This is a genomic window from Thiocapsa bogorovii, from assembly GCF_021228795.1.
GTDB lineage: Bacteria > Pseudomonadota > Gammaproteobacteria > Chromatiales > Chromatiaceae > Thiocapsa > Thiocapsa bogorovii.
Window position 1 is genome coordinate 4063530 of sequence record NZ_CP089309.1, and the last position, 922746, is coordinate 4986275.

818 protein-coding genes, 13 tRNA genes, 1 other RNA gene, 15 pseudogenes and 1 riboswitch (1 of these 848 cut by a window edge) are annotated in these 922746 nt (G+C 64.0%); of the genes and pseudogenes, 492 read left to right on the forward strand and 355 right to left on the reverse strand.

Translation table 11 applies throughout. The features are described from left to right. The first annotated feature begins 446 nt into the window (after positions 1-446). Together LT988_RS18000 and rapA are read left to right on the forward strand one after the other, a co-directional pair. Positions 447-800, forward strand: coding sequence for a magnesium and cobalt transport protein CorA (locus tag LT988_RS18000; protein WP_232406904.1), 354 nt, complete (start codon positions 447-449; stop codon positions 798-800). A 117-nt stretch (positions 801-917) separates the two neighbouring features. Next, on the forward strand, positions 918-3698 hold the full coding sequence (gene rapA, locus LT988_RS18005) for an RNA polymerase-associated protein RapA (protein ID WP_232406905.1): 2781 nt from the start codon (positions 918-920) through the stop codon (positions 3696-3698). 192 nt (positions 3699-3890) lie between these two features. Here the strand turns inward: rapA and LT988_RS18010 are convergent, their stop codons facing one another. From LT988_RS18010 to LT988_RS25320, 4 genes are all read right to left on the reverse strand, one after another. Next, complete coding sequence (locus LT988_RS18010) at positions 3891-4520, reverse strand: Slp family lipoprotein (RefSeq protein WP_232406906.1); 630 nt, start codon at positions 4518-4520, stop codon at positions 3891-3893. Positions 4521-4532: 12 nt separating this feature from the next. After that, positions 4533-5201, reverse strand: coding sequence for a Slp family lipoprotein (locus LT988_RS18015; protein ID WP_232406907.1), 669 nt, complete (start codon positions 5199-5201; stop codon positions 4533-4535). After that, a complete protein-coding gene (locus LT988_RS18020) occupies positions 5167-5385 on the reverse strand; it encodes a Trm112 family protein (RefSeq protein WP_093028450.1) in 219 nt (72 codons plus the stop codon). Before LT988_RS18020 ends, LT988_RS18015 begins: the two co-directional genes overlap by 35 nt. A gap of 337 nt (positions 5386-5722) precedes the next feature. Beyond that, on the reverse strand, positions 5723-5851 hold the full coding sequence (locus LT988_RS25320; RefSeq protein WP_269752061.1) for a hypothetical protein: 129 nt from the start codon (positions 5849-5851) through the stop codon (positions 5723-5725). A gap of 39 nt (positions 5852-5890) precedes the next feature. On the opposite strand from LT988_RS25320, the gene LT988_RS18025 reads away from it, so the two are divergent. Continuing rightward, a complete protein-coding gene (locus LT988_RS18025) occupies positions 5891-7294 on the forward strand; it encodes an alpha/beta hydrolase (protein ID WP_232410611.1) in 1404 nt (467 codons plus the stop codon). A gap of 254 nt (positions 7295-7548) precedes the next feature. Then, positions 7549-7995: a hypothetical protein gene (locus tag LT988_RS18030; protein ID WP_232406908.1), complete on the forward strand. Its 447-nt coding sequence runs from the start codon at positions 7549-7551 to the stop codon at positions 7993-7995. A 183-nt stretch (positions 7996-8178) separates the two neighbouring features. Here LT988_RS18030 and nifM read toward each other — a convergent pair whose 3' ends face one another. The 5 genes from nifM to nifV form a co-directional block, all read right to left on the reverse strand. Next, the gene (nifM, locus tag LT988_RS18035) at positions 8179-9051 is read right to left on the reverse strand and encodes a nitrogen fixation protein NifM (protein WP_232406909.1); all 873 of its coding nucleotides are present in this window, start codon (positions 9049-9051) and stop codon (positions 8179-8181) included. Next, positions 9048-9539: a nitrogen fixation protein NifZ gene (locus LT988_RS18040; protein WP_232406910.1), complete on the reverse strand. Its 492-nt coding sequence runs from the start codon at positions 9537-9539 to the stop codon at positions 9048-9050. Before LT988_RS18040 ends, nifM begins: the two co-directional genes overlap by 4 nt. Continuing rightward, positions 9523-9867: a nitrogenase-stabilizing/protective protein NifW gene (gene nifW / locus LT988_RS18045; protein WP_232406911.1), complete on the reverse strand. Its 345-nt coding sequence runs from the start codon at positions 9865-9867 to the stop codon at positions 9523-9525. The genes LT988_RS18040 and nifW overlap by 17 nt, the downstream gene beginning before the upstream one ends. A 350-nt stretch (positions 9868-10217) precedes the next feature. Beyond that, positions 10218-10760, reverse strand: a complete 543-nt coding sequence (locus LT988_RS18050) for a hypothetical protein (protein ID WP_232406912.1) — start codon at positions 10758-10760, stop codon at positions 10218-10220. Positions 10761-10781: 21 nt separating this feature from the next. Next, positions 10782-11930 carry a homocitrate synthase gene (gene nifV, locus LT988_RS18055; protein WP_232406913.1) on the reverse strand — a complete coding sequence of 383 codons (1149 nt, stop codon included), beginning with the start codon at positions 11928-11930 and terminating at the stop codon, positions 10782-10784. 225 nt (positions 11931-12155) lie between these two features. Between nifV and LT988_RS18060 the strand changes: the two genes are divergently transcribed. From LT988_RS18060 to LT988_RS18100, 10 genes and pseudogenes are all read left to right on the forward strand, one after another. Further along, complete coding sequence (locus tag LT988_RS18060; protein WP_232406914.1) at positions 12156-13910, forward strand: 2-oxoacid:acceptor oxidoreductase subunit alpha; 1755 nt, start codon at positions 12156-12158, stop codon at positions 13908-13910. 1 nt (position 13911) lies between these two features. Further along, the gene (locus LT988_RS18065; protein WP_232406915.1) at positions 13912-14748 is read left to right on the forward strand and encodes a 2-oxoacid:ferredoxin oxidoreductase subunit beta; all 837 of its coding nucleotides are present in this window, start codon (positions 13912-13914) and stop codon (positions 14746-14748) included. Beyond that, positions 14745-15275 (forward strand): ferritin-like domain-containing protein, encoded by a 531-nt coding sequence (locus LT988_RS18070; protein ID WP_232406916.1) that lies wholly within the window; start codon positions 14745-14747, stop codon positions 15273-15275. The genes LT988_RS18065 and LT988_RS18070 overlap by 4 nt, the downstream gene beginning before the upstream one ends. Continuing rightward, positions 15226-15387: a DUF6398 domain-containing protein gene (locus LT988_RS25610; RefSeq protein WP_408648014.1), complete on the forward strand. Its 162-nt coding sequence runs from the start codon at positions 15226-15228 to the stop codon at positions 15385-15387. Before LT988_RS18070 ends, LT988_RS25610 begins: the two co-directional genes overlap by 50 nt. Continuing rightward, positions 15384-15632: a hypothetical protein gene (locus tag LT988_RS18075; protein ID WP_232406917.1), complete on the forward strand. Its 249-nt coding sequence runs from the start codon at positions 15384-15386 to the stop codon at positions 15630-15632. Before LT988_RS25610 ends, LT988_RS18075 begins: the two co-directional genes overlap by 4 nt. Before the next feature lie 535 nt (positions 15633-16167). Continuing rightward, positions 16168-16803: a 3'-5' exonuclease gene (locus tag LT988_RS18080; protein WP_232406918.1), complete on the forward strand. Its 636-nt coding sequence runs from the start codon at positions 16168-16170 to the stop codon at positions 16801-16803. 22 nt (positions 16804-16825) lie between these two features. Beyond that, positions 16826-20218, forward strand: a complete 3393-nt coding sequence (gene hsdR, locus LT988_RS18085) for a type I restriction-modification system endonuclease (RefSeq protein ID WP_232406919.1) — start codon at positions 16826-16828, stop codon at positions 20216-20218. Further along, positions 20215-20496: pseudogene (locus LT988_RS18090) on the forward strand (antitoxin). The gene hsdR and the pseudogene LT988_RS18090 overlap by 4 nt, the downstream one beginning before the upstream one ends. Before the next feature lie 312 nt (positions 20497-20808). Next, positions 20809-21387, forward strand: a complete 579-nt coding sequence (locus LT988_RS18095; protein ID WP_232406920.1) for a Uma2 family endonuclease — start codon at positions 20809-20811, stop codon at positions 21385-21387. Between the two features lie 78 nt (positions 21388-21465). Continuing rightward, positions 21466-22878, forward strand: coding sequence for a class I SAM-dependent DNA methyltransferase (locus LT988_RS18100; protein ID WP_232406921.1), 1413 nt, complete (start codon positions 21466-21468; stop codon positions 22876-22878). A gap of 115 nt (positions 22879-22993) precedes the next feature. Here LT988_RS18100 and LT988_RS18105 read toward each other — a convergent pair. Next, a pseudogene (locus LT988_RS18105) lies at positions 22994-24382 on the reverse strand (IS1380-like element ISTro1 family transposase); the annotation flags it as partial. An 84-nt stretch (positions 24383-24466) separates the two neighbouring features. On the opposite strand from LT988_RS18105, the gene LT988_RS18110 reads away from it, so the two are divergent. Both LT988_RS18110 and LT988_RS18115 read left to right on the forward strand, forming a co-directional pair. After that, a complete protein-coding gene (locus LT988_RS18110) occupies positions 24467-24670 on the forward strand; it encodes a hypothetical protein (protein ID WP_232406922.1) in 204 nt (67 codons plus the stop codon). 290 nt (positions 24671-24960) lie between these two features. Further along, a complete protein-coding gene (locus tag LT988_RS18115; RefSeq protein WP_232406923.1) occupies positions 24961-26706 on the forward strand; it encodes an HNH endonuclease in 1746 nt (581 codons plus the stop codon). 716 nt (positions 26707-27422) lie between these two features. Here LT988_RS18115 and LT988_RS18120 read toward each other — a convergent pair. The 6 genes from LT988_RS18120 to LT988_RS18145 form a co-directional block, all read right to left on the reverse strand. Continuing rightward, the gene (locus LT988_RS18120) at positions 27423-27647 is read right to left on the reverse strand and encodes a hypothetical protein (protein ID WP_232406924.1); all 225 of its coding nucleotides are present in this window, start codon (positions 27645-27647) and stop codon (positions 27423-27425) included. Between the two features lie 19 nt (positions 27648-27666). Continuing rightward, positions 27667-28617 carry an IS1595 family transposase gene (locus LT988_RS18125; protein WP_232406520.1) on the reverse strand — a complete coding sequence of 317 codons (951 nt, stop codon included), beginning with the start codon at positions 28615-28617 and terminating at the stop codon, positions 27667-27669. Next, positions 28581-29330: a hypothetical protein gene (locus LT988_RS18130; RefSeq protein ID WP_232406925.1), complete on the reverse strand. Its 750-nt coding sequence runs from the start codon at positions 29328-29330 to the stop codon at positions 28581-28583. Before LT988_RS18130 ends, LT988_RS18125 begins: the two co-directional genes overlap by 37 nt. A 115-nt stretch (positions 29331-29445) precedes the next feature. Further along, positions 29446-30660 (reverse strand): IS4 family transposase, encoded by a 1215-nt coding sequence (locus tag LT988_RS18135; protein ID WP_232406926.1) that lies wholly within the window; start codon positions 30658-30660, stop codon positions 29446-29448. Positions 30661-31345: 685 nt separating this feature from the next. Further along, positions 31346-32803, reverse strand: a complete 1458-nt coding sequence (locus LT988_RS18140; RefSeq protein ID WP_232406927.1) for a mechanosensitive ion channel family protein — start codon at positions 32801-32803, stop codon at positions 31346-31348. 199 nt (positions 32804-33002) lie between these two features. Next, the gene (locus LT988_RS18145; protein ID WP_232406928.1) at positions 33003-33191 is read right to left on the reverse strand and encodes a hypothetical protein; all 189 of its coding nucleotides are present in this window, start codon (positions 33189-33191) and stop codon (positions 33003-33005) included. Between the two features lie 501 nt (positions 33192-33692). On the opposite strand from LT988_RS18145, the gene LT988_RS18150 reads away from it, so the two are divergent. After that, complete coding sequence (locus tag LT988_RS18150) at positions 33693-34421, forward strand: oxygen-binding di-iron domain-containing protein (protein ID WP_232406929.1); 729 nt, start codon at positions 33693-33695, stop codon at positions 34419-34421. 34 nt (positions 34422-34455) lie between these two features. On the opposite strand, the gene LT988_RS18155 is transcribed toward LT988_RS18150, so the two are convergent. Then, a complete protein-coding gene (locus tag LT988_RS18155) occupies positions 34456-35148 on the reverse strand; it encodes a small multi-drug export protein (RefSeq protein WP_232406930.1) in 693 nt (230 codons plus the stop codon). A 176-nt stretch (positions 35149-35324) separates the two neighbouring features. Continuing rightward, positions 35325-36185, reverse strand: a complete 861-nt coding sequence (gene folD / locus LT988_RS18160) for a bifunctional methylenetetrahydrofolate dehydrogenase/methenyltetrahydrofolate cyclohydrolase FolD (RefSeq protein ID WP_232406931.1) — start codon at positions 36183-36185, stop codon at positions 35325-35327. A 164-nt stretch (positions 36186-36349) separates the two neighbouring features. Here folD and LT988_RS18165 point away from each other — a divergent pair. The 7 genes from LT988_RS18165 to mgtE (LT988_RS18195) all read left to right on the forward strand — a co-directional run bounded on the left by LT988_RS18165 (position 36350) and on the right by mgtE (LT988_RS18195) (position 41854). Continuing rightward, positions 36350-36426 (forward strand) — tRNA-Pro (locus tag LT988_RS18165). Positions 36427-36498: 72 nt separating this feature from the next. Beyond that, a tRNA-Arg gene (locus tag LT988_RS18170) sits at positions 36499-36575 on the forward strand. Between the two features lie 122 nt (positions 36576-36697). Further along, a tRNA-His gene (locus tag LT988_RS18175) sits at positions 36698-36773 on the forward strand. Between the two features lie 52 nt (positions 36774-36825). After that, positions 36826-36901: transfer RNA gene (locus LT988_RS18180), tRNA-Lys, on the forward strand. Positions 36902-37331: 430 nt separating this feature from the next. Next, complete coding sequence (locus tag LT988_RS18185; RefSeq protein WP_232406932.1) at positions 37332-39200, forward strand: ExeA family protein; 1869 nt, start codon at positions 37332-37334, stop codon at positions 39198-39200. Further along, entirely contained in the window at positions 39197-40111 is a 915-nt protein-coding gene (locus LT988_RS18190) for a general secretion pathway protein GspB (protein WP_232406933.1), read from the forward strand. Before LT988_RS18185 ends, LT988_RS18190 begins: the two co-directional genes overlap by 4 nt. A 300-nt stretch (positions 40112-40411) precedes the next feature. Further along, on the forward strand, positions 40412-41854 hold the full coding sequence (gene mgtE, locus LT988_RS18195) for a magnesium transporter (RefSeq protein ID WP_232406934.1): 1443 nt from the start codon (positions 40412-40414) through the stop codon (positions 41852-41854). 104 nt (positions 41855-41958) lie between these two features. On the opposite strand, the gene LT988_RS18200 is transcribed toward mgtE (LT988_RS18195), so the two are convergent. Beyond that, the gene (locus LT988_RS18200) at positions 41959-42285 is read right to left on the reverse strand and encodes a hypothetical protein (RefSeq protein WP_232406935.1); all 327 of its coding nucleotides are present in this window, start codon (positions 42283-42285) and stop codon (positions 41959-41961) included. A gap of 152 nt (positions 42286-42437) precedes the next feature. Here LT988_RS18200 and LT988_RS18205 point away from each other — a divergent pair, with 152 nt between their 5' ends. From LT988_RS18205 to LT988_RS18215, 3 genes are read left to right on the forward strand one after another with little or no spacing between them, the layout of a single operon-like run. Beyond that, on the forward strand, positions 42438-43496 hold the full coding sequence (locus LT988_RS18205; protein ID WP_232406936.1) for a ligand-binding sensor domain-containing protein: 1059 nt from the start codon (positions 42438-42440) through the stop codon (positions 43494-43496). 28 nt (positions 43497-43524) lie between these two features. Beyond that, positions 43525-43983: a hypothetical protein gene (locus tag LT988_RS18210; RefSeq protein WP_232406937.1), complete on the forward strand. Its 459-nt coding sequence runs from the start codon at positions 43525-43527 to the stop codon at positions 43981-43983. 8 nt (positions 43984-43991) lie between these two features. Next, on the forward strand, positions 43992-44792 hold the full coding sequence (locus tag LT988_RS18215) for a DUF2726 domain-containing protein (RefSeq protein ID WP_232406938.1): 801 nt from the start codon (positions 43992-43994) through the stop codon (positions 44790-44792). 158 nt (positions 44793-44950) lie between these two features. On the opposite strand, the gene LT988_RS18220 is transcribed toward LT988_RS18215, so the two are convergent. From LT988_RS18220 to LT988_RS18235, 4 genes are all read right to left on the reverse strand, one after another. Beyond that, positions 44951-48544: an HAD-IC family P-type ATPase gene (locus LT988_RS18220; RefSeq protein ID WP_232406939.1), complete on the reverse strand. Its 3594-nt coding sequence runs from the start codon at positions 48542-48544 to the stop codon at positions 44951-44953. A gap of 101 nt (positions 48545-48645) precedes the next feature. Beyond that, on the reverse strand, positions 48646-49803 hold the full coding sequence (locus tag LT988_RS18225; protein WP_232406940.1) for a DUF3611 family protein: 1158 nt from the start codon (positions 49801-49803) through the stop codon (positions 48646-48648). Between the two features lie 599 nt (positions 49804-50402). Then, positions 50403-50717, reverse strand: a complete 315-nt coding sequence (locus LT988_RS18230; RefSeq protein WP_232406941.1) for a non-heme iron oxygenase ferredoxin subunit — start codon at positions 50715-50717, stop codon at positions 50403-50405. Positions 50718-50727: 10 nt separating this feature from the next. Continuing rightward, the gene (locus LT988_RS18235; RefSeq protein ID WP_232406942.1) at positions 50728-51849 is read right to left on the reverse strand and encodes an anthranilate phosphoribosyltransferase; all 1122 of its coding nucleotides are present in this window, start codon (positions 51847-51849) and stop codon (positions 50728-50730) included. A 172-nt stretch (positions 51850-52021) separates the two neighbouring features. On the opposite strand from LT988_RS18235, the gene LT988_RS18240 reads away from it, so the two are divergent. Next, entirely contained in the window at positions 52022-52528 is a 507-nt protein-coding gene (locus LT988_RS18240; protein ID WP_232406943.1) for an LEA type 2 family protein, read from the forward strand. Between the two features lie 265 nt (positions 52529-52793). Here the strand turns inward: LT988_RS18240 and LT988_RS18245 are convergent, their stop codons facing one another. After that, the gene (locus LT988_RS18245) at positions 52794-54077 is read right to left on the reverse strand and encodes an amylo-alpha-1,6-glucosidase (protein WP_232406944.1); all 1284 of its coding nucleotides are present in this window, start codon (positions 54075-54077) and stop codon (positions 52794-52796) included. A 314-nt stretch (positions 54078-54391) separates the two neighbouring features. On the opposite strand from LT988_RS18245, the gene LT988_RS18250 reads away from it, so the two are divergent. The 4 genes from LT988_RS18250 (at position 54392) to LT988_RS18265 (ending at position 57753) form a co-directional block, all read left to right on the forward strand. Beyond that, the gene (locus LT988_RS18250) at positions 54392-54757 is read left to right on the forward strand and encodes a metalloregulator ArsR/SmtB family transcription factor (RefSeq protein WP_232406945.1); all 366 of its coding nucleotides are present in this window, start codon (positions 54392-54394) and stop codon (positions 54755-54757) included. 134 nt (positions 54758-54891) lie between these two features. After that, positions 54892-55893, forward strand: a complete 1002-nt coding sequence (locus tag LT988_RS18255; RefSeq protein WP_232406946.1) for an ArsJ-associated glyceraldehyde-3-phosphate dehydrogenase — start codon at positions 54892-54894, stop codon at positions 55891-55893. Between the two features lie 136 nt (positions 55894-56029). Beyond that, the gene (arsJ, locus tag LT988_RS18260; protein WP_232406947.1) at positions 56030-57265 is read left to right on the forward strand and encodes an organoarsenical effux MFS transporter ArsJ; all 1236 of its coding nucleotides are present in this window, start codon (positions 56030-56032) and stop codon (positions 57263-57265) included. Between the two features lie 26 nt (positions 57266-57291). Continuing rightward, on the forward strand, positions 57292-57753 hold the full coding sequence (locus LT988_RS18265) for a hydrogenase maturation protease (protein ID WP_232406948.1): 462 nt from the start codon (positions 57292-57294) through the stop codon (positions 57751-57753). Here LT988_RS18265 and LT988_RS18270 read toward each other — a convergent pair. Further along, on the reverse strand, positions 57750-60011 hold the full coding sequence (locus tag LT988_RS18270) for a patatin-like phospholipase family protein (protein WP_232406949.1): 2262 nt from the start codon (positions 60009-60011) through the stop codon (positions 57750-57752). The two genes, LT988_RS18265 and LT988_RS18270, sit on opposite strands and share 4 nt — an antisense overlap. A 129-nt stretch (positions 60012-60140) precedes the next feature. On the opposite strand from LT988_RS18270, the gene LT988_RS18275 reads away from it, so the two are divergent. The 3 genes from LT988_RS18275 to LT988_RS18285 all read left to right on the forward strand — a co-directional run bounded on the left by LT988_RS18275 (position 60141) and on the right by LT988_RS18285 (position 64969). Further along, on the forward strand, positions 60141-61376 hold the full coding sequence (locus LT988_RS18275; RefSeq protein WP_232406950.1) for an efflux RND transporter periplasmic adaptor subunit: 1236 nt from the start codon (positions 60141-60143) through the stop codon (positions 61374-61376). Beyond that, positions 61373-64552, forward strand: coding sequence for an efflux RND transporter permease subunit (locus tag LT988_RS18280; protein ID WP_232406951.1), 3180 nt, complete (start codon positions 61373-61375; stop codon positions 64550-64552). The genes LT988_RS18275 and LT988_RS18280 overlap by 4 nt, the downstream gene beginning before the upstream one ends. Before the next feature lie 120 nt (positions 64553-64672). Then, positions 64673-64969, forward strand: a complete 297-nt coding sequence (locus LT988_RS18285) for a hypothetical protein (protein ID WP_232406952.1) — start codon at positions 64673-64675, stop codon at positions 64967-64969. 78 nt (positions 64970-65047) lie between these two features. On the opposite strand, the gene LT988_RS18290 is transcribed toward LT988_RS18285, so the two are convergent. Beyond that, the gene (locus tag LT988_RS18290; protein ID WP_408648015.1) at positions 65048-65599 is read right to left on the reverse strand and encodes a hypothetical protein; all 552 of its coding nucleotides are present in this window, start codon (positions 65597-65599) and stop codon (positions 65048-65050) included. Between the two features lie 191 nt (positions 65600-65790). Between LT988_RS18290 and LT988_RS18295 the strand changes: the two genes are divergently transcribed. Further along, a complete protein-coding gene (locus LT988_RS18295) occupies positions 65791-65967 on the forward strand; it encodes a PLDc N-terminal domain-containing protein (protein WP_232406953.1) in 177 nt (58 codons plus the stop codon). Positions 65968-66051: 84 nt separating this feature from the next. Here the strand turns inward: LT988_RS18295 and cls are convergent, their stop codons facing one another. Further along, on the reverse strand, positions 66052-67476 hold the full coding sequence (gene cls, locus LT988_RS18300) for a cardiolipin synthase (RefSeq protein ID WP_232406954.1): 1425 nt from the start codon (positions 67474-67476) through the stop codon (positions 66052-66054). Further along, on the reverse strand, positions 67473-67811 hold the full coding sequence (locus tag LT988_RS18305; RefSeq protein WP_232406955.1) for a hypothetical protein: 339 nt from the start codon (positions 67809-67811) through the stop codon (positions 67473-67475). Before LT988_RS18305 ends, cls begins: the two co-directional genes overlap by 4 nt. Before the next feature lie 245 nt (positions 67812-68056). Here LT988_RS18305 and LT988_RS18310 point away from each other — a divergent pair, with 245 nt between their 5' ends. Then, positions 68057-68830: a GNAT family N-acetyltransferase gene (locus tag LT988_RS18310; protein ID WP_232406956.1), complete on the forward strand. Its 774-nt coding sequence runs from the start codon at positions 68057-68059 to the stop codon at positions 68828-68830. A 4-nt stretch (positions 68831-68834) separates the two neighbouring features. Further along, positions 68835-69386, forward strand: a complete 552-nt coding sequence (locus LT988_RS18315; RefSeq protein ID WP_232406957.1) for a gamma carbonic anhydrase family protein — start codon at positions 68835-68837, stop codon at positions 69384-69386. A gap of 114 nt (positions 69387-69500) precedes the next feature. Here LT988_RS18315 and LT988_RS18320 read toward each other — a convergent pair whose 3' ends face one another. The 3 genes from LT988_RS18320 to LT988_RS18330 all read right to left on the reverse strand — a co-directional run bounded on the left by LT988_RS18320 (position 69501) and on the right by LT988_RS18330 (position 75990). Continuing rightward, on the reverse strand, positions 69501-70463 hold the full coding sequence (locus LT988_RS18320; protein WP_232406958.1) for a transglutaminase family protein: 963 nt from the start codon (positions 70461-70463) through the stop codon (positions 69501-69503). Continuing rightward, positions 70460-73048 carry a circularly permuted type 2 ATP-grasp protein gene (locus tag LT988_RS18325; protein ID WP_232406959.1) on the reverse strand — a complete coding sequence of 863 codons (2589 nt, stop codon included), beginning with the start codon at positions 73046-73048 and terminating at the stop codon, positions 70460-70462. The genes LT988_RS18320 and LT988_RS18325 overlap by 4 nt, the downstream gene beginning before the upstream one ends. 77 nt (positions 73049-73125) lie before the next feature. After that, positions 73126-75990: an EAL domain-containing protein gene (locus LT988_RS18330; protein WP_232406960.1), complete on the reverse strand. Its 2865-nt coding sequence runs from the start codon at positions 75988-75990 to the stop codon at positions 73126-73128. A gap of 185 nt (positions 75991-76175) precedes the next feature. On the opposite strand from LT988_RS18330, the gene LT988_RS18335 reads away from it, so the two are divergent. Further along, the gene (locus LT988_RS18335; RefSeq protein WP_232406961.1) at positions 76176-78941 is read left to right on the forward strand and encodes an AMP-binding protein; all 2766 of its coding nucleotides are present in this window, start codon (positions 76176-76178) and stop codon (positions 78939-78941) included. A 77-nt stretch (positions 78942-79018) separates the two neighbouring features. Here LT988_RS18335 and LT988_RS18340 read toward each other — a convergent pair. From LT988_RS18340 to amrB, 5 genes and pseudogenes are all read right to left on the reverse strand, one after another. Then, positions 79019-79114 (reverse strand): annotated as a pseudogene (locus tag LT988_RS18340) (DUF1640 domain-containing protein); the annotation flags it as partial. After that, complete coding sequence (locus LT988_RS18345; protein WP_232406962.1) at positions 79115-79921, reverse strand: hypothetical protein; 807 nt, start codon at positions 79919-79921, stop codon at positions 79115-79117. It lies immediately after the preceding pseudogene. Further along, positions 79918-82353: a Lon protease family protein gene (locus LT988_RS18350; RefSeq protein ID WP_232406963.1), complete on the reverse strand. Its 2436-nt coding sequence runs from the start codon at positions 82351-82353 to the stop codon at positions 79918-79920. Before LT988_RS18350 ends, LT988_RS18345 begins: the two co-directional genes overlap by 4 nt. Before the next feature lie 69 nt (positions 82354-82422). Further along, positions 82423-82995, reverse strand: a complete 573-nt coding sequence (gene amrA, locus LT988_RS18355; RefSeq protein WP_232406964.1) for an AmmeMemoRadiSam system protein A — start codon at positions 82993-82995, stop codon at positions 82423-82425. A 34-nt stretch (positions 82996-83029) separates the two neighbouring features. Then, positions 83030-83815: an AmmeMemoRadiSam system protein B gene (gene amrB, locus LT988_RS18360; RefSeq protein ID WP_232406965.1), complete on the reverse strand. Its 786-nt coding sequence runs from the start codon at positions 83813-83815 to the stop codon at positions 83030-83032. Positions 83816-84135: 320 nt separating this feature from the next. On the opposite strand from amrB, the gene amrS reads away from it, so the two are divergent. From amrS to LT988_RS18375, 3 genes are all read left to right on the forward strand, one after another. Beyond that, positions 84136-85248 carry an AmmeMemoRadiSam system radical SAM enzyme gene (gene amrS / locus LT988_RS18365; protein ID WP_232406966.1) on the forward strand — a complete coding sequence of 371 codons (1113 nt, stop codon included), beginning with the start codon at positions 84136-84138 and terminating at the stop codon, positions 85246-85248. 115 nt (positions 85249-85363) lie between these two features. Next, positions 85364-86569, forward strand: a complete 1206-nt coding sequence (locus tag LT988_RS18370; protein ID WP_232406967.1) for a hypothetical protein — start codon at positions 85364-85366, stop codon at positions 86567-86569. Between the two features lie 224 nt (positions 86570-86793). Next, the gene (locus tag LT988_RS18375; protein ID WP_232406968.1) at positions 86794-88158 is read left to right on the forward strand and encodes an NAD(P)/FAD-dependent oxidoreductase; all 1365 of its coding nucleotides are present in this window, start codon (positions 86794-86796) and stop codon (positions 88156-88158) included. Between the two features lie 250 nt (positions 88159-88408). Here LT988_RS18375 and LT988_RS18380 read toward each other — a convergent pair whose 3' ends face one another. The 7 genes from LT988_RS18380 to LT988_RS18410 all read right to left on the reverse strand — a co-directional run bounded on the left by LT988_RS18380 (position 88409) and on the right by LT988_RS18410 (position 92716). Then, positions 88409-88843, reverse strand: coding sequence for a hypothetical protein (locus tag LT988_RS18380; RefSeq protein WP_232406969.1), 435 nt, complete (start codon positions 88841-88843; stop codon positions 88409-88411). Further along, on the reverse strand, positions 88807-90624 hold the full coding sequence (gene rhuM, locus LT988_RS18385; RefSeq protein WP_232406970.1) for a RhuM family protein: 1818 nt from the start codon (positions 90622-90624) through the stop codon (positions 88807-88809). Before rhuM ends, LT988_RS18380 begins: the two co-directional genes overlap by 37 nt. Continuing rightward, positions 90621-90770 carry a hypothetical protein gene (locus tag LT988_RS18390; protein WP_232406971.1) on the reverse strand — a complete coding sequence of 50 codons (150 nt, stop codon included), beginning with the start codon at positions 90768-90770 and terminating at the stop codon, positions 90621-90623. The genes rhuM and LT988_RS18390 overlap by 4 nt, the downstream gene beginning before the upstream one ends. Positions 90771-91007: 237 nt before the next feature. Further along, positions 91008-91427, reverse strand: a complete 420-nt coding sequence (locus LT988_RS18395) for a restriction endonuclease subunit S domain-containing protein (RefSeq protein WP_232406972.1) — start codon at positions 91425-91427, stop codon at positions 91008-91010. Next, complete coding sequence (locus LT988_RS18400; protein WP_232406973.1) at positions 91424-91813, reverse strand: type II toxin-antitoxin system VapC family toxin; 390 nt, start codon at positions 91811-91813, stop codon at positions 91424-91426. Before LT988_RS18400 ends, LT988_RS18395 begins: the two co-directional genes overlap by 4 nt. Continuing rightward, positions 91798-92070 (reverse strand): FitA-like ribbon-helix-helix domain-containing protein, encoded by a 273-nt coding sequence (locus tag LT988_RS18405; protein ID WP_232406974.1) that lies wholly within the window; start codon positions 92068-92070, stop codon positions 91798-91800. Before LT988_RS18405 ends, LT988_RS18400 begins: the two co-directional genes overlap by 16 nt. A gap of 409 nt (positions 92071-92479) precedes the next feature. After that, positions 92480-92716 carry a hypothetical protein gene (locus LT988_RS18410; protein ID WP_232406975.1) on the reverse strand — a complete coding sequence of 79 codons (237 nt, stop codon included), beginning with the start codon at positions 92714-92716 and terminating at the stop codon, positions 92480-92482. Between the two features lie 13 nt (positions 92717-92729). Between LT988_RS18410 and LT988_RS18415 the strand changes: the two are divergent. Continuing rightward, a pseudogene (locus tag LT988_RS18415) lies at positions 92730-93041 on the forward strand (transposase); the annotation flags it as partial. 230 nt (positions 93042-93271) lie between these two features. Here the strand turns inward: LT988_RS18415 and LT988_RS18425 are convergent. Together LT988_RS18425 and LT988_RS18430 are read right to left on the reverse strand one after the other, a co-directional pair. Next, positions 93272-93658 carry a type II toxin-antitoxin system VapC family toxin gene (locus LT988_RS18425; protein ID WP_232410613.1) on the reverse strand — a complete coding sequence of 129 codons (387 nt, stop codon included), beginning with the start codon at positions 93656-93658 and terminating at the stop codon, positions 93272-93274. Further along, positions 93655-93906, reverse strand: coding sequence for a type II toxin-antitoxin system Phd/YefM family antitoxin (locus LT988_RS18430; protein ID WP_232406976.1), 252 nt, complete (start codon positions 93904-93906; stop codon positions 93655-93657). The genes LT988_RS18425 and LT988_RS18430 overlap by 4 nt, the downstream gene beginning before the upstream one ends. 718 nt (positions 93907-94624) lie before the next feature. Between LT988_RS18430 and LT988_RS18435 the strand changes: the two genes are divergently transcribed. Together LT988_RS18435 and LT988_RS18440 are read left to right on the forward strand one after the other, a co-directional pair. Next, positions 94625-95020 carry a reverse transcriptase family protein gene (locus LT988_RS18435; RefSeq protein WP_232406977.1) on the forward strand — a complete coding sequence of 132 codons (396 nt, stop codon included), beginning with the start codon at positions 94625-94627 and terminating at the stop codon, positions 95018-95020. Between the two features lie 110 nt (positions 95021-95130). Further along, complete coding sequence (locus tag LT988_RS18440) at positions 95131-96270, forward strand: reverse transcriptase domain-containing protein (RefSeq protein WP_232406978.1); 1140 nt, start codon at positions 95131-95133, stop codon at positions 96268-96270. A 628-nt stretch (positions 96271-96898) separates the two neighbouring features. On the opposite strand, the gene LT988_RS18445 is transcribed toward LT988_RS18440, so the two are convergent. Further along, positions 96899-97747: a transposase gene (locus tag LT988_RS18445; protein ID WP_332460584.1), complete on the reverse strand. Its 849-nt coding sequence runs from the start codon at positions 97745-97747 to the stop codon at positions 96899-96901. A gap of 170 nt (positions 97748-97917) precedes the next feature. Between LT988_RS18445 and LT988_RS18450 the strand changes: the two genes are divergently transcribed. After that, a protein-coding gene (locus LT988_RS18450; RefSeq protein WP_408648016.1) for an IS3 family transposase occupies positions 97918-99484 on the forward strand; the annotation gives its coding sequence in 2 pieces (ribosomal slippage) (positions 97918-99006 and positions 99008-99484; 1566 coding nt in all). Here the strand turns inward: LT988_RS18450 and LT988_RS18455 are convergent. The 6 genes and pseudogenes from LT988_RS18455 to LT988_RS18480 all read right to left on the reverse strand — a co-directional run. Beyond that, positions 99429-100157 carry a hypothetical protein gene (locus LT988_RS18455; RefSeq protein ID WP_232406981.1) on the reverse strand — a complete coding sequence of 243 codons (729 nt, stop codon included), beginning with the start codon at positions 100155-100157 and terminating at the stop codon, positions 99429-99431. The two genes, LT988_RS18450 and LT988_RS18455, sit on opposite strands and share 56 nt — an antisense overlap. Positions 100158-101014: 857 nt before the next feature. Then, a pseudogene (locus LT988_RS18460) lies at positions 101015-101311 on the reverse strand (hypothetical protein); the annotation flags it as partial. Positions 101312-101326: 15 nt separating this feature from the next. Beyond that, the gene (locus LT988_RS18465; RefSeq protein WP_269752149.1) at positions 101327-101860 is read right to left on the reverse strand and encodes a sulfatase-like hydrolase/transferase; all 534 of its coding nucleotides are present in this window, start codon (positions 101858-101860) and stop codon (positions 101327-101329) included. Positions 101861-101922: 62 nt separating this feature from the next. Next, a complete protein-coding gene (locus LT988_RS18470; protein ID WP_232406984.1) occupies positions 101923-103464 on the reverse strand; it encodes a transposase in 1542 nt (513 codons plus the stop codon). Between the two features lie 65 nt (positions 103465-103529). Next, the gene (locus LT988_RS18475) at positions 103530-104294 is read right to left on the reverse strand and encodes a sulfatase-like hydrolase/transferase (protein WP_232406985.1); all 765 of its coding nucleotides are present in this window, start codon (positions 104292-104294) and stop codon (positions 103530-103532) included. Positions 104295-104594: 300 nt separating this feature from the next. Further along, positions 104595-104978 (reverse strand): annotated as a pseudogene (locus LT988_RS18480) (IS5/IS1182 family transposase); the annotation flags it as partial. A 622-nt stretch (positions 104979-105600) separates the two neighbouring features. Between LT988_RS18480 and LT988_RS18485 the strand changes: the two are divergent. Then, positions 105601-107001, forward strand: coding sequence for a glutamate decarboxylase (locus tag LT988_RS18485; RefSeq protein ID WP_232406986.1), 1401 nt, complete (start codon positions 105601-105603; stop codon positions 106999-107001). A 75-nt stretch (positions 107002-107076) separates the two neighbouring features. On the opposite strand, the gene LT988_RS18490 is transcribed toward LT988_RS18485, so the two are convergent. From LT988_RS18490 to LT988_RS18500, 3 genes are read right to left on the reverse strand one after another with little or no spacing between them, the layout of a single operon-like run. Next, on the reverse strand, positions 107077-107373 hold the full coding sequence (locus LT988_RS18490; RefSeq protein WP_232406987.1) for a hypothetical protein: 297 nt from the start codon (positions 107371-107373) through the stop codon (positions 107077-107079). A gap of 18 nt (positions 107374-107391) precedes the next feature. After that, positions 107392-108594, reverse strand: a complete 1203-nt coding sequence (locus LT988_RS18495) for a cation:proton antiporter (protein ID WP_232406988.1) — start codon at positions 108592-108594, stop codon at positions 107392-107394. Position 108595: 1 nt separating this feature from the next. Continuing rightward, on the reverse strand, positions 108596-111460 hold the full coding sequence (locus LT988_RS18500) for a valine--tRNA ligase (RefSeq protein WP_232406989.1): 2865 nt from the start codon (positions 111458-111460) through the stop codon (positions 108596-108598). Between the two features lie 108 nt (positions 111461-111568). On the opposite strand from LT988_RS18500, the gene LT988_RS18505 reads away from it, so the two are divergent. From LT988_RS18505 to LT988_RS18525, 5 genes are all read left to right on the forward strand, one after another. After that, positions 111569-112363, forward strand: a complete 795-nt coding sequence (locus LT988_RS18505) for an MlaE family ABC transporter permease (RefSeq protein ID WP_232406990.1) — start codon at positions 111569-111571, stop codon at positions 112361-112363. Positions 112364-112475: 112 nt separating this feature from the next. Beyond that, positions 112476-113213, forward strand: a complete 738-nt coding sequence (locus LT988_RS18510) for an ABC transporter ATP-binding protein (RefSeq protein ID WP_232406991.1) — start codon at positions 112476-112478, stop codon at positions 113211-113213. Next, complete coding sequence (locus LT988_RS18515; protein ID WP_232406992.1) at positions 113210-114325, forward strand: MlaD family protein; 1116 nt, start codon at positions 113210-113212, stop codon at positions 114323-114325. Before LT988_RS18510 ends, LT988_RS18515 begins: the two co-directional genes overlap by 4 nt. Before the next feature lie 98 nt (positions 114326-114423). Beyond that, on the forward strand, positions 114424-115074 hold the full coding sequence (locus tag LT988_RS18520) for an ABC-type transport auxiliary lipoprotein family protein (RefSeq protein WP_232406993.1): 651 nt from the start codon (positions 114424-114426) through the stop codon (positions 115072-115074). Between the two features lie 48 nt (positions 115075-115122). After that, positions 115123-116454 (forward strand): hypothetical protein, encoded by a 1332-nt coding sequence (locus LT988_RS18525; protein WP_232406994.1) that lies wholly within the window; start codon positions 115123-115125, stop codon positions 116452-116454. Between the two features lie 327 nt (positions 116455-116781). Here the strand turns inward: LT988_RS18525 and LT988_RS18530 are convergent, their stop codons facing one another. Continuing rightward, entirely contained in the window at positions 116782-118176 is a 1395-nt protein-coding gene (locus LT988_RS18530) for an IS1380-like element ISTro1 family transposase (RefSeq protein ID WP_232406659.1), read from the reverse strand. Between the two features lie 212 nt (positions 118177-118388). Here LT988_RS18530 and LT988_RS18535 point away from each other — a divergent pair, with 212 nt between their 5' ends. The 9 genes from LT988_RS18535 to fdxB all read left to right on the forward strand — a co-directional run bounded on the left by LT988_RS18535 (position 118389) and on the right by fdxB (position 127602). Continuing rightward, positions 118389-119291 (forward strand): DMT family transporter, encoded by a 903-nt coding sequence (locus LT988_RS18535; RefSeq protein ID WP_232406995.1) that lies wholly within the window; start codon positions 118389-118391, stop codon positions 119289-119291. A 111-nt stretch (positions 119292-119402) separates the two neighbouring features. Then, positions 119403-122120: a type IA DNA topoisomerase gene (locus LT988_RS18540; protein WP_232406996.1), complete on the forward strand. Its 2718-nt coding sequence runs from the start codon at positions 119403-119405 to the stop codon at positions 122118-122120. 244 nt (positions 122121-122364) lie between these two features. Beyond that, complete coding sequence (nifE, locus tag LT988_RS18545; protein WP_232406997.1) at positions 122365-123828, forward strand: nitrogenase iron-molybdenum cofactor biosynthesis protein NifE; 1464 nt, start codon at positions 122365-122367, stop codon at positions 123826-123828. Beyond that, positions 123821-125212: a nitrogenase iron-molybdenum cofactor biosynthesis protein NifN gene (nifN, locus tag LT988_RS18550; protein WP_232406998.1), complete on the forward strand. Its 1392-nt coding sequence runs from the start codon at positions 123821-123823 to the stop codon at positions 125210-125212. The genes nifE and nifN overlap by 8 nt, the downstream gene beginning before the upstream one ends. A gap of 158 nt (positions 125213-125370) precedes the next feature. Next, entirely contained in the window at positions 125371-125862 is a 492-nt protein-coding gene (locus LT988_RS18555) for a NifB/NifX family molybdenum-iron cluster-binding protein (protein WP_232406999.1), read from the forward strand. After that, entirely contained in the window at positions 125859-126320 is a 462-nt protein-coding gene (locus LT988_RS18560; RefSeq protein WP_232407000.1) for a SoxR reducing system RseC family protein, read from the forward strand. Before LT988_RS18555 ends, LT988_RS18560 begins: the two co-directional genes overlap by 4 nt. Before the next feature lie 97 nt (positions 126321-126417). Beyond that, positions 126418-126891 (forward strand): NifX-associated nitrogen fixation protein, encoded by a 474-nt coding sequence (locus tag LT988_RS18565; RefSeq protein WP_232407001.1) that lies wholly within the window; start codon positions 126418-126420, stop codon positions 126889-126891. A 120-nt stretch (positions 126892-127011) separates the two neighbouring features. Beyond that, complete coding sequence (locus tag LT988_RS18570; RefSeq protein ID WP_232407002.1) at positions 127012-127230, forward strand: CCE_0567 family metalloprotein; 219 nt, start codon at positions 127012-127014, stop codon at positions 127228-127230. A gap of 60 nt (positions 127231-127290) precedes the next feature. Beyond that, entirely contained in the window at positions 127291-127602 is a 312-nt protein-coding gene (fdxB, locus tag LT988_RS18575) for a ferredoxin III, nif-specific (RefSeq protein WP_232407003.1), read from the forward strand. 115 nt (positions 127603-127717) lie between these two features. On the opposite strand, the gene LT988_RS18580 is transcribed toward fdxB, so the two are convergent. Then, positions 127718-128392 (reverse strand): OmpA family protein, encoded by a 675-nt coding sequence (locus tag LT988_RS18580; RefSeq protein WP_232407004.1) that lies wholly within the window; start codon positions 128390-128392, stop codon positions 127718-127720. Positions 128393-128650: 258 nt separating this feature from the next. Between LT988_RS18580 and LT988_RS18585 the strand changes: the two genes are divergently transcribed. The 8 genes from LT988_RS18585 (at position 128651) to LT988_RS18620 (ending at position 137138) form a co-directional block, all read left to right on the forward strand. Then, on the forward strand, positions 128651-129217 hold the full coding sequence (locus LT988_RS18585; RefSeq protein WP_232407005.1) for a DUF2878 domain-containing protein: 567 nt from the start codon (positions 128651-128653) through the stop codon (positions 129215-129217). Further along, positions 129210-130004 (forward strand): DUF1295 domain-containing protein, encoded by a 795-nt coding sequence (locus LT988_RS18590; RefSeq protein ID WP_232407006.1) that lies wholly within the window; start codon positions 129210-129212, stop codon positions 130002-130004. Before LT988_RS18585 ends, LT988_RS18590 begins: the two co-directional genes overlap by 8 nt. Before the next feature lie 162 nt (positions 130005-130166). Beyond that, the gene (locus LT988_RS18595) at positions 130167-130877 is read left to right on the forward strand and encodes a DUF6134 family protein (RefSeq protein WP_232407007.1); all 711 of its coding nucleotides are present in this window, start codon (positions 130167-130169) and stop codon (positions 130875-130877) included. Positions 130878-130909: 32 nt separating this feature from the next. Continuing rightward, positions 130910-131413, forward strand: a complete 504-nt coding sequence (locus LT988_RS18600; RefSeq protein WP_408648080.1) for a lipocalin family protein — start codon at positions 130910-130912, stop codon at positions 131411-131413. Between the two features lie 359 nt (positions 131414-131772). Further along, positions 131773-133614 (forward strand): thiol reductant ABC exporter subunit CydD, encoded by a 1842-nt coding sequence (cydD, locus tag LT988_RS18605; protein WP_232407009.1) that lies wholly within the window; start codon positions 131773-131775, stop codon positions 133612-133614. Next, positions 133611-135344, forward strand: a complete 1734-nt coding sequence (gene cydC, locus LT988_RS18610) for a thiol reductant ABC exporter subunit CydC (protein ID WP_232407010.1) — start codon at positions 133611-133613, stop codon at positions 135342-135344. The genes cydD and cydC overlap by 4 nt, the downstream gene beginning before the upstream one ends. Before the next feature lie 229 nt (positions 135345-135573). Then, positions 135574-136143: a Uma2 family endonuclease gene (locus tag LT988_RS18615; RefSeq protein WP_232407011.1), complete on the forward strand. Its 570-nt coding sequence runs from the start codon at positions 135574-135576 to the stop codon at positions 136141-136143. Positions 136144-136415: 272 nt separating this feature from the next. Further along, positions 136416-137138 (forward strand): DUF1275 family protein, encoded by a 723-nt coding sequence (locus LT988_RS18620; protein WP_232407012.1) that lies wholly within the window; start codon positions 136416-136418, stop codon positions 137136-137138. Positions 137139-137212: 74 nt separating this feature from the next. On the opposite strand, the gene LT988_RS18625 is transcribed toward LT988_RS18620, so the two are convergent. Both LT988_RS18625 and LT988_RS18630 read right to left on the reverse strand, forming a co-directional pair. After that, positions 137213-137410, reverse strand: a complete 198-nt coding sequence (locus LT988_RS18625) for a hypothetical protein (protein WP_232407013.1) — start codon at positions 137408-137410, stop codon at positions 137213-137215. 23 nt (positions 137411-137433) lie between these two features. Further along, positions 137434-138141, reverse strand: a complete 708-nt coding sequence (locus LT988_RS18630) for a transposase (protein WP_232407014.1) — start codon at positions 138139-138141, stop codon at positions 137434-137436. 343 nt (positions 138142-138484) lie between these two features. On the opposite strand from LT988_RS18630, the gene LT988_RS18635 reads away from it, so the two are divergent. Next, positions 138485-138775 carry a type II toxin-antitoxin system Phd/YefM family antitoxin gene (locus tag LT988_RS18635; protein ID WP_232407015.1) on the forward strand — a complete coding sequence of 97 codons (291 nt, stop codon included), beginning with the start codon at positions 138485-138487 and terminating at the stop codon, positions 138773-138775. Continuing rightward, positions 138772-139209, forward strand: coding sequence for a type II toxin-antitoxin system VapC family toxin (locus LT988_RS18640; protein ID WP_232407016.1), 438 nt, complete (start codon positions 138772-138774; stop codon positions 139207-139209). Before LT988_RS18635 ends, LT988_RS18640 begins: the two co-directional genes overlap by 4 nt. A 271-nt stretch (positions 139210-139480) precedes the next feature. Here the strand turns inward: LT988_RS18640 and LT988_RS18645 are convergent, their stop codons facing one another. From LT988_RS18645 to LT988_RS18665, 5 genes are all read right to left on the reverse strand, one after another. Then, positions 139481-140764, reverse strand: coding sequence for an AIPR family protein (locus tag LT988_RS18645; protein WP_232407017.1), 1284 nt, complete (start codon positions 140762-140764; stop codon positions 139481-139483). Beyond that, positions 140710-141165 (reverse strand): hypothetical protein, encoded by a 456-nt coding sequence (locus tag LT988_RS18650; RefSeq protein ID WP_232407018.1) that lies wholly within the window; start codon positions 141163-141165, stop codon positions 140710-140712. The genes LT988_RS18645 and LT988_RS18650 overlap by 55 nt, the downstream gene beginning before the upstream one ends. Before the next feature lie 263 nt (positions 141166-141428). Further along, positions 141429-141947, reverse strand: a complete 519-nt coding sequence (locus LT988_RS18655) for a hypothetical protein (RefSeq protein ID WP_232407019.1) — start codon at positions 141945-141947, stop codon at positions 141429-141431. Positions 141948-142456: 509 nt separating this feature from the next. Beyond that, a complete protein-coding gene (locus LT988_RS18660; protein ID WP_232406659.1) occupies positions 142457-143851 on the reverse strand; it encodes an IS1380-like element ISTro1 family transposase in 1395 nt (464 codons plus the stop codon). A gap of 12 nt (positions 143852-143863) precedes the next feature. Beyond that, positions 143864-144715 carry an SAM-dependent methyltransferase gene (locus LT988_RS18665; protein WP_232407020.1) on the reverse strand — a complete coding sequence of 284 codons (852 nt, stop codon included), beginning with the start codon at positions 144713-144715 and terminating at the stop codon, positions 143864-143866. Positions 144716-145707: 992 nt separating this feature from the next. On the opposite strand from LT988_RS18665, the pseudogene LT988_RS18670 reads away from it, so the two are divergent. Continuing rightward, positions 145708-145869, forward strand: a pseudogene (locus LT988_RS18670) (phage integrase N-terminal SAM-like domain-containing protein); the annotation flags it as partial. A 40-nt stretch (positions 145870-145909) separates the two neighbouring features. Continuing rightward, positions 145910-146833 carry an integron integrase gene (locus LT988_RS18675; RefSeq protein ID WP_269752063.1) on the forward strand — a complete coding sequence of 308 codons (924 nt, stop codon included), beginning with the start codon at positions 145910-145912 and terminating at the stop codon, positions 146831-146833. Between the two features lie 338 nt (positions 146834-147171). On the opposite strand, the gene LT988_RS18680 is transcribed toward LT988_RS18675, so the two are convergent. From LT988_RS18680 to LT988_RS18710, 7 genes are all read right to left on the reverse strand, one after another. Next, a complete protein-coding gene (locus tag LT988_RS18680; protein WP_232407021.1) occupies positions 147172-147561 on the reverse strand; it encodes a type II toxin-antitoxin system VapC family toxin in 390 nt (129 codons plus the stop codon). Beyond that, positions 147542-147847, reverse strand: a complete 306-nt coding sequence (locus tag LT988_RS18685) for an AbrB/MazE/SpoVT family DNA-binding domain-containing protein (protein ID WP_232407022.1) — start codon at positions 147845-147847, stop codon at positions 147542-147544. The genes LT988_RS18680 and LT988_RS18685 overlap by 20 nt, the downstream gene beginning before the upstream one ends. Before the next feature lie 154 nt (positions 147848-148001). Further along, a complete protein-coding gene (locus tag LT988_RS18690) occupies positions 148002-148976 on the reverse strand; it encodes a VanZ family protein (protein WP_232407023.1) in 975 nt (324 codons plus the stop codon). A gap of 160 nt (positions 148977-149136) precedes the next feature. After that, the gene (locus LT988_RS18695; protein ID WP_232407024.1) at positions 149137-150381 is read right to left on the reverse strand and encodes a hypothetical protein; all 1245 of its coding nucleotides are present in this window, start codon (positions 150379-150381) and stop codon (positions 149137-149139) included. Beyond that, positions 150378-150851 (reverse strand): thioredoxin family protein, encoded by a 474-nt coding sequence (locus LT988_RS18700; protein WP_232407025.1) that lies wholly within the window; start codon positions 150849-150851, stop codon positions 150378-150380. The genes LT988_RS18695 and LT988_RS18700 overlap by 4 nt, the downstream gene beginning before the upstream one ends. A 247-nt stretch (positions 150852-151098) precedes the next feature. Beyond that, positions 151099-152544, reverse strand: a complete 1446-nt coding sequence (locus LT988_RS18705) for a TrkH family potassium uptake protein (protein ID WP_232407026.1) — start codon at positions 152542-152544, stop codon at positions 151099-151101. Between the two features lie 84 nt (positions 152545-152628). Continuing rightward, positions 152629-153741 carry a glycosyltransferase gene (locus tag LT988_RS18710; RefSeq protein ID WP_232407027.1) on the reverse strand — a complete coding sequence of 371 codons (1113 nt, stop codon included), beginning with the start codon at positions 153739-153741 and terminating at the stop codon, positions 152629-152631. Positions 153742-154070: 329 nt separating this feature from the next. On the opposite strand from LT988_RS18710, the gene LT988_RS18715 reads away from it, so the two are divergent. The 14 genes from LT988_RS18715 (at position 154071) to LT988_RS18780 (ending at position 172965) form a co-directional block, all read left to right on the forward strand. Further along, positions 154071-154658, forward strand: coding sequence for a DJ-1/PfpI family protein (locus LT988_RS18715; protein ID WP_269752064.1), 588 nt, complete (start codon positions 154071-154073; stop codon positions 154656-154658). Next, entirely contained in the window at positions 154658-155143 is a 486-nt protein-coding gene (locus tag LT988_RS18720; RefSeq protein ID WP_232407028.1) for a gamma-glutamylcyclotransferase family protein, read from the forward strand. Before LT988_RS18715 ends, LT988_RS18720 begins: the two co-directional genes overlap by 1 nt. 31 nt (positions 155144-155174) lie before the next feature. Next, positions 155175-155636, forward strand: coding sequence for an OsmC family protein (locus LT988_RS18725; protein WP_232407029.1), 462 nt, complete (start codon positions 155175-155177; stop codon positions 155634-155636). 7 nt (positions 155637-155643) lie between these two features. Beyond that, positions 155644-156399: a hypothetical protein gene (locus LT988_RS18730; RefSeq protein ID WP_232407030.1), complete on the forward strand. Its 756-nt coding sequence runs from the start codon at positions 155644-155646 to the stop codon at positions 156397-156399. A gap of 14 nt (positions 156400-156413) precedes the next feature. Next, on the forward strand, positions 156414-158240 hold the full coding sequence (locus LT988_RS18735) for a RyR domain-containing protein (protein ID WP_232407031.1): 1827 nt from the start codon (positions 156414-156416) through the stop codon (positions 158238-158240). 364 nt (positions 158241-158604) lie between these two features. Further along, positions 158605-158778, forward strand: a riboswitch (guanidine-I (ykkC/yxkD leader). A 59-nt stretch (positions 158779-158837) separates the two neighbouring features. Then, a complete protein-coding gene (locus LT988_RS18740; protein ID WP_232407032.1) occupies positions 158838-159929 on the forward strand; it encodes a putative urea ABC transporter substrate-binding protein in 1092 nt (363 codons plus the stop codon). A gap of 196 nt (positions 159930-160125) precedes the next feature. After that, positions 160126-160950, forward strand: a complete 825-nt coding sequence (locus LT988_RS18745) for an ABC transporter permease (RefSeq protein ID WP_232407033.1) — start codon at positions 160126-160128, stop codon at positions 160948-160950. Next, positions 160947-161759, forward strand: coding sequence for an ABC transporter ATP-binding protein (locus LT988_RS18750; protein ID WP_232407034.1), 813 nt, complete (start codon positions 160947-160949; stop codon positions 161757-161759). Before LT988_RS18745 ends, LT988_RS18750 begins: the two co-directional genes overlap by 4 nt. A gap of 310 nt (positions 161760-162069) precedes the next feature. Next, positions 162070-162807, forward strand: a complete 738-nt coding sequence (locus LT988_RS18755) for an urea amidolyase associated protein UAAP1 (protein WP_232407035.1) — start codon at positions 162070-162072, stop codon at positions 162805-162807. Between the two features lie 10 nt (positions 162808-162817). Further along, a complete protein-coding gene (locus LT988_RS18760) occupies positions 162818-163516 on the forward strand; it encodes an urea amidolyase associated protein UAAP2 (RefSeq protein WP_232407036.1) in 699 nt (232 codons plus the stop codon). 147 nt (positions 163517-163663) lie between these two features. After that, entirely contained in the window at positions 163664-167329 is a 3666-nt protein-coding gene (uca, locus tag LT988_RS18765) for an urea carboxylase (protein WP_232407037.1), read from the forward strand. After that, the gene (atzF, locus tag LT988_RS18770; protein ID WP_232407038.1) at positions 167326-169209 is read left to right on the forward strand and encodes an allophanate hydrolase; all 1884 of its coding nucleotides are present in this window, start codon (positions 167326-167328) and stop codon (positions 169207-169209) included. The genes uca and atzF overlap by 4 nt, the downstream gene beginning before the upstream one ends. Before the next feature lie 275 nt (positions 169210-169484). Then, positions 169485-172259, forward strand: a complete 2775-nt coding sequence (gene ppdK, locus LT988_RS18775; protein WP_232407039.1) for a pyruvate, phosphate dikinase — start codon at positions 169485-169487, stop codon at positions 172257-172259. Between the two features lie 205 nt (positions 172260-172464). Continuing rightward, on the forward strand, positions 172465-172965 hold the full coding sequence (locus tag LT988_RS18780) for a DUF29 domain-containing protein (RefSeq protein WP_232407040.1): 501 nt from the start codon (positions 172465-172467) through the stop codon (positions 172963-172965). A gap of 77 nt (positions 172966-173042) precedes the next feature. On the opposite strand, the gene LT988_RS18785 is transcribed toward LT988_RS18780, so the two are convergent. After that, on the reverse strand, positions 173043-173507 hold the full coding sequence (locus tag LT988_RS18785) for a DsrE family protein (RefSeq protein WP_232407041.1): 465 nt from the start codon (positions 173505-173507) through the stop codon (positions 173043-173045). Positions 173508-173835: 328 nt separating this feature from the next. Between LT988_RS18785 and LT988_RS18790 the strand changes: the two genes are divergently transcribed. Continuing rightward, positions 173836-174702: a phosphate/phosphite/phosphonate ABC transporter substrate-binding protein gene (locus tag LT988_RS18790; RefSeq protein ID WP_232407042.1), complete on the forward strand. Its 867-nt coding sequence runs from the start codon at positions 173836-173838 to the stop codon at positions 174700-174702. Continuing rightward, positions 174699-176642: a hybrid sensor histidine kinase/response regulator gene (locus LT988_RS18795; protein WP_232407043.1), complete on the forward strand. Its 1944-nt coding sequence runs from the start codon at positions 174699-174701 to the stop codon at positions 176640-176642. The genes LT988_RS18790 and LT988_RS18795 overlap by 4 nt, the downstream gene beginning before the upstream one ends. Positions 176643-176655: 13 nt before the next feature. Here the strand turns inward: LT988_RS18795 and LT988_RS18800 are convergent, their stop codons facing one another. From LT988_RS18800 to murJ, 6 genes are all read right to left on the reverse strand, one after another. Next, entirely contained in the window at positions 176656-177699 is a 1044-nt protein-coding gene (locus LT988_RS18800) for a succinylglutamate desuccinylase/aspartoacylase family protein (protein WP_232407044.1), read from the reverse strand. A gap of 200 nt (positions 177700-177899) precedes the next feature. Next, positions 177900-178805: a 30S ribosomal protein S6--L-glutamate ligase gene (gene rimK / locus LT988_RS18805; protein WP_232407045.1), complete on the reverse strand. Its 906-nt coding sequence runs from the start codon at positions 178803-178805 to the stop codon at positions 177900-177902. Positions 178806-179051: 246 nt separating this feature from the next. After that, on the reverse strand, positions 179052-179534 hold the full coding sequence (lspA, locus tag LT988_RS18810) for a signal peptidase II (RefSeq protein WP_232410615.1): 483 nt from the start codon (positions 179532-179534) through the stop codon (positions 179052-179054). A gap of 82 nt (positions 179535-179616) precedes the next feature. After that, entirely contained in the window at positions 179617-182448 is a 2832-nt protein-coding gene (gene ileS, locus LT988_RS18815) for an isoleucine--tRNA ligase (protein ID WP_232407046.1), read from the reverse strand. A 248-nt stretch (positions 182449-182696) separates the two neighbouring features. Further along, the gene (gene ribF / locus LT988_RS18820) at positions 182697-183704 is read right to left on the reverse strand and encodes a bifunctional riboflavin kinase/FAD synthetase (RefSeq protein ID WP_232407047.1); all 1008 of its coding nucleotides are present in this window, start codon (positions 183702-183704) and stop codon (positions 182697-182699) included. A gap of 195 nt (positions 183705-183899) precedes the next feature. Beyond that, complete coding sequence (gene murJ, locus LT988_RS18825) at positions 183900-185435, reverse strand: murein biosynthesis integral membrane protein MurJ (protein ID WP_232407048.1); 1536 nt, start codon at positions 185433-185435, stop codon at positions 183900-183902. Positions 185436-185961: 526 nt separating this feature from the next. On the opposite strand from murJ, the gene rpsT reads away from it, so the two are divergent. Next, complete coding sequence (gene rpsT, locus LT988_RS18830) at positions 185962-186225, forward strand: 30S ribosomal protein S20 (RefSeq protein ID WP_093187601.1); 264 nt, start codon at positions 185962-185964, stop codon at positions 186223-186225. A 202-nt stretch (positions 186226-186427) separates the two neighbouring features. Here the strand turns inward: rpsT and lgt are convergent, their stop codons facing one another. Continuing rightward, entirely contained in the window at positions 186428-187255 is an 828-nt protein-coding gene (gene lgt / locus LT988_RS18835) for a prolipoprotein diacylglyceryl transferase (protein WP_232407049.1), read from the reverse strand. A 317-nt stretch (positions 187256-187572) separates the two neighbouring features. Here lgt and LT988_RS18840 point away from each other — a divergent pair, with 317 nt between their 5' ends. Continuing rightward, positions 187573-188337: a sensor histidine kinase family protein gene (locus LT988_RS18840; RefSeq protein ID WP_232407050.1), complete on the forward strand. Its 765-nt coding sequence runs from the start codon at positions 187573-187575 to the stop codon at positions 188335-188337. A gap of 208 nt (positions 188338-188545) precedes the next feature. Here the strand turns inward: LT988_RS18840 and LT988_RS18845 are convergent, their stop codons facing one another. Genes LT988_RS18845 through LT988_RS18855 form a run of 3 tightly spaced genes read right to left on the reverse strand, consistent with a single transcriptional unit; the run spans position 188546 to position 192118 of the window. Further along, positions 188546-189430 (reverse strand): endonuclease/exonuclease/phosphatase family protein, encoded by an 885-nt coding sequence (locus LT988_RS18845; protein ID WP_232407051.1) that lies wholly within the window; start codon positions 189428-189430, stop codon positions 188546-188548. 38 nt (positions 189431-189468) lie between these two features. After that, positions 189469-191565, reverse strand: coding sequence for a hypothetical protein (locus tag LT988_RS18850; protein ID WP_232407052.1), 2097 nt, complete (start codon positions 191563-191565; stop codon positions 189469-189471). 4 nt (positions 191566-191569) lie between these two features. Continuing rightward, positions 191570-192118 (reverse strand): Smr/MutS family protein, encoded by a 549-nt coding sequence (locus LT988_RS18855; protein ID WP_232407053.1) that lies wholly within the window; start codon positions 192116-192118, stop codon positions 191570-191572. 506 nt (positions 192119-192624) lie between these two features. Here LT988_RS18855 and surE point away from each other — a divergent pair. The 14 genes from surE to ccoS all read left to right on the forward strand — a co-directional run bounded on the left by surE (position 192625) and on the right by ccoS (position 205547). Continuing rightward, positions 192625-193374 carry a 5'/3'-nucleotidase SurE gene (gene surE / locus LT988_RS18860; RefSeq protein WP_232407054.1) on the forward strand — a complete coding sequence of 250 codons (750 nt, stop codon included), beginning with the start codon at positions 192625-192627 and terminating at the stop codon, positions 193372-193374. Positions 193375-193403: 29 nt separating this feature from the next. Beyond that, positions 193404-194036: a protein-L-isoaspartate(D-aspartate) O-methyltransferase gene (locus LT988_RS18865; protein WP_232407055.1), complete on the forward strand. Its 633-nt coding sequence runs from the start codon at positions 193404-193406 to the stop codon at positions 194034-194036. 253 nt (positions 194037-194289) lie between these two features. Further along, positions 194290-195147, forward strand: coding sequence for a peptidoglycan DD-metalloendopeptidase family protein (locus LT988_RS18870; protein ID WP_232407056.1), 858 nt, complete (start codon positions 194290-194292; stop codon positions 195145-195147). A gap of 30 nt (positions 195148-195177) precedes the next feature. Continuing rightward, complete coding sequence (gene rpoS / locus LT988_RS18875) at positions 195178-196212, forward strand: RNA polymerase sigma factor RpoS (protein WP_232407057.1); 1035 nt, start codon at positions 195178-195180, stop codon at positions 196210-196212. A 227-nt stretch (positions 196213-196439) separates the two neighbouring features. After that, a complete protein-coding gene (gene ccoN / locus LT988_RS18880; RefSeq protein ID WP_232407058.1) occupies positions 196440-197873 on the forward strand; it encodes a cytochrome-c oxidase, cbb3-type subunit I in 1434 nt (477 codons plus the stop codon). A gap of 18 nt (positions 197874-197891) precedes the next feature. Further along, positions 197892-198638, forward strand: coding sequence for a cytochrome-c oxidase, cbb3-type subunit II (ccoO, locus tag LT988_RS18885; RefSeq protein WP_232407059.1), 747 nt, complete (start codon positions 197892-197894; stop codon positions 198636-198638). Then, positions 198631-198846 carry a cbb3-type cytochrome c oxidase subunit 3 gene (locus LT988_RS18890; RefSeq protein WP_232407060.1) on the forward strand — a complete coding sequence of 72 codons (216 nt, stop codon included), beginning with the start codon at positions 198631-198633 and terminating at the stop codon, positions 198844-198846. The genes ccoO and LT988_RS18890 overlap by 8 nt, the downstream gene beginning before the upstream one ends. Next, the gene (gene ccoP / locus LT988_RS18895) at positions 198833-199747 is read left to right on the forward strand and encodes a cytochrome-c oxidase, cbb3-type subunit III (protein WP_232407061.1); all 915 of its coding nucleotides are present in this window, start codon (positions 198833-198835) and stop codon (positions 199745-199747) included. Before LT988_RS18890 ends, ccoP begins: the two co-directional genes overlap by 14 nt. A 71-nt stretch (positions 199748-199818) precedes the next feature. Further along, on the forward strand, positions 199819-199965 hold the full coding sequence (locus tag LT988_RS18900) for a hypothetical protein (protein ID WP_232407062.1): 147 nt from the start codon (positions 199819-199821) through the stop codon (positions 199963-199965). A gap of 321 nt (positions 199966-200286) precedes the next feature. Beyond that, complete coding sequence (gene ccoG / locus LT988_RS18905) at positions 200287-201717, forward strand: cytochrome c oxidase accessory protein CcoG (protein WP_232407063.1); 1431 nt, start codon at positions 200287-200289, stop codon at positions 201715-201717. 168 nt (positions 201718-201885) lie between these two features. Then, positions 201886-202074: a hypothetical protein gene (locus LT988_RS18910; protein WP_232407064.1), complete on the forward strand. Its 189-nt coding sequence runs from the start codon at positions 201886-201888 to the stop codon at positions 202072-202074. 77 nt (positions 202075-202151) lie between these two features. Continuing rightward, positions 202152-202667: a FixH family protein gene (locus LT988_RS18915; protein WP_232407065.1), complete on the forward strand. Its 516-nt coding sequence runs from the start codon at positions 202152-202154 to the stop codon at positions 202665-202667. Between the two features lie 130 nt (positions 202668-202797). Further along, positions 202798-205242, forward strand: a complete 2445-nt coding sequence (locus LT988_RS18920) for a heavy metal translocating P-type ATPase (RefSeq protein WP_232407066.1) — start codon at positions 202798-202800, stop codon at positions 205240-205242. Between the two features lie 44 nt (positions 205243-205286). Further along, positions 205287-205547: a cbb3-type cytochrome oxidase assembly protein CcoS gene (gene ccoS / locus LT988_RS18925; protein ID WP_232407067.1), complete on the forward strand. Its 261-nt coding sequence runs from the start codon at positions 205287-205289 to the stop codon at positions 205545-205547. A 125-nt stretch (positions 205548-205672) separates the two neighbouring features. Here the strand turns inward: ccoS and LT988_RS18930 are convergent, their stop codons facing one another. Together LT988_RS18930 and LT988_RS18935 are read right to left on the reverse strand one after the other, a co-directional pair. Then, positions 205673-206233 carry a gamma carbonic anhydrase family protein gene (locus tag LT988_RS18930; RefSeq protein WP_232407068.1) on the reverse strand — a complete coding sequence of 187 codons (561 nt, stop codon included), beginning with the start codon at positions 206231-206233 and terminating at the stop codon, positions 205673-205675. A 115-nt stretch (positions 206234-206348) separates the two neighbouring features. Next, the gene (locus LT988_RS18935) at positions 206349-207983 is read right to left on the reverse strand and encodes an alpha-D-glucose phosphate-specific phosphoglucomutase (protein ID WP_232407069.1); all 1635 of its coding nucleotides are present in this window, start codon (positions 207981-207983) and stop codon (positions 206349-206351) included. 293 nt (positions 207984-208276) lie between these two features. Between LT988_RS18935 and htpG the strand changes: the two genes are divergently transcribed. The 16 genes from htpG to LT988_RS19015 all read left to right on the forward strand — a co-directional run bounded on the left by htpG (position 208277) and on the right by LT988_RS19015 (position 226434). Beyond that, complete coding sequence (htpG, locus tag LT988_RS18940) at positions 208277-210196, forward strand: molecular chaperone HtpG (protein ID WP_232407070.1); 1920 nt, start codon at positions 208277-208279, stop codon at positions 210194-210196. Between the two features lie 199 nt (positions 210197-210395). Continuing rightward, positions 210396-211055 carry an adenylate kinase gene (gene adk / locus LT988_RS18945; protein WP_232407071.1) on the forward strand — a complete coding sequence of 220 codons (660 nt, stop codon included), beginning with the start codon at positions 210396-210398 and terminating at the stop codon, positions 211053-211055. A gap of 176 nt (positions 211056-211231) precedes the next feature. Next, on the forward strand, positions 211232-211615 hold the full coding sequence (gene trxA / locus LT988_RS18950; protein WP_232407072.1) for a thioredoxin: 384 nt from the start codon (positions 211232-211234) through the stop codon (positions 211613-211615). A 107-nt stretch (positions 211616-211722) separates the two neighbouring features. Then, a complete protein-coding gene (locus LT988_RS18955) occupies positions 211723-212157 on the forward strand; it encodes a DUF1249 domain-containing protein (protein ID WP_232407073.1) in 435 nt (144 codons plus the stop codon). Between the two features lie 213 nt (positions 212158-212370). After that, positions 212371-212841, forward strand: coding sequence for an Rrf2 family transcriptional regulator (locus LT988_RS18960; RefSeq protein ID WP_232407074.1), 471 nt, complete (start codon positions 212371-212373; stop codon positions 212839-212841). A gap of 143 nt (positions 212842-212984) precedes the next feature. Further along, positions 212985-213911, forward strand: coding sequence for a 50S ribosomal protein L3 N(5)-glutamine methyltransferase (gene prmB, locus LT988_RS18965; RefSeq protein ID WP_232407075.1), 927 nt, complete (start codon positions 212985-212987; stop codon positions 213909-213911). Positions 213912-214153: 242 nt separating this feature from the next. Beyond that, positions 214154-215539, forward strand: a complete 1386-nt coding sequence (hemN, locus tag LT988_RS18970; protein WP_232407076.1) for an oxygen-independent coproporphyrinogen III oxidase — start codon at positions 214154-214156, stop codon at positions 215537-215539. 14 nt (positions 215540-215553) lie between these two features. Beyond that, positions 215554-217113 (forward strand): AMP-binding protein, encoded by a 1560-nt coding sequence (locus tag LT988_RS18975; RefSeq protein WP_232407077.1) that lies wholly within the window; start codon positions 215554-215556, stop codon positions 217111-217113. Positions 217114-217256: 143 nt separating this feature from the next. Further along, positions 217257-218558 carry a trigger factor gene (gene tig / locus LT988_RS18980; protein WP_232407078.1) on the forward strand — a complete coding sequence of 434 codons (1302 nt, stop codon included), beginning with the start codon at positions 217257-217259 and terminating at the stop codon, positions 218556-218558. A 124-nt stretch (positions 218559-218682) separates the two neighbouring features. After that, entirely contained in the window at positions 218683-219327 is a 645-nt protein-coding gene (gene clpP / locus LT988_RS18985; protein ID WP_232407079.1) for an ATP-dependent Clp endopeptidase proteolytic subunit ClpP, read from the forward strand. A 201-nt stretch (positions 219328-219528) separates the two neighbouring features. Then, positions 219529-220803 carry an ATP-dependent Clp protease ATP-binding subunit ClpX gene (clpX, locus tag LT988_RS18990; RefSeq protein ID WP_232407080.1) on the forward strand — a complete coding sequence of 425 codons (1275 nt, stop codon included), beginning with the start codon at positions 219529-219531 and terminating at the stop codon, positions 220801-220803. A 196-nt stretch (positions 220804-220999) separates the two neighbouring features. Beyond that, positions 221000-223459, forward strand: coding sequence for an endopeptidase La (gene lon / locus LT988_RS18995; protein WP_232407081.1), 2460 nt, complete (start codon positions 221000-221002; stop codon positions 223457-223459). Positions 223460-223927: 468 nt separating this feature from the next. Next, positions 223928-224200 (forward strand): HU family DNA-binding protein, encoded by a 273-nt coding sequence (locus tag LT988_RS19000; RefSeq protein WP_232407082.1) that lies wholly within the window; start codon positions 223928-223930, stop codon positions 224198-224200. 13 nt (positions 224201-224213) lie between these two features. Beyond that, a tRNA-Val gene (locus LT988_RS19005) sits at positions 224214-224289 on the forward strand. A 56-nt stretch (positions 224290-224345) separates the two neighbouring features. Next, positions 224346-224422 (forward strand) — tRNA-Asp (locus LT988_RS19010). An 89-nt stretch (positions 224423-224511) separates the two neighbouring features. Next, the gene (locus LT988_RS19015) at positions 224512-226434 is read left to right on the forward strand and encodes a SurA N-terminal domain-containing protein (protein WP_232407083.1); all 1923 of its coding nucleotides are present in this window, start codon (positions 224512-224514) and stop codon (positions 226432-226434) included. A 177-nt stretch (positions 226435-226611) separates the two neighbouring features. Here the strand turns inward: LT988_RS19015 and LT988_RS19020 are convergent, their stop codons facing one another. Further along, positions 226612-227388, reverse strand: a complete 777-nt coding sequence (locus tag LT988_RS19020) for an enoyl-ACP reductase FabI (protein WP_232407084.1) — start codon at positions 227386-227388, stop codon at positions 226612-226614. A 320-nt stretch (positions 227389-227708) separates the two neighbouring features. Between LT988_RS19020 and LT988_RS19025 the strand changes: the two genes are divergently transcribed. The 6 genes from LT988_RS19025 (at position 227709) to LT988_RS19050 (ending at position 236570) form a co-directional block, all read left to right on the forward strand. Further along, positions 227709-229823 carry an ABC transporter substrate-binding protein gene (locus LT988_RS19025; protein ID WP_408648081.1) on the forward strand — a complete coding sequence of 705 codons (2115 nt, stop codon included), beginning with the start codon at positions 227709-227711 and terminating at the stop codon, positions 229821-229823. Beyond that, a complete protein-coding gene (locus LT988_RS19030; protein ID WP_232407085.1) occupies positions 229820-230800 on the forward strand; it encodes an ABC transporter permease in 981 nt (326 codons plus the stop codon). The genes LT988_RS19025 and LT988_RS19030 overlap by 4 nt, the downstream gene beginning before the upstream one ends. Next, on the forward strand, positions 230797-232227 hold the full coding sequence (locus LT988_RS19035; RefSeq protein WP_232407086.1) for an ABC transporter permease: 1431 nt from the start codon (positions 230797-230799) through the stop codon (positions 232225-232227). The genes LT988_RS19030 and LT988_RS19035 overlap by 4 nt, the downstream gene beginning before the upstream one ends. Positions 232228-232271: 44 nt before the next feature. Beyond that, on the forward strand, positions 232272-234302 hold the full coding sequence (locus tag LT988_RS19040; RefSeq protein WP_232407087.1) for an ABC transporter ATP-binding protein: 2031 nt from the start codon (positions 232272-232274) through the stop codon (positions 234300-234302). 106 nt (positions 234303-234408) lie between these two features. Next, on the forward strand, positions 234409-235752 hold the full coding sequence (locus tag LT988_RS19045) for an EAL domain-containing protein (protein ID WP_232407088.1): 1344 nt from the start codon (positions 234409-234411) through the stop codon (positions 235750-235752). 605 nt (positions 235753-236357) lie between these two features. Beyond that, on the forward strand, positions 236358-236570 hold the full coding sequence (locus LT988_RS19050) for a cold-shock protein (protein ID WP_007193172.1): 213 nt from the start codon (positions 236358-236360) through the stop codon (positions 236568-236570). A 189-nt stretch (positions 236571-236759) separates the two neighbouring features. On the opposite strand, the gene mobA is transcribed toward LT988_RS19050, so the two are convergent. The 5 genes from mobA to LT988_RS19075 form a co-directional block, all read right to left on the reverse strand. Beyond that, complete coding sequence (gene mobA, locus LT988_RS19055) at positions 236760-237374, reverse strand: molybdenum cofactor guanylyltransferase MobA (RefSeq protein ID WP_269752065.1); 615 nt, start codon at positions 237372-237374, stop codon at positions 236760-236762. A gap of 55 nt (positions 237375-237429) precedes the next feature. Further along, the gene (locus tag LT988_RS19060; protein WP_232407090.1) at positions 237430-237858 is read right to left on the reverse strand and encodes a phosphate-starvation-inducible protein PsiE; all 429 of its coding nucleotides are present in this window, start codon (positions 237856-237858) and stop codon (positions 237430-237432) included. After that, positions 237855-238349 (reverse strand): L,D-transpeptidase family protein, encoded by a 495-nt coding sequence (locus tag LT988_RS19065; protein ID WP_232407091.1) that lies wholly within the window; start codon positions 238347-238349, stop codon positions 237855-237857. Before LT988_RS19065 ends, LT988_RS19060 begins: the two co-directional genes overlap by 4 nt. A 94-nt stretch (positions 238350-238443) precedes the next feature. Beyond that, on the reverse strand, positions 238444-238815 hold the full coding sequence (locus tag LT988_RS19070; RefSeq protein WP_232407092.1) for a DUF2237 family protein: 372 nt from the start codon (positions 238813-238815) through the stop codon (positions 238444-238446). 76 nt (positions 238816-238891) lie between these two features. Further along, entirely contained in the window at positions 238892-240340 is a 1449-nt protein-coding gene (locus tag LT988_RS19075; RefSeq protein WP_232407093.1) for a transglycosylase SLT domain-containing protein, read from the reverse strand. 179 nt (positions 240341-240519) lie between these two features. Here LT988_RS19075 and LT988_RS19080 point away from each other — a divergent pair, with 179 nt between their 5' ends. The 3 genes from LT988_RS19080 to dnaQ all read left to right on the forward strand — a co-directional run bounded on the left by LT988_RS19080 (position 240520) and on the right by dnaQ (position 242616). After that, positions 240520-241281, forward strand: a complete 762-nt coding sequence (locus tag LT988_RS19080; protein ID WP_232407094.1) for a class I SAM-dependent methyltransferase — start codon at positions 240520-240522, stop codon at positions 241279-241281. Continuing rightward, positions 241274-241705, forward strand: a complete 432-nt coding sequence (gene rnhA, locus LT988_RS19085) for a ribonuclease HI (protein WP_232407095.1) — start codon at positions 241274-241276, stop codon at positions 241703-241705. The genes LT988_RS19080 and rnhA overlap by 8 nt, the downstream gene beginning before the upstream one ends. Positions 241706-241893: 188 nt before the next feature. Beyond that, positions 241894-242616, forward strand: a complete 723-nt coding sequence (gene dnaQ / locus LT988_RS19090; RefSeq protein ID WP_232407096.1) for a DNA polymerase III subunit epsilon — start codon at positions 241894-241896, stop codon at positions 242614-242616. Positions 242617-242780: 164 nt separating this feature from the next. Here dnaQ and fnr read toward each other — a convergent pair whose 3' ends face one another. Together fnr and LT988_RS19100 are read right to left on the reverse strand one after the other, a co-directional pair. Continuing rightward, positions 242781-243539, reverse strand: coding sequence for a fumarate/nitrate reduction transcriptional regulator Fnr (fnr, locus tag LT988_RS19095; RefSeq protein ID WP_232407097.1), 759 nt, complete (start codon positions 243537-243539; stop codon positions 242781-242783). Between the two features lie 160 nt (positions 243540-243699). After that, positions 243700-244104 carry a sulfur globule family protein gene (locus tag LT988_RS19100; protein ID WP_232407098.1) on the reverse strand — a complete coding sequence of 135 codons (405 nt, stop codon included), beginning with the start codon at positions 244102-244104 and terminating at the stop codon, positions 243700-243702. 321 nt (positions 244105-244425) lie between these two features. Between LT988_RS19100 and LT988_RS19105 the strand changes: the two genes are divergently transcribed. The 11 genes from LT988_RS19105 (at position 244426) to LT988_RS19155 (ending at position 256172) form a co-directional block, all read left to right on the forward strand. Continuing rightward, positions 244426-246069, forward strand: coding sequence for a CTP synthase (locus tag LT988_RS19105; RefSeq protein ID WP_232407099.1), 1644 nt, complete (start codon positions 244426-244428; stop codon positions 246067-246069). Further along, positions 246066-246902, forward strand: a complete 837-nt coding sequence (kdsA, locus tag LT988_RS19110) for a 3-deoxy-8-phosphooctulonate synthase (protein ID WP_232407100.1) — start codon at positions 246066-246068, stop codon at positions 246900-246902. Before LT988_RS19105 ends, kdsA begins: the two co-directional genes overlap by 4 nt. Before the next feature lie 227 nt (positions 246903-247129). Continuing rightward, on the forward strand, positions 247130-248407 hold the full coding sequence (eno, locus tag LT988_RS19115; RefSeq protein WP_232407101.1) for a phosphopyruvate hydratase: 1278 nt from the start codon (positions 247130-247132) through the stop codon (positions 248405-248407). A gap of 61 nt (positions 248408-248468) precedes the next feature. Continuing rightward, positions 248469-248777, forward strand: a complete 309-nt coding sequence (ftsB, locus tag LT988_RS19120; RefSeq protein WP_232410617.1) for a cell division protein FtsB — start codon at positions 248469-248471, stop codon at positions 248775-248777. Next, positions 248774-249484: a 2-C-methyl-D-erythritol 4-phosphate cytidylyltransferase gene (ispD, locus tag LT988_RS19125; protein ID WP_232407102.1), complete on the forward strand. Its 711-nt coding sequence runs from the start codon at positions 248774-248776 to the stop codon at positions 249482-249484. The genes ftsB and ispD overlap by 4 nt, the downstream gene beginning before the upstream one ends. 100 nt (positions 249485-249584) lie before the next feature. Then, positions 249585-250058, forward strand: coding sequence for a 2-C-methyl-D-erythritol 2,4-cyclodiphosphate synthase (gene ispF / locus LT988_RS19130; RefSeq protein ID WP_232407103.1), 474 nt, complete (start codon positions 249585-249587; stop codon positions 250056-250058). A 1-nt stretch (position 250059) separates the two neighbouring features. Then, positions 250060-251136: a tRNA pseudouridine(13) synthase TruD gene (truD, locus tag LT988_RS19135; RefSeq protein WP_232407104.1), complete on the forward strand. Its 1077-nt coding sequence runs from the start codon at positions 250060-250062 to the stop codon at positions 251134-251136. 189 nt (positions 251137-251325) lie between these two features. Then, positions 251326-252591 carry an MgtC/SapB family protein gene (locus LT988_RS19140; RefSeq protein WP_232407105.1) on the forward strand — a complete coding sequence of 422 codons (1266 nt, stop codon included), beginning with the start codon at positions 251326-251328 and terminating at the stop codon, positions 252589-252591. Positions 252592-252852: 261 nt separating this feature from the next. Then, positions 252853-255081, forward strand: a complete 2229-nt coding sequence (locus LT988_RS19145) for a peptidoglycan-binding protein (protein ID WP_232407106.1) — start codon at positions 252853-252855, stop codon at positions 255079-255081. Then, entirely contained in the window at positions 255071-255712 is a 642-nt protein-coding gene (locus LT988_RS19150; RefSeq protein WP_232407107.1) for a protein disulfide oxidoreductase, read from the forward strand. Before LT988_RS19145 ends, LT988_RS19150 begins: the two co-directional genes overlap by 11 nt. A gap of 100 nt (positions 255713-255812) precedes the next feature. Further along, positions 255813-256172, forward strand: coding sequence for a sulfur globule family protein (locus LT988_RS19155; protein ID WP_232407108.1), 360 nt, complete (start codon positions 255813-255815; stop codon positions 256170-256172). 184 nt (positions 256173-256356) lie between these two features. Here LT988_RS19155 and LT988_RS19160 read toward each other — a convergent pair whose 3' ends face one another. The 3 genes from LT988_RS19160 to LT988_RS19170 form a co-directional block, all read right to left on the reverse strand. Continuing rightward, entirely contained in the window at positions 256357-257718 is a 1362-nt protein-coding gene (locus LT988_RS19160; RefSeq protein ID WP_232407109.1) for a vWA domain-containing protein, read from the reverse strand. Between the two features lie 22 nt (positions 257719-257740). Then, a complete protein-coding gene (locus LT988_RS19165; protein WP_232407110.1) occupies positions 257741-258841 on the reverse strand; it encodes an AAA family ATPase in 1101 nt (366 codons plus the stop codon). A gap of 209 nt (positions 258842-259050) precedes the next feature. Beyond that, positions 259051-260067 carry a hypothetical protein gene (locus tag LT988_RS19170; protein ID WP_232407111.1) on the reverse strand — a complete coding sequence of 339 codons (1017 nt, stop codon included), beginning with the start codon at positions 260065-260067 and terminating at the stop codon, positions 259051-259053. 331 nt (positions 260068-260398) lie between these two features. Between LT988_RS19170 and gloB the strand changes: the two genes are divergently transcribed. From gloB to LT988_RS19195, 5 genes are all read left to right on the forward strand, one after another. Beyond that, on the forward strand, positions 260399-261175 hold the full coding sequence (gene gloB / locus LT988_RS19175) for a hydroxyacylglutathione hydrolase (protein WP_232407112.1): 777 nt from the start codon (positions 260399-260401) through the stop codon (positions 261173-261175). 166 nt (positions 261176-261341) lie between these two features. Beyond that, positions 261342-262865 (forward strand): apolipoprotein N-acyltransferase, encoded by a 1524-nt coding sequence (gene lnt, locus LT988_RS19180; protein ID WP_232407113.1) that lies wholly within the window; start codon positions 261342-261344, stop codon positions 262863-262865. Positions 262866-263287: 422 nt separating this feature from the next. Beyond that, the gene (locus tag LT988_RS19185; protein ID WP_332460493.1) at positions 263288-263764 is read left to right on the forward strand and encodes a hypothetical protein; all 477 of its coding nucleotides are present in this window, start codon (positions 263288-263290) and stop codon (positions 263762-263764) included. 15 nt (positions 263765-263779) lie between these two features. Then, the gene (gene mpl / locus LT988_RS19190; protein WP_232407114.1) at positions 263780-265138 is read left to right on the forward strand and encodes a UDP-N-acetylmuramate:L-alanyl-gamma-D-glutamyl-meso-diaminopimelate ligase; all 1359 of its coding nucleotides are present in this window, start codon (positions 263780-263782) and stop codon (positions 265136-265138) included. 17 nt (positions 265139-265155) lie between these two features. Beyond that, on the forward strand, positions 265156-265779 hold the full coding sequence (locus tag LT988_RS19195) for a flavin prenyltransferase UbiX (protein ID WP_232407115.1): 624 nt from the start codon (positions 265156-265158) through the stop codon (positions 265777-265779). A gap of 54 nt (positions 265780-265833) precedes the next feature. Here the strand turns inward: LT988_RS19195 and LT988_RS19200 are convergent, their stop codons facing one another. From LT988_RS19200 to LT988_RS19210, 3 genes are all read right to left on the reverse strand, one after another. Further along, positions 265834-266307 (reverse strand): DUF29 domain-containing protein, encoded by a 474-nt coding sequence (locus LT988_RS19200; RefSeq protein ID WP_232407116.1) that lies wholly within the window; start codon positions 266305-266307, stop codon positions 265834-265836. 104 nt (positions 266308-266411) lie between these two features. After that, on the reverse strand, positions 266412-267695 hold the full coding sequence (gene odhB, locus LT988_RS19205; protein WP_232407117.1) for a 2-oxoglutarate dehydrogenase complex dihydrolipoyllysine-residue succinyltransferase: 1284 nt from the start codon (positions 267693-267695) through the stop codon (positions 266412-266414). Next, positions 267692-270550 (reverse strand): 2-oxoglutarate dehydrogenase E1 component, encoded by a 2859-nt coding sequence (locus LT988_RS19210; RefSeq protein WP_232407118.1) that lies wholly within the window; start codon positions 270548-270550, stop codon positions 267692-267694. The genes odhB and LT988_RS19210 overlap by 4 nt, the downstream gene beginning before the upstream one ends. A gap of 184 nt (positions 270551-270734) precedes the next feature. On the opposite strand from LT988_RS19210, the gene LT988_RS19215 reads away from it, so the two are divergent. From LT988_RS19215 to LT988_RS19230, 4 genes are all read left to right on the forward strand, one after another. Further along, positions 270735-270953: a hypothetical protein gene (locus LT988_RS19215; protein ID WP_232407119.1), complete on the forward strand. Its 219-nt coding sequence runs from the start codon at positions 270735-270737 to the stop codon at positions 270951-270953. Between the two features lie 143 nt (positions 270954-271096). Continuing rightward, positions 271097-271909: an NRDE family protein gene (locus LT988_RS19220; protein WP_232407120.1), complete on the forward strand. Its 813-nt coding sequence runs from the start codon at positions 271097-271099 to the stop codon at positions 271907-271909. A gap of 349 nt (positions 271910-272258) precedes the next feature. Continuing rightward, the gene (gene hemC, locus LT988_RS19225) at positions 272259-273185 is read left to right on the forward strand and encodes a hydroxymethylbilane synthase (RefSeq protein WP_232407121.1); all 927 of its coding nucleotides are present in this window, start codon (positions 272259-272261) and stop codon (positions 273183-273185) included. After that, positions 273185-273958 (forward strand): uroporphyrinogen-III synthase, encoded by a 774-nt coding sequence (locus LT988_RS19230; protein ID WP_232407122.1) that lies wholly within the window; start codon positions 273185-273187, stop codon positions 273956-273958. The genes hemC and LT988_RS19230 overlap by 1 nt, the downstream gene beginning before the upstream one ends. A gap of 114 nt (positions 273959-274072) precedes the next feature. Here LT988_RS19230 and LT988_RS19235 read toward each other — a convergent pair whose 3' ends face one another. The 6 genes from LT988_RS19235 to LT988_RS19260 all read right to left on the reverse strand — a co-directional run bounded on the left by LT988_RS19235 (position 274073) and on the right by LT988_RS19260 (position 285306). Then, entirely contained in the window at positions 274073-279238 is a 5166-nt protein-coding gene (locus LT988_RS19235) for a response regulator (protein ID WP_232407123.1), read from the reverse strand. Positions 279239-279354: 116 nt separating this feature from the next. Continuing rightward, positions 279355-280785 (reverse strand): GGDEF domain-containing protein, encoded by a 1431-nt coding sequence (locus LT988_RS19240; RefSeq protein ID WP_232407124.1) that lies wholly within the window; start codon positions 280783-280785, stop codon positions 279355-279357. A gap of 6 nt (positions 280786-280791) precedes the next feature. After that, the gene (locus LT988_RS19245; protein ID WP_232407125.1) at positions 280792-281301 is read right to left on the reverse strand and encodes a hypothetical protein; all 510 of its coding nucleotides are present in this window, start codon (positions 281299-281301) and stop codon (positions 280792-280794) included. A gap of 80 nt (positions 281302-281381) precedes the next feature. Further along, positions 281382-283424 (reverse strand): TonB-dependent receptor plug domain-containing protein, encoded by a 2043-nt coding sequence (locus LT988_RS19250; protein WP_332460494.1) that lies wholly within the window; start codon positions 283422-283424, stop codon positions 281382-281384. Positions 283425-283573: 149 nt separating this feature from the next. Then, positions 283574-284194: a hypothetical protein gene (locus tag LT988_RS19255; protein WP_232407126.1), complete on the reverse strand. Its 621-nt coding sequence runs from the start codon at positions 284192-284194 to the stop codon at positions 283574-283576. Positions 284195-284268: 74 nt separating this feature from the next. Then, positions 284269-285306, reverse strand: coding sequence for a CDP-6-deoxy-delta-3,4-glucoseen reductase (locus LT988_RS19260; protein WP_232407127.1), 1038 nt, complete (start codon positions 285304-285306; stop codon positions 284269-284271). 248 nt (positions 285307-285554) lie between these two features. Here LT988_RS19260 and LT988_RS19265 point away from each other — a divergent pair, with 248 nt between their 5' ends. The 4 genes from LT988_RS19265 to LT988_RS19280 all read left to right on the forward strand — a co-directional run bounded on the left by LT988_RS19265 (position 285555) and on the right by LT988_RS19280 (position 288224). After that, complete coding sequence (locus LT988_RS19265; protein ID WP_232407128.1) at positions 285555-286421, forward strand: SDR family oxidoreductase; 867 nt, start codon at positions 285555-285557, stop codon at positions 286419-286421. A 201-nt stretch (positions 286422-286622) separates the two neighbouring features. Next, positions 286623-287033 (forward strand): Rap1a/Tai family immunity protein, encoded by a 411-nt coding sequence (locus tag LT988_RS19270; RefSeq protein WP_232407129.1) that lies wholly within the window; start codon positions 286623-286625, stop codon positions 287031-287033. A gap of 55 nt (positions 287034-287088) precedes the next feature. Beyond that, a complete protein-coding gene (locus tag LT988_RS19275; RefSeq protein ID WP_232407130.1) occupies positions 287089-287322 on the forward strand; it encodes a glycine zipper family protein in 234 nt (77 codons plus the stop codon). Positions 287323-287948: 626 nt separating this feature from the next. Further along, a complete protein-coding gene (locus LT988_RS19280; RefSeq protein WP_232407131.1) occupies positions 287949-288224 on the forward strand; it encodes an RNA recognition motif domain-containing protein in 276 nt (91 codons plus the stop codon). A 69-nt stretch (positions 288225-288293) separates the two neighbouring features. Here the strand turns inward: LT988_RS19280 and ubiD are convergent, their stop codons facing one another. From ubiD to LT988_RS19295, 3 genes are all read right to left on the reverse strand, one after another. Then, entirely contained in the window at positions 288294-289811 is a 1518-nt protein-coding gene (gene ubiD / locus LT988_RS19285) for a 4-hydroxy-3-polyprenylbenzoate decarboxylase (protein WP_232407132.1), read from the reverse strand. A gap of 366 nt (positions 289812-290177) precedes the next feature. Beyond that, positions 290178-292211 carry an oligopeptidase A gene (prlC, locus tag LT988_RS19290; protein WP_232407133.1) on the reverse strand — a complete coding sequence of 678 codons (2034 nt, stop codon included), beginning with the start codon at positions 292209-292211 and terminating at the stop codon, positions 290178-290180. 177 nt (positions 292212-292388) lie between these two features. Further along, complete coding sequence (locus tag LT988_RS19295) at positions 292389-293003, reverse strand: CNP1-like family protein (RefSeq protein ID WP_232407134.1); 615 nt, start codon at positions 293001-293003, stop codon at positions 292389-292391. Positions 293004-293370: 367 nt separating this feature from the next. On the opposite strand from LT988_RS19295, the gene smc reads away from it, so the two are divergent. From smc to LT988_RS19320, 5 genes are all read left to right on the forward strand, one after another. Continuing rightward, entirely contained in the window at positions 293371-296916 is a 3546-nt protein-coding gene (smc, locus tag LT988_RS19300; RefSeq protein WP_232407135.1) for a chromosome segregation protein SMC, read from the forward strand. Between the two features lie 157 nt (positions 296917-297073). After that, positions 297074-297829, forward strand: coding sequence for a cell division protein ZipA (locus tag LT988_RS19305; RefSeq protein WP_232407136.1), 756 nt, complete (start codon positions 297074-297076; stop codon positions 297827-297829). Then, a complete protein-coding gene (gene ligA, locus LT988_RS19310; RefSeq protein WP_232407137.1) occupies positions 297805-300075 on the forward strand; it encodes an NAD-dependent DNA ligase LigA in 2271 nt (756 codons plus the stop codon). Before LT988_RS19305 ends, ligA begins: the two co-directional genes overlap by 25 nt. Positions 300076-300211: 136 nt before the next feature. Then, complete coding sequence (locus tag LT988_RS19315) at positions 300212-300484, forward strand: segregation and condensation protein A (protein WP_232407138.1); 273 nt, start codon at positions 300212-300214, stop codon at positions 300482-300484. 4 nt (positions 300485-300488) lie between these two features. Continuing rightward, positions 300489-301301 carry a carbonic anhydrase gene (locus LT988_RS19320; protein WP_232407139.1) on the forward strand — a complete coding sequence of 271 codons (813 nt, stop codon included), beginning with the start codon at positions 300489-300491 and terminating at the stop codon, positions 301299-301301. A gap of 185 nt (positions 301302-301486) precedes the next feature. On the opposite strand, the gene LT988_RS19325 is transcribed toward LT988_RS19320, so the two are convergent. After that, the gene (locus LT988_RS19325; RefSeq protein WP_232407140.1) at positions 301487-302800 is read right to left on the reverse strand and encodes a cytochrome c family protein; all 1314 of its coding nucleotides are present in this window, start codon (positions 302798-302800) and stop codon (positions 301487-301489) included. Positions 302801-303210: 410 nt separating this feature from the next. Here LT988_RS19325 and LT988_RS19330 point away from each other — a divergent pair, with 410 nt between their 5' ends. Together LT988_RS19330 and LT988_RS19335 are read left to right on the forward strand one after the other, a co-directional pair. Continuing rightward, positions 303211-304662, forward strand: coding sequence for a multiheme c-type cytochrome (locus LT988_RS19330; protein ID WP_232407141.1), 1452 nt, complete (start codon positions 303211-303213; stop codon positions 304660-304662). Further along, positions 304662-305291, forward strand: a complete 630-nt coding sequence (locus tag LT988_RS19335) for a NapC/NirT family cytochrome c (protein WP_232407142.1) — start codon at positions 304662-304664, stop codon at positions 305289-305291. Before LT988_RS19330 ends, LT988_RS19335 begins: the two co-directional genes overlap by 1 nt. Before the next feature lie 18 nt (positions 305292-305309). On the opposite strand, the gene LT988_RS19340 is transcribed toward LT988_RS19335, so the two are convergent. From LT988_RS19340 to LT988_RS19355, 4 genes are all read right to left on the reverse strand, one after another. Then, positions 305310-305531, reverse strand: coding sequence for a hypothetical protein (locus tag LT988_RS19340; protein WP_232407143.1), 222 nt, complete (start codon positions 305529-305531; stop codon positions 305310-305312). A 370-nt stretch (positions 305532-305901) separates the two neighbouring features. Continuing rightward, a complete protein-coding gene (locus LT988_RS19345; protein WP_232407144.1) occupies positions 305902-306771 on the reverse strand; it encodes a peptidylprolyl isomerase in 870 nt (289 codons plus the stop codon). Positions 306772-306888: 117 nt separating this feature from the next. Further along, positions 306889-307191 (reverse strand): YciI family protein, encoded by a 303-nt coding sequence (locus tag LT988_RS19350; RefSeq protein WP_232407145.1) that lies wholly within the window; start codon positions 307189-307191, stop codon positions 306889-306891. A 1-nt stretch (position 307192) separates the two neighbouring features. After that, positions 307193-307867, reverse strand: coding sequence for an inner membrane-spanning protein YciB (locus LT988_RS19355; RefSeq protein WP_232407146.1), 675 nt, complete (start codon positions 307865-307867; stop codon positions 307193-307195). Between the two features lie 373 nt (positions 307868-308240). Here LT988_RS19355 and LT988_RS19360 point away from each other — a divergent pair, with 373 nt between their 5' ends. Then, positions 308241-309593, forward strand: a complete 1353-nt coding sequence (locus tag LT988_RS19360; protein ID WP_232407147.1) for an alanine/glycine:cation symporter family protein — start codon at positions 308241-308243, stop codon at positions 309591-309593. Positions 309594-309859: 266 nt separating this feature from the next. Here the strand turns inward: LT988_RS19360 and LT988_RS19365 are convergent, their stop codons facing one another. The 9 genes from LT988_RS19365 to def all read right to left on the reverse strand — a co-directional run bounded on the left by LT988_RS19365 (position 309860) and on the right by def (position 319947). After that, complete coding sequence (locus LT988_RS19365) at positions 309860-310183, reverse strand: BolA family protein (RefSeq protein ID WP_232407148.1); 324 nt, start codon at positions 310181-310183, stop codon at positions 309860-309862. Between the two features lie 120 nt (positions 310184-310303). After that, a complete protein-coding gene (locus LT988_RS19370) occupies positions 310304-310873 on the reverse strand; it encodes an ankyrin repeat domain-containing protein (protein ID WP_232407149.1) in 570 nt (189 codons plus the stop codon). Positions 310874-311048: 175 nt separating this feature from the next. Continuing rightward, positions 311049-312422 (reverse strand): Trk system potassium transporter TrkA, encoded by a 1374-nt coding sequence (gene trkA, locus LT988_RS19375; RefSeq protein ID WP_232407150.1) that lies wholly within the window; start codon positions 312420-312422, stop codon positions 311049-311051. A gap of 207 nt (positions 312423-312629) precedes the next feature. Beyond that, a complete protein-coding gene (locus LT988_RS19380) occupies positions 312630-314000 on the reverse strand; it encodes a sigma-54-dependent transcriptional regulator (RefSeq protein ID WP_232407151.1) in 1371 nt (456 codons plus the stop codon). After that, positions 313997-316237, reverse strand: coding sequence for a sensor histidine kinase (locus LT988_RS19385; protein WP_232407152.1), 2241 nt, complete (start codon positions 316235-316237; stop codon positions 313997-313999). Before LT988_RS19385 ends, LT988_RS19380 begins: the two co-directional genes overlap by 4 nt. Positions 316238-316370: 133 nt before the next feature. Further along, on the reverse strand, positions 316371-316910 hold the full coding sequence (locus LT988_RS19390) for a DUF4390 domain-containing protein (RefSeq protein WP_232407153.1): 540 nt from the start codon (positions 316908-316910) through the stop codon (positions 316371-316373). A 47-nt stretch (positions 316911-316957) separates the two neighbouring features. Further along, positions 316958-318313 (reverse strand): 16S rRNA (cytosine(967)-C(5))-methyltransferase RsmB, encoded by a 1356-nt coding sequence (gene rsmB / locus LT988_RS19395; protein WP_232407154.1) that lies wholly within the window; start codon positions 318311-318313, stop codon positions 316958-316960. After that, positions 318306-319271 carry a methionyl-tRNA formyltransferase gene (fmt, locus tag LT988_RS19400; RefSeq protein WP_232407155.1) on the reverse strand — a complete coding sequence of 322 codons (966 nt, stop codon included), beginning with the start codon at positions 319269-319271 and terminating at the stop codon, positions 318306-318308. The genes rsmB and fmt overlap by 8 nt, the downstream gene beginning before the upstream one ends. Positions 319272-319413: 142 nt before the next feature. Further along, positions 319414-319947: a peptide deformylase gene (gene def / locus LT988_RS19405; protein WP_232407156.1), complete on the reverse strand. Its 534-nt coding sequence runs from the start codon at positions 319945-319947 to the stop codon at positions 319414-319416. A gap of 225 nt (positions 319948-320172) precedes the next feature. Between def and LT988_RS19410 the strand changes: the two genes are divergently transcribed. The 4 genes from LT988_RS19410 (at position 320173) to topA (ending at position 325803) form a co-directional block, all read left to right on the forward strand. Then, on the forward strand, positions 320173-321393 hold the full coding sequence (locus LT988_RS19410) for a LysM peptidoglycan-binding domain-containing protein (protein WP_232407157.1): 1221 nt from the start codon (positions 320173-320175) through the stop codon (positions 321391-321393). Between the two features lie 30 nt (positions 321394-321423). After that, on the forward strand, positions 321424-322566 hold the full coding sequence (gene dprA / locus LT988_RS19415; RefSeq protein ID WP_232407158.1) for a DNA-processing protein DprA: 1143 nt from the start codon (positions 321424-321426) through the stop codon (positions 322564-322566). Positions 322567-322667: 101 nt separating this feature from the next. Then, the gene (locus tag LT988_RS19420; protein ID WP_232407159.1) at positions 322668-323144 is read left to right on the forward strand and encodes a DUF494 family protein; all 477 of its coding nucleotides are present in this window, start codon (positions 322668-322670) and stop codon (positions 323142-323144) included. A 358-nt stretch (positions 323145-323502) separates the two neighbouring features. Continuing rightward, entirely contained in the window at positions 323503-325803 is a 2301-nt protein-coding gene (gene topA / locus LT988_RS19425) for a type I DNA topoisomerase (RefSeq protein ID WP_232407160.1), read from the forward strand. A 222-nt stretch (positions 325804-326025) separates the two neighbouring features. Here the strand turns inward: topA and moaA are convergent, their stop codons facing one another. The 6 genes from moaA to LT988_RS19455 all read right to left on the reverse strand — a co-directional run bounded on the left by moaA (position 326026) and on the right by LT988_RS19455 (position 330518). Further along, positions 326026-327012, reverse strand: a complete 987-nt coding sequence (gene moaA, locus LT988_RS19430) for a GTP 3',8-cyclase MoaA (protein WP_232407161.1) — start codon at positions 327010-327012, stop codon at positions 326026-326028. A 102-nt stretch (positions 327013-327114) separates the two neighbouring features. Next, positions 327115-327624: a disulfide bond formation protein B gene (locus tag LT988_RS19435; RefSeq protein WP_232407162.1), complete on the reverse strand. Its 510-nt coding sequence runs from the start codon at positions 327622-327624 to the stop codon at positions 327115-327117. Between the two features lie 34 nt (positions 327625-327658). Beyond that, the gene (locus tag LT988_RS19440; RefSeq protein ID WP_232407163.1) at positions 327659-327895 is read right to left on the reverse strand and encodes a thioredoxin family protein; all 237 of its coding nucleotides are present in this window, start codon (positions 327893-327895) and stop codon (positions 327659-327661) included. A gap of 59 nt (positions 327896-327954) precedes the next feature. Next, the gene (locus LT988_RS19445; protein ID WP_232407164.1) at positions 327955-328911 is read right to left on the reverse strand and encodes a permease; all 957 of its coding nucleotides are present in this window, start codon (positions 328909-328911) and stop codon (positions 327955-327957) included. Between the two features lie 58 nt (positions 328912-328969). Beyond that, on the reverse strand, positions 328970-329548 hold the full coding sequence (locus tag LT988_RS19450; RefSeq protein ID WP_232407165.1) for a DUF302 domain-containing protein: 579 nt from the start codon (positions 329546-329548) through the stop codon (positions 328970-328972). A gap of 214 nt (positions 329549-329762) precedes the next feature. Next, positions 329763-330518, reverse strand: a complete 756-nt coding sequence (locus LT988_RS19455) for a Crp/Fnr family transcriptional regulator (protein ID WP_232407166.1) — start codon at positions 330516-330518, stop codon at positions 329763-329765. Between the two features lie 228 nt (positions 330519-330746). On the opposite strand from LT988_RS19455, the gene LT988_RS19460 reads away from it, so the two are divergent. Both LT988_RS19460 and narL read left to right on the forward strand, forming a co-directional pair. Then, positions 330747-332705 (forward strand): ATP-binding protein, encoded by a 1959-nt coding sequence (locus LT988_RS19460; RefSeq protein ID WP_232407167.1) that lies wholly within the window; start codon positions 330747-330749, stop codon positions 332703-332705. Then, positions 332702-333361: a two-component system response regulator NarL gene (gene narL / locus LT988_RS19465; RefSeq protein ID WP_232407168.1), complete on the forward strand. Its 660-nt coding sequence runs from the start codon at positions 332702-332704 to the stop codon at positions 333359-333361. The genes LT988_RS19460 and narL overlap by 4 nt, the downstream gene beginning before the upstream one ends. 136 nt (positions 333362-333497) lie before the next feature. Here narL and LT988_RS19470 read toward each other — a convergent pair whose 3' ends face one another. Then, complete coding sequence (locus LT988_RS19470; RefSeq protein WP_232407169.1) at positions 333498-334382, reverse strand: phosphoribosylaminoimidazolesuccinocarboxamide synthase; 885 nt, start codon at positions 334380-334382, stop codon at positions 333498-333500. A gap of 207 nt (positions 334383-334589) precedes the next feature. Next, positions 334590-335039 (reverse strand): REP-associated tyrosine transposase, encoded by a 450-nt coding sequence (locus LT988_RS19475; RefSeq protein ID WP_232407170.1) that lies wholly within the window; start codon positions 335037-335039, stop codon positions 334590-334592. Positions 335040-335515: 476 nt separating this feature from the next. Between LT988_RS19475 and LT988_RS19480 the strand changes: the two genes are divergently transcribed. Together LT988_RS19480 and mltB are read left to right on the forward strand one after the other, a co-directional pair. Continuing rightward, positions 335516-335902, forward strand: coding sequence for a RidA family protein (locus LT988_RS19480; protein WP_232407171.1), 387 nt, complete (start codon positions 335516-335518; stop codon positions 335900-335902). A 230-nt stretch (positions 335903-336132) separates the two neighbouring features. Beyond that, positions 336133-337257 carry a lytic murein transglycosylase B gene (mltB, locus tag LT988_RS19485; RefSeq protein ID WP_232407172.1) on the forward strand — a complete coding sequence of 375 codons (1125 nt, stop codon included), beginning with the start codon at positions 336133-336135 and terminating at the stop codon, positions 337255-337257. Positions 337258-337311: 54 nt separating this feature from the next. Here the strand turns inward: mltB and LT988_RS19490 are convergent, their stop codons facing one another. Beyond that, positions 337312-337728, reverse strand: coding sequence for a secondary thiamine-phosphate synthase enzyme YjbQ (locus LT988_RS19490; RefSeq protein WP_232407173.1), 417 nt, complete (start codon positions 337726-337728; stop codon positions 337312-337314). Positions 337729-337975: 247 nt separating this feature from the next. Here LT988_RS19490 and recG point away from each other — a divergent pair, with 247 nt between their 5' ends. Continuing rightward, positions 337976-340099, forward strand: a complete 2124-nt coding sequence (gene recG, locus LT988_RS19495; protein WP_232407174.1) for an ATP-dependent DNA helicase RecG — start codon at positions 337976-337978, stop codon at positions 340097-340099. A 13-nt stretch (positions 340100-340112) separates the two neighbouring features. Here recG and LT988_RS19500 read toward each other — a convergent pair whose 3' ends face one another. Further along, positions 340113-341855, reverse strand: coding sequence for a chloride channel protein (locus LT988_RS19500; RefSeq protein ID WP_232407175.1), 1743 nt, complete (start codon positions 341853-341855; stop codon positions 340113-340115). Positions 341856-342335: 480 nt separating this feature from the next. Here LT988_RS19500 and LT988_RS19505 point away from each other — a divergent pair, with 480 nt between their 5' ends. Next, entirely contained in the window at positions 342336-342737 is a 402-nt protein-coding gene (locus LT988_RS19505) for a hypothetical protein (RefSeq protein ID WP_232407176.1), read from the forward strand. A 213-nt stretch (positions 342738-342950) separates the two neighbouring features. On the opposite strand, the gene LT988_RS19510 is transcribed toward LT988_RS19505, so the two are convergent. After that, positions 342951-343913, reverse strand: coding sequence for a serine hydrolase (locus tag LT988_RS19510; RefSeq protein WP_232407177.1), 963 nt, complete (start codon positions 343911-343913; stop codon positions 342951-342953). Positions 343914-344276: 363 nt separating this feature from the next. Beyond that, positions 344277-344636 carry a TusE/DsrC/DsvC family sulfur relay protein gene (locus tag LT988_RS19515; protein WP_232407178.1) on the reverse strand — a complete coding sequence of 120 codons (360 nt, stop codon included), beginning with the start codon at positions 344634-344636 and terminating at the stop codon, positions 344277-344279. Positions 344637-344978: 342 nt separating this feature from the next. On the opposite strand from LT988_RS19515, the gene fcl reads away from it, so the two are divergent. Together fcl and gmd are read left to right on the forward strand one after the other, a co-directional pair. Next, positions 344979-345905 carry a GDP-L-fucose synthase gene (gene fcl / locus LT988_RS19520; protein WP_232410620.1) on the forward strand — a complete coding sequence of 309 codons (927 nt, stop codon included), beginning with the start codon at positions 344979-344981 and terminating at the stop codon, positions 345903-345905. A 363-nt stretch (positions 345906-346268) separates the two neighbouring features. After that, positions 346269-347360: a GDP-mannose 4,6-dehydratase gene (gmd, locus tag LT988_RS19525; protein ID WP_232407179.1), complete on the forward strand. Its 1092-nt coding sequence runs from the start codon at positions 346269-346271 to the stop codon at positions 347358-347360. Between the two features lie 104 nt (positions 347361-347464). Here the strand turns inward: gmd and LT988_RS19530 are convergent, their stop codons facing one another. Beyond that, positions 347465-347863, reverse strand: coding sequence for a transposase (locus LT988_RS19530; RefSeq protein ID WP_232407180.1), 399 nt, complete (start codon positions 347861-347863; stop codon positions 347465-347467). Positions 347864-347970: 107 nt separating this feature from the next. Between LT988_RS19530 and LT988_RS19535 the strand changes: the two genes are divergently transcribed. Beyond that, on the forward strand, positions 347971-348402 hold the full coding sequence (locus LT988_RS19535) for a hypothetical protein (protein ID WP_232407181.1): 432 nt from the start codon (positions 347971-347973) through the stop codon (positions 348400-348402). 4 nt (positions 348403-348406) lie between these two features. Here the strand turns inward: LT988_RS19535 and LT988_RS19540 are convergent, their stop codons facing one another. Continuing rightward, positions 348407-349432 carry an IS1595 family transposase gene (locus LT988_RS19540; RefSeq protein WP_232407182.1) on the reverse strand — a complete coding sequence of 342 codons (1026 nt, stop codon included), beginning with the start codon at positions 349430-349432 and terminating at the stop codon, positions 348407-348409. Between the two features lie 51 nt (positions 349433-349483). Beyond that, positions 349484-350329 carry a recombinase family protein gene (locus tag LT988_RS19545; RefSeq protein WP_232407183.1) on the reverse strand — a complete coding sequence of 282 codons (846 nt, stop codon included), beginning with the start codon at positions 350327-350329 and terminating at the stop codon, positions 349484-349486. A 331-nt stretch (positions 350330-350660) separates the two neighbouring features. Here LT988_RS19545 and LT988_RS19550 point away from each other — a divergent pair, with 331 nt between their 5' ends. From LT988_RS19550 to LT988_RS19610, 14 genes are all read left to right on the forward strand, one after another. Continuing rightward, entirely contained in the window at positions 350661-350879 is a 219-nt protein-coding gene (locus tag LT988_RS19550; protein ID WP_232407184.1) for a hypothetical protein, read from the forward strand. 448 nt (positions 350880-351327) lie between these two features. Then, positions 351328-351597: a hypothetical protein gene (locus LT988_RS19555; protein ID WP_232407185.1), complete on the forward strand. Its 270-nt coding sequence runs from the start codon at positions 351328-351330 to the stop codon at positions 351595-351597. Between the two features lie 93 nt (positions 351598-351690). Then, positions 351691-351960, forward strand: a complete 270-nt coding sequence (locus LT988_RS19560) for a hypothetical protein (RefSeq protein ID WP_232407186.1) — start codon at positions 351691-351693, stop codon at positions 351958-351960. Between the two features lie 41 nt (positions 351961-352001). After that, positions 352002-352874 (forward strand): DUF2887 domain-containing protein, encoded by an 873-nt coding sequence (locus LT988_RS19565; protein WP_232407187.1) that lies wholly within the window; start codon positions 352002-352004, stop codon positions 352872-352874. A gap of 632 nt (positions 352875-353506) precedes the next feature. After that, positions 353507-354832 carry a group II intron reverse transcriptase/maturase gene (ltrA, locus tag LT988_RS19570; RefSeq protein ID WP_232407188.1) on the forward strand — a complete coding sequence of 442 codons (1326 nt, stop codon included), beginning with the start codon at positions 353507-353509 and terminating at the stop codon, positions 354830-354832. 226 nt (positions 354833-355058) lie between these two features. Next, entirely contained in the window at positions 355059-355277 is a 219-nt protein-coding gene (locus tag LT988_RS19575) for a hypothetical protein (RefSeq protein WP_232407189.1), read from the forward strand. Then, positions 355277-355696, forward strand: a complete 420-nt coding sequence (locus LT988_RS19580) for a type II toxin-antitoxin system VapC family toxin (protein ID WP_232407190.1) — start codon at positions 355277-355279, stop codon at positions 355694-355696. Before LT988_RS19575 ends, LT988_RS19580 begins: the two co-directional genes overlap by 1 nt. Before the next feature lie 728 nt (positions 355697-356424). Next, positions 356425-357207 carry a reverse transcriptase domain-containing protein gene (locus tag LT988_RS25615; RefSeq protein WP_456300841.1) on the forward strand — a complete coding sequence of 261 codons (783 nt, stop codon included), beginning with the start codon at positions 356425-356427 and terminating at the stop codon, positions 357205-357207. A 585-nt stretch (positions 357208-357792) separates the two neighbouring features. Next, positions 357793-357987 carry a DUF3368 domain-containing protein gene (locus LT988_RS25620; protein WP_408648018.1) on the forward strand — a complete coding sequence of 65 codons (195 nt, stop codon included), beginning with the start codon at positions 357793-357795 and terminating at the stop codon, positions 357985-357987. Between the two features lie 273 nt (positions 357988-358260). Further along, positions 358261-359292 (forward strand): NAD-dependent epimerase/dehydratase family protein, encoded by a 1032-nt coding sequence (locus LT988_RS19590; protein ID WP_232407191.1) that lies wholly within the window; start codon positions 358261-358263, stop codon positions 359290-359292. 111 nt (positions 359293-359403) lie between these two features. Next, positions 359404-359655: a DUF433 domain-containing protein gene (locus tag LT988_RS19595; RefSeq protein WP_232407192.1), complete on the forward strand. Its 252-nt coding sequence runs from the start codon at positions 359404-359406 to the stop codon at positions 359653-359655. Between the two features lie 213 nt (positions 359656-359868). Further along, on the forward strand, positions 359869-360096 hold the full coding sequence (gene relB / locus LT988_RS19600) for a type II toxin-antitoxin system RelB family antitoxin (protein ID WP_232407193.1): 228 nt from the start codon (positions 359869-359871) through the stop codon (positions 360094-360096). A 580-nt stretch (positions 360097-360676) separates the two neighbouring features. Beyond that, positions 360677-361015, forward strand: a complete 339-nt coding sequence (locus LT988_RS19605; RefSeq protein ID WP_232407194.1) for a nucleotidyltransferase family protein — start codon at positions 360677-360679, stop codon at positions 361013-361015. Beyond that, a complete protein-coding gene (locus LT988_RS19610) occupies positions 361012-361428 on the forward strand; it encodes a HEPN domain-containing protein (RefSeq protein ID WP_232407195.1) in 417 nt (138 codons plus the stop codon). Before LT988_RS19605 ends, LT988_RS19610 begins: the two co-directional genes overlap by 4 nt. 242 nt (positions 361429-361670) lie before the next feature. On the opposite strand, the gene LT988_RS19615 is transcribed toward LT988_RS19610, so the two are convergent. Together LT988_RS19615 and LT988_RS19620 are read right to left on the reverse strand one after the other, a co-directional pair. After that, a complete protein-coding gene (locus LT988_RS19615; protein WP_232407196.1) occupies positions 361671-362426 on the reverse strand; it encodes an IS4 family transposase in 756 nt (251 codons plus the stop codon). Beyond that, positions 362312-362884, reverse strand: coding sequence for a hypothetical protein (locus tag LT988_RS19620; protein ID WP_232407197.1), 573 nt, complete (start codon positions 362882-362884; stop codon positions 362312-362314). The genes LT988_RS19615 and LT988_RS19620 overlap by 115 nt, the downstream gene beginning before the upstream one ends. 161 nt (positions 362885-363045) lie before the next feature. Between LT988_RS19620 and LT988_RS19625 the strand changes: the two genes are divergently transcribed. From LT988_RS19625 to LT988_RS19820, 40 genes and pseudogenes are all read left to right on the forward strand, one after another. Further along, positions 363046-363258, forward strand: coding sequence for a hypothetical protein (locus tag LT988_RS19625; RefSeq protein WP_232407198.1), 213 nt, complete (start codon positions 363046-363048; stop codon positions 363256-363258). An 836-nt stretch (positions 363259-364094) separates the two neighbouring features. Beyond that, positions 364095-365393: an IS256 family transposase gene (locus LT988_RS19630; RefSeq protein WP_232406689.1), complete on the forward strand. Its 1299-nt coding sequence runs from the start codon at positions 364095-364097 to the stop codon at positions 365391-365393. A gap of 45 nt (positions 365394-365438) precedes the next feature. Beyond that, on the forward strand, positions 365439-366380 hold the full coding sequence (locus LT988_RS19635) for a transposase (protein ID WP_232407199.1): 942 nt from the start codon (positions 365439-365441) through the stop codon (positions 366378-366380). A 1100-nt stretch (positions 366381-367480) separates the two neighbouring features. Beyond that, positions 367481-368788 carry a group II intron reverse transcriptase/maturase gene (gene ltrA, locus LT988_RS19640; RefSeq protein WP_232407200.1) on the forward strand — a complete coding sequence of 436 codons (1308 nt, stop codon included), beginning with the start codon at positions 367481-367483 and terminating at the stop codon, positions 368786-368788. 566 nt (positions 368789-369354) lie between these two features. Further along, positions 369355-370773 (forward strand): DUF1800 domain-containing protein, encoded by a 1419-nt coding sequence (locus LT988_RS19645; RefSeq protein ID WP_232407201.1) that lies wholly within the window; start codon positions 369355-369357, stop codon positions 370771-370773. 16 nt (positions 370774-370789) lie between these two features. Next, positions 370790-371437 carry a DUF1501 domain-containing protein gene (locus tag LT988_RS19650; RefSeq protein WP_232407202.1) on the forward strand — a complete coding sequence of 216 codons (648 nt, stop codon included), beginning with the start codon at positions 370790-370792 and terminating at the stop codon, positions 371435-371437. A 52-nt stretch (positions 371438-371489) separates the two neighbouring features. Further along, positions 371490-372071: a DUF1501 domain-containing protein gene (locus LT988_RS19655; RefSeq protein WP_232407203.1), complete on the forward strand. Its 582-nt coding sequence runs from the start codon at positions 371490-371492 to the stop codon at positions 372069-372071. Between the two features lie 232 nt (positions 372072-372303). Beyond that, on the forward strand, positions 372304-372564 hold the full coding sequence (locus tag LT988_RS19660; RefSeq protein WP_232407204.1) for an antitoxin family protein: 261 nt from the start codon (positions 372304-372306) through the stop codon (positions 372562-372564). Continuing rightward, positions 372564-372995 carry a type II toxin-antitoxin system VapC family toxin gene (locus tag LT988_RS19665; RefSeq protein ID WP_232407205.1) on the forward strand — a complete coding sequence of 144 codons (432 nt, stop codon included), beginning with the start codon at positions 372564-372566 and terminating at the stop codon, positions 372993-372995. The genes LT988_RS19660 and LT988_RS19665 overlap by 1 nt, the downstream gene beginning before the upstream one ends. A 138-nt stretch (positions 372996-373133) precedes the next feature. Next, positions 373134-374306 carry a DUF1501 domain-containing protein gene (locus LT988_RS19670; protein ID WP_232407206.1) on the forward strand — a complete coding sequence of 391 codons (1173 nt, stop codon included), beginning with the start codon at positions 373134-373136 and terminating at the stop codon, positions 374304-374306. Between the two features lie 185 nt (positions 374307-374491). Beyond that, positions 374492-375688, forward strand: a complete 1197-nt coding sequence (locus tag LT988_RS19675; RefSeq protein WP_232407207.1) for a hypothetical protein — start codon at positions 374492-374494, stop codon at positions 375686-375688. Positions 375689-375765: 77 nt separating this feature from the next. After that, positions 375766-377063 (forward strand): annotated as a pseudogene (locus LT988_RS19680) (IS256 family transposase). Positions 377064-377779: 716 nt separating this feature from the next. Then, positions 377780-378805: a sulfotransferase gene (locus LT988_RS19685; protein WP_232407208.1), complete on the forward strand. Its 1026-nt coding sequence runs from the start codon at positions 377780-377782 to the stop codon at positions 378803-378805. Then, positions 378805-380112 carry a lipopolysaccharide biosynthesis protein gene (locus LT988_RS19690; RefSeq protein ID WP_232407209.1) on the forward strand — a complete coding sequence of 436 codons (1308 nt, stop codon included), beginning with the start codon at positions 378805-378807 and terminating at the stop codon, positions 380110-380112. The genes LT988_RS19685 and LT988_RS19690 overlap by 1 nt, the downstream gene beginning before the upstream one ends. Before the next feature lie 248 nt (positions 380113-380360). Then, the gene (locus LT988_RS19695) at positions 380361-381044 is read left to right on the forward strand and encodes an FkbM family methyltransferase (protein WP_232407210.1); all 684 of its coding nucleotides are present in this window, start codon (positions 380361-380363) and stop codon (positions 381042-381044) included. A 120-nt stretch (positions 381045-381164) separates the two neighbouring features. After that, the gene (locus LT988_RS19700) at positions 381165-382337 is read left to right on the forward strand and encodes a glycosyltransferase (RefSeq protein WP_232407211.1); all 1173 of its coding nucleotides are present in this window, start codon (positions 381165-381167) and stop codon (positions 382335-382337) included. A gap of 281 nt (positions 382338-382618) precedes the next feature. Continuing rightward, positions 382619-383185: a WcaF family extracellular polysaccharide biosynthesis acetyltransferase gene (locus LT988_RS19705; RefSeq protein ID WP_232407212.1), complete on the forward strand. Its 567-nt coding sequence runs from the start codon at positions 382619-382621 to the stop codon at positions 383183-383185. A 16-nt stretch (positions 383186-383201) separates the two neighbouring features. Further along, a complete protein-coding gene (locus LT988_RS19710; RefSeq protein ID WP_232407213.1) occupies positions 383202-384407 on the forward strand; it encodes a glycosyltransferase family 4 protein in 1206 nt (401 codons plus the stop codon). Between the two features lie 5 nt (positions 384408-384412). Continuing rightward, positions 384413-385153 (forward strand): FkbM family methyltransferase, encoded by a 741-nt coding sequence (locus tag LT988_RS19715; protein ID WP_232407214.1) that lies wholly within the window; start codon positions 384413-384415, stop codon positions 385151-385153. A 13-nt stretch (positions 385154-385166) separates the two neighbouring features. Then, on the forward strand, positions 385167-386021 hold the full coding sequence (locus LT988_RS19720; protein WP_232407215.1) for a sulfotransferase family protein: 855 nt from the start codon (positions 385167-385169) through the stop codon (positions 386019-386021). A gap of 123 nt (positions 386022-386144) precedes the next feature. Then, on the forward strand, positions 386145-387302 hold the full coding sequence (locus LT988_RS19725) for a DegT/DnrJ/EryC1/StrS family aminotransferase (RefSeq protein WP_232407216.1): 1158 nt from the start codon (positions 386145-386147) through the stop codon (positions 387300-387302). Between the two features lie 1487 nt (positions 387303-388789). Continuing rightward, positions 388790-389128, forward strand: a complete 339-nt coding sequence (locus tag LT988_RS19730; RefSeq protein WP_232407217.1) for a UPF0175 family protein — start codon at positions 388790-388792, stop codon at positions 389126-389128. Then, positions 389113-389592 (forward strand): hypothetical protein, encoded by a 480-nt coding sequence (locus LT988_RS19735; RefSeq protein WP_232407218.1) that lies wholly within the window; start codon positions 389113-389115, stop codon positions 389590-389592. Before LT988_RS19730 ends, LT988_RS19735 begins: the two co-directional genes overlap by 16 nt. 948 nt (positions 389593-390540) lie before the next feature. After that, on the forward strand, positions 390541-391065 hold the full coding sequence (locus LT988_RS19740) for a hypothetical protein (RefSeq protein WP_232407219.1): 525 nt from the start codon (positions 390541-390543) through the stop codon (positions 391063-391065). Positions 391066-391205: 140 nt separating this feature from the next. Then, positions 391206-392651, forward strand: a complete 1446-nt coding sequence (locus LT988_RS19745) for a DDE-type integrase/transposase/recombinase (RefSeq protein WP_232407220.1) — start codon at positions 391206-391208, stop codon at positions 392649-392651. Further along, positions 392648-393493, forward strand: a complete 846-nt coding sequence (locus tag LT988_RS19750) for an ExeA family protein (RefSeq protein ID WP_232407221.1) — start codon at positions 392648-392650, stop codon at positions 393491-393493. The genes LT988_RS19745 and LT988_RS19750 overlap by 4 nt, the downstream gene beginning before the upstream one ends. Before the next feature lie 18 nt (positions 393494-393511). Next, positions 393512-393730 carry a hypothetical protein gene (locus LT988_RS19755; RefSeq protein ID WP_232407222.1) on the forward strand — a complete coding sequence of 73 codons (219 nt, stop codon included), beginning with the start codon at positions 393512-393514 and terminating at the stop codon, positions 393728-393730. Between the two features lie 404 nt (positions 393731-394134). After that, a complete protein-coding gene (locus LT988_RS19760) occupies positions 394135-394524 on the forward strand; it encodes a PIN domain-containing protein (protein ID WP_232407223.1) in 390 nt (129 codons plus the stop codon). Continuing rightward, positions 394514-394726: a hypothetical protein gene (locus LT988_RS19765; protein ID WP_232407224.1), complete on the forward strand. Its 213-nt coding sequence runs from the start codon at positions 394514-394516 to the stop codon at positions 394724-394726. The genes LT988_RS19760 and LT988_RS19765 overlap by 11 nt, the downstream gene beginning before the upstream one ends. A gap of 175 nt (positions 394727-394901) precedes the next feature. Next, on the forward strand, positions 394902-395846 hold the full coding sequence (locus LT988_RS19770) for an RpnC/YadD family protein (RefSeq protein ID WP_232407225.1): 945 nt from the start codon (positions 394902-394904) through the stop codon (positions 395844-395846). A 571-nt stretch (positions 395847-396417) separates the two neighbouring features. After that, positions 396418-396699 (forward strand): AbrB/MazE/SpoVT family DNA-binding domain-containing protein, encoded by a 282-nt coding sequence (locus tag LT988_RS19775; protein ID WP_232407226.1) that lies wholly within the window; start codon positions 396418-396420, stop codon positions 396697-396699. A 1-nt stretch (position 396700) separates the two neighbouring features. After that, positions 396701-397087: a type II toxin-antitoxin system PemK/MazF family toxin gene (locus LT988_RS19780; protein ID WP_232407227.1), complete on the forward strand. Its 387-nt coding sequence runs from the start codon at positions 396701-396703 to the stop codon at positions 397085-397087. A gap of 1147 nt (positions 397088-398234) precedes the next feature. Then, a complete protein-coding gene (locus LT988_RS19785; RefSeq protein WP_232407217.1) occupies positions 398235-398573 on the forward strand; it encodes a UPF0175 family protein in 339 nt (112 codons plus the stop codon). Continuing rightward, complete coding sequence (locus LT988_RS19790; protein WP_232407218.1) at positions 398558-399037, forward strand: hypothetical protein; 480 nt, start codon at positions 398558-398560, stop codon at positions 399035-399037. The genes LT988_RS19785 and LT988_RS19790 overlap by 16 nt, the downstream gene beginning before the upstream one ends. A 1240-nt stretch (positions 399038-400277) precedes the next feature. Next, positions 400278-400805, forward strand: coding sequence for a sulfotransferase (locus LT988_RS19795; RefSeq protein WP_232407228.1), 528 nt, complete (start codon positions 400278-400280; stop codon positions 400803-400805). A gap of 12 nt (positions 400806-400817) precedes the next feature. Continuing rightward, on the forward strand, positions 400818-402005 hold the full coding sequence (locus tag LT988_RS19800; RefSeq protein WP_232407229.1) for a UDP-N-acetylglucosamine 4,6-dehydratase: 1188 nt from the start codon (positions 400818-400820) through the stop codon (positions 402003-402005). A 219-nt stretch (positions 402006-402224) separates the two neighbouring features. Continuing rightward, positions 402225-403415 (forward strand): LegC family aminotransferase, encoded by a 1191-nt coding sequence (locus LT988_RS19805; protein ID WP_232407230.1) that lies wholly within the window; start codon positions 402225-402227, stop codon positions 403413-403415. Between the two features lie 175 nt (positions 403416-403590). Continuing rightward, the gene (locus LT988_RS19810; RefSeq protein ID WP_232407231.1) at positions 403591-404301 is read left to right on the forward strand and encodes a nucleotidyltransferase family protein; all 711 of its coding nucleotides are present in this window, start codon (positions 403591-403593) and stop codon (positions 404299-404301) included. Positions 404302-404303: 2 nt separating this feature from the next. Next, a complete protein-coding gene (locus tag LT988_RS19815) occupies positions 404304-405788 on the forward strand; it encodes a sugar transferase (RefSeq protein ID WP_232407232.1) in 1485 nt (494 codons plus the stop codon). 519 nt (positions 405789-406307) lie between these two features. After that, complete coding sequence (locus LT988_RS19820; protein WP_232407233.1) at positions 406308-408239, forward strand: polysaccharide biosynthesis protein; 1932 nt, start codon at positions 406308-406310, stop codon at positions 408237-408239. Between the two features lie 310 nt (positions 408240-408549). Here LT988_RS19820 and LT988_RS19830 read toward each other — a convergent pair. The 5 genes and pseudogenes from LT988_RS19830 to LT988_RS19850 form a co-directional block, all read right to left on the reverse strand. Beyond that, positions 408550-409179, reverse strand: a pseudogene (locus tag LT988_RS19830) (Rpn family recombination-promoting nuclease/putative transposase); the annotation flags it as partial. A 227-nt stretch (positions 409180-409406) separates the two neighbouring features. Beyond that, positions 409407-410485, reverse strand: a pseudogene (locus LT988_RS19835) (IS3 family transposase); the annotation flags it as partial. A gap of 127 nt (positions 410486-410612) precedes the next feature. Next, the gene (locus tag LT988_RS19840; RefSeq protein ID WP_232407234.1) at positions 410613-411050 is read right to left on the reverse strand and encodes a CCDC90 family protein; all 438 of its coding nucleotides are present in this window, start codon (positions 411048-411050) and stop codon (positions 410613-410615) included. 219 nt (positions 411051-411269) lie between these two features. Next, on the reverse strand, positions 411270-411554 hold the full coding sequence (locus LT988_RS19845) for an FkbM family methyltransferase (protein WP_232407235.1): 285 nt from the start codon (positions 411552-411554) through the stop codon (positions 411270-411272). Continuing rightward, a complete protein-coding gene (locus LT988_RS19850) occupies positions 411545-412198 on the reverse strand; it encodes a transposase (protein ID WP_332460585.1) in 654 nt (217 codons plus the stop codon). The genes LT988_RS19845 and LT988_RS19850 overlap by 10 nt, the downstream gene beginning before the upstream one ends. A gap of 94 nt (positions 412199-412292) precedes the next feature. On the opposite strand from LT988_RS19850, the gene LT988_RS25420 reads away from it, so the two are divergent. Continuing rightward, entirely contained in the window at positions 412293-412910 is a 618-nt protein-coding gene (locus tag LT988_RS25420) for a hypothetical protein (protein ID WP_332460495.1), read from the forward strand. Between the two features lie 202 nt (positions 412911-413112). Here LT988_RS25420 and LT988_RS19860 read toward each other — a convergent pair. From LT988_RS19860 to LT988_RS19880, 5 genes and pseudogenes are all read right to left on the reverse strand, one after another. Then, a pseudogene (locus LT988_RS19860) lies at positions 413113-413979 on the reverse strand (nucleotide sugar dehydrogenase); the annotation flags it as partial. 131 nt (positions 413980-414110) lie between these two features. After that, on the reverse strand, positions 414111-416399 hold the full coding sequence (locus LT988_RS19865) for an IS4 family transposase (RefSeq protein WP_232407237.1): 2289 nt from the start codon (positions 416397-416399) through the stop codon (positions 414111-414113). Between the two features lie 96 nt (positions 416400-416495). Beyond that, positions 416496-416936: pseudogene (locus tag LT988_RS19870) on the reverse strand (NAD(P)-binding domain-containing protein); the annotation flags it as partial. 45 nt (positions 416937-416981) lie between these two features. Next, on the reverse strand, positions 416982-418502 hold the full coding sequence (locus LT988_RS19875; protein ID WP_232407238.1) for an O-antigen ligase family protein: 1521 nt from the start codon (positions 418500-418502) through the stop codon (positions 416982-416984). 317 nt (positions 418503-418819) lie between these two features. Continuing rightward, on the reverse strand, positions 418820-419659 hold the full coding sequence (locus tag LT988_RS19880; RefSeq protein ID WP_232407239.1) for a tyrosine-protein phosphatase: 840 nt from the start codon (positions 419657-419659) through the stop codon (positions 418820-418822). 759 nt (positions 419660-420418) lie between these two features. Here LT988_RS19880 and LT988_RS19885 point away from each other — a divergent pair. The 5 genes from LT988_RS19885 (at position 420419) to LT988_RS19905 (ending at position 427775) form a co-directional block, all read left to right on the forward strand. Then, positions 420419-421252 carry a polysaccharide biosynthesis/export family protein gene (locus LT988_RS19885; RefSeq protein ID WP_232407240.1) on the forward strand — a complete coding sequence of 278 codons (834 nt, stop codon included), beginning with the start codon at positions 420419-420421 and terminating at the stop codon, positions 421250-421252. Positions 421253-421403: 151 nt separating this feature from the next. Then, positions 421404-423725 (forward strand): GumC family protein, encoded by a 2322-nt coding sequence (locus tag LT988_RS19890; RefSeq protein ID WP_232407241.1) that lies wholly within the window; start codon positions 421404-421406, stop codon positions 423723-423725. 13 nt (positions 423726-423738) lie between these two features. Then, complete coding sequence (locus LT988_RS19895) at positions 423739-425649, forward strand: DnaJ domain-containing protein (RefSeq protein ID WP_232407242.1); 1911 nt, start codon at positions 423739-423741, stop codon at positions 425647-425649. Positions 425650-425690: 41 nt separating this feature from the next. Beyond that, on the forward strand, positions 425691-427031 hold the full coding sequence (locus tag LT988_RS19900) for a tetratricopeptide repeat protein (protein ID WP_232407243.1): 1341 nt from the start codon (positions 425691-425693) through the stop codon (positions 427029-427031). Positions 427032-427205: 174 nt separating this feature from the next. After that, positions 427206-427775 (forward strand): hypothetical protein, encoded by a 570-nt coding sequence (locus tag LT988_RS19905; protein WP_232407244.1) that lies wholly within the window; start codon positions 427206-427208, stop codon positions 427773-427775. Between the two features lie 282 nt (positions 427776-428057). Here LT988_RS19905 and LT988_RS19910 read toward each other — a convergent pair whose 3' ends face one another. From LT988_RS19910 to LT988_RS19930, 5 genes are all read right to left on the reverse strand, one after another. Then, positions 428058-428474, reverse strand: coding sequence for a PIN domain-containing protein (locus tag LT988_RS19910; RefSeq protein ID WP_232407245.1), 417 nt, complete (start codon positions 428472-428474; stop codon positions 428058-428060). 119 nt (positions 428475-428593) lie between these two features. Beyond that, the gene (locus LT988_RS19915; protein ID WP_232407246.1) at positions 428594-429022 is read right to left on the reverse strand and encodes a type II toxin-antitoxin system VapC family toxin; all 429 of its coding nucleotides are present in this window, start codon (positions 429020-429022) and stop codon (positions 428594-428596) included. Then, on the reverse strand, positions 429009-429272 hold the full coding sequence (locus LT988_RS19920; protein ID WP_232407247.1) for a ribbon-helix-helix domain-containing protein: 264 nt from the start codon (positions 429270-429272) through the stop codon (positions 429009-429011). The genes LT988_RS19915 and LT988_RS19920 overlap by 14 nt, the downstream gene beginning before the upstream one ends. A 199-nt stretch (positions 429273-429471) precedes the next feature. Then, positions 429472-430881 (reverse strand): MBL fold metallo-hydrolase RNA specificity domain-containing protein, encoded by a 1410-nt coding sequence (locus LT988_RS19925; protein WP_232407248.1) that lies wholly within the window; start codon positions 430879-430881, stop codon positions 429472-429474. Positions 430882-431009: 128 nt separating this feature from the next. Further along, entirely contained in the window at positions 431010-435125 is a 4116-nt protein-coding gene (locus LT988_RS19930; protein WP_232407249.1) for a ribonucleoside-diphosphate reductase subunit alpha, read from the reverse strand. A 520-nt stretch (positions 435126-435645) separates the two neighbouring features. Here LT988_RS19930 and LT988_RS19935 point away from each other — a divergent pair. Next, on the forward strand, positions 435646-436110 hold the full coding sequence (locus tag LT988_RS19935) for a CBS domain-containing protein (protein ID WP_232407250.1): 465 nt from the start codon (positions 435646-435648) through the stop codon (positions 436108-436110). 176 nt (positions 436111-436286) lie between these two features. Next, entirely contained in the window at positions 436287-437135 is an 849-nt protein-coding gene (locus LT988_RS19940) for a c-type cytochrome (protein ID WP_232407251.1), read from the forward strand. Positions 437136-437143: 8 nt separating this feature from the next. Here LT988_RS19940 and LT988_RS19945 read toward each other — a convergent pair whose 3' ends face one another. The 5 genes from LT988_RS19945 to LT988_RS19965 all read right to left on the reverse strand — a co-directional run bounded on the left by LT988_RS19945 (position 437144) and on the right by LT988_RS19965 (position 442900). Then, the gene (locus LT988_RS19945) at positions 437144-437398 is read right to left on the reverse strand and encodes a hypothetical protein (protein ID WP_232407252.1); all 255 of its coding nucleotides are present in this window, start codon (positions 437396-437398) and stop codon (positions 437144-437146) included. Positions 437399-437450: 52 nt separating this feature from the next. Continuing rightward, a complete protein-coding gene (locus LT988_RS19950) occupies positions 437451-440585 on the reverse strand; it encodes an efflux RND transporter permease subunit (protein ID WP_232407253.1) in 3135 nt (1044 codons plus the stop codon). 124 nt (positions 440586-440709) lie between these two features. Further along, entirely contained in the window at positions 440710-441366 is a 657-nt protein-coding gene (locus tag LT988_RS19955; RefSeq protein ID WP_232407254.1) for a hypothetical protein, read from the reverse strand. Next, entirely contained in the window at positions 441363-442514 is a 1152-nt protein-coding gene (locus tag LT988_RS19960; RefSeq protein WP_232410621.1) for an efflux RND transporter periplasmic adaptor subunit, read from the reverse strand. The genes LT988_RS19955 and LT988_RS19960 overlap by 4 nt, the downstream gene beginning before the upstream one ends. Continuing rightward, positions 442514-442900 (reverse strand): S24 family peptidase, encoded by a 387-nt coding sequence (locus LT988_RS19965; RefSeq protein ID WP_232407255.1) that lies wholly within the window; start codon positions 442898-442900, stop codon positions 442514-442516. Before LT988_RS19965 ends, LT988_RS19960 begins: the two co-directional genes overlap by 1 nt. Positions 442901-443199: 299 nt before the next feature. Between LT988_RS19965 and LT988_RS19970 the strand changes: the two genes are divergently transcribed. From LT988_RS19970 to LT988_RS19990, 5 genes are all read left to right on the forward strand, one after another. Beyond that, positions 443200-445056, forward strand: a complete 1857-nt coding sequence (locus LT988_RS19970) for an ABCB family ABC transporter ATP-binding protein/permease (protein ID WP_232407256.1) — start codon at positions 443200-443202, stop codon at positions 445054-445056. Beyond that, positions 445053-446669 (forward strand): histidine kinase, encoded by a 1617-nt coding sequence (locus LT988_RS19975; protein WP_232407257.1) that lies wholly within the window; start codon positions 445053-445055, stop codon positions 446667-446669. The genes LT988_RS19970 and LT988_RS19975 overlap by 4 nt, the downstream gene beginning before the upstream one ends. Continuing rightward, positions 446669-447331 carry a response regulator gene (locus LT988_RS19980; protein ID WP_232407258.1) on the forward strand — a complete coding sequence of 221 codons (663 nt, stop codon included), beginning with the start codon at positions 446669-446671 and terminating at the stop codon, positions 447329-447331. The genes LT988_RS19975 and LT988_RS19980 overlap by 1 nt, the downstream gene beginning before the upstream one ends. Positions 447332-447578: 247 nt before the next feature. After that, positions 447579-448049: a rhodanese-like domain-containing protein gene (locus tag LT988_RS19985; protein WP_232407259.1), complete on the forward strand. Its 471-nt coding sequence runs from the start codon at positions 447579-447581 to the stop codon at positions 448047-448049. 21 nt (positions 448050-448070) lie between these two features. Beyond that, positions 448071-448370 carry a hypothetical protein gene (locus LT988_RS19990; RefSeq protein WP_232407260.1) on the forward strand — a complete coding sequence of 100 codons (300 nt, stop codon included), beginning with the start codon at positions 448071-448073 and terminating at the stop codon, positions 448368-448370. 919 nt (positions 448371-449289) lie between these two features. Here LT988_RS19990 and LT988_RS19995 read toward each other — a convergent pair. Then, positions 449290-450027 (reverse strand): UDP-2,3-diacylglucosamine diphosphatase, encoded by a 738-nt coding sequence (locus tag LT988_RS19995; protein WP_232407261.1) that lies wholly within the window; start codon positions 450025-450027, stop codon positions 449290-449292. A 48-nt stretch (positions 450028-450075) separates the two neighbouring features. Beyond that, on the reverse strand, positions 450076-450564 hold the full coding sequence (locus LT988_RS20000; RefSeq protein WP_232407262.1) for a peptidylprolyl isomerase: 489 nt from the start codon (positions 450562-450564) through the stop codon (positions 450076-450078). Between the two features lie 540 nt (positions 450565-451104). On the opposite strand from LT988_RS20000, the gene cysS reads away from it, so the two are divergent. Then, positions 451105-452505 carry a cysteine--tRNA ligase gene (gene cysS / locus LT988_RS20005; protein ID WP_232407263.1) on the forward strand — a complete coding sequence of 467 codons (1401 nt, stop codon included), beginning with the start codon at positions 451105-451107 and terminating at the stop codon, positions 452503-452505. Positions 452506-452632: 127 nt separating this feature from the next. Here the strand turns inward: cysS and LT988_RS20010 are convergent, their stop codons facing one another. Then, positions 452633-453109: a hypothetical protein gene (locus tag LT988_RS20010; RefSeq protein ID WP_232407264.1), complete on the reverse strand. Its 477-nt coding sequence runs from the start codon at positions 453107-453109 to the stop codon at positions 452633-452635. A gap of 329 nt (positions 453110-453438) precedes the next feature. Here LT988_RS20010 and LT988_RS20015 point away from each other — a divergent pair, with 329 nt between their 5' ends. Beyond that, positions 453439-454833, forward strand: coding sequence for an IS1380-like element ISTro1 family transposase (locus LT988_RS20015; protein ID WP_232406659.1), 1395 nt, complete (start codon positions 453439-453441; stop codon positions 454831-454833). 507 nt (positions 454834-455340) lie between these two features. After that, positions 455341-455883, forward strand: coding sequence for a hypothetical protein (locus LT988_RS20020; protein ID WP_232407265.1), 543 nt, complete (start codon positions 455341-455343; stop codon positions 455881-455883). Positions 455884-456056: 173 nt separating this feature from the next. Here the strand turns inward: LT988_RS20020 and LT988_RS20025 are convergent, their stop codons facing one another. After that, positions 456057-456872 (reverse strand): fumarylacetoacetate hydrolase family protein, encoded by an 816-nt coding sequence (locus LT988_RS20025; RefSeq protein WP_232407266.1) that lies wholly within the window; start codon positions 456870-456872, stop codon positions 456057-456059. A 41-nt stretch (positions 456873-456913) separates the two neighbouring features. Next, entirely contained in the window at positions 456914-458188 is a 1275-nt protein-coding gene (locus LT988_RS20030; protein ID WP_232407267.1) for a hypothetical protein, read from the reverse strand. Positions 458189-458410: 222 nt separating this feature from the next. On the opposite strand from LT988_RS20030, the gene ffs reads away from it, so the two are divergent. The 8 genes from ffs to minE all read left to right on the forward strand — a co-directional run bounded on the left by ffs (position 458411) and on the right by minE (position 464296). Beyond that, positions 458411-458507: signal recognition particle sRNA small type (ffs, locus tag LT988_RS20035), an RNA gene on the forward strand. 242 nt (positions 458508-458749) lie between these two features. Continuing rightward, positions 458750-460477 (forward strand): DNA polymerase III subunit gamma/tau, encoded by a 1728-nt coding sequence (dnaX, locus tag LT988_RS20040; protein ID WP_232407268.1) that lies wholly within the window; start codon positions 458750-458752, stop codon positions 460475-460477. Between the two features lie 186 nt (positions 460478-460663). Further along, complete coding sequence (locus LT988_RS20045) at positions 460664-460987, forward strand: YbaB/EbfC family nucleoid-associated protein (protein WP_040731662.1); 324 nt, start codon at positions 460664-460666, stop codon at positions 460985-460987. 15 nt (positions 460988-461002) lie between these two features. Continuing rightward, positions 461003-461599, forward strand: a complete 597-nt coding sequence (recR, locus tag LT988_RS20050; RefSeq protein WP_232407269.1) for a recombination mediator RecR — start codon at positions 461003-461005, stop codon at positions 461597-461599. 224 nt (positions 461600-461823) lie between these two features. Continuing rightward, on the forward strand, positions 461824-462168 hold the full coding sequence (locus LT988_RS20055; RefSeq protein WP_232407270.1) for a histidine triad nucleotide-binding protein: 345 nt from the start codon (positions 461824-461826) through the stop codon (positions 462166-462168). A gap of 207 nt (positions 462169-462375) precedes the next feature. Beyond that, positions 462376-463164, forward strand: coding sequence for a septum site-determining protein MinC (gene minC / locus LT988_RS20060; protein ID WP_232407271.1), 789 nt, complete (start codon positions 462376-462378; stop codon positions 463162-463164). A gap of 49 nt (positions 463165-463213) precedes the next feature. Continuing rightward, positions 463214-464023: a septum site-determining protein MinD gene (gene minD, locus LT988_RS20065; RefSeq protein WP_232407272.1), complete on the forward strand. Its 810-nt coding sequence runs from the start codon at positions 463214-463216 to the stop codon at positions 464021-464023. 3 nt (positions 464024-464026) lie between these two features. Then, positions 464027-464296: a cell division topological specificity factor MinE gene (gene minE / locus LT988_RS20070; RefSeq protein WP_093027378.1), complete on the forward strand. Its 270-nt coding sequence runs from the start codon at positions 464027-464029 to the stop codon at positions 464294-464296. A 520-nt stretch (positions 464297-464816) separates the two neighbouring features. Here the strand turns inward: minE and LT988_RS20075 are convergent. Continuing rightward, on the reverse strand, positions 464817-465419 hold the full coding sequence (locus LT988_RS20075; protein ID WP_232407273.1) for a L,D-transpeptidase family protein: 603 nt from the start codon (positions 465417-465419) through the stop codon (positions 464817-464819). A gap of 149 nt (positions 465420-465568) precedes the next feature. Beyond that, positions 465569-466765 carry a class I SAM-dependent rRNA methyltransferase gene (locus tag LT988_RS20080; protein WP_232407274.1) on the reverse strand — a complete coding sequence of 399 codons (1197 nt, stop codon included), beginning with the start codon at positions 466763-466765 and terminating at the stop codon, positions 465569-465571. Between the two features lie 191 nt (positions 466766-466956). Here LT988_RS20080 and LT988_RS20085 point away from each other — a divergent pair, with 191 nt between their 5' ends. Further along, complete coding sequence (locus LT988_RS20085; protein WP_232407275.1) at positions 466957-469032, forward strand: thioredoxin domain-containing protein; 2076 nt, start codon at positions 466957-466959, stop codon at positions 469030-469032. A 202-nt stretch (positions 469033-469234) separates the two neighbouring features. Further along, positions 469235-470125, forward strand: a complete 891-nt coding sequence (locus tag LT988_RS20090) for a methyltransferase domain-containing protein (protein WP_232407276.1) — start codon at positions 469235-469237, stop codon at positions 470123-470125. A 180-nt stretch (positions 470126-470305) separates the two neighbouring features. Here LT988_RS20090 and LT988_RS20095 read toward each other — a convergent pair whose 3' ends face one another. After that, positions 470306-470797, reverse strand: coding sequence for a methyltransferase family protein (locus LT988_RS20095; RefSeq protein ID WP_232407277.1), 492 nt, complete (start codon positions 470795-470797; stop codon positions 470306-470308). Positions 470798-471041: 244 nt separating this feature from the next. On the opposite strand from LT988_RS20095, the gene ybgC reads away from it, so the two are divergent. The 14 genes from ybgC (at position 471042) to LT988_RS20165 (ending at position 483335) form a co-directional block, all read left to right on the forward strand. Next, entirely contained in the window at positions 471042-471500 is a 459-nt protein-coding gene (gene ybgC, locus LT988_RS20100) for a tol-pal system-associated acyl-CoA thioesterase (protein ID WP_232407278.1), read from the forward strand. Further along, positions 471497-472171, forward strand: coding sequence for a protein TolQ (gene tolQ, locus LT988_RS20105; protein ID WP_232407279.1), 675 nt, complete (start codon positions 471497-471499; stop codon positions 472169-472171). Before ybgC ends, tolQ begins: the two co-directional genes overlap by 4 nt. Before the next feature lie 20 nt (positions 472172-472191). Next, positions 472192-472635, forward strand: coding sequence for a protein TolR (gene tolR / locus LT988_RS20110; RefSeq protein ID WP_232407280.1), 444 nt, complete (start codon positions 472192-472194; stop codon positions 472633-472635). A 21-nt stretch (positions 472636-472656) separates the two neighbouring features. Continuing rightward, entirely contained in the window at positions 472657-473991 is a 1335-nt protein-coding gene (gene tolA / locus LT988_RS20115; RefSeq protein ID WP_232407281.1) for a cell envelope integrity protein TolA, read from the forward strand. A 15-nt stretch (positions 473992-474006) separates the two neighbouring features. Beyond that, positions 474007-475329: a Tol-Pal system beta propeller repeat protein TolB gene (gene tolB, locus LT988_RS20120; protein WP_232407282.1), complete on the forward strand. Its 1323-nt coding sequence runs from the start codon at positions 474007-474009 to the stop codon at positions 475327-475329. A gap of 61 nt (positions 475330-475390) precedes the next feature. Beyond that, on the forward strand, positions 475391-475930 hold the full coding sequence (gene pal, locus LT988_RS20125; RefSeq protein ID WP_232407283.1) for a peptidoglycan-associated lipoprotein Pal: 540 nt from the start codon (positions 475391-475393) through the stop codon (positions 475928-475930). Positions 475931-476122: 192 nt separating this feature from the next. Continuing rightward, positions 476123-476986 (forward strand): tol-pal system protein YbgF, encoded by an 864-nt coding sequence (gene ybgF / locus LT988_RS20130; protein WP_232407284.1) that lies wholly within the window; start codon positions 476123-476125, stop codon positions 476984-476986. Positions 476987-477087: 101 nt separating this feature from the next. Further along, positions 477088-477163: transfer RNA gene (locus LT988_RS20135), tRNA-Lys, on the forward strand. Between the two features lie 238 nt (positions 477164-477401). Beyond that, entirely contained in the window at positions 477402-477713 is a 312-nt protein-coding gene (locus LT988_RS20140; protein ID WP_232407285.1) for an antibiotic biosynthesis monooxygenase family protein, read from the forward strand. 22 nt (positions 477714-477735) lie between these two features. Beyond that, positions 477736-478752, forward strand: a complete 1017-nt coding sequence (locus tag LT988_RS20145; protein WP_232407286.1) for a hypothetical protein — start codon at positions 477736-477738, stop codon at positions 478750-478752. Beyond that, positions 478749-479678: an ROK family protein gene (locus tag LT988_RS20150; RefSeq protein WP_232407287.1), complete on the forward strand. Its 930-nt coding sequence runs from the start codon at positions 478749-478751 to the stop codon at positions 479676-479678. Before LT988_RS20145 ends, LT988_RS20150 begins: the two co-directional genes overlap by 4 nt. 50 nt (positions 479679-479728) lie before the next feature. Next, a complete protein-coding gene (locus LT988_RS20155) occupies positions 479729-480340 on the forward strand; it encodes an NAD(P)-dependent oxidoreductase (protein ID WP_232407288.1) in 612 nt (203 codons plus the stop codon). Positions 480341-480562: 222 nt separating this feature from the next. Next, the gene (gene tsaA, locus LT988_RS20160; RefSeq protein WP_232407289.1) at positions 480563-481042 is read left to right on the forward strand and encodes a tRNA (N6-threonylcarbamoyladenosine(37)-N6)-methyltransferase TrmO; all 480 of its coding nucleotides are present in this window, start codon (positions 480563-480565) and stop codon (positions 481040-481042) included. 160 nt (positions 481043-481202) lie between these two features. Continuing rightward, on the forward strand, positions 481203-483335 hold the full coding sequence (locus tag LT988_RS20165; protein WP_232407290.1) for a hypothetical protein: 2133 nt from the start codon (positions 481203-481205) through the stop codon (positions 483333-483335). 21 nt (positions 483336-483356) lie between these two features. Here LT988_RS20165 and LT988_RS20170 read toward each other — a convergent pair whose 3' ends face one another. Continuing rightward, a complete protein-coding gene (locus LT988_RS20170; RefSeq protein WP_232407291.1) occupies positions 483357-483893 on the reverse strand; it encodes an apolipoprotein A1/A4/E family protein in 537 nt (178 codons plus the stop codon). Positions 483894-484071: 178 nt separating this feature from the next. After that, the gene (locus LT988_RS20175; protein ID WP_232407292.1) at positions 484072-484782 is read right to left on the reverse strand and encodes an SDR family oxidoreductase; all 711 of its coding nucleotides are present in this window, start codon (positions 484780-484782) and stop codon (positions 484072-484074) included. Between the two features lie 261 nt (positions 484783-485043). Here LT988_RS20175 and LT988_RS20180 point away from each other — a divergent pair, with 261 nt between their 5' ends. Then, entirely contained in the window at positions 485044-485844 is an 801-nt protein-coding gene (locus LT988_RS20180; protein WP_232407293.1) for a TIGR01458 family HAD-type hydrolase, read from the forward strand. A 256-nt stretch (positions 485845-486100) separates the two neighbouring features. Here LT988_RS20180 and LT988_RS20185 read toward each other — a convergent pair whose 3' ends face one another. Further along, positions 486101-486625: a PD-(D/E)XK nuclease family transposase gene (locus tag LT988_RS20185; protein ID WP_232407294.1), complete on the reverse strand. Its 525-nt coding sequence runs from the start codon at positions 486623-486625 to the stop codon at positions 486101-486103. Between the two features lie 453 nt (positions 486626-487078). On the opposite strand from LT988_RS20185, the gene LT988_RS20190 reads away from it, so the two are divergent. The 8 genes from LT988_RS20190 (at position 487079) to LT988_RS20225 (ending at position 496617) form a co-directional block, all read left to right on the forward strand. Beyond that, entirely contained in the window at positions 487079-487537 is a 459-nt protein-coding gene (locus LT988_RS20190) for a phospholipase D-like domain-containing protein (protein ID WP_232407295.1), read from the forward strand. A gap of 100 nt (positions 487538-487637) precedes the next feature. After that, positions 487638-488987: a DNA phosphorothioation system sulfurtransferase DndC gene (dndC, locus tag LT988_RS20195; protein WP_232407296.1), complete on the forward strand. Its 1350-nt coding sequence runs from the start codon at positions 487638-487640 to the stop codon at positions 488985-488987. Next, on the forward strand, positions 488984-491029 hold the full coding sequence (gene dndD, locus LT988_RS20200) for a DNA sulfur modification protein DndD (protein WP_232407297.1): 2046 nt from the start codon (positions 488984-488986) through the stop codon (positions 491027-491029). Before dndC ends, dndD begins: the two co-directional genes overlap by 4 nt. 3 nt (positions 491030-491032) lie before the next feature. Then, positions 491033-492562 carry an FtsK/SpoIIIE domain-containing protein gene (locus LT988_RS20205; RefSeq protein ID WP_232407298.1) on the forward strand — a complete coding sequence of 510 codons (1530 nt, stop codon included), beginning with the start codon at positions 491033-491035 and terminating at the stop codon, positions 492560-492562. Next, positions 492559-493704: an AAA family ATPase gene (locus LT988_RS20210; protein ID WP_232407299.1), complete on the forward strand. Its 1146-nt coding sequence runs from the start codon at positions 492559-492561 to the stop codon at positions 493702-493704. The genes LT988_RS20205 and LT988_RS20210 overlap by 4 nt, the downstream gene beginning before the upstream one ends. Positions 493705-493720: 16 nt before the next feature. Further along, positions 493721-494599: a hypothetical protein gene (locus tag LT988_RS20215; protein WP_232407300.1), complete on the forward strand. Its 879-nt coding sequence runs from the start codon at positions 493721-493723 to the stop codon at positions 494597-494599. Positions 494600-494980: 381 nt separating this feature from the next. Next, entirely contained in the window at positions 494981-495919 is a 939-nt protein-coding gene (locus LT988_RS20220) for a Fic family protein (protein ID WP_232407301.1), read from the forward strand. 281 nt (positions 495920-496200) lie between these two features. Continuing rightward, a complete protein-coding gene (locus LT988_RS20225) occupies positions 496201-496617 on the forward strand; it encodes an OsmC family protein (RefSeq protein ID WP_232407302.1) in 417 nt (138 codons plus the stop codon). Between the two features lie 53 nt (positions 496618-496670). Here LT988_RS20225 and LT988_RS20230 read toward each other — a convergent pair whose 3' ends face one another. The 5 genes from LT988_RS20230 to LT988_RS20250 all read right to left on the reverse strand — a co-directional run bounded on the left by LT988_RS20230 (position 496671) and on the right by LT988_RS20250 (position 502654). Further along, positions 496671-497237 (reverse strand): hypothetical protein, encoded by a 567-nt coding sequence (locus LT988_RS20230; RefSeq protein WP_232407303.1) that lies wholly within the window; start codon positions 497235-497237, stop codon positions 496671-496673. Between the two features lie 60 nt (positions 497238-497297). Next, positions 497298-497567: a Txe/YoeB family addiction module toxin gene (locus tag LT988_RS20235; RefSeq protein WP_456300842.1), complete on the reverse strand. Its 270-nt coding sequence runs from the start codon at positions 497565-497567 to the stop codon at positions 497298-497300. Beyond that, positions 497564-497830, reverse strand: coding sequence for a type II toxin-antitoxin system Phd/YefM family antitoxin (locus tag LT988_RS20240; RefSeq protein WP_232407305.1), 267 nt, complete (start codon positions 497828-497830; stop codon positions 497564-497566). The genes LT988_RS20235 and LT988_RS20240 overlap by 4 nt, the downstream gene beginning before the upstream one ends. A gap of 271 nt (positions 497831-498101) precedes the next feature. Next, a complete protein-coding gene (locus tag LT988_RS20245) occupies positions 498102-501293 on the reverse strand; it encodes an efflux RND transporter permease subunit (RefSeq protein ID WP_232407306.1) in 3192 nt (1063 codons plus the stop codon). 2 nt (positions 501294-501295) lie between these two features. After that, positions 501296-502654: an efflux RND transporter periplasmic adaptor subunit gene (locus tag LT988_RS20250; protein ID WP_232407307.1), complete on the reverse strand. Its 1359-nt coding sequence runs from the start codon at positions 502652-502654 to the stop codon at positions 501296-501298. A gap of 530 nt (positions 502655-503184) precedes the next feature. Between LT988_RS20250 and LT988_RS20255 the strand changes: the two genes are divergently transcribed. Further along, a complete protein-coding gene (locus LT988_RS20255; protein WP_232407308.1) occupies positions 503185-505182 on the forward strand; it encodes a cytochrome c3 family protein in 1998 nt (665 codons plus the stop codon). A gap of 151 nt (positions 505183-505333) precedes the next feature. On the opposite strand, the gene mgtE (LT988_RS20260) is transcribed toward LT988_RS20255, so the two are convergent. Both mgtE (LT988_RS20260) and LT988_RS20265 read right to left on the reverse strand, forming a co-directional pair. After that, the gene (gene mgtE, locus LT988_RS20260) at positions 505334-507001 is read right to left on the reverse strand and encodes a magnesium transporter (RefSeq protein WP_232407309.1); all 1668 of its coding nucleotides are present in this window, start codon (positions 506999-507001) and stop codon (positions 505334-505336) included. A 45-nt stretch (positions 507002-507046) separates the two neighbouring features. Beyond that, positions 507047-508075 (reverse strand): SUMF1/EgtB/PvdO family nonheme iron enzyme, encoded by a 1029-nt coding sequence (locus LT988_RS20265; protein WP_232407310.1) that lies wholly within the window; start codon positions 508073-508075, stop codon positions 507047-507049. 180 nt (positions 508076-508255) lie between these two features. Between LT988_RS20265 and ubiA the strand changes: the two genes are divergently transcribed. Next, positions 508256-509167 (forward strand): 4-hydroxybenzoate octaprenyltransferase, encoded by a 912-nt coding sequence (gene ubiA / locus LT988_RS20270; protein WP_232407311.1) that lies wholly within the window; start codon positions 508256-508258, stop codon positions 509165-509167. 47 nt (positions 509168-509214) lie between these two features. Here ubiA and LT988_RS20275 read toward each other — a convergent pair whose 3' ends face one another. The 4 genes from LT988_RS20275 to LT988_RS20290 all read right to left on the reverse strand — a co-directional run bounded on the left by LT988_RS20275 (position 509215) and on the right by LT988_RS20290 (position 511286). Next, positions 509215-509754: a hypothetical protein gene (locus LT988_RS20275; protein ID WP_232407312.1), complete on the reverse strand. Its 540-nt coding sequence runs from the start codon at positions 509752-509754 to the stop codon at positions 509215-509217. A 174-nt stretch (positions 509755-509928) separates the two neighbouring features. After that, positions 509929-510678, reverse strand: a complete 750-nt coding sequence (locus LT988_RS20280) for a HesA/MoeB/ThiF family protein (protein ID WP_232407313.1) — start codon at positions 510676-510678, stop codon at positions 509929-509931. Continuing rightward, positions 510675-510857, reverse strand: a complete 183-nt coding sequence (locus tag LT988_RS20285) for a hypothetical protein (RefSeq protein ID WP_232407314.1) — start codon at positions 510855-510857, stop codon at positions 510675-510677. The genes LT988_RS20280 and LT988_RS20285 overlap by 4 nt, the downstream gene beginning before the upstream one ends. 18 nt (positions 510858-510875) lie before the next feature. After that, entirely contained in the window at positions 510876-511286 is a 411-nt protein-coding gene (locus tag LT988_RS20290) for a hypothetical protein (protein ID WP_232407315.1), read from the reverse strand. Positions 511287-511368: 82 nt separating this feature from the next. On the opposite strand from LT988_RS20290, the gene LT988_RS20295 reads away from it, so the two are divergent. Continuing rightward, positions 511369-512187: a lysophospholipid acyltransferase family protein gene (locus tag LT988_RS20295; protein ID WP_232407316.1), complete on the forward strand. Its 819-nt coding sequence runs from the start codon at positions 511369-511371 to the stop codon at positions 512185-512187. An 82-nt stretch (positions 512188-512269) separates the two neighbouring features. Here LT988_RS20295 and LT988_RS20300 read toward each other — a convergent pair whose 3' ends face one another. The 4 genes from LT988_RS20300 to hemA form a co-directional block, all read right to left on the reverse strand. Next, entirely contained in the window at positions 512270-512659 is a 390-nt protein-coding gene (locus LT988_RS20300) for a hypothetical protein (RefSeq protein ID WP_232407317.1), read from the reverse strand. Positions 512660-513097: 438 nt separating this feature from the next. After that, positions 513098-513865, reverse strand: coding sequence for a peptide chain release factor N(5)-glutamine methyltransferase (gene prmC / locus LT988_RS20305; RefSeq protein ID WP_408648019.1), 768 nt, complete (start codon positions 513863-513865; stop codon positions 513098-513100). A gap of 181 nt (positions 513866-514046) precedes the next feature. Continuing rightward, positions 514047-515126 carry a peptide chain release factor 1 gene (gene prfA, locus LT988_RS20310; RefSeq protein ID WP_232407318.1) on the reverse strand — a complete coding sequence of 360 codons (1080 nt, stop codon included), beginning with the start codon at positions 515124-515126 and terminating at the stop codon, positions 514047-514049. Further along, on the reverse strand, positions 515123-516397 hold the full coding sequence (hemA, locus tag LT988_RS20315; protein ID WP_232407319.1) for a glutamyl-tRNA reductase: 1275 nt from the start codon (positions 516395-516397) through the stop codon (positions 515123-515125). The genes prfA and hemA overlap by 4 nt, the downstream gene beginning before the upstream one ends. A 174-nt stretch (positions 516398-516571) precedes the next feature. Here hemA and LT988_RS20320 point away from each other — a divergent pair, with 174 nt between their 5' ends. The 7 genes from LT988_RS20320 (at position 516572) to LT988_RS20350 (ending at position 524429) form a co-directional block, all read left to right on the forward strand. Continuing rightward, positions 516572-518359, forward strand: coding sequence for a tetratricopeptide repeat protein (locus tag LT988_RS20320; protein WP_232407320.1), 1788 nt, complete (start codon positions 516572-516574; stop codon positions 518357-518359). After that, positions 518356-519228 (forward strand): 4-(cytidine 5'-diphospho)-2-C-methyl-D-erythritol kinase, encoded by an 873-nt coding sequence (ispE, locus tag LT988_RS20325; RefSeq protein WP_232407321.1) that lies wholly within the window; start codon positions 518356-518358, stop codon positions 519226-519228. The genes LT988_RS20320 and ispE overlap by 4 nt, the downstream gene beginning before the upstream one ends. Positions 519229-519293: 65 nt before the next feature. Beyond that, positions 519294-519368, forward strand: a tRNA-Gln gene (locus LT988_RS20330). Between the two features lie 218 nt (positions 519369-519586). Beyond that, positions 519587-520540 (forward strand): ribose-phosphate diphosphokinase, encoded by a 954-nt coding sequence (locus LT988_RS20335; RefSeq protein WP_332460496.1) that lies wholly within the window; start codon positions 519587-519589, stop codon positions 520538-520540. 274 nt (positions 520541-520814) lie between these two features. Further along, on the forward strand, positions 520815-521435 hold the full coding sequence (locus tag LT988_RS20340) for a 50S ribosomal protein L25/general stress protein Ctc (protein WP_232407322.1): 621 nt from the start codon (positions 520815-520817) through the stop codon (positions 521433-521435). A gap of 177 nt (positions 521436-521612) precedes the next feature. After that, a complete protein-coding gene (pth, locus tag LT988_RS20345; RefSeq protein WP_232407323.1) occupies positions 521613-522200 on the forward strand; it encodes an aminoacyl-tRNA hydrolase in 588 nt (195 codons plus the stop codon). Between the two features lie 729 nt (positions 522201-522929). Continuing rightward, positions 522930-524429, forward strand: a complete 1500-nt coding sequence (locus LT988_RS20350) for an OmpP1/FadL family transporter (RefSeq protein ID WP_232407324.1) — start codon at positions 522930-522932, stop codon at positions 524427-524429. Between the two features lie 130 nt (positions 524430-524559). On the opposite strand, the gene LT988_RS20355 is transcribed toward LT988_RS20350, so the two are convergent. Next, entirely contained in the window at positions 524560-525897 is a 1338-nt protein-coding gene (locus LT988_RS20355; protein WP_232407325.1) for a UDP-glucose dehydrogenase family protein, read from the reverse strand. Between the two features lie 241 nt (positions 525898-526138). On the opposite strand from LT988_RS20355, the gene LT988_RS20360 reads away from it, so the two are divergent. The 47 genes from LT988_RS20360 to LT988_RS20590 all read left to right on the forward strand — a co-directional run bounded on the left by LT988_RS20360 (position 526139) and on the right by LT988_RS20590 (position 560507). Next, a tRNA-Tyr gene (locus tag LT988_RS20360) sits at positions 526139-526223 on the forward strand. 183 nt (positions 526224-526406) lie between these two features. Then, positions 526407-526480: transfer RNA gene (locus LT988_RS20365), tRNA-Gly, on the forward strand. 23 nt (positions 526481-526503) lie between these two features. Further along, positions 526504-526579, forward strand: a tRNA-Thr gene (locus LT988_RS20370). A gap of 94 nt (positions 526580-526673) precedes the next feature. Then, a complete protein-coding gene (gene tuf / locus LT988_RS20375; RefSeq protein WP_232407326.1) occupies positions 526674-527864 on the forward strand; it encodes an elongation factor Tu in 1191 nt (396 codons plus the stop codon). Positions 527865-527939: 75 nt separating this feature from the next. Beyond that, positions 527940-528015, forward strand: a tRNA-Trp gene (locus LT988_RS20380). Between the two features lie 49 nt (positions 528016-528064). Next, positions 528065-528442, forward strand: coding sequence for a preprotein translocase subunit SecE (gene secE / locus LT988_RS20385; RefSeq protein WP_232407327.1), 378 nt, complete (start codon positions 528065-528067; stop codon positions 528440-528442). A gap of 2 nt (positions 528443-528444) precedes the next feature. Next, positions 528445-528978, forward strand: a complete 534-nt coding sequence (nusG, locus tag LT988_RS20390) for a transcription termination/antitermination protein NusG (RefSeq protein ID WP_232407328.1) — start codon at positions 528445-528447, stop codon at positions 528976-528978. A 155-nt stretch (positions 528979-529133) separates the two neighbouring features. Further along, a complete protein-coding gene (gene rplK / locus LT988_RS20395) occupies positions 529134-529568 on the forward strand; it encodes a 50S ribosomal protein L11 (RefSeq protein ID WP_232407329.1) in 435 nt (144 codons plus the stop codon). Beyond that, on the forward strand, positions 529568-530263 hold the full coding sequence (gene rplA / locus LT988_RS20400) for a 50S ribosomal protein L1 (RefSeq protein ID WP_232407330.1): 696 nt from the start codon (positions 529568-529570) through the stop codon (positions 530261-530263). The genes rplK and rplA overlap by 1 nt, the downstream gene beginning before the upstream one ends. Positions 530264-530530: 267 nt before the next feature. Then, on the forward strand, positions 530531-531058 hold the full coding sequence (rplJ, locus tag LT988_RS20405) for a 50S ribosomal protein L10 (RefSeq protein ID WP_232410624.1): 528 nt from the start codon (positions 530531-530533) through the stop codon (positions 531056-531058). Between the two features lie 51 nt (positions 531059-531109). Next, positions 531110-531487 (forward strand): 50S ribosomal protein L7/L12, encoded by a 378-nt coding sequence (rplL, locus tag LT988_RS20410; RefSeq protein ID WP_007195679.1) that lies wholly within the window; start codon positions 531110-531112, stop codon positions 531485-531487. Between the two features lie 242 nt (positions 531488-531729). Next, positions 531730-535902 (forward strand): DNA-directed RNA polymerase subunit beta, encoded by a 4173-nt coding sequence (rpoB, locus tag LT988_RS20415; RefSeq protein ID WP_232407331.1) that lies wholly within the window; start codon positions 531730-531732, stop codon positions 535900-535902. A gap of 287 nt (positions 535903-536189) precedes the next feature. After that, positions 536190-540407, forward strand: a complete 4218-nt coding sequence (gene rpoC, locus LT988_RS20420) for a DNA-directed RNA polymerase subunit beta' (RefSeq protein WP_232407332.1) — start codon at positions 536190-536192, stop codon at positions 540405-540407. A 344-nt stretch (positions 540408-540751) separates the two neighbouring features. Then, positions 540752-541126: a 30S ribosomal protein S12 gene (gene rpsL / locus LT988_RS20425; RefSeq protein WP_007195682.1), complete on the forward strand. Its 375-nt coding sequence runs from the start codon at positions 540752-540754 to the stop codon at positions 541124-541126. A gap of 53 nt (positions 541127-541179) precedes the next feature. Further along, on the forward strand, positions 541180-541650 hold the full coding sequence (gene rpsG / locus LT988_RS20430) for a 30S ribosomal protein S7 (RefSeq protein WP_007195683.1): 471 nt from the start codon (positions 541180-541182) through the stop codon (positions 541648-541650). 41 nt (positions 541651-541691) lie between these two features. Further along, on the forward strand, positions 541692-543788 hold the full coding sequence (gene fusA, locus LT988_RS20435) for an elongation factor G (RefSeq protein WP_232407333.1): 2097 nt from the start codon (positions 541692-541694) through the stop codon (positions 543786-543788). 22 nt (positions 543789-543810) lie between these two features. Beyond that, a complete protein-coding gene (gene tuf, locus LT988_RS20440; RefSeq protein ID WP_232407326.1) occupies positions 543811-545001 on the forward strand; it encodes an elongation factor Tu in 1191 nt (396 codons plus the stop codon). A gap of 4 nt (positions 545002-545005) precedes the next feature. After that, a complete protein-coding gene (gene rpsJ / locus LT988_RS20445) occupies positions 545006-545317 on the forward strand; it encodes a 30S ribosomal protein S10 (RefSeq protein WP_007191159.1) in 312 nt (103 codons plus the stop codon). A gap of 10 nt (positions 545318-545327) precedes the next feature. Further along, positions 545328-545978 carry a 50S ribosomal protein L3 gene (gene rplC / locus LT988_RS20450; protein ID WP_232407334.1) on the forward strand — a complete coding sequence of 217 codons (651 nt, stop codon included), beginning with the start codon at positions 545328-545330 and terminating at the stop codon, positions 545976-545978. A gap of 6 nt (positions 545979-545984) precedes the next feature. Next, positions 545985-546596: a 50S ribosomal protein L4 gene (gene rplD / locus LT988_RS20455; RefSeq protein WP_232407335.1), complete on the forward strand. Its 612-nt coding sequence runs from the start codon at positions 545985-545987 to the stop codon at positions 546594-546596. Continuing rightward, positions 546593-546889: a 50S ribosomal protein L23 gene (rplW, locus tag LT988_RS20460; RefSeq protein ID WP_232407336.1), complete on the forward strand. Its 297-nt coding sequence runs from the start codon at positions 546593-546595 to the stop codon at positions 546887-546889. The genes rplD and rplW overlap by 4 nt, the downstream gene beginning before the upstream one ends. Before the next feature lie 32 nt (positions 546890-546921). Then, positions 546922-547749, forward strand: coding sequence for a 50S ribosomal protein L2 (rplB, locus tag LT988_RS20465; protein WP_232407337.1), 828 nt, complete (start codon positions 546922-546924; stop codon positions 547747-547749). A gap of 19 nt (positions 547750-547768) precedes the next feature. Then, positions 547769-548047, forward strand: coding sequence for a 30S ribosomal protein S19 (gene rpsS, locus LT988_RS20470; RefSeq protein ID WP_007191154.1), 279 nt, complete (start codon positions 547769-547771; stop codon positions 548045-548047). Between the two features lie 12 nt (positions 548048-548059). Beyond that, positions 548060-548392, forward strand: a complete 333-nt coding sequence (gene rplV, locus LT988_RS20475) for a 50S ribosomal protein L22 (protein ID WP_232407338.1) — start codon at positions 548060-548062, stop codon at positions 548390-548392. A 10-nt stretch (positions 548393-548402) separates the two neighbouring features. After that, positions 548403-549080, forward strand: a complete 678-nt coding sequence (rpsC, locus tag LT988_RS20480) for a 30S ribosomal protein S3 (RefSeq protein WP_007191152.1) — start codon at positions 548403-548405, stop codon at positions 549078-549080. 3 nt (positions 549081-549083) lie between these two features. Then, positions 549084-549497: a 50S ribosomal protein L16 gene (rplP, locus tag LT988_RS20485; RefSeq protein ID WP_007191151.1), complete on the forward strand. Its 414-nt coding sequence runs from the start codon at positions 549084-549086 to the stop codon at positions 549495-549497. Further along, positions 549497-549697, forward strand: a complete 201-nt coding sequence (gene rpmC, locus LT988_RS20490; protein WP_232407339.1) for a 50S ribosomal protein L29 — start codon at positions 549497-549499, stop codon at positions 549695-549697. Before rplP ends, rpmC begins: the two co-directional genes overlap by 1 nt. Beyond that, positions 549694-549966 carry a 30S ribosomal protein S17 gene (gene rpsQ / locus LT988_RS20495; protein ID WP_232407340.1) on the forward strand — a complete coding sequence of 91 codons (273 nt, stop codon included), beginning with the start codon at positions 549694-549696 and terminating at the stop codon, positions 549964-549966. Before rpmC ends, rpsQ begins: the two co-directional genes overlap by 4 nt. 91 nt (positions 549967-550057) lie before the next feature. Next, positions 550058-550426, forward strand: coding sequence for a 50S ribosomal protein L14 (gene rplN, locus LT988_RS20500; protein WP_007191148.1), 369 nt, complete (start codon positions 550058-550060; stop codon positions 550424-550426). A gap of 13 nt (positions 550427-550439) precedes the next feature. Then, positions 550440-550757: a 50S ribosomal protein L24 gene (rplX, locus tag LT988_RS20505; RefSeq protein WP_120795548.1), complete on the forward strand. Its 318-nt coding sequence runs from the start codon at positions 550440-550442 to the stop codon at positions 550755-550757. A 14-nt stretch (positions 550758-550771) separates the two neighbouring features. Next, positions 550772-551311 (forward strand): 50S ribosomal protein L5, encoded by a 540-nt coding sequence (rplE, locus tag LT988_RS20510; RefSeq protein ID WP_232407341.1) that lies wholly within the window; start codon positions 550772-550774, stop codon positions 551309-551311. Between the two features lie 10 nt (positions 551312-551321). Next, entirely contained in the window at positions 551322-551627 is a 306-nt protein-coding gene (rpsN, locus tag LT988_RS20515; protein ID WP_232407342.1) for a 30S ribosomal protein S14, read from the forward strand. 102 nt (positions 551628-551729) lie between these two features. Beyond that, a complete protein-coding gene (gene rpsH, locus LT988_RS20520) occupies positions 551730-552125 on the forward strand; it encodes a 30S ribosomal protein S8 (protein ID WP_232407343.1) in 396 nt (131 codons plus the stop codon). Between the two features lie 14 nt (positions 552126-552139). Continuing rightward, positions 552140-552673 carry a 50S ribosomal protein L6 gene (rplF, locus tag LT988_RS20525; protein ID WP_232407344.1) on the forward strand — a complete coding sequence of 178 codons (534 nt, stop codon included), beginning with the start codon at positions 552140-552142 and terminating at the stop codon, positions 552671-552673. A 14-nt stretch (positions 552674-552687) separates the two neighbouring features. Further along, entirely contained in the window at positions 552688-553044 is a 357-nt protein-coding gene (gene rplR, locus LT988_RS20530) for a 50S ribosomal protein L18 (protein ID WP_232407345.1), read from the forward strand. A 10-nt stretch (positions 553045-553054) separates the two neighbouring features. After that, positions 553055-553561, forward strand: a complete 507-nt coding sequence (gene rpsE, locus LT988_RS20535) for a 30S ribosomal protein S5 (RefSeq protein WP_232407346.1) — start codon at positions 553055-553057, stop codon at positions 553559-553561. A gap of 3 nt (positions 553562-553564) precedes the next feature. Then, complete coding sequence (gene rpmD, locus LT988_RS20540; RefSeq protein WP_232407347.1) at positions 553565-553771, forward strand: 50S ribosomal protein L30; 207 nt, start codon at positions 553565-553567, stop codon at positions 553769-553771. Continuing rightward, entirely contained in the window at positions 553758-554192 is a 435-nt protein-coding gene (rplO, locus tag LT988_RS20545; RefSeq protein ID WP_232407348.1) for a 50S ribosomal protein L15, read from the forward strand. Before rpmD ends, rplO begins: the two co-directional genes overlap by 14 nt. Positions 554193-554210: 18 nt before the next feature. Next, on the forward strand, positions 554211-555563 hold the full coding sequence (secY, locus tag LT988_RS20550) for a preprotein translocase subunit SecY (RefSeq protein ID WP_007191138.1): 1353 nt from the start codon (positions 554211-554213) through the stop codon (positions 555561-555563). 29 nt (positions 555564-555592) lie between these two features. After that, on the forward strand, positions 555593-555706 hold the full coding sequence (rpmJ, locus tag LT988_RS20555; protein ID WP_083829165.1) for a 50S ribosomal protein L36: 114 nt from the start codon (positions 555593-555595) through the stop codon (positions 555704-555706). Between the two features lie 85 nt (positions 555707-555791). Continuing rightward, on the forward strand, positions 555792-556148 hold the full coding sequence (rpsM, locus tag LT988_RS20560; RefSeq protein ID WP_232407349.1) for a 30S ribosomal protein S13: 357 nt from the start codon (positions 555792-555794) through the stop codon (positions 556146-556148). Between the two features lie 38 nt (positions 556149-556186). Next, the gene (gene rpsK / locus LT988_RS20565) at positions 556187-556576 is read left to right on the forward strand and encodes a 30S ribosomal protein S11 (RefSeq protein WP_007191136.1); all 390 of its coding nucleotides are present in this window, start codon (positions 556187-556189) and stop codon (positions 556574-556576) included. A 19-nt stretch (positions 556577-556595) separates the two neighbouring features. Beyond that, on the forward strand, positions 556596-557216 hold the full coding sequence (gene rpsD / locus LT988_RS20570) for a 30S ribosomal protein S4 (protein ID WP_007191135.1): 621 nt from the start codon (positions 556596-556598) through the stop codon (positions 557214-557216). Between the two features lie 22 nt (positions 557217-557238). Beyond that, positions 557239-558249, forward strand: a complete 1011-nt coding sequence (locus LT988_RS20575) for a DNA-directed RNA polymerase subunit alpha (protein WP_232407350.1) — start codon at positions 557239-557241, stop codon at positions 558247-558249. Between the two features lie 36 nt (positions 558250-558285). Beyond that, positions 558286-558678 carry a 50S ribosomal protein L17 gene (gene rplQ / locus LT988_RS20580; RefSeq protein WP_232407351.1) on the forward strand — a complete coding sequence of 131 codons (393 nt, stop codon included), beginning with the start codon at positions 558286-558288 and terminating at the stop codon, positions 558676-558678. A 60-nt stretch (positions 558679-558738) separates the two neighbouring features. Continuing rightward, positions 558739-559491, forward strand: a complete 753-nt coding sequence (locus LT988_RS20585; protein ID WP_232407352.1) for an SAM hydrolase/SAM-dependent halogenase family protein — start codon at positions 558739-558741, stop codon at positions 559489-559491. Between the two features lie 224 nt (positions 559492-559715). After that, positions 559716-560507: a tellurite resistance TerB family protein gene (locus LT988_RS20590; RefSeq protein ID WP_232407353.1), complete on the forward strand. Its 792-nt coding sequence runs from the start codon at positions 559716-559718 to the stop codon at positions 560505-560507. 139 nt (positions 560508-560646) lie between these two features. Here LT988_RS20590 and LT988_RS20595 read toward each other — a convergent pair whose 3' ends face one another. Further along, positions 560647-562044 (reverse strand): DEAD/DEAH box helicase, encoded by a 1398-nt coding sequence (locus tag LT988_RS20595; RefSeq protein WP_232407354.1) that lies wholly within the window; start codon positions 562042-562044, stop codon positions 560647-560649. A gap of 361 nt (positions 562045-562405) precedes the next feature. Between LT988_RS20595 and gyrA the strand changes: the two genes are divergently transcribed. The 7 genes from gyrA (at position 562406) to LT988_RS20630 (ending at position 573417) form a co-directional block, all read left to right on the forward strand. Then, positions 562406-565057 (forward strand): DNA gyrase subunit A, encoded by a 2652-nt coding sequence (gene gyrA, locus LT988_RS20600; RefSeq protein WP_232407355.1) that lies wholly within the window; start codon positions 562406-562408, stop codon positions 565055-565057. A 259-nt stretch (positions 565058-565316) separates the two neighbouring features. After that, complete coding sequence (serC, locus tag LT988_RS20605; RefSeq protein ID WP_232407356.1) at positions 565317-566399, forward strand: 3-phosphoserine/phosphohydroxythreonine transaminase; 1083 nt, start codon at positions 565317-565319, stop codon at positions 566397-566399. Positions 566400-566590: 191 nt separating this feature from the next. After that, positions 566591-567775, forward strand: a complete 1185-nt coding sequence (locus tag LT988_RS20610) for a phosphoglycerate dehydrogenase (protein ID WP_232407357.1) — start codon at positions 566591-566593, stop codon at positions 567773-567775. Continuing rightward, positions 567775-568881 carry a prephenate dehydratase gene (gene pheA / locus LT988_RS20615; protein ID WP_232407358.1) on the forward strand — a complete coding sequence of 369 codons (1107 nt, stop codon included), beginning with the start codon at positions 567775-567777 and terminating at the stop codon, positions 568879-568881. The genes LT988_RS20610 and pheA overlap by 1 nt, the downstream gene beginning before the upstream one ends. 132 nt (positions 568882-569013) lie before the next feature. Continuing rightward, positions 569014-570126, forward strand: a complete 1113-nt coding sequence (gene hisC, locus LT988_RS20620; protein WP_232407359.1) for a histidinol-phosphate transaminase — start codon at positions 569014-569016, stop codon at positions 570124-570126. After that, the gene (locus LT988_RS20625; RefSeq protein ID WP_232407360.1) at positions 570123-570995 is read left to right on the forward strand and encodes a prephenate dehydrogenase; all 873 of its coding nucleotides are present in this window, start codon (positions 570123-570125) and stop codon (positions 570993-570995) included. Before hisC ends, LT988_RS20625 begins: the two co-directional genes overlap by 4 nt. A 349-nt stretch (positions 570996-571344) precedes the next feature. Continuing rightward, positions 571345-573417 (forward strand): sensor domain-containing protein, encoded by a 2073-nt coding sequence (locus tag LT988_RS20630; RefSeq protein WP_232407361.1) that lies wholly within the window; start codon positions 571345-571347, stop codon positions 573415-573417. A gap of 13 nt (positions 573418-573430) precedes the next feature. Here LT988_RS20630 and LT988_RS20635 read toward each other — a convergent pair whose 3' ends face one another. After that, positions 573431-574738, reverse strand: a complete 1308-nt coding sequence (locus tag LT988_RS20635; RefSeq protein WP_232407362.1) for an FGGY-family carbohydrate kinase — start codon at positions 574736-574738, stop codon at positions 573431-573433. A 35-nt stretch (positions 574739-574773) separates the two neighbouring features. Further along, complete coding sequence (queF, locus tag LT988_RS20640) at positions 574774-575163, reverse strand: preQ(1) synthase (RefSeq protein ID WP_232407363.1); 390 nt, start codon at positions 575161-575163, stop codon at positions 574774-574776. A 505-nt stretch (positions 575164-575668) separates the two neighbouring features. On the opposite strand from queF, the gene LT988_RS25325 reads away from it, so the two are divergent. Further along, a complete protein-coding gene (locus tag LT988_RS25325) occupies positions 575669-576160 on the forward strand; it encodes a pilin (RefSeq protein ID WP_408648082.1) in 492 nt (163 codons plus the stop codon). Between the two features lie 99 nt (positions 576161-576259). Here the strand turns inward: LT988_RS25325 and LT988_RS20650 are convergent, their stop codons facing one another. The 13 genes from LT988_RS20650 to LT988_RS20710 form a co-directional block, all read right to left on the reverse strand. Then, positions 576260-579655 (reverse strand): transglutaminase family protein, encoded by a 3396-nt coding sequence (locus LT988_RS20650; protein WP_232407364.1) that lies wholly within the window; start codon positions 579653-579655, stop codon positions 576260-576262. Positions 579656-580471: 816 nt separating this feature from the next. Next, entirely contained in the window at positions 580472-580885 is a 414-nt protein-coding gene (locus LT988_RS20655) for a helix-turn-helix domain-containing protein (RefSeq protein ID WP_232407365.1), read from the reverse strand. Between the two features lie 188 nt (positions 580886-581073). Continuing rightward, entirely contained in the window at positions 581074-581925 is an 852-nt protein-coding gene (locus LT988_RS20660; protein ID WP_232407366.1) for a class I SAM-dependent DNA methyltransferase, read from the reverse strand. Positions 581926-581954: 29 nt separating this feature from the next. Beyond that, entirely contained in the window at positions 581955-582791 is an 837-nt protein-coding gene (locus LT988_RS20665) for a trypsin-like serine peptidase (RefSeq protein ID WP_232407367.1), read from the reverse strand. A 4-nt stretch (positions 582792-582795) separates the two neighbouring features. Beyond that, a complete protein-coding gene (locus tag LT988_RS20670) occupies positions 582796-583374 on the reverse strand; it encodes a hypothetical protein (protein ID WP_232407368.1) in 579 nt (192 codons plus the stop codon). A 214-nt stretch (positions 583375-583588) separates the two neighbouring features. Beyond that, positions 583589-584551 carry a DUF4438 family protein gene (locus LT988_RS20675; protein ID WP_232407369.1) on the reverse strand — a complete coding sequence of 321 codons (963 nt, stop codon included), beginning with the start codon at positions 584549-584551 and terminating at the stop codon, positions 583589-583591. Between the two features lie 59 nt (positions 584552-584610). Further along, positions 584611-585453, reverse strand: a complete 843-nt coding sequence (locus tag LT988_RS20680) for a hypothetical protein (protein WP_232407370.1) — start codon at positions 585451-585453, stop codon at positions 584611-584613. 23 nt (positions 585454-585476) lie between these two features. Further along, positions 585477-586580 carry a hypothetical protein gene (locus LT988_RS20685; protein ID WP_232407371.1) on the reverse strand — a complete coding sequence of 368 codons (1104 nt, stop codon included), beginning with the start codon at positions 586578-586580 and terminating at the stop codon, positions 585477-585479. Between the two features lie 126 nt (positions 586581-586706). Then, entirely contained in the window at positions 586707-587246 is a 540-nt protein-coding gene (locus tag LT988_RS20690) for a CBS domain-containing protein (RefSeq protein ID WP_232407372.1), read from the reverse strand. Between the two features lie 45 nt (positions 587247-587291). Then, a complete protein-coding gene (locus tag LT988_RS20695) occupies positions 587292-589022 on the reverse strand; it encodes a hypothetical protein (RefSeq protein ID WP_232407373.1) in 1731 nt (576 codons plus the stop codon). A gap of 16 nt (positions 589023-589038) precedes the next feature. Next, positions 589039-590331, reverse strand: coding sequence for a hypothetical protein (locus LT988_RS20700; protein WP_232407374.1), 1293 nt, complete (start codon positions 590329-590331; stop codon positions 589039-589041). 39 nt (positions 590332-590370) lie between these two features. Continuing rightward, entirely contained in the window at positions 590371-591102 is a 732-nt protein-coding gene (locus LT988_RS20705) for a hypothetical protein (RefSeq protein WP_232407375.1), read from the reverse strand. 27 nt (positions 591103-591129) lie between these two features. Continuing rightward, positions 591130-592110, reverse strand: a complete 981-nt coding sequence (locus tag LT988_RS20710; protein WP_232407376.1) for a hypothetical protein — start codon at positions 592108-592110, stop codon at positions 591130-591132. Positions 592111-592457: 347 nt separating this feature from the next. Between LT988_RS20710 and LT988_RS20715 the strand changes: the two genes are divergently transcribed. After that, complete coding sequence (locus tag LT988_RS20715; protein ID WP_232407377.1) at positions 592458-594878, forward strand: tetratricopeptide repeat protein; 2421 nt, start codon at positions 592458-592460, stop codon at positions 594876-594878. Between the two features lie 17 nt (positions 594879-594895). On the opposite strand, the gene LT988_RS20720 is transcribed toward LT988_RS20715, so the two are convergent. The 6 genes from LT988_RS20720 to LT988_RS20745 all read right to left on the reverse strand — a co-directional run bounded on the left by LT988_RS20720 (position 594896) and on the right by LT988_RS20745 (position 601449). Continuing rightward, positions 594896-596041, reverse strand: coding sequence for an HlyD family secretion protein (locus tag LT988_RS20720; protein ID WP_232407378.1), 1146 nt, complete (start codon positions 596039-596041; stop codon positions 594896-594898). Then, on the reverse strand, positions 596038-596265 hold the full coding sequence (locus tag LT988_RS20725; protein ID WP_232407379.1) for a DUF1656 domain-containing protein: 228 nt from the start codon (positions 596263-596265) through the stop codon (positions 596038-596040). The genes LT988_RS20720 and LT988_RS20725 overlap by 4 nt, the downstream gene beginning before the upstream one ends. A 1-nt stretch (position 596266) precedes the next feature. Then, positions 596267-598462 carry an FUSC family protein gene (locus LT988_RS20730; protein ID WP_232407380.1) on the reverse strand — a complete coding sequence of 732 codons (2196 nt, stop codon included), beginning with the start codon at positions 598460-598462 and terminating at the stop codon, positions 596267-596269. Beyond that, positions 598459-600156, reverse strand: a complete 1698-nt coding sequence (locus LT988_RS20735; RefSeq protein ID WP_232407381.1) for a SulP family inorganic anion transporter — start codon at positions 600154-600156, stop codon at positions 598459-598461. The genes LT988_RS20730 and LT988_RS20735 overlap by 4 nt, the downstream gene beginning before the upstream one ends. A 55-nt stretch (positions 600157-600211) precedes the next feature. After that, positions 600212-600733 carry a potassium channel family protein gene (locus tag LT988_RS20740; RefSeq protein ID WP_232407382.1) on the reverse strand — a complete coding sequence of 174 codons (522 nt, stop codon included), beginning with the start codon at positions 600731-600733 and terminating at the stop codon, positions 600212-600214. Between the two features lie 290 nt (positions 600734-601023). Beyond that, on the reverse strand, positions 601024-601449 hold the full coding sequence (locus LT988_RS20745; RefSeq protein WP_232407383.1) for a mechanosensitive ion channel family protein: 426 nt from the start codon (positions 601447-601449) through the stop codon (positions 601024-601026). 125 nt (positions 601450-601574) lie between these two features. Here LT988_RS20745 and LT988_RS20750 point away from each other — a divergent pair, with 125 nt between their 5' ends. Continuing rightward, the gene (locus tag LT988_RS20750) at positions 601575-601787 is read left to right on the forward strand and encodes a hypothetical protein (protein WP_232407384.1); all 213 of its coding nucleotides are present in this window, start codon (positions 601575-601577) and stop codon (positions 601785-601787) included. On the opposite strand, the gene LT988_RS20755 is transcribed toward LT988_RS20750, so the two are convergent. From LT988_RS20755 to LT988_RS20765, 3 genes are read right to left on the reverse strand one after another with little or no spacing between them, the layout of a single operon-like run. Continuing rightward, positions 601739-602209: a TA system VapC family ribonuclease toxin gene (locus tag LT988_RS20755; RefSeq protein ID WP_232407385.1), complete on the reverse strand. Its 471-nt coding sequence runs from the start codon at positions 602207-602209 to the stop codon at positions 601739-601741. The genes LT988_RS20750 and LT988_RS20755 overlap by 49 nt on opposite strands. Next, entirely contained in the window at positions 602209-602451 is a 243-nt protein-coding gene (locus LT988_RS20760) for a ribbon-helix-helix domain-containing protein (protein WP_232407386.1), read from the reverse strand. Before LT988_RS20760 ends, LT988_RS20755 begins: the two co-directional genes overlap by 1 nt. Next, entirely contained in the window at positions 602426-603274 is an 849-nt protein-coding gene (locus LT988_RS20765) for a hypothetical protein (protein WP_232407387.1), read from the reverse strand. The genes LT988_RS20760 and LT988_RS20765 overlap by 26 nt, the downstream gene beginning before the upstream one ends. Positions 603275-603455: 181 nt before the next feature. On the opposite strand from LT988_RS20765, the gene LT988_RS20770 reads away from it, so the two are divergent. The 4 genes from LT988_RS20770 (at position 603456) to LT988_RS20785 (ending at position 608252) form a co-directional block, all read left to right on the forward strand. Continuing rightward, complete coding sequence (locus tag LT988_RS20770; RefSeq protein ID WP_232407388.1) at positions 603456-604472, forward strand: AraC family transcriptional regulator; 1017 nt, start codon at positions 603456-603458, stop codon at positions 604470-604472. 222 nt (positions 604473-604694) lie between these two features. After that, positions 604695-605717, forward strand: a complete 1023-nt coding sequence (locus LT988_RS20775) for a DUF1214 domain-containing protein (RefSeq protein ID WP_232407389.1) — start codon at positions 604695-604697, stop codon at positions 605715-605717. Positions 605718-605811: 94 nt separating this feature from the next. Beyond that, positions 605812-607311: a DUF1254 domain-containing protein gene (locus LT988_RS20780; protein ID WP_232407390.1), complete on the forward strand. Its 1500-nt coding sequence runs from the start codon at positions 605812-605814 to the stop codon at positions 607309-607311. Positions 607312-607472: 161 nt separating this feature from the next. Further along, positions 607473-608252, forward strand: coding sequence for a bestrophin-like domain (locus LT988_RS20785; RefSeq protein ID WP_232407391.1), 780 nt, complete (start codon positions 607473-607475; stop codon positions 608250-608252). Positions 608253-608703: 451 nt separating this feature from the next. Here LT988_RS20785 and LT988_RS20790 read toward each other — a convergent pair whose 3' ends face one another. The 8 genes from LT988_RS20790 to LT988_RS20825 form a co-directional block, all read right to left on the reverse strand. Further along, positions 608704-609387 (reverse strand): histidine phosphatase family protein, encoded by a 684-nt coding sequence (locus tag LT988_RS20790; RefSeq protein ID WP_232407392.1) that lies wholly within the window; start codon positions 609385-609387, stop codon positions 608704-608706. 258 nt (positions 609388-609645) lie between these two features. Further along, the gene (locus LT988_RS20795) at positions 609646-609864 is read right to left on the reverse strand and encodes a hypothetical protein (RefSeq protein WP_232407393.1); all 219 of its coding nucleotides are present in this window, start codon (positions 609862-609864) and stop codon (positions 609646-609648) included. Then, positions 609839-612271 (reverse strand): mechanosensitive ion channel family protein, encoded by a 2433-nt coding sequence (locus tag LT988_RS20800; protein ID WP_232407394.1) that lies wholly within the window; start codon positions 612269-612271, stop codon positions 609839-609841. Before LT988_RS20800 ends, LT988_RS20795 begins: the two co-directional genes overlap by 26 nt. Before the next feature lie 274 nt (positions 612272-612545). Further along, entirely contained in the window at positions 612546-613934 is a 1389-nt protein-coding gene (locus LT988_RS20805; protein ID WP_232407395.1) for an OprD family outer membrane porin, read from the reverse strand. Between the two features lie 353 nt (positions 613935-614287). Next, entirely contained in the window at positions 614288-615886 is a 1599-nt protein-coding gene (locus LT988_RS20810) for a bifunctional aspartate transaminase/aspartate 4-decarboxylase (protein ID WP_232407396.1), read from the reverse strand. Between the two features lie 59 nt (positions 615887-615945). After that, the gene (aspT, locus tag LT988_RS20815) at positions 615946-617682 is read right to left on the reverse strand and encodes an aspartate-alanine antiporter (RefSeq protein WP_332460586.1); all 1737 of its coding nucleotides are present in this window, start codon (positions 617680-617682) and stop codon (positions 615946-615948) included. Between the two features lie 25 nt (positions 617683-617707). Beyond that, positions 617708-619996, reverse strand: coding sequence for an IS4 family transposase (locus LT988_RS20820; protein WP_232407237.1), 2289 nt, complete (start codon positions 619994-619996; stop codon positions 617708-617710). A gap of 226 nt (positions 619997-620222) precedes the next feature. Continuing rightward, a complete protein-coding gene (locus tag LT988_RS20825; protein ID WP_232407397.1) occupies positions 620223-621626 on the reverse strand; it encodes a glutamate decarboxylase in 1404 nt (467 codons plus the stop codon). A gap of 700 nt (positions 621627-622326) precedes the next feature. On the opposite strand from LT988_RS20825, the gene LT988_RS20830 reads away from it, so the two are divergent. From LT988_RS20830 to LT988_RS20840, 3 genes are all read left to right on the forward strand, one after another. Next, complete coding sequence (locus LT988_RS20830) at positions 622327-624936, forward strand: plasma-membrane proton-efflux P-type ATPase (RefSeq protein WP_232407398.1); 2610 nt, start codon at positions 622327-622329, stop codon at positions 624934-624936. Between the two features lie 92 nt (positions 624937-625028). Continuing rightward, positions 625029-625940, forward strand: a complete 912-nt coding sequence (locus LT988_RS20835; protein WP_232407399.1) for a polyphosphate kinase 2 family protein — start codon at positions 625029-625031, stop codon at positions 625938-625940. Between the two features lie 30 nt (positions 625941-625970). Further along, positions 625971-627266, forward strand: a complete 1296-nt coding sequence (locus tag LT988_RS20840; RefSeq protein ID WP_232407400.1) for a chloride channel protein — start codon at positions 625971-625973, stop codon at positions 627264-627266. A gap of 979 nt (positions 627267-628245) precedes the next feature. Here the strand turns inward: LT988_RS20840 and LT988_RS20845 are convergent. Together LT988_RS20845 and LT988_RS20850 are read right to left on the reverse strand one after the other, a co-directional pair. Continuing rightward, positions 628246-628806 carry a DUF3124 domain-containing protein gene (locus tag LT988_RS20845; RefSeq protein ID WP_232407401.1) on the reverse strand — a complete coding sequence of 187 codons (561 nt, stop codon included), beginning with the start codon at positions 628804-628806 and terminating at the stop codon, positions 628246-628248. A gap of 52 nt (positions 628807-628858) precedes the next feature. After that, a complete protein-coding gene (locus tag LT988_RS20850; protein ID WP_332460497.1) occupies positions 628859-630607 on the reverse strand; it encodes a SulP family inorganic anion transporter in 1749 nt (582 codons plus the stop codon). 664 nt (positions 630608-631271) lie between these two features. Between LT988_RS20850 and LT988_RS20855 the strand changes: the two genes are divergently transcribed. The 7 genes from LT988_RS20855 to LT988_RS20885 all read left to right on the forward strand — a co-directional run bounded on the left by LT988_RS20855 (position 631272) and on the right by LT988_RS20885 (position 637132). Further along, a complete protein-coding gene (locus LT988_RS20855; RefSeq protein WP_232407403.1) occupies positions 631272-631436 on the forward strand; it encodes a hypothetical protein in 165 nt (54 codons plus the stop codon). Between the two features lie 21 nt (positions 631437-631457). After that, a complete protein-coding gene (locus tag LT988_RS20860) occupies positions 631458-631712 on the forward strand; it encodes a DUF3313 family protein (RefSeq protein ID WP_232407404.1) in 255 nt (84 codons plus the stop codon). Between the two features lie 77 nt (positions 631713-631789). Further along, entirely contained in the window at positions 631790-632908 is a 1119-nt protein-coding gene (locus tag LT988_RS20865) for an ABC transporter permease (protein ID WP_232407405.1), read from the forward strand. An 85-nt stretch (positions 632909-632993) separates the two neighbouring features. Further along, entirely contained in the window at positions 632994-633734 is a 741-nt protein-coding gene (locus LT988_RS20870; RefSeq protein WP_232407406.1) for an ABC transporter ATP-binding protein, read from the forward strand. Positions 633735-633736: 2 nt separating this feature from the next. Continuing rightward, complete coding sequence (locus LT988_RS20875) at positions 633737-634798, forward strand: MlaD family protein (RefSeq protein WP_232407407.1); 1062 nt, start codon at positions 633737-633739, stop codon at positions 634796-634798. Then, the gene (locus LT988_RS20880; RefSeq protein ID WP_232407408.1) at positions 634795-635391 is read left to right on the forward strand and encodes an ABC-type transport auxiliary lipoprotein family protein; all 597 of its coding nucleotides are present in this window, start codon (positions 634795-634797) and stop codon (positions 635389-635391) included. Before LT988_RS20875 ends, LT988_RS20880 begins: the two co-directional genes overlap by 4 nt. A gap of 25 nt (positions 635392-635416) precedes the next feature. After that, positions 635417-637132 carry a cation:proton antiporter domain-containing protein gene (locus LT988_RS20885; RefSeq protein WP_232407409.1) on the forward strand — a complete coding sequence of 572 codons (1716 nt, stop codon included), beginning with the start codon at positions 635417-635419 and terminating at the stop codon, positions 637130-637132. 1000 nt (positions 637133-638132) lie between these two features. Here LT988_RS20885 and LT988_RS20890 read toward each other — a convergent pair. From LT988_RS20890 to LT988_RS20935, 11 genes are all read right to left on the reverse strand, one after another. Further along, the gene (locus LT988_RS20890; RefSeq protein WP_232407410.1) at positions 638133-639467 is read right to left on the reverse strand and encodes a hypothetical protein; all 1335 of its coding nucleotides are present in this window, start codon (positions 639465-639467) and stop codon (positions 638133-638135) included. Between the two features lie 125 nt (positions 639468-639592). After that, complete coding sequence (locus tag LT988_RS20895) at positions 639593-640072, reverse strand: hypothetical protein (protein WP_232407411.1); 480 nt, start codon at positions 640070-640072, stop codon at positions 639593-639595. Between the two features lie 54 nt (positions 640073-640126). Next, positions 640127-640252 carry a hypothetical protein gene (locus LT988_RS25330; RefSeq protein WP_269752070.1) on the reverse strand — a complete coding sequence of 42 codons (126 nt, stop codon included), beginning with the start codon at positions 640250-640252 and terminating at the stop codon, positions 640127-640129. A 178-nt stretch (positions 640253-640430) separates the two neighbouring features. Next, a complete protein-coding gene (locus LT988_RS20900; protein ID WP_232407412.1) occupies positions 640431-641816 on the reverse strand; it encodes a serine hydrolase domain-containing protein in 1386 nt (461 codons plus the stop codon). Between the two features lie 221 nt (positions 641817-642037). Further along, entirely contained in the window at positions 642038-643714 is a 1677-nt protein-coding gene (locus LT988_RS20905; protein WP_232407413.1) for an amidohydrolase family protein, read from the reverse strand. 46 nt (positions 643715-643760) lie between these two features. Continuing rightward, the gene (locus LT988_RS20910; RefSeq protein ID WP_232407414.1) at positions 643761-645326 is read right to left on the reverse strand and encodes an amidohydrolase family protein; all 1566 of its coding nucleotides are present in this window, start codon (positions 645324-645326) and stop codon (positions 643761-643763) included. Positions 645327-645357: 31 nt separating this feature from the next. Next, complete coding sequence (locus LT988_RS20915; RefSeq protein ID WP_232407415.1) at positions 645358-645786, reverse strand: nuclear transport factor 2 family protein; 429 nt, start codon at positions 645784-645786, stop codon at positions 645358-645360. A 50-nt stretch (positions 645787-645836) separates the two neighbouring features. Then, positions 645837-646388, reverse strand: coding sequence for a hypothetical protein (locus tag LT988_RS20920; RefSeq protein WP_232407416.1), 552 nt, complete (start codon positions 646386-646388; stop codon positions 645837-645839). A gap of 138 nt (positions 646389-646526) precedes the next feature. Continuing rightward, positions 646527-647318: an ABC transporter permease gene (locus LT988_RS20925; protein WP_232407417.1), complete on the reverse strand. Its 792-nt coding sequence runs from the start codon at positions 647316-647318 to the stop codon at positions 646527-646529. Continuing rightward, positions 647282-647944: an ATP-binding cassette domain-containing protein gene (locus LT988_RS20930; protein WP_232407418.1), complete on the reverse strand. Its 663-nt coding sequence runs from the start codon at positions 647942-647944 to the stop codon at positions 647282-647284. Before LT988_RS20930 ends, LT988_RS20925 begins: the two co-directional genes overlap by 37 nt. Positions 647945-648057: 113 nt before the next feature. Beyond that, positions 648058-649053, reverse strand: coding sequence for an ABC transporter substrate-binding protein (locus LT988_RS20935; RefSeq protein ID WP_269752071.1), 996 nt, complete (start codon positions 649051-649053; stop codon positions 648058-648060). Positions 649054-649241: 188 nt separating this feature from the next. Between LT988_RS20935 and LT988_RS20940 the strand changes: the two genes are divergently transcribed. From LT988_RS20940 to LT988_RS20980, 9 genes are all read left to right on the forward strand, one after another. Next, the gene (locus LT988_RS20940) at positions 649242-650267 is read left to right on the forward strand and encodes a helix-turn-helix transcriptional regulator (protein ID WP_232407420.1); all 1026 of its coding nucleotides are present in this window, start codon (positions 649242-649244) and stop codon (positions 650265-650267) included. Between the two features lie 23 nt (positions 650268-650290). Continuing rightward, on the forward strand, positions 650291-651655 hold the full coding sequence (locus LT988_RS20945) for an alpha/beta hydrolase (protein WP_232407421.1): 1365 nt from the start codon (positions 650291-650293) through the stop codon (positions 651653-651655). A gap of 122 nt (positions 651656-651777) precedes the next feature. Beyond that, the gene (locus tag LT988_RS20950; protein WP_232407422.1) at positions 651778-651945 is read left to right on the forward strand and encodes a hypothetical protein; all 168 of its coding nucleotides are present in this window, start codon (positions 651778-651780) and stop codon (positions 651943-651945) included. Positions 651946-651975: 30 nt separating this feature from the next. After that, positions 651976-652434 carry a DUF29 domain-containing protein gene (locus LT988_RS20955; protein ID WP_232407423.1) on the forward strand — a complete coding sequence of 153 codons (459 nt, stop codon included), beginning with the start codon at positions 651976-651978 and terminating at the stop codon, positions 652432-652434. Between the two features lie 606 nt (positions 652435-653040). Next, complete coding sequence (locus LT988_RS20960; protein WP_232407424.1) at positions 653041-654633, forward strand: arylsulfatase; 1593 nt, start codon at positions 653041-653043, stop codon at positions 654631-654633. Positions 654634-654862: 229 nt separating this feature from the next. Then, positions 654863-655855: an HAD family hydrolase gene (locus LT988_RS20965; RefSeq protein WP_232407425.1), complete on the forward strand. Its 993-nt coding sequence runs from the start codon at positions 654863-654865 to the stop codon at positions 655853-655855. A 62-nt stretch (positions 655856-655917) separates the two neighbouring features. Further along, positions 655918-657486, forward strand: coding sequence for a DUF3300 domain-containing protein (locus LT988_RS20970; RefSeq protein WP_232407426.1), 1569 nt, complete (start codon positions 655918-655920; stop codon positions 657484-657486). Positions 657487-657593: 107 nt separating this feature from the next. Beyond that, positions 657594-658559, forward strand: a complete 966-nt coding sequence (locus LT988_RS20975) for a DUF2950 domain-containing protein (RefSeq protein ID WP_232407427.1) — start codon at positions 657594-657596, stop codon at positions 658557-658559. Between the two features lie 146 nt (positions 658560-658705). After that, positions 658706-660343, forward strand: a complete 1638-nt coding sequence (locus LT988_RS20980) for a cation:proton antiporter family protein (protein WP_232407428.1) — start codon at positions 658706-658708, stop codon at positions 660341-660343. Between the two features lie 201 nt (positions 660344-660544). Here LT988_RS20980 and LT988_RS20985 read toward each other — a convergent pair whose 3' ends face one another. After that, positions 660545-661117 carry a carboxymuconolactone decarboxylase family protein gene (locus LT988_RS20985; protein WP_007191099.1) on the reverse strand — a complete coding sequence of 191 codons (573 nt, stop codon included), beginning with the start codon at positions 661115-661117 and terminating at the stop codon, positions 660545-660547. Between the two features lie 299 nt (positions 661118-661416). Here LT988_RS20985 and LT988_RS20990 point away from each other — a divergent pair, with 299 nt between their 5' ends. The 7 genes from LT988_RS20990 to LT988_RS21020 all read left to right on the forward strand — a co-directional run bounded on the left by LT988_RS20990 (position 661417) and on the right by LT988_RS21020 (position 673060). Further along, a complete protein-coding gene (locus LT988_RS20990) occupies positions 661417-661785 on the forward strand; it encodes a hypothetical protein (RefSeq protein WP_232407429.1) in 369 nt (122 codons plus the stop codon). A 114-nt stretch (positions 661786-661899) separates the two neighbouring features. Beyond that, complete coding sequence (locus LT988_RS20995) at positions 661900-663282, forward strand: efflux RND transporter periplasmic adaptor subunit (protein WP_232407430.1); 1383 nt, start codon at positions 661900-661902, stop codon at positions 663280-663282. Positions 663283-663333: 51 nt separating this feature from the next. Next, complete coding sequence (locus tag LT988_RS21000) at positions 663334-666624, forward strand: efflux RND transporter permease subunit (protein WP_232407431.1); 3291 nt, start codon at positions 663334-663336, stop codon at positions 666622-666624. Positions 666625-666874: 250 nt separating this feature from the next. Continuing rightward, positions 666875-667510, forward strand: a complete 636-nt coding sequence (gene lexA / locus LT988_RS21005; protein WP_232407432.1) for a transcriptional repressor LexA — start codon at positions 666875-666877, stop codon at positions 667508-667510. 102 nt (positions 667511-667612) lie between these two features. Beyond that, on the forward strand, positions 667613-668221 hold the full coding sequence (locus tag LT988_RS21010; protein WP_232407433.1) for a DNA recombination/repair protein RecA: 609 nt from the start codon (positions 667613-667615) through the stop codon (positions 668219-668221). Further along, positions 668199-669683, forward strand: a complete 1485-nt coding sequence (locus tag LT988_RS21015; protein WP_232407434.1) for a DNA polymerase Y family protein — start codon at positions 668199-668201, stop codon at positions 669681-669683. The genes LT988_RS21010 and LT988_RS21015 overlap by 23 nt, the downstream gene beginning before the upstream one ends. Before the next feature lie 236 nt (positions 669684-669919). Further along, positions 669920-673060 carry an error-prone DNA polymerase gene (locus LT988_RS21020; RefSeq protein ID WP_232407435.1) on the forward strand — a complete coding sequence of 1047 codons (3141 nt, stop codon included), beginning with the start codon at positions 669920-669922 and terminating at the stop codon, positions 673058-673060. Positions 673061-673335: 275 nt separating this feature from the next. On the opposite strand, the gene LT988_RS21025 is transcribed toward LT988_RS21020, so the two are convergent. Beyond that, positions 673336-676491: an efflux RND transporter permease subunit gene (locus tag LT988_RS21025; RefSeq protein ID WP_232407436.1), complete on the reverse strand. Its 3156-nt coding sequence runs from the start codon at positions 676489-676491 to the stop codon at positions 673336-673338. A gap of 204 nt (positions 676492-676695) precedes the next feature. Then, a complete protein-coding gene (locus tag LT988_RS21030) occupies positions 676696-677874 on the reverse strand; it encodes an efflux RND transporter periplasmic adaptor subunit (RefSeq protein WP_232407437.1) in 1179 nt (392 codons plus the stop codon). 191 nt (positions 677875-678065) lie between these two features. Between LT988_RS21030 and LT988_RS21035 the strand changes: the two genes are divergently transcribed. Both LT988_RS21035 and LT988_RS21040 read left to right on the forward strand, forming a co-directional pair. Continuing rightward, entirely contained in the window at positions 678066-678662 is a 597-nt protein-coding gene (locus LT988_RS21035) for a TetR/AcrR family transcriptional regulator (protein WP_232407438.1), read from the forward strand. Between the two features lie 380 nt (positions 678663-679042). Further along, positions 679043-679119 (forward strand) — tRNA-Met (locus LT988_RS21040). A 173-nt stretch (positions 679120-679292) separates the two neighbouring features. On the opposite strand, the gene LT988_RS21045 is transcribed toward LT988_RS21040, so the two are convergent. The 25 genes and pseudogenes from LT988_RS21045 to LT988_RS21160 form a co-directional block, all read right to left on the reverse strand. After that, positions 679293-679532 carry a hypothetical protein gene (locus LT988_RS21045; protein WP_232407439.1) on the reverse strand — a complete coding sequence of 80 codons (240 nt, stop codon included), beginning with the start codon at positions 679530-679532 and terminating at the stop codon, positions 679293-679295. A 47-nt stretch (positions 679533-679579) separates the two neighbouring features. Then, positions 679580-679921, reverse strand: coding sequence for a hypothetical protein (locus tag LT988_RS21050; protein WP_232407440.1), 342 nt, complete (start codon positions 679919-679921; stop codon positions 679580-679582). 52 nt (positions 679922-679973) lie between these two features. Continuing rightward, a complete protein-coding gene (locus tag LT988_RS21055) occupies positions 679974-680270 on the reverse strand; it encodes a hypothetical protein (RefSeq protein ID WP_232407441.1) in 297 nt (98 codons plus the stop codon). A 179-nt stretch (positions 680271-680449) separates the two neighbouring features. Next, complete coding sequence (locus LT988_RS21060; RefSeq protein ID WP_232407442.1) at positions 680450-680959, reverse strand: BRCT domain-containing protein; 510 nt, start codon at positions 680957-680959, stop codon at positions 680450-680452. A gap of 659 nt (positions 680960-681618) precedes the next feature. Next, complete coding sequence (locus tag LT988_RS21065; RefSeq protein WP_232407443.1) at positions 681619-681774, reverse strand: hypothetical protein; 156 nt, start codon at positions 681772-681774, stop codon at positions 681619-681621. Further along, entirely contained in the window at positions 681767-682159 is a 393-nt protein-coding gene (locus LT988_RS21070; protein WP_408648020.1) for a DUF1441 family protein, read from the reverse strand. Before LT988_RS21070 ends, LT988_RS21065 begins: the two co-directional genes overlap by 8 nt. Positions 682160-682404: 245 nt before the next feature. Then, entirely contained in the window at positions 682405-682596 is a 192-nt protein-coding gene (locus LT988_RS25625) for a helix-turn-helix domain-containing protein (protein ID WP_408648083.1), read from the reverse strand. 352 nt (positions 682597-682948) lie between these two features. Continuing rightward, the gene (locus tag LT988_RS21075; protein ID WP_232407445.1) at positions 682949-683578 is read right to left on the reverse strand and encodes a hypothetical protein; all 630 of its coding nucleotides are present in this window, start codon (positions 683576-683578) and stop codon (positions 682949-682951) included. Beyond that, complete coding sequence (locus tag LT988_RS21080; RefSeq protein WP_232407446.1) at positions 683568-683867, reverse strand: hypothetical protein; 300 nt, start codon at positions 683865-683867, stop codon at positions 683568-683570. The genes LT988_RS21075 and LT988_RS21080 overlap by 11 nt, the downstream gene beginning before the upstream one ends. Positions 683868-684302: 435 nt before the next feature. Next, the gene (locus tag LT988_RS21085) at positions 684303-684503 is read right to left on the reverse strand and encodes a hypothetical protein (RefSeq protein WP_232407447.1); all 201 of its coding nucleotides are present in this window, start codon (positions 684501-684503) and stop codon (positions 684303-684305) included. A gap of 85 nt (positions 684504-684588) precedes the next feature. Further along, a complete protein-coding gene (locus tag LT988_RS21090) occupies positions 684589-686061 on the reverse strand; it encodes a DEAD/DEAH box helicase family protein (protein ID WP_232407448.1) in 1473 nt (490 codons plus the stop codon). Next, complete coding sequence (locus tag LT988_RS21095) at positions 686054-687097, reverse strand: hypothetical protein (protein WP_232407449.1); 1044 nt, start codon at positions 687095-687097, stop codon at positions 686054-686056. Before LT988_RS21095 ends, LT988_RS21090 begins: the two co-directional genes overlap by 8 nt. Next, a complete protein-coding gene (locus LT988_RS21100; protein ID WP_232407450.1) occupies positions 687094-687693 on the reverse strand; it encodes a hypothetical protein in 600 nt (199 codons plus the stop codon). The genes LT988_RS21095 and LT988_RS21100 overlap by 4 nt, the downstream gene beginning before the upstream one ends. Beyond that, the gene (locus LT988_RS21105; protein ID WP_232407451.1) at positions 687686-688309 is read right to left on the reverse strand and encodes a DUF6011 domain-containing protein; all 624 of its coding nucleotides are present in this window, start codon (positions 688307-688309) and stop codon (positions 687686-687688) included. The genes LT988_RS21100 and LT988_RS21105 overlap by 8 nt, the downstream gene beginning before the upstream one ends. Next, a complete protein-coding gene (locus LT988_RS21110; protein ID WP_232407452.1) occupies positions 688306-688524 on the reverse strand; it encodes a hypothetical protein in 219 nt (72 codons plus the stop codon). The genes LT988_RS21105 and LT988_RS21110 overlap by 4 nt, the downstream gene beginning before the upstream one ends. Further along, positions 688521-688946 (reverse strand): helix-turn-helix transcriptional regulator, encoded by a 426-nt coding sequence (locus tag LT988_RS21115; RefSeq protein ID WP_232407453.1) that lies wholly within the window; start codon positions 688944-688946, stop codon positions 688521-688523. Before LT988_RS21115 ends, LT988_RS21110 begins: the two co-directional genes overlap by 4 nt. Then, positions 688903-689520, reverse strand: a complete 618-nt coding sequence (locus tag LT988_RS21120) for a hypothetical protein (RefSeq protein WP_232407454.1) — start codon at positions 689518-689520, stop codon at positions 688903-688905. The genes LT988_RS21115 and LT988_RS21120 overlap by 44 nt, the downstream gene beginning before the upstream one ends. Further along, a complete protein-coding gene (locus LT988_RS21125; RefSeq protein WP_232407455.1) occupies positions 689517-690878 on the reverse strand; it encodes a tyrosine-type recombinase/integrase in 1362 nt (453 codons plus the stop codon). The genes LT988_RS21120 and LT988_RS21125 overlap by 4 nt, the downstream gene beginning before the upstream one ends. 439 nt (positions 690879-691317) lie before the next feature. After that, on the reverse strand, positions 691318-692049 hold the full coding sequence (locus tag LT988_RS21130; protein ID WP_232407456.1) for a M48 family metallopeptidase: 732 nt from the start codon (positions 692047-692049) through the stop codon (positions 691318-691320). Continuing rightward, entirely contained in the window at positions 692049-695156 is a 3108-nt protein-coding gene (locus LT988_RS21135) for a type I restriction endonuclease subunit R (RefSeq protein ID WP_269752153.1), read from the reverse strand. The genes LT988_RS21130 and LT988_RS21135 overlap by 1 nt, the downstream gene beginning before the upstream one ends. Before the next feature lie 229 nt (positions 695157-695385). Beyond that, positions 695386-695586, reverse strand: coding sequence for a DUF2283 domain-containing protein (locus LT988_RS21140; protein WP_232407458.1), 201 nt, complete (start codon positions 695584-695586; stop codon positions 695386-695388). Continuing rightward, entirely contained in the window at positions 695583-695855 is a 273-nt protein-coding gene (locus LT988_RS21145) for a DUF4258 domain-containing protein (RefSeq protein ID WP_232407459.1), read from the reverse strand. Before LT988_RS21145 ends, LT988_RS21140 begins: the two co-directional genes overlap by 4 nt. A 216-nt stretch (positions 695856-696071) precedes the next feature. Next, positions 696072-697124 carry a restriction endonuclease subunit S gene (locus tag LT988_RS21150; RefSeq protein ID WP_269752154.1) on the reverse strand — a complete coding sequence of 351 codons (1053 nt, stop codon included), beginning with the start codon at positions 697122-697124 and terminating at the stop codon, positions 696072-696074. Positions 697125-698127: 1003 nt separating this feature from the next. After that, a pseudogene (locus LT988_RS25630) lies at positions 698128-699246 on the reverse strand (type I restriction-modification system subunit M); the annotation flags it as partial. A gap of 198 nt (positions 699247-699444) precedes the next feature. Then, entirely contained in the window at positions 699445-700197 is a 753-nt protein-coding gene (locus LT988_RS21160; RefSeq protein WP_232407462.1) for a carbonic anhydrase, read from the reverse strand. 309 nt (positions 700198-700506) lie between these two features. Between LT988_RS21160 and hcp the strand changes: the two genes are divergently transcribed. The 4 genes from hcp (at position 700507) to pbpC (ending at position 708287) form a co-directional block, all read left to right on the forward strand. Next, complete coding sequence (gene hcp / locus LT988_RS21165) at positions 700507-701799, forward strand: hydroxylamine reductase (RefSeq protein WP_232407463.1); 1293 nt, start codon at positions 700507-700509, stop codon at positions 701797-701799. Positions 701800-701934: 135 nt separating this feature from the next. Then, positions 701935-704334, forward strand: a complete 2400-nt coding sequence (locus tag LT988_RS21170; RefSeq protein ID WP_232407464.1) for a DUF4407 domain-containing protein — start codon at positions 701935-701937, stop codon at positions 704332-704334. A gap of 169 nt (positions 704335-704503) precedes the next feature. After that, positions 704504-706153 (forward strand): methyltransferase regulatory domain-containing protein, encoded by a 1650-nt coding sequence (locus LT988_RS21175; RefSeq protein ID WP_232407465.1) that lies wholly within the window; start codon positions 704504-704506, stop codon positions 706151-706153. Positions 706154-706181: 28 nt separating this feature from the next. Continuing rightward, positions 706182-708287 (forward strand): penicillin-binding protein 1C, encoded by a 2106-nt coding sequence (pbpC, locus tag LT988_RS21180; protein WP_232407466.1) that lies wholly within the window; start codon positions 706182-706184, stop codon positions 708285-708287. Positions 708288-708363: 76 nt separating this feature from the next. Here pbpC and LT988_RS21185 read toward each other — a convergent pair whose 3' ends face one another. After that, positions 708364-708606: a hypothetical protein gene (locus LT988_RS21185; RefSeq protein ID WP_232407467.1), complete on the reverse strand. Its 243-nt coding sequence runs from the start codon at positions 708604-708606 to the stop codon at positions 708364-708366. Here LT988_RS21185 and LT988_RS21190 point away from each other — a divergent pair. Next, positions 708605-709069, forward strand: a complete 465-nt coding sequence (locus LT988_RS21190; RefSeq protein ID WP_232407468.1) for a DUF29 domain-containing protein — start codon at positions 708605-708607, stop codon at positions 709067-709069. The genes LT988_RS21185 and LT988_RS21190 overlap by 2 nt on opposite strands. Continuing rightward, positions 709062-709553 carry a hypothetical protein gene (locus tag LT988_RS21195; protein WP_332460498.1) on the forward strand — a complete coding sequence of 164 codons (492 nt, stop codon included), beginning with the start codon at positions 709062-709064 and terminating at the stop codon, positions 709551-709553. Before LT988_RS21190 ends, LT988_RS21195 begins: the two co-directional genes overlap by 8 nt. A gap of 335 nt (positions 709554-709888) precedes the next feature. On the opposite strand, the gene LT988_RS21200 is transcribed toward LT988_RS21195, so the two are convergent. Continuing rightward, positions 709889-710785, reverse strand: a complete 897-nt coding sequence (locus LT988_RS21200; protein WP_232407470.1) for a carbon-nitrogen hydrolase — start codon at positions 710783-710785, stop codon at positions 709889-709891. A gap of 66 nt (positions 710786-710851) precedes the next feature. Continuing rightward, positions 710852-711328 (reverse strand): MEKHLA domain-containing protein, encoded by a 477-nt coding sequence (locus LT988_RS21205; RefSeq protein WP_232407471.1) that lies wholly within the window; start codon positions 711326-711328, stop codon positions 710852-710854. 122 nt (positions 711329-711450) lie between these two features. Between LT988_RS21205 and LT988_RS21210 the strand changes: the two genes are divergently transcribed. From LT988_RS21210 to LT988_RS21235, 6 genes are all read left to right on the forward strand, one after another. Then, a complete protein-coding gene (locus tag LT988_RS21210) occupies positions 711451-712227 on the forward strand; it encodes a metal-dependent hydrolase (RefSeq protein ID WP_232407472.1) in 777 nt (258 codons plus the stop codon). A 149-nt stretch (positions 712228-712376) separates the two neighbouring features. Continuing rightward, the gene (locus tag LT988_RS21215) at positions 712377-712733 is read left to right on the forward strand and encodes a hypothetical protein (RefSeq protein WP_232407473.1); all 357 of its coding nucleotides are present in this window, start codon (positions 712377-712379) and stop codon (positions 712731-712733) included. 92 nt (positions 712734-712825) lie between these two features. Continuing rightward, the gene (locus LT988_RS21220; RefSeq protein WP_232407474.1) at positions 712826-713959 is read left to right on the forward strand and encodes an efflux RND transporter periplasmic adaptor subunit; all 1134 of its coding nucleotides are present in this window, start codon (positions 712826-712828) and stop codon (positions 713957-713959) included. A gap of 25 nt (positions 713960-713984) precedes the next feature. After that, positions 713985-715700 (forward strand): ATP-binding cassette domain-containing protein, encoded by a 1716-nt coding sequence (locus LT988_RS21225; protein ID WP_232407475.1) that lies wholly within the window; start codon positions 713985-713987, stop codon positions 715698-715700. A 1-nt stretch (position 715701) separates the two neighbouring features. Further along, positions 715702-716829 carry an ABC transporter permease gene (locus tag LT988_RS21230; protein WP_232407476.1) on the forward strand — a complete coding sequence of 376 codons (1128 nt, stop codon included), beginning with the start codon at positions 715702-715704 and terminating at the stop codon, positions 716827-716829. A 5-nt stretch (positions 716830-716834) separates the two neighbouring features. Next, complete coding sequence (locus tag LT988_RS21235; RefSeq protein ID WP_232407477.1) at positions 716835-717944, forward strand: ABC transporter permease; 1110 nt, start codon at positions 716835-716837, stop codon at positions 717942-717944. Here LT988_RS21235 and LT988_RS21240 read toward each other — a convergent pair. Beyond that, positions 717921-718184, reverse strand: coding sequence for a P-loop NTPase family protein (locus LT988_RS21240; RefSeq protein ID WP_232407478.1), 264 nt, complete (start codon positions 718182-718184; stop codon positions 717921-717923). The two genes, LT988_RS21235 and LT988_RS21240, sit on opposite strands and share 24 nt — an antisense overlap. Before the next feature lie 27 nt (positions 718185-718211). Between LT988_RS21240 and cobD the strand changes: the two genes are divergently transcribed. The 3 genes from cobD to LT988_RS21255 all read left to right on the forward strand — a co-directional run bounded on the left by cobD (position 718212) and on the right by LT988_RS21255 (position 721749). Beyond that, positions 718212-719366, forward strand: a complete 1155-nt coding sequence (gene cobD, locus LT988_RS21245) for a threonine-phosphate decarboxylase CobD (RefSeq protein WP_232407479.1) — start codon at positions 718212-718214, stop codon at positions 719364-719366. Next, positions 719363-720859, forward strand: a complete 1497-nt coding sequence (locus tag LT988_RS21250) for a cobyric acid synthase (RefSeq protein ID WP_232407480.1) — start codon at positions 719363-719365, stop codon at positions 720857-720859. Before cobD ends, LT988_RS21250 begins: the two co-directional genes overlap by 4 nt. A 143-nt stretch (positions 720860-721002) precedes the next feature. Next, the gene (locus LT988_RS21255; protein WP_232407481.1) at positions 721003-721749 is read left to right on the forward strand and encodes a hypothetical protein; all 747 of its coding nucleotides are present in this window, start codon (positions 721003-721005) and stop codon (positions 721747-721749) included. 47 nt (positions 721750-721796) lie between these two features. Here the strand turns inward: LT988_RS21255 and LT988_RS21260 are convergent, their stop codons facing one another. Beyond that, entirely contained in the window at positions 721797-722531 is a 735-nt protein-coding gene (locus LT988_RS21260; RefSeq protein WP_232407482.1) for a YwaF family protein, read from the reverse strand. A gap of 617 nt (positions 722532-723148) precedes the next feature. On the opposite strand from LT988_RS21260, the gene LT988_RS21265 reads away from it, so the two are divergent. The 7 genes from LT988_RS21265 to pufC all read left to right on the forward strand — a co-directional run bounded on the left by LT988_RS21265 (position 723149) and on the right by pufC (position 730134). Further along, positions 723149-724168, forward strand: coding sequence for a metallophosphoesterase family protein (locus LT988_RS21265; protein WP_232407483.1), 1020 nt, complete (start codon positions 723149-723151; stop codon positions 724166-724168). Between the two features lie 13 nt (positions 724169-724181). After that, positions 724182-724694, forward strand: coding sequence for a c-type cytochrome (locus tag LT988_RS21270; protein ID WP_232407484.1), 513 nt, complete (start codon positions 724182-724184; stop codon positions 724692-724694). A 140-nt stretch (positions 724695-724834) separates the two neighbouring features. Next, positions 724835-725365 (forward strand): Lcl C-terminal domain-containing protein, encoded by a 531-nt coding sequence (locus LT988_RS21275; protein WP_232407485.1) that lies wholly within the window; start codon positions 724835-724837, stop codon positions 725363-725365. Positions 725366-725388: 23 nt separating this feature from the next. Continuing rightward, on the forward strand, positions 725389-725901 hold the full coding sequence (locus LT988_RS21280; RefSeq protein WP_232407486.1) for a thiosulfate oxidation carrier protein SoxY: 513 nt from the start codon (positions 725389-725391) through the stop codon (positions 725899-725901). 60 nt (positions 725902-725961) lie between these two features. Next, positions 725962-726276, forward strand: a complete 315-nt coding sequence (gene soxZ, locus LT988_RS21285) for a thiosulfate oxidation carrier complex protein SoxZ (RefSeq protein ID WP_269752072.1) — start codon at positions 725962-725964, stop codon at positions 726274-726276. A 177-nt stretch (positions 726277-726453) separates the two neighbouring features. Further along, positions 726454-726753, forward strand: a complete 300-nt coding sequence (locus tag LT988_RS21290) for a high-potential iron-sulfur protein (protein WP_232407487.1) — start codon at positions 726454-726456, stop codon at positions 726751-726753. Positions 726754-727161: 408 nt separating this feature from the next. Continuing rightward, positions 727162-730134 (forward strand): photosynthetic reaction center cytochrome PufC, encoded by a 2973-nt coding sequence (pufC, locus tag LT988_RS21295; RefSeq protein WP_269752073.1) that lies wholly within the window; start codon positions 727162-727164, stop codon positions 730132-730134. An 86-nt stretch (positions 730135-730220) separates the two neighbouring features. Here the strand turns inward: pufC and rlmKL are convergent, their stop codons facing one another. Next, positions 730221-732398 carry a bifunctional 23S rRNA (guanine(2069)-N(7))-methyltransferase RlmK/23S rRNA (guanine(2445)-N(2))-methyltransferase RlmL gene (rlmKL, locus tag LT988_RS21300; protein ID WP_232407489.1) on the reverse strand — a complete coding sequence of 726 codons (2178 nt, stop codon included), beginning with the start codon at positions 732396-732398 and terminating at the stop codon, positions 730221-730223. A 124-nt stretch (positions 732399-732522) separates the two neighbouring features. After that, a complete protein-coding gene (gene hrpB / locus LT988_RS21305) occupies positions 732523-735078 on the reverse strand; it encodes an ATP-dependent helicase HrpB (RefSeq protein ID WP_232407490.1) in 2556 nt (851 codons plus the stop codon). A 216-nt stretch (positions 735079-735294) separates the two neighbouring features. Between hrpB and LT988_RS21310 the strand changes: the two genes are divergently transcribed. After that, positions 735295-736068 (forward strand): hypothetical protein, encoded by a 774-nt coding sequence (locus LT988_RS21310; RefSeq protein ID WP_232407491.1) that lies wholly within the window; start codon positions 735295-735297, stop codon positions 736066-736068. 113 nt (positions 736069-736181) lie between these two features. Here the strand turns inward: LT988_RS21310 and LT988_RS21315 are convergent, their stop codons facing one another. From LT988_RS21315 to LT988_RS21330, 4 genes are all read right to left on the reverse strand, one after another. Then, positions 736182-736382 carry a hypothetical protein gene (locus tag LT988_RS21315; RefSeq protein WP_232407492.1) on the reverse strand — a complete coding sequence of 67 codons (201 nt, stop codon included), beginning with the start codon at positions 736380-736382 and terminating at the stop codon, positions 736182-736184. A 265-nt stretch (positions 736383-736647) separates the two neighbouring features. Next, the gene (locus LT988_RS21320) at positions 736648-736974 is read right to left on the reverse strand and encodes a DUF4342 domain-containing protein (RefSeq protein WP_232407493.1); all 327 of its coding nucleotides are present in this window, start codon (positions 736972-736974) and stop codon (positions 736648-736650) included. Positions 736975-737008: 34 nt separating this feature from the next. Further along, on the reverse strand, positions 737009-737899 hold the full coding sequence (locus tag LT988_RS21325; RefSeq protein WP_232407494.1) for an alpha/beta hydrolase: 891 nt from the start codon (positions 737897-737899) through the stop codon (positions 737009-737011). A gap of 40 nt (positions 737900-737939) precedes the next feature. Beyond that, the gene (locus LT988_RS21330) at positions 737940-738935 is read right to left on the reverse strand and encodes a serine/threonine protein kinase (protein ID WP_232407495.1); all 996 of its coding nucleotides are present in this window, start codon (positions 738933-738935) and stop codon (positions 737940-737942) included. A 90-nt stretch (positions 738936-739025) separates the two neighbouring features. Between LT988_RS21330 and LT988_RS21335 the strand changes: the two genes are divergently transcribed. Further along, a complete protein-coding gene (locus tag LT988_RS21335; RefSeq protein ID WP_232407496.1) occupies positions 739026-739988 on the forward strand; it encodes a hypothetical protein in 963 nt (320 codons plus the stop codon). A gap of 33 nt (positions 739989-740021) precedes the next feature. Here LT988_RS21335 and LT988_RS21340 read toward each other — a convergent pair whose 3' ends face one another. Next, entirely contained in the window at positions 740022-740360 is a 339-nt protein-coding gene (locus LT988_RS21340) for a type II toxin-antitoxin system RelE/ParE family toxin (protein ID WP_232407497.1), read from the reverse strand. Next, positions 740357-740641, reverse strand: coding sequence for a type II toxin-antitoxin system ParD family antitoxin (locus LT988_RS21345; RefSeq protein WP_232407498.1), 285 nt, complete (start codon positions 740639-740641; stop codon positions 740357-740359). Before LT988_RS21345 ends, LT988_RS21340 begins: the two co-directional genes overlap by 4 nt. A 198-nt stretch (positions 740642-740839) precedes the next feature. Between LT988_RS21345 and leuC the strand changes: the two genes are divergently transcribed. From leuC to LT988_RS21430, 17 genes are all read left to right on the forward strand, one after another. After that, positions 740840-742243: a 3-isopropylmalate dehydratase large subunit gene (gene leuC / locus LT988_RS21350; RefSeq protein ID WP_232407499.1), complete on the forward strand. Its 1404-nt coding sequence runs from the start codon at positions 740840-740842 to the stop codon at positions 742241-742243. Continuing rightward, complete coding sequence (gene leuD, locus LT988_RS21355) at positions 742243-742890, forward strand: 3-isopropylmalate dehydratase small subunit (RefSeq protein ID WP_232407500.1); 648 nt, start codon at positions 742243-742245, stop codon at positions 742888-742890. The genes leuC and leuD overlap by 1 nt, the downstream gene beginning before the upstream one ends. A 168-nt stretch (positions 742891-743058) precedes the next feature. After that, positions 743059-744132: a 3-isopropylmalate dehydrogenase gene (gene leuB / locus LT988_RS21360; RefSeq protein WP_232410627.1), complete on the forward strand. Its 1074-nt coding sequence runs from the start codon at positions 743059-743061 to the stop codon at positions 744130-744132. Positions 744133-744277: 145 nt separating this feature from the next. Next, positions 744278-745393: an aspartate-semialdehyde dehydrogenase gene (gene asd, locus LT988_RS21365; RefSeq protein ID WP_232407501.1), complete on the forward strand. Its 1116-nt coding sequence runs from the start codon at positions 744278-744280 to the stop codon at positions 745391-745393. Between the two features lie 162 nt (positions 745394-745555). Beyond that, on the forward strand, positions 745556-748480 hold the full coding sequence (locus tag LT988_RS21370) for a FimV/HubP family polar landmark protein (protein WP_232407502.1): 2925 nt from the start codon (positions 745556-745558) through the stop codon (positions 748478-748480). A gap of 140 nt (positions 748481-748620) precedes the next feature. Further along, positions 748621-749382, forward strand: a complete 762-nt coding sequence (truA, locus tag LT988_RS21375; protein ID WP_232410628.1) for a tRNA pseudouridine(38-40) synthase TruA — start codon at positions 748621-748623, stop codon at positions 749380-749382. A 143-nt stretch (positions 749383-749525) separates the two neighbouring features. Beyond that, positions 749526-750152 (forward strand): phosphoribosylanthranilate isomerase, encoded by a 627-nt coding sequence (locus LT988_RS21380; protein ID WP_232407503.1) that lies wholly within the window; start codon positions 749526-749528, stop codon positions 750150-750152. After that, on the forward strand, positions 750136-751401 hold the full coding sequence (trpB, locus tag LT988_RS21385) for a tryptophan synthase subunit beta (RefSeq protein WP_269752074.1): 1266 nt from the start codon (positions 750136-750138) through the stop codon (positions 751399-751401). The genes LT988_RS21380 and trpB overlap by 17 nt, the downstream gene beginning before the upstream one ends. Beyond that, positions 751398-752219, forward strand: coding sequence for a tryptophan synthase subunit alpha (trpA, locus tag LT988_RS21390; RefSeq protein WP_232407504.1), 822 nt, complete (start codon positions 751398-751400; stop codon positions 752217-752219). The genes trpB and trpA overlap by 4 nt, the downstream gene beginning before the upstream one ends. Before the next feature lie 181 nt (positions 752220-752400). Beyond that, the gene (accD, locus tag LT988_RS21395; protein WP_232407505.1) at positions 752401-753282 is read left to right on the forward strand and encodes an acetyl-CoA carboxylase, carboxyltransferase subunit beta; all 882 of its coding nucleotides are present in this window, start codon (positions 752401-752403) and stop codon (positions 753280-753282) included. Positions 753283-753463: 181 nt separating this feature from the next. After that, complete coding sequence (gene folC / locus LT988_RS21400; RefSeq protein WP_232407506.1) at positions 753464-754759, forward strand: bifunctional tetrahydrofolate synthase/dihydrofolate synthase; 1296 nt, start codon at positions 753464-753466, stop codon at positions 754757-754759. Positions 754760-755149: 390 nt separating this feature from the next. After that, a complete protein-coding gene (locus LT988_RS21405) occupies positions 755150-755770 on the forward strand; it encodes an SPOR domain-containing protein (RefSeq protein ID WP_232407507.1) in 621 nt (206 codons plus the stop codon). A gap of 53 nt (positions 755771-755823) precedes the next feature. Continuing rightward, positions 755824-756315: a CvpA family protein gene (locus LT988_RS21410; RefSeq protein ID WP_232407508.1), complete on the forward strand. Its 492-nt coding sequence runs from the start codon at positions 755824-755826 to the stop codon at positions 756313-756315. A gap of 534 nt (positions 756316-756849) precedes the next feature. Continuing rightward, complete coding sequence (gene purF / locus LT988_RS21415; protein WP_232407509.1) at positions 756850-758364, forward strand: amidophosphoribosyltransferase; 1515 nt, start codon at positions 756850-756852, stop codon at positions 758362-758364. Then, the gene (locus tag LT988_RS21420; protein ID WP_269752075.1) at positions 758342-759610 is read left to right on the forward strand and encodes an O-succinylhomoserine sulfhydrylase; all 1269 of its coding nucleotides are present in this window, start codon (positions 758342-758344) and stop codon (positions 759608-759610) included. The genes purF and LT988_RS21420 overlap by 23 nt, the downstream gene beginning before the upstream one ends. 431 nt (positions 759611-760041) lie before the next feature. Continuing rightward, positions 760042-760572 (forward strand): hypothetical protein, encoded by a 531-nt coding sequence (locus LT988_RS21425; protein ID WP_232407510.1) that lies wholly within the window; start codon positions 760042-760044, stop codon positions 760570-760572. Continuing rightward, complete coding sequence (locus LT988_RS21430; protein WP_232407511.1) at positions 760569-761693, forward strand: IS1634 family transposase; 1125 nt, start codon at positions 760569-760571, stop codon at positions 761691-761693. Before LT988_RS21425 ends, LT988_RS21430 begins: the two co-directional genes overlap by 4 nt. Here the strand turns inward: LT988_RS21430 and LT988_RS21435 are convergent. From LT988_RS21435 to LT988_RS21460, 7 genes and pseudogenes are all read right to left on the reverse strand, one after another. Continuing rightward, the gene (locus tag LT988_RS21435; protein ID WP_232407512.1) at positions 761585-762217 is read right to left on the reverse strand and encodes an REP-associated tyrosine transposase; all 633 of its coding nucleotides are present in this window, start codon (positions 762215-762217) and stop codon (positions 761585-761587) included. The two genes, LT988_RS21430 and LT988_RS21435, sit on opposite strands and share 109 nt — an antisense overlap. Before the next feature lie 194 nt (positions 762218-762411). Beyond that, positions 762412-763077, reverse strand: coding sequence for a hypothetical protein (locus LT988_RS21440; RefSeq protein WP_232407513.1), 666 nt, complete (start codon positions 763075-763077; stop codon positions 762412-762414). 30 nt (positions 763078-763107) lie between these two features. Further along, positions 763108-763191 (reverse strand): annotated as a pseudogene (locus LT988_RS25635) (type IV pilus modification PilV family protein); the annotation flags it as partial. Positions 763192-763202: 11 nt separating this feature from the next. Continuing rightward, positions 763203-764264 carry a PilX N-terminal domain-containing pilus assembly protein gene (locus LT988_RS21445; protein WP_232407514.1) on the reverse strand — a complete coding sequence of 354 codons (1062 nt, stop codon included), beginning with the start codon at positions 764262-764264 and terminating at the stop codon, positions 763203-763205. Between the two features lie 13 nt (positions 764265-764277). Beyond that, complete coding sequence (locus LT988_RS21450) at positions 764278-765048, reverse strand: hypothetical protein (protein ID WP_232407515.1); 771 nt, start codon at positions 765046-765048, stop codon at positions 764278-764280. After that, a complete protein-coding gene (locus LT988_RS21455; RefSeq protein WP_408648084.1) occupies positions 765042-765659 on the reverse strand; it encodes a GspH/FimT family pseudopilin in 618 nt (205 codons plus the stop codon). Before LT988_RS21455 ends, LT988_RS21450 begins: the two co-directional genes overlap by 7 nt. 20 nt (positions 765660-765679) lie before the next feature. Further along, the gene (locus LT988_RS21460; protein WP_232407517.1) at positions 765680-766132 is read right to left on the reverse strand and encodes a type IV pilin protein; all 453 of its coding nucleotides are present in this window, start codon (positions 766130-766132) and stop codon (positions 765680-765682) included. A 354-nt stretch (positions 766133-766486) separates the two neighbouring features. Between LT988_RS21460 and LT988_RS21465 the strand changes: the two genes are divergently transcribed. The 6 genes from LT988_RS21465 (at position 766487) to LT988_RS21490 (ending at position 771658) form a co-directional block, all read left to right on the forward strand. Further along, the gene (locus LT988_RS21465) at positions 766487-766729 is read left to right on the forward strand and encodes a FitA-like ribbon-helix-helix domain-containing protein (RefSeq protein ID WP_232407518.1); all 243 of its coding nucleotides are present in this window, start codon (positions 766487-766489) and stop codon (positions 766727-766729) included. A gap of 7 nt (positions 766730-766736) precedes the next feature. After that, positions 766737-767168 carry a type II toxin-antitoxin system VapC family toxin gene (locus tag LT988_RS21470; RefSeq protein ID WP_232407519.1) on the forward strand — a complete coding sequence of 144 codons (432 nt, stop codon included), beginning with the start codon at positions 766737-766739 and terminating at the stop codon, positions 767166-767168. 545 nt (positions 767169-767713) lie between these two features. Continuing rightward, the gene (locus LT988_RS21475; RefSeq protein ID WP_232407520.1) at positions 767714-768754 is read left to right on the forward strand and encodes an amino acid ABC transporter substrate-binding protein; all 1041 of its coding nucleotides are present in this window, start codon (positions 767714-767716) and stop codon (positions 768752-768754) included. A gap of 843 nt (positions 768755-769597) precedes the next feature. Then, entirely contained in the window at positions 769598-770758 is a 1161-nt protein-coding gene (ltrA, locus tag LT988_RS21480; RefSeq protein WP_456300849.1) for a group II intron reverse transcriptase/maturase, read from the forward strand. A 218-nt stretch (positions 770759-770976) separates the two neighbouring features. Continuing rightward, positions 770977-771219, forward strand: coding sequence for a FitA-like ribbon-helix-helix domain-containing protein (locus tag LT988_RS21485; RefSeq protein WP_232407521.1), 243 nt, complete (start codon positions 770977-770979; stop codon positions 771217-771219). Positions 771220-771226: 7 nt separating this feature from the next. Continuing rightward, positions 771227-771658 carry a type II toxin-antitoxin system VapC family toxin gene (locus LT988_RS21490; protein WP_232407522.1) on the forward strand — a complete coding sequence of 144 codons (432 nt, stop codon included), beginning with the start codon at positions 771227-771229 and terminating at the stop codon, positions 771656-771658. Between the two features lie 347 nt (positions 771659-772005). Here the strand turns inward: LT988_RS21490 and LT988_RS21495 are convergent, their stop codons facing one another. The 5 genes from LT988_RS21495 to LT988_RS25335 are packed head-to-tail and all read right to left on the reverse strand — an operon-like array spanning position 772006 to position 775856. Then, entirely contained in the window at positions 772006-773757 is a 1752-nt protein-coding gene (locus tag LT988_RS21495; protein WP_232407523.1) for a DUF7305 domain-containing protein, read from the reverse strand. Positions 773758-773765: 8 nt separating this feature from the next. Further along, a complete protein-coding gene (locus tag LT988_RS21500) occupies positions 773766-774431 on the reverse strand; it encodes a PilW family protein (protein WP_232407524.1) in 666 nt (221 codons plus the stop codon). Further along, complete coding sequence (locus LT988_RS21505) at positions 774428-774967, reverse strand: type IV pilus modification PilV family protein (protein WP_232407525.1); 540 nt, start codon at positions 774965-774967, stop codon at positions 774428-774430. Before LT988_RS21505 ends, LT988_RS21500 begins: the two co-directional genes overlap by 4 nt. Beyond that, positions 774949-775458, reverse strand: coding sequence for a GspH/FimT family pseudopilin (locus LT988_RS21510; protein ID WP_232407526.1), 510 nt, complete (start codon positions 775456-775458; stop codon positions 774949-774951). Before LT988_RS21510 ends, LT988_RS21505 begins: the two co-directional genes overlap by 19 nt. Further along, positions 775455-775856 (reverse strand): type IV pilin protein, encoded by a 402-nt coding sequence (locus tag LT988_RS25335; protein WP_269752076.1) that lies wholly within the window; start codon positions 775854-775856, stop codon positions 775455-775457. The genes LT988_RS21510 and LT988_RS25335 overlap by 4 nt, the downstream gene beginning before the upstream one ends. A 665-nt stretch (positions 775857-776521) precedes the next feature. Between LT988_RS25335 and LT988_RS21525 the strand changes: the two genes are divergently transcribed. Beyond that, positions 776522-777103: a hypothetical protein gene (locus tag LT988_RS21525; protein ID WP_232407527.1), complete on the forward strand. Its 582-nt coding sequence runs from the start codon at positions 776522-776524 to the stop codon at positions 777101-777103. 285 nt (positions 777104-777388) lie between these two features. Here the strand turns inward: LT988_RS21525 and LT988_RS21530 are convergent, their stop codons facing one another. Both LT988_RS21530 and LT988_RS21535 read right to left on the reverse strand, forming a co-directional pair. Further along, on the reverse strand, positions 777389-778246 hold the full coding sequence (locus tag LT988_RS21530; protein WP_232407528.1) for an Rpn family recombination-promoting nuclease/putative transposase: 858 nt from the start codon (positions 778244-778246) through the stop codon (positions 777389-777391). A gap of 512 nt (positions 778247-778758) precedes the next feature. Further along, positions 778759-779541: a DNA-formamidopyrimidine glycosylase family protein gene (locus LT988_RS21535; protein WP_232407529.1), complete on the reverse strand. Its 783-nt coding sequence runs from the start codon at positions 779539-779541 to the stop codon at positions 778759-778761. 668 nt (positions 779542-780209) lie between these two features. On the opposite strand from LT988_RS21535, the gene LT988_RS21540 reads away from it, so the two are divergent. Further along, a complete protein-coding gene (locus tag LT988_RS21540; RefSeq protein WP_232407530.1) occupies positions 780210-780569 on the forward strand; it encodes an HPF/RaiA family ribosome-associated protein in 360 nt (119 codons plus the stop codon). Positions 780570-780663: 94 nt separating this feature from the next. Here the strand turns inward: LT988_RS21540 and LT988_RS21545 are convergent, their stop codons facing one another. Continuing rightward, positions 780664-781365 carry an SDR family NAD(P)-dependent oxidoreductase gene (locus LT988_RS21545; protein WP_232407531.1) on the reverse strand — a complete coding sequence of 234 codons (702 nt, stop codon included), beginning with the start codon at positions 781363-781365 and terminating at the stop codon, positions 780664-780666. Between the two features lie 296 nt (positions 781366-781661). On the opposite strand from LT988_RS21545, the gene LT988_RS21550 reads away from it, so the two are divergent. Next, a complete protein-coding gene (locus LT988_RS21550; RefSeq protein WP_232407532.1) occupies positions 781662-782585 on the forward strand; it encodes an NAD(P)H-binding protein in 924 nt (307 codons plus the stop codon). A 10-nt stretch (positions 782586-782595) separates the two neighbouring features. On the opposite strand, the gene mtgA is transcribed toward LT988_RS21550, so the two are convergent. Beyond that, on the reverse strand, positions 782596-783246 hold the full coding sequence (gene mtgA / locus LT988_RS21555; RefSeq protein ID WP_332460499.1) for a monofunctional biosynthetic peptidoglycan transglycosylase: 651 nt from the start codon (positions 783244-783246) through the stop codon (positions 782596-782598). A 198-nt stretch (positions 783247-783444) separates the two neighbouring features. After that, on the reverse strand, positions 783445-784404 hold the full coding sequence (locus LT988_RS21560; RefSeq protein WP_232407534.1) for a LysR family transcriptional regulator: 960 nt from the start codon (positions 784402-784404) through the stop codon (positions 783445-783447). A 95-nt stretch (positions 784405-784499) separates the two neighbouring features. Between LT988_RS21560 and LT988_RS21565 the strand changes: the two genes are divergently transcribed. The 17 genes from LT988_RS21565 (at position 784500) to serS (ending at position 799739) form a co-directional block, all read left to right on the forward strand. Continuing rightward, positions 784500-785099, forward strand: coding sequence for an FMN-dependent NADH-azoreductase (locus LT988_RS21565; protein WP_232407535.1), 600 nt, complete (start codon positions 784500-784502; stop codon positions 785097-785099). A 152-nt stretch (positions 785100-785251) separates the two neighbouring features. After that, the gene (locus LT988_RS21570) at positions 785252-786124 is read left to right on the forward strand and encodes a pirin family protein (protein WP_232407536.1); all 873 of its coding nucleotides are present in this window, start codon (positions 785252-785254) and stop codon (positions 786122-786124) included. 32 nt (positions 786125-786156) lie between these two features. Next, complete coding sequence (locus LT988_RS21575; RefSeq protein ID WP_232407537.1) at positions 786157-787311, forward strand: iron-containing alcohol dehydrogenase; 1155 nt, start codon at positions 786157-786159, stop codon at positions 787309-787311. Positions 787312-787742: 431 nt separating this feature from the next. Next, positions 787743-789545, forward strand: coding sequence for a translation elongation factor 4 (gene lepA / locus LT988_RS21580; RefSeq protein WP_232407538.1), 1803 nt, complete (start codon positions 787743-787745; stop codon positions 789543-789545). 242 nt (positions 789546-789787) lie between these two features. Next, positions 789788-790639 carry a signal peptidase I gene (lepB, locus tag LT988_RS21585; RefSeq protein WP_232407539.1) on the forward strand — a complete coding sequence of 284 codons (852 nt, stop codon included), beginning with the start codon at positions 789788-789790 and terminating at the stop codon, positions 790637-790639. Positions 790640-790731: 92 nt separating this feature from the next. Then, the gene (locus tag LT988_RS21590) at positions 790732-791073 is read left to right on the forward strand and encodes a DUF4845 domain-containing protein (RefSeq protein ID WP_232407540.1); all 342 of its coding nucleotides are present in this window, start codon (positions 790732-790734) and stop codon (positions 791071-791073) included. 25 nt (positions 791074-791098) lie between these two features. Beyond that, on the forward strand, positions 791099-791776 hold the full coding sequence (gene rnc / locus LT988_RS21595; protein WP_232407541.1) for a ribonuclease III: 678 nt from the start codon (positions 791099-791101) through the stop codon (positions 791774-791776). Continuing rightward, the gene (gene era / locus LT988_RS21600) at positions 791769-792695 is read left to right on the forward strand and encodes a GTPase Era (protein ID WP_232407542.1); all 927 of its coding nucleotides are present in this window, start codon (positions 791769-791771) and stop codon (positions 792693-792695) included. The genes rnc and era overlap by 8 nt, the downstream gene beginning before the upstream one ends. 9 nt (positions 792696-792704) lie before the next feature. After that, positions 792705-793493 carry a DNA repair protein RecO gene (gene recO, locus LT988_RS21605; protein WP_232407543.1) on the forward strand — a complete coding sequence of 263 codons (789 nt, stop codon included), beginning with the start codon at positions 792705-792707 and terminating at the stop codon, positions 793491-793493. Between the two features lie 3 nt (positions 793494-793496). Beyond that, positions 793497-794249 carry a pyridoxine 5'-phosphate synthase gene (gene pdxJ / locus LT988_RS21610; RefSeq protein ID WP_232407544.1) on the forward strand — a complete coding sequence of 251 codons (753 nt, stop codon included), beginning with the start codon at positions 793497-793499 and terminating at the stop codon, positions 794247-794249. 189 nt (positions 794250-794438) lie between these two features. After that, positions 794439-795683 (forward strand): GlgC family sugar phosphate nucleotidyltransferase, encoded by a 1245-nt coding sequence (locus LT988_RS21615; RefSeq protein ID WP_232407545.1) that lies wholly within the window; start codon positions 794439-794441, stop codon positions 795681-795683. Beyond that, complete coding sequence (locus LT988_RS21620; protein WP_232407546.1) at positions 795684-796412, forward strand: endonuclease III domain-containing protein; 729 nt, start codon at positions 795684-795686, stop codon at positions 796410-796412. Further along, complete coding sequence (locus LT988_RS21625; RefSeq protein WP_232407547.1) at positions 796409-797023, forward strand: BMC domain-containing protein; 615 nt, start codon at positions 796409-796411, stop codon at positions 797021-797023. The genes LT988_RS21620 and LT988_RS21625 overlap by 4 nt, the downstream gene beginning before the upstream one ends. A 167-nt stretch (positions 797024-797190) precedes the next feature. Further along, positions 797191-797769, forward strand: a complete 579-nt coding sequence (locus LT988_RS21630) for a class I SAM-dependent methyltransferase (protein ID WP_232407548.1) — start codon at positions 797191-797193, stop codon at positions 797767-797769. Between the two features lie 7 nt (positions 797770-797776). Then, positions 797777-798151 carry a fluoride efflux transporter CrcB gene (crcB, locus tag LT988_RS21635; protein ID WP_232407549.1) on the forward strand — a complete coding sequence of 125 codons (375 nt, stop codon included), beginning with the start codon at positions 797777-797779 and terminating at the stop codon, positions 798149-798151. Then, complete coding sequence (locus LT988_RS21640; RefSeq protein WP_232407550.1) at positions 798148-798471, forward strand: DUF190 domain-containing protein; 324 nt, start codon at positions 798148-798150, stop codon at positions 798469-798471. The genes crcB and LT988_RS21640 overlap by 4 nt, the downstream gene beginning before the upstream one ends. Beyond that, the gene (gene serS, locus LT988_RS21645) at positions 798465-799739 is read left to right on the forward strand and encodes a serine--tRNA ligase (RefSeq protein WP_232407551.1); all 1275 of its coding nucleotides are present in this window, start codon (positions 798465-798467) and stop codon (positions 799737-799739) included. The genes LT988_RS21640 and serS overlap by 7 nt, the downstream gene beginning before the upstream one ends. A gap of 399 nt (positions 799740-800138) precedes the next feature. Here serS and LT988_RS21650 read toward each other — a convergent pair whose 3' ends face one another. Then, positions 800139-803561, reverse strand: a complete 3423-nt coding sequence (locus LT988_RS21650) for a mechanosensitive ion channel domain-containing protein (protein ID WP_232407552.1) — start codon at positions 803559-803561, stop codon at positions 800139-800141. A gap of 100 nt (positions 803562-803661) precedes the next feature. Further along, on the reverse strand, positions 803662-803832 hold the full coding sequence (locus LT988_RS21655) for a hypothetical protein (protein WP_269752155.1): 171 nt from the start codon (positions 803830-803832) through the stop codon (positions 803662-803664). A gap of 41 nt (positions 803833-803873) precedes the next feature. Here LT988_RS21655 and LT988_RS21660 point away from each other — a divergent pair, with 41 nt between their 5' ends. Then, positions 803874-804221, forward strand: a complete 348-nt coding sequence (locus LT988_RS21660; protein ID WP_232407554.1) for a hypothetical protein — start codon at positions 803874-803876, stop codon at positions 804219-804221. A gap of 59 nt (positions 804222-804280) precedes the next feature. Here the strand turns inward: LT988_RS21660 and LT988_RS21665 are convergent, their stop codons facing one another. Continuing rightward, positions 804281-804826 (reverse strand): hypothetical protein, encoded by a 546-nt coding sequence (locus tag LT988_RS21665; protein ID WP_232407555.1) that lies wholly within the window; start codon positions 804824-804826, stop codon positions 804281-804283. Positions 804827-804943: 117 nt separating this feature from the next. Then, positions 804944-805783 (reverse strand): hypothetical protein, encoded by an 840-nt coding sequence (locus LT988_RS21670; protein WP_232407556.1) that lies wholly within the window; start codon positions 805781-805783, stop codon positions 804944-804946. Between the two features lie 1129 nt (positions 805784-806912). On the opposite strand from LT988_RS21670, the gene LT988_RS25640 reads away from it, so the two are divergent. Beyond that, positions 806913-807290 carry a PilZ domain-containing protein gene (locus LT988_RS25640; RefSeq protein ID WP_408648022.1) on the forward strand — a complete coding sequence of 126 codons (378 nt, stop codon included), beginning with the start codon at positions 806913-806915 and terminating at the stop codon, positions 807288-807290. Between the two features lie 643 nt (positions 807291-807933). Here the strand turns inward: LT988_RS25640 and LT988_RS21675 are convergent. Next, the gene (locus LT988_RS21675; RefSeq protein WP_232407557.1) at positions 807934-808857 is read right to left on the reverse strand and encodes an alpha/beta hydrolase; all 924 of its coding nucleotides are present in this window, start codon (positions 808855-808857) and stop codon (positions 807934-807936) included. 38 nt (positions 808858-808895) lie between these two features. Further along, positions 808896-809963, reverse strand: a complete 1068-nt coding sequence (locus LT988_RS21680) for an alpha/beta hydrolase (protein ID WP_232407558.1) — start codon at positions 809961-809963, stop codon at positions 808896-808898. Between the two features lie 573 nt (positions 809964-810536). On the opposite strand from LT988_RS21680, the gene LT988_RS21685 reads away from it, so the two are divergent. Further along, entirely contained in the window at positions 810537-812222 is a 1686-nt protein-coding gene (locus LT988_RS21685) for a winged helix-turn-helix domain-containing tetratricopeptide repeat protein (RefSeq protein ID WP_232407559.1), read from the forward strand. Between the two features lie 155 nt (positions 812223-812377). On the opposite strand, the gene LT988_RS21690 is transcribed toward LT988_RS21685, so the two are convergent. After that, a complete protein-coding gene (locus LT988_RS21690) occupies positions 812378-812737 on the reverse strand; it encodes a hypothetical protein (RefSeq protein WP_232407560.1) in 360 nt (119 codons plus the stop codon). 395 nt (positions 812738-813132) lie between these two features. Then, positions 813133-813870: an aquaporin Z gene (aqpZ, locus tag LT988_RS21695; RefSeq protein ID WP_232407561.1), complete on the reverse strand. Its 738-nt coding sequence runs from the start codon at positions 813868-813870 to the stop codon at positions 813133-813135. Between the two features lie 237 nt (positions 813871-814107). On the opposite strand from aqpZ, the gene LT988_RS21700 reads away from it, so the two are divergent. Beyond that, on the forward strand, positions 814108-815418 hold the full coding sequence (locus LT988_RS21700) for an alpha/beta hydrolase (RefSeq protein WP_232407562.1): 1311 nt from the start codon (positions 814108-814110) through the stop codon (positions 815416-815418). Between the two features lie 52 nt (positions 815419-815470). Here the strand turns inward: LT988_RS21700 and tsaD are convergent, their stop codons facing one another. The 6 genes from tsaD to LT988_RS21730 form a co-directional block, all read right to left on the reverse strand. Further along, on the reverse strand, positions 815471-816517 hold the full coding sequence (tsaD, locus tag LT988_RS21705; protein WP_232407563.1) for a tRNA (adenosine(37)-N6)-threonylcarbamoyltransferase complex transferase subunit TsaD: 1047 nt from the start codon (positions 816515-816517) through the stop codon (positions 815471-815473). 255 nt (positions 816518-816772) lie between these two features. Next, entirely contained in the window at positions 816773-817858 is a 1086-nt protein-coding gene (gene thiO / locus LT988_RS21710; protein ID WP_232407564.1) for a glycine oxidase ThiO, read from the reverse strand. Continuing rightward, positions 817855-818799 carry a 4-hydroxy-3-methylbut-2-enyl diphosphate reductase gene (ispH, locus tag LT988_RS21715; RefSeq protein ID WP_232407565.1) on the reverse strand — a complete coding sequence of 315 codons (945 nt, stop codon included), beginning with the start codon at positions 818797-818799 and terminating at the stop codon, positions 817855-817857. The genes thiO and ispH overlap by 4 nt, the downstream gene beginning before the upstream one ends. Before the next feature lie 34 nt (positions 818800-818833). Continuing rightward, positions 818834-819361 carry an FKBP-type peptidyl-prolyl cis-trans isomerase gene (locus LT988_RS21720; protein WP_232407566.1) on the reverse strand — a complete coding sequence of 176 codons (528 nt, stop codon included), beginning with the start codon at positions 819359-819361 and terminating at the stop codon, positions 818834-818836. After that, positions 819358-820131, reverse strand: coding sequence for a hypothetical protein (locus LT988_RS21725; RefSeq protein WP_232407567.1), 774 nt, complete (start codon positions 820129-820131; stop codon positions 819358-819360). The genes LT988_RS21720 and LT988_RS21725 overlap by 4 nt, the downstream gene beginning before the upstream one ends. Positions 820132-820213: 82 nt before the next feature. Continuing rightward, positions 820214-820354, reverse strand: a complete 141-nt coding sequence (locus LT988_RS21730) for a hypothetical protein (protein WP_232407568.1) — start codon at positions 820352-820354, stop codon at positions 820214-820216. 521 nt (positions 820355-820875) lie between these two features. On the opposite strand from LT988_RS21730, the gene LT988_RS21735 reads away from it, so the two are divergent. The 3 genes from LT988_RS21735 to LT988_RS21745 all read left to right on the forward strand — a co-directional run bounded on the left by LT988_RS21735 (position 820876) and on the right by LT988_RS21745 (position 825315). Continuing rightward, positions 820876-822351, forward strand: a complete 1476-nt coding sequence (locus tag LT988_RS21735; RefSeq protein ID WP_232407569.1) for a SulP family inorganic anion transporter — start codon at positions 820876-820878, stop codon at positions 822349-822351. Positions 822352-822532: 181 nt separating this feature from the next. Beyond that, positions 822533-823399: a universal stress protein gene (locus tag LT988_RS21740; RefSeq protein ID WP_456300843.1), complete on the forward strand. Its 867-nt coding sequence runs from the start codon at positions 822533-822535 to the stop codon at positions 823397-823399. A gap of 215 nt (positions 823400-823614) precedes the next feature. Then, positions 823615-825315, forward strand: coding sequence for a DUF3616 domain-containing protein (locus LT988_RS21745; protein WP_232407570.1), 1701 nt, complete (start codon positions 823615-823617; stop codon positions 825313-825315). Positions 825316-826300: 985 nt separating this feature from the next. Here the strand turns inward: LT988_RS21745 and LT988_RS21750 are convergent. Then, on the reverse strand, positions 826301-826858 hold the full coding sequence (locus LT988_RS21750) for a hypothetical protein (RefSeq protein WP_232407571.1): 558 nt from the start codon (positions 826856-826858) through the stop codon (positions 826301-826303). Positions 826859-827377: 519 nt separating this feature from the next. Here LT988_RS21750 and LT988_RS21755 point away from each other — a divergent pair. Together LT988_RS21755 and LT988_RS21760 are read left to right on the forward strand one after the other, a co-directional pair. Next, the gene (locus tag LT988_RS21755) at positions 827378-828187 is read left to right on the forward strand and encodes a tyrosine-type recombinase/integrase (RefSeq protein WP_232407572.1); all 810 of its coding nucleotides are present in this window, start codon (positions 827378-827380) and stop codon (positions 828185-828187) included. Beyond that, positions 828165-828797, forward strand: coding sequence for a tyrosine-type recombinase/integrase (locus LT988_RS21760; protein ID WP_232407573.1), 633 nt, complete (start codon positions 828165-828167; stop codon positions 828795-828797). The genes LT988_RS21755 and LT988_RS21760 overlap by 23 nt, the downstream gene beginning before the upstream one ends. Before the next feature lie 93 nt (positions 828798-828890). Here the strand turns inward: LT988_RS21760 and LT988_RS21765 are convergent, their stop codons facing one another. From LT988_RS21765 to LT988_RS25695, 3 genes and pseudogenes are all read right to left on the reverse strand, one after another. Beyond that, positions 828891-829364 carry a nucleoside 2-deoxyribosyltransferase gene (locus tag LT988_RS21765; RefSeq protein WP_232407574.1) on the reverse strand — a complete coding sequence of 158 codons (474 nt, stop codon included), beginning with the start codon at positions 829362-829364 and terminating at the stop codon, positions 828891-828893. A 48-nt stretch (positions 829365-829412) separates the two neighbouring features. Beyond that, entirely contained in the window at positions 829413-830180 is a 768-nt protein-coding gene (locus LT988_RS21770) for a DinB/UmuC family translesion DNA polymerase (RefSeq protein ID WP_456300844.1), read from the reverse strand. Between the two features lie 110 nt (positions 830181-830290). After that, a pseudogene (locus tag LT988_RS25695) lies at positions 830291-830617 on the reverse strand (LexA family protein); the annotation flags it as partial. A 392-nt stretch (positions 830618-831009) separates the two neighbouring features. Here LT988_RS25695 and LT988_RS21780 point away from each other — a divergent pair. Together LT988_RS21780 and LT988_RS21785 are read left to right on the forward strand one after the other, a co-directional pair. Continuing rightward, on the forward strand, positions 831010-831270 hold the full coding sequence (locus LT988_RS21780) for a CopG family ribbon-helix-helix protein (protein WP_232407576.1): 261 nt from the start codon (positions 831010-831012) through the stop codon (positions 831268-831270). After that, positions 831267-831557 (forward strand): type II toxin-antitoxin system RelE/ParE family toxin, encoded by a 291-nt coding sequence (locus LT988_RS21785; protein ID WP_232407577.1) that lies wholly within the window; start codon positions 831267-831269, stop codon positions 831555-831557. Before LT988_RS21780 ends, LT988_RS21785 begins: the two co-directional genes overlap by 4 nt. A gap of 41 nt (positions 831558-831598) precedes the next feature. Here the strand turns inward: LT988_RS21785 and LT988_RS21790 are convergent, their stop codons facing one another. The 5 genes from LT988_RS21790 to ppk1 all read right to left on the reverse strand — a co-directional run bounded on the left by LT988_RS21790 (position 831599) and on the right by ppk1 (position 836976). Continuing rightward, complete coding sequence (locus LT988_RS21790; RefSeq protein ID WP_232407578.1) at positions 831599-832252, reverse strand: tellurite resistance TerB family protein; 654 nt, start codon at positions 832250-832252, stop codon at positions 831599-831601. Positions 832253-832283: 31 nt separating this feature from the next. Further along, positions 832284-832565: a hypothetical protein gene (locus LT988_RS21795; RefSeq protein ID WP_232407579.1), complete on the reverse strand. Its 282-nt coding sequence runs from the start codon at positions 832563-832565 to the stop codon at positions 832284-832286. Between the two features lie 218 nt (positions 832566-832783). Continuing rightward, positions 832784-833758 (reverse strand): Acg family FMN-binding oxidoreductase, encoded by a 975-nt coding sequence (locus LT988_RS21800; RefSeq protein ID WP_232407580.1) that lies wholly within the window; start codon positions 833756-833758, stop codon positions 832784-832786. Between the two features lie 262 nt (positions 833759-834020). Next, the gene (locus LT988_RS21805) at positions 834021-834500 is read right to left on the reverse strand and encodes a hypothetical protein (protein ID WP_232407581.1); all 480 of its coding nucleotides are present in this window, start codon (positions 834498-834500) and stop codon (positions 834021-834023) included. 232 nt (positions 834501-834732) lie between these two features. Next, positions 834733-836976, reverse strand: a complete 2244-nt coding sequence (ppk1, locus tag LT988_RS21810; protein WP_232407582.1) for a polyphosphate kinase 1 — start codon at positions 836974-836976, stop codon at positions 834733-834735. Between the two features lie 230 nt (positions 836977-837206). On the opposite strand from ppk1, the gene cmoB reads away from it, so the two are divergent. Further along, a complete protein-coding gene (gene cmoB, locus LT988_RS21815) occupies positions 837207-838199 on the forward strand; it encodes a tRNA 5-methoxyuridine(34)/uridine 5-oxyacetic acid(34) synthase CmoB (protein ID WP_232407583.1) in 993 nt (330 codons plus the stop codon). After that, positions 838196-838840, forward strand: a complete 645-nt coding sequence (locus LT988_RS21820) for a putative molybdenum carrier protein (protein ID WP_232407584.1) — start codon at positions 838196-838198, stop codon at positions 838838-838840. Before cmoB ends, LT988_RS21820 begins: the two co-directional genes overlap by 4 nt. Here the strand turns inward: LT988_RS21820 and LT988_RS21825 are convergent. Further along, positions 838785-839024: an RND transporter gene (locus tag LT988_RS21825; protein ID WP_232407585.1), complete on the reverse strand. Its 240-nt coding sequence runs from the start codon at positions 839022-839024 to the stop codon at positions 838785-838787. The two genes, LT988_RS21820 and LT988_RS21825, sit on opposite strands and share 56 nt — an antisense overlap. A 173-nt stretch (positions 839025-839197) precedes the next feature. Continuing rightward, positions 839198-840619 (reverse strand): DUF6056 family protein, encoded by a 1422-nt coding sequence (locus LT988_RS21830; protein WP_232407586.1) that lies wholly within the window; start codon positions 840617-840619, stop codon positions 839198-839200. A gap of 239 nt (positions 840620-840858) precedes the next feature. Here LT988_RS21830 and LT988_RS21835 point away from each other — a divergent pair, with 239 nt between their 5' ends. Beyond that, a complete protein-coding gene (locus tag LT988_RS21835) occupies positions 840859-841812 on the forward strand; it encodes an NmrA/HSCARG family protein (protein WP_232407588.1) in 954 nt (317 codons plus the stop codon). Between the two features lie 39 nt (positions 841813-841851). Here the strand turns inward: LT988_RS21835 and LT988_RS21840 are convergent, their stop codons facing one another. Beyond that, positions 841852-842607, reverse strand: coding sequence for a phosphate-starvation-inducible PsiE family protein (locus LT988_RS21840; RefSeq protein WP_232407590.1), 756 nt, complete (start codon positions 842605-842607; stop codon positions 841852-841854). 218 nt (positions 842608-842825) lie between these two features. Between LT988_RS21840 and LT988_RS21845 the strand changes: the two genes are divergently transcribed. Next, the gene (locus tag LT988_RS21845; protein ID WP_332460500.1) at positions 842826-843002 is read left to right on the forward strand and encodes a DUF29 family protein; all 177 of its coding nucleotides are present in this window, start codon (positions 842826-842828) and stop codon (positions 843000-843002) included. Positions 843003-843252: 250 nt separating this feature from the next. After that, entirely contained in the window at positions 843253-845640 is a 2388-nt protein-coding gene (locus tag LT988_RS21850) for an NADP-dependent malic enzyme (RefSeq protein ID WP_232407591.1), read from the forward strand. Positions 845641-845743: 103 nt separating this feature from the next. Here the strand turns inward: LT988_RS21850 and LT988_RS21855 are convergent, their stop codons facing one another. Both LT988_RS21855 and LT988_RS21860 read right to left on the reverse strand, forming a co-directional pair. Beyond that, positions 845744-847417 carry a hypothetical protein gene (locus LT988_RS21855; RefSeq protein WP_232407592.1) on the reverse strand — a complete coding sequence of 558 codons (1674 nt, stop codon included), beginning with the start codon at positions 847415-847417 and terminating at the stop codon, positions 845744-845746. Between the two features lie 209 nt (positions 847418-847626). Beyond that, complete coding sequence (locus LT988_RS21860; protein WP_232407594.1) at positions 847627-848703, reverse strand: glycosyltransferase; 1077 nt, start codon at positions 848701-848703, stop codon at positions 847627-847629. 602 nt (positions 848704-849305) lie between these two features. On the opposite strand from LT988_RS21860, the gene LT988_RS21865 reads away from it, so the two are divergent. Together LT988_RS21865 and LT988_RS21870 are read left to right on the forward strand one after the other, a co-directional pair. Then, positions 849306-850943: an alkaline phosphatase family protein gene (locus tag LT988_RS21865; protein WP_232407596.1), complete on the forward strand. Its 1638-nt coding sequence runs from the start codon at positions 849306-849308 to the stop codon at positions 850941-850943. A 3-nt stretch (positions 850944-850946) separates the two neighbouring features. Beyond that, positions 850947-851888 carry a glycosyltransferase family 2 protein gene (locus LT988_RS21870; protein ID WP_232407597.1) on the forward strand — a complete coding sequence of 314 codons (942 nt, stop codon included), beginning with the start codon at positions 850947-850949 and terminating at the stop codon, positions 851886-851888. 144 nt (positions 851889-852032) lie between these two features. Here the strand turns inward: LT988_RS21870 and LT988_RS21875 are convergent, their stop codons facing one another. Further along, a complete protein-coding gene (locus tag LT988_RS21875) occupies positions 852033-854285 on the reverse strand; it encodes a hypothetical protein (RefSeq protein ID WP_232407599.1) in 2253 nt (750 codons plus the stop codon). Between the two features lie 250 nt (positions 854286-854535). Here LT988_RS21875 and LT988_RS21880 point away from each other — a divergent pair, with 250 nt between their 5' ends. The 6 genes from LT988_RS21880 (at position 854536) to LT988_RS21905 (ending at position 861829) form a co-directional block, all read left to right on the forward strand. Then, positions 854536-856563, forward strand: a complete 2028-nt coding sequence (locus LT988_RS21880; RefSeq protein WP_232407600.1) for a vWA domain-containing protein — start codon at positions 854536-854538, stop codon at positions 856561-856563. Next, entirely contained in the window at positions 856563-857360 is a 798-nt protein-coding gene (locus LT988_RS21885) for an ABC transporter ATP-binding protein (RefSeq protein WP_232407601.1), read from the forward strand. The genes LT988_RS21880 and LT988_RS21885 overlap by 1 nt, the downstream gene beginning before the upstream one ends. A 133-nt stretch (positions 857361-857493) precedes the next feature. Further along, positions 857494-858810, forward strand: coding sequence for an ABC transporter permease (locus tag LT988_RS21890; protein ID WP_232407602.1), 1317 nt, complete (start codon positions 857494-857496; stop codon positions 858808-858810). After that, entirely contained in the window at positions 858794-860446 is a 1653-nt protein-coding gene (locus LT988_RS21895; RefSeq protein ID WP_232407603.1) for an SUMF1/EgtB/PvdO family nonheme iron enzyme, read from the forward strand. The genes LT988_RS21890 and LT988_RS21895 overlap by 17 nt, the downstream gene beginning before the upstream one ends. A gap of 105 nt (positions 860447-860551) precedes the next feature. Continuing rightward, complete coding sequence (locus LT988_RS21900; RefSeq protein WP_232407604.1) at positions 860552-861286, forward strand: YMGG-like glycine zipper-containing protein; 735 nt, start codon at positions 860552-860554, stop codon at positions 861284-861286. A gap of 6 nt (positions 861287-861292) precedes the next feature. After that, positions 861293-861829 carry a hypothetical protein gene (locus tag LT988_RS21905; RefSeq protein ID WP_232407605.1) on the forward strand — a complete coding sequence of 179 codons (537 nt, stop codon included), beginning with the start codon at positions 861293-861295 and terminating at the stop codon, positions 861827-861829. A 141-nt stretch (positions 861830-861970) separates the two neighbouring features. Here the strand turns inward: LT988_RS21905 and LT988_RS21910 are convergent, their stop codons facing one another. Beyond that, the gene (locus LT988_RS21910; protein WP_232407606.1) at positions 861971-862375 is read right to left on the reverse strand and encodes a DUF1622 domain-containing protein; all 405 of its coding nucleotides are present in this window, start codon (positions 862373-862375) and stop codon (positions 861971-861973) included. Beyond that, positions 862372-863409, reverse strand: a complete 1038-nt coding sequence (gene ygfZ / locus LT988_RS21915; RefSeq protein WP_232407607.1) for a CAF17-like 4Fe-4S cluster assembly/insertion protein YgfZ — start codon at positions 863407-863409, stop codon at positions 862372-862374. Before ygfZ ends, LT988_RS21910 begins: the two co-directional genes overlap by 4 nt. A 158-nt stretch (positions 863410-863567) precedes the next feature. On the opposite strand from ygfZ, the gene LT988_RS21920 reads away from it, so the two are divergent. Next, complete coding sequence (locus LT988_RS21920; RefSeq protein ID WP_232407608.1) at positions 863568-865391, forward strand: RNB domain-containing ribonuclease; 1824 nt, start codon at positions 863568-863570, stop codon at positions 865389-865391. A gap of 125 nt (positions 865392-865516) precedes the next feature. On the opposite strand, the gene LT988_RS21925 is transcribed toward LT988_RS21920, so the two are convergent. Continuing rightward, entirely contained in the window at positions 865517-866044 is a 528-nt protein-coding gene (locus tag LT988_RS21925; RefSeq protein WP_232407609.1) for a YcbK family protein, read from the reverse strand. A gap of 613 nt (positions 866045-866657) precedes the next feature. On the opposite strand from LT988_RS21925, the gene LT988_RS21930 reads away from it, so the two are divergent. Further along, positions 866658-867341, forward strand: a complete 684-nt coding sequence (locus LT988_RS21930) for a lytic transglycosylase domain-containing protein (protein ID WP_232407611.1) — start codon at positions 866658-866660, stop codon at positions 867339-867341. Between the two features lie 54 nt (positions 867342-867395). On the opposite strand, the gene LT988_RS21935 is transcribed toward LT988_RS21930, so the two are convergent. After that, positions 867396-867614: a hypothetical protein gene (locus LT988_RS21935; RefSeq protein ID WP_232407613.1), complete on the reverse strand. Its 219-nt coding sequence runs from the start codon at positions 867612-867614 to the stop codon at positions 867396-867398. Positions 867615-868055: 441 nt separating this feature from the next. Here LT988_RS21935 and sat point away from each other — a divergent pair, with 441 nt between their 5' ends. Together sat and LT988_RS21945 are read left to right on the forward strand one after the other, a co-directional pair. Beyond that, positions 868056-869243 carry a sulfate adenylyltransferase gene (gene sat / locus LT988_RS21940; protein WP_232407615.1) on the forward strand — a complete coding sequence of 396 codons (1188 nt, stop codon included), beginning with the start codon at positions 868056-868058 and terminating at the stop codon, positions 869241-869243. 157 nt (positions 869244-869400) lie between these two features. Continuing rightward, complete coding sequence (locus tag LT988_RS21945) at positions 869401-871125, forward strand: hypothetical protein (protein ID WP_232407616.1); 1725 nt, start codon at positions 869401-869403, stop codon at positions 871123-871125. A 60-nt stretch (positions 871126-871185) separates the two neighbouring features. Here LT988_RS21945 and LT988_RS25645 read toward each other — a convergent pair whose 3' ends face one another. Then, positions 871186-871359 carry an NAD(P)-binding protein gene (locus LT988_RS25645; protein WP_408648085.1) on the reverse strand — a complete coding sequence of 58 codons (174 nt, stop codon included), beginning with the start codon at positions 871357-871359 and terminating at the stop codon, positions 871186-871188. 33 nt (positions 871360-871392) lie between these two features. Then, the gene (locus tag LT988_RS21950) at positions 871393-872247 is read right to left on the reverse strand and encodes a pentapeptide repeat-containing protein (RefSeq protein ID WP_232407618.1); all 855 of its coding nucleotides are present in this window, start codon (positions 872245-872247) and stop codon (positions 871393-871395) included. 312 nt (positions 872248-872559) lie between these two features. On the opposite strand from LT988_RS21950, the gene LT988_RS21955 reads away from it, so the two are divergent. Next, a complete protein-coding gene (locus LT988_RS21955; protein ID WP_232407619.1) occupies positions 872560-873837 on the forward strand; it encodes a bifunctional O-acetylhomoserine aminocarboxypropyltransferase/cysteine synthase in 1278 nt (425 codons plus the stop codon). 189 nt (positions 873838-874026) lie between these two features. Continuing rightward, positions 874027-874959, forward strand: a complete 933-nt coding sequence (locus LT988_RS21960; RefSeq protein ID WP_232407621.1) for a bile acid:sodium symporter family protein — start codon at positions 874027-874029, stop codon at positions 874957-874959. 322 nt (positions 874960-875281) lie between these two features. Here LT988_RS21960 and LT988_RS21965 read toward each other — a convergent pair whose 3' ends face one another. Both LT988_RS21965 and LT988_RS21970 read right to left on the reverse strand, forming a co-directional pair. Next, on the reverse strand, positions 875282-875713 hold the full coding sequence (locus tag LT988_RS21965; RefSeq protein ID WP_232407623.1) for an IS66 family transposase: 432 nt from the start codon (positions 875711-875713) through the stop codon (positions 875282-875284). A 3-nt stretch (positions 875714-875716) separates the two neighbouring features. After that, positions 875717-876046, reverse strand: coding sequence for a hypothetical protein (locus LT988_RS21970; protein ID WP_232407625.1), 330 nt, complete (start codon positions 876044-876046; stop codon positions 875717-875719). 231 nt (positions 876047-876277) lie between these two features. On the opposite strand from LT988_RS21970, the gene LT988_RS21975 reads away from it, so the two are divergent. Both LT988_RS21975 and LT988_RS21980 read left to right on the forward strand, forming a co-directional pair. Beyond that, a complete protein-coding gene (locus LT988_RS21975) occupies positions 876278-876589 on the forward strand; it encodes a hypothetical protein (protein WP_232407627.1) in 312 nt (103 codons plus the stop codon). A 15-nt stretch (positions 876590-876604) separates the two neighbouring features. Beyond that, positions 876605-876916 (forward strand): hypothetical protein, encoded by a 312-nt coding sequence (locus tag LT988_RS21980; protein WP_232407628.1) that lies wholly within the window; start codon positions 876605-876607, stop codon positions 876914-876916. A gap of 75 nt (positions 876917-876991) precedes the next feature. On the opposite strand, the gene LT988_RS21985 is transcribed toward LT988_RS21980, so the two are convergent. The 4 genes from LT988_RS21985 to LT988_RS21995 form a co-directional block, all read right to left on the reverse strand. After that, positions 876992-877465 carry a hypothetical protein gene (locus LT988_RS21985; protein WP_232407630.1) on the reverse strand — a complete coding sequence of 158 codons (474 nt, stop codon included), beginning with the start codon at positions 877463-877465 and terminating at the stop codon, positions 876992-876994. A gap of 312 nt (positions 877466-877777) precedes the next feature. Next, positions 877778-878242 (reverse strand): glycosyltransferase family protein, encoded by a 465-nt coding sequence (locus LT988_RS21990; protein WP_232407631.1) that lies wholly within the window; start codon positions 878240-878242, stop codon positions 877778-877780. Further along, complete coding sequence (locus tag LT988_RS25650; protein WP_408648086.1) at positions 878224-878565, reverse strand: glycosyltransferase family 2 protein; 342 nt, start codon at positions 878563-878565, stop codon at positions 878224-878226. Before LT988_RS25650 ends, LT988_RS21990 begins: the two co-directional genes overlap by 19 nt. Positions 878566-878577: 12 nt before the next feature. Beyond that, complete coding sequence (locus LT988_RS21995; RefSeq protein WP_232407633.1) at positions 878578-878682, reverse strand: glycosyltransferase; 105 nt, start codon at positions 878680-878682, stop codon at positions 878578-878580. A gap of 145 nt (positions 878683-878827) precedes the next feature. Between LT988_RS21995 and msrP the strand changes: the two genes are divergently transcribed. After that, positions 878828-879787: a protein-methionine-sulfoxide reductase catalytic subunit MsrP gene (gene msrP / locus LT988_RS22000; RefSeq protein WP_232407635.1), complete on the forward strand. Its 960-nt coding sequence runs from the start codon at positions 878828-878830 to the stop codon at positions 879785-879787. A 75-nt stretch (positions 879788-879862) separates the two neighbouring features. Further along, positions 879863-880507 (forward strand): protein-methionine-sulfoxide reductase heme-binding subunit MsrQ, encoded by a 645-nt coding sequence (locus LT988_RS22005; RefSeq protein WP_232407637.1) that lies wholly within the window; start codon positions 879863-879865, stop codon positions 880505-880507. Positions 880508-880754: 247 nt separating this feature from the next. Here the strand turns inward: LT988_RS22005 and LT988_RS22010 are convergent, their stop codons facing one another. The 12 genes from LT988_RS22010 to LT988_RS22060 all read right to left on the reverse strand — a co-directional run bounded on the left by LT988_RS22010 (position 880755) and on the right by LT988_RS22060 (position 886822). Then, positions 880755-881489, reverse strand: a complete 735-nt coding sequence (locus tag LT988_RS22010; protein WP_232407638.1) for a class I SAM-dependent methyltransferase — start codon at positions 881487-881489, stop codon at positions 880755-880757. Between the two features lie 414 nt (positions 881490-881903). Then, on the reverse strand, positions 881904-882230 hold the full coding sequence (locus tag LT988_RS25655; protein WP_408648087.1) for a nuclease-related domain-containing protein: 327 nt from the start codon (positions 882228-882230) through the stop codon (positions 881904-881906). A 4-nt stretch (positions 882231-882234) separates the two neighbouring features. Then, positions 882235-882396, reverse strand: a complete 162-nt coding sequence (locus LT988_RS22015; protein WP_232407640.1) for a hypothetical protein — start codon at positions 882394-882396, stop codon at positions 882235-882237. A gap of 13 nt (positions 882397-882409) precedes the next feature. Beyond that, the gene (locus LT988_RS22020; protein ID WP_232407642.1) at positions 882410-883378 is read right to left on the reverse strand and encodes an N-6 DNA methylase; all 969 of its coding nucleotides are present in this window, start codon (positions 883376-883378) and stop codon (positions 882410-882412) included. Then, the gene (locus LT988_RS22025) at positions 883375-883563 is read right to left on the reverse strand and encodes a hypothetical protein (RefSeq protein ID WP_232407643.1); all 189 of its coding nucleotides are present in this window, start codon (positions 883561-883563) and stop codon (positions 883375-883377) included. The genes LT988_RS22020 and LT988_RS22025 overlap by 4 nt, the downstream gene beginning before the upstream one ends. 142 nt (positions 883564-883705) lie before the next feature. Beyond that, the gene (locus tag LT988_RS22030; RefSeq protein WP_232407644.1) at positions 883706-883987 is read right to left on the reverse strand and encodes a type I restriction-modification system subunit M N-terminal domain-containing protein; all 282 of its coding nucleotides are present in this window, start codon (positions 883985-883987) and stop codon (positions 883706-883708) included. A gap of 66 nt (positions 883988-884053) precedes the next feature. After that, a complete protein-coding gene (locus LT988_RS22035; protein ID WP_232407645.1) occupies positions 884054-884476 on the reverse strand; it encodes a PIN domain-containing protein in 423 nt (140 codons plus the stop codon). After that, complete coding sequence (locus LT988_RS22040) at positions 884473-884709, reverse strand: AbrB/MazE/SpoVT family DNA-binding domain-containing protein (RefSeq protein ID WP_232407647.1); 237 nt, start codon at positions 884707-884709, stop codon at positions 884473-884475. The genes LT988_RS22035 and LT988_RS22040 overlap by 4 nt, the downstream gene beginning before the upstream one ends. 138 nt (positions 884710-884847) lie before the next feature. Continuing rightward, positions 884848-885180 carry a helix-turn-helix domain-containing protein gene (locus tag LT988_RS22045; protein ID WP_232407649.1) on the reverse strand — a complete coding sequence of 111 codons (333 nt, stop codon included), beginning with the start codon at positions 885178-885180 and terminating at the stop codon, positions 884848-884850. A 147-nt stretch (positions 885181-885327) separates the two neighbouring features. Beyond that, positions 885328-885630, reverse strand: coding sequence for a restriction endonuclease subunit S domain-containing protein (locus LT988_RS22050; protein WP_232407651.1), 303 nt, complete (start codon positions 885628-885630; stop codon positions 885328-885330). Next, positions 885627-886391, reverse strand: a complete 765-nt coding sequence (locus LT988_RS22055) for a type I restriction-modification enzyme R subunit C-terminal domain-containing protein (protein ID WP_232407652.1) — start codon at positions 886389-886391, stop codon at positions 885627-885629. Before LT988_RS22055 ends, LT988_RS22050 begins: the two co-directional genes overlap by 4 nt. After that, complete coding sequence (locus LT988_RS22060) at positions 886316-886822, reverse strand: hypothetical protein (protein WP_232407654.1); 507 nt, start codon at positions 886820-886822, stop codon at positions 886316-886318. The genes LT988_RS22055 and LT988_RS22060 overlap by 76 nt, the downstream gene beginning before the upstream one ends. 255 nt (positions 886823-887077) lie before the next feature. Here LT988_RS22060 and LT988_RS22065 point away from each other — a divergent pair, with 255 nt between their 5' ends. The 3 genes from LT988_RS22065 to LT988_RS22075 are packed head-to-tail and all read left to right on the forward strand — an operon-like array spanning position 887078 to position 893468. Continuing rightward, positions 887078-889978: an aspartate phosphatase gene (locus tag LT988_RS22065; RefSeq protein WP_232407656.1), complete on the forward strand. Its 2901-nt coding sequence runs from the start codon at positions 887078-887080 to the stop codon at positions 889976-889978. Continuing rightward, entirely contained in the window at positions 889975-891816 is a 1842-nt protein-coding gene (locus LT988_RS22070) for a CRTAC1 family protein (RefSeq protein WP_232407658.1), read from the forward strand. Before LT988_RS22065 ends, LT988_RS22070 begins: the two co-directional genes overlap by 4 nt. Beyond that, on the forward strand, positions 891813-893468 hold the full coding sequence (locus tag LT988_RS22075) for a tetratricopeptide repeat protein (RefSeq protein WP_232407659.1): 1656 nt from the start codon (positions 891813-891815) through the stop codon (positions 893466-893468). Before LT988_RS22070 ends, LT988_RS22075 begins: the two co-directional genes overlap by 4 nt. Before the next feature lie 188 nt (positions 893469-893656). Here LT988_RS22075 and LT988_RS25340 read toward each other — a convergent pair whose 3' ends face one another. The 4 genes from LT988_RS25340 to cysZ all read right to left on the reverse strand — a co-directional run bounded on the left by LT988_RS25340 (position 893657) and on the right by cysZ (position 899735). Continuing rightward, positions 893657-894013 (reverse strand): hypothetical protein, encoded by a 357-nt coding sequence (locus LT988_RS25340; RefSeq protein WP_269752077.1) that lies wholly within the window; start codon positions 894011-894013, stop codon positions 893657-893659. Between the two features lie 215 nt (positions 894014-894228). Further along, a complete protein-coding gene (locus LT988_RS22085) occupies positions 894229-897303 on the reverse strand; it encodes an efflux RND transporter permease subunit (protein WP_232407661.1) in 3075 nt (1024 codons plus the stop codon). Continuing rightward, positions 897300-898466, reverse strand: coding sequence for an efflux RND transporter periplasmic adaptor subunit (locus tag LT988_RS22090; RefSeq protein ID WP_232407662.1), 1167 nt, complete (start codon positions 898464-898466; stop codon positions 897300-897302). The genes LT988_RS22085 and LT988_RS22090 overlap by 4 nt, the downstream gene beginning before the upstream one ends. Positions 898467-898553: 87 nt before the next feature. Continuing rightward, the gene (gene cysZ / locus LT988_RS22095; RefSeq protein WP_232407663.1) at positions 898554-899735 is read right to left on the reverse strand and encodes a sulfate transporter CysZ; all 1182 of its coding nucleotides are present in this window, start codon (positions 899733-899735) and stop codon (positions 898554-898556) included. 395 nt (positions 899736-900130) lie between these two features. Here cysZ and LT988_RS22100 point away from each other — a divergent pair, with 395 nt between their 5' ends. Further along, positions 900131-901660, forward strand: a complete 1530-nt coding sequence (locus LT988_RS22100) for a hypothetical protein (protein WP_232407664.1) — start codon at positions 900131-900133, stop codon at positions 901658-901660. Positions 901661-901816: 156 nt separating this feature from the next. Next, positions 901817-902872, forward strand: a complete 1056-nt coding sequence (locus tag LT988_RS22105) for a DUF2333 family protein (RefSeq protein ID WP_232407665.1) — start codon at positions 901817-901819, stop codon at positions 902870-902872. Positions 902873-902909: 37 nt separating this feature from the next. Here the strand turns inward: LT988_RS22105 and cysC are convergent, their stop codons facing one another. The 6 genes from cysC to LT988_RS22135 all read right to left on the reverse strand — a co-directional run bounded on the left by cysC (position 902910) and on the right by LT988_RS22135 (position 908691). Further along, a complete protein-coding gene (gene cysC / locus LT988_RS22110; RefSeq protein ID WP_232407666.1) occupies positions 902910-903569 on the reverse strand; it encodes an adenylyl-sulfate kinase in 660 nt (219 codons plus the stop codon). Positions 903570-903792: 223 nt separating this feature from the next. Further along, a complete protein-coding gene (locus tag LT988_RS22115) occupies positions 903793-903981 on the reverse strand; it encodes a hypothetical protein (protein ID WP_232407667.1) in 189 nt (62 codons plus the stop codon). 233 nt (positions 903982-904214) lie between these two features. Then, positions 904215-904520 (reverse strand): SCO4225 family membrane protein, encoded by a 306-nt coding sequence (locus tag LT988_RS22120; RefSeq protein ID WP_232407668.1) that lies wholly within the window; start codon positions 904518-904520, stop codon positions 904215-904217. A 266-nt stretch (positions 904521-904786) separates the two neighbouring features. Then, positions 904787-905917, reverse strand: a complete 1131-nt coding sequence (locus tag LT988_RS22125) for an ABC transporter ATP-binding protein (protein ID WP_232407669.1) — start codon at positions 905915-905917, stop codon at positions 904787-904789. Continuing rightward, positions 905901-907547, reverse strand: coding sequence for an ABC transporter permease (locus tag LT988_RS22130; protein WP_232407670.1), 1647 nt, complete (start codon positions 907545-907547; stop codon positions 905901-905903). The genes LT988_RS22125 and LT988_RS22130 overlap by 17 nt, the downstream gene beginning before the upstream one ends. A 100-nt stretch (positions 907548-907647) precedes the next feature. Beyond that, on the reverse strand, positions 907648-908691 hold the full coding sequence (locus LT988_RS22135; protein WP_232407671.1) for a Fe(3+) ABC transporter substrate-binding protein: 1044 nt from the start codon (positions 908689-908691) through the stop codon (positions 907648-907650). Positions 908692-909009: 318 nt separating this feature from the next. Here LT988_RS22135 and sufB point away from each other — a divergent pair, with 318 nt between their 5' ends. From sufB to LT988_RS22155, 4 genes are all read left to right on the forward strand, one after another. Next, complete coding sequence (gene sufB / locus LT988_RS22140; RefSeq protein ID WP_232407672.1) at positions 909010-910455, forward strand: Fe-S cluster assembly protein SufB; 1446 nt, start codon at positions 909010-909012, stop codon at positions 910453-910455. A gap of 214 nt (positions 910456-910669) precedes the next feature. Next, positions 910670-911425, forward strand: a complete 756-nt coding sequence (sufC, locus tag LT988_RS22145) for a Fe-S cluster assembly ATPase SufC (RefSeq protein WP_232410634.1) — start codon at positions 910670-910672, stop codon at positions 911423-911425. Beyond that, positions 911422-912747 carry a Fe-S cluster assembly protein SufD gene (gene sufD, locus LT988_RS22150; RefSeq protein WP_232407673.1) on the forward strand — a complete coding sequence of 442 codons (1326 nt, stop codon included), beginning with the start codon at positions 911422-911424 and terminating at the stop codon, positions 912745-912747. The genes sufC and sufD overlap by 4 nt, the downstream gene beginning before the upstream one ends. A 231-nt stretch (positions 912748-912978) precedes the next feature. Continuing rightward, entirely contained in the window at positions 912979-913383 is a 405-nt protein-coding gene (locus LT988_RS22155) for an SUF system Fe-S cluster assembly protein (protein ID WP_232407674.1), read from the forward strand. 12 nt (positions 913384-913395) lie between these two features. Here LT988_RS22155 and LT988_RS22160 read toward each other — a convergent pair whose 3' ends face one another. From LT988_RS22160 to LT988_RS22170, 3 genes are all read right to left on the reverse strand, one after another. After that, the gene (locus LT988_RS22160; protein ID WP_232407676.1) at positions 913396-914562 is read right to left on the reverse strand and encodes an alkaline phosphatase family protein; all 1167 of its coding nucleotides are present in this window, start codon (positions 914560-914562) and stop codon (positions 913396-913398) included. Positions 914563-914930: 368 nt separating this feature from the next. Continuing rightward, positions 914931-915743 carry an undecaprenyl-diphosphate phosphatase gene (locus tag LT988_RS22165; protein ID WP_232407677.1) on the reverse strand — a complete coding sequence of 271 codons (813 nt, stop codon included), beginning with the start codon at positions 915741-915743 and terminating at the stop codon, positions 914931-914933. Between the two features lie 77 nt (positions 915744-915820). Further along, entirely contained in the window at positions 915821-916561 is a 741-nt protein-coding gene (locus tag LT988_RS22170; RefSeq protein WP_232407678.1) for a 4'-phosphopantetheinyl transferase family protein, read from the reverse strand. A gap of 139 nt (positions 916562-916700) precedes the next feature. On the opposite strand from LT988_RS22170, the gene LT988_RS22175 reads away from it, so the two are divergent. The 5 genes from LT988_RS22175 to LT988_RS22195 form a co-directional block, all read left to right on the forward strand. Then, a complete protein-coding gene (locus LT988_RS22175; protein ID WP_232407679.1) occupies positions 916701-916916 on the forward strand; it encodes a hypothetical protein in 216 nt (71 codons plus the stop codon). 78 nt (positions 916917-916994) lie between these two features. Beyond that, positions 916995-919379, forward strand: coding sequence for a Tex family protein (locus LT988_RS22180; RefSeq protein ID WP_232407681.1), 2385 nt, complete (start codon positions 916995-916997; stop codon positions 919377-919379). A gap of 31 nt (positions 919380-919410) precedes the next feature. Further along, on the forward strand, positions 919411-919749 hold the full coding sequence (locus LT988_RS22185; protein ID WP_232407683.1) for an SET domain-containing protein: 339 nt from the start codon (positions 919411-919413) through the stop codon (positions 919747-919749). Between the two features lie 64 nt (positions 919750-919813). Further along, entirely contained in the window at positions 919814-921046 is a 1233-nt protein-coding gene (locus LT988_RS22190) for an efflux RND transporter periplasmic adaptor subunit (protein WP_232407684.1), read from the forward strand. Continuing rightward, positions 921043-922746: the 5' portion of an efflux RND transporter permease subunit gene (locus tag LT988_RS22195; protein WP_232407685.1), read on the forward strand. 1446 nt of this gene lie beyond the right edge of the window; only the first 1704 of its 3150 coding nucleotides appear in the window; its start codon is at positions 921043-921045; the stop codon falls past the right edge of the window. The genes LT988_RS22190 and LT988_RS22195 overlap by 4 nt, the downstream gene beginning before the upstream one ends.

The following is a 922746-nucleotide window of genomic DNA, read 5'->3' on the forward strand; positions in this document are numbered from 1 at the left end:
TGGACAGTCGGAGTCGACAGCAGACGGGCGTGAAGGTCGACCAGGACCCCGAGTGCGCGTTGCATCAGCGTCTCTCGGACGAGCCCTCCAAGACGGTCACCTGACCCTACAATCGGCTCGACCGGACGTGCAGCAACCTCGCGGGCACGCACGGGAGAGCATCCATCGGATCCAAAAGCCAACCGCCTCCAGCCACGCAGCGGCGGCCTAGGGAATTCCGACATCCAGCCGCGATTGGTCTTTGGCTTTCTCCGGCCATTGCGGTTCATGGACCTCTCGCGCTGCACCGTTCGAGACTCCAGCGTCCGATTGAGTGCCGGCGGTTGCCGGTTTTGGTTGTCCCGGTCTTGTTCGTCGATGCGCTCCTGCGTCGGCGGCGATGGTCCGGGCTCGATGATTCTTCGAGCGTGCTCTGCAGTGTCGAGGAGAATCCGGTGATGGATTTGATGAATAACATCTTGAATCGTACTCAGCAGGCCCCCGCCTCCGTGCGGTCCGAATCGCGTTCCGACGAGTCTTCGGATCAGGACGTTGTTACGGTGCGTCGCGCCTGTGGTCGCGGCGAGTACGACGCGGCGCGTCTGCGGTTTCTGCGCTTGCGCGAGCCTTCACAGGTCCGGCTCTTGGAGGATATCCCGCGATCCGAGGCCGTGCGTCTTGCCGGGGGGCTCCCGTCCTACACGGTGGCGCGTCTGTGCGAGCGGGTGCCCAAGACCTTGCGTCGGGCGATCGTGCGAGCGTTGCCCGAGGTCAAGCGGCACGGCGTGTCGGTCATCCTCGACTATCGGCGCCGCATCTAGTAGGAGTGTTTCAGTCACGGGCGCACGCGGCGGAAGCGCCCTTCGTGGGCCCGCGGCGGGCTCCGACCTGAATCCGCGCTGATGGCTACTACCATCCTCCTCACCCAACGGTAAATTATGGATCGCTTTGTCCCCGGCCAGCGCTGGTTGAGCGAGACACAAGGGGAGCTCGGCCTCGGGCTGGTGGTCGCCGTCGATGGGCGTCGCGTTCAGATCGCCTATCGTGCGACCGGGGAGGAGCGTATCTATGCGCTCCCGGATCCGCCGTTGGTGCGTTTGGAGTTGACTCCGGGCGAGCATGTCCGCGATCGAGAGGGTCGGGACCTGACAATCCTCTCGGTCACGCGCGATGCGGGCCTTGTCACCTATCGCTGCGAAGACCTCCAGGGTGCCGTCGTCGCGCTTCCCGAGTCCGAGCTCGACGACCGACTCAGGTTCAACCGTCCGCATCAACGACTGATGTCCGGTCGCCTTGATCCCGATCATTGGTTCGATCTGCGCTGGCGGACCTGGTTATTGGGCATGCGGGAGGCGGACTCGCCGGTGCGAGGTCTGGTCGGCGCACGGGTCGGTCTGATCCCGCATCAGCTCGAGATCGCCGCCGAGGTGGCGCGGCGCGATGCCCCGCGCGTGCTTCTGGCCGACGAGGTCGGGCTCGGCAAGACCATCGAGGCTGGCCTGATCCTGCATCGCATGCTCCTGACCGGGCGTGCGCATCGGGTGCTTGTGATTGCGCCCGAGCCCCTGCTTCATCAATGGCTGGTGGAGATGCGGCGCCGCTTCAGCCTGCGCTTCGCGCTCTTCGATCAGGAGCGCTTCGAGTCCATCTCCGAGCCCAACCCCTTTCTCGCCGATCAGCAGGTCCTCTGCAGTCTCGACTGGATCATCCGGTCGGATGCGGCACGACGGGCGCTCGTCGAGGGTCAATGGGACGTCCTGGTGGTCGACGAGGCACACCACCTGGATTGGTCGGAAGCCGCCGCCAGCCCGGAGTATCGCCTGGTCGCCGACCTGGCCGACCGCACCCCGGGCGTGCTTCTGCTGACCGCGACACCGGAGCAGCTGGGTCGCGCCGGTCATTTCGGCCGGTTGCGGCTTCTCGATCCGCAGCGCTTTCGAGACTATGCGTCCTTCCTCGCCGAGGACGCGAGTTATGTGCCCGTTGCGGCGGCCGCCGCGCATCTGCTCGACGGGCGGACGCTCGGCGACGCCGATCGGGCACTCATCACCTCGCTCTTGGGCGATCTGGATGGGCTGGATACGGAGACCATTCTCCAGCGGCTACTGGACCGCCACGGGACCGGCCGGGTCATGTTCCGAAACACGCGCGCGTCCATCCCGGGTTTTCCGGGGCGCGATCTGCTGTCTTATCCCTTGCCGGAGCCCGCCACCTACCGGGCGCTGGCGAGCGACGCGGCCGCACGGTTTGCACCCGAGCGTCTGCTCGGGCCCGCGTGGTCGGAGATCGACCCGCGCGTCGACTGGCTCATCGATCTTCTGCGACGGCTTCGCCCCGAGAAGCTGTTGCTCATCTGCACCGCGGCCGAAACGGTCTTGGATCTGCGGGATGTGTTGCTGCGCCGCGCCGGCATCCACGCGGCCGTCTTCCACGAGGAGATGGAGATCCGCGAACGCGATCGGGCGGCGGCCTATTTCGCGTCCGCCGAGGACGGGACACAGATCCTGCTCTGCTCGGAGATCGGCAGCGAGGGGCGCAACTTCCAGTTTGCCCACCATCTGGTGTTGTTCGACCTGCCGCTGGACCCGGATCTGCTCGAGCAGCGTATCGGGCGGCTCGATCGGATCGGGCAGACCCGTCGGGTGCAGATCCATGTCCCCTATCTCGCGGGCGGCCCGGGCGAGGTCCTGTTCCGGTGGTATGCCGAGGGTCTGAATGCCTTCTCGGCCATCTGTCCCGCCGCGCCGGCGGTGTACGCGCGGCTCCGCGAGGACTTGATTGCGGCGCTCGCGGATCCGCAAGGTACCGACACCCTGATCGCAGAGGCTCGCGCGCTGAGTGCACGCATGAATGGTGAGCTAGCTGCGGGGCGCGACCGTCTCCTTGAGCTGCACTCACACCGTCCCGAGCGATCCGCCGCCTTGGTCGAGGCCATCGAGCGGGCAGAGGACGACGGTGATGTGGCCGACTATCTCAAGCGTTTCTGGGACGGTTTCGGTGTCGAGCACGAGTCGGCGCCCGGGCACGCGTTGGTGGTGCGCCCGGGCGCGCACATGCTCCAGGAGACCTTCCCCGAACTGCCCGAAGAGGGCCTGACCCTGACCTTCGACCGGGGCGCCGCGCTTTCGCACGAGCACTGGGAGTTCATGACCCGCGAGCACCCGATGGTCCTTGCGGCCATGGAGCTTCTGACCGCCTCCGATCTCGGAACCTCGGCCCTGACGATCGTCCGCGATGGACGCTTCAAACGCGCCAGCCTGCTGCTCGAAGCGCTCTACGTCGCCGAGTGTCAGGCCCCGGCGCATCTCGAGGCAGGCCGATTCCTGCCGCCGACCCTGCTGCGGCTCCTGATCGACGAGTCCGGCGATGATCTGGCCGAGACGATCCCGCATGAGGACCTGCAGGGCCACTGTCTCAACCATAACCACAAGCTCGCCCGCACCTTGCTGGAGTCGCGGGGCGAACGCCTGGTGTCCATGATCGAGACCGGCGAGCACTTGGCCCGAGCGGCCGAGGTTGACCTGCGTCGGGATGCGGCCGCGCGGATGCAGACCCTGTTGGGCGAGGAGCTTGACCGTCTACGCGCCTTGTCGCGGGTCAACCCCAATGTGCGCCCGGAGGAGATCGCCGCGCTCGAGGACCGACGCGAACAGCTCGCGCAGGCGCTGGCGAAGACCGAACTGAGACTGGATGCGCTCCGGCTGATCGTGACCGGTTGAACCGCTTGAACCGCTTGAACCGCGTCCGGCGCGACATGTCATTTCAGCACAGGTCTGCGGAGGCGTTGGCTTCCGATGAACGTCGGAGTCGACGCGGTTCAAGGAACTAGGGTGATTTCCGGGAAAGGATCTCCCGGGCGCAGGATGGCCGTCCTCACACGTCAAACCGCGATTGACCGCTCGGGACGCGATTCAGAAGCCGAGACCGATGCCGCCGCCGATCCCCCCGAAACCCCCGCTGCCGAATCCGATCCCGAGGTAGGGGGTCAGGCGGGGCGTCCACCCGGCTCTGTCATCGGCGGCCGCGTCGGGCCAGAGACGCACCACGGCGTCGTCCAGGACGGGAAAACGGTAGCTTGCCTCGCCCACCTGACCGTCGCGCACGCCTGCGACGCGGCCGGTGACCGTGATGCGGCGGCCCGTGCGATAGTCCGATGGCTCCAGGAAGCCTGTCTGGCGGGCGATGAACCGACCGATGGGTTGTCCGCTCGTCGTCGGCTTCCCGCAGCGATCGAGCCGGTAACCGATCGTTTCGATCTCGGTTTCTCTGGCGAGGTTGCGGGTGTCGGCGATCACGCCTCCCCAGGTGACGACCGCGCCTTCGCCTTGACCGAGCGCACCGACACTCTCGGGCGTCAGTCCCGAGGCGCCGACCGGCTCGACACAGCCTTGCCGGGTTGCACAACCGGCGAGCATCGCGAGCCCCAGGACAAGCCCTGCGAGCGCACATGCAGTCTGCCCGCCGCCGCCGAGCCCGGACAGGCGTCGTCGCGCGCGGAGAACCTTCGGCCAACCCTGGCTTGATCGTGGGTCGATGCTCATATTCGCGTCACCTCAATACCAGGGGCCGTACCAGGGTCCGAGCCAGGGCCCGAAGTAGGGGCCATACCAGGGGCGATACCAGGGGTAGTCGTATGGCCACGGGGTGGTGACGGTCGGCGGGTCCGGCCAGAGATACCAGACATCGCCCGCGACGACCGGATAGGGATAGGGGTACTCACCGACATCGCGGGTCTCCACCCGGACCAATGGGCCCACCACCGTCAACCGACGTTGTTGCGGATACTCCGCGGGGTCCTTGAAGCCGGGCAACTCGACGATGAAGCGCCCCAGGCCGCCGGCGGTGCCGTCGGGCTCGCCGCTGCTGTTCAGAGGTCGAGCGAGCACCTCTATCCCGGTGGTGTCGCGGGCGTTGTGCACGCCCAAGATACTCCCTCCCCAGCGCGCGCGTTGTCCGATGAAGGTCTCGGGCCGTTGCTGCACCTCGCTCACGGCGGGCGAGGGCAGCGCCGGGTCGCGAATCGACTCGGGCACGCGGCTGGTGGCACATCCGCCGAGCAGCAGTAAGCCGACGACGGCGATCCGGAGTGTTTGGAGTCGAGGCGTCAGGACGCGGGCCGAATCGCGGTCGGTCCGCCGACCCGAAGCCGGACCGGAAGGGCCCGCGCCGCCGGCGGCGCCCCGGGCGTTACGGATGGCTGTGCTTGCCGGAGCGGCGCTCACGGTAGACCTCGAGCTCGTCGGCGGAGAGCGGCCGGGCCTCTTCCTCGAGCATCACGGGGATATCGTCGCGAATCGGATAGGCGAGCTGCGCCGAGATCGAGATCAGCTCTCCGCGCGCCTTGTCGAAGATCAGCGGGCCTTTGGTGACGGGGCAGACGAGGATGTCGAGCAGTTGTTTGTCCAGCATGGTGGATCTCCGCAAGGCTGTGATGATGAGGCGCGTCCTAATGGTGCCGGTTCGGACGCAGCCCCGAATGGATGTCCGCTGGACTGTCCGGTCGCGTGTCGGTCCGGACCCGAACGGCCGCCCTAAGGTCGATCTCCGATTCTACCGCCCCGGGAGGAGGCACAACCAGCGGAGGTTGTCCGCGATCCGTTGAAAAGCCGGCGGCGTCGCTGCATCTCGTCAACGTTGGGCTTGCCGCAGAGCACGGCGGTCTACCACGATTCCCCAGCGCCGGCATCGCTGTCCTGCGCAGGTCCGCCCCGGTCGTCACTCAGCCCGAGATCCTATGCATCCTTCAGATAAAGTCCCCGTTGGGCAGCAGCAAGCCGGTCTCCTCGGTGCGGTCATCGCTCCCGTTGTCGTTGCTGTGATCGCGGTGTGCCTGTTGGCGGTTGGGCTTCTGAAACTCGAATCCGCCACTCACGGGTTGTCGATCGTCCAGGTGCGCGAGGCCGGCGTGCCCATGACACTGTATCGGCCTGCAGGCCATGCGCCGGCCCCGGTCGTGGTGATCGCCCACGGGTTCGCGGGGTCGCGTCAAATGATGCAGGCCTATGCGGTCACCTTGGCACGAAACGGCTATATCGCCGTAACCTTTGATTTCCCGGGACACGGGCGAAATTCCACGCCGTTTGTTGCGAATCTGGAGGATCAAGAGGCGCGTTTGCGCGTCCTGACGAATGCGCTTGCGCCGGCGGTGGCTCTGGGCTTGCGACAGCCCGAAGCGGACGGCCGACTCGCCTTGCTCGGGCACTCGATGGCGGGCGATGTTCTGGCGCGCTTTGCTGAGTCAGCGGAGGTCCCGGTCGCGGCCTGCGTGCTCGTCTCACCCTACCTCTCGGCGGATACGGACACGGCGTCCCTGCGCAATGTGCTCTTCGTCTATGGTGACCTGGAGCCCGAGATGCTCCACGCGCAGGGGCGTGCAGCCATCGGCGAGGCAACGGGAGGCGAGGTCGACGCGGGACGGACCTACGGCGACCCGGATCACGGCAGCGGGCGGCGTCTCGTGCTCGCGCCCGGTGTCGAGCACATCGGGGTGCTCTATGCGGAGAGCGCGCTGGCCGAGTCGCTGGCCTGGCTCGACGCGACGTTCGCGCGCACCGGAAGCGGCTTCGTCGATCGTCGCGGCACGGGTCTCGGGCTTCTGTTTCTCGGCATTCTCGCCCTCGGCTGGCCCTTGTCACGGCTCCTGCCACGAGTGGCCGACCGGCCCCTCGGCGCGGGGCTGAGCTGGCGGCGGTTACTGCCGGTTGCGATCGCGCCGGCCGTGCTGACCCCGCTTATCCTCTGGCAGGTCCCGAGCGACTTCCTTTCGATCATGCTCGGCGACTACCTGGCGCTGCACTTCGCCGTCTACGGCATCCTGACTGCGCTCGGCGTGTGGGTGATGCGCCCGGCGGTACCGGTCCGGCAAAGCTCGGTGAGCAAATCGGCGATGTCGATCGCGATTCTCGCCGCCTCGGTCTATGCAACACTCGCCTTTGCCGTGCCGACGGATCGGTTCGTGACCGCCCTGCTTCCGGGCTTGGAGCGCGTGCACTTGGTGCTTGCGATCCTCGTCGGAACGCTCGTCTATTTTCTCGCCGACGAGTGGGCGACCCGTGGGTCCGGTGCGGCGCGGGGTGGATATTGGTTGACCAAAATCCTCTTCTTGTTCTCGTTGCTCGCCGCAGTCGCGCTGAATCTGAACGAGCTGTTTTTTTTGGTCATCATTGTGCCGGCGATACTCGTGCTGTTCTTGATCTACGGGCTCCTGAGCGGCTGGGTGTACCGCCGTACCCGCCACCCGGCGGTCGCTGCCGTTGCGAATGCGATCGCATTCGCTTGTGCCGTCGCCGTCACCTTTCCGCTCGTCGCGGATTGATGACCCCAATAACCCTGTTTATGGCGAGGATTCGAGCCAGGCGGGCGAGAAGTTGTCCGAAATTTTTGATCCTGCGCAGGCTACTCTTGAATTGTGCTTTCGCGTAAACTACCAAAAGCGCTAAGGTTTACTGGAGCTGCGACACCGACCGCAGCCTGTGCCTTGGGTCACCACAGAAAATCCGGCCTCCTGGCCGAATCGCCTCGAGCCACCACGTTTATTACCACGTTACTATCGACCGGAGGAGCTTTACCATGGTCGCATTCGCCGAATTACACGCGCAAAACCACAAGATTACGGAGCTCTCGAATGTCTTTCTCTATTTGGTTCGAGACCGTTCAATGTGCGATACGGATGTTACCTGCGACGTCTTCTTCGATCTGACCAATCGCGTCAAGGAACATATGGAGCTTGTCGATCGGGAGATCTGCAGTCAGCTCATCTCCAATCCCGATCAAAAGATCAAGAACACCGCGAATCGTTTTCTCTCCGGCTCGACCGAGATCAAACGCATCTTCAATGCTTATGTGAAGCAATGGTGCTCGCAGAAACGTCGCTCCTTGACCATCGATGATCATCCCTCGTTTCTACAGGACACCGAGCAGATGTTTGCGCTGGTGATGGATCGTATTCAGCGCGAGACGGAGCATCTGTATCCACTGATCCGTAAGCTCGGAGAGGCAGAAAAGCAGGTGGCGTAGCGGGGCAGGGCGACGACGCGGAGCGGATGTCATGAGTTTGGTCGCGGGTCAGGTGGACAAGCGCAGCGCAGTCCACCAAATCCCAACGCCGACGTGGGCGGACTGCGCTGCGCTTGTCCACCCACCGCTCCAATCGGCGACGTGATGGGGTTTAGCGGCGAGGCGATCGAAAACCCAGACGCGCTAGTTCCGGCGCAGCGACGCGATCCAATCCTTTTGAGCTTCGCGTCGGCGTCGCTGTTCGAGTGCCGACCGAATCTTGGCCCGCGCCTGCTCGAAGTCCACCGATCTTTCCGGCTCGATACCCTCGCAGAGCAGAAGATGAAAGCCGATGTCGGATTCCAACGGCCCACTCATTTCCCCTGCCTGTAACCCAAATAGTCCTTTGTCCAGCTGCGGGAAGAGTTGTCCCGGCCTCACGCGTCCGAGGTTCCCGTCCTCTGTTGCCGTAGGACACTCGGAATGCCTTCGGGCCAGCTCGCCGAATCGCTCGGTATGACCCTTCAGGTCTGCCGCGATCCGTTCGATCCGCGCGCGCGACGCGTCGCGAGTGTTCTCCGGATAGTCGTCGTTGACGGTAATAAGGATGTGGCGTGCAGCGCGGTGCTCCGGTGTCAGGAAGCGCTCGCGATGCAACTCGTAGAAGAGCCGCTCATCAACCTCGGTGATCGGTTCTGCGTAGCTGCCAACACGCTGCATCACGGCGTCGAAGGTGAGCTCGCGCAGGAGCGCACGGCGCATGGTGTCCTCGTCCAGACCGTTGCGGGCCATGTCCTCTTCGAAGTCGTCCGTGTCGGGATAGCGGCCCCGCAGCTCCCCGAGTGCGTCCTCGATTCGCTGCTCCGGTACGACCGCGTCTAGCGCCTCGCACGATGAAAGCACCAGGCTTTCCAGGTCGAAGGTCCGGCGGGCCTGGCTTTCGACCTCGGCCATACGCCGTGCGTCAATGCTGACCAGATCGCATTGAAAACGCTCGAACGCCGCGCGCAGCAGGTGATAGCGATACTCGCCGTCCATCGACGAGACCGGCGATTGACGAAGGGATGTCGTTGTCACGGCGCTTCGACCTCCGACCCCGGCCTGTCCGGGGTATCGCTCTGGATAGCGGCGGACTCGATCAACGCGGATTCGGGCACCTGAAGCGTCGGCCTATCGGCGAAATGGACCTCGTAGGCGACTCCGGCCGGATGATCCCGAAGCACACGCATCACCTCGCCGATCTCCCCGGCCTCGACCAAGACCTCGCCCCGAATGCCGAGCGGCACCCGGCTGGCGACCTTCTCGCGTGCCTCGAAGCGGCTTGGTGTCCAGGGTGCCGAGGCGGCTTGAAGCTCCTCCTCGCGGCAGCCCACGACCAAATCATGTTCCAGGAAATGCACCGAGTAGATGATCTGGTCTTGAAGAAAGGTCCCGATGTCGCGGACGAAGCCGGTGCTGCCGCGTCGGATCAAGAGGGTTCCGGTCTGGCGCCCCGGAAAGGTGCCGTCGTTGCGCACATTGCGCACGACGCGCACCTCGTCGCCATACTCAAAGCCGGGCCGCATCGGGCATTTGCTCCGTCAGATCGCTGAGCGCGACCCGCACGCTTTTGGGCTCGTTCATTCGAAAGACGCGGAAGACCTTCTCGGTCGCGGCATCGGAGATCACGAAATCGCGATAGGCCGACTTTAGGAGATCCGCATACAGGGCACGACGGGCGATCCCGGAATCGGGCATCTCATCGACCTGCTCCAAGTAATCGTGAAAGCGCTGAAGGATATGCAGGCGATTGACATGAACGACGGCGGGATCGAAATCGATCTCGAAATAGGTCAGAAAGTCTTCGGCACTGGAGAGATCCTCGAGGTCGAGGTCGAATTCATCGTCGGTCATGGTCGTCTCCTTCATTGCAGTCTTGGTGGCATGATTGAGTCGCGGGTCTTTCTCACAAAACCGGGCGGTAGGGTGGACGAGCGAGAGTGAAGTCCACCGAGCCTCATGCCGGCGCCGGTGAACTGCGCTGCGCTTGTCCACCCTACCCATCGTCCTGACTTGTTCGCCAAGCCGGCGCTCGCATCGCTTGGCGCGGAGCGCCACGGGGCATGCGTGACACCGCAGAGCGGTTGTCACGAGTTTCATCTCTGAAAACTCTTTTCGATCCCTAAACCGCGTCCGGCACGATCCGACCGAGTTGCACCGAGCGTCTCGGTACGCTCGGCATCTCCCGTCGCACAGGACGCGGTTTAGCCCTTGAAGTACCGCACATTGTCGCCCGCGCCCTTGAGCGCGGATCGCGTCACCGCGGAACGCGCCATCGCATGCAGCTCGCCGATGCCGAGCCGATCGCTGGTGTCGACCTCGGCGATCTTTTCGAAACGTTTCAGTGCGCCCGCTGCGTCGCCGAGGCGAAACAGGAGGTATCCGGAGCCTTTCAACGCCAACAGCAGGAATCGCGTCAAGCTCATCGAGATGAGCACCGACTGCCCGAGATCGGCCTCGCGCAGGTCCCGCCAGTCGGTCGGTAGGTCGAGCCTGGCCGCGGTCAGCGCGATCGCACGGTCGGCCGTGATGAGGGCCTCGCGATATCTGTGCCGGTAGTAAAAATAGCGATAGAGCGCGACCAGGACGGTCAGGTGTTCCGGTTGGAGAAAATAGGCGAGCAGCAGCCGATCCTCTGCGGTGTCATCGCCGTAGCCTTCCGCCGCCTCGTCGAGGAGCCGCTCCACATCCGGCGAGACAGGCTCGTCGAAATACATGGGTTCGCCGTCGAAATCCAAGAGATCCATCGTGCGCGTCTCCTTCCGAGCTTATTGAACCCGAACGGCCAGCGGATTGCCGATTTCCGCGAGGAATCCCATCAACTCCAGTGCCTCGGGCGGGCGCTTGCTTTGGGTCGCGAAGCGCCGGACCAGGGGAAGGAGCCGATCGGCGTCATCGAGATTCAGATCGAAGCAGAGCAGATCAGCGTAGGCTTGGCGAATCGCGTGCCGTCCGGAATGCTTGCCGAGCACCAGGTGATGCTTGCGCCCGACGTCGGCGGGATCGATGCCTTGATAGTTCATCGGATCCTTCAACAGACCGTCGACATGGATGCCGGATTCGTGCATGAAGGCGCCGTCGCCGACCAAGCTCTTATGCCAGGCGACGGGCTTTCCAGAGGCCCGTGCGACCAGTCCGGAAAGCTCCGCGAAGGTGTGCAGGTCGATTCCGCTGTCGATACCGTGAAGGTGCTTGAGCCCCATCACGACCTCTTCGAGCGCGGCGTTCCCGGCCCGCTCGCCGAGCCCGTGGACGGTCGTGTTGAGGTGCGTCGCGCCGCCGCGGACCGCTGCCAGGCTGTTGGCGGTTGCCAGCCCGAGGTCGTCGTGGGCATGCATCTCGATCTCGATGTCCACCATGGCGCGAAGATCGCGCATGCGCTCGTAGACCGTGAAGGGGTCCATCAGGCCGACCGTGTCGGCGAAGCGGAAGCGTCGGGCGCCGGCGTCTTGAGCGGCCTCTGCGGCGAGCCAGAGAAGCTCCGGGTCGGCGCGCGAGGCATCCTCGGCACCGACACAGACCTCGAGCCCCATGTCGAGAGCGACCCCGACCTGGTGTCGGATCTGCGCGATGACCCAGGCACGATCGCGTCCGAGCTTGCGGGTAATCTGCTGGTCGGAGACCGGGATGGACAGATCCACCATGTCGACGCCCAGGTCGCGGCATTGCGCGATGTCCGCGGGGCGCATTCGGGTCCAGACCATCAGACGTGCCGAGAGCCCGAGCGCGGCGACGGCCCGGATCGACTCGCGCTCCTCTTCTCCCATCGCAGGGATGCCGACCTCGAGCTCGCGCACGCCGAGTGCGTCGAGACCGCGCGCGATCGCGAGTTTCTCCTCGATCGAGAAGGCGACGCCGGCCGATTGCTCGCCGTCGCGTAAGGTTGTGTCGTTGATCGTGACCTGTTGCGGTTCCATGCCCGGCTCCTCGAAGATGTCGAAGACTCCTTAAGCAAACAGCAAGCCATACTTGTTTATTCATAAAATCATGAACTTGAATCTGATCGATCGTGAGGTTGGCGGGTTTCCGACATGCCTGGCCGAGGCGGCCATGTCGCACAGACAACGGCACTCGAAAAGCTTTGCGCCGATCGCGCCTTTGCGGTTCCAATAGACAGTGCGATGACAACGAGCGGATTGCGGATGACCGAACGACCCACCCTCGCCGGGGGCGCCACCCTCGCCATCACGGGCTCCGGCGGCAGCGGGGCGGTCACGGCGGGTCTCATCCTGCTCGCCGCGGTCGGTCGCGCCGGCTATTTCGGCCTGCTCGGCCGCTCGGCCGGTCCGCAGATTCGCGGCGGCGAGTCCGCGGCCATGCTGCGCTTCGGGCCGCAGCCGATCGAGTGCATGGGTGATCGCTTCGACCTGCTCGTGGGATTGGACTGGGAGAACGTCGCCCGCTTTGCCGACGAGCTGCCCCTCGATCGCAACAGTCTTATCTTGACCGACGCGCAGGCCGGGCCGATCCCCGAGATCCTCGTCCGCTCCGGCGCGCAGGTGCGAAGCCTGCCCTGGAAGGCGCTCGCCGATGCCGAGACGGAAGGCCGGGTGAACATGGTCGCGCTCGGTATGGTCGGCGCGATGCTCGGGCTGCCGCTGGACGCACTCGAAGCCGGCGTTCGTGCGACGCTCGGCGGCAAGGGCGGCCGCATCCTGACCCCCTCCTTGGATTGCGTCCGCTCCGGGTATGCGGCAGCTGCCGCTGCGCCCGTGCCATCAACCACGCTTCACCCAGCCGTCGCGCGCTGGAACATCAGCGGCAACGAGGCCGCAGGGCTGGGCGCCGTTCGCGGCGGGGTGCGATTCGTGGCCGCTTATCCCATCACCCCGGCGAGCGAGGTGCTGGAGTGGCTGGCACCCCGCTTGGAGCTGCTGGGCGGGTCGTTGCTCCAAGCCGAGGACGAGCTGGCCTCGATCAACATGATCATCGGCAGCTCGTTCGGCGGCGTGCCCTCGCTGACGGCGACCTCCGGCCCGGGTCTAAGTCTTATGGTTGAGGGCTTGGGTCTTGCCGTGGCGAGCGAGACCCCGGTCGTGGTCGTCAATGTCCAGCGCGGCGGTCCTTCGACCGGCATCCCGACCAAGTCAGAGCAGTCCGATCTCAACATCGCGCTTTACGGCCTGCACGGCGACGCCCCGCATCTCGTCCTGGCGGCTTTAGGGATTCGCGATTGCATCGACACGGTCGAATGGGCGGTCGGTCTGGCCGAGCACCTGCAGACGGTCGCGATCGTGCTGTCGGACCAGATGCTGGGTCAGTCGCGTGCGATCATCGACCCACCCGGCGACCAGGCGTTCGGGGCATGCACGAGGCCGCACATGCGACGGCTGATTGCCGGTGCCGCCGATTCCGATCACCGGCGTTATCGGCCGGCGCCGGACGGGGTCTCGCCGATGGCCTTGCCCGGCGTGCCGGGCGGCATGTATACGGCCGAGGGTCTTGAACACGGCGCGGGCGGTACGCCGTCGAGTCGCGCGATCGACCATGCCGAGCAGCTCGGTAAACGCCTGCATAAACTGACCGGCTTCGACTATGGACCGAGTTGGGCCGAGATCCGGGGCGAGGGCGACCATCTGCTTTTGACCTGGGGTTCGTCGGCGGGGCCGGTCTTCGAGGCCGCCGAGCGTCTGCGTGACTCGGGCACTCCGACGCGGGTGATCGCCCTGCGCCTGCTGGAGCCACTGCAACGCGAGGCGCTGCTCGAGGCGATCGGATCGGCCGGCTCGATCCTGGTGGTCGAGCAAAACCAGACCGCACAGTGCTTCGCCTATCTTCATTCACAACAGGCGCTCCCGGCGCATGCACGCTCCTATGCACGCGCCGGCCCCTTACCCTTGCGTCCCGCCGAGATCATGGGCGCGCTGATCGAATGTCATGAGCGCGAGGAGACTTGAGATGGATGCCGCCAGCATCACCCCGACCCTCCGAGCCAAGGACTACAAGTCCGAGGTTGCACCCGTTTGGTGCCCCGGCTGCGGACATTTCGCCGTCCTTTCCGCCGTCACCAAGGCACTCGCGCATCTGAAGCTCGCCAAGGAGCGCGTCGCCATGATTTCGGGCATCGGCTGCTCTTCCCGACTGCCGGCCTATGTCGACGCCTTCGGCTTCCACGGGATTCACGGCCGTGCGTTGCCGCTTGCCTCCGGGCTTAAGGCGGCTCGGCCTGATCTCACCGTCATCGTAACCGGCGGCGACGGCGACGGCTTTTCGATCGGGGGCAACCACTTCCTGCACGCCTGTCGACGCAATATGGACCTGACCTATATCGTGATGGACAACGAGGTCTACGGCATGACCAAGGGTCAGGCCTCGCCGACCACGCAGCCGGATTGGGCCAAGAGCAAGCTCACGCCGCACGGCACCGGCATGCGGCCCTTCCTGCCCACCGCGATTGCGCTTGCGGCCGGCGCGAGCTTTATCGCCCGAGGCTTCGCGGGCGATCCCAACGGATTGACCAAGCTGTTGGTCGAGGCGATCGAGCATCCCGGATTCGCTTTCCTGCAGGTCTTGAGTCCCTGCCAGACTTTTCGCCCGGAGCAAAAGGAGTGGAAGCATCTGGTTCACCCCGTCGACATGGCGCCCACCGCCGATTCCGTCGAGGCCGCGCGCTCTATCCAGGCCGACGACGGTATGGCGCTAGGCCTGTTCTATGCCCGGCGGCTCCCGGTCTGGCAGCCGCAAAACCAGGCGACTGCGACCCCGGCGGATCTGGAGCGGGAGTTTGCGCTATGAGCACCCCTTCGAATCAGCGCATCGAGTCCGTCGCCGAGTTTCTGGTGCACGCCCTCGAGCTCGAGCACGAATCGGCCGAGCGTTACCGCCAGCTCGCCGAGACCATGAGCCTGCACCATAACCACACGGTCGCCGCCGTCTTCCGACTCCTTGCAGACATGAGCGAAGCACACGCCTCGGAGGTGACCGCCCGTGCGGAAGGAATCCGGCTCCCGGAGATCGCCCCCTGGGACTTCAAATGGGCCTGTCCCGGCAGCCCCGAGGTCGATTGCGACGACTTCGACGTGAACTATCTGATGACGCCGCTCCAAGCCTTCGAGCTGGCGCTGTACAACGAGATCCGCGGCCGCGACTTCTACGCCTTCGTCGCGACCGATTCACCGGAGCCGAAGGTTCGCGCCCTCGCTGCCGAGATGGCCGCCGAAGAGAACGAGCACGTCGAGCTGGTCACCACTTGGGTCGAACGCGAGCGCCTGGTTGCAACCCGGATGCCCGAGGATCTGGATCCGCCGAATCTACAGGGCTGAAGCCCGACCCTCGCCGCTTGCCACGGGCGAACTGAACACCTGGGCCTGCCGGGTCGTTTACTCGGCTGGACGCCTCAACGTTCTGTTCGACCAAAGCCAGCCCCGACCATGACTGCCGACGAGCTGTCCTCACCCTTCGGCGTCAGTAAGCGCACGGGCTCGACGCAATCGAGCGCGATCCTTAAACGGCTCAGCTCACACCCAGGCGATCCAAATTGGACACTTCCCAGCCGCCTTGCCGACAACCCGCGGGCCTGGATGATCCAGTTGAACGGCTTCATCCTCGACGCCGGAAAGGCCCCTCGCGAGATTCGAGAAGAGACATTGCGGCTCGGGTTGATCCCCGATCTGCCATAAGCCATCCGTGATCGAAGACCGCCTCGCGCTGATCGTAGCCGTAGGGACAAGCGCGACGCAGTCCACCACCGCCGGCGCGGAGTTCGGTGGACTTCGCTCTCGCTCGTTCACCCTACGGCCTGGAATATGAGCAACGCCCCACAGACCGGCAAGCCCGTTCCCGGCATCGACCATCGGTCGACTTAACGAGATCCGGCAGTTGAGCGGCTCCTGGGGTGCGTCCCGCTCCGTGTCCGGCAAGGCGCGACGAGGGCGATCGTCGCGAATCGACAGCACGCCGGGATCGACGACTTGCAGTCGTCCTCTTCCGCTGCCCTTACGGCCTGCGGGGTCGAGTTCTTGCCGGCGGTCAGGGATCGTCATGGGTGGGGTACGACCGACAATGCTATGCTCGCGACAGGGTTTGGGAAGCGTGCACGGCAGTCGTGCACCATTGGATGCGCGCGTGCCGGGCGAGACGCCTTCGCCATGCCACGGAACAGATCGGCAACTTTGACCAGCAAGGGCTTCAGCGGCGACGAGGAGACGAAGAGGAATGGATCCGGTTGTCGTGATTGACTTCGAGACCACCGGTCTCTCTCCGGGCATGGGTGATCGTGCGACCGAGATCGCGGCCGTCTTGATCCGCGACGGGCGCATCGCCGATCACTACCAGAGCCTGATGAATGCCGGTGTGCGCATCCCGTCCTTTATCGAGCACCTCACCGGGATCAGCAACGCCATGGTGCGCGAGGCACCGCCGGCCGGCCAGGTCATGGCCGAGGTCGCGGACTTCGTCGGCGACTATCCCCTGGTCGCCCACAACGCCTCGTTCGACCGCAAATTCTGGGATGCCGAGCTGGCGCGCATCGGGCGCAGGACCCCGCAGGCCTTCGCCTGCTCGATGTTGGTCTCCCGTCGCGTCTTGCCCCAAGCACCCAATCACAAGCTCGGTACCCTGGTCGAATACGCCCGGTTACCGGTCACCGGCCGCTATCACCGGGCACAGGCCGATGCCGAGATCGCCGCGCATCTGACGCTCTATCTGGAGTGGGCCTTGATGGATCGGTTCGGACTCACGGAGGTTAAGCACGACCTGCTCGGGCGGATTCAGCGGACGGCGAAGACGCAGCTTGAAAGCTGCATTGCGCGTTACGGCGGAGCCGGCGCGTCGGCAGCGGCAAGCGGATGAGCGTTGCGACAGGGGTGTCTTGATGCCGACAGAGTGCGTATCACGGAACTTCGGATATCTGCGGGCCTACGGGCAACAGCTTGATCGCCTCGGCGCCCTGGCGGAGCGCTATTTCGCCGATGATCCCTCAACCTGCCTGATCAAGCTCCGCCAGTTCGGCGAGGAATTGGCCCGCCAAGTGGCCGCGCGGAGCGGTCTTCTCGCGACCCCGGAGGAGCTGCAATCGGACCTGTTGCGTCGTCTCAAGTTCGAGCGGGCGGTACCTCCCGAGGTCCTCGACCTGTTTCACCAGGTCCGGATTATCGGCAACCGCGCGGCCCACGATGGATACGGCGACCACCGGGATGCCCTGACGACGCTCAAGATCGCCCGGCAACTGGCGATCTGGTTTCACCGGACCTTCGGAAAGGATGCCGGTTTCAAGCCCGGCCCGTTCGCGCCGCCCAGCGCACCGCAGGCTGCTTCGGAAGCCCTCATGGAGGAGCTGGAGCAGCTGCGCGCCGAACGGGCTCAACTGCTCGGCGAGGCCGAGAAGGCGCGGGAAGCGGTCGAGGCGGCGAGGGTCGCTTATGAAACCACCGAGGCCCGCGCCCGCCGGATCGACGAGGAACGAGAGCTGTGGGCCGCGATTGCGCAGGACGCGGAGGACCAGAAGAACGCGGCGCTGGCCGACCTGCTTGCCCTCCAGGCGGCCGCCGCCCAAGCCACGCCGCAGCAGAAGACTCGCCGACAGCAACAGGCCGAGCAAGCCGCCAAAGGGATCGATCTGGACGAGGCCGCGACGCGCGCCATCATCGACGAGCAACTGCGCATCCGAGGCTGGGAAGCCGATTCCAAGATCCTGCGTTACAGCCAGGGCGCGCGTCCGGCCAAGGGCAGGGCGATGGCGATTGCCGAATGGCCGACCGGGAGCGGTCCGGCCGACTACGCGCTCTTCTATGGCTTACCCTGTCTCGGCACGGTGGAGGCGAAGCGCGAACGCAAGAACGTCTCCGCCGCCGTCGATCAGTCCGAGCGCTACGCACGCGACATCATCCTCAAGGACGGCGAGGCGGAGGCGAGCGGGGGTCCCTGGGACGCCTACCGGGTCCCCTTCGTCTTCGCGACCAACGGACGTCCCTATCTCAAGCAGATCGAGACCGAGAGCGGCATCTGGTTTCGCGATACCCGCAAGGCCACCCATCACCGCCGCGCCCTGAACGACTGGCCGACGCCCGACGGGCTCAAGGCCCGGTTGGAGATCGACATCGAGGCCGCCCAAGCGGCCCTCAAGACCCAGCCAATGGTGTTCGGTTTCCCCTTGCGGCCCTATCAGCAGCAGGCGATCGAGGCGGTCGAGCGGAGCATTGCCGAAGGCTTGCGATCCCTCCTGGTCGCCATGGCCACCGGTACGGGCAAGACCAAGCTCGCCATCGCCCTGCTTTTTCGCCTGCTCAATGCCAAGCGCTTTCGCCGCGTCTGCTTCGTGGTGGATCGCAGCGCCCTGGGACAGCAGACCGGCGGTGAGTTCTCATCCACCAAGGTGGTCGGGATCAAGACCTTCGCCGACATCTTCGATCTCAAGGGCCTGGACGTCGCCGGTCCAGAGCCTGAGACCAAGGTCCACATCTGCACCATTCAGGGCCTCGTACGCCGGGTGCTCTACAACGCCGATCCTGCTGATGTCCCGCCCATCGATCAGTACGATCTGATCGTCATCGACGAGTGCCACCGGGGCTATCTCCTCGACCGCGAGCTCTCCGACGGCGAGCTCAGCTTCCGCAGCGAGGCGGACTACATCTCCAAATACCGCCGGGTCCTGGAGCACTTCGACGCGGTCAAGATCGGCCTGACCGCGACGCCCGCCCTGCATACGGTGCAGATCTTCGGCGATCCGGTCTACACCTACTCCTACCGCGAGGCGGTCGTCGACGGCTACCTGATCGACCACGAGCCGCCGATCCAGATCACCACGGCCCTCTCGCAGGCCGGGATCCATTTCGGCAAGGGCGAGCGGATCGAGCTCCTCGATACCAAGACCGGCAAGATCGACCTGTCCCATGTCCCGGACCAGATCGACTTCGAGGTCGAGGCCTTCAACAAGCAGGTCGTGACGGTCAACTTCAACAGGGTCGTAGCCGAGGAGCTGACCAAGCACATCGATCCGGACCTGCCCGGCAAGACCCTGGTCTTTGCCGCAACCGATGCCCATGCCGACATCGTCGTCGCTCAGCTCAAGAAGGCGTTCAAGGCGCGCTACGGCGAGATCGAGGACGCCGCCATCCGCAAGATCACCGGCAGCGTCGATCAGGTCAGCGGCCTGATCCGCTCCTATCGCAACGATGACCTGCCGAAGATCGCCGTCACCGTCGATCTGCTGACCACCGGGATCGATGTCCCCAAGATCACGAACATCGTCTTTCTGCGCCGCGTCAACAGCCGCATCCTCTACGAGCAGATGCTAGGCCGGGCGACCCGGCGTTGCGACGAGATCGGCAAGGAGACCTTCCGCATCTTCGACGCCGTCGATCTCTATCCGCATCTCCAGAACCTGACCGACATGCGCCCGGTCGTGGTCAATCCCTCGATCGGCCTGGAGCAGCTCTTCGAGGAGCTCGCCAAGGTCGAGACGGACGCGCACCGCGAAGAGATCCGCGACCAAATCCTGGTCAAGCTGCGTCGCCGTCTCGGCAAGCTCTCCGGCGAGGCCCGCGAGCAGTACGAGGCGAATGCCGGTGAAACGCCCGAGGCGACGCTGAAGCGCTTGGCGGAGCAGCCGCTCGATACGAGCGTCGTCTGGATCGCTTCAAGGCCCGGTCTTGGCCGTATCCTCGACTGGGAACCGGAGGCGTATGCGCCGCGCCGAATCCCGATCTCGTCTCACGATGATCGGATTGCCGAGGTCGTGCGCGGCTACGGGTCCGCCGACAAACCCGAGGATTTTCTCGACGGCTTCACCAGCTACGTCCGCAACAACGTCAACAAGATCGCCGCCCTGACCGTCGTCGTGCAGCGCCCGCGCGAGCTGACCCGCGCCCAGCTTCGCGAGCTGCGCCTTGCGCTCGACAAGCTGGGTTATTCCGATGCCAACCTGCGCCGGGCGTGGCAGGATGCCAGGAACGAAGAGATCGCCGCCTCGATCATCGGATTCGTCCGTCAGGCCGCCCTCGGAGACGCGCTGATCCCCTTCGAGGAACGGGTCCGCGCCGCCATGCAGCGCATCCTCGCCAAACACCCCTGGAGCGATCCGCAGCGCAAATGGCTCAAGCGCATCGCCGAGCAGATCGAGCGCGAGATCGTAGTAGACCGCTCGGCGCTCGACCGTGAGCCCTTCCAGGCGCATGGCGGCTTCAGCCGTCTCAACAAGGTGTTTGATGGCCAGCTCGAAGCCGTTCTGGGCGAGCTGAACGAGGCGCTTTGGGACGAGGCAGGATGAGCAGACTTGATTCCGAGGAAAAAGAAATTCTGGAGGCATTTGAGTCCGGAAATCTCAAAAGGGCAAAAAGTGCCGTTGACGAGATGAAGGCTCATCAAGCCATTGCGGACGCCACGTGCAGGAAGGACGCACGTCTCAGCATTCGCCTTTCCTCCAAGGATCTTCGTGCGTTACAGGCTCGGGCGTTGCGGTAAGGAATCCCATGCCAAACGCTGGTATCCAGCGTACTGCACAAGTTCGTCGATGGCCGATTGGTCGACAAATCGGCGAACAAGTAAAATGCAGTGAGTAGGTTGGGCAAAGCCCGCACGATGCGCTTGCAGAAGAACTGTGACGGTGGACGGGCGTGCCCAACCGGCCTACCTCCGAGCTTCGTCTTGAAAAATCGAGAAAACCGGAGCAGCGCCGACGCTTCGTTGTGCCTCGCACGGCTCGGCAAACCCACGCCCTGGATGACCGCTTATCACCCCGACCGAGCGCATGGCGAGCCGCACCCGAGGCGCCGCGCCTGCGGGTACGCCGACTTCATCCCGCCCCCGGCGTCGCTATAATCGACGCGGAACCATCCGCCGCACCCATTGGAGGCCATGATGTCTGTTGCACCTCAACCGCGTCTCTCGTTCGAGGACTGGCTCGCCATGGAGCGCGTTGCCGCGGACCAACGCAGTGAGTACGTCGGCGGTGAGGTCTTCGGGATGGCCGGCGGCACCGAAGAGCACAACCTGATCGTGCTCAATGTCGGCGCCGAGCTGCGCAACCAGCTTAAAGACAAACCCTGCCGCGTTTACCCAAGCGACATGAAGGTCCGCATCGCCTCGGATGACGTCGCCGCCTACCCGGACGTAATGGTCATCTGCGGCGAGCGCCAGTTCTACGACGACCGGCGCGATGTCGTCACCAATCCGACCCTGATCGTCGAGGTCCTGTCCGACTCCTCCGAGGCCTATGATCGCGGCGACAAGTTCCGGCACTACCGCAACCTGCCGAGCCTGCAGGCCTACCTGCTGTTGTCGCAATACCGCATCCAGGCCGAGCTGTTCCTGCGCCAGCCGGACGGGACTTGGAGCCTAAGCAGCTATCAAGACCCGTCGGAATCCATCCCCCTGCGCGTCGTCGACGCGGAGCTGTCGCTGGCCGAGGTCTACGACAAGGTTGAGCTCTCGAGATAGCCTCGCGAACCGTGCATTTGGCCCCGAACCCCGAACCCCGGACCAGGGAATTCCACCGCAACCGCTTCAATGAACCCGATGACCGACAATCGAACCCGCGACATCGTCGCCAAGCTCTGGAACCTCTGCCACATCCTGCGCGACGACGGGGTGACCTACAACGAATACGTCACGGAGCTGACCTTCCTGCTCTTCCTCAAGATGATGCAGGAGACCGGGCATGAAGACCGCATCCCGAACGGATACGGCTGGGAGGCATTGTCGAAGCGGGAGGGTCTCGACCAGCTCGAATACTACCGCCGCCTCCTGCTGGATCTGGGCGACACCAAGAAGACGCAGGACCCCACCATTCTCGCGATCTTCGCCGACGCGGGCACCAAGCTGCGCAAGCCCGCGAACCTCAAGTCCCTGACCATGGCCATCGACAAGTTGGACTGGTTCTCGGCGCGCGAGGAGGGCCTCGGTAACCTCTACGAGGGTCTGCTCGAGAAGAACGCCGCCGAGAAGAAATCCGGTGCAGGGCAGTATTTCACGCCGCGCCCGCTGATCGACTGCATCGTCCGTCTGACGAAGCCGCAGCCCGGCGAGGTGATCCAGGACCCGGCGGCAGGGACGGCGGGCTTCATCGTCGCCGCCGACCACGACATCAAGGTGCGCACCGACGATCTGTTCGAGCTGACCGAGAACCAGGCGTTCTTTCAGCGCCATCTCGCCTACCGAGGGGCCGAGCTGGTTCCGGACGCACATCGGCTTTGCCTGATGAACCTGATGCTGCACGGCATCGAGAGCAGCGTCGCCTGCGCCGACACCCTCTCGCCCGACGGCGAGGCCCTCGGCAAGGCGGATCTCATCATGACCAATCCGCCCTTCGGCACCAAGAAGGGCGGGGGCAGGCCGAACCGCTCCGATTTCTCGATCACGAACGACACCTCGAACAAGCAGCTCGCCTTTGTCGAGCACATCGTCCGTGCGTTGAAACCCGGCGGACGCGCCGCCGTCGTCGTGCCCGACAACGTCCTGTTCGAGGACAACACCGGACGACGCTTGAGGACCTGGCTCATGGAGTTGTGCGACCTGCATACCGTCCTGCGCCTGCCGACCGGCATCTTCTACGCGCAAGGCGTGAAGACCAATGTGCTCTTCTTCACGCGCGGGAAGAACGACAAGGCCAACACCAACGCCGTCTGGGTTTACGACCTGCGGGCCAATATGCCCGCGTTCGGGAAGACACGACCGCTCACCGTGGCCGATTTCGCGGAGTTCGAGGCCGCGTTCGGCGATGATCCTTACGGCAAGGCGGAGCGGACCGATCAGGGCGAGACCGGGCGGTTTCGCTGTTTCACGCGTGAGCAGATCAAGCCCGGATGTTTCATAAACCGACACAGCCGACACTGGCCTCGCGGATTTGCGCGGCGCTGGGCGTCACCGAGGGCGATGACCGGGACGCCGCGGGGGTTGAATGGTGGAAATACCGAGCGGCAACGGGCTTGATCAACGGGGCACGAGTAGTTTTGTCGCCGCGCAGGCGTACGATGCCCTGCCCGAGGTGGGCATAGTCGTCGTGCGCGTGCTGAAATCCCCGTGCGGGGATGTATGTGCGTCTAGGCGGGCGCCGCCCGGGCTGCGCGTTGAAGAGCCTCTCGGTGACCTGCTGCAACAGCGTCTTGACCGGACAGCTCGAGGGCAGGTGCAGGCGCACGCGGTCTTTGTACTGCACCACGCGCACGGCGAGCTTGAACAGTTTGATGATCACGGTGGCAGGCTGGGCGTTGGCCAGTTCCGTGCCGACGAGGACCTCGGTGCGCAGCGTTTGGTGCAAGACGTAAGCGGCGCAGGAGAAGAACAAGCGCATCTGATTGGCCAAGAAGGTGCTGTCGGAAGTGCGATCGCTGGCCAGATCGTTCTTGATCATTTTGATGAAGTTCTCGTCCTGGCCGCGCGCGCAGTACAGATCGCGGTAGACGCACTCGGGACTGGGCAAGTCCAAGGAGGTGACGACGAAGCGGAGGTTGTCGCCGCGCGCCGTCACCTCGGCTTTGAGGATGGTCCGACACGCGCCGGGCCAGGAACCGGCACGGTAGTCAACCTCGTGGTAGGTGCGGGTCCGCTCGGGTACGTCGGCGTCGGCGCGCCGGGCGTTCTCGATGCGCAGCGCATGGAGCTTGCGGGCGTCGGCCAAGAACGGCTCGGCCCGTGGCGTGAGAGCCCGGTTACCCGCCAGGCCGAAGATGAAATCCGTCAACGGATCGGCCATCGCCAAGGCCATCAACTCGGGGTTGGAGAAGTGTCCGTCGCCGCGCAGGATGATGCGTGTGCGTGGCCACGCGGCCCGCAGCCGCTTGAGCACGCGCTTGAGGATCATCGCGTTCTCGGCGCCGGTGGGGCGCTTGCCGGGACGCAGCACCGCGGTGATGAACTTCCCCGAGAGGCCCTCGAAGAGAAACAGCGGCAAGTAGCAATGGTTGCCGTAGTGATGATTGTAGAACGCGAACTCCTGCTGGCCATGGGTGGCGTCTTCGGAGTGGTCCATATCGAGCACGATCACCTGCGGCGCCTTCGGGTAGCTGGCGATGAAGGCCTCGACGAAGGCCTGCGCCATGCGGTAGAGGTCGCGCGCGCCGACCCCATTCTCCAAACGCGAGAAGGTCGGCCCGCTGGCCAGGTCCGTCGTCGCATCCAGCGGCTTGCGCTCCAGCCCCAGCTTGAACAGCGCATCACGGCGCAGCGCATTGGCGTCGTTGCCGTCTTCGTAAGCACAGGCGATCTGGTAGACCCGTTGCGCGATCAGCTCACGCATCGGATGGGTGGTGTAGGACGGATGGCGCCAATCATCGATCGCTGCGCTCAACCGCTCGGTCAGGCCGATCTGCCGATCAACCCCGCGCAGAATCATGGGGCCAAAGTCAGACGACATGGCGCCGCCGTCGAAGTCGCCGCGGACCGTGAAACCGGCGACCGGGGGAAAACGCAGCTGTTCCGGGGTAGACTCGGGCATGGGCGACCTCGTTTAGCTTCTTCCGAAGCGTTCTTGGCGGAACAGCCATTTTATCAATGGGTTGAACGAGAGTCGCCCTTTTTTATGAAATATTCGGGCAAGGAACGAAACGATAACCTCGATATCGCCTGGTTGCGCGACGAGAGCGAGGACATCGAGGAGCGGTTGAGCGATCCCGACGACATCGCTGCTGCCATCATCGTGCATTTGCGCGCGGCGCTCGAGGAGATCGAGGGGTTGACGGAGGAGGCCGAGGCGGTGGCTTTGGTGCCGGAGGAGGCTGCGTGAGGGAGCTTTCCAGGGGGTGGATAACGGCACGTCTAGGTGATCTTGGTATCTGGTCAAGCGGCGGAACTCCGTCTCGGAAGACTGCCGATTATTTCGGTGGCGATATTCCCTGGGTTAAGACGGGTGATCTAAGCGACTCTTTTGTCGAGGAAAATCGAAGAGACTATTACTGCAAGTGGATTGAAAAACAGCTCCGCTAAGTTGTTTCGGGGGGCGTCGCTGGACGCTCCAGGGGGTTCCCCAGCCAACTAGCGCAAAGACGGTGAAAGCATCTTTGTACGAGTGCATTCATGAATATGACCGAAAACGGCGACTTCACTTTTCCACGTTCTCTGTTCGAGATATGGTACCTAGAAAGTTTGCTGCTCGCCAATGATCATCTTGGAACCGAGACCCTAACAAGCCTCAATTTCCGGACGACTGTTATAAAAACCGGCGAGTCACTAATAGTAACTTTAGCAATAAGATCAGGGCTTCTTGTTCACCGTCGCTCCACTAGGGTAGCGGGTCTGGATAGTGGTTGGAGGTGGCTCTGTGACTTAGGAATACCATTGAGCCAAGCTATGGCCATCTCGGAATTTGGGCGTCGACTGACGGTCCGAAAAGAACCGGAGATTTATCTCTCCGTTCCCAGAAGAAGCAGTGCAGATAGCACTTGGTCGCAAGACTCTATCGAACCCGATCAATTCAAGAGGCTTCTTTCTTTGGGATGGCTCGCCGCCTCAGGCTGGGTTGTGCTACCGCCAATTGATGGAAACATCATAAAGGAGACAGCGCGTCAGCTGGATGCCGTGGTAGATTGGTCGGAACCTGCTCGACTGATGGTGAGCGACGGTCAGATGACTCTGTGGGCGAGGCAGGCGAATGAAAACGAGACGGTTGCCGAGTTCGAGCTTGGGAGATCGGCAATTCCCGATGCGAGTTTTACTATCCCACGCTGGCTTATTTCAAGTTTTTTTGTTGAGCCTTTAGAGCAATACCAACTAGCCTTTTGCGTTGAACGTAGGGAAGCCGCTCTCTTGCTTCCAAATAATTCTGCTTTAGTTTTTAACACCGAAGTGCGTGGGCTAAAGAAGCAAACCTCGTTACCCAGTACTCGGCATGTGTTGAGGAAACGAGAAGAGGGGGACTTGTTTTCCTTCCTTCACCTATTGGACGGAAAAGGGAGCGACAGATCGCCTTCTTGGCTGGATAATTTTGACGATCTTTTTCTTGAGACGATGAGGTATCTTTCTTATTCGCCTGGTGATCCATGTGCGACGTTTGAAATTTCCGAGGATGGTGGAGGTTTCTTCGAAGTCGCACGATTCGATAGCGGCCATGGCGCAGGTAAGTTCTTCAGTCTAAATTTCTCGCATCACCATGACCACCAATCCTTCCAAGAAATGTGTTCGGAGGTAATGAAAGAAGTTGAGCTCGAAATGTTTGGTGCTTGTGGACGTTCACTCTCGGAAGTATCGTGGGCTTGTGTTACGTTTCGCGACTGCGCCCTTCACAAGCTTCGTGGCCAAGTAAGGCAAATCTTGAGTATCGTTTGGGGCTTCGTCCCGCAATCGTTCAGCAGGGTTGTATGGCGTAACCTTCATAAACGCTATTCGCGGTCAGAACAAATTCTTGACTGCCAACCGAAACGCGAACGCATAGAAGTCGTCCGCTTCGACCGTGATCGAGAACCCCGTGACTTCACAAAGGCCCTCTATGACAACAGCTGCCAGGCGTGCGGCTATAAGATCGTTGGCCCCAACGAAACCGGGTGCTCTGAAGTTCACCATATCCGACCCCTGAGCGAAAGCGGTCCGGATGTAGTTGGTAACATGCTAGTGCTATGCCCTACGCATCACAAAGAATTCGACTTGTCGATTCTGGCTATTGATCCAGATTCCTTCCGTATTTCTTCTCTAGCCTCCTCGCATCCTTTGCATGACCAGGCTCTTCGCATTCGCAGCGAACATCGGCTTGACCTTCACTGTCTCAAATGGGCTAGGGAACGCCAAGAGGCTTTAGCCCAACAAATGCCCAAGCCGGTTGAACGCTGACGGCTTCAAATTGTGCAGTCTCTTAGAGCGTACTTCCAACTAACCCATGTTGTTCCGAGGCTATCACCGAGAATAACGTTAGAATCATTTTGGCAGTCGCAGAGAAGCACGAAATACAGGGAATTCGGACCGATGGAGACCTGAATACTTGGCGACCTTCCATTTCTTTGGCCTCAAACGGTAAGGCTCGGGAGCACCCAGCCCTCCCCGGACAAGTCCGTTTCTCCGTCGTCTCCCTAATTCAAACGGTGCGTAGATAGGCTTCATCGCAAAGGAAGCGCTGGGCGGTATGGATCTTCTGGGGCCTGCCGGAGTCGCCTCGTTTACATAATTCTCCGTCAAGACAGCCAACTCCGTCTCCTCAAAGATCAGAGCCAGCTTCTGCGGTCCGGTCATCTTGGCCCTGACCTCGGGGTCGACCACCGCCTCAATGTCCCCAGCCCCTGGGAAAAAGTCATGTAGACGAGACTTCAGCGGTGCATAGTCCGTGTCGAGGAAGATCAGCTTGTCGGGAGAGCTTTCCTGGTCCCCGGCTCGAAGGATCTGATCCTGAACCTGGCAGCATTCTGCTTGGTCGAGATGATCAGGTGAGCATTCCGGGTGGCAAGGTACATAAGTTCCATGACAGCACCGGAGTCGAGCCACTCTCCAAGTGATTTCAAGATCCATTCCCGGCACGCATGGACCCGAAAACGGTCGAGCCCGGCCGTTTTCCCTTATTCAAAGATAGGATATCCGCGGTCGAAACTCTCCCATTCATCGAGCGCATCAGCCGAAAGTTCGCCGCCAATTCCTAGAGTCTCATCTGGGATGGTGAACTGACGCCCCGCTTTTACAACGATGTAGTCGACACCGGTCCTTGATTCAGAATCACCCTCAGGGTTGAATCTTTCGAATAAAAGACCGCCGGAATCACCGACGCAATATCTCGGGTTCTGCACAGTGTATCTCACGTCCTGATTACCAATGAGCCTCAGCCAACTTGAGCAGACGGTAGGGCATGGGCGGGGTTCGCGCGGCCGCAATGCCGAGGCGCGGCAGCATGGCCGCCAGGTCGAAGCGGCGATTGAACCGGTAGCAGAACTCCGCGAGGTAGCGCGGCAGATGTTGGGAGCTGGCCTTATGATAGGTGCCCCTCATCGCGGTCTTCACGTTGCCGAGGATGGTGTTGACCCACTTGCGCTCGGGCAACTCGACGCCGCCGGCGCCGCTGCCGGTCACCATGGCCTGGTGCTCGATGCCGGCATCCGCGATTCCGCGAAAGCAGGCGAGGCCGTCGCTGACGACGATGCTGTCGGGATGAATGAATTTGGCGGCCCAGTGCGCCAACTCGGTCTTGCGGAATCCTGCAACCACGCTCATGCGCAGCGCGATCGGGTGGCCCTTGTCGTTCTTGGCCACGGCGGCAACGAAGGGGGTCTTGTTGGGCGAGCCGCGTCCGGGGGTGCCGCCATGAACCTCGCCGCCCCAGTAGACGTCGTCGATCTCGATTACCCCGCTCAGTTGGCGATCGGCGTCGCGTTCGAGCATGACCTGCAGGAGCTTGTGCTTGACCTTCCAGGCCGTGGGGTAGGACACCCCGAGATGGCGCTTGAGTTCAAGCGCGGAGATGGCGTTTTTCTGTTGCGTGAGAAGATACATGGCGAGAAACCAGACGGTCAGGGGCAGCTTGGTGTAGGCGAAGATCGTCCCGGCGGTCAACGAGGTCTGGTGGTGGCAGTGCCTGCACTGCATCAGCTCGCGCGTGCGCAGCGCCGTGAAGTCCTCGGCATGTCCGCACTCAGGGCAGACGAAGCCCGCCGGCCAGCGCCAGCCGAACAGAGCGTCGGCGCACTGCTCCTCGGTGCCGTACTGCGCAAGAAAGTCAGGCAAACTCAGACCCTTCTGAAACTGGATGAGGTTCTTGGCCATGGTGCAGACTCCCGGTGGTGGTCACGGCACCAGTGTGCGACCGCCGGTGGCTCAAAACGTGAGCCTGCGGAGTCTCGTTGGTAATCAGGTCTCACGTTGACTTTCAAACGCAGCCCAGCGGCGACCGAACCCAGTGGACTCTGGACTTCGTCTGAAATAATGCGGATGCCCGCACTAATATTATCGTAATAGGATCGCCAAATGGCATCTCGATAGGTAGAACGATCGCCGCCCACACTGATGTATAAAAACACGAAAGAGTACAACCACATGACGGCATCGGAAGTGCATCGCAATTCGTATTGTGTGCTCCGGAAATTGTATATAATGCTCAGTTCATTATTCAGCGTTGAGATCCCACTCCTGGAATGAATCGCCGCATTTCTCATGAGCTTTAGCAACCTGTAGGTCTCCCGAAAAATGACCTCGCTGTCGTTGCCTGAAGACAGACCGTCATATCGTTTCTTAAATGACAACCCATCCAGGGTCGGATATTTCAGATCGATGAAGCTATCAACTAATGTGAAGATTAACATCTGAACTAGCAGCCGATTGCGTGCGATTTCGTTGAGTCGTACTCGAGCAATGCTGAAGATTTTTTGTTCCCACTTTCCGTCTGGCAAGAGTTTGACCTCCCTAAACTCTGGAAACAGAAGGGGCAGATCGCTTTTCTTGATGAATGCGAGAGTTTGTTTTACGTATTCATTGTTCATCAGTTCACCTCCCAGTCCGAAGTATTATCCCGTAGGTCAAAAGGGGTCACCATTTGTTGCGGCCTGGCAAGGCCGAGGGGAAAACGGGGACAGACCCTGAGGTATCCCCACGAATTCATCCCCCACAAACCCCGTCGGCGAGCAGGGCGTCATGGTCGCTCGCAACCCATCGGTCCGGTGGCGCGATGGCCGTGAGCACCTCATCGAGCACATCGCGGGTACTGTCGAGGATGAGCAGCAGACGCGCGAGGAAGATCCGCGAGTAGACGCGACGCTTGCCGTTGCCCGGATGCAGCCGGCGGTGGATGCCGGCGCGCTCGGCCGCGGTACCGATCAGCCAGAGCAGGAACGCGGCCAGCGAGGCGATCAGCACCAACACCGTAAAGCGTTCTGTGCCGCGCGAGCGGCTACGCTCCAAGCCCTCTCCGAAGTGTAAGTTCTTCATGTCGCGAAAGCTTTGCTCGATTTGCATGCGCTGGGCGTAGAGGCGCACCAGCCGCTTGGCCGGCCACTCGGCGAAGCGGGTCGAGGCGACCAGCAGCCAGGGCTCTTTGGCGCTGCGGGCGTTTTGCGTGCTGGCCTTGGAGCGCGCTCGCCGCCCGAAGGTGGTCTTGCCGCGACGGCCCTTGGGCGGTCGACGCACCAAGGCGAAGACGGCGCGCAGCGGATTGCTGCGCACCCACTCGCCCTCGCCGAGCGCCGTCGGGGTGGCCGTCGCACGCGCGAAAAGCGTCTTGCAGCTGCTCCAGCGCGACTTCAGCCGCACGAAGTCGCGCCCGCGCACCCGTCCGACCCAGCGCCAGCCCAGGGCTTGCACCTCGCGATAGAAGGGAACTTTGAAGCCCGCGTCGGCGATGATGATCGGCGCCACCCCCGGCGGCATCAGGGTGCTCAGGTGGCGCAGAAAGCGCGCGTGCACCGCCGCGTTGTTGAGTTTCTTCTGTGGGTGCACCTCCTCGTAGAGGGTCAGACTGCGTCCGCCCACCGGCAGCGATGCGCGCAACAAGTGCAGCGACTGGTCGGCCTTCAGATCCGACCAGTCGATCAGGATCAGCGGTTCGCGTACGCGCGCCAGCGTCACGCGGCACAAGGCCCGATAGATCGATTTGGCCTCCCGGCGCAGATGCCGATTGCCGAGCAGGCGATCGGCGCGCTTGATCTTGTGGCGCAGCCCGACGGCGCCTCCGAAGCGCCGCCCCACATCGGTCAGCGACAACGCCGGCCCGCTCACGCAGGCCGCCACCGCGGCGAAAAGTGTCGCCAAACGTGTGCGGTGAATCGCCTGCAGCAACGGATCGAGGCAGCGGTGTAAGATGGTTCCTGCATGCACGAGGGGTCTCCTGGCGGGTTTCGTCGCTTTCCAGGGACAACGACCTCTCGTGCATGTTCAATCCTGTGCAAAGAATGCGATTTAACGCACTGAAAAAGTCTACATTATTTTGGGGATACCTCAGGGACAGACCACGTTTTTCTGCTAGACTTCGCGTACCCCTATTTCCCTGCCCGGTCCCGTTCCCCTGCCCAGACGCGCCCGGATCGTAGCCGCCGGTTATCCGATGCACGTGATCCTGCGCGGGATCGACCGGGCCGCGGTATTCTTCGACGACGCAGATCGGCGGTACTTCCTGGAGTGGCTGGGCGCGGCGGCGGCTCGCATGGAGGGGGTCAGGTCTTGCCTTTTGCCTTTCCAGGGGGCAGTAGGGTCACCCATTGCGCACTTCTGGCTTCGCTCCGTGAGCGGTCCGGGCCGTGTGGTACATGTGCAGAACATGGGGCCACGTCTCGAAATCACGCATACGTAATTTCAAGACGTGACCACGATGCTCGCGCAATTGGCCGGCACGTCTTTCGCCAGCCGTTCGGCACACTAAATGATGGACGCCGGTTGCGAGGTTCCAGTTGCGCGTCGGTCGCGTGTCCGTGCCGCCCGACACCCAGCCGCCGATGGCCCGGGTGCCTAGTCCGATAGGGAAGACGGGCTGATCGCTGATGCCGTCGGTCTTGGTCCACGGTCTTTAGAGCTCGCGGGCGGCGTCCGCGCTCAACAGGTTGTCCGCGGTGGTGTCGGCTCCGCTGGCCTTGACCTTGTCCTCGATCGTGCGGTCCACGGACACGTCCCCGGTGGCAACGGGCTCGACGGCGTCGGCGGTGCCTCGCATCTCCGGCCGGCGCCCCGCGTGTAACCCGGCGCCACGATCGGCGCTCGCCGCGGCGAGCGCGCCGGCGTCGAACAGCCGTACCTTGTAGATCGGCTCGGGCATCACGATGCCGGCACGGTCGAACGCCGATTTCACCGCGCGGATCGCCTCGCTGCGGACTTTCAGGAAGTCGACCTGCGTCTGATCGATCCACGCATAACAGCGCAAGATCACATTGGAATCGCCCAGCGATTGCACGACGACGAGCGGTTTTGGATCCTGCAACACGCCCGTCACCGCCAGCAGTGTGCTCAATGCCAGCGATTGCGCCGCGGGCAGATCTTGATCCGTGTCGACACCCACGTCGAATTCGAAGCGGCGCTCCCGATTGCGGGTGTAGTTCACGATCACGGCCTTGAACACCATGGCGTTCGGAATGCGAACGTGGTTGCCATCCGGCGACAGCAGTATCGTCGCGCGCGCGGTCAGCTTGATCACGTTGCCTTGATGGCCGTCGATATCGACGAAATCGTTGACCTCGAAGGGGTTGCGCAAGCTCAGCAGGATACTGGCGATATAATTTTCGACGGTGTCGCGCACCGCGAAGCCGACCGCCAAGCCGATGATCCCGGCCGCTCCGAGTATGGTACCCAGCAACGCGGTTGCATCGAGCAGACTCAGCGCCATCACCAGCCCCGCGATCACGAACGACAAATGCGTGAGCTGTCCGAGCAGGTGGGCGATGAAGTGATTTGGGGCGATGCGCCGGAACAACCCCTGACGGGCCGCCAGCCATCGACCGGTGATCCAAAAGAGCGCCAGGATGACGAGTGCAAGCAGAAACAGTGGCAGACCGACCAAGACCTGCTGCGCGAGCTTGACGCTCTTGGTCCACATCGCCCGCAGCCGTGGTTGCAGCTCGCGGTTGACGCTGATGGCGTTCTCGACCTTCACGACGCCTTCGACTTTACGGGCGAACGTCAGCGCCATGGTCTCCGTCGCGGCCGATTCGACTTCGCCGCTCAGGAACACGATTCCGCCGGAAACCCTGACCGACAACCCTTTCAGTCCCTGGATCTCCGCGTAAATGCTCTGCAGCCGCTGACGGATCTTCGCGTCGTCCTTCTCGGAGGTGCCAGCGGAGATCACCTGATCGCTCGCGGTTGCCGCCTCTTCTTTCTCGCCGGTCAGCAAGTCGGTCAACTCGTCCGCTCGCGGTGAAGCGGCGATCAGGAGGCAGGCCGAGATCAAACCCACAACGAAGAGCCGGTATCCGATCATCGGAACCCATTGCCCGCGCGCAATCCATCCGTGCGGAACGTCGCCTTTGTGCATGCTGAACCTCGCTACCAGATGAAGGCTTCCTCGTCCGTGCCGTCCCATATCCAGGCGCCGAGTCCGATACGGGAGACCTTCGCGAGGAAGCGGGGTCAATTCTTGAAATCACACAATGCGAAGGGAGCATCGTGGAGTGGCCGGCCTACTCAAAACCCCGATGCCTCTCGTTGAAGGATGCCGGGAGGATGTTGCACGACTAGCCTTCAGGAAGCGACGAGCGCGGTCTGGATCGCCACGGCGCGCTGGATCCCGATTGGGCCGCGTGAGGCAGATGCAGCTCGATGTGCAGGCCCGCCGAGGTGGCCATGTTGACCAGCGTATCCAGGCTAAACAATCCCCATCCGCGGTCCGGCTTTTCCTTGGCATCGACGGGTCCTTTCATCATGTTCTCCCGTCACGATTGAATCCGCTGCGCCCCGGCCAACGCTCGTCCCTTCCAGCCGGTTACAGGAGGTGATCGGTGCGGCTGCGTCGGATCGCAATGATCAGCCACCGGCGCCTTTGAGGCCCGGCACTCGTCTATACTCGATGCGCCTTCGGAAGCTTGGGTTGTCGAATGTTCGTCGGGCCGGCTTACGAGGCGAAATGGCTTCGTAGGTGATTTCCGAGAAAGGATCGACCTGCGTGTAGGGGCGAATTCATTCGCCCCTACATCCCCCGAATGTCGTCCAAACATGTGCGGTTGGGATGCTTGTTCCTGAAAATCACCTTAGCCCATCGACGGGGCAGCTCGGGCGTCGCATCCGGCTCCTCCGAAATTTTGGGACGCCCTAATCGACCGCCAACGGGTCATCAAGCCGCGTGGGCCGTTCGGCCGCCGCGCTCGGAGGTGGGGCGAGGGGCCATTGAACGCAACGATCACTCAAGCGGTGCCGAGGAGGGTCCAATGACCGTGACCAACATCCAGTCCGGGACGAACGTCCATGAGGTTGCCGAGGGAATCTATCGCATCAATACGCCGGTGGTCATCGAGGGTGCAGTCGGATTTTCATTCAATCAGTACTTGATCGCGGACGATGAGCCACTCCTCTTTCACACCGGCCCGAGAAAGATGTTTCCTCTGGTGCGCGAAGCGGTGGCCAGCGTCTTGCCGGTCGAGAGACTTTGCTATATCGCCTTGTCCCACGTGGAAGCCGACGAGTGCGGCTCGCTGAACGAGTGGCTTGCTTCCGCCCCGCAGTCCTCGCCACTGTGCGGCAGCGTTGCGGCCATGGTATCCATCGGCGATCTTGCCGATCGGGAGCCCCGGGCGCTCGCCGACGGAGAGGCGATCTCTCTGGGCAAACACATCGTGCGTTGGCTCGACGCTCCCCATTTGCCGCATGCGTGGGAGTGCGGCTTTCTGATGGAAGAACGAACCTCGACACTCTTCTGCGGCGATCTCTTCACGCAGGGCGGCAGTCAGCTTCCGCCCGTCACCGAGTCGGACATTCTCGGGCCGAGCGAGGCTTTCCGCCATGAGATGGATTACTTCTCGCACACGAAGAACGCGCGTCTCATGCTCGACAAGCTCGCCTCGACGAACCCGGCAACACTCGCATGCATGCACGGCAGCGCATGGCGTGGCGACGGGGCCGCATTGCTTCGCGCGCTTGCCGATGCGCTTTCGGCATGATGCGTTCTCGGTTTGGTCCGGTCTGACTGGCGAGCTAATCGACATGCTCGCGACTGGACGTTCGGGGCTGGCGGCGCAGGAAGCGCCTCAGCAGATATCCCCCGACAACGATCAGCACCAGGAATGCGAACAAGGCGAGCGGGCCGAAGGGACTGAACCCTGCGACCTGATCGTGCAGCTGCCTCATCGCCACAGCCCAGCCCAGGATGGCGACGTAGGTCCCGGCCAAGACGACCGGCAAGGTGACCCGCATACTCAGACCCAGCAGAACGCCGATGGCGCATCCGACGACGGGCCCGGTCATCCAGATCGGCGACCAAACAAAGATGAAGAGGCCGATGATCCCGTAACGGCGGATCGTCGTGTGATGACGCTCCGCAGCTTGCCGAACCGCGCGCAGGTAAGGTCGCAGGGTCTTCACTTCCAACAGCCCGCGCCAGCTGAAGACGAACAAGGGATAAAAGGCCAAGACCAGGATGGTCTCGACCAGCAGGTTGGCGAGGACCACGGAGAGGTCATCGAGTCCGGTGGCGAATCCGAGCGACATGGCCGTGACGCGCCCGAAGACCAGGTTGGTTGCGATCACGGCCGCAAGCAACTGACCGTACCCTGGGGACCACACGGCGGTCACTGTCAGTGCGGCCAACAACGCAAGTGACAGGCTGAGGCCCGCCAACAGGACCAGACCTTCAGGCGTCCTTAGAGCGGATTTCCAAGGCGAGCTCATGGCGCGCATCCGGGATTCGATGTCTTGGTTTGGCAGGCGCCTATCGGATCGCGCATGCGCTGCCGCCCATGATCGAGACCGTCCGGCGGACCGGCCGGCCGATCCTTCGGGGCTGCGACCCCGTGCACGGCATCGCGGAGGTCACGGCGAAGGCTTCACTGGCCGAGTGGTTCGTCCTACGTCAGCGCGGCATGCAGCTGTGCGGCCTGGAGCGTGTTCTCGAGCAAACTGGCGATGGTCATGGGCCCGACGCCACCGGGCACCGGGGTGATCCAGGAGGCGCGCTCGGCGCATGGCCCGAAATCCAGGTCGCCGACGAGTGCGCCTTCTGCGGTGCGGTTGATGCCGACATCGATCAGGATGGCGCCGTCCTTGACCCAGTCACCGGGGATGAAGCGCGGCCGTCCGAGCGCGGCGACCAGGATGTCGGCGCCGCGTGCCTTCTCGGCAAGATCCTTGGTCCGACTGTGGCAGACCGTGATGGTGCAGCGGGCGGCGAGCAGCTCGAGGGCCATTGGCCGGCCCACGATGTTGGATTGTCCGATGATCACGGCATCGAGCCCCTCGATCGGTTGGCCGGTGCGCTCGAGCAGGGTCATCACCCCCTTGGGTGTGCAGGGACGCAGCAAGGGTCGACGCAGCACCAGGCGGCCGACGTTGTCGGGGTGGAATCCGTCGACGTCTTTGGTCGGCAGGATGCAGTCGGTGACGGCTGCTTCGTCGATCTGCTCGGGCAGCGGCAGCTGCACCAGGATGCCGTCGATCTTCGGGTCCGCATTGAGTCGGTCGATGAGGTCGATGAGGTCCGGTTGGTCGACCGTCGACGGCAGCTCGTGCATCTCCGAGTAGAAACCGACCTCTGCACAGGCCTTGCGCTTGTTGCGCACGTAGACCTGAGAGGCGGGATTCTCACCGACCAGGACGACGGCGAGGCCCGGCGGGCGCCCGCCCGCGGCCAAGATGGTGTCCACGCGTGTGCGTATGTCGACGCGAATCTCCGCGGCGACGGCCTTGCCGTCCAGTAGTTGTGCGCTCATCGTGGCCTCGTCGTGCGATCGTTGAGCGGCATCATAGCGAGCACCGCGACGCATGAAAACGCGAGGCTTGCCGGCGGCGACTCGGCCGCTGTCGGTGGATTGACTCTGCTTTTCGCCCGGCGTATAGTTCCGGCTCTTCGATTTCGGGACGCGTTTTCCGAAACCGGGGTATAGCGCAGTCTGGTAGCGCGCCTGCTTTGGGAGCAGGATGTCGGGGGTTCGAATCCCTCTACCCCGACCAATTGCCCACCAGGTCGCTCACGGTGACGTCGCTCAGGGCGACCGGATGCCGGCTTCGATGCGCACTCGATCAGCGCTCGTAGCTCAGCTGGATAGAGCAACGGCCTTCTAAGCCGTGGGTCGCAGGTTCGAGTCCTGCCGAGCGCGCCAAAATTCAGGCTCGACAGGTCGCCGCGTTTGCAGCAGCCCCGGTTGCAGCTGCCGGTACCGCAACAAGGTTCAGGATCGGATGCGCGGGATGCGCGGAGCCAAGGATAGGAGTTTTCGCTATGGTGGACGTAGCTCAGTTGGTAGAGCGCAGGATTGTGATTCCTGTGGTCGTGGGTTCGAGCCCCATCGTCCACCCCATCATTTTCGGGCTCTGCGGTCGGTCAGCACCGAACGCATCGGCCGACCTCTCGGGTCGTTAGCTCAGTTGGTAGAGCAGTGGACTCTTAATCCATCGGTCGTAGGTTCGAATCCTACACGACCCACCATAATCAAGGGCTTGAGTGCGCGCCACTCAAGCCCTTTTCTCTTTGCACGCGATTCGTGCGCCGCGGGCCAAGCGCGGTCTCGGGCGTTCGCCCGGACGTATCGGCGGTCCCGACACGGAAGGACGTCCGGCAGCTTGGGCCCGGCGGCCGGAAGCAAACACCCGCCAGGGTAGCTTTTCGCTGGTATGCGCCCGAGCTTGACGCCTCCCGTTCGCCTGTCTACTCTCGCGCGAGCGACGGAAACCCCGCAAAATGCAGTAGTTGGGCAACGGGTGATCGGGTGGGCCTCCCGTCGGCCTTCTCGCCGACCGTCGATCCATCATCGCCTTATCCCTCGGCCCGAGCTGCGGCCGATAGTCCGGTGTATCGCTCGATCGGTCAGGCTGCGCGCGACGCCTTGTCCACTGCCATTACCTCATCGAGAACCAGCGTGTATCCCAAGTATTTCGGGCTCAAGGAACCCAGCTTCTCCATTGCGCCGGACCCCCACTATCTGTTCCTGAGCGAGCAGCATAAGGAGGCCCTTGCCCATCTTCTGTACGGGGCGGGGGAGAGCGGCGGCTTTGTCCTCTTGACCGGCGAGGTCGGGACGGGCAAGACGACCGTCTGTCGTGCCTTCCTGGAGCAGCTCCCGGAGGGAGTCGAGGTCGCATTGATCCTCAATCCCGCGGTGACGGCCAACGAGCTGTTGCTCAACCTCTGCGACGAGTTTCGGATTCCGGTACCCGAGGGCGAGCGCTCGGTGAAGGCCTTGGTCGATCGGCTCAACGTCTATCTGCTGGACGCACACGGAAAGGGACGCCGCCCCGTACTCATCATCGACGAGGCGCAGAGCCTGCGCCCGAAGGTCTTGGAGCAGGTGCGCCTGCTCACCAATCTGGAGACGAGCAAGCACAAACTCCTGCAGATCTTCCTGATCGGCCAACCCGAGCTGCGGCGTCTGCTCGAGCGCGATGCCCTGCGCCAGATCAACCAGCGCGTCACTGCGCGTTTCCACTTGCGACCCTTCACGCTCGAGGAGACCGGCGACTATATCCGCCACCGGGTCGCGGTCGCCGGCGTGGATCGTCCATTGTTCACCGCGGCGGCGATTCGCCGGATCTACAACTGCTCGGGCGGTGTCCCTCGCCTGGTCAATATCCTCTGCGATCGCGCACTGCTCGGCGCCTGCGTGACGCGCAGCTCTCAGGTGACACCCGCCATCGTCAAGCGCGCGGCGCGCGAGGTGCAGGGCGAGTCGATCGATGATCTGCCTCGCCCGGCGGTGCGCACCGGATTCGCCGCCGCTGCCGCCTTTGTGCTCGCGATGATCGCCGGCTGGCTCGGTTATGCCTGGGTGTCCGAAGATGCCGCGGCACTTCTGGCCGATCTTCTCCCGGGCGCGCGCACGCTCTCCGCCGGCCGCCCGCCTCCCGAGACGACGCCGAGTCCGGAGGGCGCCGACGCGGGAGCGGGGCCGGAGGTCGATGCGGAATCGCCTGATTCCCTGCTCGTCGCGTCCGTCGAGACTGAGGATGCGATGCCGTCCGGGTCGGACGGCCTTGCGGCTTCCGGCGAGGTCTCTGCAGGCGAAGAGGCTCCGCTCGAGGGCGCGCCGGTGGACGCGCTTCCGCAGATTGCCCTCGCACGCTTCGAGCCGGATGCGCTCGCCGAGACGCTTGACCGGATCGCTATGCCCGAATCCGACGCACTGCGTCTGCTGTTGCTGCGTTGGGGTGTCGAGGTCAACGAACTTCCTGCCGGTGACCCCTGCGCGCGTGTCGCCACCTTCGGACTCAGGTGCGAGAGCGGGCAGGGGGACCTCGACGCGCTGCGCTTTTTCGACCGTCCGGCCGTGCTGCGGGTTCGCGACGCGGGCGGCGCTCGACGTTTCCTGGCTCTGAGCTCGCTCGATGGGCCGTCGGGCACACTTGCCCTGCCCGACGGGAACGAGTTGGTGCCGCTTGATGGGCTGGAATCCGTCTGGACCGGCGATTACATCCTGGTCTGGCAGCCGCCGCCCACCGGGTCGACGCTGATCGGTCCGGGCGCCTCGGGTGAGTCGGTGCGGTGGTTGCGGGAGCTCTTGTCAAAGGTGCCGGCCTCGGGGCTTCCGGCCAGCGATTCCAGTTATTACGATAGGGAGCTGACACGTTCGGTCCGGGCGTTCCAGGCGTCGCGGGGCTTGGTGGCGGACGGGATCGCCGGTCCGCGCACGCTCATTCAACTGCATAATGCCGTCGATCTTCCCGGAGTCCCCAGACTGGTCCGGATATCCGACGCGTCCGAGTCCGCGAGTACGGAGCCCATGGAGCCATGAGCTATATCCTGGAGGCGCTGAAGAAGTCTCAGCAGGAGCGCGAGCTCGGGCGCGTCCCGACGCTGGACACCAGCGGCATGTTCAGCGAAGACAAGGAGCCTGTGCCGACCAGCCATTGGGGCTTGCTCGCCGTCGGCTTGGCGGCCGTAGCGGTGGTCATCGCGCTCTACGCCGTGCTGCGAACGCCACAGCCCGTGCCCCTGACCGTATCCGAGCAGGCCGGCGTCGAGCCCTCGGCGGCTTCAATGCCGCTGACGACATCGATCCCGGCGCTCTCGGATATGGACTCCGGGCAACCGCCGGCGGATGCGGTGCCGAGGACCGCCTCGGATGGCTCCTACTCGCATGCGTCGTCGCAGACGCGGACAGTGCCGCGTCCATCGGGGGTGCCGTCCGCGTCGCCGCGTGTGTCCGGCGTTCCCGGCCCTGACCCGGACATGATTCCGGACGAAGAGCCGTTGTTCCTGCCGGAGCCGGATCCTTGGCTGGAACAGGAGCTTCAGCGACAATTGGATGCCGAGCAGGCGGCCTATGCCGAGCCGCCTCCCGCGCCCCGGCGCAGGCCGCAGCGTGCAGCCGTCCCGTCCGACCTCGTCGAAGACATCGAAAGCTTCAAGCAGCAGGTGCGTCGCGAGCAGGGCATTCCACCCCCTTTGGAACAGCGCCAGCCGGCAGACATCCGCGGCGACCCCACCAAACTGCGTCTCACGCCGATGCAGCAGGCACAGTTGCCCGCCTACTTCATGACGGTGCATGTCTACGACGAAGATGCCGCCAAGCGCTTTGTGCTCATCAACGCGCTTCGTTATGTCGAGGGCGAGGAGACGCGCGACGGGATTCGCATCGAGCGCATCATCCCGGAGGGTGCGGTCTTGAGCTATCTGGGTAATCCCTTCTTCGTGCGTCGCTGATCATCCCGAGTCGAGCGGTTCGGGATCGGCTCCCTTTCACGTCGCCGAAGGACAGGACCGGCGAGCCAGCGCCGAACGGCCCGGCTTTTTCGAGATCGCGCGGCTCGGCGCCGGAATGCCGTACCGGTTTGGAAGCCTGCAAGCTGCTGAGTGCCGAACAAAAATGCAAAGTAAGACGATGTTGATTCGGATCGTTTCGATGCTGATCAACTCGCAACAGGTCCGCGAATTCCGTAAAGTGGGCGGTTGTCCGTTCGACTCGATCCCGACCTCCTCAACCCCCAACCCGGCGCCGTTCCAATGACACAACTCAAGGATCGCGACACGGACGCCATGCATCGCCACCTGCGCGATGTCGAGCGGTTGTTGGCGCGCCTTCGGTTGGTCGACACCCTGGTACACCGGCAGCGGATGCCTCATCAGGAGCTGGTGGAGAACATCACCCACAGGCAGAATCTGGGTCGGTTGCGTCGCAAGCTCGATCGTCTGCATCCGGCGGATATTGCCTGGATTCTCGAAGCCTTGCCCGTCGACGACCGCTTGTTCGTTTGGGATCTCGTCAAGGCCGAGAAGGACGGCGACATCCTGCTTGAGGTCTCCGATGCGGTCCGCGCGACCCTGCTCGGGACCATGGACGCCGACGAGATCAAGGCCGCAGCCGAGACGCTCGATGCCGACGAGCTGGCCGACCTGGCCCCCGATCTGCCGCCCGAGATCATGCAGGACGTCATGGCGTCGCTCGATCAGGAGGAGCAGGCGCAGGTCCGAGCGGCGATGTCCTATCCGGAGGGCACCGTCGGCGCCCTGATGGACTTCGACATGGTGACGGTGCGCGAGGACGTCACCCTGGAAGTGGTCCTGCGGTATTTGCGCCGATTCGATGCGCTGCCGGATCATACCGACAAGATCTTCGTGATCGACCGGGAGGAGCGTCTGCGCGGGGTTCTGACCCTCGAATCCCTGCTGATCAATGACCCCGAGACCGAGGTCTCCAAGGTCATGCAGTCCAAGTCGATCGTGAGCTTCTCTCCGGAGGACAGCGCCGATTCGGCCGCCAACGCCTTCGAGCGCTACGATCTGGTCTCGGTCCCGGTGCTGGACAGCGAGCACTGCGTGATCGGTCGCCTGACGGTCGCGGAGATGGTCGACCATATTCGGGAGGAATCCGAAGCCGAGATCCTGAGCAATGCGGGTCTGCGTGAGGAGGAGGACATCTTCGCGCCCGTGATCCGCTCGGTGAAGAACCGCTGGGCCTGGTTGGCGGTCAATCTGGTGACCGCCTTCATCGCCTCGCGCGTCATCGATCTCTTCGAAGGCTCGATCGAAAAGCTGGTGGCACTCGCCGCACTCATGCCGATCGTCGCGGGCATCGGCGGCAATGCGGGTAACCAGACCATTACCATGATCGTTCGGGCGATCGCGATGGGACAGATTCAGCCGTCTGCGCTGTGGCGGCTGCTGCGCAAGGAGCTGGGCGTGGCCTTGATCAACGGCGTCGTCTGGGGCGGGGTCGTCGGGGTGGCGGCCTGGCTACTCTACGGCAACTACGCGCTGGGGTTGGTCATGACCGCGGCCATGACGCTCAATCTTCTCCTGGCTGCGACCGCCGGGGTGGTAATTCCCTTGATCCGCCAGCGGCTGGGTCGGGATCCGGCGCTCGGCAGCTCCGTGTTGATCACCGCCTTGACCGATTCGGGCGGCTTCTTCATCTTTCTCGGCTTGGCGACCTTGTTCCTCCTTTAGGCCCGGCGCGCGCTGGGCGTGGCGGCCACGCACGGTCTCGGCGGGCGAGCCAGACGCGGCCCGATCGATGTTTGTCGCCTTCGAGGCCGATCACAGCGCTCGGATCAGTCGTCGTAGGCATACCGGTCGCGGCAACGGCCCTTTTTCCACTGACCGGGAGGGCAGGGATAGGATGCACCGCGGCGTTCGGGGTATATCGGCCTGTCGTAGCCGTCGGTGGCGATCGCCGTGCCGGCGGCTCCGGCGAGCCCGCTCCCTATGATGGCTGCGTTGCGGCCGCCGAGCTCGCCGCCGATGAAGGCTCCGAGGGCGGCGCCGAGGCCGCCGCCGACGGCGGCGCGCGTGCTCAGTTGGTCGGCCATCGCCGGGGGTGCGTAGACGGGCAGTATCATGACAAGCGCGATAAGGCCTGCATAGGTGCGGTTGAACATACTCGATTCTCCTCTTCGAACGGTTCACTCGCGGCAATCTTCGCAGGTCGAAGCTGAACCGGTGCTGAACGCCCTGCGCGTGTCGGGCTGCCTTGGGTGTTGGCCGAAGCGGCCTGAGACCTGCCTTTTTAACGGATCACCGGGAGCTCGTGATGACATTTGGCCGAATCGCCGTCGCCGTGCCGATATCGATCGGGCTCGCACTGATCGCGCTCGGATTTCTGCTTCCGGGCGACGAGCGTCTGATTCGCGAGAATCTGCCCTTGGAGACGCATATCACGGCCCTGGCGCCGGGCGCGGACGGGACCCTCTTGGCCGCGACCCAAGCCGGCGAGCTTTGGCGCTTCGACGGCATCGGCTGGGAGCAGGAGGACGCCGGTCTCGACGGGCGCCTGGTGCTGGCCTTGCGCGGAGAGCCCGGGGAACATGCGATCGGGACGGCGACCGGGCTCGTGTCCGATCTCGCGCCGCCCCCCGGCAACCCTCGGGTCAGCGATGTCCTGGAGACCACCTCCGGGCTCTTGGTGGCAACACCCGAGGGTCTGTGGGTGCATGCCGACGATACTTGGCACCACCCGCTCTCGGAAGTGCCGCTCTATCGGCTGGCCGAGCAGCGGCGCGAGGGGCGGATCGATCTGCACGCGGGGGCGATCGGTAAGGGGGTCTACTCGGCCTCGATACAGACGCTTCTCTCGCCCTGGGATGCGAACAGTCGCGGCCTTCCGGATGGCGTGAAGGCGCTTTGCTTCGCCGTGACCGAAGGCGGCATGCTCCTCGTCGGCACGGATCGAGGCCTCTATCGGCAGGCCACACCGGGCGAGACGTGGAAGGCGTTGGCACTGTTCCCGCCCGATCGCCGCGTCCTCGCACTGTATCGTGCGCCGCCGGACGCGCGCGGCCTGCAGCGGTTGTGGATCGGCACGGATGAGGGTTTGTCCGCGCTCGATCTTGCGGAGACGCGCGACAGTGTCTCGGTCGCCGGACCGCTGCGATCCTTCGACGCACTTTGGGAGCCGACCGAGACCGGTGTGAGCTGGATCCTCCCGGCGGCCGATGATGCGCTGATGGTCAGCGCCGGCGCCGTTTATCGTTTGAGCGCCGTGCGTTATCCGGGTTGGTACCGGTTCGTCTTGGCCGGTATCCTGTTGCTTCTCGTCGGCGGATGGCTGTGGCTTGGACTCAACCCAGAGGCCGCCCCCGACGACGCCTAACCGTTGTTCCGGATCGAGGTTCTACTCTATGGATCGCTTTACGCGAAACGCCGTCATCGCCTCGGGTGTCATCACTGTGCTGTTGATCCTGTCGGTGCTGCCCTGGGGTGGAATGGCCTTCGGCCCACGTATCTGGCAGCTCAACGCCATTTTGAAAGAGGACCCCGTCCTCGCGGAGTATCCCTATGACTTCAAGGCTCTGCTTTTTTTGAACGGGATCGTGACACTGACGCGCCCTTATGACGCGGAGGTTCCCGTGAACGAGGCCGTCGTGGCGATGGACTCGACGCTGACCGGTAAGTCCGCCGATGATCCGGCCGTCGTGGCCGCCCGCGACCGGCTTCAGCGCATGGAGCTTTACGCCATTGGTTTGATGCTCGCGGAGCCCGACGTGCGTTCGATCGTTTGGTCGCTGGATCGGGCTTGGCTCAATCGCCAAGGAATTGCCCTTCCACCTCCCGCCCAGGTGAGTGGCGGGTCGATGTAGGACGGATCATGCAACACTTCTATTTTTTGCTCGCGCTCGGCACTCTCGCGACGCTCGCCTTCGCCGTCGGTTCGTGGCGCCGATTCAGGCAGCGCAACCGCTTACCCTACCGCGTCGATGCCTTTCTTCTCTCCCCGCCGCAGCGTGCCTTCTGCGCAGTGCTCGAGCGCGCCGTCGGGCAAGAGTATCGTGTCTTCGCGAAGGTTCGAGCCGCGGACATCATCGAGGTCGAGGGTCGACTCGATCGGAGAGCCCGCGAGCGCGCTGCAGAGCGCCTCGCCGAGGAGGTCTTCGATTTCGTGATCTGTACCCGGGAGTCGAGCGCCATCGCCTGCGCGGTCAATCTCGCAGGCCGCTCGCGGTTGTCAAGACGCCCGCCGAAGAACCGGCTCGATCGCATCTGTGCTGCAGCCAAGCTCCCCTTCGTGCGCTTTCGCGAAGGCGATGCCTATTCGGTCGTGGAGATCGAAGAGCAGGTGTTCTCGGCGATGCAGACGCTCAAGATACACCCCCGTGCCGAGGAGCTCACGGCGCAAGATACCCGCGAGGCATTGCGCGACCTCTCGGATGTCATCGGGGACAAGGTCTCCGATCCGCGCCGCACCAAGCGCGCGGCCCGCTCGACGCCCCCGCCACGATCAAAGGAGCGAGCACCCTCGAGCATGCCCACTCCGCTCAAGCCAAAGATCCGCACCGAGCCCAAGCTCCACCTCGACGAGGAGATCGATATCGGGCCCGAGATGCACATGCCCGAGCCCCGAATCGAGGTCGAATTCGACGAAGATCGGCCAAGGCGAGCCAGGATCTGAACCTTCTTCCCTCAACCTCCTGAACTGCGTCCCCGTGGTCTCAATGGGAACGGTCCCGGCGGGTTGGTTTCCGGTTCTCGGCCGGCATCGTAGTGCAGCAGCCGCCCCCGCTCTGCGCGATCTCGAGCGGCGATGCGCACCGAGTAAAGGAAAATTTGTCACACTCCGAGTACGGCCTCGGCACGCGCCGGTAATTTCCCGTCATCGATGTGGCTGCTCGACTGCCTGATCAGACGTGAGGCCGCCACCTTGACCAGATCATTGATCAGGAACCAGGCCAGCGCGTAGCCCCAGATCAACAGCGCCGGCCCCCAGCCGATCGGGGTCATCAGCCAGCCCTCGGCAGCGAAAACGGTGCCGACAATCTCGGTGGCGAAGGTTGCCCAGAGCAGCACCGGAGCGGGCCAGGGCTTCTGCCAGAACCAGCCGCGGGCGCGAGTGATGTACAGGGTGCTATGTCCCGCCACGATCAGCTTCAAAAACAGAAAGGTGCGGATCTCGTCGTGGGAAAAACCCCACTCCTGCAACAGATAAAACAGCAGGAAGGAGGCGATCACCCCCATCACCCCGAGCACGGTGGCCAGACTCGTCAGTTCATACATGTTCCAGCGCACGGGCTTTCGCTCGATCCGCGTGCGGTCGTAGGCGATGGCCAGGATGGGGATATCGTTGAGCAGCGCCAGCAGGATGATCATCAGCGCGGTGATCGGGTAGAAATTGAACACAACGATCGACAGGGTCATAAACAGGATGATGCGGATGGTCTCGGCGATGCGGAAGATCGCATAGCTCTGCATGCGCTCGAAGGTGACCCGTGCCTGCTCGATGGCCTCGTTGATCACCGAAAGGCCCGGCGCCGTTAGGACGATATCCGCTGCGGCCCGGGCCGCGTCGGTGGCGTTGTCGACCGCGAATCCGCAGTCGGCCTTCTTCAATGCCGGTGCATCGTTGACCCCGTCACCGGTCATGCCGACGATGTGCCCGCCCTTTTGAAGGGTATCGACGATCCGGTACTTGTCCTCCGGCACCACCTCGGCAAAGATGTCCACCGACTCGATCATCTCGACGATGGCCGACTCGTGCGTATGGATGAACTCGCGGTCCAATAGCCGGGTGTCGTACAGATCATCCAGAGTGTCCATTACCTCGGCGGCGAAGCGCTCCGCCTCGCGTAGCGAGACGTCGCCCTTGAGGCGTCGGTAAATGGCGCTGATCAAGGCCTCGGCGAGGCCCAGCAGCGCCTGGCTGCCGGAGCCCTTGAGTTGACGGGCCTGGATGGTCTCCTGCTCCAGTCCCAACAGGCGTCCGACCTCCCGGGCGATGGCGACATGATCACCGGTGACCATTTTCACGCGCACGCCGTAGGCCTGCATCTGGCGCACGACCTCTGCCGAGTCCTCGCGCGGCGGATCGTACAAAGGAATCAGGCCGATCAACTCGAGCGGGGCATCCCCGCGCCTGCGCCCGACCGCGAGGGTGCGATAGCCGCGGCTGGCGAGCCGGTCGACGTCGGCTTCGATCTGGGCGATCCGCTCGTCCGGCAGATCGGCCATGGCCAACAGGACCTGTGCGGCGCCTTTGATGGCGGTGAAGGTCTCCCCCTCTCCTTCGATGACGGCCTCTGTGCGCTTGCGCACCGGGTCGAAAGGCACAAAGCGGGTCTGGCGGTAAGGGGACAGATCCAGATGCGGGAACTGCTGCTCCAAGCGAGCGAAGATGGGCAGTTCCATGGGGTCGTTGTTCTCCCGTTGCGAGGCAAGCGCCGCTGCTTGAAAAAGCTCGCGGGCGTCGAAGCCATCCATCACCACCGGATCGGCGACCTGCATCCGGTTCTGCGTGAGCGTGCCGGTTTTATCCGAGCAAAACACATCGACGCCGGCCAATTCTTCGATCGCGGACAGTCGCGAAACGATCGCTTGACGGCGTGCCAGATTGACCGCGCCGACCGCCATGGTCACCGAAAGCACGGCGGGTAGCGCCACCGGAATGGCAGCGACGGTCAGGACGAGGGAGAAGCGCGCGATCTCGAGCAGGCTCTCGTGTCGAAACAGCGCCACCATGATGATCAGGACAACCAATGCCAGCGTGATCAGGATCAGGAAATTGCCGATTTGAATCACCATCTTCTGGAAGTGACTGCGTTCTTCCAGGCCGGCCTTGGCGACCAGTGAGACGACCTTGGCAAAGGCCGTGCGCACACCGGTACTCACCACGAGCGCCAACATTTCGCCCTGTTTGACGATGGTGTTGGCGTAGGCCACCTCGCCGGACTTCTTGGATACCGGCAACGACTCGCCCGTCAGCGCGGCCTGATCGATCGACAGGTAGTCCCCCTTGAGCAGCTTCACGTCGGCGGGGACGATGTCGCCGATCTTCAGCTTGACGATGTCGCCGGGCACCAGGTCGCGGGACATGACGGTTGCGAAGGCGCCGTCGCGCAGCGCAATGACCTGGTTGGCAAGGCTTGCCTTGAGCGCTGCCAAGGCGTTGAGCGCCCGATGTTCCTGGAAGAAATCCAGCCCTGCGTTGACCAGGAGCATGATCAGGATGATGGCAAGGTCATCCCATTTCTGAACGATGGCCGATAGCAGCGCGGCCGCCTCGATCATCCACGGGATCGGTCCCCAGAAGCGCCGGAAGACGCGGTGCCAGAGCGACTCCTCTCGTTCCTTGATCTCGTTGGGGCCATAATCCCCCAGGCGCCGGCTCGCCTCCTCACTATCCAGGCCCCGGTCGAGGTCGGTGTGCAACTGCTGTACCGCCTCGTCAACGGACAGCGCGTCGAAGTCGCCCGCGGTCGGGGGAGCCTTTTCCTGCGGCGCTGCCTGCCGCTCCTGGTGGCTCTTTCGATGTTTGCGGAACAAGATGCTAGCCACCAGGGCGAGTACGGCGAGGATGCCGAGCCAAATCAGCCACCCATGCTTCGCAAGCTCAGGCCCGATCTTGCCCCACGGGTGACGCGACTCGGCGACAGGCGCCAGCGGGGCCGTTGCGCCGGGGTGATCGGCCGGCCGAGAACCCGGCGGTAAGATGCTCGGCAGCGCTGGCTGGGTTTCGGTGTGCTCGGCGGACGCGTTCGGTTCCTCACTGGTTGGGGCGGGTGCCGGGGATGGCGCAGACTCGCTTGATGTGGCCGGCGTTGGTGCCCGGGAGGGCGGCGGTGCCGATGATGGCGCAGCCTGCCCTTGGGTCGCAGACGTTGCTGTCGGTGCCTCGGTGCCGAGCTGTGCCTGCTCTGGCCGGGCCTGGCTTGGGGCCGGCGCCGCCGATGTCTCGGTCTTCGGTCGCGCCCGGGTTGGCGCCGGAGTCGCAGGCTGGTCCGGAGTCGCCCCGGTCGTAGCCTGCGAAGTCGGAGCCGACACGGCCGAAGGGGGGCTGACGGGCGGGCAGACCAAGGGCTCTCCACGGCGTCGATGCTGCTCCCATTCCTTCACTTGCCGCTGGAACTCGCGCCGGGCGTCATCTGCACTCAGAGCGATCGCTTTCGCCGGCGGCGGTACCTCGAGGGTAACGCCTGTTTGCAGGGTGGAATTCGCGTTGCAGGGCGTGCTGAATGCATCGGGATTCGCTCGCAGCAGGGCGAGTATCGCTTGATCGCGCGTCACCGTCTCGTCTTGGTAGACCTTACCCGCAATCCCCCAGAGCGTATCGCTTGGGCGAGTCGGGCCGTAGGTCTCCTCGGCCCGGACCGGTAGGCCAAGGAGGGTCAGCAGCCAGACAGCAAAGACGATGAGAGCTCGCGTGTTCATCATGATCGGCAAACTCGCCGCACCCCCTGTCGCCATCTTCGGAGTGGACGCAGGTCAGGGCCGGCCGGGGCCTATCCCGCCGTTCGGCTCCCGTGGCCCTGAGCTCATGCGCTGCTCGGTGTCGGCCACCAGCCGAAATGGTGCAGGCGATTCAAGAACCACAGACAGACCAGGATGCCGATAAAGTGCGCGACAACGATGTCGAAGTTCGCCAGCAGGACGAAGACGTCGACTGCGCGAACAATGGCCTGAGGGTCGGTGATCGCAATGCCCGGCGGTTGGGAGACGGTCTTCGAGATCAGCAGTGCGATGCTGAAGGCGGTGCCAAGGATCGCCAGCGTCAGCCCCAACGCGCTGGAAAAATTGATGGTCGAGATCAGCCGCTTCGCAGTCGTTCCGCCGGCCTCCGGCGTCTCGCCGTGCCTCAATGAGCGCGCGAGCAGGATGCAGGAATAGAAGCCGATGACGGTCAGTGTCAGCACGCCAAGCGATAGATAGGCCCAGACGAGACCTTCGGCCCAGGAGAAGCCGTAGGGCATTGTCGGCAGGTGCTCCTCGTAATAGCTGCTCGAGGTGGTGACGACCAGCAGCAGCGCGGCGATCAGGCCCAGACAGAGCTGCACCCAGAACGCGATGGCGCCGAAGATCTTCAGGTGTCGCGCGAGCGCCCGACCCTTGTCCAGCAGAGCCGGGTCCGGTTCCGGCTCTGGCTCCGGCCCCTTGCCCGGTGCGGCCTCCGACGATGCCTCGTGCGGCACCAGCACCCGCCGGTGGCGTGGAATCAGGTGCGGCATCCGGTGGCCCCTGAGCGCACCCCACGTGAGCAGCAGCAGCGTCGCGAGGATCGGTACCGTCACCGCGATGGCCGCGATCTCATGCCAACGGTTGAACAGCGCGTCCACGTGTTGGCCGATCGGGACCGAAGACGGCAGCCACTGGGTCCAGCTCGGCACCGACCCTCCACTGAAGGCCCAAGCCAGGTAGCCGGTCAGCGCGCTGACGAGGAGCAGGATGAACAGCAGCGACTCCGAGACCCGCAACGAGATCTGGAGCCAATGCGGGCGGGCAGCCGGATACTCCGGGGACCGGGAGAAGAGCCGCCGGATCGGAACGATGATGACCAGCGCGGCGAGGACGATGCCGACCGCGATATGAATCAGCGAGACAAGCTCCGCGTTCGGCGCACCCTCCGCAAAGGAGGTGAACGACCATCCGATACCGAGCTCGGCCAGTGCCAGCAGTGCAACGATCCAATACATCATGGGTATACTCCTCAGGCCAATCGGGGCGACGGCGCGGGCGGAGCTGGAAGGGCGGTTCGAGCCGCGCCTCTACACTGTTTGAGTGCGTACCTATTGAGTATGTACCTACGGCGGGTTTTTTCCAGTCGATGCACTGCACTGAACGGGCAATGCCGAGCGCGCCCACCGGGTCAAGCCGCGCACTCGCACCAAGCCTTTCAATCGCGACAGTGCCGACGGTCGTCGGAGCTGGCCCGGCCAGGCCCAACACATGACGCATACGGCACCGGGCGCGCTTTAAGGTGAGTTCCGGGAAAGGATCTACCGGCGGAGCGGAACCAAGAAAAGCGTTCGAAGGCTCTGCTCGTTGTCGTTGTCGTTGTCGTCCGGAATCCGATAACGATAACGACAACGACAAAGGAAAAGTTCCGCCAGGGGTTGCTCGAGACTTGCGACGTTAGGGGCTGGATGCCGTCAGGGTATGCGCAGTCGGGATGCCGATTCTCGCAAATCGCCTGACACCTCTTCCCTCAACCTCCTGAACCGCGTCCCGACGGTTTTTCAAGTGAGCGGCGAGTGAGAAAGCACCTCGCCGTCACACGCATCACCCCTGACGCGGTTCAGCTCGGATCGATCCAGATCTGCCCCTCCGCGACGACGAGTCGATAGGTCCGAATCGGCTCGTCCGCCGGCTCGTCCATCGGCTCGCCGGTGGCGAGGCTGAAGCGGCTGCCGTGCAGCGAGCACTTGATTCGATCCCCGTCGAGACAGCCGTAGGAGAGCGGATAGTCCTCGTGGCTGCAGTTGTCTTCGACGGCATAAAAGCGCCCGTCGACGTTGGCGACGATATACGCCTGGTTGTCCACGACGACCTTCAGAAACTTGCCGGGCGCGATCTGGTCCGTGCCGGCGACGGCGACAAAAGGTTTGTCCATCGGCATCTCCTCAACGCACCCGTTTCGCCGCCTTGCCCGAATCCAGTACATCGCGGATGCGGTCCGCGGCGACCTCCAGGGAGTCTTCCCGCCCGAGATGCCAGAGGATCAGCGCGCCCGCGAACACCAAGCTGTCGTAGGTCGGACCTTGCGCGCCTTCCAAGGCGGCGATGCCCGCCTCAGCCGCAACCTGCGCGGTGGCCAGCACATCGACCGCCACGGCGATCTCGTCGCCCGGTCGGGTGGTTTGGGGCAGATCCTCCGGCAAGGGGACGGCGCGTACCGACTGGGCGATCCCCAGGTCGGCCGGATCGACCTCGAACGACTGTTCCTCCGACATCTGCTGATAGTTGAAGCAGGTGCCCTTCTGGCGCAGCGAAGGGATGACGCCGCCCTCCACACCGCGGATCAGAAGGGCCGAATGAAAACCGGCATGCCGTGCCAACATGGCGTAGATGCGCGGATAAGGCTTGTGGACGTACCCCGTGACCAGATGGGTGTGCTTGCGTCCATGGATCGGCCGGGCCAAGACCTCAACCGTGGTGATGGCCTGACGCTTGACGATGGTGGAGCGCAGATCGACCAGGTTGTGCAGCGGGGCGCAGAAGGCGCGTTGGTCGACATAGCTCCAGCCGAGCGCGGGATCGGCCAGTCGCTCCGCCGCCTCGACCGGCGAGAGGTCGACCGGCACACCGGCCGCGTCCAGGATATGGCGGTGGGTCACGCCGAACTTGGGCCCGACCGCATGTGCACCGTGACTGATCGCCGGGACACCGCACTCGGCGAGTACGGGCATCAGGAAAGGCGACGCCGGCAGGCAGCGGTTGTAGCCGTCGTAGGGATCGGCGATGTCGACGACGTCGTCGACGTTCGCAACGACATGCCCCGTGGCCTCTCGGACCGCGTCCAGGATGCCCTTGACCTCGTCGTCGGTCTCGCGCTTCATCCGCAAGGCGATCAGAAAGATGCCGGCCTGCACCGGGTCGACCGCGTTGTCCAGGATGGCGCTCATGCCGATCCGGGCCTCCTCCGTGGAGATGTCCTTGGAGAGCTCCGGACCGGTTGCGATGCGCTGGATGATGGAGCGCATCTGGGTCTTGGCGTCGCTCGATACGCTGGCCTGACTACTCATGATTGTCCTCCGGGACCTGGCTGTTTTTCGGTGCCGTGCGACGGATGCCGCGCTCGAACCGAGACTTCTCGACGTGCCGGGCATTCTGGTGGCTCGGGCGTCGGATCTCAACGCGCGTGAACGCGACGGGATGGTGCAAGATACGGCCGTTCACCACTCGGAGTCGACACACATGGACCATTCCCTGCGTTTGCCCTGGTGTGCCCTATTCGGCAGCCCGGTTCTGCTCGTTGTATACCTCGCCGCCGGTTGTGCCGGTCTGACGGCGTCTTGGACGGCGCCCGAGGTCGCGTTGCTCGGCGTGCAGCCGAAGCTCGTCGGGCTCGATCGCCAGTCCTTCCTCGTCAATCTGGGTGTGACGAACCCCAACGATCGCGCTCTTCCGATCAAAGCATTGAGCTATCGGGTCCAGGTCGAGGGTCAGGATCTCGCCGACGGCGCGAGCGAGCTTGCCCGGTTGATCCCGGCGGGCGGGACCGAGCAGGTCGACGTCGAGGTCAACAGCAACCTGCTGGGCTTGATGCCGAGCTTGCCGGGATTGTTGCTCGCCAAGGACACGCTCGCCTGGACGGTCAGCGGAATCGCCTACGTGGATGCCGGCGGTGTACGTTTGCCCGTGCCCTATCGGCGCAGCGGCACGATTGCGCCGGGTGATTTGTTGTCGGGTGCAGCGTTCTAGCCGATTCCCGCACGACCTGTCCTCCGCCTTCGGGCACCATGCGTCGACGCGCTGCACCGAAGGCACCGGGGTTCTGCCGGAAGGGCTATCATCCGGCGCCTGAGGCGTCAGGTGACCAACATTGTCAACCCTTTGCATTCGGCACGAAGCGGTCAACTGTGGGATATCTGTTGAGATCTCGCTCGACGATCGGGTCGTCAAAGACCAGGGTCCGCATCGTTCGCTTGGTCCGGCGACCGACCTCGGTGCCGCGCGGCGTGCAGTATCAGCCGACATGGGCATCGATTCGAAACGGGCCTCGGCCCTGCACGGCGTGGTGACCGATGATGGCTGCGGCGGCGCTCCAGCCCTGATGGCGGGTGCCGCCGGGCGTGAACTTCCTGCCGTGAACGTACTCGGGAAAGGCCCAGGCTTCGCTCTCCATCACCAGCGCGTTGGCGCGGTGTATGCCGTGGAGATAACGGCGCGCCTCGTCGAAGCGCTGGCGTCGCGCCAGGTCGGCGACGTAGAAGCCCGTGACGACGGGCCACAGGCCGCCGTTGTGAAACTCGTAGGGCCTGTTCTTGAAACTGTAGGAAAACATCACTTGCAGACTCTCCCAGTCTTCGTCCACGGGCTCGATGACCGGGTGGAAGGCGGGCAGTAAGGGCAGCTCATAGTCGGCGGTTTGCTCGCCGATGAAGGCGTCGACACGGGCGCGCTGGGTGTCGTCGGCGACGTCGAACAGCGAGGCGAGCACATTGGCAAAGGCGTCGAAACGGTAGCCGTATCCGCTGGGCGAGAAGGACGCCATCCAATGCTGTCCGCCGCAGTGCGGGGCCGCCTGCAACCCCTTGCGATACAGCACCTCATGGTAGGCATCATCGGGTATGCCTTCGCCGTCGAACCAGTAATTGGCGCGGATCAGGTGCAGCAGGCGCCCGGTCTGATCTTGCAGGACATGATCGGGTGAGCCATGCACGGCCGCATGGATGCGAGCGAGGGTGCGCTGCGCCTGCAGGTACAGCAACTGGTCGTAGAGCACATAGCCGTTGTGCAGATACTCATCGGCCCAGTCGCCGGTCAGCGGAATGTAAAGCAGACCCCGGGCGTTGAACTCCCAGGCACCGAGCAGGAATCGCACGCGCTCGATCACCGGCAGAAGCCGTTCCAGGAAGGCGTCGTCGCCGGTTGCCCGCCAGTATTCCCCGCAGCCGATGACAAACCACAGATCGGCATCGACGCGACCTGTGGTGCCGCCGTAACTGATGCGCTTTGTGCCGGGATCGACGTTGCTCGGAATCTCGCCGTGCGGACCCTGGTAGGTCGCCAGGGTCTGCAGGGTCCGACGCGCGGTTTCGCGCAATTCGCCGTCGTGCGTCTGCAAAGCGGCCAAGGCGATGATGACGCCGTCTCGCCCCCAGATGCGGTGATAATTCTGACCGGCGCTGGGGGAGGCTACGAAGCCGTGGGCGGTGCTGCAGGCATGCAGTAGCGCCATTGCGCGCTCCAAGCCCTCGGCGACCGCTTGTTCCGCGCTCGGAGAGTTATCGAACGGCTGATCCGGCATCTGTCAATCCCCCCAAACTCTCGCGGCAGGTCGGATGCCGATGTGTCCGGCAGATCGTCATCCTGGATCCGGTGGTTGCATCGAGATCCGGCGGTTGAACGGTGACCAGGCCGCTGGAAAACCCAATGCCGCTCATCGGCGGCAGAATTTCCAGCACAAACAACAGGCGGCGGTTATTCCAGCCACATGACGAGTATAGTGTTTTCGTTGTTGAGTACCATCACGCGGCAGGCGCCGCGGCCCGCGCACGCCGGGCCGGCCTTGCGCCTCATGCGTCATCAAATCTTCATTTTGCCTCATATTCGTTTCGGGGTATGTTCTCGGCCGTGACGATTCAACCGACCGATTTCTTCGCCGCACTGGCTCACGAGACGCGCTTGCGTTGCTTGGTCCTGCTGATGCGCCACCCCGAGCTTTGTGTCTGCGAGCTGACACATGCCATCGGGGCGGTTCAGCCGCATGTGTCCAGGCATCTCGCGCAGCTGCGTGAGCTGGGTCTGGTCACGGATCGACGCGAGGGGTTGTGGATCTTCTATCGCGTGAGTCCGGCGCTTCCGGATTGGGTTGCGGCGGTGCTGCACGAGACGTTCGACGCGGTGTGCGGCGAGCGGCCCTTCGTCGAGGACGATCGGGTGCTGGCCGAGATGCCGAACCGGCCGGGTATGCCCCGCTGCGCCTGATCGGGTGTCTCGCTGCTCGCGGTCCGTCAAGGGCATGACGCTGTCGGGCCGGCGCGCACACCAAAGGGGTTCCACTCTTTGTTGCGGTCAATCAACGGACGCTCCTGTGCGTTCGATTCGGAATCGGAGAGAGGATGAGCATACGTATCGGGATCAACGGCTTCGGCCGAATGGGGCGACTGGGTCTGCGCGCGGCCTGGGGTCGGGACGGGCTTGAGCTTGTCCGCATCAACGAGATCGCGGCGGATGCCGCCGGATCGGCGCATCTGCTGAAATTCGACTCGGTTCACGGCGTGTGGGGGGCTGAGTGCGCGGGCGAGGGCGACGCGATCCGGATCGACGACCGGTCGATCGCCTACAGCCGCAACCCGGCCTTGGCCGACACCGATTGGTCGGACTGCGACATCGTCATCGAGGCGACCGGCAAGCACCACAAGAAGCCCGAGACGCTGAGGGGCTACTTCGATCAAGGGGTCAAGAAGATCTTGGTCGCGGCACCGACGGACGGTGCCCTGAACATCGTCTACGGCGTCAACCATCACCTCTACGACCCGGACGAGCACCATTTGGTCACGGCGGCCTCCTGCACGACCAATTGTCTGGCGCCTGTGGTGAAAATCATGCACGAGCGGATCGGGGTCCGCCACGGCACCATGACGACCATCCACGACATCACCAACACCCAGCGGATCGTCGATCTCGGGCACAAGGATCTGCGCCGCGCGCGTGCCTGCGGCCAGTCGTTGATCCCGACCAGCACCGGGTCGGCGAAGGCCATCACCAAGATCTTTCCGGAGCTCACGGGCAAATTGAACGGTCTGGCCGTGCGCGTGCCCCTCCTCAATGCCTCGCTGACCGACTTCGTGTTCGAGGCCGCCCGGGCGGTGACGGCCGAGGAGGTCAACGCGCACTTCAAGGCCGCGTCGGAGGGCGAGCTGTCGGGGATCCTGGGCTACGAGGAGCGTCCGCTGGTCTCGGTCGATTACAAGGACGACCCGCGTTCGTCGATCATCGACGCGCTCTCCACCCTGGTTATCGACGAGACGCAGGTGAAGGTGTTGGCTTGGTACGACAACGAATGGGGCTATGTGAATCGGATGGTGGACATTGCGCAGATGTTGGGGGAGGGGCTTTAGACAGTCAGGACAAGCTCAGCGCAGTCCACCAGCGCAGGTGCCGGCTTCGGTGGACTTCGCTCTCGCTCGTCCACCCTATCGCCTTGTCGGATAAATGGGTTGGCTTGTCTTGCCGCGAGCGAGCCCCCGGAGTGCCATGGACACCGAGACGCGTAACTATCTGACCGTCACTGCCGGCTATTGGGCCTTTACCGTCACCGACGGGGCGATCCGGATGCTGGTGGTGCTTTATTTCCACCTGCTCGGCTATTCGCCGTTCGAGGTGGCGATGTTGTTTCTCTTCTACGAGGTCTTCGGCATCGTCACCAATCTGGTCGGAGGCTGGCTCGGTGCGCGCATCGGGCTGAACCTGACCATGCACATCGGCATGGGGTTGCAGGTGATGGCGCTCGTCATGCTGACGGTGCCGGATGCTTGGCTGAGCGTGGCGTATGTGATGGTTGCCCAGGCGATGTCGGGAATCGCCAAGGACCTGAACAAGATGTCGGCCAAGGCGACGGTGAAGACCCTGGTCGGGGCGGGCGGCGAGTCGCGGCTGTTCAAATATGTCGCCGTTCTCACCGGCTCGAAGAACGCGCTGAAGGGTGCCGGATTCTTCATCGGCGCGGCGCTGCTCGAGCTGATCGGATTTCGCGGTGCCTTGGCGGCGCTCGCCGGGATGCTCGCGGTCGTGCTGATCGTGACCGCGATCCTGCTGCCCTCAGGCGTCGGTCGCATGGCGTCCAAGCCCAAGTTCACACAGGTCTTCTCCAACACGCCGGCGATCAACTGGCTCTCGGCGGCGCGCTTCTTTCTCTTCGGCGCGCGTGATGTCTGGTTTGTGGTCGGTCTGCCGGTGTTTCTCTATTCGGTCCTGGGCTGGAGCTTCACCCGGGTCGGCACCTTCATGGCGGCGTGGGTGATCGGTTACGGGATGGTGCAGGCCGCAGCCCCGCGTCTGTTGCACCTCGGGCGGTCCCGTCAGGCGGCTCGGCGTCATCCGGGCGGTCGCACCGCGCGGCGTTGGGCCTTGTTGCTGGCGACCGTGCCCGCGGGCATGGCCTTCGCGCTTCACCAAGGCTGGCCGCCGGGCGAGGTGCTGATCGCCGGTCTGATGCTGTTCGGCGTGTTCTTCGCCATCAACTCGGCGGTGCATTCCTATCTGATCCTGGCCTACTCGGACTTCGAGAAGGTCTCGATGAGCGTCGGGTTCTATTACATGGCGAATGCCGGCGGGCGGCTCGCGGGGACAGTGCTCTCGGGTCTGGTCTATCAGACGCAGGGCATCGAAGGTTGTCTATGGTGGTCGAGCGCCTTTGCGCTCGCCGCCTTCGTACTCTCGCTGCGCCTGCCCGAGGTTTGCGAGACCAAGCCGGCGGCGGTTCCCGCCTGATGTCATCCCCATCGGGAGCTGGCCGAGTGCTGATTCTCGCTTGCGGGAATCCCTCGCGCGGGGATGACGCGCTCGGTCCGCTCCTGATCGATCGCCTGAGCTTGGACCCCGACCTCGCGCGGCGCGGCATCGCGACCCTGACCGATTTTCAGCTTCAGATCGAGCATGTCATCGACCTTCAAGGTTGCGCGCGTGTCATCTTCGTCGATGCGGCCCTCAGCGGCCCGGAGCCATTCGCCTTCCTTCCGCTGCCCCCGAGTCCGGAGGTGTCGTTCAGCACGCATGCACTTGCTCCGGGCACCTTGCTGACCCTGTTTCGACAGGTTACCGGAGAAACGCCCCCGCCGGCCCGACTGCTGGCGATACGCGGTTACGGGTTCGCGCTCGGCGCACCCTTGAGCGAAGCTGCATCGGCCAATCTCGACCGGGCCGTGCGCTTTCTAACCCGGCTGTTGCGTTACGGCGGGGTCGGCGGAGGCCAGGATTAGTCGTTTCCTCGCGTGCCCCAGGGTCGACCGAGCATCAGGTAAAGGGCCCCGAATCCGCCGTCGGCATAACCGTATCCGAGGTAGATGGGACCGATGAAGGTGTCGGCGCCCAGGAAGAGACTGCTGCTGACGCGCAGAGTGTCGAATCCGATATCCGAGCGTTGGTCCCAGACGTTGCCCGCCTCCAGCGAGGCCCCGGCGTAGGTGTTGACGAGTCCGGTGGTGAGGCTGCGCATGTAGACGGCACGCGCGAGCCCGAGGTTTCCGCCCGAGAGCTCGTCCTGGTTGAAGCCTGAAAGGTTCAGGAAACCGCCCAGCCGGTAGAAGGACTGAGCCGGCTCCTGCCCGCCGAAGCTGCCGGCCATCCTGATGCCGGTCAGGAGCGTGTTCTTCCCCCAGCTTTGGGCGTTCACGATGCTGAAACCGGCCTGATCGTAGTCCTCGGATGCTCCGATATCGGTCCGGGAGGTCAATGCGAAGGCTGTGCCCACCCACCCGCGACGCGGGAAGTTGGCGCTGTCGAGGGTGTCGAGATAGAAGGTGAGATCGAGCGAGCCTTCGTCGAACCCGTACCCCTGCATGCCGGGGTCGCCGTAACGCAGGTCGGCATCGCCCGCGTAGCGCCTGTATCTCAACCCAAGCCGTCCCCAGTCGCCGAAATTACGGCCGCCTTCGAGCGAGCCGCCGACGCGCGAGATCAGATATTTGGCCGTCGGGTTATCCGATGTCTCCGGTTCGAACAGGGTCAGACTCTCGGTGAAATAGCCGGCGGTCGCCTCGACATACCAGCGCTCCAGCGGATCGAGCGGCTGATAAAATTCGGTCGTCAGGCCGGGCTCCTCGCCGGCCTGCAAGAAGGTCCGCCACTCGGCGTTCAGCGCGTTGACCGGCGCCATCGTATAGGCCGCGCCGACGTTGAATTGCGAGTCGCCCCCGGACGCGGAGGACAGCTCGATGCCGAACTGCAGGGAGCTTGTACCCCATGACTTCTCGGTGGCGGTAATGACCAGCTCGGTCTCGTCGTCTTCGGTCTCTTCGACGCGATAGTGGACAGATTCGAAATTGTCCTGATCGAAGACGCGGTCGATCTGCGCCTCCAGGGCATCCGGGTTCAGCGGCTGCCCGAGCGGCACATCCAGACGTTCGGTGATCAGCGCGTCGGCCAGTCGCGAACGATTCTCCACACGCACGCGATCGATAATCGGCATGGGTTTGCTTGTGAGACGTTGCCGCTGCAGATAAGCCGCATAGCGGGCTGTCGGGATCTCGAGCGCGGACAGCGCAACCTCTTGTTCACGAGCACCGCGCTCGCCGATCGCGATCGCCTCGAGCATCTTGTTGAAGTCTGCCGCCGTGACGACGCGCCCCAACGGTGGCGTGACGAGAACGTCGCGTCCGTGCAGCTTGGCGATCTGCTCTTGAGTATTGCGCCAGGTGACGAGGCCCATGACCTGGTCGAGCATCTCGAGCACGTCGTTGATCTCTTCGCGATCGCGCCGCGGTCCGCCGACATCCACGGCGATGATGATGTCTGCGCCCATCTCGCGCACCACGCTGACCGGAAGATTCATGACCAAGCCGCCGTCGATGAGGAGCTGATCGCCGATCTCGACCGGAGCGAAGGCCGCGGGAACCGCCATACTGGCACGGATCGAGGTCGCGAGATCGCCGCTGCCCAGGATCACCGCCGCCCCCGTCACGGCGTCCGTGGCGACCGCGCGGAAGGGAATCTTCAAATCGTCGAAATCATGAATCGATCTTGCGGGAAGCGTGTAGCGGCGCAGCGCGAGGTCGAGTCGATGGCCTTGGATCAGGGCCGGGACGAGATTCACCTCGCGCTTCTCCTCGTTGACCCCGGGTCTGGCGTTGAACAGGAAATCGTTGTCGTCGAGCTTGCGTTGGATACGCCGATCCTGGCGCGGCGGCTCGTCTTGAAAGATCGCGGTCCAGTCGATCTCCTCGATGGTCGCCTCGATCTCGTCCGGCGACATGCCCATGGCGTAGAGCCCGCCCACGACGGCGCCCATCGAGGTGCCTGCGACATAGTCGACCGGGATCCCCATCTGCTCGATGACCCTCAGAACCCCGACGTGGGCCGCGCCGCGTGCCCCGCCGCCCGAGAGCGCGAGGCCGATCGTCGGTCGTCCTGCGGCCTGCGAGGGGGGGGCGGGAATCAGAAGGCCCAGCAAGGGGACCAGCAGCAGGGCCAGTCGAAGCGGATGCTTGAAAGCACGCACGCGCACGATGTCGTTCCTCATCGATCAAAAGCGATACGTTAGCATGCCCCCGACGCACCGCGCCTGATCGCAGCGGCTCGTCGATCGGCCGCTGGAGACCCTTTTCGGCTAGACTTCGTCCTTCGAGACCTTCATCAAGGATGCCTGACGATGTCCTGCACCGTGCGTGCCTCGCAGCTTGGTTTGGAACCTCGCTCGAATTTGGGTTCGGATCCTTCGACCGGCCTCTTTGAAATCCGGGATATCTCGGTTCGGCTCGGGCGGCTGCTCTGTTTCGTTCTCTTCGGTGGATTGACCCTGTCGGGCTGCGGCCAACCCGATCCCCCCGCGCCGGAGATGCCGCCGCCTTCCGTGGTCGTGGTCCCGGCGGAGTCCCGCGTTGTCGACGAGGAGGCATCCTTCGTCGGTCGAGTGATCGCGGTCAACCGGGTCGATCTGCGTGCCCGAGTCGAGGGTTTCCTCGAAGAGCGCCGTTTTGCCGAGGGCCAGGAGATCCAGGTCGGAGATGTCCTCTTCGTGATCGAGCCCGGGCAGTATGCGGCTGCAGTCGAGCAGCGCCAAGCCGATCTGGAAAAGGCACGAGCCGATCAACTCAACACTGCGGCCCAGCTGGCGCGCGGTTTGGAGTTGGTGAAGGCGAAGAACATCTCGCAATCCTCGGTCGACGAGTTGCAGGCGGCGGATTCCATCGCGAAGGCGGGCATTACGCTCGCTCAGGCGGCCCTCACCCAGGCCATGCTCGATCTGAGCTACACGACGATCACGGCGCCGGTGGCCGGACGCATCGGACTTGCGAGCTATACGGTGGGCAACTTGGTCGGTCCCTCTTCGGGCACCTTGGCAACCATCGTGAGTCGCGATCCCATCTACGTGCAGTTCCCGGTGACGCAGCGTGACCTGCTCGGTGCGCGCCAAACCATCGAGAAAAAAGGGGGCAACGCTCGCGAGGTGAAGGTGCGTGTGCGTCTTCCGGACGGCACACTTTACGAGCACTCGGGTCGTTTGGATTTCGTCGACGTCACCACCGACCCGGGGACGGACTCGGTCACCCTGCGCGCCGAGCTGCCGAACCCGGACGGCATCCTCGTCGACCGCCAGTATGTCGGCGTCCTGCTCGAAGCGGGCGCACCCGAATCGGCGATTTTGATCCCCCAATCGGCCCTGCAGGTTGATCAGCAAGGTATCTACGTCATGATCCTCGATGCCGACGGCAAGGCCCAAATGCGCCGCATCGAGACGGGGCAGACCAAGGGACCGGATGTCATCGTCACCGAGGGTCTGAACGAAGACGAGCTCGTCATCACGCAGGGGATCCAGCAGGTGAGACCCGGTCAGGCCGTGAGCGCCGCGCCTGCGACGAGCGCCGCCGGAGCGCTCGAGCAATGATCTCCGATGTCTTCATCGATCGGCCGCGGCTCTCGATCGTCATCTCGGTCGTGATCACGCTGGCCGGCCTCATCGCCATCACCCGCATCCCGGTTGCCCAGTTCCCCGACATCGTCCCGCCGCAGGTCTCGGTCAGTGCGGCCTATCCGGGCGCGAGCGCATCGGTCGTGGAGTCGACGGTCGCTCAGCCGATCGAGTCGCAGGTCAACGGCGTGGACAACATGCTCTACATGCAGTCCACCAGCGGCAACGACGGCAGCTACTCGCTGACCGTCACCTTCGCGCTCGGCTCCGACCCCGACATCAATACGGTCAACGTGCAGAATCGGGCTAATCTGGCGATGGCCCAGCTCCCGGAAGAGGTGAAGCGTCAGGGGTTGACGGTCCAGAAGAAATCCAACGCCATGTTGCAGGTGGTGGCGCTGAGCTCGCCGAAGGGGTCCTACGACGGGCTGTTCCTGAGCAATTACGCGACGATCAACGTCGTCGACACCTTGGCGCGCGTGCCCGGTGTAGGACAGGCGTCGCTGTTCGGGCCGCTCGACTACAGCATGCGGATCTGGCTCGACGCGGACCGACTGACCGCGCTCTCGCTCACGCCGGCCGACGTGATCGCGGCGATCCAGAGCCAGAACATCCAGGCCGCGGTGGGGCGGATCGGCGCGCAGCCGATGACGGCCGACCAACAGTTCCAAATTACGCTCCAGACCCGCGGGCGCTTGACCGATGCGGCCGAGTTTGAGCGCATCGTCGTGCGGGCCAACCCGGACGGCTCGAACGTGCTGGTTTCGGATGTCGGACGCGTCGAGCTCGGCGCGCGCCAGTCGGACTCCTTCAGCCGATTGGACGGACGGGATGCGGCCGCCATCGGAATCTATCTCGCGCCGGGCGCCAACGCGGTGTCCGTCGCCGACGGTGTCGAGGCAGCCATGGATCGGCTCGCCGAGCGGTTCCCGGACGATCTCGCCTATACCTTGGTGTACGACACGACGGACTTCGTAAACGCAAGTCTCGAAAAGGTCGTCCATACCCTGCTCGAGGCATTCGTTCTGGTGATCTTGGTCGTGTTCCTCTTTCTCGGGAGCTGGCGCGCCACTCTGATCCCGTTGATTGCGGTGCCCGTGGCCTTGATCGGGACCTTTGCCTTCCTGCTCGCGATCGGTTTTTCGGCCAACACCATCTCTCTGTTGGCCGTCGTGTTGGCGATCGGGATCGTGGTCGATGACGCCATCGTGGTGGTGGAGAACGTCGAGCGCATCATGGAGGAGGAGGGGCTTGCGCCGCGCGAGGCCGCCAAGAAGGCGATGGGCCAGATCACCGGGCCCATCATCGCCATCACCTTGGTGCTGCTGTCGGTCTTCCTGCCGGTGGCCTTCATCCCCGGGATCACCGGACAGCTCTTTCAGCAGTTCGCGGCCGTCGTCGCCTTCGCCATGCTGATCTCGGCCGTCAATGCCCTGACCCTGTCTCCGGCGCTGTGCGCGGTCCTGCTCAAGCCCGGCGGTCATCGACGCGGGCCGATGCGCTACGTGATGAGCGGTATCGATCGGGTCCGCGACGGCTATGCCGCGATCGTCGCGCGGCTGGTTCGTGTTGCAATGCTGGTGGTGGTGCTGATCCTGGGGATCGGGCTTGCGACCGGCTGGCTGTTCAAGATCACGCCGACCGGATTCCTCCCGGAAGAGGATCAAGGGGCCTTTATGGCCCATGTGCAGTTGCCTCAAGGTGCCTCGGTGAGCCGCACCTTCGAGGTGGTGAAGGAGCTCGAGACGCTGGTGGAGGCGGATCCCGCGGTCGCGCACGTGGTCACGATCACGGGCTTCAGCATCCTCGACGGGGCGGTGCTCTCCAATTCCGCGGCCGTGATCGGGCGGCTGAAGCCCTTCGAGGAGCGCACCACGGCGGATCTCAAGGTCGATGCCGTCATCGATCGGATCGCGGCCCAAACGATCGGCATCCCGAGCGCCCGGGTCATGCCCTTCAACCTTCCGCCGATCGTCGGTCTCGGAACCGGGGGAGGTTTTCAATACCAGCTCGAAGACCTGCAGGGTCGCACCCCCGAGGCGCTCGCCGGGGTGATGCGCGGACTGATCCTCGCCGCCAATCAGGATCCCGCACTCTCGCGCGTATTCTCGACCTGGGCGACCGATAACCCGCAGGTGTTTCTCAACATCGATCGTGAAAAGGTCCAGACCCTGGGTGTGCGCATCAGCGACGTCTTCAACGCGCTGCAGGCGACCTTGGGCGGCTACTATGTCAACGACTTCAATCGGTTCGGGCGGGTCTGGCAGGTTCAGGTGGCGGGGAGAGAGGCGGATCGCCGGAGCGTCGAGGACATCTACCGGATCCACGTGCGCAACGACCGAGGCGACATGGTGCCGCTGCGCGCACTGCTGAGCCCCGAGCTGATCCTGGGGCCGCAGCTCCTGCAGCGGTACAACAACTATCGCAGCGTGACGATTCAGGGCGAGCCGGCGCCCGGCTTCAGCTCGGGCGATGCCCTGACGGCAATGGAGCGGATCTCCGCGGCGACCTTGCCGGCGGGCTACGGGTTCGAGTGGACGGGCACCGCCTTTCAGGAAAGGGAGGCTAGGGGGCAGACCCCGATCGTGTTGGCGCTGGCGGTCTTGTTCGCCTATCTCTTCCTGGTCGGGCTCTACGAGAGCTGGTCGATGCCGGCGGTCGTGCTCCTGAGCGTGACGGTAGGGGTACTCGGCGCACTCTGCGGACTCTGGATTGCGGGCCTCTCAAACGATCTCTATGCGCAGGTCGGCATCGTCGTGCTCATCGGACTGGCGAGCAAGAACGCGATCCTCATCGTCGAATTCGCCATCGAGCAGCGCGCGTCCGGGGCCTCGATCCTGGATGCCGCTACAAGGGCGGCGCGTCTGCGGATCCGTGCCGTCCTCATGACCAGCTTTGCCTTTATCCTCGGCCTGGTCCCCTTGATTATCGCCAGCGGTGCCGGCGAGGCGAGTCAGCGCGGCGTCGGCACCGCCGTCTTCGGCGGTATGCTTGCCGCCTCGCTGATCGGCATCTTCCTGATCCCGATGCTCTACGTGGTCTTCCAACGGTTTCGCGAGAAGGTCCACGGGGGTGTCAAGGTTCAGGATCCGGTTCCGGGTCCGGGTCCGGGTCCGGGTCCGGGTCCGGAGCACGAGGCTCCTGTCTCGTGACGTCCGATGGCGCCTGTTTCCCCGCGCCAGCTCCGACCGTCGTCGGCGCCGGCGCGGCCAAGCCACTCCAACACATGATGCATACCGCGCCGGGCGCGGTTTAAACGCAACGGAGCAACCATGACCCACGCCGATACCCGATCCAAACACCGCCGGTTCTCGTCTCGGGCTTTGGCGCCGAGCCTGGTCCTCACGCTTCTCCTCCTTGCCGGCTGCGGCGACCAGGTCGTCGTCGAAGGCGTGAACGTCTCCGACGGGGATCTCGTCGGAGACAGCGTGATCGACAACCCGGCGAATGCCGCGGGGGTCGCGGCCGGCGAACCCTATGCGATCGGCGATCCCTACGAGGAGGCCGAGGAGGGCGAGAAGAACATGGGTCCCAATGCGCCGGGGTATATCCCGGAGACCATTGATTAGTCGTCGTGGGTTGATCCTGGATTCGGAAAATCGGCCCGCGTCGTTTCGCTCGGCGGTGTCGAGACGGCCGAGCCGGTCTCAATGCGCCTCCAATTTCCCAAGCTCGCCGAGGATCTCCAACACCAGTTGTCGGGTCTGTGTGTCCATCCCGCGACACAGTTGGTCCGCGTTGCGCTCCCCGTTGATCAGCGGGCGGACAACACCGGCCAGCCGGGCCATGCTGCCCCCGACCTTGCTCATTTGATCGGCCATGTTGCCGATCAGAACGAGCGCTTGTGGATCGGTGCGCGCGGCGTGGATCATGTGCGCGAGGCCAGGTGCGGCGAGGGTCGGGTCGTGCGCCTGACTCGGATCCGGCAGACTGGAGGGGTCTTGGAGTCCGCGCAGGACGGATTCCACGATGACCTGATCTTCCTCGTCGAGACCACTCAAGAGCGCGGGCGAGCGCTCCCCTTTGGCGATGCGGCGCAATACGGCGACAAGCCCACTCCAACCCTGTTGCTCGGCCTCTGCAAGCAGACCCTCGAGCTCGGCTTGGCCCTCCGGGCGTTGGGTCAACGCGACCACTTGGCGAATGAAGGTCGCATGGACCAGGCGGATCTGCTCGCGGCGTTCCGGAAGGGTGGACACTGGAGAATCTCCTCTTTCGAAATATCGGGAAGCCCAACCGGTCGTCCCGGCCATGCCTCCAGCCTGAGGTCGTGCCCAGCCGCACCCGACCCGAGCGACGGGGACTGAGCTATTATCGATGCGGGCTCTTCGCGACGAGTCCGCTCCTGCCTTTCGCACCCCGACATCGCACCCTCATGGAGAGTTCATCGATGCAGATCGAAGTCACAGGCATTCTCGGTTTGATTCACCTGATCTTGACGATCTACGCGATCGTCAAGATCGTCGGCAGCTCCGCCGGCACGGGGTCGAAGGTGTTGTGGATCGCGCTCGTCCTCCTGCTGCCGGTCGTGGGTCTGATCCTCTGGCTCCTGTTCGGGCCGAGCTGAGCTGAAACCGCGTCCAGGGCGAGATGCTCACTTTCGAGTGAACTCGACGTTTGATGCATCCATGGCCCCTAGCGGGGACGCGGTTTAGAGGATCGGCCCCAACATGGCGATGCTGTTGTTCAGGAGGCGCCGGCCCGGTCCCCACGCTGCGACCGTCTCGGCGTGGACGGGGCGGGATCGGGCGATATAGCTGTCCTGGCGCTCGCGTATGGTCGCCGTGAGTGCCGGATCGTAGACGAGGATATTATTCTCGAAGTTGAGCTCGAAGCTGCGCCGGTCCATGTTGGCCGATCCGATCAGGGTGACCGCCCCGTCCAGGGTCAATGACTTGGTGTGCAGGAGTCCGCCTTCGAACTCGAAGATCCGCACACCGGCGGCGAGCAGGTCGGCGTAATAGCTCCGGCTGGTTGCGCCGACAACGAAGGAGTCGTTGCGGGCCGGGAAGAGGATGCTGGTCTTCACGCCCCGATAGGCTGCACCGCAGAGGGCGGTCTGCATGGATTCGTCCGGGACATAATAAGGTGTCGAAATCACCAATTCCTCGCGTGCGGTGTGGATCAAGGACGCGAACAGATCGGGCATCGCCGAGGCACGCACTGTCGGTCCAGTGCCGATCACCTGTGCCGCGAATCCCTCGCTCGACGCCTGTACGGGACGCCGCAGCAGCGCATCGATTCCGTCGTCCACGTGCGCCAGCCAGTCGCTCGCGAACAGGATCTGATTCTGACGTGCGATCGGTCCCTCGAAGCGCACCATGGCGTCGACCCAGGGGGCATATTTTGCCTTGATCCGGAACTCGGGATCGGCGCAGTTCTGGCTGCCGCAATAGGTGATGCTGTCGTCGATCACCAGAATCTTGCGATGGTTGCGCAGATCGATGCGGCCTCCGAGCGGGCGCAGCAAAGGGTTGGAGATCGGCAGTGCGCGCGCTAGGCTCACGCCCGCGTCCGCCATCCGCTTCCAATGGATCGAATGGATCAGCCGGCGCGAGCCCAGATCGTCCGCCATGGCCCGACAGGTGACGCCGCGCTGGGCCGCACGCTCGAGGGCCGCGACCATCGACAGCCCGTTGTTGTCGGGCAACCAGATGTAGAAGTTCAGGTTGACGTGATCGGTTGCGGCGTCGATGTCCGCGACCATGGCGTCGATCGCGGCGTTGGAGTCCGCCATCAGGGTTGCCCTGTTTCCGCCGATCGGGGCAAAGCCGCTGATGGATTCACCGAGTCGAAACAGGTGCCGATAGGTGTCCGGGATCTCCGGCGGCACAAGCTGGCGATCGAAATCATTCGCAAATTCGGGAACCCGCGAAAAGATGCGGCGCATCCGCTCGCCTTGGCGTCGCCCGAGATTCACCTCTCCGAGCAGGACGTAAGCGACTGCCCCGACCACCGGAACGGCCAGGATGACCACGACCCAAGCGATCCGCGATGCCGGCTGCCGATTCGCCCGCAGCAGCACGCGCACGACCAGTCCGATCTGGATCAGCAGATGTACAAACAGGATGATCATGGATTCGGCCCTCCCGGGAAGGCCTCGGTCCAGAGGCCGATTCCCATGACCATAAAGGCAATGGCCAGGGCGATACAGGCAAGGGCTGCGATCAGGGTCGCAATCTCGGCGCCTTGGCTCCGTCGGTGCTTGAAGCCCCAAAACGCGCCGGCGGCCGTGATCAGAAAACCGAATTCGCCGATGAAGAGGCGGGTGAGCAAGGGCATCCCGCGCGCTGACTGAGTGTCTATCCCGCCGCCCGGCGAGCCGCCCGAACCTCCGCCCAGCGCAAGCACGAGCGCCAGGACCAGGCCGAGACCTGCCGCAGCCCAGGTGAACGGAAATCGTTTGCTCATGCGCGTCCTCGCCTCTGGGTCTTCCAAAACGCCTATTGTGCATGATACCGAGCCCACGTGTGCTCGGTATCAATCGCCTCCGGCGGGGCATGCCCTGCCGTTGTGTTGTTTCGGATTGAACCATGGCTGCACGACGCCATCTTATGTTGCAGTGCACAATAAAGCTCGGATGCCCGGTGTCGGTCTCGAAGACCGGCCGGGGTAACGTCTCGGGTCGGTGCGTCGAGAAGCCGGAGAGCCTTGCCATGACGATCATGATCGAGCGTGCCCACGGTCGAGCCGCGACCCGCGGTGAGGCCGTGCGCCTGAAGGACGGTACCGTGTGTCGGATTCGCCCGATCGAGGGAGACGATCCGGGGATCGTGACAGCCTGTTTCGAGGGTCTTTCGGATGCGTCGCGCCGATTGCGGTTTTTCGGGGCGAAGCGCGCATTGACCGAATCCGATCTGGTCTATCTGACAGGAGCGGACGGACGCGATCATCTGGCCTTTGCGGCGGTGCACAAGACGATGTCGGGTGGGGAAGCCGAGGTATTCGGTGTGGCTCGGTGCATTCGTTCCTCGCCGGGATCGGAGACGGCGGAGCTGGCGATGGCGGTCGTCGACCGGGCGCAAGGAAAGGGCGTGGGAACCGTCTTGCTGGAGTACTTGATCGTGAAGGCGCGGGAGCAGGGGATCCGCCGTTTTCGCTGCGAGGTCCTCGCCGACAACGAAGGGATGCGCGCTCTGGCCAAACGGCTGGGCGGCCGTGCAAGTTGGTTGGACGACGGCACGCTTGAGTATGACTGCGGGCTTGCCGAACCCAATTCGATCCGTGGCGATGCGGGGTTCGACCACGGCCTACGGGAGCCGCGTCCCGGGGCCGCCTCGGAAACCGTTCCCTGTCGCCCCGCGCCGCCGGTGCCGCACGCGTGGACCAGCTCATGGGAGCGCGCGTCCAATGCCGCTTTCGCCTTCTTCGAGACCGCGGCATCGGTCTGGTACGATCAGGTCTTCACGAGTCGTATCGAGAGCCGATAGAGTGATGCACATTCGCTCGTTCGAAGACGCACGTCCAAAGATCGATCCGTCCGCTTGGGTCGACGAGACCGCGGTCGTGATCGGCGAGGTCACGCTCGGCCCATGCGCCTCCGTCTGGCCCGGATGCGTGATCCGAGGGGATATCCATCGTATCGAGATCGGCGCGCGGACCAACATTCAGGACGGGAGCGTTTTGCATGTCTCGCACGACAGCCGCTTCATGCCGGGAGGGGCACCGCTGATCGTGCACGAGGATGTCACCGTCGGTCATCAGGTGGTGTTGCACGGATGCGAGATCCGTCATCACTGTCTGATCGGCATCGGTGCTCGCGTGCTCGATCGTGCGCTGCTCGAGCCATATACGTTGCTCGGTGCCGCGTCTTTGGTGACGCCGGGTCAGATCTTGGAGGGAGGCTATCTCTGGCTCGGCGCACCGGCGCGGCGGGTACGGCCGCTGACGGATCGGGAGCGCGAGTACCTGGAGTATGCGGCGCACAACTATGTGCGGTTGGCAGCCCGGTATCGAGCGGAATCGACTGTCGCATCGACGAAATAGGCCGGGGCGACAGGCGGAATGCTTGCGTTCGGAAAGCTTGGCGTCGCTGCGCTCGACTCGTCCGGTCAAGCGGGCGGTTGGGGATGTCGCCGGTCGGACGGGTCGCGGCGCGTTCTATCCACTCGGCGACTGAGGCGACGGCGCCGCGGGCCGTAGGGCTGTGGCCGGCGGCTCTCCGAGATCGGAGGCCTCGCTGTCGGGAGGCGGCACGCGATTGACGTCCACTGCGACCCGCAGCTCGTGGGTTCCCCCGCCGTAGAAGATCCCGCGCAGCGGCGTGACGTCCTGAAAATCGCGACCGACGGCGGTCGTGATGTGCTGCTCTCCGGGGATCTGGTCGTTGGTGGGGTCGAAATCGATCCAACCCAGGTTGGGAATGAGCACCGAGAACCAGGCATGCGAGGCGTCTGCGCCTTGTAGCTTGACCTGGCCCGGCGGGGGGAGTGTTTCCAGATAGCCGCTGACATAGCGGCTCGCGAGTCCAAGTCCGCGTAGACCGGCGATGGCGACATGTGCGAAATCCTGGCAGACGCCTTTGCGCTGCTCCATGACCTCGCCGAGCGGTGTGGCGATGGTCGTGGAGGTCGGATCATAGACGAAGTCGCGGTAGATACGCCCCATCAGCTCGATCGTCGCCTCCAGGATCGGGCGTCCCGGCGGAAAGGATTCGGCGGCGTAGGCGCGCGAGTCGGGATCCGGCGGAACGAGCGGTGACGGGAGGGTGAAGATCCGCAGGTCGGTCATGGGTTCGTCGTAGCGATCGTGCAGACGATCGACGATCCGCTCCCAGGGTTGAGTCGCCTCGGGTTGCGGCAAGGTCGGCGCGACGACTTCGACCTCGCTCTGGGCACGGACCTCGAGTGCATCGTGGGCCTGCTGAATCGAAAAATAGCTCACCCGATTACCGAAAAAGTCCTCGTGTTCGCGATGAACGGCCGGCCATGGATCGACCCGGATCTGGCTGGAGAGGCAGCGCTGTCGCGTCGTCTGTGGTGGCTTCAGGTGCGCGATGCTGTGGCACAGCGACACCGGCTCGGCATACTCGTAGCGGGTGACGTGATTGATCCGGAATCTCATGCGGCACCCCTCGCTGCGGCTCGGCGCAGCAGGCTGTGCGGCTGCTCTTCGTGCCTGAAATACTGCGCGGTGATGGCGTCCGAGATTGCGGCGCTTTGCCGATCCAGCTCGGCCAGCATCGCCGCCAGCGCGGCCCGACGGGAACCCGCCTTGTCGGGCTGAACCATGCTGTCGATCTCGGCCAAGCGGATGCCGGTGAGCCCCTTGAGGACGTGTTTTTCGACCGCCGTGCGTCCGACCGCCATATCGCCGCGAGGCAGCTCCGAGACCAGACGTTCGAGCTGCACGAGTTGATAGGCGAGGGCGCGCGGGTTGCCCTCGTCCTGAAAGACCAGGTCCAGGAGTGCGCCGATTCGGGTGCCGGCGCGATAGCGTCGGCGATAGGTGATGAGGCTGTCGGTGACGCCGAGAACCGCCTCGATGACCATGTTTTCGTCTTGCTCGCCGGCGATCGGAACCAGCATGGAGCGCAGGAGGCTCGCGGTGGAGGCGGCGCGTTCGAGCCGACGTCCGATCTCGAGGAAGTGCCAGCCTTCGTTGTGGGTCATGTTCTCCTGGGTCAGTGCCGAGAAGGCTACCAAAGAGGTGATCAGCGGATCCAGCTCGTCGAGCGCGAGCGAGAGTTGACCGGGCGGTTCATGTGTGAGATTGCCGAGGTGGGCCTCGATGTCGCTCACGATGCGCCAGGTGTCTGCGGAGAGACGGTCGCGCACCGAATAGGCGGCCTGCCCCAGGGCCTGGAGCGTCTGCGGGAGACCGCCCAGGCGTGCGGGGTCGGAAATCAGAGACAGCATCTCGGGCACGGGGTTGCGCAGACGCTCGGCCGCGCCGGTCCCGATGAAGCCGGGAAACGACTGGGTCTGGTTGGTCAGTGCCTCCAGGAGCGACCGCAGACAACAGGAGTCACCCGTCGAGGTGGCATAATCGCTGCGCTCGGAGAGCTTGAAGATGGTGATCCGCAGCAGCCGCACCAGTCCCTCGGCACGCTCGGCATAGCGACCGATCCAGAACAGATTGTCGGCGACTCGGCTGGAGACCTCGCTCTCCTGGGTCACCGCCGGCGTATGCATTTCGGCCGAAACCAGCAGGCTTTCCTGGCGCTCCGGCTCCGAGGCGACGACCCAGACGTCCTTCGCCAGACCGCCGAGCTGGTTGGAGTTGAGCGCGGCATCGCTGGTCGGGGTGACCCGCCCGAGTCCGCCGGGCATGACCGCGTAGCCGTCTTCCTCGGCGGTCAAAAAGGTCCGCAGTACGCTGGGTCTGGGTTCGAGGTGCTGTCCGATGAGCGCCGGGGCGGTCGACGGCTTCACCCGCTCCTGCGCGATGTAGCTGCCGGGGCGTTCCTGAATGTTCCGAAGAAGCGCGGCGCGGGCGGGCGCATCCAAGGTCTCGGGGAAGAGACAACGCTGACCCTGACGTTTGTTCAGGGGTTTGATGACGAGTTGGTCGAGACGGTCCAAGACCCGGACCAGCGATCCCGGATCGCCGCACCACCAGGTCGGGATATCCGGGATCTGCAACTCCTCGCCGAGCAGCTCTCGGCACAGGCTCGGCAGAAAGGCCGGAAGCGCCGGATGTTCGAGGACGCCGCTCCCCAAGGCGTTGGCGATGACCAGGTTGCCGGCCCGGACCGCTTGGACCAAGCCCGGCACGCCGAGGAACGAGTCTTCGCGCAGCTCCAGGGGGTCGCACCAACCGTCGTCGACGCGCCGCAGGACGGCATCGATGCGCTCGAGCCTTCCCAGTGTCCGCAGCCACAGCGCCCCGTCGCGCACGGACAGGTCCCCACCTTGGACGAGCGTAAACCCGAGGTAATTGGCCAGATAGGCGTGCTCGAAGTAGGCCTCGTTCTCCGGTCCCGGGGTGAGCACCACGACGCGCGCATGTTCCGCCCGGCGCGGTGCGAGACGCGTCAAAGTCCGCCGGATCGAGCGGAAGAACCCCGCAAGGCGATGGACATGTGAATCCCGGAACATGCTGGGCAGAACGCGCGACAAGACGACGCGATTCTCGAGCGCATAGCCGAATCCGAGCGGACTTTGGGTGCGGTCGCCGATGATCCGCCAGTGCCCGTCCGTCGTCCGGGTCAGGTCGGCCGCGTATTGGATCAGGGGTCGATGACCTGCGACCTCGACACCGTGGCAAGGCAGCAGATATTCGGGACTGGCGTCGAACAGTTCGGCCGGCAAGATGCCGCTGCGGATCAGCTTGCGCGGCCCGTAGAGGTCCAGCAGGATCTGATTGAGCAGGTCGGCCCGCTGAATCAATCCGCGCTCGAGCTCGGCCCATTCCTCGCTGCGGATGAGCAGCGGCAGCAGATCCAGCTCCCAAGGGCGGGACATCCCGCGCGGCTCGGCGTTGAGATTGTAGGTGACGCCGTTGTCGCGGACCATCCGTGTGGCCTCGCGCCAACGTGCCTCGATGCCGCTCGGCCCGAGCGTTCGCAAGGCATCGAGAACATATTGCCAGTGCGGGCGCACCTCGCCCTCGGCCGTACGCATCTCGTCGTAGCGCTCGGGCAAGGGCGTGTAGGCATCGACCAAACCCGACTGCTCGAGTAAGGGTGCCAGGTCGGGGACAGACATGGGCCTGGGCTCTTTCCGGGAGGTTGGCCCTGGATTAGACACGTCATGCCCGGGTGTCGCAAGGTGCGATTAGGGCGTCATACGAGCGGAAGACGGGGCTCGACGGGCGCGTCGGACGGGGGTTCCGGGATCTGGAGCAGGCAGCGCTCGTAGTGGGGAGCCCTGAGCGGCGGAGCGAAGAGGTCGCCCTGCGCCTCCAGGCACCCGATGTTGAGCAGGATAAAACGCTGGCGGTCGTCACGCACCCCGTCTGCCGTGACGTCGATGTCCAATGCTTGGGCCATGGCGATCAGGGCTTGGACCACAGCCAGATCGTCGGGCGAGTCCGGCATGGCGTCCACGAAGCTGCGATGAATCTCGAGTCTGCGGATGGGAAGGCGACGCAGAAGCTGCGGCGCAAGCCAGCTCGTGCCGATCTCGCTCAAGGTCACGCCCACACCGAGTCTGTACAAACCGTTGAGGACCTCGCGGGCTTGCTCCGGATGTTTGAACAGCAGGGACTCTGCGAAGCTCAGCTCAAGGTGCGCGGGGTCGATTTCGTTGGTCCGGATCAGCCGTTCGAGTGACGGGACCAGATCGAAACGCGTCAGCTGGGTCTCCGAGATGCTCACGGTAAGGATCCCGATCGGGATGCCCCTGAGGCTCCAATCCCGCAACTGACGGCACGCCTCGGCAAGGATCCACTGGCCCAGCTCGAGCGTCATGCCGGCGGATTCGGCCAGCGCGAGGAGCCGTTCGTGCGCGACCAGCCCCAGCTCCGCCTGATGCCATCGCACCCGGATCTCGGCGCCCGGCCAACGCCCGGTTTCCAGGTGGACGCGCGGTCGGTAGAGTAGCTCGAATTCGCCCCCCTCAAGCCCGGTTTGCAGCATCTCGGTCAGGCGCTGACGCGCTGTCGATGTGCCGAGCGGTGGTTCCGAATAGATCCGGAAGCCATCGCGTCCGTCTTGTTTGACGTTGTCGAGCGCCGTGGCGGCATGGGCGAACATCACCTCGGTGTCGTTGTCCAGGCATGACTCCAAGGCGATCCCCATGCTCATGGTGACGAAGACCTGATGTCCGCGCACCGTCATCGGTGCTCGCAGGGCCGAGCGCAGGCGTCGTGCGATCTCCTGCGCCTCTGTCGGGGTCTGGATTCCCTCGAAGAGAAGTCCGAACTGATCACCGCTCAACCGTGCCAGGGTGTCGGCGGGGCGAATAGTCTCGCGCAGGCGCAGCCCGACCGTACGCAGCAGCTCGTCGCCGATCTGGTGGCCGAGACTTGCGTTGATATTTGCGAAACGGTCGAGGTCGAGCAGGAAGAGTGCAACCGGGGTGCGATTGCGCCGTGCCGGGTCCAGCGCATAGGACAGGCGCGAGTCGAACAACAGGCGGTTGGGCAGCTTGGTCAAGGGATCGTAGTGGGCAAGGTACTCGACGTGCTTCGGACCGTTGGCGGAGACGGGCCGCTCGGCAAAAACGCCGACGAAATTGGTGACCTTGCCGCGACCATCGAGGATGCGTCGGATATGGAGTCTCTGTAGATAGATCTCGCCGTCTTTGCGGCGGTTCCAGATCTCGCCTTCCCAGACGCCTTCTTTGATCAGGCGACGCCACATGCGGGTGAAAAAGCTTTTGGTGTGCCAATGCGAGTTGAGCAGGCTCGGCTTGCGGCCGAGGACCTCGGCCTCCGCATAGCCCGTGATTCGGCTGAACGCGGCGTTGACGGCGACGATGCGCCCGTCCGAGTCCGTCATCAAGACGCCGTCCGAGGTTGCGGCATAGACCACAGCGGATTGCAGCAGACGCCGCTCGGAGTCACGCACGCTGGTCACGTCGCGAATGTTGACGACGATACCCGTCACCTTGTCCTCATCGTCGCGGTGAGGAAAGAGCCTGACCTCGGACTCGTGGGCCTGACCGTTCGGGCTGCTCTCGTAGATGTCGTCGACGACCGGGTGCCCCCCGTCGAGGCAACGCCCGAGGTTGCGATACACGAGATCGCTGAGCGGACCTTGGCCTTCGACCTCTTGTAATGGGCGCCCGACCGCCTTCTCCCGCGTCTGCCCGATCGCCTCGAGGAAGGCCGCATTCGCCGCGAGCAGGCAACCGGCCCGGTCCAGGAAGGCGATGCGATCGGGGGACGCGGAGACGATGTCGTAATATCGGGCAAGTGCCTCTTCGGCAGCACGGCGTTGAGTGATATCCAGGACGACGCCGGTGAGCTTAGGTGCGCCGTCCGAGCCTGCAAGCTCCAAGCGGCCGGCGCTCTCCGCCCAGCGCAGCGTGCCGTCGGGTCGGATGATTCGATGGCGAAAACGGAAAGGGACGGCAGCCCCGATGGCCTGCTGCACCGCTATGCGCGCCACATCGCGGTCGTCGGGATGGATCTGCTGCATGACGGCATTCAGGGTGACATCCGTGTCCGGCTCGAGGCCCCAGATCTCGTACCAGGTCCGCGAGGCCAGGGTGCGACCGGTCGCAACGTCGACCTCCCAGTTGGCGACCCCAGCGAACGCCTGCGCCTCGTCTGCGGGGAGCTTTGATTCAACCGGCGGGGGCACGACGGCGCGCTCTTCGATGAGGATGCCGACCACCCAAGCCGCGGGCGCCTCGCCCGAGGCGAGACGCGCGAACCGCATGAGTCTGCTCAGGGAACGACCCGCATGGGTCCGCAGAGATACGGCGTGCGTCATCTCGGCCTCGCCGGTGGCCAGAAAATCGTCGATTCGCGCTGCATCCTCGGCGTCGACCAGATCTCTGAACGCGACGGAGCGCGTTACGCCTTGCGGGTAGCCGAGCAGAGTCGAGAAGACACGGGTCGCCGCGGCGACCTGTTGACTCGCGTCGAGCACGAAGGCACCGCAGGGCAGCGCGTCGAGCAGCCTGACGAGATCGACGGCGTACTGCAGCGCCGAGTCGACACGCTTGGTGTGCTCTTTTGTGTCCTGATCTCGATGCATGAGAGCTAAGTTGCGATGGACGATGGCGACCGATCAAACATTGTATACGTGAAGAGTAGTAGGGTTATTGTAACTATTCACCTTCGCGGCTCGCCCCCTGGCGGGTTATCCTCAACAGATTTTCGTGTAAGACTTGCGGCTGGGAAAGAGTTCGGACCACAGCCTTCTAAGAACCGGAATCGTCCATGACGGGATCCACACAGGACGACGCGCGCGCGGAACGACTGCTGTCGATCCTGTCGAGCTTCGCACGCGAGTCTCGGGTGCCGGTTCCCCCGAACGGGATCGATTTGGATACGCGGTTGGAGGCAGACCTCGGGTTCGATAGTCTGAGTCGATCCGAGTTGATCGCGCGGGTCGAGAAGGGTCTCGGGGTGAGGCTCTCGGAACAGGCGATCCTGGCGCCGACCGCACGCGACCTTTTGGGGTTCCTGCTCGAGGAGCCAGAAGCGGCTCCCGACGCCGGTTTCGCCGTCGCTCCGGAGCCGGCGGTCGGGGGGCACCCGTTCTCCGCTGCAACCCTTTTGGATGTCCTGGATCGACACCTGCAAGACCATGCGGACCGGGTCCACATCCTGTACGAGGGGTCGGAGACAGGCACCCGGCCGATCAGCTATCGCGTGCTCGCGGAGGGCGCCGCACGAGTCTCCGCCCGGCTGAAAGCCTCCGGATTGCGGTCGGGCGCGACGGTGGCCTTGATGCTTCCGACAGGGCCGGATTATTTCTACAGCTTCTTCGGCGTCCTCATGGCAGGCGGCGTGCCGGTCCCCATCTACCCGCCGAGCCGGCCCCAGCAGATCGAGGAGCACCTGCGTCGTCACACACGGATTCTCGACAACGCCGGTACGGCTTTTCTTATTACGGTCCCGGAGGCGCGGGCCATCGCCCGCGTCATGCGGGTTCAGGTCCGCTCGCTGCGAGGCGTGCTGACGCTCGAGGATCTCGAGCAGGAAGCCCCGGACGAGACCCAGGCGCGCCCCGCGGCCGAGGATATCGCCTTTATCCAGTACACCTCCGGGAGCACCGGGGATCCGAAGGGTGTGGTCCTGACCCATGCCGACCTCCTCGCGAACATCCGCGCCATGGGCGAGGTCGTGCAGGTCGCACCGGACGACGTCTTCGTGAGCTGGTTGCCGCTCTATCACGATATGGGTCTGATCGGCGCATGGTTCGGCAGCCTTTACTACGGCATCCCCTTGGTTTCCATGTCCCCGCTTGCCTTTCTGGCGCGTCCGGTGCGTTGGCTGGAAGCGATCCATCGTCACGGAGGGACGATCTCGGCGGCCCCCAACTTTGCCTATGAGCTCTGTCTGACCCGGATCACCGACGCCCAGATCGCCGATCTGGACCTGAGCCGCTGGCGTTGGGCGCTCAATGGCGCGGAGCCCGTGAGTCCGCAGACCTTACGTCGATTCGCCGAGCGCTTTGCCCCTGCCGGTCTGCGCGCCGATGCGCTTGCGCCCGTCTATGGGTTGGCGGAGGCCGCGGTCGGGTTGGCCTTTCCGCCGGCGGGGCGTGGGCCTCGGATCGATTGTATCGATCGCGACCGCTTTTCCCGCTCGGGTTATGCGTTGGCGGTCGGTTGCGAGGATCCGCAGGCGATGGAGGTGGTCGCCTGCGGTCGCGCGCTCCCCGGCTATCGGGTCCGCGTGGTCGACGAAGGGGGGCGCGAGCGGCCTGAGCGCCATGAGGGTCTGCTCGAGTTCCAGGGGCCATCGGCGACCCGTGGCTACTATCGCAATCCGGCGGCGACCCGGGCGCTTATCCACGACGGTTGGCATTCGACCGGCGACCGGGCCTATCTGGCGGGCGGCGATATCCATTTGACCGGTCGTGTGAAGGATCTCATTATCCGCGGCGGGCGCAACATCTACCCCTACGAGGTCGAGCAGGCACTCGGCGAGGTCCCCGGCGTGCGCAAGGGCTGCGTGGTCGCCTTCGCCGCATTGGATCCGGAGCTGGGCAGCGAGCGCCTGGTGATCTTGGCCGAGAGCAAGGAGCGCGACCCGGTGCGGCGTGACGAGCTGGCCCGCAAACTGCGCGAGCGCGCGACCGACGTTCTCGGACTGCCGCCCGACGAGTTGCTCCTGGTACCGCCGCGTGCCGTGCTCAAGACCTCCAGCGGCAAGCTGCGACGCGCGGCAACGCGGGATCGGTATCTTGCCGGCCAGCTATCCGAGCAGGTGCGTCGCCCCGTCTGGCAGCTGATGCGGGTTGCGGGGTCCGGACTTCGCGCACGGATCCTGGGCCTGCCGGGCCAACTGTACGCGGGCTACGCATGGGCGGTGTTCTACCTGATTGCGCCCTGGTTCTGGATCGGGATTATGGCGAGCCCGAGTGCACGTCTGCGGTGGACATTGGCGCGGGTGGGGATTCGGCTCCTGCGCCGGCTGACCTTTTTACGACTTACAGTGACGGGACGAGAGCATCTCCCGCCCGCCGGACATCCCTTTGTCCTCGTCGCCAATCATCAGAGCTATCTGGATGGACTCGCCTTGGCTGAGGCGGTGGGGCGTCCGATCGGCTTCGTCGCGAAGAGCGAGCTCCTCGCGCGCCCGATCGTGGCGACCTTCATGCGGCGGATGGGCGCGAATTTCGTCGATCGCTTTGATCCGCACGCCGGGAGTGCCGAGTCCGCCCGACTGACCGAGACGCTGGCCCGCGGAGAAACCTTGGCGTTTTTTCCCGAAGGCACCTTTCGCGAGCAACCCGGACTTTTGCCCTTTCGGATGGGTGCCTTCGCCGCCGCCGCTCGGGCCGGGGTGCCACTTGTCCCCGCGGTGCTGCGAGGGACGCGCGAGCTGATGCCCGGCGACCGCTTTTCGCCCCGTCCCGGACACGCCGAGGTCCTGATCGGTCCGCCCATCCAGCCCGATGGGGACGATTGGGAAGCCGCGATCGGACTGCGCGACCGGGCGCACGCGTGGATTTCGGAGCGTGTGAACGGCTGAGGGTTGAAGCTGGATCCGGCAGTCGGCCGGCCGCTTCATGCTTCATGCAAGGGTTCCGCGGCCTTGACGGCGCGGCGTCAGAGGAGCTTCACCAAGGCGGCGATCGCGGCGACTTGGGCGAACATCAACGGGATGAGCCATTTGAGTAGATCGACCTTGGAGCGCACGATCTCTCAGCGTCCTATCGCCACCGGACAGCCTAGGGTCTCCAGACTGGTCCAGAGCGAGGCGCGCGCCAGGAGCGGATTGGTCTCGTCGAGGATGAGCAAATCGACGCCGAGATTCCGGACCGTCGCCGCGAGACCGGCCGCGTCGGCGGCCTTCAGCGATACCAGGTGGGTCTGCTCGCGCAGGGTTGCGAGCTGCTTGAGCGCGCGGTCACGCAGCGTCGCCGTATCTGCGGAGATCGCGGGCTGCAGGAAGACGACGAGACTCGCGGCATGGCGGATCCCCAACTCCAAGGCGATCGAGAGGGCGCGTGTTGCCCCTTCGCTGCCGGAATAGAGTACGCCGACGAGGAGACCGCCGTTTCGCGGCTTGGGGGCGATCGGCCGCGGCCGTCGTCGCAGCGGGGCAAACCGTCCGATGCGCCCGAGTGCGAAGAGCTCCGCATCGAGTGCGGCACCCAGGATCTCGGCCTCGAGATCGCCGCGCCAGACCCGGAACGACCAGGTCACACCCAGCTCGACAGCGGTGCGTTCGAGCCGTTCGCGAACGCCGCGGGCCGCCGCGCGCAGCTCGCGTTCGAGCCGTTCGGCGTCCAGGGCGCTCTCGCACAGGGTCGCGAGGCGCAGCTCGCGCAGAAAGGGGAGCCCGGCGAGACGCAGCAGCCCGGTGTCTTCGATGAAAACGCCCTCGAGCTCGGCGTTCAAGGCGGCGGCAATGCCGGCGGCCAACGCCAAGCCCTGCAGACTGTGCGGGGAGGCGTCCAGTGCGACCGCGATGCGGCGGATCCGCTCCTGTGGTGCTTCCGCACTCATGGTTCGTTCCCCGCGTCCGTTCGCGTCTTGGCGTCCTGTGCATGCAGGGCCCGCAAGCGCTCGGAGAAGCCGACCAAGCGCGCTTCAACGCGCGCGTTGACGCTGCCGTGGGGGAAGGTCCCATCGGACGCGCGCTCGCCGGCCTGCATCCCGGTCAAGATCTCGATCCCCTCGTCGATGTTCGCGATCGGGTAGACCGCGAACCGGCCCCGAGCGACCGCCTCGCGCACGTCGCTGCGCAGCATCAGATGCTTGACGTTGGATGCGGGGATCAGAACCCCTTGTCCGTCGACCGAACCGCGCGCCGCGCAGACGTCGAAGAAGCCCTCGATCTTCTCGTTGACCCCGCCGATCGCCTGGACCTCGCCGAGCTGATTGACCGAGCCGGTGACCGCAAGCGATTGGCTGATCGGCAGATCGGCGAGCGCGGAGAGCAGGGCGTAGAGCTCGGCGGAGGAGGCGCTGTCGCCCTCGACGCCCCCATAGGACTGCTCGAACACCAGGCTGGCCGAGAGTGAAAGCGGATAGTCCAGTGCGTAGCGCCCGGCGATGAAGCCTTGGAGGATGAGCACGCCCTTGGAATGGATCGGGCCGCCGAGCTTGACCTCGCGCTCGATGTCGATCAGCTCGCCCTTGCCGAGTCGTACACGTGCGGTGATCCGGCTCGGATGTCCGAACGCGAATCCGCCCAAACTCATGACCGCGAGCCCGTTGACCTGACCGACCTTGGTGCCGCGCGTCTCGATCAGGATGGTCCCGCGGGTGGTTTCTTCGCGTATCCGTCGGCTGATGCGGTCGACGCGCTCGATCTTGGCATCGATGGCGCGTTGGACGTCCTCTGCCCCCACCGTCTCGCGCCCTGCGGTCCTGGCCCAATAATCGCTTTCACGTACCAGATCGCCGATGGAGCGCATGTGACTGGTGAGCCGCTCGTTGTCGTCGGCCAAGCGTGCGCTGTGCTCGATCACCCGAGCGACCGCGGCGCGGTCGAAATGGTGCAGTTCCGCCCGCCGCACCTCGGAGGCGATGAAGCGCGCATAGACCAGATGGCTTTCCGGACCGCGCTCGAGCTGATCCTCGAAATCGACCGCGACCTTGAACAGCTCGCTGAATTCCGGGTCCAGCTCGCAGAGCAGATAGTAGATGTGCCGCTCGCCGAGCATCACGACCTTCACATCCAGGGGGATCGGCTCGGGCTCCAACGACAGGGTGCTGATGAGGCTGGTGATCTGCGCGAGCGACTCGATTCGGATCTCGGCGGCCTGCAGGAGACGCTTCAAGGTCTCCCATGCGAAGGGCTGCATCAGCAGCTTGAGTGCATCGACGATCAGATAGCCGCCGTTGGCCTGATGCAGCGACCCGGCGCGGATCATGGTGAAGTCCGTCTCCAGCGCGCCGAGATGGGCGCGGTGCTCGATGCGCCCGACCAGCTGATGGTGTGCCGGCAGATCCGCGTAGACGACCGGGGCGCCGCCGTTCTTGTCGTGTCCCAGGAGGACGTTGATCCGGTAGCGTTGATGCCAGGGTGGGCCGTCGGCGTTCTGCGGGATCCAAATCCCGAGCAACTGCGGTTGCTTGTCGTGATCCGGAAGAAACTGGCGGAAATTTTCGACGACATCGCCTTGAACCTGGCTCAGATAGTCGACGACCGCCTGGAGGTCGGCGTATTTGTCGCTGAGTCCCTCCATCAGGCTTTGGATCGCGGCGGCGGCCATCTCGCGATTGAGTGCTTCGATCTGCTCGTCCGAGCGCTTCTTCCAGAGCGGCATTTGGTGCAACGCCTTGCGCATCTCGGCCTGAAGGCTGTTGATGTCCTCTTCGATCCGGGCGCGTTCTTCCTCGGACAAGGCATGGAACTCGTTCGGTCCGAGCGGCTTGCCGTCACGCAACGGCGCGAGGGTGAACCCGGTCGGGGTCTGCAGGAGAATGACATCCTTCTCCTTGGCCAGCTCGCGGATCTCGCTCATGGCCCGCTCCTGGCGCTCCTCGAGCTCTTCTTCGAGCGCCTGAGTGCGGGTGCGGTATTCGTCGCTCTCGAACAGCGCCTGGATCGCCCGATGGAGGTCTTCGACCAGCTGGTCCATGTCGCGTCTGAGCTCCGCACCCTTGCCCGGCGGCAGACGCAGCGCGCGCGGGCGATGTGCGTCCTCGAAATTGAAGACGTAGCACCAGTCCGGCGGAACCGCTTCGCCCCGTGCGCGCTCCTCGAGCGCCCTACGGATCAAGGCGTACTTGCCGGTTCCGGAGGGGCCGAGCGCGAAGAGGTTGTAGCCTTCGTGGTGAATGCCGATCCCGAAACGAACCGCCGCGATCGCGCGATCCTGCGCGATCAGTCCGTCGCGCACCTCCAGATCCGCCGTGGTCTCGAAGAGCAGCTGTTCAGGGTCGCAGCGTCGATAGAGTTCGCTTGATTCGAGTGAAGCAATGGCCATGATCGGGCTCGCATCAGGGTAAAGGTCGACGTCCCGTGGCTCCGAGACGGCATTCGAGAAGACGACGCTTCATACGGTCCGAAGGCCCTCGCCGAAGGCCTCGTCGATCGAGGTGCCGAACGATTCGGTCGTATAGCGCGAAACCGCAAGGGTATCCGACCAATACCCCCCCGGTAGACCCGCCTTGTAGCGTAGGTGCTCGAGGAATTCCCGGGGGTCCGGCAATTGCTCCCAAACCGAGGGCAGGAAGGTTCCCCGCCGACCGCGATCTTCCAGGATCAGCCCGTCGATCCCGGGTCGGATCTGCCCGAGCAGGTCGGCCTCCGAGCTGAACCGCATGGTCTGCGGCGGCGTCAGCACCGAGATGTGGATCTCGATCCGCGGCAGCTCCGCGCGCGTCAGCGGCGGGAAACGCGGATCTCGGAAGGCCGCCGCGAAGGCGTTGTGTGCGACATCCAGGACCAGCGGTCGGATCGCCTCCAGCATGCCGATGCAGCCGCGCAGAGCCCCGTGGATTTCGAGCGTCACGAAGGTTGCGCGCTCGGCTTGGAGCGCGTCCGGATAGTCGCGCGGATCCGGCTCCAGCGGACTGCCCTGATTCAAGCCGTGCTCGATCGACCGGGCGGCGACACCGAGGAGCATCCGTCGGTCCTCCGCGCCGTATGCGGCCTCGGCCTCAATGGAAGACATAGGCGCCATACCCCACCACCTGGTCGCGCGGACCTGCGGTATCGCCGGAGTTGCGAAGGTCGAGCGTGCGTGCGTGCAAGCCGCGTCGCCGTGCCAGCTCGAGCAGGCCGTTCACCGGGATGCGCCCGCAGGCTTGCTCGTATTGGATGTCCTGCGGGTTAAGTGCCTCGATGGCTGCGGAGGTCGCCGTGTCGAGCCGCTTCGCGGTGGCGTAGTCGTAATAGTGACTGAGGTCCGAGCTGATGACGATCAGGGTTTCCGGACCGCCCCAGAGCAGATCGAGTACCTCGGCGACCTCCGCGGGGCTTGTGTCGCCCACGACGAAAGGCACCAGCGTGAAACGATCGAGCACCTCCTGGAGGAACGGGAGCTGCACCTCGAGGCTGTGCTCTTGTGCATGGGCCTCGTCCATGACCCGAACCTGCGGCAGCGTCAGCGCCGAATCGATCGCCTCGCGATCCAGATCGACCGCGCCGAGCGGTGTTTCGAAGCGCTCCGCGCTGCTGGTCGCTAGACCGCGCAGGGGCACGCGATGGGCCGGCCCGAGAAGCACTACACGGGTGATCACCGCATGCGCCGGCAACAGCGTGGCATAGGCGCTGGCGGCGATCGACCCGGAATAGATGTAGCCGGCATGGGGAGCGATCAGGGCCTTCGGCGGTGTGTCTTGGGCATGCGCCTCCGCTAGATAGCCGTCCACCATGCGTTTGAGATCGTGCGGATCGCCGGGGTAGAAGAGGCCGGCTACCGCGGGTCGTCGCGAGAGTGACATGGATGGTTCCTCCTGCGAGCGCGGCGACGGTGGCGAGCACCGTCTCCGAGCCTGTGGTTTACACCGAAAGTATAGTCGGGATGTGTCGGGAGTCTCGCGGGCGGCCCCGACGGCTGGACGCATCGCCGGACGTTTCGGATCGACCCGGCACGCGAACGCGTCCGGCCGGGCTGCCGGATCGGATCGAGCGTCGCGCAGGCGTCGAACCCTTGCATTCGTCCCCGGGTCTTCCACACTGAAAAGAAAGATTGGCTCAACCGGCGTTCGGCCGAGGGGTCGGGCGTCATCAGGTCTCGGCAAGCGCCGAGCGGGAGGTTGCGATGAAGCCTGAAGCGATGCGTCGCGAGTCGGCGATCGGGGTTGCCCCGACGCGTTGGTGGCACCGTCTCGACGATGGAAGGGTTCAGTGCGACCTCTGTCCGCGGTTCTGTCGGATCAAGGAGGGGCAACGCGGCATGTGCTTCGTGCGTGCCTGCGAGAAGGGCGAGATCGTGCTCACCACCTATGGTCGCTCGTCCGGGTTCTGCATCGACCCGATCGAGAAAAAACCGCTGAATCACTTTCTTCCCGGGACCCCGGTGCTCTCGTTCGGGACCGCCGGCTGTAATCTGACCTGCAAGTTCTGCCAGAACTGGGACATGAGCAAGTCACGCGAGATGGACACGCTCGCCGATGCGGCCGAGCCCGAGACCATCGCCCGGGCGGCAGAGTCGCTCGGTTGTCGCAGCGTTGCCTACACCTACAACGATCCGGTGATCTTTCACGAATATGCCGTCGACGTGGCCAAGGCGTGTCGCGCGCGCGGCATCAAGTCGGTTGCCGTCACCGCCGGCTACATCTGTCCCGAGCCGCGGGTCGAATTCTTCGAGTGGATGGATGCCGCCAATGTCGACCTGAAGGGGTTCACCGAGGACTTCTATCACCGGCTCTGCAGCGGCCATCTCCAGCCTGTTCTGGAGACCTTGGAGTACCTGGTCCGAGAGACCAAGGTTTGGGTCGAGCTGACGACCCTGTTGATCCCGGGGGAGAACGACTCGGATGCCGAGCTTCAATCCATGACCCAATGGGTCGTCGAGCATCTCGGTCCCGATGTCCCGATGCACTTTACGGCGTTTCATCCCGACTACAAGATGTTGGATTATCCGTCGACCCCGACCTCCACACTGACCCGAGCTCGCGCCATCGCGCTCGAGACCGGCGTCCGCTATGCCTATACCGGCAACGTCTACGACAAGGATGGCGAGAGCACCTACTGTCACGCCTGTGGACAGACGCTCATCGGCCGGAACTGGTACCGGCTGTCGGATTGGAATCTGACCGCGGACGGCCGGTGCAACCGCTGCGGGGCTTCCTGCGCCGGCGTTTTCGAGCCCGCGCCCGGACAGTGGGGCGATCGGCGCCAACCGGTTAGCCTGCGCAATTTCGCGGCCTGAACGCCGGTCGCGCCGGTCGGGAATGCGCGACCGCGAGGGTGGATCCCGTGTCGAGCCACCATGAGGACATCGGATCGGCAGGCGATCGGATCGCCGCGCCGATCATCAGGTCACGATGATCACGATCACCGGATTCATCCATCGTGATGCCCTGCACGACTTGATCGGGCGCTGGATGCTCGATCGATTCGAGCCGTCCGACCCGACCGCTCTGCTCCAGCTGGTCCACTTCAACTCGGTCTATGTCGCGCGTTATCTCCCGCTGCTTGCGCAGGGTCTGCTGCAGGGCGTGCACGGCGGTCCGATCACGCGTCGACCCTGCTGCACCAAAGGCGACCTCAAGGACCAGCTCGCCGCCGACCTGCCGAGCGCGTCCGAGCGGGCGCGTCGGTTGGTGGCCGACTACCGGGCCGACCCCGGGCGTTTCTATCGCGAGACGCCGTTTCGGGGCACGCTCTATTTCGCCGAGTCCGCCGGGCAGCGTCACTATGTGGGCTCAAGCCGGATCAAACGCATCCGGCGGCTAGCCGAGAAGTCCGCGCGCAAGGTCGTCGATTGGCTCTGCGAGGAGATCGTCTTGCAGGCTCGATCGGATCCGCGGTTCTCGGATTTGGTTCTGACGCCATGCGGCCTCGGCGGACCGACGCATCCCGATCTCCTCTCCGACCCCGATACGCTCGACGCGCACGCGCGTGCGCTCCTGGACCGTCTGCGCGCCACGCCGTCGCCGCACTGGCCGCATGATGTCGAGATCAACGACGTGGCCGGGATCAAGGTCGTCATGGAGCCGGACAATGAGGCGCGACTCGCCGAGGTCCTCGGGGGGCTTGGGTGTCGGCTCGTGGAACGGGAGGTTCACAGGGGCGATTACAGTGCCGTGAATCTGCTTGTCGACTTCGGTCCGGATAAGGATCGCATTCTCGCGCAAAGACTGCCCGAGAAGGTCGTGCGCGTCTTCCGGGACCATGGTGTCTCGCCATCCGAGACCCGCCGCCGCTTCGAGACCTTCGTGCGCACCGGCGAGCCTGCCGTGCGCGTGGAGATCATCTGCTCGGACGCCGCTGAGACCTTGGAGAGCGAGATCGGCCGCTGCATGCACGAGGAACGCATCATCCGCCAGCGTCTCGGGCGGGCCTACCAAGGCCACCTGTCGCAAAACGTCGAGTTCCTGCTCGAGTACCTCTTCTCGCTGCCCGCGGCACCCGAAGTTCGACTCGAGTGCTTACCCGTGCGACTCTGGGAGCGCTATCTCCCGGACTACTTCGACGAGGTCAAGCGTGTCCTTTTTCGCGTGCCGTCCGTGGAGCTGAATCCGGAGTAACTACATCGATATCCGAGGATCTAAACCGCGTCCGGAGCGAGATCCTCATTGTGGAGTCAGTTCGATCTTTGGCCCATCCATAGCCCTCAGCAGGGACGCGGTTTAGAACATTCTATTTTTGAGAATCTTAAGCCGCGCCGGCTCCATCGACCGTCAAATTTGCCGGGGCCGATCCCATCCGAAAACATCGCATACCGCGCCGAGCGCGGTTTCAGGAGACGAGCATGCCGGCCAAAGCGTTCGACGTCGTCATCATCGGGGCTGGACCCGCCGGGCTGTTCGCGGCCATGCGGCTCGCCGACAGCATGAAGGTTCTGGTCATCGACCGTCGCCCGCGCCCGGGTGGGGCCGGTGGCTACACCGACGGCAAGCTCAACCTCTCCCCGCACATCGGGCTGGATCTCGCGGAGCTCGGTCTGTCCGAGGAGGAGGCGACCCGTCGGATCGAGGAGGTGGATCGTATCTTTCTCGACCACGGGGCGGATCCGACGCTGCATGGTTTGGACGAGGCGAGCATTCAATGGTGGCTCGACCGCGTCTCCTGGGTGCGTCGCCCGGCAACGAAGGGTCGCTGGGATATCCAGCTGGTCCCGGTGGTGCAGCGGCACATGGGGACCGACTTCGCGCACCGGGTCACCAAGGCGATGGCCGACACGGTCGAGCGACGCGGAGGAACCTTGATGCTGGGGACCGCGGTGACCGAGATCCGCCGCGAGACCGACGGCGGATTCCTGATCGAGACCGCCGCGGGCGACTTCCGCGCGCCCTATCTGGTCTGCTCGCCGGGGCGCGAAGGTGCCTACTGGTTCCGCGAGAAGGCACGTGCGCTCGGGGTGCACACCGGCCACGGCGTGATCGACATCGGCTGCCGAGTGGAGATCGCCTCCTCGGTCTACGAGGAGATCACCGACGTCCTCTACGACCCCAAGTTCATCTTTTGCACACCGACCCATCAGGATCGCACGCGGACCTTCTGCACCAATCCCGGCGGACACGTCCGGGTCGAGGAGCATGGTGATTTCCGATTGGTCAACGGCGACGCACTCAAGGCATCCAAGACGACCAACACTAACTTCGCGATCTTAAACACCGTGGGCATGACCGAGCCCCTGCAGGACACGACCGAGATGGGGCAACAGGTCGCGCGTTTCGCCAACTTTTGGGGCGGCGGCAACAGTCTCGTCGTCCAGCGCTGGGGTGATCTCATGGCCGGAAGACGCTCCAAGGCGCAGAGCTTCTTCTCGGCCGAGTTGGGCTTCGACAAGTTGATGCCGACCCTGCCGCCCGGTCCCGGCGTGACGCCCGGCGACATCTCCTTCGCTTATCCCGGCCGGATCGTGCGCAACCTGCAGGAGAGCCTGGAGCTGCTCGCCCGTGTCATCCCGGGCGTCGCCCATCCATCGACCACCATCTATGTCCCCGAGATCAAGTTCTACGACGTCCGCTACCCGACCAGCCGCGAGCTGGAAACGGGCGTGCCCGGACTCTTCGTCGCGGGCGACGGGGCAGGGAAGTCGCGCGGCATCGTGGGCGCGGCCGTCAACGGCCTGATGGCGGCGGAGGGGATCCTGCGGCGGGTCGGAGTATGAACCGCAAAGGCGCAAAGCGCGCGAAGCGTGTCGCCGGCTCGACCGTGTCGGCTCATTCCGCAATTGGGCAGCAGCAGTCTCGGCAACAGGGCGCGCGAGCGGCCGCGATGGAAAAGTCCGCAACACATGCGGGCGACCTCGACGGGTCCGGCAATGCGGGATCGGTCGAAGCGATTCGGGAGTCCGCCAACAGTGTTCGACGCGCCTAAAGCGCCAGCGTTTGGGCCAGGAACGCCAAGGACCCGGGCACTCAGACTTCGGCGCCCTCGTAGGTGAGGCTGAACACGGTATCGGTCAGCCACCGGCGAAAGGATGGGTTGTCCGCGAACTGCTTGAACAGCTCCGTGTCGTCCTTGAGTAAGGCCGTCAACACGCGAGACAGGGCCTTGTCGTGCTCGATGCGGGCATTCTGCTTATCCGAGCTCTTCTTGGCGTTCCGGTACGCCCCGTCGGCCGCCACGCGGCTCGGGATGTCTTCGGTGAGGAGCTTGTGGACGCGATCGGCGTCGGTCCAGGGGATACTTCCGAACTGGTCGTTGAAGGTCTTGAGGATGTTGGAGAACCGATCCAAATTCGGCTCGGGCTTGCGGCCGCCCCCCGTGGTCGGCACCGGCTCGATCTCCGCGTCCGCATCGGGGAGCTGAATCTTCACGGCCGCCTGCTTCTCGACCCGGTAGCTGTCCATGTCGATCGCTTCGAGGATGCCCTTGGCGAGGTCCTCCTCGATGGGGGCGGGCAGCTTGGGCACGAGAAAGGTGAGGAAGATCGAGAGCTTCTCCCAGTCGGCATTGGTGTAGGGCAGGATCGCGGCGAGGAATCCGTAGGTCCGCAAGAACGCCTTGGCCTTGCCTTTGAAGTCGACCTGGCCGTCCTCGTCGAGCTGGTCTCTGTAGACGGCCACGCAGGCGTCGAGAATCGGATCGAGGGCATCGCGCTCGGCCCGCCCAGATAGCGCTGCACCAGGTCCGCGATCTGCGCAGCCATGTAGACCTGGTAGCCGTCGAGCGCGGCCTTCAAGTCGTGGAGCTTATTCGGGTCGGTCTCCTCTTCCTTGATCTCGACCACCTGGGCATAGTTCTCCAGGATGTCGGTCAGCCCTGCCGGGGTGAGGATGCGCCGCCACAGGTAGTCGGTCTTAAGCCCGTTCGGATTGGGTGGGTTGCCGGCCCCATCGTTCCAACCCAGGTTGAAGGGTAGGAACCAGGATGCCTTGCCCTTGAGCTGGGTGCAGAAGCGCACTTCGTGATCGTCCACGGCGAAATGCACGACGCAGCGGCCGAGCTCGAAGAGCCTCTCGCGCGGGTCGCGGTCCCGCTTGTACTGTTGGACGGCATCCTCGACGGTCTGCTTGGTCAATCTGTTCTTCAGCTCGAAGGTGGCCACCGGCAGGTCGTTGATGAAGAGGCACAGGTCCAGAGCGAGTTGAGTCTCGTCGCGGCTGTAGCGGAGCTGCCGCGTCACGCTGAACCGGTTGGCTTTGTTCCGCGCGGCGGCCTCCGCATTCCCGGGTGACGGCGTACCGTAGAAGTGATCGATATGATGTGGCCCGTGCTTGATCCCGTGGCGCAGCACGTCGATGGTGCCGCGCCGGGTGATCTCCCCTTGGAGGCCGGCCAGGAACTTGCGCCGCGCCGGGCCGTCCTCGTGCAGGTCGAGTGCCGCGGCGACCTCGGGCTTCGTCTCCTGGAGAAAGGCCGCAAGCTGGGCCAGATCGACGCAGTATTCCCGGTCGTAGTCCGCCGCCCTGCCGCACATCCAGCCCACCCCGTAATCGGCGTGGGGCTCGTCCAGCGGGCCTGACGTCAGGGCGCCGGGCTCGCACGGGGAGCCGGTCATCGCCGCACAGATCAGCCGATCAATGCCGCGCTCGGTGGTGTCCGTGGTCATGGTCAATCCCCACCGCCCAGCAGATGCATCAGGATGCGGACCGGGATGTCCTTCTCCTCGGGCCGGCTCTCGGCAATCATCAGGGTCAGTGCCACCAGCGTCTCGTTGGACACGCGCGGGGTCCCGTCCGCCTTCAACAGCGCGTCGTTGCGCGGTCTCGGTGATCAGCCGCACGGCCTGGCCGAGGTCGCGCAGCCGGGCCTGGTTCATCGAATAGCCCTGAACCAGATGATCGCGCAGCACCCGCGTGGCCCAGATGCGGAACTGGGTCCCGCGGGGCGACTTGACCCGGTAGCCGACCGAGATGATCACGTCCAGACTGTAGAATCCGACCGGCTTGTCGGAGCCGGCAATGTGCAAAATTTGCACATTGCCATCCTGTCCCAGTTCCCCTTCGCGAAAGACATTCTGCACGTGCGTGGTCACGACCGACCGTTCGCGGCCAAACAGCTCCGCCATCTGCGCCTGCGTCAACCAAACCGTGTCCCCATGCAGCCGCACCTCGACCCGGACCGCCCCGTCCGGGGCCTCGTACAGCACCAGGCCGCTGCGCGACGCTTCGTCGGGTGTATTGCTCACGCCAGCGTCTCCTCCGGCAGGGTGCCGAGGTTGTCTTCCGCGACATCTTCCCTCTCGGGATCGGCCTTGTTGAGTGGCTCCGACTCCTCGGATTCGTCCGGCAAGAGCAAAGCCGCCTCGCGCACGTCGAGCTTGCCGGTGACCACGTCGGCGATGAGGGGGGTGCGCTATTCGTGGAGGAGGGCGATTTCACGCTGGACGCTCCCCAGCGATGCGGCAAGCCGGTCCAAGGTGGCATCCAGCGCGGCGCAGAACGCCGCCTGCTCTGAGAGAGTTGGGATGGGAATCAGCGCCGACTTGACATCATCGAGGCCGAGACCTTGCTTGGTTCCACCGTATTCCACCGACTTGAATTGGATCCTCCCGATTTGGGAGTGGAATGCCTAAGCAAGGTATCTCGGAATTACAGCTGAGCGATTCGGCCGAATAAGCGCCACGTGCTGGTTTACGTAACTCGGCGCGGGGAGTTCATCCACAACGTGGACAACATTTCCGGTCAGCGCACCAGTGATGCAAAGCAGCAGATCGGCACACTCAACGCGGGTGCGTTTACCTTCCGCTCCCTCTCGTGGTCGTACCCGCTGATTGAAGGACAAGTTCAGGGCCATTGATCGCCCGAGATTCCCGCTTTGAAGGAAAATATCACCTTCATCGCTGTAGAAATCTGCCCATCCGCGCGATCCGGAGGTCACGAACGAGATCAGCCGGCGCACCGGCGAGACTACCCATTGCTCCGGCACCTCCCCCAGCCACGCCACGCCGGAGTCCTTGCACTCGGGATAGGGCTTGAGTCCGTCGATCATGGGATCAGCAGCAGTCCGGGCACGGCCTGGAAATGGGCGTCCCTGGTGTAGACCGGCAGGCCGTGGCGCTGGGCGACGGCAGCGATCCAAATGTCGTTGGTGGGGATCGGTGTCCCGGCGCGCTTCAGGGCCGCGACGATCGCGGCATAGAAGTCCGCGGTCTCCTCGTCGACAGTCAGGAGACGAACCCGTGGCGAGTCCAGGAACCGGCCAAGCTCCTGTCGGTTCTTCGCCTCACGATGACCGGCGCGGAACCCGGCGAGCAGCTCGCCGAGGCTCACGACGGAGAAGGCGAGGTCATCGAGCTGTTGCAGCCGATCCACCACATCCGGCTCGCCGCGCATCGCGAGCGAGTAGATGTTGGTGTCGATCAGGGCGCGTCGCATGACCACAGCTCGGGATCGAGGCGGCGTTGAGCCTCCACCGCCCCTTGTATCCCTTGATACTCCTCCGCGCTCCAGGTGCCGAAAAGGCCGTCCATGTCGTGGTGCCGGGTGCTGTGGCGCGCGGCCTTGGCCAGCCCGAAGCGCTCCCTCAGTACGTCGAGCACCAGTTGATTGACGCTCCTGGCCTCCTGGTCGGCAAGGGCCTTGAGGGCCTGGTCAAGCGGGTCGTCGATCCCGCGGATGGTGATGTTCTTCATGGCCTACCTCGCTTGCTATCGTATTGTGCCATCAGGTTGCCATTATAAGTCGTACTCCCCGGATGGGCAGGGTCTGCGCCGACCTATCAAGTCGGCCCATGGCGCGATCCGCTTTGGACAACAGCGCCTTAAGCCCTTCTCGGAGGCGTGCGGGTCGGCCCGCTCGCATGGGCTCTTGAGTGCTGCCGATCATGATATCGGCTCCGTTGCGCATGGCCCGCCTCGCAGTCCATGTTAAAGGCTGCGTCTAGCATGGAGCGCAGGCGGGGCCTGCTGAACGCTGGAAGGCATATAGGGGGATGCAGGGGTGCCGGGCGATCCGGGGCGCGACGGCCGCGGTTTGGACGTCGAGCCCGGCGGGGCCTGTCCAGGCCAGACGCTCATCGCGCCCGTCCCCCGACGATCTCGCTCAAGAGCCCCTCGTCTCCCGGTCCAGCGCCAGGATATCGACGCGGATCTCCTCCAGCGTCCGCAGAGGCTTGGGCTTGTAGAAGTAGCGGGTGAAGCTGATCTCGTAGCCGATCTTGACACTGTCCGGGACATACCAGGCGGCCGGGGCATGAGGCAGGACCTCGCGGCGCAGGGAGGCGACGATGAGGTTCCCCCGAAATTTAGTCTTCCAAGGATGACGTAGACGGTCTGTCACACTGGAGACGACGATGCAGAAGATTCCGAAGCAAGCGTACACCGCCGAGTTCAAGGAACAGGCGGTGAAGCGGGTGAAGGACGGCAAGAGCGCGAGCGCGGTGGCCAAGGAGATGGGTCTGGTCGAGCAGACCCTGCGCAACTGGGTGAAGGCGTTCGACGCCGGCACGCTCAACGGCGCGGGCGCGGCGAAAGTGACGCCGGAGGCGATGGAGCTGTCGCGTCTGTGCGCGGAGAACGCGCGGCTCAAACGCGAGGTCGACATCTTAGAAAAAGCGACGGCGTACTTCGCGCGGGATGCGCTGTGAAGTACGCCTGGATCGCTGCGCACCGCGATGGCTCCGCCCTGAACGAGCTGTCTGATGTCCACTACGTCAATCGCACGTATCGACGCTCCGGCGGGTTATTCGAGGGTCGGTTCCGCTCCTCGCTTATCGAAGCCGATGCCTATCTGTTGGCCTGTCAGCGCTACATCGAGCTCAATCCGGTGCGGGCGTCGATGGTTTCAGCACCGGGCGAGTATTCCTGGTCGAGCGTTCGAGGACGGCGCCTGGCATCACAGCACCCGGATCGGCCCCCGGTATCGCCCGATGAGCGCATCGGCCGTCAGCAGGACCACGCCTTCGACGAGCGCCTGCGCAATCAGCATGCGGTCGAACGGATCCTTGTGGATCGGCTCCAGATCGACCACCGCGGCCGCATGCCTACCATTGATCGGCAACTCATGCCAGCCGTTGTCGAGCAGCCCGCGGCGCAGAGGTCGCGGATCGACGCGGAAATCGGGCCGACCCAAGCCCAGCTTGATTGCGATCTCCCACAGGCTGGCAGGGCTGAAGATCGGTTGGTTGTCGGCGTTGTCTAGCAACGTCCGGGCCGCCGCGGGGAGGCGGTCGGGATCCCCGGCGGCCCACAGCAGCAGGTGAGTGTCGAGCAGCAGCCTCATCGCCGGTCGTTGCCGCCGAACAAGGCCTCGATCGCCTCTTGTCCCATCGAGTCGAAGTCCTCCGGAACGCTGATCTCGCCGCGCAGGAACCCCAGACGCCGCACTTGGGCGCCGTCGGGCGTATCCAGCGCCACCACCTTGACTAGCGGCTTACCCGCCCGAGCGATGATGAAGGGCTCGCCCGCGGCGGCCTGCTCGACCAGACGAGACAGATGGGTCTTGGCTTCATGCATGTTGACGATGTTCATCCTGGGCTCCTATTGGACTAAGTTGGGTTAGTCTAGTCGGCTTGCTTGGTGGAAGACAAGCAGCCTGCCCCGATGAGTCAAGACCACGCCGACCCGCGCTGGTTCGTGGTCTGCGATCGCGACGACGTCAGGCGCGCCGTCATGGAAGACGCGCGGCTGGGTGAAAATGGGGACTATGAAAATGTGTGAACGTGAAAATAGGGACAGTGCGGCCTGGCAAGGCCGCGTGTTCTAGCGGGTGGAACTCCCGCCTGGGTAATCGCTAGCCACGAGCCCGGTATCGAGCCTTGCGGCGCGGCTGGTAACAGCCGCGTCGATGCGTAGGCACGACAGCAGGCGAGGTGCAAAGGTAACGGGTGGAGCCGACCTTGAAGGTGTTGAGCCCCGAAACATTTGGTCGGGAGTGCCGACGGGTTTGTCCCTCCGGCAGGCAACAGTCCGTGTCGCGTCATGGCGAGTGGCACGGGTACTCCCCGGGTCCGAGGCCGTATCGAGCCTGACATCGAGAGCACGCGGTAACCAGGGAGATCCGTGTATCGGTCCGTCGGAGGCGGGCACCCGCGAACAAGTGTCAAAAGCGAGGACGCGGGCGGCGATGCGCGGAAGTCGGAGCCACCTATAGTAGCGTTGATACCCGGTAATGCGGGCGGAGCGAAGGGGTGGCGGTTTGAGACAACGCAAGAGTGAAACACGGCCCTACACCGAGAGGACTCTGACCGTGACCAGCAAGCTTGAGCGTTTCACACTGATGGCGCGCGCGGAACCGCACACGCGGTTCACGTCCCTGATGGGCATGTTGTTTGACCCGGAGGGGTTGCGCGAAAGCTTCGAGCGCCAGGACGGACGCAAGGCGCCCGGAGTCGACGGGGTTAGGAAGGACGACTATGCAGTGGGTCTGGACGCGCGTCTGGAGGATCTGTCGGCACGGATTCGCCGTCTGGGGTACCGGCCGTTGCCGGTGCGGCGCACCTACATCCCGAAAGGGGACGGTCGTTATCGACCGTTGGGGGTGCCGAGCTTCGAGGACCGCCTGGTCCAAGATCGCCTCGGCCGCATCCTTCAGGCCATTCCGCGAGGCATGGAGAGCGGAGCGAAGCCGAGCGGCCCCCGGTAGGCGTCGGCGCGTGCGTGCCGCCGCAGTGGCGAAGCGGCCGTGGTCGCGAAGCCGCGAAGGCGGTATGCAAAGCGCATCCGACACGCCGTCGAGCCGTTCGTCGCAGGGCCGTGCGCAGCCCGACCGCGCCCCTCGGGCGCACGTCGTGGCGCAGCGCGGCCCGGAGCGGGGCGAACCGGGGCCAAAACAGGTCGTCGCCAAGGAGCGAGTCCGTCCGGCGGCAGGAGCCCCCGGACGGATTCACGAGCGACACGCGACTCTCCGGTTGGGAGCCGGAGTTTCGGGACTGCTCGTTCGGGTTTCGGCCGGGTCGCAGCGCGCACGATGCGCTGCGCCGGGTGGCCGAGGTCATCACCAACGGGCGCACGCAGTGGGTGGTGGAGGCGGACATCAAAGGCTTCTTTGATCATCTGTCACACTCCCACCTCATGGACTTCCTGGAGCACCGCATCGGCGATCCCAATCTGTTGCGGATCGTGCGGCGGTTCCTGAAGGCCGGCATCATGGAGGACGGCGCGCTCACGGCCAGTGAAGAGGGCGCCCCGCAAGGGGGTCTGGTCTCGCCCGTGCTCAGTAATATCTACCTGCACGATGTCCTCGACCTCTGGTTCGAGAAACGGTTTGCGGTGACGTGCACGGGAAGGGCGTACCTGATTCGCTACGCCGACGACTACGTGGCCTGCTTCGAGTACGAAGGCGATGCACGGGCCTTTCTCACCGAGATGACCGCACGCCTGGCGCAGTTCGACCTGGAGGTCGAGCCGAGCAAAACGGCACTGCTGCGTTTCGGCAGCGAGCACCTGGGTCGGACGCGGGCGGAAACGTCCGGACCGCGGACCTTCAGCTTCCTTGGCTTGACCCATTACGTCGGGACGAGCCGAACGGGACGTTTCGTCGTCGGGCGCAAGACCGACGGCAAGCGGGTCCGCAAGAAGCTCAAGCTCCTGAGCGAGCGCTTGCGTGGGTTGCGGGCGCAAGGCGGGCGGGCGATGGTGGCTTACCTGATCCGGCACCTGCGCGGCCACATCCAGCACTACGGTGTGAGCGGCAATAGCCGGAGCGTGTCGGGTGATCTCTACGCCGCCACGGGCCTGTTGTTCAAATGGCTCAATCGGCGCAGCCAACGTCGCTCGTTGACCTGGAAGCGCTTCTACGCGGTCATCAAGCCCATGCTCCCGACGGCGCGGATTATTCACGACCTCTACCCCGTTCCTTGGTGGAAGACTCAAGCTGGGAGCCGGATGGTGTAACACTCCAAGTCCGGTTCTGCGAGGAGCCGGGAACAAACCGTCGTATGGCCGAGATCATGTGGCACCGCCGGGAAACCAGGCGGCAAACAGAGAACACAAACATCAGCCTAACCGACGGTGAGGACCCGGCTTACTCTCCGACCATGAGTTATCCCCAACAATATTTCTCTACCGATCAATAGCCTGCGGAGCCCCGGCTCATGACGTGTGGCTCTATCAAGTGGTTCGCCGCTAAGCTGCTGATTCGGCTTTAGGATTCGTGGGGATAGCTCAGGGTCTGTCCATGGTTTCCCTCTCCGGTTTCCCTCTGGCCGAAGAGGTCTGGAACGCCGTTTGCGGTGCCCAAGGCGAATCGGGTGCCGGGGGCTTGCAGGCGGAACTGAAGCTGACCTCGCCTGAACACGCGGTGTAAGGCGACCGATCCGTGCGTCAGTTCCAGTCTCTGCTAGATTGGACCGCAAACCGGACCAACCGGCGGACCAACTATTGATCCAGATTAATCTGCACGAGGCCAAGGCCAAGCTCTCTCAGCCATACCCACGAAGATTTCAACCTAAAAAGAGCAGTTAGCGCCCGTCGCGGAGCGTTTTCGGCCCGCGGGCGAGTACACATACCGGCGGTTCGGCGGCTACGCCGGCGCCGGTAACACCGCCGGCGGCTGCAATTGGCGGCCGTTGAGATACTTCACCAGCGCCCGCGAGAGGAGCCGGTACCAGCGTTGCAGGGGACTCAACTGCTCCGCAGTTCGGCGCAGCGTGTTGAAGAAGGCCGTGATCTCGCGGCAGGTCGCCTCCACCCACCCGGCTTCGGCATGGGGATGGCTGATGGTCAGGCGCGTCTGCCCGCCGTGACGGGTCAGTCGTGCCGGTGCGCTGAGCAGCAGCGGGCGGCTGGTGATCGCCTCGGTGTGCCGAGTCGGGTCGGCCAGGCGCACGAACAGGCTCCACCAGTTGTAGGTCAAGGCGGTGATGCGCGCCATGAAGCGGCAGCGCTTGATGTCGCGGGTGGTGAAGCCGCCCCAGCCCCAATGGTTCTTGAGCTCGTCGAAGGGATTCTCCGCGTCGGCGCGATCGCGATAGAGTTGCGCCACGCTCAGGATCTCATGGGGCAGCGAGGTCACCAGCACGGCGTACTCGTAGACGATCGTCTCGTCGGTGAGCTCGGCGAAGCTCAGGCGCAGCTGCTCGGGATCACCCTGCTCGACGACGGCCAGGTCGGCCTTGATGCGCCGGCGCAGCACGACGGCGCGCCGGGCACGGCTCCAGCCCGACAGACGCAGGGTCGTCTCGGCCCCCTGCCAGCCTTGACCGGCATCGCACCACTCGGCATCGCGCATCAGGCGCTCGACGGTCTGCTTGACCTTGGAGGTCATGCGCAGCTTGAACAGATACGGGATCCCCTCCTGCTCGGCCCGTGCCATGTTGGCTTGGGTGCCCCAATCGCGGTCGCCGCGAATGCACAGCGGCCAGTGCCCCAGGTGTCAGGATAGATGTCGCCTCCCTTTGGGAGAATGTGTGGGAGGATGGGGCATCACCGCCCCGGGGCTTTGCGCCCTCCGGGGTCAGCCGGGAAGGAGCCCGAAGGGCGACTGACGGCTGACCCGGAGGGCGCGGCGCAAGCGCCCCGAGGCATGAGAAGGCGAGCGACATGACAACCTATTCGAGCGAACTGAAAGACAGCATCCTGACGAAGCTACTGCCGCCCAACAACGTCGGCGTCCCGCAGTTGGCCGCGCAAACCGGCATCCCGCGCGACACCCTCTACGGCTGGCGGCGCGAGGCGTTGGGTCGGGCGCGTCGACCACGGGCATCGACGGTGCCTGCCGGGACGCTCGGCAGCGAGGAGAAGTTTGCCGTGGTGATGGAGACCGCCACCCTCAATGAGTTGGAGCTGGGCGCGTACTGTCGGCGCAAGGGCCTGTTCGCCGAGCAGATCAGCGCGTGGCGCACGACCTGCCAGCAGGCCAATGCGCCGCTGACGAGCACGACCGAGCGGGCCGAGCGGCGCGCCGAGCAGGCGGAGATCGTGCGCCTGGGTCGGGAGTTGCAGCGCAAGGACCGGGCCTTGGCCGAAGCCGCCACGTTGCTGGTGCTCCAAAAAAGTCCGGGCGATCTGGGAGGAGCCAGAGGACGCTCGCTCGCCTATGAGCGGCGCGTACAAGTGAGCGAGTACATCGCCCAAGCCTGTGCCGAGGGCGCCCGCCTGAGTCGCGCCTGCGCCGCCGTGGGGCTGTCCGAGCGCACCCTGCAGCGCTGGCGTCGCGACGGGGCGATCGGCGGCGACGGGCGCACGCGCGAGCACCGGACCGAAGGCGCGGTACGCACCCCGGCCAATCGGCTCTCGCCCCACGAGCGACAAGCCGTCCTCACAGCCGCCAACGCGCCCAGGTTCGCGAGCTTGAGTCCGCATCAGATCGTCCCGGCGCTGGCCGACGAGGGCTGCTACCTGGGATCCGAGTCGACCTTCTACCGCGTGCTGCGCGACGCCGGGCAGCTCGCCCGCCGCGGTCGCGCCAAGGCGCCGACACGGGTGCGCCCGCAGCCGCTGGAGGCGACCGGGCCGAATCGGGTTTGGAGCTGGGACATCACCTACCTGGCCAGTACCGTGCAGGGGATGTTCTTCTATCTGTACCTGATCATGGATGTCTACAGCCGCAAGATCGTCGGCTGGGAGGTCTACCCGCAGGAGTCCGCCGCGCACGCCGCCAGCGTCCTGCACAAGGCTTACCTGCGCGAAGGCGTGCACCCCGGGCACACTGGTCCTGCACTCGGACAACGGCTCGCCGATGAAAGGCGCCACCATGCTGGTGATGCTTCAACGCTTGGGCGTCGTGCCGTCCTTTAGTCGCCGGGCGGTGAGCAACGACAACCCCTACTCGGAGTCGCTGTTCAACACCGTCAAGGGGCGCCCGGACTTTCCCTCCGATCCCTTCGACGACGTCGAGGTGGCACGCCGCTGGATGACGACATTCACCGCCTGGTACAACACCATTCACCTGCACAGCGCGCTGAAGTTCGTCACCCCGGCACAGCGCCATCGCGGCGAGGATGTCGACCTGCTGGCACGGCGCGACGCGCTCTATCAAGCCGCCAGAGACGACAACCCGACGCGCTGGTCCGGACCCACCCGCAATTGGACGCCGCCCGCTTCGGTCTTGCTCAACCCGGGAAAACCCCCTCGTGAACAGGAGAAGGCCGACACGAACATGACATGATTGATGCGACAACTACCTTGACACTTACCGAGTGCGCCCGCGGCAGGCGCGCGAGCAACTCCCACAGCCCCGGCGCGCTGTACTTGGACGCGGTTTGGTTGCCGTCCAGCACCTCCACGTCCAGGATCAGACGCAGACCGGCGACGAAATAGGTATGGTAGGTGTGCGAGGGCCGACCCGGCTTGTGCGGATTGTAGCCTTTGACCGCACCCTCTTGATGCCCGTAGAGCGGCTTGACCGTCACGTCGGCATCGAGAATCCAGGGCACGCCCGGCACCGGCGCCACGCAGGCGTCCAGGTGGTTCTGCAACCAGGCCACCCCGTCGGCTTCATCGAGCTTGCCGAGGTTGCGGCGCACCGAGTCCTCGCTCACCACCGCCTCCATGCCCAGCAGGGCGGCGTTGATGGTGTCGCCGCGCAGGGCACTGATGTGGGCATAGCGCTGATGCCCGGACAGCACCGCCAGGATGGCGGTACCCAGAACGTCGCGCGTGCTCGGGGCGTTCGGGCTGGTCAGCTTCAGCGGGCAGCTCTCGACCCAGGCATCGAATCCGCGAGGCATGGAGAGCGGAGCGAAGCCGAGCGGCCCCCGGTAGGCGTCGGCGCGTGCGTGCCGCCGCAGTGGCGAAGCGGCCGTGGTCGCGAAGCCGCGAAGGCGGTATGCAAAGCGCATCCGACACGCCGTCGAGCCGTTCGTCGCAGGGCCGTGCGCAGCCCGACCGCGCCCCTCGGGCGCACGTCGTGGCGCAGCGCGGCCCGGAGCGGGGCGAACCGGGGCCAAAACAGGTCGTCGCCAAGGAGCGAGTCCGTCCGGCGGCAGGAGCCCCCGGACGGATTCACGAGCGACACGCGACTCTCCGGGCGCCCGCCCAGGCGCAAAAGCTCGGTGAAGAACGGCAGCTGCCCCAGCGGGGTGACCGCCGCCTGCGCATCCCACTCGACGTGGACGCGCCCGCCAAAGGTGTCCACCGCAACCGGGCCGGCATGCGGTACCAATGCGGTGGTTTCGGGTTCACCCTGCGGGTGAGGGATCGGGTTGCTCATGGGGACCTCCTTGCGCCGATATTTCAGCGGCTTGGATCACTCGAGGCAAGGTTTAACTGCTCTTTTTAGGTTCAAAGGACGATCAAGACAAAGCCGCCACCAATCCAGCAGATGCGGGCACGCAACAGGTGGCGAGTCCAAGACGCATCGTTATCAAACTACCGAGCGCATATTCCTTAGCCAACCCCGGTTGTTGGTGAGGACATCGTTGGCCGACACTCGCGGACGGCTAAACCTCGGTGCGGCAGCCGCAGCGTCATCCGCGTCCCGCCGCCCTCGGTCAGGCGGCTAGAACAAGGGTGAGAGCTGCGATTCATCCAGGATGCCGGAAGACAACGCCGCCGCCCAGGATGACAGCCGTTTGTGGCGATGAATCTGCCTCTCAGAATCACAAAGGCTGCGTTACCGCACCTTGGAAATTCCAACCCGGCAGCAGAGGCGACGAGGATACGCGGCCGCTGCCACCGGTCACTCGCACCCTCGGGACTACTGCCTCGCCTTGTTGATGAACTGCTCCACAACGTTCGACATGTCGAAGCTCTTTCCCCCCTGTACCGGGGGATACTCGGCGAGGGTCTTCAGGTGGTCGGCCATCAACTCGCCCACCGGCTGGATCAGCCAGGACACCTTCTGCATCAGGTGGCCGTAGGAGTCCTTGTTGTCGTAGCTCTCGAAGGGGTCCATCCGAAGGTTGAACACCAGCGGCACCGTTCGCGGCACGACGTTGGCGTAGTAGTCCTCCTTGGTGGAGAAGTGGAACTTCCACGGCCCCATCCGCACCGCCGTGAGCTTCGTTTCTTAGTAGTAGAAGATGTGGTCGCGGGCCGACTGCTCGGTCTCGCCCTTCCAGTAGGGGAGGTTGTTGCCGCCGTCGATGTATTGCTTCTTCTCTTCCATGACGCGCTCGGCGACGTCGGGCACCCCGGCGGCGGCTGCCAGGCTCGTGAACATGTCCTGGTGTCCCTGGATGCCGTTCAAGGTCCGTCCGGGCTCGATCACCCCGGGCCAGCGCAGCATCGAGATGACCCGGACACCGCCCTCGTAGGTCGACATCTTTTCGCCGCGGAATGGGGTGGTCGCCCCGTGCGGCCAAGAGGCGTGCTCGGGGCCGTTGTCGGTGGAGTACCAGACAATCGTGTTGTCATCCAGGCCGTTCTCTTCCAGAAAGTCGAGCATCAAGCCGATGTCGTGGTCGTGCTGGAGCATCCCGGAGCCGTGGAAGTCGGCCTCCGAGGTGTATTCTTCGGCCGCGTAGCGCCACTCGTCGTTGAGCCGCGTGTAGAGATGCATGCGGCTGGGGTTGAGCCAGACGAAGAAGCCTAAAAAGAGCAGTTAGCGCCCGTCGCGGAGCGTTTTCGGCCCGCGGGCGAGTACACATACCGGCGGTTCGGCGGCTACGCCGGCGCCGGTAACACCGCCGGCGGCTGCAATTGGCGGCCGTTGAGATACTTCACCAGCGCCCGCGAGAGGAGCCGGTACCAGCGTTGCAGGGGACTCAACTGCTCCGCAGTTCGGCGCAGCGTGTTGAAGAAGGCCGTGATCTCGCGGCAGGTCGCCTCCACCCACCCGGCTTCGGCATGGGGATGGCTGATGGTCAGGCGCGTCTGCCCGCCGTGACGGGTCAGTCGTGCCGGTGCGCTGAGCAGCAGCGGGCGGCTGGTGATCGCCTCGGTGTGCCGAGTCGGGTCGGCCAGGCGCACGAACAGGCTCCACCAGTTGTAGGTCAAGGCGGTGATGCGCGCCATGAAGCGGCAGCGCTTGATGTCGCGGGTGGTGAAGCCGCCCCAGCCCCAATGGTTCTTGAGCTCGTCGAAGGGATTCTCCGCGTCGGCGCGATCGCGATAGAGTTGCGCCACGCTCAGGATCTCATGGGGCAGCGAGGTCACCAGCACGGCGTACTCGTAGACGATCGTCTCGTCGGTGAGCTCGGCGAAGCTCAGGCGCAGCTGCTCGGGATCACCCTGCTCGACGACGGCCAGGTCGGCCTTGATGCGCCGGCGCAGCACGACGGCGCGCCGGGCACGGCTCCAGCCCGACAGACGCAGGGTCGTCTCGGCCCCCTGCCAGCCTTGACCGGCATCGCACCACTCGGCATCGCGCATCAGGCGCTCGACGGTCTGCTTGACCTTGGAGGTCATGCGCAGCTTGAACAGATACGGGATCCCCTCCTGCTCGGCACGCGCCATGTTGGCTTGGGTGCCCCAGTCGCGGTCGCCGCGAATGCACAGCGGCCAGTGCACCCGCGGCAGGCGCGCGAGCAACTCCCACAGGCCCGGCGCGCTGTACTTGGACGCGGTTTGGTTGCCGGCCAGCACCTCCACGTCCAGGATCAGACGCAGACCGGCGACGAAATAGGTGTGGTAGGTGTGCGAAGGGCGCCCCGGCTTGTGCGGGTTGTAGCCCTTGAGCGCACCCTCTTGATGCCCGTAGAGCGGCTTGACCGTCACGTCGGTATCGAGAATCCAGGGCACGCCCGGCACCGGCGCCACGCAGGCGTCCAGGTGGTTCTGCAACCAGGCCACCCCGTCGGCTTCATCGAGCTTGCCGAGGTTGCGGCGCACCGAGTCCTCGCTCACCACCGCCTCCATGCCCAGCAGGGCGGCGTTGATGGTGTCGCCGCGCAGGGCACTGATGTGGGCATCGCGCTGATGCCCGGACAGCACCGCCAGGATGGCGGTACCGAGAACGTCGCGCGTGCTCGGGGCGTTCGGGCTGGTCAGCTTCAGCGGGCAGCTCTCGACCCAGGCATCGAAGCGCCCGCCCAGGCGCAAAAACTCGGTGAAGAACGGCAGCTGCCCCAGCGGGGTGACCGCCGCCTGCGCATCCCACTCGACGTGGACGCGCCCGCCAAACGTGTCCACCGCAACCGGGCCGGCATGCGGTACCAATGCGGTGGTTTCGGGTTCACCCTGCGGGTGAGGGATCGGGTTGCTCATGGGGACCTCCTTGCGCCGATATTTCAGCCGCTTGGATCACTCGAGGCAAGGTTTAACTGCTCTTTTTAGGAGAAGGGTTTGCCGTCGGCCTTGGCCTGCTTCATGAAGTCCTCCGCCTTGGGGATGACCTCGCCGGCATCGAAGTTCTTCATCCGCTCCTGGGTCAGCGGACCGGTGTCTTCGCACTTCTGCCGACCCATCTTGCCGAAGCGCGGGTCCTCGTTGGGATCGTCCGTGTCGGTCGCGACGCAGTGGAGTACGCCGCGCGTGCCGAATTTCTTCTCGTACTCCTCGAGGCTGCCGGAGTAGGACTCGGCAAAACGCTGGTAGTCACGTTGTTCGGACTCTTCCTGCGTATTCAGGTGGTAGAGATTACCGAACAACTCGTCGAAGCCATGCACCGTCGGGAGGTGTTCGTTGCGGTCCCCGAGGTGGTTCTTGCCGAACTGCCCGGTCGCGTAGCCTTCTTGCTTGAGCACCTCGGCGAGACTCGGCGAAGCGGCCTGCAGACCCAGCGCGTCGCCGGGCTGGCCGACCGTCGTCATACCCGAGCGGATCGGATACTGACCGGTGATGAAGGCCGCGCGCCCCGCGGTACAGGAGGGCTGGGCATAGTGGTCGGTGAAGCGGATGCCCTGCATGCCGATGCTGTCGATGTTGGGCGTCGAGTAGCCCATCACGCCCATGCCGTAGGCGCTGACGTTCTCCCAGCCGACGTCGTCGCCCCAGATGACGAGGATGTTGGGTCTGTCCGCGGCGTACAGCGTGGCGCACACGGGAACCAGGATGAGGGCCCATGCCATGCGCCTGAAGAAGTAGGCTGCTCTCACGGTCAGGTCTCCTGCTATTCGGGTACACAGAACAGAGCATAACAAACCAATCCGAGCGGCTTTATCCGGTTCTCGAACGATCGAGGATCTCCTGTGACCGAGCGTCGTGCTCGCGCCTGCGCGGACCAACGTCAGGCCCCGGCCAGCACCGGCATCTGCGTCTGTGACGACCCCAGCCTGCAAGACAGGCCGTCGAGCCCTGGTCGACGAAACAGATGCCGGCGATCACGGGCGACGCGCTCGACGTGCTGCTGGATGCGGGACACGAGTAACTCGTCGTGCTGGTCGACGGCGCCCTGGCGCGGCGGCGCGATCCAACTGGTCATGGGCCGGATAGCCGCCGTCGACCAGCCACTCATCGGGGTGATGTCCGCAGCGCTCCTCGACCTGCTCGATCATGGATAGAAGTTGCGCCATGTCGGTGCCGACGGTGAGGGCCGCGACACCGAGGACGACGTGGCTCGCGGTATCGGTGGCGTATTGGCCGTTGTAGGCTGGACGGAAGCCCCCGTCGCCCCTTTTCATGACAGTGGCTTCGGCATCGGTGGTGGAGGCCCGCGCCTGCTCGCGCGGCTTACCTTGCTTGGCCTTGATCTGGGCCAGTTCGGGCAGCCGCTCCAGCGCCTGCTCGACGCGCTCCCGGCGCTCCCGCGCGGCCCGCTCCCGCGCCGCCTGTTGGCGCCGTCGAACAGGCCAGGTTGGAGATTATCCGCCTTCGTTTGCTCGCCGGGGGTCGTTGCTTCGATAGGGCCATTTTACCGTTCCGCGAGGCATGGAGAGCGGAGCGAAGCCGAGCGGCCCCCGGTAGGCGTCGGCGCGTGCGTGCCGCCGCAGTGGCGAAGCGGCCGTGGTCGCGAAGCCGCGAAGGCGGTATGCAAAGCGCATCCGACACGCCGTCGAGCCGTTCGTCGCAGGGCCGTGCGCAGCCCGACCGCGCCCCTCGGGCGCACGTCGTGGCGCAGCGCGGCCCGGAGCGGGGCGAACCGGGGCCAAAACAGGTCGTCGCCAAGGAGCGAGTCCGTCCGGCGGCAGGAGCCCCCGGACGGATTCACGAGCGACACGCGACTCTCCGGCCACCAGGAGCAGCGGCCAGGCCGCGAGGTTTTTCACAGCCTCTGAGAGGAACCACGCCGCAAGCGGCTGTATAGTGACAGATTAACCAGGTACAGACCGAATCATCCAGACCAGCAGCGGCAGTCATGCAAGGCCGTGCCGATCCACCGGAGCCGTCGCATCGCACATCCCCGAGCGAACGTCAGCCCGGACCGAACCCTCACCGAGCCACACCCAGAAGGAGAACTGCGAGATGCCTTTGCATTCGAAAGACGCGATCGTCGACGACCCGGTCAGCGACGTCTACGCGTCGACCGATTTATCGCTGGTGATGCCGAAGTACCGCATGCCGGAGCAGGAGCACGACCCGCGGCATGCCTACAGCGTTGTCCATGACGAACTGATGCTCGACGGCAACTCGAGGCAAAACCTGGCGACCTTCTGCCAGACTTGGTTGGACCCGGAGATCCATCGCCTCATGGACGAGTGCGTCGATAAAAACATGGTCGACAAAGACGAGTATCCGCAGACGGCGGAGATCGAGGCACGCTGCGTCCATATGCTCGCGGACCTGTGGAACTCCCCGGCCGCGGCCAACACCCTCGGTTGCTCCACTACCGGATCGAGCGAGGCGGCGATGCTCGGCGGACTGGCAATGAAATGGCGCTGGCGCAAACGTATGCATGAGGCCGGCAAGCCCGCCGACAAGCCCAACATGATCTGTGGCCCGGTGCAGATTTGCTGGCACAAATTCGCCCGCTATTTCGACGTCGAGTTGCGCGAGATTCCCTTGGAAGGCGACCGCCTGATCATGAACGCCGAGGAGGTGATCAAGCGCTGCGACGAAAACACCATCGGCGTGGTGCCGACCTTGGGCGTGACCTTCACCTGTCAGTACGAGCCGGTGAAGGCGGTCAATGACGCCCTCGAGCAACTTCAACGGGAAACCGGACTCGACATCCCGATCCATGTTGACGGGGCCAGCGGCGCCTTCTTGGCCCCCTTCTGTGCCCCGGAGCTGGAATGGGACTTTCGCCTGCCGCGGGTGAAATCCATCAACACCTCCGGGCATAAGTTCGGACTCGCGCCGCTCGGTGTCGGCTGGGTCGTCTGGCGCGATGCCGAGGAACTGCCCGAGGAGTTGATCTTCGATGTCAACTACCTGGGCGGCAACATGCCGACCTTCGCCTTGAACTTCTCGCGTCCCGGCGGCCAAATCGTCGCCCAGTATTACAATTTCCTGCGCCTGGGAAAGGAGGGGTACCGCAAGATCCACACCGCCTGTTACGACACGGCGCGTTTCCTGGCGGACGAGATCGGCAAGATGGGACCCTTTAAGGTGCTCTTCGACGGCGATATGAAGGCGGGCATCCCGGCCCTATCGTGGACGATCAAGGAGGGTTTCGATACCCACGGCTACAGCCTGTTCGACCTGGCCGACCGGCTGCGCAGTCGTGGTTGGCAGGTGCCTGCTTACTCGATGCCCGCCAATCGGCAAGACCTCGTCATCCAGCGCATCCTGGTGCGACACGGCGTCAGCCGCGATCTCGGCGCGCTGCTGATCGAAGACATGAAACGCTGCCTCGAACACTTCGGGAAGCACCCGATTACCAGTCCGCTGACCAGTGAAGAGGCAACCGGCTTCCACCACTGACCGACGCTCGCCGTCCGGCTCAACACCGGACGGTTTCCTGATCACCGCGGTTATGGGAGTGGCCAGCGGAGCACTTCAGAGCGGTGCCGACACGCCGCGCCCCGAGACATGTCGGCGGACCAGGCCAATGCCATCAGGGCGACGCAGGTCTCGCAGCAGTGGGCGACGGCGGTCGATTTCCCATTCTCCGCAGCGCGCGGCCAGCTCTTGCGTATGGCCGACCAGGTGGTCATGACAAGGTGGACGATCTCGACCTCGAGCCGGATCAGATCCAGCCCGGCGTGCGTCGCTCAAGGCCAGGGCGAACATCAGCAGGATGAGCGCGATGGCCAGATAGGCGAAGTTGTTATTTTCGTTGACGTGCGTTGTCATCGCACCCCCTCATCGGTTCTACCCGTCGCACCCGCGCCCCGAGCCTTTCGCAAACGCGCCCACCAACGGGTTGGCAGTCAGGCCGTGCAGCAGGATGCTCAACAGGATGGTGCACACCGCGGTCACGGTCAGGGTGTCGCCGCCGGGCAGGTCGGCCGTGAACACCAGGATGCCGAACACGATGCTGGCCAGGCCGCGCGGCCCGAACCAACCGATAAAGAGCTTGGCGTCGGGCCGCAGCGGCAGGCCCCACAGGGACAGGTAGACGGGCACCATGCGGATCAGGGTGAGGCTGAGCACTGCGTAGAGCAGCACGGACCCACTGATATACCCCATCGTCTGACCCACCACCCCGGCGCCGAAGGCGACCCAGGTGACCAGGGCCAGGGTGTCGCCCGTGCCCTCGGCCGCGAGCAGCAACGCATGCTTTTCCTGCTTCGCCAAGGCGCCGTACAGGAGGCCGCCCGCGAAGGCGGCGATGAAGCCGCTGCCGCCCAGCCACTGGGCCAACCCGAAGCAGGACAAGGCAAGCGCCACCACCGGGAGCTGCCGCCAGGTCTCGGTGATCCAGCCCTGACGGGTGCTCAGACGCAGTAGCCAGGCGGCGGCCAGGGTGAGCGCGACGCCCACGGCAACGCCGATGCCGATCGCCTCGGCGAAGAACCCCAGACTGAACCCCGGCCGATACTGCTCGACGCCGGTCGCCAGGGCCAGCAACGCCAGCAGGATCGGCACGCAGATGCCGTCGTTCAGGCCGCTCTCCACGTTGAGCCCCTCGCGCACGTTTGCGGGGACGGACGTGTTGGTCACGACGGCCTTGCCGAGCGCCGCGTCGGTGGGCGCGAGCATGGTCGCGAGGATCGCGATCTCCAACCACCCGAGCTCGGGGAACAACAGCACCCCGGCAGCAAAGCCCAGCACGATGGTCAGCGGCAAACCGATGCCCAGCAATCGCTCGGGGATGCGCCAGCTCCTGCCCAGGACCGAGAGATCGGCGGTGGCCGCGTCGGTGAACAGGACCAGGGCGAGGGTTAGCTCCGCGAGGGTGCGCAGGCCCTCCTGGTCGAGGTCCAGATGCAGCCAGCCGAGTCCGACCGGACCGAGCGCCAAGCCGAAGGCCGTAAAGACGATGGGGCCGGTGACGGGCGTGCGCTCCACGCCGCCGGCGATGGCGCTGTAGACAAAGACAAAGAGACCGAGGAGGACGAGGGTCGCGTACATGTCACAGTAAAGCGATCTTCTCGCGCTGCGCCTGCAGGTTTCCGATCGCCGTCGACTGCTCGGCGAGCCTGGCGCGCTCCTTGTCGACCACCGCGGCCGGGGCCTTGTCGACGAAGCTCGGGTTCGCGAGCTTCTGCCCGATACGGGCGATCTCGTCGGTCAGGCGCCCGATCTCCTTGTCGAGGCGTTTGAGCTCGGCGTCCTTGTCGATCAGGCCGGCCATCGGGATGAGGAGCTTCATGGTGCCGACCAGGGCGATCGCCGACTCGGGCGCGGCCGACTCGTCGTCGAGCAGAGTGACCGATTCGATACGGGCGAGAAAATCCAGGTAGGGCCGGGCGATCGCGAGCCAGGTCCGGTCCTGCTCGGAGGCGTTGGCGACGAGCACCGGCAGCGGTTTGCCGGGCGCGATGTTCATCTCGCCCTTGATGCGCCGCACGCCGAGGATGACCTGCTGGACCCACTCGATCTCGGCGACGGCCTCCGGGTCGTCGGCTCCTGCATCGGCGACGGGGTAGGGTGCAAGCATGATGGTGTCGCCTTGGGCCCCGACCAGGGGCGAGACCTTCTGCCAGATCTCCTCCGTGATGAAGGGCATGATCGGGTGGGCGAGCCTCAGCAGGGTCTCCAGGGTCTCGACCAGGGTGCGGCGGGTGCCGCGCTTTGCAGCGTCGCTCGCGGCCGTCCCTGTGAGCACCGGCTTGGACAGCTCCAGATACCAGTCGCAGAAGGCGTTCCAGGTGAAGTCGTAGATCGCTTGGGCGGCGAGGTCGAAGCGGTAGCCCTCGATGGCGTCCGTCACCGTGGCCGTGGTGGCGTTGAGTCGGGCGCGGATCCAGCGGTCGGCCGCGGAGAGCTCCACCTCGCCGCCGGCTTGGCCGCAGTCCTGCTCCTCGGTGTTCATCAGGACGTAGCGCGAGGCGTTCCAGAGCTTGTTGCAGAAGTTGCGGTAGCCCTCGATGCGACCGAGGTCGAATTTGACGTCGCGCCCGGTGGTGGCGAGCGCGGCGAAGGTAAAGCGCAGCGCATCGGTGCCGAAGCCGGGGATGCCGTCGGGGAAGTCCTTGCGGGTCTGTTTGGCGATCTTCTCGGCCAGATGGGGCTGCATCATGCCCCTGGTGCGCTTCTCGACCAAGGCTTCGAGTCCGATCCCGTCGATCAGATCGATGGGGTCGAGTACGTTGCCCTTGGACTTGGACATCTTGTCGCCGTGGGCGTCGCGCACCAGGCCGTGGATGTAGACGTCCTTGAAGGGCACCTCGTCCATGAATTTGAGCCCCATCATGATCATCCGGGCGACCCAGAAGAAGATGATGTCGAAGCCGGTGACGAGGACCGAGGTGGGATAGAAGGCGTTGAGGCGATCGGTGTGCTCCGGCCAGCCGAGCGTGCTGAAGGGCCAGAGTGCGGAGCTGAACCAGGTGTCGAGTACATCCGGATCCTGGAGCAGGACGACCTCGGGGCCGAAGCCGTGACGCGCGCGGATCGCGTCCTCCGAGCGGCCGACATAGACGTTGCCTTCGACGTCGTACCAGGCCGGGATGCGGTGCCCCCACCAGATCTGGCGGCTGATGCACCAGTCCTGGATGTTTCGCATCCAGTCGTAGTAGGTGTTCTTCCAGTTGTCCGGCACGAAGCGGATGCGCCCGTCTTCGACCGCGGCGATGGCCGGTTCGGCCAGAGGGGCGACCCGCACGTACCATTGATCGGTCAGATAGGGCTCGATCACGGCGCCCGAGCGGTCGCCGCGCGGCTGCTGAAGCCGGTGCTCCTTCACCGCCGCGAGGAGGCCGAGCGAGTCGAGATCGGCGACGATGAGCTTGCGGGCCTCGTAGCGGTCCAGGCCGACGTAGGCGACGGGCAGCAGCGCGCCTTCTTCGGGCTGATTGGCGCGGATCGCGGCATCCGGGGTGAGGATGTTGATCAGGCCGCCATGCGGCTGCTCGGCGATCGCGTTCTCGTCGCGGTGGCGCAGCCAGACCTGATGGTCGTTGAAGTCGTGCGCAGGCGTGATCTTCACGCAACCGGTCCCGAACTCGGGGTCGGCGTGCTCGTCGGCGATGACGGGGATGCGGCGCCCGGTTAGGGGCAGCTCGACGCGCTCACCGATCAGGTGTTTGTAGCGCGGGTCCTCTGGGTTGACGGCCACGGCGCAGTCGCCGAGCAGGGTCTCCGGGCGGGTGGTGGAGACCACCAGATGCGTCGGCCCCGTCGCGCCGGGCGGCAACACCAACGGGTAGCGGATGTCCCACATGTGGCCGGACTCTTCCTCGGAGATCACCTCGAGGTCGGAGACCGCCGTGTGCAGCGCCGGATCCCAGTTGACTAGGCGCTTGCCGCGATAGATCAATCCCTCTTCGAACAAGCGCACGAAGACCTCGCGCACCGCGTTGGAGAGGCCCTCGTCCATGGTGAATCGCTCGTGCTGCCAGTCGAGCGAGGAGCCGAGACGACGCAGCTGGCGTGTAATGTTGCCGCCGGACTCCTGTTTCCATGCCCAGACCCGTTCGATGAAGGCCTCGCGTCCGAGGTCGTGACGGGTTTGGCCGGCGGCCTCCAGTTGGCGCTCGACCACCATCTGGGTCGCGATCCCGGCGTGGTCCGTGCCCGGCTGCCAGAGGGTGCGATCGCCTTTCATCCGGTGATAGCGCACCATCGTATCCATGATGGTGTTGTTGAACCCGTGACCCATGTGCAGGCTGCCGGTCACGTTCGGCGGCGGGATCATGATGCAATAGGCTCCGCCGCCCGCGCCTTCGGCCCGGGAGCTCCCGGTCTGGTCGGCCGGGACGAAATAGCCTTTCTCTTCCCAGAAGCGATACCAGTTTTTCTCGAGGGTTTGGGGGTCGTAGTTCTTATCCAGCATGATGGTGTCGCCGTCCGAGAAACGCGTTCGAATCAATCCGCGAGTATATACCGAGCGCCCGCGGTTTAAGATCAACGACCAATCTACAAGGGGGCGCGGTCAGGCGTGATGGGAGTCGACGACAGACACAGAGGTCCCTTCAGCGGACCGACCGGTTGGATCGAGGAGGTCGGTTTCGCCGCGATCGCCCTCGTGAGCTGTTTGGCGTTGTACCTGAAGATCCTGCTCGGGCGGGCGCGCTTGGACATGCCGGCTTTTACCGCGTCGTTGCGGCAGGCCGGGCTGTCCATTCTGCCGGCCATTACCTTGGTGACCGCCTCGCTCGGTCTGATCCTCGGTCACCAGATCGATTCCGTCCTGACGGATCTCGACCTGCCCGGGCTCGTCGTCTTGACGCTGACCTACGCGACCGTTATGGAGCTGGTGCCGATCCTGGTCGGGATCCTGGTGGCCGGACGGGCCGGTGTCGCGCTCGCGGTACGGCAGGCGACCCTAACGGTGACCGGCGAGATGGACGGCCTGCTCGCAAGCGGGATCCACCCTATCCAATTCACGGTTGGTCCCGTTCTCCTTGCGATGCTGCTGATGAGCTTTGCCTTCATGGTCTGGGGTACATTGGTCACCTTCGTTGCGGCCGGGGCTTGGTTGTGGACGATGGCCGGGATCTCTCCGGCGCTGCTCTTCGAGTCTTTGGTCCGAGCGCTCAGCATCGGTGCCCTGATCGAGGCGCTGGTCAAGCCCTTGCTGTTCGCGCTTCTGATCGCCCTCATCGCCACCGTCAACGGGACCGGCGCGGGGCGCAACCCGGAGGGCATCTCGCGCGCCGCGACGCGGACCATGATCGGTGCGGTTTCGGCGATCCTGCTGATGGACCTTTTGTATATTCTTTTCTTGCGGGTGTGATGCAGCAGCCTCCAGCCTCCAACCTCCGGCCTCCGGCCCGCATGGAGATCGTACGGTGTGCCGGTCGCGCCGGCCATCGCCTTGCGCGGCGACGGCGCTCTCGGTGGGTGCCATGACTGCTGCACTGATGCTCGACGGGGTTTACCAGCACGTCGGCGGGCGCATGGCGCTCGACGATATTCGGCTCTCGCTGCCCGAAGGTGCTTGGTTGTTGATCTGCGGTCCGAACGGCGCCGGCAAGAGCCTCTTGACCCGATTGATCTTGGGACTGGATCGGCCCTCGGCGGGTACAATCGAGGTTCTGGGACAGGATCTGAGTCGGCTCGGCGAGGCCGCGATGGTGCGTTTGCGCGGCGACATCGGGGCGGTGCTGCAGCGCGGCTCGCTGCTCTCCGACGACAGCGTGCTCGACAACCTCCTGCTGCCCCTGCGCCACGCGCCCATGAGCCGCTACGACATGGCCCGGGCTGCGCGCTTGGTCATGACCCTGCTGGGGCTGGACGGATTGGAGAATCACATGCCGCGCGGACTGTCCTTGGGCCAACAGAGGCGCGTGGAGCTCGCGCGTGCCCTGATTCATCGCCCGAAGCTGCTGGTTTGGGACGGCCTCTCGGACGGGCTCGACCCGACCGTCTCCCGCGAGACCTTGGAGGTCCTGCGCAACCTGAGGGAGAACGCCAACCTGACCCTAATCGCCACCGACAACGTCCCGGATGCCTTGGCCGGTGCCGCCGATCGGGTTGCCGTCATGGAGCGAGGTAGGTTGCTGTTCGAGGGCACTCCGCAGGCGCTCGAATCCGCCGGGCGATCCCGTCTGGATCTGCGCGCGGCACTGTGGGGACATCCATGAGCGAGCCCGCGGATCCTGCGGATCGCCGACTCGATCGGCTCTATTCCCCGCCCGAGATCGGCGCTCCGGGCAAGCGTCGGGGGCGGGCCGAACGTCGCGACCTGCTGTTCGCCGGCATCTTCGTGATTGCGATGGCCGCCATTGCCGTGGCCGCGTTCGCACTGGTTCTACCCGGGCTATTCGGGAAGACCTACCGTCTACAGGCCTATTTCCCCGACGCAGACGGACTCGATGCGGGTCTTCAGGTCGTGCAGGAAGGCTATGTCATCGGCCTTGTCGAGCGGGTCGAGCCCGTCTTCCCGAGCACCGATGCGCATCGGCTCCATTGCCCGGCGCCGTCTGCCGATATGCCGCCGCGGTCGCCGGCCCTGCCGTGCTTCCGCGCGACCCTGCGGATTCGCGACAACTGGCCGATCCCGAAGGGAAGCCAGGCGCAGTTGGCCCCATTGGGTTTATTGAAAGGGGAGGCCATCAGCATCCGGCCCGGGAGCTCCGCGGACCTCTATGCCGACGGGGCCGTGATCGACGCCAAGGCACCCGATATCGACCTGACCGAGCGGCTCGCCGCGCTCACCGAGACGGTCCGCATCGTGGTCGAGGAGAGCATCGCCCCGACGCTTGCGAGCATCCGAGACCAGGTCAAGACCATCGAGTTGCTGATCGGCACCGGGGAGGGCCAGGGCGAGAACCGCGATCGGCTTGCCGGCGCCTTCGAGAATCTACGGCTACTGTCCGAAAACCTCGTCACGGCGGTCGATCCGGATGCGATCGGCGCCATTCTCGGCTCGGTGGAGGAGATGTCCGCCAGCCTTGCGCTCATCACCGGCGACATGACCGGCAGCACCGAGGACATTCGGCGCGCGGTGGCGGATTACGGTGATCTGGCGGTGGACATTCGGGGCTTGGTCAACGAGAACCGCCCGGCGATTCAGCGCTCGCTCGACGACACCCAGTTCCTCCTGCAGTCGCTCTCCGCCGCCTTGATCCCCATCTTGACCAACATCGAGGACGCGAGCCGCAGTCTCTCCGCCCTCGCGCGCGACCTACGCAGCGACCCGACCCTGATCATCAAACGCCGGGAGCAAGAGGAGCAGGCACCTTGGTTCCGCTGAGTGTGGGTCGCCCGCATCGGGCGGCGACGGTCTCGGGCCGCGGTTCGGCGGGTTCGAGCCGGTCGCCGAGACGACTGACGAACCTGGTTCGAGGGTTTATGTCCACCGCTACCGGAAGTCGCCGCCCGAGCCGGCTCCTCCCCGCATTGATCCTCGGGCTGGTCGCGGGCGGCTGCGGTTCGCCGGCGCCGATGCGGCCCGATCTCTTCTATTCGCTCGACCCCGAGCCTTTGGAATCCCCCGTCGGCGCGCCGCTGCCGGCAACCTTGCTGGTCTCCGACCTTGCCGCGCGCGGCTTCCTCGGCGGGCGGCAGATCGTTTTCCGAACCGAGGCCGAGCCCCTCCGGGTGCAGCGTTACGACGACCTACTCTGGGCCGACCCCTTGCCGCGCGCACTCGCGCGCAACCTGGTCCGTGCCGTTCGGCACGCGCAGGTCTTCGCGTTCGCCGTGACCCCGGCCGACCGCGCCCGCGCGGACTACCTGCTCGGCGGCGAGGTGGAGCGTTTCGAGCATCTACCGACGGCGGTGCCGCCGCGGGTGGTCGGCACCCTCAATCTGGCGCTGGTCCGTGCCGACGACCGTCGCACCCTCCGGGACCGCAGCTACAGGCATGAGGTCGAGGTGCAGGGCGACACGCCGGACGACATGGCCGAGGCGTTCAACCGACTCGCGGCCCTGCTGGCCGCCGATGTGGTGCGCGACCTTCGGACGCTGCCGAGACCCTCGCGCTCCTCGGTGGCGCCATGAGCGGCGAGGCGATGCCGCTTGGCATGCGCTCGGATCTGGACGGCGCGGATGCGGCCTGACCGGTTCGCGGCGCTCTATCCCAGCGGCCTGGATCGGATGCGCGTTGCCTGGGAGCATGTGCGCATGCCGGGGCCGCCGGCCGAGTATGCCCTGACTCGCACCGAGGTCGAGCACCCCGACCCGCGGCAACGATTTGCACGCCGGACGATTCAGGAGATCCTCTGCGATGGCGACCGGCTGGCCCTGATCGACAAGGCATCGCCACACAGCCTCTTCGACCTCATGGTGTCGGAGATCTCCGATCCGGCTAAAGCCACGCCCGATGCGGTCGAGCCCACGACGGGTCGCGTACTTTGGGGGACCGGGCTTGCCTTCGTTCGCTTCGTCTCCGATGCGGATGTCATGCGGCGTTTCGATCTGGACGGCGGCGAGCTGCATCTCGCGCTCAACTGCGACCCCAACACGCACGACCGCGAGAGCGTGCAGGCGGCCAAGCAGTTCCATCTCCATCTACTCTATTGGCCCGGTGCGGCATTGAAACCGCTCGAGCGCGCCGGGCGACTCGGTGCCCTCGCCGATGCCCGATTGCGCCGTCAAGCCATCGATCCGCTCGCCTTCCTCGGTGCCCGGCTGATCTACGAGTCTCTGGACGGGGTCGACCTCGGCATCCCGGGTGCCCGTCTGGCGTTGCCCGACGATCGATCGACGATCCGAGGCGAGCGTCCGCTCGGCTGTCTGATCGAGCTACCGGGCTGGCAAGTGCTTGCCGATCCCGCGTTCGAAGGCCTGATCCGTCGCTTGCACCTGCGTCTGGAGGCGCTTGCAGCGGATCTGCTCGAGGTCTTCACCGGGCAGCGCTCAGCGCCGTCGCCCTGGCACCGTCATGCCTTGCGTTCCACCCCGCAGATCGCGAGCACGCTCGCCGCGCTTCCATTCTCTGCAGCCGTTCGGGCCGGGCTCGGTAACCTGTCACGCGTACTGCGCGACCTGCCCGCGTCCACCGCGCGCCGACTCGTTCGGACCGATCCCGCGCGCCGCATGGACCTCATGACGCTGAATCAGCCCTCCTATGCCCTGAATCTCCATACCCCCGAGGCTAATGTTCCCGGGGCAACCCTCCAAGACGCGGGTATCCTGCACCTCAGCATCCAACCGAAGCTCTTCTCCGGTATTGGCGGCGCCGGCCTGCTCGGGCTCGGCGGCGTTCCCAGTGTGCGCATCCTGCGTGGCGAGGGCCGTGCGAGCATCGAGAGTTGGTATCGCCGGAGCCGATTCCAGCGCGATTTTGCGGAATTCAACCAGGGCCTGCAGGATGCCGATCCGGGCATCCATTTTCAGCCACTGAAGCGCTTCGAGGGCCCGCGCACGGGTTGGGCCTGATCCGCGTCCGGAGCGAGATTCCCAGTGTCGAGCGAGCCTGACGGAAAGTGCCGCGCTCCCGACGTTCGGTGGGTTGAGGATCTAACCCGGATGTTTCATAAACCGACACAGCCGACACTGGCCTCGCGGATTTGCGCGGCGCTGGGCGTCACCGAGGGCGATGACCGGGACGCCGCGGGGGTTGAATGGTGGAAATACCGAGCGGCAACGGGCTTGATCAACGGGGCACGAGTAGTTTTGTCGCCGCGCAGGCGTACGATGCCCTGCCCGAGGTGGGCATAGTCGTCGTGCGCGTGCTGAAATCCCCGTGCGGGGATGTATGTGCGTCTAGGCGGGCGCCGCCCGGGGCTGCGCGTTGAAGAGCCTCTCGGTGACCTGCTGCAACAGCGTCTTGACCGGACAGCTCGAGGGCAGGTGCAGGCGCACGCGGTCTTTGTACTGCACCACGCGCACGGCGAGCTTGAACAGTTTGATGATCACGGTGGCAGGCTGGGCGTTGGCCAGTTCCGTGCCGACGAGGACCTCGGTGCGCAGCGTTTGGTGCAAGACGTAAGCGGCGCAGGAGAAGAACAAGCGCATCTGATTGGCCAAGAAGGTGCTGTCGGAAGTGCGATCGCTGGCCAGATCGTTCTTGATCATTTTGATGAAGTTCTCGTCCTGGCCGCGCGCGCAGTACAGATCGCGGTAGACGCACTCGGGACTGGGCAAGTCCAAGGAGGTGACGACGAAGCGGAGGTTGTCGCCGCGCGCCGTCACCTCGGCTTTGAGGATGGTCCGACACGCGCCGGGCCAGGAACCGGCACGGTAGTCAACCTCGTGGTAGGTGCGGGTCCGCTCGGGTACGTCGGCGTCGGCGCGCCGGGCGTTCTCGATGCGCAGCGCATGGAGCTTGCGGGCGTCGGCCAAGAACGGCTCGGCCCGTGGCGTGAGAGCCCGGTTACCCGCCAGGCCGAAGATGAAATCCGTCAACGGATCGGCCATCGCCAAGGCCATCAACTCGGGGTTGGAGAAGTGTCCGTCGCCGCGCAGGATGATGCGTGTGCGTGGCCACGCGGCCCGCAGCCGCTTGAGCACGCGCTTGAGGATCATCGCGTTCTCGGCGCCGGTGGGGCGCTTGCCGGGACGCAGCACCGCGGTGATGAACTTCCCCGAGAGGCCCTCGAAGAGAAACAGCGGCAAGTAGCAATGGTTGCCGTAGTGATGATTGTAGAACGCGAACTCCTGCTGGCCATGGGTGGCGTCTTCGGAGTGGTCCATATCGAGCACGATCACCTGCGGCGCCTTCGGGTAGCTGGCGATGAAGGCCTCGACGAAGGCCTGCGCCATGCGGTAGAGGTCGCGCGCGCCGACCCCATTCTCCAAACGCGAGAAGGTCGGCCCGCTGGCCAGGTCCGTCGTCGCATCCAGCGGCTTGCGCTCCAGCCCCAGCTTGAACAGCGCATCACGGCGCAGCGCATTGGCGTCGTTGCCGTCTTCGTAAGCACAGGCGATCTGGTAGACCCGTTGCGCGATCAGCTCACGCATCGGATGGGTGGTGTAGGACGGATGGCGCCAATCATCGATCGCTGCGCTCAACCGCTCGGTCAGGCCGATCTGCCGATCAACCCCGCGCAGAATCATGGGGCCAAAGTCAGACGACATGGCGCCGCCGTCGAAGTCGCCGCGGACCGTGAAACCGGCGACCGGGGGAAAACGCAGCTGTTCCGGGGTAGACTCGGGCATGGGCGACCTCGTTTAGCTTCTTCCGAAGCGTTCTTGGCGGAACAGCCATTTTATCAATGGGTTGAACGAGAGTCGCCCTTTTTTATGAAATATTCGGGCTAAAAGTTTTCTTTTTAAAGGTTACATCGCGTCCGCTCCGGCGCTCATGGATTCAGCCGAGGCGGATCCGAACCAAAAACAACGCAGGCCATTTCAAGACGCGATTGAATTGCATGGATTTTTCCGATTTCGCCCACTTCTGGATCCTCTTCTCGCTCGCGTCGGCCTTCTTTCACGCCTCTCGCCTCGCGGTCACCAAACATCTCAGCCTCGAGTTCTCGACCGAGATCCTGACGTTTTACGTCAACCTCAGCAGCCTGGTCATCACCTTGCCGCTGATCCTCTGGTATCACGATTTCCCCTTCCACAAGCCCGCCTATCTCATGGCGGTCCTCAGCGGGGGCATCTTGTCGGCCTTCGGCGGATGGGCGCTGAATGCGGCGTTGCACCGAACCGAGGTCTCGCTGGTCGGGCCCCTGATGACGCTCACGCCCGGGTTCGCGATCCTGATCGAATGGCTGCTGACCGGCGCGTTGCCCGCATCGGTCGGCCTGCTCGGTGTCATCCTGCTGGTCGGCGGGGGCTATATCCTCAGTCTCGGCGACCATGAGGTGCGCTGGTATCTTCCCTTCAAGCGTCTCGTGACGGATCCGGGCAGCGTTCTCGGGCTCGTCGCCGCCGCCTGCTTCGCCGCCGCAAGCGTGTTCGGGCGGATCGGCATCCAACTGAGCGATCCACTCTCGTTTGCCGTGGTCGTCGCTATCGTCAATCCGCTGGTCATCTTCGTTCTCTTCAGCCTTCGCGACCGGGGTTTTTATCGGCAGATCTTCACGCCGCAGGCGCGCCGTCGCATCCGGCCTCTGCTCGTCCTCGGAGCGCTGTTTGCGCTCATGCGCATCGCCGACCAGATTGCGCTCAGCTTGACGCTGGCCTCCTACGCCATGGCTGTGAAGCGCACCGCCGGGATCTTTTCCGTCGTTCTCGGGCGTTGGTTCTTCAACGAGCACCATGTGGTCATCAAGCTGGTCGGCGCCGCCGTCATGCTGCTCGGGGCGGTGGCCTTGACGCAGAAGTAGATTCGGCAATGTGGCCTCGACGGCATTCGGCAAAGGGCCGGGGGGAGACGCCGGGCCCGCCGTCGGGATTGGTGTAAGATCGGCGCGTCAGATTCCGAGTCCGAGACCTGGATGTCCATCGTCGTCCTTGCCGAGAAGCCGAGCGTCGCCCGCGATATTGCGCGGGTGCTGGGTGCTCGCCGCAGGGGCGAGGGGTTTCTGGAGGGCAACGGCTATCGGGTGACCTGGGCGATCGGGCACCTGATCCATTTCGCCGAGCCCGATGAGTACGGCGAGGTCCAGGGTGTCGACTGGGGCGGGCGGTGGTCGGCGAATCAGCTCCCGATGATCCCCGAGGCGTGGAAGCTCAAGACATCGAAGCAGACCGCGGCCCAGTTCAAGATCGTCAAGGCGCTCATCACGGCATCCGACACCGAGCGTTTGGTGTGCGCGACGGACGCCGGCCGCGAAGGCGAGCATATCTTTCGTCTCATCTATCGGCATGCCCGCTGCGAGAAGCCGTTCGACCGACTCTGGATTTCAAGCCTGACCGACGAGGCGATCCGCGAGGGTTTTCGGGGGTTGCGCCCCGGCCAAGCCTATGACCACTTGGCCGATGCGGCGCGTGCCCGGGCACAGGCGGACTGGTTGATCGGCATGAACCTCACTCGGGCCTACACGGTGCACAACCGCGTGCTCTGCACCATCGGCCGCGTTCAGACGCCGACCCTGGCGATGATCGTCGCCCGCGATCAGGCAATCGCGAGCTTCACCAAGGCATTCTTCTACGAGCTGGTCGCGCATCTGAGCACATCGGATGCGGCGCGCTTCGACGCCCGCTACACCCGCGACGGCGAAACCCGCATCGAGAAGAAGGAGGAGGCCGACCGGCTCCATCGCGAGTTGAGCCCCCATCGTACCGGTCGGGTCGGGAAGGTCGAGAAGAAGATCCGTACGGTCCGCCCGCCACCGCTCTACGACCTCACCAATCTGCAGCGCGACGCCAACCGACGCTTCGGGTTTACCGCGGCGCAGGTGCTCGAACACGCCCAGTCGCTCTACGAGACCCACAAGCTCATCAGCTATCCGCGCACCGAGAGCCGCCACATCTCCGAGGATATGCTGCCCCAGCTGCCGGGCATCCTGAAGGGTCTGCAACATCCGCTTGCCGCGGAGGCCTTGGATCGGCTCGAAGGTGGGCATCGGTTGGGCAAGGCGTACGTGGACCGCACCAAGCTGACCGACCATCACGCCATCCTGCCCACCGGCAAGACGCCTTCTCCCGACCTCCCGCTCGCGCTGCACAAGATCTACGACCTGGTGGTCACGCGCTTCGTCGCCGTGTTCCTGCCGGACCAGCGGATCGAGGAGACTCGCGTGGAGATCGCGATCGGCGATGCGACCTTCCTCGCGCGCGGCGCCTTGGTGCTTGAGCCCGGCTGGAAGCGCGCCGAGACCGGCGGGCGTTCCGAGTCGAGCGGAACGGACGCGGCCGGCACGGACCAGACCGGCGTGGACCAGACAGGCCTGGACCAAACCGGCGAGTCCAAGGTCCTGCCGCCGCTCGTGGAAGGCCAACAGCTCAAGGTCGACGGCCTGGAGGTGCAGGAGAAGGAGACGCAGCCGCCGCGTCACTACGATGATTCGACACTCTTGGCCGCCATGAAGAACGCGGGCCGCGAGATCGAGGACGATGCCTTGGCGGCGGCCATGAAGCAATCCGGTCTGGGTACACCGGCGACGCGTGCCGAGATCATCGAGAAGCTGATCCGCACCCGCTACGTCGAGCGCCGCCGCAAGCAGTTGCATGCCACGGCCAAGGGCGTCGCGCTGATCGGCCTCGTCGCCTCGCCGTTGCGCAGTCCGGAGCTGACCGCCGAGTGGGAGCAGCGGCTCAAAGACGTCGAGCATGGCGAGCTGGCCGTTGATGTCTTCTACCGGGATATTCTCCGGTTTTTGCGTGAGCTGGTGCCGCAGATCGCGCAGGGGCCGGCGATGTCGGCTGATCAGGCCGCATCGGAGCGTTCAACGGGGCCGGGTAGGCGAGGCGCAAAGGGTGCGAGAGGTGCTAAGCGTACTGGAACGGCAAAGGCAGGACGCGCGGGCAAGACCGGGCGGTCGAGCCGCGGTGACGCTTCGGGTGGATCGCCCGGCGTGCAGGCGACGGGCCTCGGTGCCTGTCCGGTCTGTCGCGAGGGAGAGATCACCGAGAACGCTCGGGCCTTCGGTTGCAGCCGCTATCGCGAGGGCTGCGGCTTTACCATCTGGAAAACGGTCGCCGGTTTGGCCCTGTCGGAGGATCAGGTCCGCCGACTCATCGCGCAGGGCAGTCTTCCACGCATCGAGGGTTTCACCTCGAAGACGGGCAAGTCCTTCGGCGCCGGATTGCGTCTGGATGCGGCCGGGAAGGTCCTCTTCGATTTCGAGGCCACGGAGATGCCCGTCGAGAGCGGACAGGGGACTCACAAGGGTGGTCGGTCTACACGTGGGAGGTCGGCGACTCCGGCGACCACGCGGATCTCGAAAAGCGAGAAGGCCGGCCCTGCTCGTCCCCCTTCGATTCGCGATAAACCCCCCGTCTGCCCGAAATGCGGCCAAGGCAGGATCATCGAAGGCCGACGCGGCTTCGGGTGCAACCGCTTTCGCGAGGGCTGCGATTTCGTGGTCTGGAAGGCGTATGAACACCGGGATCTGGACGAAGGAGACATTCGTGACCTGATCGAGCACGGGCGGACGCGGCCGATCGAGGGCAGGGCGGCCGGCGTCGGTCCGGTCCGGCTGCGTCTCGATGCACAGTGGCAGGTGGTGACCGAGGCCATTACGGCCGATGCGCCCGAGGAGGGCTCCTGATCAACCCCTCGCGGGCTGAACGGGGCTTTGATGGAATCAGGTGCGAGCCGCGTCCTTTACGGTGGCTGCCCGGTGCCCCTGAAATCACCACAGGCGAAATCACCACAGCCGAGTACGGGGCTTTCAGACATCCGCCTTGTCGCGAATCCGACAGACGCCTGATCTTCTCTCGTTAAAACAAAACTATAGTGATTGGCATAACGCCTGCTTAAGAAGCTCCAAAGCGAACGCCTTCGGAGCCTTCATGAAGCAAAAAGAGATCGCTGCGCTGCTCGACGAGCCGGCCTGCGCGCACAACACCAAGGACAAATCGGGCTGTGCCAAGCTCAAGCCCGGGGCGACGGCGGGCGGCTGTTCGTTCGATGGTGCTCAGATCGCGCTGCTGCCGATTGCGGATGTCGCGCACATCGTGCATGGCTCCATCGCCTGTGCGGGTAACTCTTGGGACAACCGCGGGGCGCGATCGAGCGGTCCGAGCCTCTACAAGATCGGCATGACGACCGATCTGACCGAGCAGGATGTCATCATGGGCCGCAGCGAGAAGCGGCTCTTCCTCGGGATCAAGCAGGCGATCGACAGCTACAAGCCCGCGGCGGTCTTCGTCTACAACACCTGTGTGCCGGCCCTGACCGGCGACGACGTCGGCGCGGTCTGCCGCGAGGCCCAGCAGCGTTGGGACACGCCCGTCGTCTCGGTCGACGCGGCCGGCTTCTACGGCACCAAGAACCTCGGCAACCGCATCGCCGGCGAGACCATGGTCACCCAGGTGTGCGGCACGCGCGAGCCCGATCCGGTCCCACCGGGTATCGAGCACGACGGCTTCAAGGTCCACGACGTGAATCTGGTCGCCGAGTACAACATCGCCGGCGAGCTCTGGAACGTCCTGCCTCTGCTCGACGAGCTGGGTCTGCGTGTGCTGTGCAGTCTCTCGGGGGATGCGCGCTTCCATGAGGTGCAGACCATGCACCGCGCGGAGGTCAACATGATGGTCTGCTCCAAGGCCATGATCAACGTTGCGCGCAAGCTCAAGGAGTCCTACGGGATCCCCTGGTTCGAGGGCAGCTTCTACGGCGTCGCGGATGTCTCCCAAGCGCTGCGCGACTTTGCGCGGATCATCGACGACCCGGATCTGACCCGCCGGACCGAAGCCCTGATCGCCCGCGAGGAGGGCAAGACCCACGCGGCACTCGAGCCCTATCGAGCGCGTCTGCAGGGTCGCAAGGTCCTGCTCTATACCGGCGGGGTCAAGTCCTGGTCGATCATCTCGGCCTTGCAGGATCTGGGCATGACGGTGGTCGCGACCGGGACCCGCAAATCCACGGAGGAGGACAAGGCGCGCATCCGTGAGTTGATGGGCGAAGATGCGGTCATGATCGAGGACGGGAATCCGCGTGGTCTGATCGATCGGGTCCGAGAGAACGGCGTCGACATCCTGATCGCGGGGGGACGCAACCTCTACACGGCTCTCAAGGCGCGTATCCCTTTCCTCGATATCAACCAGGAGCGCGAGTTCGGCTATGCCGGCTATGTCGGTATGGTCGAGCTGGCACGTCAGCTCTGCCTGACGGTCGAGAGTCCGATCTGGGACGCGGTCCGACGTCCGGCGCCCTGGGCGGTGCCTGAGGGTCAAACCCAACCGGTGCCGGCAAACTCCCTAGCGCTTGCCGCAAACGAAAGCGCCCCCGTCGAGGTGCCGTCCCATGCCTGAGATCATCAAACGCAACAAGGCCTTGTCGGTCAGCCCGCTGAAGGCCAGCAACACGGTCGGCGCAGCGCTCGCGTTTCTCGGCTTCAATCGGACCATTCCGATGCTGCACGGATCCCAGGGCTGCACGGCCTTCGGCAAGATCTTCTTCGTTCGGCACTTTCGTGAGCCGATCCCCTTGCAGACCACGGCGATCGATCAGGTCAGTGCCATCATGGGGAGCGAGGCCCAGGTCGTCGAAGGGCTCAAGACCCTCTGCGAGAAGAGTGCCCCGGATCTGATCGGTCTGCCGACCACCGGCCTGGTCGAAACGCAGGGCGCGGACATCGAGATGGCGGTGCGGGTCTTTCGCGAGACATGGCCGCAGTTCGCGGACACCGCGGTGGTGCCGGTCTCCACACCGGACTTCACCGGCTGTATGGAATCGGGCTATGCCCAGGCGACCAAGTCCATCATCGAGACGCTTGTTCCGACGCGTGCCGAGGCCGGCACCCGGCCGGGGCGTCGTGAGCAGCAGGTCAATGTCCTGCCCGGATCGCATCTGACGCCCGGCGACATCGAGTACATCAAGGACCTGATCGAGGCGTTCGGCCTGTCTCCGATGGTGCTTCCTGATCTCTCCGATTCGCTCGACGGCCACTTGCCGGAGACCGACTACAGCCCCTTGACCATCGGGGGCACCCGCGTGAGCGATCTGGCGACCGTCGGCGATGCCGCGGCAACCCTGGCGATCGGCGCTTCGATGGAGGCGGCGGCCGACGCTCTGAACGCTCGCACCGGTGTTCCGGACCATCGCTTCGCGCACCTGATGACACTCGATGCCGTCGATGCGCTCGTGATGACGCTCTCGCGGATCGCCGATCGCCCGGTGCCGGCCAAGATCGAGCGACAGCGCGCGCAGCTTCAGGACGCCCTGCTCGATTGCCACTTCATGCTCGGCATGTCGCGTTTCGCGATCGCCGCGGAGCCGGACCTTTTGGTCGGCTTCAGTCGCCTGCTCGCGAGTGTCGGGGCCGAGGTGGTCGCGGCCGTCGCACCGGCCAATGCGCCGGCCTTGCAGGATGTCGCCGCACGCGAGGTCAAGATCGGCGACCTGGAGGATCTGGAGATCGCCGCGCGCGAGCGTGATGCCGAGATCCTGATCGGCAACTCGCATGCGGTGCATACGGCCGAGCGACTGGGCATCCCCATGCTGCGCGCTGGTTTCCCGCAGTACGACCGCGTCGGAGGCTTTCAACGGACCTGGATCGGCTATCGCGGCATGCGCGACGCCATCTTCGATCTGTCCAATCTGCTGCTTGCCGAGGAGCGCGGCGAAATCAATCCCTATCGCTCAAGGCTCAAGCAGTACTCGGAGGGCGAGTGCGAGATGTCGCGGCCGCACTGACAGGCTGTGCTTCGAGCCGAGCCCGGACCCGAACGGTCTGGATGTGTTTTTTCATTCTCCTCAAAGCGCGGCTTCCATGGACCGCGACCTTGGCAACCGGACGACAGACCATGAAACACACACACGCGTCGACCAAAAGAGCGCTTTAAGGAGGCCCGATGGGAATGGAACGGCGACTGAAGGTCCTGAGCATGAACGACGGGGCGACAGCAATGGAGACCGACACCCGAGTCAAGGCCGCCTTTGCCTCCTCGGACATGAAGCACATCGACCAGCATTTCGGCGCGGCCGAGTCGTTCGTCGTCTATGTGATCGATCCGCGGGAACAGCACCTGCTCGAGGCGATCCAGTTTGCACGTCTGGAGATGGACGGCAACGAGGACAAGCTCGCCGCTAAGATTTCCGCACTCGAGGGTTGCGACGTCGTCTATTGCGAAGCGGTCGGGGCCTCGGCCGTGAGCCAGCTTCGCGCAAAGGGCATCCAGCCGATCAAGGTCGGTGCGGGAACATCGGTCAGTGGTTTGATCCGCGACCTGCAACGCGAGCTGCGGGACGGGCCGAGCGCATGGCTCGCGCGTGCGCTCGCCGGTCGGGATCCCGGACGCAATCGGCGCTTCGATGCGATGGAAGCGGAGGGGTGGAGCGAATGATCGAAACGTCCGCCACCGTCGTCGATCTGGGGCCGGGTGTCGCCTGGGTCGAAACTGTTCGGCAGAGCGCCTGCGGGACGTGCGGAAGCGCCGGCAGCTGCGGCACCTCAGTGCTTGCCAAGCTCTTCGGGGCTCGGCGGAGCCGCTTGCGGATCGAGGATACGCAGGGGCTGCAGCTCGGCGAACGGGTGGTGATCGGCATCCCGGACGGGACCCTAGTGCGGGCCTCGTTTGTCGCTTACCTGCTCCCGCTGGTGTCTCTGATCGCGGCTGCAGGCTTGGCGACACGTCTCGGAGCAGGCGAGGGCGCCGTGGCCTTGACGGGCATCGCCGGTCTCGGGATCGGGCTCTGGCTGAGCGGCCTCATGACCGGCGGGCAATCCGCCCGCGACCGCTATCGTCCGGTTCTGCTGCGCCGCGGGTCCACGACCGAGGTCGAGATGCCGATGCTGTTCTGAGCCGCGTCAACTCCGAGATTCTCGGTTTCAGCCGAGGTCGATCCAGTCCACAAACAACCCATACCGCTCCAGACGCGGTTCAGAAGAGGACATCACCATGACCGAGACACTTGCCGAAGTCGCCGCCGACGAGGGCCTGATGCAATCCCAATTCGTGGTCGAGATGGACCGCCAGATGCGCGCGATCGACCCCTACGGCGAATTCGACGGACTCTCTACCGCCGAGCTTCTCGAGCCCTTCATCCTGACCAAGGAGAAGCGCCGGGAGATTCCCTTGGTCGGGGATCCCGACGAGACCGTCGTCGCGCGGATCAAGGCTTACTACAACGCCATCTCGGCCATGATCGAGTCCGAATGCGGATTGATGGCCGTGCCGCTCGTCTCCCTGACGCACGAAGGGTTCGGGCGCGTCGTCATCACGGTCGGCAAGCTGGTCGTGCTTGACCGGTCGCTGCGGGACGTGCACCGCTTCGGCTTCCCGACCCTTTCGAAGATGAAGGACGAGGCCGACAAGGTGCTGTCGGTCGCGCTTGAGCTGATCGGCGAGCATTCGAAGGTGGCGGGGCTTTAAATCGCGCCATCTGTGATCTGCGTTCTCTGTTGGGGGGGCGGCCTTGTGGCTGTCGACAACCTTCGTAGGGCGCGATTTAAGTGATTGATAAATCGTTATTCGACTCTGAGGGTTGATGGGATGACGGCTGATGAAATCCGTGCCTTGGAGAAGGCCGTGAGCAAGGCGAAACGGATCGCCACCGAGCGGGCCGGGGAGCTGCATGACCTGGTCGAAGACCGGTTGCCGGCCGGTTACGAGGAAATACCCGGCATCGCTCAGGCGACCTACGACGCCTGTCTTGCCTGGGCCGAGGCCACCGCTGCGCTGAAGGCGGCTCAGTCCGAGAGCGCAGCTTAGTCGAATCGAAAATTTGAACCGCGACGGCGCCTCGCGCGTCGACGAGATGGAGAAACACCCATGAGTGTCATCACCGGCATTACCCGCGGCGGTGTCGAATGGACGCCTGCGTTCATTGAGAGCATCAACCAAAACAACTGCATCGGTTGCGGTCGCTGCTACAAGGTGTGTCCGCGCGATGTCTTCGAGCTGGTCGACCGCGAGGATCTCGATCTGGAAGAGCTCGATGACGAGGGCGACGACGATTTCGACGAGGCGCCCGGGATGGTCATGAACCTCAAGAATGCACTCGACTGCATCGGCTGCGAGGCGTGCTCTCGGGTGTGTCCCAAGAAGTGTCTCTCGCACGAGCCGCTCGCGGCAGCCGCCTAAACCGCGCCCAGCGTAGTTTGCGTCGCGTGTTGAATTGGCTTGGCCGCGCCGGCTCCGATCATTGTCGGAGCCGGCGCGTTTGCCGTCCGTCATCCTGACGGATTCGGCGGACCGATCAGGCCGTGATGGGTACGATCGTGATATCGACCCGGCGGTTCAGCTGGCGGCCTGCTTCGGTCTCGTTCGAGGCGATCGGCTGGTTCTTGCCGTAGCCGGTGGCGATGATGCGCTGCGGCAGGACGCCGTCGGCCTCCATGTAGTACTGCACCGCGGCGGCGCGTCGTTGTGAGAGGAGCTGATTGTGCTCCGCCGAGCCGGTGCTGTCGGTGTGTCCGGAGATCAGGAGCTCGGTCTTGCCGTATTTGCTGACGATGGCCGAGATCTTGTCCATGGTGCTGTAGAAGCCGGGCTGGATGCGGTCCGAGTCGATCTCAAAGGTGGTCGCCCCCGTCATTCGAACCAGCAGTTGATCGTTCGGCAGCTTCTGTACGCTGATCATGCCGCTGGCGATCTCATCGGCCAGCGCCTTCTCGAAATCCTTACGTTGGTCTTCCATATAGGCGCCGACGGCCGTCCCGATGAGGGCCCCGCCGACCGCGCCGATCAAGGCCCCGCGTCCAGCGTTGGCACTGAGCGAGCCGATGATCGCGCCCGCGGCGGCCCCTCCGGCGCTGCCGATCGCCGCGCCTCTACCGGTTTCGGTCAGGCCGGATCCATCGGCTGCACAGCCGACGACCAGGACGGCGGCAAGGGCGGAAGCGGCGAGGCGGTTCAACGGACGTGATGTCATCTGGGTTCTCCCGGGGCGATTCGTGGTCAGGGTCGAAAATGTTGACCGAGGATCATAGCAGAGGCGCGTGGGCCTCGTGTCGGGAAGAAACGGCCGGAATCACCTTATTTCCTGCTTCGTCGTCAGAGCGTCGGCGCAAACCGCTCATGTGATCTCTCACGTGATGTGCACGACGGCTTATTCGTCCGGGCGCTTGTCTCGGGTCCGAGCGACACAACATCCTGCGCAACGAAAGAAAACTCGCAGGACATGGGATCGATGCTCAGACTTGTCGTCAACCTCGTCGCCTTCCAGATCGCCTGGTTCGCCTGCGTGCTGGGCGGTGCGCACGGATGGCCTTGGCTCGGGGTCGGCGTGGCCGCGCTGGTCGTTGCCTTTCACCTGTGGCTATCCGCCGCGCCGCGACGCGAGGCAATGCTCTTGGTGATGGTCGGCGCTATCGGCGCCGTCTGGGACGGATTCCTGGTGCGTTTCGGATTCCTCGAGTATCCGTCCGGCATGGTTCTGCCCTGGCTCGCTCCGGTTTGGATTATCGCCATGTGGGTGGCCTTCGCGACGACCTTGAACGTGGCCCTGAGTTGGCTGAAGGGGCGTTGGACGCTGGCGGTCGTGCTCGGTGCGATCGGCGGACCATTGGCTTTCTACGGCGGGCACAAGCTCGGCGCCGTCGCCTTTCCCGACGTCGTCGTGGCGATGGCCGTGCTTGCGGGCGGCTGGTCCTTCCTGCTGCCGCTGAGCGCTTGGCTGGCGCAGCGCTTCGACGGCGCCGGATTCCCGAAGGCGGCCGCCTTGACCACCCTCACGGAGGACAGCGCAGGTGTTTGATCTCGATCTCTATCTCTCCGGTTTGGGTGCCGCGCTCGGCATGGGCCTCGGCGCCTGGATCGTCAGTTTGAAGCTGAATGACGTCAGCATTGTCGATTCGCTCTGGTCGCTCTTCTTCCTGCTCATGGCCGCAGTCTTCCTGGCGGGGGCACCCGAGGTGGGCGAGCGCGCATACCTCGTCTTCTTCCTGGTCACACTCTGGGCGGTGCGGCTCAGCGTCTTCATCACCAAACGCAACTGGGGCCACGGCGAGGACCGGCGCTACCAGGCGATCCGGGCAGAGAACGAGCCGGGCTTTCGCTGGAAGAGCCTCTATATCGTCTTCGGTCTGCAGGCGATCCTCGCCTGGATCATCGCGCTTCCGCTGCTTGCGGCGATACTCGGCACCAACCCGCTCGGCTGGCTCGACTACGCGGCGGTGTCGTTCTGGCTCGTGGGGCTCTTCTTCGAGGCGGTCGGCGATCAACAGCTGGCGGACTTCAAGGCCCGGCCCGAGAACAAGGGCAAGGTCATGGATCAAGGGCTTTGGCGCTACACGCGTCATCCCAATTATTTCGGCGAGGCCTGCATCTGGTGGGGCTATTTCCTATTTGCCCTCGCAGCCGGCGGCTGGTGGACGATCGTCTCGCCGTTGCTCATGACCTTCCTGCTGCTGCGCGTGTCCGGAGTGGCCTTGTTGGAGAAAGACATCGGCGAGCGCCGGCCGGCTTACCGAGACTATATCGCGCGAACCAACGCCTTCTTTCCGGGCCCGCCGCGGCCGGCCCAGGGTGATTCGCATCTTTGAAACCTCAAGCGGTAGGGGAAGCGCCGAGGGTGGGCAAGCGTAGCGCAATCCACCAGCTTCGAGGCAGGGCGGGGGTGGAATTCGCTTTCGCTCGTCCACCCTACGGCGATCGACCACCCTACCGGCTTGCTTTACGAACAACGTTTATCAGGAGAAATGCAGATGGTCGTCAAACAACGCCGGTCGCGACGCGCGACTCGACAGCAGACGCAGGTATCGGCCGGTCGCCGTTGGTGGTTGACTGCCGCGGTGGCCTTGATGGTCGGGGCCCTACCCTTAGCCTCCGCCAACACCGAGTCGGGGAATCTGAGGTTCAAGGTCTTCCTCGATCAGGATCCGATCGGCGAGCACAGCTTCGATATCCGTGCGCGCGGCGAGGAAGCGCAGGTCTCGAGCCGCGCGAGCTTCGATATCAACTTTTGGATCTTCACCGCGTACAGCTACCGTCACGAGAGTCGCGAGACCTGGCGAGACGGGTGTCTGCAGACGATCGACGCCAGCACGGACGATAACGGAAAGGACTACCGTGTGCGCGGCGAAGAAAGCGGGGAGTCGCTCGCACTGTCGGTGAACGGCGAGTCGCGGCGCCTGCCCGGCTGCGTCATGACCTTCGCTTACTGGGACCGTGATTTCCTGAAGCAGGACAGACTTCTGAACCCTCAGACGGGCGAGCTGGTGCCGGTGCGCGTTCAGCCGCAAGGGAGCGACTCGATCCGATTCGGCAGCGAAGAGGTCGCTGCGGCGCGCTATAAGCTCAGCACCGACGAGCTCGAGCTGATTCTCTGGTACTCCGACGAGCACGGATGGATCGGGCTCGAAAGCGATACCGGCAAGGGCAAGACGCTGCGTTACCAACGGATGGCACCGACATGAAGCGACTATCGAACCTTTTACTCATCACACTCATGCTCGCCTTTGCGAGCGGCTGCACCGAAGAAGGAGGCGCGCCCATGGATACCGTCAAACAGGTCGATCTCGAACGCTTCATGGGCAAGTGGTACGTGATCGCCAACATTCCGACCTTCGTGGAGAAGGGCGCCTACAACGCCGTGGAGTCCTATGCGCTCAATCCGGACGGTACGATCGCGACGACCTTCACCTTCAACAAGGACGGCTTCGACGGGCCCTTGAAGACGCACAACCCGACGGGCTTCGTGCGCGACACGACCACCAACGCACTCTGGTGGATGCAGTTCATCTGGCCCTTCAAGGCGGATTTCCGCATCGTCTGGCTGGAGCCCGACTACAGTATCACCGTCATCGGCCGGGCCAAACGCGACTACGTCTGGATCATGGCCCGCGAGCCCGAAATCCCGCAGGCGAAGTACGACGAGATCGTCGCCTTCATCGGCGGGCTCGGCTACGACACCAGCAAGATCGAGAAGGTGCCGCAGCGTTCGGGCGGGTGAGACGCCTGGCGGCTTAGGCCGGGCCTGGGTGTCTGACCCCCGCGCGTCCTTCTAGGCCGCGCGGTTAGCCTGTAGGGTGCGGTGAGGTCCGAACCGCACCGAACGCCGGCCTGAACGCTCAACCGGAGCACCACACGCCGGCCGGTGCCGTCCATCGGTGCGGTTCCTTCGTCACCACACCCTACGCACCACACCCGACCATCACTGATCCACGCCGATTTTCCTGCACGGGTCCGTAGTTTCGGAGCTCGGTGCAAGCTCGACGACCTCTTGTGCGTTTTTTCGTTGCCCTGGCGGTCCCCCCTTCCTTATCCTCCCCCGATTCGGGTCGACCGGCCCGCTTCCAGGCAGATCGCACTATGTCCGTCAACGCTTGGCTCAAGTCTCACCGTCCGCTTGCCGGTGCTGCGCTGAAGCGCACCATCGGCTTCGGTGTTGGACAGGGGCTGCTCGCCATCGCACAAGCCTGGTTCCTTGCCTTGATCCTGAACGCCGTGATCTTCGAGGGAGCGGGTCTGACCGAGGTCGGGCATTTGATGGCAGTCCTGCTGGGGCTCTTCCTCCTGCGCGGCTTCACCGTCTGGTTGGGCGAGCGCTCGGCCTTCCAAGCCGCTGCCTTGGTCCGAACGGGGTTGCGCGATCAGGTGTTTCGCCATCTGCAACGACTCGGGCCGCGCTATCTGGCCAACGAGCGCAGCGGTGCCTTGGTCGAGATGCTCACCAAAGGGATCGATGATCTGGAGGGCTATTACGCGCGCTTTCTTCCGGCCATGACCCTGACGATGATCCTCCCCGTGGTGATCCTGGTCGTGGTCTTTCCGGCGGACTGGGTTGCGGGTGCTGTCATGCTGGTCACCGCGCCCCTGATCCCGCTCTTCATGATCATCATCGGTTCGAGCGCACAATCCAAGAATCAGCGCCAATGGAAGGAGCTCGCACGCATGAGCTCGCATTTCCTCGACGTCATCCAAGGCCTGACCACCCTGAAGCTCTTCGGTGCGAGCCGTCGCGAGGCGGACGAAGTCGCGCGCATCTCGAACGCCTATCGCAGCAGCACCATGCAGGTCTTGCGGGTCGCCTTTCTCTCCTCGGCCGTTCTCGAGTTCTTCGCAGCTATCGGTATCGCCATCATCGCGGTGTTCGTCGGCTTTCGGCTCTACGGGTTGGTGATGCCGCTGCCGGATTGGCTGATGGCGCTCCCCGAGATCACCTATCTGCAGGGCCTCTTTATCCTGATGTTGGCGCCCGAGTTCTATGCCCCACTGCGCAACATGGGGGTCCAGTACCACGCGCGCATGGCCGCCGCCGCCGCCGCCGAGCAGATGATTCTCGTGCTGGATGCCGAGCCGGAGGCGCGATCCGCACCCGACGCGAACCCGCCCGATCGGGCCGCGTCCGGGCACGCCCCGCTGCAGGCCCCGCGGCCCTTCGGGCTGCGTTTTCAGGACGTGCATTTCAGCTACGAAGAGGGCCGCGATGCACTGCGCGGTATGGACTTCGAGGTCCCCGCAGGCGCCCGTGTCGCGCTGGTCGGGACCAGTGGGGCCGGTAAGACAACCGTGATCAATCTCCTGCTGGGCTTTCTCTCGCCGACCTCGGGGCGAATCCTGATCGGAGAGCAGGCGCTCGCCGATCTCGACCTCGAGGAGTGGCGCAGCCATCTCGCCTGGGTCCCGCAGCAGCCGCGTCTCTTCCAAGGGACGATCGGCGACAATATCCGCCTCGGTCGCCCGGATGCGGATCTCGAGTCGGTCCGCGCGGCGGCACGCCGCGCCCGTGCCGCCGAGTTCATCGAGGCATTGCCCGCCGGCTACGACAATCTGGTCGGCGAGCGCGGCGCCGGTCTCTCGGGCGGTCAGATCCAGCGGATCGCTCTCGCCCGCGCCTTCCTGCGCGACGCCCCGCTGGTCATCCTAGACGAGGCGACCGCCAACCTCGATCCGGAGAGCGAGCGTCTGGTCCAGGAGGGCATCGAGGAGCTGGCCAAGGGTCGCACCCTCTTGGTCGTCGCCCACCGACTCGCGACCGTGCGCCGCGCCGACCGCATCCTGGTGCTCGAGTCGGGTCGGGTCGCTGAGTCCGGGACGCACGAGACCCTCTCCGCGTCGAACGGGATCTACGCCCGGATGATCGCGGCTTACGGCCACGCCGCACCGGCGCAGGTCGACCCTTGGAATCCGGAGCGGGAGGACAACCGATGAAGGAGCTGTTGCGTCTCTGGAGCCTGTTTCGGCCCTATCGCGGCTGGATAGTTGCCGGCACCCTGATCGCCCTTCTGACCCTGATCGCCAACGTCGCGCTCATGGCCTTGGCCGGCTGGTTCATCACCGCCATGGCGGTGGCCGGTGTCGCCGGGGTTGCCATCAACTACTTCGCGCCGGCTGCGCTCATTCGACTGAGCGCCGTCATGCGCACCGCCGGCCGCTACGCCGAGCGCCTGGTCAACCACGAGGCCACGTTCCGTCTGATCGCCGAGCTGCGGGTCTGGTTCTATCGCCATCTCGAGCCCCTAGCCCCGGCGCGCCTGCAGCAGTATCACAGCGGCGACCTGCTGAGCCGCATCCGTGCAGACATCGACGCCCTGGACAATCTCTACGTGCGGGTGCTGGTGCCCGTGGCCGTCGCTGCCATCAGCGCGGTGCTCTTCTTCGTCTTCCTGCTGCTTCACGACCCGCTGCTGGCGCTCTCCGGGCTCGCCTTCCTGCTGATCGCCGGTGTCGTCTTGCCGGTCTGGTCGCAGGGGCGCGGTCAGGCGCCCGGACGCCGGCTCGCCGAGGACGAGGGCGAGCTGCGCGCGGCCGTCATCGACGGGGTTCAGGGCATGGCCGAGCTGACGATCTACGGGGCCAACGCGCGCCAGGCCGAACGCGTCGACGCCCTGGGGCGGCGGCTGATCGCCGATCAGGCGCGCTTGAGCAGCGATCATGGCGTCACCCAGGCGGGGGTGGGTCTGAGTGCGAGCCTGAGCCTCTGGGTGCTGCTCTGGCTGGCCATCCCTATGGTGCACGACGGCACACTGATGCCGCCGCAGCTGGCCATGCTCGCACTCTTCACGCTCGCGAGCTTCGAGGCGGTCGCGCCATTGCCGCAGGCCTTCCAACTTCTCGGGCGGACGCTGGCCGCGGCGCGGCGGATCTTCGCCATCGTCGATACCGATCCGCCCGTTGTCGAGCCGACTACGCCCTCGCCCCGGCCGGAGCGCTTCGACATCCGCTTCACCGGTGTCGGATTCAGCTATCCGGGTGCCGCGACACCGGCCGTCGCCGACATCGATCTCGATGTCCCGGAGGGTACCCGCGCCGCGGTCGTCGGCGCCACCGGCTCGGGCAAGAGCACGCTCTTCAACCTGCTGCTGCGCTTTTGGGAGCCGGATGCCGGAGACATCAGCATCGGCGGTCACTCCATCACCAGCTTCCGCGGCGACGACCTGCGCAGCCACATCGCGGTGGTCAGCCAGCAGACCTATCTTTTCGACACCACCATCCGCGAGAACCTGCAGATCGCCGCGCCCGAGGCGACGCAGGAGGCGATCGAGGCCGCCTGCCGCGTCGCCCAGATCCACGACTTCATCAGCGAGCTGCCCGACGGCTACGGCACCTGGGTGGGAGAGACCGGCGTGCGTCTCTCCGGCGGACAGGCCCGGCGCATCGCCGTCGCCCGCGCCCTGCTCAAGGATGCCCCCATCCTGCTGCTGGACGAGCCGACCGAGGGTCTCGATGCCGAGACCGAGCGCAGTCTCATGCAGGCGCTCGACCGGCTCATGGTCGGGCGCACCGTCCTTCTCATCACCCACCGTCCCGCCGGGCTGGACTGGGTCGACCGCGTCCTGGTTCTCGACAACGGCCGAGAGGTCGCGCGCGGTGACTCCAACGTCATCCCGGAAGCCACGCACGGGGCCTTGCTGCGAGACGCCGCGGGCGCGGTGGCGTAAGCTGTCGGTGAGCTAAACCGCGTCTGGAGCAACATGCTACGTTCTTGGATTGGATCGGCTACGGCCGAGACCAAGAGTGTTGGAGCTGACGCGGTTTAGGCTTCTGAAAATATGAACTGTTAAACCGTTTCACCGCCGAGGCGCGGGGTGTGCTCACGGTTTGACTCAGTCGTACCCGACTCTCTTGTTCTGGACAGTGTTCAGCACATCCCGGCACAGGACCATCCTCATGACCCAGCCTGCGGCGCTTCTTCACATCGGTCTCGACGACTATCTCCAAGGCGAGCTGGCCAGCGACATCCGCCACGAATATGTCGCCGGTCAGGTCTTCGCCATGGCCGGCGCGGGCGAGGCCCATAACCGCATCGCCGGAAACCTGTTCTTTCACCTGCGCTCGGCCACTCCAGGCACGCCCTGCGGCGTCTTCATCAGCGATATGAAGGTGCGGGTGGCGGCACACGAGGCCTTCTATTACCCCGACGTGTTCTTGACCTGCGATGCGCACGACCGGGAGTCGCTCTACAAGACATCGCCCTGTCTGATCGCCGAGGTGCTCTCGCCCTCGACCGAGATCATCGACCGGCGCGAAAAGCTCATCGCCTACCGAACCCTACCGTCCCTGCGCGACTATCTGCTGGTGGCTCAGGACAGCCGCCGCGTGGAACGGTTCCGGCGCACGGAGGCAGGGGACTGGCGCCACGAGATCATCGAGGACGGTGACCTGACCTTCAACTGCGGGGGGCTCGAGTTGCGCCTGTCCGTGGCTGACCTGTATGAAGACGTCGTGCTTGAGGGTTGAACCCGAAAGAGCCTGAGCCGGAACGGGGCTCGTGCAGCACTGCGGAAGACTCGATACCGCCTCCCGGGTACGCCGACTTCAGTCGGCACCCGGGGGAGGCGGACTTCAGTCCGTCGTGGACCCAAGCTCGAATGGCTTCGGAAATTGTGCGGCGTTGCACTCGGTGGCTGACCGGGCACTGGATCCGATCATGTCTGCCGCGTCGGGATGGCGCCGAGCAAGCGCCTCTACGTCGCCGATCTCCACATCGGTGCACCTGATTTGGACTGCACATGCGTTGGCGCTCCGAGATCTCGCCGCTCTTACTGACCCTCGCCGCGGCCGGCGTGGACGCAATTGTCATCCTCGGCTTCAATGTCCTCACCGCCGCCCAGACGGGAAACACCGTTCTGCTGGCGGTCGCCGTTGCGCGTGGCGATGCAGAGACCGGGTCGAGTGCCGCCGTCTCGGTCGCTGCATTCGTCGCGGGCGCGATTGTCGGGGAGCTTCTGTGCCGTCGGCCGGGGTCGGGTCGTCGGCGCGCGCCGGTCATCCTGCCCGCACTGCTGATCGAGATGCTCCTGCTGATCGCCCTGCTGCTGCTTTGGTTGCTCACCGAACCCGCCGCCGGCCGTTCCGCGATCGCGCTCGCTGCATCGGCCATGGGGATCCAAAGCGCCGCCGTACTCCGGTTGCAGGGTCCCTCGACCACCTACATCACCGGGATGCTGGCGACCTTCAGTACCGGATATGTCCGCTGGATCCGAGCCGGTCGAGTCCGCCGTCCCCGGTCCCGGTCGGCCGAGTCGAATGCGGAACCGCCCGACCGCCTACCCTGGCGCAACAGCCTCATCTGGGTGGTCTACCTGAGCGGCGCCATCGCGTGCGGAATACTCTTCCTCCGGTCAGGCGTGCTCGCCCTTCTTGTCCCGATCGCGGCCATCTGCGCGGTCATCGCCATCGAGCCCTCGGCACCCGCCGCGGAGACGGGCGACGGCGCCCGGAACCATCGTTAGCCGGACGGCTTCCCATAATTTTACCCGGTACCTTTTCCACGCTCCGCTAGGCGCGCCTTTTCGCCGAATCGCGATCAGCCAGGGAGATAGCGCCCATTTTCGATGCGTCGGGCGTGGCCGAGGGTGACTATGATCTCAAGTAGCTCGCCAACCTTGGCGCGTGGGGTGCGGGTGAAGGCTTGGGCCAGCTCCGGGGCGCCGACGGGGCCTGGTCGGGCTGCGAGTGCGGCGCGCAGTGCGAGGAATTGATCGGGTAGGGTGCGCGGGTTCACAATTCCTCAATTCCGGGGACGGTTTACCTATTCCCGTTCCAGGGCCTCAAAGAGGTCATGAGTGTGAGAGTCTGGTCGCGCTGCCTTCGGCCCGGGTTTTTTCGCTTGAGCGGACGTCGGAGGCGCTGCTCCAGATCTTCGACAAAGGAGTTCGGACCGAGCGGTCGGCCGGTGCTGGTATGTGCGCGCAGCAGGTCAGCGATGTCCGGCCCGTCAGGCTCGCCGATGAAGCGTTCCCAGTCCGAAACCAACTCCAAGAGCGGGTGCACGCTGACGAGCTCATCGTCCGCTGCGGCCAGATGGGCGCGGGCGCTCGACCACGGCCAGTCCTGCGGCCGTGCACAGAGCCGCGCGCGGACGGGATTTCGCTCAACATACCTGGCAGCGGCGATGAGATGCCGCTCGTCCATCACGAACGAGTGAAAACGTTCCTGCCAAAGGTGCCCTCGCCAGCCTTCCCGGAAATTGATCATGCGGGTGTAGCGACGATGCGCCTCGCCCAGCGCTTCACGCAACCCGAGCTCATCGCCCGGGACCAGGATCAGATGCACATGATTCGGCATGAGACAGTAGCCGAGCACCTGCGTGCCGCACGCGCGACAGGATGTCGACAGCAATCGCCGATACTCGGCGTAGTCCTCATCGCCAAAAAAGGTCCGCTGCCGTCGATTACCGCGTTGTGTCACATGATGTGGAAGCCCGGGAACAACCACTCTCGGAAGTCTTGCCATGGATCGGTGGGCCCCTCGTCACGGAAACGTCACTTCGTGTTCTAACCGATCCGAGGCGTCTCGTCGAGAGAATTGAGTAAACTGTCCCCGGAACTCCAACTCACAACTCACTAGAATACGTGGCCTTGCCAGGCCGCACTGTCCCCGGAACTCGAACTCACTCAAGCGACGGAGTTGCCGTCCGTGACAGGGTGGCGTCAGATCTCCCGATTCTCGGACAGACCGAGGGGGCGTGAATTGAGTTTGCCCCCTTTGCCGCTCCCTGCCGACTCCGAAGCCCGCATTGTCGTCCTGACGGGATGTGCAGTAGCATGGCCATCAACCTAGCCACCAGTGTAAGCCCATGGCCGAGACATCGATTGCCGAGGCAAGGAACCGGCTCACCCACCTCATCTACCAGGCCGAGCGCGGCGAGACGGTGCACATTACGCGCCGCGGTCGACCCGTTGCAGTGCTGCTCTCGGAAGCCGAGTACGGTCGCCTGAGCCGAGGTGCGGTCCGGCCAACGTTCTGGGACGCAATTCGGGAGATGCGCGCGGATCCCGAATTCGAACCCATCGATCTGCAGTCCGAAGAGATTGAATCTTGGCGCGATCGCGCAGCACGGGGCCGCGGCTTCGAGTGGTCCGAATGAAATATTTGTTGGACACCAACGTGGTCTCCGAGCCGATCAGAGCAAGGCCCTCCGAGCCTGTCCTGGCCGGCATCGAGGCGCACGCAACGGAACTGGCCGTCTCGGCCATCTCCTGGCAGGAGATGCACTACGGGCTTGAGCGTCTGCCGCCAGGCGCACGTCGGGATCGGATCCGCGCTTACCTGGAAGAGCGCGTTCACCCCACCCTGCCCATCCTGCCCTTCGACGCGGCGGCCGGCGAATGGCAGGCGCGCGAACGAGCACGTCTGGAAACGATCGGGCGCACGCCTTCCTACGCCGACAGCCAGATCGCGGCCATCGCCGCCGTCAATGGGTTGGTTCTCGTCACCCGCAACACCGAGGACTTCGCGGACTTCTCCGGCCTTATCGTCGAGAACTGGTTCGATCCGAAAACGGCACTGGGGTCTGAGTGATGGCCCGCTGCGCCTATTGGAGGCTCAACGCCTCACCCGTGCCGCCGCGATTGGCCCCGACTTGGAGCCGAATAAAGGCCGGGCTCAATTAAATCCGGCAGAAGGGGGAGAATCTAAGTGAGCCTGGCCCCTTTCCTCCACTTGATGCCGTTGTAGATGAACGCTCCTGAAATATCTAACTCGATACCGAGCGCGAAGTTCTTCCACCAATCTTCTGATTTCATGCTAGAGGCTGAGCCTTTGGATCATAACGCTTAGCTCAGCGGCGAGTTTACGAGTCCGCTGCAGCTACTTGTTGTGCGAACAGCTCGCCAAACGATTCCATTCTTCCACGACTAACGAGTTTTTCGTGTGTCGCCGCAATCTCATGAGCCAAAGTATTACACCAATGCTCATCTCTTAATTTCCCGCGGTAATCGAAATCATCCGCAAGTTGATCAATTCCCGCATTAAGATCAGTTATGACTTCATCTAACAATTTTCCAATCGTAGAAGCGAAAGCATTCATTGCCCCTTCATCGTGTACATATAGTTCTGGCGCATCAAGCACATCAGAGGCCGTGTCATCACTCTCCAGGATGAGTCTTACAATGTACAAAATGAAAAATCTCGTCAAAATATATTTTGCAAACAACTCATTGCTTATGGAGGCTTGATGTTCCTGTATAGTCGTAGCTATTACATCGCAAAGAACTATTTTGTGAGCAGTCACACTAGGCCTACCAAATAAATCTGAATGCTTATCTTCAAATATCTGGTATTTTCTATGTGTTGACCATGGCGTCTTTAAGTCAAAAGACATGAGGTATTGACCTGCGAGTTCGTTGCTAATTACTGAAACACCCCTGGCATCTTCTCCCCTTTTTATTTCAAAAAAGAATCGGCCATTGTAAAGTGCTTCAAACTCGTTCTGAAGCCGGATTTGTATTTGATTGTTTGACTTAAAATCGCGAGCCTTTACGCCATTTTGATTGTTTGAAATGCGGGTAATCATTTCGGACAATGTCGATGTGGGAGGGGTCTGAATGAACTTCGTTAAAATCCGCAAGTTGTCAGTTATGTGGCGACTATTCTTATATAAGGCATTGAGACTTTGGCACCCATTTACAACAAAATATTTATCTACCGTAATTTCGTCATCGGTCCTATCTACAGATTCTGCCATAATTGTGATCCCGTTATGAAATAGAGGAAACAATTTATGTTTTGAATCATCTGTGATGCTTTTTGCAATATCTCGATTTACTTGTGTTTTTCCTAGGGGACCACGAACATTAAAGGCGAATATTTCTTGATTAGCTATACCATCAAGCCCTACTAACTCGCTGGCCTTTATAGGAGCAATTATTGCGCTGTGATCTGCATCAACAATATATTCAGATGTTTCATATCCGGAGATATTGAATACAGCAGGCGGTGCTGTTGGGAGGTTTCTATCAGATGAAACAAATGTGCCTTCAAGATCACTCCTGCCAATAAAACGTATGCTGTCAGTACCAGCTAAAAAGCTGGAACCATTTTGATCCAGTTCACTGTTGCATATGAAGTATCCCACAACGTCATATTCAGCAACATGTTTTTTAAATCTAACCTTTCTATCAACTTAGCCACTTGGGCGTCCCCCGCAGTGGCCAGCAAATTATCAATTGCCTCTCTTGTCTCAAGTTGAGATAGAGTGCCTTGAAACTCTCTTAATGCCTTATCCCCAACTGTAGCCACCGCTTTTTGTGAAATTTTACTTTGATAGACCTCTATTACGTTCGCCTCTGCATTCAAATAGATGCCGTCAATACCCTTGTCACCGCTTTGATCACAAACTGCATCAATAGACTCCAATGAATCCAGACGCAAGTAGTTGGTGAAATACCAAATAAGAAACGAGGCACTCTCACTTCGCTTTGAAGCCAAATATGGCTCAATCAAAGACAGGATTTTTGGATACGACAGATCGATCATATTGTTTCCTTATTTTTTACGCACAACGTCAAGGCTGGCCCGACCGCCCGTTGCCGCGCCGGAAGCGAAGCGACGGCGCGGCAACGGGCGGTCGGGCCGAGCCGTTTGTTGGGCTAATTGGTTCGCATGGGGCTCGCTGCAACCTGGGTTATCCCATTCGCCTTCCGGCGTGAGCTTACCTTGGCAGCCTGCCGAAAAAATTAGTGAATTTAGTAAACTGTCGCCGTAATTGCTTGCCGGCGTAATTGCATTCATGCTGACGGCTAACCTTTAAAGCCTCGACCTTCCACAATGATGCGAGGTAAGAAAAGTCTATCTTGCTCAAAATATCCTTCGCGCCATAGTTCATCCAAATTTTGAGAAATTTCCTCCGAAGCACTAGCATCACTGCGAAACCCGAACAACGGTTCTCGACTCAATATAGATGGCGAGATGGAGTCCTGATTGCTCCACGTGCGATGGTAAGTCACCCCATATTCGCTTCTACCTTTCATTCCACCTCCGTGGTGGAATACTTGCAGAACACAGGGCTCTGGCAGTCCGCTGGCACTCTTTCCGACAATTACAAGCCTCTCTCCTCTGATCATTGCCTGATACTCGTTCTTCACGGGTTTTCCACGATTATCTCGAAAGTTACAGCCGAAGCTCATTCCCCCATTTGCTTTATCTACTTTTATGTCGTACCTCGCGACTTTCCAGAGCGTTGCCTCTTTTCTTGCGCTTACTGTATAGCAATACCATGTGCCGGAGAGTTGCGCCGCCTGCTCGGGTTCCGAAGTCATACTGGCAAATCCTCCGTTGGATCGATATTGCTTCTCAAGTATTGCTGACAGTTCTTCGAAGTCTGTTCTACCAGCGAACTTCCCGGCGAGTAGGCTTATTCCGACACCTAGGATTGCACCTCCAAAAGCATTGAGAAAACTTGAGTATTGAACTACTCTCGCATCTGTGGCGATGAAGACAACGCATGCGCCTGAGAAAATTATCAGAAAGTATACCGCGCTCGCTCTTAGGTCTCGCGTCATCTTGTTTCAAGAAGGTGTTACTAGCCCGGATGTTTCATAAACCGACACAGCCGACACTGGCCTCGCGGATTTGCGCGGCGCTGGGCGTCACCGAGGGCGATGACCGGGACGCCGCGGGGGTTGAATGGTGGAAATACCGAGCGGCAACGGGCTTGATCAACGGGGCACGAGTAGTTTTGTCGCCGCGCAGGCGTACGATGCCCTGCCCGAGGTGGGCATAGTCGTCGTGCGCGTGCTGAAATCCCCGTGCGGGGATGTATGTGCGTCTAGGCGGGCGCCGCCCGGGGCTGCGCGTTGAAGAGCCTCTCGGTGACCTGCTGCAACAGCGTCTTGACCGGACAGCTCGAGGGCAGGTGCAGGCGCACGCGGTCTTTGTACTGCACCACGCGCACGGCGAGCTTGAACAGTTTGATGATCACGGTGGCAGGCTGGGCGTTGGCCAGTTCCGTGCCGACGAGGACCTCGGTGCGCAGCGTTTGGTGCAAGACGTAAGCGGCGCAGGAGAAGAACAAGCGCATCTGATTGGCCAAGAAGGTGCTGTCGGAAGTGCGATCGCTGGCCAGATCGTTCTTGATCATTTTGATGAAGTTCTCGTCCTGGCCGCGCGCGCAGTACAGATCGCGGTAGACGCACTCGGGACTGGGCAAGTCCAAGGAGGTGACGACGAAGCGGAGGTTGTCGCCGCGCGCCGTCACCTCGGCTTTGAGGATGGTCCGACACGCGCCGGGCCAGGAACCGGCACGGTAGTCAACCTCGTGGTAGGTGCGGGTCCGCTCGGGTACGTCGGCGTCGGCGCGCCGGGCGTTCTCGATGCGCAGCGCATGGAGCTTGCGGGCGTCGGCCAAGAACGGCTCGGCCCGTGGCGTGAGAGCCCGGTTACCCGCCAGGCCGAAGATGAAATCCGTCAACGGATCGGCCATCGCCAAGGCCATCAACTCGGGGTTGGAGAAGTGTCCGTCGCCGCGCAGGATGATGCGTGTGCGTGGCCACGCGGCCCGCAGCCGCTTGAGCACGCGCTTGAGGATCATCGCGTTCTCGGCGCCGGTGGGGCGCTTGCCGGGACGCAGCACCGCGGTGATGAACTTCCCCGAGAGGCCCTCGAAGAGAAACAGCGGCAAGTAGCAATGGTTGCCGTAGTGATGATTGTAGAACGCGAACTCCTGCTGGCCATGGGTGGCGTCTTCGGAGTGGTCCATATCGAGCACGATCACCTGCGGCGCCTTCGGGTAGCTGGCGATGAAGGCCTCGACGAAGGCCTGCGCCATGCGGTAGAGGTCGCGCGCGCCGACCCCATTCTCCAAACGCGAGAAGGTCGGCCCGCTGGCCAGGTCCGTCGTCGCATCCAGCGGCTTGCGCTCCAGCCCCAGCTTGAACAGCGCATCACGGCGCAGCGCATTGGCGTCGTTGCCGTCTTCGTAAGCACAGGCGATCTGGTAGACCCGTTGCGCGATCAGCTCACGCATCGGATGGGTGGTGTAGGACGGATGGCGCCAATCATCGATCGCTGCGCTCAACCGCTCGGTCAGGCCGATCTGCCGATCAACCCCGCGCAGAATCATGGGGCCAAAGTCAGACGACATGGCGCCGCCGTCGAAGTCGCCGCGGACCGTGAAACCGGCGACCGGGGGAAAACGCAGCTGTTCCGGGGTAGACTCGGGCATGGGCGACCTCGTTTAGCTTCTTCCGAAGCGTTCTTGGCGGAACAGCCATTTTATCAATGGGTTGAACGAGAGTCGCCCTTTTTTATGAAATATTCGGGCTAGAAGAGTTCCAGATTTGTTTACGGGCGAAAGCTGCTTTAACTCCGACACCAGCCCAACAACAGAGATATTGCGACCATCCCTTGAATTCGCTAACTGATAGAAGGAAAATTTCGCCTTCGGTCCGTATGCTGCGAAAAGCACCCTGCACAACTCAGAGTAATTTTCCGTAGCCTCGCCGCTACTAACTATCATCCTGCCGTCGCTTTCAGTGCCCATTTGAAATATGGCAACAGGGATAGAACCGTCTAACACTTGGGGGTTTTTGACAAGAAAGCCTTCGGTGTACACCTGGAGGCCTGCTTGGTTAATGTTGAGGCGTGACAGATGCAATATGCCGTCCAGGGAGCTAGTCGAGTTATAACTGTATACAGGCACCCCGCGCGCATCACACTCGCGTTCAATTTGTTGAGATATATTGTTCAAGAAAAGCACGTTTCCGTTCATTGCGAGAGCCGCCGCGCCACCATTATAGTTGTCCATCACGGCGCGCATAATCGAGCAATGTATGCTTTCCAGGTAATGCCCGGATTCATACAGATAGTTTAGGCATTCCACCTTCCCATTGATGTTTCGTATGTGGTCTTCCGTTTGACGACCATCGCACAGCAGGAATACGCGCTGGCACTTCTGCAATACGACTAACGCAGCGACTGGAATATCCCAAAATTCGTTAACCCCTAAGCCAATCAAGTGGATGCCTGCCCCCACGTCAAGGGAGCAGGCTTCTTGCCAATAATCAGTCTGCGTGATATTGACCATCACTCAGACGTTATTTGTTGTGTGCATTGTTCTTCTGCGACGCATCGGGAATCTGTCCCGAAACACGTGGACTAGCACCGCCGGGCTCTTGCGACAATTTAAAACGGAAAAGTGACCGGTCGAGATTAGCTATGGTCATAACTGCAGTTTGGTTTGGGCCTAAGGATCGCGTGGAGTTGGTGTTGGTGGGGGTCATCTTCAAAGTTCCTCCGGAGTTAGGTGTATGGTGAGTGCGCGTGGGATTAGGATCAGCCGCGTCGCGGAGAGAGCGGGGTCGCAATCGCGATCGGTGGCTGGTGGTCTGAGCCGATACATGCTCCATCACATCGTGTGCCCGTCCCGTTTGCGGAGGCCAACAGTTGATTAGACAGAGTGTCGGTCGGGTGAGATAGGCAGATTCTGTCTATCTCAGTCGGAGTATATTCTGCCTAGCCGATGCGTTGCCGACTCGCCGAACGTCTCGTAGCGTGTACACTTGCCATACACGGCATCTTGCTCGGAGACGCTAGCAGATGGGAGACGTTCAGACAACAAGGGCGACATCGGTCGATCGTTTCTGGGACCGCTTCGTTGATCTGGCTCGGGAAAACAGTGTCAAGGACACCGCCCCGCGATGGTATGTCCGGCATGCGGAGCGCTACTTGAAGGCGCTTTCCGGTAAACGCCTCGCCGAGCATACGCGCGAGGATGTAACCGGCTATCTGGAGTCGGTGGGGAGGATAGACGGAATCGAGGATTGGCAGTTCCGGCAGATTGTTGACGCCGTTCGGATGTTGCTGTCGACCGCGAACGCCAAGGTCGTTGGCGAGGTCGACTGGGCCTACTGGCGCGATTCGGCCCGAACCTTGGCACCGGACCATCCGACCATCGCTCGGGAAATGCCGGCGCGGGTTGGCGCATCACCGGACCCAGAGTCGGTCTCGGGGGCCCGCTTCAAGGAGAAGCGAAACCCGCCGTCCGCTTTGGACGAGGTGCGTCGGTCGCACCCTCGGCTGATGGAACGGCTGGCGGCGGAGATCCGCCGGCGGAAGTACTCGATCCGCACCGAAAAGACCTACGAGTCTTGGGTGTGTCGCTTCATCCTGTTCTGCGGCGGGCGCGATCCTTCGGAGATCGGCGCGGATCGCATCGTTGCATTTCTGGAGGACCTTGCGGTTCGCGGCCAGGTCTCGTCCAGCACGCAGAATCAGGCGTTGAATGCCTTGGTTTTTTCTGTTCAAGAAGGTGCTGGGTCAGACCCTAGCCGAGCTGGGACACTTCACGCGGGCCAAGCGGCCGCGACGGCTGCCGGTGGTGCTGAGCCGCGGCGAGGTCGCCCGCCTGTTGGAACAGCTCGACGGCATGCCGCATCTGATGACCGCCTTGCTCTACGGCACCGGCATGCGGTTGATGGAGTGCGTTCGGCTCCGAATTCAGGATGTAGATTTCCAGTATCACCAGATTGTCGTCCGGGACGGAAAGGGCCAGAAGGACCGTGTGGTTCCCTTGCCGAAGCGGTTGGAGCAGCCGTTGACGGAACACCTGGAGAAGGTGCGGGCGCTGCATCGGCAAGACTTGGAGCAAGGCTATGGCGAGGTATTTCTGCCGGATGCCTTGGCGCGCAAGTGGCCGAAGGCTCCGCGCGAATGGATCTGGCAATATGTGTTCCCGAGCGGCAGGCTGTCGGTCGATCCCCGCAGCGGCAAGACACGCCGCCATCACCTGCACGAGAACGGGCTCCAGAAGGCCGTGAAGCGGGCCGCTCAGATTTCGGGAATCGCCAAGAAGGTCAACTGCCATTCGCTGAGGCACTCCTTTGCGACGCATTTGCTTGAGACCGGTTACGACATCCGCACCGTTCAGGAGCTGCTCGGTCACGCGGATGTGTCGACGACCATCATCCTAGATTCGGCAGCTGAACGGCCCCTGGAGTGCGTCCCGCGCGGTGTCCGGCAAGGCGCAACGAGGCGGCGTAGTGGTTCTACGACAACGAGTTGCAACGCCGTCGGGCGCCGCGCGGGGCGTGCTCCAGGGGTCGTAGCGGCCTTCACCCAACCGGTGAGCCACTTGACAAGCGCGATCGTTAAAGCCGTCAAGACCTTGCATGAAGCACGAAGCGGTCAACTGCCGAATCTAGGATGACCTATACCCATGTCCTCAATCGCGGTGGGCAGGGCGTGCTGAGTCCGCTGGGTGGCCTGTTGTAGCGCTCGCTCTCTGCCGGCTGCGTTCCATCCCAGCGGTCCGCGTGTTTCTAGTCGGCAGCGCGGAAGAATCTTGCGATCTCTTTCAGAGCCATGCCGGTATGGGCCTCTGAAGAGGCGGTCGGGGGTGTTTGAGTGGATGATGCCTGGTGCGATCGTTGGAATCAGCGGCGGCGGACGCCGGGATTCGGTTTCGCTGAGCCCGGTCTGGGGGGTCTTCCGGAACCGACGACGGTACAGCACTCGGGCGTCTGGGTCGTTCCCGAATCGTAGCGCTCAAACCACTACAATCCCCTTCGCTTGAAGTCTCTGCGCGAGCTTGATCAGCTTGTCATCGAAGGTTGCAAAGTCGATTGCCTTTGTGCTGCTGGCGACATGCAGCGCATCGGCAAAATCCATACCCTGCTCATGCCAATCGAGCGCCTTGGCGACAACGCCTATCGTTTCGACCTCGACCTGTTGAAGGCCGATGACTTTTCGCAACGCGCTCACGATGGTCTCACGGGAGAGCTTGTAGGAGAATCTGAGCACCCACTCCGTTTCCAGCAGCACCGTCTTGGTGAGGAAAATACGCTCGCGCTCGAATAGCGCGACGGCTCTCGGACTCTGCTCGGGATCGTCATTGGCGACAATCCGCACGACGACGTTAGTATCGACCGCGAGCATGTCTTTCGCTGACTCCCCGGGCGATTGCTTCTTCCATATCATCCAAGGATTTGGCGGGACCTCGGTAGCCCGCGCAGCCCACCACATCACTGAGCACCGTTGTCGGGACGGGCTTCTTTGGCCTTAAAACAATGCTGTCCGGACGTTCTTCGATCTCGAACTCGGTCCCCTCCGGCCAGTGATACTGTTCCCGAATGACCTTGGGCAGTATGACCTGTCCCTTGCTGGAAAGACGTGTTGTTTCCATGATGTTGTCGACAATCGGTACCCACGAAACGTAAGACATGATCTTACTCAGAGCGAAGGGCTCACGCAAGATATGCCGTCCGTCGAGCGTGAAAGCGACGGAGAACCGGGACGGCGGTGGTCGAAAAAAGCGACAAAGAGCCACCTCGATGGTGCCTGTGCTCGACGCTTCCGGGCCGACGGGGGATTTGCATTCAGGCGCTGGCGCCACTCCGAATTGCCATTCGTGCGAGCGCGGCGCCGACCCCTGCACCGAGGGTATTGAGGACGAGATCGGTGACCGAGGGGTGGCGGGGCAGCAGGATCTGCAGCGTCTCGATCGAGAGGCTCAAGGCCGCGCCGAGGAGCATGATGTGCACGATGGAGAGGCGGCGTCCGAAGAGGAGCAGGAGCAGGGCGCCGAAGGGGATGAATCCGAAAAAGTTGATGTAGATGTCGGCGTTCGCGTAGTAGGCCCGTTTGTGGTCAATGTCCCAGGGGTTGAACGACCTCATCTCCCACCAGCTTCCGGGGAGATCGATCTCGGCCGGATCCAGAACATCGATGGTGCGGCCGTCGATGTCGACCGAGGCGGCGCGGATCTCGCCTGTCCAAGCCCGCCCGTAGGGCAGCTCGTTGCCCATGGCCAGCGCGTACTCGGGATTCCATTCGGGGAAGGGGGAACCGGACAGCGCCTGCTCGACACGGGCTTTGTCGTCGACCGTCACGGCCAGTCGACCCGGCTCGACCCGCACCCGTATCTCGTGCCAATCGGCGTCGCGGAAGATGTCGGCCAACTTCAGGGCGGGCGTGCCGTTGGCGTCCGATCCCGGGCGGCGCACGCGGATAACGAGATCAGCCCCCTCCTGTCCGAGTGTCAGGTTGCGATCCGAGACACCGTCGGAGATGGTGAAGAGCCGGGCAGGCCCGCGTTGATCGGGATTGTCCGTACGCGCAACGAGCCTTAACTCAAGTCTGCTCGTGTCCTGCAGGGCGCTCAACCACTCCGGAGCACCGGAGGTACGTGCGATGCCGACCGCGGGGAACGACAAGCCCCCGTCGGCCGTGCGTTCGGCCTGATTCACGACATGTTTCGGGGGCTCGAAGGTGAAGGGGTAGAGACCGACTGCCCAATAGACGAGCAGAAAGGGGATGAAGATCAGGATCTTGATCTGGCCTCGGCTCGGCATGTCGTGCGTGTCCTTGCGGTCTTTTTAGGTGATTGCAGGGAGAGGATTCACTGGCGGGCGCACGAAGTCGCCGCTACAGCCCCGACAGGTCTTGCAGGCATGCGCCGTTGGGATGTTCACGTCCGGCAGTCGGGTTGTGTCGAAATCCTTAACGCAGGCGTCAGTCGGCGCGCCGCCCGAGGCGATATTGGATGTGGGTCGGGCCGCCCTTGGTCTCGCGTGTCACCCAAGCGGCGTGGAGATTCCCGGCATCGTCCAGGGCGATGGACGGATGGCCCTGCTCCTCGGGGCCGGAGGCTCCGGGTAGGGGGAAGTCGTCGCTCCAGGTGCCGTCGGCGTACCAGCTCAGGAGGATATCGCCTTGTCCTTCGCGCTCGTCGGTCCAGGCGACGACAAGCGTGCCGTCGGGGTGGCCGGCGGCGCTGACGTGCCATTGCGCGGACAGCTCGCCGAAGTCGTCCTGTACCCGCTCGTTCCGCCCGAATCCATCCGGGCCGAAGTGCCCGGCATAGACATCGTAGCCGTGACGGAAGTTGCGTTTGTCCTCCCAGGCGGCGAGCAGGCGATCGGCACCATAGGGCGCGATCGCGACACGTGCCACGCCATGACCTGCACCGTAGGGCATCTGGGGACCGGGCGGGTCCTCGCTGATGCGCACCGGCGGATCGAAGCGACAGGGCCGACCGGGTGCGCTCGCCGCGGCCATGATGATGGTGTGACCGGGACGGCGATCCTCCCAGGCGACAACGAGCCGGTCGCCGACCTGTGCGGCGGTCGGGAAGAGTTGGTCGGCAACCGGGGTTGCGGCGTCCGCCGGACAGCGCGCCTTCACCGCCAGGCCGAGCGGGCCGTCGCGGCCGAGCGTCGCCGTCATGATCCGTCCGACACCGGTCTGTCGATCCGCCCAGACCGCGACGAGATCCCCGTCGGAGCCGTCCAGGGTGACCTGCGCTCCTCCGGGGCTGAGCTCCAGAGGCGGTCCGAGCCCGTCCGGGGTTGCGCGCCTGACGAGGATCCGTCCGTCCTCCTCCCAGGCAACGGCGAAGCGGCCATCGGGCAGGGCGGCGATGCCGGGTTCGAAGGCCTCGCCGTCGCCGCTGATCTGGATAGCGGAGGCAAAAACCGGGCTATTTGGATCCTTCAGTGCCAGATAGGCGTGCGGGGTCCCCGCGTGCTCGTCGTCCCAGACGACGGCGACCGTCCCGTCCGAGACAGCAAGGCTGCGGCGTCCGGCGGACGACATCTGGTGAAAGACGCCCGCCGAGGCACCGATCACCTCGATCGGCGGCTCATCGAATGTCCAGGGCTGCGCCTCGACCGCTCCCGGGGCTGTCGCCCAAGCTAGACCGGCAACAAGTACCCCGGCGCGGGGTGCGTGGACCGGACGCCCGGCGCAACGGCTCACGAGGCACCCGCGACGGCCAGTGCCTCTTGGATCTTGGCGTCGGCCTCGAGCAGATCCTCGATCCGCTGCACGCCTACCAGACGCAAGACCGTCTCGCCGTCCGGCGTCATGAATGAAAAGACGGGCGTCACGAAGGCGTCGTAGCGGGTCCCGAGCTCGCGCTCGGTGATGCGCTCCCCGCTGGGCAAGCGCAGGCGCTCGCCGCTCTCGGCGTCGACGTAGGCGAGCGCGTAATGCGCGGAATAACGCTCCTTCACCTGCGCGTCTGAGAAGGCTTCCTTGTTGGTCTTCTCGCAGTAGCCGCAGCCGTAGCGCCCGAAGTAGACGAACAGCGGTTTGCCTTCGTCCCGCGCCTGCTGCATGGCCTGGTCGAAGGGCTTGAAGGCGTAGCCGTCCGGTGCCTCGGCCCAGGCTGCGGCGCCGGATATCAGGAGTAGGCCGAGGAGGGTCGATCGAGCGAATGGGGGCATGGGTTCAAGCTCCCGCGCGTGCGATGAATAAGGGTTGCGTGCCGGCACATTAGCAGAAGGCGGTGCGGATCGGCACCCGGGCTTGTTCGAAACTCAGGCCATCTTGGCACTTGGCACAGAGCGCCAAGGGGCATGCGTGACACCGAAGAGCGGGTGTCATGAGCGACTGAAGGTGACGGTTTAGGTCGCCGGTCCTATGGGGGCCAGTATTCGTTCGAACGCCCGGCGAGTCGAGATGATCCGTCGCTCAACGCCGCCAGAAGGCCGGCGAGAGGATCACCAGGATGGTCAGGATTTCCAGCCGCCCGAGCAGCATGGCGACGACACCGAGCAGTTTGCCGAGATCACTGACCGATTGAAAGGTGAGGGCGACCTCGCCGAGTCCCGGGCCGAGATTATTCAGACAGGTGGCGACGGCACTGAAGGCATCCAGCGGGGCGAGCCCGGCGTGGATCATCAAGAGCGTCAATGTCGTGACCGCGAAGGTATAGAGCGCGAAAAAGCCCCAGACCGAACGTGCAAGACGGGGGTCGACGATACGTCGGCCCAACCGCAGCGGCAGGATGGCGTGCGGATGGATCAACTGACCCACCTCCTGTGCGCCCTGCTTGACCATCAGCAAGACGCGCAGCACCTTCATGCCGCCGGCGGTCGAGCCCCCGCACCCGCCGACGAAGCTGATGTAAATCAGCAGGAGCGGGAGGAAATCCGGCCAGTGCGCGAAGTCGACGGTCCCGAACCCGGTGCTGGTGACGATGGAGACCACCTCGAAGGCGGCATCGCGCAGGCTGGCATGCAACTGATCGTAGGGACCTTCCATATATAGGATGAGGCCGACCAGCAGAACCGTGGCGAGCACGAAGCCGAGGAAGGTCCTGGACTCAGTATCACGCAGGTACTGCAGCGGATTGCGATCGAGCCAGACCAGGTAGTGGACGCCGAAATTGATCGCGGCGAGCAGCATGAAGACGACGGCCACCCCCTCGACGGCGGGACTGTGGAAATAGGCGATGCTGGCGTCGTGGGTCGAGAAGCCGCCGGTGGAGACCGTGGACAGGCTGTGGGAGACGGCATCGAAGGGGGACATCCCCGCAAGCCAGTAACCGAAGGCGCAGGCGAGAGTCAGCGCGAAGTAGATCAGCCAAAGCGCACGGGCGGTTTGGGTCAGACGAGGGGTTAGTTTCTCCTCCTTGAGCGGCCCCGGCGCCTCGGCCCGGTACAGCTGCATCCCGCCGATGCCCAGCATGGGCATGACGGCGACCCCGAGCACGATGAGACCCATTCCGCCGAACCACTGCAGCTGCTGGCGGTAGAAGAGCAGCGAGCGTGGCATGGTATCCAGGCCATCGATCACGGTCGCACCCGTCGTGGTGATCCCGGAGGTGGATTCGAACAGGGCATCGACAGGCGAAAGACCGAAGCCGTTCATCAGCGGCCACGCACCCAGGACACTGAGCAGAACCCAGAAGAGGGTCACGACCAGATATCCGTCGCCCACGCTCAGCTCGCGCGCGCGGCGCCGCCCGATCAGCCAGAGGAAGGCGCCGCCCGCCAGTGAGCCGACCATCGGCCAGAGGAAGTGCACGACCTCCGCCTCCCGATACCAGACACCCACCAGGATCGGACCGATCAAGGTGATGCCGAAGATCAGCGCATAGATCCCGACGATCCGACCGACCAGGACCAGGTTCATGGGCGCTCCCGAGCGCCGTTGCGGGTTCCGGCGAAGCTGCAGGTACAGAGCACGGGGTGCGCCGAGGGAGCCGGGCGAGCAGACTCAGCGTGTGACACCGAGCACCTCCAAATAGCGCTCGGCGCTGCGGGCTTGGGTGTATTCGGACACGGCGGAGCGCAGCTCCTCGCGGGGCAGCGGATGTGCCAAGGTGCGCTGGATCGCATCGGCGAGCGCATCGACATCCCCGACCGGAACCAGCGGCCCGTGGCGTCCGCCGTCCAGGAGCTCGAACGGACCGCTCGGGCAATCGGTCGAAACGACCGGAACGCCGAGCGCCATGGCCTCGGTCAGGACGTTCGGCGAGCCCTCCCATGCGGACGACAGCACGAAGAGACGGGCACGCGCGAGATAGGCGTAGGGGTTGACCCGAAAGCCGAGCAGGGCGACGCGATCGCTTAAACCGAGCTCCCCGATCAGCGCCTCCAGCTTGGCTCGGCCCCCGCCCTCGCCGAGAATCCCGAGCCTATAGCCCGCGTCGCGCGGCAGCCGCGCGAAGGCCCGAATCAGGGTCGGAAAATCCTTCTGACGCTGCAGGCGTCCCGCGCCCAAGATGAGAGGCGGCTCGCCCGGGGCGAGCCAGGGGTGTGGGCATGGCTCGGCGGCCAAGCGGTTCAGCTCCGGGGTGATGACAGGATTTCGGATCACGCTGATCTGCTCGCTCGGCAGGCGAGCGATCCGGGCGGTATCCTGTGCGACGCCCTCGGAGACGGCGACGATGTGATCGATCCGCGGGTAGAGCAGACGGATCGGTGTATAGCGCAACCACCGCTCGGCTCCGGACCTTTCGGCCATCGCCGCGGAGAGGTGGGTGCCCAGACGCATCACCAGGCGGGTGTCCGTGCCGGCCAGCGCGCGCGCCAGCACGGCGGCCCGGCCGGCGCGATCCTTGGCCGCCAGCAGGGCTGCGGGGCGACGGAGCCGAAGATAGCGGGCGAGCGCCGGGGCGGCGAGCGCACTGTGGCGGGTACCCAATTCAATCCTGTTGACCTCGGGCGAGAGCCGGGCCAGGTGTGGGCCGGAGGCGCGCATCAGCACCAAATCGACAGGCTGACCCAGGTCAAGGACGCCGTGGATGAGGTTCACGAGCATGCGCTCGACCCCGCCGGCACCCGAGAAGGATGCGAAGACGGCGATGGGGGTCTTGTTGCTCGGCATGGGGTCTCTCGTGGAGGATGGTGTCGGCCCGTTCGCACGCCGACCGAGTGGGCCGGAACGCTTCGATCGGGGGTGGCACTGCGGTCGAGGTCGGACCGTTTGGCGAATCGGCGTTGTAGGGACGAGCCAGGGCGAAGTTGACCGAGTCCTACGCCGGCTCTGGTGGACTGCGCTGTGCTTGCCCACCCTACGGCGCTTGTCCATTTGGGCCGGTCCGATGAATGACGCCGGCGTCGCGTCCATCGGCCTCGGGCCCCGGCGATCGTCGCCTTACACGGGTGTTATAGTTTGGTGTCTGCACGAGCATTGAACACAACGAGGACAGAATCATGGCGGTGAAGAAGATCCTGATGCTGGTCGGCGATTATGTCGAGGACTACGAGGCGATGGTACCGCTTCAGGTTTTGCAGATGGTGGGTCACAACGTCCGGACGGTCTGTCCGGACAAAAAGCCAGGCGATTGGGTGCGCACCGCGATCCACGACTTCGAAGGCGATCAGACCTATAGCGAAAAGCCGGGGCACCGCTTCGCGATTACCGCCGACTTCGATACGGTCGATCCGGCCAAGTACGACGCACTGGTCATCCCGGGCGGTCGCGCCCCGGAATATCTCCGCCTGAATCCAAGCGTCATCGAGTTGGTACGCCATTTCGCGGCCGGCGACAAGCCGATCGCATCGATCTGTCATGGCCAACAGATCCTCGCCGCCGCCGGGATTCTCGAAGGCAAGCGGTGCACCGCTTACCCCGCCGTGCGCCCCGAAGTGGAGCGCGCGGGCGGCACCTGGTGCGAGGTCAACGAGACCGTCTCCAATGCCTACACCGACGGCAATCTGGTGACTGCCCCGGCGTGGCCGGCCCATCCGGAGTGGATGCGCAAGTTCCTCGATGTGTTGGGCACCCGCATCGAGACCTAATGAGACAGCGCGTCTTCGTTTACGGGACCCTGCTGCGCGGAGAGGTCAATCACCATCTGCTCGCGCCGGCGGAGTATCTCGGGTCGCATCGCACGGCGGCCTGCTTCTCGTTGTACCTGCTCCGCGCCTATCCAGGCGCGGTGCGTGGCGGCGCAACCGCGATCCGAGGCGAGGTCTACGGCGTGGACCGCGCCGGCCTGAGTCGGCTCGATCGACTCGAGGACTATCCCGCACTCTACGACCGCCAACTGTTGGCGACGCCGTACGGACGGGCTTGGATCTATCTTTTTCGCGGATCCGTGCGCGATCGACCGCTGATTCCCGGCGGCGACTGGCGGACCTTCGCGGCGGATCCGGACTCGATCCGGGCCGCGGGCGTGCGCCGGGTGCGGGATCCGAAGACCCGCGGTCCGTTGCTCGGCGAGACGAGCTGCAAGACGATTGCGCAGCCTAGCGAATTGGAGACGGACCGCTCGCACGCCTGATACGTTACCTCTTGAAGTTGGAGTCACCCCGATGTCCGAAGAAGGCCGTTTCAAGATCCATCTCGAGCAGCAGGAAGGTTTTCAGATCAATGTCGCCTTCGACTGGAAGCGCGCCGCGGATCTGCTCATGGACGAGCCGCCCCCGTTGGGCGAGCAAAAAGGACCGAACGCCTCCCGCTTGCTTGCCGCCGCGGCGGCCAACTGTTTGAGTGCGAGTCTGCTCTATTGCGTCTTCAAGGAAGAGCCGCCGGACAATTGTCTTCGCGCCGAGGCAGTCTGCGTCATGGTCCGCAACCAAAAGAAGCGGCTGCGCGTCGGGCGGATGGAGATCACCTTGATCCTCGCGGAGGCGGTGACGGCATCCCCGCGCTTTGCGCGTTGCAAGGATCTCTTCGAGGACTTCTGCGTGGTCTCGGCCAGTATCCGACAGGGAATCCCGATGCGCGTGACGCTTCGGGACGAAGCCGGCAACGTCCTTCACGAGACGGAATAACGTGCCGTTGGAGGAGAGGACCGACCCCGTCGGTCTTGCGCCGTCCGTATGGATCGCCGGTCCGCACGCGCGCGCCGAACCGGGCGAGCTTGATGCCGCCCTAGCCGACTTGGGCTTGACCGACCCGAGACCCGTTCTAACCTTGGTCGGCGGTGCCGCGACTCTGTCCGAGGAGATGGCGCCCGCGTTGCTGAGCCTCTTCGAGTGGATCGCGCCGACACTCGACGCGCTCGACGCGGCCCTCATCGACGGGGGCACCGCCTTCGGTGTCATGGCGCTGATGGGGCGGGCACGCCGCTGCACGGGTGCACGCTTCCCGTTGATCGGGATCGCGCCGCAAGGTGCCGTGACGATCGACACCGGCGAGTCGGCTCCGCCCGTGGGCAAGGACGACACGGTGCGGCTCGATCCAGACCATACCCATTTCATGTTGGTGCCGGGCGACGGATGGGGCGACGAGTCGCCCTGGATCAGCGCCGTGACCGATCGTCTGGCGCGGGGGCGCGGAACATTGATGCTGGTCGCCGGCGGCGGGGAGATCACCCGTCTGGATGTGGCGCACCGATTGCGCGCGGGCGGTCGCGTTCTGGTGCTGGCCGGCAGCGGCGGCACGGCGGACCGCCTTGCCGATTGGCGTCGCGACGGCGGGAACCTTCCCGATACCGATATCGGAGAGTCCGGGCGCGACCTGCTGGAGGTGTTGAGCTTGGCGGACGCACACGAGACGCTGCCGGCGCTCGTCGAGCAGGCCCTCGCACGCTGAGGATGCGAGACGGGATGCCCTTTGCCTTCGGCCCCTTTCCTATCTTGGTCTGCGGACCCGGGCCGCTCGCGGATCTGGTCATCGACGGTCTGGGCCTGGAGGGCCGCAAGGCCATACGGATCGACGCCGATCGCCTGGCGACGCTCGATCCGAAACGGATTCGAACCCTCATCCTGGCGGATCACCCCGACGCATCCGTGCTGGTCGAAGCCATCGCTGCCCGTGCCGACCCGCGCGGACGGCTGAGGCGGCGAGCGACCCTGCGGGTGATCCTGATGCACGGTCAGGATCCGCCACCGCCGCTTCCCGTCCCGGACCCGAACGGGCCCCTGCGGCTGGAAACCTTCGCGATCCGTAATCGCGCCGCGCGTACCCTGCTGAGCCGTTGGCCGCTGCACCTCGGCATGGATCCGTGCTTCGGCCAGCGGCCGCATCTGCTCATCGCCGGCTTTGCCGATCCGGCCCGGGAGATCCTGGTGCATGCCCTGCGCCTCATCCAATACGGGAACGGCCGGCCGCGCATCAGTGTCGTCTGCGCGGACAGCGATGCGGTCGGGTCCGCGTTCCTGGGTACCTATCCGCAGGCATCCGAGGTCGCGGACATCCGATTCGGTCCGATCGAGGACACCCCGAGGATGCTGCGCGAGGTCGGCTCGAAAGCGGCGGGAGCCGACACCGCGCCGTCGGCCGAAGCCGTGCCCGTCACACTTGCCGTTGTCTGTCTCGCGGATGCGCCGGGAGAGGGTGTCGAGACCGTTCGGCAGCTTGCGCGTGACCTTGCCGAGATCCAGGGTGTTTCACCCCCGATCTTGTTCGAGATCGGTCTGCCGCGCGAGGTGGGGACTGCAACGGCGCGGGGTCGGATCGAGGATTGGGACGGTCAGATCATCCCGGTCTCCTATCTGCGCGAGGTCTGCCGGGCCTCGGTGCTGCTCGACGGACGCGACGACGAGGTCGCCCGGACCATCCACGATCACTATCGCGACAGCATCGCCGCACAAGGCCGCGATCCGGACGGCGAGCCCGCGGGTCAGCCTTGGGAGCTGCTGGCGACATCCTATCGCCGGGCCAATCGTCATCAAGCCGATCATGTCTGGGCCAAGCTCGCCGTGACCGACGCGCGGGCGGTGCCCGAGGAGATGGTCGAGTCCTTCGTGTTGACACCCTTGGAGGTCGAGCGACTCGCCGTCATCGAGCACGAGCGCTGGGCGGCGGATCGTCATCTCGACGGATGGAGCTACGCACCCGTGCGCGACAACCAACTCAAGCACCATCCACAGCTCATCCCCTACGCCGATCTTTCGGAGCCGATGAAGGACCTGGATCGCTTCGCGGTGCGGGGTTTGCCGACCTTGCTTGCGCGCCAGGGGCTCGGGATCCTGCGCCTGCTGATCGTCGGTATTCCCGAGCCCGCAGCGGGCTGTCCGGGCGGCATGCGGTTGCGGCGGCTCGCCGACCAAGCCGTGGATCGACTGGTTGAACGCTACCCGGATCGTGCCCTCGTGCTCGCGTCCACCCTGACCGATCGTCGCGCGCGCGAGCTGGTGCGAGAAGCGATGGATCGCGAGCAGGGCGTGGGACTCTTTTTGCTGCTTCCGCGCCCGCTGGGGCATGTCCTTGCCGAGCTGCCCGATCCCTACGACCGACGGGATTTCTTGACGCTTGCGGTGCGCGCCGAACGGCGGATCGGCCTGAACGGCGAGAAGGCGCTGGCGACCTGGCTGTCGGAGCGCGCCGACATCAGTCTGATCCTCGGTGATCGGATCCCGACGGGCGCCCTCGAAAAGCGGGTTCGACTGGATCCGGTGGGGGCGGGTCTCGACTGGAACTTCGAATACTGACGGAGCGATGGCCCCCAGGCGTCTCAGCAGGATTGCACCGCAAGTGGGCGTCGATCGCTTCGGAATGCGCTGAATCTGTGCGGGCGCCCAGGTCCCGATGAACACTCGCCGGGATGCCGGGGAGCTCGAGACGCTGTCGCACCGCTTGGTCTTTCCCTTCGCCAGGCATTCCGCGCCCAGGTGAGCGAGAACGTTTAAACAAGGCATTAGACTCTCCGCGTCCCCGCGCCAGAAGGCGCCGGGGGAGGGGTCCGACCGGCCACTCGCAGCGTGACCTGCCTTCGTTGGCGCACGATTTGCAAATTCACCGCATAGGAGAACCTGCAGGTGCGTCTTTTGCGCTGCAGCTCACGCGACAATTCGGCAAATAGGTGGCTAGGGTTCCGATCCGCTGACCGCGGGTGTCTGGTCCGAGAGCTGCCGACCTGATCCGCCGATCCGTCCGAACACCTTCCCGAGCCGGCCAAAACCGAGCTTTGAAAGGTCCGGGGCGCATCGACCGGGACAGGTTACACGGCGGGATAAAAGCCCGGGAGATCACCTGCATGCAGGTTCTCCCGCGTTCCGTTTCGTAACCTGACCTCGGGAGAGCCTGCCATGACCTTTACTCCGTCCAATCGCTCCAAGACCCGTGCCGGCCGCGTCCTCGTGCCGGCGCTGCTCCTACTTGCAACGCTCTCTATCTCCGGCAACGCGCTGGCCAAGGATCAGTTCCGGATCGCATGGAGTATCTATGTCGGCTGGATGCCCTGGGACTACGCCGCCCAGACCGGCATCGTCAAGAAATGGGCGGACAAGTACGGGATCGAGATCGAGGTCGTGCAGATCAACGACTATGTCGAATCCATCAATCAGTACACCGCCGGGGCCTTCGACGGCTGCGTCATGACTAACATGGACGCGCTCACCATCCCGGCGGCCGGCGGCGTGGATTCCACGGCACTCATCGTCGGCGATTTCTCCAACGGCAACGACGCCGTCATCCTCCGCGACAAGACCGAGTTGGCCGAGATCGCCGGTCAAGAGGTCAATCTGGTCGAGCTCTCCGTCTCGCACTATCTGCTGGCTCGTGCGCTGGCCAGCGTGGGTTTGAGCGAGCGCGATGTCACCGTCGTCAACACCTCCGACGCCGACATGGTCTCGGCCTTCGCCTCGGGCGGCCCCACGGCCGTGGTCACCTGGAATCCGCTGGTCTCCGAGATCCTCGCCATGCCGAAGACCACCAAGGTGTTCGATTCGAGCCGGATCCCCGGCGAGATCATCGATCTCATGGTCGTCAACACCGAGACCCTCGAGGCCAACCCGGCGCTCGGCAAGGCCCTGGTCGGCGCCTGGTACGAGACCATGGCGATCATGTCCAAGGACGACGAGGCCGGCCGTGCCGCGCGCACCGCGATGGGCAAGGCGTCCGGCACGGATCTCGCCGGCTACGACGCCCAGCTCGCCAGCACCAAGATGTTCTTCGAGCCGGCCGACGCGGTGGCCTTTGCCAAGGGCGATCAACTGCCGCTCACCATGGAGGAGGTGGCGAGCTTCTCCTTCGACCATGGCTTGCTCGGCGAGGGTGCACCGAACCCGGGTTTCATCGGCGTCGCCTTCCCGGGCGAACGCTACTTCGGCGATGACGGCAACCTGAAGCTGCGTTTCGATGCGTCTTACATGCAGATGGCGGCAGACGGGGCGCTGTGAGCTTGGAGCCGCCGGCCTCCGGCCCTTAGCCATCGGCATCGGCCATCGCTTACCAGCGTTTCGTCATCAAGGCTGCGGGCGCCTTGACTGGAGAGCCGGTCAGGCGCTCCTCGTGCGGAGTGTGAACCTGACGCACCGACGAGGCCCCGAGGGCTGGAGTCTCTAGCAACGTTCACGCAGCAAACCAGGAGCACCGATGAAACGACTCATCAATCAATGCCCCGGCCCGGTCTCGACCGCGGCACTCGCGCTCCTGCCCTTCGTGGTTCTGGTGCTGGTCTATCTGCTGGCCTCCGATGCGCGGCTGGCGGAGAACCCGAACGACAAGTTGTTGCCGTCGTTCACGACGCTCGCCGAGTCTTTCGTGCGCCTGACCAGCGTGCCGAGTCAGCGCACCGGTGAGATCCTGCTGTGGCAGGACACGGGTGCGAGTCTGCGCAGGCTCGCGCAAGGTGTGGGGATTAGCGCGGCGATCGGGCTGGTCTTGGGGATCGTGTTGGGTGCCATCCCGTTGATCCGGTCCGGATTCGCGCCCTTTGTCGCGGTGCTGTCGCTGATCCCGCCGATGGCCGTGCTGCCGGTGCTGTTCATCGTCTTCGGACTCGGCGAGGTCTCCAAGGTGGTGCTCATCGTCGTCGGGATTACGCCCTTCATCGTGCGCGATCTGCAGCAGCGGGTGCAGGAGCTGCCGCGCGAGCTGATCATCAAGGCGCAGACCCTGGGCGCGAACAGTTGGCAGATCATCCTGCGGGTCATCTTGCCCCAGATCCTGCCGCGGCTGATCGACGCGGTGCGGCTCTCGCTCGGCACCGCCTGGCTCTTTCTCATCTCCGCCGAGGCGATCGCGGCCACCGAGGGGCTCGGCTATCGCATCTTCCTGGTGCGCCGATATCTCGCAATGGATGTCATTCTGCCCTACGTGGTCTGGATCACGATCCTGGCTTACCTGACCGACTTTCTGCTCAAGCAGATCTCGCGCCGGGTCTTCCCCTGGTATCACACCGGAGGACCGGGCCGATGACACCGCGGATCCGCTTCGAGAACGTCTGGATGACCTACGGCGATCAGGTCGTGTTGGAGCGACTCAACCTGACCGTGGCGCCGGGCGAGTTCTGCACCATCGTGGGTGCGTCGGGCTGCGGCAAGACCACGCTGCTGCGCCTGCTGCTCGGCGAGGAGACGCCGAGCCGCGGACAGATCCTGCTCGACGGCGAGCCGCTGCCGGCGGAGCCGGGGCCGGATCGCGGTATCGTTTTTCAACGCTACTCGGTGTTCCCGCATCTCTCCGTTTTGGGCAACGTGTTGCTTGGATTGGAACTGCGTGCCGCGCCGGTGACCGGTCGACTCTTCGGGGGCGCCCGTCGCCACGCGCAGGACGAGGCGGTCGCGATGCTCGAGGCAGTCGGTCTCGGTCAATCGCTGCGCAAGTACCCGACCCAGCTCTCCGGCGGCATGCAACAGCGTCTCGCGCTCGCCCAATCGCTGGTCATGCACCCCCGCATCCTGCTGCTCGACGAGCCGTTCGGCGCACTCGACCCGGGGATCCGCCGCGATATGCACGAGCTGGTCCTGCGGCTCTGGCGCGAGAACAATCTGACCGTCTTCATGGTCACCCACGACATCCGAGAAGGCTTCTATCTGGGCACGCGCCTGTTGGTCTTCGACAAGCTGCGCTACGACCCGGACGCACCTCAGGCCTACGGCGCCGGGATTACCTACGACCTGCCGATCGGACAGACGGATCCGGAAACGCTGGCGGAGGTGTTGGGGCGGTCGCCGGCGGGGCCAGCCGCCGGCCCCCAGCCACCAGCCACCAGAGATGAGCGGTGAGCCCACCGGTCTAAGAGTTGATAGCTGATCCTAAATCCGGCATTCAGAACCGCAAAGGCGCAAAGGATGCAATGTAAAACAATAACTTGCAATTCGAATGAGGTTCACCCTTCGGGTGAATAGCGTCATTGAAGCACGGCATTGAACGCCTTTGCGTCCCTTGCGCCTTTGCGGTTCAAATGGTCTGTTCAGGCTGATAGCTGATAGCTGATAGCTGAGAGCTGATAGCTGAGAGCTGAGAGCAGGAAGCAAGAAGCAGGCGGCAGGCGGCAGGAGCGTCCGCCAACCCCATCAACCGAGGAAACCACCCATGACCACCGAGCCCTTAGACCCCTCGCGCAGCGTCCACACCGAGTTGCTGCCCGGTGCGCGCAACTGGTCTTTCATCATTCGCCGCGGTTTCGCGCTGCGTCTGACCGATCGGCGCGGCGGGGCGAACTGCTCGGCGCTCTTTTTCAACGCGCACGAGAAGCTCGAGCGCTACAACATGGCCGATACGCTCAAGGCGCAGCACACCGCCTTTTTGACCGCGGGCCATGTCTGCTACTCCGACATGGGTCGAATTCTGATGTCGATCACGGCGGACACCTGCGGCTGGCACGACACCTTCTGCGGGGTGAGCGACGCCGCCCTGGTGCGCGAGCGCTTCGGCGAGGCCCGTTATCAGGAGGCGCGCAATGCCTTCCTGAGGAACGGGCGCGAGTTGTTCCTGATCGAGATGGGAAAGTGGGGTCTCGGGCGTCGCGACTTGGTCCCCAACGTCAACTTCTTCAGCAAGGTTGCCGTCGACGAGGCTGGTGTCATGCGCTTCGAGCCCGGTCACTCCAAGCCGGGCGATCATGTCGACCTGCGTGCCGAGATGGACACGCTGGTGGTGCTCAACACCTGTCCGCATCCGCTCGATCCCGCGACCGAGTGGTCGCCCAAGCCGGTGGATCTGGCGATTTATCGCATCGATCCCGCCGCCGAGGATGACCCCTGCCGAATCTCCTGTCCGGAGAACGGACGCGGCTTCGCCAACACCGCCATCTATCACTGCCAGCTCTGAGGGCACCGGCATGACGACCCAGACCCAGACCTCGAACCCGACACAACCGCATCCCGTTGCGGACTTCACGGCCAACCTGGTCGAGAGCAGGCTCGATCCGGCCGATGCCCTCTACGATCACGAGATCCCGGCCGGCGAGCCCTGGCTGCACGAGCTGCGGGCCGGCCAGACCCTGCGCATCCTCGATCTCATGGGCAACCAGGCGGTCGATACGATCTTCTACAGCGCGCGGGATCCCGCCGAACGCTACAGCGCCGTGGACACCATTCGCGCTCAAGGCAGCCTCTACCTCACCACCGGCTCGGTCCTGCTCTCCAATGACGGCAACCCGATGGCGACCATCGTCGCCGACACCTGCGGGCGCCACGACACCCTGGGTGGTGCCTGCGCGGCCGAGTCCAATCAGGTGCGCTATGCCCTGGAAAAGCGGCCGATGCACAACTGCCGCGACAATTATCTGATCGCTCTGGCCGAATCCAGCTACGACATGGGCAAGCGTGACCTCACCGCCAATATCAATTTCTTCATGAACGTGCCGGTGACACCCGAGGGGCACCTGACCTTCGAGGACGGCATATCCGACGCCGGCAAATATGTCGAGCTGCAGGCCGAGATGGACCTCATCGTCCTGGTCTCGAACTGTCCGCAACTCAACAATCCGTGCAACGCCTACAACCCGACGCCGGCGCGGATGCTCATCTGGGACTGATTGCGGTGCCCGCAATCAGGTGCATGTCGGATTTCGCTGCGCTCATCCGACCTACGGCTTTGCATACGGGATTGATGGCCACGGGGACGACCCCGGGGGTCATGTCATCGACGCGGGACGACCCGCGACCGCTCGGAATCGCCGACGATGTTCGACAAGGTCTTGATTGCCAACCGCGGCGCGATTGCCTGCCGCATCATCCGCACGCTCGACGCCTTGGGTGTCGGGTCGGTGGCGGTCTATTCCCGCGCCGATGCCGGGTCGCGACACGTGAGTCTGGCGGGCGAGGCGGTCTGTATCGGCGAGGCGCTGGCGGCAGAGTCGTATCTTGACACGGGTCGGATCCTGGACGCGGCCGAGGCGACCGGGGCGCAGGCGATCCATCCGGGCTACGGCTTTCTCTCGGAGAACGCGAGCTTCGCCGAGGCGTGCGAGCAGCGCGGTTTGGTCTTTCTCGGGCCGACCCCGACACAGTTGCGCGATTTCGGGCTGAAACACCGTGCGCGCGAGCTGGCCGCGGCAAACGCCGTTCCCCTGCTCCCCGGTAGCGGTCTGCTGGAGGACGCCGAGCAGGCGCGCCGCGAGGCGGAGCGGATCGGCTATCCGGTGATGCTCAAGAGCACGGCGGGCGGCGGCGGGATCGGGATGCAGCAGTGCGCCGATTCCGATGAGTTGACCGCTGCCTTCGAGCGGGTGCGGCGGCTCGGTCAGAACAACTTCGCCGATGCCGGGATCTTCCTCGAGCGCTATGTCCGCGGGGCCCGACACATCGAGGTGCAGATCTTCGGCGACGGGCTCGGCGGCGTCGTGGCGCTCGGCGAGCGCGATTGTTCCCTGCAGCGGCGTAATCAGAAGGTCGTCGAGGAGACCCCGGCCCCGCATCTCCCGTCCGAGCTGCGCGCCGCCATGCTGGAGACCGCGTGCCGTCTCGGCGCCGCCGTGGCCTATCGCTCGGCCGGGACGGTCGAGTACATCTACGACACGGAGCGTGCCGCTTTCTATTTCCTGGAGGTCAACACGCGTCTTCAGGTCGAGCACGGGGTGACGGAGGCGGTGACCGGGGTCGACCTGGTCGAGTGGATGGTCCGCCTGGGGGCGGGCAGTCTGCCGGATCTCGGCGTGCTGGCCGTCGAGCCGCGAGGTCATGCGATCCAGGTCCGTCTCTATGCGGAGGATCCGGGCAAGGGGTTTCAGCCGAGCGCGGGGCTCTTGACCCGGGTCGAGCTGCCGTCGGACGTCAGGGTCGACACCTGGATCGAGACCGGGACGCAGGTCTCTCCCTACTACGATCCGCTACTCGCCAAGGTCATCGTCCATGCGGAGGATCGCCCCGCAGCGCTCGCACGCCTCGGGCAGGCGCTGGAGCGGACCGAGATCGCCGGCATCGAGACCAATCTCGGCTATCTGCGCCAGGTCATGCGCGACACGGCGGTGATCGCCGGCCGCCATCATACCGGCACCCTGGGGGGCTTCATCTATCGGCCCGAAACCATCGACGTCCTGTCGGCGGGCACCCAGACTACGGTGCAGGACTGGCCGGGGCGACTGGGCTACTGGGACGTCGGTATCCCCCCTTCCGGACCCATGGACGATCTGGCGTTTCGGCTCGGCAACCGGATGCTCGGCAATCCATCCGACGCCGCCGGGCTGGAGCTCACGGTCACGGGGCCGACGCTGCGTTTCAATCGCGATGCGCGCGTCTGTCTGACCGGAGCCGAGATGGCGGCACAGATCGACGGACGCCCGGTGCCCTGGTGGCGTCCCGTGGCCGTGCGCGCCGGGGAGGTGCTGCGTCTCGGTGCGATGGTCGGATCCGGGGCGCGCGCCTATCTGACGGTATGCGGTGGCCTGCAGGTGCCGACCTATCTCGGCAGTCGCGCCACCTTCACACTCGGCCGATTCGGCGGGCATGGCGGGCGTCCGTTGCAGGTCGGGGATGTCCTGCATCCGGCGACCGATCCGGATCGGGGCGGCGATCAACCGACACCCGCGAGCCACGGAGGGCCGAGCGAGTCCGGTCTGCCCGAGTCCCTGATCCCGCGCTACGGCGATACCTGGACGCTGCGGGTGATCTACGGGCCGCACGGGGCACCCGAGTTCTTCACCGACGAGGACATCGCCACACTCTTTGCGACCGCCTGGGAGGTGCACTACAACTCGAGCCGCACCGGGGTGCGCCTGATCGGCCCCAAACCGACATGGGCGAGACCGGACGGCGGCGAGGCCGGGCTGCATCCATCCAACATCCACGACAACGCCTACGCCCTCGGGACGCTGGACTTCACCGGCGATATGCCGGTCATCCTGGGGCCGGACGGGCCGAGTCTGGGCGGGTTCGTCTGCCCGGCGACGGTGATCTCGGCGGATCGTTGGTGTCTGGGGCAGCTCCGGCCGGGTGATCGGGTGCGTTTTGTGGCGGTCGATCAGGAGACCGCGAATGCACTGGAGGCTGCGCGGGACGACATGATCTCCCGGCTTGCGGCGCCGGCGGCGGTAAAGGCCAATCCGGTGCTTCCCGCGGACCTGCGCTTGCGTCGGATCGAGCCGCCCGAGCATCCGTTCGGCGTCACCTACCGGGCCTCGGGCGACAAGGGCCTGCTGGTGGAATACGGCCCGCAGGTGCTGGATATTCGGCTGCGCTTCCGGGTCCATGCGTTGATGCTTTCGCTCCGGGCCGAGCCGATCCCGGGCGTGCTCGAGCTCACCCCGGGCATTCGCTCTTTGCAGGTGCGCTACGACAGCCGTGCGCTGAAGCTCGGCGCTCTGCTCGACCGGCTCGTCGAGCGCGAGCAGGCCCTCGGCGATGTCGAGTCATTGTCGGTTCCGGCGCGCGTGGTGCATCTCCCCTTGTCTTGGGACGACTCGTCCACCCGGCTCGCGATCGAGAAATACATGCAGTCGGTGCGACCGGACGCCCCTTGGTGTCCGAGCAACATCGAGTTCATCCGGCGCATCAACGGACTCGACAGCATCGATGATGTCCGGCGCATCCTCTTCGAGGCGAGCTATCTGGTGATGGGGCTCGGCGACGTCTATCTCGGCGCGCCGGTCGCGACACCGCTGGATCCAAGACATCGCCTGGTGACGACCAAGTACAACCCGGCACGCACCTGGACTCCCGAGAACGCGGTCGGGATCGGCGGCTCCTATCTCTGCGTCTACGGTATGGAGGGGCCGGGCGGATATCAGTTCGTCGGTCGCACGCTCCAGATGTGGAATCGCTTCAAACGTACCCCGGACTTCGAGCGGCCCTATCTGCTGCGTTTCTTCGACCAGATACGCTTCTATCCGGTCTCCGAGCAGGAGTTGGCCGAGCTGCGCGAGGCCTTTCCACGCGGCGGTTTTCGGCTCCGGGTCGAGGAGACGCAGTTCAGCCTCGCCGAGTACCAAGCGTTTCTTCAGACAAACGCGGACTCGATCGCGGCCTTCAAGGCACGCCAACAAGCCGCCTTCGAGGCAGAGCGCGAGCGCTGGGCCGCGGCCGGTCAGCTCGAGGTCGACCGGGACGTCGGCATCGGCGCATCCGGGCACATCGACGAGCAGGCCGAGTCGCTCCGGCTCGTACCGGGCGAGCTGGCGATCGAGAGCCATGTCCACGGCAGTGTCTGGCAGCTCGCGGTGGAGGTCGGGGACCAGGTCGAGCCCGGCCAAGTGCTGCTGGTCCTGGAGTCCATGAAGATGGAGATCGCCGTGCATGCCGATCGGAGCGGGCGGGTCGCGCGTATCCTCTGCCGGGGCGGCGCCCAGGTGACACCCGGTCAGGCGATCCTCGTGCTGGACGCAGGTGCCGACGCAACGGAGCAGACAGCATGAGCCAGAACCCGCAGACGCCCTTGAATCTCTCGATCCGCCATCTCCTCGCAGCCTATCGCCAACGCCGGCTCACGCCCGCGACGCTGGTGGAGCAGATTCGCACGCGGATCGCCGAGCACGCGGCAGACAACATCTGGATCCATGTCCTATCCGACGCCGAGTTGACCCCTTATCTGGCAAGGTTGTTCGAGGCCGATCCGGAGACGCTTCCGCTCTACGGCATCCCCTTCGCGATCAAGGACAATATCGACCTCGCGGGCGTGCCGACGACCGCCGCGCTGCCGGAGCTTGCCTGGACACCGGAGCGCTCCGCCACCGTCGTCGAGCATCTGATCGCCGCCGGCGCGCTGCCCATCGGCAAGACCAATCTCGATCAGCTCGCGACCGGGCTGGTGGGCACCCGCTCGCCCTACGGCGCCGTGCCCAATGCCTTCGATCCGGACTACATCGCCGGCGGCAGCAGCTCGGGCTCCGCCGCGGCGGTCGCGCACGGGCTCGTCAGCTTCGCCCTGGGCACGGATACCGCCGGCTCCGGGCGTGTCCCGGCCGCGCTCAACAATCTGGTCGGCATCAAGCCGACCCGCGGTCTCCTCAGCACCCGCGGTGTCTTGCCGGCCTGCCGCACGCTCGACTGCGTGAGCCTCTTTACGCTCGATCTGGCCGATGCCAACCAGCTGATGCCGATCGTCGCCGGCTTTGACCCGGAGGATCCCTTTGCGCGGCCCGCACCGTCGCCGCCGCTGCGGGACCAAGGAGCGACCGATGCATCCTTCCGTTTCGGCGTGCCCTCCACGCTCGAGTGGTTCGGCGATAAGGTGAGCGAGCGTCTGTTCGAGGCGACAGTGCGACGCCTCGGCGCGCTCGGCGGCGAGGCGGTCACCATCGACTTCACCCCGTTTTCCGAGGCGGCCCGCCTACTCTACGAGGGCCCCTGGGTCGCGGAGCGTTACGCCGCCGTCGAGGACTGGATCCGAACCCGCCCCGAGACCCTGCACCCGGTCACCCGCGCCATCATCGAGCCGGCCGCCGAGGCTCGTGCGGTCGATGCCTTCAAGGCTCAATACCGGTTGGCCGAGATCAAGCGCAAAACCGACGCGCTCCTGCTTGATCTGGACTGTGTTCTAACCCTGACGATCGCAACGCCTTATCGCATCGCGCAGGTCGCCGCCGATCCGATCCGGCTCAACAGCAACCTGGGCTATTACACCAATTTCATGAACCTGCTGGATCTGGCTGCCGTTTCCGTGCCCGCGGGGATGCGGCCCGATGGTCTGCCATTCGGCGTGACCCTCTTCGCTCCCGCCTTCAGCGACGCGGTTCTGGCACAGCTTGCCGAGCGCCTGCATCTGGATCCGGGCCAGACCGCTTGGCCGACCCAAGGGGCCACCGGATATCCGGTGTCGGCGGTCGCGACAGGCGGTGCGAGTCGTCTCGCGGCAGAGCCGAGCGATATGCCGCACGCTTCAGCCTCCAAGCCTGACGACTCGATCCCGGAGAACCTTCCGCTCGTCGTCTGCGGAGCCCACCTCTCCGGACTTGCGCTCAATCACCAACTGATCGAGCGCGGCGCGCATCTGCTGTGCGCAACCAAGACCGCGCCCCGTTATCGGCTCTACGCACTCCCCGGTGGTCCACCCGAGCGTCCCGGCCTCATCCGCGTCCCGACAGACGGCGTCGCGATCGAGGTCGAGGTCTGGGCGCTCCCGCAGACGGCCGTCGGCAGCTTTCTCGGCGGCATCCCGGCACCGCTCGGGCTCGGCAGCGTCGAGCTGGCCGACGGCCGGTGGGAGAAGGGCTTTATTTGCGAGGGTTTCGCGGCGGAGGGTGCGCGAGACATCAGTGAGCTCGGGGGCTGGCGGGCGTATCTGGGGGGTTGCTGAGGTCGGCCGCCAGCCGCCAGCCAGGAGTGGATGACCGGAACCTGGAATCCGATAGCTGATAGCTGATAGCTGATAGCTGATAGCTGATCGCTGATCGCAGGAAGCAAGAGGCTCGCCCCGGGCCCTCGCCCCGGGCCCTCGGCACACCCCCGCACAAAATTCCCCCCGACCGAACCGCGAAGCTCTGCGACAATACGCCGGTTGCCGCGGCACGGGTCCGCGCGCTCGATTCCAGACAACCCGCAACGAAAAGACGAGAGAGGTACGTTCGACCAATGGCATCCCAAACCACCAAACATGTATTCGCATTCGAAGACGGCGACGGCAAGGACAAAAGACTGCTCGGGGGCAAGGGCGCCAATCTTTGCGAGATGACCCAGATGGGTCTGAATGTCCCGCCCGGTTTCGTGATCTCCACCGCAGCCTGCCTGGAGTACCTCGATTCGCCCGAGCGTGCCTTGCCCGCCGGCCTGATGGACGCGGTACATGCGCAGATGCGTGCCGTGGAGAAGAAGACCGGAAAGGGGTTCGGCGATCCGGACAATCCCTTGCTGGTCTCGGTGCGCTCCGGCTCGGCCATGTCCATGCCCGGCATGATGGACACGATTCTGAACTTGGGTCTGAACGAGGAGACGCTGCAGGGCGAGATCCGCGCCACCGGGGATGCCCGCTTCGGCTACGACGCCTATCGCCGCTTCATCCAGCTCTTCGGCAAGGTTGCTCTCGGCGTGCCGGATGCGGCCTTCGACCACGAGCTCGAGGAGGTCAAGGAGGCGGCGCACGCCAAGCAGGACGTCGACCTGAGCGCGAATGATCTGAAAGAGGTCAGCGAGCGTTTCCTTCGGGTCGTTGAGGCGCATACCGGTCACCCCTTCCCGTCCGATCCCTACCGTCAATTGGAGATCGCCATCAAGGCGGTCTTCAATAGCTGGGGCGGCAAGCGCGCGGTCGACTACCGCAGACAGTTCCACATCACGCCCGAGATGGCCAACGGCACCGCGGTCAACGTGGTCACCATGGTCTTCGGCAACCGCGGCGATGACTCGGCGACCGGCGTTGCCTTTACGCGCAACCCGGGTTCGGGCGAGAACAAGCTCTACGGCGAGTATCTGGTCAACGCCCAGGGCGAGGACGTGGTCGCCGGTATCCGCACGCCCAAGCCGATCTCGCGGCTGCGTGCGGAGATGCCCGAGATGGCGGCTCAGCTCGACATCCTCCGCGAGAAGCTCGAGACCCACTACCGCGAGGTGCAGGACTTCGAGTTCACGATCGAGCGCGGCCAGCTCTTCTGTCTGCAGACCCGCAACGGCAAGATGAACGCGGTCGCGATGGTACGCACTTCGGTGGAGATGGAACGGGAGGGTTTGATCAGCAAGGAGGAGGCGCTGCTGCGCATCCAGCCCGATCTGCTCGAGCAGATGCTCTTCCCGCGCCTGGATCCGACGGTCAAGGCCGAGCCGGTCGCTCAGGGTCTTCCGGCATCCCCCGGCGCGGCGTTCGGGATCGCGGTCTTCGATGCCGATCGTGCCGAACAGTTCGGCCATGAGCTTGGTCAGAAGGTCATCCTGGTTCGGGAGGAGACCAAGCCGGAGGATATCCACGGTTTCTTTGCGGCGGAAGGTATCCTGACCTCACGCGGGGGCAAGACCTCCCATGCGGCCGTCGTCGCGCGCGGCATGGGCAAGCCCTGCGTCGCGGGCGCCGAAGGCATCAGCGTGGACGTGAACCGGCGGGAGGCTCGGGTCGGCTTGACCAGTTTCAAAGAAGGCGACGTCATTACCATCGACGGCACCTCGGGTAAGGTCTATCTCGGCGCGATCCCGACGGTCGAGCCCGACTTCACGCCCGAGCTCGACGTCCTGCTCGGGTGGGCAGACGAGATGGCCCGGCTCAAGGTTATGGCCAACGCGGACACGCCCGAGGATGCTCGTCGCGCGCGAAAATACGGTGCTGTCGGCATCGGTCTGGCGCGCACCGAGCGCATGTTCAACGACGTCCAGCGCCTGCCGGTGGTGATCGAAATGATCGTCGCCGAGACCCCGGAGACACGTCAGGCGGCACTCGATAAGCTGTTGCCTCTGCAGCGCAAGGACTTCCGCGATCTATTCGAGGTGATGGCGCCGAATCCGGTCACCATTCGGTTGCTCGACCCGCCGATCCACGAGTTCTTGCCCGACGAGCATGTCCTCGAGCGCGAGCTGACGGATCTGCGTGTCCTCGCTCGCACGACGCGCGGCATGAGCGTGCTGGCCGGGGCGATGGGACTGCTCCACTCGCCCGACAACGTCCGCCAAGATGTCGAGTCGCTTCGGCGCATGGTCGACCCGGCGATCGTCGAGGAGGCCATCGCCAAGAAGGAGGCGATGCTGCGCAAGGTCCGTGCGCTCTACGAGACCAACCCCATGCTGGGTCATCGCGGCGTGCGTCTCGGCATCACCTTCCCCGAGATCTACCAGATGCAGATCCGGGCGATCCTGGAAGCGGCGGCCGAATGCACCAAGGCGGGCATCGAGGTCCATCCACAGATCAAGGTGCCGCAGGTCTGCACGGCGCAGGAGCTGCGGATGGTCAAGGCGTTTGTCGACACCATCCATGCCGAGGTCGCCGAGACCTACGGCCAGCCGGTGAACTTCAAGTTCGGCACCATGATCGAGGTGGTGCGGGCCTGCATGCGTGCCGAGTCGCTCGCGGAAGAGGCGGAGTTCTTCTCCTTCGGCACCAACGACTTGACGCAGGCGACCTTCTCCTTCTCGCGCGAGGACGCCGAGAACAAGTTCCTGCCGCTCTACAACCAATCCGGCATTCTGCAAGACAACCCCTTCGAGGTGCTGGACGTGAAGGGTGTGGGCAAGCTGATGCAGTTGGCCGTGGACTGGGGCCGCTCGGTCAAACCCAACCTGCATGTCGGCATCTGCGGCGAGCACGGCGGCCATCCGGCCTCCATCGCCTTCTGCCACCAAGCCGGGTTGGACTACGTGAGCTGCTCGGGTCCGCGCGTGCCGGTCGCCCGGCTTGCGGCCGCCCATGCGGCGCTGAACGCGACTCGATAGGGTAGGGAGCCGATGATCCGGCCAGGGATGGCCGTTCGTGACGGGAGAGCATTTTTTCCTGCGTGCACGTCATGGGATCGACCGTTGCGGGTGATCGGATGGCCCTCCGCACTGCGCAGGGATGTGCTTCGTTGCCGTCAACGCAGGTCAGCCCCATTCTCTAAGGGTCGACCGTCTATCGACCTCTCCACGAGGATGCATTCACATGAGGGTGAAACCGCACCCACAAGCTCCCGAGCTCACTGAACTTTACGACACCGACATCGTTGCCTGGGCAAACGAGCAGGCGCGGCTCCTGCGCACCGGTTGCCTGGACCGGCTCGATATCGAGCACCTTGCCGAGGAGTTCGAGGACGTGGGCAAGAGCGAGCAACGCGAGCTGGCCAGTCGTATGACGGTTCTGTTGACGCACCTACTGAGGTCGCGGTTTCAGCCGGAGCGGCGAGGCGCGAGCTGGGAGACCACCATCCGCACGCAGCGCGCAGGCATCGCGCGGCGCCTCCGTCGTACGCCAAGTCTGGCGCGATCGCTCGACGATCCCGACTGGTGGGCCGATGCCTGGGACGACGCACTGGACGCTGCCACGCGCGAGACCGGTATCGCCGACCTGCCAAGGAACTGTCTGTGGGCTGTCGGTCAGGTGCTGGACGGCGATTGGTTGCCGAGCGGCAAAGACCCTTTGCCGCCGTCCGATAGGAAAGAATAAAGCGATTCCCGATGAATCCGAAACGCGGTTGGGCACCCTGCCCATCCCGCGTGTTTGCGGCCTGGCCGCGACGTTCCTTAAGGCTTGATATAGGTAAAGTCTTGCTGCTGCAGCCGCGACAACTCGGCGACGCCGCTCGGGACGATATCGGCCTCGCTCAGGTCATACATGTCGTCGACCTCAACATTGCGGCCCTTCAGGGTGTTCGCGCAGACCTCGAACGCAACGCCCTGTTGTTTGAGCCCGTCGATCCTCGCGGCCATGTTCTGGTCGGCATTCGCCGCTTTCATCTTGGTGCCCTCCAGAGCGTCGGGTTCGAGGAGCAACGAGATGCCGTCGCCGTGCATAACGACCTTGACCTCGATATTCTCGGCTCCGACCGCATCGATCTGATTCTGAATATTGCGTAGGGCCGCGATCTGTGTCGCCGCATCATCGACGTTGATGTGGTAGACGACCTTCTGCTGCCCATAGCGCTCGTCTGCGTTGGCGGCGCCGGCGACCAGAAGGAAGAGGGATGAAGCCAGGATGATGCGTTTCACTCGATATACTCCGATAGTGGTTTTTGTTTGATTTGTCGTGCGCTAGGGTCGGACGGGTGTGTTCACGACGCGATGCACGGGTTACCGATGCGTTGCGCAAGCCCCTTCGGATGGATCTCCGACTCTGCAAGGAGGATATGCCATAATCGGCTGGGATAATTCAGCGCTCTGAGTATGGATTTGGCCGGCGGCGCCGGATATCGTCAATCCTGCAGCCCGCGTGCGATAGGGGGTCGATCGGATGGCAACAGCAGAAACGTGTTCTTCGCGCTCGGGTTCCGCCTTCGGTCTCCGTGGCGTTTCGTCATTCGGGTTGCTCCGGCCTCTGTTGCTTCTTCTGTGTGCGTTCACCTTAAACTTTCCGTGTGCGACCGGGTCGCAGGCGGGGTCGGGGACAGGGGGTGCGCATCAACCGGAGGCGGCGCCCACGCTGACCTTCGGGGTCGTCCCCCAGCAGGCATCCAGCAAGCTGGCGCGGCTCTGGTCGCCGATCCTGGACGACCTGAGTGCACGCACCGGGGTCCAAATCGGTTTCCGCACGGCACCGGATATCCCGACCTTCGAGCAGCGATTGGCCGCGGGCGACTATGATCTGGCCTACATGAACCCCTACCACTACACGGTCTTCAGTCAATCCCCGGGCTATCGTGCCTTCGCGCGACAACGTGGTCAGCGCATCCGCGGACTCCTGGTGGTGCGGCGTGATTCACCGATCAAGGACATCGCCGAACTGGCCGGACAGGAGATCGCCTTTCCGGCGCCCGCGGCCTTTGCCGCCAGCGTCCTGCCACAGGCCGCGCTGCGCCGGGCCGGGATCGATATCAAGCCGCACTATGTGCGCTCGCACGATTCGGTGTATCGCGCCGTGGTCGGGGGGCTGTACCCCGCCGGCGGCGGAATCGAGCGGACCTTTCAGGGGGCCGAGCCGGAGGTGCGCGACCAACTGCGGGTCCTCTGGATGACCCCCGAATACACGCCGCATGCGATCGCGGCGCACCCACGGGTCGATCCGGCTCTGGTGGCGAGGATCCGTGATGCCATGGTGTCGATGGCGGAGACGCCGCAGGGGGCCGAGCTGCTGGCGGCGATCGAGTTCGATGGGATCGAGGCCGGCGAGGACGCCGATTGGGACGACGTACGCGCCCTCGGAATCGACCTGCCGATCGAGACCGCGGTCCCCGATATCCGCCGATGAATCTTGGTCGCGCCGGTTGGATCCTGTCGTTTCGCGGCAAGACCGTCATCGGCATCGCGCTGATCGAGATCGTTCTGCTCGCGATTCTGGTCTGGTCGAGCCTGCATTATCTCGGCGATTCAAGCGTCCGTTCCATCGCCGATCGCGCCCGCGATACCGCTACACAGTTCGCCGCCTTGGCCAAGGACGCGGTCTTGTCCGAGGATCTGGCCACCTTGGAAACCTTCGCCGACGAGGTCATGGCCAACGAGCACATGGCTTACCTGCGCGTCATCGGCTACGGAAATCTCTTGGTCCAGCGTGGCGCGCCCGAAGTCCTCGCCAGGCCGTACGAGGCCGACTCGGAGACGGTGCGCCCTGTAGACGGCATGTTCGACGCCGACGCGCCGGTTCGCGAAGGCGGGACGGATTTCGGTCGAATCGAGATCGGGATGTCCACGCAGGCGCAGGAAACGCTCCTCGAAGAGGCGCGCACGTACCTCTTGAGTATTGCGACGGCCGAGGTGGTGCTGGTTGCCTTGTTCTCGATCCTGCTGGGGACTTATCTCACCCGCGCCCTGGATGGACTGCGCGGGGCGGCACACGCCATCATCGAGGGTGGACCCGGGCACATGGTGCCGGTGCGCGGCCGCGACGAGATCGCAGATACGGCACGCGCCTTCAACACGATGTCCGAGCGCCTGCGGCGGAGCTACTCGGAGCTGGATGAGGCACGGCGTCGTGCCGAGGCCGCCGCCGACGCGGCGGAGGCGGCATCCGCCGAGGCCACTCGGGCCAATGCGGCCAAATCCCGGTTCCTGGCCCATATGAGCCATGAGCTGCGCACCCCGTTGAACGCCGTGTTGGGGACCCTCGACCTCGCCGAAGACTGGGTGTTGCCGGCCGAGCAGCATGCACAGCTCGGTGTCGCGCGGGACGCGGGCCGGGCGCTGCTCGAGCTGATCAACAATGTGCTCGACCTCTCCAAGATCGAGTCGGGTGAGATGGATCTTTACCCGGAGCCGGCGAACCTGGACGCGCTGGTGCGTGCCGCGGTGTCGATGGTCCTGCCGCTCGCGCAGGCCAAGGGCCTGACGCTGGAGGCGCGGGTCGATCCAAGTCTGCCCGCTGCCGTTTCGGTCGATCCGCTGCGTTTGCGTCAAGTGCTGGTCAATTTGGCCGGCAATGCGGTGAAGTTCACCGAAGCGGGTCGAATCGAGCTGCGCGTCGAGACCCGGTGCCCCGGCGAACCCTGTCAACGCGTGCGCTTCGAGGTCCTCGACTCCGGCATCGGCATACCGCTGGACCGTCAGGCCAGCCTGTTCGACGAATTCACCCAGGTGAACGATCCAGTCGGACACGAACGGCGCGGCGGGACCGGCCTCGGGCTCGCGATCTCGCAGCGCATTGTCAATCTGATGGGCGGGAGCATCCATATCGACAGTGCGCCCGGTCGCGGAAGCTGTTTTTGGTTCGAGCTGACCCTGATACCTGCGGAGCGGATTGCACCGCCTGAACCTCGGCGGTCGGTCCCGACCTGTCGTCCTGCGGATCAGGATGCTCGCAGCGCCTTGCCGGTCCTGCTCGTCGACGACAACCAGGTCAATCGCATGGTGGCCGAGGCGACCTTAAAGAAGGCAGGCTATCGGGTGAGCACCGCGACCAACGGTGTAGAGGCGCTCGAGGTGGTCTGCGCCGGGCCGATCGGCAGCATCCTCATGGACGTTTCCATGCCCGTCATGGACGGGATCGAGGCCTCGCGTCGGATTCGCGCGCTAAGCGGTGACCCTGGTCGTGTGCCCATCATCGCCATGACGGCACACGCTTTGAAGGAAGAGGAGGATCGCTGCATGGCGGCGGGGATGGACGACTTTATTACCAAACCCTTTGTTCGCGCGAGTCTTCTGGACGTGCTCGCCCGGTGGCATGGACGCGACACGGAATCGCACAGGCCGCACTAGGTGCTAGCACCCGTCAAATAATCACCGTCTCCTCCTCGTCATCCGGATCCAGTGCGTCTCGATACTGCTCCAACAAGGCCGCCGCGGTCTCCGGTTTGCCGAAGCACGCAAGGTGATAGAGGGCCTCTCCCTCGGTAATGAGCGGCAGATTGGTGCGGCCGATCACAATGCCGCTGACGGGCGAGAGCACCGGGTCGTCGACCGGTCGGAAGGGGTCGGTGATGATGCCCAGGGTGTCGCCCTTGCCGACGTGCGCGCCGAGCGGGGTGAGGGAGAGTAGGATGCCGCTCTGATGGGCACGGACCCAGACGCTGGAGCGGGCGACAAGCGGTTCGTGTCCGATGGCGCGGCGCGGCGCGGTCGATCGGATCATCCCGATGTGGCGCATGACTCCCAAGATGCCGCGCAGACCTGCGCGCACGGCGAACTCGTCGAAACGCAGCGCTTCGCCCCCCTCGTAGAGCAGGATGGGAACGCCGCGCGCGGCGGCCTCCGCGCGCAGCGATCCGGGGCGTATCTCCGCGTCGAGGATGACCGGTGTCTCGAACGCCTTCGCCAATGCCGGCATGTCCTCGCAGGCGTTGAGCGTGACGCGGATCTGCGGCAGGTTCTCGCGGTGGATTGCGCCCGTGTGCAGATCGATCCCGTGGGTCGAGCCCTCGACCACCTCGCTGATCAGGGTGGTGGCCAGGCGCGCGGCGAGCGAACCCTTGTCGGATCCGGGGAAGCTGCGGTTCAGGTCGCGCCGATCCGGGAGATAGCGAGACTGACGGACATAGCCGTAGACGTTGACGACGGGAACGGCGAGAAGGGTGCCGCGCAGCCGGCTCAATGTTTTTTGCAGCAGGAGCCGGCGGATGATCTCGACCCCGTTGATCTCGTCGCCGTGGATGGAGGCGGTCACGAACAGACGCGGGCCCGGTTTGCGGCCTCGAACCACATGCACCGGCATATAGACGGGTGTGGTCGTGTAGAGATTGGGAAGCGGGATGTCGACCCGGGCGCGCTCCCCGGGTTGGATCTCGCGACCGGCGATGGTGACTGAATCTGCGGTCATCGGCGGGTGTCCTTGGAGACAGACACCGCGATCTTGTCATGAAATCGCCATGTTGTGGGATTTGGTTTTCGGTCGGTGATCGGGTTTCGGGTATCCGTTATCGGTTGTCAGGTTCGAGTGGACAGCCGCCAATCGCCAACATCGCCTGAGCGGCTCAACGGCCACCATGAGCCTGATCACCAATAGCCACCTTCGCCAAGTCACCCCTGCCCGCGCGTACGGGTCTTACCGAGTACGGCGTTCTTCTCGACGAGCTCGATCATTTGCGAGGCGATGTCCTTGCCCGTCGCCCGCTCGATTCCCTCCAGCCCCGGCGAGGAGTTGACCTCCATCACCACGGGGCCGTGGTTGGAGCGCAGGATGTCGACGCCGGCGACGTTCAAGCCCATGATTTTGGCGGCTCGGGTCGCGGTCGAGCGCTCCTCGGGCGTGATGCGGATCAACGAGGCGCTTCCGCCTCGGTGGAGGTTGGAGCGGAATTCGCCGGCCTTGGCTTGGCGTTTCATGCTCGCGACGACCTTGTCGCCGATCACGAAACAACGGATGTCGGCGCCGTTCGCTTCTTTGATGTATTCCTGGACCAGGATGTTGACCTTAAGGCCCATGAACGCCTCGACCACGCTCTCGGCGGCTTGTTGGGTTTCCGCGAGCACGACGCCGATGCCTTGAGTGCCTTCCAGGAGCTTGATGACCAGCGGGGCACCGCCCACCATCTTAATGAGATCTTCGACATCGTCCGGGGCGTGGGCGAAGCCGGTGATGGGCAGACCGATCCCTTTGCGCGAGAGCAGCTGCACGGAGCGGAGCTTGTCGCGAGCGCGGGTGATGGCGACCGATTCGTTCAGTGGATAGACCCCGAGCATCTCGAACTGACGCAATACCGCCGTCCCGTAGAAGGTGACCGAGGCACCGATTCGCGGGATGACGGCGTCGAAGTCGCTGAGCTCCTCGCCTCGATAGTGGATCGAGGGTGCATGCGAAGTGATGTTCATGTAGCAACGCAGGACGTCGACGACCTTGGTGTCGTGTCCACGCATGCGGGCCGCCTCGACGAGGCGCCGAGTGGAATAGAGCGTCGGGTTGCGCGAGAGGATGGCGATTTTCATGGCGTAGCCTTCTGGTGTTGGATCGTCCCGTCTCGAGGGATGCGGGTCGGGTGCGTAGAGGCGGGCGGCGCGCGGCGAGCGGGGTGGCTTGGGGCTCACGATCGAGGCGGAATCATACCGAAAGCGCGTAGTCGCGATCGTTCCGGCATCCTCGACCGGTCATCCGATGCTTCGACTCCGCTCAGTCCGCGTGGTTGCGGAGCGGCCTGCCTCCGGAGCGCGGGAATCCGTGCGGCGCAGGCCGACTCACGAGGGATCGGTCTCCCGCAAGGTTGCGATCAGCATGACGAGGACGCCGACACTGATGGCGCTGTCCGCGATGTTGAACGAGGGCCAGGGATTGAAGACGGAAAGCGGGATCACGGGAAGATAGACCTGAATGAAGTCGACGACATGACCGAGCAGGACTCGGTCGATCAGGTTGCCCACAGCGCCGCCGATCAAGAGCGCCAGTCCGAATGCAAGTGCGCCCGATCCGGATTTCAGGCGCAGCAGCCAGACGGTGAGTGCGACCGTAATGCCGACGGCCACCAGGGCGAACAGCCAACGCTGCCAGCCCCCGGCATCGGCCAAGAAGCTGAACGCAGCGCCGGTATTAAACATCAGGGTCAGGTTGAGGTTCGGGATGAGCTCGATGACCTCGAAGGGCTCGAGCAGGCCCAGCACCAACCACTTGGTGGCCTGGTCCAGCACCAGGACGACGAGCGAGAGCCAGAGCCAGCGTTTCATGACGCCGCCTTTGGTGCTCGGGCCAGTCGCCGAGCCGGTTGCCGAGTCGACCTGTGCGACGTTCGTCGCAGACGCGTGCGGTTTAGGCATAGCGGCGGATCTCGCCGCTGCCTGCGACGTTCTCTACGCAGCGTCCGCAGAGCTCGGGATGCTCGGTAGAGGTGCCGACGTCGGGCCTGTGATGCCAGCAGCGCACGCATTTGGTGTGCTTGGAGGGGCGCACCCGGACGGCGAGTCCAGTCAGCTCGGTCTCGACCGCATCGGTCGGCTGCTCGCTTGACGGGCGCAGACGGATCTCCGAGGTGATGAGCGCAAAGCGCAGCTCGTCGCCCAGTTGAGCGAGGAGGGCGTAGAGGGGTTCGCCGCAATAGAGATCCAGCTCGGCATCCAGCGACGAGCCGATCAGTCCGGCCTTGCGCGCCGTCTCCAACGCGGGTCCGACGGCGAGGCGGGTTGCGATGACCTGATCCCAGAATGCCCGATCCATGGGGTCTCCGTCGGCCAGCGGGAAGAGGCCCTCGTACCAGGTCTCGACGAAGACGGTTTCGGCGCGCTCGCCCGGCAGATGTTGCCAAATCTCCTCGGCGGTGAAGCTGAGGATCGGAGCGAGCCAACGGCTCATGGCCTCGGCGATGTGGTACATCGCGGTCTGGCAGGAGCGACGCGGTAGGCTGTCCGCCTGGGTGGTGTACTGACGGTCTTTGATGACGTCGAGATAGAAGGAGCCCATGTCGACGACGCAGAACTGCTGGACCTTCTGATAGATGACGTGAAACTGGTAGTCGCGATAGGCCTCGATGACCTCTGCCTGGAGGCGGAAGGCGCGGTCCACGGCCCAGCGATCGAGCTCGAGCATGGCATCGGGGGCGACCTGATCCTTGGCCGGGTCGAAGCCGTCGAGGTTCGCGAGCAGGAAGCGCGCGGTGTTGCGAATCCGCCGGTAAGCGTCCGCGGTGCGTTTGAGGATCTCCTCGCTGACGCCCATCTCCGCGCGGTAGTCGGTCGCCGCGACCCACAGACGGATGATGTCCGCGCCCAGGGTCTTCATGACATCCTGCGGCTTGACCACGTTGCCCTTGGACTTGGACATCTTCTCGCCCTTCGCGTCCACCGTGAAGCCGTGGGTGAGGACTTGACGGTAGGGCGCGCGATCGTGCATCGCGACGGAGGTCATGAGCGAGCTTTGGAACCAGCCGCGGTGTTGATCCGAACCCTCGAGATAGAGGTCGGCGGGCGCGCGCAGCCCCTCGCGATGCTCCAGCACGCAGGCGTGGGTGACGCCCGAGTCGAACCAGACATCCAGGGTATCCTGGACCTTCTCGTACTCCGCGCCTTCGGTCTCGCCGAGCAAATCGACCGGCTCGAGCGCGAACCAAGCCTCCACGCCCTTCGCCTCGACCCGGCTCGCAACCTCCTCGATCAGTTCGGGGGTGCGTGGATGCAGCTCCCGGGTCACCTTATGGACGAGGAGCGTGATCGGCACGCCCCAGGTGCGCTGACGCGAGATACACCAATCGGGCCGACCCTGGACCATGCCCTCGATCCGGCTCTGGCCCCAATCGGGCATCCAGCTCACATGGCCGATCTCGCGCAGTGCGGCCTTGCGTAGCCCCTGCTTCTCCATACTGATGAACCACTGCGGTGTGGCGCGGAAGATGATCGGGGTCTTATGGCGCCAGCAATGCGGATAGCTGTGGGTGAAGCGGGTCTCCAGCAGCAACGCGCCCTTGGCCTTCAAGGTTTCGACGACATGCTCGTTGGCCTTGAAGACGTTTTCGCCCGCGAACAGCGGCGTGTCCGGGAGGAAACGTCCATCGCCGCCGACCGGGTTGTGGACCGGCAGGTGATAGCGCTGACCGACGATGTAGTCCTCCAGACCGTGGCCGGGTGCGGTGTGGACCGCACCGGTGCCGGCATCGAGCGTCACATGCTCGCCGACGATCACGGGCACCTCGCGGTCGTAGAAGGGGTGCTTGAGCTTGAGGCCCTCGAAATCGATCCCGCGAGCATAGCCCAGCACCCGATACTGCTCGATACCCCAGCGGTCCATGGTGTCCTTGAGCAGGCCCTCGGCGACGATCAGACGCTCATGACCGTGCGCGGACTCGACCGCGACGACCACGTATTCAAGCTCGGCGTTGAGTGCGACCGCCTGATTCGCCGGAAGCGTCCAGGGCGTGGTGGTCCAGATCACGATCGAGGCCGGACCCTCGCCGCAGCCGTTGGGCGTGCCGTGACAGCGCGCCTCGAGCGTCTCGGGCTCGACGACCGGAAAACGGACGTCGATCGCGATGGATTGCTTGTCGGCATATTCGACCTCGGCCTCGGCCAGGGCGGAACCGCAGTCGATGCACCAGTGCACGGGCTTGAAGCCCTTTTGGACATGACCGTTGGCGATGATCCGCCCGAGCGAGCGGATGATCTCGGCCTCGAAGGCGAAGTCCATCGTGAGATAGGGATTGTCCCAGTCGCCGAAGACGCCGAGACGCTTGAAGTCGGTGCGCTGGCCGTCGACCTGCTTGGCCGCATACTCGCGACAGGCGACGCGAAATTCCGCGGCGCTGATCTTGTGGCCCGGCTTGCCCTTCTTCTTCTCGACCTGCAGCTCGATCGGCAAGCCGTGACAGTCCCAGCCCGGCACATAGGGTGCGTCGAAGCCGTCGAGCGTGCGCGCCTTCACGATGATGTCCTTGAGAACCTTGTTGACCGCATGACCGATGTGGATCTCGCCGTTCGCGTAGGGCGGGCCGTCGTGGAGGATAAAGGTCTCGGCCCCCGCGCGTGCTCGGCGGATTGCGGCATAGAGCGCCATCGACTCCCAACGCTTGAGCATCTCGGGCTCGCGCTGGGCGAGGTTCGCCTTCATCGGGAAGCCCGTGTTCGGGAGATTCAGGGTGTCTTTGTAATCGGTCACGTGGCTTGGTCTCGGTGCGTCGGAAGGGTGTCGCGTAGGATCCTCGGACGGGCTCCGGGGCGAACAAAGGGTGATTGTGGCTTGCTCGGCCCCGGGAGGCAAAGTTGATCGACCCGGCTGACGCCTTTCGTGCGCGGGTAGATCACCGGCACCCGGCCGCCGGGCTCAGGCCTTCGCCGTGTCCCCGGGGCGGCCGATCGAGATCGGGTCGCTTCAGGTCCGCGAGGTTCGGGCGTCGCGTCGAAAGCCTAACATCGAGCCGCCCCGGGGTTTGAGGTCGAAGGCTCGCAGTGCCCGTCGGGGTCATGCGGGCCGGCCGATCGGAGATATTCCCGCGCCACACGCGCATCGATCTGGATCTGCTCCTTGAGGGCATCGAAGGACTCGAACCGCTTTTCGTCGCGCAGCTTCAGCCGAAACTCGACCTCCAAGTGATGTCCGTAGATCTCCCGATCGAAGTCGAAGAGATGGACCTCGAGCCGATAGTCCTTGCCGTTGACGGTCGGGCGTGTGCCGACATTGGCGACGGCCGGGAGCGGGGTCGGGCCGAGTCCGGACACCATGACGGCGTATACGCCGCGCACCGGGCTGAAACGACGGTGCAGGTCGATGTTCGCGGTCGGAAAGCCGATGCTGCGACCGCGCTTGGCGCCATGGGAGACGCGACCCTGCATCCGGTAAGGCCGCCCGAGGAGATGGCGGGCTTGCTCGAGGTCGCCGCGACCGAGCGCCTCGCGCACACGGGTGCTGCTGATCCGCTCCGTGCCGTGCGTGATGGTATGTAGATCCTCGACCTCGAAACCGCTGTCGTCGTTCCGACCGGCCTGGCCCATCGCGTGCAACAGGGCATAGTCCCCCTCGCGGCCGCGACCGAAGCGGAAGTCGTCTCCGACCAGAAGGTAGCGCACGCCGAGCCCGTCGAGCAGGAGCCGCTGTACGAAGTCGCGTGCACCCATCCCGGCGAGCTTCGGGTTGAACTCAAGGAGCATGACCTGCTCGATGCCGCAGTCTTGGATCGCCGCCAGCTTTTCGCGCAGCCGCGTCAGTCGCGCGGGGGCCGACTCGGGCGCGAAGAACTCCATCGGTTGAGGCTCGAAGGTAATGACGGTCGCCGGCAAACCGAGCTCGCGTCCGCGCGCCAACAGTCGCTGAAAGACGGTGCGATGTCCCAAGTGGACACCGTCGAAATTGCCGATGGTCGCGACGCAACCTCGGTCGGTCGGGCGCAGGTTGTGTAAGCCTCGGATCAGCCGCATTGCCATCTGCCTCGGGAAACCGGAACGCCAGTATACGCGAGCACCGGAAGGCCTCGAACCATCCCCGACGTTTGACGCTCGCACAAGCTGTCTCGACGACATCCGTCCGACTCTCGCCGACGTCGAGCACCGTTGCTTGGCCCGGTCTCGGGGCAGGGCGAAACCCGGTTGAATCCTGCCGCGAGTGGGTTGGCCCTATTCCCGCCCCATGAAGTGTCGCGGGCGGATGCCCATCGCCAGCAGAGCCGCCGCATAGACGGCCCCGCCGATCAGAATCCACATCAGCAGACGCCAGATCCGTTCACCCGGACCCATGGCGATCCAGTCCGCGGTCACGCCGACCACCAGATAAATGACGATGCCCATCGCCAGATTGGCGATCAGCGCCTTGATCATTAGCGGGATCCATGTGCGCTTCGGTCGAAAGATGCGGTCCCTGAGTAGGCCGCGCAGCAGCAAGCCGGCGTTGGTGATGGCCGCGATCGTCGTGGCCGCCGCAAGTCCGGCATGGCCGAAGGGAAACATCAGGATCAGGTTGAAGGTCATGTTGGTCACGAGTGCGATGACCGCGATCCGCACCGGTGTCTTCATGTCCTGACGGGCATAGTAGCCGGGCGCCAGCACCTTGATCCCCATGAAGGCGACCAGGCCGAGCGAATAGGCCATGAGGCTCAGTCTCGCCTTCTCCACATCGTTCGCACCGAACTCGCCCGAATAGAAAAGGGTCGCGATCATTGGGCCGGCCAGGAGCAGAAGGCCCACGGCGCAAGGCACGCCCAGCAACAGGACCCAACGCAGCGCCCAATCGATCGTGTAGGAAAAGGCGACTGGATCGTCGGCGGCATGACGCTGCGACAGGCGCGGCAGGATGACAGTCGCCAGCGCGACGGCGAGGATTCCCAGTGGAAATTCCATCAACCGGTCGGAGTAGTAGAGCCAGGAGATGCTTCCCGTGACGAGGAAAGAGGCGAGCAGCGTATCGAGCAGCAGACTGATCTGGCCGACCGAGACCCCGAATAGTGCCGGCACCATCAGCTTCACCGTCTTGCGCACGCCGGGATCCGTGGTTGCCAGGCGCGGACGGGGCAGCAGCTTGAGCTGGCGCAGGAAGGGGACCTGAAAGAGCAGCTGCGCGATCCCGGCGATGAAGACGCCCCAGGCCAGCGCGACGATCGGACGGTCCATCAGCGGTGCGAGATAGACCGCGCAGAGGATCAGCGAGATGTTGAGCAGGACGGGCGTAAAGGCCGGGATGCCAAAGCGCTCGTAGGTGTTCAGGATGCCGCCCGCGAAGGCGGTCAACGAGATAAACAAGAGATACGGAAAGGTCAGACGCAGCATCTCGGTGGCCAGGGCGAGCTGCTCCGGCTCGTTCACGAAGCCCGGGGCGAAGACCAGGATCAAGACGGGCGCGCCCACGACACCCAGCACCGTGACCAGCAGCAACATGGTCCCGAGCGTGCCGGCGACTGCGTCGACATAGGCCTTGAGCGCGTCGAAACCGCGTTTCTCCTTGTACTCGTTCAGAACCGGCACGAACGCCATGGAGAAGGCGCCTTCGGCGAAAAGGCGTCGCATGAAGTTCGGGATCTTGAAGGCGACGAAGAAGGCGTCCGTTCCGGCGTCGGCGCCGAAGATCCGGGCGACGACCAGGTCGCGCACGAAGCCGAGGACCCGCGAAAGAAAGGTATTGCTACCGACCTTGGCGATCGAGGCGGCGAGTGAGGCCACGGATGGAGGGACTCCGAAAAAAGCGCGGAGTATATACCGAGTGCCCCCGGGCTTATCGCGCCATTGCGCCCCCCGCGTACGACGGGTCGGCGTTGCGCATCCCCGTCGCGGGGCCGCTACACCTCGTCGGTGCGCCCTGTCCCGGCGCGCTCAGGGCGTGCTTCAGGGGGCGTAGCGGCCGTCATCCGGGGGGTGAGGCGTCGGATGATCAAGATCGTCAACCACGTCAAACCCAGCGTGCGGCACGAAGCGGTCAGCTGCCGGGCCGAGGTTAATAGCGCGTGGACTGTTGCTGATACAGCTGCTGGTTGCGCTGTGCCTCCCAAGCCTCGCGATCGCGCTGCTGCTGGAACTCCTTCTCGTGCTGATCGTACGCGAAGGCACCGAGAGCGCCGACGCCGGCCCCGATCAAGGCACCGCGACCGGCGTTGGCGCGCACAGATTGACAGCACCCGAGGTCGCATGGATACTACGCGGTCTTTACTCGGATTACAGCATTACAGCGCCGGATTTTCAGGAGACCCCTTTGGCCAACTCAGCACAAGCCCGCAAGCGCGCCCGTCAAGCAGAAGACCGTCGTCAGCAGAACGCCTCGCAGCGAAGCACCCTGCGCACCTTCATGAAGAAGGTGATCAAAGCCATCCAGGCCGGCGACAAAGAAGCCGCCGTCCAAGCCTTCAAGGACGCGGTTCCGCGTATCGACCGTGCCGCGCGCAAGGGCCTCATCCACGCCAACAAGGCCGCCCGTCACAAAAGCCGGATGAACGCCCACATCAAGGGCATGAGCTAGTCGCTCCTCGGCACCGATCTCCGGCGCACGAAAAAACCGGCCTTTGAGGCCGGTTTTTTTATGTCTTCACGGGCGAGGCCGAGATGCCGCCGTCATCGATCGGCCCTGAGCGTTCCGATTGCAGGATGTCGAGAGCAGAAGGGCGAGAGCCGATACCGAGCATCCCGCATCGACCGGCCGCCTGCTCTCGGAGGGTCCTGGCCTAGGCTGCGCGACGTCTGTAGGCGAGCGCGAGCAGCAGCGCGCCGAACAGGATCATGGGTGTCGAGAGCAGTTGACCCATAGTCAGCCAGCCGAAGGCGAGATAGCCGATATGGGCATCCGGCACGCGCACGAATTCCACGGCAAACCTGGAGAGACCGTAGCCGAGCAGGAAGACACCCGAGACGGCCATCACGGGCCTTGGTTTACTGGAAAAGATCCAGAGGACAAGGAATAGGGCGAGACCCTCGAGCGCGGCCTGATAGAGCTGCGAGGCATGCACCGGGATGCTCCAAATGGTCCCTGCGGGAAGATCCGCGCACTGCGCCGGAAATTCCAGACAGGGAAGGCGCATCCCCCAGGGCAGATCGGTCCGATGTCCCCAGAGCTCGCCGTTGATGAAATTGCCGATCCGCCCGGCGAAGAGCCCTAGAGGAACGAGCGGCGCGAGGAAATCGCCGACCTGGAAAAACTGCATGCGATGGCGGCGTGCGAACAAGTAGATCGCGATGAGCACCCCGATCAGCCCGCCGTGGAAGGCCATTCCGCCCTCCCAGACCTTCAGAATGTTCAGCGGGTTTGCGGCAAGCTGGTCGAAGCCGTAGAAGAGCATGTAGCCGAGTCGACCCCCGACGATGGTGCCGATAACCCCGTAGAAAATGAGGTCGTCGACCATCTCTGTGGTCCAACCCGATCCCGACCGGCCTGCCCGCCAGCGCCCCAGCATCCAGGCGGCACCGAATCCAACGAGATACATGAGCCCGTACCAATGGATCCGCAGGGGTCCAAGGCCGAGTGCGACGGGGTCGATGTCGGGGTAGGTCAGCATGTCGTCGACTAGTATACAGCCCGGCGGCGGGTTTCAGGATGTCGGTTTGAGGGCAGGGTTCGGACATGAGTTGAAGTCCCGCGCGCTGCACGCCTTGACGATCAAGGCCAAGACACCGCAAGAGAAGGAAGGCCGCGGAAGGCCGCTGACCCGAGCCCGACCGCGGCGGCAGGGGGTGGCTCGCGCGTCATATAGGGTGTGGCGAGGAACGAACCGCACCGACTTAGGGCCACCTCGTGGCACGGTGCGGTTCGTTCCTCACCGCACCCTACGTGTTTAGAATCTCATCGGAGATGGATCGGGGTGCACTCCGGGACATGAGCCCGTACACGCCGCCGCTGAGCCGTCTGACCCTGCGCCTCGGCGTGCTGGTTCAGCTCGCCTTCCTCCACGTCGACTCCCCGGTGCTCGGCGATCAGGCCGGAACCCTGTGGGCAATCCGTTTGGAATCGAGCATCCCGGTCAGCGTCCTCGCCTTCCTGCTAAGTTTTCATCCCCGATTCGCGGCCATCGATCAGCCCGTTGCCGCGGCCGTGGTGTTGCTCAACGGCCTGACCACCGCGTCCGCCAACCTGCTGTTCGATGCCGAGGCGACCATGTATTTCGTCCCCGGCACCGTTGTTGTGGCCATGTACGGCTATGTGCTGCTGGGCCTGCGCTTCGCCTGGGCCGCGACGCTGGTCGGCATGATCGTTGCGATCAACCTGCTGACCTTGTGGGCCCTCGATACCCCGGCGGACCTGATGGCCAAGGCCCTCTACATGTTGGTCATCTCTACCGGCATCCTGACCGTCGGCGCCTATCGCATGGAGATGACCAGCCGGACGGAGCAATACACGGCGGAGAAACTGCTTGCCCGAGAGCGTCATGAGCGCGAGACGGAGGCGGCGCGCATCGCCTGGCTGGAAAACCTCGCCCACTTCCTGCGCCACGAGCTGCGCAACAGAGTCACGGGAGCGCGCACCTCGCTCGATCTGCTGGAGCGGCACACGCCCGACGACGACCGCAGCTGCGTCTATTTCGAGCGGGCGCGAGCGGGCCTGAAGGTGATCCAGCGCCCGCTGGAGAGCGCGAGCGGGTAGGTTGGGGTGAGGCACGAACCCCAACATCCCCCGGCCCCGTGCCATCGTTGGGGTTCGCGATGCTCACCCCAATCGACGCCGTCCGCGACCATCGGCGATCGCGGGGGCTTCGGCTGCCGTTCTTTGCCTGGCGCGTGCGCCGTCACGTTCCATCCATCCACAGGGCGCGCAACGCGGATCGGCCGGATGGTCTGAAGAGGCGCCCGACTCAGGGCGACGGGACCAGATTGGCCCAGACACCGTAGTGGTCGGACGGCGGGTTCGTTTGCCCCGTCAGGCCGACCGCGATAGGGACCAGCCGCGAGGTGCTGAGGATGCGGTTCAGCCGCCGGCCGGACTCCGCCGCGAAGGCGTGGCCGCGGGCCAGGGGGTTGGCCTCCGGGTCGTAGCTGAAGCCCGGCTCGCCGGGGCGTAGCCGGGTCCAGGCGTCGGTCCAGCTCGCGAGACGGGCGGTCTCTGGCTCCTGGTCGCCGAAGTTGAAGTCGCCCAGCCAGAGCGTGAGTCCCCGACGGGGCAGGCGCTCCTGGACGAAGGCGATCTGCGCTTTGCGCGCGACCTGGTCCTCCCGCAGGCTCTTCAGGTGCGCGTTGGCCACCACCAGGGTCTCGGTCCCCAGATCCAGGGTGGCGAACAGGGCGTAGCGCCCCATGGCGCTCGGCAGCTTGCGGTAGGCGATCTTGGCGAACGGATAGCGTGAGAGCACCAGCAAGCCGCCCGGCGGCGCCTCCGATCCCTCGACGCTGACGTGGTAGCCGGCCCAATCCTTATTCTCGGCCAGGATCGCCATGAATTCGGCGGTCACTTCCTGCAAGGCGACGATGTCCGGGTCCAGCGCCTTCGCCTGCCGCAGCAGCGCCCATGCCCGCGTCGTGCTCGCGGTTTCGAACACAAGGCCCAGCAGCCGCTCCGGCGGGTAGGGCGCCAGTACGTTCCAGGTCAGCACCCGGATAGCGTGCGCTGCAAGGGGCTGGGACTCGTCCTCCGGTGCGATGCCGGCGGCATGGGCGCAGACACAGAGTGCGGCCAGCATCGCCGGCAGCCATCGCCTGCCCGGGGTCCGGCGGAAGCGTCCGGCAAGCTCCGCGCGTGTCATTCCGAGCATGTCTCGGGAGATACGGCGAGCGTCAGTGCTTACGGCCGCGCCGCGTTCTGCGCGGATACCGAGGGCGACGTCTGGAGAAACGCGCGCGCGGCGCCGCCGAAGTCTAACTCCGGCAGTTTGGGGTAGAGGCGGCCCGAGAACTGGGGCGCCCAGTCGAGATTCTCCCCCTGTACCTCCGCCGGCAGCGGGTCGACGAGCTTCGCCCCGGGTCGGATCGGGCGCTCGGGCGTCGCCGAGAAACCGGCCACGCCGGTATAGCCGAAGATGCCGTAGAAGGCCTCGGCCCCGTAGCTCCCTGCCGGGCTCAGGATCGCCGCCCTGCGCGCGGGGCCCGGGGGCGGCGGGTTTTGGTCGGACTTGTGCGGCTCGTCGAAGGCCTCGAAGGCGTGGATCTGAACGCCGTGCTCGCGCGACCAGCGGAACGCGGCGTTCAGGAAGGCGGCGCTCAGCCGATCGTTGAAATAGGTTCGGACGATGTCGAGGCCCGGCTCGTCGATCCGGGTGTCCGCGTCGGCGAGATGCTCGGCGATGCGCGCGAACGCGGATTCGGGTGGCGCCGCTCGCTCGCCGGCGAGAGCGCCCGGGAGGTTGAAGCCGATGCCGTCGGTGGGGTGGCCGATCTCGCCGATCATGAGGTCGATCGCCTTGCCGTCGGCGAGCCCGGCGATCGCCGCTTCGAGTCGGCGCCACTGGATCGCGAGCTCGCCGTGCTCCGGATCGAAGAAGACGTCCCAATTCCCGGTGATTCGCGCCTGCTCCACCGCTTCGGGGCTCGGATAGATGTTTTCCATGAGTACGTCCGCCCCGCCGATCAGCTCGCGGACGTCTTGCGTGAACCGGCGAATCGCCGGATCGGTCGCGTCCGCATCGACGCTCCGAAAACGGCGGCCGCGCACGCCGACCGCCAGCGCGAGGCCCTCGAAGTCGCCGCCCGGTGCCATCTGCGCCCACGCGAAACGCACCATCTCGGTCACCTGTCGGGTCGGGGTCATCCGCGCGTCGCTCGGCACAGCGGGCTCGACGTACTCGTTGGAGAGGATCAGATGGGTGACGGTGCCCGGATGACGGTCGTTGGCGGCCTGTGCCTGGGCGAGTGCCGAGCGGATGGCGAAACGCATCCGCGGGTTGACCAGGGTGCCGTCGACGGCGACGTTCGGCACGCCCTGCTTGATCCTGAGAAGGGTCTTGCCGGCCCGTGCGTTGATCTCGGCGGCGGCGAGTGCGACCTGCGCATTGGCGTCGCCGAGGAAGAAGCCGGGATTCAGGACGGCCCCCGGTGCGTCTTTCTCCGCGGGCTCGAAGAGCCGCAGATGCACGGCGTCGAGTGCCAGGTCATGCCCTGCCGTTCCCGTGGTCTCTACGACGATCCGCTCGGGAGAAGGGACCACCCAAGTCGCCTCGGGCGGGAAGTAGACATACAGCTCGTCCGTCGCGCGCTGGGTGGTCGGTGTCGGGGCGCCCGGGGCGAAGAAATCGACCCGGTTTTCGGCCCACACGGGGAGGACGACGAAGTCCTCGTCGCCGAGTCTGCGCCAATAGCCGACCTCGTAGCCCGTGCCGTAGGTGGCCAGTGTCAAGGGTGCACCGCCAGCCTCCCGGACGAGAAACTCGAGCTGGCGATAGACCGACCCTTGATGGTCGACGGGGCGCGCCGGGCCCGGTGTCTTGCCCTCGAAGGCCCGAAAATAGCTTTGACTCCAAGCGCTCGATCCGGCGTCGCGCAGCGCGGCGAGGTCGAGCGTCAGGCCGCCGTGCGCCTCGATCGTGCTGACACCTCCCCGATCGTCGAACCGCAGCGAGACATGCTGGTATGCCGACCAGAGACCGTTCGGCGGCGGGATTGGCGAGATGCCGCCGCGATAACTGTTGAACGCGGGTGTGTAGCGTCGGCCGGATGCGAAGGGATTGTCGCCCCGAGTGCTCCACTGGCCGACGTAGGGCTGATAGGCGAGACCCAGGATCGGGCCGTTCGCCGCGTGCACGGTCATGGTTGCGAGCGTCCAGAAAGGCGCGGCGATCAGGCCGGCCAGCATGATGCGCGCAGGGCGACGATACGCGGGAGACGACTGCGCTCGAGGATCCCCGGCAGCGCAGAGGTGATTCGGGTCGGGGCGAGGCGCCGACATGGGTTCAGGGTGTCCGGCCTGACTTGTTCGGGTTGCGCAGCAGGACATAAACGGCACCGGTTCCGCCGTCGCGTCGCGTGGCCGAGCAGAACGCCAGCACCTCTTCGTAGAGGCGCAACCAGTAGTTGACCTTTTGTTTAAGCACCGGCTGTCGTTCCGCCGACCGATAACCCTTGCCGTGGACAATGAGCGCGCAGCGAACGTGGCGTCGACGGCATTCGGCAATGAACTCGGCGAGAAGCGTTCGCGCTTGCTCGGCATGGAGCCCGTGCAGGTCGAGCTCGAGCCCGACCTCGATCCCGCCGCGCTGCAGCTCGGACATGAGGCGCCGCTGGACCCCGGGTCGGGCGAAGAGGAGGAATTCGTGGGTCTCGACCTCGGACTCGGACAACCGCGGAACGCCCGTCTCCTCGGGCAGCGCGACGGGGCGTGGGCGCGGGATCGGCGGCGGCTTGCGCCGCTCGTGCTCGATCCGATCGTGTCGAACCGGCTGGGCATCCTGGACATGTTCACGAAACAATGCCAAATCAGATTCTTGGATTTGTTTCTTCATGTCTGGACAGGGTATCGTTGCGCTTCGGCGGTAAGGTGCCGCCTGTCTGTCCGATATAGGACAGCATGAGGAGGCGAAAGTCCGCATGCACCATCACGCCGGCATCCGCCGGGTCGGTCTGGATCGGTCTCGTGATCTTGCGTCGAGCGGTCGTCCGGCCTCGCAGTATAGCAGCGCTGATCGGCCGAGGCGCTCGGGGTGCCGCTCAGGATGCTTTTGAGTATGATCCGGGCGTCCCTGACGATACTGCGCGTCGGACCTGTGCAAGACCTGCGTGCGAGCAGTGCCTGTTCGCCGTGAAAGCGGCCTCTGTGCAACCGCGTTCGGGAGAGGCCCCTGTCGTCTCGGTGCGGCGATTCGGTTGCCGGGCGGCTAGGTCGTCGGTGCGGTGTCCGTATCGGCGGATGGCCTCGATCTAAACCGCGTCAAGCGCATGGATTTTGATGTCCGGATGCGGTGGATCCTGATCAAGTATCGGTTTTTCTACGGACGCGGTTTAGGACCACATGAAGATTCTCGTAAGCAACGACGACGGTTATCAGTCGCCCGGTTTGATCAGGCTTGCCGACGCCCTTTCCGCGCTCGGGGAGGTCCTCGTCGTGGCGCCCGAGCGCGACCGCAGCGGTGCCAGCAACTCGTTGACGCTGGATGTGCCCCTTCGAGCGACCCGGATGGCGAACGGCTATATCCGTGTCGACGGGACCCCGACGGATTGCGTCCACATTGCGTTGACCGGCTTGGTGGATGTCGATCCCGATATCGTGGTGGCCGGGATCAATCACGGTCCGAATCTCGGCGACGACGTGCTCTATTCAGGGACCGTTGCGGCCGCTACCGAGGGCCGGTTTCTCGGTCTGCCCGCGATCGCCGTGTCCATGTACGCTCACGAGCCCGAGCACCTGGAAACCGGCGCGGCGGTGGCGGTCGAGCTTGTCACCCGGTTACGGGAGGCCCCGCTCGAATCCACGATCATCCTGAACGTCAACGTCCCGGACGTTCCGTACGACCGGATCAAGGGTTTCGTCGCGACCCGCTTGGGGCACCGGCATAAGGCGGAGGCCGTCGTCCCGGCGTTGGATCCGCGCGGGCGTCGCATCTATTGGGTCGGGCCCGCAGGTCCGGAGCAGGACGCCGGGCCCGGTACGGATTTCTTCGCCGTGCGCAGCGGTTTCGTCTCGATCACCCCGCTGCAGGTCGACTTGACGCGGCATAGCGCCTTGGAGTCGGTAGGCCAGTGGTTGGATACGCGCCCTTGAGTGCCGGGTCTGTTCATCAAGGGATCGGGATGACCTCGCAGCGCACACGCGCTCGCCTGATCCAGCGTCTGGAAGAGGCGGGGATTCGAATGCCCGAGCTCCTCGACGTGATCCGGCGATTGCCGCGCCATCTGTTCGTCGACGAGGCTCTGGCGAGCCGGGCCTACGAGGACTCGGCACTTCCGATCGGCCATGGTCAGACCATCTCTCAGCCTTACACGGTCGCGCGGATGACCCAGGCATTGATGGAGGCATCCAAGCCCGATACCGTGCTCGAGATCGGCACCGGCTCCGGTTTTCAGACGGCCGTTCTGGCGCTGCTGGTCCGTCGAGTCTACAGCGTGGAGCGGATCGGAGCCTTGCTCGACCGCGCTCGGGATCGACTGCGATTGCTCGAATACCGAAATATCCGGTTTCGCCATGACGACGGTGCCTTGGGATGGCCCGAGTATGCGCCCTTCGACGGCATCCTGGTCACGGCGGCGCCGCGCGGTGTGCCGCGTGCGCTCGCCGAGCAGCTCGCGCCCGGAGGCGTCATGATCCTGCCCATGTGGGACGGCGAGACTCAGGTGCTCGTGCGCGTCACGCGCACGCCACAGGGCTTCGAGCAGGAGGTTCTCGAGTCGGTCAGTTTCGTACCTCTCGTTTCGGGGGTGGCTTGAATCTGGATCGAGCAGTCGATCGCTCGGAAACGGGTCAAGAACGAGCAAAACAATTGGGCGAAAGAATACCTTTGCCACGTCTGTCGTTGTCGTAATCGACAACGGTGAGTCTTGGTGCTCGACTCATTTCTGGAACACGACTGATTGCCGTATGCATTGGATGGATAACATTTACACCTCCAGCGGCCTGCGCGCTCTCCCGCCGGGTGATGGTCTTTGCGGGCCCCGCACACCACCCGCGCGGCGTTGCGCGATGCTGTTGATCGGCTTCTCCGGGCTTGTCCTCTGCGTGATCTTGCTGCTCGGGGGGTGCGCCTCGAAAGCGCCGGCACCGGTCGGGGGATGGGATTGGGTCGGACCGGCTCCGGATGGCTACTATCTCATCCGCCAGGGCGACACGCTCAGCGAGGTCGCGACTCGGCACGGCGTCGGTCTTCGCACGCTAGCGAGCTGGAATGGATTGGAGTCGCCCTATTCGATCTATGCCGGTCGCCTCCTTCGGATCGAGCCCCCGGACGGTTCGCCTCCGCCGCAGCCGTCCCCGGCACCGGGGAGTCCGGCGGTGGTCGCTGCCCCGACGCCCGCGAGCCCTGCACCCGCGGCGAGTCCGGCCGGTGCAGGGAGTCCGACAGCAGCGGCGGGTCCGGCGCGGGCGGCCAGCTCCGAGCCCACGTCGCGAGGCGTGCCTCGAACGGATTCGGTCCGCTCCGTCGCCAGTCCGGCCGCGGCCACCGGGGTCACTTGGGCCTGGCCGCTCAAGGGATCGCTCGTTCAGACATTCAGCGACGGCGACCGTACGCGCCAAGGGATCCGCATTCGCGGGCGTGCTGGCGAGCAGGCCACAGCCGCGGCTGATGGCCAAGTGGTCTACAGTGGCGGTGGACTCAAAGGGTACGGCAACCTTATCATCATCAAACATAACGACAAATATCTGAGCGCCTACGGCTTCAATCGCAGGCTGCTCGCCGCCGAGGGGGATCGGGTCAAGCGCGGACAAGCGGTCGCGGAGATAGGTCAAGCGGTCGAGGGGGGCGGCTACCTTCTGCATTTTGAAATCCGCCGAGACGGCGCGGCCGTCGACCCGCTACTCTACCTGCCTCCGCGAACGTAAACACGTCCGACCCGACGGAGGAAGATGTGGATGTCAAGCGCCGATCCGCGTGAGCCCAAGGTCGATGTTCCCGATCTCGCATCGGACCTCGACGGAGAGATCTTGCTCGACGGCGAGGACTCCGAGCCGACCGACGACGACATCGACGTGGTGGACGCGGACGCCGTCGAGCCCGAGCCGAGCCAGCCGGCAGCGAGCGAGTCCCCGACCGAGCGTTTCAGCTCGGGCGAGGGCGATTTCGACGCCACGCGCCTGTACCTGAACGAGATCGGAGAATCCAAGCTCCTCACCGCCGAGGAAGAGATCAGCCTCGCACGGGCAGCCCAGAGCGGCGACAACGCCGCGCGCCAGCGCATGATCGTCTGCAACCTCCGATTGGTCGTGAAGATCGCTCGGCGCTATCTCAATCGGGGTTTACCCCTTCTGGATCTGATCGAGGAGGGTAACCTCGGGTTGATCCGCGCGGTCGAGAAATTCGATCCGGAGAGGGGGTTCCGCTTCTCGACCTATGCCACCTGGTGGATCCGCCAGACCATCGAGCGGGCGATCATGAACCAGACCCGGACCGTGCGTCTGCCGATTCATGTCGTGAAGGAAATCAACATCTATCTCAAGGCTGCGCGCAAACTCTCGCAGCGCCTCGATCACGAGCCTACGACCGAGGACATCGCCGTCCTACTGGACAAGCCGATCGGCGAGGTCAAGCGGATGCTCGGTCTGAACGAGCGCATTGCCTCGGTGGATACGCCCTACAGCAAGGATGCGGACAAACCGCTCGTCGACATGCTCCAGGACGAGGCCGCAGACGACCCGGCCGACCGCATCCAGGACAACGATATTCAAGCCAATCTCGAGCACTGGCTCGGAAAGCTCAACGCCAAGCAGCGCGAGGTGGTGGAGCGTCGCTTCGGTCTGCACGGCTATGAAAATTCGACCCTCGAGAACGTCGCCCAGGAGCTGGGTGTGACCCGCGAGCGGGTGCGCCAAATCCAGATGGATGCGTTGCGACGACTGCGGGATATCCTCGAAAAAGAAGGGTTTTCGATCGACGCTTTTTTCAAGTGATACCGTCCGTCCGGATGTCGAAATGCCCCGCTCGGACCTGATCCAGGTCAATGACTGTTGCGGTATATCCCATATGGATCAGGTCAGATGCCCTGCTCCTATGTTGACTTTCGGACTCCGATCCAGTGATATGACCCGCGCACTGTCGCCCGATGGAGTGACATCACGAGACGGCTGGATCGCCTTATAAATCTTGTTGTTTTCCCGACGTTTTCTGGGAGGGTCTAATGGAAGCCAGTCTGGAACGGAAGTACAACCTCGACGTTGTACGCTGGTTCACGGTCATGGCCGTCGTCTACCTGGTGGTGGGCGCGTCTGTCGGGGTTTATATCGCAGCAGAGCTGGCTTGGCCGGCACTGAATCTGGATAGCCCCTATCTATCGTTCGGGCGTCTGCGCCCGCTTCACACCAACGCCGTCATCTTCGCCTTCGGCGGATGTACCTTGATGGCGACTGCCTTCTACACCGTCCAACGCACCTGCGGCGCGCGCCTCTGGAGCGACAAGATGGCGTGGTTTACCTTTTGGGGTTGGAATCTCGTCATCGTTCTGGCCGTGATCACCCTTCCGTTGGGCTTGACCCAATCGAAGGAATATGCAGAGCTTGAGTGGCCGGTCGACATCCTGATCGCCGTGGTTTGGCTGTCGTTCACCATCAACTTCGTGATGACGATCGCCAATCGGAAGTCCTCGCACATCTACGTGTCGAACTGGTTCTTCCTCGGCATGATGATCATGATCGTCTATCTACATGTGGTGAACAGCCTGGCGATTCCGGTCGGGCTCTTCAAATCCTATTCGGTCTTTTCGGGCGTACAGGACGCCATGATCCAGTGGTGGTGGGGACATAATGCGGTCGGGTTCTACCTAACGGCCGGTTTCCTCGGGATCATGTATTACTTCGTACCGAAGCAGGCGGGGCGTCCGATCTACTCCTACCGTCTCTCGGTGATCCATTTCTGGGCCTTGATGTTCGGTTACGTCTGGCTCGGCGCGCATCATCTGCAATATACCGCGCTGCCTGATTGGACCGGGTCACTCGGCGCCGCTGTCTCCATCGCGATGATCATCCCGTCGTGGGGTGGTGCCGTGAACGGCATGATGACCCTCTCGGGTGCCTGGGATCGGCTGCGGACCGACTACGTCCTGCGCTTCTTGATCATCGCACTCGCCTTCTACGCCATGTCGACCTTCGAAGGGCCCGTCATGTCGCTGAAGACGGTCAACGCTCTTTCTCACTACACGGACTGGACCATCGGTCACGTCCATTCCGGTGCGTTGGGCTGGGTTGCGGGGATCTCGATCGGAGCGATCTACCACCTCATGACGCGGCTTTATCACACCGAGATGTTCTCGGTGCGGTTGATCAACTTCCACTTTTGGACGGCGACGATCGGAACCGTAATCTACATCGTGGCCATGTGGGTTTCGGGGATCATGCAGGGTCTGATGTGGCGTGCCTATGACGAGTACGGCACCCTGGCCTACACCTTCGTCGAATCCGTAGACGCGATGCACCCCTATTACGCGATGCGAACCGTCGGTGGTGCGATCTTCCTGCTCGGTGCCATCGTGATGCTGTTCAACATCCTGATGACCGTGCGCAAGTCGTTGTCCGAAGGCAGCCTGAGCAAGGCGCGCGCCTTGCCGGCAGCGGCATGATCCCCGGAGTAGCATCTCATGGCTGATAAAAAGGCAAAGCCGAAGTCCTTCCAGGAATGGATGGAGGTCAATATATGGGGCCTGCTCATCGTGACGGCCTTGGTGTTGTCGGTGGGCGGATTGGTTGAGATCGTCCCGCTCTTCTATATGAAGAACACCATGGAGTACCACACCTATCCGGAGATCGTGTGGGATAAGGCCGGAGAAGAGCCGATCGTCGTCGTCGACGAGGCCGGAAAAGAGCAATGGAATTGGGCAGCGGGCGAAGGAATGCGCCCCTACACGGCGCTCGAGCTGGCCGGGCGAGACGTCTACCAGCGCGAGGGTTGCTACCTCTGTCACTCGCAGATGATCCGTCCGTTCCGCGACGAGCGCGAGCGTTACGGGCACTATTCGCTGGCCTCCGAGTCCATGTTCGATCATCCATTCCAGTGGGGCTCGAAACGGACCGGTCCGGATCTCGCGCGGGTCGGCGGAAAATACTCCGACGAGTGGCAGCGCCAGCATATGCGTGCGCCGCGGTCCTTGGTCCCCGAGTCCGTCATGCCGGGGTATCCCTGGCTGGACGAGAATTACCTCAGCGGCAAGAAGATGCAGAGGCACATGCGCGGGATGCGCACGGTGGGCGTGCCTTACTCGGACGCCGATATCGAGGCTGCGCCGGCACTGGTGGAAGGCAAGACCGAAATGGATGCTCTGGTGACCTATCTGCAGGTCCTCGGCACCATGGTCGCGCTCGACGAGTCCAAGACCTACCGTGAGTAGTCTCAGCGACCATTTCCAGACCGATTGGCAGGCGATGACGACGAATGATTGGATCGGCACGATCCTCACCGTTGTCGTCTTCCTGCTGATGGTCGGTGCCTACTTCTACGTCTTTCGTCCCAAGAATCGGGAAAAGCTTGAAGCCATGAAACATATCCCGTTCGAAGAGGACAACGAGAACACCGGAGACCTACATGGCCGAAAATAACCCCTTTCCCGGTGAGAACAACACCGGACATGTCTGGGACGACAACCTGCGGGAACTGGCGAATCCACCCCCGCGGTGGTGGATGCTCGGATTTTGGGCGTCCATACTCTTCGTGATCGTCTACACGATCCTCTATCCGAGCTGGCCGGTCGGTCAGCAGGCGACACCCGGTCTCCTAGGGTGGACGCAGATTCAAGAGTACGAGCAGGGTGTGGCTCAAGTCGATGCGAAGCGCGGTCCGTTCGAGGAACAGATCAGCCAGATGACCGCCGAGGAGATTATTGCCGATCCGGGCCTGCTGCAATACACACTGGCATCGGCCAAGGTCTTGTTCGGCGATTATTGCTCGGCCTGTCACGGCAGCGGCGGGCAAGGCAATCCCGGCTACCCGGTCTTGGCCGACGACGACTGGCTCTACGGCGGCTCGATTGCGAAGCTGAAAGAGACGATAACGAACGGTCGAAAAGGAGCGATGACCGCCCATGCGAATATCCTCTCCCAGGAGGAGATCGATGCGCTCGCACACTGGGTCGTCGAAATGCACGACGGCAGCGAGGGTAGTGCAGCCGGTTGGGAGCTGTATCGTGCCAAAGGTTGCAACGCCTGCCACGGCGAGAAGGCGAACGGAGTACTCGCCGAACTTCCGGGCGGAGAGATCGTGAGCGTCGGTGCGGCTAATCTGACCGACAGCATCTGGCGTTTCGAGCCGGGCGGCTTCGAGAGCGCACGTCACACGATCATGTATGGCGTCAATCAGCCCGGCATTCCGGAGACGCGTGATGCGGTGATGCCGGCCTTCGGCTCGGTCGCGAAGGTAGACGATGTCGAGGTTCGGAAACTCGACGATCAGGACATCAAGAAGCTCGCCATTTACGTTCACGAGCTCGGCGGAGGCGGATGATACGCGTCTAAAGATGCGCGGGCCGGCCTGCCGGCCCGCGGACAACACGCGGAGCAGGGGAGGAGAACGGCATGACCGGCGGACTGACGTGGGACTTCGTGACTTTGATGTCGCTCGCAATGGTTGTTATCGCGATCCTGATCATCGTATTCCTGATCTACAAGGTCATCACCTTGATGAACCGGGATGCGGAGGCGCACAAGAACAAAGAGTCTTGAAGGCGTCGGACTTGATATAACGCCATCGAGGGGGATCTAAGATCCCCCTTTTTTTGTAGCGTAAATGACTTCGGAATCAAGTGGTTGCGTTTGCGAAAACGCATGGTCAAAAAGAGTCGTGAGGCGTAACTTATCATTTATGTGGAGGCGGCATTCGGTCGACGCCTTGAGGCCGACGTCGTTTTCAGGCAGATCCGGCCGGATCCGATCCGGCAGATCATGCATCCGCCGCTTCCCCCATGCGCGACACCGAGATGCGAGTTCAGCTCGATGCTGGGACACCGCTTGTGGAAAACGTCGACCCCGTTGTGGAGATGGTCAGTGAGCACGAATCCTGTGGCAACCCAAACCGCCGTTGACGACCTCTATGCCGAGGCCGAGCATTGGCATGTCAATACCGGCGGCGAAACGATCCACGCCAAGCGTCTTGCCGGACGGTGGCGAACCATCAAGTGGGCCGCCGCCTCGGTTTGGTTGATCTACTTCCTCGGTCCTTATCTGCGCTGGGACGGTCGGCAGGCGGTCTTGTTCGATATTCCGAATCGCCAGTATCACATCTTCGGCGCGACGGTTCTGCCGCAGGACTTCTGGATGCTGTCGTTGTTGTTGCTGTTCTTCGCCATCCTCCTCGCCGTGGCGACCGCGTTGGTCGGCCGGGTCTGGTGCGGCTATTTTTGCTTTCAGACGGTCTGGACCGACATCTATACCTGGATCGAGGAGAAACTCGAGGGGAGTCCGCCGCAACGTCGGAAGCTCGACAAGTCGCCCATGTCCCTGAGCAAGCTTCGGATCAAGGCGACCAAACATGCGCTCTGGTTGTTGATCGGCTTCATCACGGGTTTCAGCTTCGTGGCCTGGTTCACGGACGCACCGACCCTTTGGGGCAGCTTTTTCGCCGGCGAGTCCGGTGCCGTCGCCTACATCACGGTGGCGCTCTTCACTGTCGGAACCTACGGCTTGGCCGGCTTCATGCGTGAACAGACCTGTTTCTGGCTCTGCCCCTATGCGCGCATCCAAGGCGTGATGCTCGACAAGACAACGATCGTCCCGACCTACGACGTTGCGCGTGGCGAGCCCCGTGGACGCGTGAAGCGCGGCGAAACCGGTGAAACGCGCACGGGCGGCGACTGCGTCGACTGCAACCAATGTGTTGCCGTCTGTCCGACCGGTGTCGATATCCGTAATGGACAGCAGGAAGGCTGCATCACCTGTGCGCTCTGCATCGATGCATGCGATCAGGTCATGGATAAGGTCGGGCGACCGCGCGGCCTGATCCGCTATGCCTCGCTGGACGAGCTCGAAGGTTTGCCCACCAAGACGCTCCTGCTGCGTCCGCGTGTCTGGGTTTACGCGGCGATCATGAGTGTCGCGCTTGCAGGGATCCTCTACGGGTTTTCGACCTTGGCGGCGATCGACCTCAAGGTCCTGCACGAACGCGCGCCGCTCTATGTGCGGCTCAGCGACGGATCCATCCAGAACAAATACACACTGAAGATCCTCAACAAGATGCCCGAAGAGCTCGCCGTGCGGATCAGCGTGACCGGTCCCGACGGCTTGACGCTCGTCGGGGCGGAGGAGCCGATCGTGGCGCCGCCGGGCGGAGTGACCCCTGCTGTTGTGTTCGTCAAGGTGCCGAAGCGCTCGCTCGACGGTGAACAGCATCCGGTGCGGTTTCATGTCCAAGCGGCGCGACCGTCCGGCGCTCTGGTCGAGGCCGACCGGGACAGCGTCTTCATCGGACCACGTCGTTAGCCAGCTTTCCAGCTCCGAGCGCGACGGACGCCGTTCGGTGCTTGTCTCATGAAAACGGTCGCATTGGTCTATGGATGAGATGGAGAGCTTGGGGGACGCAAAGCGGCTCGGTCGCGACGTCCTTCGGGACATGCCACGATCGTCCTGACGGGCCTGGTGTTCGCGATTGTGGCTTCTGCTTCAATCGGCGCGGACGCGCTGTCTTACCTCCTGATGCGGCTCGTGGACATGGATCACGACACCCTTTCCCGTCTTGAGCAGGGCGTCGAGCTTGTCACCGTCTCGGCGCTGTTGGCCCTTGCGGTCGGCGTCGTTCGAGTCGGCTCATCGGCTCTTTGGATGCAGAAGGCAGCATAGACAGGTCGGCATGGGAGCTCGTTCGGCACAGCCGACGGGCCGCTGCCCGAACGGTATCGACATCGAGGTAAACGAATATGCAAACAAGTAGCCAACCCCCTTCCGAATCGACCCCGGCGTTCCGAAGTCCCTGGGTTCTGGCATGGATCGGCCTGATCGTCACGGTACTCGCCGTGAACCTGACCTTCGTGTTTCTCGCGATCCGCACCAATCCCGGGTTGGTCAACGCGGACTATTACGAACGTGGTCAAGACTACGAGCAAACGATGGTCTCGCGTCTCGCCCGTGACCCCGGTTGGCTGATGCGTGCGGATATCCCAAAGCCCCTCACTGCCGGTGCGGAAGCGTCGATTCGCCTGGTCCTGGTTGACAAGGCCGGTCAGCCCGTCGATGTCGACGAGGCGTCCTTCTACGCGTACCGACCGTCCGATGTCTCGCGCGATTTCGCCTTGCCGATGATTCGCGAGGCCAAGGGACGCTATTTGGTCGAGACGTCCTTTCCGCTGATCGGCGTTTGGGACATCCTGATCGCCGCGAAGACCGGCGAGGACGAATACAGCGTCGGCGAGCGTGTCAACGTCGCTCGCCCCTGAGGTCCGAACGCCTCCGGTTTCGAGCCAAGAATCCGAGGCGGACGCGACGGCCCGCCCGGCGTCGTCCTCGACCCGCGTGCACTGCTTTCACTGCGGTCTTCCGGTCGCCGAATCCGCGCGCGAGACGGCGGTGGTGGCAGGTCGCGAACGGGACTTCTGCTGCACCGGTTGCAAGTCGGTCTGCGAGGCGATCTTCGCCGCCGGACTCGAGGGGTTCTATAAGCGCACCCCCGAGGGCGAGATCTTCGGTCCGCCACCCGAGCCGCCGAAAGATCTGGCCGTTTTCGATCTTGATGCCGTGCAGGAGGAGTTCACCGACACCGCCGGCGAGTCACGCGAGATCAATCTCCTGGTCGAGGGCATCCACTGCGCGGCCTGCGTCTGGCTGATCGAGAAGGGGCTTTGCGCCATGCCGGGGGTGGAGGAGGCCCGCGTCAACCTGACCGGCCGGCGACTGCGCGTGCGCTGGGACAACGGACGCCTGAAGCTCTCGAGGATCCTGCGCCGACTCGCGGATCTCGGCTATGCCGCCGCGCCCTTCGACCCCGAGTCCGCGGAGGGTGCGATCGGGCGCGAGAACCGCACCATGCTGTACCGCATGGCCTGGGCCGGTTTTGCGATGATGAACCTCATGTGGATCTCGATCGCGCTCTATGCCGGCGCCGATCAGGGCGAGTTCCGCGGTTTGTTTCAATGGCTCGGCTTCGTGATTGCCACGCCGACGCTTCTGTATTCGGGCGCGCCCTTTTTCCGCGGTGCCTGGTCCGGGCTGCGCTCGGGACATCTGAGCATGGACCTGCCGATCGCGATCGGCGTGACGACGACTTACGTTTACTCGCTCTATGTCACGCTCGGCATCTCCAGCATCGGCGACGTCTACTGGGACACCGTCGTCAATTTCCTCTTCGTCATCCTGGTCGGACGCTATCTCGAGGCGATCTCGCGTCGCAAGGCCGTGGCCTCGACACAACGACTGCTCGATCTTCAACCGAAGGTTGCGACCCGCCTGGACGGGGAAGCCTGCGAGACCGAATCGGTCGTCCCGGTGCGCGCACTGAAGCTCGGCGAGCGCGTGTTGGTACGTCCGGGTGAGCGGATCCCCGTCGACGGCGAGGTGATCTACGGCGGCAGCGGGGTGGATGAATCGATGCTGACCGGAGAGTCGCGACCGGTCGCCAAGGCGATCGGCGACCAGGTTGTTGCCGGCACGATCAACGGTGCGGGTGTCCTGACCGTGCGGATCGATGCGCTGCTGCGCGAGACCGCACTGGGTCGCATCATTCGGCTGGTCGAGGACGCACAAGCCAGCAAGGCACCGATCCAGCGGCTTGCCGACCGGATCGTCCCCTGGTTTGTCGCGGCAACGCTCGCTCTGGCTACCCTCACCTTCCTGTTCTGGATTCAGGTGGATGCCGAGGTTGCGGTGATGGCGGCGACGGCCGTGCTCATCATCACCTGTCCCTGCGCTTTCGGGATGGCCACGCCCATGGCGGTGGCCGTGGCCACCGGACTCGCCGCCTCGCGCGGCATCCTGGTGAAGAACGGTGCCGTGCTCGAGCGCCTCTCCTCGATCGATCACTTCGTGTTCGACAAGACCGGGACGCTGACCGTCGGACGCCCGACCGTAACCGGTCTCGCGAGCGCGCCCGGCGGCTGGCGTCTGATCGACGGGACGCAGGACCTGACACCCGAGGAGCGTGACCTCTTCGGAGGGCTCCAAGCGCTCGAGCGGCTCTCCGAGCATCCGATCGCCGCCGCCATCCTGGATCTCTGCGCGCGAGCCGAGATCGAGCGCATCGCGGCGCCGGTGGATGCGGTCGAGGTTGCGCCCGGTCTCGGGATCAAGGGGCGTGTGGACGGGGTCGACATCCTGGCCGGGACACGGGACTGGCTGGTCCGAAACGGTGTTCAGCCTTGGTCCGACGGGGAAGATCGGTCGGCTGATGCGACCTCGGGGCTTGTTCACTGCGCGCGAGCCGGCCAAGAGGTGCTGCGGCTCGGCGTCGCCGATCCACTACGACCCGATGCCGCGCGTGTAATCGCGCGGATGCGCGAGCGCGGGATCCGGGTGACGCTCCTCACCGGCGATCGCCGCGAGACGGCCGAGGCGATCGCTGCCGAGCTCGGAGGCGGGATCGAGGTCATCGCCCAGGTCATGCCCGAGGATAAGGATCGCGTGATCGCCGAGCTTCAGCGCGGCGGCCACCGGGTCGCTATGGTCGGCGACGGGGTGAACGACGCACCTGCCTTGGTGCGGGCCGATGTGGGCATCGCGATGGGGAGCGGGACCGATGTCTCGATCGCGAGCGCGGACATCGTGCTCATGTCCAGCGAGCTCGGGCGTGTCGAAGAGGCCGCCCGATTGTCGCGACGCACCCTAAGGACCATTCGCCAGAACATCGGTATCTCGGTGGTTTACAATCTCATCATGGTCCCGCTTGCGATGGCTGCGGTCATCACGCCCCTGATCGCTGCCATCTCGATGCCGCTCAGCTCCCTGGCGGTCATCGGTAACTCGGCGCGGATTCGTGCGGTTTTCAAGCCCGGAGACGGCGGCGCCCCGCGCGAACCGTGACCCGAGCGGTTGCTTGATGCTATCGAGCGGAGGTTCGATCGACGATGGACGTGATCTACGGCTTGATCCCCGGCATGCTTGTCCTTGGACTCGCTGCGGTCGCCGTGCTCTTCTGGGCGACCCGAACCGGTCAATACGACGATCTGGACGGCGACGGGCGGCGGATCCTGATGGACGAAGACGAGGAGGATGGCGACCCGCGGCGAGCCCCCCCCATGGACGCGGATCCCGAACTGAATCCCGTCGCGAGCGATCCGCTAGGTGAGATGCGCCATCGACGCAATCCCGATCAAGAAACTCGGTAGACGACGGGATTCAGAAATTTAAAAAAAATTAAATACTTAAACTGCGGCATCCACCGACGACTCGGGGGGCTCGGACATGACTTCAATGCAGGGCCCTTCCAAACCCCAAAGCGCCGCAGTTTAATCTAGAACTCGTTTTGGAGGCGTTTGTACCCGCGCACCAAATCGGCGTTGGCTCGGATGACGTCCTCGGAGAACTCACTCGCTTGGGGCGTGACACGCTTGATCATGTCGAGGTCGGTGGACGGGCCGATGCGTGTCGTCGAGGGGACATAGAACTCGGGCGGCAGGTCGCGTCCATCGACGACGGCGTTGTGGCGGACCACGCAGCCGTCCCCGACGTGGCAGTTGAAGAGCACGCTGTTGAAGCCGATGAACACCCGGTCTCCGACGGAGCAAGGGCCGTGCACGATCGATCGATGCGCAATCGAGGTGTTGGTCCCGATCGTGACCGCCGCGCCAGACTTCGAATGGATGACCACGCCGTCCTGGATGTTCGAGTTGGCGCCGATCACCACCGGGTCCATTTCGCCTTGTGCATCGACCTCATCGGCGCGGATCACGGCGTAGGGACCAACGAAGACGTTGGCGTGAATCACGACTTTTCCGCAGATGATGGCCGTCTTGTCGATGTAAGCGGATTCGTCGATCACCGGCAGATCGCCGGAGGGGTTCTTGCGGATCATTCGGAATGCCTGGATTCTAAAACATAGATCATTCTAAAGCGCGTCTCCGCTAAGGGTCTTGGATGCACCGAACGTCGAGCTCACCCGAAAATGAGCCTCTCGCTCTGGACGCGCTTTAGGTCACGACGTCCGGCTCGCTGCGCCCGGTCCGTGCTTCGATCTGCGCGAGCTCGCGCGCGATCAGGATCAGCGGCTGCATCGCCTCTTGGGTGTCCCGAAGGTGGCGCTCGGGATCAGGCTCGAAGAATTCGAGATAGATCCGCAGTGTCGCTCCTTCGGTTCCCGTGCCCGAGAGACGAAAGACGATCCGCGCTCCGCTCTCGAAACCGATGCGAATCCCCTGGCGCTCCGAGCGGCTGCCGTCGATCGGATCGGTATAGGCAAAATCATCCGCGTAGCTCACCGTTTGATCGCCGAGCCGCCGACCGGGAAGTCCTGGGAGGAGGATCCGCAGGTGGTCGATCAGACCTTCCGCCGCGGTTGCATCGACGGCCTCGTAGTCGTGCCGCGTGTAGAAGTTACGGCCGAACCGGCGCCAGTGCTCGGACAGGATCTCGGCGACGGATTGCTGGCGTACCGCCAGCAGGTTCAGCCAGAAGAGCACGGCCCAGAGGCCGTCCTTCTCGCGGACATGATCCGATCCGGTGCCGAAGCTCTCTTCGCCGCAGAGCGTGATTCGGCCGGCGTCGAGTAGGTTGCCGAAGAATTTCCAGCCTGTGGGGGTTTCGAAACACTCGACACCCAACTGCTCGGCGACACGATCCGCGGCCTGGCTGGTCGGCATGGAGCGCGCAACGCCGCGGATGCCGGCGCGATAACCGGGAACCAGATGCGCATTCGCCGCAAGCACCGCGAGGCTATCGCTCGGTGTGACGAAGCACTTCTTTCCGAGGATCATATTGCGGTCGCCGTCACCGTCCGAGGCGGCGCCAAAGTCCAGCGCATCCGGTCCCTCGGTCAGTGCAACCAGCTCCTTGGCATGGGCGAGATTCGGATCGGGATGCCCGCCGCCGAAGTCTTCCAGTGCTTCGGGGTTCATCACGGTCCCGGGCGCCGCCCCCAGGCGGTTTTCGATGATCTCCTTGGCGTAGGGCCCGGTCACGGCATGCATGGCGTCGAAGCGCATGCGGAAGATGCCGGAATTGAACAACTGATGGATGGCGTTGAAATCGAAGAGCGACTCCATGAGCTCGGCATAATCGCTCACAGGGTCGATGATCTCGACCTCCATGTCGCCGATACGCACGGTGCCGAGTGCGTCCAGATCGGTCGCCGGGCAGTCGAGCGTGCGGTATTCGCGAATCGTTTGAGTCCGCGCGAAGATGGCGTCGGTCACCGACTCCGGCGCAGGTCCGCCCGCCGCGATGTTGAACTTGATACCGAAGTCACCGTCAGGACCGCCCGGGTTGTGGCTGGCCGAGAGGATGATGCCGCCTCGGGTCCGGTATTTGCGGATGACGCAGGACGCCGCCGGGGTCGAGAGGATCCCGCCACGCCCGACCAGCGCCCGCTTGACCTCGTTGGCGGCGGCCATGCGCAGGATGGTTTGGATCGCCTCGCGATTGTAGTAACGTCCGTCACCGCCGACGACCAATGTCCCGCCCGCGACATGGGTCTGTGTGTCGAAGATCGCCTGAACGAAGTTCTCCAGATAGTGCGGCTGCCGGAACACATCGACCTTCTTGCGCAGACCGGAGGTACCCGGGCGTTGCCCCTCGAATGGCGTTGTGGCGATCACTTGCGGTTGCATCTTCGACCCCTTGACGTGTATTGACATGGCCGGTTCCGATCTTCAACATGGCCGGATGCGGGTCGCCCGGGCCTGCTTGAAACGGTTCTCGGAGGCGCGGGATGCGGATGCTCGGTCACGCGATCGGCCACTGCGCTCGTGAGGCATTGTATCCCCGCAAGCCCATGCGACAATACCGGATCGGTCCAGGGCTGCTCCGGCCGTGCACCGCGCGTGACGTCGAACGGCCGCTGCGCCCTCGGAACATCCCCTATTTCACGTTGAATCGAAGCACGATTGAGGTATTCCAAGCAATGACAGTCGAAGCGCACAAAGAAACACTGGACTTCAAGGCGGAGGTCAGCCAGGTGCTGGATCTCGTCATCCGGTCGCTGTACTCGAACAAGGAGATCTTTCTGCGCGAGCTGGTCTCCAACGCCTCCGACGCGGCCGAGAAGCTGCGTTTCGAGGCACTCAGCGACGATGGGCTCTACGAAGGCGAAAGTGATCTGCGCATCCGGGTCGAGATCGACAAGGAGGCCGGCACGCTGACCGTGTCGGACAACGGGATCGGGCTCAGCCGCCAAGAGGTGATCGATACCATCGGCAGTATCGCCAGTTCCGGCACGCGACGTTTCGTCGAGGCGCTTTCGGGCGACCAGGCGAAAGACAGCAAGCTGATCGGCCAGTTCGGCGTCGGCTTCTACTCCGCCTTCATCGTCGCGGACAAGGTGACTCTGATCTCGCGTCGCGCCGGTCTCGGTGCCGAGCACGGGGTACGTTGGGAGTCCGACGGCCGCGGCAGCTTCACCCTGGAGACGCTGGAGAAGCCCGGACGCGGTACAGACGTCATCCTGCACCTGAAGGAGGACGAGAAGGAATTCCTGGATGCCTGGCGTCTGCGCAGCATCATCGGCAAGTTCTCCGACCATCTCGCCCTGCCGGTGGAGATGCGCAAGGAGCTTTACGGGGAGGAGGCCGAGAAGGCCAAGGACGCACCGCCCGAGTATGAGCAGGTGAATCGAGGCACTGCGCTCTGGATGCGCAACAAGTCCGAGATCACGGAAGAGGAATATCACGACTTCTACAAGCATGTGTCGCACGATTTCGATGTCCCGCTCGCCTATGCGCACAACCGCGTCGAGGGAACGAACGAGTACACGACACTGCTCTTCGTGCCCAAACGTGCGCCCTGGGATCTCTGGGAGCGCGACGCCAAGCACGGCGTGAAGCTCTATGTGCGCCGCGTCTTCATCATGGACGAGGCCGATAAGTTGATGCCGCACTATCTGCGCTTCGTCAAGGGCGTGGTCGATTCCGACGACATGCCCTTGAACGTCTCGCGCGAGATCCTCCAACACAACCGCAAGATCGATACGATCCGCCAGGCCAACACCAAGCGCATCCTCGGGCTCCTGGAGACCCTGGCGAAGGACGAGCCCGAGAAGTACGGCGAGTTCTGGGACGAGTTCGGCCGGGTGCTCAAGGAGGGTCCGGCTGAGGACTTCGCGAACAAGGAGCGCATCGCCGGTCTGCTGCGCTTCGCCAGCACCCACAGCGAGAGCGATGCCCAGCGCGAGTCGCTCGACGCCTACCTGGAGCGGATGAAGGAAGGTCAGGACAAGATCTACTACATCACCGCCGACAGCGCGGCTGCAGCCCGTCACAGCCCGCATCTCGAGGTCTTCCGCAAGAAGGGCATCGAGGTGCTGCTGTTGTCCGACCGCGTCGACGAATGGCTGGTCAGCCATCTCACCGAATACAAGGGCAAGACACTGCACTCGGTGGCCAAGGGCGATCTGGACCTCGGCGGCTTGGCCGATGCGGAAGAGAAGGAGGCGAAGGAGAAGGCCGTTGCCGAGCACGGGGATCTGCTGGAGCGCCTGAAGTCCACCTTGGGCGAGCGGGTCGAGTCGGTCCGGCCGAGCACCCGCCTGGTCGAATCCCCGGCCTGTCTGGTCGTCGGCGAGCACGACATGAGTGCCAATCTGGCGCGCGTGCTCAAGGCGGTCGGTCAGAGTGCGCCCGAGAGCAAGCCGATCCTGGAGGTCAACATCGGTCATCCCTTGGTCAAACGTCTGGAGTCCGAGACCCAAGACGACCGCTTTGGCGACCTCGCGCTGATTCTGCTCGATCAGGCGCAGCTCGCCGAAGGTGGACAGCTCGACGATCCGGCGGCTTTCGTCGGGCGTTTGAACAAATTGATGCTTGGAATGCTGATGTCCGGTCGCTGACGGCGAATCGCGCGGCAGCGTCGCGTCGATTGCTCGCGCCCGCCGCTTCCGGCGGGCGCGCGGGCTCCTGACGGTCGTCGGCGTCAGATCCGGTCATAAGTCCCACCGATCCGCCGATGGATTTGTTCTGTGGTCGTGTCGAATCGGACTGTGGCACACTCGGGCGCACCTTCTAAAAACACTACTGAGGGAAAGCGAAATGCGCGTCATCCTACTCGGCGGCCCGGGCGCGGGAAAAGGCACTCAGGCCGGCTTCATCAAGGAGCACTTCAAGATCCCGCAGATCTCCACCGGCGATATGCTGCGTGCGCACGTTAAGCAGGGAACCGATCTGGGTAAAGCGGCCAAGAAGATCATGGACGAAGGCGGGCTGGTCTCGGACGACATCATCATGGGTATGGTGAAGACCAGGATCACGGAAGACGACTGCAAGAACGGTTATCTGTTCGACGGTTTCCCGCGTACGCTCGGCCAAGCCGATGCCTTGAAGGCGGCGGGGGTCGGAATCGATGTCGTGGTCGAGATTGACGTGCCGGACGAAGAGATCATTCGACGCATGTCGGGTCGTCGGGTCCATCCGGCATCGGGTCGGACCTATCACGTCGTCTTCAATCCGCCCAAGGAGGCCGACAAGGACGACGAGACCGGCGAACCGCTGATCCAGCGCGACGATGATCGCGAGGACACGGTGAAGGAGCGTTTGCGGGTGTATCACGACCAGACCGAGCCGCTGATCAACTATTACTCGACCTGGGCCGAGCAAGGCGGCGATGACGCACCGCGTTACGTCAAGGTGACCGGGATCGGCTCGGTGGAAGGGATTCGCGACGAGATCATCGAGAAACTCTCCGCAAGCTGACGCAGTTCCGAGCGCCTGTCGCCGACACGCAGCACCCGATGTCGGGCACGGCATTGCCGGCCCGATCCGGGCGTTCGGTATATCCTTGTTTCGAGTCGGTGAACCTGCCGAAGGGCCGGGTTTCTGATACCATCTCCGGCAACGTTTCATCGCCGAATTGATCGCAGGATACCCTTATGGCCGTAATCGAGCTCGACGGAACCAATTTCGAACAAACGATCCAAGACAACGCTTTCGTCGTCGTGGACTTCTGGGCACCCTGGTGTGGTCCCTGCCGATCTTTCGCGCCTGTCTACGACAAGGTGTCCGAGGACCTGACCGATGTCGTCTTTGCCAAGATCAACACCGAGGAGCAACAAGAGATCGCGGCTCACTTCCAGATCCGGTCGATTCCTACACTCATGATCTTTCGCGAGCAGATCATCATCTTCTCGCAGCCGGGCGCGCTCCCGGAGAGCCAGTTTCGAGATCTCCTGGCCAAGGCCGGCGAGCTCGATATGGTCGAGGTCAAGCGCCAGATCGCAGAGCAAGCTCAGTCCCACGCATCCGGCAACGCGTAGCTCGATCGACACGCACCGTACGCTCGGTTTTGGTCTCGATGCTGCGCGCTTGCCACCCCTGGGCGACTGCCTGCGTCCTCTCGGGTCGCCCCAACCTCGGGGCACTTATGAGTCTCTGCGAAGAGAACTTCGCGCGCCTCTCCCGTTTGGTCCCGGATCTGGCTGCGCGACCGTCCGGCGTCTACGGCTCGCGTTGCTCCGACGGGGTTGATCTGTATCTCGAGATCGTAGACCAAGCGCCCTTCACGACCATCCTTCGTCTCACCTATCTCTTCCCTGTTCAAGGGGTTACGCTCCCGGATCCGGATGCCCGCTTGAGGGTGTATCACGACGCCGGCCAGGTCGAGGTGATCGACCTGCGCCAAACGGTCCTGCCGCTGCGAGCCGATTATCGTGCGCCGGCGCTCGCGGAGAAGTGGCAAGCGAATGTCTTCATCGGCAAATGGCTGGCGTATTGCCTGAAACAGGGACGAGCCTTCGGGCAGGAGCCGGTCACTCCCCCGACGTCGGCGTCCGGCGCACCGGTGACGCTCTGCCCTTAACGCGCCGGTTGCCGGCGTGGGTCTGACCTCCGCTGGTTCCGAATCCATGCCGGCCGCGACCGCGGATTCTTCCCCTCGAACCCCATTAATCGACGACCGATCACGCGGTTGTGCATTGAAATGTCGAAATTGTTGACTACTTAACTGGGGGACATTGGGCGCCGTCGCTCCGACCCGCGTGCCCATCGGCTCACTCACTCCAGGCATCCTACGATGAGACTATCGACGAAAGGCAGATATGCGGTGACCGCTATGCTCGACCTCGCGCTGCATTCCGGCAGCGGCCCGGTGACGCTGGCGGACGTCTCGGTAAATCAAGGGATCTCGTTGTCGTATCTCGAGCAACTCTTTGCCGCGCTGCGGAGCAAAAAACTCGTGCGGGGCGTGCGCGGCCCCGGAGGAGGCTACTATCTCGGGCGGTCCGCCGAGGAGATCTCGATCGCCGACATCATCTGTGCGGTGGACGAGTGGGTGGAGTTCACCCGATGCGGCGGCCGCGAGAACTGTCGCGACGGGCAGCGTTGCTTGACGCACCATCTTTGGGACCAGCTCAGCGACGAGATCTTCCGCTTTCTCCAAGACATCTCGCTGCAGGACTTGGTCGACCGCGGCCGCGGTCGGTCCGATTCGCCGAAGGTCGAGATCGAAACGCTCGAGGACGACGCCAAACGCCGCGCCGCCTGATTGCCGATTCGACTTGAGGCCCAGTGCCGAGGCTCTTGTCGGCCTCGCGTGGGCTGTCGACCGGCATCGGGGCTGAACAGGGGCTCGCGGTAGTGTTATCCTGCAGCGCTGGATTCACTGACGCGTTCTCCTCGATATCTCGTATGGCCGAGCAGCCGGATGGTTTGATCACGATACAAGACTTTGTGCGGTGGGGGGCAAGCCGCTTCAACGCCGCCGGACTTTACTTCGGTCACGGGACCGACAACGCTCTCGACGAGGCCGCTCACCTGGTTCTCGGGACGTTGAGCTTGGAACCCGGACTCCCCGCCGGCTTTCGCGACTGCCGGTTGACGCCGGCCGAGCGGGTCCGGGTGTGCGAGATGCTCGAGCGACGCATCGAGGAGCGCATTCCGGCCGCCTACCTGACCGGGCGCACCTGGTTCGCCGGTCTCGAGATGAGTGTAACGCCGGATGTCCTGGTGCCGCGCTCGCCGATCGCCGAGCTGGTCGAGGCCGGATTCGAGCCCTGGATCGACGGCGAGATCGTCGGTCGCGTTCTTGATCTGTGCTGCGGTAGCGGCTGCATCGGCGTTGCCGCAGCCGTGCACCTGCCTGATGCAGACGTTGACCTCGTCGACATCTCGACCGAGGCACTCGATGTGACCCGACGCAACGTAGCACGCCACGGCGTCGACGACCGAGTGCGCGTGATTGCCTCCGATCTGTTCGCATCCCTTCCGAACGATCGCTACGACGTCATCGTCTCGAATCCGCCGTATATCTCACGCTCCGAGCTTGATTCCTTGCCGCTCGAGTACCGCAACGAGCCCGAGCTGGGACTCCTGGGGGGCGAAGACGGTCTTGATCTGGTGGTTCGGATCCTGGCGGATGCCGCCGGCCATTTGACCGACGAGGGGATACTGATCGTCGAGGTCGGCAGTGCGGCCCCCGAGCTGGAGCGCCGTTTGCCGAGCGTGCCCTTTACCTGGCTCGAGTTCGAGCGCGGCGGGGAGGGCGTCTTTCTGCTGACGCGCGAGCAGCTCGATCGGCATCAGCTCGAGCTGCTCGAAGAGGCCACCGCCCGATGAGGGTATTGAGGCGCATTAAAACGCCGTTAAGGATGGGAGCGACGCCTTCGGGCGCGAGGATCTGCCGCTCATGGATCCGGCCGGCAAGTACGCGGAAGCGATTCCATTCCATACCCTGCTCGAACAGATCAACGAGACGCGCCGACGCGGCCTCGAGGTCGGCGGGGATGATGCCTGAGACAGGCGCTACGAACATGGCCAAGTGGGCGTCTCAGCCGACCCCGCGGCCGGAGGGTTGAACGGTGGAACAAGGTATCTCATTCGATCTAGACCTGATCCGTCGCTACGACCAAAGCGGCCCTCGGTATACCTCGTATCCGACCGCGGTGGAGTTCGACGAGTCCTTCGATACAGCCGCCTATCGCGCGGCCTGCGAGCGCAGCAATCACAGCGGCCGACCACTGTCGCTCTACTTCCACATCCCCTTCTGCGATACCGTCTGCTTCTATTGCGCCTGCAATAAGATCGCGACCAAGGACCGCTCCTTGGCCCCGCCCTACCTGGAGCGCGTCTACAAAGAGCTCGCGCTGCAGTCCGAGCTTTTCGACAAGTCCCGCGTCGTGGAGCAGCTGCATTGGGGCGGCGGCACGCCGACGTTCCTCAGCCACGCTCAGATGACCGAGCTGATGGACACGACGCGCCGGCACTTCAATCTGGCCGGGGACGATGTCGGCGAATATTCGATCGAGATCGATCCGCGCGAGGCCGATGCGGCCGGCGTTGCGCTGCTGCGCCGCCTGGGCTTCAACCGGATGAGTCTGGGCGTGCAGGATTTCGACCCGCGCGTTCAACAGGCCGTCAACCGCATTCAGACCGAGGCCGAGACCATGGCCGTGCTCGAGGCGGCCCGTTCCGAGGGTTTTCGCTCGATCAGCATCGATCTCATCTACGGCCTGCCGCACCAGACGCCCGAGAGCTTCGCGCGCACCCTCGAGCGCATCATCGCGGTCGATCCCGAGCGTCTTTCCGTTTTCAACTACGCCCATTTGCCCGAGCGCTTCAAGCCGCAACGGCGCATCAACGAGGCCGACCTGCCGGCACCCGAGGCGAAGCTCGACATCCTCCAGTCGACGATCGAGCGCCTGACCGAGGCCGGTTATGTCTACATCGGCATGGATCATTTCGCCCGTCCCGACGACGAGCTGGCCCGTGCCCAGCAAGCCGGGACCCTGTATCGCAACTTCCAGGGCTACTCGACCCACGCCGACTGCGACCTGATCGGGATCGGGGTAACCTCGATCGGCAAGATCGACAACACCTACGGTCAGAATCGGCGCGGACTCGAGGAGTATTACGCGGATCTCGACGCCGGGCGCCTGCCGGTGTTCCGCGGCATTGAGCTGACCCGCGACGATCTGATCCGCCGCGACATGATCACCCGCCTCATCTGCCACTTCGAGCTGGACATCCCGTCCGCCGAGGCGGCCTGGGACATCCGCTTCGATGACTATTTCGCCGACGCCCTGATGAAGCTGCGCGACATGGCCGGAGACGGGCTGCTGGAGGTTGATGCGCAGAAGATCCGTATCCTCCCGCGTGGGCGACTCCTGGTACGCAACATCTGTATGGCCTTCGATGCCTATTTGGCCACCAAGACCGGGCCGATCGGCTTCTCGAAGGTGATCTGACGGTACCCTCGCTGGTGGGTACGAGCGTCTCGCCGGATATTCCCGCGCGCTTTCGGGCGACAGCGGCGCGGTTCGGCGAGTCGATGGGCGTTTGCTCGGATCAGGGCGATTGGAGCTACGCTGCGATCGATCGGGCCTCCGACGGGGTGGCCGGCGCCCTTGCCGTCGCCGGTATCGGGGAAGGCGATCGGCTGGGGCTGCTTTGCGGAAACGGCGCCGAGTTCGTCATCGCCTATCTCGGTGTCCTCAAGGCCGGCGGGACGCTGGTGCCGCTCAACCTCCTGCTCAACCCCAAGGAGATGGCCTTCATCCTCGCCGACAGCGGGGCGGTCGGTCTCATCCATCATGAGGCGTTCGATGCGGCAGCCGCGGCCGCGATTGAAGGACTGGCCGACATCGCCGTGCGGCTGCGGATCGGCGCGACCCCATCGGGCGATCCGGCCGTGTTCGATTTCGACGCCATGATGCGCAGCAGTGAGCCTGCACCGGTCCGAGCGCGCGATCCGCGGCAGGCGACTGCCGCGATCCTTTATACCTCCGGCACAACCGGTCGTCCCAAAGGCGCCATGCTGTCCCATGCCAATCTGATTGCGAATGCGGACGGCATCGCGCAAGCGCTCGGGCTCACACCGGCCGACCGTATCCTGGTTGTACTCCCGATGTTTCACGCCTTTGCAGCGACCGTCGGTGTGCTGACGCCATTGCTGCATGGGCTCGGGGTCGTGCCTGTGCCCAAGTTCGATCCAGGAGTCATCTCCACGGCGATCGGTCGTCATGGCGCCAGCGTTTTCCTCGGCGTCCCGAGCCTCTATGGCGTCCTGCTTCGGCTCGATACGGAGCTGCTCGCGCACTGGCGCAGCGTGCGTGTCTGCGTGAGCGGCGGGGCGGCCATGCCCGCCGCGCTGATGACGGCGTTTGAAGAGCGCTTCGGGATTCCGATCCTGGAAGGAGACGGTCCGACCGAATGTGGCCCTGTGACCTGCGTAAACCCGATTGCGGGGGTGCGCAAAACCGGCTCGATCGGGTTGCCGATCCCCACGGTCGAGACCCGAATCCTTGATCCCGAGGGTCGCGAGGTTGCTGACGGGACCTACGGCGAGGTCTGTGTCCGCGGTCCCAGCGTGATGCAGGGCTATCATCACCAGCCCGAGTCGACACGGGAGAGCTTCTTCGGGGACTGGTTTCGCACCGGCGATCTCGGCTATCGCGACGCGGACGGCTATGTTTTTCTGGTCGACCGCATCAAGGACCTCATCATCACCAACGGGATGAACGTCTATCCGCGGGTGATCGAGGAGGCGCTTTACGCGCATCCGGAGGTTGCGGAGGCGGCGGTCGTCGGCGATCCGGATGCACGTCACGGCGAGATCCCGGTCGCACATGTCGTCCTGCGCACCGGCTCCTCGGCAACCGAGGCGAGTCTGCGGGCCTGGTGTCGGGAGCATTTGGGGCGGCATGAGGTGCCGCGCCGTCTGGTCATCCGGGACACCCTTCCGAAGAACGCGGCGGGCAAGATCCTCAAGCGCGAGCTGCGGCGCGCCGGCGAGCATGAGCGGGGGTTCGGCTCAGGCTGAGCGTCTGGAAGACCGGATAGCGTTCGCCACGGGCAGTCCGTGCGGTATACTGGACAGCTTTTATGCGGTTTGGGCATCCTTGCCCGATCCAAGATTCAAAAACCTACGGACCCCTCGGCGGGGGGGCCGACCGGAGAGACATGATGCAGGTTTCGGTTGAGACGGGCGAGGGATTGGAGCGACGGATGAAAATCGATCTACCTTTCGAGGAGATCGAGGCCGAGGTGGAGAAGCGCTTGCAGAAGCTCGCCCGAAGCGCTCGGTTGCCCGGTTTTCGGCCGGGTAAGGTGCCGATGAAGGTGCTGAGAAAGCGCTATGGCAACGCCGTGAACCAAGAGGTCTTCGGCGAGTTCGTGGAGTCCAGCTTCTCCGAGGCGCTTATGCAGCAATCGCTGCGTCCCGCGGGGATGCCGCGCATCGAGCCGGAGATCGATCCGGTCGAGCAGCGTTTCGGCTACACGGCGATCTTCGAGGTCTTGCCGCAGGTGGAGATCGCATCCCTGGCCGGGCGTGTGGTGAAGTCCCCGGTCGCCGAGGTCACCGAGGGCGATATCGATGCGATGGTCGAGCGGCTGCGCCGGCAGCACGCGACCCGGGCGCCGGTTGACCGACCCGCCGCGACGGGCGATCTTCTGACCATCTCCTTCAAAGGAACCATTGAGGGCGAGCCCTTCGAGGGCGGCTCCGCCTCCGGAGTGAAGCTTGAGCTGGGCACGGGCAGAATGATTCCGGGGTTCGAGGAAGGCTTGATCGGCGCCTCGGCCGGCGAGGAGCGCACGCTCGATCTCGTGTTTCCCGATCCTTACCAGGCCGAGCATCTCGCCGGAAAGCCGGTGCGTTTCGAGGTGACTGTCGAGGGAGTCGAGGAGTCCGTTCTGCCCGAGGTCGATGCGACCTTCATCGAGGCCTTCGGTGTGGCGGACGGGGATATCGCGCGTTTTCGCGAGGACGTGCGGCAAAATATGGAACGGGAGATGAAACAGCGGCTCGACGCCCGCAGAAAGGATGCAGTGATGGATCTACTCCTTGCGGCTCACGATATCGAGCTGCCCGGCGCCTTGGTTCAGGAGGAGATCGGCGCGATGAAGGGGCAGATGCTCGAGACGCTCGGCTCCAAGGACGTGGCCCTTCCCGACGGGCTGTTCGACGACGCCGCCAAACGGCGTGTCGCGCTTGGCCTCATCATCGGCGAGATCGTGAAGCGGCAGGGGCTTCGCCCAGATGCGCAGCGTGTACGCGCGGCGGTCGAGGAGAACGCCTCGACCTACGAGCATCCTCAAGCGGTCGTCGATTACTTTTACTCCGACCCCAAGCATCTGGCCTCGGTCGAGAGCCTCGTGCTCGAGGGTCAGGTCGTCGACTGGGTATTGGGACAGGTCGAGGTCGAGGAGGAAGCACTGACCTTCGCCCAGTTGTCCGAGTCGGGTCCTCGCCCGGGCGTTTGACGGCAGCGGGCGCGGTTTGCGGTGTTCACGCGCCGGTCAGGCACACATCCGTGTGCGGCGATTCCCCGCCGGCGGATGTCGATTTTCTTCATTCTGAACGCGATCTAAGGCGATGAGACATCCTATGAGCTATTCTTCGAGCCGTTCGGATTGGCAGCCCTCCGGCCTGGGGCTCGTGCCCATCGTTGTCGAGCAGACAGCGCGGGGCGAGCGGTCTTTCGACATCTACTCCCGGCTTCTCAAGGAGCGCGTCATCTTCCTCGTCGGTCCCGTCGAGGATCACATGGCGAACCTGGTGGTTGCGCAACTCCTGTTCCTGGAGTCCGAGAACCCCGACAAGGACATTCACCTTTATATCAATTCGCCGGGCGGATCCGTGACGGCGGGCCTGGCGATCTACGACACCATGCGGTTCATTCGGCCCGACGTGAGCACGATGTGCATCGGTCAGGCGGCCAGCATGGGTGCTTTGCTGTTGGCGGGCGGTGCAGCCGGAAAGCGGGTCTGCCTACCCCATTCGCGCATGATGATTCATCAACCCTTGGGCGGGTTCCAGGGCCAGGCGACGGATATCGACATCCATGCACGCGAGATTCTGTATATCCGCGATCGTCTCAACCACATCCTCGCCCACCATACTGGCCAGCCGATCGAGAAGATCGCGGACGATACCGAGCGTGACCGTTTCATGAGCGGGGAGGAATCCGTGGCTTACGGACTGATCGACAAGGTCATCGATGAGCGTGGCCCTGCGCCGACGAAGGCCTGATCTCGGCGGCCCGCATCGTCGGCGGCTCGGGTCGCGATCACTGCGTGACGCCGGCTATCGGCAATCCAATGACGGATTCCGTGGTGATCCGCGGGGTTCGTCACCATCTTGCCATCCAACAGCAAACCGTTATGATTGAGTTTGCGCTCTCAGGGAGCCTGTCACCTTGACCCTAACCGACCGCACGGAGACTCAACCGCGATGAGTGGAAATAGCCACGGCAAGAGCGACGACGGCAAGCTACTCTACTGCTCCTTCTGCGGCAAGAGTCAACACGAGGTCCGCAAGCTCATCGCCGGCCCGTCCGTGTTCATCTGCGACGAGTGCGTCGAGCTCTGCAACGACATCATCCGCGAGGAGATGCAGGACGGCGTCGGTGAAGCGACCAACAACCTTCCCAAGCCGCGCGAGATCAACGCCCGACTCGATGAATTCGTGATCGGCCAAGAGCAGGCCAAGAAGGTCCTCTCGGTCGCGGTCTACAATCATTACAAGCGTCTCGAGGTCGCCGAGGCCAAGGAAGACATCGAGATCGCCAAGAGCAACATTCTGCTCATCGGCCCGACCGGCTCGGGCAAGACACTGCTCGCGGAGACACTCGCCCGTCTGCTGAACGTGCCCTTTACGATCGCCGATGCGACGACCTTGACCGAGGCCGGTTATGTCGGCGAGGACGTCGAGAACATCATCCAGAAGCTGCTCCAAAAGTGCGATTACGACGTCGAGAAGGCGCAGACCGGTATTGTCTATATCGACGAGATCGATAAGATCTCGCGCAAATCGGATAATCCATCGATTACCCGCGATGTCTCCGGCGAGGGGGTTCAACAAGCCTTGCTCAAGCTGATCGAAGGCACCGTGGCCTCCGTTCCGCCGCAGGGCGGTCGCAAACATCCGCAGCAAGAGTTTCTGCAGGTCGACACATCCAATATTCTCTTCATCGTCGGCGGAGCCTTCGCGGGTCTGGATAAGGTGATTCAGAATCGCTCGCGCAAGACGGGTATCGGCTTTGCGGCCGAGGTCCACAGCCAGGACGACCGTCGTCAGATCGGCGAGCTCTTGAGCGCGGTGGAGCCCGAAGATCTGATCCGCTACGGCTTGATCCCCGAGTTCGTCGGTCGGCTTCCGGTGATGGCCACCTTGGAAGAGCTCGATGAGCCGGCGCTGATGCGGATCCTGACCGAGCCCAAGCACGCTTTGGTCAAGCAGTACCAGCGACTCTTCGAGATGGAGGGTGTGGAGCTCGAGCTGCGTGATGACGCCTTGCGGGGGATCTCGCGCAAGGCCATGGAGCGCAAGACGGGAGCGCGCGGATTGCGCACCATCATGGAGCAGGTGCTCTTGGATACCATGTATGACCTTCCGTCGATGGACCATGTCGGCAAGGTCGTGATCGATGCGTCGGTTATCTCGGGCGAAAACAAGCCGTTTCTGATCTACGAAGGATTGGAGAAGCAGGCCGTCGCGGCCGACTGAACATCGTTCGTCTCCCTCGTGCCCCGCGTACCTTGCGGGCACCCGCCGGGCCTGCTTTGTGTTGAAGTCGGCTCGGCGCGCCCTGATCCTAACCCCAGGCGAGAACTCCACCGACACCCCGAGCCTACGCGCGCTCACGAGCCGCCGGCACAACCACCGCCGACTCGGGTCGTCCACTTTACGAGAACGGATCCACATGGCGCACCACGACTCAGTATCCAGCTCGACACCCGGTAGCCTACAGGAGGTCCCGGTCCTCCCCTTGCGGGACGTCGTCGTCTATCCGCATATGGTGATTCCGCTTTTTGTCGGCCGAGACAAATCGATTCGCGCGCTCGATGCCGCGATGGCAAGCGATAAGCAGATCCTCTTGATCGCCCAGAAAAGCGCCGATGTCGACGACCCGGGCGTGAAGGATCTCCATGAGATCGGGACCCTGGCGAACATCCTGCAGCTGCTCAAGCTCCCCGACGGGACCGTAAAGGTGTTGGTCGAAGGCAATCAACGGGCACGTATCGACCGTTTCCTGACCACGGAAAGCTCCTTCTCGGCCAACATCGAGCCGATGGACGAGACCCTCGAGGTCGACGAGCGCGAGCAGGAAGTGCTGATGCGCTCTGCAGTCACCCTGTTCGATCAGTACGTCAAGCTCAACAAGAAGGTGCCGCCGGAGGTGCTGACATCGCTCTCCAGCATCGACGAGGCGGGCCGGCTCGCGGATACGATGGCCGCGCACATGTCGCTGAAGCTCGACGAGAAGCAGCGTGTTTTGGAGATGATCGACGTTCAAACGCGCCTTGAGCATCTCATGGGTCTGATGGAGTCGGAGAACGACATCCTTCAGATGGAGAAGCGTATTCGCGGGCGCGTGAAGCGCCAAATGGAGAAGAACCAGCGCGAGTATTATCTCAACGAGCAGATGAAGGCGATCCAGAAGGAGCTCGGTGAGCTCGAGGACGCGCCCAACGAGATCGAAGACCTGGCGAAACGCATCGAGGCCGCCGGGATGCCGCGCGAGGCCAAGGCCAAGGCGCAGGGCGAGCTCAACAAACTCAAGCTGATGTCGCCCATGTCGGCCGAGGCCACAGTGGTGCGTAACTACATCGATACCCTCGTCGCTGTGCCCTGGAAGAAACGCACACGCATCCGCAACGACATCAAGGTCGCCGAAGCGGTCCTCGACAAGGACCACTACGGCCTGGAGCGCGTCAAAGAGCGCATCCTCGAATATCTCGCGGTCCAGCAGCGGGTGCGTAAGCTCAAAGGCCCCATCCTCTGTTTGGTCGGTCCGCCCGGTGTCGGTAAGACCTCGCTTGGCCAGTCGATTGCCCGTGCGACCAACCGTCAGTTCGTGCGCATGTCGCTCGGCGGCGTGCGTGACGAGGCTGAGATCCGCGGACATCGTCGGACCTACATCGGCGCACTGCCCGGCAAGATTATCCAGAACCTCTCCAAGGCCGGTTCCCGCAACGCCTTCTTCCTGCTCGACGAGATCGACAAGATGGCGATGGATTTCCGCGGCGACCCCGCCTCGGCGCTGCTTGAGGTCCTGGATCCGGAGCAAAATCACACCTTCAACGACCACTATCTGGAGGTTGATTTCGATCTGTCCGAGGTGATGTTCGTCGGCACCGCGAACACACTGAACATCCCGCCGGCGCTCCTGGACCGCATGGAGGTCATCCGTCTCTCCGGTTACACCGAGGACGAGAAGGTCGCGATCGCCGAGCGCTACCTGCTCCCGAAGCAGATGAAAAACAACGGTCTGAAGGATGGCGAGGTGCTGATTCGCGAGAGTGCGTTGCGCGACATCATTCGGCATTACACGCGCGAGGCCGGCGTGCGTAGTCTCGAGCGCGAGATCTCCAAGATCTGCCGCAAGGTCGTCAAGGAGGTGTTGCTGAAGAAGCGCGACACGGCCACGACCGTCAGCGCGAAGAATCTGGAAAAGTACCTTGGCGTGCAGCGTTTCCGGTACGGCCGTGCGGACGAGCACGACCAAGTCGGTCAGGTCACCGGTCTCGCCTGGACGGAGGTCGGCGGCGAGCTGTTGCGCATCGAGTCGGCCTTGGTCCCCGGTAAGGGCAAGTTCACCTACACGGGGCAGTTGGGCGACGTGATGCAGGAGTCCATTCAGGCTGCGATGACAGTCGTGCGCTCGCGTGCAGACGCGCTCGGAGTGCCTCCGGACTTCCACAACACGCTCGATGTGCATATCCACGTGCCCGAGGGGGCGACCCCGAAGGACGGGCCCAGTGCGGGTGTGGCCATGTGTACGGCGCTCGTATCCGCGTTGACGAAGATTCCCGTGAAGGCAAGTGTCGCCATGACCGGGGAGATCACCCTGCGCGGCGAGGTGTTGCCGATCGGCGGGCTGAAAGAGAAGCTCCTCGCGGCGCACCGAGGCGGTATCGAGACGGTGATCATTCCGCTTGAGAACGAGCGGGACCTCACCGAAATCCCGAAAAACATCAAGCAGCATCTCAACATCCATCCGGTGCGTTGGATCGACGAGGTTTTCGATATTGCATTGACGAAACGCCCGGAGCGCATCGCCGCCGAGGCTGACGGAAACGACCCGATCACGGTCGAGAAAGACACACGCGAGGCTCCCGCCGAGCCGGCGCGCGATCAGACCGCTCGACTCCACCATTAGAGATCGACAAAGGTCGACCGAGCCGGGAGAGGAGAGATTCCGGGGCGCTTCCCAGGCGCCTCTCTCGGCTTGGTCGCGGCATGTGCAGCTCGGATCTCCTCCGGCTCCCTCCGGACGCGTGGGAACATCTTATACCTCTTCCCTCTCCATGCCGCGGCGGCGCCCCGACGGCCCTTGGTCCTGATCGTGATATCCGCAGACAAGCGTCGGCCCGGACGATCCCGAGTCGTCGGTTGATGACCCGACGTGTGCGAGTCGTTCTCGTTTCGTTGACTGAAGGCCGTTTTGAACGGCCCAAACATCAAAAAGCCGGTTGCCCTCGCCCGGACTCCGATTTAGCATGCAGCGCAGGTCGGTCGTGCCGTTGAGACGGTGTTGATGTCCTGCTCATCGGCCGGAAGCCGTTTTCGGCTTCCTTAGCGTCGGAGCGCCTACTGGCGCAAATTGAACGAATCAACAGGGGGAGCAATGAATAAGTCGGAACTTATTGAAAAAATGGCGGATGCTGCGGACATCTCGAAGGCTGCAGCAGCGAAGGCGTTGGATGCCTTCACGGATGGCGTTGCCGGTGCGCTCAAGGAGGGCGGTACGGTCTCCCTGATCGGGTTCGGAACCTTCGCCGTGAAGGAGCGGGCAGCGCGCACCGGTCGTAATCCCCAGACGGGCGCGACAATCGAGATCAAGGCAAGTAAAACACCTTCGTTCAAGGCTGGCAAAGCTTTCAAGGACGCTGTACAATAGTTGTTCGTCTCAAGGGTGCTTAGCTCAGCTGGGAGAGCATCGCCCTTACAAGGCGAGGGTCGCAGGTTCGATCCCTGCAGCACCCACCAAGCTCTTCAAGGCGAAGGTTCATCGGAACCTGGGTCTCTGGGAGCAAAGATTTTTAGGAGCGGTAGTTCAGTTGGTTAGAATACCGGCCTGTCACGCCGGGGGTCGCGGGTTCGAGCCCCGTCCGCTCCGCCATCGACGTCAATCGGGGATGCCGCCACCGGCATCCCCGATTCTTCTCCCGGATCCGTCCTCCACCCCCCCAATCAGCAGTTGAGCGCCTCATGCTTCAAGCCATTCGGGAACGCGCCCAGGGTTGGCTCGCCTGGGTCATCGTCGCACTCATCAGTGTTCCATTCGCCCTCTGGGGCATTCAATCCTATCTGGGTGTCGGCGGGGAGCCGGTTGTGGCGACGGTCAACGGCGTCGAAATCACCGATCGAGACCTGAGTCGGCGCGCACAGCAGGCCCGCCTCGAGCTGCGCGAACGCCTCGGCGCGGCTTACGATCCGGCGCTCTTCGAGGAGGGACGCCTGCGTGCCGAGGTGCTCGACGACATGATTCGGCAAACGCTCCTTCTGGGCGTCTCCAACCGTATCGGTATGCGGGTGTCGGACGAGGAGGTTCGTATGCAGATCCTCGCCGAATCTGCTTTTCAGCGCGACGGCCGGTTCGATCGCGAGGCTTACGAACGACTGCTCCGCCTTCAAGGGCTTTCTCCCGCGCAGTTCGAAGAGCAGCTGCGGCAGCAACTGATCGGCAACCAGTTGCTTCGCGCCGTAGTCGGCAGCGAGCTCATGACGCGCGGAGAGCTTGCCGAGTATCGTCGCCTCGCCGGACAGACCCGAGAACTGTCCTACGCCGCGATGCCGGCGGCGGAGTTCCGAAGCGACGCTCCGATCGGCGAGGAGGAGATCCAAGCCTTTTACGAGTCCAACCCGGCCCGGTTCCAAAGCCCTGAGATGGTCAAGTTGGACTATCTGGTCCTTGATGTCGGCGAGCTTGCGAAGGGCGCCGAGATCAGCGACGACGAGCTCAGGCGGGTCTACGAGGAGGATCGCTCGCGCTTCGGTCGCCCGGAGCAGCGTAGCGTCCGCCATCTTCTATTGACGGTCCCGCCCGAAGCGGATGAGGCTGCGGCGGAGGCGGTCGAGGCCCGGTTACAGGCCATTCGCGGTCGGATCGCCGCGGGCGAGGCGTTCGACGAGGTTGCTCGGTCGGAGTCGCAGGATCCCGGCAGTGCGGGCGAGGGCGGATCCCTGGGGACCATCGAGCAGGGTATCATGGATCCCCTGTTCGATGCGGTCGCCTTCAGTCTCCCAGAAGGCGAGCTCAGCGAGCCGGTCCGTACGCGGTTCGGCTATCACCTGATCGAAGTGACCGAGATCGTGCCGGCGTCGGTGAAGTCGTTCGACGACGTCAAGGAAGAGCTTCGTGCCGAGGTCTCGCGCCAGCGTGCGGAATCCCTCTTTTACGATCTCGGCGAGCGGCTTGCGAACGTCGCGTACGAATCGCCGGATAGTCTGGAGCCGGCCGCGGACGAGCTCGGTCTGCCCCTTCTGCAAAGCGATTGGCTCGGACGCGAAGGCGGAGAAGGTGTGTTTGCATATCCCCGTGTCATGGGTGCCGCCTTCAGCGACGAGGTTCTCGTCGGCCGCAGCAACAGCGATCTGATCGAGCCCGAGCGCGATGTCCTTCGAGCCATCGTCCTGCGCGTTGCGGATCATCGCGTGGCGGCGGTGCGACCACTCGACGAGGTGCGCGACGAGATCGTCGAGGAGTTGCGTTCGGAGCGTGCGCGCGAGGCGGCTCTGCAGGCGGCCGAGGGTGCTGCCGAACAGCTTCGAAAAGGCACGAGTTGGTCCGAGGCCCTGCCGTCGGCGGTTGTCGAGACCCCCGGGGCCGTGGGCCGAGATCTTCAGAGTGTTCCGGCACCGGTGCGTGGCTTGGCGTTCACGTTACCTGCACCGGTTGAGGGCGAACCCAGCGTCGGTACGACGGTGCTGGAGAATGGAGACGTTGCGGTAGTCGAAGTCACGCAGATCAAGGACGGCGAGGTCAGTCCGCCGGAAGGCCCTTCATCCGGATCCGAAGGCGAGATGCTCGCCCAATTGCTCGGGCGCCACGTCTACGATGCGATGCTCGCGGATATGGAGATGCGGGCCAAGGTGGAACGCAATCCGATCAAGACGACCTCCGACCTTTAGCCCTATGTCCGGCAGTTGACCGCGTCGTGCCCCGTGCAAGGTTTTGACGCGGTCGGCGCTCTTGAACAGCTGATGCCTCAGCCGCCGGCGACGGCCGCTATGACCCCTGGAGCACGGCCCCGCGACGGGTGTGGGTGCGGCGGAAGGGTCGGTGCGACCGACCACCCCGCCTTGCATTCAGCCTAGGCCGAGGATGTGGTACCCGGTATCGACGTACACGACGTCTCCCGTGATGCCGCTCGCCAGATCCGAGCAGAGGAAGGCTGCGGCATTTCCGACCTCCTCGATGGTGACGTTGCGCCGCAACGGCGTGCGTTCCTCGACCTTCTTCAGCATGTCGCGGAAATCCGATATCCCGGCTGCGGCAAGCGTGCGGATGGGTCCGGCGGAGACCGCATTCACGCGCGTCCCGTGCGGTCCCAGCGATGCCGCGAGATAGCGCATGTTCGCCTCGAGACTTGCCTTCGCCACACCCATGACGTTGTAGTTGGGAACGGCCCTTACGGCGCCCAGGTAGGTCATAGTGACGAGCGCGCCGTTGCGTCCCTCCATCATCCCGCGGCTTGCCTTGGCCAGTGCCGCGAAGCTGTAGGAACTGATGTCGTGAGCGGTTGCGAAGCCTTCGCGCGTGACGGCGTCGACATAGTCGCCCTCGAGCTGCTCGCGCGGGGCGAAGGCGACCGAGTGGACGATACCGTCCAAACCGTCCCAGCGCTCGGCAAGCTCGGAGAACAGGGTCTCGATGTCGCTGTCGCTGCCGACGTCGAGCGGAAAGGTCAGATCCGAGCCGCATTTTGCCGCCATGTCCTCGACGCGGGATTTAAGCTTGTCGTTCTGGTAGGTCAAGGCGATCTCGGCACCCTCGCGGTGCATCGCCTCGGCACAACCCCAGGCGATGGATCGGTTGCTGGCGACCCCGGTGACGAGGATCTTCTTTCCGCTTAGGAATCCCATGGTTCGATGTCTCTTCCGTTCAGTGGGCGGCGCCGCACGGCGCGCAGATAGGTCGGGGCGGGCGGGGTTGCACGGCTGAATCCATGCTTGAAGTTGGCCGTACGATCGTCCGAAGATCGAGTTCTGCGCCATCGCGTGTCCACGGAGCGCTTGGCGCGGCCGGGCGGACCTTTCTCGAGGCCGATGCAATCTCTCTTCTGACCCCCATGTGCCTCGCTAACATTACAGAAACTCGGTTATCGGTGAAAGTGGTAAGCGTTCGGTCAATTCAGCAGCGGTTCGGCATCCGGGGAGGGCTTCTGCTTGGAGTCGCTGCCGTCCTGCTGGCGGGATGCGGCGAGGCGCCTTGGAACGATCCCTACCCGGCGGGCGATGCGACCGGCAACCGGGTCTACAGCTCGTTCGCCGAGCGGCCCAAGCATCTTGATCCGGCACGCTCCTACAGCGCCGACGAGTATGCCTTCCTCGCACAGATCTACGAGCCGCCGCTTCAGTACCATTTCTTGATGCGTCCCTATCGATTGGTGCCGTTGACGGCCCTCGAGGTACCCGAGCCCGCGTACTTCGACATCGACGGTCACCCGCTCCCGCAAGATGCGCCGGCCGAGTCGATCCATCGCAGCGACTATTTGATTCGCATCCGTCCGGGTATTCGCTATCAGCCACACCCGGCTTTCGCCGCGGACGTTGACGGCACCTATCGCTACCACACGCTGACCGAACGCGAGCTGGGCGGAATCAACCAGCTCCGAGATTTCGAGCAGACCGGCACCCGCGAGCTGACGGCGCAGGACTATGTCCACCAGATCAAGCGGCTGGCCGCGCCCTGGACCCATTCGCCGATCGCGGGCGTGATGCGCAAGCACATCATCGGGTTCGAGGAATACGCCGAAAGTCTTGCCGAGGAGCCCGATTCGGATCCGGCGCAGCGCGTTTTCCGACTGCGGGCCTCCGACATCGCCGGTGTCGAGGTCGTGGATCCCTACAGCTACCGCATCGGGGTCAAGGGCAAGTATCCGCAGTTCGCCTACTGGCTCGCCATGCCCTTCTTCGCGCCCCTGCCCTGGGAGGCCGAGCTCTTTTACGCACAACCGGGGCTGCGCGAACGCAACATCATGCTGGACTGGTACCCCGTCGGGACGGGTCCCTTCATGCTCGGCGAGAATAATCCGAATCTGCGGATGGTGCTCGAGCGTAACCCGAATTTCCGCGGCGAGCCCTATCCGACCGAGGGTATGCCGGACGACGCTGCGTCCGGGATCCTCGCCGATGGCGGCCGGCCGATGCCCTTCATCGACGAGGCCGTCTACAGCCTTGAGAAGGAAAGCATTCCGCGCTGGAATAAATTCCTGCAAGGCTTTTACGACAGCTCCGGGATCTCTTCCGACGCCTTCGATCAGGCCGTTCAGATCGATGCCGGGGGCGAGCCGGTGCTGACCGATGCGATGCGCGAGCGCGGGATCACCCTGCTGACTTCGGTCGAGCCGTCCGTCATGTACATGGGATTCAACATGCTGGATCCCGTGATCGGCGGGGACTCGGAGCGGGCGCGTCTCCTGCGGCGAGCCATCGCGATCGCGGTGGACTTCGAAGAGTTCATCTCCATCTTCACCAACGGCCGCGGTCTGGTTGCGCAGGGCCCTATACCGCCCGGCATCTTCGGTTACCGTGAGGGTGAGGCGGGGATCAATCCGTTCGTCTACGAATGGGTCGGGGGGCGGGCCGTGCGACGCAGTCTCGACGAGGCGCGCATCCTGATGGAGCAGGCGGGGTATCCGGACGGTCGCGACCAGGCCACCGGGCGAGCGCTCACGATCAACTACGAGGCCATCGCGACCGGTCCCGACGACCGCGCCCGTCTGAACTGGATCCGCAAGCAGTTCGCCAAGCTCGGCATCGAGCTCGTGATCCGTTCGACCGACTACAACCGTTTTCAGGAGAAGATCCGCAACGGAACCGGGCAGGTCTTCATGTGGGGCTGGAACGCGGACTATCCGGACCCGGAGAACTTTCTCTTCCTGCTCTACGGGCCGAACGGCAAGGTCGAGCATCAAGGCGAGAACGCCTCGAACTATGCCAATCCGGAATTCGATCGTCTCTTCAACGCGATGCGTTTCATGGATGACGGCCCGGAGCGTCAGGCCGCAATCGACCGGATGGTCGAGATCGCACGCACCGATGGCCCCTGGCTTTGGGGCTTCAACCCCAAGGCGTTCAGCCTGCACCATCAATGGATGCATAACGCCAATCCGAACCAGATGGCGAACAACACGCTCAAATACCGCCGAGTCGACCCCGAGCTGCGCGAGCGGCTGCGCCGTGACTGGAACCCGCCCATCCTCTGGCCGCTTTGGGCGATCGGGGGACTTTTTGTGGTGATCATCCTGCCGGCGCTCTGGTTGGTGTGGCGGCGCGAGCGGAGCACTGCACTGTGACGGCCTACATCGTCCGGCGATTGATCTATGCGATTCCGATCCTGATCGGGGTGAATCTGATCACCTTCGTGCTCTTCTTCGTGGTCAACGCACCCGACGACATGGCGCGGATGCATCTCGGCGAGAAACGGGTCACCGAGGAGGCGATCCAGACCTGGAAGCAGGAGCACGGCTACGACCGGCCGCTGCTCTACAACCCGGATGCCTCCGGCCTCGGGCGCTTCACCGAGACCATCTTTTTCGAGAAATCGATCCGCTTGTTCATCTTCGACTTCGGTTCGTCCGACAACGGTCGCGACATCGGCTACGACATCTCCCAGCGTATGTGGCCGAGTCTGGCCATCGCCGTCCCCGTGCTGCTGGTCGGACTCGCCTTCAACATCTCCTACGCCCTCTTGATCGTCTTCTTCCGCGCGACCTATGTGGACATCGGCAGTGTCGTCCTGCTGGTGGCCATGATGTCGATCTCGGGCCTCTTCTACATCATCGGCGGACAGTTTCTGCTCGGTAAGCTCTTCCACCTCGTACCCATCTCGGGTTACGACACGGGCGTGGAGGCTTGGAAATTCCTGATCCTTCCGGTGATCGTGGGTGTGATCGGCGGGATCGGGGCCGGCACCCGCTGGTACCGCACCCTTTTTCTGGAGGAGATCTCGAAGGACTATGTGCGCACCGCAAGGGCCAAGGGCTTGAGCGAGCGTCGTGTCCTCTTCCGCCATGTCTTGCAGAACGCCTTGATCCCCATCCTGACCGGTGTCGTGGTGGTGCTGCCGCTGCTTTTCATGGGCAGTCTCATCACCGAGTCCTTCTTCGGGATCCCGGGGCTCGGCAGCTACACGATCGACGCCATCAACAGCCAGGATTTCGCGATCGTGCGCTCGATGGTCTTCCTCGGGGCTGTGCTCTATATCGTCGGGCTGATCCTGACGGATATCTCGTACACGCTGGTGGATCCGCGGGTTAGATTACAGCCATGAGCGCGATGCCGGTTGTGCTCTGGACCGATGGTCTGGTGTTTCTGCTGATGGCGTTGATCGGAGCCTTTGTGCTCTATGCCTCGCGGCACGAACACATGCGCGCACCCTGGCGGCGGGTGGTGCGCTCTCGGGTGGGCGTGGCCACCATCGTCGTGCTGGGCTTCTATGTCGTCGTCGGGTTGCTCGATACGGTGCATTTTCGGCTTGCGCTCGAACGGCAAGGCGACGACAAAGGCGACGACAGTGCCGAGACCCGCTATTCGCCCGAGGTCTTGAGTCTGCTCGACCTGGCCTTGAGCGGGTTGCGCGAACGTCAAGAGAAGACCTATTCGGCGCCCTTCGCGACCCATCTCTTCGTGAAGGAGGCGATCGAGCAGCCGGACGGGACCCTTGTGCGCGAGTTTCCTCGGCTCGAATACGGTGGCGCGCACTTGGAGGATCCGACGCGTCAGCGCGGCTTCGACATCGCCTGGCGAGCCGCCCGGGGCGCGCTTCAAGGCCTGGTCATCTGGGTCGCGCTGGCGACCGGCATCCTCTGGCTGATCGCACGCTCGCGCGGGGAGACACCGGCGGCGGCCCGAGCGGCTATCCTGGCGGGACGTACGCCGATCCCTTGGCGGACCGCCCTCCTGATGCTCGGCATCATGCTGGTGCTCAGTGCCGTTGCGGGCGAGCTGGCGCTCAAGTACCACATCCTGGGAACGGACAAGGTCGGCGAGGACGTCTTTTATCAGACGCTCAAGAGTATCCGCACCGGGCTCCTGATCGGGACACTCACGACCCTGGTGATGCTGCCCGCCGCGGTCTTGCTCGGCATCATGGCCGGCTATTTCAGGGGTTGGGTGGACGATGTCATCCAGTATCTCTACACCACGCTGAACTCGATCCCCGGCGTGCTCCTGATCGCCGCGGCCATCCTCTTGCTGCAGGTCTACATGAGCAACAATGCCGACGACTTCGCGAGCCTGGTCGAGCGGGCCGATCTGCGACTGCTGTTCCTCGTGCTGATCCTGGGCGTCACCAGTTGGACCGGACTGTGCCGCCTGTTGCGCGGGGAGGCGCTGAAGCTGCGAGAGGTCGACTATGTCCAGGCGTCCACGGCATTGGGGGTCGGCCACTTCACCCTGATCGGACGTCATATCCTGCCGAACGTCATGCATATCGTGCTGATCACCCTGGTGCTGGACTTCAGCGGTCTGGTGCTTGCCGAGGCCGTGCTCTCCTACATCAATATCGGTGTTGACCCGACGATGAATTCATGGGGGAACATGATCAACAGCGCACGACTCGAGCTGGCCCGCGACCCGGTCGTCTGGTGGTCGTTGACCGCCGCGTTTCTCTTCATGTTCGCCTTGGTGCTTGCGGCGAACCTCTTCGCGGACGTGGTGCGCGACGCCTTCGATCCGAGGCTCAAGAGTGCCCGCTGATCGCTTTGCTCCGCGTATTCCCCAAACCAGAGGGTGAGTCTCTGATGGCGTCCGATGTGCTGCTTGAGGTCTCGGGACTGACGACGCTGCTCGGGGATGCCGCGCGGCCGGTTCGGGTCGTCGACGGGATCGATCTCGAGATTCGCCGTGGCGAGACCTTCGTGCTGCTCGGTGAGTCCGGATGCGGCAAGTCCATGACGGCGCTTTCGCTGATGCGACTCCTGCCGCCGTCCGGACGGGTCACGGCAGGCGCGGTGCGGTTGGCTGGAACCGACCTGCTGCGCCTGACCGAGGCCGAGATGCGCCAAGTCCGCGGCGGGCGCGTGGCCATGATCTTCCAAGAGCCGCAAACCTCGCTCAACCCGGTCATGAGCGTCGGCGACCAAATCGCCGAGGCGGTCCGGGTCCACGAGGGCGGATCGCGCGATCGGACCCCGACGCGTGTCGTTGAGCTCATGCGCGCGGTGGGTATCCCGGATCCGGCCCGCCGGGTCGACGAATACCCGCACCAGCTCTCGGGCGGCATGAAGCAGCGCATCATGATTGCCATGGCCTTGGCCGGTGATCCGCAGCTCCTGATCGCGGACGAGCCGACCACCGCGCTGGACGTCACCATCCAGGCCCAGGTCCTTCGGCTTCTGAAGGATCTCCAGGCGAAGACCGGAATGGCGGTGCTCCTGATCACCCATGATCTCGGCGTGGTCGCCGAGACAGCGGATCGCTTGGCCGTCATGTACGCCGGCCAGATCCTCGAGACTGCGACGACCGACGCCTTCTTCGCCGCACCGGCGCATCCTTATAGTCGCAAGCTGATGGAGAGCCTGCCCGGCGCGGACAAACGCAGCGCACGCCTTGCCGTGATCCCAGGACGCGTGCCGCATCTGGATCAGGGGTTCGTCGGCTGCCGTTTCGCCGAACGTTGCTATGCGGTCATGCCCCGATGCCGTGAGCAAGTGCCCGTCTGGAGAGACCTGGAGACAGGGCAAGGGGTGCGCTGTCTCCTCTGGGATCAAGGCGTTGCCCTGCCCGACGGCTTGCAGCGGGAGAACGGCGAGCAGGCTGCCGCGACCTTATCCGCTCCAGAGCTTGCGCCGGATTCAGGCGTGCCCGTCGACGCCATGCTGCAGGTCCGGGACCTTCAGGTTCACTTCCCGATCCACGACGGTGTTTTCCGGCGAGTCGTCGGTCAGGTCCGCGCGGTCGACGGCCTGACCTTCGACCTGACCCCGGGTCGGACCTTGGCGTTGGTCGGGGAGTCCGGCTGCGGCAAGACGACCGCCGCCAAGGGCATCCTGCAGCTGACGACGCCCACCGGCGGCTCGATCCGCTATCGGGGCGAGGAGCTTGTGGGCTTGAGGTATCGACGGATGCGTCCATTCCGCAAGGATCTTCAAATCATCTTCCAGGATCCCTACGCGGCTATGAATCCGCGCATGCTGGTCGGCGATCTGATCGGCGAGGGTCTCCAGGCGCTCGGGATCGAGCGCAGCCGGGCCGGCCGGATGCGGCGCGTCGCCGAGCTGCTCGATCTGGTCGGTATGGACGCGGACGCCGTCGATCGCTACCCGCACGAGTTTTCCGGCGGACAGCGCCAGCGGATCTGTATCGCACGTGCGCTCGCGGTCGAGCCCAAACTGATCTTGTGCGACGAGCCGACCAGCGCGTTGGATGTCTCGGTCCAGGCACAGATCCTCAATCTGTTGAAGGACCTCCAGGATCGGCTCGGGCTTGCCTATCTCTTCATCACGCACGACATCTCGGTGGTAGCCTATCTGGCGCATGAGGTGGCGGTCATGTATCTCGGACGCGTGGTCGAGCGCGGGCGGGTCGACGAGGTTCTGGATGACCCGCGCCATCCCTATACGCGTGCGCTGCTCTCCGCCGTGCCTGTGATCGATCGTGAAAAGCGGCGTTCGGTGATACGTCTCGAGGGCGACATGCCGTCACCGAGCAACCCGCCCTCCGGCTGTTACTTCCACCCCCGCTGTCCAGAGGCGTTCGATGCCTGTTCACGGTCGTATCCCGAGGAGACGCGCCTGAGCGAGACCCGTCGTGTGCATTGTCTGCTGGCCTGATGCGCCTGTTCGGGACCCTTTCGGCGGTGCCTCTTGTCTTGAAGGCCGGCGCGCCGTATGGTTTTGACACTTCACCACGATCGGTGCGCGGCCCAGTCCAATCGCAATGAGCAAAGCGAAGCAAATCCTCTGCATCGACCCGGAACCATCGGATCTTCGCATCGCAGCGCTCCTGAACCGACGGGGTCTCGCGGTCGATCTGACCGAGGTCTCGACGCCAGAAGGTCTCCGCAACGCCTTGGACCGCGCGGGTTGGTGGGATCTGATCCTGTGCGATGGCGAGAGCGTCGAGGGTCTCGGCGTCGACACTGCAATCCTGCCTTTTCGGGACGATCTGGATGCCTCTCTGGTCCTGGTGAAGGCGGCCGATAGCCCTTTGAGTGTGCAGCAGAGCCATCGTCTCGGCGCCGCAGACCTGGTCGTGCGAGACGAGATCGAGCATCTTTTGATGGTGTGCGAGCGCGAGCTGCAGAGCTGCGCGATTCGAAAGGAGCTGCGCGTTCTTCGCCGCACGGCCGGCAGCCTCGGCCAGGACGTCCCGCGGTCGGTCATGTTGGCGACGATCCATGACCTGAGTCGCACGGCGCGTCCGGGCAAGGAGGATCTCGCGGCCACCGTCGCCACCCCCGGCGAGAGTCCGATGTCCGATCAGGCCCGTATCCGTGCACTCATCGATGCCGGCGGGCTTACGCTTGAGTTTCAGCCGATCATCTCGCTGAGCACTCATGAAGGGCATCGCAGCATGTTCGAGACCCTGGTGCGCCTCAAGGACGACACCGGCAAACTGCTGATGCCCTCCGAGTTTCTTCCCGTCCTGGAGTCTGCAGGCTGGATGACCAAGATCGACCTGTGGATCCTGCGCCGCGCCTTGGCAACGCTTCAGGATATGCAGAAGGGCGGGGCGCAGGATGCGGTGCTGTTCATCAACGTCGCCACCGAGACGCTGAACTCCGCGGAGACGGCGAAAGCGCTCGGGGCCTTTATCTCGGCAGCCCGCCTTGTGCGCGGCTCGGTCGTGATCGAGGTGCGCAAGTCCGCCTTTATCGATGCGCAGACAGCCTTGGAGCGGTTTGCCCGGTCGCTGCAAGCGAAAAACCATGGCCTCTTGATCGAGGACGCCGGTCTGGAGGATTGCGGCTTTCTCGCGGAGCACCGCGAGCTCATCACGCATGTGAAACTCTCTCGGACGATGACCCAGGGATTGGTCGAGCGGCGCGTCCCGCAAGAGGCGGTGAACGCGCTGGTGCAGTGTGCGCAAAAGGAGGGTATGCGGGTGATCGCTTTGGCGGTCGACAACGCAGAGCTTCTGCCGATGCTGTTCGCCGCGGGTGTGGACGCGATTCAGGGGCATTTCGTCAGCATGCCTTACCAGAATCTGATGTACCCCAGCATTCAGCGGGTCGAGTCCAGCTCCGGTCCGGCTTGGCGGGGGCCCGAGCGTTCGGGCTGAGAGGTTCCGTGCGCACGCAAATTTTTTTGTTCCAATGGCTGCTATAGGCGCGCATTTTCCGAATTTCGCGGTACACTAGGGGCAAGTGAAAGCCCCGCGCAAGGCACTCGGGCCTGGTGCTTCGAATTGCTCGACACCGCTTGAGGCCAGTCTTGTGCGAGATCAAATCTCGAGATCAGACGATCGACCCCATTCCGATATCCGCATTTTATTCCTGCCTCCTCTCCAATTCCGTGTCGATGAACAATCGCCTTCCATTAGACGTTGTCGCGTCCGGTTCAGTGCATCCGGTGCGGGGGGCGTTGTCGACGTGACCGGATTGAAGGGCTATCGGAACAGGGATGCCATCGGGTATGGTCCGTTGTTGCGGGAGCTGAGCGGCGCTCTGAGTTGTGGGAACGACAAGAAAAATCCGGTTAAGGCATGCTGCACGTGAACCATGGACCGCCCTGCGGTGACCGGGATCCGACGCATGATAAAGACTGAGTCAGATGGTCTTGATTCAGATTCCACTCCAGATCGAGTGGAGGACACACTAGCCTTTTCGCAAGGCTGGGTTTAAGTGAAAGCCAACTCCGGTTGGTCCGTTAAGTGATGAGGTTGATATGCCAGGTGAATTGGTTTCCGGGACGGTCAAGTGGTTCAATGACGAGAAGGGATATGGCTTCATTGAGCGCGAGGGCGGCAAAGACGTGTTTGTCCACCATAGTGCCATCAATGGATCGGGTCGTAAGACGTTGCTCGAGGGTCAACGCGTGACGATGGAAGTCACTCAAGGCCCCAAAGGGCCGCAGGCGGAGAATGTGACGCCCGACTGAGGTTGCGACACCACCCGGAGCCGAGCTGGACGGCTCGATCCGACGCAGACGAAGGTCTTCGTAGGATTCAGGCCGCAGCACCCGGCCCCCGTCGCACTGCTCTCAATGGGCCTTGGCCCTTGAGAGCATTTGATTTTTGGGGCATCCCCCGGTGCCGTCCTCGGCATCCAGCCGGCTGTCCTCTCCCTGTCACGTCGAGCGCGCCAACTGCGATGTCAGTCGAGCGATGTCCTCCGCCGAATTCAGGTTGGAAAACGCCTCGGGCCGATCGCTGAAATCCGCCAACGCCGGGCCGTGTCGAGCGACCCAATCGCTTACTTTCCGCACCCCTGCCGCAAGCTCGGCCGAAACGGCCTGCTCGAGCGAGACGGATATGAGCGAATAGACCGGGTGCATGCGCCCCCTTTCGATCACCGTCGCCAAAGGGGCATCGCCCGACATCAATGCCGCGATGAGGCGTCGTGACAGATCGGGCGGCAAGAGAGGTCCGTCACAGGGTACGGTCAGGATCCAGTCGGTTTCGGCGGCGCGCATCGCGCTCGCCATGCCGGACAAAGGCCCGTTGAATCCGGGATCGGAGTCGGCGATCACGGGCGCTCCGTATCTTGCATAGATCTCGCGGTGACGGTTTGCGTTGATCAGCAATCCGCCCACCTGTGGGGCGAGTGCGTCCAGCACCCATTCGATCATGGGGCGGCCGGCGAGCTCCACCAGCCCTTTGTCGACGCCTCCCATGCGGCTTCCTCGGCCACCGGCCAGGATGACCCCGGTGATCTCCCTCGGCGTCGGCGCAGTACGCGTCACGCCGATTCCGAGTGCGGGTCTCGCTCGGGGGAGCTCGCTCGGACTTGCGTCTCGATCAACGTGCATCCTCATCCCGGCTCGAGGCGCTGTAGGGGAACCGAACATGTCCGAAACGGATGAGGAGCACGGCTCCGGCCAGAATCAGGATGGCGACCGAGGTGGCGATGATCTCGGTCTCGGTGATCTCCTTCATATCGATGATCAGGTGGCGGGCGAGGGCAACCATCGCGATATAGATCGGCATGCGGATCGGCAAGGCGCCGGATTGCAGGTAGATGCCGACCATCGTCAGTACTTCCAGATAGATGAAAAGCAGGAGAAGATCGCCGAGATTGACCTCGCGGCGCTCCACCATCTCCATGACTTCCTGACTGCCGGCGATGACCGTCGCGACGGCGATCACCACCAGACCGACGACCTCGACCCAAGACAGCAGACGCCCGCCGACCGACATGATGCGTGATTTGGATGGCTCGGGGTTCATGGCAAGATCTCGATCGGCGTCCCGTCGACGGTGAGTGACCAAATTTCGTCGATCTCCTGGTTAGAGACCGCGATGCAACCCAGCGTCCAGTCATCCTCGATGCGCGTCGGGCGGTTCTTTCCGTTTGGTTGACCGTGGATCAGGATCATGCCTCCGGGCGGTTCGCCGCGTCGTTCGGCGCGCCGCCGGTCACTGAGGCTGGGATATGAGATGTGCAGGGCCTTGTGGAAGCGGCTTCGGTCGTTTCGTCGGTCGATCAGGTAACGTCCCTCGGGGGTGCGCCCGTCGCCTTCGCGAGTCTTGTGTCCGATCGGTTGGAACCCGAGCGCAATGTCGTAACTCCGCAGGGGCTGGTTTTCACGCATCAGATAGAGGCGACGCTCGGTCTTTTTGACGACCAAGCGGTCTGCTTGCTCGCTGGATGCGTGATGGGAGCGGGTGACGGGTTCGGTTCCGCTTCCGTTCGGCCCCAGCACGGGGAGATAAGACATCGCCGGAACGGATGCCGAAACCATCGAAAGGAGCACCGGGATGATCGGAATGCAACCCGGTGCACCGAGTGCCTGTTCCGATCTCTGTCTCGTGTTACGAAAGATCCAAGGCATGCGACTTGAGGTCGGCGAGACTGACGACCTCGAGCGCCCGCTCGTGAGTCGCCCTAAGGGCGACACGAGGCGCGGCGCCGGCTTCGAGGGCCTCCTGCCAACGTGCGGCGCACAGACACCAGCGATCGCCCGGCTTCAGGCCGGGAAAACCGTATTCGGGTTGAGGTGTCACCAGATCGTTTCCGCGGGCGAGACTGAGCTCGAGGAACTCGCGAGTCATGCGTGCGCAAACCGTATGTGACCCAAGGTCTTGTGGGCCGGTCTCGCAGCCGCCGCTGCGCGTAAAGCCGGTCAAGGGTTCGAGCGAGCAGACCTCGAGGGGCTCGCCCAAGACGTTCTTGTGATGGGTCATCGGACTGTTCCTTCGGAAGCGCCTCTAGACGCGTTAGTGCCCTTCCGCCGACTTTACCAGCCGAATGAGTCCCTTGTCAGGAGGTCGGTGCACGCCCGGGCGGATAGATGAGGATCAGGTCGCCCGGGGTCAGACGCGTCTCGGCCAGTCGATTCCAGCGCTGGAGATCCTTGACGCTGACGCCGTAGCGTTTTGCCAGTGTCTTGACCGAATCTCCCGTGGTGACCAGGTGCGTAATCAAGGCGGAGTCATCGGTTGCTTGGACCGCGAGTGTCTGGCCCGAGAGCAGCGGCTCGCGCACGGAGATGCCGTTGAGCTCCGCAAGTGCGCGCGGCTCGATGCCGTTCGCGCGCGCGATCGACGCGATCGTCTCGCCCCCCTTGACCACATGCAGCTTGCGACGCTCGGCGCGAGCTGCTCTCGATTGCATGGCGGTACTGGATCGGGCAGTCGCGGTTCGCGAGGGACCGGATTGGGAGCGGACTACGGAGGCCATGGCCGGCATGACCTGGACTCGGCCGATCTTCTTGCCGATCTTTTGCCCAGTTCCGGCCGGCACCAAGATGTGGCCGGGGCCGTCGGGTGCCGTCCGTCCGAGCTTCAGCCCCGGGTTGAGGCGCTGCAGCTCGTAGAGCTGAACGCCGGTCGCCGAGGCCACCCGATTCAGATCCATCGGTTGATGCGTGCGGACTACTTCGAGCTGGGGCCGATCGGGCACGGGCGGAAGGTTTAGGCCGTAGCGTGTCGGTGCGGCGACCAGGCGCGCGGTGGCGAGGATCTGCGGGACGTACTGCTTGGTTTCGTTCGGAAGGTTGAGCGACCAGTAATCGGTGGGTTTGCCGCTGCGGCGATTGGCGGCCTGTGCGGCGGCGACGCGGCCCGGGCCGCAGTTGTATGCAGCCATGGCGAGCGGCCAATCGCCGTCGAAGCGCCGGTTGAGCTGCTCGAGATAGTCGAGCGCAGCGCCCGTGGACGCCAGCGGGTCGCGTCGCCCGTCGTACCAGGCATCCTGTCGCAAGCCCATCTCGAGCCCGGTGTAGGGCATGAACTGCCAGATGCCGGCGGCCGCTTTGGGCGATGTGGCAACCGGATTGAAGCGACTTTCGACATGGGGCAGGAAGGCGAGCTCCATCGGCAGTCCGCGCCGCTCGATCTCGGTGACGATCATGTGCAGGTAGGGTGTGCCTCGCTGGGACAGCTTGGAGAGATACTGGGGGTCTCGGCGGAAGCGCTCGACGGTGCTGTCGATGCGCGCGTCCGCGTAAAGATCGAGGGTCATCCCGCTGCGGACACGGTTCCAGAGGTCGCCGCGCGCATCCGCTCGCCCGGCGGTGCGTCTCTCCATGACCACGACATCCGTGGCCGGTCGGACGTAACCGTATTCGCGGGCCGAAACCATGCCTGAGTAGCCGGAGTCTCCGAAGTCGTTCTCGGCGGTTCGGGTCTCCGTCGCGCAACCGTTCAAAAGCAGCGTCAGAACGCCGAGCGCGCCGAGCGTGCGCGCGAAACGAGCGGCATCAGGCATGTTTTCCCCCTAGGAATTCCCGGTAAGTGATTGTTTAATTGAGTTATCCAGGAATTAGAAAAGCATCATACCCAAAGACGGCCGTCAATTCCAGGTCCGGATGCCGGAAATTCGGTGGTACCGCCGCACGACAGTGCGTGCAATCACGGTTAACATGCGTCTCTCGAAGAGGCATCGGCATGACTGTGCGCAAGAGTCCGGGTTCACCCCTGGCGAGACTACAAGATTGGTATCGGTCGCCGCTCGGAGTCGAGGTGGCGGCCCTTGAGAGCGCGTGCGTTCAGCGGCTGCTGAGCGACACCTTCGGCTACTACCTGGTCCAGATCGGCGTGACCGAGAGCTTTCGCGACGCGATGGCCTCAAGTCGGATCCGCCATCGAATCCTGATGCCCTGCGAGCAGCCCTCGGGTCATGGCGGACGCGAGATCGTCGGGTTGCCGAGCAGGCTGCCGCTTGCGAGCGATTCGATCGACGCGCTCCTGTTGCCGCATACCTTGGATTTCTCGCCCGATCCCCACGCGGTGCTTCGCGAGGTCGAGCGCGTGCTGATCCCGGAGGGGCGAGTGATCGTTCTGGGCTTCAACGCGCTCAGTGCCTGGGGCCTCTGGTCCCTGCTGCGCGGTTCCGGGACGCAGGTCCCTTGGTGCGGGCGTTTCCGCACCGCTTATCAAATCGAGGATTGGTTGTCCGTGTTGGGTTTCGATATCGAGCTTCGCGAGCACATTATGTTTCGGCCGCCGTTCCGGCGCGCCCTGGGGCCGAGCTGTGCGGCATTCGACACCTTGGGGGGGCGCCTCTGGCCGATCCTGGGCGGTGTCTATTTGATCCGGGCCGTCAAACGCGTGGCGACCTTGACGCCGCTGCGTCCGGCCTGGGGGCGGCGCTCACTGCTGCGCGGTGGCGCGGCGGAGCCGACGACACGCAGGGCCGGTCATGCCTGACTGCGTGCGCGCTTACACCGACGGTGCCTGCAAGGGCAATCCGGGACCCGGGGGTTGGGGTGTCCTGCTGCGATGGGGGGAGGTCGAGAAGGAGCTGTGCGGGGGTGAACGCGCGACCACCAACAACCGCATGGAGCTGATGGCGGTCATCATGGCGCTGGAGAGCATGAAGCGTCCGACCTGTCTCGAGATCGTCACCGACTCTCAATACGTCAAGCGGGGGGTCGAGGAATGGATGCCGCGTTGGAAACGCAACGGCTGGCAGACGGCCGATCGCAAGCCCGTGAAAAACCGTGACCTTTGGGAGCGTTTGGATGGCGCCATCGGCGCTCATCAGGTGCGCTGGAAGTGGGTCAAAGGTCATGCCGGGCACGCCGAGAACGAGCGTGCCGACCGATTGGCAAATCGAGGGATCGCGGGCTGAATCGCGTCCGGCATGACATGCGCAATTTTCGATTCGACTCGTCGTCGCATGACTCGGCTCCCGTCGGTGCGGACGCGATTCAGATTCTTGAATTTCGCTCTTTAAACCGCGTCAGGTACGGGGGAGGCGTAGTCCTCCGGGATTCGCTTGCCTGCAACGCAGCGGTTTACACTATGGACGCGGTTTAAATGAGACAGATCGTTCTCGATACCGAGACCACGGGTCTCGACCCCCAGGCAGGCCATCGCATCATCGAGATCGGCTGTGTCGAGCTGATCGACCGCCGCTTGACCGGAAACAACTTCCACCGCTATCTCCAGCCGGATCGGGAGATCGACGCGGGCGCCTCCGATGTACACGGGATCACGAACGCCTTTCTCGCCGACAAGCCACGTTTCGCCGAGATTGCCGAGAGCTTCCTGGACTATGTGGAAGGGGCCGAGTTGATCATCCACAACGCGACCTTCGATCTCGGGTTTCTCGATCGCGAGATTCTAGGATGGAACGCCGAAGCGTCGCGGATCACGGACCTGTGCGAGGTGACGGACACGCTGATCATGGCCCGGCGCATGCACCCGGGGCAGCGCAACAGCCTCGATGCCTTGTGCAAGCGCTACGGCGTGGATCATCGCCACCGCGACCTGCATGGCGCCCTGCTCGATGCCGAGATCCTGGCGGATGTCTATCTCGCCATGACCGGGGGGCAGGTGGCGTTGAGCCTCGGAGAAGAGCTCGCGGCGCCGTCTCACGACGGACCGGACGCTCGGCATCGCGGCCGGCTGGATCCGAATCGGCCGCGCCTGCGGGTGATTCAAGCCGACCCGGCCGCGCTCGCCGCTCATGCCGCGCGCCTCGCGGCGATCCAGGCCGCAAGTGCGGAGGGTTGTCTTTGGCTTCGCGTCGAGGGATGACGCCGCCCGCGGTTTAGTCGTGTGTGGCCACGGAGATCCCCGCAGCCTTCATGGAGATGCTTCTTAGGGTTTTCAGTCTCCTAAACTGCGCCGACTCTAAGGGCTATCGATCGCTCCGAGGCCGATCCAGCCCTCCGAACATCACATACCGCAACGGGCGCAGTTTAGCTCTGCTGCTGTTGGCGGCGATTCTGCCCGGCGCCGCCCACCAGAGACTCCAGCGTACTCACATCGAGCAGCTGAATGTGCTTACGGTCGACGTTCATCAGTCCGTCGTCTTGGAATCGCGTGAAGAGACGGCTGACGGTCTCGACGGCGAGTCCCAGGTAGTTCCCGATCTCATGGCGGGACATGCTCAGATAGAAGTCGGTCGCGGACAGCCCGCGTTTGTGCAGGCGCTTGGACAGGCTGAGCAGGAAGGCGGCGAGACGTTCCTCGGCGTTCTTCTTGCCGAGGAGCAAGAGCATGTCCGTATCGTGTCCGATTTCCTTGCTGAGCAGGCGATACATCTGATGCTGCAGGCTCGGAATGGTTGCGGTGAGCTCTTCGAGTCGGGTGAAGGGGACCTCGCAGATAGCGGAGGTCTCGAGGACCTTCGCCGAGCAGGCATGGATGTCCTTATCGATCGCATCCAGTCCAATCACCTCGCCGGGAAGATGGAAGCCCAGCACCTGCTCGCCGCCCTCCGGACTCGGAGCGAAGGTCTTCACCGATCCGGTCTTCACGACATAGAGCGAACGAAATCGGTCGCCGTCTCGAAACAGGAAGTCGCCCCGGTGGAGCGGTCGTGTTCGCTTCACGATCTCGTCGAGTCGCTCGACATCATCCGGCGCAAGGCCCATAGGCAAGCAGAGCGACGACAGGGAGCAGTTTCTGCAGGCGACGCGAATGGTCTCCAATGAGATTACTTTGTGATGGCTCACGGCATCGCCCCTCGGTCTTCGGTCACCAGATTTTGAACCGTCGCTTGATCTGGATCAAGCGAAGATTATCTTCTTGTCGTCAGGCCGACCTGGACCCGCAAAAAAGGCCGCGCCCTCGCGGGCGCGGCCTTGACGCAAGCATGCCGATTCTGCGTTCGGCCTACTTGGCTTCGCCGGTCGCGGGAGCAGCGGGCGCGGCATAGGGTGCGGCGTAAGGCGCGCCGTAGTAGGGGACACCGTAACCGGGGTAGCCGTAGCCATAGCCTGGATAACCGTAACCGTAACCGTAGCCGGGATAGCCGTACCCGTAACCACGTCCGTAGCCATAGCCGCGCCCGCGTCCGTAGCCGCGACCCCCGCCGCTCATGTTCATGTTGAAGTCGCCCCAGCCGTCGCCGAGCATGTCGCCGAACAGGTCACCGAGGCCGGAACCATAGCCCGGGCCGTAGCCGCCATAGCCTGGCCCACCCCAACCGGGCCCCCACCACGCCTGGGCCGGGCTGACGGCCAAGGTGGCGGCACCTGCGATTGCGGCTGCACTCATCAATCTTGCTGTTTGACGCATCGTTGACGCTCCTCTGTTGACACTCATCTTTTACGACATCGATCAAGGCCGCTGTGTCGGCGCCCGACCCTAGACGAGCGCCGACAACGCCGAGAAGGTGTGTTTCGTCATTTGCGAAACCGCTCCGAATATACGCAGCCCGTTCGAGTTTGTGAAGGTCGCGCAGCACCCTGTCCGGCGTGCTCGCCCCCGGTCGTGATGTTCGCGACGCGCACGCTCGCGGCAGCAGCAAGAGCCGGCATTCGCATTGAGCAGTTGCGGGGTTTTTGGTAGCGTGTTGGCGGATCCGGGCCATTGCCCTCGACTGCCTCCACTACCCCCATGACCAAGTTCATCTTCATCACCGGCGGTGTCGTCTCGTCGCTCGGTAAAGGCATCGCGTCGGCGTCTCTCGGGGCGCTCTTGGAGGCTCGCGGCCTGCGGGTGACCATGATCAAGCTCGATCCCTACATCAACGTGGATCCGGGCACCATGAGTCCGTTCCAGCACGGCGAGGTCTATGTGACCGACGACGGCGCCGAGACCGATCTCGATCTGGGCCACTACGAGCGCTTCCTGCGCACCCCGATGGGTCGCAACAACAACTTCACGACCGGCCAGATCTACGAGAGCGTCATCCGCAAGGAGCGGCGCGGCGACTATCTCGGGCGCACCGTCCAGGTCATCCCGCATATCACCGACGAGATCAAGCAGGCGATCCGTCTCGGTGCCGAGGGTGCGGACGTGGCCATGGTCGAGATCGGTGGCACCGTGGGCGACATCGAGTCCTTGCCCTTTCTGGAGGCGATCCGCCAGATGCGTGTGGAGGAGGGGCGTGAGAACGCACTCTTCATGCATCTCACGCTCGTGCCATACATCCGCACCGCCGGCGAAATCAAGACCAAGCCCACGCAGCACTCGGTCAAGGAGTTGCGCTCCATCGGTATCCAGCCGGACATTCTGCTGTGCCGCGCCGAGAAGCACCTTCCGGACGAGGAGCGCCGCAAGATTGCGCTCTTCACCAACGTGACCGAAGACGCGGTCATCTCTGCGGTCGACGCCGACAACATCTATCGTATCCCGCGGCTCCTGCACGACCAGAAGCTCGACGATCTGGTGGTGCGCCAATTCGGGATCGAGGCCCCCGAGGCGGATCTACGTGAATGGGATCGTGTCCTGGAAGGTTTCGATCACCCCGAGCAGGTCGTGCGCGTCGGCATGGTCGGCAAGTACATGCACCTCACCGAGGCCTACAAATCGCTCTCCGAGGCGCTGGCCCATGCCGGTGTGCACACCAGGACCAAGGTCGAGATCGTTTATCTGGATTCGGAGGTCATCGAGCAGGAGGGGACCGAGGGTCTCGACGGGCTCGATGCCATCCTGGTCCCGGGCGGATTCGGCGAGCGCGGCATCGAGGGCAAGATCCAGGCAGCCCGCTACGCGCGCGAGCACCGCATCCCCTATCTCGGGATTTGTCTCGGGATGCAGATTGCCGTCATCGAGTACGCACGCCATGTTGCCGCACTCGAGGGTGCCCACAGCACCGAGTTCGATCGCCAGACCCCGCATCCCGTGATCGCGCTCATCACCGAGTGGCGCGACGAGCGCGGCCGGATCGAGACCCGAGACGAGGGTGTTGATTTGGGCGGATCGATGCGGTTGGGTGGTCAGAATTGCCGTCTGGAGCCCGGTAGTCTTGCACGCAACGTCTACGGCAAGCCGCAGATCCGCGAGCGCCACCGTCATCGCTACGAGTTCAACATCTGCTATCTGAACGTGATGAAGGACGCGGGGATGCGCTTCTCCGGCTGGTCGCTCGATAACCGGCTCGTGGAGATCATCGAGATCCCGGATCACCCCTGGTTCATCGCCTGCCAGTTCCATCCGGAATTCACATCGACCCCGCGCGACGGGCATCCGCTCTTTTGCGGCTTCGTTCGCGCCGCGCTGACGCGGCGTCAACTGGTGCAAGGTGCCCCCGCATGATGCTTTTTCCCGGTTTCGAGGTCGGCCTGGATCGACCGCTCTTCCTGATCGCCGGTCCCTGCGTGATCGAGAGCGCCGGACTGGCCGAGGACACGGCCGGCGCCCTCAAGGAGCTGACCGACGACCTGGGGATCCCTTTCATCTACAAGTCGTCCTTCGACAAGGCCAACCGCTCTTCCTCGGGCAGCTTCCGCGGTCTCGGGCTCGAGCAGGGGCTGGCGATCCTGGAGGGCGTACGCGAGCGCATCCGCGTCCCGATCCTGACCGACGTGCATGAAGACACGCCGCTGGGCGAGGTCGCGGATGTGGTGGATGTCCTTCAGACCCCGGCCTTTCTGTGTCGCCAGACCAATTTCATCCAAGCGGTCGCGAGCCAGGGCAAGCCCGTCAACATCAAGAAGGGTCAGTTCCTGGCCCCTTGGGACATGCGCCACGTGGTCGAGAAGGCGCGCGCGACGGGAAACACGCAGATCATGGTCTGCGAGCGCGGCGTCTCCTTCGGCTACAACAACCTGGTTTCGGACATGCGCGCGCTCTCGGTGATGCGCGAGACGGGCTGCCCGGTCGTCTTCGATGCCACCCATTCGGTGCAACTGCCGGGCGGGCAGGGAGATCGGTCCGGCGGTCAACGCGAGTTCGTCCCGGTCTTGGCGCGTGCCGCTGTAGCCGTCGGCATCGCGGGTCTCTTCATGGAGACCCACCCGAACCCCGATCAGGCGTTGAGCGACGGTCCCAATGCCTGGCCTTTGCACAAGATGCGTGGCCTGCTCGAAACCCTGGTTCAGATCGACCGACTGGTGAAGTCGGCAGGTTTCGCAGAGCAGGCGTCTTGAGGTGGGTGTGAGGCGACATTCGGTCGGGCCGGCGAGCCTGGTGGTTCCCGCCTGACCGTGCGGGTCGTCGGTCGGTATTTCCCTGCCGGCCCCACGTTGAATCGAACAACAAGATCGGACAGACGTCTGCGCTGTACCGATCGTCGCGAGACTCCCCACCGAGGCCCGATAGACTCATGCGATTCTCTTGAAGAATCGCTCCGTTGTTGTTTTTGGAGAGACATGCCATGTCCGATATCGTCGATGTCCGCGCCCGCGAGGTTCTGGACTCCCGCGGAAATCCCACAGTCGAGGCCGATGTCATCACCGCCGACGGTGCGATCGGCCGCTTCATCGTGCCGTCCGGCGCTTCGACCGGTTCGCGCGAGGCCCTCGAGCTGCGCGACGGCGACCGCTCGCGGTTCGGCGGCAAGGGCGTCCTGACGGCTGTCGCCAACATCCAAGGCGAGCTGCGCGACGCGGTCGTCGGCATGGAGGTCGGCGACCAGGAGGCGCTCGATCGCGCCATGATCGCGCTCGACGGGACCGACAACAAGGCGCGTCTCGGCGCCAACGCACTGCTCGGCGTCTCGATCGCCGCCGCGCATGCCGCCGCACAGGAGAAGGCGTTGCCGCTCTTCATGTCGCTCGCGACGGGGCCCTATCGTCTACCCGTGCCCATGATGAACATCATCAACGGCGGGGAGCACGCGGACAACAGCGTGGACTTTCAGGAGTTCATGATCCTGCCGGTGGGCGCACCCAGCATCCGCGAGGCGGTGCGCTACGGTGCCGAGGTCTTTCATGCGCTCAAGTCCGTTCTGCACGGGCGCGGATTGGCCACCGGTGTCGGCGACGAAGGCGGTTTCGCCCCCGATTTGCCCTCGAACGAGGCGGCGATCGAGGCGATCCTGGAGGCGATCCACAAGGCGGGCTTCAAGGCCGGCTCGGACATCTATCTCGGTATGGACGTGGCGGCGTCCGAGTTCTACGCCGACGGCAAGTATCATCTCAAGGGCGAAGGCCGCACGCTCGACTCCGACGGCATGACCGATCTCCTGCTCGAGTGGGTCGAAAAATACCCCATCATCACCATCGAGGACGGCTTGGCCGAGGGCGACTGGGACGGCTGGAAGCGCCAGACCGAGCGTCTCGGAGGCAAGGTCCAGATCGTCGGCGACGACCTCTTCGTCACCAACACCAAGATCCTGCAGGAAGGGATCGACAAGGGCATCGCCAACTCCATCCTCATCAAGGTCAATCAGATCGGCACCCTGACCGAGACCCTGGAGGCGATCGCCATGGCGCATGCGGCCGGCTACACGGCGGTCGTCTCGCACCGCTCGGGCGAGACCGAGGACACCACCATCGCCGATCTGGTCGTCGCGACGGGCACCGGCCAGATCAAGACCGGATCGCTTTCGCGCTCCGACCGGGTCGCCAAGTACAATCAGCTGATGCGGATCGAAGACCAGTTGGGCGACGAGGCCACCTATGCGGGTCGCTCTGCCTTCAAGTGGCTTTGATGTTTGGCAGGCAGGGGCCGGGCGCCTCCTTCCCCTGCTGTCGACACCGAAGATGCCGTCCATGCGCATCCTGATCCTCGTCTTGATCCTCTTGCTGGCTGGCCTGCAGTTTCGGCTGTGGGTCGGCGAGGGGAGCTTGGCCGAGGTGCATGGGCTCAAAAACGAGATCGCGGCTCAAGAAGAGGAGCTGGTGCGCCTGCGTGCACGCAATCAGGAGCTCCAAGCCGAGGTGATGGACCTGCGCGAAGGGGTCGAGGCCTTGGAGGAGCGCGCGCGTCGCGATCTGGGGATGATCAAGCCTGGCGAGATCTTCATCCAGATGATCGAGCGCAAAGCACCGGAGAAGACGCCTCCGGAGGCGAAACGATGAGTCCTTCACGTGCCTTATGGGCGGTGCTTCCCGCCGCAGGGGTGGGACGTCGCATGGGCAGCGCGACGCCGAAGCAGTATCTCGATCTCGCCGGCCGCGCCGTGATCGATCATGCGTTGGATCTCTTCGTGGCCGACGTGCGGATCCGGGGCGTCGTGGTTGCCCTGGATCCGACCGATCGCTACTGGGGGGCAACGGCCTATGCCGAGCATCCCAAGGTGACCCGCGCCAACGGCGGTGCCGAGCGTTGCCATTCGGTCCTGAATGCGCTCGATGCACTGGGTGCACGCGCCCATGCCGAGGATTGGGTATTGGTGCATGATGCCGCGCGCCCCTGTTTGCGCCCGGCCGATCTCGAGCGGCTGATCGAGGCCCTCATCGAGGACGAGGTTGGCGGCCTGCTCGGCATCCCGGTGCGCGATACCATGAAACGGGCCGAGCCGGACGATCGCATCGGCGCGACGGTCGATCGCGCGTCGCTCTGGCACGCCTTTACACCGCAGATGTTTCGTCTCGGCCGGTTGCGTGCCGCATTGACCGATGCGTTGGCCGCCAACCATCTCGTGACCGACGACGCATCCGCCATGGAGCGCATGGGTCACGCCCCGCGCCTGATCGAAGGTCATGCCGACAACATCAAGATCACGCGCGCCGAGGACCTCCCGCTCGCCCGCTTCTACCTGCAACAGCAGGGGCGGCTGGGCTAATCCAAACTCTCAAGAGCCTCCGGCCTCCGGCCTCCGGCCACCAGCGCGCGAGCGCACAGGTGGCCGGAGGCCGGAGGCCGGAGGCTGGAGGCTGTTGAACATGCTCATCGGTCAGGGTTTCGACGCCCATCGTTTCGGCCCCGGACGCCCACTGGTGCTCGGTGGCCTGGAGATCCCGCACGACCAAGGGTTGCTCGCGCACTCCGACGGCGATGTGGCCATCCACGCACTCTGCGACGCCCTGCTCGGTGCAGCCGGGCTCGGCGATATCGGTCGGCATTTTCCCGACACGGACGCCGCCTTCGCCGGGATCGACAGCCGCATCCTGCTGCGGCGCGTGATCGCGAGCCTCGCCGAGCGCGGACTCTCCGTGCACAACGCCGATCTGACCATCATCGCCCAGCGTCCCAAGCTGGCGACCCATATTCCCGAGATGTGTGCCCGTCTCGCCGCCGACATGGGCTGCGACCCCGCGCGTGTGAACGTGAAGGCGACCACGACCGAGCAGATGGGGTTTACGGGCAGGGGCGAGGGCATCGCGGCGAGCGCCGTCGTCCTTTTGGCGGACACCTGAGGTGTCGCTGCCGATCTGGAGTCCGGTCGACGCCCTCCCCGGTGCTTACGGCGCTCCACTGGCTTGCGGGCGACTGCGCGCTCGACCCGAGGACTTCCTGGTCGAGGAGCAGCTCGGGTTCGCCCCGGACGGCGAAGGCGACCATCTCCTCCTGCGGGTGCGCAAGACCGGCGCCAATACCGAGTGGACGGCGCGTCGTTTGGCGCGCATCGCCGGTGTGCCGGTCTCCGCGGTGGGCTATGCGGGCCTGAAGGACCGTCATGCCGTGGCGCTCCAGTGGTTCTCGATCCCGCGTCCGCGCGACGGCACACCCGATTGGTCGATCCTCGCAGAGGAGGGCATCGAGGTCCTGGAATCGCACCCGCATCGACGTAAGCTCAAGCGCGGTGCACTGGCCGGAAACCGTTTCCAAATCCTGGTGCGCGATCTCGACCCCGAGACCATACCCGGGCTCGACGAGCGGCTCGCGGCGATCCGCGTGCGCGGAATCCCGAACTTCTTCGGCGAGCAACGCTTCGGGCATGACCATTCCAACCTGGTACGTGCCCATGCCCTCTTCGCCGGCTCGCCCGGCCGTGTTCCACGCCATCAGTCCGGACTCTGGCTCTCCGCGGCACGCTCGCAGATCTTCAACGAGGTCTTGGCCGAACGTGTGCGTCGTGGCGACTGGGACAGGCCGATCGAAGGGGACTGCCTTCAGCTCGCCGGGTCCAACTCCTATTTCCTTGCCGAGACGATCGACGCCGCGACGATCGCGCGCGGCGAGGCAATGGACGTGCACCCGACGGGTCCGCTTTGGGGCAAGGGGGAGCTGCCCTCGCGCGGATCGGTCCGGCAGCTCGAGGACGCAGTCGGCATACGCTTCCCGACCTGGTGCGAAGGGCTGGCCGCCTTCGGTCTGGCGCAGGAGCGCAGGTCTCTACGTCTGCCGGTGGCTGATCTAGGCGCGCAGCGGGTCGACGGCGGATTACGGCTGACCTTCTCCCTGCCGGCCGGCGCCTATGCGACGACGGTTCTGCGTGAGATCGTCGATGCGAACGAGACCGCGGCGATCCGCGCGACACCCCAAACCCCTTGATCTAAGCTGACAGAGCAGGATCCAAGGGTTCGGTAGCTGCGGGACAACCGCGATCGGAGGGCTTTTATGCGTGGGATCCGGGCGCCTCGGCGCCGATCAGTGCACGATCTCGGGTACGGCTGGGGGTCCTCTCGAGTCCTGGCTTTAATGGCCACCCCCAAGCAACCCTAGCGGAGCCGAGGCGGTCACATGATCCTCGAGGATCACCAGGTCTTCGTCGGGCTGGCTGTCGCTTTGGCCATCGGTCTACTCATCGGCGTAGAGCGCGGTTGGAAGGAACGCGGCGCCGAGGAAGGACGACGCGTCGCGGGTGTTCGCACTTATGCGTTGATCGGGTTTCTCGGCGGGATTTCCGGCCTACTGACCGGACCTTCAGGCGCGTTGACGTTGGGACTGATCTTCGTGGGGCTTGCCGGAGCCCTGTCGGTTGCGCACGTCCTGGCCTACAGGCACGACGAGGATGCCGGTATCACCAGCCTTGTCGCCGGCTTGATGACCTTCTTGCTCGGGGCGCTTGCGGTGATCGGCGAGCTGGCCGCCGCCGCGGCGGCGGCCGTCGTCACGGCCCTGCTGCTGGGGTCCAAGCCGCTGATCCATCGCTGGATCCATGCCATGGAGCAGAAGGATCTCAAGGCCGGTCTTACCCTGCTGCTCATCTCCGTGGTGGCGTTGCCGGTGTTGCCGGATCAGGGGTACGGCCCATGGAATGCCGTCAACCCGCGTGAAATCTGGTGGATGGTGGTTCTGATCGCGAGCATCTCCTTTGTCGGTTATTACGCGATGAGGCTCGTGGGGACGCGGCGCGGGACCCTGTTCACCGGACTCTTCGGTGGTCTTGCGTCTTCGACCGCGTTGACCCTGCATTTCTCGCGCCTGGCACATGCTCGCGAGGAGATGGTCCCCGTGCTGGCCACCGCAATCCTGGTGGCCTGCGCGACCATGTTCCCCCGGATGGTGCTGGTGTCGAGCCTGATCCATCCGCCATTGCTGCCGCACTTGATCTGGCCTGCCGCGGCAATGGCCCTGATCGCCTACGGATTTGCGGCCTTCTACTGGCTGACTCAGCCGCGTGGCGGCGACGACGCGGACGCGCTTCTCGACAACCCCCTGGAGCTGAAATCCGCGGTCGGCTTCGGACTTCTGCTTGGCCTGGTGATGCTCTTGGCGAGGGGCATCGAGAGCTGGATCGGAGCGACCGGTGTCATGATGCTGGCCGCCGCCTCGGGGATCGCGGATGTGGATGCCATTACCCTCACGATTGCCCGTATGAGCCGCGACGAACTCGCCGTCGGCATTGCGGTCTGGAGCATCGTCATTGCTGCGGCCGTCAACAGCCTGGTCAAGGGGGTCATTGCGGCCTCGGTCGGTGGTCGCGCGCTGGGTGTGCGCATCACCTTGCCGCTGCTCGGTGCGGGTCTGGGCGGCCTCGCGGTCGCTTGGTGGACGCTTCTTTGATCGACGTCTCGCCGTTGCTTGTCATGTCGATCAGGTCGATCGGTGCGGTCGGTTAAACCCCGCCCGGTGCGGTCTGCGATGTCTTTGGATGGGATCGGCCCCGGCAGGCTTGACGACCGCTGGAATCTGCGCGGTTTAGCCGATAAATACATAAGTTATCTTAAACCGCGTCCCCGCTGATGGCCGTGGATGCGCCAAACGTCGAGTTCACTCGAAAGCCAGCATCTCCCTCTGGACGCGATTCAAAGGAGGCGATCGGAAATGAGCACGATGAAACAGTCCGGCTGCATCCGCAATCTCGTCGGTGTCGCGGTTTGGGCGCTGACCTCGATGTCGGTAGCCGCCTGGTCGGCGACCGCGGAGTTTGACGAGGAGTCGTCGAGCGCGGCGTCGGTGACCGATGCCGTCTACACGCCGGACGGCAGTGCGCATGAGCGCATGCTTGCGGCCTATCGCACGTGGTCGGAGACCCGATGGCGGGACTACGACCGGGCACAGGATATCTCCCCGCGACAGATGCTCGTTCTGCTCGAGGTTTCCGAGCGCACCGGGGCCAATCTCGGGCAGGCGCTGGCCACCGGAGAGATGGAAAGCGCCTATACCTGGAACGATCACGTTCGGCCCACGATCGCCGAAGGTCGGGTGGGTTCGGCGACCGGCGTCTGGCAGTTCCTCCCTGCAACCTTCCACGGCATCCTCGAAAAGTACGGCGACGAGTTGCTGAGCGCGACCGAGGCGAGAGCGGACCGCGAGTCCATGGACTTGGGAGACGGCCCTTTCTCCGACGCGCAGGTGCGTCGTTTGATCCGAGACGCGATCGAGGGTGTGCGCGATGCCAAGGACGAGGAGCTGCAGCTGCTGCGTCACAACTTCGCGGTGCTTGCCTTCGCCAAGCACTACCTGAGTGTGGATTCGGGGGCGACGACGCCCGAAGAGGATTATCTCTTTCATTTTCTCGGCGCCGGGGTGGGTCGACGGATCCTGGCGCTGGCGCGCGGCGAGGCGCGGGACACCCTCTGCGTGAAGCCCGTCGAAGAGCCGACGTCGCCCCTCGAGGAGACGCCGGGGGGTGGGCCATCAAGCACCGACATCGCAAGCCTGCAGCCGGATGCCGCGTCTGATTCCGCGCCGCCGGCCGCAGCGGATCTGAGCCTCGGCGCGGCCCGCGAGCGCTCCGAGCCGCTCGGTTTGCGGCGGGCGGATCGGCTATCCGCGTCCCGGCAGCCTGCGGATGTGACGATTTACGCGCGCCGGCCCTCCAACGATGTCGCCGTGTCCCGGCCTGCGCTGAGGGCTGCGGCCTATGCGCCCGCACCCTCCGTCGCGTCTGCCTTCGTTGCGCCGCTCCCGGTGTCGTCGCAGTGGGGTTTGCCCGCCGACTCGCCGACGGTCACGGGCAACCTCGGGATGTTCTACCGTGACGGCCGGGAGCAGACGCAACCCTATACCTGGGGCGAGTTCATGGAACATCTGGCCAGGCGCGTGCGGGCCGAGAGCCAACCGTCAATGGTGCGGGCCAAGTACGGTGTCGGGTTCGATTTGGCTGGTGGCGATATGCCGGAGCGGGCCTTCGATCCGACGAAGACGGTCGAGCCGGCGACCTTCAGCCACGGGCCGGACCGGCGCGTGACGGTGCCCATGGCGCTGGTGACGGGGCCGCTCGATCGAGACGAAACCCGTCACTATAAGGCGCTCCTTGCAGCACTGGTGGGCCGAGGTGAGGACACGCCGATGGAGACACTGCCGCCGCGTGCAGTCTCGGCACTGCGTCACCTCGGCTTCTTGCCTGCGAATGTGTCGGGGACCGACACGCGTGATCCCGCGGTGCAGAATGCCCTGCGCGCCTTCAGGGAAGCGGTCGGCAAGGCCGAGCCGGAAGACCCGGAGCATCGCCATCGTCTCATGCCGGCCGAGCGGATCGCGCTCGAGATCTACGATCGTCGCATCGCGCGTTATGCCGCGCTGCAGGCCGGCCAAAAGGCGTCCTTGGCCGAGGCGCCCGATCTGACTCGAATCAAGGGCCTGCCGAGCGGGTTGCAGCGTTTGGCTGCGCCTCACCTGGTTCAGCTGCAAACAGCCTTGGCCGAGCGCGAGCTCCTCAAACAGCCGACCCGGAAATCCGTTTGGCGCGACAAGAAAAAGAAGAAGCGCGTGTCCTACAAGACCATCCCGTTCGCGGGCAAGGTCGACGCGGCAACGCTCGCCGCGCTCGACGCCTTCCAGTGGCGCAACGGTCTGCGCAAGACCGGCGGCGCGTTGGATGCCGCGACCCTCGGTCTGCTTGGGTTGCCGCCGATGGGTGCCGAGATCTTCAGGCCCTTGTCCGGCCCTATGTGCTCGGTTCAGATCTGGGCGGGCAGACCGCCGATCTGCGGGATTCGCCGAGAAACGCAAGACCCGGTTGACGTTGCACGCATCGCCGGGCTCGCGGATCCCGCCCCGGAGTCCTGGTTCGAGGGCATCGTCGTCGGTCTGCCGCATGTCCGGTGAGCAGTCCCCGAGCGTCGCTGCTCGGCGATCCAAGCGTCTGCGCGACTGGGTCATCAACATCGCGCTGATCCTGCTGATCTTCGGCACCGTTCAATGGTGGACGGCGCGCCCCCTGGTCACCGGCGAGGCACCGCCGCTCGCCGGCGTCACCCTGGATGGACAGACGTTCGACCTTGACGCGCTCGCCGGACGGCCGGTGCTGGTGCACTTCTGGGCGAGCTGGTGTCCGGTCTGCGGTCTGATGGACGGCGCCGTTGCCTCGATCGCCGAGGACTATGCAGTGGTGACCGTAGCGATCCAATCCGGCGGTCCGGACGAGCTGCGACGCGACATGGCCGAGTCGGGCCATGCGTTTCCGGTGATCGCCGACCCAGCCGGTTGGATCGCTGATCGATGGGGGGTCGTCGGTGTGCCGGCCACTTTCGTGGTCGATTCCTCCGGCCGGATCCGCGATGCGGTCGTCGGGATCGCGACCCAGCCTGGCCTGCGTTGGCGTCTGTGGCGCGCCGGCACGAGGTCGCCCGATGTTGCCCCGGGGGCCGGCGGCATTCAGGCGGCCGGGATAGGCATTCATCTAGACGTTGCCGGATCTGGTTCATCAACCGCAAAGCGCAGCCCGAGCATAAATTAGAGCTTGCTAATTTAGTAATTTCTAATATACTGCTCGTCAGTGGAGGCCGAGACGGACTCCATGCTTGCTGCCAACAACATAAAACGATTCGGAGAATTGAATGAACAAGCTTGCTACTGCTGCTGCCATCGCCGCCCTCCTCGGTGCTTCCGCTTCCGCGTCCGCATGGTGGGGTCCGGGTGCCGGCGGGTACGGCCCGGGCTACGGCTCCGGTCTCGGCGATACCTTCGGCGACATGTTCGGCGACGGCTACGGCGACTTCAACTTCGGCATGAGCGGCGGCGGTAGTGGTCGTGGCTACGGTCGCGGTCAGGGTCGCGGCTACGGCTACGGCTACAACAACCCCTACTACGGCTATGGCGCGCCTTACTACGGCGGCGGTTACCCCTACGCCTACCCCTATGCCGCGCCGGTCGCCCCGATGGCGCCTGTTGCTCCGGCTCAGCCCCAAGTCAAGTAAGATCCGCTTGAACACCGATGCGCCTCGCGCGCATCGGTACGAAAAAGGCCAGGCGTTAGCCTGGCCTTTTTCGTTTTGTGCCTGAGATCTGCACGGCAAGCCCCGGGGACCGAATGGCGCTCGGGGCGCCGATTGTGTATCGTCTTCTCGTCCGGTCCCCACGGGTCCTCTGACCCGATGCGACTCAGCTCAAGAGCAGCTTGCGGCCGAACGGCTGCTCCGGCGTTGCGTAGGATTCGGGTACGGCCCAAATGACCGGCCAACCGGGGCGGAAACGTGCGGGGCCATCCAGATCGGTCAGAACCACGCCGATATCCGGCCCATGCTTGTCGGCTTCTTCGAGCAGGGGTGTGAAATCGGTCCCGCCGCCGCCGTTGAATTCGATGTCCCGCAGATCCGATCGTCCGGGCTTGAAGTGTGCGACCCGTTGCACCCGACAGTCACCGATCACGAGCACGAGCGATGCCTCCAGACGCCGCGTGATCGCCTCGATTTCGCCGGCGAAGCGTTCCATCAGGTTGTCCTCGACCGAGCCCGAGACATCGACGATCACCACCAATCGCGGTACCGACTTGGACGCGCTGATGCCGGGCTCCCAGGGCAGGCGCCGACCCGACCCCATCCTTCCCTGATTGGCGATGTAGGACCGGGCCGGCCTCGACCAGGAGAGAGCGGGCTGAATCGAGAGACCGCGTGCCAGCTGCGTGCGCAGGATCTGCTCCCAGGGCGTGCGGATCTTCGGAAGATCCGCGATCAGGGCGCGGAGCATGGAGTGCGCACCGTCTCCGGCATGGGCACGCAGGATGCGCTCGCTCCATTCGCGTGCCTGCTCGGCCTCCAGCTCGGGTTGCTTCTGCGCATCGGGTTGGGGGAAGAGATCGGCATGGGTCTCGGCGCCGAGTGACCTGACCCGCGCGGACATCGGGCCGTCCTCGCGGACCTCGGTTCGGGACGACGCGTCGATCTCGTCCCGCGAAGCGCGCCCCTCCATGCCGGGTTGGTTGTCGCCGATCCCGCCGCGGCGACGACTGCGGGTTTTTTGGACCCGACCCGTGTCCGCGGCCCGGCGGTCGTCGATCGCGCGATAGAGGCGCTCGACATCCCATTCGAGCAGGGCCTTGTCGACACCGACATCGATGCCGAGCGTGGCGAGTAGGAGCTTGTCGAGGAACACCGACGAGATCGGCAACTCGAGCCAGCTCAGGTGACTCAAGGCGCTGTTGACGATGGCGTCCGCGCAGATGTTGAACAGCTCAAGATCCACATCGCCCAAGAGATTCTGCAGATCGAGATAGCGTTGCGGATGCCGCAAAGCGATATGCAGAACCTCGTGCGCGACGAAACCGACCTGCAGGGGCCGCGAGAGTTGCTCGAAGGATGCGCCGTAATAGACGGTGTCCCCATCCGTTGCGACCGGACCCGGGTCCATCTCGGGCGGCAGATCCCGGTGCTTGACCCAGAGCGCCAGCCCGCCGGTCGACGGCGCAAATTCCACCATCTGCTGAATCGCTCGCGTCCCGCGGTGGCTGTAAAGATCATTCGTCATGATTCAAAGCGCCACTCTCCACTTATCCCTCGCTCCGCCGTTGCTCCAGGTAATGCCGGTAGCTCGGGCTGTCCAAAACGGTCGCCTCCAACCCGACCTCCAACGCCTTCTGCATCAGAAGCTCCATCGCGAGTGTTTGGGACTCGCGAATCGGCAGCGGGACCTCGCTTCGGATGTCCGGGAACTGTTCAACGATCTCGAGCGCGCGCGCCATGGTGTCGGCGTCGGTGCTGGCGGCAAGCAGACCGTAAATCATGCCGTAGAGTCCGTCGAGCGTCCGGGGCAGCAACGCGGCGGTCTCCGGGCCCGGGCTGCTCGCCAGCAGGCGCACCACGTCGGTACCGGCCTGGATCTCGCGCAGCACCCCGAAAAACTCCGCCGCGTTCGCGGCACCGATCCGCCCTTGAACAAACACCCGTTTGGCGTTCTCGGAGAGGTTGGATTTCAGGACGTTGGAGATGTCTTCCCACCCGCGCGGGCTAGCACCGATCAGATGGTCGTTGGCAAGCTGCGACTGGGTGTCGTCGAGCTTGTCAGGGCGGACCTTGAGATAGGCCATGACCTCGGGTGCGTACTCCATGGCCATCGCATGCGACAGGAAGGCATCGATCACGGTCTGGACGTTGAAATGAAACATGCGATCGGCCAGGGCCGTGCCCATGTCGTGACAGACCGCGCCATGGAAGCTGGCGTTGCCCGCGGCCACCACCTGCCAGCCGTCCGGCAACCGATAGTGACCGACCCGGCGGTCGAGGATCAGTGAATAGGCCGAGATCTGCAGTCGCTGATCGGCGGCCGTGAGCTCGTCGAGAAAGAGGATGCCGTCGGGCTGCTCGGGCGAGGGCAGGAACTCGGGCGGGAACCAGACCGTTTTGGCCAGGGCGTCGTCGGCATAGATGGCGCCCCGAATGTCGACCGGCTCGATCGTCGTCAGGCGCAGATCCACCAAAGGGACCCCGAAGTGGTCGGCGACTTGACGCACGATCGAGGATTTGCCGACCCCACGGGTTCCCCAGAGCATGGATGCGCGCCGGCGCAGGGTCGGATCGGAATACTGCTCGACCAGCGCGGCCTTGGCCGCGGCGATCGAAACGGGTGGGATGTTCATCGGATTGCCGAGCATCTTGACTGCGTTCCTCCGAGGTTAAACCGCGTCCTGGTACGACAAGTACCTCCTGAGGTGGCTCGGCTTTACGTGATCTCAATCGGCGTCACGGTGGACGCGGTTTAAGTTGTTGAAGGAGCCTCGGTTAATTCGATACGACGATGAGGACGTCGGTGTCTTCGACGGTACCCAATCCGATTCCGTCTCGGTTTCGACGCAGGTTTTGTTCATACCTCCTGCGTCGAGGCCTTCGTCGACTCGCCGGGCGGGTCCGGGGGCCCTTCTCGCCAAGAGGGAGTCGTCAAGGGCTTCGGAAAGGGCGGGATTTCGATGCGGGGCATCTCCTTCATCGAGAAGAAGAGCACCATCAGCAGCGGGGGGGAGTGAAAGATCAGCATGCGGATCAGTGATCCCTCGGAGAGCTCCAGGAACTGGATGGCGGGTGCCCCGAAGATCAGGCCCAGTCCGATCAGCAGGGGGAGTGCGCGTCGAAAGGCGACATTCCAACGTGCCGCGACCAGCCGCTCATGGTATCGCGCGGGCGGCTCACCCAGCGTCTCGGCCAGATGTTCGACGGTTCGGGTCAGCTTCACCTCGCCGTCGCGGCTGCGGTCGGGCTCTTTCCCGCGTAATCGCAGCGTACTTTTCCAACACGACTTGACACGATTGAGACGGCGCCAGTCCCATCCGATCACCGCCAGCATGTCTTCGGGCAATACGATCGTATCGCCGTCCTCGGCGTGCAGCTCCAGCTCGGCCGGCATGCCGCGCCCTGTTTGGGCCTTCATCGTCAAGGTCAGGCCGTCGACGTGAGCAGCGCCCCGGGTCAGGAGTAAACGCGTCGCCGCGGCGGCGTCGACGGCTCCTCCCGCGCTGGATTCCAAACGGTAGCTTCGCGCGATCCTGTATCCGCCTTTCTCGCGAAAGTGACGCCGCGGATCAATGGACTCGACACGATCGAGAAGGTCTCCGGGCTCCCGGCCTTCGACCACCAGGTCCGCCTCCAAGCCGTCCGGGTGACGAAGCGTGCGCGTGAGCCGGAACATGTCCGGCTTGGGATTCTCGAGCAGCAGGATCTCGCGCACGCCGCGCAGCTCCGACGCGTCCTCGCCGTGATCGCGCGGTTTGAACAGAAGGCATCGCTCGAGACGGTCGCTCGCGGCGAGGTCGACATGCCGTGCGCGCCGGGTAAAGGGCTCGACCAGGGTGAAGATCTCATGATGCGTCAGAGGGTGCGAGCTCATAGCCAGTCCTCGCCGGAAACGGATTGGGAAGACGAGGCGCGACCAAGTCCGGATGAACCAGGCAAGCCCCGATGGCAACTGTAACGCCCGAATATCCCTGCTCAACATCAGCAAAAGTCAGGTTATTGCGATCAACCGCGTGCAGAACCCGCAGGCGCCGCCGCCACAAGACACCGCTGAAGCCTTGTTCGTGGGATCATCACAGGGTTGCGAGAGACCGCCCGGGTCGTCGCGTCGCCTTGCGGCGCCGGCAGCGAGAGCGGTTCTCGTGTCGAGACGCCGAGTTCTCTCGGCGTCGCTCTTTCGACGATTGAAAATCCGGGAGCCACATATGCTCGAGATTCGCCCGATCCCCGCCTTTTCGGACAACTATATCTGGCTTCTGACCGAAACGCCGGGAACGGCCGTGGTCGTGGATCCAGGCGATGCCGATCCGGTCATCGAGCTGCTCCGCGCGGAGCATCGAGTCCTCACAGCCGTCTTGGTGACCCATCACCACGGCGATCACATCGGCGGATTGAGCGAGCTGCGCTCGGTCTTTCCAGGGGCGCGCATCTATGGCCCCGTCGACCGGAGAATCCGCGACCTGACCGATCCGCTGGGCGAGGGGGCGGTCGTTCGTCCGCCGGGCCTGAGCGTCGATTTTCGTGTCATCGAGGTGCCGGGTCACACCTCCACACATATTGCCTATCTGGGAGTCGGCCGCTTGTTCTGCGGTGACACGCTGTTTGCCGGCGGTTGCGGACGCGTCTTCGACGGGACCTTCGAGCAACTCTCGGATTCCTTGGACCGCATCGCTGCGCTGCCGCCCGAGACCCTCGTGTATTGCGCACATGAGTACACGCTCGCGAATCTCGGTTTTGCCGACTGGGTTGAACCCGTCAGCCCTGCATTGAGCGCGCGCACGGCGTCCGAACGCAACCGAAGGCACGCGGGTCTGCCGACCGTACCCTCTACTCTCGCGCTCGAGTTGGCCACCAACCCCTTCCTGCGCACCCGTGTGCCCGGGGTCGTTCAAGCCGCCGAGCGTGCCGCGGGACGCCCGCTCGGCTCCGCTCGCGAGGTCTTCAAAGCGTTGCGGCAGTGGAAAGACGAGGCCTACGACTAAACCGCGACCGGAGCGAGATGCCGAGCCCGTCGCGAGCTCAATGGTGAGAGCGCCCCCGGAACCTCGGCGGGGACGCGGTTTAGGTTTGACCGGGATCGTGTCTGCTGTTAGAACCCGCGCGGTCTATTCCTCCGCTCGGCCATCCTTAAGCCCAGGACGTGAATCCATGTTGTCACCGGCCTTTCGCATTCCCCCGCTCCTGTCGGCCGCGCTCGCCTGCGCAAGCGGCGCCGTCATGGTGCTCGGATTCGCGCCCTTCGGGTGGTATGCGTTCGTCCTGATCGGCCTCTTGGGCTTCTTGGTCGCGCTCAACGGTGCCTCGCCTCGGATCGGTTTCCTACGGGGTTGGCTCTTCGGCGTCGGCCTGATGGGCTTCGGGGTCTTTTGGATCCGGATTAGCCTGAACGAGTTCGGCAACATGGACACCTGGGTTGCGCATCTCCTCGCCGGTCTCTTCGTGTCGACGATCGCGCTCTTTTTCGGGTTCGTGGGTTGGCTGGTTCGGCGCTTGGATCGCGGCCCGGCGTGGCGGGTCCCGCTCCTCCTGTTCCCCGGTCTCTATCTCCTGGTCGAGTGGCTGCGTGGCTGGTTGTTCACTGGTTTTCCGTGGCTGAGCTTGGGCTACACCCAGATCGACGGGCCGCTCGGCGGTTTTGCGCCGATCATCGGGGTCTACGGCGTCGGTCTGCTGATCCTGATGTCGGCGGGTTTGCTCTGGGGACTCTTGCGATGGTCTGCTCGGGGTCGCGTCTTAGCTGCCCTGGGGTTGGTCGTTGTGTGGGGCGGCGGGATGCTCCTGAAGCAGGTGACCTGGACCGCGCCTTCCGGTCAGGGCTTTCGCGCCGCGGTGGTGCAGGCGAGCATCCCCCAGTCGATGAAGTGGGATCCGGATCTGCTCGTCTCGACCATGGAGATTTACTGGGAGCTGACAGAGCGGAACCTCGACGCGGATCTGGTGGTCTGGCCCGAGACCGCCATCCCGGATTTTCTGCATCATGTGCGCGACGTCCTCATCGATCCCATGGCCGCGCGCGCACGCCAAGAGGGAACCGAGATCGTCCTCGGCATCCCGGTCATGGAGTCCGACACAGGTCGCCACTTCAACGCGCTGCTCAGTCTCGGCAGCCGGGAGGATCTCTACGCCAAGCGCCATCTGGTGCCTTTCGGCGAGTTCATGCCGTTGAAGACGTGGCTCGGTCCGTTGGTGGATCTCTTCCAGGTCCCCATCTCCGACTTCAGTCGCGGCAGCGCCGAGCGTCCCTTGCTTGCGGTGGGCGATCGCTTGGCGGGCGTGTCCATCTGCTACGAAGACGCCTTCCCGGCGGAGGTTTCGCAAGCCTTGCCCGAGGCCGAGTTCTTGATCAACGTCAGCAACGATGCCTGGTTCGGTGATTCGTTGGCGCCGCATCAGCATCTCGAGATGGCGCGGATGCGAGCGCTCGAGAACGGGCGCTATCTGCTGCGTGCCACCAACACCGGGATCTCCGCGATCATCGATCAGCGCGGACGGGTGCTCGGGATGGTGCCGTCTTTCGTGCGCGGGGATTTCGCGACAGAGGTTCGACCCTATGTCGGGGCGACGCCCTATGTGCGCCTCGGCAATGCTCCGGCGATCGGGCTCGCGGCGGGTCTGGTGTTGCTCGGTGTGGGCTTCGTACGCTTGGCGCCTTCGCGGTCCGCCGACGGGTGATGGAGACGCCGGAGAGTCGCGTGTCGCTCGTGAGTCCGTCCGGGGGCTCCTGCCGCCGGACGGACTCGCTCCTTGGCGACGACCTGTTTTGGCCCCGGTTCGCCCCGCTCCGGGCCGCGCTGCGCCACGACGTACGCCCGAGGGGCGCGGTCGGGCTGCGCACGGCCCTGCGACGAACGGCTCGACGGCGTGTCGGATGCGCTTTGCATACCGCCTTCGCGGCTTCGCGACCACGGCCGCTTCGCCACTGCGGCGGCACGCACGCGCCGACGCCTACCGGGGGCCGCTCGGCTTCGCTCCGCTCTCCATGCCTCGCGGAAAGGTTGCCGCAGCAGCGACTCGGGCGGTTATGATTGAGTCAGGTTTCGCCGAAGGATGTGACCGTGCAGGCCTTGATCTTATTTTTTGTTGAGTTATGCGCCTTGCGCAGGAACCCGCAGGATCTCCCGGCTTCGGAGATCCTTCTCGCCGTCGTGGCGGTCGCGAGTCTCCTCGTCGGTGTGATGATCGGCCTCGTCGCCCATCTGTCGATCGGCGCGAGCCTTGCGCAGACCCTGTTCGAGCTTGCGATGACGCTCGGCGCACTTTTCGTCGCCTTGCGCCTCATGCGCCTGGATGCGCGCTTCATTCAGTCTGCGACGGCGCTTCTCGGCAGCGGTGTCGTGATCGGTGCGATCGCGCTGATTCCGCTCAACTTCAATCCCACCGGCTCGCAAGAAACCGATTTGGCTGCGCTCGGCGCGCTTCTGCTTCTGGTAGTCTTCGTGTGGAGCGTGGTGGTGACCGGTCACATCTTGCGCCACACCTTTCAGATCTCGCTCGGTCAGGGCGCGGCGATCGCCGTGGCCTTCAAGGTCGGCGTGGTCCTCTTGATGGGCATCGCCTTCGGCGGCGCCTGAGGAGCTTCAACACGCATGCATCTGCATATCCTGGGCATCTGCGGCACCTTCATGGGCGGTATCGCCCTGCTCGCGCGTGCACTCGGGCACCGCGTCAGCGGCTCGGACGCCAACGTCTATCCGCCGATGAGCACCCAGCTCGAGGCGGCCGGAATCGGTTTGATGGAGGGCTATGATCCGAGCCACCTCGAGCCGGCGCCGGATGTGGTGGTCGTCGGAAACGCCATGAAGCGGGGCATCCCTGCCGTCGAGGCCATGCTGGATCGCGGTCTGCGCTATTGCTCGGGTCCGGAATGGCTGCGCGAGAATCTGTTGCCCGATCGCTGGGTGCTGGCCGTGGCCGGTACGCACGGCAAGACCACCACCGCGAGTATGCTCGCCTGGGTCCTGGAGGACGCCGGTCTCGCGCCGGGCTTCCTGATCGGCGGCGTGCCGCTGGATTTCGGGCTGTCCGCGCGACTGGGCTCCGCGCCCTTTTTCGTGGTCGAGGCGGATGAATACGACACCGCCTTCTTCGATAAGCGCTCCAAGTTCGTCCACTATCGCCCCAGCACCCTGATCCTCAACAATCTTGAGTTCGACCACGCCGACATCTTCGAGGATCTCGGTCAGATCCAGCGCCAGTTCCATCATCTGGTGCGCACCGTCCCGGGTCGCGGTCTGATCGTCCATTCGGGCGCCGAGCCGGCGATCGATCAGGTGCTGGCGATGGGCTGTTGGACCCCGCGCGAGTCCTTCGGCGAGGCGGGGCGGTGGACCGCTCGGCTGCTCGTCCCGGACGGGTCCCGCTTTGAGGTGATGCTCGATGAGCACCCGCTGGGCGAGGTCGACTGGGGTCAAACCGGACTGCACAACGTGCACAACGCGCTCGCCGTCTTGGCTGCGGCCCGGCACGCGGGTGTCCCGGTCGGTGCCGGGATCGCTGCCCTGGGCCGGTTCAAGGGGGTGAAGCGTCGCATGGAGCTGCGCGGCGAGGTCGCAGGCGTGCGTGTCTTCGATGATTTCGCCCACCATCCGACGGCGATCGAGACGACCCTCCAGGGCCTGCGCCGTCGGGTCGGCGAGCAGCGCATCCTCGCGGTGCTCGAGCCGCGCTCCAACACCATGCGTCTGGGTGTGCACAATCGTGAGCTCGCCGCTTCGCTCGATGCGGCTGATCGGGTGTTTGTCTTCGCGCCTGCTGATTTGGGTTGGGATGCCGCCGCCGTCTTCGCCGGGCTTGCGGGACGTGCGGCCGTGCATGCGGATCTCGACGTCCTCGCCGCCGCGGTGGTGGCCGAGTGTCGTGCGGGCGATCAGGTGCTGGTCATGAGCAACGGCGGCTTCGGCGGGATCCACCAGAAGCTCCTGGACGGTCTTGTGCAGGCGCGCTAGGGAGGAACCGATCGCGCATGTCCGAGCCGCTTCAAGACTGGCCTAAGACGATCACGGTCGCCTTGACCGGGGCCTCCGGATCCCAATACGGTCTGCGTCTGGTCGAGTGTTTGCTCGCCGCCGGGATTCGGGTCTATCTGCTGATCTCCCAAGCCGGGCAAGTCGTGCTGAAGATGGAAGCGGATCTGGAGGTGCCGGCCCGACCCGCCGAGGCCGAGTCCTTCTTCCTGGAGTACTTCAAGGTGCGACCGGGGCAGCTGCGCGTCTTTGGTCGCCAGCAGTGGACGGCACCGGTCGCGAGCGGCAGCAACCCGCCCGATGCCATGGTCATCTGCCCCTGCACCACGGGCACGCTCGCGAGCATCGCGGCCGGCGTGTCGACCTCGCTCATCGACCGCGCGGCGGATGTAACGATGAAGGAGTCTCGCAAGCTGATCCTGGTGATCCGCGAGACGCCCTTTACCGCCATCCATCTCGAGAACATGCTGCGTCTTGCACGCGCCGGTGCGGTCATCATGCCGGCCAATCCGGGGTTCTACTTCAAGCCCGCGCGCATCGAGCAGATCGTCGATTTCATGGTGGCGCGAATCCTGGATCATCTGGACGTACCGCATCGGCTCACGGCCCGTTGGGGCGAGTAGCGCTGCGACGGCGACACGAGCGTGCGGCGTATCGGGCCGGGCGGCACGCCTCGGTCAGCCGGTCGTTTCCGGATAGAAGTCGCGACTGAAGATCTGCCCGCTTTGATAGGGACATTCGGCCGGAAAGGTCGCGGCCGGAAGTCCTGTCTCGTCGGCGGCGAGGTTGACGGCTTGGATGTAGGATTCCCCGATTGCATCCTCGAGCACGCGCTTGAGGCCTGGGTTTTTTTCCATAAGGTATGTCAGCGCGGCGCGCTGCTCGATGATGGTATTGCGCCAGCTCCTGCCTTCGAAGTCCGCCCAACGCTCGGACAGTCGGCCGTACTGGAATTGCCATTTGAGCAGATGGGCGAGCAGCACGCGCAAACGGTTGACCAGCTCATGCCGCTGACTCCTGCCCATGTCGTCCAGCTCCTCGATCAAATGGGCGAGATCCAGCTCCGCGAATCGCCGCTGGCGCAGCAGGGCGGCTGTCCGCGCCGCCCAGGCGGAATAGTCCTGCTCGTAGAGTCGGTCTAGCTCGCTCATCGGAAAACCTGTTCCAATATCCTAAACCGCGCCGACTCCAGCGTTCGTCAAGTCCGCCGGGGCCGATGCCATCTAAAAACGTTACTTACCGCGCCGGGCGCGGTTTAGATCCTCAACAGCAACCGCGCCGGATCCTCCAGGGTCTCCTTGATACTGACCAGGAACTGCACCGCCTCGCGTCCGTCGATGATCCGGTGGTCGTAGGTCAGGGCCAGATACATCATGGGTGCGATCTTGATCTCGCCCTTGTCGGCGATCGGGCGCTCCTGGATCTTGTGCATCCCCAAGATGGCGCTTTGCGGCGGGTTGAGGATGGGCGTGGAGAGCAGCGAGCCGAAGACCCCGCCGTTGGTGATCGAGAAGGTGCCGCCCGTGAGCTCCTCGTAGCTGAGGTTTCCGTTCTGTGCCTTTTCTCCGAAGGCGACGATGCCCTGCTCGACGTCGGCCATGCTCAGCTGATCGCAGTTGCGCAGGATGGGGACAACAAGACCGCGCGGGGAGCTGACTGCGATTCCGATGTCGTAATAGCCGTGATAGATGATGTCGTCCCCGTCGACAGAGGCGTTGATCACGGGGAAGCGTTGCAGTGCCTCCACCGCGGCCTTGACGAAGAAGGACATGAAGCCGAGCCGAACCGCGTGGGTCTTCTCGAACTGGTCTTTGTAGCGGCTCCGCAGCGCGAGAACGGCCTTGAGATCGACCTCGTTGAAGGTCGTCAGCATGGCCGAATTCTGCTGGGCCTGGACCAGGCGCTCGGCGACGCGGGCACGCAGACGGGTCATGGGGACACGCTGCTCGGGACGGCCGGCCTCGCCGGTGAGGCTCGGGCTCGGTGCGGGTGACGCGAGGGCCAGCTCGGGGTCCTTGGCCGGCGCGGCCTGCTCGCGCTCGTCCAGATAAGCGATGACGTCGGCCTTGTGGATACGCCCGTCGCGGCCTGTGCCCGGAATCGCATGTGGGTCGAGATTCAACTCCTTCACCAGACGCCGCGCGGCGGGTGCGACCTGCGGTTCTGCGTCGGCCGCCGGTGCGGCCTTCGCCGCCGAGCCGGCAGATGCGGCCTTCGCCGCCGGGCTCGCAGATGCGGCCTTGGCTGGCGCGGCTTGGGTAGGCGGCGATGCCTGACCTGCCGGCGGTGTTGCTCCGGTGCCGCTCGCCTCGATCAGCGCCAGGACGGCATCGGACTGAACCAGATCGCCCTCGTTGGCCATGATCTCGCCGAGGATGCCGTCGATCGGCGAGGGGACCTCGAGCACGACCTTGTCGGTTTCCAGATCGACCAGATTCTCCTCGCGCTTGACCGAATCGCCCGGGCGCTTGTGCCAGGTTGCGACCGTGGCGTCGGCAACCGACTCGGGGAGGGCGGGGACACGGACTTCGCTGCTCATTGTGGCGGGATCCTTTTATTCATGCTGGGGTTGAAATGCCCGGTCAGGGCCTCGTCGATCAACCTCTCCTGCTGCTCGACATGTGCGGCACGGTGGCCGACGGCCGGTGCGGCGGAGGATGGGCGGCCGACGTAATAGGGACGCTTCCCGTCCTGCATCAGGTTGTGGAAGCGGTGTTTGATCTGGTCCCAAGCGCCTTGGTTCTGCGGCTCCTCCTGGCACCAGATGATCTCTTCGGTGGTCTCGTAAGCCTCGAGCGCGCGGTCGAAGTGGTTCTTGGGGAAGGGATACAGCTGCTCGATGCGGATGATGGCGACATTCGTCAGGCCACGCGCACGCCGCGCTTCGAGCAAATCGAAATAGACCTTACCGCAGCAGAAGACCACGCGCTCGGTCTGTGCGGGGTCGATCGGGTCGATCTCGGGGATCACCGTCTGGAAATGACCGCTGGTCAGCTCATCGAGGGCGGAGACCGCGAGACGATGGCGCAACAGGCTCTTCGGGGTCATGACGATCAGCGGTTTGCGGTAGTCGCGGACGATCTGTCGGCGTAGCAGGTGATACATCTGGGCCGGGGTGGTCGGCACGCAGACCTGGATGTTGTGCTCGGCGCAGAGCTGCAGGAAACGCTCCAGACGGGCGGAGGAATGCTCGGCGCCTTGGCCCTCGAGTCCATGCGGAAGCAGCATCACAAGCCCGCAGCACAGACCCCACTTGGTCCCGGCGGAGGTGATGAACTGATCGATCACCACCTGGGCGCCGTTGGCGAAGTCCCCGAACTGGGCCTCCCAGAGCGTCAGCGCGCTCGGCTCCGCGGTCGCGAAGCCGTATTCGTAGGCCAGCACCGCCTCCTCGGAGAGGAGTGAATCGATCGCGATGAAGGCGCCCTGATGCTCGCCGATGTGCTGCAACGGCGTATAGGCGTTGCCGGTCACTTGGTCGTGGATCTTGGCATGGCGATGGAAGAAGGTCCCGCGCCCGGCATCCTGTCCGGACAGGCGCACCGGCGTACCTGCATCGACGAGGGTGGCGTAGGCCAGATTCTCCGCGAAGCCCCAGTTCAGGAGCTGATCGCCTTGAGCCATCTTCCGCCGCTCTTCCCAGAGCTTCTCGACCCGGGGATGGAGCTCGAACCCATCTGGAACGCGCAACATGGCATCGCTCAGCTCGCGCAGCTTCTCGACCGGGACACCCGTATCGACGCTTTGATCCCAGTCCGTGGTGCGGCAGAAGCCCCAATCGACGCGGTAGGCATGGTCCAGCCCGCACAGGACCGGGCGCGCGACCACCACACCCTGCTCGATGGAGTCGCGATAGTCCGCAACCATCGCATCGACCTCCTCCTTGGAGACGAGGCCGTCGGAGACGAGGCGATCGGCATACACGGCACGCGGGGTCGGATGCCGGCGGATCTTCTTGTACATCATCGGCTGGGTGACTGCGGGCTCGTCGGCCTCGTTGTGCCCCAGACGCCGATAGCAGACCAGGTCGATGATGACGTCCTTGTGGAACTGGTTGCGAAAATCCAGCGCCATGCGGGTGACGAAGATGACCGACTCCGGGTCGTCGCCGTTCACGTGAAAGACCGGCGCCTGCACCATCTTGGCGACATCGGTGCAGTAGAGTGTGGATCGGGTATCGAGTGGGTTGCTGGTCGTAAAGCCGATCTGGTTGTTGATGACGATGTGGACCGTGCCGCCGGTGGCATAGCTGCGCGTCTGCGAGAGCTGGAGCGTCTCCATGACCACGCCTTGCCCGGCGAAGGCGGCGTCGCCGTGGATCAGCACGGGCAGGACCTGATCGCCGCTGCGGTCGTGGCGGCGCCGCTGGCGTGCCCGCACCGAGCCCTCGACCACCGGGTTGATGATCTCCAGATGGGACGGATTGAAGCCCAGCACCAGGTGGACGATGCCGCCGGGCGTGTCGATGTCGGTCGCGAAGCCCATGTGATACTTCACGTCCCCGGCCATCTGGCGCCAATCCATCTGGACCCGGCCCTCGAACTCGTCGAAGATGTCCTGCGGCGGCTTGCCGAAGATGTTGGTCAGGACGCTGAGACGCCCACGGTGGGCCATGCCGATGACCAGCTCCTTCTGGCCCTTGCGTCCGGCGCGCTGGATCAGCTCGTCCAGCATCGGGATGAGGGCGTCGCTGCCTTCGAGCGAAAAGCGCTTCTGGCCGACATAGCGTTGGTGAAGATACTTCTCGAAGCCCTCGGCGGCGGTCAGCAGGGTCAAGAGCCAACGCCGATCGGCGGTGTCGATCTCGGGTATCGCCCGATATCCTTCGAGCCGCTTCTGGATCCAGCGTTTCTCCTGGGTATCGGTGATGTGCATATACTCCGAGCCGACCGTACCGCAATAGATCTGCTCGACCATCGCGATGATGTCGCGCAGCGGCATGCGGTCCGGGGCGTAGAGCGAACCCGTATGGAAGACCTGATCCATGTCGTCCGGCTCCAGGTTGTGGAAGGCCGGATCCAGATCTGCGATCTTGGGCGTGTCGCGCAGCTTGATCGGGTCGAGGTCGGCGACCTGATGACCGCGGTAGCGATAGCCGTTGATGAGGGAGAGCACCGCGGCCTGTTTTTCCGCGGCGGCGGGCTCGAGCCGCTCGGTGGAACGCGTGCGCGCGCGCGTTCGGCTCTCTTGGGCGAGCCGCAGGAAGTTCTCGCGCACCGGCCCGTGTGCGACCTCATTGGCCGCCTCCTGGTGCATCACATGGAAGCGCTCTCTCCAAGCTAAATCGACGCTCTCCGGGTCCTTTAAATAGCGTTCATAGAGGTCTTCGATAAAGGCTGCATTGCCGCCGTAAAGGGCGCCGGAACTGCGAAACAGCTCGAGGATTGCGCTCATGCTCGGTGTTGTTTCTCTGAGTTGATTTTATAGATGGATAATCGATGTTTATAACACAGGTTCCGAAGCGCTTGGCAAGCGGGTTCAGGGCGACCGACCTCACCCGACAAGGACCGGGCGGATATCATCGCCGATCTTGCGGTGTGGCGTCTTCCGAGCCGTGACCGACGGGGCCGGCGCTCACATGGAACCGCAATACTCCGCGGCGGACCTCACCGAGCGCAAGCGTCGGCGCATCCGCTTGGCACGGCTCGAGGCCGACATCGCCTATTTCCAGGCGCGCCTGGAAATGATCGGCGAGCCGACGAGCGCGAATCAACTGACCCAGCGCAAGGCATTCGAGCTTTTGCTCAAGACAGTCTCGACCAAGGTCGCGAAGGTCCAGCGAGAACGAGCGGTTTGAGTCGGGTCCGGTGGAATCGAAGCGTCTCGCATCATCGCCTCTTCATCGCATCCGCCGTTGATGGTCGGCCCGAATCCGAATGCACGCACGGAATGATTTTTGTTCGATCCGAAGCCCATCTCGCCTCGGCCGTTTTGGATGCGATGTCGAACGCGTATCACGAGAGAGCACCGCAGGGCGATCTCCTGCTCGAGGGGTTTGAATTCATGTGCACCTTCGTCATTCTGAAGCGGCCGGGCCATCTCTGGCCGGTATTGATCGCGGCCAATCGCGACGAGATGCTCACGCGTCCGAGTCGCCCGCCGGGCCGACATTGGTCGGACCGCCCGGAGGTGCGTGCCGGGCTTGATCTGGAGTCCGGCGGGAGCTGGCTCGGGGTCAACGACCATGGCCTCGTTGCCGCGATCATGAACCGTCGGGGGACGCTCGGATCCCTGCCCGGCAAACGCAGTCGAGGCGAGCTGGTCTTGGAGGCACTCGACCATGCCGAAGCGTCCGAGGCTGCCGGGGCGCTGGCCGATCTCGATCCGGCGGCCTATCGGCCCTTCAATCTGGTGGTGGCGGACCCGCGCTCGGCCTATTGGCTGCGTCACGGCGGCGACGGCGACATCCGCGTCCATCCGATCGCCCCCGGTCTGCACATGTTGAGCGCAAGCGAGCTCGACGATGTCGGAGATCCGCGCGTCGCCGAGCATTTTCCGAGGTTCCTCGCAGCGCAGACCCCGGATCCGGACGCCGAGGACTGGACGGCCTGGCGGGATTTGCTCGCATCGCATCGGCCCGGTCCGGATGCGGACCCCGAGACCGCCATGACGTTCGAGCGGTCCGACGGGTTCGGCACGCGTTCAGGGGCGCTGATCGCAATCCCCCTCTATCCCGGCTACGGCAGCGGGCCGATCTGGCTGCATGCGGAAGGGAGGCCGGATGAGGCCCCATTCATCAAAGTGCCCAACTAAACCGCGTCCCGAGCTAAACCGCGTCCCCGGCGGGGCGATATCCTTCAGTTGGCGGCGGCGGGCGGCAGACCCCTCATGATCCGTGCTGGACGCGGTTTAGGATAATAAAAACAATTTTTTAAACTGCGTCCGCTCCGTCGTTCGTTGGTGCCTGCAGTGTCAAGAAGCGGTTTGAGTCGCTATGTCGCTGCGAGACGCAGTTTAGACGGTTCGAATCCCCGTGTCGGCTGTGACACAATCGCATCCTTTCGCCGCCTTCGTGATTCAACGGTCTCGTCCGCGCGGGCGTGATCGATTAAGTTCCTGTCTCCGACCCTGGCTTCGATCGAGAGCCCCTTTAGGATCCACCATGTCGAACATCATCCGTATCGCCACCCGTAAATCTCCCTTGGCCATGTGGCAGGCCGAGCATGTGTCCGCGCTGCTGACGAAGCTCCATCCGGGGCTCGACATCCAGATCGTCGGGATGACCACCAAGGGCGACAAGATCCTCGATGCGCCGCTGGCGAAGGTCGGCGGAAAAGGCCTCTTCGTGAAGGAGCTGGAGCAGGGCATGTTGGAGGGCGTGGCCGATATCGCCGTGCACTCCATGAAAGACGTCCCGGTGGACTTTCCCGAGGGCCTTCATTTGGCGGTGATCATGGATCGCGAGGACCCGCGCGATGCCTTCGTGTCGAACCGCTACGATGGCCTCGACAGTCTTCCGCAGGGTGCCTGCGTCGGCACCTCGAGCCTGCGTCGCCAGTGTCAGCTCGCCGATCGGCGTCCCGACCTGCGCATCGAGCCCTTGCGCGGTAACGTCAATACCCGTCTCGCCAAGCTCGATGCAGGCGAGTACGACGCCATCATTCTGGCCGCCGCGGGTTTGATGCGGCTGGGCTTCGAGTCGCGCATCCGCAGCCGGATCGCACCCGAGGACAGCCTGCCGGCGATCGGACAGGGCGCCATCGGGATCGAGTGCCGCAGCGCGGACCCACGGGTCAATGATCTGATCGCGCCCCTGCACCACCGCGACACCGCGGACCGGGTGCTCGCCGAGCGCGCGATGAACGCGCGTCTGCACGGCGGTTGTCAGGTTCCGATCGCCGGCCATGCCCTGATCGAGGGCGACCGACTCGTCCTCAAGGGGCTGGTCGGGACGCCGGACGGGTCGCGGATCCTCCGAGCCGAGTCCGAAGGCCTGCGCGAGGACTGGGCGGCGATCGGGACGCGGGTGGCCGACGATCTGCTCGCGCAGGGTGCCGGCGAGATTCTGAGCGCACTGCAGGAGCCGTAATGGCCGCCCCTTGTGATCTCGGCGGGCGCGGCGTCCTGGTGACCCGGCCCGCTGCCCAGGCGGATGGGCTCTGCCGTCTGATCGAGGCGGCCAACGGTGACCCGATCCGCGTGCCCAGCATCGAGATCGCGCCGGCCGCCGATCCGCGCGAGGCGGCCGCACTGCTGGCGCAGTCATGGGACATGCTCTATTTCGTCAGTCCGAACGCGGTCGAGCAGGCGCTCGCCTTGGTGCCGGACGGCGCGTGGACGGGGGTCGATAAGGTCGCTGCCGTCGGGCGAGCGACCGCACAGGCGTTGACCGATGCAGGTCGTGCACCGGATCTGGTCCCGGAGCAACGTTTCGACAGCGAGACCCTGCTCGCGATGCCCGAGCTGGCCGACATGCGCGGCCGTCGGGTGCTGATCGTCCGCGGCGAAGGCGGGCGTGCCCTATTCGCCGATACACTGCGTGCGCGCGGTGCCGAGGTGCACTTCGCCGAGGTCTACCGTCGCTTGCGTCCGCCGTTCGATCCCGCGCCGCTGTTGTCGCGCTGGGCCGACGCCGTGGCCATGGTCACGGCGACCAGCGACGAGATCATGCTGAATCTGATGGCGATGCTCGGTCCGGAGGGGCGTGCCTTCTTGCTCGCGACGCCCTTGGTGGTCGTGGCGGAACGAACGGCGGAGAAGGCCCGAGGCTTGGGTTTCGTGCAGGTTGCCGTGGCCGAGCGCGCCGAGGATGCGGCGATTGTTCGGGCCCTATGCGCGCTGGGGTCGGCGACCGCCGATTGAACCTCTCATAACCGCGCTCAGCGCGGTATGCGATGTTCTTGGATGGGATCGGCACCGGTAGATTTGACGACCCTTTGCGCCGGCCCGGTTTAGGTTGACAGCCGGAGGCCTCGGTTAGTCGGATGCGGGGTCGATTATCTGCGCAGCACGCCCCTTCGCTTCGGCGTCGCTATGTCCGGGCAGCCAGAGGGCGATGGTCCGGTAGAGCTCGCCGATGTCGATCGGCTTGGCCAAGTGGCCGTTCATCCCCGCTTCCCGGGCGTCGTTCCGATCCGCCTCCATCACTGCAGCCGAGAGTGCAATGATCGGCAGATCCCGACGCACAGTACGAATCCGCCGGGTGGCCTCGAAGCCGTCCATGATCGGCATCTGCAGATCCATGAGGACGAGATCGAACTCTCGCGTCGTCGCCAGCGCGACCGCCTCGCCACCGTTTTCGGCCAGGGTGACGACGGCGTCGGTCCGCTGGAGCATGCGTTTTGCGACCTCCTGGTTCAGTGCATTGTCTTCCACCAGCAGAATCCGGGAGCCGGCAAACGAGGGCGTCGAAGCACGAGGCGCTCGCGTGGGTTTGCCGGTTTGCGGCTTTTCGCCATGCGCCTCGAGCAAGGTGTCGAGCAGGGCCGATGCAGTGACCGGTTTGCCCAGGAAACCCTTGAGCCCCGAGCGGTCTTTTGGAAGGTCGTCGCGGTTATAGCCGCTGACGATGATGGCCGGCGCCTCGGTACCGGTCAGAGTGCCCTTTTCCCGCATGCGGTACAGCTGCCTGACGGCCTCCAGCCCGTCGATCTCGCCGGGCATCTTCCAGTCCATCAAGATGAATTCGAAGGCCATGCCGGCTCGTTCCGCCTCGATGACGGCCTGCACCGCAGCGGCTCCGCTCGCGGCTTCCTCGACTCGGCATCGCCAGCTCTCGAGGATCTCGCGGAGCACGGTTCTGGCGACGGCGTGGTCGTCGACGACCAGGACTCGGGATCCGCTGATCTCTCGAACATCGCCCGCTCCGGTGTCTCCCCGCGAGACCGGCAAGACCAGTTCGAACGTAAAGACACTGCCCGCTCCGGGCGAGGAGGTGACCCCAAGGTGGCCGCCCATACGTTCGACCAGTTTGCGGCTGATGACGAGTCCCAAACCGGTGCCGCCGTATTTTCGTGTTGTCGAGCTGTCGGCTTGCGAGAAGGCCTGGAAGAGACGATCGCACTGCTCCGCGTCCATGCCGATTCCGGTGTCCGACACCTCGAAGCGCAGGCGAGCCTGATCGGTATCCCCGCCGAGTCGGGTGATCCGAATCTCGACGGTTCCCTGCTCGGTGAATTTAAGCGCATTGGCGAGCAGGTTGGTCAAGACTTGGCCGAGGCGCAGCGCGTCGCCGAGCAGCGTCCGAGGGACCTCGGGTGACACTCGGAAAACGAGCTCGAGGCCCTTTTCGCCGGCGGCGGAGCCGAAGAGTGTGGCCATCTGCTCGAGGAGTTGGTCCATGCGAAACGGACGGGACTCCAACTCCAGCTTGCCCGCCTCGATCTTGGAGTAATCCAGAATGTCGTTGATGATCCCGAGCAACAGGCGCGAGGAGCCGTGAATCTTTCCCAGATAGTCGCGCTGCTCGTCATTCAGATCGGTTCCCAACAGGATCTGGCTCAGTCCGATCACGGCGTTCATCGGGGTACGGATCTCGTGGCTCATGTTGGCCAGGAACTCGCTCTTGGATCGGCTGGCGGCCTCGGCTTGCTCGCGGCTGAGTCGCAGCGATTCTTCCGTTTCGCGTCGCTTCTGAACGTTCACGAGCATCTGCGCGAATACCGTCAGCAGCCGCTGCTCGGTCTTTGAATAGCGATGGTGTCGGCGCACCGAATCGAAACCCACGAACCCTCGGCAGCGCGGCCCGTCAATCATCGGCACTGCGATCGCGCTCTTGATCCCTTGCGGTTCGAGCACCTGTCTGACGCTGCTCTCGGGCGGGAGCGAGAGCACATCGGGGACGTAGACAGTGCCTCCCTCCCGATGGGTCGCGACCCAATCGGGGATCATGCCCATCGGAACGGCCTGCAGGGTGTCGATCTGAGGCTCGATCCCCGGCGCGCACCATTCGTGGGTATTGGTGGCGATCTGTCGCTCGAAAACGTAGTCGAAGAGATAGGCCCGATCCGCACCGACGAAATCGCCCAGATGTCCCAGCGAGGTCTCGATGACCGCATCGACCCGGTCCAACGGCAGGCTGATATAGGTCGCGGAGACCTCCATCAAGAGATCCTGCAGGCGGGTCTCTCTCTGCAGTGCCTTTTCACTGTCCTGAAGATGGGCGAAGGTGTCCAGGCGCTTGATGGTGCTGCCGATGACCTGCACGAGAAGCTGCAACAAACCAAAGTCGCTTTTTGCCCAGGCGTGCTCCGGGCGAAGGGCCTCGAAGCCGACGAAGCCGCCGAGCTTCCCGCCGCTGTCGACCATCGGCAGGCAGAGCAGCGACCGAATGCCTCGGACCAGAAACTCCGCCTTTTCGGTGGCGGCCTCCTGCGGAAGGGCGGACACGTCGGGGATCAGGACAGGCTTTCCGGTTGCCATCCGAGCCTTCCACCAGGGTAGCCCCTCAACGGGCTGGTCTTGCCAACGCTCCATCTGAGACACCGTGCCGGGGGCACACCACTCGTGGGTGTTGGTCATCCGAGAGCCGTCTTCGGAGAGACGGAACAGGTAGGTTCTCGCGACGTCGAGAAGCTCGCCGAGCCGGTGCAGAGCCTGATCGAGGACGGCGTCGAAGTTGTCCGGGCGGGCCCTCGCGAAACGGGCCGAGAGCGCGGCAGCGGTGCTTTCCAGTGCCATCCGTCGTGCGGTCTCGGCCTGCGCTCGCTTGCGTTCGGTCACGTCGCGTGCAGCGGCGTAGATCAACTCTCCGCTGGGAAAGGAGCGCCACTCGATCCACCGATAGCCGCCCTCGCGACATCGGTAGCGGTTCTCGAAATCCAGGATCGCTGCATTCGCGTCGAGGCGTCGGGTCGCCTCGAGCGTCGCCGCCCGATCCTGCGGATGGACGAAATCGAGGAAGGGTCGCCCTTCCAATTCTTCGGGCGGGTAACCGAGGGTGCGCTCCCATTCCGGGTTCACGCGCACGAAAATACCCTCGGCGTTCACGATGCAGAACATGTCGAGCCCCGTCGTGAAGAATCGGTTGAGCTCTTCCGTTCGAGCGTTGACCAGACCGACCAACCCCGCGTGTCGACGGGCCAGCAGCGTGACCGCGAGCACTATTGCGGCGGTCAGGGCGAGCCCCGTGATCGCCGTGATCCATGCTGCCCGCACGGGATGCCTGCTCAGGAACTCCGGGCCTGCGTAGGCCGTCACCGCAAAGACCTCGCCGAAGATCGGAATGAGGCGGGTCAGCGAAGGCCCGACGGGTGGTGCGCCGTTCGGAGCCCAATTCGATGCGAGCGGCTCGAAGTGCCCGGAAGGGTACAGGTAAGCGATCTGAAGGCGGGTGGCCTGATCCGGCCCGTCGCCGAGCAGAAGGGTATCCATGCGCAGCGCGGCGGCGGCGACACCCCGGACATCGCCCGAATCGCTGAAGACGGGTTGAAAGACACGGATGCCCTTCGGGCTCCCCGGTTCCAAGACAAAGGTGATGGGTTCGGTTGCCGTGGGCATGCGATCGCGTGTCGCCGCATCGATGGCTGCACGGCGTTGCGGGTCCGAGGCAAGGTCGAAGCCCAGCGCCTGGATGTTGGCTTTTGTTGAAGGTGCGGCAAAGAGGACCGGATAGTGTTGCTCGCGTCCCGTCACGGGTACGCGCCCCATCCTCGCGTCCTCCTGCCAAATTCGGGCGTCCTCGATGCCGGCTGCCTCGGCGCGTGCGCCGAAATCCTCCCGGTTCGCTGCGTCCACCCTCGGTGCCCAACCCCATGCACGGACGGCCGGGTTGCGGATGAGATAGGTCGTGTAGCGGTCGAAGTCCGCTGCGGTGATATCCGTCGAGCTTTCGAAGAAGCTTGCCAGACCCTGGAGCTCAGTATCGCGCAGGTCGTGAAAGGTTTCTGCGATCGCCTCCGTGCGCGCGCTCGCCAATTGGGCGAATGACCAATCGCGGGCATGGGTTTCCCGTTGATGCGCCATCCATGCGGCAAAGAGGGTCAAGGCGAGACCCAAGGCCAAGACCAGCACCGGCTCCACATACCGAAGCCGTTGCGCCGCATGCGGCTCGAGGCGCTCGCGTCTGATCAGCAAGGCCGTGCCCGCGAGAATGATCAGGATCAGCACGAGCGTCAGTACGAGGACCGGCAAGGCGGCCTTCGCGAGCTCGATCCGCCAAGTGCGGGCCTCCACGTCGATGCCGAGCACGGCGACGACGCCGCCTTGGACGCGATAGGCCCCGGCGCAGACGATGATATCGCCGACGCGCTGAACGAAGGTGGTCTTGGGTTCGACCCGGTGGTTGACGGGATTCACGTACTCGTAGGCCACCCAACCACTGCCCTCCGACAGGGCAATGCGCTGGATCTCCTTGCGGAACAGCGTTCCGCCGTCACGGTCCGGCCTGTCGATCCAATTTTGCCCCACCAGCTCGGGTTTGACCGGGTGTGCCAGGAAGGTCATGTCGAGGTCGTAGGCAAAGGCGTAGAGATCGCCCCGATGAAAGGGGCCGTTCGGCTCGTGCAAGGCCTGCAGCAAAGCCTCCCGGCCATGCACATCCGCATAGGCTGCCGCGTTTTGAACCAGCGCGCGGGCATCGGCCGGGAGTGCACTGCCTCCGACGGCCTTACTCGGCTCGAAGATGGGGACCTGAGCCGAGACCCAGGTTCCCCAACGGTCGACGAGCGGCCCTTCCACGTGCTCCTCGCCGGTGGCGAAGACACGCCGCTCACCCTCCGATGCCTCGTCGTAGAGATCGCCGGGTGGGGAGTAATCCTCGGATTCGGGTGACTCATTGTCGACGAGGATGAACAACTGCCCATCCGCACGGCGTCCCATCAGATAGACGAATCGGTAACGCGGATCCGTCCGCGCCACGGTGGCAAGCTGGCTCTTGAGCCGCTGATATTGGGGCTTTTCCAAGTCCTCGAGACCGCCCGTAAGGACCGCAACGCGCTCGACGTTCAGCGACTGTGCCAAGAGCCGCGTTTCCAACAGCAGGCCATCCTTCATCTCGCGATCCGCCAGCCCGACGGACCACCAGACTCCGAGTGATCCACCGATCAGCACCAGCACAGCCAACGCGATCGCCGCGCGCATCAACAGGCGCCGGGACCCCGGGTCCGAGGCGGCAATCACTTGGCGAAGCGCTCTGCGGGTCAAGGGGATGTCCGTCCAGGGAGGGTCATGGGCCAGTGCGGCATCGTGACGGCGATCGCCGATCCCGCGAGCGAATATCCGGCATGCGCTCCAGTGCCCGCCGCTCTACGCTGTGCAGATCAGGATGCACCCACCACACGATCCCTGCCCTCCTGTTTGGCCCGATAGAGCCGTTGATCTGCGATCTCGACGAGACTGTCGACATCCATCCCCGCATATTCGCATACGCCGCTGCTGGCGGTGACCCGAAGCCCTGGTTGACTCCAGGTCAACGCCTTCACGGCGCCGCGGATGCGCTCGGCGACGTCCATCGCCGAGGCGACGGAGGTATGCGGTAGGATCACGAGGAACTCTTCGCCCCCGTAACGGCCGCTGATATCGACATCGCGCGTGCATGTCCGCAATGTCGCGGCGATCTTGACCAAGACCTCGTCGCCCGTGCGATGCCCGAAGGTATCGTTGATTGCCTTGAAAAAATCCAGGTCGAGCAGGATGACCGAGAGCTCGTCGCCGTAGCGTTTGGCGCGCTCGATCTCCTCGGCGAGCTTCTGAAGGAGATAGCGTCGGTTGAAGGCACCGGTCAATCCATCCGTCAAGGAGGCCCGGCGAAGGTCGTCCTGGATCGCCTTCAGTTCGGAGATGTCGACCAAAGAGATGAGCCGGCTGGAGATGCCCGAAAATCGAATCGGCATTGCGGAGACCACCGCCCAGCGTCGACTGCGGTCGCTGGTCAGGATCCGCGTTTCGCGCTGCTCGCCGATCCCGGCGGGGAGTCCGTCGGCGGCCAGTGCCTCCCACGCCCTGCTGTGCAACCGCCCGCTGTTGTCGGGTTCCAAGGCGAGATAGGACTTGGCCGCCTGGTTGGCTTGAGTGACTCCGCCGAGGCCACGCTCGGCCAAGATCATCGGGAAGGGTGCCGCTTCGAACAAGGTGCGTAGGTTGGATTCGCTTTCGCCGAGCCTGTGCAACACCCTGCTCGCCCCGAACCAGGCAAGACCGATGACGATAAGCATGCCGCCGCCGACCCACAGCAGCTTGCCGCGCACGCTGCCGATCAGATCGTTCAGGAACTGCGGACTGGAATAGAAGGTGACGATCCCGACGAGGAGGTGATCGTCGGGGTCGTAGAGCGGGATCTGCGTGATGAAACAGTCCGGGCACTCGCTTTCGCCACGTGTGATTGCCAGGCTCGCGGGCGGAAGGTCGAGCAGATCCTCGTCCAGGGCCAGGGTCAGGCGCCGGATGAACGGACTGTCGGTCGTCTGATCCTTCAGGAGCAGGACGGCATCGAGCTCGGTCCGGATCGCGTCGGCGAGCTGCTCCGGTTGCCGCCCGTTGCGCAGAAGCGTCTCGATGCCGCTGGTCTGAGCTTGGGCGAACGCGCGCGATCGGCTCTCCGCGTCGGCGCGCAGCGTCGGCTCGATCACGATGACCCAGTTCAGCGCAATCAGGGTCGTGAGTAGGATCCCGAGCAACGCGAAGATCACTGCGAGGTTGCGCTCGAGGGTGAGCGAAAACCGACGGCGCGCGGCGAAGGCCCTCTCGTTCATGCCGGACTACTCATAAAGGCGCGCCACCTCGAGGAAAAATGGCTTGAACCTCACCTCGGCACGTTTCGCCCGGGACAGGTTGACGAAGGGTAGGATTCGGTCGGCGACATGGATGCCCGCGACGGCGCCGGCCTCCACGTCACCCGCGAAGGGCGAGAAGACAACGGCGCGATGACGCTCCGACCACAGACGAAGCCGCTTGCCCCCGACATCCACGCTGGCGATGAAGATTCCGCCGAGGAGCGAATCGTCCGCATCCAACGCCTCCGCGCTCAGGGTCTTCACATTCAAGGGAATGTCGCGGATCCGGCCGATGGCACGAAGCGCCGTGGCGGCTTCTCGAGCGACAGTGTCGGACCCCTCGTAGGCGATACGGATCTCAAGCTTTCCGTCGGGCGCGCACCTGTCTTGGAGCGCTTCGACAGCGCCGAGTACGGCGGGGAAGAGCTTGAGTCCGACGCGAAACCGCTGCTCTTCCTCCTGCCACAGCGACTGGGTCCAGCCGCGTGTCGCCATGAGCCCGACACACACCAAGAGAGCAGCGACAAGACCCCGGCGGCTCACTCTTTGACGCGGCGTCATGACGTCGGCCCACGTCAAAAGCGGTAGCCGACGGACAACCACCAGCGCCGCCCCGGACGCGGATAGCCTTCCGGGTAGGGCAGGTTCACCCCGCCGAAGCTGGTCGGCAGGTCGGGGTAGCACACATCCTCGTCGGTCAGGTTCTTGACCCCGAGGTATGCGAAAAAGCCCGGCCCCTGTCGCTGATAGCTCAGGGTGAGATCCGCCATGGCGTACCCCGAGACCGAATCGCGCGGGTCGGATTCGGGGCGGCTTCGGTCGCCGACGTAGCGCAGCTGCAGCGCAGTGGTCCAGGCATCGAGCGGGCGCCAAAGGACGGCGAGATTGGCCAGCGTGTCGGTGCCTCCGGGCAACGGTCGGTCGGTGTCGCGCGAGACCGTGTCCACATAGGAGAGATTCGCATCGATCTTCACGCGGGCTCCGAGGCGGACCTCGTACTCCAGCTCCACACCGCGCAGACGCGCATCGGCGCTGTTGATAAACCCGTCGGCGTCGTCCCCGAAGACGATCGAATCGGCGAGATCGGACTGAAACAGGATAAGCCGCCCTTCCCAGCGGGGGCGCTTGAGGATATAGCCCAGCTCGTAGGTTGCGATCTCTCCGGCGCCGATCGACTCCCGGCCCGGATACTCCCGCTCGTAGAAGGTCGGCGGCCGAAACGCTTGGGCATATTGGAGCTTGAGGATGTTCGCCTCGTCGATGCGCCAGACTGCAGCCAGGCGCGGAGTCAGGAAGGCGCCGAGGTCGCTGTAGTCGTCCAGACGCAGGGCAGCCGTCACCGTGACCTGCTCGCTTGCTCGGATCTCGTCCTGAAGGATGAGGCTGAGAATGTCTCGGTCGAGTCCGGTATCCAACCAGCTCTGCGGAACCTCGAACGGCAGGTTGAACCAGTTCCAGCTCGCGCGGTTGACCCGCACTTGACTCGCCTCGAATCCCAGCAGGATCAAATGCCGGTCCCAACCGCGCCAGTGCAGATCCGCGGCCCCGAGGTAGCGTGTTTCCCGGTAATCCTGATCCATGTAGACCGGCTGCGGGTCGAAATAACTCGGCGGGAAGACATAGAGCTGATCGCGTGCGCGCTCGTATTGCAGCGACTCGAGCCGGATGCGCGCCTCCAGCGATTCCGACAGCACCAGGTCTTGGCCGATCTGAGCCGAGACATAGCGCTGCGCGGAGGTGAGTCGGTCCTCCGATGGCGGCAGGAAGTGATTGATGCCGAAATGGTCACCATAGTCGTCGTCCAGGATCTTGATCGCGAGGAAGGTCTTGCGCCAGCGCAGATCGGCGAAGGCCCCGAGATAGCGGCTTGCTTCGTTCGACGGCCCGGGTGCGTTGGAGAGCTCGGCCTGTCCGATCGCGAAGAGAGCATCCTCGGAGACGAGTACGCCGCCGTTGCCGGCAAGTCCAGCCAAGTTGATCGAGGCGCTCAGATCCCGCTCCGGGTCGCGCCAGTGCCAGATCCCGCCCCCGCCGGCATCGGCGCGCTCGTCGGCCCGGGCGAATATGGTGCGGTCGTCGTGCCGGGTGACGACGTTGACCACGCCGGCGAAGGCATACTCGCCATGCACCGAGGAGCCGGGGCCGCGGATGACCTCGATGCGTTCGATCTGCTCGATGGGGATGTTCAGGACCGGGTCCGCGGTGGCGAGCAGGGTCGCGTTCATCGACACACCGTCGAGCAGGAACTTGATGTTCCCCGAGGCATAGCCGAAACCCACCCCGCGGCTCAAAATCTGGCGCTCGCCCGTCATCTCGAGCCCTTGGCTGATGCCGGGGACCAGCGAGAGCGCCTCCCAGACGTTGCGCGCTCCGCGTGCGAGCATGTCGGATCCCGACAGGATCGTCGCCATTCCCGGGACGAAGTCCGCGTTCATTCCGCTGCGGGTCGCCAGCTCGGTTTCTTGGTCGAGGAGACTCAGCAGGTCGCCGAGCGGGACGTCCTCGGAACCGGGCTCCGGTTGCTTGCAGAGGGCTTCGCCGGCGGCCAGGATCATGACCAGCATCCAGACGGCGAGAGCGTGCGGCGCGACGGCTATCGGTGACGTTGTGTCGTACAAAACAGCCAGGCCTCCGAGCCCTCGGCGCAAGCGGCAATCCGTTGGTGCAACCGACGCGTTCGGCATCGGCCAGGTCCGTCGTGGTGCTAGTCCCGGCTGTCGCATGCCCGTAACCACGGGAGCGCCGGGACGGTGCGGACGGAGAACCCCTAGGACGTCGGCAGAAAACCGTCGGCCTTGAGTTTTCCGATCATCGCTGCGATCACCTCGCTGATCATGGTCTGCTCCGAGCTCGGATCCAAGGTGTCCGAGCGACCGGACCAGACCAATGTCGCGCGTCCCGCGTCGTAGAGATTGGTCTCCAGTCGAAGCGCGGGATATTTGGCGTAGTACCCCGGCGCAGTGACCTCGCTCAGGATGTGACCATAATACGGGTAGAGGCGGCCGTAAAGGCTCGGCACCACATGGGTGCGTCCACCGCTCGGGGCGGCATCCGGGTTCTCGCCGGCGAGGTAGGTGACGATGACCCCGTCGGCTCCGGATCGTCCGACCGCCTCCTGCACCGCCCGCGAGCGTCCGACGTCTCGATCGGAGAGCAGGGTATGCGCGGCCCGCGCCTGGACGCCGGTGCCTTTGAGCACCTCGACGAAATTGTCCTCGTAGGCGCGGCGTACGACCGGGTTGGTGGAGATGCCGAAGACGATCAGGTCGCGATACGGGGTCGGGGGTGTGTCGGGCGCGATCCAGGTCGTGCTCAAGGGCCCGGACGTGCAGCCGACCGTCAGCAGGGCGGCAAGGCCGAATGCGACGGCAAGCCGGATAGCGCGCATAAGCAGTAGCTCCGAGATCGCGAAAAGGTCCATCGGGCGCGGGAGTGTGCCCCGCTCCGGGCGGCAGGACAAGCTCAGTTCGCCCCGGCGTCCTTCGACTTGGTTGCCTTGGTGTCCGTGGCGTACTCGAAGGCGTCCGAAAACATGCGATCTCGGTCGAGCCCCGCGGCCTCGAACGCGACGCGCCCGGCCTCGACCATCACGGGCGGTCCGCTCATGTAGAGATCGAACCCGCTCGGATCCGGGTGATCCTCTAAGACAGCCATGTGAACGAATCCGGTGCGTCCCTGCCAATCCGGATCCGGCTCCGAGAGTACGGGTACGAAGCGGAAGGAGGGCAGTTGCTTCGCCCAGGTTGCCGGCAGATCGGTCAGGTAGAGGTCGCGTTGCGCACGCACGCCCCAATAGAGATCGATCGGGCGGTCGAGCCCGATATGGATCGCATGTTCGATCATCCCTTTCAGCGGCGCGAACCCGGTGCCTCCGCCCATCATAATGATCGGGCGATCCGAGTCCTCGCGAAGGACGAAGGTCCCCATCGGCCCCTGGATGCGGAGGATGCTCTTCTCGGGCATGCTGTCGAAGACGTAGGCGGTGAACTCGCCGCCCGGAACATGACGAACATGCAGCTCGATCTCCGCGTCGTCGTGAGGCGCATTGGCGATGGAGAAGGCCCGCCGGCGGCCGTCGCGGAGAATGAAGTCCAGATACTGGCCGGCGAGGAATTGCAGCCGTTGGTTCTCCGGCAGCTTCAGGAAGAGGCGCATGACGTCGTGATTGAGACGCTCCTTGCGCGCGACCCGACAGGGCAGGGTGCGGACTTCGATGTGCGCGACCGAGGGGACCTCGCGCACGCGCAACAGCAGGTCGGAAGCAGGCACGGCCTGGCAGGTCAGGCAGCTGTCCGCCGGTTGGCCTTCGAGCGCTTCGGTCTGCCCGCTCGGGTAGTCGACCCGGCCCTCGAGCAGGTGGACCGCGCAGGATCCGCACTTGCCGTCGCGACACCCGTAGGGCAGTCCGACGCCTTGGCGCAGTGCGGCAGCGAGGATGGTTTCGCCCGGCTCGACATCGAAGCGATGTTCCGCGGGGAGGGTTCGAATCTTGAATCTCATGTGCTGATTAAACCGCGTCCGGAGTGATTAGGCGATGGTTTTGGGTTTGCTGGGCCTCATCTACAACTGCGGCCGCAGTGGAGACGCGGTTTAATAATAATTTTTTCAATGGGTTGAGTCGCGTCTACCCCGGCGTATCGGGTGTTTTCGATTCCGGCGTGTCAGGTTCAACGCGGATCTGCACCTCGGACGCGATCCAAAGATCTTCGGGGATTTCACGCCGCTTTCGCAATGAGGAGGCAGGTCGGATGATGAATAAGCAGATCGTCGTCGGGTGCGGATATGTGGGCACCCGGCTCGCGCGCCAATATCGGGAGCAGGGTGAGGCCGTCACCGGCATCGTGCGATCCGACGCCGGGGTTGCTCGGTTGGAGCAGCTCGGCATCAAGGGCATACGCTGCGATCTCGCGGCCGAGGATCTCGGCGATCTCGGTCTTGCCGAGGCGCGAGTCTTTCATTTCGCGCCGCCGCCGGGGAGCGGGGTTCAAGATCCCCATACCCGGCATCTCGTCGAGGTCTTCGAGCGCTACGGGAATCCGCGTCGTGTCGTCTATATCAGCACGACGGGCGTCTACGGCGACTGCGCGGGTGCCTGGATCGACGAGACGCATCCGGTCGCACCTGTTGCCGCGCGTTCGCAACGGCGCCTGGACGCAGAGGAGACGCTGCGTAGCTGGAGCGCGGCGAGCGGCCGGGATCTGGTCATCCTGCGCGTGGCCGGGATCTACGGCCCCGACCGATTGCCTCTCGAGCGGATCCGGGCGGGGACACCCATGGTGAGGCCGCAGGATGCGCCCTACACCAACCGGATCCATGTCGACGACCTGGTCACGGCCTGTATCGCGGCGATGGAGCGGGCGCCGTCGGGTGCGCTCTACAACGCCTGCGACGGCCACCCGAGCACCATGACGGACTACTTTCTCGACGTGGCTTCCGCGGCCGGGCTGCCGAACCCGCCCTTGATCAGCCTCGAGGAGGCCGCCGACCGCCTCTCCGAGGGCATGCTCTCCTATTTAAGCGAGTCACGTCGTCTGCGCAACGATCGACTCCGCGAAGAATTGGGTCTGGTCCTGCGCTACCCGTCGCTGGCCGAGGGGCTGCGCGGGCTCTTCTGAGCGTTCGGCGTGTGCGTATCCTCGAACGCTTTTGGCGGCTATGATTCGGCCCTGCATCGCACGCCGCCGTGGCGGCGGTGCATCCCGGTCGGGCGAGTCGCTCGGATGATCTTCGTTCGTGCCGCCCGCTCGACTCTCCGGTGCTCGGTTCGATCTCGAGCCCCGGCACGATCCGACCCGACAATCCATAAGGAGCCATCGATGACGCGTTCAAATCGACAAGTGCCCGCAATGCTCGCCGCCCTGCTCGCAACCGCAGTCTTCGCATCCCCCGCCAGCGCGTTGGAGGAGGCGGACTTCAATTACGACTCGACCGAGGACCTTTATCAGATCTGCTCGGTTGCAGCGGATGCCGACGGGTATACGAGTGCATCTCTAGCCTGCCGTGCCTTCCTCGAGGCGACCGTCCAATATCACGACGGCGTCACGGCCCGCAACGGATTGAAGCGCTTGATCTGTTATCCCCAAGGCGCCACGATCGGAGATGCCCGCGAGGCGTTCGTTGCTTGGGCGAAGGCCAATTCCGGGAACGCCGAGTTGATGGGCGAGCAGCCCGTGAAGGGCGTGGTCCGCGCGCTTGCAGCCAAGTATCCTTGTAAGGGTAAGAAGTAGGTCTTCAATCGATCGAGCGTCGGCTCGATGTCCTGCAGTCTCGGAGATTCCAAAGATGAAAATCACCACAGTTACGGCCGCGTTTGCCTGTGCTGTCCTGCTCGTCGGATGCGGCAGCACAACCACCTCCCGTGTCGCGACGGGGACCGGTATGGGCGCAGCCACCGGAGCAGCCATCGGATCCTTCAGCGGCAACGCCGGTCGCGGCGCGCTCATCGGTGCCGGCGTAGGCGCCTTGGGGGGAGTGCTGGTCGACGAGCATCAGCGCGGAAGTTTCAGCAACAATTGATCCGGAGACCCGATCGACCGAGCCGTTCGTCGGTTCGGTCGGCGTTCCCTCGGCCTCACCCTGCGTGTGCAGCCGGCTGCGAACCGGACGGTTGAACACCCCGGTGCGGGCGACCCCGAGGGGCGATCGGGGGTATCGAGGGATCCGCGCTGGGTTCGGCGCCTGGATCGGGGCGGATCCGCAGCAATCGGCTTGCTGTTCCGGGGTTTGTCGCGATGATGGGTCAGGCCTGCTTTCCTGGTCGGTCATCCCCGGGCATCGGGTTCCCGCGCAACGAATCGTCACGATTTCGTCAAGCAAACGGAGTTGACGCTTCGCACACGATCCACTAGCTTTCATCAGGAATCAATCGCAGCGCGTACGGGATTTCGGCGCACGACATGGAGCAGGTATCAGGCGTAGGAGCTCGGCCCCACGCACGACGGTTGCGGTGTCGTCTCCTCGGGCGCGGCTCGGGTGCTCGACGAGCTGCCGTGCCGGATCCGGGCTCACTGCATAGATCCCCTCTCCCGTGCCGTGGATATCCGCGCGGGTTCGGGTTTGCGTTACCCGCTGTCGAGTCGGCTTGTGTGTTGGCAACTCGGCAGTCTTGGCTCGACCAACGCACACCAGCATGAGAGACAGCGATGAGGATCTACGTAGGAAACCTGACCTATAGCGTGACCGACGACGACCTTCGGGACGTCTTCGGACAGTTCGGCGAGCTCGCGGCCGCGGAGGTGATCAAGGATAAGTTTTCCGGTCAGTCCAAAGGCTTCGGGTTTGTTGATATGCCCAACAACTCGGAGGCAGACGCGGCCATCAAGGCGCTGAACGAAACCGACTTCAAAGGGCGCAAGCTCACCGTCAACGAGGCACGTCCGCGTGCCGAACGTCCACGCGGAGGCGGGGGTCGCTACTGAGCCCGTCGCTTGACTGTTCTGCTGTAAACCTATCGCCGTCGGGGCGCGCTGCGCCGCCGGCGTCGATGCCTACACGTGCCGTCCCTTACCCGCTTCTTGGTTGGTCGTTGCGACCCCGGGCCCTGTGATTCCGAGACTTTCCCAGATCGCGTCCACCCGTTCTCGCACCGCCTCGTCCATTAAGATGGGGCTACCCCACTCGCGCGTCGTCTCTCCCGGCCACTTGTTCGTGGCATCGAATCCGATCTTCGACCCCAGCCCCGAAACCGGAGACGCGAAGTCGAGATAGTCGATCGGCGTGTTCTCGATCATCACCGTGTCGCGCGCCGGATCCATGCGGGTTGTCATCGCCCAGATCACATCTGTCCAGTCGCGCGTACAGACGTCATCGTCCACGACGATCACGAACTTGGTGTACATGAACTGGCGCAGAAAGGACCAGACACCCATCATGACCCGCTTGGCGTGTCCCGGATATTGCTTCTTGATGCTGACGACCGCCAGGCGATACGAGCAGCCCTCGGGGGGCAGATAGAAGTCCTGGATCTCGGGAAACTGTTTCTGCAGGATGGGTACGAAGACCTCGTTCAGAGCCACCCCCAGGATCGCCGGCTCGTCGGGCGGTCGCCCCGTATAGGTGCTGTGATAGATCGGTTCTCGGCGCTGGGTGATGCGCTCGATGGTGAAGACCGGAAACTCGCCGACCTCGTTGTAGTAACCCGTGTGGTCTCCGAAGGGCCCTTCCGGTGCCATGTCGTCCGGGTGGATGTGGCCTTCGAGCACGATCTCGGCGCTGGCCGGGACTTGGAGATCGGATCCTTTGCAGACCGCCAGCTCGGTGCGGCTGCCGCGCAACAATCCGGCAAAGGCATATTCGGACAGGGTGTCCGGGACCGGCGTGACCGCGCCGAGGATGGTCGCCGGGTCGGCGCCGAGCGCGACCGTCACCGGGAAGGGCTTGCCGGGATGGGCGCGTTTCCAGTCGCGGAAATCGAGGGCACCGCCACGGTGGGCGAGCCAGCGCATGATGACCCGGTTGCGCCCGAGCACCTGCATCCGATAGATGCCGAGGTTGTGGCGTGCCTTCTCCGGCCCCTTGGTGATGACCAGGCCCCAGGTGATCAGCCGCGCGGCATCGCCCGGCCAGCAATGCTGTATCGGCAGGCGCGCCAGATCGACTTGATCCCCGTTGAATTCGATCTCCTGGCAGGGGGCGTTGCGCTGTACCTTCGGGGCCATGTCCAGCACCTTTTTGAAGATCGGCAACGACTGCCACGCCTCCTTCATCCCCTTCGGTGGATCGGGCTCCTTGAGAAAGGCGAGCAGCTTGCCGACCTCGCGCAGTGCCTCGACCGATTCTTCACCCATGCCGAGCGCGACCCGTCGGGTCGTCCCGAACAGGTTGCCCAGCAAGGGCATCTTCGACCCCTTCGGTCGCTCGAACAGTAGGGCTGGCCCGCCGGCGCGAAGCGTCCGATCACAGATCTCGGTCACCTCGAGATAGGGATCGACCTCCACCCGGATGCGTTTCAGCTCGCCGCGCTGCTCAAGCTGTTCGATAAAATCCCGCAAATCTCGATACTTCATTTTTTATCCCGTATCCGGGATAAAAAAATTATTTTTTTCATTGGGTTAACCTCGTTTTCCGAATGGGTCGTGTTGCCGCGTGACTTCCTGTGCCGTAAACCCGGTCACGCCGCTCATCGGATCGGTCGGGTGGACAAGGCCTGTAGGGTACAAGCGCAGCGCAGTCCACCAACGCCGGCGCGAGGTTCGGTGGACTTCGCTCTCGCTCGTCCACCCGACGGGCTACCGGCCGCCTGGCCAGCCGGCCCGCGGGGTCGTCTGCAAACTCATGCTCTCAATCTCTTAAACCGCGCCGCGCCGATCGGCAATGGTGGCCTCGTCATAAATGCCGCCCTCCGACATCCGCGTTCGTCCGCCGAACGCGGTTTAAGCCGCGATGCCGGAATGCCGCAACAGCGCGTCCGTATTCGGCTCACGCCCCCGGAACCGCACATAAAGGATCATCGCGTCCTCCGACCCGCCCTTCTCGAGGATGTTTTCGCGGAAGGACCGGCCGGTGTCAGCGTCGAAGACACCCTTTTCCTCGAACAGCGAGAAGGCATCCGCCGACAGGACCTCGGCCCATTTGTAGCTGTAATAGCCGGCCGCGTAGCCGCCTGCAAAGATGTGGGAGAAGGCGTGGGCGAAACGGTTGAAGGCCGGTGGACGGATCACGGCCACCCGGTCGCGGACCTCCTCGATGATCTCGTAGACGCGTCCGCCGCGTGCGGGGTCGTATTCCAGATGCAGGCGGAAATCAAACAGCGCGAACTCCAGTTGCCGCACCATCTGCATGGCCGACTGGAAATTCTTCGCCGCGGTCATGCGCTCGTAGAGGTCCGCAGGGATGGACTCGCCCGTCTCCCAGTGGGCGGCAAAGAGGTCCAGGGATTCGCGTTCCCAGCACCAGTTCTCCATGAACTGGCTGGGCAGCTCGACGGCATCCCAAGGCACGCCGTTGATCCCCGCCACACCCGGATAGTCGACCTTCGTCATCATGTGATGCAGGCCGTGGCCGAACTCGTGGAAGAGCGTCTCGACCTCGTTGTGGGTCAGCAGCGAGGGTTTGTCGCCGACCGGCGGGGTGAAGTTGCAGACCAGGTAGGCGACCGGGAGTTGGTCGCAGCGACTGGTGTGCATCCTGTTGGTGCAGACGTCCATCCAGGCCCCGCCGCGCTTGTTCTGGCGCGCGAAGGGGTCGAGATAGAACTGGCCGCGCAGCGCCCCGGATACACCGTCGCGGATCTCGAAGAAGCGCACGTCCGGGTGATAGGTGTCGAAGGACTCGGCCTCCTGGATCTTGACCCCGAAGAGACGCTCGACGACGCCGAAGAGGCCTGAGAGTACACGCGAGATCGGGAAGTAGGGCCGCAGCTCTTCCTGACTGATCCGATAGCGGTGCAGGCGCAGCTTCTCGGCATAGTAGCCGACGTCCCACGGCTCCAGTGTCTCGACCCCGTGCTGCTCTCGGGCGAACGCCTCGAGCTCGGCAAGCTCTTTGCGCGCCTGAGCGACCGAGCGGTCGGCCAAGTCGTTCAGAAAAGCCAGCACGTCGTCCGGGGAGCGGGCCATCTTGGTCGCAAGCGAGCGCTCGGCGTAGTTTGCGAAACCGAGCAGCTGGGCCAGCTCGTGACGGAGCGCGAGGATGCGCTCCATGATCTCGCCGTTGTCCCACTGCCCGGCGTGCGGCCCCTGATCGGAGGCGCGTGTCCCGTACGCCTGGTAGAGCTCGAAGCGCAGCTCGCGATTGTCCGCATAGGTCATGACCGGCATGTAGGAGGGCAGGTCGAGCGTGAAGAGCCAGCCGGTCTGGCCACGTTGTTCTGCGTTCTGCCGGGCCAACCCGAGGGCGGATTCGGGCAGGCCCGCGAGCTGCGTCTCGTCCTTGATCAGCGTGCTCCAGGCGTTGGTGGCGTCGAGCACGTTCTCCGAATACTTGGTGGTGAGCTGCGAGAGCTCCTGACTGATCGCTCTGTAGCGGGCCTTCTTCTCGGCCGGGAGATCGACGCCCGAGAGGTGGAAGTCGCGCAGCGCGTTCTCCAGGAGCTTGCGCTGTGCCGGGTTCAGGTGCTCCTGCGCGGCGACCGACTGATAGCCGCGGAAGAGATCCTCGTTCTGCCCGACCTCGGTCCCGTAATCGCTGAGCTTCGGCAGGCAGGCGTTGTAGGCGGCGCGCAGCGCGTCGCTGTTGAGCACGCCGTTGAGATGTCCGACCGGCGACCAGGCGCGGCTCAAGCGGTCGTCGATCTCGTCCAGCGGCTCGACGAAGCTCTCCCAGGTCGGCACCGCGACCTCGCGTGTCAGGCGCTCGATCTCGGCGCGGCAGTCGGCGAGACAGACGTCGATGGCGGGCTCGACGTGTTCGGGACGGATCCGGGAGAAGGCCGGGAGGCCGGTGGTCTCGAGCAATGGGTTCGTCATGGGTGTGGCCTGATCGGGTTCGCGGATCGAATGGGTCTCAGGGTGCGGCTCGGCAGTCTGCAGAAAGAATCTGCCGGGACCACCGGCGGGCCGGAACAGACGAAGCCTTGCCGCCCGCCGAATCATGCGGGCTGCACGCCTGAGTTTCCAGTCGAGCGATCGATGTGCTCGGCGTGGTCAGTCCGGCAGGAAACCCATGTTTTGGCGTGGTGAAATCCGGCCTTTGAGAGAACGGACCATGTCGATCTTCGGGCGCGGTGCGAAGGCCTGCGGGATGCAGAAGTGAAATCGCCAGAGGTCTTGACGCCAGCGCTCCCCGCCATGCGCAGGGATCGGAAGCCACTCCTCCGATGCGATCGGAACGAACCGTTCGCCGGCACCGTAGGCATAGGTCTTGTAGGCGCCCTTCGGCGTGCAGCGGATGCCCTCCACGGAGAGGTTGCGGGTCCCGCTGCGACCCTCCGCCACGAGCGTGTAGCGCACCACATCGTCCGCGCCGACCTGCAGATTGCGGGTGTCGATGAAATACCGCAAGGCGGCATCCGGACCGTCCGGGACCAGCTCGACCAGATCGGCATCCTGCGGCCAAGGCGGGAGCGGGGTGTCCGCTTCCTTCCAGGGCGTACCTTCTTGAACGCTCGACGGCACGGGGGGCTCGGCGTCGTTCACGAAGGCGTTCTCCGCGGCGGATAAGGGCATCGCGAGCCACAGGAGAGGAATCCAAGAAAGGGTGTCCCGGGTAAAGCGAGGCCGGGGCGTGAAGACCGAGGGAAGCTGTCGGGGAGGTGTCATGATGTCGGTCACCGGGGATTAAGCCGCGCCCAGCGCGGTATGTGATGTTTTTGGATGGGGTCGGCCCCTGCAGACTTGATGACCGCTGGAGCTTGCGCGGCTTAAGATATTAAGAAATAAATCATTTTAAACCGCGTCCCGAGCAAAATGCGTCATTTTCACTTCGCTTTTGGCTTTGGACACATCTTCGATCTCGGTGATGCGCGGTTAAAGCCGGCAGGATGCGCTCGCCATGACGCCCGTCGTGCTCCGCACCCGCGCGCATCGCCGCATCGAGATCCTCTAGTCTACCAGCCCGAAAGCTCCGTGCCATGCGAGACGCTCGGCCCGCTTGTGCCCTCGATTCTCCTTCCGGTATGGTTCTTGGATGCGTCTCGAAAAGATCCGACTTGCCGGCTTCAAATCCTTCGTGGATCCCACGACGGTCCTCTTTCCGGGCAACCTGGTCGGTGTCGTCGGACCCAACGGCTGCGGCAAGTCCAACGTCATCGACGCGGTGCGTTGGGTCATGGGCGAGAGCTCGGCGAAGATGCTGCGCGGCGAGTCCATGGCGGACGTGATCTTCAACGGCAGCACCGGGCGCAAGCCGGTTGGAACGGCGAGCATCGAGCTGGTGTTCGACAATGCCGACGGCGGCGCGGGCGGTGCCTATGCCGCCTTCAATCAGATCTCGGTCAAGCGACAGGTCTCGCGCGACGGTCAGTCGGCCTATTTCCTGAACGGGACACGCTGCCGTCGGCGCGACATCCAGGATCTCTTCCTCGGGACGGGTCTCGGTCCGCGCTCCTACGCTATCATCGAGCAGGGCATGATCTCGCGCATCATCGAGGCGCGTCCCGAGGATCTGCGGCTCTTTCTGGAGGAGGCCGCGGGGATCTCGAAATATAAGGAGCGCCGCCGCGAGACCGAGAGCCGCATGCGCCAGACCCGCGAGAATCTCGATCGGCTCGACGATCTGCGTGACGAGGTCAACAAACAGATCCAGCATTTGGAACGCCAAGCCGCCTCCGCCGAGCGCTATACCCAGCTCAAGGCCGAGGAGCGGCGTCTGGACCTGGAGCTCAAGGCGCTGCGTTGGCAGGCACTCGACGCGGAGATCCGCACCCGCGAGCAGCGACTGGCCGAGACCGAGACCCGGACCGAAGCGGGGCTCGCACAGCAGCGACGGATCGAGGCGGATATCGAGGCACGGCGCGCCGACTATCAAAGTGCCTCTGAGACCTTCAACGGGGTGCAGGGGCGGTTTTACGCGGTCGGCTCCGAGATCGCGCGGGCCGAGCAGGCGATTCAGTTTGCCAGCGAGGCCCGCGGTCGGCGCGAGGGCGAGCTGGTGCGGCTCGATCAGGAGATCGGCGAGGCCGAGGACCACTTGGAGCGCGACCAGGGACGGCTTGCCGAGATCGATCGCAACCTCGCCCGCGACGAGCCCGAGCTGACAGACGCCGATCAAGCCTTGTCCGGGGTGCTCGAGCAGGTGACGCTGGCCGAGGATAAGCTCAAGCACTGGGAGCGTCTCTGGGACGACTTCAGTCGGGAGGCCGCCGGGCCTTCGGAGCAGGCGCAGGCCGAACGTGCGCGGATCAACGCGTTGGAGCAACGCAGCGATCGCGACCGCGACCGATTGCGGCGTTTGGACGAAGATCTCGCGCGTCTGCAGGGCCTGGAGCTGGAGGATCGGTTCCTGCAGCTCGTCGCGCGAGAAACCCGATTGGAGACCGAGCTTGCGGACATGGAGGGGCGTCAAGAGTCCCTGGGCGCCGGCCTGGCCGAGCGCGACGAGGCGATCGGTACGCTTGCCTCGGAGATTGATGCGGTCCGCACCCTGTTGCAGGAGTCCCGGGGCCGGTTGGCCTCGCTCGGCGCGCTCCAGGACGAGGCCCTGGCCGACACCGATGCCGACGGCCGGTCTGCCGACTGGATTGCCGCTGCGGGACTCGCCGACGCGGTGCGTCTGATCGATGGGCTCGACGTCGACGCGGATTGGCAGCGTGCGGTCGAGGTCTTGCTCGGGGATGCGATTCGCGCAATCGGCATTCCGAATCTCGATCATGCACTGTCGGGCGGCGGAGATCCGCCCCCTGGCGTGGTCCTTTTGGAAACCCGCCTGGATGCCGAGGGGCAAGTCGAGGCTCCGGGGGACTCTGACGGCGCACCGGCGGCTCGGGCGCTCCTTGCGCATGTTCGCGCACCCTGGGCGCTCGACGGGCTGCTCGGTCGGGTCAGGACCGTCGACCGGCTCGCCGACGCCGTCGCCATGCGCGACGCCTTGGGACCGGCCGAGCAATGGGTGACGCCCGAGGGTGCGCGGGTCGGTCGCGACTGGCTAAGCACGCCGCCGGTTAAGGCGCAAGCGGGCGTCATCGCGCGGGCGGAGGCAATCAAGGCGCTCGGCGGTGAGATCGCCGAGCTTCAGGCCAAGGAGTCCGCGCTCTGCACCGAGCAGGAGGATGCGCGCGCCGCCCGAACGGTGGCTCAAGAGGCACGGGCCGATGCGGGACGGCAGCTGACGGCGCTCGGTCGCGAGCTGTCGCTGCTCAAGGCCGAGCTCGCGAGCCTGCGCGCCAAGCGCGAGCATCGAGAGGATCGGCTTCAGGCATTGGCCGCCGAGCGCGACGAGCTCCAGGAGCAGATGGCCGATGCCTTGGAGGAGATGGAAGCGGCGCGCGAGCGTCTGCACGAGCACCTCTCCTTGGTGGAGAGCTTGGCGGAGCGACGCGACGCAATGCAGGTCGAGCGCGAGACGCTGCGTGCCGGGCTTGCCGCGGTGCGGGAGGAGGAGCGTCGCTGCCGGGAGCGAACGCAGGGGCTGCGGGTCAGCGTCGAATCGAACCGCGCCGCCCGCGCGGCCACGCAGCAGAGCCTGGCGCGCCTACAGGAGCGCCGCGCGGTGCTCCACGAGCGCCGCGCCGAGCTGTTGGATGCGCTCGAGGAGAGTGTCGAGCCATTGGCCGAGCAGCGGGTGCGGCTCGACGAGCAGCTGGTGCTCCGGGTGGAGGTCGAGGAGGCGTTGGCCGAGGCACGCAACCGACTCGAGGCCTTGGATGCCGAGGTGCGCGAGCTCGAGCAGGCGCGTCAGCGCTCGGAGCAGGAGGGCCGCGTCGGTCGCGGCGAGCTCGATCGGCAGCGTTTGGAGCACCAGGAGCGCTTGGTCCGTCGCCAGACCCTCGCCGAGCAGATCGCCGAGGTGGACGGTGCCGAGCCCACACCGGCCGAGGTGCTCGCCGAGATGGATCCCGCGGCGAACGAATCTCAGTGGCAGGAGGCGCTTTCCAAGACCGCGGCGCGTCTCCAGCGGCTTGGGCCGGTGAACCTCGCGGCGGTGGACGAATTCCGTCAGCAGGCGGAGCGCAAAGTCTATCTGGACGCACAGCACGAGGATATCAGCCGCTCGCTCGAGACGCTGGAACAGGCGATCCGCAAGATCGATCGCGAGACACGCAGCCGTTTCCGCGAGACCTACGATCAGGTCAATCAGGGGTTTCAGCTCCTGTTTCCGCGGCTCTTCGGCGGCGGTCACGCGAGCTTGGATCTCACCGACGAGGATCTGCTCGAGACCGGCGTCAGCGTCATGGCACGCCCCCCGGGCAAACGCAATTCGAGCATCCATCTGCTCTCGGGCGGGGAGAAGGCGCTGACGGCGGTGGCCTTGGTTTTCGCCATCTTCGAGCTCAATCCGGCGCCCTTCTGTATGCTCGACGAGGTCGACGCGCCGCTCGACGACGCCAACGTCGGGCGCTTCTGCGAGCTGGTGCGCTCCATGTCCGATCGGGTCCAGTTCGTCTTCATCAGCCACAACAAGGTCACGATGGAGATTGCCGATCATCTGCTCGGAGTGACCATGCACGAGCCCGGTGTCTCGCGGCTCGTCTCGGTGGACGTCGACGAGGCGGTGCGACTTGCGGCGGTATCCTGAGTGCTCGGCGTTTATCGTCCGACCCGTGCGGGACGCACCCTGATTCGGGGAAAAGTCACGCGCGCTCGGTATTCACCCGCCCGATCGGGGATACAGGTCGCTCGCGCGTTGATATACTCCACCCAGTCCTGAACGTCAGACCGACACGAACGCTTGAATGGACGCCAATACCATCCGTCTCATACTGATTGCCGTGGGTGCCTTGCTCATCCTCGCCCTCTTCCTGTGGGAGCGCAGCCGCCGGGCCGACGACGACACGGACGAGGACGACGACTACGAGGAGGCCGATGCGCCTTACGGTCTGTCGTCCGGCAAGCGCGAGCCTGATCTCGGCCTCGGTCGCGCGTCCTCGCCCGTGCGCAGAGACGACTCCGCCGTGGCGGAATCGCCTCGTGCCGCGCGGGAGTCCGGGAGCTCGTCGGCGTGGGCGTCGGAGTCCGACTCTGAGGACGATCTCGAGTCCGAGGTTGCCGGCGAGATCGAGCCCCTATTGATCCAGCTCAGTGTCGGCGCGCGCCGCGAGCCCTTCTTCGGACCTGAATTGATGGACGCCGCGGAGGCTTGCGGTCTTCGTCCCGGCCGGATGGATATCTTTCACTGTCTCGACGAGTTCGACGACGATACCCGCATCTATTTCAGCATGGCCAACATGGTGAAGCCGGGGATCTTTCCGTTCGACGCTATGGACGAGTTCTCGACGCCCGGTTTGATGCTGTTCGCCCAGCTCGACGGGCGTCCGGAGGACATCACGGTCCTCGAAGAGATGATCGCCACGGCGCGAAAGCTCGCCAGCGAGCTCGATGGCGACGTCCTCGACGAGACGCGTCGCCCGCTGACGGTCGCTAAGGAAGAAGATCTGCGCCGGGCCGTGCTCGAGAACGAGCGCCGATGGTCGAGAACGTCGGAGCGTTGACCGGCTCGGATGCCGACCGCGAGCGTGCCGCCTGGCTGCGCACGGAGATCGCTCGCCATAATGACCGCTACTATGTCCTCGACGATCCGGAGATCCCGGACGCCGAGTACGATCGTCTGTTCGCCGAGCTTCAAGCCCTGGAGACCCGCTATCCGGAGCTGAGGACACCGGATTCGCCGACACAACGCGTCGGCGCTGCACCGCTCTCCGCCTTCGCTCAGGTGCGGCATCGTTTGCCGATGATCTCGCTTGCCAACGCCATGAGCGACGATGAGCTGGCCGAGTTCGACCGCCGGGTCGTTGCGGCCCTGCCGGGAACGGAGCCCGTCCTCTACACCGCCGAGCCCAAGCTCGACGGGCTGGCGATGAGCATCCGCTACGAAGAGGGACTGCTCGTTCAGGCAGCGACCCGTGGCGACGGCTCCACCGGCGAGGATGTCACCGCGAACGTGCGGACCGTGAAGAGTGTCCCGCTGCGTCTCCTCGGCGAGGCGTGCCCCGCCGTGCTCGAGGTGCGCGGGGAGGTCTATATGTCACGCGAGGGGTTCGAGCGGCTCAACAAGGCCGCAGCGCAGCGCGGCGAGCGGGTCTTCGCCAATCCGCGCAATGCCGCGGCCGGGAGTCTGCGCCAGCTCGACCCCCGAGTGACCGCCACTCGGCCTCTGAGTTTCTGCTGTTACGGTTGGGGCGAGACCTCGACCGCTTCCGAGGCGAGTCAATACGCGATGCTGCAGCGCCTAGCCGGTTGGGGGATCCCCATTTCCACGGAGCTGCGACAGGTCGAGGGGCCCGACGGCTGTCGGGCCTATTTCGAGGGGTTGGGGCGACGCCGCGATGCGCTGCCCTACGAGATCGACGGCGTGGTCTTCAAGGTCGACCGGATCGCCGATCAGGCGCGGCTGGGCGCGACCGCCCGTCATCCGAAGTGGGCCATCGCGCGCAAGTTCCCCGCGCAGGAGGCCCTGACGGTCGTCGAGTCGGTCGAATTTCAGGTCGGACGCACGGGCGCAGTGACCCCGGTCGCCCGGTTGCGGCCCGTGCAGGTGGGCGGCGTCACGGTGGCCAACGCCACGTTGCACAACATGGACGAGGTGACCCGTAAGGACGTTCGAGTCCGCGATACCGTCGTCATCCGACGTGCCGGCGACGTGATCCCCGAGGTCGTGAGCGTCTTGGTCGAACGCCGACCGCCCGACGCGGTGCCGGTCGAGATGCCTGCCCACTGTCCGGTGTGCGGTTCCGACGTGCTCCGACCCCCGGGCGAGGTGGTGGCGCGCTGTACCGGTGGCCTCTATTGTCCGGCCCAGCGCAAGCAGGCGATCCGGCATTTCGCCTCGCGTCGTGCCATGGATATCGATGGCCTCGGCGAGAAGCTCGTCGAGCAGCTTGTCGATTCGGGTTTGGTGCGCGAGCCGGCCGATCTGTATCGGCTGACCGCGGAGCAGCTCGCCGGTCTGGACCGGATGGGCGAGCGATCCGCGGCCAACCTGATCGAGGCCCTCGAGTGCAGCAAGTCCACGAGTTTCGCGCGCTTCATCTTTGCACTCGGGATTCCGGACGTCGGCGAGACGACCGCGCAGGCCTTGGCCGCCCGGTTCAGCGGAATCGCGGAGCTGGAGCGGGCACGCGAGTCGGATTTCGTGCGTGACCGAGGGGTCAAAGGGGTCGGGCAGGAGACGGCGACCGCATTGCATCGCTTCCTGGTCGAGCATCCGGAGGTCGAGGCGCAGGGCGATCTTGCGGACTGGCTCGCGGGACTGAAGCTCCCCGGTTTGACGCCTGCGCGCGCGCAGGCGTTGGCCGGACACTTCGATGATCTGCCGGCGCTTCGCGCCGCCGAGCTCGAAGATCTCTATTTCAACAGCGCTCGGCTGGTCGAAGGGATCGGTCCTGTGGTGGCGGCGGAGATTGCGGGCTTCTTCGCTCAAGCGCACAATCGCGAGGCGATCGATCGCCTGCTCGCGGCGGGGATCCAATGGCCGGACGCGCCGGCACCTGCGCAGGACACGGACGCGCTGCCCCTCGCGGGCAAGACGATGGTGATCACCGGTACACTCAGCCGGTCGCGCGACGAGATCGCAGCCCGGTTGAAGGACGCCGGTGCGAAAGTCACGAACAACGTCTCGAAGAAGACGGATTATTTGATTGCGGGAGAGGCGGCGGGCTCGAAGCTCGAGAAGGCGCAATCACTCGGTGTTGCGATCCTCGACGAGGCGATGCTGAATGCCTTGCTCGATCGCCCCTGATCTGCGCGGCGCCGGATTCTTCCGGCATCGCCCCAATGTTGCTGAATCAAACAACAAACGGACGTCGGAACCGCATCGACCGCGGTTGTCCGCTTTCCGTGATCGCGCCGTCTCTCCAGACCTTACGGACCTCGCCATGCATGAATTGAGCAAAGAGCAACAAATCCTGATCGCGATGCGCAAGACCCTGTCTGCGATCATTCGAGACGTGACCCCGCCGCCCGGGATGCGTCACCCCTTGTCCGATCCGACCATCGAGGACGTGCGTCAATGCTTGGGCCTGATCGCCGCACGCGAGAAAGAGCTGGCGGACGCTCAGGGTCGCGGCGGGGAGCGCCCCTACTATGTCGACGAGCCGCCGGATGCCCGGGTCGTACCCATTGCCGGCATCAAAAAACGCAAGGAGTGATCCGATGACCTTTCCGTGCCTGGCCAACCCCGATGCCGCCCGACGGCACCGTGTCGTGCGTTTGACGCTCTGTCTGGTCGCGGCCGGTCTGTGCCGTGATGCCGCTGCGCGCGATCCGGTGACAACGCGGGTGCCCGAGTGGTCGTACTCGGGGGTGGCTGGCCCGGACCAATGGGGCGATCTCGGCGGCGCATACGAGCTTTGTTCGCGGGGCGAGCTGCAATCGCCGATCGATATCGTCGAGACCCAGCGCGTCACCTACACGCCCTTGCTCTTTCGCTACCGATCGCAGCTCCTCGAAGCGGAAAACACCGGCCACGGAGTGCGTTTGATCTCGCCTCCCGGCAGTGCACTTGTGGTCAGGGGGCAGGCCTATGACCTGGTCGAATTCAACTTCCATGTCCCCGGTCTGCACGCTTTCCAGGGGGTTACTGCAGAGGCCGAGATCCACATGGTGCACCGCGACGGGCAGGGCGGCTATGCCGTCGTTGCCGTGCCGCTGCGGGCCGGCGATCGCGAGAATCGGATTCTCGACCGTATCCTGGAGCATTTTCCGATGCAGCCCGGGGAACGGGTGCGGCAACGTCAGGTCGGCATCAATCCGCTCTTCCTGCTGCCGGTCGATCGAAGCTACTACCGTTACACGGGTTCGCTCGTCACGCCCCCATGCACCGAGCCGGTGCTCTGGTTCGTCTTTCGCGAGCCGCTCGAGGTGAGTGCCGACCAGATCCAGCGCATCGCGCGGGCCACCGGCGCGAACGCCCGACCGGTCCAACCCCTCAACGGCCGTCCGGTCTTCTCGCTGTTCCGCTATTAAACCGCGCCCCTTGCGGTCTACGTTGTTTTTGGATGGGATCGGCCTCGGCGAACTTCACGGCCGTTGGAGCGGGCGCGGTTTAAGGTTTTATTCTTCAACACTTTAAACCGCGCCAGATCCAACAATCGTCGAGTCTGCCGGGGCCGATCCCATCCGAATACGTCACATACCACGCTGGGCGTGGTTTAGGGTGCGACGATGGACTGCTCGACCTCGGCGACGAGGACCGGATCCGTCAACTCGGTCGGGAGTTGGCTAAATTTTTCAACCAACGACGGCCACATGAGGTTGTAATAGAGCTCGCCGCGCACGAGCACGACACCCTCCGAGGGGATCTCGTAGGCGATCTCGCGCGTCTCGTGTGGCTTGAGTCGGGTGTCCTCGCCGGGCTGCGTGGCGGTCGGCGGCGGGGCGGGCAAGCCTTTGTCGTCCGCGAGGGCGTAGAAGAGATACGCCTTCGGATCGTCCTTGGCGGGATGGCCCTCGGCGTTCTGCCAGACCACCTCGCCTTGATCGTTGTAGGCGGTGAGCTTGAAGTACATGTTGCGGAAGGGCGCCCCGGTCGGTACGGCGTGGGGTTGCGAGTTCTGCAAAAAGACCTTTGTCTTGAGCATGTCGCCGTCGAGATCGCTTTGCACGTCGAAGACGACCGAGCGTTTCAGCATGCCGTGGTCATGTCCGCCGCCCATGGAGTGATCGACGAGCCCGCCCGAGATCGGCATGTGGCAGGATTGGCATGCGGCCTTGCTGCCGCTGGCGATGAACTCGTCGCCGGTCGCACACAAGGCGACGTTGTTGGGGTTGTTGCGGCGGTCATGGCAGCCCATGCAGGCATCCGAGGTCTTCATCAGAACGGGACTGGCATCCATGGCGAGCGCCGGGATCTCGATGCCGTCCATCTCCACCGGCTCGCCGAGATGCGGGTTCGGTTTCTGCGAATCCTCCGCATCGTCGACCGCTCCGCCGAAGAGATCGTCACCGGCCGCGGTAAGTTTCTGAACGCCGCGCGGGAAGGCTGCGGGCCCTTGGAGCTGGTCCGAGACCTCGTACGCTTTCAGGCCGAGACGTAGCTTCCCGTCCTCGCCCTGAATGCCTTTGTAACTCTTCAGCGTATGGCAGGCGACGCAGTTCACGCCTTCGCTGTAGGCGACGTGCGCATCGAGCTTGGTGGTCTTGTCGCGCGCCGCGTTCGGGGCATGACATTGCAGACAGACCGGGTAGGTACCGGACCTCTTGTGCACCTGTCCTTCGGCCGTCGGGTCGCCGACCTCCATTCCGTAGAAGGCACCGTGGATCGGGTCCTTCAGGGCGGTGCTGTTGGCGTGCATGGAGCCTTTCCACTGTCGATAGATCTCCTCGTGGCAGGTCTGGCAGACCTCTGCCGAGATGAGATGCATCGGCTCGGATGCTTCTTCGCCCGCCGCGGCCGGGCCGGCAATGCCGGCGAGGCCGAGTGCAAGACCGAGTGAGATCGAGAGTCCCGCGAACAAGCGTCGCATGATGATGAGCCTCCTTATTTATCGTGATACGGACGGTTCGATACGGATGGTTGTCCAACCGCCGAGGATTGTTCGTCATTCGCGCGCTTCATTAAAGTGCGCCCGATCAATGAAACTCCATTCGCGTCGCGAGAGAGAGCTACGTAATAATATAAGCATCATCTTATTCTCCTTGTTGTTGAAGTTCTAGGCGTCTTCCATTCCGTGTGGTCGTCGTCTGTGTATCAAGAAACTGTCGAAAAAACTGATCAAATCATCGTTTTCTGGATTGCCCATAGCCTTGTGGACCTAGGCGGATGTCGCCGGTTGTCTGTCTTGGAATATCGGCAGATACTGAATTAGATTGCTCCGGATTTGCGCTTTATACTCCGACCTGTTTTCCTCTTTCAGTCGGTCAAGAGGTCGTCGCGATGCCCCCTGTTGTACTTTCCGATTCATTCCGACGTGTGCTTTTCCTTTCGGTTTTCGTGCTTGCCTTTCCGGCCGCTGCCGAAAAGGTGAAGCTCGACCCGAGCCACTGGGGACACGAGGCAGGCGATGCCTGCGTCAGTTGTCACACCAAGTCATCGAGCGGTCTCGCTCAGCAGTGGCAGGACAGCGCCCATGCCGCTGCGGGCGTGAACTGCATGGATTGCCACCAGGCCGAGCGAGCCGACGTGGACGCCATCGAGCATGAGGGTCAGATCATCGCGACGATTGTCTCGCCGAAGGATTGCGGGCGCTGTCACGCGAAGGAATTCGACGAGCAGCAAGGCTCGGTTCATGCCGAGGCCTACTCGATCATCGAGGACCGCCTTCCGGCGCTGGCTCGGAATGTCGGCGGCTCCGCGATGCAGGCCGCCTCCTGCGATCAGTGTCACGGCTCGCGGGTGAAGGTGCGCGGAGACGGGACACTGGATCCCGCGACCTGGCCCAACTCGGGTATCGGGAGGATCAATCCGGACGGATCCAAGGGGTCATGCTCCTCCTGTCACGGTCGGCACCGCTTCTCGAAGGCGCAGGCGCGCGAGCCCGAGGCGTGTGTGCGCTGTCACTCCGGTCCCGACTCTCCGGACAAGGAGATCTTCGAGGCGTCTAAGCACGGAATGGTCTATGCGGCCCATCGCGACGAGATGAATCTCGATGCCGCCGAGTGGATTGCCGGGCGCGACTACACGGCCGCGCCGACCTGCGTGACCTGCCACATGGGCGCCGCCGGGAAACTGCCATCGACACACGATGTCGGTCTGCGCAATGTCTGGAGCCTCAATACGCCGGTGTCCAAGCGCCAGTTTCTCGTCATCTTCGAAGACGGTGCCAAGATGGAGCTGCCCTCGGACGAGACCGCGCCGCGACGCGGCACCGAGATGGCCCGTGCGGACGGTACGGTCGGGGTCGTCAAGGCGGTCGCCACACCCGAGCGGCGCCGCCAAGCCATGACCCTGGTCTGTGTCGAGTGCCACGGGAAAGGCTTCACTGAGGGTTTCATGCGCCAGTTCGACGCCGTGGTCGAGCTTTACAACACCAAGTTCGGCGAGCCGGCCCGTGCGATCATGGCCGGGCTCTACGAACGCGGTCTGCTCACCCCGACCGCGTTCGACGAGCCGATCGAGTTCACCTACTGGGAGCTATGGCACGACGAAGGCGCACGCGGTCGACACGGTGCCTCCATGATGAGTCCCAACCATGCCTGGTGGGAGGGGATGTATCTGGTCGGCCGTAACTTCTATGCGCGATTCCTCCCGGAGGCGCGCGCAGCGGCCGGCGAGCAGGCGGACGCACTTGTCGATGCCGTGCTGCGGGCCGATGGGCAGCATCAGTGGCTGGAGGACCCGACCCAAAGGAGCGCGATCCTCGGCTTCGCCCCGCAGGAGGCTGAGTGATGGGCCGCTTGCGCGCACCTTTGTTCATCACCCGTCATGTCTTGATCGCGCTCGTGGTCGGGGGGGTGGGAGGGGTGCTCTTTATGACCTTTCTGCTCGAGTTCGACCACTACACCAGCAGCAATGCGTTCTGCACGACCTGCCACTCGATGAGCTATGCCGATGAATCCTATCGGCAAACGGTCCACTACAACTCGGCATCAGGGGTTCGTGCGTCCTGCGGTGACTGTCACGTCTCCGAAGGTGTCTTCGCCGCGACCTGGGATCATGCGATCGGATCGAAAGACCTCTTCAAGCAGATCTTCGGACCGGACTACGACGACCCGGTGATCAATGCCTTGCATCTGCCGGAGGCGGCCTTCGCCGCGCGCAAATGGTTTCAAAAGCGCGATTCGGCTACCTGCAAGCGCTGTCACACGCTGGAGGCGATCCAAGGCAAGCGCGCCGATACCGCAGCGATCCATCGCGAGGAGACGGACGGTAAGTCCTGTATCGACTGCCACTACAACCTGGTTCACCGTCAGGTGCCCGACGCGAGTACCTTCAAGCGCGAGGCTTGGAATCGGATGGTCGAGGAGGAGTTTGCGCTGGAGCCCGGAACGGCCGAGCGGCTCATGAGTGCGCACTGAGTCCGCGAACAGTCTCCGTCAGTGCTCGCAGTTGTCGAAATGGTGCCTTGACCAGGGGAAGATTGCGAGCGCAAAGCCGACACCCAGCGTCACGGCGCCTCCGAGGACCGCCAACAGGGCGAGGTGCGCGGTCGGCACGGGCAGACCCGCGGTCTCTGCGACCAGAAGCAGCAGGACGCCGGATACGAGCAAGCCGGCGGAGAAGACAACGGTCGAGCGCAACGTGGTGCAGGAGATCATCGGATCTCTCCGTCATTTACAACATAATTAAATTCTAATACAAAAATCTTAGGATGCAATGCCGTCGGCGGCGGCGAACCGTGATCTCGGTCGCATCCGAGCTTTGGGAGGGTGTGGGGCGACTCAAGGCGGCACGGCCTCTCGGTGTCAACCGGAATGTCCGCGAACCAACATCTTCCCCGGATCCGAGTGCCATTCGGCCGGAACCGAGTGAACGGCGGGCCGTGGGCTGCGGTAGGGACGGTAGGGCATGTAGGGGCCTCGGGGCGACTTCAGTCGCCCACCTTTCAGTTGCCCCTACACGCCCCCTGCAAGCCTTGTGGATCGATGGACAGAAACGACCCGACTCCTTCGCCGGGCCGTCGATGCGTTACTTGGACTCTTCCGCCGCGGCCTCGTCGGTCGGCTTGAGCTTCACGACCTCTTCGTTGAGCTCGACCATGGCACCGTCGCGCATCTCGGCGAGCTTCTCGGAGATCTTTTGGCGCTTGAGCAAGAGCGTGAGCTGCGGCTCGGCGTCTTCGAAGCTCGGGGGCTCGGCCTTGCGGGAATCCTGCAGCTCGATCACATGCCATCCGAACTGGGTTTGTACGGGTGACTTCGTGAAGCTGCCGACCTCCATCCCGGCGACCGCCTCCGAGAAGGGGGCAACCATCTGGTTGGCGTCGAACCAGTCAAGCTCGCCGCCGTTCTTGCCGGTCGGTCCGAGCGAGTGCTCGCGCGCGAGATCGCCGAAGTCGGCGCCGCCCTCGAGCTCCTCGATCACCTTCTTGGCTTCTTCCTCGTCCTTCACGAGGATGTGACGCGCCTTGTATTCGGTTCGGGTCGCGTTCTTCTTCACGTCCTCGTAAGCCTTCTTCAGTTCCTCTTCGGTCGGCACGACCTCTTCGGCCATTGCGGCGAGGGCGGCGTTGGAGAGGATCTTCATCCGCTGCAGATCGATGGCGACGGCGACCTCGGGATCCTCCTCGAGCTTGCGTCGCGTGGCTTCCTGCGAGGCAACGACCAGGCTCATGAACTCGTTGAAGGCCTGCTCTTGCAGCGCCGGGGAATTCTCTCCCTGATTCTGTTGCAGACGCTCGAGGAAAAAGAGTCGAAACAGATCCAGGTCATACGGGGTGCCGTTCACCGTTGCGATGATGACGTCCTCACCGGTCTCCGGCTCTTTGGCGTCCTCGGCGAGGACTGCCCCGGCGGCCATCAAGGCGCAGAGAACGAGAGTAAAGCGACTTGTCTTCATGGTGATGATTTCCGTGTGTCAGATTCAGTGGGATCCGGGATGCCGGGATGTGCAAGGGGGTGGGGCGGTCCACCCGGGTGTCGTCCGTGTTTTGCGACCGGTGGATGTGCTCGGTTCTCAGGCCGGAAAAACCCGTTTAAAGGGCTTGACCTGCACCTCTCGGTAGACACCGGCGTCCCGATAGGGATCCGCCTCCGCCCATTGCTCGGCCGCGGACAGATTCGGGAATTCCGCCACGATCAAGGATCCGGAAAAGCCGGCGGTGCCGGGGTCCGGGCTATCGATCGCGGGGTGAGGCCCTGCGAGAATCAGGCGGCCTTCGTTCTGCAGCGCCTCCAGGCGCGCGAGGTGGGCCGGTCTTGCGCCGAGACGTGCCCCGAGACTGTCCGGGTTGTCGACGGCGATGATGGCGTAAAGCACGTCAGTCGGCCTCCAGGGTCGAGGGTTGGTCCTTCATGTGTCGGGAGAGATAAACGGCCTGAGCGATCACGAACACGATTGTCATCCCCATCATACCGAAGAGCTTGAAATTGACCCAAACGTCTTCGCGTGCCTGGGCATCGTTGCAGAGCGAGAGAAGGTTGCCGCCGAAGCGCTCGGCACAGTCGGAAAGGTCCACATCCGGAAGGCCCGAGGCGAGGATCAAGGCCTCCCGGGCGCCGAAAAATCCGCTGCCGACATAGACGACGAAGAGATTGACGAGCCCGGTCACGATGAAGAAGGTGATCCACATTATGTTTAGGCGCAGCCAAACGGCCGCGGGGATCTCGATGGCGTTGCCCATCATCCGCTCGATCAAGGGCCGTTTTCCGATGAGCTGGCTGCCGAGAAAGACAGCCGCGAACAGCCAATTCACGATTGTCGGTTTCCACATGACGAAGATCGGATCCCGCAGGGCGAGCGTCAGTCCGCCGAACAGGACGAGCAGTCCGAGTGTCACCAGCGGCATGGTCTCGACACGCCGTCGACGCACCCAAGACCATCCCACCAAAACCGCCGAGGCGGCGATCGCGACCCCGGTCGCGACATAGATGCCCTCAAGCTTGTAGGCGACAAAAAAGAGAAGGATAGGAAAGAAGTCGACAAGAAGTTTCATGAGGCTCGGGTCGCCGATTCGGCGTGTTCAACACTGTGGGGGTCATGCTTGCGCCGTCTTCCGAGCCGGCTCGTCGCCGTTCAGGCGCGCGGTTCTCGGTGGGTACCATGAAACCCGAGGCGATCGGCGTGTGCAGGGCAATCAAGCTCGTTAACCGGCTAAGGATACGGCGATCGGGCGGGCAGGGCAAAGCCCTTCAACTGTCGGATCGCGTTCGACTGCCCCATCCCGGCCGGATCCGGCGTCATTCTCGAGCGAATCCATCCGGTTGACGTGTATAGTTGCATCCGGTTTCCGGAATCGACTCCCGCTCACGCCGCCGACTGTCCGGCGGCCCCGGCGGGCGCGCAACTGTCTTTAGAGGAGGCTTCACGTGGAGGTGATCGCGGATTGGGTCGGCACGATCAACGGGCTTGTCTGGGGCCCTCCCATGCTGGTTCTCATCTTGGGAACCGGGTTCTTCCTGATGCTCGGCCTACGCTTGATGCCGATCCTCAAGTTGGGGTACGGATTCAAGATGCTGTGGGCCGGGCGGCATGCTCAAGGCGAAGGCAACATCACGCCCTTCAACGCCTTGATGACCTCGCTTGCAGCGACGATCGGGACGGGGAACATCGCCGGTGTCGCCACGGCGATTGCGATCGGTGGACCCGGTGCCCTGTTCTGGATGTGGTGCACGGCGCTCGTCGGCATGGCCACCAAGTATGCCGAGGGCGTCCTGGCGGTGAAATACCGCGAGGTGGATGAAAAGGGCAACTACGTCGGTGGCCCGATGTACTACATCAAGAACGGACTGGGTCGTCGATGGCTCTGGCTTGGCACCGCCTTCGCGATCTTCGGGGGGCTCGCCGGATTCGGGATCGGCAACATGGTCCAGGCCAATTCGGTGTCGCACGCCCTCAACGGCACCTTCGCGATCCCGGAGCTCTGGTCGGGGATCGCGATGGCCGTGCTGGTCGGTTTGGTCCTGATCGGCGGCATTCGTTGGATCGCCCAGGTCGCCGGCAAGCTGGTTCCCTTCATGGCGATCGCCTATGTCGTCGGTGGTTTGGTGGTCTTGGCCTTCAACGTCGACCAGATTCCGCAAGCCATCTATCAGATCGTGTTGCACGCCTTCTCGCCGACGGCCGCTGCGGGCGGATTTGCGGGCGCAACGCTGATGCTGGGCATCCAGATGGGCGTGGCCCGCGGCATCTTCTCCAACGAGGCCGGTCTAGGTAGCGCCCCCATCGCGCATGCGGCCGCGCAGAGCCACGATCCCATCCAGCAGGGCACGGTCGCCATGCTCGGCACCTTCATCGACACCATTATCATCTGCACCATCACTGGCTTGGTGATTATGGTCACGGGGGTCTGGACGAGCGGAGAGACGGGCGCGGGCCTATCCTCGGCGGCCTTCAGTGCCGGCCTGCCGTCGGTGGGCGGTTACATCGTGACCCTCGGGCTGGCGCTCTTTGCCTTTACGACCATCCTGGGGTGGAGCGTCTACGGCGAACGCTGTGTGGAATACCTGTTGGGGATCCACGCCATCGTTCCCTTTCGGCTGGTCTGGGTCGCGGTCATTCCGGTCGGGGCGATGCTCGAGCTTGATTTCATCTGGCTGGTCGCCGATACGCTCAATGCCCTGATGGCGATTCCCAATCTGGTCGCACTGCTCTTGCTCAGCCCGATCGTCTTTCGGATGACGCGAGAATACTTCGCAGATCCGATCAACCGCCGGGTCTAGTACCTCGTTCCACCTTATTTTGCGTGCTCAGCGAGGCGAGAAGCGTTCAGCGGCTAGGCGCGCGAGTGAAGGAAGAGTGACCCTCTTTCAAGCTCGCGCAACAACGGCGCTGAACGCTTCTCGCCTCGCCCTTCGGGAGCCCCCCCAAAGGCGCCAGGGCAGCGTTACAGCCCTTGGAAATAGCACCCACTATTCCCCGCGGACTGTGCCTTGCCCTGACGCCTTTGGGGGGGCTCTGAGCATGCAAAATAAGGTGGAACGAGGTACTAGTGCGGCGTCGCCTTCGAGCCGCCCTGGCAGGGCGGCGATTCGGGGGCAACGCCGCCTTTGGCGAACCACTCCTCCGGGGTCCAGGTGTGTAGAGCGATGGCGTGGAGTCCGCCTTCGAGCTCGCTGCTCAGGGCGCGATTGAGGAGACGATGCCGCGCGACCAGGCTCTTGTCGGCGAAGGCCTCGCTGACCACCAGGATCTTGAAGTGGGATTCGGCGCCGGCAGGCACCGAATGCATGTGGCTTTCGTCGACGACCTCGAGATGCATGGGGTCGAAGGTGGTCTTCAGGGTGTCCTCGATGCGGGTTTTTCGGTTCATCTGGGCTCCGGCTCGGATCGCCCGTTCGGGCGCGTCCTCGTCAACTATGGCCCCTTCCTCACCGACACAAGCATCGAGGCCGGTGATGTGTCCGCAGGCGACCCGACCGCGTTCAGGAGTCTAGCCTTGTTGTCCCGAAAGACGCTCGACGAGGGCCAGGTGACCGGCCTCGCGTGCGTGGTCCGCCGCCGAGCGCCCCGCGAAGTCCTTGAGGGTACGATCGGCGCCATGGCGCAGTAGGACCTCGACCGTCTCGTCGTGGCCTTTTCCGGCGGTCCAGATCAAGGCCGTCCAGCCTTCGGTCTGCTCTTGATGATCGATCATGGCGCCGTTGCGCAACAGTAAATCCACGATCGATGCGTGATCGTTCGAGGCCGCGAGCATCATGGCCGTGTAACCGCCCTTGTCCCGGGCGTCGATCTCGGCACCGGCCTCGAGGAGCCGCTCGACGACATCGAGGTGCCCGTAAAGTGCGGCCTTCATGAGCGGCGTCCAGTCGCAGCTGTCGCGAACATCGACCGTCGTAGATGGCTTCAAGAGGGCGTTCAAGGCGGAGAGATCGCCTTGCTCGGCAAGGTCGAGCAGTTCCGAACCCTCTGCTTCCGGGGTCGAGTCCGATGGGTGAAAGGCGGCAAAGGCGACGAGGATCGCGATCGCCGCGAGTGCAAGAATACGGATGAGGATGTTCATGACCGCCTATTCTCCGGACCCGGAACCGGGCGGCCAATGCGAATCGGCAACCCGAGGCGAGTCGTGGGAGATCCTGTCGCCGGCACGGATCGAGCCGCCACCGGCGCGCGTCGGTCATGCGGCGGTCGTGAGGGGATGACGCGGCAGACGGATGTGTGTACCCATCGTCATTTCCTTAGAGAAACGTGACCCCCACCTGGAACAGTCGCTCGACCTCCGGGATCCGCGCCTTGTCCTGAAGGAAGAGGATGACGTGGTCTTCCGGTGCGATCACGGTGTCGTGGTGCGCCATCAGGACCTCGTCGCCGCGAACGATCGCACCGATACTGGTGCCCCGCGGGAGCCTGATGTTCTCGATGCTGCGTCCGATCACCTTGCTCGAGGTCTCGTCGCCGTGGGCGATGGCCTCGATGGCCTCCGCCGCGCCGCGTCGCAGAGAATGCACGACGACGACGTCGCCGCGCCGGATGTGCTTCAACAGGCTTCCGATGGTCGCCTGCTGCGGCGAGATGGCGATGTCGATGGCCCCGGATTGCACCAGCTCGACGTAGGACGGGCGGTTGATCAGGGCCATGACCTTGCGTGCGCCGAGCCGCTTCGCGAGCATCGCCGAGAGGATATTCGCCTCGTCGTCGTCGGTGACGGCGCAAAAGACGTCGGTGTTCTCGATATTCTCTTCCAGGAGCAGATCACGATCCGCCGCGTCGCCGTGCAGCACGATCGTCTTCTCGAGATTCTCGGCAATACGCTTGCAGCGTTTCAGATCGCGCTCGATGACCTTGACCCGATAGTTGACCTCCAGCGCTCCCGCGAGCCGCGTACCGATATTGCCGCCGCCGGCGATGATCAGACGCTTGTAGGGACGGTCGAGACGCCGCAGCTCGCTCATGACCGAGCGGATGTGCACGGGGGCGGCGACGAAGAAGATCTCGTCGTCGGCCTCGATGACCGTATCGCCTTGGGGCTCGATGGCCCGATCATGACGGTAGATGGCACCGACACGCGCGTCGACCTTGGGCATGTGCTCGTGCAGGGTGCGCAGCTCGTGCCCGACCAGGGGTCCGCCGTAGTAGGCCTTGACCGCGACCAGTCGGATGCGTCCCCCCGCGAAGTCGAGCACCTGCAAGGTCCCGGGGTTTTCGACCAGACGCAGGATGTACTCGGTGACCAATGCCTCCGGACTGATCGGAAAGTCGATCGGCAGGGCATCGGTCCCGAACAGCTTGGGTTGATCGAGAAAGCTCTGCGCCCGCACCCGCGCGATCTTGGTCGGGGTGTGAAAGAGCGTGTAGGCGACCTGGCAGGCCACCATATTGGTCTCGTCGCTGTTGGTGACCGCGATGATCATGTCGGCATCTTCCGCACCCGCGCGACGCAGCACGTCCGGGTGCGCACCGTGGCCCAGGATGGTGCGCAGATCGAAACGATCCTGAAGCTCCCTGAGCAGGTCCGGGTTGTGATCGACGACGGTGATATCGTTCGCCTCGCTGACCAGATTGGCGGCCACCGAGGTCCCGACTTGGCCGGCACCGAGGATGATGATCTTCATTGATTAAACCGCGTCCGGGGATTTCATGTTGTGGCGTGGCGTCCTTCGGCCTCGTCGCTCCTCGGTACGATCGGCGCGACGCGGTTTAAGATATGGAAACAAAGAACTTGAAGTGCGTCAGTGCCAAGGTCTGTAGAGACGCCCAACCTGTGTTCCAGATTCCAACTGGACATGCCTCGCCGGACGCACTTCAACGGGGGACGCACGTCAACGCCGCTCCTTGATCTCGATCCCCAGCGAGCGGAGCTTGCGGTAGAGATGCGTGCGTTCCATTCCCGCCTCCTTGGCCATCTTGCTGACGTTGCCTGTGTGTTTTTCGAGCTGGTAATCCAGATAGGCCTTCTCGAACTGCTCGCGCGCCTGGCGCAGCGGCTGATCGAACGAGACCAGGCCTTCGAGCGCCTGTCCCTGGGATGCCGGCGGTGCACCGAGCGCGGATTCGACCTCCTTCTGACTGATCTCGTCCCCGGCACCCAAGATCAGGACCCGTTGCACCAGGTTCTTGAGCTCGCGCACGTTGCCCGGCCAGGAGTAGTTGCGCAGATAGTTTTGCGCACCCACGCTGAAGCGGCGGTACGGCAGCTTCTCGTGGGTCGCGAAATAGTCGAGATAGAAGTTCAGCAGATCCGGGACATCCTCGGCGTGTTCTCGCAGCGGAGGGATGTTCAGCGGGACGACGTTGAGATGGTAGAAGAGATCCTCGCGGAAACGCCCGGCACGCACCTCCTCTTCGAGATTGCGCTGGGTCGCGGCGATGATCCGCACATCGATCCGCACCGGCTCGGTTCCCCCGACGCGGATGAAGGCTCCGGTATCGAGTGCGCCGAGCAGCTTGGCCTGGGCATCCAGCTCCATGTCGGCGACCTCGTCGAGCAGCAGTGTCCCGCCCGCGGCCTTTTCCAGATTCCCGTAATGGGTGTGCTCGCCGTCCTCGGCTCCGAAGAGCTCGAGCGCGGCATTGCCCCCGGCGAGCGTGGAGACACTCAGATCGACGAAGGGACGCTCGCGGCGCGCGCTCTGTGAGTGCAGATAGCGCGCGAAGGTCTCCCGACCGCTGCCCGCATCCCCGGTAATCAACACCCAGGTGTCGTGTTGAGCGATTCGCTTCACCTGCTCGCGCAGGCGTTGCAGGGTCGCACTGCGCCCGACCGGCTCGTGTACCTGAGGTGCGCGACGTTTGAGCCCGATGTTCTCCTTCTGAAGCTTGTCGGCCTCGAGTGCCCGCTCCACGGTGAGCAGGAGCTTGGCCATCGAGAGCGGCTTCTCGAGAAAATCGTAGGCGCCGAGCCGGGTCGCCTCCACGGCGGTCTCCACGGTGCCGTGCCCGGACATCATGATGACCGGGCAGGGCAGACCGTCCTCCTCTTCCGACCACTCGCGCAGCAGCGTAATGCCGTCCAGATCGGGCATCCAGATATCGAGCAGGATCAGATCCGGGCGGCGCTCGCGCAGCGCGTGCCGGGCGGATTCGCCGTTTTCCGCGCTCACCACGGCGTAGCCTTCATCCTCCAGGATCTCTTGGACGAGACCCCGGATGTCGGGCTCGTCGTCGACCACCAAGACGTGCGTTGCACTCATCGTTTTTCATCCTGTTCTCGGCCCTCGGGCACGGACCTGGTCCCCTGCCGGATCGGCAGGCGGATCCGAATCATCGCGCCTTGACCGGTATTCTCGACCTTGATGATACCGCGGTGTTCCTCGACGATCTTCTTCACGATGGCCAAACCCAGACCGGTTCCTTTGGCCTTCGTGGTCACATAGGGCTCGAACAGACGCTCGAAGAGATGCTCCTCGAATCCCGGCCCGTTGTCGGCGACCTCGAGCTCGACGAGCGATAAGCCATTCTCGCGTGCGACGCGCGTCGACACCGCGATGCGCGCGTCGGGACGCCCGTCCATCGCCTCCTGCGCGTTCTTGATCAGATTATGAACCACTTGACGCAAGCGTAACGGATCGCCGCGCACCTGCACCCCCGGCGCACCGAGATCCACCTCGAGGGCGCTCGTGCCGGCGCTGCGATACAGGTCCAGCACCTCTTGGGCGAGTCGGTCGAGCTCCAAGGGCTCGGCGTGGATGTGCGGCGTGCGGGCGTAGTCGGAGAAATCGTTGACCATCGCCTTCATGGCCTCGACCTGTTGAACGATGGTCCGGGTCGAGCGATCGATGATCTTCGCGTCCGCCTCGTCGGCCTTGGCGAGCAGCTTATGCCGCAGACGCTCCGCGGAGAGCTGAATCGGCGTCAATGGGTTCTTGATCTCGTGGGCCAGGCGTCGGGCCACCTCGCCCCAGGCCGCATTGCGCTGCGCGGTGATCAACGAGCTGATGTCGTCGAAGACCACGACGTGACCCCGCTGCTCGCTGTCCGGAAGCGGTAACGGGCTGCCCCGGCACATCAGGGTCTGACGGTTCTCGCCGCGATCGAGCTCGATCTCGGCACGCCAGTCCTCGCCCGCGAGGATATGGCTGCGCACCGTCTCGGTCCAGGGTGTGAGCCAGGGCAGCTCGCGCTCCACGCGCGCGAGCTCCGGCGGCTCGTCTTCGGCAAAGGCAAGGGAGAGGATCTGACGCGCCGCCGGGTTGGCGGTCCTTAAACGTTGGTCGGCATCGAAGGCGATGACGCCGGAAGACAGACGCCCCAGGACCGTTTCGAGATAGTTGCGCTGGGTCTCGACGGCTTGCTGGCTGCGGTTTGCGGCATCCCGTGCCCGGGCGATGCGCCGCGTCATTGCGTTGAACGAGGCGACCAGAAAGGCGAGCTCGTCGTCGTGTTTGGGCAGCGGGAGCTGTTGCTCGTAGTCGCCCTCGGCGATCGCGCGGGTGCCGCGCGCGATATCCGCAACCGGTGCGACGAGGCGTCGTGCGATATGAAAGGCGGCGATCACCGCCGCCATGACGCCGAACAGGAGCACCAACGACAGGGTCAAAGAGAAGCTCAGCTTCAACGACTGGCGCAGATACGCCAGCTCGGTGTAGCGATTGTAGGCGTTTTCCAACCGCTCCGAGAGCTCGGTGATGCGTGCCGAGGTCGGGAAGATCGCCTGCATCTTCATGTCTCGCCCACGCGGATCCTGCACCAACACCCGCACGATCAACTCGCCGCCGAGATCACTTTCCAGGCCGACATAGTTGTTGCCGGCGCGCACGCTCTGCTGGATCTCGCGCTCCGCCTGATTCGGAACCAACTGGGTCGGATCCTCGTTGGCGTTGCCGAGCACTTGGCCGCCGGCGGTGTAGACGGTCAGCTCGATGGCGCCGGCCTGACGCCGCAGATTGTCCAGACTCAGTGCGATCGCGGTCGAGGAGCGATCCTCGATCCCGGCGATGAGCTGCTCGGTGTACCGGGCCAGGACCCGCTGATTGAGATCGAGCGAGGCCTGATTCAAGACCAGCGCGTCCTGCATGGCTTGGCCGATCTCCACGTCGAACCAGCTGTCGATCCCGCGCAGCAGGAATCCGAGCGAGAAGTAGTAGACCACGCCGACCGGCAGCAGGGAGACAAGCACGAAGAGCACCAGGATCCGCCCGGTCAGGCGCGATCCGGCCGCTTGCTGCCGATAACGGCGGACCAGCTTGACGATGTTGACGATGACGAGAATGGCGAGCGCGCCCAGACCGGCCAACACCACCGAGAGCAGGGGCACGAAGGCACGGCTCAGGGTCTCGGAGTTCTCGACCGCATCGCGCATCAGAACCAGGACGACGAAGAGCGCCAGGATCAATGCCGCGACCGGCAAGGCGCCGAGTCCGCGCAGGCGTGCTAAACCGCGTACAGAGCGAGATGCTGAATTTTCGAGCGAGTTCGACGTTTGATTCATGCACAGCCCTTGGCGGGGACGCGGTTTAAAATAATATATTTTTTAATAGTTTAAACCGCGCCGGCTCCAGCGCTTGTCAAATCGGCCGGGGCCGATCCCATCCAAAAACATCGCATACCGCGCCGGGCGCGGTTTAAGGCGTTAAAGGCCACTTGCTCCACCCGCTGGAGAGTTTCCAGGACGGTTTCAGGTAGGCCATCGGACGCAGCGGAAGCGGCAGCTCTTCGATGTCGAGCGAGGTCCGGATGTGGACCTCGTAGTCCGTGTCGGCGTCGAGACTCGATGCGCCGATCAAGGATAGATCGGTGATCTCGCCGAGCGCGCGAATGGCGGCATCGCGGCTGACGAAGCTGCGGCCCTCGTTGCCGGGAAGCCGGTAGACCTCGTAGCGCTCCGAGAGCGGCTTGTAGCGAATGGCGTAGCGCAGCTGCATATCCACGCGGCTGTCCTCCCAAAGCCAGGCCCCGACACGACGGACCTGAATCTGCACCAGGATGGTCAGCGGCACGCCGTTCTCGAGCGCCTCGAGCGCCTCGGGGCTGAACCGGTAGTCCAGCATGGCATTCATGAAGTAGGTGTCGTCGACGAGTCGCGTCTCGACCTGCTCGACCCGCAGCCCGTCCTTGGCTGCGCCCGCTGCGACGCTGACCAGCAAGAGCACGGGTGCGAGCATCAGTGCCGCCAGCAGAAACCGCCGTGGAGGGTGTGCGGGCCGCCGAGTCATGACGCGGGACGTTCGATCAGCGCGAAATAAAAGCCGTCGTTCGCCCCTTCCCGAGGAAGCAGTTGGATGCCGTGAGAGAGCGCGCGGCCCAGGGTCGTCGCGATCGGACACTCTCGCGCATCCGGATGACGTTCCAGAAAGGCGCCGATGCGGTGCTGGTTCTCGTCCGCGATCAAGGAGCAGGTTGCATACAGCAGCCGCCCGCGCGGTGCGAGCAATGGCCAGGCAGCGTCGAGGATCCGATCCTGCAAGGCGCACAGTGCCGGGATGTCGGCGTCGCGTCGCAGCCATTTGATATCGGGATGGCGACGGATCACGCCGGTGGCCGAGCAGGGCACGTCGAGCAGGATGCGATCGAAGGGCTTGGCGGTCCAGCTGCCTCTTGGCTCGGCCGCGTCCCCGAGTGCGACCTCGGCGCTCAGGCCCAGTCGCGCGAGTGTGTCGCGGATCGATTTGAGCCGCGCCGGCGCATTGTCGATGGCCAGCAGATCGAGCCGGTTCTCGGCGCGTTCCAGGATGCCGGCGGTCTTTCCGCCGGGCGCGGCGCAGGCGTCTAGGACACGCTGGCCGGGGCGCGCATCCAGTAGATCGGCCGCCAGCTGAGCGCCCCCGTCCTGCACCGAGACCAGCCCGGCCTCGAAGCCGGGCAGTTCATGGGTCGGGCGCGGCTGATCGAGCGTCAGGCCCATGTCGCAGTCGGGTATGGGCCGTGCGGTGATGCCGGCGGCGGCCAGCGTGCCGAGATAGGCGCGCCGATCGATCCGGGTGCGGTTCACGCGCAGGCTCATGGGCGCGCGGGCGTTGCTGGTCCGCACGATCTGCTCCCAATCCTCCGGCCAGTTCTCGCGCAGGCGGTCGAGCAGCCATTCGGGAAAGAGCCAGCGCACGGCAGGTTCTCGATCGACCTCGGCCATCAGTGTTTCGCGCTCGCGCAGAAACCGACGCAGCAGTGCGTTCACCAAGGCTGCCTTGTCGGGCTTGCCGATGAGGCGACTGGCCTCGACCGTTGCGGCGACCGCCGCGTGGTCGGGCGTGTCCATCGCGATGAGCTGATACAGGCCGATCAGGATCAGTGATTCGAGATCCTTGTCCGCGGGTTTGACGGGGTGATTGAGCAAGCGCGCGACCAGTGCCTCCAGGCGCGGCAGGGTGCGCAGCGAGCCGTAGACCATCTCTTGTGTGAGTGCGCGTTCGGCGGGCGCCTGTGACGCCAAGCGCCTGTGCTCGAGCACGCGCGTGAGCGACTGGCCGCGGCCGCGCACGCCGAAGAGTGCCAGTGCGGCAGCCGCGCGGGATTCGGCGCCGACGGGATGTCTTGCCGGGCCGGGGGCCTGCGGCCGGCGCTCAGCCAAGCCGAGCGCCGTCCATCGATCGGGCGTTGAGAAAATCCGCGGCCGCCATCGCCCGTTTGCCGGGCGGCTGGAGACGGACGATGCGCACGATCCCTTGGCCGGCGGCGACCTCTATACCCGATTTGCCCGCGCCGATCACGCTCCCGGGCGCGGCGTGCGTCGTCCGCTCGGCGTCGATCTCGGCCTCCCAGACCCGCAGGGTCTCGGTGTCGAGGCGCGTTTGGGCGACCGGCCAGGGGTTATAGGCGCGGATCATACGACCGATGTTCTCGGCAGGCTGGTCCCAGTCGATGATGGCCTCGTCCTTCGTGAGTTTGTGTGCATAGGTCACCTGATCCTCGGCTTGCGGCTCGGGAATCAGCGATCCGTCGGCGATGCCGGGCAAGGCATCGATCAGCGCACCGGCGCCCAGCACGGCGAGTCGGTCGTGCAGATCGGCGCCGGTGTCGAGTGGTCCGATGGGTGTCGCGACGCGATGATAGACGGGGCCGGTATCCAGCCCGGCCTCCATCCGCATGATGCAGACGCCGGTCTCGGTGTCGCCGGCGAGCAACGCGCGCTGGATCGGCGCCGCACCGCGCCATCGCGGCAGCAGCGAGGCATGAACGTTCACGCAGCCCAGACGGGGGGCGTCCAGCACGGAGACCGGAAGAAGCAGTCCGTAGGCCACGACCACCATCAGGTCGGCCTCGAGGGCGGCCAGCCGCGCGACGGCGTCCGGATCCTTCTTGAGGCTCTCGGGCTGGATGACCGGCAGGCCGCGCGTCAGGGCAAGGGCTTTCACCGGGCTTGCCTGGAGCTGGCGGCCGCGCCCGGCCGGTCGGTCAGGCTGGGTGTAGACCGCGACGACCTGCAGCGGCGGCATCCCCGGTCGTTCGGCCGGTGCATCCAGGAGTGCGGCAAGGCTGGGAACGGCGAAGTCGGGCGTTCCGGCGAAGATGATCCTCAGGGTTCTCATCGCGCCGGATCGCCGTTCGGACCCGCGGTTCTAGTCCAAACACCGCCCGGTAGGGTGGACGAGCGAGAGCGAAGTCCACCGAGCCCTGCGCCGGCGTCCGTGGACCGCGCTGCGCGTGTCCACCCGGCCGATCCGATCGGCGTCACAATACACCCCGACGTTGCTCGGGCTCGCTCGCGGAATGGCGCTGCTCCTTTTCGAGCTTGCGGCGGATGCGCTGGCGTTTGAGCATCGAGATGTGATCGACAAAGAGCTTGCCGTCGAGATGATCGATCTCGTGCTGGATGCACACCGCGAGCAGGCCGTCGGCATCGAGCGTAAAGGGTTGGCCTTCGCGATCCAGCGCCTGGACGCGCACGCGCTCCGCGCGCTTCACCGTCTCGAAGAAGCCGGGGACGGAGAGACAGCCCTCGTCCATCTCCTCCTCGCCTTCGCGCGAGAGGATCTCGGGGTTGATGAGGCACAGTGGCGCGTCGTGGTTCTCCGAGACATCGATCACCACGACCCGGCGCGGCACGTTGACCTGGATCGCGGCCAAGCCGATGCCGGGTGCGGCATACATCGTCTCGAGCATGTCGTCGACCAGCCGCACGATGTCGGCATCGACGCGCGCGACCGGAATTGCCTTGCGGCGGAGTCTGGGATCCGGGAAGGTCAGGATATCGAGCTTTGCCATCGGGATGTCGTCTGAAAGATCGGTTCTCGGGGGTCTCGTCTCTCGGGCGATCTCGTCTCTTGCGTGATCGCATCTCTCGGGGATCCTGTCCCGCGAGCGACCCGCGGGCACGATGTCGGGTCGGGAGCCGAGTAGAAGGGGTCGGGTCGCATGCGCTAATATCGCGCCAATACTACACCCCGAAATGGGGCCGGGTGAATCCGTTTCGAGCATCCGGGAGGTCCGATGCGTGTTTTGAGCCGTCGCTTCAGCTTCGCAGAGGTTGTTCTTTGCGCCTTGATCGGTCTGGTCGCCATGGCCTGGGCTTCGTCGGTGCGTGCGCTCGAGCTTGCCGAGGACGCACCCGAGGTCTACGAGGTGCGTCCCGGCGACACGCTCTGGTCGATCGCAGGGCGTTATCTGCGCGATCCCTGGCTCTGGCCCGAGATCTGGCAGGCCAACGACGATCCCGGCGATCCCGATCTCATCTACCCCGGAGAACGGCTGCGTCTCGTGCATGTCGACGGTCGGCCGCGGGTCGTGCGCGACACCGCCGCCCGGGCGAGCGGCGAGATGCGTGTCGTGCGTCTGAGTCCACGGGTGCGGGTCAGCGCGCTCGAGGCGCCGGTGCCCATGATTCCCGTCGCCTCGATCGAGCCCTTCCTGACTCAGCCCTGGGTCGCCGAGTCTGACGCGATCAAGCGCGCGCCCTATGTCGTGGGTTTCGCAGACGATCGCACCGTCGCCGCACCGCCGGACGACGTCTTCGTGCGGCGCATCGATACGACTGCGGTCAGCGCGTTCCAAATCCTGCGCCCCGGGGATGCGCTGCGCGACCCGGATACCAACCGCATCCTCGGCTACGAGGCCACCTTCGTCGCCAACGCCGCACTCGAGCGCGTCGGGGATCCCGCGATCCTGCGGGTCACGCGATCCGAGCGCGAGGTCTCGATCGGCGATCGCGTCATCCCTGCCTCGCTCGAAGCGCCTCTCGAGAACTTCTTCCCGCGTCCTGCCCCGGCCGGGTTACGCGGTCGGATCCTCTCGGTGATGAACGGCGTCTCTCAGATCGGTCAGTACGACATCGTGACCCTCAACCGAGGGTCGCTCGACCGGCTTCAGCCCGGACACGTCCTGGAAGTCTTCCGCGGCGGGGAGGAGGTACGCGACAAGGTCCGCGACGGCGGCGTCAACTGGAATTGGAGGAGCGACGGACCCACGACCGGCGCCTTCTGGCTCGGCAACGACTATTCGGTGAAGGGCTGGAGCGAGAGTCCGACGGGCTCGAGTGCGCCGATCCCATTGCACGCAGACATCGGTCGCGATCGCGCGACCTATATTCGCCCGATGCAGCGCGCCGGATTGATGATGGTCTTCCGAAGCTTCGATCGCGTGAGCTTCGCGCTCGTGCTCAATGCCGACAGAGCCATGGCTGTCGGCGACCTGGTCTCCCCGCCGGCACGATGACGGGCTTGGACGCCTCTTGAGCCTCCCCACTTGAGCCTCACCACGGACTCCATCAGGGACTGGATCGTCCTTATCTCCGCTCCGGGCATCGGATCACGCACCGCGGCCCGATTGCTCGAGCGCTACGGTTCGCCGAGGGCGGTCGCGGAGGCCTCGCGACACGATCTCGCCGCAGCCGGGATCTCGTCCGAGGCGATCGCCGCGCTCAAACAGCCCGACGGCGCGGCGCTCGAGCGTATCCTCGCCTGGGCCGACCAGCCCGATGCCTGCGTGCTGACGCGTGCCGATGCCCGCTACCCCCCGTTGCTCGCCGAAATCCCGGATGCCCCGCTGCTGCTCTACGTCCGCGGCGACCCCGAGCTGCTCGCCGAACCGCAGCTCGCGGTGGTCGGCAGCCGCAATCCAACCCCGTCGGGTCTCGAGATCACGCGCGATTTCGCCCGGCGGCTCGCCGCCGACGGCCTGCTGATCACCAGCGGCTTGGCGCTCGGTGTCGACGGCGCTGCGCACGCGGGCGCGCTCGAGGCGGGGCGGACCATCGCCGTTCTCGGCACGGGGCCGGACCTGGTCTACCCCGCGACCCATCGGGAGCTGGCGCGGCGTGTCGCCGAGCGCGGTGCGCTGGTCACCGAGTTTCCGCCCGGTCAGGGACCTTCGGCACGGAACTTTCCGCGGCGCAACCGGATCATCAGCGGGCTTTCCGTCGGCGTCCTGGTCACCGAGGCGGCGCTCAAAAGCGGCTCCCTGATCACCGCTCGCTTCGCGCTCGAGCAAGGCCGCGACGTGTTCGCGGTGCCGGGCTCCATCCGCAATCCGCTGTCGCGCGGCAGCCACGCCCTGATTCGAGACGGTGCCAAGCTGGTCGAAGATCCCGCCGAGATCCTCCTCGAGCTGGCCCCGATGCTGCGCAATCTGCTCTCGGCCTGCTCCGGCGAGACGTCCGCGGCGAACGACGAGGCCTGCGCCGCGGCAGGGCGAGGCGGGAGCGCGGCACTCGGCGCCGACTACCGCGCCTTGCTCGATGCGATGGGGTTCGATCCGGTGTCGCCCGACGAGCTCATCGCCAGCAGCGGCCGCTCGGCTCGGGAGGTCTCGTCCATGTTGTTGGTCCTGGAGCTGGAGGGTCATGTATCATCGGCCCCTGGAGGCCGCTTTTGCCGGCTCGGTTCTTGAGCGGAAACGTCCGGGTTGTCCACAAGGGAACGCCTGAATGGACTACCGGTGCAGTTCGCTCCCGTCAGCCTTCGGGCTGACGCCGCCCACGAGGTTGGCTGATGTACGAAAACATGGTCGATGTGCTGATCTATCTCTACGAGAACTACATGGACGGCGAGGGTCAGCCCCCGGCCGACCAAGGTGCTCTGGAGGATGAGCTCGCTCAGGCCGGCTTCACCCCGACGGAGATCGAAAAGGCACTGCTGTGGCTCGACGAGCTGGCGGCCGGCGTCGATGTCCCGCAGTATCACGACCACACCCTCGGCTCCATCCGCATCTACAACGCGGCAGAGTCGAGCAAGCTGGACGTGGAGGCGCGCGGTCTGCTGCTGTTTCTGGAGCAGAACGGGATTCTGGACCCCGTCAGCCGCGAGCTGGTCATCGACCGCTTGGTCGCGATCGATCAAGCAACGGTGGGCCTCGACGAGGTCAAATGGGTCGTCTTATTGGTCTTGATGAATCGTCCCGGTCGCGAGGATGCCTTCTCCCAGATGGAGGATCTCGTCTACAACGACGAGCCGGTTTACCTCCATTGAACCGCGTCCGGGATGACCTGGTCCGTCGTCGAATCGGCGCGGCGTCTCACGCTCCAGCGGGCGTTGGCGTCGACGCGGTTCAACGTGTGATAAGACGATAATTTGAGCCTGTAGGGTGGACGAGCGAGAGCGAAGTCCACCCTCTGTGTCGGCACTGGTGGACTGCGCTGCGCTTGTCTATCCTACAACGCTTGTCCACCTCACGGCTCCTCCGTCGACAGGGCTGAGTTGACGCGCAATTCTCTCGGTCGGACTCTTTCGCCGGCGATCATCGCTTCGACTCCCCTTGACGCGCCGAGGCGAACCGGGTTTACCCTAGAGGCCCCGATTCGTTCGCTTCCGTTCGCTCGCATCCATCATGAATCTCGTCATCGTCGAATCTCCGGCTAAGGCCAAGACCATCAAGAAGTACCTCGGACCCGATTTCGAGGTGATCGCCTCCTATGGTCATGTCCGTGACCTGGTGCCCAAGGAGGGCGCGGTCGACACCGAGAACGGCTTCGCGATGAAATACCAGATCATCGATCGCAACGAGAAGCACGTCCAGGCGATCGCCAAGAAGCTCAAGGAGGCCGATGCACTCTATCTCGCGACCGATCCGGACCGCGAAGGCGAGGCCATCTCATGGCATCTTTACGAGCTGCTGAAGAGCCGCCGTCAGCTCGGCAAGCGACCGGTGTATCGGGTGGTCTTCAACGAGATCACCAAGCGGGCGGTGCAGGATGCGGTCGCCAATCCGCGCGAGCTGTCCTACGACCTGGTCAACGCCCAGCAGGCGCGACGCGCACTGGATTATCTGGTCGGATTCAATCTCTCGCCGCTGCTGTGGAAGAAGATCCGCCGGGGCCTCTCGGCAGGCCGCGTGCAGAGCCCGGCGTTGCGTCTGATCTGCGAGCGCGAGGACGAGATCGAGGCCTTCGTCACCCGCGAATATTGGTCGATCGAGGCCGATGCGGCCAAGGAGGCGCGGCGTTTCACCGCCAAGCTGGTCGAATTCGAAGGGGAGAAGGTCGAGCAGTTCAGCATCGTCGACGGGGAACGTGCCGCGACCGTGCACCGGACCCTCGAGCAGGCCGCCGGCGGCAAGCTCAAGGTCGACGAGGTCGAGCGTAAGCAGCGCAAGCGCAACCCGGCACCGCCCTTCATCACCTCCACGCTCCAGCAGGAGGCCGCGCGCAAGCTCGGCTTCACGGCCCAGCGCACCATGCGCGTGGCCCAACAGCTCTACGAGGGTGTGGATGTCGGCGGCGGGCCGATCGGTCTCATCACCTACATGCGCACCGACTCGGTGAATCTTGCCCAAGAGGCGTTGGACGAGATCCGCGCCTATGTCACGGAACGCTTCGGTTCGAATCATCTGCCCGAGCAACCGAGGTTCTACAAGACCAAGGCCAAGAACGCCCAGGAAGCCCACGAGGCGATTCGCCCCACCTCGGCCTATCAGGTCCCCAAAGAGATCCGCGCCCATCTCAGCGCGGATCAGTTCAAGCTCTACGAGCTGATCTGGAAGCGCACCCTGGCCTGTCAGATGGCCCATGCGCTGATCAACCAGGTCGCGATCACGCTGAGCGCCGGGGAGGGCAATCTCTTCCGCGCCACCGGCTCGACGGTCGCCGAGCCCGGCTTCATGAGCGTCTATCTGGAAGGCCGCGACGATGCCAAGAGCGCCGACGACGACGAGGAGCGCATGCTCCCCGAGATGAAGGCCGGGGACCTGGTCGACCTGCTGGCCATCCGCCCCGAGCAGCATTTCACCGAGCCGCCGCCGCGCTACTCCGAGGCATCCCTGGTGAAGGCGCTGGAGGAATTCGGTATCGGCCGCCCCTCGACCTACGCCTCCATCATCTCGACGCTTCAGGATCGCGAGTATGTCGTTCTGGACGCCAAGCGTTTCCTGCCGACCGATGTCGGGCGCGTGGTGAATCGGTTCCTGACCGAGTATTTCACCTCCTACGTGGATTACGATTTCACCGCCCGTTTAGAGGACGACCTGGATGCGGTCTCGCGCGGGGAGGGCGAATGGGTCCCCTTGCTCGAGCAGTTCTGGAAACCCTTCAAGGAGCGTGTCGACCACACCGAGGCATCGGTCAAGCGCAGCGACGTCACCCAGGAGCGCATCGACGAGACCTGCCCCAAATGCGGCGGCCAGTTGTCGATCCGGCTCGGACGCAACGGCCGTTTCATCGGCTGCACCAACTACCCCGACTGCGACTACACGCGCGACCTCAACCCCGACAAGGCCGAGGCGGATGCCCCCGAGCTGATCGAGGGCCGTACCTGCCCGCTCTGCAACTCCGCGCTCGAGATCAAGCGGGGGCGCTACGGCAAGTTTATCGGCTGCAGCGCCTACCCGACCTGCAAGCACATCGAGCCATTGGAGAAGCCCGAGGATACGGGTGTCACCTGTCCCAAGTGCACCAAGGGGACGCTACAAAAGAAGAAATCCCGCAAGGGCAAGATCTTCTATTCCTGTTCGACCTATCCCAAGTGCGACTACGCCGTCTGGGACGAGCCCATCGCCGAGCCCTGCCCGAAGTGCGGCTGGGCGGTCTTGACGATCAAGACCACCAAGACCAAGGGTTCGTCGAAGGTGTGTCCGCAAAAGGAATGCGGTTTCCGCGAGGCGATCGCGGAGGATCAGGCCGAAGACGCGGCCTAATCGGGGTAGGTTGTGCCGAGCGGGAGCGAGGTACAACGATCGACGGCGCAGTGTCGTGCTTCCTGCCATCAGCGCTCACGAGGGCGGCGAGTACAGCGCAGCAGAGATGTCGGGACCATTCGTTGTCGTAATCGTAATCGACCGTCGATACGACAACGATCTCGAACGGTCGCGGAATCGCTACACGGCAACACTCACCACGACCCACCCACCACTCAACACTCAGCCACCCGTCGCGGACATGAACCGGATGATCTTCTCCGGGCGCTCCTTGAACTCGTGGCGCTCGGGCTTCAACGCGATGGCGCTTCGCAGATGAGCGATCAGATCGGGATCCGCGATCCCGGCGCGCAGCAGGGGCCGCAGCGCGTAGCTGTTCTCTTGGCCCAGACACAGATAGAGGGTGCCGTCGACGGTCAGGCGCACCCGGTTGCAGGTCTCGCAGAAGTGCTGCGAGATCGGGGTGATGAAGCCGATCCGGGTCTCGGTCGCGCCGACCCGGTAATAGCGTGCTGGACCGCCGCCCGGCAGGATGTCGGGGATCAGCTCGAAGCGCTGCTCGAGACGCCGCCGCACCGTCTGCAGATCCATGTATTGATCCTGAGCCCCGCGGCCGGTCGCGCCCATCGGCATGGTCTCGATCAGACGCAGCGTGAAGCCGTTATCCGCACAGTAGCCGAGGATATCCTCGATCTCCTCGTCGTTCACCCCGCGCATCACGACCGTATTCACGCGGATCGGTGCGAAGCCGACCGCGCGCGCCGCCGCAATCCCTCGCAGCACCTTGTCGAGATCCCCTCCCGTGACCTCCTTGAAGACCTCCGGACGCAGGCTGTCCAAGCTGACGTTGAGGCGGCGCACGCCGGCGCGATACAGCGGCTCGGCCAGGACATCCATGCGGGTACAGTTGCTCGAGATGGAGAGATCCTCGAGGCCGGGCAGGGCGGAGATCCGTTCGGCGAGGTCCGGTAGGTCCTTCCGCACCAAGGGCTCGCCGCCGGTGATGCGGACATGTCGGACCCCGAGCGCCGTGAAGGCCCCGACCACCCGAGCGATCTCCTCGAAGGTGAGCCAGTGCGCCGGCTCCTCGAATCCCTTGAATCCCTTCGGCAGACAATAGCCGCAACGCAGATCGCAGCGGTCGGTCACGGACAGGCGAAGATAGGCGATACGTCGGCCGAACGGGTCGGTCAGGGTCTGCTCGTTCATGCGATGTGATCCGATGGATGCTGGAGAAGGCCCCGAGGTTCATCGCCCGGGCGTGGCGAACGTAAACGCAAACCGAACGCCTCGGCGCGTGTCGCCGACCTGTTATCGGGCCTCCGAACCGGCACGGCTTCCGAACAGGGCCAGTGCGCCCGCACCGAGACAGAGGGCAAAGCCGATCAAGGCCCAGTTCGCCAGCGACAGTCCTAGAATCAGGGCGCCTTCGTCCTCGCAAAAGCCCGTCGCCATGAAAAGGGTCGGCGCCTGTTGGCCGAGCCACTCGACCCACCGCTCGATCAGTCCGGGCGTGCCGGCCACACAGGACACACTCCCCGAGGGCTGCAGCTGCAGCCAGCTCTGGTAGGCCGCAACACCGATCCCCGTGGCCGAGACCGGCAGCGTCACGATGCCGAGCAGGCGCCCGAGCATCCCTGCTCCCGCGAGCCCGGCGCCGACCGCGAGCACCGTCAGCACCATGAACAGCAAGCGCTGGAAGATGCACAGATGACAGGGGGCCAACGCGAGCCAGTCGGTCAAGACGAAGCTCGACGCGACCGCAAGGGCGCAGCCGCCGGCCACCAGGCCCCAAAGCAGGCGACGGGACGGGCTCGTCATTCCGAGGCCTCCCGGGCGAGGCAAGGGCATGACGTCATCGACTGAACCATCCCTCGACCGTCTTGCGATCCGGAACCCCGCCGGCATGCACCACCTGACCGTCGATCACGACGCCCGGTGTCGACATGACCCCGTAGCCCATGATGCGGCCGAGATCCTCAACCTTCTCCAGGTCGATCTGGGCGCCCTGCGCCTTTGCGGCCTCTTCGACGACCTTGTAGGTGGCTTTGCAGTTGGCGCAGCCCGATCCCAAGATCTTGACTTCTTTCATATCGGCTCTCGTGTCGGTTGGTCCCGATTCCGGGAATCATTCGAAGGAAGGGCTCCATTCTAAGCCAGCAGGTTGAATCCGTAGCCGACCAGGATGAAGGCGATCGCCAGGACACCCGCATAGAGTGCCAGCCCGGGCCAGAGGATGACCTTGCGCAGGATGATCATCTCGGGCAGCGAGAGTGCCGCGATGCTCATCATGAAGGCCAGCGTGGTGCCGATCGCAACCCCCTTGCCCAGCATCGCCTCGGCGACCGGGATCACGCCCGTTGCGTTGGAGTAGAGCGGGATCCCGAGCAGGACGGCCCCCGGGACTGCCAGCCAATTCTCGGTACCGCCCAGGTGTTTGACCACCCAGTCCTCCGGGACATAGCCGTGGAAGAGTGCGCCCACGCCGATGCCGAGCAGCACCCATTTCCAGAGGCGCCGCAGGATCTCGCGGACCTCGCCCACGGCGTAGCGATGGCGCCCGGCCAACGAGGTGTCCGGCTCGGGCATCTTCAGCTCGCCCATGTGGATCTGCCAGACATAGGGTTCGACCCAGCGCTCGGGCCGGAAGCGCTCCATGACCACGCCGCCGACATAGGCGACCGTCAAGCCGGCGGCGACATACATGAGGGTGAGCTCCCAGCCGAGGATCCCGAGCAGGATCACCACCGCGACCTCGTTGATCATCGGGCTGGCGATCAAAAAGGAGAAGGTCACCCCGAGCGGGATGCCGGCCTCGACGAAGCCGATGAAGAGCGGCACCGACGAGCAGGAGCAGAAGGGCGTGACCGCACCCAGACCGACCGCGGTCGAGCGCGCCGCCCATGTGGGCTTGCCGCGCACATAGGCGCGGACCCGCTCGGGCGAGAGGAGCGCCCGAAAGAGCCCCATGACATAGATGATGATGACCAGCATGAAGAAGATCTTCGCCGTGTCCATGACGAAGAAGTGCAGCGCGGCACCGAGATGGCTCGCCGGGTCGATGCCCAGCAGACGGTAGACGACGAGATCGCCGAGTGTTTCGAACACCTGTGAGCGCCTCTTTGGAGTGGATCCTTGGCGCCTACTCTATACCATCGCCCGTCTATCAGAGCTCACCGGCCGCACCGCCCTCCATGATCGCCCGGATGGTGTCGCGGACCTTCAGCGAGGACGCCTTGAGATCTTCCGGAAGCTCGCGACCGCCGTGGATCATCATGTCCAGGTTCATGCTGTAGAGCGTGAGGCGGCCCGCCTTGTCTTCGACCAAGGCGATGCGACAGGGCATGAAGCCGCTGTATTCATTGCGATACTCGAGCATCTGCCGACCGACCCGGGCATCGCAGAAGGAGAGAAAGTTGACGTAGCGGTAGGGCTCGCCCGTGATCGCCTCGATCTGCTTGTAGAAGGGCGATTCGCCGACAAAGAGCAGGTTGCGCGAGACCGCGATGCTTTTCATGGACGCGATCACGTCGTCCGGGCTCAGGCCGTCCTCGACCGGGATCGCCCACATCATGGCCACACCGGGATCCCCGCTCGTGAGCAGGCGCGAGGCGAACTCGCCGTAGACGCCCGGGAAATCCGGGTCGAATTCGTCGAGGATCGGGGCGACCCGCCAATAGAGGACGCCGATGCCGACAATGGTCAAGAAGCCGATGACGGCCAGCAGGTTGCGAACGATCTTCAATGATAATCCCCCGTGGTGTCGCGGCGCGGTTGCGCACGCCGTTGAGGCAGGGCTCGGAAACAAGCGTTGCGGCGCGCTCGAGCGCGTTGCGCACGAGAGGCGTCTTCCCTAGTCGCGGGGGCCACTTTCGTCCGACGCGCCACTCGCGGATTGTACCCATCCCTCGTGTGTCGAGCGACGCCGCGATCCGCCTGCTGTTCGGTCCAAGGCGACGTCAGCTGGGCACGGGGAACGCGTTGGCTTGGGTCTGCCCCCGCTCACCCGATGGGGCTTCGAGTACGAAGGTCGCCAAGCGATCCAGCGAGGGGATCAGGATGGTCCGCCGCTCGATCTCGACGAGACCGCGATGGGCCAGCTCATGCAGCTCCCGCGAGAAGGTCTCGGCACTGATGTTGAGGTTGGAGGCGATCAACGCCTTGGCCGCCGGCAGGACCACGACCGCGTGATCGTTCGTCTCTGCGCTGCAGCGGCCCTGTTTCAGCAGGAAGTCGGCCAGCCTCTGACGGGCGCTCATCAGGCAGCAGGCTTCCAGGTCGTGGACGAGCCGATGGACGTCCCCGGCGACCAGCTTGAGCATGACAGCTGCGACCTCGGGCCACTCGGCGATGGCCGTGTGGATGCGCTCGCGACCCACGACGAGGATCCGGCTATCGCAGATCGACTCGGCGAAGACCGGGCAAGGCTCGTCCAGCAGAATGGCCGCGACCCCGAAGACGCGGCCGGGTTGAAGGATGTCCAGCACCCGCTCGGTTCCCAGCGGCGAGAGCGCGGCGAGCTTGATCCGCCCCTCCAGCAGACACTGAAATCCGCTCGGGCGGCTGCCCTTCTCGCAGATCATCTGACCCCGTGTCGCCACGCGCAGTTGACTGCCGCCGGCAATGAAGCCGGCCGGTTCGTCGTCGAGTGCGGCAAATGCGGGGATGTCGCGCAGGTGAGGCAGGAAATTGAAGGCGCGGTCGATGTCGTTCATCACTGAAGTCTATCGAGCGATGGATTGACGACAAGGCGAGGAACGACCGAGGAGATTACCGGGAAATACCTCCTGAGCGGTAGGGGTGGTAGAGTATCAAGCTCTTGAGAAGCCTCGTCGTTGTTCGATCCGAGGGCAGGTGTCGTCGGACTCGAGTCGGCCGCGATTCTTTGGAGGTATCCCCTTTCGCGGCGGCTGCGACCGGGCTCGAATGCGGGGATGATCGATATGAGCTCTCTTCTGCCGCGTTCGTTTCACCGCTCGATCCTGCTCAGCGTAGGTCTGTTGATGACGGTCATCGTCGTTCTGGCGATCCTCAGCATGCTGATCAGCGGCAGCGTGGGCCGGGCGACACAAGGGCTCGCCGCGGCCGTAAACCAGGCGGGCTCGCTGCGGATGCAGTCTTACCGCATCGGGATGGCGCTGGCCGACGCGCGCGTCCCGGCCGATGTGCGTGCGGATCGGGTTGCGGCATTGGCCGAGGAGCTCGAGCAGCGTCTTGCCAGTCCACGCCTCGTCGACATCATCCCGCGGCGTGCCGGCGCGGAGATCCGCGCCGGCTACGAGCGTATCCGTGCGGATTGGGACGCACGGATACGCCCTCAGGTGTCGGCGGACATCGAGCGGCTGCGTGCGCTGGATCGGGGCACCTCCCCGGATCCTCCGACAATGGCCTACCTGGCCGATGTCGACGGCTTCGTCGAGCAGATCGACGCACTCGTCGGGGAGCTGGAGCGGGTCACGGAGGCGCGCTTGGCCGTGCTCCGGGTTGTCCAGGGGGTCGCTTTGTTCCTCACGGTGACCGTGGTGCTCGTGACCATGGTCCTGGTCGTCGGGCGGGTGATCCAACCGCTCGCGGAGCTCTTGGAATGCGCCGATCGGTCGCGGCGCGGGGATTTCTCCCGCCGCACCCGATTCACCGGCAGCGACGAGCTGGGTCGGTTGGGCGAGGCCATGAACGGGATGGCCGCGGACCTGTCGCGACTTTACACGGATCTAGAGGGTCGGGTCGCCGAGAAGACCCGTGATCTCGAGCGCTCCAACCAAACACTGGAGCTGCTCTACGGCATAGGTCAGGCGCTGCACGAGTCGCCGATCTCCACGCCCATGTTCGAGCGCGTTCTGCAGGAGATCCGAGTGAAGCTGCGACTCCGGGCCGTCACCCTCTGCTTGGACGAAGCCCCGGATCTGTACCCAGATCTCGGCCCCCATCGAAAGGGCCAGGGCGCCTGCGTGACCGCAAGAGCCGAGGGCGAGCAGGGCTTCGCCTGCTCGAGCGCCGGCTGCTCGGTCTGTCGCCAAGCCGAGCCCTATCATCCGTTGCTGCGTGCGCTCGGGCGAGCCGACCGTCGGCCCCCCGTCTCCTTCGCCGTGGCGGATCAGGATCGGCCCTTCGGCGTACTGATCGTGGAGTTGGATCGCGATCAGGCCCTGCCGCCGTGGCAAGGACGGCTCTTGGCCTCGCTCGCGGCACTGATCGGTACCGCGCTCAGCCTGCATCGGCGGCTGCGCGACGGTCGGCGTCTCGCGCTGTTCGAGGAGCGCGGCGTCATCGCGCGCGAGCTGCACGACTCTTTGGCTCAGTCACTCTCCTATCTCAAGATCCAGGCGGCTCGACTGGATGCACTCCTCGTCGCGGGCGCCCCGCCCGAGCGCTCGCGTGCCGTCCTTGCAGAGCTGCGCGAGGGCGTCAACAACGCCTACCGTCAGTTGCGCGAGCTCCTGACCACCTTTCGGCTCAAGATGGATGAGCGCGGGCTTAATGCCGCGCTGGAGGCGACGGTGGGCGAGTACCGCGAGCGCGGGACCACCGAGATTCGCCTGGACAATCGGCTCCCCGCCGTGATGCTGAGCCCCAACGAGGAGATCCATGTGCTGCAGATTGTCCGCGAGGCCCTGTCGAACGTCATCCGTCACGCCGGGGCGTCCCAAGCCTTGCTGCGCCTCTCGGTCGGTGGCGCCGGGATCCGGGTCACCCTGGACGACGACGGCCGAGGCATCGATCCTCACGCCGTCCCGCGCGGTCACTATGGCCTGAGCATCATGCGGGAGCGTGCCGCCGGCCTCGGCGGCGACATCGAGATCGCGCCCGGCCCGCACGGAGGGACACGCGTGCAGCTGACCTTCCCGCTGCGGCGAGCTCGAGACATCGACGCCGACGTGATCGACGTGGTGCGGGCATCATGACCACCGCGACCCGAACCGCCGTCGTCATCATCGACGACCATCCGCTGTTTCGAAAGGGCGTGTCCGATCTGATCGCGATGGCGCCCGAGCTGATCCTGGTCGGGGAGGCGGGCGACGGCGAAGAGGGCGTGCGCGTCGCCACACAGCTTCGCCCGGACCTGATCCTGCTCGACCTCAATATGAAGGGGATGAACGGCCTCCAGACCCTCGAGCGTTTGCGCTGCGCCGATCTCGATGCGCGGGTCGTGATGCTCACCGTATCCGACAACGAGGAAGACGTGGTTGCCGCCCTGCGGGCCGGGGCCGACGGCTATCTGCTCAAGGACATGGAGCCCGAGGATATCCTCGAGCAGCTCCTGGCCGCCGGCCGGGGTCGTCTGGTCATCAGCCAGCGCCTCACGGAACTGATCGCGCGTGCGCTTCGTCATGACGGCGGTCCGGTGCGCCCGGACGACGCCGGTCTCACCCCGCGCGAGCGCCAAGTCCTCGCGCTGCTCGCCGAGGGATTCAGCAACAAGCTGATCGCCCGCGAGCTGAACCTTTCCCTCGGGACCGCCAAGGTTCACGTCAAGCACATCCTCAAGAAGCTCAAGCTCAGAACCCGCGTCGAAGCCGCCGTCTGGGCTGTCCGTCGGACCACGTCCGAAGACCCCTGAGCCGGCACCTCGAACGCCCGATGCCGACGGCCCATGAACGCACAGAAGGCCGAGGTGGCTTCAGCCGCCTCGGGGCTTGGGTTCGGGGGGTTGCCGGCGACTGAAGTCGCCCCTGCGTGCGCCGGCTCATGGGGGTTCAGCGGCGCGTCAACCGCTCCTCGGCCTCGCGGTATTTGGCGGCGGTCCGGTCGATGATCTCCTGCGGCAGCATCGGCCCCGGCGGGGTCTTGTCCCAGTCGAGCGTCTCCAGATAATCGCGAACGAACTGTTTGTCGAAGCTCGGAGGGCTGGTGCCGGGCCGGTATTGATCGGCCGGCCAAAAACGCGAGGAGTCGGGTGTGAGCACCTCGTCGATCAGATGCAGCTTCCCCTCGCCGTCCAGGCCGAATTCGAGCTTGGTGTCGGCGATGATGATTCCGCGTTCCAAGGCGTAACGGGCGCAATCGCGATAAACCGCGAGGCTGACGTCGCGCACCTGCGCCGCCAGGGCCGGGCCAAGCAGCCGCTCGGTGTGAGGGAAGTCGACGTTCTCGTCGTGCCCCCCGATCTCGGCCTTGGTCGATGGCGTGTAGATGGCCTCGGGCAGCCGGTCCGCCTGACGCAAACCGGGCGGCAGCGCGATGCCGCAGACCGAACCGCCTTGCAGATAGTCCTTCCAGCCTGAGCCGATCAGATAGCCACGCACGATCGCCTCGACCGGCAGCGGCGTGAGCCGGCGCACCACCATGGCCCGATCGCCGAGCTGCGCAAGCTCCTCGGGATCCTCCACCACTGCGGAGACCGGGATATCGGCGAGATGATTCGGCACCAGCGGTGCCGTGCGTGCGAACCAAAAGCGCGAAACCCGCGTCAGGACCTCGCCCTTGCCGGGGATCGGCTGCGGAAGCACGACATCGAACGCGGACAGACGGTCGCTCGCGACCATCAAGAGATGCGCGCTGTCGATCTCGTAGAGATCACGGACCTTGCCGCGTCCGATCAGGCGCAGCTTGGCGAGGTTGGACTGATGGAGTGCGTTCATAGCAGATGATCCGGAATTTTCAAGCGGGAGAGTATAGCCCCTCGCGTAACCTCCGTAGACGCCGTTGCCTTCTGAATCGCGTGCGCAGCGGCAGGTGTGATGTTCGGATCGGCCTCGGCGGAAACCGCGAACCGCTTCGCCACAAACGACCCGGAGCCTCCAGTCGCCCCTGATGCCCTCGCCGCCCTGAAGCCAAGACCCACCCTCTCAAAGCCAGACACTGTCCCAATGAGGGTAGTCCCCCGGGCGCTCGGCTAATCCAGCGCGTAGGGGATTGGCGACGATGTAACGGGCGACGGCGAGACGGCTCTCTTCCCGCCGAAGGGCATGGTCGTGGTAGCCGGGTTGCCAGAGGGTTCCGGTACGGCCCATCACTCGGTTCAGGGCGTAAGCGCTTGCGCCTTTGAAGCGCCGCATCAGATCGCTGAGATCGCTGGTGCTGCCGAGTCTGACCAAGCCATGGAAATGATCGGGCATCAGAACCCAAGCGAGCCAACTGGCGTCGGTCTCGCGCTCCGTGCCGGCGAGCTCTCTGATACAGATGCGGGCGTAGGAAAACGTCTCGAAAACGGGTATCCGGCGATGGACCGTGGTGGTGACCAAGTATTCGCGTCCGGGTTCGGAGTAGCGGCCGATGCGGAGATCGGAGTACGGCATGTGGACTCCTTGTCCTTCGAGTGGATGGGCTGGAAGCCGTCCGGGGCTCGGCATCGCCGTCGGGCTGAAGCCCGACCCACCCAGCATGGGTCGTTGTAGGTCGGACTTGAGTCCGACACCGCGGCGGTCTGCTCGATGTCGTCGTCGGGCTGAAGCCCGACCCACCCAGTATAGGTCGTTGTAGGTCGGACTTGAGTCCGACACCGTCGCGGCGTGCTCGATGTCGTCGTCGGGCCGAAGCGCCGACCCACCCGATATCCTCGTCGGGCTGAAGCCCGACCCACAATTGGTGTCGGGAGCCGGCTGCACACGGTTGACGCCGGATCCTGATGTCCGCAGGATTCTATCGGCGCAATCGGGCGTCAAGGCGCAACCGAGCGTCACAGGGTTTGAGCTGAGCGGTAAGCCGCGTCAATCAAGTGCGGATCAATCCATCGAGCACGTTTGCTCGAGATCAATGGAACAGTCACCACAACATGGCCAAAAGCATCATCAAGACCGATCAGGCCCCGGAGGCGATCGGGACCTACTCTCAAGCGGTTCGCGTCGGCAATACCATCTATCTGTCCGGCCAAATCCCGTTGGTGCCGCAGACCATGGAGCTGGTCTCGGGCGACATCGAGGCGGAGATTCGGCGTGTCTTCGAGAACCTTCGCGCCGTTGCCCGTGCCGCCAACGGCAGTCTGGCGGATGTGGTGAAGCTCAACGTCTTCCTGACCGATCTGGCCCATTTCCCGTCCGTCAATCAGGTCATGGCCGAGTTCTTCGACGAGCCCTATCCGGCGCGCGCGGCCATCGGTGTCGCGGCCCTGCCCAAAGGGGCTCGGGTCGAGATGGATGCGATTATGGTCTTGGGTGATTGACGGTGCGGCGCCGCTCCAACCCGGCCACGCCGCCGATCGGAGCCGTCGCCGTCGGCTGGACACGCTCAGCGCAGTCCACCGGCGCCGGTGCAGGGCTCCGTGGACTGCGTTCGCCCTCGTCCACCCGACGGGCCGACAACCTAATCGCTAACCAAATTCATCGGTTGGATTGATTTACTGAATAACTGCTTTACTATACCGGGGAAACAGACCTTCAGACTTGGTTGCCCATGCGTTTCCTCTCTTCCCTCGGCATACTGCTTTCGGTGATCCTCGTCGCGGGCTGCGGCTCGCAATCGACCCGGCCCGGCGACATCTCCGAGGGCTCGGCCTATCCGATGATTCCGGCGTCCGGCTCGGTCGCCGTCACGGGCGATTTCGCCGGCTATCCGGGCGTCGATCCCTTTATTCGTCGCATGCAGCAGCAGGGCTTCGCGCCGAACCAGGTCGCCGCCATCCTCTCCGGTGCCAAACGCGAGCAGTGGATCATCGATGCGATGGATCGTCAGGCCCCACGGCGGAGTACCGGGCCCAACGGCGCCTGGACGCGCTACCGCGCCAAGTTTCTGACCCCCGACAACATCGCCAACGGGGTACGGTTCTGGCAGAAAAACGAGGCGGCGCTCAAGCAGGCGAGCGCGCGTTACGGCGTGCCGCCGGAATACATCGTCGCCATCATCGGTGTCGAGACTCGCTACGGCGGTTATGTGGGCAAGACCCGTATCGTCGATGCCCTTTCGACCCTGGCCTTTGCCTATCCGCGCCGCGCCGATTACTTCTCGGGCGAGCTCGCCTCCTTCCTGGTCATGACCCGGGAAGAGGGCATCGACCCCTTCGGTCCGCGCGGCTCCTACGCCGGCGCAATGGGCCTCGGGCAGTTCATGCCCTCGAGCTTTCGGGACTATGCCGTGGACTTCGACGGCGATCGTCATCGGAACCTCTGGCACCCCGCGGATGCTATCGGCAGCGTCGCCAACTACTTCAAATCACATGGATGGCAGGCGGGCGAGCCAGTGGCCGTGCGGGCGAAGGTGCAATCCCCCGCGGCGGCTCGGGCGATGAAGACGGGCTACGATACGCGCTACGGAGTGAAGGAGCTGGCGGGTCGAGGGATCGTGCCGGCAGGCGCCTTCCGCGGCGTCTCCAAAGTGAGTCTGCTCGAATTGGACGTCGGCACCGGCTACGAATATTGGCTGGGGTCGCAGAATTTCTACACCATCACCCGCTACAACCACAGCACCTACTACGCGATGGCCGTGCATCAACTCGCTCGCGCCATTGCGGATCGCAAGGGCGTGCCGAGCGGGGCGCGCCTGTCGTCTCTCCCGGATGTCGCCTCCGAGGCACGGCTCTGAGGCGGACGTACGCGCACCAGGCGTCTTCGCCGAGCAGCGCGGCGAAGCCTGATCTCACTCGCCCTGGATGGTTAGGGTGATCCGGCGCTGGTGGCCTCGCGTGCGGTGCTCGTATAGATACAGACCCTGCCAGGTGCCGAGCGCACAGGTGCCCCCGCTGATCGGAAGCGTCAGCTCGACTTGAGTGAGGATGGCGCGGATGTGGGCGGGCATGTCGTCCGGTCCCTCGTCGCTGTGCTCGAAGCGCCGGTCGCCGTCCGGGACCAATCGGGCCATGAAGGACTCGAGGTCGCTCCGTACCGTCGGGTCGGCGTTTTCGCAAAGGATCAGGGATGCACTGGTGTGATGGACGAAGACGTGACAGAGTCCGATCCGGACACCGGAGGCCCGAACCTGTTCCTGGAGGTTCCGCGTGATGTCGTAGGTGCCGCGACCTTTGGTGATGACCGAGAGTGATTTTTGAAGGATCATGGGGTTGGGTCAACGGTTGTTGAAGATCGACGCCTTCGCACACCGGCAGAACACGACGACGGATGCCCGAATGAATCCCGATTGGCGGTTCGATTGCATCCGTTGACGGTGTCCGACCGACGCGACGCGTCATCTGGGTACCGCTCGGGCACTGAATACCCATTGCGCCCCGGAATCACCACCGCCTAAAAACGAGGGTTTGAACCGCAACGCCGCAAGGGGCGCAGAGACAATAGTAGGTTAAACCTTGACCGACAATGCCCCGGGGTCGTGCGAGAATCCATCGCTTCCGACCCCTTCGCTCGACACCATCCCGGTGGAGCGGCTCAAACGGGTCGGTCCGCGCGTGGCCGAGCGTCTCGGCAAGCTCGGTGTACGCACCGTTCAGGACCTCCTCTTCCATCTGCCCCACCGCTATCAAGACCGCACGCGCTTGGCCGCCATCGCCGAGCTGCGAGCGGGCGACGAGGTGCTGGTCGCGGGCGAGATCCGGGAGGCGGAGCTCGCGGGCGGGCGCCGCCGCTCCTTGAAGGTCTGGCTCTCGGACGGTGGGTTCGGCGGGCTCATGCTGCGCTTCTTCCATTATTCCAGGCAGCAGGTCGACGCCCTCAAGCCCGGCGTTCGGCTGCGCTGCTACGGCGAGGTGCGGCAGGGGCCAAGCGCCTTGGAGATGGTCCACCCGGAATATCGCATCCAGTCAGAGGAGCCGGTCGCGATCGAAGAGCGCTTGACCCCGCTCTATCCCTCGACCGAGGGCCTGCAGCAATCCTCCTGGCGCGGTCTGACGGACCAGGCTCTGGCGCTCTTGGCACGACAGGCGCCGCGCGAATGCCTGCCGGACGAGGTCTTGCGCCCCTTGGGTCTGCCGAGCCTCGTCGAGGCGCTCGCCTATCTGCACCGTCCGCCGTTGGCTGCCGACCCCGTCGATCTGATCGAGCGCCGTCATCCGGCCTTTCACCGCTTGGCCTTCGAGGAGCTGGTCGCGCATCAGGTCAGTCTGCGACGGTTGCGTGCAGCGCAGCGGGCGATCGTCGCGCCTGTCCTGGCGGGCGACGGGGCCCTGCGCAAGCAGTTGCTCGATGCCTTGCCGTTCCGGATGACCGCGGCGCAGGAGCGGGTCGTCGCCGAGATCGCGGCCGATCTGCAGGACGACCGCCCCATGCAGCGTCTGCTCCAAGGCGACGTGGGGGCCGGCAAGACGCTGGTTGCGGCGCTGGCGGCCCTTCAAGCGATCGAGTCCGGCGCACAGGTCGCCTTGATGGCGCCGACCGAGCTCTTGTCCGAGCAGCATCGACGCGGCTTTGCGGGTTGGCTCGCCCCGCTCGACATCGAGCCCGTCTGGCTGGTCGGGCGCCACAAGGGCCGTGAGCGTGCCGGGCTGCTCGAGACCATCGCGAGCGGTCGTGCCCGCATGGTGATGGGCACCCACGCACTCTTTCAAGACGACGTCGTCTTCTCCGACCTGGGTCTCGTCATCATCGACGAGCAGCACCGATTCGGCGTGCACCAACGCATGCGTCTGCGCGCCAAGGGCGGCGGTGCCGGCGGTGCGCCGCATCAGTTGATCATGACCGCCACACCCATCCCGCGCTCCCTCGCCATGACCGTCTATGCGGATCTGGATCTCTCTGTGATCGACGAGCTGCCGCCCGGTCGGACACCCATCGTCACGGTCGCGGTCCCGGACACCCGTCGCGAGGAGGTGATCGCGCGCGTCGAGCAGGCCTGTGCGCAGGGGCGCCAAGCCTATTGGGTCTGCACCCTGATCGAGGAGTCGGAGGCGTTGGAGTGCCAGGCCGCCGAAGAGACCGCGCGCCAATTGGCCGAGAGCCTACCCGGAATCCGCATCGGCCTGGTGCATGGGCGTATCAAGGGGCCTGAACGCGAGACGGTGATGGCGGCCTTTGCCTCGGGCGATCTGGACCTTCTGGTCGCGACCACGGTCGTGGAGGTCGGTGTCGACGTCCCGAACGCCAGTCTCATGATCATCGAGAACCCCGAGCGTCTCGGTCTTGCGCAGCTGCATCAACTGCGTGGCCGGGTCGGGCGCGGGTCGGTCCAAAGCCACTGCGTGCTGCTCTTCCATCCGCCCCTGTCGATCGCTGCGCGCGAGCGTCTCGGTATCATCCGCGCGGCCGAAAGCGGTTTCGAGATTGCGGAGCGCGATCTGGCCATGCGCGGTGCGGGAGAGGTTCTCGGCACGCGCCAGACCGGCACCGTGCAGTTTCGTGTCGCCGACCCCCTGCGCGATCAACATCTGGTCGCCGCCGCCCAGCAGGCCGCCGACCTGATCCTGGCGCGCTATCCCGATCGGGTCGAGCCCTTGATCCAGCGCTGGCTCGGATCGCGCGAGCTGTACGGAAGCGTGTGAACCCGCACGGTGCTCAATAGCGATACGCCGATTCGATCCGCTCCCGCGTCAAGACGCCGTAGATGTGCGTGATCCCGGGCGCGATCATCCGCTGCACGTAGAGCGCCTCGGCGCCGCGCGTCTGCATCAGATCGAGCGCCTCTTGGAGGGTCGCCTGGAGATGGATCGGCGCCAGCTCGAGCCGATTGCCGGGGATCGCGAGCAGGTCGATCTCCTGCGCATCGGGTGTCAACGAAAGGGCGCTCGCCACGGCGATACCGGGCATCAGGTAGGCCGGTCCGCTGTCCTTGTCGACGATGACCCATTCGGGTCCGTCCGCGACCAGTCGTTCCGCCTGCTTCCGCGTCAAGCGTTGTTCGTGCCGGGCAAAGCGCGTGTTCATCGCGCCGCCCACGCCGATGCGTCTCAGAAGATGCACCACCGGGTTGGCGCGGTAGTCCAGTCCGTTTGCCCGCAACGTCGTGAGGAAGAGCGAATCCCGGCCGAACAGCTCCTTGCTGGTCAGCGCAGCCAAGATGATCACCAACATCCCCGGCATGATCACCCCCGGGCTGTGGGTCAGCTCCACGATGGCGGTCAATGCCGCCAGAGGCGCTTGGAGGCTGGCGCCCATCATGGCCCCCATCCCGAGCAACGCGAAGAAGGCGACCTGATCGGCCTCGACCCCGGTGAAGGCGACCGCCGCGACACCGACCAGGTTGCCGACGATGGCGCCCATGAAGAGCGCGGGGCCGATGGTCCCGCCCGGGATCCCGAGTCCCACGCTGGCCGAGGTCGCCAGGAGCTTGAAGAGCAGCAGCAGGAGCAGGAAGCTCCAGGTCAGCGGTTCGGTCAGCAGTCTGCGCAAGGTGTCGTAGCCCAGTCCCATCACCTCGGGGACCAAGGCGCCGGCGATCCCGGCGATCACCCCGGCCAAGCAGACCCGGCGGAAGAAGCTCAGGCGTTTGCCCCAGCCCGCGATCGTCTTGATCGACTGGATGTAGGCCGCCGAGAGTGCGCCGACGAGGAGCCCGAGCACGGCCACCGGGAGCAGCGCGGTCAACGAGGTCACTACCACGGGCGCGACCCGAAACACTGGGTCGCTGCCGAAGACGACGACCGACAGGGCATTCGCACTCACCGCGGCCAGGATGATCGGCACGAAGCTCGCGACGCTGTATTCCAACCCCAGCACCTCGAGCGCGAAGATCACGCCTGCGAGCGGCGTGTTGAACGACGCCGAGATCCCGGCCGCCGTTCCGCAGGCCGCCATGTTACGGATACTGTTGTTGGGCAGCGTCAGGAACTGCCCGATCAGACTCCCGCTCGCGGCGCCCAAATAGACATGGGGTCCCTCGCGTCCGACCGAGTGACCGCTGACGATCGCGATCGCGGCGCCCAAGAACTGAAGCACGAACCCGCGCAGGGTCATGTGTCCCTGGTGATATTCCATGCGCTCCATCACGCGGGCGACGCCGAGCACATAGATGCCCCGCGCGAACCGCACGAACAGCAGCCCGATCAGCACCGCGCCGAGCAACGGCAGCACCAGACGCACCAGGACCGGCAGCGCCTCGTAGTTCTCTCCGTGAACGGGCAGCGTCGTCGCCTGCAGACCCTCGACGGCGAGCCGAAAGGCGACGATGACGAGCCCGGCCGCGACGCCGGTGAGCAGGCCCAGAACAGCCGGCCAGAAGAGGGCCTCCGGGCGCGAAAGCCGGAGTCTCAGCGACTCCAAGGCGCGATGCAGCCGATTCCCCGATGATGTGCGTCGCATCGTGCGCGGTCCCCCGTTCAGGGCGCGGCGAAACACCCGTGAAAAGCCCCCGGCAGAGTCCGCGCATCATCCCAGATCCGGCCTCCTTCATCCCGCCGGCGACCCAACCTCGCGGAAAAAGCATGACACCGGCGGCCCAACCTCAAGGAAACTCGTGACACCGCTCAGCGGTGTCACGCATGCCCCTGGCGCTCTGCGCCACGTGACGCTAAACCGCGTCCAGAGCGAGATGCTCAATTTCGAGCGAGCTCGACGTTCGGTGCATCCACTGCCCTTGGCGGAGACGCGGTTTAGAATTTTCTGTTTTTTAATACCTTAAACCGCGCCGGCTCCGACAATGATCGGAGCCGGCGCGGCCAAGCCAACCCAAAAAACTACGCATACCGCACTGGGCGCGGTTTAAGTCCGGAGTTACGAATAAGGCACGCCCTCGGTATATCATTGGCGCTCCGAGCTCAGACTAAGCGGGGGAGTATTTCGATGGATCGCGCGAGTGAAAGCCAAGAGATTTGGGTCTTTTCGACATTGGTAGTGGGCTTTGCCCTATCGTTCTTGATCGCCGTGGTGCCTCATTACAACGGCGCCTACCGGCTTGAGCCCTTGATGCTGGCGGCCTGGATGATCCCCTATATCATCCTGTCGGTAATCGTGTGGTTTCTGCGAGGCCCGGTTCGGTTGCGTACCATCCTGGGCGTGGTCTGGATACAGCTGCTCACGGTCCTGATTCAGCGGGCCATCCTCGGCGACCCCGATGGCCTGTCGCTGTTTCTGATGCCGCTCGTGACGGCCGTCGGCCTGTTGCTCCTGATCCCTCAGTTGTGCGGGCGCATGGAGGAGGGGCCGCTCGGTCCGCTCTGCGCGCGGGTCCTGAAGCGCACCTAGCGCGGCACGGCAGATGTGTCGAGACCCTTCGTTGTCGTTGTCGTGATCGACCATCGATACGACAACGATCTCGGACGGTCTCGGAATCTCTAGGCTGCACCATGAGCGACACGCGCCGCCGCGAACCTCGTGGCGGATTCAGGTGCCGACTGGTTGGCGTCGGGCGGGGTGGGAAATTGAAGCCGCTCCGACGCCCACGCCACTGCGCTCTCGTCAGACCAGCCGATAGCGGTCCCTCATGTCCTGGTAGATCAGGTTCGAGACGCGGCGGATGACGTCCCCTCGACTGCGGATCCAGGCGCCGTAGTTTTCGGCGCGGCTCGGTCGCTCGATGATCCCGACCACCGTGTAGGCGCGGTTGCGGCCGCGCCGATCCGGGATCTCGATGACACCCATATCGCCGCAGAGCATCGCCGTCGAGCCGGTCTTGTTGTAGACCCGGGCCGTCTCGGGCAAGCCGGCCACGCCCTTAGACAGGCGATTGCCGCTGGGCAACCCCATCATGCGCAGCATCTCTTTGCTGTTGGGCATGCGGCCATCCCAAACGGAGATCAGAAAGCGGCTGTAATCGTGCGCCGAGGCCTGATTCCGGTAGGTCTGCCCGGTCGTCGGGATCTTCTCGACGATGCGGGTCTCTCGGAAGACGGCGGGCGCGCGCTGCTTCAGGACCAACTCGACATCCGCGGGACCGCGGCGGGACTGGTGCTCGCTGACCAGATCCATGATCTTGTTCGTGTCCGGGTTGCTGCTGCGTTGGAGCATCCGCTCCATGCTCTTGCGGACCTCGTCGGTGTAGCGGACCTGGCCGCGTTTACCGTCCATCTGGAAGAAATACGCCTGTGCGACGAGCGGCTTGATCATGCTCGCGGCTTGTCGCGGCACGCCCTCGTTGATCGAGACGATCTTCTTGCGGGCGGTGAAATCGTAGACCGACCAGGAGGTCTTCTCGTTGGGTTGGAGCAGGCCTTGGCGGCGCATGCTCGTCACCAGCTCGACAACCTGGCGCTGCAGCGATCCTCGGTTCGATGCCGCTTCGGCAAGGCCGGGCACGCCTCCGGCCAAGACTCCCGCGGAGGTCGCGGCAAGTGCCGCAAGAAAGGCACGTCGATCGGGACGAAGCGGGTGCTCGTCCTCGGCGATCGCCTGTGCATCGACGTCATTGCGCTCGTATATCATCGGCTCCCCCCTTGATCCGGATTCGGCCTGCGGCCGCCTGCCGGTCCGGGTGAGCAGTGATTCGGAGCATCCCCGGTCGGCGTCACGAGGCGTCCGCGGGACATGCTTCAGCCTCGGACGTCCCCAAGCGAAAGGCGGTAGCAGTTCGAGACCAAGGATAGGCGGGTCCTACCTGAATGGCAAGAAAACGCCGATAAAAAGGCTCGATATGTCAGAAGGATTGAGCCCGTTATTGATGAGAGTTGGAATCAGCCTTGACGTTGCCCCCGCGATGCCGAAACCTTGACGGAGGGCGCACCCGGCGCGCGGTCACGGACCGCGACGCCGCTTGTATACCGAGCGCACGTCGACTCGGTAGAGTCCTTATTGGACGCTTCCGAACGACTTGTCCACCGCGCCCGACGGGGCCTGGAGTCCGGCGAAACGGCAGCCTTGCGCGACCGGACCGCCCGGGAATATCCCGTAGAGATATTTCAGTCCGCCGCGACCGTGAAAGGCCTCGTCGAGCGCGTCGTGAAGATCACGCACATTGGGTTTCTCGTGACGTGCGAAAAAGTCCTGCAACGCCTTGATCATGTCCCAGTGATCGTCGCTCAGCGTTATATCGTCGGCCTGAGCCGCGGCGACCGCCTGCTCGCGCGCCCAGCCCTCCGGGGCGTCCGGAAACTCGGGGTCGTGCACGACGGAGCCCGGATTCATGATCTCACCCATGCTTTGTGCCACGATCGTTACCTCCTGAGAAAAAATGATTGGTCGTCGTTGCAGTGCTGCAGCCATCGGCAGCGCTGTGCCCGATGCTGCGATCCGGGCGGCCGAGAAGCCGAATCCCAGATCGCGCTCGGTAGGGCATGAGTGTCGAACCTGAGGAAGGTTCCGTCAACCGCTTCGCTGGATTCCAAGGCGCGCACGCCGGCGTTTCGTGGATTCTCGGCGTGCAAGGCTGGCGAGCCGACCCGTGGGGGCGCTACCCTATGCACTCCCGAACACATAACATCGATAACGGAGATCGGCGTGAGCGAGCAGGACGAGGTCGGGGCCAGGACCTATATCGCCGGACATCGCGGCATGGTGGGGTCCGCCATTGCACGACGGCTGGAGGCCACGGGTGTCTCGAACATCCTAACGCGCACCCACCGGGAGCTGGATCTTACGGATACCCGCGCGGTCGATGCCTTCTTTGCCGAGACGCGCCCGTCCCGGGTCTATCTGGCGGCAGCCAAGGTCGGCGGAATCCAGGCCAACAACAGCTTCCCGGCCGAGTTCATCCATCAAAACCTGATGATCGAGGCCAACATCATCCATGCCGCCTGGCGCAACGGCTCGGAGCGCCTGCTCTTTCTCGGCAGCTCCTGCATCTATCCGCGCCTCGCCCCGCAGCCCATGACCGAAGAGTCCCTCCTGACCGGACCGCTCGAGTCGACCAACGAGCCCTATGCCGTGGCCAAGATCGCCGGGATCAAGCTCTGCGAGTCCTACAACCGCCAATATGGGACCGATTTCCGCAGCCTGATGCCGACCAACCTCTACGGACCCGGCGACAACTTCGACCTGGAGAACAGCCACGTCATCCCGGCGCTGATGCGCAAGTTCCATGAGGCCAAGACCCAAGGTGCGCCCGCGGTAACCGTCTGGGGAACCGGCACGCCGCGTCGCGAATTCCTCCACGTCGACGACCTGGCCGATGCCTGCGTGCATCTGATGGGGCTCGCGCCCGAGACCTATCGAGCCCACACCCGGCCGATGTGCTCCCACGTCAACGCCGGGACCGGGGAGGACGTCAGCATCCGCGAGCTCGCCGAAACCATCGGCGAGGTCGTCGGCTTCGAAGGCGAGATCCGCTTCGACACCGACAAACCCGACGGCACCCCGCGCAAGCTTCTGGACGTGAGCCGTCTCGCCGCTCTCGGTTGGACTGCGCGCACCCGGCTTCCCGAGGGATTGGCGCAGACCTACGCCTGGTTCCTCGACCACCGGGACGCGCTCAGGACTTAAACCGCGCCCAGCATGGTATGCGATGTTTTTGGATCGGATCGGACCCGGCAGACGAGACAACCGCTGGAGCCGTCGCGGTTTAAGATATTAAAAAAGGACACGAAAGCTCTACTCGTTGTCGTTGTCGTTGTCGTTGTCGTAATCGGATTCCGGACGAACACGACAACGACAACGAAAAATTCTGCGACGGTTTGCTCAAGACTTACGGCGTAAGGGGCAAAATGCCTTCCAGGCATGCGCATTCGGGATGCCTATTGTCGGAAATCGCCTTACGATCCGGCAAGCCGATCGTTTCGCCCCGCATTGTCCAGGGCCGCCTCAACGGCAACACAACAGATTGCATATCGACATCGGGGTAAGGACATGACCACCAAGAAGGCGCTGATTACCGGCATCACGGGACAGGACGGGGCCTATCTGGCTGAGCTGCTCCTGTCCAAGGGCTACGAGGTGCACGGCATCAAGCGGCGGACCTCGCTCTTCAACACGGACCGCATCGATCATCTGTACCAGGATCCCCAGCAGCCGGACCGGCGTTTCGTGCTGCATCACGGGGACATGACCGACTCCTCAAGCCTGATCCGGATCATGCAGCAGGTCCAACCCGACGAGCTCTACAACCTCGCCGCACAGAGCCATGTCGCCGTCTCCTTCGAAGAGCCCGAGTACACCGCCGACTCCGACGGCATCGGGACCCTGCGACTGCTCGAGGCGATCCGCATCCTCGGCCTCGAGCGCAAGACCCGTTTCTACCAGGCGTCCACCTCCGAGCTGTACGGCAAGGTCCAAGAGGTACCCCAGAGCGAGACCACGCCCTTCTACCCGCGCTCGCCCTACGCGGTCGCCAAGCTCTACGCCTACTGGATCACCGTCAACTACCGCGAGGCCTACGGCATCTACGCCTGCAACGGCATCCTCTTCAACCACGAGAGCCCGCGACGCGGCGAGACCTTCGTTACCCGCAAGATCACCCGCGGACTCGCCCGCATCAAGCTCGGTCTTCAGGACCGGATCTATCTCGGCAATCTCGATGCAAAGCGCGACTGGGGCCACGCCAAGGACTATGTCCGCATGCAATGGCTGATGCTCCAGCAGGACGCCCCCGAGGACTTCGTGATCGCCACCGGAAACCAATACTCCGTGCGCGACTTCGTCGCCGCCGCGGCCGCGGAGGTCGGTATCCGGATGCGCTGGGAGGGCGCAGGCCAGTTCGAACAAGGCTTCGACGAGGCCACCGGCGCCTGCATCGTCGCCGTGGATCCACGCTACTTCCGCCCGACCGAGGTCGAGACCCTGCTCGGCGACGCCACCAAGGCCCGCGAGCGCCTCGGCTGGTCCCCCGAGATCGGCTTCGAGGCCCTCGTCGCCGAGATGATGCGCGACGACCTCAAAGAGGCCGAAAAAGACGCCCTGTGCCGGCGCGAAGGCTTCAACGTGGCGCAACGACACGAGTAAACCCGCTCCCTGGCCACCGGCATCGGCGTCCAAAAGGGCTAGTTTCGACCGCGTGACACGGCTCCGAGACCGGGCAAGTATTCCGCTGCCGCCCGTCGACCCGCTCAAGCACTCGCCCAGGCGGCGGGCGGTACCGCACAGGCGCCGCGGCGGTGGCGAATCGGCGCCGCGAGGCGGACCGGCGCGCGAGGCGCCCTTGCAGGCGTCGTCATGAGCTGCAGACGATGAAAAATGACGCTTCGAGTTCGCCTTCCGCCCGAGCGGCGGCGCGCTTCACAGGCCGCCCGGAAGCCGTCGAGTCCGAGGACGCTCAAGACCCGTCGGAAGTTGTCGCAGTGGACCAAAAGGGCTAGTTCTCCCTGAACCTTCTCCAGGCCGCGGACGAGGAAGTGGTCCCAGCCCATCCAGCGCTTGAGGGTGCCGAAGGGGTGCTCGCAGAGCGCCGCTCGCGCGCGCATCGCCTCGGGGTGCTCGGCCATGCGCGCGCGATGGCCTTCGACCACATCGGCCAGCTCCGAGCGGTAGATCCGGCATTATGTAGCAAGCGCACATGACCGGACCCGGCCGCCGGGCGAGAATCCGACCCTCCATAGGCAGAGGAGTTGGCATCATGTCCGATACGCAGGTCCTGGGCGGGTTGATCGCGAAGCGGGGCGAGCTGGCCGGGCACGTGGAGCAGTGTCGTCGTGAAGTGCAGCGACTGGCGCAGGAATTGACCCACCTGGACGCCACGATTCGTCTGTTCGATCCGGACGACGCCGTCGGCGCCGTTCAGTCGAAGGGGCCACGTCACCGGCAACAGTGGTTCGCCTCGGGCGAATGCCAGCGTCTGGTCCTGGAAGCCTTGCGCGATGCGCTCGAGCCGTTGTCGGCGCGCGCGGTGATGCAACTGGTGGCCGCGCGCAAGGCGCTCCCCGAGCATCCCGAGGTGCGCGCGGGCGTACAGAAGACGGTCCAGGCGGTGCTGCGCCGTCTCGCGGCCAAGGGTGCGGCGCGGGTTGTGGCGCTGGACGGTCAGACGCAGGTCTGGACGCGCGGTTGAGCCCTCAGGCGGCCAGCAGCTCCGGGCGGGCGGTATTGCCCTGCCAGTAACCGCACCAGTCCCGATGCGGGCGGGTGCGGGCACATTTGGCGAGGATGTCGTCGAAGATCGCCCCGTTGGACCAGCGCCGGGTGTCTTCTCGGTAGGGGGCCTCGTTGGCGTAGCGCGCCAGGTGGGACAAGCCGCACTTGTGGTGTTGGCCGATCTGCATGCGCCGAAACCGCGCGAAATACGATTCGGCCTGATTGTCGGTCGTTCCGTCCGCGGCGCGGTAGGCGTGTTGATGGTTGACCCGACGCATCGCATAGCGCCCGTGCAGCAGATCGTAGGCATCGGACGCGTCGGCCGAGAGCGTGGCCCCCGGCGCTATGAAGCGAGCCGCCAGCGCGCCGACGTCGGTCTGATTCTCCCGCCCGATGATGAAGGTGAGGGTGCGCTTGCCGCCGACTCGCCCGAGCGGATCGTCCGCCGGGTGGGTCTCGCGCATCACCAGCACACAGCGCTTATCCGGGTTTTGATGTTCGGCGAGACGCCGATCCACACGATCCTCGGCCCGGTTCTCGGGGCGTACCGAGCCGTTCGTGTAGGCCCCGTCGAGCTGCACCTCGCCGCTCAGTGCGGTCTCGTCGCGCTGCGCTATGAGACTCTCGCGGATCTTGTGCATCATGACGAAGGCGCTTTTGTACTGCACGTCCAGGTCACGGCTCAGTTGCAGTGCCGACAGCCCCTTCGCGGCATTGCTGTAGATGGCGATGGCGCCGAGATAGACCTGCAACGGCAACTTATGGTGGGCAAAAATCGTCCCCGAGGTTACCGAGAAGGTGTGCCCGCAGGCGCGACAACGCCACTGCCGGCGGCTCGGCAGGAACCAGGGCTGCTCCGCGACACCGCAGGCCGGACACACCGGTTCGCTCTCCGGACCCCAGCGCATCGCGCGGAAGCGCTCGAAGGCTTGCGCGTCGGTCATCGCGAACACTTCGCGCACGGAGAGCGTCCGGGCAGCAGCCGACAAGAGGAAGTGCTGGGACATGGCATGCTCCGAGGGCTGGGTCGATCGTGCCAGTGTGCTCCCGGGGGTGGCTCAAAACGTGAGCCTGCGCGCTAAGTTGTTGATGCAAAATTCGTGTGCGCCTGCTACAGAATGCCGGTTCAGTGTCGCACGGTTGGGGCGACGCCAGTCGAGCTCGCCGGTGCGCGGACCGCTGCGCACTCGATCGGGCAATTGGATATGGTGGTCGACCAGATCACGCAGGACCCCATTGATCGTCCCGCACCGTTGGAACTGCCGAAACACCGTCTCGATCACGCCCCGAACCTGCGCGTCCGGATCCTTGAGCACCTCTCCGGAAGGCGCGCGGACATAGCCGCGCGGCAGCAGCGTGTGCAGCTCTCCGCGGCGTGCCTTCGCGCGCTTGCCCTCGAGCATGCGCTGCTTGAGGATGTGCAGCTCCGCTTCCGACATCGTCCCCTTCAGCCCCAACAGCAACCGGTCGTTGTCGATCTGCGGATCATAGACCCCGTCGGCATCCCCGATCAGGGTCGCAAACAGTCCGCAGACCGCGAGCAATTGATACCAGTCCCGCGAGCTGCGCGCCAAACGCGAGATCTCGATGCCGAGGAAGATGCCGACATGATCCAGACCGACTTCGGCCATCAGCCGCTGAAAGCCGGGCCGACCCTCGGCGCTCGCCCCGGAACGGCCCAGATCCTCACCGATCAGGAGGATCTGCGAGGGCGACCAGCCCAGCTCCACCGCCCGATCCACCAAGGCGTACTGCAGCCGGGTCGACTCCTGGTGGCGCTCCACTTGCTGCAGCGTCGATTGGCGCACGTAGACCACGGCCTGGCGCTGCAGATGCGAGGACTGGATCCTGCCGTACGTCGGGTTGATCGGCGCACGGTACACGGGCGAGAGGACGGTGCTCATCGGCGTTCTCCTCTGCCGTCCCGGTCGCGCTCAGCCGATGTTCGACCAAGCGACTCAGCAGGACAATCAGGCGCTCTCGCTGCCGCGGCGGCAGTGTGCTCAAATCGATCGGAGCCTTGCGCGTCATGCCGGTGATCCAGCCATTTCGCAAGTTTCAACAACGCCCTACAATCCAGTATTGGTGACGTTTCGGGGGTTGTCAAAAACGCATCTATGGCGGTTTTCGTGATGGGGTATCGAAACCGGATTCAGAGAAATCAAGCAGGAGATCGGCAGTGCTCAGACGCAGACCCGCAACCCCGATGCGGTCACCAACCATCTGCACTTCTGTATGGTGGCCACCACCATCACCTGGATCTACGCGGCCAGTCTGGAACAGGCCCCCACGCGGCGCTACGCCGCCGCGCGTCGGACCGAATATGCCTTCGCCGATGTGCGCCGAGCGCTCGCCCACGATCTCGCCGACGTGGGTTTCGGGGTCGACTGCGGCGATCCCGGCCACGGCAATCGAAATCCCCTCGTCGCTGCAGTCATGGGGCTGGTTGCCTGAGGAAAACGAGAAACTTCAGCGAAAATGAATATGCCATCTTTATCGGCTGCGTGAGCACCTCGTCCGTTGTAACGATTCGAACCGATCGGAGCGACTGGCTGACGCGAACAGTGCGGTCATGCAACTGATCTCGGGGATTCAGTAAGGCGATCCAATAACAGGTATCCGCAAACACTGTTCGCTTTAGCGGCTTTTGTTCGGTCCGTAGAGGCAGTGATCGAGCTCCGTCGCGCCATCTGATGGAAGGGTGCTCCACTCCTCGGCGGGAACATCGCGCGCAAGTTCGGCGGCAAACTCCCAAATCGGGAGTGATGCCGCTTCGTTTTCTTGAAGCGATTCGGCTATCTCCAATACCAACCTGATAAGCATCTAGCCGACCCCGCCCGCGGGCCTACAGTTAAGGTAGAAGAAAAGACCTGAGCTGGAGACCCGGCGGGAGGAGTCGACGATGAAACTCTACGGCGGAATCGATCTGCATTCCAACAATAGCGTCGTGGCCCTTTTGGACGACGAGGACCGCGTGGTGTATCGCAAGCGGTTGGCGAACGACGCGGCGCTGGTGCTGGAATCCCTGGCGCCGTATCGCGAAGCGATCACGGGACTGGTGGTGGAGTCGACCTACAACTGGTACTGGCTGGTCGACGCCTTGATGGACGCGGGCTATCAGGGGCACTTGGCCAACACCGCGGCGATCGTGCAGTACAGCGGGCTGAAGTAAAGCGACGACGATTCAGACGCCGCCTGGCTGGCCAAGCGGCTGCGCCTGGGGCTGTTGCCGGAGGGCTCTATCGACCCCAAGGAACAGCGCGCCGTGCGTGATCTGCTGCGACGGCGCAGTCGCCTGGTCCAGCAGCATACGGCCAACGTCCTGGCGGTGCAGAACCTGGCCGCCTACGTCGAGGCGTCCTATGTCGAGCTCTACGAGGGACAAGCCCTGCACGAGGAGATCGAGCGCTTTCTGATCGAAGCCGGGTTCACCCTGGACGGCCGTTTCAATACCCACATCCACCAGGGCGAGCCGGTGCAGGCGGATCTGCTGTTTCGGCGCCGAACCTCAAGCCTGCGCGAACCAAAAGGCTAAGCGGCAACACATCTGTTCCCTTATTCTGAAGACGGACTCTTGTGAAGACCGACCATCCGATTTACCTGTTTCTCTCCGCTGGCCCCGAGGCGTTCCGGGTGCTCACCGGTGGGCATCGCTTGGAAGGCGACTACCGTTTCTGCTCGCTGACCATCGCGGGTCTGGAGCGGCGCCTGGACGGGATCTTCGAGCCCGAAGGGCACGCCGGGCCGGTCTATGTGGTCGAATTCCAAGGACAGGCCCTCGGGAAGGCTTGGTACAATCTGCTCGTGAAGATCGGTCTTTACGGCGAAGAGCATCCCGAGCGCGAGGTGGTGGGCGTCGGGGTCTTCCTGCGCGAGCAGGATGTGCCGGGGTGTCCGAGCTGGGCGAACCGGGCCGATGCGCCGCTGCTGCGTGTCGCGCTGCGTGACGTCCTCCCGGAGTGGTTGGCGCGCGAGCCGGATAATCCCTATGTGGCGGTCTTTGCGCCGCTGCTGATCGAGGACGATGCCGAGTTGCGGGCCCGAGCCCCGGCGCTGTGGCACACGGTGCAGGCAGCCGCAGTGCCCGCGGAGGTCCGCGAGGTGCTCGGAGAGGTCTTGGAGTATTGGTTTTTCGAGCGATTTCGCGGGCTCACCGCGAAGGAGATCTGGGCGATGTTGAATCTGGTGACTCCCATCCAGGAAACGCGGGCCTATCAGTCGATCTTTGCCGAGGGCGAGGCCAAAGGCGAGGCCAAGGGCAAGGCCGAGGGCGAGGCCGAGGGCAAGGCCAGTACATTGAAGCGCCTATTGACGCGCCGTTTCGGCGCTGTCCCGGCTTGGGCCGAGCGGCGGATCGACGCGGCCGCGGTTGCACAGCTGGACAGTTGGCTCGACGGCATCTTCGGTGCCGCGAACGTGGAAGACCTGATCGGTCCCGGGTCCGGCTAACGGGTGAGCCGGTGCCGGCGGATCTGCTGTTGCGGCGCCGAAATCCGCGCACGCCGGAAACAAACCCGTGAGCGAAAAGAGTCACATTTCAAGACCTGGGTGACCTGGCAATGGTTGCCCGCTGTGAGAGAGCCGCGCAAGCGGGAAGCTCTCCCGAGTAGGGCTTAGTCAGCCGCTCGGAAATGTACTGATCGAAAGGCATGAGCCGGACGGCCAGAGACATGAGGGACACGAGGTGAAGGGTGATGCCCTGAATCCGACACATAGCCCCGAGAAGAAATGATTTTGGGTGAGAGCCGATCCTGTCAGGTCGGGCGCAGGCCATGCGGGAGGTGCGTGATCGACGAGCACCAACCGTCCCCCCGGGGTCTCAGACGGCATCGAGTGTCACAACGGCGGCAATGAACCAGGCGAGCGACGATCAAGGGCTCTTGGAGAAACGCGCAATGCAGTACCCGAGTATGAGCGCCAATGTCACAAGAGGTGCTCAAATGGCCGCGTCGCGAGTGATGAGGACCGGTATGCCGCAACGGTTAGCGATGAAGAGGGGTAATGTCCTCCGAGCGAAGGTCCTCACGGTGGGTTGAGCGTCGAGGCGGAAACATTGTCACGATACAAGGCGTGAACAAACAGTGAGCACAGAGTCGAGACGTCTAGGCGAGAAGGCGCGCAATGATCCACGGCTGGTCTTCAGCAGTCTTCATCATCATGTCTGCGATGTGGATCACCTGCGCGCCTGCTTCGAAGCACTGCCCGCGGATCGGGCAGTGGGGATTGATGGCATCACGAAGGAGCGCTACGGAGCGAACCTGGAGGAGAATCTCGAGGCGCTCTCGAGCAGGCTGAGGAACATGGGCTACCGGCCGCAACCGAAGCGGCGCACCTATATTCCCAAGCCGGGAAGCGAGAAAGGGCGACCGCTGGCCATCAGCTGCTTTGAAGACAAGCTGGTCGAGCTGGCGATCAAACGGGTTCTGGAACCCATCTACGAGGTGCAGTTCGAGGACCGCAGCTACGGCTATCGGCCGGGGCGCAGTCAACACCGATGCCTGGACGATCTCGGGCGGACCATCCAGCAGCGCCGTATCAACTATATTGTCGAGGCTGATATTCGCAGCTTCTTCAACGAAGTCGACCATGGGTGGATGCTGAAATTTCTCCGCCATCGGATCGGCGACCCGCGGATCGTCCGCCTCATCGCCCGCCTGCTCAAGGGCGGTATCCTGGAGGACGGGCTGGTACAGGCCAGCGAGGAGGGGACGCCGCAAGGCTCGATCCTCTCGCCGCTGTTGTCGAACATTTATCTGCACTACGTGCTGGACCTCTGGTTCAGCTATCGGGTACGACCGCAAAGTCGCGGCGAGGCGTACTACTTCCGTTTCGCCGATGATTTTGTCGCCGGCTTTCAGAACCGGCAGGACGCGGAACACTTCCAAACGGCCCTCGGCGAGCGGCTGAGAACATTCCGGCTGCGGCTGGCTGAAGAGAAGACCCGGTGTCTGGCGTTCGGGCGCTTTGCCCGAGACAACGCGCGGGCACGGGGCGAGAAGCCCGAGGAGTTTACCTTCCTCGGCTTCACCCACTATTGCGGCAAAAGCAAGAAGGGCCACTTCAAGGTCAAGCGCCGCACCAGCCGCAAGAAGTTCGGGGCCAGCCTGCGGGCGTTCAATGATTGGGCGCGACGCGTCAGGCACAAGCAGACCAAGGGAGAGATGCTCATCCGCGCCAAGGCGCGGATACAGGGACACCTCAACTACTATGCCATCACGGACAATGCACGCAGTTGCTCGCGCTACGTCTATCACGCCACGCGCATTCTGCGCCGGTGGCTCAACCGCAAGAGCCAGCGTAAGGCGTACAACTGGGACCAGTACAACGACGTCCTGCGTGAGGTCGCCTGGCCCCGCGTGCAGATCCGCACCGACCTGAATCCCTTTCGAAGAGCGGAGGCTTGCTGAATGACCGACCGAGGAGCCGGATGTGGGAAAGCCGCTTGTCCGGTTCCGAGAGGGGCCGGGTCGCAACTTGGACCACGGGCGAGATCATGTGGCACCGCCGGGAAACCAGGCGGCAAACAGAGAACACAAACGTCGCCCTACCGTTCGGGGAGTGCCCGGCCTACTCAAAACCCCGAGCTCCCTTATTCTCGCCAAGATGACGACTCAAGCAACGAGGGCCAAAGACATGCAAATCGTGCTGGATATCCCGGAAACACTGGCCGAGAAGCTGCGCGCATTGCCGGATCCGCAACAATTCGTAGTCGATGTATTGGTTCAATCCCTTGACTGTGGACTGAGTTCCGATCAGTGGTGGATGCTGTTAGAGGACATCGAGTCGGTTGCTGTCGATACCGGGGTCGCTGATCTCGCCGCGAATCACGATCACTATCTCGGCACGATTTGATGAGGACCATTTTCGTCGATACCGCCGCCTTGATCGCATTGGGTAACCGGCAGGACCAATGGCACGTCCAAGCCGTTGCGATGAGTCGTCAACTCACCCTGGCAGGATCCCGTTTTGTCACCACTGATGCCGTCCTGCTTGAGGTTGGCAACACCTTCAGCCGGGCAGCCTATAAACCAGTCGCACTGCGCTTGATCCAGACCGCGCGCGAGTCACCTCGATGGCGCTGTATTGCATCCGAGCGTGAGTTAGTTGATCGTGGACTTGCTCTGTTTCGACAGATGACTGATAAGGATTGGAGTCTGACTGACTGCATCAGCGTTGTTGTTGCAGGAGAGCGAGGGTTGCAGCAGGTTTTCACAACGGATCATCATTTCACGCAAGCGGGCTTCGAAATCCTATTACGCGAGCATGCCTGAAAGACTGTGCAGAAAACGTGGTCTGTGATGCGCCAGGACAAACTGGCAAGAGGTAGTCGATGAAAGTTCGATACGAAATAGAAAGGGCGATTCGTTTCGGCCCCGAGTCATGGGGGATATGCCGTGAGGCGTAGCTCCAAGCGTTGACAGGGGAAACCGGCAGGCCAGCCATTGAGCCGCGAAATCACGAACTCCGGGATGCCGACGTCGTACAGACAGGCGGAAGGCGACACGGCTGCGGGCGCTAATCGCAAGTGCGCAGACGATCCCGCGCGGTCGGAGACCCTGAGCATGCCGGGAAGCCTTTTGCACAGGACCTGGGAGGTCTCATCCGTACCCGGCGCCGACCGGGTGGGGCGGGGAAGGCAAAGCCGTCATCCCGCCATCGACGCGGATGAGAAGTCGGATACGCTCGTAGTACCGAAGAAGCTGCCGAACAAGGGGGACAACCCCGCGGAGGTGGTGGAGGGAAGGGGCGTAGCCGAGGGGAACGCTGGAGAGGCGCCCACGCACCGGACACAGAGCCGGGATCGCGTGTCGATGGGTCTCGAAGGCGTACGCGAAGCGGCCCGCCGGGATCGGCGGGCACAGTTCACGGCACTGCTGCACCACATCACACCGACGCTACTGGAGGAGAGCTTCCATGCGCTTCGCCGGGACGCGGCGGCGGGGGTGGACGGCGTGACCTGGACCAGCTACGAGGGGGCCTCGCCAGTCGGCTGGAGGACTTGCACCGGCGGATTCATACCGGTGCCTATCGCGCCACGCCGTCGCGGCGAGTCTACATCCCCAAGGCGGATGGTCGTTTGCGTCCGCTGGGGATTGCCGCCTTGGAAGATAAGATCGTGCAGCAGGCGGTGGTGACCGTCCTCAACGCGATTTATGAAACGGATTTCTTGGGGTTCTCCTATGGCTTTCGACCTGGCAGGAGCCAACACCAAGCGCTGGACGCGCTCTATGTCGCCATCGACACCAGGCCGGTCAACTGGGTCTTGGACGCAGACATCCGTTCGTTCTTCGACATGCTCGATCACGGGTGGATGATGCGATTCCTGGAACACCGGATCGCGGATCGACGGATCCTTCGACTGATCCGCAACTGGCTGAAAGCAGGCGTCATCGACGAACAAGGACGGCGGGTTCCCGGCGAACGGGGTACGCCGCAAGGTGCGGTGATTTCGCCGTTACTGGCGAATATCTACTTGCACTACGTTCACGACCTTTGGGCGCACCAATGGCGCCGGCGGCACGCGCGCGGCCAGGTCATCCTGGTCCGCTATGCCGATGATAGCGTGTATGGATTTCAGGCTGAGGTGGAGGCGCGCGGCTTCCTTGCGGACCTGCGCGAACGCCTTCAGCGCTTCGGTCTGGAACTGCATCCGGAGAAGACGCGGCTGATCGAGTTTGGCCGCTACGCTGCTTCCAACCGGAAACGCCAGGGATTGGGAAAGCCGGAGACGTTTGATTTTCTCGGCTTTACGCACATCTGCGGCAAGACCCGGAAAGGCTGATTCGCGATCGTCAGACGCACCGTCAAAAAGCGGATGCGGGCGACGCTGGCGGCGATCCGGGGGCGACTGAGGGAGCAGCGCCACGCGCCAATTCCGGAGCAAGGAAAATGGCTGGGCCGCGTCCTGCGGGGCTACTTCAACTACCACGCGGTGCCGGGCAATCTCAAACGCCTGGACGGCTTCCGAGCGGAAGTCACCCGCGCCTGGCGTCAGTCTCTCATGCGGCGTAGTCACAAGCACCGGATGCCCTGGTCGAGGTGTAACAGGCTGGCTCGAAAATATCTACCGTCGGTGAAACTGGCTCACCCCTACCCGACGGTTCGCTTCGCGTCATGACCCGAGGCAGGAGCCGTATGCGGTAATTCCGCACGTACGGATCTGTGCGGGGGGCGGGGGGTAACCTCCGTCCCTACCGCGACCCCCGGTTTTCGCATTGGGCGCCGCGACCTCGGCCGGAATGGTTCCTGTCGCGTTCTGTCGCGCGGGCACCGGCAACTGACCGGCCTTATACCAGTTCCAGGCCGTACGTTAGGAGATGCCTTGTTGCTTGGCCCAAGCGCTGAGTATCATGCGTCTTAAATCAGCATGACCTGCCACGCTCTTCGATGCTTTCTTTCAACAGTTGGAACCCCGGGAACGATAAGGGTTTTGCTGGAGGCCAAACAGAGCGGCCTGATCGACTCGATACTTCAACCGTTGGAATCGATGCGGGAAAACGGCTACCGTATCCACGAAGACAGTGTGCAGGCCGCAGTACGACAGCCTGGCGAGGCATTTTAGATGTCTTCAAGTTCCGGGTCGGGCGCTTTGGTGAAATGCCTGATCCGGGTACACTTGCGCAGACCGATCTCAAGCCTTCTGTCGAGTGCCGCCGCCTTGACACCCCCGTGACCCAAGGCGAGTGGTCCGGCGCAACGGCAGACCGTAGGTTGTGCTGACGAGTAGGTTGTGCTGACGATAGGAAGCACAACGTGCACCCAAGCACAAACGATCCGACCATGCAGTGGTTGTAAGCCCCCAACCTCGAGAGAACGGACGCAAGGGAACGGACGCATGTCGACCCCCTACAACGATCTCCTTGCCGCGCTCCCCGCGCAGCCCAAGACCTGGCTCGTCACCGGCGTGGCCGGCTTCATCGGCTCCAACCTGCTCGAAACCCTGCTCAAGCTCAACCAAACCGTCGTCGGGCTCGACAACTTTGCCACCGGTCACCGGCACAACCTCGATCAGGTCAAAACCCTGGTCACCCCGGCCCAATGGACGCGCTTTCGCTTCATCGAAGGCGACATCCGCAACCTGGACGCCTGCCGCACCGCCTGTGCCGGGGTCGATTCTGTTTTGCATCAGGCCGCACTCGGCTCGGTGCCGCGCTCGCTGGAAGACCCCGTCACCACCAACGCCGTCAACATCGACGGCTTTCTCAACATGCTGGTGGCGGCCCGCGACGCCCGGGTCGGGCGCTTCGTCTATGCCGCCTCCAGTTCGACCTATGGCGATCATCCCGAACTGCCCAAGGTCGAGGACCGCATCGGCAAGCCCCTTTCGCCCTACGCCGTGACCAAGCGGGTCAACGAGCAGTACGCCGAGGTCTTCGCCCGCGCCTACGGCTTTCAGAGTATTGGCCTGCGCTATTTCAACATCTTCGGCGCGCACCAGGACCCCAACGGCGCCTATGCCGCCGTGGTGCCCAAATGGACCGCGGCGATGATCCGAAATGAACCGGTCTGGATCAACGGCGACGGCGAGACCAGCCGCGACTTCTGCTACATCGCCAACGCCGTCCAGGCCAACCTGCTGGCGGCGACGGCCGAACACCCCGAGGCGGCCAACCAGGTCTACAACGTCGCGGTCGGCGAGCGCACCACGCTCAACGCGCTGTTCGAGGCCATTCGGGCCGCCCTGGTACCGCGCTTTGCGCATCTGGATGGATTTCAGCCCAGCTACCGCGATTTTCGCGCCGGCGATGTACGCCATTCGCTGGCCGATATCGGCAAGGCGCAGCGCCTGCTCGGGTATGCGCCCAGTCATCGCATTCGGGATGGGTTGACCGAGGCGATGGCGTGGTACGTGAGGGATCTGGAATGACTGAGATCAGTCAATGCCGACTGACTGAGTGCGTGCCCTCGCACAAGGGAGTGGCAAACAATAGTCGTTTTTCAAGACCCCCAAGCCTGCTCATCCCCGGAGCATAACGCGATGAACGAAGACCAACTGTTGCAACGCATCACGATCAACCCTGAGATCTTCGGCGGTAAACCGATCATTCGCGGTCGACGCCTGGCCGTGGAGCATGTCCTGGGAATGCTCGCGGCGGGAGATGATTTCGCTACTCTGCTCGAAGGCTATCCGTGGCTAGAGCGGGCTGATATTCTCGCGTGCCTGACCTATGCGCGTCGCCTCGTCGAACATGAGCGCGTAGAGCCCATCATCGTCAGCGCCGCCGCATGAAGCTATTGCTTTCACCAAAGACCGCGTGCGCATCCGGACCGGCGATTCTGAGGCGTCATAATCGTTGAGGTTGCAAACTCAATGCTTTTCAAGATTCCTCTGACCTTGGCGCAACAATGGCAGACTTGTGCAACCTGTGCGATGGGGAGCCCCCGGATTCCCTCCCTTGAAGGAAAACGTGTTCTAACCCCTTTTTCCTTAAGAGGGCATGTCATGGCGACATCTGTTCGGCTCGATCCAGCGATCGAGGAACGACTTAAGCACTTGGCGGCATTAACCGGCCGCACCAAGGCGTTCTATCTGCGTGAGTTGGTCGAGCGCGGCATCGATGACTTAGAGGACTACTACCTGGCGGATGCGATCATGGAGCGCGTTCGCAAGGGTGAAGAGCTGACCTACAGCCTAGAGGACGTGGAGCGCGAGCTTGGCCTGGCGGATTGAACTGACCGCCGGAGCGAAAAAGCAGCTCGCTGCTGGGCGGGCGGATCAAGGGTGGACTCTATGGCGAGATGCCAGATCTGGGTTCACTAGAGCAGGCCGATCTCAAGTATGCTGTCGACTATCGGCGACTCTATGACACGGTGGCCGCGCGATGGTGGGATAATCCGCCTGCGGATATCGAGGCGCAGGCTCCGGAAACAGCGTGGCTATGAACAACGATCACCGGCAGGCGTCGGTCACACTTCTCGACAAGGGATCGGACGTCGAATGCCCGCTGATATCGTCAGAGATGTCGATGCCAAGCGAGATGCCGCGCTCATGAGACCAACCACTCAAGGCCGAAAGAACGTGTGACACCGCGCCGCGAGAGATACTCGTGACACCGCTCAGCGGTGTCACGCATGCCCCTGGCGCTCTACGCCACGTGCCGCTACGGCAAGAGTGACAAACAAGGACAATAGAGTAATGGGAGATCTGATCTCGTGTGCGTGAGGATCCGTGAAGTGGGAGAACTGGCCCGGATTCCCGAGGCGCTGGCGCCCTACGTGCCCCGGTTCCGCTATGACCCCATCGCCCCTTCATGAGCAGACCATCGAAGCTGATGCAAACATCCTCCGACGACGTACCATCCGCTTTTGCGCATGAAGTCCGCAAAAGACTGGGCGCACACATCAAGGAGCTGCGTCTCTTCGGCTCGCGTGCCCGAGGCGATGCTCGAAACTATTCCGACTATGACATGCTGGTGATCGTTGATCGTCGATCGCCGGAAATCCGCGCCGCGATTCTGGATATCGAAGTAGACTTGATCGACCGCTACGACGCATTGGTGACATCCATCGTCAGAACCGAAAAAGAATGGAAGCAGCGCCAAGGAAGTCCCCTGGCCCTCAACATCGAACGCGAGGGACGGTTGTTGTGACACCTCAAATCGAGGCGGTGCTGCGAAAAGCCGCCGAGAAACGACGTGTCGCCGAAATGCTCGTGACGAACGGCGCCTGGGACGATGCGGTATCCCGAGCCTATTACGCGGCCTTTCATGCCGTCAGCGCTTTGCATCTGTCGCAGGGCAATTCATTTTCATCGCATGCGCAGTCGATAGGGCGATTCAATAAGGAGTTCGTGCGAACAGGTATTTTCCCCAGTGAGTTTACAGCTATACTGACGCGCCTGTTCGAGGATCGTCAAAGCGGCGATTACGATTTAGCTGGATTGATCACCGAAGAAGAAGCAAAACGGGATGTGGGCGATGCAAATCGCATGCTCAAAGCAATCGACGGTTATTTACGCCACGGATGGGTACGGATCCACATAGAGGAAGAAGGCCAAGAATGAGACCTGACCTTTGTGGCTCCGGGCTTTGTGGTTCTGAAAAATCAAAAATGTGGTCTGTTCCTGGTTTCCCATTCAACGTGAGGCTGACCCTGGGGCCTGCGAATGGCAAGAGTCGAGACTTGACCCCGATGAGCCCCCGCCCCCTTTTATCCCGAGGTCGGAGCGGGCCCTGCTCGACCATTTGCCCTGGCCGGGATAAAAATCGCGGAAAAGGGCTCTAACCCTGAGGTATCCCCACGAATTCATCCCCCACAAACCCCGTCGGCGAGCAGGGCGTCATGGTCGCTCGCAACCCATCGGTCCGGTGGCGCGATGGCCGTGAGCACCTCATCGAGCACATCGCGGGTACTGTCGAGGATGAGCAGCAGACGCGCGAGGAAGATCCGCGAGTAGACGCGACGCTTGCCGTTGCCCGGATGCAGCCGGCGGTGGATGCCGGCGCGCTCGGCCGCGGTACCGATCAGCCAGAGCAGGAACGCGGCCAGCGAGGCGATCAGCACCAACACCGTAAAGCGTTCTGTGCCGCGCGAGCGGCTACGCTCCAAGCCCTCTCCGAAGTGTAAGTTCTTCATGTCGCGAAAGCTTTGCTCGATTTGCATGCGCTGGGCGTAGAGGCGCACCAGCCGCTTGGCCGGCCACTCGGCGAAGCGGGTCGAGGCGACCAGCAGCCAGGGCTCTTTGGCGCTGCGGGCGTTTTGCGTGCTGGCCTTGGAGCGCGCTCGCCGCCCGAAGGTGGTCTTGCCGCGACGGCCCTTGGGCGGTCGACGCACCAAGGCGAAGACGGCGCGCAGCGGATTGCTGCGCACCCACTCGCCCTCGCCGAGCGCCGTCGGGGTGGCCGTCGCACGCGCGAAAAGCGTCTTGCAGCTGCTCCAGCGCGACTTCAGCCGCACGAAGTCGCGCCCGCGCACCCGTCCGACCCAGCGCCAGCCCAGGGCTTGCACCTCGCGATAGAAGGGAACTTTGAAGCCCGCGTCGGCGATGATGATCGGCGCCACCCCGGCGGCATCAGGGTGCTCAGGTGGCGCAGAAAGCGCGCGTGCACCGCCGCGTTGTTGAGTTTCTTCTGTGGGTGCACCTCCTCGTAGAGGGTCAGACTGCGTCCGCCCACCGGCAGCGATGCGCGCAACAAGTGCAGCGACTGGTCGGCCTTCAGATCCGACCAGTCGATCAGGATCAGCGGTTCGCGTACGCGCGCCAGCGTCACGCGGCACAAGGCCCGATAGATCGATTTGGCCTCCCGGCGCAGATGCCGATTGCCGAGCAGGCGATCGGCGCGCTTGATCTTGTGGCGCAGCCCGACGGCGCCTCCGAAGCGCCGCCCCACATCGGTCAGCGACAACGCCGGCCCGCTCACGCAGGCCGCCACCGCGGCGAAAAGTGTCGCCAAACGTGTGCGGTGAATCGCCTGCAGCAACGGATCGAGGCAGCGGTGTAAGATGGTTCCTGCATGCACGAGGGGTCTCCTGGCGGGTTTCGTCGCTTTCCAGGGACAACGACCTCTCGTGCATGTTCAATCCTGTGCAAAGAATGCGATTTAACGCACTGAAAAAGTCTACATTATTTTGGGGATACCTCAGGCTCTAACCCCTTTAATCTTGTAACCTTGAGGGCGCGATGATGCTGCAGACGATTGAAGTTGAGATTGACCGTGATGGCCAAATTCATCCGGTCGAGCCACTGCCTCGCCTACCGGCAGGTCGGGCATTGTTGACGTTGTTGCAGCCATCGACGGATGAGACGGCTTTGCTCGCGGAGGCGGCCCTAGCGGAAGATTGGCTCAAACCCGAGGAGGACGAGGCGTGGGCGTATTTGCAGCCGGACAAGTAACGATACTCCGCTTTCCGTTCTCTGATCTGAGCAGCAGCAAGCTCCGTCCAGCACTGCGTCTGGCCGATGTGGGGCGGGGTGATTGGGTTGCCTGCCAGATCACGAGCAACCCCTATGCTGACCCAATGGCGGTAGAAATTGGCGCTGCGGATTTCGCTAACGGTGGTCTACAGCGCACCAGTTATGTGCGGCCTGGCAAATTGTTTACGGCCCACGAGAGCTTGTTCGTGTCCACTGCGGCCACTGTGCGAATTGAGAAATTGCTAGAGGCGCGGGGTGCGGTCATTGTGCTCCTACAAGGTGGATCGTGACGTGGCGCTGGAGCGTTGCGAGGCGCTCCACGCTGCGGAGGCCGTGCGTCAACGCGTTCAAACCGCCGATCCGAACACCCGGCTGCGCTGGTCCGAATGGGTTTTCACGGCCACCGGTTTGGAGGCCGTTTTCGTGGAGAGCGTGCAATGGGAGACCTCGATCCTTGGGGCTGCACGATTCCGTGGTACGTCCCCTATTTCTCGCGCCGTTCTTAGCCCAAGGCAAAAGTCAAGACCTGATAAGCATCTAGCCGACCCCGCCCGTGGGCCTACAGTTAAGGTAGAGGAAAACACCAGAGCTGGAGACCCGGCAGGAGGAGTCGACGATGAAACTCTACGGCGGAATCGATCTGCATTCCAACAATAGCGTCGTGGCCCTTTTGGACGAAGAGGACCGCGTCGTGTATCGCAGAGCTATGCTCGATTCTGGTGTATGAGCGGGGACTGATAGAGCTTGAGCAGGCGGCGCACCGTTGCTGACAATGTGGTTGTCGAGACCCAAAGCAGCAACGAGAGAGGTGCGCCATGAGCGACGATACGAGTACGGGGGCCCGCCGTGCAAGAGGGGATCGGGGCGAGGTGCTGGCCGAGCTGGGCCTGCCGCTGGAGGAGCTGGTGCGCCGCGGGGCGCGCGACATCCTGCAGCGGGCCATCGAGGCGGAGGTGGAGCAGCTGCTCGAGGAGTTTGCCGGGGTGTCGCTGATGGACGGACGCCGGGCGGTGGTGCGCAACGGTTATCTGCCGGCGCGCGAGATCCTCACCACGGTGGGTCCGGTGGAGGTGCAGGTGCCCAAGGTACGCGACCGCTCCGGGGCCGGGGTGAAGTTCAACTCCGCGCTGGCCCCGCCGTACGTGCGCCGCAGTGCCCGGGTCGCCGCGGCGCTGCCGTGGCTCTATCTGAAGGGGATCTCCAGCGGCGACCTCGGGGAGGCGTTGGAGGTGCTGGTGGGAGAGGACGCCAAAGGGCTCTCCGCGGCGGCTCTGGGCCGGCTCAAGGCCGCGTGGGCCGAGGAGTACAAGGACTGGACCCAGCGCAGCCTCGAAGGCCGGCAGTACGCCTACTGGTGGGTCGACGGCATCTACACGACACTGCGCGAGAGCGACGATCCCAAGCTCTGCCTGCTGGTGATCATCGGGGTGCGGCCCGACGGCACCAAGGAGTGGGTCGCCATCGTCGACGGGTTGCGTGAATCCACCGAATCCTGGCTCGATGTGCTGCGCGATCTGAAGGCACGTGGTCTGCAGACGGGTCCGCGCTTGGCCGTCGGCGACGGGGCGCTGGGGTTCTGGGGTGCGCTTGAGCAGGTCTACCCCGAGACCGCGCATCAGCGCTGCTGGTTCCACAAGATGGGCAACGTGCTCAATGCCTTGCCCAAGTCGTTGCAAGGCAAGGCGAAGGCGGATCTGCAGGCGATCTGGATGGCGCCGACCCGCAAGCAGGCCGACCAAGCCTTTAAGCGCTTCATCAACCGCTATGGGGCCAAATATCCCAAGGCCACCGAGAAGCTCGAGAAGGACCGCGAGGCCCTGCTCGCCTTCTTCGCCTTCCCGGCCGAGCACTGGGTGCACCTGCGCACCACCAACCCCATCGAGTCGACCTTCGCCACCGTGCGCCATCGCACCGGCCGGACCAAGAACTGCGTCACCCGCGCGACCTTCCTCGGCCTGGCCTTCAAGATGAGCGAAGAGGCCGCCAAGACCTGGCGGCGCATCCGTGCCCCCGAGAAAGTGGCCGAACTGCTCGGCGGGACACGTTACGAAGACGGGATTCCGGTGTCCGACGACCCACCGGAGACCCAAGAGGAGCAACGGGAAGCCGCCTGATCAAACTCTGGCCCTATGGTCATACACCAGATTTGACAATAGCTCGTGTATCGCAAGCGGTTGGCGAACGACGCGGCGCTGGTGCTGGAATCCTTGGCACCGTATCGCGAAGCGATCACGGGCCTGGTTGTGGAGTCGACCTACAACTGGTACTGGCTGGTCGACGCCTTGGTGGATGCGGGCTATCGGGTGCACTTGGCCAACACCGCGGCGATCGTGCAGTACAGCGGGCTAAAGTACAGCGACGACGATTCCGACGCCGCCTGGCTGGCCAAGCTGCTGCGCCTGGGGCTGTTGTCGGAGGGCTCTATCGACCCCAAGGAACAGCGTGCCGTGCGCGATCTGCTGCGACGGCGCAGTCGCCTGGTCCAGCAGCATACGGCCAACGTCCTGGCGGTGCAGAACCTGTTCTCGCGCAACCGCGGGCGCTCGCCGAGTGCCAATGCGATCCGACGCCTGACGCCCGAGAGGGCAGGCGAGCTGCTGCCCGATGCGAATCTGGCTCCGGCGGTCCAAAGCACCCTGCTGGCCATGCGTGGCCAAGAGGCGGCGATCGATCTGTTGGAGCACGAGGCCTGCGCGCAGGTCAAAGGCCGGCCCGAGTACCGGCATCTGCTCGGCACCAGCGGCATCGGTCAGGTGCTGGGGTTGACGATCCTGTTGGAAACCGGACCGATCGAGCGCTTTGCCCGCGTCGGCAATTATGCCTCCTATAGCCGTCTCGTCGGCAGCGAGCGGCTCTCCAACGGCAAACGCAAGGGCCGGGGCAACACCAAGAGCGGCAACAAATATCTGGCCTGGGCCGATCTGGAGGCGGCCAACTTCGCGGTGCGCTACAGCCCCGCGATCAAGCGCTATTACCAGCGCAAGCGCGCCAAGACCAACGGCGTGGTCGCCATCAAGACGGTGGCGCACAAGCTGGGACGGGCCTGTTACTCCATGCTGCGCGAGGGGACCAACTTCGATGTCGATCGGGCCTTCGCCTGAAGGGCCATGGGCGATGCGCCGGTGAGCCAGGACACGGGGTTGGCGGACAGCCTCCAGACCTGATTGGCCGCCGGCACATCTCCCGCCGACATTCGTCAGGGAGCAACGCTTGTGACCGAGACGCCTCCGCCATCGAGCCAACACGGGGTTGGACGGTGCCGACATGGCACCGAGCCAGCGATCTGTGAATCCGCGGCCCGGCGGGGGCGGGTCGGGGGCGCCTGGATCTATTGGGATCCGCGCCCCCGACCCGCCCCCGCCTCCGTGGTCCACTTGGACCTTGGTGGGGCACCGACGATTTTCTGGGGCTCCTATGAGCCAGGGGCCGGGTGTCTACTCCCAACGGAGCAGCCCCACCGCCTTGATCGAGAAGGGTGACTGGCGCGGATCGGAGTGAATCCGCGACCGTTCAACGAGAACCGCGGGCGCGTTGGCGGTAGCAATGTCGCACTCCCCGACCGACATGAGCGTGCATAGGTGCGAGAAAAAAGGTCGTGCCATTGATCGGGGTCAGCTAAATGGTGACCCCGGCCTTCGTCGCTGCGCATGGCAAAAGTCAAGACCTGGGTGACCTGGCAATGGTTGCCCGCTGTGAGAGAGCCGCGCAAGCGGGAAGCTCTCCCGAGTAGGGCTTAGTCAGCCGCTCGGAAATGTACTGATCGAAAGGCATGAGCCGGACGGCCAGAGACATGAGGGACACGAGGTGAAGGGTGATGCCCTGAATCCGACACATAGCCCCGAGAAGAAATGATTTTGGGTGAGAGCCGATCCTGTCAGGTCGGGCGCAGGCCATGCGGGAGGTGCGTGATCGACGAGCACCAACCGTCCCCCCGGGGTCTCAGACGGCATCGAGTGTCACAACGGCGGCAATGAACCAGGCGAGCGACGATCAAGGGCTCTTGGAGAAACGCGCAATGCAGTACCCGAGTATGAGCGCCAATGTCACAAGAGGTGCTCAAATGGCCGCGTCGCGAGTGATGAGGACCGGTATGCCGCAACGGTTAGCGATGAAGAGGGGTAATGTCCTCCGAGCGAAGGTCCTCACGGTGGGTTGAGCGTCGAGGCGGAAACATTGTCACGATACAAGGCGTGAACAAACAGTGAGCACAGAGTCGAGACGTCTAGGCGAGAAGGCGCGCAATGATCCACGGCTGGTCTTCAGCAGTCTTCATCATCATGTCTGCGATGTGGATCACCTGCGCGCCTGCTTCGAAGCACTGCCCGCGGATCGGGCAGTGGGGATTGATGGCATCACGAAGGAGCGCTACGGAGCGAACCTGGAGGAGAATCTCGAGGCGCTCTCGAGCAGGCTGAGGAACATGGGCTACCGGCCGCAACCGAAGCGGCGCACCTATATTCCCAAGCCGGGAAGCGAGAAAGGGCGACCGCTGGCCATCAGCTGCTTTGAAGACAAGCTGGTCGAGCTGGCGATCAAACGGGTTCTGGAACCCATCTACGAGGTGCAGTTCGAGGACCGCAGCTACGGCTATCGGCCGGGGCGCAGTCAACACCGATGCCTGGACGATCTCGGGCGGACCATCCAGCAGCGCCGTATCAACTATATTGTCGAGGCTGATATTCGCAGCTTCTTCGACACGATTCCCCATGCCAAGCTCATGGCCGTGGTGGCTGAACGCATTGTCGATGGTCCCGTGTTGGGACTCATCCGGCAATGGCTGAAAGCCCCGGTCATTGAGGAAGACGAGCAAGGCAAGCGCCGTCCCACGGGCGGAAAAGGGAATCGACGGGGAACCCCACAGGGCGGCGTCGCCTCACCCCTGTTGGCAAACCTGTATCTGCATCTCCTGGACCGGATCTGGGTGCGGCACGACTTGGAGCGTCGACTCGGCGCACGGCTGGTGCGCTATGCCGACGATGCGGTGATCCTCTGTCGCCACGGCACCAAGAAGCCCATGGCCGTCTTTACGGCGGTCCTCGAGAAGTTGGACCTCACGCTCAACGTGCAGAAAACCCATGTGGTCGATGCGCGCGCCGACGGGTTCGACTTCCTGGGGTTTCGGATTGCCTGGCGAACGAGCCGTCGCAGCGGCAAGGGTTACCCGCACGTGGAGCCATCGAAACGGGCCGAGCAACGCATCAAGGACCGGGTCACGGAACTGACCGCGCGTCGCCGAACCCCGGTGGCGCTCAGGGACATGATCGGCGAGGTCAACCACGCCCTCAGGGGCTGGTCAGGCTACTTCCACTACCGCAACTGCTCAACGGTTCTTGGTCGGGTAAAAACGCATGCCGAGGAGCGGATGCGTACGCAACTGCGTCGCCGCCACAAGCTCCAGAGCCGGGCGCAAGGATATCTGCGCTTTCCCAATGCGCATGTCTACGACCACCTCGGATTGTTCAAGATCCCAACCACCGCAGGCTGGACATCGGCGCATGCCTCGGCGTGAAGCACATCGGAAAGCCGTGTACGGGAGAACCGTATGCACGGATTGATGAGGGAGGGCTGGTATCCTGTGTCTATGACTCGGCTATTGAGGCACCGCCAAACGAAAGGGGCGGCAACAGATAGGCCGGGTCTACGGGCGCAGGATGCCTGCTCTCTACTCTACCCGATGAGCCCCCGTCCCCTTTTATCCCGAGGTCGGAGCGGGCCCTGCTCGACCATTTGCACTGGCCGGGATAAAAATCGCGGAAAAGGGCTCTGACCCCTTTAATCTTGATGTCGACGGATTCGGCATGGGCCGCGGAGCGCCGGGGGCATACGTGACGACGCAGAGCGGGTGTCATGAGACTTTTAAGGCGTCACGAGACGTTGGAGGTGTTCGGTGGTCCCACGACTCGATGATGTCCAAGATCGTTTGCAATACAGGTCCGTTAATTGCTTTGGAGCGCGCCGGTGTACCGCATGATTGCGCTCGTCAAAGCTGAGCCGTCCAACCCCCTTCAACAGAGGCACAACCCCCTCTGCCATGGCGCAATACACCCCTTAAGGACGCCCGCCCGACCAATCAAAGTGAACGCGATAAGCCCCAAGCCCTCCACACAGATACCCTGGCTGCTCGCCGCCTGGATCGCGTTACCGCTCCCCGCAGCGGCCTTGAGCCCGGATGAAACCCGCCATCTCCTGGATCGGACGGCATTCGGCGCGCATCCCGAGATGCTCGCGGACTTCGCCCCGCTGGACCGCACCGGTGCCGTCGAGCGCATCCTGGCGGTCACTCCCGGCACGCCCCCGCGCCCGGCCTGGGTGGACGATCGACCGTTTCCGGACCGCACCCTCCTCGCCGATCTGCCGGAAACCGAGCGGCTTGCCGCGCGTCAGGCTCAGAACAAGCAACGTACCGAGCATCAACGCGCCCTGCAAGACGGCTGGATGCAGTGGATGCTCGTCACCGAGGCACCCCTCGTCGAGCGCATGACGCTCTTCTGGCACAACCACTTCACCTCCCAACTGCGCACCGTCAGCTCGCCCCAGCTCATGTGGCGCCAGCATGACTTGCTGCGCCGGCACGCGCTGGGAAACTACGCCGACCTCTTGCGGGCCATCGTCACCGACCCGGCCATGCTGATCTATCTCGACGGCCGACAAAACCGCAAGGACCGACCCAACGAGAACTTCGCCCGCGAGCTGCTCGAGCTGTTCACCCTGGGCGAAGGACACTACACCGAAGCCGATGTCAAAGCCGCCGCCCGCGCCCTGAGCGGATGGAAACTCCACCCGACGAGCGGCACCGCGCGCTTCGACCCGCGCCGGCACGACGACGGCGTCAAGACCTTCCTCGGCCGCACCGGACCCTGGGGCGCCGACGACATCGTCGCCATCCTGCTCGAGCAACCCCGCGCGGCCGATTGGGTGGTCGAGAAGCTCTGGATCGAGTTCATCTCCCCGCAACCGGATCCGGCTGAGGTGTCGCGCCTCGCCGCCGTGTTCCGCGACAGCGGCTACGAGATCCGGCCCCTGCTCCACGCCCTTCTGACCTCCGACGCCTTTTGGGCCGACGCGCATCGCGGCACCCTGATCAAATCGCCCATCGAGATCGTCGTCGGCACCGTCCGCCGTTTCGACCTCCCGGACCCGAATCCGCGGCGTCTGGTCACCCTCGGCACCGAAATGGGCCAAACCCTCTTCGAGCCACCCGACGTCAAAGGCTGGCCCGGCCAGACCGACTGGATCGACACCGACCGCCTGTTGGCGCGCGAGCGCTTCCTGCGCAGCATCACCCGCGATCTGGCCGACCGCAGCGCAGGCACCGGCCGCGCCTGGTCCGCGCTCGACGCAGCGACGGCGACGCACCTCCTCTGGCCGGTCTCCGATCCCGCGCCGGCAACCGCGGCAGCACCCCAACCGCCCGAGGATCCGCCGCACGCCGAGGCCGATACCCGCGTCGAGCTCATCGCCGCGATTCTCGATCCACGTTATCAGCTCAAGTGACGCACGGGAGAGCCTGATGCAACGTCGCGATGTCCTACGCCTGTCCGGTCTGAGCATAGCGCTCCCCACGGTGTCCATGGCCGCGCCGCCCATCGCATCCCCGCAACCGACCACGCCGCAGCCCAGCCGATCGCTCGTCCTGATCGAGCTCAAAGGCGGCAACGACGGACTCAATACCCTGATCCCCTACACCGATCCGGAGTACGCCCGCCTGCGCCCCAATCTCGCCATCGCCCCGACCCGCGTCCTCGACCTAAACGATCGCGTTGGCCTGCACCCCGCACTGCGCCCCTTGATGTCCGCCTGGGACGCCGGAGAGCTGGCCTGGATACAGGGCGTCGGCTATCCCCGGCCCAATCGCTCCCATTTTCGCTCCATGGACATCTGGGAGACCGGCTCGGCCAGCGACGAGGTGCTGGACCAAGGCTGGCTCGCCCGCGCACTCCCGATCCGCGCCCTCGGCGACCTGCCGGACATGGTCGTGCTCGGAGGCGACGACGGACCCGCGCGCGGCGGCGACCTGCGGATCATCACCCTGGCGTCCGCCGAACGGTTCGTCGACGACGCCCGGCGTCTTCAGCCGCTCGACGCACCGCCCGCTGACCGGACCCCGGCGCTCGACCATCTACTGAGCAAACGTTCAATAACAAGCGATCCATCTTAGCCCCTCTCCCCTCGCGGGAGAGGGGTTGGTGAGAGGGGGAGAATTAACCGGAATGGCTAAGTTATTCCTGAACCATGACCGAGCGTCAGAGCCGAAATTCAAGCTGCGGGCGCCGAGTTTCGCCGATCCATCGAGCCTCGACACCACGCCCACACCCTTCCCCAAGAACGCCATCGGCCGTCAACTCCAAGAAGCGGCACGCATGCTCCAAGCCGGCATGACCATCCCCGTCTTCAAGGTCCGGATCGGGAGCTTCGACGCCCACGCCAACCAACTCGTGCGCCACGAGCGCTTCCTGGCCCAGTTGGCCGACGCCCTGGCGGCCTTTTGCCAAACGCTCCGACACCGCGGACATTGGGATCGTGTGCTGGTGATGAACGACTCGGAATTCGGACTCCGGCCCGCCGAGAACGCCAGCGGCGGGACCGACCACGGCACGGCCGCGCCGCATCTCGTGCCGGGCGGGCGGGTCAAGGGCGGGCTCTATGGCGAGATGCCGAATCTCGGTAGACTAGTGCTGCAGTGCAGAGATTCCGAGACCGTCCGAGATCAATCACGTTGTCGTTGTCGATGGCCGATTACGACCACGACAACGACAACGAACGGTCTCGACACATCTGCCGTGCTGCACTAGACGAGGCCGATCTCAAGCCTACTGCCGACAACCGCCGCCTTGTCACCCCCGTGACAAAACGCCGGTGCACCGGCCCAACGGCAGGCCGTTGTTGCTTTTCAAGACTCCGGATTCCTCGCGGGGGACGTCGTCCAGTTTTGGCCGGATGTCGCATCAAGACCTGATTTCGTGTGTGCGAGGATCCGTGAAGTGGGAGAATGCCCCGTCCTGCCTTGAGACAAAAAGGTGAACCATGACTCAACATCTACGAGCGATTTACGAGGACGGGGTGTTCCGCCCGCTTGAACCGATCTGCCTCAAAGATCACCAAGAGGTCACGTTGGTATTGGAGATAACCGAATCGCTTCAGGGAAATGAAGCGGAATCACTCCCGATCTGGGAGTTTGCCGCCGAACTTGCGCGCGATGTTCCCGTTGAGGAGTGGAGCAACCTTCCATCAGACGGCGCGACGGAGCTCGATCACTATCTCTATGGATCGAAAAAAACCCGCTAATGCGAACCCTGTTTGCCGATACCTGTTACTGGATCGCCTTACTGAATCCCCGAGACCAGTTGCATGACCGCGCTGTTCGCGTCAGCCAGTTGCTCCGAGCGGCTCGAATCGTAACGACCGACGAGGTGCTCACAGAGTTTCTGAACTATTTTAGTGATCGCGGTATTTTGCTACGCCAAGCCGCAACCCGGATGGCTGCGCAGATGCAAGTCGACAGAAGGATTCACATCGAACCGCAATCCCGTGAGACTTTTGAGGCCGGCTTCAGATTCTTCCGCGCGAGACGCGATAAGGGCTACAGCCTGACAGACTGCATTTCCATGGATCGCATGCTGAAAATGCAAATCACCGAAGCGCTGACCAATGACGGGCATTTCAACCAAGAGGGTTTTTCCTGTCTGTTGCGCGAAGATGTGCAATGGGAAATCTGACTTTTAGCTCTGGGCTTAGTATCAAGACCCCGGCTCCACGCGAGGATCCCCCTCCCGCCGAAGCCGATGCCCCTGTCGACCCGATCGCGGCAATCCTCGATCCACGCCATCCGCGCAAGTGACCCACCGGAGAGCCTGATGCACCGTCGCGACGTCCTGCGCCTGGCCGGTCTGAGCATGGCACTCCCCACGGTGTCCATCGCCGCACCGCCCGTCGCATCTCCGCAACCAACCGCGCCGCATCCCACCCGATCGCTCGTCCTGCTCGAGCTCAAAGGCGGCAACGACGGACTCAATACCCTGATCCCCTACGCGGATCCGCAATACGCCCGCCTGCGCCCCACCCTCGCCATCGCCCCGGCCCGCGTCATCGACCTGAACGATCGCCTTGGCCTGCACCCCGCACTGCGCCCCGTGATGCCCGCCTGGGACGCCGGAGAGCTCGCCTGGATACAGGGCGTCGGCTATCCCCGGCCGAATCGCTCCCATTTTCGCTCCATCGACATCTGGGAGACCGGCTCGGACAGCGACGAGGTGCTCGAGCAAGGCTGGCTCGCTCGCGCACTGCCGATCCGCGCCCCCGGCGATCTGCCGGACGTGGTCGTGCTCGGAGGCGACGACGGACCCGCACGCGGCGGCGACCTGCGGATCATCACCCTGGCCTCCGCCGAGCGCTTCGTCGACGACGCCCGGCGCCTTCAGCCGCTCGACGCAACACCCGCGCACCTGACCCCGGCGCTCGACCATCTGCTCACCGTCAGAGCCGCGACCCAAGCCGCGGGCGCCGAGTTTCGCCGATCCATCGAGCGCCTCGACACCACGCCCACACCCTTCCCCAAAAGCCCCATCGGCCGTCAGCTCCAAGAGGCGGCGCGCATGCTCCAAGCCGGCATGGCCATCCCTGTCGTCAAGGTCCAGATCGGGAGCTTCGACACCCACGCCAACCAACTCAAGCGCCAGGAGCGCCTCTTGGCCCAGTTGGCCGACGCCCTGGCGGCCTTTCGCCAAACACTCCGACACACCGGACATTGGGATCGGGTCCTGGTGATGAGCTACTCGGAATTCGGACGCCGACCCGACGAGAACGCCAGCGGCGGGACCGATCACGGCACCGCCGCACCGCATCTCGTGCTGGGCGGGAGGGTCAAGGGCGGACTCTATGGCGAGATGCCGGATTTGAACGCACTGGAGAAGTCAGTCCTCCGGAATACTGTCGACTATCGGCAACTCTATGACACGGTTGCCGCGCGATGGTGGGATAATTTGCCAGCGAGTACCGGGATGACATCTCGAGACAAAACGTGGCTATAAGTAATGATCGCCGACGAGCGTCGATCATGCTTCTAGAACATGAATTCAAGGTTAGCGATGAGCGTACTCCCATCGTGAAAGAACAGGTGTTGTTCGGTTCGACGCACCAACACTTAAGCGCCGCCCGCTAATGCCGTAGTAATAAACTTTACCCTTATCTATTCAAAGCAATACCTGCTAGCGCTATGAACTTACAACAGCATCATATCGGAACAATCGTTGTCGGCAGTGTCATTTTGACAAGTCTAGCCGTTGTCGTCGCAAGCATACCCGTGTTCATAAAACACGATTGGTCCGCTGCGATGTTGACATGGACTGGTATCGCATTGCTATTGGTGGTGGCGATCCCGGCGTTCCGGAGTTCTCCATATGAGGCATTCCAGCCCCTTACTTTCATTTTATTGTCCGTAATGATCGGGGTGACATTAAAAATCCCCCTCGTATTTCTAAGCCAGGATGATGAGCTTCTTTACCATCTTCTGCTCGGTTATTCGCCAGATATCCTATTCCGTGGCCTTTTTGTTATGATCATCGGTTTGTCGATGCTCACAATCGGTTATCTTATTCGGATAAAACCCATAGCAACCACTCGGCTCCGTTTTTTTTCAAGCCAGATTTCTGGTAACACATGGTTTTTACTGATCGGGTTGTTAATTCTTACGGTCTCAGTGTTCGCGATCATTGAATTCGTAAAAAACTTCGATTTCTCTCTTGCCGATGCGGATGTCGCTGAGCTTTCCGCGAAAAGATTCCAAACTGTCGAGGGTGGAGAATATCGAACGGCTTATGGTTATCTCCGTTGGGCCGTTTCATTAACACCTCTGCTATTCACGATCGCGTACGCGTTTTATCTGCAATCGGTAAATATCAGTAAACAAATTTTTGCCGTCGTCGCATTCCTCGCTGCGATGGTCACCGTTGGGTTTGCGGTCTTTACGAGCAGTCGGAGCGAGGTCGCTGATCTGGCTATAATGGCGATCATATTAATCTATTACCTAAAAAAGAGCGTTCCGCTTAAACAGGTCATAACTTATCTGCTTCTCGCATTTCTGATTCTAAGTCTGATCACCGTCTTAAGATCCACACGAAGCATTGAAAGCATCGAGTCACTAAGTCTTTCTGAGTCACTAATCACGATGACGGTTGGTGGTCGACACTTCATCGATCTAGGTAAGACGAGCCTTATTATTGAAAGTGTGCCAGACAGGATACCCTATCAATATGGCACCACGATGGTTTCTTGGATTGTCGCGCCAATTCCTCGTGTGTTGTGGCCGGATAAACCCGCCCTCGGAGGTGGAAAGTTAGTTGGCAAAGAAATCTATGGGCTTGAGGAAGCGGGAGTGAGCTATGCTCGATTCTGGTGTATGAGCGGGGACTGATAGAGCTTGAGCAGGCGGCGCACCGTTGCTGACAATGTGGTTGTCGAGACCCAAAGCAGCAACGAGAGAGGTGCGCCATGAGCGACGATACGAGTACGGGGGCCCGCCGTGCAAGAGGGGATCGGGGCGAGGTGCTGGCCGAGCTGGGCCTGCCGCTGGAGGAGCTGGTGCGCCGCGGGGCGCGCGACATCCTGCAGCGGGCCATCGAGGCGGAGGTGGAGCAGCTGCTCGAGGAGTTTGCCGGGGTGTCGCTGATGGACGGACGCCGGGCGGTGGTGCGCAACGGTTATCTGCCGGCGCGCGAGATCCTCACCACGGTGGGTCCGGTGGAGGTGCAGGTGCCCAAGGTACGCGACCGCTCCGGGGCCGGGGTGAAGTTCAACTCCGCGCTGGCCCCGCCGTACGTGCGCCGCAGTGCCGGGTCGCCGCGGCGCTGCCGTGGCTCTATCTGAAGGGGATCTCCAGCGGCGACCTCGGGGAGGCGTTGGAGGTGCTGGTGGGAGAGGACGCCAAAGGGCTCTCCGCGGCGGCTCTGGGCCGGCTCAAGGCCGCGTGGGCCGAGGAGTACAAGGACTGGACCCAGCGCAGCCTCGAAGGCCGGCAGTACGCCTACTGGTGGGTCGACGGCATCTACACGACACTGCGCGAGAGCGACGATCCCAAGCTCTGCCTGCTGGTGATCATCGGGGTGCGGCCCGACGGCACCAAGGAGTGGGTCGCCATCGTCGACGGGTTGCGTGAATCCACCGAATCCTGGCTCGATGTGCTGCGCGATCTGAAGGCACGTGGTCTGCAGACGGGTCCGCGCTTGGCCGTCGGCGACGGGGCGCTGGGGTTCTGGGGTGCGCTTGAGCAGGTCTACCCCGAGACCGCGCATCAGCGCTGCTGGTTCCACAAGATGGGCAACGTGCTCAATGCCTTGCCCAAGTCGTTGCAAGGCAAGGCGAAGGCGGATCTGCAGGCGATCTGGATGGCGCCGACCCGCAAGCAGGCCGACCAAGCCTTTAAGCGCTTCATCAACCGCTATGGGGCCAAATATCCCAAGGCCACCGAGAAGCTCGAGAAGGACCGCGAGGCCCTGCTCGCCTTCTTCGCCTTCCCGGCCGAGCACTGGGTGCACCTGCGCACCACCAACCCCATCGAGTCGACCTTCGCCACCGTGCGCCATCGCACCGGCCGGACCAAGAACTGCGTCACCCGCGCGACCTTCCTCGGCCTGGCCTTCAAGATGAGCGAAGAGGCCGCCAAGACCTGGCGGCGCATCCGTGCCCCCGAGAAAGTGGCCGAACTGCTCGGCGGGACACGTTACGAAGACGGGATTCCGGTGTCCGACGACCCACCGGAGACCCAAGAGGAGCAACGGGAAGCCGCCTGATCAAACTCTGGCCCTATGGTCATACACCAGATTTGACAATAGCTCAGCGGGAGTGCCTACGGGGTTCATCGCCGATTTGTTTATGAATTTTCACCTTCCTGGTGTTTTCTTTGGTATGTTACTATACGGAATCTTACTACGTTTTTTTTATGACTCCATTCGGCCGCTCCTTCTTTCCCGAAACCCCATTGGTGTCGCCTTTTACGCGATAACGGTGATCCCGCTATCGTTTGGTTTGCTTTCGAGCGATTTGAGTAAATTTATAATAAGCTATCTAATGGTTATTCTGCCTTTTGCTTTAATGGTGTTTCTTCTGAGTAGACGCTTTCGCTTTGGGGTCCGTAAAGTATCCACCAAGATTTAACCAACCATTAGGTGCAAGGGCCTTGATCATCGTTTCGCACAAAACCTAGTAAGAGGTAGGGCATCACAACGCATGGCGTTGCGAATCACAATGTTACGGCCGGATACCAGCCGGGAATCCCGCAGGTGGGCCAAACGATGATCAAGGCCGCCACTCCTTACCGGCTCGGGACTTGCACCCGGTGGGTCGCAAAAAGGAGTTTCCGATTTGCTTATCCGTTCGCTATCTTCCTCTCCTTCCAGACTTTGCCTGGCGCAACGAAACGATGATCAAGGCCCACAAGCCCAAGCAAGAACTTTATAGGTTTGGCAATCTTTTATTTCGATATCCAACGTTAAAACCCGCCTTTTAGGTGCGCAGCTTTCATCTGGGCTGTCTGCAGGGCATCGGTAGCCGCGACGTCGGCCCCCGTTCCGGAGTGGTCTCGGTCTGGTCGGTCACTAAAACGCCCGGGCATGTTTTAATCAGAAATGGAGTGAAACCAATGAGAGTTGGTTTGAGTGCGACAGTTTTTGATAACGGAATCGTCAACGCGCCAGAGGGTGCGCCGCACTTCCTTATCGTCGGGGCCTGTAAATCTGGCACGACGTCTCTTTATGATGATTTGGCTGCTCACCCGGATGCGGCACTGCCGACCGAGAAAGAGCCCGATATACTCCATCAGGCTACCTCCCCGGAAGAAGCGCTGGGGCTTTGGCGAAAACATTTCGGTAGAATAGGTCGTGATAAGATCCGAGGCGAAGCATCAACGACCTATACGATGGCCCCGGATTGTGCTGATGTATCGGATCTCGCGCGTGCCGCGCTAGGGCCAGAGGCGCGGATTATTTACATCATGCGTGACCCGATTCATCGGATCGAAAGTCATCTCGCCCATGACTTCGCCGCTAAGCGCTTGGAACGCCCGGAGTTCGACCGTACGGCGCTGGATATCGGACGTTATGTTGCGTGTAGCGATTACGCCCGGCAGATTAAACCCTGGATCAACGCATTCGAGCGGCGGAATGTGCTTCCGGTCATCTTCGAGGACTACGTTCGCGCGAGGTATGATTGTGCTCGCTCTGTGGCCTCTTTCGTGGGTCTGGACCCAACTCGTCTTCCGGCACGGAGTGCTGTTTCCAATCCGCGCGATAGCCGACGCGCACCAAAGACGTCTCCGCTCGGCCGGTTCGTGAGTGGCAGGTTTTACCGTCAACGGCTTCGCTGGATGTTTCCCGACGTGTTACGCCAAGCCGCAAAAGTCGTTTTGATCAAAAAGCGAGAAATCCCGCCTGTGAGGCTGGCGCCAGAGACACGAATTGAACTCGCGAGACGGTTGGCTCACGTACCCGACGGTCTCAGACAGTTAGGGATAGAACCAGGCGACTGGTGCGGGTGATGAGTCTGCTGTTATCAGGTCGAGATTGGTCCCTCTACGGCGTACGCGGAGCGATCGTTGCTGTGAACTCCTTATCGCTGCTGGTAATTGCAGCGGTTATGAACCTAGCCGACTTTGGGCATTTTGTTTTTTTGTGGGTGATTGCAGTCACCCTCGGCGCAGTTGGATCGCTCGGTGGACAGCTATATATAATGCGAGAGACCTCAGCTCTACAATCTGATCCAGCCCGTGGTGTATCGGCAGTCGAAGCCATCCAGATCGTTTTCTTATGGCCAGCAGCAATGCTTGGTCTCATCGCGATTTCGACTATACTGGCCGGGCCTTTATTTCTGCCGTTCGTTGGCTACGAGGCGCCACGGCCAACCGAGGTTTTCCTGGTGGTGGCAGTTGGCTTGACCCTGAACTTGATCGGTCATGCTGCAACCCCGCTTCGCATCGACGATCGCTTGACAGTCTCGATGTTGGTACGCGACGGCGGGCCGCAATTGATCCTACTGACCGCTGCCCTGCTGGCCACCCTCCTCGCGCGACCACATCCCGTGGTGATCTTTGGGTTTTTTCTTGTGCTTTCGTTATTCGTCCTTGCGCTACTCGCGATGACTAGCATCAAGCGTGCATTTTCGCGTCGACAACTTCTCCGTGTATCGGGAAGTGCGCGTGCCCTTGGCTTACGCAGCTTCTGGGGAACATCCGTTCTGGGCAACTTAAATGCACAAGTAGACATCCTGCTCGGAGGCCTGTTCTTGAGCAATGCCGATCTAGGCGCATACCAAATCCTCAAGCGCTTGGCGAATCTTGCTAGCCTGCCGCAAATCGTCGCAAATTGGACCGTGCTGGTCGGCGTTGGACGGGCCTGCGCATCATCTGACGTGATGATGGTTCAAAGACTCTGCCGGCGTGCCGCGACGCTGACATTACTTCCGGGAATTACACTTGCCAGCGTATTGCTACTCTCTCTACCTGCTTTTCTTTGGTTTTTCGAGATCGAGAACGAACAGGGAATATGGCTGGTCTTCTCTGTAATTCTCGCGGGGTCAGTGGTCAATATCATCTGTGGCGCGAACTTTACGGTCGCAGCGCAATGTCGGTTGGAACATATTGCGCTTCGCGCACGCCTGATTGGCGTTATGTTTGCGGCGGCGATGATACTTATCCATGGTGCTGCATTGTCTGCAATTAACCTGGCGGTTGCTGCGTTCATAGCACTTTCAATCCCAAATTTGCTTCTCTGGCTGTATTTGCGACGCAAACTATCGATCGATACCTCTCTTATATGTCTTCTGCGTTCCGAACGCCATATGAGTTGATCGCCATGATCCACACTTCAGATGGATGAGGTTAATAAAGCTCCTTCTTAGGTTACGAACAGCAGTAGCCTCTAGCCGGGGATTCTTATTTTGTTTAGAGCGTCTCCGCGGCGTTCACCGAAGCATGAGCGGGGAAGCGGAGCTTAGCCTGACCTAGGACAGCATGAGATGCGTGCACTATCTCGTCGGCGTGAGCAACTCCTTTCACCTCATACGCTATCATTGCTTGACCAAACGGAGCAAGTTTTATGAAAAGTCAAATTGGAAGAATCTTGAATTCTGTTGCGAGACCTCTCGGCCTACAGGTCATACGGCACCGACCTGATGGCTGGCGCACCCTCAAGGAAATTGGGCATATTGACACGGTTATCGATATCGGCGTCGCAAGCGGCACGCCGTTGCTTTATGAGGCATTCCCAGACGCCAGACTCATTCTTATAGACCCTTGTGCCGAAACTGCTTTACTCACCAACGAGTGCTTGCGAGGTCGTAGCACGGAATTCCTGAATTTTGCCGTCGGATCGTTGTCAGGCAAGATTTCGATCAACGTGGACAAAGGAAAACTATCACGGACATCGGTCCTGCAACGTACTGCGCTAACCGAAAGAAACACGGAATTCGAGGAACGGCAGGTAGAGATGGAGACACTAGATGAATTGCTTAAGAACTACAACTTAGGCAAGGCATTGTTAAAGATTGATACAGAAGGTTATGAGTTGGAGGTTCTTAAAGGTGGAGTGGAATCTTTAAATAGAATAAAATTCGTTTTAGCTGAAGTATCTGTATCAAGCAGGTTTATAGGATCTTATCGTTTTGAAGAATTGATTAATTATATGTCTAATTCTGGATATCAAGTTAGGAGCATACTTTCTGCACCTAAAAATAACGAAGGCACAATTCGATACGTGGATGCATTATTCGTTCGAAATTAGGATCTGAGTTGTGACGTTTTTCAGCCCTACTTTTTTTTCACGGCAATTTTTGCAATGTTGACGTACATTGCTCTAATAACAGGTGGCATCCTGAGCCGGTTTAGTATGTGGTAAGGTAAAATGGTGATTAAGGTAGCACATTGCATAAGAAGTCTTTCTCCTCAATTTGGCGGGCCGCCGCGGTCGGTAACTGGACTCACTGAGCACCTGGCAGCGCAGGGGGACTGCACGGTAACATTAATCACTCAAAGTATTTGCAATGGAGAAATTTTCGCTGCGGATACTGAAACGAGGGTCGAGCGTCGAATAGCATTTTCTCGTTCACAATTGGCACTAAAATTCGGCTTGCCAATGAGGCGAATGTTATATGACGTAGTTGCTGAAAATACTCCGTCAATATTGCACTATCACGGTTTATGGTTACCACACCATCATCATGTCGCAGTTGCCGCGCGAACGTTTCAGATTCCCCTGGTTACGCATCCTCGTGGAACCCTTGAGCCTTGGGCACTCGATTATCGTGGTTGGAAAAAGCGCCTTGCACTATATACGTACGAACGCCGTAATCTTGAAACAGCAGTGCTTTTGTTCGCGACAGGTGAGCAAGAAGCCGAAAGTATGCGAAGGTTGGGGTTGAGACAGCCGATTGCGATCATACCTAACGGTGTTGTGTTACCCACTTTACAATCGAGTGTAGATGGGGCTTTGAAATTACGGCCTGGACCTCGCGTAGCACTTTTTCTTAGTCGCATTCATCCGAAAAAAGGGTTGCTGAATCTAGTTGAGTCATGGAGTCGTTTGCGGCCGTTGAATTGGCGCTTGTGCTTGGCTGGTCCCGACGAGGACGGACATCTGGCCGTCGTGATGCGACGAGTTCGTGAGTTGGGTTTGGAAACAGTTGTGGATTATTTGGGTGAAGTTGAAGGCGAAACCAAAGCCAATTTGTTTGCTAAGGCTGACGTATTTGTACTACCATCTTTTAGTGAGAATTTTGGAATTGTGGTCGCCGAGGCATTGGCCTCTGGACTGCCCGTGATCACAACCGTTGGCACACCATGGCGTGGGCTCGAAAGGCATGGATGCGGCTGGTGTATTGAACCGACCGTTGACGCGCTGACTTGCACGCTGCGCGAAGCACTCGAATTGGACGTGCTGCACCTGAAAGCGATGGGTGAGTGTGGCCGAGAATATGCGCGGGAGTTTGATTGGACGCACATCGCCCTGCAGACCAGTGACGTCTATCACTGGATATTGGGTCGTAGATCGATGCCGGCTTGCGTTTATTGCGATTAGGTCGTGAATCTCGGGAGGCATTACGCATAAGCCTTACCATGTAATCTGTATGTTGAGAACCATGGAACGGTCGCCCTTCATTAGTAGTGTATTATTTTATTGTTTTTCAATAAACCGTAGGTAACCGTATTACAATTTCCGTTTTAGCGTTTCGGCGCTGGCTTGATAACAGCCCGTGATATTTGATTATACGCTGCCTTCTAATGTATTCACCTGAGTTAGTTCAGCATCGTGTTGACCGAACGTAACCTAACGACGAATGGGGAAGGCCGGCACTGATTATGTCTATCAAACCTCGCCTCTGTTATCTCACTCCCGGCAACAAACTCGCCCGTGCCGCTTGGTTTCTCGTCTGGATCACGCTCTTTCGACCGTCGCCCCGCCCACTGCATTCCTGGCGCTGCTTCTTGCTTCGGCTCTTCGGGTCCAGGATCGGCAAGAAAGTGCATGTGTTTCCATCGGCGCGGATCTGGGCGCCATGGAACCTGGAGATGGCCGATCGGAGCCGTCTCGGCGACTTCGCCGATTGCTACTGCGTAGACCGGATAACAATTGGTCGTGGCGCAGTGGTCAGTCAGTATTCCTTCCTATGTACCGGCAGCCATGACTACACGGACGAACGCCTGCCCTTGATCACCGCACCCATCGAGATCGGCCCACAGGCGTGGGTGACGGCGGACGTCTTCGTGGCGCCGGGCGTGACCATCGGCGAAGGAACGGTAGTGACAGCGCGGTCCAGCGTGTTCGACGATCTTGAGCCCTGGGTAGTGGCCAGCGGCAACCCGGCCCGCAGCATCCGGCCGCGGAAGCTTCGAGCCGCCTCCTCCGTCGAAGCGGGTCGGTGCTGACCGCCAGGATTCCCGCATGATTGCCGTTCGCTTCTTCAATACCTATGAGCCGGTCTCGCCTTTCTACCGGGATTTGCTGCCTTTCCTCGCCGAGCAGGGAATGACCGCTGAGGTCGTGGTCTCAAGTCGGGAATACCGCGGTGGGCGGCAACCGCTGGAGGACAGCCTAAGGCATCCCGGGCTGCGGCTCCGGCGCCTACCGACCGGTCGAGGGGTGGTCCGGACCGGGCCGCAGAAGCTGTGGGCCATGGCCGGTTACCTATTCGGCGCCGCAGCCTATTCGCTGTTTGGACCGCGCGTACGACTGAACTTTTTTCTCACCCAACCGCCCCTGTTCGCGCTGTGGGGCGTCGTGCTGCGGCGGCTGCGCGGCCAGCGCTATTGTTGCCTGGTGATGGACCTTTATCCCGATGTGGCCGTGCGAGACGGGCTGCTGTCCGCCGACGGTTGGCTGACCCGCGCCCTCACACGGTTATCGCGATTTGCCTTGCGTCGGGCCGATGCCGTGGTCGTGATCGGTCGCTGCATGCGGGACCATCTGGAACGGGATGGCATCCCGGCGGACCGGTTGCATCTTGTGCCCAACTGGATCAACGAGAACGAAGTGTTTCCCGTGCCTCATGCACACAATAGGCTACGTCGGGATTGGGGGCTGGCCGATAAGTTCGTGATCTTGTATTCGGGAAACCTCGGCATTTCGCACGTTCTCGACGATATCCTGGAAGCCGCTCGGCGCTTGCGGGCCTTGCCCGACCTGGTGTTTCTGTTCATCGGCGACGGGTCGCGCCGCCGAGAGGTGGTGGAGTGGCAACAAAGGTACGCGTTGGAGAATATCCGGTTGATGCCGTTCCAGCCCCCCGAGCGCTTGGCCGAGAGTCTCAGTCTTGGCGATCTCCACTTCATCTCGCTGCGAGCCGGCTTTGCCGGCCTGGTTGTGCCCTCCAAGGCTTACGGTGCCTTGGGCGCAGGCCGGGCAATCCTGTATCAAGGGGAGCCGTCGGGGGAGATTGCCCGCATGGTCGCCGAAGAGCAGATCGGGACAGTGATCCCGCTCGGAGATCCCGATGCACTGACGGCTGCGATCCGCCGCTACCACGCCGACCGGACGTTGGCTGTCGCGCAGGGTCAGCGGTCTCTTGCGCTGAATCGAGAGAAATATGGGAGAGATCATGCCCTTTCTCGTTATTTGGCGTTGTTCCAGACGTTTGCCGATAAGGAATAGCACGTATGAATAGGATTTACTGGCGTTTTTTATGGTCGCACGATCTGTGGCTACACCGCGCTCTGGTCCGGCTGTACTATCGATTGGCGCGTTTGATCCCGTTTTCGGTCAAATATTTTATCGGGCGCACCTTTCGCAAGAATCGCTATCCCTACCGATTAGTCAAAGAAGGTGCTGTCGTGGTACAGATCGGCGCACCGAAAGACACCCTGTTGGCCGGACGCTCACGGGCGATGTATTTCAGTTTATTTGCTGGCACGAGCGGACGTGTGTTGATCGTCGAGCCGGATCCTGAGAGCGAGGCAGCCTTCAGCCAGATCATGGAAACTCATCATCAAACAAATATCCTGCTGTCACAGATGGCCGCCTGGTCGCAGGCGCAAACGCTGCGGATCTACGTGAGCGATACCCATCCGGCGACGAACTTTACCGAAGGGAGCAAGCAGTACGACGAGGAACGCCTCAAGGACTATCGGGTCGTAGAACTGCCGGCCGATACGCTGGATTCGATCGTTCGGTTGCAGGGTCTGGAGCGGGTCGACCTGGTCAGCATCACCACGAACGGAGCTGAACGAGAGATCCTAGCCGGAATGAGTGGTTTGATTGCAGCGGGGCTGCCTTTTATTTGCCTGGCTCGAACCGGCGAGAACTATGAGGATATGATGGCCGAGCTCGGATATCACCTGCTTGCCCATGATGATCGGGGATTTACATTCGAGCAGCGCCCGCAGCTAGGGACCACATAGGGAATGCCGAGGAATGACGTATCGACCTTTGATTGTAATTGGGGCAGCCCGTTCCGGAACAAAGCTGCTGCGAGATCTGATTGCCGCGCACGATGGCGCGGATAAGGTACCCTTCGATGTGAATTATCTTTGGCGCCTCGGCAACGAAAAATGGCCGGATGATGAACTCACTCCCGCTATGTTGACGCCCGCGGTCAGAAGTCGCATCCAGCAGCAAATATCGCGGCATCATGCCGGAGCGCCCTGGCTGGTTGAAAAGACCGTCAGCAACTGCCTACGCGTGCCCTTTGTCCAAGCGGTGTTTCCCGAGGCGCGGTACGTCCATCTCGTGCGAGATGGCCGGGATGTGGTTGAATCCGTGGTTCGTCAATGGAACGCGAAACCGGACTGGCGCTATATCTTACGGAAAGCCTACACCTATCCGATCCGGGAAGCCTTTGGATATGGCGTGTCCTACGGCTTCTCTTTGCTCCACCGATTGCTGACGCCGCAACAAAAAAGCCGGTTCGTGTGGGGCCCACGTTACGCTGGTATCGACGTCGATCTGGCGCGAAAGGCATTGCCTGAGGTCTGCGCGTTGCAATGGCTCCGCTGCGTCGAGAGCGCCAGCCGTGATTTAGCTCAGCAGATTCCCGCCGAGCGGTTGCTGACGCTCCGCTACGAAACGCTCGTGGAAGAGCCCAAAGGTTGTCTGGAACAGGTGGCTGACTTGCTGCAGATCGATCCCGAACCCTATCGCAGGCCCGAACTGCTGTCTACCGTCTCTCGCACCTACGTTGGCAGGGGGCGATACACGCTCTCGAATGATGATTGGCAGTGTGCAATGCCACACTTGAATCGTGGCTTGGCATTACTAGGTTATGCCTAGGTCGATCACTTGGTTTGCTCAACGTGCCCTGTGCATGTAGAAGATACAACGATTCGAATCGATATGGGAGCCGCAGTGTATGGAAGCCTCGAAAGCGAACCTAGTCGCCCTGGAGCTAATCGGATGAATAATCTGATCGCTTTCAAGCAGTGTACCGCTGCTCAGTTGGCGGATGATGCCAGCGTGACCCTATTCTGGAAGGGTCGTGTGGCACTTTACGCGATTCTGAAGTCTCTCGGCGTCGGGGAAGGCGATGAGGTCATAGTCCCTGGGTTGACCTGCGTCGTCGTTCCCAATGCCGTTATCTACGCGGGCGCTAAGCCAGTCTATGTGGATGTGGATCCGGGCACCTATACGCTTACCCCTGAATCAATATTGGCGCTAATAACCCCTAGGACCCGAGCCATCATCGCCCAGAACAGCTTCGGGCTATCCGCAGACCTCGACCCGATCCTCGATCAAGCGAGGAACAGGGGGATCGAGGTCATCGACGACTGCACCCATGGCTTCGGTGGTACCTATAAGAGTCGACGCAACGGCAGCGTTGCCCGCGTTTCCTTCTTTTCCACGCAGTGGAATAAACCTTTCAACACAGGGATCGGTGGATTCGCGGTGACTTCGGACAAAGCGCTGGCGAGGAGTTTGGAGGAGTTCGAGGCTCGTGCGCTCAAGCCCTCCTTCAAGGACGTGGCGATGCTGCGCGCGCTCTACTTCGCTCGTCACAATCTGATGAGGGAGTCGACCTATTGGCCCCTGCTGCGGCTGTATCGCTGGCTCAGTGCTAAAAACCTGGTGATTGGCTCATCCCAAGGCGAGGAACTGGAAGCGCCTCAAATGCCCGAGGATTTCTTGAAGGGCCTCTCCAACTTCCAAGCGGATCTCGGTATCAAGGCGCTAGAGAATCTCGCCGAAGTAATCCGGTTCAGACAGCGAGTCGCGGCGGAGTACGACGTCTTGTTGTCTGGACTGGGCAAGGCGGTTCCTGTTCGCCCCCAGTATGCGGAGCATTCGTTTCTGAAGTATGCGGTGCGCGTCAAGAATCGTGGGCGAATGATGCGGGATGCCGAGCGACAGCGGGTACGCTTAGGCGATTGGTTCAACTCGCCATTACACCCGATAGAAAGCGATCTTAGTCCGTGGGGTTATGAGAAAGGCAGTTGCCCCCGCGCCGAGGAAGCGGCGCGAGAGCTGGTAAATCTACCGACCGATCCGGACATGAGCGCGGGTGAACTGGAGAGGGTGAAGGAATTCGTGCGTGCGCATGCGGATAGTTTTCTGTAGTCGTTTGGGTCGTCGTTCAGAGACCCGCCGCTGGAGCCAGTAGCGCGGGAAACCGGGGACGGTGCGGCCTGGCAAGGCCGCGTGTTCTAGCGGGTGGAACTCCCGCCCGGGTAATCGTGCGCCGCGAGCCCGGTATCGAGCCTTGCGGCGCGACTGGTCACAGGCGCGTCGATGCGTAGGCACGACAGCAGGCGAGGTGCAAAGGTAACGGGTGATGCCGACCCTGAAGGTGTGAGCCCCGAAAATTTTGGTTGGTGAGTGCCGACGGCTTCGTCCCGCCGGTAGGCAACAATCCGTGTCGCGCTCTGGCGAGCGGCACGGATACTCCCCGGGGTCAGAGACCGTATCGAGCCTGACATTGAGACTCCGCGGTAACCAGGGAGATCCGCGCATCGGTCCGCAGGAAGCGGGCACCCGCGAACAAGTGTCAAAAGCGAGGACGCGGGCGGGGATGCGTGGAAGTCGGAGCCACCCATAGGAGCTGTGACGCCCGGTCATGCGGTTCGAGCAAAGGGGTGGCGGCCCAGGACAATGCGCGGGTAAAGCACGGCCCTCCACCGAGAGGATTCTGTCCGTGACAACCATGCTCGCGCGTTTCACGCCGTCGGCGTGCCCGCCCTTGTGGCGGTGCGCGGAACGCTCGGCGCGGCGGCGGGAGCCGCACGCGCGGAGTCGACAGGGCGCTGGACTCGCTCCCCTGTTCCACGGCGGAAGACTCGGGCCGGGAGCCGGATGGTGTAACACTCCAAGTCCGGTTCTGCGAGGAGTCGGGCGCCGAATCGTCGCATGGCGGAGATATCGCGGCACCGCCGGGAAACCAGGCGGCAAACAGATCAAGCAAACATCTGCCTAAACGACGGCAAGGCCCCGGCTTACTCTCCTACCACGGTTATCGCGATCGGTGACCGATGGGCCTCGCTGATGAATCCGGCCAAAACGCGTTCAGCGCGGTTCCCGAGATCGTCGCGTTGACATGGATCCCGCGGACCGTCTAGCCGGCGTAAGAAGACGACTGCAAGTCGTCGATCCGGGGATGTCGGGGCTTCGCGAGGATCGCGATCGGCGAGCGCTCGGCCTCGCTGGCTTGCGAGCCAGCTGCTTGGGGCCGGCGAATCGTCGCGTCGTGTTCGTGCCTTCGGCCATCGTGGCACTTGATTGTCGGGCTGCGGGATGTAGGTGTGGGATGATTTCAGTCGCCCCCTGGCACCGACGCAGCGTTGCGCCGGGCACGCGAACGGGGAGCAGTTGCGCGACTGGATTCCGTCGACGGATGAACCGTGTCCGATTCGGGGATAATTTACCTCGTTGTCCCAGGTCCCCGGTCGTGGGGCGCTGGACTGGTCCTGCCCAAGCCTAGCCTGCAGGAAACGCTGGAATGGCTGCGATGCGAGGTCTGCCCCGTCCTGGATCGGCGCTGCATCGACACCGTAGACTACGAGGCGTAGGCTACGGTAAAGCGACCCAACTGCCAGCTTCCGGGATGAAACATGCACGCCACGAATGTCAGAAATCTGAAAAAGAACCCCTCTCTCGCGCTGCGCCAGGCAGAAGAGTCGCCTGTGCTGGTGCTGAAAGGCGATGAACCCAACGCGCTGATCGTGCACCTCGACAAGTCGGTTGCCGAGGGGGAGCAGTCGGTGAGACCAGCCTTGGCTGCGGCACTCTTCAAAGACGGTACACTGTCTTTGGGCGGGGCCGTCCGGCTGAGTGGTATGGTCACGCAGGCGTTTCTTCAGTACCTCGGTGAATTGGGTATCGACGTTGTCCGCTTCGACGAAACCACTAGGCACGAAGCCGCGGACCTGGATCGATGGCTCGCGTCGTAATCGCCGACGCTGGGCCACTCATCGCATTTGCTGGAATCGACGGACTTTTTGTCCTGCGGGTGTTGTTTTCACGGATCCGGATCACCGCGTCGGTGCGGAACGAATGCTTGGTGACCGAGGGATTGGACGCTCAACGGATCGCTGCATCCATCCGGGACGGCTGGCTGATTGTCGAGGCCCATGCAAGGGAATCGGCTCCCTTGACCCCGAGCCTGGGGCTCGGTGAAAGCGATTCGATCCGACTGGCCCTGGAGGACCGGGCGCGTTCACTGCTGATCGTAGACGACCGGCTGGCGAGGCGCTATGCGCTGCGCAAGGGGCTCAACATCGTCGGATCGGTTCGGCTGCTCGATATGGCGGAACGGCGAGGGCTGATCCAGAGTGCGGAGAGGTGCATTCGGCAGATGTCGAATTTCGGCTACCGAGTCTCCGTTGACCTGTTGGAGCAGATCCGATCCAGTTAGGAGTGGCGTGGGATGTTCCAGGAGGAAACCGGGGACGGTGCGGCCTGGCAAGGCCGCGTGTTCTAGCGGGTGGAACTCCCGCCCGGGTAATCGTGCGCCGCGAGCCCGGTATCGAGCCTTGCGGCGCGACTGGTCACAGGCGCGTCGATGCGTAGGCACGACAGCAGGCGAGGTGCAAAGGTAACGGGTGATGCCGACCCTGAAGGTGTGAGCCCCGAAAATTTTGGTTGGTGAGTGCCGACGGCTTCGTCCCGCCGGTAGGCAACAATCCGTGTCGCGCTCTGGCGAGCGGCACGGATACTCCCCGGGGTCAGAGACCGTATCGAGCCTGACATTGAGACTCCGCGGTAACCAGGGAGATCCGCGCATCGGTCCGCAGGAAGCGGGCACCCGCGAACAAGTGTCAAAAGCGAGGACGCGGGCGGGGATGCGTGGAAGTCGGAGCCACCCATAGGAGCTGTGACGCCCGGTCATGCGGGTCGAGCAAAGGGGTGGCGGCCCAGGACAATGCGCGGGTAAAGCACGGCCCTCCACCGAGAGGATTCTGTCCGTGACAACCATGCTCGCGCGTTTCACGCCGTCGGCGTGCCCGCCCTTGTGGCGGTGCGCGGAACGCTCGGCGCGGCGGCGGGAGCCGCACGCGCGGAGTCGACAGGGCGCTGGACTCGCTCCCTGTTCCACGGCGGAAGACTCGGGCCGGGAGCCGGATGGTGTAACACTCCAAGTCCGGTTCTGCGAGGAGTCGGGCGCCGAATCGTCGCATGGCGGAGATATCGCGGCACCGCCGGGAAACCAGGCGGCAAATGAGCACGGCCACCTTCCCTGATGGTTATTTCCCCTTAAATCGTCATCTTTCATGAGGGCGAGCGGTGGGCCTCCCTCGGGGTGCTTGAACAACAGCACCCGTCGGGAGAGTCTCTTGTTTGCGAAGACAAAGAGACGCCATCAGTGTGCCACGCCGTCCTTGAAAGCCCCACGTTTTTCGCCTTGTTGCTGCACATCGACGAGGATCTCGCCGAGGCCGCCCGAGAGGCCGGTTGTCCCGCCTGCGGCGGCACGCTGCATCAGGCCGACTACCCCCGTAAACCGCGCGGCTGTCCGGAGCCATGGCGCGAGGCGTTCGCCACGCGTCGCAGCTTTTGCTGTGCGCAGTGTCGGCGACGCCTGACGCCGCGCTCGGTGCGGTTCTTGGGCCGGCGGGTCTATCTCGGCCTCATCGTCGTGGTGGCCTGCGTGCGCCATAGCGGACATCACCCCAAAGCGGACGCCTTGGCCGCGACGTTGGCGGTCCCGATCCGCACCCTGCGGCGCTGGCAGACCTGGTGGCGGGAGCAGTTGGCGCAGACCCCGCTGTGGTGCAGCGCGCAGGGGGCTTTGTCCCGCCGGTGGATCTGCAGCAGGCGCCGGGGAGTCTGCTCGAGCGCTTCCTCGGCGATGCCGCGGACGCCCTGGTGGCGTTGCTGCGCTTTTTGAGTCCCTTGACGAGTCGTTCGTGCAGGCTGCACGAGGGCGGCTGACGCCACGCAGAGGATGCAGCTCGAAGGCGCCGGGGCACCCGGCTAGGCTGGTCGCGAAGGTGTCGGAACCCCCGGCGCCGTGGCCGGGAGACCCCTATGCCGACCCCCGTGGAGGTTCCGCAACGCGAGCGTTGGGCCCGCGTGCGCTTTGCGATCATCGGACCCTTGCTCGCCGCCCCGCCGTCGGACGGCGAGTTGCAGGCGGCACTCGCCGCCTTGGCCGCCAAGACCTGGCGCCATCCCGTCACCGGCCTGGATGTTCGGTTCGGTGTGTCGACCCTCGAGCGCTGGTACTACGCCGCGCGCGCCGCGCCCGATCCGGTGGCGGTGCTGCGCAATCGCGTGCGCGCCGATCGCGGGGCCTTCCCGAGCGTGCTGCCCGCCGCCCGCGAGGCCCTGCAGGCGCAGTACCGCGATCATCCCGGCTGGACCGCCCAGCTGCATCGCGACAACCTGGCCGCGACCCTCGCCGGCACCGCCACCCCGGTGCCGTCCTATCCGAGCGTGCGGCGCTACTTGAAGGCCCACGGGATGGTGCGCCGCGCCACCCCCAAGCGCGACACCGCCGGCGCGCTGGCCGCGCGCGATCGCCTGGAGCAGCGCGAGGTGCGCAGCTTCGAGGTCGAGCACGTCTCGGCGCTCTGGCACCTGGATTTCCATCACGGCTCGCGCAAGGTGCTCACGGCGGCCGGAACCTGGCTCACGCCGTTGCTGTTCGGGGTCATCGACGATCGCTCGCGCTTGGTCTGTCACCTGCAGTGGTACACCAACGAGACCGCCGAGGTGCTGGTGCACGGGCTGTCGCAGGCGTTCATGAAGCGCGGCCTGCCGCGCGCCCTGATGACCGACAACGGCGCGGCGATGCTGGCCGAGGAGACGACCGCCGGATTGGCCCGTCTGGGCGTCCTGCATCAGACCACCTTGCCCTATTCGCCCTATCAGAACGCCAAGCAGGAGGCCTTTTGGGGCCGCGTGGAAGGCCGCCTGATGGCGATGCTCGAAGGCGAGTCCGGGCTCACGCTGCAGGCCCTCAACCACGCCACCCAGGCCTGGGTCGAGCAGGAGTATCACCGCAGCACCCATTCGGAATTGGCCACTACGCCGCTGGCGCGCTATCTGGAGGGCCCGACCGTGGCGCGCCCCTGCCCGGACGCCGCCGCCTTGCGCGCGGCCTTCCGCATCGAGGTCGCACGACGCCAACGCCGGGCCGACGGCACCGTCAGCCTGGCCGGCATCCGCCTGGAAATCCCCGCACGCTACCGCGCCCTGGAGACGGTGCATCTGCGTTACGCGCGCTGGGATCTGGCCCATGTCGATCTGGTGGATCCGCACAGCGGTGCGATCTTGAGCCCCCTGCGTCCGCTGGATAAGGCCGCCAATGCCGGGGAGGCCCGCCGTGCGCTGGTGCCCGGCGCACCGGTGCCGCAACCGAGCACACCGAGCGGGATGGCGCCGCTGCTGCGCCAGCTCCTCGAGACCCATGCCGCGACCGGCTTGCCGCCGGCCTATCTGCCCCTGAACACCGCCGAGGACACCCGATGAATGCGCGACTGCTCGCCCTCTACGGCCTGAAATGGCATCCCTTCTCCTCGGAGCTGCCGATCGAGGCGCTCTACATCCCCCCGCGCGTGGAACACTTCCTGTGGCGCATCGAACAGGCGCAGATCCGCGAAGGCGGGTTTGCGATGATCCACGGCGAACCGGGCACCGGCAAAAGCGTCGTGCTGCGTCTGCTCGCCGAGCGTCTCGCCCGGCTCCCGGATCTGAGCGTCGGCGCCATCGATCATCCGCAAAGCAGCCTCGGGGATTTCTACCGCGAGCTCGGCGAGCTGTTCGCCGTGCCGCTGCGTCCGCACAACCGCTGGGGCGGTTTCAAGGCGCTGCGTGCCACCTGGCTCGGCCATCTGCAGACCACCCGCCGGCGCGCCGTGCTGCTCGTGGACGAGGCCCAGGAGATGAGCCCCGCCGTGCTCAACGAGCTGCGCCTGCTCGCCAGCGCCCGCTTCGACTCCCAACCGCTGCTGTGCGTCGTCCTCGCCGGGGATACCCGCCTCACCGATCACCTGCGCCGCGAGGAGCTGCTGCCCCTGGGCTCGCGCATCCGCACCCGTCTGGCCACCGAGCATGCGCGCCGCGAGGAGCTGCTCGCCTGCCTGCAACACCTGTGCGCCAGCGCCGGCAACGCCGCCCTCATGAGCGAGCCCCTGCAACACACCCTCTGCGACCACGCCGCCGGCAACTACCGCATCCTCACCACCCTGGCCGCCGAGTTGCTCGCCGTCGCCGCCCAAACCGAGCGCCCCCACCTCGACGAGGCGCTCTTCCTCGAGGTCTTCACCCCGCCCACCACCGCCACCCCGCGGCGGGCCGCCCTGCCACGTTGACCGACTCGGAGCACCACCATGCCGCAGCCCGACACCACCCTGCAGCCATTCTTCTGGCCACCCCTGTCCGATGACGCGGTCCTCGCCATCCGGGAGGTCCTCTTCCGACTGACCGATCAGTTCGAGACCCGCTACGCCTCCCAAATCCGCGATGCCGAACGCGACGACAACCGGCCTCGCGACCACCAACCGGACCTGTTCGACGGACCGGATTTCGACGATCCCCTGTTGTTCTGAGTCCCGTCACCGCGCTTGATCCACCTCGCGCCGCCGGCCCACACCCCGGCCGCGCGAGACCGCGGGAGCGCTTCGCCGACCCCCATCACGCAACTTGATCACGCCACCATCAAAATCGCTGACCGCACTCAGCAAACAGATCAAGCAAACATCTGCCTAAACGACGGCAAGGCCCCGGCTTACTCTCCTACCACGGTCATCGCTATCGGCGAGCGATCGGCCTCGCCGGCTTGCTAGCTAGGATCTTGTGACAGCGCGGAATGGTATCACGAGCCCCGGCAGGTTTGGGTGACCGGTCAAATAAGCGATGGCGAAGCAGTATAAAGCAACGGAGCAAGATGATGACGCTCATTTACCTGGATATTTGCTGATTCAATCGGCCGTTCGACGATCAGAGCCAGCTGTTGATCCGGCTTCAAACCGAGGCCAAACTATTCGTTCAGGACGCGATTCGACAAGGCGTTTATTCGCTTGCATGGTCGGCAATTCTCGATCTTGAGAACATCGCGAACCCGGACATGGAACGTCGGATCGCAATCCAGATGTGGCGATCCCTGGCCTCGGTGAACGTCGACACGAGCCAAAGAATCGAGGCATTGGCTGAGCAGTTTGCAAAAAAGGGCATCAAGCCCATGGACTCATTGCATGTCGCAAGTGCCATCGAAGCCGGCGCAACTTGGTTCTTGACCACAGATCATGCTTTGTTGCGAAAGATGAGAAGCGAAAGCCGTTTGAGCGTTGCAGATCCCGTGGACTTCATCCGTATGCTTCAGGAGTCAAACAATGAGAACTGATGCCGAGATTCGCTCGCACGGAATCCAGCTATTAACCCATGCTTTAGGCGTTGTGGAAGCCGAACGCTTCATCGCTCTGCTCAATCGCGAACGGTTCGATTATACGAAATGGCGGCAGACTCAATGGCCAGACGAAACTGTTGCGTCGTTGGCGCATCGAGCCCGCGCGCTGCGCGAGCAAACCGAGACCAAGGCGGATTGACAATGGACACATTGTTTCGCAGGCGCCGCTCCGGTTCGGCCGACGGCGCTCCCGGCCGACGGGGTGGTGGATGCGCTGCGCTTATCCACTCAAGCGCCCCTGGACGGCACGTTGATTGTTCATCAAACCCTGCAGGGGACTAAACTCCGACCATCGCCCGTCACCGGAGCTCCGCATGACCGACACCGCCGAGACCACGCCCCTCAGCGACCACGACAGCCCTTGGAAGGAGGCGCTGGAGGGCTACTTCCCGGAGTTCCTCGCGCTGCTCTTTCCACGCATCCACGCCGGCATCGACTGGTCACGCGGCCACCGTTTCCTCGACAAGGAGTTCCAGCAGATCGTCCGCGACGCCGACATCGGTCGCCGCTACGCCGACAAACTCGTCGGTCTGCACCGTCTCGACGGTCAGCCGGCCTGGGTGCTGGTGCACGTGGAGGTGCAGGGCGAGCCCGAGACGGCCTTCGCCGAGCGCATGTTCGTCTACAACCACAAGATCCGCGACGCCCACGGCGTACCCGTCGCCAGCCTCGCCGTGCTCGCCGACACCGATCTGCGCTTTCGCCCCGAGCACTACTCCGATGACCTCTGGGGCTGTTCGGTCGACTTTCGCTTCCCGATGGTCAAGCTCATCGACTGGGACACCCCCGAAGCCTGGCCCGCGCTGGAGGCCAGCAACAACCCCTTCGCCCTGGTCGTCATGGCCCAGATCCGCGCCAAGGCCACCAAGGATGCGGAAACCCGCAAGGCCTGGAAGTTTCGTTTGATTCGCCTGATGTATGATCGCGGTTACGCGCGCAAGACCATCCTGGAGCTGTTCCGCGTTATCGACTGGATGATCCAATTGCCCGGGACCCTGGAAACGGCCTTCCGCCAAGAGATCTTCACCTACGAGGAGAGCAAACAGATGCCGTACGTCACCACCGTCGAGCGTGCCGGGATCGAGAAAGGCAATCGCCAAGGCGAGGCCAACCTCCTGCTCTGGCAGATCGAAAAGAAATTCGGCGAGGCCTCCGCCAATGCCTTGCGCGAGCGCGTCGCGTCCGCCGACAGCGACACCTTGCGTCTCTGGTCCGAACGCATCCTCACCGCCGACTCCCCGGATGCGCTCTTTCATTGAGCCGCTGACCAGCCTCGGATCCGGCGATTTTCGGGTCGGATTCTCGCCCTGCGGCCGGGTCCGGTCATGTGCGCTCCTGATTAGAAAAAATCTTCCGCCAGGCTCACGGAATGAGCGCCGCTCCGGTTCGGCCGACGGCGGTCCCGGCCAGCGGGGTGGTGGATGCGCTGCGCTTATCCACCCTACAAAATAGGTGATGCTCCGGACACCGGGGACGTGCCACGGTCATCGCGATCGGCGACCGATCGGGCTCGCTCATGCGTCCGCCCAAAGCGATGTAGAGTGGAGAAGGCGCGCGCTCGACGGTTGGCCATTGGTATAACGTCGGCCGCGCCGCATCCACCAGGCGCCGCTCCGGTTCGGCCGACGGCGCTCCCGGCCAGCGGGGTGGTGGATGCGCTGTGCTGATCCACTCTACACAATATGTCATGTATGGATGAAGGCGCGCGCTCGGTGGTTGCAAGAAAGGGCTCTGACCGCTTTTCTCACGTCGCTCAGGATCTCCCGGTTGTCAGTGTAACTACAATGGCTATACCGGGCTTACCAATACGCCCCCGAATGAGGTCATGACATGAGCAAAACGTCCACGGTTCGTTTTGAAGGTATCGTCCAGCCATGGGGCAATAGCCTGGGCCTGCGGATCACCCGTTCCGTCAGCGAACTGGCTAACCTGAAGCGCGGTGCGCACGTCACGATGGAGATCACCGATGAAGGACTGCTGATTCGCCGCCAGGCAACGGAGCCTCGACGCCCGCTTCCCTTCTCCGAAGCGACCCTCCTCGATGGACTCACCCCTTTTACGGCACACGCCGATGAACTGCCCATCCTCATCGTCTCCGAACAGGATCACTGATGTGGCACCCGCTTTCATCCCGGACCGCAACGACATCGTCTGGCTCGATTTCGAGCCGACCAAAGGCCGGGAGATCGGCAAGTATCGACCGGCCCTGGTCCTGACCAGCCTGGTCTATCACCAACGAACCGGTCTGTTGATCTGCTGCCCAATCAGCACGAGCATTCGCGATGCGCTAACCGAGGTTCCCGTGCGTAACCTCGATCAGCCATGCGTGGTGGTGTGCAACCTCGTTCACACCCTGGACTGGAAGGCGCGCCAGGTCAAAAAGGCTGCCGAGGGTGAACCGGGGCTGATGATGGACGTCCTCGCGCGTCTGATCCCCCTGATCGGAGCGGATCTTCTGCTCGCATCGCCAGAATCCGCACCCGCGGGCAAGGAGCCGTAACCCTAGATCCGGCAGTTGACCGCTTCGCGAGGTAACCGGGGAGATCCGCGCATCGGTCCGCAGGAAGCGGGCACCCGCGAACAAGTGTCAAAAGCGAGGACGCGGGCGGGGATGCGTGGAAGTCGGAGCCACCCATAGGAGCTGTGACGCCCGGTCATGCGGTTCGAGCAAAGGGGTGGCGGCCCAGGACAATGCGCGGGTAAAGCACGGCCCTCCACCGAGAGGATTCTGTCCGTGACAACCATGCTCGCGCGTTTCACGCCGTCGGCGTGCCCGCCCTTGTGGCGGTGCGCGGAACGCTCGGCGCGGCGGCGGGAGCCGCACGCGCGGAGTCGACAGGGCGCTGGACTCGCTCCCCTGTTCCACGGCGGAAGACTCGGGCCGGGAGCCGGATGGTGTAACACTCCAAGTCCGGTTCTGCGAGGAGTCGGGCGCCGAATCGTCGCATGGCGGAGATATCGCGGCACCGCCGGGAAACCAGGCGGCAAACAGATCAAGCAAACATCTGCCTAAACGACGGCAAGGCCCCGGCTTACTCTCCTACCACGGTTATCGCGATCGGTGACCGATGGGCCTCGCTGATGAATCCGGCCAAAACGCGTTCAGCGCGGTTCCCGAGATCGTCGCGTTGACATGGATCCCGCGGACCGTCTAGCCGGCGTAAGAAGACGACTGCAAGTCGTCGATCCGGGGATGTCGGGGCTTCGCGAGGATCGCGATCGGCGAGCGCTCGGCCTCGCTGGCTTGCGAGCCAGCTGCTTGGGGCCGGCGAATCGTCGCGTCGTGTTCGTGCCTTCGGCCATCGTGGCACTTGATTGTCGGGCTGCGGGATGTAGGTGTGGGATGATTTCAGTCGCCCCCTGGCACCGACGCAGCGTTGCGCCGGGCACGCGAACGGGGAGCAGTTGCGCGACTGGATTCCGTCGACGGATGAACCGTGTCCGATTCGGGGATAATTTACCTCGTTGTCCCAGGTCCCCGGTCGTGGGGCGCTGGACTGGTCCTGCCCAAGCCTAGCCTGCAGGAAACGCTGGAATGGCTGCGATGCGAGGTCTGCCCCGTCCTGGATCGGCGCTGCATCGACACCGTAGACTACGAGGCGTAGGCTACGGTAAAGCGACCCAACTGCCAGCTTCCGGGATGAAACATGCACGCCACGAATGTCAGAAATCTGAAAAAGAACCCCTCTCTCGCGCTGCGCCAGGCAGAAGAGTCGCCTGTGCTGGTGCTGAAAGGCGATGAACCCAACGCGCTGATCGTGCACCTCGACAAGTCGGTTGCCGAGGGGGAGCAGTCGGTGAGACCAGCCTTGGCTGCGGCACTCTTCAAAGACGGTACACTGTCTTTGGGCGGGGCCGTCCGGCTGAGTGGTATGGTCACGCAGGCGTTTCTTCAGTACCTCGGTGAATTGGGTATCGACGTTGTCCGCTTCGACGAAACCACTAGGCACGAAGCCGCGGACCTGGATCGATGGCTCGCGTCGTAATCGCCGACGCTGGGCCACTCATCGCATTTGCTGGAATCGACGGACTTTTTGTCCTGCGGGTGTTGTTTTCACGGATCCGGATCACCGCGTCGGTGCGGAACGAATGCTTGGTGACCGAGGGATTGGACGCTCAACGGATCGCTGCATCCATCCGGGACGGCTGGCTGATTGTCGAGGCCCATGCAAGGGAATCGGCTCCCTTGACCCCGAGCCTGGGGCTCGGTGAAAGCGATTCGATCCGACTGGCCCTGGAGGACCGGGCGCGTTCACTGCTGATCGTAGACGACCGGCTGGCGAGGCGCTATGCGCTGCGCAAGGGGCTCAACATCGTCGGATCGGTTCGGCTGCTCGATATGGCGGAACGGCGAGGGCTGATCCAGAGTGCGGAGAGGTGCATTCGGCAGATGTCGAATTTCGGCTACCGAGTCTCCGTTGACCTGTTGGAGCAGATCCGATCCAGTTAGGAGTGGCGTGGGATGTTCCAGGAGGAAACCGGGGACGGTGCGGCCTGGCAAGGCCGCGTGTTCTAGCGGGTGGAACTCCCGCCCGGGTAATCGTGCGCCGCGAGCCCGGTATCGAGCCTTGCGGCGCGACTGGTCACAGGCGCGTCGATGCGTAGGCACGACAGCAGGCGAGGTGCAAAGGTAACGGGTGATGCCGACCCTGAAGGTGTGAGCCCCGAAAATTTTGGTTGGTGAGTGCCGACGGCTTCGTCCCGCCGGTAGGCAACAATCCGTGTCGCGCTCTGGCGAGCGGCACGGATACTCCCGGGTCAGAGACCGTATCGAGCCTGACATTGAGACTCCGCGGTAACCAGGGAGATCCGCGCATCGGTCCGCAGGAAGCGGGCACCCGCGAACAAGTGTCAAAAGCGAGGACGCGGGCGGGGATGCGTGGAAGTCGGAGCCACCCATAGGAGCTGTGACGCCCGGTCATGCGGGTCGAGCAAAGGGGTGGCGGCCCAGGACAATGCGCGGGTAAAGCACGGCCCTCCACCGAGAGGATTCTGTCCGTGACAACCATGCTCGCGCGTTTCACGCCGTCGGCGTGCCCGCCCTTGTGGCGGTGCGCGGAACGCTCGGCGCGGCGGCGGGAGCCGCACGCGCGGAGTCGACAGGGCGCTGGACTCGCTCCCCTGTTCCACGGCGGAAGACTCGGGCCGGGAGCCGGATGGTGTAACACTCCACGTCCGGTTCTGCGAGGAGTCGGGCGCCGAATCGTCGCATGGCGGAGATATCGCGGCACCGCCGGGAAACCAGGCGGCAAACAGATCAAGCGAACATCTGCCTAAACGACGGCAAGGCCCCGGCTTACTCTCCTGGAGAACCGGGGCAGTACCACGCTCATCGCGATCGGCGACTGAGGGGGAGTCCATCGGGGGGGCCTTCGAGTGTGTCGCGCGCCGCGGTCGGGTGGAGGTCGTGGTGGAGAAGACCTGCGCCAATTCCTTGCGGATGCCGTTCGTCGATGCCGTGGTGTCCGAGGCGCGTGACATCTTCAACCGTCGCGACGGTCTCGATACCTTGGGCTCGGCGATGCGTCGTTGGACGGCTCCGCTGGACATTCCCGATTCGGCCCGCAAGGCACGCTTTGTCCCGCCGTCGGATTTGCCTGACTACGCTGGCCGCTATCTTTGGAACCGGTTGTATCGGCTGGTCTCCCGGCAGAGAACGGCTGGCGTTCCGGGGGCCTCGGATGGCGGATATGAATCAGTTGTTGGCCGCACATCCGCTCGACGAGGTCTGCGCCATTCCATGGCAATGCGGCGTCGAGCACGCCTACGACGCACTTCAGGCCATGCTTCGTTCGCGCTGGCTCGAGGTGGTTTACGCGGATTTCGTCGCCGATCCCGGGCATGAGCTGGAGCGCGTCCTGGCGTTCCTTGGCCTCGAAGCGGATCGCCACGCGCAGGAGTCTGCCGTTCGGGCTGTTCACGGCGGCAGCGTCGGCAAGGGAAGCGCCGCCTTGGATGAGGAGACGGTCGCACGGTTGACGGCGCTGGTCGGGGGGGTTTGGGGCGGTTGGGTTATGGTTGATTGGCGGGCTGCGGGGCGTAGTGTAGGGGCGACGTCAGTCGCCCCATCCGATTTCGGCCGCTTCGGTCAAAACACTGGGCGACTGAAGTCGCCCCTACGTCGCCGCGACGTGGCCGCTGCGCGGGCTCTAGGCAGGCTGTACGCCGCATCGCATCGGCATGCACGGCGTGGTTCGCCCGAATCGACCGTACTTTAAGGAGCTTGCAAAATGAATGTTTTGGAACTGATCGGGCGTGATCAGCCGCTGTTTGATGCGGATATCGCCGGGTTCGAGGGCGAGTTGTCTGCCCGTGTGGCCGAGGGGCGGTTTCTGGTGATCGGCGGGGCGGGGTCGATCGGGAAGGCGGTGGTGCGCGAGATCTTCAAACGTGGCCCGCGCGCGCTGCATGTGGTGGATATCAGCGAGAACAACATGGTCGAGCTGGTGCGTGATCTGCGCAGTACGCTTGGCTACATCGACGGGGACTTTCGCACCTTCGCGATCGACTGCGGATCGGTGGAGTTCGATGCGCTGATGCGCTGGAGCGGCGGCTACGACTATGTGCTGAACCTCTCCGCGCTCAAGCATGTGCGCAGCGAGAAGGATCCCTTCACCCTGATGCGGATGGTGGATGTCAACATCCTCAACACGATCGCGACCATTACGCAAGCGCAGGCCGGCGGGGCGCGGAAATATTTTTGCGTCTCGACCGACAAGGCGGCGAACCCGGTCAACATGATGGGCGCGAGCAAGCGGATCATGGAGATGTTCCTGATGCGGGCCAGTCTGGAGCTGCCGATCTCTACGGCGCGCTTCGCCAATGTCGCCTTCTCGGACGGCTCGCTGCTGCACGGGTTCAACCAGCGCTTCGCCAAGCGCCAGCCGTTCGCGGCGCCCAGCGACGTGCGCCGCTATTTCGTGACCCCCCAGGAGTCGGGCGAGCTGTGTCTGATGTCCTGCCTGCTCGGGAAGAACCGCGACATCTTCTTCCCTAAGCTCAGCGAGCGGCTGCATCTCATCACCTTTGCCGAGATCGCCGAGCGTTACTTGGCGGCTCGGGGCTACGAGGCATTTCCTTGCGCCACCGAGGACGAGGCGCGGGCCTGCATCGACGAGCGCCTGGCGCGACAACAATGGCCCTGCTGCTTCTTCGCGAGCGACACGAGCGGTGAAAAGGACTTCGAGGAGTTTTTTACGGACCGGGAGACCTTGGATATGGCTCGGTTCGAGAGCATCGGGGTGATCCGGAACGAACCGCGCTTCGACGCCGCTAGGTTGGAATTTTTCCTGGCAAGCGTCGATGCCCTGAAGGCACGCGGCGAGTGGGGCCGCGCCGAGTTGGTCGAGTTGTTCCATGCCATGTTGCCCGATTTCAGACACAAGGACACCGGCAAGTATCTGGATGAGAAGATGTAAAATTCCCGGTGTTAGGGTTAGGATGCGGGCCCCGTGACGCAGAACGCCACCGGGCATGGATAACACCGCTGGGCGGATGTCACGAGCCCTGAGGGTTTCGTCCGCGGCACGTCGAGAAAGGACACAGGCCCGACAATCGGTCGAGACACCTGCCGATCGTTCCGGCATGATGTGCAAAGGAGAGGGTCTAGTCATGGTGACACGAGGCAGGTCGACAAGATGACCGGAGATGTGGAGCATTTCGCGCGGGGGCTCGTCGACACCGTTCGCACCCGGTACAGAACGGATGATTTCATACCGCTGCATGCGCCGCAGTTTGCGGGCAGGGACCGCGATTACCTGCTTGAGGCCATCGACAGCGGTTTTGTGTCGTCGGTGGGACGCCACGTCGATGCCTTCGAAACCGCGCTGCGCGCCTTCACCGGCGCGGGCTTTGCCGTGGCAACCGTCAACGGCACTGCGGCGCTGCATACCGCACTGTTGCTCGCTGGCGTGGGGACCGGCGACGAAGTGGTCACCCAGTCGATCACGTTCGTGGCGACCTGCAACGCAATCCGTTACTGCAGCGCGCATCCGCTGTTCGTGGATGTCGATCGCGAGACCTTGGGACTGTCGCCCGAAAGTCTCGCCGACTTTCTGGACGAGCATGCCGAAATTCGCAACGACGGTTCTTGCTGGAATCGGGACACGGGTCGGATCATCCGCGCCTGCGTACCCATGCACACCTGCGGCCACCCGGCGCGGATCGAGCGCATCGCCGAGGTCTGTGCGGACTGGAATATCCTGTTGGTCGAGGATGCAGCCGAGTCGCTCGGGAGCTTCTATCGAGGGCGGCACACCGGGCTGTTCGGGAAGATCGCCGCACTCAGCTTCAACGGCAACAAGATCATCACCACCGGCGGCGGCGGGATGATCCTGACCGACGACGAGGCCCTCGCCCGCCGCGCGAAGCACCTGACGACCACGGCCAAGCAGCCTCACCCGTATCTCTTCATCCATGACGAGGTCGGCTTCAACTATCGGCTGCCGGCCCTGAATGCCGCCCTCGGCTGCGCGCAGGTGGAGGTGTTGCCTGACTACCTCATCCGCAAACGGGCCTTGGCAGGGTACTATGCGGACTGGTTTGACGAGACGGATCGTATCTTTATGCACGAACCCGATGAAGCAACCTCCAATTTCTGGCTCAACGCCTTCTTTGCACGCGACCGCGAGGAGCGGGACCTCGTTCTGGAATATACTAACGCTCACGGCGTGATGACGCGGCCACTCTGGAACCCCATGCACACTCTGGCACCTTTTCGGGATTGCCCGCGCGCCGAGTTGCCGAACAGCGAATGGGTCGAAGCACGGCTTGTAAAGCTGCCGTCGAGCGTACCGCCGGACGGCGTTGACGCTATTTCTGGTCGGTAGGGCGGACTGCACTGTATTTGTTCACCCTACGACCATTGTCCACCTAACGGCGCTTGTAGAGCCGAATGCTCCGATGACCGACGAGTCGGAGTGACCAAGGAGACCGTAAATCGGGCGCATCGGCTCGATTGGAAAAAACATCGCATTGAATGGGATTTCGATCAGGGAGCACTTCATGAAAGCAGTGATTCAAGCGGGCGGTCGGGGCACACGACTCAAACCCTATACACTGATCCTTCCGAAACCGATGATGCCCGTCGGCGAGCTTCCGGTCATCGAGATACTGCTGCGTTGGCTGCGTCGCAATGGGGTGCATGAGGTCCATGTGACCACGGGCTATCTGGGACATTTGCTGCGGCTGCTGTGCGGCGACGGCAGCCGCTGGGACATGCACATCGACTATACCGAGGAGAAGGAACCGCTGGGCACGGTGGGTGCTCTTGATCTCTTGCGCGACCGGCTGGACGAGACCTTCCTGGTGCTCAACGGCGATATGATCACCGACCTGGACCTGCGTGCCATGCTCCGTTTTCACCGCGAGCACGGAGACGCCTTGACGATCGCGGTTACCGAGACCTTGGTACCTGTCAACATGGGCGTGTTTGAATACGAAAAGAATGGCGTCGTATCCGAGTTTCGCGAAAAGCCGACACTCAGTTATTCGGCGAATATGGGGATTTATTGCATGGAGCCCGAGATCTTGGATTTCATCCCCAAAGGCGTACCGTACGGCTTCGACGATCTGATGTATCGTATGCTGGATGAAGGGCGTTCTGCGCGGGTCTATCGACATGTGGGTCAATTTATGGACATCGGCCGACCGGAAGACTTTGCGCGCGCACAGGAATTGGCCGAGCGCGGCGAGCTCCCGATGCAGAGTCATTGATCATGAATGGATCTCTCAAGCGCGCAATGGATGTTGTACTGGCCCTGCTAGGGCTCATCGTGAGCGCACCCTTGATGTTGCTCGTTGCACTGCTGATTCGGCTGGACTCGCCCGGCAAGGTGATTTTCTCTCAGCCGCGTCTGGGACTGAACGGACGCCTGTTCTTGATGCATAAGTTCCGCAAGTTCCCTGACAACTGGGGCACTAAGGGCGCCGCCGTCACAGTGGCTTCGGACGCGCGCATGACCCGTCTAGGACGAGTACTGGAGCGGACCAAGCTCGACGAGCTCCCGCAGCTTTGGAATATCCTGATCGGGGAGATGTCGTTTGTCGGCCCGCGACCGGAAACCGAGCGGTTCAAGGATCTCTTCACCGGCGAATTCGCGCGTGTGCATGATTACCTTCCCGGGATCTTCGGCCCGAATCAGGTGGCTTTTCGCAACGAGTCGCATCTCTACCCGCCGGATCAGGATCCGGAGGTCTTTTACCGGGAGCAACTGTTTCCGCAGAAAGCACGGAACGATCTCGACTATTTCAGCCGCGCGACGGTCCTCTCGGATGCGCATTGGATCGTACGCGGCCTGTGGTGCAGCATTGTCGGCGCGATCGACTGGAACAAGCTGGGGCGGCGAGCCGGCAAGGCGTTCGTGGCCGATCTCGTGATCTTGGAGCTGGCCTGGCTGGGGGCGAACATCCTGCGCTTCGACGGTCTGCCGACGCGCCACTTATGGGATGTCTATGTCATGGGCATCTGGCTCATTCCGCTGGTGGTCTTACCCGTGCTGATCCTGGGTGGCAATTACCGCGGCATGGTGAGGCATTTTGCAGCAACCGATGCCATCCGCTTGGCCGTTTCTGTCTTTGTCGGCTGGACAATCGCCTATCTTCTCGTGCTGGTCGGAGGCGAGCGCAATGCCTCGATCGGGGTTGGAATGATCGCCGTTATGCTGACTCTGATGCAGATGGGTGCTGCGCGCGTCTTCTATCGCGAGCGATTCAGGCGCGCGAACAACCTCAAGCGCGAAGCCGAAGCGCGTCGGGCGCACGGAGGCGACCCCAGGTCGGTCGTTGCGCTTTACGGCGCCGGACACCGCGGCCTGGCGGTGGCCAGTTTGCTGAACCACGGTTTCCCCGATGCCCGGGTGGCGGGCTTTTTGGACGACAATGATCGCGATCTCGTCGGCCGCCACATCGCCGGCTACCCGATCCTGGGCTCGGAGCGGGATCTCGACACCGTACATGCGGTCCATCGTATCGATCAGCTCTGGACGACGTTTGAGCCAAATCGGTTCAAATATGAGCGCCTACGGGACTGGTGTCGGCAGAACGAGGTACGCCTCGTCGTGCTGCCCGTCACCGAACCTTTCCTGTCGCTCAACATGACCGGCGACGGCGATTCGTCCTTTGCGGCGGATCGGGAGGCCGCGGCCTACCGGCAAAGACCGCCCGAGCGCCTGCAACCGGCGACCTCCCCGCAGAGAGGCTGACGCGTCTCGGGGTGCAGAACCCGACGCGATCTCCAAGGCAGGCGGGCCGACCTTCAAGGCCCCGTGACAGCCGCTTTGCGGTGTCACGCCTGCCCCATGGCGCTCTGCGTCACGAGCAGGCTCGGCGCGGGTTGGCAGTGTTTGATGACTCACCGGCAGCTGCCATGGATCCGGACGTGCCCCCCACACGGATATCCGGCTTCTCGGTCGAACCAGGTGCTCAGCCCCGCCACAGTGGTTCGCCCGGTAAACCAGCGCCGGGTGTCGCGCTTGCGGGCATTCATCGTATGCTGCCGGTCTCGTGCCGAGAGTTCGAGGCGGCTCAATGCCCGCATCCTCGTTCACTCCGGAAGCTCCTTACATCCGCCGCAATTGAACCCGAGACCGTAGTGTTAACATAGGGGTCATCGCCGACGCCCCTGCCGGAGTAACCGTGGAAAGCCCGTTCGCGACGCCCCCTGACCCGCCGGGCCCGACCTTTGCTCTCATGTCCCCGCTCCAGAGCGTCGGCCAACCGTGATGAAGATCTGGTTCCAGCGCGCACGCTCGCGCCTCTTGGTCTTCCTGCACGACTTGCTGATGATCCCTATGGCGTGGGGGTTGGCGTATTGGATGCGGTTCAATCTCGCGTATGTTCCTCCGGAATTCATCGACGAGGCGATCGACACGCTCCCGCTGGTTGTGCTGGTGATCGGCTCGGTCTACTGGATGTTCGGGCTTTATCGAGGAGTATGGCGCTTTGCGTCGATGGACGATCTCGTGCGGATCGCGCAAGCCGTCCTCGTCGGCACCACCCTGCTCTTGTTCTTGCTCTTCGCCTTAAATCGGATGGCCTATATCCCGCGGTCATTGCCCGCACTGTTCGTGATCTTCCAGCTCATGCTTCTTGTCGGGCCGCGGCTTCTCTATCGCTGGATGAAAGACCGACGACTGGATTTCAGCGGGGGAAAGCGGGTCTTGATCGTCGGGGCCGGGCGCGCGGGCGAAATGCTCGTCCGTGACTTGTTGCGCGATCCCAAGTCGGGCTACGTCCCGGTCGCATTTGTCGACGACAAGCCGCATCGGCAGGGAGGCGTCGTGCACGGCGTGCCGATCCGAGGCACAACCAACGACATTCCGCAACTGGCCGAGAACTTCGGGATCGACGTCGTCCTCTTAGCCGCACCGAGCGCATCCACACAGGAAATGCGGCGGCTGGTCGGACTCTGCGAGTCCGCCGGGCGGCCCTTCCGCACGGTGCCCCGGATCAAAGAGTTGATGGACGGTCAGGTCAGCGTGAATCAACTGCGCTCCGTCTCGATCGAGGATCTGCTCGGGCGAGAGCCGGTGACCTTGGATTGGGACGGCATTCGGCGCGGCCTGGCGGATCGCCTCGTGATGGTCAGCGGTGCGGGCGGCTCGATCGGCTCGGAGCTCTGTCGCCAGTTGCGCAGTTGCGGGCTGCGGCGGCTGATCCTGCTCGATCATGGCGAGTACAACCTCTACCAGATCGAAACCGAGTTGCTCGACAGCCCGAGTCCGCGGATCTTTGCCCGCTATCTGGTGGATATTACCAACGCGGTCGCGGTCAACGACCTCTTCAACCAACTACGACCGGATGTCGTCTTCCACGCCGCAGCTTACAAACACGTCCCTCTCTTGGAGGATCAGATCCAGGCGGCGCTGCACAACAACGTGATCGGGACCCGGATCATCGCCTCCGCGGCGGATCGGTGCGGCTGCGAGCGCTTCGTGCTGATCTCGACCGATAAGGCGGTCAACCCCTCTAATGTCATGGGGGCCAGCAAACGTTTTGCGGAGCTACTCTGTCAAGACATTCAGAGCCGCTCCGCCTGTCGCTTTATGACGGTGCGCTTCGGCAATGTGTTGGGATCGGCCGGCAGCGTCGTACCGCGCTTCCGACAACAGATCGAGCGTGGCGGACCCGTGACGGTCACCCATCCCGACATCGAGCGCTTCTTCATGACGATCCCCGAGGCATGCCAGCTCATCATGCAGGCCGCAGTCATCGGAAAAGGCGGCGAAACCTTCGTCCTCGACATGGGCACGCCGGTAAAGATCCACTATCTGGCCGAGCAAATGATCCGGCTTTCCGGGCTGGTACCAGACCGTGATATCAAGATCGAGTTCACCGGGCTGCGCCCCGGCGAAAAATTGTTCGAGGAGCTCTTCTATCCCTCTGAAGGTTTTGCCGAGACCCCCCATCCACGCATCCACATCGCGCGCCGGACGGAAGCACCCGGCGCCGACCTGCTCCGCTCCGCCTTGAGCGATCTCGTCCAAGCCCTTTCCGATCGCGACGACGAGGCAGCCCGGTCAGTTCTCGGTCGTGTTGTACCCGACTGGAATGCCGAGCAGGGGAAAGAGGCCGGCTTCTCCCTGCGAGCCTTTCATGGAATAGGTCGTGCCGGACAGGAAAGCCGGTTTTTCCCGGTCGCACCCACATCCTGATAGGTGAGGTTCCCCCGAAATTTAGTCTTCCAAGGGTGACGTAGACTGTCTGTCACGCTGAAGACGATAATGCAGAAGATTCCGAAGCAAGAGTACACCGCCGAGTTCAAGGAACAGGCGGTGAAGCGGGTGAAGGACGGCAAGCCCTTGAGCGCGGTGGCCAAGGAGATGGGACCAGCTCTGACGACGGGTGCCTCAAACATAGTAGCGCAGGAACGATTCCAGGATATCGAGCGCCGTGGGCTGGTCGATGAGGGTATCGATCAGGTCCAGCAGCTCGCGCAGGCGCTCGCGCGGTTCGTCGCTGTAGATGTTGCACGGCCAGTTGAATCAGGCTGGTGAGGATCTCGCCGTTGATTTCTGCGACTTTGCGGGCGGAGATCTCATGCAGGTCATAGCGGAACTGGGGCACGCGGGGTGCCAACGCCTCGGGAAGCGGGCTGACCAGATCGTGGAAAAATTCACGAACCCGCCAAGGACGTTGACGGTGATAGAGCACGAGGTTGTAAACCGAGAGTAAACGGCGTGCCTTGGGGTGCTGTTTTCGGTACGCCTCGCCGCTGGCGAGGATGTAGCGCAGCAGTTGCAGCATGACCCAGCCATCCGGTGGGCTCTTGTGCTCGAAGAGCAGGTAAAGGCTGAGTGTCTTGCCGTGATGCTTGCCGCGATAACCGACATGACAAACCAGATCGGAATAGATCTGACGCAGTTCCGGGGCGAAATAGCTGTCTTTCGGCATGGTCAGGGTGCCGAGATCGATCTCGGCCAACATCTTGGCAGGGAGGTCGTGTTGCAGGAAATCCTCGGCAATCGCGGGGCGCCCGAAGTTCTCCCGAGAGAAGCAGTAGTCGTGTGGGATCGGGGTCGGCTGGCTCCATGCAGGGTGTCGTCTCAGGCCCGAATCGACGCGGTGGGTCTCATGGAAAACAAGGCGATAGATTTACTTTCGCTCACGGCGTTGGATCCCACGCACTCGAAATTCGTCGCCGAAACGGTAGATCCGCCAGCACCGGCTCACCCTGGGGGACGTGGGTATGAAGCACCCGTCCATGAGGTGGTCAAGCCAAAACGGATACCCCGTTAAGCCGCATCGGCCGATCGGCCGTTTCTTTCGGACCCATCTGGACTCTCGTCGCCCAGATACGAATGCAGGCGCCGGCTGTTTTAGAACATCGTGATGGACTCGACGATGTCGGCCCAGGCCTCCCGGCGGGCCCGGTAGGTACGCCAGTAAACCCGCTCGGACTTCAAAGATCCGAAAAAGCTCTCGACCACCGCGTGATCCCAGCAGTCCCCTTTGCGACTCATACGGCCCTCAATGCCATGCGCCTTGAGCAGTGTGCGGAAGGCCCGGCTGGCGTACTGCACGCCCCGATCCGAATGATGGGTCAGTTGCCCTTTGGGCGGCCGGCGCTGCCACAGCGCCATCTGCAGGGCGCCATAGACCAAGGTGCTGGCCAGACGCCGCTCCATCGACCAGCCAACGACCTTGCGCGAATACAGGTCGATGACCACAGCCAGGTATAACCATCCCTGTTGCGTCCACGCATCGGTAATAGCACCGGCGTAGACATGATCAGGGGCCTCCACTGCAAAGTCCCGCTGCAAACGATTTTCAAACACCGGCCGGCAATGCTTGCTCCTGGTGGTCGCTCGGTACCGGCGCCGATCACGCACCCGGACGCCCGCTTCACGCATCAGACGACGCGCCTGATGTCGCCCGACCCGATAGCCCAACACGCGCAACGCCTTGGCCACGCGCTGGGAGCCGTACGTGTTGTCCGACCCCTCGGCCAGCTCCTTGACCCATTCGAGTCTCTCCTCATGCTCCGGGTCTGGATCCCGGTCCTGGCCCCTCAGATCGTCATAGAATCCGCTGCGGCTCACGCCCATCAATCGGCACAGCCGCTTCACCGGATGCGCCTTCTTCTCTTGGGCGATTAACTGAAACCTCAGCTCGACTCTTTTGCGAAGAAGGCTGCCGCCTTTTTGAACACTTCTCGCTCCGTCTTCAGGCGCCGAGTCTCTTCGCGCAGGCGCCGCAACTCCTCGCCCTCAGGGATGAGCTTCCCATGTCCACGGAAGGCCTCGCCCTCATCCTGCTGGAGCTCCTTGATCCAGCGGCCAAGCATTCCCCGATCAATGCCGAGATTCCTCGCCGCCTCCGAGGGGTTGTAGCCCTGCTCCGTGACCAGTCTCACCGCGTCCTGCTTGAACTCCCTCGTGTACGTCTTTCGTATCGCCATTTTTCACCTCAGTTTCAGGACGGTGCCTTAACTGAGGTGTCCGTTGCCATTAGACCACCTCACGTTGCTCTCTTGCCGTTGAAGTCCTACGCAAACGTCGGCGTCGATCTTGGGGGCTGGCATGAGGTTAAAGCAGCTTGACCAAGGCGGCGATGGCCGCGACCTGGGCGAGCATGAGCGGCACGAGCCATTTGAGCAGGTCGATCTTGCTGCGGGCGACGTCGCCGCGCAGTTGTTCGATTTTCAACGTCAAGTCGGCTCGGACGTGTTCGATATCGGCTTTTAGGTCGGCTCGGACTTGCTCGATCTCTTTTTGGAGTCGCAGCTCTGTCGCGCGCAGGTCGGCGCGGACTTGCTCGATATCGGCTTTTAGCTCGGCGCGCACCTGCTCGATCTCTTTCTGCAGCCGCAGCTCGGTCTCCCGCACATGGGCTTGCGTGGCCAAATCCGGCAGGTGCGGATAGCGAGCTTCCAGACCCTCGAAGGCTTCGGCGATGACGCGAGCTCGACTGCGATCGTCGGGGGCCGTGGTCAAGGCCTCGTAGAGTGCGACAACGGATGTCATGGCAATGCTTGAGCTCTCACGCACGATGGTCTTGACCGCTCCGTGCGGAGCGGGCTGTCCGGGCCGACGGCATCGAGGATGTCGTCGAGCCAGACGTCCGGTTGCTCGGTCTTAAGGATCGGTCGATGTTGCGCCGGATTCTAACATGCAATCGGAAAACACGCGGGCGACGGCCCCTTCGGGCTGCCAAATCAGGGGACCCCCAGGAAAGGGGCCTATTCATTTTGGCTCACGGTGTTGGTTCGCATACACCCGAAATTCAGCCCCGAAACAGCCGAGCCACGCCTGCACCGGCTCGCCCTGGTGGACGTGGGTATTGAAGCGTGCGTCCAGTCTGACGCCGGCTTCGATCAGAAAGTGTGCGATCTCCTCGTGCAGGACCAGTCCCTCGTAGAAATCGAGATCGGAGGCCTCGACTTCGACCGCGTTGATCTTCGGTGGCAGATCGGTGGTGCCCTTGAGCACTTCCTGCTCGAAGCCTTGGATGTCGATCTTCAGCAGCACGGCCGCGGCAGGGGTGCCGAGAAGCAGGCATCGCGACGCTTGAACGCGACCCGCAGCGCCCCGGACTCTTCCGTCCCGTAGGCCGATCGAGGCCACTGTTTGGCTTTCGCCATAGGGGTAAGAATGGCGGGGCGTTGTTGGAAGGTGCTCGTAAGGGGCTTCGTTGGTCGCTTTGGCCATGGTGGCAGTTGGCGCGGATCGTCTCGGCATGCGTGACACCGCTCCGAGACCGGGCAAGTATTCCGCGGCCGCCCGTCGACCCGTGCAAGCACTCGCCTGGGCGGCGGGCGGTACCGCAAAGGCGCCGCGGCGGCGGTGGCGAATCGGCGCCGCGAGGCGGACCGGCGCGCGAGGCGCCCTTGCAGGCGCCCCCATGAGCTGCAGACGATGAAAAATGACGCTTCGAGTTGGCCTTGCCCGCCCGAGCGGCGGCGCGCTTCACAGGCCGCCCGGAATCCGTCGAGTCCGAGGATGCTCAAGACCCGTCGGAAGTTGTAGCAGTGGACCACAAGGGCCGGTTCTCCCTGGACCTTCTCCAGGCCGCGGACCAGGAAGTGGTCCCAGCCCATCCAGCGCTTGAGGGTGCCGAAGGTGTGCTCGCAGAGCGCCGCTCGCGCGCGCATTGCCTCGGGGTGCTCGGCCATGCGCGCGCGATGGCCTGCGACCACATCGGCCAGCTCCGAGCGGTCGATCTGCCGGTAGGGGGACCGTCGCCTCGTTCAGGTCATCGAGGATGCGTTGCGCGAGGGCCGGATCGGCGCAGGCGAGCAGCCCGTTGTCCAGCGCCTCGAAGGCAATGCCCGCCTTGGCCGACTGGCGTTTGACGTACTCATGACCGTTGAGGCAAACCCGCGCGGTGTAGGGAAAGTAGGAACAGAATTTGATGAACAGGGGACCGAAGTCCGCGTCGACCAAATAAAAGTAGTCATGGTTGCACATCACCGTCCCGCGGGTGAACCAAGGGTACGGCTGACCGGTGTGGGCGCTGATCTTCTTGATCATGCGAAAACTGGCAAACCGCTCCTGGGCCTTGCCGATGTACAGGACACCCTCCGGTTGAGCGAAGTCGCGGAGCCGCTCGCGGGTCATGTCGTCTTTGCGCTGTACCTTGGCGAAGGTCACGATCTCCACGCCCTCGCGTTGCGCAAACCGATCGATCGCCTTGACGAAGGCGCGGCTGATCGGGGCCATCAGCACCGTGGAGGCGACCTTGGCACCGCGATGGACCTTGAAGAAGTTGGCGACCCCGCCGCCGGTCTGCAGCCGCGGTTGATACAGGTTGAGATACAGCCGATCGATTCCTTCGAGCTCCAGCGTGACCCGATCGTTCAGCAACTCTGCGACGGTTTGGACTAACATGACGGCAGGCCCCGGTTGACATCTTGGCCACGCGCCACACGCCGCTACGTGCGGCTACTATCGGAAGTTTAGTCTTCCGTTGCTCAACCGGGGCCGCCCCACGCCGGAGCCTGCACCATGACTCGTCGGTCTGAGGCGAAGCCTCGCTAGGGTCTTGATGTGCGACATCTATCTTGACACCTGCGGGTGCGCGGCGTTTTCAGAGACGTCCGTCGACGGCATCGACCGGGAGGACGGATTTGACGTCGTACAGGATCGACTTAGGTTTGGCCCAGCGGCGGATTCCTGACGTGCCAAGGTCGATGAAGTCGCGGTGGGCGAGGGCGAGGATGACGGCGTCGTAGCTGCCGGGCGGCGGGGGCTCGGGAAGACAGTCGAGCCCGTATTCATGCTCGGCCTCGGCGCGGTCGATCCAGGGGTCGTAGCAGTCCACGGCGATGTTGTATTCGCGCAGCGACTGGATGATGTCGATCACGCGGGTGTTGCGCACGTCCGGGCAGTTCTCTTTGAACGCGAATCCCAGGACCAGCACGCGGCTGTTGCAGACGCCGATGCCGCCTTTGAGCATGAGTTTGACGACGGTCGAGGCGACATGGGCGCCCATGCGGTCGTTGATGCGTCGCCCGGCGAGGATGACCTCGGGGTGGTAGCCAATGGCGACGGCCTTATGGGTCAGATAGTAGGGGTCGACGCCGATGCAGTGCCCGCCGACGAGGCCGGGGCGAAAGGGGAGGAAGTTCCACTTGCTGCCGGCCGCTTCCAAGACCTCCAGGGTGTCGATGCCGAGCTTGCCGAAGATCAGGGCGAGCTCGTTCATGAGGGCGATGTTGAGATCGCGCTGGGTGTTCTCGATGACCTTGGCGGCCTCGGCGACGCGGATGCTGCTGGCGGGGTGGGTGCCGGCGACGATGATCTCGTTGTAGAGGGCATCGACGATGGCGGCGATCTCGGGGGTGGAGCCGCTGGTGACCTTTTTGATGGTGGTGAGGCGGTGCTCGTGGTCGCCGGGGTTGATGCGCTCGGGGGAGTAGCCGAGGTGGAAGGTGTTGGTTTGATGCCCCCTCTCCCCCGGCCCCTCTCCCGCGAGGGGGGAGGGGAGGTCAGCTCCCTCGCCCCTGGCGGTGGAGGTTTGGGGAGAGGAAGTGTGGGCTCCCTCCTCCCTCGCGGGCTATCTATTGCCCACACTGGACACAGCCCTCAGGGCCCAGCCGGGATCGAGGGGTAGAAGATGGCGAAGGTCTCGGTGATGTCGGTAAGCCGGTTCAGGCCACGCCACAGCACGGTGGCCCCGGGATCGCCGTCGCCGTTGCGCCCGAGAAAGCCGCCGAGCCGGGCGACCATGCGCATGGCCTCGCCGAGGCTCGGCGGGGTCTGCGGCGGGGTGGGCGAGCGCTGATGATGGCAGGCCAGGGCCTGCCACTCGGCCTCCTCGAAGAAGACCGTGCAGGGGATGTCCGGGGTCTCGCGCCCGCGTTTGGCCAGATCCATCACCCGCCAGGCGACGACCAGATCGATGGCCAGACACGCCTGCAGGCTGTCGGCATCGCCGAGGCGGCGATCCTCGATGCGGCAGCCGCTTTTGAGGGTGCGGTGAAACACCTCGATGTTCCAGCGCGCGGCGTACCAGCGCAGGCGCTCGAGCGCCTCCTCCAGGGTCGTGGTCGGCACCGTGGTGAGCAACAGCCACTCGATGGGCTCTTGGTCCTGCGGCGGGTTGATCTCTCGGGCATCAATGGCCCACAGCCTCAGGGGTGCCGCGCCCTTGAGCCGCTTGGGCGGTTGCAGTTCGATCGGGACGGCGCGCAGCTCCAACGCCGCGGTGCGCGCGGGTCGGCCGCCGCGCCCGGGGATGTGCAGCACACAGCCGCCGAGCACCGGTTGGCGGGGCAACAGCTCCCACAGCGGCTGGATCTCGTCCTCGGCGTCGACCTGGCGCTGGGTGGTGCGGCTGGCGCGCACCAGCAGATGCGTCCCGGCCGGATCGGCGCTGGCGGCCTGAAACAGCTCATGGATGTCCGCCTCGCGATCGGCGATGTTGACCAGGCGGGTCTGCGGGCACAGCGTCTGGACCTCGGCGGTGCGTTGGAAACTCTTCAACCAGCGGTGGCTTTCCTTCTCGGCGATGGGTCGCTCCTTGCGTGCCTTGGCCTGCCCGGTCTGCTGTGGGTCACGCGCCCAGACCTGGATGTCGATCAGGCCCAGCGGGATGCCCTCGGGGGTGAGCGCCAGGCTGTCGTGCAGCTTCAGCCCTTGGGCGCCGTCGCGGCGGGTGTTGATCGGCCCCAGTCCGGTGGTGGCGGCATGGGCATCGTAATTGAGGCTGGTGGTGTCCTGGGCGATCAGCACCAGCGACTGCGCGGCGATGCGCGCCGCGGTGGCTTCGTAATGGGGATGGAGGAGCGTCTGCAGGTCCACTTGAGGATTGTGCAAAAATCGATACGCCGCTTTGACCTGATGGGGGGCGCCATCCAACGCCGTGGCGAGGGTGGCGGTGGGATGGGCGCCGAACGCCTCGGCCAAGCCGATCAGGCGCGGGCGCAACCGTGCATCGGGGAAGTCCACCCGGGCGAACTCCTGCTCCGCCCAGGAGCCCGTCGGCGCCGCCGGTGGCGCCAGCCGCAGCACGGGCGCCGGGCGCCGACACAACGGCGCGCGCCACTCACGCGTGAGCGCCAGCACGTAGACGGCCTTGTGGGCGCGCCCGCCGCTGTTGGTGCGATCCTCGCGGCCGCGTCCGGTCGTCTCCCCCAGACGCTGCCAGTTGGCCGCCTTGTAGACCGTGCCGGCATGCTGCGCCTCGTCCACGAAGGTCTCGAGCACCAGCGGGGTGATGCCGTAGCGCACCGGCCAGTCGGCCTGTACCCGCGCCGCGGCCAGCCCCAGCACGTGCGAGCCCAGATTGGGCACCGCGATGCTCGGCAGGATGAGAAACCGGCTATTGGCCACCACCCGGTTGAGGTTCGCGCGCCGTGCATGCGCACACCAGCCGATCCACTCATCGCGTGCGGCCAGCTGCCAGGCCGCCGCGCTGAACGCCAAGGCCCCGAGCCAGCCGACCACCGGGGAGCGGATCAGATAGCGTTGTTGCGCGCCGCACAACGGACCGCCACCCAACGGATGGTACGACGTGAGCATGCGCCGGTACAGCAGGGCGTGTTCTCGATCCTCCACCGCGACCAGCTCGATCGGGCCGAGCGCCTCCAGCGGACCACTGAAGACCGGCGCCTCGAACGGCTCGAGCACCGCGACCGGGCGCGCCTGCGGCGCCGCGCGGCGGGCCGCGGGGAGTACCACCAGCGCGCGTCGCTCCAGCTCCACCAACGCCTTGCGGCAACTGACCTCCTGCGCCCGCCCGTCGGCACCGAACCACTCCAGCCACCCGCAGACTTGGCGCGACAGCGCGCTGCGCGTCACGCCGGGCTCGGCTGCCGCGGCTCGGATGCGCGCGATGATCGCGCCGGTGAATGTCCGCCCGAAGAGGTGCATGGGGGCGGACGATACCCGTAATCAGATACAGTGTCCAGTGTGGGTAAAAGATAGCCTCGCGGGGGAGGGCCGGGGAGAGGGGGATGACAGGTACCGAAGCCCGGAATGCCGCTCCAAGACCGGGGCGCAGTCCTCCTCCGTGCAGCCGGGGTAGACGGTGGATTCGTAGATGACCAGGTCGCCGGGTTTGAGGACCTGGCCGACGGTCTCGGAGGCTTTGAGCAGGGGCGTCAGGTCGGGCCGCTTGTAGTCGTCGACCGGGGTGGGCACGGTGACAATGAAGATGCGACAGGGGCGCAGGGCGTCGCGGTCGCCGGTGTAGGTGAGATGTCGCGCGGCGGCCAGATCCTCGGAGGAGGTTTCGCGGGTGCCGTCGTGACCGGCTTGCAGCTCGGCGATACGGGCTCGGTTGATGTCGAACCCGATCACGGGGCGATGTTTGGCGAACTCCACCGCAAGCGGCAGGCCGACATAGCCGAGGCCGATGATGGCGATGGGGGTGTCGGGGTCCGTGAGATGGGCGAGGTTCTGGTCCATTGGATCTCGGGTCCGTACGTCTTGGACTGCCTTCCGGATTGGTGTTCAGGCGTCCTTAAATGGGTTCTCGATTTGGTCCGTCGGCAGACCGGTGGCTTGGATCCGCGGTGTCGGGGTGGGCTCCAAATCGGGTGTGCGGCGTCGCTTGCTGCGGTGCTCGGATGCGCTGTCGAGTCGCTCGGGCGGAATAAAGAAGACACCGGCCAGGAAGGCGAGCACGGCCTGGTTTGCCGGGATGGCGAGGTTGTAGTCAACGAACTCGTGTAGGCCCAAGACGAGCAGGCCCACGCCGGCGCCGGCCTGGATGAAGCGCGAGCGGGGCCATCCGCCACGCAAGTAGACGCGTGTCCACTGATAGAGATAGACGGCGATGCCGGCGAGGATCAGGAGGACCGCGATAAGCCCGGCGTCGGAGATCCACTCGAGGTAGTCGTTGTGTGCGTGGTTGGGGAATCGTCCGCCGAACAGCATCGGCTGTACGGGTGGGAAGGCGCTTGAAAAGGTGCCCGGACCGCTGCCGAACGGAAAGAGCTCGGCGATGCGCAGAAGGGTCGCGGAGAAGAGCTCGACGCGACCATCCTCGACGACGTCCGAAACCGAGAACCGATCCAGAACGGGGGCCAACCCGATCGCGATGCCGAAGCTGAGCGCGACTGCGACGATGGTGCCGGTGAGGCCGAAGGTATTGGTTCCGCCGATGCGGCGTGAGAACAGCAGCGTGGTCATGATCAGACCGATGATACCCATCGCGATGCCCATGCGGGAGCGCGTGAAGACCACACCCACCAGGATGATCAAGACGACGACGCCGTAAAGGAGGGCAGCGTTGCCGTGGGTCGAGCCGAGAAAGACGGCGCGTCGTCGCCAAGTGCTCTGGCGGGTGCTGTCGGTCGATCCTTCGCGACCCACGTTGTAGTAGAGAAGCGCAAGCGCGAGCGGCAGGATCATGACCAGAAGGCCGGCGAGATGGTTGCGGTTGGCATAGGTGCCGACGGCAGAGCCCATGTTGGCCCCGCTCACTGTCAGGATGACCGCTCCGTTCTGGCCGGCGCCGTACTGGACGAGGCCTAGGATGGCCTGTACTGCGGCAACGGCGAGCAGAATCTTCACCAGGAGCAGCAGTCCGCGGCTGTCCAGCGATCGCGTGCCGACGAAGATGGCGACGGGTAGAAGCAGGCTCAGGCCGGCGGAGAACGTGAGGTCCGGGTGAATGGATAGGGACTTCCAAGCGGGGGCCGTGTCGATTGAGAGGAGGGCCTCGCCCGCGGCGTAGAGATCCCGGCCCGGAAGGCCGTTGACGAACGCGCTGGGCAGCGGGATGAGATAGAGAATCGGGACGGCGGCGACGAGCATGAGGATCCCGATTTCGACGCGGGACAGGGGAACCGCACGGGGCGTCCAGAGGGTCCCAACCAGGATGACAATCCCGAGCCATTGCAGCATCAACGACGCCAGAGGGGTGTTGCCGGCGCGAAATAACGGGGCTAGAACCAGCGTCACGATCAGTAAGGCGATGATCGCTTTGGAAAACGGGTGGCGCGAGCTGGCCGGGTTTGTGTACTGCATCGGGTTCAATCGGGTGTCCGTTCCTTATTGAGATCGCAACTCTAACACCGCAACGGGGCGTCTGGTAAAGGGGATTCGTGGTGGGTGCGGAGAGGTCTCGTGCGAGGCGCGGGTGGGGTGTGGGCCAGCGCCCGTCTTTTTTCTCGCGGCTTCGCGTGATCGGCTGTCTCGTTCGAGCCGTGGCGCGAAACGCAAGGGGCATGCGTGACGCCGTTGAGAGGTGTCCCGCGGCGAGAAGTCGAGGTGTCGCGGGAAGACGACTCGGCAGGGTTATCCTATAGATCCGGCCGTTCAACCGCCGGATCTAGGGTAATGGTTTATTTGAACTTTGGGGCGTCTTGAGACGAGCCGAGCAGGCGGGAGAGCCAGCCTTTCTTCGGTTGGTGGCGCGGGTGCGGGACATGGTCGGGATCGAGCATCGGCGGCGGCGGGATGTCCGCGGGCACGCGGTTGTCGATGATGGCTTGCGGTCGGTCGTTGACCAGGCGCTCGGCCTCCGCGTCGCCGACCCAGCGGGCGGCGGCATCGCGTCCTTCGGCGAGGAGCGGGGGGCGATGGCGGGTGTCGTGCGAGTCGGTGGCGAGGATGTGGACGAGGCCCTCGTCGAGCATTCGCTCGCCCCAGTACTTGGGTGTTCGCCCGAATCGCCCGGTGAGGGCGCCGGCGGTGACCTGTATCCAGGCACCCTGTCGGGCCGCTTGGACGAACCAGGGGTAGTGCTCGTCGTCGAGCCAGGTGAGGCGCTCGGGGTGGGTGATCACCGGGACATAGCCCGAGGAGAGGCTGTCGTGAATCATCTCCTGAAACCGCACGGGCACGGTGTGGTGAGGCGGCTCGAACAGGAAGTAGCGTGTGCGGTGCAGGGTCGGATGGGTGCCGCTTCGCAGCCCCTCGATCAACTCGGGGACGAGCTGGATGTCTGCGCCTTCGGTGAGGACGAGCGGCAGGTCGGCTTCGGCGAGTGCTCGGCGCAGGCCTTCGATGGCCTTTCGGATGCCGTCGGCGCGGTTTTCGAACAGACCGGGGTAGATGTGCGGGGTGCAGGCCGTCATCGTGATGCCGTCGGCCAGGGCGATCCGTGCCATTTCCAGCGAGATCGGCAGATCCGGCGCGCCATCGTCGATGCCGGGAAGGATGTGGCAGTGTAGGTCGATCATCGTGTGCTGCTCCTGGACTTCGTGACAGGCGCTCCGAAACCCGGCCACCGAAGCTTGGCTCGAGACGTCGGACGTCCGCGACGATCGGGCGACATCCCTGAGGGCCGACTATCGGTTTGGATCATTTGCCAAAGTTCGGCGCTAGGAGATTAGGATACGTCAGCCGACGCTTGTCGGTCTCGCTCGTTCGACCAGCCGCCCAAACTTGAGGCCCTCGTACACCTTCAGAATCACACGACCTCGTGACATCCGCACCGCGGTGCCACGCTTGCCCCCGGCGCTCCGCGCCCGGTGTTACTTCGGTCGGGGTCAACAACGAGACCCCTCGCATTGAGCACGGAGGGCCGTGTCTTGCAGCGAGTGACCCCTTCAGGAACGGCCTCGGGTAGAATCCGGTACCGGAGGATCAGGGACATTTTGTCGTCGTGACCATCTTGAGATAGCCTAATGCCGGCCGAGGTTCCCATCGACGCAACGGTTATGCCGAAGCCGTCGATCGGGCAATGCTCCGCTCGGTTTCAAGAAGGTGTAGGGTGCGGCAGAGCAGCGCGATTGACCTGAGTGCGCTGGAACAGTACCGGTGATCGTGATGTCGACTCGGCCTCGTGGGTCATTTTGACCATTGCGGCACTTGGCGCAGAGCGGTGTCACGCGTTTCTCGAAGGTTCTTATGCGTGACCCCGCGGAATGGGTGTCGGGAGCTCCCCAGGGGGCGGTTTCATGATCGGCTGAATATTTGGGTGGCCAGTCCAAGAGGCGGTGTCCATCAAGCCCGCTGCGGTGAATGTTCACACGACGATGGATGGAAGAGATTCAACAATGCTGAAGTCTGTTTGGCTTGCGCTCGCGGTCCTGGTGTTTGTCGGTGGTTGTTCGTCCGGGTCTTCTCCGTCGGGTTCCGCAATGGCCGGTTCCGGAATGGGGGCGCTCCCTGCCTCGGGGACAGCACAACCGGCACCGACTGTGCCGCCGCAGGACGGGACGCTGGTGCCTGCGGTGGTGGGTCTTCCGCCGGCGACGAGCAGCTCAGCGGCGACCTACCTGATCGGCGCGGGCGATCTGATCCAGGTGGATGTCTTCAAGGTCGCTGAATTGTCGACGAAGGAGCGCGTGAACGAGGCCGGGGTGATTGTCATGCCCCTGATCGGTCCGGTGGCGGTCGGTGGATTGACGCCGGAGCAGGCCGGGCGGGTCATCGCGGCTGAATTAGGTAAAGATCATTTGCAGAATCCGCAGGTGAACGTGCTCGTCCTCGAGTACGCGAACATGAACATCACGGTCGGCGGTGCGGTGAAGAAGCCGGGTGTGTTCCCGATTAAGGGCCAGACCACACTGCTTCAGGCGATCTCATTGGCCGAGGGGGTCAATGAGGTGGCGAAACCCGAGCAGGTCGTCGTCTTCAGATCGTTGCCCGGGCAGGCCGTGAGTGCCTACGTGGTCGATCTGAAGAAGGTTCAGCGCGGTGATCTTGTCGATCCTGTGCTCGCCGTCAACGACAAGGTGATGGTGCCGGAGTCAGGGTCGGCGGTGTTCGTGAAGAATATGACCGGAGCCTTGCGCGGGTTCGTTTCGCTCAATCCGCTTTACTATTGAGCCGACCTGTCGCGACGATGGTCGATGCGCCGCGTGCATCTAACCTCCGGTCTCGCGTGGTGGTTCAGGTGTGTTTCCGCTGGACTTGGGCGGTTGCCCGAAAGGCCGTGAATGGGCCGGTACAACGTCGTTCTCGATGGACATGGACTCGATGAATAGCCCGAATCAATCGCTCACCCCCGAAGGTCCTCGCCAACCGCTGCAGTCCGCCGAGCGTTCGCGCCTGCCGAGCGTGGCCGTCCGACTGCCCGAGCCGCCCGCCCGCGACGAAGATGTCATCGACCTTCGCGAACTCTGGGCCGTGCTCATGCGGCGCCGCTGGTTGATCATCTCGGCGGTTGGCTTGGCGGCGATCTTGGCCCTGGTCGCGACCTTTGTCATGACGCCGGTCTACCGCAGCACCTTGCTCCTGCAGATCGAGACCGAGGGCAATCGCGTGGTGGACTACGGCAGCGTGACGCCCGAGGAGGCAACGGGCTATCGGGCCAATATGGACTTCTATCGGACTCAATACGAGCTGCTCAAGAGCAACACCCTTGCGCGTCGGGTCATCGACCAGCTCGGCTTGGTGCCGATGGATGAGGATGAGCAGGGTCAGTCCTTCTTCGCGGATCTGGTTGCGATGGCCAAGGCATGGACGTCTTCCATGTCCGGGGCTTCCGGAACGGACGATGCACTTTCGGGGGTCGACCCCGAGCAAGCGAAGCGGATGAACGAGGAGATCGCGTTGCTCGGGCAGTTGACGATCGAGCCGGTGCGCGACTCGCGTCTGGTGCGGATCCACTACGACAGTCCCAGTCCGGTCGAGGCGGCGGAAGTGGCCAACGCGGTCGCAGCGAATTTCATCAACCTCAACCTCGAGCGGCGCTACGACGCGTCCTCCTTCGCGAAGCGCTTTCTCGAGGAGCAGCTCGCGCAGGCGCGGGCGACCTTGGAAGAATCGGAGAAGCGGTTCGTCGCCTACGCGCGTGAGCGCGAAATTGTCGATACCGACAAACGATTGCAGATCACGCTCGACAAGTTGCGCGAGATGAATGCCCAGCTGATCAAGGCCGAGGGGGCGCGCATCGAGGCGGAGGCGGAGTACCTCGGCATCGTGGATGCAGGCGGAGCCGGCAGCGCGGCCGGGGTGCTTGAGAGCCAGCTGATTCAGAGCCTGAAGGAGCGGCGCGGCACCATGGAAGCGGACTACCGCGACCAGTTGCAGATCTACAAGCCCAATTACCCGAGCATGCGGCAACTCAAGCAGCAGATCGGGGAGCTGGACCAGCAGATCGCCCGCGAGACTGCGGCGATCGCCGGCGGCGTGAAGGCGAAGTACGAGGCCAAGTCGCTCGAGGAGGCCAAGCTCGCCAAACGCATCAGCGAGCTGAACGAGGAGGCGCTGGCGCTGCAGGATCGCAGCACCGACTTCGAGACCTTGAAACGCGAGGTCACCACCAACCGCGAGCTTTACGACGGGTTGCTCCAGCGGGTGAAGGAGGTCGGCGTCGCCGCAGGGATCGGGGAAAACAATATCTCGATCGTGGATGCGGCGCGGGTGCCGATCCACCCGTACAAGCCGAGTCTGAAGCTGAATCTGGCCATCGCGATCGCGCTGGGAGGCTTCATCGGTGTGCTCGCGGCCTTCCTGCTTGAAGCACTCGACGATACGGTCAGGGGCGCCGAGGACGTCGAGGGGCTGGTTGGTGCACCTGTGCTGACCGTCATCCCCAAGGTCAATTCGCGTGAACTGGGTTTGCCGGACCAGGAGCTCGGCCTGCTCGCCTTCCGGGATCCGAAGAGTGCAGTCGCCGAGTCGGTGCGCTCGCTGCGCACTCAGCTATTGTTCTCGACCTCCGACGGCGCCCCCGACATCCTGCACTTTACGAGCGGGGGGCCTGGCGAAGGCAAGACGACGACTGCCATCAACACGGCGATTGCGTTTGCACAGGCGGGGAACACCGTTCTCTTGATCGACTGTGACTTGCGCAACCCCTCGTTGCAAAAAGTCTTTTCCTTGCCCAACACGATCGGCCTGACGAACTATCTGGCCGGCACAGCGCAGCCGCTCGAGATCTCGCAGGCGACCATGGTGACGCGTCTCTTTACCATCACCAGCGGGCCGCTGCCGCCGAACCCGGTCGAGCTGCTCGCGAGCGCGAAAATGCTCGATCTTCTGAGTGTCGCGGCCGAGCGTTTCGACATCGTCATCATCGACGGGCCGCCCGTGATTGGGCTCGCGGATGCGCTCATCCTCGCGAATCTGGCGAAGGCGACGATTTTCATCGTGGACGCCCAAGCGACCCACCGGCGCGAGATCGCAAATTCCGTGAAACGCCTGAGACAGGCGAATGCGCACCTGATCGGGGCCGTGCTCGCGAAGGCCGGGCGTGCAGGCAAGGGCTATGGCTACGGTTACGGCTATGACTACATGTATAGCTACGGCGGTCGGGGCGATCAGGCGAACCTGCCGCAGCAGAGTCCGGCGTAGCCCCGAGTCGATCATGGCTGCCCCGCTGGTCGAGCTCGCGCTCGACTACTATCGAGATCCGCTTACGTATCGTCATCTTGCCGAGGCCGAGCGTCGTTTGCCGCAAGGATTCGGCGCCCTGCTGGCGGAGTTCTGCACGGCACTCTCATCGGCGCGGATTGCGCAGACCTCCGCGCAGCTCGGAGCCGATGCCGCGGAAATGGAAGAAGCTGCACGGTTCTTCGTGAGACACGCCCTGCTGAATCCGGAAGGTGATTATTATCGACACCTGGGGCTGAACCGAGATGCGCCTCAAGAGTCGATCCGGCATCACTATCAACTCTTGATCCGGATGTTCCACCCGGATCGGGTCGAGGCCTCGACCGAGTTCGGGGCTTTTTACGCGACGCGCATCAATCAGGCCTATCAGACGCTGCGTGACCCCGAGACCCGCGCGGCCTACGATCGCGGTTTGCCGGACCTCCCCGCCGGCTTCACCGAGACGGATCCCGCATGGTTCTTTCGACCGAGTCTGCCGGTGCTTGCCGGGAAGCGTCCGGGTCGGGCCCCGCTCTTAGGGGGTGCGCGCGGGCGCACCCGACGTGTCGGCGCCATGGCGGTTGGTGCGGTTATGCTCGGTGCACTGGTGCTCGGAACGGGCCATGTTCTGATTCATGCCAACAAGAAGCCGGCGCTGCGTTTGGCGGCGAGCGGGAGCGGCGAGACCTCGGCGCCACTTCCGAGCTATCTCGCGCCTGCGGCGCGGATTTCGGGGTCCGACGGTCGGGCCGCGGACGCACCCTTGCCGCCGCTCGAACCTGCCCCTGTTGCCGGAGTGTTGACCGAGCAGGATCGCGCCGGCATCCGTGCGCTCGAGGACGCGCCGATGCGTTTGGCCCCGGTGCCGCCGCGCGTTGCGGTCTCTCCAATCGAACCACCGATCCCGACCCCAACCTCGAGCGCGACCTCGAGCAGGGCGACGCCGGAGGAGCAGGCGAGCGATGCGGGTCCGCTCGGAGTCGATCGGCTCGAGGTCGGACGATCGGAGTCGGTTCGGGTCGTGCGGGCGGTCCCGCGTGGGGATCTCGCCAAGGCGCGTGAACCCGAGGCGTTGATGATTCCGCCCGTTTCGGCCGCGAGTGTGCGGCCCCCTGCGGGTGGAGACGTCCCACCACCGAACGCGATCGAGACGCAGAGGCCGGCGGAGCCGATGCGCTTGTCGGCCGCGCCGACCCAAACGGTGGATCCGACACCCGCGCCGCCGGAGACGGGTCAGGCCGTAACGCTCAAGTCGGAGCCGGCAACGCAGCCGAAAGCGGAGCTGCCGGAGCTGCCGAAGCTGCAGCCGAACGCGCAGCCGAGATTCGAGCCGCCGGCGCCGCCGAAGGCCGCCCCGAAAGCGATGCCGCCGGAGGCACTCGCCAAATCCGCTTCGCGGCGATCCGAGGAGCCGCAAGCGGATACATCTACGCCGAAGGGCGCTGCACCGGCGCCGACGCCGGCCGCGCCGGTCCAGCCCGTCCCCTCGGGCGCCGGTGCAGCAGGGCGAGGGCCGAGCATTGTCGCCGGTCGCCCTGCCGCGACGCCCGAGAAGGATGCCGCAAACCTGGTCGCGCGTCTCGAGAGTGCTTACGCGGCGATGAACGCCGACGGCTTTGCGGCGCTCTTTACGTCAAGCGCGCGGGTCAACGAAGGCAGTGGGAGGAAGCTGATCCGCTCGAAGTATGCGGATTTGTTCCAACGCACCACCGGGGCGAAGCTCTCGATCAGCACGGTACGCTGGCGCTCGATGCCGGATGGTCGCATCAGCGGGTCCGGGGTGATCTCGGTCGGGAACCAATATCGCGGCGGCGGATGGCGCTACGCCAAAGGTGCTGTCGATCTCGAACTGGTTCGTGACGGAGGAGGATACCGGATTGCGAGAATGATCTACCGTTTGAACTGACGCGCTCGGTATAAGCTGCTGTATTGGGAAGGGATGTGAGCATGCGGATCTATTGGTGGCGAGGGCTGTTGGTGCTCGGAGCGCTCGGATTGGCGTGGGCCAGTCTGGTGAACGGCCTCGCCGGCTACTATGCCGATCGCGTCGCGGCGGGCGACACCGCCATGATCGATCACGCGCTCGGGTGGCGATCGGATCAGTCGGCGACCTTGTTCCTGAAGGCACTACAGGTTCTGCCCGACGATCCGGCGGCTGGCGCTCGTCTGCTGGAGGCCGCCTATCGGGCAAACCCGGCCGACCCACGTCCGCTGATCGCGCTTGCCGCTCGTTCGCTCGAGGACGGCGATGTCGAGCGCAGCGAAGCCTTGATCGAGCTCGCGGGGCGGCTTGCGCCGGTCGATCCGCGCGTGCAGCTCGCGGTGGCGGCGTACTGGGGGCAACGTGGGCGCTATGACCGGATGCTCGTGCACTGGTCGACCACACTCGAAGCCGACAGCTCGCAGCGCAAGCTCTTGTTTCCGGATCTGCTGAAGATCGCGGAGAGCCTCGAGTATCGTGCGCTCTTGGGGTCTATGGCCTTGTCTCCGCCACCGTGGTGGACAGACTACTTTCGTTATGTGGCGCGCACTGCAGTGGACACCGATACCGTGCGCTTTCTCTATACCTCGCGGCGTCAGTCGGCGAGCGCGCCTCCGACGCCGGACGAGCGTGCGGCCTATGTCGAACGACTCCAGAAGGACGGGGCGATCGCCGAGGCGTACGTCGTTTGGGTGAGCGGGCTGGACGATACCAAACGTCGACAATTGGGTTTGCTCTACGACGGTGGCTTCGAGCTGCCGATCGAGGGTCGTGGATTTGACTGGCGCCTTGTCTCGAACGCGCATTTCTCAGCCGGGCCGGTCGCCACGCGTGGCTCGAACGGTCGAGCCGCCTTGCGGTTGAGCTTTCGCGCCTTCGAAGGGCCGTTTCGGCATCTGTCTCAGCCGCTGTTTCTCGATGCGGGTCGTTATCGCTTGTCGGGGCGGGTTCGGGTCGACAGCCTGACCTCACAAGGCGGCGTGAAGTGGACCATCCGTTGCGTCTTGCCGGATTCCGCGATCCTCGGCGAGGGGGCGCGCTTTCTGGGCTCTTCGGATTGGCGGGACTTCGATCTGTATTTCGAGGTCCCCGAGACCTGCTTCTATCAACAGCTGACGTTGGTCTCGGGCGGAAGCCGAGCGTTCGAGCAAAAGCTCGACGGCACCCTTTGGTTCGACGACCTGAAGATTGTCCGGGCTGCGGCGCTTGATGCGGCGGCCCGCGTTGATGCGCTCATGCGGGATCTCGCCGAGCCCGCGTCGTCTTCGGGCAATGTCGGAGCGGACGTCAAGGAGAATTCTGAATGACGACTCGGATCAAAGGCGGCGGGATCGGGCTTGATTCGGGCCGGGTGCCACCTCGGTCGCCGGGCAGGTTGTCCGGTTCCCGAGCATCTTCTCGGCGAGCTTCGTGACCTGGATTTTCCCGGTTGAAACGGCTAACCTTCTGACAGGGTCGACACGGATGGTCTACGATGGCGAGTGTTCGGCAAAAGGGTTTCCAAGGCTTCGGTGTACATAAGGGGTAACAGGATGATGCGCAAAGAATTTTTTTTGGTCGTGGCGGGTGCAGCCTTGAGTGTTGGCTTTGTTCAGGCGATGGCGGCCGACACGATCGGTGAAATCAAGCGGGTCGACGGGGCTGCGATGATCAGCAAGGGCGAACATTTCGTCGCCGCTCAACAAGGAATGAAGCTACAGGCGCTCGATCGCTTGATCGTCCTTGAGCAGAGCGAGGCATTACTCGAGTTCGATGATGGCTGCCGGCACCTGATGAAGGAGAAGGAGCTGTTGACCGTCGGCGCGACGAGCGTCTGCGCTGATCATCCGGCAGAGGTGACCGAGGTGGAGGGTACGGTCGTCGAGACGGCGCCGACCGATGTTGCAGCCGCTCAGCGGACGGCAACCTCGCAGCTTGAGGCCGGCGCGGGCGCCGCCGGCGGAGCGTTACTGTTCGGTGGCGTGGCTGCGGCCGGCTTCATCGCAGCGTTGGCAGCCGGGTCCGGGAGTAATCCGCCCGCCCCGCCGCCTCGTCCGATCAGTCCGCAATAGTCTCTTAGACCTCCGAAGCGGCTCGGCCCAACTAGCGCCCGCGACAGGCTGATCTGCTGCTCGGCGAGCAACGACTCGCCAAGAGCGGTAGGCCTGTCCGGGCGCAAACGCTGTGCGGCGCTGTTTCGGCTCGAGGCCAGCCGCGGCGCCAGCGAAGCTCTTTACATTCTGCGCACCCTGCTCGACTCCGGCGCGTCGACCTGGCGGCAGGGGCGCAGAGCGTTCCGAGGAGGCTCCCGCGCAGCGGTCAAGGCGTCCGAAAGCAAGGAGTGGTGCGCGTCCTCATCCGAGTGGATCGGGGAGGAACATCGATTCCAGTCCGAGTATGCGGGCCGCTTTCTGCAAGTGCCGGGCGAAACCGCCGAACTGGACCTGCTCGCGACTGGCCTGATCCAGCGTGCGCGCAGCGGCGAGTGGGACGCTGTCGTAGCCCCTCCGTGCAAAGGTGTCCGCATCGTCGCCAGCGAGCTCGACCATCGCTTGGCTGATCTCAACGATTGCGCAGTCGTTCCAATCGTCGTGCAGACGACACCTGACCGTATCGATTGCACCGGCATCGGCTGGATTGTCGCGCGAGCGTCTTGCCAGCGCGGCCATCGCCTCTCCCTCCGCGATCCGACACACGGCAGTCGCCGAAGCCGTCTCCGCCGCTGCCAGCATCCTGTCGGTGAAGTCCTCCCGAACGTATACCGAGCACACGTTGGTTTTCCCCCATTGCACGCCCCGCGCACGCCGGGCGGCGCTGCGCCTATTCGCCTTAGGGGTCGCTGCGCCTCGTCGGCGCGCCTTGGCCCGACGTTTGCATAAAGCGCCATTGTTCAGGTCGGCGAGGATGTCAACAACTGATTGTCGAACGGGGCGTGACGCTTCCAGCGATCGGTGTGAAAGTCACGCTCGTCGGTGGACAGGATGCGGCCGTGTCCGAGTGCTTCGGCCAGCACGACAAGCGATGCATCGGCCAGGTCCATTGGCAGATCGGAATACTTGTGCATCAGTTCCGCGACGCGTGGCAGGTGGCTGCAGTCGATAGCGAACAGCTCCGCGGCACCGTCGCGCAAGCTGTCGATAAATGCCTGCTGGGCGTGCTCGCCAACCCGGCTCAGCAACAGATGGCAGGTTTCGGTGGCGACCGGCCAGGTGGTGATCAGTCCTTCGGTTGACTGGGTCAGCCAAGCGGTTGCCGCCTGGTGCCAGTGGTCGCGCCTGTTTGCCAGAGCGAGCCAGAAACCGGTGTCAGCGATGATCATCCGTCTTCTTGGCCAGGGACTCGGTCAGGTGTTGTTTGTAGTCCCGAGAGAGCTCGGTGTCGGCCTCTCCGCAGCCAATGAAGGCGTTTCGGCGCAGGATGTCGGCTGGACATGGGGGCTCGACGGCCTCTTGTGCGTAGTAACGATCGATGGCGGCTCGCAGCACATCGGTGCGACTGCGGCCGGTGCGCCGACAGAGCTCATCGAGTTTTCTGGCGCGTGCATCGTCGAGCCTGGCGTTGACTCGCATCTCGTCCCTCCGGCGCGATTGTATGACGCAGCGTATGACGCGTTTGGTCGGGTGTCAGTCGGAGGTCGGGGCGGCTTCAATCGCCCGTACAGGGCCGGGGATGGGGCGTGGCTTTTATGGCCGACTGAGGTCGCCTCTACCCAATGGGTTATGCCGGGCTCCGACGGTCGTCCGGCCTGCGGTTCCGAGAGGCTTGGGCTCAGGGAATGCGGACGTTGATGCCGGGGAAGCGCTGCAGCACGGCGGCTCGGAGGGCGGCCTTGGCGCCGTGCTCGCCGTGGACGAGGATCACCTCCCCGGGTGGAGTAGACATGGCGCCGACGAAGTCGAGCAGATCCTGTTGGTCGGCATGGGCGGAGTAGCCGCCGATGGTGTGGACGCGGGCGCGGATGTCGTAGCGGCGGCCGTCGAGCTGGACATAGCCGCCGCGGGGTCCGTAGCGCTGGATGTCTCGGCCCGGGGTGCCGGCGGCTTGATAGCCGACGAAGAGCACGTCGTGGCGTGGGTCGCCGAGCATGGCCTTGAGGTAATTGACGATCCGCCCGCCGGCGCACATGCCGCTCGCGGCGACCACGATGGCGGGACGATGCTCGCGCGCGAGGTACTCGACCATGCGCAGATGTGCGGCGTGGTCGTCGACGGTGAGCATCCGATCGAAGGCGAGCGGGTGGCGACCGGCTGCAACCCTGGCCTTGGCCTCGCGGTCCCAGTGCGCGCGCAGTCGGCGGTAGCCGGCGGTCAGGTCCGCCGCCAGCGGTGAGTCCAGCACCACCGCGAGATCATCCCAGCGCCATTTGCCGCCGGTGTCTTGGGTGCCTCGGTTCTCGTGCACCAAGGTCTCAAGCTCGTAGAGCAACTCCTGCGTCCGCCCGATGCTGAAGGCCGGGATCAAGAGGGTGCCGCCGTCTTCGAAGGCGTGCTCGACCATGGCCCGCAGCCGCTGTCGACGTGTGCTGCGGTCCTCGTGGATGCGGTCGCCGTAGGTGCTTTCGAGCACGACGATGTCGGCGGATTCCGGCGGGGTCGGGTCCGGCAGCAGCGGGGTGTGGGGTGCGCCGAGGTCTCCCGAGAAGAGCACGCGGGTGGTGGTCCCGGCGCGGGTGAGGTCACAGTCGACATAGGCGGAGCCGAGGATGTGTCCGGCTTGCTGCAAACGGACGCGCAGCCCGGGATCGCCCGTGATCAAGGGGTACCAGTCCCCGTACCGCAGCGGGACCAGGCGTGCCTGTAGACCGCGCAGGACGGCCTCGATGAGCGCGGCATTGCGTGTGACGCCGACCTTCAGGGCGTCTTCCAAGACCAGGGGGAGAAGCTCCGCCGAGGCCTCGCTACAGAGGATGGGCCCCCGAAAGCCGGCGGCCAGAAGATGGGGCAGGCGCCCGAAGTGGTCGATGTGCACATGGGTCAGGATCAGCGCCTGGATCCGATCGACCGAAAAGCCGATGCCGGGGCGTTCGGCACCCGAGCCGTCGGAGGCGGTCTCCGCACCTTGAAACAGCCCGCAGTCGATCAGGACGGAGCGTCCGTCGCCGAGCATCAGTTCATGGCAGGAGCCGGTGACGCCGTCGACGGCGCCGTGGTGTTGGATCAATGGTGTTGTGTTGGTCATTCCTTTTCCATCGTCCATGTCGCCGCCGCGCAGGGGCGTAGGGGCGAATTCATTCGCCCTTTCCAAAACAAGCGTTGATCCGGGACCACGGGGCGACTGAAGTCGCCCCTACATGACCCTACACGCCCCTATTGGCAGGCTTCGCACTCGGGGTCGAGGATGGAGCAGGCGGCGGGTGCGGCGGCTCCGTTGCCTTTTCCGTTGCCTTTGGTCTTGTCGAGCGAGAGATAGTTACCGCCGACCGCGCTGAGGCGGTTGGCCTTGCCGGCGTCGTCCATCGTGGACTTCTCCACATGGGTCGCGCCCATGGAGCGGAGATAGTAGGTCGTCTTCAGGCCCCGCACCCATGCCAGCTTGTAGAGGTTGTCGAGCTTCTTGCCGCTGGGCTCGCGCATGTAGAGGTTGAGGCTCTGGGCCTGGTCGAGCCATTTCTGACGGCGGCTGCCGGCCTCGATCAGCCAGCGGGCGTCGACCTCGAAGGCGGTGGCGTAGAGCGCCTTGAGATCCTCCGGGATGCGGTCGATCTGCTGGATCGAGCCGTCGTAGTATTTGAGATCGTTGACCATCACCGAGTCCCAAAGGCCGCGTTCCTTCAGATCGACCACCAGGTACGGGTTGACGACGGTGAACTCGCCCGAGAGGTTGGATTTGACGAAGAGGTTCTGGTAGGTCGGCTCGATCGACTGACTGACCCCGACGATGTTGCTGATGGTCGCGGTCGGGGCGATGGCCATGCAGTTGGAGTTGCGCATGCCGACGGTGCGCACGCGCTCCCGCAGGGCATCCCAGTCCAGCGTGGTGCCCGCGTCCATCTGCAGGTAGCTGCCGCGTGCCTCCGCGAGCAGCTTGATGCTGTCGACCGGCAGGATCCCGCGGCTCCAGAGCGAGCCCTCGAAGCTCTGATAGCGCCCGCGCTCTTGGGCGAGATCCGTGCTGGCCTGGATCGCGTAGTAGCTGAACGCCTCCATGCTGTGGTCGGCGAACTGCACGGCTTCGAGGCTCGCGTAGGGGATACGCAGCCGATAGAGGGCGTCCTGGAAGCCCATGATGCCGAGCCCGACCGGACGGTGCCGCAGGTTGGAGTTGCGCGCCTGCGGGACGTTGTAGAAGTTGTAGTCGATGACATTGTCGAGCATCCGCATGGCGGTGCTGACCGTCTTGCGCAGACGCTTGGTGTCGAGGCCCTTCTCGGTGACGTGCGCGGCCAGATTCACACTGCCGAGATTGCAGACGGCGATCTCCAAGTCATTGGTATGTAAGGTTATCTCCGTGCAGAGGTTAGAGCTGTGCACGGTCCCGACATGCTGATTGGTGTAACGCAGGTTGCACGGATCCTTGAAGGCGATCCAGGGATGCCCGGTCTCGAAGAGCATGGCGAGCATCTTGCGCCAGAGGTCGACGGCCTTAATCCGCTTGGCGACCTTGAGCTCGCCGCGCGCCGCACGTTCCTCGTACCCGACATAAGCCTGCTCGAACGCCAGCCCGGTCAGGTCATGCAGGTCCGGGGTCTCGTCGGGCGAGAAGAGGGTCCAGTGTCCGTCCTCGGCGACCCGCTTCATGAAGAGGTCCGGCACCCAGTTGGCGGTGTTCATGTCGTGGGTGCGGCGGCGGTCGTCGCCCGTGTTCTTGCGCAGGTCGAGGAATTCTTCGACGTCGATGTGCCAGGTTTCGAGATAGGCGCAGACCGCACCCTTGCGCTTCCCGCCGTTGTGGACCAGCGCCGCGGCGGTCATGTAGGTCTCGTCGCCCTCGACCTTGAGGTCGTGGACCTTGGCGACCGGCGCGATGGGCACGACCGATTTGACCCGCGTGAAGATCCAATTGCCCAAGCGGAACCAGTTCCGCTTGGTGCGCGCCGGGACGCCGACCAGCTCGGCGATCTCGGGTAGGGCCGGGATGCGCAGATCGAAAGCGCGGGTGATGCCCGTGAAGGAGACCAACGAGCCGTCACCACGCGTGCCGGTGTGGGCAGTGTCGCGCTCGCGATACTGCCCGGCGCAGGGGATGCCGAGTCGCAGGAGCTGATAACGCAAGCCTTCGGCGAGGGCGGCGGAGGTGTTGGTGAAGTAGATCTCTTTGCCGCGGCTGACCCCGCCATCGGTCTCCAGAAGACCCTGAATCAGCGCGAGCGCCTGATCGTGCGGCAGATGGCTGAAGCGCCGGGCGATGCGTTTCTTGCCGCGTGCGTCGTAGAGGTCCTCGTAGGTGAAGGGGAGATGGGCCTCGTCCAGTCCGACATAGCGGCCGGTCGTCGCGCAACGGGCTAAGCCCCGGCCGACGGCCCACTTGATCTGGATGTATTCATTGCCCCGCCCGCTCTCCCAAAAGTGGATCCCGCGCTCCGTGAGGTAGTCGCGGACGAATTGCAGATGACCGTCGTCGCAGCCCGGGTTGCCGGAGACACCGCACTCGTGACCGCGCGTGAGGTGCCCGTCGCCGAGCAGGATGCCGTAGAGCCGAGCATCCGCTTGGGTGAGTTCCGGGACCGGGACCACCTCGGCGGGGATGACCTGAGCCACGTAGTCTCCGCGCGTCAGCTGGCCGGCCTCGACCCACTCCGGACGGAAACGGGCGTGCTCGATCTGGCCGAGGGTGCGCTCGATGGATTGCTCCATCGGTACGCCCTGGATGGCCCAGAAGGGGTGGCCGGCGGTGACGTCCAAGTCATTGACCGAATGCTTGACCGCCACCCGGACCATGGGGGCGTCCTTCTGGTCGTAGACAAAGTGCTCCGTGACCTCGCGATAGCGTCCGCGCTGACCCAGCACCAGATCGCCGACCCGCACGTCGGCGATCGGCTTGGGGCCGTCGGCAGTAAAAACGGTGGTCTGCGGTGCGAAGCACTGGTTGACCGCGACCGCTGTATCGTTGGCCACCTTCAGGAAGGGCACCACGCCCTGGCTCTTGCCGTTGGTCCCCTTGATGTGGGCGCCCATGCCGCGCACCCGGGTCCAGTCGTTGCCGAGTCCGCCGGCGAATTTCGACAGGAGGGCGTTGTCCTTGATGGCGCCGTAGATGCCGTCCAGATCGTCCGGGACGGTAGTGAGGTAGCAGGAGCTGAGCTGGGGGCGCAGGGTGCCGGAGTTGAAGAGGGTCGGGGTCGAGCTCATGAAGTCGAAGCTCGAGAGCAGCTCGTAGAACTCGATGGCGCGGGTCTCGCGGTCGATCTCGTTGATGGCCAGACCCATGGCGACGCGCATGAAGAAGGCCTGGGGCAGCTCGAAGCGGATGCCGTCGGCGGTGTGAATGAAATAGCGGTCGTAGAGGGTCTGCAGGCCGAGATAGGTGAACTGCAGATCGCGCTCGGGTTTGAGCGCGGCGCCGAGTCGGGCCAGATCGTAGCGGGCGAGCTGCGGGTCGAGATGCTCCAGATCGGCGGCGCGCTTGATATAGGCCGCCAGATAGTCGCTGTAGCGCTCGGCGAGATCGGCTTGGGTCTCGACGCCGCCGGCGAGTCCCAAGAAGCCGAGCGCCTCGCGGCGCAGTACGTCGAGCAGCAGCCGGGCGGCGACCTGGCTGTATTGAGGGTCTTTTTCGATCCGCGCCCGGGCGGACATCACCAGCGCCTGTCCGACGTCGGCTTCGCGCACGCCGTCGAAGAGGTTGCGCAGGGTGTCGGTGAGGATGGCTTGTGCATCCACGGCGTCGAGGTCTCTGCAGGCCTCGTCGAGTAGACGGGTCAGGCGCGGGACATCCAGCGGGCGGGTGCTGCCGTCGGCGAGCGTGACCGAGAGCGGGTGTGCGGCCTCGGCGGGTGTGCTCGCCGCCGCACGCTCGGCACGCTCGCGGGCGCGGGCCTCGCGGTAGAGGACGTAATCGCGCGCGACCTTGTGCTCGCCGGCCCGCATCAGCGCCAGCTCCACCTGGTCCTGGATGTCCTCGATATGGACGGTGCCGCCGCCGGGCAAGCGGCGGGTGAGGGCCGAGGTGACCTGCTCGGCGAGCTCGCGCACCCGGTCGTGGACGCGGCTGGAGGCCGCCGCCGAGCCGCCTTCCACCGCGAGGAACGCCTTGGTCATGGCGACCATGATCTTGTTCGGGTCGAAGTGGGTGACCTTGCCGTTGCGCCGGATGACCTGGACCTTGCCCGGGGTGTGGGCGGTGATCTCGGGAGCCGAGTCGTTGTGCCGGGCTTGGTTCGGGCTCGGGCTCGGGCTCGGGGTCGGCTTCGCGGACTGTCCGGGGCGGGCAACGGCGTCTTCGGCGGGCGTGGATTCGACCAACGACGGGCTCTCGGTGGACATGGCTCCTCCTGGGTGCGGTGTGACGGCGGGGTAGGTCTAATGGGTGTCCGCGGCCCGGACGGCCGCGCGGGTGCTGCGCTACAGGCACAATATATGTCGTTTTCGAAATCCGTCAACCACAATATCTTGTGTAAAAGCGGTGGATCAGGCTGTGGGCGCCCTGTGGATAGAAGCGCTGGCGCCAGGCCCGGCGGGGGTTCCGAGGCGGGCTTGCGGGTGTCGGCAGGGACTCGGCGCGGTACGACGAGCGGGCGTCGGTGTCCGCGCCGCCGCCTCGCCGATCGGAGCCGGTGGACAAGCCCGCGTAGGGTGGACGAGCGCAGCGCAGTCCACCAGCGCCGGCGAGGGATTCGGTGGACTTCGCTCTCGCTCGTCCACCCTACGGGCCGGTCTTGTAAGCGAGGCGCCCGGACGGCGATGATCGGCGTGGACCTGTCTATAATGCGCGGACGGTCGTCGCGAGACGTGCGTCTCTGTCTCGCGACTGCGGCCGACAACAACACAACGGAGGATGGCCTAGATGAAAGTCAAAGATGTGATGAGTCGATCGGTCCGCTCGGTGAATCCCGATACCCGGATCGTCGAGGTGGCGTCCTTGATGTGTCTCTATCGTTTTCACGGCCTGCCCGTGGTCGACAGCGATGAAAAGTTGGTCGGTATCATCGCCGAGCGGGATCTGCTTCATAGTCTATTTCCGAAGCTCGACAAGCTGATCGCCGAGGGGATGCATTCGGTGGACCTCGACAAGGAGATGGCACGCTACTCCGAGGTCCTGGGCTTGAAGACCGAGGAGCTGATGACACCCAATCCGGTGACGGTCGATCCCGAGATGCATGTGCTGCGCGCGGCGACCATCATGGTGCGCCACAACTTCCGGCGTATCCCGGTTGCGGACGAGGGGCGTCTGGTCGGTATGCTGAGTATCGGCGACGTGCACAAGGCGATCTTCCAGGCCAATGTGACCGGTGGATTGAAGGGGCTCTGAGGCTGCTTCGTTCGGTCATCGTCTTGCCGGGCCGTCGTGATGAGGCCCGTTTTTGCACGGCTCATGCCGGACCCGTGCCGGGTTGCCGGCCCCGCGGCGTGTCGAAGGTTCATGTCGTGCGGGGGCGAGCATCCTGCGGCCGGTCCGGTCCCGGTCTCTTCAGTTTGGAGGTCAAGATGTCTCGACCCGCATTTGCGATCGGCCTGTCCATCGCCCTCTCGGGCATCATCGCGACGGCGGCCTATGCTCAAGAATCGGGTGAAAACCCGGCCCTAACGCCTGCCGAGATCGCCCAAATCGAATACGAGCAGGTGATGGCGCTGACACCCGACCCGGAGAACGGACGCCGGGTCTATCTGACCTGTGCGGTCTGTCATCGGCCGGAAGGTTGGGGTGCGCCCGACGGGACCTATCCCCAGATTGCCGGGCAGTTGCGTCCGGTCATCATCAAGCAGCTTGCGGACATCCGGGCGCGCAATCGCGACAATCCGCTCATGTATCCATTCTCGGTCCCGCGTATCTTGGGCGGTCCTCAGAGTGTCGCCGACGTGGCGGCCTATGTGGCGCAGCTTCCCATGACACCGCAGAACGGGGTCGGGCCCGGGGTGGATTTGGCGTTGGGCCAGGAGGTCTACGCGGAGCACTGCTCCAAGTGTCACGGCGAGAACGGGGAAGGCAACGAGGCGGAGCATATCCCCGCGATCGCGGGTCAGCACTATCTCTATCTGATGCGTCAGTTCGATGCGATCCGCACGGGTCGACGCAAGAACTCCGACCCCAAGATGGTCAAGCAGATCGACGGCTTTACCCCGCGTCACGAGGCGGCCGTGCTCGATTACACCTCGCGACTGCGTCCGCCCGAGAGCAAACTGGCCGAAGCGGGCTGGACCAATCCGGATTTTCCGTCCTACGTGCGCGACCCGATGGGCATGCCGCCCGTGCCGCCGATGCCCGCGGGATTGATGGACGCCCCCACGCCACCCGAGCCGCCCGCGTATCCCTCGGTCCCGCCCGCCCCGAGGTAGGGGCGAATTCATTCGCCCATGCGGCGACCGAGGCATTGCCCGTAACTGCGGTCGTCGTGGGCCATCGCGGGATCGTCGCGATGGCGGGCTAGCCACTGTGCGCGCGTCAAGCCCAGGATCGCGGAGATCGCCCCGGGCGGCTCGACCTTAAAACCCGAGTAACGGGTCTGGTGCGAGAGGGTCAGGATCGCGCCGTCGTCCAGCCTGGCGTAGTAATCGATGCCCTCGACCGGAAGGTTGCGCGCGACGACCTCACGTGGCACTGGAAGACGTCGTCGGGCAAGACATGGCCGATCCACCAGACACGGGGGGCGATCACCGCGAAGCCTTCGATGCGAGGTCCACCGAGCCTGTCGGGGTCTCCGCCGTTGTCGGAGCGGCCAGGACCTGATAGACCAGGGGCACCAGCACAAGGGAGACCAGAGTGGAGAAGGATAGACCCGAGACGATGGTCACGGCGAGCGGTTGCAGCATTTCGGAGCCCTCGCCGAGGGCGAGCGCGAGCGGGAGCATGCCCACGACGGTGGTGAGCGTGGTCATGAGGATGGGGCGCAGACGCAGGCGTGCGGCCTCCAGGATGGCCGTGCGCGCATCCAAACCGTCACGGCGCTCGAGCTCGATGAACTCCACCAGCACGATCGCGTTGTTCACCACGATCCCGGCCAGCATGATGAGTCCGAGCCAGACCGGCATGGAGACCGGCAGCTCGGTCCATTGCAGGCCGAGCACCACGCCGATCAAGGCGAAGGGCACCGAGATCAGGATGATGAAGGGATTGCGCACCGACTCGTATTGGACCGCCATCACGACCAAGACCAGAAAGAGCGCGAGCCCGAGCAGGATCCGGCTCATGTCCTGGCCCTCCTTGAGCGTCTCCAGACCGCCGGCCTCGTAGAGCCGATAGCCCGGCGGCAGCGGGATCTCTGCCGCTGCGGCCAGCGCCGACTCGATCGCCTGCTGCAGGGTCAGCTCCTCGCCGATCGAGGCGGTGACCTCGACGATCCGTTGCTGGCGGTCGCGCAGGATGGTCGAGGGCTGGGCCAGGATCTCGACGGTCGCGACATCGCCGAGTCGCAAGGCGCGTCGCGGCTCGGTCTTGCTGAACAGCACGATGGAATCCAGGTCGCCCGGCGCGGCGATGTCCACCCGATCGAGCCGCAGCAGCAGATCGACCGCGCTGTCGCCGTCGATCAGCTCGGTGACGATACGGCCTTCCAGGGCGAACCGCAGCACGGCACCGACGTCCTCGATGGTCAGACCGAAGCTCGCGGCGCGTTGCGGGTCGAGCCGGATGGAGATCTCGCGGGTGACGTCCTGACTGCTGTGCTGGATGTTGCTCAGACCCTCGACGGTGGCGAGGCGCTCCACGACCCGGTCGGCGAGATCGGCGAGTGTGTCGAGATCCTCCCCGGCGATGCGCAGACTGACGTCGTCGTCGCCCTCGTTGAAGCGGATGCCGCGAATCCCGCGCGTAAAGAGCCAGGCCCGCAGGCCCGGGATCTCGAGCGCGCGGATCAGGCCTTTGACCCGGTCGATCCATTCCTTGCTGCCCACGTCGCGTTGCGCGGCCGGCTTGAGCAGGACCTGCAGGCTTGCGCGGTTGGCGCTCTCGAAGGACGAGCGCCCGAACACGAAGCCGCCGACGGTCGTAAAGATCGCCTCGACCTCCGGTTGCTCGGAGACGAGCGCCTCGATCCGGCGGGCCAGGCGGTCCATCTCCTCGAGGTCGACACCGGCGTCTGCGGTCAGGCTGATGCGCACGTCGCCCTCGTCGAACGCGGGCAGGAACTCCTGCTTGGCGCCGATGAGCCAAGGCACCGACCAGGCCAGACCGGCCACGAAGGCCAGGATGACGAGCCAGCGGATCCGCAGGAGCCGCTCGAGCAACCGCGCATAGCCGTCCTGCAGGGCCTGCATCGCGCGATTGACCAGCCCCCGCAGGGCACCCTCGCGGCCCGCCGGCACCCGGCCCGCGAGCGCCGGGACCAGGGTCAAGGCGACCACCATGGAGGCGAGAATGGCCGCCGAAATGGTGAAGATCAGCTCTTGAAAGAGCAGCCCGACGAGCCCGCCGATAAAGAGGAAGGGCAGGACGGCGGCCAGGTTGGTCGAGGTCGAGGCGATGACGGCGCCCGTGACCTCGCGGCTCGCGGCATCCGCCGCGACGACCGTGGTTTGCCCCATGCGCTGGTGACGATAGATGTTCTCGAGCATGACGATGGTGCTGTCGACCAGCATGCCGATGCCGAGCGCGAGCCCCCCGAGGGTCATGATGTTGAAGGTCAGGCCGTTGGCGGCCATGAGGATGAAGGTGACCAGGACGGCGATCGGGATCGCGGCGCCGATGATCAGGGTCCGCCGCAGGCTCCCGAGAAAGATGTAGACCACGGCCATGGCGAGCAGGGCGCCGCTGAGTGCGGCGTTGACGGCGTTGTCGAGCGAGTGACGGATGTAGCGCGCTTGGTCGTCGACGCGCTGGATCTGGATGTCCTCGGGGAGCTGGCCTTGCTCGGCGAGCCGCGTGAGCTCGCGGTCCACGGTCTCGACGACCGCGACGGTGTTGCTGAGCGGCTGCTTCTGGATCGAGAGCTTGATCCCCGGCTGGTCGTCGAGGCGGATGCGCAGACGCTCCTCGCTCGCCCCGTCGATGACCTGCGCGATCTCTCCGATGCGCATCTGGGCCATCGGGTTGTCGCCGGCCTCGGGGTTGAGGGGCAGGTCGATGATCTCCTGCACGTTTCTGAAACGCCCTTCCGTGCGACCCCCGATCTCCCCCTCGGGCATGCGCAGCCGCCCGGCCGCGACATCTTGATTGGCGGTGCGCAGGCGTGTCTCCAGATCCAGGATGTCGATCCCCAACCCGGCCAACCGGAACTGGTTGGCGACGACCTGTACCTCGCGCTCCAGTCCGCCGCCGACCTCGACCGAGGCGACGCCCGGGAGGGTCACGAGCGAGCGGCCCAAGGTGTAGTCGGCCCAGGTGCGCAGCTCCACCGGGTCGCGCAACGCCGAGCTGACGACATACTCGGCGACCGGGTGCTGGAAGGGGTCGCGCTTGTAGATGATGGGCGGGTCGTCGGTTTCCGGCAGGAAACGCTTGGCGCGGTCCAGGCGGGAGCTCGCGTCGCGCAGGGCTTCATCGATGTCCTCGCCGTAGCGGAAGGACAGATCGATGGCGCTGCGGCCCTCGGTGGTGCGCGACTGGATGGCGACGACGCCTTCGGTGATGGCGAGCTGCTCCTCGAGGTCGCGAGTGAACTCGTTCTCCATGACCTCCGCGGGGACGCCGGGGTCCAGGATGCGGACCTGGATGTCCGGATAGATGATGCTCGGCAGCAGATCGATGTTGAGCCGGGTGAGCGAGACTCCCCCGAGGACCATGACGGCGAGCGTCAGCGCGACGACGCCGACGGGGTGGCGGACCGACCAGGTCGAGATGTTGGTCAACATAAGGTCATTCCCGGAAAGCGCTCTACCCGCCGACGCTCGGTGGTGCTCCAGCCCCGTTGTCGTGATCGATTACGACAACGACAACGACGTCGGTTCGGTGATCAACGTGTTTCCGACACGTGACCTACTCGCCCGCCAGCTCCGTGATCGCCTCTTCCACGACCTTGGGTTCGGTCAGTGGATAGGGCGAGATGCGCAAGCGTTGCAGGCGCGCCTGGTAGGCGGTGCAGAAGTCGTTGTGGAAGGTCAGGAAGAGCGGGTGTGCGGTGAGGTCGCGAATCTCGTTCATGAAGTCGAGATAGTGACGGGCCTGGCCCATGTGGTAGGGCGACGGCTCTTCGCCCAGGCGAAAGCGCTCGATGCGCTCGTCCCAGATCGGGAAGATGCCGGGCGCGGCGAGGTGGAGCACCATCGAAGCCCCGACGACCGAGCTGAGGCTGGCGGCGATGGCGTCGATACTGCGCTCGCGCAGTGCGGCGCGCGCCGGATCCGGTCCGACCTCCGATCCGACGTCCGGGTCGCTCTGCGCGTCGGCGCGCGCGGCCTCGAAGGCGGCGACCGCGGACGCCAGCTCGCTCTGCGCGATCCGCACCCGCTGGGGCATCCAGGCGTAGGCGAGACAGGCCGCACGCAGGAAGGCCTCCGTCGGGCTCGTCGCCGGCGCGGCGGCGCTTGCAAGCATGACCGGGTAGGTGCTTAGACGCGTCGACTCGCGCGGATTGTCGCGATAGCAGCCGCTGCGCACTAGCTCGACGGCCGTGTAGAGGTGTTCGAGATTCATTCCGGGACCACCTTGACTGTTTTACCCTCGCTCAGGCCGAGAAATCCACGCGTGATAATGCGGTCGCCGGGTGCAAGGCCCTCGAGGATCTCGATGCGATCGGTGCTCTGCAGACCGCTCCTGACCTTTCGTCGGGAGGCCTGGCCTTGGTCCGTGATCAGCCAGACGAACTCGCCGTCGCGATCGCGGCGCAGGGCGCGAAAGGGGATCAGCAGACGCTCCACAGAGGCGGTCTCCAGCGTGACCCGCACGAACTGTCCGGCCTTCACGCCCTCGGGCGGATCCTCCAGCGTCAGTTCCACGATCCCCTGTCGACTGGTCTCCTCCAGGCTCGGATGAATGCGCAGGATCCGGGCGGGGAACGCCACCGCGCCGAGAGCGTCGATGCGCAATTGTGCCGGGTCGCCGACTCTGATCCGCGGCAGGATGAGCTCCGAGGCATACACCTCGGCGACCAGGGATTGCGGATCGGCGACCGTGAGAAGGTGGGTATTCTTCGAGACGAAATCACCCGGCTCGACCAACCGCTCGGTCACGACGCCGTCGAACGGGGCCCGAATCCGGGTGAAGGCCAGTCGGGTCTCCAGGAGTCTGACGTCGCCTCGGGCCACCGCGACGGCGGTGCGGGCCTGCGAGAGCTCCGCGTCCGAGGCGGCGCGCTTGCTGACGAGATCCTCGAGCCGCCGCACGTCGAGCTCCGCTTGCGCCAGCGTCGCACGCGCCTTGTCGAGCTCGGCCTGCAGGAGGTCGTCATCGAGCGCCACCAGGACCTCGCCCTCCCGAACCATGTCGCCCTCGAAGACGTCCAGCGAGGTGATCCGACCTTCTTCCTGACTGAAGAGGCGCACCTGGCGACGAAAACGCAGCGAGCCCGGCCGCTCGTGGCTGCTGGTCGTTGCGGCACGCTCCACGTCCACCGCGGCAACCAGGTGCTCGAGCGCCCCGCGGTCCGGGCCCGTGCTCGCCGGCGGGTCGCCTCCGGGCGAGCAGGCGATCACGGTCGCGGCCAGGAGCGCGGCCCCGATCGCGCGCGGGATCCTTTCGGGCCAACACGGCTTGCGCAGCCGGGCGCGGCGGGGACGCGCGGGCCGGGAGCGGCCGAGCGTGCCTTCGGCGCGCGGCGGCTTGTGTACGGCCTGGCCGATCATCACCGGCCGGTCAGATCCGTGATGGCCACCGTCGGCGAGGTCTCGGGCTCTTGCGAGTAGTCGTAGTGTTTGATCTTACGACGGATGTTGCGTTGAATGATGACCCCCAGGACGTGCCACTCCAGCCCGTCGAGCTCGATGTCGGGATAGATCCGGTTGACGGCGACGAGCCGCTCCGAGCCGTCGTCGCTACGGACATATTTGCGAAACCAGCGCACGCCTTCGACCTCGGCGAACACGAAGCTGTTGTTCGTGCGGTTGTCCGTCGGCTCGACGACGACGACGCAGCGATCGGGGAACTCGGGCTCCATCTGGTCGCCGAGCACCTGCAAGGCGTAGGGCTCGTGCATGCTGCAACCCGTGCTGTCCATTGTGGGATCTGCCATGATGCGTCCTCATTTATATCGGTTTGGTCGGTAGGCTCGCCGCGGCGAGCCGTTCGGATCACGAACAGGCGACACCTAATGAATCGCCCCCAGGATGAATCGCGTCCGAGGCGACCCGTGTTGCTGCCATGTTGTACTCGGCCATGGGGATTTCACCGTCCTTGGTGGAGTGGAAGCTTAAAATTTTATATGTTTTAAGAACTTAAACCGCGCCAGCTCCAGCAGTCGTCGAGTCTGCCGGGGCCGATCCCATCCAAAACCATCACATCCCGCGCCGGGCGCGGTTTAATAAGGCTCGCATGAACCGAATTTCCGCCACCGAGCGCATCCATGCCGACCGTCGAGATTGGCACAATCTGCGCGGAATGCTGCCCTATCTGTGGGAGTTCCGCGGGCGTGCCATGCTCGCGCTCGCCTGTCTGATCGCGGCGAAGGTGGCCAATGTCGGTGTGCCCCTGGTGCTGCGCGACATCGTGGATGCCTTCGAGGCCACGCCGAATCAGGTGCTGGTGCTGCCGATCTCGCTCCTGGTCGCCTACGGGGCGCTCAAGCTCAGTGCCTCGCTCTTCAACGAGCTGCGCGACGTGGTCTTTGCCCGAGTGCGCTATCGCGCGATGCGCCGGCTGTCGACCAAGGTGCTCGATCACCTGCATCGGCTCTCGCTGCGCTACCACCTGGGGCGCCAGAGCGGTGCGATCAGCCGTGATCTGGAGCGCGGGACCCGTTCGGTGTCGACCATTCTGAACTATGTCGCCTTCAGCGTCCTGCCGGTGCTGGTCGAGTTCACCTTGGTGGCGGTGATCCTCTTCAAGCAATACACCCCGGCCTTCGCGCTGGTCGTCTTCGGGACGGTCGCGGTCTATTTCACCTTCACCTTCGCCATCACCGAATGGCGCATGGACTATCGGCACCGGATGAACCGCTTGGACTCGGAGGCCAATAATCAGGCCTTCGACAGCCTCATCAACTACGAGACGGTCAAATATTTCGGCAACGAGCGGATGGAGCTCGAGCGCTACGACGGGACCCTGGCCGAGTGGGAGGAGATGGCGGTCAAGAGTCAGACCTCCATGTCGCTGCTGAATTTCGGGCAGGGCGCGATCATTGCGATCGGCGTCACCCTGATCATGGCCTTCGCGGCCAACGGCGTGGTCAAAGGCGAGATGAGTGTCGGCGACCTGGTCTTGGTCAACGCGCTCATGCTGCAGTTGTTCATCCCGCTGGGCTTTCTCGGGATCGTCTATCGGCAGATCAAGTATGCGCTCGCGGACATGGATCTGGTCTTCAAGTTGCTCGAGCGTCGCCCCGAGATCCAGGACGCCCCGGGCACCAAGGCGTTGCGCCTGCGCGAGGGCGACATCCGCTTCGAGCACGTCGACTTTCACTACCAGCACGAACGGGCGATCCTGCAGGACGTCGATTTTCGGATCGCGCCTGGCCAGACCCTCGCCGTTGTCGGCCACAGCGGCGCCGGCAAGTCGACCCTGGCGCGCCTGCTGTTTCGCTTCTACGACGTCACCGCCGGCCGGATCCTGATCGACGGACAGGATCTGCGCGAGGTCACCCAGGAGAGCCTGCGCGCAGCCATCGGCATCGTTCCCCAGGACACCGTGCTGTTCAACGACACCATCTACTACAACTTAGCCTACGGACGGCCCGAAGCGACCCGCGCCGAGGTGGAGCGCTGCGCCGAGATGGCCCACATCCGCACCTTTATCGAGAGCCTGCCGGACGGTTGGGAGACCATGGTCGGGGAGCGCGGCCTGAAGCTCTCGGGCGGGGAGAAACAGCGTGTGGCGATCGCGCGGGCGATCTTGAAGCAGCCGCGGATCCTGGTCTTCGACGAGGCGACCTCCTCGCTGGACAGCCACACCGAGCAGGCGATCCAGCAAACGCTCTCGGAGGTCGCGGAGAACCATACCACCCTGGTGATCGCGCACCGTCTCTCCACGGTGGTGGACGCGGATCGGATCCTCGTGCTGGAGCAGGGCCGCATCCGCGAGCAGGGGACGCACCGCGCGCTCTTGGAGGCCGGCGGTCACTATGCCGCCATGTGGGATCTGCAGCAGCGCGAGGGGCCGGACGCGTCGGCGCCGGGCACGATTGCCTCGGAGATGCGCGACGTGATGCCCGCGGATCCGGAGAAGTCGCCGTGAGCGTGCGTCAAGCGCGGATCGTCGCCGAGCGGGGCGAGGAGATCGAGGCGTCGCGGATCCGCGAGGTTCTGCGTGCGGCCGGTCTTGCCGTGCCCTCGGTCGTGGTCGGGGCGACGCTCGCCGCGGCGCTTTTTTTATTGACCCTGCAGGATGCGCGCCCGCATTTGGAGTGGGCGGCGCCGCTCGCGATGGCCGCACTCGTCGCCGCCGCGCTGGCCGTACTGCTGTTTTGGAGCCGGTTGCGCAGCCAACTGCTGCTGCCTCTGGTGCGCCTGGAATATTCGCTCTCGCGGGTCTGTCAGGGCGAGCCGGGCGCGAGCGACTCCCTGGACGATGCCGGTGTGCTGGCGCAGGTGGCGAGCGATATCCGCAGCCTGAACGAGGAGCTGACCGACCTGTACGAGGAGATGGACAACCGGGTCGCGCGCCAGACCATGCGGCTTGCGCAGAAGACGGCCTCGCTGAAGATCCTCTACGACGTGGCCGCCGGGATCCATCAAGCGGAGAGTGTCGACGAGCTGTTGCTGCGCTTCCTGCGGGTGTTGAAGGAGATGATCAACGGCCGAGCCGCCACCGTGCGTCTGGTCATGCCGGACGGTTCGCGGCGTCTAGTCGGCGCGATCGGTTTGGACGACGACCTGGTGCGCGAGCAGGATATCGGACCGGTGGATCTGTGTCTGTGCGGGAGTGTCCTCACACCGGGCGAGATCGTCTGCGGAAACGACGCGCGCTATTGCTCCAGGATCTACGGGCGGCGGATGTTCGCCAGCAGCGAGATGGAGGTCGTCACCGTGCCGTTGGAGCATCGCGACGAGCTCCTGGGCGTCTACACCGTCTTCGTCGACCGGCCCGGCTTGCGGGCCCGCGAGGACATCCTGGACCTGCTGGCGACCGTCGGGCATCACCTCGGGGTCGCCATCGCCAAGCAGCGCTCGGACGCCGACGCGCGGCGTCTTTCGATCGTCGAAGAGCGCAACTCGCTCGCGCACGAGCTGCACGACTCGCTCGCTCAGACCTTGGCGAGCCTGCGTTTTCAGTGTCGCATGCTGACCGACTCGCTGCGCGGGAGTGCGATCTCGCTCGAGGCGCGCAACGATCTGAGCCGGATCCGCAACGGGCTCGACGAGGCCCACACCGAGCTGCGCGAGCTGCTCGCGAGCTTCCGTGCGCCCTTGGACCGACGCGGTCTGGTGCCGGCGCTCGAGAAGCTCACCCGCCGATTCGGTCAAGAGACAGGCGCACATGTGCTGTTCCAAAACGACTGTCGTCCATTCGAGCTCTCGGCGAGCGAAGAGCTGCAGATCTTGAGGATTGTCCAGGAAACACTGGCCAATATCCGCAAACATTCAAAAGCGCATACGGTGCGCGTCCTGCTCACCCGCGAGCCGAGCGGTCAGCACGTGCTGTTGATCGAAGACGACGGCGTGGGCTTCACGACCCCGGCGGCGGGATCCAATCCGGGCGAGCACATCGGCCTGACCATCATGGAGGAGCGTGCGCGGCGCATCGGTGCTGAGCTGCGCATCGAGAGCGAGGCCGGGGAGGGCACGCGGGTGGAGGTGATCTTCGACGGCAATCGGCGCACCCCGCGCCAGGGGCGGGAGGCAGCCTGATGCGCGTGTTGCTGATCGACGACCATGCCCTGTTCCGCTTCGGGCTACAGGAGTTGTTGGAACGCCGAGGTATCCAGGTGGTCGCGGCGGTTGGCGACACCGCGATGGGCCTGCAGCGGGTCGCCGAGACCCTGCCCGACGTGGTCCTGCTGGACATGCGCATGCCGCATCTGGACGGGCTTGAGATGCTGCGTCGGTTGCGTGCGGCCCATCCGGCCATGCCGATCGCGATGCTGACGACCAGCGCGGAGGAGCGCGACGTGATCGAGTCGCTGCAGGGCGGCGCGCAGGGCTATCTGCTCAAGGATATGGAGCCGGATGCCTTGATCGCGGCGCTGGGCGAGATCGTCCAAGGCCGCACGGTGGTGGCGCCCGAGCTGGCTATCGTCCTGGCTAAGGCGGTCCAGGGCGAGGCTGCGGGTGTGGCCGCCGAGGGTCGCATCGCCGACCTGACGCCGCGCGAGCATGAGATCCTCTGCCATCTTGCCGAGGGTCAGAGCAACAAGGCGATCGCCCGGTGTCTGAATATTTCGGACGGGACGGTGAAGCTCCACGTGAAGGCGATCCTGCGCAAGCTCGACGTGCACTCGCGGGTGGAGGCGGCGGTGATTGCGGTCGAGCGCGGCCTGTGCGAGCGCAGGTCGAGCCGGGAGAACGGATGAGTCCGCGTCTGCCTCAATCCGAATTGAACGCATACCACTCCGGACGCGGTTGAGCCGCGCCCAGCGTGGCGTGCGATAGTGTTGGATGGGGTCGGCCCCGGCCGACTTGACGACGATTGGAGCCGGCGTGGTTTAAGATGTTGTAAAAATGACCTTTTTAAACCGCGTCCCCGCTAAGGGCCGTGGATGTACCAAACGTCAAACTCACTCGAAAACGAGCAACTCGCTCTGGACGCGGTTTAAAGCGATGAAGAAGTTTTTAGAGCTCATCAAAGACTGTTTGAGCGATGTCAGAGAGATCATGCCCTGGGATCTCGAGGAGCGGCTTGAGGCAAACCCGGATCTGCTGCTGGTCGATGTCCGCGAGCCGGATGAGTTCGCGGCGATGCATATCGACGGATCGCTGAACGTCCCGCGCGGTATCCTCGAGTCCGCCTGCGAATGGGACTACGAGGAGACCGTCCCCGACCTCGTGCGCGCGCGCGACCGGGAGGTCGTGGTAGTCTGTCGATCGGGGTACCGCAGCATCATGGCGGCCCACGCGATGAACCTGCTCGGCTACCAAGACGTGTCCTCCTTGCAGACGGGACTGCGTGGCTGGAAGGACTACGAGCAGCCGCTGGTCGACGCAGCCGGAAAGGCGGTCGATTTGGACGACGCCGACCGCTATTTTACGCCCCGCTTGAGGCCGGATCAGATGCGGCCGGCAGACTCATGACCCTTTCGGAAGATTTTTCGGATGTTGAATAAAACCAAGCGCCTGTTCACATCGCTCCTGCCGGTCGACCCCGATCGAACGGGCGCATGCAACCGCTGCGGTGCCTGCTGCAAGCTGCCCTATCCCTGCCCGTTTCTGCGCTTCGACGACCAGGGTTTGAGCAGCTGCGCGGTCTACGCGTTGCGGCCGCCGAGCTGCCGGAAATATCCGCGTGTGGCCTCCGAACAGATGACGCCGCAGGAATGCGGCTTCAGCTTCCCCGCGGTGGAAGAAGACGTGCAGGACGTGATCGGACTGGATCCGGCGACCGATTCCCGCTGACAGGGTCGAGTCGGCCCGAGGCGAGCGCAGGGTCTCTTCGCAGCCGGGCTTCGCTCATGAGATGGGCTAGCCCCAAACCCCAAGGATCTCGTGATACCCGCTCCACGGTGTCACGCATGCACCCCAAGGATCTCGTGACATCCGCCCCGCGGTGTCACGCATGCCCCTGGCGCTCTGCGCCACGTACCGAAATGGCCGGAGTCCCGGAAGAGACCTGCGGACATTGTCGGGGATTCCGAAAATTAGTATCCCGACTGCGCATGCCCGCACAACCTGAAGGAGCCTGAGATGCGCCTGAATGCGCATCGACACGTCTTTGTTCCGTGCAAAACCGATTGGCCGGAAGCAACGTCGCGAAGCGGCGTGCCCCCAGGATCGACGACTTGCAGTCGTCCTCTTCCACGGGCGTTGCTCGCACGACCATCAGGTTAGGCAACGCCTGGAAGGGGCGGACGATCGCGAACGGACCAGCACAGCGGAAAACGGTGCCAAAGCGCGTTCAGCTCGGTTCCCGAGTGCGTCGCGTTGACCGCGACCTCCCGGGCCGTCTGGCCGGCTGAAGAGGACGACTGCAAGGCGTCGATCCCGGGGGATGTCGCCGCTTCGCGATGACCGTCGGCATCACTTCCGGCGAATCCGATGTGCAGTTGGGTTGCCGATTCCCGGAAGACATCCAGCACCTGACGTCGCAAGTGTCGAGCAAACCGCCGCGGACTTTCTTTCGTTGTCGTGGTCGTAATCGGATTCCGGACGACAACGACAACGAGCAGAGCCCTCGAGCGCTTTTTGGTTCGGCTCTGCCGGTAGATCCTTTCCCCGAAATCACCTTAGGCGCCGCGCGTCGGGCAGCTCACTGTGATGCCGGTGCGGGTTGGGCACGCTGCGCTTTGCCCAACCTACCGCCGACATCTCGGCCGATTCAAGGCAGTACGGCCTCGCGCCGCCACCCCGAGGTGTCGTGGATCAGCATTTCGCCCCGGTCCGGATGCCATTCGGCCAGGACCGAGCGTACGGCCTCTCGGCCGTCGACCTGGACGCGATGATCGCCCGGACGGTGGGTATGCCCGTGGATCAGACGCGCGGCACCGTAGCGGCGAAGGTAGCGTTCGACCGTCTCCTGGTTGACGTCCATGATGTCCAGGGTCTTCTCGGCGGTCGCGGCTCCGCTCTTGCGGCGGTAGTCGGCGGCGACCTTGCGACGCGCCGCGAGTGATCGCCACAGGAAGAGGCGTTGGACCAACGGGTTGCGGATGCGGCGGCGAAACCGCTGATAAGCGACGTCGTCGGTGCAGAGCAGGTCGCCGTGCATGAGGAGCATGGGCTCGCCTGCGAACCGGGCGATGGTCGGGTCGCGCAGAAGCCGACAGCCGGTCTCGCGGCAAAAGGCGCGACCGATCAGGAAATCCCGGTTGCCGTGCATCAGATGACAGCGGACCCCGGAGGCCGTGACCGCGGCGAGTGCCGCCTTGACCTCCGCGTTGGGCGTGCCGTCGTCGTCGTCGCCGATCCAGGCGTCGAAGATGTCGCCGAGGAGATAGAGCTGGTCTGCCTCGCGTGCGCGACCCGCGAGGAAGTCGAGGAAGAGGCTCACCGTCGCCGGTCGATCCGGCGACAGATGCAGATCGGAGACGAAGATGCTGACGCCCGAGGTCTTCAAGAAACGGTCTTCAAGGGTCGCTCTTCGCTCCGGACCTGGCTCCGGGCGCTACTCGACGACGATCGCCTGCTCGAGGATGACATCCTCGACCGGGACATCCTGGTGCCCGTGGCGCGTGCCGGTCTGCACGCCGCGGATGGCATTTACGACATCCATACCCTCGACGACGTGTCCGAAGACACAGTAGCCCCAGCCGTCCTGCCCCGGATAATCCAGAAAGCCGTTGTCGGCGACATTGATGAAGAACTGCGATGTGGCTGAATGCGGATCCATGGTGCGTGCCATGGCGAGCGTGCCGTTCAGATTTTTCAGTCCGTTCTTCGCTTCGTTCTCGACCGGAGCGCGGGTCGGCTTGGGGGTAAAGTCCGGCGCCATCCCGCCGCCTTGGATCATGAAGCCGTCGATGACGCGGTGAAACAGCGTCCCGTCGTAGTGACCGTCGCGGACATATTGCTCGAAGTTCGCACAGGTCTTGGGCGCCTTCTCGGCATCCAGCTCGACGAGGATGTCGCCGTGATTGGTCGTGAGCTTGATCATCGGGGATCTCCGCAGGCAATACTGGCGCGCCGGCGGCGCACTCGGGGTTAAACCGCGCCCGGCGCGGTATGCGTCGCTTGTTGGGTTGGCTTGGCCGCGCCGGCTCCGACACATGTCGGAGTCGGCGCGGTTTAAAGTCTTCAAGAAGATCAATTGTTAAACCGCGCCATTAAGGGCCGTGGACGCGCCAAACGTTGAACTCACTGGAAAGTGCGCATCTCGCTCTGGACGCGGTTTAGGTCGAATGGTACGGGCTTTACGCGCTCGGGGAAAGGCTGGTCGGGCGCTGCTGGTCATGCACCCGGTCCCGTCGCCTAGCGAATCGGTCCGGTGGACAAACGCCGCGAAGTCCACCAGCTCAGACCACCGGCGCCGCAGGTTCGGTGGACTTCCCCTCTCGCTCGTCCATCCCGGGCGGCCTGTTGAACACGTCCGAAGGTTCACGCGCGCATCCTCGGCTTTGTTACCATGCCGCCCTTGCCGGAGCCTTGGCTCCGGGGGCCGTTGCGGCCCGGACCAACCCAATCGCGAGTGCATTCCATGTTGCAGATCCACAATAGCCTCACCCGCCGCAAAGAGCCCTTTCAGCCGATCGAGCCCGGCAAGGTGCGCATGTATGTCTGCGGGATGACCGTGTACGACTACTGCCATCTCGGCCATGCGCGCGTGATGGTCGTCTTCGATGTCGTCTATCGTTATCTGCGCGCGCTCGGGTACGAGGTGATCTATATCCGCAACATCACGGACATCGACGACAAGATCATCCGCCGTGCCGCAGAGGCCGGCGAGCCGATGCAGGCGCTGACCGATCGCTTTATTCAGGCGATGCACGAGGATTCAGATGCCCTCGGTATCCTGCCGCCGACCGACGAGCCGCGTGCCACTGCCCACATGGACGAGATCCTCGCCATGATCGAAACCCTGATCGAGAAGGGGCTCGCCTATGTCGCCGAGAACGGCGATGTCTACTACGCGGTGGCGCGTTTTGCGGGCTACGGGAAGCTCTCGGGCAAGGACCCGCAGGACCTGCGCGCGGGTGCTCGTGTGGAGGTCGACGAGGCCAAACGCGATCCGCTGGACTTCGCGCTCTGGAAGTCCGCCAAGCCCGGCGAGCCGGCCTGGGACTCGCCCTGGGGGCCGGGACGGCCCGGTTGGCATATCGAGTGCTCGGCCATGAGCACCTGCGCCCTGGGCCATCATTTCGACATCCACGGCGGCGGGGCGGATCTGCAGTTCCCGCATCACGAGAACGAGATCGCCCAGTCCGAGGGCGCCACCGGCGAGACCTTCGTGAATGTCTGGATGCACAACGGGTTCGTGCGCGTGAACGAAGAGAAGATGTCCAAGTCGCTCGGCAACTTCTTCACCGTGCGCGAGATCCTACAGCGCTTTCGTCCCGAGGAGGTGCGGTACTTTATTCTGACGAGCCAGTATCGCAGCCCGCTCAACTACGACGACGAGCACCTCGAGCAGGCCCGTGCGGCCTTGACCCGACTCTACACGGCGTTGCGCGGCGTGCCGGACGTCGCCCCCGACGCGGTGGATGCGTCCGTTGCCGCGCCCTTCGCCGAGCGTTTTCATGCCGCGATGGACGACGACTTCAACACGCCCGAGGCGCTTGCCGTCCTATTCGATCTGGTGCGCGAGGTGAATCGCATCCGAGCGGATGATCCCGGCGCCGCCGCCGGCCCGGCGTCCGTGCTGCGGCGACTCGGCGGCATCCTGGGCATCCTGCAGGAGGATCCGGATCTGTATCTGCGCGGACGCGCGGACGACGGCGGACTGTCGGATACGGAGATCGAGAACCTGGTTCAGGCGCGTATCGCCGCCCGCGCCGCCAAGGATTGGGCGGAAGCCGATCGTCTGCGCACGCTGCTCACGGAGGCGGGCATCGGTCTCGAGGATGGACCGAGCGGGACCGCTTGGCGCCGCGGCGCCTGACCGATCGGGCTAGGTGGGTCCGGCTTCAGCCCGACGCCGCCCCCGAGCCCAACGCCACCGTCGTGTCGGACTCAAGTCCGACCCACAGGTGGACTCAAATCCAGCCTGTACCATGGATTTCGGCGAGTCAGGTCGCTGGATGATTCGGTTGTTTTGACGTGCTCTGCGTCGTCGATGCGTGCGGGGGCGATGCCTGCGGGCGACAGGCTTGCTCGCACTCGGCTGCGCGATTGGCGCAATAGCCGTAGAGATTCTCCGCACAGGGCCACCAGGGGTAACCGCATTCGGAGCGCTCGAAGGCCGAGGCCAGACACCAGCGGTAGTCGACGAACGCCTCGCTGTAGCCCGCCTGACATTGGCGATAGTCGTAGCGCGCATCGGCGTTGCATCGGTCTCGCGCGCCCTGGCAAGCGCCGATACAGCTGAGCTCGGCGAGTTGCCCGGGTAAGCCCGGTGCTTGGGCGCAGCCGCCCGACAGTGCGGCGAGGAGCAGGCCCGAGATTACAACGGAGAGGAGAGGCGTGCGAGATCGGGAGCCGAGCCGAGTCGGCTCGGGCGGCACCTTGCCTGGATCGGCTTCGCGCCTGGATGGCCTGTTTTGCATCCCTGAGTCGCTCCGTGTCGGGTTGATTCGAGATCGGGGGCGGGCGCGGGCGCATCCGCATCCGAGGCTCGCCGTCTCGGCAACTGTAGTCCGAAAGCGCCCTGCTGTGCAGGGTGCGCCGCTCGCGTTTCCTGCGCGCTCGGTATTAAACCGCGTCCAGAGCGAGATGCTCACTTTCGAGTGAGCTCGACGTTTGGTGCATCCACGGTCCTTAGCGGAGACGCGTTTTAGCCCGAATATTTCATAAAAAAGGGCGACTCTCGTTCAACCCATTGATAAAATGGCTGTTCCGCCAAGAACGCTTCGGAAGAAGCTAAACGAGGTCGCCCATGCCCGAGTCTACCCCGGAACAGCTGCGTTTTCCCCCGGTCGCCGGTTTCACGGTCCGCGGCGACTTCGACGGCGGCGCCATGTCGTCTGACTTTGGCCCCATGATTCTGCGCGGGGTTGATCGGCAGATCGGCCTGACCGAGCGGTTGAGCGCAGCGATCGATGATTGGCGCCATCCGTCCTACACCACCCATCCGATGCGTGAGCTGATCGCGCAACGGGTCTACCAGATCGCCTGTGCTTACGAAGACGGCAACGACGCCAATGCGCTGCGCCGTGATGCGCTGTTCAAGCTGGGGCTGGAGCGCAAGCCGCTGGATGCGACGACGGACCTGGCCAGCGGGCCGACCTTCTCGCGTTTGGAGAATGGGGTCGGCGCGCGCGACCTCTACCGCATGGCGCAGGCCTTCGTCGAGGCCTTCATCGCCAGCTACCCGAAGGCGCCGCAGGTGATCGTGCTCGATATGGACCACTCCGAAGACGCCACCCATGGCCAGCAGGAGTTCGCGTTCTACAATCATCACTACGGCAACCATTGCTACTTGCCGCTGTTTCTCTTCGAGGGCCTCTCGGGGAAGTTCATCACCGCGGTGCTGCGTCCCGGCAAGCGCCCCACCGGCGCCGAGAACGCGATGATCCTCAAGCGCGTGCTCAAGCGGCTGCGGGCCGCGTGGCCACGCACACGCATCATCCTGCGCGGCGACGGACACTTCTCCAACCCCGAGTTGATGGCCTTGGCGATGGCCGATCCGTTGACGGATTTCATCTTCGGCCTGGCGGGTAACCGGGCTCTCACGCCACGGGCCGAGCCGTTCTTGGCCGACGCCCGCAAGCTCCATGCGCTGCGCATCGAGAACGCCCGGCGCGCCGACGCCGACGTACCCGAGCGGACCCGCACCTACCACGAGGTTGACTACCGTGCCGGTTCCTGGCCCGGCGCGTGTCGGACCATCCTCAAAGCCGAGGTGACGGCGCGCGGCGACAACCTCCGCTTCGTCGTCACCTCCTTGGACTTGCCCAGTCCCGAGTGCGTCTACCGCGATCTGTACTGCGCGCGCGGCCAGGACGAGAACTTCATCAAAATGATCAAGAACGATCTGGCCAGCGATCGCACTTCCGACAGCACCTTCTTGGCCAATCAGATGCGCTTGTTCTTCTCCTGCGCCGCTTACGTCTTGCACCAAACGCTGCGCACCGAGGTCCTCGTCGGCACGGAACTGGCCAACGCCCAGCCTGCCACCGTGATCATCAAACTGTTCAAGCTCGCCGTGCGCGTGGTGCAGTACAAAGACCGCGTGCGCCTGCACCTGCCCTCGAGCTGTCCGGTCAAGACGCTGTTGCAGCAGGTCACCGAGAGGCTCTTCAACGCGCAGCCCCGGGCGGCGCCCGCCTAGACGCACATACATCCCCGCACGGGGATTTCAGCACGCGCACGACGACTATGCCCACCTCGGGCAGGGCATCGTACGCCTGCGCGGCGACAAAACTACTCGTGCCCCGTTGATCAAGCCCGTTGCCGCTCGGTATTTCCACCATTCAACCCCCGCGGCGTCCCGGTCATCGCCCTCGGTGACGCCCAGCGCCGCGCAAATCCGCGAGGCCAGTGTCGGCTGTGTCGGTTTATGAAACATCCGGGTTAGAATTTTATCATTTTTAATCTCTTGAACCGTGCCGTCTCCAGTGGTTGTTAAATCCGCCGGGGCCGATCCCATCCAAAAACATCGCATACCGCGCTGGGCGCGGTTTAATGCTCCCCGACCGGCGCGATTGTGCCTAAACTGACGGTGTGCTCACCGGGCAAGGAATAGGAATCGACGTCGTCTTGACCGGCACCGATCATTTGGTCCGGCTCAACCGTTCGGTCCGCTCGGTTTAGCGGTCGTCTTGCGCGGAGAACGCTTATGACCCCACGCCATCTCGTCGCCCTGTTGCCGATCTTGATCGGGGCCTGCGGACTCGTGCCGCCGAATCATCTCGGCGGGATCGGCGCGACCGTTTCGCCGATGGACTATGGTCGGCGTCTCTGCGCGCACCTGGATCCGGAGTCTTATTCCTCCTGCGTGAGCCAGGTGTTGGACGAGATCGACCGCGGCCAACCGAGTCCGCTGCCGCCGGGCTACTCGACCTCCGGCCCCTTCGCCGTCATCATGGACGGCGAGGTCTACGTCGGTGACTACCGCTCCTCGCCCTTTATGGCCGATTTCCGTGTCTCCAGCAGCCGGAACGGCTGCCGCGGCAGCTACAACGCCTTTACGGGCTCGGCCGACGCCATCTTCGACGTCTATTGCACCGACGGGCGCAGCGGCTGGGCCGACATCATCCGCGCAAGCGACGGCCGCAACGGCATCGGCAAGATCGCCCTCGACGACGGAACCGAGGGCAGTATCGTCTTCGGTCATTTGCCGCTCGGCGGTGTGGATCAGGCGCGGAACGACCCGCTGTAGGGCCTCCTACCCCAGCCGGGAGGGTGGACGAGCGAGAGCGAAGTCCACCGAACCTGCGCCGGCGTTGGTGGACCGGGCTGCGCTTGTACACCCTACGGCGCTTGTGCACCCTACAGCTCTCGTAAGCTGCCGAATCTGCGGCCGAAAACCGAGATCCAGTAACCAACCTTCCCTCAGGCGAGGCTCTGCGCCTGCACCACTGGGTTCTCCAGCGCACCGATCCGCTCGATCTCGACCGTGACCCGGTCCCCTGCGCTCAGAAACAGCGGCGGGGTGCGTGCGAAGCCGACACCGGGCGGGGTGCCCGTGATGATGACCGTGCCCGGCAGGAGTGTGGTGTCGCGGCTGAGGAATGCGATCAGCTCGGCGATGGTGAAGATCATGTCGCTGGTATGGCCAGTCTGGACCCGCTCTCCGTTGAGCGTGCAAGTGACGTTCAATGCCTGGGGGTCCGGAATCTCGTCGGCGGTGACCAGGACCGGTCCCAGGGGGCAGAAGCTGTCGAAGCTCTTGCCGCGAATCCATTGGCCGGCGCCGCCTTCCTTTTGCCAGCGCCGTGCCGAGATGTCGTTGGCGCAGGTGTATCCCAGCACGTAATCGAGCGCGGACGCGAAGGAGACGTCGCGCGCCGTGCGACCGATGACCACGGCCAGCTCGGCCTCGTAGTCGACCTCGGGGCCTTGCTCGCAGGCATTCGGGAGGATGATGGGCTCGCCCGGATCCGTGATCGCCGTGGTGGGTTTCATGAAGACGACCGGGGTGGACGGAATGGCGGCCCCGGTCTCCTCGGCGTGGGCGCGATAGTTCAGGCCGATACCGTAGACGTTGACGGGTGTGACCGGCGCCAGCCAGCGCGCCACCGCGATCTCGTCGGTAGTCTCGGTCAGGCCCTCGTAGAGGTGACCGCCGAGCCGGACGGCATGCGAGGTGTCGATCGGGGTGCCGAAATGGACGGTGCCGTGGGTGTCGAGAAAGCGGGCGATCTTCATGGTCTCGGGTTCCCGTCTAGGGCGGATGGTGGATGTGGGTCTCAGCCGGCGCTGCGGGTCCGCAGCTGCTCGGTGAGTTTCTGGAATTCGCGCTGCATCTCCAGGTTCTCGAAGGGACGCAGTGTCGGGACCTGCCGATTCATCAGGCCGTCGAGAAGCTGTTGGCTGGATCGCACCAGGTTCACCAGCTCGCCGGAGACCCGGACGGTCTCGTAGGTGTTCCAGGCGGCGGCAATATCCTTCTCGAGCTCCCGTCTGGCTTGCTTCACCTGGGTGGCCTGCTCCCTGAGATAGCGGCGATAGATCTCGGCGGCCTGCACGGTCAACTGCTGTGCCTCCAGGTTGGCCGCGAGCACGTCCCGGCGCCCCGGCGACTCGCGCTGGAGTTGTCGGGTCTCGCCGGAGAGCTCCTGAGCACGCGCGATGATGGCGTCGATCTGCGGGATGTACTGCTCCCCGATCGCCTCCTCGATCTGCAGGTGCATGCGGTTGAGCGCCTGCAGCAGGACGACATAGAGGCCGTAATAGCGTCGCGCGCTCTGCAGGTCCTCGCCGCTTTGGGCGACCAGGACCTCCAGCTGAGCGGTGACCGCCTTGACGTTGTCGAAGAGGATGCCGAGGTCGATCATGTTGTCGCCGACGACGGTCGAGAGCAGCAGCTCGAGTTGATCGTCGGCCAGGACGAGCCCCATTACGCGCAGCTCGTCGGAAAACTCCCGCTTCACCGCGGCCAGCTCGCCGTTGCGACGATCGATGTCGTCCTCCAGCGATTGGATCAGTCGATCGTAATCGGCGACCGTCTTCTTGAGGGTGGACTCCGCCGGGGCAGCGATGCGTTTCTGTCGGGCGTCGGCGATCTCGGCACGGTCCTTCTCGATCTCGCTTTGGAGGATCCGGATCCGCTCGCGGTAGTTTTGGACCGGCGAGGTGGAGAGGATCTCCACCGCGGTGTCGAGCAGGGCATTGATCTCCTCGCGATTGGAGCGCTGGTCGGTCCCGAACCAGGTCTTCTCGGGCAGCTCGCCGTGTCGCTCTTCCAGGGCCAGCGCCGAATCCAGTGTCGGGACGACCGAACCCCAGACTTGGGCGAAGTCCTGATCGTCGGCGAAGAGTCCTTTGGCATCGGCGACCGCTCGGTCGGCAAAGTCGCGCGAGCGTTGCCACCAGTCGGTCGCGGTCTCGAGGGTTCTGTTCCAGACGTCCGGTTGGGTGTCGGAGGGCGCGGCTGCGGGGAGCTCGGTCTCGGCGGCGAGATTGCCGTCGGCGCCGATGACCAGCGTCCCGAGTAGAAGGATGAGTGGAGCGTTAGCACGCATGGGGATCAGGATGCCTCGGCGGGTCTGTTTGCACGGGTCCCGAGTCGGCGGGTTCCGCCGTGTCGGATGCTCGGACCCGGCCACGGGTCGGACACCACAAGTCTGCCATGCCCGGGCGGTCGGGTCGATTCGGGTGTCGGGCGTTTGTCTTCGCTCTCGGGCTTTGTTAACCTTGCGCGTCGATTCGGGGCTTGGCCTCGGTTCGGATGTCATGGTGGCTTGCGCCGGTCCCCTCGCAACGCGAAACCGTGAACCCGGTCAGGCCCGGAAGGGAGCAGCCGCAGCGGTTGAAGCGTGTGCCGGGGTGTGGCTGGCGTCGGCCGCCGCCCCGTCCCTAAGGTCCAAAGGGGCCTCGATTCCCGTTCGATCGGGGACGGACGAGCGAAGGACGCCGCGCATGTCATGAGGATCGACGGCCGTCGCCTACACGGCGCCCGAGGTCGCGCGGTCAAAGCCGGATGGACGACGCGGTGGCCACCGGGAAGATCCGGCGCCGGGAATGAGCGTTTCTATCCACCTCAGCCTCTGCCCCACACGGAATTCGTCCGACTCGAACTACGCATGTCCTACCAGGTGCTCGCCCGCAAATGGCGCCCCAAGAGCTTCGATGATCTGGTCGGACAATCGCATGTGGTCCGCGCACTCTCCAATGCGCTCGATCGCGACCAGCTCCATCACGCCTATCTCTTTACCGGCACCCGCGGTGTCGGCAAGACCACGCTCGCCCGTATCCTCGCCAAGGCGCTGAACTGCGAGGAGGGTGTGAGCGCGCGCCCCTGCGGGGTCTGCTCGGCCTGTCGAGAGATCGACGGCGGGCGTTTCGTTGATCTCATCGAGGTCGATGCCGCCTCGCGCACCAAGGTCGATCAGACCCGCGAGCTTCTGGACAACGTCCCCTATGCCCCGGCCCGTGCACGCTACAAGGTCTATTTGATCGACGAGGTGCACATGTTCTCCAACCATAGCTTCAACGCCCTGTTGAAGACCTTGGAGGAGCCGCCGCCGCATGTGAAGTTTCTGCTCGCGACGACCGACCCGCAGAAGGTCCCGATCACGGTGCTCTCGCGGTGTCTGCAGTTGAATCTGCGCCGTCTCTTGCCCGAGGAGATCCGCGCCAGACTCCAGCATGTCTTGGAGGCCGAGGGGCTCGAGTTTCAGGCCACCGCGCTGCCGTTGCTGGCGCGCGGGGCCGACGGCAGTATGCGCGACGGCTTGAGCCTGCTCGATCAGGCGATCGCCTTCGGCGGCGGGCGGGTCGAGGAATCGGGCGTGCGCACCATGCTCGGAACCCTACCCGGCGATCTGACGCTGGACCTGCTCGATGCGCTGGCGGCAGGCGACGGCGCGCGTGTCTTGTCCGAGGTCGAACGCGTGGCCTCGCTGACCCCGGATTTCGAAGAGCTGCTGCGCGAGCTGATCGCGCTGCTGCACCGCTTGGCACTGGTTCAGCAGGTGCCCGAGACGCTGGCCCCGGACGATCCGGATGCCGCGCGTTTGACGGCGCTGGCGGACCGGCTCCCGGCCGAGGATCTGCAGCTTTATTATCAGGTGGCGCTGACCGGGCAGGGCGACCTCTCGCTCGCCCCGGATCCGCGTGCCGGTTTCGAGATGGTCCTGCTGCGCGCCCTAGCGTTTCGACCGGCCTCCAACCGCGGCGAGCCGACGCGAGCGCCGGTGCGCCCCTCGACCTTGCGGGAGATCCCAGACGGCGGTCCGACCCGCCCGGCCGACTCCGCCGGCGCTGCGACCGGATCGCCTGCTTCCTCGCCAGGTTCCTCACCGGTCGCGATGCTGAGGCCCGTTGCCGAGTCGCGCGTCGCCGAGCCTGCGCCCGCACAGCATGCGAGGGCCGCCGCGCACGCGCCGACCGAGACCTCGCGCGCCGCGGTTCAGGTCACGCTCGGGTCACACGCGGATTGGCTGCATCTCGTCGATCGTCTGGAATTGGGCGGGATCGCGAGCCAGATCGCCCATCATTGCGATCTGAAAGGCTGGGCGGACGGGCGACTCTCGCTCGGCTTGGACCCGGCCGCGGAACATCTGCGCTCGCCGGGTGCGGAATCGCGCCTGCATGCTGCCTTGGAAAAGACCATGGGTACTGCGGTGAAGCTCGACATCCAGGTCGCGCGGCCGCAGCGCGAGACGCTCGCCCAGCGGCGCGAGCGCGAGACCGGCGAACGCCGCCAGGCGGCGGTCTCTGCGATGGAGGAGGATCCGGTTGCGCGCGCGATGCAGGACGAGCTCGATGCGAGCTGGATCGCCGGGAGTATCGAGCCGGCCGATCGATAGGCGTTTTTCGCGGATATTAGGTCGGTTCTCCGCTCGGAGAACCGGATGGTCCGATGTCGCATAGCGACGGATTCTTTGTGAAGAGATAGCCAACCGAGAAGAGAGGATGCGGGAGATGGACGGCGTTCGGCGCCGTGCGCTATCCCGCCTCGGCCATCCGGTCGGGGTTTCCCGCGACACAGCATGATGAAAGGCGGAATCGGCAACTTGCTCAAGCAAGCGCAGAAGATGCAGGAAGACATGAAGCTGGCCCAAGAACGGCTCGCCTTGGAAGAGGTCGTCGGCGAGTCCGGCGGCGGCATGGTCAAGGTGACCATGAACGGCCGCTATCAGGTCAGTCGGGTGGAGATCGACCCCGGTGTGATGGGCGACGACAAAGAGATGCTCGAGGATCTCATCACCGCTGCCGTGAACGGTGCAAGCCAGCGCGTGGCCGAGAAGGCCAAGGAGAACATGGCCGAGCTGACCGCCGGGTTGCCTTTGCCGCCCGGGATGAAGCTGCCCTTCTAGGCGCGGTCCGTCGCCGTGTCCGAGCGCCCGCTTCTCGGTCAATTGATCGATGCCTTGCGGTGCCTGCCGGGGGTCGGGCCGAAGTCGGCGCAGCGGATCGCCTTCCACCTGCTCGAGCGCGATCGCGAGGGCGGGGTTCGTTTGGCGCGGATCATGGCCGATGCCATGACCCGGATCCGGCGCTGTCGTCGCTGTCGCACCCTGACCGAGCAGGAGCTGTGCGGGTTGTGCACCAACCCGCATCGCGACGGCGGACTCTTGTGCGTGGTCGAGCAGCCCTCCGAGATCCTGGCCATCGAGCAGGCCACGGACTTTCGCGGACTCTATTTCGTGCTCGGCGGGAGGCTCTCGCCGCTCGAAGGGATCGGCCCGCAGGAGCTGGGCCTGGACCTGCTCGATGCCCGTCTGCAGGGCGGGGAGGTGCGCGAGGTGATCCTCGCCATCAGTCCGACCGTGGAGGGGAGTGCGACGGCGCACTTCATTGCCGAGTCCGCCGATCGGTACGGGGTGAGTGCGACCCGTATCGCCCACGGTGTGCCGCTGGGCGGAGAGCTTGAGTATCTGGACGGCGGAACGCTGGCGCTGGCCTTCAACGGCCGGCGCCGACTCTGACACCACTGGCCTCTTAAACCGCGTCTAGAGCGACATGCGTCATTTTCATCATGTATTCGGCCTTGGGGGCTTCACCACCTTTGGTGGAGACGCGGTTTAATATTTTTACTTTTCAAAACGCTAAACCGCGCCGGCGTCAACAATCCTCAAATCTGCCGGGGCCGGTCCCATCCAAAAACATCACATACCGCGCTGGGCGCGGTTTAACGGAGCGGATCGCAACGATGTCTGATACCATTTTCGGCAAGATCGCCACCGGCGAAGTCTCGGCCGACATCGTCTATCAAGACGATGACCTGGTCGCTTTCCGAGACCTCCATCCGCAAGCGCCGACACATATCCTGGTGATCCCGCGCAAGCCGATTCCGACCCTGAACGACGTGCAGCCGGAGGATGCCGAGCTGATCGGCAAGCTGTTCCTGGCCGCGGCCAAGATCGCCGAACAGGAGGGGATCGCGCAGAGCGGTTACCGGACCTTAGTCAACTGCAACGCGGGGGCCGGGCAAACGGTGTACCACCTGCATCTGCACATCCTGGGGGGACGTCCCATGCAGTGGCCGCCCGGATGATCGATGTTGCAGGCCGGCGTTGTTCGTAGTAACGGTGCCGTAGGGTGGACGAGCGCAAGCGCAGTCCACCGAACCCCGCGACGGCGCTGTTGGACTGCGCTTCGCTTGTTCACCCTACAGCGCTAGGACACGGACGTCGTCGACAAACGACGACCTTTTGATTCATTCCAGCGGAGATCGGCGGGCGTTTGCCCCGACAGCAGCAACATGGCAGGGTATCAACGCACGTCCGCGGGGGATCGCCCCGCCGTCTTCGAGCTCAAGGCAGCCGGTTTCACCCTGCCGATTATTCGCCTGCTCGAGGCCGATATCGAGGCGGTCGCAGCCGAGCTGGGTGCCCGGGTCGAGCAGGCGCCGGAGTTTTTTCGCAATACGCCCGTCGTCATCGATCTGAGCGCCTTTCCCGAAGGCGGCGGCGAGGTCGAGTTTCCGCTCTTGGTCGGCCTCCTGCGCGGCTACGGCATGATTCCTTTTGGCGTGCGCGGCGGCAACAAGACCCAGAACGAGGCCGCGGAGGCGATGGAGTTGGCCATCCTCGGCGAGCAGGAGAACCGTCCCACCCGCACCGAGCGCCGCGTCGCGTCCGAGGAACCCGCGCCGAGCGCGCCCGCCCCGGTTGCGCAGTCCGTGCAGGGCGAGCCCGCGGCAGCGCCTCGTGCGGGAGCCGGTGCGGCCTTTACCTTGGTCACGCGTCCGGTGCGCTCGGGGCAGCGTGTCTACGCCGCAGGCGGGGATCTGTCCATCATCGCCGCGGTGAGCTCGGGTGCCGAGCTGATGGCCGACGGCAACATCCACGTCTACGGTCCGCTGCGCGGCCGTGCACTGGCCGGCATGAAGGGCAACACGGATGCGCGGATCTTTTGCCAAGACCTTCAGGCGGAGCTGGTGTCCGTCGCAGGGCATTACCGGGTGAGCGAGAACATCCCGCGCGAGCTGCGCGGCGTGCCCGTCCAGATCTACCTGGACCAGAAGATTCTGAGAATCGAAAAACTTTGACCCGACGCAGGGTTGGGCGACGGACCATCCCATTTTGGAGGCGGCTACTTTGGCGAGAATTATTGTGATCACCTCGGGTAAGGGCGGGGTCGGCAAAACGACCACGTCCGCCGCGTTGGCCATGGGGCTGGCCCAGCGCGGTCATCGCACGGTCGTCATCGATTTCGATGTGGGCCTGCGCAACCTGGATCTCATCATGGGTTGCGAGCGGCGTGTCGTCTACGATTTCGTCAATGTCATCAATCAGGAGGCCAACCTCAACCAGGCCCTGATTCGCGACAAGCGTTGCGACAACCTCTATGTGCTGCCGGCCTCTCAGACACGCGACAAGGATGCACTCACCAAGGAGGGCGTCGGGCGGGTGCTCGAGGAGCTCGCCCACGGATACGATTTTATCGTCTGCGACTCGCCGGCCGGCATCGAGCACGGCGCGACCATGGCCATGTATTACGCCGACGATGCCATCGTGGTGACCAATCCCGAGGTTTCCTCGGTGCGGGACTCCGACCGCATGTTGGGTATCCTCTCGAGCAAATCGCGTCGGGCGGAGTCAAACGACGAGCCGATCCGCGAGTTTCTCTTGCTGACCCGCTACGATCCGGTGCGTGTCGAGAAGGGCGAGATGTTGAGTGTTGATGACGTGCAGGAGATCTTGTCGCTGACCTTGCTCGGCGTTATCCCGGAGTCGAAATCCGTCTTGACCGCATCAAACTCCGGCGTACCTGTGGTCCTCGATCGGGAGAGCGATGCCGGCAAGGCCTATGCCGATACGGTTGCTCGTTATCTGGGCGACGAGGTGCCGCACCGTTTTCTCCAAGTGGAGAAGAAGGGCTTCCTGAAGCGCTTTTTCAGAGGCTGACCTATGGGCTTACTCGACTACTTCCGCTCCTCGCGACCGAAGGGCTCTGCAAGTGTAGCCAAGGAGCGGCTGCAGATCCTGGTGGCCCACGATCGTACGCAGCGTGGCCGTCCTTCCTATCTCCCCAAACTGCAGCAGGAGATCCTCGAGGTCATCCGCAAGTATGTGGAGGTCGACATGAACGCCGTCTCCGTCAAATACGAGCAGGAGGACAGCCACGAGGTCCTCGAGCTGAACATCGTTCTGCCGGACACGGTTCAGGGACGGATCTAAGGGCGGGGCTGGCCATGGTTCGCGGTAGGATGGGTCCGGCGCAAGCGAAACCTCTACTGCAAACCGCAGCGTTGCCGGGTTTCGGTCCGATGCCCTTGGCGCGGGCCGGACAGGTTTCGCTGGCGCTCTACATCCTCGTCTTTCGGTTTTTTGGCTCGTTCCTGAACCAAACCGCGTCCAGAGCGACAGGCGTCGTTTTCGTGTTGTATTCGGCTTCGGGGACGTCGCCGCCAGGGGTGGAGACGCGGTTTATGCCGAGCGCACCTGGGTTTTCCGCCGCATTGCACGCCCCGCGCACGCCGGGCCGGTGTCGCGCCTACTCGCCTTGGAATCCGCTACGCCTCGTCGGCGCGCCTTGGCCCGCCGCGCGCGGGACGCACTCTGCCGAGCGAAAAACCCACGCGCGCTCGGTATAAAATTCTATATTTTTTGGAATCTTAAACCGCGCCAGCTCAAACAATCGTCGAGTCTGCCAAGATCGACCCCATCCGAAAACATCACGCACCGCGCTGTGCGCGGTTTAAGGCAGGATCTTGATCGGCGTCCCGTCGCGCACCATCGACCAGATCTCGTCGATCTCGTGGTTCTGCACGGCGATGCAGCCCTGTGTCCAGTCGCGGTTGGCATATTGTTGGCGCAGTGCTTCGGATCGGACGTAGTTCGGGAGACCGTGGATCATGATCATCCCGCCCGGGCTGGAGTAACCGAGTGAGCGGCTGACGAGCTTGTCGCGCTCGTTCGGGTAGGAGATGTGGATCGACTTGTAGAAATTGCTGTTCGGGTTGCGCCAGTTGAGGAAATAGTCGCCGATCGGGGTGCGCTCGTCGCCTTCGCGAAACTTATGCCCGTCCGGCGCGCCGCCGAGTGCGATCCGGTACTCGCGGATCACCCGTCCGTTGCTATGCAGCTCCAGCTTGCGTTGCGACTTCTTCACAACGACCTTGTCGGCGTGGTTTGAGTCGACCGTCGCCATCTTCGACGTGCTGCCACAGCCGACAAGTCCCAAAGCGCCTGCAACGGCGAGCGCCGTCAGCAGGTATCGGATCCGATGCGCGCGGTGCTCGGGTCGGCGGACGGGATGCTCGTCGATGGCGTTCATGGGGTGTTTCGCGTGGGTGTGCATGGGTTTGATCCGGTGTCTGGAGGGTAGCCACGGCGTCGGCCGTGCTCATCAGCAACACGCGAAAGTGTAGGTAACCTTATGACAAAACGCCATCTTGTTTAGCGATTTTTCGTTCTGGAAATCCCGAGCCGAGCCACCGGAATCGTCGGTCAAAACTCGGGAAGCACGCGGAAGAAGAGCGTCTTGAGATAAGCGGTCTCCGGGATTGCGGGATGCACCGGATGGTCAGGCCCCTGCTGACCGGTCTCCAGCAGCTGCAGGGTGCGCCCGGCGCGGCGTGCCGCCTGCTGGACGGTCCGCACGAAGACGTCGCGACCCATATGGAAGGAGCATGAGGAGGTCACCAGTAATCCGCCCGGCTCGAGCAGCTCCATCCCGAGTCGATTGAGGCGCAGATACGCCTGGACCCCGTCCTTTTCGTCCTTGCGTCGCTTAATGAAGGCGGGCGGATCGAGCAGTACGGTGTCGAACCGGGCCTCCTCTTCGCGCAGGGCGCGCAGCACATCGAAGGCATCGCCGTGTCGGCCCTGCACACGCTCCGCCAGCCGATTGCGTGCCGCGTTGTCGGCGACCCGTTCGAGTGCCGGCAGCGAGCTGTCGACACAGACGACCTGCTCGGCACCCAGCGCTGCCGCACGCAGACCCCAGGCACCGATATAGCTGCAGACATCCAGGACGCGCCGACCGACGCCGTAGCGTGCCAGTCGGGTGCGATTCTCGGCTTGGTCGAAGAACCAGCCGGTCTTCTGGCCCGTCAGGGGCGAGACGAGGAACTCCAGGTCGTTCTCGATCAGGGGCAGGGTGTCCTCGGGAGACCCCAGGATGACCTCGACACCCTGAGTCAGGCCTTCCATCTCGCGCACCGACGTGTCGTTGCGCAGCACGATCACCTTGGGTCGCAGCACCTGCTCGAGCGCGGCGAGGATCTCGCCTTGGACCCGTTCCATCCCCGCGGTGGTGATCTGCACGGCGAGTAGATCGCCGTAGCGGTCGACGACCAGGCCCGGCATCCCGTCGCTTTCCCCGAAGATCAGTCGGTAGAAGGGGCGCGTGTAGAGCCGCTCGCGCAGGGCGAGGGCTTCGTGGATGCGCTTTAGCCACAGGGTCGGGCTCAGCGGCTGCGTCGGATCGCGGCTGACCACTCGGGCGCAGATCAAGGAATGCGGATTGGCATAGCCGTGACCGATCCAGCGATCGTGATCGCTGCGGATCGCGACCGGCTGACCCGGCTGGAAATCCTTCAGCGGGGTGGCCTTGGTGTTGACCTCGTTGCTGTAAATCCAGCAGTGCCCGGCGATAAGGCGGCGTTCCTGGTCTTTGCTCAGGATGAGGGGTTGGGTCTTCATGATCGCATGTCCTGTGGTGTCGTGGCGCTCGTCGTCTTGCGCGGTGACAGACTATCAGAACCGGCCGAGGTCGGTCGGGGCATGGAAAGAGGATTCGTCAGGACCCACATCCCGGTATGAGTCGCCAGCCGCCAGTGCCCGTCACCTTTCGCCCTCATCTCCCACCCACTCTTGAGTTCCCGGGGTCCGCCATGTCCAACGTCCATCCGTCCCCGACCGGCCATGCCAACCGTCTTGCCGCGACCACCAGTCCCTACCTTCGGCAGCACGCACACAATCCCGCGGACTGGTGGCCTTGGTGCGACGAGGCGCTCGCCCTGGCGCGCGAGACGGATCGTCCGATCCTGCTCTCGATCGGCTACTCGGCGTGCCACTGGTGCCATGTGATGGCTCACGAGTCTTTCGAGGACCCCGGCACCGCGGAGCTGATGAATCGGCTCTTCGTCAATATCAAGGTTGACCGGGAGGAGCGACCGGATCTCGACAAGATCTATCAGACCGCACACCAGCTGCTCTCGCAACGCCCCGGCGGTTGGCCGCTCACGGTGTTCCTGATGCCGGAGGATCAAAAACCCTTCTTCGCCGGGACCTACTTCCCGCGCGAGCCGCGTCATGGCTTGCCGTCGTTCAAGCAACTGATGCAAGGGGTCGAGCGGGCCTACCGCGAGCAAAAGACGGCGATCGAGTCACAGAACGAAAGCCTGATGGCGGCGCTTGCCGAGCTGGAACCGCGTACCTCGGACGTCCTGCCCGAGCACTCGGTCATCGACGCGGCCCTGCAGCAGCTCGACGAGAGCTTCGACTCCGAGCACGGCGGATTCGGCGATGCGCCCAAGTTCCCGCACCCGACCAACCTCGAGCTCCTGTTTCGGCACGCGGCGGACGCTTCGCCGGACGGCGCCCCCGATCGGTCCGCGCTCGCGAAGGCTGTTCGGACGCTCGAGCGTATGGTCCGCGGCGGACTCACGGATCAGCTCGGCGGGGGCTTCTATCGCTACTCGGTCGACGCGCTTTGGATGATCCCGCACTTCGAGAAGATGCTCTACGACAACGGCCCGCTCCTGGCACTCTGTTGCGACGCCTTCGCCGTGACCGAGGACCCCTTGTTTCGGGATGCCGCCGTCATGACCGCGGACTGGGTGCTGCGCGAGATGCAGTCCCCGGAGGGAGGCTATTGGTCCAGCCTGGACGCCGACAGCGAGGGCGAGGAAGGCAAGTTTTATGTCTGGGATCGCGACGAGATCAGGGGGCTGCTCGCGCCGGCCGAATATGCGCCCTTGGCCGCCGTGTATGGTCTGGATCGTCCGGCCAACTTCGAAGGCCGCTGGCATCTGCACGGGTACCGCACTCCCGAAGCTGTTGCCGTCGACCTCGGCTTGGAGCCGGCGCAGGTTCAGGCGTTGCTCGCGGCCGCCCGCGCGACCCTCTATGTCGAACGCGAGCGCCGCGTTCGACCGGGTCGCGACGAGAAGGTCCTGACCGCTTGGAATGCGCTCATGATCAAAGGCATAGCGCGTGCCGCGCGCACCTTCGATCGGCCCGATTATCTGGAGTCCGCCGAGCAGGCACTCGCCTTCATCCGCGAAACACTCTGGTCTGAGGGTCGGCTGCTCGCAACCTACAAGGACGGCACCGCCCACCTCAACGCCTACCTCGACGACTATGCCAACCTGTTGGATGCCTTGCTGGAGCTCTTGCAGACTCGCTGGTCGCGGGTGGATCTAGACTTCGCCATCGCCCTGGCGGAGGTGCTGCTGGATCAGTTCGAGGATCCGATCGACGGCGGCTTCTGGTTCACCGGGCGGGATCACGAGACCCTGATCCACCGCACCAAGCCGCTTGCCGACGAGGCCGTCCCGTCCGGCAACGGCATCGCTGCCGTGGCACTTCAGCGGCTCGGCCATCTCCTCGGCGAGCCGCGCTATCTCGCCGCGGCCGAACGGACCCTGAAGCTCGCGGCCGAGTCGATCCGGCGCATGCCCTATGCCCACGCCACACTCCTGTTCGCGCTCGACGAGTGGCTCGACCCGCCCGAGACCCTGGTGATCCGCGCCGGCGACGAGCGTCTCGACGCATGGCGCCGGGAGGTCCAGCGCGGCTACCGACCGCGGCGCCTTGTCCTGGGTATCCCGAGCGAGGAAACCCATCTGCCCGGCACGCTCGCCGCCATGGTGCCGGGCGAGCGCCCGCGCATCTACCGCTGCCGAGGTACCCACTGCGAGCCGCCGACCGAATCGCTCGCCGATGTCTTGAATCCGACCCCGTAGGTTGTGCTGACGATAGGAAGCGCAACGGCCGCCGACCGTTTGTCGTGCCTCCGCGGCACGGCACAATCGCGGATGCCGTTCCGTGTCGATCACGACAACGACAACGTCGGCAGCTCCACAGAGCGCCGAATTCCATGCATTGCTCGCGCTCCGCACCGCTAACGCCGCCCGGCGAGCCCCACCCACCAGCAGGTCATCCCTCATGTCGACAGCCCGGCCGTTTCGACGGCACCTTGCCTATCTCGATTGGCTCTATAACCCCTTCAAATCATGGGACGTGACCCGCGTTTACGACCTCTTGTCGACCGACCTGGCCACCGAAAACGGGCTCTATCTCAACCTGGGCTACTGGAGCGCGGAGCAGAGTCTGGACGATGCGTGCCAGGCGCTGGCCGCCTTGGTCGCGGAGCGCGCATCGATGGGGCCCGGCGATCGGGTGCTGGACGTCGGCTTCGGTTTCGCCGACCAGGACATCTACTGGCTTCGGACCTATGGACCCGATCACATCCAGGGACTGAACATCACCGCTTCCCAGGTGGCCGTCGCACGCGGGCGGGTCAAAGACCTCGGGCTGGAAGAGCGCATCGATCTGCGCGAAGGTTCGGCCACGGACATGCCGCTGCCGTCGAATTCAGTCGACAAGGTCGTCGCCCTCGAGTGCGCCTTCCACTTCAAGACCCGCGAACGCTTTTTCGAGGAGGCCTTCCGTGTCCTGCGCCCGGGCGGCCGATTGGTCACGGCCGATATCATCCCTACGCCCCTTTCCGAGGATTGGCGTACCCGCCTGAAACAACGTTGGTCCTGGCGGCTGGTCGCGAGCAAGTTCGCCATCCCCGCCGAAAACGTCTACACCCGCGAGCGCTACGCAGAAAAGCTCGAGGCCTGCGGCTTCGGAGATGTCGAGGTCGCCTCCATCCGCGATCGCGTCTACACCCCTCTGCACGACTACCTCTCGAGACACCCGGAAACGCTCGACCGACTCCACCCCGCAACCCGACTCCCGGCACGACTTGCACTCGGCATGAGCGCCGAGAGCGTCTACGGCGGTCTGGACTATGTGCTCGCCGCCGCCTCTAAACCGCGCCTTTTGTGACCTACGCGGTTTTACCGGTGACGACCCTCACGACGACCAAGCGACTTAAACCTGGCGCGGTTTTGAGAACGAAGAAGGGCAAAATGCTTTCAATCTCCTAAACCGCGTCGACTGAAACGGTCCAGAAACCATCCAAGGCCGACCTCGGGCGACGAGCAAGCAGAGAAACTCGGACGCGGTTTAGTAGAGGAAGGGCACGAGCTTCTTCACCCCCTTCGCATACTCCGCATACTCCGGATGACGTTCGGTCAGCCAGCCTTCTTCCTTGCTGGCCTTGTAGTCGAAGAAGAAGAAGCCGAGGACCAGGATCGCGAGGTGGGAGATGCTGAGGGTGAAAAGCACCCAGCCCGCCGCCGCGAAGAGCTGGCTGCTGTAGAGCGGATGGCGAACGAGGGCGTAGACGCCGTGCTTGACCAGCTGGCTGTGATCGACCGGGTAGGGCAGGGGGGTTAGATACTCGCGGATATGGACCGAGCCGAAACCGCCGAGGACGAGGGCGACTGTCCAAAAGGCGATCAGCGCCGGCCAGCGCAAGGGCGCAAGGGTATCCATAAGCGCCGGGGTCGCGAGCGGGTTCCAGGCCGGGGTGAAGATAAAGGCAAAGAAGAGCACGAACTGCAGCACGACGAGATATTCGCCGCGGTGGCCCTTCAGGAAGGAGAAACGGGTCATGTCGGGGTCCTTGTCGGAGGTTGAGCGCCGGCGACCGTCGGTCGGGTCGCTATGACCGGCATTGTCTGACATCCGCGTACGTTGTGCCGAGCGTTGCGAGGCACAACGGCCGAGGCTCGGGTGCCGACTTGCAACGATGGCCGGCAACGCGCCATTCGGCGCCCCTTCGACGCAAGGTGCCCGCACGGGTGCTTTCCGGTACACTTCCGCAGTTTGAGTCAAGCCCCAACATGCGATCCCTGCCGTGCCGACATCGAGCGATCCCCGATTGTTGACCTTTACCTGGCCGGTGCGGGTCTACTACGAAGACACCGACGCCGGCGGTGTCGTCTTCTATGCCAATTATCTGAAGTTCCTGGAGCGAGCGCGCACGGAATGGTTGCGCGCCGTTGGGCAGGAGCAAAGTGCCTTGCGCGCGCGTCACGGCATCGTCTTCGCCGTGCGTCGCATTGCGATCGACTATCTTGCACCCGCACGTCTCGATGACTGCTTGAGCGTGACCTCCCGTCTGGTGCGGCCGGGCGGTGCGAGTCTGGAGTTCGACCAGCAGGTGATTCGCGACGAGGACGGTGCCTGTTGTTGCCGAGCTTCCGTCAGGATCGCCTGCATCGATGCCGGTACCTTGCGCGTCGCGCGCCTGCCCGGCGATCTCTTGTCCGAGTTGTTGCCCTTTGCGAGCGGTCCAGCGGAGCCCGTGTCATGACGTCCGATCTGTCGATGTTCAACCTGATTCTCCAGGCTAGTTTGGTGGTGCAGTTGGTCCTGCTGGTGCTCGTCATCGCCTCTGTGACCTCTTGGACCATGATCCTGGACCGCGGGCGCGTGCTCTCCAAGGCACGCAAAAGCGCCAATGCCTTCGAAGAGCGCTTCTGGTCCGGCGGAGATCTCAGTGCGCTCTACAAGGATCTGAGCGAGAACCGCAAGGGCGAACATGGTCTGCCGTCCATCTTTCGCGCCGGATTCAAGGAATACGTGCGGCTGCGCAAGATCGAGGGCAACGACCTGATGGCTGTCCTGCAGGGTAGCGAGCGCTCGATGCGCGTCGCCCTCAGCCGCGAGATGGATCGCCTGGAGACCAGCCTGACCTTCCTGGCGACGGTCGGTTCGACCAGCCCCTATATCGGTCTGTTCGGGACCGTCTGGGGCATCATGCATGCCTTCCATGCGCTGGGGAACGTGGAGCAGGCCACCCTCGCGCTCGTCGCGCCGGGCATCTCGGAGGCCCTGGTCGCCACCGCGATCGGTCTCTTCGCGGCCATCCCCGCCGTTATCGCCTACAACAGGTACGCCTATCAGGTCGAGCGTCTCAACAGCCGCTACGAGGAGTTCATGGAAGAGTTCTCGACCCTGCTGCAGCGCCAAGGCCGCAACTGAGCGTTCGAGGACCCCGTTAGATGCTCAAGCGCACCCGTTCCAGACAGCGCCGCCGGCCGATGGCCGAGATCAACGTTGTGCCCTACATCGACGTGATGCTGGTGCTGCTCGTCATCTTCATGGTCACGGCGCCCTTGATCACCCAGGGTGTGAAGGTGGCGTTGCCGCAGGAAAAGGCCGGCGGGATCCCAAGCCCGACGACCGAGTCGCTGATCATTACGGTCGATGAGTTCGGCGACTATTACATCGATATCGGAGATGAGAAGAACGCCCCGGCCAGCGAGCAAATCCTGTTCGACCGCATTCGTGTCGTGCTCGAATACAGGCCCGAAACGCCGATCCTGGTGCGGGCGGACCACCGGGTCGACTACGGGCGTGTGGTTCGTGCCATGGTCGTCGCTCAGGCGGCAGGCGCTCCGGAGGTCGGTTTGGTGACGGTGCCGCCGGAGCGCCGCGAGCCCTAGCGCTGCGGCCCGAGCCCCGACATGTGGCACATCCTGAGGCAAAACCCGGGGGCCTTCTATTGGTCGCTGGGTCTGCATGTCTTTTTCGCCCTGCTTTTCTTCGTGGGCGTGAAGATCGACCGGCCGATCACGGAGGCGGGGAGCAAGCCGCGCGTGGTTCAGGCGACCGTCGTGAGCGATGCCGCGCTCGAGGCGATGGTCGCGCAGTTTCAGGCCGAGCAGGCGCGCCGTCCGGCCGGGCCCGAGATCAGTCCCGAGGTCGGCACGGAGATCATTCCGCAAGCGCAGGAGCCGCCTGATGCTGTGACGCTTGAAGACCTGAGCGCGGCTGAGGCCGCCCGGCTCGAGACCGAGCGGCTCGAGGCGGAGGCGGTCGACGCGGAGCGTCAGGCCGACGCCGAACGCGAGGAGGCGCAGCGTCTTGCAGAGGCGGCTCGCGCCGCCGCCGAAGCCGAGCGCCTGGCAGCCGAGGCCGAAGCTGCTGCAGCCGAGGCCGAAGCGCGCCGCCAGCTGGAGATCGACCGCATGGCCGAGGCCCAGCGCCGAGCGCAGGCCGAACGAGAGGCGGAGGAGGCCGCTGCGAGGGCCGAGGCCGAACGGCGCGCAGAGGCCGAGCGACGTGCAGAGGCCGCACGACGCGCCGAGGCCGAGCGTCTGGCCGCCGAGGCCGCAGCCGCCAAGGCCGAGGCGGAGCGTCTCGCCGAAGAGAAACGTCTTGCCGCGGAGGCCGCGGCACGGGCCGAGGCACAACGGCGATCCGAGGCGGCACGCGCTGAAGACGAACGCCGCGCGAGGGTTGAGGCCGAGCGCCGTGCCGAGATCGAGCGTCGTGCGGAGGCGCAGCGCCGAGCCGACGCCGAGGCAGCCCTTGAGCGGCAGCGGCAGCTTGAGGAGGAGGCTCGCCTGATGGCCGAGATCGAGGAGCGTCGTCTCGTCGAGGAGCTTGCACAAGAAAGCATCGAGCAGGAGGCCAGGCGGATGGCCGCGGAGGAGGCGCAGCGCCGGCTCGCCGCGGAAGAGGCGCAGCGTGCCCGCGAGGACGATCTGCTGTCGTCTTTGGCATCCGAGCAGCTCGCGCGCGAGGCCGACCGCTACGTCCCCGTGATCCGTGATCGGGTGCGTCAGTTCTGGGTCCGGCCGCCGGCGACCGGGCGTGATCTCGCGACGGTCGTCACCGTACGGCTCATCCCCGGCGGGGATGTGGTGCCCGACAGCGTCCGCGTAATTCAAAGCAGCGGCAACACCGCCTTCGATCAATCGGTCGTAGCCGCGGTGAATCAGGCATCGCCCCTGCCCGTGCCTTCCGGCCCCCTGTTCGAGCGCTTTCGCGAGTTCAATTTCACCTTCAAGCCCTAGCCAGGACAGATCCCTATGCCCCGACATCCGCGCCGCACCTCGATCCTACTGACCTTTGCAGTCGTCTTTTTCGGATTCGGGCTCGGACTCGTTGCCGTGCCGGCGCAGGCGCGTCTGAACATCGAGGTCACCGGCGGTGTGGAGGCCGCGCAGCCGATCGCGGTGGTCCCCTTCGGCGTGAGCGACGGGCTGATCCCGCCGGTGGATATCGCCGCGGTCATCAGCGCCGATCTGGCGCGCACCGGCCGCTTTCGCCCGATGCCGACACGCGACATGCTCGACATGCCGGCCCGTCACGAGGACGTGGATCTGCGCGACTGGAGCCTGCTCGGGATGAACAACCTGGTCATCGGCCGTGTCGAGGCCGACGGCAGCGGTTACCGTGTCAGCTTCATCCTTTATGACGTCTTCCGCGGCAATCAGCTCGCCAGCAGCACCATCGTCTCCACCAAGACGGGAATGCGCAACACGGCGCACCGGATCTCCGACATCATCTATCAGAAGCTGACCGGCCAGCGCGGCGTCGCAGCCACACGCATCGCCTACGTGACCGCCACCGGTCAAGGCGAGGGCCAGACCGTGACCCTGCGCGTCGCGGACGCCGACGGCTTCAACCCGCAGACCATCGTCTCCTCCGGCGAGCCCATCATGTCGCCGGCCTGGTCTCCCGACGGACGTCGCATCGCCTACGTCTCGTTCGAGAACAAGCGCGCCGCCATCTATGTCCAGGAGCTTGCAAGCGGGCGTCGCGAGCTGGTCGCGAGCCATCCCGGTATCAACGGCTCGCCGGCCTTCTCGCCCGACGGGCGCAAGCTCGCGATGACCCTCTCCAAGGACGGCAATCCGGACATTTATGTCTTGGACCTGACGACGCGCGAGCTGGTCCGCCTCACCGACCATTTCGCCATCGACACTGAGCCCTCCTGGTCGCCGGACGGGCAACAGATCATCTTCACCTCCGATCGCGGCGGCAGCCCGCAGATCTACCGGATGGGCTCCGGCGGCGGGCCTGCCCAGCGGATCAGCTCCGAGGGCGACTACAACGCGCGCGCATCGTACGCGCCGGACGGGCGCTCCATCGTCCTGGTGACACGGGTCAACGGAATGTTTCGCATCGGGCTCATCGATCTGGATCGCGGCTTCATGCGCCTGCTGAGCAACGGCAGCCTGGACGAGTCACCGAGTTTCGCACCGAACGGCAGCATGGTAATTTACGCGACCATCCACGGTGGTCGCGGCGTGTTGGCCGCAGCCTCGATCGACGGCGGCGGCAACCAGCGTCTCTCGCAGGATTCCGGCGAGGTCCGCGAGCCCGCGTGGTCTCCGTTCATCAAATGATCCCGGCGCGCCCCCGGCAATCCAATGTCCAATCCCCGCGGCAGGGGTGAAGGAGTCTGCGATGACAACGAACCCCAAGGGCCTCCGGGCGCCGACGCTCCTTCTGTCCGCCGTCCTCCTCGCCTCTGCGTTGGCTGCCGGTTGCACCAGTACGCCGAAACAACCAACCGAGCCGGTCGTACCGCAGCCGCAGCCGCCGGTTCCGACCACCACGGTCCCGCTCGAGCCTGCGCGGCCGGTCTATGCCGGCCCCTGGGAGGACCCGAGCAACCCGCTGTATCAGCGCACCATCTATTTCGACTACGACACCGCCGAGATCAAGCCCGAGTATCTCCCGGTGCTGCGCACGCACGCGCGGTATCTGGGCACCAACGCAGGCGTGAAGGCGACACTCGAGGGAAACACCGACGAGCGCGGGACACGCGAATACAACCTCGCGCTGGGCGATCAACGTGCCGAGTCGGTGCGGCGCCTCATGATCGCCGACGGCGTGCCGCCGAACCAGTTGTCCACTCTCAGCTACGGCGAGGAGCTCCCCGCGAATCCCGGGCATGGCGAGCAGGCATGGCGGTTGAATCGGCGTGTCGTGATCCAGTATTGAATCGGCCCGTCTGGCGTGCGGGCCTTTGCTTTGGTTTTGGGTTTGCGTGTGTCTGCAGACGTCGGCATCGACGCGATTCAAGTCTGTTGAAATGTGACTAAAGTTTGCTTTTCTCGATGCTTGAGGTCGTTGCTCGATCTCGGAGCGAGAAGGTCTCAGTTGAGATCGGCACAGGATTTTGGAGTGTATTGAATGCGTATCCGACCGATTGTCCTGATTCTTGCCGCGGCTCTGATCGCCGCGGCCATCCCGGCGAAGACGCTTGCGAATCCGGCCCTCGAGGCGCGGATCGCGCGGATGGAACGCATCCTCGAGAATCAGGCAGGCTCGGAGCTCCTGCTCCAGATGCAGCAGCTGCAGATGGAGATGCAGGAGCTGCGTGGCCTGGTCGAGATGCAGCAGTTCGAGATCCAGAAGCTCCAGCGCCAGCAGCGCGATCAATTTCTCGATATCGACTCTCGGCTCGGCGCCGATCGCGGTGATCCCTTGGGGCCCGCTCCCGGGGGCGATCTGAGCGGCGGTCTAGGGACCGGCGCTGTCGACTTCAGCGGGAGCGGTTTGGATGCACCTGCCGGGACGCCCGAACCACAGCCTCCGATCGGTGCACCCGTGCCCTCGTCGAGCGGCGCCGCGGGCATTCCATCTTTGCCGTCGCCCGAGACGACTGGCGGCAGCGAGCGCGATGCCTATGCCGCCGCCTTCGAGCTGCTCAAAGAGCGCAACTACGAAGAGGCCCAGGCCGCGTTCAACGATGTGCTCAGGCGCTATCCGCAGGGACAATTCACCGACAACGCGCGCTACTGGCTCGGAGAGACCTACTACGTCCAGCGCAATTACCCGGCTGCCTTGGCCGAGCTCGATCGCCTGGTCCAGCTCAGCCCCGACAGCCCGAAGGTCCCCGGCGCCCTGCTCAAGATCGGCTACATCCAATACGAGCAGAAGGCGATCGATCAGGCGCGCACCACGCTCGAGCAGGTCGTTACTCGCTATCCCAACAGCACCGAGGCGCGCCTCGCGAAAAGCCGTCTGGATCGGATTGGCCAGGAGTTGCGCTGAGCGACCCCGGCCGGCGCGAGGCCGCCACGACACCTGTTTCGACGCGCCCGCGCCCTAACCCTTCAAAAAGACCGCGCGCCGCATTATACTGCACGGCTTTCGCGCCCTTAGCTCAGTTGGTAGAGCATCTGACTTTTAATCAGGTGGTCGCAGGTTCGAGCCCTGCAGGGCGCACCATAACAGACAAGGGGTTAGGCGAAAGCCCAACCCCTTTTTCTTTGTCCGCAGGCGCTCCGGGAATCGTTCCGGATAGGCAATCCGATGTTTGATCCGTTACGGCGATGTTGTGCCGTGTGATGGTTCGGCCGATTCGGCCCAACCCGCTACATTCCGGACCGGGCGGCGGCATGTTGTCGCTGCGGAGTCAGGTGATGCACAAGCTACAGCACGGGGTATTCGATCGATGTTTATCGCGATGAATCGGTTTCGTATCAACCGGGGCTTCGAGGCCGATTTCGAGCGCCTCTGGCGGGAGCGCCAATCCCGGCTTGCACAGGTACCGGGGTTCGTGACGTTTCGACTCCTCAAGGGGCCGGACGACGGTGAGACCACGCTGTACGCATCCCACACAACCTGGGGCTCGCGCGGTCACTTCGATGCCTGGCGCGAGTCCGACGCGTTCCACAAGGCGCACGCACAGGCGAAGGCGCCTCAGGGGACCTATGCGGGTCCCCCGGTCCTGGAGGTGTTCGATGTGGTCCTGGAGGAGTCGGCCCCCGGATCCTGATCGGGCCGAATGGGGAATCGGCATGAGCGTTGGACAGGACACGCTGGGTTGGCTGCGCACCGATCTCTTCCAGGTCGATACGGCCTGGTCGGAGGAGACCGCGTGCGGGTTCCGCTGGTGGCCGCACCGGCAGGCTCAGACGCTGGAGGTCATCGGCCGGGACGCCGGGCCGGACGGTGCGCCGGCGGATCTTGTGCTGGTGCGCACCGAGCTGCTGCGCGATCTGGATCTCGACGAGGAGGTTCTGGAGGTGCTCCAAGCGGTCGCGCTGCGCACGGCCGGGATGGCTGGCCCGGTCTATGATCCTGCGCGCCGTACCCTGGACCTTTGCACGCTGGTGCGGGTGTACGCCGACATCGACGGCTGGATGCGTCGACTGATCGGCCTGGCTGCGATGCTGCAGATCCGTGATGCCGATCGGGGCGCCTCTGCCATCGCCGAGGCGGTCGGGGCGATGCCTGCGCAGAGCGGCCATCCCGAACGAGGAGAGCGCGCACTGCCGGATCCGTTGATCGCCGAAGCCCTGCTGCGACTCGATGCCGAGGCTAGGGCGGCGTCACGCTGGCCGGGGGACGAGCTCGCGCGGTTCGCCGAGACCTATCTGGATCAGTCACCTGCCCTCAGCGGATCCGGGGACGCGACGGGCTTCACGGCGGAGTTTCCGCACGGCAAGCGCGCCGCCTCGCTCTGCGAGGTCGCCACAGATCAGACCCACCCCTGGTACGGCCACGGGTTGGCGCTGCGGCAGCGGTTCCCCGTTTTGGTGACATCGGAGGCGGAGGGGCGGCGACTGGCGCTCGAGCTGAACGCCCGTGCCTTGAGCGAGGCCCCGATGGGATACGGGTTCGGCAGCTTCGGCTATCAGGACGGGGCACTCGCGTTCCAGGCCTTCTTCCCGAATCCGGCGTATCGCTCGGGGTTGGTGACGAATCTCTATCTGTCGTGCGCCGAGCGTGCCCGGATGCTGTCGGTGCTGCTGACCGGGGTGGATTGGACGGAGGCGTCGTTCGATTCGAGTCGGTCGGGGGCGTGCGGTTGACCAAGCGGTCGCAGCAAGTCGCTTCGACTCGGATCGGGATCGATCTGGGCGGGACCAAGATCGAGCTCGTCGCATTGGATCCCGACGGGCATGAGCGGTTGCGGCGGCGGGTGGCGACGCCGCAGGGTGACTATGCCGCGACGGTTCGCGCGGTCGCAGCCCTGGTGCATGACGCTGAACAGGCGCTCGGTACGCGCGCCAGCGTGGGTGTCGGTACCCCGGGCTCGGTGTCGCGCCTCACCGGATGTTTGCGCAACGCGAACTCCACCTGCCTGAACGACAAGCCCTTGCAGGGCGACCTCGAGGCGGCACTGGCCCGGCCCGTGCGACTGGCCAACGATGCCAACTGTTTCGCCATGTCGGAGGCGGTCGACGGCGCGGGGGCCGGTGCGGAGAGCGTGTTCGGTGTCATCCTCGGCACCGGGGTCGGCGGCGGTGTCGTGGTGCGTGGCCAACTGCTGGTTGGCGCCAACGCGATCGCGGGAGAGTGGGGGCATTCGCCCTTGCCCCTGCCGGATGCGGAGGACCGACCGCTGCCGCCCTGCTACTGCGGTCGCGTCGGTTGTGTCGAGACCTATCTCTCGGGTCCGGGGCTCGCAGCCGATCATGCGCGACGCCACGGCGGGACATCGGATGCAGCGACGATCGCTGCGCGTGCCGTCGCTGGAGACCCGGCGTGCGAGGCCAGCCTCCGACGCTACGAGGCGCGTCTGGCCCGCGCACTTGCGGTCGTGGTCAACCTTCTCGACCCCGATGTGATCGTGCTCGGCGGCGGACTCTCGAAGCTGGGTCGGCTCTATCGCCACGTCCCGAATCTCTGGACGGCGCACATCTTTTCGGATCAGGTCGCCACCCGGCTGCTTCCGGCGCGGCATGGCGATGCCTCCGGCGTGCGTGGTGCGGCCTGGCTGTGGGGTGTAACCTGATGCCCAAAATGGCGACCGGATCGGCTGCCGGCTTTCAAGAGGAGCATCCAATGCACATCGCTCTTTTCGGCGCGACCGGGGGAACCGGGCGCCAGGTCCTGGATCAGGCACTCGCGCAGGGACACGCCGTCTCGGCGCTGGTGCGCGATCCCGCGAAGCTCGCGGAGCGGGCAGGGTTGACCTTGGTCGTGGGGGATGTCCTGGATCAGACTGCGACGACCCGCTGCGTTCAAGGTGTCGACGCCGTGATCTGTGTGCTGGGCTCCCATGGGAGCCGCGAGCCGATCGAGGCGCTCGGCACGCGCATCGTCCTGGATGCAATGCGCGACACCGGCGTGCGTCGGCTGATCGCAGTGACCTCGCTCGGCGTCGGAGACAGTCGCGAGCAGATCAATTGGGCGTTTCGCGTCATCATGGATCTGACCCTGAAACCGATCATGATGGCGAAGGAAGAGCAGGAACGGCTGATCAAGGCGAGCGGGCTCGACTGGACCATCGTGCGCCCGGGAGGATTGACCGATGGTCCGCGCACCGGGGCCTACCGCTTCGGCCGCGATCGTTCGATCAAGGGTGGGCGTATCAGCCGTGCCGATGTGGCGGATTTCGTCTTGCGGCAGTTGACCGACCCGGCCTTCATCCACCAGACCCCCGCTGTGAGCTGACCAAGCGAGGGGTTAGCGTCACCTAAACCGCGCCCGGTGCGGTACGCGTCGTTTGTTGGATTGGCTTGGCCGCGCTAGCTCCGACAACTGTGGGGTCTTCTGCGGTTTAAGATTCTGAAAAATATTCAATTTTAAACCGCGTCACGACAGCGATCGGAAAAAACCTCGAGCCCGACACACAATGAACGTTACGCATATCACTCTGGACGCGGTTTTGGCCCTATGAACATCGCATACAGCCCGATCGGCACCATCCATTCCCCCTTCGCCAAACCCACGGACATGCCGATTCAGCCGACCGGTGCGCTCGGTGTCCAGGGGACGATCGAGGTGCTCGAGGCATTTCGGGAGGGTCTGAAGGATCTCGACGGCTTCTCGCACCTGATCCTGCTTTATCACTTCCACCACAGCCGCGGATTCAATCTTCAGCCCGTCCCGTTTCTGGATCGAGAACCGCGCGGCCTGTTCGCGACCCGCGCGCCCAAACGTCCGAATTCGATCGGTCTGTCCGTCGTGCGCTTGGACAAGATCGAGGGCGGTCTGCTGCACATCACGAACGTGGATATCCTCGACGGAACACCGCTCTTGGACATCAAGCCCTATGTCCCGGCGTTCGATACACCGGAAGACGTGCGCACCGGCTGGTTCGGGAATGTCACCTCGGCGGTCGCCAACCACCGATCGGATGATCGGTTTCAGTAGGGTCGGAGGGCCTGGTTCGTCGTCGCGCGCGCACTATACTCGGGGATGTACAGGGACTCTCGCGGCCTCGGCGCCGTTTCGATGAGCCTTCGTCCGAGGGCCTTCGGAGTGGCTGCCGTCTGCCGCGGAGCGTTTGGACATCCGATACGCGGGGGCAGCGATGAGCACTCCGGGAGCGAAAGACGGCAGGCTGGCACGGCGGATCAGGTTCTACTGGGATTCGCCCGTGCGCAAGTTCATCTGGGACTCGCTCTTGCGGGTGCCCTGGCTGATTGCCTACAACGTCGGTGGGACCGCCGTTTTGGTGATCCTGTTCGCGGCGACCTCCCAAGGGCAGGATCTTCTGCGTCTCTCGGCCGAGCGCGGTTTCACGCTCGCCGATCTGGATTTTCTCTGGAACCTCTTGTTCCTGGTCGGCACGCTGGTCGGCTCCCTGTCGCTCTGGTACACCTCCCGGCTCACGCTGGGTGTCGAGTATCCCGGCTACCCGTTGGATCGCAAGTACGCGGCCTTCGGCCGCCGCTGGTGGCCGCGCGTCGTCGGTAGCCTGGTGCCGCTCGCGATCGGCTGGACCTTTCTGCAGATCGGCTCGGCGGTGCCGAGCAGCGAGACCTTGCTCGGATGGCTCTACCTCGGAATGGGTTTCGCGCTGTTAGTCTTCTACGTGGCGCGCAGGCCGATCTTCGGGGTGGACCGGGACGACATGATCCTGGACCTTGGCAATGCTGTCCCGCCAGCGCATCGACGCCGGGGGCGGGCCTTGCTGATCGCCGCTTTCGCCCTGGTTCCGCTCTTTGTGATCGCGCCGGTTCTGTTGCCGCAACTGCTCGTTGCACCCGCGATTGCCGTGCTCGGCGTCGTCGGGATCAGCCTGTTCGGCACCGCTGTCTTGACCTATCTGCCGATGTCCAACGGCGCGCCGCCGCTCACGCTCGCGATGCTGCTGTTGGCCCTGGTATCCGGCATCTGGAACGACAATCACGCGGTGCGCGTCGACGACGACCTGGAGAGCACACCCCGGCGGCCCACGCCTGTCGAGCAGCTCGCGTCCTGGCAACGGGTCCGATCCGGGAGTGCGGCCGAGCCGGAAACGGTGGTTCTGGTCGCCACCTCGGGCGGCGGCATCAGTGCGGCCTACTGGACTGCCTCTACGCTCGCCTATCTCGAGCACAAATTCGGTGCGCCGTTCGCGGAACGGCTCTTTGCCGTCAGCGGCGTCTCGGGCGGCAGCCTCGGCGCCGCGACCTATGTCGCTCTGAAGCGGGCCGGGCTGCCAACCGAACAGACCAATGTCTTGCTCGATCAGGTGCGCGAGGTGCTCGGCCACGACTTTCTGTCGCCGGTCGTCGCCGGGATGCTCTTCCCGGACCTGTTACAGCGCTTTCTGCCCCCGCCGATCGCGCTCGCGGATCGCCAGCGATTTCTTGAGCGTTCCTGGGAATCGGCCTTCGACGGCGAGGCGAGGGCGCTCTTCAAGGGCCCGTTCCAGGGTCTTTACTCCGGACCCGAGGCGGCAGCCCTGCCGAGCCTGCTGCTGAACACGACCATCGTCGAGACCGGTCAACGCGGTATCTTCTCGAACCTGCGCGTCGACGGACTTCCACAGGTGATCGATCTCCTGGAGCCGCGTTATGGTCTCGGCGACATTCGCACCAGTGCCGCCGCGGGTGCGAGCGCCCGCTTTACCTACGTCAGCCCCGCCGGCACGGTCCATGTCGAGGACGGCGAGAAGCTGCGGTTGGTCGACGGAGGCTATTTCGAGAACTCGGGTGCCGCCTCGATGGCCGATCTCATAACACTGTTGGTGAAGAAGGGCGCTGTTCTGAAACCCATCCTGATCATCATCGACAACGACACGACCGCACCGAATCTGTGTCGGCGCGACGGCAGTGTCGAACGGCTCCCGAGCGGAGGTGGCTTCAACGCCACCGTCAGTGAAGTCACGTCGCCCGTTGAGGCCTTGCTCGAGACCCGCTCGGCGCGCGGAGAGCTGGCCGAAGTCATCGCGGCGGATCTGGTCGAGGGCATCGGAGGAACCGTCATCGAGGTCCCGCTCGCCTCCGTGGTGCGAGCACGCCTTGCCGCTCTGGGAGCCGCCGACGCCGAGACCATCGCGGCAGTGGAAAGCCGATATGTGGAGCCGCCTCTCGGATGGTCGCTTTCGCAAGAGGTACGCGAAGGCATGGACAACACCCTGAGCAACGAACAGGGCGGCTTGGAGCTTCATTTCCGGTATCTGGCCATCGCGCTCGGCTTGGAGCAGGGCGAGGTGCCGCCCTGTGCCGCGCATTAGGACACGCGTTCTCGCAGGGTTTCAGAGGAGCTTCACCAGCGCGGCGATGGCGGCCACTTGGGCGAACATCAGCGGTACCAGCCATTTGAGCAGATCCAGCTTCACGTGTGCGATTTCTTTCTGCAGCCGGAGCTCGGTCGCATGCAGGTCGGCACGGATCTGCTCGATGTCTGCCTTGAGCTGGGCTCGGAGGTGTTCGATGTCGCCCTTGAGCTCGGCGCGGAGGTGTTCGATGTCGCCCTTGAGCTCGGCGCGGAGGTGTTCGATGTCGGCCTTGAGCTCGGCGCGGAGATGTTCGATGTCGATCTTCAACTCGGCACGGACTTGTTCGATATCACCTTGCAGCCGAAGCTCGGTGGCGCGCAGATCGGCTCTGACCTGCTCGATCTCTTTCTGCAGCCGCAGCTCGGCCTCGCGGACATGGCCTTGGGTGGCTAAGTCAGGCAGGTGCGGGTAGCGTTCCTCAAGACGCTCGAACGCCTCGGCGATGACGCGCGCACGGGTGCGGTCGTCGGGTGCCGTGGTGAGGGCTTCATAGAGTGCAACGCTTGAGCTCATGACGCGACGATACAACGGTATGTGGACGGCTGCAAGATCCTGCTCGGGACGGTCGTTTGGTCGGTTGCTCGCCTCGGATCAGCCCGCGCCTTCCGTCTCTCGAGGTAAACGCGAGCCGTGCCGTTCGCGGTATTTTCGACTGCTCGGGTCGCCGAACACCCAGGTCACCGAGCGCGGGCTACCAGGGGATCGGCTCTCCATGTCGGAAAAAGCCGCCGCTCGGACCGCCATCCGGGAGCGTAGCCGCCCAGACGATGCCCTCCGCGCCTTCCTCCACCGACAAGGGTGCCCGTTCGCCGCCCAGGTTCGTACGGACCCAGCCCGGACAGACAGCGTTGACCTTGATTCCGGTATCACGCAATTCGTCGGCGAAGATCCGGGTGAGCGCATTGAGCGAGACCTTGGAGAGCCGATAGCCCGGGCAGCAGCCGTTCATCTCGTCGAGCTGGCCCATGCCGGACGAGACATTGACCACGCGACCTCGGCCTTCCATCAAGGGGATCAGCACCTGGCAGAGCCGCAGCGGCGCCAGGGCGTTGGTCTCCATACCGCGGCGCACCGTCTCCAGGTTCGCGCGAAAGACGCTGGCCTCCTCTGTTCCGGGCTTCGGATCGGGGACGATCCCGGCGTTGTTGACCAGGACGTCCAGCCGGCCGATCCCGCGAACGGTCTCGACCAGGGCCTGAATCGACGCCTCGTCGGTCACGTCCAGAGGCTGGAAGCGGACATCGTGGCCGGCATCCGCCAGAGCCTGCGCGGCAGCGCGGCCTTCCGCCTCACGTCGTGCCGTAAGGATCACGGTATAGCCCATGGCCGCCAGTCGACGGCTGGTCTCGAGTCCCAGGCCGCGATTCGCACCGGTGACGACGGCGACGGGTTTTTCGGACATCGGATGCTCCTCCAGTGAAAGGCGAGACGCCGGCTGGATGCCAGGCTCGCGGGAACTTCGGCCAAAGCTTGTGCCCGGCTTCGACCCGTCAATGACCCAATTCGTTCGCATCGACGAGAAGCGGCCAAAGGCCCTTCTCTCGTGCCGCAGGCTAAACTTCAATATCGACCGGATCCGGGATGATCGACGGCGCCCGGGGTGTAAAACGCGTCATCCGAGGCCATAGATTCATGGACAAGCTCGTTCGTGGAGGCTATCCCGATGAACGCGATTCTGATCGATCTCGATGGTGTCTTGTATCAGGGCGATGAGCCGATTCAGAAGGCCGATCAGGCCATTGCCTGGGTCCGACGCCGCGCGATTCCGCACCTGTACGTGACCAATACCACCTCTCGACCCCGTGCGGCTATCGTGGACAAGCTCGCGCGGCTCGGCATCGCCGTGGAGGCGGACGAGATCCTCACGCCGCCTCTGGCGGCGAGCGCATGGCTCGCCGAGCGCGGCCTCTCGCGGGTGGCGCTGTTCGTGAATCCGGCCACTCGGGCCGACTTCACCGGCGTGACCCCTCTCCCGCCGGACGCCGAGGAGGGTGCCGAGGCGGTGATCCTCGGCGACCTGGGCGAGGATTGGGACTATGCGACGCTCAATCGCGCCTTCCGTCTCCTGATGGCCGAGCCCAGCCCGCAGCTGATCGCGCTCGGTATGACCCGCTACTGGCGCGCCCCGGACGGTCTGCGCCTGGACACCGCCCCCTTTGTCGCGGCCCTCAAGCACGCCACGGGCGTCGAGCCGATCGTGCTGGGCAAGCCTGCCCGACCCTTCTTCGAGGCGGCGCTGACCGCCCTGGGGAGCAGCGCCGCCGACACCCTGATGATCGGCGACGACATCCGCAGCGACATCGCCGGCGCGCAGGCCGCCGGACTCAAGACCCTGTTGGTGCGCACCGGCAAGTTCCGCCCCGCGGATCTCGACACGGAGATCCGCCCGGACGGTGTCATCGACTCGATCGCAGATCTACCCGCGTGGTGGCAGCGCGCCGATCCGGCGATGGCTCGGTCTTGAGAGACGCGATCCTCGCCGCCCGCCAACGCCGCGCTCCGTCGGCGTCCCGTGTGCTCGGGACGGAATCACCGCCATGCCCCATGTGGACCTGATCTCGAAGTGAGCTCGTGGCACCCGCTCCGCGGTGTCACGCATGCCCCGTGGCGCTCTGCGCCACGTGCCACGACGGCCCGGGTCACGAACACTCGCCGCGCCGCGTCAAGGGCCGCGACCTCGTCAGCCGTGCGTAACGAAAGCCTGGCGTCGAGGTTGAACGCTAAACATCCTTCTGTTTCAGCAGCGCTTTGAGACGTTCGACCTCGGCGAGGGCAGCTTCCTTGGCTTGGAGTGCGGCTTCCTTGGCCCGTCGCTCTGCTTCCTTTGCAGCCCGCGCCTTGTCGAGCTCACGTTGGATCCCCCGCTGCTGACGCAGGAATTCCTGACGCGCCTGATAGGCGTGATAGGCGCGCTCTTTCTCGGAGAAGGCGTTCAAGGTACTCATGGCTTGCCTCATCTCGGCGGTGTGCATCCAGTCGGGCAGCGTAGCCTCATTGAAGCGCTCGGCTTCCTTGAAGAATTTTAGCCAACGTTCACGCTCGATTTCGACCTGTGCGGACGCAAATTTGTCGGAAAAGGCCTCGCGCTCGTTGTACGGATTGAGGGTCTCGACCTCTGTGATCGGAGCGGGCAGATCGTCGACCAGCACGGCGTTAAGAAAGTGGATCAACAGGGGGCGGTTGTCCTCGGAGCCGAGCAGGGCCTTGAAGACGCAGTCGACTCTGGGATCAATGGGATGGCGCATGGGGCGAGTCTAAGGCGCCGAACCCGTGTTTACAAATCGTGTCCGCTCGGTTCGTCTCCCAACCCCGGGATCGTCGACTTGCAGTCGACTCGGCGGCCGTCAGGTCGGCGCCGTGTGCAGATGACCACGCTGCGACCGATTGCGCCCGGCCAAACCCAGTACGCATACCGCACCCCATGATCCTACCGCCCGTTCCGGATCGCATCAATTGACTGCACCCGAGGACGAAGTTTGGCACAATGCCCATCGACCCAAGCCGAGCCGGCGGCTGTTCAAGAGCGGATGGAACTGCGATGGCCCCGAAAACGAAAACCCTGTGGCCACCCGATCATGGCCTGTCTCCATATCGTGCATCGCACGGCGGCAGCGAAGGCGCGGGCGACGGGTTCAGCGCGTCCTGCTGCATCGGCGCCCGGATCATGACGGCTTCACCGGATGCATCCCGGATCCCCGGTGCCGAACCTGACGCACATCCCGCTCAAGCTCACCTACCGCACTGGTCGCGACGACCTGGTGCACGACTTCTTCGTCCCCTGTCTCGAAACCGCAGTGCTCTACCGCCGCGCGGCGGGCTACTTCACCAGCGCCGGGCTCGCCCTCGCTGCCCGCGGAGTCGCAAGTCTGGCGCTTCGGCGCGGACACATGCGCCTGGTCGTCTCCCCGCACCTGGGGCCCGACGACTGCGCTGCCCTGGAGCGTGCCCAAGAGAACCCCGCGGCCGTTCTACGCACCATCGCCGCCCGCAGCCTGGCGGAGATCGAAGACGCTCTAATCAAGGACCGCCTCAACGCCTTGGCCTGGCTCGCCGCTTCCGGACTGTTGGAGATCAAGCTCGCCATGCGGTTATCCACCAGCGGTTATGCCTGCGGAGTCGATGCATTGAGGGCAGTGCGAACGCCTCGTCTGACATGAGTTGATTGAGTTGAGTTACGGACGCGGGCGAAACCTCAACTCGTCTAGCCGATTCCTGAGTAAAATCACCTGACACTGCAAGATCCGAGGATGAGCATTAATGCACGCCCCAATGAACTTAAGATCGGATCGGGTTCTGGTCGACGAGCACGTCGAGGAAACCGAGGACTTACTTCATGGGCACTATTTCGCCGATGAGCGCCCGTGGGTGGTCGCATACTCCGGCGGAAAGGACTCGACGCTGGTCCTTCAGTTGGTCTACGACTTGGTCCTTAAGCTCGGCGCAGGGGCGCAGAAGCCGATATACGTCGTCGCGTCCGACACGCGTGTCGAAGCACCCAACGTCGAGGAGTATCTCGCCGATCGCCTGGCGCGGTTAGCCGGACATGCGCGAGCCAACGGTATTCCCGTGTATGTGCACCGGGTTCAGCCTGCGCCTGAGCAGAGCTTTTGGGGAAATCTGATCGGCAAGGGTTACCCGTCGCCGACGCGCTGGTTCCGGTGGTGCACGACCAAGATGAAGATCAAACCCTCACGGGCCGTGATCGACGGCATTGTGCGGGACCACGGCGGAGTCGTTCTCCTCCTGGGAACCCGTTTGGATGAAAGCGCTAGCCGCGCACATCGGATGGAAAGTCGGGCCACCAACAGCCGCGGCCTAAATCCGCACGGCGAGATCCCGGATGCCCTGGTGATGACACCGATCGCGGACTGGTCGACGGACCAGGTTTGGGAGTATCTCTTTACCCATAACCCGCCGCCCTGGGGCGGTACCCACGACTTCATGCTCGACCTCTACCGGCAGGCGAGCGGCGGCGAGTGCCCGGTGGTCTTGGACCTCAACACGCCCTCGTGCGGGGGAAGCCGATTCGGGTGCTGGACCTGCACCGTGGTCAAAGAGGACAAGTCGATGCGCGGGTTCATCGACTCGGGCGCGGCCTGGATGCAGCCCCTGAATGAATTCCGCAACTGGCTCAAAGCGATTCGTGAAGACCACAGCAAGCGCGACGGCATCCGTCGCAACGAGTCCATCGGCCCCGGCCCCTTCAGTTCGGAAACCCGCAAACTGATCCTGCGGCGACTCTTGGAACTTGAGAACACCGTCGGTCGCCGACTGATCGAAGACGCAGAGATCGCTTACATCCAGCAACAGTGGACCGAGAAGTTCGACGTCACTGACAGCGCATTGGCCATCGCCAGAGAGTACGGAAGGGAGGTTGGAGCCTTGAGCCTCACGTCAGAAGATCTATCCAGGGACCTCGCGCTCATCGAGGATTTGGCCCCCAGGTTCGAGGTCCAGAGCATCTGGGCCACGGACCTTTATAGCCTGGTCACCGAGCGTTACCTGTCCCTCGACAGCCCCAGCAGTCATCAGCAGCTCCTGGACGATGTGATCAAGGTCGTTGAGAACGCCGTCCGGCAGGCCGACAGGACCGAGCCGGCCCCATGATCTTCGAGAACATCCGACTCACCAACCTGTTTTCCTATTACGGGGATCAGGACATCGACCTGAGCGCCCCCGAGCCCGGCCGCAACGTCTGCCTGATCATGGGCCGCAACGGCTTCGGCAAGACCAGCCTGCTCAACGGACTTAAGCTCCTCTTTACCGGCGTCCATTACGAGCCGTTGCGGCGCGCGGTCCAGCGCTCGCGTATGCCCACGGTCAAGCAATACGTGGTGGGTGCCGGTGACGACTGGTGGGGCATCATGAACCGACGGGCGCGCGGCGAGGGTAAGACCCGCTGCGCTGTTCGACTGATCTGGGGCGAGGACAGCGGCCAGGTCACTGCGGAGCGGAGCTGGCGCATTGAGGGTGGGAGTTGGGACGGCGAGGAGTCTCTGACCGTCACGACCGCCGCCGAGACCTTCACGGACGAGGCGGCTCAGGAGTTTCTCGACCGTCGCTTGCCACGGGATTACGTGTATTTTTTCCTGTTCGACGGCGAGCAGATCCAGGAGTTGGCGGAGGCCAACCGGGACGTACAGCAGCGCCAGATGGAGCGTCTCCTAGGGATCGGTGCCATCGAGGCGCTGCGGGCGACGCTAACCCAAGCCATAAGCCGCTGGGAGCATAACGACCTGGACCCGCAAGCCCGGGCAGACCTGGAGCGTCTTGAGGGGGAAGCCCGCGGGATCGAGGCTGAACTTGCGGCCCTGGACGGGAAGCGGGCCAACCTGGAAGAGGAGATCGAGGGCGACACGGACGCGCTGCGCCGCATCCGCCGCCGCATCGAAGGACTGAGTAGCTTCGTCCACCGCCACGACGAGGCGCAGCTCAAAGAGACCCGTGAACGCATTCAGGCCCAGCGGGCCGAGGCGCTGGACCGGATCTCGGCCCAGATCCCGCGGGACATCGCGCTCCTGGTCAATCCGTCCCTGATCGGGGGGGCACTGGAACGGCTGGACCGAGTCCTTGGCAGCGACGCCAATTCCCGGACCCGAGTCTTGGAATCACTTCTAGAAGTTTTGCCAGGGCGACTTTTCGATCTGCCCGAGTTCCCGGACCCCGACATCCGCGACGGTCAGCGGGCCTATTATCGCTACAAGTTGGTCCGTCTCCTGGAGCAAGAGGCGGAAGCGACCGGCGATACCATGGACCCTTCTTTCGCGCCAGATCCACAAGCGGCCTCCGCCTCCCGGGACCAGCTCGCCCCCTACGCCCAAGCCGACGCACTTCGCTCGGCCCGGGCGGAGGATCTGCGCCGCCTGCAAGGATTCACCGCCGAGTTGCGTCAGTTGGAGGCCGATTTGCTGAACGTGGGGGCGCTCTCTGACGAGGAGCGGGCGCGCTATGACCGGTATGTGGCGGAGCGAGATGAGTTGGAGCGTGGCCTGGACAGCAAGAAGAAACGGAACACAGAAATCGAGTCGGAATCCGCCGGCCTGCAACGGAGGCTAGCCGAGGCCCGCAGCCGTGCGGAGCAGACCAAGACCAAGATCGGTAAGAATCAAGTCACGGAGGACAAGATCGCCACTGCCCGCCGCTTGGGAGGTCTATTCGCTGACCTCAAGAGTGCTCGCAAGCAGGCTCAACGGGAGGAATTGGAGGCGGCAATCAACCGCCACTTTCGGGTGCTGATGACCTCCCACCACCTCATCGACCAAGTAGCGGTGGACGAGGACTTCGGGCTGCGCTACCTGGATCGGGATGGACGGCCAATCGGCATGGGTAGCCTATCTGCTGGCATGAAACAGCTTATGGCAACCGCACTGTTGTGGGCGCTCAGCGAGGTCTCCGGAAAGCAGGTTCCATTGGTGGTCGACACCCCCCTGGCCCGTATCGACCTGGCCCACCAAGAGGCCATCCTACGCCACTACTACCCCAATGCCGCGGCCCAGGTCATCGTCTTGCCCACGGACGCGGAACTCGATGCCCGCAAACTCCAACTCATTGCCGGGCATGTCTACCGTGCCTACCGCCTGACCAATCCCGACGGCGAGCACACGGTTCCCGAACCGGTGACTATGGCCGAGCTGATCCAGGGGATTTGACCCATGGCTGATCTCTATACCGATGCCCGCGACGAGCAGACCATTGAGGACGTCCTCCTTCATGGGCTGGGCACACCGCGCGCCCCGAAACTGCGCGTCCTGCGCATTGCCCTGGCACGGTCGCTACAGATCCCCACCCCGCCCGCGGAGGATCTGGACGGCAGCGGCTTGGGCGGCAGCGAATATGCCCTGGCCCGGATCACGGGCGCTGGGCTCCCGGCGGACGAGGAGGGCCGTCAGGACTATGATCTGGCGATGCGCGCGCTGCTGAGCGTCTACCACGGCGAGGACATGTTCCAAGGGGATGAGTCGGAGCGGCGCTACCGTAATTACCTGCAACGCCACGTCCGCCGGGGCTTACAGGAAATTCGCACCACCTGGCGCCCGGGCCACGACTTCCACGGTTTCCTTTACCACGAGCTGTTTGTTGGTGCGGTGCCCCGTCCGCCGCGCGCGGACCTAGGGCAGGAGATCCTCGCTGGCCTTCGCGAGATCGGCGTCTCGGCCCAGATCCGCGGTGTCGAAGATGGGCCGCGTATCAGCCGCTACCGGGTTTATCTGGACGATGTCAATCACTACGACCGGGTCAAGCGAGGTCTCGATAAGCTCGGTCTTCACCTGGGTCTGTCCACGCGCCAAGGCATACTCCTGCAAGAAGACGAGGACCGGGAGCGCGAGGCCCGGGTGCTGGCCCTGGACGTGCCTCGCCCGCGGGAGACCTGGCACACGGTGCCCGGCACCCGGCTCCGGGATTGGGCAACACAGGCGACGGATGTGCCGATCCTTACGGTCTGGCCCGGCGTGGACGTACTGGGGGCGCCGGTGCACTTCGACTTGGCCGCAGCGCCTCACCTGCTGGTGGGCGGGACGACGGGCAGCGGCAAGAGCGTCTGTTTGCACGCCCTGCTTCTGTCCCTCCTCTGGCGGCTGGGGCCGCAGGATCTTCATCTCACTCTGATCGACCCAAAACGGGTCGAACTCGCCCACTACGCGGCCTTCCCACACTTGATGGGCGGGAAGCCCCTGGAGAATATAGGCGAAATCTTGGAGGCGCTGGATGACTTGGTGGATGAAATGGAGCGCAGGACTGTTCTTTTGCGCCAGCACGGGGTCGCGAACCTTGCCGAAGGTCGCGAGCAGGGACGAATCGACCTGCCCTACGTGGTCGTGGTGGTCGAGGAAATGGCGGATCTGCTGTTCCAGTCCCGCGAGGTCGAGTCGCCCCTGATACGCCTGACCCAGAAGGCGCGGGCCGCCGGCATTCATCTGGTACTCGCCACCCAGCGCCCGGACGCCGAGACCTTTAGCGGCCTTTTGCGCAGCAACGTACCGGGTCGTATCGCGCTTTCCGTCCGTACCGCTGCCGAGTCGAAGATCATCCTCGACGAAACCGGTGCAGAAAAACTGCTCGGCGCCGGCGATATGCTGCTGCGGCCCCAGGCCGGCGCCGCGGCCCGCCGCGCCCATGGAGTGAGGGTTGGAAGCGACGACATCCGGATTTGTCTGCAAAGCGTCCGCGGGAGGACCCAATGAGCGACATGACCGTTTACGAGTTTCAACCACTCTGGTTAACCCTGGACCGGGTCGGTCCCTTTCAGGGCACGCCCTACGAGATTGACTTCACCGACGAGCAGGACCGCCCCTGCAACATCTTCCTTTTGATGTCAGAGAATGGACGGGGCAAGACAACGGTGCTGGATTGTATGGCACTGCTGATGCGCCAACTGGGCGAGGCCGATCCACATCGGTTCGGGCAGGAGGACGTGGATGAGGGTCAGGGGCGGGTCCAGCTTGATGTGCTGACCCGGGTCTATTGGCAGGGTAGCGACCGTCGCATCGTTCTTTCACTGCTGGCAGGCGCCATTGGCGAGGAGACCTTCCTCAAGGTCTGGGATGACTCGGATCTCAAGCGTTACGGGGCGCAGGACTGGCATCGAACCGGATTCAGGCAACGGGCGCGTGGGCGCCTGGTGGAGGTCGATCCTCGGGACGATCTTGTTCAAGACCTTCGGCATACGTTGATCGACGCAACCCGGCTAGCACCGGAGGGCTACGCTAACTCTACTTTGAGTCTGCCTACGGCCCTGCTTTTCCCCGCCTACCGGGATATTCCGCCAGTGCTTGGGCTCGATGAACGGCCGATAATCCAGCCCGAACACTGGGGTTACCGTTCAGCTCAGGAGTTTGCCGCCCATGGGACGCACTGGACCGCTTCTTTGGATAACCTGCTCGTCTGGCTGATGTGGTTGAACAATGGCAGCTATGACAGCGCGGTGAAGACGGTGAATGAAACGGTTTTCGGGGCGTCTCCGGATAAGTTCCTGGCAGCTGAGATTCGCCGGGTTCCGCCCGAGGCGGTCGTCCATAGCGGGGGGCAAACCCACCGTCTGGACCGGCTCTCCAGTGGAGAAAAGAACCTAGTCCAGCTCTTTCTGCGTATCGGCGCCCACGGTACCCGCAATACCTGGATTCTGGTGGACGAGCTTGATGTCCACCTGCATGTACGCTGGCAACATAAGGCTCTGAATCTGATGAAGGCCCAGGTCCGTCAGCAGCCTGGCACAACGGTCATCGCAGCAACTCACTCGGTCGAGATTCTTGAGGCTTTCCCGATGGATATCCGCGAGGAAGGCTTGATAAAGGGCGGCTGGATAATCGAGGAAGACCTGCGCTAGCAGGCAAGGCGGGGGCATGAGCGGATTCAAGATGAAGCAGTCGGATCAGTTGGTCCTCAAGCAGCGCGGCGGGGCGGTGGTCTTTCTGGAGTCTGAGGAGGACTTCCAGATTGTCGCCAAGCGTTGGTTTTTTGATGAAGGTCAAGAGGTCTTCTTCCAGCCCGCCGATACTTACGAACAGGGGACTGGTGGAGGCGGCTGCAAAGCTGTCATTGATCTGGTCGAGCAGGCTAGGGTTAATGGGATTAACGCATTCGGCCTTGTGGATCGAGACGTGCTCCTAAATGATCACAAATGGCCCCTGTGGTGGCAGGACCAGGATGTGGAGTTTCTCTCGGCTCGCCCCTACGGCGACAACATTCGTGTCCTGTTGCGTTGGGAGCTTGAGAACTACCTGCTGGACCCGGACGCCATGGCTACGGTGGCCAACGACACGAGGATGATTTCGACGCACACGGTGGACTCGGCAACGGCATTCTGCCTGAATTGCGCCGACGAGTTAAAAGATAGGTCCGCCACAACCGTCGCTGCTATTGCAGCCAATGTGCCCTCCCCGGCGGTCGGATTCGGGTGCAACCCGATGCGTATTGGCGCAGCCCTCACAGGTGAATTACAGCAGTTTCTGGCGAAGCAAGGGGTTACCAACGCTGCGGCCGTTCTCCTGGATCATCGTAAACGCATCGATCGATTTGATGCTCCCACGGCTCCCGCGTTAAATCGTTGGGAGCGCCTCGTCCGCATGCTGGACGGCAAGGCCGCTCTCAAATACGTTAGCCATCGAACCGGAATCCGCTTCGATGAAAGACGTGCAGAAATAGCTCGTCGGATGCGCGAGCAAGGCGCTGTTCCGCCCGAGTTGCGTGGCTACGTCGAGGAATTCAAGAACGCGGCATAATGCATAAGCATCAACGCTCCACCGTGATGGTCTGGCTGCGCTCCACAATATTCGATGCCGTCGTCGGTCAGTTTGGTCCATCCCGCCTTTTTCGATCGCTTCGGTGGTACGCGCCCTCCGCGGCCTCAGTTGACAGAGGCACGCGCTTCGACATGGTTAATCGCCGACAGTACCTCCGGCATGAGGAAGATCACGGTGGCCGCGATCAAGAGTCTTTGGGGCGCGGCGGCAGACCAGGTAGGTCCGGCTGCAAACAACTGTCTGTAGACGTGGCATAGCTCCTAACGCTGGTCTTTGACCAGTGACCAGAACCTCCTCGCCGCCTTTCGTAATTACCCTGGACATCGTCGCTGATGTCGCCGAGATCTGGGGCGCTCCGCCGTGGCGACCGAGTCAGCCGGTGCACTGCCCCTGCGGCGCGTCAACCGGACTCGGACCATTCATGGGTCATTGGCGATCGAGGGCAACACCCTGAGTGAGCAGCAGATCACCGCGATCCTGGAAGGCAAGCCTGTGATTGCGCCGCCTCGCGAGATCCAAGAGGTCAGGAACGCGCTCCTGGCCTACGAGCATTTTCCGTCTTGGAATCCGGCGAGCGAGGAGGATCTGCTCGTGGCCCATGCCCTTCTGATGAGGGGTTTGGTGGGGCATCCAGGTGCCTATCGACATCGGGGTGTCGGCGTGATGTCGGGCGATCAGGTTGTTCACATGGCGCCACCGGCCGATCGCGTGGCGATCTTGATGGGGGAGCTTCTGGCCTGGCTGAGCAGGGCTGAGGTCCATCCGCTCATCGCCAGTTGTGTCTTTCACTACGAGTTTGAGTTTATCCACCCGTTCGAAGACGGTAACGGACGGCTGGGCCGCTTATGGCAGACCGTGATCTTGAGCCGGTGGAATCGGTTGTTCGCCGACCTGCCCGTCGAGAGCATCATTCATGCGCATCAACAGGACTACTACCGAGCGCTAGCTGACAGCAACGATGAGGGTGCGTCGACCTTGTTCGTCGAGTTCATGCTCGGGGTGATTCGGGAGGCAGTGATGTCCGCCTCGACCGAACAAGGCACCGAACAAGCTACCGAACAAGTTCTGAACCTGTTGGCGCGGATGGGTGAGGGCGACTACTCGGCCAAGACGCTGATGGCGCTCATGGGGTTGTCGCATCGGCCGACCTTTCTCTACGACTATTTGCACCCTGCGCTTGACGGTGGATGGCTTGAGCTGACACGTCCGGAGACACCGAAAAGCCCCAAGCAGCGGTATCGGTTGACGGCCTCGGGGCGGCAGCTTCTATTGGAGCTCGGGCTGCGTGACGGAGGGTGAGCTTAAGGTCCGATGTCGGTTTGGATCGGAGGTGTCGACCCTGCCGCCATGGTCGCTTCGACGCTTGGCGGTCGGGGCGCGGAGCGCCGACAGATCCGTGACACCGCGGAGCGGATTTCACGAGACGGTTTGACCGGCAACGATGGTCGACGTCCTTCTCCGTGGAGGCTTATCAGAGTTGGTCGCCTTGCCAACTACCCTGCTCGCACTATGCTTTCTTATGGGGGCGACGGGCAAGCCTCCGTCACCCATGGCGAGGTGCAATCACAGGAGACGTCATCATGCCAGTCGCGATAACGCGCTATCAGGGTGGTATGTTGTTCGAGACGGAGGTGGGAGGGCAGCGGATCGTCACCGATGTCACCCCGCCCATGGGCGGCAAGGGACGTGCCCCGGCGCCGCCCGATCTGTTCGTGGTGTCGCTCGGTGCCTGCGTTGCGGCCTTCGTTGCCCATTACTGCGAGCAACAAGGGATCGATACCAGCGAGCTGACGGTCGAGACTGCCTTCGAGAAGACGGACAAGCCGGCCTTTTTGACCGATTTCCGGGTCGACGTGAAGCTCCCTCATGGAGAGTGCGGAGACCGTCATGCGGCGGTTGAGCGCGTCGCCGATCATTGCATCATCCACGAAACACTGCATCACCTGAAGGCCCTTGAGATCAACATTCTTGACCGGAAGGATCTGGCTGGTGCCTGACCTTTAGTGTCTTTAGTGTCTAAGTTCCGTGTCCGATGCTTTCAGTCGGGATTTCAATCTCGACCGCTTCGATCGGAACGAGGGTCCGTCGCGCTGCCGAGCGACCTGGCGGAACCTGGCCCGTCAAACAGCCGGATCCGGGGCCCCACGACGGCCTGCGCCTGTGGTAGCGTCACGGGAGGTCCGATCCGGCAGTCGAAGTAGGCCACGACACAACGCAAGGAGTGCAGATTGGAGCCGGCAGTGCCGTCGAGGCGCCAGATGGATTCCTGAAACAAGGGGTCCGAGCAATTGAAGCCTGTGATGAATGTCGGGATTCGTGTGATGGGATCCCGCAGCAGACTGTACCGCTCGCCGATGACTCGGAAGTTGCCGGTGCTGCTCCATTGGGGTGACTCCGAAACCGTATCGATCTCCAGCTCGCAATAGGGCTCGAATCGGTCGACGCCCGACACCTGACGGCCGCCTTGGAACCACGCGCGCGCCGAACCCGCCGAGATCTCGATCGGCTCCGGAATCTGGATCTCGGTCCCGACCCAAACCCCGGCGCCAGGCCCATGAGCGCAGCCTCCAATCACGGCCGCCATCAGGACGCTCAGTGCGCCCGGCCGGTGCTTCATGACTCGGTCCTCCGGCGAAAGTCAGGTTTGACGGGTCAACGGCCGAGGTCGTTCGCTGGTTCAGCCGTCGTAATGAAAACGACAGGCGATGATGACCAGCTCGGTGTCGGTCGCGCGGTAGACCAGGCGATGCGTGTCGTCGATGCGGCGCGACCAGTAGCCTGAAAGATTGCCGCGCAGGGGCTCGGGCTTGCCGATCCCGGCGAACGGCTCGCGAGCGGCGTCCGTGATTAGAGTATTGATCCGTTTCAGCGTTCTTCGGTCTTGTTGCTGCCAATAGAGGTAAGCATCCCACGCGTCGGGGACGAAGCGGATCCTGCGCACGATCAACCGCCGTCCGCGTCGAACAAGGTTCGCGGCTGGGCCTCTCCCGCCTGATCCTGCCGAATCGCGCGGGCCAATGCCTCGGCATTGGCGGGTGTCGAGAGAAGATGCAGGGTCTCTACCAGGTTGTTGTAGTGGTCGAGGGACATCACCACGGCATCGCCTTCGGCATCTCGACGGCTGATAATGGTCACGTCGGCATCTCGAACGACATCATCCAGCACGGATTTCAGGGCGTTGCGCGCATGGGAGTAGGTGACGACTTTCATGGCATTAAACCTGTTCAGGAACTTGAACAAGTGTAGCATCCTAGTGGAGCGGTGCAGAGATTCCGACACCGTCCGAGATCATTTTCGTTGTCGTCATCGCATCGATGGTCGATGACGACAACGCAACGACAACGAACGGTCTTGACATATCTGCCGTGCTGCACTGGATCCGGCAGTTCAACTCCTTCGATCCGGAATCCTCCCGACAATCTCGACACGCCCGCCTTGAGCCTGTCGCCGACGGTGGATCAGTCGGCGACGGGGTGAGCGCCTATCTGCCCGCCTCAGTGGCCTTGGCCTCGGCCGGCGGCTCCGCACCGGTGTTTTCGTCCTCATCCTCCGGTTTCGACTGTAGCCAGGCCCCCCCTTTCTCGCCGAGCCACTGGAACATGACGTAGAGCGCGGGGATGAGCAGGATGCCGAAGATCACGGCGAAGAGCATGCCGCCGAGCACGGTGGAGCCCAAGTGGATGCGTGCGTTGGCGCCGGCGCCGGTGGCGAGCACCAGCGGCATGAGGCCGATGATGAAGGCGAGGGCGGTCATGAGCACGGCGCGAAAGCGCATGTGCGCGGCGATGAGGGCCGCATCCAGTAGGCTTTTGCCGGCCTCGCGCTGTTCCTTGGCGAACTCTACGATCAGGATGGCGTTCTTGGCGGCGAGTCCGATCAGCAGGACCAGACCGATCTGGGTGTAGAGGTCGTTGTCGAGCTTGGCGAGCCAGAGCGTCACACCTGCACCCAGGATGGCCACGGCCACCGAGGTCAAGACGGCGAAGGGGATGGACCAACTCTCGTATAGGGCGACCAGGAACAGATAGCCGAACAGGACCGCCAAGCCGAAGACGGCGATCTCCGAGCTTGCACTCTGTTGGGACTCCTGCAGCGACAGGGCGGTCCATTCGAAGCCGTAACCGTCCGGCAGGGCCTTCTTGGCGGCCTCCTGCATGGCGGCCATGGCATCACCGGCGGAGTGTCCCGGGGCCGGACTGCCGCTGATCATCGCGGTGAGGAATTCGTTGTAGCGGAAGATCAGGTCCGCGCCCAGATCCTCGCGGATGGTCGCCAGCGCGCCGATGGGGACCATGTTGCCGGTGGCCGAACGCACATACGCCCCCGCCAAGTCGTCCACCGTCGTGCGGGCGATCTTGTCGGCCTGGACATTGACCTGGTAGGTCTGTCCGAGATAGGTGAAGTTGTTGACGTAGGTGCTGCCGAAGGTCGCTTGCAGCGTGCTGAAGACGTCGGAGACCGGCACGTCCATATACTGTGCCTTGGTTCGGTCGAGCTCCAAGTAAAGCTGCGGGACGTCGGCGCTGAAGGACGAGTAGGCCCGGCCGATCCGCGGGTCCTGCTGGGCGGTCGCGATCAGCCCCTGAATGGTCTGGGTCAACTCCATCGGGGACTGCCCGCCGAGCGCCTCGAGCTGCATGGTGAAGCCGCTGGCTTGGCCGAGCCCCGGAATGGGCGGCGGCGGGAAGAGAAACACCGTGGCCTCGGAGATCGCGTTCATCTCCTCTTGGAGTCGGCCGAGCAGCCCCTTGATCCTCAGTTCCGGCGTGTCGCGCTGATCCCAAGGGTCGAGGACGATGACGCCCATTCCGCTGTTGGACGAGGGTGCGCTGGTCAGCAGGCTGAAACCCGAGACGGTCATCACGTTGGCGACGCCCGGGGTGCGTGCGGCGATCTCCTGGACGCGGGTGAGCACGTCGGTGGTCCTGGGCAGGGCGGAACCGCTCGGCAGGCTGACATCCACGAAGATGACGCCCTGGTCCTCGTTGGGGATGAATCCGGTGGGCAGGCGGCCGAGGATCAGCACCGCCGCGGTCCCGATGAGGACGATCAGCAGGCCCGCGATCGCCGAGCGCCGGGCGAAGATGCGCACGATCCCCACATAGCCGTTGCGGGTCTTGTCGAATCCCGCGTTGAACCAGGCGAAGGGTCCGCGCTTGGCCTCCTTGGGCTTGTGCAGGAACAGGGAGCAGAGCACCGGGGAGAGGGTCAAGGCATTGAGCGCGGAGATGGCCACCGCCGCCGAGATGGTCAGTGCGAACTGGCGGAACATCTCTCCGGTAATGCCGGGCAGGAAGGCGACCGGCGCGAAGATGGCGAAGAGCACGAGCGTGGTGGAGATGATGGGGCCGGTGACCTGCTCCATGGCCTTGAGGCTGGCCGCGCGCCGGCCCAGTCCCTCCTCGAGCATGAGGCGCTGGACGTTCTCCACGACCACGATGGCGTCGTCGACGACCAGGCCGATCGCCAAGACCACCGCGAAGAGGCTGATGGTGTTGGCCGAGAATCCCGCCGCGATCAGTACGACGAAGACACCGATCAGCGACACCGGAATGGTCAGGGCAGGGACGATGGTCGCGCGCAGATCCTGTAGGAAGATAAAGACCACCAGGAGCACGATGACCGAGGTGATCCCGAGCGTAAAGACGATCTCCTGGATCGACGCCTTCACGAAGAGGGTCGAGTCATAGATGACCTCGGCCTCGACCCCGGCGGGGAATCGGGCCTTGAGTGCGGCCAACTCGGCGCGCACCGATTCGGCGACATCCAGCGCATTGGCCTGCGGCGACTGGTAGATGCCGATGGCCGCCGCGGGCTTGCCGTTCAGATAGGAGATCTGGGTGTAGGCTTGCGCGCCCAACTCGACCCGGGCGACATCCTTGACCCGAATGATGGCGCCGTCCTCTCCGGTGCGCACCACGATCTGCTCGAACTCGCTGGGCTGCACCAACTGGCCCTGGGTGACGATGGCGTATTGCAGGACCTGATCGTCGCCGATGGGCGGCCCGCCGATCTGTCCGAGCGCGGCCTGGAGATTCTGGGCCTGAATGGCGTCGATCACGTCGCCGGGGGCGATCCCGAGTGCCGACATCTTCTCGGGTTGGAGCCAGATGCGCATCGAGTAGTTGAGCGGTCCGAAAAGGCTGGCCTGGCCCACCCCGGGAAGCCGTGCGATCTCGTTCTGGATATTGATGGTCGTGAAGTTCGACAGGAAGATCGGGTCCTTGCTGCCGTCGGGTGAATAGACGTTGATGAAGAGCAGCAGATTGGTGGACTCGGCCTGCACCGTGATGCCGAGCGACTGGACTTCCTGCGGCAACTGCGCGAGGGCTTGGGAGACCCGGTTCTGGGTGTTGACCTGGGCGATGTTGGGGTCGGTGCCGACCTCGAACGTCACCGTCAGGTTGTAGGTGCCTGCGGAGGAGGCGGTGGAGGACATGTAGATCATGCCCTCCACGCCGTTGACCTGCTGTTCGATCGGGCTGCCGACGGTGTCGGCGATGGTCTGGGCGTCCGCCCCCGGGTAGCTGGCCGTGACCTGCACGACCGGCGGTACGATGTTTGGATACTGCGAGACCGGGATGTTGAAGATCGACAGGAGCCCGGCCACCACGATGACGGTGGAGACCACGGCCGCAAGGCGCGGTCGATCGATGAAGACCTTGGAGATCATGCTCAGCGCTCCGTCTGCGGCGTGGTCCGATCCGTGCTGTCGTTTGGCGTCGCGTTCGGCTTGGCCGCGCCGGTCGCGCTCGGGGCCGGTTCCGCTGATGTCCCGCTCGGAGCCGCGTCGGAGGGTGTCGTTGCCGCGGCGTCGCGTGTTCTGTCCGATGCGGTGCCTGCGGGCGCATCGGCGCGGGTCGGCGTCACCACCATCCCCGGCTTGATTTTCTGGAGGCCCGAGACGACGACGAGCTCACCCTCGCGCAGCCCGGCGCTGACGGCAAAAGCGGTTCCGACCTGGCCGCTCGTCTTGATGGTGCGCAGGGCGACGCGGTTGTCCTTGTCCAAGACGTAGACCTGTTTCCCGTTCTTAGTCTGGATCACCGCCCCGGCGGCAATCACCGGTTCGCGCATCTGCTCGGCGGTGTGGATAAGCGCCGTGATGAACTGTCCCGGGAGCAGCATGCCGTCGGGGTTGGGGAAATCCGCGTAGATCGCGACCGAGCCGGTACTGGCGTTGACTTGGTTGTCGACGAAGGCGAGCCGGCCCTTTTCGGCATAGGTCGCGCCGGTCGGAAGCAGCAGCTCGGGCACGTAGTCTTGGAGGCTCGAGCCGGGCTTGCCGGCGTGCTCCTTGATGCGCACGAAGTCCGCGCTCGGGATCGAGAAGACGGCACGGATCGGATCAAGCTGAACGACGGTCGCGAGGATCTTGCTGCTCGGTCCGACGAGGTTGCCGATGGTGTAGTTGGTCGCCCCGATGCGTCCGTCGATCGGGCTGGTGATGGTCGTGTAGCCGAGATTGATTTGAGCGGTCTGGATCTCGGCCTGCGCCTGAAGCTCGGCGGCTTGGGCCTTCTCCACGTTCGCCTGCGCCATGTCGCGCTGTGCCCGGGAGCGGTCGAACTGAGACTGGGAGGTATCGCCTTTCTTGACCAAGGCGGCAAAGCGCTCGAACTGGGCCTGGGCGTCCAGCAGGTCTGCCTTCGCACTGGCCGAGTCCGCCACCGCCGAGGCCAGTTGGGCCTTCGCCGCGTCCAGTTTGGCCTGGAAGGGCGCTTGATCGATCTGATACAGGAGCTGCCCGGCCTTCACCATGAAGCCCTGATCAAACGCGACCTGGTCCAGAAAGCCCTCCACGCGGGCCTGGACATTGACCTGCTGGATGGCCTGGATGGTCCCGATGAATCGCCCTTCGTGGTCGACGAGTTGCGATTCCACCGCGGCGACGACGACCGCCGGCGGGGTCGGGGCCTTGTCCGCGGTCGGTGCGCTCTCGGCCAAGGCCGGAGAGCCAAGGGCGGTGGCCAACAGGACACCGGCCAGCAAGCCGGTACGCTGACAGGGGCGGGAGGAATGGGTCGTTGTCATGGGGCGAGGTCTCTCCTCGGGGCACGGGGAAAATGCGCCGGCATCCTTATCCGGGAGACGGGGCGGCGGATTTGGGAAAAGGCGATGGGAAGGGTTATCCGATACCGGGCCGCGAGCAAGACACGTCCGAAACGGTCGATCCTTCGGCACGGCGACGGCATTGCGATCGGTCATGACGCTCCCTGAGTCGCGGCCTGGATCGGCCGCGCGATGCAACTCGCGGCGCATGCGATTGTACAGTGCAGCGCCCGTTCGGTGACGCCTCATTGGCCGCGAATCGCGCCGGGAATGTGACCCTGTCGAGAATCACGCAGGGCTCGCCGGCTGCCGCCGAGCCTGATGTCTGCCTCATGAATCACAGCATGCGCCTCTGTCGGAGCGGCGTGGGCGGTGGTATAAACCCGCCTGTCGATTCCTGATCCCGGCGGCATCGACCGGGCCAATGCAGCACCGCGCCCCGCAGCAGGAGGACCGCAGCGTTTTCGCGCATCGCGGTCACTTGATCTCAACCTGTTTCGGCGAGGACATCGATGTCCCCTAGATTGCGCAACCGCCACATCTGGTTCCCCATGTTGCTCGTGCTCGGCCTGGTGCTCTTGGTCGGACTCGCCGGAGCCGCGAGCGAGGAAAAGGATCGGTCCGATTCGCCGCCGGCCGAAAAGCCACCGACTCTCGCCGAGGCACTGGATCTTCCGTCGATCCCCAACGCGCGTTGCCTGAAGTGCCACAACGACGAGGACGAGAAGACCTCCGAGCGGGACGACGGCACCGTGATCGACATCTATGTGGATCGCGAGCGCTTCGAGCACAGCGTGCACGGCAAGCAACCCTGCGTCGGCTGCCACAACACGGTCAAGAAGGCGATTCACGAGACGCCGTTGCCCAAGAGCATCGGCTGTATCGCCTGTCACCTCAAAACGGCCGAGCTTCAATATGGCAGCACGGATCCGCAATACCGACGGCTCGATGTTGTTCTGTCTCAGATCGACGGCTACATGGCCTCGGTCCACGCCCGGCCCAATCTGCTGGACCAGTCCAAGACCAACGCGACCTGCTACGACTGTCACGATGGCCACAACATCGGGACCGTCGGCAGCGCGGCACGCGCCGAGCATCGCGGCCGAATCCACGAGGTCTGCGGTCGCTGTCATGAGGAGCAGAAGGAGACCTACGCGACGTCCGTCCACGGCGCCGCCGTCATCGAGAAACAGAACGCCGGCTCCGCGATCTGCTCGGACTGCCACACCCCGCACAACATCGATTCGCCTGAACAGACCAAGGTCAAGCTTGCCATCACCGAGAACTGCGGGAGCTGCCATCAGAAGCAGGTCGAGACCTACGAGAAGTCCTATCACGGGCAGGTCGTGCGCCTCGGTTATACGCATACGGCCAAGTGTTACGACTGTCACGGCAGCCACGGGATCATGGATGTCGACGACCCGGCGTCCAAGGTGCATCCGAACAATCGGTTGGAGACCTGCCGCCAGTGCCACGAGGACGCGCCGGCGGGATTTCTCGGCTTTCATGCCCACGGCGACGCCAACGATTTCGAGCGCTATCCGGAGATGTGGATCGCCGCGCGCTTCATGGAATTCCTGATCATCGCGGTCTTCCTCTTCTTCTGGACCCACATGCTGTTGTGGATCTATCGGGAGTGGCGGGAGCGCAAGGAGGGTAAGGGCTATCGCGTGGATCCGGACAATCCGCCGCAGGTCTATTTCAGACGCTTCAGCGGCGGCTGGCGGCTCGCCCACGGCGTGCTGGCGATTGCCGTCATGACCTTGGTCCTCACCGGCACCGCGGTGCTCTTCGCGGAGCAGGCGTGGGCGCAGTACGTCATGAATCTGCTCGGCGGTCCTAAGGTCGCCGCAGTGATCCACCGTGTTGCGGCCGTGACCTTCGCAACCGTCTTCTTCGGTCATCTGATCGTCGTGGTCGTGAATATCGTGCGGGCGGGCAAGGGCTTCCGTTGGTTCGGTCCGACGTCGATGGTGCCCAACCTGCAGGACATCCGCGACATCGGCGCCATGTTCAAATGGTTCCTGGGCTTTGCCCCGCGGCCCAAGTTCGACCGATGGTCCTATTGGGAGAAGTTCGATTATTGGGCGCCCTTCTGGGGCATGTTGATCATCGGTCTGAGCGGTCTGATGCTCTGGTTCCCCACCGTGACCGCGTCCTTCCTACCCGGCTGGGTGTTCAATATCGCAACCATCGTGCATGCCGAGGAGGCGATCCTGGCCGCGGTCTTCCTCTTTACGGTGCACTATTTCAACGTGCATTTCCGCCCGGAGAAGTGGCCGATGGACATCGTCATGGCGACGGGCGCCGTGCCGGTCGATGAGTTCAAGCATGAGCATGCGCTCGAGTACGAGCGGCTCGAGGCGAGCGGCGAGCTCGACAAGTATCTGATCAAGCCGCCGACCGAGCGGGCACGCCGGGCCGGGCGCAAGGTGACGGGCTGGATGATCATCATCGGCTTGATCTTGGCCGGGTTGGTTCTGAAGGGGTACTTCGACCTTGTGACCTAAACCGCGTCCAGAGCGAGATGCTCACGTTCGCGTGAGCTCGACGTTGGGTGCATCTACGGCTCTCAGCGGAGACGCGGTTTAGCTCCGGGATACGGCAGCTGAACGGCCCGTGGAGTGTGTGCCGCGCGGTGTCCGGCAAGGCGTCGGTCGGTCAAATGAGAATCAAGGTTGCCAGTCCCAGAAAGGCGAAAAAGCCGACGATATCGGTCACCGTGGTGAGCACCACGCCTCCCGCGAGCGCCGGGTCGATTCCGAGGCGGTGCATGAGCAGCGGGATGGCGACGCCGGACAGGGCCGCGCACATCAGGTTCAGAAGAATGGCGACTCCGATGATGCCGCCGATGGCCCAGTTCCCGAACCAGAGGATCGCCAGGGCCGCCACGACCAACGCCCAGAGTAGGCCGTTCAATAAGCCGATGCCGGCTTCCTTCAACAAGAGGATGCGGGTGTTCCCGCTGCCGAGCTGCCCGGTCGCGAGTCCGCGGATGACGAGCGTCAAGGTTTGACTGCCGGCGATGCCGCCCATGCTGGCGACAATGGGCATCAGCACGGCGAGTGCGACCACCTGCTCCAAGGTGGCCTCGAACCTTCCGATGACCCAAGCGGCGAGGAAGGCCGTGACCAGATTGATGCCGAGCCAGACCGCGCGCCGCCGACTGCTGGTCCACACGGGAGCGAACATGTCGGTTTCTTCGTTCAGTCCGGCCATGCCCATCATCGAGTGCTCGGCCTGTTCGCGGATGACGTCGACCACATCGTCGATGGTGATGCGCCCGAGCAAAAGGCCGTTCTCGTCGATGACGGGGGCAGAGACCAAGTCCTGCTCTTCGAAGCGGTGGGCCACCGCGCCGCTTGGCTGGTCCACCGCCACCGGCTCGAAGTCCGTCTCCATCAGATCCGCGACCGACGCCTCGGGCAGTGCGGTCAGAACACGACGCACCCGCAGGATGCCCTGATAGTGGTTCTTGCGGTCGACCACAAAGATCTTGTCGGTGTTCGGCGGCAGGTCCTCGAACAGACGCAAATACCGCAGCAAGGCACCGATCTTGATGTTGGCACGCACCGCGATTTGGTCCATGTTCATCAGACCGCCGGCGCTGTCTTCGGGATAAGACAGCATCGACTCCAACCGCTCGCGCTCGCGTTGGCTCAGGGCTTGGAGGATCTGCCGCCCGGTCGACTCGGGTAGATCTTGGATCAGATCGACCAGATCGTCGGGCTCGAGCGTGCGTGCGGCATCGACCAGATCATCAAGATCCATCTCCGCGGCGAGTCGCCGACGGACCTCCTGTTGGAGGTGGCGCAAGACCTTTCCGGTGCGGTCGTTGTCGACCATGTCCCAGGCCGTGGCCCGCTCCGCCGCCGGCAAAGACTCCAGCAAACCGGCGATGCGCGCCGGATGCAGCTTTCGAAACAGCCGAGCGATGCGCTTGAGTTTGTGCTCGTTCAGTGCGTCGAGCACCTCGCGCAGCTGGGTTTGCGGCTCGTCCTCCAGACTCGCGTCTTCGCCGGGTACGGCATCCGCCGGCAGGTCGGTGATCGGCCGCGTCTCGGCATCGAGATCGCGGAGGAGGCGGGCGCGCAACCGCGCGGGAAGATACGCCAGCACTTTCGGCTCGGCCCGTTCGTCGATCTGATGCCAGGCGGCGACCCGCTGCTCGGGCGTAAGCGCCTCGAACAGGCTTGCGATCTTCGCGGGATGCATCGCCTTCAGGAGGCGGCGGGTACGCTTGAGCTTGTCACGCGTCACTGCTTCGCGCAGCAGATCGATCTCGGTGCGGACGACATCCGCCTTTTCGTTCTGTTGATCCGGCGGCACTGGAATGATCCGATTCAGAGGCAAAGGTTGGGTTCCGGATCCCTTTTAGGAGTTCGGCGACCGTGCCATACGGAACCCGATGCTGCGATGATTGAAGCCGGGACCGACGCGGCAACGGTAGGCCGAGCGCATGTACCCGGCATAACCGTACCAAGAGCCGCTGCGCATGACCCGTTTTGTGCAATCCCCCTCAAGCCACGCGCTGCCGTCGGAGGGGGCGCCTTCGAAGCCGCCGTTCCAGCAGTCTTGAGTCAGCTCGTTGACGTTGCCGTGCATGTCGAGCAAGCCCCACGGGTTCGGCGGATAGCTGCCGGTCGGCGCCGTGCGGCCGAGATTGACGTCGGTCGGTTTGCCGCAACCGGCATACTCGAAGGTGCCGTCGTAGTTGGCCTGATCGGTACTGATGCAGGTGCCGGTGCTGAAGGGCGTCGTGGTGCCGGCGCGTGCAGCGTACTCCCATTCCGCCTCGGTAGGTAGTCGGTAGCCCTTGTCGGTCAAGCGATTCAGCCAGCGCAGGTATTCCTGGATGTCGTCCCAGGAGACGTTGATCACGGGGCGATCGCCGCGGCCCCAGCCCTCGTCGGACGGATGCTTGGTGCAGCCCTGATCAAGGACGCAAGCGTCCCAATCGGCGAAGGTGACTTCGCGCTGACCGATCTCGAAAGCGGGGACGCAGACCTCGTGCTGCGGGCCCTCGTCCGGGTCGCGCTCGGGCTCGTCGGGCGGGCTGCCCATGATGAAGCAGCCGCCGGGGATCGAGATCATGGCGATCTCAGGGGCGAGGCTGAGCTGGAGGGTTTGTTCCGTTCCGGCGGCGACGAAGACATCTTCCTCGGCGGGATCGAAGCCGTCGCGACGGGCCTCGATGCGGTACTCGCCCGGGGGCAGATGGATCAGGAAGGTCTCTTGCGCCGTGCTCGGCGAGGTGCCTTTGCGCTCGCCGTCGACAAACAGCTGCGCGTCTCCCGGAATGGTGAAGAGACGCACCGCGCCGGTCGTCTCCGCGGCGCCTGTCGCACCGGGTACAGGCAAGAGCGCAGCCACGCCCAAGAGCAGGATCGTTGAGTAGCGCACGGGATGGATCCCTCGTGTTCGGGTTGGGGGGATTGATCACGGTGGTGGACCGCCGGCGAACCGGACTGCGCGGCATCACGACGGACGGATTCTAAACCGCGCGTCTTCTCGCGTCTGTGCCTGTGCGATAATCCGGCGCGATTATCGATCTTCCCATCAGTCCGGATGACGATTGGCGATATGAGCTTTCCCGAGGTCAAGACCGGCAGCCGGCGTTCGCCGTCCTGGCGCGAGCGTCTGCATGCCTACCTGTTGCTGGTGCGTCTGCACCGCCCGATCGGCATCTTTCTTTTGATGTGGCCGGCGCTTTGGGCCTTGTGGCTGGCCGGGGACGGTCAGCCGCCTTGGCAGGTGGTCACGGTCTTCGTACTCGGGGTCGTGTTGATGCGCTCCGCGGGATGTGCGATCAACGATTTCGCGGATCGGGATTTCGACGGGCATGTCGCGCGCACCCGCGAACGGCCGTTGGCGACCGGAGTCGTCTCTCCGCAAGAGGCGGTGGCGGTCTTCGTGATTCTGTCTCTCGTCGCGTTCGGGCTGGTGCTTTTCATGAACTGGCAGACGGTGGCGCTGTCGGTGGTCGCGGCCCTGCTGACCCTGATCTATCCTTTCATGAAGCGCTTCACGCACGTGCCTCAGTTGTTCTTGGGCGCGGCTTTCGGTTGGGCGATCCCGATGGCGTTCACGGCCGTGACCGGAGCGATCCCGGGGTACGCTTGGCTGTTGTTCGTCGCGACCCTGATTTGGGCGCTGATCTACGATACTCAGTACGCCATGGTCGATCGCGAGGACGATCTGAAGATCGGGATCAAGTCGACCGCGATCCTCTTCGGCGAAAGGGATCGCCTGGTCATCGGGCTTCTGCAGGTCCTGATGCTGGGTCTATTGGCCTGGATCGGACTGCTGGCTGAACGTGGGCTTTTCTTCTTCGGCGGCCTTGCGGTCGCGTCTGGGCTCGCGCTCTATCAACAGGTGTTGATTCGAGAGCGAGCTCCGGCGCCCTGTTTCAAGGCATTCCTGAACAACAACTACTTCGGCATGGCGATCTTTGTCGGGATCGTGCTCGATTATGCCCTTGCCGGCGTTGCCTGATTCGGTTCGACGGCTCCGGTCCGACGGCTCCGGGTCGGCCGCGAAGATCAGGGTACGGGATGGGTGAAATGCGGCTCGTCCTCGATCACCCGTGCCTCGGCGTTCGGGAAGCGCGCGACGACCCAATCCGGCAGCTTGGCCTGGTTGGCGTGATAGAGGGCATCGGACTCCACAATGATCAAGACGAGCACGGTGACCATCACCGGGAGGATACCGACGCCGATCACCAGTGCCCACACCGCCTCCTTCATCATCCCTCCGTAAGTGTATCCGACCCACCCGAGCACGACCGCGGTGAGGAGCACGCTGAGCATCACCAGAAAGATCCGGCTGCGTTTCGCGCAGACCTGCCAGTGACACATGACATACCAGGCGTCGCGGCCGATGCCGCGCTTCGCGCGCCAAAGCGTGAAGCCGAGGATGCTGAAGGAGATCGCCGGGATGATGGCCATCACCCAGGGAAAGCTCCCGGCTAAGCCGCCCATCGCGACCGCGAGCAGGATGTGGTTGGCGATCAGGTTGGTCAGAAACAGTTCGTGGGGGATGTTGGCCTTTTTGATTTGATCGGGGCTGATTTCGAAGCGCATGAGACGGGTGACCTGTTCGACGGCTCGTTTGAAAGGATCGGGTGCGCCTATCCGGTGAGATGAGCCCCCGATGCACATGGACTGGCTGCGGTTGTTCAGTCGCTAAAGCGGTGGAAACCCTGTTTCGGTGTTGCTGACGATGCTTGCTGTCGAGGCCGCATGATCGACCTCTTTTCAGGCGGGCTGGATGGAGCACATCGGGCATTGCGGATCCGAAGGCAAGCGCAGGCTACGCCATTGCATGAGCGCTGCATCGAGCAACAGAAGGCGCCCGAACAAGGGCTCGCCGAGTCCGATCAGGATCTTGATTGCCTCGGTTGCTTGGATACTGCCGATGATGCCGACCACAGGGGCCAGCACGCCGTTGGCCGAGCAGGTCTCGTCGATGCCGCCGTCGCGCGGATAGAGACACTCGTAGCAGGGTCCGCCGGGTTGACCGGAGAAGGCCGTGACTTGGCCCTCGAGCCTGATCGCGGCGCCGCTGACCAACGGGATCCCTGCAGCAACGCAGGCTGCATTGACGGCAAATCGCGTCTGGAAGTTGTCGCAGCAATCGAGTACGAGATCCACGTCGGCGACGATGTCCGGGAGCGTCTCTTCGACGAGACTGCGTTTGACGGTGACCAACTCCACGTCCGGGTTGATCGCGGTGAGTGCGGTGCGGGCAGACTCTGCCTTGGGCCGTCCGATCTGTGCGGTAGAGTGGATAATCTGTCGCTGTAGGTTGGACAGATCCACCGCATCGAAATCCGCCAGCACGAGCCGACCGACACCGGCAGCGGCCAAATACATCGCGACGGGAGAGCCCAGTCCTCCCAGTCCGACCACCAGTACCCTGGACGCCCGGAGTCGCTCCTGACCCTCGATTCCGACATCAGGCAGCAGGATCTGGCGGCTGTAGCGCAGGAGCTCGGCGTCGGTCATTCCGAGGGGCCGGCTCCGAACCCCGGGCCACTGGCCACCAGCTGCCGGCCGGGGTCGGCATGGACCTGCTGCCGGCCGAGGAGTCCCGTGCGGACCGCGCGCTGACGGGCGATCAAGCCGCTCGCCTCGGGTGCGACGCGCTCGGTGGCGGATGTCGGTGTGCTGGCCGCGGTCAACATGCTGGAGGAGGCTGGAGGCTACAAATACCGCCGCCAATGCTCCGGTCGATCGTCCCGACATCCGTGCTCGATGAGCTCGTAACGCTTGGCGAACACCTTCTTCGTGCAGTTGCTTTCTCCGCCGGGACAGCCGCAGTTGGCGCGCAAGGTATCTTCCGTGTAGTAATAGAGCGCGCGTTTGACACGGTAAATCAGACGGTTGTCGATATGCAGGCCCAGCTCGGTCAGGGCCTCTTCGATCTCTTGGAGTCGGGTGACGAGCACGTCGTAGGTGACCCTGAGAAGGATCGGTGCGACGGGGTCCGTGCCGAGGATGCCGTCCACATCCTTCAGGAACCGTGCGGCGGTCGCCGCCTGATGCGGATCCGGATGGATCTCCTGGAAGGGGATCTCGCGGGACTTGATGCGGTCGGCGTCTGAGATGTGCATGGTATCCTTATGCTAATCGCGGCATCGGAATTCTCAAAGCAGAATCCTGCCGGATCCAAGGTAACCCGTCATGGGGCAGCGCATGACCGAAAGAGACCTTCCCGAAGCAGACGTCGCGCTCCGGCAGGGGCCGAGTCCCGAGCAACCGGACTCATCCGACCGAGACGCTCGCGTCTCGACTCCGATCGGTCTCGGTATCCGGCTGCGCAGTATTTTCTTCTTCGTGTTGTACAACCTGATGGGGATCGTTCACAGCCTAGCATCCGTCGCTGTGGCCCCTTTCCAAACTTTCGAGCAGCGCTACCGGTTCGTCAACCTCTGGACGCGGGCGACCATGTGGCTGCTGCATCAGCTCAACGGTGTCGAGATCGAGGTCAGCGGGTTCGAAAATCTCCCTCGGGGCGAGCCGGTGGTGGTCTTGGCCAATCACCAAAGTCAGTGGGAGACCTTCTACCTCCAGTTGCTTCTCACGCCACAGGCGACGGTGCTCAAGCGCGAGCTGCTTTGGGTGCCTTTCTTCGGTTGGGCGCTCGTCCTGCTGCGGCCGATCGCAATCGACCGAGGCCAGCCGGGGCAGGCATTGAAGACCATCTTGCGGGTGGGGCAGGAGCGGCTCGACCAGGGGATCAGCGTCGTTATCTACCCGGAAGGCACCCGTCAACCACCCGGTCATGTGGCGCGATTCAACGCCGGAGGGGCGATGTTGGCCTGTCGTGCCGGGCGACAGGTCGTTCCGATTGCCCACAATGCCGGTGACTGCTGGCCCGCCCGATCCCTGTGGCGTTTCCCCGGCAAGATCCGCGTTGTCATCGGCGAGCCCATCGATTGCGCGGGCAAGACTCCGAAAGCGGTCAACGAGGAGGCGGAGGACTGGATTCGTGCGACGCTCCAGCGCCCTTGAGGGGCGCGCCGTCGCCGCACAGATCAAAAAGGCCGGGTTGCTGGAAAGCAACCCGGCCTGTCTTGTCGAAGACGCGACGCGGTCAGTTCGCGACCGATCCGCGCCCCTCGACGACCGCAGCGTAGTAGGCGCTGTTCTCCAAGAGCTCGATGATGCGCGGATCCGCCAAGGCGTGGGCGATCTGCTCCAACTCGGCACTTGCGAACCCACCGCACGGCGTGGCGTCGTCCCGGATGCAGGTCTCCGCCACGACCTCGTCGGATCCCTCGTGCAGCCGCGCCAGCATGTGCTCCGCCATAAGCTCGGCGGCGATCCGCCGCTGCTGCTGATACCAGTCGTGACCGGCCTGAGTCGCGAAGCTGCGTTCGTTCTCGAAACTGCCGTCGAGGTCGACTGCAAGAGGCGGGGTGTCGGCGATCACTGCGGTGGATCCCATCAATGTCGTGATCAGGAGGATCGAGGTTGCTTTCATGAGTCATTGGTCTGTCAGAAAATAATTGAATTCTAATATACTGGCGATTAAAGCCGGATTCAAGGCGTCGGGAAATGGGCAGACCGTTGGCTTCCGGCCTCCGGCGCTCAGCTCTCAGCGCTCAGCTCTCAGCTCTCAGCTCTCAGCTCTCAGCTCTCAGCTCTCAGCTCTCAGCGCTCAGCTCTCAGCTCTCAGCTCTCAGCTCTCAGCTCACAGCTCTCGGCGAGAGGCTATGGGTGGCCGTTTTCTGCAACAGGGCTCCAACGCGCCTTAAGCGTTGCAATCCACCAGCATCGGGCAGTGCAGCTACGGCTTCGGATGCATGTCGAACATCGGCTCGCGGATGAAGCGATCGATCGACTCGTCAAAACCTTTGGCCCACGCGGTAAGTCCCTGACGGAGTTCCGGGAGCTGTGAACTGGAAGCCGGCGGCCACGATCACGCGCGTGCGAGGGTCAGGCGGTCGTGGCCGGCGAGGTCGGTGCGGGTGCTCGATGCCTTTAGACCGGCGTCGGCGAGGATTCGGCGGATAGCACTGCCTTGGTCGTAGCCGTGCTCGAGGATCAGCCATCCGTGGGGGCGCAGGCAGCGGCATGCGTCGGCCGCGATCGCCCGGTAGGCATCCAAGCCGTCGCCGCCCGGGGTGAGTGCCTCGCGTGGTTCGAATCGCAGATCGCCGCGGGCGAGGTGCGGATCCCTGGCTGCGACATAGGGCGGGTTGCTCACGATGGCATCCAGGCTGCCGGGCGCGAATGCCTCCGACCAGTGTGCCCTGAGCAGGGTCACGTTTCGCAGAGCCGTCCGGAGGAGGTTCTCGCGCGCGACCTCGAGCGCGGCGGACGAGCGATCGGTCGCGAAGAGATGCCATGCCGGTCGCTCGGTGGCCAAGGCGGCAGCGATGGCGCCGCTGCCGGTGCCGAGGTCGGCGACCTGTAGCGGTGCGTCGGCGAGGAGAGACGCGAGCGCGGTCTCGACCAGGAGCTCGGTCTCCGGGCGCGGGATCAGGGTCGCGGGCGTGACGTAGAGCTCCAGGCTCCAGAACTCCTGGCGACCGCGGATGTAGGCGATGGGTTCGCCGGCCAAGCGGCGTCCGAGCAGCGCGTCGAAGCGGGCGTAGTCGTGAGGTGCGAGCGGATGGTCGGGCCAGGCGAAGAGACGCGTCCTCGGCCAGCCCGTCGCTTCGCTCAAGAGCAGCTCGGCTTCCAAGCGGGGAGCACCTTCGCAGTGGGTTGCGAGCGCCGATGTTGCCTCCCTCAGGACGGTGTCGATGCTGAGCTCGACCGCGCGCGCTGGCCCGCCGGGTCCTGTCGTCGACTCCGAGCCAAGCCTGTCGGAGTCAGCGGTTTCCGAACCGTTCCGCTGTGATGCGGCCCCGTGCGATCCGGTTTCAGCCATGCATCATCGCGGTCAGCTCTTCGGCCTGATACTCGTGAAGCAGAGGGTCGATCACCTGATCGAGCTGGCCCGTCATGATCTCGTCGAGCTTGTACAGGGTCAGGTTGATGCGATGGTCGGTCAGTCGGTTCTGCGGGAAGTTGTAGGTTCGGATCCGTTCGGAGCGGTCGCCGCTGCCGACCTGGAGTTTGCGCGATTGCGCCTGCTCGGAGGCCTGGGTCTCGCGGGCGCCCGAGAGTAGCTTGGCCTGGAGCAGCGACATCGCCTTGGCCCGGTTCTTATGCTGGGAGCGCTCCTCTTGGCACTCCACGACGATCCCGGAGGGTAAGTGAGTGATGCGGATCGCCGAGTCGGTCTTGTTGACGTGCTGTCCGCCTGCGCCCGAGGAACGATAGGTGTCGATGCGCAGCTCACTCGGATTGATCGCGATGGAGTCGATCGAATCGGCCTCCGGCATGACGGCGACAGTACAGGCGGAGGTGTGGACGCGGCCTTGAGACTCGGTCTCGGGGACACGTTGCACTCGGTGCGCGCCGGGCTCGAATTTGAGGCGCGAGAAGACGCCGTTGCCGATGATGCGCACGATCACCTCTTTGTAACCGCCGAGCTCGCCGGGGCTCTCGGCAATGGGTTCGACCTGCCAGCGCATCAGCTCGGCATAGCGCAGGTACATCCGCAGGAGGTCTCCCGCAAAGAGTGCCGCCTCTGCACCGCCGGTACCGGCGCGGACCTCGAGAAAGACGTTGCGCTGATCGTCCGGATCCGGCGGGACGAGGAGGCGATAGACCTCGGGCTCGAGCTGCTCGCGCCGGTCGTTGGCCTCGTCCATCTCCTCGCGCGCAAGCGCGGCCATCTCGGGATCGCCGAGCATCTCCTCGGCAGCCGCGACGTCGAGCTCCGCCGCGCGATATCGGTTGAAGGCGGCGATGAGGGGCTCGAGCTGGGCGTACTCCCGACTCAACTCGCGGAAGCGGTTTTGATCGGATTGGGTTTCTGATTCGGCAAGCAAGGCAACGACCTCGCCGAAGCGCTCCGAGAGACGCTCCAGCTTGCCCCGGATCGATGGATTCATTGCGTGGAGACGGCCCGGCTCGGGTCGAGCTGGAAGAGCTCGTTGGCCGCCACCAGGATCTCCGCCTCGCCCTCGCGGGCGGCTTGCCGTAGGCGGGAGCTGGGTGCGTGCAGGAGCTTGTTGGTCAGGGTGTGGGCGAGATAGTTGAGGACTTCCGCGGGCGGCTTGCCGGCGTCGAGCTGGCGCTGGGCGCGTGCGAGGACATCGTCGCGCAGCTCTTCGGCGCGTTGGCGATAGTCCTGAATGAGGCCTGCGGCATCCAGCGAGCGCAGCCACGCCATGAACTCGTCGGCGTGGAAGGCGATGATGTCTTCGGCCTGGGAAGCGGCGGCTTGGCGCGAGCGTAGGCCCTCGTCGATGACGCCCTGCAGATCGTCGATGGTGTAGAGATAGACGTCGCTGAGCTCTCTGACCTCGGGCTCGATGTCGCGCGGAACGGCGATGTCGACCATGAACATCGGGCGGTGTTTGCGTTTCTTCAGTGCACGCTCGACCGTGCCCTTGCCGAGCACCGGCAGGGGGCTCGCAGTCGAGGCGATGACGATGTCGCCCTCGGCCAAGTGGTTGCCGATCTCGGTCAGGGCGATGGCGTATCCGTCGAACTGGGCGGCGAGCTCATGGGCGCGCTCGACGGTCCGGTTCGCGACGATGATCCGGCCGATGCCGGCGCGGTGCAGATGGCGGGCGGCCAGCTCGATGGTCTCGCCGGCCCCGATCAGGAGCGCGGTCTGTTGGGAGAGGTCGCTGAAGATCTGGCGTGCGAGGTTCACGGCGGCGAAGGCGACCGAAACCGGGCTGCTGCCGATCGCAGTCTCGGTGCGGACGGTCTTGGCGACCGAGAAGGCGTGCTGGAAGAGACGCCCGAGCAGCTTCCCGGTGGCGGTGCAGTCGGTCGCGGTCTGGTAAGCGTTCTTCACCTGACCAAGGATCTGCGGCTCGCCCAGGACCATCGAGTCGAGCCCGCTGCAGACACGCAGAAGATGGGTGACCGCATCGCGTCCAAGATGGGCGTAAAGGAAGGGACCCACCCGCTCCTGCTCGACCCCGTGGAAGCGGCTCAGCCAGTGCCGAACGGCCTCTTCCGAGCAATCCTGCACCGCGGAGTAGATCTCGGTGCGGTTGCAGGTGGAGAGCACGACGCCCTCGGCGACACCGTCGCAACTGGTGAGATCGCGCAAGGCTCCGACGATGATGTCGGGACCGAAGGCGAGCCGCTCGCGGACATCGACCGGCGCCGTCTTGTGATTGAGTCCGAGAACAAGCAGCTTCATAGTTCTGAGGATGTCAGGTGGTGATCCTCGTGATTGTCCGACTTTCGGAGGTCGATGAAAACCCACCGACGCGGATCTTGTGGTTTTTCGTGTGTGGGCGGACGGAACTGCTTCGTTATACTGGGCTCTCACGATCACAATCGCCGTTCGATTGGCTCTTGCCGGATCAAATCCATGCCACGCTCGTTTTTGCTTTCAGCTGTCGGCGGTTTCTTCGCCGTTTCGACGCTCACGTTCGCCGGGGCGTTTGCGCAGACACCGGATCCCGCGCCGCGTATGGCGGCGATCTCTCCGCAATCCTCGGGCGCCGCCGAGGCGCCTGCCCATCCCCACGAGGCCGCCGCATCGGTTGCCTTGGAGGGGCTGACGGCCGATCAGGTCTACGCCGTCCTGGTTGCCGAGATCGCCGCACGTCGTGGCGACATGGACACCGCCTTTACCTCCTACATGGAGGCTGCGGATCTGACGCGGGATCCCCGCTTGGCCGAGCTGGCCGTGCGTGCAGCCATCAATTCGCGCAACGACGCGGCGACCGAGGAGGGCCTGAGGCGGTGGCTGGAACTTGACCCGGAATCGACCGGAGCGCATCAGATCGGCGCCTTCTCCCGGATCAAGGTGAACGACCATGAAGGGGCGCTCCTGCATCTGATGCGCCTCGTGCAGCTCTCCCCCGAGGACCCTGAAACGGCTTTCGGTCATGCCGCGGCGATCATTTCGCGTGCGCCGACCGCCGAGGCCCGTGTCGGATTGATGCAGGCGCTGGCGGACCAGTTTCCGGAGAGTGCATACGGGCAGCAAACGCTCGCGATGGTGGCGGCCAGCGCATCCCAGCTGGAGATCGCCGATGCCGCCGCGCGTCGGGCACTCGAGCTGCGCCCGGAATGGAACAAGCCGAGACTCTTTCTCGTGAGATTGCTGATCTCGTCGGACAAGCGCGGCGAAGCGCGCTCCTTGCTCGAGGAGTATCTCGCAGGCAGCCCGGACGATCAGGCACTTCGGATGCTGTACGGCCAGTTCCTCGTCGAGGAAGAAGAATTCTCCGGTGCGCGCGATGTCTTTCAGCGGCTCCTCGACAACCGTCCGAAGGAGCCGGACGTGCTCTTCGCCGTCGGGGTTCTGTCGTTGCAGCTCGAAGACACGGACGCGGCGCGGATCTACTTTACGCGTCTTTACGAGACCGGGGAGCGCCGCGACGAGGCCACTTTCTATCTGGGCCAAGTCGAGGAGCGTGCCGAGAACAACGAAGCCGCTCTGGAGTGGTACGCCAAGGTCGAGGGTACGAATGCGGTCGATGCGCGGATCCGCACTGCGTTGTTGAGCGCGAAGGGCGGCGACGTTCAACGCGCGCGCGAAATCCTCCAACAGTTGCGCGACCGCGGGCCGGAAAACGCCGTCTTGGTTTACCTCGTCGAGACCGAGATTCTGGAGTCGGTGGGTCGCACCGACGAGGCAATGGCCGTCTTCGACAGCGCGTTACAGGTCTTTCCGGACGACGAGAACCTGCTGTATGCGCGCGCCCTCTCGGCGGTCAAGCTCGATCGGATTGCCCTCGCCGAGCAGGATCTTCGGCGGATCATCGAGATCGACCCCGAGCATGCCGATGCCCTGAACGCGCTCGGCTATACCTTGGCGGATCGAACCGACCGCTACGCGGAGGCCAAGGGTTATATCGAGAAGGCCTATGCCCTCAAGCCGGAAGAGCCGGCGATCCTCGACAGTATGGGCTGGATCAATTACCGGCTCGGCGATTACGAGACCGCGGTCGATTATCTGCGGCGTGCGCTCGAACGCATGAGCGACGGGGAGATCGCCGCGCACCTCGGCGAGGTTCTGTGGGCCATGAATCGCCGCGAAGAAGCCCTCGAGGTTTGGGAGGCGGCGGCGAAGGAGCATCCGGATCACGACTATCTCAAGGCCGTCATGGAGCGGCATCGTGCATCCGGCGACGAGCCGACCCGATGAGCGGGTCTTTCACCGGAGCGCCGTCCGGCGAATCGGTATGGCCCGCGCCCGCGAAGCTCAACCTGATGCTGCGCATCGTCGGGCGTCGGCTGGACGGCTATCACGAGCTGCAGACGGTGTTCCAATTCATCGACCGCTGCGATCGGCTTCGACTCGAGGTTCGCGAGGACGGGTTGGTCAGCCGTCTCGCCGAGGTCCCCGGCGTCGCACCCGAGGATGACCTCACGGTTCGCGCAGCCCTTACCCTCCGGGAGGCGACCGGTTGCCGCCTCGGGGCGAATATCCGATGCGAGAAGGTGCTGCCGATGGGTGGCGGGCTCGGCGGCGGAAGCTCCGATGCTGCAACCACGCTGGTTGCGCTCAATCGACTCTGGGCAACGGGTCTCGACGAGGACGCCCTCGCGGAGCTGGCCTTGCCTTTGGGCGCCGACGTGCCTGTCTTCGTGCGGGGATTCGCGGCTTGGGGGGAGGGCGTCGGCGAGCGTCTGACGCCGGTGGAGTTGCCCGAGCCTTGGTACTTGGTGTTGTCTCCTCCGTGCTCGGTGTCGACGAGGGATGTGTTTACGCATCCTGAGTTGACACGCGATTCAGCGCCCGCCACACTAGCGGACTTCGTTGCGGGCGACGTCGTGAACGACTGTTTGAGCGTCGTGAGGCAGGAATATGCGCCGGTTGCAGCAGCACTCGATTGGCTCTCGGGCTGGGGAAACGGGCGGTTGACCGGGACCGGGGCTTGTGTGTTTGCGACCTTCGAAGACCGCTCCGAGGCCCAGCGAGCGCTTGAGGCGTGTCCGCCCGAGATGCGCGCCTTCGTCGCGCGGGGGCTGAATCGCTCGCCGCTGTTGGCGCACATGGACGCACTGACTTGATTGAACCTGGACTCTGCGTTCTGCTTCGGGGCACGCGCGCGTCTTCGACATCGAGTTCATTTTTTTGGGGCGTAGCCAAGCGGTAAGGCACCGGGTTTTGATCCCGGCATCCCCAGGTTCGAATCCTGGCGCCCCAGCCATATCTTGACGGGCTCGACTGCGCGGCACGTGCTCACTGGCTTGACGTCGTCCTCCCGTCGTTGTCGGGTGGCGGCCGAGCTTAAAGGCCTGTTTTGCGTGCGCAGTGATATTTCACGGGGTCGGCCAATGTCGGACGCGCGCTTCCGCCGATGAGTTGTCGTTCTTCATTCGGGGCTCGGTTCTAGAATCCCTCCAGCGAGACGTCAGGAAATTGCCAGTGCCTGCCAGCCATTTGATGGTTTTTTCGGGAAATGCCAATCCGGATCTCTCGGTCGAGATCGCCGGCTATTTGAGCGTCCCGCTCGGTAAGGCCGTCGTCGGTCAATTCAGCGACGGCGAGGTGATGGCCGAGATCCAGGAGAATGTGCGTGGACGCGATATCTTTGTCGTCCAGCCGACCGGCGCTCCGACGAACGACAATCTGATGGAGCTGTTGGTGATGATCGATGCCCTGCGCTGGGCGTCGGCCAAGCGCATCACCGCGGTCATCCCTTACTTCGGCTATGCTCGGCAGGATCGCCGGCCCCGATCCGCGCGCGTTCCGATCACGGCGCGCCTGGTCGCGAAGATGATCGGTCAGTCCGGGGCGGATCGCGTCCTGACGGTCGATCTGCACGCAGACCAGATCCAGGGTTTTTTCGACATCCCGGTCGACAACGTCTATGCCTCGCCGATCCTATTGGGCGACGTCTGGCGGAAACGCTACGACGATCTCATGGTCGTCTCGCCGGACGTCGGCGGTGTGGTGCGGGCACGCGCGCTCGCGAAGCGGCTCGACGATGCGGATCTCGCGATCATCGACAAGCGCCGGCCGCGGGCCAACGAGGCGAAGGTCATGAACATCATCGGCGACGTTCGGGATCGCTCCTGCGTCATCGTCGACGATTTGGTCGATACGGCCGGCACCCTGTGTCGAGCTGCGGCGGCGCTGAAGGAGGCGGGTGCCTGTCGGGTCGTCGCCTACTGCACGCACGCGGTGCTCTCGGGGCCCGCCGTGGACAACATCTCGGTCTCCCAACTCGACGAGCTGGTGGTGACCAATACCATCCCGTTGCGTCCCGCGGCGAAGGCTTGCCCCAAGATCAGGCAGCTGAGCATCGGCGAGCTACTTGCCGAGACCATGCGGCGCGTCTCGAACGAAGAGTCGGTCAGCTCGCTGTTCGTGGACTGAACCGCGTCCAGAGCGACATGCGGCGTTTTCATTCATTGCGCGTTTGGCTTCGGCGATATCCTCGATCCCAGTGACACGCGGGTTAGAGTTTAATGTCTTTTAGTATGTTGAACCGAGCCGGCACCGACGACTGCCAGAGCCGGCGCGGACAAACCGCTCCAACACACGATGCATACCGCACCGAGCGCGGTTCAGCATCCATTGATTCCAGCGTCGCGGTCCTGGTCGCGGGAGCCGACGCTTTTTTGTTGTCATCATCAACCGGAGAACGCCGATGAGCGTCAGTTTCGAGATCAACGCGCAGCCCCGCGCACTTGCAGGAACGGGTGCGAGCCGCCGCCTGCGTCGCACCGGGCAGGTGCCTGCCATTGTCTACGGTGGTCATCAGGAGCCCGAGATGGTCTCGGTCGGCCATAACGAACTGCTCAAGCACCTCGAGCACGAGGCATTCTACTCGCACGTCCTGGATCTGAAGATCGGGGAGCGCTCGGTCAAGGTCGTTTTGAAGGACCTGCAGCGTCATCCCGCGAAGCCCTTCGTGCAGCACGTGGACTTCATGCGAATCACCCAGGACGAGAAGCTTCGCATGAGTGTGCCCCTGCATTTCATCAACGAGGAGCGCTCCAAGGGCGTGAAGATGGGCGGGCAGGTGTCCCACAACATCACTGAGCTCGAGATCGTCTGCCTACCCAAGGATCTTCCCGAGTTCATCACCGTGGACATGGGCGAGTTGGAGATCGGTCAAATCGTCCACCTGTCCGATATCTCGATGCCCGAGGGTGTCAGTCTCGCCCATGCCCCCGATTCGGATGAGCCCGTCGCCATGATTTACGGTCCGCGCGGTGGCGGCGACGAGGAGGAAGGCGAGGGCGAAGGGGAAGAGGAAGGCGTCTGACATCCCGGGATGCTTTTCGCGGATGACGCCCGTGCGGATTCGCCGCCCCGACCGGGGCACTTTCCACGACCACCGCAGATGCGAGGGCTGGCTCCCCGGCCTTGGATGCTTGTGTAGAGCCTCCGGGCTGCGCCGGCCCTCGCCGAGGGACGGGCGGCTCTCGGTCGGTGGCTTGCGGTGAGCGCGTCTGTCGGTATCCGTCTGATCGTCGGGCTCGGTAATCCGGGCGAGCAGTACGAGGCGACGCGTCACAACGTCGGCTTTTGGCTCGTCGATCGGGTTGCCCGTGACTTTCGCGAAACCTTCCGCGCGGAGCCCAAATTTCAAGGGCAGCTCTGTCGAGTCAGCGTCGCAGGCTCGGACCTCCGCCTGCTCAAACCGATGACCTATATGAATCATAGCGGTCGCTCGGTTGTGGCCGTTGCGCGCTATTTCGATATCCTGCCGGAACAGATCCTAGTGGCCTATGACGAGCTCGATCTGCCCGCCGGGCGCGTCAAGCTCAAGCGGGGCGGTGGTCATGCCGGCCACAATGGGATGCGCGATACCATCACGGCCCTTGGAAGTGCCGATTTTTGGCGTCTGCGGATCGGTATCTCACATCCCGGAAACAAGGCCCAGGTCGTCGGCTATGTTTTGGGTCGCCCGTCCAAGGAGGAATCCGAGGCGATCAACAGCGTGCTGGATGACGCCGAGCGCAGTTTGCCTGAACTGATCGCCGGTCGTTTTCATCTGGCGACGAACCGCTTGCACTCCACGCCCTAGCCAGCCAACTCCGGCGGCGTGCTGGATCGCGCCCTGACCGAGATCCGCATTCGCTTGATCTCGGGCTCGGCAAACCCGGCGAACAGGACGTCGCAGCCACAACGGCGTTTGCCGGCAGGTCGACCACCCGGGGAAGGAATTCCGCGGGTTGCTCTGCGCCGAGCCAGCATTTCAAAATTATCCCCCGCTGCATCCGGGTCGGAGATTCCGATTTGTACCTTCACAAGCCCATGACCTAGATCAATCAAACCGCTTGAACCTTGGCGGTGGTTGCTCGCTGATATTCCATCGGTCCAGAGCAGACTTTGAGCGCACATCATGAGCAGGGCCGCCTGGTCAGCGTCCGATTTCAACGTTCGATGGACCCGCTCCATGCATCGGGACGGGGTCCATTCTGACCGGGAGGGGCGATCATGTCCGCGGCGAGTTGCCAATTCAGCGTTGACAAAGCGCAATCCCCGGACGAATATTCAGTTGGATCTTCGTGGTTTCCATACATGTTGTGTAGATCCAACTGGGCGACCGGGTCCGCCTTCTGCTGCGATCCCGTTGCGTGGAGTTGGATCCCGCATCCGGTATCCGCTCGAACCATGTCGGACCGCATCGAGAAGTCGGGAGATCGGGCTTTGTTGCGGAAGGCTTGGATCAGTTTCCAACGAGTTCTAAACGCAACAAATACAATTCGAAATATGCCGTTCACGTTCGGCATGCCAAAAGGGGGAGGACAGTATGCACACATTCTCGAGAGTTGGTTGGCCGCTGAAAGTCGCAGCCATCGCTTGCGCGTCGCTGCCGACATTGGCATTTGCAACCAACGGGTACTTTTCGCACGGTTGGGGCACCAAGTCCAAGGCGATGGCTGGCGTCGCGACAGCGTTGCCGCAGGATACCCTCGTCACTGCGACGAACCCGGCGGGTATGGCGTTCGTCGGCAACAGTCTCGATATTGCAGTGGCGTTCTTTAGTCCCTCGCCTCGGGGATACGATGCGAACAACGACATTACCTTCGACCAAAACACGGGATTCCCCGCCGGACCTTTCATCACCCCCGGCCGATACGACAGCGAGAATGACTGGTTTTTGATCCCGAGTTTTGGGTACAACTACGAGATTGATGCGCAAAGCACGATCGGGATCAGCGTCTTCGGCAATGGCGGCATGAACACCGATTATCAGGATCGTCCCGTTTTTCAGAATTTCGCGGCGGCGCCCAATCAACTCGCAATCGGTCCTGGGATGATGCCGCCTCCAGGCACGATCGCGAGCCCGAGCGGACTCCTGTTTACGCAGACAAATCCGCCGATGCCTGTGACGGACGCAAGCGTTCCGCCTCCGCCGAACGGCAACAATGCCAATCCGGGCGGTTATCTGACAGCGACGACCTCAACCGGGGTCAACCTTGAGCAACTGTTCATTGAGTTTCCGTACACGTTTAAGATCGGGAACGGCAAGCAATCGATCGGTATAGCCCCTGTTTTCGCGATGCAGAGCTTCAAGGCTAACGGATTGGAGCCTTTCCGGGCTGCGTCCGTGAGTCCGAGCGACGTCAGCAACAATGGCGTCGATTGGTCTTACGGCGCGGGTTTGCATTTCGGATGGTACGGGGAGGTCAACGATCAGTTGGCGCTTGGCATGTCGTACCGTACTCAAACCTGGATGACTAAGTTCGACAAATATAGCGGACTGTTTGCCGACGGCGGAGAGTTCAACATTCCGGCCATGTTGAATCTCGGACTGGCATACAAGGCCAAACCGAACCTGACTGTGGCCTTTGATTATCAACACATCTTTTACAATGAGATCGCGGCAATCTCCAATTCGAGCGACAAGGATCTGACTCCCTGTTTCACCGACGGACCCAAGCCATCGTTCTGTCTTGGTGGGGATGACGGGCTCGGCTTTGGATGGGACAGCATGGATGTTTTCAAGCTCGGCCTCCGCTACGACCCCAATGAGAAGCTGAGCCTGATGGCCGGCGTGAGCTATAACACCGAGTTTGCCCCTGGCCGGCAGGCTCTATTCAACATCCTCACTCCTGCAACCGTTCGTTGGCATCTGACGGTGGGCGCGGCGTATCGTTTTACGGAGAAAGACGAATTCGCCTTCTCGTTCTCATACATGCCGGAGGAAGAGGTGAACGGTACGAGTCCCAGCATCACGCAAGGCCAGACCGGATCTATCTACATGCAGCAGATGGACATCCAGATCGGCTGGAATCACCGCTTCTGATCGCTCGCTTGGACTGATCGCGCGCTGCGTTGCATGATCAGACATCGACGGCCCCCGCGGGGGCCGTTCCCCTTATGCATTCTTCCAAAAAGCCTTGCCCATATGCCTGCGCTGTGGCTGGGCGGCCGTCTCACCTTGCACCCGTTGGTGCCCTGCCGATGGAGATGTAGTCCAGTCCGGCGGCGGCGATCTGTAGAGGGTCGAAGATGTTGCGCCCGTCGAAGATCGCCCCGGCCTTGAGCTTTTCCTTGATCATTCGGAGGTCCGGACTGCGGAACTGTGACCACTCGGTCAACACCGCAAGGGCGTCGGCGCCCTCGAGCGCCGACATGGCGTCGTCGGCCAAGACCATATCGGCGCGTTCCCCGTAGATGCGGCTCGTCTCGGGCATGGCGACCGGGTCGAATGCGCGGACCTTCACGCCGGCGGCCCAAAGCGATTCCATCAAGACTCGGCTCGACGCCTCTCGCATGTCGTCCGTGTTGGGCTTGAAGGAAAGGCCCCAGATGGCGATCGTGCGTCCATCCAGGTCGCCGTTGAAATAGTCGGTGATCTTTTTGAACAAGAGATCCTTCTGGCGGAAATTCACGGCCTCGACGGCGGCCAGCAACTGCGGGTCGTAACCTAAGCTGCGCGCCGTTCGCTCGAGTGCGCGCACGTCCTTCGGAAAACAGGATCCCCCGTAGCCGCAACCGGGGTAGATAAACTGGTAGCCGATGCGCGGATCCGAGCCGATCCCGACGCGGACCTTTTCAATGTCGGCGCCGACCGCCTCCGCGATATTCGACAGCTCGTTCATGAAGCTGATCTTAGTCGCCAGCATGGCGTTGGCGGCGTATTTGGTCAGCTCGGCCGAGCGCACGTCCATCAACATGACGCGGTCGTGGTTACGATTGAAGGGGGCGTAGAGTGCGCGAAGCAATTCGCCGGTGCGCGGGTTGTCCGTGCCGACGATGATGCGATCCGGGCGCATGAAATCGTCGATCGCGGCGCCTTCCTTCAGGAACTCGGGATTGGACACGACATCGAATTCGACGGTGCTGCCCCGGGCCGTCTGTGCGTCTTGAACAGCGGCGGCCACCTTGTCGGCGGTGCCCACGGGCACCGTCGATTTGTTCACGATGATACGGTAGCCGTCCATGTGCTCGCCGATACTGCGTGCGACGGCGAGGACGTACTGTAGGTCGGCCGAGCCGTCTTCATCCGGCGGCGTGCCGACTGCGATGAATTGAAACAGCCCGTGCCGCACCCCTTCCTCCGGGTCGGTCGAGAAGGTGAGCCGGCCGGCCTCGCGGTTCTGCTGGATCAGGTCATCGAGTCCTGGCTCGTAGATGGGCACGCCTCCGCTGTTGAGGAGGGCGATTTTGGCAGGATCGACATCGATGCAAAGGACGCGATTGCCGACCTCCGCAAGGCAAACGCCAGTGACCAGTCCAACGTAACCGCTGCCAAAAATCGTAACGTCCATTCTTTTCGTCTCCGGGCGTTTTGAGTCGAGTCTTCTCGGGAGTATGGGGGATCGGAGGGGCGGTCCGCAGCACCGCGCTCCGCATCCCAAGGGACTATTGTATATCCGCCGACATCCGTTCGCATGAGGACGATTGTGCTTCGGCGTCGGTGCGTCTGTTGTGTCAGGCGAGAGCGATGCGTGGCCGTCTATGTTGGCTTGACGCTGATCTTTTCGCCCCATATACTGCGTCGCTCTTTACGGAGGGGTTCCCGAGCGGTCAAAGGGATCAGACTGTAAATCTGACGGCTCAGCCTTCGGAGGTTCGAATCCTCCCCCCTCCACCAGATTTTACACGGTTGAAGATGTTTTCGAGGGGCGGCGAGCTGGTGTGTCGTCGCGGCGAAAACCGGAGATCACCCGGATCTCGGTCACGTAGAGTGCAGTGTCTCGGCAGGCGGTGGGTTGCGGTGATGGGTTAGGTCCCAGTCGCGCCGGCCGTCGACCCCGTTGTTCGGCGTGAGAGCGCTGCGGGTGTAGTTCAATGGTAGAACCTCAGCCTTCCAAGCTGATGGTGTGGGTTCGATTCCCATCACCCGCTCCATTGATAGAGTGAGCTTTGCGATCGCCCATGTAGCTCAGTTGGTAGAGCACACCCTTGGTAAGGGTGAGGTCACCGGTTCGACTCCGGTCATGGGCTCCACTTTCGTTATTCGAGAACCAGTCGTCGGTCTTGGATCGTCGTATCGTTAGCGTCCAGCGCGACTTGTCGATTTGAACCATGCGGGGAGCCGTTCATGTCCAAAGCAAAATTCGAGCGCAGCAAGCCACACGTGAACGTCGGCACGATCGGCCACGTCGACCACGGCAAGACGACCTTGACGGCGGCGATCACGACGCACCAGTCCAAGCAATTCGGCGGTGAGGCGCGCGCCTACGATCAGATCGACAATGCCCCGGAAGAGCGCGAGCGCGGGATCACGATCGCCACGGCGCACGTGGAGTACGAGACCAAGAACCGTCACTACGCCCATGTGGACTGCCCCGGCCACGCCGACTACGTGAAGAACATGATCACGGGTGCGGCGCAGATGGACGGAGCGATTCTGGTGGTGAGTGCCGCGGACGGCCCGATGCCGCAGACCCGCGAGCACATCCTGCTGTCGCGTCAGGTCGGCGTGCCTTACATCGTGGTGTATCTGAACAAGGCCGACATGGTTGATGACGCCGAGCTGTTGGAGCTGGTGGAGATGGAAGTGCGCGAGCTGCTCTCGAGCTACGACTTCCCCGGCGACGACACCCCGATCGTGACCGGCTCGGCGAAGCTTGCCCTGGAGGGCGACACCTCCGAGATCGGCACCCCCTCGATCGACCGTCTGATGGAAGCGCTCGACAGCTACATCCCGCAGCCCGAGCGTGCGGTGGACGGTGCCTTCCTGATGCCGATCGAGGACGTCTTCTCGATCTCCGGTCGCGGCACCGTGGTGACCGGACGCATCGAGCGCGGCGTGGTAAAGGTGGGCGAAGAGGTCGAGATCGTCGGCATCAAAGACACCGTGAAGACCACCTGCACGGGTGTGGAGATGTTCCGCAAGCTGCTCGATCAGGGTCAGGCCGGGGACAACGTCGGCGTGCTGCTGCGCGGTACCAAGCGTGAAGACGTCGAGCGTGGTCAGGTCCTGGCCAAGCCCAAGTCGATCAACCCGCACACCCATTTCGAAGCCGAGGTGTACGTGCTGAGCAAGGAAGAGGGCGGACGACACACTCCGTTCTTCAACGGTTATCGTCCGCAGTTTTACTTCCGCACCACCGACGTGACCGGCGCCTGCGAGCTGCCCGAGGGCATCGAGATGGTGATGCCCGGGGATAACGTGAAGATGACGATCAAGCTGATTGCGCCGATCGCCATGGAAGAAGGGTTGCGCTTTGCGGTACGCGAAGGCGGCCGCACCGTCGGTGCCGGCGTCGTCGCGAAGATCATCGAGTGACACGGGTTGTCGCGGCTCGGAGGGCAGTGCTGATGGGCCTGCCCGACAGATCCCGCGACTGATCCTGATTGTTTTAGGCCAGTAGCTCAATTGGCAGAGCAGCGGTCTCCAAAACCGCAGGTTGGGGGTTCGAGTCCCTCCTGGCCTGCCATACAACCCATCGCTCCGTTAAATTTATCGCTCAGGCGACACCCGATCTCATGAATTCACGTGCAGAGGCCCGAGGGGCCGGCTTGGACACTGCCAAGCTGGCAATCGCCGCGTTGTTGCTGGTCAGCGGCATCTTCGCCTTCTATTTTTTCGAGGGCTTTTCGGTTCTGCTCCGTGTGATCGGGCTGTTGGTGATCAGCGGTGGCGCTGCCGCTGTTGCTTTGCAGACCGAGCGCGGCCGAGCCTTGTGGCAGTTCGTATCCGATGCGCGCATGGAGGTTCGAAAGGTCGTCTGGCCGTCGCGTCAGGAGACGCTGCAGACGACGCTGATCGTCATTGTGATGGTCCTGATTGTGGGCGTCATCCTCTGGCTCTTCGACATGATGCTGATGGCAATTCTCAGATTCCTCACCGGCCAGGGGGGCTGAGTATGTCCAAGCGATGGTATGTCATCCATGCATACTCGGGCTTCGAGGGGCAGGTGAAGCGTTCGCTTGAGGATCGTGTCAAGCGTGCCGGATTGGAAGAGTTGTTCGGCTTGATTCTCGTGCCGACCGAAGAAGTGGTCGAAATGCGTGGAGGCCAGCAACGCAAAAGCGAGCGCAAATTCTTCCCCGGCTATGTTCTCGTGCAGATGGAGATGACGGACGAGACCTGGCACCTCGTCAAGAGTGTTCCCAAGGTCATGGGCTTTATCGGTGGTACCGGGGATCGCCCGGCGCCGATTCCGGATTCTCAGGCCGATGCCATCCTCGTACGCCTGCAGGAGGGCGGCGAGAAGCCACGGCCGAAGGTGCTTTACGAGCCGGGCGAGGTCGTTCGCGTTGTCGATGGACCCTTCACCGACTTCAACGGGGTCGTCGAGGATGTCGATTACGACAAGAGCCGCGTCAAGGTTTCGGTTCTCATCTTCGGGCGCTCGACTCCTGTCGATCTTGAGTTCGCTCAAGTCGAGAAGGCCTGATCCGCGATTCGCGGACGATCACGGGTGTCTTGACGCCGAGCCCCGTTTACTGCCGCCGCCGTTCGCGTGGCGGCGATACCGAGTCCCGTTGAGGGACCTTTGTCGGGGGAGCCGAGACCCGATCTGCGGCGCTATCACCCCACTGGAGAGAAACCATGGCGAAAAAGATCAACGCCTATATCAAGCTGCAGGTCAAGGCCGGCGAGGCGACCCCAAGCCCGCCCGTCGGTCCTGCGCTTGGTCAGCACGGCGTCAATATCATGGAGTTCTGCAAAACGTTCAATGCGCGTACGCAGGAGCTCGAGAAGGGGATGCCGATCCCGGTTGTGATCACGGTTTATTCGGATCGCAGCTTTACCTTTATCACCAAGACCCCGCCGGCCTCCATTCTTCTGAAGAAGGTCATGGGACTCCAGAAGGGTAGTCCGAATCCGAACACCAACAAGATCGGTGTGGTGACGCGCGAGCAGCTCGAGCAGGTCGCCACCGCGAAGATGCCCGATCTGACCGCTGCGGATATGGACGCGGCCGTTCGCACCGTTGCGGGCAGTGCCCGTGCGATGGGGCTCGATGTCGAGGGGGTGAACTGATGGCTCGTCTATCCAAGCGCATGCGCGCAATTCAAGAGCGCGTGGAGCGCGGCAGACTCTATCCGGCGGAAGAGGCATTCTCGCTCCTCAAAGAGTTGTCGCAGATCAAGTTTTCGGAAAGCGTTGATGTTGCGGTAAACCTCGGCGTCGACCCGCGTAAATCCGATCAGGTCGTGCGCGGCTCGACTGTTTTGCCGCACGGGATCGGCAAGACCGTCCGCGTGGCGGTGTTCGCCCAGGGTGCGTCCGCGGATGCTGCAACCGAGGCCGGCGCGGATCGTGTGGGTTTCGATGATCTTGCAGAAGACATCAAGGCCGGCAAGCTCGATTTCGACGTCGTGATCGCCTCGCCGGACGCGATGCGACTGGTCGGGCAACTCGGCAAAATCCTCGGCCCCCGCGGCTTGATGCCGAATCCGAAGGTCGGCACCGTGACGCCTGATGTCGCCGAGGCGGTTCGCAATGCGAAGGCCGGGCAGGTGCGCTACCGCACCGACAAGGCCGGCATCATCCATTGCCCGCTCGGCAAAGCCGATTTCGAGCCCGTGAAGCTGCGGGAGAATCTCGAGGCGCTGCTGGCGAATCTGATGAGATCCAAGCCGAGCAGCTCCAAGGGCGTGTACATGCGTAAGGTCACGGTCTCGACCACCATGGGCCCGGGTCTGACCGTGGATCACGCGGGGCTGAGTTTATAGTTTGATCTCGCGGGGGCTTGTGCCCTGCGAGCTCAGGTCTTCTTTGGGGCCCCGGCCGATGCCGGGGGCCGTCAAAGACCGCAGGTGTCTTGCGCCCTATAAGGATTCGGTGCGGTGGACTTAATGGCTCGCCTGCCTGCGCAGACGGTGCTCCCGAATCAGTCGTTTTGCTGGTGAAGGTGCACATGATCGCCCGAGAGTGCGTGCTGGATGCGCGTCCTCGACGGCTCCGGCTCAGGCCGGGTTTACCGACAAGAGGTGACGAACATGGCGCTCAGTTTTGCGCAAAAGGAAATCATCGTCGCCGAGGTCGCGGAAGTCGCCAAAGGTGCCCATTCGGCCGTCGGGGCCGAGTATCGGGGCTTGACCGTGGAACAGATGACACGGCTTCGCGTGGAAGCGCGCAAGGCAGGGGTCTATGTTCGCGTCGTCAAGAACACCTTGGCACGACGTGCGTTGCAGGATACGGACTTCGCGTGCATGAGCGAGGGGCTGAAAGGCCCATTGGTACTCGCCTTCTCGCAGGAAGACCCGGGTTCCGCTGCGCGCGTCATGGAAGCCTTTGCAAAGGACCACACCAAGGTCGAGGTGCGACTGGTCGCCCTCGGAGGCAAGCTGCTTGATCCATCGGAGCTCGGCAATCTCGCCAAGATGCCGACCCGCGATCAGGCGATCAGTTTGCTGATGGCCGTGATGAAGGCGCCCGTGCAGAAGCTTGCAGCGACGATCAACGAGGTGCCGGGCAAATTGGTCCGCACCATCGCCGCGATTCGCGACGCGAAAGAGGCCGCTTAGGCGGCTGCGTTTACCAGCAATCCCATTTTAGAGATATCTCAGGAGCTCACCATGGCCGTCTCCAAAGACGAGATCCTTGAAGCAATCGGCAACATGACCGTGTTGGAGGTCGTCGACCTCATCAGCGCGATGGAAGAGAAGTTCGGCGTGACCGCAGCCGCCGCCGTGGCTGCCCCGGCTGCCGGTGCCGGCGTTGAAGCCGCCCCGGCCGAAGAGCAGACCGAGTTCGACGTCATCCTGGCGTCGTTCGGTGCCAATAAGGTTGCGGTCATCAAGGCCGTGCGGTCCCTGACCGGCCTCGGTCTGAAGGAAGCGAAGGACGCCGTCGAAGGCGCGCCCACGACCTTGAAGGAAGCCGTTTCCAAGGGCGAGGCCGAAGAGGCCAAGAAGCTCCTCGAAGAGGCTGGTGCCACGGTCGAAGTGAAGTAACGGCGCATTGCGTCGATCTTGCCTTCGGTGGGACCTTCGGGCTGGCGGCGAGTAGCCGCCGGCCTTTCGCCGTTGGGTTTTGACGACCCGTGTCGACGATGCCGGCTTGCCGGTCGCCCCTTTTGACGGGGCGTTGTCGTCGATGAGGACCTGACCGCAGAGGTCCGGCCCCGACGTTCGCGATTCGTTGCGGCGTCGATCCCCGTCCTGGACACAAGCACGTATTTCGAGGGAAAGGCATCATGGCCTATTCGTTCACCGAAAAAAAGCGCATTCGTAAAGACTTCGGCAAGCGTCCGAGCATCCTGGACGTGCCTTTCTTGTTGGCGACTCAGATCGACTCTTATCGCGAGTTCCTTCAGGCCGAGGGGCCGATCGGGGACCGGCGCGACGTCGGCCTGCATGCAGCCTTCAAGACCGTCTTTCCGATTGAGAGCTACTCGGGCAACGCCGTTCTCGAATACGTGAAATATCGACTCGGGGAACCCGTGTTCGACGAGCGCGAGTGTCATCTGCGCGGAGCGACCTTCGCCGCACCCCTGCGGGTGCTGCTGCGCCTCGTGATCTACGATCGCGATGCTCCCGCTGGCTCGAAGGTCATCAAGGATGTGCGCGAGCAAGAGGTCTACATGGGCGAGTTGCCGCTCATGACCGGCACCGGCACCTTCATCATCAACGGCACTGAGCGCGTCATCGTCTCGCAGCTCCACCGTTCCCCCGGCGTCTTCTTCGATCACGACAAGGGCAAGACCCACTCCTCGGGCAAGCTGCTCTTCTCTGCGCGGGTGATCCCTTACCGCGGATCCTGGCTCGACTTTGAGTTCGATCCAAAAGACAACGTGTTCGTGCGCATCGACCGTCGCCGCAAGCTGCCGGCGACCATCCTGCTGCGCGCGCTGGGCTACGGCGTCGAGGACATCCTCGAACGCTTCTTCGAGACCGATACCTTCCGGATTCGGGACCGCTCCGTGACGCTCGATCTCGTACCCGAACGCCTCCGCGGCGAGACCGTCGGGTTCGACGTCATGCTCGGCGACGAGTTGCTGGTGGAGTCCGGGCGTCGTGTCACCGCGCGGCACATCCGCGAGCTTCAGAAGGCCGGGGTCGAACGCCTCGATGTCCCCTCCGATTTCCTGGTCGGTCGCGTTTTGGCGCACCCTCAGATCGACACCGAGACCGGCGAGGTGATCGCGGAGGCGAACGCCGAGATCACCCCCGAGCTTCTCGAAACCATCTTCGAGAAAGGCATCGAGACCCTCGAGACGCTCTTCGTCAACGATCTGGATCACGGACCCTACATCTCCGAGACCCTGCGCATCGATCCGACCACCACAGATCTGGAGGCGCAGGTCGAGATCTACCGCATGATGCGTCCCGGCGAGCCGCCGACCAAAGAAGCGGCCCAGAACCTGTTTCACAACCTCTTCTTTACGCCGGACCGCTACGACCTCTCGGCCGTGGGGCGGATGAAGTTCAATCGACGTCTCGGCCGGACCTCGGAGGAGGGGCCCGGCGTGATCTACGACGGGCGCTATTTCAGCGGACGCAACGACGAGCTCTCCAAGCGGCTCCATCAGGAGCATGGCGAGACCTCGGATATCATCGATGCACTCAAGGTGCTGGTGGAGCTGCGCAACGGCCGCGGCAGCGTCGACGATATCGATCATCTGGGCAATCGACGTATCCGCTGTGTCGGCGAGATGGCCGAGAACCAATTCCGCGTGGGTCTGGTGCGGGTGGAGCGTGCGGTCAAGGAACGCCTCTCGCTCGCCGAGTCCGAGGGGCTCATGCCGCAGGAGCTGATCAACGCCAAGCCGGTCTCGGCCGCGATCAAGGAGTTCTTCGGCTCCAGCCAGCTCTCTCAGTTCATGGACCAGAACAACCCCTTGTCCGAGGTCACCCACAAGCGTCGTGTTTCGGCACTCGGCCCGGGCGGCCTGGCACGCGAGCGCGCCGGCTTCGAGGTGCGCGACGTGCACCCGACGCACTACGGTCGCGTCTGCCCGATCGAGACCCCTGAAGGTCCGAACATCGGTCTGATAAACTCCTTGGCCGTGTATGCGCGGACCAACTCCTACGGATTCCTGGAAACCCCCTATCGCAAGGTGGAAGGCGGCCGGGTCACCATGGACATTCAGTACCTATCGGCGATCGAGGAAGGCAACTTCGTGATCGCACAGGCCAACGCCACGCTTGACGACGAGGGTCAGCTGACCGACGCCCTGGTGTCCTGCCGGCATGCCAACGAGTTCACGATGCGTGCGCCCGAGGAGGTCCAGTTCATGGACGTCTCGCCGCGTCAGATCGTCTCGGTGGCGGCGTCCCTGATCCCCTTCCTCGAGCACGATGATGCCAACCGGGCCCTGATGGGCTCGAACATGCAGCGCCAGGCAGTCCCGACCCTGCGGGCCGAGAAGCCGCTGATCGGCACCGGCATGGAGCGTGTGGTGGCCAAGGACTCGGGTGTCTGTGTGGTGGCCCGTCGCGGCGGTGCCATCGAGTCGGTCGATGCTGCGCGTATCGTCGTGCGCGTCAACGACGAGGAGGCCGTCCCCGGCGTCCCCGGCGTGGACATCTACAACCTCACCAAGTACACGCGTTCCAACCAGAACACCTGTATTAATCAGCGTCCGCTCGTCAAGCCGGGCGATGTCGTTGCCGTGGACGACGTGCTCGCCGACGGGCCTTCCACGGACATGGGCGAGTTGGCCCTGGGGCAGAACCTGCGGGTCGCCTTCATGCCCTGGAACGGCTACAACTTCGAGGACTCGATCCTGCTCTCCGAGCGCCTGGTGCAGGAAGATCGCTTCACCAGCATCCATATCGAGGAGCTCGCTTGCCTGGCCCGCGATACCAAGTTGGGGCCGGAGGAGATCACCAGCGATATTCCCAACGTCGGCGAGTCGGCCCTGGCCAAGCTCGACGAGTCGGGCATCGTCTATGTCGGTGCGGAGGTGCGCGACGGCGACATCCTGGTCGGCAAGGTCACGCCGAAGGGCGAGACCCAGCTGACGCCGGAGGAGAAGCTGCTGCGCGCGATTTTCGGCGAGAAGGCGTCCGACGTGAAGGACACCTCGCTACGCCTGCCGTCCGGGATGAGCGGAACCGTCGTCGATGTCCAGGTCTTCACCCGCGACGGTGTAGACAAGGACAAACGTGCGCTCCAGATCGAGGAGATGGAGCTCGACCGCGTGCGCAAGGACTTTGCCGACCAGCAGCGCATCATGGAGAACGACACCTTCCAGCGTGTGGAGCGACTGCTGGTGGGCAAGGTCGCCGACGGCGGGCCGCGCAATCTGGCTCCGGGTGCGAAGATCACCAAGGCCTATCTTCAAGAGCTTGCATCCAACGGCTCGCGCGATCAGTGGCTCGAGATCCGGATGCGCGCCGAAGAGGTCGCGACCCAGCTCGAAGCCGTTGCGGCTCAAATCAAGCAGCAGCGGGAGGAATTCCGTGACCGCTACGAGGTCAAGAAGCGCAAGATCTCGAGCGGTGACGACCTGGCTCCGGGCGTGCTCAAGATGGTCAAGGTGTACGTGGCCGTCAAGCGGCGTGTCCAACCCGGCGACAAGATGGCCGGGCGCCACGGGAACAAGGGTGTCATCTCCAAGGTGGTGCCGATCGAGGACATGCCCTTCTCGGCGGACGGCGAGCCGGTGGATATCGTCCTGAACCCGCTCGGCGTCCCCTCGCGCATGAACGTCGGGCAGGTGCTCGAAACCCATCTGGGCTGGGCGGCCAACGGGCTCGGCGTAAAGATCGAGAAGATGCTCCGCGCACACACGGCAGTTGCGGAGCTGCGCGCCTTCCTCGAGAAGGTCTACAACACCAGCGGCAAGCGCGAGGATCTGGGCAGCTTCACCGACGAAGAGATCCTGGAGCTCGCGCGTCACCTGACGCGGGGTGTGCCTTTGGCGACCCCCGTGTTCGACGGCGCGACGGAGGAGGAAATCCGGGCGATGCTCAAGCTCGCCGATCGCGACAACTCGGAGCACGGCATCCCGAGCGGTCAGACGCAGCTCTACGACGGCCGCACCGGCGATGCCTTCGAGCGTCCTGTAACCGTCGGCTACATGTACATCATCAAGCTCAACCACCTGGTCGACGACAAGATGCACGCGCGCTCCACCGGGCCCTACAGTCTGGTGACCCAGCAGCCTTTGGGCGGCAAGGCGCAGTTCGGAGGGCAACGTTTCGGCGAGATGGAGGTCTGGGCGCTGGAGGCCTACGGTGCGGCCTACACCCTGCAGGAGATGCTCACGGTGAAGTCCGACGACGTGAACGGTCGTACCAAGATGTACAAGAACATCGTCGACGGCGACCATCGGATGGAGGCGGGGATGCCCGAATCCTTCAACGTCTTGGTGAAGGAAATTCGATCGTTGGCGATCAACGTCGAGCTCCAGCAGGACTGAACCGCGTCCGGAGGGGTGTGCCGGGATTGAGCCCTTGCGCCGCAGAATCGCAATCAACGCGCTTCGGCGCGGCGCGGTTCAGGGGCTTTGTTTTATTGTTCTGAACCGCGTCGACTGCGTCGTTTACGGAGGCTCTCGATGCCGAGTCACGACGACGATCGTGTAGGTCGTACCGGACGCGGTTCAGTTTTTGGCCCTTGGCCTCGAGCGCCGGACTCCGCATTCAAGCGGATCCTCGGCGGTCGGCCGATTGCTGATCATCGTCATTGTAGGCAGGAGATAAGATCTTGAAAGATCTACTTAAAATCATCAAGCAGCAGGGTCAGGCACTGGAATTCGACGCGATCAAGATCGGACTCGCCTCTCCCGAGATGATCCGTTCCTGGTCCTACGGCGAGGTCAAGAAGCCGGAGACGATCAACTACCGGACCTTCAAGCCGGAGCGCGACGGGCTGTTTTGCGCCAAGATCTTCGGCCCGATCACCGACTACGAGTGCATCTGCGGCAAGTACAAGCGCCTGAAGCACCGTGGTGTCGTCTGCGAGAAGTGCGGTGTGGAGGTCACGCTGGCGAAGGTCCGGCGCGAGCGTATGGGCCATATCGACCTGGCAAGCCCGGTCGCGCACATCTGGTTCTTGAAGTCGCTGCCGTCGCGTATCGGACTGCTGCTCGATATGACCCTGCGCGACATCGAGCGCATCCTCTATTTCGAGTCCTTCGTGGTGGTGGATCCTGGCCTCGTGGTCGATCTGGAGCGCGGCCAGCTGCTCAACGACGAGCAGTACCTGGAAGCCTTGGAGGCGAACGGCGACGAGTTCGACGCGCGCATGGGTGCGGAGGCCGTCTACGAGCTGCTGCGCACCATCAAGATGGAGGACGAGGTCCGGCGCATGCGCGAGGAGATCGAGACCACCAACTCCGAGACCAAGATCAAAAAGCTCTCCAAGCGCCTGAAGCTCATGGAATCGCTCATGGCCTCGGGCAATCGCCCGGAGTGGATGATCCTTACGGTTCTGCCCGTCCTACCGCCCGAGCTGCGTCCACTCGTGCCGTTGGACGGCGGTCGTTTCGCGACCTCGGACCTGAACGATCTGTATCGTCGCGTCATCAACCGCAACAACCGTCTCAAGCGTCTGCTCGACCTGGTTGCGCCCGACATCATCGTGCGCAACGAGAAGCGCATGCTGCAGGAGTCGGTCGATGCACTGCTCGACAACGGGCGGCGTGGGCGCGCGATCACGGGCACCAACAAGCGTCCGCTCAAATCCCTGGCCGATATGATCAAGGGCAAGCAGGGCCGATTCCGTCAGAACCTGCTCGGCAAGCGCGTCGACTACTCGGGACGCTCGGTCATCGTGGTCGGCCCGACCCTGATGCTCCATCAGTGCGGTCTGCCCAAGCGGATGGCGCTGGAGCTCTTCAAGCCCTTCATCTTCAGCAAGCTACAGTTGCGCGGCCTGGCGGCGACGATCAAGGCCGCCAAGAAAATGGTCGAGCGCGGAACCCCGGAGGTGTGGGACATCCTCGACGAGGTCATCCGCGAGCATCCGGTGATGCTCAACCGCGCACCGACGCTGCATCGACTCGGCATTCAGGCCTTCGAGCCGGTCCTGATCGAGGGTAAGGCGATCCAGCTCCACCCGCTGGTCTGTACCGCCTTCAACGCGGACTTCGACGGCGACCAGATGGCCGTGCACGTGCCGCTCTCGCTCGAGGCGCAGCTCGAAGCGCGTGCGCTCATGATGGCCTCCAACAACATCCTTTCTCCGGCCAACGGCGAGCCGATCATCGTACCCTCGCAGGACGTGGTGCTCGGGCTCTATTACATGACCCGCGAGCGCGTCAATGCCAAGGGCGAGGGCAGTGTCTTCTCCGACATCGACGAGGCTCGGCGAGCCTACGAGACGGGCCAGGCGGATCTGCATGCGCGCTGCAAGGTGCGCATCCGCGAGGTGATCAAGCACAAGGACGGCTCGATGCACGAGAACACGGCGATTCGGGAGACGACCCTGGGTCGCGCCCTGGTGTTTGCCATCGTTCCCGACGGACTGCCGTTCGATCTGGTGGACCGAGCGCTCGGCAAGAAGCAGATCTCACGTTTGATCAATATCTGTTATCGCCAGCTCGGTCTGAAGGAGACCGTGGTCTTTGCCGACCAGGTCATGTACATGGGCTTCCGGATGGCGACGCGTTCCGGGGTCTCGATCGGTCTGGAAGACATGGCCGTCCCGGAAGAGAAGGCCGGGATCCTCGCGGCAGCCGAGAAGGAGGTGAAGGAGATCCAGGACCAATACGCGTCCGGTCTCGTGACCAACGGCGAGCGCTACAACAAGGTCGTCGATATCTGGTCGCACACCAACGATCGTGTCGCCAAGTCCATGATGAGCAAGCTCGGCAAGGACAGCGTCGTCGACCGCGACGGCAACGAGGTGACGCAGGACTCCTTTAATTCGATCTACATGATGGCCGACTCCGGCGCTCGCGGCTCGGCGGCACAGATCCGGCAGCTTGCCGGTATGCGCGGCCTCATGGCCAAGCCGGACGGCTCCATCATCGAGACGCCGATTACCGCGAACTTCCGCGAGGGTCTGAACGTTATCCAGTACTTCATCTCCACTCACGGCGCGCGGAAGGGTCTGGCCGATACGGCGTTGAAGACCGCCAACTCGGGTTACCTGACTCGGCGCTTGGTCGACGTAGCGCAGGACATGGTGGTGCTCGAGGAAGACTGCGGCACCGAGGGCGGCCTGATCATGACGCCCATCATCGAAGGCGGCGACGTGGTCGAGCCCTTGCGCGAGCGCATCCTCGGGCGCGTGGCTGCCGTGGATGTCTATCGGCCCGGAACCGAGGAGTTGGTCTGCGAAGCGGGTACCCTGCTCGACGAGTCCTGGGTGGAGCGTTTCGAGGCGATCGGTATCGATCAGGTCCGCGTGCGCTCGCCGATCACCTGCGAGTCGCGGTTGGGTGTCTGCGCTCAGTGCTACGGACGCGACCTGGCGCGCGGGCATCGTGTGAACCTCGGCGAAGCGGTGGGCGTCATCGCCGCTCAGTCGATCGGCGAGCCCGGTACTCAGCTGACCATGCGCACCTTCCATATCGGCGGTGCGGCATCGCGGGCCGCCGCGGTCAACAGTATCGACATCAAGAATGCCGGCTCGGTACGACTGCACAACATCAAGGTGGTCGAGCACCACTCGGGCAAAAACCTTGTCGCGGTCTCGCGCTCCGGTGAGCTGACCGTCGTCGACGATCGCGGGCTTGAGAAAGAGCGCTACAAGGTGCCCTACGGCGCCAGCCTGCGCGCTGCCGACGGCGACCCCGTGAAGCCGGGCGACGTGGTGGCCAACTGGGATCCGCATACCCATCCGGTCGTCACCGAGGTGGCCGGTAAGCTCGCTTTCGAGGACTTCATCGAGGGCGTCACGGTACAGGGTCAGGTCGACGATGTCACGGGTCTGACCTCGCGAGTCGTCATCGACCCGAAGCAGCGGCCATCCTCGGGCAAAGACTTGCGCCCGATGGTCAAACTGATCGGCGAGGACGGCAACGAGCTCAAGATTGCGGGTACCGATCTCCCGGCACGCTACTTCCTGCCCGCGGGCGCCATCGTCGGTGTCGAGGACGGGGCGAACGTGGGCGTCGGCGACATCCTGGCGCGAATCCCGCAAGAGTCGAGTAAGACGCGCGACATCACGGGCGGTCTGCCGCGTGTTGCGGATCTGTTCGAGGCCCGCAAGCCGAAGGAAGCGGCCTTGCTCGCGGAGGCCAGCGGTACGATCGGTTTCGGCAAGGACACCAAGGGCAAGCAGCGCCTCGTCATCACCATGGACGATGGCGAGACGGTGGAGGAGCTGATCCCGAAGTGGCGCAACGTCAACGTGTTCGAAGGCGAGCGGGTGGAGCGCGGCGAGGTCATCGCCGACGGCGAGCTGGCCTCTCACGACATCCTGCGTCTGAAGGGTGTCACCGCCTTGGCCGAGTATCTGGTCAAGGAGATCCAGGACGTCTACCGGTTGCAGGGCGTGAAGATCAACGACAAGCACATCGAGGTGATCGTTCGCCAGATGCTGCGCAAGGTCGAGGTCACCTCCGCCGGCGATACTCGTTTGCTTCGCGGCGAGCAGGCCGAGCACTCGGTCCTGATGGACGAGAACAAGCGGGTCATGGCCGAGGGCAAGCAGCCTGCGCTCTACGAGCCTCTGCTGCTGGGTATTACCAAGGCGTCTCTTGCAACCGAGTCCTTCATCTCGGCAGCATCCTTCCAGGAAACGACACGCGTCCTGACGGAGGCCGCGGTGCGCGGTTCCACCGATCGTCTTGCCGGTCTGAAGGAGAACGTCATCGTAGGCCGTCTCATCCCGGCGGGGACAGGGCTCGCACATCACCAGGAGCGGCGCCGGCAGCGTCAGATGGAGCTCTCGGGCTCCGGGAAGGTCGAGATGGCGACCGAGGAGCTCGAAGAGGCATTGAAGAAGGCGCTCAACACCTCCGAAGCAGGTTGATTTCGGGTTGTGCATTGGCTCGGAGCGTCGCGGCGCCGACCCCGAGCCCGGAATGCGGCATCCTTTGTATGCTGCACCCGCTTCTTGAGCAGAGAGGCTGTTGAGTCGGTTGACACCAATAGCCCGTCTCCCTATACTGCTCGGTCTCAGCTAGACGGCTCCTCGCCGTCTAGCCTCTTTTTTTCTAGGTCTGGTTCCTTGGTCTGGGCATCCACCCGCCCGGTCCCCGAGTCGATCGATCGCATACGTGCGGCAGCGCCGTCTTAAACAGTCGGCACGCGGTCGCGCAAGAGTAATTTTACGCTTGTGTTTTCGGCGCCCTTGCGCCTCTGGAGACTGATTGCATGGCAACGATCAACCAACTCGTGCGCAAGCCCCGCAAGCGTGTCGTGGCAAAGAGCACCGTTCCTGCCCTCGAGGCATGCCCCCAGCGTCGCGGTGTCTGTACGCGGGTCTACACCACGACCCCGAAAAAGCCGAACTCCGCGCTGCGTAAGGTTGCTCGCGTTCGGTTGACCAACGGCTACGAGGTCGCCTCCTACATTGGTGGCGAGGGTCACAACCTCCAAGAGCACTCGGTCGTGCTGATTCGCGGCGGACGTGTTAAGGACCTTCCCGGTGTGCGCTATCACACGGTGCGCGGCACGCTGGACACCTCGGGTGTCGAGAAGCGGCGTCAGGGCCGTTCCAAGTACGGCGCCAAGCGCCCCAAGAAGTGACCCGGTCGCCGGACCGGTCAGCCCAATTGAGTGAAATCGGAGTCTAAACCACAATGCCGAGAAGACGCGTTGCCGCCCGTCGCCAGATCCTTCCCGATCCGAAGCACGGAAGCGAGCTCCTGACCAAGTTCATCAACATGATGATGGAAGACGGCAAGAAGTCCGTCGCCGAGCGCATTATTTATACGGCGCTCGATCAGGTGACCGAGAAGAAGGGCGGGCGCCCGGTCGAGCTGCTCGAGCAGGCGATGGACAACGTGCGCCCGGCGGTCGAGGTCAAATCCCGGCGGGTTGGCGGCGCGACCTATCAGGTCCCGGTTGAAGTGCGCTCGACGCGGCGCAACTCGCTGGCGATGCGGTGGATTATCGACGCGGCGCGCAAGCGTTCCGAGAAGTCGATGGCGTTGCGTTTGGCCGGCGAGCTGATGGACGCAGCGGATTCTCGCGGTTCCGCCGTCAAGAAGAAAGAAGATACGCATCGGATGGCCGAAGCAAACAAGGCCTTCTCGCATTACCGCTGGTAACAGCGCGGACCGAGTTTCATTCAATCAGGGCGGATACAGTCGTGGCACGTAGCACCCCAATCGAGCGGTATCGCAATCTCGGCATCATGGCGCACATCGATGCCGGGAAGACAACGACCACCGAGCGCGTTCTCTTTTATACGGGTGTCTCGCACAAGTTGGGCGAAGTGCACGACGGCGCCGCGACCATGGACTGGATGGAGCAGGAGCAAGAGCGCGGGATCACCATTACCTCCGCTGCGACGACCTGCTTCTGGAAGGGAATGAGCCGGGAGCGTCCCGAGCATCGAATCAACATTATCGATACGCCCGGGCACGTCGATTTCACCATCGAAGTCGAGCGCTCCCTGCGTGTCCTTGACGGTGCCTGTGCGGTCTTTTGTGCCGTCGGTGGCGTCGAGCCGCAGTCGGAAACCGTCTGGCGTCAAGCCGACAAGTACGGCGTGCCGCGAATCGCGTTCGTGAACAAAATGGACCGCATGGGCGCGAACTTCTTTCGCGTCGTGCAGCAGGTCAAGGACCGGCTCGGCGGCAACGCTGTGCCGATTCAGGTGCCGATCGGTGCGGAAGAAGACTTCAAGGGCGTGGTCGATCTCGTCCAAATGAAGGCTGTCTATTGGGACGAGGCGTCCCGCGGCATGGAATATGAGCTTCGCGAAATCCCCGAAGATCTGCAGGATCTGTGCGAGGAGTGGCGCGAGCACATGGTCGAGGCCGCCGCCGAGGCCAACGAAGAGTTGATGGAGAAGTATCTCGAAGGCCAGGCGTTGACCGAGGCCGAGATCATGGCCGGTCTGCGTGCCCGCACGCTGAAGAGCGAAATCGTTCCCATGATGTGCGGCTCCGCCTTCAAGAACAAGGGCGTGCAGGCGATGCTGGATGCAGTCATCGACTATATGCCGTCACCGGTCGATGTGCCTGCCATCAAGGGCATCCTGGACGACAAGGACGAGACCGAAGGCGAGCGTCCCGCATCCGACGATGCGCCGTTCGCTGCGTTGGCATTCAAGATCGCGACGGATCCCTTTGTCGGTACGCTGACCTTCTTCCGTGCCTATTCGGGTGTGCTCAAGTCCGGGGACACTATCTATAACCCGGTCAAGCACAAAAAGGAGCGCATCGGCCGTATCCTGCAGATGCATGCGAATGAGCGGCAAGAGATCAAAGAGGTCCACGCCGGGGACATCGCTGCAGCAGTCGGCCTGAAAGATGTCACCACTGGCGACACCCTGTGCGATCTTAATAAGGTGATTACGCTCGAGCGTATGGAGTTCCCGGAGCCGGTCATCTCGGTTGCGGTGGAGCCCAAGACGAAGAGCGACCAGGAGAAGATGGGCGTCGCGCTCTCGAAGCTGGCACAGGAGGACCCGTCCTTCCGCGTGCACACCGACGAGGAGTCCGGCCAGACCATTATCTCCGGGATGGGCGAGCTGCATCTGGAGATCATCGTCGATCGGATGCGTCGCGAGTTCAAGGTCGAGGCCAACGTCGGTGCGCCGCAGGTCAGTTACCGCGAGACGATCCGAAAGACCGTCGAGCAAGAGACCAAGTTCGCACGCCAATCCGGCGGTCGCGGTCAGTACGGTCACGTCTACCTCCGTATCGAGCCGCAAGAGGCGGGTGTCGGGTACGAGTTCGTCAATGCAATCGTCGGCGGCACGGTTCCGAAAGAATACATTCCGGCGGTCGACAAAGGCATTCAGGAGGCGATGAAGAACGGCATTCTGGCCGGCTTTCCGATGGTGGACATCAAGGTCACGCTCTATGACGGCTCTTACCATGAGGTCGACTCGAGCGAAATGGCCTTCAAGATTGCCGGCTCGATGGGGATCAAGGAAGGGGCGGCCAAAGCCAAGCCTGTCCTGCTCGAGCCCATTATGAAGGTCGAGGTCGTGACGCCCGAAGAGAACATGGGCGACGTCATGGGCGATCTGAATAGTCGTCGCGGCATGATCCAGGGGATGGACGATGCGCCATCCGGCAAGATCATTCGTGCAGAGGTCCCCTTGTCCGAGATGTTCGGCTATGCAACGGACCTCCGGTCGGCCACCCAAGGGCGGGCGACCTACAGCATGGAGTTCTGTAAGTACAACGAAGTGCCCGCCAGCATTGCCGAAGCGGTCTCCAAGAAACAGTAACGAGCGACAGGGGTAGAGTGGGATGTCCAAAGCAAAATTCGAGCGCAGCAAGCCACACGTGAACGTCGGCACGATCGGCCATGTCGACCACGGCAAGACGACCTTGACGGCGGCGATCACGACGCACCAGTCGAAGCAATTCGGCGGTGAGGCGCGCGCCTACGACCAGATCGACAATGCCCCGGAAGAGCGCGAGCGCGGGATCACGATCGCCACGGCGCACGTGGAGTACGAGACCAAGAACCGTCACTACGCCCATGTGGACTGCCCCGGCCACGCCGACTACGTGAAGAACATGATCACGGGTGCGGCGCAGATGGACGGAGCGATTCTGGTGGTGAGTGCCGCGGACGGCCCGATGCCGCAGACGCGCGAGCACATCCTGCTGTCGCGTCAGGTCGGCGTGCCTTACATCGTGGTGTATCTGAACAAGGCCGACATGGTCGACGACGCCGAGCTGTTGGAGCTGGTGGAGATGGAAGTGCGCGAGCTGCTCTCGAGCTACGACTTCCCCGGCGACGACACCCCGATCGTGACCGGCTCGGCGAAGCTTGCCCTGGAGGGCGACACCTCCGAGATCGGCACCCCCTCGATCGACCGTCTGATGGAAGCGCTCGACAGCTACATCCCGCAGCCCGAGCGTGCGGTGGACGGTGCCTTCCTGATGCCGATCGAGGACGTCTTCTCGATCTCCGGTCGCGGCACCGTGGTGACCGGACGTATCGAGCGCGGCGTCGTGAAGGTGGGCGAAGAGGTCGAGATCGTCGGCATCAAGGACACCGTGAAGACCACCTGCACGGGTGTGGAGATGTTCCGCAAGCTGCTTGATCAGGGTCAGGCCGGGGACAACGTCGGCGTGCTGCTGCGCGGCACCAAGCGTGAAGACGTCGAGCGTGGTCAGGTCCTGGCCAAGCCCAAGTCGATCAACCCGCACACCCACTTCGAAGCCGAGGTGTACGTGCTGAGCAAGGAAGAGGGCGGTCGACATACCCCGTTCTTCAACGGTTATCGTCCGCAGTTTTACTTCCGCACCACCGACGTGACCGGCGCCTGCGAGCTGCCCGAGGGCATCGAGATGGTGATGCCCGGGGATAACGTGAAGATGACGATCAAGCTGATTGCGCCGATCGCCATGGAAGAAGGGTTGCGCTTTGCGGTACGCGAAGGCGGCCGCACCGTCGGTGCCGGCGTCGTTGCGAAGATCATCGAGTAAAGGCATGAATAACCAGAGAATTCGTATTCGCCTGAAGGCGTTTGACCATCGCCTGATCGACCAATCGGCTCGGGAAATCGTCGATACCGCCAAGCGCACGGGCGCACAGGTTCGGGGTCCGGTGCCGCTTCCCTCGAAGAAGGAGCGATTCACCATTCTGGTCTCGCCGCACGTCAACAAGGACGCGCGCGACCAGTACGAGTTGCGTACGCACAAGCGACTGATGGATATCGTCGACCCGACCGACAAGACGGTCGACGCATTGATGAAATTGGATCTGGCCGCGGGCGTCGACGTCCAGATTAAGTTGAGCTGAGGACGAACCCATGGCGATCGGATTGATTGGGCGTAAGGCCGGCATGACCCGGCTGTTCAGCGAAGACGGAGACAGTATCCCTGTCACCGTCATCGAGGTGCAGCCGAACCGGGTCAGCCAGGTCAAGTCTGCCGAGACTGACGGTTACAGCGCGATTCAGGTCGCCTTCGGGAATCGGAGGGCCTCACGCGTGACCAAACCGATGGCCGGCCACTATGCCAAGGCGGGTGTCGAAGCCGGCGAATGCCTGCGCGAGTTCCGCCTGGATAGCGGCGAAGGTACCGATCTCGCCGTGGGCTCGGAAATTTCGGTCGACATCTTCGCGCCGGGGCAAAAGGTCGATGTGCGGGGCGTGACCAAGGGCCGCGGCTTTGCCGGTGCCATCAAGCGGCATCACTTCGCCGGGCAAGATGCGACACACGGCAACTCTCTGTCGCATCGTGCTCCAGGTTCGATCGGACAGAACCAGTCGCCGGGTCGGGTTTTCAAGGGAAAGAAGATGGCTGGCCATCTGGGTGCCGCCAATCGCTGCACGCAGAACCTCGAGGTCGTGCGTGTCGACGCCGATCGGCAGCTTCTGCTGGTGCGCGGCGGCGTTCCCGGTCCGACCGGTGGCCGTTTGGTCGTGTTGCCGTCCGTGAAGCACAAGAACAAGGGTTAAGCACTGATGGAGCTCACGATTCGAAACGATGCCGGCGGTTCCAGCCTGCAGGTTGCGGACACCGTCTTCGGCGTCGACTACAAGCCCGGTCTGATTCATCAGGTCGTCAACGCCTATATGGCCGGTGCACGCGCCGGGACTCGGGCTCAGAAGACACGCGCCGAGGTCTCGGGTGGCGGGGCCAAGCCGTGGCGCCAGAAAGGCACCGGTCGGGCACGGGCAGGTAGCTCGCGCAGTCCGATCTGGCGCTCGGGCGGCGTCACCTTTGCAGCGAAGCCACAGGACTACAGCCAGAAGGTCAACCGCAAGATGTATCGCGGTGCCGTGCGTTCGATTCTATCGGAGCTGGTTCGTCAAGGGCGGTTGGTCGTCGTCGAGGATATGCGCCTGGATGCCCCGAAGACCAAGGATCTGCTGGCGCTGCTGAAGCGCCATGAGCTGACGGACGTGCTCATCCTGACAGACGGGCTCGACGACAACCTTTATCTGGCGTCGCGCAATATTCCGAAGGTCGATGTGATGGCGGTTCAGGACGTCGACCCGGTCAGTATGGTCGCGTTCGACACCGTGCTCGCCACCGAGGCGGCCGTGAAGCATTTGGAGGAGCGGTTGGCATGAACAACGAGCGTCTCATGAACGTCCTGTTGGCGCCGCTCGTCTCCGAGAAGACGACCCGAGCCGGCGATCTTGCCGGTCAATACGGTTTCCGCGTTGCGACCGATGCAACCAAGCGCGAGATCGCGCGTGCCGTCGAGCTCTTGTTCAACGTGAAGGTCGACGGGGTACAGGTCCTCAACGTCAAAGGAAAAAACAAGCGGCACGGCCAACGCCTCGGCAGGCGCAACGACTGGCGCAAGGCCTATGTGCGTCTCGAAGCCGGCCATGATATCGACTTCGGCGGCGGCGCCTGAGCGGGCCGGCCCACAGCAGCGGATAGACCAAGATGGCAATCGTAAAGACCAAACCGACTTCGGCCGGGCGGCGTTTCGTCGTCAAGGTGCAGTCCCCCGAGCTGCATAAGGGTGCGCCCTACGCGCCGCTCTTGGAGAAAAAGGCCAAGCATGGCGGGCGCAATAACCTCGGGCGCATCACCGTGCGTCACCAGGGCGGCGGACACAAGCAGCACTATCGCCTTGTCGATTTCAAGCGCAACAAAGAAGGTGTTCCGGCGGTCGTCGAGCGGCTCGAATATGATCCGAACCGGACGGCTCATTTGGCCCTCTTGAAGTATGCCGATGGCGAACGCGCGTACATCATCGCGCCAAAGGGTCTTGCAGTCGGCGGTCGTGTCGAGGCCGGCGAGGCTGCGCCGATCAGTGCCGGAAACTGCATGCCGCTGCGCAATATTCCGGTGGGTACTCAGGTGCATTGCATCGAGATGCGTCCCGGAAAGGGCGCACAGATTGCGCGGGCCGCGGGCAGCTCGGCCCAATTGGTTGCGCGTGACGGAAAGAGCGCGACGTTGCGGTTGCGGTCCGGCGAGATGCGCAAGATTCACGTCGACTGTCGCGCCGTGATCGGCGAGGTCGGCAACAGCGAGAACAGTCTGCGCAAGCTCGGGAAAGCCGGTGCATCGCGCTGGCGGGGTGTACGGCCGACCGTCCGCGGTGTGGTCATGAACCCGGTTGATCATCCGCACGGCGGCGGCGAAGGCCGCACCTCGGGCGGGCGCCACCCGGTGACACCTTGGGGCGTGCCGACCAAGGGTCACAAGACGCGTAAGAACAAGCGGACCGACGCGATGATCGTCCGACGTCGCGGACGCAAGTAAACAAGGCGAGGTTGAGCAAGTGCCACGTTCGATTCGAAAAGGACCCTTTGTCGACCACCATCTGATCAAGAAGGTCGAAGAGGCGGTCGCGCAAAACAGTAAGCGCCCCATCAAGACTTGGTCACGCCGTTCCATGGTGCTGCCCGAGATGGTTGGGTTGACCATTGCGGTCCACAACGGGCGTCTGCACGTGCCGGTGCTCGTCAACGAAAACATGATCGGCCACAAGCTCGGTGAGTTTGCATTGACCCGGACCTACCGGGGACATGCCGCCGACCGCAAGGCGAAGAAGCGCTAGCCGGAGATGGGGATGCGAGCCGAAGCAACACTGAAATATGCACGGGTCTCGGCCCAAAAGGCCCGGCTGATCGCCGACATGATCCGCGGGCGCGACGTCGAAGAGGCCCTGAACACCTTGACCTTCAGTACTCAAAAGAGTGCGGAGATCATCAAGAAGGTTTTGGAGTCGGCGGTTGCCAATGCCGAACACAACGAAGGCGCCGACATCGACGAGCTGAAGGTCGCGTCGATCCAGGTGGACGAGGGGCCGACCATGAAGCGGATTCGCCCCCGTGCCAAGGGTCGTGCGAATCGAATCATGAAACGCACCAGCCACATTCGGCTGACCGTAGCGGAAGGCTAAGGGGACCAGTATGGGACAGAAAGTTCATCCGACCGGCATCCGCCTTGGCATCGTCAAGGACTGGACCTCGAAGTGGTACGCAACGTCCAAGGACTACGCGAATTTCCTGAATACCGACATCGAGGTGCGCTCCTTCCTGCGCAAGGAATTGGCCAAGGCATCGGTGAGTCGGATCCAGATCGACCGCCCGGCGAAGAACGCGCATATCACCATCCACACGGCGCGTCCCGGTGTGGTGATCGGCAAGAAGGGCGAAGATATCGACAAGCTGCGCGCCCGCGTCTCTAAGATGATGGGGATCCCGGTCCACATCAGCATCGAGGAGATCCGCAAGCCCGAGCTGGATGCGCAGCTGGTTGCCGAAGGCATCGCTCAGCAGCTCGAGCGCCGCATCATGTTCCGCCGCGCCATGAAGCGTGCGATTCAGAACACCATGCGCCTCGGGGCCGAGGGTGTCCGCGTCAACGTCGCCGGTCGCTTGAATGGAGCCGAGATTGCACGCACGGAGTGGGCGCGCGAAGGTCGCGTCCCGCTGCATACGCTGCGCGCCGACATCGACTACGGTTTCGCCGAGGCCCGCACCACCTACGGCGTGATCGGTGTGAAGGTTTGGATCTTCAAAGGCGAGGTATTCGGTGACCAGATCCCCGAGGAACCGGCGCCGAAGGCGTCCGCAAGAAGGGGATAGGTCATGCTGCAACCAAAACGTACGAAATTCCGCAAACAGCACAAAGGCCGCAATCGTGGTCTTGCGCAAAGCGGCAACAAGGTGAGCTTCGGCGACTTCGGCTTGAAGGCGGTGGGTCGCGGCCGATTGACGGCGCGCCAGATCGAGGCCGCGCGGCGCGCGATCACGAGAAAGGTCAAGCGCGGCGGAAAGCTCTGGATCCGAGTCTTCCCCGACAAGCCCGTTTCGAAAAAACCACTCGAAGTCCGTATGGGTAAGGGTAAGGGTAACGTCGAGTACTGGGTGGCTCTGATTCAGCCGGGTCGAGTTCTCTACGAGATCGAGGGCGTGACCGAAGAGCTGGCTCGCGAGGCGTTCGAGTTGGCCGCGGCCAAGCTCCCCGTGCAGACCACCTTTGAGAGACGGATGATCCTGTGATGAAGGCGAACGAGCTAAGAACACGTAGCCCCGAAGAGCTTGAAAAAGAGCTAATGAACCTGTTGCGCGAGCAATTCAACCTGCGGATGCAAAGGGGTACCGGACAGTTGTCGAAGCCCTCGCAAATGAAGGCCGTGCGTCGGGAGATCGCCCGCGTGAAGACGATTATGGGTGAGCAGAAGACGAGGGCGGCGTCATGAGCGAAGAGACGATCAGCAACCCGAGCAGTAATCGGACCCTCGACGGCCGCGTCACCAGCAGTGCGATGGACAAGACCATCACGGTGCTCATCGAGCGGAAGGTCAAGCATCCTCTGTACGGGAAGTTCATGCGTCGGTCGACCAAGATCCACGCCCATGATGAGGAGAACGCATGCTCCGCGGGTGATTTGGTTCGTGTGGAGCAATGTCGCCCGTTGTCCAAGACCAAGACATGGCGCTTGATCGAGATCATCGAAAAGGCCCGTTGAGACCCGTCGCAGTCGTCTCGCTTCAGACATGACAGCGGGAGACGCCGAAAGCAGGTTATCCGGGCAGCACAACAGGTTTAGGTAAACAACAATGATTCAGATGCAGACCGATCTCAGTGTCGCCGACAATAGCGGCGCGCGGCGGGTGCAGTGCATCAAGGTGCTCGGCGGATCGCATCGGCGTTACGCGGGCATCGGCGATGTGATCAAGGTCACCGTCAAGGACGCCATCCCGCGCGGCAAGGTCAAGAAAGGCGACGTCTACAACGCGGTCGTGGTGCGTACGCGCAAAGGTGTGCGCCGTCCGGACGGCTCGACCGTCCGTTTCGACGGCAACGCAGCCGTGCTCTTGAACAACCAGCTTCAGCCGATCGGGACTCGTATCTTCGGGCCCGTGACGCGCGAGCTCCGCGGCGAGCGGTTCATGAAGATCATCTCGCTCGCGCCTGAAGTTCTGTAGGGGGTCGGGAGAGATGCAGAAGATCAAAAAGGGTGACGACGTCATGGTCATCACCGGCAAAGACAAGGGCAAGCGAGGCACGGTGCTGAAGGTGCTCGACAAGGATCATGTGGTCGTCGAGAACATCAATATCGCCCGGAAGCATCAGAAGGCGAATCCGCAGGCCGGCGAGCCGGGCGGGATCGTCGACAAGGTGATGCCGATCCAGGTGTCGAACGTCGCGCTCTACAACCCGCAGAAAGGCGGTCCGGATCGAGTCGGTTTCAAGATTCTCGAAGACGGCCGAAAGGTTCGCGTATTCAAGTCGGACGGCGAAGTCGTCGACGTCTGACCGAAGGAAACGAGATGACCAGACTACAGAAAGAATATCAGGACCGCGTCGTCGGACAGCTGCGCGAGCGGTTCGGCTTCAAGAGCGTGATGCAGGTTCCGCGGATCGAGAAGATTACCCTGAACATGGGAGTCGGCGAGGCGATTGCGGACAAGAAGGTCATGGATAATGCCGTGGCCGACCTGCGTCTCATCGCCGGGCAGCAACCGATCGTGACCTTTGCGAGGAAGTCCGTCGCAGGCTTCAAGATCCGCGAGGGATGGCCGATCGGCTGTAAGGTGACCCTGCGTCGCGAGCGTATGTACGAGTTCCTGGATCGTCTGGTCAGCGTCGCCATCCCGCGTATCCGCGATTTCCGCGGACTGAGCGCGAAGGCTTTCGACGGACGCGGCAACTACTCGATGGGCGTGCGCGAGCAGATCATCTTCCCCGAGATCGATTACGACAAGATCGATACGCTGCGGGGTCTGGATATCACCATCACGACAACGGCGCGGACGGACGAAGAAGGGCGTGCGCTGCTCGAGGCGTTTAACTTCCCATTCCGCACCTGAGGCCGATACGATGGCGAAAAAAAGCATGATCGCGCGCGATCGCAAGCGCACCGAGATCGCATCCCGGTTTGCAGTCAAACGTGCCGCCTTAAAGGCAGTCATCAATGACCGCGGTTCGAGCGGCGAGCAGATCGAAGAGGCGCTGGTCAAGCTGCAACAGCTCCCGCGTGACGCCAGCCCGACGCGCCAGCAACGTCGCTGCCGGATCAGCGGGCGGCCGCACGCCGTTTATCGCAAGTTCGGGCTTTCGCGCAACAAGATCCGCGAGGCCGTGATGCGGGGCGATGCGCCCGGCGTGGTCAAGGCCAGTTGGTAGTCTATGTTCGACCCCTACCGTTAGGGTCTACCAGGCCGTAGCGGTTTTTTGAAACCTGACGGGTATCGCACCGAAGAGGTGGTCTGACCCCCGGAGAAGCTCATGAGTATGTCGGATCCGATTGCGGATATGCTGACGCGTATCCGCAACGGCCAGCAGCGCGGCAAGATCACGATCGCGATGCCTTCGTCCAAGCAGAAGGTCGCGATTGCGAACCTCCTGAAAGCCGAGGGTTATATCGCCGACGCGACCGTCGAGGCGAATGGCAACAAACCCGAATTGGTGGTCAAGCTCAAGTATTTCCGGGGTAAACCCGTGATCGAGCAACTCACCCGTGTCTCGCGTCCCGGCCTGCGGATCTACCGCGGCAAGGACGACCTGCCCCAAGTCTGGGCCGGGCTCGGGATCGCGATCGTCTCCACGTCCAAAGGCTTGATGACCGACCGTGCCGCCCGCGAGGCGGGACACGGTGGCGAGATCATCGCCTACGTCGCTTAAGAGAGGATCCGATCATGTCACGAGTCGCAAAGGCGCCGATTGTCGTACCGAAAGGTGTGACGGTCGAAGTAGCGGGCCAGGACGTCACGGTCAAGGGCTCGAAGGGAACCATGGCGTGGTCAGTCCACCCCGCGGTGAGCATTACGCAGGTCGACGGCGAACTCCGCTTCGCTCCGGCCGAAGGCCATGAGAACGCCTGGGCCATGGCGGGGACGACACGCGCTCTGCTGAACAACATGGTGGTGGGCTGCAGCACGGGTTTCGTGCGCAAGCTCTCGCTGGTGGGCGTCGGCTATCGCGCGCAGGCGAAGGGCAATGTGCTCAACCTGAGCCTTGGCTTTTCCCATCCGATCGACTATCCGGTTCCCGCGGGAATCACGATCGAGACCCCGACCCAAACCGAGGTCGTCGTCACGGGGGCCGACAAACAACGTGTCGGTCAGGTCGCCTCGGAGATCCGGGGATTCCGGCCGCCGGAGCCCTACAAAGGCAAAGGCGTGCGTTACGCGGACGAAGACGTCCTGCGTAAGGAAGCCAAGAAGAAATAGGGGTCTCAGAAATCATGGACAAGAAACAAGCTCGCCTGCGTCGTGCGACGCGGGCGCGGGCGAAGATTCGCGAGCTGGGTGTGTTTCGACTGTGCGTACATCGCACCCCGCGCCACATCTACGCCCAAGTCATCGCGCCGGAAGGCAATCGCGTCGTGGCCAGCGCATCGACGGTGGAGCCCGCGTTTCGCGAAGCGATTCCGGGTCACAAGGGCAATGTCGGTGCGGCTGCGACGATCGGCAAGGCGATTGCCGAGCGGGCGCTTTCCGCCGGCGTGGAGACCGTAGCCTTCGATCGCTCCGGGTTTCGCTATCATGGCCGTCTCAAGGCGCTGGCGGATGCCGCGCGTGAGAACGGTCTGAAATTCTAGGAGTACGAGCATGGCGAACTTCAATCCGAAGAACGATGGAGACGATCTCCTCGAAAAGCTGATCGCGGTCAACCGGGTCGCCAAGGTCGTCAAGGGCGGGCGGCAATTCGGTTTCGCGGCCTTGACGGTCGTCGGAGACGGTAAGGGGCGCGTCGGGTTCGGTCGCGGAAAGGCCCGCGAGGTGCCGGTCGCGATTCAGAAGGCGATGGAAAATGCGCGCAAGAACATGATCGAGGTGAAGCTCAACGGCAACACCCTGCAATATCCGCTGAACGGGCGGCACGGCGCGGCGAAGGTCTTCATGAAACCGGCGTCCGAAGGCACGGGGATCATCGCCGGCGGCGCGATGCGCGCGGTCTTCGAAGTGCTCGGCGTTCAGAACGTGCTGGCCAAGTGCATCGGGACCAATAACCCGATCAACGTGGTTCGTGCCACCGTGCAAGGCCTGCGGACCATGAACGATCCCGAGACCATTGCCGCGAAGCGCGGCAAAACGGTCGCCGAGATCCTGGGGTAGACAATGGCCGACAAAAAGATGATGAAGGTCAAGTTGGTGCGGAGCGTCCACGGCCGTCTCGCCAATCACAAGTCATGCGTGCGCGGTCTCGGGCTGCGTCGTATGCACCATGTGGTCGAGGTCGAGGATACGCCCTGCACACGCGGCATGGTCAATACCGTGTCGTATATGGTTTCGATCGTGGAGGAGTCTCGCGATGCGACTCAATGATCTCAAGCCCGATCCGGGCAGCCGTCCCGCCGCGAAGCGTGTCGGTCGCGGAATCGGCAGCGGCCTGGGCAAGACCTGCGGACGCGGTCACAAGGGGCAGAAATCCCGTAAAGGCGGTTTCCACAAGGTCGGTTTTGAAGGCGGGCAGATGCCGCTGCAGCGTCGTCTGCCGAAGGTCGGCTTCCGCTCGCGTACGGCCGCGTCACGTGCGGAGGTTCGCCTAAGCGAGCTCTCGCGCGTGGAAGGCGACACGATCGACTTGCTTTCGCTGGTTCAGGCCCGCGTCCTGAGTCAGTCGATCAAGAGCGCGAAGATCATTGCTTCGGGTGAGGTCGGAAGGGCCTTCACGGTTCGCGGCGTTGGGGTGACCAAGGGTGCCCGTGCCGCGATCGAAGCAGCCGGCGGCAAGATCGAAGACTAGCTTAAAGGCACGAATCGGATGGCTAAGAATGTCGGATCGATGGGGCAGTCCCTCGGCGGTATGGGGCGACTGACCGAACTGCGGGCGCGGTTGCTGTTCGTGGTCGGTGCTCTCCTGGTCTATCGCATCGGGACCTTCATCCCCGTTCCGGGTGTGAACCCCGAGGCCTTGGCCATCCTGTTCGACCAAAACCAGGGCTCCATCCTGGATATGTTCAACATGTTCTCGGGCGGAGCCTTGGAGCGTGCGAGTCTCTTCGCACTCGGGATCATGCCCTACATCTCGGCGTCGATCATCATGCAGTTGATGACCTCCGTGGTTCCGAAGCTCGAGCAGTTGAAAAAGGAAGGTGAGTCGGGGCGCCGCAAGATCACCCAATACACACGCTACGGCACGGTCGTATTGGCGACCTTTCAAGCGGTCGGGATCTCGATGGCGCTGCAGGGGCAGACCGCCGGCGGCTCGGCTCTGGTGAGCCATGCCGGCATGGGCTTCGTCTTCACGGCGACGGTTTCCCTGGTGACCGGAACCATGTTCCTGATGTGGCTTGGCGAGCAGATCACCGAGCGCGGAATCGGCAACGGCATTTCCTTGATCATCTTCGCCGGGATCGTCGCCGGTCTGCCCGCGGCGTTGGGCGGGACACTGGAGCTTGCACGCACCGGAGAGATGAATTCGCTTGCGGTCTTGGCGCTGTTTGCCATGGCACTCGCGGTGACCGCCTTCGTGGTCTTCGTCGAGCGAGGCCAGCGGCGGATCACGGTGAACTACGCGCGGCGCCAGCAGGGGCGAAAGATGATGCAGGCGCAGAGTACGCATCTTCCGCTGAAGCTAAACATGGCCGGGGTGATTCCACCGATCTTTGCCTCGAGCATCATCCTGTTTCCCGGGACCCTGGGGCAGTGGTTCGGGAGCAGCGAAGATATGCGCTGGTTGGCGGACATTACCTCCAAGCTGTCGCCGGGGGAGCCGATCTATGTCTTGCTCTACGCGGCCGCGATCATCTTCTTTTGCTTTTTCTATACCGCCTTGGTCTTCAATGCCAAGGATACAGCCGATAATTTGAAACGCTCCGGTGCCTTCATTCCTGGGATCCGGCCGGGCGAACAAACAGCGCGATACATCGACACCGTGATGACGCGGTTAACCGCGGCGGGTGCGATCTACATCACCGCGGTCTGTCTGCTGCCCGAGTTTCTCATTGTCGGTTACAACGTGCCTTTCTATTTCGGCGGCACCTCTTTGCTGATCGTCGTGGTGGTGGTGATGGATTTCATGGCCCAGGTTCAGGCTCACTTGATGTCACATCAATACGAGGGCTTGATGCGGAAGGCAAACCTAAAGTCGCCGGGCGCCGGCATGCTGCGCTGAGTGGCGCTCGAGTCTGAAGGAGAGAACAAATGAAAGTGAGAGCATCGGTCAAGAAGTTGTGCCGGAACTGCAAGATTATCCGCCGCAACGGCACTGTTCGGGTCATCTGCAAGGACCCACGACACAAACAACGCCAGGGATAGGATCTCAGGCTTGATTGACGACTTCAGTTTGATATACTACGCGGTTTACCCGCTTGGCAATTTGGATTTCAGGGGTTTCTAAGCTATGGCCCGTATCGCCGGCGTCAACATCCCGGACAAGAAGCACGCAGTGATCGCGTTGACTTCGATTTATGGCATCGGCCGCGTGCGTGCCGCTGTGATCTGCGACGCCGCCGGTGTTCCGCGCGATGCCAAGGTTCAGAACCTCACGGAAGAAGAGGTCGACAAGCTGCGCAGCGAGGTCGGCAAGTTCTCCGTTGAAGGTGACCTGCGGCGCGAAGTGTCGATGAACATCAAGCGCTTGATGGACCTCGGCTGTAACCGCGGTATTCGCCACCGTCGTGGCTTGCCGTTGCGCGGCCAGCGGACCCGCACGAACGCACGTACCCGCAAGGGTCCGCGTCGTCCCATCAAACGATAAGGGCGCTTGGGCGCAGCGAAAGGGCTGGATAACCTCGAATGGCTAAACCGACTCGTACGATCAAGAAAAAGATCAAGAAGCAGGTTGCGGATGGGATTGCTCACGTCCACGCCTCCTTCAACAACACCATCATCACGATTACCGACCGCCAAGGCAATGTGTTGTCGTGGGCGACCGCAGGCGGGTCCGGGTTCCGGGGATCGCGCAAAAGCACGCCCTTCGCCGCACAGGTTGCGGCCGACAAGGCCGGCCAAGCGGTCAAGGATTACGGGCTTCGCAATCTCGACGTCAACGTGAAGGGGCCCGGTCCGGGTCGCGAATCGGCGGTGCGTGCGCTCAACAACGCCGGATTCAAGATCACGAGCATTACCGACGTGACACCGATCCCGCACAACGGCTGCCGCCCGCCCAAGAAGCGGCGCGTCTGATACAGGAACAGGTAGAGACATGGCACGTTATACAGGCCCAACCTGCAAACTCGCACGGCGCGAGGGGACCGATCTCGCCCTGAAGAGTCGCGCGCGTTCGCTGGACACGAAGTGCAACCTCGAAAAGCAACCCGGTCAGACGACCGACCGTCGGCGTCGGCTCTCCGACTACGGGGTCCAACTTCGCGAGAAGCAGAAGGTTCGCCGGATCTACGGGCTGATGGAGCGGCAATTCCGGAATTACTACAAGAAGGCTGCGCAAGCGAAGGGCGCGACTGGCGAGAACCTGCTGCAGCTCCTCGAGCGGCGCCTCGACAACGTTGTGTACCGGATGGGTTTCGGCGCCACGCGCTCCGAGGCACGTCAGTTGGTCAGCCACAAGGCGATCTTGGTCAACGGCCGAGTCGTCAACATCGCCTCCTACCAAGTAGGCGCCGACGACCACGTCGAGGTCCGAGAGGCCGCGAAGAAGCAGGTGCGCGTGCAAAACGCATTGGCACTCGCCGAGCAGTACGGCTTTCCGGACTGGGTCGATGTCGATACCAAAGGCTTAAAGGGCGTCTTCAAGCGCATTCCGGATCGCTCGGACCTGCCGGCCGACATCAACGAATCGCTGATCGTCGAGTTGTACTCCAAGTAAGGAGCTTCGTGAGGGGCACTGAATGACTGACGCTATTGGCGAATTTCTCAAACCGCGCATCGTACGTGTCGAGGCGGTCGACGGCAGCTCGACGCATGCCAAGGTATCCCTGGAGCCGCTCGAGCGTGGTTTCGGGCACACCCTCGGCAACGCGTTGCGCCGTATTCTCTTATCCTCGATGGATGGCTGGGCGGTGACGGAGGTCGAGATCCAGGGCGTCTTGCACGAGTACACCACGATCCCCGGCGTTCAAGAGGACGTCCTCGAGATCTTGCTCAACCTCAAACAGCTCGCCATATCGCTCAAGGGCAAAGACGAGGCGACCTTCACGGTCAGTAAGACCGGTCCCGGCGTCGTCACCGCCGCGGACATCGCAATCGATCATACGGCCGAGATCGCGAATCCCGAGTTGGTCATTGCGAACATGACCGAGGGCGAGTTGAGCATGTCGATGACGATCCGGCGCGGGCGTGGTTATGAGCCGGCGACGCAGCGCGAGGTCGAAGAGGGTGAGGATCGCCCGATCGGCAAGCTTCCGCTCGATGCATCCTACAGCCCGGTCCGGCGTGTCGCGATCGAGGTGCAATCCGCCCGCGTCGAGCAGCGAACCGATTTGGATCGGTTGGTCATCGACCTGGAGACCAACGGCACGATCGATCCGCGCGAAGCGATCCAGCGCGCCGCGACAATTCTGCGGGATCAGTTGTCGAGCTTCGTGGCCCTGGAAGGGTCCGGTCCGTCCGATACGCAGGTCCTCGAGGCCCGCGACGAGTCGCCGTACGATCCGATTTTGCTACGGCCGGTGGACGACCTCGAGCTAACCGTTCGCTCGGCGAACTGTTTGAAGGCGGAGAACATCTACCTGATCGGCGATTTGATTCAACGCACCGAGGTCGAGCTTCTCAAGACGCCGAATTTGGGCAAGAAGTCCCTGACCGAGATCAAGGACGTGCTTGCGACGCGTGGACTTTCGCTCGGGATGCGGCTCGAGAACTGGCCGCCGGACAATATCGCCGAGCTCGGCATTCGCTAACGCTATTCGACTCAAGAACTATTCGGGATTAGGACCATGCGTCATCGCAACGCCGGAAGGCACCTCAATCGCACCGGCTCGCATCGCGAGGCCATGTTTCGCAACATGGCTGCCTCGTTGTTTCGCCATGAGCTCATCAAGACCACGTTGCCGAAGGCCAAAGAGCTGCGCCGCGTCGCCGAGCCCCTGATCACCCTGGCGAAGAGCGATTCCGTTCACACCCGTCGCCTTGCGTTTTCGCGGCTGCGCGACAAGGAAGCGGTGGGCAAGCTCTTCGTCGAGCTTGGTCCTCGCTATCAGGCGCGTCCCGGCGGCTATCTGCGTATCCTCAAGTGCGGGTACCGAGCCGGTGATTCGGCGCCGATGGCCTACGTCGAGCTGGTCGATCGGCCTGCGAACGCGGTCGCCGTGGAAGACGACGAGGATTGACTTGCCGCTTGTGCCCTTCGTGAACGAGAGCCGGGCCTTTGCCCGGCTTTTTGTTGAGATATGACGACGCCGATTCCCCCGATCGTCCTCGTCACGGATTTCGGTGACGGCATCTATGTCGGGCAGATCCGGGCTCGACTCGGTGATCATTTGCCCGAAGTTCCGGTTATCGATCTGGTTCATGACCTTCCGCCGTTCCGCGCCGATCTGGCGGCCTATCTCCTGCCGGCGTTGATCCGGGACATGCCCGGTGGCGCGATCTATGTGTGTGTTGTTGATCCGGGTGTCGGCGGCACGCGGTGCGGGCTTCTGGCGAGAGCGCGGGACTGTTGGGTTATCGGACCCGACAACGGACTCTTGGCCCCGCTCGTACGCTGCACCGAAGGTGCGTCTGTGCAACGGATCGGATGGTGTCCGGCGGTGCTTTCGGCGAGTTTTCACGGCCGAGACTGGTTCGCCCCCGCTGCCGCCCGGTTGTTTGCGGGAGAGGACCTTCAGCTGACGCCGATCGATCCCTCCGAGATGGTCGGATCCGACTGGCCGAGCGAACGGGCCGCTGTCGTCTATGTCGATCGTTTCGGTAATCTGATGACGGGACTGCGGGCGGTGAATCACGGCTCCACGCAGTCCTTGCACGTCGGCACTCGTACACTTCCTCATGCACGAACCTTCTGCGATGTGATGCCGGGAGAGGCGTTCTGGTATGAGAATGCCTTCGGCCTCGTGGAGATTGCCGTGAATCAAGGTCGTGCGGATCGACTGCTTGCCCTCTCCCCCGGTGATTCCGTCGGACCTTTCACGCCTCCGAATTGAGCCGATCGTCCGGCTGTCTTGTCGCGCCTGTTGAGGATTCCAGGGTTCGCTCAACCGCTTGCTCCAGATTGAAGCTTTACAGGAGCCGATGCGTTGTCGTCGACGCCTCTCGTTTTTGTTTTGTGGAGGCACTAGATTAGGCAGGCCGGGGGACGGGCTGTGGGACTGTCGGAGCACGCCCCGCGCGAGGACCATTTTTCGATCCACTTGCATCGGAGAACGACATGGCCAACTTCGGCGATCTGCTCGGCAGCTTCATTCAGAGCAATATGGCCCAGTCCGGCTCGGGCCGGATGGGGAATGCGCTTCAAGATCTGCAGGCGAATTTCGGTCGGATGACCGGCGGGCAGGGCGGGGGTGCCGGCGGCGATATGCTGGGCAACCTCCTGGAAATGGCCAAGGGCGCGCTCGGGAATGCCTCGCAGAATCCGATGCAAGCCGGCGGGATCGGTGCCGTGCTCGGCTCGGTCTTGGGCGGCGGAGGAAAGTCCGTGAAAGGCGCGATGACCGGGGGTGCGCTCGCGATGTTGGCCGGGATCGCCTACAAGGCGTTCACCGAATCGGGTCAAGCGGCTCAGGCCGGCGGACTGCCGGCTGCGAGCGGAGCGCCGGAGTTGCCGTTGGGCCTCAGAGCTCCGCAGACCGCGGCGGAGGAGCAGGCGTTGGAGAACACTGCGCAGTTGGTCATCAAGGGTATGATCAACATCGCCAAGTCGGATGGCCAGGTGAGCGTCGACGAGATCCAGCGTATCGTCGGCAAGATCGAGGCCGCCGGCATGGGCGCAGATGCACAGGAGTGGTTGATGACGGAGCTGCGCCAGCCGCTGAATCTCGACGCCTTCGTGGCCGAGATCCCGAGCCCGGAGGTGGCTGCCGAGGTCTATGCCGCGTCACTGCTGGCCGTCGAGGTCGACACCCCTCAAGAGCAGGACTATTTGCGCCGGTTTGCCGAGAAGGCCGGACTGCATCCTCTCGTTGTGAAACACATCCACCAGTCGATGGGCGTCACGGTCTGAGGGCGCGGGGTTGGGCCCTTCGTCCGCGACGGCAACGCGGGCAAGGGCGTGAAACCTCGAACCATCGGCAGTTCGGTTCAGTGTCTTGGTGGCGGCAAAGGTGCGGAGCCCGCGTGCGGGATGGATGTGGGCGCGGGGATCAGCTTTTCGCCCCGTCGCCGTGCTCGGGTTCAGGCTGGGCTTGATGCGGCCGTCTTTTTCCGAGCGGCGCATGACCGGCCTCGACCCCGACCTCACTTCCCGCAGTCGGTTTGGGGCGACGCCTTTTTCCGATATTCTTGCGGTCGCGCAGGCGATCCTTGGGCTTTGGCGCGGCGGCCTTCGCACCGAGGGCCTTGGCCGCACTCTTCTTTTTTGCCCCTTTTTTCGCACCCGAGCGTTTGGTCGGACCCTTGAAGGAGGCCTTGAGCCCTTCGATGCTGCGACGCTCGAGGCCGAGATTCAGATACCGCTCGATGCTCTCCAGTCGATTCCATTCGGCGGCACCAACCAGCGAGATGGCCACGCCCTGCTCCCCGGCACGGCCGGTACGCCCGGTGCGGTGTAGATAATCGTCCCCGCTGCGCGGTAGGTCGAAGTTGATCACTCGCTCGACACCGGGGATGTCGAGCCCGCGTGCCGCGACATCGGTGGCGATCAGGACATTGACCCGCCCGCTGTGCAGCAGCCCGACGACACGATTGCGCTCGCGTTGCTCCAACTCCCCGTGCAGTACGGCCGCGCGTTGACCCTCGCCGATCAGATAGTTGCCGAGCGCCGTCGCACCGTCGCGGGTGTTGGTGAAGACCAGTGCCTTCTCGTAGGTCTCGTTGCGGAGCAGCCAGAGGATCTGCTGCTGCTTGTGCTCGGGACCGTCGCTCAAGATGACCTGATGCGTGATGTCTGGATGCTGCTCGCGTACCGGATTGACGGTCAGTACGCGCGGATCGCGCAGCAGGCGCTCGGTGATACGACTCAGGCCTCGGTGGTGCAGGGTCGCCGAGAACAACATCGACTGGCGCGTCGGGTTGGTCCGGCCGATGATCGTGAGGACATCGTCGACGAAGCCCATATCGAGCATGCGGTCGGCCTCGTCGAGGACCAGGATCTCCAGGTCGGTCAGGTCGGCCTCGCCCTTCTCGAGAAGCTCGAGCAAGCGACCGGGCGTCGCCACCAGAATCTCCGGGTTCTTGCGCAGGGTCGCGATCTGATGCGCCCTTGAGTCGCCGCCCGTAATCACGCCGTTGTTCAGGCGCGTGTAGCTGGCGAGGCGAGTGAAGTGCACATGGATCTGGCGGGCCAGCTCACGGGTCGGCACCAACACCAGGGCGCGCGTCCCGCTGTCGGAGCGAGGCGCGCCGACCAAGCGCTCCATGACCGGCAGCAGAAAGGCGGCGGTTTTCCCCGAGCCCGTCGCGGCCGAGACCAAGAGATCGAGACCCTCCATCGCAGCCGGGATCACCTGAGCTTGGACCTCCGTCGGGGTCTCGAAGCCCTCTTTTTCCAGTCCGCGCATGAGGGCGTCCGGAAGCAAAAACTCAGCAAAGTTCCTGTTCATGTGCGCCACGATACACCAAATACGGGCCTTCGCGGCAGGCGGACTGCGTCGCCGCGCAGCTCCACCGCCGCCGACGTCTGACTCCACCGAGCATGCACGGAGTTGTCGCCATATCGCACGCCCCCGCGCACCCCGGGCCGGCGTTGCGCCTCCTCGCCACAGCGGAAGTAATCAGGTTGTCCTGGAATCGACCGCCGTGGTCTCCGGTTGCCCCTGAGGCAGGGCGAATCGGCGACAAAGTCGCCGTTATGGATGGGGAAGGGGTGCCCCGCGTGGTAAACTTCACCGGCTAATCATCCGTACAAACGCGGCCCGTTACGGTGCTCCGCGCGGCACGCCTCAACGTCGGTTTACCACGCCCATGGCAGATTTCGCGAGAGAAGTTCTTCCCATCAATCTCGAGGACGAGATGCGTCAGTCCTACCTCGATTACGCCATGAGCGTGATCGTGGGGCGCGCGCTTCCCGATGTGCGCGACGGACTCAAGCCGGTTCACCGGCGTGTCCTCTTCTCGATGAGCGAGCAGGGCAACGTCTGGAACCGTGCCTACCGGAAGTCTGCTCGCGTGGTCGGCGACGTCATGGGTAAATACCACCCTCACGGTGACTCGGCCATTTACGACACCATGGTCCGCATGGCGCAGCGCTTCTCGATGCGCTACCTGCTGGTGGACGGGCAGGGCAACTTCGGCTCGGTCGACGGGGATCCCCCCGCGGCCATGCGCTATACCGAGGTGCGGATGACGCGCATCGCCGACGCACTGCTCGATGACCTCGACAAGGACACGGTCGACTTCATACCCAACTACGACAACACCGAGCATGAGCCGGTTGTCCTCCCGGCGCGCTTCCCGAATCTGCTGGTGAACGGCTCATCCGGCATCGCCGTGGGCATGGCCACCAACATCCCGCCGCACAACCTGCGCGAGGTCATCGATGCCTGTCTGGCGACCATCGACAACCCGTCGATCACCATCGAGGAGCTGATGGTGCTGGTGCCCGGCCCGGATTTCCCGACCGCGGCGCTGATCAACGGCGTGCGCGGTATCCGCGAGGCCTACCGGACCGGTCGCGGCCGAGCGGTCATCCGTGCCCGTACCATGATCGAGGTCCAGAAGCGCAGCGGGCGCGAGGCGATCGTCGTCACCGAGCTGCCCTACCAGGTCAACAAGGCGCGTCTGCTCGAGCGCATCGCCGAGCTGGTGAAGGAAAAGAAGATCGAGGGCATCGCCCAGGACGGTCTGCGCGACGAGTCCGACAAGGACGGCATGCGCGTCGTCATCGAGCTTAAACGCGATGCCTACGCCGAGGTGCTGCTGGCAAACCTCTACCAGCACACCCAGATGCAGCAGGTCTTCGGTATCAATATGGTCGCCCTGGTCGACGGCCAGCCGCGGACTCTGAATCTCAAGCAGATCCTCGAATACTTCATCCGTCACCGCCGCGACGTGGTGACGCGCCGCACCCTCTTCGAGCTGCGCAAGGCCCGCGACCGCGCCCACGTCTTGGAAGGCTATGCGATCGCGTTGGCGAACATCGACGAGATCATCGCCCTGATCAAGGCATCGGCCAACCCGGCCGAGGCGCGCGAGGGACTGATGGCGCGGACCTGGGCGCCCGGCTCGGTGACCGGCATGCTCGAGCGTGCCGGCGCGGAGCAGACCCGCCCCGAGGAGCTCGAATCGGCCTTCGGTCTGGTCGACGGGGGATATCGGCTGAGCGAGCGCCAGGCCAAGGCGATCCTGGATCTGCAGCTTCAACGCCTGACCGGGCTGGAGCAGGACAAGATCCTCGACGAATTCAAGGAGATACTCGACAAGATCGCCGCCCTACTGATGATCCTCTCCGAATCCGATCGCCTCATGGACGTGATCCGCGAGGAGCTCACGGCGATCCGCGATCAGTTCGGCGACGACCGGCGCACCGAGATCCAGGTCGACCACACCGACCTCACCCTGGAGGACATGATCGCGCCTGAAGAGGTCGTGGTGACGATGTCGCATCAGGGCTACGTCAAGGCCCAGCCGATCAGCGACTATCAGGCGCAGCGGCGCGGCGGCAAGGGCAAGAGCGCAACCTCCTTTAAGGAAGAAGACTTCATCGACCGCATCTTCGTGGCCAACTCGCGCGACACCGTGCTCTGCTTCTCCAGTCGCGGGCGCGTGTACTGGCTCAAGGTTTACGAGCTGCCGCAGGCCGGTCGCGGCGCGCGCGGTCGGCCGATGGTCAACCTGTTGCCGCTGGAGCAAGGCGAGCGCATCAACGCCGTGCTGCCTGTGCGCGACTACGAGTCCGGCTATTTCGTCTTCATGGCGACCAGCGCCGGCACGGTCAAAAAGACCCCGCTCGACGACTTCTCGCGGCCCCTCTCGCGCGGCATCATCGCGATCGATCTGCGTGAAGACGAGTATCTCATCGGCGTTGCCATCACCGACGGCAAGCAGGACCTCATGCTCTTCACTTCCGCCGGCAAGGCGGTGCGTTTCAGCGAGGGTGCGGTCCGCGCGATGGGTCGAACCGCCCACGGCGTTCGCGGCGTGTCACTTGCGCCGGGGCAAAAGGTGATCTCCCTGCTCGTGCCCGAGCCCGGCACCGTGCTCAGCGTGACCGAAAACGGCTACGGCAAGCGCACCCGTGTCGAGGACTTCCCGACCAAGGGTCGCGGCACCAAGGGTGTGATCGGCATCAGTACCTCCGAGCGCAACGGTGCCCAGGTCGGCGCCGTGCTGGTGCGTCCCGGCGACGAGATCATGTTGATCACCGAGGGCGGCACACTGATCCGCACCCCGATCGATCAGATTCCGGTCGTGGGTCGCAGTGCGCAGGGCGTGAAGCTGATCAATCTCGGCGAGGGCGAGCGGCTTGTCTATCTCGAGCGGATCGTCGCGCTGGAGGGCGAGAAGGAAGGCAATGGGGATCTTGCCGAGCATCAAGATCCGGACGAGGCGAACGACGAGCCGAACGATGATGATCAGTCTCCCGATGCCGATCCCGACAGCGATCCGCAGGCATAGAGCAACCGCTGTTGTCGGTTTTCGGTTGGCGCGCGCTGCGGACGCGCGCCTTCTAAACCGCGTTCGGAGCGAAATGCTGAATTTCGAGTGAGCTCACCGTTCGGCGCATCCACGGCCTTTCGCGGGGGCGTGGTTTAAAATGATATATGTTTTAATAGTTTAAACCGCGCCGGCTCCAACGCTCGTCAAGGCTGTCGGGGCCGATTCCATCCAAAAACATCGCATACCGCGCCGGGCGCGGTTTAACGGAGATCACAGAATGGCTCGGGTTTACAACTTCAGCGCAGGCCCTGCAATGCTTCCTGAGCCTGTCCTAAGCAGGGCGCGCGACGAGATGCTCGAGTGGCGCGGCAGCGGCATGTGCGTCGCTGAAATGAGCCATCGCGGCAAGGAGTTCATGTCGATCGCGGCCCAAGCCGAGGCCGATCTGCGCGAGCTCCTGGCGGTCCCGGCCAACTATAAGGTCCTGTTCCTTCAGGGCGGCGCATCCACACAGTTCGCAGCCATACCCATGAATCTCCTGCGCGGCGCGGCGAGTGCGGACTATCTGAACACCGGTTCCTGGTCCAAGAAGGCGATCGCCGAGGCGCGCCGCTATGGTCAAGTCCATGTTGCCGCCAGTACCGAGACCGAACGCTTCACCCGTGCGCCGTCTCAGGACGAGCTGACCCTGAGCGACGATGCCGCCTACGTCCACTACACCCCCAACGAGACCATCGAGGGCGTCGAGTTTCCCTATGTCCCGGATGTCGGCGACAAGCCTCTGGTTGCGGACATGTCTTCGACCATCCTGTCGCGCCCCATCGAGGTCTCGCGCTTCGGACTCATCTATGCCGGTGCCCAGAAGAACATCGGCCCGGCGGGGCTCACCATCGTGATCGTCCGCGAGGATCTGCTCGGCCAGACCCTGTCCGGGACACCGACCATGCTGGACTACAAGGTCCAGGCCGACAACGAGTCCATGTACAACACCCCGCCGACCTACGCCTGGTATCTCGCCGGACTGGTCTTCGAGTGGTTGAAGGGCCTTGGTGGCCTGGATACGATGGGCAAGATCAACGCACGCAAAGCCGAGCTCCTCTATAAGACGATCGATGACTCGGGCTTCTTCAAAAACCCGGTCGCGCCGGGGTCGCGCTCCTGGATGAACGTCCCCTTTACCCTCGCCGACCCGGAGCTGGACGACACCTTCATCAAAGAGGCGAAGGCCGCGAACCTGACGACGCTCAAGGGCCATCGTTCGGTCGGCGGCATGCGCGCAAGCATCTACAATGCAATGCCGCAGGAGGGCGTCGAGGCGCTGGTCGGCTTCATGCAGGAATTCGAGCGCAAGCACGGCTGAACCGCGTCATCGGCGTGACATGCGCGGTCCGGGTTTTGGTTTTGCGCTGCATGTCACCTCGGCCCTCGGCGCGGACGCGGTTCAGGATGATCTTTTTTTATTTCTGAATCGCGTCGACTGAAAGGCCGGTTGAAGCGCGCGACGCTCGACCCTCCAATCCAACATCCGCTTATCACTCAGGACGCGATTCAGTGTTCAAAATACAGACGCTTAATAATATCGCCGTCGCCGGGCTCGACCGGTTGCCGCGAGACCGCTACGAGGTCGCTTCGGAGATCGCCCATCCGGATGCCATCCTGGTGCGATCGGCCAAGATGGAGGCGGCCGACATCCCGTCGAGCGTGCAGGCGATCGGGCGCGCCGGCGCCGGGACCAACAATGTTCCGGTTCAGGCGATGACCGAGCGCGGCGTGGCCGTCTTCAATGCGCCCGGCGCCAATGCGAATGCCGTCAAGGAGCTCGTGATCGCCGGCATGTTGATCGCGGCACGCAATATCGGTCAGGCTTGGCGCTTCGCGCGTCAGCTCGAAGGTGACGACACGGCCATTCATCAGGCGGTCGAGGCGGGCAAGAAGCAGTTCGTGGGCTTCGAGCTGCCGGGGCGCACGCTGGGCGTCATCGGTCTCGGCGCGATCGGGGTCAAGGTCGCCAACGCGGCACGTTCACTCGGGATGCGCGTCGTCGGCTATGATCCGACCATCACGGTCCAGCGCGCCTGGCAACTCGAGAGCGACGTGCAGCCGGCGCTGAGCATCGACGATCTGCTCTCGCGCTCGGATTTCGTCACCTTCCATGTGCCGCTCACGCCCGAGACGCGGCACATGATCAACGCAGAGCGGCTGCGCACACTGCGCAAGGGCGCTGTCCTGCTGAACTTTTCGCGCGACGGGATCATCGACGACGACGCGGTCGTCACCGCGCTGGATCAGGGCCACATCTATGCCTACTGCTGCGATTTCCCGAGCAACCTGTTGAAGGACCACCCACGGGTGATTACTCTGCCGCATCTCGGTGCCTCGACCAAAGAGGCGGAGGAGAACTGTGCGGTGATGGTCGCCGACGAGATCCGCGACTATCTCGAGAACGGCAACGTGACCAACTCGGTGAACTTCCCCGAGATCAATCTCCCGCGCAACGGCGGCTACCGAATCGCGATCGTCAACAGCAATGTACCCAACATGGTCGGGCAGATCTCGACCGATCTGGCTGCAGCGGGGCTGAATATTCTCGATATGCTCAATCGTTCGCGCGGCAACGTTGCGGTGACCCTGATCGATATCGATCAGCGGTGCTCGGAAGACACGGCGAAGCAATTACGCGGCATCGGCGGTGTCCTCTCGGTGCGTTGTCTCGGGGCTCGGGAACGGATCGACTGATGGAGGACAAGAGCGCAAAGGGCGACGCATTGGATGACGTGCGGAATCGGATCGACGCGATCGATCTGGAGCTGCTGGGTCTGATCAGCGAGCGCGCCCGTTGCGCCCAACAGGTCGCCCACATCAAGACGGCGGCCGACGGCGGTCGAGTGCAGTTCTATCGGCCCGAGCGCGAGGTCGCGGTCCTGCGTCGCATCAAGGCGGCCAACCCGGGTCCGCTCGACGGCGAAGAGGTGGCCCGCCTCTTTCGCGAGATCATGTCCGCCTGTCTGGCTCTCGAGCGCCCGCTCAACGTCGCCTTTCTCGGTCCGGCCGGGACCTTTACCCAGGCTGCGGCCATCAAGCACTTCGGCCACTCGGTGAAGACCTTCGCCTTGGCCACCATCGGCGAGATCTTCCGCGAGGTAGAGGCCGGCTCCTGCGATTTCGGCGTGGTCCCGGTCGAGAATTCGACCGAAGGCGTGGTCAGCCACACCCTGGACATGTTCATGGCCTCGCCCCTGATGATCACCGGCGAGGTGAGTCTGCGGATCCACCATCACCTCATGAGCGTGACCGAGGATCTTTGCGCGATCCGCACCGTCTATTCTCACCAGCAATCCTTGGCGCAGTGCCGCGGCTGGCTGGATCGACATCTCCCGAACGCCGATCGTGTCGCCGTGGGCAGCAACGCCGAGGCCGCCCGTACCGCCGCGACGGAGGAGGATGCCGCGGCTGTCGCGGGCCTCCAAGCCGCCGAGATCTACCGACTCAAGGTGCTCGCCGAGCGCATCGAGGACGAACCCGGCAATACCACCCGTTTCCTCGTCATCGGTCCGCAGGACTCTCGCCCGAGCGGCCAAGGCCAGGACAAGACCAGCCTGCTGCTGTCCTGCCGCAATCAGGCCGGCGGCCTCCACACCCTGCTGACACCGCTGGCCGCCCACGGCATCAGCATGACCCGCATCGAGTCACGTCCCTCACGCCGCGGCATCTGGGATTATGTCTTCTTCATCGACATCATGGGTCACAGAGACGACCCCAAGGTCGCGCTCGCGCTTGAGAACCTCAGGCAGGCATCGCTTCTGTTCAAGGTGCTCGGGTCTTATCCGTTGGCGGTGCTTTGAGCCTTCGGGCCGCATCCGTTATGACAGGTTCCTCGATCGGGAGTCGATCGAGGTCGCGTCCCATGTCGAGCCTTCGGTTGATCTGGCGACCGAGGACATCCAACCATCACAGCTGCAGCCGAGCCGCTACTCATGACTGTCCAAGACAATCCATTCCTGCCCCTGACCGCACCCGGAATCGCCGGACTCACGCCTTACGTCCCCGGCAAGCCGGTCTCGGAGTTGGAGCGCGAGCTCGGTATTCGCGACTCCGTGAAGCTCGCCTCGAACGAGAATCCGTTGGGCCCAGGCCCCCGTGCGCGCGAAGCGATCGCCGGTCTTATGGGCGAAATCGGTCGTTATCCCGATGGTGGCGGCTTCGAGCTGCGACGCGTGCTCGCCGAGTTCCACGGTGTCCCGCAAACGGCCGTGACCATCGGGAACGGATCGAACGACGTGCTTGACCTGATCGCCCGAACCTTCCTCTTTCCAGGCGTGGAGTCGGTCTTTTCCGAGCATGCCTTCGCGGTCTATCCCATCTCGACTCAGGCGGTCGGTGCGACCGCGCGGGTCGCCAAAGCGCGTGAATACGGCAATGATCTCGACGCGATGGCGCGTCTCGTGACGGACAAGACGCGCGTGGTCTGGATCGCCAACCCGAACAACCCGACCGGAACCTGGTTGGCGGCCGCGCCGCTGAAGTCATTCATCGAGGCCATACCGCGGACCTGCATCGTCGTGATCGACGAGGCCTACACCGAGTACGTCGGCGAGCCGGACTTCCCGGACGCCACGCACTGGCTCGAGCAGTTTCCGAATCTCATCGTGACCCGGACCTTCGCGAAAGCCCACGGGTTGGCTGCGCTGCGGGTCGGTTACGGACTCAGCGATCCGCATGTGGCGGATCTGCTCAACCGGGTGCGTCAGCCGTTCAACGTCAACGCGTTCGCCCAGGCGGCCGCGGCCGCGGCAATCGGCGATCGCGAGCATGTGCGCGCATCGGTCGAGCTCAACCGTGCGGGGATGCGCCAGTACCTCGATGCCTTCCAACGCATGGGGCTCGGGTACATCCCGTCGGTCGGTAACTTCATCACGGTCGATGTCGGTCGCCCCGCGGGTACCGTGAATCATGATCTGTTGAAACGCGGTGTCATCGTGCGACCGGTCGCCAACTACGGTCTGCCCAATCACCTGCGCATCAGCATCGGCCTGGAAGCGGAGAACGCCCGCTGCATCGCCGCGCTCGAGGACATCCTCGCGTCATGATCGAGCGATTGGCGATCATCGGGGTTGGACTCATCGGCGGATCCCTGGCGCGGGCTCTTCGGGAGGCCGGCGCCGTGAAGCAGATCGTCGGCTGCGGGCGCGGGCTCGCCAACCTCGAGCGGGCGCGCGACCTCGGTGTCGTGGACCTGCTGACACGGGATCCCGCCGAGGCGGTGGCGGGCGCGGACATGGTGTTTGTCTCGGTGCCGCTCGGCGCCATGCGCGGTGTCTTCGAGGCGATCCGCGACCGGCTCGATCCCGCGTCGGTGGTGACCGACGGGGGTAGCGTGAAAGGCAGCGTGGTGGCGGATGCGAGCGGTGTCTTCGGCGGCGTGCCGCCGCGACTGGTTCCGGGTCATCCGATCGCCGGCACCGAGTACAGTGGCGTAGAGGCGTCCTTTGCCGAGCTCTACCGTCAGCGTCGCGTCATCCTGACCCCGTTGCCCGAGACCGACGCCGATGCACTCGCACGCGTCACCGCGATGTGGGAGACCTGCGGTGCCGAGGTCACCTGTATGTCGGTCGCCCATCACGACGAGGTACTCGCCGCCACCAGCCACCTGCCCCATATGCTCGCCTTCGGGCTGGTCGATGCGCTTGCACGCATGCGTGAGAACGACGAGATCTTTCGTTATGCCGCCGGGGGTTTCCGCGACTTCACCCGCATCGCTTCCAGCAACCCGGTGATGTGGCGCGACATCTGTCTGGCCAATCGCGAGGCCCTGAGCGCCATGCTCGCGCGCTTCGGCATCGAGATGACCGATCTCGCCGAAAGTATTCGCAGCGCCGACGGCGAACGCCTGCTGGGCATCTTCGAGCGCGCGAAGGCGGCCCGTGATCGCTATGTGGATGCGACATCCCCTGATTGAGGTGGCGTCCTCGAAACCGCGGCCCGCGGCGCAGTGGCGGGTTTGAATGCGCCCGACATCTGAGCATTCGCTGGATCGAGTCAATGCGTGTGTGTGAATATTCACATCGCGCCTGTTGTCGCTTGCCCCGCGCCCGGGCTCGACCTGGCGGCGGTGGCGCGCTAACCTCCGCGCGTGGTATCCCGCCCAGGGTGCCGGGCTCGGCTCCCTTTCGGCTGATGCCTGACGCGATCGCCTCGGAATTCCCGGGCTGGCGGCGTACAGACTCGACCCAATGAGACGCCTCCGGTCGATTGAGGACCGACGGCCTTAGGCTCGGTCCCGAGCCCATACCAGCGTGACCCGGCACATGACCCAAGACAAGGCTGAGCAGGCATCGACGCGAGGTGTGCACGAGACGCCCGACGAAGACTATCGCCTGCTGATCGAGAATCAGACGGATCTCGTCGTGAAGGTCGACCCCGAGGGTCGTTTCCTGTTCGTCAGTCCAAGCTACTGTCGGACCTTCGGCAGAAGCAAGGCCGAGCTGATCGGGCGTACCTTCATGCCGTCGGTGCACGAAGACGACCGAGCGGCAACCGCAGCGGCAATGGCGAAACTTCTCGAGCCCCCGCATACCTGCACCATCGAGCAACGGGCGTTGACCGTCGATGGCTGGCGTTGGTTGGCGTGGTCCGACACCGCGGTTTTGGATCCCGACGGGACGGTCTCGGCGATCATCGGCGTCGGTCGCGACGTGACCGAGCGCAAAGAGGCCGAGATCGAATTGGCGGCTGCGAAGCGGCGGTTCGAGCTTGCCGTGGAGGGCGGCGAAATCGGCCTTTACACGGCCTCCTTCTCGCCGATACAGATGTCGGTCGATGCGCGCTATCTTGCGATGCTCGGTTACGCGGAGGGCGAGCTTGAGGTCGATCCCCGGACATGGGTCGACATGGTGCATCCGGATGACAGGGATCGGGTCCAGGATCTGTACGAGCGTGCAACGCATGGCGACAGCGATCGTTTCGAGGCGGAATACCGAATCCGTCATCGCGACGGGCACTGGGTCTGGATCCAGGACCGTGCACGCGTCTACGAGCGGGACGCGCACGGTTTGGCGTTGCGGATCGCCGGTACCCACACGGATGTGACGCGGCGCAAGGTTGCGGAGCTCAAGCTCGAATATCTCGTCGATCATGACGAGCTGACCGGTCTGCTGAATCGACGCGGCGTCTGGCAGACCGTTCAACGGGTTCATGCTCAGGGCTTGCGTTCAGGGCGCCCGTGCTGTCTTGCAATCCTGGATCTCGATCACTTCAAGCTCGTCAATGACGCCTATGGTCACGGTGTCGGTGACGAGGTGTTGAAATGGGTTTCGGAGATACTGCGTCGGGAGGTGCGGCAAGCCGACTGTCTGGGACGCTGGGGTGGCGAAGAATTCGTGATCGCGCTGCCCGAGACGAACGAGGTGCAGGCGCGAACCGCGATCGAACGCATTCGCGAGAGCGTCGCCGCGCGGCCGCTCGAGATCAAAGGACAAGAGATTCGCGTGACCCTGAGTATCGGTTTCGCGACCTGTCATCCCGACGAAGGCGACCCCAGGGACGTCCTGGCCCGAGCGGATATGGCTCTGTACCGTGCCAAGAACACGGGTCGGAATCGGATCTGTTACGACGGTCACGAGAGCGGCGTCTACGCGGTCTCGATGGCTGTTCTGGTGCAGTCCGCGCTGCAGACCGCGCGCATCCTTCCGGCGTTTCAGCCCATTGTTGACCTGCGTGATCGACGGATCGTCGCCGAAGAATCGTTGGCCCGCATCGTTGCCACGGACGGTCGGATCCTCGCCGCATCCTCGTTCATCGATATCGCCGAGCAACTGGGCCTGCTGCACCGGATCGACAGCATGCTCCTGAGTGCGACTGCGGCCCGGTTGAAGTCCTCCGACGAAAACGCTTCAAAACCCCTGTTTGACTTCGTACATCTATCGGGGGACTTGGTCCGCCATCCGGACATCCTGAAGACCCTGGCGCGGGAGCTCGCCGGTGTGTCCTCTGCGGCGCAGGGTGCACCGTCAGTGGTCCTGACGCTCAGCGAGCGACAGATCACGGCAGAGATGGAGCAGGTCGCGCGGGCGCTGGCACCCTTGCTGGATTTGGGATGCAAGATCGCCGTGAGCGACTACGGGGGAGAGACCTCGTCGTTTCGCTTTTTGATTCATCTGCCGGTCAGCTTTATCCAGCTCGATGCAGACCTCGTTCGCTTGGCCAGCGAATCCGAACGTGCTCGGTCCATCCTCGCGACGATTCAGCACTCCGCTCGGGATCTCGGCATCACGACCATTGCCAAGCAAATCGAGGACGAGGGCACCTTGCAGCGACTCGTCGAGCTGGGCATCGATTGGGGCTCCGGGTATCTCTTCGGGCCACCCTCGGATCCCAGCTGACACGGATCTCGGGTCATTGGTCTCTACGATGCAGGGCCAGCAAGGCAGCACCGTATGCGGCATCTTGATGCGCGGCGCTCGATACCGGGATCCCGAGCAGACGCGAGCGGATGGCTGTCCAAGTCGGATTGGCCGCTCCGCCTCCGATGCTCGCGATACGCCGAGGCAGCGGTGCGCCCAGCTCTGCGAGCCGTGCGTAGCCTTCCGCCTCGATACGGGCGATGCCTTCCAGGAGACCATGCAGGAAGTCCCGCGGCTCCCTCGGTCGCGGCGAGAGGCGGGGCGTCAGGTCGGGATCGTACCTCGGGAAGCGCTCGCCGGGTCCGGTGAGCGGGTAGTAGTCGAGGCCGGATGGTCGATCGGGATCGATGTCGAGGCTGAGCGAGACGATCTCGGCGTCGCTGAAATACCTGCGCAGGACCGCGCCGCCGCTGTTGGAGGCGCCTCCGACCAGCCATGCCTCGCCGAAGCGATGGCTGTAGATCCCGTAGGCCGATGCCGTCACCGGACGCGCCGATAGGATCTTTAGGACCAGCGTGCTCCCCAGACAGGTCACCGCATCGCCAGGCTTCTCCGCCCCGGCGGCGATCACCGCGGCCGTGCTGTCCGTTGTCCCGGCTAGAACCTGAACGGTCGACGGCCAGCCGAGCCGGTTCGCGAGCGTTGCCTCGAGAGGCCCGATCGGATCACCGGGGGCGACGACCTGCGGCAGTCGAACCCCCGCGGGTAGCAGTGCCGTCACCCAATCCGGCCAGCACAGCCGTTCGGCGTCGTACCCCAGCTTCAAGGCGTTGTTCCAGTCGGTCACTCCAGGGTGCCCGGTCAGGCGCCCGATGATCCAGTCCGCTTGGTGCAGTGCCAGAGCGGCGCTGTCATGCGGGTATCGCACGCCGAGATGGACAAGTTTGGCGAGGCTCGCGCTCGGGCCGCGTGCCGGGCTCTCGGTCGGGGCCGCCCGATCGATCACGGCGGCTTCCGCTACGGCGCGCCGGTCGTTGTACATGAGGGCCGGGCCCCAGGGTTTGCCGTCCGCTCTCGCCAGCAGAAGGGTCCCGGAGGTCGCATCGAGACAAATGGAAACCGGCTCCCGACCCGGCAGCATGGTTCCGATCTCCGTCAGGGTGTCGAGCACAGCTTTCCACCACAGCTCGGGATCCTGCACGTACTGGCCGGGAGCAGGGCTCAGCGGCTCGGCAAGCGGGGTACGTGCCGAAGCCAGCTCCCTGCCGGCTTCGTCGATCGCCACCGCGCGACACCCGGACGTGCCGAGATCGATGCCGATCCAAATCCGATCGGATGTCGGGCGTGTGATCGGGGTCATCGCGGCTTGCATTGCCTACCGGAGATCGACCGAGATCAGGGGAGCTGGACGGGATCCGCGGGTCGCCAACCGGCGGCGCGATGCTCGGCGACCACCGTCGTATAGATGCCTCCGCGGACGTTGAAGGCTGCGGTCAGGCGCATGAAACGCGGTTCGGTCGCCGTGACCAGGTCGCCGAGGATCTGGTTCGTGACCGCCTCGTGAAAGGCGCCTTGGTCACGATAGGTCCAGACGTAAAGCTTCAGCGCTTTGAGCTCCACGCAACGCGCCTCGGGAACATACTCCAGCGTCAGCTCCGCAAAGTCCGGCTGGCCGGTCTTGGGGCAAAGACAGGTGAACTCCGGGATCTGGATCCGGATGCTGTAGTCACGCTCGGGCTGGGGGTTGGGAAAGGTCTCGAGCGCACGGCTCGGGGCGGTGGACATGGTGCAGGTCTCCAGGGAACAGGGAACGCAATCGCCGCTGTAGGGGCGGTCGAGCAGGTTGAAAGTCAACGCGAAAGGGTACCATGCCCCGCAGGTTCTGCGCGCTGCAGGTCATGCCGCATCGGCCACTCTAGCCGCTTCCGGTTTTGGTCGAGACAGACCAAGGCACTGATCCAAACTGTGATACAGCGCCCGAAAGGGTTATTTATAGGCACTCTGCGTTCGGTGCCGACGGGCATTATCCGCGTGAACTGCAGGTGTAAGCTCGTGGCCCCAGAATTGCTTTCCGATTTCCGAGAATCGGGAAACGTGTCTGCGCCTTTCGGTATTACGGAGATTCAAGATGGCTTCAAGATGCCGGGTGATCGCGCTCGCATCCGTCCGTGTGTACCTGTGCAACCTGCGATGGAGCATGGATGTCTTATCGCGCTCGCATCAGTTTGAGCGGAGGGGTGTGCGCCGCTTGGAATATGATGGAGCGCGCGGATTCTCTCTCGTGGAGTTGATGATCGTTGTGGCCATCATCGGGATCTTGGCGTCACTTGCCGTGCCGGCTTATCAGAACTACGTGATCCGAGCGCGGGTCAGCGAGGGTCTGGGGTTGCTGTCCGGTGCTAAGCCTGCGATCGTTGCACACTATGCGTCCACAGGCTCGATGCCCGCAGTGCTGGCGGACTTCGGGTGGAGCAATGAGGGCGGGGTCGATGAATATGGGGACGGTGCGGCCTTCAAGAATGTCTTCGGGTTCGAGAGTGATCTGTGGAGCGACATTGAATGGCAGGTCAAGCCCTGTCCCCCGAATAGCTGCGGAAACCTGGTCCTGCGCACCATAGATTCTAAGCTTACCGACGGTGTCGACATCGGCCTTCACCTCCAGGCAAAGGGCACTGGCGGGGGCGTTCGTTTTCGCTGCGTCGTGAACGAAAACTCCGCGCGATATCCCTTTGTGCCTGCCGTATGCCGGAAAGGTAAATCCACCGAATTCGCGAATTGGTGATCTTCACGCTACTAAACCGCGTCCAACGCGGATCCCTCGACATGCACCGGGTTGCGTCTTTCAACGCAACCCGGATATCCGCTCGGGACGCGGTTTAGGTCAGCAACCCGGCTTGTACCTCAGATCCAACGTGTACGGATGCTCCCCGGCCGGCTCGTCCGGCGGCGGGTCGATCTGTCCCGGGGTATGGCCCATCAGCCGGAAGCGTGCGATTCGCCGACTCTCCGCCTCGTAGCTGTTGACCGGGAAGTTGCTTTCGCTGCGACCCCCCGGATGGGCGACATAGTAAGTGCAGCCGCCCAGACTCGCGCGGTTCCAGAGATCGACGATCTCGAACAGAAGCGGGCTGTGGGAAGGGATCGTCGGGTGTAAACCGGACGGCGGGCTCCATGCCTTGAACCTGATGCCGGCGACGAACTCGGCCTTGCGTCCCGTCGGGCGCAGCGGGACGCGCCGTCCGTTGCAGGCCAGCACATGCCGATCCCCGACCATGCCGTTGACCTTCACTTGCATCCGCTCCACCGAGCTGTCGACGAAGCGCGAAGTGCCTTGCGCAGTGACCTCTTCCCCCAGCACATGCCAGGGCTCGATGGCCGCGCGCAGCTCCATGTTGATCCCGGTCTCGGTGACCAAATCCCCGTAGTGCGGGAAACGGAATTCGAAGAAGGGATCGAACCAGGCGGGATCGAACGGATAGCCGGCGCGTTGCAGGTCGCAGATGACGTCGTTGAAGTCCTGCCGCACGAAATGGGGCAGCAGGAACCGATCGTGCAGTTCGGTGCCCCAGCGCACGGGCTTGCGCCGATAGGGCTCCTTCCAGAAGCGTGCGACCAGGGTGCGCAGCAGGAGCATTTGGGCCAGGCTCATGCGGGCGTGCGGCGGCATCTCGAAGGCGCGGAACTCGACCAGACCCTGACGTCCCGCGGCGCTGTCCGGCGAGTAGAGCTTGTCGATACAGAATTCGGTGCGGTGGGTATTGCCCGTGACGTCTGTCAGCAGGTTGCGCAGCACCCGATCCACGACCCAGGGCTGCGGCACTTCTCCGGCCGGCATCTGCTGAAAGGCAATGTCGAGCTCGTAGAGTCGGTCGTCGCGTGCCTCGTCGACCCTCGGGGCCTGGCTGGTCGGGCCGATGAACATCCCCGAGAAGAGATAGGACAGGCTCGGGTGATGTTGCCAGTAACCGATCAGGCTCTGCACCAAGTCGGGCTTGCGCAGGAGCGGGCTGTCCGCAGGGGTCGGGCCGCCGAGGGTGACGTGGTTGCCGCCGCCGGTGCCGGTGTGACGGCCGTCGAGCATGAATTTCTCGGTGCCGAGCCGTGCCTGGCGCGCCTCTTCGTAGAGGATGTGGGTGTCGCGCACCATGTCGTCCCAGCGTTCTGACGGATGGATGTTCACCTCGATGACGCCGGGGTCGGGCGTGACCGCGAGCTTCTGAAGCCGATGGTCGCGCGGCGGCTCATAGCCCTCGATGATGATGGGCATCTTCAGCTCGGCCGCCGTGTCCTCGAGACAGAGCACCAGATCCAGCCAATGTTCCAGATGGGTCAACGGCGGCATGAAGCAGTAGAGCCGGCCCTCGCGCGGCTCGATGCAGAGCGCGGTGCGGATCAGGTCCGGATGCAGGTCATCCGGCAGGGCGACCTGCGCATGCAGCGACGCGTGCGAGTCGTCGGCGGGTGTCGCGCGTCCGTACTGCGCGGCCAGATCCTGCGGGCGATGGCCTTGCTCGCGGATCCGCTGCGGCGCTTGCGCGGGCTCGACCACGCGGGTGTAGCGGCGGGCGATCTCGTCGAAGGGCGAGCGCAGCGCGGGCACGGGCTCGAAGGGGTTGCGCTCGGGGACCGTGTCCAGTTTGCCCTCCGGGATGTAGGGCAGGGCATCCAGGGGCAGGCGGAATCCCATCGGGGAGTCGCCCGGGATCAGGAAGAGGTTGCCGTCGCGGAAGGACCAGCGTCCGCTCTTCCAGCGCCCCTCCGCGCCGAATCCCCACCAGCGCAGCGGCAGGACGTAGCCGGCGACGCGGTTCAGACCCTGTTGGAACAGGCGCGTCAGGCGCTTGCGTTCGTTGGGGTCCTTGAGCTTGTTGTCGAGCGGATCGACGTTGGCCGGCAGGCGCGCCTCCTTCCACAGATAGTAGAAGACGTCCTCGTGGGCCTCCGAGGCGAAGCTCGGATCCACTCCGAGGTGACGGGCCAGCGTGCGCACGAAGGTTTCGGCCTCCGCGGGTCCGTGGCCGTATTGCGTGTTCTCCAAGCCGAAGAGCGCGGGATCGCGCCAGACCGGCTGGCCGTCCTTGCGCCAGAAGCAGGAGAGCGCCCAACGCGGCAGCTGCTCGCCGGGATACCATTTGCCCTGTCCGATATGCAGCAGACCGCCGGGTGCGAACTGGCGCTTGAGGCGCAGCATTAGGTCCTCGGCCAAGATCTTCTTGGTTGGACCCAGCGCGGCGATGTTCCATTCGGCGCCGTCCATGTCGTCGATCGAGACGAAGGTCGGCTCGCCCCCCATGGTCAGTCGCACGTCGTTGGCCTCGAGCTCGGCGTCGACCTGATGGCCGAGCGACTCGATGGCGGCCCACTGCTCGTCCGTATAGGGCTTGGTGACGCGCGGGTCCTCGTGAATGCGCGTGATCTCGTTGTGGAAATAGAGCTCGACCTCGCACTTATCGGTCGCGCCCGTGATGGGTGCGGCGCTGCGTGGTGCCGGGGAGCAGGCGAGCGGAATGTGTCCTTCGCCCGCGAACAGCCCCGAGGTGGGATCGAGCCCGATCCAGCCGGCTCCCGGCACATAGACCTCGGCCCAGGCGTGCAGATCGGTGAAGTCGGCCTCCGGGCCGGAGGGGCCATCAAGCGATTTCACGTCCGCCGTCAACTGCACCAGATAACCGGAGACGAAACGTGCGGCCAGGCCCAGGTGGCGCAGGATCTGCACCAACAGCCAGCCGGTATCCCGGCAAGAGCCCAGACGACGACTCAGGGTTTCCTCGCAGGTCTGTACCCCGGCCTCCATGCGGATGACATAGTTGATGTCCTGCTGGAGACGCTGGTTCAGATCGACGAGGAAGTAGACCGTCTCGCGCTTGGTCCGGTCCACGGACGACAGCCACTCGGTCAACAGGGGTCCGCTCTCGGTGACCTCGAGATAAGGCGCCAGCTCCTTGCGCAGGTCGGGCTCGTACTCGAAGGGGTAATAGAAGGCGTAGTCTTCGAGAAAGAAATCGAAGGGGTTGATCGTGATCATCTCGGCGATCACGTCGACTTCGACCGTCAGCGTCTTGGCCTTTTCGGGAAAGACCAGGCGTGCGAGGTAGTTGCCGAAGGCGTCCTGCTGCCAGTTGATGAAATGCTCGGCGGGTTCGACCTTCAGCGAATAGGACCGGATCGGCGTGCGGCAGTGCGGGGCCGGGCGCAGGCGCACGACATGCGGCGCGAGGTTCACCGAGCGGTCGAAGCGGTATTCGGTCTTGTGATTAATGGCGACGAGGATCGACATCGGGGCTGGATTCCTGGCTGAAGTGTCGGGTTTCGAGGTGGACGATCGCCCTGCGGCGCTTGGACACGCGAGGCTCGGTCGGAAGGCGAAACATGGATCGGGGCGTGGGTGTCCTGCCGTCGGACGGCGCAACCTGGTGGCCGGAAAGCAAATATTGTTCCTGAGCGTGACCGACGGATTGGATTCAGGTGTCAACGATCCCACAAATCGTCGGCGCTGTCTTGTGCTATGGGTTGACTTCGGCTGGCGACGGCAGCGCCTTGCCCGGAGACCCTATGGATCCGACGCGGCCTGAGCTTTAGGCGAAGTCGCTTGGCGGGGCGATGCGGCCTGATCCCGACGCCTGGTCGGAGCCTCCCGGTCCCTGGTCGGCCGTGCGCTGACTTGGTGCAGCCTCCCGGCTGCGCCGGGTTCCATGCCGAGTGATGGGGCGACGCCGCAGCGGGTTCGCATCCGGAGCCTTCGCCCTGCGGCTAGTACCTCGTTCCACCTTATTTTGCATGCTCAGAGCCCCCCCAAAGGCGTCAGGGCAAGGCGCAGACCGCGGGGAATAGTGGGTGCTATTTCCAAGGGCTGTAACGCTGCCCTGGCGCCTTTGGGGGGGCTCCCGAAGGGCGAGGCGAGAAGCGTTCAGCGCCGTTGTTGCGCGAGCTTGAAAGAGGGTCACTCTTCCTTCACTCGCGCGCCTAGCCGCTGAACACTTCTCGCCTCGCTGAGCACGCAAAATAAGGTGGAACGAGGTACTACATGTGCTGTGCCTCGCGAACCTTCTTACACCTGTCGCCGGCACGGCGACGCGACGCAAATATCGCGGCGTCATTCCCCCAATTCTGCGATCACCCGTGCGACCATCGCTGCGCGCGTGCGCACGCCCAACTTCACGAAGATGCGGCGCAGGTAGGATGAAACCGTCCACTCGCTCAGGTGCAGCCGATCGGCGATCTGCTTGTTCACCAGGCCCTTTCCGACCAGCATGGCGACCTGAAGCTCGCGCTGGGTCAAGCGCTCGAGGATCCTGTCCGTGTCCTTTGGCTCCGGCGGAGACGCGCGCGCGTCGATCAGGATGAGATAGCGGCGGCCATTCAGCGAGCAGTTCCCGATGATCTGCACGGCATCCGTTCCACCACAGGCGCGGGTTTGGAGCTCGCTAGCGTTCTCGTCGTCCGTGCCGACTGCGGGGACCACCCGGCATCGGGTGTCCGCGATGGTGAACTCGTCGATTGCCTTCATAACATGGGTTCCGTCCTGACGTGGATCAGGTTGAACGTCGCCATGCGTCCCGGGGACGAGATCTTCTTATCGTGCATTCGAGCGTACGCAGAAAATAGCATAGGGCGGCCGACGCATGCCCCGAAACCCGGCTTTGCTGGCCCGTGGCCCGACTAACGGCCGTTGCCGAGTGTCTGCCCAAGGGTCTCTCAGAGACGTTCCCCATAGTGTCGTGTCGGTGCGGTCGAGGCGCCGCGGTCCAATCCTCGCGGCGCAACGACCCGACGGATCATGATCTTCAGCCAAGCTGCGCGCTCCCGATGGCCTGTCTCCATCAGGAGCGGTGCCGCCGAGACGAGGCGCAGCCCGGCCCGATGTGCTGCTGCCTCGATGTCGGCGAGGCTGTGCCACCGCTGTAAATGGAACTCGCGCGCCTCCCCGTGCCGACCGAAACGAATCTCGACTCGTGTCGTTCCCGGCGGCCCACCGCACGTTGCGCGCCAACGGCTGGTACGTCCGGATGGCGCTAGCAGCACATCCTCAGATCCGTGCGCCTCCGCCGCCGGGCGGCCGCTCAGGAGATCCCCGAGCAGATATCCACCGGGTGTGAGGTTCTCGCGGCAGCCCCGCAAGGCCGCGACAAGATCGTCCATCGTCACCAAATAATTCAAGGTGTCGCCGTTGCAGGTCATCAGGTCGACCGGATACGGTAGACGCAGGCGGCGCATGTCCTGCCGCAAGAGCACCACACCCAGCCCCCGCAATCGCCTCGCGGCGACCTCGAGCATGTGCGGTGAGCGGTCGACCCCGATCATGGGCACGTCGTAGCGGCGCAGCAGGTCGCCCAAAAAGCGCCCGGTTCCGCAGCCGATGTCGGCGATGCTCCGGAAACGCAAGCCCCGTCGGCGGACACAGGCCTCGAAGCTCCTGCGTATGATCGGGAACAGCGCGTCCCCGACAAGGGCGTCGTAATCGGCCGCCAAGCCCGCGTACGGCGGGATGCGATGGTGCGCGATTGCGCGGGCTTTCGGCCCCCGTGGGGCATCGAGGTCGCGAATCATGGCGTACGATCCAGCCGGGGCACCCGAGGTCAGAGCACCCGGATCATCGGCGATCGACCCGCCAGTGTCCGCCGGGGATCGCGTAGGTTCGCGGCGACCTCGGCGGTCACGCGCACGCCGCTGTTTAGTCTGCCGGGCGGTGCCAGGATGGTGCCCTTCGCGCAGCCATAGGAGCGACCACGCTCGTCGAGGATCCCCGAGGTATGAATTCCGACGACCGCGGGCACGCCGGCGAGGGTTGCCCAAATCGGGCTGCCGCTGTGACCGGGACAGGTATCCACCGTGTAGAGCAGGCGCTGCGGGGTGAAACGACGCAGCCGCTCGCTGTGCCACCAGAGGCTGCCGATCGGGCGATCGGCCGGGTAGCCGGCCACGGTCAGGGGCGCACCCGTTTCGAGGCGCTTTAACTGCGCATCGGTCAAGACCCGCAGCGAAAGGAAGCGCGAGATCCCGGGGAAGGGCCGGGGCAACACCAAGAGGCCGTAGTCGTAGGGGCGACGGGCGGAGGTCGAGCGTGCCTGGATGAAGCCTCGCGGCACATAGCCCTCGATCGCCAGTTGAGTGCCGAACGGGAACCGGTCGCGATCGGCTCGCCCCGGAGCCACGCGCACACGCACGGGCGGGCGCTGCAATTTCAGGCTGTAGAGGCAGTGCGCCGCGGTCAGGACGTGGCGCGGCCCGATCAGCGCGCCGCTGCACCCGCGCCACAGGCCGTCGCCGAAATCGCGCCCGAGATGGCAGATGGTGTTGTACGGAAAGCGCCGCGTGCGGGTCTCGTGAACCCGGTTGTCGTCGGGCCCGACCAGCGCATAGTCGCGCTCGCCCGATTCGGCCAATGCCGTGAAGGCATCCAGCTCCGCGCGCATGCCCTTAGTCCTCGGTGGCGCCGTCGGTCGCGGCGGTGTCGACCTCGCCGCTCCCCGCCGACCTCGCCGGAGCCTCGCCGGGTCGCGGATTCGAACCCTCGTGCGGGGCTTCGTAGTAGCCTTCGGGATCCAGCTCGGTCAGTTGCTCCCAGATGCGATTCAGGATGATGTCGGCCTCCGCACGCTGGGACAGGAAGCCGACCGCCCGGGTGATGAAGGCCTCCTCCTCCGGGCTCAAGAGGCTTGGGTGAGCCTCCTCGGGTTCCTGCCCCGGGTTCGGCGGCGGCTCCGCGAACAGTGCTTCCGGGTCCTCGTCGAAAGACTCTCCGGTCCATTCGAACGTGCGTTCGGACGGGGTGCGAAGCGGGGCGACCCTCGCGCCGCGCTGTAACGATGTGTCATGAGTCCCGGGTGGGGGTGTTTGCGCCGGGTTCGTGCGCGTCCGCGGCTGCTCGTGGGCGGCCTTGCGGCGCGCGATCAGGGACTCGATCTCGGCGAGGACCAAGGCGTCGAGATCGACGCAATCCTTCTCCCGTTGGTGACGGACGGCGGGTCGTGCCTGCGTGCCTTGACTCTGTGTCATGGTTGCCTCCGATGATCGACCGAGCAAAAAGCCGACTGAAGTCGGCGTACCCGGGGGCCGACGCAAGTCGGCGCACCGGCCTTTGGGTTCGCCGGTTTCAACCGGCACCCGGAGCCAGCGGACTCGAGTCGACCGAGTGCAACACAGGTCGGCATGGACCCGCCCGCTGGCTAATTCGCAAGGGCGCCCGGCTAGGGTGCGTCCGGAGCCCCTCTCACATGAACGCCAAAGCGAGCCGGTCCAGTCGCTCCGATTGGCCGATCGTGCGCCTCTGCTCCGGTCGGCGCCCAGTCTGCCCCTCCTTGCGCAGATCGAGAATCCTCGCCAGGTTGGCGTTCGCCTCATGCACCGGCTCGAGCGAGCGCGCCGGTCCGGTGATGAGGCTGACCACACCGGGTCCGTGCCCGCTCTTGAGACTGTCGCCGTGCACGACCACGCCGATCGTCGTATAGCCGCGACGCAGGGTGCGCCCGTAGCGATGGTCGGCACCCCGGATCGCCACCAGGTCGCCGAAGCGAAGACGATCGAGTCGAAAGCGTCGGCGCACCTGCGGATCGGACAATTGAATATCCCCGTCGCCGCGACAGCTATTGTCGCGACCGATCCCGGAACCGATGATCCCGGCGGGCAGCAGATGCGTGACCGGCACCCTCAACCGGTCCGGCGCCGAGCGCAATCCCCAGCGGCGGATCAGGAGCGGGGAGCAGTTGTAGAGCGTCAACTCGGGATGCTCCGGCAGCCGCAGCCCTAGACCGTGCGAGTAGATCTGAATCCGGTCGCCGATGCGCAGACGCCGGAGGACCGAATCCGGAAAGTCGATCAGGACGTGGTCGATCCCGCCGTGCTTGCCCGTCACCGTGCCCTTCTGGTCCGTGCAGGGGCCCGTCAGCACGCGCGCCGCGTTGCCCACACAGGCGTAGGTGTTCAGCGCCAGATTGGCTGCATTCGGCTTCCCCTTGAGGGCGCGCTGGCGGCTCTCGACCGCGACGCCTGGCTCCAGATGATCGGCCGCCAGGCCGACGCACGGGTCGCCGACCCGGTGGCTGATCACGATCCCGCCCGGTCCCGGAACCACCCGCGGTACCCCGTCGCGGCCGATCCGGTAGGGGCTGCTGCCCTGGGTCGGCGGGACGATCTCTCCCGCGACCGCGACCATGACCAGCTCGCTTAGATTCATCAGCGGGGTTCCGGCCCTGCGGCGGGTCGAGGGCAACGGTGGTGCAAGTGGGGGGTGTTTCATGGCAGTCGATACCAGAAGGCGCTGGCGTCCTGCCAGACATCGTCTAGCCGATCTCCCTCACCGCAGGACGACTCCAGGTCGCTTTCCAGATCGGGATCCGGTGTGTCGAGCGCTTCGCTCAGGAAGGCCCGCGGGGCCACGAGATGCACCACCGCGAGGTCGAGTCCGGTCCAACACAATTCCAACGCGCCGCTGCGTGCGAGCAATGGGGTCAACTGCCGACGCAGCGGGCGGGACTGCTCGGAGTCGACCTTGCGGCAGTCGACCCCGCAGGCGGCCAGCAAGCGGCAGAGCGCCGGGGCCTCGTCGCTCGGCTCGGCCAGGGTTAGGATCAAGGGGCGGTAGCGGCTCATGGCCGCCGCCAGTGCGGTCGCGTCCAGCGCGCCGCCCAACAGCGGCAAGGCCGGCTCCAGATCCGGCGCGGTCCCGAGCAAACGTTGCTCCAGATCCAGTCCGAAGCGCTCGAAGCGTTGGATCACCTGCGAATCGACCTCCTTCGGCATGAAGGACTCGTCGATTCGCTCCCCGGCCCAGTAGAGCCTCAAGACGGGAAGACTGAGATCCAGCCGTGCCCGTTCCCATTGGTCCAGCGAGGCCGGATCCGGCATCGGCGTGCGTGCATCCGCGAAGGGGTCGGCCAGCAGATCCTGCGGGTGCAGCCGATAGTGCGTGGTGTTGTCGAGGATCGACCACAGCCGGGGCACCAGACACACCCGCAACTCCTCGGCGAGGCGCAACGCCAGCATCGGCCCGTGGCGGGCCAAGGCAAGCCGCACATCCAGGACGCACAGCCAGCCCTTGGTGTCGACCGTGACCTGAAACGGCGGGAGCGGACCCATGGCGCAGCTCCGAGGTCAAGCACTTAGGAGGCGAGCGCCAGGGAGGGCTTGCGCTTCTTCAGCCCCAGTGTCGAGCGCATGGCGCTGCCGACACCCGGGAAGGCGCGGCCCTCGGCGGTCATGCGGTAGGCGGCGATCCAGGCTTCGGCATGCGCGCCGAAGGGGCGTGCTTCGGCGCGGAAGACCAGCGGGTCGGCGGTCGTCTCGAAGTCCTGATCCGCGATCCATTGCAGGATGCGCCTGCCGCTCTCGGCCATCTTGGCCCGCTGCGAGAGCTCCGCCATGCCGCCGAGGTGACGGTTGGAGACCACCTCGATCACGTCCCACTTGGTGTTGGCGTCGAACGCCTTCTTGATGTCGGGCTGATCGAACAGATCGAGCAGGGTGCTCAGGTAGTGGCCCGTCTCGTGGGTCAGCGCCAGGATGTTGCCGTAGCTCGCGCGATCCAACGCGAAACGCAGATCGGTGCCGAGCCGCTGAATGCTCGCCAGATTGCCGAAGGGCCGGTCGTCGATGTCCTGCGAACCGCGGATCACCTCCCCGACGGTCATATCCCGGAAATACTGAGCCATCGCCGCCATGAAGGCGACGAGCTGGCGGTGGAAGCCCTGGTTGACCACCGCCCCGGCCGGTGCCGGTGCGCTGCCGTAGTTGAAAACGCGTCGATAGGCGATCATGCGATCGCGCAACGCATAGCGCAGCGGCTTCCATTTTTCCAGGATGTAGAGCGACCGCGCGCCCGGCCCGCGCTGCACCCGCATCCGCCCGAGTTGGAAGAGCTGACGCAGCACATCGGCCACCTGAAACGCCTTCATGCGCTCGTGCTGATAGATGAAGTACAGCTCGGCGGCGGCATGGAGCTGGCTGGGGATGACCGACTCGTCGAAATCCGGCACCAGATGCGCGTAGGGTAGTTCCCCGAACGGCAGAACGCCCTTCGCACCGAACCCGATCAGGTCGGCGAAGCCGAAAGTGGAATCGCCCGACGCCCCTTTCTGGAGTTCGCCGAAGCGTTTCTCGAACTCGCCTTCGAGGTTCTTGCGTTCCTCCGGCGGCAACTGCTCGAGCTGCTCACGCAGAAAGCGCTGCCACAGGCGGGTGATGGTTTCGTAGTTTTCGTAGGCCATGGGTAATCTCCTCAATCAGAAGGCGCCATTCCGGGCCGAAAGCGGCGGAATGCCCGGGCAGACGTCGGCCGTGCAGTGCCGGGAGGTGTCCAAGGCGTTCGATTCGGGCACCATGGCCGTCTTTCCTCAGCTCAATGTTTTCTCGATGTTGTTGATTGCGGACGCGATCCAGCGTAGCAAGCCGCCGACCGTCAAGACGCCTTCGATGCTGTTCTTGCCTTGAATGACGACGAGTCGGCGATAGCCCGTCCTCGAGAATTTCGAGAGGGCGTCGCGGACGGTGTCCTTGGCATCGATGCACTCGCACTGGCTGATCTTGGTGGCCCATTTGGTGACCGGATCGCTGCCCGCCTGCTGACCGATCGCAGTCATGCATTGGGACGGCGTAATCATTGCGATGACGTTCCTCTTCGGATCCGAGACGAAAACCGTGGCAACCCTTTGGCCGACCATCGTGTCGACCGCGTCACCGACGCTTCGGCCGTCGTCGACCGCGATGACGCGAGACTGTCGATTCGGCTGAAAGACCTGGCTGATGGGCACATCCAGAAGCTGTGTTTGAAATAGCTTCCGCACATCCAGCTTCGGACGGCTCGTTACCGCGTTCGTTAGATCTTCCATCCGTTTGTGATAGAGCGTCCGTGCAGCGGGTGTTTTGTTGGGCATGAGTCATCCTCCTCGAGGCGCGCCGCGCCGCGGACCGTTCGTCGATCAATCGCAGTCACCGGTATCGGGGACATCATTCGCCAAGGCGTTGAGGCTCGATTCATGGTGAGGCGGCACCGGGATGCAGGGTTCCGGGCACTCGTCCGGTAGGCTGATATCGAGACCGCGTACGCTTTCGATCGCGCGCTCGACCAGGTCGCGGACCCCTTCGAGTACCGGATCGGTCAGTGAGCAGGAGGGTGCCATGGTGCGCAAGAGGCTCTCCCAGTGCATTTCGTTGTCTCGCTGTAGGCAGAGCTCTTGGTGGATCGCCCGGAGGTCGTAGTTGGATAGCCCGGATGTGGGCTGCCCGTTGAACCAGAGTTGGTCTCGACTTGCCTTGAGGACCTTTTCCAGATTGCTGTCGGACGGGATGCAGGAAGCCACGGCGCTTCTGCTGCCCGAGGGGCCCTTCAGATATTCCTCGATCACCACGGCATAGGCCGCTGCTCGCTGCTCCGGCTCGCTCTTACCATCGGCGTCGGCTCCCATGGCGTATAGATCGATTGCCCGATCCAGGTCGTAGACGATCTTGTCCAGCATGACTTGGCAGAGGGTGCGGTCTTGGGCGCAGTCGCAGCCGAGGTAGCAATCCGCCATCTCGGCCAGGCGTCCGCGCAAGGCGATGATCTCGAGCAGGCGGAACGTGCCGTTGTCCGGTCCGCCCGTGCCGTAAAGGCCATAGAAGACGATTGGTGGTCGGGCGACGAACAGCAGCCGGTAGCCGCTCGCATTGAAGTTGAAGGCATCCAAGAACAACTGGACGGCCGTTAGGTAGGCGCTGAGTGGCGGGGACGCGGGCGCGACTAGGTTGCGACTGACTCGGATCAGCCTCCGAAAGCGGCCGAGGGTGAGATGCGCCGTCGCCCCGAGTGCACGCAGATCATCGGACGATCCGGCGGTCGCATGATGGATGAGCTGGTCCAGGCTGCGTGCGACGTCGATCTCCTGGAACAAGCTGCGAAGGTCCGTCTGACCGGCGGCGTCCAATCGACTCAGAAATTGCTGGTAGGCCAACAATCCGCGTGGCCAGTCGTTCGGCCCGTAGCTGCTCTGGGTGGTTCCGACGAAGTTGCGCAGGGCGTGAATGATCGCGTCGCGACGCGCCTGCAGCTCGCTTGCCGGTGCTTGGATCAGGAAGCGCCCCGCATAGCCGATCCTCGAAAGCGCTTCTCCCATCTGGACCAGGATCACCCCAGCAACCTCGTCCAGACTCTTCGCCAACTGTCTATAGTGAACGCTGAGATTGGGGGTCAGGGCACCGACGTAGCGGGCCACGCGGGCGTATTCCCCGAGTAGACGGCGTGCACCCATGGCTCTGTCGCGCTGCCAGGGATCGAGCGCGAAGCGAGCGGCGTTCGTGCCCTCGTTGATCACCTCGCGCAAGGTGTGAGACCAGCCGCGCAGCTCGGGGTGGATATCCTTCAGCAGGGCATTTGTCGTCAACGCTGTGAGATCCTGCTCGACATCGCCGCGGGCCTGGCGTAGCTCCGCGGACGTGGATGTGTCGACAGCAGTCTGTGTCTCGATCCGTGCGACCTTGAAGAACGGCAGGCCGGCGGCCTCCTGATCCAGCGCGGCTTGTTCGTCGGCATACCGCGCGCGCAGTGCATTGGAGATGGCCTCCGGGTCACGCGGATCGGTGACGCGCAGGTGACGGCGGATCAGGTTGTCCAAGGCGACGGCCGCCTGCGAGCGCTCGGCGGGGAGCGGACTGGTGTTGGTCTGTTGGCTCATGGTCTCACCTCGATGTTCAGGCGGCGATTGCCAGTGGGTCGTGTGCAACGGCGCTCGGGGCCTTGGACGGTTTGGATAGATGACGAATGACGAGGTCGGAGAGCGGGCCGGCCGAGGCGCCCCTGCCCAGTGCGTAGCGGCTGGCACTGACCAGGAAACGCGGCGGCAGATCGGCCGGAATTCGATTGTTCGCCAGCGCTTTGGCGCCGTCGCGGATGGCGCGCTCGTCCTCCCTGCGGAAGAGGATGACGTCCGCCAGCGCCCGCTGCGCCAGCCCGCGCCGGGTTTGGAAGGCGACCTCGTCGACCACGGCGGGGATGACGCCGTCGGCGCTCGAGAGTAGGACCGTGGGGATTCGGTGGCCGCGCGGGAGCCGGTAGAGGGTCTTCCAGACCTCTCGCACCCGACCGGCCTCGGCGTCGAATCCCATCCGCGCCAACATCTCCGCAAGGATCAACGCGCGCAGATACCCGGTCGGATGCGCGCCGCCCGGCTGGTAGGTCACCGTCCGTTGAGCAGGATGGGCGAGGAAGTCCAACATGCCCCAGGCCGCCGCCGGTCCGCCGAGGAGGAGGGCCGCCAAGTCTGCGAAGATCTCCTTGTGCCAGCGCCGGTAGATGCTCCCGACCAGGGCGGGCGCATTGGTCCGCGCCAGGCGCCGGACGACGGCATCCTGGTTCTCCTGCCAGAGCCCCAGGTCGGCCTGCAGGTTGTGCGACACCTCATGGAGAAAGACCGCCTGCCAGGGGTTGTCGCGGTCCCACGGGATGCGGATCAACGGAAAGGGGTTGGGCTCGCCGAGCAGCCGAGACAGGGCGATGCCGCGGCGCGTGGTCGCGGGGGAGTAGCCGTGCTCCATATAGGTCAGGGGCTTCAGCAGGGGGCCGCGAAAGACCAGGGGCGCGGCACGGCGCACGGCGGCGTAGCAGTCCATGGCGATGGCGTCATGAGCCGCCAGCGCCGGAGCAAAGGCCGATCCGCGTTGGCTGAAGACCTCGAAGAACATGCCGAAGGCGCGTCGTGCACGGTCGATCTCGCGCTCCACCAGGGCCAAATAGACCAGCACTTGATGAGGCGAGGATGCACGCCAGTGCTGTTTCAGGAACGCCACCCGCGCCGCGACCTGCCGGTCGATTTCGCGCAGACGCCGATTGGCCGCTGCGAAATGCGCAGCCGAGGGGGCGTAGGGTCGATCCTGTGCCCGCAACCCGACCCGCTCGGGCGTAAGGTTCGACAGACGACGCGCCCTCGCGATCAGCGTTTGGACCTTGTCCTGTAGGAAGGGTCGTACCGTTGCGGGCATGGTCATCGTCGTGTCTCCGCTCGAGCGGCCGGGTTACTGGCGTCCCTATTGGTACGCCCAACGCACGCAACGGCGACGCATCCCGCTCTTCGGCCGAGCCGCGCGCGCGGCCGCGCGCCGCACTTGCCGTGGATCGGCCATGGTGCGATAGGTGTTGCGCGCGAGTTGTCGGACCGCGGTTTGACCGGTCACGGGCCGACCTTGCGCCACTTGCCGCGCGATATCGGCCCCGGTCTTGCGCACCACCGTGCCGGCCGTGCGCAGCAACTGCCGGGCCGCCGGGTTCGCATGGACCGCCTGCGCGGTCCCCGCGAGGCCACGGATCAGCTGAGGCGCGACCCGCATGATGGCTTGACCGGCTTGGGGGAGGAGGCGGGCGGCCAAGGGCACCAGTGCGCCCAAGAAGGCCTCGGCCTCGGCCTCGTCTTCGGCCTCTGCGGCGAGGGCCGCGAACTGATCCATTTGATCAGGGAGGAGCCCCGACAATCCGCCGCCGACAGTGTTGCCGAGAATTCCACCGGCCAAGGCGCCCCCGGGGCCACCGAGACCCAGGCCGATGGCAGTTCCGGCTGCCGTTCCGGTGCCCTGGATCGCTCCGCGTGCGGCATTCAGGGCGACGCGCCGCTGCACGGAGCCTGGTCGGGTCAACCAGCCCCAAGCGCTACCGAGGAATTCGTCATCCTCGAAGAGGTCGTCCTCGTCGAAGACATCGAAATCCAAACCGGCATCCCAGTCGTCGAAAGCATCGGCTTCGAGCAGGTCGTAAGCATCGTACATGGCGGTTCTCCTGCCGGTTCGAGCGGCTCAGGCGGCGCTGATGGTGATGCGGGCCGGACCTTGGATGACGTAGGTGCGCGGGCGGACAAGTCGCCTACGCGCCACGGTCGAGATCCGCTGCCGCGCGATCGGTGAGGGCCGGGCGAGCTTTCGGGTCATGGACGGGCTGCGCGCGACCTTGGCCGCGGTGCGACGCACCGCCTTCACTGCGGTTGCCGGAGATGCCGCCTTGGCCGCGGCGGTTCGCTTGACGCTCTTGGCGATTTTGGGCATCGCCCTAACAGCGGCCGGTCCGCGGGTGTTGGTGAGGCTCTTGGCGGCGCGCGACATCTGTTTGACGACCTGCTTGCGGGCCGACGGCGAGAGTCGGGCGGCCTTGGACTTGAGCACTGTGCGTGCGGTCAGGCCGGCGACGATCGGCAGGGCTCGCGGATCCCGTGCGGCCAATTCGGCGAAGGCGTCGAGTGCCTCTTCCTCGCTGGCACCCTCGGCCCGGAGGCGCTGCACCAGGTTGGCGCCTTGGCCAACCAGACCGGCCACGCCACCGACGGCCTGGGCGTAGGGGTGCGGGATCAGGCTGGCCACTTGGGACACGCCGCGGGCGATGTTCCCGACCATGGGGGCCGCACGGCGCACGGCCTTGAACACGCGCCCGCCGACCTTTTTCAAGCCCTTGAGTAAACGTCCGAAGAACTCGTCGGCATCCTCCGCGCCCAGCGCGTAGGCCATGACGTCCTCGAGCGCATCCTCGGCGTCCTCGTAGTCGTCTTCGTAGCCTTCGAATCCATCGTCGAATTCGTCGTAGGCCTCGAAGTCGTCCATCGCCTCGAGGTCGAAGTAGGACTCGTCGTCGTAGGCCTCCGCCTCCATGCCCTCGGCAAAGTCATCTTCGAACTCGTCCTCGAACTCGTCCATGCCGAGGTCTTCGAACTCGTCGCCCATCAATGCGGCCCCTTCGGCCTCTCCGGCTGCGAAGTCGTCGTAGAGATCGTCTTCGAATGCACCCATGGCGCTGCCTCCTCATCGAGGTTTCTCGGATGTTCAGGAATCCTTCGGAAGCGGACCCCCCGTATCTCGATCGACAAGGGGATCGACAAGGGCGCCGGCTTTCCGGACGCGACCCGGTGTCGCTGATGCAAGGGTGGCTCGTGCTCAGCAATCGCGCTAGGTGCACGTTTTTGGGCGCTTTTTTGAAGGCGTCCGTTTGTGCTACGGGAAAGTGCGGAGCACGCCGCAGGTGTCTCATGGAAGGCGGCGGAGCGATTCAACGGGGATTTCGCGCGTTGCACGGAGAAAATTCGAGCGCAGTCGGTATACCATCGGCAGATCCTATTTCCCCTCGAGAAGCTCCCGTCATGGATCTGCGCGTCCTCTGCCTCGCCCTCATGCTGATGCCCTCGGTGCAGGCCGCGGATGTCCCCGTCGAAGCCGCATCCGGATCCGCGGCAGCAGATCCGCATCTGGACCCGGAGCGGGCACAGCGGGGCTACACGGGCGCCGCGGTCTGCGCGGAGTGCCACCAAGCGGAGTTTGATCTCTGGAAGGGTTCCGACCATGACCATGCAATGACGGAGGCTACGCCGGAGACCGTCCTCGGCGACTTCGACGACGCCGAGATCGAGGCGCACGGCGTCAAGTCCCGTTTCTTTCGTCGCGACGAGGCTTTCTTCGTGCAGACCGACGGACCCGACGGGGAGCTTCGGGACTATCCGATCCGCTACACCTTCGGCTGGTTTCCGCTGCAGCAATATCTGATCGAGTTTCCGGGCGGGCGACTCCAGGCGCTCGGGCTGGCTTGGGATGCGCGTCCGCCGGAGCAGGGCGGCCAGCGCTGGTTCCATCTCTATCCAGACGCCGACCCCGATGCGCCGATGGACCACGACAACCCGCTGCATTGGACAGCCGCAGACCAGACCTGGAACTATCAATGCGCGGACTGCCATTCGACGGATCTTCAGAAGCGCTACGACGCCGAGCAACAGGTCTATGACACCCGCTATGCCGAGATCAACGTCGCCTGCGAGGCCTGCCACGGACCCGGTGCCCGTCACGTCGAATGGGCCAAGGCGAAGGCCGCCGGAGACAACGCCGAGTCGGCTGCGGCGACCGATGCCGCCGGCCGCGGTCTGCTGGTCGATCTCAAAGATCGCGACGGCGGTGTCTGGCAGATCAATCCCGAGACGGGTAAGCCGGCGCGATCCGTGACCCGTTCGCCTCAAGGTGGCCCCCATGTCCAGACCGAGACGTGCGCCCGCTGTCACTCCAGGCGCGGGCGTATCCAGGACGAGCTGACCCCCGGAGAACCCCTGCATGAGGGTTTCCGACTCGCCCTGCTCGATCCCGCGCTCTACTTCCCGGATGGCCAGATCAAGGACGAGGTCTTCGTCCATGGCTCCTTTATCCAGAGCCGGATGTACCATCAAGGGGTCGTCTGCATCGACTGCCACGAGCCCCACAGCCTCAAGCTGCATGCCGACGGCAACGCCGTCTGTGCCCGCTGCCATACGGCCACCCGTTACGATTCACCCGAGCACCATCACCACCCGGCCGGCTCGACCGGTGCCGCGTGCGTGGCCTGTCACATGCCCCAGCGCTACTACATGGTCGTGGACGAGCGCGCCGATCACAGCCTGCGCGTGCCGCGGCCGGATCTGTCCCTGAAGCTTGGCACCCCCAATGCCTGCAACGCCTGTCATCAGGACAAGGATGCCGCCTGGGCGGTGAACGCGGTGGAGACCTGGTATCCGGACCCGGCGTATCGGGGGCCCCACTTCGGCGAGGCGCTGCACGCGGCCGACACCAATGCCGCGGATGCGACCGCGCGTCTGCTCGCACTCGCGGCAGACCCGCAACAGCCGGCCATCGCCCGCGCCAGCGCCCTGGCACGCCTCCGCGACCACCCGGATCCGACTGCACTCATGACCGTGCGACGACTGTTGGCCGATCCGCAGGCGCTGGTGCGCGCGAAAGCGGTGCGTGTCCTGGACCTTGCGGACCTGCAGACGCGGGTCGAGCTGGCCTGGCCGTTGCTGTCCGATCCGGCGCTCACGGTGAGGCTGGAGGCCGCTCGCGTCCTGGCGCCCGTGATGAGGCAAGGGATCGGGGGCGAGCTGGCGGAGCGTCTGAGTGCCGCCTTGGAGGCGTACGCGATCGCGGAGATGGTGAATGCCGACCGACCCGAGGCGCATCTGAATCTTGGTCTGCTGGCGTTCGAGGCCGGCGAGCCCGTCATGGCCGAGCAGGCGTACCGCAACGCCTTGAGCCTCGATCGGAGGTTCACCCCGGCACGGGTGAATCTGGCCGACCTCTATCGGGCGCTGGGCCGCGAGTCCGAGGCCGAGGCGGAGTTGATGGCCGGGCTTGCGGCCGAGCCCGTCACGCTGTCCGAGCGCGCCGACCTGCACTACGCGCTGGGTCTTGCGCAGGTCCGCTCGCAGCGGCTCGACGCGGCCGTCGAAGCGCTGGCCCGTGCCGCCGAGCTGTCCCCGCAGAACAATCGCTATGCCTATGTCTACGCCGTGGCACTCGACAGTGCCGATCGGACCCCGGAGGCCGTCTCCGTGCTGGAAGCCGCCCGAGAGCGCTTCCCGAGCGATCGCGATATCCTGATTGCCCTCATCCAATACAACGCCAAGCTCGAGCGAGCGGATGCCGCCGAGCGCTGGCTTGAGATACTCCGCGTCCAAGCCCCGGGCGACCCCGTTCTCATGCAGCTCGAAGGGCAGATCGAACCTCTGCGGGATCCCGGTCAAACGCGGACTCCGCCCGGCGGATGACCCGGCGCGGCTCGAACCTATTGCAGCACCGCGGGGACCGCCACGGCGCTGATCTCCTCGTCGCTGTCCGCCGTTCCGGTCATCACCAGTACCGAGCCGGTGGTGCCGACGCGCAGGTCCACGCCGTCGGGGATCTGCTCCAGGTGAACGCGTACAGGAATCCGCTGGGCGAGGCGAATCCACTCGAAGGTCGGGCTGACGGTGGGCAGCAGGTCGTTGCCGGTGCCGCCGTCGCTCTGGGAGATGCCCCAGCCGATGCTGTCGACCCGGCCCTGCAGCGGGCGGTCCGGATAGCTCATCAGGGTGATGACGGCGCGATCACCCGGGGCGACGCGCTCGATCATGGTCTCGCGGAAGTAGCCGTGCACCCAGAAGCTGGCGGTGTCCACCAGCGCCAGGGCCGGCTGGTTGGCCACCGCCTGGCTGCCCAGGCGCAGGTTCAGGTTGGTGACATAGCCGTCCACGGATGCCTCCACCCGGGTGAAGTCCAGGTTCAGCTTGGCGGTCTCCAGCGCCGCCTTGGCGCCGCGCAGTTGGGCGTTGTCCTCGCCGGAGGCGCCGCGATCAGCCTTGGCCCGGGCCAGGTCTGCCTTGGCCTGCAGCAGCGCGGCGGTGGCCTGGGTGCGCTGGGCCTGGGCCTTGGCCAGATCGGCCCGCGCCACGTTGAAAGCCGCCTCGGCCTCGTCGAAGGTGCGCTTGGCCACATCGCCTTTGGCAATGAGCTGCTTCGCGCGCTCGAAATCCTTACCGGCCTTCTCCAACGTCGCCTCGGCGCTGGCCACCAGCGAATCCGCCTGCGGCAGACCGGTCTTGGATTGCTCCACCGCGGCCTCAGCCGCGTCGACCTGGGCGCCCAGGTTGTCGAGCCGATCCAACGTTTCGTCCAGGCTGGCCTTGGCTTGGTCCAGGGCCGCCTGGTAGGTGCGCGGGTCGATCTCGAACAGCAGGTCGCCGGCCTTGACGAACTGGTTGTCCTTGATCGGCAGCGACACGATGGGGCCGGACACCCGCGGCGCCACGCGGATGACGTTGGCGCGCACCTGGCCGTCGCGGGTCCAGGGGTTGACGACATAGTCCCAGTACTTCCAGACGACCAGCAGCACGGCCACCAGGACCACGGCGCCGGTCAGGCCATAGCGCAGCAACGCAGGGGTTTTGTTCATGACGGGATGACGAAGGTTCCGATGAGGACGGTGTAGATCACCACCAGCGCGAGCAGCACGAGCGGCGGGTAGAAGAAGAAGCGCGAGAGCCGGAAGCGGTTCAGCAGGTGCGCCGTGAGCCAGGCCAGCACCATCCCCAGCAGGGTCGCGATGAGCATGGGCGGGAGGTAGACGTCGCCGATGGCAAATTCGCTCGGGATCAGGTTCATGCCTAGCCCTGTCATGTCAGAAACGCGCCTCGCGCAGCCGCGACCAGTCGATGGTCGGCACCTGGCCGGCGAAGGCCACCAGCGCCTCGGACACACCGCGATGGGCGCCCAGAAGGCGGTACATGTTCTCGCCGTCTTCGACGGACAGACGGCTGCCCTCGCCGTCAAGAGCGGCCTCGATGTGCGCTTCCAGCTGCGCGAGCTTCGCATCGAGGCGTGCGCGAAAATCCGCGCTATCCGCGGCCTCCGGGTCGACTGCGAGGCGGTCGAAGATCCCCTGGACACTGATGCGCCAGCCGCGCACGTCCTCGCGCAGCGCCCGCACCATGGCCTCGGATTGGCGCGCGTCGCGGGCGCGCATCAACGTCTGCAGCCGGTCGCTGATCGCCTGCACGCTGGTGACCAGGTCCTGCACCCTAGCCGGCGTCGTGGACCCGAGGGCCGCCGGCGGCAGGGCGTGCGCCCAGGCCGCGAGCTTGCCGGGCGCCGTCGCCACCTCGCTCAGGTGGTGCGCCTTGCGCCAGCGCTGCAGGCGCGAGGGCGCACGCTCGCGCGACCAGCCGGTGGTGGACATCAATAACGCGCTGCTGCGCAGGAACCGGCGCAGGATCGCCTGGAAGCGGTCCTCGGGGCGCAGCGACACGGGGAAGTACTGCGTGATTGCGAGACTGCCCAGGATCATCGAGAACACCATGGCCAGGTTGGCGACGGTGAGGAAGCTGTAGTGCTGCGGCACATCGATGGATACCAGCACCATGAAAAAGGCGAGCCCGAAGTAGCGCTTCAGCAGATGCCGCGGGGAATAGAGCAGGTAGACCAGGGAGAACACGGTGACGAACAGCATGGTGCCGAGGCCGAGAAAGCTCGACAGGTGCGGCATGACGAAGATGTGCGCAACGGCGCCGAGCACGATGCCGAAGGCCATGGGCCAGAGGAAGACGCGGACGGGGATCTGCGGATGCGCGGCCAGCAGCATCACGAACACGGCGCTGACGATGACCAGAGCGCTGGCGACGGGCAGGTCCGGCACGTAGATGAAGAGCAGCAGCGTCAGCCAGAGCACCGTGGTCTGCCGCAGCACGCCGATGAGGCGGTCCGGGTCCAGCGGTGAGGGGCGCACCGGCTCGCCGAGGGCGGGACGGACCGTGTGCTTCGTGGACAAACCGCAGATGTCGCTTGCGGCGTCGAACAGCGCGCGGGTCTCCTGCTCCAGCCGCGTCAGATAGGACGCCGCCAGCAGCACCGCGCTTTGATGAAAGTGCGGCAGCGTCGCGAGCTGGTCGCGGTCGACCTCGCAGGCCAAGTCCGGGTGCAGGGTCGGTTGCGTGGTCATCTCACCGCTCAGCATGTCCGCGATGGCCTTGAGCCTGGCATCGAGCTCGGCGCGCAGGGCCGGCAGCGCCGGGATCAGGCGCTCGGCGTCCACCGCGTCCAGCTCGTGGAAGAGCTGCCGCCATGCCTCCAGGGTGCCCTGCAGCGCGCCGAGCTGCCCGATGAGGCCGTGCCAGGTACGGCGGACCTCCCAGATCTCGTAGGTGTCCAGCTCGGCTTGGTCGAGCTTTGTCGGCAGGCTGGCGAGGGTGCGGGTCAGATCCGCGCGGAGCTTTGTGGCTTCTTGGGCGGCGTCCTGGCCGGATGCCGCCTTTTCGGAGGTGCCTGTCAAGTGATCCATGTAAAGGGAGAGCAAGCGGCGCTGATCGTCGACCACGCCGCGCACCGCGCCCTCGAAGCCGCGGCGGGAGTTGACCGGCCAGATCAGGATCGACACCAGGGTGTAGACGACGATGCCGAGCGTCGTCTGCTGTGTCCGCATCACCGCCCGGTTGAAGTCGTAGACGGCATTGGGCTCGGCGGTGACCGCGACGATGGGCACGGTGATGCCGGCCATGAACCAGAAATACCAGCGCGTCGTGCCGCCCATCATGTAGGTGCAGAAGGCGACGAACAGACTGATCGCGAGCATGAAGGTCCAGCGGTTCTCCGGAAATAGGGACAGCAGCACCAGGCCCATGGTGGCGCCGAACAGGGTGCCGAACACGCGCAGCATCCCCTTGTTCAGCGATTCGCCGACGCCGGTGAGCCCGCAGAAGGCCACGGCGAAGCCGGCCCAGAAGGGCGTGCCCCAGTCCTGGGACAAGGCGATGGCGTAGGCGATGACCATCGCCAGGGCCATCTTGAAGGCGTCTTTGAAGGGGGCGGAGAAGGTGATCATCGCGCGCCGGTCTCTTTGCGATAGGCATCGACCACGTCCTGCAAGGTCTCGAAGAACGCGTCTTTGCCGAACAGCTCGTCGAAGTGGTAGCGGCTCTCGTCGCGGACATCGTCCATCAGCTGCGCGACCACGAGCCGGATGCCCTGCCCCTTCAGCCCGGCGAAGGTGGCGCGCAGGGTCTCGGCGGCCGAGAAGTCCACATCGTCGATGGCCGAGGCGTCCAGGCACAGCCAGCGCAGGGGCGGCTCGGCGCCGCGGGCTAGCGCCGTCACCTCCGCGGCGAACTGCTCGGCGTTGGCGTAGTACATGCTGTGGGTAAAGCGATAGACGACGAGCCCCGGCAGGGCCTGGGCCCGGGTATCCATCGGCAGCGCATGCCAGGCGCCCGTCCCGTCGGGCTGCAGCAGCGCGTTCTTGGGCCGGTAGCCCCGCCGGGTGTGATCGATAAGCGAGAGCACGATGGCGAGGATGATGCCCTGCTCCACACCCACCAGCACCACCATCAGCGCCGTGATCAGCGCGACCCAGAACTCCGAGCGGCGCTCCCGGTAGATGCGCCGCATGCCGTCGAGGTCGATCAGATCCAGGCCGATCAGGAACACCACGGCGGACAGCACCGCCTCCGGCATGTAGGCCAGCGGGCCGGTCAGGAACAGCAGCACCAACAGAACGACGGCGGCCATCACCAGCAGCGCGAGCTGGGTGCGTCCGCCGGCGCTGTCGACCATCTGGGTCTTGGTGGGGCTGCCGTTGACGACGAAGGTGCCGGAGAGCCCGGCGCCGATGTTGGCGAGCCCGAGCCCGAGCAGGTCCCGGTCCTCGCTGAAGGGCTCGTTGTAGCGGGCGGCATAGGCGCGGGAGGTCGCGGCGCTCTGGGCGAGGATGACCACACACATGGCAAAGGCCGTCGGGACGAGCTGGTTGATCAGCGCCCAGCTCCAGTCCACCTGGGGCAGCGCGATCTGCGGCAGTCCGCCGGGCACCGTACCCAGCACCGGCAGATGCCGTCCCAGGTCCAACGCCCAGCTGAGCCAGATGGCGCCGACCACCGCGATCAGCGCACCCGGGATCTTCCGCGAGATGCGCTTTGCGCCCAGGATGACCGCCAGCACCGCAACCGCCGTGGCCAGGGCATAGCCGTTGACCTGACCGAGCTGCTGCAGGTCGGTCCAGATCTCGCCCAGCGTGCCGTGCCCGCCGCCTTCGATGCCCAGCATCCCGGCGACCTGCCCGAGCGCCACCTGTATGCCCACTCCGGTCAGAAAACCAACCAGCACCGTGCGCGACAGGAAATCCGCCAGGAATCCGAGCCCGATCAGGCGCGCGAGCAGCAAGAACCCCGCCGCCATGAGCGCGAGCACGACGGCCAGCGCGACGTATTGGTCGGAGCCCACCGCGGCCAGCCCGACGAGTCCGGCCGCCAGAATCGCCGCCGTCGCCGAGTCGGCACCCACCACCAGGTGTCGCGAGGAGCCGAACAGGGCGAACAGCACCGCCGGGATCAGCATGGTGTAGAGGCCGGTGACCACCGGCGTACCGGCGATCTTGGTGTATCCCATGACCTCCGGGATCGCGAGCGCGGCGAGTGTCAGCCCGGCGATGACCTCGGCGGGTACCTGCGATGCCTTGATGGGCAGCACCCCTTGCAGGATCGGCAGGCCGCGGCTCGTGGATCTGGCGGGCGCTGTCGTCATGCTTTGCTCCGCGGATGCTGCCGGTTGCCTGGACATTGATGCGAGGTTCGACGCACTAACCGCGACCGGTGTGCGCGGGATCGGACCCCTGGCGTGCCTCCGATCCCGGCTGACGCACAGCGTCCGCGCGCCGCAGATGGTGCTCGGCGTAGCCGCTCCAGGTGCGATGGACCACGGCGTAGAGCAGCGCCGTCGACCAACCAAGCAGAAGCACGCCGTTCAGCGCCTCGATGCCGGTCAATAGACGCCATTGTTCGCTGCTCAGCGTGATGTCGCCATAGCCGAGGGTCGTGAAGGTCACGGCGGAGAAGTATATGGCGGCCTCCAGGGTGTCGATGGTTTGTACGGGCGTCAGCAGCCGAAAGGCGACGGCCCAGACCAGGATCTGCACGGAGTGCAGCAGCAGCAGCCCGAGCACGGTGACGACCACCGCGGTCAGCGCCCGGTTCGGGCGCACGTGGCCGTTGGCGTCCAAAAGGTGGCGGAACAACAGGCGCATCAACGTGATGGAGCCGAAGCCCTGGATCAGCACGGTCAGCCCGACCAGGAGCGCGCCGACGAGCAGTGGCATGGTCATCGATCAAGCGCTCGGTGGCGCCCATCGGCGCCAATCGACGGTTCCGGCAAATGGGGTGAGGTGCCGTCGCCCATGGGTTTCGCCCATGCCCGCCTGTCCCGGCTCGGTCGAGTTCCGGCGTCAGGAAATCTTGGCGACGGTCTACCCGAATCGATCGGCCTCATGGCGGTCGGTCTGTCCTCATCCGCAATCCTACGAAGTATAGGGTCTCGCAACGATCTCCTCAGGATGCCTGTGCCAGAATTGATCCCAAAAAATTCCGGCTCCGAAGCGAGACCGATTGTCGCCGTTCAGCCCTGCCTGTGGTCTTCCTCATGCGGCGGCACGAAGATGCCCAGCCCGCGGGCACGGCCCGCGCCGGCGGCACTCGCGTAACTCACCGCGATGGTGCGCAGTTCCTCCGCGATGACGTCGGGCACCCGCTCCTGCTCCGGCTGGCCGGGGAAGGTCTCGAACTGCAGCGTCTGGGTGGGGAACGCGAAATGCACGCCCAGTGCTTGAACGAGGCGAATGACCTCCAGAACAATGCGCTGGCGCTCGACCATCTCCGTGGACCAATCCGGCACCTTAGAAAAGGAAGCAGAGCAGGCGATGCCCTGCACCGTGCCCTCGTCGTCGCCGCTCACCACCCGGTGGCCGATGCGGTAGGGGCGGTCCGCGAGGATCATCAGCGCGTCGAAGACGTCGGTGATCGTCTCCCGCGCGGCCGGCGCCATGGCCAGACCGCCGACACCCAGGCCCGCTAGCAGCGGTACCAGAGCGGCACCCGTCACCTGCAGGCCCCCGGATCAGCAGCGCGACGCTGAGGAGGAAGCCCGGGACGCGCGAGCCGATGCGCCACATGGTGGCATCGATGCTGTGCTCGATGATCCGGGTGCGCGGCGAGGCGATGAGCGACTCGGCGATGGCCCGGCACAGCCCGAACACGGCCCAGACCACCATGTCGACGACCACGGCCTTGCCGGCGATGGTCACGGCGGCCAAGCACGCCGTCGCGCGCCGCGCTCAACGTGCGCTCATCCGGCCCCGCATCCAGGACCTCTTCACGCGATGACGGTGAGGTGCTCCTTCCCGGCGCCGAAGACGGTCTGCAAAGCCACGCGTGCATCGTAAGGTGACGAAGCGCCCACCGTTCTTGACGGCCAGCGCCAACAGGTAGGCGTCGGTGACTTGGCGATGGCCCAGCACTTGTCCACAGGTCAGGGTCTTTTCGACAACCGGGTTCAGGTCGTCCGGCCAGAACTGATGATCCGGCCCTGTCACGGCCTCGGCCAACCGCGCCGCCACCGCGGCCGCGGGCAACGGCGCCGGGTAGGCGGGCTGAGACATGATCCGGATACAGCCGTTTTGCGTGATCGGACCGGATGCCCAACCATGGGCCTGCTCACGCTCCAACCAGCGCATTGCGGTGTCGTGATGCATGTGGCTCGCATCCAGCAACGCGATGAGCACATTGACGTCCAAGAGCGCCCGCATCAGACGCCTTCACGGTCTCTAAGGGTATCGATGTCGTCGTTCGTGACGATGACGCCGCGAGCATCGAAGGGCCGAAATCCGGCCACCCCACGTTGCCTCGTCTCGTCCTGTGCCGTGCCGCCGGAAAGCGCTTGGCGCAGCAGATCGGACACCATCTTGCCGGCGGAGACCTTCCGCAACCGAGCGCGCTCCTTCGCCGCGGCGAGCACATCGTCGTCAATATCCAAGGTCGTTCGCATCATGGCACCTCGCATGTTGATGCGTTGATGCTAGCACGACGGCCCGGGGGGCAGCTCGCCATCGTCGAGCCGCCGAGCAGACGCCGAGCGCTGACGCGCCCGATCGAGTCGATGCAGCCGCCTGGCCCGACCGCAAGAATTGATCCGCGAAACTTGCTCTCGGTAAAGCGCTGATCGTTAGGATTCTGTGACCGCAGATGGTGGCGTCGATGCTGTCCTCCTTGATCCTCATGCGCGGCGCGGCGATGACCACCTCGGCCACCGCCTTGCACAGCGCGAACACGGCCCAGACGGCCATGGCGACGATGATGGGCTTGCCGCCGATCGCAAAGGCGGTGAGGAGGCCGCCGGTGATATTGACCTCGTTCTCCAAGACCTTGAGGACGAAGGTCACGCCGAGCGCGATGGCGATGGGCTCCAGGATGCGCATGAACCGGCCGTAGGGCCGGACTACCCGTTTCGAAATCCGCTTGATGCGGGTCGTCAGCATAAGCGACACAGAATCAAATGGACCTGGTTCGGCATCAGGCAGTACGACCAAGCCTCGACGCCGTACGACTGACATGCCTTCGCCAGCCAGTCCTTGCACAGCGCTTAGTCGTCGTCCTCCACGAAGATGCGTTGGCGCCTGTTGCCGCATCGCGTCACGGGGTAGGGGACGGGTACGATGATGCGCGGGAGTGAGGCCATTGGCCAAGCGTAGGGCGGCGAAAATTGGCGCAAAGAGTAAAGTGTCACCGTAGTCGGGCGCAAAACCTGTGGGAGAGAGCTTCTGCAGCGTTGTCTCGTGCCGTTGCTCGACGATCGAGTAGCTTTGGTGAGTCATCTGTTCACGGCTGGATTGCACTCTCAGGTTGGACAGGGCCGATCTGTCAGCAACCCGCGTGTTCGCCCGGCCACGTCAATGAGGATTCCCGATTCCGGGACCGAACTGCTATGCAGCAGCGGGGCGTGTGAGCAGGAAACGAGAACTGGCATCCGTCGGCGCTGGATAGTGGGGTAATCAGTTGAGCGACAACAAGCAGCCTGGAGCTTGGCTCCTCGAGACTTTCGTCCGGGGCGGGGTGGATGCTCAGAAGCTGAGGCAGCGGCTACCCGAAGAAATACATCAGATGATGTCATCTCCCGAGACGCTCACGCCTGAAATGGTCAATACCATTCTTCTCGAATGCGCGGTGCTGAGTGGAGACAGCAATTTCGGTTTGCGCATGATCGAGCTTGCTCACACCTCGGACTTGGGGATCTATGGGTACCTTCTGCTGAATGCGCCCACAGTGGGCAAGGCGCTGGAAATCGCCTGTCGGTATTTTCCGACGTTCTATCTCGGCGCCGCGTTGAATCTGTCCATCGCCAAAGGCGTGGCTTCACTAACCTATCGCGTCGACGCCCCCGCGACTGTACCTGCGCGCCACGACAACGAGTGGAGCCTTGGATTCTTTGTGCACATCATCCGACGAGGTGCGTCCGCTGATTGGGTTCCGGCAAGATCGACCTTCACACATGCAGCGCCTGATGAATTGCAGGAGCAGCGCGGGGTCTTCGGCACAAACCTCCGTTTCGAGCATGCCGTCAATAGCATCGAATTTTCAACTGACGTTCTGCGTTATCGCATCAACGCAGCCGATCCCAGCTTGCTTCGTGTATTGACGCAACATGCGGACAATCTGCTTGCGAGAATAACAAGAGAAGAGAACCTGGCCGATCATGTCAGGCTGCTCATTCTCAAGAGCCTGGACAGTGGATCGGCGAATGCGGCCGATATCGCCGGAAGACTGAACATCTCGGTCAGCACGTTGAAACGACGCCTGAAGCAGGAGGATCTCAGCTATCGCAGGTTGCGCGACGGCGTCGTCGAAGAGATCGCCAAAGCCGCACTGAAAGAGACTCGAGTACCCGTCACCGAGATCGCGTTGCGAGCCGGCTATGCCGAAGTCAGCGCCTTCGACCGGGCGTTCGTGCGCATCACCGGCATGACTCCATTGCAGTATCGGGCAACAGAAGCTCGGAAGGCGAAATCCAAATAGGTTCGATGACCTGGCGGGTTCTCGCCTGTTGGCGGACATCGGTCCCTTCCGCGACTGAGCCAAAATATCAATTTTTTGGGCCTGTTTGTCTGACGCCCGAGAACACGATGCTGCTAATGTAAGCGGCTATTTCCAGAGCGGAAGGCGCGCCGAGAAAGCGCGTTTCGCATGCAGTTTCTGCCGTCTACGAACCGTCCAGCAATCCCCCACAGGCCGACAATCATGCGTGCAAGAACCTTCATCATGGTCCTGGCGACCACGGTCGTCCTCGCCGGCGTCGCCATCGCATCGGGCGCCGAGCAGGTCACCGTGGATAATTTCGAACGCGCCGAAACCGATCGGACGATGAAAGACTACGTCGACCTCGGCGGTTTCGGTAAATTCCACCATATCCGCGACCCCGTCCCCATCGACGAACAGGCGGTGGTGCGGATGCAGGTCGACACGCTGTATTCGTTCGGCGTGTTCGATCTGACCACACCGGTCACCATCACGCTGCCGGATACGGGCGAGCGCTTCATGTCGGCGCTGATCATCAACCAGGATCACTCGATGCTTCCGATCCAATACGCGCCGGCCACATTCACGCTGACGCAGGAAATGGTCGGCACGCGCTACGTGATCATCCCCCTGCGCGTCTTCATGGACGCCACCGACAAGGACGACATCGCCAAGGCGAACGCGCTGCAGGATCAGGTGAAGGTCAGTCAGGCCGATGCGGGCAGCTTCAACGTGCCCGAATGGGACATGGAGTCGCTTCTCAGGGTTCGCGACGCCCTCGCGGTTCTGGCCTCCACGGTAACGGACACCAGGGAATTTTTCGGCGACAGATCCCAGCTCGACCCGCTGAAATTCAAGATGGGCACCGCGGCCGGCTGGGGCGGCAACCCGAAAGAGGGCACGATCTACTTCTCCAATTCGCCGGCGATGAACGACGGCAAGACGCCCTACTCGGTGACCGTCAAGGACGTGCCGATGAAGGAAAAAGGCTTCTGGTCGATCACGGTCTATGGTGAGGACAACTACCTCAAGCCGAACGATCTGAACCGGGTCGCGCTGAACAACGTCACCGCCGAGAGAAATGCGGATGGCAGCATCACGATCAATGCCGGCGGCTGTGACGACGGGCGCATCAACTGCATCCCGATCACCGAAGGTTGGAACTACGTGGCACGGGTATACCGCCCGATGCCCGAGGTCATCTCGGGCGAATGGGTCTTCCCCGAAATGCAGCCCACCAAGTGATCGAATGAGGCAAGCAACCGAAGCGGAAGGACCCGAACGGCTGGATCCGCGCTTGCGGCCACCCCAAGCACAGCAGAACCCGAAAGGTAGACAGATGAGACTGATCAAGACAATGGTGAGCGGGATTGCGCTGGCGCTTGTCGCTGGCACCCCGGCACTTGCCGAACCAAAGTACAAGGCGGACGTCCCTGAAAGCATCCTGACTCCCGACACGGTCGAGACGCGGCTGGGCACGCTGCGCTTCAAGGATGGCGCGCCGGACGATGCAACCGTCACCCTTGTCTACGACAATCTGGATTTCATGCGGGGCGTCCAAGCCTTTCTTGACGGCGTACCAGCGGCATCGATCTATGCGATGTGCAACGGCCTGCTGGAAGGAGCCGGGGTCGACGATCAGACGTTTGGCATTTTCGAAACGCTCATGGACGCCAGGTCGATTTTTCTGACGGCCCAGACCACAACCGCCTATGTCACGCACTGCTTTGACCTGGAGAACGGTCCGGTCGTTCTGGAAGCTTCGCCCGGCCTGCTCGGACCGCTGGACGACGCCTATTTTCGGCATGTCGTCGACGTGGGCGTGACCGGGCCTGACCAGGGCAAGGGGGGCAAATACCTGCTGGTTCCCCCGGGATACGAGGGCGAGTTGCCCGGCGAGGGTTACTTCATCATCAAGTCACCCACCTACACCGTCTGGCAGTTGAGCCGGATCATGAACGGCGACCTGGCGGCGGGCGCGAAAGGAGTAAAGGATACGATGCGGGTCTACCCGTGGGCGCAGCGTGACAACCCGCCGGAAACGAGGTTCGTCAACCTGTCGGGGCTGAAGTTCAACACGGTCCACGCCAACGATTTCGAGTTCTACGAAGAGATCAACGCTATCATCCAGAAGGAACGCGCCGATGCCTTGCCGGCTGAACTGGTCGGCACGCTGGCTTCCATCGGCATCAAGAAGGGCCAGCCCTTCGCTCCGGATGACAGGATGCGCGCGATCCTGACCGACGCGGTCGCGGTCGGCAACGCCACCGCGCGGGCGATCATTTTCGCCCAGCGCGACCAGCGCGGCTTCTACTACCCGGACCGTCAGTGGAAGACTAACTTCATCGGCGGCAGTTCCGAGTTCTACGACGACGGCGAACGGATGCTCGATTCCCGTGTCCTGTTCCACTACTACGCCACCGGGATCACACCTGCGATGGCGCAGCCGGTGGTCGGGAAGGGTTCGGTCTATGCCTATGCCGAACGGGATGCGAACGGCGACTACCTCGATGGCGGCAAGACCTACAGCATCACACTGCCCGCACCGATCCCGATGAAGGACTTCTGGTCGTTCATGGTGTACGACAACCAGACCCGGTCGATGCTGGAGACCGACCAGAAGGCCGCCGGCATCGACAGCAACAGCCCCGACCTGGTGGCCAACGCAGACGGTTCCTACACCGTCTGGTTCGGCCCGGAAGCGCCCGCAGGCAAGGAAGGCAACTGGGTTCAGACCATGCCGGGCAAGGGTTGGAATACGCTGCTGCGGCTCTATGGCCCGCTGGCACCCTGGTTTGACAAGACCTGGAAGCCGGGCGATTTCGAACGGGTCGAGTGATCGCGGGCTTTGCGTTGATGCTGTTGAGCATCACATCGCAGCCTCATGCTGACCAATCAAACCATCGGCGAGTCGCCGGCCGGACAACGACACTGGCAAACGCACGCGTTACCGGACGACAAACCTGATCCACCCACTGCACATTGACCAGGAATCGATTCATGTACCAAGCCTTCAGCACAACGCTGACTGCCATCGCCTTGTTTTTCGCGATGCTCGTCCTACTCGAGGTCGGCCGCCGTGTCGGTAACAAGCGGCTCGCCAGCGATCCGGAAGGTGCGCGAGCCGGTACAGGCGCCGTCGAAGGGGCCGTCTTTGCATTACTCGGTCTGTTGATCGCGTTCACGTTCTCCGGAGCCGCGTCGCGTTTCGATGCGCGCCGCGATCTCGTCGTCCAAGAGAGCAACGCAATCGGTACCGCCTATCTGCGGCTCGATCTGCTGCCGGCCAACACCCAGCCGGCGATGCGGGAGATGTTTCGGCAGTACCTGGATGCCCGCTTGAACGTGTATCGCTTACTACCCGATTTGGAGGCCGCGTATGCCGCGCTCGGGACGGCGAATGACATGCAAAAGGACATCTGGAACGCGGCCCTCGCCGACGGCCAACAGACCGGCGCGATGCCGGACGCGATCAAACTGCTGCTACCGGCCCTGAACGAGATGTTCGACATCGCCAGTTCGCGGACCATGGCGGCGCAGATGCATCCGCCGACGGTCATCTATGGACTGCTCTATCTCATGGCCTTGGCGAGCGCCTTGCTCGCCGGTTATGGCATGTCCGGCGGTCGCTCACGCAGTTGGCTACACGTCATCGCCTTCCCCGCCGTCATGGCGATTGCGGTGTTCATCATCATCGACATCGAGTACCCGCGCCTTGGCTTGATCAAGGTCGACAGCTTCGACAAAGCATTGGTGGACCTCAGGGCGGGCATGGACTGAGTAAGAGCCAGCGACATCGGGACGCGCAACGAGTTCAGCGACATCTAACCTGACACAGGGGGCGGGCCTCGACATGATCCTCTGGCCGGGGCGAGAGAGTCGCTCCGGCTTCCTTGACCCATAGAAGAACGTCTCGTTCGGCACCTACGTCTTCGACAGAAACGCCGGGGCGTGAAAGGTCAGGGTTGGAGAACAGCTCAACAATGTGCGAATGCGTGCGTCGCACGGCATCAAGAACCTCGGGTGATATATCCTGTCCGCTATTCATCTTCTAAGTCCCAGGTCACAGGCTGGAGTCCGGGCTTAAGGTCATCTCTCTCATTTTGTGCACGCTCTCCTTGACGCAACGTACAATAATTTGCACTTAGGTTCCTTCCCTGGCAGCCGACCGATCAAATAGGTCCATTCCGTACTGTCACCGTAACCCGCAGGCGCCGAGATCGTGTAGGTCTCAGCGACCCGGCAGGCTCCACCAGCGCGAGAGACGCCGCTGCAGGACCCGCGGCGGCACGCCCTCGTAGTGCGAGACGTCGTTGAAGACGCGCAGCCGGGCGCGGGTGACGCTGGCGAAATCGAGGATGGTCAGCGCCGCCGGACTCTGGTCGAGCCGGTCGCGGTAGCCGCGTGCATCGAAGCCCAGCAGGCTGCTCACCAGCAGCCGATTGGTGCCCTTGTGCGAAACCACCAGCACGGAGCGGTGTGCATGCTGCTGCACGATCCGGCGCATCACCGGCAGCGCCCGGGCGAGCACGGCGATGCCGGACTCCCCGCCGGCCGGGGCGATGGTCAGCGGGTCCTCCTGCCAGGCGTCGTATTCGTCGGCGAACTCGGTCTCCACCTCATCACGGGTCCGGCCCTCCCAGCGGCCGTAGTCGATCTCACGGAGGTCCGGGTCCGTCTGCGGCTCCCGACCGTGGGGGTCGGCGATGATGCGCGCCGTCTCCAGGGTTCGGCCCATCGGGCTCGCGTACACTGCGTCCAGGGTGTCGCAACGCAGTCGCTCGGCCAAGGCCCGGACCTGACCGCGTCCCTCTTCGGACAAGGGGACATCGGTTGCTCCGGCGAAGCGGTCTTCGGCCGTCAGTTCGGTGGCGCCGTGGCGAACGAGAATCCGGCGCCAGTTGGTACGTTTCATTCCGGCAATCGGCTAAGTTGTTTGGGGTGTAATCTCTCAGCGGTGCGGCAGTGGCAAGACCTATGCGGCTGGAGTTTGCCCGAGCGCCATGTCACGTGACGGGCACGCGGCAACGAACGGCCCGACATCTTTCTCGGCGATGCCGACGGTGATCGGGCTGCGCTCTTGAAGGCCCTGACCATTGTCCCGGCCAAGCTCCGGCAAGCCCTGCGTCGTCAGGGCTTCCAGTGCTGAGGGTATCAGGCCAAGATGGCCTGGCTACGCGATCTGCGGGCCGAAGTGGCCGGAGCGATGATCAAGGCCCGCGGCACTGCGCACGGCCCGCTGCGCGAGCACCTCACGCGCCAGCGCCTGTTCGTCGGTGACTCGAAACCAGCCGCGCGGGATGCCGGTGCCGGAATTGCTCCCAAACTGAAGCGACCGCGCGGTCGCCGCGCCCGCAGCCGAGCGCTCAGCCGCGCGTTTTGCCTTCCTCATGCGGCGGCACGAAGATGCCGAGCCCGCGGGGACGGCTGGCGCCGGCGGTGCTCGCGTAGCTCTCGGCGATGGCGCGCAGCTCCTGCGCGCCGGCGTCGGGCACCGGCTCCCGCTCCGGCTGGCCGGGGAAGGTCTCGATCTCCAGCGTCTGGGTCGGGAATGCGAACTGTACGCCGAGGGCATGGGCGAGGCGGATGATCTCCAGGAAGATGCGTTGGCGCTCCACCAGCTCCGCGGACCAATCCGGCACCTTGAAGAAGAAGTAGAGCAGGATCGCTAAGTGGTCCGGGCCGAAGTCGTTCAGGACCACATGGAACAGGTCCTTGCGCGTGGTCGGGTTGGTCTGAATGATGCGCTTGATGCCCTCCAGGAAGGCCTCGATGCGCTCCGGCGGGGTGTCGTAGCGAATACCGACCATCGTCTTGACGCGCCGCCAGCTGCGCATGCCCATGTTGTCGACGATGCTGGAGACGGCCGTCGAGTTGGGGATGGTCAGCACCGAGTCGTAGAAGGTGCGGATGCGGGTGCTGCGCAGGCCGATGCTCTGCACCGTGCCCTCCTTGTCGCCGATGACCACCCAGTGGCCGATGCGGTAGGGACGATCGGCCAGGATCATCAGCGAGCCGAAGACGTCGGTGAGTGTCTCGCGGGCGGCCAGCGCAACGGCGAGGCCGCCGACCCCCAGGCCGGCCAGCAGCGGCACCAGGTCGGCGCCGAGGAGCTGCATGCCCCGGATGAGGAGCAGGACGCTGAGCAGAAAGCCCAGGATGCGGGCGCCGATGCGCCACATGGTGGCGTCGATGCTGTCCTCCTTGATCTTCATGCCGGGCGCGGCGATGACCGCCTCGGCCACCGCCTTGCACAGCGCGAACACGGCCCAGACGACCATGGCGACGATGATGGCCTTGCCGCCGAGCGCAACCGCGGTGAACAGGTCGCCGGTGATATTGACCTGGTTCTCCAGGACCTCGAGGACGACGGTGACGAGGATGGCGATGGCGATGGGTGCCAGGATGCGCAGAAACCGGCCATAGGACCCGACCATCTGTTTCGACAACCGCTTGATGCGGGTCGTCAGCAGGACCGAGGCCAACACCGTCAGCGCCAGGGAGGACAGCAATGCGAGCCACTGCCAGACGGTCTGGCCGCCGTGCAGGGCCTTGAGCCCGGGCGGCAGGCGGTCGATCAGCTCGCCCGACAGGCGCGAGCGCGGTACCAGGTGCCCTGGGGTGGCGACGAAGTAGTCGTAGAAGCCCGCGGACGTCTCCGGCGAGCGATAGTCGAACTCGGTCCCTGAAAAGGCGGCCTTGCGGTAGGGCAGATCGCGCACCGCGGCGAAGGCGTCGCGAATCGTCGTGACCGTCTCGGCGCTGAACAGGAACTCGCCCTGACGGTCGCCCTCGGTGATCTCGACGATCTCGATCTCGGTGCTCGGCAGGCGCCAGCGCAAGGACCCGGCGGCCTGCGTGAAGGGGCCGAGCGACCCCTCACGCGCCGCTGCCACCATGATCTCGTCGGGTACCGCATCCAGCGGCGGCAGGATCAGCCGATCGATGACCTCCTTCAACATCAGCGCCGCCTCCTCACCGAGTTCGAGTCGCAGCGCCTCGGGCATCCGGCTGAGGTCGAGCACGCCCGTTGCACGCTCCAGCAGGCGTGTGGCCCGCGCTTCGACCTCCCTGGCCTGCGCCCGGCTCATGCGCGGGGGCCGCGCGCTGAGCGCCCGATTCGCCTCCATCACCAGCGCGTAGGCCTTATTGATGCTGTCCAGGAAGCCGTTCAGGGTCGCGCGCGGGCTGTCGGTGTCCACGGGCTGCAGGCGTTGTTGCAGCTTGGTCTGGCTCTCGTAGACCCCGTCGCCCCCGGTCAGCGCGACGACCTGCTCATAGACGCCGGGCGTCGCATCGTCACGGTAGGGCAGTTCCTTTACCCGCCGATAGATGCGGTCGGCGGCGGCCACCGTCTCAGCGGAGAATAGGAACTCGCCGGCGCGCGGACCCGCCTCCACGCGCGCGATGCGGATCGATGTGCCGGGGATCTGCCACGCGCCGAGCACGCCGTCCGCCACCGCGTCCCCGTCCGGGACCTCGCTCTCCGACGGCAGCGGGATACGGCTCAGGACATCGTGCAGCAGCGCGACCCGCAGGATGCGCTCCGCCCAATTGTCGCCATGGGGCGTGGCGCTGAAATCCAGCAGAGCGGCGGCGCGGCGCAGCAGGCGATAGCTGGACTCGTCGAATCCGCCGCGCTCGCGCTTCTTCGCGGCGAGCCGATCGGCGGCGTCCAGGAAGCCCCGCAGGGTGTCGCGCGGGCTCGAGGTCGCTGGCGGATTCAGCGGTTGCGGGTCGCCCGCGGGCGCGTCGCCTGGCGCAGCGGAGACAAGCAACGCCAGCAAGAAAAGCAGCACCGGCAGAATGCATTGGACAGGCGCCCGGCGGCCGGGAGCGGAGGGGAAGCGCATGATGATCGATGGGAGGCTCTGACGGGGAATGAGTAGCACACCGGTAGCAAGCCGAGATGCGATGCCCAACTGAACGCCCGGGCGGATGCCGCTTTGATCGAAGACAGCTTAGGCGACTGCCGGATACCGACGAGGTCCCGGGAGATCAGCCCGTCACCAGAGACCCGCGACGTCCTTGTCCAAGCGCTGCATGGCATGTCTCCCAGGGCTTGACGGGCCGTCAAAAATCGTAGGTGGCGATGAGGCGGAAATCGTTCAGGGCTTCATCGCCACTGCCGCGCTGATCGACGCGGGCGTAACGCAGCCGAAAGGATGCGCCTTTCAACAACCCCCGATCAGGCGTCCACTGCAGATTGAGGTCGTATTCGTTCTGGTTGCGATACGGCGCGCTCACGTTGTTGCCGAGCACTGCCAACGCATAGGCCGTCAAGCCTTTTGCGCCTTGGCGCGAAAAGTCATAGGCGACCTTGAACATCCATGCGTCCTCGCCCGCGCGATCGAAGTCCTCCACCTGCACGCTGGTGTACCCCGGATACCCACCCCAAGGGCTACGCATATCGGCCCCATTGGCGGTGCCGGTATACGCCAGCGTCAGCACCGCGGAGGCAATGCCCATGTCGGCTTTAAGGCCCCACTGCCGCGTCGAAAAGGAGGCGCCCGTCAGCAGGTTCGATCCGGTGCTGCGTTGATCGGAATACTGCCCGCCCAACGTCAGCTTGTAGCCGTTGATCGCCGGTAGCTGATACGTCGCATCGGCGTAGAAGATATTGATGATGTCCGCGGAGTAGTAATTGATTGCGCCGACGGACAAGCCGCCGTTTTGGTAATTGACGCCGGCCAGGTAGACGCCTCGTTCGACGTCGTCCGGTGCGCCGGCTCGCTCTGACATCCAGACGAATTCATCGGAGTCGAGGTTTTTGATTTTGGAAATGAACCCTCCGCCGAAGCGCCAGGCTGGCAGAGACCCCTCGACACCTCCGGCGGTACCGTAGACGGTGACGCCTTCGAAGGTGTTCGGCGTCATTCGCACATCGTGCTTGTTGATGTAGGGAGTCTCGTATGCCTTGCGACCGAGCGCCGCGAAGATGCTATCGGTGAGCTTCGCCTCGGCGTAGGCCTGTCCGAGGACTGTGTAACCCTCCTGCCCCAGTTTCAGCAGCTGCGTGCCGTCGTACTCCTCGGGTGCCCAAAGGGGCTGAGAGGTGTAGCCGACGGCGCCGATCCTGACGAGATCCCGCAGGTAGCCCGAGCGGTAACTGAGCGAGCCGCCGAGCGCCCATGCCGCAACGCGGCTGGGATCGAATTTGTCGCGGGTCAAATAGAAGGTTTTCAACTGCGCGTCGAACTTGGTATCGGCGAAGAACGGCATCTGTTCGATCGCTTCATGCCGCGGCACAGGCAACGTCGGTTCGGGGTTCGCGAAGCTGAGCTCGTGGAGTTGAACATGGTAGCCATGTCGTGATCCTGTCCCGATCTCTTGCTGCGCCAAGCTCGGCGGGACGCTTATTAGAAAAATCACAGCCGCCAGCACGCAGCGCGCCGCCACGGCGGCAAGCAGGGGCTGCCGAGCTTGACCGCCGTGGCCGTGAAAGATGTATCGTTTGCACATATGAAACAGTCGCGGTCGGATAGGGCGTTGCTTGTTGCTGGATCTGCTTTCCATCCAAGCGGCTTCTAAACCGCGTCAGCGCAGATGCTCGTTGGATTGCACGAGACCGACCGAGTCCAAGCAACGACGCATACCGCTCCGGACGCGGTTTAATCGTCTCACCTAAACCGCGCCCAGAGCGAGAAACGTCATTTTGTGGCGTTCTCTAGCTTTGCGCCATGACGGACTTCTCGGTGAGGCGCGGTTTAAAAGATTAAAAAATATCAATTTCTAAACCGCGTCCCCACCGAGGTCGCTGAAATCTACATCATTGAACACAGAACGAAAATTACGCATTTCACTCTGGACGCGGTTTAGCCTGGATGCGCCTGCTGGAATCTTTGATAGTAGGCGTCGAGCAGTTTACGGACCGCTGTTCCCATGGCCGCATAGTCGTACTCGTTGAGATTGGCGAGCGAGACGCGCGCCGAGGGATGGGTGTCGCCGAAACCACCGCCCGGCATCAGCACGACACCGGCCTCGTCCGCAATTCTGAACAATAGCTCCCCGTGGATAATCTGCTTCAGGAGCCAATCGACGAAATCGCGACCGTAGAGCGCTTCGCCTATTGTTTCCAGGTCGATCTCGGTGTAGTAGTCCGAGCTGTCGTCATCACGCTTGACCTCGAGTCCCATGGATCGATACAGCGTATCGTGGCGCGCGCGGACCAGCCGTTTCATCGCGTCTTTGTAACGGTCAGCCGTGTCCATCAAAGAGAACAATGAGAACAAAGCCATCTGCACTTGCTGTGGTGTCGACAGGCCCGCGGTGTGATTGAGCGCGACACTGCGGCTGTCGGCGACAAAGCGGTCGATCATCTTGATCTTTCGGGGCTCCAGCGTTAAAGAGCCGTAGCGCTCATCGAGCGCCTTCTTGTCGGCTTCCGCGAGCTCCGCGAGCTTGCGGTCAAGGACGTTGTCCTGGTGCAGGGCGATGACGCCAAGCCGCCAGCCCGTCGCCCCGTAGAACTTTGACCAGGAGTAGACGAGGATCGTGTTCTGTGGGCACACCGCGAACAGGGACACGAACCCATCAACGAAGGTGCCATAGACGTCGTCCGTCAACAGGATGAGGTCTTGGCGCTGGTTGGTGATGATATCGACGAGCTTCTGGCGCCCTTTCTCCCCGATCTGAACGGATGGTGGGTTGCTGGGGTTGACGAGGAAGAAGGCCTTGACCGCCGGGTCCAGCAGCTTGTCGAGCTCGGCCTCGGGGATCTGCCAACCTTGTCCGACGTCGGCATCGACGTAGACCATCTCCAGCTGATAATCGTTGAGGGCGGGGATCTCCAAATAGGGCGTGAAGATGGGGCGGGCGACGGCAATCTTGTCGCCTGGATTCAGGATCTTGTTCTCGCGCAGGGTGTTGAAGATATACGTCATCGCCGCCGTGCCACCCTCGGTGGCAAAAAGATCGATGCCGCCAAGCAGGGGTTTGCCGTCGCACATTTCGCGAATGAGGAAATGCTTGGCGATGTCCTCCGTGAGGCCCAGCATCCGGTCGGGCACCGGATAGTTGCAAGCGAGGATGCCGCAGACCATCTCGTGGAGGAAGTCCGCCGCCGACAGCCCCAGTTGGTCGCGCACATAGGCCACGGCGGCGTGGAGAAACTGGACGCCGGGAACCGCGTGGTTCGCGTTGACGAAGATCTCGAAGCGTGCCTCGATGCCGGCCTTCTCGGGCAGACCGCCGACGCCCTCGGGGATGTGGCCGAGGAAGCGCTGCGACTCGTTCATGGCAAAGAGGCCAAGCTGCCAGAAGCCATGCCGCGGGATGGTCGCCACCCAGTTCGGGTTGCCGCGGCCGGCGTTGAGCATCAACCGCTCTGGATGGCTCGATGCTTGAGCGATCAGCGTGTCCTTGACCTCGAACGGACTGAGCTGCATCAACTTCGAGAATGCTTGAATGTCCATGATCGTAATCCTCTTCTACCGGATGGTGTCTTGACTCGATGCGGCGCCAGGCCGCATCGCTAGACCAGCAGCAGCACGATGACCATGCCCCAGAGGGTGAGCAGCGTATTGCTGACAGCGTAGGGCACGGTATAGCCGAGCAACGGCACATTGCTTTGGGCCTTGTCGCCGACCATGGCGACGGAGGCGGTGCTGGTGCGCGCACCCCCGCAGCAGCCGAGATTGATGGCCGGGTCGAACTTGAACAGATACTTGCCGATGTAGGGGGCGAGGAGCATCGGTATCGACGTCACGGCAACTCCCCAGAAGAACAGGCCAAGGCCGGCCTCCTGCAAACCGGCGATGAATCCTGGACCCGCGGAGATGCCCACCACGGCGATGAAGACGTTGAGGCCGACGGAGTTCATGATCCAAAGGGCAGGTGCAGGAACGCGGCCGAACGTCGGATGAACGCACCGCAGCCATCCGAAGATGAGGCCGGCGATCAGCGCGCCGCCGGATGTGGAGAGTGTAATGGGTACCCCGCCGACTGGCAGTACCAGGGCGCCAATAAGGCCACCCAGGACAATACCGGCGCCGACATAGACCACGTCGGTCGCGGTCGCCGGCCGATCGGCGTAGCCGAGCGCGGCGATGAGCCGATCCGTGTGAACCTTGGAGCCTGAAATCTTCAGGATGTCGCCACGATAGATCTTGGTCTGGGCCAAGATAGGAATTTCGACCGAAGTCGCGCCTCGCGTGATCTTCGTCAGGTAGACGCCTCTGGCGAATCCTTCTTTGCTCAGTTCCACGAGCGTCTTGCCATTGACCTTTTTCTGCTGCACGAAGACGTCAACCGACTCGACCGGCACGTTCTCGAGCTCCTGGTCTGCGACTTCTTCGGCATGCGGCTCGATGACGGTCACCAGGGCCGTGGTGGATCCCGATACGGCGACGATGTCGCCCGCCTCGAGCACCGTATCCGCGTCGAATTCGATCATCTCGCCGTTACGTCGGATCCGTTCGATGAATACACGCGCTTCCGGGTGCAAGAACTCGGCCTGAGCAACCGTCTTTCCCGCTACCTGTCCATCCGGCTTCAGCTTGAAGGCGCGCAGACTGAGTTGATGCCAAGCCAGCGCCATGCCGCCCTCCGGCTCGCCGGCGGAATGTTCGCGCTCGTAGCGCTTGCATTCCTCGGCCAGATTGACGCGCAGCAGCGTCGGGCCGAGATACGCGAGAATCATGCCGGTCCCGATCGTCCCGAACAGGTAGGTGACGGCGTAGGCGATGGGGATGTGATTGAGTGCCTGTTGCGCGTTCTCGATCCCGGCCCGGTTGATTGCGTCGGTCGCGAGCCCGATCGATGCGGAAATCGTCGTGGCCCCGGCATAGAGTCCGGCGGAAAAGCCGATGTCGTAACCCGCAACTTTGGCTGCCCCATACGCCGTCGCCAGGCAGAGGACGCAAATCAGTGCCGCAAACAGCGCCTGCGGCGCGCCGTCGTGGGCGATACCGCGCACGAATTGAGGGCCAACGCCGTATCCGACGGCAAACAGGAACATCAGGAAGAAGATCGATTTCACCTGGCTCGAGACGGAAATGTCCAGCTGGCCGATGAGCACGCCGGCCAGCAGCGTGCCCGTCACCGCACCGAGGCTGAAGCTGCCGAACTTGATGGCCCCGATCCAATAGCCGAGGGCGAGTGCCAGGAAGATCGCAAGTTCAGGATGCTCCTGAAACGTGGCGACGATCCAAATCGCGCTGTCTTGGGTCGTCCCGGTGTCGGCAGCTTGAACCCCCTGGAAAACGCCTATCTATTGCCCACACTGGACACAGCCCTCAGGGCCCAGCCGGGATCGAGGGGTAGAAGATGGCGAAGGTCTCGGTGATGTCGGTAAGCCGGTTCAGGCCACGCCACAGCACGGTGGCCCCGGGATCGCCGTCGCCGTTGCGCCCGAGAAAGCCGCCGAGCCGGGCGACCATGCGCATGGCCTCGCCGAGGCTCGGCGGGGTCTGCGGCGGGGTGGGCGAGCGCTGATGATGGCAGGCCAGGGCCTGCCACTCGGCCTCCTCGAAGAAGACCGTGCAGGGGATGTCCGGGGTCTCGCGCCCGCGTTTGGCCAGATCCATCACCCGCCAGGCGACGACCAGATCGATGGCCAGACACGCCTGCAGGCTGTCGGCATCGCCGAGGCGGCGATCCTCGATGCGGCAGCCGCTTTTGAGGGTGCGGTGAAACACCTCGATGTTCCAGCGCGCGGCGTACCAGCGCAGGCGCTCGAGCGCCTCCTCCAGGGTCGTGGTCGGCACCGTGGTGAGCAACAGCCACTCGATGGGCTCTTGGTCCTGCGGCGGGTTGATCTCTCGGGCATCAATGGCCCACAGCCTCAGGGGTGCCGCGCCCTTGAGCCGCTTGGGCGGTTGCAGTTCGATCGGGACGGCGCGCAGCTCCAACGCCGCGGTGCGCGCGGGTCGGCCGCCGCGCCCGGGGATGTGCAGCACACAGCCGCCGAGCACCGGTTGGCGGGGCAACAGCTCCCACAGCGGCTGGATCTCGTCCTCGGCGTCGACCTGGCGCTGGGTGGTGCGGCTGGCGCGCACCAGCAGATGCGTCCCGGCCGGATCGGCGCTGGCGGCCTGAAACAGCTCATGGATGTCCGCCTCGCGATCGGCGATGTTGACCAGGCGGGTCTGCGGGCACAGCGTCTGGACCTCGGCGGTGCGTTGGAAACTCTTCAACCAGCGGTGGCTTTCCTTCTCGGCGATGGGTCGCTCCTTGCGTGCCTTGGCCTGCCCGGTCTGCTGTGGGTCACGCGCCCAGACCTGGATGTCGATCAGGCCCAGCGGGATGCCCTCGGGGGTGAGCGCCAGGCTGTCGTGCAGCTTCAGCCCTTGGGCGCCGTCGCGGCGGGTGTTGATCGGCCCCAGTCCGGTGGTGGCGGCATGGGCATCGTAATTGAGGCTGGTGGTGTCCTGGGCGATCAGCACCAGCGACTGCGCGGCGATGCGCGCCGCGGTGGCTTCGTAATGGGGATGGAGGAGCGTCTGCAGGTCCACTTGAGGATTGTGCAAAAATCGATACGCCGCTTTGACCTGATGGGGGGCGCCATCCAACGCCGTGGCGAGGGTGGCGGTGGGATGGGCGCCGAACGCCTCGGCCAAGCCGATCAGGCGCGGGCGCAACCGTGCATCGGGGAAGTCCACCCGGGCGAACTCCTGCTCCGCCCAGGAGCCCGTCGGCGCCGCCGGTGGCGCCAGCCGCAGCACGGGCGCCGGGCGCCGACACAACGGCGCGCGCCACTCACGCGTGAGCGCCAGCACGTAGACGGCCTTGTGGGCGCGCCCGCCGCTGTTGGTGCGATCCTCGCGGCCGCGTCCGGTCGTCTCCCCCAGACGCTGCCAGTTGGCCGCCTTGTAGACCGTGCCGGCATGCTGCGCCTCGTCCACGAAGGTCTCGAGCACCAGCGGGGTGATGCCGTAGCGCACCGGCCAGTCGGCCTGTACCCGCGCCGCGGCCAGCCCCAGCACGTGCGAGCCCAGATTGGGCACCGCGATGCTCGGCAGGATGAGAAACCGGCTATTGGCCACCACCCGGTTGAGGTTCGCGCGCCGTGCATGCGCACACCAGCCGATCCACTCATCGCGTGCGGCCAGCTGCCAGGCCGCCGCGCTGAACGCCAAGGCCCCGAGCCAGCCGACCACCGGGGAGCGGATCAGATAGCGTTGTTGCGCGCCGCACAACGGACCGCCACCCAACGGATGGTACGACGTGAGCATGCGCCGGTACAGCAGGGCGTGTTCTCGATCCTCCACCGCGACCAGCTCGATCGGGCCGAGCGCCTCCAGCGGACCACTGAAGACCGGCGCCTCGAACGGCTCGAGCACCGCGACCGGGCGCGCCTGCGGCGCCGCGCGGCGGGCCGCGGGGAGTACCACCAGCGCGCGTCGCTCCAGCTCCACCAACGCCTTGCGGCAACTGACCTCCTGCGCCCGCCCGTCGGCACCGAACCACTCCAGCCACCCGCAGACTTGGCGCGACAGCGCGCTGCGCGTCACGCCGGGCTCGGCTGCCGCGGCTCGGATGCGCGCGATGATCGCGCCGGTGAATGTCCGCCCGAAGAGGTGCATGGGGGCGGACGATACCCGTAATCAGATACAGTGTCCAGTGTGGGTAAAAGATAGGGAAAACGCAGAGGGTCAGGATGGCGATCAACGCCAACTGTAAGGCGATGCGAAAAGTCCCCGCATGGGGTGTTCGATGCAGCAGCGCACGCATGTCCGATCTTCTCCCAAAATGCACAATGTTCGGCCACCCGGTACGTCGACCGGACGGCGGTCGACTCAAGACAGCGGCTCAGTTGTGATGGAAGCCACTGGCCTCTGCCGCCGTCACAGAGCGGCTGATCGGATGCCGTTCGAAGTGGTCAAGGCAACGGCGCATGTCCTCGAGCAACAGCGAGGCCAGGTCGCGGCTGACGCCATGTCGCACCAGGATGCGTTGGATCGCGACGTCCTGTGCGTTGGCGGGCAGGGTATAGGCGGGCACCTGCCAGCCACGGCTGCGCAGTCGGTCGGCCAAGTCGAAGAGGTTGTATCCCTTGGTGTCGTAGCCGTCCTTGATCTTCCAGCACAGGGCGGGGATGCCTGAGCGCATCTCGCCGTCGTACATGATCTCGAACGGCCCCATCTTCCCGATCTCGTCGGCCAGGTACCGGGCCGTCTCGTAGCAGGCAGTCTGGATCTTCCGATAACCCTCTTTGCCGAGACGCAAGAAGTTGTAGTACTGGCAGACGATCTGGCCGCCCGGGCGCGAGAAGTTCAGCGCGAAGGTTGCCATGTTCCCGCCCAGGTAGTTGACGTTGAAGATCAGGTCCTCAGGCAGGTCCGCTGCCTCGCGCCAGATCACCCAGCCGCAACCCAGCGGAGCCAGCCCAAACTTGTGCCCCGAGGTGTTGATCGACTTGACACGCGGCAGCCGGAAGTCCCACTCGACGTCCGGCGCGCAGAACGGCGCCAGGAAGCCGCCGCTGGCGCCGTCGACGTGGATGGGGATGTCGAGTCCGGTCTCCTTCTGGAGCGTGTCGAGCGCATCGGAGACGGCCTTGACCGGCTCGTACTCGCAGGTGAAGGTGACGCCGAGCGTCGGGACGACGCCGATGGTGTTCTCGTCGCAGCGCTTGATGACCTCGTCCGGCGTCATCAGCAGGCGGCCGTGCTCCATCGGGATCTCGCGCAGCTCGACATCCCAGTAGCGGGCGAACTTGTGCCAGCAGATCTGCACTGGGCCGGTGATCATGTTCGGCTTGTCGGTGGGCTTGCCTTGGGCGCGCATCTTTTCCCGCCAGCGCCACTTCATCGCCATGCCCCCGAGCATCGCCGCCTCGCTCGAGCCGGTCGTCGAGCAGCCCAGGGTGTTGGCGGCGTCGGGCGAGCCCCATAGATCGGCCAACATGTGCACGCAGCGCGCCTCGATCTCGGCGCTCTGCGGGTACTCGTCCTTGTCGATCATGTTCTTGTCGGCGCAGATGTCCATGAGTTTATGGACTTCCGGCTCCAGCCAGGTTTGACAGAAGGTCGCCAGGTTCTGCCTGGAGTTGCCGTCGAGCATCAGCTCATCGGCGACCACGCTGAAGGCGTGCCGGGGATCATGCTCATGCTCGGGCATCCTGTACTTCGGCATGACGACCGAGAGGTCGGCCGATGCGAACACGTCGTCGAGAAGCTCTGAGCGGACTTCGTCTTTGGAATGAAGGGACACGGTTTCGCTCCTAATGACTTGCGTTTTGTTTCCGCGGGGTTTTAGCGATTCGTTGATGCGTGCTGCGACGTTTCGCGAGCCGACCGAAAACCCACTCTCAACCCGAATGGGTCGCCCTCAGGATTTGCCAGGTTCGCCGGCACAGATGAGAGATTAGGGAATTTGCGCTCGGCATGGGTGTTGAATCGAGGGTCAAATCTGGCACTGGAGGGGCTTCATGCTTCGACGAATCCATCGGAAACAGAGGTCAGCGCGCGCAGCAGAACATCTTTTTTATCTTTAAGCCGCGCAAACTCCGGCGGTCGTCAAGTCTGCCGGGGCCGATCCCATCCAAAAGCATCGTATAACGCGCTGGGCGCGGTTGAGATGCTTAGTCGGACAGGCTCCGAGGAGCTTGATACCGGTGAGGTCTTTACACCGTCAGGATGTTTTGAAGAGGTCCACAGCGCAAGAATTGATCCTCGATACTGTGCCGCCGACCCGCGCGTCTCGTTACCATCTGATGACAGCGTTGGCGGCCGCACCGAAACTTTGCTCGGTAACCGGGGAGAACGCTGCGTTGAGCGATCTTCACGCCCGCGGCAGCATGAGCCAAATGATGGGTTGACCTCAGCCTGCACGCGGCGCCTGCCTCAATCGCCGACCCGACTCCGACCAACAACCTAATCCGCACGCGAGCGGGTGAGACAGAGGAGTGAGCATGAACGCAGCCGATCAGAATCCCGCCGCCCAGGGGAGCGCGGATTCATCCAACGACCTGGAGAAGGCGAGTCTGGACCAGGTCTACGCGGGCCTGAGCACCTCGCCGAAGGGCCTAAGCTCGGCCGACGCCAAGCAGCGGATCGAACAATACGGTCGCAACGAGCTGGTCGAGGAGGAGATCAGCGACCTGCAGCGGTTCCTGCGCTTCTTCACCGGCCCCATCGCCTACATGATCGAGGCCGCGGCGCTGCTCTCGCTGCTGATGGGGCACTGGGCAGATCTGACCATCATCCTCGTGCTGCTGTTCTACAACGCCATCTCGGGCTTCTGGCAGGAGCGTAAGGCCTCCGACGCCTTGGCGGCGCTGAAGGCGGGCATGGCGCCGAAGGCGACCGCGCTGCGCGACGGGGACTTCGGCACTATCGACGCCGCCGAGGTGGTGCCGGGCGACGTGCTGCGGATCAAGCTCGGCGAGGTCGTGCCCGCCGACGTGCGCTTCATCGACGGCGACTACATCAGCATCGACCAGGCCGCGCTGACCGGCGAGTCGCTGCCGGTGAGCAAAAAGATCGGCGACGAGGGCTATTCCGGGAGCATCGCCAAGAAGGGCGAGATGAGCGCGGTGGTCATCGCCACCGGCAACAACACCTTCTTCGGCCGGACCGCCAGCCTGGTGGCGAGCGCCGGCAAGGGGGCGTCGCACTCGCAGCAGGCAACGACCCAGATCGGCGATTTCCTGATCCTGACCTCGGTGGCCCTGTGCGTGCTGCTGGTGGGCTTTCAGCTCTACCAAGACCTCGTGGTGCAGGCCGAGTGGCAGTGGGCGGACATCGCGGACATCGCCCGCACCGTGCTGGTGCTGCTGATCGCCTCCATCCCGGTGGCCATGCCGACGGTGATCACGGTCACCAATTCCCTCGGCGCCCAGGCGCTGGCGCGGAAGAAGGCCATCGTTTCGCGGCTCGAGGCCATCGAAGAGCTGGCCGGCGTCGACATCCTCTGCTCGGACAAGACCGGCACGCTGACCAAGAACACCCTGACCTTAGGCGACCCCATCTTGTTCGCCGCCAAGTCCGGCGACGAGATCATCCTAGCCGGCGCCCTCGCCTCGGAGAAGGGCAGCGAGGACGCGATCGACAAGGCGGTGAGCGGGGGGCTGAAGGATAGCAAGGTGCTGGACGGCTACGCCATTGGCAAATTCGTGCCCTTCGACCCGGTCACCAAGCGCACCGAGGGCCAGGTGACAGACCCCGACGGCAAGGCCCTGCGCTGCACCAAGGGCGCGCCCCAGGTCATCATCGATCTGTGCAAGCTCGACGCCGAGACCGCCGCGAAGGCGACCGGCACGGTCTCGGATCTGGCCGCCAAGGGGCTGCGGGCGCTGGGCGTGGCGCAATCCACCGACGACGGCGCGAGCTGGAGCTTCCTCGGCATCCTGTCCATGCTGGACCCGCCCCGGGACGATTCCAAGGAGACCATCGAGCATGCCAAGGAGCATGGGCTGCAGGTCAAGATGGTCACCGGCGACGACGTGGCGATCGGCAGCCAGATCTCCGGCCAGCTCGGCATGGGCACCCACCTGATCGCCGCGGCGGACATGTTCACCAAGGACATGGACATGAGCCACCTGCCGGAGCCCATCACCGCCAATGTGGAGCGCGCCGACGGCTTCGGGCGCGTCTTCCCCGAGCACAAGTACGCCATCGTGCACGCGTTGCAGGACCGTGGCCACGTGGTCGCGATGACCGGCGACGGCGTCAACGACGCCCCTGCGCTGAAGCAGGCCGACTGCGGCATCGCGGTCAGCGGCGCCACCGACGCGGCCCGCGCCGCCGCGGCACTGATCCTCACCGCCCCCGGGCTCTCGACGGTCATCGACGCCATCGACGAGTCGCGCCGGATCTTCGAGCGCATCATCAACTACGTCCTGTTCCGGGTGGCGATGACCCTGGACATCATGTTCGTGGTGGTGCTGGCGACGGTCTTCTTCGGCTTCTCGCCGCTGACGCCGGTGATGATCGTGCTGGTGGCGCTGCTGGACGACATTCCGATCATGACCATCGCCTATGACAAGACGCGACTCCCGAAGGACCCGGTGCGCTGGCATATGCGGCGCCTGCTGTTCGTGTCGGGATTCATGGGCCTGATGGCCGTGGCGCAGACATTTGGCTTGTTGCTCCTCGGCATGGCGTGGCTCAATAACGCGCAATGGCAGGCGTGGATCCCGCTGACGCAGGATCAGGTGCAGACCGCCGTGTTCCTGCAGATCGTCGCCGGTGGCCACCTGCTGTACTTCGTTATGCGCTCGCGCAGCACCATCTTTGCGCCTCCTCTGCCGTCGGCGCCCATCTTCTGGGCCATCGTCGGCACCCAGGTCTTCGCGGTCCTGATGGTCGGCTTCGGGTGGTTCGTGCCGGCCCTGCCATGGCCGGTCATCGGCCTGGTGTGGGTCTACATGCTGGTCTGGATGGTCGGGCTCGATCTGATCAAGCTCGCCTTGTACAGCCGGTTGCTGCGCGCGACCGACCGGCCGCGCTGGTATCGGAGCTTCCTGAAGGGTCGGCATGCGGCGCGGGGCGCCGCCGAGGCCGGGAGGGCTTACGCCTAGCCGACAGCACCCTCCCCGACGCCGCTGTCGGGGAGGGCGCGGCAATACAGCCCCGGCCCATGAACCAAATCCCAGCCCTCGGAGGCATCGCCATGAGCTACAGCAAGCAATTCCGCGTCAAGCCCGGCAGCGAAGTCGACCTCGGCAAGGTCGACGCCGGCTTCCACGACCAACATGAGTCCCACGAGCACGCGTTGCCGGAAATCGAGACCTATACGCAGAAGATGCATGACCTGCAGTACCTGATGTATGCGGAGGGAAAACGCTCGCTGCTCATCTGCCTGCAAGGGCGCGATGCGGCCGGCAAGGACGGCACCATCAACCACGTGCTCGGCGCCATGAACCCGCAGGGCTGCACGGTCACCGGCTTCAAGGTGCCGTCCAAGGAAGAGGCGGCCCACGATTTCCTTTGGCGGTATCACCGGCACGCGCCGGAAAAGGGTCAGGTGGCCATCTTCAATCGCTCCCATTACGAGGATGTGCTGGTGGTGCGCGTGCATGACCTGGTGCCGAAGGGGGTGTGGTCTAAACGCTACGAGCAGATCAATGACTTCGAGAAGATGCTCGCCGACAACGGCACGCATATTCTCAAGTTCTATCTGCACATCGACCCGGAAGAGCAGCTGGAGCGCTTCCGGCAGCGCATCGAAGACCCGGCCCGCCATTGGAAGATCAGCGACGGCGACTATGCCGAGCGCCCGTTCTGGGACGCCTACACCGAGGCCTTCCAGGATGCGCTGAACAAGACCAGCACCGAGCATGCGCCCTGGTTCGTCATCCCCTCCAATCACAAATGGTTCCGCAACCTGGCCGTCTCGCGCATCGTCGCGGAGACATTGGAGTCGCTCGGCATGCAGTTCCCGGAGCCGACGGTCGACATCGACCAGATCAAGCAGAAGTACCACGCGATCGTACAGGAGGAGCGGATCGGCGAGGCGCAGGCCCTTGATAAGCAGGACAAACAGAAAAAGAAGGGCTCCGGCAAGAAAAAGAAAAAGGGCTAACCTCTCGGCAAAGGGGCATCCGGACGCATCATGCCGACGCAATCGGATACGCTACGCCTGACGCTCGCGACCCTGTTGGCGGGCGTACTGATCGGCGTCATCGGCGGTTTGTTCAGCCTGACGTTGGGATGGATCGACGGCGCGCGGCTGGACGTTATCGATCTGGCCCATGCCCGCGCCCTGCCGGACTTGCTCGCCGCGCTTGGTTTCGGTCTAACCGGCGCCGCGCTGGCGGCGCTGGCCGCCTGGCTGGCACGGCGTTTCGCACCGGACGCCCCGCAGGTCCCGGCGGCCGGGGCCGACGCCGCGCTACCGAGATCCGGTTCAAACCTTGGCACCATGTCGGTCAATTTCGCCGGCGGCAGTCTCGCCGTCGGTGCCGGGCTAGCCGTCGGCCCGGAGCGTCCGGCCATTCAGATGGGGGGAGCGATCGGGCGCACCGTCAGCCGGCTGCTGCGGCTGAATCGCCAGGATGCCGATCTGATGCTCGCGTGCACCGGAGGTGCCGGTGTCGCGACCATGTTCAACTCGCCCTTGGGCTGCGCTGCCTACGTGGTCGAAACGGTCGTCAAGCGCGTCGATCTGCGCCTATCCCTGACCGCACTGGGCGCCGGAGCACTGGCCGTCGGCGTATCGCGCTTGGTGACCGGCCGCGCCGTCAACTTTTCGGTGGATGCTCTACCGGCCTATCACTTCGGGCAGCTGGCCCTGTACCTGCTGCTCGGCGTGCTGGTCGGCCTCGTCGCCTACGCACAGTCACGCACAATCAAGGCCGTCGCTGCCCTCGTTCAACGCCCTCTCATGCCTCCCGCCGTGCGCGCCGGACTGATCGGCGCCGCCGCCGGCCTCTTGGCATGGCAAGCACCCGGCGTCGTCGGGACCGGTGAGGCCATGGTGCAGTCGGTTCTCGATGGCAAGCTCGTCTTGTCGATGCTGGCGCTGGTGCTGCTGATCCGGTTCCTGCTCGGTCCCTTGTCCCTCGCCGCGACAACGCCGGGCGGCTATTTCACCCCGGCACTGCTGCTCGGGGCGCTCTCGGGGGCCTTGTTCGGCGAGATCGCGGGCATGCTGCTGCCGGCCGGCGCGGTGCCGCCAACGCCCGCCTTGGCGCTGGTCGGCATGGCGGTGGCATTGGCGGCCATCGCCCATGCACCCTTCACCGGCATCCTGCTCACGCTGGAGACCACCGGCGCCTTCACGATGGCGTTGCCGATGATCGTCGCGGTGTTCGGCGCCATTGCTGTCATACGGATGTTGAAATCGCCCATCCTGAGCCACGGACTCGAGTCCATGGATCAGGGCGGCCGCGGAGGACAACAGACATGAGCATCGACGTTTTCGCCGCCTGGGCCGGCATCTTCTTTGTCGCTTGCTCAAAGAACTGCTCGCCGGGCAGTCCGAGCCGGATGCATTCGGCTATGCATGCGAAATGGTCGCCGGGCGCACGAGGGAGGGGTGCAGGCTTCTGGCGAGCTTCGAAAAGCGTTGGCACGTCTTCGTGAAGCAGCGACCATCGAGAAAAGTGGCAACGGCAAAAATCGGATGCGTAGCTGTTTCCTGCTCGGTCCCTCTCTGAAGCCCATAGGAAAAGGTTCCGCGGCGCGTGACCAAAGACGATTGATGGAACTCGCTGACGTAATAAAGCGCTTGATGCCGCTACAAGTTCAGATGCCGGACCCGCAAAGTCCACTGCAACCACATGCGGTTCCGGTGGCTGAGGTCTTTCTTGTGGAGACTGTACGTGGTGCTGCGGTGGTATGGCTCGATCTATTCTGGTGTGCCTCGGCATGCGGTAACCCAGAGCCCCCTGTCAACGCAGCCATTCCAAGCAGAAAGGCTCGCCGATGCCACATTGCCTATGCTGTGCCGCGTCCGCAGTCAGGGGCCGAGCGATGGGTCGATGATAATCCTTCGTTCGGTCCCCGCTGCATAGCCTGGCAGAAACCTTTCGTCATCGAGCGGCTGCATCCCGGGTCAGAAGGTTGGCTTCGTTACATGGACTGGCAAAGTCAACGCTCGTCCTACGGTAGCGCGAGTGGACGAGAGGCGGCATGGTGCCACGCCGAAAAGGTGTTCGGCGGGTTAATCCGTTCACGCGTCGTCTAGGGCGATTTCTATCAACCGCCTCAGTTTTCCCGACACGATTGACCTCTATCGTGTGGGTTGATCGGCAGTCGAGGGCCCGTAGGACCGACGCACCGCTGTACCCATATCCGAATCGTTCATTGGCCATTCGAGTCATTGATGGTTCACGACGGGTGTGCAAGTGGAGAGCGACGCAAATAGGCACTCGGCGCATCGCAGCTCATCGGCGAATTTCGATCACCTTGCCCTGCGTGACGAACGATAGGCCTTGCGTCCCCGTCCCACCGCTCATGATTGCCTGCACGATAGGGCTTACCAGTGTCTCCTCGGCCTGCCACTCGACGAGGAAGTTTGCACCGACACCGCCGCGGTCCTCCCCGATACCGACGACAAAGTTCGCGGATGCAAAGGGCCCAAGCGTCAGCGGTTGGTCGGTGTATTCTTTTATCTGAGCCCCGGAATGGTCGTAGTAACGAACACTGGTTACTTGGATGGGCTTCGATGGGTCGACGTTGTGGATGACCAGCGTCGAAGACAGCGGTTGTTTCGACGCCTTGTCTCCCTGAAAGATATGGGAATACACGGGGACATAAATGACCTCGCCAATCCGAAGCTCAGGAGACTCCATCGTCGTTGAATCGACGCCCTGCGCCGCAAGCGTAGGCGCCGAGATGCCGAACAGCAGCGCGATCGCGACGGCGCTGGCCGGGCCGCTCAAGCGCTTACCTATTGCGGTTCTTGATTGGCATTCGTTCATCAGCATGACCGGTCGGCCATTCATGTGCGGCCTCTGCTTAGTCGTGCACATGGCGATGTTATCGTTAGTCAGACGCTCATCCGCTTGTCGCTGTCCCTGGCCGATTGTCGCGGCTCTTGAACGCCTTCACGGCCGAGGTCAAGGTTGGATAATTCTGCTGCTCCGTCAATTCCCATTGCGTATCCAGCCATGTCTTATCGAACAGTCGGGCCGCGGCATGCTTTCGGTGCGCGACTGCCAGCACGATACCGCGTTCCTTCAGCGCGTCGCGCAGCTCCGCAACCCTTTGCATCGCTGTACTATCGACCACATTCACCGGGCTGGCGTCAACGACAACCCAATCGACGGGCGCGTTGGCGTTGGCAACCGCGGCGAGAACCCGAGACTTGAAATAGTCCGCATTGTAGAAAACGATGTCGGCGTTGAAGCGGTACAGCAGCAGTCCCGGGAGGGTCTCGGCCTCGGGATAATCCTTGCGGTCGTGATAGCCCCTCATGCCTGGCACGCGACCCAGGACCGCGTCCGTCGGCCGGGAGGTAAGCATCAGGAGCAGCAACAACGACAAGACGATGGCCAACAGGACGCCCGGCAGCACGCCGAGCACCAGCACACCGATCGTGGTGCCGACCGAAAAGCCGAGCTCGACCCGGCTCATCGCAAATAGTTTGCGCAGGGTTGTTAAATCGAAGAGACCGACGGCGGAGACGATGATGACCGCGGCCAAGGCGGTGGTCGGAACGTACGCCAAGGGGTCCGTTAGGAAGAAAAGGACCAACAACATGACACCGCCTGCCACGATCCCGACGACCTGACTCTTGCCGCCCATGGCGCTATTGACCGCGGTTCGGGAATCCGCACCGGTCACCGGGTAACCCTGGGCGAGGCCCGAGGCAAGATTCGCTGCACCGAAACCGATCAGCTCCCGGTTGGCGTCCACTTCGTAGTGGTTGCGCTGCGCGAAGCTCTTGGCCGTGAGTATGCCGCTGGTAAAGCTCACGAGCGCGAGACCGGCGGCATCGCGCACAATGGTTGGGTAGTCGGCGAGCGGTAGTAACGGGATGTGGAAGAGCTCCGGCAGACCGGCCGGCACGGTTCCGAGCAGCGCCACGCCTTGTTCGCCCAGGCCCAAGACCTTTGCCAGGAGCAGACCGACGACGACCACCACGAGCGCGCCGGGTAGCCGCGGCAGAAAGCGGCGCAGCGCAACCAGTCCGACGAGCAGGGTCAAGCCGAGTGCCAACGTGGGTGCGTGCGCATGGCCGATGTGGCTCACGGTCTCCAACAGCTTGGGGAAGAAGTCTCCGGCCTCGACAGAAATGCCGAGCAACTTGCTCAGCTGTCCCACGATGATGATCAAGGCGATGCCGTTCAGAAAACCGACCAGGATGGGCAGCGATAGGAAATTGGCAATGAACCCGAGCCGCAGATTCCCCATCAGCAAATAGGCCAGGCCGACGGTGAGGGTCATCACGATCACGAGCGCCAGATAGCGCTCTGGATCGCCAGCTGCGAGCGGTCCAAGGGCGGCTGCCATCATCATGCAGGTGGCTGCATCCGGACCCACCATCAGTTGCCGCGATGAGCCGAACAAGGCGTAGGCAAAGAGCGGAAAGATGGCAGCGTACATACCGATGACCGCGGGCACACCCGCCAAGTCCGCATAGGCAATACCGACGGGCAGCGCCACGGCCGCGACCGATAGGCCCGCAGCGATGTCGCTGGGCAACCATGCGATCTGGTAATGCGAAAGATTGTCGACGCCTGGGGCTACACGACGGACGAAGCGACTGATTCGTCGCCGATGTTCAACCTTGGCCAAATGCAAGCTCCGCTGTGTTCCAGAGGGTTTTTCGCAGGCCGTTCAACCGACCTGAAAGCCGCCCGGACGCGCTTCTTCGGCCATCGTTGGACCGGTTGCGGCTAGCGTCGTGATGGTGACCATCAACAGAATCTGTTTCTTCATGGAAATGCTCCTGGTCGACAAGCGCGAGGAAGGAGAGACGATAACCGCCTTGACTCAGTTCGCTGCCCGATTTGCACGGGACGCGGGGCAACATTGGGCGTTTACCAACGAATCGTAGTCGCGAAAAGCGCCTTTGTTGCCGAGTCACAGGCGAATGGGGCAGCCGCCGATATCTTATCGGGCTGCGAGCCTGGGGCGATCTCTGTCGATCGCCTAAGCGAATTCAAGGTATACGATATTCGCACGACGGTGGCGCGCTAATTGAGTTCAATTCTTGCACTTTGTTCCGGAGTGCCGACGGGACTCGGCGGTCGCAGGACGGGCTCGAGCGGACCGATGCTTCGCGCGTTGCCAGTTCCGGCAGCCGCATCGGGTTTCTTCTCTGTTCAGATCGCCCGAAGGGCTTTTTTGGAGGGTGCGGCGGGTTGGAGTGCAAGATTTGTACATCGATTCCGCTTGGTGCCGCTCTTGACCCGGTTACACTCGCAACGTTGATAACACGCAATTCAATCCTGAGAGACGACGCATGCGAATCAAGAGACTCGTCGCTGCGGCGTTGCTGGCGGTATCCGCCAACACGATGGCGGCAACCTTCGGGGACTATCAATCCGTCGGGTTTCTCAGCGACTACAGCAAGCTTAAGCAAAAGCCGGGCTCCGATGCCTACAGCTGGTCGGAGCCCGCCCGATAGATTGCCGCCTAAGACAAGGTCATGCTCGATCGCATCAAGATCGACCTCAAACAGGATGAGCAGCGCGGTCAAATCGACCCGATCACAGTGAAGTCGCTCGCGGACTACTTCCACGACGCGATCATCGAGCAGCTGCGCGGGCAATACCAAGTGGTGCGCGAGCCGGGACCAGACGTTCTGCGGCTACGGGTCGCGGTCACCGAGATGGCCAATACCTATCGGGCGACGCGGGTCAGAGATTGGCTCGACTCGGCGCGGTCGGCCGGCAATCACTGACAGCAGCGCCGTGGGAGCATCGCTTTGGACATGGACATGATGCGCTTTGCAACAGGGGCAAGGGCAAGCACCGTCCCATGACCGCGACAACGGCCCAAACTGCTGCCCCAACCGCTGCGCATGACGCGGTCACCTTTGCGCTGGGCGGGAGCATCACGGCCTACACGGCCGGCCCGATCTGGGAGCAGGCACTGGCAACCCTGACCCGCAACGCCGAGCGTCCCGTCGTCATCGATGCCTCGGACCTCAAGACTATCGACAATACGGGCATTGCACTGCTGTTCGACCTCAAGCGGCGTGCGCGCCCGGCGGGCGCGGAGGTCGAGATCCGGGGGCTGGCGCCGAATCTGGCAGCGCTGATTCCCGACTATGATCCCAAGGATTTCGCGGAGGCCGTCCGCAAGCCTCCGCGCTTGGGCATCATCGCGCAGATCGGCCGCGAGACCTTCCGGCAAATCGAGTACCTGAAACACTTCCTGGGTTTTCTCGGCGACTGCGCCATGGCGCTGCTGCAGGGTTTGCGCCACCGCGGCCTGATCCGCTGGCAGGAAGTGCTCAACGTCGCCACCGAGGCGGGCGCCAATGCCGTGCCGATCGTGCTGCTGATCGGCTTCCTGATGGGCGTGATCATCGCGTTCGAGATCGGTCTGGTCGCCCAGCAGTTCGGTGCCGTCATTTTCGTCGTCGACGGTGTCGGCGTCGCCATGCTCCGGGAACTCGGCGCCTTGATGACCGCCATCGTCTTCGCCGGGCGAACGGGCGCGGCGTTCGCGGCGCAGATCGGCACACAGAAGGTCAACGAGGAGGTCAATGCGATCCAAACCTTCGGCCTTGATCCGGTGCATTTTCTCGTCCTGCCCCGCTTGCTGGCCGCCATGCTGGTCGTGCCCCTGTTGACGGTTCTGGCCGATATCGTCGGCATCTTCGGCGGCGCCTTGGTGCTGGCGAGCTTCGGTATCGGCTTCGTCGAGTTCTACAACCACCTGCTGGGCGCGGTCGGCGTCGATGACTTCCTGGTCGGGCTGGTCAAGGCAACGGTCTTCGGCCTGGCCATCGCGGCCATTGGCTGCGAGCGGGGGCTGTCGACCGGGGCCGGGGCGACCTCGGTCGGGCTGTCGGCCACGAGCGCGGTGGTCACCAGCATCGTCTCGATCGTCGTGCTCGATGGCCTGTTCACGATTGCGCTCAGCGGTTAGCGTGGGGGTGGTGCCGGATCAAGCCGCCGTTCCACCGCCGCGCGCTGATTCATCGGCGCCGGCCATCAGCGTGCGGAACTTGAAGATGGGGTATGGCACCCGCGTGCTGCTCGAGGATGCGACGTTCGAGGTCCAGCGTGGCGAGATCTTGGTCATCCTCGGCGGCTCGGGCTGCGGTAAGTCGAGTCTGATGAAGAACATCATCGGGCTGTACAAGCCGATGGGCGGCGACATCCTGATCGACGGACGCAGCGTGGTCACTGCGGAGGCCGCGGAGAAGGCCCTGCTGCAGCGCAAGCTCGGCATCATGTACCAGAGCGGCGCGCTGTTCGGATCGTTAACGGTGCTCGAGAACGTCCGCTTCCCGCTCGACGAGTTCACCGACATGGGTCTCGACCAGAAGAACCTGACGGCACGCTTGCTCCTCCACCAGGTGGAAATGGCCTATGCCGAGGGGCTGATGCCGGGGGAGCTCTCCGGCGGCATGCTCAAGCGCGCCGGCATTGCCCGCGCCATGGCGCTGGGCGCCGATATCCTTATGCTCGATGAGCCGTCGGCGGGACTCGATCCGATCACGGCGGCGAACCTGGACCGGACCATTCTGAGCCTGCGCGCCAACCTGGGTTTCACCTTCGTCGTCGTGACCCACGAGCTGCAAAGCATCTTCACCGTTGCCGATCGCGCGGTCATGCTCGACCCGGTGTCGCGCAGCATCATCGCCGAGGGCGATCCGCGGGAGCTACGCGACACGAGTGCCGATCCGCGGGTTCGGCAATTCTTCAATCGCCGGCCCGACGAGGCGCCGGCGACCACAGCGGGGACCTGACCATGGAGCAGAACAAAAGCTATTTTCGGCTCGGACTGTTCGTGGTGGTGTCACTGGCGATCCTGCTCGGCGTGCTGTTCGTCCTCGGCGGGCGCTCCCTCTTCGAGCCGACATTCACCTTCGAGACCTACTTCGACGGCTCCGTCTCCGGGCTCGGCATCGGTGCCCAGGTACAGTTTCGCGGCGTGCCGCTCGGCCAGGTGAGCGAGATTACGACCACGGCGAGCGAATATGAAGACGGCAGCCCGATCAAGATGCGCAAGAGCTACATCGTCGTGCGGGCAAAGCTTTCCGGCGATGCGGACCGGGTGCAGCAGTGGCGCAAGGAAGTAGCCGCCTATATCGAGCGGGGGCTGCGCGCACAGACGCAATTGGCCGGCATCACCGGTCAGCAATTCCTGGCCCTGGATTTCCTGGCGCCGGACAAGAACCCACCGCTGCCCATCGACTGGACCCCCGAGTATCCGTACATCCCATCGGCCCCAAGCCTGACCGGCCAGATCATTGACAGCGCACAGCAGTTCCTCGGTAGTCTCAACAAGGCCGACGTCGGAGAGCTGGGCCGCAACCTCAACAGCCTGGTCCAGACCCTGAACCAGAAGGCCGAGCGGCTGCCGATCGAGAAGCTCTCGGACGAGGCCAGCCAGGTCCTGGTGGAGGCGCGTACGACCATCGACCACCTGGATCAAGTCATCGAAAAGGCGCCGGTCGTCCGCGCCTTGGACAATATCGCCGATGCCTCTGGGCGTCTCGATACCTTGCTGGAGGACCCTGGACTGAAGCAGACGGTCGATAACGCCGCGGCCTTCACCGGCGGCCTGCGCGCGCTGATCGAGAAAGGCGGTGTCGACGCGGTGATTGCCGATCTGGATCGCACCATCCAACGCGTCGATGCGCTGATCGGCGACAACCAGTACGACGTGCGGGTGGTCATTCAGGACCTGCGCGCCACCGCCGACAACCTGCGCAGCCTGTCCGAGACCGCCAAACGCTACCCCGCCGGCGTCCTCATCGGCGGCCCGCCGGAAGAGGTGGACATGCCCTGGAAGGAGAGGAGGCGATGAAACGCCGAACATCACTGGGCGCCGTTGCGGTGATCCTGCTGCTCGCCGGATGTGCCATCGGCAAGCCCATCCCGCAGGCCACCACTTACGTCATCGAGCCACCGCCACCGATTCCCGCCGCCAGCCGCCGCGCCGAGACTTTGCGCATGGGTAAGGTGCGTGTCGCGCCGAGCTTTGCAGACAGGGCGCTGGTCGTGCGGGTCGACGAGGTGCGCTACGCCGCGGACTTCTACAACAGCCTCATCGCACCGCCCGGCGACATGCTGGGTGCGGTGATGGCTGACTGGCTGAACGACGCGGGACCGTTCGCCACCGTGACCCAGCCCGGCACGCGAACCCCTGCAGCCTTTGTGCTCGAGGCCACCGTGACCAAGCTGTACGGCGATTTCCGGCCCGGGCGCACGCCGAGCGCGATCATGGAAATCCAGTTCAGTTTGGTCGATCTGTCCGGCATCAGTCCGACCGTGCGACTGGAGCAGACCATCGGCCGTTCCGTGCCCTTGTCCGAGTCGACGCCTGAGGCGTTGGTGCAAGGCTACGGCCGGGCGCTTGCCGAGATGCTGTCGGAACTGTCCCTGGCGTTGACTCGTTGAACAACAGCTGAGGCATGCGCTCACCATGGAACTCTCGTCCATCCTGCTCGCCATCGTCATCATCCTGGCCGCGACCGCGCTCTGCGTCGCGCTGTTCGATCGCCTGGGGTTCGGGTCGATCCTCGGCTTCATCGTCGCCGGCGTCCTGATCGGGCCGCACACGCCCGGACCGGTCCCGGTGCACGCGGTCGAGGAGTTGCAAAGCATCGCCGAGCTTGGTGTCGTGCTGTTCATGTTCACCGTCGGTCTGGAGCTGCGCCCGGGGAAGGTCTGGGCGATGCGGCGGCTGATCTTCGGGTTGGGCTCCGCGCAGATGCTGGTCAGTGCCGCGGCCCTCGCGCTGTACCTGGTGCTGCTGGTGGGGATTTCCTGGGAGGCGGCAACGCTGGTCGGCCTGGCCTTTGCGATGTCGTCCACCGCGATCGTCATGGGCACGCTGTCCGAGCGGGGCGAGCTGGCCAGCGAGCACGGACGCACGACCTTCGCCATCCTGATGGCGCAGGACATGTGGGTGGTGCCGGTCATGGCCCTGGTGCCGGTACTGGCCCATACCACAGGCGCGGCCGGCTCGACGCCGTTGTGGCAGACGCTGCTGATGGTGGTTGGGGTCATCGGCGGCATCCTGATCGTCGGGCGCTGGCTGTTGCCTGCGGCACTCGGCTATTTCGCGGGCCAGCGGCAGATGGACGCCTTCGGGCTGGTGCTGTTCCTCGGCGTGATCCTGGCCGCCTGGGCCGTGGACAAGGTCGGCATCTCTATGACCCTCGGGGCCTTCCTGCTCGGCATGCTGCTGTCGGCCTCCGATCTGCGCTATCAGATCGAGGCGAGCGTGACGCCGTTCAAACAATCCCTGATGGGGCTGTTCTTCATCGCCGTCGGCATGTCCATCGATGTCGGCGCGATACTGCGCGACTGGGACGCGCTGCTGGTCCAAGTGCCGGCGGTGCTGGCGCTCAAGGCGCTCGTACTGATCGGCCTCGCCCTGGCCTTCGGGATCGGCCGCGCGGCCGCGATCCGCATCGGTTTCTACCTATCGCAGGTGGGCGAGTTCGCCTTCGTGCTGCTGGGCGCGGCGGCCGTGGCCGGACTCATCAGCAGCAATGGCCACACCCTGGCGATGCTGGTGGTGGCGGTGAGCATGATTGCGACGCCGCTGATGGTGAAGGCCGGCGCCGCTCTGTCCGGTCGCCTCGCCGGCGCGGCGCGAGACACGGCGGCGGATCTGTCCGCCGACCTTGAGCGCCATGTCGTCATCATCGGCTACGACGAGGTCGGCCAGCTCATCGCCCTGATGCTGGAGCGCGCGAACATTCCCTACGTGGCCGTGGAGCGGGACCTGGTCATCGTGGAGCGCGCGAAACGCGCCGGACGCCAGGTCTACCTGGGCAACATGTACAGCCCGGCCACGCAAGCGGCGGCCGGCGTGGGCAAGGCCACGGCTGTGTACGTGACGTCCCACGACAACCAGGCGGCCAAGGCATTGGCCGTGACGCTGCATCAGCTCTATCCCCAGTTGGACGTCTATGTCCGCATGCGCACGCTCCGGGACCAGGACGAGCTCGTCAGCAAAGGCATCAAGCATGCCGCGACGAGCTATATCGAAAGCACATTGTCCCGCGGCGGGGAGCTGCTCAAGAACCTCGGGGTACCCGAAACTGAAGTGGATGAAGTCGTCGGCACGCTGCGGAAGGAGAACTACAGCTCGGTCCGTGCCGCGTACGTCGACGTCGCGAGCGGCTGAGCCTGATCGGTTCGCCGGCTCGCCTGCCGTTTCAGACGGCTCTCCACCGTCAGCATCATCATGCAGAGCAAGCAGGCGATTCGAGCGCGCAGCGAAAGGCACCGAACCGCAGGGCAACTCGAATAAGCCTTGGGTTTGGCGATTGTCTGCCCGAACGAATCGGCCTCATCGCGTTCGGTCGAGCCATCCGGCAAAGGTGCGCAGTCTCTGGAGGGGAAACCATCCATTAGGGATACCGGTGCCAGAGCAGCCAGGAACCCTTGAACCTAGAAAGAACGGTTGAACGAAACCGGAAGGGGCCTCTTCAGCCGGGCCCGGGACCTGTTAACGCGATGACGGTGAGGTGCTCCTTCCTGGCGCCGAAGACGGTCTGCAAAGCCCGCGAGCATCGAAGGGCCGAAATCCGGCCACCCCGCGTTGCCTCGTCTCGTCCTGTGCCGTGCTGCCGGAAAGTGCTTGGCGCAGCAGGTCGGACACCATCTTGCCGGCGGAGACCTTCCGCAACCGAGCGCGCTCCTTCGCTGCGGCGAGCACATCGTCGTCAATATCCAAGGTTGTTCGCATTATCACACCTCGCATTCTGATGCGTTGACGTTCGCACGACCGGCCAGCGGGGAGCTGGCGATCGTCGAGCCTCGGGTCCTTGATGCCGCCCTGCACCAGCTCGATGTCCTCGAAGCCCAGACGGCCTTGCGTGTCGCGGGCGATTCGACCGATTCAGATCGGCCCGATCCCGGGCCTCGACATCCACCGCACCGTCACGCTCGCGCGACGTGACGGTGTCCAACACCAGGGTCTCGTTCCAGCCGCCGGTATCATTGATGCGAAGGATCCGGATAGTCTCTAGATCGGCGCACCGAGGTAGGTCTCGAGCAGTCGCGCCGCCACTGTGCCGCGCGCACCCTCGGGGGCGGGCAAGTACAGGAACGCCACACCGCCCCCAGGCACAGGATCGGCAGCGCGGCGGCTGCGACCAACGCGCGTCGAATGATTCGCCAGCTCACATCAGGTTGTCGCCGATTGCGCCGTAGGGTGTTCCGCTGGCCTTGTCGTAGTAGTACATCAGCGGTCCTTGCGCTGCTCCTTCCTTGCCGCCGCGCTGGAGCAGGCCGGCGTCGTCCAAGATGCGGTAGGCCTCGGTCGGCAGTACCTGCCGGTTGCGAGCGACAAAGAGCAGGGCGCCCGGGATGTGCGCAAGCAGCGTGTCATGGTCGGCGGTGACCAGATCCTGAATCCAGGATGGCAAACCATTCGGCACGAGCTCCAACTGGGGCGGCGGCCCGAGGTCGTGCTCCTTGTGAATGCGGATCAACGCCAGCTGGATCATGGCCAGCGACTCGGTGATGCAGGAGCGCTCCAAGAGCTGGTAGGACAGGTCGGCCGTCTTCAGGAGGTTGCTCAGCGGGTCCTTGGGCAGCCCCGATGTCGCGAACACGGACTCGGCGCGCTGAACCTCTTCTTGCGTCGGCTGTACCAGCCCCTCGGCCCGCACTACGCCCTCGGCGACCAGCTTGCCGATGGTACGCCGGGCGAAGGCATCGCCGGCAAGCGCGGCGGTGAGCAGGGTTAGTTGCAGGGCATCGTCGACGTCCGGGAGCCGTACCGGGTAGCAGCGCCAGGGGTTGCCACGCACGATGTCGGTCAGGAAGCGCTGGGCACCGGTATAGGCGCGGGCGCTCAGGGTATAGGTGTCCGGGTCCAGGCCCTGTAGCCCGTCGTAGCTTGTCATCGGCGCTCGCCAGGCCTCCCAGCTCAGCATCAGGTCGTCCGGTTGCAGGGCGCCGCGCAGCGGCTCGCCGTCCCGGGACAGGATCACCGGGCGCCGGTCCTGGGCGAACAGGAAACGGAGCATGGCGTGGCCCATGAAGGTGTCTTCGCCATGTTCGTTGCGGGTGGGCGTCAAGCACCACTCCAGGGCGCTCAGGCCGTCCAGCGGCACCCTAAGGGTCGCCAGCAGGTTCTCGCCGATCACCGGGTTGCCGCCGGCATTGACATTGCGCATCAGCAGGAACGGCGCGTCGCCAAACACACGGGAGTTGTCCCAGTCCACCATGAAGGGAAGCATGGACATGGCCAGACCGTTGGGCAGCCGGTCGGTGGCGGTGTTGATGCGTGCCAGCGGCGTCGCCTGCTCGGCCCAGCCGAGCAGCTCCTCGGCGTCGGCGATGCGCGGTTCGCCCGGGTAGTCCCGGGCCAGCCGCGGCACCAGCGGGGCATCGCGCTCGGCCAGGTCAGGCGTGTCGGTGTGCAGCAGCCAATAGGCGCTTCCAACCAGCAGCAACAGCAGGCCGACGAGGGCGGCGACAAGCCATTTCAGTGCCTTGCGAAGGGCCATGGGCGGCCTCCAGAGAGTCTCGGAAAGAAGCGTCGGCGGCGAGCCGGCAACGACGTTGATCCGCACTCACTGCAAGGATCTTACACGCTACCGCAGCAACCGCGACAGCCGGTCCGCGGAGTGATTTAGGCGGCGGCGGTGTCGAGAGCAGGTCTATACCCTGGTCGAAAAAGACTCTTTCTCCCGGGGTCTGCGATTGCGAAGTCGAAGATGCGGTTTGCCATCTTGATCGCTTCCTGCGAGCGGCCCTGTTCGGCGAGGCGGGGCAGATAGGCAAGGCACATTTGAATCGCCGCGCGAAGCTGTTCAAAGCCACGTGGCGACCGCTTTGCGGGTAGCAGGGCGACATTCGCCAAACGACTGGCTAGACAGTCGAACGGATGCAGGATGTACACCCGCTCGCCGGTTTCGAGCTCGATCGGGAGCCTGCGGCGCAGAATATCCGTCTCGCTGAGGCCGGCTACCATACCGAGGAAGTCGGCCACGACCGTGTCGGCATCGTCCAGGATGACAGCCGTGTTGGGCGTCGGATTGTCCGGCGTGGGAATGATGCAGCGGTAGCCTAAGGCGTCGGCCAGTTCCTGAGCCCGGGAAGGATCCCCCAAAAAGTCGATATCGATGGTCTTTGTTCGTACCGGCAGGCCGAGAAGGTGTTCCCATCAGGCCACCGATTGTCCGCCAACCAGCGTGAGCTCGTCGTCCGTGTGCCCGTCGAAGACGTGGACGTTGGTGAAGAAGGTCTGAGACGCATCCTGCGCCAGGATCGTGCCCGACGCGGCGAGCATGGCCGCAGACGCGAGCGTTCAGAGACCCGCGGTACTTGGCTTCTCCATCGGCATGGCTGTTGTTCGCGAGGGTGTTCAGGAAATGTCTTGAACGCGCGAGCAGAACGTGTCGTCGGCTTGCAGAGCGGACAAGCGAAGCGCAGTCCACCGGCAGCAGCGCAGGACTCGGTGGACTTGGCTATCGCTCGTCCACCCTGCCGGCCTGGCCGGCCAGGTACTTGGCCGCTCTTCTCAAGTAACCCGGCATCTTGTCCTCTCCATAGGGAGGGATGTAGCCGTTGGTCGAGAAATACACGCCCACGAAATCACGGGCTGGATCGATGTAGATGCCCTGGCCGAGATTGCCGTGTTTCCACAAGGCGCCGTCTTCGAACACCCCATCGAACTGATAGGAGTTCATCAGCGGTGATTCGCCGAAGTCTGCCTTCTGACCTTCATACTTCGCGCCCCTGCGATATGCCTCCGGGCTGCCGGCGGTCTGCAGACGCTTCAGGACCTCCGCCGAGACCACCGGCTTCACCGCGGCGTTGTCCCAGCTCGGCGTGAACAGCATGCCAAAGCGGGCAAAATCCTCCGTCGTGGTCGATAGCAGCCCGTGTGCCACGGACGTGCCGTCAGGGGTCAGATGGTGTTGCATCGACAGGCGGGCGGTCATGTTGCCCCAAACACGCTCCTCGAAGATCGTCGCCCAGGTCTTGTTCTCGATGCGTTCGGCGATCACGACGAAGACCTGGGTCACGGCGGAGGAATAGCGGAACCGATCGCCGGGCGCCTCGCCTTCGATCTTCTCGGCGCCCTTGAGGATGCTCAACCAGTCTTCGACTTGTCCTGTCGCGGGGTTGGGTGCACCGAACTCCGCACCGAAGAAGCGCACGATGATGGACTCGGGATCGACGATGGCCTCCAGCGTTTCCTCCAGTTGAAGCGCGGTGGCCATATTCGCCGCATCGATCATCTTGATGCCATCCCAGTTCGTGCCTTTGAATTCCGGGAGGTATTCCACGACCTCCTTGTTCATGTCGATCTTGCCCTCGGCCTCCAATTGGGCGATCACCAACCCAACCGTCGTCTTCCCCGGAGACATCCAGACGTGCTGGTCCATCGGGTTCATCCCGGGATAGGTCTCGTAGACAATCTTCCCCTGGTGGACCATGACCACCGCCTGCACCCGATGGTTGGGGTGCACTACGTACTCGTTCAGCGTCAGGTCGCCTTCCGTGACCGTGAAGGAGACACTGTCGCCCAATGCGGGATCGAGCGCCTTTTCGAGCGGCCTGTAGTGTTCATTCGGCTTGGAGGTGGCCGTCGGCAACACCTCGCTCAGGTGCAGGTTGTAGTAGAGCGCATGATCGCCGCCCAACTGATAGTGGAAGTTCTCGAACCTCTCCTGTGCATCCCGAGCGAATTCCAGAGAGAAAGGCGTCTTGGCGCTAGCGACGGGTAAGGTCGTCTTTGCGCCGGGCGCGACCAGGTATTTGGCCAGCGGATTTTCGTCGGCCTGGGTGATCAGGGGACTTGTCATACAAAAGGCCAAGCAGGCGGCGCGATGGAGTCCTGGTTTCACGAATGGTGACCTCCGACAGGAAAGGCTGCGATGTCTCGCTGACGGGATCGGCCGGCGATTCGGCTGACAGTGCGCGGTGTTTTGGATCTGATCGCCGTCGCGCACTCGGTACCCGCCGCTGACCAGCACCGCCGACACACCGCCCCCGGCGGGTTGGCATTGCAGTCGCTCGTCTTGTCGGCGCTCGTCTCCGGGCCGAAGACGCCGATCGGAGGCCGCCCTCAGTGCCCATGGGTGTCAGGCTGCGACTCAGGTACACCTATGTTTCTAGGCTGCTGACCGGGCACGCCGCCGCCGAAATCCATCGGCGCGGCATAGAAGGTCTGCGCCCAATTCTCGATGGTGATCGGCTCGAAGCGGCTTTTCTCGGGTTCAAATCGAACGGGCTGGCCGGGATTGACGCCCTTCAGCACTTGCGAGTCCTTGACGACGATCGTCCCGTTGACCACGACATAGGGAATGCCTTCCGAAGGGAGCGTGCCCTTTGCATAGGTGGCTTTGTCGGTTACCGTTTCGGGATCGAAGACGGTGATGTCCGCAATCATCCCCTCCTGCAGGCGTCCCCGCTTCTGCATGGACTTCAAGCCCGTTCTGCCGAGGGGTCCCGCGGCGTTGTAGCTGGTCATCGCCACGACCTGCATCAGGGGTATGCCATTCTCCCGCGCCAGCCGCAGGGCCTTGGCAAAACTGCCGGCGGCCCGCGGATGGGTGTTGGGAAGATTCTCGTAAGGCGTGTCCCAGGTCAGCTGGTCATCGGGGATCATGGGCATGCCGTCTGTGACCACGGATACGCCTGGCAGCTTCAGCCAATCGATGATCGCCGACTCGGGCATCTTGAAGACGAGAACGGGACGGGTGGGTTCGGTCTTGAGCACTTCTTCGCGCTTCTCCGGGGTGTACCACTCGCCGGTCGCCACATCCTGGATCGTCTCTTCATACTTGTGGCCCAAGGCGCCCTCCCAAACCTCCGGTGCCAGAAAGACGGCGTTCAGGGCCGTGGATCCGGCGGCATAGGGATAGATCTCGCCCCACACGTTCATGCCGCGCTCGCGCATGCGCACCAGCAGCTCGTGCACCAGGTTGTAGCCGGGGTTGTTGAAATGGCAGGCCAGGGCCGGCGCGCCCAAGGCCGCGGCATTGGCCAACAGTTCCTGGATGCCGTTGGTCTCGGTGGTATCGGTGCCGGGCGTGTAGCGGAAATGGGCACCGGTCTGCCGGCCATAGTGGGCGGCGAGGCGCTGGACTTCGAAGAACTCACGGGTGGAGACGCCGTCGCGCATGTAGCCCAGCGTGGAGCCAATGCCCAGGCCGCCGGCCTGAAGTCCTTCATCCAGGAGCTGAAGGATTCCGTTTCCCTGTTCCAGGTTAGGTCGTTTGCAGCACCAGCCGTCGCCTTTTCGACTCTCGATCGCCGTGCGAACGTCCTGCGCTCCCTCGAAACCGTCGAGCACGGCCGCGCGGGCAAACTCGTGGCCCACGGCCTGGCCGTAGTTCACCTGGTTCTTTCCCTCCCGCTCCTTGTACCACTGGGCGACGTACGGGCCATGGGTGCCGATCTCGAGGTCCAGTACCGTGGTGCGGCCGTCGCGCAGGGCGAGCTTGTTGGACCAGGGCCGGTCGTAGTGCCAGTGGGTGTCGATAAACCCCGGCGCGACCACGTGGCCGGTGGCATCGATGGTTTCCTCAGCGGTGATCTTTTCCTTGGTGATGACGGCGATCCGGCCATCCTTGACGCCGACGTTGGCGACCGCGTCATACCGGGTTTCCGGATCCATCACCCGGCCATTTAGGATAACGAGGTCGTAATCCTCGGCGAAGGCGGGCAGGGCGGCGGCGAGGAGCCCGCAGGCCACCGCTGCGGCACTGGCGTTTCTTAAGCGACTCTTCAGGAATTCCATGTGCATCTCCTCTTGGCGTCGATGGTCGCCAATTTCTCGATCGCTCTCACTCGACTTCCGTGCGGCGGATCGGTCGCCCATGGGGGGCGTCGAGGATCAGCTCGCCGTTCTGCACGACGAGACCGCCATTGACGAGCAAGGTCTGTACGCCCACCGCGGGCTGATTGGGTTTTTCGTAGGTACCCACGTCACGGATGGTCTCGGGATCGAAGACCACGATATCGGCATCCATCCCCTCCTGGAGCCGACCCTTCTTCTTCATCTGCGGCACGAAGCCTTCCAAGGTCTGGGCGGGCATTAGGGTCATCTTGCGCAGGGCCTCCTGCATGCTCATCAGCTTGCGCTCCCTGACATAGGAGCGCAGGATTTTGGCGAAGGTGCCGTTCGACCGTGGATGCGAGAACGTGTTCTCGGGCAGCGGCCACGCATCACCCTCGTAGTTGATGACGTGGTTGTGATCGTCCATGAACATCCAGAACATCTCGTCGGACTCGATCAGGATCTCCGGGTGCAGGATCGACTTGTCCAACAGCTTCAGGTCGTCGGGGTCGGTCTCGTCCAGGAAGTGCCAGACGATGAAGGTGCCAGGTTTGTTCTGCTGGTAGTCGGCAAGCTGCGCCTCGGTCATGCGCTCGGTGCCGAGCTGAAAATTGTTGGCGGTGGAGCCCATCCGCTCGCGCCAACCCTCGCCGCTGAACATGGCCGCGCCGACCACCGTGCTCGCCGCACCCCAGGGATAGGCGCCGACGCTGATGTTGATGCCCCGTTCCAATGCGCCATCCACCAGCCGGATCGTCCCGTCGATGTCCTTCAGCGAGGTGCTGTTGATGTGGCACAGGTGCATGTGCGCACCGGTGATCGCGGCATTGGCGATCAGCTCCTGCACCGCCTCGAAGGAGCTTTGCGGCTCGCGGTTGCTGGCGTACCGCACATGGGTGAAGGTCGCCACGCCCCGCTCGGCGGCCAACTGGGCCAGCGCGAAGTACTCCTTGCGGCCATGGCCGGGGGCGTAGCCGGCGTTGATGCCGATGCCGAGCGCGCCCTCGTCCAGACCCTGCTCGACGAGCTTCAGGATCTGTTCCTGCTGCTCGGGCGTGGAGAGGTCCATCTTCCAGTCCATCCGTGACTGGGCGTCTTGGAAGTATCCGGGGTCCCCCACGGGTCCCTCGCCGGTGAAGGTCGCGATCCGCGCGAAGGTCCAACCCGCAGCCGCCCCATAGTTGAGGGGAAGATTCTTCTCGGCCTGCTTGTCGTACCACTCGCCGATCGGCAGCACGCCCGACTCCAGCTCCAGCATGGTGGTGACGGCCTGCATGGCCTGCATGCGGTAGTCGCCGATGTTTTGGCCATGGGCGTGGATGTCGATGAAGCCGGGCGCGACCACGTGGCCGGTGGCGTCGATGGTTTCCTGACCGGTGATTCCGTCCTCGGTGATGACGACGATCGTGCCGTCCTTGATGCCGACATTGGCGATGGCGTCATACCGGGTTTCCGGGTCCATTACCCGACCGTTGAGAATGACGAGATCGTAGTCTTGGGCGACGGCGGGAATCGCCGCGGCGAGGAGTCCGCAGGCCACTGCTGCCGTGCCGATGATCCTCGCGAGATCCATTGCTGATTTCATCATTGATTGCAGGTGACGACTACGCAAAGTCCTCGGGCTTCAGATCCTTCCAGTACTCCTCGGGCACCGCTGCGATGCTGAAGATGGCGTACATGGTGCTGATGTTGCCAGAGCCGGGATCGACCACGATCTTGTCCCAGAACGGGGTTTCGATGACCGAGTCGTCCGGCAACCAGACTCGCAGCGTGCCGTCGAAATAGGTGATGTGCTCGCCGACGTAGATGTCGTTCATGACGTGCTCGTACTTCGGGAGCCGCCGATCGAAGGCGCCGACGAAGCCGATGCCTTGCTGGATGCCGCGCAGGCTGTAGTGCGCGAAGTAGAGCCGGAAGTCCTCGGCGAAGAAGGCGTCCAGGGCACCGAAGTCCTTTTTGTCGATGCACTGGAAGACGGGTTGGAGGAAGTCGGGCAGGGTAGGGGACTTTTGCAGCGTGGTTTCAGCGTTCACTGCGTGCTCCTGACGGGTTGGTGACTCTGGTGGGCACTCACGGTGATGGCTCAAAACCCCGCCGACTTGGCCGCTTCCGGCGGAAAGTCGACCACGTAGCGGATCACCTTGCCCTCGTCGTTGAACCACAGCAGGTTAAAGAGCGGGGCGGCTTGGAACGACTTCTCCGGTGGATCGCCCTTCTTGCACAGCGACGCGCTGCCCTGCATGAAGTAGGCGTTGCCGTAACGGTACACCACGTCGACGAAGTGCTGGGTGATGAGGGGCGCGTCCAATTCCGTGAAGAACTGCTTGACGGCCTCGATGCCGTGGGCCGTCTTCGGGCCGAACTGCAGCGTAATGTCGTCCGCGAAGATGCGGAAGCCGCCGTCTTCAGACAGGTCCAAGTCGTCGATGGACTCGAACAGTTCCAGCATCCAGGCCGGTGTTTCGATCTGCTGCAGCTGGTCTGCCATGTCTCGTCGTCCAATGGTGTTGAGGCTGCTCGCAAAGCCGACTCTGAGCAGGGATAGCGCGGTCTGGGGCAAGAAGCGCCCGACGGGCGCCTTCCACTGAGTGCGGCCGAATTCGTCTCGGACTGCGGCTAGGATCAGCCAGGTCACGTCATCAAGGTGCCATTATCGAGGATCGACTCCCGCGCGTGAGCCCCCGTCGCGTCGCTATTTAGGATCAATTCTTGCACCCGCGGCCGTCGACCCGGCACGGTCACCCGTTCGGCTCTCGCCGGGTGCCCGCCTCGACTACGACTCCTCCGGCCCCCACATCGCCGCGCTCTCGACGATTTGCAGCCGCGTGATTCTGGCGAAGACGAGATCGATCATCAGGCCGACCAGGCCCATCGCGAGGATGTAGGCGTAGGCCTCTTCCAGCCGGTAGCGCTCGGAGAGATCCAACACCGCCGCACCGACCCCCGTGCGCCCGCCAATGAGCATCTCCCCGGCGATGCAGACCGCGAAGGCCACGGTGGCGGAGACACGGCTCGAGGCGAGGGCTTGGACCGCGGCACCCGGGGCAACGAAGTGGCGCAAGAAGGCCGGCTTGCTCGCGGACAGGATCAGCGCGAGCTCCCGATAGCGCGCCGCGCTCTCGCGCGCGGCTTCGGCGGTGCCGGGAAACACGTACAGCGCCGAGGCGAGGCCGGCGACGACGCCGATGGACAGACCGCCCGGGCCGATCGCCACCAGGGCGACCGGGAACAGGGCGATCGGGGGGATCGCGCGCAGATAGCCCAGCAGCGGCAGCAGGATGCGCCAGGCCCGCGCACTGACGCCGGCGGCGAAGCCGAGCGCGAGGCCGGCCCCGGTGCCGGTGGCGAAGGCCGCGATCCAGACGCCGAGCGTTCGGCCCCAGTTGCGCCAGAATTCCGCGGTCAGCGCCAGCTCGGCGATGCTTAGGATGACGCCGGTCGGCCGCGGCAGCGCCAACGGCGAAATCCAGCCGATTCGGACTACCACCTCCCAGATGGCCAGAACGAGCCCGATCAGCAGCAGGCCGATTAGGCTATCGCGAAGACGCGTCTTGCAGATTCCCATAGGGCTTCTACCCGGTGTGCACGGGTCGCGTGCTGGGTCAGGTCGATCTCATCGGCGATAGTCGCCGGCGGCCCGCTGATGAGACAGGCGCGGTCCACGACACCGGCGAGCTCCCCGACATTGTGACTGACCAGGCAGATGCAGCGGTGTCCCTGTGCACAAAAATCGCGCAGATAGCCATAAACGCGCTCCCGCTGGACGAAATCGAGCATCGACCAGCCTTCGTCGATCAAGAGCACAGTCGGCGGGTTTGCGAGCCAACGCGCCAGCGCGAGCAGCTGCTGCTGACCGCCGCTGAGCTGGTGCGGATAGCGATCGGCCAGATGGCCCAGTCCCAGGGCGTCCAGCGTCTGCGCGGCCTCGCGGCGACTACGGCGGGGGTTGCGCCCCTCGACGCGACTCGGCAGCGCCACGTTGTCCGCGCCGGTGAGCCACGGCAACAAATTGGCCGCGACGTGCTGACTGATCATGCCGACGGAAACATCGGCGCCCGCGCGACGCACGGCGCCGCCCGTTGGCCGTAGGATGCCCGCGAGCGTTCGCAGCAGCGACGTCTTCCCGCACCCATTCGGCCCCAGCAGCCCGATGATCTCTCCCGCGTGCAAGGTCAGGTCGACGCCCGCCACGATCGGGCGGGCATCCGCGTCGGCGCCGATCCGCAAAGACAGATTATCGGCGCTGAGCAGGCAGCGCGCGCCCTCCCCCGAGGTCTTTCTGCCGCAAGGGCTTCGCATCCGCGTCAGTCCTGATCGATGCCGGCGAACAGCGTTCGCACGGCGACCGGCGCCTCGATCATCTGCTCCTGGTACAGCAGGTCGACCGCGGCTTGGATTTGCTCCAGCTCGCTCGCGTTCGGGTAGGCGACCCAATGGTACAGGGCCGATCGTCCGGCGACAGCCGCATCCGCCCCGGTGCGGCGGGCTAGCACCGCGCGCGACTCGGTATCATGCGTTTCGATGTAGCGAACCGCTTCGTCCAACGCGCGCAGCAGCTTCGGCACGAGCGTCGGGCGCGCCTTCGCGACCTCCGTGGGGATGGCCGCGGAGCCGAGCCAGAATGGATCGCTGATGATGGCCGTGCGGACACCGGTCGCAACGGCCCTCGCGCCGTTTTCGAGCGCAATCGAGCTGTAGGGCTCCACCGTGAATAGGGCGTCGTACGCGCCGCCGAACAGGCCCTGCACCTGCGCGGAGGTCGAGACCTGGATGAGTCGCACGTCTTGCGGGACCCGGTAACCGAGCCGCTCGAGCACGATCAGCGCGTAGGCCTTTTGGCTCGGGCCGCTGTAGGTGCCGAGGGTGCGCCCGCGCAGATCGCCGAGGGTTCTGACGGGCGAATCCGGTCTGACGAGCACATAGCTGCCCGGGTCCGCGCTGGTTTCGCTGGTCGGGAACAGGAAACGCAAGGTACCTGGTCGTCGCGCCTCGATCGGTATCAGGTTGGCAAAGGTGGACAGAATGAGATCCGCTTTACCCGCCGCCACCAGCTTGGCGCCCTGTCCCGGATCGCGGACATCGATCCAGCGTACCGCGAGGCCGTTCGCCTCGAGCATGCCCTGCTCTTCTGCAACGTAGACGGGCAGTAAGCCCGTGAACGGTGTGTGCGGAATCCTGATTGATATCAGTCTCTTGCCGGTGTGCTCCTGATGCTGCGTTCCATCGGCGTCGTCGGTGTCCCGGCTGCAGCTGGACACTAGGCAGGTGAGTGCAGCGATGGCAATGATCGAAAGACGCATGGCGATGCCTGTGATCGGGTAGCGGACACAATGGCCTGGACAACAGCCGGTCCGCGGCGCCTCACTCAGACGTCGGACGCGGTTTGTTCAAGAGTCGAGGATCAATTCCTGCACTGGGGTTTGGCGCCGGTGGTTTCGGACCGGTTCTTGCCATAGCATAGAACGATGTCGAGCTTCCGGGCTATCCCATGAGCCAGACCCAAGCGAGCCAACTCTCGTACCTGCTCGCCCCCGCGGGCATCGCGCGCGGTTCGCGCGAGGCGTCGGCTCAGGGCAGCGCGATGCGGGTCGACGAGCGACGGCCGGAGTTCATCTCCGGTTTGCCGCTGAAGGAGTCCGAGAGCGTCCAACTGGAACCGGGAGACGCCGAGTACGTCTCACGCCGGATGTTCGGACGCGATGTCGTGCTGATGGCCTACAACGTGGCGCCGGAGCTACGGGTGCATTCAGTGCCGCACGAGGACTGGTTGATCCTCTTCATGGCCATGAACCCGCGATCCGCATTCGTGATCAACGGACGCGAGACCCGTCCCTGGGAGTTGACGCTCGCGGCGGGGCGCGACGGCTATATCACGTCGGGGAAGGACCGCAGGAATCTGGCCGTCGCAGTCCGCAAGCGCCCTATGGCCCGGGCCTGCGCGGCGCTGGCGGGGATCGGGCCGGAAGACGTTCATCTACAGGACTGCGTTCTGCTGCCTGAACAGGACCCGGACTGGCGTCTGCGTCGTGCGCTCGTCAACGCCGCCAGACCGACCGACAGTGCATCGTCGCCGGGCGAATTCCCGATGCCGACAGCGGTGGAGAGCGATCTGGTGTCGCTGCTCGCGGCACAACTGCTGCCCGCGCTGCGCAGCGCCCCCGATGCGAGCCCGTTTCGGCTGGATGCGCTGCGCGTGGTGCGCGCCGCCGCGGCGCTGACCAAGACAGACCCGGCGCCCAGCCTCGCCGAGATGTGCGCGGCGGCGGGCGTCAGTCAGCGCTGGCTGCACAAGTGTTTCGTCGATGTGCTCGGCATACCGCCGTACCGATATGTGCGCTTGGCCCGGCTCTCTAAGGCGCGCGAGCAGCTGTTGGCGTCCGACGGCGACTTGAGGCTGGTGAAGACGCTCTCCCTGTCCCTCGGCTATCGCCTGAGCGGCCGTTTTGCCGCTGAGTACCGCTCCGTGTTCGGGGAAAACCCGTCCGCAACGCTGCGGTCTCGACTGTGCGCCTGAATGCGTTGGCCCCGAGCGCCGGCTTGACGGCTCGGCGCACGGGGCTCCTGCTGATCTGCCTGCTGGCAGCGTCCGTGCAGCTCGGCTGCGCCACAAAGGTCCGGGAGCTGATGCCGACGCCCGCGACCTTCCATCTGCCGGCGGCACGGACCATCTTCGAGCAGGTGCCGGCGGAGCGGCGCACCGACGAGGTTGACCTGCTCTACATCACCGACCGGGCACCCGACACCGGTGACGATGCCGAGCTGCCCTACGGTGAGGAGCGCGCGCGCACCACGCGTTTCGGCTCGGCAGACGTTATGCTGCGGCCATCGATGACCTGGGATGAGCTGCGTCGTCACAGCCTGACCGATCCACGCGACATGCAGATCGGCATGGAGTTGGGCGCCGTCGATGAGCTGGACCGCTATCCCGAGGGGCCCTATCGGATCGAGCGCACCGGCACCGGTACGCGGCGCGATCCGTCGGTGATGGACGCTCATCGGCGCGCCGATGCCGCGCTCCAGGCGGAGGTCCAGCGCCGCCTCGCGCTGGCGCCGACCAAGGAGGTCGTGCTCTATGTGCACGGCTTCAACGAGACCTTCGCCACCGCCGCCTTCACCGCCGCCGAGCTGTGCCACTTCTTCGGCCGCGCCCATGTCTGCGCCTTTTTCACCTGGCCCGCGTCCAGCACCGGTAACCCGCTGATCTCCTTTACCAGCACCACGGAATCGGCGACCTACTCGATCGGCCACCTGAAGCGCACCATCCGCACCCTGGCGCGCACGCCGGGCGTCGAGGGCGTGCACTTGTTGGCCCACAGCCGCGGCAGCGCGCTGCTGCTCAACGCCGTGCGCGAGCTCAGCATCGAGGCCATCGCCGCCGGCGAGAACCCCAGCGAGACCATGAAGCTCAAGCACCTGGTCTTGATGTCGCCGGACATCGACGCGCAGGTGGCCCGCGCGCAGTTGGAGATCTTCGCCTCCGACCCGGACCTGACGACGCGCTGGCGATCCGCCGACCTGCCGAAGTTCCTCAGCGGCCGGTTCACGATCTACGCCTCGCCCAAGGATCGCGCGCTGCTGCTGTCCAAGCTGCTGTTTCGCAGCAGGGAGCGCGTCGGCGAGCTGACGCCCGACCAGATCTCGGAAAGCACACAGGACTACTTCGCGACCGTGGGCAATGTCGACATCATCGTCTTCGAGGGCAAACGCACCGACTTCTTCGGCCATTCTTACTTTACGTCCAACCCCCAGGTGAGCGCGGACCTGATCGAGCTGATTCGCAACGGTACGCTGCCTGGGACCCCGCAGCGCCCGCTGGTGCGAAGCGGCAAGATCACTTGGGAGTTTCCGGTGCACGGTCCAGGTCCGGAAGGACACCAGCCCGTCGAGGGCTTCCCACACTAAACCGCGTCTTCGCTAAGAGCCGTAGATGCGCGCAACGTCGAGCTCACGCGAAAGTGAGCAACTCGCTCCGGACGCGGTTTAGCTCTCTATATTTCAAAGTTTTTTGTGCTACGTGCCTAGCCATGTACATCGACATCGTCCCGAACCGCACATCACGCCCCGCGATTCTGCTGCGCGAGTCGATCCGCGAGGGCACGCGGATCATCAAGCGCACGACCGTGTGCGAAAATAGTCTGGCCCCTATTCCCACACTGCCGGATGACGGATGTGCCGGCATCCGCGTACCCTAACGTCGGTACTGCAAGCATCAGGCACCGCTCATGACCCAAACCACAGGCTATGACACCGATTACCTGCGCTGGCTCGAAGACCAGGCGCGTCATCTCCGTGCAGGCGACCTCGAACGACTCGATCGGGAACACCTTTCCGAGGAGCTTGACGGCATGAGCCGAAGCGAGCGGCGACAACTGCGCAATCGTCTGATCGTTTTGGTTTTGCATCTTCTCAAGATGCAGTGCCAACCCGAACGCCATTCCCGCAGTTGGGGAGTGACCGTCATCACCCAGCGGATCGATATCAAGCTTCTACTCAAAGAGAGTCCGAGCTTACGGCCAACGCTGGCTGCGACCCTCGGTGAGATCTACGACACGGCTCGGCGCGAGGCAGCGCAGGAGAACGGACTGGCGCTGAACCGCTTTCCGTCGACCTGTCCCTTTACCATCGATCAGGTTTTGCACGATGAGTATTGGCCCGGTGCCGGCGAGGGCGACTTCGGATGAATTGTCGCCGCCGCCAAATCCCGCTAACCCTGCTGTTCGTCCTAGTAAGCCTCGGTGCGAAGTGAGCCATGCCGTGCAACGGCACGACCTCGAAGACCGATATCGCCAGCGCGTTCCAGGTAGAGTCGATGATTGGCGCGGTAACCGTAGGTCTCGGTGGGTAACCGATTACGGCCGTGACCGAACCCGGTTACCGGTGTGGCGGTTGATTCGATGGGACCGCCGGACCGTCCGGATTCGGTCGATTGGCGTCCACCGGGCCCGATACGCCTCGACAGATCCGACGGGGTCTTCGGTCACGTCCTTTCTTGCGGCGATGAAGCCGCACACCCAGCGCGCTTCGATCCGGCCGTCGGACGCTTGCATCCGCGTTCGACGGCGACGCGATTTCGAGAGACATCCGATTTCACGAGTGAAATCCGGGCGATCTCGCCGAATCGAACATAAGGCGCATCTCCGCGCGAGGGCGAGGCGAATTGAATGCAATGATGAATCGCAATGCTTTTTATGCGATTGTGTGCAGTCGCGGCGATTGATCATCGGATCCCGCGGATTCATCGGCATGACAACACGTCACACACCCACCACGCCGGAGGAGCATCCCCTATGACTTCGAGACCGACCCGAAGCGCCGCGACCGCGGTCCCGGCTCTACTCGCGTTGGCGCTGGCGGCGCCCCTGCATGCGCAGTCTCCCGGTGCGCCCCAGTCGGCATCACCCGCGGGCGACAAGCCCAATATCCTGGTCGTCTGGGGCGACGACATCGGCCAATCCAATATCAGTGCCTACACCCACGGTCTGGTCGGATATCGGACCCCGAATATCGACCGCATCGCCAACGAGGGTGTGACCTTCACCGACTACTACGGCGAGCAATCCTGCACCGCGGGTCGGTCCTCCTTCATCACGGGTCAAAGCGTCTTCCGCACAGGTCTGTCGAAGGTCGGGCTGCCCGGCGCCAAGGAAGGGATGAGCGAGAAGGATCCGACCATCGCGGGTCTACTCAAGGCGCAAGGCTACGCGACCGGACAGTTCGGCAAGAACCATCTCGGCGACCGCGACGAGCACCTGCCGACCAACCATGGCTTCGACGAGTTCCTCGGCAACCTCTACCACCTCAATGCGGAGGAGGAACCGGAAAACGCGGATTATCCGAAGGATCCGGAATTCAGGAAGAAATTCGGTCCGCGCGGGGTCATTCATTCGTGGGCCATGCCGGACGGCACGCAGAAGATCGAGGACACCGGCCCGCTCACCAAGAAGCGCATGGAGACGATCGATGACGAGACCTCCGACCGAGCCATCGCCTTCATCGAGGAACAGACCGAGGCCGGCAAGCCTTGGTTCGTCTGGTGGAACGGCACCCGGATGCACTTTCGCACCCACGTGAAGGACGAGTTGCGCGGCATCTCCGGTCAGGACGAATATGCCGACGGCATGGTCGAGCATGACCGTCACATCGGAAAATTCCTCAAAACGCTCGACGATCTGGGCCTTGCCGACAACACCATCGTCTTCTACTCGACGGACAACGGTCCCCACTACAACACCTGGCCGGACGCCGCCGCGACGCCTTTCCGCGGCGAGAAGAACACCAACTGGGAAGGTGGCTGGCGCGTCCCCGCCATGGTGCGCTGGCCGGGTCACATCAAACCTGGACAGTGGAACAATCAGATCGTCCATCACATGGATTGGCTGCCGACCTTCCTCGCGATTGCCGGCGCGCCGGACATCAAGGATCAGCTGTTGACCGGTTATCAAGCGAACGGGCGTGATTACAAGGTCCATCTCGACGGTTACGACATCCTGCCGATGCTCGAGGGCGAGACGGATAAGAGCCCCCGCCACGAGATCTTCTACTTCTCCGACGACGGCGATCTGACGGCACTCAGGTACGACGACTGGAAGATCCTCTTCATGGAACAGAAGACGCCGGGCACCCTCAGGGTGTGGATGGATCCCTTCGTCCCGCTGCGCGTGCCGCTGATCGAGAATCTGCGACGCGATCCTTACGAGCGTGCCGAGATCACCTCGAACACTTACTACGACTGGGTGCTCGAGCGCGCCTACCTGCTGGTCCCGGCCCAGGCCTACGTGGGCCGCTTCCTGGAGACCTTCCAGGCGTTTCCGCCGCGCCAAGAGGCCGCCAGCTTCAGTCTGGATAAGGTCCTCAAGACGTTGACACCCGACGGCGGTTGAGCCTCCACAGAGCGCTCTCGACGATCGGCGAGGCTCCACACGCGTCTCGCCGATCGTCGTCACGATCCATTCGAACGTATCCATGTCTCGACGACTTCGATCGAGTACGCGTCAACCCGCGCGCCACCAAGCGATAATCCGCCCGACCCTCCAGCCGGCCCGCCAAGCGGCCCATACGGCGGCGCCTTCTTGACCGCGGGGCTGATCCGAAACCATGAGGAGGCTTTCCATGCGCTTGCATACACTGATCGCGTCAATGCTCGTGGTCGCATCGGCCTGCGCCGATCCGCTGCCCTCCTGGAACGAGGGCCCGGCCAAGCAGGCGATTACCGCATTCGTGTCGGACGTGACCGATGCATCGGGGCAGGAGTTTGTACCGCCCGCCCGCCGTATCGCGGTATTCGACAACGACGGCACCCTCTGGGTCGAGCAGCCCATGTACACCCAGCTTGCGTTCGTCCTGGACCGGCTCCGGACGCTGGCCCCGGCGCACCCGGAGTGGAAGACCGAGCAACCCTTCAAGGCCGCGCTCGAAGGGGACATGAAAACCCTGGGCGAGGCCGGCATGGATGGCCTGATGCAGTTGCTCATGGCGACCCACGCCGGGATGACCACCGATGAGTTCGCGATGCTCGCGGCGGACTGGATCGGCGCCGCGCGCCACCCGCGGTTCGATCGGCCCTACACCGAGCTGGTCTACCAGCCCATGCTGGAGCTGCTGACCTATCTGCGCGCGAGCGGTTTCAAGACCTTCATCGTTTCCGGCGGCGGTGCGGACTTCATGCGTCCCTGGGCCGAGGGTGTCTACGGGATACCGCCGGAGCAGGTGATCGGCTCCGAGATCGCCCGGCGGTTCGAGCTGCGCGAGGGTGCGCCGGTGATCGTGCGCGAGCCCGAGGTGGCCTTCGTCGACGACAAGGCCGGCAAGCCGGTGGGCATCCAACGCCACATCGGGCGCCGTCCGATCCTCGCCTTCGGCAACTCCGACGGAGACATCCAGATGCTGCAATGGACAACCGGCGCGCCGGGCCCGCGGCTTGGCCTGATCCTCCATCACACCGACGCCGAGCGCGAATATGCCTACGACCGAGAAAGCCATTTCGGAAAGCTCGACAAGGCACTCGAGTTGGCGCCCGAGAACGGTTGGGTGCTGGTCTCGATGAAGGACGCCTGGTCGAAGGTGTTCCCGCCGTCGCACGAGTCGTCGTCACCGGAGAAGTGAGTTTTCGTTGCCTTGATCTCAAACCAAGCGCCGGGAGAGCGCACACCATCGCGAGGACATCCATGCGGAACCTAGGGTACCGCCTCGGCCGATCGCTGGCCCCAATCATTGTCGCCGTCTGCGTCGCCGTCACAGTGCCGTTCGCGCTCGGAGCGGAGTCGACCGCGCCCCCGGACGAGACCTTCCCCGCCGAGCAGATCGAGCAACTCGTCGCGCCCATTGCACTCTATCCCGATGCGCTGATTGCCCAGATCCTCATGGCCAGCACCTACCCGCTGGACGTGGTGCAGGCGACGCGTTGGCTCGATGACCAGGACGATCTCAAAGACGAGGCCCTCGATCAGGCGGTCAAGGAGCAGCCATGGGACGACAGCGTCAAAGCGCTGGTCTTCTTCCCGAGCGTGCTCGAGTTCATGAGCGACAACCTCGACTGGACTCAAGACTTGGGCGATGCGGTGCTGGCCCAGCAGGGCGAGGTGACCGACACCATTCAGCGCTTGCGGGGCGAAGCCGAGGAGGCGGGTGCGCTCGCCGACAACGACCAGCAGCGTGTCGAGAAGTCCGGCGACACCATCATCATCCAGCCCGCGGAACCGGAGGTGGTCTATGTGCCCACCTACGACCCCGTCAGGGTCTACGGGGAGAGCAGTCCGCCGGCGCAGTCGTATTACCCGGAGGCCTACGCCGATGCGACCGCCAGTTACGAGGCCGGTTTCGCGGCGGGTCAGGCCGCTGAGGCGTCATCGTCGAGCACGGCCGACACCGGTTCAGGCAGCCTGATCAATTTTGGACTAGGCGCCGTCGCCGGGGGACTCCTCACCGCCGCCATCATGTGGGACAACGATGACGACTGGAACGACCGGCTCTACTACGGTGGTCCTGGCTATTACGGTGCCCCGAGCTACTGGGGCCGGTCCGCCTACTGGAACAACAACGGCTGGCGCGAGCCGGTCAACATCAATATCGACCGAACCCGCAACATCGACATCGACCGCAACGTCGAGCGTGGCGACATCAACGTCAACCGCGGCATTGTCGGCAACGAGGTCAAAAAGTGGGAGCACAACCCCGAGCGGCGCGGCGGGGTGCGTTACCGGGATTCGTCCACCGAGAAGCGGTTTGCCGCCAAGCGCACCGAGGGCCCCGTGAGTCGGGACCAGGCACGCGGACGCGTGAAGGGCGCAGAGCGCCCGCTCAAGGCCCCCGGACTGGATCAAGTCAAGCGCGAGGGTGCCGCGAGCGGCAAGATGGCAGAGCTCAAGGACAAGCGCCCGGCCGCGGGCGAGGCCCGTGCCAAGGTGCAGGCCAAGGCCCCGGCGGTGAAGGCCAAGGCTCCGGCGGCCAAGGTCAAGACCAAACCCAAGGTTCAGGCGGCGGCCGCCAAGAAACGCCCGGTCAACCGCGATGTCAAGCGTCCGGCGGTCGCGCAGGCGAAGCGCCCGGTCAAGGCCGTATCCAAACCCTTGGAAAAGCGTCCCGCGGCAGGGGGTTCCAAACCCAAGGCGAGCGCCTTCAAGGCCGGCAAACCGGCGGCGGCGCGTGCGGCCAGCAACCGCGGTGGGGCCAGTCGGGCCAAGGCGGCCAACCGAGGCGGAGGCGGTGCCCGGGCCGGCGGGATCAAACGGCGCTGACGGCGGTGCGCCTGGTTGCGCCGGGACCTTTGTTGTCATGCATGCCGGCGAGATACGAGCGAACCCCCCGATCAGCCTATCTTGCCTCTCGATGCGGAACGGAGATTATGAAGAAGATCACTTTGCTGCTGGCCGTCTTGATCGCCTCCTGGCTGTGTATCGCCGTCTCGGCCGCGGAGGATGCCCCGCCCCCGGCGGAGGTGTCCGATGTCGAGGTGCCTGTCCAACCTCCGATGCATTTCGAGACTCCGGACGCCGCCGTGATGGCCTTGATCGACGCGTCCGAAGCAGAGGGTCGGGATGCCCTCTACGCGGTGCTCGGGTCCGACCTCGACGAGCTGGTGTCCGGCGACCCGGTCGCGGACGCCGCCGATCGCCGGAGCTTCGTGGAATTGGCGCGCGAGGAGGCTGATCTCGAAGACGAGACCGAGGACAGCGCTATCCTCTCGATCGGACCGGACGACTGGCCGTTCCCGATCCCCTTGGCCAAGGACGACCAGGGCTGGTATTTCGACACCCGGGCGGGTCTGGAGGAGTTGCTTGACCGCCGCGTCGGCCTCAACGAGCTGCACGCCGTCGCGACCGCCCGTGCCTTCGTCGATGCCGAGCGCGAGTACGCCGCCGCCGACCCGAACGGCGACGGCATCGGCGTCTATGCATCGCGCTTGTGGAGCACCGAGGGCAAACGCGACGGACTCTATTGGCCGACGAAAAAGGGCGAGCCTGATAGCCCGATGGGTCCGCTGGTCGGCGAGGCGGTCGACGAGGGCTACCGGACCGGCGAGGCAGGGCAGCAGCCGCGTCCCTATCACGGCTATTACTTTAGGATCCTGACGGCTCAAGGGCCCGCTGCGCCCGGTGGTGCCCGGAGCTATCTCGAGGACGGCCGCCTCGTCGGAGGGTTCGGTCTGGTCGCTTGGCCGGCGAGTTACGGCAACTCCGGCATCATGAGCTTCCAGGTCAACCAACGTGGCGTCGTCTACGAGGCGGACTTGGGGGACGACACCGCTAGCGTCGCCGCGTCGATCGATGCCTATGATCCCGGCAACGGGTGGGAGCCTGTCGTGGACTGATCAATACGGTCGTTCGGTCCGCGGCACGCCGCGGGCAAGCGACGGCAAGTGTTTTGCTTGTAGTGTTGCCATCAACCGCCACTCTGCCCCATGGTAGGCCCTTCGGCGGCGTTCCGGGAGCCGCGGTCTCAGGGGAGCCTTGATGGATGATTGACACGATCAGTTGGTTGGCCATCGCCTTCGGGGCCGGTCTGGTGGCGCGGCAGATGGGTTTGCCGCCGCTCGTGGGTTATCTGGTGGCCGGCTTCGGACTGCACGCTTTCGGTGCGGAGTCGACCCCGATGGTCAACACCCTGTCCGATCTGGGTGTGACCCTTCTGCTCTTCACCATCGGTCTGAAGTTGAAGTTGAAGAGTTTGGCCGAGCCTCAGGTCTGGGGCGTGGCCTCGATTCACATGATTGCCTTCGTCGGCCTGGTCGTTCCCGTTTTGCTGTCCTTGGGTTCGCTCGGCTTGCCCCATCTGGATGCGGTCGGACACCGCGAGGCCATCGTCCTGGCCTTTGCGCTGAGTTTTTCGAGCACCGTGTTCGCGGTCAAGGTGCTCGAGGAGAAGGGCGAGATGGGCTCGCTCTACGGCACCATCGCGATCGGGATTCTGATCGTTCAGGATTTGGCCGCGGTGCTGTTCTTGGCCTTCTCGATGGGTAAGGTGCCGACGCTCTGGTCATTGCTGCTCCTGGCCCTGATCCCCTTGCGCGGCGTCATCGGCCGGGTGCTGGATCGCTCCGGACACGGCGAGCTCCTGCTCCTGTTCGGGATCACCTTCGGCCTTGGTGGTGCCCAGCTCTTCGAGTTTCTGCATATCAAGGGCGACCTCGGGGCCCTGCTGCTCGGGGTGCTGATCGCTCCCCATGCCAAGTCGGGCGAGTTGGCGAAGACGCTCCTCGGGCTCAAGGATCTCTTTCTGGTCGGTTTCTTTCTGAGCATCGGATTGACCGCGGCGCCGAGTATGGACATGGCGCCTGTGGTCCTGGTGCTGCTGTTGGTGCTGATCGCGAAGGGATTCTTGTTCGAGCAACTCCTGTTGGTCTTTCGGCTGCGTGCCCGCACTGCACTGCTCGGGACCCTATCGCTCGCGAGCTACAGTGAGTTCGGTTTGATCGTTGCCGCCATCGCCCAGGAGTCGGGCTGGCTGTCCGCGGACTGGCTCGCCATCGTCGCCATCACCGTCGGCTTGTCCTTGGTCATCGCCTCCTGGCTCAACGCGCGCTCTCATAATCTCTACGAGTTGTTCAGCGATCGGCTGCGACGCCAAGAGCGCAGGGTACGCTTGCCGGTCGAGCGCGAGATCGATCCCGCGGACGCCAACGCGATGATCATCGGAATGGGGCGCGTCGGCACCGGCGCCTACGACACGCTGACGATGGACAAGGGACTCAAGCCCGTCGGTATCGATGCGGACCCGGATGCCGTCGCGCGGCACTCGGCAAGCGGTCGCAATGTCGTCCAGGGCAGCGCCACGGACGCCGATTTCTGGCATCGTCTGCATCTGGACGACGGTCATATCAAGCTGGTGCTGTTGGCAATGCCGCAGGTGTCGGAAAACGTCTTTGCCGCCGAGCACCTGATCAAGGAAGGCTTCGCGGGCACCATCGGTGCCATCGCGAAGTTTCCCGATGACGAGGCGATCCTGCGCGCCGCCGGCGTCAGCCAGGTCTTCAACCTTTATGCCGAGGCCGGTGCCGGTTTCGCCCAACACGTCTGTACCGGACGCGGACGCGAGGTCGAGGATCGAATCTCCCGAATGCCGGGCACGGCGGCCGGCGTCGATGGCGCGAGATGAAATAACCTTACTCAAACCGCGCCCAGAGCGAGAAACGTCGTTTTGTGGCTTTCTCCAGCTTTGCGCCATGACCGACGTCTCGGTGAGGCGCGGTTTAAGATATTAAAAAATATCAATTTCTAAACCGCGTCTCACTGGGATCGAGGATATCTCCGAAGCCAAACTGACAATGAAAACGACGCATGTCGTTCTCGACGCGGTTTAGGCACTCATGGCCAGGGGAGGGCCGTCCAAGGCATCTACGAGATGTGGGATTTGCGACAAGGCCGGTGCGCCGTCCATGAGTAGGGCGATCGGCATGACCTCGAAGATCTCCTCGGGCGGCGCACCGAAATCGAGCGCAGCACGTGCGTGCAGGTGGATATGGTCGCGGCGTTGCTCCACGAGCGCGATGCCCAGCGCGATCAGCTCGCGGACATGATGCTGGATCGGTCCGCGCCCGAGGACGTATTCACGCCAGGAATCCTCCCAGGAGTCCCACATCTCGCCGCCTTCACGCGGGCTCGCCTTGAGAAAGAGTGCGATCTTGCGGACCTGCGTGAGCTCGCCGGGCATGACATGCAGCCGGATAGCCTCCTTCGTGTGGATGTCGATGCAGCGTCGGCACTGCTTCGTTAGGGCCATGCCCAATGTGATCAGCTCTTTGTTTTTCCGATCGATGATGCCCTTGCGGGTACTGACCTGAGACATCTCGCTGATGATCTCGAGGAACTCCTCGAGGCCGTACTCGCGGGCGCGGGTCAGGGACTGCTTGAAGGTGTCGATACTGCTCATATGCGTTGCTGCCGATGTGTGCGTGAAAAGGTGTTGGGACCGTAAGGTCCATTAGAGAATTAGCAACTATTGTACCGTAAATGGTGCGGTGCAGCAGGGGCCGGCGCATCCGAGGCGAGGTTTTTTCGAGCCGAGCGACGCGAGCGATTCTTTCTTGCTCCCGCGGGGGGGCGGGTGGACGAGCGAGAGCGAAGTCCACCGTCTGCGTCGGTGCTGATGGACTGCGCTGCGCATCGGCGACGTGCCCGTCGATCGCTATCTCGCTTGCGCGATCCTGGTGCCGGGCCCATATTCACGGCATGCGCCGCGCTCATCCCGCCACCGCCGTTCTGATCCTCTTCTGCCTCCTGGCATTCCAGGCGCAGACCTGGGCGCGTGTTGCGCTGCCCTGCGAGCATGCGGCCGAGCTCGTGGATGGTTGTCCCATGCACGGCTCATCCCTCGCCCAAGGCGATCCGCGGTCCATGCCGGGAGAGGCGGACGCTTCTCTCTTCGACTGTGCGAAGTGCGCCTTGGCCTATGCGCTCGGTGCGCTGCAGGTCGCCCCGGCCGCTGATCCGGCACGCCTGGCTCCGTCCGTTTCTGTTCCCGAACTCGGGTCGGATGATCACTTCTACCGATTCTTCCCCGAGGGGCTCGTCCGTCCGCCCCGTCCTCACCTCGTCTGATCTTCGGCCGACCCGGAGTCGAGCCCGCAGTCGACCGCAAACTCCCTGCGGCCGTCTTCCGTTCGATACCCCTTCCGGGCGGCATCCGTCATTCAGACGTCGGAGGCGACGAGCATGTCTGTTGTCGATCGAACACAAACCCAGGGCCGTATGCGACGGCTCCGGGTCGGGTTTCTTTTCGCACTGATCGCCGCCGGTCTTTTGGCCGGCTGCGAAGTGGCCCAGCCGCCGACCCCGTCCGCCGGCGGCACCGAGGGCGAGAACGGGGTCGAGACGCAGGCCGAGAGCGAACGCCTCGCCGATGCCACGGTTGAGTCCGCCATGGAGCATGCCCTCAAGCACCTGGACCCCAAGTACGTGTGCCCGATGCATCCCCGGATCGTGCGGGACAAGCCGGGCAGCTGCCCGATCTGCGGCATGGATCTGGTCGAGAAGCTGATGGATCCGACGGTCGGTAAGTACCCGGAGGTCGAGCTCCGTCCTGCGGTGATGCAGAACCTGGGGGTGCGCACCGGAACGGTGGAGCGCGGGACACTCTGGAAATACATCCGCACGGTCGGACGGGTGGAGTTCGACGAGACCCGCCTGGCACACATCCACCCGCGCGCCGAGGGTTGGATCGAGGATCTGCAGTTGCGCGCCGAGGGCGAGCGGGTCACCAAGGGTCAGGATCTGGCCGAGATCTATGCGCCGGCGATGCTCTCGGCACAGGTGGATTTTCTCCAAGCGCTGGAGCCGCAGCCGCGCGGCGTGTCTCAGGTCAAAGCCGACAAGGCACGCAATCTGCTGCGTCTGCTGGACATCCCGGAGGATGTGATCCGGGAGATCGAGAAGCAACGCGAGCCACGCAACAGGCTGCCGATCCGCGCCCCGATCGACGGCATCGTCATCGGGTTGAAGGCCCGCCAGGGTATGTATGTCACGCCCGAGACCGAGATGTTCACCATCGCCGATCTCAGTCGGGTCTGGGTCATGGTCGATGTCTTCGAGGCCCAGATCGACTGGCTTGCGCCAGGACTGACCGCCGAGATCCGGGTTCCGGCGCGCCCGGGCAAGGTGTGGGAGGGGAAGGTCGACTATCTCTATCCGGAGCTCGATCCGAAAACCCGAACGCTGCGCGTACGGTTGGTTTTCGACAACGCCGATCTCGCGCTCAAGCCCAACATGTTCGCCGACGTGGTCATCTACGGCGGACCCAAGCGCGACGTGCTCAAGATCCCGGCCGAGGCCATGATCGTCACCGGCGAGCGCGCGACCGTGGTCAAGGTCGTCGAGGAGGGGCGTTTTCAGCCGGTCGACGTCGTCGCGGGGATGGAGCGTGCCGGCGAGGTGGAGATCCTCTCGGGGCTCGAGGAGGGCGATCGAATCGTCCTCTCGGGTCAGTTCCTGATCGACTCTGAATCCAGCCTGCAGGCGAGCTTCATGCGCTTCCCCGTCGCAGAGGCCTCGGGGACGGAGCCCTCCGAGACGTCCGGAGGTGGACATGCGCACCACTAGTCGTCGTCTGCGTCGCGATCGCCGCCGGGCCGCCGTCGGGAGTCCGCCGCGATGAAGCAGGTCATCCTCTGGTCGCTGCGCAACCGTCTCCTGGTGCTGCTCTCGGCGGTGCTCCTCACGGCATGGGGCATTGCGGCACTGAAACAGACCCCGTTGGACGCCATCCCGGATCTGTCGGATGTGCAGGTGATCGTGCGCACGACCTTTCCGGGGCAATCGCCTCAGGTGGTCGAGGAACAGGTCACCTATCCCATCACAACGACGATGCTCGCCGTGCCGGGGGCTCGGACGGTACGCGGTTACAGCTTCTTCGGGGACAGCTTCGTCTACATCCTCTTCGAGGACGGCACCGACCTCTATTGGGCGCGCTCGCGCGTCCTGGAGTATCTCAATCAGGCGGCGTCCTCGCTGCCGGACGGCGTGCAGCCGCGGCTTGGACCGGACGCGACCGGCGTGGGCTGGGTCTTCAGCTACGCGTTGGTCGACCGCAGCGGCCGGCATGATCTCTCTCAACTGCGCAGCCTGCAGGATTGGTTCCTCAAGTTCGAGTTGCAGAGCGTGCCCGGCGTGGCCGAGGTCGCGACCGTGGGCGGCATGGTGCGCGAGTATCAGATCGTGGTGGATCCGGAGAAGCTGCGGGCCTTCGGGATTCCGCTCTCGCGCGTCTCCGATGCCGTGCGCGATGCCAATCAGGAGGCCGGCGGCTCGGTGATCGAGCGCGGCGAGGCGGAGTACATGATCCGCACCCGCGGTTATCTCACCGGTGTTGAGGATATCGAGACCATCCCGGTGGAGGTGACCGAGGCCGGAACCCCGGTCCTGCTGCGCGACCTGGCGCGGGTGCAGATCGGGCCCGAGATGCGCCGAGCGGTCGCGGATCTGGACGGGGAGGGCGAGATTACCGGCGGCATCATCGTGATGCGCTACGGCGAGAATGCCCTCTCCACCATCGCTGCAGTCAAGTCAAAGCTCGACGATCTGCGTGCCGGGCTGCCCGAGGGGGTGGAGATCGTCGTGACCTACGATCGTTCCGAGCTGATCCTCTCCGCGGTGGACAACCTCAAGACCAAGCTGATCGAGGAGTTCATCGTGGTGGCCCTGGTCTGTTTGGTCTTCCTGTTCCACCTGCGCTCGGCCTTCGTGGCCATCGTCTCGCTGCCGCTGGGCATTCTCATCGCTTTTATCATCATGAATGCGCAGGGTATCAACGCCAACATCATGTCGCTCGGCGGTATCGCCATCGCGATCGGCACCATGGTGGATGCGGCCATCGTCATGATCGAGAACGCCCACAAACACCTGGAGCGGGCAGGGCCGAATCTGAGCTCCGAGCGGCATTGGCAGGTGATCGGCGAGGCCGCGACCGAGGTGGGGCCGGCGCTCTTCTTCTCGCTGCTGATCGTGACCGTGAGCTTCCTGCCGGTCTTCGCGCTCGAGTCTCAGGAGGGACGTCTGTTCTCGCCGCTGGCCTTCACCAAGACCTACGCCATGGCCGCCGCCGCGGGGCTCGCCGTGACCTTGGTTCCGGTGCTCATGGGGTATCTGATCCGCGGACGGATTCCGCGCGAGGATGCCAATCCGCTGAACCGGCTTCTGATCCGGGTCTATCGTCCCCTGTTGAGCGGCGTCCTGCGCCGTCCCTATCTCGTCATCGGTCTGTCTGTCATGATCCTTTTCAGCACCTTGATCCCGCTGGCCGGTGTGGGCGGTCTTCTGGCGCCGCTGAAATGGCCGTTTCAGGCGGTCGGGCTCGTTGTCGAGGAAGGGCCGCATCGCGACGCCGAGGCGCGCATCGAGGGCTGGCAAGCCGACCTGGCGAGCGCTTGGCAAGCGACCTTCCGCGGGGTGCCGGTCCTGGGCGACTGGCATCTGGGGCTCGGCTCCGAGTTCATGCCCGAGCTCGACGAGGGCGATCTGATGTACATGCCGACGACCTTGCCCGGGATTTCGATCGGCAAGGCCGGTGAGCTGTTGCGGCAGACCGATCGGCTGATCGCGAGTCTTCCGGAGGTCGAGCGGGTCTTCGGCAAGGTCGGCCGGGCCGAGACTGCGACCGATCCGGCTCCGCTAACCATGATCGAGACCCTGATCCAGTTCAAGCCACGCGAGGAGTGGCGCGAGGGGATGACCCTGGACGGACTGATCGCCGAGCTCGATGCGCTGGTCGACGTCCCCGGTTTGGCCAATGCCTGGGTGATGCCGATCAAGACACGCATCGACATGTTGGCCACCGGCATCAAGACCCCGCTCGGCGTGAAGATCTCGGGTCCGGATCTGGCCGAGATCGAGCGCATCGGCGGCGAGGTCGAGCAGGCCTTGATGCAGATCGAGGGGACCGCTTCGGCCTATTCGGAGCGGGCCGCGCAGGGGCGCTACATCGAGATCCGACCGGATCGGGTGGCGGCCGCGCGCGTCGGTCTGAACATCGGCGATATCAACCGGATCGTCGCGGCCGGCTTGGGCGGCGTCACCGTGACCCGGACGGTGGAGGGTTTGGAGCGCTATCCGGTGAGCGTGCGGTTCCCGCGCGAGCAGCGCGACGATCTGCAGAAGCTGCGCGAGCTGCCCATCGTCACCCCGACCGGTGCTCAAATCCCGCTCGGGCAGATCGCCGAGGTGGTGGTCGTGGACGGGGCGGACATGCTGCGCAGCGAGAACGCCCGTCTCAACGGCTGGGTCTTCGTGGACATCCGCGGGCGCGATCTCGGGCGCTATATCGCCGATGCACAAGCCGTGGTGCGCGATCGGGTCGCGCTGCCGCCCGGCTACTCGATCGCCTGGTCCGGCCAGTACGAGTATATGCTGCGCGCACAAGCCAAGCTCATGCAGTTGGTGCCGGTCGCGCTGGCACTCATCTTCCTGCTGCTGTATCTCACCTTCCGCTCGACCGTCGAGGCCCTGCTGGTGATGCTCTCGCTGCCCTTTGCGCTGGTCGGCGGGTTCTGGCTCATCGATCTGCTGGGCTACAACCTCTCGGTGGCGGTGGCCGTCGGGTTCATCGCACTGGCCGGGGTCGCCGCCGAGTTCGGCGTCATCATGCTGGTGTATCTCGACAATGCGGTGAAACAGCGTCGCGAGGAGGGTCGGCTCCGCAACGAGGCCGACCTGGTCGACGCGGTTATCGAAGGCGCGGTCATGCGGATTCGGCCCAAGGCGATGACCGTCGCCACCATCTTCGCCGGTCTGCTGCCGATCATCCTGGGCGCCGGTGTGGGCTCCGAGGTGATGCGACGCATCGCAGCGCCCATGGTCGGCGGCATGATCACCGCACCCTTGCTGAGTCTCTTTGTCATCCCGGCCCTCTTTCTCATCCGACACCGACGGGCGTTTCGCTCCGCATAAACCGCGTCCAGAGCGAGATGCTCACTCTCGGTGGAGCTCGACGTTTGATGCATCCATGGCCCTTTGCGGGGACGCGGTTTAAATATTTATATTTTTTAATAGTTTAAACTGCGCCGACTCCAGCGGTCGTCAAGTCTGCCGGGGCCGATCCCATCCAAAAACATCACATACCGCACCAGGCGCTGTTTAACAGACAAATGTATGCTATAAATCGTTCATGGGATTCCCCGGATGATCGAGGGTCGAGGTGATGGGTCGAACACCGACCGGACGGACGCGCGAGCAGGTGTTCCAGCTCGTGCGCGAGCGGCTCCTGGCCGGCCAACCACCGACCGTGCGGGAGGTCCAGGAGGCGTTTGGCTTTCGGTCCGTGCAGACCGCTCGCGCGCATCTCGAGGCGCTGGTGTCCGAGGGGCGTCTCGACAAGCAGTCGGGTCGAGCACGGGGCTATCGGCTTGCCGATTCGGCGGTGCTCGTGCCGGGCGAAGACCGGATCGCGCCGCCGCGATTGGTCCCCTTGCTCGGACGCGTCACGGCAGGCGCCTTCGGATTGGCGGTCGAGGATCTCGAAGGTTATCTCCCGGTGCAGTCGGACCGCGTCGGCGCGAACGAGGAGCTGTTCGGCCTGCGTGTGCGCGGGGAGAGCATGCGCGACGCCGGCATCCTGCCCGGCGATATCGTCATCGTGTGGCGTCTCCCCAGTGTCGATGACGGCGCGATCGTCGTCGCCCTGGTGGGCGAGGAGGCGACGATCAAGCGTCTGCGGCGACGCGGTGACCGGATCGAGCTGCATCCTGCAAACCCCGATTACGCGGTGATGACGCCGGACCCGGATGCGCTTCAGGTCCTGGGGCGGGTGATCGAGGTGCGGCGTTATCTCGATTGATGGGGCTTCCAACCGCCGGCCTCCAGCCATCAGCCATCAGCCATCAGCCGTCAGCTAACAGCTAACAGCTAACAGCTAACGTCATACGATCGGAGCATCTCGATGAAGGCGGCCTTCTCGGATCTTCAACGCGGGCTCGAGCCGAGCCGGACGCCTGTCTCTTGGGGGCTGGCGACCTTTCGCGGTCGCTTTGCCGAGATCTCGGGCGGGGAGGCGACGGCGGCGCTGACGCTGACCATGAGTCTGGTGGCCGAGGCTCAGCAGTGCGAGGAGCCGGTGGCCTGGGTGACGGGACGCGACAGCGGTTTTTTCCCGCCGGATGTCGCGGCGGTCGGGATCGATCTGAGTGCCTTGGCGGTCGTGTGGGCGCAGGGTGCACTCGAGGCCGCGCGGGCGGCGGACCTGCTGTTGCGCTCGGGTGCCTTCGGTCTCGTCGTGCTCGATCTGGGCACCGACGATGACCTGCCGCTTGCCGCTCAGACACGTCTCGCCGCGCTCGCGAAGAAGCACGAGACGGCGCTCCTGTGCCTGACGCGCAAGGAGCGGGAGCGCCCGTCGCTGGGGTCGCTGATCTCGTTGCGTGCCGATGCGTCGCGCACTGGACGTGCGCCGCCGCTGTTCCGCTGCGAGACGCGCATCCTCAAGGACAAGCGCCAGGGACCGGGTCGGACCTTCGCGGAGCTCTGTCATGGACCGGATGGCCTGTCTTGATCTGCCGGCCTTCCCGCTTCAGCTCCTGCTGCGGCAGCACCCCGAGTGGCGTGGGTATCCGGTCGCCGTCGTCGACAGCGATCAGCCGCGGGGTATCGTCTTGTGGGTCAATGCGCCCGCGCGTGACGCACGCATCCTCTCGGGCATGTCCTTTGCCGCGGCTTTGTCGCTGAGCGGGGATCTGCGCGCCGCCCAGGTTCCCGAGGCGCAGATCGATCGGGCCGTCGCGGCCGTCTCCCGCCGGCTGCGCGAGCACAGCCCGCATGTCGAGCCGTCCGAGGAGGAACCCGGTGTCTTCTGGCTCGATGCGTCCGGGCTCGAGCCGCTTTACGGGTCGCTCGACGCCTGGGCCGCGGGGATCGAGACGGATCTCTCGGCGATCGGCTTGAGCGCCGTCGTGGTCGTCGGCTTTCGCCGCTTCGCGACCTATGCGCTCGCCAAATCCGGACAAGGCGTGCGCGTCCTGCACGAGGCAGAGCAGGAGCAGGGCGCCTTGCAGGATGTGCCCTTGGAGCGGTTGGCGATCGCGCCCGGGATACGGGACGCGCTCGCCAAGCTCGGCGTGCACAGCCTCGGTGAATTTCTCCGGCTGCCGTCCGAGGGTATCCGTCGGCGCTATGGGAAGGCCGCCTTCGACCTGCACCGGATGGCTTCGGGCGAGCTGAATCTCCCGCTGCAGCCCGAGCGTCCCGTCGCGCCGGTGACGGCGCGTCTGATCCTCGATCGGCCCGAGACCGATGTCGAGCGTCTCATGTACCTGATCGAGACGCGGCTGCCGCCCCTTCTGGATGCGCTGGGCGAGCGCGGTCAGGCCCTCGAAGAGTTGCGGCTGCTGTTTCGCTTCGAACGCCTGGGCGAGCACAAGGAGCGCATCCGTCCGGCCGCACCGACCCTGGATGCCCGACAGATCCTGGAGCTGATCCGTCTGCGCTTGTCGGCGGCGCGCCTGCCGGACGGTGTGGAGGAGCTGCATCTGCTGACCCGTGCCGTCAGCCCCGAGCAGCGCCAGCTCGAGCTGCTCGCCGCCCGGCCGCGCCGCGACCTCGAAGCGGCTAACCGTGCACTGGCGCGCGTGCGGGCCGCACTCGGTGATCAGTCGGTGGTGCAGGCACGGCTGAGCTCGGGTCATCTGCCCGAGAACAGCTTCGCGTGGGAGCCCTTGTCCCGACTGGAGCCCGCACGTCCGCGCATGCGTTTGCAGCGGCGTCTGGTACGCCGTCTCTACAGGCGTCCGATCCCCTTGCCGCCGCGCCCGCGTCACGAGCCGGACGGCTGGATGCTCCACGGTTTGGAGCAGGGACCCGTGACGCGCGTATGGGGTCCCTATGTGGTCGCCGGCGGCTGGTGGGTGCGTGCTCTGCACCGTGAATATCACTTCGCCGAGACCCGCAAAGGCGAGCTCTTGTGGGTCTTCTACGATCGGGTGCGTCGCGGTTGGTTCGTGCACGGGCGGGTGGAGTGAACCTGGCGGGACGCACTCCAGTGGCCGATCAACTGCCGGATCTAAACCGCGCCCGCTGCGGTATGCGTCATTTATTGGAATGGATTGGCCGCGCTAGCTCTGACGGCTGCGGAGCTGGCGCGGTTTAAAGTATTAAAAAATATTAAATTTTAAACCGCGTCTCACCAAGATCGAGGACATCTCCAAGGCCAAACGCAAAATGAAAATTACGCATGTCGCTCCGGACGCGGTTTAGGATGGTTCCGCTCTGGTGCAAGAGTCATTTTTCGTTTCTTGAAGGGGCGAGCCATCCCGAGGAGCTTGTCGAGACCTGCGCCGCGCTCGGGCTCGCCGGTCTGGCCCTGACGGATCGCGACGGGGTCTACGGTCTGGTCGAGGCCCATATCAAGGCGCGCGAGCTGGGCGTGCCGCTGATCGCCGGGGCCGAGGTCTCCATCGAGGACGGCTCGACCCTGATCTTGCTGGCGCAGACCCGCGACGGATACGCCAATCTCTGTCGGCTGCTGACCCTGGGCCGGCGCCGTTGCGCCAAGGGCGAGAGTCGGGTCGGCTGGCGCGAGGTCTACGCCCATGCCGGCGACCTGATCGCACTCTGGGGCGGGGAATCCGCCCTGCTGTGCGGAGAGGCCGACCCCTTCTTTATCGCGCACCAGTTGCGCGAGGCCTTCGACGATCGGCTCTATGCCTTGGCGGCGCGCCATCGTCGCGCGGACGAGCCGGGGCGCGAGACGCTTTTGAGACAACGGGCCGCGCGTTATCGGCTGCCGATCGTCGCCGGCAGCGAGGTGCTCTATCACGCGCCGAGCCGACGCGAGCTGCAGGACGTGCTGACCTGCATCCGCCAAGGCATCCGGCTTGCCGAGGCCGGGCGCCGGATCAAGCCCAACGCAGAGCATGCACTCAAGTCCGTTCATGCCTTCGTCAAGCTGTTCGAGGACGACCCGGGCGCCGTCGCTCGCACCCTGGAAATCGCCGAGCGCTGCCGCTTCAACCTGGATGCGCTGCGGTATCGCTATCCCTCGGAACATCTCCCGGATGGCTCGACCTCCTCGCAATGGCTGAGGCGGCTCACGCTCAAGGGCGCGCACGAGCGTTACGGCGCTGTGTTGCCCGAGGCGGTCTCGGCACAGGTGTCGAAGGAGCTGGCGCTGATCGAGGAGCTGGATTACTGCGGATACTTCCTGACCATGTGGGAGATCGTCCGGTTCTGCCGCCGCGAGCAGATCCTCTGCCAGGGCCGCGGCTCGGCGGCCAACTCCGCCGTCTGCTATTGCCTGGGGATCACCGCCGTGGATCCGGTGCGCATGGGACTGCTGTTCGAGCGCTTCCTCTCGCGCGAGCGGGCCGAGCCACCGGACATCGATCTGGATATCGAGCACGCGCGCCGCGAGGAGGTTATTCAGCACGTCTATGCCAAATACGGCCGGGATCACGCGGCGATGGTCGCCAACATCATCCGGTATCGGGTGCGCTCGGCGGTGCGCGACGTGGGCAAGGTGCTGGGTCTCTCCGAGACGTCGCTCGATCGTCTGTCGAAGCTGCTGGCACACTCGGGCGATGCGCTGTCGGGCGAGGTGCTGCGCGAGGCCGGTCTGGATCCCGAGCAGCCGGTGCATCGGCACCTGATCCGGCTCGCGACCGAGATCCTGGATGTGCCGCGTCATCTCTCGATCCATCCGGGCGGTTTTCTGCTGGGACACGAGCCGGTTTCGACCCTGGTCCCGATCGAGAACGCCGCCATGCCTGAGCGGACGGTGATCCAATGGGACAAGGACAGTCTCGAAGCACTGGGGCTGTTCAAGGTCGATCTCTTGGCGCTCGGTGCGCTGCATCAGCTGCATCTCGGCTTCGATCTGATGCGCAGCCATTACGGTCGCGACGAGACCATGGCGAGCATCCCTGCCGAGGACGCGCCGACTTTCGAGATGATCCGCCGGGCCGACACACTCGGCGTCTTCCAGATCGAGAGCCGTGCCCAGATGGCGATGCTCCCGCGTCTGCGGCCGCGGACCTATTACGACCTGGTGATCGAGATCAGTCTCGTGCGTCCCGGTCCCATCACGGGCGGCATGGTGCATCCTTATCTGCGCCGCCGCGCCGGCCAAGAGCCCGTGATCTACCCCCATCCCTGCCTGGCGCCCGTGCTCGAGAAGACACTCGGCGTGCCGCTCTTCCAAGAGCAGGTGATCCGCTTGGCGATGGTGGCCGCCGACTACACGCCCGGCGAGGCCGATCAGCTGCGCCGCGACATGGCCGCCTGGCGCTGCAGCGGTCGGATCGAGCGCCACCACACTCGATTGGTGCAGCGCATGATCGCCAAGGGCATCGACGCCGCCTTTGCCGAGCAGGTGTTCGAGCAGATCCGCGGCTTCGGCGAGTACGGATTCCCCGAGAGCCATGCGGCCAGCTTCGCCCTGATCGCCTACGCCACGGCTTGGATGAAGTGCCGGTTCCCCGATGTCTTTGTCTGCGCCTTGCTCAATGCCCAGCCGATGGGCTTCTACTCGCCCGCGACCATCATCGCGGACGCCAAGCGCCACGGCATCGAGGTGCGTCCGATCGACGTGGTCCGGAGCGCGTGGGACTGTACGCTGGAGTCGGGGCAAGGCGGGACGGGAGCGGAGGCCGATCGGGTCAACGGAGTGGCCGGGCCGGATACGGGGCGCTTCGCCGTGCGAATGGGCGCGCGTTATGTGAAGGGTCTGGCCCGGGCGCAGTGGGAGCGGCTGACGGAGGCGCGGGCGGAGCGTCCCTTCGTGTCCGTCGAGGATCTGGTGCAGCGCTCCGGGCTGAATGCCGGCCTGTCGGCACGCCTGGCCGAGTCGGGGGCCTTGAGTGCCTTGGAGCCGCAGCGCCGCTCGGCCCTATGGCAGGTCGCGGGGGCCGTTCACGAGGAGGATGCACCGCTCGATCCGGGATCCCCGGAACGTGCCGCGGTCTTTGCCGATCTCGATGCCTTCGAGGCTATCGCATGGGATCACCGCACCAGCCTCCACAGCACGCTCGGGCATCCCTTGGCACCCTTGCGCGAGCGGTTGCGTGCGCAGCGTCTACCCGATGCCGCCGCCGTGCGGGCGATGCCGCATGGTCGTCGCACGCGCTACGCCGGTCTGGTGATCTGCCGTCAGCGGCCCGCGACCGCATCGGGCGTCCTCTTCATGACCCTCGAAGACGAGACCGGCTTCGTCAACCTCGTGGTCTGGAACCAGGTGCTCGAACGCTACTCCCGTCTGATCAAGACCACGAACCTGCTCGGCGTCACCGGACGGATCCAGCAACAGGATGGCGTGCCGCACTTGATCGCGGACGCCTTCTGGGACCCGCAGTCGCTGCTGAAGGTCCGACTCGAAGCGACCTACAGCCGTGATTTTCATTGAGGCCGTTAGCCGAGCCGCTTGAGATTCGGGCGATCTCCGTAAGGCCGCATACCCCCTGTGGGTCGGGCTTTAGCCCGATAAGGACGCAGCAGGCTGCGATACCGCGAAGTCGGACTCAAGTCCGACCCACTGTGGGTCGGGCTTTAGCCCGATAAGGACGCTGCAGGATGGCGATACCGATGTGTCGGACTCAAGTCCGACCCACAAGGGATCCTGTTCGTCGTTCGAGGCGATGCGGTGACTCCGGTCTGGGACAAGATCATCAGGAAAGCGCCTTAGGTCTTTACCGGCGTCGCCGTGGGGGCGGCTACCACCGTTTGCCTCGACAGATCCCGAGCCGTGCGCCGATCCAACCGCGACCGAATCGCCACGAAGAAGAGCGGCACAAACAGAACGTTGAGCAGGGTGCCGGCGACGACGCCGCCGAGCACACCCGTGCCGATCGCGTTCTGCGCGCCCGAGCCCGCCCCCGAGCTGATGGCGAGCGGCACCACGCCGAAGCCGAAGGCGAGCGAGGTCATGAGGATCGGCCGCAACCGCATCCGCGCCGCCTCCAGGGCCGCGGCGACCGCGTTCTTGCCGTGCTCCTGAAGCGTTTTGGCGAACTCCACGATGAGGATGGCGTTCTTCGCCGAGAGTCCGATGGTCGCGAGCAATCCGACCTGGAAGTAGATGTCGGCCGGCAGTCCGCGCCAGGTGACGGCGAGCACGGCGCCCAAGACCCCGAGCGGCACCGCCAGGATCACCGCGAAGGGCACCGACCAGCTCTCGTAGAGCGCGGCCAGTGCCAGGAAGACCACCAGCGCCGAGAGCGCATAGAGCAAGGGCGCCTGCGCACCGGCGGCACGCTCCTCGAACGACAGCCCGGTCCATTCCAGACCGATTCCCGGCGGGAGCTTGGTCACCAACGCCTCCACCGCGTCCATGGCCTCGCCCGAGCTCACCCCGGGCGCGGCCTGACCCATCACCTGCGCGGAGGGCAGGCCGTTGTAGCGCTCCAAGCGGGGCGAGCCGTAGACCCAGCTGCCGCTGGCGAAGGCGGAGAAGGGCACCATCTCGCCGTCGGCATTACGCGCATGCCAGTCGTCCAGGTCCTCGGGCAGCATGCGATAGGGCGCGTCCGCCTGGAGATAGACCTTCTTCACGCGCCCCTCGTGGACGAAGTCATCGACATAGGCGCTGCCCCAGGCCGCGGAGAGCGCGGTATTGATGTCCGCGAGCGAGAGCCCGAGTGCGCCGGCCTTGGTGCGGTCGATCTCGACCTTGAACTGCGCCTCGTCCTCCCGTCCGTTGGGTCGGACCGCAGCGAGCGCGGGATCGGCGTTTGCCATCCCGAGGAACTGGCCGCGCGCGGCCATCAGGGCCTCGTGACCCACCCCGGCGCGGTCCTGAAGCTGGGCGTCCCAGCCCGTGCCGGTGCCGAGCTCGATGACGGCCGGCGGCACGAAGGCAAAGACCTGCGCATCGCGGATCTGCGAGAACGCCTGCATCGCCTGCCCGGCGACCGCCTTGACCTTGAGGTCCGGTCGGTCGCGCTCGTCCCAGTCCTTCATGCGCACGAATCCGAACGCCATGTTCTGACCCTGTCCGGCGAAGCTGAAGCCGGCCACGGTGATGAGCTCCTGGACCGCCTCGGACTCGTCTTCGAGAAAATGGCGCTCGACCTCGCGCATCACCTCCAGCGTGCGCTCGCGTGTTGCACCCGCGGGCAGCATCACCTGCATGATGAGGATGCCTTGGTCCTCGTCCGGCAGAAAGGCGGTCGGCAGGCGCGCATAGGACAGGCCCAAGCCGGCGACGAGCATGAGATAGACCACAAGGAACAGCTTGCGCCGTCCCAGGATGCCCTTCACGCCCTTGATGTAGCCGCCGGTACCGCGGTTGAAATTGCGGTTGAACCAGCCGAAGAAGCCGCGTCGCTCGCCCTGATGTCCAGGCTTGAGCAGCGTCGCCGCCAAGGCCGGGCTCAGGGTCAGGGCGACCACCACCGACAGCAGCATGGCCGAGACGATGGTGACGGAGAACTGCCGGTAGATGACCCCGGTCGAGCCGCCGAAGAAGGCCATGGGTACGAACACGGCGGACAGTACCAGGGCGATGCCGATCAGGGCCCCGGTGATCTGATCCATGGAGCGGCGTGTGGCCTCCTTGGGCGGCAGACCCTCCTCGTGCATGACACGCTCGACGTTCTCGACGACCACGATGGCGTCGTCCACCAGCAGACCGATCGCCAGCACCATCGCGAACAGGGTCAGGGTGTTGATCGAATAGCCGAAGGCCGCCAGCACGCCGAAGGTTCCGAGCAGAACGACCGGCACGGCGAGCGTCGGGATCAGGGTCGCGCGCAGGTTCTGCAGGAACAGATACATGACCAGGAAGACCAGGATCACCGCCTCGATCAGGGTCTTGATCACCTCGCCGATGGAGATCTGCACGAAGGGTGTGGTGTCGTACGGGAACACCGCCTCGACCCCGGCCGGGAAGAAGGGCGCGAGCTCATCGAGCCGCGCACGGACGGCGGCGGCGGTCTCCAGTGCATTGGCCCCGGTCGCGAGGCGGATCGCCATGCCGGCGGCCGGGCTGCCGTTGTGGAAGGCGGCGGTGGTGTAGCTCTCGCTGCCCAGCTCGATGCGCGCGACGTCGCGCAGATAGACCGTCGAGCCGTCGGCCGCGGTGCGCAGCCGGATGGCGCCGAACGCCTCGGGTGTGTTGAGACGGCTCTGTACGTTCACGGTCGCATTCAGCCGTTGGCCGGGTTCGGCCGGGACGGCGCCGAGCTGGCCGGCAGAGATCTGGGCGTTCTCGGCCTTGATGGCGGTTGCGACGTCGGTCGGTGTCAGACCGAACTGATTGAGCCGGTTCGGGTCGAGCCAGATCCGCATCGCATACTGGGCACCGAAGAGCGTGATCTCGCCGACGCCGGGGACACGGCTGAGCGGATCCTTGACCAAGCTGGCCATGTAGTCGCTCATGTCCGCGCTCTCGAGCCGCCCGTCACGCGAGACGAAAGCGACGACCATCATGAAGTTACGCACCGATTTGGCGACCTGCAGCCCTTGCTGGGTCACCTCGGCGGGCAAGAGTGCCGTGGCCGTCTGCAACTTGTTCTGGACCTGCATCTGGGCGACGTCGGCATTCGTGCCGTTCTCGAAGGTCAGGGTCACGGTCGCGATCCCGGTCGACTCGCTCGTCGAGGACATGTAGCGCAGCCCGTCGAGCCCGTTCATCTGCTGCTCGATGACCTGGGTCACGGAGTCCTGCAGTGTCTGTGCCGAGGCACCCGGATAGTTGGCGGTGATGGAAATCGCCGGCGGCGCGATGCTCGGATACTGGGAGACCGGAAGGGTCAGAATCGACAGCACCCCGGCAAGCATGATGACGATCGCGATGACCCAGGCGAAGACGGGGCGATCGATGAAAAAACGGGCCATGGGGTTGGAGTCCTTGGTTCGGGAGTGGGGGGTTGCGGGGGGAATGGTGCGAGCAGCCCTCGGCTCTTGGGTCTGGGCTATCAGCTATCAGCTATCAGCTATCAGCTATCAGCCGTTGGCCCGGGGCCATCCGCCGGCACATTTCGTCTGAAAGCTCATAGCTGATGGCTGATGGCTGATAGCTGACAGCTAACCGCTGACAGCTCACCTCACCGCTGCGAAGCCCGGCTGATCGCCGAGGTCCGTCACCCGGACCTGCGTGCCCGGCCGGGCCTTCTGGCTGCCCTCGACGATGACGCGATCGCCCGGTTCGAGCCCGGCGTCCACCAGCCAGTGATCGCCGATGGTGCGCGTCGTCTCGATCTTGCGCTCCTCCACCGTGCCCTCGTCGTTCACGACCAAGGCGATCGGGTTGCCGCGACGGTCGTGTTGGACACCCTGTTGCGGAACCAGGATGGCGTCCGGGCGGATGCCTTCCTCCACCCGAGCGCGGACGAACATCCCCGGCAGAAGCTCTTGCTCGGGGTTCGGGATGGTGGCGCGCAGCGTGACCGTACCGGTTCCCTGATCGACCGTGACCTCGGAGGATTCGAGGCGTCCGGCATGCGGATGGATCCTGCCGTCCTCCAGGATGAGCGTCACCTTCGCCTGCTCGCCCTCCGGTCTCTCCAGGCCGCCGTCGGCCAAGGCGCGGCGCAGCTTGAGCAACTGGGTGCTGGATTGGGTGAGGTCGACGTAAATGGGATCGATCTGCTGCACCGTCGCCAGCTCCTCGGCCTGGTTGGCCGTCACCAGGGCACCTTGCGTGACCCGCGAACGTCCGATTCGTCCGGCAATCGGCGACGCGACCCGACTGTAGGCGAGATCGATCCGCGCGCGCTCCAAAGCGGCCTGATCGACAGCGACACTGGCCGCGGCCTCTTTGAGCGCCGCCTGGGTATCGTCGTTGTCCTCCTGGCTGACCGCCTTGGACTTGGCGAGAAGCGCATAGCGATCGGCCTTCAGCCGCGCCCGATCCAAGGTCGCCTGCGAGCGCGCCAGCGCGGCCTCGGCGCTGTCGTAAGCCGCCTGGTAGACGGCCGGGTCGATTTGATAAAGCACTTGGCCCGCGCTGATCTCGCCGCCTTCGGTGAAGAGCCGTTCCTGGATGAGGCCGCTGACGCGTGGTCGCACCTCCGCGATCCGATAAGGTACGGTGCGGCCGGGAAGCTCCGTCGTCAGCGTGGTCGGGCGGGCGACAATCGTGACCGTGCCGACCTCGGGCGGCGGAGGTGCCGCGGGCGCGGCATTGCCGGCAGGCGTCTGATTGCATCCGGCGAGGAGCAGTGCGATGCCGATCGGCAAGGCGAGGGCGATGCCGATCTGACGGCGGGCGGATCCCATGAGATACCTCGAAGTGCGGTGTCGACCGTTGACTGTTGTAGAGTGAACGTTCATTCTAGTTCGTGACCGAACTTTAGACCGGCGAGTCGACGAGGTCAAGGTGTCAGGTGGCGTGCGCGGTTCGAGCCGTTGCGGCGCCGTCATCAAAGAGCGCCCGCGCGACGGCGCGAACAGGCAGCGGAGGAGGCAGAATGCAGGGGTCGGATCGAGAGCAGGAACCCAACCGCGGTCAGGCGAGGCGCCAACAGATCCTCGATGCGGCGGCCGCCTGTTTCGTGCGCGAGGGGTTTCACGGGACCAGCATCGCGAAGATCTCGAAGGTGGCCGGGATGAGTCCGGGCCACATCTATCACTTCTTCGAGAGCAAGGAGGCCATCATCGGCGCCTTGGTGCAGCGTAAGTTGGAACGCTCGCTCGAGATGGTCCTGCAATTCGAGAGCGAAGACGACCTCTTTCAGGCGATGATCGACCGGGTCGAGTTGGGCCTGAACGAGAAGACCGACCTGGACACCGCTGCACTGGAGATGGAGATCCTCGCCGAGGCCGCCCGCAATCCGGCCGTCGCCGAGATCGTCCGCACGGCCGACGCCGCCAAGCGCGAGCGACTCTGCGCACTGCATCGCGCCGCCCGGAAAGCCCGTGGAATGGAGGTCGAGGATGCCGCCGCGTCGATCGAGGTCATCATGGCCCTCTTCGACGGGCTGTCGGGTCGCGCCATCAGCCACCCCGATCTCGACAAGGCGGCCTTGCTGCCGCTGCTGCGGACCGCCTTGCGCACGCTCCTTTAACCTAGATCCGGCAGTTGACCGCTTCGTGCTTCATGCAAGGTCTAGACGGCCTTAACGATCGCACTTGTCGAATGGCTCACCGGTTGGGTGAAGGCCGCTACGACCCCTGGAGCACGCCCCGAGCGGCGCCCGACTGCGTTGCAACGCGTTGTCGTAGAACCACTACGCCGCCTCGTTGCGCCTTGCCGGACACCGCGCGGGACGCACTCCAGGGGCCGTTCAACTGCCGGATCTAGGTTTAAGGCTTGGTCCGTCCGGCCGATGTATCGAGCTGAGGCGCCATTCGTCGGAACCGCTTCGGGCGAACCTCCGGATCTCCGAAGAGGACTTCGGGAGGTTGACGGCATCGCGCCCGAAACGTATGATCTCACGTCTTGTTTGGCTACGTAGCTCAGTTGGTTAGAGCATCGCACTCATAATGCGAGGGTCCCCTGTTCGAGTCAGGGCGTAGCCACCACAAAAACAAAGTAAAACAGCCGCTTACTAGAGCGGCTTTTTTGTTTTCAGCGTTCGCGAAAAGTTCGTAGTCATCTGGGCTACATCTGGGCTACACCGCACACACTAGACGGAAGGACAAAAAAACCCGCCAAGCGGCGGGCCGAATTCGCGTTACCGAAACGCCTATCTGCGTCAGACCAGGACGGCGACCCCGAAGGCGTCGGGGCCGTCCGGGTTGGCGAGGTGTCCGCAGTCGAACCCCTCGCCCTCGGGTGCGATCCGATAGCCCATCTCGGACACCAGCAGGACCGCAGACCTCCAATCGAGCGCGGATCCGATCCGCTGCAGATCGCCCATGTTGCCCTCCGCGTCGAACGGGACCACAACCACGTCGCGCCGGGTGCCGTCCAGATAGGATTGATCGTTGCTCATGCTCCTTGCTCCTTGAGGTTGTGCCCGGACGAGCCGGGCGGGCGTGGTTAGTTTAGAGACTCCACACTGATGACCAACGTGCGCGGGTTGTTGTCGTCGCCGAATCCTAGGACAACCTCGTTGCTGGATGACTCGGGAACACTGGGCCAGCGCAACCCATCCGAGCCAAAGGTGTCAGGATCGAAGTATATCGGCTCGGCTCCAATAAACATGACAGGAATCAATCGGCGCAGAACAGCATCGACAGCGGCTTGATGCGCGTCCGCCGATTCGAGTTCGGCCGTTTCGGTGTGCGGATCGACGTAGTCATCCCACGGGTCGACCCCGCCATATCCGGGATAGCTGGCGGTTACGCGAAATGACTTCATTTCGATCTGTTGTGGTTTCATGCTCCTTGCTCCTTGCTCCTTGCGTTGCGCCCGGACGAGCCGGGCGGTTGGGTCAGTGTCTCGTGCCATCCATGTCGAACTCATCCACGAAGACGTGAGCATCCCACATGTCGAGTCCGGCCTCTGTCACGGTCACGGTCCAATCCTCGGCATTGCAAGGGATCCCGGTCGGATGGGTCGGCCTTATGATCTCGATCCAGCCCAATCTCTCAAGTTGGTCGAGAACATCGGGCTCAGTCGTTTCGGTGAAGTGGGGGCCGGCTTCGTCGCGGGTGCACAGGTCCACCAGTGCGCGGACAAGTGCGTCCAAGCGGTCGTTTAGGTCGCCTTCGATGTATCGCTCGGTCATGCTGTCGCCTCCATCGGTTTGGGATAACCAAGTTCCTTGAGTGCCGCGGAGAGTTCATCACCATTGATGGGCTCGATCTTGGCGCAGCCCTTGAGCTTGGCGCTGGCACCGCGTTGAAAATCAGCTCTAGGTTTCGCGCGCAGTGTGGGGTCGGCGCTGAGTCAAGTGTTGGCCATACCTTATGCTTCTTCTGGTATCTCGCCTGTCTTAAGCATCTCTCTAAATTGTAGTTCGCTCATTACGACCACACCTTGATGCCGAGACTTCTCGATCTTTTTGGGGCCGGCGTTGTAACCGCAGCAAAGAAACGCTAGGTTTGATGTAACGGCTGAGCGCACCACCATATCAAAGGAATTTGCCAGAGCGATCAAATCTTCTTTATCGTCTTTCTTGAACCCCGTAAAACAGACTTCCGGAGCGCCATCTAGGTTAGGCGCGCGACGGCGAATATAGGCGCTGCTAGTCAATGGCTGCGGGTTTATCGAGAGATAGTGCTCTAGTTTGGTGTTGATGTTTTCATCGTCTACAGCATCGTCAAGAATTCTGTCTTTTCGGAATGTTCTTAACGCATTAGACGAAGTACATACACCCTGAATGTACTGCTCTGATTCAGAAACATTGATAACTTTTCGTGCAGTTATCGATCCTTTTGCGTCTTGGTAGATGAAAAGTCTGACTCCTCTAGACATGCCTTCCTCCATTTTTGAACGTTTATGGCTAACGTGGCCTTCAGTCGCGAGCCAAGCGGTCTCGACTCCGCGTGCACCCAGTCAGTCACCGACACAAACCCTTCAGCTCGCATGCGTTCACGGCATTCAGCCATGCGAACATGGGTAGGTTTGCCCTTCTCGGTATCGGTAGCGTGTGACATAGGTAGAGCATCGACGCCAGAACACGGTTTGCACAATCGCCTGATCCGATTCCTTGGCGATCGGCGATAGGCGCCGATCCGATGCCGATCCGATTGCGCCAATGGTCGCGCCACGTCAGCAGCAGTGCGCCTTCGATGCCGTACACGCTCCAACAGCCCGGCCGATGGATCGACAACGCCTATCAGGCGCGGATTTTGCGCCTACTGCGGATCAGCATGTTGGGCGATTAAAGCAAAGGTTGCGCCCGATAGGCTGCGACGATAAAGAGGCTCGGGCATGGGGTTTGCTTAGGGGCTCGCCCCAAGTTTGGGGCCGGCTCCCTGTTGGGGTTTGAGTGCCGGTGGTGGTCGACCTGCAGGATCATCTCGACGCGCTTCGATTATGACGCTCCACGCGGGCCTGTCGGCACGCCGATGCACTCGCCAGCCGAGCCGGTGCCGCGGGCTCTGCGGGGCGCTGATGCGACGTGGTAGGGCTTACGGGTTGGAGTCGGGAGACTGGATCAGATCCAGTTGCGCACGAAGATCGTCCATGTCGATTTCGGGTGCTGCGGCGATCTCCGCGGCGAGCGATTCGACCATGCCGGCAGGGATTTTGAGCAGATCGGCTAGGGCTTCCAGGTCTTCACTCATGAGCGGCGCCGGTGCCCTCAACGATCTGGCGATAAAGACTTTCGCGCATTCGATCGACCACGGCGATAACGCGCTCGACTGCGGCGCCATCGATACCGGCGTCTCGCTCAAGCAAGTCAGGCAAACTTTCGAGCCCGGTCGCGATCGGCTTGATCGTCTCGGACAGGACGCGCTCGAAATCGGCTGCGGTAATCAGCTCTCCGCGGACCTTCCCGAGCTGCGTTTCCGCCAGATCCGCCCGAGCTGCGTCGAGTCTGGCTCGTTCACGCTGCGGGTCGAGCGTGCCGGGCTCGGTGGCTGCGTCGGGCTTGGGAGTGAACCGCCACTCGGCGACGGCGAGTAGGTCAAACTGCCACGGGCGCCCCGAGTCGCCTCGCTCGATCACCGGGCATCCGCCGTTTCGGGTCCAGGTGTCGACGGTCGGCAAACTGACGCCGAAAAACGCGGCGACGCCAGAACGGTTGGCGATTCGCGACGGATGCGGGGTTGTTTTCACTTATGCGGTTATAAAATCAAGTTATGAGGTGAGAAAACGATAGCGCCCCGAGCTGCGCGAAACCTGCGGTATACAGGTTCCGGCACAGGACCCGGAACGTGTACGACACACGCAACACCCTGAACCGTAAGCACTTATAGCCATCTGCTCTGGCGTCTGCGTATCGTAGAAGTCGAGCATCCGACGCGACGCGCCACGTCTTCCAGGCTCTCCCCTTTCGCCAGCAGCTCTCGGGCCTCACGGTCTCGATGCTCTCGGTCAATCGCCTGGATGTAATACTCGGCGCCTCCCCATCGGTGCCGGACCTCCGCGACCGCAGCGGTCACGGCGGCTTCGGCCAACCCGAGACGGATACAGGTTTGCTTCGTGTCGGTCAAAATGTCTTCGGCCAATGCACAGACCTCGACAGGTGGTGTGAGGTTGCCGGTCGGCGCCTCGCGTTATTCCCAAGCCCCGCCATTCGGTGGCGCGACACTGAGACTATCGAAGCCCCGCAACATCGAACAAAGCAGCGTTGCGGCGCTGCTGCGGTTTAGGGTGTGTTCCAGCTCGTCCAGCTCGTCACGCTCGCTCGCGCAAAGCTCGGGCTCGTGACGCAGAAGCCGTACATACCTCTCGGCGTCTGCGATCAAGCGGCCTGGATCCCTCACGAATCGCGGCGCGTGCTCGGTCATCGTTTCACGCGGCCATGTCTTCGTTGCGGATCCAACCATGACTGGTCCACTGGTAAGCATCCTCTCCACTCGGCGCCTTCTCTGCGGGTGTGGTGTCAACGGTGACGCCAGCGGCCTCGAGTGCGCTGGTGAGATCCGCAATCTCGCCTCGCAACAGATCCGCTTGCGCGTCCAGCTCTTGGACCTTGGCCCGACGCGCGGCGACCGGGAGACCCGCATCCGCGGAAGGTTTGACGCTGCTGAGCTTGAGCATCGCATCGGCGATCGTTTCGGCTGGCAAGATCGCGCACAGCAGATCAATCGAGACCTTGCCGCCGGGCACGCCATACAGCGCTGCATCTGAGCCGTGCGCAGTCTCGGCGCTGGCGGCTTGCTTGTGCAGCTCTTTCAGCAATTGGTCGACCTCCGCTTGAGCCTCGATCGCGCGGCGCCGGATGTTGGCAACCAGGATGCCCCGGACATCTTCAGGTGCGGTCGGCGCACTCAAGATCCGCTCGCGCTCGGCGAGCACGCTATCCAAGCGTGCACGGGTTTCGGCGAGTCGATCGCGGGCGCTGCTGATTTGCGCTTGAACCTCTTTCGCCATTTGGGCGAGGCTCGACGGGGATGCTGCGGGCACTTGCTTAGCTGGCATGGCGATAGACTCCGGTGAATTGATCCATGATGCGCTGCTGCGCTTCGGCGACCTGTTGCTTGCGCTTATCGTCTTCGCGGGCCTGGATAAAGCCGACTCTCACGGCTTCATTGATTCGGCGCTGCGACTCGGAGATAACCGGCGCCGGGGTTTGTTCGGGCTCATCTTTCGCGCGTGCGAGGTTCAACGGCGCTAGGTCGCCACGGCGAAGCGGTCCAGGCCAATTGCAAGCCTGCTCCGACTGCTCACCGAAAAAGACGGCGCGATTCATAAAACGTGGAACTTTCATTATTCGGTCCTCGGGTGGTGGTCAATACGGGTTTCGCGGCGGATCTGGTCAATCTCTTTGCGGTAATCAAACCATCCGCTTGCACGTCGCGTCGGCGGATTGGGTTTCTGCAATACGCAGCGGTGACACTCCGGGTCGGTCAATCGATCCTCATACCGGCATATCTCGCGGGTGTCGTTCGTCGTGCGGTGGCAGCTCTTTAGAGGCATGACGCCCCCGTCGCTCGCGGCGCGTTCAGCTCCGCGCACAGACTGCGCCACGTCGCGGCGAAGTCGAGAAAGAGCGGCGGCGCTCGGGATAGGTCGGATTCAGCGGCCATGAAAGCGAGCGCCACTAATACAGCGTGCTCCGTCTCCGTGAGCCCATATTGCGCTCCCCGCGGGGCCTCGCATGGTGCGCGCGGTGCGGGTGTTGGATCTGGCAAGGTTTCGTCGCTCATCTGGTCATCAGCGGCGCTACGGGGCCGGTTGGCGCGGAGCGATTGAGTAGACGCGCACGTCGTTGCAAGTCGCGCTGTAATGCTTCGATCACGATTGAGCGAATAGACGCACCTGAAGATGCGGCAATGCTTTTCAATGCCCGGTGATCGGCTTCTGGTAGGTCGACAACCAATCTTTTTGGTGTGGTGATTCTCATGTGTACAAATCTACAGGAACGAATGAGGATGTCAATTCGAATCGGATGATCTCCGCACGATTGCGGAGATCTCCACAGCTTCCACTTATGCCGCTCGACGCTTCGCCGATCTGATCTGATAGTGACGAATCCATCTGGCCTGTTCGTCGCTCGGCTGGATCCCTGGAAAGAGCTTCCAGGCGAACGGCGGCTTCATTCCTCCGAACTTCGCAAGGAACGCATGGAACGCCCATCCATCCTTCCATCCTCGACGCTCGGCATACCATCGAAACGCCTGATACCATCCTCGTCGATCCTCGACGCTGAATACCGCGGTTCCGTCGTCGCCTGATCCGTATTCGACGAGACGCCCGTCTCGATAGACGACTTTCGACTTGCGACCCGGCCGATCGATGCCGCACGACGAGCAGGTGAATTGATCCGACTCCATGACGGCTCCGCAGTGCGAACAGGCGACCATGCGCTTTTCGGCCTTCTTCTTCGATGCGGCTTGATGTTCGCCCTTCCCGAGATCGGGAACCTCGAAGTGAATCGGCAGACCGAATCGAAGGGTATTCCCCGCATGGTCCAGAATCAGGGCGTCGGCTTTTCCATCGGCACGCCGTATGACCCGCCCGAGCTGTTGCATATGCAGAGCTTCCGATAGCGTAGGTCGAGCTAGAATTGCGCACGATGCGCCTGGATAGTCGAAGCCGATGCCCAACACGTTGACGCTCGATAAGACGCGGATCTCGCCGGCCTTGAACGATGCAATGATGTCCTTGCGCTCGTCGGGCCGGGTGTAGGCGTCGATGTGCGCTGCGGACACGCCAGCGTCGACGAAGTCGGCTATCACCGATTTGCTGTGCGCAATGTCGACGGCGAATACTAGAGTCGGGCGGTCGATCGCCTTTTCCGTCCAGGTTGCGATGATGTCGCCGATCAAGGCTTTCGTATTCATCGCGTCCGCCAGCTCCGACGAGACGAAATCGCCGCGCTTGAGCTTCACTCCCGAGATTGCCCGCTCGATCGACTCACTCCCCGGGCAGAACGCACGAGCCGGTGTCAGGAACCCTTGCTCGGTCAACCATGCGACCGTAGGGCCTCGCACCAGGTTGGTGAAGTGTCCCCCGAGATCCGGTCTTAGAGGAGTTGCCGATAGGCCGATGAAGGGAACCCTGTTCCATGCTTCCATCAGCTTGATGTGGTCCTTCGCCAGAACATGGGCCTCGTCGATGATGGCGAATCCAGCGGGCGGAACTCCGCGGGCGGCGAACGTCTGGCGAGTGCCGACGATGACCTCGTCGTCGCAGTGCAACCAGGTGTTGCCGGCCTGCATGACTCCGACGCGAAGGCCTACGGCTTGCAGCGTGTCGGCAGCCTGATTCACCAGTTCGATGCGGTCGACGATGAAAATCGACCTGTTGCCCTTCGCCGATGCCGATCGGATCAGGTGTGAGGCAACCACGGTTTTTCCGCCGCCTGTCGCAAGAGCACACATCTGACGTCGATGTCCGGCCGCATAGCCTTGACGCAGCTCTCGGATGATGTCGCCTTGAAAGGGATGCAGCTCAAACATGACTGCGCCCTCCCTGGAATGCCGCAGTGCAGTAGGCGTCGGCGTCACCGAGACTCGCAACGACATCTGCGATCGTCCGACCTGCACAAGATCCATGATGACAATGGAATCCGGGCCACCGTCCGGGATTAACGAAGACGACGGCGCCGGTGCGTCCGTGCGGCGTCGAGTGCCCATCGCGCCACGGACACCAGACCGAGTGAGTCGTCGAGTCGACGGCGTGCCTGTAGAGCCCGTGAGCGGTCAACCAGGCGACCACGTCGAGTGTGGTGTAGTCGCCTTTGCCGCCGATGCGCGGGCCGGCCTGACGCGGCTCCGACGACGTCACGGCGGGTGTCGAGCGACGGGCGTAGAAGTTCGCTAAATCCTCGACGAGACGACGCTCGACCTGACGCCACGGCGCCGGGATCCAACACGCCGAGTCACGATGCGGTCGTTCGGGCGTATCCGGTCCCTTTCGATTTCGCGTGCCGTACAGGCGGAAAATCCTTCCGGGATTCTTCACGCTGCGGTCAAAGTCGACCTCGTCGTCGGCGAACTCCGCGGCGAGTCCCGAGTAGATCGACCTGAACATCTCGGTCGTCTCGTCGTTGCTCGGCAGTCTGACGCGGTAGACGGCGTGATAGCCGTTGCCGCTGAGTCCATGCAGCGGTATGGGCCAGTCGAGTTTGCGCAGCATCGCGACCAGGGCGTCACGGCGCCCGAGTGCGGCTTTCAGCTCGTCGGCGGTCGACGAGACACCTGTCGGTCGACAAGGATCGAAGTCGAACGGAATCCGAGTTACCCATGCAACATCGCCGTTGCAGATCGGCGAGCCGGTCATGCCGTTGCCGACGTGCCGCGGCTTCGGGCCGTTGAGCGACGTGAACAGGTTGCCGCGGTCCCGAAGGCGGTCGACCTGACGAACAAGTCGATCCAGGTCGTCGAACCATCCTGTCGTCCAGCGTTCGCCGATCTGATGCCGCAGCTCGATTGAGCCGTTATCGCTGATCTGTGCCGCCAGATAGTCGCGCGTCGATGTCAGCGTCGGAGTCATGCCGCACCTCCGAGCCGGATCTCGACGAGCTTGCCGCCGTCCGGGCCGTCCGGGGGGTTGCCTACCCTTCGGGCAACTGTAGATGTAGTTGTCCCTTGGGGGGTCCCTTGAGTAGGGGCTTGGCAAGGGGCTACCGAAGGGGCTTCGGTAGGGGCTTGGCAAGGGGCTTGGGTAGGGGCTTCATCCGATCGGAAGATGGGCCAGCGGTCGAGAAACATCCGCACCAGCGGCGATTCGGGTAGGCTGGCAATGTGGCGCTTTGCCTCGACGAGCCGATAGTCTTCGGCTTTGGGCTCGCCTTTCTTCCAGGCGAATTGAGCCGCACACTGATTCGGCAGATAGACCAGTCCCGCCGCCGAGTCGCGCAGCAACAGGCCGACGGCTTCCAGGTCATCAAAAGCGTCGTCGACGGTCTCGCGATCCTCGAAGATGATCTCGGCGATCGTCCCTGACGCGACGAAGTGAATCCCGGTGCGGTGCGACTCGGGGCCGCACTCGCAATAGAGCAGGACCTTAAAGGCAACATCCGACAGGCGAAGGGCCGCGCGATACTCGCGAATCCAGCGCGCCGGCTCGATATGGGCGTCCTTACGCATGGGGCGCCTCCGTGCTATCATTCTTCGCGAACATGCCTTGCTCGTCGCCTTCACCGATCGAGCCGTTCGCCGCGGCTCGATCGGTATCCATCATCAGTTCATCTAACCTGATTGCCTGCTCGAATTGCGCTCGACATTCCGGGCCGATTCCCCATTCGATTGATCTCGGGTCAGTCAACGCACGGCCGCAGAATCCGCAGTTCAACGCACCGAAGGCAATCGCGCGCTTCGGATCGTCGACGAATCGCCGCAGTGTCTCAGTCACCAGGTCGACAGCCGCACCAGTGCGGGCGTCGTCGCGTTGCCATCTCATCAGGTGCAGTGCGCAATCGGGCAAGATGCGGACCTTGATCTCGGTCTTGGCGTTGACCGAAGTCACCAGCTTTGCCTCGATGTTGTAGATCGTCCATCCGGTTGGTGAGCTGTGCAGTATCGGCCTGATCTCGATGTTGAACCGCTCGCGATCTGCGACCAGATGCAGTTTCGTCGGCGGGCGTCGACGGTCCAGTTCATGACCCGCCAGTCGTGCCGATGCAATTCGATGCAGTAGGGAATGGGCGTCGAAGTCGAGCGGGATCGGCTTCAGCCATGTTTCGCGGGTGTATTCGGCGCTCATGACTGCACCGCCTGGGTCCAACGCACGACGCGCGCAAGGTTGCCGTTCGGGGTCACGTCAAATTCGCCGGTGACGACGGGTTGCATGCCGGCGGCTTTAGCCTGTTCTTCGCAAAAGCGATCGAACGCTTCCCAATTGGAAACGCCTGTCGGGTGCATGGCCAGCGGGTCAATGCCGTGCTCCACCAGAAATGCATGGGCGGTTGATTCGTTCATGCCGCCGCCCTCCCGGTGATCGATTCGGCCTGTTTCCGCTCGATCCACTCCGATTCATCCCGGTCGACGATGCGAAGCTGTCCGCCGATCTTGATCGTTCTGGGCATATCCGAGCGGCGCCTGTAGAACGTTGGCTCACTGATCCCGTGACGCTCGCAGAAGTCGGCGACTGAGGATGATGTCGGTCTTGATGGGGTTTTCATGTATTCACCTTTTCGTATCGGTGCAATCGGTTGACTGCGTTTAATTGCCGATGCGATGGGCTTAGTGAACAGCGAAGTGAAAACCGATAAAACGCGATGAATCCGACGAACGTTAATCGGGATTAATCGGATCGACAGGCATAAAAAAACCGCCGTGATGGCGGTTCGATGTGGGTTACTGCGTTGGCTTCTTTCGTTCTCGCCCGATGTATGTCTCAAGCGTTTTTCCCTGGACGAGCGGATCGAGCCCGAACCTTTCAGCGGCCATCATGCCGGCTTCCTTCTTTGTTCTCGCTTCGCGGCTCGTATAGAGCTGTCGAACAAGATCGATCGCCTCGTCCGGGATTTTGATCGGCGCTCCCGGCTTCGCCTTGATCGGCTCCGACTCCGACACTCGTGCCGCGGCCGTCTCGGGAAACAGCTCGACTCCACGCTCGGCGGCGAAGCGGATCAGGTCGGCTTGGTAGATCCATCTGTTGAGCTTTGGCCCATTGTCGACGGTCGCGACGGGCACCTGATTCGGCTCGGTATAGCCGTTGCGCAAGAGGGTGGTGCCGTCCAGCCACGTCGATCGTCGACGACGGATAACAGGACCTCTCGGTGGTCCTTCCTCGGACTTCACCAGATGATTCAGGTCGGCGGCGGCGTCTCGCCGTGCGATCTTGTAGTCCCGACTCCCGTTCGGCACGCCGTAAGGAAAACCATAGGCGACGTGCAACCAGATAGAGACGGCCGTCTCGACGCTGTACTTGCCGCCTTCCGGGTTGGTGAGTGCGATCGGTAGGCCGTTCATGCCGCCGCTCCCGAACGCAGTTCGACCACATTGTTTGCTGGCGGATCGGCGAGCCGCAGAATGTAGTCCTCGACCTGCTGCATCAGCGGACGAAGATCATCGGTGTCGAGCTGGACGTAGTTCGTCCCGGTGACGTCGCCGGTCGTCGCATGGTTCAACGCGGCCTTGATCGCGTATCCGCCGATGCCGGCTCGCTCGGCGAAGCTGGCCCATGACCGACGCAGATCATGCGGCGTGACGGTTAAGCCGGTTGTCTTCTCGATCCTGACGAGTTGCTTGCGGACTTCGGATGTCCCGATGACATAGTCGGCTGGCTTGCGTTCTTCATCCGTCTCGACGACTTTCTCGTTCTCCGCGTCTCTGGCACGCTTGCGAGCTTCCAGGATCTCCCGGACGCGAGCCGTCATCGGTAAGGTGTGATCCTTGCCGTTCTTCGTCTCACGGACCTTGATCGTCCCTCGCTTGAAATCGACATCCGACCAAAGCATGAATCCGGCTTCACGTCGGCGTAGGCCAGTGAGCAGCAGAAGCTCAAGATATGCCGCCATGCGCTCGGGGTCGCCCTGGGGTTGGTCGATCGGCAGTCGCCGGACAGCTTCCAGCCACGGCCGAACGTCATCGGTCCCGAGCTTGCGCGTCCGAGCGTCCGACCGGCTCCACTTGCGCTGTACCCGATTCACCTTGTCGACCGGGCATCGGCCGAACGGCAGTTCATCCTCGTCGTCGCCGTAGAACTCCGACGCAAATCGATGGACAGCTCTTAGGACCTGCATCGCGCGCATAGCGACGCTGCGGCTCGTCTGACTGATCTCGGCGTGACGAGTGACGGCCATCGCGCCGGTGATCTCGCGCAGCGGCTTATCCTTCCAGTCGACGAGATCCCGGTCGATGATGAGTTGATAGCCCTCGATCGTGCGCGGGCGTAGGGCTTTGGTCTTCAGGTAGGCTTGATATGCTTTCTTCAGCGTGACGCCTGCCAGCTCGTCGGCTTGCGCCTGAACCGCCTTGTCGGCTCGCAGTTGGCGTGCCGTTTCGTTCGGATTCTCCCCGGCTCGCAGTTGCGCAAGGATCTCGTCGACGCGACCACGCACGGACGCCTGACCCTTGAGCGCCGTCAAGGGCAGTTCTCCGACCTCGCAGATCGTGACGCGGATCGGCGCCGTGATGCCTTTCGCGCGACCGTAGACCTGAAGGACGCGGCGCCCATCGGGATACTTGCGTCCCGGTGGGCTCACTCGACAGATCAAGCCGGGTTGTTGGGTGTCCCGAACTTCATACCGGGTCGACTCGAAGGGCAGGGCGTCGAGCTTCGCCTGCGTGAATTTGAAAGGAGGATGGGCTACAGTTGCTTCAGTCATGGCACGCTACCTGTCAGCGGGTTGTGACGAGAAGCCGGGCGGGTGGACTAGACCCTTCCGGCTTCGCTTTTATCTGGGCTACATCTGGGCTACAGAATTGTGCAATTCGGTGCGACTCGATGCATGTTCATGATAGTCGATAATTGAGCGGAAATCAAAGCGGGAACAGGCATTTAGGTGAGGTTTGCGAGTAGGGTCAAGGAGTTGCAATACAGGGCTTAACCGTTCTCATAATGCGAGGGTCCCCTGTTCGAGTCAGGGCGTAGCCACCAAATCCGATAAGAGAAAGTCGAACCGGCCTTGAGCTGGTTTTTTCTTGTCTGCGGTCCGGGCTCCACCTGGGCTACCGATTGCAAATCGGCTCGACTCGTCGGCCCGGTGTGATGTCGCGGTAAATCTCAGGCCCGTCCATCGGCCGCGGGCCTCGGCCCGCAAGGGTTCAAAGCACGACATGCCGCCCGCCGTGCTCCGCCAGCCAAGTCTTGCGTTGCTCGTACTCCGGCAGCGCCCGCCCCAGTCGTCGCCAGAATGCGGGCGTGTGGTTCGGCTCGACGAGGTGAGTCAGTTCATGGACGATGACGTAGTCTACGATGCTGCAGGGCAACAGGATCGTGGCCCAGTGGAAGTTCAGGTTCCCGCCCCGACCGCAGGAACCCCAGCGGAACCCGAGGTCGCGGACCTCGACGCCTTTGGGCTCGACACCCATACGGGCGGCCCAGTCCTTCACCCGCCGTTGCAGCCAGCGCCTCGCGTGCTCGGTGTACCAGCGCACGAACTGCTCCCGACCTTCGGCCGCCAGGGGCCGCAGCAGCCTGAACCGTCCCGCCTCCAATTTGAGCGGGGTGGCCTGCGCATCGACGAGCAGCAGCCGATAGCTTCGCCCCAGGTAGAGGAAGCCCTCGCCGGTGACGAACTCCTTGGCGTCCGGAGTCCGATTGCGGGTCTCCTGCTCGGCCATCTTGGTGTAGAGCCAGAACCGCTTCTCGCGGACGAACTCGGCCAGCTGCGTCCCGGCGGTCTCGGGCGGGGCCGAAATGATCAGCTCGCCGCCACGATCCAGGGTGATCCCCAACGTCTTGCGACGCGGGCTGCGGCGGACCTCGAAAGTCAGTTCGTCGACGGCCAAATACTCGGCCGGATGCTCGGTCGGATGTACGGTCTGCGGGTCCATCACTCCGTCAGCCGATGATGGTTCGCCTTCGCCAGATCCATCAGCGTGTCCGCCACCGCGTCCAGCCGCCCGAAGGGCAAGACCTCGGCGTCGTCCAGGGTCTGGAAGATCCAACCCCGCAGCCCCTCGCGCGCGTGAGCCCGTTGCCAGAAACCGACCAGCGCGATCTCCTGACGGATGTGATCGACCAACTCGACGACCACCTCGCGGAGCCGGGCGGTGGTCTCGGCCTCCACAGTCACGTCTCTGGCCAACTGCACGAGCAGGACGTCGAGGAAGGCCTGGGTCGCGGGATCGAGGCCGGTGCTGTCGTCGCGCTGCCGGCCCTGCGCCGCCTCCTCGACGAGCGTCTTGAGCGCCTCGGCTAGCGCGTCCCAGCGGCCCTCGAATTCCTTGAGAATGTCCCGCAGACGCTCCGAGAGCTTCTCGTAGTGCGTGGGGTCCTCGTCGAGGTGCTTGCGGATGTGGTAGCGCAGGGCATGTTCCATCTCGCTGGCCTTTGCGCGCGACGAGCGCTCCTGCTCGACGTGCGTTTCGAACTGGATCGAGGTGATTTCGATGGGCGGGATCCGTGGATCGATGCCGAGTGAGAGGACGTGGTCGTCGATCAGCTTGCGGACCTTCTCGCCCACCTCTTTGCCGATCAGCCGCTCGCTGCCGCGGTAGCGGTTGCGGGCCCTCGCCTGAATATGTGCGAGGGTCTTGGCGTCGTTGACGAAGGGCAGGCCCTCGGGTCTCGGGAGCACCAGATCCAGCGTGACCAAGAACTGCTTGAGCTTGACGTGAAACTCGGCCCGCAGTTTCTCGTCCTTCAAGAGCTGCACACAGGCCTCGGTCTCGGCGATATCCTCGATGCCGCGCGAGAGAAACACCTCCAGCGCCCGGCGGTGCCGGTCCCGCAGCTTGGGGATCTCGTCCTTCAGGCTCTCGAGCGCACCCTCCACGTCCTCGGCGCTGTAGGCCGCCAGCGCATCCTTCAGGTGCCTGGCCACCCCGTAGTAGTCCACCACGATGCCGCAACTCTTCTCGCCCCCGCCGCCGGCACCGCCACGCGAATAGGTACGATTCACCCGGGCGATGGCCTGGAGCAGCTCGGCCTCCTTGATGTGACGGTCGAGATACATCACCTGCTCGACCGGGGCGTCAAAGCCGGTGAGCAGCATCGATTTGACGATCAGAAAGGCGAGCGGATCGGCCTTGTCGCCGACGAAGGTATTCGGACCATCCGCGAACAGCGGCTTTTTGAAGCGGGCGATGCGGGCATCGATCTTGGCGCGGCTCGACCATTCGCGCTGGGGGTCCACGCTGTCGTTGTGCCCACCGGAGATCACCGGGGCAAAGTCCAGGGCCGCGATGGTCGGCAGGAATCGGTGGGCCCGGATCAGGAAGGCCTTCTCCGGGGCGAGCCGGTTCACCGCGTCGTCGTCCAGACCGAGCAGGTTCGGGTGCAAGGCCGCCAATTCGTCGACCAGCGCGTCCCGCGCCTCAAGGAAGGCCCTATAGTAGCGAATGGTCGCCCGCCGGCTGACCGCTACCACTTGCGCCTTGAAACCGTTGGGCAGGATGTTCTCGACATAGTGGCGCAGCATGTTGCGGGCCTTGGCGGCGATGAGCCGCTCGGCCTCCATGACATGGCCCTTGGTCGCGTACTTCTGCTTGATCGCCTCCAATTCCTCGGGCGTCCGACCCACCAGCATGTCCTCGAAGACCTCGTCGAGCGCACGCCCGTCCTTCACCGCGGCGCCGGTGGTGCGGCCCTCGTAGCGGATCGGCACCGTCGCCCCGTCGGCCTCGGACTCGCGCAGCGTGTAGCGGTCGATGAAGGCGCCGAAGATCCGCGCCGTTTGCCCCTTGGCCCGCATGATGATCGGCGTGCCGGTGAAGCCGATCCGCACGCAATTGGGCAGTGCCTGCATCAGGTTGGCGTGGGCGCTGTTGGTGTGGCTGCGGTGGGCCTCGTCGACCAGCACCAGGATGTCCTCGTCGGTGTTCAGCTCCGGGAATGGCCGGGTCTTGGTCGGCGCCCGGCCCGCCGTGTCCTCTGCGTCCTCGTCGGCCCCGTTCGTATCGTCCGATGCATCGGCGTCGAGCAGCTCGCCCCGATACTTCTGGATCATCGCGAAGACCAGATCCTTGCCCTTGCGCGCAAGCGTCTCCTGCAGGACCTCGGCGGACGACACCGTTTTCGCGCCTCGCCGCTCGGGCTTGACGATGGTCAGCACCTCGTCGGTCAGCGCCGCGGTGTCGGCGAGCTGTTTCTGCAGATCCCGCCGGTCGGTGACGACGATGACCTTGAAGCGGCGCAGCGTCGGGTCCGAGCGCATCTTGCGGATCAGGAAGACCATGGTCAGGCTCTTCCCGCTGCCCTGGGTGTGCCAGACGATGCCGCCGCGGCGGTCCTGCTCGCCGTCCTCGCGCCGGGTCTTGCCGGTGAGCATGCGCCGGATGGCCAGCTGCACGGCACGGAACTGCTGGTAGCGGCAGACCAGTTTCACCCGGCGCCCACCCAGCTCCATGAACAAGGTGAAGTGGCGCACGATGTCGAGCAGATGCGCGGGCCGCAGCATCCCCGCGACCAGCCTTTCCTGGCTGGTGAGCGCGGTGGCGACCTGACCCAGTTCTTCCGCCACCTCCGCGATGGGCCTGGGGCTGGTGTCCTTCCATTCGAGAAAGTGGACCGCCAGCGACGAGAAGGTGCCCGCCCGTGCCTGCTCGCCGCAGGTGGCGACGACGAACTGGGAGTAGTGGAAGAGCTGCTCGTTGCCCTCGCTCAGGTCCACCAGGCCCAGCTCCCGGCGGCGGTTCGCGTAACGTTGGAGCTGGTCGACCGCGTCCTCCAGCGGCGTGGCTGCATAGGGGCTCTTGCACTCGACGATCACCAGCGGGATGCCGTTGACGAAGAGCACGATGTCGGGCCGGATATGCTTGTCGGCCTGGCCCGCCGGGCAGGCGACCTGGAACTGATTGACGACCCGGAAACAGTTGTTCTGCGGGTTGTCCCAGTCGATGAAGTGGACGGTCCGCCCGCGGCCCTGTTCCCAGCCCGCGACGCCGTCGACCACGGTCCCTTTGAGCAGCAGCTCGGTGGCCGCCTGGTTGACCTCCAGCTGCTTGCCGGCGCCGAGCCGCGCGCGTTCACGGCCTGCATGATGCGCCCCTCATCCAGCCAGGGCCCGCCCTCCGGGTCCAGGTTGATCCGGTGCAGGGCCTCCTTCAGGTCATCGAGCAGCAGGACCTCGCGGAAACTCCCTCGACCCGTGACCTGACGCGCCACTGGAGTATGGGCGCCAGATGTGGCAAGAGCGGCGCTACCCCGGGCACTCAGTACCTGGGCCGTCAGGCTGCATCCGCCACGACCCGCTCGATCTGCAGCGGGTACATGCCGCTCTTCTTGGCATCCAGAATGGTGATCTCGCCGATGCCGGTCGCCGTGTAGCCGATGTTGACGTTCCAATCCACCGACTCGTCGCGCACGATCTCACCCTTGGTGAATTCGATGAACAGGATGTCATCGTCCTCGTAGTACTGGATCTTCATTGGGAGCCTCGCTCTCTCCAGTTGACCATAACGGTCTTGATGATCACCGCCTGGGCCTCGACGATTGCCGCGCAGACCAAGTTGTCGTTGCGCGTCGGGAAACGGTGCGAGATCCAGCTGTGCCCCGCTGATTTCTGCGCCAAGGTACCCTGCTCGATCAACACCTGCACCTCGTTCAGGGTTACCTGCCGCTTCGCCATCGACTCGATGGCGTGATTGGTCAGCCAGACGGTCTTGCCAAACCGCTGGCTTTCGAAGGAGTCACTCATTGCCGGCCCGCGGAGCCGGCGCTTGCGCTGCCATCAGATCCCGGTCTTTGACCGACTTCAGGTGGTATTTGGTCTCGATGTAGCCGATGAAGTCCAGGACCTCTTGGGCAAGCTCGTCCGGGAGTGCCCTGTGCCTCTCGATAGATCTGCTCGGCGATGGTCATGGGTGAGATCTCCAATGCCATGTGGAGGTTCGCGGCTCGTTGGCGTCGCTGGTCATGCCTCGGCATCCTCGGGGACGGGAACGCGGACACGGCCGGTGAGGAGGTCGTCCATGAGGCCTTGTTTGAGCGTTCGCAGCTTTTCTACGTTCACCCTCTCCTGTCGAATGCGTACGTCATGGTCGTCCAGAATGCCTGCGATACTCACCTGCTCGGACGTTGCAGGCAGTGCAACTCGCAGCCTCCCCACAGCTGGTAAGTTCAGGCCAGATTTTGCGCCCTGATCGTTCAGGCGCTCGAACTGTTGTTGCCCTGCTCGGCCCGCAAGGAAATGTCCGATCCAGCGCGGATGGGCACACGCTTGGTCCAATCGGATCAAGGCGACATGCTGGTTTACGTAGGCTTCGTCCAGGTCACTGGGAACTATACCGATGATTCCAAGGTCGGCCGTGATGGAGATGAGAAGGTCGCCTTCCTCCACGCTGGTGCGCTGGCCCTCGCTCCCACTGGGGGGCCGCACATGCGCAACCGACTCAAGACGCAGATTGATGTGGTCCCGCGTGAGGTTGCCGATTCGCAGGAACAGCGGTCCGGTGTCCGAGTAAAAGGTAGCCCATCCGCGAGAACCTGATGTGATGAAAACCGCGATTTCTCCCAAATGGCGCAACGCCCATCCCCTCGGCATCCGCCCCAGCGGCGAGTCCTTGAACTGCTCCGGGTTGCGCTCGGGGTCGCGCAGCTCGCCGTTGTCGTCGATGCCGCGGGTCAGCAGGTCGTGGAGCAGCCCCTGCTTCATCTGCTGGAGCTTGGCGATGACCTGCTCGGTCTTGCGGATGGCCTCGTCGAGGGTGTCGAGGATTTCGGCGATGCGGCGTTGTTCGGGGAGGGGTGGCAGGTCGAGGGTCAGGGAGAGAATTTGAGCCTGCCCGAGGCTTGCCTGATTGATGGCGGATTTGGCCTCTCGTCGCGCGTGAGCGCGGCCTTTGTTGGACTGGAGGACACGAAAACAGAACCTCGGGTCGACCTTCAGCCTATCGAAGCGCAGCAGCATAAGGTTCATGCCATGGAAGAGCATTCGCTGTTCATCGAATAGCGCGACTTTCCCGATATGTTACAGGGAGTTGATGTGACTATAAAGAACGTCACCGGGTTGTAGGTCGTAGGATGAGGCGGGCGCATTCAGGTAACCTACGCGGTTCCAGTCGATACTGCCTTCCGCAATGGTTTCGATCCTCGATACTGGGTACGCAGTCGGTCTGGTCGTTTGGGAAGCCGTGGTTCCATTTCGGACGGCAGAAACAACATCCTTAAGCTCTATCCCGACCCAGCCGTCAACTGACATAACCCAGCTCCTGAAGAAACCCATCCAACCGCCCCTTCGCCGTATTCCGCTCACGCTCGATATCCCGCAGCGTCACCCGGTACTTCGCCCACCAGCCTTCGACCGCCGACACCACAGCCTGTCGGTGGGCGGCGACCCGTCGGTCCAGCTCCCGGCGCAGGTCGGCCTTGAGGATGCCGAGCACCAGCGCGCGGGCCTGCTCGGCGGTCAGCCCGGCCTGGGCGTCCTCCAGATGGTCGGTGAAGCCCTTTTGCAGGGTCTTGAGCCTGGTCTTGGCCGCGGACAGCTTGCGCTTCAGCTCCTTGAGATCGCTCGCGGACAGGGCCTCCTCGTCGCCGCCTTCGTTCTCTTCCTCGCCGTCTCCTTTGGTCGTGGCGGCCTTGATTGTGGCGTCCAGCTCGGCGACCTGGCCCTCGGCTTCGGCGATCCGGTCGAGGAACTGGGGCAGCAGGGCCTTGACCAGTTTGTGGTCCAGCGGGTCGGCGCCTTTGGCACCGGGCCCGCCTTCCTCCAGCGCGGTGACGATGGTGGTGGCCCAGCCCTCGACCACGCCCTCGAAGCCGCGGGCCAGCAGGGTCTTGAGGTCGTAGACCACCTCGTTCCACCAGGTCGCGACCGCACCGGCGATCTGGAAACGGTCGAGCAGGCCGACGGGCAACAGGGCCTGCTCGAAGGAGGTCGCCAGCTCGGCGCGCAGGGTCATCAGGGCCTGGGTGCCGGCCTCGGGATCGGCAAGCCGGGCGATGCGCTGCTCCTGGCCGATCCACCAGGCGTTGAGCAGGTCGTCCTGGATGAGGCCCTTGCGGATCTCGCGCTCGGCCCCGCCGCGGAACAGCACGCCGTGGGGCATCACGGTGCAGACCATGCCGCCCCCTTGTCCACCGGTCCGCAGCACCGAGACCATGTGCTGCACGAACATCAGGTCGGCCTTTTTGCCGGACTCGGGGCAGAATCCATAGGGGAAGCGCTCGGGATAGGGGATGCCGTCGGCGGCGTAGTTCTGCGAGAAGGGCGGATTGGTGATGACCCGGTCGAAGCGCATCAGCTCGCCGCCTTCGACGTGCAGGGGTTCGGCCAAGGTGTCGCCGTTGCGCAGATCCGCGTCGGCGATCCCGTGCAGGATCATGTTCATCTTGCTGATGGACCAGACCCCGCCGTTGTCCTCCTGCCCGTAGAGGCCGAGGTTGCGCGGGTTGCCGCCGTGCTCGCGCACATGCTCGGCGGAGAGGATCAACATGCCGCCCGAGCCGGAACAGGGGTCGTAGACGCGCATGCCCTCCTCGGGGTCTGCCAGGCGGACCATCATGCGCACCACGGCGCGCGGGGTGTAGAACTCACCGCCCTTCTTGCCGGCGGAGTCGGCGAACTCGCCGACCAGGTATTCGTAGGCGGCGCCGAGCAGGTCGGGGAACTCGAAGTCCTCGTTGCGCAGCCGGTAGCGGTTGAAGTGGGCGATCAACTCGCGCAGCTTCTTGTCCGGCAGCTTGGACTTGCCGACGTTACGGGTGAAGTCGATGTGGTGGAGCACGCCTTCCAGGCCGGTGTTCTCCTCCTCCCGCGCGCCCAGGGCCTTGTTCAACCCGTCGCCGACGTTGTGGTGCAGCGTGTCGCGCAGGTGCTCCCAGCGGGCGCGCTCGGGGACGAAGAAGGTGTCCTGGTAGTAGCCCTTGGCGTTGGCCCGCTGCTCGGCCTCCGCCTGTGTGCGGCCCCTGGCGCGCTGCTCGGCGACGATCTCCTGACGGCGGGCTTCGAACACATCCGAGCAGCGCTTGAGGAACAGCATCCCGAAGATGTATTCCTTGAACTCGGAGGCATCCATCTTGCCCCGCAGCACGTCGGCCGCACCGAACAGGTGGCGCTCGAGTTGGGCCAGGGTGAGTTTGCGCATCGTGTCTCGATTCCTAATCCTTGCGCGTTTCCGTTTTCATCGGCGGCGCGGCGAACGGGCTCGACGCGTTGGCGACGCGTCCGGCCAGGGCGCCCGAGCCCGCAGTCGAAAGACGACCGTGTCCGCGTCCGGCAGACACCGGGTCGCGCATGCGGGGTTCGGACGGGTATGAGCGAGTCGCCGTCGCTCGGTGGCGACTTATTCCAGAACGACCCGTGCATTGAGCGGTTGAAGCGGCCGATCATTCGAGTGGCCCATTGCCCGTGCAAACTTCACGAGCTGCCCGTGAGAGGCGCTCACCGGATGTTTCATGACCAGCCAGGTCACGCCCTCGCTGCAGGGCGGCGTGGTGAGGGAGCCGTCGAAGCGGTAGTAAGCACGATCGGCGGGCAGCAGCGCCTCGGCGGAGGCCTCCCGCGCGAGGTGCGCCGTATGGCCCTGCGCCTGCGGCATGGCTGCCCAAGGCGTGGCGAGTGCCAGGTTCTCGGGGCCTTCTTCGAACATGACCGCGATGACCGCCAGATGGCCCTCGGCGTCCGCGTGCACCAGATGTGCCTCCATCGGGAACTCGTGGCCGTCGATGTGGTTTTCGCTGGGGGTGTGAAAGTGGAACTGCTTCAGGGTGAACTCGCGCCCGTCCAGCGTGATGGTGCTGCCGTCGTCATAGTCCACCAGGATGGTGTGTCCGTTGTGGATCTCGTCATGCCCGCCCGGCTTGTAGTGGAAGCCGATGCGCGGCAGATCGATGTCGACGCGGTTGGTGATGTCGATCGGCGTTTGGGCATGGCCTGACTGGCAGGCGACGAAATGCGGGTCGATCTCGCCCCAATGCTCCGGACCGTGGGGGCCTGAGTAGTCCCAGTGTGCGCTCTCGCCCGCGGAGGCGGACCCGGCTCCGATGACTCCGGAGCCGAGGAGGAAGGTCAAGGTCGCGATCGTTGTCCGCTTCATCGTGTATCTCGTTATGAAAGGGTGAATCGGGCGCCGGCCCGGTCGCTGATGGCCGGCGTGGATGGCGTCGGTGTCGGTCGACTCGACAGCGCCCTAAAGCATAACGGCGTTGCTGCCCGGAAAGCGATGCTCGGGTGCGGCTTGTAGCCGCGCTTGGCCGACCTCGTGGCGACGCGCCTTGATCCAAGTCAAGGAGACGCCGGTAAGCCCTCGCCAGACTACCGGTCCCCTTGATCGGCACCGCGGATCGACAGCGGTTCGAGAAGCGCGACAAGGGCTCATTGATCCCGATCCGATTCAGAGGCACCCATGCACTGCAACCAATGCGAACAGACCTTCCGTAAGACCGGCTGCGTCACCTCCCCGGGGATGTGCGGCAAGGACGCCGATGTCCAGTCCCTGCAAGAGATGTTGCTCTACGGTCTGAAGGGGATGGCCGCGTATGCCCACCACGCGCGGCGCTTGGGCAAGTCCGACGAGACCGTGTCCGCCTTCATCGAGGAGGCGCTGTTTGCGACCATGACGAACGTCAATTTCGACGTGAAGAGCCTGCTCGAATACTGTCTCGAATGCGGGCGGATGAATCTGCGGGTCATGCAGATGCTCGACGAGGGCCATGTCGAGGCCTTCGGCAAGCCGACTCCGACCAAGGTGCAGGAGGGGACGCAAGCGGGCCGCGGGATCCTCGTCACGGGCCACGATCTGGCTGACCTGCGGGACCTGCTCGAGCAGCTCGAAGGCACCGACATCAAGGTCTACACGCACGGCGAGATGCTGCCCGCCCACATGTACCCCTTCTTTCAAAACCACCCGAATCTGGCCGGCCATTACGGCAGCGCCTGGCAGAACCAAAAGCGCGAGTTCGCGGCCTTCCCCGGCCCTGTGGTGGCGACGACCAACTGCGTCTTGATTCCGCCGCAGAGCTACAAGGGCCGACTGTTCACGACCCGCGGCACGGCTGTGCCCGGCGGTCAGTGCATCCGCGACGGTGATTACAGCGCAGTTCTCGCCGAGGCGCTGCGGTGCGCGCCCTGCGAGGAGCAGATCACGGGCGAGTCGACCGTCGGATTTCACCGCAGCGTACTGCTCGATCACGCACAGACGATCGTCGATGCCGTGAAGGCAGGCCAGATCAGCCGCTTTTTCGTGATCGGTGGATGCGACGGGGCGGATCCGGGCCGCAACTATTTCAGCGACTTTGCGCAGGGCACGCCGGATGACTCATTCATCCTGACCCTGGGCTGCGGCAAGTACCGAATCCGAGATCACGCGTACGGCGAGCATCTGGGCTTCCCGCGCTTGATGGACATGGGGCAATGCAACGATGCCTACGGCGCCATCGCAGTGGCGTCCGCCCTGGCCGAGGCCTTCGAGTGCAGCGTGAACGAGCTGCCGCTGACACTGGTGATCAGTTGGTTCGAGCAGAAGGCGGTCGCCGTCCTGCTGACCCTACTCAGCCTCGGGGTCAAGGGCATCACCCTGGGTCCGAACGCGCCGGCCTTCGTCTCGCCGAACGTCTTTGCGATCCTGCAGGAGCGGTTTGACCTGCGCTTGAGCGGGAATGATGCCGAAGGGGATCTCCGCCTCGCGATGAGTGCTTGACCCCTGTTCGGCGCCGCTGCTCGCTCGGCCGGGTGGCGGAGGTCGCGCGTTCCCCACATCGGGTCGGTCAACGTCCGCCGATGGTTTATCCTGTCTTGACTGAGGTGCTCGCATTGGTCAAGGGAGGCCAGGAACATGGATCTCGGGCGGCGATCTCGACGCTTCTTCAAGGTCCCTTCATTGAATACGCTGCGGTTGCGTCCTTACGGCGACAGCCTCATCACGCCTGCCGTTGCCGTTTGGCTCGGCTTCGCCTGGGTCGTCATCCTGTTGATGGCCAGCATCGAAGGTATCGTCTGGGGTTTCGTCGGGGCCTCGATCGTACCGCAGGCCGCGGCCTGGCTTCGACCGGTCGCCGGTCTCTTCATGTTCGTGCTCATGTTCGCGATCATCTGGATCGTCGATGCCTCCCTGATCATGTCCGAGCGTCCGAGCCGCGCCCGCGGTGCACTCGGGGGCGCTCTTCGGGACGCCCGGCTCGACGAGCGAGGCGCGGGCGTCCGCTGGTTTTTCGGTCTGCTGGTCCGGGTGCTGATCGTGGCGGTCTCGCTCTATGTGACCGCGCCCTTTCTGGCCAAGCTGATCCGGGCCGACGATATCGAGAGCTACCACCAGCGCCTGGTCGAGCAGTATTACTCCAGGCGTGATGCGGCCTTCCAGTCGCAGGTCGCCGCGCGCGCCCAAGAGGTCGAGACCCGATACGGGGGGCTGACCGCGCCTTTGGAGGAAGAGGTCGAGCGTCTGAACCGGTCGCTCGACGCCGAGCGGCAACGTCGTGATCGAATCGCGGCCGAGTACACCCCCGAGATCACGGTGCTGCGCACCGAGCTGGCCGCCGCACAGGAGCGCCTCGGCGACGAGATCCACGGACGTGGCGACCGTCCGGAGGGCTATGGACCGGAAGCGCGCAAATGGGATGCTCGGGTGCAGACCCTGGTCGCCGAGTTGGCCGACAAACAGGCCGAGATCGATCGGCGCATCGCCGAGGTCGCGCAGACGATCGCGGACCAGGAAGAGCGCCTGCGTGCGCGAACGGATGAGCTCCAACGTCTGCGCCTGGAACAGCAGGAGCGCATGGACCGCATCCGGGCCGAAGTGGCCGCCGCCCAGCCCGAGGAACTGCCGCCGCGGTTGACCTTCGCGGCGCGCTCCAAGGCCTTGCAGGCACTGCGCGAGAGCCCGGACGAGGCGGGCGTGCCCCATTTCGAGACGGTCGACGGCTTTGCGCAGGCGGCGCTGGCGATCCTCTTCTTCTCGTTGATCGCGCTGAAGTTGTTCGAGCCGGCCGCGGTGCGGGCCTATTTCAGCGAATCCCTGCAGTTCCAATACCGTAAATACCTCGACGGTGCGCTGTCCGGGATCCCCGGCTTTGCCTGTCCGGAGGATCCCGCGCAACGTCTGAGTCCGGTCGAGTTCGCGCGCCAGTGGTGGCGCTACGAGCGCGATCCGGAGGGTCATTTCGCCGAACAGGAGGCGCGGTTGGCGGCCGCCGAGCCGATGCGCATGCGCTTGGCCGAGGAGTCGTTCGCCGAGACACTCGTCGAGCGTCGTCGCGAGAATCTCGATCAGGAGCTGGATCTGGCGCGCCGCCGCCGCGAGATCGAGGTGGCGGCCTACGAGAACGAGCAGCGTTTGCGTGCCGGCGAGCTGCGTGCCCAGTTGGCCGACGAGACACGCGCCAAGCATCATCATCGGCGTGCCGAGCTCGAGCATGAGCTGCAGCAGGCGCGCGAGTCCTGGGCGCTGCAGAAGGCCCACGACGAGGAGGACATGCGCGAGCGCATGGCCGCCTTCGAGCGCTCCATCGAGCTGGCCCGCGAGGACCGACGTTTGCGCGAGAAGGAGATGGAGATCCGCCGCGCTCAACGCGAGGAGGAGCTGCGTCAGGCCGATGTGCAGCGCCTGCACCGTCATCGGGTCGAGACCGCGGAGCTCGAAGCCCGGCGCCGCCGCGAGGACCGTCTCGAGCGGATTGCCGGGATGCGCGACGAGCTGAGCCGTCTGCGCGAGCTGGAGACGCGCGACACGAACGAGGCCGCGACCCTGCGCGAGGCCGGCTATCGGCTGAAGGACGCCATCGAGTCATTGAACGGGAAGATCGGATCGGCCGAGAGCGGGTCGGCATCGGCCCGCGCGCGGATGGCCGAGCTGCAGCGGATCGCGGATCGCCCGAACGGGGGCAGCGGAGAGAGCGCCGGATCCTCCGGCGGCGGCTTCTGGTCGCGCAGGGGACGGCCCGATGACGGAATGAGTGCTCGCGAAGCGAGGCGGGAGATGAAATCGCTCGAGAAGTGGCTGCGCGATGAGGGCGAGCGCCTTGCCGGCTTGCGCGACGAGCGACGGGCCTTGGAGTTGCGTCGGATTACCCACGAGGATCAACTTCGCGCCATCGAGGATCGACTCTCCGGGATCCGATCGCGCATCCTCTTCCACGAAGATGCGATCGGCACCCTGTTGACTCGCGAGGTGTCGGGTCCGGACGATGCCTTACCGAGCGACCGGCCGTACGACCAGCCGAGCCAACTGCCCGCCTGAGAATGAACCCTGCGGTCCTGCGGGTCGAGGCTGGCCTGCCCGGTGCTGCGTGGGCGATGCATCGGTCGCTTCACGCGTGCCTAAACCCGATGCCTGCGCTCTGTCGGAACGCGGAATCTCGGGTTACGCTGCGCTGACCCGACCGACGAGGCCTCCCGGTTCGACATCCATGACGACGCTCGACAGCTACGATCAAATCCCCTACGAGAGCTTTGCGATCCCGGAGACCCATCCGGACTATCTGGCGACGCTCGGTCGGTTGCTCGGTCTGACCACGGCGGATCCGGAGCACTGCCGGGCGTTGGAGCTGGGTGCGGCGAGCGGCGGGAATCTGATCCCGATGGCCTTTCATCTGCCTTGGAGCGAATTCGTCGGGGTCGAGCTCTCCGCCGAGCAGGCCCGGCGCGGCCAGGCCATGATCGCCGAGCTAGGACTGACCAATCTGCGTCTGCTCCATCAGGACATCCTCGATGTCGACGCCACGCAAGCCCCGTTCGACTTTATCCTGGTCCACGGCGTCTATTCCTGGGTCCCGGAGGCGGTGAAGGAGCACATCCTGCACCTTTGCGGTCGGCTCCTGAGCGCGCGCGGGATCGCCTATGTCAGCTACAACGTGCTGCCCGGTTGGCGTCAGCGGGGCATGTTGCGCGATATGCTGCTGTTCCACTGTCGCGGCGCAAGCTCCCCCGGCGAGCGTTTGAGCCGCGCGCGCGATCTGCTCGATCGGCTTGCACGAGGGGTCTCGACCACGCACCCGGACGGGCAGGCGCGACCCGAGGCCGAGACGCTGCGGCGCGAGGTCGAATATCTGCGCACCGCCCGCGCGAGCTATCTCTATCATGAGTACCTGGAGGAGACGAACAGTCCGGAGCTGTTCAGCGACGTCATGGCGCGGGCGCACCGACACGGGCTCGCCTTCCTCGCCGAGTCCAAGCTGCACACCATGTTTGCCTCCACGCTCGGGGCGGCGGCCGAGGCCGCGCTCGACGGGCTCGGCGATCAGCTCGTGCAGGAGCAGTACATGGATTTCCTGCGCCTGCGGGCCTTTCGGCAGACCCTGTTCGTGCGCGCGGACGCGCGGCCCTGTCTGGAGATCGATCTGGAGCGTCTGCACGACTTCTCTCTCCATGCCGACCTGACGCCCTTGCAGCGGGTCCATCTGAACCGCGTGAAGCGCCAGGAATACGCCACGGCCGACGGAAGTCGCCTGCAGGTGGAGCATCCCTTGACCAAGGCCGTTTTGGAAGGTCTTGCGGTGGTGTATCCGAATGCGCTGCCCTTGGGGCCACTCCTGGACGCGGCCGCGAAGGAGGTCGCCGGGGCCGGCGGGCGGCGCTATGCGGATGAGCGGGATGCCTGTTTGGTCGAGCTTTTCAACCTCTACATCTCGCAGGGGATCGGCCTGACCGGGCGCGCCGCCCGCTGGCCGCACCAGGTCGGCGCTCGTCCCAGGGCCACGCCCTTGGCCCGTGCTCAGGCCGCGTCCGGAGAGGGGCATGTCGCGAGCGTGCGGCACCGCAGCCTCGGGCTTGACGCCTTATCCACCCGGCTGCTCATGCTGCTCGACGGCACCCGCGATCTGAACCTCTTGTTGACGGACCTCGCCGCCGAGATTCGGACCGACCCGAAATTGGCCGCGGCGCTGGGTTCCCCGGACGAGGGCGAGGTCCGGTCGGAGCAGGTCGCACCGGCCAGTCTCGAGCGACTGCTCGGCATCTTCGCGCGCGCGGGTCTGCTTGTCGCAGAGGTGCAGCCTCGCGATTCCGATCTCGGGGACCTGGGGCGCGACGGGCGGCTGACGGAGGAGGTTCCGCCGTGACACGGACCGGATGGTCTCGGGGAAAGGCGTGCTGATTAAGCCGCTTGCGGCCCTCGGCGCCCTCTTGCTCCTGTTGGTGGGCGGCCGAGCGGGGTTGGATGCGCTGATCGAGACCACGCCGCCGCCGGAGATGCGGACCTCCACCTCGACCCTGATGCTGGATCGCGACGGGCGTCTGCTGCGCGCCTTCACGGTCGCCGACGGACGCTGGAGACTGCCGGTCGATCTGAATACGGTCGATCCGACCTATGTGGCGATGCTTCTGGCCTACGAGGATCGCCGCTTCGCGTCGCATCCGGGTGTCGATGTACTCGCCCTGGTGCGTGCCGGCTGGCAGCTCCTGAGTCAGGGAAGGATTCGTTCAGGCGGCTCGACCCTGACCATGCAACTGGTGCGGCTGCTGGAGACGCGCTCGACGCGCAATGCAGGCGGCAAGCTTCGGCAGATCCGCGCCGCGATCTGGCTGGAGCGACGGCTCGATAAAGACGCCATCCTGGAAACCTATCTGACCCTCGCCCCTTACGGCGGCAATCTCGAAGGTGTGCGCTCGGCCTCGCTCGCATGGCTCGGCAAGGAGCCGCGCCGCTTGACACCGGCCGAGGCGGCGTTGCTCGTCGCCTTGCCCCAATCACCCGAGACACGCCGGCCGGATCGGCACCCCGAGGCCGCCCGTCGGGCGCGTGACCGCGTGCTCGAGCATGTGCGTTTGGCCGGGATCATCGACGCGGACGAGGCGGCGAGGGCCCGTGCCGAGCCCATCCCGACCACACGCCTGGATGCCCCGATGTTGGCGGCGCATCTCACCGATCGACTCAGGCGCGCGCAGCCCGAGCGCCCGGTCCATCGCTTGACCCTGGATGCGGGTCTGCAGGAGCGCCTCGAGCAGCTCGCGAACGCGCGTGCCGCCACGCTCGGTCCGCGGGTGTCGATGGGGATCCTGGTCGCCGATCACGGGCGCGGCGAGGTCCTCGCCAGCGTGGGTTCCGCCGGTCTTTTCGAGACGGCTCGACAGGGTCATGTCGACATGACGCGCGCCGTGCGTTCCCCGGGCTCGACGCTGAAGCCGCTCATCTACGGGCTGGCCTTCGAGGACGGCCGGGCCCATCCGGAGAGCCTGATCGAGGACCGCCCGAGCGCCTTCGGCGGCTATGTCCCGGCCAACTTCGACCTGGGCTTTCAGGGTACGGTCACGGTGCGTCGGGCTCTGCAGCTCTCGCTCAACATCCCGGCGGTGAAGCTGCTGGATGCGGTCGGGCCTGCGCGGCTGGTCGCGCGCATGCGCCGCGCGGGTGCGCATCCGGTGCTTCCCGATCTTTCGCCGCCCGGGCTCGCGGTCGGCCTGGGCGGCGTCGGCGTGTCCTTGACGGACCTCGTCGGCATCTATGCCGCCATCGCCCGGGGCGGTCGACCGGTGATCTTGCGGGAGACGCTCGACGAGGAGGGCGCGGGCTCCGGATCGCTCGGCGTCGTCGGCGTCCCTGCCGATACCGGAGCGGACGCCGGGGCACCCGTGCTCGATGCGCGTGCAGCCTGGTATGTCGCCTCGATCCTCGCCGGCGCCCCGGCACCGACCAACAGCGCGCCGGGCGTTCTCGCATTCAAGACCGGGACCTCCTACGGTTACCGCGATGCTTGGGCGATCGGGTTCGACGGGCGTCATGTGGCCGGGGTCTGGGTCGGTCGTCCCGACGGTGCTCCCGTGCCCGGCCTCGCCGGCATCGATGCCGCCGCGCCCGTGCTGGTCGAGGTCTTTGCACGTCTCGGCCCGACGACGCCGCTGCCTCCCGCGCCACCCGGCATCCTGAGCAGCACCTCCGCGGAGCTGCCGCCGCCGCTGCGCCGCGTTCAGGATCCGCGTGCGGCCTCGCGCGGTGGTGCCGACGCGCCGCAGATCGCCTATCCACCCGAGGGTGCGCGTGTCGAGTTGGGACTCGGTGGAGGTCGGGCCGCCGATCTGGTCTTGCGGGTTCGCGACGGTGTTCCGCCCTTCACCTGGTTCATCGACGGCGCGCCGGTCGCGCGCGAGCCTTACGCCCGCACCGCCCGTTGGACGCCCCGGGGCCCCGGATACGTCGCCATCTCGGTCGTCGATGCCCGCGGCGGTGCATCGAGGGTGAATGTCTTTCTACAATGATCGGATGTCCCTTTTTCGCGGATGAGCATTGCCCTTGCGCGGCGCACTGGCATTCAGCAAGATTCACCATCACACTTCAGACTAGCGCTGTAGGGTGGACAAGCGAAGCGCAGTCCACCAGCGCCGTCGCGGGATTCGGTGGACTTTGCTTGCGCTCGTCCACACTACGGCCGGTACTATGAACAACGCCGTTGTCGTCATCGACGATCGATGCGACCACGATGACGACAACGACGACCTCATTGATATCCGACGGTTTCGGAATCTCTGCACCGCAACACTCGCCGAGGTTGGCGCCAATCCCGGAGCCCGTCATCATGTCTCAAACGCTTTACGATCAGGATTTGTACGACTGGTCCATGCAAACAGCCCGCCTGTTGCGAGAAGGGCGCTATGCCGAGATCGACGCGCTGCATCTCGCGGAGGAAGTGGAGTCGATGGGCAAGAGTGAGCGCCGAGCCTTGGAGCATCGTCTCGTGGTGTTGCTCGTTCATCTCCTGAAATGGGAGCACCAGCCGGAACAACGCTCGAAGAGCTGGCAGCGGACCTTGATCGAACAGCGCAAGCAGGTCGCCAAACTCCTGGACGACAGCCCGAGCCTGAAGCCTCGTCTGCTTGACCTGCTCGTCGATGCCTACGACAGCGCAGTTCGCTGGGCGGCCGATGAAACCGGGATGGACGAGAGCGATTTCCCGCAGGATTGTCCCTATGGCGGGGAGCAGGTCCTCGATCCTTCATTTTTTCCTGGCCCCGAAGCAAACGATGTGCCCCGACGTGTCTGACACCTCCTCGCCGCGACGGACCACGGCCCTGCTCTGGGTCATCGCCGTCCTGCTGCTCGTTGCCGTTGTCGCGGTGGCCGTCTACAAAGCCTGGCCTCTGCTGAACCCAACGCTGGCCGAGGTCGCACAGCTTGATCCGAGCTGCGATCTGCGCGCCGGACCCTGTGATGCGCGGTTTGCCGGCGGGGAGAGCGTGCGCTTTGCGATCGAGCCGCAGACTATCCCGGTCGTGACGCCGTTGCGGCTTCTCGTGCAGACGACCGGCTTCGAGGTTCGTGCGGTGGAGGTCGATTTCGCCGGTGTGGACATGAACATGGGGTACAACCGCACTGGCCTGGAGTCGGTCGGGCCGGGCCTTTACGAAGGGCAGGGGACCTTGCCGGTGTGCGTGCGGGCGCGCATGGAGTGGGAGGCGCGGGTGTTGGTTCACACGGCCGAGGGGATCTCGGCGGCGCCGTTTCGATTCGAGACGCGGAGGGATTGAGTCGCGTTCGGGGTTTCCTGAGTCGTTCGCGTGCGGGATTGGACTGGTCGCCTTGACAGGTGGTTGGAGACGCGATCCAAGCGTTTTTTCGTTTTTCGGATCGGCACGGTCAAAATAAGACGGTGTCTAGACGACTCGATACCCGTAGGTTGTGCTGACGATAGGAAGCACCACTTGCGACGACGGTTGGTTGTGCCTTGCACGGCTCGGCAAGACCTGCATCGCCGGGGTGAGATTGCGAAACCTGGCAGGGCGCCGACGCCGGGGATGCCGGGGTTCGCTCTGCTCACCCCAGCCTACCCGTAGATCAAGGTGTTCACCTTGTTTCTTGATCGTTACGACCGGTCCCGATAGCGGCGGGTCAGGTCGCCGTAGGCGTCGATGCGGCGGTCGCGCAGGAAGGGCCAGAGACGGCGAACTTGCTCGGTGCGGGCCGGGTCGATCTGCGCAAGCAGGATCTGCGGATTCTGATCGCCGGCCTGTGCGAGCATCTCGCCTTGGGGACCGCAGACGAAGGAATGACCCCAAAACCGTGCGCCGGCCGTCGCGCCACTCGGGTCGGGCTCGAATCCGACCCGATTGCAGGCCGCGACAGGCAGGGCATTCGCGATCGCGTGACTGCGCTGGATCCCGACCCATGCCTCGCGCTGGCGCACTTGCTCGTCCGGCCCGTCGTTGGGGTCCCAGCCGATCGCGGTCGGGTAAAGCAGGATCTCCGCCCCTGCCAACGCCATCAGACGGGCGGCCTCCGGATACCATTGATCCCAACACACCAAGACGCCCAGGCGTCCGACCGAGGTGTCGATCGGCTCGAAGCCGAGGTCGCCGGGCGTGAAATAGAACTTCTCGTAGTAGCCCGGATCCTCGGGGATGTGCATCTTGCGATAGACGCCGGCGAGCCGTCCGTCGCTGTCCAAAACCACGGCCGTGTTGTGATAGAGCCCCGGGGCGCGGCGCTCGAACAGCGAGGCGACAATGACCACGCCGAGCTCGCCCGCCAAAGCGCCGAGGCGTGCGGTGCTCGGGCCCGGGATCGGCTCGGCGAGATCGAAGTTGGCCGGGTCTTCGGTCTGGCAGAAGTAAGCGCTGTTGTGGAGCTCCTGGAGCAGAACGAGACGCGCACCACTCGCGACGGCCTCGAGGATTCCCCGCTCGCAGGCATCGAGATTCGCCGCGACGCTTCCGTAATCGGTTTCCTGCACGAGTGCGATGGTGAACGGGGACCCCGACATGACGCCGACCTCCGAAAACGATGGATCCAGATGTGTGACTGACCGAACGCGACGCGCAGGGGACGGTCAAGCCAGCGGATGCACGGATGCAAAGGTCGCCGCCTGTCCTTGAAGCCGTCCCTCTTGATCGATCAGATTCCAAACGACGGCTCCATCGATGCGAAACCGCCGGCCGCTCGAGGATACGCGCACCCCGCTGTAATCGTCGATGAAGCCGTGGGCGTTCACCTGCGCGAGCAGGCGTGCACGCTCCTCCCGATCCGGTGCCTCGGCGGTGAAGCGCGAGGGCATCCGCGTGAGCTGCTCCCAGTCGAGCTCGAACAGATCCAGAACCCGTCGGTTGCCGTAGGTCAGGATCGGATCCGGATCGGCCGTGTGCGACAGGAGCGCAAAAGGCGCCTCGAACAGGCACCGTGCGGCCTCGCGGTCGTCCAAACCGGGGTCGATCAGATCGCGGCCTGTGAGGCGTCGATAGCTCGTGCGCAGGAGTCGGGCATGGTCGCAGAGGAAGTCATTGGACGGGTCGGGGTGGGGGAAGGGCATGACCTGATCATCCTGTCGAAATTCGAAGGGGCAGGCTCACCGTTTGAGCCTCCGCCCTGTTAGTCTCTGCGGGATTCGGGGTCGGCAATCAGACCCCTCTGTTCCCGGATCCACGAGCGCGCATGGCCAATTTCCAGACCCATCTCAACGGCGGCATCTTCGTCAGCGTTGCCGCCGTGCTCGGCTTACATGGCGCCGGACTGGTCGAGCAGGGCGCAACGCTCGGCTATTTTGCACTGGGTGTCGCCGGGAGTCTCCTTCCGGACATCGATGCCGATGCCTCCAAGCCCGTGCGTGCCTTCTTCAATGTGCTCGGGGTTGCGGTCGCCTTCGCGATGACGCTCCCGCTGATCGGTCGGTTTCTTCCGCTGGAGGTCGCGCTCATCTGGGTCGGCGTCTTTCTCTGCGTGCGCTATCTGATCTTCGAGCTCTTCGCGCGGGTGACGGTTCACCGCGGCATTTGGCATTCCTGGCTCGGGATCGCGGCGGCGGCTCTGGCCACCGTCAACATCGCCTACTGGATGATGGAGCGGTCTGCGGAAGCAGCCTGGGTTGCCGGTCTCATGGTCGGGATCGGCTACCTGACGCACCTCGTCCTGGACGAGCTTTACAGCGTCGATCTGCTGAACAGTCGGGTGAAGCGGTCGTTCGGAACCGCGCTCAAGCCCTTCAGTCTTGCCGATCCTCGGAGCAGCCTCGGGATGCTGGCCGTCGTCGTTGCGTTGGCGTGGTTCGCGCCTGCGCTCGACTGGGGTTTGCTTCCGGCGGAAGGCCTGCCGCGGGTGGCCGTCGTTCTCGCCAACCGTATGGTCGAGGCGCTCGGGGGCGTGGTCGACGGAACCGGTCTGCTTCTGCAGTCACTGATCGATTGGATCCGCACGGGGGCTGCTCACCTGTGACGGCTCGGCGCAATTCGGGTGGACCGCCGGGCGGAGCGCCGGGTGGATGTTGTTGGCTTGTTGGCTCCCCTGGTCGCGAGTAGCATCTCCTGCGGCTCGGCGCGGTGCCGAGACCTTTGTCTTGGATAGAAGATCGAGGTGACCACGCGATGAAATATTATCTCGGAGCTGTCTGTCTTCTCATGGGTGCCTGGTTGGTCTATCAGGCGTTGACACATCGACGTGCCGTGATCGGCGCCCGCGAGCGCGCCGCAGCGGAGAACCGCGAGCAGAAGATCCACCGGAACCTGGAAGGCATGCGGCTCGGCCTTGCACCGCTTTACGTCATGGGGATCCTTTTCACGGGGCTGGTTTTGGCTGCGATCTGGTTCGTCGTCGACCGCGAGCGGGTCTTATCCGTGCTCGATATCCTCGGGTTCCTGATGGTCCTTGGAGCTTACGCCTTCTGGATGGCCGTACGGATCCAATACAGCCCGATCGGGTTGGAGTCGAAGCAGACCGAATGAGCGCCTTCTGATGTGCGTTGCGGTTCGGGTCTCGGACGCGCCGCGGTCCGCCCGAGACCGACTCGCCGACGGCTTCTGCCGGGATGTCCTTGATGAAGAAGATCCTGATACCGATTGTCGTTCTTGCACTCGCCGTCGGCGGTTATCTCCTGTACCGGGTCGAACATGCCCCCGCGGATGACTCGGACCGTCTGACGCTTTACGGAAACATCGACGTGCGCCTGGTCAACCTGGCCTTCGAGGTCAGCGGACGGATCCAAACCATGCCGGTTTCCGAGGGCGCGCGGGTGGAGGCAGGGCAGGTCCTCGCGGGCCTGGACGCTCGGCGCCTCGCGTTGGCCCGCGAGGTCGCGAGTGCCGAGGTCGAGGCCCAGCGCGCCGAGCTCGATAAGCTCATCTCGGGTCCGCGTCGCGAGGAGATCGAGAAGCTGCGCGCCGACGTGGAGGCCGCGCGCACCGAGGCCGCCAACGCCAAACGCCATGCCGAGCGCACCAAAGGAATGGCCGATCGTAAGATGGCCTCGCCGCAGGAGTACGACAACGCGCGCACCGAGTCCGAGGCCGCCGAGGCCCGGGCCGAGGCCGCGCGCGCCGCCTTGGATCTCGCCTTGGCGGGCAGTCGCGCGGAGGACATCGCCCGCGCCCGCGCCACCCTTGCGGCCTTGGAGGCTGCCCTCGACGAGGCGGATCTGAACCTGGCATACGCCACCCTCCTCGCGTCGGGTCCAGGAGTGGTGCAGAATCGGATCCTCGAGCCCGGTGACATGGCCTCGCCCGATCGCCCGGTCTACACCATCGCCCTGAACGAGCCCTTGTGGGCCCGGGTTTATCTCGCCGAGCCGGACCTGGGGCGCGTGCGACAGGGTCAACCCGCGCAGGTGTTCAGCGACAGCTTCCCCGGACGGTCCTATTCGGGATGGGTCGGCTATATCTCGCCGAGCGCCGAGTTCACACCCAAGACGGTCCAGACCACCGAGCTGCGCGCCGATCTGGTCTACCAGGCCCGCATCTATGTCTGCAATCCGGCCGGCGAGCTGCGCCAGGGGATGCCGGTGACGGTCGAGATCGACCTGACGCGCGAGCCGATGGCCTCGCCGGGGTGCGTGCCCGGGTCGGATGCCGACTCGACCGGTCCCGCGTCCGGGTCCACGTCCGGGTCGAGCCCAGTCGAGTCACCGGACGCGTCGGGGGCAGCCGACGCGCCCATCCCGTCGGGGCGGCCCTGAGGGCCGGACGACCCGGATCCGACCCATGTCCGATTGCCCATTGCGCGCCCTGGATGTCCGCAAGAGCTTCTTCGTCGGCGCTCGCCGTATCCGTGCGCTGGACGGCGTCAGCCTTGAAGTGAAGCCCGGTGTGGTGACCGGGCTGATCGGTCCCGACGGTGCGGGCAAGACCACCTTCATGCGCCTGGCGTCGGGATTGCTCGCTCCGGATGGCGGCCGCATCGAGGTCTTGGGTCTGGATGCGACCGGCGATGCACTCGCGGTTCAGTCCAGGATCGGGTACATGCCCCAGCGCTTCGGGCTCTACGAAGACTTGAGTGTCCGCGAGAACCTCGACCTCTACGCCGACCTCCAGGGTGTGCCTGCCGCGGATCGTCCCGCCCGGCACGCGCGCCTGATGGAGATGACGGGCCTCGGTCCGTTCGGGGCTCGTCTGGCCGGACAGCTCTCGGGCGGCATGAAACAGAAGCTGGGTTTGGCCTGCACGCTCGTGAATCCGCCACGTCTGCTCTTGCTCGACGAGCCGACGGTCGGCGTCGATCCGGTCTCGCGCCGAGAGCTGTGGGCGATCGTCGATCGGCTGGTGGCGGAGGAGGGGATGAGCCTGCTGCTCTCCACGGCCTATCTCGACGAGGCGCAACGTTGCGCTCAGGTCGTCCTCATCCATCAGGGACGCGTCATCGATCAGGGACCGCCCGGCCGGTTCAGCGCACCGTTGCGCGGCCGCACCTTCCGTGTCAAGGGTGCGCCCGCCGGACGGCGGCGCCTTCAGGCGCGTCTGGCCGCCCTGCCCGGGGTGCTGGATGCCGTCCTCCAGGGCGATGCGGTGCGCGTGGTCATGGCCGAGGGCGCGCGGCCCGCCGTGGCCGATACCGCCGATGATCCGGTCCGGTGGGAACCCGTGGAGCCGCGCTTCGAGGATGGCTTCGTCGCCTTGCTGAGCCAGGGTCGCGACAAGATCGAGCTGCCCGAGATCAAAACGGCGGTGTCGCGTTTCTCGGGCGATGCGATCGTCACCGAGGGACTCACCCGACGGTTCGGCGACTTCGTTGCCGTCGATGGCTTGAGCGTCGCGGTGCATGCCGGAGAGGTCTTCGGCCTGCTCGGCGCCAACGGCGCCGGGAAGACGACCACCTTCCGGATGCTCTGCGGTCTGCTTCCGCCCAGCGAAGGGCGGGCACGGGTGGCCGGGGTCGATCTACGGCATGCACCGGCCGAGGCACGGGCGCGCGTCGGTTACATGTCGCAGCGGTTCTCGCTCTACACCAACCTGTCGGCCATGCAGAATCTGAATTTCTTCGCGCGGGCCTATGGCCTGCGCGGCGCGAGCGCCCGCGACCGGGTCGCCTGGGCGCTGGATGCCTTCGGGCTCGCGGAACTCGCCGGGGCGGAGAGCGGGTCCCTGCCGCTGGGCTACAAACAGCGTCTGGCGATGGCCGCCGCGCTGATGCACGAGCCGGATATCCTCTTTCTCGACGAGCCGACGTCCGGTGTGGACCCGCTTGCGCGTCGCGAGTTCTGGTCGCGGATCAACGCCTTGGCCGAGGGCGGGGTCACCGTCCTGGTGACCACGCACTTCATGGAAGAGGCCGAGTATTGCGATCGTCTGGCCGTCATGGCGGCGGGAGAGGTGTTGGCCTTGGGCACACCGAGCGAGATCAAGGCCCGGGCGGCGACGCCCGAGGTACCGCAACCGGACCTCGAGCAGGCCTTCATCACCTTGATCGAGGCGCACGCCTGACATGGGCGCCCGACCACGAGCCCTGCGTCTGCGCGGCTTGTTGCGCAAGGAGTCGCTGCAGATCCTGCGCGATCCATCCAGTCTCGCGATTGCTTTTGTCTTGCCCGTGTTCTTGCTGCTGCTCTTCGGCTACGGGGTCTCGTTGGACTCCAAGCATGTCCCGATCGGTCTAGTGATCGAGCAACCGAGCGCGGAGACGCAATCCTTTCTCGGCGCCTTTCAGCAATCGGTCTACTTCGTGCCCCGCCTCTATCCGACGCTCCAGGAGGGGCGTGCCGCCTTGCGGACCCATGCGGTGAGCGGGATCGTCGTGCTCGACGGAGATTTCGCCCAACGTCTGAAAGGCGATCGCGACGCGCCGATCCAGGTCATCGTCAGCGGCACGGACGCCAACTCTGCCCGACTGCTCGAGGGCTATGTGCAAGGGGTCTGGTCAAGCTGGCTGGAACGCGAGGCGCAGGCGCGCCGGATCCCGCTGCCGGTGGCCGTCGAGCCGGTGATCCGCATCTGGTTTAATCCGGAGTTGGCCAGTCGCAACTATCTCGTCCCGGGGTTGCTGGTGGTCAATATGACCCTGGTGGGTGCCCTGTTGACCGCGCTGGTCTTCGCGCGCGAATGGGAGCGCGGCACCTTGGAGGCGCTGATGGTCACGCCCGTAACCATCGAGGAGATCCTGATCGGGAAGTTGCTGCCCTATTTTGTCCTGGGGATGGGCGGGATGGTGCTGTCCGTGATCATGGCCCTGTTTCTGTTCGAGGTGCCGATGCGTGGGTCCTTTTGGATCTTGGCGATCTGCTCGACCCTCTTCCTGCTCGCTGCGCTGGGCATGGGGCTGCTGATCTCGATCGTGACGCGCAATCAATTCGTCGCCGGGATGATCGCGATCATCACGACCTTTTTGCCGGCCTTCCTGCTCTCGGGCTTCCTGTTCGATATCGGCAGTATGCCGCCCGTGGTCCAGGCGATTACCCACATCGTCGCCGCGCGCTACTTCGTGGCCATCCTACAGAGCCTCTTTCTCGCCGGGGACATCTGGACGCTGATCCTGCCCAACGCCGCGGCGCTCGCCTTGATGGCGGCCTTCTTCCTCGGACTGAGCCGTCGCCTGCTGCGCAAGCGCATCGAGTAGTCGCCATGCTCGCTCGCATCCTCGCGCTGGCCATCAAGGAGTTTCTTGTCCTCTTCAAGGATAAGCGCAGTCGGCTGGTGGTCGTGGTGCCGCCGCTGATCCAGTTGCTGGTATTCGGCTATGCGGCGTCGTTCGATCTCAACGACGCCACCTACGCCATCTACGATCGCGACGGGGGCTTCGCGGCGCGCGATCTGGCGGCGCGCTTCGAGGGTGCGCCAAGCTTTCGCGCGGTCGGTCGGATCACGCGGCAAGGGCAGATCGCCGAGTGGATCGATGCGCGCAAGGTCCTGTTGGTCATCCAGATCGGGCCGCGCTTCACGGCCGATCTGCTGGCGGGCACGCCTGCCCCGGTGCAGATCTTGATCGACGGGCGCAACTCCAACACGGCTCAGATCCTTCAGAACGACGTCAGCCGAATCATCGCGGATTTCAATCGGGACTGGATTCTCGCCCGGGGCTTGCAGGGCCTGCCGGTGACTCTGATCACGCGGGCCTGGTACAACCCCAATCTCGAGAGTCGCTGGTTCTTCGTCTCCGGATTGGTGGGGATCCTGACCCTGGTGGTGACCATGATGGTCACGGCGCTTTCGGTTGCGCGCGAGCGCGAGCAGGGGACCTTCGATCAACTCCTCGTGACGCCATTGCGGCCGATCGAGATCCTGATCGGCAAGGCGACGCCGGGCCTGGTGATCGGCGTCCTGGAGGCGTCCTTGGTCGTGACCATCGCGGTGTTCTGGTTCCGGGTGCCCTTGGTCGGCGGTCTCGACGTGCTCTATGCCGGGATTCTGCTGTTCGTGCTGGCCGCCGTCGGGGTGGGGCTCATGATCTCCTCCTTGGCTGCGACCCTTCAACAGGCGCTCCTCGGGGCCTTCCTCTTCTTGGTTCCGGCGGTCATCCTCTCGGGTTTCGCCACACCCATCGCGAACATGCCCGAGGCGGTGCAGATCCTCACTCTTGGCGACCCGCTGCGGTATTACCTGGTGATCCTGCGCAGCGTCTTTCTCGAAGGTGCCGGATTCGAGCTTCTGATCGGTCAGATGTGGCCGCTGGCGGTCATCGCCGTCCTAACGCTCGCCGCGGCCGGGTGGTTATTCAGGCATCGCATGGCCTGAGGGCCGATCAGAATCCCGGCGCCTCGGGTCATGCGGCTCGAGCGGGCCGATCGCGCCGTTGTGCAGGCGGTATTGATGGCTGGTGACCTGACGCCTGAAGCGGGCGTCGTGCGAGATCAGGACCAGTGCCTGCGGGAGGACGCCGAGGATCCTCACCAGGCGCCCCCGGGTCTCCTCGTCGAGTCCGTTGCTGGGCTCGTCGAGCAGATGAAAATGTCGGCAGCGTGTGCGCTTGCACAAAAACGACCCCGCTGGCAGATTGACGCGATGAATGCGCGTCGCTCACATACCTCCGGATTGCTCGCTCCGACGTCACCGGCGCTGGAGCACGGTGGACGTCTGCGCGAGGCCGCGGCACGCTACGGCATCCCCGTTCAGGATTGGTTGGATCTCTCGACCGGGATCAATCCCGATGGCTGGCCCGTGCCCGAGGTGCCCGGTACCGCCTGGTCACGGCTGCCCGAAGAGGATGATGGATTGGAGGAGGCGGCCGCGCGGTGTTACGGCGCTCCCCGTCTCCTCGCGGTCGCCGGCTCGCAGGCCGCCATCCAGGCCTTGCCCAAACTGCGGGTCCCCGGACGCGTCGGGGTGCCGATGGTCGGCTATCAGGAGCATGCACAGGCTTGGCAACGCGCCGGCCATCGCCTCGTCCGCCTCGATGACGGAGACCTGGGGAAAGAGTCCGGCGCGGGTCTGGACAGCCTCGACGTTCTGATCGTCATCAACCCGAACAACCCGACGGGTCGCGCGTGGCCGGTGAGTCGGTTGCTCGACTGGCATGCGCGGCTTGCCGCACGGGGCGGCTGGCTTGTCGTCGACGAGGCCTTCATGGACACGACCCCGCAGGACAGCCTGGCCCCTTTCACCGATCGACCCGGTTTGATCGTGCTGCGTTCGTTGGGCAAGTTCTATGGGCTCGCCGGGGTGCGGGTCGGGTTCGTGCTCGGCGCGGTCCATCTGCGCGAGGCGCTGCGCTCACAGCTCGGACCCTGGACGCTGAGCGGTCCGGCCCGCCATGTCGCGCGGCTCGCCTTGGCCGATTCGCCGTGGCAGGAGGCGACCCGTGCATCGCTGCGCCGCGCGTCCGTCCGGCTTGCCACCCTGCTGTCCGATTATGGTCTTGCGCCGACGGGCGGGAGCGACCTGTTTCAATGGGTCCGCACGGCAGAGGCTCGATACATTCAGGACCGACTGGCGGGGATGGGAGTCTGGGTACGGCGATTCGAGACACCGCCGAGTCTTCGCTTCGGTCTTCCGGGCGCCGAGACGGGTTGGGCTCGGCTCGAGTCGGGGTTGCGGTGTCTGTCGTCGGACGTGGCCGGGGACGCGTTCCGGCAGACAGTCGGCGAGACTCCGGCGGACATTCGGCCTTTTCCATCGGTCGCCCCTCCGCCCGCCCTCGTCCCCGGAGGGACAAGATGACCGCTGCGACCCTCATGGTCCAGGGTACGACCTCGGACGCGGGCAAGAGTGTTTTGGTGGCCGGTCTCTGCCGCTGCTTCAGCCGACGCGGCGTCAAGGTCGCACCCTTCAAGCCGCAGAACATGGCCCTGAACAGCGCGGTGACCGCCGACGGCGGCGAGATTGGCCGGGCCCAAGCGGTGCAGGCGCAGGCCTGCGGGCTCGCGCCGACCATCGACATGAACCCGGTCCTGCTCAAGCCCAATTCGGACCGCGGTGCCCAGGTCATCATCCAGGGCCGGGCTGTCGGCACGATGGATGCCGTCGCCTATCACCACTACAAGCGCATCGCCCGCGTTGCCGTGCTGGAGTCCCACGGCCGGCTCGGAGCGTCCTACGATCGAATCGTCGTGGAGGGCGCGGGCAGTCCGGCCGAGATCAATCTCCGCGAGCACGACATCGCCAACATGGGGTTCGCCGAGGCGGTGGACTGTCCGGTGATCCTGATCGCCGACATCGACCGCGGCGGGGTCTTTGCTCACCTGGTCGGCACGCTGGCGTTGCTCGCGCCGAGCGAGCGGTCGAGGGTGGTCGGATTCGTCGTCAATCGTTTCCGAGGCGATCTTGCGCTCCTGCAGCCGGGTCTGGAATGGCTCGAGCGCGAGACCGGCAAGCCGGTGCTCGGTGTCCTGCCCTACCTGCACGGGTTGCATCTGGAGGCCGAGGATGCCGTTGCGTTGCGCCAGACCGACAAGCCGAGCGACGCCCTGCGGGTGATCGTCCCGCGCCTGCCGCGCATCAGCAACCACACCGACCTCGACCCGCTGCGGCTCCATCCTCAGGTCGACCTGCGCTATGTCTCGGCCGGAGAGGTTCCGCCCCCCGCGGATCTCATCATACTGCCCGGATCGAAATCAGTGCGCTCGGATCTTGAGTGGTTGCGTCGCGAGGGCTGGGAGCCCGTGATCGCACGGCATCTGCGCTACGGCGGCCGGGTGATCGGGATCTGCGGCGGCTTTCAGATGCTCGGCACCCGGATCCTGGATCCCTCGGGTCTCGAAGGCGATCCGGGTGAGGAACCCGGTCTCGGCTTGTTGGATCTGGAAACCCGGCTCATGCCCGAGAAGATCTTGGCCAACGTCTCCGGCAGGCTCCGGCTGGAGGACGCCGCGGTAACGGGATACGAGATCCACGCCGGCCGGACGAGCGGTCCGGCGCTCGAGCGTCCGGCCGTGCTTCTGAACGATCCGCAGGGCGAGCGCCCGGACGGTGCCGTTTCGGAGGACGGACGGATCTTGGGGACCTATCTGCACGGACTTTTCGAGTCGCCCGTTGCCGCATCGGCCCTGCTGAGTTGGGCCGGTCTCGCGGTTCGCGAGACCCTGGACTATCGTGCCCTCCGCGAGGCGGCCCTGGAGCGGTTGGCCGACAACCTCGAGCAGCATCTCGACCTCGGACACCTCGAGCGGATTCTTTGCGGTTGGGTGCCGGGCAGAGGGACTGGAGCCCCTTGAAACCGGGCTGGCTGAGCGTTCCCGCGGCGCGTCGCAATCTCCCATGGGGGCAGCACCCATCCGATGATGCTTGCGGCCATCGCGAGCGGTCAGGCCCGATCGGTGATATCGGTTCAAGTCGGCTCGGTGCAGCCCGAGCGGATATGCCGCTGCTTGTCGATCCGGTGATCTCGATCGCGCGAAGTACCCGTTTCGTGCTCGTCGAGATCGATTCGGAAGGCAGCGCGCTCTCCTTCTCGGGCGAGGGCCAGGCGCAGGTCGTGGAGCACAACCTGCCCACCGTCGCGCGGCGCCTGAAGGACCTCGAAGACGACACCGACCTTCAATTGGAGATCCTGCGAATGCGGGGTTCCCGTTCCGAGACAGGTTCGAGCGGCCTTGCACCGGAGAGCCGATGGATCTGCGGCGAGGATCCGCCGTGTCGGGTGCCCCATCAACTCGACAAGCACGGCCTGGATGTCGCCTTGAGCGCCGGTCGCCACGCGGCCGAGCGCGCCAAGCTTGCGGGTGTCGGGCGTCTCATTGCCATGGCCCCGTCGTTGTGCCCGGCGGCCGCATGGCAGCTCCCGATAACGGCTGCGGATGGAGAGCATACCGTGCGCCAGTTGCCCTGTCCCGATTGGTCCCTCCACGATGCCATCGCGTGCTTTGATTTCTATGACGCCTTGCGTTGCCGCGGACGATCCGAGATCGCTGCATTGGTCGGCATTGCGATTGCTGCGGCCCAGATGGGCATCCCATTCTGTCTACCCGATTCCGCAGGCGGCGTCGCGGTGGAGGCGGCGGTCGGATTGAACCCCGGCGTGCGCGCGTGGCTCGAACCGATGTTCGCCGAACGTCCCGGTTCGGTACCTTCCCCGGTGTCTCCGCGCGCCCCGTGCGCCGTTTAACGGCCGGATCTCGCTTCAGACCCTTCATCCGTGCGATGCGGCCCAATTCATGCGTCCGGTGAAGGCGGCGACAGCCGTTTCGCACGCGACCTCGCCGCGACGAGATCCCCGATCAGAAACGGCAGGTAATAGAAGAAGCTCGACACCAGGGCCAGTCCGGCAAGGCTCAGGATGTACCAAGGCCAAGGGCCGAGAAAATCCATCAGGGACGCCTGCTCGGGCTTACTGCAAAGAAAGAGATAGTTGGTCCCCAGCCAGAGGTTGATGGGGGCCACTACGGCGACCACGACCAGCAAAACACCAAGGGATTTGAAGATGGACGCGAGTCTCGGTCTGAACCGATAGACCAAGGTGGCATAGAGGACGCCGACGATGACGAGTCCATGCCCGACAAAAAAAGCGATAAAAGCCGGGTCCGGAAATCCCCTGTCCAGATCCGGCGTGAAGAGCGCCTGCAGGGTCCCGCCCCACGCCCAAAAATAGACGATCTCGTAGGCGGAATACGACCGTGCCGCGAGGGTCCATGCCGTGAGCAGGACCGACAGTCCGCAGAGATGCAGAGGGAGCAGGCTGCTCAAGAGCCGATCGTAGTGGTTCACCTGCAGCCAGATATGAACGCCTTCCTGGGCGATCAAAAGGGCCGCAATCAAGAGCCCGATTCGATACTGCCCTGTCAAGCTCAGTCCTCGGCGCGCCAGCAGCGGTAGCGTGATCCCGATCGCGGCGATCAGGAGCACACTGCTCACATGTGCAGTCCCGAAAAGGATGAGTGGACCGGCCATGCTCATCGCTCGTCCTCTCTAAAATACAGACGTGTTCGCGTCCGCGCCCGCCCAATGGCTCACTCTCGATGCGACTGTCTTCGTTCGCCCTCCCGCGGCCATTGCGCATGATAGCGCAGTCGCCGGTCGAATCTGACGCTTTCGATTGACCGATCGCCTCGGGGAAGGCGTTGAATCGCCCGAGCGACAGCGTATTCGTCTCGATCGCCGCTGGCGAGCCTCCGAATTCCGGTGGTTCTTGAATGACCTTAACTCGGTCGATGAATTCCCGACCTCAGGCTTGAACATCACTCGGATATCAACGGATCCACCGTATTCGATTTTACTAATATGATGGAATAATAGAACGTAGGCTACTGATAAAAATATTTTTGTAGGACTCTTGACAGCTTTCCTGTCGACACTACATCCTAATCACGTCAATAATAACGATAGGTGATAACGACTAAAGCGATAGATATTCCCTACGGATCGTCGCGGGCCGGACTCCTGCGTCATCGCCTCGCTGGGACAGAATCCGTTCATTACCCTGTCGATGCGTTGAATAGATCTTGGAAACGTTAAAACATCACTATCGGCGCTGTTCAGAAGACGCCAACAACGAGGTGGAGACAACAATGTCTGACATTGTAGATCACAGCAGAAGGCAGTTTCTGTCGTTCGCGGGCAAGGCCGGCTTAACGACCTTGGTCGCGCAGGCAGTCGGGATCAATCTCGGCGTCGTGGATATCGTTCGCGCACAAACCGGAAAACGCGGCGTCGAGCCTTTCCGATTCGCAATCATCAGTGACGCGCATCTCTACAGCATGCCCGATCATAAATTCGACCAACAACTCGCGGATGCGGTTGCACAGGTCAATGCGATGACGCCGCTGCCCGACTTTGTTTTGTTCGGCGGTGACGTTGCGCAAAACGGGACGGAAGACCAGTTGGTCAAGGGTAAGAAGATCCTTTCTGCGCTGAAGATGCCGCTCAAGATCATACCCGGCGAGCACGATTGGTATCTCGATATGGGGGATGCTTGGCGCGGACTTTACGGTGACGAGACCTGGTCCTTTAATCATAAGGGTGTGCACTTCATCGGTCTCAACTCCATACTTGTGCGCGACTTCTGGACCGAGGCGGGATTGACGCCTCTGGAACGGATGACCGTGATGGAGATGCTCGAAAGCCCGATCCCCGGTCCATGGGGCGTGCACGAAAAGCAGCTCGAATGGTTGGCCAATGACGTCAAGGACTTGGCTCCCGATACGCCGGTCGTCGTCTTTACTCACTCCCCGCTTTGGGACTACTACCCGCGCTGGAATTTCCAGACCTCCGACGCGCCCGAGATTCGCGAGATCTTGTCGAAGTTCGACAACGTGATGTCTTATCACGGCCACGTCCACCAAACCCTCTACAATCGGATCGGGAATATGAGCTCGGTCGCCGCATTGAGCACCTCCTGGCCTTGGCCTTACCCCCCGGTCGAGCTCGCATTCCCCGAGACCCGAATGAATCGGGCCGATCCCTCGATCGCGACCGACGGTATGGGTACGCAGACCATTGATCTGACCGGATCGTTCGAGGGTCTGGTTCAGTACCAGCCGTTCGAAGATTCGCTGACACCATTCATGAGAGATGGCTTCAAGGTCTAGGGGGGTATCGTCAATGAAAAATAGTACGCTGAAGATTGAGCGGGTGATGGCCGTATCGGCCCTCGCCGCGGTTCTCGGTATGAGCACCAGTTGGGCGCGCGCACCGTTCACTGATGAAGAGCTGGCGGAGCAGAAGGCCGCCTTGGTCGAGTCGATCGCCCTCGGATATGACCTCTGGCACGGCAGTCGTGCGGATATGACGACCAACGGTCTGGCGTGCGGCAATTGTCATCCCGATACGGCTGCGTCCAACCCGCAAACCTTCCCGAAATACATGACGATGTACGGTAAGGTCATCCCCTTCCGGGAGATGGTGAATTGGTGTATCGAGAATCCGCAAGCCGGCACTCGGCTCGACGTCGACGGTGACGACATGACCGCCATGGAGGCCTACGCCTTCTATCTGCATCGCGGAAAAGAGATCACCCCCGGTTTGGCCAGTGAGCAAACCGTGCCGATCGTCGTGGAATACGGAACCGGCTTCGCAAGAACCCCGACCGGCATCGGCGTCGATACTAAACCCTGAGGCCCTCGACTGGAGCGGTCATTTCTCTGCGGCCCCCGACGAGGGGTGCCGCAGACGGATTTCGGTGGGTGTCGACACTCCGGCGTCGAGCGCCGTGTGGTTTCGACGTCTAACCTTCGCTGGGGTTGTTGGTCGTGGTGATGAGAGCGGTTTTCCTTCTGATCATGATTCAAGGCGGGATTCTTGCCCCGGCCTTCGCCGAACAGACCTGTGATACCAGCCGGTATCCTCTGTCGGCGCCGACGGAGCGTTTCAGCGACAACGGCGACGGTACAGTGACGGATGACGCGGCGCAGCTGATGTGGATGCGGTGTTCCGCAGGGCAAACCTGGTCGGACGAGACCTGTGTCGGGGAGGCTGTCGACTACGACTGGCAGGGGGCACAGGATCTGGCGGCCGCGACAAACGCGAGTGGTTCGCAGTTCTTCAACGACTGGCGAGTGCCGAGTCTGCGCGACTTGGCGATGATCGCGGAGAGGCAGTGCGAGAACCCTCGCATCAATCTGGGGATCTTTCCGAATACCCCGGCGCGTCTCTACTGGACCAATTCGTTGCGACCCGGCGAGGAAGACGATGGTTACGCATACGCCCTGAGCTTCGGACCCGCGGGCGTGCAGCACGTGGCAAAAGGCGAGCGTCACGCGGTGCGCCTTGTTCGCACGGCGCCATGAGTTCGGAACACGGGATCACGTGCATGGCCGGCGAACGTGGTTTGCCCGCCGTCGGTGTTCCGGTCCGCGAGGACGAGGCGAATGTCGATCGCTATCGCCGTGGGTTGGTTGCTGCAGGCGGTATCTTTTGCGCATTGTTGCAGGTTGGCCTGCTCGGAGCCGCTCATGCGCGAAGTCGCGGGCTTCCCGAACTCTTCTCCGCCACGACGATCGACGACGCGCTTGACGTCCTGGGCAGCGTCCCGGTCGGCAGTGTCGATGTCGAGCTGACACTGCCCGGTGTCGTCGAGGATGGGGCGGTGGTGCCCGTGAGGGTGTCGAGCACGCTCGATGGCGTCGAAGAGATCTATGTGCTGGTCGCGACGAACCCTTATCCGGTCGCGGTTCGCTTCGAGATCCTGGAGGGGACGGAGCCCTTCGTGGCGATCCGTCTGAAGTTAGCGCAAACCGGCGCAGTGTACGCCGTGGTGAGGGCCAAGGGCCGTCTCTACTCCAGGGTTGCGGAGACTCGGGTGACGGTCGGCGGATGCGGTTGATCAATCGATTTCGCGCGGGAGTTCGGCTTTCCGGGATGTGAACCGTGAGCGAAGCAGAGAATGGCTGATCCGATACGAATCCGCGCAAAAAGAATCAACGACGGCGTCACCGAGGTTGTTGTCTTGATGCCGCATCCGATGGAGACGGGGTTGGGTTTGGACCCTTCGGGGCGGGGGCGTGATGCCCACTACATCAGCGACGTCGAGGTGAGTCTCGGCGATCGGGCGGTGCTGCGGGCACGTTTGAGCATTGCGGTTTCGAAAGATCCATTGATCTCGTTTCGTTTCAGGGGGGGCGCGGCGGGTGATCGTGTCAATGTGACTTGGACCGACAACCTTGGCGACCAGGGAGCCGGCTCGGCCTTGATTGTTTAACCGTCGATTTCGGATTGCAGCGACGGCCGAAAATCCGATCGCAACTCCGACCCTATCTGCGATCGGGCGAAAACCGGGCGCAACGGGCTCCGGGTCGGTAGCGAGACCCCTTTGCAACCATTAACAGACCATCAAACGAGGGTATGCACGATGAGCGAATGCAATCGCCGGACGTTCATGTTTCAACTTGTTGCGGGTGGCTCGGCGCTCGCCTTCAGCCGTTTGGGCGTTGCCGACGAGGCGAAGAAGATCCTGACCGAGGACGACGCCTATGCCAAGTCGATGGGTTTCCGCTTGGATACGACGCAGGTCGACCAGGCCAAATACCCGAAGCACACGGCCGAGCAGAAATGCAGCGAGTGTCAGCTGTTCTCCGGAGAGCCCGGGGAGCCGCTCGGACCCTGTTCATTTTTCGGAAAGCGTTTGGTTCCGGTTGACGGCTGGTGCCGAAACTTCAAACCGAAAGGCGCAGCCTAGCCCGGTCACTTTGCCGATAGGAACAACGGCGGGTCGGCGTCACGACACCGATACCGCCGGTTTGTTCGCGGTCGGCGCGACAGGACCGCGAACTGGATCTAGGCGACAGGATCGTTTGGGTCGGATGCAGGAGTCGGAGGTCGGGGCATTGACCTCGCAACCACGCCACTAAAACAAAGCCGGTCGTCCGCTTCGTCGGACGCAGGGCATCGAGCATTGGAGGTCACAGCGATGAGGTGTCCCGCAGGCACTTCGGAGCAGGCGCGGGTGCATTTCCTGCACCGGCACATGCAGCGAATCGACCGGCAAAAGCCCGTCGGCACTTTGCCGTCGTCAACCCACGACGGCAACACTCGGTCACATCGAGAATCGAGCCGGAAAGGCACGACATGGGCGGTGACGGGGCTGATGTTGCTCAGTTTTCTGAGTCTCGTCGGTTGCGAACGACCCCAGAGCGTGCAGTGGGGCGAGCGTGGCACGTCGATGATTCATATCGATAAACCCGGTCGACTGAAGGCGGCGGCAGACAACCACGGCGTTCCCGAGCCCGAGCCGCGCGATCCACCGGACCCGGCAATACCCCTCGCGACAGAAGTCAACGAAAACGTCCAGGTGCTCACTGACCTGGATGCCCTTGAGTTCGCCCGTCTGATGCAGGCCATGTCGACCTGGATCGCTCCGGAACAGGGCTGCGAATATTGCCACAACACCGAGAATCTGGCCTCGGACGAAAAATACACGAAGGTGGTGTCGCGGCAGATGCTGCAGATGACCAGGGACATCAACTCCAACTGGAAGTCCCATGTGGCGGCGACGGGGGTCACCTGTTGGACCTGCCATCGCGGCCAGGCGGTCCCGTCCGAGATCTGGTTTACCAACCCCGGGCCGACCACTCCTTCAGCCGGCATCTCCGGCAACAAGGCAGGTCAGAATACGGCAGGCATGCAGGCGATCGGCAACGCATCGCTGCCGTTTGATCCCTTGACCCCCTTTCTGGAAGGCGACGCGCAGGTCGCGGTTCAAGGAACGACGGCACTGCCGTCGGATAATCGAAACTCGATCAAGAAGGCGGAGTGGACGTACGCCTTGATGATGTACATGTCCAATTCGTTGGGGGTGAACTGCACCTACTGTCACCAAACCCGAGCGATGGGCGTCTGGGAGCAGAGCACGCCTCAGCGGGTGACTGCATGGCACGGCATTCGGATGGTGCGCGACCTCAACGGCGACTACCTCAATCCGCTGAAGACTCTTTACCCACCCGAGCGGCTTGGTCCAACCGGCGATGCGCCCAAGGTCGCCTGCGATACGTGCCACAAGGGTGCATTCAAGCCGCTTCTCGGCGTCAGCATGCTCGGCGATTATCCGGAGCTGGCCGGATATCGGACAGTGCGGCCGGGCGCGGTGCCGGAGCAAGAGCAGCCGCAAGAGCTGGCGGCACAGGATTCGGAAGGCGGGCTGATCGTCGTGCTCGAGGACACCTCGGTTGCGGCGCAGGAGCCTGCGGCAGAGGTTGCGCCGGCGTCCGTCCCCGAGTCGGTTGCGCAGCCTGCCGATGTCGAAGGGACCGCTGAGACGGTCGCGGAATCGGTCGTCGAGGCGGATGCCCCATCCGAGCCGATCGCTGACGTCGCGGCTCTGCAGGCGGTCGAGTCCTCGGTCGGCGATACGGCAACCGCGCCGGCGGACGTCGAACCTGGCGAGACGGCACCGGCGGCTTTGGTCCGAGAGCTCGAGTCCGTTGTAGCGCAGCGCGACGCTGCGATCGCGGACGCCGAGGCATCGATCGCCGACGCCGAGGACGAGATCGCCCAGCTCGATCGACGGCATGCAGCGACGCTGAGCCAAGTCGAACGGCGTCTCAAGGCGGCCGAGGCCCGCTTGCATCAAGAGCGTACGGCCTTGGAGCAGCAGCTCGCGGTCGTTCGTGGGCAGCGCGACGCCGTCACGACCGATGCGGAGGCGCGGATTGCGCGGCTCGCGAGTGAGTCCGACGAAGAGCGCTCGGCGGCGCTTAAGGCCGCAGAGGCGCGATTGAGCCAAGAGCGCAGGGCGTTGCAGCAACAGCTTGAGGTGGTTCGTGCCCAGCGTGACGCCGTTTCAGCCGAGGCCGATTTACAGGTTGCCGAGCTCACCGGCGAGCAGGCGGCCGCCCTTAGGGCCGCCGGGGCAAGGCTCGATCAGGAGCGCACAGCTCTGCAACAACAGCTCGCCGTGGTTCGCGCTCAGCGCGATGCCGTCGCGGCCGAGGCCGAGGTACAGATCGCCAAGCTGGCCGAAGACCAAGCCGCGGCGCTGCGGGCCGCCGGGGCGAGGCTCGATCAGGAGAGTACCGCTCTGCAGCAGCAGCTTGCCGTGGTCCGCGGCCAGCGCGATGCCGTCGCGGCCGAGGCCGAGATGCGGATCGCCGAGCTCACGGAAGATCAGGCCGCGGCGTTGCGCGCCGCCGGGGCGAGGCTCGATCAGGAGACGACCGCGCTGGAGCAACAGCTTGCGGTGGTTCGCGCCCAGCGCGATGCCGTTGCCGCCGAGGCCGAGACGCAGATTGCCGCGTTGGTGGACGCGCACGCAAAGGCGCTGCGGGCGGCGGGGGCGAGGCTCGATCAGGAGAGCACGGCGCTACGGCAACAGTTGGCCGTGGTCCGCGCCCAGCGCGATGCCGTCGCGGCCGAGGCCGAGTTGCAGATCGCGGCGTTGGTCGACGCGCACGCAAAGGCATTGCGGGCGGCTGGGGCGAGGCTCGACCAGGAGCGCCTCGCCCTGCAGCAACAGCTCGACGTGGTCCGCGGGCAGCGCGATGCCGCCCTGGACGACACCGAATCCGAGTCTCGAATCGCTGCGTTGACCGAGGAGATGGATGCCTTGCGGTTAAAGCTTGCCGAGGCCGACGCCGTCGCCGCGGACCTGCGTGCGCAGATGCAGGCGGCAACGGCCGAGCATGCGCGAGAGCTGGCCGAAGCCGAGGGGTCGGTCGCGCGGATACGGACGCTGTACGAGGGCGCGGCACAGGTCGGCGGACGGATCACCCCGGAGGGTATCTTGGTCAATCTCGGCGGGGAGGAGCTGCGGTTCCCGAGCGGCAGTGCCGTCCTGCCGGCTGGGGCGCTCCCGACGCTCGACCGGATCGCCGAGATGCTTGCGTCGAGGCCCGAGCTGCAGGCGAAGATTGCCGGGCATACCGATAGCGTCGGCAATCCGGAGATCAATCAGGCCCTGTCTCGGCAGCGAGCGGAATCGGTCATGCAGGCATTGGTCGATCGCGGGGTCGATCCCGGCCGGCTCAGCACCGAGGGTTACGGTGCCGAGCGGCCGATCGCCGACAATGCGACGGATCGCGGGCGGCGCGAGAATCGCCGTGTCGAGGTCGTGATGGTCGACTAGGCCGAGCACCGCGCGACGGTCGGCCTCGCGGGCGGCTGTTGGGGCCTGTCGGCAGCGGTGCTCGGATCGACCGAGCACCGCTGCCGTTACACAGGTTTAGTGATGCGCCAACACTGGTGGATCCGCGGGTTGCGGGCAAAGTCGCGCGGGATGGTCTCGCGGCTGACGTCCCGGATGTCGAGATCGGCCAAATCCTCCGAGTAGAGCCGAAACCGACGCAAATTGTTAGAGAACACCAGCAGTCCCCCCGGCTCGAGCAGCCGGGTGGTGGCTCGAATCAGCCCGACATGGTCGCGCTGGATGTCGAGTGTGTCGGTCATCCGCTTGGAGGTCGAGAAGCTGGGCGGGTCCAGAAAGATCAGATCGAATCGGCGCTTGCCGGCGGCCTCTTCCAGCCATTGCAGACAGTCCGCCTGGACCAACTCCTGGCGCTGCATCGGGGTGTCGTTCAGCGCGAGATTATCGCGCGCCCAGTCCAGATAGGTGCGAGACATGTCCACTGTCGTGGTGCGGGTCGCGCCGCCTTTGGCCGCATAAACGGTCGCCGTTCCGGTGTAGGCGAAGAGATTCAGAAAGGTCCGGCCCTCGGCCAGCTCGCCGATCATACGGCGAATGTCGCGATGATCCAGGAAGAGCCCGGTGTCCAGGTAGTCCTCGAAATTGACCAGGAATTTGAACCCACCCTCCTTGACCGCGTGAAAGCGGCGCGTCTCGGCGAGTCGTTCGTATTGAGCGTTGCCCTTCTGAGGCCGTCGGATCTTGAAGAACATCCGTGACTCGGGGATCTCAATCACCTCCGGGATCACGCTCAAGGCCTCGCGCAGTCGGTGTCGGGCCCGCTTTGGGTCGACACTCGTCGGCGCGGCATACTCCTGCACATGCACCCAGCGCTGCGGTACGTCGCCTTCGGGCTCGCCCTCGTAGACATCGACGGCCACGGCGTATTCCGGCAGATCCGCGTCATAGGCCCGAAAGCAGTCGATCTGCTCCTTGCGGCGCCATTTCCCCAACGTCTTGAGATTCTTCGCGAGTCGATTGGCGAGCATGGTTGCGCCGTCGCTGCGCTCGGCCGGCTCGAGTGTCCGCGGCCGATTGGCCACAAAGTCGGTCGACTCGATCCGAAAATGCAGGAGTCGGCATTCGATGGGGCCGTTGTAGAGATGGTGGATTCGGTGCGCGCGCAGACCCATGTGCTTGCCGAGGTCCGGACTGCCCGTGAAGAGCGCCGCGCGCCAGCCTGCGAAGCGTTCCTTGAGTACCGAGCCCAAGCGCGCATGCAGTGCAGGCAGCTCGGCCTCGGAGCCCAACCGCTCGCCGTAGGGCGGGTTGACCACCACAAGACCACGGTCGTCGTCGCGACCCGGTCGGCAGTCGGCCAGCTCGCGTCGCTCGAAGTGCGCCAATCCCGCAAGACCGGCCCGTGCTAGGTCTTCGATCGCGATGCGGATGGCGCGCGGATCCTGATCGTATCCACGCAGAGAGCCGAGACGCTGCAGACCCGCGCTGCGCCGAATCTCCGCCTCGTCGAGAAGCCGCCGCCAGGCGGCCGCGTCATGCTGCAACCAGCCCATGAACCCGAAACGATCGCGCAACAGACCCGGCGCGATATCCGCCGCGATCAGGGCGCCTTCGACGACGAGTGTCCCGGAGCCGCACATGGGATCGAGCAGGGCGCCGCCCTCGGCCGCGATATCCGGCCAACCGGCGCGCAGTAGGATGGCCGCCGCCAGATTCTCCTTCAGCGGGGCCGAGGTCCCCTCGCTACGGTAGCCGCGGCGATGCAGGGAGGTGCCGGATAGGTCGATGCTGACCGATGCCTGATCCTGATGGACATAGACATGGATCTGAAGGTCCGGGGATTGGGCATCGACGCTCGGCCGATAACCGAGAAGACGCGTGAAGCGATCGGCAATCGCATCCTTCACGCGCAGGGCGGCGAACTGACCGTGCGTGACGCCGTTCAAGACACCGTCGAGCTGTATGGCGAAGGTGTTCTCCGGCGAGAGATGCTCCTCCCAGTGGATCTTCTCCGCCCCGGCGTAGAGCTCGTCCGGTCCCGTCGCCGGAAACTGTGCGAGCGGCAGCAGGATGCGGTTGGCGACCCGCGACCAAAGACAGGCTCGATAGGCATCTTGAATCTCGCCGACGAAACGCGCACCCCCGCGTGCCTCCACTGCCCCTTGCAGGCCGAGTCTGGCCAGCTCCTCCGCGAGTAGACTCCCCAGGTGCTTGGGGGCGGAGGCGAAGAAGGTGTGCTGGGGCATCTTGGGCCGTGGCTCGTCAGGGGATTGGACCACGCAGTATATACCGGTCGCGCGGCGGTCTTTTGCTGCCCACGGCGTTTGGAGTTTTTCGTTGCCGCTTGCGGGCCGATCTCGATCGTTCCAATCAGCCCCCGGCTCGGCGTGGCCGACGCACACCGGCGACGGGCGTGGCTTGTGTCGGATCTTCCGGCCAGGCGTGTTTGGGGTAGCGTCCACGCAGCTCCTTGCGGACCTCGGCGTACCCCCTGGCCCAGAAGCCTGCGAGGTCTTGGGTGACCTGGATCGGGCGACGCGCGGGCGAGAGCAGGTGCAGCAGCAGCGGGACGCGCCCGCGAGCGATGCGCGGGGTCTCGGAGAGACCGAAGAGCTCTTGCAGTTGGACGGCGAGGATCGGGTTCTCTCCGGCACCATAGTCGATCGGTCGGTCCCGGCCCGCCGGAGTCTCGATCCGGGTCGGTGCTTCGGCATCGAGACGTTGCCGCTGACCCCAGTCGAGCCGCGAGACCAGGATCGGAATGAGGTCGAGCTTTTGGATCTGCGCGAGCCGGGACATCCCGCTCAGATAGGGCGCCAACCAGGTGTGGAGATTCGCACGCAGCGCCTCGGGCGAGAGATCCGGCCAACCGCCGTCGGGCTCGAGTCGACGCATCAGGGCGACACGGGCGCTGAATTGGAGCGCCGCATCGCTCCAGGCGAGGGCGTGGTCGAATCGTGCGGCGATCTGCTCGAGCAGGATGCCGGCGACACCGTCCGTCGGCTCCAAGGGCACCGGTTGCGCGCGCAGGGTGATGGACTCCAGGCGCTCCACGGCGCGGGCGGCCACGGCCTCGCGTTGGGCGTCCCAAAACAGTCGGCGGCTCAACGTGATCCGCCCGGCGAAGCGCTCGCGGATCTCCGACTCGGCGATGGGGAGCGCCGACTGGATCCGGCCGTCCGCGCCTCCGGCATCGAGACTGGCGATGACCAGATAGGGGTGAATCGCCAAGGCGTCGTCCTGAGGCAAGAGCGCACCGGATCCGCCGGCCAGACGATAGCGCCCGTCGGTGCCCTCGCGCCGCTGCGCGATACGCTCCGGGTAGGCGAGGGCGAGCAGCTCGGCAGTCGACCGGGCGGATCCGTGCCTTTCAGGTCCGTGCCGGGCGTTGTGCGTCAGCCGTTGCAGCTGTTGAGCGACCCGATCGGCTGCGGCGAGCCGCCGCGCGTCCGCACCCGGCACGGGGTGGCGCTCGCGCCAGGCGTGCAGCGCTTGTAGACGCAGACCCAGGTCGGCGGGGCGGCGTTGCCCGGGGGTGTCGATCAGCGGGTCGCGTTCGGTGATCAGCGCACATAGATCGGCGGCATCGCCCCGGGCGGTGTCGGCGGCGTCCAGCAGCATTGCGGCCAGTCGCGGATGGACCGGCAGCTCCGCCATCCGCCGGCCGAGCGGGGTCATGGCGCCGCGCGCATCCAGGGCGCCGAGGCGCGTCAGGAGTGCTGCGGCTGACTCCCACGCCGGGCCGGGCGGCGGATCGACCCAGCGCAGCTCGTTCGGATCCGCCACGCCCCAGAGGCGCAGTTCCAAGACAAGCGAAGCCAGATCGGTCTGGAGGATCTCGGGCGTTCGGCTTTCGGGCCGGCCTTGCTCCTGTGCGCGGGTCCAGAGCCGGTAGCACACGCCTGGGCCCATCCGTCCGGCGCGTCCGGCGCGCTGCTCGGCGGAGGCGCGCGCGATGGGCTCGGTCACCAGACGCGTGAGACCGGAGCCCGGATCGAAGCGCGGTTTGCGGGTCAGACCGCTGTCGATCACCACCCGGATACCCGGGATGGTCAGGCTGGTCTCGGCGATATCGGTGGAGACCAGCACGCGGCGATCGGATCCTGTGTTCGGCGTCAGGGCCTTCTCCTGCTCCTCGGTCGGGAGGCTGCCGTGCAGCGGCAGGACCCAGGTCTGTGCATCCACCCGCTCGCGCAGCCGGGCGACGCAGCGATTGATCTCGCCCGTGCCGGGAAGGAACGCCAGAATGTCGCCCGAGTGCTCGGCCAGGGCGGAACGCGCGGCGGAGATCACCGCCGCGACGGCATCCGGACCGGGTGCGCGATCAGCGTAATGGACCTCGACGGGGAAGCTCCGTCCCTCGCCGCGGATGACGGCCGCATCGCCCAGGAGCTCGGCCAGCGGTTCGGTGTCGAGGGTCGCGGACATCAGCAACAGCCGCAGATCCGGGCGAAGACCGGCGACCAGATCCAGCGCGAGTGCAAGACCCAGATCCGATTGCAGACTGCGCTCGTGGAATTCGTCGAACACCAGGAGTCCGACCCCCTCGAGCGTCGGATCGGACTGGATGCGTCGGGTCAGGATGCCCTCGGTGATCACCTCGATGCGGCTGCGCGGGCCGATCCGGCGCTCGAAGCGGATCTGATAGCCGACCCGCTCGCCGAGCGGTTCGCCCAGGAGCGCGGCCATGCGCGCGGCGATCATGCGTGCTGCCGGCCGGCGTGGTTGAAGCATGAGGATGCGGCCGGTGCCGAGCCAGTCTTCGTCGAGCAACGCAAGCGGAACGCGCGTCGATTTGCCCGAGCCGGTCGGCGCTTGGAGCACCGCATGTCCGCGACGCAGTGCGGTGCGGAGGTCCTCGAGCACGGGCTCGATCGGCAGGTTTTCCATGGTCGGGTTCGGGTCCCGAGGCGGGTTCGGAATCATCGGCTTCGTCCGGTCGATCCATCAGGAGCGAGCAGGCGCGACCTTTGCTTATACCTGTTCACGCTCAGACCGATCATGTGGTCAACAGGCGCACGGGTCGCCGTGGGTCGGTCGCGCACGGTCCCGAGCGAGCGCCGACGTCGCTGCGGCGGGGGTGCAACCGAATGACATTCTCGACCTTATCGGACCTTGACCGAGACACCGGAGTGGATCGACGTGCCGATCACATGCCTGCTTGAATCGGCCTTCAAATGGCTCTTCCTCGGCAGTCTCGTGCTGCTCGGGGTGAGCTATTGGCAGAAGGATGATCTTCCCGCGCCCGAGACCTTCGATCGCAGCAGACTCGAGGCCCCGGTTCAAACGCCGACGGATCGCGAGCCCTTCACGGTGCGGGTCCACGATCAGGAGTACCGGATCACGCCGAGGTCCGAGTACGAGCTCAACGGGGTCGTGGTCAGCTACAGCAATGCGGACGCGATCAAGAACATCTGGCATCACAAGAGCTGGAAGGATTTTCTCAACCTGCGGGATCTCTGTGTCGTCTGGGGCGAGAATGCGGCGTCCGGCGTCTATCGCGACATGCGCTTTCGCAACGATAGCTGGACCTGCTGGGCCTCTTGGTCGGATCCCGCGGTCACCGCCCGGTTCAAGTCGAACGCGCTCTCCAACAACCATCTCCTGACCGACGCTCGGGACATCAAGGATGCCCTGATGTCGGCGGAGCCGGGAGATCAGATCCGGTTCAAGGGTGTCCTGGCCGAGTATGTCAATGTCGGAAACGGCTACGCCCGCGGGACCAGCCTGACCCGCGAGGATACGGGCAACGGCGCCTGCGAGACCGTCTATCTCGACGAGTTCGAGGTGCTCCACAAGGCCAATCTGAGCGTCCGCCGGCTCTTCGGGTTTGCGACCTGGACGGCCGTCATCACGGGCATCGGCTTCTTGATCATGTTGCCGATCGCCCCCGTGCGGGTGCGGCGACGCCTCTAGACCGACGGAGCGAGGGGGGAAACGCCACACCGGCTCGTCGCGAACCCCGGCGTTTCGGCAACGGCCGGGCCTACCTACGATCGCCCCCGGTGAACGTTTCCGTGTGGCTTGGACTACTCGGCGGCCGCAGTCTCTTCGGTCGCTTCGGGCGCCGGCGGCGCCTTGGGTCGCGGACGGGTGATCAGCTGCTCGTCGAGCAGAATCTTCTCCTTGTCTTCGCCGTGAAGCCATTGCTTGTCCTTGGCCTGCACGGCATAGCGACCGGATTTCTTCTGATAGATCCGATACTCGGCGGTTTTCTTGACTTCGTTCATCGTGGTTCTCTTCCGTTGTCTGTCGGGTGTTTTCGGAACAAATGGTTCGGGGTCAATTCGGGTGTTTTGGGCAGGGCCGTCACGCGAAGGCGCTGTGGGCCGTTCCTGTCGGACGTGCTGAGCCGCGCCCAGTGCGGTCTGCATCATGTGCTGGCGCGGCTTAAAGCAAGAAAATCTTAAACTCTAAACCGCGTCTCACCGAGATCGAGGACATCTCCGAAGCCACACACACAATGCAAATGACGCATGTCGCTCTGGACGCGGTTTAATCGTCCTGGTCGATGTCGCGCGGGTTGCGGAATCGCTCCGGGACGTCGCGCTGGATCTCGACGCGGAACTGGGCGATCAGCGCGGCCATGGCGGCAAGGGCGGCGAGTACGGGCGCGAGGAAGGTCAAGAGTGCGGCGGCGCCGACCCCCGCCGTCAGCGGGATTTCCACCAATGCCTCGCCGGTCGGGCGGCGGATGATCAAACGCCGGACGTTGCCCTCCTGGATCAGTTCCTTGACCTTCTCGACAAGTGCACTGCCCATCACGGTGATCTCCTCGGTCTTGCCGCGTTCGTTTCGGTTGCCGGTCTTGTCGTTTCGCATGGTCGCGGTCCGCGGTCTTGTTTGGCCCGGCATCCTAGCGGTTTCGGACCGATACGTCACTCGTTTCGGGCGCTTGGGGCGTCGCGAGCGAGCCGAGGAAGGCCGCCAGGCCGCGTTCATAGTCGGGTTGGCTCGCAAGAAAGCCGTTGTTGTGGTCGCCGCGCAGGTCGACGAATCGCTTCGGCTCGCGGGCGGCCTCGAACAACTTTCGGCCCAAGGTATAAGGCACGATCTCGTCGTCCGGGCTATGAAGGACCAAGACCGGACTGCGCACGCGCGACAGACGCTCGGCGGCATCGAAATCGTAGCGCAGGTACAGAATGCGATGGAGGCCGGGGTAGAGATGGCGCGCCATGTCCCGTGCCGAGCTGAAGCCGGACTCCAGGATGACCCCGCCCGAGGGGACGCGCGCGGCCAGATCGGCGGCCACACTTGCGCCGAGCGATCGTCCGAAGACGAGGATCCGCTCCGGGTTGATCCCGCGCACCTCGACCAGATGATTCCGGGCGGCAAGTGCGTCGAGATAGACCCCGACCTCGCTCGGGCGTCCGGCGCTGCGCCCGTAGCCGCGATAATCGATGATCAGGAGCGACAGCCCCAAGCGATTGAAGATGGCGATCGAGTCGCCCCGATGACTGATGTTGCCGGCGTTGCCGTGGAAGAAGAGCAGGGTATGGGTCGCGTCCGGGTTCGGGATGTACCAGCCGTGGAGCCCGGTGCCGTCGTCGGCGGTCAGCTCGACGTCCTCGAACGCGAGACCCCAATCGGTCGGCGTCGCCGCGAGCGCGCGGGTCGGGTAGAAGACCATGCCGGGTTGGAGTAGCCACATCGCGGCGTTGAGCAACAGGACAGTCAATGCGATCCAGCCCAGACCGGATAGGAGACCCGAGACGATGCCGGAAACCGATGGCGGGAGTCCGAGCATGCTCAGGACGCCTCGGCGGCCGATCGGGATCCCGTGCGCATCACGGCGGACTGGCCCACAAGGGCCCTTCCTCCATCGCCGCGATCTGCTCACGCAGCTGAAGGATGTGATCCTCCCAGAAACGCGGTGCACCGAACCACGGGAAGGCGGGGGGGAAGGCCGGATCCTCCCAGCGCCGGGCGAGCCAGGCGGCGTAGTGGATGATGCGCAGGGTGCGCAGTGCCTCGATGAGATGCAGCTCGCGGTAGTCCAGCTCGAAGAAATCTTCGTAGCCGGCCAGGACATCTGCGAGCTGTCCGCTCATCTCCTCGCGATCACCCGAGAGCAACATCCAGAGATCCTGGATGGCCGGGCCCATGCGTGCGTCGTCGAAGTCGACGAAGTGCGGGCCGGCGTCCGTCCAGAGCATGTTGCCGCGATGACAGTCGCCGTGCAGCCGGATCAATGCCGGCGAGCCGGCGCGATCGTAGCAGGCGCGCACGCCGTCGAGTGCTTGCGCGACGACGCTCGTGTAGGCAGGAAGCAGGTCCTTCGGGATCCAGTCCTGCTCCAACAAAAAGGCGCGAGGCTCCTCGCCGAACGCGTCGATATCGAGCGTCGGACGGTGCGCGAAGGGCTCGAGCGCACCGATGGCGTGGATACGCCCGAGGAGACGACCGAGCCACTCGAGGACGCTCGGGTCGTCCAGCTCGGGCGTGCGACCGCCGCGCCGAGGCGTGATGGAAAACCGGTGGCTGGCATAGTCGTGCAGGGTGCGGCCGTCGATGATCGACGGCGGGACCGCCGGAATCTCATGCTCGGCCAGCGTCAGGGTGAAGCGGTGCTCCTCGCGGATCGCCTCGTCGCTCCAGCGTCCCGGTCGGTAGAACTTGGCGATGACCGGCTGTGCATCCTCGATCCCGATCTGATAGACACGATTCTCGTAACTATTGAGTGCGAGCATGCGCCCGTCGGTGGGCAGCCCGAGACTCTCGATCGCGGTGAGCACGAGGTCCGGGCTGAGATCGGCATAGGGCGTGGGATTGGGCGTTATCATGCGCGGAGTCTAACGGATCCCGCTCGGCGGGATCGGAAAAGCGGACGCCTTCAGCGGGAATCGCGGGCGTACGAGGGGAGTCCCGAAGTCATGCATCGATATCCGAAACGGCTCGTCGTGTGGCCGGCCGCCCTGCTCATTCTGCTGAGCGCATCCTTCGCTCGGGCCGATGCGCTGCGGTTCTTCGCGGCCGGCGATCTGCCGTACTTTGCCGCCGAGACCGAACAGCTTCGGGATCTCTTCGACTCCGCGGAGGCCGAAGGGACGCCCTTCTTGATCCATGTGGGCGATATCAAGTCCGGCAGCGCCCCCTGCACGGACGACAATCTCCAGGCGGTTGCCGATCTCTTCAGGTCCGAGGCCGTGCCCGTCGTTTACACCCCGGGAGACAACGAATGGACCGATTGTCACCGCGAGAACGCCGGCGCAGCGGATCCGCGGGAGCGCCTGGCGAGGGTGCGCGAGGTCTTCTACGGGGATCCGGGCGTGCTGCGGCTCGAGCGACTGGGTGTCGTCCGCGGCGAGGGTGCCGACGCGGCCGATTTTCCTGAGAACTACGCCTTCATCCGCGACGGGGTTCTGTTTGTCACTGTCCATGTCGTCGGCAGCAACAACGGCGATGCACCCGATGACCCGGCCGCGGTCGCCGAATTCGAGGCGCGCGATGCGGCGAACCTGCGTTTTCTGCGCCGGGCGACCGCGCTGGCACGCGAGCGCGACGCGTCCGCGATGGTCATCGTCTTTCACGCCAATCCGCAATTCGAGAAGGCCCGGCCGGCGCGCGGTTTTCGCCGGCTGCGACAAGCGCTCGTCGAGCTGATGGGTGCCTATTCCGGACCCGTGCTTGCGATCCACGGCGACACGCATCGCTTCAGGCACGATCGACCCCTGATCGACCCCGCGACGGGCGCGCCCTTCGAGCGATTCGTGCGTGCCGAGGTGCCGGGCTCTCCGGTGGTCGGCGGGCTCTGGATCAGCGTCGATCCGCAGGCCGAGGAGCCGTTCGGGGTCAGCGAGATGTATCCGATCTCGAGGGAGCGGCTGGTGGAGTGAGGCTCGGGCGTTGGGAATGCACGAGGTCGTTGACTACTTCTCGTCCGAGATATCAAGGATCGCGCGGGACAACTCCATCGCATCATGTAGGAGGCGGATCACCTGGATGATCCCATCCGGTGCGACACGATAGACAATGAGGTGTCTGGCGGGGTGACCGCGCCGGGCGATGTGGAAGGTGCGAATCCCTGGCCGAATCTCGTCGCGCGCACGGCTTGCCGGGGGTTCCGGAATATCGAGTAAATCGCCGAGCGCGTTCTCGATCAGGAGCCGATAGTGGCGGCGCTGCTTCTCTCCCCAACGTTTGCCGCTGTGCTGCAACGCCCCCGCGATATCCCGGCGCGCAGATGCGGAGATGACGAGCTTTGTCATCTCGACCGAGGAATCTCGGCCGGCTCGATGCCGTCGAGGTAGTCGGCGATCTCCGCCCGCGTACCGACAGGCTGAAAGCGACCTTCGTCGATATCGCGCAGACCGATATCGACGGCCTCGCGGAGTGCTTCCAAGCGTGCGGCATCCTCGGCTACGCGTTGTTCGAGCAATCGCAGGCCCTCCCGCAGCACTTCGCTGGCGTTCTGGTAACGACCGCTGTCGACAAGGCTGCAGATCAGTGATTCTTGATGATCTGTCAGGACGACGTTTCGCGTCGGCATGGTTCTTTCCCTCCGTTTGCAACACGAGGCTAGCAGGTGTTGGCATCATCTGCCAATGCCGTGCCGGACCCGGTCCGCAACCACGTGTCCGCGGGCCGCCCGATCCCCCGGCCGATCGACATGCTGCGCCGCCGCAATTGAGTTTGATCAGCCCGGCGTTTATCCTTCGCGATTCGTTTTTGTTTCGAGGCCGGAGCCATGGGTGCCAAGACCCTCTACGACAAACTGTGGGACGAACACGTCGTCCATCTCGACGAGAACGGCACGGCCCTGCTGTACATCGACCGTCAGCTCGTGCATGAGGTGACCTCGCCGCAGGCCTTCGAGGGTCTGCGTCTGGCCGGTCGGCGCCCGTGGCGGGTTGCGGCGAATCTGGCCGTGCCGGATCACAACGTCCCGACGCGCGATCTCGCCGCCGGCATTACCGATCCGGTCTCCAAGATCCAGGTCGAGACGCTCGACAGCAACTGCGCCGAGTTCGGGATCACCGAGTTTCGGATGTCCGATCCGCGCCAAGGCGTGGTGCATGTGATCGGTCCTGAGCAGGGATTTACCCTCCCGGGCACGACCGTCGTCTGCGGCGACTCCCACACGGCGACCCACGGCGCCTTCGGTGCGCTTGCGTTCGGGATCGGCACCTCCGAGGTCGAGCATGTGCTCGCGACCCAGTGCCTCATCCAGCGCAAGTCCAAGACCCTTCTGATCAGCATCGACGGGCAGGTCGGTCCGGGCGTGACCGCCAAGGACATCGTGCTCGCCATCATCGGCGAGATCGGTACGGCCGGCGGGACCGGCTCGGTGATCGAGTTCGCCGGCGACGCCATCCGTGCACTCTCGATGGAAGGGCGCATGACCGTCTGCAACATGGCCATCGAGGCCGGTGCACGGGCGGGTCTGATCGGCGTCGACGAGAAGACGATCGACTACCTGCGCGGCCGTCCCTACGCCCCGACCGGCGAGCTCTTCGAGCAGGGAGCAGACCATTGGCGCACCCTGGTCAGCGACCCGGATGCGCGGTTCGATCGCGTCGTGCGGATGGATGCGGCGAAGATCCAGCCGCAGGTCACCTGGGGGACATCCCCCGAGATGGTGGTCCCGATCGACGGTCGGGTTCCGGATCCGCAAGCCGAGACCGACCCGGTGCGCGCCGCCGGGATCCGCCGGGCGCTGGATTACATGGGGCTCGAGCCCGGCATCGCGATTCGGGATATCCGCCCGGACAAGGTCTTCATCGGCTCCTGCACCAATTCGCGGATCGAGGATCTGCGCGCCGCCGCCGATGTCGTGAAGGGGCGCAAGGTCGCCGACAGCATTCAGCTGGCGCTGGTCGTGCCCGGCTCGGGCCTGGTCAAGGCACAGGCCGAGGCCGAGGGGCTGGACCGCATCTTCACCGATGCCGGTTTCGAGTGGCGCGAGCCCGGATGCTCAATGTGTCTGGCGATGAACGCCGATCGGCTCGAGCCGGGCGAGCGCTGCGCCTCCACATCCAACCGCAACTTCGAGGGCCGACAGGGTCAAGGGGGTCGGACACATCTGGTCAGCCCCGCGATGGCCGCCGCCGCGGCGGTGACCGGTCACTTCGTCGACGTGAGGGAGCTCTGATGGAACCCTTCCAAAACTTTACCGGTATCGTCGCGCCGCTCGATCGCTCGAACGTCGATACCGACGCCATCATCCCGAAGCAGTTCCTGAAGAGCATCGCGCGCACCGGTTTCGGGCCTTACCTGTTCGACGAGCTGCGCTATCTGGATCACGGCGAGCCGGGGATGGACTGCACGCACCGGCCGCTGAATCCGACCTTCGTGCTGAACGATCCGAGATACGCGGGTGCGCAGATCCTGCTCGCCCGCGAGAACTTCGGCTGCGGCTCCTCGCGCGAGCATGCCCCCTGGGCGATCGCGGACTTCGGGCTGCGCGTCATCATCGCCCCGAGCTTTGCCGACATCTTCCACAACAACTGCTTCAAGAACGGTCTTCTGCCGATCGTTCTGGCGCCGCAGGTTGTCGACGACCTCTTCGCCCGAGCGGTCGGGCCGCAGGCGCTGCAGATCGGTGTCGACCTTCCCGACCAGGTGCTCGTGCTGGACGACGGCACTCGCATTGCGTTCGAGGTTGAAGCAGGTAACAAGGAACGCCTGCTCAAGGGTCTGGACGACATCGGCGTGACCCTGGAGCAGGCCGATGCCATCCGTGCATACGAGGAGCGCCGTCGGCGCGAGGCGCCCTGGCTCTTTGCGATTGCCGGTTGAGTGTGCGAACACCGGCAGGGCGCCTACGTCGGGGATGCCGGGATTCGCTCTGCTCACCCCGGCCTACGGTTCAATCTGATGAGGTGTTCACCTTGTTTCTGAATCGTGACCGGGCGAAAAATCATCCAAGAGATCTGATCGAGCGAGAAACCATTGAGCAACAAGCCATTGAGCAAGACGATATTGGTGCTGGCGGGTGACGGGATCGGCACGGAGATCGTGGCCGAGGCCGTCAAGGTCCTGAATGTCCTGCAAGCCGAAGGGGCCATCGATGTGGCCCTGCACGACGGTCTGGTCGGCGGTGCGGCCTACGACGCCGCGGGGGATCCTCTGCCCGAGGAGACGCTCGAGGCCGCGCGCGCATCCGATGCCGTCCTGCTCGGGGCGGTCGGCGGACCCAAGTGGGAGCCGCTGCATATCTCCAAGCGGCCCGAGAAGGGGCTGCTCGGCTTGCGCGCGGGTCTTGGCCTTTTCGCGAACCTGCGTCCGGCGATCCTCTACCCGCAACTGGCCGATGCATCCACTCTCAAGCCCGAGGTGGTCTCCGGGCTCGACATCATGATCGTGCGCGAGCTCACCGGCGACATCTACTTTGGCCAACCGCGCGGGGTCGAGACCCTGCCGTCGGGCGAGCGTCGCGGCTTCAACACCATGGTCTACACCGAGTCCGAGGTGGAGCGCATCTGTCGCGTCGCCTTCGACATCGCCATGAAGCGCGGCAAGAAGGTCTGCTCGGTGGACAAGGCGAACGTGCTCGAATGTACCGAGATGTGGCGCGAGGTCGCGACCAAAACGGCCGCCGACTATCCGGAGATTCAGCTCTCGCACATGTACGTCGACAATGCCGCCATGCAGCTGGTGCGTGCGCCCAAGCAGTTCGACGTCATGGTCACCGGCAACATCTTCGGCGACATCCTCTCGGACTGTGCCGCCATGCTGACCGGCTCCATCGGCATGCTGCCCTCGGCCTCGCTGAACGAGAAAGGGCAGGGCATGTACGAGCCCATCCACGGCTCCGCGCCGGACATCGCCGGCAAAGGTGTCGCCAATCCGCTCGCCACCATCCTCTCGGTTGCCATGATGCTGCGCTATTCGCTCGACGCCGCACCGGCTGCGGAGCGCATCGAGGCCGCGGTCTCCAGTGTCCTCGACCAAGGCCTGCGCACCGCGGACATCATGTCGAGCGGCATGCGCCAGGTGGGCACGGCCGAAATGGGCGATGCGGTGGTGGCGGCGCTCTAGGAGCCGCCGGCCCGCAACTTGCGCCGACGTTCAGTTGTGCGTCGCACGGCTTCGCAAAACCGACTTAGGTGTCGGGTCGCAGGAAGCACCAGGCAACAGAAATCCCAACAACAGACACAACGATCCACGATTGCGGAGTAACTCAATGAAGCGTGTCGGATTCATCGGCTGGCGTGGCATGGTCGGGTCGGTCTTGATGGACCGCATGCGGGCGGAAGGCGATTTTGATCTGATCCCGGAGGCGGTCTTCTTCACCACCTCGCAGGTCGGTCAGCCGGGTCCGGACGTCGGGCGGGGCGCAAGCCCTCTGCAGGATGCTGAGTCCATCGATGCACTGCGCGAGATGGACCTCATCCTGACCTGTCAGGGCGGGGACTATACCAAGGCGATCTATCCCAAGCTGCGCGCGACGGGCTGGGACGGGTATTGGATCGACGCGGCCTCGGCGCTGCGCATAGATCCGAACGCGACCATCATTCTGGACCCCGTCAATCAGCCCGTGATCGATGCCGCACTGGAGGAGGGCAAGCGCGACTTCATCGGCGGCAACTGCACCGTGAGCCTGATGCTGATGGCGATCGGCGGTCTGTTCCGCGAGGGTCTGGTCGAATGGGTCAGTGCCATGACCTATCAGGCGGCCTCCGGTGCGGGTGCCAAGAACATGCGCGAGCTGCTGTCGCAGATGGGCGCATTGCACGGTGCGGTGTCGCCGCTGCTCGCCGATCCGGCCTCGGCCATCCTGGAGATCGATCGCCGCGTCACCGAGACGATGCGCGGCACCGCGTTCCCGACCGAAAACTTCGGGGTTCCTCTGGCCGGTAGTCTGATCCCCTGGATCGATACTGCCCTGCCGAACGGCCAGAGCCGCGAGGAATGGAAAGGCATGGCCGAGACCAACAAGATCCTCGGTCGCGAGGCGGATCCGGTGCCGATCGACGGGCTCTGCGTGCGCGTCGGTGCGATGCGTTGCCATAGCCAGGGGCTGACCATCAAGCTCGCGCGCGACTGCTCGATTTCGCAGATCGAAGAGATGATTGCGGCTTCCAACGACTGGGTTCGGCTCGTCCCCAACGATCGGCAGGAGACGATGCAGGCCCTGTCTCCGGCCGCGGTGACCGGTACCCTGACGGTCCCGGTGGGTCGACTGCGCAAGATGAACTTAGGCGAGCGCTATCTCACGGCCTTCACGGTCGGCGATCAGTTGCTGTGGGGGGCGGCCGAGCCCCTGCGACGCATGCTGCGCATCCTGCTCGCGCACTGATCCGGTCGCGCTCGACCCCCGGAGACCGAAGCGGTTCTTGGTGTGCACCGACGCGTTCGGATATAGTCCGAGAGCTTCAGGGAAATTCGGGCCGGACGAGCCATCGGCCGCCGGCTTTCCCAATTCCGGCGGTGCGATGCCGCCAGCGCACGAGGGAGATGGATGTCTCGTCAGGTCATTCAGGCGTCGATCGTCATCTTTGCCTTGATCGGCGCGGACGCATTTGCCCTCGGCCTCGGAGGATTACGCACCGAGTCCGCCCTCAACCAGCCTTTCGTCGGCGAGATCGATCTCTTCGATGTCAAATCCGACGAGCTCGATACCATCAAGGCGACCCTCGCCGGCGCCGACGCCTTTGCGAAATCAGGGATCGAGCGTTACCACTTTCTGACCGGTCTCGTCTTCAAGCCGCAGGCGTCTGCGAGCGGCGGTGCGGTCATCCATGTGACGAGTCGCGAGCCGATCCGCGAGCCCTTCATGGATTTTCTCGTCGAGGTCGTCTGGCCGGCCGGCCAAATGGTCAAGGAGTTCACGGTCCTCCTGGATCCGCCGTCGATGTCCGAGCGACGTGCACCTGCGGTGCAACCGCCCGCCATCGCGGATCGGCGAGCGGCGGCGCCTGTGTCGAGACCGCGATCGAGCGCGCGCTCCGAACCGGCGCCGCAGCGCAGCGACGCTGCCGATCGCACCGCATCGCCGCCCGCCCGCCGGATCCCGACCGGGCCGGATGGTTTCCCCGCCTATTTCGGTCCCGTGCCTTCGGGAGCAGGTCTGTTGCGGCTGGCGCGCGGCGGCCAGTCGGAAGGAGCGACAACGGCTCAGACTGCTCTGGCGCTTTATCGCAACAATCAAGACGCCTTTATCGGAGGCGACATCGACCGTCTGATCGCCGGGAAGACGCTGGTCGTTCCGTCCCGCGCTGAATTATTTGCGCTGGACGCGGATGCTGCGGCGGCGGAGCTTCAGGCCGCGCTGCAGGGCGATGCGGTGCGTCGATCCCCGATCACCGAGGTTGCGCTGATCGACGACGCCGAAGCGGCGCAAAGCGCGCGTCTGCGTATCGCGGGCGCGGCCGCCGGTGCGGTGACCGGCGCCGGCGAGGCAACGCCGAGCCCGTCCGCCGATAACGCCGCAACGGACTCGGGTGCTTCGCCGTCGGAGAAGACGGATCTGGAGCAGGAGCTTCTGCTGGTGATCGAGGCGAGCGAGTCCGCCCGGCAGGAGACCGAAGAACTTCGCGGCCGCGTTCGGGAGCTGGAGGCGCAGCTCGCCGACATCCAGACCCTGTTGCAACTGAGAAACGCCGAGCTGGCACGTCTTCAAGGGGATTCCACGGGCGAATCGCTCGGGATCCAGATCGATGTCGGAGGTCCGGAGCAGGCGCTCGATCCGGCGTCCGTCGAGGCGGCCATCGCCGCCAGCGGCAGCGATGAGCCGATCACGGAGCCGACTGCGGAATCGATCACGGAGGCGATCGAGGCTACTCCCGACGGGGCTTTGGCGGTCGTTGTCGATGCGGACGCCGAGACAAGCGTCGCCGAGCCGGAGCTCGCCAGCGTCGCGGGCGGCGACAAGAGCGCCGCGCCGGCGGCGGTCGACGTGGAGGAGATCGAGGCTTCGGTAACAACCGACCCCGGGGCGACCTCGGCTTGGCACGACTATCTGCTCCCGCTGGCGGGCTTTGCCGGGGTGACCGCCGTCGGGGTCGTCGTGTTCTCCTTGGTCTCGGCGCGTCGTCGGCGCCGCGAGGAGGAGGGGGACGAAGACGAATGGAGCATCGACTCCGCCGTGCTCGACTTCCCGGAGTCCGAGCCGTCGCCCGAGGCCGCTGTTTCCCGGCCTGACGCGCCGGAGCCGGCTGCCTCCGAACGGCGGCCCGCCGATGTCGTGGCCAGGTCGTCGGCCGATGCCGAACGTGCCCCACCGAGCGAGCCGGGGCTCGCTGCGCCCGAGCCGAAGGTTGAGTCCGAGTTGCTCACGCCGTCCTCACAGCTGACCTCGTTCGGGCATTTCGAAACGGAAACCGACGAGGCCGATGCGGTCTCCGAGGCCGACATCTACATCGCCTACGGTCGTTACAAGGAGGCCGAGGAGCTGCTCAAGCGCGAGCTCAAACGCTCGCCCGAACGTCTCGACGTGCGCTTCAAATTGGCGGAGGTCTACGCCGGATCCGAAAACCCCGAAGCCCTGCGCAAGCTCATGCAGGACCTCAGGGCCGCCGGCGCGGACACCCTGGATCCGGCACGCTGGCAGCGTCTGAGCGCGATCGCCGCGGTGGTCGAGCAAGGTGGGACCTGGGACCCCGGGGCCACCATGCCGATTACCGAGGCGACCGGCATATCGGCACCGGAGACGGGTCCGAGCCTTGCTGCTCTGGAGGGTGCCGCCGATGCGTCGGCCGGCGATCCTCGCGGGGACGAAAACGACTTCTTCAGGCTCGATCTCGGTGAGATCGAGCCACCAATCGGTCCGGTTCCGACCCCGGGGGCGGCTAAACCGTCCCGTGTGGCCGAGACGCCGTCTCCGCCGACGGAGGACGAGGATTTTCCACTGCTGTTCGACGATTCGGCCTTGGACGGTTTGCCCGATCTGCCCGAGTTGTCCGATTTGCAGGATCTGTCCGCACCACCCGCACCACCAAACACCGATGCTCGGGATCGACGGGGCGCGCTCTCGGAAGAATCCGACTTGGTCCTGACGCTGGACGATCTTCGCGATTCCCACGATGTGGATCTCGACGCCTTCCTGGAGGCCGGTTCGGCGCCCGTGGCCACGTCGCAAGCTCAGCCCGATGAGTCGCTGCCGAGTCCGACGCTGCCCAAGGACCCGGTCGGGACTGCCTTAGGCGAGGCGCCCGGCAGCGAGCCCCTGCCGGATGTGGCCGAGCAACCGATCGACGGGGTGTCCGACCAATGGGCGATGGACTCCGGGATCTGGGACGAGAACGCCACCAAGCTCGATCTGGCGCGGGCCTACATCGACATGGACGACGTTGCCTCCGCGCGGGAGATCCTCGAAGAGGTCATCGCGGACGGCCGCGAGGAGCAGCGCATCGAGGCGCAGGATATGCTGAGGACACTCGCCTGAAAGCCGAGGTGAACCCTGTGCCGAGAAGGGTGCCGACCAGCGTGCCGACAACGACGACGATATCCGAGCAGAGGCCGGGGGCTACGCCCGAGCCCGACGGAGCGAGGCCGGTTGCCGCGGCGAGCTCGCAACGGATCGCGATGGGCATCGAGTACGATGGATCGGCCTTTCGCGGTTGGCAGATCCAAGTCGGAGTTCGCAGTGTGCAGGCGACGCTGGAAGAGGCGATCAGCCGCGTCGCTGATCACCCGATCCGTGTCCAGTGTGCCGGACGCACCGATGCCGGCGTGCATGCCGAAGCGCAGGTGGTGCATTTCGACACCGCGGCGCGTCGAACCGAGCGCGCCTGGGTGCTCGGCACCAACGTGAATCTTCCGCCCGATGTCGCCGTGCGCTGGGCGTGTCCCGTCGATCCGCGGTTCCACGCCCGTTTCGACGCGCAGGCTCGTCATTACCGCTACCTGATCATGGTGCGCGCGACGCGCTCGCCCCTGCAGCGCGACCGCGCCGTTTGGAGCCACCGGCCCTTGGACATCGAACGCATGCGCGAGGCCGGACAGGCTCTCGTCGGCGTGCACGACTTCTCCAGCTTTCGCGCGGTGGCCTGCCAGGCGAAGAGTCCCATCCGCCATCTTCATTATCTGGAACTCGCCGAGAGCGATGGCCTTATTCAGTTGCGGGTTGGTGCGAACGGGTTTTTGCACCATATGGTTCGCAACATCGCCGGTGTGCTGATGACGATCGGCCGCGGCGAGGCGCCGATCGCGTGGGCGCGCGAGCTCCTGGAGCTGCGCGACCGCCGCCTCGGCGGTGTGACCGCCCCACCCCAAGGGCTCTATTTCGTACGCGCCGACTACCCGGAAGCGTTTCGACTGCCCTCCGGCCGGGAACCTGCACCATAGACGGACCAGCACAATGTCCCACGCTTTTTCTTGTCATCACCTGAACCGTGTCGACTCGACCCTCGCCTGTCCCCGGGCGGGCGATGCTGCGACCTGCGTGCGTCAGTCGCTCAAGGAGGCGGTTCAGCCGGCATTCGCCAATCATGAGAACCCGCGTTAAGATCTGCGGCCTGACGCGTCGGGCCGACGTGGATGCGGCGGTTATCGCGGGTGTCGACGCGGTCGGCTTCGTCTTCCATCCGCCGAGTCCGCGGGCGGTGTCGCCGCAGGATGCCCGCGACCTCTGTGCCGGATTGCCGCCCTTCGTGACGGCGGTCGGGCTCTTCGTCGATGCCTCTCCCGAGCAGATCCGCGCGACGCTGGACCGGATTCCGCTTGAATTGCTGCAATTCCACGGCGATGAAGCCCCGGAACTGTGTGCATCCTTCGGAAGGCGCTGGATCAAAGCGATCCGGATGCGTCCGGGCGTGGATCTCGCCGAGGAGCAGAGGCGTTACGAAGGGTCCGCCGGGCTTTTACTCGACGCGTTCGATCCCGCTCGCCCGGGCGGGACCGGACAACGCTTCGATTGGGATCGGATCCCGACGGCACTTGCGCGGTCGATCGTCCTCGCGGGCGGTCTGGATGCGGACAATGTCGGTGAGGCGATCCGTCGGGTCCGTCCGTTCGGCGTCGACGTGAGCGGCGGCGTCGAGGCGTCGAAGGGCGTCAAGGACCGAGACAAGATTCGTGATTTTATGCAGAGGGTGAACCATGTCGACATCTCCTGATCAATTCGGCCGGAACGGCTTCGGTTCGGCCGGCGCACCTAACGCATCGTCGGGTGCCTACCATTGGCCGGACGCCGGCGGTCACTTCGGACCCTACGGCGGGATGTTCGTCCCGGAGACCCTCATGCATCCGCTCGAAGAGCTCCGCAGGGCTTACGAGCGCTATATGGCCGATCCCGAGTTTCAGGCCGAGCTGGATGCCGACCTACAGGACTATGTGGGGCGGCCGTCGCCGCTCTATCACGCCGAGCGTTGGAGCCGCGAGCTGGGCGGCGCGCAGATCTTTTTGAAGCGCGAGGATCTCAATCACACCGGCGCGCACAAGGTCAACAACACCATCGGCCAGGCCCTCCTGGCGCGCCGCATGGGCAAGACCCGCATCATCGCCGAGACCGGGGCCGGTCAGCACGGGGTGGCAAGCGCGACCGTCGCCGCCCGTCTGGGGCTCGAGTGCGTCGTCTATATGGGCGAGGTCGACATCGCGCGTCAGGAGGCGAACGTCTATCGGATGCGACTGCTCGGCGCGCGCGTGGTTTCGGTCACCTCCGGCTCGCGTACCCTCAAGGATGCGCTCAACGAGGCGATGCGCGACTGGGTCACCAACATCGACGACACCTTCTACATCATCGGCACGGTCGCCGGCCCGCATCCCTATCCGGCGATGGTCCGGGACTTCCAGGCGGTCATCGGTCGCGAGGCTCGCGCGCAGATGCTCGAGCGCAGCGGGCGCCTGCCGGATGCCTTGGTCGCCTGCGTGGGCGGCGGCTCCAACGCCATCGGCCTCTTCTATCCCTTCATCGGGGATGAAGGCGTGGCCATCTACGGTGTCGAGGCCGCCGGCGACGGCCTGGCGACCGGACGCCATGCCGCGCCGCTCTGCGCCGGTCGGCCCGGCGTGCTGCACGGCAACCGCACCTATCTGATGGAAGACAACCACGGTCAGATCGTCGAGACCCACTCCATCTCGGCCGGACTCGACTATCCGGGTGTCGGCCCCGAGCACGCCTGGCTGAAGGACAGCGGGCGGGCGCGCTATGACTCGGTCACGGACGACGAGGCATTGAGCGCCTTCCATCACTTGACCAGAACCGAGGGCATCATCCCCGCGCTCGAGTCCAGTCACGCCTTGGCCTACGTGCACAAGCTTGCCCCGACCATGCGCAAGGATCAGACGATCATCGTCAATCTCTCGGGCCGCGGGGACAAGGACATGCACACGGTCGCCAGTCACGACGGGTTGGTCCTATGAGTCGAATCGCCGAACGTTTCGAGCAGCTGCGCGACCGGGGTCGCACCGCGCTCATCCCCTTCGTCACCGCCGGCGACCCGTCGCCCGACGTGACCGTTCCGCTGATGCACGCGATGGTCGCCGCCGGTGTGGATCTGATCGAGCTGGGCGTGCCTTTCTCCGATCCGATCGCCGACGGTCCGGTCATCCAGCGGGCGACCGAGCGCGCCCTGGCCCAAGGGGTCTCGCTGGACGACGTGCTCGACATGGTCCGGCGCTTTCGCCAGGAGGACACCGAGACGCCGGTGATCCTGATGGGCTATCTCAATCCGATCGAGGTGATGGGGTACGCGTCCTTCGCGGTCGCGGCGAAGTCCGCCGGCCTTGACGGCGCCTTGATCGTGGACGTGCCGCCCGAGGAGGGCCACGCGCTGGTCGAGATGCTGAAGGCGCAGGGGCTGGACCTCGTCTATCTCCTGGCGCCGACGTCCACCGAGTCACGCATCTCGCGGATCGGCGAGGTCGCCTCCGGCTTCGTCTACTACGTCTCGGTCAAGGGCGTGACGGGGGCCGGCAATCTGGACACCGGCGCAGTGGCCGAGAAGGTCGGTCTCATCAAGTCGCTGATCCGGCTCCCGGTGGGGGTCGGCTTCGGCATCAACAACCCCGAAACCGCCGCCTCGGTCGCCCGGGTCGCCGACGCGGTGATCGTCGGCAGCGCCATCGTGAGCCGCATCGAGGCGCTTGCTGCGACCCCGGAGCGGATACCGGAGGCTGTCGCCGAGTTTCTCACCGGTCTGCGCCAGGCCATCGACGAGGTGGATGCCCATGTCGCCTAAGCCCCCAAGTCGAGTCCGCCATGCGCTGACGCGTTTGGATAAACCCACCGCATCCACCTTGAATGGACCCGGGAAAACCGCTTCCGGCCAAAATGGGCAGAGCCAGACGCCGTCGGGCCGACCCACGGATGACCTCAAGGGCGATCGCGCAGCGAGCCTCAAACAGGCGATGGACAAAAGTATGAGTTGGTTCGAGAAGCTGATCCCGAGCCGCATTCGTACCGATGCGAGCACCAAGCGGGCGGTGCCCGAAGGTGTTTGGGCCAAATGTCCGGGCTGTCAGGCCATCCTCTACCGGGCCGAGCTTGAGCGGAATCTCGAGGTGTGTCCCAAGTGCAATCACCACAACCGCTTGAGCGGGCGGCGCCGGCTCGAGACCTTTCTCGATCCGGAAGGACGCGAGGAGATCGGAGTCGATCTCGAGTCTCTGGACCCGCTTAAATTCAAGGATCTGAAGAAGTACAAAGACCGTCTCGTTCAGGCCCAGAAGCAGTCCTCCGAGAAGGAGGCCATGATCGTGATGCGTGGTCGACTCAAAGGTCAGCCGATCGTTGCCTCGGCCTTCGAGTTCGGTTTCATGGGCGGTTCCATGGGCTCGGTTGTCGGCGAGCGGTTCGTGCGTGGTGTCGACGCGGCGCTCGAGCAAAATTCGCCCTACGTCTGCTTCTCGGCGAGCGGCGGTGCGCGCATGCAGGAGAGCCTTTTCTCGCTGATGCAGATGGCCAAGACCAGCGCGGCCCTGGGGCGCATGCGCGAGCACGCGCTCCCCTTCGTCTCCGTGATGACGGATCCGACCATGGGGGGCGTATCGGCCAGTCTTGCGATGCTCGGCGATCTCAACATCGCCGAGCCCAACGCACTGATCGGCTTTGCCGGTCCGCGCGTGATCGAGCAGACGGTTCACGAAAAGCTGCCTGATGGCTTTCAGCGCAGCGAGTTCCTGATCGAAAAAGGCGCACTCGATATGATCATCGACCGCCGCGACCTGCGCGAGCGCATCGCCGATCTGCTGGCGATCTTGACGCATCGGCCGCGGTATGTCCGCACCGTTGTGCCCGTCTGAATCGCGTCTTTTTGCGGTTTGGACGGATCGCGGGTTGGGGCGGGTTTGCACGGGTTTGCGGGCCTTGGGGCGGACGCGATTCAGGGTGTCGAATGCGTGTGAGAGGGTGGGTGTGTCGGGGCTTGCCCGGTGCAGGATGTCGGTCCGCGTGGCTGCCTGATCCGGAGGCGTTGTGGCCGACATGAGTCGCTTCGACAACCTCGATGCCTGGTTGAGCTGGCAGATGCAGTTGCATCCGAAGGCCATTGCGCTCGGGCTGGAACGGGTGGGCGCCGTTTGGGCGCGTTTGGGGCCGGCCTCCTTACCGTTTCCGCTCATCACGGTCGGCGGGACCAACGGCAAGGGCTCCTGTGTCGCGATGGCGGAGGCGATGTGTCGTGCTGCCGGATATCGCACCGGCGTCTATAGCTCGCCGCATCTGCTGCGGTATAACGAGCGGGTGCGGGTCGACGGGGAGGATGTCTCCGATGCGCTCCTTTGCGCATCGTTCGAGCGGATCGACCGGGCGCGCGGCGAGGCGGCGCTGACTTATTTCGAGTTCGGCACCCTGGCGGCGCTCGATATCTTCGTGCAGAGCCCGCCCGATGTCGTCATCCTCGAGGTCGGTCTCGGTGGGCGTCTCGATGCGGTGAACCTGTGGGACGCCGATGTCTCGGTGGTCACCTCGATCGGGCTGGACCATACGGCTTGGTTGGGCGAATCCTTGGATGAGATCGCCTCCGAGAAGGCTGGAATCTTTCGTCCCGGCCGCCCGGCCGTGATCGGGCAACGCGATGCCCCGGCGCGGCTGCGGGACGAGGCGGAGCGCCGCGGGACTCTGCCCATGCAGCTTGGTCGGGAGATCGACTGGACCATGGGCGGCGGGGGCGGTTGGATCTGGAGCGCGCCCTCGGGCGAGCGTTTGGCCTTGCCCGAGCCGGCGATGCGCGGACCCTTCCAGTACGACAACGCCTCGGCGGCGATCGCAGCACTCCGCGCGTTGCACGATCGTTTGCCGTTGTCGGTCAACGCGATTCGGGCCGGGTTGCAGCGCGCGCGGCTGCCGGGTCGGTTCCAGGTCTTTCCGGGGGCGCTGACCTACATCCTGGACGTCGCGCATAACGGCGAAGCGGCGCAGGCACTGGCCGCGAATCTGCGTGCCTTCGGCAGCCGCGGTCGGCTCCGCGCCGTCCTCGCGGTGCTGGGAGACAAGTCGCCCGCGTCGATTGTGGAGCCGCTCCTGCCCTTCGTGACCGATTGGTATTTGACCCAGAGCAGGGATCCGCGAGCCATGCCCGTCGAGGTGTTGAACGAGCGTCTCGCGGCGGTCTTGCCTGGTCCTGCGGCGGCGACTTCGTCGGATCTCGACGTGGCGCTCGATGCCGCGGAGTCCGCATCCGGGCCCGGGGATGCCGTCCTGGTCGTCGGCTCTTTTACGAGCGTCAGTGCGGCGCTGCGACGTCTCGACACGGGGCGGGCGGAACGGGGGGGCGTATAGGGCTTCGTTGGCGGGAGCCGGCCGCACGACGCCGCGTCCGGGCGTCGCGCGGGCTTGTCGATTCGGAATTATCCGATTGAAATCAATAGCGATCTTTCCGCTCTGGCGGTAGTGCCACGGCAACGGCGTGCTATACTTCCGGCCTTTCGGGGGCCGGATCCAGGACGATACCGAGCGCACGCGGGGTTTTCGGAAAGCCGCGTGCGTCCCGAAGCCTCGGGGCAAGGTGCGCCGCCGCTGCGTATCGGACCCGGCGGCGAGGAGGTCAAACGCAGTCCCGGCGTGCGCCGGTCGCCCGATGCGGCGACACATCAGCGTGTGATCGGTATGTTCATCAGGGCCTGACGGCGTCGGCGATGCGCGCGACGCCCTGTGTGCGGGTGGAGACTTATGCAAGAAGGCGCAAAGAAGCGGTTGGTCGGGGCGGTCGTGATCGTCTCGCTGGCGGTCATCTTCGTTCCGATGTTGTTCGAGGAGGAGCCGGTAACGGCGTTGCCGCCGTTGCCTGAGGTCGCGCCGGAGGAACCGGTCGTCGACGACCGATTCAGATCCGAATCTTTCCTGACGCCCGCGGATTCGGGCATCGGTGGGTTTACGCAAGAGGCATGGGTCGAGCCCGATGCCTTGGCGCTTCCTGTCCAGGACGTGTCGGAGCCAGTCGACGAAGCACCCGGCGGTGAGCCGGTGGCCGATTCGGATGAAGCGCCGTCGACCGAGCCGCCGCCGGCGGCGGAGCAGATTCCTGTCGCGCCGCCCCCGATGGCGCGGGACGACGGCATGCCCTCGTACGTGACCCAGGTCGCGAGCTTGGGGACTGCGGCAAGCGCGCAGGAATTGGCGGCGAAGCTCCAAGGCGAAGGATACTCGGCGTTCGTCGAGCCCGCCGAGGTCGGAGGGCGCACCTACTACCGCGTGCGTGTCGGCCCGGAGGTCGAGCGTGCAAGTGCCGAGAAAACGGCTGCCGAGCTTGGCCGCAAGTACAAGGGGCCTTTTGTACAGCGCTACCCCTGAGACGGAGCCGGTCCGAGCTGCGTTTCCCTTACTGACGGTGCGTCGGAGTGACGATGAATTGGGTCGACTATGCCATCCTCGGAGTGATCCTCTTGTCCGCCTTGGTCGGGATCGGGCGAGGACTGATACGCGAGGTGGTGTCGCTGGGGGTCTGGATTGCGGCGATTCTGATCGCCTGGCTCTTTCACCGCGAGGTGGCGGAGCTTCTGGTGCCTTATCTCTCGCAGCCGTCGGTACGCTTGGCTGCGGCCTTCGTGGGTTTGATCCTGGTGACCCTCGTGCTCGGCGCCATCGTCGGTGCCGTCCTGTCGGCCTTGGTCGAGACGACAGGGCTCGGTACGGTCGATCGCGTGCTCGGTTTGTTTTTCGGAGCCGCCCGCGGTGTGGTGATCGTCGCCATGGCCGTTTTCCTGGCGTCCTTCACGCCCATGCCCGAGGATTCCTGGTGGCAGGAGTCACGGCTTGTCGGACAGTTCCAGAGCGTCGCCGGTTGGTTGGTCAGCCTGGTGCCGGAAGAGGTGCAAACGCGGGTCAAGGGTCTCTAGTACCTCGTTCCGCCTTATTTTGCGTGCTCAGCGAGGCGAGAAGCGTTCAGCGGCTAGGCGCGCGAGTGCAGGAAGAGTGACCCTCTTTCAAGCTCGCGCAACAACGGCGCTGAACGCTTCTCGCCTCGCCCTTCGGGAGCCCCCCAAAGGCGCCAGGGCAGCGTTACAGCCCTTGGAAATAGCACCCACTATTCCCCGCGGTCTGTGCCTTGCCCTGACGCCTTTGGGGGGCTCTGAGCATGCAAAATAAGGTGGAACGAGGTGCTAGGATCTTGCCGTGCTTGGGTTTTCCCGGCATCCAGCCTCCAGCTGCCGTCCTCCGGCCAGCAATCGCTAGCCGCCGCTCCGCGCGCGCCCGGCGGTCATCAGTTTGTTTGCCCGGGGACATCGTGTGACGCATTCGGCTTAGGCCGGCTGGCCGAGCGCTGGATCGCAGTCGATGTTGTCCCGGGCCAACCTCGCGGGGTATAGTCTGCTGTTCCCATTCAGCAGCATCCGTCTCGGTCCTCGGGGCTGATCGCGGGCGAGGAAGTCATGTGCGGCATCGTCGGCATCGTCGGTAAATACCCGGTCAACCAAGCGCTGTACGATACGCTGCTGGTGCTCCAACACCGGGGACAGGATGCTGCGGGTATCGTCACCTGCCAGGGCGACAAGCTCCATTTGCGCAAGGACAACGGTCTTGCGCGGGATGTCTTCCGTACGCGCCATATGATTCAATTGGGCGGAAACATGGGAGTCGGACATGTCCGCTATCCCACCGCCGGCGCGGCCAGCTCGGCCGAGGCCCAACCCTTCTACGTCAATTCACCCTACGGCATCGTGCTTGCCCACAACGGCAATCTCACCAACGCCGAGGACCTCAAGCGCGACCTCTTCGTCGAGGATCTTCGCCACCTCAATACCGAGTCGGATTCCGAGATTCTGCTCAACGTGTTTGCCCATGAGCTCCAGCTCCAAGGCAAGCTGCGGATCGACGAGCAGGATGTCTTTCGCGCGGTCGCGGGCGTGCACCGACGCTGCCGAGGTGGTTATGCCGCGGTCGCGATGATCCCGGGTTTCGGCGTCTTCGGTTTTCGCGATCCGCACGGCATCCGGCCATTGGTCTACGGCCGGCGCGAGACCGATCTGGGTACCGAGTACATGATCGCCTCCGAGAGCGTGGCGCTCGATACGATCGGCTTTAGCTTGATTGCGGATGTCGCACCGGGCGAGGCTGTCTTCATCAGTGTCGACGGCCAGATCCACACACGCCAATGCGCCGCTCAGCCGATCCTCTCGCCCTGCATCTTCGAGTTCGTCTACTTCGCCCGTCCGGATTCCATCATCGACAACATCTCGGTGCACAAGGCGCGCTCCCGGATGGGCAAGAAGCTCGCCGCGAAGATCAAGCGGGAATGGTCCAATCACGACATCGATGTCGTGATCCCCATCCCGGATACGAGCCGCACGGCTGCACTCCAGCTGGCGAATCAGCTCGGCGTGCCTTACTCGGAGGGTTTCATCAAGAACCGCTACATCGGGCGTACCTTCATCATGCCCGGTCAGCAGGTCCGCAAGAAATCGGTCCGTCAGAAGCTCAATGCCATCGACCTCGAGTTCCGCAGAAAGAATGTCTTGCTGGTCGACGACTCCATCGTGCGCGGCACCACCTCGCAACAGATCATCCAGATGGCCCGTGATGCCGGTGCGCATCGCGTCTATTTCGCCTCCGCGGCTCCGCCGGTGCGGTTTCCCAACGTCTACGGAATCGATATGCCCGCGGCCAGCGAGCTCATCGCTCACGGTCGAACGGAGGACGAGGTCGCGCGCGAGCTGGGTGCGGATCGACTCGTTTTTCAAGAGCTCGGTGACCTGATCGACGCGGTTCAGAAGAAGGGTAAGAGTCACGTGGACCGCTTCGATACCTCGGTCTTCGATGGCGTCTACGTGACCGGGGATGTGACCCCCGAATATCTTCAGGCGCTCGAGGCGAACCGCAATGACGTTGCCAAAACCGCCTACGGCTCTTTCAGCGAGAACGTCATTGACCTCTACAACTCCGCCTGACGGATCCTCGTTCTCCGACGGGTCGGCACCGGCGTCTCCGGTTTCGGCCGAATCCGGTTTCGCAACCCGCGCAGTCCGGATCGGCCACCACCGCACCCCGGAAGGCGAGCACGGCGAGCCGATCTTTACGACCTCGAGCTTCGTTTTCGACAGTGCCGCGGAGGCTGCCGCCCGGTTCTCGGGTGATCAGGCGGGCAATATCTATTCGCGTTTTACGAACCCGACCGTGTCGGCCTTCGAGGAACGTTTGGCCAGCCTCGAAGGCGGCGAGCGTTGCGTGGCGACCGCCTCCGGGATGTCCGCGATCCTGGCCGTCTGCATGGGATTGCTCGAGGCCGGCGACCACATTGTCGCCTCCCGAAGCCTGTTCGGCAGCACCACGCTCCTCTTCAATAAATATCTCTCCCGGTTCGGCATCCAAACCAGCTATGTGCCGCTCGGTGATCTGGAGGCATGGGACGCCGCGATTCGACCCAAGACCCGGATGCTCTTCTGCGAGACCCCGTCCAATCCCTTGACCGAGATGGTCGACATCCGGGGTTTAGCTGAGGTTGCACACCGCCGCGGCTGTCTGCTGGCGGTCGACAACTGCTTCTGCACCCCGGCCCTGCAACGCCCGCTCGAGCTCGGCGCGGATCTGGTGATCCACTCCGCGACCAAGTATCTGGACGGGCAGGGACGTTGTATCGGCGGCGCCGTCGTCGGCGATCGCAAGTGGGTCGGCGAGGGGGTCTTCGGGGTACTGAGAACCGCCGGCCCGACCATGAGCCCCTTCAACGCCTGGGTCTTCCTCAAAGGCCTAGAGACGCTGGAGCTGCGGATGCTCGCGCATTCGCGATCCGCGGCCGCACTCGCCGAATGGCTGCTGGCGCAGCGCGGAATCGAGCGGGTCTATTACCCCGGTTTGCCGGATCACCCCCAACATCAATTGGTCGGCACCCAACAGCGCACAGGCGGCGGCATCGTCGCCTTCGACGTGCGCGGCGGTCGCGCCGGCGCCTGGCATCTGATCGACTCCACACGTCTCTTGTCCATCACGGCCAACCTCGGCGACGTCAAGACCACGATCACGCATCCCGGAACCACCACCCACGGTCGCCTGACCCCGGAAGAGCGCACCGCCGTCGGGATCGGCGAAGGGCTGGTGCGGGTCGCCGTCGGATTGGAAGACATCACCGACATCCAGGCCGATTTGGCGCTAGGTCTGGAGAGACCACCCAACGCCGACCAAGCCGCTGCCCCGTAGGGTGCGGTGAGCGTAGCGAACCGCACCGAACCCCGCAGACAACGCCGCACCGCGCAAAACCGCACCATCCGGTGCGGTTCCTCCGTCACCACACCCTACAGACCACCCACCACCGCCGAAGACGGTGCGCCGTAGGGTGCGGTGAGCGCAGCGAACCGCAGCGAACCGCACCGAATCGTCGGTACCCGCACATCATTCCCCGGTATCCAAATCAAAGGCGCTCTCCCAGGCCCAATCCTGCGGAAGGAATCCTTGTTCCACGTACCGGTGGAAGCTGGAATAGGCCGACTTTACCCCTGCAGATCTGGCCATTTTTCGCCGCTAGGCCGCGTGGCTACTGACTTCCTCGCCGATAAGTTTTTTCAAAATGTCGCCATGCATGTGAAATATTGGCGCTTGCGATATCAGCGTTCATAGGCTAGAAATTAGCCATGCAGACCGCGCATGGCAATTTGCACCTGGAAATCCAAACCACCCGCAAAAGCCCGGTGGGCATCTTGCGCACCTCCTTTCGCGACAACGGCAAGATGTGCCACACCCAGCATGGGCGCATCACCGGCTGCTCACTGGAGCAACTCCAACTCCTGCAGTTGGCCTTTCGTGAGCGCGTGGTTCCCGTCGATGACCCACAGGCCTTCCGGATTCTCAACAGCCGCGAATACGGCGCCAGTCAGGCCATCCTGGCCATTGCCAAGCAACTGGGTCTGCATCGCATCCTCTACTCGCGCGCCGAACCCTGGGTCAGCGGCGCACTGGCGATGATTGTCGGTCGCTTGGTCTATGCCGGAAGTAAGCTCGCGTTATGCAACCATCATCCCAATACCTGTCTGTGGGAGCTTTGCGGAATCGCTGAGACCCCCGAGGTCGAGGCGCATTGCTACGAGCCAATGGATCGGCTGTTACAGCGCCAGAAGGCGATCCAAAAGCCCTGGCCGGGCGTCATCTGCGCAATGGGCATGTGATTCTCTACGATATCACCAGTGTCTATTTTGAAGGCGAGTACAAAGACAGCGAACTGGTGGCCTTCGGCTATAACCGCGATGGCAAAAAAAGTCGTGAGCAAGTGGTTGTCGGGCTGATCTGCAATGACCAAGGTTGCCCGGTCGGGGTGGAAGTCTATGCGGGCAACACCAAGGACGAAACCACCGTGGTTGATAAGGTGCATGAGATCAAGCAAGGCTACGGCATCGAGACGATCATCTTCGTCGGTGATCGCGGGATGGTCACCCGCAGCAACATTAACGCGCTGCAAGACGAGGCGGACTTGCAGACCATTGGCGCCCTGACCCATGGCGAGATGATGACCCTGCTGAAGAACAAGGTGATCACCCTCGATCTGTTCGATGAGCGCAATATCCATGAGGTCAGCGATCCTGACGACCCGTCCCGCCGGTATTGCCTGTGCCGCAATCCACAGACCGCTCAGCGCGAGTCGCAGACGCGCCAACGGTTGCTGGATCTCACCACCAAGGCCCTGGGTGAGATCGCCGCCTACAAGCGCGCCGCGACCGTCGAAAAGCTCGGTGCGCGCGTTGGCAAGGTGTTGGCCAAATACAAGATGGGCAAGTTCATCCAATGGGCGATTGAGGCCGATCCGCAACAGGAAACATCGTGCGCGCATCGCCTCACCTGGTCGATTAACGCCGAGAAGGTGGAGCACGAAAAGCGTTTCGATGGGTGCTATGTAATCACCAGCGATGTCGATCAAGCGCAGATGAAAACCTTGGACGTGGTGCGCGCCTATAAGAGCCTGACCTTTGTCGAGCGCGCCTTTCGCAATCTCAAGACCGTGCAGCTGGAAATTCGCCCGGTTTATCACAAGAGCGATGAGCGCATTCGCAGTCACGTCTTTCTCTGTATGCTGGCCTATTACCTGCAATGGCACATGGAGCAGCGCTTAGCGCCGCTCTTTGCCAACGATGGCAAGGGCGAAGACAGACGCTGGACATTCCGCGGGGTGATTGATTGCTTGTCTCAGATCACGCGCAATCGCGTGGCCGTCAACGGTGCTGAGTTCGATCGGAATAGTACCCCAACACCCGAGCAAGCGCAGATAGTGGAGTTCCTGCAAGTCACGATGTAGCCACCCACGTGAAATCCGAAATCGCCCGCCAGCCCAGTAGTGGCGAGGGTTTTCGGCCGGTCTGCAGGGGGAAAATCGGAATAGGGCCAATCCCGGACCCAGGTCACCCAGCCGTGCTTCACCGGATTCCAGTGAACGTAATCCACATGGCGCTGGAAATCCAAGTCGTCGCGGATTCCATGCTCCCAGAAGCGCCGCTGCCAGATGCCACGCTCGCCGCGCTTGAGCCGGCTCGCCGAGCGTGTCTCCTCAGCCGGCAATGCGCGTGAGAACCCTGCCTTGATCAGGCCCCAGCGCATCGCGTAATCCGTGTCTCCCGGTGGCAGCGTCAGCACACAATGCAGGTGCTCCGGAAGAACGACGATGGCATCGACCCGAAACGGATGGGCCGTCTTCACCGCCCGCATGCTCGCGCCCAGCAGTGCGACATGCTCGACGAGCAGCCGGTGTCCCCGGCGTCGAGCGCAGTTGACGGTAAAGAAGAAGGTGCCGCCCGCAACCTGGAATCTGCGATAGCAGGACATGGGCTAGGGCGCGGTTGTAAGCGGCATTCGTTTGGGACCGGGTGCTTCGGCTGCGGTTGTTGGCGCTCCGGGGTTGGTGCGGTTCGCTGGCGCTTACCGCACCCTACGGGGCGACGGTGCTTCGGATGCGATTGTCGGCGCTTCGGGTTTGGTGCGGTTCGCTCTCGCTCACCGCACCCTACGTTGTTAGGTTGTTAGGTCTTGAAATACAAGGTGATGGTTGTCGTGTTGGCGCCGTCGTTGGCGCTCATTGTGACGGCGAAGGTTTTGCCCTTATCGGCCGGCGTGAGAATGTCTTGACTGGCTTTGGCTGAAGAGGTGTTGTAGGTGATCGAGCCGGAGGTTTTCGCGCCGTCTCCCGACGCGGTGATGCTGAGGTTGTCGGTCGATAACACCGCATCGTCGGTGACGGTGAATATTGGCGTGATCGTCTTTTTCTTGGCGACCTCGCAAGGGTTCGTGCTGCTCGTACACTCGGTGTAGGGGTTTTCGACGCTGATGACCGGCGAGGTACCGCCGCCATTGGATGGGGGCGGTACCTCGGGAGCCTCGCCGACCGGCTCCAGCGCGGCAAAGGTCGACTCGGCGATGAAGCTGCTGAGGGTCACGGATTCGGGATTCTGTTGTGCGTCGATCCAGGATGCCGTGACTGAAACCGCTTTGTAGGGTGGCGAGGTCTCCTCGGTGACCGACCAACTCCGAGTAAACGCGGTCGTGCCGCCTTCTCCCGCGAAGATGTCTTCGGGGTCATCGTTGTCACCGTTGATATCGGCATAGGGCGTGACCCGAAGCTCCTCGAGTTTTTGTTGCGCCAGGTTGGCTGCGATCGTTTGGGTCTTGCTCGCGCTCGCGCCGGCCATGACGCGGGTCTGGAGCTGCATCAGTCCGAAGAGCCCGAACGAGAGGATGACGAGTGCGATCAGTGCCTCGACGAGTGTGAAGCCGCGCTGGCGTTGCTGTCGAGCGGGTCGCATCTCGCGTCCTCCTAATCCCAGTCCCGCCAGCTTCCGGGTACGCGCGCCGCCCGGATTTGCTGAAGATCAGCGCCTTCGGTGCCGCTTTTCGCTTTCACCCAGCTCCAATTGAACAAGCCTCCATTGGCCGTCATTTGATCCAAACCGCCTTCGAAGACCACGGAGCCGTTGATTTCCGCACCACCCCATCCTTGGCTCCTGCATGCGGTCGGGCTTTCGAAATAGACGATTCCGTAGATGGTCCCGCCGAGCTTCGGGCATCCCACCGCCTGATCGAAGGCGACATAGACAGGTTGGTTCGGCTCGCCAAGGTCATCTTTGAGTTTCTTGCTCGAGTCGGAAATCCAAAAGAATCGCGGATCACCCGCTGCCGCGAGGGCCTTGAAGGTGTCTTTGCTGATTCCGAAGACGTAGTCCCATGCGCTGCCCTCGAAGGCATTTGTCGCGATCTGGTCGCCGCTCGGGATCGGAATGCCGTCTTTGTTGTTCTTGTTGAAATGACCCATGTCGAGATCGATACCGTCTGCGGACGAGGCGACCGCGATCGACTGCCAATCCTCCGCTTCCCCGGTTTCATCGCAGGTACGTGGATAGATATCCGGTGTGCCTTTGATATTCTGAATTCCGCCATTGACGACAAGCGGTGGAAGCCCGTTGCCGGAACCGGTCATGGTGGCGAGCAATTGCTGTCGCTGAAAACACTCGGTCGCGACCGCTGCGATGCCTGCGTCGCTCTCGGCTTCTGCCCTCGAGGTGAAATGAATGCAGCCGTCGATAGCCGAACGCCTCGTGACCGTGACCGCATAGGTGTAGTCGGCCGATGCAGCGACGTCAGGCGCTGTGCCGCCTGAGTACTCCGTCTCGCCAAGCATGGCCAGCGCATAGTCCAATCCAGCCTGCGCGGCCTGTTGGGCCTCGAGTGCCCTCCGCTCGTTGTTGGCGATCCGTTGTTCCATGATCCCGACGCGAACGGAGCTAAGCGTGAGAATGGTCGAGCCCATGAGCAAAAGCAGGCCAAGCAGAAGGGTCAAGGCGCCGCGCTGGGAAGAGGGCGATCGGACGGGTGTTCTCATGGGGCGCACTCGGTCAGTCCTCACGGAAATAGCGGTCGTTGCGCACGGCTGCCGTCGCATCCAGACGTAGGCGCACGTCCGGGCTGTGTTTCAGTTCGCCGATCAGGAGGATGTTGACGGAGCGTGCCGTACGGCAGAGGTCCCCGGTTGCGCATGGGGTCGACAGGGGCCTGATGTCGAAGCGCAGGGTCGTGATCCGCACGTTGTTGTCGTCGGTGAGCCGTTCCCAGCGGCCGCTGCCGCTCGCACACTCGAAGGTGTCGTCGTCTTCGTCCTTGCGGATGCGCAGCTCGATGCTGTCGTTTCTGAGTCGAAAGCCGAACATCTCGACATTGGCGCCGTCGAGCAACGCGTTCTCTGCCGGCGAGCAGCTGCCGCAGCCGACCTTGCCGTTGTCGTTCAGGTCGTAGCTGTAGAGCAGACAACTCGCGGCTGCCTCCCCGCCGACCGCGCCGATGCGCAGATCGGTATTGAAGCCGTCGATCGTCTGTTGGAACGGATTCTCCGCCGGGTCGCTGGATGCGCCCGATGGAAAGGCCCAATAGCCCGCGCGATGGATGTCCTGCTGCATCAGGTCGAGGGCAGCGCGCAGTTCCTGGTGTAGGCGTGCCTGTTGGATGTTCTGAGCCGCCGCCCGAGCACCCAGGAGATAGGTCGCCGAGATCCCGATCAGCACCAAAGCGCCGACCGTGGTGCCGACCAAGAGCTCGGTCAGGGTGACGCCGGTTTGCCGACGGGGCGTGCGCGCGGGCGGGCCGAGCGGTCGATCGGTGCGTTTCAGCATGGCTCGAATCCGGGCAGCACGCCATCCGGCGAGCAGGTCCGAACACGGCCGAGCTTGCTCAGGACCACGCGCAATTGCGTGCCTGCGGGCGAGTCGATCGTCAGACTGCCGAAGCTGGGTGCGGTGGCGCGACGCGGCTCGAGCACGAGCCGGGGCGGACTCTTGAGTGAACTGGTGATCGAGATGACTTGCACGCCCTGGAAATCGCCGCCGCCGATCCGCTTGAGGACGGACGTGCCGGCGGTTTCCAGCACGCAGGCATCGGTGGCGGTCGCATCGGTCAGGCGGCAATCGCAGGTGTCTTCCGCCGTGATGCCGTAACACCAGGCATCGGCATCGATCACGAGCGACAGGGTGCGATTCCGCCGGATGGCCTCGCTGCGCATCCATTGGAGGTCTTCCATCAGGGTCTGCGCCGCGCTCTTGAGCCGGTTGCGCTCGAGCATGTCCTGCATCGCCGGGACACCGAGGGTCGCCAGGATGGCGAGCACCGCGAGCGTGATCATCAGCTCCAGCAGGGTGAAGCCGGACCGCCTCCGCCGCGCGACCGGGGGTTGCGACCGGTCGCTGGGCTTCCGCGCGGGGCGACCCGCTCCGACGGCCCGCCGCATGAGGGTCGGGGCGGGAGGCCTCATCGCCAGCATGCCTCGGGCGTCTTTGCACCATTCTCGTCGATCGCCAGCTCACGGCAAGCAACCCCGCCGGACCGATCCGCCGCTTGAGCGTCCCGCGCAGTCGCGGTCGCGGTGAAGCCGGCCGCGTTCGCGTCGCTCAGGGCGAGGTCGTACCAGCCTTCGGGGCTTTTCGTTGCAAGGGGAAGCGTGTCGTCGCCGGTCGCGTCGCAGACCATGCCGGACTGCGTAGGATCGAGTCTATTCGCGTAGCGGCTGCAGTTGGCGCGAAAGCGTTCTTGCGCCATGGCGATGGCGAGCAGGGCGCTTTGTCCATCCGTGCGTCGCGCCTTGCGGATCTGATCCTGATACGTCGGGAGGGCGACCGTGGCGAGGACGGCGACCACCGCGACGACCATCAGAAGCTCGATCAATGTGAATCCGTTCCCCGGGCGCCTGTCCTTGCTGTCCATCCCAATCTCCATTCCACGCCGGTCGAGGGCCGTCCATGCCGATGCTCTCGACTCTCGCGTCCTTGAGCCGAGCAATCGGGGTATCGTCAATTCGTGTACACTTTTAGCCTATACCTGTCCGACAGGTCAACCCCCGGATCGTCCGTTTCGTCATGTTCCGCGACGATTCCGGATTCGGCCGGCAAGGCTCAATGAGGTGCCCGCCGCCGATCGACAGCGCGCTGAAGCGAAAGCGGGGTTGGTCGGGCGCTTGCCGCCCTGATCGGTCGGAGACCGCAAGCTACCCGATACCGGGCTCCGCTTGATTGCAGTGCAATCATTGCCTAATCTTCTTGGAAGCCGATGGAGGGCACGATGGCCAGCATCACGATCCGCAATCTCGACGACACCTTGAAGCGCCGTCTGCGCATACGCGCGGCCGAGCACGGACGTTCGATGGAAGATGAAGCACGGGAAATCCTACGCCTCGCCCTAGGCGAACCTGCGCCGCCCGTCAACATCGCGGCGGCAATCCGCGCGCGCGTCGCCGCCTTCGGGGGGGTGGACCTCGACCCTCCGCCCCGCGAGCCGATGCGCGAACCGCCGGTTCTGGATTGATGCCGCGATGATCATCCGCGACACCAATGTCGTCTCCGAAATCCTGCGTGCTAAACCGGCACCAACTGTCGAGGCCTGGCTCGCCGGCCAGGACGGTGCAAACATCTTTCTAACCGCGATCAGCGAGGCGGAGCTGCGTGACGGCGTGGCCGTCCTGACGAAGGGCAAGCGGCGGGAGGCGCTGGCCGAGGCTGTGGACGGAATGCTGCGGGAGGATTTCCGCCACCGCATCCTGCACTTCGACAGCGCCGCTGCAATCGAATACGCCCGCATCGGGGCAGAACGGCGGGCCGCAGGACGACCCATCAGCCAGTTCGATTGCCAAATTGCCGCCATCGCCCGTGCGCACGGCGCTGCCATGGCCACCCGCAACGTCAGCGACTTCGATGGATGCGGCGTCGCAGTCATCGACCCGTGGCAACATGCCGGGGGCGACTGACCGGCATGGACAAACGAGGGTTTAAGGGGGCAGGTTCAATTGATCCGCAGAGCAGCCTCGGTCGGCCGATGGGTTGAAGCCCGGTTGGACTTCCGTTCGAGCGCCGATCTGGATCACGAGCTGGCGGCACACTGAAACCCGCCCAAATCAAGCGGTCCGCCCGATAGACCACTCGCTGGGATCGCCGGCGCGCTCATGCCAACCCCCTGGGCGCGGCGGGTATCACCCTGCTGCTACCATAAGCGTCCGGCGCGTTATCGACTCGCGGCCCCAGGTTTTTGGATCCGGCACTTGGGGGGCGGATCCGTTTCGGTTGAACGCCTAACCCGTCTAAACCGCGTCCAGAGTGACATGCGTCATTTTGGCGTTGCGTCGGGCTCGAGGATTTTTCCGACCTCTCTGGAGACGCGGTTTAGAATCGAGTGTCTTTTAATGCTCTAAACCGCGCCGGCTCCGACAGTTGTCGGAGCCGGCGCGGTCGAGCTACTCCAACAATCGACGCATACCGCACCGAGCGCGGTTTAGACGCTGCGAGGAATGCACCCATGTCCGATCACAACTTAAGGCTTATCTCACCGAAGCTTCAGCTTGGCCTGGTGATGGCTCTCATGGCTGCGCTGTGCGGCGTCGCGGCGGCGGGGACACTGGAGGAGGTCAAATCCCGGGGCGTGTTGCGCTGCGCCGTGAACGGCGCCGTCCCCGGTCTGTCGTTCAAGGACTCCGAGGGTCATTGGAGTGGTCTCGATGTCGATTTCTGTCGGGCAGTCGCGGCTGCCGTGCTCGGGGACAAGGATAAGGTCGAACTGGTGCCGACCCCTAGCGAGACCCGTTTTGATGCGCTGCGCGAGGGGCGCGTGGATCTGCTCTCACGCAACACGAGCTGGACCATGACGCGTGATCTCACACCGGATCTGACCTTCGTCGGCATCCTCTATCACGACGGGCAAGGGTTCATGGCCCGTCGGGACACCGGCATCCAGAGTGCCCGTGAGCTCTCCGGTAAGCCGATCTGCGCCGCCGGGCAAAGCGGGCCTGAGAACGCGCGAACCTATTTCGCACGCAATCACATGGAGCTCAACCTCAAGTCGTTTCCGGATACCCCGGCGGCGGCTAAGGCCTATCTCGATGGCGCCTGCGTCGCCCTGACAGGTGATCTGTCACAACTGGCCGCAGCACGCGCCGAGATGCCGGACGAGAGCGCCTATCGTATCCTCCCGGAGATGATCTCAAAGGAGCCTCTGTCTCCCGCCGTCCGCCGAGGCGACGCACGCTGGCTGGACATCGTTCGCTGGACCCTGTTTACCCTGATCAACGCCGAAGAGGCCGGAGTCGACTCCACCAACGCCGGCGAGGTTCGCGCGGGCGCCCAAGGCGACGATCTGCGACTGTTGCTGGACGCAGACGGCGAAACCGGCAAGCTGCTCGGTCTCGAGCAGGGCTGGAGCGGCCGGATCATCGAACAGGTGGGCAACTATGACGAGATCTTCGAGCGCAATCTGGGCGCGGGCTCACCGATCCAGATGGAGCGTGGCTTTAATGCACTCTGGCGCGATGGCGGTCTCCTCTACGTGCCGCCAACCCGTTAACGGCTGCGGCGCGCTGATGGTCGAAGCGGGATCGGTGGTGCCAAGCAGCGCACTAAAACGCGCCTCACCGAGACGTCCGCCATGGCGCAAAGCTGGAGAAAGCCAGCGCAAGGGCTTCTCATAGGCCCGAACACACGCATCGAATCACCCTTGACCCCATGATAGCGGGAAACCGTGGTCCGTGATGCGCCAGGACAAACTGGCAAGAGGTAGTCGATGAAAGTTCGATACGAAATAGAAAGGGCGATTCGTTTCGGCCCCGAGTCATGGGGGATATGCCGTGAGGCGTAGCTCCAAGCGTTGACAGGGGAAACCGGCAGGCCAGCCATTGAGCCGCGAAATCACGAACTCCGGGATGCCGACGTCGTACAGACAGGCGGAAGGCGACACGGCTGCGGGCGCTAATCGCAAGTGCGCAGACGATCCCGCGCGGTCGGAGACCCTGAGCATGCCGGGAAGCCTTTTGCACAGGACCTGGGAGGTCTCATCCGTACCCGGCGCCGACCGGGTGGGGCGGGGAAGGCAAAGCCGTCATCCCGCCATCGACGCGGATGAGAAGTCGGATACGCTCGTAGTACCGAAGAAGCTGCCGAACAAGGGGGACAACCCCGCGGAGGTGGTGGAGGGAAGGGGCGTAGCCGAGGGGAACGCTGGAGAGGCGCCCACGCACCGGACACAGAGCCGGGATCGCGTGTCGATGGGTCTCGAAGGCGTACGCGAAGCGGCCCGCCGGGATCGGCGGGCACAGTTCACGGCACTGCTGCACCACATCACACCGACGCTACTGGAGGAGAGCTTCCATGCGCTTCGCCGGGACGCGGCGGCGGGGGTGGACGGCGTGACCTGGACCAGCTACGAGGGGGCCTCGCCAGTCGGCTGGAGGACTTGCACCGGCGGATTCATACCGGTGCCTATCGCGCCACGCCGTCGCGGCGAGTCTACATCCCCAAGGCGGATGGTCGTTTGCGTCCGCTGGGGATTGCCGCCTTGGAAGATAAGATCGTGCAGCAGGCGGTGGTGACCGTCCTCAACGCGATTTATGAAACGGATTTCTTGGGGTTCTCCTATGGCTTTCGACCTGGCAGGAGCCAACACCAAGCGCTGGACGCGCTCTATGTCGCCATCGACACCAGGCCGGTCAACTGGGTCTTGGACGCAGACATCCGTTCGTTCTTCGACATGCTCGATCACGGGTGGATGATGCGATTCCTGGAACACCGGATCGCGGATCGACGGATCCTTCGACTGATCCGCAACTGGCTGAAAGCAGGCGTCATCGACGAACAAGGACGGCGGGTTCCCGGCGAACGGGGTACGCCGCAAGGTGCGGTGATTTCGCCGTTACTGGCGAATATCTACTTGCACTACGTTCACGACCTTTGGGCGCACCAATGGCGCCGGCGGCACGCGCGCGGCCAGGTCATCCTGGTCCGCTATGCCGATGATAGCGTGTATGGATTTCAGGCTGAGGTGGAGGCGCGCGGCTTCCTTGCGGACCTGCGCGAACGCCTTCAGCGCTTCGGTCTGGAACTGCATCCGGAGAAGACGCGGCTGATCGAGTTTGGCCGCTACGCTGCTTCCAACCGGAAACGCCAGGGATTGGGAAAGCCGGAGACGTTTGATTTTCTCGGCTTTACGCACATCTGCGGCAAGACCCGGAAAGGCCGATTCGCGATCGTCAGACGCACCGTCAAAAAGCGGATGCGGGCGACGCTGGCGGCGATCCGGGGGCGACTGAGGGAGCAGCGCCACGCGCCAATTCCGGAGCAAGGAAAATGGCTGGGCCGCGTCCTGCGGGGCTACTTCAACTACCACGCGGTGCCGGGCAATCTCAAACGCCTGGACGGCTTCCGAGCGGAAGTCACCCGCGCCTGGCGTCAGTCTCTCATGCGGCGTAGTCACAAGCACCGGATGCCCTGGTCGAGGTGTAACAGGCTGGCTCGAAAATATCTACCGTCGGTGAAACTGGCTCACCCCTACCCGACGGTTCGCTTCGCGTCATGACCCGAGGCAGGAGCCGTATGCGGTAATTCCGCACGTACGGATCTGTGCGGGGGGCGGGGGGTAACCTCCGTCCCTACCGCGACCCCTGGTTTCCGCATGCGGCCCGGAGCTGCAGTGCGCAGCTGATCGGTCAGAGACCGGAAGCCACCCGATACCGGGCTCCACTTGATTGCAGTGCAATCATTGCCTAATCTCGCCGGGAGCCGATGGAGGGCACAATGGCCAGCATCACGATCCGCAATCTCGACGACATCTTGAAGCGCCGTCTGCGCATACGCGCGGCCGAGCACGGACGCTCGATGGAAGAGGAAGCACGGGAAATCCTGCGCCGTGTCGTAGGCGAGCCTGAGCCGCCCGTCAACCTCGTGGCGGCAATCCGCGCCCGCGTCTCCGCCTTCGGGGGGGCGGACCTCGACCTTCCGCCCCGCGAGCCGATGCGCGAACCGCCGGTTATGGATTGATGCCGCGATGATCATCCTTGACACCAAGGTCTTCTCCGAAATCCTGCGCGCTAAACCGGCACCAACGGTCGAGGCCTGGCTCGCCGGCCAGGACGGTGCGGACATGTTTCTTACCGCGATCAGCGAGGCGGAGCTGCGTGACGGCGTGGCCGTCCTGACGAAGGACAAACGGCGCGAGGCGCTGGCCGAGGCTGTGAACGGAATGCTGCGGGAGGACTTCCGCGGCCGCGTCCTGCCCTTCGACAGCGCTGCTGCCCTCGAATACGCCAGCATCGGGACAGAACGGCGTGCCGCAGGACGACCCATCAGCGAGTTCGATTGCCAGATTGCCGCCATCGCCCGTGCGCACGGCGTTGTCGTGGCCACCCGCAACGTCAGCGACTTCGAGGAATGCGGCGTCGCAGTCATCGACTCGTGGCAACATGCCGGGGGCGACTGACCGGTATGGATTCCGCGGCCCACGCCTTGGGTGATTTGGTGTGCGGCGGTGATCTGACCCTATGGCCAGGTCCTATGGCTTTTGCGGGTTCGGTGCGTACGGTGGGTTCGGTGGGTTCGGTGCGGTTCGCTATCGCTCACCACATCCTACGGCGCTAATCACGAGCTGCGCGAGGCCCAATGTGCCGCCGGCGGCTTTGTGGTCCTGATCGATCCCAAGATCAACGTATTGGGCGATTTGGTGCGCGAAGGGAGATCCCTGTGGGCTCTTGACCCTACGCCTTCTCGCGAGAACAGACGGCACGAGGATTGTATGAAACCGCGGTCCGTACCCGGTTTTACGCTCCCTTATTCGGATACGGGCAAGACCACGTTCCAGCTCGTCACCCGGACCGCCGTCGCATCGTCATTTCCGCCGGTACTTTCGCTCGTTGGAACAGAGAAGGTGCCGAGCCGGACGTCGTAATGGATTCCGCCCGCCCCTGTTGCCTCGACGCTTTTTCCGCGGACTTGGCCGAAAAGAGCGCCGCTTCCGGTGGCTGAAACATGCGATTTCGGTGCGTAGACGACGGCGGTCAGGTCGGTGTTTCCACGCATCTGCACACCGTCGTTGTTTCCTTTTTTCGATGCCTGCTCGTACGTCGAGTACAACGAAAACGGTATTTTACCGGATGCGTCGATCGGATTTTTGTCGTTGACGGTTACACTTCCCTGAAGATCGAACTTGCCGGTCAGGAGTACGGTCAGGCTGCTGCCCGGCGCAATCGTAATCGCGGTGTTGCCGCCGATCGACATGTCGCCGTCGACCATGAGAACAACGTCACCGCCCGTCACTTCAAGACTCCCGTTCTGACCCAACGAGAAATCCGAGACCTTGAGGAATCGGGTTTCATTTCCGAACAAATCGACATCCTGCATCGTGCGCGTATTGTCTGTCTTCCAGCTCTTTACGTTCCAGGTCGGATCGTAATAGTCAACGCCGTCTGGCGAAAGCTTAAGATCGCGGTAAGTCCAGGGTCCGATGTTCATCCCACCCGTTGAGAATTGGCCGTCGAATTCCGAAACAATTTCGTCGATATCGAGCGGATCGCAAGGGGTTTCCGGCACACCCGTGTTTCCGGGATTCGACCCGGCTTGAACGGATCCGCCGACATGATCCTCGGGAGGCTTATTCTTGTTCTTGCTTGTAATCGTGCCGCCGGCGTTTGCATCGCCGGTAACACGGGCGCCCCAATTTTCGAAAGCAATATCACCATTCGCAGAGACATTGCCATGAACCTCGGCGCTACTCTCGAAAACTACGTCTCCTGCAGTATTCACGTTGCCGTAGACCTTGACTCCGCCACCTTTCAGCGAGACCTCGCCGGTGGCGTTGATGTCACCGTAAACCGGCGATGAGCCTGTTGCGGATACGCCGCCCGTCGAGTTCACGCTGCCGTAAATCGGGGCATTGCCGGTAAGCTCTATCATCGCCGACGGGGATGTCGTTAGCACATGTGCCTCTCGCCCCGGGTTGGCGGCATTGTAGGGTCCCACGCTCGAATCATAGCTGTCGATCTGGCCGCTCCCGCGCGTTGCGACGCCTTCGCAGCCAACGACGCCGGCATCGGCGAATGGCTGAAACATCGGAGTGGATACGCCTGCTTCGATGGAAACGCTGAAGCGAAGCTGGGTCTCCGCCAAGACCTCGTTATTCAGCGTTGATTCTCCGATGACAGTTACATCGAACGGATTATCCGCCCAAGTAGGCTCTTCGCCGATCCAGAAGTATCCGAATGGCGGGAAGTCCGCGGTTGCGTTTCGGGTGTCGGGGAGCCACGTCGCATCCCTTTCTTCCCAGTCGGTTCCGAGATTGTTTGTTCGCTCCTGATCTGTTATCCAATCAAGGAAACGACCTGCTCCAGCTTCTGCCGCCATCTCGGAGACGGACTTGTTGTGCTGGTTGGACGCCATGCGGTCTTGGAGAAGGCTGCTTCGAATTGCGACAACGGCTCCAAGGCTCGCAACGGCAACCAATATGAGCCCCACGACCAAAGCGACACCCTTTTGGTGAGATTTTTTGCGAGAGTTCGTCATCGCCTCAGCCTCCTTCTTAAACATCGCCGTAATTATCCTCCCTCGTTACAACCAAGTACTACACATCTCATGGTCACAATAAAAGCCTTATCGTCAATCTCGGGGGTTCCATCTGGGCTAGGTACTCTGATGACAATCTGCACCGAGGTTGCGTTGTTGACGTTCGCGGGTTGCAATTCACCTAAACACTCCTCATTCTCCGGACAGTCATCGATCAGACTTGGACGAAGTAACTGCACTTCCATATTCGGTTTTTTATCCGAAGAAGGGGCCAGCCCATCGATCAAGGCTTGAGGTTTCTCAGAGTCTCGTTGGCAGAGAAGCTCGTACTTCCCAGTATCCTTGTTTAATGCTGTTGTAAAGCTATTCGACACACCGGCAGCAGTCTTCCCGAGGCAGTCCAGGACATCATCGGGAAGATCATCCGGAAATTTGACAACGAGCTTGCTCTCGTTTGTACCGGAAAAGCTCTCGCCGGCACGGACAACCCGTGAAATCGTCTGGGCAACGTAGCGACGAGCTTCTTGATTGGTTTGCACGCGCTCCCCGATACGGGCGGTCTCCCGACTCGCGGTGAAGACGCTTGCCGCTCCTGCGATGATAAACAATCCGAGAACCGATGCGACAAGAAGCTCTACTAACGTGAATCCGATCTGGCGTCGCCATCCCAGGTGGGTCGCTATCGTTCGGGATCTCATTGGGAGGACTCCGAGATCAACGCTGTGGTTGGAAGAACGACCGAAAAGATGTTGCTAGAATCGATCTGAAAAATGTACGACGGGTGCTGCGCACCGGGTTGAACGTATTTCCGCTCGCCCAATGCAAAACTGTCTTCGTCAATAAAGCAGATTGGATCGGGACAGCACTCGGGTAGAGTGCAGTCTTCTTGATCGTCAACAGCGACCTTGCGATCATGGTCACGGATCCATTGATTCCGGGTACGTGTCACGATTTCGATACGATCGCTTTCGTCGGCGTCTGCGAGTACGCGGGCGACTGCCCAAAGGCGTTCGCCGAAATCGTTTGCCAAGATTGTCTCATTGGAAATTCCGGCGCTCTCATTAGCGGATTGAAGAGCCCGCATTTGAAGCCCTGCCACGCCAAGTAGGCCGACGCTGACGACGATCATTGCGATTAAAGCCTCAAGCAGTGAGGCGCCCGATTGAGATTGGTGGTTTACAATGCCGAGCGTTATTCGGCTTGGCATGGATTCCATTACTCGGTTTTTGGGCATGCCATCTTCTCCGATGAGATGAATCCACTCGGAAGCACTCGGATACAGCGCGGTTCCCCGGCGTCAGAGTCGATCTCGAATTGTCCGAAATCCGTTGCTTGGCCGGCCGCGTCAAAAACGATGCGCAATGCATTCGTGGAGATCCTGACACCGTCGAGAGGTGCTGTTCCGATCCGGATTGGCGTGGCCGGGGTGCTTCGATATAGAATCCATCCGTTTGACCACAGAGTAGATTCGTTGACGCACTCTGTTTGATCTTTGTTTGCCTCGCAGATAGTGGCCTTGGTGCGGTGCCGAATCGCTTCGCTCCGCCCGAGTTGAAAAGCTGTGATCAAATCATTCGTCGTGTCCGTAATACGATCCTTGTCTGAGAAGCTCTTGAAGCTGGGAATGCCGATTGCAAGTAGAATGCTCAGCACGACTAAGCTCGTCATCAGCTCGATGAGCGTGAATCCATTGCTCACGTTGATGTACGATGTTCGAGTTCTCATCTCCAACATTCCGGGGGGGTTCGTCTGCCGTGATGATCTATCGTAAGAGATTTACAGTCTTTCCACTGTTGTCCGCTTTGCGGAGTGGCTGTCAGCTCGTATTCAGAGCTGTTGCCAGAGGTTTTCGAGATTCTGTAATACGCTTCAGAATCGCTTGTTGCTTCTTTTGGAGTACGTGTGATGCCGGAGTTGTTCGGGTATTCGTTGTTTAGCGTATATTGGCGCTCCATCCACTGTGCCGCTTCCATCAACCCCATCTGCGCATCCGTCATCCGAGCGCGCCTGACGTGATCGACATAGGACGGATAAGCGATCCCCGCAAGGATCGCGACGATCGCCACAACGACCATTAGCTCGATGAGGGTAAATCCTCGGCGGCGGTTCGAGAGGTGGGTCACGTTTTCTGTTCCCTGGTCGATAACAACGTGCGCTGTTTCAAACCCCGCAAGATGGGCGCCATGTTAAGGGGTTGTATTTTTGGAAAGTCCAAAGCAGTGCTCGCGCCTTCATGTGTCCGCCTCATGGCTCGCAATCCCGGGGTCGCCGCGTGGCGCTCGGGCTCGCGTTCGATGGAAACGATGACAAACTTGTCACAAATGGACGCAATCGACGTCGCAGAGGGTCGTCCTAGCGCGGAGTGGGTCGAGCGCCTCGGTTGGTCGCGGAAGTCGATCTTGTCCGTGGTGGCGCCATGAGCCGCCGGTGTTGGAGCCGAGGTTTCAGAGCAGGGTGCCGCTCGCCACGGGCATACGGTGACGGCCGAGGCCGAGGCCGCGGGGACATGGGCGCTCGCCTTTCCCATGAGCGGCCTGTCTGGGCGGAGATCCAACGGTGGTCGACGGGTATCCGAGTCCATTCCCGAATCCTTCGTGTTCGAGCATAGCTCCGCGGGATTGCGGAGAGGGTTCGTTCCGAACCTTCGCAATTCGATACGTTTTTAGGTCACGCTAAGTATCGATGAGCCTCGTCGGCTTTGCCAGTGCGGGCGGATCATTCGGATAGGTGATTTGCGGGGGCCCCGACACCACGTTTTTACACATCAACGGCTTTCCCGGATATCGATATGACCCTGCGAACCCTCGTTAGATCAACTGCCTTCGGGCTTTTGGCCCTGTTGCTCGGTGGCTGCCAGACCCTTGTTCGCCAGTCCGCGGACAGCGGTTGGGTGGAGATCCCGGCGGGGAGTACGCTCACGCTGCACCGGCCGGTGCAGATTCAGCCCGGGCGGGCACGGGTGTTCCTGATGGATCGCGGATCGGCGGCATCGCGTGAGAGCGGGACGAGTTGTGTGCTTGAGGTGCGGCGGATCGATGGAGATGGGATCCAAACCATCCCGGCGGGGACGGTCGAGATTACGCGCGTGCAGGACTATATCGCGCTGGTGTCCAGCCGGGCGCCGACGCCGACCCTGGATCGGGGCGTGCGCTTTCAGCTCGCCGGCCATGGCGATAGCGGCGGGTCGCAGATGATCCGCCCGGGCTATCACTTCTGGCTCGACGACAGTCAGGACCCGAATCTGATGCGCATGACTTGTTTGGGGCGGCTTGATGACCCGGCCTATACGCGGGCTCCGACGCTTGCCGAGATCCAAGCCGTGTTGGGGGATGTCGCGACCTTGGAGGTTGCGTTGCCCGCGGTGCCTTGAGCGGGTTCGCGAAGGATGTCCGCGTTCGGCGTCCTTCGAACGCGGGGCGGGGTGATCCGATGGGCTTGCTCCCGGCCGTGCGCTACCGGGTCGCCGGGGCGGGAGATTTGCGTAGGGTGCGGTGAGGTACGAACCGCACCGATCTGCGGTACGGTCGAGGCGCGGTGCGGTTCGTGCCTCACCACACCCTACATTGCTGCTCGGACGGGTATTTCGTTTGTGCTGACGCGCAACACGCTCGCCGGGCTGTTGTGCCTCGCGCGGTTGGGCACAACGGACTTGACCTCAGCGCGACGCCAGCCAGGTCTCGAGGTCGTCGACAGAGCGGAAGTCCAGCAGGGCTTCGCCTAACGACCCGAGTTCACTGCCGGAGAGGGCTTGGATCCGCTTTCGGTGTTGCGGCGTCGGTGTGCCGCAGCGCCGCGTGAGTTGTCTCAAAACCAGTGCGCGTGCGGCTTCCTCGCGGCCTTCCTCGCGACCTTCCTCGCGGCCTTCGCTGAATACCTCTTGGTAAAAGCGGGTCTTCTTCAAGTCGGTTTCGGGTAGGTGCAACATGGCTCGAATCTCCTCGCGGGTTCTCTCGGGGAATTTATACACCAAAATTGTCTCGATCAGATCGAGGGTCTCCAGCGGATCGGCGGTGGTGTCGCGCTCGGCGGCCAGGGCGCGCGCCTCGGCCGGAGCTTGTTCTGGGCTCAGGATAACCAGACGCGCCAAGCGGGCGTTGAAGCCGAGGTCTTGGGCATTGATCAGATCGCAAAGGTAGACGCGTCGAAGCATCCCGCAATGGATGAGACTTTCGTAGGGGGTGATGATTCCGGTGTCGGCGCTGCGATCCGGGAACACCACGACGGCTTGCCAGGGGCGGGAGACGCGATGGCGGTACAGATACAGGAAGATCGCCGCCAGCCATCGGGCGTAGAAGGTCGGGCGGCCTTGGAACTGGGCCTCGGTGAAGATCAGCCGAGCATTGGCGTGCTCCGGCGGCGGGATCAGGACCCCGTCGAGTCGGAAGGCGGTCTGCTTGACCTCGATCGCCCGCATGCGGTAAGCCGAGGGGTCGGGTACCGTCAGCCCGGCGAGGTCGAAGGCCAGCGCGGGACGTTCCTGAAACAGACGGTAAAACAGGGGGTCGGTGTGCATGCGGCGGATCGACGTCAACAATGTGGTCTGTCGCGCAGTGTATACGATCCGTGCTTTTCTCGCCCGCCCCGGCGGCTCGGCCCGATGTCGGTTGGGCTGACTAGAGGAAGCGCGACGCGCCCGCCTGGCTGTTGTGCCTTGTGCGGTTCGGCGCAATCGACCCGGCCTCGGTGCGACACCAGCCAGGTCTCGAGATCGTCGACCGAGGGTTCGTCGGTAGGGTGCGGTGAGGTACGAACCGCACCGTGCCTCGACCGGACGGCAGATCGGTGCGGTTCGTTCCTCACCACACCCTACACGGGGATGTCGGTTGTGCTGACGAGAGGAACCGCAACACGCCCGCCGGGCCGTTTTGCCTCGCGCGGTCGAGCGCAACGGATTGGAACCCGGTGAGACGCCGGCCAGGCATCGAGATCGTCGACCGGAGCGGACGTCGTAGGGTGTGGTGAGGTACGAACCGCACCTTGCCGCGACCGGACGGCGGGTCGGTGCGGTTCGTACCTCACCACACCCTACTGGCAGGTCGGGCACCAGTAGGTGGATCGGGCGTGTTGTCCGAGGCGTTCCCGTAATAGGCTCGTTCCGCAGCGAAAGCAGGGCTTTCCGGCGCGTCCGTAGACCCAGAGGATGCCGCGACCGTCGTCGGCGGTCCGCGTGACCCGGGGGCCGCCGCCGAGGTTGTTCAGGAGAAGGCGTTCCGCGGTTCGGTAGAGTGCGCCGAAGGTCTCGTCGGAAATGGCGCCGAAGCGGGTCCGCGGCTCGCACCTCTCCAGGAAGAGGATCTCGGATTTGTAGACGTTTCCGATGCCGCTGGCGATGCGCTGATCAAGCAGGAGATCGACGAGCTCGGTCTCGGGAGTCAATAGTGTGCGGGCGCGATGGAGCAGGGACTCGGGGGTCGGCGCATCGCGGCTGAGGTCCGGTCCGAGTCGGTCTGTCTGATCGCGTTTCTTGAAGCCGCGGGTTTCGAGGATCTCGACCTCTTTTGCGTTGAAACAGACGTAGTCTTGCCCCGAGGCGCTCAGGACGAGTGTCGCCCGGCGCTTAGGTTTCTGCCAGGCCTGTCCGACCGGGTAACGGTGCCAGGAGCCGTACATCCCGAGGTGGACCCGGAGCGACGCCCCGCCTTCCAAATCGATGAAGAGGTGTTTGCCCTTGCTCGAGATCCCCAGGATGCGATCCTGCGCAAGCGCGGCGATGGCGCGCCCCTGCAGGCGGGCGCTGTCGAGACGCTGTCCGACCAGGGCGCCGGACAGAAAAGTCGCGAGCTTGTGGATGGTGTCGCCTTCAGGCATGAATCGAAACCCAAGTCCGGCAGGCAAGAGGTCCAGCAGACAAAAAGACGCCCCGCGATGCGGGGCGAGCGAACAAGGAGAACTCATCGTTGCGATTCCTTCGAGTCTGACGGCGTCGAAGGGTTCCCGATGCGGTCGACTTGTCCCGGACTGGTAGGATCGGCCGGATGAGCCTTTGCTTTGCACCGTTCGGGGATCTTGGCGGGCGCGCAAAAAAAACCCCGCCGGAGGCGGGGAACACGACAAGGAGTCAGAGAGCCTCCGAAGAGACTCGCGAGCTTCGAGGCGTCGGCCGCTAAAAAGTTCGACAGAATCTGGTCGGAAATTCCGCGGAGATGGTGTTGATGGTTGGATGAGCCGTGCGCCCCGCGTTTCGGGCCCTTCGGCAACGCGTGGGTGCGGCGGCTCCGGGCTGATGACGCCCGAAGAGACCGGCCCGAACCACGCTCGAGAATGCTCGTCGCCTCTTCGCTGTGTCGTTGCCTTGCTTTTCAGCGCGCCGAACGCCATGATCCATCGCGAGCGAAAGCTTCGCGTTGTGTCCCCTCCGGTTCGGAGTCTCATCCGACACACGTTCTTCCGCACCGCTCGCCCTCACAGACTGACCCCGATCGAACGAGGCAACCATGGTTGTTCGCTTGAGTAGGGTCTTCGGAGATTCGAAGAGTATGCTGATCAAAATCGGCGGGGATACCCTCGCCTTGGACGGTGATATCCGCCGTCATATCGAGACGGAAGTGGCCAAGCTTGCGGCACGCTTCCCCGGTGAAGACTTGGAGGCTCATGCCACGATCCAAGAGGAATTCGACCCGCTCCACGGACACCGCGTCCGCTGCGAGCTCTCCGCCAAGATCGCCCACGGGCGCCAAATCGTCGTTCGAGACGCGCGCAAGACAGCAAAAGAGGCCATTGACGAGGTCTTTGGACTCGCGCGGCGCAACCTGCGTCGGGTGCGGCGTCAAATCAGTATCCCCCGCACGCTTCCGCACGGCGCCTTGAGCACGGGAACACGTGCAATCGGCGGCTGAGCTCAGCCCGGACGCCTGATCCGATCGCGAAGGTTTCGAGAGACGGCCACGTTTCGAAGCGGTTCGAGCCTTCGCCGAGCCGCTTCGAGCCGTCTCAGTTCGTTCTCAAGGTGGCCAATCCGGCATCGACGCGAACCACTTGCCCTGTCGTCATGCGTGCATCTTCCAGCAGCCACAGCGCGGCGCTCGCAACATCTTCGGGCTCTCCGATCGTTCGTAGGGGGTGCCGTTCAGCCGCCGCGGTGCGCTTGGACTCGTTTCCGAGCAGACGTTCGGCAAGCGGTGTCGCCGTCAGGGTCGGCGCCACGGCGTTGACCCGGATCCGCGGGGCGAGCTCGGCGGCGAGGGATCGCGTCAGGCCTTCCACCGCGCCTTTGGCGCTCGCGATCGAGGCGTGAAACGGAAGCCCGGTCCCCACGGCAACCGTGCTGAAGAGCACGATGCTGGCGGAATCGGCTGCCTTCAGGGCCTTCATCGCACCCTGCAGGGCGCGCACCGCACCGAGCAGATTGATCTCCAAGTCTTCCGACCACTCTTTCTCGGCAAGCCGTTCGAAGGGGCGCAGCCTGATGGTGCCGGGGCAATAGACGAGTCCGTCGAGCGTCGTCGGCAGTCCATCCGCGGGGAAGTCGTTCGTTCGGACGTCCCAGTGCAGACTGGTGACCTTCGGGTGATCCGGTGCCGCTTCCGGGTGACGAGACAGTTGAATCACGCGATGGCCGCGCTCGAGAAGCTTCCCGAGCAGCGCGGCGCCGATGCCGGATGTTCCGCCGACGATCAAATAGGTTTTCGACATTTCGAGCCTCTTATGGAATCGGGTTGAGGTGTATCAGGGCAGGTTCAGGCGGGGCGAAAGTTTTGCAAGACCTGGACAGGCTGCCTTGCGATCCTGGACAAAACACTCACCTTCGGAAAGGACTCGTCTCGGTTCGGATCGCCCCGATATACCGAGCGCACGTGGGTTTTTAGGAAAGCAGGGTGCGCTGGGCGCGCAATGCCGCGGAAAACACACGTGCGCTCGTTCTGTTGTCGATCTCGGCTGAATGACGGCGCGTCGTTCGCCACACCCCATCAACGCGAAAGGAGGCTCATATGAAGGTTGCCATCATCGGCGGTACCGGTTTCGTCGGCACGAACATCTCTCGGCATTTGATCGATGCCGGTCATCGGCCGCGGCTTCTGGTCCGACCGGGGAGCGAGCGGAAGGTCGCTCAGCCGGAACATTGCGATATCGTTCTCGGTGACGTGGCCGATCCGGTTGCGCTCGACCGTTGCCTGGAGGGCTCGGATGCAGTGATCTATCTCATCGGCATCCTGCGCGAGTTTCCGAACCGGGGGATTACCTTCGATGCGTTGCAGCGCGTCGGGGTGGAGGACACCATCGCGGCAGCGAAGCGGCAAGGCGTGGACCGCTTCATCCTGATGAGTGCCAATGGGGTCCATGTCGAGGGCACGCCCTATCAGCGCAGCAAAGCGCTCGCCGAAGCGGCACTCAAGGCATCGGGTCTGCGCTGGACCATCTTCCGCCCCTCGGTCATCTTCGGCGATCCGGATGGTCGCATGGAGTTTTGCTCGCAGCTGAAGAAGGACATCATCGACAGCCCGATGCCGGCGCCGCTCTTCTACAGCGGGCTCTTTCCCAAGAACGCCGGCGGTTTCGAGCTGGCTCCGGTCCATATCGACGACGTCGCCGCGGCCTTCGTGCTGGCCTTGAGCGAGTCGCGCACCGAGTCGCAGACCTACAGCCTCTGCGGGCCGCAGCGCTTGAGCTGGAAAGCGATCCTGACCACCATCGCCGCGGCGTCCGGCAAGACCAAGCTGATGCTCCCCGCCCCGGCCATGGCCATCAAGGCGACCGCGAGTCTGCTGGATCGGTACCCCTGGTTCCCGATCTCGCGCGATCAAATCAAAATGTTGATGGAGGGGAACGTCTGCTTCGAGAACGACAGTTTCGCCCGGCTTGGCCTGACCCCGACGCCCTTCGGCGTCGATCAGCTCGGGTACCTGAACCGATAGGTCGGCGCGATCAGAGCTTGTCGAGATAGGACACGCCGCCGAGCTGCGCCATCTGACGGCGGATCCGGGTGGCGCGTCGCTGGACGGTCGCCGAGGGTGTTTCGAGTCGGTAGATGTTGGGATTCGGCAGCACGGCCGCGATCAGGGCTGCATCCGACGTGCTCAGCGCCATCACCGGGCGATCGAAATAGCGCCAGCTCGCGGCCCCGACGCCAAAGGTGTCCGGGCTGAGCTGGGCGATGTTGAGATAGACCTCGAGGATCCGCTCCTTGGGCCAAAGGGTCTCGATCAGGAGGGTAAACCAGACCTCAAGCCCTTTGCGAATCGGGTCCCGGCCGGACCAGAGGAAGAGATTCTTGGCCGTCTGCTGGCTGATGGTGCTCGCCCCGCGCAGTCGCTCGCCTTCGCGAAACCGTTGCCAAGCGCGTTCGATCTCGATGGTGTCGAAGCCGCGGTGGCCGGGGAAGCGTTGGTCCTCGGAAGCGATGACGGCGAGCTTGACTGCGCCGGGGATGACATCCCAGTCGACCCACTCGTGATAGACATAGGGGGGCTCGCCGGGTTCGGATTGCGCGGCGATCCAGCGTTGAAGCATGAAGGCGGTCGTTGGCGGGTCAACCCAGCGCAGGATCAGGACCAGCAAGACCGACAGCGCCATCATCCCTGCGAGCGAGAGCGCTATCCGGCGCAACAGCGTTTTACGAGAACGTTTTTTTCGAGCGGCCATGGTCGCGGGTGATGCGAGAAGGTGATCGGACCACCGTGCAGCGATCCGCTGAAGAGGCGTCTGCGAAGTATCCGGACCCCGATTCGGCGGGTCAAACCCGGCCGATCAACGCGGACGGATGATCCGCAACAGTCACCCCGAAAACGACGCGTCTCGCTCCGGATGCGGTTCAGATCCGGGCGGACGATTTCCCGGCGCACAGCCCAGCGTCGCTTCGAGCATGTCGATGAAGGTACGCGTCTTCGCCGGCATCAGCCGGCGACCGGGAAACACCGCCCAGGCCGTTTGAGCCGGGAGTGACCACGACGCAAGCACGCGACGTAGGCGTCCTTGCACGACATCGCGTGCGGCGTAGCAGTCCGGGACGGCGGCAATGCCGACCCCGGTGCCGGCCAAGCGGATCAGGATGTCGGGCGAGTTCGCGGCGGTGCGGCCCTCGGGCAGGCCCTCCCAGTGTGCCGTCCCCGCGGTCAGGGCCCAAGGCGTGGTTTCCCCGTCGCGTCCGACGAGGCACAAGGTCCGGTGTCGGAGCAGATCGTCCGGGTGCGTTGGGTCGCCGTGCTCGGCCAGGTAAGGCCGGGACGCATAGAGACCGATCGGGAAGACCGCGAGACGGCGCGCGGCCAGCAGCGCATCGTCCGGCAGTGCGCCGGTGCGCACCGCGATGTCGAATCCCTCCCCGAGTATGTCCACGCGCCGTGGCGACAAATCCAGCTCCAGTGTCACCGCCGGGTGGCGTGCGATGAAGTTCGCCAACATCTCGCTCAGTAGCAGGGTGGCGAAATCGCCCGGCATCGAGACGCGCAGCCGTCCGGTAGGGCGGGCTTGGCGATGCTCCGCGAGCGTTCGCACCGCGTCGACCTCGTCGGCGATCTGGCGGGCGTGCGTGAGCAGATGCTCGCCGAGCTCGGTTAGGGTGAGACGCCGCGTCGTGCGCAGCATCAAGCGTTCACCGAGCCGGTCTTCGAGCGCGGAGATGCGCCGCGAGACCGTCGATTTCGGCAGGCCGATGCGCTCGGCGGCACGGCTGAAGCTGCCGGACTCGGCGACCCGGGCGAAGATCAAGAGGTCGTTGGGCTCAAATTGTTCCATGGGCGGGACAATGTTATCCGATTCGGCCTCTACTCTCACCGACTCGGCATCAATATCTTGGGTACCAGAAGAAACCCGATGCCGAGAGCCACACCATGAACATCCTTCAGATCAACGCCAGTGCCCGCCGCGAAGGCGCCAACTCCACCCGAATCGCCGATGCGGTCGTCGAGCGTCTGCGTGCCGAGAACCCGACGGCGCGCGTGCGGGTCCGCGATCTGGCCAGCCAAGCCCATCCGATTCTGGACGAGACCGCGCTCGTCGCACTCTCGACACGGCCCGAGCAGCGCACGCCCGAGCAGGCCGCCCGCGTGGCGCTCGACGACGCCCTCATCGCCGAGGTAAAGGCCGCCGACGTGATCGTGCTCGGCGTGCCCATGTACAACTTCGGCGTGCCGGCGCAATTGAAGAACTGGATCGACGCCATCGCTCGCGTCGGCGTGACCTTCCGCTATACGGAACAGGGGCCGGTCGGTCTCCTCGCGGGTCGGCGCGTCTATGTGGCGCTGGCGCGCGGAGGTCGGTATCGCGATACCCCGGCAGACAGTCAGGTGCCCTATCTGAAGACGATGCTGGGGTTCCTCGGGATGACCGACGTGCGCTTCATCTACGCCGAAGGACTCAACATGGGTCCCGAGTCGGCCGAGCGGGGTTTTGCCGAGGCCGAGGCCGATCTCGAGGCGGCCTTTGCGTGAGACAAAGGCATGTCGGGTGCGGTTCGTACCTCACCACACCCTACGGGCTAGGGTGGGCGAGTAGGGTGCGGTGAGGTACGAACCGCACCGATGTGCGGTGAGGTCGTCGCACGGTGTTACGGGCTTGCACCCTCAATCCAGGAGCGATTCAGATGACAGAGATGCTCTTTCAAACCGAGCCGGTCCGGCAGTCTCGTCCGATCGAGCGACTGGTCGCCGGCCAGGCGACCACCGACGGTGCCGGCGTGAACCTGATTCGAGTGCTGACCCAGCCCTTGCAGCAGCGGCTGGATCCTTTCCTGATGCTCGATGCCTTCGGCAGCGATGATCCGGACGACTATATCGCGGGTTTTCCGGATCACCCGCACCGCGGATTCGAGACGGTCACCTATATGATCGCCGGGCGCATGCTGCATCGCGACAGTGTCGGGCACGAGGGTCTGATCGAGACCGGCGGCGTTCAGTGGATGACCGCGGGCAGCGGTCTGGTCCATTCCGAGATCCCGCAGCAGGCGCAAGGGCGGATGGAAGGCTTCCAGCTGTGGCTCAATCTGCCGGCCCGCGAGAAGATGATTCCGCCCTGGTATCGTAACTTCACCGCGAGCGAGCTGCCGCGCTTCCAGACCGATGCGGGCGTGGCGGTCACAGTCATCGCCGGGGCGACCCACGGCGTGACAGGCGCCGTGACGCGCGAGACGACGGCGCCGCTCTTCCTGGATCTGCATCTGCCGGCGGGAACCCGCTTCGAGCAGGCGCTTCCGATCGAGCAGAATGCCTTCATCTACGTGTATCGGGGAGCGGTCGACGTCGCCGGTCAGGCGGTCCCGTCGCGGCGGATGGCCATCCTTGCCAACGATGCGGACGCCGACGGCGTGGTTCTGGAGACGGCGGACGAGGCACGGGCTCTCCTAATTGCGGGGCATCCGCTGCGCGAGCCGATCGCCCAGCATGGGCCCTTCGTCATGAACACCATGCAAGAGATTCAACAAGCGGTGCGTGACTACAGTGCCGGCCGGCTGGCCTGAGCAACGGGCACGCGCCACAACGGAGCCTAAGAATGCAAAACTTTGTTTTCCACAATCCCACCCGAATCCTCTTCGGCGAGGGTCAGATCGCGGCGATCGGCCCTGAGATTCCGAGCGGCTCCAAGGTGTTGATCACCTACGGCGGGGGCAGCGTCGTGAAGACAGGCACCTTGGCCGAGGTCAAGGCGGCGCTCGGAGACATCGCCTTTCTAGAGTTCGGCGGCATCGAGCCGAATCCGACCTACGAGACGCTGATGCAGGCGGTCGAGCTCGCGCGCCGCGAGAAGGTCGACTTTCTGCTCGCCGTCGGCGGCGGTTCGGTGATCGACGGGACCAAGTTCATCGCCGCGGCCATCCCGTTCGAGGGCGAGCCTTGGGACATCCTGGCCAAGCAGGCACCGTTCAAGAGCGCGGTTCCCTTCGGCAGCGTGCTGACGCTGCCGGCGACCGGGTCCGAGATGAACGCGGGCTCCGTCATCACGCGGCGAGCGACGCACGACAAGCTGGCCTTTATCAATCCGCTGGTCTTTCCGCGCTTCTCGGTGCTGGATCCGACCAAGACCTATACGCTTCCGCCGCGTCAGGTCGCCAACGGCGTGGTCGATGCCTTCGTGCACATCGCCGAGCAGTATCTAACCTATCCGGCCGATGCCAAGGTGCAGGACCGTTTCGCCGAAGGACTGCTGCTGACCCTCATCGAGGAAGGCCCGAAGGCGCTGGCCGAGCCCGAGAACTACGCGGTGCGCGCCAACCTCATGTGGACGGCGACCCTGGCGCTGAACGGTCTCATCGGCGCCGGCGTGCCGCAGGACTGGGCGACCCACATGGTCGGACACGAGATCACGGCGCTGCACGGGCTGGATCATGCCCAGACCCTGGCCGTCGTCTTGCCGGCAATGTTGCAGGTCAGACGGTTCGACAAGCGCGGGAAGCTCCTGCAATACGCCGAACGGGTCTGGGGTCTGCGCGAGGGCGATGAAGACGCGCGCATCGATGCGGCGATCGAGCGCACCCGCGACTTCTTCGAATCGCTCCAGGTCCCGACACGGCTCTCGGGTTACGGGATCGGCGCCGACGCGATCGCGCCGCTGGTCGATCAGCTCAAGCGTCACGGCATGACGGCGCTGGGCGAGCGGCAGGATGTCGATCTCGCCCGCTCGCGACAGGTGCTCGAGCTGGCGCTCTAAACCGCGTCCAGAGCGGTAGGCTCACGTTCGCGTGAGCTCGACGTCGGGTGCACCTACGGCTCTTAGCGGAGACGCGGTTTAGAATTGGAAATTTTTAATCTCTTAAACCGCGCCAGCTCCGACAATGATCGGAGCCGGCGCGGCCAAGCCGATTCAACAGACTACGCATACCGCGCCGGGCGCGGTTTAAGCCCGACTCCCCCGGGATCGTCGACTTGCAGTCGACCTCTTTCGCCGGCCTAGCGGCCGGCGGGTCGATTGCTGGTCGACGATCCCGGGACGGGTGTTTCGCAGCACATGCCCATCGCGCCCGTGTCTGCTATGATTCGCCCTCATTTCAGACACCCGCTCGCGCGCCCGGCCGACCTAAACGGCTTGCGTGTACGCCTGCCGCGCGCTCTTCACCCTATCCCCGGGCGACCTCCAGCTTCATGACAGACCTCAGTCATATCCGAAATTTTTCGATCATCGCCCATATCGATCACGGCAAGTCGACCATCGCCGACCGCTTTATCCAACACAGCGGCGCCTTGACCGATCGCGAGATGTCGAGCCAGGTGCTCGATTCGATGGATCTGGAGCGCGAGCGGGGGATTACGATCAAGGCCCAGAGCGTCACGCTCGACTTCAAGGCGCGCAACGGCGAGATCTATCAGCTGAACTTCATCGATACGCCGGGGCATGTCGACTTCTCCTACGAAGTGTCGCGCTCGCTGGCCGCCTGCGAAGGCGCACTGCTGGTCGTGGATGCGGCCCAAGGCGTGGAGGCGCAGAGCGTCGCCAATTGCTACACGGCCATCGAGCAGGGTCTCGAGGTCCTGCCCGTGCTCAACAAGATCGATCTGCCGTCGGCCGAGCCCGAGCGTGTCATCAAGGAGATCGAGGAGATCATCGGTCTCGATGCCGAGGATGCGCTACGGGTCAGCGCCAAGACCGGCGCGGGGATTCCGGAGCTGCTCGAGGCCCTGGTCCAGCGCATCCCGCCGCCGCGCGGAGACGTCAACGCTCCGCTACAGGCGCTGATCATCGATTCCTGGTTCGACCCCTATGTGGGCGTGGTCTCTCTGGTGCGCGTGATGAACGGCGAGATGCGCCGCCGCGACAAGATCCTGATCATGTCCACCGGGCGTACGCAACAGGTGGATGCGGTCGGCGTCTTCACCCCGAAGAAGACCGAGCGCGATCGTCTGGGCGCCGGCGAGGTCGGGTACATGATCGCGGGCATCAAGGAGATCGATGGCGCACCCGTCGGCGACACCATCACCCGTCCCGACGCCCCGGCCCCCAAGCTGCCGGGCTTCAAAGAGGTGCGCCCGCGCGTTTTCGCCGGGCTCTACACCGTGATTTCCGATGACTACGAGGACCTGCGCGAGGCCCTGGGCAAGCTGCGGCTCAACGACGCGGCGCTGAACTACGAGCCCGAGGTGTCGCAGGCGCTGGGTTTCGGCTTTCGCTGCGGCTTCCTCGGGATGCTCCACATGGAGATCATCCAGGAGCGGCTCGAGCGCGAATACAATCTGGATTTGATCACGACCGCGCCGACCGTGGTCTACGAGGTCCTGCGATCGGACGGCGAAGTCATCAAGATCGACAATCCCGCTAACCTGCCGGACACCGGTCAGATCCGCGAGGTCCGCGAGCCCATCATCGAGGCGCACATCCTGGTGCCGCAGGATTATCTGGGCTCGGTAATCAATCTCTGTATCGAAAAGCGCGGTGTCCAAAAGCAGCTCCAATATCTCGGCGGTCAGGTCCAGGTCAGCTACGAGCTGCCGTTGAGCGAGGTGGTGCTGGATTTCTTCGACCGTTTGAAATCGGTCAGTCGCGGCTACGCGTCATTCGAGTACGAGTTCAAGCGCTTTCAGGCCGCCGACCTGGTCAAGCTGGATGTGTTGATCAACGGCGACAAGGTGGACTCGCTCTCATCGATCGTGCACCGCGCACTTTCGCAAAACCGCGGTCACGACATCACCGTGCGCATGAAGGATTTGATCCCGCGGCAGATGTTCGAGGTGGCGATTCAGGCCGCCATCGGCACCAAGGTGATTGCCCGAACCACGGTCAAGCCGCTGCGCAAGAACGTCACGGCCAAATGTTACGGCGGAGATGTGAGCCGCAAGCGCAAGCTGTTGGAAAAGCAAAAGGCCGGCAAGAAGCGCATGAAGCAGGTGGGACGTGTCGAAATCCCGCAGGAGGCGTTTCTTGCGGTGCTTCAAGTCGGCAAAGATAATTGAAGATTGAACCGCGTCCGGAGCGATCGGCGTTGTTTTGCGTTTGATTGGCCTTGCCAGGCCAATGAACGTTTAAGTCAACGCGGTTCAAGAAATTAGAGGTTTTTAAGGCGTAGGATCGTCGGTCGTTGTTGTTGGCGAATGCGATATGCTTACGGCTCTGAGAGCTGAGAACGAAGAACCGATACCCAATCACCGATCACAGCCTCATCCATGAATCACCGAGAGACTTCATAAACCTACCCATGAATTTCGATTTTCCTGCCTTTTTGGTGTTGGCGTCCGTCGTGACCGGCGGGATTTGGCTGGTCGATGCGGTGATGTTCGCCCCGCGTCGGCGTCGATTGGCCCAGGCTGCGGTCGGCGGCGGGGCGCTCTCAGACGGAACGAAGCCTGCTTACAAAGAGCCGGTTCTGGTCGAGTATGCGCGCTCCTTCTTTCCGGTCATCTTCGCCGTTTTGGTGCTGCGCTCCTTTTTGGTGGAGCCGTTTCGGATCCCCTCGAACTCCATGATGCCGACGCTGCTGACCGGCGATTTCATCCTGGTCAACAAATTCGCGTACGGGTTGCGGTGGCCGGTGCTCAACTCCCGATTCCTCGAGATCGGCGACCCTCAGGTCGGCGACGTGGTGGTGTTCAAATTCCCGCAGGACCCCTCGGTCGACTACATCAAGCGTGTGATCGGTGTTCCGGGCGACGAGATTGCGTATCAAGACAAAACGATTTATCGCAACGGCGAGCCGGTCCCTCAGCTGCCGATCGGTCGCTATACGGGTGTCGGGTCGGGGGCGGAAATGACCGGCGCGCGCGAAGCGCTCGAGCAGCTCGGCGATGTCGAGCATCGAATCTTGACGCGACAGAACGCGCCGGACCTACCGCCGGGGTGTCGGGTGTTGGCCTACGGCCCGATCAAGGTTCCGGAAGGTCAATATTTCGTCATGGGCGACAACCGCGACAACAGCAACGACAGCCGGTGCTGGGGCTTCGTGCCCCAGGATAACCTCGTCGGCAAGGCATTCGGTATCTGGATGCATTGGGACGGGCGTCGCGACGGTTCCCCGATTGCGTGGGGTCGTCTCGGCAACGGGATCGATTGATCGGATCACAAGGGACCGGAGCGCCGGCTTCGGTTCCTGCGGAGGTGCTTGTGAGATCGCGTCTGCACGGCCGTCAACGCGGAGCGGGGATCTTGTCGATCCTCGTCATTCTCTCGCTGATCATTTTTTTCGTGACCCTTGCGTTCAAGCTGGGCCCTGCATACATGGGTTTTTGGACGATCAAATCGGTGATGGACAACGTCGCCGAGCAATCGGCGCCGATCAACGGCGGCGCGCGCGAGATCGCCAATCAGATCGGCAAGCGGCTGGACATCAACAGCGTGAGCCAGGTGAACACCAAGGATTTCAAGATTCGGCGTATCGGCGAGAACCTCTACCAGGTGAACCTGGACTACGAGCAGCGTCAGCATCTCTTCTTCAACGTCGACTCGGTTTTGACCTTCGCCTATCAGGTCGAGGTCAAGGGCCAATGAGGGACGATCGTGTGAAGGTCGATCCGTGAACGCCGATCCACTCAGGCTTGCTCGGCTCATCGGACACAAGTTCGTGCGCGAGGAGCTTCTCCTTCAGGCGTTGACCCACCGCAGCGCAGGATCCGCCAACAACGAGCGCTTGGAGTTTCTCGGCGATGCCTTGATCGGTTTCGTGATCGCCGAAGCGCTCTGGACGCGCTTTCCCGAGGCGGACGAGGGGACCCTGAGCCGCATGCGTGCGTCGTTGGTCAAGCGTGAGACCCTGGCTGACCTGGCCCGCGGACTCGATCTGGGCGGCTACCTCAATCTCGGGGCCGGTGAGCTGCGCACCGGCGGTCATGCCCGCGACTCGATCTTGGCCGATGCCTTCGAGGCCCTCTGGGGGGCCGTGTACCTGGACGCGGGATTTACGTCCACGCGCGATCTGGTCTTGCGTCTTTTTGCCACGCGCTTGTCGCAGACCAGCGCGTCTCAAGCCGGAAAGGACCCCAAAACCCAACTCCAGGAATGGCTCCAGGCGCAGCGCCGGCCGCTTCCCGAATATACGGTCGTGGCCACCGGCGGTGATCAACATGCCCAAACCTTCGTCGTCAGTTGCGTGCTCCCCGACGCGGATCTCGGTACTCGCGCCGAGGGCGGCACCCGACGCGGCGCCGAGCAAGCGGCGGCACACGCCATGCTGGAGCAGCTGAAGAATGTCTGAAATCATCGTCGGTCGTTGCGGAACCGTGGCCATCATCGGGCGACCCAACGTCGGCAAGTCGACCTTGCTCAACCGCCTGATGGGTCAAAAGCTCGCCATCACCTCGCACAAGGCCCAGACCACCCGTCACTCCATCCTCGGCATCAAGACACGCCCCGAGGGTCAGATCCTCTTCGTCGATACCCCGGGCATCCATCAGCGTGGGGCCAATGCACTCAACCGGTATCTGAACCGCGCGGCCCGCACGGCGATCAGCGATACCGATTTGGCGCTCTTCGTGGTGGAGGCGCTGCGCTGGACAGACGAGGACGCTGCGGCACTCGAAGCCATCGCGACCGCCGGCGTGCCCGTGATCGCCGCCGTCAACAAGGTCGATCGGGTCGCGAGCAAAGAGGATCTGCTGCCCTACCTGCAGGACCTCGGTCAGCGGCACCCCTTCCTGGACCTGATCCCGGTCTCCGCGGCGAACGGGGATCAGGTCGACGTGCTCGAGCTTGCCCTGCTGCGCGGCTTGCCCGAGGGTGAACCGGCCTTCCCGGAGGATCAGATCACAGACCGCTCCGAGCGCTTCTTTGCCGCCGAGCTGGTGCGCGAGCAACTGGTACAGCGTTACGGCGAGGAGCTGCCGTATCGCACGACCGTGGAGATCGAGCGCTTCGAGGCGGTCGGCGGGCGCTACCGCATCAATGCCCTGATCTGGGTCGAGCGCCAGAGCCAGAAGGCCATCATCATCGGTCGGCAGGGCGAGGCGCTGAAGGCCGCCGCCACGCAGGCGCGCCTGGAGATGCAGAAGCTGTTCGGCTGCCCGGTGCATCTGGAGGTGTGGGTGAAGGTGAAGAAGAGCTGGTCGAGCGACGAGGCGGCCTTGGGGCGTCTCGGCTACGGAGATGGGCCATCGGACGGGCGCGGAGGCGGTTGAGCCGGTGCCGTGAACGCTCGCGGGTCTTTGTTTCAGGCCTTCGTGCTGCATCGGCGCGATTACGGCAACACCAGTCTATTGCTTGAGATCTTCGCCGCCGGGCGAGGACGCTTTCCGGCGATCGCCAAGGGTGCCCGCCGCGCGCGCCGCCCGGCCAGTGCCTTGCTTCAACCGTTTCAACCCCTATGGTTGGATGCTGTCGGGCGCGGCGAGGTCTTGACCCTGACCCGGGTCGAGGCTGCCGGACCGGCGATCGGTCTGCTCGGGCGCCCCCTGTTGTGCGGCTTTTATCTCAACGAGTTGTTGGTCCGCCTGCTCGGTCGCGATGATCCGCACGATCCCCTGTTCGCCTTTTATTCTGCAGCGCTGACCGGCTTGGCGCGTGGCGACGACCTCGAGAGCCTGCTCCGTCAGTTCGAGATCCGTCTGCTTGACGAGCTGGGTTATGCGCTGGCTCTGGATGTCGAGACCGGTTGCGATCGGCCTGTCGTGCCCGACGGGTCTTATGTGCTCGTCCCGGGACAGGGTATGCAGCGGGTCGGAGCGGAGAGTCGCGACGGCCGCATTTCCGGCGCGACCTTGCTTGCATTGGCGCAGGGCAACCGGTTGGCTCAGGATCAACTGCGCGAGGCGCGGGCACTTCTGCGACGCCTTCTGGAGCCCCACCTCGGGGGGCGCGAGTTGAAGAGCCGCGAGCTGTTTCGGCGCTTTCTCGTCACGTCGGTCCCGAATGCCGGGGCCGACGTTGTGCACGCCCCGCGAATCGACGCGTCCCCGAATCACGAATCGGAGTCTTGAATCTTGACCAGTCAACACGCTGCCGGGGTCCTGCTCGGCGTCAATATCGACCATGTCGCGACCATCCGCCGGGCACGCGGGACCCGCTATCCGGAGCCGATTCAGGCCGCTCTGGTTGCCGAGCAAGCGGGAGCCGACTCGATTACGCTGCATCTGCGCGAGGATCGTCGCCACATCCAGGAGCGTGATGTGGAGCTGCTGTGCGGCATCCTGCAGACCCGGATGAATCTGGAGATGGCGGCGACACGGGAGATGGGTGATATCGCCTGTCGGCTGAAACCGGCCGATTGTTGTCTGGTGCCGGAACGTCGCGAGGAGCTCACCACGGAAGGCGGCTTGGACGTGCACGCGAATCGGCCGCACCTTCGGGATTTCTGCACAGGCTTGGCCGAGGCCGGGATTCGGGTCTCGCTGTTCATCGATGCCGATCCGGACCAGATCGAGGCGGCGCATGCCGTGGGCGCACCCGTGATCGAGATCCACACCGGGCATTATGCCGACGCCGAGACGGCTGCTGCGCGAGCCGAGGAGCTGGCTCGCATTCGGCGGGCAGTGAATCTCGGGCTTTCGCTTGGTTTGCAGGTGAACGCGGGGCACGGTCTTGACTATCACAACGTCAAGGCGATCGCGGCCATTCCCGGCGTGCGCGAGCTCAATATCGGACATGCCATCGTCGCCCGCGCCATCTTCTCCGGCCTCGATCAAGCCGTTCGGGACATGAAGGGCGTGATCGATGCAGCCGTAGCGGCTGGGTGATGGACGCCCGTCAACCGCATCCATCAACCCCGGAGTGCTTGACCGACAGGCCTGCCCGCGTGCAGGTCGGCGGTCCGCGCATCGACCTCGGCTCGCCCGATTTTGGTTCCCCCGGCTGGCCTTTCCGACAGCAACCCCGCTAGACTGTGCCGCGGGGCGAGGGGTCCCGTCGGTGATTTCCGCTGCGCTATGCCTACCGAGACGCTTATTCTTGTCCTTGCCATCGATCGCGGTGCGGGTCCCGCTCCGCTGACGGAGCACCGTACGAAAGCGGCGGTGCCGTTCGGGGGCAAGTTCCGTGTCATCGACTTCACCTTGGCCAACTGTCTGCATTCCGGATTACGACAGGTCCTGGTGCTGACCCAATACAAGAGCCACTCGCTGCACAAACACCTGCGCGATGGCTGGTCGATCTTCAATCCGGAGCTGCGCGAGTTCATCACCCCGGTCCCGCCGCAGATGCGCGAGAGTCAGGAGTGGTACGCCGGTCCGTTCGATGCCATTCGTCAGAATCGCTATCTGATCGAGCGCAGCCGTGCACGGCAGATCCTGGTCTTGGACGGAGGCGCCGTCTATCGCATGGATTATGCCGAGCTGGTGCGCGCCCATGCAGAGTCCAAGGCCGAGATCACGGTCGCCGTTCGCGCGGTCAACGGGCGCGGGTCCGGGACACAGGCGAGTGTCGAGCTGGCCGAGGGCGAGCGTATCGCCGCTTTTCGTCCACCGGCGCCGCCGCCGCTGGACAATCCGCTCGCTGCGCCGATTCCGGACGATTCCGAGCGTTTGGAGACCATGGGTGTCTATGTCTTCGACCGTGGTTTTCTGCTCGACGAGATGGCGCGTTTGGATCAGGCTCGGCGAACTGACGTTGCGGTCGTCGATAGGGATTTGGCCCTGGATATCGTCGACCCCGTCGTCGGCGATCATCACGTCGTCGCCTATCGTTTCGGCCAAGACCGCGGGCGCGTGACGCCTGATCGCTACTGGTGCGACCTCGCATCGGTCGATGCCTACTACCAAGCAAATATGGCTCTTTTGCGCGCCGAGCCGCCTCTGGATCTCTATCAGGCCGACTGGAACATCCACACCTACCAGGGTCAGTATCCGCCGGCCCGCACGGTCCCGGGGGCGACGAGCGGGAACGAGGGCATCTTCGTCAACTCGATGTTGGCCGCGGGCACCGTGATCAGCGGCGGCGGGGTCAATCACTCGGTGCTTTTTCCAAAGGTGCGGGTCCAGGACGGGGCTATCGTGGAGGCCTCCATCCTCTTCAACGGCGTGACGGTCGGCGAGGGCGCGCACCTGCGCAACTGCATCGTCGAGAAGGACGTGGAGATCCCGCCGCGGATGCAGATCGGTCACGACCTGAAGACCGACCGAGAGCGCTTCGCCGTCTCCGAGAAGGGTGTGGTGGTGGTCACCAAGAGCCCCTGAGTGAAGGCCGAGCCGTTGCGGCGCGTCTATCGGATGCTGCTCGATGCCTTCGGCGAGCAGGACTGGTGGCCCGCGCAGAGCGCCTTCGAGGTGATGATCGGGGCGATTTTGACGCAGAATACCGCCTGGACGAACGTCGAACGCGCGTTGGAACGTCTGCAGACTCGCATTCCGCTCGACGCGGAGTCCATCCTTGCTCTGGACCCGTCGGAGCTCGCCGATGCGCTTCGACCCTCCGGCTATTTCAACGTCAAGTCGCAGCGTGTGCGGGGTTTTTGCGAGGAATATCTACGGGCCGGCGGCCATCGCGGGCTGGATGCGCTGACCACGCCCGAGCTGCGCGCTCGGCTCCTGGCGATCAAAGGAATCGGCCCCGAGACTGCAGACGATATCCTCCTCTACGCCTTCGACCGTCCCGTCTTCGTCGTCGATGCTTACACGCGCCGGATCTTCGAACGACTGGGTCTGCTCGCGGGCGGAGAGACCTACGAGGTCATTCGTCGTGCCTTCGAGCAGGCACTCGGCCCTGACGTGCCGATGCTCAAGGAGTACCATGCGCTCATCGTTTCGCAGGGCAAAGAGGTCTGTCGGACGCGTCCCGCATGTGATCGTTGCGCATTGCGCCGGACCTGCGCCGCGGCAGCGCCGAGCCCCTCGGATTCATCCACTTCATCGCGCAGGTCGCATCGGCGTCGGCGCGGGTCAACAGCATCAGAAGAGACCCAATGATCGAGCTTCGGACCTACGTCTTCATCGATTCGCTTCAGCCGCAGCTCGCCGAGTATCTCGGCACCGTCTCGCAAGGCTTCCTGCCGGTGCCGGGCGATGCCTGTCTCTGGATCGAGGTCGCGCCGGGGATGGCCGTGCACCGTCTAACGGATATCGCGCTGAAGGCGACGCGGGTGCATCTCGGGCAGCAGGTGGTCGAGCGCGCCTTCGGGTCCATGGTCATCCACCATCGCGACCAAAGCGACGTCATGGACGCCGGTCGAGCGGTACTGAATGCGCTCGACACGACCGAGGGTGCCCGCAAGGCCTGCCGGATCGCCTGGAAGGAGACGATCCGCTCGATCACGCCGGACCACGCCGTCCTGATCAATCGGCAGGATCGACGCGGATCCATGATCCTGCCCGGCCAGAGCATGTTCTTCCTGGAGACCGAGCCCGCGGGTTATGTCGTGTATGCCGCGAACGAGGCGGAGAAGGCATCGAACGTGACGCTCATCGACGTGCGTGCGGTCGGCGCTTTCGGGCGTCTGACCTTGGCCGGACGCGAGGCCGATATCGACGCGGCAGGGAAAGCGGCCGTGGCCGCCATCCACAATCTCTCGAGGGTTTGACGTCGCATCGATTCCGGGACGTACCCGTCGTGTGTTGAGCCCGCGAACCATTTCGGTCAAGACGGCGCGTCGTGTTCCTCGCAGAACCCGACGCGACTTAACGTACCACGCGGTCTTTTCGCCTTTGCTTTCCATCTCCTCGATCGACACCCCAATCGCCTCCACCGATGCCGAGACTCGACAACACCAGCTTCTATCTCGACTCGCTCACCTCGCATGGCGAGACCGCCAAGGGCGTGCAGTGGCAATCGACTCAGAGCCAAGAGCTGCGTTTCAAGGTGCTGCGCAAGCTCCTGCCTGAAGACCTTTCGGGGTTGACCTTGGTCGATGCCGGCTGCGGATTCGGCGACTTCTATCGCTACCTCGATCGATGCAACAACCTACCCGGGCGCTATATCGGATTGGACGTGATGGAGCCGATGGTTCAGGCCGCGCGCCGTCGCACGGGATGCGAGATCCGAGTCTGCGACGTGCTGGAGGATCGACTCCCGAATGCGGACTACTATCTGTGCAGCGGCGCTATGAACAACCTTACCCGGGAGGAGACTTGGGCCTTTATCCGGTCTTGCTTCGCGGCGTCTCGCCGCGGTTTTATCTTCAATCTGCTGAAGGGAACGGACGGTCCGGGCAGCTACAACTATCAGCAGCCGCGTGATCTTGTCGTCTTGGCCCGAGAGTTGGGTGCTGAGCCGCGCTTGGAGGAAGGCTATCTGAGCGGTGATTTCACCATGGGCCTTATGAAGTAGATCGCGAATGCTTCAGCTCATTGCGATTGCCGCCGGCGGCGCACTGGGCGCGTTGGCGCGCTACGGGATGTCGAGTGCCGTTTACGCGTGGTTCGGCCGGGGCTTTCCCTGGGGGACCTTGGCGGTCAATCTGCTCGGCTCCTTCCTGATGGGGCTCTTGTTCGTCCTCTTGATCGAGCGCTTGAGTTGGGCGCCGGAATGGCGCGGAGCGATCCTGATCGGCTTTCTCGGCGCCTTTACGACGTTTTCGACCTTTTCGATCGAGACGCTGAATCTATTGGAAGACGGGGCCATGCTGACGGCCTTTCTCAATATGGTCGTCAGCGTTTGGCTCTGTATTTTGGTCTGTTGGGTCGGGGTTATCCTCGGGAGGTCGCTATGAGTCGGGTCGAAGCGCTCATGGTTCGGATCTATCTGTCCGAGTCCGATCACGTGCTCAAGGCGTTGCTTGCCTGTCTGCACGACGATCTCGGCGTTCGAGGGGTCACCGTCATGCGCGGGATCGAGGGCTATGGGGCGTCCGGGAAACGGCACGGTGCTGCATCCCTGATCGATCTCTCGCTCGATCTGCCCTTGGTGGTGGAGTTTTTCGATCGACCCGAGAAGGCCGCGTCCGCCATCACGCGCGTCGAGCGCTTCGTTCGGCCGGGTCATATCGTATCCTGGCCGATTACTGTCGAATTCGAGGAATCCGAATGTTAGATCCACGCCTGCTGCGGAACCAACCGGACGAGGTTGCCGCGCACCTTTTACGTCGCGGTCTGGTCCTGGATACCGCGCGCATCGAGTCGTTGGAGGCCGAGCGCAAGGGCTTGCAAGTCGAGGTTCAGTCGCTGCAAAACGAGCGCAACACCCGCTCGAAGGCGATCGGGAAGGCCAAGGCGACCGGCGCCGACATCGGGCCCTTGCTGGCCGAGGTCTCCGACTTGGGCGAGCGTCTGAAGGTCTCGGAGGCGCGGCTCGACGAGATCCAAGCCGCGGTCGAGGAGATCGCACTGGGACTGCCCAACCTGCCGGATGCCAGCGTGCCGGACGGGCGCGACGAGCGCGAGAATCGCGAGGAGCGTCGCTGGGGCGAGCCGCCGAGCTTCGGCTTCCAACCGCGTGATCATGTCGACCTCGGTGCCTTCAACGGATGGATGGACTTCGACCTCGCTGCGAAGCTGACGGGCTCGCGCTTCGTGGTCTTGTCCGGTCCGCTCGCGCGTCTGCATCGCGCGCTGATCCAGTTCATGCTCGACACCCACACCGCAGAGCACGGCTATACCGAGGTCTATGTTCCCTACCTGGTGAACGCCGAGAGCCTCTACGGGACCGGCCAGCTTCCCAAATTCGAGCAGGATCTCTTCAAGGTCCCGGGCGAGCGCGATCTCTATCTGATCCCGACCGCCGAGGTGCCGGTCACCAATCTGGTTCGCAATCTCATCCTCGAGGCGGGCGAGCTGCCGCGTAAATGGGTCGCGCACACCCCCTGTTTCCGTAGCGAGGCCGGCTCGTACGGCAAGGACACCCGCGGGATGATCCGCCAACATCAGTTCGAGAAGGTCGAGCTGGTCCAAGCCGTGCGGCCCGAAGGGTCGCTCCAGGCCCTGGAAGACCTGACCCGGCATGCCGAGTCCATTCTGCAACGTCTCGGGCTCGCCTATCGCGTGGTCTCGCTCTGCTGCGGCGATCTCGGCTTTTCCTCGCGCAAGACCTACGATCTCGAGGTCTGGCTGCCCGGTCAGCAGACCTATCGCGAGATTTCCTCCTGCAGCAACTTCGGCGACTTTCAGGCCCGTCGACTCCAAGCCCGCTGGCGCAATCCCGAGACCGGCAAACCCGAGCTGCTCCACACGCTCAACGGCTCCGGCTTGGCGGTCGGCCGCACGCTGGTCGCCGTGTTGGAGAACTTTCAGAAGGCGGACGGGCGCATTGTCATTCCCGAGGTACTTCGGCCCTACATGGGGGGCCAGGACGTACTGGGGTAACGTCCGCGCGGCGACGCGAGACTCGGCGGAACACGCGAAGCAGCCGCTGAGGGAATAATCCCAGATCCGGCAGCTGATCGCTGACGACGCAGCGCTCGTCGAGGTATTCACCCGCAGTGGTGTCGAAGGGACGACGGTGATGTCATCACTTAGCGGCGAGCAGACGTTTATCTTCAACGAAACCCGGGCACATCGAAGGTTCTCGCACGCGAGGCCTTGCGGGCGGTCGGGGTCTTCGAATAAGGCTGCGGCGCAAAGACTGTGGAGCACCCAAGAGGGCCGCGGCTTGCAATGGGCTTGGGCGTGTTGTTGGACATCGGGCCGTTCGGAGCGGGTAGCCAGTTGCTGCCGTCGAGGGAAAGAAAATGGGTCTGCCGATGACGGCGCTTGAGACCGGTTCTATTCGCTGCTGGGACCCGTGTGCTCGATCTGAACCCGCAGCGGCTTGATGGTGTCAAGATGCAGGTCGCGCTGCGGGAAGGCGATGCTGATGCCGGCGGCATTGAACTTGTCGTTGATGGCCTCGTTGAGCGCGCTGATGGTGCTGATGCGCAGATCGATGGAATCCACAAAACAGCGCAGCAACAGGCCGAGTGCGTTGTCGCCGAAGGTCTCGAAGATCACCGTCGGGGAAGGCTCATCGAGCACGTTGGGGTTCTCGTCCGCCGCCTCCTTCAACAGATCCATGGCTTGGCGTACCGGCGATCCGTAGGCGATACCGATGGCGAGAACAATCCGCGTGGTCTGGTCTGATAGCGACCAGTTGAGCAGACGCCCGGTGATGAATTCCTTGTTCGGGACCAGCAATTCCTTGCCGTCCCAGTTGCGGATGGTAGTGGCGCGGATCTTGATCTTCGTGACCACGCCATCGGTGTCGCCGACGGTGACGGCGTCGCCGACGCGGATGGGCCGCTCGAACAGGATGATCAGCCCGCTGATAAAGTTTGCGACGATCTCCTGCAGGCCGAAGCCGATACCGACGCTGAGTGCCGCCGCCAACCATTGCACCTGTGACCAACGCGCACCAAGGGTGCTGAGCACCAGCAACAACCCCACGGCGACGACGACATAGGTCGTTAGCGTGGTCAGGGTATAGCGGCCGGCCGCCGTCATCTTGAAGCGCTGCAGCAGCAGGATCTCCAACAGTGCCGGGAGGCGATCCGCCAGCACCCAGGTGCCGATCGCGTACAGCAACGCCTGACCGACGTTTCCCAGCGTGATGGGCAACGGCTGCTCCACGCCGTCGACGATCACGGTCCCATGCCACAAGATGATGTCGTCGAAGATGTGCAGTGCCGGCAGGGCGCTGAACCAGATCAGGTAAAAGCCGACGATCGCCGAGGTGACCATAAGGATACGGATCAGCCCGCGCGCCTCGTCGCTCAGGGCCGTAATGTCCACCTCCTGCTCCTCGAAATGCAGCTCACCCATCTCCCCGAGTGCCTCCTGCTCTTCGGCTTCCGCTTGCTCCGCGCGTCGGCGTTCCATGGCGGCATCGTAGGCGAGGCGCCGGCGGGTGACCTGGAGCCAACGCAAGGCGAGCGCATTGCTCAGCACCAGCGCAAGCAGGAACCAGAGCGTCAGCAGAAACAGATAGGAAAAGGCCGTGGCGGTGTAGACGTAACCGGTCCACGCGAGGGCGATCAAGGCCAGGGGAGCGCCGACGATCAGCGGGTACCAGACGATGTACGTACGGAAAACCATCGGATAGGCGCCGACTGATCGCAAGTGCGTAAGCACGCCATGCCGGGGATGGAACACCCGGTAGAGGAACCAGGACAGCGGCAGGTAGCCAAGCAGCACACCAAGCTCGGCCAAGGTCCCGCCGCTCTGTGCCTGGTCGATACCCAGCGCGACATCGATGATGAAGACGGCGGTCACGAACGGCCAAATGAACACATTGAGCTGGGTTCGCAACAGCGTCAGGTTGCGCTCCGGCCAGCGAAAATGTGCCGCCGCCAACCCCCGCGGTCGGCAAATGGCGCCGAAGCTGAGCAGAATGGCTAGATGCAGGGCGACCCGCATCAGCGCATAGCCGAGGGCGTGGGACAGCTCCGTTGCGCCGCTGTCGGTCTGAAGCTGCCAGCCCGCGGCCGCCAACAGCAAGGGCAGCGGTGCCGCGAGCAGCAGGGTCAGGCCGAGGACCCGGCCGGTATAGTTCATGCGGTCGGTGGTGGGTTTGCCGATGCGCGGCGCGACCCCTTCGATGACGGCGATGATCGCTCGGCGGCGCAATAGTAGGACGCCAGCGCCGATCACGGCGAGCCAGAAGGCGGGACTGCGCAAGAGCTGCTCGCCAACCAGGCGCGGCAAGCTCGGCAGGTCCGCTGCCGTGAGCCGAGCGCTGAGTTCGCCCGGCATCGCGAGGATGTCCTCGACTTGCATGGGTTTCGCGTTGCGCAACCAGGGGAGTTGCTCGTCCAAGTAGGCGTCATACTCGGCGGCGGTTGTGAGCAACGCCTGCTCGGACCGATCGAGCTCGCGCAGCTTGCCGAGGTAGGTTTGATCCGTCTTCAAGGCCTTGTCGAGGAGTGCCTGGCGCTGCTGCACCAGCTCCAGCAACTTGACCTGCTGTGCCTCGGTCCAGGGGCCAGACTCGGTCTCGGCCGAAACCGGCGCGTCGGCCTGCAGGGCCAGCGCGAGCCGCTCCACAGTCGCTTCCGTATCCGCGATGCGCCGCGCCTCGGCGCGATGTTTCAGCCGACGCACGTTGAGGTCGGCGATTTCCGTCTTGCGCTGTTCGTCGTTTTGAACAAAGGCCCGCAGGTCCGGCAGGGCCTCGAACTGCTGCAGCAGGATCCTGCCGAGATCGTCGTTGATCTCACCGGACTCCAGCGTCTCACGGGCATCTTGGTAATCGGCGGCAATCTGCTCGACGAGCTGCTCGAGGTCCTGCCGCACCAGATCCTGCGCCTGAAGCTGCTGGGTGATGTCGTTGACTTCACGGGACAATGCCGCGTTCTCCGCGGACAACTCGACCAACACCGGGTGCATTCCCGCGAGCTCGCGCTGGGTCTGCTCGGCTTCTGTCGTTGCTTGTTCCGCCGCCTGACGTCGTTTGCGGTCGATCAGCTCATCGAGAACCCGCATGCGCTCGCCGATCCAGTCGATGTTGGCGCCTTCCTTATCGAATTTCGCCTCCAGCAACTGCATCCGCAGCGGCAGGGTCGAAAGTTCCTGCTCGAGCATGGTGGTCTCGGTGCTCAGCGCCATGTAGCGTGTCTCCAGCACCCACTTTTGGGCTTGCGCAAACGTGGGGCTTGAATCGTCCGCGGCCGGTGTCTGAAGCTGCGCCGAAGCCTCTTCGCGTTGTTGCGTCGCCTCTGCGAGGCGCTGGTCGATGGCCTCGGGGCGCTGCTCGAGGGTTGCCAGACGGGACTCCAAGTCAGCGCGTCGCGCGTCGGCCGCAGTCAGATTCGCCTGCTCCTTCTGAAACAGCTGCTCGAGCACCGGCAGCGGGCTGTCTTCAGACGTATCGAGGCCATCCATCGGCTCGGCTCGGGCATCCGGGGCCAGCGCCGCGCGGATGGCCTGGATCTCGGCCGGCGCGCGCTCCGCCCGACGCCGAAACGTCGCCGCAGATGCCGCGTTGTCCTTCGCCGCTTGTAGGTTGCTCAGGGCCTTGCGGTACAGCTCGATCAGCTCGGTCTTGGCCTCCTCGGTTCTGTCGGTCGCCGCCTCCTCTTCGGCGATCTTCGACTCCAGCGCCTGGGGGGTGACCAACCATCCGGGTAGCGCGCTGTCGGCCTCTTGCGCACAGGCGCTCGACAGCCAGGCAGCCCAGAGTGTGCAGGCGATGACGATAGGGAAAATGGTTCGCATGTTTTTCGTTCTGTTACTTCCAGCGTGCTTGAGATTCGGGTTAATGATTCGCCGCGATGGTATTGGACGCGCTAGGATTGGACGCGACAACCTCCTCCGCTTACCCGCCCTTCTGACGCAGAGACAGCGTCTGACTCGGGAAGGCGATGCTCAGGCCGTTGGCCTCGACGACGGCGCAACGGCGAAAGATCACCGCGTCGTCGAAGGTGCGGATCTTCGTGCTGCATAGGCCGACATCGATCACCGCACCCTCGCCGTTCGGCGTTACGATCCACTCAGGGCGCCGCTGAAGTCACCCGGCTCGATATCGACATGTCCATCGGCGCCGATCGCGAACGGCTCATGGCGTGGCTGCAGATCAACGAGCAGACCAGACCGGCGCTGTTGGAGCCGGTAGGTTCCGAGCTGACCCAAGACCTCCATAACGTCGAGGATGCGCTGTTCGACGTCGTCCTCGTTCGCGGTCTTGCTGAACGTCTGGGCACGGCACCTTTAAAGGGGGACGCCGGTGATTGGCCATCCATGGCCGAAATCGGCACGGGAAGCGAAAACGCGGTCTCCGGAGGCTACCGTCACTGGACCTTGGCGATAGAACTTGAAAAACAGGCGGAAAACCTTCGATGTCGTTGTCGCGCGGATACTCGACAACGACAAGGATAGCGACAACGAGGTCAGTCTTCGAATCCTTCTTCTTGGTTCTGGCTTTACCGGGTGATGTCTCAGTAAATCACCGCACGCCGCCAGGCACGTCGACGCACGCCCGCGTAGGAGATCGGTGTCAGCGGCATGCCGATGATGTCGATGAACAAGGAGGCGGCACCGGCGCTGGCCGGGATAGTGCCCTCCAGGATCTTGACCTGATAGCTCAGGTCGTTGCCCGCCAAGACAGGATCGCGCAGCTCGACGACCGCGTCGTCGAGCGTCTTGTCGTCGAGAAACGACAGGGTCGCGTTCGGCGGGTCCTTCAGGAAGCTGTCGCTGCCCTCACCCCAAAACGGCACGAAGCGGGCTGTGGTCATGTGCCCGGCGATGCGCTCCGGACGGTCGGAGAACATCACGGTCGCCGGGTTCACGCCCGCGAGCGTCAGCTTGCCATCGGCGTAGGTCACACCGGTGGCGTTCTGCACGAACAGGAAATCGGCCTTGTCGTGCTTTGCCTTGGGCGCGTGAGGCTCCTTCTCGGAGGCCTGGGCCGATCGAGTCACCCACGCGAGCGGCCCGAGTAGGGCCGCGGTTGCGATCAGGTTGCGTCTGTTGGTCATCATCTTCTCCTTCTTATCATTGGGTTTAGGGGGCGTTTTAAGGATTGCGGATGGCGCGATCGGCGCCTTCTTGGCGTCCGTCTCCAAATCGCTATCGAAATCGGGACCGGGATCGTGCGCTTACCAGCGGAAGGTCGCCCCCAGCGTCGGGCCGGTCATACGCAGATCCGCGTCATTCTTGCCATTGAAATCGTAGGAGAGGTTGCGGATGGAGAGGTTGATATCACCCCAGTCGAAGGCATAACCCACGCCCAGCAGTGCCTGCCAGGTCCAGTTCGATGATCCGGTGCCGACGTCCAGGTAGTAGGGCATGTACCAGCGGCCCTCACCGAGCCGGACCTGTCCCTTGACCCCGATGATGCCGTCCCACTCGGTCAGGTCGCGGGAACTGCGTGTGCTGGTGTCGATAAAACCACGGCTCCCGCTGACGTCGAGCTTGAGCTCGGTGTCGACCCCTACGTAGCGGAACCCGGCCAAAAGATCGAGGTGACCTTCGGGCTTGCGCACCAGGGTACGGGCGCCCGCCAGTGTCCAGACGGTTGCCGAGAGGCTGGTCGTGGCGTTGCGATCGATGCTGCTCAATGCCTGCCCCTCGAGACCGGTAATGTTGCGCACCTTCGAGCGCTGATCGCCGAAGTCGATATAGATGATGTCGGTGAACGCCGCCCAGTCTCCCTTGCGTACGTCGCCGGTGACCATGGCCCCGAACTTGAGGTTTTGCAGATAGTCGTTCGGGCCGATCTCGGTGCTGACGCTCAAATCTCCGAGGTCGGATCCCAGCACACGTCCGTCGATGCTGCCGTTGACATTCGGCACCCACAGATAAGGCGTTAGAGTGAAATGCCAGCCACCGTCGTCGGGATCGACCTTGCCCGCCGCGAGGGCGACGGCCGGCGACGCCGACAGGCAGAGGACCGCTATGGCGGTTAACGTCCGATGGAAGGGTACAGTTACGCGCATGAGAGAGTTCCGTTACCGCGTGGATCAATAAAGCCGCCCTGAGCTCCGGGTGTTGCGCTGTGCAGGCGTTGTCGCTCTGGGCTGGGATGGAAATTTGGAATCATCGCTGTGATAGCCATATTTCTCCGGGGATGCTGCCAGGCTTCATTGCCTCCGTCTGACCATTTCACGCCAACTTACGGGGTGTGACCCCGTCCGCGCCCATCATGGAGCCAGCGACCTGAATATCCCCGTCGTACGGGCCCAGCATTTGATCCACTCTATCGGAGTTCTCCGAGACGCTGGTGTCGTCGGTATGAGCGAGCCCACCTTGCAGCGCCGGCTGGCGGAAAGTGGCTCGACCTATTCCCGAATCGCTCGAGAGGCGCATTTCTCGATCGCAACGACGTCCGCGACCAAGCGCCGGTTGGTGTCAGCGCATTGCTGCACCGCATCAGACAACTACTTGTCTAAATTTTCTTAGGCGCATTCGACTTGATCCAGCTCAAGTTGTTACCGGCACGAGCAAAAACGAAGAAATCCACATGATCTGTGGATAACCTGGTGAATAACGCGCTTTCGCGCATGTTAGAGCCATGTGTCATCGGCCATGCGTTAGATCGGTCAGCGATTGACCAGACGACTTTTTTCAACAGTTTCGGGTACTACGGAATCTTATCGAATGCTGATTGATTACCGTCTGGGCCCGGGGTTGTGGTGCACTGTCAAGCGCCAGCTGTGGACAAATTCACTGAGTTGCTGGCCAAAAATAACCGGCTTCGGTAGCATCACGAATTGGTACGGAGGCCCTATGGGCGTCTATCGAAGGTGACCAAGATGAAGGCCGTGCTGCGTGCGGTCGTGTATTGCTGCCGCCTGCGCTGCTTGCGTGACGCTGAGGTTGCATCTTCTGCAGTAGCCTTCAGCAGCGCTATCAGAGTAGCCGCATCACGCCCCGTCGAAGGGGTTGTCGAGCGAACGCCGGGGTCTTAAGAGGGGCTGTGGGTGCTGGGCTGACGATACTGGCATCAAAACAAGGGCAGCATGCGTGCGCTCGGCAGATGCGCCTTGTCTAGGCGGGGTTTTGAACCGATCGCCACCCGTCCCAACCGTCGTCGCAGCAGACCAAGAGAGGTCCAGAGGGCAGATCATGACATTCTCAACCCAAGGCCAACGCCAGGCTTTGAACACCGATCGACGAGAGCACCGACGAGTGCCCTACGACGCGCCCGTTGCCGCCGAGGCGATTCCTCAAGGCCTGATGAGCCGTAGTTGCCCAATGTTCGCTGAAGACATCAGTGAAGCGGGTTTGCGCGTCTCCAGCCCTGAATTTGTACAGCTCGGCTCCCAACTGCTTGTGAGCTTGTCCAGAAGAGCGCCCGAGGAGGCGGTTCGAACCGTGGGGACCGTCGTTTGGGTGGAGAAGCTCGACGGCAAAGACCGCTGGAGGCTAGGGCTGTCGTTCGATGCACCGTCTCCCACGACGACAGATCAGGTTCGTGGGCTTGTGACCGGACAAACTCCATAAGGGCGCTCCGCGGCCGCACGCAGGTTTCTCAAGGGGAATTCATCACCAACCTTCCCGAGAAGATCCCGCTGGCGGACAGCCTGCTCGGCGCCGCGGCTCTACCGTTCCAGATTAAACCCCAGACATCATCGGTCCGGCTCCTGGAGCGCGAGTCTGCCGGTGGCCGTCACCTTGTCCTCCCCGGACGATGTGCAGCCCGGCACCAGGATCACCATCGGAAGCGGTTACAGCATCGATTCGGATCGAGCCTCGCTCTCGGGTGATCCGCCGGGACTATACCCGGCGGCTCGCGCCGTGGCGGGCCATTACAAGACCGCGCTGCCCGTATCGGAGAGCTAACTCGGGACCAGCAGGTCGCTGGATCTCGGCCCCGTGAGCTTCGACATGAGCGACGAGATCGGTTCGCGGGCCGTTCCCTGGTCGGCGCCAGCACGAGCGATGGAGCCCAAATGCCAGCGCCCATCATGGTCGAGAGCAAGGACTTTGCAACGGACTTTGCTCCCTTGCCCGCCCGAGCGGTCGCGGCGGTCAACCAACGGCCCACGTCGGCGTCGAGCGCCTTGATTTCGACGATTGCGCCGGTTATGCGGGACTGTGCTACACCCTGTTCCGCAGTCACTTCGTCTATCCCTCCGACCCCAGGTCAACTGCGTTGATCCATGGTACGGATAAACTCCACCGCAGCTTCCACCGCCTCCTCAATATTCAGGTCACGAAAGAAATGATCTGCGTCTTCAATCACGGTCAGGTACACCCGTTCATCATCGACGTAGGGTGCGACATGCTCCGGAATATTTGGCTGGCGGTCATCGACCGAGCCCGCGATGACCAGCACCGGCACATCTGTTTTGGGTAAGAAGACATGAGCGTTCCAGAATTCATTGTTCTGCTCGTAGAAGTCGTAAAAGGCTTCTGCCGAAACCGTGGCTTTCGGGCAGAAGCCGAAATCGGTCTCTGTCATCAGCTCATCGCCCTTACCGGCTTCGACTAACTCTTTGGCGCGAGCCAGTACTTGCTCAAGATCGCTGTCGTAGTCCACCCTGTAGCGTTCCGGAGAGCTTGGATGGCCGACCGTGTTGGGCGCTAACAACACCAGCGCCTTGACGGTCGGTTCGTGACGTGTGGCAGCGTAAGTCAGCATTTGGTTAGCGGAAATGGAGTGTCCCATCAGTACGACGCTCGTCGCGCCCTGTCCTTTCAGCCAGGCGATCCAGGCGTCGAGCTCATCCAGTGCATCCGCCAACTTGAATCGGATGGGGATCATGCAGTCATAAAAGCCGTGACGATTGTCGACGTCGAGGCTCACGTTGATCGCCAGCGAACTCTGGCCGTTTTCCAGCAGAGCGGTCTGGCTGGCTTCGATGATCTCCATGCGGTTATGCGCGAGAAAGCTGTGCATGATCAGAACAACGCCATCACTGAGCTGCTTGCCCTCGGCAATCTCCAGATTGGCATTCAGGGTTAAACCGTTGAAATCCAGATTGACTTCTTCGGCTTTGGCGCAGCTCAACGACGTTATCGCCAAAAGGCCGATCAGTATCTGCCACAACGAGGTAGGGATGATCATGTTGGTTCGTTCCTCTCGGTGGTCGTGCATGTTGGGCATCATTGACTCAGAAAGTCTTCGACTGCACTGTAGAATTTGGTGTTGTTCTTTTCAAAGTGCATCATGTGACCAGCGTTTTCGATCTCGACGTACGCCTTGAAACGGCTGCCAAGATCGTCAAGCAGTTGTTTATTGTCTTCGCGGCTTCCGAGCGTATCCGTTTCACCACGGATGACCAGCGTCGGCACAGTGAGCGAGCCGGCGTCAAAGTGTGGCTCGGGCCAGCCGATGAAGCGGCCCCAAGGCGCGCGTACGCGTCCGCCCAGTTCGGCTGATCTCGGGTCTGAAGCCAGATGTGCCTCGGTGTAAGCGTCGAAAGCGCCCGGTATCAGGTTTTCTTCTTTGGTACCCAGTTTGACCCAGCGCTGCAAATCCGCCGGGTCGCCGTAACGGTTTTTCTCGGCATGCCGTTTGACGTCCTGCTGCCTGCGTTCCTCTGCGCTTTTACCTTTGCCGAGATAATTGACACCATAGAGAACCAGTTTGGCGACGTTTTCCGGATGCTGACTGGCGTAACGAGGCGCTTCAGCCATGGCTCCGGTCGACCAGGCCAAAAGGTGTATCTGGTCGGTGTTGCGCAGGTCGCGAATGAAGTCGACAGCGCGGCTGAGATCACCTAGGGTCACGTCGAGACCAATGGGTGCTGGATTGTCGGGGTACTTGTCCGGCTGATCCATGATGGGTGGACGGGTCGACATGCCATAGCCCTCGAGATCCAGCGCGAAGGTGTCCCAGCCTAGTCGAGCGAAGTGACGCATCATCGACACGTTCTCGTAATCCAGATCGAAAGCGACGTACCCCGGAAAGGTTCCGCCGTGGAGGAACAGCAACACCCTGTTATCCCGGCCTGCGGTGCGCTCGGTACCAGCCAGGACCACTTCTCGAAGATGCAAGAGAGCATCGGGTTGAAGCCCTTGCTCGGCGTAGAAGGGCTCGGCGCTGGCATGGCTGAGGAAATAGTCGTGAGTTCGCAGGTCGCCGTTATCGGCACAGATTGCCGTTTGCCAACCCAATAGCAGCGTGGGTAGCAAACAGGCGAACAGGCTCGGAAAGCGTATTGTGTACATGGGTATCCTCCAGCAGGATTTGTGGTTTCGAGCTTTGTTTGTAGGGCACAACGAGGAGGACCGGGTGACGGAAAGCAAACGGTTTTACGTTCAATTTGAGTCGGATCATTAAAAACAGTGGGTTAGCGATCAGGTCCGGGATGCTAAGAACGAGGGTGCGGCCGACATAGGGCGGGTAAATGGGTTGGCGGCGGTCACGCGGGCGGAAGCCGACTGGGAGAAACGAGTCGCCGCGCCGAAGGAGAAGCAGCCGGCCGCGCAGTTGCGGGACAGGCTAGAGCGGCCGGGGTCGGAATCGCAACGCGCACCGCACGGTTGCAGGGAAGGCAAGCCTTACACTTGCGGAGGTACCGGGGGCTCAGCACCACAGCCAGTGAACGGCGCGCTAGCCATAGGTCGTTCAAGCGCGGCGGGGCAGGATGGCGGATATACGGGCGTCACTCGGGCCGTTGTGGCTGCTCGACACCGGCCTCGCGCGTTTGCGTTGCTGGGTTTCAGCGGCTGTGAAGAGCAACCTCACTGAGTAAACTGGACGTATCGATGACCACCTGCCGAACAGGCAGAGGGATGCCCATGACCCTTAACTCGCGTTCGTTCTTCATTAATGAATGGCAGGTCGACCCGGGCGCCCTGCGTATTGCATCCGGTGGTAAGGAACTACGGCTAGAGCCAAGAGTCATGAGGGTTCTTGTCTATCTCGCTGAAAGACCCCGCGAGGTTGTCTCCCGGCAGGAGCTGGAAGATCATGTTTGGACAGGGATGGTGGTCGGCTATGACGCCGTAACCAACACGATTACCAAACTGCGCAAAGCGTTCGGCGATAGTTCAAGCGAGCCTCGGTTCATCGAAACGATTCCCAAAACCGGTTATCGCATGATCGCGACCGTGACCCCGGCGGAGGATGATCTGCGCGAACCTCCGCGTGAAACGCCATCGATGCCCGCTCAGCATAGCCGTTCTCGCTGGTGGATGGCGGTTCCTATTGTTGTTGTAGGACTGGCATTGACAGCCTTCTGGTGGCAGTTTCAACCAGCGACTCGGCTGCCGTTGCCCGATGAGCCGTCCATTGCTGTGATGCCCTTTATCAATACTGGAAATGACCCACGACAAAACTACTTTATCGATGGTATCACCGAAGACCTGATCACTGATTTGTCGAACGTGTCCGGGCTATTTGTGATCGCGCGTAACTCATCCTTTGCCTATAAGGGAAAGGCGGTCGATGTGACGCAGGTGGCGGGTGAACTGGGGGTGCGTTTCATTCTGCAAGGCAGCTTACGTCGCGACAACGAGCAAGTTCGCATCAATGTCCGGCTAATGGATGGCATCACTGGCCGAAATCTCTGGGCGGAACGTTACGACACCGAGTTGGATGACCTGTTCGCCGTGCAGGACGAGGTCACGCGACAGATCACCTCTGCATTATCGGTGCGATTGACACAGGCCGAGCGGCAACATCTAACGCAGAGAGAAACGCTTGATCCGGACTCATACGACGAGTTTCTGAAGGGCTGGGAACGTTACTGGCGGTTTTCTCGCGACGATTTTGCCGTGGCCGAGCAACATTTCAAAAAAGCGCTGAGCATTGATCCCTCAAACTCTCGCGCTCATGCCGGACTAGCACTGATCTACTGGCAGGCATGGCGCCAAAAATGGCATGAAAACTTCGGCAATCCCCATGCAGGTTGGACTCGTGCCCGTCGCGAATTGAAACTGGCGATGAGCAATCCGACGCCGCTGGCGCATAGTACCCGGTCATCCATGCTATTGATCAACCGCCGGTATGATGAGGCCATTGCCGAGGCGGAAAAGGCGATTCAGCTCAACCAAAACCACGCCGGTGGGTATCTGGCACTGGCGGATGCGTTGAGTTATTCCGGTCGACCGGAAGGTGCCATCGAGATGGCCCGAAAAGGAATGAGGCTCGATCCTAATTTTGTCGCGCCGTACTTGCTGGTGATCGGTCGCGCCCAATTCGATATGGGTTTATACGAGGATGCTGTCGAGTCCCTGGAGCGCGCCGTTGTCGTCAATCCCCACGAACGGGATGCCCATATCGTGCTGCTTGCCGCTTACGGGTATCTGGGAGAGTCGGATCAAGCGGGGCGAGTGTTGGCGGCGTTGAATGAGGAGCATGAAGCGCAAGCGTTACGTCCGTTCACGATGGATTGGCTGACGAATCGTTGGCCCTACCGGCGTCACGTGGATCGGGATCATTTACTGGCCGGTCTGGATAAGGCCGGGGTTCCGCCGTGGTGACGCGCGGGGGCCGCGACGGTGCAGCATGAGAAACGTTGCCTATCGCGAGGCGGGTCAATCGTAGGAATGCCTGAAGGGGTGACCTTGGAAACGACAGGATGTGACGGCGTCGATTCAGCAGGTTTCGGACGGGTGCGCCGGACTCGATGGGCTGGCTATCGCGACTTCGGATTCGGCGTTGTAAATGGCATGAGATGCCCTTCGGTATCCAGCGTCCACCGTGTTCCGTCGGTTGCCGGGATCCCCGTCTCCAGCCGCCAGCGCTCGGGCAGAGGGCGGGGCAGGGCGAGCATGCCGCCACCCGGAGTGTCCATCAGGGTGAACTCCAATCGTCCGTTGATCGGGTCCTTGATCTCGACACGAACACGCCAGCAGCCGTTCCACTCGCGATAGAAGTCAAACGCGAGCTCGACGGGGCCGACCAGCTCCGCCAAGACGGTTCGAATGAGATTGCGTGCGACATTGACGCGCCGCCGCAGGTCGGTCAAGGGGATCGGAAGCGGTTCCTGTAGCATGCGATGTCTCGGCCTTTGGATGTCGACTCATCCTACAGGCGGCTGTCGGAACGGCAAAGGAGTGACGATGCCGTCGAACTTGATATGCCGAGCGCAGTTGGATTTTTCGGAAAGCAGGCTGGGTCCCGCGCGCGGCGGGCCAAGACGCGCCGACGAGGCGGAGCGGCTCCTGCGGTGAGGTGGCGCAAAGCCGGCTCGGCGCGCGCGGGGCGTGCATTGCGGCGGAAGATCGACTTGCGCCTGGTAAATCGCGTCCGACGGTGTTTCCGATCGGGCGTGGCTCGGGCGCGAATCGCCGTGGACCGGTCGATGGACATCCATCGACCGGTCCCTCTGTCGGTTGCGTGTGTCATGGCCGTCGTCACAGACACCGCGCCCCGTAACGATTCTCCCCTTTAAGACGTATGCTTGTGCTCGAACAGGCGATATACCACGCCGGCGATCGCCGCGCCGATGAACGGACCGACCCAGAACAACCAGAGCTGGCTCGCCGCTTGACCTTGACCGCCGGTGAGCAGGGCCAGAGCAGGCCCGGTGCTGCGCGCCGGGTTGACCGAGGTGTTGGTGATCGGGATCGAGATCAGATGGATCAGGGTGAGCGCCAGGCCGATGGCGAGGCCCGCATGGCTGACGATGCCGCGCTTGTCGGTTGCGCCCAAGATGATGAAGAGGAACATGGCGGTCATGACGATCTCGGTCACGAGGCCCGCGATCATGCCGTAACCTTGAGGCGAGAGACTGTCGTAGCCGTTGACGGCGAGGCTGTTGGCGGCGAGCGTGAAGGTTGCTTGTCCCTCTTTGTGCAACCCCATGTCCGAGGCGATGAACCAAATCAGGAAAGCGGCGGCGATGGCCCCGAGGACCTGGGCGATGACATAGACCGGAAGATCGGAGAATGAGAAGCGCCCGCCGACAGCCAGGCCCAACGAGACAGCGGGGTTCAGATGGCATCCGGAGATGTGCCCGATCGCATAGGCCATCGTCAATACCGTTAGACCAAAGGCGAATGCAACGCCGAGATACCCGATACCGACATCGGGGACGCCGGCTGCAAAGACGGCTGCTCCGCAGCCACCGAGTACCAGCCAAAAGGTGCCGATCAACTCTGCAAGGGCGCGTGTCATAAGTGGCATCAAAAGATCCTCTGCATGTGATTAGATTTAGGGAGCGCTATGATAATGTCTATCGGGGTGCGGAACTATCGAATTTCTCACTTGATATCGGTCCTTTCGTCGGGTCGATTAGGCGCGTGAATACCCGTATCTCTTCTATGCCCAGATCGTGATTCGACGCTCGATTGCGAGCGGGCGGCGGTGGAGATCAACATCTTCTTTATAGGTATAACCCGAATGAATCGGAGCTTCGCGTGGATGCCGGTGTTTGTGTTGACGGGTGCGGTCTTGACGGGCTGCGCGACCAAACCGCGGCAGCTGATGCCGACCCCGGTTCTTTATCAGGAGCCGAACGGACCGGCACTCTTCGAGGATATTGCTGTCCAGAGACAGCGCCCCGAAGTGGATCTGCTCTTCATCACCAATCGCGCTGCGGATGTGAATTCGGAGAACGGTTTTCCCTATGGCCAGGCGCGTCGTAAGGGCATCGTGTTCGGCTCGGCCCAGGTGCGGCTGGTCCCCGGGATCGATTGGGAGACACTTCAGACCCAGAGTCGGCTTGCGGAGCGGACGCGCGAGGTCGACCTCGAGCTCGGGGCGGTCCAAGAGCTCGGCGCGTTTCCGCATGAGCCTTATACGATTGTTCGGGCGAATGAGAGCACGCTGAGTCGGGACCCGATCGAGCTGCGAGCGTTCGTCGAGACCAAGACGGCCTTTCAAAAGGATATCCAGCGTCGTTTAGCGATGTCGCCGAAGAAGGAAGTCATGCTCTACGTCCATGGGTTTAACGAGACCTTTGCGACTTCGGCCTTTACGGCCGCGGAGCTGTGTCACTTCTTCGGTCGCGATCAGGTCTGTAGCTTCTTCACATGGCCGGCGTCTTCGACGGGGAACTTCCTGACCTCCTACACCACCACGACCGAATCGGCCGAGTACGCGGTCGAGCATCTGAAGAAGACACTGCGCATGATCGCGACCACGCCCGGTGTCGAACGCCTGCAACTCCTCGCGCACAGTCGCGGAACGGCCGTTTTGCTCAGCGCCTTGAGGGAGTTGATGATCGAAGCGATCGCTAAGGGAGTGGACCCCGCCGATGCCTATCGAATCTACAACGTCGTCCTTCTCTCGCCCGATATCGACGTGGACATCGCCGGACAGAAGATTACCGGTTTCGTATCGGATCCCGATCTGACCATCGCTTGGCCGGACGATAAGTTGCCGCGTCTTTTGAATGGTCGTCTGAGCATCTATGCCTCGCCGGACGATCGCGCACTCCTGGTCTCGCGGATCCTCTTCCGCAGTCGTAACCGTGTCGGGCAGCTTCGTCCGGAGGATGTCTCGCCCGGGATGCAGGCCTATTTCGGCAACCTGGGCCGGGTCGATCTGATCACCTTCACCGGTGAGCGTACCGATCTCTTCGGTCACTCGTACTTTACGACCAACCCCAAGGTCAGCTCGGATCTCGTGCAGTTGATTCGGTACGGTAAAAAGCCCGGCGATCCCGGTCGTGATCTTCTACGCACGGGACCGGCGACCTGGGAGTTCAGAGCGGAGGCCGATTCACGATGACTTGGCGAACGAAAAGCGAGTGCAATCCAGTATGAAAATTCCGGCAATCGCCCTATGCGATTGCCGTCAGCTCTTCCATCGGCCAACGCGCCCGGGGCTTGAAGGCGAGCGGTTCGACATGGCCCGCGCGCAGCCGTTGCCAGCCGGCGTAGGCGATCATGGCACCGTTGTCGGTGCAGAGGGAGGGACGCGGATAGTAGGTCTCGCCGCCCGCGGCGGTGACGGTGGTGTTCATACGCTCGCGCAGTCGACGGTTCGCGCTGACACCGCCGGCGAGGATCAGGCGTCGATGACCTGTCTCCTGAAGGGCCCGGCGACACTTGATCACCAAGGTGTCGACCACCGCCTCCTCGAAGGCGCGGGCGATGTCGGCTCGGGTCTGGTCCGGGTCGGCTGCCTCGGGCATGGTCTCGCGAACGGTGTTGAGCGCGAAGGTCTTGAGCCCGCTGAAACTGAAGTCGAGGCCGGGCCGGTCGGTCATGGGGCGCGGGAAGCGGAAACGCTTGGGGTCGCCGCGCTCGGCGAGTTTGGCGAGCTCCGGGCCGCCGGGGTAGGGGAGATCGAGAATCTTCGCCGTCTTATCGAACGCCTCGCCGGCGGCATCGTCCAGCGACTCGCCCAAGATACGGTAGCGGCCTACACCGGTCACATCGACGAGTTGGGTATGTCCGCCGGAAACCAGGAGCGCCACGAAGGGGAAGGCGGGCGCCGCGTCTTCGAGCAGGGGCGCCAGTAAGTGCCCCTCCATATGATGGACACCGACTGCCGGGACGCCCCAGGCCCAGGCGAGGCTGCGACCCAAGGCCGCGCCGACCAAGAGCGCGCCGACCAAGCCGGGTCCCGCGGTGTAGGCGACGCCGTCGATCGAGGCGGGATCGAGCCCCGATTCTTCCAGCACCTGTCGGATCAACGGCAGGGTCTTGCGGACATGATCGCGCGAGGCCAGCTCCGGGACGACGCCGCCGTATTCGGCATGGATCTCGATTTGACTGTAGACGGCTTGCGCGACCAGACCGCGCTCGCCGTCGTAGACGGCGACGCCGGTCTCGTCGCAGGAGGTCTCGATCCCGAGGACGCGTCTTACGATCCTGTTGGTCAAGCTGCTCACCCTTGTGTTGGCGCGGGTCTGCCGGGCCGGACCTGGCCGCGACGATCCGGCGGGGCAATCTGTGGATTGGCCTCGCTCGTGAACCTGGCCGCGTCGCTGCAAACGGGTAGGGTGGACAAGCATGGCGCAGTCCACCGGCGCCGTCGCGGGATTCGGTGGACTTCGCCCTTGCTCGTCCACCCTACCGACCGGTCTTGTGAGCAAGACTCCGTGGTTCCTATCGTCAGCACGAGGCATTCATTGCGATCAACGTGCGGCATCGACCGCGTAGGCGGCCGGGTCCAGGATCGGGTTGCGACCCAGCACCAGATCGGTCGCAAGGCGAGCAGAGGCGGGACCGGTCACCAAGCCGTTGCGAAAGTGTCCTGCATTGACGAAGAGTCCATCCACGCCCGGATAGGCGCCGATAAAGGGGATGCCGCTCGGCGAGCTGGGCCGGAGCCCAGCCCAGTGGTCTTCGATAGGCGTGCGCTTGAGGATGGGGAACATCTCGAAGGCGGCACGGTAGAGGGCTTCCTTGACCTCGGCGGTTGTCGTCTTGACGAACCCGGTGTGCTCGAGGGTGCTTCCGAACAACATCCGGCCGTCGCGCCGCGGAATGAGATACTGCTCGCGGTGCAACGTAATGTGGTTGATCTGACCGGGCTTGCCGTAGAAGAGGATCATCTGGCCGCGCACCGGTGCGATGTCCGGTGTCCGACCGAGCTGCTCGAGCAGCTTGGCGGTCCAAGCACCGGTGCAGATCACGACCCGGCGCGCCTCGATGGCCCCCCCCGGCGTTCGTACCCCGGTGACCTGGCCGCCGTCGACGAGAAGCTCAAGTACCTCCTCGTTTTCGCGCAGCCGGATTCGCTTTTCGATCGAGCGGCGAACCGCTTTCGTCAAACGTGGCGTGCGCACCTGCGCGATACGGGGCAACAGGAGTCCGCGCGTGAGTCCGGGTCCGAGCTGGGGCTCGAGCTCGTGCAGATGCGCACCTTCGACCATCTCGATGGGTTGGCCGTGGCGTTTCGCCCACGAGACGGCGACCGCATGCTCCTCCATGTCCAGAACCAGCATGCCGCTCAGGGTCAGCTCGGGATCGATACCGGTCTCTTGAACGAGCGCATCGGCCAGGTCCGGATAGGCGTGCTGGCTCCAGGTCGCGAGTGCCGTCACCGCTTCCGGATAACGCCAGGGGTAGATGGGTGAGATGATTCCACCGCCGGCCCAGGATGACTCGCGGCCGGTCTCGCCCATCTCGATCAAGGTGACATCGGCCCCGGACTCGGCCAGCTCCCGCGCGGTCAGGAGTCCGATGATGCCGCCGCCGACGACGAGGACATCGCTCATGATGTCGCCCTTGCGCCGAGCTCACGCGGCAGGGGGAAGACGACCTGCTCGCGGATGCCCTCCTGCTCTTCGACCCCGGCGACGCCCCAGGCTTGGAGCTGTGCGATGACTTGCTCGACCAGCACCTCGGGCGCCGAGGCGCCGGCGGTGAGTCCGACCCGCGGCAAGGCGGTGAGCCAGTCCTGGCGGATGTCCTCGGGACCGTCGATCAGATAGGCGGTGCAGCCTTGTTTCTCGGCCAACTCGCGCAGCCGATTCGAGTTGGAGCTGTTGGCCGAACCGACCACCAGCAGCAGATCGCAGCGCGCCGCGAGATCACGGACCGCGTCCTGTCGGTTCTGGGTCGCGTAGCAGATGTCGCTCTTTTTCGGTCCCTGTATCTCCGGGAAGTGTTCTCGCAGCGCGTCGATGATCCCGCGCGTGTCATCCACCGATAGGGTGGTCTGGGTGACATAGGCGACGCGCGACGGGTCTTTGATCCGGAGCGCGGCGACGTCGGCAACCGACTCCACGAGATGCATCGTCCCGCCGTCGCTCAGACATTGGCCCATGGTGCCCTCGACCTCGGGATGGCCGGCATGGCCGATCAGGATGACCTCGACACCATTCTTGCAGTGCCTCGCGACCTCCAGATGGACCTTGGTGACCAAGGGGCAGGTCGCGTCGAAGACGCGCAGGTTTCGCCCTTCCGCCGCGCGCCGTACCTCTTGGGCGACGCCGTGGGCGCTGAAGATCAGCGTCGCCCCGTCCGGGACCTCGTCGACCTCCTCGACGAAGACGGCGCCGCGCCGTTTCAGGCCGTCGACCACGAAGCGGTTGTGCACCACCTCATGTCGGACATAGACCGGTGCGCCGTAGAGCTCAAGCACGCGATCGACGATCTCGATGGCGCGGTCAACGCCGGCACAGAACCCACGAGGATTGGCGAGGAGGATATTCATGGTGTCCAGAGAATAGGGGATGGGTCGGGAAAATTCACGTCTCGGGGGCACGCTCGAGCGGGGGCTCGGATTCGGCCACGGACAAGAGACGAACGCGGATGGTCAAAGAGCGTCCGGCGAAAGGATGGTTGAAGTCGACCCGCACGCGATCGGACTCCACCTCCAGCACGACCCCGCTGGTCTCGTGCCCGCCGGGTGTTTCGAAGGCGACCACCAGGCCGGGTGCGGGCTCGATGTCGGGCGGGAAGTCGCCGCGCTCCATCCAGTGGATGTTGGCGTCCTCATAGGGCGAGAAGAGCTCCGAGCCATGCGCGACGACATAGGTCTCGCTGCCCGGAGCCAGTCCGAGGAGGGTGGACTCGAACGCCGGTGTCAGGGTGCCGTCGCCGATGGTGCAGCCGATCGGCTCGGCGTCGAAGGTCGAGAGTGCGACGAAGCCGTCCTGGAAGCGGACCTCCAGATGCAACTCGACGGCGCGGCCGGGGGCGAGGAGCGTCCCCGTCTCGGTCTCGCTCAGGGCCTCGTTCGCAGATTCGGTCTCGGGCGGTTTGGCGTGGGTCACGGTGTGGCTCGGGCTTGCTCGGCGGCGATCGCGTGCAGGAGCGGTAGGTCCAGACCATGCGCCTCGCCGTTGCGGAGGGCTCGGGCGAGGCGGGCCGGTGCGCTGCGACCCATGCAGGCGTGCTCGGGATCGCCCGCGAAGGCGACACCGAGCGCGGCGAAGAGTGCATCGCGATCGAACCGACGCCCGGTCATGGCCTCCTGAAGATCGATCACCTCGTGTCCGACCTCCTCGGCAAGGGCGCGATGCCGCGACCAGAGGGTCTCGACCGTTCCGCCCGTGCGCAGCCCGGCGATATTGGTCGTCAGGATGAAGAGGTTCTTGAGCACCAGCTCGAAGACCAGCTCCTCGGCGCTGTTCAGGCGACGTGTCGGGATCGCCAGAGTCGCCAGCGCGTCGGCCAGCAGATCCGCCTGAGGCCCATACAGCGGGGAGGGGATGATGACCTTGTGATCGCGCCCCGGCTTCTTCTCGAACCAGACCGAGATCACCGTCGGGTCGACGCAGTCGGCCCAGTCGCTCGGCAGTAGCTCGTTCTGGAGCAGGCCGAGACGCCCTCGCCATTGAGGCGGAACGGCGGCGAGGGTTGCTGCCAGGTCGGCCTCTCCGACCGCAATCAATACGAGCTGCGGCTCGGGCAGCTGAGAGGCCGCCGCGACCAGAGATGCACCGCGCAGCACGGGAAAGACGGGATGGCCGAGCTTGAGAAGGCCGCGCGCGAAGACGCCGCCCATCTCGCCGACACCGACGAGTACGACTGGATGTTTCATCGTTCTGGAATGCCTCCAGCCACCAGCTTCCGGCCGCCGGCCGGGGTCGACCCTCGGCGATGCTGTACCCCGCACAACCTCGTCATCGCAGCAACTCCTGCGTCACGAAGAGATACCCGAGAGCGGCCACGACCACAAAGATGGTGATATAGATCAGCAGGAGGCAAACCCCCGGGAGATCATTGCAGACCTTGCTGTATCGACAGAGCTTACATCCTCTCATCCTGCTCCTGTTGCCTTGTCTCGGCGGGGCGGCCTCGCGGGTGCGCGGCGGGGCTGGTGAATGATCAGGTTTCTCAATCCGGAGTATCCTCACCCAGATCGGAGGCATGATCAAGGCGTGTCGAGAGGCGATGTGGGGCGGCTCCGATCTCGGTCGAGTCGCCGGACCAATGTCCGGGTCCATGTCGGGAGCGGACGTCCCGGCTCGTTGATCGAGCAGCGTCGTTCGGATAGCATTGCAGCGCCTACGGCGGCCGCAATGGAGCGTCTCGTCCGCTGAATTCGACGACGATCTGCTTCACGGCCAACGAGAGTTTTCACGGTGTAGACCCAAATCCCTCCAGCGAGTCGACGTCTCCGACGACTCGTGCACCCGCCGCTCGCGGCACCCCGAGCCGTTCCGCCGGTTGATTCAATGCCTCGTTCCTGCGGTCGGTTCGTGCCTCGCGAGCAGCCACCCAGTCGCTTGTTTTTCCATCCTCGTCGGCCGCCCCGGCAGGCATCAGAAACGGAATTGAACCCATGAAATCCTTACGCCAGGACTGGCTCTCCAACGTCCGCAACGATCTCCTCGCCGGTCTTGTGGTTGCGTTGGCCTTGATCCCGGAAGCCATCGCCTTCTCGATCATCGCCGGTGTCGATCCCAAAGTGGGTCTTTACGCCTCCTTTGCGATCGCTACCGTCACCGCGTTCGTCGGCGGCCGTCCGGGCATGATCTCGGCGGCCACCGGGGCGATGGCGTTGCTGATGGTGGTCTTGGTGAAGGAGCACGGACTGCAGTATCTGCTGGCTGCGACCATCTTGACCGGCATCCTGCAGATCCTCGCCGGTGCGCTGCGTCTCGGAAACCTGATGCGTTTCGTGTCGCGCTCGGTCATCACCGGCTTCGTCAATGCGCTGGCCATCCTGATCTTCATGGCCCAACTGCCCGAGCTGATCGGGATGAGCTGGGAGGTGTATGCGATGGTGGCCGCGGGTCTCGGCATCATCTACCTCTTCCCGTATCTGACGAAGGTCGTTCCGTCCCCGTTGGTGACCATCGTGATCTTGACGGGGGTCTCGATCGCGTTGGATCTGGACATCCGCACCGTCGGCGACATGGGCCAAATGCCCGACAGTCTGCCGATCTTCCTGCTTCCCGACATCCCGCTGACCTGGGAGACGCTGCAGATCATCTTCCCGGTTTCGGCGACGCTCGCCGCGGTCGGTCTTCTCGAGTCCATGATGACGGCATCGATCGTCGATGACCTGACCGACTCCAACAGCAACAAGAACCGTGAGTGTGTCGGTCAGGGCGTTGCCAACATCGGGTCCGGATTCATCGGCGGCATGGCCGGCTGCGGCATGATCGGGCAATCGGTCATCAACGTGAAATCGGGCGGCCGCGGACGTCTCTCCACCCTCGTGGCCGGTGTCTTTCTGTTGCTGATGGTGGTGTTCGCGGGCGACGTTGTGGCCATGATTCCGATGGCCGCCTTGGTGGCCGTGATGATCATGGTGTCTATCGGTACCTTCAACTGGGCCTCGATCCGCAACCTGCGCGAGCATCCGCTCAATGCCAGCGTGGTCATGATCGCGACCGTGATCGTGGTGGTGGCGACCCATGACCTGGCGAAGGGCGTCCTGGTCGGCGTGCTGCTGTCCGGGTTCTTTTTCGCCCATCGGGTCGGACAGATCCTGCATATCGGCTCGATGGCGCTGCACGAAGGTCGCTTGCGTGTCTATGTCGTCACGGGGCAGGTGTTTTTCGCCTCGGCCGATCGCTTCGTCGCCTCCTTCGATTTCAAAGAGGTGATCGAGAAGGTGCGCATCGACGTCAGTCGGGCGCATTTCTGGGACATCACTGCGGTGAGTGCCTTGGACAAGGTGGTTCTCAAATTCCGCCGCGAGGGTACCGAGGTCGAGGTCGTGGGGCTCAACGAGGCAAGCGCGACGTTGGTGGATCGTTTTGCGGTGCACGACAAACCGGATGCGGTCGAGCAGTTGATGGGGCACTGAACCGCGCTCGGAGCCACATGACGGGTTGCCCCGTATGGGATCGGCCTCGTTGCGCGTTGATGGCGTCGGCGGGGCGCGGTTCAGTTGGACTATCCCGTCGCCCTTGAGCCGTCTTTTAGGACACCGAAGCCTGCGCGAGAACCACACACAGCGTTACGGGCGCGGTTGAATAGGGGAATTCATGATGCAGAACGAAAAAAAGGTGTTGGCCTGCGTCGATCACTCGCACTTCGCCGACCATGTGACCGATGCGGCCGCTTGGGTTGCGCGTCGGACGGGTGCGCCGATGGAGTTGCTGCATATCATCCATCGTCAAACCGAGATCTCGACCGGAAAGGACCGCAGCGGGGCCATCGGCGTGAATGCGCAACAGCACCTGTTGACCGAGCTGTCCGAGGAGGATGCCTCGCGCAGCAAGGAGTTGCGCGAGCAGGGTCGACTCTTTCTCAACCGCTTGCGCGAGCGTGCGATCGCCGCCGGGGCTGCGTCCCCGGATGTGCGGCAGCGCTACGGCGATCTGGAGGAGGTGCTCGTCGAGCAGCAGCCTGGCGTGCGTCTGTTCGTCCTCGGGCGGCGCGGCGAGTCGGCGGAGACGACACAGCGCGACCTGGGCCGCAATGTCGAGCGCATGGTGCGTGCTCTCAAGCAGCCGATCATGGCCGTGACCCAGGGTTTCCAGGAGCCGAGGCGTGCGATGATCGCCTTCGACGGCGGCAGCATGACCCGACGCGGCGTCGAGATGATTGCATCCAGTCCGCTGTTTCGCGGCCTGCCCATTCATTTGTTGATGTCCGGCAAGAGACGCAAGGACGGCCCACGTCAGTTGGATTGGGCCAAGATGACGCTCGAGGGTGGCGGATTCGATGTCGAGGCCGCGCTGATCCCCGGCGACGCCGAGAGCATCATCGCCAAACATGTCCGCGAGCACGAGATCGACATGCTGATCATGGGCGCCTACAGTCATTCACCGCTGCGCAGCCTGCTGTTCGGCAGCAAGACCTCGGACCTGCTGCGATCGGCCAAGATACCGACGCTGCTCCTGCGTTGAACCGCGTCCCGAGCAAGGTGCTGAGTTCCGAGCCAGTTCAGCGGTGAGCGCGTACCACACGTTGCTTCCAACAGGATCTCGATACGGATCCCTAAGATTCGCTGAACTGATTCACTGAGTTAAGCCCCCGTCTCTGCCGGGGGCATTGAGTTTTTCGCGATCTTTCCGCACTGCGGCACTGGCCAATAGGCTGTGGAAGGGTCAGGAATCGACCGATGGGAACCAACAGCAACGACACGATCGACATCACGGCGCCGAGCGACGCCGACGCTACAGGCGAGGACACGAATCGAGAACAGGACGGAGGCATTTGCACGCCGAAGGCGTCGCAGCGACCGGTCGGCTCGAAACGAGGCGTCGAAACGATGTTCCGCAACGCCTATCGCGCGGAGTTGGAGATCATCACCCTGGCCGCCACCAAGGCGAACATCATGATCTCGTTGAACGGATTTATCGCTTCGGCATTGATGATCTCAGGCGCCTTCATCTATACCTCCTCCCCGGAGTTTCTGCTGCCCGCCACCCTCTTCCTGTTTACCTCGGCCACGTCGATCTATTTCGCCCTGCTGGCGGCCTCGCCGGACATTGTGGACAGGCCGGATGGCCCTTTCGCCTGGCTCAAAGCAGTTTTCAAACGGAACGCGTCCCTGAGCGACTTCAAGGCTTACGTGCGGCCGCGGCGCGAGTTCGTCGATGGCGAGTCCAACATCCTTATCTACGAGGAACGCGTCAAGCTCTCCAAATCCGACTACTGGGAGCGAATGCGCGCGTTGCTGAGCGATCAGGAGGACATCTACGCCAAGATGAGCGACCAGCTGTACTGGCTAGGCCAAATGGCGAACCGGAAGTTCAAACTGCTCAATGCATCTTACAGCGTCTTCCGGTGGGGCTTGACCCTATCGGTGTTAACCTTCCTCGGTGTCGAGTCCTTTCACGCGATCCAGCTGGCGCTCGATGGCGATGCCGTGGCGCGCCCGCCGAGCGTCGGCATTTCGCAGTTCGAAGACGTCTATGAGCCGTCCGCGTTCGTGCAATTGCCGGATGGCCGCATCCTCGTCGTGGAGGACGAACCGGATCGGGCGTTCCGCGTCATGCGGTTCCTCGCAGACGGCTCGCTTGCCGGCGACCCGGCGCTCGACGTTCGCCTGATGAGCGCCTTGCGTACTCGGCCGAACGACCTGGAGGGCCTGACGATTGATACCGATGGCCACATCTACGCCATCACATCCCACTCCAGGGACCGCAAGGGGCGGCGCCAAGCGAGCCGGGAACAGCTATTGCGCTTCCGCATCGTCGGCGACGATATCGTTGATCTTGCGATCTATACCGACTTGGTCGAGCAACTACAGCGCTCACCGGTCGTAAAGCAGGTATTCAGTCGGTATGCCGACCAGCCGGTGAATTTTTCCGACATCAATATCGAGGGGCTGGGCTACGATCCGAGGAATCAATGCCTCCTCATCGGATTCCGTGAGCCTGTGGTCGATGGGAAATCCATGATCGTGAAGGTGAGCAATCCGCTTGAAATGTTTGAGCGCGAGAAGACGCCGAACGTCTCCGAAGTCGTCATGCTTGACCTTCAAGGCGGCGGAATTCGCTCCTTGACCTATGATCCGGTACTGGGCAGATTCCTGATAGTGAACGAGATCTCCGGTCATGCGGGCAATCTCTACTCGCAGTTGTGGTCCTGGTCCGGCGAAAACGACGCGCAGCCGGAGCCGGTCGCCCTGCCGGAGATCATCAATCTCAACAACGTGGAAGCCATCGATTCGGTCATTGTCAACGGCGAAGACCGTCTGCTGATGATGAGCGACGAGGGCAGCGTTGAAAAGGGGCGTCCGGGCCAGTACGTCCTTCGGGAGTACGGGCCGTTGTCTGCAGACTTGAGATCCCCGAGGAAGCCTGAGACGCCTTGAGGTTTCATCCCGGACGCGCAGAGGAGGCATCGCAGCAGGAGTCCGCGGTTTTTCTGGTTACGGAAGGCTTGTTCGGTCCCGTTCCGGCGCGAAGGATCGCCAATACGGATCGCGTGCATTCCATGAACTCCTCGCTAGACGTCAGGTGGACTGGGGTGGATCGGCGGAAGACGCCCTTCGCGACCTTGAGACCGCGCGTATCGCGGTACAGCCTGATCAAGCGGGATCGTCTCGGATACCACTCCGCTTTCGTGCCTGCTCAAGTTTGCGCCACCCTGTCCGGGGCCCAAAGAACCCCCGCGCACGGTCGAGTCACGGTGTGGTGCTAACCATCACCAGCGCAACTCGAACCTATGCGCGGTGCTCGCTCGGTTCATCTCGCCCGATGCCCGGCAATCGTTGCCGGATGGCTCGGGTTGCTGATGATCACCTGGGGGACTCATCGGCACGGCCGGCGGCTGTTCATGCACGGCCCGCTCGCATGCTTGGGCATCATTTCGGTCGGGCCATTCTCGTGGAATGATCGCCGGCCTGCGGGTGCGCGCCATCGCCCCGGCTCCGAGACCACCGGCGCGGCCCGCGTTTCTAAAAGCCACCTCGCGACCGCGTACTTTTTCTCATGTGACTGCACCGACCGAAGTCGATGAGAAAGACAAGACAGAACCCAGAATTCAAGAACGCCAACGTTAACCTGAAGGATCGCGCTCGACCCAGACCTGTCGCTGACGAAAGGGCCCGGAGCGGCCGGTTTGGACGCTTAGCGGTCGCTCGCAGAGCGCCCTCTGGATGGTTCAGGTCGACCAGGATCTGCCGTTTAGAGCGACGGCTCTTCTTGGACGGGATCGGCTTCATGACATGGCCCTCGACAGTCGAACAGGATCGAGAGCAGGGACAGCGAGATCAATCACCTTCCTATTCGGGATCGCCGAACGGCGTCACCACACGCAGACTCGCAACAGTCCCCGGGCCACGTTTTTTTACGGGGTCAACGCCACCAAAAAGCAGACGGCCTCGGCTCTCGAAGTCGCCCCAAGTCTATGCCGAAAGGAGTTTGTGCGCCTACAGGAGCGGGGCGCGCCCCGAGGAGGGTTTTTTGGAGCACCAGCAACGTGGCGGCTTCGGCCAAGGCTCGGTCCTTGCGCTGCAACTCCCGACCCAGGCGCACGATCTCCGCCTGCTCGGCGCGCCGCTCGGCCCGCTCGGTCGTGCTCGTCAGCGGCGCATTGGCCTGCTGGCAGGTCGTGCGCCACGCGCTGATCTGCTCGGCGAACAGGCCCTTGCGCCGACAGTACGCGCCCAGCTCCAACTCATTGAGGGTGGCGGTCTCCATCACCACGGCAAACTTCTCCTCGCTGCCGAGCGTCCCGGCAGGCACCGTCGATGCCCGTGGTCGACGCGCCCGACCCAACGCCTCGCGCCGCCAGCCGTAGAGGGTGTCGCGCGGGATGCCGGTTTGCGCGGCCAACTGCGGGACGCCGACGTTGTTGGGCGGCAGTAGCTTCGTCAGGATGCTGTCTTTCAGTTCGCTCGAATAGGTTGTCATGTCGCTCGCCTTCTCATGCCTCGGGGCGCTTGCGCCGCGCCCTCCGGGGTCAGCCGTCAGTCGCCCTTCGGGCTCCTTCCCGGCTGACCCCGGAGGGCGCAAAGCCCCGGGGTCGGTGATGCCCCATCCTCCCAACGGGAGGTGACATCTATCCTGACATCCGGGGGGGCGGCGGTCTTGGCGGCTCGCCGCCTTGCGGGAGAGAACCGCAGAATCGCTCACAGGGTTGACTGCGACAGGCCGCTACGCGTCCAGAACCTGCCGCTCAGGTCCGAACAGTCGGCGGCAGCTTTGTCGTGACCGGTCCGTCAGTCGCCGGACGGCGGGTGACCGGTATCAGGATTTATGGAAAGCTTTCCATAAATCCTGTTATGCAAAGCTCGCGATTATGCACACTTCGATCATGAACCGCGCGCTGAGCGAGGTGAAACGCGGCTTGACGGGCACGGTGGGCATCGAATCCTCGACATAATCCGTGTGACCTTCTGAAGTGGATAACCCACTTGTCAGGAGGTTCACATGAGCAACGATACACAGCTTCCGCTCTCGACGGCAGATCGCCCGACCCTCTGTTCCGCTTCCGATCCCATCCGCGCGGAACTGCAGCGTTATGACGCGCATCTGCGTGACGTGCATGGCCTGGCACCCGGGACCCGAAGAACTTACTTACGGATCGCGGGTCGGTTGCTGCGTCAACATTTTGATGGCGATCATGTCGATATCGCCACGCTCCAACCGTCCGACATCCGCCGGTTTCTTGCCTGCGAATTGAGCGCGCATCGCACCTCCGCTCACGCGCGCAGCGTGACCAGCGGGCTGCGCCGCTATCTGCGCTATCGCAGCACGCAGGGAGATGCGGTTGAGCCCTTGACCGCCGTCATCGCCTCCCCGGCGCACTGGACACTGGCGCCCTTGCCGAAGGCGCTCTCGCGCGAGGAGGCCGCACGCCTGCTCGACGCCTGCCAAGCGGTCCAGCGCTGGCCGAAACGCGGGTATGCCATGGCACGCTGCGCGCTGGACCTGGGACTGCGGGCGGGAGAGATCGCCCATTTGATGATCGGCGACATCGATTGGCAGGCCGGGACGGTCACGCTGCGGGCCACCAAGTCGCGACGGCAGGATGTATTGCCTTTGCCGGTCGAAACCGGAGAGGCACTGGCCGACTATCTGATGCATGAGCGCCCCGGGAGCGCCGGTGCGGCGGTCTTTGTCAGGGCACTCAAAGTTCGCCGCCCGCCGCGACATCTCGGCCTTGCATATCCTCGAGCAAGCCCTCGGAGTTCCCTCCAAGCGCAGCGAGCGTCCCATGCTCGGGTTCCTGACCCATGAGGAGATGTTGGCCGTGATCGGCGAGCCGGGGAGCACCTGGACCGCGCAGCGCGACCACCTGCTGTGGACTCTGCTCTACAATACCGGGACACGGGTCTCGGAGATGATCGGCGTGCGCGTCGCCGATGTGGTCTTGGAGGCTTCACCCTATGTCCACTTGCATGGAAAGGGCCGTAAGCACCGTGCCGTCCCGCTCTGGCGCTCCACGGTCGGCGAGATTCGTGATTGGCTGCGGCACAACCCGTCACTGGTCAACGACGCGCCGCTGCTGCCGAATCGCGACGGGCATCCGATGACGCGCAACAACGTCAATCAACGCCTCAAGATCGCGGTCGCTCGCGCCGCACGGGTCTATCCCTCCCTCGCCGAGCGTCACGTCTCCCCGCACTGTATTCGACATACGACCGCGATGGCGATGCTCCAATCCGGTGTCGCGTTCAATGTCATTGCCCTGTGGTTGGGGCACGAATCCACCGCGACCACGCACCAGTACGTCGAAGCCAACCTGGCCATGAAAGAGCAGGCGCTCGCGCGACTCCAGGAACCGGCCAACCTGCCCGCACGATACCGGCCGCCTGACGAACTGCGTCGGTTCCTCGAGGCGCTCTAAATTATGTGAAGCTCTTGTCGGCTCTGGGCCAGACCTACGCCAGAGCCGGCGCTTGCTCTTCACATAATTTGGACCTTCACATAGATCCTGAACTTAGGCGTCGAGATCAAGCGCGCGGTCCGATCCGAACACCGCCCCGGGCAATGCGGCTTGCGTGTGCACGATGACGTTGCATGCCATCTCGACCAAGGCATTGACGATCGCATGCTCGGTTTCGCCCGCGCGACGAAAGTCGGTGCGGATCCCGACGATCGTCGCCTCCGCTACCTTGGTCGCGAAGAAGTAGCCGATCTCCCACGCGGTCCCGTCGTCGACCTGGGTGCCGTCGAGCAATGCGATCAGCACATCGGCACGGTCGAGCCCGCCCTTGCAGCGCCCGAAGATCTCCGCACGTGCCTCGGACCCCGAGGCGGCGATCTCCTCGGGCGTGATCAGTTCATAGGGCCAAATGATCTCCACCGCCTCGCCCCGTTGTGACGCCTGCTCAAGCAGGAGACCTTTGGTCTTGCGGTGCCAGTCGCGTTCGGCTTCGGTGAAGAGCGGTCCTGCCAGGTAGATGACGCGCATGATCGTCCCTCGAGTATCCCGTGAGTCGTTTCGGACACAGCGTCGGGCTTACCCCGCACGCACCGTCGCCAATCCCGCCCAGCGGGTCGTCGAGACCCCGGAGCCGCGCTCCGAGCGGCGTCGCCAGCCGGACCTGGACAGCTGACCCGCGAACCGCAGGGTCTCGCGCCCGTACTTGCGATTGATCGCATCCAGCACTGCAATACGGCGCCGCGCGCGCTCGTCCTCGCCGACCTCGGCGAAGAGATCCGTCGGCGCCTGCTCCGCCGGGACCACATCCGGCAACAGCACCCCGGCCTTGCGGTAGGCATCGCCGGCACGAAACAGCCGCTCGACCCCGCGCGTCGCGGACCGCACCAGCGCCGTGCTGTCCTGCGTCGGCACGGGGAAACCCACGGTCAGGGCGTTCGCGTAGTAGGCCCGGCCCGTGTCGAAGGGGTTGGTCTTCTCGAACACCGTCAGCGTCGGGGCGGCGAGCCCCTGCGCCCGCAGCTTCTCCCCGGCTCGGCTCGCGACGGCCGTGACCGCCGGCCGCAGCTCGGCCGGCGCGGTCACCGCCGCCCCGAAGCTGCGCGAGACCATGACCTGCCGACGCGGCGGCGCCTCCTCCTCCAGCGCCAGACAGGCTTGCCCGCGCAGCTCCCGAGCGATGCGCTCCACCACCATGCCGAAAGACGCGCGCAACCGCTGCGGGTGCGCCTCGCGCAACGCCAGCGCATCGGCGATGCCGATCGCGCGCAGGCGTGCCCCCGAGCGACCCGCGATGCCCCACTCGCAGGAGGCATAGAAGTTGTTGCAGTCGACCAGGGCGAACATGACGGGTGTTCCTGCGCCGATCCGCGCTCAGAACGAAGGCACGACATGGGCCAAACGACCAACCCCATCTCGCCCTGAATCTCCAGCGGCGCATAGTCCGGGTGCTCCGGCACCAGCCAGACCCGCTCACCCTCGATCTTCAGGCGCTTCAGGGTCAGCTCGCCGTCGACGGCCGCTACCACGATCGACCCGGATTTGGCCTCGCGCGAGCGGTCCACCACCAGCAGATCGCCGTCGCGGATCCCCGCCCCGGTCATGGAATCCCCCTGCACCCGCAGGAAGAAGGTTGCGGCCGGATGCCGGATCAACTGCTCGTTCAGATCGATGGTGCCTTCCAGATCGTCGTCGGCCGGGGAGGGGAAGCCGGCCGGAACACGCGCGCCGAAGAGCGGGAGCGGGCAGGGGAGCGGAGCGAGCGTGCAAGCGTGCACGATCATCCGTTTGCCGGGCGCACCGGATGGACCTGCGCTGCACTCACGGCGCCGGCGGAAACCTCGAATCGGGACATGGCGGATGACCGGAGCTGTATAAATATCTAGTCATGATACCGCATGCGGGGGCGTTCGGCCCCAGCCCAGACGGCCGGGCTCCAAGGGCCGCGATGCAGGTGACCTTGACGAGAGGTGATCCGACCCGCGACCGCGTCCAAGAGCGACGCGATCTCGCCCTGAACGATGGTGCACAACAGCGCGAAGCAATGGATCGGGGTGCCCGGAAAGGTCTCGGTGAGGTGGGGCAAGACGCCTGATTCGCCGCGTTTGCTTGTGACTCCGCGCTACTCCATGCCATGATTGCAAAAGCGTGCAACGCAAACACATGAGGTTCCCGCATGGCCGGAAGCACCATCACCGTCCGCACCGACCCGGAAGTCGTCGCGCAAATCGGCTTCCTCGCGCAGGCCATGGATCGGTCCCGCAACTGGGTGATCGAGGAGGCGCTCAAGCAGTACATCCAGGCCCAGTCATGGCAGCTCGAGGGAATCAAACAGGCGCAAGCCTCGATTGATCGCGGGGAAGGCATCCCGTTCGACGCGGTGATGGAGGAAATGGACGCGCTGATCGAGCAGACAGCGCGCGCACGCAACGCGTGAGGATCGTCTTCTCGCCGCAGGCGCGCGACGATCTTCGGGAGAGTTTTCTCTACATCGCAGGCGACAACCCGGACGCAGCGCGCGCACTTCTGAAACGTCTTCGCAGCCGCATCACCGACCTCGAGGACGCCCCGCACATCGGCAGGCCCGGCCGCGTCCCCGGTACGCGCGAGCTGGCTATCCACGGAACCGCCTACATCGCTCCCTACCAGGTCAGCGCCGATCAGCTGCAAATCCTGCGTGTCTATCACGGCGCCCGGCAGTGGCCGGATCACTTCGAGGAGTGACCCCGAGATCACATCCGCGTCATCGGCGGAGAGTCCGTTGCCTACCCCGCGCGACTGGCCGCTACCATGGCCTCGATCTGTCCCGCCAGCGCGCCGTCGAGACCCAGCGCAGAGGCAAGCGCATCCAGGTAGATCCGCTCCGGGGGCGAGGGCGGGTCGACCATCAGCATTGATGCGGTATAGACCTCGGCCGCCTGCTCGGGGGTGGCCACCGTCGCCGCCAGCCCGGCGATGTCCAACGGGCGACCGTACTTCTCGAACAGGAACGCCTTGTCCTCGTCCGGCAGGGCGAGGTCATTGATCCGGTTGAGGATGGTCTGGCTCTCCTGGACATCGATCCGACCGTCGGCCTTGGCTGCCGCGATCATGGCGCGCGCCAGCAGCACACCGAGCGCCGTGTCGCCTTGCGGATCACCTGGCGCCGGCAGGAAGGCGCTCCCGCGCGGAGGCGGCTCGATCGCCGTCGGGGCGCCCGGCTGCTGGCCCTGTTGATAGGTCTGCCACGCCTTGTACGCCAACCCGCCGACCAGGGCCACCCCGCCCAGCTTGACCGCGGAGCCGGCGAGCTTGCGGGCCTTCTTGCCCTTCTTCCCGCTCAGCAGCCCGGCCAGCGTCCCGCCGGCGAGACCGCCGGCCAGACCACCCGCCACACCGCTGCCGACCAGCTCATCGAGCAAACGCTTTGCGTCGATCATGCCGGGGTCCTCGCCTTTCGTTCCGATTCGCTCATGGGCACTTGCCCGCCGGCTCGCTCTCGATTTCCTCGACACGCTCGCCTTCCGTGTCCACGGAGGCGCAGGCGCCGACATCGAGCGGACCGTCGTCGGTGTCGATTGCGGTCGCGGCGGTGGCCGTAAAGGTCCGTCCGCCGATGACCCAATCACCGACAGTGTCGTCTGCGGGTCGGCTCTCGACGGTGCCGTAGAAGTCGTCGCCGGCCACGGCGCCGAGCGAAACGGCGAGGGCGCAGCAGGCCAGGGTCATGGCCGGGATACGTGGATTCGTCATCGGGTGTCTCTTCGGTTGAATCGGGTTCGGGGGCAAGATAGCCGATGCGCGCTGACGAAAAGCTGACGATGATGCTCGCCTGATCGCTGCCCGCCTGCTCGGCATCGCTCTTCGATGTCTTGTCGAGCGATCGGTTCAACAAGCCCGCCCCCGCTGCGCTGCCCCGACGCACGCGCCGGTGTCTCCCAACGGCATCCGCCGGTCAAAGGCCTACCACTTCAAGTCTTCACGACAACATGATTCGCCGGCCGCCGAAAGGAGCGCGGCATCAATGGCCCACGACCGAAGCGCACCAGGAGATCCGGGCGCCCCGGGCCGAGCCCGATCGCGGCGAGCAATTCGGACCGCAGCTCAGTCACCTCGAGCGGCTGGTTTAGATGTGCCGTGCGCACCCCCAGGACCGTCGCCTGCAAGGCAAAGCGCTCGAAGGCACGGCCGGCCTCGATCCAGTGCGCCGGTTCGTCGACCTCCGAGACGAACACCGCGAGTCCCGCGGAGCTGCGCACCTGGCGCACCGCCTTCGCGTTCTCGGACTTGGCTGAAACGAGGCGCTCGAACAGCGCGCGTCCGAGCCACGGCGGCAGGCTCGGTTTGCCGGCGCAGGCCGCAAACAGCCCGTCCCCCGTTTCTTTCGCTTGCCGGGGATTGAACCGGACCCAGTCCTTCAACTCGCGAACGAACGCCGGATCGTTCAGTTGAACGCGGTTGCCCTCGACCACCAGTTCCAGCACGCGCTCCATCGGCGCACGATCGGTCAGCAGCACGACCCGCACACCCGTGCCGCTCCCGGCCGCCTCCAGGGCGCGAAGCTCCGCGCTCGAAAGCGCTCGGCCATCGTAGTTGCAGCGGGTCGACTGGCGGGTCGCGATGGCCTCGAACAGCGCCGAGCGCTCTACCGGCCCCGCGTCCAATGCCACCGCCAGCGAGCCGCCCGCATCGGCCCGGAACCGCGCTTCGCCCCGCAACCCCGATGCCGGCGCAGCCTGCAGCAGATTCTCTGCGGCACAGCCCAAGCTGACAAAGAGATGGTGGTCGTCCGGATCCACGACCGGACAGCGCCGCCGCCGATCGGGCAGGATCTCGATCCGGTTCGGACCCAACCGGAACAGCCAGCACTGGGTGTTGTGACTGGAGGGCGCCAGGATGGCGTGACTGACCAGCTCGAGCTGTCGCGCATCGGGGGAGTCGGTCATGGCCGAGTCCTCTTCTTAAGACGAAAGGTGTCAAGTTCGGGCGCCGACGTCATCGTGCGGGTACGCACGGCGCGTCGCTCACTGCGCCATGTGCGCCGGCGTCGAGACCTAACCCGCGCCGGCGTCCGTAGGCGAGCGACATCTCGGCGCCGAAACCATCGCGGCCAACACCGGTAAGGGAACGGCTCTGCAATTCCGCTCCATGCTCACGCAAGAAGCCGCGAGTGCCGTCTCGGCGCAAGGCCTCGGCGTCGTTAGTGCCCTAAGGCACCCGGCTGACGGCGGGCGCGTCGTCATGTGGCAGGAGGTCCGGCGGCAACGACGGGAACCGCTCCCTGAGGCGCCCGGTGTCGGCGTTGCAGTCCGCGTCCGGGTCCTCCGATTCGCCGCAGGGGCCGAGGACCTGAACCACCCAGCGGCCGGCCTGTTGTCGCAGGAGCGCGACGACATCCTCGTAGCGATTTGCGCCGTCGCGCGACTGCGGGGCGGCCTCGATCCACGCCCAGCCCTCGAGCACCCTCAGGTCGGAGACGACGAAGACCAGGTCCGGCCCCGTCAGATGGATCAGCTCCGTGCGCAGCCCATCCAGAATTGCCCGGCGCTCCCGGCTGCCCGGCGGTGGTGTGGTGGGCGCCTCGACCGTGACGGCGGGCGCCGGCTCTGCAGCTCGGCTCGCCGTGCCGCACATCGGCAGGAGTAGGAGCGCGCCGCAGCCGATCCGCAGGCTTCGTGTAAGGTTCACGTTAATCGCCTCCTCAGAGACCCCTGGTCGCCCGGAGCTCGACGCTGGTGAGCGCGTGGCAGTCGATCATGTTGATGATCTCCAGCGAAAATCTTCGAACGACTCCGTCCTCGCGGTAATCCCCGTGGCCCGCCAACCCCGCCTGTGCGGGGTTGGCGCGCGGTGAACCGGAAACGGCGTCGGTGCCGTGCGGGGCTTGGCTGCCGGCGTTTCCCTTGTGCCGAGACCTTGGCTATTTGAGATTCTTTTCCCGCAACCGCCACTGGAAATGGCTCAGGAGCTTGGAACGCACCTTCTTTTCCTTGTGCTTGGCGGCTGCGGCGAGACGCTTTTCGGCAACACCGATCAGGGTGTCCTGGGCACCCTTGGCGTTCTCGTCTTCCGGGGTGCGTTGGGTGTAGTTGCCGTCCGAATCCATGTCCCAAGCGGAGCGGGTGTCGGCGAACTGCACGTCCAGGATGAGTCGCAGCTCTTGGCGCAGCTCCGGGTTCTCGACCGGTGCGTGAACCTCGACGCGGCTGTCGAGGTTGCGGCCCATCATGTCGGCCGAGCCGATGTAGTACTCTTCCGCGCCGCCGTTTCTGAAGTAGATGATGCGTGCGTGCTCGAGGAAGCGCCCGACGATGCTGACGACGCGGCCGGTCTCGCTGATCCCGGGCAGTCCGGGTCGGTAGCGGCAGGTGTCGCGGATGATGAGGTCGACCTTCACGCCGGCGCGGCTGGCCTTGTAGAGTGCGCGCGTGATCTCGGCGTCTTCCAGCGCGTTCATCTTCATCTGGATGAGGCCGTCGCCTTGGCGCTTGTGATGCTCGATCTCGCGGTTGATCTTCTCGATGATCCCGCGCTTGAGCGTGTAGGGTGCGGCAAGGATCTTGCGGTAGCTCGGGGGCGGTGAATAGCCGGTGAGATAGTTAAAAAGCTCGGTGAGGTCCTGGCCGATATCCTCGTCGCAGCCGAGCATGCCCAGATCCGTATAGAGCTTGGCCGTGCCCGAGTGATAGTTGCCGGTGCCGATGTGGTAGTAGCGGCGCAGTTGCGAGTAGTCGCGCCGCACGACGAAGATAAGCTTGCTGTGGGTTTTGAGCCCCATGACACCGTAGTTGACATGGATGCCCTCGGCCTCCAAACGCCGTGCCCAGACGATGTTCGCGGCCTCGTCGAAGCGCGCCTTGAGCTCGACCAGGACCGCGACCTGCTTGCCGTTGCGCGCGGCCTGCATGAGCGAATCGAGGATCGGGCCCGCCGAGGTGCGATAGAGCGTCATCTTGATCGCGAGCACCTTGGGGTCTTCGGCGGCGGTGCGCAGGAAGCGCTCGACCGAGGTGCTGAAGGCCTGATAAGGGTGCTGGAGCAGAAGCGGTCCGTTCTCCCGAATGATATGGAAGATGTTGCGTCGATCGTTGGCCAACAGCGGATGGTCGACTGCCCGATGGGTCTTGTCGTGCAGCTCGGGATTCTCGATCCCGGCGACCTCGAAGAGGTCGCGCAGGGCCATCATGCCCTCGACCTCGAAGACGTCCTCGTCTTCGTTCAGACCCAGCTCCGCGGCGAGCATGCCGCGATGGATACGTTCCATCCCGGGCTGGACCTCCAAGCGCACGATGGGAGCGAAGTGGCGCTCGCGCAGCTCGGTTTCGATCATCTCGAGCAGATCGTTCGCCGCCTCGGCGTCCGGCTCGACGATCGCGTTGCGGGTGATCCGGAAGAGGGCGCAGGAGTCGATCTCCATGCCGGGGAAGAGCATGTCGAGGTTCTTCACCATCAGGTCTTCGAGCGTGACGAAGGTGGTGCCGCCGTCGACGGGGATCAGGCGTTTGGAGACGTCCTTGCTGACCGGAACCTTCACGCGCGCCATGTAGACCTCGCTGCCCCCGGGGAAACGCAAGGTGACGAGCAGGTTCAGGGTCAGATTGGAGATGAACGGGAAGGGGTGGGCGGGATCCATCGCGAGCGGTGTCAGCATCGGGAAGATGTTGGCCCGGAAATGCTCGCGCAGCCGCTCGCGTGCGTCGGGGGGCAGATCGTCATGCAGGACGATGCGGATGTCGTGCTGTGCGAGCTCGGACATCAAAATGGCGTAGATACGCTGCATCTCGGTCTGAAACTCACGGACTGCGGCCTGGCATTCCTTGAGCTGCTGCAAGGGAGTTCGACCGTCCACGCTCGGCGTGTGCACGCCTGCGGCGATCTGCTGCTTGAGTCCTCCGATGCGTTTCATGAAGAACTCATCGAGGTTGTTGCTGACGATCGCCAGGAATTTCACCCGCTCCAACAGCGGGGTGCGGCTGTCGTCCGCCTCGTGGAGGACGCGGCGGTTGAACCCAAGCCAGGTCAGCTCGCGATTCAAATAGAGTGAAGGGTCGCCTAAGTCGATCTCGTCCGGAATACTCGGGACGGCGTTCGGGGCCGGGGCGACGTCTTGTGTGATCTCGGAATCCTCGTCGATGGATTTCTGGATCTCTTTCTTATTCATCATGTTGCGTTCCCTTGGACGGCAGGTCGGCATTCGGGTGGGCGGGGCGGGTATTCTAGCAACCGCGGATCGATCGAAGATTGCGGTTTCATCACGTGACTCTGCCTTGCCTTGGGTGTCGCTGCAAGCCCATCAAGACTCTGATTGAGGTTGCCAAGTTTGACGATCAACGAGCCGAATGACCTTACGGGTTGGCCGACCGCTCCGGATCTGGACCGCGTGGCCCGGATGGCATGGACCTGACGCCGTTCGAGCCCTTTCTCGATCGGCTCGGGCGGAGCGGTCTGGGCGCCCGGCGGAGAACGCTCGTCGCGAGGATCGCACTTCGGCTGGGGACGCGCGCGCACGGGGATCTGCCGCGCTGGGAGCGGGCGCTCGCGCGGCTGCCGGATCTGCCGAACGGCGGGCATCGACTGGACCGTCCCTGCGTGGGGCTCGACGGTGTCGGGCCGCTCGACGCCGATCTCGGGCGGGCTCTGACCGAGGCGCTGATGGCCCTGCACCCCTGGCGCAAGGGTCCCTTCTGTATCCAGGGCGTGCAGATCGACACCGAATGGCGCTCGGATCTCAAATGGGATCGTTTCGCCGGCGCCATTGCGCCGCTCGCCGATCGTCTGGTGCTCGATGTGGGTTGCGGCAACGGCTATCACGGCTGGCGCATGCTCGGGGCCGGTGCACGGTTGGTGATGGGGATCGATCCGACGCTCTTGTTCGTGCTCCAGTGGATGGCGATCAACCGCTATTTGGCGCGGGAGGACTTTGCGGTGCTTCCGCTCGGCATCGAGGATCTGCCCGGCGATCTCACCGGCTTCGACACGGTCTTCTCGATGGGCGTGCTCTATCACAGGCGCTCGCCGGTCGACCACCTGATGGAGCTGCAACGACTGCTGCGGCCCGGCGGCGAGCTGGTCCTGGAAACCCTGGTTTTGGAAGGCGAGGGCGAACGATTGCTGGTTCCGCCCGGGCGCTATGCCGCCATGCACAACGTCTGGTTCATCCCGACGGTCGATGCGCTCGCGGTCTGGCTCGGTCGCTGCGGGTTCACCGGGATTCGTCTCGTCGATGTCACTCGCACTAGTCCGGAGGAGCAGCGCTCGACGGCCTGGATGCGTTTCCAGTCGTTGCCCGATCATCTGGATCCGATCGATTCGAGCCGCACCGTCGAGGGACATCCGGCGCCCGTGCGCGCTGTCCTAATCGCGAACCGACCGGAGGCCAGCTTATGACCGGATTCGCCGACAAGCTCAGGCTCAAGGAAAAGGCCGAGGAGGATCTCTATTTCGCCCGACGCGACGCGGACCTCTTGGCTGCACGTCGGTCGGCCGAGGGGCGTGATCCGCCCCCCGTCGAGGCGGGGATACGGGTGGTCTCGGGAGGCCAGACCGGGGTAGATCGCGCCGCGTTGGAAGCCGCTTTGGCATTGGGGCTGCCGATCGGCGGTTGGTGCCCGCGCGGTCGTCGCGCCGAAGACGGCCCCATTCCGGAGCGCTATGGGTTGAGCGAGAGCCCGAACGCCGACTACGCGGAACGCACCGAATGGAACGTCCGCGACAGCGATGCGACCCTGATTCTGCATCGCGGCCCTGTGACCGGCGGCACGCGTCTAACCGCGGAGCTGGCGCGCCGACTCGGCAAACCCCTGTTGACGCGTGACCTGCTCGAGCGCATCGATGTCCGTGCGATAGCCGACTGGCTGGTCGCGAATCACGTGCGGATCCTCAACTGTGCCGGGCCTCGCGAATCCGGTGCGCCCGGGATCGGCGAGGAGTCGCGGCGGATCTTCGCGGCGGTCTTTCGCGTTTGGGCTCCTCTCAGCGAGGGGTCGTGTCCACCCGATGCGTCAGGAGACGCGAAAGCTTCAAGATGAGCAGGACCCACGGTGTCGCATGCAGCACCAGGTCGAAAATGTCGATCGGCTTCACCAATGTCCCGTCGGCGAGCATCTTCAGCTTTTCCCAAAGGTGCGGCTCCGGGACGAAAGGCGATAGCCCTAGGGTGAGGGCAGCGACAACAAAAAGATAAAGCGGAAAGCGGTCAGTCCAGCTGAGCATCGGATGAGTCCTGTGTGTGCGCCGAGGCAGTCCGATCCCGGCGCAGACGAGAGACAAAGCGAGGGCGGCTCAGGGGTCGTCGGCCGCCGGTGGTTTCCGAGTCGACCTGTGCACGCCCACCCCGCCTGGCTATGCGTCGCGGCGGTGCCGCTTTTTAGAGCCCTCGCCAGAGCCTAAGGCAGGCTCTCGGCCCAGATCGGATGATGCCAGCCGAAGTAGGCCCCGAACAGCCGATTTTCCTCGCGGCGTTCGTAGGGCTTCAGATCTTTCGAATAGAGTACCTTCATCCGCGTGCGCAGCGGCGGCAGGCTCAATTCCGTCATTCCGCGCGTTTGCGCCTCGCGGATCAGGGCGTAGCGGGCCATTTTTTCGGCATGAAAGGTCTGTACGCGCGGGATGTCGCGCGCGAGTTTGGGCAGATTGGAGACCGCGAGCAGTGCGATCAGGCTGCCGGTCGAGACCAACCGGCGCATCGCTATCCTGCTCGGATAGAGGTGATCACCGAACGCCCGTCGCAGGGCAGCCATCGTCGGGATCAAGGCCAGCGTGCCGAGCAGGACGCTGACGCTCTGCACCCGTCCGGGTGCCTCGGCCCCTTTCGCCCAAGCGGCCGGGAAGAAGAGCAGGACGAGCAGCCCGATAAAGGCCAGCGCGAGCAGGCTCCGCTCCGCCGTGGAGAGGCGCCCGAGGATGCCGTCGAAGCGCGCGAGACCTTCGGCAAGAAGGGTACGAATGAATCCGATCTGAAGGAAAGCCAGGGCAGATACGACCAGCTTCAGCGCGGTCACGAGCGCGTGGAAGACCGAGATCAGCAGGCTGCGACCCAGCGATTCGTTCCCGACCTCGCCGATGATCCCCAAGCGCACGTCATGGCCGGGAGCGAACGCAGCCATCGCCCCCAGCACCGCAATGACGATCAACGGAGGCAGCCAGACGCCGATCCGACGCCCACGCAGACGCAGCACGACCAGCGCCATCAATGCCGACAGCCCGACCGTCACCAGCATGATGGTTTCGTTCATCCCGGCGATCAGCGCCGCGACCACGGCCAAGATCAGGCCGAAACGCAGATCGCGAGCTCGGGACGCCGGTCCGCGGAAATAATCGGCCCAGACCCCGGCGAAAACGAGAAACAATGCGTTACCCGGTTGATAGGTCGCGGCCCCGGCCAGCCAGTAAAAGGCGGTGTCGAGTCTCGGGACGAACAGCATGTAGAACAAGAAGGCGAGATGACCGAGCACCAGCGGGCGGCCGATCCCGAGCACCCGGCAGAGTGCTCGGAAGGAGTAGAGAAAAGCCGCGTAAAGGGTCAAGAGGCTTGCTGCGGTGACCATCCAATAGGACTGCGTGAGATCCACCCACCGACCGAACGCAAGGGTGATGGCCGCGCTCGCATAGCGACCGCTCCAGTTCTGATAGAAATGGATGACCCCGCCGAGGATGCCCTGTTCGCGGGCGACATAGGCATAATCGAAATCATCGCTTGTCGGGTGGGCGTAGAACCCCAAAGCAAGCAGCAGTAGAAGCAATACGAGGCACGCGAGGATCACACCGATCCCGATCGGTCGTGCCTGCATCTCGGATTGCGCGTTCAACGCGCGACCGCCTGAAGGTCGCCGAGCCGATGCCTGCGGATCGGGCCAAGGGAACGCATGGCGCTTTCGGTGTCGCGGATTCTCTGCGGACTGGGCAAGACGGGATACCGGCGGTTGAGTGGTCGGATCAGGGTCCAGCGAGGTGCCGGCTCAGCAGTATACTTGCCGGGTGGCAAAACACCCGAGCTCGGAGTGCTTCGGCTCCGACGGATTTTTGTCGATTCCTTGAGGTCACCACCATGAGCAACCCAAAGATCATCGCCGTGTTCGGCGCAACGGGAGCGCAGGGCGGCGGTTTGGCGCGCGCCATTCTCGATGACCCTGATGGCGGTTTCGCCGTGCGTGCGATTACGCGCGATGTTGACTCGGAGAAGGCGAAGGTGCTGGCTGAATCGGGCGCGGAGGTCGTCGCAGCCGATCTGGACGACGAGACCAGTCTACGCCGAGCCCTGGATGGGGCCTACGGGGCCTATTTCGTCACCTTCTTTTGGGCGCATTTCTCACCCGAGAAGGAGATGGCGGAGGCCTGGAACATGGCCGCCGCGGGACAGGGCGCCGGCCTGCATCACGCCATCTGGTCGACCCTCGAGGACACGCGTCTTTGGATGCCCCTCGATGACGCGCGGATGCCGACCCTCATGGAGCACTACAAGGTCCCGCACTTCGATGCCAAGGGCGAATCCAACCATCTCTTTACCGAGATGGGCGTGCCGACGACCTTCCTGTTGACTTCTTTCTACTGGGACAACCTCATCCACTTCGGTATGGGGCCACGGCGCAAGTCCGACGGTCGTCTCGTCTTCACACTGCCGATGGACGACAAAAAGCTGCCGGGGATCGCCGCGGAGGATATCGGGCGTTGTGCGTACGGTATCTTCAAGCAGGGCGAGCGCTACATCGGCCAAACGGTCGGCATCGCCGGGGAGCATCTGACCGGCGAGCAGATGGCCGCCGCACTGTCCGATGCGTTCGGCGAGGAGGTGCACTACCGTTCCATCCGACCGGAAGTCTACCGCAGCTTGGGGTTCCCCGGTGCGGACGACTTGGGAAATATGTTCCAGTTCAAGCGCGATTTCGAGGCCGACTTCTGCGGCGCGCGCGACCCGACGGTCGCCCGCGCGCTCAATCCCGCGTTGAAGTCGTTCCGAAAGTGGCTGGAGATCAACAAGGACCGAATTCCGCGCGGCGGTTAGCCGCCTCCGGCGGGCGCGATGAGAGCCGCCGGCATCGATTCAATGGCCGTCTCCGGGTCCGGCCAGACGCTTTACGAGGTAATACCCTGCGACCAGCGTGCCCAACAATGCGGCTAGGCCCAACATGTACAGGGCCGGGTCGCCCTTGCTCTCCAGATCCAAGACGACGACCTTGCGGGTCAGTGCCGTGATGGCGATCAACAGCATGATCTCGACATGGACGGACTTGTCCGTCATATACATATAGATGCTCGCCATCAACTCGATCGCGATCAACACGATCAAGAACATGCCGAAGACTTCGAATAGCTCGCTCAAGTCAAGGAGAAACAGACCTTGCTGGCTGACGATGTCCTTGTACAGCACGAAGCAAAGCTCGATGACGGCGATCACGGCGACAACCGAGATCAAGACCAGCAGGACCGCGGCCAGCGCCTTCTCGAAATAGTGAAACGACCGGTCGATCACGGATTTCGGGCGAGGCTGGGTTTGGGCTTGGTTCGGACCCTGTCCGGTCCACCCGAACGGATCGAGAGACAATGGTTGCGGCGGACGCTCGCTCGGCGCGGGGACGATCCGAATCATCGCGCCGGCGTCACGGAAGGCGGCCTGGTACCGCGCCGCGGTCTCGCCGTCGACGCCCCGCCTGACCGTCACCGACGTGCCGCCGAAGAGTTGACGGAGAGCGGCGTCGGAGAGGTTGAAGGCGTGCTGAATTCGCTGTCGTGCCGTGTCCACATCGGTCCCCGGAACGAGGTCTCCGCTGAACTGGATGTCGAATCGGTTTCTGTCCATACCCTGCATCTGTCCGAGGCATCAGCGCGGAAGGATAGGCGATCACGGCATCGCGGAGTAGAGCCCGCGCCGTTTTCGGGCCATGGGTCCCGGATAACCAAGCCCAAAGCGTTTTCGCCAGGCGTGATCCGGTTCGATATCGGGGGCGCGGAGGGCGTGTTCCGGGAGGCTGGACGCCTCGGCTATACTGATATACACGGATTCGAGTCGAAAGAACGATGACCACCATTAGCTATGACGCAGACGTTGTTGCCTGGGCGAGCGAGCAAGCGCGCCTGATCCGCGCGGGTCGGTTTGATCAGCTTGATCTGGAACACATCGCCGCGGAAATCGAATCGGACAACTGCCCATGGACGATCGAGCAGATCCTCGCCGATGATTTCTTGCCGGGCTAGCCCGCGCAGGACCTTACCCAGACATACGGCCACGTCACTGAATCGTAACGTCGGGTGGACAAGGGCAGTCCACCAGCGCGGCGGCATCGCCGGGCTCGGTGGATTTCGCTCGCGCTCGTCCATTCTGTCTGTCTTCGCTCTGGCCTGTGCAACGGTCGAGCTTGCCGAGCAAGGCATTCCCCGCCACAGACGCCTCTCATGACGTTGTCTGCCGAGCGTCAATCATCAACCACGGAACGTTTTCAAGCCCATGACCTCAGATCTTTCCACCTCCGAGCAGGCATTACGTGACGCCGCTCGGGAGTATCACCGTAGTCCCACTCACGGCAAGATCGCCGTCACGCCCTCCAAGCCTTTGTCGAATCAGCGCGATCTCTCGCTGGCCTACTCGCCGGGCGTGGCCTATCCCTGTCTCGATATCCAGGCCGATCCGGCGCTTGCCGCGGAGTACACCTCGCGCGGGAATCTGGTGGGCGTGGTGACCAACGGCACGGCTGTGCTCGGCCTGGGTGATATCGGTCCGTTGGCCGGCAAGCCCGTGATGGAGGGCAAGGGTTGCCTGTTCAAGAAATTCGCGGGCATCGACGTGTTCGACATCGAGCTGGCCGAGCGTGACCCGGAGAAGCTGGTGGAGATCATCGCCGCGCTCGAACCGACGCTGGGCGGGATCAATCTGGAGGACATCAAGGCGCCGGAGTGCTTCTATATCGAGCGCGAGCTCAGCAAGCGCATGAACATTCCCGTGTTCCATGACGATCAACACGGCACGGCTATCATCTCCGGTGCCGCCTTGCTGAACGCCTTGGAGCTCGTCGGCAAGGCCATCGAGACAGTGAAGGTGGCCGTCTCGGGCGCCGGCGCGGCGGCGCTCGCCTGCGTCGACGTGATGGTCGGTCTGGGCATGCGACGCGAGCACGTCTTTATGGTCGATTCCAAGGGCGTGATCTACGAGGGTCGTCCGGGCGGGTTCGACCCATCCAAGGCACGCTATGCGCAGCAGACTGATGCACGCACCCTGGCCGACGTGGTCGACGGCGCCGATGTCTTTCTGGGTTGCTCCGCACCCGGCGTGCTGACCGTGGAGATGGTCAAGACCATGGCCGATCGGCCGATTATCCTGGCCCTGGCCAACCCCGAGCCGGAGATCCGCCCGGAGCTGGCCAAGCTCGCGCGGCCCGACTGCATCATCGCCACCGGCCGTTCGGACTACCCCAATCAGGTCAATAATGTCCTGTGCTTTCCCTATATCTTTCGTGGAGCACTCGACAGCGGCGCCACCAAGATCACGGCGGAGATGAAGCTTGCCTGCGTTCGCGAGATCGCCGATCTGGCCAAAAGCGAGACCAGCGCCGAAGTGGCGACGGCCTATGCCGGGCAGGACCTGAGCTTCGGCCCCGACTACTTGATTCCCAAGCCCTTCGACACGCGCTTGATCCTGCGCATTGCGCCCGCTGTGGCCCAAGCCGCGTCCGACTCGGGGGTGGCCACCCGCCCCATTGCCGACATGCAGGCCTACAGGGACAGCCTGACGCTCTTCGTGTACCAGACCGGCATCCTGATGCGCCCGGTCATCAATGCCGCCAAGGCCCTGCCCGACACCAGAAAGCGCGTGGCCTTTGCCGACGGCGAGGACGAGCGCGCCCTGCGGGCCGCCCAGATCGCGCTCGACGACCGCCTGGCTCGCCCCATCCTGATCGGACGTCCCGCCGTGATCCAGGCCCACATCGAGAAGGCCGGCCTGCGCATGCGGCTCGGGGAGGACGTCGAGAACGTGAACCCCGAGCAGGATCCGCGCTTCCACCAATATTGGGAGCATTACCATCGACTCATGGGCCGCAACGGCGCCACGCCGGAGGTGGCCAAGGCGGCGGTGCGTCGCTCCAACACCATCATTGCCTCGTTGATGGTCGCCCTGGACCACGCCGACGCCATGATCTGCGGTCTGGCGGGCAGCTACGAGACCCATCTCGAACGCATCCATAGCATCATCGGTCTGCAGCCCGGAGTCAGCAATTATGCGGCCCTCAACGCGCTGATGACGGAACGCGGCGGGCCGCTCTTCATTGCCGATACCTATGTCAACGAAGACCCCGGCGCGGAACAGCTGGCCGAGATTGCCTGGATGGCCGTACAGGAGATTCAACGCTTCGGTTTGCCGGCGAAGGTGGCCTTTCTCTCGCACTCGAGCTTCGGCTCATCCAAACGCGCTTCGGCCAAGAAGATGCGTCTGGCGCGTGACCTCTTCGTCGCCAGCCACCCCGAGATCGAATGCGACGGCGAATTGCACGGCGATGCCGCGCTGGAGGAAGACATCCGCAGCCGGTACCTGGCAGAGACGACCCTCAGCGGCTCGGCGAACCTGCTGATCTGTCCGAACCTCGATGCCGCCAACATCCTCTACACCGTGCTCAAAACCACCACCAGCGGTGGTGTGACCGTGGGTCCGATCCTGATGGGCGCGGCCGCGACGGCCTGTATCCTCACCCCGGCCGCGACCGTGCGACGCACCCTGAACATGACGACCTTGGCCGTGGCGAGCGCGGCCGCAGCTCGTCATGTACCCGAGGTCTCTCATACGAAGCCGGCCGGGGATCTGCCGGGAGGTTCGAACGGGCATGCCGGGGACACATCGGGATAGCCCTCGGATTGCGGCGATGGTCGCCATTCCTGCTCGCGATGCACGCTCGACTTGCCGTGGCTCGACGCGCGTTCGGCATCGGCTTTGGTCTCGCGGTTGGACGCTACGCGCGCGGAGTCAGGAGGCTTCGCCCCGAAAGGGGCCCCCGGACGGTCTGACCGACCAGATCGCAGACCGTCGGCGTCAAGTCGAAGGAGGATCGCACGCCGTGATCGCCGGACGCAATCTGTTGTGCGGCGAGGAAGGCGAAGCCGTACGGTCCGGTATGGCCGCCGGTGCGCCGGAAGGGCACAGGGCCGATGACTCCGAGACTCGGATGCTCGATGGCCGTGGCAATGGTGCCCCAGACCACCTCGAGGTCGGCATCGCTGCTGTTGAGCTTCAGCGGATCCTTGATCTCTTTTCGTCTGATCGCGGCGACCGCCGGTGCGTCAGTGCGCGGATCACGGCAGGCTCGCAGCACGTCCTCGATCTCGTCGCGGGTCGCCTCGTAGTCCTCGAGTGCGACCTGACCACGGCTTTCCCGACCGGCCAGGTTGAGTCGGATCCGCCCGTCGAAATACGACGGCAGAGCGAAGGCCTTCATCCTTGGCCAAAAGGAGCGGTAACGCACCACAGGCAACCACTCGACCTCAGGCTGTAGAGGCTCCAGGACTTGAGCCGCATCCTGCGGAGCATGATGATGCGGAGATTTCGGCGCACTGCCTTTCAGGGGCCGGACAAGCTTTCGGCCAATGCGTCGCAACAGGCTCGAAGACCTCGTCCGCGGTGCGAGCGACGGATACCAGCGATACCAGTTGCGGCGACCACCTCCCCAGCCGTCCTCCTCGGGGATGTCGAGTACTGCGTCCGGGTCCGTGCGCCAGGCCTGCGGAGTCTCCAGCAACGACGATCCCGTCGAGTGTCGGTAGAGCAGCTCGGGAAGCAGGGCCATCGTTTGGACGTCGGAGGCGTTCGCGCCCATGCCGCCGATCGAAAAGGCCAGTACCTCGGCGTCGTCGACGGCATTCATGAGGCCGCCGATCACCGCATCCGCGGCCTGGCAGATCTCCTTCAAGGCCTTGGCCGCGACTGAAGCAGACGGGTGAGCATGCATCGGGTGGTGCGGATCGACGCCGTGCCAGAGCCCCTCGATCGCCGCGTGAAACTCACCGAAACAGATCATGAACACGTCGCTGTCAGGTGTCTCCGCGATGAGCCAACGGGCCGCATCCAGCCTCGCCCGCAGCCCCTCGGCGAGCGCCTTTCCCATTCGGCGACAGTTCTCGGCGGAATAGGCCGGGGTCGTGTAGATCCAACCTGTCGATGGATACGCGCCGAACCGCTCGTGGAAGGCTTGCCCAAGGCTGTGCGGACGGGCGCAGAACGTCACTCCCGCGTCGTGCGAACCCCAGCCGACAATGCCCCGAGTCTTTGGGGAGCGGCCGAGATTGAAATAGGGCGGGTCGAACACCGTCACCTTGACATCCAAGGATTCGAAGAAGGGAACACAGCGTGCACCTTCCTGCCAGACCCGGTAAGTCGCGGGATCGAACTCGATTGCGGACCAACGATCGGCGTCCTCGGGAGAAAGACCCGACGCGAAGTGCTCCCAGGCCAGCCCTACGCTCTGGGCCGATCCGTGGTCGAGCAAGAAACGCGCGCTGCGATCGCGAAGCGCTGAAAGCCAGGGCATCTCGCCGGCGTCCATGAGCCGGTTCAGGTAAGAAATCTCCGCACCGTCGAAGCCGATGATCAGTAGGGGGCAGGTCCGGCGAGCCGATCTTGTTGAGGTCATGATGACATGATCGCCATAGGCGTTTGTGAGATATGACTTTTTCGCGAAGCATGTCACGCTGGGCACCCAGCTGCGCCCGTCCGGGACGGCATTCTAAACTTCTCGATCGCGCGGCGGGTTCGGGGTCGGGCCGCCTCGCGTCACAGTATTGTCATCTGGGATACTATAACGCGTGTCCATGATCGACAAGCAAGCCGTACCTCCTCCACTCAGGGCGTGCGACGGCGCATCCAGGGTCGGCCTCGGAATGCGCTCTCAAGCAGACGGGCGCTTCTTCCGGCATTCTCGATCGGCACATGACCCAGCACGCTCCGAAGCGCGGTGCGCTGTCTCCGAGTCCACTCGCATGCGAATCGATAGGCGCCCTCCGACAAGGAGGCATATCTCGACGGGTCGCGTAGGATCGCGACGACGGCGGAGGCAAACGCCGTCGGGTCGTTTGCGACGACCAGACCAGTGCCGGGCTTCAGCCCGGCGGCACCCAAGGCCGTGGTGACGACAGGCTTGCCGTACGCCAGGGCTTCGATGTTTTTGATCTTGAGACCGGTACCCGCGCGAACCGGATTGACCACGATGTCGACCGTCGCGTAGAGGGCCGCGAGTGACTCCACCCGCCCGAGAGCGATGACGCCATCTGTCTGCTCATCGGCCCCTTCGCCGATCGGACCGGCGAGGATCAGCTCGGCTTCGGGGATCTCGGCCCGAATGCGCGGGAGAATGAGGTCCTTGAGGACTGCAACCGCGTCCGCGTTGCTCTTGCAGACGGAACCCATGAACAACAAGCGGGCGCCTCCTGTACGCGCTGCCGGGCGCTTGACCGAGATCAGATGACCGACCGTAACGATCTCGCGGTTGGTCATCTGTCGAAAGCACTCGCCTTCTTCATCCTGAATGGCGAGGACCACGTCCGCACGGTCGAGGCCCTTGCGCTCCTCCCGAGGCGTGATCGAGTAAGAGCCGTAGCCATCAAAGTGGTCGATGAAACCCCGATGCCGGTTGCTGAAGAGATCGTGTGTGTCGATGACCTTCAAGGCATGGCCGGGGAAACAGCGCAGCGCCTTGGAGAAGAAGACATACTCGACGATGACGACATCGGGCCGCAGCGAAAGCCCAATCGTCCGGAATCTCGCATCGAGTCTGTTGTCGTACCAACCATCCACGCTGCGGCGAAAAGCCGCTTCTCGGTCGAGCAGCTTCAGGAGCCTCCGACGCAAGCGGTATATCAAGGCTCGAGGTTGGCTGTAGGGTAGGGAGATGAAGCGCTCTTGTCCCCAGCAGTCGGCCATCGCCGCGGGGTCTCCGATCTCGCGCTCGACATGAGCAAAATAAAACGCGTGGCCGAGGTCATTAATGTACCGACCGAGCGCGGCAATCCGAGCTCTGTTCCCGGCCGTTGGTGGATGAGAGGGTATCGGCGAGATCATCAAGACCCGCTTCGCTGTCGGGACGGCCTGTCTCATTTCGGATCCTTCGGTTTCAAGCACCTGGCGTTTGAAATCAGGCCATGCTCTAACGCCCGGCGGTAGTTTCGAGGACGGCGTTCATCGCGACAATGACCGCCGACCCTTCTGGAATCCTTGTGGAGACGACCTGGAATCGCCGATGACTGTCGGGGATCGGGTTCCGACGGATGCTTGCCCGAGCCATCCGATGACCGAATGTGCTCAAACTCCGGAGGCAACCATATAGCAACGGATCCTAGCGCCGCAAGAAAACCGCCGCTTGCGAGACAGGAGCTCGACCGCTCGAGGTAATCGGTACGCCGAAAAAAACGGATCAGCCGCAGAACAAAGAGGCGGGCCGGCCCCGCGGGGCGGGTTCGGCCGAGGTTGTTGCGATCCATTCCGCTTATACTCACGTCTATCGCAGCCGAACAGGACCAGCAACCATGGCTGAAGCGACAGCATCCGGGGCAGCAAGTCGACCCCGCCTTCTCATCATCGGCCTCGACGGATTGGAGATCCGCTATGCGGAACGACTCATGGACAGGGGTGAGTTGCCGGCACTCGCGGCCTTGCGGGCCAGGAGCGCATGCTTTCGGCTGGACCACGGACCGGCTCAGCGCACCGGATTGGCCTGGGAGCACTTCGCATCGGGTCTCTCGCCGGCGGGGGCGAGACGCCGGTCCGCGGTCGAGTTCGACCCAGGGAACTACAAGACCTGGCAGGAAGGCGCACGATTCAAGCCGTTCCTAGAGCAGATCGATGCCCGCGTCACGGTCTTCGACGCGCCCTACGTGGATCTGCGCCGGACTACGGAGATGCGCGGCGTGGTCGGCTGGGGTGCCCACGATCCAGGTACAGAGCCGAACGGGCGGCCAGATAAGCTATCGCGGTCGTTTCAGGATAGATTCGGCCCCTACCCGGCCGCCGAATGGACCTACACCACGCCCGCCTACTGCGCGGCGACCTGCGAATCGATGGGCCGGGCCCTCGCCGCGGCGGTGGAGCGCAGACTGGAGGCCGCCCTGTGGATGCTGCAGTCCGTCCCGGACACAGACGTCTTTTTCGTGGTCACCGGGGAATTGCACTCCGCCATCGAGGGTCTCTGGCATGGGGTCGATCCGAATCACCCCCTACATACCCATCCATCGGCCCCTGCGGCCGCGAAGGCCCTGCTGGAGGTGCACCGGGCGGTCGACCGATTTGTCGCGCGGCTGGCCGAGGCGTGCCGGGGATGGGACCTGCTCGCGTTCGCGATGGGCGGCATGGGGACAAACACCTCCGATCTGCAGAGCATGGCCTTGCTCCCGGAACTGCTCTTTCGGGAAGCATTCGGTCGGCCTCTGCTGCAGATCCCCTCGGACTGGACTCGGGAGCCGGATACCGTCCTGCACCTCGATCCGCAGGACGGCTGGAGCAATGCCCGGAACTGGTTTCCCGCGCCGGGGCGCTCTGCGCGCCTCGCTCAACGGCTGCGACGCTCGGTGCGCCGCTTACTCCCGCCGGCGGCGCGCCCGGCCAACCCTCTCGGCCCTTTCCGGAGCCCGTTGAACTGGCAGCCGACGACACGCTATGCCGGTTGGTGGTCGCAGATGAATGCCTTCGCGTTGCCGTCATTCTATGACGGGCGCATTCGGATCAACCTCCGAGGCAGAGAAGGGGAGGGTCGAGTCGATCCAGACGCATACGCCCGGATTCTCGACTGCCTGGAGACCTTGCTCGGCGAATGCCGAGACCCGCTCACCGATGCGCCTGCGGTCGCGTATTTCGAGCGCCCGAGCGTCGAGGATCCCTTTGCGCTGGACAGCAGCGATGCCGACTTGACCGTGGTTTGGAGCTCGCCCGCCGCCGCCCTGATCCATCCGAGACATGGAATGATCGGGCCGCTTCCCTATCGCCGCACCGGCGGACATACCGGCCCGCATGGCGTCGCCTATCTGGCTGCGTCGTCGATCGCAACGGGGGACTACGGCGAGCGTTCCTCCTTCGACATCGCCCCGACGGTCGCCGATCTCGTCGGAGCACGCAGCGACTCGAGACTCTCGGGTCGGAGCTTGCTGTGTGATGTCGGAGGAAGCGTCTGAGTCATGTCCATGGAGATGTTGCGGATCAGCGCCGTGGTCTGCACCCACAATCGGGTCGAGCATCTGGCGGAGGTCTTGCGCAGCTTGCAGGAACAGACACTGGACCCGGAACGGTTCGAGATCTTGGTCGTCGACAACCGCTCGAATGACGGAACGGCGGCCCTGGTGCGGGACATCGCAGAGAAGCAGTCCAATCTGCGCTATCTGCTCGAGCCCGAGATCGGCCTCAGCCACGCCCGCAATCTGGGTTGGCGCAACGCACGAGCGCCGTTCGTCGCCTATCTGGACGACGACGCCGTCGCGGCTCCAGACTGGCTGGAGCGGATCAGCCTGGCCTTCGAACGTGTTCTCCCGACTCCCGGCTGCGTCTGCGGTCGCGTCGCACCGATCTGGGGCAAAGACCGGCCGGCCTGGTTGAACGACAGGCTCGGCCGTTATTTCTCGATCCTCGAGCGGCAGGATCCGCCCGGATGGCTGGCCGACAATGCGTTCTGCGGTGCCAATATGGCCTTCCCCCGAGCCGTTCTGGCGAAGCTCGACGGCTTCGATACCGCGCTGGGCCGGCGAGGTGCGAACCTTCTTTCCAACGAAGAGCTACTGATGAGCAAGCGCCTTCGTGCGAGCGGCCCAGGGATCTACTATGATCCGGCCATCGCGGTGCGACACCATATCGCGGCCGCCCGCTTGACGCGCGGTTGGATTATACGCCGGGTCTACTGGCAGGGCGTCTCCGACGCGATCGTCTGGCGACGGCTCGAGGCGCCCGATACAACACATCGACTGAAGGCAGCAGTCAGGTCGCTCCGGCCGATCTTCGTGCTCGGTGGTCGATTGGCCCGCAACTTGGCGCGCGGTGATACAAAGCGCGTCTTCGACGCCGCGCTTCGGCTCGTCGGCCGAGGCGGCTATCTGATCGGGCTGCTCGCACTCGAGCATGCGCCCTAGATCCGGCAGTTGGCCGTTTTGTGCTTCATGCAAGGTCTTGACGGCCTTGGCGATCGTGTTCGTTTCAGAGAATTGCCTGCATCCAGGTGGCGACCCGCGCTCGGATGCTCGACGGGCGTTCGGCATCGCCGTTGTATTGTATCCCTATCGGCGCCGCCGTCCGAGACAGAGGTCGCTGCCGTTCCCGCTGCAGATCATGCGACCGCTCGCATCGTAGGCGGCATAGGAGACCTGGACGATGCCGCGGCCACGGCACCCGTAGAAGAGATCGCCGCGCCAGGTGTTGCGGCCGATCTTGCGCAGGGCGCAGTTGCGGCATCCAGGGTTCGTGGAGGTCACGCGGGCGACGCGCTCGCTGGCCGGCGGATCGATGGTGACGATGTGTCGGACACGGTCGCCGTCCCAGCCGGAGGTCGGGTCGATGGTCAGGCGTCCCGTGCAGTCGCCGCGCATGGCGAAGGAGCCGCTTCCTTGGGGGGGCGGGGGTGGGACGGTCGGTTTGGTGCCGGTCTTGAGCTCGAGTGGCGGGGCCTTCGGGGGCGCTTGGACCACGACGGGTTTCGGCGGCGGCGGGCGGCACGGGCCGATCCGCTCGTCGAGCGCTTGCCTGACCGGTCGCAACGTCGGGGCGGACTCGCGTTTGAGATCACGCTCGAGGGCGACGAGGCGCGTGCAGTCCGTGCCGGCCTCGGCGAGACGTCGGGTGTAGCGGTCGATCCGATCGCAGTCGGCGATCGGTGCCTCGAGGGCGTCCCGCGCCTTGGCGAAGCGCGGGTCGCCCTGATCGGCGAGACGTGCGGCCAGCGCGTGTGCCTTGGTGCAGTCGCCGCCGATGGCGGCGATCTGCTCCTGCAGCGCGTCGGCCTCGCTGCAGATCTGGAGCTCGGGCGCCAGACGGGTGCGGATGTCCAGGAAGCGGAGGTTGTTTCGATAGCCCTCCAGCCCGTCGGCCAGGGCCTGTAGAGAATCACAGTCGCCGTTGGCCTCGGCGAAGCGCTGCTCCAGGTCGTTCAGGTCCGCGCACTGGCGCAGCGCGACGGCGAGTCTCCCGGCCACGGCGGCGAGCGGCTCGCGGTCCGGGTCATGGCGCGAGAGGGTCGCGTCGAGTCCGGCAAGGGCCAGACAATCGTCCTGCGCGCGGGCCAGCTGGTCCTCCAGATGATCGGCGAGGTCGCAGCGTGCGAGGGCCTCGTCGAGCCCTCGGCGGATCTCGCTCAAGGGTGGTCGGCTTGCATCCAGCTCGACGAAGGCGGGGGCGGTCTCGCGCGCCAAGGTGCGCAGCGCCGTGCAGTCCTCGGACGCATCAGCCAGCTGCGGGCCGAGTGTCTCGGCGAGACGGCAGGCGGCGAATGCGCGATCGAGTCCGACGCGCAGCGCGGCCAGCTCGCGCTTGGGTTCATCAAGTGTTGCGATCTCTTGGTCCAACTCGGCGACGGCGAGGCAGTCGCCGGCGACGACATCGAAGCGTTGCGCGAGTCCATCGACCCGCGTGCAGGCCGAGATCCGCCGGTCCAGGTCGGTCTTCAGGGCGCGGAAAGGCTCGCGTTCGAGATCGTAGAAGGCAAGCTCTTCGTCCAATGTGGACAGATGATCGCAGGGTGGCTCGGTCGCGAGTCGTTCGGCAAAGAGCGCGGCCTCCTCGCAGATGCCGATCTCGGTGAGGACCGCCATGCGGATATCCGCGTAGCGCGCGTCCTCCCGATCGATCCGGTCCAGGCGGGAGGCGAGCTCTAAAAGGGGCGCGACCGGGTCGCAGTGGTTGGCCAAGGCGACGGCGAGATCCTCGCGCAAGCCCTGCTCGGTCTCCTCCAGTTGCCAGAACCAGACACCGAGGCCGAGACCGACTCCCAGCGTTGCGAGTGCGATCAACCCCAGGAGCGGCAGGATCCACGCCGGGCGCCGCCGCGGGGGCGGCACGGTCGCGGGATCGGGCGTACCGACTGCGCGCGGCGGCCGGCCGGGGTCGGTCCCGCCCCAGGAGATCAGGACCGGGGCGTCGCCGATCACATAAACCGCCTCGTCGCCCGGGTTGACGATGGCGCGCTTCAGGAGCTGCGCGGGCTCGGGATCGTCCGGCTCACGGCGGGACAGCTCGTCGGCGAGACGGGAGATCGCGTTCAGGTGATCGGAGAGGACGCGGCGCGCCGCCGCCTGCGCCTCGTCGGGCAGATCCAGCAAAGGCCGCGGTTGTCCGGCCAGCGCGCTGGTCCAGGTGACCGTACCCGCGCCATCGACGGCAATCTCGGGGCGTGCGAAGAGGGCCGCCGTCGCCCCCGGCAGATGACGTCTCAGGGTTCGGCCGAGCGCGTCGAATTGCCGCCAGGGATGATCCGGGGCCAGCCGATCGGAGGGAGGACCGGCGTAAACCAGGGTCAGGATACGAACCGAGGATGTCATCGCGGGCTCCCGAGCTTTCGATTGGTGCTGATTCTAAACCGGGTGCCGGGTGAACCGATGTGTTTCCGAACGGGCGCGTCTCCTGCGGCTCCGATCAGCTGCGTGTTCGCGTTTATGATGGACGGAGTTCCGATCAAGGCCGATGGTGGATATGCTGCGCACTCTATCGACACGAATCGGTTCATCGACGTTTCCGCGTCGCGTAATAAGCTCTCGGAGCATGGCAACGACAGGAGCCGGGATGACTGGAATGCACCTGAAGAGATGGTTGGTTGTTTGGCTGCTGCTGGGCGCGATGGTCCTGGCCGCGGCACTGGCCTTTGCCGAGCCGCCGACCGATCGCGCGCCCTTGCTGCAGCCCGGGAAGAAGACGCTCTTTCAGCGGGTGCTGACCCGTCCGGGGGCGATGCTGACCGAGGAACCGGGCGGGGATGCGGGACGTCCTGTCGATGCCTTTTCGCGCTTCTACGTCTATGCCGAGACCGAGCGCGAGGGGCAGCGCTGGCTCGAGGTGGGGGTCGACACCAAGGGCAAGGTCAGCGGCTGGCTGCGCGTCGGCGACACTGTGCCCTGGCTGCAGCAGATGGCGCTGGCCTTCACCAACCCGGGCGCCGCGCGCGAGCGCGCCCTGTTCTTCGAGTCGTGGGATGCGCTGAACAACCTGCTGGCGCTGCCGGATCCGGCCGCCGAGGTCGGGCCGCTGACCCGTGAGATCGCCGAGGGCGGGCGCGATCCGCGCGTGGTCGCGATCGAGCCGGATCGTTTCATCGACATCAACTCGCGCTTCTATCTGCTGCCGATCCTGGACTTCGAGGAGGTCTTCACCGATTCGGGTCATTTGATGCGCGGTCTCAAGGTCGCCTCGGTCACCGAGACGGCGGCGCCGACGACCACGCCGCCTCCGGCCGAGCGCGCGGAGCCGGTGACCCAGCTCGGCAGCTTCCGCGCGGCGGTCGTCTTCATCATCGACTCGACGGTCTCGATGCAGCGCTACATCGACGAGGCGCGAGCGGCGGCGGAGCAGGTCTACAAGCGGATCGAAGGGTCCGGGCTTCTGGACAAGGTCGCCTTCGGTCTCGTCGCCTTCCGCGCGCACTCTGCGGATCCCGCCAAGGCCAGATCACTCGAGTATGTCGCGCGGATGTTCGTCGACCCCTCGGAGGTCTCCTCGGGTCTCGAGTTCCTCACCCGCGCATCCAAGGTCACCGAGGCGAAGGTCTCGACCGACCGGTTCGACGAAGACCCCTACGCGGGTGTGATCACCGCCTTGGAAGAGATCCCCTGGAACCGCTTCGGCGCACGCTATGCCGTGCTGATCACGGATGCAGGCGCGCTCGAAGGCGACGCCTCCACGACGGGTCTGCATGCCGAGCAGGTGCGCTCGGAGGCGGCCGAGAAGGGTGTTGCGCTGATGGTGCTGCATCTGAAGACCGCGCTCGGCAAGGCCAACCACGCCGCTGCCGAGGCGCAGTATCGGACCCTGGCGAACAACGCCGCGATCCAGCGCAGTCTCTATTTCTCGGTGCAGGACGGCTCTGCCGCGGCACTCGGCAAGGCGGTCGCCGCGCTGTCCGACACGGTCATCGAGAGTATCGAGGCATCGGCGCGCGGCGAGCTTGCCGCGGGCAGTGCGCGTGCAGCCACCGCCATCCCGAATCCCGCAACCCCGCCGGCGAGTCCTTCCGTTGCGCAAGATCCTGAAACCGCCGCCCTGCGCGAGGCCACCCGGGCGCTCGGCCATGCCATGCAGCTCGCCTATCTGGGCCGCGAGGAGGGCACGCGCGCCCCGTCGGTCTTCGAGGGTTGGATCAGCGACAGCGATCTTGCCGACCCCACGGTGCGAACGGTCGACGAGCGGGTGCTGATCACCAAGGACCAGTTGAGCGATCTGCACGGGATCTTGAAACAGATCGTCGATGCCGCCGATGCCGGGATGTTGAAGCCCGACGCCTTCTTCGACAGCCTGCGCTCCATTGCTGCGCAATACGGGCGCGACCCGGCCCTCGCCGCGAGCCCGCAAGCGACCAAGCTCGCCGACCTCGGTCTGCTCGGCGAATACCTCGACGGTCTCCCCTACAAGAGCGACGTCATGACGTTGGATCAGGACACCTGGTCGCGCTGGGGCACGCAGCGTCAGTTCGAGTTCGTGAGCCGGCTCAAGGGCAAGATCAAGCTCTACGAACGCTACAACGCGGACACCGATCGGTGGGTGAGCCTCGCCGAGGGCAGCCCGGCGGGCGAATGGGTCTATCCGGTGCCGCTGCGCGATCTGCCCTGATGGGTCCGCGGATGGCGCCTGTCGATGCGGTGCCCGTTCGGGCGATACCGTCCGATCCACCGGATTCGGCGACCGCTGCGCCGTTGATCGAGGCGACCGGTCTGGGCTATCGATACGGGCACGGCCGAGGGGCCTTCGAGGTCAGTGTGCCGAGCTTGAGGATCACCCGCGGCGAGACGCTGGCCATCACCGGCGAGAGCGGCAGCGGCAAGAGTACGGTCCTCGAGCTGCTTGGGCTCGCCGCACCCCCGTTGGCGGGGGCGGGCTTTCTCTGGCATGCGGCGGCGCCGGTGGATATTGCCGCGCTCTGGCGTGCCCGCGCCGAGGGTGCGCTCGCGCAGATGCGCGCCCGTTCGATCGGATTCGTGATGCAGACCGGTGGACTCCTGCCCTTCCTCACCGTGCGCGAAAACATCGGCATCAACCGGCGTCTGCTCGGGCTTCCGGCCGATGACGCGCGAATCGCTCACTTGGTGGCGGCGCTCGAGATCGGTGCGTTGTTGGACCGGCGGCCGGCGCAGCTCTCGGTCGGGCAGCAGCAGCGGGTCTCGATCGGGCGTGCGTTGGCCCACGGTCCCGCCCTGGTGTTGGCCGACGAGCCCTCTTCGGCGCTCGACCCGCGGCTTGCGGACCGGGTGCTCGGTCTGCTGCGCGATCTGGCCGTCGAGAGCGGGGCCGCGGTCGTGGTCGCGACACACGAGCAGGCACGCGTGCGTGCGCTTGGCCTGCGAGAGATCCGGGCGCGTCCGCTGGATGCGCCCGACCGGCTCGGCTCTTGCTTCGAGGACGCACCATGAACGGCACGGGGTGGGTTGGACTTTAGTCCGACGTGGTGTGGGTCGGACTTCAGTCCGACACGGCCGAGCCGTCCCACCTCGGGGCGTTTGTCGGGCTGAAGCCCGACCCACAGTGGGGTTCGATCGACGCCGAATGGCCGTACTAACCAAAGCGCATTCGTCCTTCCGCTCGGCCGCCGCCGAGGTCTGGTCTTTGGCCTGGAAGGATCTGCGTCACGATCGGCATACCACGTTGGTCTTCGTGCTGACGGTCGCCGCGATCCTGGCCCCGTTGCTCCTGTTGCTCGGACTCAAAAACGGTGTCGTCGAGACCCTCCGCGAGACCCTGCTCCGCGACCCGCGCAACCTGGAGGTGGTCATCTACGGCAGCGCCCGGCTGGATCGCGACTGGCTCGCCGAGATCGCGGCGCGGCCCGACGTCGCCTTCCTGATCCCCAAGACCCGAACCATCAACGCCAGTGTCGATCTGCTCGACGCGGCGCGGCGTCTTCTGCCTGCGGTCGAGGTGATCCCGACCGCGCTCGGCGATCCGCTGCTGCCGCCGGACACCGAACTGCCGAGCCACCCCGGCGAGGTCCTGGTGACCGCGACCCTGGCGCGTCGGCTGGGCCTGATGTCCGCCGAGCCGGTCTCGGGCGCACCTGCAACCGAGGCGGAGGAGGGCGCGCCGAAACAGGCCGATTCCGCGACCGTGGTCGCCGTCGTCAAGCGCACCCGCGACGGCGTCTCCGAGCACATGCGTCTGCCGCTCTCGGTGATCGGCATCGTGCCGGAGGCGCGTTTCTCGCGCGACGCACTCTTCACCAGCCTGGACCTTTTGGTCGCCGCCGAGGACTACCGGGACGGTACGCTGGATCTCCCGCCCGACGGTGTCGTCCCGAACGGCTACGCGGAGCATCAGGAGCGCTTCGCCAACGCCCGGCTTTATGCGGCCGGACTGGACCAGGTCGGCCCGCTCGCCGCAGCGGTCAGCGCGGCGGGGATCGAGGTCCGTACCCAAGCCGAGCGGATCGCCTCGGTGCAGGCAGTAGATCGCACCCTGTCGTTCTTGTTTCGGGTCATCGCGCTGATCGGCGGGGCGGGCTGCGCGCTGGCCCTGGGGGGTGCGCTCTGGGTGGGGGTGGAGCGCAAACGCCGTCAGTTGGCCTTGCTGCGGTTGTTCGGGTTCGGACCCGGCACGGTCGCGGCGCTGCCGGTGATCCAAGGATCGCTCATTGCCGGCCTCGGTCTGTTCTTCGCCGGTGCCGGCTATCTGATCGGCGCGCATGCGTTCGACGCCGTCATGGGCGAGAATCTGGCCGGCGGGGGCTATTTGACCCGACTCGGCATCGCGGACCTGGGTCTTGCGGCCGGGTTGGTCATGCTGGTGGCCCTGGTCGCATCGACGGCCGGGGCGATACGGGCCGGGCGCGTGAGTCCGGCGGAGGGTTTGCGTGAAGCGATCCGTTGACTCAAAAGGGTTGGGGCGCCTGAGTCCTCTGTGTGCAATCGGGCTACTGGCGTTCGCCGGGCATGGCGTCGCCGGGGTCGAGGTGACCTGGCCGGAGCCCCTCTACAACCCTAAGCCCGCGCCGGAGGACGTCATCGTCCCGCTGCCGTGCGGCGGCGCCATGGCCTTCCGCCCGGTCGGCACGGCGGGCACCGGCCCGCTCGCCGATACCGAGGTAGAGCTCGGCAGCGAGACGGAAAGCCAGGGCTATGCCGAGCATCGCTATCTCGATCATCTCGCGGGCAGCTTCGAGGCCCCCGAGGGCGAGCGGCGCCGTTTCCTGATCGGCAAGTACGAGGTGACCGCGCTGCAATACGACACGGTCCTCGCCGCCGCTGCAGGCGCGGATTGTCCGCTGCCGGGCAAGGGCGCGACGGCGCGACTCCCCAAGGGCGGCGTCGGTTGGCACGATGCACTGGACTTTGCGCATCGCTACTCGCTCTGGCTGCGCGAGGAGGCCGGTGCCATCGCCGATTGCGATGCGACGGCGACGCCTTGTCTGCCGCGCGCCGACGGCGTGCCGGCCTTCGCGCGCCTGCCGACCGAGGCGGAGTGGGAATACTCGGCGAGGGGGGGCGATCGGGTCAGCCCGGCCGTGTTCCGCGAGATGCTGTATCCGATGCCGGACGGGCCCGCGCGGCATGCCTGGTTCAACGAGAACGCGCAGGGTCAGGTGCGACCGATCGGCGTGCTCGAGCCGAACCCGCTCGGTCTTCACGATGTGATGGGAAACCTCGAGGAGTATGTCCTCGACCCCTTTCGGCTGCACCGGGTGGAGCGTCGCCACGGTCAGCCCGGTGCGGCGGTGGTGCGCGGCGGCAGTCTCCATTCCAGCGCCGAGGATCTGCGCAGCTCGCTGCGGCGCGAGGTCCCCTTTTACGACGATCGCGGTGCCGTGGGGACGGCCGACACGGGTTTTCGCCTCCTGCTCGCGGCCCCTGTGTTGACGTCCAACGAGCGCATCGACGCCGTGCGCGCCGCCTGGGAGCGGCTCGGCAGCGATGTCGCCCGGCCGCAAGAGACGCCGCCGCCGCGTCCGGTCCTGTCGGATCGTCCCTTCGAGGACCCGGTGCTCGAGCTGACCGCACTCGCTCGGGCGAGCGGCGAGCCCGAGATGAAGCAGCGCCTGGAGCGGTTGCGCAGCGTTGTTGCCGGCACGAACCAGCGGCTCTACGAGCAGCGTGCGCGCAGTGCCCGCGAGGCCCTGCGCTTCGGTGGATTGCTCTGCGAGAAGCTCTCGGTCGAGGGCTACAACATCGACCTGCTTCGGCGGCGCTACGACCTCTGTAAAGACAACGAGGACGCCGAGCATCCGCGCTGTCGCCGGCTCGCCGAGGATCTGGCGCGCGACGATGCGGTGCTGGATGCGAACATCGGCGTCTATGCCGACTCGATCGTGCGCACCGCGCAGACCTATCCGGACGATCTAGCCGTCCTCGCCGCGGAGCTCGGCGGCTTGAGCGACGAGCTCGCGACGCGGGGTTACGGCGAGCTCGCGATCTATCCCGAGCGCTTTCACGCACAGGTCGTCGACTACGCGCGCTCGGGCGCAGTCGCACGCGTGGATTGGTTCCAGGGGTGTCGCGCACTGCGTTGATGCGGGACTGCGCGGGAGGCACCCGGAACGCATCGTTTCGGTCTAAACTCACCCCCGGACATGCAAGGTCGCATTCCATCGGAACCACTAAAACGGAGCACGCAGATGCCGATCGAGAGTCGCACGGGTCGGAACCTTCTCTATTTCAGCCTGACTCTGGCGCTCGTCCAGACGGGCTGCGCCACCACCTCGACGAGTAGCGGCGGATACGGCGCACGCGCGCCATTGACGCCCGCCGAGCAGCGGATGCGTCAGCAATCCTCTCAACTCGACGCCAAGACCTCGCTCCAAGGCTGCGCCGCCGGTGCGGTCGCGGGCGCCTTGCTCGGGATGTTGTCGGACGGCAAACGCAGCAACAACATGATGATCGGTGCCGCCGCGGGCTGTGCGGTCGGACTAGCGGCCAACGCCTATGTGCAATCCAAGCGGCAGCAATATCAGAACGACGAGCAGCGTATCGCCGCCATGACCGCGGACGTTCGGGCGGAGAACGCGCGTATCTCGAATCTGATCGCGACCAGCGAGGAGGTGATCGCCGCCGACCGCAAACGGCTCGCGCAGGTCAACGCGGCCTATCGCAGCAAGGCCATCTCGAGCGAGCAGGCCAGGCGCGATCTCGCCGGGGTCAAGGCCAATCGCGATCAGATGCAGAGCACCATCAATTCGCTCAAGACCAAGCAGCAGGACTGGGTGGACATCTCCAACCTCGAACGGCAGTCGGGGACCAACACCGCGCAACTGGATCATGAGATCGGTGTCCTGAAGAAGCGCATTTCAGGACTGGAGCAGGAGGTCGCGCTCATGGACAAACAGATCAACGCATCCCCGGTGGCCGGGTAAGCCATCATGGGTATTGAGACGATTCGAATCGCCGGCTTGTCGCTTGCGCGCCCCGTCCTCGTCGCTTGCGCCGTCGCTTCGGCCGCAAGCATCGCCGGCTGTGCGACGACGCCGGGCGAGTGCGACCCGACCGCGCGTGATTTCTTCAAGAACACAGGGTGTTTGGCGTCCGGCGCCTATGGCGAACGCCAGCGCGCCATGCACGCGACGCTGGACCAAGAGCGGCGTCTGAACGCCTCCTTCCGCTCGGTGCTCTCGGAGCTTCAGGCCGAGCAGTCCAAGGTGAAGGGCGACCTGAGCGCCCGGCAAGCCGACTATGCCCGGCTCGATGCCGCGTGGGGCGATCTGAAGCGGAGCCTTGCGGCCGAGACCAAGGCCAACCGCGAACTCGCCGCGCGGGTGTCCGCGATCGACAGCAGCGTGCAGTCCCGCAAGGCAGCCGACGCCGGCACCGATGTTGCGGCGAAGCAGGCGGCCCGCGACGACCTCAAGCTCAAGGTATCCATGCTTGAGAAGGAGTTGGCGGCGGGGGTCTACGAATAGCGACTATCCGCGCCGATGCCGGGCGATCGGCGCTTTGGAGCGGGAGGGTGGAGAAGCGTCGCCGGGTGGAAAGGCGCAGCGCAGTCCACCAGCGCCAGTGCCGGCGTGAGACTCGGTGGACTTCGCTCTCGCTCGTCCACCCTACCGCCCCCGGTGCTCTTCCTGCATCTCGCGCATCAAGAAATAGTTCAGTGCCGTGCGGATGACCACGATCGCGCCGAGCTTGCCGATCTGATCCCAACTCGGCGCGACCGCGGTGGACAGGATATCGGCGCCGACCTGGAACTCGAGCGCCAACGCTAGGTAGCGCGCCAGCGTGAGCCGGATCGGGTTGTAGTCTTTGATGCCGGACGACAACAAGGCGCCAATGAACTGGTAGGTCGCCACGAGCACGCCGATGCCGATGATCAGCGCTCCCATCGCCTCCACGCCCAGCTTGAGCCATAAGACCCCGGTCAGCACCCACTCCTCGACGCCGAGCGCGGCCGGGTCGGGAAGCCAGATACCCGGGACCGCTTCCGGAAGACCCTCGAGGCCCTCGCTCATTCCTCGATCGGAAAACCGTAGGGCGGCGCCTCGAGCCGCACCGTCGGCCCGCATTCGCTGAGCCTGACCTCGCCGGATTCGGCCGCCTTGATCTCCACGACCGCGAGGAGAGCGTAACGGTCTTGCTCGATCGGGCTGGCCGCGACCACGGTCCCGCTGCCCTGCTGTGAGGTGCTGTCGGGCGAGAAGAGCGCGTCGCCCGGTCGCGGGGGCGTGTCGCTCTCGACCTCGCCGATGTACATCCGGCGTTTGAGCTTGCCGAGATACTGCATCCGGGCCACGATCTCCTGGCCGGTATAGCACCCCTTGTGGAAGCTGACGCCGTCGATGAGCTGCATGTTGGCCATCTGGGGGACGAAGGTGTCGGCCGTCTCGTTGTAGACGCTCGGGATGCCGGCTCGAATGTCGAGGAGCGTCCAGGTCTCGGCGTTTGCGGGCGCGGCTCGGGCGCGCAGTGTGTCCCAATGCGCGCGCAGCGGCTCGGGCGGGCCGATGATCTCGATCCGCGGCGTGGGTCCCGGCAGGCGAATCACGGCGATCCCGTCGCCGATGGCGAGACCGTTCTCGGACTCGGGCACCGCGAGGCCGCAATCGGTCACGGCCCCTGCTGCACAGTCGCCGGCAATCGCGATGCGGACCAAGTTGTCGCTCGCTTCCTCGATGGTCACGCGACTGCGCAGCACGAACATGCGCAGGCGTTTAAGGAGATCCGGGACGCGTTGCGCCGGCAGTTGGAGATAAAAGGTGTCGCCGATCCGCGCGACCAGGAAATTGGCCAGCATTCGCCCCTTCTGGCTGCAGTGACTGCTCCACTGCACATGGCTCTCCGAGAGCTCGCGCAGATCGTTGCTGAGCTGACCCTGGAGGAAGCCGAAGGCGTCCTCACCGCGCACGGCGAGGAGTCCAAGATGCGAGAGATCGAAGAGGCGACAGCCGTCGGCAGTGTCGGCACCCGGGGCGGGGAAATGGGGGATGCCGTCCTCGTCGATCCGAGCGGAGCGTGCGGTGAGATGGTCTCGCCAGACTGGATGCATGCTGAATTACCTCGGGCTGAATTCCGTAAGGCCGCACGATGCTGCGTCGAGAGGCGGCCGGTTCCGGTATCATAACCAAAGGTGCCGCGAAAACCGCGCTCGACAGGGATCGACCGCGCAAGGCCGAATGAAATGGATGCACGGGAGATCACAGCAGCTTGTCGACATATCAATGCAGTCCGCCGGTCAATAGCCTGGTGCTTTACAAGGTTCGCCCCGCACGCGTCGTCAGCGTGGGGGAGAAGATCGAGATCGAGCTCGACGGCGGGCACAAACGCGTTCGACCGAAGGATGTCGCGCTTCTGCACCCGGGTCCACTGCATCGCCTGGCCGATCTCGCGCCGCAAGAGGGTGAGCTGCACGCGGCCTGGGAGTTGCTCGAGGGGTCCGAGACCAACCTCAAGGATCTTGCCGAGCTGGCGTTCGATGCCTTCACGCCGGCGACGGCTTGGGCGGCCTGGCAGCTGGTCTCCGAGGGCCTGACCTTCAGCGGTACCCCCGAGCAGATCCAAGCGCGGCCCCGCGAGGCCGTCGAGCGGGATCGTGCGGAGCGCGAGGCGAAGGCTGCGGAGGAGCGCGATTGGCAGGCATTTCTCGAGCGCATGGCCGCCGCTGCGCCGGCTCCCGAGGATCGGGACCGACTCGGCGAGATCGAGCGGCTGGCCCACGGGCAATCCGAGCACAGTCGTATCCTCGCCGCGCTGGGTCATCAGCAAACCCCCGAGAATGCCCATCGGGCCCTGGTACAGGTCGGCTACTGGTCCACCAATCACAATCCGTATCCGGCACGCTGCGCAGTCGCGACCCGAGATCCCGACCTGCCTGTTCCGTCGCTGATCGAAGAGGATCGGCTCGACCTGACGCACCTTGCGGCCTACGCCATCGACGATGAAGGCAATCAGGATCCGGACGACGCTATCAGCGTGGACGGCGATCGACTCTGGGTCCATGTGGCGGACGTCGCTGCGTTGATCGATGCCGAATCCGAGATCGAGCGCGAGGCGAGGGCGCGTGGAGCGAACCTGTATCTTCCCGAGGGCGTGGTCAACATGCTGCCGGCGAAGGTCACGGATCAGCTCGGGCTCGGGCTGCAGCCGATCTCCCCGGCGCTCTCCTTCGGCATGCTGTGCGACGCGCACGGCGAAATCCTGGACATCCAGGTGCATCGCACCTGGGTGCGCGTCGAGCGTTTGAGCTACGACTGGGTCGAAGAGCGCCTCGATGAAAGCCCCTTTGCGGCAATGCGGGCATTGATCGAACCTTTTCGCGCCCGCCGTTATGCCGACGGTGCCACCGGGCTGGATCTGCCCGAGGTGAGCATCCGGGTCGAAGATGGACAGGTGCGGATCCGTCAGCTCCCGCGGCTCGGCAGCCGTGCCATGGTGACGGATGCCATGCTGATGGCCGGCGTGGCCGCCGGGCGGTTTTGTCTGGAGCGCGGGATTCCGATTCCCTATGCGAGTCAGGCGCTACCGGAAGGACTGGATGTCGCCACCGATCTCGCGTCCATGTACGCGCTGCGCCGTCGCTTCAAGCCGACTCGGCTAACGTCTACCCCGGATCTGCATGCCGGGCTGGGTCTCCCGATCTATACCCGGGCGACGAGTCCGCTACGCCGTTACTCGGACCTTTTGGTACACCAGCAGATCCGCGCCGAGCTGACCGGCGTGGGCGGCCTGTCGGAAGAGGAGGTCATCGCACGGGTGGCGCAGGCCGAGCTTGCTGCAGCGTCCGTTCGACGCGGCGAACGGCTTTCCAATCAGCACTGGAAACACGTCTTCCTGCGCGAGAACCAGGAGTGGCGAGGCGACGGCGTTGTCGTCGATCTCGACGAGCGACGCACGACGTTGCTGATCCCGGAGTTGGCGCTCGAGGCGCGAGTGCGCACGCGCGACATGCCGGCTCTGAACGATCGAGTGCGCCTCACGGTCACCGAGGTCGATGTTCCCGGGCTGACGTCGGGATTTCGTGTGCTCGGCTGATTCCGCATCCAGTGCCGATGCGCATCCCGGGCAAAACCTGCGGTGGTCGGGTTCGGCGGGTCCAACGTCGCGCTGATCGCGAGCGGCGATTTGCCGCTCGCTGTCAGCGCAAGGATCGGTCGCGGTCAGGCGCCCCAGCGCCGGACGGACCCTGTGTCGAGGTGGACAAAGTCGGAACGACGGTAATAGCCGACGCCGCCACGCCCGAGAGCGATCGCCGCGTCTCGGATGTAGCGGGTCGGAAGGTCGGGGAAGCGAACATCAATGGCCTGACCGGTCAGGTGCAGGCTGTTTTTTGCGACGCCGCCGGAGGTCTCCCGGAGCATCTTATTCGTGCGCGGCGAGCGGTATCCGCTGAGGACGTCGAAGCGGGCATCGACATCGCCGAGGTGGATCTTGACATCGTAGAGGAGGTCGAGCAGTTGAGGATCGATTGCGACTTGATCGCCGGTACGGAAATCACGGAAGAAGTGATTGACCTCTTGAAGCGCGCTGCGCTGGTAGTGATCCCCGACGCGGTAGGTGACTGCAATGCGCTCTTCCGTATGCAGATGGTGGAACGCAAGAACGCGTGGTCGTTCGGTCTGTTTCTTCGCGAAGGCAGGTGCGGCGACGGCAGACAAGGCAGCGCCTAGAAAATAACGTCGATTCATGTTCCCCCCGGTACATTGGACGTTTCTAGCCTGTAGGCAAGGCGAGAGTATAGGAAACGATCACAGAAAAGCAATCGAAATTTTCCATCCGATCGACTCGGAGCATCTCTTAATGTCTTGCAAAAGATAAGAATGATAAGAGTTTGTCAATGAGATTTATTTTTTTATGAGTTAACAGATTACCTGATTCAGCATGAAAGGCGTCTTTTGAACGGATTCGCGGTCTTTTCGATCCGTGTTTTTGCCTCGGTCCATCGACCTCCCGGCTCATGTGCATTGGCCTTCAATTGGTCTATGCTCATGCTGTGAAGTCCGATTTCGGGAACCGCCGTATTGCGACTCGCTGTCGGGTTCCTCCGCCGTGGAGCCGGATGGGGCTGACGTGCACGGCCATTCTGCACTAGGATGCAGCAGGTCCACGCGGGCGTGCCGGGGCGTGATGAGCGGGTCGAGACCTTGGCCTCGACAGCCGGGGGTTGCGCCCGTGGGGCCGCGATGTCCCGGTGGCGGCGATTCGATCGGATCGGTGGGGCTTTCAAGAGGAGCGAGTTCGGTTCGCCGCAGACAGCCTAGCGGTCGTGCTGTCGGGTTCGGCTACTCTGGGGGGGGGAAGATGCAAGGACACTCAGTGACCTTTGCGGTCGTTCTGGCCTGCTGCGCGGCGAGTGCAGCTCAGGCCGATGTATACAAGTATGTCGACGGCGCGGGAAAGGTGTATTTCACCGACGCCCCGATGAAGGGCAGTCAATATCGGCTTGAGTGGCAACGCGCATCCAAGAAATTGGTTCGCGAGAATAAGGCGAAGTCGGCCGGCCTGGATCAACGCAAGACGCCGTTGAAGAAGGCTGCGCCGATCACCGGATCGCTTGCGACGCGCCGCGCAACGTACGAGACCCTGATCGCCGCGAATGCCCGCCGCTACGGTCTATCGCCCGCGCTGATCCATGCCGTCGTGCGGGCCGAGTCGGCCTACAATCCCTCGGCCGTGTCGCGTGCCGGTGCCCAAGGGTTGATGCAGTTGATGCCTGGGACCGCGGCGCGCTACGGCGTGACCGACAGCTTCAATCCGGTCGAGAACATCCGCGGCGGGACGGCCTATCTGCGCGATTTGATGGATATGTTCGACTGGGATCTCGAGCTCGCGCTCGCCGGCTACAACGCGGGCGAGGGGGCCGTGATCAAGCACGGGCGCAAGATCCCTCCCTATGCTGAGACACAGGCTTACGTGCGTAAGGTCCGTCAGTTTCTCTGGGCCGAAAAGGACGTCGGCACCGGCGTGGTGATGTCGGTGCGCTGACGGACGGGCGAGGTTGTCGGATCGCTTGCTCGAGATGGCGTTCGGCGCTCCGGCTTAGTCCTCTCCGATGACGCGATTGTCGCGCGGGGTCGAGAGTAGCTTCTCCGCCTCGGCTTGCTGCCGCGCGAAGACGAGACGGTACTGGGTATCGCTCCCCGTGCCTTCCTCTTCGCGGCGGCGACGCACCAGCGCGCGGGCGTCTTGATAGCGTTCGATCGTGTCGACGTATTCCAGTTGCAGTGGCGGTGAGATCTTGTAGACGAAGTAGGGCATGGTCGGGGTGTCCTTCGCAGTGTCTGTTTTCCGGGATCCGATCGGCGGTTCGTGGCGAAAGATGGGCCCGCCGGGTCGGGGCGCAAGTCTAGCGCACTCGGCGCCACCCAGCGCTGGATTGCGAGTGCCCTTATGCCAAGTGAATTTGTTCATTGCATAAAGATCCTCTGGGCAAAGGGTTTCAAGGTCCGTGGTATGGTTTTCGGGATGGGCGTCTGGACCGGTGTCGGTCGGCTCCGGCAGGACCCGTGAGCTGATCCGGGTTGCCGCGCCACGGCCGCCCGTCGGGACCTCGGTAACGTCCGGTGCGGGACGATCCGCCCGTGCCCACGAACCCCGACGACACGCCCGATAAGAATACAGTTCCCTCAGCCGTTTCATCGTCCTCCTCGGTCGAGCATCGACAGGCACGATGGACCCCACTACGAGAGGCAGAAGAAGATGATCAACCCTGTCGGTTCCGAAACTTTGAAGCCCTTGTTCGTCTACGATCCGGATTCCCACCATGCCTTGATGCGCGAGGCGGAGACGTTGCCCTCGGTCATCATCAGCTCGCAGGCGGCCGCCAATGCCGTGATGTTGGGTGGCGGCTACTTCACTCCGCTGCCCGGTTTCATGAACGTGGCGGACGCCATCGCCGTGGCGGAGGGGATGCGGACCACCGACGGGCTCTTCTTCCCGGTCCCGATCCTCTGCTTGCTGGAGAGCGCCAACGGGATCGCCGGGGCCAAGCGGATCGCATTGCGCGATCCCAACGTCGAGGGCAATCCGGTGCTCGCCGTGATGGATGTCGAGGCGATCGAACAGGTGAGCGACGCGCAGATGGCGCTCATGACCGAGAAGGTCTACCGGACGTCGGACCCGGAGCACCCGGGCGTCCAGACCTTCAACAGTCAGGGGCGGTTCGCGGTCTCGGGTTCCATCCAGGTCCTGCATTTCTCCTATTTCCAAGACGATTTCCCCGACACCTTCCGCACCGCGGTGGAGATCCGCAACGAGATCGCCGAGCGCGGTTGGAAACGCGTCGTCGCCTTCCAGACCCGCAACCCCATGCACCTCGCCCACGAGGAGCTGTGTCACATGGCCATGAAACGGCTCGACTGCGACGGCCTGGTGATCCACATGCTGCTCGGCAAGCTCAAGCCCGGCGATATCCCCGCCCCGGTGCGCGATGCGGCGATCCGCAAGATGGTCGAGCTCTATTTCCCACCCAACAGCGCCATGGTGACGGGCTACGGCTTCGATATGCTCTACGCCGGACCGCGCGAGGCGGTGCTGCATGCCTATTTCAGGCAGAACATGGGCGCGACTCACTTCATCATCGGCCGCGATCATGCCGGCGTCGGCGATTATTACGGCGCCTTCGATGCCCAGACGATCTTCGACGAAGAGGTTCCGGCAGACGCCCTGCAGATCGAAATCTTCAAGGCAGACCATACCGCTTACTCGAAAAAGCTCAACCGAGTTGTAATGATGTCCGAGGCCCCGGATCACAGTAAGGACGACTTCGTCCTGCTCTCCGGCACCAAGGTCCGCGAGATGCTCGGCAACGGGATCGCACCGCCGCCCGAGTTCTCGCGACCCGAGGTCGCGCAGATCTTGATGGATTACTATCGCTCGCTCGGTTGAGCCGCCTTCTCGGCGATCCGCATTGCCCGCGGGGTGCCCTTGCACCCGCGCGGATGATGCACTTCGTCGCCGTTGAGGGTTCAGGCAGCGGATTCTTAAACGATCACCAGACGATGCCGGCGCACGGGTGGTTGATTCCTGCGAGGCCGAGAGATCCATGTCCACCTCCAACCTTCCGCGCGCGACAAGCACCCGGGATGCGATCCCCAAGCACGAGTCCATCATCACGCTCGTCCTGCTGACCCTCGCGACACTCGGGATCGGGCTGCTCTTCGCGCTTGATCCGCGCTGGGGCTACGACGAGGCTCGGCACCTCTATCTGAGCACTGTCTCGCCTTGGACCAAGGCGCTGGAGGAGGGCCTGGTCGACGGCCATCCGCCCCTGCATCATCTCCTGCTCATGCCGATGGCCCGGTTTGGCTCGGATCCCTTCTGGTTTCGCCTGCCGTCCGTCTTGGCCGCAGTCCTGACCGTTCCGCTCTGGTATTTGCTGCTGCGGCGTCTGCGTGTCGTCCGGGAAATGGCGTTGCTCGGGGTCGTGTTGCTGGTGACGAGCTTCGCTTTCCTCGAGCTTGCGGTCTCGGTGCGCTCCTACAGCTTCGGGCTGCTGTTCTTGGTTGTCGGACTGCTCGCGGCGACGACGCTCGTCCCGCGAAGCGGGTCGGGCGCACCCGCTCCCGAGGCCGCGCCCCAGCCGCAGCCGCTGATTGCCGCGTTGGGTCTGAGCATCGCCTTCGCCCTCATCTACTCGGCACTCTTCGTGATCCTCGGATTGATCTTGGCCCTGGCCCTGGTGTGGGCGGTTCGGGCCGGCCGCCGATTCGTGCGGCCACTCGTATGGGTGCGGACTTGGCGTTTTTTGGATTGGACCGCCTTTGCTGTCCTGGTGATCGGCGCCCTCGCGGTGCTGCTTTGGTTTGCGCTCGGTTACGGACGCGGTCGCGGGGTTGTGGCTCCCTCGCATCTAAACTCCTTCATGCTGTGCGAAGGCGATTCAATCCTCCGGTTCGCCTGGTGCGGTCTGGTGGGCAACGCCGGCTGGTTGACCCCGCAGTTTTCGTCGACGGACCTGGGGCAGACACTGGCCGTGGCGCTGTTCTGGACGGCTGCTGCCGTCGTGCTGGTTGCCGCCCTATGGCGGCGACAGGGCGCGCGGGCCCTGATGGTGCTGACGGCCGTGATTGCGACCCTCTTGGTCTTTGCGGCGGGGGTCGTCGGTGCCTATCCGTTCGGTGGACTGATGCGGCATCAAGCCATGCTGTTGCCGCTCTATCTGGTGATCGTCGTCCTGGCGCTCGATCTCGTCTGGTCGCGCCTGCACTCCCGGCGCCTGCAGCAGGTGTTCAGCCTCGCGGTTGTCGGGTTCGCCTTGCTCGGACTCTTCCGTGCCAACGCGACCGACCCGGTCGGCGAGGCACACACGGGGAGAATGCATCCCGAGATCGCGGCTGCGTTCGCGTGCGATTCGGGGCAGCAAGCTGTCTACATCGAGGGGCAGGTGTTCTATCCACTCTATAGTGCGGCCCATGCCAAGGGGATCGCATTCCGCGCCTCCCTGACCGAGCAGGACGGCGTGCCCGTCGAGGTCCCGTACGGAACAGGTTGGTTCAACGGCTTGATCCATCCGCGGGATTGGGATGTGTTCACGATGAAGGACGATTGCGGATCCGACCGTATCCTCATCCGAGACCGCCGGCGTTGGACCTTGCCCGCGGACCCCGACGCAGGGCTCGCGGCGCAGCTGGAGGCATTGAAATCGGCGCTCGGGGTTGCATCCGTGCAGTTGATCCGTCTCCCGCCGGAACCGGAGGACGCCGCGTCCGAACGCGGGACGGCATCGGCGGAACAGCCGCCCACAGCACGCTGCCCGATTCGTCGATAGGCGATTTCCGACAGGTTACCGCCTGTCGGACGCCCCGCTCAGCGGTATCCGCGCCCTCGCTCAACGAGCCCGCCTCACGTCGAGTCGGGCGAAAGGAATAGTGCCGCGAGGCGAAAAGATACGCGCCAGTCCCCCGATTCGATCGGTGGACTCGAGCAGCGTCACGCGTTTGCCTATCCGCGAGAACAGCCAACCCAGACTTAGACCGGAGATCCCGGCGCCGAGGATAGCAATCCGTTCCTCGCGACTTCCCTATTTTATAAATACTTACCTTAGATTCTTCTTATAGGATGGATAGACGGCGTTGCGTGCCTTGGAAAAATTGGCGAACTCCATCGTGACGCTCGCCAGCTCGACACCCGAGAAATCGGCGTTGGTGACGTCGGCGCGGCGCAGGATTGCACCCCCCAGCACCGCGTTGGTCAGGTCGACGTCGGTGAGGTTGGCGTTGCGGAAATTGGTCTCTTGAGCCGACACGCTGCGCAGCTTGGATCCTCGCAGATCGGCACCCTCGAAGTTGGCCAGGTTGATGACCGTGAACCCGCCGGGCAGGGCGCTGGTCAGGTCGGCCTCGTGCATGCTGGCGCCCGCAAGATTCGCGTCGTTGAGGTGACAGTCGCGCAGGTCCGCACCGCAGAGATTGGCCTCGCGCAGATTGGCGCGGATAAAGAGCGCCTTGGGAGCGACCACGTGGCACAGATCGCTGCCCTGAAAGTCGGTATCTCGCATGTCCGCATGGGCCAGGTTGGCGCCTCGCAGGTCGGCGCGTCTGACGTCGGCATGACGCAGATCGGCGCGCTTGAGGTTGGCCTTCGAGAGGTTCGCGCCGTTCAGGGTCGCCGCACGCGAAGGACGTTCCGCGCCCAAATGGGCCTGCGTGAGGTCGGCCGCGCTGAGATCGGCTTCGGTGAGATCGGTCGCGACCAGAATGGCATCGACCAGCCGTGCGCCGCTTAACATGGCGCCGACCAGATCGCTCGACTCCAGGTTGGCGCCGGAGAGGTCGGCGCCGCGCAGATCCGCGCCGTTCAAGTGCATGTCACGCAGGTCCGCTCCCGCGAGGGTGTCCGCGTCGATCCGTCCAAGGACCTGTTCAGTTTCGCGATGCTTGATCTCGATCATCTCGTCCATCCTCCGCCGTTGTTGTGTTCTGCTTGACCGAATCGCCGCAGCCGACACTGTAAATTTAACAGAAGCCACGGAATCGAGGGACGACCTTTCCGGGTCTGCATCGATCGACAGCTTCGGACTTGATGGATACCATCGGGGACCTTCCCGATGTTCCGATCCGGTAAGGGACCGCGACGGCACCGACAACGCTTCGTCAGACGGCCCGCCCGCGATGTTCGGATCCGGAATTCACCTTTTGCCCTCAGAAGGCGGCGCTCTCTAACCAGGGCAGCCAGCGCAACGACACCACCGCCAGGAGCCACCATGAAGATCGAAACACTTGCGATACACGCCGGATTTACGCCCGACCCGACCACCAAAGCGGTCGCCACTCCAATCTATCAGACCACCAGCTACGCCTTCGACGATACTCAACACGGAGCCGATCTCTTCGACCTGAAGGTCGCCGGCAACATCTACACCCGTATCATGAATCCCACCAGCGACGTGCTCGAGCAGCGCGTCGCCGCGATGGAAGGCGGGGTCGGGGCCTTGGCGCTCGCCTCGGGCATGGCCGCCGTCACCGACGCCATCTTCACCATCGCCCAAGCCGGGGACAACATCGTCGCGGTCTCGACCCTCTACGGCGGGAGCTATAACCTCTTCGCCCACACCCTGCCGCGGCTCGGGATTCAGGCCCGTTTCGCCGCGCCGAACGACATCGACGGCATGGCTGCTCTGATCGACGACAAGACCAAGGCGGTCTTCTGCGAATCCATCGGCAATCCGGCCGGCAACGTCGCGGATCTGCAAGCGATCTCGGACATGGCGCATGCCCATGGTGTGCCCGTCATCGTCGACAACACGGTGCCCACGCCCTATCTCTGCCGCCCTTTCGAGCACGGCTGCGACATCGTTGTCCACGCCGCGACGAAGTATATGGGCGGACACGGGACCACGATCGGCGGCGTCCTGGTGGACTCGGGCAAGTTCCCCTGGGCCGAGCACGCGAGCCGCTTCCCGATGCTCAACGAGCCAGATGTGTCCTATCACGGCGTGGTCTACACCGAGGCGCTCGGCGCGGCGGCCTACATCGCACGCGCCCGCGTGGTGCCTTTGCGCAACATGGGCGCCGCCATCTCGCCCTTTAACAGCTTTCTGATTCTGCAAGGGATCGAGACGCTGCATGTGCGCATGGATCGGCACTGCGAGAACGCGCTGGCCGTGGCGGAGTATCTCAAGGCGAAACCGCAAGTGGAATGGGTCCGCTATGCCGGCCTCCCGGACAGCCCGGATTATCCGCTCGTGCAGAAGTACATGGACGGCGCCAAGGCCAGCTCCATTCTCTCCTTCGGCATCAAGGGCGGGCGCGAGGCCGGTGCGCGCTTCATCGATGCGCTCAAGCTGACCGTGCGTCTGGTCAACATCGGCGATGCCAAGACGCTGGCCTGCCATCCGGCGACTACCACGCACCGCCAGTTGTCCCCCGAGGAACTGGCCCGCGCCGGGGTCTCCGAGGACCTGATCCGCCTTTCGATCGGCATCGAGCATATCGACGACATCATCGCCGATCTGGAGCAGGCACTGGCGGCGGCGGGTTAAACCGCACCCAGTGCGGCATGTGATGTTTTGGATGGGATCGACCCCGGCAGACTTCACGACCGCTGGAGTCGGCGCGGTTTAAGATGTTAAAAAACATATCATCTTAAACCGCGTCAGATCCGACGTTGGTGGATACGATCAAGGCAGATGCAATCCGACCACCATCCAAATCACTCCGGACGCGTTTTAATGGTGAAGCGCATTGCGACGTGGTTCCCTTTCTGGGCCCTCTTGGGCGCGCTCTTCGCCTATCTCTTCCCGCAACTGCTCGTCGGTTTCAAGCCGGCGATCCTTCCCTTGCTCGGGTTGGTGATGTTCGGGATGGGTGTCACACTGACGCCGGGTCAGTTCGCGGCCGTCCTGCGCCGCCCCGGTCTCGTCGCGCTCGGGATGGCGCTCCAGTTCGGCGTCATGCCGCTTGCGGCCTGGTCGATCGGCCTGGCGATGGGACTCCCGCCAGAGCTGCGCGCGGGCCTGATCCTCGTCGGGACGGCTCCGGGCGGGACGGCCTCGAACGTCGTCTGCTACCTGGCGAAGGGCGATGTCGCACTCTCCATCACCCTCACGACTTCCTCGACGCTCGCCGCGGTACTGCTGATGCCGGCTTTGACCTGGCTCTATCTCGGCGAGCGCGTGCCGGTTCCCGCCCTGGAGATGCTGATTTCAATCGCTCAGGTCGTCCTGGCACCCGTGGCCTTGGGGCTTCTCGTCAACCGCTTGCTCGGTCCCCGGATCGAACGGGTGAAGGTGGTCTTCCCGCTCATCTCGGTCGCCGCCATCGTTCTGATCATCGCCATCATCGTCGCACTCAACGCAGGCAATCTCGCGCAGGTCGGCCTTGCCGTGATGATCGCGGTCTTCCTGCACAACGGGATCGGACTCGCCGCCGGCTATTGGTCGGCACGCCTGCTCGGTCGCGACGAGACCACCGCGCGTACCCTGGCGATCGAGGTCGGGATGCAGAACTCGGGACTCGCCGTCGCCCTTGCGGTCAAGTTCTTCGGCCCGGCGGCGGCCTTGCCCGGCGCTGTCTTCTCGATCTGGCACAACCTCTCGAGCGCGGCGCTGGCGTCTTGGTGGGCGCGTCGAGCGTCTCGCGAGGATTCGATCTGGTCGGGATGACCGGGCTGCGCACTCCTCCATCCGGGGTCGCACCCGCGGGCGGTTCCGACCGTTTGTCGGATTTCGGGCGAATCGGAGTATCCACATATTAGCGTCAACTTTACTGAGAGCGTACGTTTCAGCCTTGAGGCGCTGGAAAACACCGACCCCGTAAAAAAAATCATAATCAACAAATTGTTAAGGGACGCAACCGTAACTTCTCAAAAACTCAACGCGTCGCCGAAGCGGCCAGCGCACGCTCGCGGATCAGGTCGGGTAACAGCGGAACCGTCACGAGCTGATTGATGCGGTGGCCGAGATAGTCCTAAAACGAGAGACCCAGCTAGCGGCAGGTCTTCTTCAAGCTGGCGAAGCCGTCGCGCCAGTCTTTGCCGAGATCGCTGCGGGTGCCGCCGCTGATTTTTCGGCATTTCACGTAGCCGCGGATGTCCCCTTCGCTGCCGCTGGTGTGCAGGACCAGATCGGGGCGTCCCAGCACGCGCAGCAGCTCGCTCTTGTGGGTATGCAGGCGCTTGAGGGTGCCGTCGAGGGTGGTGTAGGAGGTACGCTGGTTGAAGATCGCATCGAAGCGCTCCTCCAGGATGGGCCGCAGGGCCGGATCGGGGTTGCGGCGATAGGCTTTGAGATCGGCATAGAGATCCCGGATCTCGCCGCGCCCCCGCGCCTGGTCGGCGAGCTTGTGGTCATTGAGGGGGATGAGCTGATGCACCAGCCGTTCGGCGTGCACCCAGCATAGGGCATGCAGCAGGATCACGAACTATCCGGCGCCGTCGCCGCGGTAGCCCTTGAAGCGCGATCCCGCCGGCAGCGCCACGCCGGGGGAGACCCCGACGGTTTCGTGGATGGTGAGCTGTGCGGTTTTGCGCCGCTTCGCCGATCCCGGTCGCTTGGGTGGCCCGCCCGTTCCGTCACCGGCCCCGGCGTCACCGTCGGAGGTCTCGGATTCGGTCTCCTGCTCCATCCCACTCGGCTTGAACTTCGGTCTAGCCTTCTCGCCCTTTAGCACCGCGATCTCGTCGCGCAACTGCTGGATGAGCTCGGCGTGCCGGTGCTGTTCTTCAAGCAGCTGCTCGATCCGCCCCAGCAACACCTCGACCAGCGGCGTACGCTACGCTTCACCAAGCACCCGCAGTGGATTCGGGTCAGCCATGCTCGACAGATGAGGCGCGCAAGGGTGTAAGCTCGTCTTTAAGTACAGTTAATTCTCGTAGCTTACTGGTATTCTTGACACTCCTTTTCGAGAAGTTACGAGCCTGCGCCGTAAGTTGTTGATGCGATATTCATGTGCGCTTGCTACATAATGCCGGATCTGCCGACCATGCCGGTAGTCGCGCGGGTGCGCAATGCCGGCGGCGATCGGTTCGCGGTGCGGGTGCAGAATCCCGTCGAGGAGCCGTTCGGTGCAACCTACAGCGTGCACTACGCTGTCGCCGAAGCGGGGGTCTATACGCTGGCCGACGACGGCATCAAGATGGAAGCGGTGCGTGCGACCTCCAACCAGACCAATGCCAGCGGGCGTTGGCCCGCGGGGAATGCGCGCACCTATGCCCAGAGCTACGCCAGTCGGGTCGTGCTCGGTCAGGTGATGAGTGAGAACGACCCGCGTTGGTTGGTGTTCTGGGCACGCTGAGGCAACTTCAAGCAGGTGCCGAGGGGCACGCAATTGGTCATCGGCAAGCATGTCGGGGAGGACTATGAGAAGACCCGAGCCGACGAGCTGATTGGCTATCTGGTCATCGAGGCCGGCAGCGGCACCGTCGGGGAGACCCGCTACGCCGCCGGTCTGAGTGCGCAGGTGGTCGGCGGTGTGGAGAACGCACCGCCCTGTGCGGTGCCTTACCCGGCGGGCCTCGTGCCGAGCACCGCGGTGGTTGCCGCCGCCGCGCATCGCTTGCCCCGTGCCGGACTCAAGTCCGACCCACCCCCGCTCGGTATTGAGAACGAAGGCCCCGCATAGGCTGAGCCGACGGGGGAAACCCAACCATCTTAAGGTTCCTTGACCTTATCCTCGGGCTTCGCGTCTCGGCCGGACCTAGGGAGAGTTCTGCAGCGTGCAAGATATGTTCGCGGTTGCATGGTTGCGACCATCGCGCGCAATCGCCTGGCCCGCTTCCGGCAGGTGCTCCGTCAACATCCGGCTCATGATTCGCCGCATCGACTCGGCGGCCGACGCCAGGTCTTCTTCGGCGAGCGGGCAGGCTCGAATCCGCTCGATCGGGCTCATCCGAGCCGCTGCGACGGCATTGCGCCGCAGCTCGAAGGCGGCTCGCTCGACGTGCTCCTGTCGGCTTCCCGGCGGGAAATAGATGCGCGGGGTATGGCCGCTGAAACGCGTGTAAAGATCGTATTGCTCCGGGTTGACATGCAGATGCCCGTCTTGTCCCCCGAAGCAATCCAATCGCAGGATCTCCTCTTCCAGGACGTAGAGGGACGCAGATGGTCCGGTTCCCACCCCTGGTACATCTGACCAATAGACCGCCAGGCGCATCCCCGACATGTCGATCATTTGCAGGTCCGCTGCCGTCTTCAGGTCGATTCTGCGATGCCTGCGCGTGTGTCGATGCCAGAGCTCAAAGATCAGCGGACCAGGGAGCGCCGATAGGCCGATTCTCCAAAGCCGCCTCCGCAGCTTGCGGAATCGGGGGCGTGACAGAAATCGATGGATCCGCCTTATCATCGCGTTGTTCTCCCGAGCGGCCTGGTTCACGGGCCGCTGATTGAGTAACGTGGACGTCGCGCCGGCAACTCCTTGGACAGGCTGGACGGAGCTCAAAGCCCGCAGGTTCTGTGTCTCGGCTGTGGGTGCCGGTGTCGGGAATCAGCGTCTCAGACGCCCCAAAGACTTGAGAAAAGGGATCCGCACGAGCTGGTGAGAGGCTTCTTGGCGGGAAATGGCCCCGTCCTTCAGTGCGCTGCCCAGGGTCTTTAGGCCATACCAGCGGTTTTGACCGGTCTGCGTAATCGATCGCATCAGTGGACCCATCGTAAAGCGCCGGATGGCCTGGTCGGTCAGTAGGTTGCGATGATCCTCGAGCCACGCGAGGTGCTCGCTAGGGGTTGCGCTGCCTGAGAGACGAGGGCGGTTGCGGCTCCAATCATAGAGCGTGAGGGGGCGATCGATATAGCACCAGTCGACACCCAAGCTGTCCAGTCGCAGGAAGAGATCCCAGTCTTCCATCGTGCGGTAGCCGGGATTGAAGGGTACGCGAAGCGCGAGCCGGCGAGAGAGCATCAGAGTCGAGGGACAGATCGCCCCGTCCCAGCTCAAGAGGTATTCGCCCAAGCTCTCGTCCGGCGCCCGACGTCGCCGCGGGGAGATGGACGTGATCCGCTCGTCGCATGCGTTGACCTGGGGGTAGCAGACGACTTGATCGGGGCCGGATAGTGCTTGATGAGGGAGACCTGAAGCTCGACCTTCGTCGGCTCCCAACGGTCATCCGAATCGAGAAAGGCGACGAAGACGCCGCGGCTGGCTTGAACGCCTTCGTTGCGGCTGCTCGACACCCCGCGATTGACCTCTCGACGGAGATAGCGCGCCCGCGGATCGGCGAGGGCCTCCACGCGCGCGCGCGTATCTTCGGTCGAGCCATCGTCCACGACGATGATCTCGAGATGCGCCTAGGTCTGAGCCGTCAGGCTCGAAATGTCCGAACAGACGCGCTCGGCTCGATTGAAGGTCGGTATGACCACGCTGATCAGATCCGAGACCTCTGCGGTATCCATCGACCTAACCTCCTTTTGACCTCGCGAACCGTTCGGTTCCGTCCCCATCTAATCGGCATGAAAGGATCCGGCATGGTGCCGGGTCTCTTTGATCTGCGATCCCCCGCCGAAGGGCAAGGGCGCATCCCCCAACAACGGAGACGTCATGCTGATCAAGAAACCCGCCGATATTCTACCCTCCGAGATCACGCCGCAGCAGGTGTGGCAGCGCAGACGAGAATTTCTGAAGGCCTCTGCATCCGGGATCAGTCTCGCGGCCCTTGGGCTGGCCGGCACCGCGCCGACTCGGGTGCTCGCGGGGGATGCGATCCCGAATATGCAGCCGAGTCCCTTCAGCACGGACGAGCCGCCGACCAGTCTCGAAGATATCACCAGCTACAACAATTTCTACGAGCTCGGGACGGACAAGGGCGATCCGAAAGCCAACGCCAAGTTTCTGAAGCCGCGCCCATGGACGGTGACCGTCGACGGCGAATGCAGTGCACCCGGCGAGATCGGGGTCGAGGATATCCTCGCGTCCTTCACGCAGGAGGAGCGGATCTATCGGCTGCGTTGTGTCGAGGCGTGGGCCATGGTGGTGCCCTGGGTCGGGTTCCCGCTCGGCGATTTGCTCAAGCGCTTCGAGCCGACCTCCAAGGCGAAGTATGTGGCGTTCGAGACGCTTTATGATCCGGAGCAGATGCCGGGACAAAGGCGTCGGGTGCTCGACTGGCCCTATCGAGAGGGGTTGCGGATGGACGAGGCGATGCACCCGCTGACGATCCTCTCCACGGGTCTCTACGGCGAGCTGCTGCCCAACCAGAACGGCGCGCCCTTGCGTCTGGTCGTCCCCTGGAAGTACGGCTTCAAGAGCATCAAGTCGATCGTGCGGATCAGCTTCACCGAGAAGGAGCCGCCGGCAACCTGGAACCGCATGCAGGCGAACGAATACGGGTTCTACGCCAACGTCAATCCGGCCGTCGACCATCCGCGCTGGAGCCAGAAAACCCATCGCATGATCGGCGACGGCTGGCTGGCGAAGAAGCGTGAGACCCTGCCCTTCAACGGCTATGGCGATCAGGTGGCCGGGCTGTATGCAGGGATGGACCTGAAGCGATTCTATTGATGACAGGTTTTTCGAGTTGCCCTCCTTGTCTGCGCGAGCGATTGGATACAAGGGGTCGGTGACGAGGCTTTCGATATGATCCGACGAGAGAGGCTTGTGGGCTACGGCAAGCCGTTGGTCTTCATGCTCTGCCTGGTGCCGCTCGGTATCTTGATCTCGAGGGGAGCGAGCGGTGCGCTCGGGCCCAATCCGGTCGAGGCGATCACGCATTTCACGGGTGATTGGACCTTGCGGCTTCTCCTGGTGACCCTCGCAGTCACCCCCTTACGACGCCTGACCGGGCAAGCGTGGCTTGTGCGGTATCGACGCATGCTTGGCCTGTTCGCCTTCTTTTATGCGGTCTTGCACTTCACGACCTATCTTTGGCTGGATCGGTTCTTCGACTTGGGGGCCATCGCCGAGGATGTGCTGAAACGGCCCTACATCACGGTCGGCTTCGCGGCCTTCCTCTTGATGGTGCCCTTGGCCATCACCTCCACGCAGGGCTGGATCCGGCGTCTCGGGCGGCGCTGGAAGACGCTGCATCGGGCTGTCTACGCCATCGGCGTGCTCGGCGTGCTGCATTATCTCTGGCTGGTGAAGGCGGATCTCTTGGAGCCTGGAATCTACGCGGTGATCCTCGGGGTCCTGCTCGGCTTTCGAGTACCCTGGGCGGACCTTTCAACGTGGCTGCGCTCGGCAATGCGTCGGCGCCACCGGATAGCTTCCGCGCGGCGCTGATTTGCGACATGAGCTGAATGAGGGCAACCCAGCTCGGCCGTCGCATCGCATCGTGGCGTTGCTCACGAGTTTGTGATGACGTACCCAACCCCCGCCCCGAGGTGGCCGGATGATGCCGAACCTCCCGCTGAGCGATCTGGCGGCAGTGCGCCGTCGCTACGATGGATTCATGTCATGCGTGTCGATCAGGATGCGCAAGGCGACGCCAGCGGGGGGGTCGATGATGCGGTCGACGCGGTGCTCGGGGTCAGCCCTCTACGGGTTCCTCGAACACCATGAAATGCTGTGTCGGTAGGATGTCGAGGGTCTCGACCCAGCGCAGCCCGACGGCTTCGAGCTCGGTGATCGCCTGCGCTTGGGTCATCTTGTGCAGCGGCTTGATGGGGATCCTCGGGTCCTCGCCGCGGTACTCGATCAGAAAGACCCGGCCGCCCGGCCGCAAAGCGCGGCGGATGCCCTGCATCATCTCGAAGGGATAGGCGAACTCGTGGTAGGCATCGACGAGCAACACGGCATCGAGGCTATCCGAGGGCAAGTTGGGATCATCCTCCGCGCCGAGGACCGGCGTTGCGTTAGCGATCGCGCGTCGCTCGATGCGCTTGTGCAGAACCTCCAGCATCTCCGATTGCACATCGACCGCGTAGACGCGACCGGTCGGGACGGCCTCGGCGATGCGGAAGGTGAAGTAACCGGTGCCGGCGCCGATGTCGGCGACCTGCGCATCGGGTGCGAGCCCCATGCCTTCGACCACTCGGTCGGGCGTCTCCTCGACGACACGGGTCCTACGTTCCAGCCAGGCGGCGCCCTGGTGACCCATGACCTGTGAGATCTCGCGCCCGAAATAGGTCTTGCCGATTCCGTCGCGGCTCGGTGCGTGGACGGTGTAGAGATCATCGGCAGACAGTCCGGACTCGGCCTGCGCGGATAGGACCGCGAGCAGGCACAGCCCGGCGAGGAGGATGGTCGATCTCCGGCAGCTCATCGAGGCGTTCTCCCGTTGGTGCATGCAACCGAGTGGGGCTGCGACCATTCGACCAATGCGGGCGTTGGCCTGCGAATCTACCCCCCAGGTCTCGCTCAACGTCTGCGAATGCTGCTGTCCGTGGCACACTCCCGGCCGCAAGGACCAACCCGGTGCGGCGCGGATCATCTGCGCCCGCCGGTCAGCCTTTTGCCATGAAATGCCGCGCGGCGCTTCTCGGAAGAAGTCCGGACTTCCACTATCCCAACGTCTTTACATGCACGATGGAGATCGAGAGCCGTGAATCATCGTCCTAAACCGCGCCCAGCGTGGTATGCGATGTGTGTTCGGATGGGATCGGCCCCGGCCGACTTGACGACCGTTGGAGTCGGCGCGGTTTAAGATATTAAAAAATATCAAATTTTAAACTGTATCTCACCGAGATCGAGGACGTCTCCAAAGCCAAACGCAAATCACCGGCCGCGCAGAGACAGGGAGTCCGGCGGATGTGGTCAGTCGTTCGGACAGCCACCGTCCTTGGGCGCGTGCCTGCTCGGCTGTCTTCATGTCCGTCCAACCGGGTAAAGCGAGCGCTGTTCCGTCGAAGGTCACTCGGGCCTGTTCACCCGGCTTTCCTCGCGTGGGCTTGAGTCGGTGCTTGGTCTCGACGGCAAAAACGCCGCCGGGGGCGACGACCACGTGGTCGATGTTGAACCCAGGGGCCTGGATATCGTGCAGGACGCGGCCCCCACCCGCGATGATGGGCTCAAGGAGCTGTTCTGAGGAGCTCCGAGGTCAGGGGCGAACGCCGGTTCCGGTCGCGCACGAGCCGCTTCCAGGCGGTCAAGATCAGAACGACGATAACCATCGGTAGCAGCACCATCGCGACGATCAGCGCATACCCCTGAATTGCCTCGTTCAATGGCATTCCGGATGTCCTTTCAGTCCTGTGGGAGTCGCTCGAACTGTTCGGGTTGTGAGTGAAGTCCCGTTGCGAGTGATCGCGCCTCGGTTTCGGGATCCCCTTGCAACCTGTCGGCTTCGAGCAGACGGCCCAGGCGCTTCAAAGCAAGGTCGATGGTGCGCTGATGAACCGCGATCGCCCTCAAGACCTCCTCCGGGGTGCGATTGTCGCGATCCGATCGTGCGCGCGGGTTGACGGCCTTGAGATCGAAGACGGCCGCGTCGATCGCATCCGCCTTGGCTTGGGCCTCGCGCGCGGCGCGCTCGGCCGCCGAGAGTCGGCTCAGGATTGGCTCGATCGTTTCTTTTGGCGCCTTGGCTCGCCGCAGCACGGTGAGCTCGCTCCGAACGGTGATTGCGAGCGCTTTCTGACGTGCGGCCTCCTTGAGGTGAGGCGCCATCTCCTCCCGCGCCTTCTCCCGTCGGGCCGCGATGTCCAGCGTCCAGGACAAGGGGCTCTCGCCGTCCGCCGTTCCGTGTGAGGCGAGCAGCCGTGCAAAGGTGGGAAAGGGCCGGCTCTGCGCCGCGTCGGCTGCCGGCATCGGCGTCGTGTCGATCGTCTCGCGATCCTCGGTCGAGCCTGCCACGCCTTCCGCCAGAAGCCGGAGCAAAGTGTCGGGGAGCTGGTCGTCCTCGAGCACTGCGCCGGTCTTGTCGAACCCGAAATGGGCCAGCGTCATCGGTTGCTTCTTGCCGACCTTCACCCCGGACAGATCGTAATACCAGATGCGTTCGGTCGGTCGGCCCTTGGTGAAGAACAGCAGATTCGTCTTGACGCCCGCGCCTGCGGTCGAGAAGACCCCGCCGGGCAGACTCAAGACACACCAGAGATCGCACTCGTCCAGAAGCCGGCGCTTGGTTTCTACGAAGGCGCGCTCGTTGGTCCGAAACAGCAATCCCTCGTCGAGCACGATTCCGCAGCGGCCATCCTCCGCCAGGTCGGTCATGATCTGCTGGAGAAACAGCCGTCCGAGTTCTTCTCGCCCATCTTCAGCAGCAGATCCTCGTAGACCTCCGAGAGCGTGAAGAAGTGGGTGTCGTCGATATGCCCGATGCTCAGACGATGCATCCGGTTGAGGATATCGGCGAGGTTGGTCTCGGAGTCCACTCGCACGCGCTCGACCGCGGTCATGATGCGACCCAGGATCCGCTGCTTCCGGCTTGCGTACGGGTTCGGGGTGCCGTCCAAACTGAGATCGAGTCGGTGCAGGTGGGGGAGCAGGGACTTGTTGATGAAGTTGAGCAGCCGTCCGTCTCCGAGCGCGAAAAGCTCCCTACGTTTCCAACCCTGCGGACGCCCGTCCGAGGTGAGCGGATGATCCGGCGCGTCCGAGTAGGGCGCCGCCCAATCCTGCCAACGATACGGCGAGATCCAAGGCCGGGGTGAAATCCCGGCCCTGGATCTCGGCAGCCATCCGCTCAAGCTCCTCCTGCGCGTCGAGGATGCGCAGAAAGAGGATCCAGGTCAGCTCCGGGACGTACTGCAACGCGCTCGCACAATTGGAGCGCCGCATGACATCGCAAACGCCTTTGACGAAGGCGGACAGCGAGCCCAAGGATTGAATGGATCGAGGAGCCGTCTTCTTTCGAACCGGGGTGGGCTGAGTTGCGCGAGACACGGCTTAGGCACGACCTGGGCTGGTGACGAAAGGGTTGCGGACGCGCAGCCGCCCGTCGAGGATCTGGCCGTCCTGGAAATCCTCCGACCAGAGGGTCGTGCAGCCGCAATCGAGGGCGCTGGCGGCAATCATGGCATCGTAGATCGCGAGACCGTAGCGCTCGGCAAGCCGCAGACCCAGATCATGGACCTCGATCGTCAAAGGCTGCACCGGGCACAGGGCGCGGATGGTTTCGAGGATGTCCCGAACCTCCGCCCAATCGCATCCGAGCTTGCGTCGGGCGACGCTGACGAATTCATTCAACACCTGCACGCTGATCGTCCCACCGGCCGCGAGGAGGGCTTCGGCCCGGTTCGCCTTGATCTCGTCCTCGCTCAGCAGATAGAGAACGACATTGGTGTCGAAAAAGTCGGTCTCCGTCGTCACCCGCGGTCCTCGTGGCTCTCCAGCCGATCGAAGCGAAAGTCCGCCGGGAGTCGCCCGCGATAGGCCCGCAAGCGCTCGATCAGCTCGGTTCGGGTCGGCTTGCGTCGGACCTCGAAACGGCGCTCGTCGGCGACGACGATCTCGATGTCGTCGCCCTCCTTGAGCGCCAGCGCCTCGATCACCGCCGCGGGCAGACGCACGGCGAGACTGTTGCCCCATTTGGAGATTTGCATGGACGTCGAGACCTTGCATGGATATACACGCGAGCGATGGTATATCAAGCGTCGCGAGCGGGCAAACGGAAGGGCCTTTAATCGACTTGAGGTGGGTTTCGGTGAGCTGATGTCGACGTCGGCGAACGAACCCGCGTGTTAACCGTTTGCGAGCTCTCTGAGCACCTCGGGATGCCGTTCGGCGACCCGTAGAAGCGTCTTCGCAGCTCCGCTCGGCTGACGACGTCCTTGTTCCCAGTCCTGCAAGGTTCGTTTCGAGACGCCGAGCAGCGTGGCGAACTTGGCTTGAGACAATTTCGTGCCGAGCCGCGCCTTGGTGACCGGCGAGTCGATGACCCGGCCATCGTCAAGCACCAGCGACACACGTCCGACCTCGCCGTCTCGGAGCTGACTTGCAGCTTCGATCAGCTCGGCGTCCAGATCGCGCTCGGCATCCCGCGCCAGCATTTCGGCTTCAGTTAATTTCGCCATGGTCGGCTAACTCTCGCAGCATGTTCAGGGTTGTTGCGGAGACATTTTCTCTCACAATCTCGGCATCGACCGTCAATCGCAGAGGAAACATAGCTGGGGTGTCGAGACCTGCGTACGCGTGCGACGCGCTCGACCTGAATCCTGGAATCAAGCCGCTCGCTCGCCTTCCCCGAAAGCCGTCGCGAGGATGCGCTCGGGCAGGCGCTGGATCTCCTTGAGCTGGGCCTCTGAGGCCAGGCGGGCGGACTCTGCTGCGGCGAGCTGGTCCCGGAGCCGGCGAATGATCCGTTCCTGCTCCGGACGCGGCGGCGCGCAGATCCGGCACTGCTCCAGGGTCGGCATGTAGATGGTCTTGTGGGTGGCTCCGGTCGCCAATGATCTCAGATGCTGATTCGTGGGCACTGTGACAGGGGCAAAACCCGGATCGCTGGCAGGTAGTAAGCAACTCATACCGAAAACAACCTCCCCTTCGCCTCGCGCATCACCTCCGCCGGCGGTCGGTCGATCCGGCTCAGGACGTAAAACCCGCCGGCACGCTGGATCTCGGGCACATCCCAAAGGCTGGGGCTCTCCAACGCCTCGGTGCCGCCGATGGCGAACTGCTGTCCGAACCCTCGCAGGACTTGGGCTGCGTCCGGATCCAGGCTGTCCAGCCAGGGTGCGGATTCGATCAGATAGCCGTCGGCGCGCTCGCGTCGCTTCAGGGGCGAGGCGGCGAAGCCGTGAGGGGCCAGCAGATCGAAGAGGTCCAGATCGTGGCATTGCTCCAGCTCGCGCAGGCGGTCGGGATCGGCCTGGCCGTCGCGCAGGTGCTGGATCAGACCGGCACGGTCGCGTTGCTCGATCCAGATCGAGCGGAATCCGTCCAGGTCACCCGTCTCGCGGCGCAGACGCTCGGCGAGCTCGGCGCGGTATTCGTCCAGCGTGATGAGGGTTCGGCGGCCGTTTCGCAGGATCGGGACCAGGCGCCCTTCGTCGGCGATGTGCAGACGCTTGGCCTCCTGCTCGCCGAGCGCCATCTCGACCACGAGCGCGGGGTCGTTCTTGCCGCCATTGCCTTCCCCGTCGCCGTTGCCGGTGCCCTTGGAGCGTCGTGTCGGATCGGCAGTGATGAAATCGGTGCCGAAGAGGCTGGTCACGCCGGTGCAGTCATAGAGCCAGAACTTGTATTTGGCGGTGTCCTCGTGGATGCGGGTGCCGCGGCCGACCATTTGATAGAAGAGGATGGCCGAGTCGAGATAACGGAGCCTGTGTCCAGCACCAACAGGGCGCGTGCGGGGAGGCCATCGCGCTCGCAGTGCAGGATCTTGGCGATGACGGCGCGGATGGCGGCGCTCTGATAGTAACGGGGGTTCTCGGCGTAGGCCGGGCTGTCGGACGTGAAGAGGAGATTTGCGGCAGGCTCGGTCAGATCGATGCCGGTGTCGCGGGCATAGCGCTCCACCAGCTCGGCGTGGGTGGGGAAGAGATCGAAGTCGTGCGGGCCGGTCGTCAGGCCGCTGATCCGGTCGAATTCGCCATAGCGGTGTCCGTTGGTGGCGAAGACGTAATGGATGCTGAACCGACGGCAGTCGTCGTAGCCCTTGGCGTGCAGCTTGGGGTCGATCAGGTAGAAGCGGGTCTCGGCCTCGTCATAGGGCATTTCCTGTCCTTCGGTTTGGCCAGAGATCCGAGGATAGGCGATCGAGTCATGCAGGATCCAGTAGACGCCATCCGCAAGCCGGCTCCCGCTCCGTCGAGCATAAGCAGGAAACGCGCGTCGCGCGTCTTCTCGAAGGTTGATCCGCAGCAACATCGAATCCACTGCCGGCGATCGACGAGCTGCTAAAATCGAACTCAGGGCAGATACGATGCTGTTGTGTCGAGCATGTCACCTCCCCCCGACAGACCTGCGTCCTTGGGTTCGGATCCTCGTCTCCCGGCTGTCTTGAGCCCGACGCTCAGGCGGGTCCTCGCGCTGCTCGGAATCCTCTTCGGCCTGCTCGCCGTCAACTCGGTCTATTTGGTTGCGGTGACGGCAGCCGAGTGGGTGTCCGGCGAGATTCTGGAGAACCGGGTTTATCTCCTGATGTTTCTCCTGCACCTGCTGCTTGGCCTCATCCTCGTGGTGCCGCTGGTCCTCTTCGGTGTCCTGCATCTGCGAAGAGCCTGGCGACGACCGAACCGCTGGGCGGTTCGGGTCGGTTTCGGCCTCTTCGTGATGCTGCTGCTCTTGATCCTCTCCGGCATCCTCCTGACGCGTTTCGGTTTCTTCGAGATCAACCATCCGGGTGTGCGCAGCTGGGCCTATTGGATCCACGTCACGACGCCCCTGATTGCGCTTTGGCTGTTCGTCCTACATCGACTCGCCGGCCCCCCGCTGCGCTGGCGGCCGCTGGTGTCCTGGGCCTCCGCCGCGCTGGTTTTCGCAAGTCTGGCGGTCGGGTTTCATCTCATCGCCGTCGGGCAGGGCGACGATCTGGTCCGGTCGTTCCAGCCGGCCCTGGCGCGGGTCCAGAGCGGTGGCCCCATCCGCGCGGAGCGTCTGATGCAGGACGAGGTCTGTGCAGAGTGTCACGCGGACATCGCGGCGCAGCACGCCGGGAGTGTCCATCGGCTGAGCTCGTTCAACAATCCGATCTATCGGTTCAGCGTCGAGGAGACCCGCCGGGTTTTACTGGAGCGTGACGGCGCGATCGAGCCCGCGCGTCTTTGTGCGGTCTGCCATGACCCGGTGCCGCTCTTCTCGGGGCGTTTCGACGACCCGCATTACGATCCCGACATGGATCCGGGCGCGCAGGCCGGCATCACCTGTTTGACGTGCCATGCGATCACCGAGGTCAACAGCCCGCGCGGCAACGGCGACTACAGCCTGGTCGTGCCCCCGGCCTATCCGTTCGCCGACAGCGATCATGCCCTGTTCAAGGCGATCAATCGCCAGCTGATCCGGGCCAAGCCGGCATTTCACAAGAAGACCCTGCTAAAACCGCTGCACCGCAGTCCCGAGTTTTGTTCGACCTGCCACAAGGTGCATTTGCCCGAGGTACTGAATCGGTATCGCTGGCTGCGCGGCCAGAACCACTACGACAGCTTTCTCCTGAGCGGTGTCTCGGGTCATCGCGTCGACAGCTTCTACTATCCCGATCGCGCAACCGGCTCCTGCAATACCTGCCACATGCCACCCAAGGCATCCGACGATCCGGCCGCGCGTGTGCTTGCCGACTCGGGGCCCAAGTCGGTCCGTGACCATCTCTTCGCGGCCGCCAACACGGCCGTGCCGGCCCTGCTCGGACGCCCACCGGAGGAAAATGCCGCGCGGGTCGTTGTTCTGGAGCGCGCTGCGCGTGTCGACATCTTCGGACTCCGCGAGGGCGCCACGATCGACGGTCCGCTGCTCGCCCCGATCCGTCCCGCGCTGCCGAGACTGGAGCCTGGTCGGCGCTACCTCCTCGAGCTCGTCGTACGCAACCTCGGTGTGGGGCATGAACTGACGCAAGGGACAACGGATTCCAACGAGCTGTGGCTCGACGTCATTCTGAACGCCGGTGAGCGGCTGATCGGTCGCTCGGGTGCGCGAGCGGCGGACGGCACGGTCGATCCGGGGGCCTATTTCGTCAACGCCTATATCCTGGATCGCGATGGCAATCGGATCGATCGGCGAAACGTCCAGGACGTCTTCGTCGCGCTCTACGATCATCAGATCCCGCCCGGTGCGGCAACCGTCGTGCAATACGCCTTGCGGCTTCCGGATGATCTGACCGCACCGGTCACCGTCGACGCCGCCCTGCGCTATCGCAAATTCGACACGGGTCTGTATCGGCACCTTCGAGGCTCGGAATTCAGGGGCAACGATCTTCCCATCGTCACCCTTGCGGCCGACTCTGTAACGCTGCCGATCCAAGGCGGCGTCGAGCCTACAACGCAGACGCGAGACATCCCGGTCTGGCAACGCTGGAACGATTACGGCATCGGCCTGCTGCGACAGGGACGCAAGGGCCGGCTCCGCCAAGCGGCGGAGGCATTTGCGGTCGTCGAGTCCTTGCGACCGGGGGATGGGGCAATGAACCTGGCCCGGGTCTTCTATGAGGAGGGTCGACTCGACGACGCGGCGGATGCCCTGCAGCGTGCGGCGGCTTCGACTCCCCCTGCGGCACCCTGGACGATGGCGTGGTATGGCGCCTTGATCGAGCGCGATCTCGGACATCTGGATGCGGCGATCGCGAACCTGGAGGCACTGGCCGAGACCCGCTTCGGATCGGCCCGTGCACGTGGATTCGATTTCAGTCGCGACTATCGGATGCTGAACGAGCTTGGCCGTACCCTCTATGAACGTGCCCGCCAAGCGCGGGGCCCGTCGCAGCGCGCCGAGCGCAGCGTCTTGCTCGAGCGGGCGGCAGAGCGTTTTGAGCAGGCGCTGGCCGAAGATCCGGAGAGCGCAGCCTCGCACCACGGCCTCAGTCTGGTCTACGCAGAGCTCGATCGCCCTGATTCGGCCGCGGAGCACCGCCGCCTGCACGAGACCTATCGCCCCGACGATCAGGCGATTCAACGTGCGGTGACCCTGCACCGCAGCCGCAATCCGACCGCAGATCACGCCGCCGAGCCCATCGCCATCTATGACCTGCAACGACCAGAGTCGTTGGCATGGGCAGGAGACGGCGGCTTCGTGGCAGTATCCGGCGGCGAGGGCGACGTCGGCACCATTGCCGGGCCGAGTCCACTCCACGGATACGGCTCCTCTCGGGTCTCTTATGACGCAACGATCGCCTCCGACGCGGAGCCGATCCATCGATCATCAGTATCGGTCAGATCGCCATGACGCAGTCAAAACAATCGACCGGAACCACGGGGGAGGTTCGCATCCGGCGTGCCTTCATCCTGTCTGTCGTGATCATCGTTGTCGCGCTCACCGTGGGCCTTATCCTCATCTGGCTTGTGACGCCTCCGCCCGATCGGGACGCGGTGCCGGATGCCGAGATCCAGGCGCCGTCTCGCGCGGTGACCTCTGCCTCGGATCGACCGCCTTCGGTGCGTTTCACCGACATCACCGCCGAGGCAGGGATCGATTTCGTTCATGTCAACGGTGCCTATGGCGAACGTCTCATGCCGGAGACGCTCGGGAGCGGTGCGGCCTTCCTCGACTACGACGGCGATGGACGACAGGATCTTCTCTTGATCAACTCCAACTACTGGCCTGGTCACGAGCCCGAAGGTGCGGAGACACCGAGGTCCGCCCTTTATCGGAACCTGGGCGGCGGACGTTTCGAGGACGTCACCGAGGCGGCGGGTCTGGATCTGACCTTCTACGGGATGGGGGTTGCGGTCGGAGACTATGACGGCGACGGCCGGCCCGATCTCTATCTGACCGGTCTGCATCGCAATCATCTGTTCCGAAACGAGGGCGGGCGTTTCGTCGAGGTGACGGACAGCGCCGGGGTCGGCGGGGGCGAGGATACCTGGAGCTCGAGCGCCGTCTTCTTCGACCATGACCGGGACGGTGACCTCGACCTCTTTGTCGTCAACTATGTCCAGTGGTCCAGGGATGTCGACCTCGAGATCGACTTCCGTCTGACCGGGCTCGGACGTGCTTACGGCGCGCCGCTGAACTTCGTCGGGACCGACAACACACTCTTTCGCAACGAGGGCGACGGCCGCTTCACCGATGTCACGGCGGATGCCGGGATCCGGGTGACCGATCCGGTATCCGGCCAGCCGGTCGGCAAGGGGCTCGGGGTCAGCGTCGTCGACTATGACGGCGACGGCTGGCTCGAGCTCGTCGTCGCCAACGACACGGTTCGGAACTTCTTGTATCGCAACTTGGGGAACGGCCGATTCGAGGAGGTCGGCATCTTTGAAGGTCTCGCCTACGACCGCAACGGCAAGGCGACCTCGGCCATGGGGATCGATGCGGCCCGCTTTCGCGATGACGGGGACCTGGGCGTGGTGATCGGCAACTTTGCCAACGAGATGTCTTCACTCTATGTCACCACGGAGGGCCGCCCGCCCTTCGTCGACGAGGCCGTTCTCGAAGGTCTGGGGCCCGCGTCGCGCATCCCTTTGACCTTCGGTCTGGTCTTTCTCGACTACGATCTCGACGGTCGACTGGACCTTCTGCTGGCCAACGGCCATCTCGAGCACGAGATCCAAAAGGTCCAGCAGAGCCAGACCTATGCGCAGCCTCCCTCGCTGCTCTGGAATTGCGGCGAGGCCTGTCCGGGCCGATTCGTTCCGGTCGAGGAGGCGGGTGATCTGCTGAAACCCTTCGTGGGTCGGGGACTGACCTTCGCGGACATCGACGGCGACGGGGATCTCGACGTCCTCGTCACCCAGAACGGGCGTCGTCCCGCACTGCTGCGCAACGATCAGGCCACCGGGCATCACTATTTGCGCGTCAAGTTGGCCGGGCGACCGCCCAACACCGACGCGATCGGGGCCGAGCTCGCGCTCACGGCGGACGGGGTCACCCGTTATCGTCAGGTGATGCCGGCGCGCGGCTATCTCTCGCAGGTCGAGCTGCCCGTGACCTTCGGGTTGGGCGAGACGACCGAGGTCGAGCGGCTGCTGATCCGCTGGCCCGATGGCTCGGAGCAGGTGGTGGAGTGGCCGCAGATCGATACCCTGCTGGTCATCGGGCAGCCGCGAGGCGAGGCGTCATGATCCATCTGATGCTGCTGTTGGTCTTGGCGGTTTCGAGCCTCTCGGCCGATCCAACGAGCACGCTCACCGAGCCACGCGACGAGCGGCTCATCCCGATCGCCGAGACCGATGTCAGCGGTGCCGAGCGCCTGATGCAGGTCGCCATCGAGCAGGCCCGCGTCGCCCTGGCCGATCTGCTGCGGGATCCGCAGACCAGCGATGACCAACTCGCCGAGGCCTACGGGCGCCTCGGGGCACTCTACCTGTTGGTCGAGGTGGAGGCGGTTGCAGATGCCTGTTTGCGCAACGCAGCGACCCTGCAGCCGAGCGTCTTTCGCTGGCCCTACTATGCGGGGTATCTGGGCCTGCTCGCCGGACGCTTGGAGGAGGCGATTGCCGATCTGCAGACCGCTCGTGCCCTGGACCCGGACTACGCGCCGCTCGATCTGCGTCTCGGCAAGGCCCTGTTGGAGTCGGGTCGGCTCGACGAGGCAAAGATGGCTCTGGAGCGCGTCGCGGACACACCTGGACTGGTGGCGGCCGCGAACTTCTATCTCGGCCAGATCGCCAATCTGCAGCGCCGGCATGCCGATGCCGTGGTCGCGCTGGAGCGATCGCTCGAGGCCGATCCGGCGCCGTCCGGGGTCGGCTTCCAGTTGGCGCAGGCGTATCGCGCCCTGGGCGACCGGGAACGTGCAGAGGCGTATTTGGCGAGCTTCGACGCGGGAAGCCCCGCCGCGCAGGACCCTCTCATCGCCGAGCTGGAGGTCGCGACCGGTCGCTCGTTGCCGGCGTTTCAGGAGGCGATGCATGCGACCCGCCGCGGTGACTATCGGCTGGCCGCTGAGCGTTTCGCGGAAGGTCTCGATGTGGATCCGGACAACGCCGCGGCGCGTGTCAGCTACGCCCGAACACTCTTTCTCTCGGGCGCGAAGCCCGAGGCGAAACAGGAGCTTTTCAAAGCCCTCGAACAGGATCCGGGTCAAACGCTAGCGCGCTTCTTGCTGGGCGTACTCCACGAGGCGCAGGGCGAGCTCGCCGCGGCCGAGGACGCCTATCGAGGGACTCTGGACGCGGAACCGGGCCACCCGGGCGCAGCCTTCTATCTGGCGAATCTTGACCTGCGAGCCGGCCGATTCCGAGACGCGGCTTCCGGATACCGTGCGGTCTTGGCGTCCCGCGATCCGGTCGATCCCGCCTATCTGCTCGAACTGATTGCTTTGAGCCGTTCGGACACCGCCGAGCGCGAGATCTTGGTACGCCTTGATGCGCGCCTCGGACAGCGCCCCGATGACAGGATGCTCGCTTACGCCCTGGCACGCCTGCTTGCGGCGGCCAAGGATCCCGACCTGCGCGATCCGGCGCGCGCCCTAACGCTGGCGCAAGAGCTGGTCGGACAGCAGCCGATCCCTCCGTATCTGAGGGCCCTGGCCTTGGCGCATATGGCGACAGGCGACGCGGAACAGGCGATCGAGACGCTGCAGCCGCTCGTCGCCTTTGCGGCTTGGTCCCTACCGCCGGGAGAGCGCGCGGTCTTGATGGACGAGGTGGCGGTGTACGGGGAGGGTCGGGTCCCCGATGAGCCTTGGCCCGAGGGGGATCCCTTCCTCGCTCCGCCGCCGTTCGACCCGTTGGCCGCGTTCCGGGATTATCCCGCCGCGGTACCCTATTGAGCCCGGATCCCTTCGTCGGCCGCAGACGTGATAGAGAAGAGCGGAGAGAAATTCCTCGAGCTTGTGAGAAGGCTCGAGTGGGACGCGGAGGGCACGGGGAATCCAAAGTCTTTCCTGCGTGCGCTCCGTGTCCGGGGGGCCCGCGAGTCGCGTCGGAGACCGACGCCGCCGGGGCTTGCGCAGCCGGCTTATTTATCGGCGCTCGATGTCGAGGGTGCTGTCGGTACCGTCAGCGCCGGCGTGTAAGGATATCCGCCCCAGCCGCCGTAGGCGGGGTAGCCACCCCAGGGGGCGCCCCAGCCTCCGTACCCCGGGTAACCATAGCCGTAGCCGGGATAACCGTAACCGTAGCCGGGATAACCGTAACCGTAGCCGGGATAGCCATAGTAACCCGGATAGCCACCGTACCAGGGCCCGCGATGCCAGGGTCCCCCGTACCAGGGCCCGTCGCCCCAGGAGCCCCAAAAGGCATTGGCGGGGACCGTCGCCAGCAGGGAAGTCGCAGCGAAAGCCAATCCAAGCGTGGTCTTCATCAGCGGTTTCATGTTGGTTCTCCTCGTCGGTCAAAGCCGTGGCGTGGGATAGTACGCCATTGAATAGTATAGGCATTGTCGACGCGGAAGCTAGCGGGGATCCGATGAATCCCTCGGTTCGATCGGGCCTCCGGGCGCACCCCCTTCGGCCTCGACGTGCGTGGGCGGCCGTGAGCGCGTCGAGAGACAGCGGCCAGGTACCCGGGCCGCGCCCGGTGAGCCGACGATCAGGACTGTCGCGCCGGTTCGGGGGGCTGGACACCGATGGTGCGGTGTCGCTCCGGCGAGAGGAGCATGTAGAACGCGGGCACCACGAAGAGCGTGAAGAGCGTGCCGATCCCAAGCCCGGTGACGATCACCAACCCGATGTCGAAGCGGCTGACGGCGCCTGGACCGCTGGCGGTCAGAAGCGGGATCATGGCGACCAACATCGAGACCGTCGTCATCAGGATGGGGCGCAGCCGGATCGAAGACGCTTGCTCGACCGCTTCGCGTTTGGACAGACCTTCGCGCTCGCGAAGCTGGTTGGCAAACTCCACGATCAGGATCCCGTTCTTGGCGATCAGACCGATCAGCGTGATGAGCCCGACCTGGGTATAGATGTTGACGCTGGCGAACCCGAGAAAGAGGAAGGCGAGGGCGCCTGCGATGGTGAGCGGGACGGACATGAGGACCACGAAGGGGTCACGCCAGCTCTCGAACTGAGCGGCCAGCACCAGGTAGATGATCAGGAGCGAGAGGAAGAAGGTCACCTCGAGTGCGGCACCCTCGGTCTTGAACTGACGCGACTCGCCCTTGTAGTCCCAGCGCACGCCGCGCGGGAAGAGTGCGGAGGCCTCTTGCTCGAGATAGGCGAGGGCGGCCCCCAAGGGCACGCCGGGCGTCATGACGCCCGAGAGAGTGATGGCGTTGAGCTGCTGGAACTGGACGCGTTTTGAGGGCTCGACCTCGTCGTGGACCTCGATCAGGGCCGATAGCGGGATCAGATCGCCCGCAGCGTTACGGACATAAAAATCCCGTAACGTTCCGATATCATTGCGGAATTGCTGTGCGACCTGAGGAATGACCTGATAACTGCGGCCTTCGAGGCTGAACCAGTTGACGTAGTCCTCGTTGAGCATGGCTGAGAGACTGCGTCCGAGATCGGCCATGCTGATCCCGAGATCGCCGGCGAGATCGCGATCGACCTCGAGGACGGTGCGCGGCCGCTCGTACTTGATGTCCTTGCTCAGGAACATGAAGTTTCCGCTGGCCATGGCCTTTCCGAGCAGCTGGTCGGCGAGTGAGTCGAGCTCGGCGAAGGGGCGATCCGACAGCACGACGAACTCGACCGGAATCCCGTTGCCCGGTGTGGGCAGGCTCGGTCGGGGGAAGACCACCGTTTGCATGCCGGTGATCTCCCCGAGCATGCCCTGGAGCTGCGGCTGGATATCCATCTGGGAACGCTCGCGCTCCGACGGCGGCGACATCTTGAAGCCGCCGAAGGTCATGCTTTGGTCCCCGCCCATGCCGGCGATGATGAAGCTCTCCTTGTACTCGGGAAAGGACTCGAACATCGGCAGCATCTCGTCGATATACCGAAGATTCAGGTCGACGGTGGCGGTCTGGGGCGTGGTGCCCATGAAGAACAGGATGCTCTGATCCTCGGTCGGTGCCAGCTCCTTTTTTGTCATCGAGTACATCCCGTAGATGGCGGCCAGGATGACGACGGCGACCAAGAGGGTGACACCCGGATATTTGAGCCACCCGTGCAGCAAGCGCCGATAGCCCTCGGCAAGTCCGGTGAAGACGTGCTCGACGCCGCGCTCGAAACGGCCTTGTTCGCTCCCGGCACGAAGGACGTGCCCTGCCAGCATCGGCGAGAGGGTCAGGGCGACGATACCCGAAACCACCACGGCTCCGGCGAGGGTGAAGGCGAACTCGGTGAAGAGGGATCCGACCAGCCCGCCCATGAAGCCGATGGGCGCGTAGACGGCAACCAATGTCGTGGTCATGGCGATGATGGGCATGGCCAGCTCGCGCGCGCCGTCGATCGCCGCCTGCGTTCCGCTCTTGCCCATCTCGATGTGTCGGTGCACGTTCTCGACCACGATGATGGCGTCGTCGACAACAAGACCGATCGCCAGAACCATTGCAAGCAATGTCAAGAGGTTGATCGAGAAACCCAGGAGCAACATGATAAACCCGGCGCCGACGATCGAGAGTGGCACCGCGACCGACGGGACCAGGGCGGCACGGATCGAGCCGAGCGAGAGAAAGATCACGAGCAACACGATCAGCACCGCTTCGGCGAGCGTCTTGAAGACCTCGGTGATGGATTCCTGGATGAACTCGCTCGCATCGTAGGGCACGAACGCCTTCAGACCTTCCGGGAACTGGGTCTCGAGCTCGGGCATCAGGTCGCGCACGCGTGCGGCGACGTCGAGCGGATTGGAGCCCGGCGCGGGCTCGATGCCGATGAAGATGGCCGGGATGCCCTTGTAGAGCGTTGCGGAATCATAGGTCTTGGCACCCATCTCGACCTCGGCGATGTCGTCGAGGCGAATCAGGGTGTCGTCTTGGGTGCGCACCACCAGGCGCTGGAAATCCTCGACCCGGCTGACGTCCGTGGTCGCCGACAGATCGATCTGGACCTGATCGCCGCGAAGCCGCCCGATACCGGCGAGATAGTTGTTTTCGGCGAGCACGCGGGCGACCTCGTCGCCGCTGACACCGAGCGAGGCCATGCGCGCGGGGTCGAGCCAGATCCGCATCGCGAAGGTTTGATCGCCGAAGATCTCGGCCTTGGCGATGCCTTCCAGCGCCTGGAGCTGGGGCTGGACGACCCGGATGAGGTAGTCCGTGATCTGAGGAAGCGTCATCTCCTCGCTGTAGAAGGCGAGATACATGAGTGCGGTCGAGTCTCCGGTCGTGGAGTCGATGACCGGGTTCTGCGCGGCCTCGGGCAGCACGTTGAGGCGGCTGGCGACCTTCGCCTGAATCTCGGCGACGGCGGCGTTGGGGTCGTAGTTGAGGCGCATGTTCGCCTCGATGACCGACACCCCGGCGGTGCTGGTGCCGACCAGATATTCGATCCCGTTGGCTTCGGCAACCGCCTGCTGGAGGGGTGTCGTGATGAAGCCCTGGACCAGATCGCTGCTGGCGCCGGGGTACGCGGTCGTGATGGTGACGACGGTGTTTTGTGTCGCCGGGTATTGGCGGATCTCCAGGTCGACGAAGGCACGGATGCCGAGGATGAAGATCAGCAGGCTGACGACGGTGGCAAGGACCGGGCGGTGGACGAAGATGTCGGTGAATTTCATGTCGCCGTGTCCTCGGGGCCGTGTCCGGATTCGGACTCGGACTCGGGTTCAGGGGTGTGCTCGGGCTCGGATGGACTGGCGGCGGGCGCCTCGATCCCCGCATCGACGATCCGGACCTCTTGCCCGTTGCCGAGCTTCACTTGCCCGGACAAGACGACACGGTCGCCCTCGGCGAGCCCCTCCAACACCGCGATCTCGTCCCCGCGCACTGCGCCTGTGCGGACTTGGCGACGCTCGACGAGGGTCTTGCCATCCTCCTCGCGGATGACGAAGACCGCGTCGCCGTAGGTATTGAAGGCGATGGCTTCACGCGGGATGGTCAGCACCGCGTCCTCGCGCGGCAAGAGGGTCGCGACCCGAGCAAACATCCCGGGGCGAAGCGCCAGATCCGGATTGCTCAGGCCCGCACGGACACGAACATTGCGGGTGCCCTGATCGATCCCAGGACTGATGACCTGAATGGCTCCGTCGAAGCTTCGGTCCGGATGGGCGGAGACGCGCACCTGCACCCGTTGCCCGACCTTCAACAGGCCCAGGTGGCGCTCGGGCAGAGCGAAGTCGACATAGATGGGATCCAGGGTTTGAAGCGGGACGATCGAAGATCCTTCTGCGAGGAACTGCCCGAGGTCGATCTGGCGAATGCCGAGTTGTCCATCGAAGGGCGCGCGGATCGTCTTCTTCTGGATCGTGGCCTGCTTGGCCTTGACCTGTGCGCGGGCCTGGTCGAGTTGCGCGCTGATCTCGTCGAAGTCGCCTTGGGCAACGGCGCGCTCCTTGAGAAGCGAACGGTTGCGGTCGACCTTGATCTGCGCGAGTCGCTCCGCGGCCAGCAATCCCTCCAGGTCGGCGAGATCGACCTCGTCGGCCAGCCTGACCAGGATGTCGCCTTTCTTGACCATTGCACCCGATTCGAACTCGATGGCCGTGACCTGTCCGGCCACCTCGTTGTTGACCTCGACGCCTTGGATCGCCTGCAGGGTACCGACCGCCTGCAGTGTGGGCTCCCAGGCGGTCGTCTCGACCGTGACGGCGGTCACCGTCGGCGCCGGCATGGGTTGCGAGAACATGGCGATCTCGGACTGGATCTGACTGTATTTGACGTAGGCGAGGGCGCCGATCACTGCGGCCAGCACCATCAACACAAGCAGAATACGGACGAACATGGGCGGGTTGTGCCTCTAGCTGTGGATACGCCTTTGAAGTGGCTTCGGGTCGCTGTGTTTAGGGATCCGAAGCCCTCTGCGATGGGGTCAGTCCGATAGGACCTGTTTCGCCTCGTTGATCTTGGATGCCAGATAGTCCGAGCCCCCTCGGTCGGGGTGAAGACGCTGGATCAGTCGCCGGTGAGCGCTCCGAACCTCTTGCGGAACCGCATCGAGACCGATGCCGAGGATGGCGCGCGCTTCGTCCGGATGCATCCTTTCGATCGGTGCCCGCGGAGTCTCGGCGTTTCGGCGGCGCGGTGCCTCTTCCGTCTTGCGACCGCGCTCGCGATCGAGGTACACCTCGAGCGCCTCGGCCGACTCGGGGTCGCCCGCATAGCAGGTCTCGAGCATCTCGACGAGATCCTCCGTCGGGATCTGATCGAGTGAACGCCCGGCATCTGGCCCGACCAGTACCTCGCCGCCGATCCGACCCGAGAGATGGTCGATCTCGAGCAGGACGCAGCGCGTGGCGACACGAGACCGGGTCGGACTCTGATAGTTGCTCGCGCCCTTCAGCTCACGAACCCACATCGCGGTGGCGCCTGCCACCGCGCTCGGCATCAGAACGAAATTGACCAGCGGCACCATGCTCAGCATCGCCGCAGAAGCGCCGAAACCAAGGCTCATGCCGCGTTGCTGGCCCAGACGTCGGCGCATCTCGCGAAACTTCATCCCGTGGTTTCCCATCGGATAATCCGAGTACTGAACGGCCAATACCCAGGCAATGTAGAGAAACCAGAGGATCTGTCCAACGATGGGTACAAATAGCAAGAGCAGGAAAGGAATCCCAAGAACAAGGGCATAAAGCAGTTTTCGGAGCTCTTCGACGAGCGTCGGCACGATGTCGGACATGACGCCGGCAAGGGTGCTGCCCTCACAGAGCGGGCGCTCGGTCAGCATTCGCTCGACCTTCTCGGCCAAGAGGCTGTTGAAGGGCGAGGCGATCAGGTTTGCCACCAGCGCAAAGAGGTTGAAGACCACGACGAGCAAGACCAGGACGAAAAGAGGCCAAAGAACCCAGTCCAGCCAGCCGAGCCAGCTCGGAAGGCGTGCGTCGAGGGTCGCGAGGGCGTTCTCGAACACACGCACGCCCAGGGCGATGGCTGCGGCGAAGATCAGAACGTTGACCGCGAGCGGGACAACGACGAACCGCCGCAACCCGGGTCGGGTGATCAGCCGGATGCCCTGGAGCAGGTATCCGGCACCTGAGAGGGGGTTGGTTGCCATAGCGATCACGGGCGGCCGCAGCCTTGGTTAGTCGTGTGAGTGCGAAGCCGGGTCCCGCAACCACGGGTCGGCATGGGCGTCCGTGCGCGTCTCGGCGGGCGGGCGACATCCGTAGCAGTATATCCGGGGCGCCCGGGATGCGGCAGTCGATCAGCGACTTCCGCATGACGACTCAAGAGGTGCCGAGACGGCTGCGTCTGTGTGTGAGCCCCTCGCTTGCCTCAGTGAGCCTGAGGTGCTGGGAGCCCGAGCGCGCGCCTCTCCGCGGGCCCCATTGCATCGCGATTGTCGTTCTCGATAGTGGTTCTCCCTTGAACCCGCGCGCCTATTCAGGCAGCCTAAGCGGGTTTTATGACCAAATCCATTTTTAATCGTCCCACACGAGGATCAACCAGATGAAAGAGGTCGTGGCCACGCTCGCACAAGCGCGGGCAAAACTGGCGACTATCGATATCGGTAAGACGTCCGTCTGGACCGTGGCCGTCGTGACTGTTGTCGGAACCCTGTACGTCACGCTTGCAGACCCTTTCGAGGCACCCGCACCTCTTTCGCCGATTCAAGTCGCCGCGAATCTTGCGCCCATCGGGACGGTGGCGGTGACGGCGCCGCCGCCGTCGGCTGCCGCGCCCGCGGGGGGCGCAACCGAGCCGGCGCCTGCGGTGAGCGCAACCGAGCCTGCGTCTGCGCCCGAGCCCATGGCGCAGGCAACTGCCGACGAGGCGCCCGCGGAGGCCGAGGCAGCTCCGTCCCGAGTGGCCGGCGCGTCGCACTTCGCGCCCTTGCCGGCGGCGCCTGCAGCAAGTACGGCTCCACCGGAGCAGGTGTCGGAGGAGGCCGCACAAGTCCCTGCCGAGCAAGCCCCTGCCGAGAAGGTCTCTACGGTACCTGAGACTGCTCGGTTGGAGGCGGCCGGGGCCAGCCATTTCGCGCCCCTGCCGGTAGCGCCCGTGTCGGCGCCTGAATCCTTGCCGGCGGTGGAATCCGCTGCGGCCGAAACCGCTTCGGCAACTGGTCCCGAGGCCGAGGCTCCAACTGTCCCCGAGACCGAGAGTGAGGTGCCAACGGCCGATGCCGGACCGGCCGGAGAGCCGCTTCCGGTGACGCCCACGCCTCCGGCGGTCCGCCCGCCGAAAGACTATCGGATGCCGCATTTTGCGCCCCTCCCGGGTTCGAAGACGGCCGCTCCGCCGAGCCCTGAGGTGACGCCTTCCCTAGCGCATCCGACGCTTCCGAACCTTCCGGATGAGCGAGCTCCGGTCGTCGCGGCTCCGCCGGCTGCTGCGCCCGTCGAGGAGTCTGCCGTCGCCGAGGGCACGCCCGAGGAGCCGGCCGCGCCTCAGGATTCTGCGCCCACGACCCCGGACTCCCTCATTGAGGTGCCGGTGGTCGTCGTGCCGTTGGCCGCGGATCTTGCTTCCGAGCCTCCGGCGACGGCGCCCGCGCCGGCCGAAGCGCACATGATCGAGGCGGAGGTTGTCGAGGCGCCGCTGATCAAGACGCCGGCGTCCCCCGAGTCGCCTGCCGTGCCGAACGAGCCGCCGGTCGCTGCCGCACCGGCTCCGGCAGAGGCACCGGTTGCTGCGGCACCGGCTCCGACAGAGACGCCCGTCGCGGCAGAGGCTCCTGCTCCGGCAGCGGCTTCGGCAGAGGCACCTGCTGCGATAGAGGCAGCCGCTCCGGCAAAGGCACCTGCTGCGACAGAGGCAGCGGCTCCGGCAGCGGCACCTACTGCGACAGAGGCAGCCGCTCCGGCAGAGGCACCTGCTTCGGCAGAGGCCCCCGTCCCGGCGGAGGCCCCCGCCCCGACCCCGAAGCCGGCCGTTATCGCGCCGGTCGTGCCTGCCCCCGCAACGGAGGTCGTTCCGAATCCGCCCGTTGTCGAGCCGATGCCACGTTGGATGAATCACTTCGGACCCATGCGCTAGAGCGCCCTTTCCGCATCGGCCCCGCTCGATGGGCCGGTGCGGGTGTTGCCGGCCAGACGCCTGACGTCGCAGTCGCAAGGTCGACGTCGCTTTGAGGTTCCCGAGCGACACGGCGGGCCCGCGAACGCATAAGCCCCAAAAAATACGGAGAACGTGATGGAAAAGCCGCACCTCCCCAAGACGGTGACCGAAGTCGTCAAGCTCTACGATCCGCGGACTTGGCGCGAGAAGGGGCTGTGGTGGACAGCGGGGTTGTTCGTCGTCACCTACATCCTGGTGATTACGATCCTCGCGGTCTTCTGGTCGCGCTCGCCGGCGACCTTCGACGTCCGGGAAAAAGCAGCGAGCTTGGCCGGCGGCGATACCTCGACCCTTGTCACGGGCACCTACACGACGGCGGTCGCCATCGGTATCGCCGAGACCCTATTGAACAAGCCCGGCGGCTATCTGAGCAACGACTTGACCCCCCCGGGTCTGTTCCTCGACAACATCCCGAACTGGGAGTTCGGTGCCTTGACCGAGCTGCGCGACTTGGCCCGCGCGATGCGCAACGACTTCGCCCGTTCGCAGTCGCAATCGGTCGAAGATAAGGATCTTCAGGTGGCGGAACCTCAGTTCAGCTACGACTCCGAGTCCTGGATCCTTCCGTCGACCGAGTCGGAATATCGCAAAGGGGTCGAAGCGATGTACCGTTATTTCGCTCGACTCAGCGACGGAAACAAGGGGGACGGGCAGTTTTTTGCGCGGTCCGACAATCTGAGATCTTATCTCGCTGTCGTCGAAAAGCGGTTGGGCAGCCTCGCGCAACGCCTCTCATATGCCGTCGGGCAAGCGCAGCTCGATCTGTCGCTTGCCGGCGACCCGAGCGCCCGGGAGGCCCGCCCGACCGACGAGGTGATGCGCAACAAGACACCCTGGCTGGACATCGACGATGTCTTCTTTGAGGCGCGAGGCTATACCTGGGCCTTGATGCAGACCTTGCAGGCCCTGTCGATCGATTTCGAGGCCGTGCTGAAGGACAAGACCGCGCAACGATCGCTCGAAGAGATCATCCGCGAGCTCGGTAACACGCAGAATCCCATCTGGAGTCCCCTGATCCTGAACGGAACGGGATTCGGTCCGATGGGTAATCATTCGCTCGTGATGGCGTCCTACATCTCGCGTGCAAACGCGGCGATCATCGATTTGCGTAATCTCTTGGAGAAAGGCTGATCGCCGCGCGACGGCGCGGCGTGCGGCGCGCGGGATCTCAGGCCCTCGGCAGGATGATCCCGCTGTCGCGCAGGTAGGCGATCACCTCGTCGGCCAGAACATCCGGCGGGTTCCGTCCGGCATGGAGTTGAAGCTCCGGTGCGGACGGGGCCTCGTAGGGATCATCGATTCCGGTAAAGCCCTTGATCTCGCCGGCGCGCGCCTTCTTGTAGAGCCCTTTTGGGTCGCGCGTCTCGCAGATCTCAATCGGGGTATCGACGAAGACCTCGATAAAATCCCCTTCCGGCATGGCACGCCGAACCCTGTCACGGTCCGCGCGATAGGGGCTGATGAAGGCGGTGAGGGCGATGATGCCGGCTTGGGCGAAGAGGTGTGCCACCGCACCGATGCGTCGAATGTTCTCTTCGCGATCGATCGCGGAGAAGCCAAGGCCGAAACGCTGGGCGAACTCCTCGCCGTGAACGTCGCGGAGCATCCCGGGACCCGCGTTGAGTGCGTGACGGACATTGTCGCCGTCCAGCACCGCACTGTGGATGCCCTGCTGGTGGAGCCGATGGTCCAGCGTATTGGCGATCGTGCTCTTCCCCGAGCCGCTGAGCCCGGTGAACCAGAGCACACAGCCCTTGTGTCCCTTCATTGCCTCGCGATCCGAGCGAGAGACCTGATGTTCGTGCCAGGTCACATTCGTGTCGTTCATGGTCTATCCTCAAGGCGGTTTTAGATGTGGCGACCCTTCGAAGCAAGAATAATACCGTATTTGAGACTCCGGCCATGCGGCGGACGCGATACGGATCGGCGCGAAGTGGTTTGGAACGCTCTACGCGATCGACCTTGCGGCGGCGTTTTGGCGGACGCTTCGTAAGCGAACGCGAGCCGGAGCATCGCGTTCACAGTCGCGAATGGACGTCGGGCGTCGGCGTTCAGGTTGCAGATGCGCCGGACAGCGAGAACCGCGTTTCGACCGTGCCGCCGCAGCCGACGATGCACTCGTCATGCTGAGTCGTACAGATACTCATGTCCGCCGCCGGGCATGTCTCGGGCCTGACGCAAAGCGCGCCCGGCGTGGCCAGGCAGGCGTCGTGGTCCGCCGAGAGCTGCTCGGCATACATCCGACAGTCGTCCTCGCGGGTCCGTTGTCGCTGCTCGCACTGACTCCGGCTCAATTCGCAGTTTGCCAAACACGCCTGTGCTTGCGGGTCGCTGGGCGGAACCACATGTCTTTCCTGCAGGTGATTTGTGCATCCGGCGGCGGCAAGTATCGCCAAGAGGCCGATCAAAAAGCGTGGCCCGCGTGCTGATAGGATCCAGTCTGCCATCGATGATCTCAATTGGGTCGTTCAGGTCATTGTCGTCTGCGCAAGCGGCGACCGAGTAGATAGAGTAGGGCTGCGTTGATGCCGACGCCGATTGCAAGCAGCGCTAGGTTGAGTGCGGCCGAGTCGATCCCGATGAGACCGCTGATCTGATTCACAAACAGGCTCCATGGTAGCGCAAAGAGGACGAGAAAGATTCCGGATGATGGATCGCCGCCGAACAGCAGCAAGGCGATTGCACCGACCGACACGGCCAGGTAAACGACGATGAGGTTGCGTATCGCCGTCGGGATTTCGCGCTGCGCGACGCTGGTCTTACGGGGGGCTTGTGGCATGATGACCTCCTGCCGATTCGGGGACTGGACGCCGACCATGATCGAGCAGAGTCGGGCCGATTGGGGGCCCATCAGACCAAACCATTCGAACGACCGGGTCGATCGCCCGGTCGTTCGAAGACGGGCAGTGGAGAGACTCCGATGAGCAAAGGTGAAGACAAGAAGAAGGAAGCGAAGAAACAGCCGTTGAAGAACATGAAGGAGAAGCGCGCGGAGAAGAAGGCCAAGAAGGGCGGTCGCAGCGGCTGAGCGCAGACTGTACCGCGTCACCGGGATCCCGGGGCATTTGCGGATGATGTTCGCGCCGGAGGACTGCTTGTGACCGCGTCTTCCGGCGCATTCGGCTCGTCGCCCATGCAGGGAAAGACCACCAAATGGTCGGCTTCAAGCCGGATCCCGATCTCATCCCCGACGGCGTGTTGGTGATGGCTCGGGACCAAACAAAGCACCTCGGTTCCGCTCTCCAACCTCAGCTGATACAGGTATTCGGCACCGCGAAATGCGCGTTCCACGACGACCGCTCGCCTCGGGCTGGTCTCGTCATACAGCATGTCGTCGGGTCGGATCAACACCTCCGCCGTCGATCCGGGCGGCAGACCATGCGGTTTGCTTCCGGCGACGCGTCCGAGCTCCGTCTTCACGCGTGTTTCGTCCACCACGATCGCCGGGAGCAAGACGCCTTGGCCGATGAAACCGGCAACGAAACGATCGGCCGGCTCGTGGTAGAGGCCGAATCCGGTTCCCCATTGACGGATGCTGCCATCGGCGATCACGCCGATCTGATCGGCCATGGCGAAGGCCTCGAGCTGATCGTGGGTGACGAGGATCGCGGTCACGCCCTCGCGTCTGAGCAAATCCCTGACCTCGCGTGCGAGCTGCTCGCGCAGCTCGGCGTCCATGCTCGAGAAGGGCTCGTCGAGCAACAGGATCTCGGGGCGCGGTGCCATGGCGCGGGCGAGGGCGACCCGTTGCTGCATGCCTCCGGAGAGTTCGTGCGGATACAGGGATGCCGCGTGACCTAGGTCGACCAGGTCAAGGAGCTCTGCGACACGATGCTCACGCTCGGCACGCTTGAGTCCGCTCAGGCCAAACGCGACGTTGCGTGCGACCGTGAGGTGCGGGAACAACGCGAAGTCTTGAAAGACCATGCCGACCCGACGTTGCTCGGGGGGGATGGTGTGGCCGGGAACCGAGACGCGGTGTCCGTGCAACAGGACCTCGCCGCGGCTGACCGGCTCGAAACCGGCGATGGCGCGCAGCAAGGTCGTCTTGCCGCAGCCGCTCGGCCCGAGCAGACACCCGATGATGCCATGCTCGAGGACGAAGGACACATCGCGCACGATCGTGGTGTCGCCATAAGCGACGCTGACGTCTCTGACCTCAAGCTGTGTCGGCATTGCGGGACTTGGTGATGGAACGGCTCAGCAGGATAACCGGAACCAAGCCTGCAAGCACGATGGTCAGCGCGGCCGGCGCGGTGTCGGCCAAGCGCTCGTCGGAGGCCAGTTCGTAAGCGCGCACCGCGAGGGTGTTGAAATTGAAGGGCCGCAGGATCAGGGTGGCCGGGAGCTCCTTGAGCACATCGACAAAGACCAAGAGCACCGCGGTGAGCAGGCTGCCTCGGAGCATCGGGATGTGGATGCGTCGCAACACCTGTCCCGGTCGATAACCCATCGCGCGACCGGCCTCGTCCATGGACGGCCGGATGCGCCCGAGCCCCGCCTCGACGGTCTGAAGTGACACGGCCAGGAAGCGCGTTAGATACGCGAAGATCAGCGCGGCCAGGGTTCCGCTCAGCAACAGTCCGGTGGAGACGTCGAAGGTGCGGCGCATCCAGGCGTCCAAGGTATTGTCGAACCAGGCGAAGGGGATGATGACGCCGATGGCGATCACCGTACCGGGAATGGCGTAGCCGAGACCTGCGACCTTCACGGCCGCGGTGACCGTGCGGGTCGGATGCAGGCGCTTGCCGTAACCCAGCACCAATGCAAGCACCAAGGCGATCAGCGCGGCGATCGAGGCGAGCTCGAGGCTATTGCGTACCAAGCCCCAGAAGGCGGCGTCGTAGGCACCCCGGGCGATGGTCAGCGCCCAGGTTGCGAGCTGTCCCGCGGGGATAAGGAAACCCAGCATCAGAGGGGCCGCGCAAAAGACGATCGCCGCGAAGGCGCGCCAGCCGGTGAGGTGGTAACGGCGGATCGATTGATGCCGCCGACTGGTGTCATGGTATCGCGCCTGGCTGCGCGAGATCCGTTCCAGCGCAATCAGCACCAGGACGAAGCCGAGCAGCATCGCCGAGAGTTGGGCCGCGGCCGCCGCGTTGTTCAGACCGAACCAGGTGCGGAAGATCCCGGTCGTAAAGGTTTGCACGCCGAAATACTGCACCGTACCGTAATCGGCCAGGGTCTCCATCAGGGCCAGGGTCAGCCCGGCGACGATGGCCGGGCGTGCCAAGGGCAGGGCGACCGAGAAGAAGGTGCGCCAGGGGCCGTTGCCGAGTGTGCGGCTGACGTCGAGCACGCAGATCGACTGGCTGAGAAAGGCGGCTCGGCCGAGCAAATAAACATAAGGGTAGAGGACCAGGGCGAGCATCGTGGCAGCCCCTTCCAGTGAACGGATCTCGGGAAACCAATAGTCTCCGAAACCCCAGCCGGTCCAGTCCCGCAGGGTGCTCTGAACCGGACCGGCGAAATCAAGCATGCCGGTATAGGTGTAGGCGATGATGTAGGCGGGCATCGCCATGGGTAGGATCAGCGCCCACTCGAACAAGCCGCGTCCCGGAAAGCGACACATGCTTGTCAGCCAGGCCGTTCCGACGCCGCCGACCAGGGTTCCGACGGCCACGCCGAGCATCAACAGCAGGGTGTTGAGGACGTAGTCGGCGAGGACCGTGTCGACGAGGTGCTGCCAGACATCGCCGGCGGGAACCAGGACGAAGCCGACGATCACCAGGACCGGCAGCCCGGTCAAGAGTGCGATCGCGACGATGCCGGCCGACCACAACCCTCGGCGCTCATGCGTGCTCACGATCGCCTCATCTTGAAGAAGGACTGCCTCCGGGTTGCGGGTTGGGCCGCACGAGGGGGCCTGGTCAGGCCCCATTATCCCTTCTCCACCGCTCGTCCGTCTATTTCCAACCGGCGCGGTCCATCAGGCGTACGGCATCCGGACCGAGCTCACCGAGTTTGGAGAGCTGAATGTCGTCTGCTTTGAATTCGCCCCAGGACTCCAGCAGGGCGCTGACCGGCGCGCCGGGGACGACGGGGTACTCTCCGTTGACCTCCGCGTACCAGGCCTGAGAATCCGCGCTGACGAGGAATTCCGCGAGCTTGATCGCCGCATCCTTGTTCTTTGCCGCGCCGGTCATGGCGATGCCGCTGACGTTGACGTGGGCTCCGCGCCCGTCCTGATTGGGCCAGAAGACCCGGACCGCCTCCGCCGCGGACATCTGGGTCGGATCGCCCGAGGTCAGCATTCCGGCGAGATAGTAGGTATTGGCGATGGCGATATCGCATTGCCCGGCCGCTGCGGCGGCGATCTGATCTCGATCGCCGCCTTTAGGAGGACGCGCCATGTTGGCGACGAGACCCGTCGCCCACGTCTCGGTGGACTCGACCCCGTCGGCGGCGATCATGGCGGCGACCAACGACTGGTTGTAGACATTGTCCGAAGAGCGGATACAGATACGACCCTTCCATTCGGGGTCGGCGAGCGCCTCGTAGGTCGTGAGGCTGGTCGGATCGACCTTGCCCTCGACATAGAGTATGGGGCGCGCGCGCAGCGATAAACCGAACCAATGACCTTCGGGGTCACGATAGGCCTCCGGGATCGCCTCGATCAGCACCTGACTGTCGATTGGCTGGGTCACACCGGCCTCTTTGGCACGATAGAGGTTGCCGGCATCGACGGTGATCAACAGGTCGGCCGGCGAGTTGATCCCCTCGCTCTCAAGGCGCTTGAGCAAGGTCTCGGCCTTGTCCGTGACCATATTGACCTTGATGCCGGTCTGCTCCGTGAAACGGTCCAGCAAGGGTTTAATCAGCTCTTCCTTGCGCGCCGAGTAGAGGTTGACCTCCTCTTCGGCCGAGGCGATGCCCGGCGGGATGGCGAAGAGGAGTGCCGCGGCGATCCCGCCGGTGACCGAGGAGATGAGATAGCGTGATGGCGTCATGCAGTAAGGCCTCCTGATGGCCGAGTGTGGGTTGTGGTCGCGATCGTTTTCCGTCCGACATTTATAATAATGGGAACGCTTCGCATTAACAAGTCTGCACTGAATGCGTTGCTAAAATTCGAATATAATCGCGTCATTATTTGAGTGTCGGCGCAGAAACCCTTGAAACCGGGGTGCTGCGCTCGGACATGAGTGACGTCGAGTCTCAAGCCCAGCCAGCCCGATGTGTCCTAGATGTCCTGCGGAATGTTGAATCCCGCCGCGAAGGGCGTATAGTAAATACCCAGTAAAACGCTCAAGAAAACGGAGCCAGGAGAGATGACCTCAACCCAAGCTGTCGACGATATCGTCCGATCCGAGTACGAGCATGGTTTCGTGACCGAGATCGAGTCCGATACCCTGCCGCCCGGTCTGGACGAAGGGGTGGTGCGTGCCATCTCCGCTCGCAAGGGCGAACCTGAGTTCATGACCGAGTGGCGCCTCAAGGCGTACCGGCATTGGTTGACCATGCCGACGCCGCACTGGGCCTCGGTCCACTATCCGCCGATCGATTTCCAGGCGATCTCTTACTTCTCGGCCCCGAAGCGCCCGGAAGACATGCCGAAGAGTCTCGACGAGATCGATCCGGCCTTGCTCGAGACCTATGAAAAGCTAGGCATCCCGATCGAGGAGCAAAAGGCGCTCGCCGGGATTGCAGTGGATGCGGTGTTCGACAGCGTTTCGGTCGCGACGACCTTCCGTTCCGCGTTGGCCGACGCAGGCGTCATCTTCTGCTCCATCTCCGAGGCGGTCCACGATCACCCGGAGCTGATCCAGAAGTATCTCGGCTCGGTGGTTCCGCATACCGACAACTACTATGCGGGACTCAACGCGGCGGTCTTCAGCGACGGCACCTTCGTCTACGTCCCCGAGGGCGTGCGCTGCCCGATGGAGCTCAGCACGTACTTCAGGATCAACGCACGCAACACGGGCCAGTTCGAGCGCACCCTGATCGTGGCCGAAGCCGGAAGCTATGTCAGCTACCTCGAAGGCTGCACTGCACCGCAGCGCGACGAGAACCAGCTCCATGCGGCGGTCGTCGAGCTGATCGCCATGGACGACGCCGAGATCAAGTACTCGACGGTGCAGAACTGGTATCCGGGCGACGCTCAAGGACGCGGCGGTATCTACAACTTCGTCACCAAGCGCGGCGACTGTCGCGGTGCGCGCTCGAAGATTTCATGGACACAGGTCGAAACGGGATCCGCGATCACTTGGAAGTACCCCAGCTGCATCCTGCGCGGCGACGACTCGATCGGCGAGTTCTACTCGGTCGCCGTCACGAAAGGCCGTCAGCAGGCGGATACCGGCACCAAGATGATTCACCTTGGGCGCAACACCCGCTCGACCATTGTCTCCAAGGGGATCTCGGCGGGAGAGGGTCAACAGACCTATCGCGGCCTGGTGCGGATCAGTCAGCGGGCCGAGGGCGCGCGCAACCATACGCAATGCGACTCTCTGCTGATCGGTGACCGCTGCGCCGCCAATACCTTTCCGTATATCGAGGTCAAGCACCCGAGCGCCAATCTCGAGCACGAGGCGACCACCTCGAAGATCAGCGACGACCAGCTGTTCTACTGCCGCTCGCGCGGACTCACCGAGGAAGACGCGGTCTCGATGATCGTCAACGGCTTCTGCAAGGAGGTCTTCAACGAGCTGCCGATGGAGTTCGCAGTCGAGGCGCAGAAGCTCTTGAGTATCAGCTTGGAAGGCGCGGTCGGTTGAACCTACTGAACCGCGTTCGGATAATCATGCGGAATCGGCACACGCGCTCGGTCTCGCAGCGATAGACGCACTTCGCGCGACGGGGTTCAAGTCTTTAAAACGAGATTAAACATATCGATCGCGTCAGCTCGGATGTTGACTCTTCGACCCTCAGCTCGATCCAATCAGAGAATTGAGCATGGCCTGCCGGACGCGATCGATCAGGAGACTTATGATGTTGTCTGTCAAGGGCCTGCGGGCCAATGTCGGTGAGAACGAGATCCTCACGGGGCTCGATCTGGAGGTCGGTCCCGGCGAGATCCACGCCATTATGGGTCCGAACGGTTCGGGTAAGAGCACCTTCTCGCATGTCCTGTCGGGACGCGAGGGTTACGAGGTCACGGCCGGCTCGGTCACCTTCGAGGGGCAGGATCTGCTTGCGCTCGAGCCTGAGGAGCGCGCGCATCTAGGCGTCTTCCTGGCCTTTCAGTATCCGGTCGAGCTGCCCGGCGTCAACAACACCTATTTCCTCAAGGCGGCGCTCAACAGCATCCGCAAGGCCCGCGGCGAGAGCGAGTTGGATGCGGTGTCGTTTCTGCGTCTCATCAAGGAGAAGCTGAAGATCCTGCATCTGAACGACTCTTTGCTGAAGCGCGCAGTCAACGCCGGATTCTCCGGCGGGGAGAAGAAGCGCAACGAGATCTTCCAGATGGCACTGCTCGAGCCCAAGCTTGCGATCCTGGACGAGACCGATTCCGGGCTGGACATCGACGCGCTTCGCGTGGTGGCCGACGGCGTGAATGCGCTGCGCAGCCCCGATCGCTCGATGATCGTCGTCACCCACTATCAGCGTTTGCTCGACTACATCGAGCCCGATCGTGTCCATGTCCTTGCGAAAGGCCGGATCATCCGCTCCGGCGGCAAGGAGCTGGCTCTGGAGCTTGAGGAGAAGGGATACGGCTGGATCCTCGAGCAGGAGCAGGCGGCATGAATGGCGCAGCGTCCACCAGTTTCGACACCTGGCTATCCGCCCGGACGGACGGTGAGATCGGTGCCGGGCTCGATTGGCTTGAGGCGCATCGGCGCAACGCCCTGGACCAAGTGCGCGAGCAAGGCGTTCCGGGCACCAAGCAGGAAGCGTGGCGCTACACCAGTCTGAAGCGACTGATCGAGCAGGGGTTCGCTCGGGTCGAGGACGAGGTCACGGCGCTGCAGCTGATCGACATTGAGGAGCTGCTGATCCCCGAGTTGGACAGCCATCGTGTCGTGATGGTGAACGGACGCTATACGCCGTCGTTGTCGGCACTCGGCGACCTCCCGCGTGGTGTTCGCGTGACCGGTCTGCGGGCCCTGCTCGCAAGCGATCCGGACGCCCTGCGAGAGCGTCTCAACGGCGTAGCCGGCGAGAGCCAGCCGTTGTTTGCGGCACTCAACACGGCGGGTCTGGACGACGGGCTCGTGGTCTTGCTCGACCGAGGTGCGATCCTCGAGCGCCCGATCGAGCTGATCCATCTCTCCGTCGGGATGGACGAGCCGCGCGTTGCACAACCCCGTCACCTGGTTTCGCTTGCCGACGGTGCGCAGGCGACACTGATCGAGCGTTATGTGAGCCTCGGGGAGTCACTCTACTGCACCAACTCGGTCCTGGAACTATCGCTGGGTCGAGACGCCGTGCTGAAGCACGACCGCATCCAGATCGAGAGCCCGAACGCCTTCCACATCACGGGCCTCTACCTGAACCAAGACGCCAATAGTCGTTATGTCGGCGTCAACATCGGTCTGGGTGGAGCCTGGGCGCGCACCGATCTGGTGACCCGCTTCAGTGGGCAGCACGCCGAATGCGACCTTCAGGGACTCTATCTCGCGGGCGATCGTCAATTAATCGACTACCACATCGACGTGGATCACGCGGTTCCGGCGTGTTCGAGCCGCGAGACCTTCAAGGGCATCCTCTACGGCAAGGGTCGAGCGGTCTTTGACGGTCGGGTTGTGGTGGCAAAGGATGCGCAGAAGACCGACGCGGCCATGTCCAACAAGAACCTCATGCTGTCCGAGAACGCCGAGGTCGATACCAAGCCGCAGCTCGAGATCAACGCCGACGATGTGAAATGCAGCCACGGCACGACGGTTGGCCAAATCGAACCCGAGAAGCTGTTTTATCTGCGATCGCGCGGCATCTCCGCGCCGCTTGCACGTCGCATGCTGTGTTTGGGATTCGCCGAGGAGATCATCGATGCTCTGCACAGCGATGCACTGCGCGAAGCGGTGTCGGAGGAGGTCGGGCGACGGCTCGAAACCGCTCCCCTGACCTAAGACGGGGTTCACTCAGGCGGGGTTCAGGGTGTTTTTCGAGAAATGATCCGAAGAGGGCATCGGTACGGACTCCGGGAGAACTTGAGTCGTTGCGGTTCAGAGTCCGAGAACTTAATGACTTGAACCGCGTCCGCTCCGGAGGCGTCGGCTCGACAAGGGTCGAGCCGATCGAAGACATCTCATGTCGCGCCCGACGCGGTCCAACTGAAAATTGTAGTCAAGAGGTCGAGCATGAACAGACTGGCCCGCTTCGCCGGCTTCGGTAAGCATGACGAGGACAATGCGAACACGGCCGTTCTCACGGAGGACGTTCCCGTCGAGCAGATGAACGCCGAGGAGCTCAGGGATCCGATTATCGAGGCGCTTCGCACGGTGCAGGATCCCGAGATCCCCATCAACATCTATGACTTGGGTCTGATCTATCGAGTCGACATCTCGCCGGTCGGCGACGTCTCAATCGACATGACGCTGACCGCGCCGGCCTGCCCGGTTGCCGGCATGATGCCGATCATGGTCAAGGATGCAGTCTCGAAGGTCGAGGGTGTGGGTCAGGTTCAGGTCGAGCTGGTGTGGGATCCGCCGTGGAGTCAGGCACACATGAGCGACGAGGCACGCCTCCAGCTCGGTTTGATGTGACCGCAGCCGCCGTCAGGTCCTCAATAGACACAAGGGGACTCGAAGCTCGGCCTCGCTGAGCCCTCCGTGAACCCCGATCTGCTGATGTGGCTGCTCGAAAGGCAGCCACTGTCGAATCACACCGTTGGCCTTCGGAAGCAGACAGACATCCCCGACACGCTCCATGAAGCGCACATGCTGCCTCCCGGTGCCGAAAAGCCCCTCCTCGACGAGCTGTTCGCTCGCCACCAAGTCGACTCGGTTCACCAAGACATCGCTGCAATAAGCGCGAAAGGCGTCCGCATGGCCGGAGCGCAAATAGCAAAAAGCCGCACGCGGCTCGCCGCACAGCGGAAGTAAGAGGTGGCTTTCGAGCTCGGGATGATCGGCGAGGTCGATCGCATCCGCGGCAGAGGTATCCAATTGGCCGTGATCCGCGCTGATCAACAGCAGGCTGTCCGTGTCGGTGATGTCATGCATGAAGGTCGCGATCTCCTGCTCGATCGCGAGCAGGTGTGCCTGCGCGGCTGGGCTCTCCATCCCATGCTCGTGACCGATGGCGTCCAGTCCTGGCCAGTACAGATAGAGATATTTGGGCTCACGGCGTCGCCCCCAACCGCGCAGAACCCCGGCGGTCCGAGTGAACATGTCGCGCAATCCCTTGAAGACCACCAACTCGCCGCGTCCCAGATGGGCGCGGTTGAAGTCGGAGCGGGCGATATGTGCCGGCGACACCAGGACGCTGCGGGTGGTGATCCGATCGGACACGGGTGTAGTCCCGAAGAGTTTGACCGGATCGATGCCGGCCTGCCGATAGGGCACGCCGCCGAAGCGGGGCGTGCCGGGCAGCACCGTCATCACGCATCCGAGCTCGCCCAGATAGGTATGCCAGCCGGTTAGCCCGTGTACGAGCGGCGCCTCGCCGGTCAGAAAGGTCGGGATCGCAGCCGCCGTCGTCGAGGGAAAGACCGAGGTGAGAGTCGCGCGCCGGGCTCGGCTCAGAATTCCGTCCGGTGATCGCCTGGCGAGCCAATCGGCGCCGAGCCCGTCGATGACCAGCAGAATGAGATTGGTGGCTTGTGCCAGCTCGTCCGTCGGCAGATCGCGCAGGCTCGGGGCGTCGGATCGCCCGCCGCGGGCCTGAATGATGCTGCTCATCAGATTGAGGATGGAGCCGCCGTCGTAGTCCGGTCGCGCCATCCTGGTCGCTTCCGATGGCCGGGGATTGACCATGATTCCACCCCCCGTTGCGTGTTGGTCGGTCAAGGCCGCGCGCGCCGGGCGCACTGCGGCGGCTGCGAGAGCGCGGCGCATCCGTTAGCCGATGATGTCGCCGAGCGGGGTTGCGGTCCACGCGACGATCAGAACGGCCATGATGTCCATCTTCCCGGTGCCGGCCACGCGCGCGCAGGCGATCGAAAGGGTCTGTCCGGAAGCGGGATCACGAATCCTTGAGCCATGCAGGCGACAAACCGCACTGCGAGTCCGTAGCGGTCTAGGACTGGATGCAGGTTGGCGATCCGGGAGGTCGAGGTCATCGCAATTTCGGCGTCGAGACTCGTCGCGGATCACCACACCAGCATCAGGATGACGGCGCCCAGCAGGATTCGGTAGATCACGAAGGGTAGCATGCTGATGCGCTCGATGAATTTCAGGAAGTAGTGAATGGTCAGGTAGGCGAAAACGAATGAAAGGACCGCTCCGAGCAACAGGGACATCCAGTCGACCGGCTCTCCGGCCTGCACCAGATCGAGCGTTTCGAGACCGCCCGCCATGATGATGGTCGGGATCGCGAGGAGGAACGAGAAGCGCGAGGCCGCCTTGCGGGTCAGCCCGAGCATGAGCGCCGCCGTGATGGTGATGCCCGAGCGTGACGTCCCGGGAATGATCGCGATCGCCTGCATGACGCCGACGAACAGGGCCGCCCTCCAGCCGACGCTGTATTCGTCGCGAGCGCGTTTTCCGCTGATGTCCGCCCACCACAGCAGCAACCCGAATCCGATGCTGGTGGCCGCGACGACCAATGCCACCAAGGTCGGGTCGTCACGCAGAACCTCGAGAACCGATTTCAGCGGCAGGCCGAGCAGGATCACCGGCAGGGTAGCGAGGATGATCATCCAGCCGAGGCGGGCATCGGGCGCGTCGAATCTTCGTGTCCGCAGCGATTGCAACACAGCGATCGTCATGGTCGCGATCTCGCGTCTGAAATAGAGCATCACCGCGGCAAGCGTGCCGAGATGCAGCGCGACATCGAAGGCGAGACTCTGCAGCTCGTAGCCGAACAGCAGCGGTGTCAGGATCAGATGTCCCGAGCTCGATATCGGCAAGAACTCCGTAATGCCCTGAACCAGTGCGAGCAAGACAATCTGAATGGTTTCCAACGAACGGCGCTCCTTGGGATTGAAGGGTCGGATTATACGCGGCGTGACGGCCTTTACGCTGCGGCCTCATTGACCGATCATGCCCGCGGCAACAAATCGAATGTCGTCCAGTCCGACACCGGCGGCAGTTTCGGGCTTGCGACTGCGGCGATATAACCCGTCTCCGGGATGCAATGCAGAACGGCCGGCGGCTGTGCGCCGGCGGGTCGGGGCCGGAAGAGACCGCGCCCGTCGGCCTTGGCATCCGCCTCGAGTGCGGTCCAGGCACGGTAGAAACGGGCGAGGCGCTCATGTTGCGGAGCCGATGCGATGTCTCGGACCGCCTCGGGTGCGAACATGCGTTCCGCCACCGCCTCGATGCTATGCCGGGGGCGGATCCACTCGCAGTCCACACCGAGATCGGTGCTTGATCCGACCCCGGAGCACACGGCCACCAAGGCCAGATCGCCGGTGGTCGTAAGATTGAAGGAGAGCGGCACCGCTGGAGAGGCAAGCGCAGGTTTGCCGGCCGGACCGTATGCGAAGCGCAGCGATTCCGGCGGCTCCTCGAGATACCGCGAGAGGATCTCGCGAAGTCCGGCGTGGGCGCGCACATAGCGCTCCCGATAGGGCTGATGGCGCATCCGCGCAGCGCGCGTGCGCTGGCGTGCACCGAGCAGGCTCAGCCCGTGCGCGAGCTCGATCCCCGTTGCGTCGGTGCGGATCCGCCACAGATGGATCTCACCCGATCGGATCGCGCAACGGATCGGCCCGGCGGCCCAATCGATCGTCGGCGGAGCCGCCATTGCCCCGTCTTCATCCTGTCTTTGGATCGACATGCGTTGTGACCTCCATCGTCATCTTCCTATAATCGACAAACTCCCGGCAAACAGGGTGCATCGCTCTTGGTCGGTAAGATGACGATCCAGAGGAGGCGCGCGTGTCGGGCCATCTTGCTCAACGCCGGAGGCCAGGGCTGTGCAGACTCTTGAGCAGTGTCGTGTGGATGCGCGCATCGAGGCGGTGTGCCGCAAGGGTTGCAGCCAGGTCAGGCAAGACATCGCCGCCCTGGAGGCAGGGGCGCAACTGCCCGAGACGCGCGATCTGAGCGAGGAGGAGCGACGCGCCTTGCTTCGCGAGCTCAAGCAGATTATGGCCGTCTACGGCGATGCCTGCCGACTGCCGACGCCCTGAGCCTCTGCGCGCGTCCTGTCGGGGGTGTATGCTCCCGCAGCCATCCATCCAGATCCGCCGCATCGGAACCCATCGCGCATGACCGACATCACCCGGACCCTCAGTCAGGAGCTTGCCGCTCGACCCGAGCAGGTCGAGGCCGCCATCCGACTGCTCGACGAGGGCGCGACCGTGCCCTTTATCGCGCGCTATCGCAAAGAGGCGACCGGAGGGCTGGACGATATCCAGCTGCGCTTGCTCGAAGAGCGCCTGGTTTATCTGCGCGATTTGAACGAGCGTCGCGCGACCGTGCTCAAGAGCATCGAGGAGCAGGGCAAGCTGACGCCGGAGCTCCAAGCCGAGATCGTCGGCGCCGAGACCAAACAGCGCCTCGAAGACCTCTACCTGCCCTTCAAGCCCAAGCGGCGTACCAAGGCCCAGATCGCGCGCGAGGCGGGGCTCGAGCCCTTGGCCGATGTGCTGCTCGCGGATCCGAGCGAGTCGCCTGAATCAAGCGCGGCGTTGTATGTGGATTCGACCAAGGGGGTCGAGGACATCGCCGCTGCCCTGGAGGGTGCGCGTCAGATCCTGATGGAGCGTTTTGCCGAGGATCCGGAGCTGACCGGGCGTCTGCGCGATCACCTCTGGGAGAAGGGCATTCTGGTCTCCAAGGTCATGGCGGGCAAGGAAGAAGAGGGCAATAAGTTCTCGGATTATTTCGACTATCGCGAGCCCCTCGCGCGCGTCCCGTCGCACCGCGCGCTCGCCTTGTTTCGCGGGCGCAACCAAGGCGTCTTGCACCTGGAGCTGTTGGCCGGGGAGGGCGATGATCCGGATGCCGCCTGTCGCGGTCTGATCGCCTCGCGCTTCGGGGTCCGTCAGGCGGGGCGCCCGGCCGACGAGTGGCTGATCGAGACGGTCCGCAAGACATGGCGGATCAAGCTGCTGACACGGCTCGACCTGGAGCTCAAGGGGCGCATGCTGGAGGCGGCCGAAGAGGAGGCGATCCGCGTCTTCGGGCTCAACCTCAAGGCGCTTCTGTTGGCCGCCCCGGCGGGCCGGCTTCCGACGCTCGGGCTGGATCCCGGATTGCGCACCGGGGTGAAGGTCGCCATCGTCGACGGCACCGGGCGTGTCGCGGCGACTGACACGATCTATCCCCATGTGCCGAAGAACCAATGGGATGCCTCGATCGCGCGTCTCGCCCTGTTGGCGAAGGAGCACGGGGTGAAGCTCGTGAGCATCGGCAACGGGACCGGCTCGCGCGAGACCGACCGGCTGGTGCGCGAGCTGATTCAGAGGCATCCGGAGCTCGGTCTGCGCTCGCTCGTCGTGAGCGAGGCCGGCGCCTCGGTCTATTCGGCCTCCGAATTCGCCTCCAAGGAGCTGCCCGAGCTGGATGTCTCGCTGCGCGGCGCGGTCTCGATCGCACGCCGGCTCCAGGATCCGCTCGCCGAGCTGGTGAAGATCGAGCCCAAGGCGATCGGCGTCGGGCAGTACCAGCACGATGTGAACCAACCCCGACTCGCGCGCGCCCTGGACACCGTGGTCGAGGACTGCGTGAACGCGGTCGGGGTGGATCTGAACACCGCTTCCGTGCCGCTTTTGACGCAGGTCTCCGGGCTCAACCGCACCCTCGCCGAGAATATTGTCCAGTTCCGCGAGACCAACGGGGCCTTTCCCAACCGCAAGCGTCTGATGGCCGTCCCGCGGTTCGGCGAGAAGGCGTTCCAGCAGAGTGCGGGATTCCTGCGGGTCCGCGATGGCGATGAGCCTCTGGACGCCTCGGCGGTTCATCCGGAGGCCTATCCGTTGGTGCGCAACATCCTTGCGGAGACTGGCAAACCCATCACGACCCTGATCGGCGACAGCACGACCTTGCGCCGTCTCGATCCCGCCCGTTTCATCGACGAGCGATTCGGTCTGCCGACCGTCAAGGACATCCTCGCCGAGCTGGAGAAGCCCGGTCGCGATCCGCGTCCCGAGTTCAAGACCGCTCAGCTCAAGGAAGGCGTGGAGACACTCAAGGACCTGAAGCCCGACATGGTCCTAGAGGGCACCGTCACCAACGTGACCAACTTTGGCGCCTTCGTGGATGTCGGGGTCCATCAGGACGGTCTGGTACACATCTCCGCCTTAGCCGATCGCTTCGTGAAGGATCCGCATGCCGTGGTCAAGTCCGGCGACCTCGTGAAGGTGAAGGTGATGGAGGTCGATCTCGTGCGAAAACGGATCGCGCTCAGCATGCGTTTGGGCGATGTCGCGCCCGAGCGCGCGGCCGGCGATGCCTCCGACAGCCGCTCGCCGGGTCGAGGATCTAGTCCGAGGGTCCACACCCCGCCGAGTGGTCGGCCCGCCCGCACAACCGAGACACGCCCGGCGTCGGACCGGCGAGGTGCGACACGCGCCAAGGCGCCTGCGCCCGCGGCGGCCCCGGGCGGCGGAACCATGGCGGATGCCTTCGCCAAGGCCAAACGCCGCTGACTCAGCGCATCGCCACAAGGCGACGGCCGCGATGGGCCGCTCTTCCTCCGCCGACGAGCTTCTGCGCACGCGTGTCTACCGCGGGCCGTCCTCGATTCACGGTCAGGGCTGTTTCGCGAAGATCGCGTTTCGCAGCGGCGACTTCATCGGAACCTACGAGGGCGCCGATGTGGACCGCGACGGCACCTATGTGCTTTGGACCTACGACGCCGACGGGAACGTCCTCACCGCTCGCGAGGGTCGCAACCTTCTGCGCTGGCTGAACCACAGCGACGATCCGAATACGGAATTCGACGGCTTCGATCTTTACGCTCGTCGCGCGATCGCGATCGACGAGGAGATCACCTTCGACTACGGCGGGGGCGGCTGACGAGTTGCTTTGGGCGCGGCGCGCCCCGACACTACCCACCCTAGCAGTCACCCCGCGAGTCACCGTGAAGCGCCTGACCAAGTTCTTGTTGCCCGTTCTGATCCTCGCCATCGGTTTCGGAGTCTTTCAGTACCTCAAGCAGACCCGCCCCGAGCGTCCGCCGGCGGAGATCGTTGAGCGCGTCTGGCGAGTCGAGGCCGAGGCGGTCGAGCCGCGCCGGCTTTCACCAGGGCTTGAACTCTACGGGAGTGTCCAGACGCCGGATCTTCTGCGTGCGGCGGCGTCGGCCCAAGCACGCGTTGCTCAGGTGCTGGTGCGCGAGGGCGATCGTGTGGAGGCAGGACAGCTTCTGGTGGAGCTTGACCCCCGTGACTTCAGCTATCGGCTCGCACAGGCTCGCGCCCAGATCGACGAGCTCGAGGCCCAGGTCGAGAGCGAGCGCACCCGACACGAGACCGATCTCGCCGCGCTCGAACAGGAGCGCAAGCTGCTCGCCATCGCTCAAGACGGCGTCGAGCGCGCATCGCAGCTGACGAAGCAGAGGGTCGGTTCCCAAACCGATTTGGATGTCGCCGAACAGGAGTTGGCCCGCCAAGCGTTGGCCGTGAGCAACCGCGAGATGAGTATCGCGGATTTCGCGTCGCGCCAACGGGCGCTCGAGGCAAAACTGGCGAGCGCTCGGGCGCGTCTCGCCGAGATCGCATTGGAGCTCGAGCGCGCACCGGTGGTCGCGCCCTACGATGCCATCATCGCCAACGTTTCGGTCACGGCGGGTGATCAGGTGCGCAAGGACGATGTCCTGCTGACGCTCTATGCGATCGACAGCCTGGAGGTCCGAGCGCGAATCCCGGCGCCCTTTCAAGCGGAGCTGACCGCCTCTCTGCAGGCCGAGGGACGATTGCCGGCGACGGCTACAGTCGGGGATCGTACCCTTCAACTCTCCCTGGAACGCCTCGCCGGCGAGGCGACGGCGAGCGGAATCGACGGACTCTTCGATGTCGAGGACGAGGCGGGTCTTCTGCGTGCCGGGCAAATGATCGCGTTGCGGCTGGACCGTCCGCCGCAGGAAGGTGCGGTGCCTGCCCCATTCGGTGCCGTCTACGGCGGTGATCGCGTCTACAAACTCGTCGACGGCCGCATGAAGGGCGTGCCCGTGCGCAGTCTCGGGAGCTGGTTCACGGAGGCGGGCGAGGAACGTCTTCTGGTTCAGGCCCCCGATCTCGCTGCCGGAGACCGCCTGATCGTGACCCATATGCCCAACGCGGTGGACGGGCTGCGGGTGGAGATGGTGCAGTGACGAACAGCAGACCCGCCAAGGAGAAGGTGGTCAAGGGGCATCAAAACGACATCGTCGGCCTCTTTGCCCACCACAAGGTCGCGGCCAACCTGCTGATGGCGATCATGATCCTGAGCGGGATCTTCGCGCTGGATCGCCTGAACGTACAGTTTTTCCCGAACTTCGACCTGGACCTGGTCACGGTGCGGGTGGTCTGGACGGGCGCGAGCGCGGAGGATATCGAGGACGGTATCACCAATCCGCTCGAGCAGCGTCTGCGCTCGGTTGATGAGCTACGCAAGATGACCTCCACGTCGACGCAGGGCATTTCGTCGATTACGCTGGAGTTCAACGAAGGGGTGGACCCCTTGTTGGCCCTGGACCAGGTGCGACGCCTCGTCGATGATTTCCGCAACCTCCCGCAGGACGCCGAGAAGCCCGAGGTGGCGCTCGTGACGCGCTATGAGTCCGTCGCCCGTCTGGTCCTGACCGGCCTCGAACGTCCGGACGAGCTCCGACATCTAGCGCGCCGCTTCGAGTCCGAGCTGCTCGAAAACGGTATCGACAAGGTGGAGATTCGCGGGCTGCCGCTCGAAGAGATCAGCATCCAGGTCGACCAGGCGCAGCTCGAGGAGCTCGGCCTCGGTCTGCCGCAGATCGGCGAGCGAGTCGGTGCCTTCAGCCGGGATCTACCGGCCGGGGCGATCGGTCGCGGCGAGGCTACGCGTGAGCTGCGCAGCCTGGACAAGCGTCGTGACGCGCTCGAGTTCGCGCAGATCCCGATCAAGACCGAGGAGACATTGAATCTGCAGCTCGGCGATATCGCCGAGATCGAGCGTGTGCCGCGTGACTCGACACTAAGTCTTTCGATGAACGGAAGTCCTGCGGTCGAGATGATCCTGCAGCGGGCCGAGACGGGCAACTCGCTCGCAGCAGCCAAAGCGCTCGACGAGTGGCTGGCCGAGACACGACCTCTGCTCCCGCCCGGCGTCGAGCTGGTCGTCTACGACGCCTCCTGGGAGCTGATCCGCGACCGCATCATGTTGCTGGTGACCAACGGGGCGGGCGGTCTTATCTTGGTCGTGGCGATCCTCTTCTTGTTCTTGAGCGGTCGGGTCGCCTTCTGGGTCGCCTGGGGTATCCCTGTGTCCTTCATGGCGACCCTCTTCATCCTTTATCTCGCCGGCGGCAGCATCAACATGATGAGCCTCTTCGCGCTGATCATGGCGCTGGGCATCATCGTGGACGATGCCATCGTGGTCGGCGAGGATGCGATGGCCCATCATCAGATGGGCGAGGATCCGCTCCTTGCGGCCGAGGGCGGGGTCCGCCGGATGCTGGCGCCGGTGGTCGCGTCCTCGCTGACCACCATCGCGGCCTTTCTCCCGCTGATGTTGGTTGGCGGGGTCATCGGCAACATCCTGAACGTCATTCCTTTGGTGATCGTCGCCGTCATCCTCGCCTCGCTCCTGGAGAGCATGCTGGTGCTGCCGGGGCATCTGCGCAGCGCCTTCGTGCACTCGCACAAGGTCAAGCCAGACTCGCTGCGTTCACGTTTGGACCGAGGCTTCGAGTACTTTCGCGACCGGCTGTTTCGGCCCCTGGTGACGGTCGCCGTTCACCATCGCTTCGCGACCATCGCCAGCGCAGTGGCGGCTTTGATGATCGCCATCGGTCTCCTGGCCGGAGGGCGCTTGGGTTTCGTGTTCTTCCCGACACCG

Coding starts and splice junctions, on each gene's coding strand:
- LT988_RS18000 (WP_232406904.1), top strand. CDS start 447: ATGAATAACATCTTGAATCGTACTCAGCAGGCCCCCGCCTCCGTGCGG.
- rapA (WP_232406905.1), top strand. CDS start 918: ATGGATCGCTTTGTCCCCGGCCAGCGCTGGTTGAGCGAGACACAAGGG.
- LT988_RS18010 (WP_232406906.1), bottom strand. CDS start 4,520: ATGAGCATCGACCCACGATCAAGCCAGGGTTGGCCGAAGGTTCTCCGC.
- LT988_RS18025 (WP_232410611.1), top strand. CDS start 5,891: ATGACACTGTATCGGCCTGCAGGCCATGCGCCGGCCCCGGTCGTGGTG.
- LT988_RS18030 (WP_232406908.1), top strand. CDS start 7,549: ATGGTCGCATTCGCCGAATTACACGCGCAAAACCACAAGATTACGGAG.
- LT988_RS18040 (WP_232406910.1), bottom strand. CDS start 9,539: ATGCGGCCCGGCTTTGAGTATGGCGACGAGGTGCGCGTCGTGCGCAAT.
- nifW (WP_232406911.1), bottom strand. CDS start 9,867: ATGACCGACGATGAATTCGACCTCGACCTCGAGGATCTCTCCAGTGCC.
- LT988_RS18050 (WP_232406912.1), bottom strand. CDS start 10,760: ATGGATCTCTTGGATTTCGACGGCGAACCCATGTATTTCGACGAGCCT.
- nifV (WP_232406913.1), bottom strand. CDS start 11,930: ATGGAACCGCAACAGGTCACGATCAACGACACAACCTTACGCGACGGC.
- LT988_RS18060 (WP_232406914.1), top strand. CDS start 12,156: ATGACCGAACGACCCACCCTCGCCGGGGGCGCCACCCTCGCCATCACG.
- LT988_RS18065 (WP_232406915.1), top strand. CDS start 13,912: ATGGATGCCGCCAGCATCACCCCGACCCTCCGAGCCAAGGACTACAAG.
- LT988_RS18070 (WP_232406916.1), top strand. CDS start 14,745: ATGAGCACCCCTTCGAATCAGCGCATCGAGTCCGTCGCCGAGTTTCTG.
- LT988_RS18075 (WP_232406917.1), top strand. CDS start 15,384: ATGACTGCCGACGAGCTGTCCTCACCCTTCGGCGTCAGTAAGCGCACG.
- LT988_RS18080 (WP_232406918.1), top strand. CDS start 16,168: ATGGATCCGGTTGTCGTGATTGACTTCGAGACCACCGGTCTCTCTCCG.
- hsdR (WP_232406919.1), top strand. CDS start 16,826: ATGCCGACAGAGTGCGTATCACGGAACTTCGGATATCTGCGGGCCTAC.
- LT988_RS18095 (WP_232406920.1), top strand. CDS start 20,809: ATGTCTGTTGCACCTCAACCGCGTCTCTCGTTCGAGGACTGGCTCGCC.
- LT988_RS18100 (WP_232406921.1), top strand. CDS start 21,466: ATGACCGACAATCGAACCCGCGACATCGTCGCCAAGCTCTGGAACCTC.
- LT988_RS18110 (WP_232406922.1), top strand. CDS start 24,467: ATGAAATATTCGGGCAAGGAACGAAACGATAACCTCGATATCGCCTGG.
- LT988_RS18115 (WP_232406923.1), top strand. CDS start 24,961: ATGAATATGACCGAAAACGGCGACTTCACTTTTCCACGTTCTCTGTTC.
- LT988_RS18125 (WP_232406520.1), bottom strand. CDS start 28,617: ATGGCCAAGAACCTCATCCAGTTTCAGAAGGGTCTGAGTTTGCCTGAC.
- LT988_RS18130 (WP_232406925.1), bottom strand. CDS start 29,330: ATGAACAATGAATACGTAAAACAAACTCTCGCATTCATCAAGAAAAGC.
- LT988_RS18140 (WP_232406927.1), bottom strand. CDS start 32,803: ATGCACAAAGGCGACGTTCCGCACGGATGGATTGCGCGCGGGCAATGG.
- LT988_RS18145 (WP_232406928.1), bottom strand. CDS start 33,191: ATGATGAAAGGACCCGTCGATGCCAAGGAAAAGCCGGACCGCGGATGG.
- LT988_RS18150 (WP_232406929.1), top strand. CDS start 33,693: ATGACCGTGACCAACATCCAGTCCGGGACGAACGTCCATGAGGTTGCC.
- LT988_RS18155 (WP_232406930.1), bottom strand. CDS start 35,148: ATGAGCTCGCCTTGGAAATCCGCTCTAAGGACGCCTGAAGGTCTGGTC.
- folD (WP_232406931.1), bottom strand. CDS start 36,185: ATGAGCGCACAACTACTGGACGGCAAGGCCGTCGCCGCGGAGATTCGC.
- LT988_RS18190 (WP_232406933.1), top strand. CDS start 39,197: ATGAGCTATATCCTGGAGGCGCTGAAGAAGTCTCAGCAGGAGCGCGAG.
- mgtE (WP_232406934.1), top strand. CDS start 40,412: ATGACACAACTCAAGGATCGCGACACGGACGCCATGCATCGCCACCTG.
- LT988_RS18200 (WP_232406935.1), bottom strand. CDS start 42,285: ATGTTCAACCGCACCTATGCAGGCCTTATCGCGCTTGTCATGATACTG.
- LT988_RS18205 (WP_232406936.1), top strand. CDS start 42,438: ATGACATTTGGCCGAATCGCCGTCGCCGTGCCGATATCGATCGGGCTC.
- LT988_RS18210 (WP_232406937.1), top strand. CDS start 43,525: ATGGATCGCTTTACGCGAAACGCCGTCATCGCCTCGGGTGTCATCACT.
- LT988_RS18215 (WP_232406938.1), top strand. CDS start 43,992: ATGCAACACTTCTATTTTTTGCTCGCGCTCGGCACTCTCGCGACGCTC.
- LT988_RS18220 (WP_232406939.1), bottom strand. CDS start 48,544: ATGATGAACACGCGAGCTCTCATCGTCTTTGCTGTCTGGCTGCTGACC.
- LT988_RS18225 (WP_232406940.1), bottom strand. CDS start 49,803: ATGATGTATTGGATCGTTGCACTGCTGGCACTGGCCGAGCTCGGTATC.
- LT988_RS18230 (WP_232406941.1), bottom strand. CDS start 50,717: ATGGACAAACCTTTTGTCGCCGTCGCCGGCACGGACCAGATCGCGCCC.
- LT988_RS18235 (WP_232406942.1), bottom strand. CDS start 51,849: ATGAGTAGTCAGGCCAGCGTATCGAGCGACGCCAAGACCCAGATGCGC.
- LT988_RS18240 (WP_232406943.1), top strand. CDS start 52,022: ATGGACCATTCCCTGCGTTTGCCCTGGTGTGCCCTATTCGGCAGCCCG.
- LT988_RS18245 (WP_232406944.1), bottom strand. CDS start 54,077: ATGCCGGATCAGCCGTTCGATAACTCTCCGAGCGCGGAACAAGCGGTC.
- LT988_RS18250 (WP_232406945.1), top strand. CDS start 54,392: ATGTTCTCGGCCGTGACGATTCAACCGACCGATTTCTTCGCCGCACTG.
- LT988_RS18255 (WP_232406946.1), top strand. CDS start 54,892: ATGAGCATACGTATCGGGATCAACGGCTTCGGCCGAATGGGGCGACTG.
- arsJ (WP_232406947.1), top strand. CDS start 56,030: ATGGACACCGAGACGCGTAACTATCTGACCGTCACTGCCGGCTATTGG.
- LT988_RS18270 (WP_232406949.1), bottom strand. CDS start 60,011: ATGAGGAACGACATCGTGCGCGTGCGTGCTTTCAAGCATCCGCTTCGA.
- LT988_RS18275 (WP_232406950.1), top strand. CDS start 60,141: ATGTCCTGCACCGTGCGTGCCTCGCAGCTTGGTTTGGAACCTCGCTCG.
- LT988_RS18280 (WP_232406951.1), top strand. CDS start 61,373: ATGATCTCCGATGTCTTCATCGATCGGCCGCGGCTCTCGATCGTCATC.
- LT988_RS18285 (WP_232406952.1), top strand. CDS start 64,673: ATGACCCACGCCGATACCCGATCCAAACACCGCCGGTTCTCGTCTCGG.
- LT988_RS18295 (WP_232406953.1), top strand. CDS start 65,791: ATGCAGATCGAAGTCACAGGCATTCTCGGTTTGATTCACCTGATCTTG.
- cls (WP_232406954.1), bottom strand. CDS start 67,476: ATGATCATCCTGTTTGTACATCTGCTGATCCAGATCGGACTGGTCGTG.
- LT988_RS18305 (WP_232406955.1), bottom strand. CDS start 67,811: ATGAGCAAACGATTTCCGTTCACCTGGGCTGCGGCAGGTCTCGGCCTG.
- LT988_RS18310 (WP_232406956.1), top strand. CDS start 68,057: ATGACGATCATGATCGAGCGTGCCCACGGTCGAGCCGCGACCCGCGGT.
- LT988_RS18315 (WP_232406957.1), top strand. CDS start 68,835: ATGCACATTCGCTCGTTCGAAGACGCACGTCCAAAGATCGATCCGTCC.
- LT988_RS18320 (WP_232406958.1), bottom strand. CDS start 70,463: ATGAGATTCCGGATCAATCACGTCACCCGCTACGAGTATGCCGAGCCG.
- LT988_RS18325 (WP_232406959.1), bottom strand. CDS start 73,048: ATGTCTGTCCCCGACCTGGCACCCTTACTCGAGCAGTCGGGTTTGGTC.
- LT988_RS18330 (WP_232406960.1), bottom strand. CDS start 75,990: ATGCATCGAGATCAGGACACAAAAGAGCACACCAAGCGTGTCGACTCG.
- LT988_RS18335 (WP_232406961.1), top strand. CDS start 76,176: ATGACGGGATCCACACAGGACGACGCGCGCGCGGAACGACTGCTGTCG.
- LT988_RS18345 (WP_232406962.1), bottom strand. CDS start 79,921: ATGAGTGCGGAAGCACCACAGGAGCGGATCCGCCGCATCGCGGTCGCA.
- LT988_RS18350 (WP_232406963.1), bottom strand. CDS start 82,353: ATGGCCATTGCTTCACTCGAATCAAGCGAACTCTATCGACGCTGCGAC.
- amrA (WP_232406964.1), bottom strand. CDS start 82,995: ATGCTCCTCGGTGTCGCCGCCCGGTCGATCGAGCACGGCTTGAATCAG.
- amrB (WP_232406965.1), bottom strand. CDS start 83,815: ATGTCACTCTCGCGACGACCCGCGGTAGCCGGCCTCTTCTACCCCGGC.
- amrS (WP_232406966.1), top strand. CDS start 84,136: ATGAAGCCTGAAGCGATGCGTCGCGAGTCGGCGATCGGGGTTGCCCCG.
- LT988_RS18370 (WP_232406967.1), top strand. CDS start 85,364: ATGATCACGATCACCGGATTCATCCATCGTGATGCCCTGCACGACTTG.
- LT988_RS18375 (WP_232406968.1), top strand. CDS start 86,794: ATGCCGGCCAAAGCGTTCGACGTCGTCATCATCGGGGCTGGACCCGCC.
- LT988_RS18380 (WP_232406969.1), bottom strand. CDS start 88,843: ATGGACAGCTACCGGGTCGAGAAGCAGGCGGCCGTGAAGATTCAGCTC.
- LT988_RS18395 (WP_232406972.1), bottom strand. CDS start 91,427: ATGATCGACGGACTCAAGCCCTATCCCGAGTGCAAGGACTCCGGCGTG.
- LT988_RS18400 (WP_232406973.1), bottom strand. CDS start 91,813: ATGCGACGCGCCCTGATCGACACCAACATCTACTCGCTCGCGATGCGC.
- LT988_RS18405 (WP_232406974.1), bottom strand. CDS start 92,070: ATGAAGAACATCACCATCCGCGGGATCGACGACCCGCTTGACCAGGCC.
- LT988_RS18425 (WP_232410613.1), bottom strand. CDS start 93,658: ATGAGGCTGCTGCTCGACACTCACCTGCTGCTGTGGGCCGCCGGGGAT.
- LT988_RS18430 (WP_232406976.1), bottom strand. CDS start 93,906: ATGAACATCGTCAACATGCATGAAGCCAAGACCCATCTGTCTCGTCTG.
- LT988_RS18455 (WP_232406981.1), bottom strand. CDS start 100,157: ATGCGCTTTGCATACCGCCTTCGCGGCTTCGCGACCACGGCCGCTTCG.
- LT988_RS18470 (WP_232406984.1), bottom strand. CDS start 103,464: ATGAGCAACCCGATCCCTCACCCGCAGGGTGAACCCGAAACCACCGCA.
- LT988_RS18485 (WP_232406986.1), top strand. CDS start 105,601: ATGCCTTTGCATTCGAAAGACGCGATCGTCGACGACCCGGTCAGCGAC.
- LT988_RS18490 (WP_232406987.1), bottom strand. CDS start 107,373: ATGACAACGCACGTCAACGAAAATAACAACTTCGCCTATCTGGCCATC.
- LT988_RS18495 (WP_232406988.1), bottom strand. CDS start 108,594: ATGTACGCGACCCTCGTCCTCCTCGGTCTCTTTGTCTTTGTCTACAGC.
- LT988_RS18500 (WP_232406989.1), bottom strand. CDS start 111,460: ATGCTGGATAAGAACTACGACCCCCAAACCCTCGAGAAAAACTGGTAT.
- LT988_RS18505 (WP_232406990.1), top strand. CDS start 111,569: ATGGGAGTCGACGACAGACACAGAGGTCCCTTCAGCGGACCGACCGGT.
- LT988_RS18510 (WP_232406991.1), top strand. CDS start 112,476: ATGACTGCTGCACTGATGCTCGACGGGGTTTACCAGCACGTCGGCGGG.
- LT988_RS18515 (WP_232406992.1), top strand. CDS start 113,210: ATGAGCGAGCCCGCGGATCCTGCGGATCGCCGACTCGATCGGCTCTAT.
- LT988_RS18520 (WP_232406993.1), top strand. CDS start 114,424: ATGTCCACCGCTACCGGAAGTCGCCGCCCGAGCCGGCTCCTCCCCGCA.
- LT988_RS18525 (WP_232406994.1), top strand. CDS start 115,123: ATGCGGCCTGACCGGTTCGCGGCGCTCTATCCCAGCGGCCTGGATCGG.
- LT988_RS18530 (WP_232406659.1), bottom strand. CDS start 118,176: ATGCCCGAGTCTACCCCGGAACAGCTGCGTTTTCCCCCGGTCGCCGGT.
- LT988_RS18535 (WP_232406995.1), top strand. CDS start 118,389: ATGGATTTTTCCGATTTCGCCCACTTCTGGATCCTCTTCTCGCTCGCG.
- LT988_RS18540 (WP_232406996.1), top strand. CDS start 119,403: ATGTCCATCGTCGTCCTTGCCGAGAAGCCGAGCGTCGCCCGCGATATT.
- nifE (WP_232406997.1), top strand. CDS start 122,365: ATGAAGCAAAAAGAGATCGCTGCGCTGCTCGACGAGCCGGCCTGCGCG.
- nifN (WP_232406998.1), top strand. CDS start 123,821: ATGCCTGAGATCATCAAACGCAACAAGGCCTTGTCGGTCAGCCCGCTG.
- LT988_RS18555 (WP_232406999.1), top strand. CDS start 125,371: ATGGGAATGGAACGGCGACTGAAGGTCCTGAGCATGAACGACGGGGCG.
- LT988_RS18560 (WP_232407000.1), top strand. CDS start 125,859: ATGATCGAAACGTCCGCCACCGTCGTCGATCTGGGGCCGGGTGTCGCC.
- LT988_RS18565 (WP_232407001.1), top strand. CDS start 126,418: ATGACCGAGACACTTGCCGAAGTCGCCGCCGACGAGGGCCTGATGCAA.
- LT988_RS18570 (WP_232407002.1), top strand. CDS start 127,012: ATGACGGCTGATGAAATCCGTGCCTTGGAGAAGGCCGTGAGCAAGGCG.
- fdxB (WP_232407003.1), top strand. CDS start 127,291: ATGAGTGTCATCACCGGCATTACCCGCGGCGGTGTCGAATGGACGCCT.
- LT988_RS18580 (WP_232407004.1), bottom strand. CDS start 128,392: ATGACATCACGTCCGTTGAACCGCCTCGCCGCTTCCGCCCTTGCCGCC.
- LT988_RS18585 (WP_232407005.1), top strand. CDS start 128,651: ATGCTCAGACTTGTCGTCAACCTCGTCGCCTTCCAGATCGCCTGGTTC.
- LT988_RS18595 (WP_232407007.1), top strand. CDS start 130,167: ATGGTCGTCAAACAACGCCGGTCGCGACGCGCGACTCGACAGCAGACG.
- LT988_RS18600 (WP_408648080.1), top strand. CDS start 130,910: ATGCTCGCCTTTGCGAGCGGCTGCACCGAAGAAGGAGGCGCGCCCATG.
- cydD (WP_232407009.1), top strand. CDS start 131,773: ATGTCCGTCAACGCTTGGCTCAAGTCTCACCGTCCGCTTGCCGGTGCT.
- cydC (WP_232407010.1), top strand. CDS start 133,611: ATGAAGGAGCTGTTGCGTCTCTGGAGCCTGTTTCGGCCCTATCGCGGC.
- LT988_RS18615 (WP_232407011.1), top strand. CDS start 135,574: ATGACCCAGCCTGCGGCGCTTCTTCACATCGGTCTCGACGACTATCTC.
- LT988_RS18620 (WP_232407012.1), top strand. CDS start 136,416: ATGCGTTGGCGCTCCGAGATCTCGCCGCTCTTACTGACCCTCGCCGCG.
- LT988_RS18630 (WP_232407014.1), bottom strand. CDS start 138,141: ATGGCAAGACTTCCGAGAGTGGTTGTTCCCGGGCTTCCACATCATGTG.
- LT988_RS18635 (WP_232407015.1), top strand. CDS start 138,485: ATGGCCGAGACATCGATTGCCGAGGCAAGGAACCGGCTCACCCACCTC.
- LT988_RS18640 (WP_232407016.1), top strand. CDS start 138,772: ATGAAATATTTGTTGGACACCAACGTGGTCTCCGAGCCGATCAGAGCA.
- LT988_RS18650 (WP_232407018.1), bottom strand. CDS start 141,165: ATGATCGATCTGTCGTATCCAAAAATCCTGTCTTTGATTGAGCCATAT.
- LT988_RS18655 (WP_232407019.1), bottom strand. CDS start 141,947: ATGACTTCGGAACCCGAGCAGGCGGCGCAACTCTCCGGCACATGGTAT.
- LT988_RS18660 (WP_232406659.1), bottom strand. CDS start 143,851: ATGCCCGAGTCTACCCCGGAACAGCTGCGTTTTCCCCCGGTCGCCGGT.
- LT988_RS18675 (WP_269752063.1), top strand. CDS start 145,910: ATGCCTTGGTTTTTTCTGTTCAAGAAGGTGCTGGGTCAGACCCTAGCC.
- LT988_RS18680 (WP_232407021.1), bottom strand. CDS start 147,561: ATGCTCGCGGTCGATACTAACGTCGTCGTGCGGATTGTCGCCAATGAC.
- LT988_RS18685 (WP_232407022.1), bottom strand. CDS start 147,847: ATGTCTTACGTTTCGTGGGTACCGATTGTCGACAACATCATGGAAACA.
- LT988_RS18690 (WP_232407023.1), bottom strand. CDS start 148,976: ATGCCGAGCCGAGGCCAGATCAAGATCCTGATCTTCATCCCCTTTCTG.
- LT988_RS18700 (WP_232407025.1), bottom strand. CDS start 150,851: ATGCCCCCATTCGCTCGATCGACCCTCCTCGGCCTACTCCTGATATCC.
- LT988_RS18705 (WP_232407026.1), bottom strand. CDS start 152,544: ATGAACCTGGTCCTGGTCGGTCGGATCGTCGGGATCTATGCGCTGATC.
- LT988_RS18710 (WP_232407027.1), bottom strand. CDS start 153,741: ATGCCGAGCAACAAGACCCCCATCGCCGTCTTCGCATCCTTCTCGGGT.
- LT988_RS18715 (WP_269752064.1), top strand. CDS start 154,071: ATGGCGGTGAAGAAGATCCTGATGCTGGTCGGCGATTATGTCGAGGAC.
- LT988_RS18720 (WP_232407028.1), top strand. CDS start 154,658: ATGAGACAGCGCGTCTTCGTTTACGGGACCCTGCTGCGCGGAGAGGTC.
- LT988_RS18725 (WP_232407029.1), top strand. CDS start 155,175: ATGTCCGAAGAAGGCCGTTTCAAGATCCATCTCGAGCAGCAGGAAGGT.
- LT988_RS18735 (WP_232407031.1), top strand. CDS start 156,414: ATGCCCTTTGCCTTCGGCCCCTTTCCTATCTTGGTCTGCGGACCCGGG.
- LT988_RS18740 (WP_232407032.1), top strand. CDS start 158,838: ATGACCTTTACTCCGTCCAATCGCTCCAAGACCCGTGCCGGCCGCGTC.
- LT988_RS18745 (WP_232407033.1), top strand. CDS start 160,126: ATGAAACGACTCATCAATCAATGCCCCGGCCCGGTCTCGACCGCGGCA.
- LT988_RS18750 (WP_232407034.1), top strand. CDS start 160,947: ATGACACCGCGGATCCGCTTCGAGAACGTCTGGATGACCTACGGCGAT.
- LT988_RS18755 (WP_232407035.1), top strand. CDS start 162,070: ATGACCACCGAGCCCTTAGACCCCTCGCGCAGCGTCCACACCGAGTTG.
- LT988_RS18760 (WP_232407036.1), top strand. CDS start 162,818: ATGACGACCCAGACCCAGACCTCGAACCCGACACAACCGCATCCCGTT.
- uca (WP_232407037.1), top strand. CDS start 163,664: ATGTTCGACAAGGTCTTGATTGCCAACCGCGGCGCGATTGCCTGCCGC.
- atzF (WP_232407038.1), top strand. CDS start 167,326: ATGAGCCAGAACCCGCAGACGCCCTTGAATCTCTCGATCCGCCATCTC.
- ppdK (WP_232407039.1), top strand. CDS start 169,485: ATGGCATCCCAAACCACCAAACATGTATTCGCATTCGAAGACGGCGAC.
- LT988_RS18780 (WP_232407040.1), top strand. CDS start 172,465: ATGAGGGTGAAACCGCACCCACAAGCTCCCGAGCTCACTGAACTTTAC.
- LT988_RS18795 (WP_232407043.1), top strand. CDS start 174,699: ATGAATCTTGGTCGCGCCGGTTGGATCCTGTCGTTTCGCGGCAAGACC.
- LT988_RS18800 (WP_232407044.1), bottom strand. CDS start 177,699: ATGACCGCAGATTCAGTCACCATCGCCGGTCGCGAGATCCAACCCGGG.
- rimK (WP_232407045.1), bottom strand. CDS start 178,805: ATGAAAATCGCCATCCTCTCGCGCAACCCGACGCTCTATTCCACTCGG.
- lspA (WP_232410615.1), bottom strand. CDS start 179,534: ATGAAACGCTGGCTCTGGCTCTCGCTCGTCGTCCTGGTGCTGGACCAG.
- ribF (WP_232407047.1), bottom strand. CDS start 183,704: ATGCGGCTGATCCGAGGCTTACACAACCTGCGCCCGACCGACCGAGGT.
- lgt (WP_232407049.1), bottom strand. CDS start 187,255: ATGCTGACCTACCCCGACATCGACCCCGTCGCACTCGGCCTTGGACCC.
- LT988_RS18840 (WP_232407050.1), top strand. CDS start 187,573: ATGAGCCCGTACACGCCGCCGCTGAGCCGTCTGACCCTGCGCCTCGGC.
- LT988_RS18845 (WP_232407051.1), bottom strand. CDS start 189,430: ATGACACGCGCGGAGCTTGCCGGACGCTTCCGCCGGACCCCGGGCAGG.
- LT988_RS18850 (WP_232407052.1), bottom strand. CDS start 191,565: ATGTCGGCGCCTCGCCCCGACCCGAATCACCTCTGCGCTGCCGGGGAT.
- LT988_RS18855 (WP_232407053.1), bottom strand. CDS start 192,118: ATGAAGAAACAAATCCAAGAATCTGATTTGGCATTGTTTCGTGAACAT.
- surE (WP_232407054.1), top strand. CDS start 192,625: ATGAAGATTCTCGTAAGCAACGACGACGGTTATCAGTCGCCCGGTTTG.
- LT988_RS18865 (WP_232407055.1), top strand. CDS start 193,404: ATGACCTCGCAGCGCACACGCGCTCGCCTGATCCAGCGTCTGGAAGAG.
- LT988_RS18870 (WP_232407056.1), top strand. CDS start 194,290: ATGCTGTTGATCGGCTTCTCCGGGCTTGTCCTCTGCGTGATCTTGCTG.
- rpoS (WP_232407057.1), top strand. CDS start 195,178: ATGTCAAGCGCCGATCCGCGTGAGCCCAAGGTCGATGTTCCCGATCTC.
- ccoN (WP_232407058.1), top strand. CDS start 196,440: ATGGAAGCCAGTCTGGAACGGAAGTACAACCTCGACGTTGTACGCTGG.
- ccoO (WP_232407059.1), top strand. CDS start 197,892: ATGGCTGATAAAAAGGCAAAGCCGAAGTCCTTCCAGGAATGGATGGAG.
- ccoP (WP_232407061.1), top strand. CDS start 198,833: ATGGCCGAAAATAACCCCTTTCCCGGTGAGAACAACACCGGACATGTC.
- LT988_RS18900 (WP_232407062.1), top strand. CDS start 199,819: ATGACCGGCGGACTGACGTGGGACTTCGTGACTTTGATGTCGCTCGCA.
- LT988_RS18915 (WP_232407065.1), top strand. CDS start 202,152: ATGCAAACAAGTAGCCAACCCCCTTCCGAATCGACCCCGGCGTTCCGA.
- ccoS (WP_232407067.1), top strand. CDS start 205,287: ATGGACGTGATCTACGGCTTGATCCCCGGCATGCTTGTCCTTGGACTC.
- LT988_RS18930 (WP_232407068.1), bottom strand. CDS start 206,233: ATGATCCGCAAGAACCCCTCCGGCGATCTGCCGGTGATCGACGAATCC.
- LT988_RS18935 (WP_232407069.1), bottom strand. CDS start 207,983: ATGCAACCGCAAGTGATCGCCACAACGCCATTCGAGGGGCAACGCCCG.
- htpG (WP_232407070.1), top strand. CDS start 208,277: ATGACAGTCGAAGCGCACAAAGAAACACTGGACTTCAAGGCGGAGGTC.
- adk (WP_232407071.1), top strand. CDS start 210,396: ATGCGCGTCATCCTACTCGGCGGCCCGGGCGCGGGAAAAGGCACTCAG.
- trxA (WP_232407072.1), top strand. CDS start 211,232: ATGGCCGTAATCGAGCTCGACGGAACCAATTTCGAACAAACGATCCAA.
- LT988_RS18955 (WP_232407073.1), top strand. CDS start 211,723: ATGAGTCTCTGCGAAGAGAACTTCGCGCGCCTCTCCCGTTTGGTCCCG.
- LT988_RS18960 (WP_232407074.1), top strand. CDS start 212,371: ATGAGACTATCGACGAAAGGCAGATATGCGGTGACCGCTATGCTCGAC.
- prmB (WP_232407075.1), top strand. CDS start 212,985: ATGGCCGAGCAGCCGGATGGTTTGATCACGATACAAGACTTTGTGCGG.
- tig (WP_232407078.1), top strand. CDS start 217,257: ATGCAGGTTTCGGTTGAGACGGGCGAGGGATTGGAGCGACGGATGAAA.
- clpP (WP_232407079.1), top strand. CDS start 218,683: ATGAGCTATTCTTCGAGCCGTTCGGATTGGCAGCCCTCCGGCCTGGGG.
- clpX (WP_232407080.1), top strand. CDS start 219,529: ATGAGTGGAAATAGCCACGGCAAGAGCGACGACGGCAAGCTACTCTAC.
- lon (WP_232407081.1), top strand. CDS start 221,000: ATGGCGCACCACGACTCAGTATCCAGCTCGACACCCGGTAGCCTACAG.
- LT988_RS19000 (WP_232407082.1), top strand. CDS start 223,928: ATGAATAAGTCGGAACTTATTGAAAAAATGGCGGATGCTGCGGACATC.
- LT988_RS19015 (WP_232407083.1), top strand. CDS start 224,512: ATGCTTCAAGCCATTCGGGAACGCGCCCAGGGTTGGCTCGCCTGGGTC.
- LT988_RS19020 (WP_232407084.1), bottom strand. CDS start 227,388: ATGGGATTCCTAAGCGGAAAGAAGATCCTCGTCACCGGGGTCGCCAGC.
- LT988_RS19035 (WP_232407086.1), top strand. CDS start 230,797: ATGAGCGCGATGCCGGTTGTGCTCTGGACCGATGGTCTGGTGTTTCTG.
- LT988_RS19040 (WP_232407087.1), top strand. CDS start 232,272: ATGGCGTCCGATGTGCTGCTTGAGGTCTCGGGACTGACGACGCTGCTC.
- LT988_RS19045 (WP_232407088.1), top strand. CDS start 234,409: ATGAGCAAAGCGAAGCAAATCCTCTGCATCGACCCGGAACCATCGGAT.
- LT988_RS19050 (WP_007193172.1), top strand. CDS start 236,358: ATGCCAGGTGAATTGGTTTCCGGGACGGTCAAGTGGTTCAATGACGAG.
- LT988_RS19060 (WP_232407090.1), bottom strand. CDS start 237,858: ATGAACCCCGAGCCATCCAAATCACGCATCATGTCGGTCGGCGGGCGT.
- LT988_RS19065 (WP_232407091.1), bottom strand. CDS start 238,349: ATGTCTTATCTCCCCGTGCTGGGGCCGAACGGAAGCGGAACCGAACCC.
- LT988_RS19070 (WP_232407092.1), bottom strand. CDS start 238,815: ATGACCCATCACAAGAACGTCTTGGGCGAGCCCCTCGAGGTCTGCTCG.
- LT988_RS19075 (WP_232407093.1), bottom strand. CDS start 240,340: ATGCCTGATGCCGCTCGTTTCGCGCGCACGCTCGGCGCGCTCGGCGTT.
- LT988_RS19080 (WP_232407094.1), top strand. CDS start 240,520: ATGACTGTGCGCAAGAGTCCGGGTTCACCCCTGGCGAGACTACAAGAT.
- rnhA (WP_232407095.1), top strand. CDS start 241,274: ATGCCTGACTGCGTGCGCGCTTACACCGACGGTGCCTGCAAGGGCAAT.
- dnaQ (WP_232407096.1), top strand. CDS start 241,894: ATGAGACAGATCGTTCTCGATACCGAGACCACGGGTCTCGACCCCCAG.
- LT988_RS19100 (WP_232407098.1), bottom strand. CDS start 244,104: ATGCGTCAAACAGCAAGATTGATGAGTGCAGCCGCAATCGCAGGTGCC.
- LT988_RS19105 (WP_232407099.1), top strand. CDS start 244,426: ATGACCAAGTTCATCTTCATCACCGGCGGTGTCGTCTCGTCGCTCGGT.
- kdsA (WP_232407100.1), top strand. CDS start 246,066: ATGATGCTTTTTCCCGGTTTCGAGGTCGGCCTGGATCGACCGCTCTTC.
- eno (WP_232407101.1), top strand. CDS start 247,130: ATGTCCGATATCGTCGATGTCCGCGCCCGCGAGGTTCTGGACTCCCGC.
- ftsB (WP_232410617.1), top strand. CDS start 248,469: ATGCGCATCCTGATCCTCGTCTTGATCCTCTTGCTGGCTGGCCTGCAG.
- ispD (WP_232407102.1), top strand. CDS start 248,774: ATGAGTCCTTCACGTGCCTTATGGGCGGTGCTTCCCGCCGCAGGGGTG.
- ispF (WP_232407103.1), top strand. CDS start 249,585: ATGCTCATCGGTCAGGGTTTCGACGCCCATCGTTTCGGCCCCGGACGC.
- LT988_RS19140 (WP_232407105.1), top strand. CDS start 251,326: ATGATCCTCGAGGATCACCAGGTCTTCGTCGGGCTGGCTGTCGCTTTG.
- LT988_RS19145 (WP_232407106.1), top strand. CDS start 252,853: ATGAGCACGATGAAACAGTCCGGCTGCATCCGCAATCTCGTCGGTGTC.
- LT988_RS19150 (WP_232407107.1), top strand. CDS start 255,071: ATGTCCGGTGAGCAGTCCCCGAGCGTCGCTGCTCGGCGATCCAAGCGT.
- LT988_RS19155 (WP_232407108.1), top strand. CDS start 255,813: ATGAACAAGCTTGCTACTGCTGCTGCCATCGCCGCCCTCCTCGGTGCT.
- LT988_RS19160 (WP_232407109.1), bottom strand. CDS start 257,718: ATGACGAATGATCTTTACAGCCACCGCGGGACGCGAGCGATTCAGCAG.
- LT988_RS19165 (WP_232407110.1), bottom strand. CDS start 258,841: ATGCTCGGCAATCCGATGAACATCCCACCCGTTTCGATCGCCGCGGCC.
- LT988_RS19170 (WP_232407111.1), bottom strand. CDS start 260,067: ATGAGCTCGCACCCTCTGACGCATCATGAGATCTTCACCCTGGTCGAG.
- gloB (WP_232407112.1), top strand. CDS start 260,399: ATGCTCGAGATTCGCCCGATCCCCGCCTTTTCGGACAACTATATCTGG.
- lnt (WP_232407113.1), top strand. CDS start 261,342: ATGTTGTCACCGGCCTTTCGCATTCCCCCGCTCCTGTCGGCCGCGCTC.
- mpl (WP_232407114.1), top strand. CDS start 263,780: ATGCATCTGCATATCCTGGGCATCTGCGGCACCTTCATGGGCGGTATC.
- LT988_RS19195 (WP_232407115.1), top strand. CDS start 265,156: ATGTCCGAGCCGCTTCAAGACTGGCCTAAGACGATCACGGTCGCCTTG.
- LT988_RS19200 (WP_232407116.1), bottom strand. CDS start 266,307: ATGAGCGAGCTAGACCGACTCTACGAGCAGGACTATTCCGCCTGGGCG.
- odhB (WP_232407117.1), bottom strand. CDS start 267,695: ATGAGCAGCGAAGTCCGTGTCCCCGCCCTCCCCGAGTCGGTTGCCGAC.
- LT988_RS19210 (WP_232407118.1), bottom strand. CDS start 270,550: ATGAGCGCAATCCTCGAGCTGTTTCGCAGTTCCGGCGCCCTTTACGGC.
- LT988_RS19215 (WP_232407119.1), top strand. CDS start 270,735: ATGGAACCGCAATACTCCGCGGCGGACCTCACCGAGCGCAAGCGTCGG.
- LT988_RS19220 (WP_232407120.1), top strand. CDS start 271,097: ATGTCGAACGCGTATCACGAGAGAGCACCGCAGGGCGATCTCCTGCTC.
- hemC (WP_232407121.1), top strand. CDS start 272,259: ATGTCGAACATCATCCGTATCGCCACCCGTAAATCTCCCTTGGCCATG.
- LT988_RS19230 (WP_232407122.1), top strand. CDS start 273,185: ATGGCCGCCCCTTGTGATCTCGGCGGGCGCGGCGTCCTGGTGACCCGG.
- LT988_RS19240 (WP_232407124.1), bottom strand. CDS start 280,785: ATGAACGAGAGGGCCTTCGCCGCGCGCCGTCGGTTTTCGCTCACCCTC.
- LT988_RS19245 (WP_232407125.1), bottom strand. CDS start 281,301: ATGGCGACACGCGGCTGGACCCAGTCGCTGTGGCAGGAGGAAGAGCAG.
- LT988_RS19255 (WP_232407126.1), bottom strand. CDS start 284,194: ATGCGCGCTATCCGGCTTGCCGTCGCATTCGGCCTTGCCGCCCTGCTG.
- LT988_RS19260 (WP_232407127.1), bottom strand. CDS start 285,306: ATGAGATTCAAGATTCGAACCCTCCCCGCGGAACATCGCTTCGATGTC.
- LT988_RS19265 (WP_232407128.1), top strand. CDS start 285,555: ATGATGAATAAGCAGATCGTCGTCGGGTGCGGATATGTGGGCACCCGG.
- LT988_RS19270 (WP_232407129.1), top strand. CDS start 286,623: ATGACGCGTTCAAATCGACAAGTGCCCGCAATGCTCGCCGCCCTGCTC.
- LT988_RS19275 (WP_232407130.1), top strand. CDS start 287,089: ATGAAAATCACCACAGTTACGGCCGCGTTTGCCTGTGCTGTCCTGCTC.
- LT988_RS19280 (WP_232407131.1), top strand. CDS start 287,949: ATGAGGATCTACGTAGGAAACCTGACCTATAGCGTGACCGACGACGAC.
- ubiD (WP_232407132.1), bottom strand. CDS start 289,811: ATGAAGTATCGAGATTTGCGGGATTTTATCGAACAGCTTGAGCAGCGC.
- prlC (WP_232407133.1), bottom strand. CDS start 292,211: ATGACGAACCCATTGCTCGAGACCACCGGCCTCCCGGCCTTCTCCCGG.
- LT988_RS19295 (WP_232407134.1), bottom strand. CDS start 293,003: ATGACACCTCCCCGACAGCTTCCCTCGGTCTTCACGCCCCGGCCTCGC.
- smc (WP_232407135.1), top strand. CDS start 293,371: ATGCGTCTCGAAAAGATCCGACTTGCCGGCTTCAAATCCTTCGTGGAT.
- LT988_RS19305 (WP_232407136.1), top strand. CDS start 297,074: ATGGACGCCAATACCATCCGTCTCATACTGATTGCCGTGGGTGCCTTG.
- ligA (WP_232407137.1), top strand. CDS start 297,805: ATGGTCGAGAACGTCGGAGCGTTGACCGGCTCGGATGCCGACCGCGAG.
- LT988_RS19315 (WP_232407138.1), top strand. CDS start 300,212: ATGCATGAATTGAGCAAAGAGCAACAAATCCTGATCGCGATGCGCAAG.
- LT988_RS19320 (WP_232407139.1), top strand. CDS start 300,489: ATGACCTTTCCGTGCCTGGCCAACCCCGATGCCGCCCGACGGCACCGT.
- LT988_RS19325 (WP_232407140.1), bottom strand. CDS start 302,800: ATGCGACGCTTGTTCGCGGGACTCTCGATCTCACTCGGTCTTGCACTC.
- LT988_RS19330 (WP_232407141.1), top strand. CDS start 303,211: ATGCCCCCTGTTGTACTTTCCGATTCATTCCGACGTGTGCTTTTCCTT.
- LT988_RS19335 (WP_232407142.1), top strand. CDS start 304,662: ATGGGCCGCTTGCGCGCACCTTTGTTCATCACCCGTCATGTCTTGATC.
- LT988_RS19340 (WP_232407143.1), bottom strand. CDS start 305,531: ATGATCTCCTGCACCACGTTGCGCTCGACCGTTGTCTTCTCCGCCGGC.
- LT988_RS19345 (WP_232407144.1), bottom strand. CDS start 306,771: ATGAAGACAAGTCGCTTTACTCTCGTTCTCTGCGCCTTGATGGCCGCC.
- LT988_RS19355 (WP_232407146.1), bottom strand. CDS start 307,867: ATGAAACTTCTTGTCGACTTCTTTCCTATCCTTCTCTTTTTTGTCGCC.
- LT988_RS19365 (WP_232407148.1), bottom strand. CDS start 310,183: ATGAACCGAAAAACCCGCATCGAGGACACCCTGAAGACCACCTTCGAC.
- LT988_RS19370 (WP_232407149.1), bottom strand. CDS start 310,873: ATGAACATCCTCATCCGTATTCTTGCACTCGCGGCGATCGCGATCCTC.
- trkA (WP_232407150.1), bottom strand. CDS start 312,422: ATGAAGATCATCATCCTCGGTGCCGGCCAAGTCGGGACCTCGGTGGCC.
- LT988_RS19380 (WP_232407151.1), bottom strand. CDS start 314,000: ATGAGTGCAACGCACGTCTTGGTGGTCGACGACGAGCCCGACATCCGG.
- LT988_RS19385 (WP_232407152.1), bottom strand. CDS start 316,237: ATGAATCAAACGTCGAACTCGCTCGAAAATTCAGCATCTCGCTCTGTA.
- LT988_RS19390 (WP_232407153.1), bottom strand. CDS start 316,910: ATGCTCGCACCCGTGCTCTTGCTGGTCAGCGTCGCAGCGGGCGCAGCC.
- fmt (WP_232407155.1), bottom strand. CDS start 319,271: ATGAGAACCCTGAGGATCATCTTCGCCGGAACGCCCGACTTCGCCGTT.
- def (WP_232407156.1), bottom strand. CDS start 319,947: ATGGCAAAGCTCGATATCCTGACCTTCCCGGATCCCAGACTCCGCCGC.
- LT988_RS19410 (WP_232407157.1), top strand. CDS start 320,173: ATGCGTGTTTTGAGCCGTCGCTTCAGCTTCGCAGAGGTTGTTCTTTGC.
- LT988_RS19420 (WP_232407159.1), top strand. CDS start 322,668: ATGTACGAAAACATGGTCGATGTGCTGATCTATCTCTACGAGAACTAC.
- topA (WP_232407160.1), top strand. CDS start 323,503: ATGAATCTCGTCATCGTCGAATCTCCGGCTAAGGCCAAGACCATCAAG.
- moaA (WP_232407161.1), bottom strand. CDS start 327,012: ATGAACGAGCAGACCCTGACCGACCCGTTCGGCCGACGTATCGCCTAT.
- LT988_RS19435 (WP_232407162.1), bottom strand. CDS start 327,624: ATGACGAGCCCGTCCCGTCGCCTGCTTTGGGGCCTGGTGGCCGGCGGC.
- LT988_RS19440 (WP_232407163.1), bottom strand. CDS start 327,895: ATGAAAGAAGTCAAGATCTTGGGATCGGGCTGCGCCAACTGCAAAGCC.
- LT988_RS19455 (WP_232407166.1), bottom strand. CDS start 330,518: ATGAACGACATCGACCGCGCCTTCAATTTCCTGCCTCACCTGCGCGAC.
- LT988_RS19460 (WP_232407167.1), top strand. CDS start 330,747: ATGAGCTCTCTTCTGCCGCGTTCGTTTCACCGCTCGATCCTGCTCAGC.
- narL (WP_232407168.1), top strand. CDS start 332,702: ATGACCACCGCGACCCGAACCGCCGTCGTCATCATCGACGACCATCCG.
- LT988_RS19470 (WP_232407169.1), bottom strand. CDS start 334,382: ATGAACGCACTCCATCAGTCCAACCTCGCCAAGCTGCGCCTGATCGGA.
- LT988_RS19475 (WP_232407170.1), bottom strand. CDS start 335,039: ATGCCGTACTCCGATCTCCGCATCGGCCGCTACTCCGAACCCGGACGC.
- LT988_RS19480 (WP_232407171.1), top strand. CDS start 335,516: ATGGCCAAAAGCATCATCAAGACCGATCAGGCCCCGGAGGCGATCGGG.
- mltB (WP_232407172.1), top strand. CDS start 336,133: ATGCGTTTCCTCTCTTCCCTCGGCATACTGCTTTCGGTGATCCTCGTC.
- LT988_RS19490 (WP_232407173.1), bottom strand. CDS start 337,728: ATGATCCTTCAAAAATCACTCTCGGTCATCACCAAAGGTCGCGGCACC.
- LT988_RS19500 (WP_232407175.1), bottom strand. CDS start 341,855: ATGCGACGCACATCATCGGGGAATCGGCTGCATCGCGCCTTGGAGTCG.
- LT988_RS19505 (WP_232407176.1), top strand. CDS start 342,336: ATGGATCGCGCGAGTGAAAGCCAAGAGATTTGGGTCTTTTCGACATTG.
- LT988_RS19510 (WP_232407177.1), bottom strand. CDS start 343,913: ATGATATACGAGCGCAATGACGTCGATGCACAGGCGATCGCCGAGGAC.
- fcl (WP_232410620.1), top strand. CDS start 344,979: ATGGTGGGGTCCGCCATTGCACGACGGCTGGAGGCCACGGGTGTCTCG.
- gmd (WP_232407179.1), top strand. CDS start 346,269: ATGACCACCAAGAAGGCGCTGATTACCGGCATCACGGGACAGGACGGG.
- LT988_RS19535 (WP_232407181.1), top strand. CDS start 347,971: ATGTCCGATACGCAGGTCCTGGGCGGGTTGATCGCGAAGCGGGGCGAG.
- LT988_RS19540 (WP_232407182.1), bottom strand. CDS start 349,432: ATGTCCCAGCACTTCCTCTTGTCGGCTGCTGCCCGGACGCTCTCCGTG.
- LT988_RS19545 (WP_232407183.1), bottom strand. CDS start 350,329: ATGAGCACCGTCCTCTCGCCCGTGTACCGTGCGCCGATCAACCCGACG.
- LT988_RS19550 (WP_232407184.1), top strand. CDS start 350,661: ATGGTGGCCACCACCATCACCTGGATCTACGCGGCCAGTCTGGAACAG.
- LT988_RS19555 (WP_232407185.1), top strand. CDS start 351,328: ATGAAACTCTACGGCGGAATCGATCTGCATTCCAACAATAGCGTCGTG.
- LT988_RS19575 (WP_232407189.1), top strand. CDS start 355,059: ATGCAAATCGTGCTGGATATCCCGGAAACACTGGCCGAGAAGCTGCGC.
- LT988_RS19580 (WP_232407190.1), top strand. CDS start 355,277: ATGAGGACCATTTTCGTCGATACCGCCGCCTTGATCGCATTGGGTAAC.
- LT988_RS25620 (WP_408648018.1), top strand. CDS start 357,793: ATGACCTGCCACGCTCTTCGATGCTTTCTTTCAACAGTTGGAACCCCG.
- LT988_RS19590 (WP_232407191.1), top strand. CDS start 358,261: ATGTCGACCCCCTACAACGATCTCCTTGCCGCGCTCCCCGCGCAGCCC.
- LT988_RS19595 (WP_232407192.1), top strand. CDS start 359,404: ATGAACGAAGACCAACTGTTGCAACGCATCACGATCAACCCTGAGATC.
- relB (WP_232407193.1), top strand. CDS start 359,869: ATGGCGACATCTGTTCGGCTCGATCCAGCGATCGAGGAACGACTTAAG.
- LT988_RS19605 (WP_232407194.1), top strand. CDS start 360,677: ATGAGCAGACCATCGAAGCTGATGCAAACATCCTCCGACGACGTACCA.
- LT988_RS19625 (WP_232407198.1), top strand. CDS start 363,046: ATGATGCTGCAGACGATTGAAGTTGAGATTGACCGTGATGGCCAAATT.
- LT988_RS19630 (WP_232406689.1), top strand. CDS start 364,095: ATGAGCGACGATACGAGTACGGGGGCCCGCCGTGCAAGAGGGGATCGG.
- LT988_RS19650 (WP_232407202.1), top strand. CDS start 370,790: ATGCAACGTCGCGATGTCCTACGCCTGTCCGGTCTGAGCATAGCGCTC.
- LT988_RS19655 (WP_232407203.1), top strand. CDS start 371,490: ATGGCTAAGTTATTCCTGAACCATGACCGAGCGTCAGAGCCGAAATTC.
- LT988_RS19660 (WP_232407204.1), top strand. CDS start 372,304: ATGACTCAACATCTACGAGCGATTTACGAGGACGGGGTGTTCCGCCCG.
- LT988_RS19665 (WP_232407205.1), top strand. CDS start 372,564: ATGCGAACCCTGTTTGCCGATACCTGTTACTGGATCGCCTTACTGAAT.
- LT988_RS19670 (WP_232407206.1), top strand. CDS start 373,134: ATGCACCGTCGCGACGTCCTGCGCCTGGCCGGTCTGAGCATGGCACTC.
- LT988_RS19675 (WP_232407207.1), top strand. CDS start 374,492: ATGAACTTACAACAGCATCATATCGGAACAATCGTTGTCGGCAGTGTC.
- LT988_RS19690 (WP_232407209.1), top strand. CDS start 378,805: ATGAGTCTGCTGTTATCAGGTCGAGATTGGTCCCTCTACGGCGTACGC.
- LT988_RS19695 (WP_232407210.1), top strand. CDS start 380,361: ATGAAAAGTCAAATTGGAAGAATCTTGAATTCTGTTGCGAGACCTCTC.
- LT988_RS19700 (WP_232407211.1), top strand. CDS start 381,165: ATGGTGATTAAGGTAGCACATTGCATAAGAAGTCTTTCTCCTCAATTT.
- LT988_RS19705 (WP_232407212.1), top strand. CDS start 382,619: ATGTCTATCAAACCTCGCCTCTGTTATCTCACTCCCGGCAACAAACTC.
- LT988_RS19710 (WP_232407213.1), top strand. CDS start 383,202: ATGATTGCCGTTCGCTTCTTCAATACCTATGAGCCGGTCTCGCCTTTC.
- LT988_RS19715 (WP_232407214.1), top strand. CDS start 384,413: ATGAATAGGATTTACTGGCGTTTTTTATGGTCGCACGATCTGTGGCTA.
- LT988_RS19720 (WP_232407215.1), top strand. CDS start 385,167: ATGACGTATCGACCTTTGATTGTAATTGGGGCAGCCCGTTCCGGAACA.
- LT988_RS19725 (WP_232407216.1), top strand. CDS start 386,145: ATGAATAATCTGATCGCTTTCAAGCAGTGTACCGCTGCTCAGTTGGCG.
- LT988_RS19730 (WP_232407217.1), top strand. CDS start 388,790: ATGCACGCCACGAATGTCAGAAATCTGAAAAAGAACCCCTCTCTCGCG.
- LT988_RS19735 (WP_232407218.1), top strand. CDS start 389,113: ATGGCTCGCGTCGTAATCGCCGACGCTGGGCCACTCATCGCATTTGCT.
- LT988_RS19745 (WP_232407220.1), top strand. CDS start 391,206: ATGCCGACCCCCGTGGAGGTTCCGCAACGCGAGCGTTGGGCCCGCGTG.
- LT988_RS19750 (WP_232407221.1), top strand. CDS start 392,648: ATGAATGCGCGACTGCTCGCCCTCTACGGCCTGAAATGGCATCCCTTC.
- LT988_RS19755 (WP_232407222.1), top strand. CDS start 393,512: ATGCCGCAGCCCGACACCACCCTGCAGCCATTCTTCTGGCCACCCCTG.
- LT988_RS19765 (WP_232407224.1), top strand. CDS start 394,514: ATGAGAACTGATGCCGAGATTCGCTCGCACGGAATCCAGCTATTAACC.
- LT988_RS19770 (WP_232407225.1), top strand. CDS start 394,902: ATGACCGACACCGCCGAGACCACGCCCCTCAGCGACCACGACAGCCCT.
- LT988_RS19775 (WP_232407226.1), top strand. CDS start 396,418: ATGAGCAAAACGTCCACGGTTCGTTTTGAAGGTATCGTCCAGCCATGG.
- LT988_RS19785 (WP_232407217.1), top strand. CDS start 398,235: ATGCACGCCACGAATGTCAGAAATCTGAAAAAGAACCCCTCTCTCGCG.
- LT988_RS19790 (WP_232407218.1), top strand. CDS start 398,558: ATGGCTCGCGTCGTAATCGCCGACGCTGGGCCACTCATCGCATTTGCT.
- LT988_RS19795 (WP_232407228.1), top strand. CDS start 400,278: ATGAATCAGTTGTTGGCCGCACATCCGCTCGACGAGGTCTGCGCCATT.
- LT988_RS19800 (WP_232407229.1), top strand. CDS start 400,818: ATGAATGTTTTGGAACTGATCGGGCGTGATCAGCCGCTGTTTGATGCG.
- LT988_RS19805 (WP_232407230.1), top strand. CDS start 402,225: ATGACCGGAGATGTGGAGCATTTCGCGCGGGGGCTCGTCGACACCGTT.
- LT988_RS19810 (WP_232407231.1), top strand. CDS start 403,591: ATGAAAGCAGTGATTCAAGCGGGCGGTCGGGGCACACGACTCAAACCC.
- LT988_RS19815 (WP_232407232.1), top strand. CDS start 404,304: ATGAATGGATCTCTCAAGCGCGCAATGGATGTTGTACTGGCCCTGCTA.
- LT988_RS19820 (WP_232407233.1), top strand. CDS start 406,308: ATGAAGATCTGGTTCCAGCGCGCACGCTCGCGCCTCTTGGTCTTCCTG.
- LT988_RS19840 (WP_232407234.1), bottom strand. CDS start 411,050: ATGACATCCGTTGTCGCACTCTACGAGGCCTTGACCACGGCCCCCGAC.
- LT988_RS19850 (WP_332460585.1), bottom strand. CDS start 412,198: ATGGCCGAGCACCCCGAGGCAATGCGCGCGCGAGCGGCGCTCTGCGAG.
- LT988_RS19865 (WP_232407237.1), bottom strand. CDS start 416,399: ATGCACCTCTTCGGGCGGACATTCACCGGCGCGATCATCGCGCGCATC.
- LT988_RS19875 (WP_232407238.1), bottom strand. CDS start 418,502: ATGCAGTACACAAACCCGGCCAGCTCGCGCCACCCGTTTTCCAAAGCG.
- LT988_RS19880 (WP_232407239.1), bottom strand. CDS start 419,659: ATGATCGACCTACACTGCCACATCCTTCCCGGCATCGACGATGGCGCG.
- LT988_RS19890 (WP_232407241.1), top strand. CDS start 421,404: ATGAATAGCCCGAATCAATCGCTCACCCCCGAAGGTCCTCGCCAACCG.
- LT988_RS19895 (WP_232407242.1), top strand. CDS start 423,739: ATGGCTGCCCCGCTGGTCGAGCTCGCGCTCGACTACTATCGAGATCCG.
- LT988_RS19900 (WP_232407243.1), top strand. CDS start 425,691: ATGCGGATCTATTGGTGGCGAGGGCTGTTGGTGCTCGGAGCGCTCGGA.
- LT988_RS19915 (WP_232407246.1), bottom strand. CDS start 429,022: ATGATCATCGCTGACACCGGTTTCTGGCTCGCTCTGGCAAACAGGCGC.
- LT988_RS19920 (WP_232407247.1), bottom strand. CDS start 429,272: ATGCGAGTCAACGCCAGGCTCGACGATGCACGCGCCAGAAAACTCGAT.
- LT988_RS19925 (WP_232407248.1), bottom strand. CDS start 430,881: ATGACCAACACAACACCATTGATCCAACACCACGGCGCCGTCGACGGC.
- LT988_RS19930 (WP_232407249.1), bottom strand. CDS start 435,125: ATGTCCACCGAGAGCCCGTCGTTGGTCGAATCCACGCCCGCCGAAGAC.
- LT988_RS19935 (WP_232407250.1), top strand. CDS start 435,646: ATGAAAGTCAAAGATGTGATGAGTCGATCGGTCCGCTCGGTGAATCCC.
- LT988_RS19940 (WP_232407251.1), top strand. CDS start 436,287: ATGTCTCGACCCGCATTTGCGATCGGCCTGTCCATCGCCCTCTCGGGC.
- LT988_RS19950 (WP_232407253.1), bottom strand. CDS start 440,585: ATGTTGACCAACATCTCGACCTGGTCGGTCCGCCACCCCGTCGGCGTC.
- LT988_RS19955 (WP_232407254.1), bottom strand. CDS start 441,366: ATGAATCTCGAACACCTCTACACGGCCGTCGAGCTAGTGCGCAGCGGC.
- LT988_RS19960 (WP_232410621.1), bottom strand. CDS start 442,514: ATGATCGGCCAGGCCGTACACAAGCCGCCGCGCGCCGAAGGCACGCTC.
- LT988_RS19965 (WP_232407255.1), bottom strand. CDS start 442,900: ATGGCAGATCCCACAATGGACAGCACGGGTTGCAGCATGCACGAGCCC.
- LT988_RS19970 (WP_232407256.1), top strand. CDS start 443,200: ATGAACCGAATTTCCGCCACCGAGCGCATCCATGCCGACCGTCGAGAT.
- LT988_RS19980 (WP_232407258.1), top strand. CDS start 446,669: ATGCGCGTGTTGCTGATCGACGACCATGCCCTGTTCCGCTTCGGGCTA.
- LT988_RS19985 (WP_232407259.1), top strand. CDS start 447,579: ATGAAGAAGTTTTTAGAGCTCATCAAAGACTGTTTGAGCGATGTCAGA.
- LT988_RS19990 (WP_232407260.1), top strand. CDS start 448,071: ATGTTGAATAAAACCAAGCGCCTGTTCACATCGCTCCTGCCGGTCGAC.
- LT988_RS20000 (WP_232407262.1), bottom strand. CDS start 450,564: ATGATCAAGCTCACGACCAATCACGGCGACATCCTCGTCGAGCTGGAT.
- cysS (WP_232407263.1), top strand. CDS start 451,105: ATGTTGCAGATCCACAATAGCCTCACCCGCCGCAAAGAGCCCTTTCAG.
- LT988_RS20010 (WP_232407264.1), bottom strand. CDS start 453,109: ATGCAAAACAGGCCATCCAGGCGCGAAGCCGATCCAGGCAAGGTGCCG.
- LT988_RS20015 (WP_232406659.1), top strand. CDS start 453,439: ATGCCCGAGTCTACCCCGGAACAGCTGCGTTTTCCCCCGGTCGCCGGT.
- LT988_RS20020 (WP_232407265.1), top strand. CDS start 455,341: ATGACCCCACGCCATCTCGTCGCCCTGTTGCCGATCTTGATCGGGGCC.
- LT988_RS20025 (WP_232407266.1), bottom strand. CDS start 456,872: ATGAAGATCGCCCGCTTTCTCGACACCCACGGCACCGTCCATTTCGGC.
- LT988_RS20030 (WP_232407267.1), bottom strand. CDS start 458,188: ATGCGTGCTAACGCTCCACTCATCCTTCTACTCGGGACGCTGGTCATC.
- dnaX (WP_232407268.1), top strand. CDS start 458,750: ATGTCCTACCAGGTGCTCGCCCGCAAATGGCGCCCCAAGAGCTTCGAT.
- LT988_RS20045 (WP_040731662.1), top strand. CDS start 460,664: ATGAAAGGCGGAATCGGCAACTTGCTCAAGCAAGCGCAGAAGATGCAG.
- LT988_RS20055 (WP_232407270.1), top strand. CDS start 461,824: ATGTCTGATACCATTTTCGGCAAGATCGCCACCGGCGAAGTCTCGGCC.
- minC (WP_232407271.1), top strand. CDS start 462,376: ATGGCAGGGTATCAACGCACGTCCGCGGGGGATCGCCCCGCCGTCTTC.
- minE (WP_093027378.1), top strand. CDS start 464,027: ATGGGCTTACTCGACTACTTCCGCTCCTCGCGACCGAAGGGCTCTGCA.
- LT988_RS20075 (WP_232407273.1), bottom strand. CDS start 465,419: ATGCACACCCACGCGAAACACCCCATGAACGCCATCGACGAGCATCCC.
- LT988_RS20080 (WP_232407274.1), bottom strand. CDS start 466,765: ATGAAGACCCAACCCCTCATCCTGAGCAAAGACCAGGAACGCCGCCTT.
- LT988_RS20085 (WP_232407275.1), top strand. CDS start 466,957: ATGTCCAACGTCCATCCGTCCCCGACCGGCCATGCCAACCGTCTTGCC.
- LT988_RS20090 (WP_232407276.1), top strand. CDS start 469,235: ATGTCGACAGCCCGGCCGTTTCGACGGCACCTTGCCTATCTCGATTGG.
- LT988_RS20095 (WP_232407277.1), bottom strand. CDS start 470,797: ATGACCCGTTTCTCCTTCCTGAAGGGCCACCGCGGCGAATATCTCGTC.
- tolQ (WP_232407279.1), top strand. CDS start 471,497: ATGACGTCCGATCTGTCGATGTTCAACCTGATTCTCCAGGCTAGTTTG.
- tolR (WP_232407280.1), top strand. CDS start 472,192: ATGCTCAAGCGCACCCGTTCCAGACAGCGCCGCCGGCCGATGGCCGAG.
- tolA (WP_232407281.1), top strand. CDS start 472,657: ATGTGGCACATCCTGAGGCAAAACCCGGGGGCCTTCTATTGGTCGCTG.
- tolB (WP_232407282.1), top strand. CDS start 474,007: ATGCCCCGACATCCGCGCCGCACCTCGATCCTACTGACCTTTGCAGTC.
- pal (WP_232407283.1), top strand. CDS start 475,391: ATGACAACGAACCCCAAGGGCCTCCGGGCGCCGACGCTCCTTCTGTCC.
- ybgF (WP_232407284.1), top strand. CDS start 476,123: ATGCGTATCCGACCGATTGTCCTGATTCTTGCCGCGGCTCTGATCGCC.
- LT988_RS20140 (WP_232407285.1), top strand. CDS start 477,402: ATGAATCGGTTTCGTATCAACCGGGGCTTCGAGGCCGATTTCGAGCGC.
- LT988_RS20145 (WP_232407286.1), top strand. CDS start 477,736: ATGAGCGTTGGACAGGACACGCTGGGTTGGCTGCGCACCGATCTCTTC.
- LT988_RS20155 (WP_232407288.1), top strand. CDS start 479,729: ATGCACATCGCTCTTTTCGGCGCGACCGGGGGAACCGGGCGCCAGGTC.
- tsaA (WP_232407289.1), top strand. CDS start 480,563: ATGAACATCGCATACAGCCCGATCGGCACCATCCATTCCCCCTTCGCC.
- LT988_RS20165 (WP_232407290.1), top strand. CDS start 481,203: ATGAGCACTCCGGGAGCGAAAGACGGCAGGCTGGCACGGCGGATCAGG.
- LT988_RS20170 (WP_232407291.1), bottom strand. CDS start 483,893: ATGAGCTCAAGCGTTGCACTCTATGAAGCCCTCACCACGGCACCCGAC.
- LT988_RS20175 (WP_232407292.1), bottom strand. CDS start 484,782: ATGTCCGAAAAACCCGTCGCCGTCGTCACCGGTGCGAATCGCGGCCTG.
- LT988_RS20180 (WP_232407293.1), top strand. CDS start 485,044: ATGAACGCGATTCTGATCGATCTCGATGGTGTCTTGTATCAGGGCGAT.
- LT988_RS20185 (WP_232407294.1), bottom strand. CDS start 486,625: ATGCGCCATCCCATTGATCCCAGAGTCGACTGCGTCTTCAAGGCCCTG.
- dndC (WP_232407296.1), top strand. CDS start 487,638: ATGCACGCCCCAATGAACTTAAGATCGGATCGGGTTCTGGTCGACGAG.
- dndD (WP_232407297.1), top strand. CDS start 488,984: ATGATCTTCGAGAACATCCGACTCACCAACCTGTTTTCCTATTACGGG.
- LT988_RS20205 (WP_232407298.1), top strand. CDS start 491,033: ATGGCTGATCTCTATACCGATGCCCGCGACGAGCAGACCATTGAGGAC.
- LT988_RS20210 (WP_232407299.1), top strand. CDS start 492,559: ATGAGCGACATGACCGTTTACGAGTTTCAACCACTCTGGTTAACCCTG.
- LT988_RS20215 (WP_232407300.1), top strand. CDS start 493,721: ATGAGCGGATTCAAGATGAAGCAGTCGGATCAGTTGGTCCTCAAGCAG.
- LT988_RS20225 (WP_232407302.1), top strand. CDS start 496,201: ATGCCAGTCGCGATAACGCGCTATCAGGGTGGTATGTTGTTCGAGACG.
- LT988_RS20230 (WP_232407303.1), bottom strand. CDS start 497,237: ATGAAGCACCGGCCGGGCGCACTGAGCGTCCTGATGGCGGCCGTGATT.
- LT988_RS20240 (WP_232407305.1), bottom strand. CDS start 497,830: ATGAAAGTCGTCACCTACTCCCATGCGCGCAACGCCCTGAAATCCGTG.
- LT988_RS20245 (WP_232407306.1), bottom strand. CDS start 501,293: ATGATCTCCAAGGTCTTCATCGATCGACCGCGCCTTGCGGCCGTGGTC.
- LT988_RS20250 (WP_232407307.1), bottom strand. CDS start 502,654: ATGACAACGACCCATTCCTCCCGCCCCTGTCAGCGTACCGGCTTGCTG.
- LT988_RS20255 (WP_232407308.1), top strand. CDS start 503,185: ATGTCCCCTAGATTGCGCAACCGCCACATCTGGTTCCCCATGTTGCTC.
- ubiA (WP_232407311.1), top strand. CDS start 508,256: ATGAGCTTTCCCGAGGTCAAGACCGGCAGCCGGCGTTCGCCGTCCTGG.
- LT988_RS20275 (WP_232407312.1), bottom strand. CDS start 509,754: ATGCGCTTCGAAATCAGCCCCGATCAAATCAAAAAGGCCAACATCCCC.
- LT988_RS20280 (WP_232407313.1), bottom strand. CDS start 510,678: ATGACCGACGCCGAGCTCCTGCGCTACAGCCGCCAGATCCTGCTGCCT.
- LT988_RS20285 (WP_232407314.1), bottom strand. CDS start 510,857: ATGTTGACCGCGGCCAGCACACCGACATCCGCCACCGAGCGCGTCGCA.
- LT988_RS20290 (WP_232407315.1), bottom strand. CDS start 511,286: ATGCACATCTCAGACGCCGACCGCATCAAGTCCCGCGAGATCCCCTTC.
- LT988_RS20295 (WP_232407316.1), top strand. CDS start 511,369: ATGACCGAAAGAGACCTTCCCGAAGCAGACGTCGCGCTCCGGCAGGGG.
- LT988_RS20300 (WP_232407317.1), bottom strand. CDS start 512,659: ATGAAAGCAACCTCGATCCTCCTGATCACGACATTGATGGGATCCACC.
- prfA (WP_232407318.1), bottom strand. CDS start 515,126: ATGAATCCATCGATCCGGGGCAAGCTGGAGCGTCTCTCGGAGCGCTTC.
- hemA (WP_232407319.1), bottom strand. CDS start 516,397: ATGAAGCTGCTTGTTCTCGGACTCAATCACAAGACGGCGCCGGTCGAT.
- LT988_RS20320 (WP_232407320.1), top strand. CDS start 516,572: ATGCCACGCTCGTTTTTGCTTTCAGCTGTCGGCGGTTTCTTCGCCGTT.
- ispE (WP_232407321.1), top strand. CDS start 518,356: ATGAGCGGGTCTTTCACCGGAGCGCCGTCCGGCGAATCGGTATGGCCC.
- LT988_RS20340 (WP_232407322.1), top strand. CDS start 520,815: ATGAGCGTCAGTTTCGAGATCAACGCGCAGCCCCGCGCACTTGCAGGA.
- LT988_RS20350 (WP_232407324.1), top strand. CDS start 522,930: ATGCACACATTCTCGAGAGTTGGTTGGCCGCTGAAAGTCGCAGCCATC.
- LT988_RS20355 (WP_232407325.1), bottom strand. CDS start 525,897: ATGGACGTTACGATTTTTGGCAGCGGTTACGTTGGACTGGTCACTGGC.
- tuf (WP_232407326.1), top strand. CDS start 526,674: ATGTCCAAAGCAAAATTCGAGCGCAGCAAGCCACACGTGAACGTCGGC.
- secE (WP_232407327.1), top strand. CDS start 528,065: ATGAATTCACGTGCAGAGGCCCGAGGGGCCGGCTTGGACACTGCCAAG.
- nusG (WP_232407328.1), top strand. CDS start 528,445: ATGTCCAAGCGATGGTATGTCATCCATGCATACTCGGGCTTCGAGGGG.
- rplK (WP_232407329.1), top strand. CDS start 529,134: ATGGCGAAAAAGATCAACGCCTATATCAAGCTGCAGGTCAAGGCCGGC.
- rplA (WP_232407330.1), top strand. CDS start 529,568: ATGGCTCGTCTATCCAAGCGCATGCGCGCAATTCAAGAGCGCGTGGAG.
- rplJ (WP_232410624.1), top strand. CDS start 530,531: ATGGCGCTCAGTTTTGCGCAAAAGGAAATCATCGTCGCCGAGGTCGCG.
- rplL (WP_007195679.1), top strand. CDS start 531,110: ATGGCCGTCTCCAAAGACGAGATCCTTGAAGCAATCGGCAACATGACC.
- rpoB (WP_232407331.1), top strand. CDS start 531,730: ATGGCCTATTCGTTCACCGAAAAAAAGCGCATTCGTAAAGACTTCGGC.
- rpsL (WP_007195682.1), top strand. CDS start 540,752: ATGGCAACGATCAACCAACTCGTGCGCAAGCCCCGCAAGCGTGTCGTG.
- rpsG (WP_007195683.1), top strand. CDS start 541,180: ATGCCGAGAAGACGCGTTGCCGCCCGTCGCCAGATCCTTCCCGATCCG.
- tuf (WP_232407326.1), top strand. CDS start 543,811: ATGTCCAAAGCAAAATTCGAGCGCAGCAAGCCACACGTGAACGTCGGC.
- rpsJ (WP_007191159.1), top strand. CDS start 545,006: ATGAATAACCAGAGAATTCGTATTCGCCTGAAGGCGTTTGACCATCGC.
- rplC (WP_232407334.1), top strand. CDS start 545,328: ATGGCGATCGGATTGATTGGGCGTAAGGCCGGCATGACCCGGCTGTTC.
- rplD (WP_232407335.1), top strand. CDS start 545,985: ATGGAGCTCACGATTCGAAACGATGCCGGCGGTTCCAGCCTGCAGGTT.
- rplW (WP_232407336.1), top strand. CDS start 546,593: ATGAACAACGAGCGTCTCATGAACGTCCTGTTGGCGCCGCTCGTCTCC.
- rplB (WP_232407337.1), top strand. CDS start 546,922: ATGGCAATCGTAAAGACCAAACCGACTTCGGCCGGGCGGCGTTTCGTC.
- rplV (WP_232407338.1), top strand. CDS start 548,060: ATGCGAGCCGAAGCAACACTGAAATATGCACGGGTCTCGGCCCAAAAG.
- rpsC (WP_007191152.1), top strand. CDS start 548,403: ATGGGACAGAAAGTTCATCCGACCGGCATCCGCCTTGGCATCGTCAAG.
- rplP (WP_007191151.1), top strand. CDS start 549,084: ATGCTGCAACCAAAACGTACGAAATTCCGCAAACAGCACAAAGGCCGC.
- rpmC (WP_232407339.1), top strand. CDS start 549,497: ATGAAGGCGAACGAGCTAAGAACACGTAGCCCCGAAGAGCTTGAAAAA.
- rpsQ (WP_232407340.1), top strand. CDS start 549,694: ATGAGCGAAGAGACGATCAGCAACCCGAGCAGTAATCGGACCCTCGAC.
- rplN (WP_007191148.1), top strand. CDS start 550,058: ATGATTCAGATGCAGACCGATCTCAGTGTCGCCGACAATAGCGGCGCG.
- rplX (WP_120795548.1), top strand. CDS start 550,440: ATGCAGAAGATCAAAAAGGGTGACGACGTCATGGTCATCACCGGCAAA.
- rplE (WP_232407341.1), top strand. CDS start 550,772: ATGACCAGACTACAGAAAGAATATCAGGACCGCGTCGTCGGACAGCTG.
- rpsN (WP_232407342.1), top strand. CDS start 551,322: ATGGCGAAAAAAAGCATGATCGCGCGCGATCGCAAGCGCACCGAGATC.
- rpsH (WP_232407343.1), top strand. CDS start 551,730: ATGAGTATGTCGGATCCGATTGCGGATATGCTGACGCGTATCCGCAAC.
- rplF (WP_232407344.1), top strand. CDS start 552,140: ATGTCACGAGTCGCAAAGGCGCCGATTGTCGTACCGAAAGGTGTGACG.
- rplR (WP_232407345.1), top strand. CDS start 552,688: ATGGACAAGAAACAAGCTCGCCTGCGTCGTGCGACGCGGGCGCGGGCG.
- rpsE (WP_232407346.1), top strand. CDS start 553,055: ATGGCGAACTTCAATCCGAAGAACGATGGAGACGATCTCCTCGAAAAG.
- rpmD (WP_232407347.1), top strand. CDS start 553,565: ATGGCCGACAAAAAGATGATGAAGGTCAAGTTGGTGCGGAGCGTCCAC.
- rplO (WP_232407348.1), top strand. CDS start 553,758: ATGCGACTCAATGATCTCAAGCCCGATCCGGGCAGCCGTCCCGCCGCG.
- secY (WP_007191138.1), top strand. CDS start 554,211: ATGGCTAAGAATGTCGGATCGATGGGGCAGTCCCTCGGCGGTATGGGG.
- rpmJ (WP_083829165.1), top strand. CDS start 555,593: ATGAAAGTGAGAGCATCGGTCAAGAAGTTGTGCCGGAACTGCAAGATT.
- rpsM (WP_232407349.1), top strand. CDS start 555,792: ATGGCCCGTATCGCCGGCGTCAACATCCCGGACAAGAAGCACGCAGTG.
- rpsK (WP_007191136.1), top strand. CDS start 556,187: ATGGCTAAACCGACTCGTACGATCAAGAAAAAGATCAAGAAGCAGGTT.
- rpsD (WP_007191135.1), top strand. CDS start 556,596: ATGGCACGTTATACAGGCCCAACCTGCAAACTCGCACGGCGCGAGGGG.
- LT988_RS20575 (WP_232407350.1), top strand. CDS start 557,239: ATGACTGACGCTATTGGCGAATTTCTCAAACCGCGCATCGTACGTGTC.
- rplQ (WP_232407351.1), top strand. CDS start 558,286: ATGCGTCATCGCAACGCCGGAAGGCACCTCAATCGCACCGGCTCGCAT.
- LT988_RS20585 (WP_232407352.1), top strand. CDS start 558,739: ATGACGACGCCGATTCCCCCGATCGTCCTCGTCACGGATTTCGGTGAC.
- LT988_RS20590 (WP_232407353.1), top strand. CDS start 559,716: ATGGCCAACTTCGGCGATCTGCTCGGCAGCTTCATTCAGAGCAATATG.
- LT988_RS20595 (WP_232407354.1), bottom strand. CDS start 562,044: ATGAACAGGAACTTTGCTGAGTTTTTGCTTCCGGACGCCCTCATGCGC.
- gyrA (WP_232407355.1), top strand. CDS start 562,406: ATGGCAGATTTCGCGAGAGAAGTTCTTCCCATCAATCTCGAGGACGAG.
- serC (WP_232407356.1), top strand. CDS start 565,317: ATGGCTCGGGTTTACAACTTCAGCGCAGGCCCTGCAATGCTTCCTGAG.
- pheA (WP_232407358.1), top strand. CDS start 567,775: ATGGAGGACAAGAGCGCAAAGGGCGACGCATTGGATGACGTGCGGAAT.
- hisC (WP_232407359.1), top strand. CDS start 569,014: ATGACTGTCCAAGACAATCCATTCCTGCCCCTGACCGCACCCGGAATC.
- LT988_RS20625 (WP_232407360.1), top strand. CDS start 570,123: ATGATCGAGCGATTGGCGATCATCGGGGTTGGACTCATCGGCGGATCC.
- LT988_RS20630 (WP_232407361.1), top strand. CDS start 571,345: ATGACCCAAGACAAGGCTGAGCAGGCATCGACGCGAGGTGTGCACGAG.
- LT988_RS20635 (WP_232407362.1), bottom strand. CDS start 574,738: ATGACCCCGATCACACGCCCGACATCCGATCGGATTTGGATCGGCATC.
- queF (WP_232407363.1), bottom strand. CDS start 575,163: ATGTCCACCGCCCCGAGCCGTGCGCTCGAGACCTTTCCCAACCCCCAG.
- LT988_RS25325 (WP_408648082.1), top strand. CDS start 575,669: ATGATCGTTGTGGCCATCATCGGGATCTTGGCGTCACTTGCCGTGCCG.
- LT988_RS20650 (WP_232407364.1), bottom strand. CDS start 579,655: ATGTCGATCCTCGTCGCCATTAATCACAAGACCGAATACCGCTTCGAC.
- LT988_RS20655 (WP_232407365.1), bottom strand. CDS start 580,885: ATGAAGGCAATCGACGAGTTCACCATCGCGGACACCCGATGCCGGGTG.
- LT988_RS20660 (WP_232407366.1), bottom strand. CDS start 581,925: ATGATTCGCGACCTCGATGCCCCACGGGGGCCGAAAGCCCGCGCAATC.
- LT988_RS20665 (WP_232407367.1), bottom strand. CDS start 582,791: ATGCGCGCGGAGCTGGATGCCTTCACGGCATTGGCCGAATCGGGCGAG.
- LT988_RS20670 (WP_232407368.1), bottom strand. CDS start 583,374: ATGACACAGAGTCAAGGCACGCAGGCACGACCCGCCGTCCGTCACCAA.
- LT988_RS20675 (WP_232407369.1), bottom strand. CDS start 584,551: ATGAATCTAAGCGAGCTGGTCATGGTCGCGGTCGCGGGAGAGATCGTC.
- LT988_RS20680 (WP_232407370.1), bottom strand. CDS start 585,453: ATGGGTCCGCTCCCGCCGTTTCAGGTCACGGTCGACACCAAGGGCTGG.
- LT988_RS20685 (WP_232407371.1), bottom strand. CDS start 586,580: ATGGCCTACGAAAACTACGAAACCATCACCCGCCTGTGGCAGCGCTTT.
- LT988_RS20690 (WP_232407372.1), bottom strand. CDS start 587,246: ATGCCCAACAAAACACCCGCTGCACGGACGCTCTATCACAAACGGATG.
- LT988_RS20695 (WP_232407373.1), bottom strand. CDS start 589,022: ATGAGCCAACAGACCAACACCAGTCCGCTCCCCGCCGAGCGCTCGCAG.
- LT988_RS20700 (WP_232407374.1), bottom strand. CDS start 590,331: ATGACCATGCCCGCAACGGTACGACCCTTCCTACAGGACAAGGTCCAA.
- LT988_RS20705 (WP_232407375.1), bottom strand. CDS start 591,102: ATGTACGATGCTTACGACCTGCTCGAAGCCGATGCTTTCGACGACTGG.
- LT988_RS20710 (WP_232407376.1), bottom strand. CDS start 592,110: ATGGGTGCATTCGAAGACGATCTCTACGACGACTTCGCAGCCGGAGAG.
- LT988_RS20715 (WP_232407377.1), top strand. CDS start 592,458: ATGGATCTGCGCGTCCTCTGCCTCGCCCTCATGCTGATGCCCTCGGTG.
- LT988_RS20720 (WP_232407378.1), bottom strand. CDS start 596,041: ATGAACAAAACCCCTGCGTTGCTGCGCTATGGCCTGACCGGCGCCGTG.
- LT988_RS20725 (WP_232407379.1), bottom strand. CDS start 596,265: ATGACAGGGCTAGGCATGAACCTGATCCCGAGCGAATTTGCCATCGGC.
- LT988_RS20730 (WP_232407380.1), bottom strand. CDS start 598,462: ATGATCACCTTCTCCGCCCCCTTCAAAGACGCCTTCAAGATGGCCCTG.
- LT988_RS20735 (WP_232407381.1), bottom strand. CDS start 600,156: ATGACGACAGCGCCCGCCAGATCCACGAGCCGCGGCCTGCCGATCCTG.
- LT988_RS20740 (WP_232407382.1), bottom strand. CDS start 600,733: ATGACCATGCCACTGCTCGTCGGCGCGCTCCTGGTCGGGCTGACCGTG.
- LT988_RS20745 (WP_232407383.1), bottom strand. CDS start 601,449: ATGGCGCCGGCCGCGCGGGAGACGATCACCGACGTCTTCGACGCGCTG.
- LT988_RS20750 (WP_232407384.1), top strand. CDS start 601,575: ATGGTGGCATCGATGCTGTGCTCGATGATCCGGGTGCGCGGCGAGGCG.
- LT988_RS20755 (WP_232407385.1), bottom strand. CDS start 602,209: ATGCGGGCGCTCTTGGACGTCAATGTGCTCATCGCGTTGCTGGATGCG.
- LT988_RS20760 (WP_232407386.1), bottom strand. CDS start 602,451: ATGATGCGAACGACCTTGGATATTGACGACGATGTGCTCGCCGCGGCG.
- LT988_RS20765 (WP_232407387.1), bottom strand. CDS start 603,274: ATGACTCACCAAAGCTACTCGATCGTCGAGCAACGGCACGAGACAACG.
- LT988_RS20775 (WP_232407389.1), top strand. CDS start 604,695: ATGCGTGCAAGAACCTTCATCATGGTCCTGGCGACCACGGTCGTCCTC.
- LT988_RS20780 (WP_232407390.1), top strand. CDS start 605,812: ATGAGACTGATCAAGACAATGGTGAGCGGGATTGCGCTGGCGCTTGTC.
- LT988_RS20785 (WP_232407391.1), top strand. CDS start 607,473: ATGTACCAAGCCTTCAGCACAACGCTGACTGCCATCGCCTTGTTTTTC.
- LT988_RS20790 (WP_232407392.1), bottom strand. CDS start 609,387: ATGAAACGTACCAACTGGCGCCGGATTCTCGTTCGCCACGGCGCCACC.
- LT988_RS20795 (WP_232407393.1), bottom strand. CDS start 609,864: ATGAGGAAGGCAAAACGCGCGGCTGAGCGCTCGGCTGCGGGCGCGGCG.
- LT988_RS20805 (WP_232407395.1), bottom strand. CDS start 613,934: ATGTGCAAACGATACATCTTTCACGGCCACGGCGGTCAAGCTCGGCAG.
- LT988_RS20810 (WP_232407396.1), bottom strand. CDS start 615,886: ATGGACATTCAAGCATTCTCGAAGTTGATGCAGCTCAGTCCGTTCGAG.
- LT988_RS20820 (WP_232407237.1), bottom strand. CDS start 619,996: ATGCACCTCTTCGGGCGGACATTCACCGGCGCGATCATCGCGCGCATC.
- LT988_RS20830 (WP_232407398.1), top strand. CDS start 622,327: ATGAACGCAGCCGATCAGAATCCCGCCGCCCAGGGGAGCGCGGATTCA.
- LT988_RS20835 (WP_232407399.1), top strand. CDS start 625,029: ATGAGCTACAGCAAGCAATTCCGCGTCAAGCCCGGCAGCGAAGTCGAC.
- LT988_RS20840 (WP_232407400.1), top strand. CDS start 625,971: ATGCCGACGCAATCGGATACGCTACGCCTGACGCTCGCGACCCTGTTG.
- LT988_RS20845 (WP_232407401.1), bottom strand. CDS start 628,806: ATGAATGGCCGACCGGTCATGCTGATGAACGAATGCCAATCAAGAACC.
- LT988_RS20855 (WP_232407403.1), top strand. CDS start 631,272: ATGCGAATCAAGAGACTCGTCGCTGCGGCGTTGCTGGCGGTATCCGCC.
- LT988_RS20860 (WP_232407404.1), top strand. CDS start 631,458: ATGCTCGATCGCATCAAGATCGACCTCAAACAGGATGAGCAGCGCGGT.
- LT988_RS20865 (WP_232407405.1), top strand. CDS start 631,790: ATGACCGCGACAACGGCCCAAACTGCTGCCCCAACCGCTGCGCATGAC.
- LT988_RS20870 (WP_232407406.1), top strand. CDS start 632,994: ATGGGGTATGGCACCCGCGTGCTGCTCGAGGATGCGACGTTCGAGGTC.
- LT988_RS20875 (WP_232407407.1), top strand. CDS start 633,737: ATGGAGCAGAACAAAAGCTATTTTCGGCTCGGACTGTTCGTGGTGGTG.
- LT988_RS20880 (WP_232407408.1), top strand. CDS start 634,795: ATGAAACGCCGAACATCACTGGGCGCCGTTGCGGTGATCCTGCTGCTC.
- LT988_RS20885 (WP_232407409.1), top strand. CDS start 635,417: ATGGAACTCTCGTCCATCCTGCTCGCCATCGTCATCATCCTGGCCGCG.
- LT988_RS20890 (WP_232407410.1), bottom strand. CDS start 639,467: ATGGCCCTTCGCAAGGCACTGAAATGGCTTGTCGCCGCCCTCGTCGGC.
- LT988_RS25330 (WP_269752070.1), bottom strand. CDS start 640,252: ATGCTCGCCGCGTCGGGCACGATCCTGGCGCAGGATGCGTCTCAGACC.
- LT988_RS20905 (WP_232407413.1), bottom strand. CDS start 643,714: ATGGAATTCCTGAAGAGTCGCTTAAGAAACGCCAGTGCCGCAGCGGTG.
- LT988_RS20910 (WP_232407414.1), bottom strand. CDS start 645,326: ATGGATCTCGCGAGGATCATCGGCACGGCAGCAGTGGCCTGCGGACTC.
- LT988_RS20925 (WP_232407417.1), bottom strand. CDS start 647,318: ATGGGAATCTGCAAGACGCGTCTTCGCGATAGCCTAATCGGCCTGCTG.
- LT988_RS20935 (WP_269752071.1), bottom strand. CDS start 649,053: ATGCGTCTTTCGATCATTGCCATCGCTGCACTCACCTGCCTAGTGTCC.
- LT988_RS20940 (WP_232407420.1), top strand. CDS start 649,242: ATGAGCCAGACCCAAGCGAGCCAACTCTCGTACCTGCTCGCCCCCGCG.
- LT988_RS20950 (WP_232407422.1), top strand. CDS start 651,778: ATGTACATCGACATCGTCCCGAACCGCACATCACGCCCCGCGATTCTG.
- LT988_RS20955 (WP_232407423.1), top strand. CDS start 651,976: ATGACCCAAACCACAGGCTATGACACCGATTACCTGCGCTGGCTCGAA.
- LT988_RS20960 (WP_232407424.1), top strand. CDS start 653,041: ATGACTTCGAGACCGACCCGAAGCGCCGCGACCGCGGTCCCGGCTCTA.
- LT988_RS20965 (WP_232407425.1), top strand. CDS start 654,863: ATGCGCTTGCATACACTGATCGCGTCAATGCTCGTGGTCGCATCGGCC.
- LT988_RS20970 (WP_232407426.1), top strand. CDS start 655,918: ATGCGGAACCTAGGGTACCGCCTCGGCCGATCGCTGGCCCCAATCATT.
- LT988_RS20975 (WP_232407427.1), top strand. CDS start 657,594: ATGAAGAAGATCACTTTGCTGCTGGCCGTCTTGATCGCCTCCTGGCTG.
- LT988_RS20980 (WP_232407428.1), top strand. CDS start 658,706: ATGATTGACACGATCAGTTGGTTGGCCATCGCCTTCGGGGCCGGTCTG.
- LT988_RS20985 (WP_007191099.1), bottom strand. CDS start 661,117: ATGAGCAGTATCGACACCTTCAAGCAGTCCCTGACCCGCGCCCGCGAG.
- LT988_RS20990 (WP_232407429.1), top strand. CDS start 661,417: ATGCGCCGCGCTCATCCCGCCACCGCCGTTCTGATCCTCTTCTGCCTC.
- LT988_RS20995 (WP_232407430.1), top strand. CDS start 661,900: ATGTCTGTTGTCGATCGAACACAAACCCAGGGCCGTATGCGACGGCTC.
- LT988_RS21000 (WP_232407431.1), top strand. CDS start 663,334: ATGAAGCAGGTCATCCTCTGGTCGCTGCGCAACCGTCTCCTGGTGCTG.
- lexA (WP_232407432.1), top strand. CDS start 666,875: ATGGGTCGAACACCGACCGGACGGACGCGCGAGCAGGTGTTCCAGCTC.
- LT988_RS21010 (WP_232407433.1), top strand. CDS start 667,613: ATGAAGGCGGCCTTCTCGGATCTTCAACGCGGGCTCGAGCCGAGCCGG.
- LT988_RS21015 (WP_232407434.1), top strand. CDS start 668,199: ATGGACCGGATGGCCTGTCTTGATCTGCCGGCCTTCCCGCTTCAGCTC.
- LT988_RS21020 (WP_232407435.1), top strand. CDS start 669,920: ATGGTTCCGCTCTGGTGCAAGAGTCATTTTTCGTTTCTTGAAGGGGCG.
- LT988_RS21025 (WP_232407436.1), bottom strand. CDS start 676,491: ATGGCCCGTTTTTTCATCGATCGCCCCGTCTTCGCCTGGGTCATCGCG.
- LT988_RS21030 (WP_232407437.1), bottom strand. CDS start 677,874: ATGGGATCCGCCCGCCGTCAGATCGGCATCGCCCTCGCCTTGCCGATC.
- LT988_RS21035 (WP_232407438.1), top strand. CDS start 678,066: ATGCAGGGGTCGGATCGAGAGCAGGAACCCAACCGCGGTCAGGCGAGG.
- LT988_RS21045 (WP_232407439.1), bottom strand. CDS start 679,532: ATGAGCAACGATCAATCCTATCTGGACGGCACCCGGCGCGACGTGGTT.
- LT988_RS21050 (WP_232407440.1), bottom strand. CDS start 679,921: ATGAAACCACAACAGATCGAAATGAAGTCATTTCGCGTAACCGCCAGC.
- LT988_RS21055 (WP_232407441.1), bottom strand. CDS start 680,270: ATGACCGAGCGATACATCGAAGGCGACCTAAACGACCGCTTGGACGCA.
- LT988_RS21060 (WP_232407442.1), bottom strand. CDS start 680,959: ATGTCTAGAGGAGTCAGACTTTTCATCTACCAAGACGCAAAAGGATCG.
- LT988_RS21065 (WP_232407443.1), bottom strand. CDS start 681,774: ATGAGTGAAGACCTGGAAGCCCTAGCCGATCTGCTCAAAATCCCTGCC.
- LT988_RS21075 (WP_232407445.1), bottom strand. CDS start 683,578: ATGCCAGCTAAGCAAGTGCCCGCAGCATCCCCGTCGAGCCTCGCCCAA.
- LT988_RS21080 (WP_232407446.1), bottom strand. CDS start 683,867: ATGAAAGTTCCACGTTTTATGAATCGCGCCGTCTTTTTCGGTGAGCAG.
- LT988_RS21085 (WP_232407447.1), bottom strand. CDS start 684,503: ATGAGAATCACCACACCAAAAAGATTGGTTGTCGACCTACCAGAAGCC.
- LT988_RS21090 (WP_232407448.1), bottom strand. CDS start 686,061: ATGTTTGAGCTGCATCCCTTTCAAGGCGACATCATCCGAGAGCTGCGT.
- LT988_RS21095 (WP_232407449.1), bottom strand. CDS start 687,097: ATGACTCCGACGCTGACATCGACGCGCGACTATCTGGCGGCACAGATC.
- LT988_RS21100 (WP_232407450.1), bottom strand. CDS start 687,693: ATGCGTAAGGACGCCCATATCGAGCCGGCGCGCTGGATTCGCGAGTAT.
- LT988_RS21105 (WP_232407451.1), bottom strand. CDS start 688,309: ATGAGCGCCGAATACACCCGCGAAACATGGCTGAAGCCGATCCCGCTC.
- LT988_RS21110 (WP_232407452.1), bottom strand. CDS start 688,524: ATGAACGAATCAACCGCCCATGCATTTCTGGTGGAGCACGGCATTGAC.
- LT988_RS21120 (WP_232407454.1), bottom strand. CDS start 689,520: ATGAACGGCCTACCGATCGCACTCACCAACCCGGAAGGCGGCAAGTAC.
- LT988_RS21125 (WP_232407455.1), bottom strand. CDS start 690,878: ATGACTGAAGCAACTGTAGCCCATCCTCCTTTCAAATTCACGCAGGCG.
- LT988_RS21130 (WP_232407456.1), bottom strand. CDS start 692,049: ATGGACCCGCAGACCGTACATCCGACCGAGCATCCGGCCGAGTATTTG.
- LT988_RS21140 (WP_232407458.1), bottom strand. CDS start 695,586: ATGAAGATCCAGTACTACGAGGACGATGACATCCTGTTCATCGAATTC.
- LT988_RS21145 (WP_232407459.1), bottom strand. CDS start 695,855: ATGAGTGACTCCTTCGAAAGCCAGCGGTTTGGCAAGACCGTCTGGCTG.
- LT988_RS21160 (WP_232407462.1), bottom strand. CDS start 700,197: ATGAAGCGGACAACGATCGCGACCTTGACCTTCCTCCTCGGCTCCGGA.
- hcp (WP_232407463.1), top strand. CDS start 700,507: ATGCACTGCAACCAATGCGAACAGACCTTCCGTAAGACCGGCTGCGTC.
- LT988_RS21170 (WP_232407464.1), top strand. CDS start 701,935: ATGGATCTCGGGCGGCGATCTCGACGCTTCTTCAAGGTCCCTTCATTG.
- LT988_RS21175 (WP_232407465.1), top strand. CDS start 704,504: ATGACGACGCTCGACAGCTACGATCAAATCCCCTACGAGAGCTTTGCG.
- LT988_RS21190 (WP_232407468.1), top strand. CDS start 708,605: ATGTCTCAAACGCTTTACGATCAGGATTTGTACGACTGGTCCATGCAA.
- LT988_RS21185 (WP_232407467.1), bottom strand. CDS start 708,606: ATGATGACGGGCTCCGGGATTGGCGCCAACCTCGGCGAGTGTTGCGGT.
- LT988_RS21200 (WP_232407470.1), bottom strand. CDS start 710,785: ATGTCGGGGTCCCCGTTCACCATCGCACTCGTGCAGGAAACCGATTAC.
- LT988_RS21205 (WP_232407471.1), bottom strand. CDS start 711,328: ATGCCCTTCCCCCACCCCGACCCGTCCAATGACTTCCTCTGCGACCAT.
- LT988_RS21210 (WP_232407472.1), top strand. CDS start 711,451: ATGGCCAATTTCCAGACCCATCTCAACGGCGGCATCTTCGTCAGCGTT.
- LT988_RS21215 (WP_232407473.1), top strand. CDS start 712,377: ATGAAATATTATCTCGGAGCTGTCTGTCTTCTCATGGGTGCCTGGTTG.
- LT988_RS21220 (WP_232407474.1), top strand. CDS start 712,826: ATGAAGAAGATCCTGATACCGATTGTCGTTCTTGCACTCGCCGTCGGC.
- LT988_RS21225 (WP_232407475.1), top strand. CDS start 713,985: ATGTCCGATTGCCCATTGCGCGCCCTGGATGTCCGCAAGAGCTTCTTC.
- LT988_RS21230 (WP_232407476.1), top strand. CDS start 715,702: ATGGGCGCCCGACCACGAGCCCTGCGTCTGCGCGGCTTGTTGCGCAAG.
- LT988_RS21235 (WP_232407477.1), top strand. CDS start 716,835: ATGCTCGCTCGCATCCTCGCGCTGGCCATCAAGGAGTTTCTTGTCCTC.
- cobD (WP_232407479.1), top strand. CDS start 718,212: ATGAATGCGCGTCGCTCACATACCTCCGGATTGCTCGCTCCGACGTCA.
- LT988_RS21250 (WP_232407480.1), top strand. CDS start 719,363: ATGACCGCTGCGACCCTCATGGTCCAGGGTACGACCTCGGACGCGGGC.
- LT988_RS21255 (WP_232407481.1), top strand. CDS start 721,003: ATGCCGCTGCTTGTCGATCCGGTGATCTCGATCGCGCGAAGTACCCGT.
- LT988_RS21260 (WP_232407482.1), bottom strand. CDS start 722,531: ATGGCCGGTCCACTCATCCTTTTCGGGACTGCACATGTGAGCAGTGTG.
- LT988_RS21265 (WP_232407483.1), top strand. CDS start 723,149: ATGTCTGACATTGTAGATCACAGCAGAAGGCAGTTTCTGTCGTTCGCG.
- LT988_RS21270 (WP_232407484.1), top strand. CDS start 724,182: ATGAAAAATAGTACGCTGAAGATTGAGCGGGTGATGGCCGTATCGGCC.
- LT988_RS21275 (WP_232407485.1), top strand. CDS start 724,835: ATGAGAGCGGTTTTCCTTCTGATCATGATTCAAGGCGGGATTCTTGCC.
- LT988_RS21280 (WP_232407486.1), top strand. CDS start 725,389: ATGGCCGGCGAACGTGGTTTGCCCGCCGTCGGTGTTCCGGTCCGCGAG.
- soxZ (WP_269752072.1), top strand. CDS start 725,962: ATGGCTGATCCGATACGAATCCGCGCAAAAAGAATCAACGACGGCGTC.
- LT988_RS21290 (WP_232407487.1), top strand. CDS start 726,454: ATGTTTCAACTTGTTGCGGGTGGCTCGGCGCTCGCCTTCAGCCGTTTG.
- pufC (WP_269752073.1), top strand. CDS start 727,162: ATGTTGCTCAGTTTTCTGAGTCTCGTCGGTTGCGAACGACCCCAGAGC.
- rlmKL (WP_232407489.1), bottom strand. CDS start 732,398: ATGCCCCAGCACACCTTCTTCGCCTCCGCCCCCAAGCACCTGGGGAGT.
- hrpB (WP_232407490.1), bottom strand. CDS start 735,078: ATGATTCCGAACCCGCCTCGGGACCCGAACCCGACCATGGAAAACCTG.
- LT988_RS21315 (WP_232407492.1), bottom strand. CDS start 736,382: ATGAACGAAGTCAAGAAAACCGCCGAGTATCGGATCTATCAGAAGAAA.
- LT988_RS21320 (WP_232407493.1), bottom strand. CDS start 736,974: ATGCGAAACGACAAGACCGGCAACCGAAACGAACGCGGCAAGACCGAG.
- LT988_RS21325 (WP_232407494.1), bottom strand. CDS start 737,899: ATGCTCGGACTCCCGCCATCGGTTTCCGGCATCGTCTCGGGTCTCCTA.
- LT988_RS21330 (WP_232407495.1), bottom strand. CDS start 738,935: ATGATAACGCCCAATCCCACGCCCTATGCCGATCTCAGCCCGGACCTC.
- LT988_RS21335 (WP_232407496.1), top strand. CDS start 739,026: ATGCATCGATATCCGAAACGGCTCGTCGTGTGGCCGGCCGCCCTGCTC.
- LT988_RS21340 (WP_232407497.1), bottom strand. CDS start 740,360: ATGACAAAGCTCGTCATCTCCGCATCTGCGCGCCGGGATATCGCGGGG.
- LT988_RS21345 (WP_232407498.1), bottom strand. CDS start 740,641: ATGCCGACGCGAAACGTCGTCCTGACAGATCATCAAGAATCACTGATC.
- leuC (WP_232407499.1), top strand. CDS start 740,840: ATGGGTGCCAAGACCCTCTACGACAAACTGTGGGACGAACACGTCGTC.
- leuD (WP_232407500.1), top strand. CDS start 742,243: ATGGAACCCTTCCAAAACTTTACCGGTATCGTCGCGCCGCTCGATCGC.
- asd (WP_232407501.1), top strand. CDS start 744,278: ATGAAGCGTGTCGGATTCATCGGCTGGCGTGGCATGGTCGGGTCGGTC.
- LT988_RS21370 (WP_232407502.1), top strand. CDS start 745,556: ATGTCTCGTCAGGTCATTCAGGCGTCGATCGTCATCTTTGCCTTGATC.
- truA (WP_232410628.1), top strand. CDS start 748,621: ATGGGCATCGAGTACGATGGATCGGCCTTTCGCGGTTGGCAGATCCAA.
- LT988_RS21380 (WP_232407503.1), top strand. CDS start 749,526: ATGAGAACCCGCGTTAAGATCTGCGGCCTGACGCGTCGGGCCGACGTG.
- trpB (WP_269752074.1), top strand. CDS start 750,136: ATGTCGACATCTCCTGATCAATTCGGCCGGAACGGCTTCGGTTCGGCC.
- trpA (WP_232407504.1), top strand. CDS start 751,398: ATGAGTCGAATCGCCGAACGTTTCGAGCAGCTGCGCGACCGGGGTCGC.
- accD (WP_232407505.1), top strand. CDS start 752,401: ATGAGTTGGTTCGAGAAGCTGATCCCGAGCCGCATTCGTACCGATGCG.
- folC (WP_232407506.1), top strand. CDS start 753,464: ATGAGTCGCTTCGACAACCTCGATGCCTGGTTGAGCTGGCAGATGCAG.
- LT988_RS21405 (WP_232407507.1), top strand. CDS start 755,150: ATGCAAGAAGGCGCAAAGAAGCGGTTGGTCGGGGCGGTCGTGATCGTC.
- LT988_RS21410 (WP_232407508.1), top strand. CDS start 755,824: ATGAATTGGGTCGACTATGCCATCCTCGGAGTGATCCTCTTGTCCGCC.
- purF (WP_232407509.1), top strand. CDS start 756,850: ATGTGCGGCATCGTCGGCATCGTCGGTAAATACCCGGTCAACCAAGCG.
- LT988_RS21425 (WP_232407510.1), top strand. CDS start 760,042: ATGCAGACCGCGCATGGCAATTTGCACCTGGAAATCCAAACCACCCGC.
- LT988_RS21435 (WP_232407512.1), bottom strand. CDS start 762,217: ATGTCCTGCTATCGCAGATTCCAGGTTGCGGGCGGCACCTTCTTCTTT.
- LT988_RS21440 (WP_232407513.1), bottom strand. CDS start 763,077: ATGGCCGGCGCGAGCGCGAGCAAGACCCAAACGATCGCAGCCAACCTG.
- LT988_RS21445 (WP_232407514.1), bottom strand. CDS start 764,264: ATGAGAACACCCGTCCGATCGCCCTCTTCCCAGCGCGGCGCCTTGACC.
- LT988_RS21450 (WP_232407515.1), bottom strand. CDS start 765,048: ATGCTGAAACGCACCGATCGACCGCTCGGCCCGCCCGCGCGCACGCCC.
- LT988_RS21455 (WP_408648084.1), bottom strand. CDS start 765,659: ATGCGGCGGGCCGTCGGAGCGGGTCGCCCCGCGCGGAAGCCCAGCGAC.
- LT988_RS21460 (WP_232407517.1), bottom strand. CDS start 766,132: ATGGACAGCAAGGACAGGCGCCCGGGGAACGGATTCACATTGATCGAG.
- LT988_RS21465 (WP_232407518.1), top strand. CDS start 766,487: ATGGCCAGCATCACGATCCGCAATCTCGACGACACCTTGAAGCGCCGT.
- LT988_RS21470 (WP_232407519.1), top strand. CDS start 766,737: ATGATCATCCGCGACACCAATGTCGTCTCCGAAATCCTGCGTGCTAAA.
- LT988_RS21475 (WP_232407520.1), top strand. CDS start 767,714: ATGTCCGATCACAACTTAAGGCTTATCTCACCGAAGCTTCAGCTTGGC.
- LT988_RS21485 (WP_232407521.1), top strand. CDS start 770,977: ATGGCCAGCATCACGATCCGCAATCTCGACGACATCTTGAAGCGCCGT.
- LT988_RS21490 (WP_232407522.1), top strand. CDS start 771,227: ATGATCATCCTTGACACCAAGGTCTTCTCCGAAATCCTGCGCGCTAAA.
- LT988_RS21495 (WP_232407523.1), bottom strand. CDS start 773,757: ATGTTTAAGAAGGAGGCTGAGGCGATGACGAACTCTCGCAAAAAATCT.
- LT988_RS21500 (WP_232407524.1), bottom strand. CDS start 774,431: ATGAGATCCCGAACGATAGCGACCCACCTGGGATGGCGACGCCAGATC.
- LT988_RS21505 (WP_232407525.1), bottom strand. CDS start 774,967: ATGCCCAAAAACCGAGTAATGGAATCCATGCCAAGCCGAATAACGCTC.
- LT988_RS21510 (WP_232407526.1), bottom strand. CDS start 775,458: ATGAGAACTCGAACATCGTACATCAACGTGAGCAATGGATTCACGCTC.
- LT988_RS21525 (WP_232407527.1), top strand. CDS start 776,522: ATGACCCTGCGAACCCTCGTTAGATCAACTGCCTTCGGGCTTTTGGCC.
- LT988_RS21530 (WP_232407528.1), bottom strand. CDS start 778,246: ATGCACACCGACCCCCTGTTTTACCGTCTGTTTCAGGAACGTCCCGCG.
- LT988_RS21535 (WP_232407529.1), bottom strand. CDS start 779,541: ATGCCTGAAGGCGACACCATCCACAAGCTCGCGACTTTTCTGTCCGGC.
- LT988_RS21540 (WP_232407530.1), top strand. CDS start 780,210: ATGCTGATCAAAATCGGCGGGGATACCCTCGCCTTGGACGGTGATATC.
- LT988_RS21545 (WP_232407531.1), bottom strand. CDS start 781,365: ATGTCGAAAACCTATTTGATCGTCGGCGGAACATCCGGCATCGGCGCC.
- LT988_RS21550 (WP_232407532.1), top strand. CDS start 781,662: ATGAAGGTTGCCATCATCGGCGGTACCGGTTTCGTCGGCACGAACATC.
- mtgA (WP_332460499.1), bottom strand. CDS start 783,246: ATGATGGCGCTGTCGGTCTTGCTGGTCCTGATCCTGCGCTGGGTTGAC.
- LT988_RS21560 (WP_232407534.1), bottom strand. CDS start 784,404: ATGGAACAATTTGAGCCCAACGACCTCTTGATCTTCGCCCGGGTCGCC.
- LT988_RS21565 (WP_232407535.1), top strand. CDS start 784,500: ATGAACATCCTTCAGATCAACGCCAGTGCCCGCCGCGAAGGCGCCAAC.
- LT988_RS21570 (WP_232407536.1), top strand. CDS start 785,252: ATGACAGAGATGCTCTTTCAAACCGAGCCGGTCCGGCAGTCTCGTCCG.
- LT988_RS21575 (WP_232407537.1), top strand. CDS start 786,157: ATGCAAAACTTTGTTTTCCACAATCCCACCCGAATCCTCTTCGGCGAG.
- lepA (WP_232407538.1), top strand. CDS start 787,743: ATGACAGACCTCAGTCATATCCGAAATTTTTCGATCATCGCCCATATC.
- lepB (WP_232407539.1), top strand. CDS start 789,788: ATGAATTTCGATTTTCCTGCCTTTTTGGTGTTGGCGTCCGTCGTGACC.
- era (WP_232407542.1), top strand. CDS start 791,769: ATGTCTGAAATCATCGTCGGTCGTTGCGGAACCGTGGCCATCATCGGG.
- LT988_RS21615 (WP_232407545.1), top strand. CDS start 794,439: ATGCCTACCGAGACGCTTATTCTTGTCCTTGCCATCGATCGCGGTGCG.
- LT988_RS21625 (WP_232407547.1), top strand. CDS start 796,409: ATGATCGAGCTTCGGACCTACGTCTTCATCGATTCGCTTCAGCCGCAG.
- LT988_RS21630 (WP_232407548.1), top strand. CDS start 797,191: ATGCCGAGACTCGACAACACCAGCTTCTATCTCGACTCGCTCACCTCG.
- crcB (WP_232407549.1), top strand. CDS start 797,777: ATGCTTCAGCTCATTGCGATTGCCGCCGGCGGCGCACTGGGCGCGTTG.
- LT988_RS21640 (WP_232407550.1), top strand. CDS start 798,148: ATGAGTCGGGTCGAAGCGCTCATGGTTCGGATCTATCTGTCCGAGTCC.
- serS (WP_232407551.1), top strand. CDS start 798,465: ATGTTAGATCCACGCCTGCTGCGGAACCAACCGGACGAGGTTGCCGCG.
- LT988_RS21650 (WP_232407552.1), bottom strand. CDS start 803,561: ATGCGAACCATTTTCCCTATCGTCATCGCCTGCACACTCTGGGCTGCC.
- LT988_RS21660 (WP_232407554.1), top strand. CDS start 803,874: ATGTCCATCGGCGCCGATCGCGAACGGCTCATGGCGTGGCTGCAGATC.
- LT988_RS21665 (WP_232407555.1), bottom strand. CDS start 804,826: ATGATGACCAACAGACGCAACCTGATCGCAACCGCGGCCCTACTCGGG.
- LT988_RS21670 (WP_232407556.1), bottom strand. CDS start 805,783: ATGCGCGTAACTGTACCCTTCCATCGGACGTTAACCGCCATAGCGGTC.
- LT988_RS25640 (WP_408648022.1), top strand. CDS start 806,913: ATGACATTCTCAACCCAAGGCCAACGCCAGGCTTTGAACACCGATCGA.
- LT988_RS21675 (WP_232407557.1), bottom strand. CDS start 808,857: ATGATCATCCCTACCTCGTTGTGGCAGATACTGATCGGCCTTTTGGCG.
- LT988_RS21680 (WP_232407558.1), bottom strand. CDS start 809,963: ATGTACACAATACGCTTTCCGAGCCTGTTCGCCTGTTTGCTACCCACG.
- LT988_RS21685 (WP_232407559.1), top strand. CDS start 810,537: ATGACCCTTAACTCGCGTTCGTTCTTCATTAATGAATGGCAGGTCGAC.
- LT988_RS21690 (WP_232407560.1), bottom strand. CDS start 812,737: ATGCTACAGGAACCGCTTCCGATCCCCTTGACCGACCTGCGGCGGCGC.
- aqpZ (WP_232407561.1), bottom strand. CDS start 813,870: ATGCCACTTATGACACGCGCCCTTGCAGAGTTGATCGGCACCTTTTGG.
- LT988_RS21700 (WP_232407562.1), top strand. CDS start 814,108: ATGCCGGTGTTTGTGTTGACGGGTGCGGTCTTGACGGGCTGCGCGACC.
- thiO (WP_232407564.1), bottom strand. CDS start 817,858: ATGAGCGATGTCCTCGTCGTCGGCGGCGGCATCATCGGACTCCTGACC.
- ispH (WP_232407565.1), bottom strand. CDS start 818,799: ATGAATATCCTCCTCGCCAATCCTCGTGGGTTCTGTGCCGGCGTTGAC.
- LT988_RS21725 (WP_232407567.1), bottom strand. CDS start 820,131: ATGAAACATCCAGTCGTACTCGTCGGTGTCGGCGAGATGGGCGGCGTC.
- LT988_RS21730 (WP_232407568.1), bottom strand. CDS start 820,354: ATGAGAGGATGTAAGCTCTGTCGATACAGCAAGGTCTGCAATGATCTC.
- LT988_RS21735 (WP_232407569.1), top strand. CDS start 820,876: ATGAAATCCTTACGCCAGGACTGGCTCTCCAACGTCCGCAACGATCTC.
- LT988_RS21740 (WP_456300843.1), top strand. CDS start 822,533: ATGATGCAGAACGAAAAAAAGGTGTTGGCCTGCGTCGATCACTCGCAC.
- LT988_RS21745 (WP_232407570.1), top strand. CDS start 823,615: ATGGGAACCAACAGCAACGACACGATCGACATCACGGCGCCGAGCGAC.
- LT988_RS21750 (WP_232407571.1), bottom strand. CDS start 826,858: ATGACAACCTATTCGAGCGAACTGAAAGACAGCATCCTGACGAAGCTA.
- LT988_RS21755 (WP_232407572.1), top strand. CDS start 827,378: ATGAGCAACGATACACAGCTTCCGCTCTCGACGGCAGATCGCCCGACC.
- LT988_RS21760 (WP_232407573.1), top strand. CDS start 828,165: ATGCTCGGGTTCCTGACCCATGAGGAGATGTTGGCCGTGATCGGCGAG.
- LT988_RS21765 (WP_232407574.1), bottom strand. CDS start 829,364: ATGCGCGTCATCTACCTGGCAGGACCGCTCTTCACCGAAGCCGAACGC.
- LT988_RS21770 (WP_456300844.1), bottom strand. CDS start 830,180: ATGTTCGCCCTGGTCGACTGCAACAACTTCTATGCCTCCTGCGAGTGG.
- LT988_RS21780 (WP_232407576.1), top strand. CDS start 831,010: ATGGCCGGAAGCACCATCACCGTCCGCACCGACCCGGAAGTCGTCGCG.
- LT988_RS21790 (WP_232407578.1), bottom strand. CDS start 832,252: ATGATCGACGCAAAGCGTTTGCTCGATGAGCTGGTCGGCAGCGGTGTG.
- LT988_RS21795 (WP_232407579.1), bottom strand. CDS start 832,565: ATGACGAATCCACGTATCCCGGCCATGACCCTGGCCTGCTGCGCCCTC.
- LT988_RS21800 (WP_232407580.1), bottom strand. CDS start 833,758: ATGACCGACTCCCCCGATGCGCGACAGCTCGAGCTGGTCAGTCACGCC.
- ppk1 (WP_232407582.1), bottom strand. CDS start 836,976: ATGATGAATAAGAAAGAGATCCAGAAATCCATCGACGAGGATTCCGAG.
- cmoB (WP_232407583.1), top strand. CDS start 837,207: ATGGACCTGACGCCGTTCGAGCCCTTTCTCGATCGGCTCGGGCGGAGC.
- LT988_RS21820 (WP_232407584.1), top strand. CDS start 838,196: ATGACCGGATTCGCCGACAAGCTCAGGCTCAAGGAAAAGGCCGAGGAG.
- LT988_RS21825 (WP_232407585.1), bottom strand. CDS start 839,024: ATGCTCAGCTGGACTGACCGCTTTCCGCTTTATCTTTTTGTTGTCGCT.
- LT988_RS21835 (WP_232407588.1), top strand. CDS start 840,859: ATGAGCAACCCAAAGATCATCGCCGTGTTCGGCGCAACGGGAGCGCAG.
- LT988_RS21840 (WP_232407590.1), bottom strand. CDS start 842,607: ATGGACAGAAACCGATTCGACATCCAGTTCAGCGGAGACCTCGTTCCG.
- LT988_RS21845 (WP_332460500.1), top strand. CDS start 842,826: ATGACCACCATTAGCTATGACGCAGACGTTGTTGCCTGGGCGAGCGAG.
- LT988_RS21850 (WP_232407591.1), top strand. CDS start 843,253: ATGACCTCAGATCTTTCCACCTCCGAGCAGGCATTACGTGACGCCGCT.
- LT988_RS21855 (WP_232407592.1), bottom strand. CDS start 847,417: ATGACCTCAACAAGATCGGCTCGCCGGACCTGCCCCCTACTGATCATC.
- LT988_RS21860 (WP_232407594.1), bottom strand. CDS start 848,703: ATGGCCGACTGCTGGGGACAAGAGCGCTTCATCTCCCTACCCTACAGC.
- LT988_RS21865 (WP_232407596.1), top strand. CDS start 849,306: ATGGCTGAAGCGACAGCATCCGGGGCAGCAAGTCGACCCCGCCTTCTC.
- LT988_RS21870 (WP_232407597.1), top strand. CDS start 850,947: ATGTCCATGGAGATGTTGCGGATCAGCGCCGTGGTCTGCACCCACAAT.
- LT988_RS21875 (WP_232407599.1), bottom strand. CDS start 854,285: ATGACATCCTCGGTTCGTATCCTGACCCTGGTTTACGCCGGTCCTCCC.
- LT988_RS21880 (WP_232407600.1), top strand. CDS start 854,536: ATGCACCTGAAGAGATGGTTGGTTGTTTGGCTGCTGCTGGGCGCGATG.
- LT988_RS21885 (WP_232407601.1), top strand. CDS start 856,563: ATGGGTCCGCGGATGGCGCCTGTCGATGCGGTGCCCGTTCGGGCGATA.
- LT988_RS21890 (WP_232407602.1), top strand. CDS start 857,494: ATGGCCGTACTAACCAAAGCGCATTCGTCCTTCCGCTCGGCCGCCGCC.
- LT988_RS21900 (WP_232407604.1), top strand. CDS start 860,552: ATGCCGATCGAGAGTCGCACGGGTCGGAACCTTCTCTATTTCAGCCTG.
- LT988_RS21905 (WP_232407605.1), top strand. CDS start 861,293: ATGGGTATTGAGACGATTCGAATCGCCGGCTTGTCGCTTGCGCGCCCC.
- LT988_RS21910 (WP_232407606.1), bottom strand. CDS start 862,375: ATGAGCGAGGGCCTCGAGGGTCTTCCGGAAGCGGTCCCGGGTATCTGG.
- ygfZ (WP_232407607.1), bottom strand. CDS start 863,409: ATGCATCCAGTCTGGCGAGACCATCTCACCGCACGCTCCGCTCGGATC.
- LT988_RS21925 (WP_232407609.1), bottom strand. CDS start 866,044: ATGAATCGACGTTATTTTCTAGGCGCTGCCTTGTCTGCCGTCGCCGCA.
- LT988_RS21930 (WP_232407611.1), top strand. CDS start 866,658: ATGCAAGGACACTCAGTGACCTTTGCGGTCGTTCTGGCCTGCTGCGCG.
- LT988_RS21935 (WP_232407613.1), bottom strand. CDS start 867,614: ATGCCCTACTTCGTCTACAAGATCTCACCGCCACTGCAACTGGAATAC.
- sat (WP_232407615.1), top strand. CDS start 868,056: ATGATCAACCCTGTCGGTTCCGAAACTTTGAAGCCCTTGTTCGTCTAC.
- LT988_RS21945 (WP_232407616.1), top strand. CDS start 869,401: ATGTCCACCTCCAACCTTCCGCGCGCGACAAGCACCCGGGATGCGATC.
- LT988_RS21950 (WP_232407618.1), bottom strand. CDS start 872,247: ATGATCGAGATCAAGCATCGCGAAACTGAACAGGTCCTTGGACGGATC.
- LT988_RS21955 (WP_232407619.1), top strand. CDS start 872,560: ATGAAGATCGAAACACTTGCGATACACGCCGGATTTACGCCCGACCCG.
- LT988_RS21960 (WP_232407621.1), top strand. CDS start 874,027: ATGGTGAAGCGCATTGCGACGTGGTTCCCTTTCTGGGCCCTCTTGGGC.
- LT988_RS21975 (WP_232407627.1), top strand. CDS start 876,278: ATGCCGGTAGTCGCGCGGGTGCGCAATGCCGGCGGCGATCGGTTCGCG.
- LT988_RS21985 (WP_232407630.1), bottom strand. CDS start 877,465: ATGATCGACATGTCGGGGATGCGCCTGGCGGTCTATTGGTCAGATGTA.
- LT988_RS21995 (WP_232407633.1), bottom strand. CDS start 878,682: ATGGATACCGCAGAGGTCTCGGATCTGATCAGCGTGGTCATACCGACC.
- msrP (WP_232407635.1), top strand. CDS start 878,828: ATGCTGATCAAGAAACCCGCCGATATTCTACCCTCCGAGATCACGCCG.
- LT988_RS22005 (WP_232407637.1), top strand. CDS start 879,863: ATGATCCGACGAGAGAGGCTTGTGGGCTACGGCAAGCCGTTGGTCTTC.
- LT988_RS22010 (WP_232407638.1), bottom strand. CDS start 881,489: ATGAGCTGCCGGAGATCGACCATCCTCCTCGCCGGGCTGTGCCTGCTC.
- LT988_RS22015 (WP_232407640.1), bottom strand. CDS start 882,396: ATGCCATTGAACGAGGCAATTCAGGGGTATGCGCTGATCGTCGCGATG.
- LT988_RS22020 (WP_232407642.1), bottom strand. CDS start 883,378: ATGACCGACCTGGCGGAGGATGGCCGCTGCGGAATCGTGCTCGACGAG.
- LT988_RS22025 (WP_232407643.1), bottom strand. CDS start 883,563: ATGACCGCGGTCGAGCGCGTGCGAGTGGACTCCGAGACCAACCTCGCC.
- LT988_RS22040 (WP_232407647.1), bottom strand. CDS start 884,709: ATGCAAATCTCCAAATGGGGCAACAGTCTCGCCGTGCGTCTGCCCGCG.
- LT988_RS22045 (WP_232407649.1), bottom strand. CDS start 885,180: ATGGCGAAATTAACTGAAGCCGAAATGCTGGCGCGGGATGCCGAGCGC.
- LT988_RS22050 (WP_232407651.1), bottom strand. CDS start 885,630: ATGAGTTGCTTACTACCTGCCAGCGATCCGGGTTTTGCCCCTGTCACA.
- LT988_RS22055 (WP_232407652.1), bottom strand. CDS start 886,391: ATGGTCGGCCGCGGCACCCGCATCCACGAGGACACCGCCAAATACAAG.
- LT988_RS22060 (WP_232407654.1), bottom strand. CDS start 886,822: ATGCCCTATGACGAGGCCGAGACCCGCTTCTACCTGATCGACCCCAAG.
- LT988_RS22070 (WP_232407658.1), top strand. CDS start 889,975: ATGACGCAGTCAAAACAATCGACCGGAACCACGGGGGAGGTTCGCATC.
- LT988_RS22075 (WP_232407659.1), top strand. CDS start 891,813: ATGATCCATCTGATGCTGCTGTTGGTCTTGGCGGTTTCGAGCCTCTCG.
- LT988_RS25340 (WP_269752077.1), bottom strand. CDS start 894,013: ATGAAACCGCTGATGAAGACCACGCTTGGATTGGCTTTCGCTGCGACT.
- LT988_RS22085 (WP_232407661.1), bottom strand. CDS start 897,303: ATGAAATTCACCGACATCTTCGTCCACCGCCCGGTCCTTGCCACCGTC.
- LT988_RS22090 (WP_232407662.1), bottom strand. CDS start 898,466: ATGTTCGTCCGTATTCTGCTTGTGTTGATGGTGCTGGCCGCAGTGATC.
- cysZ (WP_232407663.1), bottom strand. CDS start 899,735: ATGGCAACCAACCCCCTCTCAGGTGCCGGATACCTGCTCCAGGGCATC.
- LT988_RS22100 (WP_232407664.1), top strand. CDS start 900,131: ATGAAAGAGGTCGTGGCCACGCTCGCACAAGCGCGGGCAAAACTGGCG.
- LT988_RS22105 (WP_232407665.1), top strand. CDS start 901,817: ATGGAAAAGCCGCACCTCCCCAAGACGGTGACCGAAGTCGTCAAGCTC.
- cysC (WP_232407666.1), bottom strand. CDS start 903,569: ATGAACGACACGAATGTGACCTGGCACGAACATCAGGTCTCTCGCTCG.
- LT988_RS22115 (WP_232407667.1), bottom strand. CDS start 903,981: ATGTATGCCGAGCAGCTCTCGGCGGACCACGACGCCTGCCTGGCCACG.
- LT988_RS22120 (WP_232407668.1), bottom strand. CDS start 904,520: ATGCCACAAGCCCCCCGTAAGACCAGCGTCGCGCAGCGCGAAATCCCG.
- LT988_RS22125 (WP_232407669.1), bottom strand. CDS start 905,917: ATGCCGACACAGCTTGAGGTCAGAGACGTCAGCGTCGCTTATGGCGAC.
- LT988_RS22135 (WP_232407671.1), bottom strand. CDS start 908,691: ATGACGCCATCACGCTATCTCATCTCCTCGGTCACCGGCGGGATCGCC.
- sufB (WP_232407672.1), top strand. CDS start 909,010: ATGACCTCAACCCAAGCTGTCGACGATATCGTCCGATCCGAGTACGAG.
- sufC (WP_232410634.1), top strand. CDS start 910,670: ATGTTGTCTGTCAAGGGCCTGCGGGCCAATGTCGGTGAGAACGAGATC.
- sufD (WP_232407673.1), top strand. CDS start 911,422: ATGAATGGCGCAGCGTCCACCAGTTTCGACACCTGGCTATCCGCCCGG.
- LT988_RS22155 (WP_232407674.1), top strand. CDS start 912,979: ATGAACAGACTGGCCCGCTTCGCCGGCTTCGGTAAGCATGACGAGGAC.
- LT988_RS22160 (WP_232407676.1), bottom strand. CDS start 914,562: ATGGCGCGACCGGACTACGACGGCGGCTCCATCCTCAATCTGATGAGC.
- LT988_RS22170 (WP_232407678.1), bottom strand. CDS start 916,561: ATGTCGATCCAAAGACAGGATGAAGACGGGGCAATGGCGGCTCCGCCG.
- LT988_RS22180 (WP_232407681.1), top strand. CDS start 916,995: ATGACCGACATCACCCGGACCCTCAGTCAGGAGCTTGCCGCTCGACCC.
- LT988_RS22185 (WP_232407683.1), top strand. CDS start 919,411: ATGGGCCGCTCTTCCTCCGCCGACGAGCTTCTGCGCACGCGTGTCTAC.